Origin of the sequence: Pontibacter korlensis (genome assembly GCF_000973725.1) — a bacterium.
Classification (GTDB): Bacteria; Bacteroidota; Bacteroidia; order Cytophagales; family Hymenobacteraceae; genus Pontibacter; species Pontibacter korlensis.
In genome coordinates, this window is sequence record NZ_CP009621.1 from 4,387,746 (window position 1) to 5,310,491 (window position 922,746).

Sequence of the window (922,746 nt, forward strand, 5' to 3'; positions counted from 1 at the left end):
GGGTGGTGCTGGGTATCTTAATCTTTCAGGATATTATAGTAGTACCTATGATGCTATTGGCTCCACTAATGGCTGGCGGCTCTGAGAATATTGTAACAGAGCTGTTGCTAATGGCGCTAAAAGGGGCGTTTGTAATTGTATTTGTACTTATTAGCGCAAGGTACCTGGTACCGCGTCTGCTTTATCTGGTTGCTGAAACCAAGAGCAAAGAGTTATTTATACTTTGTGTCGTGGTGATTTGCTTTGCGGTAGCCTGGCTTACTTCCAGTCTCGGACTTTCCTTGGCACTGGGTGCCTTCATGGCGGGTTTGATTATTTCAGAATCTGAGTACAGCCATCAAGCTACAAGCAACATACTCCCCTTCCGCGAGATTTTTACCAGCTTCTTTTTTGTATCGATTGGCATGCTGCTGGACTTCGCTTTTCTGCTACAAAACCTGCCGGTCGTCCTGCTCTTTACCCTTGTCACCTTCCTACTCAAAGGCATTGTAGCTACAATAGCAGCCCGTATGCTTCAGTACCCGCTGCGAATAGCACTGTTGGTAGGCCTCTCTTTATTCCAGGTTGGAGAGTTTGCCTTTATACTTTCGAAGGCCGGTATAAACAATGGTTTACTCTCAGAAGAAACTTATCAATACTTTCTGTCTGTGTCTTTGCTAACGATGGCGGTTACTCCGTTTGTAGTTGGTTCTTACAGACGCCTGGCTGATATGATCGCAGCACCATTTTCTTCAAGTCACGAGGCAATGCCTTTTCAAAATCCACATGACATGCATGGTGACTTACCAAACCTGGATGATCACATTATTATTATTGGGTATGGAATAAATGGGAGAAATGTAGCAAAAGCAGCCAAACATGCTAACATCCCTTACGTGATCGTGGAGCTAAATGCAGTAACGGTAAAGAATGAGCGTAAAATTGGAGAACCGATTGTTTATGGGGATGCCGTACACCCTATGATCCTATCCCACATTAATATTCACCGCGCAAGGGTCGTTGTAATTGCTATTTCTGATCCAGAAGCTACAAAGCGCATCATTACCACAGTCAGAGAAATCTCAGACAAAGTACACATTATAGTACGTACGCGCTTTGTGCAGGAAATGGAAGATAACTACCGAATTGGTGCAGACGAGGTAATACCAGAGGAGTTTGAGACTAGTATAGAAATCTTTACGCGCACATTAAACAAGTACCTGATGCCTCGAGACGAGATAGAAGCGTTTACGCAGAAGATCCGCTCAGACAACTATGAAATGCTCCGTAGCCTAGCAGGCAACCGCAAAAATGACATGGCAAACTTAAGTATGGATATTCCGGACATAGAAGTGGCAAGCCTCCGGATATATACTACAGAGCCTGATATTGTGGGTACACCTTTACTTCATACAAGCATCCGTAATAGGTTTCAGATCACGGTAGTTGCCATTAAGCGCAAGGCGGAAACTATACTTAACATCAACGCGAACACTGTGCTACAAAAAGGGGATTTGCTGTATGTAGTTGGTAAGCCAGCAGATGTTATGAGATTTAGCAACTACCTAAAAGACTCTTAATTGTTTTGACCTGAAATGCCGCTACGATGGGCAGCTTATAGCTGCCCAATTACTTCCTCTACCTTATTTTCTACGGCTTTATAATTGTCTTTTGGATTTACCGCCCCTTCAGCCCATCCTCGCCAAAGTAGCATGTTAGACCTAGGGTTGATGAAATCAATTATCAATGTTCCCTCTTTAAAAAGATCTACACTGCGGTAACCTGGCATATCAGCATGGCCATAGTCATAGCGGTAGCCACTCATGTATCCATAACTGTAGCCAAAGCCTTGGGAAAACTTCTCCGTCTTATCCTTCTCCTCGGGCACAGACACACTCACATCATAAGCGACCAGAACATCAGGGTTTTCATCAACTTTAGTATAACCCCTCTCCTGCAACTCCTTTTCGATTGCTTGAATCATGTTTTTGTGCAGGCTTGCTTTATAGCCATTGATGTATTCAGCCCCTGCAGGTGGTGGTGTTTGGTACCAACTATAGGTTTTAGCCCCACGAAAGTTATTGGCATAAGGAGCTTTGATGGATTTGGCTCCTAAAGAAGCAGAAGTGGTAACACAGGAAGTAAGCTGTAACGCACTCATAAATAAGATGCAGAGCAACGTTGGCTGAAGTAGTCGTTTCATAGTTTAATAGAATTAACGCGCTTTTAAGGTACCGTTCATAAAGGAGATAGGTTATATGGATGTAAACTTAATGATAAGATAGTAAACACACCACTTAGCCATAACTTGTGCTTGTAGATTTCCGGCTTAATCTATAGAACACAACTTGAGCAGGCTTGTAGACCAAGTCATCATGCATGCCAAATACGTCTGTATCACGAATAGTGACGCATCAGCAACTAAAACATTAATTAGTTCGTGTATTTGAAAAAAGAACGACCATGACTGATGTATCCTCATATGTTCCAAGTCCATCGCCAAGATGGGTGGAGAATTTTGCAAAATTCGGACTCACCGCTAAAGGCATAGTTTATTGCCTGGTTGGAGCAATAGCTTTTATGGCAGCATTCGAGTTGGGCGGGCAATCTACGCAGAGCGCTGGCAGAAGCAACATATTTAAAACAATCCAGGACATGCCTGCCGGCAACATTCTACTAGGCTTGGTGGCAGCGGGTCTTATTTGTTATACGCTCTGGCGCTTTATACAAGCCGTTAAAGACACAGAAGGCAAAGGTTCTAACGCTAAAGGAACTGCCATGCGCCTGCGCTATATGTTTAGTGGTATTATTTATGGCTCTCTTGCCTTTCTGGCTGTGCGCATGGTATTGGGCAACAGCAGCGGCAGTGGCAGCGACTCCCGCCAAACACTGACAGCCAAACTACTCGAACAGCCTTTTGGACAGTGGTTGGTAGGCATTGTAGCCACGGGAACTGTAATCGCGGGACTCTACCAGATATACTATGGCTACTCCGAAAAATATCAGAAGGAAGTACAGGGTAGCGGCTTAAAGCATGATGTAGAACACCGGATGATACGTGCCGGTAAATTAGGCTATATAGCCCGTGGCATAGTATGGATTGTCATCGGTTACCTCTTCCTTCAAGCCGCCTTGAAGTCCAGTGCAAAAGAGGCTGGAGGTAGTACAGAGGCTTTCCAATTCCTGGAAAACACCTCCTATGGCTCTTTCATACTAGGAGCAGTGGCTTTGGGATTGATATGTTATGGCATATTTATGTTCATGCGCGCCAAGTATCAACCTATTCACTCTCGATAAAAAAGCTTCGCTCCTACTTCCAACTCTGTCTATACTAAGGCAGCAACAAGATTGGTGAATCTACACGTACAGCAATTTTAAGAAGTACTAACTCAGGAAGCACAGGCCTGTAAAAGAACAACTTTAACAAGACGCTAAAATTATACTTTATGAATAATAGGTGTATTCCCATAAAAGGAATCTAATGTCCCATATTGCAAAATAGCGTAAATTTCAGTTATTTAGGGCCAATATAGCCTAATGAAGAGAGCAACAAATCAAGTTATACTTTTTGACTAATTCTAACTTGCTATCTTTATACAAAGCACCCTACTACTGAACAAACTAAATGAATAACGCTACATTCAAGATATTTATCCTGGACGATGATGTCTGGTATAGTGAGCTTCTGGAATATCACTTATCTCTAAACCCTGACTACGAAATAAGAAAATACCATTCTGCCAAAGACTGCCTCAGCAATATGCATCACCGGCCGAATGTGATTACGCTTGATTACTCTTTACCAGATAAAAATGGCGCGGAAGTTCTAAAAAAAATCCGGGAGCAAAGCCCAGACACGCAGGTAATAGTTATATCAGGACAGAAAGATGTAGCCACCGCGGTAGACTTGCTCAAGCAAGGCGCCTACGATTATATAGTTAAAGACGAAGACACTCCTGAGCGGCTCTGGAACTCTATCAATAAGATAAGGGAAAATGTATCGCTGCGCGAGGAAATTGATCAGTTGCGCGAGGAAATCGGGCAAAAGTACGACTTCAGCAACTTCATTATAGGCAACAGCGATGCCATGAAGCGGGTTTTCACCATGATGGGGAAAGCCGCCAAAACCAACATCACCGTGTCTATAAACGGAGAGACCGGTACAGGTAAAGAACTTGTTGCAAAAGCCATCCATTACAACAGCCCCAGAAAAAAGATGCCGTACGTAACAGTTAACGTAGCGGCAATACCTAAGGAACTCATCGAAAGTGAGCTCTTTGGCCACGAAAAAGGTGCCTTTACAGGCGCTGTGGCCAGAAGGCTGGGTAAGTTTGAGGAGGCCAACAAAGGTACTATCTTCCTGGATGAGATTGGAGAGCTAGACATAAGCCTACAGGCTAAGTTGCTGCGCGTGCTGCAGGAAAAAGAAATAACGCGTGTGGGTGGTAATAGCGTAGTGCCTATAGATGTACGTATAGTTGTGGCAACACATAAAGATCTAGCTGAAGAGGTAAAGAAAGGCAACTTTCGGGAAGACCTTTATTACCGACTGCTAGGATTACCAATAAACCTTCCACCCTTACGTGAGAGAGGTGCCGATATCCTGGTGCTAGCCAAACACTTTATGGATGCGTTTGCCAAAGAAAACGGTATGGGTAAAAAAACATTTGCTCCGGATGCACAACAAAAGCTACTATCCCACCCTTACCCGGGCAATGTCCGTGAATTAAAAGCTGTGGTTGAGCTAGCCGTGGTAATGGCCGATGAATCTGTAATAGAGCCACAGGACATCAACCTTAGTGCTAGTGATTCCGAAAAAGATTTCCTGGCACAAGAGCGGTCTTTGCGGGAGTACACAACAGAAATTATACAGCGTTTCCTGAATAAGTATGACAGCAATGTACTCTTGGTAGCAGAAAAACTGGACATCGGTAAATCAACAATTTATCGCATGATCCAGAACAAAGAAGTTTTGACCAGGTAATGCGTGCGAGTGAGACAACGCATTAAGCTTGTGCCATACCAAACGCGGAACTGTATTTAAAGGCACGTTACTTTTCTCATACTCTCAGAAAACTTATGCCCGTCAAGCTAGCGTACTTTAGCATAGCTGATCTGAGCATAAGCTTAAAGAAAATGGCTTGTAAATTAGCCAACAGATACCTATGGTAACCAATGAAGAGCTGCTCAGGCAGCTAGAGGAGGAAAGAAGTGCCCGAATAGCTGCTGAAAAGCTTGCTGAGGCACGACTTCAAGAGCTGAAAAGAATAGCTAGTATTGGACTCAGTGGTTCTCCCGCCACAGATAGTGATTTTGTTTCCCAAATAAGGGATGAAGAAACCAATTATACGAATTGGCTGGAGCTACAGGCAGAAGTCCAGAACGAGTACCCTAACCCCGTGCTTAGGACAAGTTGCGATGGAGAAATCCTGTTCGCAAATCTTGCGGCACAAGCATTCCTGCTCAAGTTAGGCCAGTCGCGCTTGAAAGGCCTTGGTCGCCTGCTGATATCTCATGTAAAACGACTTGCTGTTGGCAAGAGCAACAGGGCAGCTTCTTTTGACTCTTTCATAGCCGGGCGCCATTACCATGTGCTTATCTATGCCGTGCCCGAAAAAAATTACTTTAACATCTATATGACCGACTTCACAGAACAGCGTGAAGCCGAAGTTGCATTGCAGGAGAGCCAAACCCTGCTCCGAAACATTGCTCATACTATTCCTAACATCGTTTATATCTATGATGTAGATGAAGACAGCTGCATCTATGTAAACGAGCAGATCCATACAGTGCTAGGCTATGATGAGCATGATGTGGCTGCTATGGAGGGACAGATATTTACCCATATTGTACTTCCAGAGCTCCTTCACAAGGTAAAGGAACACACATCAAGAACAGCAATGGCCAAGGATGGTGAAGTGCTGGACATGGAGTATCAAGTACGTACTAAGTCCGGAGCCATTAAAACTCTGTTCTGCCGGGAAAGTGTATTCAAGCGCAAAGACAATGGGCAGGTAAAGTTAGTAATTGGGTCTGCTGAGGATGTAACACAGGTGCGCCAGCAAAGTCAGGAGTTAATGCGTCAGAAGGAATTCTACGAATCCATACTTAACCATATCCCGTCTGATGTAGCTGTTTACAATAATAAGCTCGAGTACCTGTTTACCAATCCTGCGGCCATTATGGACCCGGAGCTACGGCAATGGATTGTAGGTAAAACCAACGAAGACTATAGCCGCCACCGCAATATTCCCTTTAGCAGAATGGAAACACGCAGTAAGCACTTACAGCGTGTGCTCCAAGTCAAAAGCAAAGTAGAATTTGAAGAACACCTGACTGACAAGAACGGAAACGATTCCTACCACATCCGCAGGCTTAACCCTGTACTAAACAAGGATCGTGAAGTAGAGCTCATCATTGGCCATGGCTTAAACATTACAGAACTGCGCCAGGCTCAGGAGGAAATCATTGCAAGTGAAGCAAAAAACAGAGCTATACTCGCCGCCATTCCGGATTTAATGTTCATCATTGATAAGAATGGCAACTACCTGGACATGAAAAACGAGGCGCAGAAACACCTGTTAGTTCCTACAGAGGATATCATAGGCAACAATGTCTTCAATTTGCTACCGCACGAGCTAGCCTTAAAGTTCATGGCTTTGATAGCTAAGGTGTTAAAAACTGGTGAACATGAAAAGGTGGATTACGAATTAGAACTACCAGATGGAAAGCGCAGTTATGAAGGCCGCATACTAAAGTACAGCGAAAACGAAATCCTGTCCATTACCAGAGATATAACTGATGAGAAATTGGTAGCTCAGGAGGTTAGGGAGAAAAATGAATTTATTGGGCAAGTGCTGGATGCAAGCCCAAGCCTGATTTATGTAAAGGATGCTGAGGGCAAACTGATTCTGGCTAATCAGGAATTTGCCAAACTTCATAATAAACCACTTCATGAACTAGTTGGCTTTAACAACCATGATTTTCATATAAATAAAGAAGAGGCGGACTTTTACTTAGAAATAGATAAACAGGTAATTAGAGAGAACCAGGAGGTAAGAATTCAGGAGCGATTCACGGATAAAAACGGTGAGGTGCAGTGGTTCAGTACTATCAAGAAACCTATCGTCACTAGCAACGGTAAGGTGAATGTGCTTGGTATATCTACCAATATAACAGAGCAGCGCTTAGCTAACAAGCGCCTTAAAAACAGCGAAGAACTGCACAGGCTCCTGTCAGAAAACTCTAAGGACATGGTAAGCCTACACCACCTGGATGGAAGCTTCATCTATGTTTCAAAAGCTGTAGAAGAGATTCTTGGGTTTAAACAGGAGGAGCTTTTGGAGAAGCAGACTTGCCATGTCATACACCCTGCAGATCTTGCTGCTGTACAGCAGCAGGTAAAGGTTGAGGTTCTGGAGAAAAAGAAAAGTTTAACGCTACAGCACCGTATGCTGCGTCGGGACGGATCCGAGTTGTGGGTGGAGACTGATATAAGCCCAATCCTCAATGAATTAGGAGAACCTGTTAAGTTCCAGTCTGCGGCACGAGATATTACTGAACGACGGAAAGCTGATAAATCCCTGAAGAACAGCGAGAAAAAGTATCGGGACCTAATCAATTACAGCCAAGCCTTTATTTGCACCCACGACTTAGAAGGAGTAATACACTCAGTTAACCCATACCTTTTGAACATGCTGGGGTATACCTCTGAAGAGATGATTGGTCATAATCTGGTTGAATTCTTCCCTGCAGAGAACAAAGCTAAATTCACTTTGTATCTCCAGCAGTTTAGCAACAAAAACTTGATGGAAGGTGTGCTTACTATACTGGATAAGGAAAAAGAGCAACGCCACCTGTACTACCACAATTATAAGGTAGAAGAGCCAAACATGGCTCCTTACATCATCGCCATTGCACAGGATATAACAGACCGTATGCGTACAGAACAGCAGTTAACCAAAGCCAAGGAAGCTGCGGAGGAATCAGCACGTGTTAAGGAGAACTTCCTGGCAAACATGAGCCATGAGATACGTACGCCAATGAACGGTATATTGGGTATGGCGAGCCTGCTCAATAAAACTCAGCTAGACGATGTACAGCAGAATTACCTGAAGATCATCCGGCAGTCAGCCGACAACCTACTGGTTGTGATTAATGACATTTTGGATATAGCTAAGATAGAAGCAGGAAAACTGGAACTGGAGGAAATACCGTTTAACCTGGCAGATGCAGTTCAGGTAGCTTTCCAGACGTTCATCTATAAAGCAGAAGAAAAAGAAATTGCTTATATCCTGAAGCCTTTGGAATTGACGCACACGATGGTTTTAGGTGACCCATACCGCCTGAACCAGGTACTGCTCAACCTACTAAGCAATGCAATCAAGTTTACAGACATGGGTAGCGTTACGCTTGATTGTAAACTACTGGAGGAACAGGAGGATAGGTTAACAGTTGAGTTTTCTGTTACTGACACCGGCATAGGTATACCTGAGACTAAAATTGATTACATCTTTGAAGGCTTCAGCCAGGCTTATTCTAGTACTACGCGCAAGTATGGCGGCACAGGACTTGGCCTCAGCATCTCTAAAACGTTAATCGAAATGCAGGAAGGCAAAATTTGGGTTGAAAGCGCAGAAGACGCCGGTAGCACTTTTAAATTTGTACTTACTTACATGAAATCGGCGGAAGCTGAGGTTACCAGACTCGAAGAGCAAACTGACTACAGTAGCCTAGGCCCTATCAGTATACTTTTAGCGGAAGATAACGAGGTTAACATTTTCCTGGCCCAGTCCATTTTAGAAGGCTGGGGTGCCAAAGTTGATGTGGCTTATAATGGTCGGGAAGCAGTAGAACTGGCGGAGAAAAACGATTACGACATTGTGCTGATGGATATCCAGATGCCGGAGCTAAGCGGCCTGGATGCGACTCATAGAATACGTAGTTCCGAAAACAAGGTAAAAGCCAACATTCCGATCATAGCACTTACAGCTAATGCACTTAAAGGCGATGCTGAAAAGTACTTAACAGCTGGAATGAACGATTATGTGTCAAAGCCTTTTGAAGAGGAAAAGCTGTTCATGAAAATTGCGGCCTTACTACCACATAAGCGCAGAAGATCATCGGAAGCCGAGGCTGATTCACAAGCACCTGCTAAGGCTGCTGTTGCTAGTGAGCCACTTTATGACCTGAGCCTCCTGGAAAAGATATCCCGTGGAAATCAGACTTTCATCAAGCGTACAAAACAGCTATTTGTGGAGACTGTGCCTGTAACGGTTTCAGACATGCAGCAAAAGCGAGATCAGGAAGATTGGACAGGCGTAAGTGCTGCTGCCCATAAGCTTAAGTCTACCATAGACACCATGCGTATCGACAAATTAAAGGAAGTAGTGCGTCGTATCGAAAGCAACGCTAAGGCTCAGGAGGATATACCTACTGTAAATGCAGACATTGAAGTATTGGTTGAAGTAATAGATCAAGTTGTCGATCAACTGTCCGCTGATTTAGCTTAAGTTTTGTACTCATATTCTACCCAGAGCCGTTTTTCCAGAACATGAAAAAACGGCTCTTTCTTTTCCTACCAGGCTTGCTCCTATTTACCGCACAAGTCCACATCTCCCCTACCCTATTTAATTGGTCTTTAAGGAGAAAGATGAACTATAGAATTTGTATATTCATTCTGTAAGAGCCACCGCAGAATTAGCATATGCAACAGTATGAAATTAAGGATTTACCGGATCTGGTTAAATTTCGCCACACCCTGCACCAGTATCCAGATTTATCAGGTGCTGAAGGGGACACAGCGCAGCGGGTTGTAGAACAGATTCAAAAGTATGAGCCTGATGCCATACTTACCCAAGTAGGTGGCACTGGTGTGGTAGCTGTTTTCGAAGGTAAAGATTCCTCCCAAGGCCCTGTGATACTTTTCCGCGCAGAACTGGATGCTTTACCAATAGTAGAAACCAATCCGCACCTGCAACATCAATCAGCAAGAGCAGGAGTTGCACATCTCTGTGGGCACGATGGACATATGACCATTTTGATAGGGCTCGCCAGCTTACTGCACCAGCAAAAACCTGCTAGAGGCAAGGTACTGCTATTGTTTCAACCTGCTGAGGAAACAGGTGCAGGCGCTTATGCCATGCTACAAGACGAAAGGCTGCTGGAGCTAAAACCAGACTACGTTTACGCCTTACACAACCTACCCGGTAGGCCAAAGAACCAGATTGTGGTACGGGACAATGTTTTTGCTTCGGCCTCTACCGGTATGATTGTCGAGCTCTTCGGTAAACCCTCACATGCCGCTGAGCCGGAAAATGGAGTAAACCCTGGTCAGGCAATGGCTGAAATGATATTGGCTTTCAACCAGATTGTGCAGCAAAAAGAGCTATTTCAGGACCTGACGCTGCTTACCGTCATACACGCACGGCTTGGGGAAATAGCCTTTGGAACTAATCCAGGCTACGGAACCGTAATGGCTACGCTCCGCTCCTATCATACCGCTGACCTTCAAATTCTAAAGACTATAACTAAACAACATGTGCAGCAGATTGCTGAACGGCATGGGCTAAAGTTTAACATCAGCTTTGTAGAGGAATTTCCGGCTACAGTAAACCATGTACAGGAAGTGCAGTGGGTGCGGAAGGCTGCTGAAAAACTCAAACTCGAGGTAGCAAACGCCGTGGATCCTTTCAGGTGGTCAGAAGACTTTGGCCATTTTACAGCCAGGTACAAAGGCGCTTTGTTTGGAATTGGAGCCGGCACAGAACAGCCACAGCTACACCACTCCAACTACGACTTTCCAGATGAAATCATACCCACTGGCGCCAAGCTTTTCTACAGCATTGTTCAGGAAATACTAAACGCATAACACCCTATGTTCCATAGCTCTTACATTGAGATCAGTAAATCGGCACTTCAAAATAACATCAATTTTCTCCGGAAGGAAATCGGTCCTTACGTAAAGCTATCTTCTGTAATCAAGGGTAATGCATACGGTCATGGTATAGAGCCTTTTGCTGCTATTGCACAAGAATGTGGGGTTGACCACTTCTCGGTGTTCAGCGCTGATGAGGCACTGCGCCTGCTACCAACACTAAAGAAGCCTGCCACTATCATGATCATGGGGTATCTGGATAACCCGGAACTGGAGTGGGCAATCCAAAACGATATGGAGTTTTTTGTATTTGAGTTAGATAGACTAATAGAAGCAGGAAAAGCCGCTAAAAAACTACAGAAAAGAGCATGTGTACACCTGGAACTGGAAACAGGTATGAACCGGACAGGCTTTGGCGAGAACGAAATAAACAATGTTCTTTCAGTTCTGGAGGAACACAAAGAGTACCTGGAGCTGAAAGGAGTTTGCACCCACTTCGCCGGTGCGGAAAGTTTTCAGAACCACGATCGTGTACAGGAGCAGCTAAACCGCTATAAGCAACAGCTGCAGCGCCTGCAGGCAAGTGGATATACGCCTGAACAATGCCATACTGCTTGTTCTGCAGCCATGGTCTCCTACCCTGAGACCCGAATGGACATGGTGCGCATAGGCATTATGCAGTATGGTCTATGGCCTAGCCCAGAAACCTATATACAGTACATTGGGCAGCGTGAAGAAAAACTGGACCCATTGCAGCGACTCATTAACTGGAAGAGCCACGTCATGACGCTTAAGTATGTGTCTCAGGGGGAGTATATTGGCTATGGCACTTCTTACCAGGCCTCCCGCGACATGACAGTGGCCATTGTACCTGTTGGTTATGCTTGGGGCTACAGCCGCACTCTCAGCAACCACGGTCAGGTGCTGATTAATGGAGTACGCGCTGCAGTAGTGGGCATCGTGAACATGAATGTTATGATGGTTCAGGTTACCGAAATTCATGATGTAAGGAAGGGAGATGAGGTAGTTTTACTTGGCAAACAGGGCAGTGAAAGTATAACTGTAGCTTCTTTCGGAGAGTTAAGTACACAGCTTAATTATGAACTTCTCACACGCCTACCCATAAACATCCCCCGGTATGTAGTAGATTAATCAAGAAGTTTAACCTACCTATTGTTTTGCCATGTTGTTCAGGCCCATACTTGAGAGACCTCCGCTTACAAGGCAACTCTTCCAATAGTTGAAGATGGACTTTTGGGGATCTCTTGTAACCGTGATGTTGCCAGTACGTGGCTGCTCCCCTTCGCTGGGGTTACTGCTTTTGATAGCTACTTTATTCGCTAGAAATGATAGCACTTCCTTTCCTAGGCCTTGCTGCCCGCCGCTTCCTTTGTTCAGCAGCTCAATTTTTAGGTTATTGTAGAGCAGCATCATACTTCCATTTGCACTTGTGTTGTTCAGTTCTGCGTTAAACTTACCGCTACTCACCACACCGCTTGCTATTTTGACGAAGGCTGTGGGCACCAGAATGGGATTCAGAACCTGCAAGTTTGCCCCACCTACAGTACCACTTAAAGTATGATATCCATCTTTGTTTAGTAAAGGTATACGAATAGTTACTTCCACTTTAGCACGATCCATTACCATTGTACTTACCTTTACTACTGCAGGATTCTCATTTGTCATGTGCTCAGGTATATTCGATACATTAGCTATTGTGCTGCTCACCTTATGAAAAGTTATATGGCCACGTTCTGTTGCTGCGGGAGCCAACTCTTCGTACCGAATGTACCCATTTTGTATTTCAAGAGTATCTAGCAGGAAGCGGGGCTTTATACCCTGCACTATCTCGTGAGGCGTTGGCTTGTTTTCCTCATCCTGAAAGTCTTTCTTATTTTTGAATGCTATCAAAGAGGGGGTTTGCAGCAGCAGGTGCTTTGCCTTTAAGCTATTAGTACGGGAATGTTCTGCAAAGGCAACGCCACTTATACTTACCTTCTTTACCTCTACCTTTTGGTGCGTTGCGGCTTTCCCTTTAACTTTTGAAAGCGCCGCCTGGTCAACCAGAGGAGTAAACTTTATACCTGATGCCACCACTGTACCAGATGCTGTACTTACCGCTATAGAATCAGAAGTAGCTTCATGTAGACCGTCAGATAAGATATAGCGTGCACCCTGAGCCGTAAACTCATATTTCTTTGCATAGTAAGCCCTGGTTGGATCATTAAAAGATGTGCTATCTAAAATAAAATCGGTAACACCCAAGTTGAATTGTTTCAAAGCAAACACAGTATCTGTACCTGCCTCTACTTTACTCCGGTAACGAAGGCGGGCTCTGCTCACACTAATTTTTCCTATAGATAGCCCTTTCAAAAATCCTTTCGCAGTCTGATGCATCGGCACATGGCTTTCAGTAGTATCCTGCCTCATAACCGTCATCAGTAACTTCGGTTGCTGAACAACAATTTCATCCAACTGCACACTATTGTTAAACAGCACCTTAAAGTAACTCAGCTTCCTTATAGCCACTGAACCAGTTTGGAACTCTACTAGCGTTCGCGACACATTGCTTCCCTGAGAGCTCAGTTCATTCCATCTATCGTAGTCTGGTTTGAGCGATAGACTATCAACAGACAGACTTCCTACAAATGGCGATGTTGATAGACCAAATACTTGTAACTTATAAACTCCTTTAGATTGATCAGCTACCATTCTTTCGATCTTTCCTTCCAACCAGAACGTGAAAATGAACAGTCCTAAAAATAGCACAAGAGCTATACCCACTACCCATGCTGTTACTTTTAGCCATTTATTTGTCTTCTTTGCGTTATTCTTCGTGTATTGATACATTTAAGCTGTTGTTTTGACCTGCATACGAGAATTTTAACTATTGGCTAACGGCAATGTATAATTAGCCCAACCTACCATATGCTGGTTAAGTGACTAAAATGCTCTATATATATCAAAGATTAAGACTTGCTTCCCCTTCAGCATGAAGGACAAGAAACAGTGGTGTTAGTCAGAAAACTAAAGACTTAAACTATGGAATCACCAAAATGGATTGATCGCATCCTCTACCCTTTTGCCCATCATACGCTTCAGCTACCGCAAGGGCAAATGCATTATGTAGACGAAGGAGAGGGTGATCCTATAGTCTTTGTTCACGGTACCCCTACCTGGTCTTTTGTGTGGCGACAGCAGATAAAGTCTCTTAGCAGGTCACACCGCTGCATAGCACCCGATCATATTGGCTTTGGCTTATCCGATAAACCAGCGACATTTTCTTATAGTCCAGAGGCACATGCAGATAACCTGGAGCACTTAATTAAGCACTTGCAGTTAAAGAACATTACGTTGGTAGTACACGACTTCGGCGGTCCCATAGGCTTAAGGTATGCGTTGCGCTATCCTGAGAACGTGAAAAACCTGATTATACTGAACACCTGGATGTGGAGTTTGGACAAGGAAGGCAGCATAACGAAGATCAGCAGGTTTATGGCAGGCAGTGTGGGCCGCTTTTTATACTTGCAGCTGGGCCTTTCTGCCAGAGTGCTACTCCCACAAGGTTATTTTGAGCGCAAGCATCTAACAAAGGACATCAAACAGCACTACTTGAAGCCTTTGTCCTCACCTGCACGGCGTATGGGAGCTTGGAGCTTTGCTAAAGCGCTGCATGAGGCAAATCCATACTTTGCAGCGCTTTGGCAACAACGCGAGAAGCTGCGGAACATGAACAAACTTATTTTGTGGGGAGAGAAGGATAAATTACTACCTCTGCACTTTCTGGAGCGGTGGCAAAAAGAGTTTCCGGAGGCACAGGTGAAGAAACTTAAAGCAGGACATTTTCTGCAAGAAGAAAAGGGCGGGGAAGTGGCCGATGCTATAAAGTCTTTATTAGCTATATAATATATAATGGCATAATTCTAGCAGTAGCTTTTGAAAATAAAAACTATGAAAAAGCTACTAACACTTACACTTATCACAGCGCTGGCATTGGGGTTTAGTGCCTGCGATAAAGATCCTGATGAAGTTACCCCTACTGCCCAAGCAGAGTTAAACAGAGCTATCGTGTACTCCTACGAGCAGCCACAGTCTTTTTTGGTTAAGTTATATGGAGAAGGCTCCACTGAAACCTATGCCAGCTACGATACCGAACACTTCGGCATTTCCATCGGTGCTCCCTTGAATGTAGGCAAGGATAACATCACATTTGTAATCAGTGAAGAGGACCTAAAAAGTAATTTATCAGGTGCATACACTCTGAAGACATTACCAGATGTGAGTGAAGGACAGGTTGATGTGACTTACTCCTATTTACGGGACGCGCACACAAGGTCTATCATTACTAGCGATAAGAGCAATATAGAAGGACATTTTACGATTAGCGCCCATGACACGAAGCGCCACCTAGTGAGCGGGACTTACGAGCTTGTAATACCCAACGCATATGACCCTACAGTAGATCAGTTCACGGAACCAAACCTGCGGCGCTGTGACATATCCATTAGCGGTAGCTTCACTAATGTTAAGGTAATACAGGAGTAAAAAGAAAAAGCCTCAGCAATACAAGTACTGCTGAGGCTTTTTCTTGAAGTTTATAGCTACTTCTTCTGGTGTCGATCCTGCAATACGGCTACTACATCTTTTAGCTCTAACCCTGTGGCTGCCAAAAGTACCAGTAAGTGATAAAGCAGATCTGCCGCCTCACCCTTCATAGTTTCCAGTTCACCAGCTACAGCATCTATCACTGTTTCTACAGCCTCCTCTCCTACCTTCTGCGCTATTTTATTCACCCCCTTTTCAAAAAGAAAGTTTGTATAAGAGCCTTCCGCAGGATTTGCTTTTCGCTCCTGAATCACCTGCTCCAGTTGCGCAATGAATTGTATAGCTGCTGTTCTGTTAGCTTTTTCCTCCTCACCAAAGCAGCTTGTGCTGCCTGTATGGCAAGTTGGTCCATTAGGTTTTACCTTGATGAGCAATGAGTCCGCATCACAATCGCCGGAGATACTAATAACTTCGAGAGTATTACCGGAAGTTTCTCCTTTGGTCCAGAGGCGGTTTTTTGAACGGGAGAAGAAGGTGACCAGCCCCTCCTGCTCTGTTTTTTCGAGTGCTTCCCGGTTCATATAACCCAGCATCAACACTTGTCCTGTATTATTATCCTGTATAACGGCAGGAATCAACCCACCTGTTTTGTCAAAATCTAGCTCCACAATAGAAGAGTTTATAGTTTAAGGGAGAGAGACAGCCTCTCACACTTCTTTACGACCGAAATTATATACGCATTGCTATACCCTGATTAGCCAAGTACTGCTTCAGGTCCGGAATACCAAGCTCGCGGAAGTGAAACAAGCTGGCAGCCAGAGCGGCATCAGCGTTAGCCTTTAAGAATGCATCAGCAAAATGCTCCATATTTCCGGCACCGCCCGAAGCAATAACCGGTACTGGCACTGCCTGTGCCACATCACGGGTAATATCCAGGGCAAACCCAGCTTTGGTACCGTCGTTGTTCATACTTGTCAGCAGAATTTCTCCGGCCCCCAGTTCAACTACCTGCTTCGCCCAATCTACTGTGGCATGCTCTGTTTCCACTGTACCGGCACGGGCATATACTTTCCAGCCGCTGGCTTCGGTATACTTGGTATCAATGGCTACAGTAACGCACTGGCTGCCGAAGCGCTTTGCCAGCTCTTCTACCAACTGAGGGTTTCTAATGGCAGAGGAGTTCACCGAAACCTTGTCGGCTCCGTTTTGCAACAATACCTCCACATCTTCCACTGCGCTAATGCCGCCGCCTACTGTAAAAGGTATATCAATATGCCGCGCAATGTCGCGCACCAATTCGGCAAATGTCTTACGCCCTTCGTTTGTGGCTGTAATATCCAAGAAAACCAGTTCATCGGCACCTTGTGCAGCATACCATTTCGCCAGTTCCACAGGGTCCCCTGCATCCCGGATATTCTCAAACTGTACGCCTTTAACACAGCGGCCGCTTTTAATGTCGAGGCAAGGTATAATGCGTTTGGTCAACATACGAATCGTTCTAAGTCTTTCAGCTGAATAGTACCCTCATAAATGGCTTTACCTATGATGGCGCCTTTAACTCCTATCTCCTGTAGCTCCTCCAGGTCCTGCACGGTCGTAACACCTCCACTGGCAATAACTTCAGCTTCCGGCAAAGTCAGCTTTAGGTGACGGTAAGTGTTGGTAGAAGGGCCCTGTAGCTTTCCATCTTTGCTTACATCCGTACAGATAAACAATTTAGCACCTGTTTTCACATAGCCGGACATAAAATCCTGCAGCGGATATTTGCTCTCCTCGGTCCAGGCACTGATAGCAATGTTGTTGCCCTTAAAATCTGCGCCTATGATAATTTTTTCAGCACCATACTTCAGCAGCCAGCTTTTCACTGTCTCCGGCTCACGAACGGCTATACTACCCGCCGTGATTTGAGCTGCACCCGCATCAAAAGCTTGTTTTACAGCCTCATCAGATTGCAACCCGCCACCAAAGTCAATTGTAAGGTTTGTATTGGCCGCTATATTTTCCAGCACCGCCAGGTTAACAGGCTTGCGTGCCCTGGCTCCATCCAAATCCACTAAGTGCAGGCGCTTAATACCATGGCTTTCGAAGCGTTTAGCTACCTCAACAGGATTGCTGTCGTAGGTGGTTTGCTGGTCGAAGTCTCCTTCTGTGAGGCGTACACATTGGCCTCCAATAATATCTATCGCAGGAATTATCTCCATCATAAGGCTAAAAAGTTTTTCAGTAATTGTGATCCGGCTGGTCCGCTCTTTTCCGGGTGAAACTGAGCCGCATAGAAATTCTTATACTTTAAGGCTGCCGAGAAAGGCGTAGGATAGGCAGACTGTGCAATGGTATACTCGCTTTCAGGCACATAGTAGCTGTGTACATAGTACACATACTCCTTCTCCTGCATCCCTTCAAAAAGTGGCGACTTTAGGTTCTCCAGCTGGTTCCAGCCCATGTGCGGCACTTTTAGATCGGTCTGGAAACGTTTTACGGGCAGCGGTATTATGCCGAGCAAGTCAGTATCACCTTCTTCTGAATGCTGGCAAAGCAGTTGCATGCCCAGGCACACCCCCAGGAAAGGCTGCTCCAGCGTAGGCAGCAGTTTCTCCAGGTTGCGGGCTTTTAGCTGTGCCATAGCCGAGGAGGCCTCACCTACTCCAGGGAAAATCACTTTGTCAGCAGCCCTGATGGTTTCTGCATCGGCACTCAGGGTTGCCTGCACCCCCAGTCGCTCCAGTGCAAACATAACAGACTGCACATTCCCAGCTTTGTAATCAACTATAACTAAATTCATCTGTCTGAATTATGAACTTTATCTTAAATGAACATGGCTACAGATAGCGCTATTCAGGAACAAAAAAGCCTGACTCGGTTCGGAGTCAGGCTTTCTGGATATATAGATCTAATCTTTTAGCAAATCCATAGGCTGGCGGCTCCGAAACTTATGCTTCGTGCATGATGATGATGCATATGAGCCATTGTGCCTTTCATGATAGTACAAAGATATAGTTTCTGAGGTATAAAGTACAGCCAAGACTGAAAAACTTTTGCCTCAGTCGCTACAACAATGTACCTCTCAATATACTGGCCGCTATAGTGAAGTAGATAATGAGCCCTGTTACATCTACCAGTGTAGCCACAAAGGGTGCCGATGAGGTGGCGGGGTCGAGGCCAAGTTTTTGCAGCAGAAATGGGATCATTGACCCGGAGAGCGTACCCCAAAGCACAATACCAATCAGCGAAAAGCCTACAGTAAGACCTATGAGCATAGCGTACTCACCATAGTCGTAGAATCCAGCCTGCTGCCATACAAAAATACGCAGGAACCCTACGGCACCTAATATAAGCCCCAGCAACACCCCAGACAGAACCTCTTTTCGCATCACATACCACCAATCCTTCACCCCCAACTCTTTAATGGCCATGGCCCGTACTATAAGCGTAGCTGCCTGCGAGCCTGAATTACCGCCACTCGAGATAATGAGAGGTATAAACAGAGCTAGCACCACCGCCTGCGCAATCTCCTCCTCAAAAAAGCCCATAGCCGAGGCTGTTAGCATCTCGCCCAGGAAGAGTATGAGCAATACACTCGCCCTTTTGCGCACCAGCGTCATGAGCGGAGTTTCGGTATAAGACAGTTCCAAGGCCTCCAAACCACCGAACTTTTGAATATCCTCGGTATCCCGGCGTTCGATTTCATCAAAAATGTCGTCGAACGTTACTATACCCACTAGCACGCCTGCTTCAGAAACAACCGGCATTACAGCCCGATCATACTTGTTAAACTGCTCAATGGCCTCTTCCCGGCTCATGGTGGTGGTAAGGCTTACAAACTCATAGTCCATCAGCGATTCTATCGTCTGGTCGTCATCTGCCATCAATAGTTTACCGATCCGGATGTCGTCTATTAGCTTGTTCTCCTTGTCTACTATATAAATATGATTCAGCGTTTCTGCTTTTTTGCCATACCTTTTAATGTTGTCAAGTGCCTTCTTGATGGTCCAGCCCTTTTTAGCCTGTATGTAGTACGGCGTCATCAGGCGAGCTATACTTTTCTCAGGGTATCCCAGCAGATTTAGGGCAATGCTTTTTTCTTCTGGAGAGAGAAAGTTGATAGATTCCTTGATGAGGAGATCCGGGAAGTTCTCGAAAATCTGCGTGCGGTCGTCTGGAGCCATGGTCTCCAACATAGCTGCCGTCTCACGGGACCCAAGCTCTTTCAGTATCTCCTCCTGTACCGCGTGGTTAAAGTATGTAAACACCTCTGCTTTCATATCGCCGGGTAGCAATAGAAACGCCAGTATACGCTCTTTCGCGTTCAGCTCAGTTATCGTCTCTGCGATATCGTTCGGGTGCTTGTGACGTAAATCCTTGAGGTTTATTTCAGTGCTTAGTTGATTCATATAATCTTCCTATAAATATCTTCATCAATTAAGGTTAAGGCCGAAGGCTAAGCCAAGCCAAGGTTTATGCTGATAAATCCAGTCGTCCCTGTTTTGTCAAAGAGGTGGTCTATCCCTACAGCCAGGCCAAGTGTAAAGTTGTACAAACCCACTACGCCAGCTACACCATTTAGCAGAGTGACACCTACGTGCTCATAGGCAATCGCTCCCTGTGTAACCCACTGGTTCATACTTGTGGTACCAAGCCCAGTGAAAAAGCCTATACTGTACCCAAAGTGATATATACTTCTGTGCAAGTCCTGAGCTGGTGTGGGCTTGTACCCTATCCTGAATACGTCTTTACGTGCCCCTACATATATGGCTCCCTGAAAGGTGGTGCTGAGTTGCTGCGGAAAGCCCGAAGTTCCCGGCCTGTACTTGAATGGAATGGTCAGCACATCAAGGTCGAACGAGGGTTTAGAAAAAGTATATACCTGTGGCGCAACCTTATCCAGCACCTCAGCTACCGCAATGTCTAGGCTTGCAGTAGTATCCAGTGTATTGCCCAGAACTGGCAAAAGGGATAAGCTAGCTTCTTCTACATCCACATATGCCCTGCAAGTCTCTCCAGCAGGCAGGTGCACTTTATATTCACCCGATGAAAACTCATACATAGGAGAATCACGAAGCGAAGAGCAGGAGGTAAAACACAAAAGCACAATACTGAAACAGCACACCTTTGCCCAAGGCGCTGCATGGCTTATGTTCTTCAATAAGTGACGCTTTATGTACAAATGCAGCATAGGCTTTTTCGACTCTTACGGAAAACAGCACGTGTGATATATAAATTAAAACGCCTGACTCCTTCAGGTGGAGCCAGGCGTTTTATATACTTATCGGTCTAAATTAAAAGCTCTCTCTCAGCTCATAAGCTGCTCGCATTCGGCGGATCAAGCGCTCCGACTCCTGAAAGTCGACTGTCTGTTGTGCATCAGAGAAAGCTTTCTCTGGTGTCTGATGTGTTTCATAGATCACTCCATCTGCTCCAGCCATAACCGCAGCCAACGACATGCTCTCTACATAATCGCGCAGACCAATACCGTGTGATGGGTCTACAATGACTGGCAGGTGCGTTTTCTCCTTCAGCACCGGCACTGCGTTCAGGTCCAAAATATTGCGGTAGGCTTTTTCATAACCACGAATACCACGTTCGCAAAGCATAATTTTCTCGTTACCATTAGAGAAAATGTACTCTGCCGCCTGCAGCAGTTCTTCGATCGTACCAGATATACCACGCTTTAGCAGCACTGGCTTCTGCGCCTCACCCAATGAGTCCAGCAGGTTAAAGTTCTGGCTGTTACGCGCTCCTACCTGGAATACATCTACATAATCGATCATCTCCTCGATCTGAGATACCTGCATTACCTCCGTGATGATTTTGATGCCATTCTCGCGGCAAATACGGTGGAACATCTTCAGGCCATCCAGACCAAGTCCACGGAAAGCATAAGGAGAGCTACGCGGTTTGAATACGCCACCACGCATGATCTTCACGTTGTTTTCCTTCAGGTGCGCTACCACGCTCTCAATCTGCGCCTCGCTCTCTATAGAGCAAGGTCCAGCCATAATACTGAAGTTTCCTTCGCCTACAGTTACACCATCGCCTAAGTCAATACGGGTTGGCTCTACACGCCATTTGCGGGAAATCAGCTTATATTCTTCAGATACGCGGTGAATGTCAGCAACACCCGGCAGCTGCCCGATCTGACGGATATCAAATTCTTTTTTACCGATGGCCACCAGATAGTGCGCCTCCTGTGTTCGTACTTCGTTGGCTTTGTAACCTATTTCCTTTACCTGCTTTAGGATGTTCTCCTTCAGCTCCGCAGGAATCCCTTGCTGCAGTTGTATAATCATATTAGTTTTTGATGCTTTGGATAAATGAAGAAATGTTTTGCTGCAGGCTTCCCTCCTGCTGAAGCGCTTTTACAAAAGCACTTCCGATAATGGCCCCACTGGCATGGTTACAGGCCGAGGCAAAGGTCTCGCGGTCATGAATACCAAAACCGATGACGCCCGGGTTCTGCAGTTTCATGCCTGCCACGCGTTGGAAGTAGGCCTGGCTCTGTTCTGCTAAACCAATGGTTTTACCTGTTGTAGAGGCAGAAGACACCATGTAAATAAAGCCGTTGGTGTGGCTATCGATCTCACGGATGCGTTCTTCCGGAGTTTGCGGCGTGATAAGGAAAACTTTGCTCAGGTTATATTTCTCAAACATCTCCTTATACTCATCCACGTATTCGCGCAGCGGAAGATCCGGCAGAATGATACCATCTATGCCCACTTCGGCCGCTTTTTGGCAGAAGCGCTCCACGCCATACTGCATCACTGGGTTCAAATAACCCATCAGCACCAGCGGTATCTGTGTTTTCTGACGGATGTCTTGCAGTTGCTCGAAAAGCTTCGGAATAGTCATACCATTACGAAGAGCCACTGTGCTGCTCTGCTGAATGGTTGGTCCGTCAGCCAATGGATCAGAGAATGGCATGCCTACCTCAATCAGGTCCACTCCGCTTTTTTCAAGTTCCAGAATAATAGTTTCTGTATCGTCGAGTTTCGGAAAACCTGCCGTAAAATATACCGACAGAAGCCCTTTCTGCTTCTGTTCAAACAGGCTCTTGATTCTATTTTTCATCGAAGTGGAAGTGCTTTAGATAGGTAGATAAGTCTTTGTCGCCACGGCCGGACAGGTTGATCACCACGACATCTTCTGGCTTAGCATTTAGGCGGTCCAATACAGCAAGAGCGTGAGCGCTCTCCAAAGCAGGAATAATACCTTCAAGCCTGGTTAGCTCCAGTACCGCCTGCAGCGCCTCTTCGTCAGTAGCACTCTCAAAGCGGGCACGCTTGCTTTCGAACAGGTGTGCGTGCAGTGGGCCAACTCCCGGATAATCCAGACCTGCCGATATAGAGTAAGGCTCCGTTACCTGCCCATCCTCTGTCTGCATCAGCAGTGTCCGGCTACCGTGAATAATGCCATCCTTACCTAATATAGATGTTGCCGCCGACTCACCAGAATCTACCCCTTTGCCAGCTGCCTCAACGGCTATTAGTTGTACTTCTGACTCATCAAGGTAATGATAAAAGGCACCCGCTGCGTTACTACCACCGCCCACACAGGCTACTACATAAGTTGGTAACTCTGTACCTTCTTTCTCGAGTAGCTGCGCGCGGATCTCCTCTGAAATCACCGCCTGAAAGCGGGCTACCATATCCGGGTAAGGGTGCGGACCAACTACTGAACCAATGATATAATAAGTGTTTTCAGGATTGTTAATCCAGTCACGGATAGCCTCATTGGTGGCATCTTTTAAAGTTTTGCTTCCGCTTGTTGCTGGTACCACCTGCGCTCCCAGCATTTTCATACGTGCCACATTCGGAGCCTGGCGCTCAATGTCAATCTCGCCCATATACACGATGCACTCCAGCCCCATCAGGGCACAAACTGTAGCCGTTGCCACACCATGCTGACCAGCACCAGTCTCCGCAATGATTCGCTTTTTGCCCAGCCGCTTCGCCAACAGTACCTGACCAATCGTGTTGTTAATCTTGTGTGCACCTGTGTGGTTCAGGTCTTCGCGCTTCAGGTACACTTTGGTGTTATACTTCTCCGAAAGGCGTGGCGCAAAGTATAAAGGTGTCGGACGGCCAACATAGTCTTTCAGCAGCGCCTGCAGCTCCTCCTGGAAATCCGGCTCCTGGATGATGCGCAGGTAATTCTGACGCAGTTCCTCCACATTTGGGTAAAGCATCTCCGGGATGTAAGCTCCACCGAACTTGCCGTAAAACCCTTTTTCGTTAACGTGATAGCTCATTTAGTTGAGACTTTAGATATTGTAGAACAAGGCCTGAGCCTATTACTTGTTTCTGATTTGCCTGAAAAGCTCCTTTAGCCCTTCGATGTTCTTTATCCCTGGCTCCTGCTCAAAGCCACTGTTTACATCAATGGCATAGGGCTGTGGACGCACCTTGTCTATGTGCTTTACATTTTCAAGGTTAATTCCACCGCTCAGCAAGTATGGTTTCGGCGAAAGATAACCTTTCAGCAACTCCCAATCAAAAGGAAAACCATTGCCTCCGTATTCTTTACCACGGGTATCGAATAAGAAGTAATCAGCTGAGGACTCGTAAAGCAGTGTGTTCTCAAACACAAATTTGTCATCAACGGAGAATACTTTTATCACCTCTACCCCCATTTCTTTGACCTCTGAACACTCTCTCGGAGTCTCACGACCATGCAGCTGTACTGCATCCAGTTTATACCTAATAACTGTAGCCTTTATGGTTTCGGTAGGGGCATTTACAAACACGCCTACTTTTTTTATACCTGGCGGTAGCTCAGACAACAGCTCAGGGGTAATATGGCCCTCGGCGTAGCGTTTGGAGCCTTCGTAAAAGATAAAGCCCATATAATCGGGCTGCAGCGCTGCCAACTGGCGGATATTTTCCAGGTTGCGCATGCCGCACACTTTTACCTTCATGCCGGAACCTCCTGTTTGTCGAGCAGTTGCTTATATTCCTTTATGAAATTAGCAGCTGCCTGCTCTGGTCTGCTGTTGTGCATGAAGCTCTCGCCTATCAGGAAGCCATTGTAGCCTGCTTCGCGGAGTTCAACCAGCGTCTGTGGCTTGCTAATGCCGCTTTCAGAGATTTTCGTTACGCCAGCCGGAATATGCTTAGCTATCTTGTAAGAAGTATTCACATCCGTCACAAAATCTTTCAGGTTACGGTTGTTTACGCCTACCACGTTCACTTCATCGCTAAGTGTGGCCTCCAGCTCCTCTTTATCACGCACTTCCAGCAGTACTTCAAGGCCGAAAGAACGGGCAAAGGCAGCTAGCTCTTTCAGGCGAGCAGGCTCTAAAGCAGCAGCAATTAAAAGTATGGCATCAGCACCTATCGACTTAGCCTCTACGATCTGGTACTCATCTACAGTAAAGTCCTTGCGCAGAATTGGGCAGTAGTTATACTTGCGGGCAGTCATCAGATCTTCGTTCTTGCCACCAAAGTATGGTCCGTCTGTCAGTACAGACAAAGCAGAAGCACCAGCCTGCATGTACCCAATAGAAGTGCGCTCTACAGAAACATAAGGATTAATGTCGCCTTTAGATGGTGACTTACGCTTGATCTCGGCAATAATACCCGTTTTATCAGAACGCAGCAGGTAACGCTCCAGCGAAATACAAGGTGTTTCGAAGTATAGGCTTTTCTCCAGCAGCTTTACCGGGTAAAGCTCCTTACGCTCGGCCACTTCTTTGTATTTTTTAGCAATGATTTCGTCTAATATGTTCATGAGTTGTGTATTTATCTTGTTGATGAGTAAAGTTGAAAATTGCTAAGCCTCTACCAGATTTTTATCGTTTACCAAGCTGTTAAATAACTGGTAAGCTTTACCAGATTGAAGTGTTTCTTTGGCAATACTAACAGCTTCTTTCAGCTCAAGCTCCGGTTGCGCGCATTGCAACGCCATCCCTGCATTGGCAGAAACTACTGCTACCTGCGCATCTGTACCCCCTCCTTTCAGCACCTTTACAAAAATAGCTGCCGAAGAAGTCACATCGTTTCCACCTTTGATCTGCTCCTGCTGCAGTGTTGGCAAACCAAGTGCGTTGGCGTCTAATAAAGCTTCTTTATTATCTGAAATTACTTTAAATGGGCTGGTCAGGGAAATCTCGTCATACCCATCTAAGGTGTGAAGGATAGTATAACGGGTATCCGTTTGCTGGTATAAGTAGCCATACATACGCGCCAGCTCCAGGCTAAACACCCCCACCAGCTGTCGCTTCGGGAAAGCTGGATTCACCATCGGACCGAGCATATTGAAGAAGGTCTTCACTCCCAGTTCTTTCCTGATTGGCCCCACGCTCTTCATTGCCGGGTGGAACAAAGGCGCATGCAAAAAGCAGATGTTATACTTCTCAATGCTTCGCTCCAGCGCATCAGTATCTGTTGTAAACCTGATGCCTAAGGCCTCTAGTACGTTGGAAGAGCCGCAGGAGGAGGACACGCCGTAGTTACCGTGCTTGGCCACGGCTATACCGTTAGCTGCTACTACAAAAGAAGATAACGTTGAAATATTGAAGGTATCCTTACCATCGCCACCGGTACCACAAAGGTCAATCGGGTTATAGGCATCTAAGTCTACGCGGTGGCAAAGGGCCAGCAGCGCATCACGGAAACCTTCCAGCTCAGCTACCGTGATGCTGCGCATCATAAACACGGTCAGGAAGCTGGAGATCTGGCTCTGGTTATACTTTCCGCCGGCAATGTTCACCAATACCTCACGCGCCTGTTCCTTTGTCAGCGTTTTATGTTCGAATAAGTGATTTAATATCTCTTTCATAGTTTAAGCTTCTAACCAGTTCTTGATCATTTCCTTTCCATGCTCTGTCAGGACTGACTCAGGATGGAATTGCACACCACGTACTTTATGCTCTTTGTGGCGCATGGCCATGATATGTCCTTTCTCATCTACTGCAGTTGGCACCAGGCACTCCGGCAACTCCTGCTCTACCAACCAGGAGTGGTAACGTCCGGTTCCGAACTGCTTCGGCAGACTTTTGAAAAGTGGTTCCTCTTCACAAACTACCTGTACAGGCGTAGCTACACCATGCCATACTTCATTGCTGTTAAACAATTTACCGCCATAAACCTCACCTATTGCCTGATGTCCCAGGCATACTCCGAACATATCCTTGCTAGGGCCATACGTGCGGATAATTTCTTTCAGCAAGCCAGCCTCATCCGGAATACCAGGGCCAGGAGAAAGCATGATCTTGTCGTACTTACCTACTTCCTCCAGCGTAATTTTGTCGTTGCGATGCACTGTTACGCTGGCTCCCAGCTCCTGCAGCAGGTGCACCAGGTTATAAGTAAATGAGTCGTAATTGTCGATTACCAGAACTTCCATATTAATTAATCTCTTGGGCCAGTTGAAGGGCGCGACGCAGCGCCATTAATTTATTATCCACCTCCTGCAGCTCACTCTCTGGGTTAGAAGCAGCCACGATGCCTGCACCTGCCTGGAAGTATAATTTATAGTCTTTGCTCAGGAATGAGCGGATCATGATGGCACTGTTGAAGTTGCCGTTGAAGTCAAGGAAGCCGATGCAGCCGCCGTAAAAGGCACGGTTAGTGTTCTCATATCGGTCAATAAGTTGCATGGCCATATGCTTTGGTGCTCCGGAAAGTGTGCCGGCCGGGAAAGTGCTGGCTACCATTTTCAGGGCATCTTCCTGGTTGTGCAGTATACCAGATACTTTAGAAACGAGGTGAATAACGTGCGAGTAGAATTGTATCTCTCTGAATGTCTCTACCTCTACACTGTGGCCGTTGCGGCTAAGGTCGTTACGTGCCAGGTCTACCAGCATCACGTGCTCCGCATTCTCTTTCGGGTCGGCCAGTAGTTTTTCAGCCAGTGCTGCATCTGCGGCATCATCTCCGGTTCTGCGGAAGGTACCGGCAATAGGGAAAATGCTGGCTTTCTTATCTTTTATTACCAGTTGAGCCTCCGGTGAAGATCCGAAGATCTTAAAGTTGCCGTAGTCGAAGTAAAACAAGTATGGCGAAGGGTTAATGGAGCGAAGGGCACGGTATACATTAAATTCATCCCCCTGAAAGCCCTGAGCAAAGCGGCGAGAAAGCACCAACTGGAAAACATCTCCACGGTAGCAGTGCTGCTTAGCCTTTTCTATGTTCTTAAGGAAGTCCTCTGCACTTATATTATGCTCTTCGTCCCCGGTGGTTTTGAAAGTATAGCTCGGGATGTTGCGGCTATTCAGAAGCGCTTCGAGCTGCGCACTCCCATCATCGTCACCTTGGTTATAGTTATGAGAGAAGATGTAGGCCTCATTGGTAAAGTGGTTGATGGCAATGATGTGACGGTACACTGCATAGTATAGATCCGGAATCCCAGCACGCCCCTCGCGCATAGTTAAGTTTATGTCTTCATAGTAACGCACTGCATCATAGCTCATGTAGCCAAACAACCCGTTATGTATGAAGTTAAACTGCGCATTCTCCTCAACTTCAAAGCTTCTGGAGAACTCCCCTAGCAGCTCCGGCACATTCGTCTCCTTTGTGATATCGGTGCCACGCACACTTCCATCAGGAAAAGTTTCTGTAAGCACCTCGTTCTCTGCCTTTATACTTGCCATTGGGTTGCAGCAAATGTATGAGAAGCTATTTTCAGCTCCATGATAGTCAGAGCTTTCCAAAAGAATGCTGTTCGGGAATTTATCGCGCAACTTCAGGTACACACTTACTGGCGTAAGGGTATCTGCCAGAAGGCGCTTGAAGGTGGTGCGGAGCGTATACTTTTTCATGGTTTACTCTAGGGTGATTAAAAACAAAAGGCCTGCTGTTCTTGGTGAACAGCAGGCCTTTTAAACCTTTATCTTTTGCTAATTCTATCGCTTCATTGAGGATATAGCAGTGCTGCTCACGTTATTTTCTGTAACGTGCCACCACCATGCCATATGAAGATTCTGAATCATTATATCTATTTCGTTGTGCAGAGGAGCTTGCTCTTCCCTCTTACACTTGCAAATGTATAGGCTAAAATGGTAAGTCCAAACATTTGTGCGGAAAAATTTTACGCACCGCTTACGCCCCATGGCATTTCTGGCGTGTCAACATCTACTATCTCCTCCTGTTCCTCAGTGCCGCACGTGTTTCTGATAAGCTTCTCATAAAACAGCACACTATTCTCTAGTACCTCTACAGACAAACGCTCGTTCACATTGTGTACCAGCGTTGCGTTATCACGGTTAACTACCTGTGGCGCAAAACGGAAGATGTTATTTGTCAGATTTGAGTAATGCTTGGAATCTGTGGCACCAGGAAAAAGTGCCGGCACCACTAACACATCCGGAAATACATCTAATATAGAAGCCTTAAGTGCGGCAAACTGCCATGTATCTGTTGCTGTAACCGGAGAAGGTGGAGTATACACACCGTAGCGTTCAATCTTCACCCGATCGTCTTTTATTGCCTTACGCACGTGCTTTAGTACTGTCTGCTCATCTTCTCCATTGAGAATACGCACATTTAGTATGGCAGTAGCCTCTCTTGGCAGCACATTATGCTTATCACCAGAGGAAATAATAGTTGGTACTAATTTGGTGCGTATTAGCGCATCCGTGGCACGGTCTTCTGAAAGCTTCTTTAGTATTTTGCCTTTGAAGAGCCAGTAGTGGCGCATGGCAAACTTGTATTTCCCTCCTAGCTTCTCAGCCAGGACTTCCACAGTTTCGCGGGTTGTTTCTGTCATGCGGGCCTCAAATGGGCTATCGTGCAAGCGCTGAATAGAGCGGCTCAGAATACTGATAGGTGTGTCATCTGGTGGAATGGATGAATGCCCACCGCCTCCTTCCACAGTCAGTAACAGATTAAGATTTCCTTTAGCAGCAGTACCAACCAATGCAAGGGGTTCTTCTATGCCAGGCATGGCACCTTCGGCTACAGCAAGGCCTTCATCAAACATTGCCTCCAGCTGCACACCCTGTTGCTGCAGATGTCTGCTTATCATGCTGGCTCCGTCATTGCCGCCTATCTCTTCATCATGGCCGAAAGCAAGATATAAAGTGCGTGGTGGTTCATAGCCTTGGCTAAGCAGTTGCTCCACAGCTTCCAGCATAGCAATCACGCGGTATTTGTCGTCCATAGTGCCGCGCCCCCAAACATAGCCGTCTTTAACCTCTCCTTTATAGGGACCCTCTTCCCAGGCACCTTCAGAAGCAGCCTCAACAGGTACCACATCCAGGTGTGCACTAAACATGACCGGTTTTAAGTATTTATCACTTCCTTTCCAGGTATAGAGCAAGCTGTAGTTATTGATAACCTCCAGCTGCAGTTGCTCGTGCACCAACGGAAAAGCTTCTTTTAGGTAAGCATGCAGTTTTGTGAACTCTTCATACTCGAATTTATCTGCATCTAGTGATGACACAGTCTTATAACGGACTGCCGCAGCCAATTTTTCAGCTACTGCTGATTTTTTGGAAACGGCCGTACTGTCTGTGCCTGCATAGGTTGAGAATGAAAAACTGAGTAAAAGTGTGAGGCTAAAAATTAAATACTTCATAAACGAATGATGCATCGCCTGAAATCTTTCCTTCGGTTGCATCCTATTTTTGGAAAGTTGGACTTATCACCGCTAAGCGGTCGCTGAAAAATTAATATACTGATTATCTGACACATTTAACAGCAGTATTGTTCCAAATATAATGAAGGCTTCGTTTTTGCTCATTTCTGCCTATCTGAAAGGACTGAAGGAAAAGGTAAGTTTTACTTGAGATTGTCGGCTTGTGGTGTTTAATTTGTAGCCCTTCCATTGAAAAGTATTGTTTTTATGAGACAAACTCGAAGTGAGCTTCTATACAGAGATACCACCATCGCCATAGAATTTAATCCGGCTGATGAATGGATCTATGTAAACTGGAAAGGATATCAGAACCGGGAATCTGTAATGGACGGTTGTGAGAAGATATTGGAGCTAATGATAGAGCATGCATGTTTCCGTATCTTGAACGATAACACAAATGTGGAGGGACAATGGTCGGCAGCTTCCCGCTGGCTGGCAGAGGACTGGTTTCCAAGAATGCATGAGCATGGGCTTCAGCTCTTTGCCTGGGTGTACTCTTCTAGCGTACTTAGCCGCCTTTCTACAGATAAAGCAGTGAGGCTTGCTGATTATCCAGATTATATAAAATCGTTCGACAACATCGAACATGCTAAAGACTGGCTGAGATCAAGGGTATAACAGCCTCGAAATAAAACAGAAAGAGGCGATAATTAGTATTATCGCCTCTTTCTGTTTTTAGCAGGCATGTCTTATAGTATGCCTTTTGTACTAGGAATGTTGTTGTCGTTTAAGTCGCGCTCGATGGCTACGCGAATGGCACGGGCAAACCCCTTGAAGATAGCTTCAATTTTGTGATGCTCATTGTCTCCCTCCACCTTAATGTTCAGGTTAGCTTTTGCTGTATCTGAGAAAGACTTAAAGAAGTGGAAAAACATTTCGGTAGGCATACCTCCCACTTTCTCACGTTTGAACTCAGCATTCCATACAGCCCATGGGCGACCGCTGAAGTCGATAGCCACCTGCGCCAGCGCCTCATCCATAGGCAGTATAAAGAAGCCATAGCGACTGATGCCTCTCTTATCTCCTAGGGCTTGCAGGAATGCCTCCCCAAGAGCTAAACCTGTATCCTCTATCGTATGGTGCTCGTCTATGTGCAGGTCGCCTTTCACCTCAATCTGTAAATCAATCTTAGCGTGCTTACCTATCTGCTCCAGCATATGATCAAAAAAGCCGATACCAGTACTGATACGCATTTTACCAGAGCCATCCAGGTTCACCTCTACCAGGATATCGGTTTCAGATGTGCTGCGACGAACGCGCGCAGTTCGACCAGTGCGCTGATGCTTTAGGAAAGTATAGATTTCGTCCCAGTTGTTTGTGCTCAAGGCTGCTCCGTCTGCTTTAGACTCTCCAATAAAAATAGCCTTGGCTCCAAGGTTCTGCGCCAGCTTTACATCAGTCAGGCGATCGCCGATAACAAAGCTGTTCTCCAGGTCATACTCACCAGACAGGTAGCGCTTCATCATGCCTATGCCCGGCTTTCGCGTCTCCAGTCCTTCGTGCTCAAAGCTCCGGTCAATAAGTATGTCGTCAAACTTGATTCCTTCAGTCTCCAAGATTTCCAGCATCTTGTTCTGGTAAGGCCAGAAAGAACCTTCTGGATAGGAGTCGGTGCCTAGCCCATCCTGATTGGTTACCATTACAAATTCATAATCCAGCTCGCTGTAGATTTTAGCCAGGTTACTGATGGATTTTGGTATGAAGGCAAACTTCTCGAAGGAGTCTACCTGATAGTCCGTTTTAGGCTCCTCCAGTATGGTGCCATCACGGTCAATAAAGAGTGCTTTTTTCATTTATAATTACGTGTCTGTTTACACATATCGGGACGAAAGCACATGTGCTATTGTGCAAGATATGTGACTCGCTCTAAAACTCTGAAATGGCTTGTAATAGCTTCTGGTTCTCTTCCAGTGTGCCTACAGAGATGCGCAAGCAACCTTCACAGCCAGGTAAGCTAGAACGGTTACGCACCACTATTCCTTTATCAAGCAAGTAATTATACATACGATTAGCATCTTTTACTTTAACAAGTATAAAGTTAGCATCGGAAGGATAAACGTGCTCCACAGAGGCCATTGTTGGCAGAGCATGCATTAGTAGCTCACGCTCCTGCACGATCTCTTCTATCATATCCTGTAGTGCTTCCTGGCGCTCTAACGCCTGCAGCGCAAGCTCCTGAGTAGCCTCGTTGATATTGTAAGGCGGCTTAATCTTATCTAATACTGAGATAACTTCTTCCGAAGCGAAGGCCAATCCTAATCGCAGACCTGCCATGCCCCAGGCTTTGGAGAAAGTCTGCAGCACTACCAAGTTAGGAAATTCCTTAAGACGCGTAGTACAGCTAAGTGCATCAGCAAAGTCGATGTAAGCTTCATCAACTACTACTAAACCATTGAATGCTCGAAGAATGTCTTCTATACTTTCCTGCTCAATAAGGTTACCGGTTGGGTTGTTAGGAGAGCAGATGAAGATTATTCGGGTAGTAGGTTTTACATGCAGTAACACTTCCTCTACCGGAATCTGAAAATCCTTTGTCAACTGCACAGCATCCATCACCACCTCATTCAGGTTAGCTGATACCTCATACATCCCGTATGTTGGCGGCAGGTGCAACATACTGTCCTGACCTGGACGGCAAACCATGCGGAACAGAAGGTCGATTGCTTCATCGGAGCCATTACCCAAGAAGATCTGCTCCGGCTGCACACCTTTGATTTCAGCAATGCGTTCCTTCAGCTTCTTCTGATGCGGGTCCGGATAGCGGTTATACTTCTCGCCAGCCAAGCTACCAAGATTGTTCTCATTTGCATCCAAAAACACACTGGCAGAGCCCTTAAATTCGTCACGCGCCGAAGAGTAGGCTTTCATTTTCAGCACATTAGGCCGAATAATATCTTGTAGATTAAACACGGTTTAGTTCTTTAAGTCGAATGGATACGGCATTTTTGTGCGCTTCAAGCCCTTCGGCCTCAGCCATTGTTTCAATGGTCTGCCCGATATTCTGTAACCCCTCACGCGTAATGTACTGGAACGTTATCTTCTTCACGAAGCTATCGAGGGAAACACCGCTATAGGCACGTGCATAGCTGTTGGTAGGCAAAGTATGGTTGGTACCAGAAGCGTAGTCACCAGCACTCTCCGGACTAAAGTGCCCCAGGAAAACAGAACCAGCGTTTGTGATTCCATCCATCAGTTCCTCAAAATCAGAAACAGACAGTATAAGGTGCTCCGGTGCATAGAGATTAGAGAAGTCAAGCATCTCTTGTTTGCTGCCTAGAACAATACCAAGGCTGTTCTCTAGTGCTTTGGCTGCAAAGTCTTTGCGAGGCAGTACCTCCAGCTGTACATTAAGCTCCTGCTCTACTTTTTCTAACACACTTTCTGAAGTAGTTAGTAAAACTACTTGAGAGTCCGCTCCATGCTCAGCCTGCGAGAGTAGGTCGGCCGCCACAAAGGCAGGATTTGCGCTCTCATCAGCAATCACCAACACCTCTGATGGACCTGCAGGAAGATCTATTGCCACACCAGCTTTGCTCACCAACTGCTTGGCAACTGTTACATATTGGTTGCCCGGGCCAAAGATCTTATAAACGGCAGGTACACTTTCAGTACCAAAAGCCATGGCAGCGACAGCCTGTGCACCACCAGCTTTTACAATGCGTGTCACCCCTAACAAAGAGGCCGTATAAAGTATAGCAGGATGAATACTTCCATCTTTGGCAGGTGGCGTACAAAGTATAACATCTTTGCAACCAGCTATTCGTGCTGGTACACCTAGCATAAGCAAAGTAGAAAACAAGGGGGCTGTACCACCCGGAATGTATAAGCCTACTTTATCAATGGCTACACTTTTACGCCAGCAGGAAACGCCGGTCATGGTCTCCACCTGTTTTACAGGCTCTGCTTGCTGCGTATGGAACAGCTGTATGTTGCTGTAAGCCTGCAGGATCGCTTCTTTAAGTTCTTGCGGTACTTTACTTTCTGCAGCCGCAATTTCTTCTTCTGTTGCTAAGAGGCTCTGCAGCTGAACGCCATCGTACTTTTCTGCAAGCTGCAGTAAGGCATTGTCTCCCTGCTCCTTTACAAGCTGAAATGTTTCCAGTATTCCCGGCTCCAACTCCTCCAGGTTTTTGGTAGGGCGCTGTACAAGGTCTGCCCAGGCCGCAGTAGCCGGCTGTATAATCTTACGCATAATTTTATACAATCATTTTTTCAATTGGCACCACCAATATACCTTGTGCACCTGCAGCCTTTATCTTTTCGATAATTTCCCAGAAGTCATCTTCGTTTACAACAGAGTGGATTGAACTCCAACCTTCCTCGGCCAATGGCAGCACCGTAGGCGCCTTAATGCTTGGCAACAGTTGGCTTATTTCTTCAATTTTATCATCTGGCGAATTTAGAAGAATATACTTGGCTTTACGCGCGCGCTGCACGGCATGCACACGGAACAGCAGTTTCTCTAATATCTCACGCTTTTCCTGTGGCAGCTCCTGGTTAGCAATCAATACTGCTTCAGATTTAAACACACGTTCCACCTCTTTTAACCCATTGCTGATAAGTGTGCTGCCTGAGCTAACTATATCGCATATAGCTTCAGCTAGTCCTATACTTGGTGCAATTTCTACAGACCCACTGATCGTATGGATGTGCGCTTGTACCCCCTGCTCATCTAAAAATGCCTGCAGCAGATTAGGATAAGACGTGGCGATGTTCTTTCCGTTCAGGTCAGAGATGGAGTTATAGTCTGCACTCTTAGGCACAGCAAGAGACAGACGGCATTTAGAGAAACCCAGCGCTTCTACAGTAAGCTCCTGCTTGCCTTCTTCTACCAGCACGTTCTGGCCAACTATGCCAATATCAGCCACACCATCGGCCACATAGCCAGGTATATCATCATCGCGAAGAAAAAGAATTTCCAGCGGAAAGTTAGTGCAGGCGGTTTTTAGTTTTAGGGAGCTGTTAATGAAAGAAATACCGCACTCCCGGATCAGGTTCAAAGAGTCATCGCTCAACCTGCCAGACTTCTGTATTGCTAATCGTAGCATACTATTGGATATAGTAAAAGTATGAATTTAGAAAAAGATTATAAGCCTTGCGAGTTGCAAGGTTAAAACGGGCCAACGCCCAGCGGGGGCAATATAGTTGTATTGATTCCTCTTACGAGGAATGATGGATATGGTGGAAATGTACAGGCGCAGCCTGAGCAGCGGGTGCTGACCAGCTAAGTGAAGGGCTATATGTTGGATAGGCTTTGCTCATGTACTTGTCGCAAAGTAAACTTCTTTTGCGCTTAAATAAAAATTATCCTCAGGTAAAAATGCTGCCTGAGGATAATTATTTGTAATTGGTTGTATTTGAAGTGCAATTAGAGTCTAAAAGTAGCTTGTACTATTCTGCAATTAGTCTGATAAGCTTTTGTAAAATAAATCTGCAAACAATCATAATTAGTAAACTGCTATGTTTGTGATGCAGTATTACCTGCAAACACTTTAATCTAAAGTAATCTATGCAGCTATACCACCAGAAAATAAAAAGGTTGTCTTTGATTGCATACAAGCTACAAGGTTATCAAAGTTTAAACTTCATGCAGCAGTTGGGCTTGCCTTCTTAGAAGTATCACATTCAGCAAGATATGTCTCTACTGCTACTTTAACTTTAAGTAAAAAAAGCTTCTTCTTTTTAGTGAAATTTTTCTGAAGGATACACGAGTTTATTTTACAGCTTTAGCTCTTGGGCTATCAGCTTGATTCGTTTTCAAACTGACGCAGACTCCATAAAAGCTATCTCCTCAGAACCATCTTGATTGTTTTAACGCCTGACGAAGTAACAAGCCTAGCGAAGTAAACTCCCTCTGGCAGACTACCAGCAGCAAACTCATACTCATAAAGCTTACCCGCTTCAGCAACGCCCACATCAAACTTTCTTACACTAGCTCCATTCACATCGAAAACTTCCAAGCTAAAGCTCTGCTCCTTCTCCATCGAAAAAGAAATGTTCGTTTTGTCGTTGTAAGGGTTAGGGTAGTTAAGGTACTTAGGTGTCTCTAGAGCATCAGGCACAATAGTGCTAGTTGCAACTGAGCTCTTGCTTGAGGCTGTTTTAACATTCGGTGTATGAATAACAATTGAGCCTCCGCCTAATGACGTTATAGGATCAGCATCATCTGAAATACCCAATTCTTTATCATAAACAACTGCATCTCCGTTATTCTTATCCCATATCTTAATTCGGAATTCATCAGATGTTTTTGTTGCCGCTAAGTCACCATCTGTTGCTGTTAACATAAAGCCGTAGTTGCCAGATCCATTCATAGTACCAGTACCTTTATACTGTGCTTTTGAACCTGCTACATTAAGCCATTCATAGGCTGTACTTCTAAAGTTAAGGTTACCGGTTGGCCAGTGCAGCCGTGATACCCTTGGGATTAACAGTTAGTGTAGCAGCACTACTAAATACACTTGTACTACATCCCGAAACAACTACACGGTACTGGTACCCGTTCATATCAACAGTTGGCGCAGTAACAGTATAAGAAGATGAGTTTGCTCCAGCTATGTTACTCCACGTAGCTCCCATCGAAGTAGACAACACCTGCCACTGGTACCCTGATACAGAACCAGAAGGAGTCACAGAAAAAACTGGATCAACATTATTACCATAAGTGGTAATTTGATTTGCAGGTTGAGAAGCAGCGGCAATGGTAGGTGCTATACAAGATGCTACATAAACTCCTGTTATAGTGTTAGCTCCATTATTAGGTAGTTTGTAAGAGTTGGTCGGCCCTGTTTGTGTGCTTGAACCAGCAGTGACTGTTGTACTTCTATACAAAACTCCTGCTACTGTAATATCAGGGAAAGTATAGTTTATATGATCATCTTTTGGTACTGCTATAGCAACCGGAGTAGCAGGTGGGGTAAAGGTTTCGGTTGAGAAAGAAGTTCCAGATGTAGCATTGATTCTGTACAAAACTTTCAAAGAAGTTGCAGAAGGTAGTCCTGAAGCAGCGAATGTAACATTTGCGTCCGTAAAATGAGTAAATGCTTCAGCCTTGGATTCCTGTCCTACAACATGCACATCAAAAGCAACACCTAAATGTCGCTCCTCAATCTGATATCTTATCGTCCACTTGCCATCCGCATCAACAGCAACATTATGATAATCATGCTGATGTTCTTCATGATAAGCTGGCGTTTCTTTAAAGTGAACATCCGCATACTGATCTAAAGTCTAACCGGTGCCAGTAATGATAGCAATTTCTCCCGGCGCTTAATCATCTTTATCAGATGTATCCGTGGGCAAGGGTATACCCGCATCTGTGTAGGCATTCTGTGCATGAGCACTACCAGCACCCAGCAAGAGAAGCGCTAAAATCAGCAATAACAGCTGATTAAGAACACGCTTCCCTAATAATTGTGATTGTAGAGGTGTTACATTCATATATGTAAAAGGTTAAAAATGGTTTTCAGCTATAGAAATCAGAAGATGTAAGATAATATAAACCAATTTATTACCTGCTATGAGGTAATTAGTTGCTTCTTATCATCTTCTTTAGATGATAGATTAGGAAAGGTAGTACATTACTGTTGGAATTATTAAAAATTAAATACGCATGATACAATAAGTCAGATACCTATACAACCCAAACTGCTTATTAGCTGCATTTATTTTGTATTTATTTAACTTATTTCATTTTTCTTAGTGCAATGTATTTACTTTATAACATAAACACGACATAATCAGCATGTTATCCCCATGCAATACTCCCTACCAGAAGGCTTTAAACTGAGATGAGCAATCGCATAAAGTTTCTTAGCTTTGCAACCTAATATTTATTGAGTAGCCTTTTCCTTGGCATAATTTTTTCGGTTAAAGAATCGGAATCAAAGATTCACTCAAGGACAGTAGCACCATGAAAAAATACATACTTAGCTTTTTCTTATTCGCAATTTTACTTCTAACTGAAGGTGGAAGTGCTTGGGCACAGGTTCAGCTACCCCAGGCAAGTCCTGCAGCTATGCTGCGTCAGACGATAGGACTCACTGATATTACAGTTAATTATCATGCACCTAGTGTTAGAGGACGTAAGGTTTTCGGTGAATTAGTACCCTATGGTCAGTTGTGGCGAGCTGGTGCTAACGAGGCTACCTTAGTTACATTTCAGGATGAGCTATTTTTAAATAATGAGCGAGTGCCAGCAGGTACTTACTCGTTTTTTATCTTCCCTCAAAGCGATTCGCTGTGGCATGTAGTGCTGAATAAAGACACTACCCTTTGGGGCTTGGAGGGTTATAACGAGTTGGATGATGTAGCTTATCTGGAAGTAAAACCTGTAAAAACCGCTGATTTCACTGAAACCATGCAATTCTCATTTTCCGATATAACGACTAATAAGGCCAAGTTAAACCTCGCCTGGGAGAACACTAAAATATCGCTGAGTATTGAGACTGATGTAGAGAAAAAGGCACTGGCTAATATCAACTATGCTCTGGCCAATGCCGCTGCCGATGATTGGTATACATGGGCACAATGTGCCGAGTACATGCTGCCCCGCAAAGAGCACCATCAAAAGGCCTTGGAGTGGATCAACAAGTCGATCGCTATAAAAGAAAACTTCTACAACAACTGGATTAAGGCGAAGCTTTATGCCTACAACAAAGAATATCAAATGGCTGCCACACTGTCAGCGAAAGCAATGCAGTTAGGTAATTCTGAACCCGAAAGCTACAAAACCTACGCTAAGCAAATAGAGACAGCTTATAGCGAGTGGAAGAAGCGAAAATAACAGTCGGACGGTACTGAAATCAGAAACGCCTCGGGGAGCATCGATACGTTAGCTCCCCGAGGCGTTTTAGCTTAAAATCTTGCAACAAAGCGCAGGTTTAGCCGCCGGCCTGTTAGATAGTTTGGAACTGCATAGGTAACACCGCTCACGTCTCGCACATAGTTGTATGAAACCCTGTTCTTGGCATCAATCAAGTTCAGTACTTCCAGGCCTACCCATAAGCTTTCTAGTCCATACTTCTTACGCTCCACTAAATCACTCTGCACCACTATCACTTTAGAAAAACCGATATCCACCCGCTTGTATGAACGACCACTAAAGGCATTTCTATACTCTGGCTGGCGTGGCGGCCCAAAAGGCAAACCGCTACCATACACCAGATTCAGATACATTCTAACGGTTGGATTATCAGGTAGGTGGTCCTGGAAAAAAACACCTACATTCAGCAACTGGTCGGTAGGTCTGCGAATATAACCTTGCTCCTGCTTCCCTATCAACTTGCCTTGAGCATTGTATAGTGATAGGGAGTCGCCCTCTACATTTTCTTTTGTTGTAAGCACACCCAGGCTTAGCCAAGACTCTGCACCTGGAATAAATTCTCCGTTAACACGCACATCAAAACCTGCAGCATAGGCTTTAGCATTGTTCTTAGCATAATACCGGAGGCGCACATTGTCCAGATCATAAGGAATCACGTTGGTCATCCACTTATAGTAGGCTTCTGTGGTAAGTTTAAAATCACGTCCCCATGCCTCAAATAAGTAGTCGCTGCCCACAATGGCATGAATGGCTCTCTGTGCTTTTAGATCTGGGTTAAGCTCTCCTTCAAAATTGCGAAGCTCTCGGTAAAAAGGAGGCTGATAGTATAAACCGAGCGCTGTTTTGAAAGACAGGTTTGGGTTATGCCTAGTTATAAAGGAATACTGTATCCGAGGAGAGATATTTAGCTCCCCATTATATTCCCAGTATGTGGCACGAAGGCCATATGTTATAGTCTTGAGTGAGTCCAGCTCAAAGGTGTGTTGCAGATAACCACTGTAGCGTAGCGTATTCAGGTTAAGCTGAGAATTAAGGTAGTAGTCCTGTGCTACATAGTCTGCTGAGTCAGTGAAGCCATACTCCACAAGTTTATCCTCAATATTTTCTGAGTTTATCTTGACTCCAAAACGTAGTGTGCTTCGCTGACTTAAACGCCAGTTGTTCCGCAGTTCAGCGGCCAACATACGAGCCAGCAGAACATTACGGGCATGATTAAACTCGCTCCCAACACCTCGCTCCTGTTGGCACTCGCCAAAGTTGTTACCATTGGTGCCCACATCGCACAAACGATAGCCTGCTTCCACGTCTCTAAACTCTCTCTCACGGGAATGCACTCCAGAAAGTATAAGCTCCGAAGTATAATTTAGGGTGAAGCGGTGGGTCAGGTTTATACCTGCCTGGTAGGTGGCATACTCCATCTGCTCCTGCCCATCAAAGCCAATGGCTAACCTGAGCGGGGTGTTACGTGTACCGAAAGTTGTAACTTGAGATTCCGGCTCCACCCGAAAATCGTTTTTTGCATAGCTAGTGAGGATACCTATGGTCGTGCGGCCAAGGGAAGGGGTATCTTTGGACAAGTCGATATGCACATAGGCCTGTGCGTCGGAGAAAATAGGGTTATACTTACCATCCGTCTGAAGGCCTCGAAGAATATACTGACCATTCTTATGCCTGGCGCCAAAAAGATAAGAAACCCTCTTGTTTTTAGAAGCTGACTCTAAATGTACAGAACCACCAGTAAGCCCTCCGCTTACTGATGCAGCAAATTCTGTAGGCTGCTTATACATTATATTGAGTACTGAAGATAGCTTGTCGCCATACCTCGGCTGCCAACCACCAGAGGAAAACTGTATGTCCCCCACCAAATCAGGGTTTACAAAGGAAAGCCCCTCCTGCTGTGCTGCGGTTATCAGAAAAGGTCTGTAAATTTCAATATTGTTTACATACACCAGGTTCTCATCGTAGTTACCGCCACGCACTGAGTACGTACTAGAGAGCTCATTATTACTGGTAACACCTGGTAAGGTAACCAGGATCTTGTTGAAGTCACCGAAAGCAGATGGGAGGTTTTTAACATCCCGGGAGTCTAAGGTTGTGAGGCTAACCCGCTCCCTTGTATCATTGCCCTTTGCTCGAACATCAATGGTTTGTAGCTGCTGCAGATCAGGCTCAAGTATAAACTGCAGGTTCCTGGTTTCTCCTGAGCGTAGCTTTAGCGTTTGGTCTAGCTCTTTATAGCCTAAATACCGCACCGATACCACCAACTCCTGTTCTACAGGCACAGCAAGTACAAAATCGCCCGCTGCATTTGTTTGGGCGCCAATGGAGGTACCCTTTATTGCCACTGTAGCTAACTCAAGTGGTTCGCGGTGCTGGTTTAGCACCTTACCAGTGAGTTTAGCCTGTTGTGCTGAAACACCTAACGGCAAAAGCATAAGAAACCATACCGACAGATATTTCAGCATCAGGGCTTTCTTTATTTTTATTTGATTGATTTTAGATCAGCTATAGTCTGAATAGGATCAGCCGAGGAGAATACAAAGCTACCTGCCACTAGCACATCAGCACCTTTTTCCAGAAGCAGTGGCGCATTGTTCTGATTCACGCCTCCGTCAATTTCTATCAAAGCTTGTGAGTTACGCTGCACCATCAGATTTTTCAGTGCCTCGATCTTGCGGTAGGTGTTCTCAATAAACTTCTGCCCACCAAAACCTGGATTTACCGACATCAGGCATACGAGATCAACATCCGCAATTACGTCCTCCAGCAGCTGCACAGATGTATGAGGATTAACTGCTATACCTGCTTTTGCACCTGTAGCTTTTATTTGCTGCACTGTACGGTGCAGGTGTGTGCAAGCCTCTATATGAACGGAAATTGTGTCAGCACCAGCTTCTCTGAACTTCTCTATATAAAGCTCAGGCTCTACTATCATCAGGTGCACATCCATCGGCTTCTGAGCATGGCCTTTAATGGATTCCATTACTGGAAAACCGAAAGAAATGTTTGGCACAAATCGTCCGTCCATTATATCAATGTGCAGCCAGTCGGCCTGGCTCTTGTTCAGCATCTCTACTTCCGACTGCAGATTGGCAAAGTCAGAAGCGAGTACAGAAGGGGCTATTAAAGGTCTCATACCTGCAAAGGTAAATATTAAAGGGAAAAGAAGAGGATGAATCAAACATCAAAAGCCGCTACAATTTAATAAACCGCAAAGTTGTAAAACGGCTGCCAGTGCGAACACGACACAAATAAAGTCCGCTCTTGAGCTGTTGAGGCTGTAGCTTTATTTTCTGCTCCGGCTGAGACTGAGTAATCGTTTGCCGATATACTTGTTTACCAGTCGCATCCAGTATCTGCAGCTCTACAGGTTGTTGCAGCCACTCCTGGCCCAAGTACAGCACAATCGGATCGCGTTGCACAGGATTAGTAATGTATACGGCATTGTTCAGCGACAAACCTGGCAGAGCAGTTACAGTTCGGCTATAGTTTGGAATACCATACCCTATATTGTTATCAGGCACAGAAGCATTGCTGCCGCTCTGGCGCAACAGCTGGATCATCTCCATATTTGTCCTTCCTGGATTAGCTTGCCAAAGGCTTGCGGCAAAGCCTGCCAAGATAGGCCCGGCAAAGGAAGTACCATTGCCTCGCACTACATTACCCGCTGTATTGAGGAAATAAGCCATTTGTCCTAAAGCTACCACATCAGGCTTTATCTGCCCATCAGCTGTTGGCCCAAATGAACTAAACACAGCCTTTGTACCAAGAGAGTCCACAGCCCCAACTGTAAGCACAGAATCAGCATCAGCCGGTGCAGAAATGTACCTCCATGAATTATTTCCTTCGTTACCGGCACTAACTACTACCAGCATACCAGTTGCAGCAGCATAGTCGGCAGCTCTGGAAACTATTGTGGTGTTACCATCCATATCCTGGTAGGAATAGCTTTGTGAGGGAGCGTCAAAGACAGTATAACCCAGCGAAGAGTTGATGATATCAGCACCCGCGCTATCTGCATATTCTGCTGCAAGAAGCCAGTTGACTTCTTCTATATTATGCTCTGTGGCGGCATCCTCAGTACGCAGCAACAAGTAATTAGCCGCATAGGCAGTGCCAATCATCTTGCCTGGTGCATAAGCAGCCATTGTAGAAAGCACCCCGGTACCATGTGCACTGGCACCAAACACATGCTCCTGTTTTGCGACAAAATCGTAAGTGCCTTTTAACTGATCGTTCTGAAACAGATGGGAGAATGCAGCAATATTATCTACACCAGGAAAACCCGCATCAAACACAGCAATGGTCATACCCAGTCCTGTGAAGCCATCTGCATGCAATTCATCGGCACCAAGCATATCCGCCTGATGAAAGGCCGGGCCATAATCGTCGCTTTCCAGAACAGGTAAGGCAGCCATGGCAGCCGCCACTGACTCCAGCTTTTGCTCAGCCCTGCGCAGTTTTACTCCCGCTGGTAAAGCTATTTTATTTAATGACCGGGTGCTAAGTACAAAAGGTAACTCCTCCAACTCCTGCAGCTCCGCATCAGAACATTGCACTACAGCTGCGTTAAACCACCTGGAAGTATATAGCACTGTCACACCATCCTCCTGCAGTCTATCGACATAAGCAGGGTTTACGGGAAGGTCATGAAAGGTAAGGGGAATGTTTTGTCGCCGCCTGCGCTCTAAAGCTTTTGGAGATAAGTAAAGGAGCGGTTCTGAGAAGGTATAAGGAGAGTTATTTTTATCTGTGAAGTACACTAAACGCTTCTGCTCCTCTACGTCTATGTTACCAGGATCCTGCGCAAAAGCTGGCAGAAACAGTAACAAGCAGATGTAGAGGAGCAGAAAACGCATAGATTATTCTTTACCATAGGAAACTAACTCTTCATGACGCTCATGACCATGAAGTTTGTAGCCAATTCCATAGTCGCAATCATTTGAATCTGTAGCATTGCAGTATATAATTCTGGTAAACAGCCTGTAAACCATTCCTATATCCTTCACATATACTTCTTTACGATCATCAAAGCCTATCCATGATTCTGTCGGCTCTCCCTGAACAACAGTCAACGAACTTTCATAAGTGGAACCATTCAGAGTGAAAGGTTCATCCACGTTATGATATGTATAAGGCTCTTTGCTATTATAGTAATCTGACCTTTTTTCAGGGTTTGGTTCATAAGTATTTTCCTTATGATCATTATAGGCGTCTCCTAACCAGAATACGCCCTCTCTCACCGGAAACACAAGTTTTACATACTTTGTGTTGTTTTTAGTGAGTACCACCATTGAATTAGACTTGGATACAACATAAACAGAATCATCCTCCCAAGGTCTACTTTCATTTTCTCTAATAGACCGAATGATTTTATAATTAAGCGTATTCGTCTGGTCAAAGAAGGTTGTGTCTACCCGCTCACGCATTTGGAAACGTGTTGTGTCGCCCACATCACTCATATACCTTATATCGGTAACGTTGTAGATACGGTAATCACCAATCTCCAATGGATAATACTCATAACCCATCGCTTTTGGATCCGGGTCTTTATACTTGTCCTCGCAAGATGCCAGCACAGTAGCCAGCATAACCAAAAGCAACAGGGCTCTTCTCATTACTGCAACACGTTCAGGGAGAATTCTGAATTATAGTTTGACTCAATCCAACCACCGCCAACTACATCATTACCTTCGTAAAAAACGGCAGCCTGACCAGGGGCAATAGCATGAACTCCGCTCAGGAAGTGTACTTTCATCTTATCACCTACCTGCTCAATAATTGCCTCTGTGCCACCATCATTGTAGCGTACCTTAGTTACAGTAGGAATAGGCTGACCAAGCAAGTTTTCATACTTCAGCATGTTCAGCTTTCCGACGGTCATAGCATTCTTAGCCAATTCATCATAGTTGCCCAGCACTACACGGTTATTATCCTTCTCGATGCGTGTAACATAGGCAGGAAAGCCCAAAGCAACACCCAAGCCTTTGCGCTGACCAATAGTATAGAAAGGATAGCCTTCATGCTTGCCTACCACTGTACCATCTTCCAAGACAAACTCACCACCGGCCACACGCTCTTCTAAACCTTCTACCCTGCGCTTCAAGAAGCCACGGTAATCGTTATCCGGGATAAAGCAGATTTCGTAGGACTCAGGCTTATTTACCAGTTCAGTAAAGCCACGCTCACGCGCCATTTCACGAATCTCAGTCTTGTGCAGCCCACCTAGCGGGAAAATAGTACGGCTCAGACTTTCCTGAGAAATACCCCAAAGTGCATAAGACTGATCTTTATTTTCATCTAAGCCCTTAGAAATGACATAGCGCCCGTTTTCCTCACGCAGATTGGCATAATGGCCTGTTGCTATAAACTCGCAGCCAAGTTGATCTGCACGACGTAACAAGGCATCCCACTTAATGTGTGTATTACATAAAACACACGGATTTGGTGTGCGGCCAGCCAAGTATTCGTCAGTAAAGTGGTTTATCACATAATCACCAAACTCCTCACGGATATCTATAATATAGTGCGGGAAGCCCAGTTGAACGGCAATATTACGGGCATCGTTGATTGAATCGAGCGAGCAGCAGCCTGTCTCTTTTTTGCTGGCTCCACTAGAGGCATAATCCCATGTTTTCATGGTCATTCCAACAACCTCGTAGCCTTGCTCATGCAACATAACAGCCGCAACCGAACTGTCGATGCCGCCGCTCATGGCAACCAATACCCTTCCTTTTGTACTCATCTATATAAATAATGTATAATTATACTAAATTACTATGGTTGATACAAATATAGCAACAACAACACAGTTATAAAGTTTCAGGTTCTAAATAAAGGTGCCTACTTAGCTGTTTGAATATCCTATTGGCGGAAAAAAAGCAGAAAAGGTTGGGTTAGCACAGAAAATCGCTTTTACTTTGAATGCAAATCTGTGTATAAACCGATTACATAAACATAAAGTAAAAATTACTATGGGCTTACGTACCTCTGTGATAGTAAACGGAATAAACAATCTTAGCGACGCACGTTACTGTGCCGGAATGGGTGTAGATATTATTGGCTTTAACCTTAAATTGGACGATCAGGATCGTGTGCAGCCTGAGACACTGAAGGAGATTTCTGGTTGGGTAGCGGGTGTTCAGCTGGCAGGCGAGTTTCTCCGTGCCAGACCAGACATCATAAATGAAATGGCCGAGGAGTTTAACCTGGACTATGTTCAGCTAGATGTGCCGTACTTAATTGATGAAATAGAGGAGATTAATCGCCCTGTTATTCAGAAAGTGTTCATCAATAAGGATACTGTAGATAGTGAGTTGCTGGAAATGATGGAGCTTTATAGCCCCTATGTACACTCCTTTATTATCTTCTCTGATGATTTTACAACGATAGATGAGACAAACTCCAGCTTCCTGAAAGAGGTTTGCTCTAAGTTTAATGTGTACGTTGGCTTTGGAATCGATAAGAATAATATTTCTACAGTACTTCAGCAGATTAAACCAACAGGTATCGGCCTTCAGGGAGGACATGAGATAAAGCCTGGCCTAAAGGATTTTGATGAACTTGCCGAAATTTTTGAGGAAATAGAGGAAGCGTAAAAGAACTGGAGAGTTAGAGAATTTAGAGGTTAAAGAGTTTGGGAGTTGCAATACCTTGAAAGTAAATAGTTAATAGACTGAGGATAATACCTCCTGGACACATAACATTTAATAGTTTCATCTTCTACACATAAAAATATGCCTGACGAACTTATACTTCGTCAGGCATATTTTTCATTAAAGCGAGAAGAATAACACTAATTCTAACTCTCAAACCCTTTGACTCCTATACTCTCTATCCCCACCCTATACTGCAAGTACTTGATAGCAATTCCTTCAGCCAGGTAACGCTTTTCATAGGTTGTATAAATACCCATCGTATGATCCTGCAGATCTGAATTGTAAAGATCTCCTGTATGAAGAAGACCTTTTACCTGTCGCTCCTGCACAACTTCAAGTGTGTATTCATAAAGCGGACCATTATCAGTTTTCAGGTGTATAATACCCCCCGGTTTCACGATACGCTCATACATCTCCAGAAAGCGCGGTGAAGTAAGTCGGCGCTTAATATCACGGTCGCGTGGGCGTGGATCTGGAAAAGTAATCCATATCTCATCCACCTCATTCTCTGCGAAATGCTCTTCTATCCGCTCAATAAAAGTACGAAGGAAGGCAACATTATGTAGCTCCTCCTCTACTGCCAAGGTACTCCCCTTCCAAATACGGGCACCTTTGATGTCAGTACCAATAAAGTTTTTCTCTGGAAACATACGGCCCATTCCCACAGTGTACTCACCACGGCCACAGCCAATTTCCAACACAACCGGATTGTTATTTTCGAAATGACTCTCACGCCACTTTCCGGCCATCTGGCCATATAGCTCATCACCTGGCTGCAATACGTTCTCACGCTCAGCCACTACAGCGAATTTTGCTAGTTTAGATCTTCCCATTACTATAGTTCTTCAATTTCAGCAACCACAAAGGTACTACCTCCAATAAAAATAACCTCATCCGGTGCAGCATTTGCTTTAGCAGCCTTTATAGCCTCGGCTACAGTTAAGTATGAAGTACCCTTTAAACCAGCCTCCTCAGCTTTTTGTACCAAGTCCTCCACCGGTAGTGCTCGTGGAATGTTAGCCTGGCAGAAATAGTAGGTATAAGAAGAAGGCAACAGCTGCAGAATTTTGCTTACATCTTTATCATTGACCGCCCCAAAAACCATATGCACCTGCTTTGGCACTAGCTTTTCCAGCCCTTGCAGGATTTGCTTTATGCCATCCTCATTGTGCCCTGTATCGCATATAGTAAGTGGTGCTTGCTGAAGTACCTGCCATCGCCCCTTTAAACCTGTTATACTTTTGGTATTAGCCAAGCCATTGCGAAGCGCCTTCTCAGGTATATTATAGCCTTTCAGATCCTGCAACACGTCAAGTGTTTGCAGCACTCCAGGCAGATTGTACTGCTGGTATACGCCAGCTAAGTCCAGTTCCAGGTCAGACAGATAGGTTTGATTATTCCGGTAAACCTGAAAGACCTGATGCTTCAGATCACTCTCTGCTACCTCCAGGCTATAATAATCAGGAGCAAAGTATAAAGCTGCACCAACCTCAGCCGCTTTAGCCACGAAAACCTCTTCCGCCTCTGCCTGTCGCATACTTATGACCGCAGGTACTCCAGGCTTTATGATACCTGCTTTTTCAGCAGCTATAGCACCTATTGTATCACCTAGCATATTTTGATGATCAAAGCTGATGTTGGTAATCAAGGATACTTCGGGTGTAATGATATTGGTAGAATCCAGGCGACCGCCTAGTCCTACTTCAATAACAGCAATGTCTACCTGCTCTTCTGCAAAGTATTTAAAAGCCAGAGCCACTGTCATTTCGAAGAATGAAGGCTTTACCTGTTCGAAAAGTACCTTATGCTGCTCTACAAAATGAACAAGATACTCCTCAGGAAGCTCCTCGCCATTAACACGGACACGTTCTGTAAAAGATTTAAGATGGGGTGAAGTATATAGGCCGGTTTTATAACCAGCTTCCTGCAAGACGGCAGCTAACATATGAGAGCTACTTCCTTTGCCGTTGGTGCCGGCCACATGTATACTTTTGAACTGGTTCTGAGGCTGGCCTAGCGCATCGCAAAGAGCAATTATATTGTCGAGGCTCTTCTTAAAAGCAGCATTGCCGATGCGGTGAAACATCGGCAATTGCTGGTATAAATAATCAAGACACTCTTGATAAGTCATCAATAAGTAAGTAAAAAGTTTAGCGGGCTGTGATTCTGAAGGTCACAACACCTGACGCACCCGTAGTTGCTGCGCCTGTACCAGTACGGCTAAATGTAGTTTTATAAAGCTGCTCTTTGTACCAGGAAAGTACACGTGGCGAAACTGTATTCTCTAATACTTCAACGTTAACCAGGTTACCATCAGCATCAATTTTAATTCTGAAACGGATAAGACCTGTTTCGTTGCTGTATGGGTCACGCTTTGGCTCGATGTCGTAGCGCCAGCCTGGCATGTTAAGAGAGCCACCAGCTCCCCCACCTGCTTTACCGTACAGCGCTTTAGCATTAACATCTCCATCCGGATCGCCTTTGTCGCCGACCTTACCAGTATCATCACCGTTGTTATTCCCAGTTGGTGTGTCGGAAGAACCATTTTTACCAGTACCTGAGCTATTTGTTGGTTGGCCAGGATATAGTGATTTTGGTTTTTCTGGCTCTTTCTTCTCCACTTCTTCTTTTGGTGGCGTAGGCTTTGGAGCTGGCTCCTTTACCTCTTCCTTTTTAGGTTGTGGTTTAGGCTGAGGCTTAACTACCTCCTTTACCGTTACTGGTTCAGGTGCTGTGGTAGTAACAACCTTTGGTGTCTCTACTGGCTGCGCAGGAGGCGTTGGCTGAGAAACCGGCTCAGGCTGAGGATCTGGTTCAGGCTCAGGCTGAGTTGGAGCAGGTTTACTGTCCTCCACATTTTTGGAGTCGTTTGGTGTTGCCTTGGTTTGCACGTCACCGCTACCCACATTGTCCATACCAAAGTTCAGCTGAATACCCAGCTCTGGTGCAGGAGGATCTGGAGCACGCCAGGCGAGCATATAAATAAGAAAGAGCAAAATAAGTACATGCACACCAATGCTGACACCGGCTGCGACACGTTTATTCTTCTCTTCTTCCTGTGAATGGGCAATTGCCATAATTTCAAATCCTTATTCTGATGGCACGGTAGCCAACGTTACACTTGCATTCAGGCTCTTAGCAATGCCAGCCACCTTTACCAGGTGCTCTACTGGCACAGTCTTGTCTACGTGTAACACAACAGCCCCCTGCTCTGTTCCTTTTAAAAGCTGCGTGAGCTGCGGTTCGATGTCCTCTAGAGCTACTGGCTTTTCATTTAGATAATACTGCAGGTCATCTGTAATTGTAACACTGATCTTTTGCATCACAATATCAGAAGCCTGGCTGGATGGTAGACTTACCGGAAGCCCAGAAGGCGTAACAAAATTAGAGGTAAGCATGAAGAAGATCAGCAACAGGAAGATTATGTCCGTCATCGACGACATGCTGAACTCTGCATTAATCCTGTTTTTAGAGCGGAAATTCATTCTTAAAGCTGTGGTTCTTGTAAAAGATCAAGGAACTCTATTGAAGAGTATTCCATGGCATGCACAATGCTGTCAATTTTAGACACCAGGTAGTTGTAACCAACATATGCTGGCAGACCAATAATCAGGCCAGTTGCTGTAGTTACCATGGCCTCATAGATACCGCTGGAAAGAAGCTTCGGGCTAACAGAACCCTCTGCCTGTGCAATAGCGATGAAGGCACCGATCATACCAGTTACAGTACCAAGGAAACCAAGCATTGGTGCAGCACCAGCAATGGTAGCTAGAGCTGAAAGGTTTTTCTCAAGGCGGCTGATCTCAATTTTACCAACGTTCTCTATGGAAGTCTCAATGTTTTTGAGTGGGCTACCAATACGGGACACGCCTTTGGAGATCATTCTGGAAACAGGAGTATTAGCCTGGGCACACAGCATTTTTGCACCGTTGATATCACCGGCTAACACCATGCTCTTGATGCGATCGTTGAAGCCTTCAGGGTTCTTCGCTGCTTTCTTCAATGTCAGGTAGCGCTCAACAAAGATGTAAATCGCTGCCAAAGACAAAAGAGCAAGCGGAATCATGGCCCACCCGCCATTCATGGCCAAATCAAAAAGCGAAACAGATGTTTCAGCAGCTGCTTCAGTCCCCTCTGCCAGTGCTGCGGTAGTGTCGGCGTCAGCCGTTGTCGTGATTTGTAATAAGAGTGATGTCATGTTAATTAGTAAGTACCCAAAGTGTTTCTCCGAATTTTTTTCTGTAAGTATGAAGCGCAGCCTGTGCCTCCTCTGAAGATGCAAAATCAGCAACAGACACACGGAAAAGTTTACTACCTGGCTGAGGCACCAGTACTTTAACCTCGTGACCTTTCTCTATGAACTCGCTACGACTAACCTCAGCGTTTTCAAGACGAGCGTAGCCGCCATGAATGATGTAGAAACGTCCGTCACGGTTATTAATTATGTGAGCAGGCGTTTTTGTTTCTACTTCTTCTACTGCAACCTCAGCTTCAGGCTTAACTTCTTCATTGGCAATAACCTCCCCTTCTGAGGCTAGAGTTACACTTTCACTAGCTGGCTCATACTGCCCATACTCCTCCGTGGCAGGTGTTGCTAAGGCATCCACACCAGGAACAATATTCTCGTAGTAAGCCAAGCGCTCGTCCTCAGTAAAAGGAACATAATCTGCTGCATAGCGATTCGGCTCAGCCGATGCAGGAGTCCTGTAGCCAGAGGCGAACAACGAAACCGGATTCAGACTGCTCAGGTTATAGTCGGCTTGTAGAGACAGGAAGTAAACTGCAGATGCAGATAGACCAGCCAAAGCTAACCCAGCAGCCACATTGTAGGCTCGCTTGATACGTCTACGCAGTGGCTGTCTCTCTTCTACCAACTCCTGCTGGCGCTCTTTAATAAGCGTACGGAGCACCGCAGGCTCTTCAACTTTAACAGGTCTGGCAATTAACTCAGGTAAGCCAAAGCTTGCCTCCAGCATATTATCAGCCTCCATGTATTCAAAAACAAGGCGTCGCTCAGCATTATACCGGAATACGCCAATGTCATTAAGCTCAAATCGCTTTTCGTGGTGCAGGCTCTCTTTTGCTTTATGCACAAACTCTGCCACCCATTGCTGCGACTCAGCTTTGGTGATATTATTGTGATGCGCGATGGTACTGATAAGCAGTCCATCGTTCAGCACCAGTTTTTCGTTGAAAGCAATCTTTTTAGATGGCGGGGCCAGCGTATGCTTAACCGGGTTAATACGGGCTGGCACATACCGCGCAATCAGCCCTCCAAAATCAGGGATAATAACACAGTCGTGATCATACAGCAGTGACTTGATGTGCTTCTCAACCATAAGCTAGTTCTAGAATGAGTAAGTTACGCCTCCTATTAGATTTATACCTTTGTTCGGGTAATTTACGAAGCGTTCGTATTTTTTCCCAAACAAGTTATTGGCCATCAGGAACACCGTAAAGTTGTTGGTGAACTTGTAATCCGCCTTCAGGTTTAGGTCCACAATTGAGTCAGTCTGACGCAATTCAACAGTACCATCCGGACGGGTAATACGGCCAAATGAATCACCAATATAATAAAGTTCTGAATTAAAGAGAATCTTATCATAGAAGTTGTATGTACCGTAAACGCTTGCCATCAGCTCTGGGCGGTGGAAGGGATGATCTAAGCTGGCTGTGTTATAGCTGTTATAATCAGCCTTTAAACCAAGGCGAATCTCATCAGAATAATTGAAGGAAGCCTCCCCGTAAATATTGAAAACATTTGTTACACCGTCGTCATACAGCAGGTCAAACTTGGCTGGATCCTCAACAGAGTTATTATAGAAGTAAAGGTTACGGAAGTTCTGATAAGCTATGCGACCGTTCAGATGTACATAATTAGCTACGTTAGCCTGAAAACCACCGTAGATTTCTAATCCTTTGTTTACATCAGCCACCTGCACGTTTGGAGCCAGGAAGGGATTCTCCTGCGTTAACTCATATAAAGTAGTTCTTTCAAGATCACCACCTATACCACCGTATATTAATAAGTTACCTTTAATAGGCTCCAGTCCCACACGTACCATAGGGTATACATTAAGCTGGCGAGCATCATTCACTTCGTCACCTGTATAAGCTATACGGGCACCAATAGTAAGACGTAAAGCATTTAGCTGTCGCTCATAGGCAGCTGTAAGTTTAAACAGCCCACGGCTTACATCAGAAGAATCCTTGTGAGAAAGTACTGAAAGATCTGCATCTACCTTGAAGGCAGAAACATCATCTATGCCATACTCACTGCGGAAGTCAACAGCAAAATTGCTTTCGCTCATATCATACTGATCGTTGATGTGGCGAAAACGAGCGTTCGTTTTGTAAAGGAAAGGCGCGTTAGAATTATGGTTGTGGAAGAACCCTTGTGCATGAATGCGATTAAACACCTGCTTAATTGAGTCACGATCCACTTCAGCCTCGTTCTCTAGCAAAGGCTCGTAGCCGTAAAAATAGCGTTTCTCGCGGCCATACTTCAGGTCACCTCCTACGGTTAATCCGTTCAGGTAACGCTCTCCATGCAAGCTGATATCAGATTGAGATACAGCAGAGTTATCTTTATCAACAGGTCCGCGTGAAGAGGAGATGTGACTTACCTGAGCACCATAGCTAGCATCTTTGCTACGCTTGTTATGGAAGTAGCCTTTCAGGTACAGCGAACCATAGTTACCGATTCCGGCCTTCAAGTAGTTACCATAAAGCTTGGTTAGCTCATCCTGCTTGATGGTCAACACTTTTACCTGCAGCTCTATGTCCTGCTCCGGCAAACGGTAGTCGGAGAAACGATAACGCACATTCCGATCCGTTATCTCTGGAGGATTGATGCGGAACTTCTCGTAGTTACGAGCAGCCTGCGGCAGCTCTATTACACGGTTCTTTTCAACCACTACCTCGGCATCTTCCAACCTTGTGCCTTCAGACCAGTTCTGATTTTGTGCCTGTGCTGTATTCAGGTAGCTATACCCCACGCTTAATACTATGGCAAGTGAGGCTAATTTCAATTTATTCTTCATTGTGATGCTTCTCTTCTAAAACTGAAAGTCTGAATTAGTTCTGCTGCCCGGTTGTGTCAATAGGCTGCTCAAGTGAATCAACCTGATTTCTGTTTATTATAGAATCAGATTTGGATGAGCGCTGCTGTTGCGGCTGCAGGTTTTGTGGCTGCGCTTTCTGGCTGTTATTCCCATCTAGCTTAGAAAGCTTCTGTTTTGCCTCCGTCACAATTTCCTGGTTCGGCGCATTCTCTATGATAGAATTCAGCGTAGCACGAGCCTGGAACATCTCATTCTGAGCCACATAAATATCAGCAATCAACAGGAAGGTTTTACCTAGCCAGAAATCATAGTTGCCGAACTTGTTGCTGAACTCGAAAGCATGGTCAAGTGCTTCCTGGTTTTTCTTCTGCTTGAACAGTGTTTCTGAAATCAGGTAATGAGCTTCTGCGCCATGTATGTCACTAGCCGAGGTAGTGGTTTCCCGCAACTCGGTTAGCGCCTGCGCTACATTACCTTGTGCTAGTGTCGATTTGGCTCTGAACAACAAGGCAGAGTTGTATGCATTTAGTGATGCATTCCCCTGGCTGATCAGTTCGTTAGCCACACGCTTAGTACCGGCATAGTCGTTGGTACGGAAGTAGCTCTGCATCAAACCAACCAAAGCGGTCTGCTGCTCCTTGCGGTTTGTGGCCAGGTCACGAAGGCGGCTATAATACTTAATTGCCTCCTGATAGTTCTGAGCCTCAAACTCCATATCAGCTACTCGCTGTATAGCACGGTTCACAAATTCTGAACGGTTCTCTGTCACTACCTGCTTCATCATTTTCACACCCGCCTGCTTGTTATCGCTGCGCAGGTAAGAGTCTGCTAGGTAATATCGGGCATCTGGCACAAAGCTGCTCTTAGAGTATGACTTGATGTAGTTCTCAAGCTTAACAGCGGCTTCCTTATAGTTTTGATTGAAGTATAAAGTCTTGGCTGCTTCAAACTCAATACTTTCCAAGGCATTATTATCTGGGTTCGCAGACTTATACTTGTCTACATACTTGTCAAACTCACTGCTGCGGTTCTCCTGACCCAGTACCTCCTGCAAGCTGTAAAGCGCACCACTAGCTACTTTCGAATCAGGGAATTCGTCCAGCACGCGCTGTTGATCAGCAATTGCCAAATCGTTCTGGCGCAGGTTAGAGTAAGCTATACCTCGCTTCTGCAAAGCGTTTGGCACTAGCTTGCTATCAGGTACTCCGTTGATGAGTCTGGTAAAGCCTTGAACAGCGGCCTGGTAATTTCCTGACTCAAAATCAATCACAGCGAACTGATACATCGCATCGTCGCGGAAGCGTGAGTTAGCATACTTGTTGATCAGGTCCTGCAGGGCATCCTTAGCCTTCTGGTTCTGGTTAAGGATGCTCAGCACTACCCCTTTCTGGAATAAGGCATAGTCACGATCAGGTGAACTACTGCTGATGACCCGCTCATAGAGCTTGAGCGCTTCGTTGTAGTTCTTGTTTACATAGTAGGAGTCAGCCAGACGCACCGTAGCATCATTGTAGTTCGGGTTGCTTGGCTGAATGTTATCGAGGTATGCTTTGAAGTGAGTTAAAGCCTTCTCATACTCCTTTGTATTGAAGTAGGCATAACCTATACCATAGCGCGACTTGATATAATAGTCTTCTTTGGTGTTAGGCGCTGTACGGAACACGGCAGCATAGCTATTGATAGCATCGTTGTAGCGCTGACCGATTGAATAGGCCTCTCCTTTTACAAAATGGCTGGCAGCAGTAACCTCTTTATCATATGGGTACTGCAACGACTTATCCAACATGGCAACTGCCTGAGGGAATTTACTATCGTTAAACAGGTTAACGCCATGGTAGTAAGTTACACGCTGATAAGTTTGAAGAATGCGCCAGCTTTTTTTCTCCATCGCCTCAATGTGACGGATAGCTGCGGCATAGTCATTAGAGCCGAAGTATGACTCGCTTAGCAGGCGATCAGCTTCTTCTGCCTCCTGAGAGTTAGGATAATTCTTGTTGTACTCTGCAAGAGAATTGATCACCTCACGGAAGTTGCCCAGGTCAAAGTTTACCTGCGCATACTTTAGGGTGGCAGCCTCTGTTACTTCTTTATCCTGATCGTTTTTACGAGCTTGGTCAAAGGCAGTAAGAGCGAACTGCTTGTTGTTATCTTTCAGGTAGCTCAGGCCAAGGTAATAAGCGGCGTTCTGGCCCAGCGAATCCTTTTTAAGAGCCACTGCTTTGAAATTGGCAATGGCATTCTCGTAGTTGTTATTCTTGTAGTCTGTGAAGCCGATCTTATATTGCACTACCGGGTCCAGCGTTCGCTTGCCTTCAGCAAACTGGCTGAAATACTTTTCGGCAGTCTTGTACTCTCCTCTTTGGTAATATGCATCACCAACCAACAGCGCTATTTCATCGGCTTGCTGCACCTGGGGCTTTTGAGCCAACGCAGCTTCACCATAACGTATCACTTCAAAAACATCGTTCTCCTTGTACAGGATCTCTGTGATCATGTATGGCACTATACGCGCATAGGCTTCATTTTTCTCAGCTATCTTCAGGTCTTCCTTGGCAGCTGCGTAGTCGCCTTTGCGATATGAGATGTAACCGGCGTAATAGTTAGAAGCGTAGGCAAAACGGTGCTCATCCTCTCTAAAACCAGTCGTTTTGTTCTTGTCGAACCATATTTTGGCGTTATCGAAGTCTTTAGTGGCGAAGTAGGAATAACCCAACTTAAACTCCAGCTCACGGTTCTGCTTTATACTTAGCAGGTGCGTAGGGGCATCTTTTAGCAGTTCCACCGCCTTCTTATAGTCCTTCTGCTCAAAGTAATACAACCCTAGCTCGTAGTTAGCCAAAGCTGTTTTGGGATGTGTCGGAAACTTACGTGCAAAGTTAAGCACGAGCTGCTCTGCATCCGGGTGCAACAGGTATAAACCGCTCAGGGCGTAGTAATACTGCGCATCTGCCGTTTTGGCGTCAACCCCGATCAGTTCGATATACTTTTTAAAGGCCTCCTGCGCCGAGCCATACTTGGCCCGGTCAAAGAGCTCTACACCTTCGTGGAAGTACCTCTCCTCAGAGGTGAAAGCCTGCGTGTGCTGCGCCGCCACTACATGCGAGCCGCCGGACAGTACCGATGCAAGTGCTATTTTGTAAGCTATCTTCATATTTACCTATTCGCCCCAGTGGGCACTTCAATTTGTTCTGATTAAAGGAGTATCTATAATTCCCCGGGACATACCTTGCCGCCTAAAATACCTCACTCAAAGTTAGTAATTTTTAGAAAGCGGCCACCCCGTTTACCATTTTTCTAATGCAAGGGCTGAGATATGGCGGAACAACTATACAATGGCAGCAGTCACAAATTATTGTGTCAGGCTAAAAATTAGTACCTTCTAAGAGGCGATAGCACGCGGAACAGGGTGCAAAATTTTAAACACCAGCTCGCGCAGTATATCAGCGTCGCTCATGTCGCCCCCGCTAATGCCTTTTACCTGCAGGTCGGCTACTCTAATGAAATGAATAATGTCGACACAACGCTGCAGAGGATATGTGCGCATGGCCTGCATATAGTCCTTCACCTTCCAGGCTTGGTTCCCCAAACTTTTTTTCAGCCCCGGCTCCGACTTGTCCGCCTGGCTATGCAGTGTTAGCAGTTTGGTGAAAAAGGTAAAAAGCATTGTCAGGTTCGGGATAAGCGGATTGTTTTTAGGATTGGCCTCGAAGTATTGGATAATGCGATTGGCTTTTAGTGGATCTCTCGCAATCAGCGCTGCCTGCAATTCAAAGATGTTATACTCCTTGCTAATCCCTACATTCTCCTGTACGAGTCCCTCGTCCACGGTAGCCCCTGGCTTTAGGTTAATAAGTAGCTTATCGATTTCGTTGGCTAGCCTGGAAAGGTCAGACCCGATAAACTCGCTCAGCAACAGTACAGCCTGCTGCGTTGCCTTCATGCCTTTATTCTTTAAGTAGCCATTCACCCAGGCAGGCACCTGGTTGTCGTACAGCTTTTTAGTAGTTAGAAGTATAGCATGCTTCTGCACTGCCTTCGCCAACGATTTGCGGCCATCCAGTGACTTGTGCTTGTAGCAAAACACAAGTATAGTTGAGGGTAGCGGGTGCTGCAGGTAGGCTTCCAGTTGCTTCATCCCCTCCTCCTTTTCAATATCCACTATGCTCTGTGCTTCCTTTACAATAACCACCGACTTATCAGACATCATCGGGAAGCGCTTGGCTTGCAACAATATAGTAGAAACATCTACGTCTTTTCCATACAATACCACCTGATTAAAGCCCTTCTCATGCTCCTGTAGTGCGTGCTCCTCAATGTAATCAGCAATGGTATCGATGTAATATGGCTCTTCCCCTTGCAGAAAGTATACAGGGGCAAATTGCCTTTGTTTAAGCTGCTCTAAAATGCCTTCTGGTGTGTGGGCCATGTAGTGTAGGTGTAGCAGGTAAAATACGGAGGCTTAATGCAGCCTCTTCACTCCCACAAATTTAAAGGTTCGCCACGAAAGTTGAAGTATAAACCCCAGAATAATGGTAAGCCCCGGTAACAGAACTCAAAAGCAGGCAAAGGTGTTTCTCTACATACAGCTGTAGTACCTAATATTGCCTTATTACTTAGCTGCTTAATTCATAAATACATGATCTTCAAAATAAGAAAAGCAAAATATGCCCAGCGTAGCAGGCAGTTTGCAAAGCAGGTAGCTCTTTGGGGGTTGGTTACACTGATACTTATGAGTATGTTATCGGCTGGCAAGCCTGATACAGGTGTGGCACCTATAGTACTTAAAGCGGAGCCCCTGCCCTTTACACCTAAAGAGTTTTATGTGGCTAGTGTCGTGGATGAGCGTGCTCGGCGCAAAACGATGGCACATATCATACCTGCCCCTACCCCTGGCATCCCTACATCTACCACTGCTGTACCTGTAGACCTGCAGGGCGGTGGCTTTAAATCTGTTCAGAACTTCATCAGCAAAGGGCTGCGTCGCAACGAGAGCCTACGGCCTGTCGTGATAAGACTAAAAGAGTGCCAGGTAACGGAAGCCCCAGCGGAAAAAGGCCGTGTAGAAGGGCGTGCCGTAGTGGCCATGGTTTTTGAGCTGCAAAGCGATGGTGAGACTATACCTTTAACAGAATATAAAGGAGGCATCAAGTATAACAGGCCAGCCAGTCAGTTGGATGCAGTAGAGCCTGCCTTGCGTCAGTCGCTTACCGGCGCACTCTCTTTTTTCAACACCTGGATAGAAAAAGAAGCCAAGTCCAACCCGCGGCTGGCAAAGAGCATTAAAGTTTTTTTCAATGACTATGAGGCTGCTTCCGCAGCTGACACGGTTTTCTATTCTCCTGTTCGCCCTCTTAATTGGGATGACTTTGTAGGTAGTCCTTCTAAACCTAGCAAGTATGCAGCTGCTATTTTCCCTAGTTTCTCCTATGAAGGACGCACTGAGGTTGTAGACGGTATATTACACCTGTACCTGGACATGAAAGTGTATATGCTGCAGAGTTCATCCTGGGTAAGACCTGGTTCCAAAGACGGCTATAGCCTGAATCACGAGCAGAAGCATTTTGACTTGGCAAAGCTGGTAGCAGAGCGGTTTAAGCAGAAAATAACACCAGACATTCTTACTGTAGCTGACTATAACAGCATCATACAGTATCATTACATAGAGTCGTTCCGGGAAATGAACCAACTGCAGGAGCAGTATGACGCAGAAACGCAGCACGGCCTAAATCAAGCGGCACAGGAAAAATGGAATAAGAAAATAGCAGAGGAGTTAAATAAGTTGTAGGGAATGGCTAGTATAAAAGACGATTAAGGCGTAGCAGAAGTTAAACTTCTATACTAGCCATTAGCTGCTGCTCCTTTATTTAATTAGCTCGGCCAGTACTCTTTCGAGTTCTTCACCCTTTATGTCTTTATGCATCACTTTCCCCTCTGGCGAGACAAGAAGCGTAGAGGGAAAACTTGTCACACCGTGCTGTTCTACAATCTCATCGGACAAAACCTGTGACCAGGTGAGCTCATGCTTTTCTATCAGCTTTGCCACATCTTCAGGTTTTGACTTTCCGATTATTCCTACAATTTCAAATTTATTCTTAGGATACTGAGCGGTTAAAGCCTTCAACCTTGGAAACTCCGCTAAACATGGACCGCACCACGTGGCCCAGAAGTCTAACAGAATGTATTTGCCTTTCAACTGCTCTGTTGTAATCTCTTTTTCCGTCTTGAAATCTCTTGCCTTGAAGTCAAGCGTAGCGAATCCAACCTGAGCTGATGTAACTTTGTCAGGATGCTCAACTTTTCTTAATCTGGCTAAACTCTTTTTGCCATCAACACCCAGATACTGATACAAAACGTCTCCCAAGTAAAAATACTGGTTAGGTCGCACAGGGACAGACATGTCTACCGTCTTGTTCCTTGCCTTATCTGGTAGTACTACCAGCTTATTATCCTCTTCATTTAGCCCCTGTGATATGAAACTGCCACTTTCTATTGCAATCCCATAATCCTTGCCCTGGTTATTGATTGTGGCGGTATAATGTCTAGAAATGTTGTAGTATACATAATCTCCCTCAGGTGGGCCCACTATTGATAAGGGGAACGACTCATCCACTATATTCCCATTGGCAAAGCGCTGGTAATTTACCTGTACAGCGTTATCTGCAAAACTTTTATACTTCTCAAAATCAAACGGCTCGGCGTATGTGAGAAGCGGCCGCGCCTTTTCGTCAGAGAAATCACTGTCTGAGTCTGAACCAACAAGCAGCACTTTGTTTCCCTTTTCATCCTGACCTACTATGGCATAGAAGGAGACCTTCAGAGGCTTCTTAGAAAGTTCATTTTCATTGGGTACATATTTTAAAAGCTGCATCTGCTGGTCGAAAAGCTCTTTTGTGATCTTCTTACTTATAAAGTTTTGGTAGAAGAATTGCTTCTCGTCTAGTATGAAGTGATAGCGCCTCACATTTTTAAGGTTCTTTGGGATACCCTTCAGGTCTGACCTGTAGGTGTTGTCTTCTGCCTCTGCCATTTTGCCCACAAATGCTGGATTAAACACGCTGTAACCATGGGAAACGGCCAATGGCACTTCAAATACTTCCTGTGCGAACGTATCTAGTGCAAGCCATACGAGTATCAGCAGGAGGAAGCAAGACTTCGTTTTCATATTTTATGTTTGGAGTGATATCTAACATTCTTGTACAAGAGGTGAGCGAGGAAAAGCTGAAGGTTTACTCATGTACCGTGTTTTGACACTCCTACGCCTAAAGGCAGTAGGATTCTTGGGCTACCTCGCTACTGCGACTGTATATCTCTCAAGCTGAAACGGTCTGCCCGACCGCCTTATTTCTTATATTACTAGCTGCGTTCACATCCCTGTCTAAGACGTGTCCGTTAGAACAAGTCCAATACCTGTCTGATAGTTTCAGGTCGGTGTTACGCCAACCACATACCCAGCAGTCCTGAGAGGTATGGTGGGGGGCTACCTTCACAAGCTCCCGACCATACCATTTGGACTTGTATCCCAGCATCTGCACGAACCCATGCCACCCGGCATCGCTGATGCTTTTGGCAAGCTTATGGTTCTTGAGCATATGCTGTATTTGAAGCTGTTCAACAACAATCGCTTGGCTCTCGCGAATGAGTTGCGTGCTGAGTTTATGGTGGAAGTCCTTGCGGGTGTTGCTCACTTTCAGGTGCAGCCTGGCAAGTTTGCCGGCAGCCTTTCGCCTGTTACTACTACCTTTCTTTTTTCTTGATACAGAACGCTGCGCTTTCCTTAGCTGGTGTTGATACTTGTACAGGTGCCTGGGGTTGTCCACCACCTAACCGTCTGAGGTGACCACAAAGGACTTGATACCCATGTCCAGCCCCAACACGTTTGTCACTGGTGGAAGCGGTGCTATCTCCACCTCACAGCACAGCGTCACATGCCACCCATCAGCTTCCCTGACCACGCTGGCTGTCCTGATAACCCCCTGCACATCCTGTGACTTCGGTATTTCACCTTGCCTATCCTGGGCAGTTGTACGGTACTTGTATTTTGATGCAGCTTCGCACCCTGTTTAAATGTGAACGAGCGATACTGGCCTCGCCTGGCGAACCTGGGGAAGCCCTTGCCCTGCCTGAAGAAGCCATCGTAGGACCTGAACAATCTATCTGTCACCTCCTGTAAAGTTTGTGAGTGCACGCACCCGATCCATTCCACGTCCCTGGCAATGGCTGCAAGTTCTTGCTGCATCGGGTTCTTGGATACGGAGATTTGATAGTTGGTCCAGAGTTGCCTCTTGTAGTCCAGACACAGGTTGTAGACATACCGGCACGAGCCGAGCCACTGAGTGAAAACCTGTGCCTGCGCCCTGGTGGGTTTGAGTCGGAAGCGGTATGTCTTGATCTGGTTCACGGCTGCTTTTGGCGCCTTGCCCGGTGCAGGGCATGTTTGCTGCAGCAAAGGTAACAGCCGGCAAGTGCAGGCGGTAGAACATAGGGTAAGATCGAACCCAACAAAAGTGAAGGAATGTCGCACCACATCGAGTGGTTCAAAAGAAAACCAAATTCATCCCTTGGCTAAAGCCCCTAGTGCGAGGGCTTTCTTTGGCATTTAATCGTAAACCACACAAGTAGGCGTTTTCACTTTTAGAGTCTTTCCGCATATTCCATTCTTGTAAGATAACAGCAACAACTTTTTGCTCGGGTATTATAAGAATGTGTTGGCCGCCTTTGCCCCTGGCTGTGTAAATCAATTTATCGTTGTGCTTTAAAAGCCACCATGAGAAACCATATCCTACTTCCTGATAGCAGCCTAAGGTGCGAAAAGCTTTGCTTTCACTTGTGTAATTTGTGAAGCTCTTTTCCACCCACGAAGAATCCAGAAGCTGTACTCCATCAATCTTTCCTTTATTAAGGTACAATTCTCCAAACCTGGCTAGATCTCTGGCTGTGAAATAAGTCTCATCTCCACCACTATAGTAGCCATTTACTTTCCGCCAGAAACCACACTGGATTCCAAGTGGTTTGAATAGCTTCTCTTGAGCAAATTCTTTTGTTGTGGTCTTAGATGACTTCGTTATCATCGCAGAAAGCACCATCTGAGAGCCAGTGAAATACTTGAACTCTTTTCCCAGTTTATTCTCCGAGACTTCTTCGTGTAAAATAACTTGTTCTACATTCTGTGGGCCATCCCACCCTGTGAATCCTCCCCGCATGGATAGCAAATGGGCTACTGTTAATTTTCCCTTAGAAGGATTAAGAGTACTCTTGTGATACTCCGAAAATAGGGGCAAAACGCAATCGTCTTCAGACCTTATATAGTTTTCCTGAATTGCTAAGCCAGTCATGGCAGATGTGATGCTCTTAGTAACCGAATGGACGTTGAATGCACTATACTTGGTGGCTCCTTTCAGATATTTCTCCACCACTAACTTACCTTCTTTGATTACGACCAAGCCTCTAAGCCTTTCCCAATCATCAATTTCTTTTAGGTATTGCTCTATGTCATCCTGATTATAACCAGCACTTACTGGTGTTGCCGTTTGCCATGTGTAGGGCTCGTGGCTGACTTCAAAAGACTGTGACTCTGTAAAGGGCAGCGAAAGGTTAAGCGGATGCCATTCGAAGAAGTAGTTCATACTATTTACCACTAACATTAATATGGCTGCTGATGCCACGCCAAGAACTGCTTTTTCTTTCCGATGTCTCTTCCAAATTAAAAGTACAGCGGTAAACAGCAAGACAAGCAAAACCAACACGTACTCAATAGCATTGGGATAGGGTAAATAGAAGTAGTCATCTTTTATTTTATAGGAGATGGCTATAAAAAGTGCGGTAAGTAGTATAAACGTGATGCAAAATTTTCTCATTTGTTGTGGGGTGACTTATAACGGAATGGTATAGCAGATTGCAAGGCCTCAGCCTTAGCATGACTGCTATACTTGGTTATACTAAGTAATATTTACTTTTAGCCTTTATCGATGAATTTTATGGCCTTTTCTATGTAAAGCTTATCGTTCTCAGACTCGTCCTTTGATAGGTTTTCCAGCCTGATGTCTGGAGCTATACCTTCTCCTGGCGTAGCATATTCCATGTTGTTCCTGTCTATGTAATTGCCTTCGGTTAAAACAAGATAAGCTCCGTCAGACAACTCATGCTCACTGTTTGCAGATGTTACCCCCTGAGTGTTTGTGCCAATCAACATGGTGTTGCGTCTGCCTATAAAGGTGGTGGCTATAATCTCACCTGAGATGGCTGTTTTTCTACTAACCAGAACTGCCACTGGCTTCCTGCGGCTTTTGATTCTGTTGGGCTTTACTGCCATATCAAAGACTAACCTGTCATTCTCATACACCCGCCCTTTTTTATAAATCCAATAGGTGATTTTTCCGTCAGCATCCTTCCATCCTATACATTTGTCCTTCTCAACGAAAGGACCTATTCCTTCCGACATGGGCTGGAACATTCCTCCATCATTTGCCCGTAGGTCAATGATCCAGCCTTTTGGCTTTTGCTCACCCAATTGCTTGATGGCTTCCTGAATAGAGGTTGCGTATTCTCTTTGCTCTTCAACTTTGATGACGCCAAAAGCTGGAAGTTGAATGTAAGCGTACTTGTTGTCAATTATCTTGAACTTAGGCGTAGGAAATATCATACCCATAGCTCTGTAGCCCTGCTTGTATGCTTCTATCTCTTCTGGTAGGTAAAAGCCAGAGTGGTAGTCTTTCAGTTGGTCCAGGGCATCTGCGATGATAGGGTATATTCCCCTGATGTTGTGAGCGCTGCCTGCTTTTATCAAAACTCTAGTATACAGGCTCTCCCAATCAACTTTGTTTTTTAACAGAACGTGCTCTCATGATGTCAAGCGCTTCGGTAACATAAACCCTTAAAGAGTCAGTTTGGGCATAACTTTGATAAAAGACTGTGGAAAGAAGGGTGATAAGCAGGAGTAATGTTTTTTTCATCATCTATTAAGTTTGTTTTATTTGGTACAACTTCTATATAACTCCACTAAGCGGCTTCCATTTTTAGTTCAAAGAGCCTCCGCTCTAGGTATATGATCTTCGCCTGCTTGTACTTTTTCTGATAAGCAGTCAGTTCAACAGGGCTGAACTCCTGCTGGCAAGATACCATTTTGTAGTAAATTGTAGCAATCTTATTAGCCGTGGCCACAGTGGCGTACTTGTTACCACCCTTTGCTTTCATCCGCCTGAAGTAGTCACCGAGCCAGTTGTCGCTTCGCTGCACGGCATTGGCGGCGTTACGGAAAGCCTGGCTTGCCGGGTTTGGCTTCTTTTTCATAAGGGTACTGCTAATAAGCTTCCCTCCTGATATTTTGTTGTTGGGACACAGGTTCAGCCAGCTGGCAAAGTGCTTAGCCGTTTCCCACTTGCTCATGTCTGTGCCTGTTTCAGAGAGAATCTCCAGTGCGGCAATGTCACTGATACCGTAAATGGCCATCACGTCCACTCCCAGCACTTTTTTCAGGTAGGAGCAGGTGTTGAACGATGGCTTGTTCCTGTTGGCCCTCTTAGCAGAGACGGCCTCACACTCAGGCGCCGCTTCAGGGCGGATTTCCCTATAGTAATGCTCCAGCTGCCTTTCAATGGCCACATCGCACAAGGCGATGCGTTCGGTCAGGTACTTATAACTCATGTAACAGTCCTCCAGCAGGTAAAGCTGCTCTGCGCGCCAGTTGCCCTGTAGGGACTTGAGGATGGTTGCCCTGTCGGCCTTCACCTTGAAGTGGACGCAGGTAAGGAAGTTCTCCGCTGTCCTCTCCCCACTCAGGATGGCCTCAATGATGGCAAGGCCGCTCTTGCCGGTGATGTCGCGCAGCAGCGTGTGCACCTTCACGTTCATCAGCTCCAAGGCCTTCTGCATCCTCAGCACGCATCTGCCTCTATCCTGGGTGAGCGTTCTGCGGTGGCGAACCAGCGTGCGCAGCGCCTCCTGCTGGTCGTCGGGAAGATAGCTGCTGCGGAGCAGTCCGCAACTGTGCAGCTTCTGAATCCAGCGCGCATCATCCTCATCGTTCTTCCTGCCGCTCACGTTTTTAACCTGTTTGGCATTAACCAGGTACACCTCCAGGCCGTGCTGGGTGAGCAGGTTGAACAAGGGTCTCCAGTATACGCCAGTGCTCTCCATGGCCACCGTGTCCACCCCGCATTCGAGCAGCCAGGCGGCGATGGCCTCCAGATCGCAGGTCATCGTCCCAAAGGACCTGACCGGCAGCGTATCCCTGCCCTCGGGTACGGCAACGGCGTGAATGGTGTCTCCCACATCAATACCTGCCGCGTTCGGGTTGGCCAGCTGCATGTTGATGGCACTCTCTCTTGTAGTGGTTTGCTTTTTCATAGGCTTTAATATTTTGGGATAAATACAAAAGCCATTGCCTGCCGCCCAGTCAGCTTACTCTTCTATGCGGGCTCTAACGCCCAGTTTGAAACCAAATGGGGCAGCAGAACCACACTACTGGCAGAGTTCACCCACTCAATGTTAGGAAAGGTCTTGCTGCAAAAGCTCCTGTAACTAATTTTACTGTCTCCCCAAATTTTCGGCTAAAGAACTGAGCTTAAGTTATCATGTCAGAAACATTGGCGGGCCAATACAGGCACTACTGTATAAACGAAAACATACGCTTATCTGCACTATGTGCGGGGGTTGTTAATGTTGTTTGATATTGCTTTCGCACATTAGAAGATCCCTAAACTATACACTCCGTTCACTCAATACCATGTTTCCTTCATGGATAAATGAAGTACTATTACATATTGTTAAACTAATATAGTAAAAATTTAATCATTCCGCCCTTTCCTTCCCTACTCCACCCCAATCTGCTAACTCTTTTTTATATTTGCCTTGAACAGATGAATTAGGTATAGATGAATCTTATTGAAGAACTGCGTTGGAGAGGCATGCTCCATGATTTCATGCCAGGTACAGAAGAACAACTTGCCTCTGAAATGACTTCTGGCTATATCGGTTTCGACCCTACAGCTAAGTCACTACACATTGGCAACCTAGCCACGATCATGCTACTAGTTCACCTGCAGCGTGCTGGGCATAAGCCCTTCGCTTTGGTGGGCGGCGCTACCGGTATGATCGGTGACCCTTCTGGCAAGTCGGCAGAACGTAACCTCCTGGATGAGCAAACCCTGCACGAGAACCAGGAAGGAATTAGAAAGCAACTTGAGAAGTTTCTAGATTTTGACTGCGGTCCCAATTCTGCCGAAATCGTAAATAACTACGACTGGTTTAAGGACTTTAGCTTCCTTGGCTTCCTGCGTGAGGTAGGCAAGCATATAACTGTAAACTACATGATGAGCAAAGACTCGGTCAAGAAGCGCATAAGCGCCGAAGAAGGAGATCGGGTGGAAGGTCTTTCTTACACTGAGTTTGCTTACCAGCTTATACAGGGCTACGATTTCTACCATCTTTACAAGAATAAGGGCCTGAAACTACAGATGGGTGCGTCAGACCAGTGGGGAAATATAACCACCGGAACCGAGCTGATCAGACGTATGGATGGCGGCAAAGCTTATGCTTTGGTAGGCAAGCTTGTGACAAAATCAGATGGTACTAAATTTGGTAAGTCTGAGGGAGGTAATGTGTGGCTAGACCCGAACCTTACCTCCCCTTATAAATTTTACCAATTCTGGCTAAACCTATCTGATGAGGAGGCTGAGAAGCTGATAAAGGTTTATACATTGCTTCCTCAAGAAGAGATTGCACAGATTACTGAAGAGCACAAACAAGCCCCGCACCAGCGACTTTTACAGAAAGCCCTTGCTAAAGATGTTACAATTCGTGTACACTCTGAAGAGGATTACAATTCTGCCGTAGATGCTTCTGAAATTTTATTTGGAAAAGGCGATTTAGAGACGCTAAAGGGGCTTAAAGAGGATGTTTTGCTGTCTGTTTTCGAGGGGGTACCACAGATAGAGGTTGCTCAGTCTGAGTATACCAACGCTGCTACTGTTACAGACCTATTGTCAGAAATCACGGCAGGCCTTGTTTTTGAATCTAAAGGTGAGGCACGTCGCATGATTAAGAACGGAGGTGTGAGTGTAAACCGCCAGAAGGTGCAGAACGCTGATGAGCCAGTTAACTTCGAGTTACTACAGGGTAAATACCTGGTGGTGCAGAAAGGGAAGAAGAACTATTACCTTATTTCCGTTAACTAACTGGTTTTCATAGTAGATACAATAAAAAAGGTGGCCTGAAAAGACCACCTTTTTTATTTATACTGTTTTCAGCTAACTACTTAGCAGATTCAGCTTTATCATTTTTGATGTCCTGAACCTCCTTACGGATGTCCTGTGCCATGTTTTTAAGGTCTTGCATGCCTTTACGTACACGTGTACCAGCAGCAGCATTTCCTTTGTCATAGAACTTTTCGAAGTCGCCTTCCAGGGACATAACCAAGTCCTTCAGTTTGCTAAAGTTGTTGTTCATTAGAGCTATTGTTATAGTGAAACATTTGATTTTATAGCTCTAATATACACATTTGTTACAAACAAGCAAAGATTCAGAAATTTTAATATAAGCCTCTGAGAGCCATTAGGCCGTAACTGCAGGGGTTGAGTAAAGACCCTTGTCTAGCTTTTGTGCAATTTTCTCAAACGCTGTGATAGTCTCTTCAACATCAGCCAGTGTATGGGCAGCTGTCGGGATAAGGCGCAGCATGATCACATCTTTAGGCACTACCGGGTAAACCACGATAGAGCAGAAGATGCTGAAGTTTTCACGCAGGTCAAGCGTAAGCTGTGTAGCATCCGGAATCTGGCCGTTCAGGAACACAGGGGTTACCGGCGACTCAGTTGTACCAATATTAAAGCCTTTTTCGCGCAGACCGCTCTGCAGGGCGTGTACTACCTCCCACAGCTTGTCTTTCAGCTCTGGCTTAGAGCGAAGCAGCTCCAGGCGCTTCAGAGCACCAACAACCAATGGCATTGGCAAAGACTTAGCAAAGATCTGAGAACGCATGTTATAGCGCAGATACTCCACTACCTGCTCGTTAGAAGCAACGAAAGCACCAATACTAGCCATTGACTTCGCAAAAGTAGAGAAGTAAACGTCAATACCGTCCTGGCAACCTAAGTGCTCACCTGTACCGGCACCAGAAGCACCCATGGTACCGAAACCATGAGCATCATCTACCAGCAGGCGGAAGTTAAATTTCTCTTTCAAGTCTACCACTTCACGCAGTTTGCCCAAGTTTCCAGACATACCAAATACACCTTCAGTGATTACCAGAATGGCACCACCTGTGTTTTCAGCCCAGCGAGTAGCACGCTCCAGCTGCTTCTCCAGGCTTTCTATATCATTGTGCGCGTAAACAAAGCGCTTTCCTTGGTGCAGACGCACGCCATCAATAATGCAGGCATGAGACTCAGCATCGTAAACAATCACGTCGTGGCGGTCAACCAACGCATCGATAATGGACACCACACCTTGGTAGCCAAAATTCAGAAGCATAGCATCATCCTTCTTCACAAACTCAGCAAGTTCAGCCTCCAGCTGCTCGTGTAGGTTTGAGTTACCAGACATGATGCGGGCACCCATAGGATATGCCATACCCCACTCTGCAGCAGCCTCAGCGTCAGCCTTACGAACTTCAGGGTGGTTAGCAAGGCCAAGGTAGTTGTTAAGGCTCCAGGTAAGTACCTCTTTGCCTCTGAACTTCATGCGCGGTGCAATCTCCCCCTCAAGCTTCGGAAATGTAAAATAACCGTGTGCATAGTGTGAGTGGCTGCCTAATGGCCCTCTGTTGGTCAACAACTTTTCAAATAAATCCACTTGTGTAATAATTAGGTTATCTGGATAATTTCAAATCAAGTTAGCACCTCACCTTACAGCTTAGGGTAAGGTATAATGCAGCGCAAAGTTATTATTTATTCAATTCATATACAATTGTCGTCCTATACTGTAACGCGCATTTTTAATAGCGTATTTTTAACTTTGGCGTCAAAAGCTTTACTTTGAAGTAAACTAAACCGTAGCATCTGCATGAGAAAAATCAATAAGATACTGGTTGCAAACCGTGGTGAGATCGCTCTACGAGTAATGCGCACAGCCAAGGAAATGGGTATCAAGACAGTAGCCATCTTCAGTGAAGTAGACCGCAATGCCCTGCATGTGCGATTTGCCGACGAGGCAGTGTGTGTGGGTGGCCCTAAATCCAACGAATCATACCTGCGCGGTGATGTGATCATACAAGTATGTAAAGACTTAGGTGTAGATGCCATCCATCCGGGCTATGGTTTCTTATCAGAGAATGCAGGTTTTGCAAAAGCAGTTCAAGATGCGGGGATAATTTTTATTGGCCCATCGCCAGAAGCCATTGAATTGATGGGTAGTAAGCTAGCAGCCAAAGCTGCGGTAGCAAAGTATAACATACCTATGGTGCCCGGCACGGAGCATGCCATTGTCGATGTAGAAGAGGCGAAGCAGATCGCCGAACAGGTTGGTTTTCCGATCCTCATCAAAGCTAGTGCCGGGGGTGGTGGCAAAGGCATGCGTGTAGTGGAGAGTGCAGCTGTTTTTGAAGAGCAAATGCAATTAGCCGTGAGTGAGGCTACCTCTGCCTTCGGTGATGGCTCTGTGTTTATAGAGAAATATATCGGCTCGCCCCGCCATATCGAAATACAAGTATTAGGTGACACCCATGGCAATATCGTGCACCTGTTTGAGCGCGAGTGTTCTATACAGCGCCGACATCAGAAAGTAATAGAGGAAGCCCCATCAGCGGTGCTCACCCCTGCCCTGCGCGATGAAATGGGCCGCAATGCCGTAAATGTTGCCAAGGCCTGTAACTATGTAGGTGCCGGCACGGTGGAGTTCCTGCTGGATGAGAACATGAACTTTTACTTCCTGGAGATGAATACCCGTCTTCAGGTAGAACACCCGGTAACGGAGCAAATTACTGGGCTAGATCTGGTGAAGGAGCAAATTCTAGTTGCCGAGGGTCAACCATTGAATTTTGGTCAGGATGACTTAAAGATCAACGGTCATGCTCTTGAGCTGCGCGTTTATGCCGAAGATCCGGCCAACAACTTCCTACCGGACATTGGCAAGCTGGAAACTTATAAGCGACCACAGGGTTTAGGAGTACGCGTAGATGACGGATTTGAGCAGGGAATGGATATACCAATCTACTATGATCCAATGATTGCCAAGCTTGTGACCTTTGGCAAGGATCGCCAGGAGGCGATTGATAAAATGCTGCGTGCTATTGAAGAATATCAAATAACAGGCATCGAAACGACGCTTCCATTTGGCACATATGTACTACAGCATGAAGCATTTGTGAGCGGCAACTTCGACACGAAATTTATCGAGCGCTACTTTACCCCGGAAGCACTGGAAAAGAAGCCAGATGAGGGTGCTGATGAAATTGCTGTAGCATTAGCTGCCATGCTGATGAACAGCCAAAAGCCAGCCAGCGCTAAAGCAACTACCCTTGCAGCTGACTCCAGCTCTAACTGGCGAAAAAACAGAACAAGGTAAGTACCTTCACATAAGCACTAAGAGGCCCTACAGCAATAACAGACCTGCTATAGGGCTTTTTTTGTCCATTTATAACGTTTCTCAACACCCTGTATCAGGCACAGCAAACACTTAACAAGAGGTTATAGAAGCCTCTGCCACAAGTTGAATGCTGCGGTTAAACTATCTCTCAGACCATTAGTAGTTAGGCTTTTCAGTGGCAAAATTCAATCTGCACATTCTATCCATTCTAACGTCTGCTCTACTTTATTGCTTAATAAGCCACCCATAAGACACTTAAAACAAAAAGGGCTTAGCGCAATGCTAAGCCCTTTTTGTTTTATATCTAAAAGTAAATTACTTTACTTTATCAACGATAGCTTTGAAAGCCTCTGGGTGGTTCATCGCCAGGTCAGCAAGTACTTTGCGGTTCAAGTCGATGTTAGCCTTCTTCAGGCCGCCCATCAGAGCAGAGTAAGACAAGCCGTGCTCACGGGCACCAGCGTTAATACGCTGAATCCAAAGCGCTCTGAAGTCTCTCTTTTTAGCTTTTCTGTCGCGGTAAGCATACTGCAGACCTTTCTCTACCGCGTTTTTCGCAACTGTCCAAACATTCTTGCGACGGCCAAAGTAACCTTTGGCCATTTTCATTACTTTTTTTCTTCTGTGTCGTGCTGCAACGACATTTACCGATCTAGGCATTTTGTTTAAAGTTTTGGCGGCTGGTGAATCAGAAGATTCTTTTTAAAACCAGATACCGGGTTCGTACTAATAATTAACCTAATACTAATTCTGTCGCAGAATTAGATTTTCAGCATGAATTTAACGTTTGCTTCGTCAGCTTTGCTAACAAGGCCGATGTGCGTCAAATTACGCTTCTGCTTCGTCGTCTTCTTAGTCAGGATGTGGCTCTTGTAAGCGTGCTTACGCTTGATTTTGCCAGTACCTGTCAAAGAAAAACGCTTCTTTGCACCAGATTTGGTTTTTACTTTTGGCATGAGTGTATAATTAATTGGAAAAATTACTTTTTAGCAGGCGCATTTTTCGGAGCCAAGATCAGGAACATGCGTTTTCCTTCTAGCTTCGGCAATTGCTCAACTTTTGCCAGATCCTCGAGTGCCTGTGCAAACTTAAGCAGTAGAATCTCTCCGCGCTCTTTGAACACGATAGATCTACCCACAAAGTGCACGTACGACTTGATCTTATAGCCGCTCTCCAGAAAGCCTTTGGCATGCTTCAGCTTAAACTCGAAGTCATGATCATCGGTATTAGGGCCGAAGCGAATCTCCTTGATCACAACCTTCTGCTGCTTAGCCTTCATCTCCCGTGTCTTCTTCTTCTGCTCGTACTTAAATTTCGAGTAGTCGATGATTCGGCAGACTGGTGGATTGGCTGTCGGCGAAATCTCAACCAGGTCAAGATTTTGCTCATTCGCTATTCTTTGAGCATCTCGGGTTGAGTATACTCCTTGCTCAACATTGTCACCAACCACCCTTACTTCTCTGGCAGTTATTCTTTCATTGACTTTGTATGGCTCCTCCACCTTTCCACGTGGGATGTTGCGCCTGTTCTGCGTAGTAGCTATAGTTGTACCTCCTTAATTAAATTCTACAATTAGGTTGCGAATATCGCAATTTATCTATCAAAAAAGAAATCTTTTTCTTAATTGTTCAGCATCTCAGCTATTTTGCCCTGGAAGAATGAGCTAAATTCTTCTATTGACATTGTACCTAAGTCGCCTTCACCGTGCTTTCTAACAGACACCGCTCCGTTCTCCTGCTCCTTCTCTCCTACGATCAGCATGTACGGCACTTTACGCACCTCTGCATCACGAATCTTGCGGCCGATCTTCTCATCACGGTTATCTACGTAACCACGGATATCCTCCTGCTGCAGGCGATCATACACCTGCTGCGCAAAATCATGATACTTCTCTGAGATAGGAAGTATAGCGATTTGCTCTGGGCTCAGCCACAGCGGGAAGTTACCACCGCAGTGCTCAATCAGCACGGCTACGAAGCGCTCAAGTGAACCGAATGGCGCGCGGTGAATCATCACCGGACGATGTTTCTGATTATCAGCACCGATGTATTCCAACTGGAATCTTTCTGGTAAGTTATAATCTACCTGAATAGTTCCCAACTGCCATTTACGGCCAAGGGCGTCCTTCACCATAAAATCGAGCTTCGGTCCGTAGAACGCAGCCTCTCCTAATTCGGTTACAGTACGCAGGCCTTTCTCCTCAGCAGCCTCTATAATAGCACTCTCAGCTTTTTCCCATACATCGTCTGTACCAATGTATTTGGCTTTGTTCTCTGGGTCGCGTAAAGAGATCTGAGCGGTATAATCATCAAAGCCCAGTGCTTTGAAAACATACAGCACAAGGTCAATTACTTTGATAAACTCTTCCTTCACCTGATCAGGACGGCAGAAGATATGGGCATCGTCTTGTGTAAAGCCTCTTACACGAGTTAAACCGTGCAACTCCCCACTTTGCTCGTAACGGTATACCGTACCAAACTCTGCCAAACGCACCGGCAGCTCTTTGTAAGAACGCGGACGTGTCTTATAGATCTCGCAGTGATGCGGACAGTTCATTGGTTTTAGCAAGAACTCCTCATTCTCATTCGGAGTCTTGATCGGCTGAAAAGAGTCTGCGCCATACTTTTCGTAGTGGCCTGAAGTAACATAGAGCTCCTTACTGCCGATGTGTGGCGTTACCACTGGCTGATAACCAGCTTTTATCTGCGCTTTACGCATGAACTGCTCCAGGCGCTCGCGTAGCAAAGTACCCTTTGGCAACCACAATGGAAGCCCCATGCCTACTTTCTCAGAGAAGGCAAACAGCTCCAGCTCCTTACCTAGTTTGCGGTGGTCGCGCTTCTTCGCTTCCTCCAGGCGCTCCAGGTACTCTGTCAGTTCCTTTTGCTTTGGGAAAGTAACACCGTAAATACGAGTTAGCTGCTTATTATTCTCATCGCCGCGCCAGTAGGCACCGGCAATGTTCATGATTTTAGCAGCTTTGATGAAGCCAGTATTCGGGATGTGTGGTCCACGGCACAAGTCTACAAACTTACCTTGCTCATAGAACGTGATAGAGCCATCCTCCAGATCCTTAATCAGGTCCAGCTTATACTCATCACCTTTCTTAGTGAAGTAATCAATGGCATCGGCCTTAGTTACCTCGCTACGAAGGAAAGTATTTTTCTGACGCGCCAGTTCCAGCATTTTCTGCTCCAGCTTCGCGATATCCTCCTGAGAAAGGTGATGCTCTCCCAGGTCTACGTCATAATAGAAGCCGTTTTCTACAGGAGGACCAATGCCAAACTTTACATCTGGATACAGGTCTTCCAATGCCTCGGCTAATAAGTGAGCAGAAGAGTGCCAGAAGATGTTTTTGCCTTCCTCATCGTTCCAGGTGAGTAGCTGCACGGCGGCATCTTCGCTGATTGGGCGCGTAGCATCCCATACAGAGCCATTGACTTTGGCAGCAAGAACGTTACGAGCTAAGCCTTCGCTAATGCTCTGTGCAATCTCAAGGCTGGTTACGCCGCTCTCATACTGGCGCACCGAACCATCTGGCAGTGTGATGTTAATCATAGTTATTTATCTTTCAATCTGTTCCTGAATGCTTACAGCTGCATTCTCAGGCATTGGTTTTGCAATTTTATACTTCAATCTGGCTATAGCGCTATAGGCATACGTCATGTTTGGCTCTATTTCTACTAAACGCTGGTAAGTAGCCAAGGCACGGCTATAGTAACCTGCCCGCTCATACGCACTTGCCAGTTTACCAAGATACTCCGGCTTTCCTTTATAGGCCTCATAAGCTTTTTGCAAATGCTCTAAAGCTGCATCAGGGTCGCCTAAGTTAAGCTGGTGCAGGCCTAGCTTGTAATGAGCTCCAGGCAGCGCATCGTTTATACTTACAGCTTTGGTGAAAGCCTCTATAGCACTGTCTGCTTTCTGTTCTGCCTGATATGCTAGTCCTTGGTTATACCAAAGCTTCGCATCCCTTGGAGCTTTGCGGAGCGCCTGCTGCAAGTATGGCTTGGCTACTTCATGGTTCCCTTTGGAGATATAAATAGCTGCCAACTCTCGTTTAGGCTCTACAAAATCTGCCAATTGCTCTAAGGCATTTTTGTAGTTACGTACTGCATTCAAGGTATCTCCTGTTGCCTCCTGCACCCTACCTTTGTAGTAGAAAGCAAACTCGTCGGCCGGTGACAGCTCCTGAGCTTTCAGGATATACTCCATAGCCTGCTCATACTCTTTACGTTGCAGGTATAACTCCCCTAGCAGCACATACAAAGAGGCACTTTGGTAAGAGTTACGCTCAGCCGTTAGAGCAAGAGGAAGCGCCTCTTCAGACTTTCCCATAGCTCGCAGCACTTGTGCTTTAACAAACAAACTGGCTGGTTCGTTACGAGTAAACTTCACGGCCTCATTTGCATCCTGAAGTGCCTTATCCAGCTCTCCGTTTCGCAGCAGCGCCACAGCACGACGAGCATACAAACTGCCGTCCCGCTTTGAGTTTTCTATGGCGGCATTCAGGTTCTGAAGCTGCGCGGCCGGATCATCTTTTACCTTCTGCAGGTTAACCATTTGCTCATGGTCACCTTCCTCTAATGCACAGGCACCTAAAGATACCGATAACATCAACAGCAACAACCTTGAAATCCGCACCATTACCGGCTTTATTTTTACTTTAAGAAGGCGATTTATACTTACCTGCGCTAAATTAAGATATTTTACCCAAATAGAAACACATACTGCGCAGGAAGCAGGCAGGGCATTTAAAACAAAAAGCCTGCCACCAAATTGGGAACAGGCTTTTTGAGTCTGTACTTCTACAGTTTACATCCTTTGTTGCTCCTGCAACATAATACTGCACCGCCTGCTTAACTCCAGTTCCTCATTCGTCTCAAGCGTAAGCGTCAGAGCCCTTTGCAAGGTACTGATGCAGGCAGCAGCGTTCTTCATCTCTTTGTACACGCAAGCTAAATCGTAGTAATAGCGAATGTTATTTGGCGCATAAGCAACAGCTTTGGCGATAGCCTCGGCTGCTTTCTCGTTTGATGCCTCTCCGCACACCCCTCCGAAGAAAACCTTTGAAGCGGCTTTTTCTGCAAAATTCAGGTTCGCCATTTTAAAGTACCAGCGGCCAAGCACATGCCAGGCCCCGGCGTGCTCGCCGTTGCTCACTAATGCAGCATCTGCAAAAGACTTAACCTGATTTATGCCTTCCAAGCGTTCTCTTGGACCTGCCATCATGGCTTTCATAGCCAAGGCCATGGCCATAGCATAATTCGACTCAGCGTCCCCTGGATTTAACTCATAAGCTCTCATGGCATACTCCTTTGCTTTAGAGAAATGCTCCAGCTTCCGTGTTTCATCAGCGTACCGGTCGCCAATGCGGCTATGCAACACGCTTGCCTTACAAAGCGCCTGTAGGTTATCTGGTGTTTGTGAGATGACCTGCTCAAACAACAGCAAAGCTTCACTGTCCTTATACTTGCTAAGAAGCTGCTCAGCCCGCTGCATCAACTCATTATTACCCGACGTCGCTCCTCCTGCGGCCCAAACAGGCGCAGGAGGAGCTGAGCAGATAATAAAACCCACTAAAAATGCTGTACAGAATCTCTTCATATAAAACTTACTTCTTGTAATCTACCAAGTATGAGCGACTTTAGCAAGACCCCAGGAGGAAAGTTAAAATATATCGAGTTGCTTTTTCTCCTTCAGGGTTTTCTTCGTCTCACTGCTGTCTATGCCCATTTCTACGGTTTCAGCATCCAGAGGTTGAGCGCCACTGGCTCTCGCCGCTTCTTCTGCAAGTTCCTTCAGTTGTGAAGGCAGAGTCACTGGCTCCTTTCTCGATGCTTTCTTCGTTTTTGGCTTGTCCTCATCCGGCTGCTCCACTTCAAGCATTCTTGGTATTTCCACCTCAAATATCTTGAAATAGTTGAGCTTATTGCCCAGCGCTTTCCAACCCTTTACATCTATAAACTCATTCAGCAACAGCTTCTCAGATTCACGTTCACCACGGAGGGACCGCTTGAATTTGATGTTTGCCAACGGCTCAGGATGCGTAGAAACAGCCTCCAGTTTGGAGTTCTTTGTTTCAGGTATGAAGGCGAAACGCTTGCCTATGGTGCTCGTTTCTATTTTGAAACGTTTTACATAGTAGAGTTTATTTTCTCCTTCATAATAAATTGCTGACACAACTAGTTCCGGATCGAACTTCTGCAACACTTTTAGTTTTTCAACTGTGTAGTGGTTTGCCAGGTCAAACGGCGTCTGCTCATAGGTACCGTCGTCGTAAATAGCAAGTATAGTATCGTCAGTATTGAAGGAGCCTAAGTAGCGGCCACGTCCTTCGGTATTCAGACGGCCGATTACCTCATCATAGTATACTTCGCGTCCTCCCAACGTAGACTCACCAAGGCTCTTCTGAACTACTTTCTTGATTGCATACTTTGTAACAATATTACCGTTTGAGCCTTTGCCTTTTATCATCAACTCAGCGAAGTCATAGTCGAACACCTTGTTTCTAGCTGAAGCATTAGGTGTAAGGGTAATAGTTACTACCTCTGATTCGGAATTAGGGTTAGCAGTCAGGTAGTGAACCTTTGAGCCCTTATTTCCCTTGGTCAGGTCGTACTCCTTATCGCGTGTTATAGATTTTACAGAGAAACGCTTGGCATAAGACACGCCGGACTTGCCATCCAGGTAGATCATGTTGTATACCATGTGCTCGTCGTTCTTATTATAAACGCCGGCATAAATGATATCTTTTCCAACAAAGGTCTTCTCTGCCACCTTGGTCACCATAAACTTACCATCCTTACGGAACACGATGATATCGTCCATATCGGAGCAGTCGCACACAAAATCATCTTTGCGCAGGCTGGTACCAATAAAGCCGTCTTTGGCGTTCATATATAGCTTCTGGTTAGCAATAGCCACATTCTGTGCATTGATCACATCAAAGGTCTTCACCTGCGTGCGGCGCTCTTTGCCTTGGCCATACTTCTTCAGCAAGCCCTCGAAGTATGAAATAGAGTAGCGTATTAGGTTTGCCAGGTTATCATCCACCTCTGCCATCTCCTCCTCCAGCTTCTTGATGAGTTCATCAGCTTTGAAGGAGTCAAATTTAGAGATACGTTTGATCTTGATCTCCGTAAGGCGGATTATATCCTCCTCAGTCACCTCGCGGCGCAGCAAAGGCTTGAACGGGTCAAGACCCGTATCAATAGCATTCAGCACCGCCTCCCACGTCTCGCATTCCTCAATGTCGCGGTAAATACGGTTCTCGATAAAGATCTTCTCCAGTGACGAGTAGTGCCACTTGTCCTCCAATTCTCCTTTACGGATTTCCAGCTCACGCTTCAGCAAGTCAACTGTTTTGAAGGTAGAAATGCGCAACAACTCATCCACACCCATAAAATGCGGCTTTTCGTTTATGATCACGCAGGCATTCGGAGAGATAGATACCTCACAATCAGTGAACGCATAAAGAGCATCCATCGTCAGGTCTGGTGAAACACCGGCTGGCAGGTGCACCTGTATCTCCACGTTGGCGGCAGTATTATCTACCACCTTCTTTATCTTGATCTTATTGTTCTCGCTGGCCTTCACAATCGACTCCATCAAACCGGTTGTCGTTACCCCATAAGGCACATCCCGGATGACGAGTAAGGTCTTATCTACCTTCTCGATCGTGGCACGCACACGTATTTTACCGCCGCGCTGGCCACCGTTATAGTTAGTCACGTCAACCTGGCCCCCTGTCAGGAAGTCTGGCAGCAAGGTTGTGCTACGGCCTTTTAGTACGTCAATAGAGCCCTTTATCAGCTCACGGAAGTTATGGGGCATTATCTTCGTAGACAAACCTACGGCAATGCCTTCCACCCCCTGCGCCAGCAACAGCGGGAATTTTACCGGCAAGGTTACCGGCTCATTCTTACGGCCGTCGTAGCTTAGCTGCCACAGCGTTGTTTGCGGGTTAAACACCACATCCAGCGCAAACTTAGACAGTCTTGCTTCAATATAACGAGGCGCTGCCGCGCTGTCGCCCGTACGTGCATCACCCCAGTTACCCTGGGTCTCGATCAGAAGGTCTTTCTGGCCCAGGTTTACCATGGCGTCTCCGATAGAAGCATCACCATGCGGGTGATACTGCATCGTCTGGCCTATAACGTTAGCTACTTTGTTGAAGCGGCCATCATCCATCTCGCGCATGGCGTGCAGGATACGGCGCTGCACCGGCTTAAGACCGTCTTCGATAGCTGGCACCGCACGCTCCAGAATTACATAAGAAGCATAGTCAAGGAACCAGTTTTCATAGAGACCAGAAACAGGTGTTACGTTGTGGATGATCTCCTCCTCCCCGTCCGTAAACGCTACCTCCAGCTCTTCGTTCTCGTTCAATTCTTCCTTGTTCAGCTCGTCGTTATGCATATACTTCTTCAACTATGTCTTTTTCAATCTTCAGGTTATCAATGATGAACTGCTGACGGTCAGGTGTGTTCTTGCCCATGTAGTAGCTCAACATTTTTTGAATAGTGGTATCCTTATGCAGGATAACAGGCTTCAGCTTGATGTTCTCGCCAATAAACTTGCCAAACTCATCCGGAGAAATCTCTCCTAAACCTTTAAAGCGGGTGATCTCCGGCTTTTTGCCAAGCTTGTTGATAGCCTCTTGCTTCTCCGTCTCGTTGTAGCAGTAAATCGTCTCCTTTTTATTGCGCACACGGAACAGCGGCGTCTCCAGGATAAACACGTGTCCGTTTCGTACCAGATCAGGGAAGAACTGCAGGAAGAACGTAAGCAGCAGCAGGCGAATGTGCATACCATCCACGTCGGCATCTGTCGCGATTACCACGCGGTTATAGCGAAGCCCCTCTAGTCCCTCTTCAATGTTCAGGGCGTGCTGTAGCAGGTTCAGCTCTTCGTTTTCGTACACCACCTTCTTCTTCATACCGAAGCAGTTTAGCGGCTTACCACGCAAACTGAAAACCGCCTCAATATCCACGTTCCTGGACTTTGTGATAGATCCACTTGCAGAGTCCCCCTCTGTGATGAACAGTGTCGACAGGAGTGATTTCTCATGTTTGTCTTCGTTAAAATGCAGACGGCAGTCGCGCAGCTTGCGGTTGTGCAGGTTCGCCTTCTTGGCGCGCTGGTTTGCCAGCTTCTTAACGCCCGCCATATCCTTGCGCTCACGCTCACTCTGCTCGATACGCTTGCGCAAAGCCTCAGCCGTTTCCGGGTTCTTGTGCAGGTAGTTGTCCAGGTGCTCCTTCACAAAATCGTTGATGTAGGCACGAACGGCAGGCCCGTCCGGTCCCATCTCAATAGAGCCCAACTTTGTCTTTGTCTGTGACTCAAACACCGGCTCCTGTACACGTATGGAGATAGCACCTATAATAGAGCCACGTACATCCGCAGCATCATAGTCTTTCTTATAGAAATCGCGCACGGTTTTCACCACCGCCTCACGGAAAGCAGCCAGGTGTGTACCACCCATGGTTGTGTACTGGCCGTTCACGAATGAGTAATACTCCTCGCCATAGTCATTGCCGTGTGTAAGCGCCAGTTCAATATCCTCCCCTTTCAGGTGGATGATTGGGTAGCGCATACTCTCCTCATCGGCTTTGTTACGGAGCAGGTCCAGCAAGCCATTTTCAGAGTAAAACTTTTTGCCGTTAAAATTGATAGTAAGGCCGGCATTCAGGTACACGTAGTTCCAGATCTGGTTTTCCAGGTAGTCCGGATTAAACTTGTAGTTCTTAAAGATGGTATCATCCGGCACAAAGGTTGTCAGGGTACCGTTGCGCTGATTGCTCTCCTGTACCTCAAAATCCTCTACCAGCACCCCCTTCTCAAACTCAGCAGCCTTCACTTTGCCATCGCGAACAGATTGAATACGGAAGTGACTAGACAAGGCATTTACCGCCTTAGTACCCACACCATTCAGACCAACAGATTTCTGGAACGCCTTGCTATCGTACTTACCGCCGGTATTAATCTTGCTAACGCAGTCTATTACCTTGCCCAGCGGAATGCCACGACCATAATCGCGCACCTGTACTTTGTGGTCGGAGATCTTCACCTCAATGGTTTTACCGAAGCCCATCACGTGTTCGTCGATAGAGTTGTCGATCACCTCCTTCACCAGAATGTAAATACCGTCATCTGCCGAAGAGCCATCACCCAGTTTACCAATGTACATACCAGGGCGAAGCCTGATGTGCTCGCGTGGTTCAAGGGAGCGGATGCTGTCTTCAGTATAATTATGCTCTAACTCTGCCATTATGTAAGCGTAAGTGTAGTTGATTAGGAATATCGATCCGAAAGATAGGAAAATATAAAAGACAAGAAGCTAGTGATAAGTTCCTACCAAAGGCTAAATTAAGAAAAGTGAATTAAAAATACTAACTGCGTTAGCCAAACTTGCTACTACAGTTGCGTCCTGCTATATCTAAACCAATATTCTAATGGTGAAGTTCAGTAAATAGTGCTTATTTAATGAGAAAATAAAACTAACTTTTTTAGTAAAATTATATATCTATTTTTATATAGAAAGAGCCTTTTCAATTGTTTAAGTTTGAGGTAAAAAAGCGACGCCACCCACTAACCCATTACATTGAAAAGACACGTGCACCCTTATACATGGAAATAAAACTACCCTCATATTTTAAATACACCGTCCTACTACTGGGTCTGGCCCTGCTTATCTATACCCTACAGACGTTTAAGCCGGTACTGATGCCATTAGCTTTTGGGCTTCTTTTTGCCCTGCTGCTGCTGCCCCTCACCCGCGATTTAGAAAAAAAGCTTCGTTTCCCAAGACCATTAGCCATACTCTGCAGCATAACGCTGGTGATAGTTATTTTAGGCATGGTAGCCTGGTTCCTGTCTATGCAACTGGTAAGCCTTACTTCTGAGCTGGATGCTATCGGTAGAAACATTGAGAAGCTGATCACCCGTGGGCAGGATTTTATGTCCACACGTTTCGGGATAGCACCACCCAATAAAAATGAGTTGATCCAGAATGCTATAGGCGGGATTCAGAATCTTACCACCACCTTTGTGGGCAGCACAATCTCTATCACTACTGGCGCTTTAACTATTCTAACGCTGGTGCCGATCTTTGTCTTCTGCCTTTTATACTACCGCGACCACCTCGAGCAGTTCTTGTTTAAGTTTGTTGCCAAAGACCGTCGCAGTGGCGTAATTCAAACCATGACCAACATTCAGCATGTAGTGCAGAGTTACATATCAGGCTTGATGATTGTGATTGTGGTAGTGGCGCTTCTTAACTCTGCAGGTTTACTTCTACTTGGCGTAAAGTATGCTGTTTTCTTTGGTGTTTTTGCCTCTATCCTTACTATTATTCCCTACATAGGCATCTTGATTGGGGCATCCCTGCCAGCTGTTTTTACGCTTGCTACTACCGGCCATTTGATTGATGCCGTGCTGGTAGTATTGGTGTTTATGTTTGTGCAGTTTCTGGAGGGTAACTTTATCACTCCGTTTGTAGTGGGCTCCAAGGTTAGTATAAATCCTTTTGCTGCCATTGTTGCTTTACTTATTGGCGGCGAAGTATGGGGAGCTGCTGGCATGGTACTTTCTATCCCGATCATAGCCATCATGAAAGTTATTTTTGATGTGTATGAGCCGCTGCAGCCTTTCGGCTTTCTGCTGGCGGATCTTGATGAAACGAAGCCCAAAAAGAAAGGAAAAGTACGGAGTTGGCTGGCGGAGCTTGTGAACGGCATTGGCCGCGGCAAAAGAAACCCAAACGAATGATAATGCTAATTATATTTGCAGCTTAAAAGCAAGCAAAGCCATTTGAAACGGAATACTAATAATTTTGGTTTAGATAAGGAGCCTGTAGCACATGATTTGGGCTCGGAAGAACACGATCTAAACCAGAGCAACTTGTACGCGATAATAGACATTGAGACAACCGGAGGTCAGCCACACCAGGACAAGATCACCGAGATTGCCATTTTTATACACGACGGGGAGAAAATAGTAGACAAGTACCACACGCTCATCAATCCAGAGCGACCTATCCCCTTCTTTATCACGCAACTTACCGGCATTAAAGATGACATGGTGCAGGATGCACCAAAATTCTACGAGGTTGCTAAGGACATTGTAAAGTTTACAGAAGGAAAGGTATTCGTAGCGCATAATGTTCGCTTCGACTATTCTTTCATGAAGAAGGAGTTTGCCGACCTTGGCTTTACTTTTCAACGCAAGACACTTTGCACCGTTCGCCTCAGCAGGTCTTTGATGCCTGGTTTACCTTCTTATAGCCTGGGCAAGCTCTGCCAAAGTATAGACATCCCGCTTAGCCAGCGCCACCGCGCCATTGGCGATGCTGAGGCAACAGCTATACTTTTCGACAGGCTCATTAAGATAAACCGCCCGGTTGTAGACGATAATATGAATATGGCTGCCGAGCATACGACGCAGGTACTAAAGCAGGAAATAAAAACTTCACTGCTGCCACCTGCTATAAGCAAGGAGCAGGTAGATGCGCTGCCTATGATGCCTGGTGTGTACTACTTTTACAATGAGCAGGGCGAGGTAATCTATGTCGGCAAAAGCATCAACATCAAGAAGCGCATTATCCAGCACTTCAACATAGACTACAAAAGCCGTAAATCGCTAGATTTTAAGAACAGTATAGCAGACATCACCTATGAGCTGATGGGCAATGAGCTGGTATCGCTCTTATTTGAGTCGGCAGAGATAAAGCGCCTAAAGCCACACTATAACAGGCAGCAGCGCCGCAGCGTGTTTAATACCGGCATTTTCGCGTACGAAGATAGTAACGGCTATAAGCGCTTAACGTACGGAACCATAAACAAGGCAGATAATGTGAGCATGACGCCTATCATTGCTTTGTCAAACCACTTTAAGGCGAAAGGTTTCCTGTTCCATAAAGTGGGCAAGTATAACCTGTGCCAAAAGCTGTGCGACCTTTACAAAACCAATGGTGCTTGTTTCGACTACCAGGTACACCAATGTAATGGTGCCTGTATCGGAAAAGAAAGTCCGGAAGAGTATAACCAGCGTGTAGATCAAGCCATTGACTCTTTCACCTTTGAACATAACAGCTTTGTGATCATAGGCAAAGGGCGTGAGCCAGGAGAACGTTCTGTGGTGGTGGTAGAGCACGGCACCTATCTCGGCTTTGGATTTGTTGACGACACTTTTTCTGCAAATACGTTAGAAGACTTCAAAGGAGCCATTAAAAGGTATAACGACAACAAAGATGTGCAGCAGATAATACGCAACCATATGCGCAGCAAGCACAAGGATAAGGTGCTGGTATTTGATTAAGTAAACAGCCCGTTTAAACTGTGTTTGCTTTTGCAGCAAAAGGCAATTAAATTCAAGTCGAAAATTGAGGTGGCAATCGGCTACTAAAATAAACTATCCATTAATTAAAGATAATTCTGTGAGCGAAACAAAAACAAGATTCAGACCGGGTGTACTTTTCGGCGATGAGGTAACAGAGCTGTTCAAGTATGCAAACGAAAATAACTTTGCGCTACCAGCCGTAAACGTAATTGGCACTAACTCAATAAACGCAGTGCTGGAAACTGCAAAAGCAGTTAACTCACCGGTAATCATTCAGTTCTCACACGGCGGAGCTCAGTTCTTTGCTGGCAAAGGACTGTCTAACGATAATCAGAAAGCTGCCATAGCTGGAGCTATTTCAGGAGCGCAGCACGTGCACCTGATGGCAGAGGCCTACGGTGTGCCAGTAGTGCTGCACACTGACCACGCAGCCAAAAAATTACTTCCTTGGATTGACGGTCTGTTGGATGCAGGTGAGAAATACTATGAGCAGCATGGTAAGCCGCTTTTCAGCTCTCACATGCTGGACCTTTCTGAAGAAGAGATCAAGGAAAACATTGAGACCTGCGCCAGCTACCTGAAGCGTATGGACAAGATGGGCATGACCGTTGAGATTGAGCTTGGTGTTACTGGTGGAGAAGAAGACGGTGTAGATAATACCGGAGTTGATAGCTCTCGCCTGTACACGCAGCCAGACGAAGTAGCTTATGCCTACGAGGAGCTGAACAAAGTGAGCCACAGATTTACAATTGCGGCCGCTTTTGGTAACGTACACGGTGTATACAAGCCAGGTAACGTGGAGCTTCGCCCAGACATCCTGAAGAACTCGCAGGACTACATTCAAGAGAAATTTGGTACAGGTCCTAACCCAGTCCACTTCGTATTCCACGGTGGTTCAGGCTCTGAGAAGCAGCAGATCACTGAGGCAATCGAGTATGGCGCTATCAAGATGAACATTGACACTGATATGCAGTGGGCGTTCTGGGATGGCATTCGTAATTACTACGAGGGCAAAAAAGGCTATCTGCAAAGCCAGATCGGTAACCCAGATGGCGATGATTCTCCTAATAAGAAATATTACGACCCACGCGTGTGGTTGCGTGAAGGCGAAAAGAGCTTTATCACCCGTTTGAAAGAGGCCTTTACTGACCTGAACGCGAACGATCGCAACTAGTAAGAATAGCTATAAAAAAAGGCGAGGGTTTGTCCTCGCCTTTTTTATACTTTCTCCTTTTGCTCCTGCAGCCATTGGTATATTTTATCCGTGTCTTCCTTACGACATAGCTCTGAACCAGGCGTCATGGTAGCTGCTGTACCGGCGGCAACACCATAGCGCACCATATCATCCAGGCTTCCGCCTTGCAGTAAGCATAGTACCATACCAGCCACCATACTATCACCAGCACCTACAGCGCTACGCTGCGGCATAGTAGGCGGCACCACATAACTTATACCTTCTTTTGAAGCAAGCATGGCTCCACGTGGCCCCAAAGACACGACTAATACTTTACACTTTCCTTCATCCAGCACCTGCATGGCTATCTCTTCCTGCTCCATGGCAGAAATCTTCTCCTTGCCTACCAAGGCTGCCAACTCACCCAGGTTTGGCTTGAGCAGGTAAACACCTTCCCCTGCAGCTTTAGTAAGTGCGGCTCCAGAAGTATCAACAATCAACCTGCCCCCCTTGCGGTGTGCCACCGCTGCCAGCTGTGCATAAAAGTCGTCTGGCACGCCTGGCGGGAGGCTACCGCTAGCAACAACGTACTTGGGTACTTTCGCGTCCTCCAGGTTTTCTAGATCATCAAGGCACTGCTTCCATTCCCACTCATATACCTCTGAACCAGGCATGCCAAAGCGAAACTGATTGCTTGAATTGTCCTCCATCACCATCAGGTTCTCACGCGTCCAGTTTTTTGTTTTGATGGCTCTGAAGTCTACCCCTTCCTCTTCTAACAGAGAGCATATTCTGTCGCCAGAGGGACCACCCACTAGCATCCAAGCACAGGAGTCACTGCCTAGCTTTTTAAGCGCCCGCGATACGTTTATGCCGCCTCCTCCTGGCTCGAAAGTTGGTGTCTCGCATCGTAGCTTTTTTTCGGGTAGCACTTGGGCTACATGCGTGCTCTTGTCAAGAGCCGGGTTTAAGGTTATTGTAATGATATCACTCATAGAATATTGGTGCTAAGTTTAAGTTTATCGGCCGATGTTAAACTCACGCCTGTCGCCGGTTTTGAAGGTATAGACTTCGCCGAGCACACCTATCTGCACCTCTTTAGACCAGCCTTTATCGAAAGATATCAGCATAGTTTCCTGCGTAAGCTGTATAGAAATCCAGTGATTGCGGTATCGAATCTGAAATTTAAGGCTGCCCAGCTCTTCCGGCAGCACCGGATTTAGCCACAGTACATTTTCTCTTATTTCTAAGCCTGTAAAACCACGCTGCACCAGGTCAACTGTGCCTGCCATAGCTCCTAAGTGTATTCCCTCGGCTGTGGTACCACCTTGTATATCCTCCACGTCGCTCACCAGGGCCATCTCAAAGTTTCGCCAGGCGCGCTTACGGTCAGACCGGGACAGCACCCAAGAGTGTACGATTTTACTGAGTGTTGAGCCATGTGAGGTACGTTGCTCATAGTAGTTGATGTTGTCCTGTATGTCTTCCGCCCTAAATTCATACTGTAACTGCTGCATTATACCCACCAATTCCCCTGAAGAAAACAGGTAAAAGAGCATCAGCACATCTGCCTGTTTACTGGCTTTATACTTGTTCACGTTATCTCCCTCACTCTCCAGAATTCGGTCCAGACGCATCGCCTCTCCATACTTTGTCTTATACTCTGGCCATGGAAACTCCTCCAACTGCTCGTACCCCTCAAACTGAGAGATGATATGGCTATCCTGTATGAACGGTACATGCATTTTGCCAGCTATATCCATCCACCGCTGCACATCTTGCTCACTGATGCTTAATTTCTGACACAACTCTTCTATCCGGGAGTCATCCAGAATATCGAATAATTTAAGCGCGACCTGAATCACCCATACAGCCATTACATTAGTATAGGCATTGTTGTTTAGGCCTGTGTTCTCTTTGCCTGGGTATTCGGTATGGTATTCATCAGGCCCTACCACATTCCGTATTTCGTAGCGCTCAAGCTCAGAGTTATAGGTCGCAATAGAAGACCAGAACTGAGCTATATCAAAGATCATCTCACCGCCCATGTAGGTCATAAAACCCATGTCCTCGGTAGCCTGAAAATATTGCCACACATTATAAGCAATGGCAGCGTTGATGTGGCGCTGCAGAAAAGTATTATCAGGGAGCCAGCGCCCAGATTCCGGGTTAAGGTGAATTACCTGGCTTTCTTCCCGACCATTGCTCCCACTTTGCCAGGGAAACATAGCACCACGGTAACCCGCCTGTGTGGCAGCATAGCGCGCCTCGCGCAAACGGCGATACCGGTAAAGCAACAGTTCTCTTGTTAGTTCAGGTAGACGCAGGTTAAGGAAAGGAAATATAAAAAGCTCGTCCCAAAAGATATGCCCACGGTAGGCCTCCCCATGCAGGCCCCGGGCCGGCACCCCCACATCCAGGCCAACAGTATGAGCCGAAACCGTCTGCAGTAAGTGGAAAATGTGCAGCCGGAGTATGGACTGGGTTTTTACATCGTTAGTGATGGTTAAGTCACAGCGCCGCCAGATTCGGTGCCAGGCCTGGCTATGCTGCAGCAACAAATGCTCAAAGTTACCTTGCCGCTTAATGTTCTTGCAGGCTTCGTGAAGTGGCTCAGATATAGCTTGATCGCGGGAAGTATAAACCTGCACGATCTTTTCAATTCGAATAGGCTGATTTTGTTGGCATAATACTTTGAGGTGCTGCGCTACCAAGCCTTCCTCTAACTCAACATCACGCTCCACAGCAAGTAGTGTTTCTTCTTGGTAGATGTTGATACGGGCCGCCTGTGCCATTCTGAGCTTAGACTGTACCGTCTGTACCTCCAGGAAAAACGTGTCTTCGGTGTCCCTTCCCTGCCCTACAGCCTGCAGGTGTCTGTTCTTCAGAGCACTGTATCGCTCCACGCCACTGTTCGTAACCCTTCCGTCCAGTGCCGCTACAAGCTCTATCTCACCTGACCAGTTTAAGGGGGTTAACTCCCACTCCAGCGCCGCCACATTTTTGTTAGCCATACTTACCAAGCGACGGCTCCTTAGCGAAGTTTCTCTGCCTTGCCTATCGCGAAAGTGGACGCGGCGGAACAGCAACCCTTGATGCATATCCAGTTCCTGTTGGAATTCCAGCACCTCTACCTTCCGAAGGTCGAACCATTCTCCATCTGCACAGCGGAAAGTTAGAGGTAACCAGTTCGGCCAGTTTACCAGATCTTCATTTTCGATTTTTTCCCCTGTTATTTCGGAGGTAAGGCGGTTGTAGCCACCGGCCAAATAGGTGCCGGGGTAATGCGCTCCGGGCTCTGCAGAATTTTCTTCAAACGCACCTCTGGCGGCCAAATAGCCATTCCCAAGTGTGCAAAGCGCCTCTCTAAGTTGCTGATACTCGGGCTGCCATTTGTCGTAAGCTATCTTCCATTCCTGCATTATATTATTTTAGCTCTTGAATAAGTGCTTCTAAAAATACCTGCACCTCATCCACGCTTTCCAGCCTATATGTAGCGGCTGTCTCCTCATCGTGCTCCCCCACCAGGATACCGATACCCTGACCTTGCAATGCCGCGAAAGCATCTTCATCTGTAAGGTCGTCGCCAATGTACAGCGGAATTATATCAGGTTTATTCAGATCCAGTTCCTCCATCAACCAATGCACTGCTTTTCCTTTGTGCCAATCCAGGTTCGGCTTAAGCTCCATGATCTTTTTGCCAGGTCCAGGCTTAAGTTCATCATGTTTAGCTATTACATCCTGTGCTACCTCAATAACCTGATTAACCTGCTCCTCTGGCACGTTTCTGTAATGCACGGCAATAGCGTAACGCTTGCGCTCTACCAGCGCTCCTTCAATACCGCGAAGACGCTCATTGAGCTCTACCTGTGCTTTATCCAGCGCAGGTATGGCAGCTGCAGCTCCCCCTGGTTCTGTATGCATGTTATTAGGACCAGAGATATCAAAACCGTGAGAGCCGGCATAGTATAGATTATCCAGCTTAACCAATTGCTCCACATTAGCTCTGTCGCGCCCGCTTACTACTGCTACAGGGCAGAGTTCTGCCACGCGCTGCAATGTAGTGCGCATTTGATCTGACAGAACAGCTTTATCCGGATCTTTCACAATAGGACTCAAACAGCCGTCGTAATCCAGGAAAACAGCAGGCTTTTTACCCTGCAGTAGTTCCTGCACTTTATTTAGAGCTGAGGGAAGGGTGTTGCCGTCATGCTTCTGAACAGTGTTTGCAGCTATGTTTTTCATTGTAGTGTTTAAAGTTGGAAATTTTTGCAGCACCATATCGGCGCCATGTCTTTGTAATTCTGTTGCTTGGTTTGTACGGTCGATGCCCACAACCAAGCCCAAGCCTCCTGCCTTGCCTGCCTCTACTCCTGCCAATGCATCTTCAAAAATGGCTGTCTCCTGAGGAGAAACTTGCAGCCTTTTAGCAGCCTCCAAAAAAATGTCTGGTGATGGCTTTCCCTTGATGCCCAACTCTGCCGCTACAACACCATCAACCCGTACTTCAAACAGTTCCTCCAGCCCAGCAGCAGCAAGTATAGCCTTGCAGTTCTTGCTTGCCGAAATTACAGCCGTTCGCATCCCCTCTGCGCGCATTTCTCTGATAAATGCTACCGTATCAAAATATACCTCTACCCCATCCTGCTGAAGCAACTCCTGAAAATAAACATTTTTTAGGTTTCCTAAGCCTGCAACTGTTTCGATTCCTGGCTCATCTGCAGGTGCTCCCTCTGGCAGCGTGATTTCTCTGGATGCAAGAAAATTTCGTACGCCATCATAGCGAGGCATGCCATCAATATACTGTCTGTAGTCAGTTGAGATATTAAGTGGTGCATGAGGTTTACCATCTCGTCGCGCTCGCTCCTCTAAATAGGCGTCGAACATAGTTTTCCAGGCTTTGGCATGCACCCGAGCCGTCTGTGTAATCACACCATCCAAATCAAATATAAGCGCTCTTAGTCGCTTCGTTTTGATCAAATCGAATAGGTGGTTCTGAGGCATAGTGTGCTGCATAAGCCAGTATGACGTGTTGGAGGCACTCAGGAAAACATACTCCTCAAAACTGCATTAGGTTTTTACTTTATGCTTTAAGGAGCTGTTGCAGGACGCAGATTAAGATAAGCAGAATGGCTATAAAACAGAGAGCCTCTTTTGCAAAAGAGGCTCTCTGTTTTAAGTCGTATAAAATATTAGCACTTATAAGGATGCAGCCTTGGCTTTGAGCTCAGAGCTAAACCCATTTATTACTACATCAACATCCTCTGCATTGAGTTTCTCCTTAGAGATGCTTCGGTCTACACCTACAATCAGTCCAAAACCACCAGCTTTAGCACCTTCTATGCCGGCAGCAGTATCTTCAAAAACAGCAGTTTCCTGTGGTTCTACGCCAAGTCTACGGGCAGCCTCCAGGTAAATATCTGGAGCCGGCTTGCTCTTCAGCTTTAGCTCATTTGCTACTACTTTGTCTACTCGTACTTCAAAAAGCTTATCTAAACCTGCACGGCGAAGTATGGTCAGACAGTTTCTGCTGGCAGAGACGATGGCTGTTTTCATACCTGCTTCCTGCTGCTCTTTTATCCAGTCAATGGCATCATCAAACACAACCACACCATTCTGCTTTAACAGCTCATGGAAGTATAAGTCTTTGCGCTCCCCTAAGCCTACAAGAGTATTGCTACCTGCATCTTCAGTTGCAGTACCTTCTGGCAGTGTAATCCCGCGCGACTCCATAAAATTACGCATGGCATCTAAGCGAGGCACATCGTGCACGTACTTCTGGTAATCCTCTTTCAGGTGAAAAGGCTTATAGCTTTTCCCGTCCTGTTCTCCACGCTGTTTCAGGAAAGAATCACACAGTTTTTTCCATGCTTCGGCATGCAACCCTGCAGTGTTTGTAATCACACCATCCATATCCAGGATAAGGGCTTTTATTTTTTTCTCTTGTATTAGATTACTCAGATTACTCATAAAGTATAAGCTTTTCTTGATAGGTTTCTTACAATAATCTACAGCCAGGCTCCATCCTACAATCAGCGACTCAGGCAGTTTTCAAAGGCAGCTTTAACGATAGGCCCGCTTTTTTATACTGCATGGGAGCTGCAGCCCTGCATCCGGCTCATCAAATATAGGTACATGCCCTCATAGTTTCAGCATCTACGGGCATTAAATTACAGATGTTTGGCACCCACAAATCTGTGTGTAAACTCAAACATGTTTCTAAATAAACGGTGGCCGGACCTTATCTGATGTGCTTCTGAATGTTATACAAAATGTACTTGCTCTTCTTAAAGCTATACGTTGTCCAGCTTTTTCCTGCTAACCCATTTATAAATCTCTGCAACCCAAATCACCAAGGTAGACAGGACAAAAATGATTAGCAGGTCTACGATAGGCAGCTTTTCGAAGCGAAAAACGCCACTCAGGAAAGGCGTATAGACAACAATCAACTGCAACAGAACAGAAGCAATAAAGGCCATATTAACATATTTGTTACTGAAAATGCCTATCCCGAATACAGAGTACTCCAGCGAACGCATGTTAAATGTGTTGAAAACCTGGGTCATGGAGATAACAATGAAAACAGCGGTTCGGGCCGTTTCTTCGCCTTGTGGCAAATAGTAGGCGAAAGAGGCTAGTGCCAATCCTAACATTACCACGCTCATCAACAGAATGTAAGGCACCACACTCCTATCCAGGATATTAACATCGCGGGGAATAGGCTTGTGCTTCATTATATCACCGTGGCCACGTTCTGTTGCCAGCCCAAGCTCCATCACACCATCAGTTACTAAGTTTACCCAAAGTATCTGCGTAGCTGTAAGCGGGAAAGGCCAGCCTAGTATAATGGTGATGATAAAAACAGAGACAAAAGCAAAGTTTGTAGTAAGCAGGAAAAAACTGGTTTGGCGCACGTTCTGAAACACAATGCGCCCCTCCCTTACTGCTCGTACTATGGTAGCAAAGTTATCATCAGACAGCACGATTTGGGAGGCATCTTTGGCAACATCAGTGCCTCTGATTCCCATAGCTATGCCTACGTCGGCACGTTTAAGAGCAGGCGCATCGTTCACACCATCACCTGTCATGGCAATCAGGTGGCCTTTGCTTTGCAGATGCTCTGCTATGCGCAGCTTTGTATTGGGGCTTACGCGCGTGAACACCGACACATGGTCTACCAGCTCCTCAAACTGCCTATCATCTACCTCCAGCTCATCTTCCTGAAGCGCCAACGGATACTTACCCTCACCTGCGTCAGCATCTAAAATACCCACTTCGCGTGCAATTGCTGCCCCCGTTTTCTTATGGTCGCCGGTAACCATTATCACCCGTATCCCAGCTGATTTACAGTCACTCACAGCTTCCTGAACGCCTGTTCGTGGGGGGTCCACAATGCCTGTGATGCCTACCCAGACTAAGTTCTTCACCTCATCTGCTTTTGCAACACTATTTGAGGCATCAGCCTCAACGTAAGCTAAACCAAGCACACGCATGGCCTTATCGGCCCATTCATCGTTTTTGTTCTGTATGCGTAGCCGCAGCTCCTCGGTTAGCTCCTGCAGTCCCTGTTTTGTAAGTATGCGGTTGCTGAGCTTCAGTATCTTTTCTGGTGCGCCTACCACTAACAGCTCCCGCTGCCCCTCTACCTCTACCAATGTTGCTCTAAACTTCTGCTCTGAGCTAAAAGGCAGGTCATCTATTTGCTTTACCTCCGGCAGTAAACCCTTCTCTTTTGCTAGTGCTTTTTTTGCCAGCACTAGCAGTGCGACCTCTGTAGGGTCACCGGTGACTTCTGGCTCTGCCGATTTGCCACCTTCACCAGCCTTAGGCTTCCCTAAGTGGGCATTATTGCACTCTTTAGAGATGAGCAGAAGCTTTTGAAGCACCGGGTTATCGGCGGCGGTTATACTTTGCCCCTCATGCCTTAGCTCCCCATCCACGGCATAACCTGTACCTGAAACTTCTACTTCAGAGCCGTCTCCCAGATAAACGGAGCCTACAGTAAGTACACTTTTGGTAAGTGTCCCGGTTTTATCAGTAAGTATAACCGATACCGAACCGAGCATTTCTGTAGAGGTAAACTCACGGGTAATCGCGTTTTGCTTAGCCATCCGGTTAGCTCCTATTGCCAACACTATAGTGATCACAGCAGGAAGCCCTTCCGGGATAGAAGAAACCAGCGTAGCTACTGTCACCAGCAGCACCTCCTCAAAAGCATAGTCGCGGTAGAAATAGCCAAGAAGGAAAACGAGTGTTGATGTACCTATGGCAATAAAAGCCATTTGCTTGGCCAGCCTTTCGGTTTTCTTTCTGAAGTTAGTAGTGGTAGCTTTTATCGATCCCAGGGATTGTGAAATCTTACCGAGCTCTGTAGCACCGCCTATAGCTGCCACTACGGCAGTGGCTGAACCCCTGGCTACGTGGGTACCCTTCCAGAGCATATTGGTTTTATCGCCAAGGTTGGTTTTTTCATCCAGCGGCTCCGTGTGCTTCTCAATCGGGAGCGATTCTCCTGTTAATGAAGCCTCTATGGTCTGCAGGTTTTTTCCACGTATCAGGCGTGCATCAGCAGGTATACTATCACCCTCTTCCAGTTGAATGATATCACCTGGTACCAACTCCCGCGCCTCTAAGGTTCTCAGTTGCCCGTTCCGCAGTACTTTCGCCTCCTGCTTCAGCATGCTCTTGAGCGCCTGTATAGCTTTTTCGGCACGGTACTCCTGAAAGAAGCCCAACACGGCATTAAACATAATGACCCCCAAAATTACATATACGTCCACCATATGGCCTGCATACCAAGCCACACCGGCTGCTATTACCAGCACCAGTATCAGAAAATCCTTAAACTGGTTTAGAAAGAGAAGTATCGGGTTGATTCCCTCTTTCCCGGTAAGTTCGTTGGGGCCATACTCCTGCTGCCTTCGCTTGGCCTCTTCGTCTGTTAAACCGTCCGGCTGACTTTGTAATTTCTCCAGTGCTTCCTCAACTGTAACACTGTGATAGGGGAATTTCTGTTCTATTGCCATGTGCTTCTGCAGCGTTCAGAGTTGGGTGATCTAGGAAATTTATGCGGTGTATACTATGGAATTCCATCCGTCCTCTCATTAGGTGGTACATGGGGTCCCTGTTCGGGACGTGTAGCATGCGTGTCTCCTCCCGTGATGTACTTGGAATGTGGTGGGGTGCGCTTGCCGTCATCCTCCCGTAAGATTTTATTCTTCTTCCCTGAGTTCTGCGCCTGGTCTTTCTGATCGTCTCTCATAATGTTAAACTTAAAATAACTCTTATCCTTCTTCTCTTATAATACTACAGGTAAAAGCAGACTTCCTACCTCTATACCCATCTCCTTTACTAGCTGCAACACAATACTTTACCTACGCAGCTTGCTACAAATTGATATTGTGTAGCCAGATATTAACCGCTGCTAACCCTGTCCAATATTTCGCCCGGAATTTCTTAATTTTGACATCGCAGTCTATATTGCATTTATACTTTATAAGAGAATACCCAACTCAGCCGTAACCCGATAGATAAAATCGTAGTAGTTGAAGCCGGGTGTTTAAACCTCAACAAGACCATAATACTATGCTGAAGAACTTCCCGCCAATCAAAACAGAAGCCTGGAGAAAACTGGAAGAGCACTATAAAAATGTGCAACCACAACACCTCCGTGACCTGTTTGCTCAGGACCCGCAACGTTTCGAAAAGTTAACGTTCCGCCTGAACGATACGCTTTATGACCTGTCTAAGAACCGTATTACACAGGAAACAGTACACCTGCTAACGCAGCTGGCGGAGGAAATGGACGTACCAGGCGCAATTGAGAGCTTGTTCGGCGGTGAAAAGATAAACGCCACAGAAAACCGTGCAGTGCTGCACACTGCCCTGCGTAATTTTACAGATGAGCAACTGCAGGTAGATGGAGAGAATGCCCTGCAGGAGGTACGCCAGGTACAGGAGCAAATGCGAAGCTTCTGCAACAGGTTACATTCTGGCGAGTGGACCGGTTATACTGGCAAGCGGATTCAGAATGTAGTAAACATTGGCATTGGCGGCTCTGATCTTGGGCCAAAGATGATAGTGGAGGCACTGAAGAAGTATCAGAAGCCAGGCATAGAAGTATACTTTATCTCAAACGTTGATGGAACGGATGCTGCCGAAGTACTGCGCAGACTAGACCCTGAGACGACGCTGTTTATCATAGCATCCAAAACATTTACCACCAAAGAAACAATCACCAATGCAGAAACAGCACGTGGTTGGTTCCTGAACAAGGCTGTTGACCGCGAGCACATCAAAAAACATTTCGTGGCCCTTTCTACAAACATAGAGGCCGTTACTAAATTTGGTATTGCCGAAGAGAACGCTTTCCGTTTCTGGGATTGGGTTGGAGGCCGATTCTCCCTATGGTCTGCTATTGGCCTATCGGTTGCCTGTGCCTTAGGCTACGATAAATTCGAAGAGCTGCTGCGTGGTGCAGAGTCCATGGACAAGCACTTCCGCCAGGCTCCGATACAAGAGAACATTCCGGTGCTGATGGCACTGTTAAGCATCTGGTATACGAACTTCTTTGGCTGCCAGACTCATGCTATCCTTCCGTATGACCAGTACCTGCGCCTGTTGCCAGAGTACCTGCAACAGCTGCTTATGGAAAGCAACGGTAAGAGTACCGACCGCAACGGGAACCGAGTTGATTACCAAACACAGCCTGTGGTATGGGGAGCAGCAGGCACTAACAGCCAGCACTCCTTCTTCCAGCTGATCCACCAGGGTACCATACTTATTCCTTGTGATTTTATCGCCCCGGCACAAAGTCACAATCCTATTGGTAACCACCACCCACTGCTACTGTCAAATTACTTTGCCCAGACAGAGGCGCTTTTGAAAGGCAAGAATGCAGAAGAGGTACGCCAGGAGCTGGAACAAAAAGGTATGGCTAGTGAAGAGCTAGAGCAACTGCTACCACACAAGTTGTTCGAAGGCAACAAGCCAACAACATCTATCATGATGAAGAAACTGACTCCATTTGAGCTTGGTAGCCTGGTAGCTATGTACGAGCACAAGACCTTCGTACAAGGTGTAATCTGGAATATATTCAGTTTCGACCAGTGGGGCGTAGAACTTGGTAAGCAATTAGCAGGTACGATAGAAGGTGAGTTACTGCAAGGAAAATCATCTGAGCACGACAGCTCTACCAAGGGCTTGATGGCATACTACACCGAGAATCAGTAAAAATGACTTGTTAGGAGTTAGCGGCTACCTCATTCATAACTCTTAACCTTTAAATAAACAACATGAAGCGAGTGGTGTTGGTGCTGTTAAGCAGTTTGCTGTTGAGCAGCTGTGTACAAGATGATTTCTTTCAGCACGACGCCCTGGCCACAGAAAAAGAACTTCATGGAAAAGCCGCTGCCGGTCCGGATAGCGCCTGGGTTATAGCCGGGCGCCACTACGACCGCAGCGGCTTTCATCGTTTTTTCTGGGGCAACCATAACCGTGCCCTCTGGATAACACCAGTTAAACTCCCTGTTTTCAAGCTACATTCCATCCATGGCGGATTGCGTGTTGTAAAGAAAGGTGGCGGCTACCAGACAACCAGCTTTCAGTTGCAGGATAGTTCCGGCCGCCTCTATGCCTTTCGCTCCATAGACAAAGACCCTAAGCATGTTTTAACCGAGTTCTGGCAAGGCACTTTTGTTACCAACATCCTGCGCGATCAGACATCAGCCGCTAACCCTTATGGTGCGCTCATTGTGCCACCACTAGCCAAAGCCGTTGGTGTATACCACACCACGCCTAAGTTGTACTATGTGCCTGCAGCAGACACCTCTTTTGGGAAGTACAGCCAGGAGGTACAGGGCAAGGTCTTTATGCTCGAAGAGAAGTATGAAACCCCGGCAGACTTCACCCCTCTTTTTGCTGATGATGTGATAGGTTTTGAGGAATCAGAAGATGCGTTGCGGGAGCGTTTCGAAAAAAACAACCACCACTTCAACCAAAAATCTTTTGCCCGTGCCCGTCTACTGGATTTACTGGTGGGCGACTGGGACAGGCACAAAGGCCAGTGGGACTGGGCAATTACAAGACAGGGCACAGACACTATCTATCATCCAATTCCGAAAGACAGAGATCAGGTTTTTCTTAAAATGAATGATGGCCTTATACCGTTCATTGCGACCAATAAGCTACTAGCCAGAAAGCTCCATTCCTTCGACCACAACTTCAGCGATGTGAAGGCCTACATGATTAATGCTGCCTTTATAGACCAACGCCTGTTACACGAGCTAAGCCTGGAAGACTGGCAGCAGATTGCCAGGCAAATGCAGCAACTGCTAACCGATCAGGTAATAGAACAAGCAGTGCTGGAGTTGCCTGCGCCAGTGTACACTTTAGTAGGTGATCAAATAACAAGCAACCTGAAAAGCCGCAGGGATTTGCTTGAAGAGGCTGCGGTAAAAATGTATACAATCCTAGCTAAAACTGTAGCAGTTCCTGGCTCTGATGCAGAAGAGAGATTTGAAGTAAAACGCCTTAATGATGAGCAGGTGGAGGTAATTGTAGGACGCCCACAACATGGAAAAACACCGGCTAAGGAACTATACAGACGCACTTTCCGACGAAGTGGGACAGATGAAATTATACTTTATGGATTGGGTGGAGACGACGAATTTGTGCTGTCTGGAGATGTTCAGGAAAGCATACTCCTCAAGATTTACGGGGGATTGGGAGAAGATAAGGTGGCGGATAATTCTACCGTGGCAGGCTGGAAAAAGTATACCCATATTTACGACACAAACCGTGGCAACGAGTTTACGTTTGGCTCAGAGACAAAAGACATGACAACAGACGACGTAGGGGTGCACGCTTATGATAGAGAAGGAAACTAATTCATATTTAGGAGTAAAAGAACATTACCTCCCTTTGGCCCGCTTCACTAAGTAGGCGTAGAGCACTTTATCAAAAGGCTCGCTGATATCTACAGGCACGAAATCAATTTTGTATTGGCCGCACTTCAATGCCAGTTCTCTTTTGTAATTCTCTACAGCAGTACGGTAATGATCGCGCACCTGTGATGGTTGCAGCTTAAGCTCCTGCCCTGTCTCTACATCCACAAAAACATAAGGTCTCTCAGCAAACTCAAAGTCCTCCTCTGTTCTTCTGTCCATCACATGAAACAGCAGCACCTCATGGTTCTGGTGCTTCAGGTGCTGCAGAGCTGCAAAATTAGCTTCCATTGCATCATAGCGGCTAAGCATATCGCTGAATATGACTACGAGCGAGCGCTTCGGAATCTGCTGCGCAATTTGGTGCACTACCTCTGCCACATTTGTTTCTTTGGCAGTAGGTTGCTGCTCCAACTGCTTCTGCAGGAGCAAAAGCAAGGTATGCAGGTGGGAGGCCGTAGAGCGCACTGGAGTCTGCTGCTCAATCTTGTCTGAGAAGGTAACCAGGCCTACTGCATCGCGCTGCTTACGCAGAAGTGTAGCTAAGGCTGCTGCACAGAGTGCTGAAAAGGCAAGCTTTCCGTTGTTCTCCAGCGGGTAGTACATAGAGGGCGAAACATCCAGCAGGATATGGCAGCGCAGGTTCGTCTCCTCTTCGTAGCGTTTTACAAAAAGCTTATCGGTACGGGCAAAAACTTTCCAATCTATGTGCCGCGTACTCTCGCCGTTGTTGTAAAGACGGTGCTCTGAGAATTCTACTGAGAACCCATGGTAGGGTGACTGATGTAAACCAGTAATAAAGCCCTCCACCAATTGCTTTGCCAGAAACTCCATGTTCTCAAATTTCTGTACATCGGCAAGGGTAAGGGGCTTTTTCATAGTTTACTGCTTTGTTGTAGATTCTGCTTCTGAAACGGCAAAAGGCGTGTCTTGTTGTGCTTCAGTTTCGCTCAGCGCTTCCACCTTTACTGTTGCTGTGCCAGAACGTACCATATCCAGCTCTTTTGCTGCTGCTTTGGAAACGTCTATCACACGGTGGCGGCTGCTAACCATTCGGTCATTGATACGTACAACAACGGTCTTGCCATTATTCAAATTAGTTACCTGCACCTTAGTGTCAAAAGGCAGTGAGGCATGCGCAGCGGTCAGTTGATTTTTGTCGTAGGGTTCGCCGCTGGCAGTTTTGTGGCCATGAAAGCGGTCGGCGTAAAAAGAGGCTTTACCGCTAGCTGTGTAAGTGGCCGGTCCTGAAAAGAACGAAAGCAGGAAAATCAATACTACTGAACATAGATTCATAGTATTTCATAGTTGGTCCGGCTACAAATATAGAGTTAAAATAATTTAAGTGAATTTTAAATTCTAAAACTTTTATATATCAGATCTATATATTACTTTTAGGTTCTCAAGGTTGAATTTAACGTCTAATAACGGTGGAAGAGAACAACGAAAAAGCAGAAATTTATTCCCAGAGAGTAAGAGCCGGGAAGAGAACGTATTTCTTTGATGTGAAGTCAACTCGTTCTAACGACTTCTACGTGACTATCACGGAGAGCAAGCGTAAGTTCAAAGACGACAGCTTCTCATACGAGAAACACAAGATCTTCCTTTACAAAGAAGACTTCGTGAAGTTCATGGAGGCGCTTCAGGGAACTATTGACCACGTTAAATCCGAGCTCTTGACAGAAGAAGCACTTGCTGCACTGGAGAATCCTGTAAGCGAGAAAGAAGCCTCTTTTGATGAAGAACTTAAGTGGGACTAAACCCGAACCACTTAACATACTAATATTACCGAAGCCCGCCGCCTCCTGCTGTGGGCTTTTTGCATTAGCACCCGCCCCTCTCACACCTTATTTAAAGTAATAGAGCGCGCAGAGCTAAGTAATTTATTGTATCTTTGCGCCCTGAAATAAACATAAAAGTATAAATGGGACTACGATGCGGTATTGTGGGTCTGCCAAACGTTGGCAAGTCTACCCTGTTCAACGCTATTTCTAACGCCAAGGCAGAGTCTGCCAATTATCCTTTCTGTACCATTGAGCCTAACGTAGGCGTAATTACGGTGCCAGATGAGCGCCTGCAGATACTGGAAGAACTGGTGCACCCAGAGCGCGTGTTGCCAACAGTAATAGAATTTGTGGACATTGCCGGCCTAGTAAAAGGCGCCAGCAAAGGCGAGGGTCTGGGCAATAAGTTCCTGGCCAACATCCGTGAGGTAGATGCTATCATTCATGTGGTGCGTTGCTTCGAAGATCCGAACATTGTGCACGTGGCCGGTCAGGTAGATCCTATTTCTGATAAAGAAATCATCGATACAGAGCTTCAGCTGAAAGACCTGGAGTCTGTCGATAAGAAAATACAAAAAGTAATCCGTACGGCTAAGTCTGGCGATGCGAAGGCAAAGAAAGAAATGGCTGCTCTGGAGAAGTACAAGGCACACCTGGAGAGTGGCCAAAATGTGCGCTCTCTTGAAGTAACGGAGGAAGAGAAAGAAGCTGTAGAAGATCTGAAGCTGCTAACAGAGAAGCCGGTGATTTATGCCGCCAACGTAGACGAAGACTCTATGCTGACAGGTAACCAGTACTCTGAGGTACTGAAAGAACACGTGAAAAACGAAAATGCACAGGTAGTGCTGATTTCGGCCTCTATTGAAGCGCAGATTGCTGAGTTGACTGACCCTGAAGAGAAAGAAATGTTCCTTTCAGAGTATGGCTTGCAAGAGTCTGGCCTGAACAAGCTGATCCGTGCTTCTTACGATCTGCTGAACCTGATCACCTACTTCACTGCCGGTGTGAAAGAAGTACGCGCCTGGACAATTCAAAAGGGCTGGAGAGCACCACAGGCTGCCGGTGTTATTCATACTGACTTTGAGAAAGGCTTTATTCGTGCTGAGGTAATCAAACTAGAGGATTACCAGAAGTATGGCTCTGAGGCAAAAATCAAAGAGGCTGGTAAAATGGCCGTTGAAGGCAAAGAGTACGTGGTGCAGGATGGCGATATCATGCACTTCCGCTTTAACGTGTAATTCATTTTAAGAGTAAAAACAGAAAAGGCAGGCCAATTGGCCAGGAGTGGTCGGCAGAAATTCCGACCACTTTTTTATGTTTTAAAGAGTTTGCCTAAGTCCCCACCGCACTCTGCCACAATGATGGCAATGGCCAGGTTTCTGACTTCCATAGCAAACCTGCGTTTGGCCGTTTTGTAGCCAATGGCGTTGGCCTGTTTGTAGATAAGCAGCAGCATGGCCACAATCAGGGTCATGTAGAGCATCACCTCTATGCCGTTTTGGTTGAGCGAGACCAAGTGGCTCAGGTTGAGCTCCTGCTTAAAGAAGCGAAAGAACACCTCCATGTCCCACCTGCGCCGGTAGGCCTTGGCTACCTCTTCAGCAGGCATCTGCAGGGCATTGGTCAACAGCCAGTAGCGCTGCTTTGGGTCCTGCTTGCTTTCCACGATGAGGAGGCGGAAATCCTGCTCCAGCAGGCTTTCCCGGTACTGGATGTTTCCTTTCTTGTTGTGGATGGGCTTGCCGCAGTAAAGCCTGACGAGCTGATCGCTCCTCAGCACCCCTTCGCCCAGGTCTGTCTGCTGTCCTGGCTCAAGCAGGTTGGCCTTGCGCTCATACTTGCGGTTTTCCTTCACCCGGCAGACAAAGCGCACCTGCTGCGCCTCAAAGGCCGCCAGGCTTTGGGCCGATTGCAGGCCCCGGTCCAGCACATACAGGTTTTTGTGGCCAGCCTCCTTCCTGGCATGCTGCCAGACCAGGTGGGACAGGGCCACCTCCTCGCTGTTGTAGCTGCGCTCGCTGAAGGCCTGGGCGCTGCAGGGCAGCACCCCATCAAAGGCCACGGTGTATTGGACGGCCTTCCTGCCGCTGGCATGACCTACGCTGCTTTGAAGGGAGAGTTGCGCCAAGTATTGCTCGGGGATAGGCTCCAGCAGTTGGCTCACACTCATCCTGTGGTCTTTGAATATGCTCATCATCTTTATCTTTTAGCCTGTAAAGACAAAAAACAAGAGAAGCAGAGAGATCAAGAAAGTGAAAAAACAGCCCCAATGAAAGAGTGGTCGGAATTCCTTCCGACCACTCCTGGTGATAAACCTGCCTTTTCTGCTTTTATGTCCTCCTATCTAAGTTTTCTTCAGGTACATTGTCTTCAGCACCACCCAGCTTTTCCTTATCCGGCAGTACACCTCATCTTAGCTGTCAGTTTGGCAAGTGTTCTTGCTTAAATTACCCCACTTACTTTATGGTCTTTCACAACATGCACCTAACCCCCGTTATTTAGGTTATTTACACAAACATTTAAACAGAAATAACATACATTAAAGCTATTGATTTTTATCTTTTTGATATCGTGAAATGGCTACAGAGTCGAGCAAGCTACTGTTGTAGAACTTCAAGCAAATATCCATCACTCTTTTGCCTTCCATACCTTCAGCTACACGTCCTACTCTACTAGCAGAGTCTAGCAAAATCTTATCTCTTTCAACTTTTGCCAAAATATCAATTAGTGCAACCTCTGAATACAGGTAATCAGGAAAGCGGCAACTAGCGTCCTCAGTTACTAAATCATACTTATTGTCATACCCATACTTTATACACCTACAGAAGCTAAGGGTTTTGAAGCCCTCTATAAAAGAGTTCTTATAGTTTTCTTGCAGCATTTTCCTCTCCCCTAGTTTGAAGTTAGATGTACAGCCTATTAAAGCTACAACAAACAGCAAGACCAAAGGAGCCAGAACACTTCTCATTTTAGGTTCCTTACTTCCTGTTGAAGAACAGCCTATCATACCCGATCAAAAGGTCAGCGCGAGAGCCTGGTGGGCGGTAGTAAATCAGGATGTCGTAGATGTTATCGGTTTCGAAATGACTTCCCTCAAAGTAGCTTTCGTCCGGGTCAGCAGAGCCTTGCTTTAAGGTGTAGTAGTAGTTGTAGTAGCCCTGCTTTAATAGCATACGCCCTGTGAAAGCCTGTCGCTCGGCATCGAAGCTTAATTTGGCCTCTTTTGTTTCTCTCCAGTTTGTCAGGTCGCCCTGTAGGTATACTTCTCCAGGCACATTGTCTGATACCTTCAACTCAAAATCTACCCATGTGTAATCCCCATTCACGTCGCCATTCCCATACTGCCTGTTGCCAAAAATCCGCCTTCCGTTAATGTCAGGGTCTTGGCTGTAGGCAAGGCCGTTTCTGCTTTTGTCCGGCTGAAGATCCACCAGGATAGGGCTCTGCTGCAAGTTTATACTTTCAACACCAATGCCATTGTAGTTCAGGCTGCGTGTGTCGAATGCACGAAACTCGCTCAGCCCCTTAAACAGCTCCTTCGGATCAAAGAAAACATACTCCAGTCGGCGCTGCGCATCGTGGATATAGGTAGGGCGGGCAAGGCGTTTGGCATTGTCCCAGCGAAAGTTCTGGCGCATCACTGCCTTGACGTCTGCAGCAGGGTTTATTAACTCATAATCCGGGTAAAACACATTAAACTCTACCGGCTGACGTGTTTCTCGACCCTGTGGCCCAAGCGGTGCACCTAACTTGCTCGTCACCGTCACGAGCTCCTGATACACAAGTATGCGCTGCGTAAGCAACAGCTTTCCTCCCTCCTCTTGTACTACCAACACATAGTTACCACTCAGCTTTACCCGTGGCACCCGAAACTGGTAATGCACATATGGTACACGTGTATTTACAGAATTTTGAGCATCGGTAATAAAAAACTCATTGAATTCGTTCAGAAACTGGGTATCGCTGAGAGAAGAGGGTGTCCAGTTTGCATCGCAATGAATAAGCTTTGCCACCAACCTGTTGGGAGCAGCATTTAAGCGATCAAACTCAAGTATAACAGGTGTGCCCTGGCCAAGTGCGACAACAGGTGGCTCCAGCACTTCTTCCTCAAAACCAGTAGCCACATAAGCTTGCACCGACTGTATACTTTCATCGTATACAAAATCCTCGTAGCGGAGTTGTGCCTGTGTGCTACTACTGCTCTGTACCTGTTGCTCGATTGGGACACAAGCCACAGTGCCTACCGCCAGTAAAGAGCCCAGCAGGTAAGTATAGATTGTTCTTTTCTGCATTCGTTAAGTCTAGGCTTTTCTTATAGATAAGGCCAAATGATTATCAGAACGAATATAGTCAAAAATGTGTAAGCCTCCCTTAATTAATACAGCCGTTGCAGTTTGTGCTTTCTATCGTTCTTCCATATTGTAGATACGTCACTTAAAGGGATGAAACAGGTACTTCTGGCTGGTGCCACCGGACACCTGGGCCGTCATTTGCTACGAGCACTCAAACAGCAAGGCTTTATAGTTACAGTTCTAGCACGTTCAGAGCAAAAGGCTTCTGCTCTCTCTCCTGCTCCTGATCGGCTACTATTTGCAGATGCAACACATCCAGACTCTTTGTCGGGTTGCTGCCAGGGTATAGATGTAGTGGCATCTGCGGTGGGGAAGAGCATCAGTTTGAAAGACTGGAGCAAAACTACTTTCCACGAGGTAGATTATCAGGCAAATTACAACCTCTTGCAGGAGGCGAAGGCGGCAGGAATACAGCAGTTCATATACATTTCGGCTTTTAGCGCAGAGCAGCACCCTGAGTTAGCTTACTTCAAAGCACATGCAGATTTTTCGGAAGCCCTAAAACAATCTGGCATCAGCTATACCATTGTACAACCAACAGCATTATTTTCTGTATTCGACGAGATGACAGCTATGGCCAGGAAGGGAATGCTAGGTGTGATCGATTCAGGTGCGGCCTTAACCAACCCCGTGTTTGAAGGAGATGTTGCCAACGTAGCTGTGGAAAGTATAGGGGGACCATCAGAAGTCATTCCTATCGGCGGTAAACGTATCTATAGCCGGTTAGAACTAGCAAAATTGGTTGGCAGAGCTGCAGGGTATGAAGGCAGGATAATTCATGCACCTAAAACTGCTATAAAACTTTTACTGCCTTTGGTAAAGCTGTTCAGTCCGAGCCTATGTCATACATTAGCATTTCTAACCAAAGTATCAGTAGAAAATTGTGTAGCTCCACAGCTAGGAGAGTTCACGTTGGAGGACTACCTGAAATTGCCGGAGAAAGCATCGAAAGCCAGTGCTTAGCTAATCGTCCATAAGTTCGGTCTCTACAGATATGCCTGCTACCAACGTTTTCTGAACTGGGCACCTACTGGCAATTACCTTGAGGCGCTGTCGCTGTTCTGCAGTTAGGTCACCGAAAAGACGTAGCTTTTTAATAACCTGAGTAAGTTTTGCTGTGTCCTGCTCACAATGCTGGCAATCGTCTGTATGAACACGCTCATGCCGCAGTTGTACCTCCGCACGCTCCAGAGGCCAACCTTTCAGCTTCGCGTACATATTTAAAGTTATCACTGTACATGCACCCAGTGCCGCTAGTATATAATCATAAGGGTCTACGCCATTTTTAACATCCTGCTCACTGCCAGATTCATCAATAATCATTGTATCTGTACCAGCAGTTACTTTCGCTACCAGGGGTACGCTACTATCGGTGCTTACCTTTACAAAACCCTCTACCTCTTGCATGCTCATAATCATTCGTTTAAGATGATGCTTATACTTTAACGAGCGGCAAAAGAAAAGTTTTAACAAGTACAGTTACAAAAACATCAGAAGTGCAGCACAAAGGTTGTTCCCTGCCCCAGCTCCGACTCAACCGAGATAGTGCCCTTGTGTAAGCGCATCATCTGGCGCGAGAGGCTTAGTCCTATACCGGAGCCTGCTTTTTTGGTGCTATAAAAAGGAATGAAGATTTTAGCCATAGCCTCTTCTGTCATGCCAGGCCCATTATCTGAAATGTAAATAGACACGCGGCTACGCTCATCAAGGGAGGCCTGCAACACAATTTTCCCGTCGGGCCCCTCCTGCACTGCTTCCGTTGCATTTTTTATTAAATTGATGAGCACCTGCTCTATCATACTCCTATCGGCTATAAGCAGCATTTTCTCGCGTGGTGCTTTTACGATCAACTGCACATGCTGCTTTGCCAACTGCTCCCGAAGCAATAGCTTAACCTCCTGCAGCAACTCTCCTACATCAAACCGGCTCATCTGTGGTACCGATATGGTGGTAAGGTTGCGGAACTCGTTAACAAAGCGAATAAGTCCGTCAGATCGGCGGCTGATAGTTTGCAGGCACTGTCCTACATCCTGCAGCTCCTCACGCAGCAAGGTTATTTCCTCTGCATCTGTGTCTGTGTAGCTATGTATTTCTTCGCAGGCGCTGGCAGAAAGTGAAGAAATTGGTGTTACGGAGTTCATGATCTCATGTGTCAGCACCCGAATAAGCTTGCCCCATGCCTCCATCTCCTTCTCTTCCAGTTCAGGCTGAATATTTTGCAGGGATGCCAGCCGTACCCGATCACCTAAGAGCGAGAGATCTATAACATGCACCGATAGGTTAGCCTGCTCTCCCCGGTGGCGCACAGGCACCAGCATTTTATCGCCTCCTTGTAACTGCTGTAGGCCAAGTGTCAACTCCGGGCTTGTTTGCTGTAGCTCCTGTACCTGCTGCAATTGCCCCACCTGCAGCAACTTCTTGGCAGCATTGTTTAGCAAAAGTATACTTCCATCAGCTTTGTAGGTAATAATACCGATGCCTATGTGCTGCACTATAACCTCGAAATAGTGGAGATGTGCTTCCTTTTCTGCACGTACTTCCCTGAATTTAGCCATCACTTCATTCAGGCGGAGTCCCAGCTGCTTTTGCGTTTTGCCTTCTCCTTCTATATGAAACTGCTCTGTAAAATCATCATACTTGATAGAGTTGAGAAAGCGTAGAAAAAGCCTGTTAGTTCGTTCCATGTAGCGCATCAGGAGCCATACCTGCAGCAGTATGAATAGCGCTAAGCCTATTATGGTAACTCTGTATTCATTGCTGAACTCTGTTTTGGCCAACAAGAAAACAGACAGAGACAGCAGCAGGACACGCAGCAGCAGCTGTAATTTGTAATGCCTAAAGCTCATATTTTTCCAGTCTTCGATAGAGTGCCCCTCTGGATAAGCCAAGTTCTTTGGCAGCCTTAGAAATATTGCCATCGTGCTTCTGCAGGGCACGTTGTACCGCCTCCCGCTCCAGGTTATCCAAATCCAAACTCTGTGATGTAACTGCCGGGGCTGCAGCAGGTTCTTCCACAGCCAAAAAGAAAAAATCTTCGGCCTGTAGTTCACGGTTGTCGCTCATGATGGAGGCTCGCTCCAAAGCATGCTGCAACTCACGCACATTACCAGGCCAGCTGTAGCGCTGTAGGCGAGCTAAGGCAGTATCTCCAAGGGGCTTTACTGGCTGTTTATACTTTTGGGCATATACCTGCAGGAAATGCTCCGCAAAAAGCGGCAGGTCATCCAGGCGCTCCCGTAGTGGCGGCAAGTGCAGCTCTACTGTATTGATGCGATAAAGCAGGTCCTGGCGGAATTCATTGCGCTGTACCATCTCCTTAAGGGGCATGTTGGTGGCACAAATTAGGCGTACATTTACTGGTATGGGTTTATTTGTGCCAACGCGAATAACTTCACGCCGCTGCAGTACGGTTAGCAACTTTGCCTGCATGGCAGGTGATAGGTTACCTATCTCATCGAGAAAAAGTGTTCCGCCATTAGCAGCCTCTATCCTACCAATTCTGTCTTCCTTGGCATCAGTAAAAGCTCCTTTTTTATGACCAAAAAGCTCACTTTCAAAAAGAGACTCTGTGATAGCGCCCATGTCCACCGTCACAAACACGCTATCTGCACGGGAGGAGCGTTCATGTATGGTACGGGCAATTACCTCTTTACCTGTTCCGTTCTCCCCTAACAACAGTATATCAGCATCTGTACGAGCCACTTTATCTATGATAGAAAAGAGCTGCTTCATTGCTTTACTCTCGCCCTGTATGATGTTTTTGCCGGTGTTTAGCTGGGTATTGAGTGTGCGGTTTACTTCTTTCAGTTGGTTTACTTCTTTGTAAGAGCTGCGCAGTTTAGCAGCAGCCGAAAGGGTAGCAACTAATTTCTCGTTCTGCCATGGCTTTAACACGAAGTCGGTGGCTCCTTCTTTCAGTGCCTTCACCGCCATCTCCACATCGCCATAGGCAGTTATCATTACTACCACTGCCGAAGGGTCGTACTTCATGATCTCCTTCAGCCAGTAAAAACCTTCCTGACCACTCGTAATGTCCTGGCTGAAGTTCATGTCGAGCAGGATGAGGTCGAAATCCTCATTTGAAAGCAGGAAAGGGATTTTCTTTGGGTTCTTTTCCATTACCACCTCCTTGGCATGTCGGCGCAGGAGCATCTTAGCAGAGAAAAGCACATCTTCGTTATCATCGATAACCAGAATGCGTCCCAGGTTCTGTTCTTCCATAGGTTTAGTGCAGGTTGTGTGGTTAGGTCTAGTGAAAATATTGTGCCAGCAGTATACTTCTATAAATATACCATTTAAAGCACTAAAAGTGTAGCTTATTGTGTCCATGGGCGGACATGTTATGTCCAACTGTGGACAATAACATGTATTGCAATTAGCTTCTATATATCCTTAAGCGGGTTTATGCTTTTTGGCACAGCGCTGGCAGTAGTTGATGCAGACGAGATCACTATTTAACACTATTCCCATACCTAAAGCGTAAGAACTATGATTAAGATGTACTTCCTCACGGCTTTCCGGTCGCTGGTGCGAAACAAGAGTTACAGCATACTCAACATTGCCGGCTTAACCCTTGGCATTACCTGCAGCATTTTGCTCTTCCTGATTATAAACTATGAGTTGAGCTATGATACCTTCCATGATAAGGCTGACCAAATCTACCGCGTAACTACTACCTATAAAACCGGGGATGGTGAAGAGAAGCACATGGGCATTCGTTTCCCGATACCCAAGTTGCTACGCAGCAACGATAACTTCGGTATGGACAACCTAACCCAAGTATTTGCTGAGGAGACTTCTCAAATCAACATCCTCAGCGAAAATGGCAACGCTCCAAAGCGCCTATTGGAAGAGAACCCTGTTGCATTTGTGGAGCCAGAGTACTTTGAAATTTTTGGTTTTGAAACTGGTGAAATTGATCCCCGTCCTGGACTGGCTGAGCCAAATAATGTAGTGCTGACACAAAACACGGCAGATAAGTATTTTCCAGAAGGTAATGCTATAGGCAAGATCATCAAATTTAATAACATACTTACTCTTAAAGTAACTTCTGTTATACCTGATCCGCCTGCAACAACAGACTTCCCCTTTGCCATGCTTATTTCTTATCCTTCTCTCAAGAACTACACAACATTTGAGATGGATAACTTTAACATGCTCTACAGTAATTTCCAGATGTATGTGCTGCTGCCTGAAGGTGTATCGCCAGAAGCTAAGGCAGCGGAAATTACAGATTTTGTAAACAGGCACAGAGAGCAGGACAGAAGAGGCACAGAAAGCTACTCGCTACAACCCCTAAACAACCTGCATTTTAATACTGACCTTGGTAACTTCGGCCAGCGCACCATTGCTAAGGAAATAATCTGGTCAATGGCTTTAGTCGGTATTTTTCTGGTATTGGTAGCCTGTATAAACTTTGTAAACCTTGCTACTGCTCAGGCAGTGAAAAGAGCAAAAGAAGTCGGTGTCAGGAAAGTGCTGGGCAGCAGCAAAACACAGCTTGTAATGCAGTTTATCGGAGAGACACTTTTAATCACGCTGCTGGCTACATTCTGCTCAGTTATACTTACAGAACTTGCTCTACCTTATCTGAACAGCCTGCTAGACCTTGAGATATCCTTCAGTATACTTGAAGATCCGGTTATATTACTGTTCTTAACAGCTGAGGTATTATTAGTTACTTTGTTTGCGGGCTTATATCCTGCTTTGATTTTGGCCCAATTTCAGCCAATTTCTGCCTTAAAGAGCCGCATTCATACGCAGCAGGTGGCTGGCCTACCGATACGTCAGGGGCTGGTGGTGCTGCAGTTTACTATTTGCCAGGTACTTATTATCTGCACTATTCTTGTTAATAACCAGATGGAGTATTTTAAAAGCAAGTCTTTAGGCTTTACAAAAGAAGCTGTAGTAACGGTGCCTCTGCCAAACCAAGCAGGCCAGAAAATTCAGCCTCTGCGAGAAGTACTTTTAAGCAACACTGCTGTAAGGCAGGTAAGCTTTGCTGGCTCCCCACCTTCATCCAACTTTACATGGGGTACTAACTTTGCTTATAACAACTCCAGCGAGGATGCTCCGTTTGAGGCTAACCTTAAGTTTGCGGATGAGAATTACCTGGACCTGTACAAGATTCAGCTTAAAGCAGGTCGTGCTTACACGAACAGCGACTCTGCAGCAGTGATGATTAATGAAACGATGCGCCGTAAATTAGGTATCAAAACACCAGCGGAAGCCATTGGTAAAACTATGAGGGTAGGAAGGGACTTTAAGGCTCCTATTGTAGGTGTGGTAGAAGACTTTCACCAAAACTCCCTACACGCTCCTATTGATCCTACTATCATGTTCACGGATCCTAAAAGCTATTTATACCTCAATGCTAAAATCGATATGAGCCAGAAACAGGAAGCAATTGCGCACCTGGAGAAAGTATGGAACATGGCCTATCCGGATGATGTCTTCAATTATGAGTTTCTGGACGAAACAATTGCCAGCTTTTACCAGGAAGAAGCACGGCAGAGTAAGCTTTTCAAGATCTTCTCCTTCATAGCCATTTTCATCGGTTGTCTGGGACTGTATGGCCTGGTGGCTTTTATGGCGGCACAGCGCACAAAAGAAGTGGGTATACGCAAAGTGCTAGGTGCCTCCATATTTAATATTGCTGTGCTGTTCTCTAAGGAGTTTATTAAGCTGGTGTTGATGGCCTTTGTATTGGCTGTACCTATTGCTTATTATATCATTAACCTTTGGCTGCAGGATTTCACATACCGTGTAAGCATTGGCTATTGGCCTTTTGCACTGGCCGGTATTGCAACCTTGCTAATTGCCCTCTTCACGATGGGTACACAGGCTATAAAAGCAGCGCTAGCTAACCCTGTTTTGTCGTTAAAAAGCGAATGACTTTTTTAGTCTTCATAAAACAAAAGAGCCGCCCTTTCCTGAGCGGCTCTTTTGTTTTATGGCAATCAGCTTCCTTAAAGTATTCTTAATAGTTTACTTCTGTAGCCGGCACATCCACTAGTATAAATGTTGCCTCAGTGTTTCCATGTAGGCTTACTATATCCTGATCCTCTAACCTCACCTGGTCATTCAACTCTGCCTCAACATTGTTCACCAGCAGGCCTCCTGTCAGCACATAAACTAAGGTCTTCCTTAATTTGAAGGTTTTGAAGTCAATTTCCTCTCCCTGCCCCACATGACCATAGTATACCGTAGAATTTGAATTCACAAAAGGAACATTCTCCAGGACTTTCTGCCCTGTCACGAGCGGCACCAGTTTATTTCTGGCATCCAGAAAATCCAGGTTCATGTGCTCATAGGAAGGCGCCAAGCCACGCTTGTTTGGCAAAAACCAGAGCTGTAGGATTACGGTATCTTTATCAGAGTTATTTGTCTCAGAATGTGTGAAGCCGGTACCAGAAGTCATCCGCTGAACATCACCAGCATTCAGGGTTACATCATTCCCAATGTTATCTGTGTGAGTCAGCTCCCCATCTAAAACAACCGTTACAACCTCCATCTCAGCATGAGGGTGTGACGGAAAACCATTCCGGCCCTTGATGCGGTCGTGGTTAAACACCCGGAGCGGACCAAACTGCACGTTGGCGGGGTCATAGTAATCGGCAAATGAAAATAGGTAGTTAGACTGCAACCAGTCTCCTACTTTAGCCGCATGGTGGTCTGAGGCAGGTATCAGTTTTATCATAGTTCTATTTTGCTAGAGTGCATAGTAAGGTCATAAACACAACAACGCTATATTCTGCTATGACTTTACGGATAGATTCAAATACTTGTTAACAAATGCAGCTGTAGCATAACTATGGGCACAAAAATGCCTGATGCTGGATCACGCACAGCATCAGGCATTTTCCAGAGCAAGTATGAACTACTCTGCTTTCTTAAGCTTTTGCACTTCCTTCTGCAGGTCAAGCACTATACTTGACAGTTTATCAAGAGACAGATCTGCTATAGGGAAAGTGGAGCTTATGTATGATTTTGCTTCCCAGATTTCCAGCACATCCTCAACGTGTACCTCATATGGAGAATACACTGGGTTGTCAGAATGCAGGCGAAGCGTAGAAGCATCCTTAATCTTATTGAAGATACGCTTGAATACAACTCCTTCTTTCTGGCTAACAATGATGCAAGGCGTTCCGTCTTTTATCTGGCTCCAATCCTCGATAAAGCGGCCGACAATTACAGTACCAGAAGCTATAGGAAGCATTGAATCGCCACTTATTTCAAAAGCTCGGTATGTTCCGCCACTACCAAGCATCGGTAATCGGAAGCGAGGCAGCTCCTCTATAAATTCAGCATCAGCATAACCATTTAAATAGCCTGCACTTGCCTTGTAAGGCACCAGCTCAATATTCTCTTTCTCCTGTTCATTAACAGTAATAGCCAATACCCTCAGGTTACCGCCGCTTGCCTTGCCAGAACCATCTACAGTATTCGCTGCACCTTCTTTTACTATATCACGTGTCACCAAATCATCGAGCGAAATCTGAAACAATTTGGCTACATTAACCAGTGTACTCAGCTTCGGCTCAGCCCTGCCTTCTTCGTACGCTCCCACTAAGGAACGCTTTATATCCAGCTTCTCTGCAAGCTGTGCCTGCGTTAAACCTGCGTGCTTGCGCAAATGCCTGATATTAGATGTTACTAACTGCATAGTAGCTCCTCCTTTTTTATATATGCCGCCATTATATAGCTGCTCGCGGTAAAGCTAACAAAAAATTAGCAACAATACTAACATAGTTAGCAGAATATGCTTTTATGGGATAAATGTGATTAATCTTTATTAGTGATATAATTTAACATTTCTAACAAAATTCATATTAGTTAAAATAATGCAATTTTTTATTAACGCAGCACTGCACCAAAATTTTGAAATATGTTTTTAAAGCATGACTTTTAGCCCTTAAACAACAACAATCAACAAGAGGGAATATTTAATTTGTAACACTACTACATCTCCACATACTTTAAGCTAATTCAGAATTGTCCTATGCTCATAGGTACTATTCTATGAAATGAACAGAATTTAGTGTCTGAACAGCATTCTTATGCCTGTTTTAGAACGAATCAAAGCCTCAAATCAAAAAAATCAGCAAAAGAAGATAGCAGTAGTGAACTTTTCAAATAAACCACGGGTTACGAAATTCAAAAAATTAGGTTTCATAATTAACTAACAAAAATCCCCCTATTACTTAATCTTTACCTGCTATGATCATGAAGCGTACCCTCAAGCATTCGGTGGCACTTGCTACTTTCGCTGCTGCAATCGCCCTTACTGGCTGTCAAAAAGAAGAATTGATGGAAACACAATTTGCTGAACCGCAAGCTTCTTTCTCTTCTCTGAACGGACAGGCTATTGAAGGCCAGTACATCGTTGTATTTAAAAACAGCGGTGCCAGTGTTAAAGGCAACAACAGCTTTTCTGCCACTAAAGTAGAGGCAGCTCGCATCCGTGAGCGAGCATTAGGTGCATCAAAAATTAGCGCCTCTGATGTTTCACAGGTATATGAGGGGGTAGTTAATGGCTTTGCAGCAAGACTAACGCCTGATCAGCTAAGTGCGCTTCGTAATAACCCAGATGTGGCTTATGTAGAGCAAGACCGTATTATTACCTTGGCTCCAAAATGGACTGACACTGAGACTACTTCAACTAAAGGAAACAAAGGCGGAGGCGGTGGTTCCACTGAAACTTCAGGAGGAACAACAACTAAAGGTGGTGGCAAAAAAACAACTGAGCCTGCACCAGAGCCAGAACCTACTGAGCCTGCTCCTACAGAACCAGCGCCTTCTGAGCCAACTCCTACAGAGCCAGCACCAACTGAGCCAGCACCAACTGAGCCGGCACCAACTGAGCCGGCACCAACTGAGCCGGCACCTGCTTATGCAGCTCTTACACCTCTTGCAGGCGAAACAATTCCATGGAATATCGAGCGTGTAGGCTATGGCGACGGTACAGGTAAGACAGTTTGGGTTATTGACTCAGGTATTGACACGGATCACCCAGACTTGAATGTTGACGTAGAGAGAAGCTTCTCCTTTATCTATGGCAACCCTTCTATTGAAGATGGCTTTGGTCATGGTACTTCAGTATCAGGTATTATTGCCGCTAAAAACAACGGTACAGGTATGATTGGTGTAGCTGCTAACGCTACCATAGTTGCCCTTCGTGTATTTGATGATGCTGGTGCAGGTTCTGTATCTAGAGCAATCTCTGCTGTAAACTACGTGATCAGCAATGCAAAACCAGGTGACGTAGTAAATATGAGCCTTGGTAGCGGCATCTCTTCTACGCTGGACAATGCCGTATTAACTGCATCTGAAAAAGGTATCCTGTTCTCTTTGGCAGCTGGTAACAGCGGTGTTGATTGCTCAGGTACATCTCCGGCTCGTGTTAATGCTCCGGGTGTATACACAGTATCTGCCATGGACATCTACGGCAAACTGTGGTCTTCATCTAACTTCGGTGCAGGTGTAGATTTCTCAGCCCCAGGTGTAGGCGTAACTACCACCACTAAAAATGGTAGCTTCGGCACAGGCCACTATGGTACGTCAGTAGCAGCTCCACACGTGGCAGGTGTACTTCTTCTTCGCGGTGAGGTAATGACTCAAGGCTACATCACTGGTGACAAGGACTCAACTCCAGATCCAATCGCTTCTCTGAAATAGTTTTAACTACTTTGGTTGGATTATAAAAGAAGAGGGTGTCCTAAAAGGGCGCCCTCTTTGCGTTTATCCGGTTGCTATTGTTTTTCAGGCGGCCAATTGGAAATCGGCGGCTCTAGGGCTGAAAAAGGCGAAAAGATGATCCAGCAGCCCGCCAGCGGCCCCACCTGGCTGCTCGTGTGGGCGCAAAAGGCCAGCAGCGGCCCTTTCCAGCGCCTCTTCAAAGGCCTTAACGCCTTTTCGGGCAATTTTGCGCAGGTTATGGGCCACAGCGGCCAGGCCAAAGTCCACCTCGGCTTTGGCCAGCGTGCGCAACCTAAAGCGGGTGAAGCGGTTGTTGCTCTTGACCTGCCCAAACACGGCCTCGGGCTCAATGGCCCTTTGCTTGCGGTGGCGCACCCCCTCCTCGCTCAACAGTAGCTCCCGGGCCTTTGCCTTCAGGCGCTGGAGCCGGTGGTTGACCTCGATGACTCTGTTGCCCTTGCCCCTGAAGCACTGCCCTCTTAAGGGGCAACTCTCGCACCGGCGGGCCTGGTAGCGGCTCACCTGCGAGACATAACCCAAGTCAGATGTACGCTCGTACTGGCCCACCTGCTCCAGCCGCTGGCCCATGGGGCAGACGAAGAAGTCCTCCTGCTGGTTATAGTACAGGTTAAGCGGATGGAAGATGTCATTTCGGAACTTGCGCTTCTGCTCTTGATGGAAGTAGTTGTACTTGACATAGGCCTGGATCTGCTTATCCTCGAGCCAGGCGTAGTTCTGCTCCGAGCCGTAGCCGGCGTCGGCCACCACTTCTTTTGACTGCTGCTGGTAATGCTCCTGGAACTGCTGTAGGTGGGCAATCAGGGTGGCCGTGTCGCCCGGCCGCTGGTGCAAAGAGAAGTTGGTGATCAGCTGGTTCTCCGAGCTGATCTGCACGTTGTAGGCCGGCTTCAGCTGCCCGTTCTTCATGTGGTCTTCTTTCATCCGCATGAAGGTGGCGTCCTCGTCTGTTTTGCTATAGCTGTTCCTGTCACCGAGCTTCTCTAACTGCTCCTCGTATTTTTGTAGTCGCGGCAGGTGCTCTTTTTCCAGTTTGGCCACCTGCTTGCGGGCTTTCTTGTCCAGCTCAGCCACGTGCTCGTTGAGCTTTTGAATCTCCTCTTTGAGCCGGTGGGCGTCCACCTTCTCGGGCAGCCGCTCCTGGGGCGCTTTCCTGTCTTCTTTGATGGCCTGGCCGATGTCACAGAGCACGCTGCGGATCTTCCGCTCCAGCTTTTCTTTGTTCTTCTCCACTGAGCCCCGCCACACGAAAGTATAGCGATTGGCGGCTGCCTCTATCTTGGTGCCGTCCACGTACTGGGTCTCGAGGCTCACATACTCCAACCGGTGCATCAGGCGCACCACCTGGGCGAAGAGCTCCTGGACCTGGTTTTTGAGGCGACGGCTTCTAAAGTCATTGATGGTGCGGAAGTCGGGGGTGCTGCCGCCCGAGAGCCACATGAAGTGGATGTTCTCTTCCAGGGCCCGGGCAATGCGGCGGCAGGAATAGATGTTGTTCAGGTAAGCGTAGAAGAGCACTTTCAAGAGCATCCGTGGGTGGTAGCTGCTCGTGCCCCCGCCTTTATAGGTGGCTATGATGCGGTCGATGTTGAGCTCATCGACCACCCGGTCCACGAGCCGCACCGGGTGGCCTTCCGGGATGCGGTCTCCGATGCTTTGGGGGAACAGGACCACCTGGTGGCCCGGCTGCTCCTTGAAAACAACGTTGCGCCTTTTCATGCCTACTAAAATAGCAAAAGGCGAATAAATGAAAAAGGGACTGCCCTTTTTGGACAGCCCCTTCTTTGTTTTAGTGATATTATGCTCCTTACCAGGTATGCTCTTTCTTGAAGATAGAGATGGACAGCCTGATCTTGTAATATTCGTACTGCTCTCCAAGAGCTTCAAACAAGTCTTTTAATTTAGCTTCAGCCCCTAGTTTAGAGATAGCTTTGGATATAGCCTTGTATTCTGTTTTACTAACGTATCTCGACAGGTCTACATCATAGCCCTGCTCATATAGAGTGGCCAGGTGGGAGAAGACGGTTACAGGATTGAGACTACGCTCTTTGGCAACAAGTTCTACACTATACCCTTTCTGTAATAGCTCCAATGTTGCCAGGTGCGTTGCTCCTTTAATCTTGTTCCCCTTATTCTGTTCCCCATTAATGAAATCGATAATTTCGGTAATGAAGGCATCGCCATATCGTTCATACTTCTGTGCGCCTACACCTGATATAGCCAACATAGCAATTTTATTTGTAGGTCGCTCAGCAGCCATTTCCTGCAAAGTGGTATCAGTAAAAATAACATAAGGCGGCACTCCATACTCATCAGCCAAACCTTTACGAAGCGTACGCAGCTTTTCGAAAAGTGCATCCTTAATTAGCTCCCGCTTCGGACGAGCTTTCACAGCTGGCTCTTCCTGCTTCACTTCCTCAAACTTCACAAGCTGCACCTTTCGGCCATCAAACAAAACCTGTCGGCTTTGTTCTGTCAATTTCAAGGAATAGCCTTGGTCATAGGCCATTTCAATCAGGCCCTCGTTCAGCATCTGGTGCAGGTAGCGATTCCAGTCCAAAGTGCTTACCTCACGCCCGGCACCATATGTTTTTATCTTATCAAGACCTGCCTGCAACACTTGTGCATTGCGGGCACCACGCAATACATCGACCAGCAAGCTCATGTTGGCGCGTTCCTGAGTACGGGCTATGGCAGAGAGAGCTTTTTGGGCTATGACAGTACCATCGAACCGGGTAGGCGGATTCCGGCAGATATCACAGTTGCCACAGTCCTTTTCCATAGTCTCTCCAAAGTACTGTAGCAGTATACGACGCCGACAGGCAGCAGCCTCAGCGAACTGCTGCATCCGTTCCAGCTTTACCAGCTGGAGCTCCGTCTGTGCTTCATTCTGGCCTTCCTGTAGCATGCTGCGCATGTTCATCACGTCAGCATAACTATAAAACAGTAAGGCATCAGACTTCGCTCCATCCCTACCGGCACGGCCTATCTCCTGGTAATACCCTTCAATGTTTTTAGGCAGGTTGTAGTGAATTACCCAGCGCACATTCGATTTGTCGATTCCCATTCCAAACGCGATGGTGGCACAAACAATCTGCACATCATCGTTCAGAAAGTCTTCCTGCGCCTTAGCCCGCTGGTTGGCCGACATGCCCGCATGGTAAAAGGTCGCATCAAAGCCGCTTCGCTTCAGTTTATCAGCAAGACTTTCTGTGGCTTTACGGCTAAGGCAATAGATGATCCCTGGCTGGTTCTGCCGGCGCATTAGAAAATCAGTGATTCTGTTGAATCGGTCACGACCCGGCTTCACCATCAGGTTGATGTTAGGTCTATCGAAAGAAGCAACATACACCTGCGGGTTTCGCAGGTAAAGCTGCTCCTGAATATCTTTTTGTGTAAGCCTATCCGCAGTAGCGGTTAGAGCAATAACCGGAATGTCAGAGAACTGCTGCTTGAGTGCTTTCAACTGCGTGTACTCCGGACGGAAATCATGTCCCCAGGAAGAAATACAGTGCGCTTCATCTACGGCAAAAAGAGAGATTTTTACACGGCGAAGAAATGCCATGAAGCCAGAAGAAAGAAGCTTCTCGGGAGATACGTATAATAGTTTCAGTTTTCCTTCCAGGCACTGATTCTCTATTCGATACTGCTGCTCGGCAGTTTGTGAGCTATTGATATATGCCGCAGGTATACCATTCGCCAAAAGCGCCTCTACCTGGTCTTTCATCAGAGCAATCAGCGGGGAAACCACCACACACATGCCCGGTAGTACGATAGCCGGCACTTGGTAGCAAACAGACTTCCCTCCTCCTGTAGGCATCAGCACCACCACATCTTTTCCCTGCAGCACCCCATCAATGATTTGCTCCTGCATGGGGCGAAACTGCTCATACCCGAAGTATAACTTTAAGGCTTCTCTGGCCTCACGAATAGTCACCATACTTTGATTCTCCATCAGCAGGACAAGCCTGCTTCTTCTGCATCTCTTTAGCTTTCAAAGATAACCATAATGCCTTGCAAATACGAACCTGCACTCTGCTTTAAGTTATTAGGGAACCTAGAGCTAGTGCAGTCGTACCTTAAGCAAAAGAATCAAAACAAAATAAAAGCTATGAAATCAGAAATAACGAACAACCTGGAACATGTACTGATTAAGTGTGTAACCGCCTGCGAGACCTGCGCCACCATGTGCCTGCAGGAAGATAATGTTAAAATGATGGTTCGCTGCATTATGCTAGATCGCGATTGTGCTGACATTTGCGCTTTGACGGCTCGCTTTGTTGCCAGAAACTCAGCACATGCCAAGCACGTGATGAAGGAGTGCATAGAAATTTGCCGCTTGTGCGAGGAAGAGTGCCGTAAGCATGAAGCAGAGCACTGCCAGAAATGTGCGGAAGCCTGCAGAGAATGTGCAGAGGCTTGCGAGAACTGGATGCAACAGAAATAAGCAATACAGGTGAGTATAAACTCAAAGCGGCGGATCAGGCAATGTCTGATCCGCCGCTTTGAGTTTATACTCGTGGGATTTGACGTTCCCCCCGCTAAAGCAGGTGGGATTCTTGGGCTACCTCGCTACTGCGACCGTATATCTCCCAAGGTACTGTCTTCAAAGTCAAGGATTTTGGTTGCATTTTTCTTATTTGTTTCTTATCTTCACTCTACCTGAAAGAGAGCTCCCGGGCCGACTGGTACTGGAAGTTCATCTTGCGTAGCCCTGGCCTGAGCTGGGGCTATTTCTTTTTCTGCTGTTTCTGGCTGCGTTTCCTGCGTTATTGCGTCTTTGTCAGCTGCGCTGACACCTGAAAGAGAGGCTCCGGCCTCCTGGATTTGGATGTTATTTTTGGGTTCCGCTGGCTGCTGCCCATAACGTGGATCATAGGCTTCATTCTTGCGCCACAGCGTCCAGAGCAGCACCAGCAGCTTGCGCTGTACGGCCACATAGGCCTGCATCTTGGTCTTGCCCCTTTTCACGAGCCGTTCGTAGAGAGCCACAAACCGGGGCTCCTGGAAGCGCACCGCGCTCAGGGCCGGCATGTGCATGGCCCGCCGGATGTGGGCATTGCCCTTCTTAGAGATACGGGTTCTGCCCGCGCGCAGGCCCGACTGGTGCTCCACCACGTCATAGCCGGCGTAGCTGACCAGCTGCCCCTGCCGCTCGAAGGTGGCAAAGCCGTTGGTCTCAGCCAGCAGCACGGCCACCGTCTTGAGGCCCACGCCTTTGATGGAGAGCATCTTGTCTACCCGCTCGGCCAGCAGCGGGTCCTGGTAGAGCAGCTCCCCAATAGCCTCTTCCAGCTCCTGGAGGCTGTTTTCGAGCACTCGGACCATCTTTTGAAGGTTTCGCTCCACCTGTTTGACCACCAGCGCACCATGGTGCAGGGCATGGAGCTGGTTAAGGCACACGGTGCGCTGATTGGTAAACTCCTCCAGCTGGCGGGTAAGCAGCCGCAGCTGGTAGATGTTGGGCGAGAGGGGCTGCCAGAGCTCCAGCCGCTGTTCCAGGCCCATTTGGGCCAGGCCTCTGGCGTCGATCTTGTCGTTCTTGCTCCTGTGGCCCAGGGCCTGCAGGTAGCGCTTGGCCTTGGTGGGCAATACGACCGAGACCTGGTAGCCCTGCTGGAAGAGAAACCAGGCCAGCTGCTCGTAGTACACGCCGGTGGCTTCCATCAGCAGGCGCAGCTCTACTTGTGCTGCGCGCTTGCTCTCCAGCCAGCGCTGCAGCTGTTTAAACCCAGCTGGGGTGTTGGCAAACTTGCGGGTGGCTTTTACCTTCACCCGCCGGTCCATCTCCAGGGTGGAGAAGGTCACCTCCAGGGAGTCTTTGCTCACATCAACTCCCACATTCTGGCAGAGTAAATTTTTCATAGCGGAAAGGGACTAAAATGGACAAAAGGTTCATCTTCCGGGCCTACGCTCACATCTGATACGAGGTCGTGCCTGCGGATGGGGCAGCCTCTAGGTACTGTGCTGGCTTTCAAGATGAAGAGAAAGGGAAGGGGTTCCTTGGGAGCGACATCTTAAAAGTGTCTAGCTGTCACACTTGTTCCTTCCCTTTCTCTTAGCTTACGGATAAGAGCCTGGTGAAATTGCACTTATCGGTATACTGCCAAAGATATGAGCTGAAACGGTCTGCCCGACCGCCTTTTTTCTTATATTACTAGCTGCGTTCACATCCCTGTCCAGGACATGTCCGTTAGCTCTGGGTCCAATACCTGTCTGATAGTTTCAGGTCGGTGTTACGCCAACCACAAACCCAGCAGTCCTGAGAAGTATGGTTTGGGGCTACCTTCACAAGCTCCCGACCATACCATTTGGACTTGTAGGCTAACTTCTGCACGAACTGATACCATCCAGCGTCCGATATTGATTTGGCTAACTTGTGGTTCTGAACCATATGCTGTATTTGAAGCTGTTCAACAACAATCGCTTGGCTCTCGCGAATGAGTTGCGTGCTGAGTTTATGGTGGAAGTCCTTGCGGGTGTTGCTCACTTTCTGGTGCAGCCTGGCAAGTTTGCCGGCAGCCTTTCGCCTGTTGCTGCCACCTTTCTTCTTCCTCGATACAGCACGTTGCGCTCTCCTTAACTGGTGCTGATAGCGGTATAGGTGTTTAGGATTGTCTACAACAACACCATCAGACGTGACAACGAAGGATTTTATACCGACATCCAAGCCTACCACATTGCTTATCTGTGGTAGTCGCTCAATATCCACCTCACAGCATAGCGTCACATACCACCCATCTGCTTCCTTGACAACGCTGGCTGTCCTGATAACCCCCTGCACATCCTGTGACTTGCGATATTTCACCTTGCCTATCCTGGGCAGTTGTACGGTACTTGTATTTTGATGCAGCTTCACCCCCTGCTTGTAGGTGAACGAGCGATACTGGCGAACCTGGGGAATCCCTTGCCTTGCTTGAAAAAACCATCGTAGGATTTGAACAACCTATCAGTTACTTCCTGCAGTGTCTAAAGAGTGCACGCACCCGATCCATTCCACGTCCCTGGCGATAGCAGAGAGCTCTTGCTGCATCTGGTTCTTGCCGATGGAAAGCTGGTGGTTCGAGTAGAGTTGCCTCTTGTAGTCCAGACACAGGTTATAGACATACCGGCACGAGCCGAGCCACTGCGCAAAAGCCTGTGCCTGCGCCCTGGTGGGTTTGAGTCGGAAGCGGTATGTCTTGATCTGGTTCACTGGTTCTTCTGGTCTTCCATGTACTTTTTAACAGTTGCTTCTGATATGTGCCCCACCGACTCAACGTAGTAGCTTCGTGTCCACAGCGTAGGCAGTTTCGGGGAACTCGCTGCGTAGCTTGAATGAAGTGTAGCCTTTAAGCTGCGCCACGATGAATGGCGGTGCAGCGGCTGGTGATGCTTTGACCAGCAGGTGAACGTGGTCTGGCATCACTTCCATTTTCTCTATCACCAAACCCAACTCACCAGCTTTCTCCATCAGCAGTTCTTTCAGGCGAAGTTCTATAGCACCTGTGAGCACCTTTCGTCTGAACTTCGGACACCATGTCAGATGGTAGCCGAAATGGTAGACTCCAGGTGGATGAAGTTTTCCAGCGTTTCGGTTTGACTTCCTTCATCATATAAATATAAGAAGAAAGTTATAAGAGTGTCAACAGTATACGTATTTTCCTTTTTCACCACATCGAGTGGTTCAAAAAGAAAACCAAATTCATCCCTTGGCTAAAGCCCCTAGTGCGAGGGCTTTCTTTGGCATTTAATCGTAAGATTAAAAAATCATATCCAAAATGGCCGTGATAACAGCAAGCACCAAACTAAACAGAAGCGCCCAAATAAAACCAGCTACATCGAAGCCAGCTATCAGCCAATCGGCCATCAAAATGATAACAGCATTAATGACGAGCAGAAAAAGGCCTAAGGTAAGTATGGTGACTGGTATTGTTAAGAACACAAGTACAGGGCGCACAATGGCGTTGAGCACAGCCAATACCAACGCCAGTATAAGTGCAGTTAAGAAACTATCAATCGATACACCAGGCAGAATATAAGATGCCAGCATAGCAGCTGCGCCAGTTAACAGTAGTTTAATTACAAATCCCATAGTTTTGATTTTGCTTTAAATATAGATATTTAGCTATACTCCTATACGTTACATATTTAATTAAGATGAAAGTATACAACCTAAAAAAGTAATCCCCGCAAACCGAGGCCTACGGGGATTACAAGATGCTCTGTTTATACTATAATTGGGTACTAGAATTGAGCCTCCAGACGCTTTTGTGAAACAGCCATCCAGTTGCATAGCTTCATTAGTACACGAGCGCCAACGTTGCCATTCCACTCGCTGTCTCCCGGAGCTACTTCGCAAAGGTCAAAGCCAATGATTTGGCGACCAGATTTTACTAATTGCTTTATCAGGTAAATAGCCTGCTCAAACTCCAAACCACCTGGCACTGGTGTGCCTGTACCAGGGCACAGCTTCGGATCAAGACCATCAATATCGAAACTGATGTATACTTTCTGCGGTAGCTGTGCAATGATCTTCTTACACTCCTTTTTCCAGCTGTCGCCGGCGTACATATTCTCCTTCAGAACAGCGTCGTAGAAAGTTGTTACGCGACCGTTAGACTGCTCCGCCAGGTCCGCTTCAGACTGCGCCAGGTCACGAATACCCACCTGTACCAGCTTCTTTACCTGTGGCAGCTTCAGAGCATTGAACATGATGGAGGCATGCGAGTATTCAAAGCCTTCGTAGGCATCACGAAGGTCAGCATGTGCATCTATCTGTAGAATCCCGTATTCCTCATGCTTTTCAGCCAGAGCATGCATCAAGCCCAACGGTGTGCTGTGGTCTCCGCCTAGTACGCCCACCAACTTGCCCTGCTCCAGGTAGGCCAGTGACTTTTGTTTTAACCACTGTAGTAGCTCATCACCTTTGGCAGTTACTTCTGCTGGCAAGTCTTCATACTCAGATTCTACTTCCTCCGGACATCCTGCTTCTAGCCATTTGATATATGCATCAGCTTTCTCACGCAGTGCTTCGCTAGTAGCAGCCCATTCATCAGAGATTTCCTCCATCGCAATGCCAAGCTTCCAGGCATCTTTCACACCTGGCTCGTATAAATCCAGCTGTGGGGATGCATCTTTGATAGCCTGCGGTCCTTGTGCAGTACCAGCGCTGTATGAAACGGTCACCTCCCAAGGTATAGGAACAATAACAACCTCAGATTCCTCTATAGTAAAAGGTAAACCAAAGAGGCCACCACTAATATCTCCTACACCATTTGGGTCGAAGTTCTGTATCTTTTGTTCTTTGCTATTCATTTGTGGGCTCTGCTGAGTGTGCTTCAATTGCTTCTTTGGAACCGCTGTTTAGTAGCTCCTTCACAAAGTTTGGTAGGGCAAAAGCAGCAGTGTGAATTTCTTCATTGTAGTACTTTAAGCCTTGCTCCTGAGAGAACTTGGCAGCCGCCTCACGATCAAAGTTCAGAGGGTGCGAATTTCCTTTAGATGAGTAGGAGAAGCTCCAGGTACCTGTAGGATACGTTGGGATAGCTGCCAGGTAGCAGTGTACTTTACCCTCTCCAAAGATCTGCTTATAAGTATCGTAAATCTCTACGAATACGCCACTGTTGAAGCGTGGAGACTCTGATTGAGTGATCATAACTCCATCAGGTGTCAGGCAGCGGTGGACTTGACTATAGAATTCTGCAGTGAATAAGCCTTCGCCTGGTCCAACAGGGTCGGCAGAGTCTACTATTATCAGGTCATAACGGCCGTCTTCGCATTCATTGATATACTTGATACCGTCTTCTACCAGCAGGTTCAGGCGCGGGTTATCAAATGCCACAGCTGTTTCTGGTAAGTGAAGTTTGCAGGCCTCAATTACCAACTCGTCTATCTCAACAAGTGTAACTTCCTCTAGTTGCTCATGGCGAAGCAGTTCACGGACAGTACCGCCATCACCACCACCTATCACTAGCGCACGCTTCGCTTTAGTATGGCTGAACATTGGCACATGCGTAATCATTTCGTGATACACATACTCATCCTTCTGTGTGCACATCACCATACCATCCAACGTCAGCATGTTGCCATACGCCAAAGTCTCGTATATTTCTACACGCTGGTAAGGAGAGTCCTTTTTATACAGCTGGTTACCGGAGTGCTTCAGCGACAGAGCGATATTTTCATCGCGCTCCGTAAACCACACATCACGCGTAATGGTACCAACTTCCTCCTCTGGTTTAGGCGAGACGTCGCGTAGCGAATCCAGATTAAAGTCGTTGCGTTTGAGCAGGCTCAGCTGGCCGCGTCGCAGTTCCATTGAAGAACCGTGTCCTGCCTGGAAAGCTTCTTTCAGGTAGTTATAAGATACCCACGGATCCACGGAATCACCGCAAGTGAATAGGTCTACAGCGGCATAACCATACTCTGGCCATGTGTGTATAGCCAGGTGGCTTTCCTGAATCACCACCACACCAGAAACACCATATGGCGAGAAGTGGTGAAACGTACTGTTGATGACAGTGGCACCGGCCGTTTCGGCAGCTGCAACCATGCTGTTCTCTATGTGAACAACGTCATTCATCAGCTCAGGAGAGCAATCGTAAAATTCAACTAAAATGTGTCTGCCTAAAGCGTTCATCAATGGGTATAGAAGGTTTATAAAATGATAAGATGGCAAAAAAACGAAATCTGCCTCTATTATCAAAAGTAAAACATCAGCACCAACTTATACTTAATTGTCAGCCAATGTGTTAGTAATTTATACCTATTGTTGCTTAAATGATGCCTCAGACGACGTGAGGGCAATTTTTAATCCAGCTCCTGCCGCACGATATACGCCACCTTGTTTTCCTCACTCATATCCTCGAACACACCGAACGCACTGCCAAGTCTGTTAAACTCACTTAACAGGCTAAACTGCGCTACATGGTAAATTAAAAACAGCTCTGATTGAGTAAAATTCGCTTTGGTGATAAAGCTGTAGTATTCACCCTGGTCCTGTGTCTCTGCCTTGTATCGCTGAATCAGCTTAAAAAGTACACTAAGGTTCTTCAGGTACGGGTTGAGAGAGTTCTGATAAAATGTAAAATGATAGGTAAAGTAGTCTTGAAAGATGCTTAGCAGCTCCTGCTCTGTTTTCTCATTTGCTTCAAGGCTTCTAACTTTCTGTACAAAAGAAGTAAGCACCTTCTCCTGAAAGAAAACAAAGAAGTTAGAGCCACGCCAGGCACTCTGATTTATATCATAAGCGACCAGCGAGTCGATAATGTCGTTGTGCTTTTGGATGAAGCTGATGTACAGCGTAGAAAAGTTTTGCTGCTGAAAGATCTTTTGCGTCTTATGCAGTTCGAAGCGCTGCAGCTCAAACTCTCGCTTTTGGTAGGTGAGTGTGGCAAAGAACAGAAATACTCCCGCAAGGGCCCAGAGCGAACCCACAATGCCACCTATAAACTCCCCGTACTGCCCGAACACCCCTTCCCTGTCTGCTGGGTCGAGGTACAGTTCTTTTACTAGATTAAACTTGATAGTTCCCCAGACAAGCACAACCGCACCCAGTATAATCAGGGCATAACCGGTAATCTCATACTTGCTGAGCTTTTGTTTAGATTCTGACATGTAAGAAGTATAGCTCCATCTGTAATAGTGTGACCAACAACCTAATTATACCTTGCCACACCACCTGAATAAGCTACACTACTACAAATTGGCTCAGTCGGTTTCCATCAGGTTGTTCTTGCCTAAATCGAAAGTGCGGATTATGTCAATTATAGTAATGAAGGTTTTGGTGTCGAAGAACAGCAGCAGCGGTAACTCAACACTTCTGGAGTTATGGGTAAAGCGGGTAATTACAGTAAACACAAGCGGCTGGAACAGTGGATGCTGCACCAAAATATCTTTCAAAGAGTCTGCTATATGGCTTTTGGGGGCTTTAGGAGGAGATCCGTAGATGTTGGCTTTAAGAATATTGGCCAGTTGTGTTACCAGTGCACCTGTTATGATATTGCTGATTTCCAACAGCAGCGACTCCTGCATAACCGAAAGTTCCCCTTTCTGCACATCTACCATTGAAAGGCACACTTCAGACAAACGAACAATATGATCATCAGAGAAGAGCATCAGGGTAGCACCATTAAAGTCACCTTTTATATCTGATTGTATGATCACATGGGTATCTTCATACTGGGCAACTAGCTCTAAAAGCTCCTTTACTTCTATTAACTGGATGTCTGGCACCTTTAGCAGCACCTTGTCTTTTGCAATAGCCGCAAAAGAGTCTGCAGCCCTTGCCAGGCCGATGTTCAGAATCTCCTTGATAATATCTCTCTCTAACTCTGATATCTGAGTTTCCATCATCATAGTTGTCGTCTCGTTTGTGTTTCGCTTACCCATCGCCTCACCCCTGCTTTCTTTGAATAAAGTAACGCGTCACTGCCGGCACATCCAACACCAGGCAAACCTTACCCGTGCCAAGCAATGTAACTCCCCCATAAATATCTATTTGGTCCAGCGGCTTACTCAGTGATTTTACCACGATATCCTGCTGCCTATACAATTTATCTACAATAAGCCCGAGCTTCCTGTTGTTGTAGGACACGATGATGATGTTCTGCACCTGTCCGTTAAGCCGGCTTTTGTCTCCAAGGTCCATAGTTGCCTCAGGGGCATTTAAGAGCTCGTTCAAGTATACTACCGTAACGGTCTCTCCTTTTAAGTTGGCGATGAGTACGCCCCCGACCTCATGTAGTTCGTCCTTATCCAGCGACACTACCTGGTCGGTGTGTATAAGTGGAATAGCAAAATAAATACTATCCACTTCAAACAACAGTGCTCCTTTCACGGCAATCGAAGAGGGCAACTGCATTGAAAAGGTTGTTCCTTTGCCTTTTTGAGAATCAACAGAAATGCGGCCGCCAATGGAATCTATAGCATTTTTCACTACATCCAACCCTACACCTCGGCCGGAGTACTCCGTTATTTCCTTAGCCGTTGAAAATCCTGGCTCAAACAAAAGAGACAACACCTCATTGTCAGACATTCCTCTTGCCGCCTCAGCAGAAATAAGCTGCTTTTCAACTGCTGTGCGCTTCACCTGCTTCAGGTCTATGCCTCTACCATCATCTTGTAGCTTCAAAAGCACATTCTCCCGATCGCTCTGAGCCGCCAGTCTTAGCACTCCAACAGCACCTTTCCCTTTTGCCTGCCTCTCATCTGGTTTTTCCAGACCATGCGTAATCGCATTTCGCACCAGGTGCAGCAGAGAGTCTGCCATAATCTGCAGGATATTCCTGTCGATCTGAATATCATGACCGATCAGTTCAAGGTTTACCTCTTTCCCCTCAGCGGTAGCTACATCACGCACAATGCGCGGGAACTTGTTAAAGAGCGATCCTATATTTACTAGGCGCGCATCCATCACACTATACTGCAAATCCTCAGTTATGCGGTACAGGTGTGAACTCACGCTCTTGAGTTCATCGTTATTAAGGTCGCGGCTGATTGACAGAATTCTGTCCCGGTCAATCATCAACTCACCCACCAAGTTCATCATGTGGTCAAGCTTTCTGATCTGAATATAAATCAGCTCTGAAAGCGCCAGATTCTTAGAAGTATTATACTTCTGTACCTTGGCTAGCTCGATGGTGCTGTCAGAAAGATTCTCGACAATAATGTCAAGGTTTCGCAGCAGCACCGGGTCAGGCTCCCCATAGTTTGGGTTGTCCACATTGTGAATCAGCTCTCCAAGCAGGTCAATTCCGTCGAAGAGCACCCCTACCACTTCATCGCTAAAAGTCAGCTCTTTATTCCGGATAAGGCTAAAGGCTGTTTCCAGCTTGTGCGACACATCCGAGATCTGCAGGTATCCGATAGCTTTGGAGTTGGCTTTCAGGTTATGCAGCAAACGGAAAATCTCTGCCAGCGTCTCGTCGCTATCAGGTTCTTTCTCTAGTGTGCTGATATGCCTGTTGAGCGCATCAAAGTACTCCAGGGCCTCGGCTATAAATATTTCTTTATATTCCTGTTCTCTCGATTTCATATTTACTGTCAGTTACCCTGACCTGCTGCTGCCCTGCCACAAACCTGTTCAGGAACTGTGGAATTTCCGGCAATGGAAGCACCTTATTTATGTACCCGCTATCAATGGCTGATTTAGCCATTCCGAATATGGCCGACGTTTCTTCGTTTTGAGCCACCACAATTCCTCCGCGGCTTCGGATGTAAGAGGCACCAGAAGTACCATCTTTACCCATACCTGTCAGGATTACCCCAACTACCTGCTTCACGGCACTCTGTGCCACAGAGCGCATTAACAGGTCAATAGATGGCTGATCATAAAGAACAGGCTCCTCATCTGTAAATGACACCATGAGGTTTTCCCTACTCCCCATGATGGATTCCACCACCATATTGCAGCCTCCTGGAGCTACAATAATTTTACCCGGGCATAACTTTACACCCCTGTGCCCCTCCACCACTTTAAGCGGGGTGAGCGACCGTAACCTCTCGCTGTAGGTTCTTGTAAAGTTCTGCGGCAGGTGCAATGCTACCAGTACTGATGCATTCAGATCTGGTGACAGCTGCTTTACAATGCTTTCTACTGCCTGCGTTCCGCCTGTTGAGGCACCAATCACAATGACTGTATCGGCAGTAGAATTATTTTGCCTTCCAAGCTGCGAGGCCTCTTTCAAAAACACTACCTCTTGCTGCAGCTGCTTGAGCCTTTGCTGTGTGTCATATAGTTCAGTCTGGCGCACTGCCAATACTTTTCGAAGCACCTCCTGCGCTATACTTCTGTAATTGGTATAGTAGCGGCTATTGCCCGGTTTAAGTACTACACCATACACTCCAAGTTCAACTGCCTGCTTCAGCATTTCCAAAGTAAGTTGTTCCTGCTGAAGCAACAGTAATACTGGTACTGGTACTTCACTAAAAATGCGCTTTAGCACCAACAGATCCTCATTATTAGGAAGATCATAATCGAGCACCACCAGTTCCGCTTTGTCAACTTTTAGTTTCTCAAGCAGCTCCCCTCCATCGGCAGCAAGATCCGTTACCTGTACACCATCGGCTGAACCAATAATATCCTGCAACACCAGTCTGGAGTAGCTTGAGCCATCCGCAATCAGCACTCGCAACATATCCCCTTTCTCCTCTACTCCTAAAAATTGAAGTACTTCCCAGCTACTTTTGCCGATTACTTAGTGGCCTCCTCAGATAGCACCTGACTTACCACCTCCAGCACTTTCTCCTCTGAAAACGGCTTAACAATATATGACTTAGCACCATTCTCCATGGCCTCATTCACAATCACTTCCTGGCCTACAGCGCTCACAATAATGATTTTCTGGTCTGGCTGCTCTGCTCTGATGCCTTTCAAAATCTCAAGTCCTGTATTATCAGGCAGAATAACATCAAGAGTGATCAGGTCAGGCTTTGTTTCTCTTGCCAGCTCCAGTGCTGTTTGTCCATTTGGCGCTTCGCCTACTATTTCATAGCCCGCATCAGTGAGCATGTTTTTCAGCATTGTGCGCATGTAGAAGGAGTCATCTACTATCAATATTCTTTTCATACTTGGGTTAAGTATAGTTTCGGTTTCTAAATGTTTGGCAACTGGTTGATTTCGTCCTGAGTCAGGATCTTATGCATATCCAACACAATGATAAGCCTGTTATCTGTTTTGGCGATACCCTCAATAAAGTTTTCGCTAACGCTCACGTCCTGCAGAAACGATGGTGTTTTATCAATCTTAGTCAAGGGAAGGTTAAGAGACTGAGGCATTTCCTTCACGTCCACACCTATACTATAATCGTCAGCTTCCACCACAAGCGTGTAGCTTAATATCTTATTTGTAAGGTTAGGATTTGTTTTGATATTAAATCGCTTCTCCAGGTCAATGATAGCGATAATGTCACCTCGTATGTTTGCGACACCCTTTACAAAATCAGGTGTGCGGGGCATACGCGTAATGCCAGGAGTAACTGTTACTTCCTTTACCTGGTCTATCCTGATGGCATACTCTTCAGCACCAAGCCTGAACACAATTAGGTGCACCATTTCAGGCGTTACCTGTTCTCTGGCAGCCTCTGTAACAGATTTATCTTTTTGCTTTTCGGCGGTAGCAGTAGGCTCCGATGAGGAAGCTACTGCCTGGTCTTCAGATGGTGTCGAAGCCGCCTGTTTATTACTTTTCTTCGCTTCTTTTGCCATTACCTTGAATTACCTTCTCCCAGTCTTGTAACTCCGTTTGCTTTGCGTGGTGTGTTGTTTGATGAGATTCTTTTGCTTGCAGCTTTATCTTTGCGCTGACTGGCAGGCATAGAAGCCATTAATCCTTTTTTATCATTAAACACCAGGTTTCCGTCTATCAGTTTAAAGGCAGAGATACTTACCTGCAGATCGGCGGCAATGTCATTCAGGTTCTGGGAAGATGATGTAAGCTCCTGCATCGATCCTGAAAGTTGCTTGGCTGTGCTAGCTACCTGCTGTGTACCAGAGGCTGTCTGCTCAGCAATAGCTACTACTTCCTCCACGTATTTCACTACGTCTCCAATGGTAGTTTTCTGTACTTCCGTTGCTGTAAGGATGTCCTGTGCTGTACGGAGAGTTTCACCGCTGGAAGCAGCAATGTTTTTGAAGGCTCCAGATGCCTCAAAAGTGGCATTCTTTCCTTTCAATACACGGCCCTCCATGGTTGAGATCGCTGTGGCGGCAGAAGCAGTATCTTTCTTCACGTCCTCAACCAGCGTGGCAATCTCACTTGCAGACTTACGCGAACCTTCGGCCAACTTTCTGATCTCCTCGGCTACAACAGCAAAGCCACGGCCAGCCTCACCTGCACGAGCCGCTTCGATAGCAGCGTTCAGGGCAAGTAGGTTAGTTTGTGCAGCAATGTCAGTGATAACACCAAGAGATTTGGATATTTCCTGAGAGCGTGTGCTCAATACTTCAATAGTTTTAGAAGTAAGTGCAGCAGAGCTGGAGATTTCTTCCATGTTTTTCACCACTTCTGCTACTGTTTTCAGACCTATCTGAGAACTCTCCTCACCGAGAAGGGCTGATTTGTTCACTACCTCGGCACGATTAGCCGTCTCCTTGGTAGCTTTCATGATCTCCTCAATAAGCTTAAAGGCCTGGTCCGTTTTGAGGGCTTGGTTTTGAGCACCTTCCGCCATTTGCTGCATGGCAAGGGCCACATCCAAGGTTACCTTATTCATCTCTAACCCTTTGGCGGCCATTTCTTCAGATGAAGAACCTACAACCAGTGAAGAGTCATTGATTTCACCAAGCAGGGCGTTCAGGTTGTCAACTGCCAGGTTAAGTGCGTTTGCCATGTCCAGAATATCACCCGCCGTCTGTGCCTCAACTTTCTGTGTTAAGTCACCCTCTGAGATGGCGCGTACCACACGTGACACATCCAGTACTGGTGTTACGATGGACTCTAGCAGGTCATTCAGCGTATCCACCAGCTCTTTCCAGCTACCACCAACGCCTTGCAGTGTGGCGCGTTCGGTCAGCTTACCTTCTACACCCGCAACTCTTGCCACACGAGATACCTCACCAGCAAGACGGTTCAGGTCAACCACCATGGTGTTGATCGTATCGGCCAGTTCAGCCATTTCTCCTCTCGCTTCCAGCATCAGCTTCTGCGTCAGGTCACCTTTCGATACCGCTGTTACTACTTTCACAATTCCTCGCACCTGAGTTGTCAGATTGGAGGCCATGGTATTCACATTATCTGTCAGGTCTTTCCAGACACCGGCAACATTAGGTACGTTGGCCTGTCCGCCTAGCTTACCTTCCGTACCTACTTCCAATGATACACGCGTTACCTCACCAGCGAAGATGTTCAGAGAGTCCACCATTCGGTTCATGTTCTCCTTTAGCTCATTCAACTCACCTTTTACATCAACCGACACTTTCTGAGTCAAGTCACCCTTCGCCACGGCTGTTGCTACTTTTGCAATATCGCGCACCTGAAGGGTCAGGTTAGAGGCCATGGTATTCACGTTGTCGGTTAGTTCCTTCCAGGTACCACGTACTTTCGGCACATTGGCTTGGCCACCCAGACGTCCTTCTGTACCCACTTCACGTGCCACTCTGGTTACCTCGTCAGCAAAGATGTTCAGGGAATCCACCATTTGGTTCAGGTTCTCCTTCAGGTCAAGGAGCTCTCCGCGGGCTTCAACCGTAATTTTCTGGCTCAGGTCACCTTTCGCTACCGCAGTTGCTACCTTGGCAATATCACGAACCTGAGAAGTCAGGTTGCTTGCCATGTAGTTCACGTTGTCAGTCAGATCCTTCCAGGTACCGCCCACGTTCGGCACATTGGCCTGACCTCCTAATTTACCTTCTGTTCCTACCTCGCGCGCCACTCTGGTAACCTCATCACCAAAAATGTTGAGTGAGTCCACCATTTGATTCAAGTTCTCCTTCAAATCAAGGAGCTCTCCGCGGGCTTCAACCGTAATTTTCTGGCTTAGGTCGCCTTTAGCTACCGCAGTAGCCACTTTTGCTATACCTCGCACCTGAGTTGTCAGGTTAGAGGCCATTATATTTACATTATCCGTTAAGTCTTTCCAAACGCCTCCAACGTTCGGCACATTGGCCTGTCCGCCTAGTCGACCCTCAGTACCCACTTCAAGAGCCACTCTGGTTACTTCACCGGCAAAAATGTTCAGGGAGTCCACCATTCGGTTGATGTTCTCTTTCAACTCGCCCAGCTCGCCTTTCACATCCACAGACACCTTCTGAGTCAGGTCGCCTTTCGCTACCGCTGTAGACACATTGGCAATGTCTCGTACCTGAGAAGTCAGGTTAGAGGCCATGGTATTTACGTTGTCGGTCAGGTTCTTCCAGGTACCGCCCACGTTCGGCACGTTAGCCTGTCCGCCCAGCTTACCTTCTGTACCCACTTCACGTGCCACACGAGTAACCTCATCAGCAAAGATGTTCAGGGAGTCCACCATCTGGTTTAGGTTCTCCTTCAGGTCGGCCAACTCACCGCGCACATTCACCGTAATTTTCTGGCTCAGGTCGCCTTTGGCTACCGCAGTTGCTACATTGGCAATGTCGCGCACCTGCAGGGTCAGGTTAGAGGCCATGGAGTTCACATTATCAGTTAACTCCTTCCAGATACCAGCCACGTTAGGAACGTTGGCTTGTCCGCCTAGCATACCTTCTGTACCTACCTCACGTGCCACACGCGTTACTTCCGCGCCAAACACGTTCAGTCGGTCCACCATTTCGTTTAGGATATCTTTCAGCTCGCCCAGCTCACCTTTCACGTCTACAGACACCTTTTGTGTCAGGTCTCCCTTCGCCACGGCAGTCGCTACGTTAGCGATGTCACGTACCTGAGAAGTCAGGTTACCGGCCATCAGGTTCACGTTATCAGTAAGCTCTTTCCAGGTACCCTCTACTCTTGGTACATTGGCCTGGCCTCCTAGTTTACCTTCTGTACCTACCTCACGTGCCACTCTGGTTACCTCACCAGCGAATATGTTGAGCGAGTCCACCATTTGGTTGATGTTCTCTTTCAGTTCGGCCATCTCGCCACGCACGTTCACGGTGATCTTCTGCGTCAGGTCACCTTTGGCAACAGCAGTTGATACATTGGCAATGTCACGCATTTGCGAGGTAAGGTTGCTAGCCATGGTATTCACGTTGTCAGTCAGGTCTTTCCATACACCACCAACATTCGGCACTCTTGCCTGGCCACCCAGTTTACCCTCTGTACCCACTTCGCGGGCCACACGGGTTACCTCACCAGCAAATATATTCAGGGAGTCTACCATTCGGTTGATGTTCTCCTTTAGTTCACTAAGTTCCCCTTTTACATCCACCGACACTTTCTGGGTCAGGTCACCCTTCGCCACGGCAGTCGCAACATTGGCGATGTCACGCACCTGAAAGGTCAGGTTAGACGCCATGGTATTTACATTATCCGTCAGGTCCTTCCACACACCAGCAACATTAGGAACCGATGCCTGGCCACCCAACTTACCCTCTGTACCTACTTCCAGAGCCACACGCGTTACCTCACCGGCAAACAGGTTCAGGTTATCAATCGTACGGTTAATGGTCTCTGCCATCACCTTAAAGTCACCGGAAACAGGAATTTGGAAAGTCTCGTCCAGGTTACCTCTGGAGATATTCTTGAGCACCTTACCTACTTCCAGTACCGGTACCGCAATAGAATCCACCAGGCCGTTGATGTTGTTGATCATATCCTTCCAGAAGCCGGAAGCATTTTCGGCAGAGGCACGGGCTTTCAGGTTTCCCTCCACACCCGCAACTTTAGAGATACGAGACACCTCACCACCCACACCACCGATCATTTCCACCATCGAATTGTAGGCCTCGGCGATATCAGCAAAAATGTCATCGTTCTGCTTTGTCAGGCGCACCGATACGTCACCTTTCTTGAAGGCATCAAGAGCATAAAGCACCCTGTTCAGCTGGTCGCTGATATACTCAGGGTTGTTAGGAAGTTTGCCTTGTCTCGGTTGTTTAGCACCTGGCAATCTATCGGGAGCAGGTTTACCCGGCTGTGCCGGTTGCTCTTTGCCAGTTGAAGCAGATGCTTTGGCCGGAGAGTCAGCTACTGTTGTGGTAGCAGCACCTTTCTCAGCCTTTTCTTTTGGAGCAGGTATAGTTTCATCTTTGGCTTCTACGTCACTGATGAGCTTTTCTTTACTCAACTTCAAGTTTTTACCTAAGGCCATAGTTAGTTTGGTTGGAATAGGGTATCTCTAACCCTTGAGCAGACACCTTCTGAAACATTCAGTTGGGTTCAGGTGGCTACAAAAGGCTTTCAAGTAGGTGCAATATACTTAAAACTGTGAAAAAATTTGGTCTATATGAAGCATTATCTCTTATGCCTCCAGGTACTCCTCAGCCAGGGCAGCGTAATCTCTTGCGCCATTTGAGGAAGCATCATAGTCGAGCACGCTTTTTCCAAATGAGGGAGCTTCAGCCAGCTTTACATTCATCCTGATCTGGCTTCTGAAAATCTTCTCCTGCACGTTGTCCTGCAAGTATTCCAGCACTTCCTGGCTTAATTTGCGGCGCACATCAAACATCACAACTACGATGCCTTTGATTTTAAGTTTCGGATTGAGCGCTTTTTTTACTTTTTGCACTGTTTTTGTTATCTGATCCAGCCCTTGCAGCGTCAGAACCTCCATTTGCAATGGAATTAGTACCTCCTGTGCAGCAGTAAGCGCATTAAGCGTTAGCACCGACAAAGACGGCGGGCAATCAATTAGCACAAAATCAAACCCCTTAACCTTTGCCAGTATACTTTTAAGAAACTTCTCCCGCTCCGGCTGCGACACCAGCGATATTTCAATATCCACCAGGTCATTGGAACCAGGTGCTACCCAAAGGCCGTTCTTTTCTACCAGGATGTCGTTAAGACCTTTGTCACCCTGGAAGACATCAGCCAAGGTGGCATCAGTATTAGAAACAGCAAGCGAATAGGAAAGATTGCTCTGAGGGTCCAGGTCGATTAGCAGCACTTTTTTGCCCAGCTTACTGAGGGCGCTGCCAAGGTTTATGGTTGTAGTTGTTTTGCCAGTGCCGCCTTTCTGGTTGATTACGGCCACCACATTAGTTTTCATTATGCAGGTGTTAAGGGTGCATGCTGGCGGTTAAATTACCGGCCATGCCTCTAAAATATAGAATTATTGTATAACTTGAAAATGGCTTCGGAGAATAGCCTATGCTTATTTACCCAGAGTGCTGGTCCATCAGTATACCGGTAGTAACATGTATATCCTGCCACTGTTCGAGGTCTATAGCCACTGCTACTACACTGCCAGGGTTCAGATAGCTAAGCTGCAGCTCTTCTGTTAATTCGCGGGCCAGACGTGTTATACCTGGGTTGTGCCCTACCAGAATCACCTGCTTTACATGGTTCGGCAATTCTCCCAGGCTTTTCATTAACTGCGATTCGCGGGCGTTGTAGAGGTCGGGGTTATAGCTGATCTGCTCCTCATCAAAGTATAAACGTCCTGCTATGATGCGGGCTGTAGCGTTGGCACGTGTGGCAGGACTTGCAAGAATAGTATCCGCTTTTAAAAATTTTTCACGTAGCCACTTTCCGGTGTTTCGGGCCTGCTGCTGGCCTGTTGGAGTGAGCTCACGTTCAAAATCAGGCTGCAATGGGTAAGGGTCATAAGCTTCCGCATGGCGACAGAGGAGTACGATTCTTTGCATATATTATTAAAGTGAACGTATAGTTATAGCATTGGTCTGTGTAGCAGACTAGCTAGTTTTCACGCGTTGTTAAACCCACGTTATACGGTTGTGGTTGTAATTGTTGAAAAAAAAATTTGAACTTTGGGCAAAATTTGGCCTGTTTCGCCTGTAAATATAAAGGATGATAAAAAACTTAGTCATAGTAGAGTCGCCTGCAAAGGCAAAAACAATTGAGGGATATTTAGGGAAAGACTTTGTAGTAAAGTCCAGCTTCGGCCATGTGCGCGACTTGCCTAAAGACAACAATGCCATTGACATAGAACATGGTTTTAAACCTACCTATGTTATCTCCAGCGACAAAAAGGAGGTGGTATCTCAACTTCGAAAACTGGCAAAAGAGGCTGAAATAGTGTGGCTTGCATCGGACGACGACCGTGAGGGAGAAGCCATTTCGTGGCACCTGACAGAGGCGTTGAACCTGAACGATACTAAAACCCGACGCATAGTCTTCCGGGAAATTACTAAGAACGCTATTCTTAACGCCATCAGCTCACCGCGTGGCATCGATATGGACTTAGTAAACGCCCAGCAGGCCCGCCGTATTCTGGACAGGCTGGTAGGTTTTGAGCTATCGCCGGTACTCTGGAAAAAAATCAAAACAGGTCTTTCAGCAGGACGAGTGCAGTCGGTGGCAGTACGTTTGGTGGTGGAGCGCGAGCGTGAGATTGATCGCTTCAAGGCAGAAGCCGCTTTCCGAATCACCGCTGTTTTTGATGTACAAGGTCGAACACTTGAGGCTGAGCTTCCTAAGAAATTCAAAGCCGAAGAAGAAGCGCAGGCTTTCTTGCAGCAATGTATAGGTGCAGAGTATAAAATAGAGAACCTGGAGCAGAAGCCGCTAAAGCGCAGCCCTGCGCCTCCGTTCACTACTTCTACCCTGCAACAGGAGGCTAGCCGCAAGTTATACTTCTCGGTAGCTCAGACCATGACCATTGCACAGCGCTTGTATGAGGCTGGTAAAATCTCCTACATGCGTACTGACTCTGTAAATCTTTCGGAGGAGGCCATACAGGGAGCCAGTAACGAGATTCAACGCTCTTTTGGTGAGAAGTTTGTAAAAACCCGCCGCTTTAAAACCAAATCTTCATCTGCACAGGAAGCGCACGAAGCCATACGCCCTACAGACTTCTCACAAATGAATGTGAGCAGCGACCGTAATGAGCAGCGCCTTTATGAGCTGATCTGGAAGCGTGCCATCGCTTCACAGATGGCTGATGCTGAAATAGAAAAGACAACTGTAACTATTGGCATTTCTACGCAACAGGACCATAAACTGCAAGCTACTGGTGAGGTGATTAAGTTTGAAGGTTTCCTGAAAGTATATATTGAGTCGAAAGACGATGATGAGGAAGGAGCTGATGAGGATGTAAAAGGCATGTTGCCTCCATTGAGCATTGGCCAAGGTATAAACCTGCGCCAGATGCTGGCAACGCAGCGCTACAGCCGACCACCAGCACGCTATACAGAGGCAAGCCTGGTGAAGAAACTGGAAGAGATGGGCATTGGCCGTCCGTCTACTTATGCTCCTACTATCTCTACCATTCAAAAGCGTGGCTATGTAGAAAAAGACAGTCGTGAAGGGAAAGAGCGTAATTTCCAGGTGCTGACCCTGAAAGACGGTAACATTACGACGCAGACTAAAACAGAAATCACCGGCGCTGAGAAAGGTAAGCTTTTCCCAACCGACACAGCCATGGTGGTGAACGACTTCCTGGTAGAGCACTTCCCGAACGTGATAGACTATTCGTTTACAGCACGAGTAGAGGCTGAATTTGATGAGATAGCGCAGGGGCAGAAGGAGTGGGAAAACATGCTGGACCAGTTTTACCAGAAGTTTCACAAGCGCATCGAGTCGAGCGAAAACATTTCAAGAGCAGACGTTTCCGGTGCCCGTGAATTGGGTGCAGACCCAGTAACAGGCAAAACGATCATCGCTAAGCTTGGCCGGTTTGGCCCTTATGTACAGCTTGGCGAGGAGAATGAGGAAACCGGCCAGAAGCCAGTATACGCCAGCCTTCGCAAAGGCCAGTTTATTGAGAGCCTGACGCTGGAGGATGCACTGGAGCTGTTTAAGCTGCCACGTATTGTTGGCACTTTTGAAGACAAGGAGATGAAAGCTGCCATTGGTCGTTTTGGTCCATACATCAGCCATAACAGCAAGTTCTACTCACTGCCAAAAACGCTGGATCCGCTAAAGGTAACTGCTGAGGAAGCCATTGAGCTTATTCAGGCCAAGCGCAAGGCAGATGCCGAAAAGATCATCAAGACATTCCCGGAGAACCCTGATATACAAGTATTGAACGGACGCTACGGTCCATACATTGTAGCAGGCAAGAAAAACGTAAAGATTCCGAAGGATAAAGAGCCTAGTGAGCTAACCCTGGAGGAGTGCGTTGCATTGGCCGAGGCTACACCTGAGAAAAAAGGTCGTGGCGGCTTCAAGAAAAAAGCCGATGCTGATAAGCCAGCAGCTGAAAAGAAAACTGCAACCAAGGCAAAAGCGGCCACTACTAAAAAGACTACAGCCAAAAAGACTACAACCAAGAAAAAGGCTTAGTTTTAAGTATAGCACTAACAAAAAGAGCACCCTAAACAGGTGCTCTTTTCGTTTTGATGCTTTTTACTCTGTTCCACCTCCCCTTTTTGAGCCACGGTATAACTCATACTTAAGCAGGCGGCATTCAATGGAGCCATTATAAAGCGGAACACGACGCGATGTGCGCAGCCCTACATTTTTCGCTGCCTCCAGGTTACCAGTAAACACAAAAGCATCATACCCCTGGTAGTTATTCTTTAGTGTATCACCGATATTTTTGTAAAGCAGGTTAATGTCATCAGACTGAATGCGCTCGTTGTAAGGTGGGTTCATTACTACTACTCCCTGCCCTTCCGGAGCATGTGTTTCAAAGAAGTTTGCCTGCTCTACCTGTATAACATTCTCGAGTCCGGCGTTTTCAATATTGTTCAGAGCCGCATCGATGTAGTCAGCATCCAGATCGTAGCCAATTATTTTTGCCTGTGGTGTGCGTTTTTCTTTAGCTTCGGCAGTATTCCATACCATCTCAAAAACCTGCTCATTGTAGTCCTTCCACTTCTCAAAGCCAAATGGGTCGCGGCGGAATAAACCAGGCGCGATATTTTGCGCCATAAGGGCTGCCTCTATCAGGAAAGTACCTGAGCCACACATAGGGTCTACAAAAGGAGCTTTTTTATCCCAGCCAGATAATGCTATAATGCCAGCCGCCAATACCTCATTAAGCGGAGCTACGTTTGTCTGTAGGCGGTAGCCACGGCGGTGCAAGGAATCGCCAGAAGAGTCTAAAGAGAGTGTAACAAGGTTATCATGCATGTGCAGGTTAATGCGCACGTCAGGCCTGATTCTATCCACTGAAGGTCTCTCCCCTGTTTTGGCCCTGAACTGATCTACAATCGCGTCTTTTGTAAGCTGGGCGACATACAGGGAGTGCTCAAATGTAGAGTGGCTCACTACGGCGTCAATGGCGAAGGTCATGTCCAAATCCATCATCTCCGTCCAGTCTGTTTTCTGCACCTGCTCGTACAGGTTTTTCTCGTCGTGAGCCTTGAACTGACGGATTGGCTTTAGTATACGAATGGCAGTTCGGCACCACAAGTTCGCTTCGTAGAGCTGACGTAGGTTGCCCGAGCAGGTAACAGCACGGTTTCCTACCTTCACGTACTCCATGTCCAGGTCGCGCAGCTCCTGTGCCAACACCTCCTCCAAACCGGAAAGTGTAGTGGCTATGATATTGAAATTCTCTATTTGTGTCTTCTTCGCCATATCGTATACTTTTATCGAAACGCAAAGATAGAGGTTTTGAAGTTAGGGCATTTAGGAGTTAAAGAGTTTGGTAGCAGCATTACATCTATCAGCATTAACTGACTCCGTCAAGCTATCTCTATGGGGCAATAAGTACTCTCTAACTCAATTTAGCTATCTTTGCCTCAAAGAACACCCGCTTATGAAATTGCAGACTGATTTCCCCTTAAAACCATACAACACGTTTGGCATTGATGTTAAAGCGAAGTTATTTGCCCGTTTCGACTCAGTAGAAGAGCTTCAGGAGCTGTTGCAGATGCCAGAACTGAAGCAGGAGCCTAAACTCATACTTGGCGGCGGCAGCAACCTGTTATTCACTAAAGACTTTGACGGACTAGTACTTCAAAATGGCATTAAGGGTGTAGAGAAAGTTGAGGAGGACCAAGCCTATGTGTACTTAAAAGCTGGCGGCGGTGAGGTGTGGCATGAGTTTGTTCTGCAAACTTTAGAGCTTGACTTAGGAGGTATTGAAAATTTATCGCTGATTCCAGGTACAGTGGGTGCTGCCCCGTTGCAGAATATCGGTGCCTATGGTGTAGAACTGAAAGACGTTTTTCATGAGTTAGAGGCGGTTAACATAGAGACCGGAGAGGTTCGTGCATTTGATAACCAAGCCTGTAGATTCGGTTATCGCGAGAGTGTATTCAAAAATGAGTTAAAAGGGCAGTTTATTGTAACGCACGTTACCTTTAAGTTGCATAAAAAACATACTTTGAACACCTCCTACGGAGCCATCAAAACAACTTTGGAGGAGATGCAGGTGCAGGACCCGAGCATCCACCATGTAAGTGCAGCCGTGTGTCACATTCGCCAAAGCAAACTGCCGGACCCAAAACAGATCGGCAACGCGGGCAGCTTTTTCAAAAACCCGGAAATCCCGAAAGAGCAATTTGAGGCACTGCAGCAGCAGTACCCTACCATTCCCTCCTATCCTGTTTCCCAGACTACGGTAAAAGTACCAGCTGGATGGCTTATAGAGCAATGCGGCTGGAAGGGCAAAGTAATAGATAATTATGGTGTGCATAAGCATCAAGCGCTGGTACTGGTAAACTATGGCGGAGCCAAAGGTGAGGATATTCGGAAGCTGGCTTTTGAGGTAATTGCTTCGGTAGAGGAAAAATTCGGCATCAGACTTAGCCCTGAAGTAAATATAATGTAAAGCAGAGCCAAAAATTTTTGCGCTGCTACGCCCAACTATTTCCTGTTTCCTTCGCTATAGCATATAATATATTTCTACTATATGACCTCTTAAGCGACCACTATGCAACTAAGAAAACTTCTATTCTATTTCGCCCTGATACTGTCCGTGAATCTACTCATATCCTGCGATGATGACGATGATGAGACGGCTGAGCCATCTAAAAGAGAAAAACTAACTGCTGAGCCATGGGAAGGCGATAAAGTCTTGCTCAACAACACAGACGTAGCAACCATCCCTTTAATCGGTAGCAATGCAAGCACTTTCCAGACCCTGCGCATAACCTTCATGGACGACAATACCTACAGCGCTACTTTTACAGCGCAAGGCCAGGAGCAAACCCAAACAGGAAACTGGTCTATGAACAATGATGAAACAACCATCACAACAGACATGTTTGGGGAGATGCAGATCAGGACCTTGACAGATAGCAACTTGGATGTTACCACCACTATCAGCCCAGACAACATCAATTTCATTGGTCAGGTTCTTGGCATAGACCCAAGGCTCATACAAGCTTTTACCGGCGGCAACCCAGTTAATGCTGAATTGCGGTTTGTAAGGTAATTGACATTCCCACCGCTAAAGCAGGTTGGATTCCTGGGCTACCTGGCTACTGCGACCGTATATCTTCCAAGCTGAAACGGTCTGCCCGACCGCCTTATTTCTTATATTACTAGCTGCTGACGCATCCCGGTGCAGGGCATGTTTGCTGCAGCAAAGGTAACAGCCGGCAAGTGCAGGCGGTAGAACATAGGGTAAGATCGAACCCAACAAAAGTGAAGGAATGTCGCACCACATCCAGGGCGTCTTTGCCCACATCGACGCCCAGGTTCTGACAGAGTAAATTCTTCATAGCTGAAAGGGGCTTAAGTGGAAAAAAAACATTCATCTTCCGGGCCTACACTCACTCATGCCTGCGGATGGGGCAGCCGCTAGGTACTGTCCAGGCTTTTAAGAAGAAGAGAAAGGGAAGGGCTTCCTTGGGGGCGACATCATCAAAGTGTCTAGTGCAAGGGCTTTCTCCTTCCCTTTCTGTTGGCTTACGTTTAAGAGCCTGATAAAATTGCACATCCGCTTATACTGCCAAAGATATGAGTGCCAGGGCTTTCTTTGGCATTTTATCGTAAGTATCAAACATACATAAAACAGCCCCGGCATCTTAAGCGTTGCCGGGGCTGTTTTAGTTTAAGAGCCTGAGTTCTTCACACCTCTTTCTCCACCTCTTTTGTCTCAACTTTTACAGCATTGTCCTGAGGGCGAATACCATGGTCATGCTCCCGGGAGTATATTTGAGTAAACTCGGCACCAAGTAGAAAGATAACTGAGGTATAATACACCCATACCAGTATGAGCACGAGTGACCCCGCTGCCCCATAAGTATCCGCTAAAGGGTCGTGCTGGAAGTATATGTTCAGGATAGACTTACCTAGCACAAAGAGAATAGCTGTTACCGTAGCTCCTACCCACACATTGGGCCAGCGAATTTTAGCGTCAGGAAGCACCTTAAAAATAGCAGCAAAAATGATGACGCTGATCAGGATAGACACAAGCACATTGCCTATGGTAATAAGGTAAACGGCAATGCCAGACAATTCTTCGCGCAAAAACTCATTTATTAGCCCCATCACTACATCAATAGATAGCGACACCAATAACAGAAAACCCAGGCTCACCACCATTGCCAGCGAAAGCACGCGGTCGACAACAAGCTTTACCCAGCCCCTCTCCGGCTTGGCACGCACCTCCCACATTGCGTTTAGTGAATCTTGCAAAGCAACGAAGACTGTCGTGGCAGAGAAAATCATGGTGGAGACTCCTATAATGGTGCCAACTGTAGTGGACGAAGAGCGGTCAGCGTTCTCAATGATATTTTGTATCTGCTGGGCCCCACTGTGGCCCACAATGCCACCTATCTGTTTTGCCAGCTCGCCCTGCACAGCCTCTTCGCCAAAAACAGCTCCGGCAATGCGTAGTGTAATGATGAGTACTGCAGGAAGCGAGAAAATAGTATAGAAACCGATGATGGCCGCCCAATCTAAGGGCCTGTCATCAGCAAATTCTCTGAATGTACGCTTGATTAGCTCCCAGCTTAATTTTAACTTCTTATTCATGTGCCTAAAAGCGTTTTACCTGTTATAAATCAGGAATACAGCTTCTTTTTACGGCACTTTCCGAAGTACGATACCTCTTACCCGCTTAGGTATACCACTCACTGACCTCACTCAGGGGCTTGCGCAGCAAGTGGGGCACCTGTACTTGAGCTGCTGGATAGCCTACGGGCAGCAACAGGAAAGGCCGTTCATTTTCTGGCCGCTTAAGCAGCTTTGTCAGAAAATTCATAGGACTTGGGGTATGGGCTAAGGTAACTAAGCCTGCATGGTGAATAGCCGAAATAAGAAAGCCGCAAGCTAAGCCCACCGACTCGCCTACATACTAGTTAGTGCGCTTTGTGCCGTCTGGCTTCAGTTCGTAAGCTTTTTTGAATACAACAATCAGCCATGGCGCCATCTCAAGAAAAGGCTTATGCCAGTCGGTTCCCAGCTCTGCGAGGTCTTCCAGCCACTCAGGAGTCATACGATGCTGATAGCCCTCGTACTCTTCTTTCTCAGCGGCAGCACGTATCTGCTTTTTCAGGTCATGGTTGGAAACAATGCAAAAGGTTTAAGGCTGCTTGTGCGCACCAGAGGGCGCCGTAGAGGCTGTCTTAACTATCTGCTCAATAACCTCCAGGAGAACTGGCTTATCGGAAAATTCACGTACAGAGCGGCGCTTGTCCATAAAACTGTAAAACAGCTCTGCCTGCTGCAGCATCTCCTGCTCAGTATACCTAATAGGCTGGTAGGGTATAAAAGGGTAGCTTGTAGTATCCATAGGACAGTGAGGTAGACTATCTTTTAAACTGCTGTAGCTTCATTTCCTTTAACTTGCTCCAGCTTTCTTGATCTGTTAAACAAAGTAGCTTTGCTGTTTGCAGGTAACTGACTTTGTCACTCAAATGGTAATGAATGATGATGTCCTCAACTTCGCTGAACTCGCAGGCACGAATCAATTGAAACCTCATTCTAACAATTTGCCCATCTACAAGGTGTAGAACAAGGGTATTATCAACGCCTTGTGACAAAGGGTTTTCAAAACGATCACGCAAACCGCTGTAGCCAATCTCTAACCCAAGCCAGTCAGTACCGTCAAACTCTATCTTTTTGATAGAGCTCAGACTATAAATAAGATCAGCTATGACAATATATTCCTTGTGAAAAGTAATGTATCCTTCAAGTTTTCCTTTTAAAGGCCTATACTTATTTGTTACCATTACACCAAGAACTATATTATAAATGAACGGTAGTAGGAGAGCAAAAAGTAACCAATTATAAAATGAGTTAGATGCAGGCACAAATAAGAAAGCTTTCGATATAAAAAAGACAATTCCAATACAAAGCATTGATGCATAACTAATATAAGTTCTAGTCCAGTAAAATGCCTTCGGCTTATAAATAGAAAACTTCTTCATCATACATCAACACCTGTCTGTGCTCATCTTGATTACTTCAGCAGCAGCAGCGCCAGATAGTTACCTGCATCACCTTCCAGCAGCAACTCAAAAGTAAAGCCGTGCTGGGTGGCATAGTCCTCCAATATAGATGGATCAATGAATAACCAGTTAAACCAGCCAGTTTCCTGGTCCTTATACTTCATGTTATACTTTACCTCACCGTAATAACCTGCGTTTAGGTCCAGCAGCACTGAACCATCCTCCTCCTCATACATGTAGAGTATATCGGAAGACTCTAGCAAAATCTGCCCACCCGGTTTTAGAAGCTTCTTGGAATGCTCCAGAAATCGATCTAGACCTGCCAATGTACCTGAAATGCCGATCCCGTTCATCAGCATCAGCAGGGTATCATAGAGGGCCTCGTTCAAATCGAAAATATCCTTATGCAGTACCCGCTTAACACCCTGTCGTTGCATAGCTTCTACGGCTCCCGCAGAAACGTCCAGGGCAGTTACTTCAACTCCTCTTGCCTGCAGGGCCAAAGCATGGCACCCTGCACCCGCCCCTACATCCAACACTACTCCACGGCACGCTTTCAAGGCTTCCACTTCCAGATCAGGCATTTCCGCTTCTGTTCGGAAGAGATAGTCTACCGGAATCGTATCATCCTCTGTCAGGTTGCTCTCAACAATCACTTCTATCTCTTCGGCACCAGCCAGATAATCTAGCACGGCTGCTCCTATAGGGTCGTTCTTCATGGGTTGTATGGCTTAAAGGATGCAATTTCGGAACAAAAAAGCTGCAGAAAAACAGGTATTTATACTTATTGGCGACTCTTTTCGGCTATAGTCTATACATTCCACACAGCTTCAATCGTTTATAAATAAATATATGATTTACCATATTGTATATATGGTAAACTTCTGTAGATTTATCATCTGTTTTTGAAGTCTAAGCCTATGTCACTGAACGCACAAAGTCTCAACCTGCTTATGAACCCAAAACTGGAAGTAAAATACCTGCGTCTGGAGCAGTCGCGCAATCGTCTTTTGGACGAACTGGCAGGACTAAGCGACGAACAGCTCAACACCTATCCGGCTGCAGGTAAATGGAGCATAAACCAGCATGTGGCACACCTGGTATTGGTAGAAGAGCGCGCGTTAAGTAGCATAAAACAGCAACTGCAACAGCAGGACACACTGCTGGATATAGATTTCAGCACATCTGTTAAAGCTCTACTGGTGAAACTGGCGCTACACTCCGGGAGAAAGTATAAAGCACCCGCGGCTGTTGCCAACGTACCTGACCAGGCAGCTCTACCAGAACTAAGGCAGCAGTGGGACAAGCTACGCTTTGAACTGGAGGATGAGTTAACAAGCTTTCCGCACCATTTACTTGAGAAAGGAGTGTTAAACCACCCTATGGTAGGTTGCCTTTCTATCAACCAGGCCCTTTCTTTCCTGCAAGATCATTTTGAACATCACCGCCAAATTATGCTTCGCCAGAAGGAGGCGCTTATAAGTTAGCCTCTTCTGAAAAACCTACCATGCATAAGCTTTTCCTGTACTTTATACTTCTCCTTTCCATTGTCAGCAGCTCCTGCTCAAATGGAAAACCTATGGAAGAAGTTTCCAGCTCAGTTGAAGCGAAAGAAGTTTTACAGCTCGTTGGTCAAACATCCTTGAACCTTAAAGGGGAAAAGCACCCGACTGTCAAAAGGAAACAAAACACCTCTGAACTATTAGCAGGAACTTGGGTACATGAGGAGGATAGCTTGGCAGTTATAGAAATCACCGACACTACTTTTTCTTTTGTTTATCAGGTTCATGTGGCTGATAAGTATAGACTCCACATAGCCGATGAACTAACGCAGTTCATAAATCCTGACACAAGAGCAAAATATCTTGTTTTATCGAACCAAGCCGATACACTCTACGATGAGCTAAACGGGATAGACAAACATACTTTGAGCTTAACCTGGTTTCCGACAATGAGAGCTCATGTCTACAAAAGAGTTAGCCATTAGCAAAACACAAAGTTTGGTTGTAGTATAGGTACTTTAATTGTACCACTATCAGCACACCATGATTTCCCAGCGCCACGAAATATTCTTCGAAGTAGCACGTCAGCTCAGCTTTACCAAGGCCAGCCAGACACTCTTCATAAGTCAGTCAGCCATAAGTAAGCATATCAAAGCACTGGAAGAGCATTATAAAATTGGCTTGTTCAACCGCCACGGCAACTCAGTATCGCTCACTCCTGCAGGTGAACTGCTTTACCAAAAGTTGCTTAGGGTAAGGCAGGTTCAGCACGAGCTGTATGAGGAGTTCAGGAGTATAAGTACAGACTTCTCGCCACAGGTACGAATGGTCATCGGCTCCAGTACTACCATTTCGCTTTATATCTTGCCACCCGTACTTTCGGCATACCTGGCTAGCAACCCTAACGTACAAATCACACTTAAAAACCGTAACTCCGAGAATATCTTAAAGGCTCTTGTAGATCATGAAATAGACCTTGGTATCATTGAAGGTATCAACAAGGTGAACAATGTAACCTACACTCCATTTATGAAGGATGAGGTTATACCCGTATGTTCTGCTAAAAACCAACTTCGCCATCAGCAGTTGCACTACCAGGATCTGTACAACATACCTCTTGCTCTGCGGGAGTATGGCTCCGGAACGCTAGCTGTGCTGGAAGAAGCACTCCTGGAGAAGGACATACGCCTCCACGACATTCCTGTCAAGATCAGGTTAGGTGGAACAGAGGCTCTTAAAAACTTTGTTCGAGCTAACGATTCCTGCCTTTCATTTCTTCCAAGACCTGCTGTTATCAAAGAACTGGAGTCAGGGGAATTGGTTGAACTTAAAATTTCAGACTTACAGCTTGGGCGCACCTTTTATTTTATCCAGCGCAAAGGCACAGAAAACGACCTGCTTTTCAGAAACTTCATACGGTTCACCAAAAATCATTATTCCAAAACAGAATAGGCTATTCCTAAATACTATTTTGTTTACTCATAGCTATACAACTATTTGCCGTTGTATTTAACAGCTATGGACATCACTCTTGTTGATCGATTAAGCCGCATAGACCATCTGACATGCTCTAACTGCGGCTCTACTTATTCCCCATTCCAACAACATACTTTATCTTCCTGCTGCCACTTACCGCTGGCTGCACAATATGAGCTGCAGCATTCTTTAAGTAAGAGCATTTTAGCAAAGCGTGAAGCAAGTATGTGGCGCTACCGCGAGTTATTACCTGTTCTAAGTGAAAAGAACGTGGTAAGTCTAGGTGAAGGATTTACTCCTATTCTGGAGCTGCAGAACCTGGCCCGGCAGTACAATTTGAGCAACTTGCTGTTAAAAGATGAAGGACAAAACCCTACCGGCTCATTTAAGGCCAGAGGTTTGAGTATGGCCATATCTAAAGCAAAAGAGTTCGGAACAGAAGGGTGTATTGTACCTACCGCAGGCAATGCAGGAGTGGCAATGGCAGCCTACTGCGCTAAGGCAGGCATGAAAGCCGTGGTGGTTATGCCGCGCCATACACCGGAGGCTTTTAAGGAAGAATGCTACTGGTATGGGGCCGAAGTGGTGCTGGTAGATGGCCTGATCAATGACTGCGCTGCACGGGCTAAAGAGATAAATGCCGACGGAAAGCTTCTTGATGTCTCCACACTAAAGGAGCCTTACCGCCTGGAAGGCAAGAAAACCATGGGCTATGAGATAGCCGAGCAGTTTAACTGGCAACTGCCAGATGTAATCTTGTACCCTGCAGGTGGAGGTACAGGCCTGATAGGTATATGGAAAGCTTTTAAAGAATTACAGGCACTTGGTTGGCTGGATGAGCATGTAAAGCTGCCTCGTATGATAGCCGTGCAAGCAGCAAACTGCCAGCCTTTGGTGGAGACATATTTCGGTAGGCAACAAAACGCGCAGCAATATGTAGGAAAGCCAACTATAGCCAATGGTCTTGCAGTACCTCGCCCGATAGGTGAACAAATGATGCTGCAGGTAATCCAGGAGTCTGGAGGCACTGCTATCAGCATATCAGAAGAAGAGATGCTGGAGGGCTTAAGGGAGCTAGGTAAAAGCGAAGGCCTCTTTGTAGCACCTGAAGGAGCGGCAGTTTGGATGGCTGCAAGAAAACTCATTGCCACTGGCGCTATCACCAAATCTGAAAATATCCTGTTGCTTAACACAGGCTCAGGTCAAAAATATATGGCCAACATTACTGGCATGCACAACTACTAGAAGCACTTATAAATCTGGATAATTTAATTACTGAGGTAGCAGGAGAATCTTGCTACCTCTTTTTGTTTAGAGGATAGATCTATTGCTTTACTACACTAACTAACTCAAATCCGAAGCTATAGCTTACCGACAGCTACTGCAAAAACTAATGTAGACACTTGACTTACATTTACTCAAAACGCTAGACACAAAACATTTATACTCAATCAGTTATTTCGCATCATATAAAGTATATATATCACCTGTATTTTATAGTTCATTACCTGATGTGTGTGTTTTGAAGTCCTATTTATTTCAGATAAGTACATGTTTCTATAACAGAATAGGAAGAGATATCGAGGACAAAACAGCACATGGGTTAGGGCCACAGGGCTAAGCTAGCAGGAGCTATAGCCTCAGTAATGATGCATCAGGAAAAGCTTAGAATCCGGCAAAGTTAAGCGAGGTCAGGGCGCCAATGTGTGGCTGTTAAAGCTGATATTGGAGCATAGACAAAGGCTCTATACATAGACGCTCCACTAACCCTTACGAAGGTGTATGCGCAAAGCTTGTATACTCCCAAGTATACCCTATGTTTACAGGCTTGCTAATCGCGAAGTACAGACTATAATTTAGAGGGTCTTACAGCCCGGGTTGTGAAGCGGAAAAGTATGTTGGAAGCGAAAAGTATAACTGTGCCAGAAACCTATCCTTCCCAGGCTAACAGGTTATTGCTGTCACAACTTTTAGGGCATAAAAAGACCCTGCGTCACCTCCCTGGATATATGGATGCACAACAGGGCCTGCGAAACATTGATCTAGATAAACCTCCTCAAATTTGGAACCGAACACACAGCATAATCAAATAGTTATCAATAGGTAAACTCAATAACACGGAAGCTATACTTCATAATATTCCAAAAGAGGATCTTGCTATTGTTTAGTTACCACCAGATACATCAGCCGCAGTTTCCAGGGTACGAAACTCCATCTGCAAGGCTTTTATCTTTACTTCTGTGTCTGTTGGAATGTTGCCGTTGATCTGGTCTTTTCGGTCATTTAGTTTTTCCAGTACTCTCTTTGCCATATCCCAGTCCTGGTTACTCCATGTACCTTTCTGTTGGCGCACATTCTCTAAAAAGGTAATGTAAGCCTCGCGCACGTTTTCTTCATTTATGGTGGCATAGTCTGCCCATCTTCCTAAAAGGTTTCGTTCCCACTCGCCCAGACTTGCATCAGTTGCACCGCGTTGATAGGCTTCATCAGCCTCCTGGAACTCTCTTTTCAGGTTCTGGTAGTCCTGCTTCAATTCATCACTAAACTGATCCTGCTTCTGATCCAGCTCTTGCGTACGCATCTTAAAGTCATCCCGGGCACGTTCCCAATCTTCTTCAGTGCGTTCAGCAACGTTAGAGGTGGTATTACTCACCCAAGATCTGAAATCTGCAAGATCGTCTTCAATTTGCTGTTCCCTGGTTGCAGAGCAGCTGCTTAACACCACACTCACAAATAATAGCCCTGCACTTAAACATCTAGTTATTTTCTTCATAGTACTTATCATATCTTAGTTACACTACCACAAAGTACGACACAAAGCATTTTAAGATATTTATTACCAGACACTACATGTTAACTGCTTAAACTTCCCAAAGCATACAACTCACTTAATTAAATGACTATAAGTATTTTAACAATTCATAACCAAGGAGAAACTTACACGTAAAACCAATTAACAACGGATTATTTATATAAATAACAAGCATAAGTATATTAATAGATTCTCATCCTTGTTCGTATAAAACCTTTGGTTGAGTAAAAACTGCAATAGCTTATACTTCGAGTATGCATGGATAAAGCACAAGTGAAGTATAAGCTATTTACGTTTATCAGCCTCCAATATCAGGTATTGACCACTTAAGGCAAACTGCCGGAGCACCAACTTATCTTCAGTTAACTCCTGCACTTCCCAACGAGGCATCATTGTGCTTAGGATGGACCTACCATCTACCAGCCTTGTTTGCAGTATTATCAGCCCCCTGGAGGCCTCTAACTCCCATCGCCCCTCCTCTATTACCTCCACACCATTGATGGCATCAGGAGCTTTGTTCTGGCGCACCAGGCTATAACTTCCATTTGGCCTAAAGGTGATGCTCATTTGTTCCGTTGGGTATACAGGATTCATGTCCCCTTTGTGTGCATGCAGCTTCTCCCGCAGCACCCATGTTTTGGTTATCATTTTTAAGGAGTCAGTCGGCTGTTCTTGAGTTTGCAGCTCAGGCATTTTAAACTTTGGTGCCGGATCAGCAGTAAGAGTCAGGAAAAATAGCAGTGTTGATAACATAGTCCTATTTTCATTCTTTTACACTCTATAACTTACGCAAAACGAGACACTTGAGCAACAACTCCAAAACAATATATGGAAACCAATAAGGAGCGACACGAAGAGTTTATGCGGGAGGCAATAAGCCTATCCATAGAAAAAATGCTGGAAGGGTACGGCGGCCCCTTCGGCTCAGTAATAGTTAGAAACGGCACTGTTATAGCCCGTGGCTATAATAAGGTACTGCACTCGCACGACCCTACAGCACACGCTGAGGTGGAAGCCATACGCTCAGCATCACAGGTACTAGGCACCCACGACCTCTCTGACTGTGTTATCTATGCCAGTTCTCAGCCTTGCCCTATGTGCCTGGGTGCTATCTATTGGGCAAGGCTAAGAAAAGTATACTATGGAAATCCGCACCAGGAGGCGGCGCGCATTGGCTTCGACGATTCCTTTATTTATGAGGAGATTGAAAGGCCTGTGGAGCAACGTCGCATCCCGATGGTACAGCTCCTGCAACAGGAAGCTAGAAAAGCCTTTGATCTTTGGGAGCAGAAAGAGGACAAAAAAGAATATTAGCATCTTTTTCTATCCTGCTAAAGCTAAAGACATTCTATTAATCTATAGAGGCAGGTAATTAACCTATCAACCTTGAAAGACATAAAACCAAAAGGCGTCTGCCACACCTAAAAGGTACAGCAGACGCCTTTTTTGAAGTATAGTCTTGGGCTTAGCGCTTCATCATGTTAGCTAAGTTACCTAAGCCACCACGCTTGCCAGCCATCTTGTTCATAGAACGCATCATCTTACGCATGTCATTGAACTGCTTCATCAGGTTGTTTACCTGGGTTACATCTGTACCACTGCCTTTAGCAATACGTGCACGGCGGCTTCCGCTGATGATATCCGGGTTTTCACGCTCTTCCGGAGTCATAGATTTGATGATGGCCTCAATTGGTTTGAAAGCATTCTCATCGATCTCTACATCTTTCAAGGCTTTACCTACACCTGGGATCATTCCTACAAGGTCTTTGATATCACCCATCTTCTTGATTTGCTCCAGCTGTGTCAAGAAGTCGTCGAAGTTAAATTGGTTCTTGCGGATCTTCTTGTTGATGCGCTTCGCCTCATCCTCGTCAAAGGCCTGCTGCGCACGCTCTACCAGAGAGATCACGTCACCCATACCCAGGATACGCTGGGCCATACGATCAGGATAGAACAGGTCCAGCGCCTCCATTTTCTCACCGGTAGAGATAAACTTAATCGGCTTCTCTACTACGGCACGGATAGAAAGGGCGGCACCACCACGAGAGTCACCATCCAGCTTGGTAAGCACCACGCCGTCGAAATTGATACGCTCGTTGAAAGTCTTAGCCGTATTCACGGCATCCTGACCTGTCATGGAGTCAACCACAAACAGCGTCTCGGTTGGGTTAACTGCCTTCTTGATCTCGGCAATCTCTTTCATCATCGCCTCATCCACGGCCAAACGACCAGCGGTGTCGATGATAACTACCTTTTTATGTGTTTTCTTGGCATGCTCAATAGCGTTTAGGGCAATCTGCACCGGGTTCTTGTTCTCCAGTTCAGTATAAGCCTCCACCCCTACCTGCTCGGCAAGCACCTGCAGCTGGTTAATCGCAGCTGGACGGTACACGTCGCAGGCAGCTACCATTACAGAGCGGCCTTGTTTTTTAATGTAGTTCGCTAGTTTACCTGTGAAGGTTGTTTTCCCAGAACCCTGCAGACCAGAAATCAAGATAATGGCCGGATCGCCTTTCAGGTTAATATCCTGCTTCTCGCCACCCATCAGCTCAGTCAGCTCTTCATGCATGATCTTCACCATCAACTGGCCCGGAGACACAGCAATAAGTACATCACGCCCAAGGGCTTTCTCCTTGATATTATCGGTTACAGTTTTGGCAACTTTATAGTTTACGTCGGCATCCACCAAGGCGCGGCGCACCTCTTTGATGGTAGTCGCTACGTTGATTTCGGTAATGCTTCCCTGGCCTTTCAGCGTCTTAAAGGCACGGTCTAACTTGTTACTTAAATTATCAAACATGTTTTCTTTCTGGATTTACCAACAAAAATAAGGAATATCAGCAATAGTTACCACTTAAATGTACGACATCAACCGCAAGGGTGATAGTTCCGCACGCGGTATATATACAACAGGACCCACAATGGCTCGTAAAGCCTCTATTGGAATCATTAATTTCCTATATTTGGAAACAATTGCATAGATCTACTTGCTTTGAAAGAGACTGACTTAACCGACATACTCTATATATCCTATTACTGGCCACCATCAGGCGGACCAGGCGTGCAGCGTGGCCTTAAGTTTTGCAAATACCTGCCCCAGTTTGGTGTGCAACCCACAGTGCTTACCGTAGACGAAAAGCAGGCTTCTTACCCTCTGCTGGACCCTACCTTCGAACAGGAAGTACCAGAGGGTCTGCAGGTATACCGTACGCCAACTTCAGAGCCTTTTGAGTACTACAAGAAGCTCTCCGGCAAAAAAGAAATACCCTACAGTGGTTTTGCCAATCAGCAGTCAAAAGACACTATGGTTGACAAGCTGTTCAAGTTTGTGCGCGGCAACCTTTTTATACCTGACGCCCGCGTGGGGTGGAATAAACATGCTATACGTAAGGCTGAAGAATTGTTGCAGACTGGTAAGTATAAAGCTATCATCACCACAAGCCCACCACATTCAACACAGTTAATCGGCCTAAAGCTGAAGAAAAAGAATAACCTGCCTTGGGTAGCCGACCTGCGTGACCCCTGGACGAACATACATTATTACGACCAGCTGTACCATACTGCCCTGGCCAAACGCCTGGATGAAAAGTACGAAAGGCAAGTACTGGAACAGGCTGATGCTATCCTTGTAACCAGCGAGGACACAAAGCGCCTGTTCCTGAACAAGCCTGCAAGTATAGATGTAGACAAAATTCATGTTTTACCAAATGGCTACGATAAAGACGACTTTATTTACCCGAGCAAGCCACCAAAAGATGAGTTCCTGATTACCTATACAGGAACTATCACCGAAAGCTATAATATTGATGTCTTTCTGAAGGTAATAGCGCATTTGTTGTCGGTGCACAGCGAAATAAACTATCAGCTGCGTTTTGTAGGCAAGGTGTCGGATGGCATGAAGAAGCGCATCGAGAAAGCAGGAGTCCTTGGCATCACGGAGTTCATACCTTACGTGCCACACCAGGAGGCGATAAAATACATGATGGAGAGCACGGTGCTGTTCCTTGCAATAGCCGACGTAGATAACGTGTATGCTAACGTTCCAGGTAAGCTTTTCGAATACCTGGCCTCTAACAAACCTATTGTTGCACTAGGGCCTGTTCATTCTGATATGGACCGTATCATCGATGAGTGCGGAGCTGGTCGCTTGTTCCACTACACAGCTTATGATTTAATGCTGGACCATATGACACAATGGAGCCGTGCCTGGAAAATTAACCCGAACCTGGACCTGCCTTACATCAACCATTCCCGCTTTTCGAGAGAGGCTTTAACAGAAGAGTTGGCTGACATCATCAAGGGGTTGGCAAAAAGGAAGTAATATAGGTGTAGCATTGTTTCATAAGCCAGCCACATTGAGTTATACAGCACTAAGCGCAAAACTCAATGTGGCTGGATCAGTTTTTATAGCATTATCAAAAGTTGCTTTAGAAATCGTAAGCCCTACTACTACAGTTTTATAGTATAAACTTATGAAATCTAGGTCCTAAAAGAGAAACCAAAAGCATTCAAGCCGGTTTCCAGCTATACTTAGAAATCGTATTAAGCCTAACATTTGTGTGTTATCTTTTAAGAGAGCATTTCACTTTTGCTTCTTTTATTTTTAATACCACAGATCATGCATACCCTTTCCTATTGCCATGGCGCCAGTACTACTCCTTTGCTTGGTGAAACTATTGGCCAAAGTCTAAGAAAAACAGTTGAGCAGTACGGTAACCGCGAAGCCCTGGTAATGGTGACGCAAAATTACCGTGTAACTTACCACGAATTATGGGAACAGGTGGAGCAGGTAGCAAAAAGCCTGCTTGCCAGTGGTATAAAGAAAGGTGATCGTGTAGGAATTTGGTCACCTAACCGTTATGAGTGGGTATTAGTGCAGTTTGCTACGGCCAGAGTGGGAGCTATTCTTGTTAACATAAACCCCGGCTATAAAACTACTGACCTGCAGCATGCGCTCGGCCAGAGTCAGGTCAAACTTCTTATCGCAGCACCAAACTTCCGTCTTACCAACTATGTGGAGATGCTGGAAGAGATCCGCCCTACATGTGAGTTTCCAGAGAAAACAGTTATACTTGACCGCGACTGGGAGGCATTTTTACGCGCTGGCGAAAGTGTAACCACAGAGGAGCTAGAAATACTGGAGCAGACGTTGCAGTTTGACGACCCAATCAACATACAATATACCTCCGGCACTACCGGCTTCCCCAAAGGTGCCACGTTATCGCACCACAATATCCTGAACAACGGTTATTTCATTGGCCAGATTCTAAAGTACACTGAGCAGGATCGCGTATGTATTCCTGTTCCGTTTTACCATTGCTTCGGTATGGTAATCGGCAACCTGGCCTGTATCACACATGGCGCATGCATGGTTATACCAGGCGAGTTCTTCGACCCGGAGCTAACCATGCGTACGGTGCAGGAAGAAAAGTGCACCTCCCTTTATGGAGTTCCTACCATGTTTATTGCCGAACTAGACCACCCGAATTTTTCCAACTACGACTTCTCTACTTTACGCACAGGTGTTATGGCAGGCTCCAATTGCCCTATGGACACCATGCGTAAGGTGCAGCAAAAAATGAACATGCAGGAGGTTACTGTATGTTATGGCATGACTGAAACTAGTCCAGTTTCCCTTCAAAGCCGCACCAACGCTCCCCTGGACAAGCGCGTTTCTACTGTTGGAACAGTGCACCCACACCTGGAAGTCCGAATTGTAGACCCTGAAACTGGCTATGTGGTACCACGCGGCGAACGTGGTGAGCTTTGTACCCGTGGTTACTCAGTTATGCTTGGCTATTGGGATATGCCAGAAGCTACCGCTAAATCCATAAAAAATGGCTGGATGCATACCGGCGACCTTGCCATGATGGACGAAGAGGGCTATGTACAGATTGTAGGGCGTATCAAAGACCTTATTATCAGGGGTGGCGAAAACATTGCTCCACGTGAGATAGAGGAATTCCTGATGACTCACGAGTCCATTGCCGACGTACAGGTAATAGGCATACCAGACGCAAAGTACGGTGAAGAGGTGATGGCTTGGGTTAAGCTGCGCGACGGCGTCCCCGCATCTCCAGAACAAATGACAGCCTTCTGCAAAGGGAAAATAGCCACTTTCAAAATTCCTAAATACTGGAAGTTTGTAGACGACTTTCCTATGACAGTTACCGGAAAAATCAGGAAAGTGGAGATGAGGGAAATATCTACAAAGGAACTGGCACTCGAAGAGCCACTGCAGGCATAAATACTTCAGTAATCAAAGGCAGCTCGTGCAAGGGCTGCCTTTATTTTTTGTGTACAAAACTGGCTTTATACTCCCGTGCACCCTTCACTTAAAATAAGTATCTTGCAGCATGATTGGGTGACCATTTTGCACCCATGGTATAAAGCGAAAAACGTAGAATGGCATTAGACCTTAATAACAAGGCTATATTAATTACGGGCGGCACAGGCTCGTTCGGAAAGAAGTTCGTGGAAATGGTATATGCTCGATTCCCGAACGTGAAAAGAATGGTGATTTACTCGCGTGACGAACTAAAGCAGTTCGAAATGTCACAGGTATTTCCAAAGAGTAAATATGATTCAGTTCGTTATTTTATTGGTGATGTCCGTGATGGAGAACGCTTCAAGCGTGCTTGTGAAGGCATAGACATTATTGTGCATGCCGCTGCTCTGAAACAGGTACCAGCCGCCGAATATAATCCAATGGAGTGCATCAAGACCAATGTGCTGGGTGCGGAAAATGTGATTAACGCCGCTCTGGATTGTGGTGTAAAAGATGTAGTTGCTCTTTCTACTGATAAGGCTGCAGCACCTATCAACCTGTACGGGGCAACCAAACTTTGTTCTGACAAGCTTTTTGTGGCTGCCAATAACATGCGCGGAAAGCGGGATATACGCTTCTCGGTAGTACGTTATGGTAACGTGATTGGCTCAAGAGGCTCTGTGGTACCGTTCTTCCTGAAGAAACGTGCTGACGGTGTACTGCCTATCACACACCCTGACATGACCCGTTTTAATATTTCCTTGGAAGAAGGTGTAGAGTTAGTGTTTCATGCACTGGAGAAACATTGGGGTGGAGAGATATTTGTGCCAAAGATTCCTTCTTACCGCATCACAGATGTAGCCGAAGCCGTTGGACCAAACTGTACGCAAGAGACGGTGGGTATCAGGCCCGGAGAGAAACTCCATGAGGAAATGATCACAGAGACAGACTCCCTGAATACTGTGGAGCTGGAGAAAAACTATGTTATTCTTCCTTCCACTCCTATCTGGAACGTCGATGACTTTCTGAAGGCGCACAAGGGGAAAATGGTAGAGATGGGCTTTAAATATAACTCCGGCACCAACACTGACTGGCTTACCGTAGAACAACTCCGCGAGCAGATCCGCCAGCATGTTGACCCAAACTTTAGTGTTGCTTGAGTTAGTGTGTAAATTCCAGAAAGCTTGCTATTACTGCTTTCTGTTTTTCTAACTTTTAACTTCCTAAGCCTTTGTCAGAGCCTAAACAAATAAAACCAATTCCCTACGGCCGCCAGCATATCTCAGAGGATGATATCCAGGCGGTGGTGGAAACGCTTACCTCGGACTTCCTGACACAGGGACCTAAGGTAGCTGAGTTTGAAGAAGCCTTCGCTGCTTATGTAGGTGCCCGGTATGCCGTGGCGGTGAGCAACGGCACAGCCGCCCTGCACCTGTGCACCATGGCGCTGGGCGTAAACAAGGGCTCCAGGGTCATCACCACGCCCATCACCTTTGTGGCCTCAGCCAACTGCGTGCGCTACTGCGGCGGTGAGGTGGAGTTCAGCGACATCGACCCTGCCACGGCCCTGCTGGATGCAGAGAAGGTGCGGCAGCTGGTGGAGAGCAAACCCAAAGGCTACTACTCAGGCATTATACCCGTGGACTTTGCCGGAAACCCGGTAAACCTGGAGGAGTTCCGGAAACTGGCCGACGAGCACGGGCTATGGATCATTGAGGATGCGGCTCACTCGCCGGGAGGCTACTTTATTGACAGCAAGGGCGAGAAACAACGCTGCGGCAACGGCAGGTACGCAGACCTGGCCATCTTCTCCTTCCACCCTGTCAAGCACATCGCCACAGGCGAGGGCGGCATGGTGACGACCAACGACGTGGAGCTTTACAAAAAGCTTCTGCTCTACCGCACACACGGCATCACCCGCGAGACGGAGCTGCTGGAGGAGAACCACGGCGGCTGGTACATGGAGATGCAGGAACTGGGCTACAACTACCGTATCCCGGACATGCTTTGCGCCCTGGGCCTCTCGCAGCTTGAGCGGGCAGACGCCGGCCTTGCCCGCCGCAGAGGCATTGCACGGGTGTATGACCAGGCATTCGCCGAGGTCAGTGGCATCCAGGTGCTGCAAACCAACCCGGCCGCTTTGCAGGAGGACCACACTGGCCACGCCTACCACCTATACGTCATCCGTGTCGAGGACCGCAAGGGGCTGTATGATTACCTGCGGGAGCACCAGATCTATGCGCAGGTGCACTATATCCCGGCGCACACCATGCCCTACTACCGCAGCCTGGGCTACAGCAAGGGAGACTTTCCGCTGGCAGAGTCCTACTACTCAGAGTGCCTGAGCCTGCCGATGTACCCATCGCTGACGCAGCAGGAGCAGGAGTTCGTGATCGGAAAGGTGAAGGAGTTCGTGCAAAAGTGAGCAGGCTTGCCATCATACCCGCCCGCGGGGGCAGCAAGCGCTTGCCCAGAAAGAATATCCGCCCCTTCCTGGGCAAGCCCATTATCGCCTACTCCATCGAGGCCGCGCTGCAATCAGGGCTGTTCGATGAGGTGATGGTGTCCACAGACGACGAGGAGATAGCCCAGGTGGCCAGGAAGAACGGGGCAAGCGTGCCCTTCATGCGAAGCGAGAAGGCTGCTGATGATTTTGCCACCACGGCCCAGGTACTGGAGGAGGTGCTGGGCAGGTACAAGGATACCGGAAAGGAATTCGAGGTAGCCTGCTGCCTCTATCCCACTGCTCCTTTCGTAACGGGCAAGATTCTCAGAGAGGCTTACCAAAAGCTTGAGGAGGGAAGTTTTGACACGGTTTTCCCGGTGCTGCGCTACTCCTACCCGGTCTGGCGCAGCCTTAGAGTGGAGGATGGCAAGGCTAGCCTCAACTGGCCTGAGCACCTTCACAGCCGCTCGCAGGACCTTGAGCCGGCCTTTCACGACGCCGGGCAGTTCTACTGGTTCGGCGTAGAAAGGTTCCTGAGGCAGAGGCGCCTGTTTACCGACAACTCCGGTGCGGTGGAGCTCTCCGAGCTCCAGGCACAGGACATTGACAGCGAGACAGACTGGAAGCTGGCCGAGCTAAAGTATAAACTACTGCACAACATTGGCTAACACTATTAACCAGGCAAAACCCCGCATCGTCTTCCGCGCCGACGGCAACAGCCGCATTGGGCTGGGGCATGTGGTGCGCTCACTGGCGCTGGCCCAGATGCTGCACGAGGACTTCTCCTGCGTGTTCGCCATTCAGCAGCCAGAGCAGGCACTGCAGGCCCAACTGCTGGGAGTATGTGAGGAGGTGGTGGTGCTGGCAGAGCAGGAAGTGACAGAGCAGGAGGCAGCTTGCCTGGCCCGGCAAGTCCTGCGCCCGACGGATGTGGTGGTGCTCGACGGCTACAGGTTTGACACTGCCTATCAGCAGCGCGTCAAGGAAAGCGGCTGCTCCCTTGTCTGCATTGATGACATTCACGCTTACCCTTTCGTGGCTGATGCGGTAATAAACCAGGCAGGCGGCGTTTCGGAGGCAGCGTATACAACAGCCCCCTACACAAAGCTGCTGCTTGGACCAGAGTACGCCCTGTTGCGCCCTCCATTCCTAAAAGCATCACAGCAGGAACGGACAGTGCCTGTTGGAGCCCTGCGCGTACTGCTGAACATGGGTGGTGCAGACCCGCAGAACGTTACTTTGCAGTTGGCAGGGGAGCTGGCTGAAGACAGCCGCGTCAATAGTATGGAAATAGTGGTGGGCGGTGCTTACCAGCACCTGCAGGAGCTACAGAGCTGGCTGCAGGGAAGAGAGCAAGTAAGACTGCACAGAAACCTGGACGCAGAAGCCATGTGCCTCCTGATGGAAGGCTGCGCAGTGGCTGTTACCTCTGCCAGTGGGGTGGCCTATGAATATGCCGCAGTGGGTGGTGTGCTCTTCGTGCTGCAGACAGCCGGTAACCAAACAGGCCTTTACAGCTTCCTGACCCATACCGGGATTGCCAAGCCTTATGAAGAGCTTCAGCAGTTAGGTCCTTCAGATTTCAAGAGTGGATTCCAAAAACAGGTGCAGGTGCAACGCCAGTACTTTGACGGGCAGAGCCCGCAGCGCCTACAGCAGCAGTTCCGTAACTTCAGCCTAAGCGCTGCTCTCACCTTCCGGCGGGCAAGTGAGGAAGACTTGATGCTGATCTACAGCTGGAACAACGACCCTGAGGTACGGCGCTATTCATTTAACCCAGAGCCGATTCCGCTGCCAAACCACCAGGCTTGGTTCAGCGCCAGACTCTCTGATGCCGCCACGCCAATCTACGTTGTAGAGGCGGCAGGAGAACCAGCAGCACAGGTACGCTTTTCCCTCCAAGGCAAAGCGGCAACCGTCGGCTACCTGATCGACAGCAAGTTCAGGGGCAAGGGACTAGGACATGTGGTTCTACAGAGAGGTGTGGCAAGGCTACAGCAGGACTTCCCGGACATCATGCTGGTGGAGGGACTGGTGCAGCGGCAGAACATCCCTTCCGTGAGAGCCTTCGAGAAAGCAGGCTTTGCGTATGGAGAGCCTGACCCGCAGCACCCCAAGGCGCGCCGCTTTGTATTGGAGTTGCCGAAAAAAGATTAACTGATTAACTCATAGTACCCAAAGAGAAAGAAATGATCAACGATATCACTATAGCCGGCCGCTTGGTTGGCCCTTCTCACAGGCCCTTCATCATCGCTGAGATGTCGGGCAACCATAACCAGTCGCTGGAGCGGGCACTGCAGCTAGTGGATGCCGCCGCCGATGCCGGTGCCGACGCCGTCAAGCTGCAGACCTACACCGCCGACACCATGACCCTGCCGGGTGCTTTCACCATCGAAGACGAGGGGTCCCTTTGGAAGGGGCGTGAGCTGTATGACCTTTACAAAGAGGCCTACACTCCCTGGGAATGGCACAAGCCAATCTTTGACAGGGCCAGGGAGCGCGGCATGCTTGCCTTCTCCTCCCCCTTCGACGAGTCGGCCGTGGACTTTCTGGAAGAACTGGGCGCGCCGGTATACAAGATTGCCTCCTTCGAGAACACCGACCACCCGCTTCTGCGCAGGGTGGCAGCCACGGGCAAGCCTGTGATCATGAGTACCGGTGCCGCCACGGTGCAGGAGGTGGCCGAAGGGGTGCAGGTGCTGCGCACCGCAGGCTGCCGGGAGCTGATTCTTCTCAAGTGCACCTCCACCTACCCGGCCACACCGCAGAACACCAACCTGCTCACCATCCCGCACATGCAGGGGCTCTACGGGGTGCAGGTGGGTTTGTCCGACCACACGATGGGCGTGGGTGCTTCTGTGGCAGCGGTAGCCTTGGGCGCAACGGTGATCGAAAAGCACTTCACCCTGAGAAGGGCTGACGGTGGTGTTGACTCGGCCTTCTCCCTGGAGCCAGAGGAGCTGCGGGCGCTGGTGGTGGAGTCTGAGAGGGCGCACCTGGCGCTGGGCCGCGTGCAGTACGGCGTGCAGCGGGCCGAGGAGAAGAGCCGCCTCTTCAAGCGCTCTGTCTATGCTGCCAAGGACATCAAGGCCGGTGAGGCGCTGACCAAGGAGAACATCCGCGTCATCCGCCCGGGTCTGGGCCTGGCCCCCAAGCATTACGACACGCTGCTGGGCAAGACCGCCAAGCAGGACATCAAAGCCGGGACACCACTCAACTGGGATCTGGTGTAGCCTATGCAAAAGTGGTACGACCTGTATAGCCGTATACTTTACCTGCACTTTTCTGAAGGCTTCCTACAACTTCCGGAAAGCGCCAAGAACGCTGTATCTCCCCAAAACCCGTTGATGCGCCTACTTAAGCTGCTTGGCTACACGGTGGTGAGGCTGCTGGGGAACCTCTTTACAGCGGTAGAGCACAAAGAAAGGCTTCAGGGGAAAGTGTGGCTGTATGTGGTTAGCCAGAACAATTACGACAGTCTCAAATTTATACAGCAAGAGCTTTCCGGTGCGGTGTTTGTAGCTGGACAAAGCAAGCAAGTTGGCAAGTATAATAAGGCAGTAGAGCGTCTTTTGTTGCGCCGCAAGCTGTTCTACTACTATAAGCTTTTACCGCTTCTCGTTCAGTTCCTGAAGTATAGAAAAGACAATACCATTCGTTTTTTCGACTTGCTGTACGACTCTATCGGGTTCTACGAGGTTTACCTGCACAAACTTCGCAAGTATAAGCCTGAAGCCATCGTGTTTGCTAACGATCATAATGCCGATGCAAGGGCAATGCAGTTAGCTGCAAAAACCATCGGTATAAAAACTATCTATATTCAGCATGCCAGTATAAGCCCCTTGTTTCCTCCTCTGGAGTTCGATTTAAGTCTACTTGAAGGGCAGGATGCGTTGAACAAGTATAAGCAGTGTGGGACTATAACCGGAAGAGTTGAGCTGATAGGCATGCCAAAGGCTGATGCTTACGTACCTTTGCGCAACAATAGTCAACATATCAAGACTATTGGCATTGGCTGCAACCTGATGGATAGCCTCTCAGAAGTAGAAAAGCTTATCAAGGCTTTAACACATAATTTACCTAAGCTCCAGTTGTTGCTCCGCCCACACCCACGCGACCAGCGCAACTTTAGTAGCTTAAAGGCTATAAGTCCTCAGGTTAGCATCTCAGACAGTCGCATCGTTGCCACTTTTGATTACCTGCGGCAGATAGATGTACAGTTAAGTGGTAACTCCGGCATACACCTAGAAGCAGTTCTTTTGAATGTATGGTCTATTTTCTACGACTTTAACCCGAAGCAAAAGCTAACTGACTATTACGGCTTTATACAGCATGGTCTTATTGATACCGCAAAATCTCCGGAAGAGCTAATACAGATGCTTCAGACTCATATGCACAACAAGCCTGATGTAGTCGAAAGGGCGAAATATTACAATGCTACTGTGGGCACCGCTTATGATGGAAAGAGTGCTGAACTTGCGCTTAAGTTTTTAAGGCAGCTTTTGGCCTGAGCAGGGCCTTAATCAGTAATAGAAAGTTACAGCTCTCTGCGAAGCAAGATGTAGGCGCAGCCACTCCTTTTTAATGGTTTTACTGTAAAACCCAATCCATTTATTATTTTTACGCTTCACCCTTTTAGCCAATGAGCAGAACCTTACAGCGCGAAGGAATCTGGAACACCACCATTTCGTATGCCGGCATCCTGATCGGCTATGTTAATACGGTGCTGCTCTTTCCCAACTTCATGGATGAGGCCGAAGTGGGCCTAACGCGTCTGTTACTGTCTATTTCAGTAATGTATGCACAATTCTCAGCCTTGGGTTTTGTGAACATGAGCGTACGTTACTTCCCCTATTTTCGGGATAATGATAAAGGGCACAACGGCTTTCTGTTCCTGCTGCTATCGGTGCCCCTGCTAGGGTTTATACTTACCACAGCTCTTTTTCTGCTGTTTAAACCTGCCGTAGTAGAGTATTATAGCGAGAATTCACCCCTCATTATAGACTACTACTACTACCTGATCCCTTTATCGCTGTTTGCGCTGCTGTTTAACATGTTTACAGCATACCTGCGCTCGCTCTATAAAACTATCGTTTCTTCCTTCGTTCAGGATTTCCTGCTACGCATACTTACCACTGTGCTTATCAGTGTCTATGCATTGGGAGTGATGGATTTCAACACTTTTGTGCTGCTCTACATCATCGTTAATTCTGTTGGTGCCTTGGTTTTGGTAGGTTATATCATATGGCTGAAGCAGCTTTTCGTGAAGCCCTCACTAGCTGTGTTAAGCATCATTCCTATAAGGGAGATCTTTTACTATGGCTTTTTCACCCTTTTGGGTAACGTTTCTACCACCATCATTACAACGGTAGATCAGGTAATGATCTCTGCCTACAGCCTCTCAGATAACGGCATTTATACTACTGCCTTTTTCATGACAAGCGCCATATTGGTACCAGGAAGGTCTATTTTAAAGATAGCGCACCCACAGGTAGCCGAGTATTGGAAAGAGAAGAATATGAACGGGATGGGTAGCCTGTATCAAAATGTCACCATGATTAACCTGATTGTGGGGCTGCTGCTCTTTATCGGCATCTGGGCAAACATTGATAATCTTTACGATTTTATGCCAGAAAGCTACCGCAGCGGCAAATATGTGGTACTGTACCTTGCCCTTGCGCGCTTGGTAGACCTGGCAACAAGCTTAAACGGCGCTATTCTAGCCACCTCCGAAAAGTATAAGTGGGACCTTGGGTTTAACATGATACTAGCCGGTCTTACCATCTGGACAAACTGGTATTTTATACCGCGCTATGGTATAGAAGGAGCAGCCATGGCTTCCATGATTTCACTGGTTACCATGAATCTTGCCCGCCTGCTGTTTGTGAAGTTTATCTACCACATACAGCCCTTTACATGGAGTGCTTTGGGTATAACAGCTATAGCAGCCTTTGCTTTAGGAGCTTCCTACCTCCTGCCCTATCTCGGCAATGTCTACCTCGACATTCTTGTTCGCTCATTTCTGATCACAACAGTATACTTGTCTCTGGCCCTAAACCTCAATATTTATCCTGAGATGAACGCTTGGCTTCGCAAGGTCATTTACGGCATTACCGGCTGGAAGCTATAGTCTGGATTTGACAGTTACACCATACTTTGTTTAACATAATTAAGTACATGGTAACAAATATAGGTTAACTGGTCTTCTTTCAACTCAGAGTGTATAGGTAGTGATAGCACACTTCTGCACAACATTTCTGCCACTGGCAAATCTCCTTCTCTGTAGCCCAATGAAGTGTAAATCTGCTGTAGGTGTAAAGGCTGAGGGTAATATATAGCACTCGGAATGTGGTTATCAAGTAAATATTGCCGCAGGCCATCCTGTAAAGCTGGTGGCACTTTTATAGTGTATTGCTGGTACGTTTGAGAGCTGTACGTAGCACGGTGTGGTGCCTGCACCAATTCTGTCTCGGCAAAGGCATTGTCGTAAAAGCGTGCTATTTCCTGTCGCGCCTCATTATACTCATCCAGGTATTTAATTTTAACGTTTAACATAGCTGCCTGTAATGTTTCGAGGCGAGAACTAAATTCATACTTACCGCCCATACCATCTTTGGCAGTTTGCTGCGTACGTTCCGCTAGCTCAGGCAGGATAGTTAGAACTGCTCCTCCGTCCCCTGCCCCTCCTACTGGTTTAGCCGGGTAAAATGCAGTAAAGCTAATATGCCCTATAGCCCCTGCTTTTTGCTCCTTACCATCAGGCCCCACATATACTGCCCCTAAAGACTGTGTTGCATCCTCCACAACCCATAATTTATACTTAGAGGCAAGTTCCATAAGCTCGTGCATTGGAGCACATTGGCCAAATAAATGTACTGGTATTACTGCCGCAGTAGCAGGTGTAATACAGCGTTCCACAGAAGCTGGATCCAGGTTGAAAGTCTGTGTATCCACATCCGCAAACACAGGCTTTAACTTGAGCTTGAGCAATATCTCTGCTGCTGATTCATAGTTGAAACTTGGTATGATAACCTCAGCGCCTTCGGGTAATTGTAAAGCCAATAAGGCAAGTTGCAGCGCATCGGTACCACTTGCACAGGGTATAACATACTCCACCTGAAGATAATGCCCTAAGGTGCGGGCAAACTCCTGCACCTGGGGACCTTCTTCCATACGCATGCTGGCCATTACGGCACTAAAGGCAGCGTCCAGCTCTGGCTTGAGCTTAGCATACTGCGCCTTTGTATCAACCATTTTGATGTCTTCCATGGGCTGTACTAATGTTGTAGGTAAAACAAATATAGGCAATGTTGTGGCAAAGGGTTATCCCGCCGTCAATCGCCTTCGTAACCCCTTCTAAATCTGGCGCGTTGTTTAGTACAAACTAGATACAAAGCACTATGTATAAATTAAAGAATATACTTTTAGCCACTTTCCTTCCTTTACTCTTTGCGGCCTGTAACGGCGGAGAAAATGGAACTGCCACAGAGAATGAGCAAGCTTTAGCCGATTACCGCGACTACGTAACTTCATTTGAACGTGACAGCCTGAGCGAAACTGAACTGCGTGCCTTACAGCAGTCTGAAAATGATTCTGCAGCATGGGCTACAGAGAGAGCAAACTTACAGGAGGAGTACAACATGCGGCGTGAGCCTGTAACAGCCAATATAGACAACTATAGTGCTGAGCAACGTGCAGAAGCAGAGGATTTAGACCAGCGTTACAATACCGCACTGGAGGCACGGGAGCAGCAGTTTAACGACGCCAGCCGTCGTTACAAGCTGCGCCGGGAGCTGCTGGGATTAAAAATTCAAGAAGACGATATGAGCGGGGTTACTGCCGCTAACATTGGCGAAACGTATCAGCGCTATGTCTCCACTCTGGAAGAAAATGCAGCGAACTACGATAGTAGAGATTGGCAGCTAATAGAAGGGTGGTGGAGCGCACTCAACAGCCGTTATCGCACTTTGGAGGGGGAACTACAGGCAAGTGTAAAAAAAACAGTGCAGCAGGCACAAGCCCAATACCAAAAAATCAGGCAAGAACATACCACAGACGCTGAAGCTTAAAGGCTAGAAAAGCAAAAGCAGACTAATACCATCCTCTAGCCTGCTTTTGCTTTATTTAGAAGTGCTTGCTAGTATCCGTTTACAAGGTTGAACTCTTCCACTTTGGAATCTAACACGCGTCCGCTCTCGCACTTAAGCACCCTTTTTGGGTAGCGCTGAATAATCTCGTAGTTGTGCGTAGCCATCAGCACAGCTGTCCCCTGGTTGTTAATCTCCTGAAACAGCTTCATGATACCATCTGCCACAACGGGGTCTAAGTTACCTGTAGGCTCATCGGCAAAAAGTATGACAGGTTCATTCAGCAAGGCACGTGCTACTACTACCCGCTGCTGCTCACCACCAGAGAGTTGGTGTGGCATCTTATTAGCGGCAGCATCAAGGCCAACGCGCATCAGAACTTCTGTAATTCGCTGCTTTCGTTTTGACTTTTCGCTCCAGCCAGTGGCCCGAAGTACAAAAGAAAGATTATCTGCCACTGTTCGGTCAGAGAGTAGTTGAAAGTCCTGAAAGATGATACCGACCTTACGTCTTAGGTAAGGCACCTGCTTACGGCGCAGCTTGCTCAGCTGAAACTCAGCCACAGCAGCAGTACCCGACAGCAGAGGCAGGTCAGCATAAAGGGTTTTCAATAGTGAGCTTTTACCGCTACCTGTGCGGCCCACCAGGTATACAAACTCCCCTTTCTCAACATCAAAATTCACGTTGCTCAAAATGGTATTTACATCCTGGTAAATAGTCACATCGCGCAACGATACCACCGGCGAAGAGGAAAAACTCATAGGTGTTGTTTAAATTTCTAATTTCTGCAGTTTGCCAAACTCTAGCGATTCTATCAGTGCTGCTAGTGCGTCTTCTTTGCCTTCAAGTCCGTAGCGGTCGAGGTTTTTAAGTGGACGGTCGGCTCTGAAATAGGCAATTAACACAAAGTTCTCATCACGGAGCTGTATGTAATCCGGAATTTTGGCCTTGCCTTTTACTTTGATGATGTACATCCTGTAAAATTATGAACCTGAAATCATGAATGGTGAACCAGAAGTACTGCACGGTATAAACCTATGCTACACTTTCTGCTTCACCATTCAGTATTCATAATTATTGATTACTTGTTGCCTTTTGCGTGGTCAGCCAGGAATTTCTCCAGACCAATGTCAGTAAGAGGGTGCTTCAGCAGGCCAGTAATTACGCTTAGAGGGCAAGTAACCACATCGGCACCTACCTCAGCACACTGCACCAGGTGCATTACGTGGCGAACGGAAGCTGCCAATACCTGTGTCTGATAACCATAGTTACCATATATCTGCACGATCTGGTCAATCAACTGCATACCGTCAGTAGATACGTCATCCAGGCGACCTACGAAAGGAGATACATAAGTTGCACCTGCCTTTGCAGCCAGAATAGCCTGCCCTGCAGAGAATACAAGCGTACAGTTTGTTTTAATGCCTTTATCGCTGAAGTAGCGGATAGCTTTAATACCATCACGAATCATTGGCACTTTCACCACAATATTCGGGTGCAATTCAGCCAGGAACTCGCCTTCGCGAACAATACCTTCAAAGTCAGTGGCAATTACTTCGGCACTGATGTCACCATCAACAATTTCGCAGATCTTCTTATAATGTGCTATTACATTGTCATGACCAAAGATGCCTTCTTTTGCCATCAATGAAGGGTTGGTGGTTACACCATCCAATACGCCGAGATCATGCGCCTCCTGAATTTCCTGCAGGTTAGCCGTATCAATAAAGAATTTCATAGGGACAGATGCTTAGTTGTTATACTTACAAAGCTAAAGCATTAATCCAGAATCCGGAAAGAATATTGAGAAATTTGCATGGCTGCGAAAGCCTTGGGGAGAGGGCAAAAAAAAGTGGCAAACCAACATCGCGCCGCTTCGACCGTCTACCCTTGCTACCTTCCGGTCCTGGGGGAGTTCGACGGGAGCTGGCCGTGCCGATTTGCCGATACAAAAGTACGACAAAAAGCATTCAGTGCAAACTATGCCCCATATTTTTTGTATAAAAATTTTCTAATAGCAACTACTACACTCATGTTTAAGCACATACCGCCTGGTCCCAACTGTTGCTGCCGCACCTCACGCACTGTAGCTTTGGTTCTTTTTCCGAATGCATTACGTCTCCGCAACTGCAACAGGCAAAAGCTCCCCTTACAAAGCTCTGTTCATCAAAAAAATCATCCCATCGGGGAATGATGGAAAGACCTGGCTTAGGCTCGTTGTACCTATAGATCGTAAATGAACCATTTGCTTCCATATAAACTCTTTCAACGTTCCCCAAATTGCCAATCTGCTTGCTTCTTAACTCGGCGAAAAGACGTTCTCTGGTAAGATTAGTCCGCATCATCCGGTCCAAGCACAAGCTTCCGTCTTTTACTACTATGTCGATATCATCTAATACAATGCTTTCAAAACTGGAGCTATGAACAGCTTTGCCAGAAACTAAGCGCTGCACCCCTATCACAACACCCGCAATAATAAGAATGGGAACCAAGCCGCGGTTAGGATCCGCCATCGGCACTCCTATGGCCGCAGCTAAAGTAACTAATGCAGCCATTTCGTTGCGTGTTAACTGAGCTGCCATACGCTTGCCCATAGCCCGCATCGAAAACATCAGGATTAAAAATATACATGTGATCCTGATTATGACTTCTATCAGGAAGCTCCACGGCACATCCCCTAGTAGTATCCTTAGCCAGTCTGTTATCTGAATATCTTCCGGTTTCATTTGATTAAACTAAAGGTTGCGCCCACTCCTGATGCTCACATTCCCTGCAAGTCATACCATTTATCTGTCCATTATGCTCTGGCACTAAATAGCCGCAATTGTTACACACAAGGCTGTTTGCCTTTTGATTGATAGGCTCATGGAGTCGGTAATCTTTTTTTGGCACAATGGCCAGGCCAGGCTGTGCTTTCTCAGCCTTGAAAACACTAAAGAAGCCCCCAGACTCAAGATAAGCTCTTTTTACCTCGCCTAGATGCTTAATCTGATGTGTTCGAAGCGCACCGAAGAGTTGAGGTTTAGAAATGCGCGATTTCTCCATTTCCTCCACCTGCATTACGCCATCCTTCACCATAAGGCTTACATCACCCTGTGCTAAGACCTCCGCTTTTCGGTTCTTAAACGACAGTTGCCCGAGTCCCCGTTGAAAGAGCAAAATACAGCATAGTATAATGATGGTAGGCAATATCCCTCTGGCTGGTATCTGCATGGCTGGCGCCACAATAGCACCAAGTGTTATCATAACGGCCATCTCTGTTAGGCTTAGTTGGGCATTCATGCGCTTGCCCAAAAGGCGTAGTATGAAAATCAGAAACAGGTAAACAATGATGGTGCGAAGCAATGTCTCGAGCAAAAACTCTGGGGGTGCATCTCCAATTAATATCCGTTCCCAGTTCCAGATGTTAAGTTCCTCTTTATACATGGTTTGTTTAGTACATAGCCTGAGCGTATACGCCCTCATCTTTAGCATGTTGCACCATCAAAATAGCATTAAAGCATTACCATTTTACAATAAAGGCTCTGGAGGATGAATAAATACATTTTTCGAGGCCACTGTTTTGTGCTCCCTACTCCTACTGACTGCCAGAATCTCCTTAGTAGCAAATTCCACTACAAAGAATTAGCATAAACTATAAAAGTGCCTTAATTTTGCGCATGCCAGAAAAAATTCTCATCCTCGATTTCGGTTCGCAATACACTCAGCTTATTGCCAGAAGGGTTCGCGAACTCAATGTTTACTGTGAGATACACCCGTACAACCACGTACCGGAGCTTACAGAAGATGTAAAAGGCGTAATTCTATCGGGCAGTCCCTGCTCGGTACGTGATGCCAAACACCCAACCATCGACCTCAGCCAATTTTTAGGTAAACTACCTGTTCTTGGCGTGTGCTACGGAGCACAGCTTATTGCCTTTGAACATGGTGCAGACGTTACTCCATCTACTATCAGGGAGTATGGCCGCGCTCGCCTGAGCGAATTGCATAACCATGATCGCCTGCTGAAGGAGCTTACTTTGGGTTCTGTGGTGTGGATGTCGCATGGCGACACGATAAAAGAGATTCCAGATAACTTCGAGGTTATTGCCAGCACCGACAGCGTTCGTGTAGCAGCCTATAAACTGAAAGACCAGGATACATACGGTATTCAGTTCCACCCGGAAGTAACACACTCTGACGAAGGTAAAGCCCTACTGCGCAACTTTGTGGTGCACATCTGCGGCTGTGTGCAGGACTGGACTTCGGAACAGTTTATTGATGCCACTGTAGCAGAGCTGCAGGAGCAAATAGGTGATGATAAAGTAGTACTTGGCCTATCAGGCGGGGTAGATTCCAGTGTAGCGGCAATGCTGATCCACCAGGCAATCGGCAAGAACCTTTACTGCATTTTTGTAGACAACGGTTTACTTCGCAAAGATGAGTTCGAAACAGTACTGGACTCTTACAAGCACATGGGCTTGAACGTTAAGGGAGTTGATGCAAAAGCTAAATTTTATGAGGCACTTGCAGGCTTAACAGACCCTGAGCAAAAACGCAAAGCTATTGGCCGGGTGTTTATTGAGGTATTTGATGACGAAGCGCATCAGATAGAGGATGTGAAGTGGCTTGCGCAAGGCACCATCTACCCAGACGTAATCGAGTCGGTAAGCGTGAAAGGCCCATCGGCTACCATCAAATCGCACCACAACGTAGGTGGCCTGCCTGACTTTATGAAGCTGAAGGTAGTAGAGCCGCTTAAAACACTATTTAAAGACGAGGTACGTTTAGTAGGTAAGACCTTAAATATAGATGAAACCATAATTGGTCGCCATCCATTCCCGGGACCAGGCCTGGCTATTCGTATACTTGGTGATATTACACCAGAGAAAGTAAGTGTACTACAGCAGGTAGACCACATCTTTATCAGCAACCTGAAAAAATCAGGTCTGTATGACGAAGTGTGGCAGGCAGGGGCAATACTTACTCCAGTACAGTCAGTTGGTGTGATGGGCGACGAGCGCACCTATGAAAACGTAGTAGCGTTGCGTGCAGTAACAAGTATAGATGGCATGACAGCCGACTGGAGCCGCCTTCCGTATGAGTTTCTGGCCGACGTGTCCAACGAAATCATCAATAAAGTTAAAGGTGTTAACCGCGTTGTATACGATATCAGCTCTAAGCCACCGGCCACTATTGAGTGGGAATAAAATTTAGATAAATGTATAAGGAGACAAAGGATAAAAGACTTTCTAATAACAAAAGAAGTCTTTTGTCCTTTGTCTTTTGTCCGTAAATAAGCTTACGCATGAATAGAAGCCTCTGGAAGAAAATTGCTTGCCTTGCTTTGCTAGGCTCATTGGCACTGCCTGCTCAGGCACAAACACAGGATCCTGCCACTACTTATAGCAATGGCAAAGTTCTGCTACAGCAGCAGCGCTATGACATGGCGATGGCAGAGTTGTCTCCGCTCATAAACTCGGGTAGCACCTATGCACCTGAGGCTTCTTATTTCTATGGGCTGGCAGCCTTGAAGAGCGGTAAGACAGAGGAGGCTTATAAAATGCTCCTGCAGCTGCAAAACCAGCACTCCAATTGGGAGGGTATGGCCGATGCAGATTACCTTTTGGCCAATGTGTTGTTTGAGCAAGGCGAATATGAGCGCGCCCTTAGCAAACTTCAGGAGTTGCAGGGCACAGCACTGGCAAAGGACGCAGAAGGCTTGCAGCGATATTACCTAACCAGGTTAAACGACAGGCCAAAATATGAGCAACTGATGCGGCGCTTCGGCTCCGACAGAACAGTTGCGCAGGTTTATGCTGATAAACTGATTGGCGGCTGGTACCGGCCCGAGGACCGCAGAACTTTGGAAAAATTGGTGCAGGAGTTTAAGCTGGACCCTAACCGTTACCTAAGCAAGAGCGCCCTTAGCAGGCCAGGCTTTGACGTAGCCTTACTCCTACCCTTTCAGCTTAACCAGAATTACGCACAGACTGCCCGTAAAAACCAGTTCGTAACAGACATGTACGCAGGCATGCTGCTTGCGCAGGACTCGCTCCAGAAGCAGGGAATTAACATCAACCTGTATACTTACGACACGGGTGCTGATACTGCAGGGGTAAAAAAGGTGCTGGAGCTACCAGAGATGCAGACTATGGACTTACTTATTGGACCTGTATACAAATCTACAGCCAGAGTAGCAGCTCGCTACGCAGCCAAAAACAACATCAATGTTATTAACCCGCTGTCGCAGGATGCTGAAATGGCAAGGGGAAATAACAATGTTTTCCTGTTTGAGTCATCGGTGGCAACGCAGGCCCGTCAGGCGGCAACGTATGCTTATCAAAACTTCTCTCCTAAAACCGCTGTTATACTTTTCGAGAACGCGAAAGATGACACCACTTTTGCTTACCACTACCGTCAACAGTTCCAGCGCCTTGGGGGCAAAGTAAATGTTTACAAGAAGTTTAATCCAGGGCAAGCATCTGCTACGGCAACCACTTTCCGGGATCTGAACCTGGAGGGAGCTGGACATATGGCCGTTTTCTCAGATAAAATGATTGCCGCCATGAACTCCACTAGCCTGCTGCAGGGTAAGGCTCCTGAGCTTCCTCTTGTTACCTACGATAAGTGGCTAGACATAAATCAAATTACCTTACAGCAGCTGGACTTCCTGCAAGTGTATTTTATAAGCCCAAAGTTTGTTGATAAGCTGAAGCCTGCGAATAAGTGGTTCCGCGAACAGTACACCAAGAGGTACAACCTCCCTCCTTCTCAATACGCTTATGCCGGTTTTGAAATGCTCTTCTATTTCGGGCAGCTTCTGAACCAGTATGGACCACAGTTTAATGGCCAGATGGCTGTAACCGGAGTTCAGCCGGGAGTATTCTATAACGGCATTGGCTATACAGACCGCAGCCTGCGAAACCAGCTACAGCCAGACAACCAGTATGTTCCCATCACTAAACTGGAAAACCTGGAGTTGACTGTAGTTAACCCAATTTTTTAAGAGACATCACACAAGACTATTTATACTTATGATAAAAGCACCAGTAAGCAACGAGCTATTTCAACGCGCACAAAACAGCATCCCAGGCGGTGTAAACTCCCCTGTTAGAGCCTTTAGAGCGGTTGGAGGTAACCCTCGGTTCATGGCTTCGGCCAAAGGACCATACATGTTCGACGAAGACGGCAACCGCTACATCGACCTGATTAACTCCTGGGGACCCATGATATTAGGTCATGCCGCAGAAGTAGTAAACGAGGCAGTGCAGCAAGCTATTCCCAACTCGTTGTCTTTTGGAGCTCCAACACGCAAGGAGATTGAGATAGCCGAGCTGATCGTGAGTATGGTGCCAAGTATAGAGAAGGTGCGTATGGTAAACTCAGGTACAGAGGCTACCATGTCAGCCATTCGTGTGGCACGCGGCTATACAGGCAGAGACAAGATTATTAAGTTTGAAGGGTGCTACCATGGCCACGGAGACTCTTTCCTGATTTCGGCAGGTAGTGGTGCGATTACACTTGGTGTTCCGGATAGCCCTGGTGTAACCAAAGGCACAGCCAATGATACGCTTACTGCCCCATATAATAACCTGGAAGCAGTGCAGACGCTGGTAGACGCCAACAAGGGCCAGGTAGCTGCTATCATACTGGAGCCCGTAGCTGGTAACATGGGATTAGTTACCCCTGCTGAAGGCTTCCTGCAAGGCTTGCGCGACATTTGCAATAGAGAAGGTATAGTGCTGATATTTGACGAGGTGATGACAGGCTTCAGACTGTCTGCAGGTGGTGCACAGCAGCTTTACGGCGTTACACCAGATATGAGCACATTAGGTAAGATCATTGGCGGCGGTATGCCGGTTGGAGCCTATGGTGGTAAAAAAGAGATCATGGAATATGTTGCTCCTGCAGGTCCGGTTTATCAGGCTGGCACACTCTCTGGTAACCCGATTGCTATGGCAGCCGGTATGGCCATGCTCACTTACCTAAAAGAGAACCCTGAAGTATATACACAGCTGGAGCAAATAACCGGCAAAATGGTAGCAGGTATGCAGCAGAACCTGGAAAAACTGGGGCTTAACTATACTATCAACCATGTAGGCTCTATGTTCAGCATTTTCTTTACAGATAAGCCTGTTTACGATTTTGAGTCTGCCAAAACCTCTGATACGGCCTTGTTTGGCCGCTACTTTAACGCAATGCTTCAGCGAGGTGTGTATCTGGCACCATCACAGTATGAGGCGCTGTTTGTTTCTGCAGCTATTACTGAGGAGCTGGCAGAGCAGTACGTGCAGGCAAACTTTGAGGCCCTACAGGAAGCAATAAAGGCTTAAGCTCAGCCCACAGAAAATAGTTAAGGCGGCAGCACTTATAAAAGGTGCTGCCGCTTTTGCATTATTAAGTTGATACATACAGCGCTTCTCCTTACTTTTACATTCCAAAATACCCACCAACATGATTTTATCAGACAAGCAGATACTTGAGGAGATTGAGAAAGGCACTATACTGGTTGAGCCATTTGACCGCTCATGCCTCGGTACAAACTCCTATGACGTACACTTGGGCCGTTACCTGGCTCGTTATAAGGATGAGGTGCTGGACGCCCGCAAACACAACGAAATAGATGTTTTTGAGATACCAGAGGAAGGATTCGTGCTGGAACCAGGGAATCTATACCTGGGTGTAACCCTGGAGTACACCGAGACCCACGCTCACGTACCTTTCCTGGAGGGTAAGTCAAGTGTTGGCCGCTTAGGTATCGATATTCATGCAACTGCAGGCAAAGGCGATGTAGGTTTCTGTAACACCTGGACGCTGGAGATATCTGTATCACAGAAGGTGCGTGTATACTATGGTATGCCTATAGGCCAGCTTATCTACTTTGAAGTAAAAGGCGGCATCGAGAACTATTACAATAAGAAGCTAAACGCAAAATATAACCACCGCACCATAACTCCAGTGGAGTCTATGATGTGGATGAATGAGTGGTAAATATAGCTTAAGATACCATGCCAAAAAGCCCATTTAAGAAGACTTAAATGGGCTTTTTGGCATGGTATCTGCACCATATATAGTATAAAAAAATACTTGCAGACAGAGGAATCTTTGAACAAGACTACTCGTTGTAAGTAAAAAGAAGCGATAATAAAAACTATAGAAAAAAAAGGAAGGATAAGATTATGAAAAAGCTATTGGTAATGATATGTGTGATGTTTGGCTGTGTGTTTTCTACAAAGGCTAGCGGAGGTAAGTCTTCTAAGTCAGTAGTAACAGCACGTGCGCAGCATATGTCAGATCAGATGATCAAACAGCTGCGTCTGAACAACTTCCAGTCCAAGAAATTAAGAGAAATAAACCTGCATGTAGCCGAAGAGATTACAGCTATTGAAATGCAGTATGCCGGTAATCAGGCTAAAATAGATGAGCTTAGCAAACGCGTATATGCAGAACGCGATAAGTTTCTGGAAGACGTTCTGAGCACTGTTCAGTATAACGAATACTTCGGCGATAGAAAAACATATAGCGAAGAAGACAAGAAATACATGGCTAGTCTTCTTAACCGAAGCAATGAAGGTATAGCCGTTGCTGAAAATGCTAGTACTAATAATGCATCAGCAAGTGTAAATTAAGATTTGATATTTTATTATATAAACAGCAGAGCCGCTCTCATACAGAGAGCGGCTCTGCTGTTTTCCTACTTACTTAAGGTGTTATTTAGCACCGGTATCGTTCTTCAGGCGGTCCTGCTCCACGTGGTCGGTTAGCTCCTGGCACAAAGCGCGAATCTTATCGGCCATTACCAGGTCGCTGGTAGCGGTAGCTATACTTTGGGCCATAGCACCCATAGTATCAATGTAAAAGTACTTCATTTCGTCTACCGGCATATCCTTTGTCCAAAGGTCAATCTTCATGGTACCAGCCTCATCACGATCCCAAAGCGAGATATTGATGGCTTTCGCGAAATGGATTTTGTCACCTGCATCTGTTGCTCGCCAGCTAATGGCTTCAGGAATGCGATTGTCATCCAGGGCTATGCTAAAGTATATTTCTGATTTCTTCATGAGCTCAATATTAAACTTTCTAGTATAGTGTTCTCGTAATATGGTTATCTTACTATGATAGCACAAAGTTACGCGATGCGCCACGGATTTAAAACCCTCTTACTCTTTTTTACCATTCTCACCCTTAGCGGCTGTTCCAGGCTACCTATGTCCTCACAAAAAGGAAAGCTCTACACACTCGCTTTTTACAACACAGAGAAGTTTTTTGACACCAAAAATGATCCTAAAACTGATGATGACGCCTTTACCCCAGACGGGGAAATGCAGTGGACAGAGGAAAAGTATAAGCTAAAGCTAAATAATATTGCAAGTGTGATAGCCGGAATCGGTGGTGATAATGGACCAGCCATAATAGGGCTTTGCGAAATTGAAAACAGGCAGGTACTGCAAGACCTTTTAGACACTGTGCCATTGCGCAAGCATGGCTATAACATTATACACCAGGACATGAATGACAGGCAAGGACTGGATGTAGCACTATTTTACAAACCAAAGGTGTTCAAACCTACCTCTACACAGTATATCAGCATAGACTTCAAAGAAAAAGGATTCAGATCGCGTGATATACTGCAGGTAAAAGGCGAACTGCGTGGTGAGTTGGTAACAATATACGTAAATCACTGGCCTGCCCGTACACCTACCCGAAGAGGCCGCCAGGATGACAGCCGTTTACATGCCGCCGCTGCAGCCCTTCGGCAGGAGATAAATAAACAGCAAAAGATAGACCCTAATGCTAAAGTGATTGTAATGGGAGACTTTGACACTGAGCCACGATCAGATGTGATGCAAAAGACACTGAATGCCACCGGTCGACCTAATCCCGCCTTCAAGGAAGAGTTGTTTAACACGCATTATCTTTCCTATGTTAATGGCTTAGGTAGCTACGTCAGCAGGGGTGACTTTCAGATGCTCGACCAGATCATGATATCCAAATCATTTATTGACCCACAGAGCGGCCTGGAGTATGTAAGAGGCTCTGCTAAAATACATGACCCTGTAAACATAAAGTTTACGCTAGGCAAGTATAAGGAGGCTCCTCGTAGCACTTTTAATGGCAACCTATACTCTGGTGGCTATTCAGATCACTTCCCGGTATATATTCAAGTGAGAAGGGTTAAATAGGCTCTATACAGTAACGAGCTTGATAAACCTCTTACAGATAAGCAGAAACAGAAAAGGCGGACCATTGCGGTTCGCCTTTTCTGAATCAATAAGTATAAATTTTAAACGTAGTTGTTCAGCATTACTGGCATTACCAGCATCAGTACATCTTCGGCTTCTTCGTTAACAATTGGCATCAGCAAACCAGCACGGTTCGGTGTAGAAAGCTCAAAAGTAATCTCATCAGAATCGATGTTGTTGAGCATCTCCATCAGGAACTTAGCGTTGAAACCAATTTCCATATCCTCACCTTCATACTGGCAAGTCAGGCGCTCATTTGCTTCATTCGAGAAATCAAGGTCCTCAGCAGAAACCTGCAACTCAGATCCTGACAGCTTCAGACGGATCTGGTGTGTTGTTTTGTTTGAGTAGATGGAGATACGCTTCACAGAGCTCAGTAGGTCTGTGCGGTCAATTACCAGCTTGTTCGGGTTCTGCACCGGAATCACGTTCTCATAATCCGGATAACGCTCGTCAATCAAACGGCAGATCATGCGGATGTTATCAAAGCTGAAGAAAGCGTTCGACTGGTTGAACTCCATACGTACAGCAGTCGCCTCTGATGGCAGCGTAGACTTTAACAGGGTGAAAGCCTTGCGAGGTATAATGATAGAAGCCTCCTGGTCCGTTCCTACATCCGTACGACGGTAACGCAGCAGACGGTGGCCATCTGTAGCTACAAACGTAACGCTTTCGCTGCGCAGTTGCACAAAAATACCAGTCATGGCTGGGCGAAGCTCATCGTTGCTAACAGCAAAGATAGTTTTGTTTATCGCTCTGGACAATACATTAGACGGGATCTCGATGGCATTGCCACCCTGTACCACTGGCACACGAGGGAAGTCAGTCGCATTCTCACCAGACAGCTTATATCGACCGTTAGAAGAGCTGATTTCAATGGTATACGTCTCTTCGTCGATTGTGAAGGTAACGGGCTGATCCGGCAGGTTCTTCAGCGTTTCCAACAGGATTTTGGCAGGAGCGGCAATACGGCCATTCTCCTTTGCCTCCACCGGCAATTCAGTGATCATGGATGTTTCAAGATCGCTGGCTGTGATGGTGAGCTTGCTGTTGTTTATCTCGAACAGGAAGTTCTCAAGGATAGGTACCACCGGGTTATTGGTGACCACACCATTTATGCTGGATAGCTGCTTCAGAAGAGCAGAGGAAGAGACGATGAATTTCATTATGTATACCTATAATGTTATTAAGGCAAAGTTAAAAATATTTAGTTTTTCTCCTAGGCCTTTTGTAAGTCCTTTTTCGTGGCAGCCTGTGTTATAGACAGATAATTTTAAAACCGCTCATACTTGCGCTTCCGCAGGTAATAACGGGTAATGCCAAACAGGCCAAGCAGTACTATCGGAGCTACAAGATTCAACAATTGCCAATAGGTTTTCTCTTCTCTGACTCGCACCTTATCAAGCGGGCGCAGCGCAATTTCCTTACTTCTTACGTTTATCAACCCTTCTGCATCCAAGAGGTAGTGAATAGTATTTATAGCTAGTTCCTTATTGGCAAAAGTGAGGTTATTATACCTGTCGAAACCTAATTCATAGGCTTGTCCGGTACGTGGATTCACCTCATTGCGCACTAAATCTCCATCAGAGAACACGGCAATTTTAGATTCCCCCCCCTGCTCTTGCACCTGCGTATTCTGCACGCCAGCCGGTGCTTTCCTGTTCCGGAACAAGGAGGTGAACTTTCCTTCAAGTAAATATCCCACTGGCTGCTGCCCTGCCTGGTACTGCTGCGGGTTTACCTCCATACGCGCCTCCTCCAGCGTTAGTGGCACCGGCGCATCCATTATGCGTGAATAGGTCGAAGTATAAACCAGAGGTGTCTTTCTTACACCATCGGCTTTTACCGTATCCATGGTGCTGATAAACTTAGAATAGACAGCATCCAGGTTACGCGTAATAGGATGTTTGCTAAAATTGTTAAGCAAAGGGTAGAAGCGCCAATTCACCATTTCTGTCTGAGGCTTATCACCCAGGTAGCCTGTAACCATCGGTATAAAACCAGAGTTCAGGTCCATAATCAGGTTAGGGTTCAAGCGCACTCCGTAGCGGAACAGCAGGTCATCCAGGTTCAGGTTGTAAGGCATGGCAAACGTGCCTCCTGCCCCTACACTATCCATGTTGGCATTGATAGGATCGATAAAGAACACAGCTTTGCCACCTTTCATGATAAACTGGTCGATCTTATACTTATCAGCCTCAGAAAAAGCCTGTGTCGGCTTGGCAACAATGATCAGGTCTAATCCTTCCAGAGAGGGAATCTGATCCAGTTCCCCACGCGCGACGCGGTAATACTCCTGCAAAGACCCTAGCAGGTCTGTTACCTGCTGCTGCTCCAGCTCGCCTTGGCCAGTTATATAACCAATAATCTTATTGCCCTGGAAGGCTATTTTACGAATGGCAGTAGCCAATTCATACTCCACTCCCTCTACCGATTGGTTCAAGCGCTCATCAGGCGAAGCTGCCAGGTTACCTTTCAACAGGTTTACTGCTGCTTCCTTACCGTTATAGCGGATAATTGCTCCCGGGAACACCAGGCGCTCCACTTGCTTACCATCCTCGGTAGCACGTAGGTTAGTAGGCATAATCCCTTTTTGAGCAAGCGAAGTATAGAACTCATTGCGCTGCTGCTCATCGGTAATTTCGGTTGGGTCGATAAAGTTATAGCGCAAATTGCCACCAGCATATATACGGAACTCGTCCAGCGTTTCGCGCACGGATTGCTGCAGCCGTTTAAAACCAGCAGGAAAATCACCTTCCAGATACACATCCACCACAACCTCGCTCTGCAGATTGCCCAGCATCTGCTTCGTAACAGGGGCAATGGTATAGCGCTTATCTTCCGTAAGGTCCAGCCGGAAAAAGTAGTTAGCGGCTAAAACGTTTAATAGTATAATACCACCCACCAAGGCCAGGAACATCATAATGTCGCGGCCGCGTTTGCTCTTATTTTGCTCCGTTACCATTTTCTGCTCCTCAAAACAAGTTTAGTGGCTAAGACCATAATGGCGATAACGCTCAGGAAGTACAACACGTCACGTGAATCAATAAGGCCCTTGCTGATGGCGGTATAATGATAAGAAATGCCTAGCTGACCGATATAGTAACTGAAGCTGCCCCATACAGGTATAGAGGCGATAAGGTCAAATCCGGTGTAAATAATATAGCAAAGGAAAACGGCGATCACGAAAGATATAATCTGGTTATCAGAAATAGCCGAGGAGAAGACACCAATGGCACAGAAAACACCAGCCAAGAAGATTAGGCCAAGATAAGAACCTACTACTGCAGCGGAATCTACGTTTCCTTGGGGATTACCTAGATCATACACAGCGTAATAGTATAGTAAGGTTGGCAACAAAGCGAACAGTGCCAGCAGCAATGCAGCAAAATACTTCCCGAGTATCAGCTGCAAATCAGTAATGGGTTTTGTTAGCAGCAGTTCTATTGTCCCCTCCCGTTTCTCCTCTGCGAAGGTGCGCATGGTAATAGCAGGTATCAGGAACAGGAACACCCATGGAGCCATGCTGAACAGGGTTTGCATGTCTGCAAATCCGTATTCCAGCACACTGCTCTCGGGGAATATCCACATAAACATGCCAATGGCCACCAGAAAAACGGAAATCACGATGTACGCGATCAACGAGTTAAGGAAGCCATTAAATTCTTTCTTTAAGATTGCGAGCATCTATTTCTTTAAATCTGAATGCTGAGTTATAAGTAAGGGCTAATTTAAACCGTCGTGTGTTTAATCTGTAGCTCCTATTTTGCTTTTGTGAGTTGCTGAAAAATTTGCTCCAGAGAGCTTTCCTCCTGCCGCAGCCCGACTAAAGGCCAGTTACGCTCAGCTGCTATTCGGAATACATTGGAGCGCACATCAGCCTCTTTGCTGGAAATTATGCGGTACGTATGCCCCTGTGCCAACTCTACCCGCTGCACACCAGGTATACTTTGCAAAACGTTCACCTCCACCGGGCCTTCAAACTCCACCAGTGTGATCTTCTCGTTTTTGCCTGCAGCCTGCAAGCTGGCTACATCGCTGTTTGCAACTAGTTTGCCGCGGTTAATAATAACCACTCGGTCGCAGATAGCCGCTACCTCCTGCATGATGTGCGTAGAGAAAATAACTGTTTTGTTCTGTCCTATCTGCTTAATGAGCGAGCGTATCTCAACGATCTGGTTGGGATCCAAGCCAGTAGTAGGCTCGTCAAGTATAAGCACTTGAGGGTCGTGCACCAGCGCCTGGGCTAAGCCTACTCTTTGTCGGTAACCCTTCGACAAGGCACCTATCTTTTTACCCTGCTCCAAGGTGAGTCCGCAAAGCTCCACCATTTCCTGCACACGCGCTTTGCCTACTTTACCTTTAAGGCCATAGACAGAGGCAACAAATTGCAGGTACTCATGCACGTACATGTCCAGGTAAAGCGGGTTGTGCTCTGGCAGGTAGCCTACGTTGCGGCGTACAGCAATAGGGTCCTGCACCACATCATGTCCTGCCACCAGTACGGTGCCTGCAGAAGGTGGTAAGTAGCAGGTTGCTATCTTCATGGTAGTAGACTTACCGGCACCATTTGGTCCCAGAAAACCCAGTATCTGCCCCTGCTCTACTGTGAACGAAATATCATCCACAGCTCGCTGTGCCCTGTAAATTTTTGTTAGATTCTTTACTTCAACAGACAACGTAGTAGCCTTTTTCTCTATTAAACTCGGAAGGTAGTATGCCTACCAGCCAGTGCAAAATTAATACTTCCAAATTCAGGAAAGCGTATTGATAAGGTAATTTAAGACATGGCCATCCCAAGTGCCCTGGTATAAGCAAGCATCAGACCAAAAACTTGCTTTACTTCTGTCGTCTGCCTTTTGGCATCAAAGGCCTAACCTCTATATCTACATGGTGGTAGTTCGGGTGAGACTCAATCGCATGAAGTATGGTAGACGCAATATCTTCCGGGCGCATCATGTTATCGCTTACCGTAATACTTTCAATGTTGTCAAAGAAGTTTGTTTGTACCGAACCAGGATAGATACAGGTTACCTTTACACCATAGTCGCGCACTTCTTTGTACAGTGAGTGCGAAATACCCCGTACAGCATGCTTAGTTCCGCAGTAGCCAGACATCTGCTCAACGCCTGTAGTGCCTGCAATTGAAGAGATGTTAATGATGTGCCCCTCTCCCAGTTCTTTCATCCCAGGCACTATCAAACGTGTGCAGTAGAAGATACCATTCACATTCGTTTCAAACATGGTGTGCCAGTCCTCCAGGCTCATGTCTTCCAATAAACCGGCAATACCTAATCCTGCATTGTTAACCAGCACCTGCACATGCGTACCAAGCTGCGATATGGTTTGGTCAAAAGCACGCTGCACCGACTCATTATAACGCACATCACATTCAAAAAAATGAAAATGCTCATGCTTCAGGTCTGGTGCTGTTCTTCCCCAGCCGGCAACTATAGAACCTTTGTTAAGCAGTGCCTCTACTGTTGCCAAACCTATGCCTTTGCTCACGCCAGTCACCACGGCCAATTTTCCTTCTAATTCCATAGTTTTTGCAGATTAAATTTGAACGGTGATTATGTGAATGAGAGCTAAATGGCTTGCCATGCAAACCTGTTTAACTCTTTCACATTCTAAGTCTCTAACTTACAAGTCTCCCAGCTGAGGCCTGATCAGGATTTCCTCCACCACGCTGTTCAGTGACAGATTGTATGCACCCCAGATAGCCATTGCCACATCATCTGACTTCATAAAACGCTCTGGCGGCAGGTCTATCCCTTCCCAGCTTGCCGTGTGAGTGGCTCCCGGAAGTACAGCCGTTACCCGTACATTATGCTCCTTTAGTTCTTCGCGCAGTACTTTGCTCATACCATAAATCGCGAACTTGGAGATACAGTAAGAGCCGCCATTTGTATAAGCCGTTATACTTGCTGTAGAGCACATATTAAATATATGGCCGGAGCGGCGGCTAATCATACCCGGCACAACGGCCTTGGTCATGTAGTAGGCGCTGTACAGGTTGGTATTAATCATAAACGGCAGCGCCTCATCGTCCTCCTCCGTTATCTTACCAGGTATAAACAGGCCACTGTTATTCACCAGCACATCAACCTGCACATTCAGGCTCTGCACATACTTTACAAAGCGCTTCTGCGAATCGCGGTCACTTAAATCAGCTTCGTGGTAGAAAACTTTAGAGAAAGTATAATTCTGCTCGATCTCCAGCTTCAACTTTTGAAGGTCCTTCTCGTTTCTGGAACAGGTGATAATGTGAAAGCCCTCTTTGGCAAACTGCTCTATAACGGCACGCCCAATGCCTTTCGTCCCTCCTGTAACCAAAATATATTGGTGCATGGTATCTTCAGTTTTATATGTTTTCCAATTTTAGCCGTAATATAGGTAATTAACAGTATTTTTGCTTATATACACTTAAATTACCCTGTTTTCAAAACCTCAGCACCGCCATATGTTGCAGAATTTCGGAAAGTACCTTCTCTTTATGAAGAGCCTTGTCGCCCGGGGGGAATCGCCAAAAATTGTTTTCAAAAGAACCATGGATGAGGCGATGCTGATCGGCATCAACTCCATTTTTATTGTCGCTATCGTTTCCACTTTTATTGGTGCTGTAACTTGTGTGCAAACGTCCTATAACTTAGTTAACGCCCTTATTCCACGTTCCACCATTGGTTATATGGTGCGCGAGATGACAATTCTGGAACTAGCCCCCACCATTACCTCCATAGTGTTGGCAGGCAAAGTCGGCTCAAGTATAGCCGGTGGTTTGGGTACCATGCAGATCACTGAACAGGTAGATGCGCTGGAGGTAATGGGTATAAACTCAGCTTCTTACCTAGTGCTCCCTAAAATATTAGCAGCACTGTTCGTGTTCCCCATGCTGGTGATTATCTCGATGTTCCTGAGTATAACCGGCGGCTATGTGGCTGGTACGCTAACAGGCGAGATTACTGCTCAGGAATACATCACAGGTATACGGGGAGACTTTGTACCGTATAACATTGTGTTTGCTCTGATCAAATCGCTGGTTTTTGCTTTACTCATCTCTTCTATCTCCTCTTTTAGAGGATATTTTACCTCCGGAGGAGCATTAGAGGTAGGTGCAGCAAGTACTGCAGCCGTAACCAACAGTGTGATAGCCGTGCTTATAGCTGACTTTATTTGTGCTCAGCTCCTGCTCTAGCACCTTTTATATGAACAAGTGAGCCAGAGCTTTATTTTACCGTATTGAACAGTATACATGATTGAGATACATAACATACATAAGAGCTTTAACGGCAAAAAAGTATTGGATGGTATTAGTGGCGTATTCGAGACGGGTAAGACTAACCTGCTGCTTGGCGCCAGTGGTACCGGTAAAAGTGTTTTGCTAAAGTGCATCGTAGGTTTGGTGAAGCCGGATATTGGCAGCGTAACCTTCGACGGCACATACTTTACCAATAATAAGTTGGATATCCGGCAAGAAATCCGGCGCAAGATCGGCATGCTGTTTCAGAGCTCGGCCCTTTTTGACTCCATGACTGTAGAGCAGAACGTGGAGTTTCCGTTAAAGATGCTCTCTCACATGCCTAAGGATGAACGCATGGATAGAGTAAACTTTTGCCTGCAGCGTGTGGGGCTGGAGAATGCCAATAAGAAGATGCCTTCTGAACTAAGTGGTGGTATGAAAAAAAGGGTGGGTATAGCCCGTGCCATAGCTCCGAACTGTACTTATCTTTTCTGCGATGAGCCAAACTCCGGCCTGGATCCTTTAACAGCCATCAAAATTGATGCACTGATAGCTGAAATTACCGAAGAATATAATATCACGACTATTGTTGTTACACATGACATGAACTCGGTGATTGAAATCGGCGAAAAAATCATGTTCTTATACCAGGGTAAGAAGTTATGGGAAGGTTCCCGGGACACGATACTGGACTCGAATGTGCAGGAACTAAATGAGTTTATTTTTGCTAACCGCCTGATGCGCGACGCCAAAAAAGTGGAGGAAGAAGAGGAAGAAGAGGAGGAAGAGGAGGAACAAGGCAAGGGTGTCCAGCCTACCAGATAGCTTTATAGCCTACTTTATAACATAAAAGCGCCCTCTGCTGTACAGCAGAGGGCGCTTTTATGTTATAATATTTCAAAATCCGCCAGCCTCTATGAAGCAAGGCAGTTACAACTTAAATTCCGTACAGCATGCCAGCTACAGTGGCTGTCATCATACAGGCAAGCGAAGCCCCAAGAAGTGCCAGGAATCCCAGTTTTGACAAGTTGCCTTGCTGGTTTGGTGCCATACTACCGATACCTCCAATTTGGATGGCAATAGAGCTGAAGTTAGAGAAACCACAGAGCGCATAGGTTGACATGATCAGTGATTTTTCGCTTAGTGAGCCGGCCGCTTTCATATTAGCCAAATCCAGGTAAGCCACGAACTCATTTACAGCTGTTTTCTGCCCAAGTAAGCTACCAACCTGCAGTGTATCCTGCCATGGAACACCCATGATGAAGGCAAAAATTCTGAAGATCTGGCCAAGGATATATTGGAATGAAAAGCCGTTAAACTGACCATTGGTACTGGCAACAACAAAGTCATTCAAGCCGGTTAAACCACCAATTTTTATAAGTACATAGTTAAGCAATGCAATAACTGCAATAAAGGCAAGCAACATTCCACCCACATTAGCAGCTAGTTTAAGACCATCTGCTGCACCACGGCTAAGCGCATCTACAAGGTTTACCCCCAGCTGCTCTTCGTTTACCTCCAGCTCTGTATTGATCTTCTCTGGCTCTGTTTCAGGTACCAGTATTTTAGCAAGCACTATACCCGCAGGAGCGTTCATGATGGAAGCTGTGAGCAAGTGAGCCGCAAATATAGCCTGCTGGTTCGGGTCATCCCCTCCCAAGAAAGCGACATAGGCCGCCAATACACCTCCAGCCAGTGTTGCCATACCTCCTGTCATCAAACACATAAGTTCAGACCTGGTCATACGGGAGATAAATGGCCGTACCAGCAGTGGCGCCTCCGTTTGCCCCAGAAAGATGTTACCAGCAGCCGATAAACTTTCGGCACCCGACAATCGCATACCTTTAGACATTACCCATGCTATTCCGAATACTAGTTTCTGAAGCACGCCCAGGTAGTATAAACCAGCTGATACTGTAGAAAAGAAGATGATGGTAGGTAATACAGAAAAGGCGAAAATAAAGCCAAGACCGCCATTATTAGCAGGATTCGCCAGGTTACCAAACAAAAATTCAGCACCGGACTGGGAGAAGCTGAGCAGCTTTACAAAAAGTCTGCTGACAAAGGCAAAGCCATCTGCCACTAGGGGCACCTGCGTTACAAGCACACCAAAAAGAATCTGAAGAAAGAGGCCAAAACCGACTAGTTTCCAGTCTATGGCTTTTCTTTTTTTGGAAAAAATGATAGCTATGCCTACTAGTAATAACAGGCCGCCAACACCCCTTAGAATATCGAACATTATTGTTGGTTGAAAGACAAAATCGGCCAAAATTAAGTCTAATATCTGGTAAAACAAAAAGGTTCGAAACCACACGGCTCCGAACCTTCTGAATCTTATACTTAAGTTAAATCAGTTTCGCTTATTCAACTCATCTCTTATCTTGGCTGCCTTCTCGTAATCCTCCTTTTCGAGGGCTTCGTTCAGCATTTTGTTCAGCTCATCCACTGAGGTTTGGCTCAACGACTCCTTGGTGCCAGAGCTAGTTGAGGAAGAGCTGCTCTTTACAGTCATCTCTTCATTTTCATCCTCCTCCTCTTCCAGATCGCTCAGAATAATACCAGCCTCCGATAGAACACTCTCTACGGTGTAAATAGGCACACCGAAGCGAAGGCCAATGGCGATGGCATCTGATGGACGGGCATCTAACTCAAACTCTTTGGTGCCGTTGGTGCACACAATTTTGGAATAGAACACACCTTCCTTCAGATCAGAGATCAGTATCTCTGTTACACGCACATCCAACTCCTCAGCAAAAGACTTAAATAAGTCGTGCGTGAGGGGGCGGTTAGGATTTATTTTCTCGATCTGAATAGCAATGGACTGCGCCTCGAACATACCAATAATGATAGGCAGTCTTCTGTTTCCCTCTCTCTCCCCCAACACAAGGGCAAAAGAGCCCGTCTGAGACTGGCTTGAGGAGAGTCCGAGTATCTCTAACTGAATTTTATCCACAGTATCTTTCTTCTAAAGTCTATTTGTCTAAAGCTCTAGCAGCTTCAATTAATTTAGGAACAACCTCAAACGCATCGCCAACTATACCGTAATCAGCGGCTTTAAAGAACGGCGCTTCAGGATCCTTATTAATAACGACAATCACTTTAGAAGAGTTAACCCCAGCAAGGTGCTGGATAGCTCCAGAGATACCGATAGCAATGTACAGGTTAGGGCTTACCGTGATTCCTGTCTGCCCAACGTGCTCGTGGTGAGGTCTCCAATCCATATCAGAAACAGGCTTGGAGCAGGCAGTGGCAGCACCCAGGGCTTTCGCCAGATCCTCAACCAGGTGCCAGTTCTCCGGTCCCTTCAGACCACGGCCGCCAGAAACCACAATTTCTGCTTCCGGTAGCAATACACCACCGTCTGTATCCTGCATTACCGTCTCCTTGGGAGCTGCGGCAAAATCAGTGTCGGCCAGATCAGCGGAAATTTTCTCTACTGTAGCTGTGCTACCTGCATTGCTGGTAATGTCGTAGGCGTTTTTCTTAACAGCGATGATTTTCACATCAGAAGTAAGGGCCACATCAGCAAAAGCTTTGCCTGAGAATACCCCACGTGTAACAGTGAAAGAACCACCATCTGTTTTAGGAAGAGAAGTAACGTTAGTTGCCAGCGAGCCATTCAGGCGCACTGCCAACTTAGCTCCCACTGCAGCCCCAATGTTGGAGTTGGAGAATACCAGAACGGCTGCATTCTCCTGCTGGGCAGCTTTGGCAATAACCTTAACATAAGCGTCAGCTACAAACTGCTTCAGGCGATCGTCTGCATCATACAATACTTTGCTAATACCCTGCTCACCTAATTTAGTAAGTGCCTCTTCGTGTACCTCACCAATTGCAACGGCTGTGGCAGAAGTGCCTAACTGCTGTGCCACCTGGCTTCCGTAAGATGCTGCCTCTAACGAGGACTTTTTGATCTCTCCGTTAAGACCTTCTACAAATACTAATACAGACATAGTTATAGTACTTTAGCTTCGTTTCTCAATAATGTGATTAGTTCTCCGGCGTTTTCTGGAGCGATCATCTTCACGCCGCTCTTCTTCTCAGGCTTGCTGTAGTTTACGTACTCAGCCTTAGCCTCTGCTCCCACTGGCTCCACTACTTTAAGAGGCTTGGTGCGGGCAGTCATGATACCACGCATGTTCGGGATACGAGGCTCAGACATAGGCTGCTGTGCGCTGGCTACAAATGGCAGCTTTACCTCCACTACTTCCTTGCCACCCTCAATCTCGCGCTCCAGGCGGGCAGTGGTATCATCAACCATATCAAGCTTAAAAGCTGGCACCACAGTTGGAATACCCAAAAGCTCTCCAACCATGTTGTGCACCTGTGAACCATTGTAGTCGATGGACTCTTTACCCATCAGGATCAGGTCGTATTTGTTTTCTTTGGCTATGGCAGCAATTTGCTGTGCTACAAAGAAAGCATCTTTAGGTTGTGCGTTTACCCGAATAGCTTCGTCTGCGCCAATGGCAAGTGCCTTTCTAATATTTGGCTCAGCGTCTGCCTCGCCTACGTTTAAAACGGTTACTGTGCCACCTTTTGCTTCTTTTAGCTCAATGGCTCTTGTAAGTGCGTACTCATCCCAGGGGTTGATCACGAACTGTACGCCGTTTTTGTCAAACTCTTTGTTATCAGCCGTAAAGTTTATTTTGGATGTGGTATCCGGTACGTTACTGATGCAAACTAATATTTTCATGGTTAGAAATGTTAGCTTTTTAAATATAGATTTGTGCGAAGTTAATTAAAATATAGGCAATTCGAAATGAACCAAAATAGAATAGAGCAGCTCTTCAAGTTTCTGGAAGATGACCCGAATGATGCATTCACTTTATATGCCATTGCAACTGAATATCGCAAAGAAAACCCACAGAAAGCACTGGAATATTATGAAAAACTGCTAACTGAACACGAGAATTACGTGGGCACTTACTATCATGCTGCCAAGCTATACGAAGAGCTAGGACAAAACGATGTTGCCGAGCGCACTTACAAAAAAGGAATGCAAATCAGTCGGCAGGAAGGCAACTTACACGCTTTCTCAGAACTGCAGCAGGCTTATAATAAATTGATGGGACTGGATTACGAAGACGACTAGCCGACTGCCAGTTAACCTCATACCACCTGCATCAAAAATAGTATGCATGCAGCATATTTGCAAGCAGCATTTTATACTTGATACAGCTAAGAAGTGTTTCGTGTTTTTCTTTTAACCGCTATCATTATACGGCTCCCAAATTCCTGAACTGGAAAAGTAAGGTCTGCGGGCACGCGACAAGACTAGTAACATTGAAAAGGTCCAGTACATGCGGCTTTGGCGCATTTACTGGACCTTTTATTATCTACAACATAAGGTACAAGAACAAGGAAATTCATACTCAAATGTAAACTACGAGCTCCCGCATGTACTAGTTCAGGTATAGAGATCGATTATGCAACTTACGAGAAAATGCCAAAGAAAGCCCTGGCACTCATATCTTTGGCAGTATAAGCGGATGTGCAGTTTTATCAGGCTCTTAAACGTAAGCTAACAGAAAGGGAAGGAGAAAGCCCTTCCCTTTCTCTTCATCTTAAAAGCCTGGACAGTACCTAGCGGCTGCCCCATCCGCAGGCATGAGTGAGTGTAGGCCCGGAAGATGAATGTTTTTTTTCCACTTAAGCCCCTTTCAGCTATGAAGAATTTACTCTGTCAGAACCTGGGCGTCGATGTGGGCAAAGACGCCCAGGATGTGGTGCGACATCCTTTCACTTTTGTTGGGTTCGGTCTTACCCTATGTTCTACCGCCTGCACTTGCCGGCTGTTACCTTTGCTGCAGCAAACATGCCCTGCACCGGGATGTGAACGCAGCTAGTAATATAAGAAATAAGGCGGTCGGGCAGACCGTTTCAGCTTGGGAGATATACGGTCGCAGTAGCCAGGTAGCCCAAGAATCCAACCTGCTTTAGCGGTGGGAATGTCAATCGCTTACTAAATCAAAAAAGCGAATCTTAGTGCTGTTCGGCACTAGCTTTAATCCCTTCGGTATGCCAGCATGAGACTCTTTCATGTGGTTCTTGTACCATGTTTTATAGCTGTCCTCGTCTTCCCAATAAGTCATCAGGTAAATTTGGTCAGGGTTATCTTGAGGAATCAGCACCTGCAGTTTTACGAATCCCTGAGCACTGTCTACAAAGTGAGGACGATTAATAAAGGCTTCTCTTACTTCGGGCGCCATATCATTGGCGATCGTAAATGTACTAACTGCTATAAACATAAAAAGTAAAGTATAAATCTTTTTGCAGGAGATTAGACTAAAGGCAAACAGTGAACGTTGTTCCAACACCTGGTTCGCTCACCACACTGAGGCTCCCTCCCAATGCCTCCACCTGCACCTTCGACAGGTACAGGCCCAAGCCTTTTGCATCCTTGTTACCATGAAATGTGGCGTAAGGATCGAACATTTTACCTCCGAACTTCTCCATATCGATGCCCAGGCCATTGTCAGAAACAGCAAGACACACCTGCTCCTGCTCCTGCCAGGATGATACCTCTACTACTGGCTGCCTTTCAGACGAGCGATATTTCAAAGCATTGGATAACAAGTTGTGCAGCACGCTCTCAAGGTATATTTTAGGCCCCTTTACGGTTTGTACCTTCAGGTCAGTTTTAACCTGTGCGTTTGATTCCAGTATCTGCGATTGCAGGTTCTGCAGCTCTTTCTCCACTACCTCCGAAATGCTCACCTCCTGGTGGTCTAGTTGCTGCTCTAGCTCACTTTTTAGAATCAGGTTCAAATCATCGATGGTGGCCGACATGTTCTGAATCATGTTCCGCATCAGTTCCATTACCTCCTTAGTGGTATCCGGATCAGGATTGGATTCATACAAATCATAAAGGCCAAGCATGTTGCTTAGCGGAGACCGCAGGTTATGAGAAATGATATGCGTGAAGTCCTCCAGGCGTTTGTTCTTTGTCAAGAGCTTGCTGGTCGTTTCCGAAAGATCAGTATTTAGCGCCTCCAGTTTTGCTTTTTGGTTTCGGAGCACCACCGCAATCAAGTCTTTAACCAACAGCTGCGCAATTTCTATCTCGTTTAGCGACCAGGGCTGTGATTTGCCTTTGATGATTTCTTCCCACTTTGCAAATGACTTCCGGGGGTGAACGCGCTTGGTATCTTCCTGCACTGGCTTCTCAGGATCACCTGCCCAGATACGCTTCTCCAGTATCTCCGGCTTAAAAAACAAAAGATACTCTTTATTGAACTTCGATATCTCAAGTGCTAGAAGACCAGCCGACTGTTGGCGGATGTCCGCTGCAGCATAGTATATGGTTGACAGTTCACGAGTAAAGAGTACACGTTCAGTAACATTATTTGTAAGCCAGTCTACAAGTTCTCTTAAAGCCGTTTCGCTAGGAGTATCGCCTGTAGTATACATGTTCCCGTTCAGGAACAGGGCCGCACCTGTAGCCTCTGAAAGTTCCAGCAAGCTATTCCTGTTCTTTTCAAGCCCTTCGTTTACACTATTGCTATTTACAATTCGCTCCAGCAGCTGCTCTTCAATTACTTTATAATTCTCAAATTTACGTTGATCGCGGTATTCTTGCTGGGCCAACACTACGTTGGCAAAGGCCTGCGCAACATTGTAGCAGAGCTGACGCTTCCAGAAGTTTACGAGAACAGGAGTTTTATTCTGGCAGGCAATGATTCCCCACAGTTTGCCATTCACTAGTACCGAAAGCGAAAGCGTAGCTTGTACACCCATGTGCTGCAGGTACTCCAGGTGAATCTCGGAAGGGTTACGCAACTCTGAACGGATAATGTTAGAGGGTGAACTTGTGGTTGGGTTAAGGTACGGCACAATATCAACAGCAACTGCCGACACATTAGCAATCTGGCGCACAGGCTTCTTCACCAAAAGCGCCCGTGCTTGCACAGGAATATCAGAGGCCGGAAAATGATGGTACAGATAAGATTGCAAACCAGGCTTTACATTTTCAGCTATTACTTCCCCATGCCAATCCTCATCAAATCGATAGAGCATTACCTGGTCGTAGCCGATTGCCTGCTGCACAAAGCCCACTGTTAGTTCGGCCTGCTCAATTAAGGTACTCCTGCGGTCCAGTTCAGCCTGGAAGTTGGTATAGGCACTTGTCAAGGCCAGCAGCTCCTCATCTCCTGAAGGTTGTTCATAAGGCTCACACTCCAATACAAGACTTCCCTGAGATTGATGAACAAATCCAAAGAACTGTTCCCCCTGCAGCTGTAGCAGTTGCGGATTTGCTTGCCCTTCACTCCTCAACTGGCTTATTAACTTTTCATACTCCTCCTGTTCCACCAGTGCCTGCAACGTTTTTCCTGCAAGCTGTGCTGGGTCAGCTTGCAGAAAGTTTCCGATGTTCTCACTCACCTGCTCAACTTCAAGGGTCTGCTCATTAAGGATCAGCAAAAATCCGTGGGGTTGAATGCGCCCTATGATGTGGATTGGCTCCGCATCGCAATTTGTAAGATCAACCTTGAAATTAGGGTAATTCTGCATTGGGTTAATAGGGTAAAGTTGCTGTTTAAGCACCAGAGTAAGTGCAAATCACTATCTGCCGCTGAAAAGAGACGCTTGACATAATACGTACCCAGGAAGAAACTGTAGCAACTGACCCTCCGGACACCTGAAAAGAACCGTACAGCGGAAAGTTAATAATTTAATGCTAAACTCCCAGCCCTCTGCTTTCACAGCTGCCCACAGGCTTATTTTCTGACTCCTAAAATGGTGAAAGTCAATCTCCCTCTTTTCCACTCCACCTTTACCCCAGCAAAAAGTTTACTTACTGCTGCTAATAAAACTAAATTATTTAGCTAAACTAATTATATTAGCATAAAGAATACATTGTTATGATAAAGGCAGGTGATTACCTCAAAGGCCGAGGTGCACAGTATAATCCCAATAACCCGTACCTGAAGCAAGAGTATGTGGCAGAGCATGTAGAGGGACTGGACGAGCAGATGCTTAGTAACTCCAATACAGAATTTCTAAGAGAGCACCCTAAAAAGATTGTTAATAAGGTGGATAGCCCTGACTTGGGTCAGGGCTACTCGCTAAACCCTTACCAAGGCTGCGAACACGGATGCGTTTACTGTTACGCCCGCAACACCCACCAATACTGGGGCTATGGAGCTGGGCTTGACTTTGAGCGCAAGATCATCATCAAAGAAAATGCAGCCCAAACTTTAGCCAAGCAGTTAGAAAGCCCGAACTGGAAAGTAATGCCTATCATGCTTGCCGGCAACACCGACTGCTACCAACCTATAGAAGCTAAAAAGAAATTGACTCGACAGGTGCTGGAGGTATTGCTACAGTATCGCCACCCTGTTAGCATCATCACTAAGAATGCGCTCATACTCCGAGACCTAGACCTGCTAAAGGAGCTGAATAAGTATGACCTGGTGCATGTTAACATCAGCATCACCACATTGGATGAGAAGCTACGACAGAATCTTGAGCCACGCACTGCCTCTGCTGCTAAACGGCTTGACGTTGTGAGGCAGCTAAGTGCAGAAGGTATACCTGTTAATGTAATGACGGCTCCTATTATACCCGGCCTGAACGATTCAGAAATCCCGAAACTGATACAAGCTGCCGCAGAGGCCGGAGCCAGTAATGCGGCTTATACTTTGGTGCGCTTAAACGGCAATATCGGGCCTATTTTTGAAGATTGGATACGGCAGGCATTGCCAGAGAAGGCGGAAAAAGTCTTAAGCCAGATTGCCGACTGCCATGGAGGACAATTGAACGACAGCAGGTTTGGTACACGCATGCATGGTGAAGGCAAATTTGCAGAGATGATCTATAAGATGTTTAGAATTAGTAAACAGAAACACATGGCAGGCCGAAGTATGAAACCCTACAACTACGGCCACTTTTGCCAGCGCAAAGGCAAACAGCTTGGGCTTTTTTGATCAAAATGAGGGAGCTCACAAAATGAGCTCCCTTTTCAACAACGTTAAGCAATCTTATTATTAGGTTAACTTCTCTTTTACTTTATCTACCAAGCCACTGGCACCACCTGTCATTTGCTCTTTCTGGGCATGGCCACGTGGGTCTGGTGGAGCAAGCTCTGGTTTTTGACCTTTAGGCATGGCAGGCACTACTTTAAACTCACCTTTGCCATCCATAGACTGTCCGGTACCCCAACGGCTACTTTTCATTCGCTCAGCAGCACCATCCTCATCATTGATCTTGGTTGAGACAAAAGCGTAGTTGAACTCCTGGTTCTCTTCTGCTTGAGGGAATGAGTTTGGTATAGGATGAACTCCGTTCAGGCCACCCAATTCCTCCAGTACAGCCAACCACTGGTTCTGGTGCATGGTATCGCGGGCTATCAGGAAGGCAAGCATATCCTTCATTCCTGGATCATCAGTAGCTTCCCAAAGCCGGGTAGCCAAGAGCCTACCTGTGGACTCAGCCATTACGTTAGCATACATATCAGCAGCAAGGTTACCACTGCCTACTACCCATGAGCCATTAAATGGCACACCATTGCTGTCTACTGCCATAGCTGCTAAACCGGAAGATAAGACATGTCGTGGGTTCATGCCTCCCATTACAGCGCCAATAACCTTGTCTTTAGCCATTTCTTCCTGTAAAGATACAGGTGCTCCCTCCAGGTTAAGTGCAACAGCCGTAGCCAGCATTTCGATATGAGCAATTTCCTCGGTGCCTGTCTCCATCAGCATATCACGGTATTTCTGCGGCCCTCTGGAGCCCCAGGCCTGAAAGAGATACTGTAAGCAGACTCTGATTTCGCCTTCTATACCACCAATAGCTTGCTGAAGCATATTAGCAAAAGCTGGGTTTGGTTTCTCTACCCTTACTTTGTACTGAAGTTTGCTGTCATGATAAAACATAAGCTTGTTTCATATTTTAGTTATACATAGCAAACTTTTACGCTACGAGATTCATGTAGTTATACCATTAATCATCAAACAAATTCAATACTGTACTAATATTACTATATAGGGCTTGTAGGTTTTATACCTATACTTGCTCCAGATGTACATCCTAAGTGACCTATCAAGAAAATGTGGTGCAAGAAATCTTCAGTAAAACTATTGCAGTTTGCTGCAGTATATGCTTACTGCACACTTAATCGACTTCCAAACTAAAGTGACACTGCGTGGAAAAAGGACAAGATATAGTAGTTAGCTCCTGGGCAGAACTTCAGGCTGCCCTCTTTGACCATAGCTGGGATGAAACAATCCAGCGCTTCCGTTCATCCTTTATTTATCGCGGCACCTGGAGCAAGTCTTTTGACCTGAGGACAAGTATCATGCGCATTGGCAGCAAGTATGATGAGTTAGAGCCACACCTGTTGCGCAACTTCAGAAAGTACGCGCACAACAACGCTACTCCAGGTGACTCAATATGGAACTGGCTGGCAGTAGCTCAACACCACGGTTTGCCTACGCGTCTGCTTGACTGGACCTACTCCCCTTATGTTGCGCTACACTTTGCCACAGCTAACCTGCGCCACTATGATGAAGATGGTTGTATCTGGTGCGTTAATTATGTTAAGTCAAGCGAATGCCTGCCACCGCCTCTTAGAACTGCCCTGCAGGAAGAAGGCTCTAATGTATTCACTCCTGAAATGCTGGAACCTGTAGCACCATCGTTCAAGGCCTTGAAGAGTTTTCAGGATGAAGAGTATGTACTGTTTCTAGAACCACCTTCTGTTGACGCGCGCATTGTGCACCAGTATGCCCTCTTTTCAATGATGTCTGATGTAAAGGCAGAATTAAGCAAATGGCTGCAGCAACACCCCGAGCTATACTTCCGCGTGATTATACCAAAGGAACTGAAATGGGAAGTGCGTGATAAGCTTGACCAGGCCAATATAACAGAGCGTGTCTTGTTCCCTGGTCTGTCTGGACTAAGTCAGTGGCTGAAGCGGCACTACACCCACAAATGATTTTTTACAAAAAACAGGTCACGGAATCAGCAATACTTACCAAAAATGTATAAATTAAACCAACCTTATACATTTTAGAGACGAGTTGATGATTTTGTGCCGCTTGGTGCGTGAGTACCCCTTATCACGCAAAACCTTAATAAAGATTTACAAGAGTAAAACTTCTTCACACCCTTTACTTCGTTATACTTCTGGTGCCGCCATTATTTGCGCCCTGGCTTTAACCTCTTGTGCCCCACAAGAGCAGGATGTTAATGCCACAGCCCTTGTAACTGAACCTGAAGTTTCCGCAGCGCCTGAACCGGCTTCTGCCCCAGTTAACACAGACACAACCACAACTGCAGCAGTTGTTAGGCCTGTAGCACCAGAAAAAGCAGCAGTAGAGAGAGCATCAGTTGAAGAGACAGCAAAGCCCGAAAGTTATCCTGGTCCTGCGCCGCTGCCTGGGGCTATACTTCCGGGAAAGCGTATCATAGCCTACTATGGCAACCTGCTCTCCAAACGCATGGGTATACTAGGCGAACTACCTCCAGAGCAGATGCTAGCTAAGTTAGACGAGGAAGTAGCGAAATGGGCTAAAGCCGACTCACTAACTCCTGTTCAGCCCGCCTTACATGCCATTGTGGTAACAGCCCAGGGACACCCGAGTGCAGGTGGCAAGTATAGACTGCGGATGACGCACAAAATGATTGATGATGTACTAGAGCTTGCCAAACAACGGGATGCCATCGTTTTTCTGGATATACAAGTTGGGCAAAGCACCTTACAGCAAGAGATTCCTCCGTTAGAAAAGTACCTGAAGATGCCTAACGTGCATTTAGGTATAGACGCTGAGTTTTCGATGAAAGAAGGCGGAATACCGGGTCGCAGCATTGGCACCTTTGATGCGGAAGATATCAACTATGCCACAGGTTATCTGGCAGACTTGGTGAAAACACATAATATTCCGCCTAAGCTGCTCATTGTGCATCGCTTTACACAGCGCATGATCACCAATTACGAGAACATCAAATTGAGACCCGAAACGCAGGTAATTATGCATATGGATGGCTGGGGATCTCCGGCACTTAAAAAGGATACCTTCCGACGCTACATCCAGAAAGAACCTGTTCAGTTTACTGGCTTTAAGCTGTTTTACAAAAATGACCTTCGCAAAAGCCCACGCCTAATGACGCCGGAGGAAATTTTAGGACTTAAGCCTACACCTCTTTATATTCAATACCAGTAAGCTTACAAAGCAAATCACTGGTAATCAGTCATTTTTTAAATTAAAAGATTAAACAATAAAGTAAAGCGACTGTAGCTTCGGACAGGAACGGCGAAAAAAAGTAAAAAAATCCAGTTGCTAAGGAGCAAAAAGGCCTGGATTTTGCGTTAGTTCAGTATAGAGTCAATAGAAATTACCTTCGACTCCTATCCGAAGCCGCCAAACCTCTAACAGGACCCATATGACGCACTTCATACACCACAATCTACTGAACTTTGCAGTGCGGTTCATCCAGATTATTATTGTCTTCCCGATGGCCGTTTTGTTGAGCTTCTACATAGAGCCCTACAACTCCATGGACTATGAGTTGCACTTTCTGCTATGCCTAATGGTAGCCGCAGCCGTTTCGGTACTGGTTACAAAGTATAGCCGAAAGCTAATAGTGCTCATGTTCATCGCTATTCTGGGGATGTTCGCCTTTAACAGCACTTTCAAAGCACAGACCTTTGAAGGCATCTACGACGATTACAACTCCATGCTGGTAAACATGACAAGCAACCCACACAAGGTTTCTTACTTTAAACCAGTTCGTGGCACATATTTTCAGAACCAGCGAGTTAAAAGTGCGATGCAGCCAACTCATCCTAAAGTACGAGCCTTTGCAGTGGAGAACTCTACCCGCTACTTTCATGATGAGTATTATCGTAAGTTTGGTAAGATGACCCGCTATTTCTCACTGTTCAAGCACATCCGCCTGAACTGGAGATATGTGAATGATCCTTTGGGAATGGACTACTACTCCCCTCCTACTGAAAGCATGCAACTTTTAGCAGGCGACTGTGATGACTATGCTATACTTATGGCTTCATCCATTATGTCTATTGGTGGAGAGGCGCGCGTTGTAATCTCACCTACACATATGTATACTGAGGTAAAGGTAGGACATGTGGATGACCTGGAGAAAATCAGTTATGCTGTACGCACGCTTTTCCCGGACGAAGTTGCAGGAGGTAAAATACACTTCCACGAAACAGGTGAAGATCTTTGGATAAATTTTGATTACACAGCCGACTATCCGGGCGGTCCGTTTCTGGAGCCAGAGTTGTATAGCGTGATATCCTTTGAGAAGTAAAAATTATTTCACTGTTTACCAGCCTCTTTCGCTGTAACATGCATTTTTTTAACGCTAGGGTATTGCAGTATCAAAAACACCCGCTATATTTGCATCACAATAAACGAACGGCCCGTTCGTCTAGGGGTTAGGACGCCAGATTTTCATTCTGGTAACAGGGGTTCGATTCCCCTACGGGCTACACGAAAGGCCTTCAGTTAACACTGAAGGCCTTTTTTTATGCACTTCGGACACTAAAGCTGTGCATCTTTGTTGTACGCTCCCCATAAGTAGGCTGATTAGACCCTTTACGGGAGCCAACACGTCTTAAATTCACCTTTTATCTTCTAGCGCTACGTGCTCCCACTCTCTTGACCTCATACCTCCTTCGAGTGCCTGGAGATACGTGTTAGAAGTAAAGCTGCTATACTGTATCACCAACTCATCTCATAAATCAAAATACTGGTTTGATTTGTGAGACGGCAATTCGGGACTTACTACACATAAATTTTGCATACTGCTTGTAAGTATCGCTAAAACGGCCGTTTCTTGATACAAGGAAAAGCGGTGGCGGCGGTTTGGTCCTTGTTTGCTCTACAGGTGTCTATGGTTTGGAATAGGCCAGCAGCCGGGAGCAACCCAAAGCAACCGTGGGCAACCAAGGGTAATATTTTAGCTGATCTACAAAACCTGTATCGGGGAAAATACGACTGGCACAGCTGGTTTGTACCGCTGTCCCAGCGTCCTGTCTTAGCGGCAGACGACGGCTGCTGCCTTAAAACTGCACTCCGCCTTAAACCCATCTCTAATCTACACAAAAGCAGTTATAGGAGAAGCCGCCTTTCCAGCTTCCTGGAAGGGGTACCGCTTTTGGTACTATAGCAGGAGCAGCAACACTTAGTAGGTTGCTTTCTATTGCTCCGGATAGATAGTATTTGGTTTCTCCAGTTAGCTTATCTGACCAACGGTAGCTGGATAAACGTTATAATCCCTATGTCTCAAAAAGAGAAAATTATAGAATTTCTCTTACCTTTACTGTCGCTATAATTAAGTTATATGTACAAATTATTCTCTTCAAATACTCCCCCCCCCGGTAGCCTAAAGGCTGAATAACCGGATTTTATCATTACTGCATTCTCACTCTTCAGTGAGGACATGTCTTCGTGCATCTTAATGTAATCATTCAGGGTTATTTAGCCTCATACATCGGTATTTGGTTAAATCTTATATTTCAATTAACAATCCTGAAGTGAAAAATCTTAAATATACAGTAATGGTTCTCATAGGGGGAGCTATGTACGGAACGATGTCTTCGGTCGTCAAATTGTTCCATTTGCGGGGATACAATGCTGCCGAGCTATCCTTCTCCCAGGCTCTTCTGGCAGCAATCTTTCTTGGGATGTGTCTATTGTTGTCCCGAGGAAAAGAAAGCTTAGGGCTCTCACGCAATGAACTTATGCCGCTCTTGGTGACAGGCGGTGCGATAGGGCTTACTAACTTCCTGTATTACCAATCTGTCAGCTACATTTCCGCCTCCCTGGCTATCGTGCTGCTAATGCAATTCACCTGGTTCAGCATTCTGCTGGAGTGGGCAGTTTTTCGCAAGAGGCCAAGCGTACTGGAACTCCTAACTGTTTTCTTCATCCTTGTAGGTACTGTGATGGCAGGAAACCTTTTCGATGCAGAAATATCATCGTTCTCCTGGACAGGAGTCATGTTGGCTCTTGGTTCATCTTTCACCTACGCCGTTTATATCGTAGCAAACAGCAGGGTTGGCAAAAATGTGGACTGGCTGCCTAAGAGCACGCTGATTATGGCGGGTTCCGCTTTGGCCATTTTTACCGTAAATGCGGAAACCATTATCACTGATAACCATTTCGGGTATGAGTTCCTGCTCATAGCGGTGTTTCTCGCTGTAGTGGGCACTACCATTCCGACAGCGCTTTTCGCAGCCGGTATACCAAAGATAGGTGCTGGCATCAGCTCCATACTGATGACCGTTGAGCTTCCCGTTGCCGTCTTGTGCGCAAGCATCGTCCTTAAGGAGCACACAAGCCCTGTGCAGCTGGCAGGCATCCTGATCATGCTGGCAGCGATCGCAGCGATGAACTACTACAAATCATTGAAAACCAGAAAAGCAAAACAAGTATGTTCTATATAAGCGAGGTGAAAAACACTGCTCCGGCTGAGTTTAAAACGGAGCTGCAGCAAATGGTCTATGCCACCCTGCAAAAAATCGGTGTACCCTTTGAACGCGTTGACACTGACGAGGCGATTTCGATGGAGGACTGTGTTCTCATCAATGAAAAGCTGGATATGCAAATGGTGAAGACCCTTTTCCTTTGCAATCGGCAGCAAACAGATTTTTATGTTTTTGTCACTACCGCAGATAAACCCTTCAGGGCAAAGGAGCTAAGTGCCGCCTTGAATATTCCGCGTCTGTCGTTTGCCCCTGTGGACTTACTCGAAAAGATGCTTGGGACAAAAGTGGGAGCGGCTACCATCTTCAGCGTTATGTTGGACACAAGCAATGCTGTACAGGTACTGCTCGATAAAGACGTCGTATCAGCGGAGTATTATGGCTGCAGCGATGGCACAACAGAAGGTTATATGAAGATTAAGGCCGAATATATAACCAATGATTTCCTTCAGTATGCTAAGCACAAACCGATAGTTGTTGAGGTATAATTTGTCTTTTGATAGGCACCAACAGAAAACTAGTTGTTCTTTCTGTTGGTGCTTTTGTAAGTACCCCTAAAATCGAGACAGTTTAAAAGTAGACAAAAAGGTTATACATTTAAACTGCAAAGATGAAGAAGACACAATTCACCGAGAGCCAGATCATTAAGGCACTCAAGGAGCATGAGGGTGGACGGAAGGCCGAGGACATCTGCCGGGAGCTCAATGTCAGCCGAGCCACCTTTTACCGGTGGAAGAGCCAGTACGGGGGCATGGACATCTCGGAAGTGAAGCGGCTAAAGGAACTGGAAGAGGAAAATGCCCGGCTCAAAAAGATGTTTGCCGACCTGAGCATCAGCCACGAGATCCTTAAGGAGGTCATCACAAAAAAAGGCTGTCAGCCACGGGCAGCAAAGGCAGCTGACCGAGGAGATCATCTCGGATTATGGCCTGAGTGTTGCCAGGGCCTGCCAGCTGACTGGCCTTGCCCGCTCTCAGTTTTACTACAGGAGCCGAAAAGATGACACCGAAGTGATAGCCGCCCTGCAGGAGCTGGCCGATGCCCATCCCACTTATGGCTTCCGCAAGCTGCTGGCCTACCTGAAGCGGGCTGGCAAGACGTGGAACCACAAGCGGGTGTATAGGGTCTACAGGCTGCTCAGGCTCAATAAGAAGAGAAGGGGCAAGCGAAGGCTGCCGGCACGGGTGAAACAGCCCTTAGTGCAGCAAAGCCAGCTCAACAGCAGCTGGAGCATGGACTTTATGAGTGACAGCCTGGCCTCGGGCAACAGGTTCAGGACCTTGAACGTGATAGACGACTGCAACCGAGAAGCACTGGCCATAGAGGTGGCCACTTCCATTTCCTCCAAAAGAGTGATCCGGACGCTGGAGCAACTCATCGACTGGCGGGGAAAACCGGTAGCCATCCGGGTGGACAACGGACCAGAGTTCACCAGCGCTGATTTTACCGGTTGGTGCAGGGAGAAGGAGATCCATGTGCAGTATATCCAGCCCGGCAAGCCGATGCAGAATGGCTATATTGAGCGCTTCAACGGCAGCTACCGCAGGGAGGTACTCGATGCTTACCTGTTCCTCGAGCTGGAGGAGGTCAGGGAGCTGACCGAGCAATGGGTGGAGGAGTACAACACCAGAAGGCCGCACGAGGCGCTGGGCAACCCGACACCGAGCGAGTGGCCACTCAGGAACAGAAGTGGAAATATGGAAAACTCCACCTCTGCCTCAGTGCCTACCCCAGAAGTTTACCACATTACCACTCCATAGTGGTGGTAGTAAGGAGTGAGAAATGTCTCGTTTAGACTGTCCGAAAAATGGGGTACTTACACTTACAAATCCTTATCTTTATATATAGCCCTTCCCCAATGACACAGAAAGAAAAACTAGACCTCATCATGAGGCGGCTCTTTGAGCTACGGGACGATAAATACTCTCACACCCTAACCTCCATCATGAAGGAACTCGATATCTACGAAACTGATTCGGACATGCGCCGCCTGGCCACACGACTGGAGGATGAGCTTCTTGCTAAAGGGACGTGGGTAAGAGAAGGGGTTTATATTAAAATCACTACTCACGGCATCGACTATTACGAACAAAACCTATCGCGCGGCATGAAGCAATCCGAGAAGCTGGATAGAGTGCTGCGCTGGCTCTATGACCGTCGTGACCAGGAAGGGCTGGTTGGAAACCTGGAGCCGATCATGCAAGAGCTGGGCATTTACCAGGGTAGAGAGGAGGCCGAGCGCATAGCAAATGAACTTACCCGGCTTGACCTTGCAACTATCTTCCCGGTATCAGACGGAGCGGGTATTGTACGGGGAATCACGCCCAAAGGGATTAGCTACTGCGAGGGTGAAACCTTCTCTCAACCTAGCCAACCTGACGCCTCAGTGCAGTACGTTTTTAACGGTAATTTCCATGCAAACAATGCTGTGTTAGGGAATGGCAATTCACACATCCAACAGTCAAGCTCCACCTCGACCAAAGAAGCCGAAGACCTGATTAAGGCGGTAAGAGAAGAGCTCCAGAAGAGCACAGAACTGAGCGAGGAGGAGAGAGAGTCATCCCTGGAGTGCGTTGACGATATTGAGGATAGCGTTAAGGCAAAGAAGACGGTCCGTAAGTACCAGTGGAGTACACTGCTTAATAATACATCCAAGGCCTTCGACATTTACTCAAAGGTAGAAAAGCTGTGGCAAGCGGTTGAAGCCGCTTCACAAACACCGACACCATGAAACAGTACATTGCTTATTTCCGGGTATCAACCAAAAAGCAGGGCGAGAGCGGACTAGGCATGGAAGCCCAGCAGCACGCGGTGCGCTCCTTTCTCAAACCAGGTGATGTGATAGTCGAGGAGTACGTGGAAGTGGAGAGTGGCAAGCGCAACAACCGGGCACAGCTGCAGGCCGCCATCGACCACGCCAAAAGAATCAAAGGCACCTTGCTCATCGCCAAGCTCGACCGCCTGAGCCGCAACGCCGCCTTTATCTTTACGCTAAGGGACAGCGGGGTAAACTTCAAGTGCGCTGATATCCCTGAGGCCAACACGCTCACCATCGGCATCTTCGCGGTACTGGCCCAGCATGAGCGGGAGCTGATCAGTAAGCGTACCAAGGATGCGCTGGCTGTCAAGAAGGCGCAAGGGGCCAAGCTGGGCAACCCAGAGAACCTGACTGTACTGGCCCGTAAGAAAGGGGAATATATGCGCATTAGGAAGGCAGAGGAGAACGCTAACAACAGACGCGCCTCTGCCCTGATCCAGTCCTACCGGGTGCAAGGCATGCCATGGTCACAGATCGCCCGCAAGCTCAATGAGGCAGGTTTCAAAGCTAGTAGGGGAGGCGCATTCCAGGCAATACAGGTACAGCGCATTCACCAGCGTCTTACTGATTAATTCCATCCAAAAGGATTAAGCCCTCTCGCCCGGTGGAGTACGCCAGGGTGTTCACAGTGGATAACCCTTCCAGGGTTACCCCACAATGAACACCCATAGTAGTGGTGGTAGAAGTGATTTGAAATTTGTTGTATCCTCTACTCCTAAACAGCTCTAAAATAGGGGATCCGAGTCTAGGATACTCTGTCAAAAAGCAGAAGCCCAAACCTAGACGGAAAGGGCATCTGCTTTTATACTAGAACGAAAACAGGGCTAAAAACCTGTAGCAGCGGAAGAATGCTTGGATTAGCGTTATTCCTCATAATTGCAACTCAAACATGTCCAGATTACACCTTCAGGGGTTATATACTTTATTATACCATGTTTATAGTTCCAATAAATTACTTCTTGGTTATCTGAATCTTTTTTACTTATAGTATTCCTAAACATGTATGTGCCATCCTGCATAACACTCATTAATTCAGAAGGGTTATCATTTCTGAATTTTTTACTAAAAAAGATATTATAGAAAATATAGAGAGATGTTGAATCAGGCTCATTCTTGTATAAGTGAATAAACGGCCTTGTGTTCATTTGTCCATTTGGAAGTTTTTTTCGTGCATAATATATCTTACCATTTAGCGGTGTGTACTTCCCGGAATGTGCAAGGGGGTTCCATTGAGCATGGCTAATAGTTTTATCTACAATGTACACTGTATCGAGATCGCCTTTACTTGATTGAAATATCAGCGTATCACCTTCCTTATATACATCAAGAAGCGACAGTTCAAACTTATTGAAATCAAGTTTTTTAGTGCATGACGTGAACAGCACAACGAGGAGCATTATAGATACTTGTAAGCTTTTCATTATTCTATCACATTAACATTTATCCCAAGACCTTTCCAGTATTCAATGAAATTATTTAGCCAGGTTTCTGCCTCATGCCCCCCTAGAGCACTATTATAGTTATCTCTTTCCACTCCCCATTCGGCTCCTTCTATTTGAGAGTAATTTGATCGGCCAAACAAATAAGCTAACCAGCCTTTTGAAGAAACTTTATCGCTTCTTGTAGAAAATTGTCTCCCTTTTACACCTTGAGGATGTCTGAATCTACCCGGCTGGTGTGGAGAAACGTAATCGACAAACTCAAGTAGCCCGCCGAATTTTTCATGTTTTGCCAATGTTGAGGCAATCCCGGCCGCAAATGCTGCACCTTGGCTATGTCCCACGATTTTGATTGTTTCCCCATCTTTTAGTTCGATATTCCCTGCTTCTAAAGATTTTATTAAATTCTCTCCAGCTTCTATACCTGCTTCATATCTAGCATTAGCTGTAGATTTCGGAGTAAAGGACCCATCAATATACTGTGCGTTGTCATCGGTATATGCATTCATATAGGCGCCTGCTAAATTTTGCCAATAACCATCATTATCCGTAGATGAGAAACTTCTTCCTGAAGTAGTATTTAAACTCTCATGAAAAGAATGATTATTAGGTCTTGTACCATAGCTATTGGGTACATGAGTGGGCATTTTAGTCGAAATCCATTGAGAAGGAACAAACCCATTAACAAAAATGAATAGCCTACCGTCAGTATCTATTGCATTAACAGGCGTATTTCCTGCATATTGGTATATAGTTAAAGAGAAGTAGTTTTCGGCCAGTGGGTCCACCACATGCCACCTGCCGATCTGGGCGTCGTACATCCTGGCCCCGTAGTCGTGCCAGTTCAGCCCTAGCTCTTGTTGCTTCTCCTTGCCGTTGTACTGGAACTTATGATCCGGCGATCCCTGCTTCTCAATACCCACAAGATTCAGCCCCCAGGGGTCGTAGTACTCCAAAGTGCAAGAATGCGCCCGGCCGGCGCACCCCCTGCTGTTAAATATAGCGGTTTTCTATTTGGAGGGGAAGTCGCTATTCTCGGGCCTTCGTTCTAAGGGCTGGGACAGTAGGAACGGTTTGATTTCGGTTTAAAATAGGGTTGATTTTAGTTTGGTCAAGCGGTAGTGCAGGACCATTTTATCCAGCAGCAACATGAAGGAGCACAAACTCTGCTTCACCTCACAAAAAGCTTCTTTGTGAAGAAACTACGACGCTCACGTCGGACGAAGGCTGTATCGCTTTTTACCAAGTCAATAAAGTCATCTACTCGTCCCCGCAACATATGGCGCCCCCTACTACTTGCAACAAAGGTATAGGTAGCTTTGAAGTCCTTACCAAGGATCGTATCCTGCTGACTCTTATCAACTAGCTTGTAAAATTCATCATATCCACCTACGAGCATCTGCATGTCCTTTTTAAGCACAGGTGTCTCAAGCGTGACAGTTACTTGGCAGGTATCACCCAGCTCAAGTGTATCGCAGTTGCTGCTTACGCTCAAGTAATAGCTGTTGTCCTTGATAATCTTCCCCCTTTCATCAAACCTGAGCACCTGACTTATTTCTTCCTTCCCATTCTGCTCGTAAATATTAACCACCTTGCTTTCCATTGACTCCAAGCTTCCATCTTCACGATAAAATTTCCCCCAGCCAACCCTTTTGCCATCTTTGTAGGGAACCATCTTTTCTAACTTGCCATTAGGGTAATAACACCTTGAAACTCCGTTCAAGCGCCCTTCCTTAAAATTGACTTCGCCTTGTAAAGAACCATTCTCGTAGTAGTCGGAAAGGGATCCATGGTTTTTACCATGCTTATAGTAGCCTACTATTTTGGTTTTTCCGGTTGGGTAATACTCCACCCTCTTGCCGTGCCAAGCACCGTCAAGTACTTCGGTTTCGGCTTTCAACTGCCCGCTAGGATAATACTCACGCTGTACGTAGCTCCTTTTTTCTGTGCAGGCAAAACAAAGCATAATCAAAACCAAAGAACACCTTGTAACACTCAAGTAAATGAAACCAGACGAATTACCTTTCTTTTTACTCATAATCTTGTGGGTTAAGTTTTACTTTTTCTACTACTCTTCGGGATCTGCCAGACGCATCAGTTTTATAGGAGGTTTGCCAAGCGGAATCCTGAGGAGTCGTATCGTCCTTCTTTGGCTCAACTTTTTTGGTGCTCTTATAAGCATCAGCTGCTTTGTCTACCAACTTTGACACTGTCTCCCCTTTTTGAGCAGCCTCATTAAGAAAGTTAACAGCCTCCACTGTCTTTGTGACTGTCTCTATGGTTTTGTCTGATTTTTTGAAAGGGTTTTTCTGTCCAGCAACACCAGGCATATTAGTAACGTCCGTTTCATCTTGTGAATTTCTTCCACTAGACTCATTACCACTGCTCCCACCTATATCATTGGTCAAACGAGTACCTGTAAGTAATACAGAAACATCGTTCGCCAAACTTATAAAACTGCTTTTCAGACTATTTACCCCACTATTTAAAGAGCTTTTCACAGAATTCCCCATAGAGTTAAAGGTACCCTCGATAACCTGCAGCTCCTTAAGTAGCTCGGGAGGACAACCGTTACAACCTGCTGGAGCCATTCCATCCGGGTCGATGAACCTGATCGGATTGTCAAATGCGTAATTGTATGGCGAGTGACGGCGCATTTGGTCCGCCAGCGGATCCACGACATGCCACCTGCCGATCTGTGCATCATACATCCTAGCCCCGTAGTCTGTCCAGTTCAGCCCCAGCTCCGTCTGCTTCTCCTTGCCGTTGTACTGGAACCTGTGGTCCGGCGTCCCCTGCCGCTCTATGCCCACTAAGTTGAGGCCCCAAGGGTCGTAGTGCTCCAGAATACAAAAGCGTGCCCGGTCAGCGCGCCCTTCTGTTAAATATAGCAGTTTTCTATTTGGAGGGAAAGCCACCACTCCTGGGCCTTGTCATTTGGCAGATTGGGACGGTGGAAACGGTTTGGTTTTGGTTTGAATAGCGGTTGATTTCGGGTGCCAGAGGTTTGAATTGTGTTTGGGACAGTAGCCAGCAACCAGCAGGGAATACTACGACTAACTTCTAGAACCTGTATTGGGAAAATGGCCCTTTTGTTGTAAGACTCATGCCAGAACAGCAAAAGGGCCAGCAAATAGAAATATAGAAATGACACAGGTGCCTGTTGCACAACGCCCTCGTATCTTCCGACTACTATTCCTTTTTCTACGGTTACCTTTTGGTTTGGCCAGAAATGTAAGCAAAAAACGTCCTCCTGCTCGGGCCTGGGCAGGAGGACGACGGCTGTTTGGCTCCTTCTGGGGGTGAAGTGCAGCAGTTTCTGCAGGTTGTAGGCCGCAGCAGCCACAAGCATTCCTTTGTGGGCCAGCTCCAGGCCGTGGGTGTTGACTTTTCGCATGCCCATATGATTTAATAAGGTACCCAGCACGGGCTCCACCGTGGCCTGCCGCAGCCGCTTCATGCGCCGCCCCCAGCGGCTGCTAATCCGGGTGATGGTCCGTTCGTACTCATCGCGGAAGGAGGTGATGGCGATTCTTTTCTAGGGCAGTTTGCCGCAGCAGCTCGTTTTCAGGGGGCAGTCCCTGCAGTCCTGACGCGAGGTGCGGTAGAACCTGAAGTGGGCCGGACCATCCTTGGTCTTGCTGATCTGCCGGCAAAAAACAACCTTCTTGCCCTCCGGGCACTGAAAGAAGTCCCCCTCCCTGTCATAGGTAAAGCCCTCGGGGGCGCCCCTGTACCGGCCGTTGGGCGGGATAAAGGCCGCGATGCCCTCTCCCTCCAGCAGCGAGGTGCACCTTAAGCTCTGCCCCTGCAGCCGGTGGGTGAGCCCTGTGAGCAGGCAGCGGCTGTCCTTGCGGTCAGCGTGGTCGGCCAGCACGTGGCTGATCACGTGGCGGTTGGTATCGACTGTCAGCTGCAGGTGGTAGCAGAGCCGGCGGGCCTTGCCGGGCTTGACGGCGATGCGGGCATCAGGGTCCACGGGCGAGTAGTGGGTTTTATTAGAAGTGTATTTGGCTCCCTTGTTGGAGCCGCCCGGACGTAGGTTTTGCTGGGCGCGCCACTTGCCGTGCAGGGCCTGGAGCCCGTCCAGCTCCGGCTGCCTGGCCGTGAGGGTGCGTTGCTCGGAGTGGGGCCTTATCGCACCTGGCCCGCCGGTCAGCGCTGCTGAAGATTCTTACCTGCCTAAGGCGGGCTTCGAGCTGCTCAGGGGGCACTTTCAGCTCCAGCGAACCCATCGAGGCGTTAGCCTTGACCAGGGCCGAATCAACAGCCTGGGTATGGCCAGCCACCATGCCGGCCTCCGTGCACATAGAAAGTACGCGGGTGAAAACTTCTTCAAAAAGCGCCGTGGGCAACAGCTGCCGGGTTCTGGAGACGGTCGAGTGCCAGGGAAGCGGCTCGTCGAGCTGGTAACCGAGGAAGTAGAGCAGGTCCAGGCGCAGGCTACAGTGCTCGATGAGACGGCGGTCAGAGTCAATGTTCTCCAGGCGCGCCACCAGGCAGAGCTTGAAGAAGACGACCGGGTCAATGGAGGGTTGGCCGCAGCGCCCGTAGTAGGGAGCCGTCAGCTCGTAGAGAAACTCTAGGTCGAGCCTGTCCTTGAGCCGCCGGTAGAAGTTGTGCGCCGGCACGTGCGCTGAGAGCGAGAAGCAAAGCTGCCGCTCGTGAGGGTGTAATGTCAACTGTGTCAAGGTTATTTGAGTATTACCTTTAACACAGTCAACATGGAAGAGAAAAACGAGCTGGATCTGGAGAGGATCAAGCGCCAGTTCCTGGAGGAGTTCCGGAGCGGCAAACCCACCTTCGGCAAAGACGGCGCCCTGGGCCCTCTGCTGAAACACTTCTTAGAGGCCGCCCTGGATGCGGAGATGGACCTGCACCTGAATGCTGAGCAGCGCCAGCAAGGCAACCGCCGCAACGGAAAGGTGAGCAAGCAGGTCCGCACCTCAGACGGCGTGATCGAGGTGGAATCATCCCGCGACCGCTCGGCAAGCTTCGAGCCGCAGATCATCAAGAAACGGGAAACGGTGCTGGCCGAGAACCTCGAGCCCCGCATCCTGAGCATGTACGGTCTGGGGATGAGCTTGCGGGACATCTCTGCTCATCTCAAGGAGATGTACGACATGGACATCTCCCACGACACCCTGGCCGCCCTCACCGAGAAGATCGTGCCCCAGGTCAAGGAGTGGCAGGCAAGGCCGCTGGACAGGCTCTACTGCATCGTCTGGCTGGACGCCATGCACTATAAGGTGCGGCAGGAAGGGCGGACCGTCTCCAAGGCCGTCTACAATATTTTAGGCATTGACCGCCACGGCCACAAGGAGCTGCTGGGCGTGTACGTCTCGGAAAGCGAGGGGGCTACCTTCTGGCTCAGTGTGCTTACGGACCTGCAGCAGCGGGGCGTCGCCGATATGCTCATCGCCTGCATTGATAATCTCAAGGGCTTTGCCGAGGCCATTACCAGTGTCTTTCCAAAAACTGAAGTGCAGAGCTGCATCGTGCATCAGATCAGAAACAGCCTCAAGTATGTGGCCTCCAAGGACCAGAAGGAGTTCATGCGGGACCTCAAGCCCGTCTACCGGGCAGAGTCAAAGGAACTGGCCGAGCTGCGGCTGCTGGAGCTGGAGGAGAAGTGGGGCAAGAAATACCCCAAGGTGCTCGAGAGCTGGCAGCGGAACTGGGACAAGCTCTCCACGTACTTTAAGTACACCGAGCCGATTCGCCACCTGATCTACACCACCAACACCATCGAGGGCTTTCACCGCCAGGTGCGCAAGGTGACCAAAACGAAGGGAGCTTTCCCCTCCGACATGGCCCTGTTGAAGCTGATTTACCTCTCGCACCAGAACATCAGCCGAAAGTGGGTCATGCCCCTTGCCAACTGGAGCCAGACAGCCCAGCAGTTGTCAATCTGGTTTGGGGACAGGATGCAGCTGGACTTGAAGTGAGACGCACTTCAAAAGTTTGGCCCTGTTGCTGTAAGGATTCACACCAGTACACCAACAGGGCCAGTAAACGATATGATAAGGAAATGACACAGTTTAGATTACACTCCCGTGGTGGCTCCTAATAGCAACGTTACCCATCTCCTTCCTACTTTTCTTTATGTGCTTCTATTTTTATGCTGTACTTTTTGACACCCCTACTAAAACTACTTTCTATGCCACTTTTCTTATATTCTTGATTCTCTCATTCTTTGAAGTCAGGTTCTTTGCACGAAAGTTTAGGTTTATTAGCATGGGTAAAATTACGCTCACAAATAGTGAGATTCAATTCAGTAAAAGTAAAACACGAATACCTGTTTCAGAGAGTACTACTATAAAAGTGAACAATGTTGGCGATAAACACTGGAAGTCAAACTTTAAGCCCCTGATGTGGTACAAGCAATTGTGCAGGTACGACCACCTATGGTACACTTCGGACCAAATTGACCTTTATGACTACTTAGAAGTCAATGGGCAAAGAGTATATGTTAAAATTTATAATGAATCAGATAAGCAAACTTTCTTAGAATTTGTGGAGAGACTTGAGCAGTTAAACGTGAAGCTAACCAAGAAAATAGAATAACTTTTGCCAACAGAGTTCAGCCTTAACCCTTGCTACGTTTCGGGCTTCGGCTGCACCAATACGTTGAGTGTAAGCTAAAGTATGAGCAACTTTTGAAACCTATGAACAAACTTTTACTACCAGCCCTCTTTTTTGGTCTGTTAACATTAAGCTACTGTGCAGGCAGGAAACATACTTCACCCTTGGGAAGCTATAAAATGACAGGCATTGTGAAGGGAGTGGCAGACGGTACTTGGATTTACCTGAAGAACAATGAGGGAAGCGGCCTAACACCTTTGTTGGATTCAGCTCTTGTCAAAAAGGAGCGCTTTGAGTTTCGGGGCCAGTTAAAAGATAAGGTACTGCAAACTATGGTTGGTTTCAAAGAGCCGTTCTACGATGCCGATGGCACTTTCAAAGGTTACAAGCTATCAGATGCGGCAATGCTCTGGCTTGAGAACAGCGATGTCAGGCTGGAAGGGGAAAAAGGAAGTCTTGAACCTTGGCATGTCCTACGCCGTCACCCCCGCCCTTGGCATCGAGGCGCGCTACAGCTACGGTTTCAACACCCTCAATGAGCATGACGAGATACCCAATCAGGAGGATCCCGGTAAGCCGTACGTGCTCAATAGGCCTGGGGGCAACAGGGTCCTGCAGTTCGGGCTTTCCTACACCTACGGCAGGTAGCGGGGCTCGCTTCTTTTCTGTCTCTCTTGGGAAAGTGCTAAAAGCCTTACCCCATCCAGGAGGTTGGAAAGGGGATTTGCTGTATAACACCTCTTATGTAAAGTAAGAAGAGTAGTGTACCTACTTATCGTCTACCTTCAGATAAACGCTTATAGCAGCCAAGTCAATGTGGATAAGGTTCGATAATTCCATCCTTCGGTCTACACGAAAGGCCTCCAGTGCACACTGGAGGCCTTTTTTTATACTCTTCGGACACTATTCGGACGCTAAAATTGTATTGAAAGTATTGTTTTAGGATCTAATCGTCGAATTCTTTGTGTATTTACATACCTGACAGCTTTTATCTTCTATCCTGTAAGTATCTACTGCATGCTTACACCCCTACACCTGCCTGCAGCGGATTGGCCCCATAACTTTCTATTTAGTAGATAAAAATAAATCCTTTAACCATCACTTATGGTAAACTCTAGTAGTACCCTTTACCGCTTATACAGTGTCTGATTCCTCCTCTAGGGTTCTCCATGTCTCCAGAATATCGTGGAATTACATGACAATGGAAATGCATCACTGTTTGCCCAGCTGTTTCTCCGCAGTTCATGCCAATGTTGTAACCATCCGGTGAAAGCTCCCTCTCTATTAATTTTCTAGCTGTTATAATAAGCTCTGTTAGTTCGCCCCTTTCATCTTCATCTAACTGAAAAAAATCAGTCTTTTCCTCATTGGAAATAATAAGCGTATGACCAGGAGATACAGGAAAAGCGTCTCTTATAAGGAAGAAGCTCTTCCCTCTATAAATGACCCTGTCTTCTGGTATTTTGCTAAACACACTCATGGCTTGTTGTTCAATTGGGTGATGAGTTTCTTGTAAAAGGGGTCCGTTGCCCGGTTGTACGTGGGACTATTTTCCCAGTACCTGTTGCCCAGCACCTGCCTAACATTCTCATAGTGATAGTAGGTGCTCTTTGCTCTGGCTACCTTTGTGGCACCCAGTGACGCTGATATCTTGTGCTTCCAGGGATGATTGCTCCCCATTATGTTCTCATTCCGGTCAATCAGCTTTTCAAGATAGTGCTTTCCCACCAAAAAATCTTCCTTATGGAGGTTACAGAGGCTGTGGCTCAGAACCAGGTTCCATATTTCATCATGCATTACAACCTGCCTTGGCAGCACATGGTCTACGTGGATGTCGGATGGAGCCATTTGCTCCCCACAGTAAAAGCACACATTCCCCTGATAGCCGTTCAGGAAGGGAATATTGCCTGTGATATTGGTTCTCTCGGTTCCCTTCTTGATGTATATCTCCCTTATGTCATTAGCCAAATCCCAGTTGTCATGGCCCATCTGGAAAGCACCCTCCAAAAGGCTCCACCTGGCATCAAGCTCCTTATAAAGCTCTCCGCTGCTGCTTTCATGGATCCTGAAGAGACTGTCGTGCAGGTACAGCTTCTTGCCATGGTCAAAGTGGTAGAACTTCTCGGCTCCCATCAGCTTGTTAACGCCTATGGTGTGGAACCTTGGGATCACATCGTTGAAAGCCTCACGCTCGACCATACCCAAGGCTTCCTCATAGGTAATAGTCCCTAACCTGAGTTGGGTGGTAATGCGCTCCATTACAGTCCTTCTGCTAGGATTAGATTGCTGGGGCAAGGGATTAGCAGAAAGCCGATTGATGTAGTTGTCAAGGTACGCTTTTGCTAAAGTAGACCACTCCAAGGACTCATTGTTATGCTTCGTTAGCTCCAGAAGAGTCTTACCAAGGGCAATCTTGTAGGTAGCCGCATTCAGACCATAAAGTATGATGGCTTTCCAATAATCTATATCCTCAAATCTGTCATGCATACACACCAATTTAGACCAAAAATAATAAATAGCTAATAGTGTAACATGTACTAAAGATATAAGATATATTATTAGCTATTCTGTAAAACCACAAGATGAATGGAGCAGGTTATTATCACTAGACAAGAGCTTTACAACATGGTCTGGAAAGAGCCGATGACCACACTAGCCAAAAGGTACGGCCTCTCTGATAACGGCCTCAGGAAGACTTGCATTAAGCTTCAGGTCCCGCTCCCCAAGGCAGGCCATTGGATGAAAGTGAAGGCAGGCAAGAAAGTCAGAGTGGCTCCCCTGCCCCTCCCCTACATAGGAGAGCAGGAGGTGAAGCTAACTGTCAGAGAAGACGGCGAGGCCTACAATCCAACAGGCCTGTCAGCACTAGTCAGGCTGCAGAGATGTAAGTACCCCATTTTTCGGACAGTGTTGGGAGTGTAAATGAGACTTTTCTCATCAGGCCCTAAACCTTCTTTTCTACCGCGTCCTTTAGCGCGTGGTGTACCAGGGAGAGCTTGGCGAACATCTTTTTGAGGCGGGCATTCTCCTCCTCCAGCTCCTTCATCCGCTTTAGCTCTTTTACTTCCAGGACCCCATAGCGCTGGCGCCATTTGTAGAAAGCGACCGTGGTGATACCAAGCTCCCGGCATAGCTCCTGGGCATTGCGCCCATTCTCGTGCACTTTGATAACCTTGATGATCTGTGTCTCGGTGAACTTTGTCTTTTTCATTCAATTTAGAATTAGTAGTTTTTCCAACTTTTAAATGGCCGAACTTCAGGTAAGCTTACAGTGATCTGCAATATCTATGTTATCGTAAACAAGGGCCATTGTTTATAATAATCTACCTCCAATATTTGGAACCTATTAGTTTTGAGGAAAAACTATCTTTAAAACAAAATTTTTAAAACTTCTCTCCTACCATCAGATAGTCAACTAGAGCCGTAAAATCAATGTGGATAAGGTTCAATAATTCAGTCCTTTGGTCTACAAAAAAGCCCTTCAACAGCAACTGAGGGGCTTTTTTTATTATCTGCGGACACTAGTTCCGCTCCCCTTCGTCATGGGTTAGTGACCGGTGCAATTTGTAATCTGCCTTTAACAGTTCAAACACTTTTACACATCATTCACCAACAGGGCTGTATAGCTGGCACAGCAATTAATATAAAGTAGACAGGAAAGATTTGCCAGAACAATAGCAGTTGCCTTTAAGGTTAAGGTACAATATTTTGGTTGATGTGGAATAGGTTTGTCGGGTCGTACTTTCTCTTCACCTGCACAAGCCGGTCATAGTTGTCCCGGTAGGTAGCTTTCACCCGCTCCTGGCCTTCCTCCATCAAAAAGTTTACACAGGTGCCGCCGAGGGAGTAGGGGTGAGTGGCATTCCAGTACGCCTTTGCCCAGTCTGTGATCCGCTTGTTGTTAGCCGGATCCAGATCAACACCTACCATCACCTCTGATCAGTTGGCCTACCGGAAGCTGAAAGCAGTATCATGCCTGCCCATCCGATTAACAGCTCCATCGATTGGGTACAGGTGCATGGATAATAGCATCGTGGGTAAGTCATTACCAAACCTGACATGCTTGGCAATAGCCTCATCGGCTATTGCCAAGCATGTCAGGTTTGGTAATTGCCTCATCGGCTATTGCTTTCACAAAGTCGCCCCGCCAGTACCAGTTGTACCCTTTCGGATAAAAAGCATCAAAGGCACTTTGTACGGAAAGATAAGGCATTGTACCTAAATGCTCAAACCGGGGAGGATGCGCTTCCCGCACCGGCCGCAGCAGCTCTTCGGCCTCTTCTTCTGCTCCGCAGTAGCACCATACCACCCCGCAAACTACTCTTAGTTCATAAACTGCATCGCCAACCCTTGGTGTGCGACTCTACTGCCTCATTATCCAAAGACATAGTTGGAGGGGAGAAAAGTACAGAATTCCTCCGAGTACTATTTTACGTTCGCATTCACTAAGCAATGGAGTAATGTGCCAATCACAATTACTCTGGCGCCTATTCTTTGGAATTATTGACCAAGGGCAGCCTGATAGTGAACTTTGTAAACTCTCCCTCCTGAGCCTCCACTTCCAACTCGCCGCAGTGTCCCTTGGTGATGATGTCGTAGCTGATAGATAAGCCCAAGCCTGTGCCCTCGCCAGCTGGTTTGGTAGTAAAGAAAGGCTGGAAGATCTTTCCAATTATTTGTTTAGGTATGCCTAAACCATTATCCTTTACCGATATCTCTACTGCATTTTTTAATTTCCTGGTCGTTACCTCCAACATTGGCTCAAATGCCTGCTTCGATTGTTTCTTCTTTTCTATAATGGAGTAGAAAGCATTATTGTAAAGGTTAAGCAGGACCCTTCCCAACTCTTCGGGAGCCACCTCCACCTTGCCTATACTTTCATCGAAGCAAATTCTAAACTTGATTTTGAATGTTTTGTCCTTTGCCCGTATACCATGGTAACTTAAGCGGAGATACTCGTCAGCCAAAGCGTTGATTTCAATAGGTTCTTTGTGGCCGGGGCCTGTTCTCGAGTGCTGCAGCATCCCTTTTACAATACCACCTGCACGCTTTCCATGTATATGAATTCTTTCCTCATTTGCCTTGATGTCCCTGGCCAGAGCAATAGCACCTTCTGTGTCGCCTCTCATCAATTCCTGTAGCATTTCCTCTATTAGTTCCTGGTTTGTCTCTGAGAAATTGTTGACAAAGTTAAGCGGGTTCTGAATTTCGTGGGCGATGCCGGCGGTGAGCTCACCGAGTGAAGCCATCTTCTCCTTATGAACCAGCTGCGCTTGCGTGTCTTTCAGTTCCTGCACCGTGTTTTTTAGAGTGTCATTGGTGGCAGCCAAGGTAAGGTTGGCCTTCCTTAGTTTTTTAGTAGTCTTGGATAAGTATTTAACCATTTTATTAAACGACTTCCCCAATTCACCGATCTCATCCCCGGTATCAGTTTTCACTCTTGTGCTAAAGTCTCCTTCTCCTACTCGTATGGCGGCATTTCGCAGGGCTAGCACTGGGTCAGAGATGTTTTTAGATAGCCAGAATCCGATGATGATGCCTATACCAAACACTACACCGCTTACCAAAAGCGAGGTGATCTTGATTCGCTCCTTGCTAGAGTTAATTACATCGGTGGAGAAACCTAACAGTATGGCACCAGTCATCATAGAGCTTTCAAAAGGAGAACGCTTAACTATGATTCTTTCATCTGTTACAGTAGCAGGACCATAAGTGTTGTTCTCTGGGTAGGTTTTGAAAAGCTTCTCACTGATAGTATATGACGTACGGGTATCATTCCAGAGTGTATCTGTTTGCAGCATACTGATGAACTCCAGCCGCGGGTCGCCTTTCACAAACTCCAGGGCTGTTTGAACACCCTCAAAATTCTGCTCGGTAATAGCTATCTTGACTCCCAATGAAACAGTATTGGCTAAGTTCTGTACTTCGTTGTTATAATTCCGCAAAAGGAGCTTTGCCTGCTGGTCTGGGAAATAAAAGAGTGTAAAGAAAGAGAACATCAACACGATGGTAGCAACTGTGAGCCATATCTTGGCTTTTAAGTTCATGATCATTTGCCACTCCTTTCAACTAAATTTACTACTATGTGATCGCCTTGTTTACCACCGCTATGCCTAGATAGTATCTTTCCTATCTATGGTGACCGTCCTGACATTAGGTGTGCTGACGGCTTTGTTAGTGATACCGATTGAGCCTGGGTTTTGTGAGATAAAATCTTCCAATTCAGCAACAGAGTTGAAAAAATACGGAGCTGATGCCTTTCCTTGAAAGACTAGGGCAAGCCAGTGTTTGTTTAACTCGTCTGGCTTCATTTCGAAAACAACTTTGCAGATTGTTGCCCCTAGCGTATTGTTGGTTTTGATCAACGCAATCACCACTTTCGTTCCATTGCTCCAACGCTGTTTTTCCCCCAAAAGCACAGACTGCAACTCATTGAAAGACAAAGCGGCAGGTGCCCCGTTTTGATGGGCAATAGCAGTGAGGGTGTCTTGAGCACGTGCCTGGGGTGCTGTTAATAAGATCAGCAACAAGACTAGGAATCTGGCCATGGTATGCTTGAGGGTTTTATTTGAGTTCTCCATTAAAAACCAATGGCGAATTGGGTTGATACTGTGTTCACAGGTGAAAGCATCTCTGAACGCTGGTGTTGGTATTCTAATTTGATTACAGCAAGGTAATTTATTTGATACCTTATTCCTGCTAAATAGGAAGACGTATTATTCTTGTGAAACCCCAATTCTCCTTCCTGAAAACGGAGGTTATCATAACGTATGTAAGGTATTATCTTTTCAGTAGCTTTATATCCTGCATAGATATAGGAAGATAAGGATTTACGCGTTCCCGTGGAATCTGTATGTGTGACTCCTGCCATGCTTTCAACCAAAAACTCAACATTTTTGCCGAAACTAGCGATGGATCCTGTCACTAAATTTTCTTCCAACCTCCAGGCCATTACCTGCCCATTATGTAGCTCAACCCCTTTGTCAATGACATCATGATAATAAGAAACCCCTATTCGTAGGGTATTTGTTGGTTTTATGTGTCCTGCAAGCGTTATAGACTTATAGCTGTCATTATCCATAACGTCTGTTGACCCCAGCCCATTTCCAAACATAATATCATAGCCAAATTTCAATGGGCCCAAGTTAAGGCCTTGTATACTAACGCCTGTTGTATGGAGCGGAAAGAGTTCAGAGGAGAAAAGCAAAGGCCTGGATATGGTTGGAAAGAAAACCCTTCCATGGTGGTAGGTGTCGTTCCAGTAATTAACAGGAGTATGATGCTTACCGAAAAGTATGTTGTGGTTCCCTAAAATGTTGTATTTTAAGATAATGCGTTCAATGCTTACAGAGAAATTTGTTTCTGAAAACGGGTCAAACTTGAAAACAGTTTCTCCCAAAAAGGACAAGCGATCACTGATATCAGAAGTGATAAACAAATCCTGCTCACCTAAACTAAAGAAGAGCCCATTACTGGAGTAAGTTGCAGAAGCATCTACAAATCCCCTAATTTGCGTGTTACTTTGGCAGTAAGCACTGGTATAAAAAAGAAATAAGAACCAGCAAAAAACATGAATTATACCTTTGAAGAAAAGTCTCATAAGCTATATGTTAATTTTGCAGAAGTTCCGATTGTACTTTATGTCATACTTTTATAAGGGCTTTGAATGATTTATTATGCAGAAGCTTATAGGTTCTGGGCACCCTGCAATTGCATTCAATTATTCTCTGGTCATACTAAATGCATCTGGGCATGTACTTAAAAAAATAATACAAGATAAGCTATACAGCCACTTTGGTCTTTTTCTCTTGCTAAAGAGTTTATGACTTTCCTCTGTATTTACATTACAGAAAGTAACTTATTATTAAGATGTTCAGATTAAAACCTGCAAATCTGAAACAATAAAATAGAATTCCATTTATCATAATACTGTTATTAAGTAGTACGAAAAAAAATATTTTAAATTTAAAAAATTTTGTTTTTTAAGTAATATCTGAAACTATGGCTATTTCAGTCTCCCTTGATAAATAGTTATTTTGTGATTTGACAGTTTTTATGATCATTATACTAGATGAAGGCCTTTACAATCAAGACAACTGAAGCTTGAACTATATCATCAATAAAATATAAATATTAACATATTACTCTTCTACTAAAGGATAATCACCTATGGCGATCAAATGCATGTTGATAAGGTTCGATAATTTACTCCTTTGGTCTACACGAAAGGCCTTCAGTTAACGCTGAAGGCCTTTTACTTTTATAGCAGGTTTTAGAATGGTCCTTTCATCGTAGTTAGACTAGGTGCATTGACCAAGGGGAATGAGAGACTGAGGGGCAGGTAAGTCAGCAATACTATACCGTAAAAAAGGAAGCTCCATTCCCCCTTACCTTTTCTCTGAGAGTCTGGACAGTACTTAAGGCTATCGATGAGGATAAGCAAGTGTAAGACAAAAGGCAAGACGAGGGAGAAAGAAAGGTCGCTCACTTTAACCACTCATGCTATGGAACAGATCACAAGACAGTGCGTGGGCATCGACATTGCCAAATTGAGCTTCACCGCCTGCGTTTGCAAACTCTCCCCCAACTCCGGCCTGTGCTTCTCCCAGGTGGCAACCTTTGACAACAGCACCAGGGGCTTCAACCAGCTGCTCAAGTGGGCGCGCAAGCAAACCACTGGTGCCTTGCCCTCATAAACAACGCCAAACAACTCACCAGCTACGCCGGCTTCGATGTGGTGGAAAGGGAGTCCGGCACCAGCGTCAGGGGCAAGACCAGGATACCCAAGAAAGGCAACGGCAGGATAAGGGCGGCCCTTTACTTCCCGGCCCTGGTGGCAAGCCGGCACAACACTGCCCTGCGGGCTGTTTACCAGCGCATCAACGCAGGGAAAGAGAGCAGGATGGTGGGCGTGGTAAGCCTGCAGCGCAAACTGCTGCTGCTCATCTACTCCATGTGGAAAAACGACACGGTATTCCAGGACAGGAACATAGCTGCCGGAGATCAGGAGAGAAAGCCTCTCCTTCGGCAATAGAATATACGGAAGATTCTACTAAAATGTGTTGATTTTTAACACAGTACCTTTTTTTAAGCACTTCGGACACTATTCGGACGCTAAATTTCAACCTACCTAATGCTAGAAGTACTTCTTCAGCTCTTTCTATATCATGGTTAGTTGATTATGTAATCACATTTCTTTGTCAAACGGATCTATAAGAAACCTAAATCGAGCAAAGCTCCCGCTATTTCCCTCGAATCAAATGATTTGTAAAGTGCGCCTTTAAACTCCATCTATTTTTTTATAGTCAACCCAAGTATCGAAAACCCCTGCTTCTCTTTCCTTTCCAAACAACATAGCACTTTTGCTTACACATAAATCAAGCTTTACTTATATTAGATTTATTATCTTTTTTTTCTTTATTTAACCAAAAATTTCATCCTCAATAAAGTCACCCCTACAATAAATGTCTTTAAACTTAAATATAAAATTATTTTGTATTGGGTTAATGGCTTTAAAGAGGTAACAATAAAATATCTAGCATTGATGTAAGAGGTGTCAATGCATCATTCTAAAGTATAATTGTTCTTGATTACAGATGTTAAGACATAATCAAGAAAGCTTAATCAACTCCTCGGGGCTATACAAATGGAGCACGTTGCATTCTTTGATCTTGAAGTCAGTAAGCAGCCCAAAACGAGAATCCAAAGCATCGGGGCATGGTTTAGAGGCAGCACCCTGCACAGCACATCAGTTCACGATTTTGAGGTGTTTCAGCAGAATGCACGATTCCTGTGCGGACATAACATCCTAGCACATGACTTACCCATCTTAAAATCTGCTGGGGCTCCAGCACCTATTTTTCATAAGCGTTTTATTGACACCCTCTACCTGTCGCCGCTCTTCTTCCCAAACCGTCCTTACCATCGGCTAATTAAAGACTACCGCCTGGTAAGCGAGCACTACAACAACCCGGTAGAAGACTCTAAAATAGCGGCAGATCTCCTGCAGGATTGCATTAGTGCTTATTACAATGTGCCGTCAATGCTAAGAGAAGTCTTAAATAGGCTCCTTTACACTGACACATCATTCAGTGCTTTTTTTGAGCTTATAGAGGACACTTGGTTAAGGAATGAAGAGAAAGCGCTTGAAGAACAGATTAGATTATACTTCCAGAACAGAATCTGCGAGAACACAGACCTGGGCACACTCATCACTCAGTTACCTGTTCCTTTAGCCTATGCCCTGTCTCTGATCAATGCTCCAAACCAAGGCTCTATCATTCCGCCCTGGCTCCTGCACCGCTTTCCGGAGATCGTTACTGTTTTACAACAGCTCAGAGGCACTTCCTGCCAGCAACCCTCCTGCCACTATTGCGAAAAGTATCTTTCGCCTGTAGCAGGTTTACAAAAATATTTTGGCTATGAAGGATTTCGGAAGTTTACTCCCAACGAGCAAACTCCCCTACAGCAACAGGTAGTTGAAGCCGGACTAAAGGGAGAATCACTCGTGGCTATTTTCCCGACGGGTGGTGGTAAATCGCTGACGTTTCAATTGCCTGCCCTCATGAAGGGGGAAGCAAACCGTGGATTAACCGTTGTAATATCTCCCCTGCAGGCGCTCATGAAAGACCAGGTGGATGTGCTCCGAAACCGCTTCGACATAACCACTGCCATCGCTATCAATGGGTTGCTTTCTCCATTGGAGCGTGCTGATGCCATTCAGACGGTGCAGGAAGGTGGCGCAACATTACTTTATATTTCACCTGAGTCACTGCGCTCCAATACCATTTACCGCCTCCTCAAAGGCAGACAAATTGAACGATTCGTAATTGACGAGGCACACTGCTTTTCTTCCTGGGGACAGGACTTCCGGGTAGATTACCTCTATATCGGTCGCTTCTTAAAGGAACTGGCTGAAGCAAAGAACCTGCAACATCCTATACCTGTCTCCTGCTTTACCGCCACGGCTAAGCCTGAGGTAGTGCAGGATATTGTGAAATATTTCAAGGAGCAGACGAATCTGGATCTTAAGCTGTACCAAACCAATGCTTCCCGTAAAAACCTGACCTACAATGCCTCAAAAGCCGAAGGAAAGGAAGCCAAGCTACAGCAGTTAAAAGACCTGTTGCAGGACCTGACGGAGCCGGCCATTGTGTATGTGAGCCGAACGAAGACGGCTGAGTTTGTTGCGGAGGAGCTTAAAAAGTCAGGGATCAAAGCTGCAGCTTTTCATGGCAGAATGGAGTCTGATCTGAAGATCAGGATTCAGGACAGCTTTATGGCTGGCGACACCAATGTGATTGTGGCCACCTCCGCTTTCGGGATGGGCGTTGATAAGGAAAACGTAAAGCTGGTCGTGCACTATGACATCTCAGACTCACTGGAGAACTACCTGCAGGAGGCAGGTCGTGCTGGCAGAAAGCCAGACTTACAGGCTGACTGCCATTTGCTCTTCGATGAGAACGATCTGAACGATCACTTTGCTCTCTTAAACCAAACAAAGCTTTCCAAAAAAGAGGTTGGGCAGATATGGAAAGCTGTAAAGGATTTTAAGCGGCTGAAGTTCACGAAATCTGCCTTGGAACTGGCCAAGCAGGCTGGCTGGGACACAGATATGATGAACCTGGAAACGCAGGTTAAGGCCGCCATAGCCGCGCTGGAAGATGTAGGCTACCTAAAGCGGCAAATGGACTCGCCCCGGATATTTGCTCAAAGTATCCTGGTGCGCAATGTAGAGGCTGCGAATAAAATCATACAGGCCAACCCAGACAAATTTCCGGGCGATCAACTACAACAGGCTGTAAGGATCTTTCAGTACCTCATCTCCCGCGAAGACACGATGGTTGACGCGCTTTCTGATCATTTGGGTATTGAAAAAGAAACAGTAGTTAGGATCCTGCTTTACTTCAAGGAGCTCGGTTTGCTTGGCGATACCAGAGATCTGACAGCACTCATAAACCCTGCCCGAAGCGAGAAGAACTCTGAGCGTTGCTACCAGCGCTATGCGAAACTGGAGAAGGCGCTATTGGAGGCATTGCTACCATCTGAGGATTCACCGGCTGTTTTCCAGATGCACCTGCGGGACATTAATGAGAAGCTGATTGACAAAGGATGTGATGACAGTTCCATAGAGGCGATCAGGAACCTGCTGCAATTCTGGGAGCACAAGCATTACATCAAGAAAGAGCGGCTGGATGCCCATACCCTGCTTTACCGCATTGGCTTCCGCAAAGAAAAGCAGGAGATAAAGAAAGCAATTCATGACCGCCTTACCCGGTCAGCAGATGTCGTGCAGTGGCTCTGCCAACAGAACGCGCTCGAAATAGCCAATAAACAGAAGCAGGATGAGGCTGCCCTCGAGTTCTCGATGGTGGAGATGAAAAAGCAGGTGGAGCGGAATAACATCATGCTGCCGAAAGCCTCGCTCACGGAGTATGAGGCTGACCTGCTATACCTGCACATCATTGGCTCCATCAAACTGGAAGGTGGTCTGTTTGTACTCTATAACCCGATGACCATTGAGCGGCTCATAGAGGATAACAGAAAGCAGTATACCATTGAAGACTACAGCAAGCTGGAGCGTCATTATGAGAAAAAGGTAGAGCAGATCCATATCATAGGCGAGTACGCCAAAAAGCAGCTCCGCAACCACATCGAAGCCCTTAGCTTCGTGGATGACTATTTCCGTCTGGGCTATGAGGCGTTTGTGCAACGGCATTTCCGAAATGCTAAGGGTAAGATAAAACAGCCTATTACTGATAAGAAGTACCGGGAAATTTTCGGGGCTCTATCAGAAAGCCAGCTAAAAGTCATTCAAGACAACAAGAGCCCTCACATTTTAGTGGGTGCCGGCCCTGGCAGCGGTAAAACGCGGGTGCTGGTGCACAAGGTGGCCGCTTTGCTGATGATGGAGGACATCAAGCCGGAGCAATTCCTGATGCTGACCTTCTCCCGCCCTGCCGCTACCGAGTTTAAAGAAAGGCTGCATAAGCTGATCGGCAAGTCAGCCTACCACATAGACATTTATACCTACCACGGCTTTGCCTTTCAGCTTTTGGGCCGAGTTGGCGATCTGAAGAAATCTGACAATGTTATCAAGCAGGCTACAGAGGGATTGGCAAACGACGATGTTCCAAGCGACCGGCTCAAGTGCAAGAGCGTGATTGTGGTAGATGAGTACCAGGACATCAGCCAGCAGGAGTACGACTTCCTGAACAAGATTATCGAGTTGGCTGACGATGTGCGCGTGATCGTGGTGGGAGACGATGATCAGAACATCTACGAGTTCAGGGGTTCTTCCGTGGCCTTTATGCGTGATTTTGTGCGGGAAAAACAGGCAAAAAAGTACCTGTTCAGCACTAATTACCGGGCTTGCTTTAACCTGGTAGATTTCTCTAATCAATTTCTAAAGCTTTTCAAATCCGACAGGCTAAAAGCTGATTTGCCCCTGATGGCCTATAAGCAGACCTTTGGAGATATCCGCCTGACGCGTTACAAGCCTACTTCTGACCTGGTGACTCCTTTGGTGCAGGATGTAGTAAAGCAAAAGCTTACAGGTACCGTAGCCGTGCTAACGCATACCAATGAGGAAGCCCTGCTAGTACAAAACCTCTTGCTTCAATATACTATACCTAGCCGCCTAATCATGGCGCAGGATGGCTTCTCTTTGCGACAGTTGCTGGAAATGAAGTGCTTTAGCTGGTACATACGCGATAAAGTTAGCAGCGAGCTTGGCTTTATCGCGAAGGAGGACTGGGAGCAAAGCCGCAACCGGATGGAGCAGGAGTTATCCGGTTCATCTAATTTAGGCCTGAGCTTAGAGGTGATAGCTGAATTTGAGCGCATTAGCGGCGAGCGAAAGTTCTGGTCGGACTGGCTAGCTTATGTACAGGAAGCACGTGCCGAGGATTTTATTTACCCGGAGGCGAAAAAGGTATTAGTATCTACCATGCACAAGGCCAAAGGAAAGGAGTTTGACCATGTGTTTTTGCTACTAAAAAATTACAAGCTGGAGAAAGAGTCGAATAAGCGTGTCGTGTATGTGGCCATTACCCGAGCCAAGCAATCCCTGCATATCCATACTGACCAGTCTTATTTTGACCAGATAAAAGTTGATCAGCTGACGAAAGTCGAAGACCATACCCTATACCCGGCGCCGAAAGAGCTGCGACTGGAAACGAGTATGAAGGATGTGAAACTAGGTTTCTATATGCAGCCGCATACTAAAGAGTTGGTTAAACAACTAAAGGCTGGTACTTCTCTAGAGCTGCCAAGAGATTCCGCAGATGGTTTGTTGTTCACAGCTGCTCCTGTCGTAGCCTTCTCTCAAAAGTTTAAGCAAGAACTCGCCAAGTTATTTACCCAAGGCTATACCCTACAAAGAGCCGAAATAGCGCATGTTGTAGTTTGGTATTGCGAGGATGACGGGAAAGAATATCGAGTGGTTTTGCCAAGGCTCTTTCTTACAAGACAAACTAACAGGTCTAATCTAGACAAACACAGTATAGAAAATTCTTCCCTTACTAGTTGCGAATATGAATAAAGAAGAGGCTTATATTATTCTGGATGCATTGGCCGAAGGATGTTCCCCTTTCACCGGTGAACTTTTAGAGAATGAATCCATATTGAACGAGCGGAAAATTATTAGAGCCCTTCAGGTGGATCTTGATGCATTGAATGTGAGACCAATTCCGAATCAGCAGCTTAGCCCTAAATCGGCAACCTCAGTGGATGTAAAAACTGTGATGGCTGTGACAGGTGTTATGAAGGCCGCTAGTTTGGTGCCCACTGTAAGTAAACTAACAAAATATCTATTGGGCAGCAAGCAGTTCAAAAACAGTGAGATTACAAAGCATGAACTTTATGGCTCACTCAGACATGAGTTTACTTACACATCCTTAAAACCAATTATAGCTCAATTGGCACAAGATAATCATGACATTTCAGCGGCTTTGGTTGTTGCTCCAAAAGTAAAACCGTGGGACAATGTTGATTACTTTGAGCAACCGACATTTTGTACCCTCTCGGATAAGGGAATTAATCAATTAAAAGAAAAAATTACTGAATTAGGGATGCAAAAGCATCCCCCACTCCTTTCAGACTATATCATCCAAGCACGAACTGTTTATGCAAGAGCATATGAACCTTGGTCAGCGAAAGAATTTGAGTTTTTAAGTAAGGTTTTAAAATACACCAATGATTTGCAGCTCCTTTCTTCATGTTTCCAACGAGGTGAAAACTCACTTAGAGGAGTAGGTAAACGATTAGTACAGGAGGGCAAGGTAAATGAGGCGTAGTTTGAGTTTATGATATGAGTAGTTGATATTAAGGCAGCTAATTGCAGTTAGAGAGATCACATCGGGGATGTCCAAAAAGCAGCGCGACCCGGCCCAGCAGGAAGAAATTGAAAAGCCTGTGCTCAGGAAGATACTCGTCTCCGACTTCACGCAGGAGGCACTCACAGAGGCCCACAGCCACAACAGCAGGGGCGTATACGTGCAGGTCGATGAGCTGGCCGGCTTCATCAAAAACCTGAACCGCTACTCCAGCGGCGGAGAGACAGAGTTCTGGCTCAGCGCCTGGAGCGGCAAGTCCGTTAGCGTGGACCGCCTCTCCAGAATGTCGCTTCGCATCAGGCGCCCTTTCATCCCCATCATCGGCACCATTCAGAACGGGGTGCTGCTGCAGCTCTCCAAGGACGGCAAGTCAGACAACGACTTTCTGGCCCGCTTCCTTTTCGCCATGCCCGAGGACGTGAGAAAGGAGCGCTGGAGCCACACAGCGCTTGACCCGGTACACACCTACAACTGGGAGAAATACCTCTCCTTTCTGCTGGAGCTGAAGCTGGAAGTGGATGAGTGGGATACGCCGGTGCCTCGGCAGCTTCACTTTTCGCAAGCCGCATGGGCAAGGCTGCAGGAGTGGCAGGGCCATAACACGGATTTATGCAATGAGGCCGAGAGCGAGGCGCTAAAGGGCGTTTATACCAAGCTGGAGCCCTACACCATCCGCCTTGCCCTCGTCCTGCAGTTGATGGCCTACAGCTGCAACGAGGCGGAGAGAACGGCGATAGAGGAAAGAGCCGTAGAAGGAGCCATCAAACTGGTGGAGTACTTCAGGAAGACGGCGCAGGTGGTACAGCTCATCGTGCACCGGGAGGACCCGCTGGACCGCTTTGACAACGGCAAAAGAAGGCTCTACGAGCAACTTCCGCAGGGTTTCTCTACAGCCGAGGGCCTGACCACAGCCCAGCGGCTGGGGGTGCCGGACCGCACCTTCAAGAAGTTCCTGACCTAGAAGACCCTGTTTGCAAGGCCGGCGCACGGCCAGTACGAGAAACTGCTTTAACACAGTTGCATTTTCATATCTTACCTCTGCTATGACCCAACACCGCTTCACCCTTGAGCCCTACGGCAACGGCCGCAGCACCCGCTTTTCCTGCCCCAGCTGCGGAAAAAAAAGGCAGTTCACGCGCTACATCGACACCGAGACGGGCCGGCACCTGCATGATAGCGTGGGCAGCTGCAACCGGAAAAGCAAGTGCGGCTACCACTACACCCCCAAGCAGTACTTTGCCGATAACCCGCACCTGCAGGAAAAGGAAAGCTTAACTTGGGCACACCCCACAGCCGGCAAAGTCCAGCCTAGTGGCAATCCTAACATGCTTCTTAGGAAGCCAAGCGATGCGCAGCTGCCTGTCTCCTACATTCCCGATGACAAGTTCAGGGAAAGCCGCAGGCACTACGGCCAGAACAACTTTACCCTCTTTTTAAGAGGCAGGTTCGGAAAGGAGGCAGCAGAAAAGTTGATCTCGCGCTACCACGTCGGCACGTCCAAAAAGTGGCCAGGCGCCACGATCTTCTGGCAGCTAGACCGGGAGGGGAAGGTCAGGACGGGCAAGATCATGCTCTACGACAAGAGCACGGGCAAGCGCGTGAAGAAGCCGTACGCGCATCTCACCTGGGTGCACAAGGCGCTGGGCCTAGAGGAGTATAACCTGAGGCAGTGCCTGTTCGGAGAGCACCTGCTAGGTCAGTTTCCCAGTAAGCCGGTGGCCGTGGTGGAGAGCGAGAAAACGGCGATTATCTGCTCTTTGCTCCTGCCCAGGTACGTATGGCTGGCGCTGGGCGGCCTGTCCATGCTGACGGCGGAGCGGTGCCGGGTGCTGAAAGGCAGGGAGGTCACGTTATTCCCGGACCTGGGCGGCTATGAGAAGTGGAAGGAGAAGGCGCAGGGGCTACAGGACATCGCTTCCTTCACAGTATCAGACCTTTTAGAGCGTATTGCCAGTGAGCGGCAAAGAGAGGAGGGGCTGGATATAGCCGACTTCCTGCTGGTTTTGCCTACCAGTCCCTGATGCAGGCTAGCCTAGCATGCCTTGTTCATGGACTGTTTCGGCCGGAGTACGGTGTACTGCATAGCGGGTGGTATGTTTTCTAAGGCAAGACACGAAAATTGCAATAGAAACTTGGCACCTCTCCCCCACTAGCAGGCTTTTAAAAGCCCCTGTAGCTTAAAATACCTTTGACAGGAAGTAAAAAGGCCGGTGTGATATGTCATTAAAACGGCTGTAGGAGCGGTAAAAGTCTATTGTTGAGCCGTTGCGGGCTTGTAGCAACAATACTAGATAACCCTTTGCAACAGCACAGGAGAGCATGTTCCAACACGTCCGCAACGGCGTATGCTAGAACACAGCATGAATATAAGTGGTTAATTTTGCGGTTATTCACCACCTCTACTCAAAATCCAAAGGGCTTATCGGAACAAGGGATACATAAGGCAACAACAGCATTATGTTTTGTTGTTGCTGTCCAACGTGCTGATGTAGACGATGTGCGAGGCGTAGCCAAAGCCTAAACTATGAACCTTGTTGTACTACGTCTTTTTTTCTCCTAACGTGTTGGTATAGCAGATGGCAAGGCGCCAGCCGAAGCATGACTGCTATACCAACACGTTAGGAGAAATTATTTTTTACTTCCTCCTAACAAACTTGATAACCTGGGCTGCACTATCCGCAGTTACTTCACCTGTGCCATCGTTGAATATTGGTATCCAATCGTGCTGAATCCAAGTCATTCTTGAATCTGATATGCCTATAATCTCAACAGGGGTGTATTTGACTCCCTCATGAACTTGGTAGAAGTAATCTTTTTCGTCTACTTCCACTACAACATATTCATCAACGAAGACTTCATCAAAGGTCGCAGGCTTTACCCGTTCGTCAGAAGGAATAATGATTTTTCGGTACCTTCCATCAAAATCATAGTACCACCCCATATCAACCGTTACCTGGTGTATCAAATTCTTTTGTTCATCATAGTACTTCTTTGTTAAGGTGGTACAGGTCCACTTCCCCTTTATCAATTCGGCTGCTGTATCTGCTGGCTTTGTGTCTTCTTTATCACAGGCTGATAAGAGCAGGGTAAGAAGCAGTGGAAGGTGAAAAAGCTTTTTCATTTATATAAGTTGATGATATTTTATTTTTTTTAAATACTGCTAACGTCTAGTGTATACCATGTGCAAGGCTGTCAGCCGAAGCATAAGGTATAAACCTTGTTGTGTGCTGTAGTTCTTCTTTTACCGTTGCCAGCCTTCTATGATATAGTTCTTCTCCATCAACTTTCTTTCTGGATTACCGCTTGCAGGTTTAAGCCATACTTCAAATCTTGCTGCATAGGGCTTGCCCCAGTCTCCTTCGTAGATTGTGAAGTTAACTGTCGTCCCATACTTTGTTAATTCCTTTTTCGAATCGGCTATTTCGATAGAACTTGCCTTTGGTAATCTACCTGATGACAAGGGGATATTCTTCGTTATTTCGTAAGCTTTAAGGTAAACTGTTCCGCTCTCTGTATTTTCAACCCACAGGTCATATTCATAAAGCCCTGGCTGAAAGGAGTTGTACAGTACGAAGTCAGGATGATTACTTTCTACTACAGAATCAGTTCTGGCAAAGTCAAAGTCTGAACCTATAGGTTTATTTAATTCTATTCCTTCTGGTATTGTTAAGTCGTCAGTAAATGGGTCAGGCATTGACTGCGAAATAAAGAAGGACATTACTGAAAGAACAACTAATGCAAAAGCTCCAATACAAAATGCTGCTCCAGTTAGCATTCCTTTTACCCAGCGATTTTTTATGAATTGGTAATTAGTAGAAATAAAGAGAATAAGGAAGGCTAAACAAACCAGAAAAAAGCCAGATAGCTGTAGCACAAATGAAGATGTGAACATACTTATAGCCCAAAGCCCTGCTGCCAAAGCAAAAAAGATGAATGGTCTATGCCATTTATCAAAGGTTGTTCTATAGAAGCTATAAAGTGACATTTCTTTTTATTCTGTACTTCCTATTGCACACAACGGCTTGTGCAGCCGAAGCCCATAGCGCAGCAAGGGTTAAGGCTGAACTTGGTTGGCAAAAGTGTTTCTTATTTTTTCTACTTCACCTTTATCTCTGGTCACAAAAATTAGCTTACTGCCATCTGAGATAAAGTTAAAAGGATTAATTTCTTCTATTTCCTTCCAAAACTGTTCTTTGAGTTTTTTCCGCTCATTAAAGTAGAGCTCAATAAACTTCCTGTCATCATCACTCTGCAAAGTATTAATCTCAGTGTCCCAATCCACCAATGAGAAATAAGTAAAATTCACGAAGTCAGTAGTGTTTGTAATTTGTGACTTCTCCTTCGTTAATATCCATTGGTCATGGTTGTCCGTTGGTATTTTATTTAAAGCTCTTGAATCTATTACCTCAACTGATTCAAGTTTCACAGGTGCTCCGTCAAAGTATAAGCTTACAGGATGCTTTTGAAGGAATAGTTCTGGCAATTCTTTAACCAACTGTCCTAAACTGATTTCATGGGTTTCAAACCAGTAAAAACTGTCGTTTCTTCCTGTATTATATTCCATCTATACTTTTACATTTTTGCCAACTTCTTCTTCTTCTTCTTCTTCTTCTATATAACTCCACTAAGCGGCTTCCATTTTTAGTTCAAAGAGCCTCCGCTCTAGGTATATGATCTTCGCCTGCTTGTACTTTTTCTGATAAGCAGTCGGTTCAACAGGGCTGAACTCCTGCTGGCAAGATACCATTTTGTAGTAAATTGTAGCAATCTTATTAGCCGTGGCCACAGTGGCGTACTTGTTACCACCCTTTGCTTTCATCCGCCTGAAGTAGTCACCGAGCCAGTTGTCGCTTCGCTGCACGGCATTGGCGGCGTTACGGAAAGCCTGGCTTGCCGGGTTTGGCTTCTTTTTCATAAGGGTACTGCTAATAAGCTTCCCTCCTGATATTTTGTTGTTGGGACACAGGTTCAGCCAGCTGGCAAAGTGCTTAGCCGTTTCCCACTTGCTCATGTCTGTGCCTGTTTCAGAGAGAATCTCCAGTGCGGCAATGTCACTGATACCGTAAATGGCCATCACGTCCACTCCCAGCACTTTTTTCAGGTAGGAGCAGGTGTTGAACGATGGCTTGTTCCTGTTGGCCCTCTTAGCAGAGACGGCCTCACACTCAGGCGCCGCTTCAGGGCGGATTTCCCTATAGTAATGCTCCAGCTGCCTTTCAATGGCCACATCGCACAAGGCGATGCGTTCGGTCAGGTACTTATAACTCATGTAACAGTCCTCCAGCAGGTAAAGCTGCTCTGCGCGCCAGTTGCCCTGTAGGGACTTGAGGATGGTTGCCCTGTCGGCCTTCACCTTGAAGTGGACGCAGGTAAGGAAGTTCTCCGCTGTCCTCTCCCCACTCAGGATGGCCTCAATGATGGCAAGGCCGCTCTTGCCGGTGATGTCGCGCAGCAGCGTGTGCACCTTCACGTTCATCAGCTCCAAGGCCTTCTGCATCCTCAGCACGCATCTGCCTCTATCCTGGGTGAGCGTTCTGCGGTGGCGAACCAGCGTGCGCAGCGCCTCCTGCTGGTCGTCGGGAAGATAGCTGCTGCGGAGCAGTCCGCAACTGTGCAGCTTCTGAATCCAGCGCGCATCATCCTCATCGTTCTTCCTGCCGCTCACGTTTTTAACCTGTTTGGCATTAACCAGGTACACCTCCAGGCCGTGCTGGGTGAGCAGGTTGAACAAGGGTCTCCAGTATACGCCAGTGCTCTCCATGGCCACCGTGTCCACCCCGCATTCGAGCAGCCAGGCGGCGATGGCCTCCAGATCGCAGGTCATCGTCCCAAAGGACCTGACCGGCAGCGTATCCCTGCCCTCGGGTACGGCAACGGCGTGAATGGTGTCTCCCACATCAATACCTGCCGCGTTCGGGTTGGCCAGCTGCATGTTGATGGCACTCTCTCTTGTAGTGGTTTGCTTTTTCATAGGCTTTAATATTTTGGGATAAATACAAAAGCCATTGCCTGCCGCCCAGTCAGCTTACTCTTCTATGCGGGCTCTAACGCCCAGTTTGAAACCAAATGGGGCAGCAGAACCACACTACTGGCAGAGTTCACCCACTCAATGTTAGGAAAGGTCTTGCTGCAAAAGCTCCTGTAACTAATTTTACTGTCTCCCCAAATTTTCGGCTAAAGAACTGAGCTTAAGTTATCATGTCAGAAACATTGGCGGGCCAATACAGGCACTACTGTATAAACGAAAACATACGCTTATCTGCACTATGTACGTAACTCCTGTTGCCTAATTTTTGGCTTGTTTGCAGCCTGGATCTGGTAAGATGAGGTGTTGTGTGCATGAGCATATATGTTTTAGCCAATGTAGCAAATTGCTAGAGATTATCCAGCGGGCTGACGATTTTATCCAGGGCATGGGTGGTGATGTGGGTGTAGATCTCGGTGGTCTTGCTGCTTCGGTGGCCCAGCAGCACCTGGATGTACCTTAAATCCGTTCCCTGCTCGAGCAGGTGGGTGGCAATGGAGTGGCGCAGCAGCACCCGCTGGTAGTATAACTTCACCGCATTGATCGACTGGTTGACAAAGGAGCAGGAATAGGTGCCGGCCTGCACCATCTGGCGGTGGTAAGCATTGATTTCTTCTTCCGAGAAAGCGTTGATGTTTTCCAGTCCTTTGTCCTTGTGCGCATTGAGAAAGCGCAGGAGCAGGCTATGGTATGTGCGGATGGTACTCAGGCTGTAGTTCAAGAGAAACAGCTTTTCTAGGTAGGCAAGCGGGCAGGGAATGTAGCCACTGCCCTTCCGGTAGCTTTGCTCCCAGAGCCTGGCCTGCAGGTGCATGTCCTTGACCTGCATGGTCTGCGCCAGCCACAGTTGGGCCACTGGCTCTACCTGGGTTAGCAGCGTGCGGAGGCTGCTGCTGTCAGTACTAATCACAAAGCACTGCATGTCAGGCAGCCACTGTGCTACCTGGCTCTTCTTTAGCACCGCGTAGATCTCCTTGCTGTAGGGGAAACTGAGCTGCACGTAATGCTTCCCCTCGTGCTCCAGGGGCTGCAGGCGCACCACGGGACGTGCAGGCACCTTTTCCAGCGGTTCTGCCAGTTGCTTGCCCTGCTGCAGGATCACGGCCCCTTCCGCAGGCCGCAGGCGCTTGGGCCTATACAAATACCTGGCGTCCACTTTGGCCAGCCCCTGGAAGTGCTGGTGCGTCATCTCAATGGCCTGCGGCGAGTGCTGCATGACAAAGCATTTGTAGGTCTTGCTATAGCGGATCCAGTTGGCTTCTTTCAAGCGTTTAGAGATAAAAGGGTTGGGCTTGTGCCAGATGCGGATGAACCGTTTACCCGCATGGTCCAGCGGGTTGAGAAACAGAACGGGTAGTTGGGCAGGGTAAGCCATGGCAAATGAGCTAGTTACTACCCGTAAAAGTAAAACCTTCTCTTCCCGTAACCGTGTTATTACCCGGGTATATCCGTTTATACCCGGGTAATAACACGGATAAGCAATGAAACAGGACAGGACATGCCTCGAGTGCGGCGCCGCCATTGTCGGCAGGAGTGACAAGCGCCACTGTTCCGACCAGTGCCGCTACCTGGCAAACAACAAGGCAAAGCAGCAAAACCAGGGCGAGCGAAGGGTTCAGCAGGTTAACGCAGCCCTGCGCAGGAACCGCAGCATCCTCCGCCAGCTCAGCCCGCAGGGCAAGACCACCGTCCCCCGCCAGTACCTGGAGCTGGCCGGCTTTGACTTCCGCTACCTCACCCAGATCTACCGTACGCAGAAGGGCAACTCCTACCACCTGCGCTAAGACTACGGCTATATGCTCCTGCCCGAGGAGAAGGTGCTGATCGTCAACTGGCAGCCTTACATGGACAAATAGGCTACTCCTCCCCTCATATAAGCTGCCACAGCAGCCAAATCTATGTGGAAAAGGTTCAATAATTGTATCTTCGGTCTACACGAAAGGCCTCCAGTATTAACTAGAGGCCTTTTTTCTTTTGCTTCGGACACTATTACATACTCCTATTCCCCTACTAGCAACTCTTATAAGCTAGTCAGCAGGAGTTAAAGCGTCCCGTTTTGCGCCCAATCTTTCAGCACCCATTCACTACTATGCAGCATTTGTTTGTAAAGACTTGGGTCAGCCACTAGCTTCTTCAATCAATAATGCTCATCCTCCTACTACCGCAGCTTATTCGATTCCTAAACTCCTAAATCACCACTATTTTTCTTCCAGTTACATGAGGTGGCCTCCGATATTATCATCTTGAAGCACACTTCTGCCACAGAAATACCTGCCTATTAATTCTTTCCTACAAACTTGATCTGCGCCTCTGTAAACCTTGTCTTATTTATGGGGATTCTTTTTGTTTCAGTGCAACAAACTTCCGTTTCCTCTATTAAAGAATAGTCCTGATTTTAGCAGGAAGACAATTTAGGGAGTAACTAACATCTGCCAACAGCCAAATAGTAACCCTGTTGGTATGAAAGCATCAGGTTTCATAATTAACCTAGCATTATATGTAACTCCCCTAAATTATAAAAACTCGTTACGTATATATACAAAAAAAGAAGCTATGACATTTTCCTCATCCCGCCGTGATGTTCTGAAAAACCTTGTATGGGGTACTACCGCCGCTCTTTTTTCACCACATGCGCTACTGGCGGCCACACGCCAGCAAAAAAGCCGCCTCGGTGTGGCGCTGGTGGGCTTGGGCTACTATAGCACCGATCTGTTGGCACCGGCCCTGCAGCAGACGAGAAATTGCTACCTCGCCGGCATCGTGACTGGCACCCCCTCCAAAGCCGAGGAGTGGAAGAAGAAGTACAACATCCCGGACAAAAACATTTATAACTACCAGAACTTTGATCAAATCGCTAATAACCCGGCTATAGATGTGGTGTACGTGGTGCTGCCCCCGTCCATGCACCGCGAGTACACGGTGCGGGCGGCCAATGCCGGCAAGCATGTGTGGTGCGAGAAACCCATGGCCATGACGGAGCAGGAATGCCGGGAGATGATCGATGCCTGTAACAAGAACAAGAAAAAGCTTGCGGTTGGTTACCGCCTACAGCACGAACCCAACACACAGGAGTACATGCGAATCGTAAACCAGAAGCTGCTGGGCAGGGTGAAACAGGCAAGCTGTGCCGCCGGCTACCGCGAGAGCCGCACAAATCACTGGAAACAAATAAAGGAATTAGGCGGGGGTGCGCTCTACGACATGGGCGTGTATTCCATACAAGGTGCCCGGCTGGGAACAGGCCTGGAGCCTATCGCCGTTGCATCGGCTAAAATTTCCACGACGCGTCCCGAGATTTACACCAACATCGATGAGACAACAGTGGCAAAGCTAGAGTTTCCGGGGGGTGTGGTCGCAGACATCAAGACCAGCTTCGGTGAGAACATGAACTACCTGAACATCGTCTGCGAGAAAGGGGAAATTAAGGTGGAGCCGTACCAAAGCTATGCCGGTGTGAAAGGCAGCAGCCCCCTCGGAAAAATCCACCACCCGTACCAGGTGCCGTGGCAGCAGGCAAAGCAAATGGACGATGATGCCATGGCTATAATGCAGGACAAGCCGATGTTGGTGCCAGGCGAAGAAGGCCTCCGCGACATACGGATAGTGGAAGCGATCTATAAAGCCGCAGAGTCGGGCCAACGCGTGAAGCTATAGGTATAGGGTCTGGTTTTCTTTCTAAAGAAGCCTGGCTACTGGTCTGATGCAAAGCGGCTTTTGCTGAGCATACTGGTGCGCAAAGCGGCATCCGCGACATATATTCTTCTGATGTGCTTATTGTGGCATCCACCATTTTGTTGTTTGGGTTGTTCCCGGTACCACTTTCTCCCCCATAATGGGAGTTACTATTTCTATGTTATGCTGTGAGGCCATATCAGCCACCATATTAATGGATTCGTCCCACTGGTGTAACGCTAAATCAAAGGTCGAGAAATGAATAGGGAACAGGAGCTCGGTATCTATGTCCTGGCAAGCTTTTATTACCTGTTCAGGGAAAAGGTGGGTGTTTGGCCACCCATTATTCCATGCATCTATCTCCATAAAAGCCAGGTCAAAAGGGCCATACTTCAAGCCTATCTCTTTGAAATGCTCTCCATAGCCCGTATCGCCGCTCCAATACAGGTTCTTCTCTTCTCCTTTGATAACATAGGAAGCCCACAACGTCTTATTTCTATCGTTATAACTTCTTCCCGAATAATGTACCGTTGGGGCAGCGGTTATACTTAGTGATCCATGGCTAGTAGTCTGATCCCAGGCTAGCTCTGTAATCTTATTCTTTGGAACACCCCACCCCTCTAATCTGGCTCCCACGGCAAGCGGCATGATGAACTGTATGTTCTTATCTGCTAAAAACTTTATGGTTTCAGCTTCCAGATGATCGTAATGATCATGTGTGATGATCACAACATCAATTTTTGGAAGTTCTTCCCGCTGCAAAGGAGATATGCTCATTCTTCTGGCAATTATAGGTAAGGGACCTGCATTGCCGAACACCGGATCTATTAAAACACGATAGCCATCAAGCTCAATAATAGCTGTGGAATGCCCTAACCAATAGGCAGCATAAGAAGAAGGTACCTCTGGAAAATCACTTTTGGTAAGTGCTTGTTGCGGCAGTTCAAACTCCGGAGCATTGGGCGATGTTGTGAAGAACCTCCAAAAACCAGGGTTACCTCCAGTAGTTTGCTCTGGATAAGAAACTATCTCTTTGGGGCTTAAAAATTCATCTTTCCCGGTTGAATAATAGGCAAGTTTTGCATATTCGCCTTTGCGCTCGTCACCGGATTTTAATTTGCCAATCTGGTTATTTACATAGCAACCGGATACGCCTAAAGCAAGGAGTAAGGCTATAGCTAAAAAGCTCAAGATATATTTCCATTTCATACTGTACTTCATATGCTTCATGTGCTAATAAGAAAAGCTGCCCATTAAGGTTTGCACGGCCTTCTGGTTGATAACAAAGGTTGATGGTGCTCCAAAGGAGAGGCATCACTCCCCTCATAAGGCTGAGGCTGATCTTAGGCCCCGGTTTTGGCTTACACTTTAGTTTTAAGGCTCAACGGAAAGCTTACAAAGGTAAAAGAATTTGAGCACCTAACATTCTTTGAATCTTCAGTGCCCCGCTTTCCTCGGTAGGACCAAATCTTTAAGCTAACTCTTTTTTGTTTCGGCAAGAGAAAAGTGGGTAGGAATATCCGCCTATGCTAAACAGTCCAAATATTTTGAATGACCCAGGTCTGTTTTCGGACTGCAGTAAGCATGTAAAACTTCCTGTATGTGATCACAAAAGTCAACGATGAGGTAAACCACATCCTGAAAACGATTGGCAGAAGGACTATCACCACCATTACAGTAAACAGGCTTAGCTCAGGAAGTCAAACCTCCTCTCTCCTACTGTAAATAATCGTTCAGAGCGGTTAGATCCTTATGGATAAAGTTTGATATTTCACTCCTTCGGGCTACTCGAAAGCCGCTTCAGGTAAAACTGAAGCGGCTTTTTTATGCTCCTGCTACAACATTCCTAAACCTCTATTCAAGGTTATTCCAGATAACTTTCTTCTTCCATAAACCGTTTAGCATCGCTCTGGCATTAAGTCCATATCAGACCTAAGTAAGCAGTATCTCTCCTGATACCATGTATTACTGAAAAGGTCGGTCCAAAATATTCGGACCGGCCTTTTCAGTAATTTCTTTCCTTCCTGCTATTGCAAAAACTTAGGTGCTTTACGATGTTTTGTACCGGTTTCGTAACTGTATGCGATTTCAATTAAAGTTGGCTCACTCCAGGCCCTTCCGAAAAAAGAAATACCTACAGGCAGTTCTTCCACGAAACCCATTGGTACCGTGATAGCCGGATAGCCGGCCTGCGCTGCAGGGGAAGAGCTTCCCAGCTGAAAACTATCACCATTTACGAGATCTGTTTTCCAGGCAGGTCCGCCTGTTGGCGCTACTATCGCATCCAGTTTGTGTGTTTCCATCACCTTATCTATGCCTTCTTCCCTGGCACCTTTCATCAATTTGGCTAATGCCTCCTTGTACTCTTTCGAATTCAGGTCACCTTTTTTCTGTGCCATTTCCAGGTACTTTTGATTGAAATGCTTCAGCTCTTCCGGATCCTTTTTGTTAAAAGCGATCAATTCTTCCACACTTTTGATTGGTGCTTTAGGACCAAGCGACTTAAAGTATTCATTCAGGCCGTGCTTGTATTCATACAGCATGATTTCAAAAGAGTAATTGCCAACTTCTCTACTCCCTATCGCATCAATTTCCACAATCTCTGCCCCCTGGCTTTTTAAGAAAGCCACCGCCTGGTTCATGAGCGAATCTACTTTAAAGTTTACGCCCATAGGTGCCTTGTAAAATCCGATTCGCTTCCCTTTCAAGCCGTCCGCTTCCAGGAATTGGGTGTAGTCTGTATGCGAATTCCCCTGGCTGGCTGCTGTTTTTTCATCTGCTGCATCAACCCCAACCATGGCTCCTAGGCCGATGGCTGCATCACGTACAGTGCGGGCCATAGGGCCTGGCGTATCCTGGGTATAAGAGATAGGGATAATACCGGAACGGCTGATCAGGCCAACGGTTGGTTTGATGCCTACCACACCGCTTGCATGCGCAGGGCAAACAATAGAGCCATTGGTTTCTGTTCCGATTGCAAGTACGGCAAGGTTAGCAGCCACTGCTACAGCCGATCCTGAGCTTGATCCGCAAGGATTCCGGCTTAAAACATAGGGGTTCTTTGTTTGCCCGCCAGCGCCACTCCAGCCACTGGTAGACAGCTCACCTCTGAAATTTGCCCACTCACTCAGGTTGGCTTTGCCAATAATAACTGCCCCGGCTTTTCTTAACTGTTTCGCCACATAGCTATCCTGCAGCGGGTAAGAATTTGCAAGGGCTTTGGAGCCGGCAGTAGTCGGCATTTTATCATGTGTATCGATGTTGTCCTTCAACACAACCGGTATGCCATGTAGCGGACCTCTTATTTTTCCGGCTTTCATCTCTTTATCCAGCTCTTCGGCAATCTGTAAAGCATCAGGGTTTACCATGATGATAGACCCGAGCGAAGGCCCGTTGTCATCAATCTCTTCAATCCTGCTCAGGTAAGCCTGCACTACTTCTTCCGAGGTAAGGCTACCCACTTTATAACTTTGCTGAAGCTGGGCAATGTCTAATTCTACAATCTCAGAATTGACGGCACTCACTACCTGCTGCTCACCCGGAGGAGTCTGGCAGGAGATTTTGGTGAATGAGAACAGAACAGCCATGGAGAAGAATACAGTTCTGTTAATAAGGCGTCTGCCCTTTGATGGATTCATTAGTTTATCTGTTAGGTTAGATTGAAAATAATCTACACTCGTTTTTTTCTACTGAATACCTGCTATCGCCGCCTCTATGTCCCGGATCAGATCGTCTGCATCTTCTATTCCTACAGAAAGGCGCAACAGGGCGTCTGTGAAACCTTGTTCCAGCCGCTCTTCTTCTGATAAGCTGGCGTGGGATGATGTGGAGGGTTGGCAAACGGTAGATTCTACACCACCCAAGCTCAGGGCAGGAATAATAAGCTGCAGCCTGTTTAGAAACGCCTCTGTTTTAGAGGCATCTTTCAACTCAAAAGAAAGCATTCCTCCAAAGCCTCCTTTCATTTGCCTGGCAGCAACCATGTGGTTCGGGTGCCCCTCCAGACCGGGATAGTAGACTGCTGATATCGCCGGGTTTTCCTGTAGTGCTCTTGCTAACTTCATGGCATTAGAGCTTTGTTTCTCAACCCTAAGCGCCAGGGTCTTCAAACTCCGCTCTATTAGGTAACAATCTAACCCGTTCAGGCTGCCCCCAAAATTTAAGGCACTCTGGTAAATAACATCCATTAACTTCTGGGATGTAACAATGGCACCAAAGCACAGATCATGATGCCCTCCGAGGTATTTCGTGCCGCTATGGGCGACAACATCAAATCCCAGAGAAATCGGGTTCTGGATGATTGGTGTGGCGAAAGTATTATCTACCACCGTCAAGATGTTGTTCTTCTTGGCTACTGCGCTGACTGCCTCCAGATCAACAATAGAAAGTAAAGGATTAGAAGGTGTCTCCGTAAAAATCAATTTGGTGTTTTCCCTGATCATGGAGTCCAGCTTACCTATTTCAGCATTGGGAATAAAGTCGAACTCTATGTTGAACTTGGGAAACTCTTCCACGATCAGCTTGGCAGTCCCCCCGTAGATCTCCTGAGAGAACAAAGCATGATCGCCTGCTTTGAGAAACGAGAAAAGGACAGTAGAAATAGCCGCTGATCCTGAACCGAAGACCATTCCGGCTTCCCCTTTCTCCAGCCTGCAAAGCTTCCCAACAATAGCTTTTTGATTCTCTGTGTTGAAATTTCGGGGGTACAATATCTCATCGTACCCAATATACCTGTTGGCAGTTGAGGTATAGATAGGGGTGTTCACTCCCTGCTGCTGTTGCTGGTTATGAACACAGTCTGTTTCCTTGCTGTACATACTACTTTGATTAAAAGCCTCCAATGGCTTATGCTTCTACTTCTAAAGTTACCTCAATTTCTACGGCTATACCACCAGGTAAGGACCCCATGCCTACGGCGGAGCGTACGTGCTTTCCTTTCTCCCCGAAAACTTCTACCATCAGATCTGAAAACCCATTGATTACTTTGGGGTGGTCTGCAAAGTCTTCGGTGGAGTTAACCATTCCCAACACCCTCACAATTCTTTTTACCCGGTTCAAATCGCCAAGAGCCTCCTTGATGGTGGCCAATACACAGACTCCTGCGTTGCGTGCGGCCTGGTACCCTTGCTCTACGGTCAGTTCTCTTCCCAACTTGCCGATATCCACAGGGGTTGGCTCTCCGCTAAAGGCATGGCCCGACAGGTACAACAGGTTATTTACCTGAAGGTTTGTTATGTAGTTAGCGACAGGTTGCACCGGTACTGGAAGTTCTATACCAAGGGCTTTAAGCTGCTCTTCTGGACTAGTCATGGTTATTTTCGAATTTTAAGGACAGAATCAGGTTAATAAGCGTTTGTAGTACTCGTTCCCCTGATAGTAAAATACAGCTTCAGTTAACTCCTTAGTACATAATTTGCTGACAAAATAGCGAGATACGGCTTTAGTTCAGTTCCCTGGGCTACTACAGATGAAAGGGGCTGCTACATGTAAATGAAGCGTTTTTTAACCGTGCAAATCTTCTTCTTAAGAAATTACACACCTGCTTTAGAGTCGGCTTTGGCCAATACTTTCTCAAATGCTTTTCTTGGGCTACCTCTAAAGTACACTTCGCCACAGTATACATAGCCCATTTTATCGAAGATCTTCATCATGGCAACATTGTCAAAATTTGTATCTGCTTTGATGCTGTATATATGATTGCGGAGCGCATACGACTCAATAAATTCTAACATCTTACTGGCTAACCCTTTCCCTAAATAGCTATCAGAAATGGCTACCCGGTGAAACACAACAAAGTCACTGTTTGTCAGCCACTTTCCTTCGATATTGGCGTATTCTGGCTCGTCATTGATCAATACTGCAGTATATCCAATAACCGTCTCTCCTTCAACCAAAACAAACCCTACACCATTTTCAATGTCTTGCTTTACCACTTCCGGATTCGGATAACCGTCTTGCCATTGGTTGCTGCCGTCCTCTTTTCTGCGTCTGATTGCTCCCTGCAAAATGTCCCATATTTGCGGTAGCTCCGCCAGGCTAGCCTTTCTGAAATCATGTTTCATTTTTCTAAAGTTGATATTAACTACGTGAACAGTATGAATGATTAATTAACTATTAATAGGCACCTTAAGTAGCACATCACTGCTTGATTCGTTTTGCTGATGCGCTACCTTCAGTATTAGTATATTGAGCATTATATTGATGAAAGCCAACGCGCAGAATGAGTAGAGAAATACTGATATGCTAAACTGCTGTATCAAAAAACCGCTTACAAAAGGCGTTAATGCCTGGGCAATCAAAGGCACGCGGGCCAGTTTTCCCACAGCAACGGCATAACCTTCCTGTCCAAATATAGCCAGGGGTAGCGTTCCCCTCAAAATAGAACGCATTCCGTTTCCCATTCCAAAAAGGATAACACCCAGAATCGCGACTGTAGGATCGAGCAAGAACAGCAGTATGCCTAAAAGTGTGACGACAGCCGAAATGACAGCTGTTTTGACAGGCTCATTTCTAGAAAACAGCAACTCCACTACCCGTACACCTGCCTGGCTAGGCCCTAGAAAAGCAACGATACCCACTATAGTTGCCATCGTCATCTTTTTATCCAGCAGAATGTCTATAAGATGAATGATAACCCCTGTTGTTAAAACGGCGCCTATTGTAAAACTGATAAGCAGTAAATAAAAGATGTTGGAGCGGAACGGCTCGTTTAAAACAGCCCCCTTATTACTTAGCTGTGGCTGTTTGGTAATCTTGTTTTCTGCTGAAGGTAAAGCAAACCGATGAATTGGAAATATGGTAACCAACAGTATAGCCGCATATATAAAACAGGAAGTACGCCACCCATAGTTACTCAGCAGAAGCGAGACAAGTGACCAGGAAATAGTAGGAGCCAGACTGGAAATCAAGGTAATCTGGACAATTACCTTACTTGTAGCCTTCCCATAATTTTTACCAAGTGTAGCAAAAAGGGCATCATACAGCCCCATTCCCATGGCTACGCCCATAATCACCCATCCCAACAGGAATACAGGAAATTGCTCCGAAAGGCCCAGAACAACCAGTCCCAGTGCCATAACCACGCCTGCATATGGCAAGACAATATTTTTCTCGTGAGTCCCTATTATCCTCCCGATCCTGGGCAACAGTAGTCCGGAGATCAACAACGACAACGAAAGCGAGCCATAAACCATTTGGTATGACCAGCCCGTATCTTTCATGATCGGCTCAGCCAAAACTGATAAAATAAAATACGAACCACCCCACAGTAGAATCTGAGCTATACCCAGCCCCACAATTTTTGTGATAGATGGCTTTAGGACTTCCAGTGACATATATACCTTCCCTACTTTCTACTAGCAAAAATCAGAAGAATGAATAAATTCGTAAAACGTTATTTTTCGATAAAACCCATCGTTAAAACCGATTTACAAAATGGAATCAAGACAACTTCGATATTTTCTGAAAGCCAAGGAGCTACTGAACTTTACAGAAGCGGCGCATAACTTACATATAAGTCAAAGCACGTTATCTCAACAGATAAAGCAATTGGAAGAAGAGCTGAATATTCCTTTGTTTAACCGAATAGGAAAGCGGGTTACACTAACAGAGGCAGGGGAATTGTTTGCGGTATATGCTGCGCAAAGTTTAAAGAAAGCAAATGATGGCTTGCTGTTGCTGAAAGACCTGAATGATTTGAATACAGGCACGATCTCTATTGGTGTTACCTACGGACTACGAAATCTACTCAAGCAGGCATTAGTACGGTTTGCCAGTAAATTTCCAAAAGTCAATGTTCGGGTGGTTTTCAGCACATCGGAAGAATTGATTGAAAAGCTAAACCAGCTTGAGTTAGACTTGATTTTAGTTTTCAATGAGTCCACTACAGATCAGCATTTTAGATACCAGCCCCTTTTTGATTCGCCAGTGACCTTGGTTACTTTCAAAGAATCTTCACTTTCCGATAAAAAATCCATCAGCCTAGAAGAACTTTCCAAAACTCCTCTGGTAATTTCGTCGAGAGGAGACAGTACGAGCCACTTTATCATCAGGGCTTTCAATAAGAGTGGCCTGAACCCTAAAGTTTCAATAGAAGTGAACGATATTCCTACCATACTGGACCTGGTGAAAACAGGGCACTGGCACGGTATTCTGGTTCAAACCAGTGTGAATGAAAAAGACTTGCTGACCACTATCCCAATCAAAGAGAAAGGTATGGTACGTACTGCGATGATCATTTCGCTGAAAGAAGCATACGAGAAGAAAGCGGTGAAAATATTTAGGGAACAGCTGATGGAGAATAACAGAAATCATGCTTAATTGGATAGGTGGAATGATCAACGATATTTTATTCTCCCTTACCCTTCTGTTAATTTAGCTGTTTATATGAGGGCATAATTGTTAACTTATCATAGCTGTTTTAGTAGCTCATGCTTTACCTCCAGTTTCATATCAATAGTATCATCTAAACAAAGCCTTGTTGCCTAAGCATAGATCCCGACATGTGAAAAAGGGAAAGTCAAAGGAGCTACTCAGGCATGAGCACACATCAAGAAGTCATCAATGGCTTATAAACTCAGCCTGAAATTCAGGGAGGCACCACCTAGTAAACTTATCTCACGTTACACCGCATCGTAAGAAACAGACAAAAAGCAGAAACAAGAAACGTTCACTTGGCGATTCCTAAGAGCTATAGCTCCAAAGGTTACATGTTATTACTAATTAAGAAATGTTCCCCACATTAAATTAAAGTGTTCGCTTTCAAAGCAATGTGGTTGTGTACCTGTTTTTTAAAATTTTCCGGTGTTTGGGCTGTGTGCTGCTTAAAAAAGCGACTGAAGTATGAGTACTCTTTAAACTCAAGCAGGTATGCTATCTCTTTAAGCGTATGATCACTGTGTATAATCTGTCGTTTTGCTTCCAGAATTACCCTGTCATGAATTAATTGCAGCCCTGTCTTTTGTAACTTTTCCTTTAATATCTGATTTAAACGTTTAGAGCTGATTCCTATCTTATCGGCATAAAAGTCTGTGTTCCTGATATGCAAGTAGTTCTCCTCTAACAATAGCATAAATTCATATACTCTTTTCTGGTTTACATCCTGCATAGTGAATTCATGCTCCTTAACCCGGATAATATTCAGGAGGAAGGCTTTTAACAAAGACTTTATGATCAGTAGGCTGTGGTTTTCACTTTGGTACTCCTCTTCCATCAGGTCATACACCTTGCAAAGTTGATCAGATAATTCTTTACTAACCTTCAGGAAAGAGTATTCACCCTGTACATTAAATATTTTAAAAACATCCAGAGAGAACTCTTTAGCCTCTTCATCCAATAGATCTCTTTTAAAAGATAACAAAACGCCTTTTTTACCTGCCTTGTTTAGCTGATGCACCCGATAGGGTGGCAACAGGTAGATCCAATGTCCTTTTTGTGGTTGACCTTCATCTTTTAGAGCATGTAAAGGATATTCGTTCTTTAGCCAGACTACTTCAAAAAACTCCTTTCTGCCAGGATCATTTAAATAGCTTGGCGGGCAATTAGCAAGATTTCTTATATAGATAAGTGAATTGTTCAGCTCATCTGTTACTTTTTCTTTCATCATTTATTATTCTGCTTATCCGTATCCGTTAGTTCATCCCCTCCGGGCAATATAGATTACAACGGAATAACTAATCTGCCACCTCATGTACAAGCAGATTAAAAAGTGTCGCAAAAGTACAGTTTCATTTAATATACATAGCCAGCTGTATCGGTACAACTAAGTTACAACTACAAAGTTTCTAAATAGTCCAACACATTGCGCTGATTGTATAAGAGCAGCCTTAATCCTCTGGCCTACCTTTGTAACAGCTTACAGAAAGTAATTAAAAAAGCTTACGCACAGCTCATTGTATTAACCAAACCTACTACCACGTGATAAAGGCAAACGGTCAGGATTTAGCAGCTTCTCTAAAGAGCAATTTTGCGCTTATTTTAGAAGAAAATCGAAAGCTAGCTGATAAGATAGCGTATAGTGAAGTCGCGAAAATTATACCCTTCATTCAAGATGCTGAACGAATTTTCATAGTGGGTGCAGGACGATCGGGGCTTTCTTTACATTCGGCTGCCATGCGCCTCATGCACCTGGGACTTTCCGTTTTTGTGGTTGGAGAAACTACAACACCAGCTATCAGGAAGGGAGATTTGCTTTTGGCAGCATCAGGATCCGGCACCACAAGCTCTATAGTAAAAGCGGCAGAGAAAGCGGTTAGTTCCGGCGCTAAAGTGGTGGCACTTTCTACTACAGCCAACTCACCCTTAGCAACACTGGCTGCACATGTTGCAGTTGTTCCGGCTGCACAAAAGCAGGACCATGGCACCACCGTTTCAGAGCAATACGCTGGCAGCTTATTTGAGCAGGCCATCCTACTTCTGACGGATGCCATCTTTCAAACCCTATGGGGCATAGACAAAACGCCTGCTGAGGAGCTCTGGAAGCGGCATGCAAACCTTGAATAACAATCCAGAAAAATTCCTTTTAAAATATAAAAGATAGAATAATGACAAAATTACAAGTAGCAATAGACTTATTAACAACAGCTGACGCTTTGGCTCTTGCAGAAAAAGTAGCTCCATATATCGACATCATTGAGTTAGGTACTCCCCTGATCAAGAGCGAAGGTTTATCAGTTATCACTGCGATGAAAAATGCTTTCCCGGAAAAAATTGTTTTTGCTGATTTTAAAACTGCAGATACTGGTGCTCTTGAGGCAGAAATGGCATTTAAGGCTGGTGCTGATTTGGTTACTGTGCTGGCAACAACGGGTAATGCAACCATAGAAGGCGCTGTTAAAGCTGCTAAACAATATGGTAAAGGAGTTGTAGTTGACACCATTGGAGAGTCAGACCGTGTAAAGCGTGCACAGGAAGTTACAGCCTTGGGTGTTGAGTTCGTAGAATTACATGCAGGCCTTGACGAGCAAGCACAACCAGGATATTCTATTCAGGTACTGATTGATGAGGCAGCTCGTGTTGGTGTACCAGTTTCAATTGCAGGAGGTGTAAACGTAAATAACATAGCAGCTGTAAAGCAAGTAGGTGTTGTAGTTGCTGTGGCTGGTGCATCGCTTTACGGTGCCCCAGATCCAGCTGCTGCTGCCAAAGCTTTGCGCGAAGCACTTGATGCTGCTTAACAACTTTTATTTACCGAAACACTTAAAAATAATGAAAGAGATTTATCACTACTCTTTCACCTCAAAATACTTACTAACGGCCATTAAATCACTGTGGATAAAGTTCGATAATTCAGCCCTTCGGGCTGCACGAAAAGCCTTCAGCTAACGCTGTAGGCTTTTTTATGCTCTTCGGACGCTAAATTCCGTAGCTATTTTACCTCTTTCAGCAGGTCTGCTGAAAGAGGTAAAATAGCTGTAGAGTTCCCCTTTTAGAGTATTGCTCCTCCCCTGCCATATCCATGAATTAAATCTCTTTGAACATTGCTACTCCTCCATCTTACTAGTCAAATCCTCCTTTTGATTTATGAGACGGAAAATTTGGACATCGCTATAGTACTTTACCCTTCAAACTCCCTCCTATTATCAAATGCACCGTTTGCTGAGGCACCTGTTTCAGTTCTAAACAAATGTGACTCGTCCTGAAAAAGTTGACAACCCTGCTCTATCCTGCTCCCTAAGCATAGAAGGGGCATAATCCGTTGTTTAATTTCTTTTTTACCTGTCTTCGTTTATTTCCGTCATGATCTCTGCAAAGTGTCTAGTAGATTTTAAACGGTCATTCATACTGTACATGGTGGAGATAGTTATCAATTCATCCACTCCCGTTTCTTCCAGAAATTCCTGAATTTGCTTCTTTATTGCTGATCCGTACCCGGCGCCCTGCCAAGGCCTAAATCAATGCGGTTAGGGTATAAGTGGGCTAGGGTTCCAAACTGTTCAGCTATAATCAGGGGAGAGTGGTTGGGCAGCATGATACCACCTGAGCCGATCCTGATGGTAGATGTGTTCTCTGCCACGTAACCCATGAGCAGTGATGTGGCGCTACTGCCAATATTATCTGAATTATGATGCTCTGCAAACCAGATGCGTTTGTAACTATATGCCTCCGCTTCTTTTGCCAATGCCAATGAATTGTGCAGGGGCTGTTGTATGGTCTCTCCCTGCGATACAATGGCAAGTTCTAAAATGGAGTATGCTGTTTTTATGTTCCATAATATTTAATGCTTTCTTAGTACTTATTCGTTTCTGTTTATCTAGTACACCTATATACTAACCAGGTAGTTATACTAACCAGGTAGTCCGAAAGTCAAGTGCAAGTCAAATAAAACCATTTCAGTTTTCCAGCAGCAACCGAGCGATTGATGGCAACTACTTCTCCTCAGTTCTTTTGGTATGCTACCTTTCTGAAAGCTGGCTTGGGCAACTCTAAATTACCTCGAAGTGTATCAGATTCGTACTCGGTGCGGAATATGCCACGTTCCTGCAAAATAGGTACGACCAGCTCAATAAAATCCCGCAAGCCGTGGGGATGGTCCTGGCGAAGAATCAACATATCCATTGCTCCCTGTTCGTACCATTGCTGTACCTGATCGGCCACTTTTTCGGCTGAGCCAAAAAACAGGGAACGCGGGAGGCTGTTGTTGGGGATTAACCGCAACAGCTCCAGGTATTTTTCCAGGGCTTCCTGTTCTGTTCTGCCAACGATCGGGTTTTGTGAGATGGACACGATAAAATCCTCCGGCCTCCTGCCTTTTTGAACTAACTGCCGTCTTAATTCCTTGGCGATTGCCACTGTTTCTTCCAGTGTATTGCCATGGGTAAAGACACCGTCTGTGTAGCTTGTGGCATGATCCATAAACGTTTGAGACATACCAGCTGTGTATAGCACCGGCCGCCCCTGAACGGAACGGCTAATATTCAATGGCCCGTCTACCTGGAAATATTTCCCCCGGTAATTCACCGTATGCATTTTTCGGGGATCTAAGAATATGCCGCTTTCTTTATCCCGGATGAAGGCATCATCTTCATAGGTATCCCACAACCCCAACACGATCTCCATAAACTCTTTGTTCATGGGGTATTGGTCTGCCTTACCGAGATGCCCGCGGCTGAAATTGACCATACCTCCCGGGTTTGAGGTGATGGCGTTTAAGGACGCACGGCCTTTGCTTATCTTATCCAACGAGAGAATTTGCCGGGCAGCACTGTAGGGATCTGCATAAGAGGTTGAAATGGTAACCGAAAGTCCTATGTTTTTGGTGTGCGTACTGAGGGCAGACATGACGGAGACACCCTCAAACATACTCAGGTAATGCGGGATATTTCCCGGGCCTACATGGCTCACGTCTACCAGAAAGAGTGTATCAAACTTGGCTGCTTCGGCAAGCTTAGCCTGTTGAATATAAAAATCAATATTCTCGCTGGCATCAGCAGGCATATCGGGGTGCTGCCAGCCCACGTAATTCCATCCCAGCCCATCAATATTGGCCGCCAGCTTTAACTTTTTTCTATTTTCCATATCAATAATTATTGATGCCAGTTTTTACACATGCTGAAATTTCTCTATGGGTGAGTATTGAGTTTCTCTGTTTGAAGCATCAAAAAAGGCTCTGAATAATCTGTTGCAAAGTTAGGACTTATTACTTTCCTTTGTATAGTGCTTTCCCAAAGGAAAGTGGAATAGTTTAAAATAGAAGAGCCATGGCTAATAAAATGGGATACCTGTCATGCCTGGACACGGTAAAGCCGGTGCGGGACGCGATCGACGTAATTAATGGCAAATGGAAATTGCCTATCATCATCTCTGTGATGACTGGTAATGAGCGGTTCACCGATATACAGGAAAGTATACCCGGAATTACACCAAAGGTGCTGGCCAAGGAGCTGAAGGACCTGGAGCAGCACCAACTCATCAAGCGGGTGGTGGTAGAGGATTACCCGGTGAAGATCCTGTATAAGCCGGAACCCTATGCCGATACCTTAGTTCCTATCATCGATGCCTTGAAGGTATGGGGGATGAACCACCGGAAGAAGATTTTTGAAAAGGAGTAGTCTTGAGGCAAAACAGAGAAGCAAATGAAGCAGCCTTTTTGTTTTGTGGGAAGCTCACATGTAGCTACACGTCGTACCTGTTAGCCGACCTTCTTCATGCTGCCGGAGCTTTGGCTACCGTTCATCAATAAACTTACAAACCGCTGTACCAGCGCCATCGGCTTCACCTGTTTAGGAACCTTTACTGCCGCCGGGAATTTCCTGGAGACACCGTACGTGTTGATAGAACCCTGCAAATTTTCCAGGAACAAGTGGATGTGGTATCCATCCATCAGCGCGTGATGCACCTGAATGCTGAGGGGGAGTATGACCCGCTTATCTCTGAACTCCAGCTTGCCGAAAGCCAGTTTTGGAATGGAGTCACTTGAATCACCTGTGCACGCATGCTCTAAACCGTTAAACTTAAACCACGGCAGCCTAGTGGCATGAATCAGGTCAGGACCATTGTAGCCACTGAACAGTGCATCGCTCTCCTTTACCTCCTCTATAATGGCTAAGGACTGCCTGCAAAACGTTTGAAGATCAGGGTGGTGTGGCAGGTGTACAAAAGAGACTGTTTTATTCGCTTTGAGAATGGTCGTGGACATATCAACCGCTTCATATTTAACGACTTCGTCGCCTTCTAACCTAAGCAAAAAGCTATCCGTGTTGCGGATAGCCTCAGTGGCTGCATGCAGATAGGCCAGCGACACGGAGAGGCCCTCCCACCTGGCATAATGATACAGACTGGTCATATCTATTTCAGTGTGTACGTTAAAGAATGGCTGCGAAAAGGACCTGAAGAAGTGAAAGTGCTCCTCCCGCGCCCAGCCTTTGGTCTCGAACCTGGTTTTACTGTATTGTGTTTTCATATGCATGTATTTTTTGCTGCAGCAACTGCAGGTTAATTTCTTTTATGATCGTTTGCTGTATCCGAATGATATGCTCTTCTTCCAACTGTGCCAGCAACCTGTTCAGGTTGCGGGTAGAGGTGCCAAGCGCCTCAGCTAAAAGTGCCTTAGATATGCGTAGCTCATTTAGTTTAGAGAATTCCCGGAGCACGACCATCAAAGAATAGAAGAGCTTGTTTGTGCTCTGGATCGCTGCCATTTGGGAAGTGTTGAGCAGTTTTGAGATCACATTCTGGTGGATGAGCAGGTTGAATTCGGGCTCCTGCGAAAGCATGTTCAGAAATTGCTCAGGCTTGATCTTCCAGAAGGTGCAGCTGCTCACGGTTTCTACGGTTCCGAAGTGGTGCATGTTCATAATGGCTTCCACATCGCCCAATACTTCGCCCCGATCGAATATACCCAATGAGTAAGCCTGGCCGAGGGATGTGGTGCGAACCACTTTAACCAAACCCGACTGGAGTATGAAAACACCGTGTGGTGCAGCATCCTGCTTTAGTAGCTGGTATAGTGGCTTGTACTTCTCAGTGCTAATCTCATACTTTTCCATTAGTTGAAGGTGCGCCTGCATGTAACGCGTAATGGCTGCTCTGTACTCGGTTAACATGTTATATTCTTGCATACTACAAAGTTACATCAAACAGCAGGCTGCTTGAAAGGACATTTGTCCTGCCCGGCAAAATTGTTTTATCATAACTTTAGTTGCTTATAGCTCCATGTAGCTAAAAGCCGTACCTATAAGCTTTAGATGAACTCAAAGAAAGGAGTATGAACAGATAGCCTTAGTGGTGGGTGTGAGCGGGATTACGGGTAGCAACCTGGCAAAAAACCCGGTAAAGAAATCAAGGTAAATCTGCAGGAACAGGGAACAGGTTACTTCTCCAACTCCGGAAATGGGAAAGCGCAGTGATAAGTGCATCAACCGCACCTTTGATACCGGCAGCGAACGCTAATAATGCCAGAGTAACGATTCGCAACGTCCAGGCACAGACGGATCCTGTTGAACAAACCTGCCGTTATCGGGACTTCAAAAAAACTGCACTATCTATCCGGCTCATCATAACCCAACTGTAGGTGCCTGCGTATAAAAGCACGGCTAAAAGTTGAAAAGTTTTCTTAAAAACTGATCATAAAAGAAAGGCTCCTCATCCCGAGGGCCTTTTCTTTTTTACAGCCCATGTGCTCCTTTATGATAAGTAGGGACCAGACTTGCCTATCCTCTTGTATAGACAGTTGCCCCGGCACTCACAGCTTTGATCGCGCCTAAAGAGGCAGGCCTGTGGATGCGAACTCTACTACTAGTTTCGTCAGCTGTCTTAGCTCCATTGCCTTCGCTGACCCTGGCAAGGCATCCAGCAAGTCTTCTATCCGGGAAGCTACCCCATCATACTCCTGCGGCGTCTGCATAAGGTTGCCTTCCGTTAAACCTCCGAAGTACTTCACCAAAAGCCTATCTCAAGGAATGCAAAGCACCTGGGAGGAAGAACTGATTCTTTACCCTGGTAAACCCAAAGCGAAAGTTAGATAGTAAAACCTCAGACTCCTGGTCACGTTTCAAGTTAAGAAAGCAAAGTGTTTACCTATGGACCTTACAAATAAAAAAGTGCTGATCACCGGCGGTAGTGCCGGAATAGGAAAATCTGTGATTCAGGAGTTGGTGCAACGGGGAGTGCGGGACTTTGCCGTGATGGGCAGAAGACAGGAGGCGCTGGACGCGCTGAAGTCTGAGTTTCCCAGCGCTAACTTTCTCACCATTCAGGGCAATGTGGCCAAAATAGACGACCTGGACAAAGGCGTCTCCACAATATCAGAGGCTTGGGACGAGCTGGACATCCTCATCAACAACGCCGGGGTGGTAAGCGCCGGCTTGCTCTCCGACTTGAGCGATGAGGACATCATCAACCAGATCAACATTAACGTGACAGGCTTGATCCTGCTGACAAAGAAGGCCCTGCCGCTCCTGATAAAGAGCAAGGAAGGCGCCATCATGAATATATCCTCCGGCTACGGGTACATCGCCATGCCATTCTACAGCGTGTACGCTGCCACGAAGGCGGCCGTGGGGCAGTTTTCCGACGCCATGCGCAGGGAGCTGCACCAGTACCCGATCCATGTGATGACCGTGTACCCCTCGGCCACCGACACTGACATGATGAAGACAGCAGTCGTAAGCAACATGGACACACCCGAAGAGGTGGCCAAGGCCTCCGTGGAGGGACTTCTCAAGAGGGAGATCAACGTGATCCTCGGCGGAAAAGAGCGAGAGGAGCAGGTAAAGGTGAACTTTCTAGAGCCAAGAAAAATCGATGCCTTTGCCGCCGCCAACTTCGAAGCATTGCGGGAAAGGACGAAGCAGCACCGGTCCATGTAAACGGCTGCAGGAAGTTGAGCAATACATGCCCCTTGCAAATGAAGATCGCCACGCACAACGTCAACGAAATCAATGCTAGCTTGCTGTGCTCCTCCTTGGGTCTACTACTTCAAAAAAGCCGTTCCACATCAAATGGAGCGGCTTTTTTGGTTCGATAAGTTCCTCTTGATTCTTTTTAGGAATCATTTAAATAGGAAAAACACGCACACCTTCTACATCTTCCGCCTCTTTTTCAACTGCTAGTTATAATTCATATTCCTTCACCTCCGCTTCCGGCACAAAGAATCTCAGTGGGTTAAACTCACCCAAGACCTCGTCTGCCGCGACCCGTATTTACCAGTTCTTACCGGTAAACATGGGCGTAGACGCACACTAAATCGCCCAAGCCACAGCGTTTTTCCAGCCATTGCCCTTGCGGCTCATACTCTGTAATAGCAGAAGATTTACTGTTGAACTATTACTCTTTGACTGTAATTGCTGGTTTTGCACTGAACCTGCAGCATATAAACACCGGCAGCAGCAGTTGATATATCAACTTGGAGTTCACGATCATCTAACATGCTCTTTTTACCTTCGTAAATTACTTTCCCAGTCATATCCAAGATGCGCACGTTCACTATGTCCGGTTTTAAACCGGTAAAGGTAATATGGAGAAGACCATTTCCTGGGTTAGGATATACTTTCAAACTGGTCACCAACTCCACCTCTGTCACTTTGATTTCTTCCGACATTTCAGAAGAGCAGCCGCTAGCGTTGGTAACCAAAACCTGATAAACCCCAGGTTCCACAGCTTCATAAACAGAACCAGTAGCTCCAGGTATGGCAATGTTATTTCGGAACCATTGGTTACCAGTAGCCGCACCGGAAGTAAGAGTGATATCATCACGATACACCCATGGCTTATCTGGCAATGGATTTACAGTTACTCGTACTTCTGGGGAAGTTGCAGCACAACCATCGCTATTCGTTACACTAACAGTATAGCTGCCACTTTCAGCAACAGTGATAGCACGTGTTGTAGCACCATTAGACCACAGGTAACTGTTACCTTCTGAGGCTGTTAAAACCACAGTGTTGCCTTGGCAGAAAGTTACGGGACCACTGGCAGTAATGTGTGCTACCGGTAAGGCATTAACGCTTACTACTACCGCCTCGGAAGCAGTAGCACAACCGTTGTTGTTAGTAACTGTAACAGTATAATTTCCGGCAGTACCCGTTTCAATCGTGCGTGTAGTAGCTCCGTTTGACCAGAGGTAAGTATACCCGTCCCCGGCAGGGGCGCTTAGCCCAACCTTTTCGCCTTCACACAAAATTGTAGAACCATCCGCAGCAATACGGGCTGCCGGTAATGGATTAACCTTTATTACTACAGCCTTGGATGTGGTTGTACAGTTTGCAGCATTCGTAACTGTAACGGTGTACTCCCCGGGAGTGCTTACTTCAATGGAACGGGTAGTGGCGCCATTTGACCATCTGTAAGTCAAACCGTCACCCGCCATTGCCGATAATGTAACCTTCTCTCCCTCACAGAGGGTTGCTGAGCCAGCTATAGTAACAGCATCATCAGGCAGGACCTGTACATTAATTTCTTTGGTGGTAACAATAACACCGCTGCAGCTGTCATAGGCTTTCAAAGTTACCTTATAAGTCCCTGCTGCAGCATAAACAGCCACAGGATTAACCGCTGTAGAGGTTGTGGTAACAGCACCTTCTAAGAGCCATTCGTAACGGACAGCCCCAACGGTAGAAGAGGCATCTAACTGCACCTGCTGACCAACACACACAGACTCAGAACTTATCGTGAAGTTTGCTGCCAGAGGAGTAAGAGTTTGTGTAACGGCAGGTTGAATGTACAGGGCTATATTGGCCATGCCTGGCCGTACAGTTCCAAAAGAGGCCCAGTTATTCTGACTGTCCTGAGTCCACGCTGTACCAGGCGAAGGCTCGCTATTGTCATTGTGCACAATGGCCACAGAGTTGCCCCCTTCTGTGTTCAGCAAAACACCTGCAAAGAAACTACCTGTCAGCCGTACTGGTGTATCGAACACTACATCGGTCACATGCCCGGTAGCTACATCGGCTGCAACGTCAGCCAATTTCACCTCTTTTGAAGCCAATATGCTACGGGGTTCACCACTGCTTGCATCAACATCCCAGACAGCTACTGTTATCGTTGCATCTGGACTGACAGCAGCAGCGAAGCCAAATTTGACCTCAACACCTGTAACATATGCATCTGGACGATCAAAGTTAAAGTAGTTAGCTTTAGCTTTGTCGCCTTGCTTATTATTCCCCGTAATGTATCCATCATCAGTGGTGGTCAGTGACTCAATTCCTTTGAAGGGATAGTTCAAGTTGTGGCACAACGTATTTTGAACAACAATATAGTCTTCTTTAACCAAGGCCTCTGATACCCTTTCAGTTTGGGTGCTTTTAGCTTTTAACGATACCTTATACTTACCAGGCGTGCTATAAACTACATCAGGAGATTTCAGGGTAGATGAAGCGGGCTCCCCTCCTTCAAATTCCCATTCGAACACATCTGCATTTTTAGATAAGTTCAGGAATGTGACTGTTTCTCCTGGTATAACCTCTGTAATATTGGCGGAAAAATCAGCCGCCGGAAAATCTTCCACTTGCAGGCTTACCTCTACAGTGGTCAGCGGCTGATTCGGATCATTGGTCATGACCTGAATCTTACCTTTATACTTGCCTTTCTTTAGACCGGCTGCATTAACTGTAATTTCATTTTGTAGGCTCTCCCCCCCAGCTACCTGGCCAGTGCCTGGAGACACATTTAGCCATTGTGGCATTTCCAGAGCTCTGATGAGATAGGTACTGGATACAAAACTTCCACCCGCACTTTCCAGTGAACTCCAGCTTGAACCATCGGGACTGTAAAAGTTACGCCCCGGATTAGGTGTATTGGTATGATATCCCTGAGGTTGGTTGATACCGCTGTAATAAAATACAACCCAGATTACGTCTCCCTGCTTAAACTGCTTAGGATGCTGTAGCGGTAGCGTAACCAAGGCTCCACCGACAGCTGAAGCTGGTGCTTCAAAATTTTGCTCTAAAAGCAAGGTGCCCGCTGTTGGCGAATTCCCTCCTTTGTAAACCTTCAGGCTCATAGTCTTGTCACCGGCAACCTCCGTGCGTATAAAATTCTGTAGATGTGTCAGGTTAAAAGTGGCTGTCTTTACATCAAACCTAAGGGCTGTATGGATGTAAGGATACTGTGAGCCAAATCCCAGGTAACTGTCCGGATTTCGATTGGCGTCATAGCTAATTGTAGAGAGTGGATCGACAAGCGCCTGCAGTGCATAACTCAGCTCAGCTTCACCATTATTTTGAATACTCACCGCCTCTGTTGCCGTGGTTTCGCCCTTAGGCTCCAGCTCAAAGTACATAAATGGAGGTGTTACAATGGCAGCCGGCGCCGAAACGACATTCGCCACAACAGGAACAGTTACAGTACTGGCCGCAGGACCATTGGTGCTTAAAGTGATCGATCCGTTCAATACACCTTTTCGGGACGGCGTAAATGTGACAGGTATCTCTTTCCGGCTGCCAGGTGCAAGGGAAATAGTCGATTGCAGCTTAACTATGAAATCTGTCGCTGCAAAAGCTTCTGAATTCAACGTTTCTGCTTTGATGGTCATGGTGGCTGCCCCAGTATTGGCAACAACAAGCGAAACGGTATGGCTGGCACCAACAAAAAGGGTTCCAAAGCTTATTTCCTTCGGTTCCATCGCAAGTTTGGCCTGACCACCCCTAACCGTTAAAGTCACGGGTCTGTCCATGACCGGGTTGAACGGATCATTGCTTGCAAAGGAAACGTTCGTGTGATAAACACCATCAGGCACGTTGGTTACATCAAAAGCCATGTGAACATCTGCTCTCTGCCCAGGCTCCAAGTAACCTGACACCGGTTCCAGGGATATCCAGTTCGCATTGGCAACGCGTACCTTGAAGGCAGACTTCGCCAGAAACGAGGCTAACGTCTGTGCATCTTCATAACTGCTTCCGTTGTTTGTACTCACGTAGAACGTATTTGGCATATAGTCTACAACATCAAACCCTTGGGGATAATCCAACCCATTGGGCAAAACAAACGCTACCCAGAATGTTTCGCCGGGTGCGAACTGCCGTGGTGTCTGCAGCTGAAAGTTAAAAAGTCTGCCACCTGCCGGTACAGCCCTGGTAAAGGTTTCAGAAGATATTAACGTGGCATTTGCCGGGTTTGTCCCCCCCTTCAGGATGCGGATACCAATAGGAAGGCTCGCGGTTGTAGTACTGCTGTTCAAAAAATTCTGAACGTGTGTAAGGCTAAATCCCTTTGCTCCCGCTGTGAATTTTACAGCAGTAATAAAGCCACTGCCTCCAAGGCCAACAGCGTCATCGGCTGTTGGCTGCTGCTTATCATAAGCAGAGACATTATTTCCGGCAACAGGCACCAGAGCGGCGTTGTAGTTCAGACGAGCTGTTCCTTGATTGGTAAGGGTAAAACTCCTGGAGATGGTACTACTGTTGGTGCGATCCAAGCCAAGGTTATAAAAGTTTGGGGTTATATGTATAAATGGTGCAGCCAGTGTTGAAGAACTTACCACATTTGAAATGGGCGAGGAATTCCCATAAAATGATTTAGATACTATGGCAAAATAATATGTAGTGCTAGGCACCAGTCCTTGTACTACAAGCTTTTGTATTCGCCCAGGCTGATCCGGAAAAATGTTATTTTTTAATTTTGTAGCTTCCTCAAAGTTAGCCACTGTGATTGGCTCCGTGGAATACCTGATGTCGTATAAGGAGGCAGCAGAGCCATCAGCACCAGGTGCTGTCCATTGTACTTCTAACTCAGCCTGCCCGGCCCGGACCACCTGCAGATTAGTTATGGCTGTTGGGGCTACTGTGTTAGCTATACCTTTTATGGCCTGTATCGCACGGAATGCGTTGATGCGACCAGCACCCAGTTTACCGGCCCACAAGGGGGACTGGTTTGGGATGTTATCGATAGGATCTGCTGTGCTTTTCAGAAGTTGCGTAACAGCTTGGGGTGTCAGGCTAGGGTTTTCAGACAGCATCAAAGCAATTTGACTGGCAACCATTGGGCAGGCCATGGATGTACCGCTGTAAAAAGTATAAGCACCACTTATACCATCTGGAGCGGTTACAGTACTTAGAATACCTGAGCCAGGAGCCGATATATCCACCCAGCTGCCGTAGTTGGAGAAGCTGCTTTTCAGATCGTTGGCATCTGTACTGGCAACCGCTATCACATTATCGTAAGCAGCTGGATACATTTTAACCTCTGTATTAGAATTTCCGGCTGCAGCCACAAACACTACCCCGTTGGCTGTTGCTTCGTTAATAATATTCTGTATCGTCTGGCTATAGCCTCCGCCGCCAAACGACATACTAATAACTCTTGCTCCCTGGTTGACAGCATAGATAATACCTTCGGCTGCATATTCAATCGCTCGGGAAGTTGGGGCAGAATCGCGGGTGCATTTTACACCTATGATACTTACTTTATTGTTACTGATAGCCGCAACTCCCACTCCATTGTTTGTAACTGCGCCGGCAATACCGGCACAATGGGTCCCGTGTGAAAAGTTGCCAACCCCAGCTTTGTTTGCACCTGATGATGGCGGCCTTGGGTCATCATCGTTATCCGCCACATCGTAACTTTTAGCTATGTTAACGTTGGTAGCTAAGTCCGGGTGTGAAATCAGAACGGCATCATCCACAATGGCCAGCAAAGTCTTGGAGCTACCGGTGTGGATACCAAAAGCTTCCGCAGCTTTTGTCTTGTGCAGAGCATACTGTTTATTCGTAAGATACTCCGGGTCATTAGGCGACTGCAGTGCCACGTAATATGGGACACGTTCAACATACTCTACCTCAGGTAATGCTTCTAACTCTTGCATCAGCAGTTGCAGATTGCCGCTGTTTTCCAACATCACCTGATAGGCTTTCTGGTCCCTCTCCCCTTTTTGGATTCGTGGAAGTTCAGCTACTGAAGTCGCCTGATGGCCTAACAGCATACTACTAAGTTTACCACCATCTTTTACTTTAGGATCCTTTCCTCTGGTTTCAAAAGTCTGCAGCTTTCCATTTTGTCCCTCTTTTAGCTTTATAAAAAGCCTGTCTGGCCAATAATCCGGAAAACTAAAACTCCTCTGGCTTTTACTATATGATGCTTCTCCCACAATGGGATTTTGTAGTGCCGGGCTTGCCGCTTTATTCTTATCTGATAAAAGAACCTGGCCACCTGAATGACTTGACTCAGATGTTCGTGTTCCATTGTAATTCTGAAAAACATTTTTTTGGGCAAAAGCGTGCCCTGTCATAACCATCAACAAGCACAGCAGTAGAGTTTTATTCATATAATAACAGAAGTAGCAAGAAACTATCTTGATATAATAAATCCTATTGCAAATGATTTATAATGGTAAAAAGTTCGTTTTGAATTCAAACATAACAATTTCACTAAAATAACTTTTTACAAAAAAAATACAAGTTCATTTTTCCTAGCATCCGGGTGTCTGTTACTTCAAGATCCGGATACTGGGAGTACAGATGGATAAGAGCTATCATAGCAGTACCAATGACAGGAGGTGCGAGATGCTACTCAAGGTATGCTGTTGATTACCTCACTTATATAGAAGATAATTAACTTAGAACAGTGTAGAAGCATGAGTCGAGCCTCAAATGAGAGGTAATAGGAATGGTACTGATACCCTTCTGCCATTTCCGGATCCGGCGGCAAAGCAATAAGACACGTGACGATGACTTTGCTAAGTAAAGATACCTCCCGTAACTACTTTTACATAAAAGATGAGGTGTTCAAGAACCGCTAGTCTAGCTGAAGGAAAGCATCAAAGCCTCCAAATCCCTGTTGAAGGATCGATGACTCGATTCTTTGGTCTACTAAAGCAAGTAAGCCTACTATTCTCTATATTACAATTGCTAGCTAGGGTTTACTTAATAAATTCAAAACAGCTTTAATTTCGCTACTCCCTTTTCTGACGAGTGGATTGTGCTTATATCCAGAAGAAAAGACTTTCATTAGAGGTAAATAAGTCATTAACTACTAATAGAAACCTGTCTACTTTTGATCAGCATTACAAGGTCATCCAGAATCATATAAAGGCAGGGCACAATCACCAGAATAATGGAGGTAGCAAAGATTATCCCGAAGCCCAGCGAAATAGCCATAGGTATTAGCTGATAAGCCTGTCTGGAGGTTTCAAGAATAATAGGAGTCAAACCGCCGAAGGTGGTGAGGGTGGTTAATACGATCGGCCTGAACCTTCTGATGCCGGCTTCGTGGATAGCTTCGTATGCAGAGTGGCTACCCCGATGTCTGTTGGCGTAGTCGATCATAATCAGTGAATCGTTCACCACTACCCCTGAAAGAGCGATGATACCCATCAGACTCACCAGTGAAAGGTCGTAGCCCAGAAGTATATGTCCGATCACCGCCCCTACCACGCCAAAGGGTATAGCCAGCATCACAATAATGGGCTGCACATAGCTGTTGAGCGCCACCGCCAGCAAAGAAAAGATGAGGAGCATGGCGATGATAAAGCCAGACCACAGCGCCTGCGTGGACTCCCGCATGTCTGCCTGGCTTCCTTCGTAGGTCCAGGTAATAGCAGGAAAGTCGGCTCGTAATTGTGGGAGTACTTCCTCGTTCAATGATTTAAGGACGCGGGTTTGGGCACCAGCTGGTTCTACGTCCATACCCACGTTTACTACTCTGCGTCCGTCTCGCCTGTTGATGTTGGTGAACGTTTCTCCTTCCGTTACTTTCACTACATTAAGCAAGGGTACAGCCGTGCCATCAGGTGCCCGGACGATAAATTCTTCCAGGTTATATATGTCCTTTCGTTCTTCCTTCGGCAGCTTCACACGAATTTCCGTTTCATTGATGCCGCGAAGCTGACGCATGGCCAATGCACCAAAAAAAGCATCACGCACCTGCTGCCCTACTGCTGAGGGGGTAAACCCGAGGCTTCTGCCTTCCGGCAACAGCTCAAAGCCCAGCTGTACTTTGCCCATGTTAAAATTATCGCTTATATCGCGGGTTTCCGCAAATGATTCTACTCGCTCCACAAAGGCATCGCTGGCCCTCTCCAGCATTTTAATATCGGTGTGGCTCAAGTCTATACTTATGTCCTGGCGCGCACCTCCCGGCCCTCTCTCTGCTTCAAAGGTAATCTGATCTACGCCTTCTATGTCACCGATCTCTTCACGCCACAGGGCGATTACCTCTTTGGCCGTCATGTCTGTCTCGTCAGGCGGTTTCATCACAATTTCCACATCAATAAAGTCTTTCCCCCGAACGTTCGTTTTAATACCTTCCGCTACTTCGTACAGGTTATGCTCTTCAAACATGCGGCGGGTAGAGTTGGTGACTTCAATGGCAACTTTAGCGGCTTGCTCAGTGGTAGTGCCTACTGGTAGCCTGACGGCGCACTCAATTTCATCCGCAGCCAACTCGGGCATCAGCACCATCCCCATGTGGTCGCTGTAGCCGTAGCCGCCGACTAAAAGCAACAGGGCAACTGCAGACGCTAAGGTAATATACCTGTTGCGCAGGCAAAGGTCGAGAAAAGGCTCATAACGCTTGTTAGCAAACCGACTAAAGGCTTTAGCTATAGCATTTTGCCAGCTCTCCAGTTTCCGTAAGGCTTTGGACTTATTTTGCTTTGGCTTATGTGCCACATGAGAAGGAAGTATGAACAGCGCCTCGAAAAGCGAAACGGCCAGCACCGCAATCACCACTACGGGTAGAGGCCACCAATACTTGCCAGTCTCTCCGGGCATAAACAGGAGCGGTACAAAAGCAATCATGGTGGTCATAATACTAAAGATAACGGGCTTTGACACATCCTTTGCACCGAGTATGGCTGCATCCATATAGTTATACCCCTTCTGCCGGTACGCATATACGTTCTCCCCCACCACGATGGCATCATCCACCACAATACCCATCACGATCAAAAAGCCGAACATCGAGATCATATTAATGCTGATGTCCACGACCGGTAACAGCACCATTGCCCCGATAAAGGATATAATCATGCCCATCATTACCCAGAACGCCAGCCGGTATTCTAGGAACAGTCCCAGGATCACCATGACGATCACGATGGCCATCAGACCGTTCTCTGTTAAAAGCGAAAGGCGCTCCCGAAAGTCTTCTGCCCTGTTCGTGTCTATCCGAACGTTTACGCCCGGTGGCAGGGACTTCTCGTAGTCAGCCAATATCTCCTTTACAAGCTCTTCAATTTCCAGGGGAGACTGTTTGCCTGTCCTGAAAATTTCCAGATCTACTGTGTTTTGCTGGTTAAACTGACCGTGAAAGCCTATTTCCTCAAACCCATCTGTAATTTGAGCTATATCACCCAGTTTTACCGTTGCACCCGATTCCGAAGAAACGACATCAATATTGGCGAGTTCCGCGGCCCATAGTTTGCGCTCCTGCATCCGAAGCAACACCTCGCCGGCCTGCGTCTCAATGGAGCCTGCCGGCACATCCTCGCTGGAGTTGCGGATAATTTCTGCTACCTGGCCCAACGTGAAGTTATATTCCCGCAGCGTATGCTCCGGTATCTCAACGTGCGTCACGAAGTCGGGTACGTTTCCTATCTCAACCTGCGTGATTTCGTCGTTACTCAAGAGCCTGTTACGTAGATTTTCGGCAAGTATGCGAAGTGTCCATACATCCACATCACCATACAATCCTATCTGCATCACATCCTGCCGCTGGTCCAGCAATGTTACCTGTGGCTGCTCTATGTCATCAGGGAAAGTCTGAATGCGGCTTACAGCCTGATCAATGTCCTGAAAAACCTTCATCCTGTCCGATCCAGGCACCAGCTCCACCGTCACTGTACCGGAGCCTTCATTTGCTACAGAAGTAACCTCTTTTATACCCTGCACCCCTTTGATGGCTTCCTCTACGGGCAACACGATCCCCTGCTCTGTTTCTGTTGGGGCAGCCCCCGGGTACACCACGCTGATTTCAACGTAATCCAGCTGAAACTGCGGGAAAACCTCTTTCTGCACATGGTACATCGTCCAGATTCCGCCACCCACTAGTATAAACATTAGCAGATTGGTGATAATGCGGTTGCGGGCCATAAAGGCGATGGCACCTTTCTGTGTATTTTCAGCCAGTTTTTCTTGCTCGTTCATACTTTACTCCTGATTCCTTTCTGTTGAAGCAGTATCCTGCGCAGCCCCACCACTTTCAGTACGTAATTTAGAACCTTCCACCACGGTTGATAAATCAGTTGTTACAACCATCTCTCCATCGGAAAGTCCTTTACTGATATAGGCGTATTCGGCATCATCAAAAAGCACATCTACTTTCCGGATGTCCAGCTTTCCGTCTTTCATCACCCATACTGTGTTTCCCTGCCTTAGGTAATCGCGGCTTAGCCGGATGACATTAGGAATCTCTTTAGCCTGAATACGCACTTCCACAAAAGTGCCTATGATCAAGGGCGGGATTGAGTCTGCACCTGCATTTCGTGCCAGCGGATCAGTTACAGAAACGAGCACCCTTGCCAGACGTGTTTGCGTATCCAGCGCACCTACCAGGCGGAAAAGCTTACCTTTTCTATACTGCCCCGCTGACCAGCTGGTGGTGTTAAAGATTTTTGCCTCCGCCCCGGCATTGGCTACATTCTCAGAAAAGGTGAGCCAGTTGACTTTGGAAACGGGAACATTGGCAGCCACCCAATACTCTTCCATACCTACCAGGCGCCCCAGCTCTGCACCAGGGGCAAGCTGAGAGCCTACGTTGGCGTTACGGCTGATGATATGGGCATTGAACGGAGCCCGGACAGTAGTCCGCTGCAGGTTAAGTTGGGCCTGATCTACGGCAGCTTCCGCCGCAGCTACCCTTGCCTTGGCTGCATCCAGCTGCGGTTTACGAAGCACCAACTCCTGGTTATCTGCAGGAAGTTCTTCGCCTATTAATTCATAGTCGTTTCGGGCCACCTCCTGCCTGCCCATCTCCACGCTTAAATCAGTTTTCGCTAATTGTAGATCACTCTTTCTAAGCTGTAACGTATTGCGGTAATCAGCAGGATTTATTTGCAGCAGCACTTCCCCCTTTTTTACAAAAGAGCCTGGCGTGAAACTTTCAGAAATGCTAACCACCTCCCCACCTACCTGGGTACTCAGGATAATGTCCTTGGCCGCCTGCACGGTTCCTGTCGCCACTACGGTGGGGGTATAATTACCCCTGTTTACCTCCACTACATCCACCAGCATGGCTGTGGTTATACTTGCTCCTTCCCGCTCCGCCTCCGGTGCCGTCATGAACACGACAAAGGTGATGGCAGCACTTACCAGAAGTATGGCGGCACTAATTATAAATGTCTTCCTTTTGCTCATCTACATGCGCTATATGCTGTTAGCCTATGTGCTACAAATCCTCCATCTCTTTCTCCAGTTGATTGTCTCTTTCTGTTTCAAAACCACCAGCCAAGGCCCTGTATAAGTCAACTCTTATTTCCAGCAGGCCCAGCCTTGCATTCACTAAATCCCTTCGTAGCTGTTGCAGCTGATTCAGGATAACCAACACGTCAAGGTAGGGGGTAAAACCGTTAAGGTACTCTATCCGGAGTTGCCCAAAAGTTTTTTCGGCCAGCTCCACCTGTTTTGCTATTACTTCAATTTGCTGGACTTGTTTTGTTTCCTGCATCAGAGCATTTTCTATTTCCTGGAAAGCAATCAGCACTGTCTGCCCGTATTCATTTAGTTGCTGCTGTCGGATGGCCTCCGTCTGATCCACCTGTGCTCTTAGCCTACCGCCGTAAAAAAGAGGTGCCAGCAAGCTGCTTCCAAGCGAAATGGCCTGTGATTCAAATAAACCGACTAAATCATTTGAGCGGAGGGCAGCATTAAGCGAGAAGGTCAGGCGTGGATACTTATTGCTAATGGCTGCGGCCACTTCCCTGTCAGCTGCCTGGAGCAGGTAAAATGAGCTTTGCACATCGGGCCTTCGATTGACTAGCTGCAGCGGAATACCAGTTTGTGGCAATGGCGGTAAGTCGGGTAATTGCGCTGCGGCCTCTGCTAACTCGCTGGGTGGCTGACCCAGAAGTATGGAAAGCTGATTTTCCAGTAACTCTCGTTGCACTTCAAGTGCTATCCGTTGCTGCCTTGTGCTTTCGACAAGCTGCTGCTGCCGCAGCACGTCAACACCCCGCACCTGCCCGCTGGCGAATCTGTTCCGAATGAGCGCCAGCACCTGTTGGTTCGTTTCAAGCTGCTCGTCTACCAGTTGCAGTTGAATGCTGTTGGCCTTTAGCCTGAACCAAGCTAGGGCCACTTCGCTTGTAAGGGTAACTGCCGCCGTTTTGTAGTCATAGTAACTGGCCCTGAACCGATATTCTTCAGCGTGGATGCTATACCTGATCCGGCCCCAAAGATCTGCTTCGTAACTAGTCCCCAATCCTAACTGTGTGTTTTCTCCCCCGGCAAAATCAGGCTCCGGACGACTGATGCCTGACTGGAGTTGCAAAAATATTTCGGGGACTCTTGCTGATGAGGCAATCTTAACCAATGCCCGCGCTTCATCAAACTCATACCAGGCTATCTTTAAGGGTAAATTGGCTTGTAAGGCAGAGTCGACAAGTATGTTTAGAGTTGAGTCATCGAAAGCTTGCCACCATCTGTCAGGAGCTTCTGTTTCGCCGGGAAGGGAGAACTCCTGTATAGGTTCATAGGGCAATTGAACATCAGCAACTTTCAGTGAACATCCTGTTAAACAAAAGAAAGTATAGATGCACATTAATGGCAAAATCGGTAAGGGTAGTACCGGAGCTAGGGAACCATATTTACACCTGCCGTTTTTCAATCTGCTTATATTTGACACATACAATAATAAATAGACTTATATACAGGAATTTAATTTTACCTTGTACAAATCATTTAACCATCACCTGCCGCTTAAGGTTATGTTTGACTGTTACTTAAACCACGCAGTAGGCGTCTGAAGCTTTCAAAAAATAGTGTGGGAATTTGGCTTTAATGTTTGATTAATTACAAATCGCTAAATCTATACTTGTGAGCCGAAATATCGAGGGTAAGGAACAGCTCAAAGTGCTACAAACAAAAAGCCCTACAGGTTTACCTGCAGGGCTTTTTGTTTGTACTGTTAGGCTTTTATGCTTATAAGTTGAAGGTTAAACGGGTAAAGATAAATCTGCCATTATAACCAAACTGTTGTGCACTACGAGAGTAAATAAAACGGCCTGTGCCGGAGCTAGCTGCAGCTACTTCGTCTGGATAAACATCCAGCAAATTGTTCGCACCTACTGTTAACTTAAGGTTATTGTTAAAAGTATATCCAGCACTTAAATCTGTTACTACCTTACCGCCATACCAAACCTGGTTTTCTGTTACATTCGTCGCTTCCTGCACTTTTCCGAAATACACATTACGCAGAAAGAAGTCCCACTTGCTAAGCGAGTAATTTAATGAAAGATTCGCCTTGGTCTGTGGTACAGCAGACTGTAAGTAGATGCGGCTTGCCTCATCAAAATAGGTGCTTTCCCTGCCTGTTAACTGCTCAGATGCATGTATATTTCCTACCAGGCTAGTCTTGGCATAGGTACCTGCCAGGTTACCAGTGAACCGGCCGCCGCCCAAAATTTTGGTATACGTTAAGACAGCATCCACTCCCTTTGTCTCAGTATCAATAGCATTGGCAAAAAAGCGTGCTGAGCCAGCATTGGCCACATCCAGCAACCTGTTTACTTCTGCTTCCTGCGGAGTTGGGTTTGTTGTTACCTTACCAAACTGCCCGGTATAAACAACACGGTCGTTGATGCGGATGAAATAACCATCCAACGTAAGTTTAAAGTCTCCCAATACACTAGTGAAGCCAGCGCTGTAGTTATATGATGTTTCCTGCTTTAGTTTAGGAATGCCCAGCAGCTTAGCCACACGACTGTTGTTTGTAAACGTTCCTGATTCTACAAATACACCATCTGTAAAAAGCGTGGAAGTGGCACTATAATATTGCTGATGCAGTGATGGGGCACGGAAACCTGTGCTTACGGCACCTCTCAATATCAATGCATCGGAGAAAATATGGCGCCCTGCTACTTTTCCATTTACAGTAGAACCAAAATCTGAGTAGTTTTCAAAACGTGCTGCCACATCAATCAATGACCTGCTGGTAAAATTAAGCTCTACATCACCATAAACAGATACCGCCGTACGCGATGCGTCTATTGCATTATCAGGACTGAAACCCGGGAATGATTGAGAACCACCGGCAAAAGGAGAGCCGTTAGCTGCAAACCTTGTGTTTACGGTTCCGCGTGGGTCCGGAATAAGTATAGGGTTACCTGAAGCATCAGTACCCACTCGTGTAGCTTTACCATAGTTCACATATGAGGCCTCTTCTCCGGGTAAGATTTGATAGTTCTCGTAACGGTGCTCTACGCCATAAGCCACGTTTACACCAGCCATAGCATCTTTAAAGAAGCGGCTGAAGTCCAGGTTAGTTGTGTTTTGGGTAAAAGAATAACCACCGGCTTCAAAGGTTGTGGGCGAAGCAGTAAGCATCGATGCATTCAGGGTGTTCTCCACAGTAAAGTCGATGGCATTTTGCCCGTATGTATTGCTGAAGTCTACTTCCCAACTTCCCAACTGCCCCCGGATACCTGCTGACAAAGACCTGTCATAGTTATCTGTTACAATAAGAGGCATGAAGCCTAGTGGATAAATAGTAGCACTTGTCTGCGTAAGTTGAGAAGGTGTTCTATAGAAAGCGGCACCTTCGCCATGGCGATAATTCAAACCACCAAAAGCGTATACTTCTGCTTTTTCAGAGATCGGGTAGGCCGAGTTAAAAAACAGGCTTCCTCCCCTGTTTGCCGACTGCCCGACACGACCGCTAAAGAAATCACGGGTCAGACCCCTTCTGCTAAGCTCTGCTTCTGTAATATCAACTCCTGTTGGCTCCTGACCTGGAGTAGGATTGTTATAATCACTAAAGATTGTACCGGTATAGTCACCGCCACGATCAGTATAATTGCGGTAGTCATAAGAGCCTGCCAGGTTCAGGTAAGACCCTTCAACTCCCAATGGTACACCATAATTGGCATTTACCTGAACGTTCTCACCATCTATACTGCCCTCTGAGCCGTCGGACACATACCCTCCGGTGGTAACGTTGGCATTCAGCTTGTTTACATTATCATTCAATATGATATTGATAACACCTGCGATGGCGTCTGAGCCATATTGAGCAGATGCTCCATCCCGGAGTATCTCAATGCGTTTAATAGCTGCTGTCGGAATGGCATTCAAGTCTGTACCTACTGAGCCCTTTCCAAAGCTACCATTTATGTTAACCAGTGATGTAGTATGGCGTCTTTTACCGTTGATGAGCACCAGTACCTGGTCTGGTCCCAAACCTCTTAGAGACGCAGGATCAATGTGGTCTGTTCCATCGGTCAAAGTTTGCGTATTTGAAGTAAAAGAAGGAGCCACATAGTTGAGTATCTGGTTAAGCGTAACCTGTGGTGCATCCTGCACTACCTCTCTTATATTGATAACATCAACTGGTGCAGGAGTAGTAAGCTGTGAGCGGGGGGCACCTCGTGATCCTACTACAACAACTTCGTTCAGGCTCTGAGCCGTTGAAAGTACAAAGTCAACCGTAACGGTTTGCCCTGCAGCTACTGTTACCTCTTTTTGCGCTGACTCATACCCTATATAACTGGAAACTAAAGTATAAGTACCCGGTGCCACGTTCAATTGATACTGGCCATTTGCATCTGCACTCGTACCTGTTGACTGATCTAAGGTTCTGACCGTGGCCCCTGCCAGTGGCTGAAACTGATCACGAACTGTACCCTGTATTGTTTGCCCATTAACCTGAACAGTTAATGTTAAAATGAGTCCTAGTAGTAAATAAATCTTTAACATAATAAGAAACTTGAAAAACTATATAAGCCTGCTGTTTACTATGGATATATCCCTGCAGGCATCAGCAAAAAATCAAGCTGCGAAATTACAGCAATTTTCATAGTATATACATTAGTTGTATATACAAATCATATTCAAACTGGGTAATAGCCCCTGTTAGTTCCTGAAGCTATCAGCTACGTGTGCCCTAATGGCATTATACTTTATTATTACAGATAAGGTCTGAAATAATGAAACCATCTTTTTAAAGAGATAGCAGGCAGTAAGATAAATGCTGCACCCTGATAATTCGGGAACAGCATTTAAATATTTTAAAGTGAATAAGGTGGGTTTAACTAACTGACCTTATACTACGATACCTCTACGTATTCATAGCCGTCCCTCTATTACTTATTAAAAGCCTGCAGCAGCATCATCACCGCGAGGATCTGCACCGGCCTCTAATTTTCCATTCGGTAGTATGAGAATTGCATTTACTCTTCCATAAGGGTTACGTTGTTCCAGCTTATACCCTTTACTCTCAAGTATGGCACGAACATCAGCAGGTATGGCATTAGGCTCATGCTGAATTTCGTCCGGCAGCCATTGGTGGTGGAAACGTGGTGCTGCCACAGCTTGCTGCATCGTCATGTCATGCTCCAGCACATTAACAATGGTTTGGAAGACAGAGGTAATAATGGTGGATCCGCCTGGAGTACCTACTACCATGTACAGTTTTCCTTCCTTTTCAAGTATGGTCGGTGTCATAGAGCTTAGCATGCGTTTACCCGGTGCTATGGCATTGGCTTTGCCTCCAACTAAACCAAACATGTTCGGCACCCCCGGTTTCGCACTAAAGTCGTCCATTTCATTGTTTAGCAGGAAGCCTGCTCCCTCTACTACCACTTTAGAACCGTAGGCACCATTAAGTGTTGTGGTTGTAGAAACAGCATTACCGGCAGGGTCCACAATGCTAAAATGTGTTGTCTGGTCTGACTCGTAAAAAGGCAGCTCACCTGCTTTAACCTGTGAGGAAGGTGTTGCTTTATCCATACGCATGGTACTCATGCGGCTTTTCAGGTATTCTTTATCCAGCAAACCATTTACAGGCACGTCTACAAAGCCAGGGTCGCCAAGATAGGTGGCACGGTCGGCATACACACGGCGCTCTGCCTCTGTTATTACCTGTACTTCTTCAGCACTTTGCCACCCATACTCCCGCAGGTTGTAAGGCTGAACCATTTCCAGTAGCTGTAGCAAGGCTATACCTCCACTAGATGGCGGCGGCATTGAAATTACTTTATAACCTTTATAGCTTCCTTCTAAGGGTTTTCTCCAGACAGAGGTGTAATCCGCCAGATCCTGCTCGGAGATAATACCACCACCGCGCTTCATTTCTTTTATTAGCAGCTCTGCTGTTTCTCCGGCATAAAAACCTTCCCGCCCTCTGTCACGCACACGTTCTAACGTGCGGGCAAGGTTTTCATGACGAAGCGTATCTCCAGCTTGCCATGTTTGCTCACTGACCAGGTAAGGCGTGTGCTTGTTGTTTTTGATGAAAGCTTCTCTGGACCTATTCAGGCCTTCAGCTTCTTTCTGTGTTAGTACAACGCCATTGCGAGCCAGGTCAATTGCCGGCTGCACCAGGTCCGCCCAAGGTAGCCTACCTAGCTTTTGGTGTAGTTTGACCATACCGTCTACCGTTCCTGGTACACCTACTGCTAGATGACTATCGGTGCTCAAGCCATTAACTACATTTCCGGCACTGTCCTGGTACATTGTTTCGGATGCTGCTACAGGTGCAGTTTCACGGTAATCTAAAGTACCAGTCTCGCCAGTAGCACTGCGAAACACAGTAAAACCACCACCGCCAATATTACCTGCCACCGGGAATACAACGGCCAAGGCAAACTGTGTTGCCACCGTCGCATCGTATGCATTCCCGCCCTTCCTCATGATTTCCATACCCACCCGGGAAGCTTCAGGGTGTGCAGATACAACCATCGCTTTTTCTGCAGTATAGCCAGGCGAATTGTTGTTAACCGCAGTTTCAGTTTTAGTTGCACAACCACTGAAAAAGGCAGGTAGAAGTGCGATAAACAGCAGCCATAGTTTCACCCTTGCTACTGTAGGTACTTGTAGGTTCATTTGTAAAGTTCTTGATGTATTAGGAATTCATTTTTGGCTTAAAACAAGCAAAGCATAAGTGCGTTAGCTAAAGGAGAATGAGGCATTACATGTAATTCAGCCTCTTTAAAAATCCAGTAGCACCTCTGCCTGCTTGGAACGCTTTATTGAGGAGGATAAACAGAAACATTTCTTAAATGTTTTGTCATATGTTATAAAAAGCAAATCATTGATTAGCCCATAGTGACAACATCCCCGTGGTTAAAATTCAATGATTCACTCCTTCAAATTACCTGAGATTGTATTCCTCTCTTTACCAAACACTTTTTTAGGCAACTGCTCACATTTCCAAACCAAAGCTCTGGTTTTCAATTATTACCTCGACCACTATGCACTACCTTCTATGAACAAGCCGGTTTATAGCCATAAACAACTTATCCTCCTCGAAGGGTTTTGACACATATCCATCCATACCAACTTGCAAGTACTTTTCAGCATCACCTTGTATGGCGTTTGCCGTTAGGGCTATGATGGGCACCTCTGCCTTGTTGGGATCAGGTAGTTGGCGGATAATTCGTGTAGCCTCTACCCCATCCATAATTGGCATCTGCACATCCATCAGCACGACATCATACTCATTTTTTGTTGCCAAGGCCACTGCCTCTTCCCCGTTAAATGCCACATCTACTGTAGCACCCCATCCAGAAAGTATCATTTCAGCTAAGAGTACGTTAATCTCGTTGTCCTCTGTTAGCAATACACGTAAATGGCTTAGCTTGCTATAATCTAGCTCCTGCTGCTCTTCGCTTTCAGGCACTCCTACACTTTTAGCGTAGCTAAGTATAAAGTGAAAAGTGCTGCCTGTGTTTTCCTCACTCTCTATCCAAATGCGCCCGCCCTGCATTTCTACCAGACTTTTGCAAATGTTCAATCCAAGGCCTGTGCCGCCGTATTTGCGGGTTGTACTGGAGCTTGCTTGGGTAAATCCTTCAAATATCGTCTCCCACTTGTTCGCCGGTATACCTATACCCGTGTCGCTAATCATAAATTCGATCGTCATCGCCTGATCTGTTTCCTCCAGCACCCGGGTGGAAAGACTTACTGCTCCACGATCCGTAAATTTTATTGCATTATTTAGTAGGTTTAGGAGCACCTGCTGCAAACGGTACGGGTCCCCAACCAGAACACTTCCAGTAGCAGGCAACGGATTGAGCACATAGTTTAATCCTTTTTCTTCGGCTTTATACTTCTGCGCATCAAAGGCTACGGCAACGACCTCGGAAACGGAAAATGGAATTTGCTCCAGGTGCATTTTCCCTGCCTCTATCTTCTCAATGTCGAGTATGTCGTTAATCACCACCAGCAGGTTATCTGACGAACTCTTAATAATTTTCAGGTAGTTCTGCTGTTGATCGTTAAGAGGGGTTTTGCTGAGCAAGCCTGCCATTCCCAATATACCGTGAAGCGGCGTACGAATCTCATGGCTCATGTTGGCCAGGAAAGTTTCTTTTACCCGAGCCGATTCCTCTGCCGCCTCTTTGGCCTGCTTCAGTTCTTCCTCCATCAGCAGACGCTCTGTCAGGTCGTACCCAATAGCGATGACATAAGGTTCTATGGCCCGCTCCTCTACTTTATAGCTATAGAAGTGCAGGTAGCGCAGCTGCTTTTCTTTACCCTCCACTTTTAACACATTATCAAACGATACATCGTCCTGGAGGTGGTGTAGCATAACCTCCACCTGCGCATCCTGCCCACCTGCTAAAAATGTACTAAAAGGCTTACCTACCACTTCTTCTTCAGTGTAAAGGAGGTCCTTCATGAAATAAGGATTAACAGAAAGAATACGACCTTGCATATCATGGCTAATGATGTAAGCCTGGCTATACTTTACCAGGTCTTTATACTTTTTCTGGCTATTGAGCAGCGCCTCATTTGCTTTCCTTCTACCTGTGATGTCACGGGTAGAAGACTGCAGCTGTACTACCTCCCCGTGCTTGTTTAAAATAGGACGTATATTTGTCTCTACCCATACGTAAGAACCGTCCTTTTTACGCTTCCTGTACGGCGCAACAAAATTCTCTCTGGCACCCAATGCCTTTTGCTTTCTTTTCCGATGAATACTTTTTACATCATCAGGATGCGTGATGTCATAAGGTGACGTGCCAATCAGCTCTTCAGGAGTATACCCCAGAAGCTCCGTCACTGCTTTAGAAACATATAAGTAAGTGCCCTCCGTATCATGCAGGCAGATTATATCCTTAGAGTTCTCAGAAAGCAGCCGGTGCAGTTCCTCGCTCTTTATCAACTCTTCCTTTGCCAGCTTCTCGGCGGTGATATCGGTTGAGATACCCAGAATATGCACCTCACCCGCTCCCAAGAAAAATGGCTTTTTCACAGTTCGCAACCACAGAAATTCTCCATTTGGCTTGGTGAACTTCTCTTCAAAACTCTGGGTCTCCATGCTATGGAGTACCAGCTTATCCTTATTTAGGAAGTTAGCCACCTCATCGCTCGGCTCATGGATTTCCTGGTCAGTGCGACCCATGATAGCCTCTGGGGTATGACCAAAGTGCTGGGCAAAACAGGTATTGGCGAAGGTGTAAACACCCTGTGAGTCCTTCACAAAAATGAGGTTTGAGCTGGTATTCATTACCTGCCCCAGCAATTCATTCTTTTCCTTTAACGACTTCTCGGCCAGCTTCTGATCTGTAATATCACGCACGATAAAGAGCACCATGTCCTCCTCGTATCTAACTACGCGACCTTCCCGGTGCTTTACACCCGAGGGAGTGTCCACTGAATACTCAAAGTATGCAAGGCCACCTTCGTTCAGCACCATAGCCATTTTACCGATAAGCTCTTCTGCCAGAGCTGGGGGCAAGACATCTGCCATAGCCCTTCCAATGAATTGCTCCTGAGGCATCAGGGTCGCCATATTACTGGGATTGCTAACTTCAAGATAAACGCCCTCCCTGCTGACAATAAACAGGAGATCCGGTATGGCCCGCATGATGGCGGAGTTCCGCCCTTCACTCATAGATACTTTCTGCTGTGCTGTCCTTAGCTCTGTAACATCTACAGCATGCGAAACTATGTGCTCTACATGGCCCTCTGCATTAAACAAAGGCTTGAACATACGCAATAAAAGACGTGTCTTCCCATTACTGTCTGTTACAGCATCTTCTGTTTCTACGAAAAGCTTTTTATCAAGCACCAGCTCCAGGCTCTGCTGCCACTTATTGCTGACTTCATCTGATAGCGCCTGCAGGATTTCATCCGCTTTTGCAGCTCCCGTCAGTTCCCATCTCTGCAACTGCTCCTTTCTTATATCGCTAGAATTGGCGTATGTTATCCGGAAATTTTTGTCGAAAACAATCAAGTCAGAAGGCAAACTATTCAAGATGGCTTCGTAGTATTCCTTCTGCCTTACTTCCTGCTCCTGCAAGAGCTGCTCTGCCTTTACTCTTCTCCCTCTCTCTGCCTCCAGCTGCTCCCGCAGTGATTCTAATTCCTGTTCTAAAGTCATGGTGTTAATGAAAGCTGTGCAAATTTAAGCTATCACAGACGATTTACCAGCACAATTACTTTCTAAAGTTATATTTACAAATAACCATAAAGCATCTAAGAAGCGCCACATAACACACAAGCATGTTTGATTTTACAGTAAACAATACCATAAATAACAAGTCAATCTAAGCAAAACAATATTATATTAATCCAATAATCTTATTTTCCAATTGAATTTTCTACCATATACTCACTATCCAAAGCAGGTAAAACCCTCCGTTGGCAGCGTGCCCCTCTATACTATGCCACTGCCGGCAAAGAAATGTTGCTGCAGATAAAGGCAAATGAAAGGGGGTTGTTGCCATCGCTTCCTATGACGTCTCTTCCTATTTGAATAAGAGCCAGTACTGAATGTAAGACACTATGTTTCTAAAGCTACTTGCAGGAGCACTGCTAGCAGGGCAACCCTTAAATACTGGATAATAAAATAAGACCTTAGGATAGTCTTATGTTCATACCTTATGCCTTGGAAACGCGGAATTGCTTTGAGAGTATTTTGAGGAACATTATCCTCCTTTACATCTAGGTATAATCACTACTTAACAGCTATATATTTAACTCAAAATGTATACCTTTAGGCCCTGTTACTGAACATCCTATACTTTTTTTTACCACCGTTCACTTTTAGCCTATGAGAACAGCTTTACTCTTATTTTTCTTTACTTTTCTTTTTACCATAAACACTCAAGCTCAGGCAGACCTGGAGCAAGAATACACCAGAACGAAGCTGAAGGGTCTTACATTACAGGACCCTATGGATTTTGACATTGCTCCAGATGGAAAAATTTATGTAGTAGACTTTTTCAATGTAAAAGTATTTAACTCAGAAGGTGAATTACTGAAAGAGCTTTTTCTAGACGATAACTTCGCTGGCTTCGGCATAGCTACCGATAACCAAGGCCATTTCTTTTTATCCAAAGGTGGAAACAAAGTATGCAAGTATACTACAGATGGCGAACTTGTGATGTGCTTTGGCAGCAGCGGAAAAGAACCAGGTCAGTTTAACAGCCCCCGCGGGATTGACCTTGATGCAATGGGCAATATTTACGTAGCAGACGCGGACAACTATCGTGTACAAAAGTTCGACAGTCAAGGAAATATACTGCAGGTATACGATAGCCTAGAAACGTCCTCCGATAACTATCTTGAACCATACCAGGTTAAGATTGATGCTAACAATAGCTTGAATATCGTTGGCGTCCACTGGTTTAAGCGCATCAAACAAGATGGCACACCTGAGCTTCTTATAGATGGTGCTTTTATACAAGATGTTGCCTTTGATCCAAAAAACAACATTTATTTGACGGCTGCACCCGCCTGGCAGGATGGACATTACATTACCAAGTACAGCCATAACGGCGACACACTTGGCACATACCTAATAGAAGGATCGGAGGAGGGTATGTTATCAGGCTCGGATACACGATTGTCTACCGACCCTGATAATAATCTTTGGGTCATGGAGTTTACATCTCGCAGCTTGAAAGGCAGAATCCATAAGCTCTCGCCAGACCTCGATATTATACTTACTTTCGGTAACGCAGGCGCTGACAACAAGAGTAAGGTTTCAATTAGTCATCCAATGCGCTTTGATGGTGCAGGAAACCATTACAGCCACGAAAATGGGAAGCTGAGCCTGTTTGATAACAACGGCAACCACATTCGTACATTCGGAGGAACCGGAGAATTAGACTTCTTTCCCTATCTAATCAAGGACTTTGCATTTGACAGCCAAGGAGCTCTATTTGTTATAGCTGATGACGAAAAAGGCATAGTTCATAAATTTACGCCTACCGGGGAGTATGTTACTAGCTTACTAAAGCAACCCCTCCTCTCGGAGGGCAGCAACTTTTTTCCTAGTACTATACTACTCGATCACTCGGATAATATTTATCTTATCCAGAATAATCGTTGCCTTAAATTTAATTCATCTGGAAAGCTTATAAGCGATTTCGTCTTTGCAATTGATGGCTACACAAGCCCTATTTATAATATCTGCATCGACGCATTAGGCTTCTTCTACTTCGTTGAGGACCATCATGTCATGAAATATGACCAGGCTGGTGCAATGGTAATGCAATTTGAAGCCACTACTCCAAGCACAAAACACCCATCAGGACATGCTACCATTGCCGTTGATGGCTTGGGCTTCATTTATGTTGCAGACAGGATAGAGGACAAACTGATAATAAAAAAATATAGCCAATCTGGGAAGCTAATAGCACTGATATCTAATAAGTACAAGTTAGAAGGTAATCCGAGTCTCTTTGACCTTAAAGTAAGCAAAGATGGGAGCACCATCTGGGTCGCTTTAAAAGGTTATAGCCATTTTAATAACATTCTGGTTTACCAGAACAACGATGCACCTCCTGTACCCAACAGGATAACCGGCACCATCTACGCCGACAGCAATTTGAACTGCGCGCAGGATGAAGGAGAAGAAGGTTTGGAGGATATTTTGGTAATGGCCACTCCGGGCCCATACTTTGGACGAACCAACAGCTATGGACAGTTTACCCTGCCTGTACCCCCAGGAGAGTATAGCGTAAAACAGATAGTACCGGAGCAGAGCGGGAAACATATCCGACAAGTCTGTCCGTCAGGCGAAGGCAGTTATACGGTCGAATTATCTGGAACTGCAGGAGCCAGCACCTCAGTTCTCTTCGCCAACCAAGTCACCCTCTCCCCCCACCTCTCCGTCAGCGTCTCCTCTACCCGCCGCCGGCGCTGCTTCGAGAGCACCACAACCGTACATTACGTGAACTCTGGTTTTGCTACTGCACCCGATGCCAAGGTATATGTACAGCTGCCAGCTGAGGTGGAGCTATTATCTGCAGACAAGGCCTATACCCGCCTACCCGACGGCACCTATGAGTTCAAGGTGGGCGACCTGGCGAATGGGCAGCAAGGGACGATCACCATCCAAGACATTGTAACCTGCGGAGACGAAAGCGTGCGAGGTCGCACCGTCTGCACCCGCGCCTGGATAACACCCTCAAACAACGCACCTGCTCAACCAACACCAACTATTACCATCACCGGCCGCTGCGATCCCAATTCGGGCAGGATTCGCTTCGTAATTAAGAACTCCGGCACAGCCGATATGGAGCAACACGAGCTGTTCGGCAAGTTCAGGGATGGCAGGCTGGCCTCCAAGGAGCAGTTTCGACTGGCTGCCGGCGACAGCATAGTGCTGTGGGTGCCCTCCATGGGCTATACCTGGCGACTGGAGGCGCACCAGCCGGAAGGAAACGGCGACAACAAAACAGCCAGTGTGACCATTGAGGCCTGCACCGACGCAAATGCAGGCGCAACCGTGAGCTCTGGCCTTGTGAACCTGATGCCGACAGATGACGAGGAGGCCGAGGTGTCGAAAGAGTGCCTGATGATCACAGACTCCTTTGATCCGAACGATAAGCTGGTGACGCCAGTGGGCAGGACAGACGAAAACTATACTCCTTTTAACACAGCACTTAAGTATAAGATCCGCTTCCAGAACACGGGCACGGACGTGGCTTACCGCGTGGTGGTGGTAGACACGCTCTCCGAGCACCTGGACCTGAGTACGCTGCAGGTCGGGGCCGCTTCGCATGCACATCGCTTTGAGGTGAGCGGCAAGGGCCGGCCGGTACTTACCTGGACTTTTGATAACATCATGTTGCCCGACTCCACCTCCAACGAGCCGGGTAGCCACGGCTATATTCAGTTTAGCATCAAACCAAAGGCAGACCTGCACGAGAAGACCGCCGTGGAGAACTTCGCCGACATCTTCTTTGACTATAACTCTCCAGTTCGCACCAACGTCACCGTAAACCGCATCTACGACATGCCGGCGGTAGTGGACGAGGCGGTGCGCGTAAACCTGGAGGATGTATTGGCCACACCGGCTATCGCGGCCTTTGAGCCTGCTGTCGGTAAGGTAGGCACTGAAGTCATAATCACGGGTAAACGCTTCGCCACCAATGCCGCCGCCAACAACGTATACCTGAACGGCAAAGCCGCCACCGTAGTCAGCGCCACAGCCTCTGAGCTGCGTGTGCTGGTGCCCGCCGGTGCGACGACAGGTGCCTTGCAGGTTGTGACACCAGACGGTGGGGTTACAACAACTGCGACTTTTGAAGTATACCAGCCGCCGGTGCTCAGCTCCTTTAGCCCGGGAGAGGGCATGGTAGGCAATATTGTAAACCTGCACGGGCAGCACCTGCAACCGGAGCTGATTGAAGCTGTAACCCTTGGCGAAATCGACTGCGAAATCGTCCACCACAGCGGCGACATAGTGTCAGTAAAGGTGCCTTCCGGAGCCGTGACGGGCACTTTCGCCATCCGCACCAAAGGAGGTCAGGTGGAGAGCGCCTCCTCCTATACCGTCTGGTACAAGCCAGTCATCAGCAGCCTTAGCAAAGAAAGCGGCATCGTGGGAGACATATTCACCATCACGGGCGAAAACTTTACAGCGGATAAGGACCGGCTCAAGGTGCTTTTTGCGCTAGTGCAAGCCCCGGTACTGGAGGCAAGCCCGCAACGCCTGGTAGTACAGGTGCCGGAGCAGGCTGAATCTAACAGACTTATAGTGGAGACACCAGGTGGCCCAGCATTTGCGCAGTTTGAGGTAATTCCGGGGCCGAGGTTTACGGCCATGCAGCCGGCACAGGGAAGTGTGGGCACGGTGGTGGAAATATGCGGCCAGCACTTCGGTGTAATGGGGCTGCAAGACAAGATCGCTTTCAATGGGCAGGAAGCTTTAGTGCTGGATACCTCTGGTAACAAGTATAAAGTAAGGGTACCACGCGGTGCCACCACCGGTAAGGTACAGATAACTGGCTATGGCGGCAAAGCCTACAGCACCGCTGATTTTGTGGTGGAGGAGCTCACGCCGGCAGAAGCCATACAAGTTTATCCTAATCCGAACTCTGGTCGCTTCACCCTTAGCCTGCTGCACGCCGATTTTGACGTACAATCTGTGGAAATTTTTGATGGAATCGGGAGGTTAATCCATACTACCACCGTTCATAGCCCACAGCCGCAAAAGCTGGAACTGCAGATCAGGTCGGCAAAACCCGGCCTCTACACCTTGCACATTAAGACAGAAAGGGGCATGATCACTAAAAAGATAACAGTGCTATAAGCCTCACATTATTCATTTGGTTAAGGACTGGGGAATCTACAGGCTCATCAAGTATATAATTCAAAAGCACTCCTTGCTTTATGTTTATTACCCTTAGAGGCGTAGTTTGATTTGCAGGTGCACCACGTCCTAGCCATCTCAACTAAAGTAGGAGCTTGACAGAATGATGAGAAAGTAATTAATTTCATAATCAATTTCAAAGCCGCCTCGTCAGCATAGTAGACGTTAGAGAACAGAGAAGGCTCCTCATGATGAGGAGCCTTCTCTGTATATACCCAATTGCACCTACTGTGATGAACAGATAATAAAATGCTATTCATAAATTGACTTTACCGCACCTCCCCCACCTCAACATCATCACTAATGGCTACCAAACCCTGCTGCAGCAGCTCTATCTTTCCCTTCTATTATGAGGTCCAACTAAAAGATAGAACTACAAGTATACCTTTCACGCGAACCACGTCGCTATTGCACGCATTTCCTTTTCCAGAATTTCCTCTATCATGCTGATCTCTTCAGCATAGATAGTTTTTTTTGCGCATGCCAAAGTATAGGGTGTTCTCAATGATGCTGTGCCCTTCCCAAAGCAGTTCAATGCTACCGCTGCCCAGCTCCTTCTTAGATAGGAAGTCCGGTATAACAGCAACGCCTTTGCCGCCACTGATACAGCGAATAATTGAGCTCAGATTAGGCACAATATAGTTTGGTTTGAAATCCGGCCGCTTTCCGAAGTTCTGATTCCAGAACCGCCTGAGATGCTCCATATCCCCTGTTGTACCATACCAAATTTGCTGTTATAGCCAGTCCTGCATTCCTTCAAGATCATGTAGCTTGACCAGTTTCGTAAACTTATGTGTAGGTGTTTTTTCTCCGGATACCAGCACGATTCTCTCTTTGGAAAAAGGTTTATAAGTAAGGTTTTTGTAGTCCCCTTTCTGCGGTGTCATAATAAGATCCAGTATGCCACTATCTAAATCAGCCAGCATCTGAGGGTAGTCGCCGAACTTGATGATAACGTTGAAAGGAAGTGTAGACAAGTAGGGCTCCAATGTAAACTGAAATGTCTCGAAACACATCCCGACGCTGATAGTGGGCCGCTCCTTTTCTGCGCTTTTACAGAATAGCTCCTCAGCAGCTTCCAGTTTGGTGATCGCCTCCAGAACATAGTTGTAAAGCACCTTGCCACGCTCGGTAGGCACCATTTTACGGGAGGTTCGGTCAAATAATTTATAACCTACATAGGCCTCTAAAGAGCTCAGGTGTAAGCTAACTCCTGGCTGGGAAATATAGAGCGCTTCTGCTGCTCCTGTCAGAGTACCTGCCTCATATATGGCCTTAAAGGTCCTGAACCACTCCAAATTTACCACAAGCTATCTATAATTACACTGATACAATGGTATAGTTTACCTTATTTTCCAAATAGATCTGCCGCCAGTAATTTTGTAGCACAATAAAAGTGAGACAGATGAAAAAGATATTTGTAATTAACAGCGGACAGATCTTCTGCCATTCTGGTGGACGATTCAACACCACCATTACTTCTTTAACGATTGATTACTTTACCAATAAAGAAGGCTATGAAGTAAGGTTAACCAACATAAATGAGGAGTATGACCCTGAAGAAGAGGCAGAAAATTTCACGTGGGCTGATGTAATCATTTACCACACCCCTGTATGGTGGTTCCAGTTACCACATGGCTTCAAGAAATACATCGACGAAGTATTTACTGCCGGTCATCAGAAAGGTATCTATCCCAGCGACGGAAGGTCTGCGGACAATCCTGCTGTCAACTATGGAACCGGGGCATGCTCCATGGGAAGGAATATATGCTAACCACTTCCTGGAATGCTCCCGAAACAGCTTTTACCTTGCCTGGAGAGTTCTTCATGCAGAAGTCTGTGGACGAGGGGCCACTGTTCGGTTTTCACCGGATGAACGCTTTTACCGGAATGCAGCCACTGGAGAGCATTCACTTTCATGACGTAGAGAAGAACGCAGACATAAAACGGGACATACAGCGGTATAAGGCTCACCTGAGCAAGCTGTTTGGAAGAGAAGTAGAAGCCTCAAACCCGTTACAGGCACATGTGATGCGGTAAAGTGATAACGGGGTAAGCAATAGAATACCCCTTTTAAACGGCTACGTAATCTCTCAGAACTGCCAAGTCCTGGTAGAGGATCACGATTATGCAGTCCTTGAATCTACTATAACAAGAAAGCCGCTCCACAGTAAATGGAGCGGCTTCTATATCATGTATCCTAATCAGATTTCCGTTTTGGAAGCTTAGCACAGGCTATTACGGCTGTAGATTATTATGTAGCTTCCTTCAAGAGATCTGATGTTAAGATCAGCGCCATAAAGGTTCTAGGGAATCAGCCGATCTTTCTGCAGTTGCGCGAACAGGTCGAAAAACGACTCTTCCGTTTGCTGATATACAGTGAAGCCTAGCTTGCGGCTCTTTGACATGTCAGTCATGACTTCTATCGGGCGCCCCAGGTCAAGATCAGTATGCCACGGAGAGGCCAATCGATTAAGATCCGGCTCTACCAGGTTGTGCCGCTCAGCAATCTGCTGCCACAGCGGACCATCGTTGGCCATCTCTGTTTCCAAAGGATGTATAGTGCCGTCGAAACCTACATACTCAACACCAAACCAGTTTGCCAGTCGCTTCCAAAGCCATTTCCATCGAAAGGTCTCCCCGTTCACAACGTTAAAAGCTTCGTTATGTGCCGCCTCAGTTGTGGCTGCCCAAACTAGATGCTTGGCCAGCACCCGCGCATCTGTAACATCAGATAAGCCATTCCATTGTGCTTCAGAACCGGGCCAGCGGAAAGGACGCCCGCTCTCTTTGCAAATGCTGGCATAGACCGCTAAGGTAGTTCCCAGGTTCATCTGGTTACCTACTGCCTTGCCAATAACTGTATGGGGTCTATGGATGCTCCAGGTAAAGTTATCGCGGGCAGCGGCGGCATACACCTCATCTTCCTGGGCATAGTAAAAGTTCTCTATGTCTAACCGGGGCTGCTCCTCGCGCAAGGGCGTTTCTGGCAGAAAGCCCTCTTTAGCATATGCCTCGAAAGGTCCAAGGTAATGCTTCAGGCCTGTTACCAGGGCCACATGCTGCACCGACTTCTTCGGGGCCAAAGCATCCAGCAGGTTACGAACCATAGCTGCGTTCACCCTGATGTTTTCGGCCTCTGTTTCCATGCGCATCCAACTTGTGATAAACACATGCGTTGGAGCAACCTCAGCCAAGGCTGCTGTTAAGCTTTCTGGGTCTAGCAAATCAGCAGCAACAGGATACATACCATCAACTTTATTTGGGTTGCGAGCCAACCCGTAGGTGGTCCACCCTTGTGAGATAAGTTCATGAGCCAGGTTGCTCCCTGTTATACCGCTTGCACCTACAATCAATGCAGTTCTATTCATATTTTTAATCTATTTAAGGTGTATTGCCTCTGAAAGAAGGCTTTTCTACCTGTTAGAAATCAATATCTTATTTGGGGTGAACTACTACTCCCCTACTTGCTGGAAGTAGTTCACAGTTGCTAAACCTCTGTAGACAGATAAAGTTTAAATTCTGTACTTCTATCACCAAAAGCTAATTTGAACGTTCATTCCATACTCTACTAAAGCCAAAAGCCACTACAGGTAGTGGCTTTTGGCTTTAGTAGAGTATAACCTAAGCTGCTGCTATGTACTTTCAAATTCATTTTAGAAGACACATAGCAGCAGCACTTAATAACTTTTTGGAGCGTCCTTTAAATTATAGATAAGTTGATCTTCTTCTAAAGCGATAGCTATATCCTCCTATATTAGGAAATCGGCAGTTAAAGCTATTCGCATGTTTCAGTATACTTTTTAAAATTATCCAATATTGCTTGCCACCCACTCTGTTGCATTTCCAGCGGTAAAGTATCTTCTGCCTCAAAAGTCTCCACTATGTCAGTTGTGCTGCCATTATCCGTAAAAGCAACACTTACTTTTCTACCATCCAATATGGTGTACTCAATTAACTCATGGTCTTTTATGGAAGTATAAACACCTTCAAAATCAAAACTCATACTGCCATCTTTGGCCGCCATTGTTGTTTGAAACTTGCCTCCTTCCTTTAGGTCATTGTCAGCATATGGGGCGTGCCATTCATCAGAAGCGAATGCCCAATTTGTGATGTGCTGTGGATCGCTCCAGCATTTCCATACTTTTGCTATTGGTGCAGCTACAGTAGTTTTGATAGTAATCGCTGTTCTGTTTTCGACTTCCATACTCATCTTTAGTTATAGGTTGAACTACAGTTTATATCAATTTTTATTGTACAGCATTTAATTGATTATAAGGAAATTATCCTGAATACCGATAGAACAAACTTAGCAGGATTATTTGATAAACAGCTTGTGCAAAAACGACAAATGGTGGGCGTTTTGCGACAGTAAATTCGTATAATAGCTTTATGAAAAAAGTTTCAATCCTAGTTCCCGAATTGTCAGTAATGCAGGCCATTGCAGATCCGCGCTATCTTTTTACTTCTGTTAACCAGTTTTTGGCTGCAGCAGGCAAACAGCCGCTCTTTGATGTACAGCTTGTAGGGTATGAAAGTGAGATAAAACTGAACGACGGCCTCTTTACAGTTCATCCAGATAAAGTTCTGAAAGAAGTAACGCAAACAAACCTGATCATAATACCTGCGTTAGCTGGAAATATGGAAACCGCTGTGGCTGCAAACCAGAATCTGGTACCTTGGATTGTGTCACAGTATAACGGTGGCGCCGAGGTGGCATCGCTTTGTGTAGGTGCTTTTTTGTTGGCTTCTACAGGGTTGTTGTCCGGCAAAAAATGTTCTACCCACTGGAATTTTGCGAATAAGTTCAGGGAAATGTTTCCGGATGTAGAAGTGGTAGATGGAAGTATAGTGACTGAGGAAAACCGCTTATACTCTAGTGGTGGTGCCAGTTCTTATTGGAACCTGCTGCTGCACTTGGTTGAGAAGTACACAGACCGCGAGACGGCCATACTTGCCTCTAAATATTTTGCCATCGACATAGACAGGAATAGCCAAGCTGCCTTTGCTTTGTTCCAGGGGCAGAAAGATCATAACGATGCAGCCATAAAAACAGCTCAAGAGTACATTGAAAGCAATTACTATGACAAAATAACAGTAGACCAGTTAGCTGAAAAAGTTTGTATTGGCCGCCGCAGCTTCGAGCGCCGTTTCCATAAAGCCACTAAAAACTCTGTGCTTGAGTATGTGCAACGCGTAAAGATTGAAGCCGCCAAACGTAGTATTGAGACCAGTAGAAAGAACATAAATGAAGTAATGTTTGAAGTTGGCTACACTGACACGAAAGCTTTCCGGACAGTTTTCAAAAAACTAACAGGACTTACACCTGTAGAATATCGGAATAAGTATAATAAGTTAGCCCAAAAGAAGGTACCCCTAACAGTGACCTAAAGTATGACCAGTGATTTTTTCAGCTGTTCATTTCTTTAAAATCAGGTATAAACGATCTCGTCATTTATACAGATAATTGCGCCAGAGCTTCATCTCGTAATGCAGGTATAATCTTCAAAGCCACAAACATTTTCTTTCTCCAGTTTTGTAGTATTGTGACAAGTGCACATATAGCCCATCTGTACTGTGACTTTCTACTAATCCTACATCTACCTTCACGTGCTCCCTTCCCTGCGTGACAGCCAAACAGTAGTAGTAATAAGAACTGAAGAGACTGATTCTTTAAAAATTGTACATAGGCAGTAAAACAATGTATAGTACAGCAAAAACTATATATTTTATCTTATTTCCACACTTGGATATTTATATTTCGTAGTGATTAATAGAAGCGAAAGAAGAGTAACTTCTATTAAGATCATGTTCCAATCCATTTAGTGAGACTCAAAGAGCAGATTCTTATGATTGAGCAAAGGGAAATCTTTCGATTGAAAATCGCTGAACTTGAATGAGAGTTAACAGGAATGGAAAGAGAGCTTGAAATAGAAGCTGCTTTGGAAAGAGTACGTGCAAGAGCTTTGAGCATGCATAACACATTTGAATTAAGTGCTGTGTTGTCTGTTCTTTTTGAGCAATATGATATTCTAGGCATTTGCCCGGTGTTCTCCCATCTTACACTTTTCGATACAGAAAACAACAAGTTCTCCTTTAGAACAACGGGAAGAGATGGCCAACGTGTGCAGGCAGAGCAGAGAATTGACATAGACGCAATAGATGCCTGGAAAGACAGCGTAGAGAACTGGAAGAAAGGAGGTCCAAACCAGGTAAACACTCATATGTATCCTAAAGAGATACTTCCCCAGGTGTTTCAGTTATTCCATGAGATCCTTTCAGTAATACCTGCAGAAGCCAGATATTACCCGGAAGATTTTCCTGAAGGAGTATTTATTACCCAAGGTTACTGCAGATTTGGCTACGTAGGGTTCGGCCATAACAGGCCAGCAACAGAAGAAGAGAAAGTTGTTGTAAGAAAGATGGCTGTTGAGTTTGAAAGGTTATACCAACGCTTTATCGACTTGCAAAGAGCAGAAGCTCAAATAAAAGAAGCTCAGGTTGAGGCTTCGCTGGAACGGCTAAGGGCACGAACCATGGCGATGCACAGCAGCGATGATGTGTTTATTCATAAGGCTTTTATTATGCAGCATATTAAATAAGCTCAGCTACTAAGATAACTGCGCAAAACAGAGCAGAAGCAGTATGTGAAGTAGGCTAGTGATTCACTACAATGTGCCTGTATTTTACGCAACTTAAACCATGCGCAACTCCCTCAAAAGTCTGCTGTTGGGTATAACCCTGCTGTCAAGTATAAGCTCCTGCGATAAAGATTCTGAGCTAAGCCTGCCGCCTGCTACCCAGGATGGTCGCAATACCCTGGGCTTTAAAGCCAATGGCAAGATATGGGTAAACCACGGCGACATTTGCAATTGGTCCGTTTGTGAAGATAATGTAGTAGAAGGAAGGCTCCATAAGAACGTAGACGGAAGTTATACCCTGGTATTGCAGGCCTACTACAATAATAAGAGTAAGAACATCTCGCAGCTGTTCACACTTACTGCCTACCAGGTAAGCAAGCCCGGCACCTATACGTTAACAGATGCCCATGAGGACCACACCAGCCTGGTGATAGACTCCTTAAAAAACAATTTTTACCATACTGGTGCCCCTGATTCAGAAATGACGCTGCGGGTTACGCGCCTCGATACGGTTAACCACGTGGTGTCCGGCACTTTCGAAGGCAGGCTTGGGCATTATAATGATGCAGCTAAAACGATAACAATAACCGACGGCCGCTTCGACACAAAGCTTACTTACAGTTGGTAAGAACCTCTTGCTACATGCCAACTGTAAATTAAAGCTCCAAGGGTGACGTAAAGTGTAAGGCTGGGGTTGCTACAGCACTGGCTAGTGCAGCTTTACTATACCAAGGTCCAAGGCTTTTACAATAAGCTCGGCCGGTGATTTAATGTTGAGCTTGCGCAGAATGTTTTTTCGGTGGGAGTTAATCGTGTGCGGGCTCAGGAAAAGCTTATCTGCTATTTCTATGGAAGATTTGCCTGCCGCAATCAGCTGTATGATCTCTATTTCGCGGGGGCTTAAGTTTGTTGCCACAGCAACAGGCTCAGGAGTAGCTGCTTCTGACAAAATTACCTCCAGCACTTTGCTGCACATAAACTTCTCTCCCCTGGCGGTTGCTCTTACTGCATTAATTAGTTCCTGCTCACCGCACTCCTTCAGTATGTAGCTACAAACTCCATACTTCAGCGCCTCCATTACCACGGGCCTTTCCGGGTCTTTGGTGATAGCTAAGATTTTACTCCCGGGCGCTGTTTGCCTGAGCGAAATCACATCCTGCACGCAAAAATGCTCAGGTCCATTACAATCTATCGTGATTACATCAGGCTTTAAATCCTGGGCAATCTCAAGTAAATCTGAGGCTGCATTAACCTCACCCAACACCTGGATATCTTCCTGCTCTGCCAGCAGCATAACGAGGCCTTTCCTGATAAGCAGGTTAGCTTCGGCTATAAGCACGGATATCTGATTCATGAGCAGCTGAGTGTTGTCTGTAAATCTGTTTACTAGACTGGAATGCTAAATTATTTAGATTAAATCTAAATAACAAGCATTATATACGACAAAGCAGCTGCAACAGTATTAAATCTCGATAATATTGGAAAGTACGTTCTGAGACCTAAGATCCTTTTCAGAGGATATAGCGATCAAAGACATGCTACCTTTCAGCTAGTTAACCTTTAGCTTTCTTACTCTTTCTGGCTTTTTGGTCTCCTTATTCTTTCTCCTTCCCCACCAGATTGCAAAGCCTGTAACAGGTAAACTAGCTGCAATTAAGCTGGCAAAAAAGGCGATTGTTTTACCAACTATACCTCCTATGGCTCCTACATGTATGTCGTAGTTCATGCGGATGATCTTGTCTGCTAGTGAGGCTTCTGAGAACCTTCCGAAGCTATGGGTAACAGGTATCTCCTCTAAAGTGTACTGGTCGAAATACCGATAATCGCCGCGCCAATAAGTATCTGTGTCGGGGTTAATGGCTGTCTCGATGGAGGCTTCATCATCATGCGGCACGTGTACTTCCAGGCTACCCCCTACCTGCTGGTGCTCTTCCAGCATCTTTAACCAGACCCGATCCATGGCAGGCATATCGGTATGGCTTACCTGCTGTGCCGGGTCTGAGTGGGGCTCATAAAACTCCACCAAGCTCTCCCCTCCCGAGGCCGCCCAATAAACTGATTTAGAGAACCACTGAAATCCCATTATCAAGCCAGTAAGCCCGATAAAGATGGCAACCCAGGTCATGTAGAAACCCAGTACATTGTGCATGTCGTAGTTTACGCGTCTCCACCTGGCACCCCATTTAACTGAGAAGCGTTGTTTGCGGGCAGCTTTGTTTTTAGGCCACCAAAGTATAAGCCCCGTCAGCAGCATCAGCACAAACACTAATGTGCCGGAGGCAACAATCGGCTGCCCCACCTCAGGTGGTAACCACAGGTAATAGTGCCCCATGATCAGGATCCGGAAAAAATCCTTATCCATATCTTTTACCTTGATCACATCACCAGTGTACGGATTCAGGAAGACCGTGAAGTAGTACTCCGGTTCAAAACTGAAGTATACCACTTTAGAGGCTTTCCCCTGCTCATAGCTCACACTGTGTGCCATCTTACCTGGTAGCTGTGCGTCCGCTATTTCCCTCAGCTTGGATGGGGGCAGCTTCTCCTCGTTCTGATGCGCTACAAAATGATAGGGCTGGGTGGCGTACTCTATTTCACGCTGGTAAGCCAGCATACAGCCTGTAATTCCCAGAAACAACACCAACAGCCCGGATGCAAATCCGAGCCATAGGTGTACTTTACCAACCAATTTTCTAATCTTCATGCTTTAAAACTTATATCCTACACTTACACGGTACTGGCGAGGAGCCTCTGTTTGCCAGTAATAGCCGTCGCTGCTGCCATCATAGTTAAAGTCGTAAGGAGAGCCGGAGTACAGGTACTCATCCAGTATGTTGTTTACATTCAGGGCCAGGCTCACTTTTCTGAACTGGTAAGAAACAGCTCCATCCAGGCGGAAGTAGTCAGGTAGGAGGCTTTCAGGGTTTTCGCTCACAAACCAAGGGAAGCGCTCAAGTTGCCACTGGTAGCCTAAGGATACCCCTGCACCTTTCAGCAAGCCTTTTGGCTGCCGGTAAGAAAGCCAGGCGTTGGTGATGTGCTTGGCATAACCAGGCACTTTTGTTCCGATTTTAACAGGGTCTGTGTCTTCTGTTATTTCAGAGTTGGTAAAGGCGTAGTTAAACACCAGCCCCAGGTTTGGCACTACCTCTCCGCGCACGTCCACCTCTATACCCTGGGTTTGGGTTTGGCCCAACTGCAGGGATAGTGTTTGAGTAGGGTCGTTAGGGTCAGCTACCAACTGGTTGTTTTTGGTAATCTGGTAAGCCGAAACAGTGGAGTTCCATCTGCCGCCAAACCAATCCCGCTTAAATCCAACCTCTGTGTTATTTCCGGTGATAGGCTTCACTTTCTCATCATCTGCCAAACGCCCATTCTGCGGAATAAAAGACTGATCGTACAGCGCGTAGACAGAGGTATTTTTATCAAGCGTGGCACTTAAACCTACACGGGGAGTAAACTTCTCGTTCTTGATGATGGTGGTATACTGGTTTGTTTCAGATTTCGTGTAACGTCCTGCCAGGGTCAGGCGCAACCTGTCATTTAAGAATGCAAGTTCATCCTGCAAGTATAGGGCTCCGTACTTTTGCCCCAGTATGTTGCCTCCGGCACGGTCTTCAAGCGACTTACTGCGATCTATCACCGGTATACTGCCCTCATCAAGGCCATACACTGGATTGTAGATATTAAACGGCCTGTTCTGATCCAGCACAAAGTATTGATTCCAATCGGCCAGATACTCTTTGTTCCCCAGGTCTGCCCCACCTAGTATGCGGTGCGTGACAGGACCAGTCTTTACTTCACCGTTTACAAACACTTGCCCAAACTTGCTTATGTTACGGGCATCCCAGCTGCTAAGCGTGCGCTGCATATCGCCTGCGGCATCTACGCCTGCCAGCCAAAGGGAACTACCCACCTGGTTGTAATGGAAGTAAGCTGTCTGGGCTGTTAGTTTCCACTTATCGCTGAAGGCATGCTCAAACAACAGGAAGCCGCTGTGGTCTTTCATGTCTGATGGCTCCAGGTTCGGGTCTGCAATGGTGAAGCTACGCGGCAGGTCTGCGTAATCGCGTGCTGAAAAGACATAGGCCGAGCCGATGGCCGACATGCGGGAAAACTGGTAAGTATACTCTGCTGTGAGTGATGTTCTGTCGCTGAAGTTATACTTTAGCACCGGTGCAATGGAGTAACGATCGTTGTACTCAAAGTCCCGCCACGATTCCTTCTTCTGCCCCATCAGGTTCAGGCGGTACAGCAGCTTTCCATCTCTGGTTACTTTGCCATCCAAGTCGGCTGTGGCACGGTAAGTGTCAAAGCTACCCAGCGTCAGGGTTACTTCCTTGCCTGGCACTCCTGTAGGCTTTTTGGTAACCACATTGTAAAAACCGGCAGGATCACCGTTGGCCAACATAAATCCGGCAGGTCCTTTCACAAACTCAATGCGCTCCACAAAGGACATATCTTCTGAAAGCGGCCCCCAGGTCGATTCCACGTTCATGCCATTGCGGAAAGGCGCCACTCTTGCACCGCGCATGTTCATGCGGGTATAGTTGCCCCAATGCTCCTGCATGGTTACGCCACTTACGTTGCGCGACACTCCCTCCAGCATATCAAACACCTGCTGGTCTTGCAGCACCGTGCCCGTTATGACCTGTATGTTTTGCGGCACCTCCAGCAGGCGGGTCTGCAAGCGCAGTGATTCTGATGGAAGCGTGGCGTTATATTTGTCTCGCTGTGCAGTCACCACAACTTCCTGAATGCGGGCCGCACTCTCGCTTAGTGTGAAGTTGGCTGCTGCCTTACTGTTAGCGGTAACTACTATGTTTTGTTCCTGAGGCTCTACCCCCAGCATCTGCACATGCAGGACATATGTACCAGGCTTAATCTTAGCGATGGTATAGTTACCTTCGGAGTTAGTATTAGCTCCCAGGTTTGTTCCTTTGAGACCGATAGATACCCCAACAGCCGGCTCACCGTCGGTAGTTTGAACATGACCTGTAACAGCACCAGTTTGTGCATAGGCTACTTGTAAATTGAGAAGAATAATAAAAAAGGTTAGCAGCCCTTTTAGTATATTCCGGGAGGGATCAGAAGTAAATATCTCCATATATCGCTTATTTAGAATTAATCTATATAAGCCAAAAGTATAGCAAGCCAGAGCTCCCGCAAAATTTCTGCATAAGAATACCTAGTACTAGTGATAGGTTTGACTACAGCTAGCTAATGTTATAAAGATATCAGTGGTTAAACACGTATCTTAAACTACTCCTGCAGCACATTATAGTAAGTGATCGTACTGCAGCACCTGCCTTATCCGTCTATAAAACAAAAGCGTGCCGGTATCGCAGGGATACCGGCACGCTTCTTTGGTGATACTATGATTCAGGAAAGCTTAATTTAGGCCTGATTCCTACACTTTCTACTTTAAACTGTCTATACTATACTTTCATTGCCCAAACCAAGGCACTTGCACCAAGTATAGCGGCATCAGCTTCTTTTAGTTCGCTAAACATTAGCAATACCTTATTTTTGAAAACAGCCAGGAGGTTCTTTTCCATATGCTCCCTTACCGGATTCATGAGCAAGTCACCGGCTTTGGTTACCCCGCCAAAAAGCACGATAGCCTCTGGTGAGGAGAACATCACGAAGTTGGCAAGTGCCTCGCCCAGTATTTGACCTGTAAACCGGTAAACCTCTTTTGCTAATTCATCCCCTTGCATGGCGCATTCAAATACTGCCTTCGAGTCGATAGCATCTTCAGGATAGTCGTGCAACATGCTATGCTGCTTTGCTTCGGCTAGCAATTCTTTTGCTGTAAGCACTATACCTGTAGCTGAGGCGTAGGCCTCTAAGGAACCATATACGCCTGTTGACCAGTGCTGCCTTCCACCTGGGCGTATAATGGTATGGCCAAGTTCACCGGCAAACCCATCGTGGCCGTAAACTAACTCGCCTCCACAAACAATGCCGCTTCCTACACCAGTACCAAGTGTAATCACAATGAAATCTTTCATCCCCTTGGCTGCGCCATACATCATCTCTCCTACTGCAGCCGCGTTAGCATCATTCGTAATAGAGCAAGGCAAGTGGAATTTGTTGCTTATCAGGCTGGCAAGTGGCACGATTCCCTTCCAGTTAAGGTTAGGCGCATGCTCTATAGAGCCAGAGAAAAAATTTGCATTGGGAGCGCCAACGCCAATTCCTTTTATGTTCTCTAAACCTACTGACTCAATGGCTGGCAATAAAGAAGTATAAAGAGCATCTACAAACTCCTCTGGGGTAGCATAAGCACTGGTGGATAGCCTGCCGCCGTAGGTAATTTCACCGCGGTGGTTTACCAGTCCAAATTTGGTGTTGGTTCCGCCAATGTCTACCCCCAGGGCATACTGTTTTATGTTCTTATTCATATAGTTTTTGTGTTAGAATAGCTGCTGGCTAGTATATTGCTAGAGTAAAATGTCTTAGTTACGTGCGTATGCAAAAATAAGAGTGTGTTATACACGTTCCCAAACATAAACCTATCCGCAGAGCATTACAATTTTTTCGCCAGCAGTTTAACCTAAAATTTCACAATCTTGTTGTTCCCCAAATACTTTTAAACCCAGGGCTTTGAAACTAATGTATAAGAGGCTTTATACCTAGGAAGTCAATAGTTGCCTTGGTATTTCTTAGCTTACTCCAGGCTATCTGGCTTATTTAAAAAAAGATACAGCCTTTACTGAAGAGTGCTTTTTGAAAAGACCTTATAGTTCGAACTCTTTTATCTTAGCATCAGGCACAAAGAATTTTTGCGGATCCAACTCTTCCAGGGCCTTGCCTTCTGACACCTTATTAACCCAGTCTTTGTTGGCCAGTGCGGTCTTACCTAATGTAACGACATCCACATCACCGCTCTGTAGCACAGACTCACCCAACTCGGGAGCATCTAAGTTCCCGTTGACAACTACTGGCAATCCGCTATGCTTTTTTGCAAGGGCTGCAAGTGTAGGGCCACCCTCTTTAAAAGCAGGTTGATCTGCATGATACTCGGTAACATGGATAAAGTCGAGGCCAGCTGTACCTAAGGCAGAGAATATAATCTCAGCGTCTTCCTCTTCGCCAGCCCACTTATGAGTGTAATCGTTTACTTTGCTCTGTGATATTCTGATGCCTACAGGAAATCCCTCTCCCACTGCCTCCCGGCAAGCTTGTACCGTTTCTACCAGCAGCCTAACCCGATTTTCAGTACTACCCCCGTACTCGTCCTGCCGCTGATTGGTATAGTCTGTTAGAAACTGATCAAGTATGTAACCGTTTGCACCGTGTATCTCTATGCCATCAAAGCCTGCCTCCTTTGCATTTTTGGCTGCCTGTGAAAAGCCTTTAACAACATCTGCAATGTCCTGCTTTGTCATCTCTCTTGGTACCGGAAAGGCACCTTGGCCTCCATAGAACTCCATTTGCTTGCCCTTCGGTTGAACAGCAGAGGGGCCTATAGTTTCTTTTGCATGAGCGTTCCCTTGAGACAGGGCACCAGCATGCATTATCTGGCAGATGATCTTTGCTCCTTCATTCTGTACGCTTTGCACAAGCTCTTTCCACCCTTCCACCTGCCTGTCATTAGCAATGCCGGGCTGGTTAAAGTACCCTTGGCTATACTTCTCATCTGGATAAGTACCTTCGGTTATGATGAGCCCAAACCCACCCTTTGCATAGCGAGTGTAGTATCTCTTCATTGCCTCACTAGGCATTCCGTTATTTTCTGCAGAAGTTCTCGTCATGGGAGCTAGTCCAATGCGGTTTTTCAACTGTAGTTTTCCTAATTGTCCCTCAGAAAACAAAAGGGGGTATTTGCTTTTGGCTGCGCTCTGATTCTCCATAAGTTCGTTTTATCTAGTATAACTTAGGCTTCTTTATTTAGAGAAGCCACATACGTGTTGTTGTAAGGTTATAAGAGATCAAAGGAAAAAGGTTCTTATAGGGTTGGTCTGCAAATCTTATTGTGGTCCTTTTTGAGTTGTGGTCCTTTTTGAGCAAACTTAAGCTTCCAAACAAAGTGTAAACCCCAAGGAAGTCAGAAGTCTTACCTTGGGGTTTTTACAAGAACAGCTACAGCTGATTAAATAACAAAAGGCTGTTTATTGCACAGAGGCTACTGCAGCTTTCTCCTCTACAGCTATAAGTAACTCCTGAAGCTCTTGCTCCGTGGAAAGCGGGTTCATAAGAGAGACGCGCAGGTATAAGCTGCCATTCAGAATGGTCTGCACAATATAGAACCGTCCTTCTTCGAGTAACTGCCTGCGGATTGACAGGTTTAAATTGTCTGAAGCTTCAGGCGATGCCTTTACCCGGAAACACACAATGTTGCACTCGGGCTCATAAGCCAGCTCCAGGTTATCGTTAGCTTTAATTAAGTCGGCAAATATTTCTGCCAGCCCATAAAGCCGCTCTATGTTCTCTTGGAACACACCGTCGCCATATGTACGGAAGACAGTATAAACATTAAGCGCCGACATAGCCTTGGTGCATTCAAACGTACGCTTACCACCGTTATACCACTCTTCAGTGTTTTGGTCGGTCCAAAGGTACTGCGCACGCTGTGAGAAGATTCTATAGGCATCTCCCCCGTTTTTAAATAGCACAGCAGTTGAGAGCGAAGGTGTCATCATCATCTTGTGGTAGTCCACCACCACGGAATCAGCTTGCTCTATGCCCTTTATCAAGTGCTTATATTTTGGAGAGAAAGCTGCAGGTGCCCCATGCGCCCCATCCACATGGAACCAGATGCCATACTGCTTACTGAAAGCAGCAATAGCCTCCATATCATCATAAGAGCCTGTGGATGTGGTTCCGGCACAGCCCACTACACAAATAACCTGCTTGCCCTCTGACACAGCTTGCTGGTAATACTGCTCCAGTAGATCAGTGCGGAGCTGGAACTTCTCGTTTACAGGAACCTTGATAATCCCGGATGCTCCCAGGCCCATAATACGTGCGGCCCTATCGATGCAATAATGGGCTTCTTCAGAAACTAAAACAGCCAATTGCTGCCCATCCTGATACCCTTCCTGCCAGATAGCTGTCGCAGTGGCCCTTGCCGCCAGCAAACCGGTTAGGTTACCTAACGAGCCGCCAGAGGTAATAAAGCCGGAGGCCTGGTTGCTAAAGCCCAGTTTTTGCGCCAGATGCTCTGTCAGCACCTTTTCCAGTGTGTTACCAACCATCCCCATTTCATAGACCCCCATGCCCTGGTTCAGCAGTGCTGTTACAGCGCTGGATAGTACTGTGACCGGTAAAGTAGGTGTAGTCTGATGCCCGAGGTAACGCTTGCGGTGCACTTGTATAGAGCGGTCCATGACATCTTTTAGCAGTTCCAGTGGGTCAGCCTGATCTGGTTTAGAAAAATCCTGCTGCCAGTAATCGAGTTGCTTTTCAGGGCTCTGCCACGGAATAGCCTGCACGTCTTCTCGGTCTGTGCTTGCTTCCGCCAGGTAATCAGCCATCATATCTACAAGGGCATGTCCTTGCTTGCGGAAGTCTTCTACTTTATAAGCTTTATCTAAAATACTCATTACTTCAATTAAAACGTGTATTATACTACAAAGGAATGAAACGCAGAGCGGAAGAAAAAGTGCTGTTGCTGTACTTTAACTTATTTCCACGTTACGCTTCTGGTTTCTAGGAAACCAGCCCCAGATACTCATGAACCAAAACATGGTATACCTCACTGGCATTCAGCACCAAACCCATTGCACATTACGCAGCCGCACAAGCATAAATTGCGCTAATGCAATGCAATCTGATAGCACAAATTAACACTTGCACCAGATCATCGTACTAGCTGAGGTTACCCACTTCATCAACTCACATACTATTGAAATAACTTATGGCTAAACAGAAACCAATTGCCATTGTAGTACATGGTGGAGCAGGACCAGACTCCGACCATGTACATGAGAACAAAAAGAAGTATGAAGAAGGCATACAGGAGGCAGTAGATGCAGGATACAAAGTATTGGAAGAGGGTGGGTCTGCTGTAGATGCTGTAGAGGCGGCTGTGATCAGCCTTGAGAACAACCCACTGTTTAACGCCGGAAGAGGCTCGGCTCTAAATGCAAATGGCGAGGTAGAGATGGATGCTGCTATTATGCGCGGCAATGACCAAGCCTCTGGTGCAGTAGCGCTGGTGCGGAACATAAGAAACCCCATTTCGCTTGCCAAAGCAGTTATGATGAATACCAAGTATCGCTTTCTAGGCGATATGGGCGCTTTAGAGTATGCTAAGAAGCTAGACATCAGATTTGAGCCTGCCTCCTACTTCATCACAGAACATCAGTTTGACCTTTTTTCTAAAAAGAGAGAAGATGAGTTTACCAGCAGTGACAACATAGGTCTGGACGAGTTGAACGCTCGTTTGCACGGCACTGTAGGAGCTGTTGCTCTTGATAAGAACGGACTGATGGCTGCGGCAACGTCTACTGGCGGCACCGAAAATAAAAAAATGGGTCGCATTGGCGACAGCTGCATTATAGGTGTTGGATGTTATGCAAACAACAAGACGTGTGCCATATCAGGTACAGGAGACGGAGAGCTTCTGATGAAAAATGTTATTGCTTATGATATATCTGCCTTGATGGAGTATAAAGGCATGTCGCTTCAGGAGGCTTGTGAGACCGCCGTGCTGGAGCGTGTAAACCCGGAAGAAGGCGATGTAGGTGTTATTGGCGTTGACTCGCAAGGAAACATCGCTCTGGTTTTTAACAGCGCGCGCATGCACAGGGGCTGGAAAACCAGTTCCAAACAGCATGGCGTCGAGATCTATCCTAAAAAATAAAGGCTAAAGTAAGAGGAGAATGCACATAATGACGTGTCTTCTCCTCTTCACTTTTATTCAAGCATGTAATACTCCTGGTGCAGCCGTTGCACCTGTTTTACCTTACTTTAGCCTTTGGAGAATTTCTGCTTTATACTTTTCACCCAATCAGGCTCATCCAACTCATCCTCCAGCAGATAGGCAATTGGGTTCAGCGATGGCAGGTGCTCACAAACAATCCTGATGATGGCAAACAAGGGCACAAACAGAATCATACCGGCAACTCCCCAAATAAGCTCCCCAAGCACAATTGCTACTACCGTAATCAGTGGGCTCAGGTCCATCTTCGCTCCCATCACAAATGGCTCTATCAGGTTGTTATCAATTAACTGAGCCGCCACCAGAATACCTATAACGGGTAATATCGTCCCAGTAGCGCCGCTGACAAAAGCCATAATCAGAGGGAAGAATCCACCTACAAACGCACCTACGTACGGAATAATGGTGGGCAGAACGGCTATAACACTCAGCAAAATGGGGTTCTTTAGCCCTACTATTGAGAAACCTATACTATAGATGATCGCCAGGAAAAGCATAGAGATAAGTCGTCCTCCCAGGTATGCTGCTGCTACAGTGGTTATACTGCTCAGGGTTCGCTGTGCCTCAACCTTGTTTTCTGGCTTTACAAGTTTCAGGAAAAAATTTTTATACTTGTCTCGCTGCCACAACAGGAAGAACATGTAAAGAATAATCAAGGCAAAAGAGGTGATTATGCCCATGAGGCCTTTCATGATAGAGGTTGCAAAGTTGCTAACAGTCTGAGACAGTTTAGATACCTGCGATTTTGCCATTTTTATCTGCTCCTGGGGCGCTACGCCAAACTGCTGCTGTATCCATTGCTGCAGACTATCGATCATCTGCTCCAACTGCTGCTGTATTTTAGGCAAATCATTAGAAAAGCTTGCTGCCTGTGCAGAAATCACAAACAACACTGCAGCAATAAACAGCAGAATGATCAGGATACAGATCAGCGTAGAGAAAATCCTGCTTATACCCCAGCTCTCCAGCTTGTTGCTTACAGGCAGCATGAGCATAGAGAAAATGATACCGAAGAACAACGGTATAAAGAATGTCTTGCCGTAGTACAGTGCTATTACTGTCAGAATTCCCAGCAATATGATCGCGTTGGCCCGGTAAATGGATATGGATTTCATGATATCTTCCCTTTTAAAGTGCATACGGAAGAAACCACTGATTTGCTTTCTTTTAAAATTATAGCCAAGGTTAGGCTCCTCTACAGTAGAAACTAAGCCATCATACCTCATCATACTTGGCGTTACCTGGTTAAGAAGCAGCAGATGCCAACTCTTTTGCCTATGGTTTTGTTAAAGTAGTATGCAGACTATATCCATAATCAACACAGATAATAAAATTAAGCTGTACAAGGTGGCCTTCTGGCTTGCTGTATTCACCATTGTCTATAACACAGTGGAGGGGCTGGTCTCCACTTCTCTTGGATATGAAGATGAAAGCCTTTCCTTGTTTGGGTTTGGTTCCGATAGCTTTATTGAGGTTATATCAGGCATAGGTATTGCCCATATGGTGCTGCGCATCCAGAAAAATGCCAACAGCACAAGAGACTCATTTGAGCGAACAGCGCTCAGAATCACAGGAGTTGCTTTTTACTCTTTGGTAGCAGGCCTTACTGTAACCAGCATCTACAATATCTGGACCGGGCATAAACCAGAGACTACCCTTTGGGGTGTTGTAATCTCAATCATTTCCATAGCTGTTATGTGGGCGTTGGTTTATGCAAAAGAAAAGGTTGGCCGCAAGCTAAACTCTGATGCCATTTTAGCAGATGCAGGCTGTACAAGGGTGTGTATTTATATGTCGGTTATTCTTCTAGTAGCCAGTGCTATCTATGAGCTTACCGGCTTTCCGTATATAGACAGTATCGGTACCCTTGGTATAGCATATTTTGCCTTCAAAGAAGGTCAGGAATGTTTTGAAAAAGCAAAAAGCGATAAACTGTGCAGCAGTAAGGGCTGCTGCTAACAGCAAAACAGGGTGTGGGGATAATCCCCACACCCTGTTTTTACCTGGCTGATGTATGAAAGGAGCAGCAGCACCTATACTGCTACACATTTTGCACTTATCAAATACATCCAAAAACACACTTATACTTTCCTCGTAAATAAACTACTCAAACAAATACTAAGGAACGGTTTTTGCGTGTATTTATAGTAGCAATTAGTCCTAAAGCTAATATAAAATCAGCAAGATATGAACCGGATTAAACTTAAACATTTCCTATATATGATGCCTGTTTTACTGCTGGCATCAATGGCATTTATAAGTCCGCAGACTGACCTTACCCAACGGCTAGAGTCTTACCTGAGCACATTTCGGTCGCAGTATGCACCAGAAAAGGTATATGTGCAAACAGATAAGCCATACTATGCTCCTGGGCAGGCTGTGTGGCTGAAAGGATATGTGGTAGATGCTGCCACTCTACGCCCTTCTGCAAAGAGCCAGGTGCTATATGTAGACCTACTAAATGCTAGTAACCAACCCGTGCATCAACTCATTTTAAAGGCCGAAAATGGTAAAGCTGCTGGTGATATGTTACTACCAGATAGCCTGCCAGCAGGCACCTATACTCTGGCTGCCTATACACAATGGATGCGTAACTTCGGCGATGGTACGTTCTTCACCAAAACCTTGCAGGTGTTGGGGCCTAGTGATAACACTGCAACAGCAAAAACCACTTCTGCTACCGAGAAAATTGATTTTCAGTTTTTCCCGGAAGGAGGCGACATGGTGCAAGGTTTGAAAAACAGAATTGCTTTTAAAGCAACAGGTACTGCCGGAAAAGGTGTTGCTGTTTCAGGTAGCGTTTTTGATGATCAGGGGCAAAAGCTCCTGGATTTTTCAGACCTACACTTAGGAATGGGAGCCTTTGAGTTACAGCCCGAAGCTGGCAGAAACTATATAGCAAGAGTTAAAACCAGCGATGGTAAGAGTGTAGAATATGTACTACCAAAAGCAAAGACTACAGGTTATTTGCTTAGAGTGGATGAGACCACTGGCAATAACCTGGAGATTTCTATAGCCGGGAACGTAAACCAACAGGAGCCCTTGGTATTGACAGGTATCAGCCAGGATGCTTTAAAGTATTCTCAAGCTGTTTCACTACAGCCTGGGCAAACTTACCGACAGCAGGTTCCGAAGTCAGAGTTTTCTACGGGTATTGTACGCTTCAACCTGTCTCGTGCAAACGGGGAGCCTCTAGCCGAGCGACTGGTGTTTGTAGACCATCAGGATGATCTGAATATTAACCTCACCACAAACAAATCAACGTTTGAAGGGCGGGAGCTAGTTACCCTGCAGTTGGAGGCAAAAGACAAGAACGGACAGCCTGTAGCCACAGACTTTTCCCTAGCCATAACAGATGATGAACTGGTAAAGCAAAGCAAGAACAGCCTTGGCATTAAAAGTTACCTACTGCTGACTTCTGACCTGAAAGGGTATGTAGAGCAGCCTGGCTACTATTTTGAAAATGATAATCCACAGCGAAAGCAGGCCTTGCAGTACCTGCTCATGACGCAAGGTTGGCGACGTTTCAGCTGGCAAGCAGCTACATCTGGCTCCTTCCCAAGCATACAATATCCGGCTGAGCAAGACCTGACGATCAAAGGCAAGCTGGTTACTAAAAAAGATAAGCCTGTCGCAAACGGGGAAGCCCTGCTTTACCTGCAAGGTCAGCACCAGGCCTTTATCACAACGGAAACAAACCGCCAGGGTGAGTTTTCCTTCAGAGGCTTTGACTTTACGGGAGATGTAGATATGGTGGTACAAGGTACAGACGCCAGGGGCAGACGCAAACACCTGCAGGTAGTGATGGAGGAGGACTCTTTTATCCCGAAAGTAGCTACTTCGAACCCTTTTCAGGCAGAAGCACTCTTACCAGATGCCAGGCAAGATTTTTTGCAGGCCAGCAGGCAGCAGCAATTTGCCTCATCTAACTTTAATCAGGCTTATACCTTAAGAGGCATTTTACTTCCTGAAGTGGACATCAAAGGCGAGAAAGATGTTTATGTGCCTTTTACCTTGCATAGAGAGGCAGATGTGGTAATAAAAGGCAAAGATTTAACAGTTGCTCCTTCCGGCAACATCTTGGAAAGCCTTCAGGGGCGTGTGGCTGGCGTGCAGATTTACCGCTCCGGGCAAAACCAGTTCAGGGCCAGAATCAGAGGACAGCAAACACCGCCGTTGTACCTGGTTGATGGTGTGCCAGTTTCGGAAGGTACCCTATCGATGCTGAGCCAATTCGACATAAACAGAGTAGAGATTCTGAAGGATGCGGCCAGCGCTGCTATCTATGGCGGCAGAGCCTCAGGTGGGGTTATCGCCATCTTTACTGACCATGGTGGCGAGGAAGAAACAGAAGTAGAACCTGGTACTTACATCATTGTGCATCAAGCCAAAGGGTATAACAAAGTGCGGGAGTTCTACAGCCCACGTTATGAGGAGCCGGGTGAGGGCAGTAACGAGCCAGACCTGCGCACTACCATCTACTGGAACCCTAGCGTGAAAACTGATGCAAATGGCAAGGCAACTGTAACCTTCTATACCGCTGACCGCAGCACCACTTATAGAGCCATTGCAGAGGGAGTTTCTGATGAGGGAAAACCAGGTAGTGGTACTCTAACCTTTCAAGTGAGCAGCAAAAAGCTTAACCCATAGTTTTGAGATTCCTGCAAAAAGCCAGCCGTTACATGATGGCTGGCTTTTTTACGCCTTCTAGTTCAGGCTTTTCAACCAGTTTGTAATCTCTCATCCAGCCCTTTTAGTATCAACCTGAATTGGGTGCCGATAAGGTGCTCTACCAGCTCAAGTTGGTCGGGGTCAAGGGGTACAGCTCTCAACAAGATGGTACCATGCTCCAGCGCTGCGTGTAACGGCTTTGCATGTAAAAGCTCTAGTGAGGTTTCAATATTCTGTACCCAATAATTGTACGACTGCGAATTTCGCTCTTTTATCGCTTTAGTTATTTCTACACTTGCTTCTTGCAGCGCACTTATCGTAATTGTTATTAACTCCAGCATCCCCTCAGGGTCGTCAGACATGAGATCGTTGAAGGTTGAGAGATTGAAAGGCCCCTGCGTTTTATCATGATGCTGTACTACATTCTTCTCCCGCTCTTCTTCGGAAAGAGTGCCGGAACTGTAAGAAGCAATCAGCTTGTAAAGTATACTTGGGTTGAAGGGCTTGGCAAGTATTCCGTTCATACCTGACTCCTCCAGCTTTCCCTGATACTCTGCCTGTGCTGAAGCTGTTAAGGCCACAATGGGTATTTTAGCATACTTGCCATCCTCCATACTTCTGATTCTCCTGGTGGCTTCGTAACCATCCATCACTGGCATTTGCAGGTCCATCAGAATCAAATCGTAATCATACCTTATTACCTTCTCAATTGCCTCCTGCCCATTACCAACTACATCATACCTTACCCCCCAATTTGTCAGGTACTGCGACAGCACATAAACATTGATCTTGTTGTCCTCCACAAGCAGCAGCCTTACCCCTTTGGCAGTATTGGTTTCTGTTTGTTGTAGAGTTGCCTTGGCAGCCTCCTTGCTTACCTTTAGCTCGAGGTTAAAATAAAAGCGAGAACCTTTACCCTGCTCACTTTCCACCTTTAGCTCACTGTTATAAAGCGCAAGCAGCCTTTGGCTGATGGCAAGCCCTAAACCAGTACCGCCATAAGTCCGGTTGATATAGGAGTTGGCCTGAGCAAAATCTTCGAATATGATTTTCTGCTTATCAGGCGCGATGCCAATGCCTGTGTCTGCAACCTCAAAGCCAATAGACACCCTGTCCCTGACTTGCTTCTTTTGTGTTATCTTAACAGCTACATGACCATGCTCAGTAAATTTCAAGGCATTGCTTATGAGGTTATTAAGTACCTGCACCAGCTTTAAGGGATCAACAAAAAGGTGCTCAGGTATTTGCTCGTCAATCTCATACTTGATAGTGAGTCCATTCGCTTCTGCCCTGGCCTCAAAACCATGTAGTATACTAGCCACTAAATCTCTTATAGCAACACTTTCCTCATCAAGGCTCACTTTGCCTGCTTCGATTTTATTGAAGTCGAGAATGTTGTTAATGAGCTTCAGCAGGTTTTCAGTTGAGAGTTCCAGCACGCTCAGGTACTCTGCCTGCTGAGGCGATAGTGTTGTATTACGCATCAGGTGTACAATTCCGACGATAGCATTGATTGGTGTTCTTATCTCATGGCTGACAGTAGACAAAAACTCCGCTTTTACACGGGCTGCATCCTCTGCTTTTTTCTTGGCTTTTAGCAGCTCAAGCTCATACTTCTTGCGGTCTGTGATATTGAATACAGTAGTCCTGTATAGGGCAGGCCTTCCTTGCAGATCTCTTACAAGAGTAGTATTTAGCAAAACTGGAAGGAGTTTTCCTGAACTGGCCCTAAGCGAAAAGTTAATCTCGTTTATAAAACCCTGCATTTGCAGTAGCGGGTAGTAATGGGTTTCATAATAGATGGCATCGCCAATGGGGAGCAGGTCCTGTATCTTCTTCACAAAGAGTAGCTGCTTTGCATCATACTCCAGCCAGGTTTGAAAAGTGTTGTTGATTTTGATGAACGTTCCGTCAGGGAGCGTAGAAAAATAACCACATGGAGCATTATCATAAAGCTCTTCTACACTCTCTTCCAATAACCCTTCTAGAGCCAGCTTAGTGATATTATTCCTACTTACCACTGATATTTCGGTCTAAGAAGCTTTTAATAGCAGCTATGGTCTGCTCTGGTTCACTAATATGCGGACAATGACCCGATGCATCAAGCATAACGAACTCACTGCCTTCAACAGCCTGATGCACGTACTCACCTACAGGTGTAGGGGCTATCACATCCTGGCTGCACTGCAGTATCAGCGACATAATTTTTACTTTTGGCAGATCAGCCCTGTTGTCGGATAGAAAAGTTACCTCTGCAAACTGCTTGGCAATATCCGGATTTGTTTTGCAAAAGCTGTTGGTTAGCTCCTCACTTAGCTCCGGCCTGTCAGGGTTTCCCATTATTACAGGCGCTGCCGCACTAGACCACCCAAGGTAATTACTCTCCAGCGACTGAAGCATTCCTTCTAAATCCTCTCTTGAGAAGCCTCCAATGTAGTCTCCTTCGCTAATGTAGTAAGGAGACGGGCTAACCATAATCAGGCTGTGGAACAGCCCTGGTTCTTTGATAACAGCCAACACTCCTACCATAGAACTTACTGAGTGCCCCACCAGAATTACATCCTCTAGTTCCAGCGCATGGCATATTTCCAGTATATCATCGGCATATCCTTGCAAATTACTGTACTTGTCTTTCCTATAAGCACTCTCATCAGACTTGCCAGCACCTACATAGTCGAACAGCACAATCTTAAAATTGTGCTGGAAAGCTGGGGTTATAAACCTCCACATATTTTGGTCACAGCCATAGCCATGAGCAAATACCATGGGCATCTCCCCTTGTCCAAACACATGAACATTATGCCTTTTAAGTACATCCATAACACTGCGTCTGATGAGCAATAGGATCTAAGTAGCTAAAGCGGTATGCTGCAGGAAAATAAACATTAGAAGCACTACAAGAACCTGGTGAGTCAGGTTCAGCCTTTTCTCCGTCTTAGCTTTATCCTTTTATACCCATATAAGTCAATTACATAAATTAAGTTATATTAATAAATGGTATAAATCAATAGACTTGTCTACTAATCCGGCAGTGATAAGTTGCAGGTATGCTCCGGTATCCTATACTTTTAATCAGGAAAGTAATTGTACTATCGTGCTGAGCGAAGTAAGAAGTGTGGTAGCCTGGTAGTATAACTGAGGTTGCAACCCAAGAAAGGCACCATTCCAGTAGAAAAGGTCTAGTATGGCTGATAAGAAAATAGAAAAGCCGCTTAACAATTAAGAAGCGGCTCGGGAAAAAGAACTGACGCCCTCAGGTTAGAAAGCAAGGAATCACTACTCTTTAGCCCCTGGCAACCCTGACTCTAAGTACAGATCTAGGTGGTCATTCAGGTTGCTTCCTTCCTGTAGGTTCCTGATGTCGTTGTTAAAGTTGTGGTGAATATGCCTGATCACATACGAGTCAACTGCCATCACAGCCATATAATCGGCAATAGTAGCTAGTTTATTTACCTGAGGGTTGATGTGAAACTCATCTAGGTTCAAAGACTCGATGTAATTGTGTAACTGTACCAGCTCAGGATATTTGGAGCGATAGGCATGTATAGTCCTGAGGAGCTTTTCAAGTATAAATGCATACTTAAAGCTGTCGTTGTTACCCGCTGGCGGTTGATTATTTCTAAGGAAGGGCACCTTTATTCTAAGCGTCTTAAGTAGCAGAAAAGATTTTGTAACTGAATTAGCAATAATCTTAAAGGTGCTACAGCAACTTGAACCATATTGCCTAATAACTCCCCTTTTGGAGAAGCACTGAAAAATGCAGCACGGTCCATGCTTAGTAGCCAAAACAGGTACTCAAGTTCTTTATAGAAAGTTTCTGAATACCAGTTTTTGCTCCTAATGGCTAAACCACAGCGTTCACTATACCAGCTTAACGTTGATAGCGTTCAATCCTTTCAGCCCCTTCTCAACTTCAAAAGATACTTTGTCGCCCTCCTTGATCGAGCTAGTCAATCCATTCTGGTGGACAAAAATACTATCCTGAGTTTCATGGTCTCTTATGAAACCGTACCCTTTTGATGTGTTGAAATGCGTAACCGTTCCCTTTCTGATAAGATCAGCCGGATCTAGTTCTGCCTGTTTAGGAACACCAATCTGGATGTCCTCTTGCTTGATAGCCTGCTTTTTCTTTGGATCTGGGGGAGTAGCAGTGATGTTACCGTCTTCATCTATGTAAGCTAACATAGAATCCAGGCTCTTGCCTTTATTAGAGTTGGTCTTGCGCTCTTCTTTCTTGCTCGCTTTATCTTCTCTTTTTTTCTGCTTCTTCTTTTCCTTTTCTTTCTTGTTAAAGGTTTCTTGTGATCTACCCATATATGTTATTCTGTTGGTGAGTTATTGTTGCTGTTGGTGCCCCTAAAATCAAATCATTCTCTTCAGACTAGTAACGAAATAAGTAGTTCGTTCCGTTCCGAATCCACTTCTCAAAGAAGCTATTATCATTAAATTCGCCTGAAAGAAGGCCTGCGTCACTTATGCCAGTTCCCTTACAGGAATTCATGAAGCTTTGCAGAGAATCCTGATTGGTTGGAGCCCAATCTTTCCCCTTTTGGAGAGCTACACACAAGTATACACGGGTGGCAGTATCTACTATATATTTTCTATTCATATAAATATCCTGGCGCTAAATTTTAAGCCTGCCTAAGCCTTCTTGAAAGATTTAACTTATTTAAAAAATAAAAAAGCCTTACGCAGTGTAAGGCTTTTTTATTAATGACTTATATCTATAACTAAGCACGCTTAACGTTGATAGCGTTTAGTCCTTTTCTTCCCTCTTGTAGGTCAAAAGTAACTTCGTCATTTTGTTGGATCTCGTGTACCAGTCCTGATACGTGTACGAAGTACTCCTGATCTGAATTTGCATCCTTAATGAATCCGAAGCCTTTGGTGTCATTAAAGAATTTTACTGTTCCTTTATTCATGTTGTTTTTGTTATTATATACCTACTACAATTCTGCGGGCATATACGTTCATTATTTTGTACAATGTACAATAAATTGTTTACAAAGCTATTATATTTCATAAGGTTCACTGAAAATTCTTTTAATAAGCTCATATTTTAGCGGAATGGTGCTTCCAGCACTACTCTACTGCTCTATAGTACTCTATTTTCAATAAGCAGGCTCGTCTATTACTTGTAGGCACAGCATGACTCCTGCGTTCCATTCTTAAACCCGCAACCAACTGTAGCTGTATGCTGAAGTGAAACCGTAATTAACTCAAGGTTCATGCCCGAAGGTCCGCAGATGGTTTTTCTTAAAGAGCAGGCTGAACAGTTTGTTGGCCAGACTGTACTGTTAGCAGAGGGAAGTGCTAAACATGTTCCTAACAATCGCTTGCAAGGCCAGGTACTGACGGAAATCAAAACCTATGGCAAAGAATTTCTCTTTTGCTTTTCAAGCTTCGCTATCTGCATACATCTGATGCTGTTTGGCAAATATGCCATCAACAGCAGACTGGATCGGGAGCTTCGGTTGGGGTTAGAATTTGAAACGGGAGAAATAAACTTCTACGCCTGCGACTGCCGGTTAATCGAAAAAGAGCTTAGCGAAGTTTATGACTGGAGCACCGATGTCATGAGCACCTTGTTTGATAAAGCAAAAGCGCTAGAAAAACTTCACACTAAACCTGAGAGGCAAATTTCTGACGCTATATTGGACCAAAGCATACTGGCTGGAGTAGGAAACGGAATCAAAAACGAAGTTCTGTACAGAAGGCAGATTCACCCGGAAAGTATGGTTGGCGCAATTCCGGAAGTAGAGTTACTAAAATTAGTTAACGAGTGCGTCAAACTAAGCTTTGAATACCTAACCTGGATAAGGGAGGGTACTGCAAAGCAGCACTGGCAGGTATATCAAAAGAAAGAGTGTCCCAGAGATTTTATCCCTCTACAAAAAGGTAAAACTGGAAAGCAGTTGCGCTCCAGTTACTACTGCGATAGATGCCAGAGGCTGTTTTTGCCCGATGTTCTTTAACAGAAATAAGCTAATCCAGTTAATGTTAACCCAAATTACGTACAAAAGCCTCTCAGTATGCCTGAGAGGCTTTTGCTATTGCTGCACCTGCTTTGCTTACTTTTTCAATCGTTTTGCAGCGGCTTCATCTACAAACCAGTAGGTTTCTCCCTGCTGTGGTCGTATAAGTTGCGCAGGAAACTTTTCCGGATTTCTCTCCCCCTCCAGCACTTCATACAGCGCATCTGCTTTCTTCTCACCAAAACTCAAAAACAATATCTTTTTGGCCAAGTTAATGAACGGAGCAGTTAAGGTTATCCTATGCATCTGCTGCGGCTCCAGGTAATAAGCATCCACCCACTTTGTCTTCTCCTGCAGCACGTCTGTACCCGGAAACAGCGAAGCCGTATGGCCATCATCCCCCATTCCCAGCAGTATAAGATCTAAGCCCAGAGCTGACTCCATTAAATGGTTACGGAGTATTTCTTCATAGTGCCTGGCATATGCTTCCGGCTCCTGCTCATCCCACATTGGGTAAATCTGATTTTCAGGTACAGGCACATAGTTCAATAAGGTTTCTAAAGCCATCTTGGCATTGCTCTTCTCATCCGTTAGCGGCACCCAACGCTCATCCCCCCAAAAGATATAGGTTTGTTCCCACGGCACCTGATCCTTGTAAGGAGACTGAGCCAGTAGCTGATGCAGCTGCACAGGAGACGAGCCTCCGGTTAGTGCAACAGAAAACCTGCCCTTTTCCTGAACCGCCTTTTGGGCAGTTTTAACAAACAGTTCTGCAGCAGCCTTACTCAGCTCTTGTGCATCTTTAAATATGTGTAGCATAATTTCTATTCAGTAGGTGTTGGCAGCAACTATACTTATTGCTGTCTTATACTTTCTGTTGTACCTTCCTTATTCCTCAAAAAAAGAAAGGTTAAAACCTCACTCTAGCTTTCACACGAGGTAGAAGCGGCCCAGGTATGACCATCGCGTGCAATCAATGCTTCCGCATTTTCTGGTCCCCACATTCCTGAAGCATAGTTCGGGAAGTCAAGTGAAGGACGGGAATCCCAGGTCTCCAGGATTGGCGTTATCACATCCCACGCTGCTTCTATCTGGTCTGCACGCATGAACAACGTAGCATCACCCTGCATCGCATCCAAAAGCAAAGTCTCATAAGCCTCTGGTGAGTTTTTTGAGTAGCTGTTGAAGTCGAACACCATTTCTGCAGGAATCAAGGTCATTGACAGTCCCGGACGCTTGGCTGTAAAGCGCAGGCGAATATCCATTTGCGGCTGCAGGTTTATCGTGAGCCTGTTAGGCAACAGGTTTTCTGACAGCGCAGACGGGAAGGATAAGTGGGGCACAGGACGGAACTGAACCGTGATGGAAGAAGTCTTATTCTGCATGCGCTTGCCAGTGCGCAGGTAGAATGGAACCCCCTGCCAACGCCAGTTATCCAGGTAAAACTTAATAGCAGCGTAGGTTTCTGTTTGAGAGTTAGGATCTACTCCTTCTTCTTCGCGGTAACCCGGCACTTTTTGTCCCTTGATCCAGCCTGCCCCATACTGCCCTCTTACAGCAAAATGGTTCACATCCTCATACTTGAAGCGGCGAACCGCCTGCAGTACATCCGCTTTTCTGTTACGGATTTCTTCTGCTTCAAACGAAACAGGAGGCTCCATTGCCACCATGCAGAGCAACTGCAACAGGTGATTCTGGATCATGTCCCGAAGAGCTCCGGCACCTTCGTAGTAGCCACCCCTATCTTCCACGCCAACCTGTTCTGCCACTGTAATCTGCACAAAGTCAATGTAGTTGCGGTTCCAGAGAGGTTCGAAAAGGGCATTAGCGAAACGGAAGGCCAGGATATTCTGCACCGTCTCTTTGCCCAGGTAATGATCAATTCTGTAGATCTGGCTTTCCTCAAAGGTTTGTGTCAGAAGTTGGTTCAGGCTGCGGGCAGTTTCTAAATCCTTACCAAAAGGCTTTTCTACGATAATGCGGTCTTTTGCTACCTCACTGGCTACTCCGGCTTTTCCTAAATTAATGGTAACAGCCTCAATAAAGCGTGGCGCTACTGAAAGGTAGAAGAGCCTGTTCGCACGAGTACCCCATTTATCATCAAAACTATCGAGCTGCTCAGCCAACTCCGCATAAGAGTCCGGTGAGTTTATGTCAGACTGCAGGTAAGTAATATACTGTTGGAAAGACTCCCACTTTTCTTCTAAAGGCAGGCCACTACGCGAGAACTCTGTTAACCCCTCATGCAAGTGGTTGCGGTAATCCTCATTGCTGAAAGATGAGCGACCTAAGCCAACAATGGTAAACTTCTCTGGAAGCCATCCCTCCAGGTATAAATGATAAAATGCAGGTATTAGCTTTCGTTTGGTTAAATCGCCGGTACCACCGAAAATAACGACAACCGTAGGAGCTGCTATTTTGCCTGTGTTCATATAAGATATTTATTAAAGCAACAGTAAGTTGACTAGGTATTAAAAAGCAATTAACTACAGGGTTTTACCACTCGGTATGGAAAACACCCTCCTGGTCTACCCGCTCATAGGTATGGGCACCAAAGTAATCACGTTGAGCCTGTATCAGGTTTGTTGGCAATACTTCGCTACGGTAGGCATCAAAATAGCTGAGAGTAGACATCATGGCAGGCATAGGTATACCTTTGTCCACGGCCAGCTTAACGATAGTGCGAACATCAGACTGCCTTTTAAGCAATTCTTCCGCCACCTGTGGGTCTAGTAGAAGGTTAGGCAGGTTTGGAGCTTTCTCGTATGCCTGACGGATTTCCTCAAGACAAGCAGCACGAATAATACACCCTCCTCGCCATATTTTAGCGACCTCCTGTAGTTGAAGGCCATACGTATACTCCTCAGAAGCTACACGCAACTGCACCAGCCCCTGCGCATAAGTTACCAGCATGGCAAAATAGAAGGTGTTGCGCAACTGGTCCACGATTGCCTTTTTTTCTGCTTCCAAGCCATTGCTTGACGCAGAAACATTCAGGAGCTCCGCAGCCTGCACGCGCTCTTCCTTGTACTTCGACATGTCGCGCATTAAAACCGCCATATCGATGGTAGGAATCGGCACCTGCAGGTCCATGGCATTTTGCGAGGTCCATTTGCCGGTACCTTTAGAACGGGCACGGTCTGAGATGAGGTTTACCAGTCGCGTGCCGGTAGTGTCGTCATTCTTTTTCAGGATTTCTCCAGTGATTTCTATCAGGTAAGACTGTAGCTCCGTTTGGTTCCACTCCTGAAAAATGCGCTGCAGCTCATCATCGTTCAAACCAATGCCGCGCTTCATCAGGTCATAAGTCTCGGCTATCAATTGCATAATGCCATACTCGATGCCGTTATGCACCATCTTCACATAGTTACCAGCAGAGCCATTTCCCAAGAACTCCACGCACGGCTCGCCATTTACCTTAGCAGCAACTGCTTCGAAAACAGGACGCAGCCTTTCGTAAGCTTGTCTGTTTCCTCCCGGCATCATGCTTGGGCCAAAACGAGCGCCTTTTTCTCCACCCGAAATTCCCATCCCGAAGAAGTGTATACCTTCGCTTTCAAGGCTAGCAACACGGCGGTCGGTATCCTGAAAGTATGAATTACCGCCGTCAATCACGATGTCACCTTTTTCCAGGAGCGGAAGCAGGCTTGCAATTACCACATCCACTGGCTTACCGGCAGGTACCAGCAGCATCAGGGCGCGGGGCGTGCGCAAAGAACTTATAAACTCTTCAGCAGAGGTAGTACCTTTCACGGTTTTACCCTCTGAACCCTCCTTCTCAAGGGCCGCTGCTTTCAATGGATCAAGGTCAAGGCCAATGGCAGAAAAACCATTATCTGCTACGTTTAGCAGTAGGTTTCTACCCATTACTCCCAAACCAACTATTCCAAAATCATATTTCATGTCTTCCATTAACTACTCTCGTGTTATGTTTATCTTAAGGCTTGGCAGCTGCAGGAGTAAACCTTTTTATATGTCTGCCCTTCCTTTTTCTAAGGCTATTACTTTATCTAACCGACGCTGAAACCGCTCTTCTTCAGCAAACCTTGCATTCAGATAAGCCTGAGCCAGCTCCCATAAAAGCACAGGCCCTATTACCCTACCACCCAGGCAAAGTAAATTCATATCGTCGTGCTCTACCCCCTGGCGTGCAGAGTAAGTTTCTGTGATGAGTGCTGCTCTGATGCCGGCAATTTTATTTGCTGCAATCGATACACCTACACCACTTCCACATACTGCTATTCCCCGCTCTACCTCTTTACTGGCTATGGCACGAGCCAGCGGTATAATAATATCCGGGTAGTCATCATCTGCATCGTAATGATGAGCACCATAATCTACTATCTCATAGCCTGCTTCGCGAAGCTGAGCCACCAGCTTCTGCTTTTGTTCGAATCCTGCATGGTCTGCCGCTATTCCTACTTTCATGACTTATACTTATGTCTACTAGCATGTTGATCAAAACCTCAGCTTTCCAATAAAATTGGTAAAAGCAAAATTGTTATATTGATACGTAGTAAAGCTACACATGCCTCGGAATAAAGTAAAAGGTGTCCTTTGTTAGCACAGAAACCTTTCTCTTAACTAATTGCGGCAACCTTCAGCGTGCCGGTTGTAGCGTTGCAACGAAAGGTAGTAAAAGTCTACCTACCGTTCAAAATGATTTTGCTATATAATCATAAGTTAATGTGCCTTGGTAGCAAACAGGAGGCGCTATTGAGAGTGTTTTAGAAGAATATAAACTGCAACAAATTAACTGGATGTAAGCTGCACTAACACAAAAGAGAGTAAGGCTGATAAAGGGTTGGATGCACCCTTTGATACCGGGTTATTTATTATGCCTGCAACTCGTTTACCAGCTCTTTTCCCTGCTCAAAATCAGTAATGTTCTGCAAGGTTACCTTTGCTATACTCTGTAGTGCATCTATAGTCAGAAAAGCCTGATGGCCGGTGATGAGTACATTGTTAAAGGAAAGCAACCGCATAAAAACATCGTCCTGAATTACTTTATTAGATAGGTCTTCGAAAAACAAATCCCCCTCCTCTTCATATACATCCAGGCCAAGGTATTTTATTTTCTCACGCTTCAGGCCGTTAATAACAGCTCTGGTATCAATAATGGCACCGCGACTTGTATTGATCAGCATTACGCCATCCTTCATTTTCGCTATAGAGGCATCACTTATCAGGTGGTAAGTATCTGGCGTAAGGGGGCAATGAAGCGAAATGATGTCCGATTGGGCATAAAGGTTGTCAAGGTCAGAAAACTCTACTCCAATTTCGTCCGCCTCCTTGCTCCTTGCCACATCGTAGCCAAGCACTCTGCAGCCAAAGCCTTTTAGAATTCGTGAGGTAACGAGACCAATTTTCCCCAAGCCAATTATACCTACTGCTTTACCGTGCAGGTCAAAGCCCATAAGGCCATTTAGCGCAAAGTTTCCTTCTCTGATGCGGTTATAAGCGCGGTGCGTTTTACGGTTAAGGGTAAGGATGAGCGCCAGGGTATGTTCTGCCACTGCGTAAGGAGAATAGGCTGGCACACGAACCACTTTTATACCCAATTGTGCAGCAGCTTTAAGGTTTACGTTATTAAAACCTGCGCAACGCAGTGCTACTAACTTTATTTCTACCTGTGCCAAGTGCTGAAGTACCTGCTTGTTTACCAGGTCATTCACAAAAACGCACACAGCCGTGCTACCCTTGGCCAGCACGGCTGTATTCTCGTTTAGCGGCACTTCCAGAAATTTAAGCTTGTGCCTGAAGTCTTTATTTGCCTCGCTAAAAAACTGCTGATCGTATACTTTGGTGTTGAAGAAAGTTACATTCATACCACTAGCATTTAAGACATTGCTTATGGCTACTTACACCATAAGGCTGAATACTAAACCTTTACGTGGAATTCTACCTGCAGGCTTAGTGCTGCAGCTTCGAAAGAATAAAACTGTAGTTACTAAGCCTGAATAAGTATAGCGGTATGAAAAATAAGACTGCACTTATTGCGCCTGAGGCACAATAAATCTTTATGAGGTGTAGAAACTAGGAAGCAAACACCTCGTCTGCATTCTTGAATGCTTTGAACTCTAGCGGATTCCCACTCAGGTCTAACACAAACATGGTAAGCTGTTCACCTGGTTTGCCCTCGTATCGCACGTGTGGCTTTACAACAAAGCGAATGTCGTGCTGCTCCAGTCTTTGCTGTACTTTCTGAAACTGCTCATAGCTCAGGATACAGCCAAAGTGAGGTACCGGCACACTTACTCCATCCACCTTGCCGCAATAATCCAGCTCCGGGATATTGTTGCTCACGTGGCCGGAAAGCTGATGACCGAAGAAGTCGAAATCAATCCAATGCTCAGTACTTCTCCCCTCCTGGCAACCTAATACTTCTACATAGAACTTACGGGTGGAGTCTATATCCTTGATTTTAAAGGCGTAGTGGAACGCGTTATCCATATTAATATCCTTTTTCTAGTGAAACAATGTTTAGTAGAGGCTCATTTCGCTGTAGCCTGTCGTAGTTTTCCAGAACCTGGGCAACAGCAGATGCAGGATTGGTAACACTGGCAATGTGAGGCGTTACATGAATGGCGGGATGGTTCCAGAACACATGATCTTTCGGCAGCGGCTCTTCTCTGAACACATCCAGGCTGGCACCAGACAAATGCCCGTTGTCAATCATTTCTACCAGGTCATTGTCTACCAGGTGCTGTCCTCTTGCCACATTGATGACAAAGGCACCCTTTGGCAGCTTGTTGAAGGTCTCCTTGTTTAGGATGTCAGCCGTTTCGCTTGTAAGCGGCAGCAAACAAATGAGCACATCAGACTGAGCCAGGAAGGCATCAAGGTTGTCATCACCGGCATACACCTGTACACCTTCTATGTTTTTTGGTGTTCTGGCCCAACCAATAACATTAAAACCATTTTTGCTTAACTGCAAAGCGGCCTCTGCACCTAAAACGCCTACGCCCATCACTCCTACCGTAACATTTTCGTTTCTTAGGTAAGGCTGTGGCTTCCACTCTTTCGCCTGCTCTTTTGTTTTGTAGAAAGACAACCCACGCACATGGTTCAGCACCAGGGCAAGGGTAAAATTCGCCATGTCCTTCGTCAGGTCAGCATCGGTAATACGCACAATAGTAGCTGCCTCAGGCAATTCAGGGTCTCTCAGAATATGGTCTACCCCGGCTCCCATAGAGGAAATACACTTCAGGTTTGGGAACTGCTTAAAAGCTCCCGGAGGATGATTCCAAGCCAGTGCAAATTCTACATCTTCTGTACTTGTAATTTCAGGATACACCTGTAAGCTTAGTTCGGGACGTCTTTCCCGGAGCGCCTTTACCCAAGGAGTTACATCTTTCCCTTGGTTTACTATGATAATGGACATGAGATATCTTTTTGTTTTCGTTTGCCCCGCAAATGGAGATTAGCAAATATAACAGCTTTCCTTTACCATACAGGTAGGTACAGGTTAACTCTGCCCCTTTGAAGCATCTACAGCCACAGAAACATTTGGGTGAGGTTTGGGTTTATCAAAGCAAAACTCATCGGCACGCACAGCAGTAAAACCCTGGTGCAGCTACTACATTCAGCCTTAACGGGTATAGGAATGTTTAGTGATTGATCTAGCGCCCAGATTACATCTAAAATCAAAACTGACGTAAAATAACCATGCCCCTAACTCGCGATATAACCTACCAGGCTGCCCGCGCAGTAGCAGAACAGCTTGAAACGCATTTTGCCCAGCATATAGAACAGGCACGCCAACAAGACAGCCAGGACTTAGCCACCGAGCCTGATGCACAGGTAATCGAAGCCATCCTGGATACCGCTTTTTGGGCAAGCCTACGGCATGAGGAAGGGCACGCTACACGTGTCTCCCTGGCTTATCTTCCGCCTGAGCAAACTAAGCAACCTCTTCTGTTTGAAAAACCTTTGCCGTTTACCGCCAACATTTTAACCAAGATTGCACCTGGGGTGGAGCGTCCGGGTATACACCTTGGGGTATGGGGCGATGGAGACGAACTATATGTATGGGGAACCACGCGTAATATTCCCAGCCTGTGCTTTGTCGTTGATGTATCTGAGCCTGGTTTGCTCGTTATCAAGCACCGGCGCTTAGAAGGCTTCGGGAAGTTTGCCAACGTGGCCGTGCTAAAAGGAGATCGGGTAAAGGTGGTAGATGAAGGCCACAGCAATGTACCTGACTGCCCTGAGTTTCTCACCTCACTGCTAGGCTTTACGTCTCCCTCTGCCATGAACGATTCTGCCAATGTTCTGATTCAGCTGGCAGTTTCGATGCGGGAGCATCGGCGTGGTGGCACCCTTTTGGTAGTGCCCTCCACCTCTACCACATGGCGTGAGTCTATCATGCAGCCTATACTTTATGCAGTTAATCCCGCTTTCGGTGGTTTAGCCGAGCTGATGCGGCAAGACGAAGAAAAGAAAAGCCGCAACGTGTGGCAAACAGCGCTTCGGCGCGAGGTTGATAGTATAGCAGGTTTAACAGCTATTGATGGCGCCACTATTATAAATGATGACTACGATTTATTAGCTTTCGGCACTAAAATAGGTAGACCTGTGGGCAATGCCCCCGTGGAGCAGGTACTGCTAACAGAGCCGATAATAGGCACCGAGGCAACCATTGTTCGCCCGTCGCACCTGGGTGGTACACGCCACCTATCGGCAGCACAGTTTGTACAAGACCAACATGATACCTTGGCCCTTGTCGCCTCTCAGGATGGGCGTTTCACGATTTTCACCTGGTCGAAGTGCGAACAAATTGTTCAGGCACACCAGATCGATGCCCTGCTACTCTAGTGGGTAAAGGGCCGAAAAGTATAGTGCGATTAGAAACTAATAACTAAGCTTAAACCTCTCCAGGTTGGGCAGGTGCTTCTTCTTACGCTTTAACTCATACTGATAAAATGCCTGCCCCAGGTTTTTCATAAAAGGAAAACCCACCTCATCGTACTGGGAGTTGTCGTTGTTAAAGATCTCATCTTCATCTACAAAAACGACAGCTGTAAGCATGAACTCCACATTGTTTTCAAAATCCACGATGTAGGCATTGTCAATCATAAAGCCGTATGCATAGCCAATCTTGTTAAAGATGCGGATGTTCTCAGGCAGTCGTTTTTTGTCGTCGCCAAACATCAGGAACTTAACATAGCTGTCGGGATATTCCTTTGGCTCATACTTTGGATAATCGCTCTCTCGCGGCAGCATCGACATGTACCGGTACAGGAAAGTATAATCCTCTGGCTGTAGATTAAACCGATGCTGCGCAGGCACCGCCTCCGGGAAAAGGATACTCTTTAAAATGCCCTGCAATACTTCTACCGAGATATAATTTTTAGCTGAGAAATCCATCGGCTGGTTTACCAGCTCATCCCCCTTATAGTATCCTTTTCCCAGGAACACCTCCTTCAGTGGGCTTGGCTTTGGGTTGGCATTATTGGTAAGCGGCTGCTGATACACAATTCGCTCACCATCAAAAAACGTGAAGGGGTTGGTATGACTGTTCTCGTCCGGGCTCAGGAATATAGACAGCCTGTGCGAAAGCCGTACATTCTCAAAGCCTTTTTCGTGCAGCCCTTGATTCAGCTGCTCCTGCCCCAAAAATTCGTACAGCCTGTTATAGGCATCGTTGTCGCTCACCAGCAACACTTTCTTGATGTAGTGCGCTACGGACGGCAGGTTGTTTTGGGAAGTGCTGTCCGCAATTACAGCAGACTGTCCTGCATAGGCGCTGTCAATCCTGAGTGCCGTGTGTTTGTTGAGCCCCTCCTTGTTTAACTCGTTCAGCTTCTCCAATGCCAAAGCTGCCGCAGGTAGTTTTACAGTGCTAGCCGGGTAAAAATACTCCTGTGGGCTTACCCGGTAACTGTAAGAGGTGAAGTGGGGTTTGTTCTGCGCATCCCGATCTATCTGAGTATACAGGATCTGCACCCTATACTTTTCAGGATTCTGAAGTATAGCCCCAAACTGTTCCGGGTGCTGCTTCATTATTTTCTGAACCAGCTTCTTCTTTTTTACCTGCTGTGCCGAAGCGGGTAAAACCATAAAACAGAGCGCAGAGGCAAGTATAAATCCAGTTACCAGAGGTAGACGCAGGTGCAAGGGCGTAGAGGTGGTTTTCATAGTTGTATTTGATCTTCAGCATCAAGATACAAAGCTTTTCCAATTTCCCTATTTTGTTCTGCTTTTCAGTCCTGCCCAAAGTATAGCAACAAAACCTGCTCTATCGTGTCATTCTTAAGAGATCCTTGTTATTTTACCTCTTGATTTTAACCTACCACAGTGTGCTTTACTACCAAGCATGTATCAGTTCCAGTTAAAGCCTGTGGTGTCAAAACAAGAATTTCGACTCTTCATCTGTATGAATCACTTTACTGCACAAGTTTCTACACTGCCTATCACCAAAGTAGCTAAACAAGCTTTTGATTTATTTTCTACTTATAAAGAACCAGCATTACAGCACCGCCGGTTTAAGCATCGAGACATTGTGCCATTGATAGAGCAGCTAAAGCAGCAGCCTGTTTTTGATGTGCAGGTAGTGGGCAAATCTGTAGAGCAGCGGGACATATATATGGTGAAAGCGGGCTCCGGGAAAACAAAAGTGATGCTCTGGTCACAGATGCATGGCGATGAGCCCACCGCCACCATGGCTCTCTTCGACCTTTTCAATTTTCTGCAGCAACCAGGCAAGCTAGCGTCACTACAGCAACACATACTGGAGAACGTGACACTTTACATAGTGCCCATGCTGAACCCTGATGGTGCCGAGAAGTATATGCGCCGCAATGCATTGGAAGTAGACCTGAACCGGGATGCACTACGACTACAGAGTCCAGAGGCGCGCTTACTGAAAGACCTGCGTGATACCATCAGTCCTGAGTTTGGCTTTAACCTTCACGACCAGAGCCGTTACTATACCGTGGGCAATACCTCTAAGCCAGCCACTATCTCCTTCCTGGCTCCAGCTTTTGATCATGCCCAAACCGTGGATAGCGTGCGAGGCAGCGCCATGCGTACCATTGTAGGGATGAATGAGGCTTTGCAGGAAATTATTCCGGAGCAGGTGGCTAAGTATTCCGACGAGCACGAACCTCGGGCATTTGGCGACAACATACAGAAGTGGGGCACTAGTGTTATTCTGATTGAGTCCGGCGGCTATCCTAAGGACCCTGAGAAGCAGTACATCCGACAGCTCAACTTTGCCTCTATTCTGTCTGCCCTACACCTGATAGCTGGCAACGGCTACGAAGACTATGAGCAGGAAGACTACTACAAGATTCCTGAGAATGCGCGCAATCTCTATGACCTGGTGCTGCGAAACGTGCGCTATAACCGAAGCGGCCAGGATGCTATGCTAGATGTAGGCATCTTTAGGGATGAGATAGATGCGCCTGTAGGCAAGGGCTACTATTTGAGAGGGTTTGTGGATGAAATTGGTGACATGAGTGTGTTTAGCGGCTACGAAGAGTTAGATGCTGATGGCCTCACTTTAGTACCTGGTAAAGTATACGAAAAGCCTGTGAACTGTTTGGCAGATCTCACTCCTGACTTGGCTAATGATTTACTGTCTAAAGGCTACACGACAGTAAAGCTGGAAACGCTTCCTGCAGCTATTGAAAGTATAAATCCTTTAGAACTCCCTTTGAATGTGATGAGCGCAGCTGCTGAGATAAACCATGAACTAAGCCTGAATGGCGATGCCAACTTCAGCCTACAGAATGTAAACGGAGAGGTACTTTATGCTGTCGTAAACGGTTTCTTGTACGATGTACAAGCTGAAAAAACGGAGCAGCTTCATGGCCTGGTGCTGTAAACTGTAACCTCAAAAATCTTCTGAAAACCATTGGCCCTACGCTCAGGTCAATGGTTTTTCTTATGGCAGCTTTGTAACTTACAGGCTAAATCTAACCCAACCAACCTTTAAAATGGTTTTAAACTACCTGTGGGCAGCCTTCTTTCTGATTGCCTTTGTTATTGCTCTTTTTCAGCTTATCTTTTTTCAGGATGTAGATATTTTCCAGAAGCTGGTTGCCAGTACCTTTGATAACGCTAAGCTCGGTTTTGAAATCTCACTCGGCCTTACAGGCGTAATGACCTTGTGGTTGGGCCTGATGAAAGTAGGTGAACGCGGCGGTGTAGTGGCTATACTTGCGCGACTGGTGGGGCCTTTCTTTCATCGCCTGTTTCCGGAAATCCCCAACAACCACCCCGTTTATGGCTCCATACTCATGAACTTCTCTGCAAACATGCTGGGACTGGATAATGCGGCTACACCTTTGGGTCTAAAGGCCATGAAGGAGATGCAGGAGCTCAACCCTGATAAGGAAACTGCATCGAATGCTCAGATCATGTTCCTGGTGCTGAATACCTCCGGCTTAACCATTATTCCTATCAGTATCATGGTGTTCCGGGCGCAGTTAGGTGCAGCCGACCCTTCCGACATTTTTATACCTATACTTCTTGCTACCTTTTTCTCTACTGTGGTTGGCCTTATAGCAGTAGCACTGTACCAGCGCATTAACTTATTTGACAAAGTAATCTTAGCCTACCTCGGCACGCTACTAGTGCTTATCGGGGGGCTGATTTATTACTTCTCCATTATTCCGCAGGAGCAGGTAAGTGTTATCTCGACTGTAGCTAGTAATGTGATTTTGTTCTCTATCATTATCTCTTTTATAGGACTGGCCCTTGCACGCAAAGTGAATGTGTACGAAGCGTTTATAGAGGGAGCAAAAGAAGGTTTCTCAGTGGCTATCACCATCATACCTTACCTGGTGGCTATACTTGTTGCTATTGGTGTTTTTAGAACCTCCGGCGCGCTGGACATGCTAGTGGATGGCATAGGTTACCTGATAGGTCTTACTGGTATGAATACAGACTTCGTACCTGCCTTGCCAGTTGCCTTTATGAAGCCCCTGAGCGGAAGCGGAGCCAGAGGTCTTATGGTTGAGGCGATGACCAATTATGGAGTAGATTCTTTTGTAGGGCGAATGTCTTCAGTTTTCCAGGGCTCAACTGAAACCACCTTTTATGTGCTGGCTGTGTACTTCGGGTCTGTCGGTGTTCGCAGGTCCAGATATGCTCTTACCTGCGGCTTAATAGCCGACTTTGCCGGAGTGATAGCTGCCATTTTTATTGCTTACCTGTTTTTCCATTAAAAGATGTAGGTGGTAAAATTTATAAACAGACAGGACGCTTACTATAGCAGCAATCGTCCTGTCTGTTTATGCCCACTTTTCCTTTAATGCGTTTCGCTTCTTTTGTGCTTTAATGTGCTGCTTTCTTAGAGCTTTTATGGACTTTTTAAGCGCTGCAATATCGTGTAGCAAAACAACTGGTGCTTTTCTTTTAGAACCAACGGGCTGCTGCTTGTAAAGCAATTTCTGCTTTAAGGCCATTTCTTTTTCTAACACTTCTATTGCCTCGCTATTCATGGTTGATAACTTTGAATATAGTACTCGCCTTTGTTACTGAAGTGGCATTATAGAGCTATTTGACATTCCCACCGCTAAAGCAGGTTGGATTCCTGGGCTACCTGGCTACTGCGACCGTATATCTCCCAAGCTGAAACGGTCTGCCCGACCGCCTTATTTCTTATATTACTAGCTGCTGACGCATCCCGGTGCAGGGCATGTTTGCTGCAGCAAAGGTAACAGCCGGCAAGTGCAGGCGGTAGAACATAGGGTAAGATCTAACCCAACAAAAGTGAAGGAATGTCGCACCACCTCCAGAGCGTCTTTGCCCACATCGACGCCCAGGTTCTGACAGAGTAAATTCTTCATAGCTGAAAGGGGCTTAAGTGGACAAAGAACATTCATCTTCCGGGCCTACACTCACTCATGCCTGCGGATGGGGCAGCCGCTAGGTACTGTCCAGGCTTTTAAGATGAAGAGAAAGGGAAGGGCTTTCTCCTTCCCTTTCTCTTAGCTTACGTTTAAGAGCCTGATAAAATTGCACATCGGCTTATACTGCCAAAGATATGAGTGCCAGGGCTTTCTTTGGCATTTAATCGTAAATAGTATGCAGTAGATCGTAGCCACCGGAAGCTTTTGGTGCCAAAGCTGCCAATTCGTTGTCTAAGGAGTCACGAATAATAGAGTCCGTAGTGTTTTTAATCGGGTTCTGACCGTGTGCCGAGTACAGCTCCGTGTTATATACTGCTGTATTCACGTCTTCAGGAAAAACTATCTGTGTTGTTAGTTTTAAGCTGCTGCCTACATACACCTGGGCGTGTATGTGAGTTACCCTACCGTTATACCAACCGGGATAGATAGAGGCAAAATGCACCTGGCCATTGGCATCTGTAAATTTTTGCCCTCTACAGAACACGGCTGAAGTGTTGTTTTGTATGCCCAGATAGCCAGAATTTGTATAGCCAGAGTAGTAGCCATCCTTACCGTAGTGCCAGATATCTACCCGGGCATTGGCAAGTACACTGCTGCTATCACTGGCATTGCGTACCGTAATGGTTATATTCAATGGAATTCCCGTTTTACCATCTGTTATACCCTGCCGCTGTGTAGCTGCCCCCCGGCTGTTCTAAAGCGGGTATGGCCCATCAGTCTCTGCGTCTGTTAAGCCGCAGCTCTCTGAGTCAGTAGTTGTCCCATCTGCAGGGCTTATACTCTCCTCATCCTTGCAGGCATTTGGTACAGGAAGAGCAGCTGCAATTCTTATTACGCCCCTTACACTTTTACTTAAAAATTCTTTCCTTTTCATACAGCTGGTTATTGATAGATTATCTATGTTGATCAACTAATGAGCACTATTTGCAGGTAAGGCAACCGTGTTCTGGTTCTGTTTTATGAATTATCCCTGGGGCTGAGGAAGTCGTCCACCAGCAGGTGGCGGGCCAGGGAAGCTTCTGTCTTGTTGAGGTGCTTGTTCGCCGCTGAAGTTGCGCAGGTTGTATGTAAAGGTGAGCATAAAGTAGCGCTGCAATGCACTAGACTGCACATCCTCCACGTACTGTGCCGCCAGGTTCCTCTGCAGGCTCACGTTCTGCTTTAACAGGTCGTTTACACTCAAGCTGATTTCTCCCTGCTGGTTCTTGAACAGCTTTTTGCTGATGCTCATGTTCCAGAGAAGGTAATTGTTGTCATAACCCTCTGATAGACCTGCGTAGGCCTGCTGGTTAAGCTCGGTGCGGTATACTAAGCCTTTCCAGAAAATCCAGTTAAGCTTTACATTACTGTTCTGCGTGAAGTAATTGTTGTTTAACTCAGGTTGTAGTGAGTTCTTCACTACATTATAATGAGAGTTGCTGGAAACAGTAAAGTCTACATTCTCGCTGATGTTGCTGCTCAGCATAAGCCCCAGACCAAAGTTGGGAGAAGAAACATAGCTTAGCTCCCCGTTCGTAAGGCCCGGCGTGCGGATATAGCCTACAGTGCCATGCACCCCAAGGTTTGAACTTAGCAGGTTAAGTGGCTTTCCATAGTGAAAAACGGAGCGCACATTCCAATAGCCATTCAGGTTTACAGGCTGCGTGAGCTGCTGCCCGGGCTCCAGCACTTGCCCATCAGGAAGCGTGACCTCCTCTCCTTCTGCCCTAATAATGCTGTTGCCAACATAGCTCTGCGTAATATTTCCAAATAGCCCCACGAAGAAAACCTGGTTCGTTTCCCGGTTAAAGTCTCTCAGGCCCGTCCTGAAGCTGTGCTGGTAGCTTGGCTTTAGTGCGGTATTACCTCTTGTTAGCTGCAGTGGGTTCGAATTGTCAATAACCTCTTGCAGTTGTTCTACCGCTGGTGCATTTACACTGGTGGAGTAGTTTATATCAAAGTTGCGCGTATCCGACAGCTTGTAATCTACCTGAGCATCCGGAAGTATGTTAGCGTAGGTCCTTTTCAGTGTAAAGCTTGTAGGGAACTCCTTGTCACTTTGCAGGGTTGCCACCTGGTAGCCAGCTCCTACTCTTATGCGCAAGTTATCCTTGCTGTACTGATAGCCTGTACCAAAGCGCTGTGTCAGGAACTCACTCTCGAACTTGTTACTGAGCGTAGTGTCTAACGAAGTATACCCTTGTCCCTCTTCAAACAGCTTGTAGGTTCTCTTGTCAGAATCATTTAGTTGGTTGCCGATAGTATACTGCAGCTGCAGTTGCCCGTTCTTGCTCAGCGGCTCCGTATAGGCTACCTCTCCTGACCAGGTTAATCCTGCTCTATCCAGTTTTACCTGCTGGTCCTGGCTAACATCCCCGTTGTTGCCCCTGTAGTAGATAGTGTTGGCTAGCAGTGAGCTTTCACCATCTGTGGCACTCACACTGGTGTTTAGTGTGGTAGAGATAGTGCGCCCTGGCATGCCGAATTTGTGACTGAAGTATAAGCTGTTTTTAAGTGTATAGCTTAGATTATCAGAAGCAGTCTGGTTCTGCGTCTCATTAATTAGACCATTATCGTTTAGCGTGGTAGCCGCTATATTTTCGTTAAGGTTCCGCTGCTGAACAGTCAGGCTAGGCGTTAATAGCAGACGGTTATTCTCGTTGAGTTTATAGTCCAGGCGCAGGTTGAACTGGTGGTCTGTTGTGTGGATATTGCTCAGGTTGTTCTCTGTATATACACGTCCTGAGTCAGCCGCTAAAATGTACTGCTGTATCCGATACTGGTTATTCTCAATATCCCTCTCAGTGAATTTGTAGTTGCCGGATACCTCAAGCTTATCGCCCCACATATCGCTGTAGTTCAGGCCAAAGGTGTTGGTAGAGATTAACCCGGTGGTGGTGGTGCCACCAAAAGGCGGACGGCGCCCCCTCATGCCACCACCAGGTGTCTCACCCACTGAGAAATCTAACATGTTAATATTGTTGGTTAGCCCGGTCACAGTAAGTCTTCTGTCACCATTAAAGAAGTTAAGGCTGGCCCCCAGCATGTAGCGATCATCGGTGCCGTAGCCTGCAGAGGCTTTGCCAAAAGCACCATTCCTGCTGTTCGGTTTGGTAACAATATTGATTGTCTTTAGCTCATTGCCATCATTCACGCCTGTTAGCTCAGCCTGATCGCTTTTCTTATCAAAGATCTCGATGTTGGCAATTACATCGGCAGGAAGGTTACGCAAGGCCGTACCAGGATCATCACCAAAGAAGCGTTTACCATCTACCAATACCTGTTTCACATCCTCACCTTGTGCCTGTATGGCCCCATTCTGGATAGTGATGCCTGGCATTTTCTGAACAAGGTCTTCAGCACTGGCATCAGGAGTTGTTTTGAAGGCTCCCGCATTAAAGGATGTTGTATCGCCTTTCTGATCCCCTAACGGCACCCGCCCTACTACCTGTACTTCTTTGATGGTTGTGCTGCTTTCCTCCAGCTCCAGTACACCTAGGTTTACCGTGTTTTGCTGCACTAAAACCTTTTTCTCTAGTGGCTTAAAACCTAGGTAGTTCACTTCTACCATGTACATACCAGGTACCACATTCGAAAACCTGAAAGCTCCCGCTACATCTGTAGCTACACCAGTGCTCGAATCGTAGGTTATCCGTTTCAACACCACACTGGCACCCGGCAGTGCTGATTTATCTTGTGCACTTTGTACGGTGCCAAATACCGTAGCGCCCTGTGCATATAACTGAGAAGCGGTAAAGAGGGCAAATATGAATAAGAATAGTCTTTGCATAGCAAATTGGTTAGATGAAGTTCTTTCTCTCAATCTGATAAGCAAAGGTTATGTATCTGACACTTCGTTATTATGAAAAGCAAACTGAGACGGGCAAAGCCACAGGCGAAGCGGACAATTGCGACTTGACGAAGAAGGAAACATTATGGCAGGCATAGCGCCATTGTGCCCGCACGTTATAGATGATAGCAGGGCAAATACCATTAAAAAGGCCTTCTACTGAGGATCAGCGAAGGCCTTCATACTTGTTTTGATATGTGCGTATATAGCAGGCTTACCTTACTGGTTTGCCAGCCAATCCAGAAACTTCGGACTCTTGGCTTTGCTTACAATCACTTCGTCCTGAAAAGGAATGGTTAATGCCACATGCAGCTTGCGGCCAAAGTATTGAGAGGCTTCTTTTACAGCTTTATGGTTAACCAGGTACTGCCGGTTCGCCCTGAAGAATTGTGGCGCCAGCATACTCTCCAGTTCATCTAAAGTGTGGTTGACAACATAACTTTTACCATCAAAGCACACTACCCGCGTTAGTTGGTTCTCCACGTAACTGATAGCAATCTCTGCTACTGGTAAGGGAATAATTTTATCGCGCTGGTATACAAGTATAGAACTGCGTTTTTGGCTCAGCCTATTCTCAAAAAGGTCGAGTATGTTTTTTATCGATGGCTCGGGTTTGGAAAGGTTTTGCTGCAGTTTTTTATACTTCTGCAGTGTTTCATTAATGGAAGCCGACGAAAATGGCTTCAGTACGTAATCGATGCCGTTGGCCTTGAAAGCATCCAAGGCATAAGCATCATAAGCAGTGCAGAAAACAACAGGTGTAGAAGTAGGCACAGCCTTAAAAATCTCGAAACTGAGACCATCGCCTAACTGAATATCTGAAAAAATAAGATCAGGAAACTCATTCACCTGGAAGTATGCTACAGCGCTCTTCACTGAAGCAAGAACAGCCTCAATCTCTATAGCACTATCCACCTGCTGCAGGGTTTCTGCCAGGTCCTCAGCCGTAAGCGGCTCATCTTCTATAATAACAATTCTCACTTGCTCAATATTGGTAGCTGTACCGAAAAGTACTTCTCTGTATCGAAAATGGCAATATCCTTCTCAGATAGTACCATATAGCGCTCCCTCAGGTTTTTCAGGCCTATGCCAGAAGAAGGCTCACTTATAGACTTTGCTTTTTTGTTGTTGCGCACTTCCAGGTAGCCGTCATCATTATAGCTGATATAAATATAGAGCGGCTCTTCCACAGTAAAACCATTGTGTTTGATGGCATTCTCAGCCAGCAACTGCAGCGAAAATATAGGCACAAACGCTGTCTCAAGCAGTTCTTCAGGAACATCAATCTCATAGTGAAAAGCATTTTTGAAGCGTACTTTCTGCATCTCCAGATAGTCTACACACAACTTCAGCTCATCCCGTAGCGCAATTGTATCGCGGCTGCCAGGAGTTAACGAAGCTCGCAAAAACTCTGATAAACGCACCAGGTACTCCTCAGCTTCAAGGGGGCGCCTTTTAATGAGTGTCTTGAGTGTGTTCAGGGAGTTAAACAAAAAGTGTGGCTGCAATTGATGTTTCAGGTGTTGGTGCTGCGCCTGAATACTGCTCATTTTAAGCTGGGCATTCTCCAGCTCCACCAAGGCCTTCTTCCGCTGCAACACAACAAGGTCCAGCATAACCAGCACAATGGTGTTGTTGGTTAAACCGGCAATAAAAGGAATAAACAAAACCCTACCGTAGTGGTATGGGTTCGGGGCAAAATACCCAAGCACAAGATAATACGAGCTGATGAGAGCAAACATCAGCACATAGCTTGTAATATAGCGCAACACACTTTTAGTCTGCTCCTTTGCCCTGAATGCCTGAAACCTGGCGTAGAGGAATATGTTCATGATCCACAAGGTCAGCATCAACACAGTGGTTACAACAATGCCTATGCTGTGGCCTTTTGGTGCACCTCCCCGCATTGCTCTCATCACACTTTCGGGTGCTCCCGGACCAGGACGTGGTGGCGGCGGCATAAAAGGATTATGGGAAGAGAGCAGGTTTGGCAGCATACTAAACACGCCAAAGAATACTGAAGTAATCAGGGCTACAATTAGTAGCTCCTGTATATAGTTGTTCTGTTTTTGAATCATGTTCTTATGCCAGTTGCTCTGTCTTAGCCCCAATCATATTTAATCTTCACTTTTAATCTACATTGAAATCTCGTTTTAAAAGCTGCACTAGCTTTTTGATACTGCTAAAGATATGAAATTGGAATAAGCTTAGACTTTCTCCCCCACCCTTACATAAAGAGAAGCCTAACCAGAAGCCAGGCTCTCAGTATACTAAGTCAAATATGAAAAACTTTCTTAAAGCTATCCTGTCTACTGCTACCTGCACGGCTCCTACACAGGAGCAGTACCACTGGACTGTATTTTTTAATCTTGGCTAAAGATGGTAGGATCAAACTGCCACAGATCATCAAAGCGGTAAGTTGAGCTTTGGCCGGTGGTTATGTATCCAAAACCTCCAAGAGCAAAGCCTACAGCTCCTTCTCTAGCACTTCCCTCAAAAGAATATCTTTCTACCCAAAGGTCTCCTAAAGGCTCATACTCCCACACATCTGCCAGAGCGGAGCCGTTAGATCCGCCAACTACAAATACTCTGTTATTTATTACTAAGGTAACTGCAGATGTTCTTGGAGATGGGTAATCCTCATTTTCACGATCATTTTCATCCAGGCTCTTGAGTTTTCTCCAGGAGTCGTTAACCGGATCGTACTCTAAAAAGTCTGACTGGAATTGCCCGTTGTTGATACCCCCACCTATATAGCCTTTACCATCATAAGTAAAAGCGAAGGCATTCAGTCTTTTCGCTCCACCCAGGCCTACTCGTTCCTGCCACTGACCGGTGGCAGGGTCGTACTGCCAAAAGTCCTTTTGGTAGTTACCATCATATCCTGCTCCAACATAACCTTTGTTATCTATTGATAAGGCTACGGCACCATAGCGGGCAGAACCAGGAAAATCAGCTATCTGTGTCCAGGTGTCAGTTTGCGGATCATACTCCCAGAAGTCGCGAAGGTGATTCACGCCATCGAAGCCTGTGCCAACGTAGCCCTTACCATTGGCGGTAAAGCTTACTGCCAGGTTTCTGGCCGTACCCGGAAAAGAGGCTTTCCTGATCCAGGAGCCTTTGTTGGAGTCGTACTGCCAAAAATCGGTGAGGCGCTGGTTGCCGTCGAAACCTGTGCCCACATACGCCATGTCGCCAATTGTAAAAGCAACAGCACCGCTCCTGGAAACACCCGCAAAGTCAGAGGCTTTTTGCCAATCACCCAGCAGGTCTGTCGTATCCTCGTCGGAGTCGCAAGAGGTAAAGGCGCCTAATAGCAAAGCAATGGTCAGGCAACGCATAAGTTGCAGCTTGAGCCGCGTAGAGTACTTGTTAATTCTCATGATCTATATAATTCTTGTGTGTTTTGTGGTAGTGCACCGGGTAAATCTCAGAAGTATAGCCTGAGCCATTTTTACCTTTTGCCTCCGGAGCAAAGTTGCCTGATGCCGCAGCCTCCTACAATTCCTTACAACCTGAAGCGGGCAATAAACTAAGTGAGCCGTACAAACCAGCACTTGAGCAACGGAGGCAGCTAGTGTTCATAGCCAGTGTTGTCAATAAAAAACCTGTTGTACTTGCGCTTCTCCTCAAGTTCCTGCTCCTGCTTCTGTTTTTCCTGCAGTTCTTCAAGCATGCGTAGTTCTTTTCCCTCTCTGGAGAACAGGCTGTACATAGCACCAATAGGAGAACCTACAGTAAGTGAGGGGGAAGAAAGGGTAGCTGTCTCCGTTTTGGGAGCGTAAGCAGGATTTTTAACATGGTTAGGAGCTTTCTCTCTCCTTCCGTAGTTTCGCATCAGGTGCTCCAATGAGGGCAAGCCAGTTACTTCCACCTCAGGCAGTTTAACACTGACTTCTTCAAGCCTGATCGTCACTAACGCTTCGTTAGCAGTACTTAACTGTTCTACACGATGCACTACAGACCTATAGCCAACTGAGCGTATCAGCAGGCTATCACCCAAAGCAGCTTGTATCAGAAACATGCCTTCATGATCTGCAATAGTAGCCTTCTGAGAGGACATATTGATAACACTTGCTCCTTCTGCTGCTATCTGCTTGTCAGCTTCTATCACCTTACCTAACAAGTAACCACCATCTTGTGCAGCTACGCCTGTATAAACCAATGAAAGCATTCCTATAGTGACAGCAAGTATGAAGTGCTTCATTGATAAAGTATAAGTGATTGATTAAGCTGAAGCAAAGGTGGGCTACGCAGCCACGATAGCCAACAGAAAATACTTTGAAGCGGGCAAAAGAGGTTGTGAGGCAGGCACAACTTCGCAATAGCAGAACAAGCAGATTTAAACAGCAACCTGTAACACAGGGTATTCTCAAACTTCTCCTGATGTTCATTGTTATGCTATAACTTGTTAATCAGCGGCTTATAGTTTTTCATCGAATTTTAGCTGTTCATAGGTTATATTTGCTCAACTTAAAGCACTGCAAATCGTAAGGCGTTTTAAGCCAAATTATATCCTGACAGCAAAGCAGGAACAGAAATGTGTTCCGACTAACATAGTTTTAATGTACCGTACTAAGAATGAAGTTTCCAGCAACCATACACTAAACATCTTCCAAGGTGGTGGTGAAATGGGTGCGCTGATGCGCAGTTTTGACTGGGACAATCACCCTCTGGGCAGCCCTGCGCAATGGCCGGAAAGCCTTAAAACAAACATCCGGCTTCTGCTAAACTCCAGCTTTCCTATGTTCATCTGGTGGTCTAAGGACCTCTACATGTTTCATAACGATGCCTACTTACCAGCCTTAGGCAATAAGCACCCCAAAGCTTTAGGAGCAAAGGCACGAACGGCATGGTCTGAAATATGGGATAATATGGGATTAGTGGTAGATGAAATCCTAAGTGGGGGAAATCCATTTTATGCCGAAGCGTTAATGTTGATGCTGGAGCGAAAAGGTTTTCCGGAAGAAACCTACTGGACCTTTTCCTATAGCCCAGCCTTTGATGACAACGGAGAGGTAAATGGTGTCTTCTGCGCCTGCCATGAGGTAACTGGTACAGTGCTGAGCACGCGTCGAATGAAATCACTTAAGGATATCTCAGAGGTTACAGTTCAGTTGCAAACACTGGAGCAGGCTGCACAACGTACCTGCGATTTGCTGCTGCAAAACAGTAAGGATCTTCCCTTCTGCATGATCTATCTACTGAACAACACAGCAACAGAAGCCACTTTAGTCGGCCAGGCAGGAAACAGTAGCGGGCGAAATGTTCCGGACTTTGTTGATCTGACCCAAGGTGAAACAGCCTGGGAGTTCAAAAATGTGATGGAATCGAAAGAGCCCGTACTGCTCGACTGTTCAGCGTTGAATTTTGGATCTGACCTGGCCAATAGTTTGTCCAGAAAGATTGAACGCGCGGCGGTACTACCTATCATGAGACCGGGCCGAAAACAGGTGATAGGTTTCTTTGTAGCCGGCATTAGCCCATGGCTGGAGTACAGCACAGACTATAAGGGTTTTCATGCCCTTCTTACCGGCCACATCGCCACGGCCATAACCAGTATCAAGGCCAGAGAAGAACTGGCAAAGCAACAAGAGTACCTGAAGGATATCTTTCAGCAGGCACCGGTGGGTATAGCCATTGTAAGAGGGCCACAGTACATTATTGACCTGGCCAACCCAGGCGTATGCGAGATTTGGGGTCGTGAGGCTGAAGATGTTTTAGGCAAGCCTGTAATTGAGGCTTTGCCTGAAGTAAGTGAGCAAGGAATAATACAGCTGCTTGATGGGGTAGTGAATTCCGGAGAGCCTTTTATAGCGAACGAGCTGCCTCTTCAGTTCGAACGTGATGGAAAAATGGAGACAGTTTACCTGAACTTCATTTACCATCCAATGCGTGATCAGCAGGGATTTATAACTGGTGTGATAGCGGTGGCAATAGACACCAGTGCACAGGTAAAGTATAGGCAGTCTGTAGAGGCACTGAACGAGGAGCTGCTAGCTACCAATGCTGACTTGGATAACTTCGTGTACTCCGCCTCACATGACCTGAAGGCTCCAATATCGAATATTGAAGGTTTGATGGAGGCCTTGGTTGAGTACCTGCCCCAGGAAACGCTGGAGTCAGGTTCTGTGAAGCGCGTTATAGATTTGATTCAGTCTTCTGTAGACAGGTTTAAACGAGCTGTTACTGACCTTACAGAGGTAGCCAAGATTCAGCGTGAAGCTAGTGATGACGTAAAAAGTATCAATCTGGCTGAAGTGATAAATGAAGTACAGCTTGACTTTGAGTTCCTGATAGCTGAAACAGAAGCTGTAATAGAGAAAGACCTGGCACCAGATACTGTGCTGCAGTTTTCTACCAAGAACTTACGCAGCGTTGTTTACAATTTGGTAAGTAATGCAATCAAGTATAGATCGCCGGAGCGCAAGCCACATGTACAGATTACAACCAAAACTACCCCTGAATACGTTGTACTGCAGGTTAAAGACAATGGCTTGGGTATGAACCTTCAGAACAAGAGCAAGATCTTCTCTATGTTCAAGCGCCTGCACGACCATGTGGAAGGTTCAGGCGTAGGACTGTACATTGTGAAAAGAATAGTAGAGAACGCTGGTGGCTATATAGAGGTAGAAAGTGAAGTAGGTGTAGGCTCTACTTTTACTGTCTATTTCAAGGGAAAAGCTTAATAACAGGACCACGTACATAGTATAACAGAAAAGCCGCTCCGCAGACATGGAGCGGCTTTTCTATTTTGTATTGTGTAGCGTCCTGGAATAAGTTGACACAAAAGTTGACTTATATGAAAGAGAGTAGCAAGAAAGGCTTTTTAAGGAAAAGTCAAAAGGACTACAGTTTAGCCTTCAAGCTGAGCGTAGTGGACCAGGTAGAGAAAGGGCATTTGACCTATAAGCAGGCCAAGTATGGCATCCAGGGACGATCGACTGTTTTGGTTTGGCTTCGTAAACATGGCGGACTAGACTGGAAAAGCAAGCTGCCCATGAAAGAAAAGCAACCGCCCCGCAAGAAGATCCATGACCTGGAGTCTAAGATCAAACGCCTCGAGCAGGAGAAACTGATTTTGAACCGGGCCATCGATATTGCCGAATGAGGCATTTGGGACCAGTATCCGAAAAAAGTATTTGCCCCTCTCGCAGCAAGCTTTCAAGCCAAAGGGGTAGCCAGAACCACCCGAAAGCAAACGCCAGTACCTCTATAAGCTGCGGAAAGAGGGAGCCCAGACGACTGCCCTCAAGCAGCAGGTAAGGCAGCAGCGCAAACTCTTGCCGCAGCTGGGCACGCGCAAGCTTTACTTTAAGCGCAAGCCCGCCTTGAGGGGCCTGGGCATCCAACTCGGCCGCGCCAAGCTCTTTTTGAGTGGCTGAAAGAGTTTAAGCTGCTCATGCGGCCCAGCAGGCGCTACGTGCAGACCACTATGTCCAAACATCACCTGCGCAAATACCCCAACCTGGTAAAGGAGGTTGTCTTGCAGGCTTGCGAGCAGGTCTGGGTCTCGGACATCACCTGTATCCACACCCCGCAGGGCACCTGTTACCTGAACCTGGGCACCGATGCCTTCAGCCGCAAGATTGTAGGCTATACACTAGGGGCCAACATGAAAGCTGCAAGTATGAGCAGGGCCCTGCAGATGGCTTTGAGAGAAAAACAGACTGGTAGAGAAACGATTCACCACTCGGACCGGGGCCTGCAGTACTGCAGCCAGCACTATGTGAGCCTGGCAGAGCGCCATAATATGAGGATGAGCATGACCCAGCACTCGGACCCGCATGAGAATGCGCTGGCTGAGCGTATGAACCGCACCCTCAAAGAAGAGTTCGGCTTAGGAAATACATTAACAAACCTGCAAGAGGCACAACACTTAGTAAAGCAGGCCGTGGAGCTATACAACCACCACCGCCCGCACTTTGCCCTGCAGATGAAAACACCACACCAGGTGCATCAAGAAAAAATCCCGGCTTGCTAACGCAAACCGGGATCATGTAAAACCGTCAACTTATTTCAGGACGATTCACTTACTTTCAAGTGTTATGAAGCAGTGCTTTCCTGTTTCAGGAAGTATACATTAAACTCAGTTCCTTTGCCTAATTCGCTCTTCACTGTAATCTTATCACCGGAGTTATCTAATATTTTCTTCACCAGGTACAGGCCAATTCCAGAGCCCTCTACGTGGTCGTGCACCCGCTTGAACATCGCGAAAATCTTGTCCAGTTGGTTCTCTGCAATACCTAAGCCGTTGTCTTTTACAGACAGCACACAATCTCCTGTTTCAGAGACAGAAGTTGTTACTACTACCTTTGGCGCCCGCTGAGGGTCTGCGTATTTAATGGCATTAGAAACCAGGTTAAAGATGATGCTGCGAAGGTTCTTGCGTGGGTACCTCAGGTTATCGAAGCCAACCAGGTTCACCTCTATCTCTGCCTTACTAGCAGCAATTACATCACTCAAGCTTTCTTTCACCTCTTCTACCATACCCTGAATATTTACATTCTCAGGGGCCTCCTTCACATGCTGCAGTTTGGTAACATCAGACAGATCGTTGATCACGTTTTTTAACGTGTTTATAGCGCCTCCCATTCTGGACAACAACATCTGGTGCTTTGCAGCATCCGGGCCTAAATCTTCCTCCAAAGCCGATATCAACCCTTCAAGGTTAACAATGGGCGACTTAAGGTCATGCGAGGCTGTATATACAAAGCTGTCCAATTCGTTATTGATACGCATAAGCTCACTATTTCTTCGCATCAACTCCTCATTGCGTCGGTGCTCGGTCATGTCGCGGGTAATTTTAGCGAATCCCAGCAGGCGCTTGTCCAGGTTGTATATGGGTGAGATAACCACGTTGGCCCAAAATGCAGACCCATCTTTGCGTATACGCCAGCCTTCATCCTCAAACTGGCCATTAGCCAAAGCTGTTTTGAGTTCAAACTGTGGGAAGCCGCTGGCTATCGCTTCACGGTTATAAAAGATAGAGAAATGCTTGCCTATAATCTCACTTGCCTTGTATCCCTTTATTCGCTCAGCGCCAGAGTTCCAGCTCATGATAATGCCATCAGGGTTCAGCATCAGGATGGAGTAGTCTTTCACACTGTCGATCAGCAGCCGGCTCTTTTCCTCACTCTCCTTCAGGTCCTCATTAATCCGGAAAAGCTGCTGCTCCAGCTTCTTTCGCTCTGTTAAGTCGCGTGTTATCTTGGAAAAGCCTACAAGTTCTTTTTTTGCATTGTAGATGGGGGCAAGAACAGTGTTGGCCCAGAAAGCTGAACCATCTTTCTTATAACGCCAGCCTTCATCTTCAAAACGTCCATTCTTCGTGGCCTGCTTTAGCTCATAGTCTGGGAAGCCCTGCTGTATTGCCTCTCTGCTATAAAACTTAGCAAAGTACTTACCCAGTATTTCGTGTGCCTCATAGCCCTTCAGCCTCCTGGCCCCTTCATTCCAGCTCGATACATTACCTGCTGGGTCCAGCATAATAATGGCATAGTCATTCACACCATCTATTAGCAGCCTGAATCTTTCCTCACTTTCCTTTAACTCCTCATACGCCTTGTACAGGTCGTCTTCGGCCTTTTTTCGCTCAGACAGGTTCCGGGTAATTTTGGAGTAGCCTATCAGCTTATTCTCTTTATCATATACAGGTGTAATGATAACGTTTGCCCAGAACACGGTACCATCTTTTTTAACGCGCCAGCCTTCTTCCTCATACTTGCCTGCTGCCCTTGCTTCCTTTAGCTCCATGGATGGGTAATCCCGGGCCTTATCAACAGGAGTATAAAACACAGAAAAATGCTTTCCGATGATCTCCTCAGCCTTATACTGCTTTATGGCCTCGGCTCCTGTGTTCCAGGAGATAATATAGCCATTCACATCTAAGAGGAAAATGGCATAATCGGTAATACTGTCGACGAGTAATTTATAATATTTTTCAGCTATCTCTTTGGTAAAGTTAGCTGAAACAACTTCTGACTCTGAACTCATGCTGGTGGTAAAAGTGGCCTTTTTACTTCGATTTTACGCTATAGTGAATAAGGCTGCTACGGATTTTGGTGATAAAAGAATAAGTATTCAAAAAAAATATTCTATCAAAGGCGCCTCATTAGTAAGCAATATACCAATGAAAGAGTTTAGGATGAAACCAAAAATCAAAAAACAGGTGCATTTTTAGGAATATTGTGCAAACCCTTCAGCCATTTTATCGGTAGACTCAGCATCTAATTTTTCGTTTTGTATCAGCCCCGGATTTTAGACGAGAGGCAGCCTTTTCTATGAGCTACGTTGGCTAGAGTCATAACAGCTGTCAAAGCTAAAGTTCTTATATAACACCATTTTTTACGTAATTTGCCCCTGTAACGCACAACCATGCACAGTACCTTCTGAAATTTTCTGGTTTAGTAGGTGCGTGTATAAACGCATACAACAACAAACAATTTATTTTAAACTAACCCACAAAGAAACATGGACCATTACCGACAGATGTTGCGCAGGTTTTCTTTATTCCTGTTCCTCTGTACATTAACCACACTGGTAAATGCCCAGGTTATCACCTCTCCGGACAAAAACCTCGCGATGAAGTTTGAGTTATCGCCAAATGGTGAGCCTACCTATCAGTTAACTTACAAGAAGAAAGCCGTTATTAAGCAAAGTAAACTGGGCATCGAAACAAAAGATGTACCTTCTTTTATGGATGGCTTTACTGTAACGAATACGGAGCAGAAATCAGTGAATGACACCTGGGAGCCAATCATGGGTGAAGAGAAAACTATCCGTAACAACTATAACGAATTGCTGGTGACGCTAGCGCAGGATGAGCCAAAAGGCCGTCATATCCGCATTCGTTTCCGCTTGTTCAACGACGGACTTGGCTTCCGCTATGAGTTTCCGAAGCAGGATGAGCTAAAGTACTTCATCATTAAGGAAGAGCACACGGAGTTTAACCTCACAGGCGACCATAAGATCTTCTGGATCAGAGGCGACTACGACACAAATGAATATGCTTATACTACCTCGCAGATCTCTGAGATTCCGCAGTTGATTGAAAAAGCTACTCACGATGTGCATGCACAGTATCCTATTGATACGCTGTCTGTTCAGACACCGTCTATGATGAAGTCTGCCGATGGACTGTACATCAACATTCATGAGGCTGCTTTGATCAACTACCCTGCCATGCACCTGAACGTTGATCCAAAGAACTTCAGAATGAGTTCACACCTGACTCCGGATGCTGTTGGTAACAAGGGTTACCTGCAAACTGAAGCACAGACTCCTTGGCGTACGATTGTTGTTAGCGACAAAGCTACAGACATACTTGCCTCTCGTCTTATCCTGAACCTGAACGAGCCTACAAGATATGAGGACGTATCATGGATAAAGCCTGTGAAGTACATTGGTGTTTGGTGGGAATACTTTGTGGCAGGCAAGAGCACTTGGGCTTACGGCACTGAAACAAACGTAAAACTGAGCGATGACCCGAACAAGCTTACTCCAAGCGGTCGCCACGGTGCCACTACTGAAAATGTAAAGCGCCACATCGACTTTGCTGCAAAGCATGGTTTTGATGCTGTACTGGTAGAAGGCTGGAACGTTGGCTGGGAAGACTGGTTTGGCAACTGGAAAGAAGAAGTTTTCGACTTTGTAACGCCTTATCCTGATTTTGATGTGAAAGGCCTGCAGCAGTATGCAGAGTCAAAAGGTGTGAAACTTATGATGCACCACGAAACATCAGGTTCTGCCACCAACTATGAGCGCCGTATACACGAGGCTTTCCAGTTTATGCAGGACCATGGCTACAATGCTGTAAAAACAGGCTATGTAGGCAAAATCATCCCTCGCGGAGAGCACCACGACGGCCAGTGGATGGTAAACCACTATATCTACGTAGCCAACACAGCTGCAAAGTATAAGATCATGATCAACAGCCACGAGGCAGTTCGTCCTACAGGCGTGCACCGCACTTTCCCTAACTGGATTGCGCAGGAGTCAGCCCGTGGTACTGAGTTTGAATCTATGGGTGGCCTTGCTCCAGACCATACTACTATTCTGCCGTTTACCCGTTTGATGGGTGGTCCGATGGACTATACACCAGGTATCTTCCAGACCGACCTTTCTTATTACGGTACTGGCAGCAATCAGCGTGTAAACACAACACTGGTAAAGCAGCTGGCTTACTACGTAACGATGTACAGCCCACTACAAATGGCAGCTGATCTTCCAGAAAACTATGAGCGTTTCCCGGATGCATTCCAGTTCATCAAGGATGTTGCCGTAGACTGGGACAACACCTACATCCAGGAAGCTGAGCCAGGCGATTATGTTACCATCGCCCGTAAAGCCAAAGGCAAAAACGAGTGGTACATTGGTGGTGTAACCGATGAGAACGCCCGTACGGCTACAATCAAGTTTGACTACTTGCCAAAAGGCAAAAACTACATCGCTACTATCTACGCCGATGCTAAAGATGCCAGCTGGAACAAGAATCCTCAGAAATATACAATCCGTAAGGTGATTGTTAATTCTAAAAGTGTACTGAAGCAAGCTTTAGCGCCAGGCGGCGGTGTTGCCGTTAGCGTGAAAGAAGGCAGCAAGAATGACATGAAAGGACTGAAAAAGCTGTAATAATTATCAGCTTTTAAGTAAGATAGGGCGCGGTGTAACAAACACTGCGCCCTATTGCTTTATACTAGTCTGAACGACCCATACCAGGCCAATGTGCCTTACGAGAAAATGCCAAAGAAAGCCCTCGCACTCATATCTTTGGCAGTATAAGCGTAAGTTCAATTTTATCAGGCTCTTAAACGTAAGCTAAGAGAAAGGGAAGGAGAAAGCCCTTGCACTAGACACTTTGATGATGTCGCCCCCAAGGAATCCCTTCCCTTTCTCTTCTTCTTAAAAGCCTGGACAGTACCTAGAGGCTGCCCCATCCGCAGGCATGAGTGAGTGTAGGCCCGGAAGATGAATGTTTTTTGTCCACTTAAGCCCCTTTCAGCTATGAAGAATTTACTCTGTCAGAACCTGGGCGTCGATGTGAGCAAAGACGCCCTGGAGGTGGTCCTCTCCACCCTGGACATGGAGCGGCGGGTGAAGGTGAAAGCCTCCCGAAAATTCACCAACACCCCCACAGGCTTCAAGCAGCTGCAGCGCTGGCTGGAGGGCAAGCGCGCAGCGGACGTGGAGCTGCGCCTGCTCATGGAGGCCACGGGCGTGTACTACGAGCAGCTGGCCTGGTTCCTCTACCACGAGGGCTACCAGGTCTCGGTGGTGCTGCCCACCAAGGCCAAGCGCTACCTGCAGGCCCTGGGAAACAAGAGCAAGAACGACAGGATCGATGCCAGGGGCCTGGCGCAGATGGGCCTGGAGCAGCTCCTGGAGCTCTGGCAGCCCTTGTCGAAAAACATCTACCGGCTGCGCCTGCTGACCCGCCAGCTGGAGGACTTCTCCAACCAGCGCACCGTGTGCCTGAACCAGCTCCATGCCCTGCATCACGGTGCGCTGGTGGTCAAGCAGGTAGAGCGAAACCTCCAGAAGCTGGTCGGCACCCTGGACAAGAGCCTCCAGGAGCTGGAGGAGGCTATTGGGGAGCTGCTCTACCAGGATCCGCTGCTGGCTGAGCGGGTGGAGAAGATGCGCTCGGTCAAGGGGGTGGGGCTCAAGACGGTGGCCGTGCTCCTGGCCGAGACCAACGGCTTTGCCACCTTCGAGCGGCAGGGCCAGCTGGTCAGCTACGCCGGCTATGACGTGGTGGAGCACCAGTCGGGCCAGCGCTCGGGCAGAAGCAGAATATCAAAGAAAGGCAACGCCCACATCCGGCGGGCCATGCACCTGCCGGCCTTTACAGTAGTACGTTATAAAGAGCCTGTCTTTACTGCCCTCTACGAGCGGCTCGTGAAAAGGGGCAAGACCAAGATGCAGGCGTATGTGGCCGTGCAGCGCAAGCTGCTGATCCTGCTCTGGACGCTGTGGCGCAAGAATGAAGCCTATGATCCACGTTATGGGCAGCAGCCAGCGGAACCCAAAAATAACATCCAAATCCAGGAGGCCGGAGCCTCTCTTTCAGGTGTCAGCGCAGCTGACAAAGACGCAATAACGCAGGAAACGCAGCCAGAAACAGCAGAAAAAGAAATAGCCCCAGCTCAGGCCAGGGCTACGCAAGATGAACTTCCAGTACCAGTCGGCCCGGGAGCTCTCTTTCAGGTAGAGTGAAGATAAGAAACAGGTAAGAAAAATGCAACAAAAATCCTTGACTTTGAAGACAGTACCTTGGGGCTTTAGCCAAGGGATGAATTTGGTTTTCTTTTTGAACCACTCGATGTGGTGCAGCATCCCTTCACTTTTGTTGGGTTCGATCTTACCCTATGTTCTACCGCCTGCACTTGCCGGCTGTTACCTTTGCTGCAGCAAACATGCCCTGCACCGGGCAAGGCGCCAAAAGCAGCCGTGAACCAGATCAAGACATACCGCTTCCGACTCAAACCCACCAGGGCGCAGGCACAGGCTTTTGCGCAGTGGCTCGGCTCGTGCCGGTATGTCTACAACCTGTGTCTGGACTACAAGAGGCAACTCTACTCGAACCACCAGCTTTCCATCGGCAAGAACCAGATGCAGCAAGAACTTGCAGCCATTGCCAAGGAGGTCGGGTGGATTGGCTGTGTTCACTCACAAACTTTACAGGAAGTAACCGATAGGTTGTTCAAGTCCTACGAAGGCTTCTTCAAGCAGGGCAAGGGATTCCCCAGGTTCGCCAGGCGAGGCCAGTATCGCTCCTTCACCTACAAGCAGGGGGTGAAGCTGCACCAGAACACAAGTACCGTACAACTGCCCAGGACAGGCAAGGTGAAATACCGCAAGTCACAGGATGTGCAGGGGGGTATCAAGACAGCCAGCGTTGTCAAGGAAGCCGATGGGTGGTATGTGACCCTGTGCTGTGAGGTGGAGATAGCACAGCTTCCACCAGTGACAAACGTGTTGGGGCTGGACATGGGTATCAAGTCCTTTGTGGTCACCTCAGACGGTTAGGTGGTGGATAATCCAAAGCACCTGTTCCGCTACCAATACCAGCTAAGGAAAGCACAGCGTTCGGTCAGCAGGAAGAAGAAAGATGGTAGTAACAGGCGCAAGGCTATTCAGAAGCTTGCCAGGCTGCACCTGAAAGTCAGGAATACACGTAAGGATTTCCACCACAAGTTGACAACTCAACTCATTCGCGAAAGCCAAGCGATTGTTGTTGAGAACCTGCAAGTGCAGCATATGCTCAAGAACCATAAGCTTGCTAAATCAATATCGGACGCGGGATGGTATCAGTTCGTGCAGATGTTAGCCTACAAGTCCAAATGGTATGGTCGGGAGTTTCATAGAGTAGCCCCCAACCATACTTCTCAGGACTGCTGGGTATGTGGTTGGCGTAACACCGACCTGCAGCTATCAGACAGGTATTGGACCCAGAGCTAACGGACACGTCCTGGGCAGGGATGTGAACGCAGCTAGTAATATAAGAAATAAGGCGGTCGGGCAGACCGTTTCAGCTTGGGAGATATACGGTCGCAGTAGCCAGGTAGCCCAGGAATCCAACCTGCTTTAGCGGGGGGAATGTCAATCCCGTGACGGATTGATCATGATATGAGCGCCATGTGTGCCTGGATGCATGATCCAGGGCATGGGCGGAGCATCTGGCTTAAGTGGCAGCCCTGTACTCTCGGAGGTAGCGTACGGGATGTATACAACATACCTCAGGTAGCCGTTCTTTACATCACCAGTCGCAGCATTGAATTCGTCAGCTGAGGCAGTGTATACAAATAAGGTAGACGGCTGCTTGGGCATACGCAGTTTTCCGCTCTTCACCTCCTCTTCTCTTGTATCAAAAATTTCTTTTGCACTTTTACCTGCTTTTCTCAGCTCCCGGCCTCGCGCCATAAATGGCTCCAACTCTTTGTGGTAGCACGAAACAGACAGGCCCTCCTGAGCAGGATCATCAGCAAGGCATACTAATTCATTCGTTCCCTTCCGTAACTCTACCACTTTTCCCTGCTGGTTATACCCATACACTGTTGCACTATCTCGCTTTTCTGCCGGAGCCGCCAGAACAGCAGCCTTAATTTGTGACTCCGGAGAAGGAACCTGCCCTTGAGCAAAACTACCAAATGCTATCAAGCTAAAAGAAAGGAAAGTAAATATCTTCTTCATGCCGTTAAGAGTAAAGTTGATACATCCTGTCAGAATATATTTACTTAACGTGCTTGGTTAATTAAGGATGAACTTTATTCGAAAAAAGGTATAGTATGGGCACTGGAAAAGTACTACTCCATAACTGTATCAAACAAGCTGGTTTGCTTGCCTATACTTGCAACTACCTTAGATGGACTGCTACTAATCGTAAAAACCGGCGTCTCTTCGAAGCGAGAGGCAACTACTACTTCTGTACCATCAGCATGAAGGGTAAAGAGCTCCTTCACCAGGTTGGGGCAGTTATTGTCTTTAGAAAGGTGTGAAAGAAGCACATGACTCATAAAGGATGGTTTATACCCTGTAAAGAGCGACAGCGCCTGCCTGTTTGATAAGTGTCCTTTACCTCCCCGGATGCGGTTCTTCAGGTAATATGGATAATGTCCTTTCTCCAGCATGCCCTCATCGTAGTTTGCCTCCAGAAAGACGGCATGGCATTGCTGAAAATGCTCTATCAACTGGTCGCAGGGATAGCCTATGTCTGTAAACACGCCAATTTTTACATTATTGCCTGTTACAACAAAGCTATGCGGATCACGGGCATCGTGTAGCTTCGGGAAGGCAATTACACTCAACTTCCCTACCTGTATAGGCTCATGTGCCTGAAAGTGCAGCACCTGCACCCCTGTAAAATCCAAACGTGCATTATGAAGCGTACCCGAAGTGATGTACACAGGTAGCTTATACTTTCGGGCCAATACCGGAATACCACGGATGTGGTCAGAGTGCTCATGCGAAACAAAGATTGCCTTCACCTTGCTCATGGAAAGCCCTAAACGCTTCATCCGCTTTTCAGTTTCGCGGCAGGAAATACCAGCATCCACAAGCACCGCCTCGCGCTCGTTAGCTATATAATAGCAGTTACCATTGCTTCCTGAATTTAATGACGTGATGGACAGTTGCATAGAGTTACAAAGTAACCACAATTTCTGCTGTTATTCAACCTGTGTTACTGTATAAGTTCTACTCTGCTCTCTTCTGCGGAAATTTTTAGCAACTCGTAGCCAAACAAAGAGCACCTGACCGTGTTAAGCTCCAATAAACAGCCACAGCAGCACCATAAAGGCCGTTTTTCGTAACTCGCTGTAGCTTGTGTATCTTTGTATTCAGAATTGACACAGCTTATGATTGATCTTACTCTATACGACCCGTTCGAGAAAATGCAGTTCACTGATACTAACTGCTTCTTGTGCGGCACCATTATTACCCAAGAACACCGCGCTCCTGTATTTGCAGACTGGCTGCAACAAAAGTATAACCTGAAGAATAAAGAGCTGTTGATGCTCGATAAGAGCGTAACCACTTTCGGGCAGCTAACTTTACCTTGCTGCGACCGTTGCCATACACACTACCTGCTGCCATTGGAGGCGGAGGTGGAGCAAGCTGCTGCAAATGGGATAGAAGGCATGCAAGCTCTCCCGCCACAGCGGCTTTTCCAATGGATAGGCAAGATGTACTACGGCTCGCTGGTTACTGAGCTTATTAAAGAAGCGGATCCGCTGGTAATGCCCGAGTATGCGGTTAGCGAGGATCCCAAGATGCTAGGGAAATTCCGCGCCTTCTTCCAGGTGCTGCAGTCGCTGCGGGTGCCAATGGAGTTCGACGGATTTTTACCGAGCTCGCTTTTTCTGCTCCAGGTTAGCCCAACAGAAGACGAGCTTCCGTTTGAGTACCAGGACGAGCTGACAACTATGGCTTTTAGCATTAAGCTTGGGCCTGTAGCTGTAGTGTGTACTTTATTAGACAATGCAATTATACGGAAGGCGTTCGGCAGGCTATACCAGGTAACAGAAGGAAAAGAATTGCACCCTATACAGCTGGCGGAGTTTAAGGCACGTGTTTTCTACGCCGCTTATATTTTCAATGTAGTACCGGAATATTTTATCCGTCCTATCAAACCGGAAGACGACCACCTGGTGCTGGATACGCTTATTGATGATGTGACGAACGAAATATTTAACCCTTGGGAAATGACGGCTTACGCACACATGTTGGAGGAGATGCTGAAGCCTTGGGGCATTCGGGAGCACCAAATCCTACAGACACCACAACAGCCTATCAGCTTCCTGCTCGACGAACAAAATCAGTTTAAGCCAATGGAGCGCTTTACCAAACTGGTATAAGAACTTAGGAAGTATAAAAAAAGCGGCGACACCATCCATACAGTGGTGCCGCCGCTTTTTTATTTATTAACTTCTACTCTATAATAAAACTTACATCTACAGTAGAGGAAATAACCAGCTCGCCTCCTGAAATAGTTGGTCCACCGGCAGCATCGTAAGCAGCTGACTCCATCATAGCTACTTTATACATAGGTCTAGGTCCTCCCCCATTGCCAGAACTCTCATTGATAGCATATACACGGCCTATTTTAGCACCTAATTCTGAAGTGAGTGAGTTAGCCTTCTCCTTTGCGTTTGCCACTGCCTTTTTCCGGGCCTCTGCTTTATACTTTTCTACATCCGACACCTGGAACTGTATACCGTTAACATGGTTTGCTCCTACCTGGTATAGCCCTGATAGCAGCTCATCAAATTTGTCCAGCTTCTTAACGATAACTGTCATGTTTTTCTGGGCAACATAAAAGTCAGGTGCAGTACGGCCGTACTCTCCGCTGTTATAAATCGGGTTAAGGGTGACGTAAGAAGTTTGGATATGTTTGGCATCCACCCCTTGCTTCTTAAGATAACTGATAATGGCAGCAGCTTTGCTGTCCGTTTCTTTTCGAGCTTCGTTCAGTGTTTTCGCGCGGGTTTCAACTCCTAAATTCACTACCACCTCATTAGGCTGCACACGCACCTCACCGATGCCGCTTACACTTACCAAGGGTGGTAGGGCCTGTCCTTGCTGTGCCTGCACACTGAAGGCGGCCATGATAAACATGATAAACAGCACCAGATTCGTCTTCCTCATAGTTTTAGTTTTAACATTCATACTCAAAGTTATTACTTATATAGCAAACGGCTATATAGTCCTTAATACAAACCTTGTGCCACAAGTGTGGCCAGAAACAAAAAACCCTTAACCAACTTAGGCTAAGGGCTTTTATCTAATTCAAGAAACAGGATTAAGCTTCCTCATATTCATACTCCTCATCAGAGGAGTAACGCGAAACAAGTATAGCTCCTATAGTCAGAGCTCCTGCAGCTAAAATAAGTTGTGTAGTGGTAAAGCGACGGCTAGCTTTCAAAATGATGTGTCCCATATCCTGCATCAGGTCAGGCAGCTTTTCGTGGCGGCCTTGGAATACATGCATAGCAGACTCTACCGTTCTGGACATATCATGCGGATGCAGCATAGAAAGCACATTTCCACCTTCCTGTTTTTTCTGAGAGCTCTTCTGCTCGTTTCCTGTATTGCTATTGTTATTGTTCTGGTTTTGAGAAGTGTTGTTTTCCATAGTTTCAACTATTGTTTTTAGATTAATATAGAATTATACGGGGTAGAGGCCAAAAGTGTATCTTTGTACTAGTGCAGAGGTCTGCCACCATGCTGCACCATCAACTCGTCCATACGCGCCTGCAGCGTGTTTTCGCTTACCATCATACTAGCAGGAAAGCCTACCTGCAGGTCATCCAGCCTGAGCACTTGTGCCTCGGGGTTATAGTCATACTTGCCCGATACACCTTTCTCGCTGAAGCTGCCATTGTTAGAGCTTAATGTAATGCCGTACGTCTGCAGCTTGCTTTTAAGCTGGTCGAACGCCTCTGGTTTTATGCCTTCATATTGTAAGTTCTTAGCCATTCCTGATGTTTTTTCTGTTGATGTAATAGGTTTATACTAACGCAAGAAGAGTCTATTTGTTAGATTTTGCAATTCGCTATAATTGTAGCAAATTTTTCTTTCTGAAAATCAAGCACATCCTTTCCATACCAAAAAAGTTTTCTGACAGGGCATTGCAGTATCAAAAACACCCGCTATATTTGCATCACAATAAACGAACGGCCCGTTCGTCTAGGGGTTAGGACGCCAGATTTTCATTCTGGTAACAGGGGTTCGATTCCCCTACGGGCTACTCGAAAGGCCTCCAGTATAAACTGGAGGCCTTTTTTCTTTTGCTTCGGACACTAAAGCTAATATCCTCGCGCCTGTCAATTTTCTATTCATACCTTAAGCGCCCTTCAAAACTTCGTTTGTTGAGACAGCTTATTCAGGCTAGACAGGGGTTGTTTGAATTTTGGTCGTCTATGTGGTGTCTATGCGAACTGTTAGTTCTCGAGGTTTTTCGGTGCTGAGAGAAACAATTGACATGGGGTGCTACTGTTTCGGAATCTGGACAAAGAAACGAGTTCCTTTGTTCTCCTCACTCTCAAACCAGATCTTACCCTGGTGCCACTCCACGATGGTCTTGATGATAGACATGCCCAGACCTACCGATGGTTCTCCCTTGATGCCGGGCCGGCGGGCGTTGGTGAACTTGTCAAACAGGGTGGCATGGTACTTTTGTGGTATCCCTACGCCCGTATCCTCCACCCGGACCAGGAGGCTCTCATCCTGTTCTTCCAGGGCAAGCGTAATTTTGCCTCCGTCAGGGGTAAACTTAATGGCGTTCGAGATCAGATTGTTCACCACCTGCATAAATTTGGTATCGTCCAAGCTGACGTACACCTTATCACAGGAAGTAACAAAGCTAAACGTCTTGCCCGTCATGGATTGGGCCTGCTGGTACTCCTGCATTAATTCCTGCAGCGCCTGTACCAGGTCTATCCGCCGCTTGATAAGCTCCACATTGGCAGATTCGAGGAACTCCTGCCGGATGAATTCCTAGATCAGGTGCATGCCCTGCGTACTGCTCTTCTCAATCAGGTGGATTATCTTCTGGACCCTGGCCTGATTGCCATCGGGTTTTACGTCCTGGGTCAGTAACTTCGACAGGCTCTGGATCATGGCCAGCGGTCCGGCCAGGTCATGGGAGAGGATGTTGAGGATCGAGTTCTTCTTATCGGAGTACTTCTTGAGCGTGTCGTTGTACTGCCTTTCCGCAGTAACGTCTTCGGCGTAGCCAGTTAGTAGGTGCTCATTCTCCAGCAGGACGAGTCTGACGCACACCCACCGCTCGCTGCGGTCCCGCAACACGATCCGGAACATCAGGTCTTTTAAAATCACCCCCTCCAGCAGCTCCTGGTAGACTTCTTTCACATGCTGCCTATCTTCTGGATGTATCATCCGCATAAGGAATCGAGGATCTCCCAAAGAACTTTTGCGCGTTCTATGCCAGACCTTCTCAAAGGCAGCATTCAGATACGAAAAGGGGTGGGAAGTCAGATCATAGGCGAATACGACCATTGGCGAGTGTTCTGCCAGGGGAGTAAGGAAACGGGTGGAGTAACCAGATGTAGGTGATACTGAGGACATGGTACAGCGGAAACGCTGTTATCCCTTAGGCCGTTTCGGATATAAGGGTAACGGCTTACCGTACTTAAAACGTTCACCAGACACAACCATCCCTGCTGTATAGGTAATTTGTTGCTTTAAAATTAGCAGTTTTGATCGTGCCTAAAGAGGCAGGCCTCTGGATGCGAACTCTACAACTTTCGTCAGCCTTCTTAACTCCATTGCCTTCGCTGACCCTGGGAAGGCATCCAGCAAATCTTCTATCCGGGAAGCTACCACATCATACTCCTGCGGCGTCTGTATCAGGTTGACTTCCGTTGAACCTCTGCAGTACTTCACTAAAAAAGCTCCGGGTTCTAAATGCGCAACAGCAACCCGATAAGCTTCCTGGCTGGTTACATAAGGCCCCCAGGTTTGCGTGCCGCACAAAACGATGAAGGCATTCGGGTACTGGGCAGACAAAGCCTGCTGATTGGCAAAATAATTTGCAATGGCCTCATTTAAAAGGGCGTCGGGAGTTTGCATCCTAAAACAGTTACAAGCTGCAAAAAGGAGAATCCCTTTTTTGCAAAGACTATCTGTTTCACGAGCGGAGGGATTCGGCTAGGAATATAAAGCAGGGTCAATAAATAGAATTAAATCAATATACATATTTCAGAGGAAATAAATTCGGCAGACAGGCATCTTCAAGTATTAGCTCTTACAAAGCCTGCGTCTGCATCCTGCATCAACAAAGCCTACCTCAAGGAATATAAAGCACCTGTAAGAAAGAACTGATTCTTTACCCTAGTAAAGTACCCAAGACTCTACTAGTGTTTAATAAAATTATATAGACCTGTCGAGAGAGGGTGCTTATAACTTTTTGGCTAAATCGCCTTGAGCCAGGTTATCTTGAACAAAGGTATAGTGTACCTCTCTGCTTAATGAATGTTCTGAAGAACACATGCTTATTCTCCAACTTTGGGCACCTTATCAATCTCACCATCACCTCCAGATGAATTGCGTTTAACTTTCTTGGCCGCAGCTTTAAGCAACTCCTGATGTTCTTTCCTTTCCTTGAATTCTTTTTGGCGCTGCTTCTTTTGTTGGTCTCTTGATCTGGTACTCATCGTTTCACTTGATTTGATTGCAACTAATTTTTAGACCTTGCTAAGCCTTAACATCTATTATATTCTTAAATATACGCTTAAACAAAAATTAATTCTTCCTTCACTGGGATAATAGGATGAATGGAGCCCTTCTTGATTAGGCTAGGTTAATCAACTGTTTAAGATGAAAAACACCTGATATGATCAAACACTCAAGGCTCCACTAAACCTTTAAAATCTGAAAATATCGCCTTCAACACAGAATTGTCAAGTTGTAGGCTGAAATTCAAGGCCCTCATTCATTATCTATTCTGCAAAATGTTAAGGGATGTTTTATTTCTTATCTATATTAGAATTCAAACAGCGACAGAAACAGATCCTTTCTCTATGATGATATCTAATTTTTGTGGTGTTGCCAGGGGCTTGTTAACAGATAGTTTCCAAGACTTCTGTAAGTTTACATTAACCTTTATCAAAGATAAATTGACCGCTTCCGGTATGGCAAAATAATAACAATAACAAAGGATATTTTTCTACGTAAGGCTATCTATTTGTCAGTATAGGTAGATTCTGAATACAGGTAATTCGCTTCAACATACTTAATGAGCTCCTTTAAAGACCCTTCAATGAATTTCCTCTCTGGTGGCGGAGAGATGGGTGAACGCATTCGAACATACAACTGGTCTGAAACCTCTCTCGGACCAATAGAAAGCTGGCCACAAAGCCTGCGCACAAGCCTTAGCCTTATACTTACTTCCTATTACCCGCTATTTTTCTGGTGGGGCGAAGATTACATACAGTTTTACAATGATGCCTACATTCCGGTATTGGGTGCAAAGCATCCAAAATCTTTAGGACAGGTGGGTCAGGAATGCTGGCCGGAAGCGTGGCATTTAGTAGAGCCTATGATCAAGCAGGTTAAGCAAGGTGAGTCAACATTCAACAAAGACACCATGCTTCCCCTGCAGAGAAAGGGCTATGCCGAAGAGTGTTACTTTGATTTTGCTTATAGCCCTATCCGTAACGAATCGGGTGACGTGGCGGGAATTTTTGCCGCTGTTTCTGAAACAACAGATAAGGTTATAAATGAGAGAAGGTTGGGTGTGCTAACTGCACTTGGCATGCATATGCTGGAGGCAAAAAGTATACAGGAAGCATGCCATGTTCCCCTGAAGGTCCTGTCTGAGAGACCAACCGATATTCCTTATGCGCTCATTTATTTGAAAGAAGGTGATGATTATAAGCTGGCCAGTAGCTACGGACTTGAAGCATATGCGCATGCACGTCCAGAATTGATCAGCGACCAAACTTTAAATGAGCATAGCACCTCAAATTGGAACCTGCATAAAGTGATGGAAACAAGGCAGCCTTATCTGGAAGAAGGGCTAACAGCAAAGTTTGGTAACCTTCCCGGTGGTTCATGGCCAGCCCCCTCTCATACTGCCTTGTTACTGCCGCTACAACTCCCGACGCAGCAAGAACCTATAGGCGTTTTCATAGCAGGTATAAGCCCAGGGAAAGCTTATGATGACGCTTATTCTAGATTTCTGAAGTTAGTTTCCGGCCACATTGAAAATGCCCTCACCAATGGAAAGACCTATGAAGAAGAGCGGCTTCGCATGAAAAAGCTGATGCAGCTGGACCAGGATAAAACAAACTTCTTCAGCAATGTAAGTCATGAGTTCAGAACTCCTCTGACGCTCATGCTCGGCCCCTTACAGGAAGTTCTTGAAGGTACTGCTGGCTCCTTGCCAGAAACAGAACGGAAGCAACTGACAATGGTTTACCAGAACGGACAGCGCCTGCTTAAACTTGTGAACACGCTACTCGACTTCTCCAGATTAGAAGCAAAGCGTGCGCAGGTAGTTTTTGAACCGACTGACCTATGTTCTTTAACAAAGCAGCTTGCAAGTGCTTTTGAACCTACCATCGAGAGAGCCGGCCTGAAATATGCAATAGACTGCTCTTCGTTGTCAGAACCTGTGTATGTAGATACTGATATGTGGGAGAAGATTGTGCTGAACCTCATCTCCAACGCTTTCAAGTTTACACTAGAGGGTCATATCACAATTGAGCTTAAGGAAACTGAGACACATGCAGTATTGACGGTTCAGGATACAGGTGTTGGAGTTCCGCAGGAGGAGTTGCCAAACCTCTTCCTAAAGTTTCACAGGGTGCAGAACACCCGCTCCCGCTCTCATGAAGGCACGGGGATTGGACTCGCACTGGCGAAGGAGTTAGTAGAGCTTCATAAAGGAACAATTGATGTGGAAAGCACCGAAGGAATGGGCACCACTTTCAGGATAAATATTCCCAAAGGAACTGCGCATTTGGATGAGCAGAGCATATCTGCAGCAAGACATGGTAACTCAAAAGCGATTAGAGCAGAGGCCTACGTCAACGAGGCATCTATATGGGGCCAGCATGATCCGGACACCGAAACCATACTGAAGGTAAAAACAGCAGTACCGCAGCAGGACTTGCAACCGGATAAGGACACCCGTATCTTACTTGTTGATGACAATCCGGACCTGCTTAACTACCTAAAGCGAATCCTGAGTGCTTACTGGCATGTAGAGACCGCAAAAGATGGAGCAGAAGCCCTTGCTGCTGCCAGACACGAAGTTCCCGATCTGATTTTAAGCGATGTCATGATGCCCAACATGAATGGCTTTGAGCTTCTGGCTCAAGTCCGCGAAGATTCTGGTCTAAGAGACATACCAGTTATACTGCTCTCAGCAAGGGCTGGAGAAGAGGCTACTGTTGAGGGCTTGGAAAAAGGCGCTAATGATTACCTGGTAAAGCCATTTTCAACGTCTGAACTTATTGCGCGGGTCAGGACTCAGCTTGATATTAGGCGTACCAGAAAAGACAACCTGCTGTTAAAACAGGCAGAAGATGAATTAAACAAATTCAAAGTACTGAGTGACAATGCATTCGATGCCCTTATCTTGATGCGTGAAGATGGCACTTTCGCTTACTTGAACGATCTGGCACTGAAACGTTGGGGCTACACTCAAGAGGAAGCACTAACAATTAGAGTACCTGATGTTGACCCCATTTACCAGGAAGAGAAGTTCAATGAAGTATTTGCACTGGCACAGAAGCAGAACATCCCTCCGTTCGAGACGCTGCATAAGCGCAAAGATGGCACCATCTACCCTGTAGAGGTAAGCATGGGCGGGATCACATTGGATGGCAAGCCGCATATGTTTGCAATAGCCCGGGACATCACAGAGCGGAAACTAGCTGAGCATGCCCTCGCAGAGAGTGAAGAGCATTTCAGCAGTATCTTCAACCAAACTTCGGTGGGGATAGCTGAAACAGACCTGACAGGTAAATTTGTGCTGGTGAATGATCGCTACTGTCAGATGGTAGGGCGCTCCAAGGAAGATCTGTACCAGATGCGGATGCAGGATATCAGCCATCAGGAAGACCTTGCAAAAAATCTGGTCCTGTACAAGAAAGCGGTAAAAGAAAGTGTCCCTTTTGAATTGGAGAAGCGCTACGTTAAACCGGATGGATCAGAAATCTGGGTTAAAAATAACGTCTCATTGATCAAAGATGCTAATGGTAATCCTAAGTATATAGTGGCAATCAGTCAGGATATTACCAAGCATAAACTGGCTGAGATAGCTCTTCAGGAAAGCGAAGAACGCTTTCGTGTGATGGCAGACGCAGCTCCTATCATCATCTGGATGGGAAATACCAAAGGCGAAAATATCTACTTTAACCCCGCATGGACAAAACTGACAGGAAGGAAATTTGAGGAAGACACCGATTATGGTTGGGAACAGATCATTCATCCGGATGATGTTGCTCATACTTGGGAGGTGTACAGTAATGCCTTGCAAACTGTTAAGCCATTCGAATTTGAATTCCGTGTGCGTCGATATGATGGAGCGTATCGTGTACTCCATTGCCAGGGTTCACCTCGCCTAAGCACCTTAGGAAACTTCCTTGGTTTTGTTGGTATCTGTGATGACATCACAGAGCGAAAGCAGGCTGCGGAAGCTCTTGTAAGAAGCGAAGAGCATTTCCGAACCTTTGCCAATAATATTCAGAACCTGGCATGGATGGCTGCTCCCGATGGCTTAACCTTCTGGTACAATCAACGCTGGTACGACTATACCGGTACTTCCTTTGAGGAGATGCAAGCCTGGGGTTGGCAAAATGTTGTTCATCCTGATCACCTGGCTTCTGTATATGAGCGTGTAACAGAAGCCGGCCAAATGGGAGAAGGCTGGGAGCTAACCATTCAGATAAAAGGTGCAGATGGCCAGTACCGTTGGTTTCTTACCCGTGCTCAAGCCGTAAAAGACGCAGATGGCACATTTCTGCGCTGGATTGGTACTAACACTGATATTCAGGAGCAGAAAACCGCAGAAGAAGAGCTTAAAAGGAAGAACGCAGAGCTTCAGAAAATAAACAATGACTTGGATAACTTCATTTATACAGCATCCCATGACCTGAAGGCACCAATTACAAATATAGAGGGATTGGTGGATGTACTTGTTGAAGACATGCCATCTGAAAATGCGGTTAACCCAGATCTGGAAAAAGTTATTTCTATGATGAAGGGTTCTATCAATCGTTTTAAGAATACCATTCATGACCTGACTGATCTTTCCAGGCTGCAGCGGAAAGAAGAAGATGATATAAGCCTTGTCAATTTTTCGGAGATCTTTGAAGAGGTGAGCCTTGACCTTGAAAAAATAACCAAGGACACAGGCGCACAATTTGAGATAGACTTCAGTGAATATCCTGCAATCCGATTCTCTAAGAAAAACCTGAGAAGTGTTTTATATAATCTTGTATCAAATGCGATAAAATATCACTCACCAGAGCGTACTCCTTTTATTAAGGTTTCCTCCGGAATGAAACAGAACGGCTGTGTACTCACTGTTGAGGATAATGGCTTGGGCATGGATGTTTCACAGAAAGAAAAGATATTCTCTATGTTCAAGCGCCTGCACGACCACGTGGAAGGAAGTGGCATAGGCTTATATATTGTGAAACGGATTGTAGAGAACAGTGGAGGCGAAATTGAGGTAGAAAGTAAAGTAGGAAAGGGAAGCACTTTCAAAGTATATCTGAACTGTAGGCAGGTTTAACACCATACTAAAACAAGTCCAACTCTGGATCTCGGAGTGGGGCTTGTTTTAGTATGTTTTGGTTAGGCTAGTCTTCTAATCTCATAGTTAAGCCGCGCTCCCTCCTCCTTTACTTGCATGTTAGTTTTTATCGTCAGGGCAACACTTCTAGAACCTCGCAGATTCGCCTCAGTGGCAGCACCGCCATCGCCTATATAGTCAGCAGTTATGATTGTTAATTAGTAGCGCCACATGAACAAGAGAATACCTTCCCCTCTGCCTGTAGGTACTTCTTCAAAACCACTAAATCTATTTAGCATGGGATTTAATCAATTGACCTTCCGGGCTTATAGAAAAGCCGCTACATTTAAGATGGAGCGGCTTCCTTTAATTCGTCTTAGTCAATCTATAGTATTACAAGTCTGTATTGTTAAGTCAAAACTGGAGTGGCTCTCAAAGGTTATACTCCAAGGCTTCCTGCTATTCTATTTGCTGCAATTACTGCTCCTTCCCAAAGCTAAGTAATGGCACAAACTACAACCAGGGCTTACTCTGATAACTGTTCTATAAGCGCACGCTTAGCCTCTCGTTCTACATTGATTGTATCAGCTGAGCGTATCTTTGTTGTTAACCAATCAACTCCAGTATGTCTCTGCAATTCCTTATCAGCTATGTTTTGCAGGGAATCCAATGCCATGTTAGTGCCGGTTTCAACAATATTTTCAAAAGCTCCCTGTACTCCATTTCTTTCAGAGCAAGAGGCGGCAAATAAAACTATTGCAACGTATAATATCTTCTTCATTTTTTTATCGTCTTCATTAAAACTTATTCTGAACCTCATCAAGACTATTCAATCATATATCTATTGTGAAGCACAATGATCAATGCTTTGGTTTTATTCAGTCTTCATAGGTTAGCTTTAGGCCAACTTATGCCACAAGGCTGCTTCAAGATTAGATCTTTGATAAACTGGTGAAATACCAATTAATTTTAACTCCCACAGCCTAATCAGCAACAAGAATAATGTGGTCTTTTTTAAAGGTACACCATTTCTTGTCCAAAAACTAAGCCGCTTTTCATATTTCGATTTCACACTATGTTTTGTACTTTGCTATCAGAATGAATATCAAAAAGCCTTATCTGCTCATATTACTGTTATTGTTGTTCACAGTACTCAGTAACATCTTACTCATTCATTTTGAAGCCTCTGCCCCCGACAGCTCTATTAGGAGCATAGAGGATGCTATGTGGTATACTTTTGTAACCTTAACGACGGTAGGTTACGGCGACTATTTTCCTGTAACGCCAGGAGGCAGAGCCATTGGGTATCTTTATATTTTCTCAAGTCTTGGCGTTCTGGGATTTTTGATCAGCACGATTTCAAACAAAATCTTAAATACTTTGGAAGAAAGAAGATTAGGCTTTCACGGCACAGACTTCACCGGTCATGTCCTTTTTGTAGGCTGGAGCGATTTTAGTCGTCTTGTTGCTGATGAGGTGTACTACAGCAAGAAAAAAATTGCTATCATAACTGACCGCAAAGACGACGTAGACCTGATTTACTCAAAGTATAGTAAAGAACAGGTGTTTGTCTTATTTAATGAGTTCAGCAATTTCGAGGCACTAGAGAAAGTAAATGCCAATAAGGCGGCCACACTCTTTATCAGCTTTGATGATGACTCTGAAGCACTGTTGTATGTTATCAACTTCAAAAAGCTGTACCCTAATCCGGAGATTGTGGTAAACCTGCATAAGCTACAGCTAAAGGAAACCTTTAAGGCTGCCGGTGTAACTTATGTCATCACAAAAAATGAGATTGCCTCCAAGCTTGTGGCAAGTTATATCTTTGAACCGGATGTAGCAGATATGAATTTGGACCTGCTAAGTTCTTCACGCACTGAGGAAGATTTTGACGTACATGAATACAAAATACTACCTGAAACCACTTTTGTAAATAGAGATAGTGAGGAGGTTTTCCATGAGCTTAAATCAAACTTTAATACGGTTATGCTTGGCCTGAGCAAGATGAAAGAAAACCAAAGAGTGCTGATCAAGAACCCTCCTGCGGGAACCCCTGTTGAAGAGGGTGACTATATAATTGTAATGAGCAATGGGCAGGCAAAGGATGCCTTACGAAAAGTATTCAAGACAGTAGAAGGCAAGTTTTAAAAAACCTTTAGCAGGGCAAAAATTTTCAAGGCAGCTAAGGAATTAAAAAGCTTAACGAAAGACTGGCGTAAAACTTCCTAAAATATTTGGGCACTAGGATTTTGAGTTTTATACTTTAGACTTCAATCACTCCTCCTGCACATACTTTCTTAAGCCACCCGACCTATGTGGCTGTATTTCGTTCATTTATACTATGAACCAATGCAAAGCCTCTAGTCAACACTGGAGGCTTTGCATTGAACTTGCTACCTTTGACTGGAGGCTTCTTAGTGGGCCGCATCACTGAAATGTTTACATTTGATGATCATGGAAAAAAGAGAGTATGACGCCTCCTTCAAACGGATGGCCATCGACCTGACCTATGCCAGGGGATCAGTAAAAGAGGTAGCTTTGGAACTGGGCATTGATCCTGGTCGGCTGAGCAAATGGCGCCAGAAGGAAGGTACCCCCGTACGCTTTGCCGAAGGTTTGACAGAGGAGCAAAAGGAGATCAAGCGGCTACAGAAGGAACTGAAGGAGGCGCAGCTGGAGCGTGATATCCTAAAAAAGGCCATCAGCATCTTCTGGAAAGGGAGACGGGCGGTATTCGGATTCATAAAAGAGCACCGAAACCAGTATCCCGTTGAGAAGATGTGCAGCGTGCTGAAGGTGGGCGTCAGCGGGTTTTATTATTGGCTTAAACACCCCAGAGCCAACGGGCGCTCAAGGAGGCGCAACTGGTGGGGCACATCCGGCAGGTACATGCCCAGAGCAAGGGCCGCTACGGCAGCCCCAGGATCAGTTTTGAGCTAAAGGAGCAGGGCATCAAAGCCTCCCGTCCCCGCATCGCCAGGCTGATGCAAAAACATCAGATTCAGAGCATTGTACGGATAAAACACCGGGTCAACACCACCGACTCCAACCATAGCCTCACCCTGGCAGAAAACCACCTGAACCGGGATTTTACCGCAGCCAGACCGGGCCAGAAGTGGGTGTCGGATCTAACCTACATCAAAACTGAAGAGGGCTGGATCTACCTAACCGCAGTGCTCGATCTGGCCGACCGAAAGGTGGTGGGCTGGGCTTTGAGTGAGACCATGGAGGCGGAAGCGACTACGGTGGCTGCCTTCCGGATGGCGCTGAGCAACAAGGCCTTGAGCGGGGGCTTGCTCTTCCACTCTGACCGGGGCGCGGGAGTACGCCTGTCGTGCCTTTAGAGAGCAGCTGGAGGGAATGCCCGTGCTGCAGAGCATGAGCCGCAAGGGCAACTGCTCTCGACAACGCGGTAGCTGAGAGCTTCTTTAAAACCATGAAGACCGAAATGGTTTACCACCACAAGTTCACCACCAGGCAAGAGGCCAGGCTGGCCGTGTTCGAGTACATCGAGGGCTTCTATAACCGGAAGCGAAGGCACTCAGCACTAGGGTACCTGACCCCGTGCCAGGTCGAAGAAGAATTATACCAACAAAAGAGCGCTGCCTGAGAAAAAGCCTCCAGTAAAACATTGCAATTCCAATTTCGTCAAGTCAGTTGATTGATAAACTCCACAGACTTACCTATTACCTGTTCGGGACTTTCTTTGTGGGGTGTATGACCAACATTCGGAATGATGAATTTTTCTGCCCTTCCGTTTACCTGACTGATTGTTTGCTCTACTTGATCTAGGGTGCCATACTCATCTGCATCACCCTGTATGAATAAAAGCGGGCAAATGATACCTGGTAAATAATGCTCAATACTCCAGTCCCTGAAGTCACTTCGTGTCCAGGTTTCTGTCCAGGCTCTGAACATAGTATCTACTTTGTCGCCATGGTACTTTGCCAGTCGGTCAGGTAGGTTCGTTGTTTTAAAAGCTTCCATCGCGTCATAAATACCTCTTACTGTTTCGTCCTCCACAAAAATGTGCGCTGCTTCACATATCACGGCCTTCACTCTTGCTGAAAATTTGCTTGCTGTAATCAAAGCAATGGAGCCACCGTCGCTGTGCCCAAATAAGATGGCATCCTCAACAGCTAAGGTAGTGAGCAGTTCATGCAGCACGTCTGCTTCCAATTCCAGATAATTGGTTGGTCTATCAGACGCAGGCATTGCAGCTGACTTGCCATACCCTAAGCGGTCATAGACCAGCACATTGCATTCTGTTGCCTTGCCAAGCTTGTGTGGCAGGTCTCGCCATAGTTGAGCACAACCTAAGGAGTCGTGCAGAAACACAAGGGTCGGGCGGTTCTCATATTCCTTCCGGTAGTTTACATAAATAGCTTTTCCTTGCACATTTATCAAAGTGCTAATGTGATCCGGTATCATAAATGACTATAGCTTAAAATGCTTGGGTTATATCCTACTTATTGCTCCTTCCTTAACTTATCTAAGTCTGGATTGATAGGGAGCTGCGAGGCTGAATTTAACATCTCTAAGGTTTACCTGTGAGCTTCAATAGCGAATTTAAAAAAACATTAGGCCTCTACTGCAAGATATTCCTCCAGCTGAATCATTGTTATCCGCCTAGCATATAACGCGTTAAGATTTCAGCCGTTAAATAATTATGTAATGGAACACTAATCATAAAAAGCATGGAAGAAGGAGCAGAAGTATTTTTGGGCTTAGGATTGATAGGCCTTGTACTCGGGCTGGTAATTCTAATTCTATACATCTGGAGTATCATATGGGCTTATAGAGACGCAAAAAGAAGAAGAAGACCAGGTATATTGATCGCTATTATGGTCGCATTTGTGGCCTGGCCTATAGGTTTGATTATATGGCTTATAATTAGGCCAAGTGTGTTCGAAAGGCCAGTGTAGTACTTGCTTAAAATGTACTGCTGATAATGTAGTTCCTTGGCCTCACGTAGTGAAGCCTTTAGGAGCTGGCATCACTTTCACATACCTTCCTCTTTTGCTTCTTCTTGTTCAGCAGAAATCTACCCTAAGAGATACATTACAGATTGCACCCCCCTGCCCTACTTTCTTCCGAGGTTAATACAGTAGCTCTTATCTCCTTTTGATTTCTTTGCCACCGGTTATATCTAAAATCTCAAAGCATACCAACATAATTTACTGTAGCTGCGCCTCATGATCATGGCTCATGAACATTAAGTATTTATTTTGAAAAATATTTCATCCTCATCTCTTGACAATTCGTATCTGATTAATAACTTTGAAACTCAAAGTACTTTAACATGAATCATCAGCAAGACCAACTAGAAGCCCTGCACGAGATCCGAAACATTATGGATCGCTCTTCCCGCTTTATTTCACTTAGCGGTCTGTCAGGTTTGTCTGCGGGGGTAACGGCACTTGCCGGTGCTGCTGTGGTTAAGTGGTACTTTAGCCAACATAACATCAACTACTACAATAATTTGGGCAGCAAATTAAGCCAGGATAATATAGTTTTCATTTTAACTGTAGCGGCCGCAGTGCTTATACTTGGTTTTTGCGCAGCTCTATACTTTACTGTTCGCAATACCCGCAAAAAAAACCACCGCATTTGGGATAATCAGTCCAGACGTTTGCTGTTGAACCTGGCTATCCCTTTAGCCACTGGAGGAGCTTTTTGTGCCATACTCATATACCATAACATTCTATATCTTGTGGCACCTGCCATGCTGGTATTTTATGGTCTGGCGCTGCTTAACGGCAGCAAGTATACCTTAGGAGATATTCGGTACTTGGGCATTTTTGAGGTTATACTAGGTTTGTTCGCCAGCATTTTTGTTAGTTACGGACTTATTCTCTGGACTGTAGGATTTGGCATGCTGCACATAGTATATGGCGCGCTGGTGTACTTTAAATACGAACGCTAGCAGACCTGTGAAAGAGTATCTTGAAAATATAAACAAAGCCTTCGAAAGTAGGGCACGACTTGGCATTATGTCGGTGCTAATGGTAGAAGACAAGGTTGATTTTAACACCCTGAAAGAAACTCTGCAACTAACTGACGGCAATTTGGCCAGCCACTTGCGTGCGCTTGAAGATGCAGAATACCTGCGCGTGGAAAAGCAGTTTGTAGGGCGTAAGCCTAATACATCTTACCACGCTACAGATGCTGGTCGCGAAGCCTTCAAGAACCATCTAGATGCTTTAGAGCAGCTAATTTTAAACAACCGGCAAAACGGCTAATTTTTTTGTGGTTGTACTTTGAAACACAAAGTACTTTATTAAACAATCAAATCATCATCAACATCCAAAAACTATGACTAAACAAAATGAATTTCTGCACTACTTAAACCCGAAAATCCTGAGCAAACGAGCTATGACAGGTGCAGGCATTGCTTTGGTACTGCTTGCTATTTTTCTATCAGGAGGCGGGGACTTCAACTTAGGTTATTGGGTGCTCCTGCCCATAACAACAGTTTCTGTTGGTGGTGCTTTGGGTGGTATTATATACTCCCTGATGGATCATCTGCGGAACCAGGGCCGTTGGAAAGTGGCAGTAGCTAATAGTCTCAGCCTACTGCTGTACATCGTGTCGGTTTGGCTAAGTCTGGTTGCAGCACTAAATGTGACGGGGCACTGGGATTAACAAATAATACTATAAACTTCAAAAGATAAAACCTTTTAGTGTTATGCGAGTCGACATACTTTCGAACATAAACAACCCTGGGCAACTTGAGAGGTTGTACCGGGCAAATAAGGCTAACTTCAAACAGGAATTCAGCAGCGTGTATCCTCAGCTTAGCGGAAATATACTCGCTGACTTTTGGTACGAAAGGCTTAACTACGAATCTGATGCTATCTCCTGGGGATCCAGAAAAGAGCTTCTGTTTATTGCAATCGCATCTTTGTTGGCTGGATTGATTGCAAAGTTACCCGCTATGTTCCCTATTAGCGAAGACTTCTTTTATCCGCGCAATATCGGTTTCATCGTGTTCCCATTCTTAGCAGCATATTTCGCCTGGAAAAACAAATTGCCAACTGACAAGCAAGGTCTTCTTACTGGAGCCTTAGTTGTTTGCCTGATCTATATCAACTCGCTGCCAAACAATAATACAAGTGATACCCTCCTGTTGGCATGCATTCACCTGCCACTACTGCTGTGGGTTATACTCGGAATTTCTTTTGCGGGTGATGAACTCAGCAACTATAAAAAGCGCCTCGGCTTTTTACAATTCAATGGCGACCTGGCGGTAATGTCTGCCATGTTTGTAATTGCCGGAGTAATAATGACAGGTATCACTATCGGGCTATTTGCATTGATCGGTTTTCACATTGAGGAGTTTTATTTTGAGTATGTAGTGGCTTTCGGGCTACCTGCCGTGCCTATCGTAGCAACTTATCTTACACAAACTAATCCGCATCTGGTAAATAAAGTATCGCCGGTTATTGCTAAACTATTCAGCCCGCTGGTTTTGGTAATGCTTATTATCTACCTGGGTGCCATTGTTTACTCCGGCAAAGACCCCTACAACGACAGAGAATTCCTGTTACTTTATAACGTGCTTTTGATCGGGGTTATGGCCTTGATTTTCTTTTCCGTTGCCGAAAGTTCTACCAAAGCAAAGGATACGATAGGAGTTTGGGTACTGCTATTACTTTCTGTAGTTACAGTGGTAGTAAACAGTATTGCGCTTTCGGCAATCTCATTTAGAATTTCCGAGTGGGGTATCACACCCAACAGATTGGCTGTGCTTGGCGGCAATGTCCTGATGCTGATTCATCTCCTGATTGTGACTGTGATGTTATTTAAAACAACAAAGAAAGCTGCTATAACCGAAGTAGGTCGATCCATCGTGCTTTACATTCCTGTATACTTCGTCTGGGCAGCTGTGGTGGTTTTTCTCTTCCCGCTGCTCTTCGGCTTTAGATAAGGTTAAACTTCTTTCAGGAAAGGTGAAGCACAAGCTTACAGATAATGAAACATCAAAAATTCATAAAATAAGGAGACATCATCATGAATAAGACATTGAATGCATTGAGCGTGATCAGCTGGATATTTGGCCTGGCCTTTTGCGCTATCGGTTTTGTAAATACGTTCTGGGGAAACGATCCCGGCTTTGGAATTTTTATTCTTCTTCTTTCTCTCGTCTACTTTCTTCCGGTAAATGAGCTACTCATGAACAGGTTCGGTTTCTCTATCCCCAAAATGAGAATAGTAAAAATCCTGTTGGGCATATTTTCCCTATGGGCTGCGCTGGGCGTGGGTGAACTGTTCGATAAGATCGAGCTGATGCTGAACAGTTTTTAATAGCTTAGATAGCTTTATACCTAAACCATCATAAATAATTGAAACTATGATTACACAGAACAAAAGGCTTATCGGCATTGTGCTCTCAGTAGCGCTTCTATTACTTGTACCCCTTGTAGCAATGCAGTTTACAGATGAAGTATACTGGACACTGTTCGACTTCGTGCTCGCAGGTATTCTGTTACTCGGTGCCGGCCTCTTATGTGAGTTGGTGTTGCGGAAGGTTAAGCATCAGGACAACGGACTCGCCATTATTGCAGTTATTCTGGCAGTGCTCTTCCTTATTTGGGTAGAACTTGCAGTTGGCATCTTCGGGACACCATTCGCAGGAAGCTAAAGCTATGAGAGAAAAGGTTATACCATTACAAATGGTGGGCTGGATACTGGGTATCGTAGTGTTGGCAATCGGTATTCTTAATTTGTTTCTGGTGCACCCTGTACCGGGAGTCGTTTTCCTGCTTCTTTCTGCGCTGTATGCTCCCTATACAGATACATTGCTCAAAGTCAGATTCGGCTTCTCGATTCCGCTAGTAGTAAAGATTTTCTTAGGCTTAGCCATTATCTGGTTCACGTTAGGTGTAAGTGACCTGGGAGATATGATAGATTGATCAGGCTGTCACCATTCGATGACAAAAGCTGCTTCAGCCTTTGCAGAGCCACAAAAGCTTTACCAAGGCTTGAGGGGGAACAACGTCATTGAAGCTTTTGCCTCTAGCTCAAGGTGTCAGTGTTAAAATTCATTTTCTGCCTTTAAACTTTGTATTCCAAAACACTTTTAAACATTAATCACACCTACTTCGATCATAATCCAGCAGGGCAAAGGAAACCGGAAACAGACAACCACATAAACTTGGATAAAGTATAGCGCTCACCATCTTTATTCCGCATCCTATAAGCAGGTGTAGTACGGTATGCATTGGTGTAGAAGTTCTGAAGCTCCAATGAGGGCCTCAGAACAAGACTTAAGCTTACATTTGTTGTTATTTAGTTAAAGCCTTCGGTTCTGCCGGGGCTTTTTTGTGTGAATAACTTTCCAGCTGTTTAAAAACATTAAACACCAGGCGAAAAGCTTTCTGATGCAATACTATACTTCTAGGCTGAAGCAATAACTAGCTTGCTGCTATCTACTTAGGTTTGTATTGCTTTATCAAGAATAGGGAAGTAAACTTGTAACCCGGGTTGTATGAAATTGTACTAAAACAGAGGTACACTCCCATCCTTTCACATCCACAACATAAAGGCATTCCCAGTAGGAGATCAACGCTAAAACTCCGCTTTTACAAAAAATATCCCTAATCGAGAAGATAGCTGCCCACCGTAGAAGCCAGTACTACGACGGCATATAAAATCAGAAACCACTTGAAGAGTTTTTTTCTGCCAACTGTACTTTTAAGCCATGGGTAAAACAGGTAATAAAGAAATACCAGGGCAACAGACAATAAAATGAAAGCTTTCAACATACTTGTAACTCCGTACTGCAGTTCATGGTGACGCTGCACTGGCAAATAAGTTAATGCCAGGTAGAATTCCTATTTACGTGCGCACAATCGTTTAAGAACCATATTACTGTATCTTGCTACATGATAGATTTACTTTTACTCTTAGCTGGCTTTGTTGCCCTCATTTTTGGTGCTGATAAACTGGTAGATGGTGCCTCCAGCCTTGCCTCAAGACTAGGTGTGCCTAACATAGTTATTGGCTTAACAATAGTTGCTTTTGGCACTTCAGCCCCTGAGTTGGTCGTCAATATTTTTGCCGCTTATAGCAACAGCACCGAAATGGTGCTTGGAAACGTGCTAGGCAGTAACATTTTCAATGTATTAGGTATACTTGGTATTTCTGCCTTGATTTACCCGCTAGCTGTAAAGAACAACACTACTTGGCTAGAGGTGCCGTTAAGTCTGTTAGCAGCAGTAGCGGTACTTGTTTTTGCCAGCGACACATTGTTAGACAGCGCAGCCAGCAACATCATATCCAGAGCAGATGGTATTACCTTGTTACTGTTCTTCTGCATCTTCTTGGTTTATAACATTACACTGGCAGTTGGTAGCAAAAATGAGGAAGAGACGCCTACAGAGCATTACTCCTATACTAAAGCCATTCTTTTCATTGTACTTGGTCTTGCGGGTCTTGTAATTGGCGGTAGGCTGATTGTTACAAGTGCCGTAAGTATAGCCCAGTTGCTGGGTCTGTCGGAGCGCGTGATTGGTTTAACTGTCGTTTCTATCGGCACTTCTCTGCCAGAGCTGGCAACCTCTGTGGTGGCAGTTCGGAAGCGGAACGTAGATATAGCCATTGGCAACGTAGTAGGCTCAAACCTCTTCAACATCTTCTTTATTCTAGGCTTATCAACTGTCGTTACTCCGCTAGCTGTAAACCCAGGTTCACTTACAGATATGCTTGTTAACGTTGTCTCAGGTCTGCTGCTCTTCATCTTTATCTTCACAGGCAGAGGCAGGCAGTTGGCGCGCTGGGAAGGTGGCGTGTTTCTGGCCCTATATGTTGCTTACTTAGTCCTGTTGATTTCACAATAAAAGTAAGTAGTCAGGCTCGGCATCAGGAAATAATTCGTTTGTTAGTACTACAGATAACGCAGTATCAGGCCTTGGCTTTGACACTTGGCTGATCTTATTGAGCTAATCCGGCTGCATAATATTTCATATGAGTTGAACAACCACTACAAAAAAGCCCGGAACAAATGCTCCGGGCTTTTCACAAACAGCTAGTTACTTATATTTTTCTGACTGACCTGGCTTATCCTAAAGCTAGAGTACTCTTTCTTGCTTCAACTGCTGATCCGTTTGGTCTGGCTTGTATGGTTTCGTTCACGATAACGCTCCATTTCTCACAAAGTCTTAGCTCATCATTTAGTGTCAGGCTTATCTCCTTGTCATAAAATGTTAGTGCCAGTTTGGGTGTCTTAGGCTCTTTAAACGAGAACACCAGCTCTATCTTATCCATTATTCGGGTGTGGTTCACATCCCTAAAAGCCTTATTCACGCTACAATTAAGCACTCTAGATAAATCCACCAGAACTTCCTGATTATTCTGCTCACCCTCCTTCAGGTAAAGCAGTTTGTGCTGCACAGAGTCAATACCAATGGCATAATTACTACAGAAATCGTGCTGTTCAATTTTAATGTGATGCTTTTCACCTAGTGCGGTTAAGCTTTTTACACGTTCCAGTGACTTTCCTTTTTGTTTTCTCTGTATAAGAATAACTGGCACTATGAAGATCGCCAGCGATATAATACCTATTATGATTGATTCGAAATCCATCTTCTTGTTTTTATTAAAAGTGTGTACACAACTGTTCAGACAGGTACAGCATACCTATCTGTTGTAGAAGCTTCACCTACTATAGCTCCTAAATAACAAGAGATGAACTACCAGAAGTAGTGGAAAGGAAAAATGTTATCACTAATAGACAAGCCTCTTTCTATGTACCTGGAGTAGGCAAGGTATAGAAAGCCACTGCTGGGTAAACTAAGCCAAAAGGCAAAAGCACCAGCAAAAAGGTCACTTGAGTGATTTTTTAGATTTGGTGAGGATGGAGTGCTTACTGAGCTAACAACGCTGTCGCTTGAACGGTGTAAGGCTTCAAACTTGATGTGCCTGCTGTCAGTTAAGCTTTCCTGCGCATCAGCCCCTCCTGGTTTCTTGTCCTCTGTTTGCGCAACTGCTATTCTATAGCCTTCACTTGTGCTACCAAACGACAGCAAAAAAGTGATAAGCAGTGTTATTAATCTAAATGAGTTACGCATGCACCAAATGTACAGGCTTTTCCTATCTCTCCAGCTAATATTTTGAAAATTATTATCAATTCAGAAAGTATTGCTTTACGCAGGCCTCACACACAGTCAAGCACCTTACTATCAACAGCTTTAAACAAGTACATAATACCACAACATACCTCTCTGGTTTAAGAATATTTACAGTATAACTTGTATGTTTTCAGAATCCCTCCTGCTATATTAGAAGGCTTTTTACGCAGCTACCACCACAAATTATCTTTAACCAAACAAGTATGAACAGGAACAACCAACTCAGTCAAAAGCTGGGCCTGCGCCTGGTCATAGTGGTCGTGATAGGTAACATCATTGGGTCCGGGGTATACAAAAAAGTGGCTCCGATGGCAGCTGAGCTGCAGTCGCCGGGGTGGGTTCTGATTTGCTGGATCCTTGGTGGCATCATAACCTTGTTTGGGGCACTTAGTAATGCCGAGGTTGCTGGCTTGCTGGCAGACACAGGAGGTGAATATGCCTACTACAAAAAGATATACAACCGTTTTTTTGCTTTCATTTTCGGTTGGTCTTTGTTCACGGTTATACAGACAGCAGCCATTTCCTCACTGGCTTATGTTTTCGCACAGTCTCTCCACAGCATACTCCCCCTCCCCCAGCTAGCTACCGCATTGGCTGATTTCTCCATTGGTGGCGTTTTTTATCCCTTTGCGGATCTTAGTGTGAAGCTAACTGCTATAACGCTGATTGTCCTGGATTAATACGAACGGGATAAAGTCAGGAGCTTGGTTAAGCACGGCTATACTCCTGCTAGTATTTGCAGGCGTTGCCGTGATAGTGGTCTTTGGCCTTGGCAGCACGCAGGCAGAGCCTGTGAGAAGTTTTGATCTTACTCCAAGTTCTGAAACCACGGTAACCTTTCGTGCAGTGTTTGCGGCTATGCTGTCTGCATTCTGGGCATATCAGGGTTGGGCAGCCATTGGCTATGTGGGCGGTGAAATTAAATACGCCAAACATAATATCCCCAAAGGAATTACCATTGGAGTACTTACTGTAGTGGCCATTTACCTCCTGGTAAATATGACATACCTTTCTTTGCTACCTATTGGGATACTTGAGCAGGTACACCTAGCGGGCAATAAGATTGCTGCGATAGAGGCAGTCAAAAGTTTCTGGGGCTACGGAGGTGCTGTGTTCATTTCCCTGCTGATTCTGGTTACGACCTTGGGCTGCACCAATGCCACCATACTGGCAAGTTGCCGAACCTATTTTGCAATGGCACGGGAAGGCCTCTTCTTTCCCAAAGCCGCAGAGCTGAACAAGGCACAGGTACCTGCCAACTCTCTCTTGTACCAAGGCATTTGGGCATGCTTGTTAGTATTATCCGGCACCTTCGACCAGCTAACGGATATGATCATTTTTGCCGTTTTCATCTTCTACGGTGCTACCACCCTTGGTGTATTCATTTTAAGAGTAAAGATGCCTGATGCTCCCCGCCCATATAAAGTGTGGGGTTATCCGGTAGTACCAGCTATAATGGTTGTTTTCTGCGCTGCACTTTTTTTCAATACAATTTTTGTACGCCCTCGTGAGGCTGCCATTGGTATGACACTTATGCTCACCGGTATTCTTATGTATTGGTGGTTTATCAGAAAACAGCGCCAGCGTGAGGCACACCCCGTCAATAAAAAAGTAATTTCCTGATAAAGTAGAAGCACTTTCTAAAAGTTAGTCAACATAACCGGCATAAAGTATAAAGGGGCTGTCCAACACTTTCTGGACAGCCCCTTTATACTTCTACTTCGCGCTTCTACCGCTTAATCATCAGCTGCTGCCTTATAACAGTACCCTGATAACTTACCTGTAGCGCGTAAATTCCTTCTTTCCACTGGCTAACATCCAGTTGCACTCCTTTCTCCATTCCAGGATTCAGTTCAAAGGATTTCAGAACAACGCCCTGCATACTTACTACCTGAAACTTCACCGCTTCTGTAAGCTGCATACTTGTACTGATAGTCAACATATCTGAAGCAGGATTAGGGTATACACTAACGCTTTGAGCTAACTGTGCCTGCCGAATCGCAGCAGGCACGTCTGCCGGACGAATGCTCACCTGGTTACTATAACCTGAAACTTCGTCTGTGTCTTTCGCCATGATACGGTAATGGTAGAGCATGCCTGGACGCACCTGAGTGTCGGTATAAGCTGTGGCGTTGGCAGCCAATTCTGCTATCGTGCCAAACGTACTGAGGTTGCTGCCATGTTGCACGGCTCTCTCCACTACAAAAGCTGTTTCATTTCCAGAACGATCTTCCCAGCTTAAAGCAATAGAGCGCATATCTGCGGTAGCTGCTGTCAGCCCTGCCGGAGCCAGTAGCGGCAAATTGATTTCAGCAGTGCTGCTCCAGTCAGAGTTTGCTTTTGTATTGCTGACGGCTTTAACTCTGTACTGATACGTTACGCCATCCACAGTTTGTGCATCTATATACTCTCTTGCATTGGCACCTAAGGCAGCCACCACTTCAAAATGTTGCTGCTCTTCGCTCTTGCGCTCCATAACAAAGCCCGTCTCCCCAGCAGCATTATCTACCCAGGTAAGCTTTGCATAAGATAGTTCTTCAAGTTGCACAAGCAGCTCTGTAGGCTTCTCTATGTAAACCAACGGAGTCTTAAGCAGACCTGGCTCTGGGAACTGAACAACCTGGTCAACTAGTATGTGGAATTCACCTGGCGCTAAGACTAAATTACCTTCCGTGGAGTTAACAGTGAAAGACTGTCCTGAGAAGAAGTCGTACCAGGTTCCTGTGTGCTGGAGGGCAGGATTTATACTTCCTTCGCTTACCCCAAAGTTACCAACTATAGTAACGTTCATTTCAGGATGGCTGATACTGATCTTGCGCATCTGCCCGGACGGGGTCCAGGAGAAGTTACCTTCTTCGAACACATGGCTATACTCGTTGACCAGGTTGATAATGGCCGCTTTGGCTTTGTAAAGTTTTACCCGTTCTTCCTGCTCATGGTAGTTCAGCCCATCTGTGTCTCCCCAAGGAATAGGTTTGTTACCCGTTCTGCCATTGTAGTCAATCGGGAAATCGTAGCCAAGTTCGCCAAACTGCCACAGCATTTTCGGACCAGGCAGCGGATAGTAGAAGGCTGAGGCCAACTTAATGCGCTCCAGGGCGGTTGTCACATCCTTGATGTTGTAGTCACCGCTGCTCATGCCTTTGTTCTTAGCACGCACCATCAGGCGTTCCTCATCATGGCTTTCCATGTAGGAGATCAGGTTTTTCTGCTCCCAGCCTCGCGCGCTGGAAAGTGACCAGTTAAGGTCAGTACCTGTTCGGCCATTGATGACATCGTTGTAAGGGTGATTCAAGTTACCCCAAAGCATCATGCCATAGTCGGCCAGCACCTTCTCTTCGTCGTTAGCACCTAAGTGCTCCAGTATCACATAGGCACTGGCATCTGTTTCCCAGATTTTGTCTGCCATGCGCTTAAGTATATCGATGCGCGATTGGTCATAGGCACTCCAGGCACCAACATCATCTGGATTATTTCTCTGGGTAAAGCCCTTGGAAAGGTCAAAGCGGTAGCCATCAAATTTGAACTCCTCTATCCAGTAGCGGTTCACATCATCTACATACTTCTTCGTGTATGCACTTTCGTGGTTAAAGTCGTAGCCTACGTTAAAAGGGTGTGTTGCCTGCTGGTTAAACCAAGGGCTTTCTGCCGAAGGGCGTGCATTAGTCTCGTCGAAGTACATTCGCACCATCGGGCTTTGCCCAAACTGATGGTTAAGTACCATATCCAGCAACACGACCATACCTAATTCGTGCGCCTTATCAATAAAGGCTTTCAAATCGTTCTTTGTGCCATAGTATTTATCAGGTGCGAACAGGTAGCTTGGGTTATAGCCCCAGCTCTCATTACCCTCAAACTCCATAACAGGCATCAACTCAATAGCATTTACCCCCAGGCGCTTCAGGTAGCTAAGCGTATCTGTAAGGTCTTTATAGCTATGCGACTCCAGGAAATCCCGAACCAGTAGCTCGTAAACAACCAAGTCTTCATTAGCCGGGCGACCGCCAACTACTTCAGGAAACTTCCACTGGTAAGACTCCTGACCTGTCTGTAGCAGTGTAGCAATACCATCTTGGGTTCTGTCATAAGCTACAGGATTAGGATACACATCAGCCGGAATATACTGGTCATTGTAAGGATCAGCCACCTTGTCGGCATAAGGGTCACCTATTTTGATGACACCATCTACCCAGTACTGGTATACATATTCCTTTTGTGTTTCCAGATTATTCAACTCTAGCCAGAAGTATTCGCCATCTGGTGTTTGGTTCATCAGGTAGTTGTTACTGATCTGCCAGTCGTTAAAATCCCCTACTACATAGGCGAAATCTTTTTTGGGAGCCAATAATACCAGCGTTGCCTTGCTAGGATCCTTGGCATGATAGTTTATACCGTTACGCATGCCTTCCGGAAGGGCAGCAATTGTGTTTGGTTCACGCAACCAGATGGTAAGGCTTTTCTCTGATGCAACAGTTTTATCCTCCAATTGTGCAGTTACCCGCAGTTGCAGTGTATTGGTGGTACCAAAAGTATAGTTATAGCTTATAGTTTGGCTGTTGCTGCTTTGTGCAACAGACTTGTAGCCACTGCCATCGTTTATCTCCAGCGTAATGGTACTGGCAACGTCTGAAGCCTCAGCACTCAGAAGAATTTTCTCACCACTTAGCCCAAAAACCTCAGAAGCAGTTGGAGCGGTGAAACGCACGTAGTCTCCAGGATTGATAGTTACAAAAATATCGCCATCGGTCTCAGATTTTCCAGTTTGCGTACCATCAGCGCTGCGGAACACCATTCCTAACCGGAAAACCGGTACTCCTCCTTCAACCTTATAGTACTCACGCACGCTTGGCAGTGTAATCTGCCATTTGTTCTCTTCTCCATCTACTGGAGTCATTTCGCCCAAGCCGTCGTCCTGCCCCCAATTACCGACAACATTGCTCCAGCCAGTACCTTCAGGCCCTGACAGTACTACGCCTGAGTGCATATATACTTTCTCAGCATTTCGTAAGCCTGAAGCACCTTTGCTGGCATCATAAATAATGGTGACAGGCTCATCAGCAGTTGGCATTGCCGGACTCATCTCCACGATACCTCCGGTAGGCGCACCAACAACTTCAAACATGTAGGCTCTTGTTACATCGTTAAAAGTGATGTTGTATATGCCTCCTGTTACCGGAATATCCGGGCCTCCCTGTACGGCTACGCCTTCAGGAAACTCGGTTCCGCCCCAGTTAACGTCCCAATTGTCGTTAGCTCTGAACTTTACATACCCGCCTGATAGCTCTGCATTTTCCAAGGTCCAGCTATGGCCGTCTTCTCCCTGCACCATAGGTGTAGACTTTTCCCAGCCGCTAGCAGTAGCACTGCCTATAATACTAACAGAAGCGTAAGTTGCAGAGTTAAGTTTTGTGAAGCGATAGGCTCCAGTAATATCATCGAAGTGAATGGTATAATAGCCACTTTCCGGAACTTGCAGGTTAGGTCCGTTTTGTGTGGCATCCCCAACAGGAAAGCTGTTACCTCCCCAGTTTACAGTCCAATCATCATTTGCGCGAAATTTCAGCTCTCCAGAATTCAGGAAAGTTGTCAGCACCCAGTTATTAGGATCGCCCTCTGCCACAAGCTGCATCGGCGTTGAACCTTCCCAACCTTTTGCTGTAGCAGTACCTATAATGCCCACTGTTTCATAGGCTATAGGGTTCAGGTTCTGAAAGAAATACTCGCCAGTTACATCATTAAAAGTTACTTTATACTCTCCGGGTGCTACAGAAATGTTCCAGCCATCCTGGGAACCAGTGCCTTTGGGAAAACTGCTACCTCCCCAGCTAACGTTCCAGGCATTTTCTGCTCTAAATTTTACCTCTCCTTCACTTAGTGTAACATGCTCTATCACCCAACTATGAGGATCACCTGGAACGGACTCCATTGGTGTGTCTGCCTCCCAACCGGAAGGTGTGGCATCACCAATTAGCCCAATGGTAGAATAAGTAGGTGGACTTAGGGCTTCAAAATGATAATCTCCAGTTACATCGTTAAAAGTAATGGTGTAGTAGCTGGTTGTCGGCACCTGAATATTAGCTCCATTACGGACGCCAGTACCAGTAGGAAATTGATCACCTCCCCAGTTCACATCCCAGCTATCGTTGGCACGAAACTTAAGTTCGCCCTGGTTTAAGTTTAGCGTGATGGTCCATTGGTGGAGATCGCTGGAATTAGCCAGCTTCATGGGTGTAGAAGCATCCCAAGCTTTGGTTGTGGCTGTACCAATAATGCCTACGCTATGGTAGACATCCTGAGCCACTGCCAATGTTGCCAGGAGCAAAAAGCTCAATATAAGATTGAGCCTGAGCGTAAAGGTTTTCATTCTATAGCAGGTATGTTAAATAGTTGAAAATAAAATTATAAACACGGTCATCTACTACTGTAAGAGCTGCTCCCTGGCACCTTCTATCCTATGAAGGGTCATGTTATAACAGGCGATTCATAGAACAAAATGATGTATATATACCATTTATTTTATAATAGGTTTTACTAAGATCTTTCTGATTAGAAGCGTGATTTTGATTAGCTAGATTAGTGTTACAGCTCCGAATTGTTAGTTGAAGTGGTGGCTTTTTCCACTTTTTATGAATGAGTAGAACAGAGCGCTGATAAGAGTTCAACTTTTAGGATTAACACACTCTTCTAAGTGGCCAAAGTGGGGGTTATTATACTGCCTTACACCGTTCTGCCTCTGCACTTTACCCCATGTTATAACTCATTAACGTATTGAAGATGATTTAGTAGCATTTTAAAATTATATTATTAATAATTTTAAGCATAACCAATCAGTAAAATAGGTATGGCAGAAGTACACAACGGAGGCTTGAACTATTTAAAGCCTATGGACCAAAGAACCGGCATTACACCAATCAGTAGTGCAAATCCAGCAACCGGCACTGCGGGATTCGCTGCACCTACCCGGTTTGAAGATCCGAAATCTGAAAGGTACAGTATCTCGAACTCTACCAAGCGGAACGTTCTACTGGTTTGCCTCATCATAGCTCCACTGTTTCAATTGATAGGAGATGCCTTATGGGTTACAAAAGAATATGCTTTTTCATGGAGTGTATGGCGCGAGGCGAGTTATGTTTTCTTTGTTCCAGTAGGTATACTGCTCGCTAAAATGGTAGAACAACGAAGTACAGGATGGGCTATTACTTGCTGCGCCTTTTTTATTACGGGTTGTTTTGGTACAGCCACCATGATGCCTTTATTCCGCTTAGGAGCCTTTTATCCTACAAACGGTGGAAATGAGTTTCCTGCCATCGTTCAGTCTGTACTTGGGGAAGGATTTTTTGCCCTTACCATTTATCCGCCTGGCTTGTGTTTTCCTGTTAGTCTGGTGCTTTTCGGTATAGCTTTTTTAAAATACAGGCTTCTGAACACATTCTTTGGAATGGCGCTCATACTGTCAGGGTTATTTTTCTGGTTTGGAAACGCTGTAGGCTTAAACCTTCTACTATTAGCTGGCGACTCCTGGCTTCTTCTAACCTTAGCCTATCTGGCCTTCACTATTTACAGCGACAGCAAAGTCCAGCAAAAAGTATAATTGTCAGATTACGGAGCCGCAGCCAGAGGTTTTAGGCACTGCCGCGGCTCTTTCCTCTATGATCACCTTTATCTTACTAGCCCATCTTTGTACTTCGTATACTTCTTATAGCTTAATTTGCTATATGAAGCACTTAGGAACTGATCGGCTCCCCATACAAGACTTACTAAACCAGAAGGCACTTACTGTTATGCCCCTGGAAACCTATGCCAGTGAGTTGTCGGAGGTGCCCCACAGCCACGATGCCTATATGCTGATGTATGTGCAGGAAACAAAGGGAGGAGAAAACCTGATTGATTTTCAGCGGTATCCCCTACAGGCTGGCAGAATCTTCTTACTACGGCCAGGGCAGGCGCACCAGCGGCAATCACGACAGGAAAGGGGCGTATTAGTTTCTTTCTCTGAGCGCTTCTTACAAGAAACAGGTATGCGGGCACACGATACCTTCGTAATCTTCAGCTCCGTATACCAGCACCCCTACCTCGACCTGCCTGATAAGCTGAAAACTATTTTTGAGGAGTTAGTAAACTTAATGGTGAAGGAACTACAGGAAGATCAGCCAGACATGGCTATACTTTCCCGCTACCTTTATATTCTGTTGCAATACTTGCTGAGAGAGTGCCATGTGCAGATAAGTAAGATTACACCTGCGCGCCATAGCGAGCGGTTGTTCCGCCTAAGTAGCCTGATTGAGGAGCATTACCGGGAGCACCGTAGTACAGGTTTTTATGCTGATGCCTTAGGCATAACCCCCAAGCACCTGAACAGTCTCTGCAGGCAATACCTGCAAACAACCGTGGCAGACATGCAGCACGACCGGCTAGTGGTGGAAAGTAAGCGACTGCTGTTCTTCAGCAGTTTGTCTGTTAAAGAGATTGCCTATCAGCTGGGTTTTGAAGATGCCTCCTACTTTGTGCGTTTCTTTAAACGTATGACCGGTCTTACGCCATCACATTTAAGAAGCAGTGGTTCTTAAAGTACCATTCTTGCAGCAGAAAGTCCTGCTAGCTGAAGCTGGTGCCGCTGTACTTTTGCAAAAATGATTGAGTTATGCAAAACAACAGCAACAACCTGAAAGCCATATCACTAGGAGTAGTAGCTTGTCTATTTTTCAGCTCTACCTATATCCTGAACAGCTTTCTTTCTGCTAAGGGTGGACATTGGGCCTGGACAACTGGCCTACGTTCATTTTTTCTGATGCTCATGCTGATGGCTTTGCTGGCAGCAAAGGGACAGCTGGTGCACCTTTTGAAAGCAATTCGCCAAAACCTGCAAGTATGGCTGGTGTGGGGAAGTATTGCATTTGGTTTAGCTTACTATTTTTTAACATATGCAGCTTCTTTCGGGCCTGGTTGGTTGGTGGCAGGTGTTTTCCAGTTTACGATAGTAGCGGGTATACTTCTCTCCCCTTTTCTGTATAAAGACCACCGTGCAAAAATCCCCATGAAGGCACTACTCCTGTCGATGCTGATTATGGTGGGCATTGCTTGTATGCAGTGGAGCCAGAAGAATGGCAGCTATACTTCGCAACAATTGTGGGCATGTGTAAGCTTGGTGATGCTGGCGGCATTTGTGTGGCCTCTGGCCAACCGTAAGCTGTTACTGCATGCAGAGGAAAGCGGACATAATCTAACTGCCATCCAAAGAGTAGCTGGTACCGCCATAGGTAGTTTGCCTGTACAGCTTATAATGATGCTATACGGTTACAGCCAGTCGGGAATTCCTGGGCAGGAACAGCTGTTAGCAGTGCTTACCATATCCCTGAGCTCCGGTTTAGTAGGCTGTATTCTATTCTTTAAAGCCATGCACTTAGCCCGCCATGATGCTGCCTCACTAGCTGCCGTGGAAGCTACGCAGTCCATTGAAATACTGGCTACGGTTGTCGGTGAAGTACTGCTCCTTGGCATTGCATGGCCGAACATGACAGGAAATATTGGGATGGTGCTGATAATTTTTGGACTGGTACTTTACAGCATGCCAGCAAGAAGAAAAACTTTACAGATACCCAGGCCATTAGCTTGATAAGCTATTACGGGTCGCGCTACAGCGAGGTGTATTTATCCTCTTCTTTCAGTATCCTATAGCTTGCATGCATGTTTACCTCGAACTACTTTTACTTCGGAGAAAGTATAGTCTCTGCACCGGAAAAAAGTATCAGTAACGCTAAAGCACTAGATTTCATGAAGTTTCTACAAAGGCAGTCTCTCAGCAACTATTTCTTTATAAAAAGCTTAAAGCCCACGCTGAGGTTTGTAGCCCTTGTAGCCACCCCGCTCTGCCTGGTAAACAGCTTTATCGCTTCGTATGAAAGTGCAGACTTTTTAACGCAATGGATAAATAACTTTGCGTCAAGCTACCTTACCACTTACCCTCAGGCAGTAGTTTATGTAAGTTTGATTAAGTGGTTTGATAGTAAAAGAATCGTTTAGAGATAGACCACCATAAGCAAGAAATACCATCAACACGAAGAAGCCGCTTCAAATTTAAGCGGCTTCTTCGTGTTATTCCATACATGCTACACAAGGCTACAGCAGAATCTTACCTAGAACTTAATACTGATCTATACTTAATGATTAGAACCGGAAGCACTCTTTTCCTTCATCCAGCTATCCGCCCACTGTATGAAGTGTTTTATGTTGGGAGCATCGGTGTGGCCACCATCATGCTGCCGCCAGGCCAGTTCACCATCCAGTAAGCCTACATTTACTCCAGGCATTTTCGCTGTTTTATAGTCGTACCCGACACCAAGGTCTCTTGCACCTAACAGTTTGTAGACTGGTCCGGCTGCTACGGTAGCCATATAACTTCCCTGCTGATCGAGCCACTTGGCATCACCTTTTTCAGGTATACCGTAACTAATAAAGGTCAGGCGAGGCGCGCATAAAGCGATAAGCTGATGTGCAACTACCGGTATATCATTAGCGGTTTTACTGCCAAACGTAGCATCAGAGGCACCATACTTCAGGAAGTTACCTGCCATCAAGTGGTATTCTCCGCTACTGGTCAAGTTTTCTACAGCCTCCCCAAAATTGCGGCGATGCAGCTTGGCTCCGCCTTCACCGGAAGACCCGATCAATCCCATGTAAAAACGCTGATCGAAGGCCATTGCTACAAGCGCCGCTTTCCCGAAGCGGGAAACACCCTCTATACCCACACGTTTGGCGTCCACAGCCGGGTCAGTTTCAAGGTAGTCCAAACCCCGTGAAGCTCCCCATGCCCAAGCCCTTAGCGCCCCCCAATCTTCAGGTTTTCTTGGCGGTCCTTTATTTACAAAACACTCTTAGAGCTTCCTACTTCACACTAGCCTCCTTTAACCTGAAGAGCACGAAACCAATACCAAACACTACCAGCACACATATCACCAACTTAAACAAACCACTATACGCTGTGGCAAAATCCGGTGAGCTGGTGAAACTATGCCTCGGCTCCTTCTCATAGTCGGCATGCGTAAAAGGCACGTTGTTGAACAGGAACGGGTAATAAAACTCCCGGAGCGAATCATGGTACTGGGTAGCACTCTGCATAAATGCCAGGTGCGAAGGCAAGTCTGATCCAGCCATCGCGTTAAAAACACCCTGTACATTTACAGGTACCGACAGTACGTTTAGCTTTTCTACCAGTTGATGACGAGCCTGAAGCCCCTCTTGATATGCTTCGGCAAGATCCGCTACAGCTACGTCTCCTAAGTGCTGGAAGGCATAATACCAGCGCCATACAAAACGAACCTTGATATCAGTGGTGTCGGTGTATTGCGGGTAAAGGGCAAAGAACTGATCCATGGTTTCACGCTTAGGTTTGTCCCAGCCACCATGCACTACCTCGCGCTGTTTTATGGTAAGCTCCAGCGCCTGCGGTATAGGTTGCTTTACGGCTACATACACATTGAGCAGGGCAGGTATGATAATGGTCAGCATCAACCACACGCCGAGCAGCGTTACAGCGTTAAAGGCTGAGTTCTTCTGCAAGGCTGCCACCAGAAAGGCTACTCCAAACCAGAACAGGCAGTATAACAGCACCACACCCAGCCAAAGTGCCACACGTACATCCGGCATTACCTGCCCCCATACCATGGCAAGTACAGAAAGCAGCAGCGCCAGCCCCAGCACAATCATCATCCGGAAAGACAGCTTGGCTCCTACAATCAACGGCAAACCTATAGGCTGCGACAATAACAAAGGCAGTGTACCCTGCTCCTTTTCTACAGATAGAATATTGAAGCACAAGCCGATAATAAGCAACGGGAACAAGTATACCAGCACGAAGGCCAGGTCAAAGTTTCCTGACAGCACTTTTAGCGGGTTGATGTTCTCGGTGTCGTACAGTTGCGACTGCAGGTTGAGCAGGCGGAGCTTAATGTAGTATGGGTTCACATCGCGCTGCCCCATAGAGAGACTTGCCCAAGAATCAGGATGGTTGACGGCAAAGGTAGAATGGTAGTAGCCAATATCACCCGCATCCGCTTCACCAGGAAACTTCTCTTTCATTTCTTCCACATTGTGCTCCGTTAGCACATCCAGCTTAGCTATGTTTTCCCTTTGCTTCTCAAGCTCGGTGGTGCCGTAGTAGATGCCATATAACCCGGCAAAAAGGGTAAGGGTGGTGAGTATGAGCAAGCCTTTATCAGCCTTAAAATTGAGCCACTCATACTTTATAAGTATCCAGAATTTTCTCATCGCTTAAGCCACTTTTGTTTTATCGATCAGCCTGATGCCTACTGTGCTCACCAGCACCAGCCATACTAACAGCGCCAATAATGATACCAGGTGGTTTCCCAGCGCCCAGCCTGCATGAGGCGTTTCGTAAGTGAATGGTTTAAAATTTTTCCAGGTGTCGCTGCTCAGGCGCGTTTCCTTCTCGCCATACTTTATCTGGGTAGTCTGTATATTATTCAGGCCCTGAGCCAGGTTATAGCGGTACTCTTCCGCCTTGTTCTGAAAGTGCGTGTAGTGGCTAAAGTCAGAGCCAGCCATACCCATCGACAGGTGACGCACGGCCAGGTAGGGATTCAGCAAACTGGCATACTCTGAAATGCTGTTCTGTTTATCAAAGATGTCCGTCAGTTCATCAAAATGCTCCTGGAAAACCTTGCTGCTTTGCTCCTCGCCCATAGCCATCCAGACACCGTCGAAATTTACCGGCAGCTCCTCCAAAGTCGAAACCTTATACTTTTTCAGCAGCTCCTTTTTCAGTGCCTCAGCGCGCTCATCCTGTGAGTTATGCCCGTCTACCCCTTTGGCTACCTCCTCGTGCACATCAGCATCCATCTGCGCTTTGGTTGGGGTGGTATAGAGGTTAGCCCCCAGGTTGGCTGAGGCTTTAGGTATGATCACGCAGCAGAGAATCCAGATACCGAGCAAGGTAACCAGTGCCGTATTTGACCGCTGATGCAGCGACGATACCACGACAGACAAAACAATAAAGATGAAGAAGTAAACCAGGTAAAAGAGGATGAACAGCAGCAGCCTTAGCAGTGTATCCCCTTCCAGCTCAAAGCCGCCTCTGCCGAACAGAAGCAAACTGGCAAGTACCAATGCCGGAGCCACTACCAAACCTACAACCTTGCTGTACCCCGTAATTTTTGCCCATGCCACCTGCCGCAGCGAAATACCCTGGCTCAGCAGGATCTTTAGAGTACCCGTCTCCTTCTCCTGGGTAAAGGCACCGAAACACAGGAAAATAATAAGCAGCGGAATAAGCATCTGCAGCACAAAAGCCACTGTCATCTCACCAAAGCGGATGAGCGAAGAAGATTGCTGCGCCTGGCTGAAGTTTGCACTGTTCTGCCTGTGCGCCTCCATAAACACAGCAGCCCCAGTATAAGAATCGAGCCCGAAATCCAGAAAGCTTATACTTGATTTTGGCCTGAAGGCATAAGAGCCATAATGGGCCATACGGTGCGGGTGACGGTCTACAGAATTAGCAAACTGGTCGTTCACTGTCTGTTGCGCCACATCGCGCTCCTCCTGCAAGGTCCTGTAACTATTTAAGCCCACCACCGTGGCAGCCAGCAATAGCAGCAGCACAATAATGCTTAGGGCCATAAAGCGGCTGTCGCGGAGGGTGCTGATGAATTCTTTTCTTGCTATACTTTTTATCATCCTTACACGTGCATATAGTTTAAGTATAGTTTCTCCAGTTCGTTCGCATCCAGGTCGGCGGCAGGCAGTACATCTACCAGTTCACCCTCGCGCATAATGCCTACTCTTGTGCCCACTTCTTTTGACCGGAAGATGTCGTGTGTCGCCATGAAAATGGCCGTGCCTGCATCGCTCAACCGTAGCAACAGTTCCGAAAACTCATTGCTCGCTTTTGGGTCCAGGCCTGAGGTTGGCTCATCGAGCAGCAACACTTTGGCATGTTTCGCTACCGCAATGGCGATACCTACCTTCTGCCGCATACCTTTAGAGTAACCTCCCACCCTGCGGCTGGCCGCTTCGGCTGGCAAACCCGCCCGAACAAGGTATTCCATCAGTTCCTCTTTCGAGTAATCAAAACCAGCCAAGCTACTGAACAGGGCCAGGTTCTCAAGCCCCGTCAGGTTGGAGTACAGCATCACGTTCTCCGGTATGTAAGCAAGGTGCTCCTTTACCTGAGTAAGATTTGTGGCTACCTCCAGCCCGTTAATATAAGCTGCTCCGGAGGTTGGTTTAATAAAGCCTAAAAACAGGTTTATGGTAGTGGACTTGCCCGCACCGTTTTGCCCCAGCAGGCAGAAAATCTCCCCTGCCTGGATCTGCAGGTTCAGGCCCTTAAGCGCCAGCTTGTCCTGGTACTGTTTTCTGAGTTGCTTTGCTTCTAAAACAATGTTCATTTGATGTTTTTGAGTTGATGTCTGATATGTTTCTTGAAAGGCTTCCCTGTTAGAAAGTATAGCCTATGGTCGTCATGTAGTTTCTGGGGGCACCGGGACTGGCACGGAAGTAGTCGTAGCCGCCAACAAAGTACTGCTCGTCGAGCACGTTGTTGAGGTTAAAGCTGAACTTGAACTTGTTTATGTTGTAGAACAAGGCAGCATTTGCAACGGTGTAAGAGGGCCAGTAATCCCAGATCGGTTCTCCTGTGTTCACCTGGTTTACCTGTACCTCCATGCGTCGTTGGCTAACATAATTACCACCTACAGCCACACCCACACCTCTTAAGGCAGGAATGTTGAAAATATACTTTGCCCAGAGCCCCGCCGAGTGCTCCGGTGCATTGGCAGCCACCATACCGTTCTCTGCGCTTACATCAGCATTCAGAACCTCCGTGTGGTTATAGGCATAATTAGCATTCAGGCTGAAGTTCGGCATCAGGTTTCCGGTTAGCTCCAGCTCGGCTCCCTGTGATCTAGTTTTGCCATTTTGCCTGTAGATCGGGTTGCCGTCTTCCGTTAGCTGAAAGGTGTTTATAAGGGTGTTTCGCTTCTCGATCTGGTACAGCGAGAGTGTAGCAAACATTGCCTTCTGAAAGAACTCTCCCTTCAAACCTGTTTCCACCTGGTAGCTGGTCTCATTGTTGAAAGGCTCGCTTCGTCCGTAGCGCTCAGGGTACTTTATGTACTGCGGATTTATTGGTCTGAAGCCCTGACTGTAACTGGCAAAGTAGTTCAGGTTCTCCAGCAAGGAGTAAGTTAAACCAGCCCGTGGCAACAGCACATTCTGTTGCACGTTTTCTTCACCGTCGCCATAGTCCCGCCTGTCCCGAAACATCTCGTAACGCAGGCCCAGCAGCAAGCCGAGGCGGTCTGTTACCTCCATTTGGTCCTGCACATAGAGGCCGGTGGTGTGGTATACGTTGTTGATGTAGTCGATAAAGAACTGTGGGATAGGCCGCTGTATGTAGTTACTGGTGTTCCTGACCTTGTACATCGGGTTTCTCAGATCAAATGTGAGGGGTAGTCTCTCGCCGTCAACAAGCTGCTCACGTGCCTCAAACATGGTACTGTTCTTATCCGTGTCGAATTTCACATAATCAGCTCCTAACACTACCTTATGGCTGATGCTGCCCGTATTCTGCTTCAGGGAAAAATATGCAGAGAGGTTATCGGTATACTCCTTCGCCATTCGCTCAAAGTAGCGCAGGTTCATCACCGTATTTAAGGGTGCATCGGCAAACGTATTCAGCGTTCGGTGCTCCCGGATATCCTCTGAATAGGCAAACTTCATATAAGCTGCATTGAAGGACACCCTATCGTTAATCTTATGGTTCAGTGATGCATTCAGCGACAAATCATTCACTATAAAATGATCGTTGGGCTGATTAACCGCAAAAGAGAAAGGTAGCGCGTACAAGTCACCACCCTGTATAGGCAGTCCACGATCCAGATAGCCGTTGAAGCTACTGTACACTATTTCGGCATTAATCGTGGTGTTATCGCTTGGGCGGAAAGTAACGGTTGGCGCTATGAGCAGTGACTTGCGGTCGTTTACATCACGAAAGGTTTTGGTGTCTTCGTAGCCAACATTCAGGCGGTACAGCAAGGTTTTCTCCTCATTCAAAGGGCCTGTAAAGTCGAGGGTGGAGCGCATGGTCTGAAAGCTACCAACGGTAAAGCTAAGCGCTTTCCGCTCCTCCTCCAGCGGCTTTTTGGTTACCATATTGATGGTGCCTCCCGGGTTAATATCGCCGAACAAAGCAGCGCCTGGCCCTTTTAGCACCTCCACCCGCTCCAGGTTTACCGTAAGCGGCACCCGGAAAAAGCCATTGCCAAAGCTGTAACCCGAGCGCAACCCATTAACCAGCCTGAAACCACTTTCATAACCATTCCGGAAGCCACGCACTGTCAGGTCATCGTAACCGGAATATTGGTTAACGCCTGCCACGTTCTTCACCACCTCATTTAGCGTGAATGCCTGCTGATCTTCAATCAGCTCCTTTGTAACCGATGAAATAGTCTGCGGCACATCAATAACCAGGCTCGCTGTTTTTGTCCCAATAAAGCTATACTCGTTCTTGTAGGTAGTTTCCTTTCGGCCAAGCACCTCTACCTCCTGCAGCGCATTGGAGCTGGCTATAAGGCTGAAATTCACCTGTGCTGCCGGAGCCTCTGCATTTAAGATTACCTGCCGGAGCTCTTCTTTGTACCCTAGTCCTTTGGCCACCACGGTATACTCACCATAACTCAGTTTCTCCATCTTGAAAAAGCCATCCGGCTGTGTTATAGCCACCTGGTTATGCTCTTTTAAAAGTATGGTGATACCTTCCAAGCCCTGGCCGCTGCCACTCTTTACTTTACCACTAATTGTGCCTGGCCCCTGGGCCATGGCTGCAACCTGGATAAGAAGCAGCCACAAGGCACATAAATTTTTTCTCATAATGATCTTCTTTTAGGAATGCACAAGGCCAGGCTGACTGTACACAATCAGCTATAGCATGCTCCATCTTGTTATTGAGATTTAGTTTATGTGCCCGATGCTAAAGAGACCATCACCCTTTTTAACAGGAGGATTGAAGGTTTTGTACAGGATGACACCGTCTGTTGGGCAGGTGACATCCACTACATGATTACCGAACAGGTCAGTAATGTAACCCAGCTTCATGCCCTTTTTCACATAGTCGCCGCTGGTAAGGTCGCTATAAAAGAAGCCCTCATGCTGGCTGCTGACCGATGTCCGCTTGGCTATCATCACTGGGTTTTGCACTGTAGCAGGTTTGCCCTCCAGTATCTGCAGGTGGCGCATCAGGCTGAGCAGGGCCTGCTGAATCTGTTGTACATACTTTTCCTCCACAAAGCCCTTGCGGCCGCACTCAATGTCCACGGCCGGAATGTTGCGCTTGGTGGCCTCTCGGGAACAGTAGATGGCCTCTTCCGTCAGGCTCTGCTCATTACCAAACTGCACAATAAAGTCAAAACCCAGAGCTACGGCCATCTGTCTGGCTTTTTCCGACACCTCCGGCATATCAAAGTAATTGTAGTATCCCGAGTAGGGGCGCAGGTCGCCGTTGGCGTCACCGTCATGCACATCTATAAAATAGTCGCTTCGGGCAATCACCTCATTCGATATCACGTGCGCTATCTGATCAGTCAGGGTGCCATCAGGCTTCCCAGGAAATACACGGTTCAGGTTCTTGCCATCCACAGGGTTTACCCTAAGCGAGCGGTGCAGAAAAGCAGGCACGTTGGCTATGTGTACCAGTATCACAGTGCCATTCATTTCAGCGGGATCGAGGTACTTAGGCAGTTGCTGCGCCGCCATGATAGGCGCATACTCCAGGCCGTGCACGCCAGCAGTAATGCCTAGCACAGGACCTTTCTTTGCGCCATGAAAAACAGTTACAGGAATAACCGTGCTATTCTCCCCCTTACCTACCGGTAAAAGAACTGAGTGTTTGGAACCTGCTTTTATTTTTTCTCCAACGAACGTAAAAGGCTTAACCTGGGCTTGGGTAAGATGGGTAGTAAGGAATGCAACAAGAAGTGTTAAATATAGAAAAGAGATTTTCATCTGTATTTTAGAAACAGTTAGGAGAATAGAAAAGAGAAAGGCGGATTAAGCGCAGGTGATTTTTCTATACTTCAGAAAGTGGAGGTTCAGAGACCTCCATCAGGTGTCTTGAAATACCTTACCATACTTTGTCTTCGCTTCACAATCAGCACAGACAAAGTATAGCCAACCCCATCTTGCAGCACTTTGAAGACGTGTGCAAGCATGGGAGCCAAGAAGTATAAAATGGTCTTGAGCCTAACCCGAAAATGAGAATGCCAGGCAGCAGTTTGTAGCTGCTTAATTGAAAACACCGCTCTTACACAGGGATATAGTATACACCTATGATGGTGAACATCACTTATGCAAGAATCAGTTGCTATAGCTTTGCAGCCACAGCTATGGCATTCGTAGAAAGGGTTTAAGCCAAGGGAGGACCTCGGAGGAAGGTGTTATTAGGGAAGGTAAATTTCCAGGCGAAGCTGTAGGGCTGCACGTAAAGCCCCTGTTGCGGAGCTAAGGCTATCTCATAAGAGAAATGAGATAGCAAATAACTGCTGTCAAAATGTTTATCTATGTCACAGTGCAAGTGCGCCTTGCCCACAGTAACCTCAGAAGTTATGACATCCTCTGTATGTTCGTGCTCGTGCATAGCCAAAATCGCCACCTCAGGTGTCATTACTCTTACAAAGAGTAACAAAAGGAAATAGGCGATATATGTTTGGCAGCTCTTCATGTGTGCTTGTACGGGCGTCCTTTTCTGCTCCAGCAAGTAAACTTACAAGCTTTCGCATCTGTACTTGGATGTAGCAGAATTCTGGCCGGACACCAGCAATTGCAGCACAATGTTAAAAATTAGCTTTATCGTTTGCAACTAAATTGCAGTATCTATTTAGGAAAAAAGTAGCCACGACTCTTTCTTCTCCTCTTGTTGTTACAATAACACAAGCTGACTGAGCAGCTCCGTTTTCTACTTACGAGTAAATGCCAAAGAAAGCCCTGGCACTCATATCTTTGGCAGTATAAGCGTATGTGCAATTTTATCAGGCTCTTAAACGTAAGCTAACAGAAAGGGAAGGAGAAAGCCCTTGCACTAGACACTTTGATGATGTCGCCCCCAAGCAAGCCCTTCCCTTTCTCTTCATCTTAAAAGCCTGGACAGTACCTAGAGGCTGCCCCATCCGCAGGCATGAGTGAGTGTAGGCCCGGAAGATGAATGTTTTTTGTCCACTTTAGTCCCTTTCAGCTATGAAGAATTTACTCTGTCAGAACCTGGGCGTCGATGTGGGCAAAGACGCTCTGGATGTGGTGCGACATCCCTTCACTTTTGTTGGGTTAGATCTTACCCTATGTTCTACCGCCTGCACTTGCCGGCTGTTACCTTTGCTGCAGCAAACATGTCCTGCACCGGGATGTGAACGCAGCTAGTAATATAAGAAATAAGGCGGTCGGGCAGACCGTTTCAGCTTGGGAGATATACGGTCGCAGTAGCCAGGTAGCCCAAGAATCCAACCTGCTTTAGCGGCGGGAATGTCAAAGCTAAGTTCTACGGTCTTACAAGTGATGTGGCTTTTTGCAGTTGGTGATTATACATCAACTCAAGTTGGCAAGTATAAAGACAGCTTAAGGCCAGGCTTGGCAGTTAAAAAATGTAGCGGATTTCACACCAAGGTATAACCTCTTGTTGCAACCTTCTGAATTCGCTTATCCACTGGGCTTTTAGCTGATACTGGTAACGCACATTTATACCTCCAAACTGGCTCTTCTTGGTTTCCTGTATGGCTGGTGCCCAGATCAACTCCTCTGCCATAGGATTTATAGAAAGATTTAACTCATGCTGCCATTGGTTATGGGTCAGGAAGATAACCTCGCAGCTCATTGTACTCTTTAGCTTAGGATGCACTACTTCGTTTAACCTTTCAAACAGCTGCCTATAGTCTTCCAGCCAACCTTCATAAACAATAACAGGCGAAAAGTTTACATGCACATCGTACCCAGCATGGTAAAAGTCGTTGATGGCAGCTAATCGCTTTTCCAATGTATCTGTACGAACATCTACCAGCTTGCTGACCCTATGGGGTAGCAGACTATACCTTATCCGGGTTTTACCCTGCGGATCATAAGCCAGCATCTCCTGGTTCACGAACTTCGTGGCAAAGGTGGCAAAGGCCTTTGGGTGGTTTCGGAAGAACTTTACAGTGGTCTCTACACTATCGGAAATAGAAGCATCAACCGAAACGTCAGAGTTGCAACCAATATCATAAGTATAATAGTGTGTATGAGTTTGATTCGGCACTTTTGGCCAAGCCTGCTTCTGAACATGCTTATCTACGGCGGCCAATATCTCCTCTGTATTTGTGAAAAGGGTAATAGGGTTCACCGGCTTGTTGCGATCCACATAACAATAAGCACAGGCTCCTAAACAACCGTTGGCAAGGCTAGGTGAGATAAAATCTGAGCTGCGGCCACTCTCCCTGCAAACCAGAGTTTTCAGCCTGCCCAGTACCAGCACATTCGATTTTACCTGGTAATGATTACCATCTACGGAGGGTAACCTGTTGTGCTGCACTATCTGCTGTTGGTCGGCATTTGGATAGCTTAACAATGCTGCTTTGCCTCGCTCGTTCAGAGCATCAGCCGTGTAGAAAATAGTAGTCGGATTCAGTTTCTGCATACCCTTACACAACAGTGTAACAAGCCTTTATGTTCTTCTAAACTAATTTTTAACATACTGATATACAGTTACTTGTAATCTATTTTAAAATACTGCTAACTGAATTTAAGTGGTAGTAATTATGTTGAATTAGTAGCTTCAAACTGCTCATTTTCAAGACCTTTTGAGGCATCAGATAACAACATCATCAAGAAAAACTACCGAATGGAAGCAGTTCAGGATAAGGTAATCACCAAACCAAAACAACCCATCTCAAAACTATGGATGCCAAAGCAAGTACTTATTACACCTGCAGCCCTGGAAGAACCTTGGGGGCAGCAGATATATGGGCGGGCGAAGTCTTTAGGGCTTCCTGTGCATGAGCTAAAGCAAAACAGGATTGTAGGTTTGCGCGGCGAGGACGAACGGGAAACTTACCGTAAAGCTAAAAGCACACTTGCTGTAGTAACAGCTCCACCTAGTGCATTAAAGCTGCAGCCCATCCCTCCATCAGCCGACTGGCAGTTTCACCTGGCAGAAGGGTGTCCGGCGCATTGCCAGTATTGTTACCTGGCTGGTAGCTTGCAGGGGCCGCCTGTTACTAGAGCATTTGCCAACTTACCAACTATACTGCACAACCTGCCTAACTACAAGCAGGAAGACAAGATAACCTCTTTTGAGGCAAGCTGTTATACCGATCCTTTAGGTATCGAGCACCTTACAGGAAGCCTGGCAGAAACCATTCGTTTCTTTGGTGAACAGAAGGGCATGCACCTTCGCTGGGTATCGAAGTTTGATCAGGTAGATGGGTTGCTAGACATAGAACACAATGGCAATACACAGCCGAGGATAAGTATAAATGCTGAGTTTATAGCCCGGCGAATGGAGGCAGGCACAGCTTCTATAGAGGCACGCTTGGCTGCTATTCGGAAGCTGGCCTTGCCAAAAGTACAGGGAGGCGGAGGCTACAAAGTGGGTCTGGTAATTGCCCCGATCATGCCGCTACCAGATTGGGAGGAGCAGTATACGGACTTACTGGATAAGCTGGAACAGGCACTGGATTTTCCATGCGAGGTAACTTTTGAGCTGATAAGCCACCGTTTTACGCCTGGCTCCAAGTCGCTGCTACAGGAGTGGTATCCAAACACGCAGGTAGACTTTGACGAGAGCAACCGTTCCATGAAGTTTAACAAGTTCGGGGGCAAGAAATATGTGTATCCTGCTGTTACCATGCATATGCTGCGCAGCTTTTTTGAAAGCGAACTGAAAAGGCGCTTCCCTGAGGCACCGATTTTATACTGGACCTAAGCCCGAGCGGTAAGCAAAGCACAGTAGCCTATACAAAAGCAAAGCGGCTCCAATGTTTGGAGCCGCTTTGCTTTTGTATAACATTTAAAACTACTTCTGAAGCGTCTTTATGAATTCAAAAAAGAACAGTCGTGGTTGTTATACTTCACTACTGGTGTTAGGTGCTCCTTTCGAGGCGTAGCGTTTACGCGCCTTCATAATCTGCTGTGAATTCTGCTTCGCCCAATCAGCCAGGTCGAGCAGTTTCAGTAGCAGGCTCTGTCCTAACTCAGTCAGCTCATACTCTACTCTTGGAGGTATTTCTGTATAAATCGTTCTGGCAACTAAACCATCCTCTTCCAGGGAGCGCAGCGTTACCGTAAGCATGCGTTGAGATATACCCGATATCAAGCCTTTCAACTCATTAAACCTCAACCTCTGTTTGCGTCCCAGCATCAGAATGGTATAAACTGACCACTTGTCTCCAAAGCGGCCCATGATGTCTTTTATGGGGCAGCAATTATCTGCCAAAGGATTGCCTGCTACAATTTCCTCTATTTTTTCCAGAACCTTAACCTTCTGGTTTTCAGCATTAGTTACTTCCATGATACTTAGTACGACTAAAGTGCCTGCTTGACATCTACAAAGATAACGATTAAATTTGGTTACTAAAAGGAACTTAGTACTGAATTATTACCAATAGAAATCTGTTATACGTACATGAGCAAGATATTAGAGTCACTGGAGTGGCGTTACGCCTCCAAGCGAATGAATGGCCAAAAAGTACCGGCTGATAAAGTTGAAAATATTCTAGAGGCAATTCGCCTTGCACCCTCTTCTATGGGCCTGCAGCCTTACACGGTGCTGGTTATCGAAGACGAGGAACTGAGAAAGAAAATACAGCCGATCGCCATGAACCAACCGCAAATTGTGGAGGGATCGCATCTGTTAGTATTCGCAGCCTGGGATGATATTACGCCTGAGCATATTTCAGACTATATCAGCCACACTGCCAGTGTCAGGAACATGCCTGAAGAGGGTCTGGCTGATTTTAAAAACACATTGTTGAGCATCGCTGCCAAAAATACGCAAGAGCAGAACTTCGTGTGGGCAGCAAAACAGGCATATATTGCTTTTGGCACGGCCCTGATAGCGGCAGCTGCCGAAAAGGTGGATGCTACCCCAATGGAAGGTTTTGACAGCGTTGCCCTGGACGAGCTGCTCAGCCTGAAAGAGCAAGGTTTGCGAAGCGTAACGATCATGCCTCTTGGGTATCGTGACACAGAAAACGACTGGCTGGCAAAGCTACCAAAGGTAAGAAGGCAAAAAGAAAAGCTGTTTATAGTACAGTAAGAACAAACAACTTTAGAACGTAAACTTTTAAGGTACTGACAGATACCAGAAGTACCACAACTACAAGACTAAAAATGGCTAAGCAAAATATTAAAATAGACATTGTGTCTGATATCAACTGCCCTTGGTGCTACATCGGGGAGCAGCGCCTGAAAAAGGCGATGAATACAGCAAACGAGCAGTATACTTTTGAAGTTAGTTTTAAGCCTTTCGAGCTGAATGCAGGTATACCGCAAGAAGGCGTTGACAGGCTGGAGTACTTCAAGAACAGCTACGGCCCTTCTATCGTCTCACAGTTAGACGCTATGAACGAGCGTATGACGAGTGCTGGCGCAGAAGAAGGTGTAACTTTCAACTTCGACAAGCTGGCTACGGTTAACAATACGTTTAACGGTCACCGACTAATCTGGCTTGCCAACGAGTATGGTGTGCAGAAGCAGGTAGTTAATGCGCTTTTCTACAGCTACTTTACTGAAGGCAAAAACATGAACGACACAGCCGTACTAAAAGGGGTTGGTGTCGCTAATGGAATTCCTGCAGAGCGCCTGGAAGGATTCTTTGAAAGCGAAGAAGGTAAAGCAGAAGTGCGCAAGATGGAGCAGTGGGCACAAGCTGCTGGCATCACAGGTGTTCCAGCATTCATTATCAATGATAAATATTTAGTAAGCGGTGCCCAGCCAGCAGAAGCTTTCCAGCAAGTTTTCTCCCAAGTAGCTCCTGTGTTGGAAAACATAGCTGTAGAAGGAAACAGCTGCGGCATTGATGGTTGCTGCTAGTGTAAATCTAATTTAACGGCTAGCCCTGTTGAAGTATAATCAGCCCCTCTCCTGCTTTGCATGAGGGATCTGAAATGAAAAGAGCCAGTCAGGTTTTCCCTGACTGGCTCTTTTTTATATTACATGCTTTTTATGATTGTAGCCCTTGTTTAACCCACTGGGCTACAGTAACAGTACGTCGTGCCTGGTGGAACACGGCCTCACGGGCTTCTGGTTTTAGCCCCTCCCCACCTGCAGTAACGCTCACACCATATGGGTTACCACCTGCCGGGAAAAGCACCTGATCCGTATAACCTGGCGCTACCACAATAGCTCCCCAGTGATACATGGTGGTGTAGAGGGCAAGTATGGTTGCCTCCTGGCCTCCATGTGGGTTCTGTGCGCTCGTCATGGCGCTAACAACTTTGTTAGCCAATTTGCCATGGAACCACAAGCCACCTGTACCATCGATAAACTCCTTCATTTGGGCTGGCAGGTTACCGTAACGGGTAGGTGCACTAAAGATGATCGCGTCTGCCCACTCCAGGTCATCGTGCGACGCAACCGGTACATCTTTAGTAGCCTCAACATGCTCCTTCCATGCCTGGTTTTGCTCAATAGCAGACTCAGGTGCCAATTCCTTTACTTTTCTTATTCTGACTTCTGCACCGGCCTCTTTGGCGGCTTCTGCAGCCCACTGAGAGAGCTGATAGTTTGTTCCTGTTGAACTGTAGTAAATTACTGCCAGATTTACATTTGCCATAGTTTTTACATTAAATGGTTTTAGGTTAAACATACAAGCTCCGCTGCATTGCCAGGAAACTGTTCGGGTTCTCCTTATAGAGAGGTAGTTTGTACGAAGATCCTGTTAACCTGTTCGTTAATGTATGTTTGAGAGCAACATACCGTGATGACAAGATGAACCAACTAATGCTTCTCAAAGGCTAAGTAAAAAGAGAGGGCAGTAAATAAAACACCGAACTAGTTTAACTCAGGCAGCAAATACAAGAACTAAAATTGTCCAGAGGTGTAGTATGCATAAAAACCCACTGTCACCGCTTTTGGTTATTATGTTGTAGTTTCGAGCTAGACTAGCATCACGAGAGTCTGCATCATAAAAAATAGCTGCCAGACAGGCAGGCTGAACTTGAGCTTTCACAAAGTGATTTAGATGCAGGACAGAAGTGAAGCCAGTAAGCTTTATAGGTTTTAGATTTTAACGTTACTAGATGGAACAGCAAAACTTGATAAAAACAGAAGCATACGTAAACGGGCAGTGGGTAAAAGCTGCAAGTGGAAAAATGCTTGAGGTTACAAATCCTGCCACAGGTGAAGTTATTGCTTCGCTACCGGACATGAACCGAGAAGATGTGCGTAAAGCTATTGATGCGGCTGATGCTGCCTGGCCAGCTTACCGCGACATGACAGCAAAAGAAAGAGCTGCCATCCTGAGGAAATGGTTTGACCTGATCATGGAGAACAAGGAAGAGCTTGCACGCATCGTGACCATAGAATCTGGTAAGGTGATGGCAGAAAGCTTGGGCGAGGTGAACTACGGGGCCTCTTTTGTGGAGTGGTTCGCTGAGGAGGCGAAACGTGCTTATGGCGATGTGATACCTCCGCATACCAAAGACAGGAGACTGGTGGTAATCAAACAATCCGTAGGCGTGGCAGCAGCTATCACTCCGTGGAATTTTCCGCTGGCTATGATCACCCGCAAAGTTGGTCCTGCACTGGCTGCCGGATGCCCTGTTGTTATCAAGCCTCCTGTTGAAACACCTCTAACTGCCCTGGCGCTAAACGAACTGGCCGAGAGGGCGGGTTTTCCTCCAGGAGTGTATAATACCATTACCACTTCGGACAGCAGTGAGATAGGCAAAGAGCTTTGCGAAAACCCTAAAGTGCGTAAACTCTCTTTCACGGGCTCTACCCCTGTTGGTAAGATTCTGATGAGCCAGAGTGCCTCTACTTTAAAAAAGCTTTCGTTGGAGCTAGGAGGTAATGCGCCGTTTATTGTGTTTGATGATGCCGATATAGATGAGGCCGTGAAAGGGGCCGTAGTATCGAAGTACCGCCACAACGGGCAAACCTGTGTGTGCGTAAACCGCATACTGGTGCAAGACAGCGTGTATGACCAATTTGTAGAAAAGTTTACAAAGGCAGTACAGGAGTTAAAAACAGGCGATGTACTGGATACCGATGTACAGGTGGGGCCACTCATCAATGAGAAAGGGTTGAAAAAGGTAAAAGAACACATCCGAGATGCTGTAGACAAAGGTGCCAAGGTTATGACTGGTGGTGAAAGTATAGAAGGCTTGTTCTTTCAGCCAACTGTACTGGCAGAGGCTACACCAGATATGATTATTGCGCGGGAAGAAGTCTTCGGACCAGTGGCTCCTGTTTTCCGTTTTAGTACAGATGAAGAAGCCATTCAAATGGCGAACGACACTGAGTATGGGTTAGCTTCTTACTTCTACAGCAAAGACGTAAACCGCTGTTGGCGTGTGGCCGAGGCTCTGGAGTACGGCATGGTAGGCATTAACGAAGGTTTGATCTCAACAGAGGTAGCTCCTTTTGGAGGCATAAAAGAATCCGGGTTCGGGCGGGAAGGCTCAAAGTATGGCTTAGACTATTTTATGGAGATCAAGTACATGTGCTTTGGTGGAGTGAACAAATAACAGCGCAAGAAAATGGATAACGTTAAGTATATACCCAACGACAAAGATGTGTTTGCTATCGAGGAGAACGGTGAACGCATTGCCGAGATGATTGTGAGTATAGCCAACAAGGAGATGTCGGTTTACCACACGGAGGTTAAGAAGGAACTAGAGGGCCAGGGGATTGGCACAAAATTAATCGAGGCAATGACTGATTACGCCAGGTCCAAAAAGCTAAGCGTGATTCCATACTGCCCTTTTGTGAAGAAGAGCTTTAAAAACAACCCGGACAAGTATGCCGATATATCTATTATAGAGAACAAAGGCTTCAGCAGCCCAGGCTAAAAAGCCATAAAACTATTCAGCCCTTTCTATTACAGGCATGCCACCTGTCCCAGAAAGGGCTGGATAGTTTCAGTTAATACAGCACATCAGCCAATTATTAGGGTATTACAAATCCCCGCCGCCAATGCCCATCACGCGAATTATTTCTGCTTTAAAACCTGCTTTTTCTACGGCGTTTTCCACCGTCTGAGGGTCCAGGTTTACACCAGATACACTCAAGATCTTGTCGTCACTTTCAGTGTCGATATTCCACTTGCTTATACTTTCTTCCTTGTCCAGAAAAGGAGCTACTTTAGATAAAGCATCCTGATTCTGTACGTTTGTCTTAAACTTGATTAATTCCATAGCATTTTTTTGTTTGGTACAGCTACACAGCTTGCTTTACGCAGGCAGTACACTGTTGCTCTACTCTTTTTGCAAAGGAAGGGTTATTTAAACTGCTTACGCAAAGGCATTACGCACTTACCGGTAACGCCACTTTCAGCTTATCCCAGCTGATAACTACAGTTCCCTTGCTATCACCTTCTGAAACAATCTGGTAACGCAAACGCTCCTGATGTTCTGCAGGCTCAGGCTTCACTGTAAATCGTACCATATCCTCACTTTCTGAGTAGTCGTCGGTAAGGTGTTGATTCCAGTTCTTGTTGATGATTACTGTCCACTCCTGCTCACCCGGTATGGTAAACAGCGCATATTTTCCCGCTGGCACCTCTTTTCCTCCTATAGTGATTGGATGGTCTGTTTCGAGGCTGGTTGCTGAGTGGGCACCTGTTACCCATACCTGGTTATGAGCCACTAGTCCGCCCCAAATCACTCTTCCGCGCACAGCTGGCGAGTGGTAAGCAATGGTAAAATGAGCCGGTCCAATTTTTCCGTGCGCCTCCGCTTTCAGGCTACCCTTCAGCGTATCGGGCTCAGACTGTGCTTTTATGGAAAGAACTCCCTCTTCCTCCTTAACCTGATGAGCTGTTGCATGGTGAGCTTGCTGTTCAGGTGCTTCTTGTTCTACTGGTGTCTGGCTACAGCCAAACAGGAGGCCGCTTAAAGCAAAGGCGAAGAAAAAGCTGGATGATTTTGTCATGGATAAGCGTAGATTAAAATATGTCTCTGTTAAATGGCAGCTAAGGTAGCACCGGCACTGGCAGCTTTACAAGTGTTTCATTGCAAGTAGTAAGAAAGCTGAGTACAATTTAAAACCATTTCTCCTTATGTACTTTACCCTGTGTACAGCTTCAAAGCTAATACCTAATCCTTATATGAAAACTATATAACACATAGCCAGAAAGTTATAACATAATGGGGGTTAGAGATTTCTACTTTTGCTTCTGTTAGCTGCAGTTAAATAGCCGAATAAATAGAATCACGAAATCATTAACAGGTAAAACTATGAACCACGATCATCACCTTCATAATCACAGCTCTAAAAAGGAAAACCAAGCCAAAGCTGGAAGAGTGGAAGAACGAATGGAGGAGAAAGCTCTCCATGGGCACAGCCACGCAATGCACGGAGATACGCGCCACCATCCACCGCACAATGACCATAGCGAACACGGCGGGCATGGGCATGATCATCACCGGATGATGATCGAGGACTTTAAAAAGCGCTTTTGGGTGTCGTTTGTACTTTCGGCACCAGTGATTGTGCTAAGCCCGATGGTGCAGCATATTTTGGGTTACACGCTCGAGGTGCCCTACAGCATGTACATTGCCTTTGTGCTTTCCAGCATCATTTTCTTTTACGGCGGCTGGCCTTTCCTAACGGGCTTGGCAGAAGAAGTCAAAAAAGGGTCCCCGGGTATGATGACGCTGATCGGGGTAGCCATTAGCGTAGCTTACCTCTACAGCACAGCCGTCACCTTTGGCCTGGAGGGGATGGACTTTTTCTGGGAGCTGGCTACACTGATCGTGGTCATGCTACTGGGCCACTGGATAGAGATGCGTTCGGTATTGGGTGCCTCCAAGGCGCTGGAGTTGCTCGTAAGCATGATGCCTGCTGAAGCGCAGGTAATCCGGGACGGGCAGATCTACACAGTAAAGGTGGAGGAACTGCGGCAGGGAGATATTATACTGGTAAAGCCCGGTGAGAAGGTACCTGCTGATGGCGTGGTTGTGCAGGGTGAAAGCTACCTGAATGAAAGCATGCTGACCGGCGAAAGCAAGCCAGTACAGAAGGTAAAAGAAGACCAGGTGATCGGAGGCTCCATCAACGGAAATGGCGCTTTGCAGGTGCGCGTGGTAAGTACCGGAAAAGACAGCTACCTGAATAAGGTTATTAAGCTGGTGCAGGATGCCCAGAAGACAAAGTCGGAGACGCAGCGGCTGGCTGATAAAGCAGCCAAATGGCTTACCTACCTGGCTTTAACCGCGGGCTTCGGTACGTTTGGCGCCTGGCTTATTGCCGGCGCGGAGTTGGACTTTGCCTTGGAGCGCATGGTAACGGTAATGGTAATCTCTTGCCCGCATGCCCTTGGCTTAGCCATTCCGCTGGTGGTGGCTATTTCTACAGCTGTGTCAGCCAACAATGGCCTGCTGATCCGCAACAGAACAGCCTTTGAAAACTCCCGCAATATCACCACCATCATCTTCGACAAGACAGGTACCCTAACACAAGGCTCCCATGAGGTAGCGCAGGTAGTGGTGTTTCAGCAGGCTTATAGCGAGAAAGAGCTGCTTAGGTTGGCAGCTGGCGTGGAGCAGAACTCCGAGCACTATATCTCTCAAGGCATCCTGAACAAGGCGAAGGCAGAAGGTATTGCCGTGCCCGCCTCGGATAGCTTCAATTACCTGCCCGGTAAAGGACTGGAAGGCACAGTGGAAGGACGCGATGTAAAAGTGGTTGGGCCGAATTACATCAAAGAATACAACGTACAGGTGCCCCAGAGCCAGGCGGAAGAGGGCGTGGAAACAGTAGTATATGTATTGGTAGAAGGCCAGGTGATAGGTTATATCACCCTCCGCGACCAGATACGTGCTGAATCCGCCGAGGCCATTAAGGTGCTGAAAGCGAACGGCATCAAAAATTTGCTGCTCACCGGCGACAATGAGCGGGTGGCCAAAAGCGTGAGCGAAAAGTTGGGCATGGATGGCTATCTGGCGAACGTATTGCCTCATCAGAAGCAGGAAAAGGTGAAAGAGCTACAGCAGCAGGGCGAGTTTGTGGCCATGACGGGCGACGGCGTGAACGATGCTCCCGCGCTGGCGCAGGCCGATGTAGGCATTGCGGTGGGCTCCGGCACGGATGTAGCTGCCGAAACAGCTGATATCATCTTGGTAAACAGTAATCCGCAGGACATCGCTTCGCTCATCCTCTTTGGCAAAGCCACCTACCGTAAAATGATCCAGAACCTGATCTGGGCCACAGCCTACAACATTGTAGCACTGCCCTTGGCGGCAGGTGTATTGTATCAGCAAGGCATTATGATTTCCCCTGCTGTAGGTGCAGCACTGATGAGCCTGAGTACTGTAATTGTAGCCATAAATGCTCAATTACTACGCAGGCAGATAAAGTAGCGTAAACATTGATAAAGAACTCTGCACAACATGAAAACTATGAAGAAAACCATATTAACAGTTCTTCTGCTATCTGCAACCCTTGTACCGCTTGTAGCTCAACACCAGGGCCACCAGCAGCAGGCTCAGGATACGACTAAGCACATGGAGCATCAACAGCATATGAATGTGCAACATGGAGACATGCCTATGTCTCATGCCTTTTCCCGCAACCTCCCTATGAACCGAAATGCCTCCGGTACAGGATGGCTTCCTGACGAGTCACCGATGTATGGCAACATGTATCACCGGGAAGATTGGATGTTTATGTTACACTATAACCTGTTTCTGCGCTACAACAACCAGGATGTGTTTGAGGCAGGTAACCGTGGCGACAGCCAGTTTGATGCACCTAACTGGATCATGCTGATGGGACAGCGCTTTGTTGGCAACAGAGGGCTTTTTCGCTTTAGCGGTATGATTTCCCTTGACCCATTAACTGTTGGAGGAAACGGTTACCCACTTCTCTTCCAGACAGGAGAAACATACGAAGGTTCTCCGCTGATTGACCGCCAACACCCACATGACCTTTTTAGTGAGCTCTCAGTTGGCTATATACATATGCTATCTGAAGATACAGATGTATTCGTTTACCTGGGATACCCTGGAGAACCTGCACTAAGCAATGTGGCCTTTATGCACCGCCCCTCAGCGCTAAACAATCCGGACTCACCGCTAGGCCACCACTGGCAGGATGCCACCCATATTACATTTGGGGTAGCTACACTGGGAGTGAGATATCGCAACTTTAAGCTGGAAGGCTCCTCCTTTACCGGGCGTGAGCCAGATGAGGAGCGGTACGACTTTGACAAGCCCCGCTTCGACTCTCGTGCAATCAGAGTTACCTATAACCCTTCAACGCAATTTAGCTTACAGGCATCGCATGCCTATGTAAAAAGCCCAGAGGTAGCAGAGCCTGAGGAAGACGTATACCGCACGACAGCCTCCGTTTTGTATGGCAACAAACTGGCTGGTGACAACCGCTTTTTTACAACAACGCTTAACTGGGGCTACAACTACGTAGACGCACATCATAAAGAGCACTCTGTACTTCTGGAATCCAACTATCAGAATGATCGGTACGCACTGTACGGGCGATATGAGTGGTTGCAGAAGTCGGCCGAAGAACTAGGCTTTGAGGAAGATACCTTTGGCCACGACGCTCTTTTTGGTATACAGGCCCTTACTATTGGAGCAAACAGGCAGGTAGCACAGCTCGGAAGTATAAATCTACACCTTGGGGCACAAGTAAGTGTGTTTAGAGGCAGCAGCGAACTGCACGAGTACTACGGAGATTTGCCCGTAAGTGCACAGGTATACTTGCGTGTGTTCCCTAACCTGATGGTACCCCGCTAAAACTTGCTCCTCAAGCAGAGTATCAAAAGCTTAGTAAAATGAAAGTAAAGACGGGTAGTTCGAACTCTGACTGGTGAGCTTCATTTCGCGAGGCATAGCAAGTAGAATCTTTAGAACAAATGCAACTGCTGCCTTAAGCAATCCAGCCAGTCCAGTATGATGTGTATGACCAGACCTAAGCCTATCAGCCTTGTTTTAGGTATAAGCGCCAGCAGCACATACACTGGTATCAGCCAGTACGCATGGAGTAGATGGTAGCCTACACTGCACCTGTTCGGATCCAGAATCTGATCTGCTAACAAATGATCTAAATCAATCAGAAGACCTGAAAGCATCAGTAAAGTAGCCCGCTTGAACATGTGCCTATAAAAAAACCATGCAACAGCTACAGGCACTAATACATGCAGGACCATGTGAACTATAAACCCTAAGCTAATGTGCGAGAAAAAGGTCATGAATTATTCGATTAGCAGCTATTTATTGTATCACAAGGTATGAAAAGAAGCTTAAATCATCCACCCGTTGAAGGTTATCCCTTTGCTAGTTTTTGGGTGCGTTAGCAAAACTACTACTGAGCAGAAATACAGAGAGAGGCTCAATAACATTTAAGCCTCTCTTTGTACTTGTATCGTGAAATATACTAAACGTTTACTTGCTGCTCACAAGCCTCTGCGCACTTAAAGCAGGCTTCAGCGCACATTTTGCAATGCTCTGCTTCATGCTTGTTACACTCTTCGCCACAGTCACGGCAAATCTTGGCGCACTGCTGCAGTATATCACCTGCATAACGCGAGTCGCGTGAAATATAGTCTAAAGCTGCTTTACAAATCGCTGCACAATCCAGGTCTAACCTGATACAGTCAACCATCATTTTAACATTGTCTTCCTGTAAACAGGATACTGCGCAATGGTTGCAGGCAGCTGCACATTGAGCTAGCGTGCTCATTAAGTCTTTGTTCATAGTTTTTATATTATTTTGATGAAACTGTTCCTGTTATACCTGATCCTGCACTTTAGGTTTGATAAAACTGAAAGTACAGACAAGACAAGCCCTGCTAGTAAATCCTAAAAAACTTAACAATCAGCATCATAGCCTATTATATCTGTATTATTAACAAAACAGCTCTAAACTCGTTTAGAAGGCATAACTAATGTAGATACACGCAATTTATGAACATACTCTTCCTGTGCCTCGGTACATTCATTTTTCTTGTTACTGCACTGGATATTATCAAAACCACCCTGTCCACAATGGGTGGGGGCAAGCTAACTAATTTTATAACAAAACGGGTTTGGCTAATTTACTTTTCTGCCTCAGGTAAAGACGGTAAGTCGAAGCTGCTAAGTTATGCTGGCCCAACGATACTTGTTTCTATCCTACTAACATGGATTATTGGCTTGTGGTCAGGCCTTTTCCTGGTGTTACTTAGTGATGCGGACTCCATTGTAAACAGTCAGACAAAAGCCAGTGCAAGTGCCCTGGAAAAACTTTATTATGCTGGTTTTACACTTTCAACTTTAGGTATTGGAGATTATATCGCTTCTAATAATACCTGGCGGATTGTTACGGGTGTGGCAGCCTTCTCCGGACTTGCATTTATTACTGCCTCAATCACTTACTTTGTGCCGGTGCTTTCCGCTGTTGGTCTGCAAAGTAAACTCAGTCTCTACATTAACAGCATGGGCAAATCACCACAGCAGATCCTAACGAACAGCTGGAATGGGAAAAGCTTCTCTTCCTTTTTCGATAACACATCCGACTTATGCCAGATGCTTATGCAGCATACCATGAACCACCACTCCTACCCTGTTATTCACTACTTCCATAACAGTAAACCACAGCATAGCATTGCTCCAGCCTTGGTAAAGCTGGATGAAACAAGTAAGCTTCTGCAACATGGCATAGCAGGAGAAGAAGCGATTAATAGGTTAAAGCTAAACATGCTGCAAACAACCATCGATGCATTTCTGGATATGGTACAAGGTAGCTTTCTGAGGGATACATCCACCAAAGAGGCAGCTCCGACTCCTAACCTCCTGCAATTGCGAGAAGGAGACATGCCGCTAAGGGAGCAAGATGAAACAGCACAAACCTTCAACACAACCTTGCAAGAGCGGCGTAAAGTACTAACTGCACTACTGGAGATGGATGGCTGGTCGTGGAATGATGTATACAGTTCTTAACCTACAGCCTCTTCTTTTAGCCATTTTCAAACCCATTGCGTTGGCGGTTGATCATATCTACCACCAGGCCCGACCAGGTGAATTCCTCTGCCCCATGTCCCTCGCCGGTAAACGGATCATAGTATTCTCTGAAACCACTCTTGCTGATCAGCCTTTTAACACTATTCAATAGCTCCTGCGCTTCCTGCTGATAGCCCTTTTCTAACAGGTACCCTTGCAGAAACCAATTGAACACCACCCAGGTTGGCCCACGCCAGATATAGAGCGACCCGTTGGGGTTGAAAGCTGGTTCATCTACAGCAAGTGACGGAACAGGAAATGGCACGTGAAAGCCGTCCTTCTGCAGCAGGTGCCTTTCCAGCACCCTCCGGCACACTTCATCCGGCACACTTTTAAGCACAACCGGGAAAAAGATAGTACCAGTTCGAACCCGCAGCTTCTTGAAATGAGGCCCGTACAGGTCATAGAAAGCAGCATCCTCCTCTTCGTACATATAGCGAAGTATACTCCTCTCCGTCTGCTTTGCCAGCTCCATAAAATGACCACCATCTCCCTCTCCCGCTATCCGGCACAGTGCTGCCATGGCCTCAAGGTTTTGCGCATAAATGGTGTTGAAGGCAGCATCCTTCACTACAAACTTATTGCTCTTGTAGATGCGGGGCAGGTTATATCCTTTCAGGAAGTTGTGCGCATCTACCTGCAGCACTTTCCAGAAAAGCAGCGGACCTGCCTTGCCCTTGCTATACTTTAGCAAAGGATCGTAGCTCGCCTTCCAGTCCATACCTGACTCAAACGGTGTGATGATAGAAAGCAGTCCCTCGCCCTCGAAATCACGGTTCTGCGCCAGCCATTTGTAGTACTTTCTCAGTTTTGGCAGCAGCTGTTTTACAAAAGAGAAATCCTGGCTGTGCTGGTAAATCCGAAGCACGGCCTGGGCCGCAACAGGGGGCTGGATCAGGGCAGACATGTGGGGCTTATATAGTTGCAGCACATCACGGGGCCTGAGCTGCAGCAAATCAGTAAAAGGTGCAGGCCACAAGCGCTTCCAGTAACTCATATGCCCTACAAAACCATCCGGACGCTGCATCTCGAATAGGCTGTGTAGGTGCTTTTTCGCCATGTCCACCTCACCCAGGGCGGTGAGGGTAAAGACATGAAAGCAGGTGTCCCAGAAATATTGAAAGGGATAAGTACCAGGAGAAGGTTTGGTGTAATGATAGTTAAAGCCTGCTTTCCTGCCACTGATCATATTCTTGTAAAGTACCTCCCGCACACCCGCTCTTATCTCCTCATCTGAAAGCACCTGCTCATCAGGCTGCACACCTTTACTTAATATACTCATCCCAACCGGCGTAACGCTGTGTTTTAGGACCTAGTGGGAAAGACAAGGCTGCCACGGCCAAACCTATCACCACACCAGTTATACTCAATCCTATAGGGCTGTTGCTCAGGAACCATGGCGCGACAGCCACGGCCAAGCCTGGTAAAATATTGATGTAGCGGCAGATGCGCAGTGGCTCTCCCATGCTGAAGATTGCCACCACCACAATCAGTGAGCCGCTTAAATGAAAAACATCGGCCACTGTCTCTTTTATACCTACTCCAAACACACCCGGTGCAGCTATCAGGGCAACTCCTAAAAGCATGGCGAGAGACAATGTCCAGGGGAAGCTGATTCCCCAGATAGAGGCGCTGTACACCGCCCCCGGCTTCTGCGGAAACTTCATCATTTCAGGAGCCTCATCTTTTTCATCGCTCTCAATAGTGTCGCCCTTCCAGAAGATTTTCCAGAAGCTTTCACCCTGCTTCATTTTCTTCTTCATGAACTGCCCCATGGCAATCACCTCATCCACTTCTAGCGGGATCATCGGGATCATGATCAGGGCAGCCAGAAGGCAGAAGGTACACCAGGCTCCTACCACCACCGGCTGACTGATGACCAGGAAGATGTGTACCAGCCCCAGGGGAATGACAAGTATGCCGAAAAAGGCTACCATCCACGGCATGGTGCGCCACCGTGAGGGTGCTCCCATCCAGCCCATCAGGAACTCGAAAGTATAAGCCAGTGCGCCCAGTCCCGCATCAGAGATGGGCATGGAATGCGACATGGCAGAGTTAAGCACCTGCTCGCTTTGCTCCCCAAAGAAAGGGTCCCAGGCGGAATCAATATAACCCAGTTGAAAAGCTGCCAGGTACCGCGATACCACCCAACCCATAAAGCCCAGCACCATCATGATCCAGCGCTGCGGCCAGCTGGAGGGATTATAGCTCCAGCCCGGAGGTGTGTCGGGGCCCATTTTCATGTACATGATCATGTTGGGCATACCGGGTATAAGTATGGTTAGAGCAATCAAGAGCGCTCCTACCATGGTATCATTGAGGTAAGCAACTGCCGTAGGAGACCAGAAAACAATAGGCGCCATGGTGAGCCAGACACCGATAAAGCAACAGATCCAGATACTGATGGGCCGGTTAGGTGTAAGGCCTCGCCAGCCGAAGAAAATAAGCAAAGTACCGCTGATAATGTCGCTCCACTTCATGAAGGAAATACGCTGCTCCAGGGAAAGCCACACGCTTCTGCCGCCAGATGGCTGCACAGTTCCAATGCCGTAGTCGAAGGTGAGCGGAGAGAGAAGCACCCAGACCCCCAGGATGATGATCATCCAATACACCCACAGCGTTTGCATATGGTGCATGTGCAGCATTTTTTCGCGCATGTCCTCCGACATCATCATGTTATGGTGCTCTTCTTTTTTATGCTGATGCCCCTCATGCTGCTGCTTGCCCTCCCCATGCATTTTTTTGTTGTGCTCCCGCACCTCCTTTTCGGCCATGGGTCTGGTTACGCCGCGCATGCCCATACCACCGCCCTGCATTTCTTCACCGCTTTCCTGTTTATTTTCATTTTTGTCTACCATCTTAACATTATGGGAATAAAAAGTTTAATTCTATTTTTTACGACACAGCTTTGCGCAGGGTACAAGCAGCAGCAGAAACAGCATGATAAGCCGGAATTTTGTAAGGCAGGAGCAACTATTCTCTTAACTAGTTTTAATATCCCCCGTTACCTTCCCGTACAGTTTGGTGAGCGGTGTGGAGCTTAGGCCGTGCACTACCACCGACGTACAGATAATCAAGCTTACTACATCCCACACGAGCGGGTTGTGCAAGCGGTGCTCTGCCAAAGAGCCGTAGTAGATAGCGGCAACGGCGACAGGGCCAAACCACCCCAGAAACAGCGCATCTTTTGTACTGCGCAGGCCTGGCAGAAAGTATCTTAGGAGCAGCAATACAGGCGGACGGCGAAGCAGGATAACTGCAACGGCCAAGAGTATACCTTTCCAGCCAAGCTCCATCCAGCCACTCCAAGGAATGGCGGTGCCTAGTAGCGCAAAAATCGGTACAGAGAAGAAACGGTTCACTGCCTCCTGGCCTTTCTCTTCTTCGCCCCTTTCTTCCTGATTTACCACCTGTACAAAGGCTGCCCCAGCTGCAAATACTACCAGCACCTCATCGCTGTGAATGAGTTTACCAGCTCCAACCGCTATAAACGCCAGGGCAACCGTATACACCAGTCGCCACTCCTCCTGTATCAGATCCCGCTTCTCTGAAAACTGCAGCAGCTTGGCTGCCACAAAACCCAGCAGCAGGCCAAAAGCAGTGGCTCCCAGCACCTCCCATAGCAGTGTGTGTGTCAGCCAATGAGGCACCACTTCCTCATTCAATTTGGTAAGCACCAGCAGCGGCAGAAACACAAACAGATAGCTTAGTCCATCGTTGGCACCTGACTCAAAAGAGATGGCATTACGAATCCTATCAGGCAGGTTCTTCTTGGCGACAGGTCCGGTTACTATGGGGCTGGCAGCAATAGGGTCTGTGGGAGCTATGATGGCTCCGATTAGGAGGGCAAGCCAGAATGGGATTCCGAGGATAAGGTAAACCAGTAACGAACTGATCATCCACATCAACAGCATTCCGACTCCTATCAGGATGAGCATTGCCTTCCAGTTCTGCCGCGGATACTCCTTTGGTACACGGAGCGCCACACTAACCAAACCTACTCCCAGTGTAAGGCGCGCTGCATTTTCCAGAATGGTAGATTTGTTCCCGAGCTTAGCCGGATCAAAAAAGTCGAACACTTCAGGTCCAACCAAAACACCTATTAGTAGCGCCAAAAGTGTTGCTGGCACCGGGCTCTTTTCCAAAAACTTAGAACCTAGTCCCAGAACAAGTACAATCCCTCCTATTATTGCAACGATAACGTTGATTTCGTTTATTTTCATCCGCCTTTTGGGTTATGATTGATAAACAATAGAAAAAAGCTATACTCTGACTGTTTGCTTTATACTTGTTCAGGCGAAAAAAGGACGAAATAACACCGAAGAGCACCCTTTACTCTACCTAGGACTCACTCAGAAAACGTTCAAAAAAAGAACCGGTGAAGGAGCTTTTACCCCACTCTCACCGGTCCCTGATCCTTACCAGAAATTATAGTCTACCCCAGCTTTCAATTGCCTGCCCGATTCAGCTCCTCCAAGCTGTTGTTACGTCTTTTTGGATCGAACTTCTCTCCTTTGCTAAAGTTATAGCGCAGCGTCAGCCCCACATTGCGGTTCCTGAAATATTGGTTAAAGTCGTTCACATTACCTTCTCCAACATTGGCTGCTATTATGAGTCGTTGGCTTTTAAAGATGTCGTTCGCATTCAGGCTTACATCCAGAAAGCTTTTCTTAAGGCCGACGTTCACCCACCAACGCGGATCTACCTTATATAAGGCGTATACCCCAGGCCCCTGGTATACCCCATTAACTTCCATTTTCAGGTCTAGCGGCAGTATAATGTTGTGGTTAGACTGCAGCATGTAAAACACCTGGTCATTTACAATCAGCTGCTGATCGACCATTGTGCTATACTCATTGTATGACACTATAAGCGTATTGTTGGTATCCCAGTTTTTCATGATCTTAACAGGCACAACGGCAGTCAGGCTCAGGTTTTGGGAGTCGTCTACGTTACCTATGGTATAGATAGTGGTTGCCGATTCCGGATCAATGGCTGGCAACTCGGCTATGACATCCTGGTTGAGCTGGTAGCTTAGATTCAAGCTATAGTTCTTCTTATAAGTCTGTACTATGCCAAAAGCATGCGTATACTGCGGCCTTAAGTATGGATTGCCCTGCCAGTAAGTATAAGGATCACGATAAGAAAGGAAAGGGTTCAGGAAACCATAGTTAGGGCGCTGGATTCGGCGGCTGTAGCTGTAGTTTATCTCATAATCCTCGCTCACACTCTGCTTGACAAACAAGCTCGGGAACAGGTCCAGGTAATTGCGTTTAGTTACCTGACCAGTGGTTTTAGACTCACCTTCTGATATTGTCTGCTCTGCACGAAGGCCTGCCTGCACACTAAATTTATCCCCTACTTTGCTGCTCCAGTTAATGTAGGCTGCAAAGATATTTTCATCATACACAAAGTGGTTGGTTCTCCGCTGATCCAGCACAGGCACTTCGCTGTTGTTAAAGTAGAAGCGTGAATCGTTATCGGAGGCGACCTGGCTAGCCTTGGCACCTAACTCCAGTTTGCGGCTCTTAGAGAAGGCACGGGTAAAGTCTATTTTAGCAGAGTAAATATTGAACCCGTTTGGTGTCTCAGTATAAAGGAAGTCCTGGAGGATAGGGTTGTCTGTTGTAAGGGAATCGTAGTAATTATAAAAATTAGCCTCGCCCCGGTTCTTAATCCGCACATAGTCCAGGTCTGCTGATAGCGTGGTTCCCAGCGTATCGAACTTGCCCAGGTAGTGTAGGTTTGAAGTAAAGTTTTTGACACTCCCACGCCTAAAGGCAGTAGGATTCTTGGGCTACCGAACCATTGTCCTTGTATATCTCCCAAGCTGAAACGGTCTGCCCGACCGCCTTATTTCTTATATTACTAGCTGCGTTCACATCCCTGTCCAGGACGTGTCCGTTAACACAGGTCCAATACCTGTCTGATAGCTGCAGGTCGGTGTTGCGCCAACCACAAACCCAGCAGTCCTGGGAGGTATGGTTGGGGGCTACTCTGTGAAACTCCCGACCATACCACTCAGGACTTGTATTCCAGCATCTGCACGAACTGATACCACCCAGCATCGCTGATGCTTTTGGCAAGTTTACGGTTCTTGAGCATATGCTGCACTTGCAGGTTCTCAACAACAATCGCTTGGCTCTCGCGAATGAGTTGCGTGCTGAATTTATGGTGGAAGTCCTTGCGGGTGTTGCTCACTTTCTGGTGCAGCCTGGCCAGCTTTGCGGCAGCCTTGCGCCTGTTGCTGCCACCTTTCTTCTTCCTCGATACAGCACGTTGCGCTCTCCTTAACTGGTGCTGATAGCGGTATAGGTGTTTAGGATTGTCTACAACAACACCATCAGACGTGACAACGAAGGATTTTATACCAACATCCAAGCCTACCACTTTGCTTATCTGTGGTAGTCGCTCAATATCCACCTCACAACACAGCGTCACATACCACCCATCTGCTTCCTTGACAACGCTGCCTGTCCTGATAACCCCCTGCACATCCTGTGACTTGCGGTACTTGACCTTGCCGATTTTCGGTAGCTGGACTGTACAGGTATTCTGGTGCAGCTTCACCCCCTGCTTGTAGGTGAACGAGCGATACTGGCCACGCCTGGCGAACCTGGGGAAGCCCTTGCCCTGCCTGAAGAAGCCATCGTAGGACCTGAACAATCTATCTGTCACCTCCTGTAAAGTTTGTGAGTGCACGCACCCGATCCATTCCACGTCCCTGGCAATGGCAGAGAGCTCTTGCTGCACCTGGTTCTTCGATACGGAGATTTGATAGTTGGTCCAGAGTTGCCTCTTGTAGTCCAGGCAGAGGTTGTAGACATACCGGCACGAGCCGAGCCACTGCGCAAAAGCCTGTGCCTGCGCCCTGGTGGGTTTGAGTCGGAAGCGGTATGTCTTGATCTGGTTCACTGGTTCTTCTGGTCTTCCATGTACTTTTTAACAGTTGCTTCTGATATGTGCCCCACCGACTCCACCTAGTAGCTTCGTGTCCACAGCGTAGGCAGTTTCGGGGAACTCGCTGCGTAGCTTGAATGAAGTGTAGCCTTTAAGCTGCGCCACGATGAATGGCGGTGCAGCGGCTGGTGATGCTTTGACCAGCAGGTGAACGTGGTCAAAGCATCACTTCCATTTTCTCTATCACCAAACCCAACTCACCAGCTTTCTCTATCAGTAGTTCTTTCAGGCGAACCTCTATATCACCTGTCAGCACCTTTCGTCTGAACTTGGGACACCATATCAGATGGTAGCCGATGTTGTAGACTCCAGGTGGATGAAGTTTTCCAGCGTTTCGGTTTGACTTCTTTCATCATATAAATATAAGAAGAAAGGTATAAGAGTGTCAACAGTATACGTATTTTCCTTTTTCACCACATCGAGTGGTTCAAAAAGGAAAACCAAATTCATCCCTTGGCTAAAGACCCAAGGTACTGTCTTCAAAGTCAAGGATTTTTGTTGCATTTTTCTTATCTTCACTCTACCTGAAAGAGAGCTCCCGGGCCGACTGGTACTGGAAGTTCATCTTGCGTAGCCCTGGCCTGAGCTGGGGCTATTTCTTTTTCTGCTGTTTCTGGCTGCGTTTCCTGCGTTATTGCGTCTTTGTCAGCTGCGCTGACACCTGAAAGAGAGGCTCCGGCCTCCTGGATTTGGATGTTATTTTTGGGTTCCGCTGGCTGCTGCCCATAACGTGGATCATAGGCTTCATTCTTGCGCCACAGCGTCCAGAGCAGGATCAGCAGCTTGCGCTGCACGGCCACATACGCCTGCATCTTGGTCTTGCCCCTTTTCACGAGCCGCTCGTAGAGGGCAGTAAAGACAGGCTCTTTATAACGTACTACTGTAAAGGCCGGCAGGTGCATGGCCCGCCGGATGTGGGCGTTGCCTTTCTTTGATATTCTGCTTCTGCCCGAGCGCTGGCCCGACTGGTGCTCCACCACGTCATAGCCGGCGTAGCTGACCAGCTGGCCCTGCCGCTCGAAGGTGGCAAAGCCGTTGGTCTCGGCCAGGAGCACGGCCACCGTCTTGAGCCCCACCCCCTTGACCGAGCGCATCTTCTCCACCCGCTCAGCCAGCAGCGGATCCTGGTAGAGCAGCTCCCCAATAGCCTCCTCCAGCTCCTGGAGGCTCTTGTCCAGGGTGCCGACCAGCTTCTGGAGGTTTCGCTCTACCTGCTTGACCACCAGCGCACCGTGATGCAGGGCATGGAGCTGGTTCAGGCACACGGTGCGCTGGTTGGAGAAGTCCTCCAGCTGGCGGGTCAGCAGGCGCAGCCGGTAGATGTTTTTCGACAAGGGCTGCCAGAGCTCCAGGAGCTGCTCCAGGCCCATCTGCGCCAGGCCCCTGGCATCGATCCTGTCGTTCTTGCTCTTGTTTCCCAGGGCCTGCAGGTAGCGCTTGGCCTTGGTGGGCAGCACCACCGAGACCTGGTAGCCCTCGTGGTAGAGGAACCAGGCCAGCTGCTCGTAGTACACGCCCGTGGCCTCCATGAGCAGGCGCAGCTCCACGTCCGCTGCGCGCTTGCCCTCCAGCCAGCGCTGCAGCTGCTTGAAGCCTGTGGGGGTGTTGGTGAATTTTCGGGAGGCTTTCACCTTCACCCGCCGCTCCATGTCCAGGGTGGAGAGGACCACCTCCAGGGCGTCTTTGCTCACATCGACGCCCAGGTTCTGACAGAGTAAATTCTTCATAGCTGAAAGGGGCTTAAGTGGACAAAAAACATTCATCTTCCGGGCCTGCACTCACTCATGCCTGCGGATGGGGCAGCCGCTAGGTACTGTCCAGGCTTTTAAGATGAAGAGAAAGGGAAGGGATTCCTTGGGGGCGACATCATCAAAGTGTCTAGTGCAAGGGCTTTCTCCTTCCCTTTCTGTTAGCTTACGTTTAAGAGCCTGATAAAATTGAACTTACGCTTATACTGCCAAAGATATGAGTGTTAGGGCTTTCTCTGGCATTTTCTCGTAAATCGGTTGTTGTTGTAGTTGTTGGCTTCTATATAAAGTATAGGTTGACCAGGGGCATTGCCCATGTAAGTATCGGTCAGGAAATCAGCCTCCAGGTAGTTGGTTCCATAGTAAACCATACCGCCAATACTGTGCTTGTCGCTGAGGCTGTAGTCGGTGCCAACACGTGTAAACGGAGGCCCTTGTACTTCGTAGTTTCCGGTAGCCTCCTGGTCAAAGTATACTGGCCCCTGCTCTGTTTGAAAAACTCGTGTGAACGTCGCTTCGCGCCCTCCCGCCCGGCGTGCCACATCCAGGTTTATAAAGGAATTCCATTTACCTGCCTTATGGTTAATGTTAGCGCCAGCAGAATACGCATGCTGCTTGCCATTGTAAGTATAGCCAGCATACACACTGCCGTTCGTGCCGCTTATATCATTCTTTTTAAGGTTGATGTTCAGAATACCGGAGGATCCTTCTGCATCATACTTGGAAGAAGGGTTAGTGATGATTTCGATGTTTTTGATATTTTCAGCAGACATGCCTTCCAGTAAATTGCGCAAATCTCTGCCCGATAGGTAAGTGAGCTTGCCATCGAGCATAACGGTTACACCCGCTCTGCCATTAAGCTGTATATTGCCTTCCTGGTCTATGTAACCCCCCGGCGAAGTAGATAGCACATCGTAGGCGCTTCTACCTGCTGCCAAAGCTGTACCCTCTATACTCACCACCATACGATCTGCCTCCTGTGTTATAGTTGGCCGCAGTATCTGCACGGTTACCTCTTTCAGCTGTGTGGCAGTTGGACTGAATAGTATACTGCCTAAAGATTTTTCAGGATCCTGCCCAGTAATGGAGATCTGGCGGATTGTTTTGGTTTTGTACCCGATAAAACTAAGGGCAACCTCATATTCGCCTGCACTTACATCAGAGAAGGTAAATCGTCCGTTTGTGTCTGTCAGCGTGCCATCTATGGCTTGCGTGGAGCCTTTCTGCAACAGTGCCACTGTAGCAAACTCTACAGGCTTACCCGTGGTTGAGTCGGTGAGAACACCATAGATTTTGCCACCGCCCTGTGGCGCACCTTGTGCAGGTGTTTGTAGCTTGTCCTGTGCCCCACCCGTTACTGATATGCCCAGGTAAAGGCATAGCTGTCCCAGTAAAAAGAGGAATCTTTTTTTCATAGTATAGAAATTAGAAGTTTATGGTATGAAGGGTGGAATCAGCTGATGCGTAATAAAGACACAGGCAATACCTGATAGTTGCACCAGCCTTTGCTAAAGTTTAGAATATATTTAGGCTAGGCATAAGGCGCTAATGTACCAGCCACGAATCCGGATGAGTCGCAAAACAGGTATTCAACTGTAAAAACCGGGTAAGGGAGAGGTTAGGATGAGTACCCGCTAAGCTCCGGCCAGACAAGGTCCGGCCGAAGCCTACAAGAGCCTATTCCTTTAGGGATTCCATAGCCATGCCATGGATCTTTAACGTGATGTACTTATCAATGCTATTTAGATTGTAGCCCTCTTTTCGAGCCTTGCTGATAAATTCGCTGTTTATGCCATGGATCTTAGCTTCAACTGTCTTATCCATAGTCAGATTATCAAAGCCCGCCTTTTTCAGGTCCTGCACATAAGCTGCATCCACTCCATGAATTTGAGCACTCATTAAATCTTCAAAATTCAGATTTTTATACCCCAAGGCATTGATTTCCTTAATCGAAGCAGGGCTAATGCCATGGATCTTCGCTTTAAGGTAATCATCCAGGCTTAGCTTATTCAGTCCTGCAGCACGAAGCTCGTTGATATAGGCGGCATTCACGTCATGGATCTTTAGCTCTATCATCTTGTCAAGGCTGATTTCTCCGAAACCCAGCGCCTGTAACTCTTTTATAGCGGCTGGCGTCATGCCATGGATTTTCGCTTCAATAATTTTATCCATGCTTAAATTCTTGTATCCAGCTTTTTGAAGGCTTTCTACATAAGCACTGTTTACGCCATGAATCTTAGCTTCCATTATCTTCTTCAGGCTTAGGTCTTTGAACCCTAGGCGCTGTATTTCCTGCACGTACTGCTGGTCAACGCCATGGATTCTAGCTTCTATCACTTCCCGTATAGAAGGTTTTTTGTTGCTGTACTTCTGGAACAGGGACACGTAGCTCTGGAAATCCTGCATCTTTATACCATGCACAGCTAGTTCCAGTAGCCTCTCGCCGTCTATATCGTTGTAGTTCTTTTTCAGGAAGGCTACATAGTCTTTGTTAACATCACCGAAGAACAAATGGAACATCAGGTTCAGACTTTTGCTGCTGATGTTGTTGTCAGCCAGGTATTCCCTAAAAGAAGCATCCTCTGTAAAAGTATACTTGCCCTGGCTTACCTCTGCCTCTAAGTTACCGTTTAGCTGCAGTGAGCCTGCTGCCTTTGTCATCACAAAAGTGTCGCTTCCCTTTTTCTGAAAGGCACCTTTATCAAAACATCTCGACATGTTCCAGTTAGAGGTGCCCTGGCTACCTTTAAAATCAATGCAGTGATCGCCATCTACCTGCCTACTGTACCAGTAACCCTTCGACATGTCGGTTTGAGGGCCAGTCATGTTCAGGGAATTTCGCTTTACTTTTTCCTTCTCTGGCTTTATCTTTTCCTTAGCCACTGATTTCAGGTTTTCCTTTTGCTTCTCTTTCTGCTCATCAAGGCTGGCAACGGCCTCTTGCGTGCTGTGCGTACTTGCCTTCTCCTGTGAATTATTCACAATAAGATGGGTATTTTGCCGCCCTTTGCTAACAGCAGGCTCATTGATAAACAAGAGAGTTCCGAAGAACAATGGGGCCAGGAAGCTATACTTCCAATAGCCATGCAGCGTGGATCTTTTAGCGTTCATCATAAGGATTCTCTGTTTTAGTAGCGATTGGTTGTAATTAGTCGTGATACTCAGCGGCTTGTTTGGAACGGCAATCTGTACCAGGCCCAGCTGGTATTGCTCTTTGCTTACCTCTTCCTCCTCTAAAAGCGTGTTGTCGGTCTGGTACTCGTTATTCTTCTCTATCTCCTTTTTGAACTGCCAGATAAACGGGTTAAACCAGAGGATAATAACAGCCAGTTCTGCAAGCAGAAGATCCAGGCTGTGCTTCATGCGGGCGTGGATTTTCTCATGAGCAATTATCTGCTCATAGGTTTCATAGTCATACTCATTGGGGTAAAGAAAAATGTGGTTGAAGAAAGAGCAAGGCGCCTGCTTTTCAGTTGTATTCACGATAACATACTCTCCGTCTTTGATTTTATCTGTAGCTGTGGCTGCATTGTATAGCACACTTCCAACCTGAAAAAGCAGGTTAAGGCTAAAGATGATAACACCAAACAGATAAAGAATTTTAAGCCAGTCTATCCAGCCGAGCTGATTTGAGCTAGCCCCGGCTTCGTTTACCTGGCTGCTCTCCTCCACCTGGTGGGCAGTAGTGGGAGGCGTAGTGGGTGCTACATCCAACCTCTCCACAGCGATACTTTGTTGCGGTGTTGCGGTTAGCTTATCACTTGCTGTCTCGCTATTCGCTGTATCATCTTTCTGAAACACCGCAGCCAAATACCCCTGGTGACTCACCAAATGAGGCAACGAAACAAAAGGCATGACAAATGCCAAAAAGATACAAGCAATGAAGTAGATCCGGTTAGCGGCAAAAAAGCTTTCCTGCTGTAATACAGTTTTGTAAAACAGGTATGCAATGCCGATAATAAAAGACGCTTTAAGGAGATAGACTATCATAGCTTTAGGAGTTAGCTGGTCTTTGAGATTTTATGAGGCGCACAAGGTCATCCAGCTCTTCGTCTGATAAATTTTCCTCTTTAGCAAAGTGAGTCAGCATCTTGGTGAAGGAGTTTCCGAAGTATTTGCGTTTGATCGTTGCTACATCCTGCTTTCTATACTCAGCAAGTGTAACCAAAGGTGAGTAGCGGTAGGTGTTACCCAACTTTTCAGCCTGTAAAAACCCTTTTTCTACCAGGATCTTTACCATGGTAGCAACTGAGTTGTAGTGGGGCTTTGGCTCAGGCAGTCCCTCAATAATATCCTTGATGAAAGCCTCTTCAAGCTGCCAGACCACCTGCATGATTTGTTCTTCTCGTTTCGCTAATTTCTGCATGACCGTAATTGTTTCTACAATACTACTAATTCATTAGTATCAATCCTAATAGATTAGTACGACTCTTAATCAATTAGGATATAACAAAACCTACTTTTAAATAAAATATTTTATCAGATATACTACCAGAGCCTGGTTTTATTCTTTGGACTTAGAAATATGCTATAAATATTTTTGCAGGTAGAGCCAGTTGGGCGAGTATAGTCCTTTCTTCTCACCATATCTGTTGGTATGCGGAGGGGCTGTTGTATAGCTATGGGAGATGTTAGTATCTAAAAACAATTGCTCGATGCCTATCCTAAATCAACTCCACACACAACTGCGTACAGAATAGCTTTAGCAACGAGCGCAATGAAGAAGAAAAAGAAAAAAGCATCGACCAAGCTTAGCTCTCAGGATCTACTGGCCCTGGGCTTTCCTTCGGGCAAGCCGCTTGGCACAGCGCTTAACATTATACATACACACTATACAGAGCTGGGCAAAAACCACCAGATAGAGCTGCTCCAGGATGTTTTAGCTGCGCCTGACCAATACCACATGCATGCTACACTGGCTCCCCTGGCGCAGGCTATACTTGCTCAGCAGGAGGCTGAACCCATTGCGCTGAAGCCTGACAAGCAGCAGTATGCCATTTATGGAGCAGAAGGCATAGAAGAAGGAGCCTTGAACCAGATGGATATAGCCATGCGCCTACCTATAACTGACAGTGGCGCCCTGATGCCAGATGCGCACCAAGGATATGGCTTACCTGTTGGAGGAGTATTGGCTACACACCATGCAGTTATACCCTATGGCGTAGGTGTTGATATTGGCTGCCGCATGAGCATGAGTATCTTTGATATTCATACCGGCTACCTAGACAAGAACCGGGAGAAGATCATCAAGATGCTGAAGGATAACACCCGCTTCGGCAACACTGCCTTCAAGCGTCCAATGGATCATGAGATAATGGAGAGGCCTGAGTTCTCCGAGATTCCTATTGTGCGTGAATTGAAAGACAGGGCTTTTCAGCAGCTGGGCACCTCCGGTGGTGGTAACCACTTCGTGGAGTTTGGCACGGTAGAGATACATGATGCTAATAATGATTTTGACCTGCCATCAGGCAAATACGTGGCTATTCTCTCCCACTCCGGCTCCCGAAGGCTTGGCGCTAACATTGCCGGGTACTACACAAAAGTGGCCATGGATTACTGTCCGCTGCCCCAGGAGGCAAAACACCTGGCCTGGCTTGATTTAGATACAGAAGCTGGCCAGGAGTACTGGTTAGCCATGAACCTGGCGGGAGACTATGCCTCCGCCTGCCACCATCAGATACATGAGCGCCTGGCGGCAAGTTTAGGAGAAGCACCTATGGCCAGAATAGAGAACCACCACAACTTTGCCTGGAAGGAGAAAGATGCCTCTGGCAAAGAAGTGATCGTGCACAGGAAAGGTGCTACCCCGGCGGGAAAAGGCGTGATGGGTATCATACCGGGCACTATGGCTACTCCAGGTTTTATAGTGCGTGGCAAAGGAGAGGCTGCTGCCATCAATTCAGCTTCTCATGGAGCGGGTCGGGTGATGTCCAGAACACAGGCTTTTAAAACACTATCGGAAGCGCAAATGCGAAAGAACCTGCAAAAAGCTGGCGTGGACTTAGTAGGTGCAGCTCTGGACGAAGCACCGATGGCTTATAAAGACATACACCAGGTAATGGCATACCAACGAGACCTGGTAGAAGTAGTAGGCACTTTTTACCCCAAAATAGTGCGGATGAACGAGGATAAAAAGTATGTGGAGGTAGATTAAATTAATATATCCTAGCTAGTCCAGAACTTCAAACGAGAGGCGCCTTATACTCTTTTCTGCAGAAGGCCGTGTAATATCTGTTACATGGCCTTCTGCTTATTCTATAGCTTTCTTACTTCATTCAATAAGTAAAGCAGACTCATTTCCCTCCAGAGGCACTACATCCTTTGTTATTTCTACCTTATCCATAAAAATCTGGTGTTTGTATAATATCCGGAAAAGATAACACGATCCCCTTTCTCATCAAGAAAGAAACCATAATTTTGCGGCCGGTTTCGAAAAGGAGGTTTGTATATCTCCTATCAAAGCTATCAGCACCTGATTACCTACATATAGAACCATGAAAAAAAGAACAGTAGCCCAGCAGGGGCTAACACTTTACTGCCTGTTAACTTCTTACCAGGGCAGTGCTTCCGAAAAACGCTCCCTCTCTGCTCATCAGAGCGCAGCTACACCCAAGCTAATACCCTGATTCTCTGCTGTGTGTTTTCACTTGCCACTAAGGCGCAGGCTTGTCTTTATAATTATATAATAAATAGGCAAAATTTTATAAAATCCAGGTAACAGACGCAAACTACCTTTGCGACATGTTCATCAGGACATACCGCTACTAATGCTACAACATCACCATCACTACAAAATAAAACTACCATGAAAAGATTGATCACATCACTTGTTCTTTTGCTTTGCATGCTGGCCACTGCAGCACAGGCTCAGGAGAAAGTAACGCTTAGCGGGTATGTGAAAGACCAGGCCTCAGGCGAGGGGCTAATCGGTGCCTCGGTAAGCGTACAGGAACTACCCGGTGTCGGTGTAGGCACCAACGAGTATGGATTCTACTCCCTCACGCTGCCAAAAGGTAATTACACGCTACTCTTTAACTACTTGGGCTATGTTACGGCAAGCAAAACCGTTCAGCTCGCTGCCAGCCAGAAGCTGGACGTAGAGTTGGGGCAGAACAGCACCACCTTGAAGGAAGTGGAAATTACTACCCGCAAGGAAGACAACAATGTACGCTCCATGGAAATGAGTACCCTGAAGATGCAGGTAGCAGAAATTAAAAACATGCCGGCACTGCTAGGTGAAGTAGACATAGTGAAGGCAGTGCAGATGATGCCTGGGGTGCAGACAGCTGGTGAAGGAACTTCTGGCTTTTATGTGCGTGGTGGCGGTGTGGATCAGAACCTGATCCTACTGGATGAGGCACCGGTCTACAACGCCTCTCACCTGATGGGCTTCTTTTCTGTTTTCAATGCTGACGCCATCAAAGATGTGCAGTTGTACAAAGGCGGCATTCCGGCGCAACATGGTGGCAGGCTTTCCTCACTGCTTGACATCCGCATGAAAGAAGGAAACAATAAGAAGCTGGGTGTGTCTGGCGGCATTGGCACCATCTCCAGCCGTTTAACGGTAGAGGCTCCCATCGTTAAGGACAAAAGCTCCTTTATACTTTCTGGCCGCCGTACCTATGCCGATATCTTCTTTGGCTTGAGCGGTGATGAAAACATCAAAAACAACCAGCTATACTTCTACGACCTGAACGCCAAGCTAAACTATACTTTGGATGATAAGAACCGGCTGTTTGTATCCGGTTACTTTGGCCGTGATGTGGCCGGAAGCAAAAGCTTTATGATGAACTGGGGTAATGCCACGGCAACAGTACGCTGGAACCACCTCTTCTCAGACAGGCTCTTCTCCAACACTACTTTTATCTTTTCTGATTTCGACTATGCCCTTGGTTCCAAGGAGGAGGAGTCGGAGTTTACCTGGAAATCCCACATAAAAGACTACGGAATTAAAAACGACTATACTTATTTCCTTAACCCGAAGAACCAGCTTCGTTTTGGTTTGCACGTAACTTACCACAACTTTATGCCGGCGGAGGTAAAACCAGGCAAGTTTTCTTATGTAAATAACCTGAAGCTAAACTCCACCACTGCCCTGGAGGCAGCAGTGTACCTGAGCAACGAGCACCAGATTACGGATAAGCTGACCCTGGATTATGGCTTACGCCTCTCCAGCTTTACTAACATGGGTCCGGGTAAGGTTTACAAGTATGACGAAAGCTTTGAGACTCCTATCGACACGGTGGAGTATGATCGCTTCGAGAAGATCAAGAGTTACGGAGGCTTAGAGCCACGCATTGCTGCCAAGTATGAGCTGAACGAGGTAAGCTCCATTAAAGCCTCCTATAACCGCACGTTGCAGTACGTGCACCTGGTGTCAAACTCCACCTCAGCCATGCCTTTTGATGTGTGGGTACCGAGCAGCACCTATATAAAACCACAGGTAGCAGACCAGGTAGCGGCAGGCTACTTCCGCAACTTCCACGGCAACATGTTTGAGGCCTCTGTGGAGGTGTACTATAAGTGGATGGACAACCAGATCGACTACAAAGACTACGCTGAGATTTTTCTGAACGAGCGCCTTGAGACAGAACTGTTGCGTGGCACTGGCGAAGCTTACGGGGCAGAGTTTTACGTGCGCAAGCAGAAAGGCTTGTTAACCGGCTGGCTCAGCTATACTTTGTCTAAAACGGAGCGTACTGTGCCGGGCATTAACGATGGCAACGCTTACCCGCTACGCTATGACCGACGCCACTCTGGAAACCTGGTACTAGCCTACCAGTTTAGCCCAAGTATAAACTTTGGCGCTAACTGGACCTACGCTACCGGCGGTGCCATCACCATGCCGGTTGGGCGCTACGAGTACAACGGCAAAACCTATCCTGTTTACTCTGAGCGCAACGGATACCGCCTGCCGGATTATCACCGCATGGACCTGTCGGCCACCTATGAGAAGCCACGAAACGAATTTAAGAAGTACACCAGCTCCTGGACCTTGAGCATCTACAATGCCTACGCCCGCAAAAATGCCTTCTCAATTTTCTTTAGAGAGAACGAGGATGACAGAACGAGAACAGAAGCTGTGAAAACATACTTGTTCGGCCTGGTGCCTTCTCTTACCTATAACTTTAACTTCTAATGCACCTACAAACTATGAAAAAGATATTCTTATACCTGATAGCAATGGTAACGCTAGCCCTGAACAGCTGCGAAGAAGTGATAGATTATGAACTGGATACCGCCGAAACCAAGCTGGTGGTGGAAGGATTGATCACAGATCAGCCTGGTCCTTACAATGTGCGCCTTTCCAGCACAATAGGATACCTGGACCAGGGACTGACTCCTGGTATAAACGGAGCGCTGGTCATTGTATCAGACAACCACGGCACGGCCGATACCCTAAGACAGATTAGCGATGGCCTTTACCAAACCACTAAACTAAAGGGCACTCCTGGCTATACTTACTATTTCAAAGCAGTTGTAAATGGGCAGGAATATACTGCACAAAGCTACATGCCAGCCGTTTCTCCTATCGACTCCATTACCTTCGAGTACCAGACAGCTATGGATGAAGACGATGAAGGATATCACCCTTTCATCCATTTCCAGGACCCACTGGGCAAAGGCGACAATTACCGCTGGAATGTATATGTAAATGGCGTTCTAGTGCCAGACGAGTTAGCTGTGCTGAATGATGATATTTACGATGGCAACTATGGTCATGCTGACATGGGCTTTGCACTGAAGCAGGGAGACCAGATAAAAGTAGAGCTATATGCCATAAATAAGCCTGCTTATAAGTTCTGGATTGCACTGGTTAACCAGCAAAACTCCTCCGGCGGCCCATTTGAATCTACGCCAGCCAATGCTCCCACCAACATCAGCAACGGCGCCATCGGTTTCTTCGGGGCCTCTGCTGTTTCGGTGATAGAAGGTACAGTACCAGTAGAGTAACCCTCCGATTTCCCCCGCACAGGCTGTTCTTTAAAATCGAAAGCCACTTCAATTTATAATGGAGCGGCTTTCGGTCTTTTGTCCTGAGATGCTTATTCTTGAGCTGAGTAGTAACGCACCTCGTCAACCACATTCTGCCGTGTGCGACTAAAGATATTCACTTTGTATCGGCCTCCCTCGTGAGTAATAACCCAAGCGCCAAGAGGAGCACTTCTCAGCGCAGAAGCACAGGATTGCGGCGGCGGCTGTTGCCCGGGCGGCTTACCCGGAAACCAAACCTTACACTCGCCTGGAGGTGGCAAATGGCCTTTCGGCACACCAAGTGAGCTAAGCGGATAATCCCGGTCCCCTCCTTTTCGCTGCTCCTCCCCCCGCTCTGTACGAGGAAAGGGATAGCCACTACCCGGGTAACGGGAGGTAGAGCAGCCAGTGATGGTACCAGTCAACAACAACACAGAGAAAACAGACACTGTACTTTTTATCATAGCAAGGCAATTAGTGAGACATCGGCAGCAATCTACTAGCTAGCCGTCACAAAAATAGAACCAGCTTTACCATTTACCTTGTTTAGGTAAACTTCGCTATCAAAATTATAGATCACTCCTCTTCCAGTTATAGATCATTTCTCTTTCAGCAGCCACTCCATTGCTTCTTGCATAGACAAAAATTCCCTTGTCTCACAAGGCAGAGGCACCGTAGAAGCTTTTTCATGAATTGTCTCAATCGCTTTCTGCTGGAACACATCTTGGGCTAAAAGATTGGCTACTCGCACCAGTTTCCTGTGCTGCAGCAGTTCGGCACTGTGGGTGGCAATCCACACCTGGTCGCTGAGTGAAGGGGCATGCATTTTGACATAGTCTGCCAGCATACACTCTACATCATTGGCTAATATAAACTCGCAGGCAAAGAATATATTCTCCCGTAGCTGCTCACTCAGGATTGAGCCGCGCCATTCGTTCCACAGGAGTTTCTGCTGCTTAGCAAAGCTCATGGTCAGGAATTTATTTTGCTTGATTTCCTTGAATTTTAAGTTATGGTCTGACACTATATGTTCTTGTTGTAAAGCCGATCATAATCACCCAACTTACTTGCACGCCCTCTACTAAATAAAGTAATATTCGGAACAATCATTAAAAAATAACATAGCCAAAGCATACCCGATAAAATTATTTCGGCTGCTGAAGGCTCTACACACAGGTGTTTAAACTTTTAAAGGAAATAAAGGCACCCATCCTCAACAGAGATCGAACACCAAAGAAGGAACAACGTTAAACTCTTTGTATAAAAAACTTTATAAAGTTATGAGCTTTTTAGTTACTACTATCGCCAGCCTAATGCTGTACATGCTTACTAGCTTTGCACAGCAAACTAAGGCACCACAACCTGACTCTAATATAGCCGCTGTTAAACAGCAGGCAGCGCTTAAGGGGGCCTGGAAACTATCTTCCGGTACTGCACAATTCACAAACCTACCAGAGGGAGCAACAGCTATAGCCATGATGGAAGACGGCTATTTTACAGTAGCTTATTTCAACAAGGCTGATAAGAAATTTCTGGGCTCGTTTGGAGGCACTCTCTCCCTTTCGGATGGTAAGCTGGAACAGACCCTTGAGTATAATACCCTTGACCCCTCCACGGTTGGCAGCACCGAAACCTTTACCTACACCTTACAAAATAACCAATTACAGCTAAGTAGCGCGGGGCAAAACAATAAGCTACAACAAACCTGGACCAGAACAGAAGACAAGGCCAGTGCATCGCCTCTGGAAGGTACCTGGCGCATTACAGGCCGGGCAGGTGAAGATGGCACGATGAGCACCATGCAACGTGGGCCTCGTAAGACACTCAAGATTTTATCTGCAAACCGCTTCCAATGGATTGCTTTTAATACAGCTACTAAAGAGTTCTTTGGCACTGGAGGCGGTACCTACACTGCTACTAACGGAAAGTACACGGAGAACATAGAGTTCTTTTCCCGCGACTCCAGCAGAGTTGGCGCCAGCTTAAGCTTTAACTTCAAGGTACAAGACGGCAAATGGCAGCACAGCGGCAAAAGCAGCACCGGAAAAGATATCAATGAAGTATGGGAGCGAGAACAATAGCCTTTAAACACAGCTGTTTCTCACACTTTTACACCACCTTCCACCATTCAACATAAATTTGTTTATCAGCGTATTACGAACACCATCACACATGTTGCCTGCCACACATCTAGCAGGTGGCCGTGCCAAAATAAAACTATGAAATCAAGAATTTAGAAAATGGCAGAGATCAATATTGAACGCAAAAAAAAGCCCACCTGGATATGGATTATTCTACTACTGGTAGTTATAGCCTTAGTGGCTTGGGCTTTATATGAGCTTACAGATGACGATAACGAGGTGGAAGTAGATGAGGCTCCAACAACCGGCATGGTTTTACCAGCGGAGGAATTGCCCCCACTTGTTTACACTGCAGTTGCTTAGTACAACAGGAATTAACTTATAGAAGCTATGAAACATGATGATTTAAGAAATGAACGCCTGGTGCCATTAAGCGCCATGGATGACTATAAAGTTGCCAAAGACAATCCGGATGTTGTTGGCTGGCGAGTGGTAGGTGCCGACGGTGATACCCTGGGTGTAGTAAGGGACCTAATCGTTGACCCAAGGGTGATGAAGGTGCGCTACCTTTCTGTAGTAGCAGACCGCAGATTCTTCAACACGGATGCCGACCAGCACATGTTGGTACCTATTGGTCTGGCGGCACTAGACAAGAGTAGCAAAAAAGTATTTGTTACCTCCATCGACTCCAGAACAATAGTCAACTACCCTATTTACCCTGGCGGGCCGATTACAGAAGATTATGAGCATGCTGTGCGGGACACTATTCACCAGTCGCAGCGAGAGGCCTTGCACGGAACCGCAGATGACCACAAGGCTGAGTTTGATGAAGCATTGCGGCACCAGCATTCAGACCGTCTGCATACAGATCATCAGCATGCCGAGCCAAGACGTGTTACAAATGATTTTTATGACAACAGCACGTTCGACGAGAACAGGTTCTATACTTCCGACCAGCAAGCCCATAGGGATATTTTACACAGCTCTTCCGATCGCGACAGAACAGATCGTACAACAGCAGCTACAGACCTGCACCAGGAGGACATAAAATCAAAATCCGTTGAAGAGTCTATTGCCACTATTGAAAGACTGGAACTACTACGGGAAAAAGGATCTATCACAGAAGAAGAATTTATGCTCTTAAAGAAGCGGGCTCTTAACCTGTAAGTGAGCAAATATATTTTCTTTTTCCTTAAGGCCGCCTTAAGTGAATCCCAATTACTGCAGATTCATTTAAGGCGGCCTTTTTGCATGCACTGTACTCTTTGCTATTCGTTAGAACATAGTATGGCTGCTTTAGGCTGGAGTATAGACTATGTGACTTTGGTCACTGTACTCAGCCTTGTAGAGCTATACCTTTATATTATCATAACAAATAACCTAGGCAGGTAATACTGAAAGGATTTGACATCGTTATACCATTGTATACACATAGCCATGAAAATACAACAGTTCGAAGATAAAGGATTAGCACACTATGCTTACGCTGTACTTAGCAAGCAAAGCAAGGAAATTATACTTATCGATCCTGCGCGAAGCCCGCAACCATACTACGAATTTGCCGAAGCGAACAATGCCAGCATAGTTGGTGTAATTGAAACACACCCGCACGCTGACTTTGTGAGCTCACACCTGGAGATACATCAAAAAACCGGAGCCACTATCTACGCGCATAGCCTGGTGGGCGCAGATTATCCTTATCAACCTTTCGATGAAGGCGCAGTGTTGCACTTAGGTGATATCAGGCTGAAGTCGCTGCACACCCCCGGCCACTCCCCAGACAGTATCAGCATTGTGCTGGAGCATGAAGGGAAAGATAAAGCCGTGTTTACTGGCGATACCCTTTTTATTGGTGATGTAGGCCGTCCGGACCTTCGGGAAAACACCGGTAACATAACGGCTAAAAGAGAAGAACTCGCCCGCCAGATGTACCACAGCACCCGCGAAAAACTCATGAAGCTTGATGATGACGTTACTGTGTATCCTGCCCACGGCGCCGGTACGCTTTGCGGTAAAGCACTGAGCGAAGCAAACAGCAGTACCATTGGGGCTGAGAAAGGAAGCAACTATGCCCTGCAGCCAATGGCAGAGGAAGAGTTTGTGAAACTGCTGACCGAGGACCAACCATTTATACCTAAATACTTCGGCTACGATGTAAGCCTCAACAAAAAGGGTGCACCTACATATGCTGCAAGTATAGCAGAAGTAAAAAGGCTGGAAAACAGCTTTACACCTGAAGAAAGCACTGTTATAGTAGATGGCAGAAACGAAAAGGCTTTCAAGAAGGGACATATGAAAGGTGCTATCAACATACAGAATGGGGGCAAGTTCGAAACCTGGTTAGGAAGTATCGTCTCCCCAAAAGAGCAGTTTTATTTAGTTGCCGAGAACGAGCAGGAGCTAAACGAGCTGATCAGCAAAGCAGCTAAAATTGGCTATGAGCAATTGATAGCAGGAGCTTTCATTCAAAACGGAAAAGCAGAAGCCTCCTCCCCTACTATTGACCTAGAGGATCTCAGACAGCATACAGAGAAGTATACTATTGTGGATGTTCGTAATGCCTCAGAAGTGAAAGCAGGTAAGTTCTTCTCCAATGCTATCAACATACCGCTGCCTGAGCTACGTGAGCGCACAAAAGAGGTACCAACAGATAAGCCAGTAGTAGTACATTGTGCGGGCGGCTACCGCTCTGCAGCCGGAAGCAGTATTCTGGAGGCTGAGCTATCTAATTTACAAGTGCTGGATTTAAGCGAAGCCGTAAAAGATTTTAAGGACGGCTCTAACTTATAGTATACCTGTAGTACGCTTTACTCTAAAATCTGCTACGCCTTACCTAAAGGCAACAGCATAATCAGACATCCACCATCACTCATACTTCAACTAACCATGGACACCCTACAGCAGAACATACTACAGAAGCAGTTTCCGCAGCTTGAGCAACCACTTTTACAGGAAATACTGCAACAGAGTGTACTAAGGCAGGTGGAGGAAGGTGACGAAGTGCTACGATCAGGCCAGTACATCCGCTCTACCATACTTCTCTTAAATGGTCTGCTCAAAGTTTACAGGGAGGATGATGAGGGTAATGAGTTTTTGATGTATTACCTGGAGCCAGGTAATGCCTGTGCCCTCTCCATTATGTGCAGTGCCCGAACCGAGAAGAGCCAGATTATGGCCAAAGCCGTAGAGCCTTCTGAGGTTGTCCTCATCCCGGCACAGCTCTCGGAAACGTGGTTGGGCAAGTATAAAACCTGGCAAAGCTTTGTCATAGCGTCTTACCGTCAGCGCTTTGAGGAGCTGCTGCAGACGCTGGATAGTATTGCCTTCAAAGCACTTGATGAGCGCCTCCTTTTTTACCTGGAACGCCATGTAAAAGTGAGAGGCACAACCATAAAGCTCTCCCACCAGCAGATAGCCGACGAGCTAAACAGTTCGCGAGAAGTGATTTCTAGGCTGCTCAAGAAACTAGAGCAAACAGGTGCGCTAACGCTGCATCGCAGCTATATAGAAGTGCATGACCTGGCACTTGTCTAGTGTGTGAAGAAGTACTGCAAAACCTTCGCGTCGGATGTTGGTATAAGCACCAAGTTCCTAATTACACATGGCTAGGCTTTTCACTAAGAAGGAATTTATTCACTGCAATTTTAGCCATTAAAATTTAACCTAGTAACTTACCTCCTTTAGAATGCTTCAGGCTCTTAAGTGACTACAGTCACAGAGCACCTTTGCTGAAGCAGGTACCTTTGTACAGGATAAAGTAATTTTTACAACAATGGAAATATTTGGATACATCGCCGCCCTGGTCATCGGACTTTCGCTGGGCCTTATCGGTGGTGGCGGCTCCATTCTTACTGTGCCTGTACTAGTATACCTGATCGGCCTGAACCCAGTCATTTCCACGGCGTATTCCCTGTTTATTGTTGGCCTTACGAGCCTTGTGGGCAGTTATAAGTTCTATAAAAAAGGATTGGTAAGCCTTAAAACAGCTGTGGTATTTGGCCTGCCCTCCATAGTGGCTGTTTATATTACCCGCCGCTACCTTGTACCAGCCATACCTGAGAATATCTTTACGCTGGGTGATACTATAGTAACGAAAGGTATGCTGCTGATGCTTCTGTTCGCAGCGCTGATGGTATTTGCTTCCATCAGCATGATCAAAAAGAAAAAGCTTACAGCAGCAACGCCTGAGCAAGGCTCCTTAGCCCAGGAACAGAAGTTCAACTATGGCGGTATACTGGCCGAAGGGCTTGTGGTAGGCACGTTGACCGGTCTTGTAGGCGCTGGCGGGGGCTTTCTGATCATCCCGGCCCTGGTACTTTTCAGTAAGCTGGACATGAAAATGGCAGTTGGCACTTCGCTCCTGATCATTGCTGTAAAATCGCTGTTTGGCTTTGTCGGAGACATCTTCAACTACGACATTAACTGGTTATTCCTGTCTGTTTTCTCGCTTATTTCCATTGCAGGCATCTTTGTTGGCTCCTTCCTTTCTACAAGAATTCCTGCTGATAAACTCAAGTCATCTTTTGGTTGGTTTGTGCTGGTGATGGGGATTTATATTATCGCGAAAGAGTTATTTTTATAAGTAGTTCTTAAGTGACAAATGTTACTGAACGGGCACGGCCTGCCCCCGTTTTTTGTGCTACAATTGTGATGTGTTGGCAGGTGAAATATTAATCCCTAAGAAACCCTTATGGGTACAGGGGTTAATATTTATCTGACAGATATACAGCTTATTTAATCTGAGTTTTAAGTATGATAGTAGAGTTTTTAAGCCAGCCCTGGCCTTGGTATACTTCAGGTGCCGTAATTGCCTTGGTAATGGTGTTGCTGTTATTTTTTGGGAAGTCGTTCGGCTTCTCTTCAAACCTGCGTGTTATCTGCGCTGCATGTGGTGCTGGCAAACACGTGAAGTTCTTCGACTTTGACTGGCGCAGCCAGCTATGGAACCTGCTCTTCCTGCTTGGTGCCATTATAGGCGGCCTCATTTCCTCCGAGTTCTTAGCAGGCGACGATGCCGTACAGATTTCACAGGCCACCATACAGGACCTAAGCGTGCTAGGCATCTCAGCACCTGACGACCTGCAGCCGGAGGAGATTTTTAGTCTGGACGCGCTCTTTACAGTGAGAGGATTTCTGATTCTCTTGATTGGAGGCTTTATGATTGGCTTTGGGTCACGTTATGCAGGGGGGTGTACCTCAGGTCATGCCATCAGCGGACTTTCGAACCTGCAGCTGCCTTCTCTCATCGCTGTTATAGGCTTTTTTATTGGCGGCCTGATCACCACATGGGTCCTGTTACCGCTGATTTTTTAACCAAAGTAAACTGAAACAACATCATGAAGGGACTAAAATACATATTAGCTGGTATTCTGTTCGGCATCGTCATGAGTAAGTCAGAGGCCATTTCATGGTTTCGCATACAGGAGATGTTCCGCTTTCAGTCGTTCCATATGTATGGCATTATTGGCACAGCTGTTATACTTGGTACATTGGTTACCTACATCATCAAGAAGTATAAATTACGAGACTACCAGGGCAATCCTATCGTTTTCACTCCAAAGGAGAAGTCGGTGCCACGCTACCTGATTGGCGGCACTATTTTTGGTTTAGGCTGGGCCCTTACCGGAGCATGTCCTGGACCTCTCTTTGTGAACATTGGCCATGGCTACTGGGCTTTTCTGGTAGCTGTAGGCGGAGCACTGGCAGGAACATACTTCTATGGCCTTATCCGGGAGAAGCTACCACACTAAAACTGTCAGCAATTTTATAAAATATATAGCTGTACAAAACCCTTGTACAGAAACAGAACAAAACCCATCACCTTACATCCTCATGGCAAAAAAGAAATTCTCATTTAAGAATATTCCCGGCTGGACTATCGTACTGGCTGTGTTTGGCATTCTGTACTTAACAGGTTTGCATACCGAAGCAATTGGGCAGGTACAGCGGCTGCTGTTAGCTACAGGCATCCGAAACGCAGATGTACCCGATACTCTTCCTGGCTCTGCCAGTGCAGCCGAAGCGGTAAAGGAATCCACAGCCATACCTGCAAAAATGGCTGGAGCTGGCTTTAAAATGGTAGACTTGGATGGGAAAGCCGTAAGCTTTGAGGGCCTGAAAGGTAAAGTGATTTTTCTAAATATTTGGGCCACCTGGTGCCCTCCCTGTGTAGCTGAGATGCCTAATATCCACAGTCTCTACAAGAAGGTTAACTCCGATGATATTGCCTTTGTAATGCTATCAGTAGATGAGGGAGGCCTGGAGAAGGTTAGAAAGTTTGTGGAGAAGAAAGGCTTTACCTTCCCTGTTTACATGCCGGCTAGCCAGTTTCCCAAAGAGTTTTACTCTAATGCCATCCCGACTACTTTTATCATCTCGCCAGAAGGGAAGATTGTAGCCAAACAGGAAGGCATGGCTGACTATGACACTAAAGAAGTACAGGACTTTCTGCAAAGTATGGTGAAGAAATAACTTTTGCATGGCAGGTATATCAGTCTGATAGCAAGCTCAGAGTACTTACCAAACAACCGTAATGCACCTAGCGCTCTGAAGAGCGACTAGTATTTCTAAAGAGTCCTAATTAGGCTTTTATTCCTATATTTACCGCAGATACCAAACAAACAACAGCATGTATACAGGATTACTGCATTTACACTCTTACATGACCTACCTGGTGCTTCTGGGTGTGCTCATCAGCTTTGGCGCTGCCCTGGCTGGCTTATTCGGCAACAGGCCGTTTACTGATAAAGACCGCAAACTGGGTCTGCTTGGCCTTATTCCAACACACCTGCAGTGGGTATTCGGTGTGATCTTATACTTTGTTTCTCCTCGCGGTCTGAGTAACTTCTCAGGCGAAGCGATGGGTGACTCTGTTTCCAGACTTTACATTCTGGAGCACCCGCTTACCATGATCATTGCCGTTGTATTGATTACCATCGGCTACTCTCGTGCAAAACGCCAGATTGGCACAGGCAAAGGCTTCAAAAGCATTGCTATCCTTTATGGTATTGCGCTGGCGCTGATCCTTAGCCGCATTCCGTGGATGGCTTGGCCAGGTAACTAATCTAATGCATATAAAAACAAAACAGCCGCTTTCCCTCAGGGAAAGCGGCTGTTTTGTTTTTATACTTTCCAGATAGCCATTTCTGGCTGCTACACCTTTTAACAATCTTTCCGACATCTTTTTCTTATCAGGTAGATCGGCCTAAAGGAGAACCTATCGCCCCACAGCAAGTATAAATTAATACACCTGCTACGCTTCCAGCGGATTATACTGCTCCTTCTTTTGCATTACATTCAGAGATGCTCAGGCCATATGATACAACCAGTTGTTGCTTTACTTCTGTTACTGCTGCTCATTCCCATCCAGGAGAAGGATATCTATAAGGAAAGAAGGGAAGAGATGGTCAGGAAATCTATTGAGCGCAGAGGTGTTGATGATAAAGCCGTACTTAAAGCCATGCGCACTGTTAAGCGGCACCTCTTTGTTCCTTCCAGCCAAGTGGAAGCAGCCTATGAAGACCATCCATTACCAATTGGTGCGGGACAGACTATATCACAGCCATACATGGTCGCTTTCATGACTGAGGTAATCAGGCCAAACCCACAAATGAAAGTTTTGGAAATAGGTACAGGCAACGGTTATCAGGCAGCGGTGTTAGCAGAAATTGTAAAAGAGGTTTATACTATAGAGATCATACCTGAACTAGGCCAATCGGCTGCTAAACGCCTTAAGACACTGGGCTATGATAATGTGCAGGTGAAAGTAGGAAACGGGTACCACGGCTGGCCAGAACATGCCCCCTTCGATGCCATTGTTGTAACCGCTGCTGCCGAGGCTGTGCCACCTCCTTTGCTGGCTCAGTTAAAAGACGGTGGCAGAATGGTAATTCCGATTGGCTCTACCTCTCAAACACAGACCCTGACCCTAATAGAAAAGAAGAAAGGCAAAGCTCTAACCACGAAGCTGATGCCAGTGCTCTTCGTTCCTTTCACCGGCGGTGACAAGAAAGAATGATACTACCAGCCTAACAACAAGGAACGCTGCCTCTAAGGGCTGAACTCGCTTGCTAGCCAAGTTCGATCAGAAATTCTTTCTAAAAAACACCACCTCCATCCTATAACTATCTGGCTTTTAACGTAAAAAGACTTTTTAAGAATTAGCAGCTACACTCTTCAGGCAACGCCTGTTCGTAACTTCTTAATGAGAGGAAAATGGAGGATTACAAAGATGCAGAAGGCACCACTGACATTCAAGTGTCCCAACAAGGTGAAGCAGTACCTGCTGCAGCCACAGGTGCGGGCACAGTATCTGCACCGAAGCCTGCCTTGGGTATCACAGATGCCATAGCTGTAATAGTAGGAATTGTAGTGGGAGCCGGTATATTCCGCACTCCATCATTGGTAGCTGCCAACTCAGACAGCGGCACTATGTTTATGGCAACCTGGCTACTAGGTGGGCTTGTCTCCCTGATTGGTGCACTCTGCTACGCAGAACTTACGACTACTTTTCCCAACGCAGGGGGGGACTACCACTTCCTGACACGCGCTTTCGGTAAAAAGCCTGCTTTCCTGTTTGCCTGGGCACGCATGAGCGTGATCCAGACAGGTTCTATCGCCTTGCTGGCCTTTATCATAGGTGATTATCTGGCACAGATTTACAGTATAGGCTCCTTTGCCTCCGTCATTTATGCTGCCTTGGTAGTTATTGTCTTAACTGGTATCAACATCATCGGGATTAGTGTAGGGACAGGCACGCAAAAGTTGCTCACGGCATTAGAGATACTTGGGGTTTTGCTGGTAATAGTAGCAGGCTTATTCTTCGCTCCCCCCGAAACAGAAGCCATAAGTACAACGGCAGCTGTAGCTGAGAATAATAATTCCTTAGGCCTGGCAATGGTTTTCGTGTTGCTGACCTTTGGCGGCTGGAACGAAGCAGCTTATATCTCTGCCGAACTGAAGTCGGGGCGAAAGGGCATGGCCACTGTAATGATCCTGAGCATTTGCATTATCACAGCTATTTACCTGCTTATAAACCTATCCTACCTCCATGTGCTTGGGCTGGATGGCATGTCGCAGTCTAGTGCCGTAGCAGGCGACCTGATGCAAGCTACCTTTGGGGAAGGAGGTCTTGTACTGATCGGGCTTTTAGTAGCTGTTGCCGCTTTAACCTCCGTTAACGCTACTATCTTTACAGGTGCCCGTACCAATTACGCTCTTGGCCGTGACTTTCCGGTTTTTGGTTTGCTTGGCAAGTGGAATGAGCAGACATCGTCGCCGGTAAATGCTTTCCTGGTGCAGGGCGGTATCTCACTAGCCTTGATTGGCCTTGGGTTTATTACCCGCAACGGCTTTGAAACCATTGTAGAGTATACAGCACCAGTCTTTTGGTTCTTCCTGTTTTTGGTAGGTATAGCCTTGTTTGTCCTGCGCCGGAAAGAACCAGACCTGTACCGTCCTTTCAGGGTGCCCCTCTACCCTGTAACGCCGCTTATTTTTTGCATCACCAGCGCTTACCTGTTCTACTCCAGTTTAGTATACACCGGGCTTGGTGCACTGGTAGGTGTGGCAGTACTGCTGCTTGGCGTGCTTATACTTTTTTCTTTACCTATGCTGAGCCGGTTGCAGCAAAACAAAGGTACACCCAAGGGTATTTAGATGGTGTGCCAGCCTAAGTCGAGTAAATTTAATTGCCTCTTATAATCCTATTCAATCAAGCAACGATATAACTGTAGTACAGGCAGCTACGTAGAAGTAACACTTCATCAACAAGCGCACGGAGGCTACCCTGCTGACATCCCGGTTCGTCACCCTTCGGGAACCAGTCCTATCCAGCACCACATCGTTGCTCACTATATCCTATATCCATATTTTATACCTAAAGCTAAGAAAATGAGAATCTTGAAACAGTCATTCTGCACAATGTTGCTCATACTTTTTGCAACAGTATTTGTTTCTGCCCAAGAAACAATGAAACGGACCCCCGATGTACCGTATGTACCTACCCGACAGGTGGTGGTAGATGCGATGCTGAAACTTGCCGATGTTAAAAAGGATGATGTTCTTTATGATTTGGGCTGCGGCGACGGACGCATCGTAATAACAGCAGCAAAAGAGTATGGCGCAAGAGGAACAGGCGTAGACATAAATCCTGAGCGTATACAGGAAGCCAATGCAAACGCTCGCGAAGCCAACGTTACAGACAAAGTACGCTTTATAGAGGGCGACCTGTTTGAGGAGGATTTCAGCCAGGCGTCTGTGGTTACCTTATACCTGCTGCCAGCTGTAAACCAGAAACTACGCCCCATCCTGATGAAGCAGCTAAAACCAGGTACCCGCATTGTGTCGCACGCTTTTGACATGGGTGACTGGGAGCCTGAACAGACTGTAGAAGTCGATGGTACCAAGATTTTCCTTTGGACCATTCCAGAGAAAAAATAATCTAACGTGTATACTTTAAGTTGCCTTGCTCCGCTCTTTACTGTGGAGCGAGGTTTTACTGTTCCAGCACTCCTGAATCTAAACTGCGCCTTTTCTTCATTGCCGGCCTAACCTGTATAAGCTATAAGTAGGAATGGCTTGTAAAGGAAATTGCAGTTTATGAAAACAAAAACGGAGGATATATGTCATACAATAATGTCACCTCATGCAATACTTGCAGAGGTACATCATATTTATCGTTCCGTTCCATATCAAAATAGAAACAAATGAGCAGCAACACGAAAAAGTTAGCTGATATACCTTTCTCTGTCTTAGACCTTGTGCCAATTCTGGAGGGCAAGACAGCAAGCGATTCTTTTAAAACCAGCCTTGATTTAGCCCAACACGTTGAGAAGTGGGGGTTTAAGCGTTTCTGGATGGCAGAGCACCACAACATGCCAGGCATAGCCAGCTCGGCTACCTCTGTCTTAATCGGCCACATTGCTGGCGGTACAGAAAGTATCAGAGTAGGGTCTGGCGGCATTATGCTTCCCAACCACGCGCCATTGGTAGTAGCAGAGCAGTTTGGTACGCTTGAGTCGTTGTACCCGGGCAGAATAGACTTGGGACTTGGTCGTGCACCTGGCACAGATCAGGTAACAGCAATGGCCTTGCGCCGGGACCTGCGTGGCAGTGCTGAAGATTTTCCGGAGCATGTGCAGGAGCTTCTGCAATATTTTTCTCCAGAGGATTATAACGCGAAAGTGCGTGCCGTACCTGGTCAGGGGTTGGAGGTTCCGATTTGGCTACTTGGCTCTAGTACCTACAGCGCACAGCTTGCGGGTATACTTGGTTTGCCTTTTGCTTTTGCCAGCCACTTTGCACCGGCTGCCTTACACGTTGCCCTAAAAGTATACCGCGAAAGCTTCAGACCTTCTGAGTACCTGCAGGAGCCATATGCCATTGCATGTATAAACGCAGTAGCAGCAGATACCGACGCAGAAGCAGAGCACTTGGCAACTACACTTTACCAGTCGTTCCTGAACGTGATCAGGGGCACAGCAAAACCACAGGCAGCGCCGGTGGAGAGTATGGAGGGTTTATGGGATTCTTCTGAAAAGTACGCGGTGCACCAGATGCTGCGCTACACATTTATAGGCTCACCCGCCACAGTTAAAGAAGATTTACAGGCCTTCCTGAATGACACCCAGGTAAATGAGCTAATGTTTGCCTCTCATATCTATGATCACCAGGCAAGGTTGCGTTCTTATGAGATACTATCGGAGATGTGTAAGAAGGAGCAGAAAGTTTAGATCTACACCAGCTTTTGCAGTCAGGGCCATAGATTAATCCAGGAAGCAATCGTATACTCTAGATTGTAGCCACTTAGCCTCGTTAATCTATGGGAACCAATGTATGTGAAACCCTGCAGATCAGTAGCCCTTCTTTTAGTGCTGGAGATAATATTCCTAAAAAGCATACTTGCGACGGGGAGGACATAAATCCAGCCTTGGAGATCGGTGATCTGCCGGAAGAAACCAAAAGCCTTGTGCTGATTGTAAACGATCCGGATGCACCAAACGGCAATTGGGTGCATTGGTTGGTTTGGGATGTACCGCCAATTCACTTTATTCAGGAGAACAGTTCGCCGGGTACTGTGGGCATGAATGACTTTGGCTACATAAATTATGCTGGTCCCTGCCCCTCTCTTGGCACCCATCGATATTTCTTTAGGGTATATGCTCTGGACATAGATCTTAACTTAAGCTCTGGCAGCAACAAAGAGCAAGTGTACCTGCAAATGGAGAATCATATTATTGGTACAGGGCAACTGATGGGCCTCTATAGCCACTAACTTGCAATATTATTATACTTGAAAAGCCTGCTTCTACTGTTTAGAAGCAGGCTTTTTTATACCCTATCTCTTTTCGGTTTTTGTAGCTCCCCCGGAAATAGATTTCACTTCCTGGCAAAGAGCCAAAGTATAAGCTGCTGTGTTTTTGGTTGAAGTATACAAAATAACCTATCTTACTAGTATGAAAAAAGCTGCTTCACTTCTCCTGCTTTGGCTTGCCCTATGCCTGCCGCTTTATACTTTGGCCCTTAGTCCTTCACCTCGTGTTGTCATTGGCGCTGAACGTTTATTTAGCCCAGCATATCTCCCCCTAATTAAAGGCAAGCGTATCGGGTTGGTTACCAACCATACCGGTCTTTTGCCAGACGGGCAGCACCTGGTGGATGTACTGTATGCCAGAAAGGATGTAAAACTGACTACCCTGTTTGGCCCGGAGCATGGCATCAGAGGAGACCAGGATAATCATGTGGCAAGCGGAACTGATAGCAAAACAGGTCTGCCCGTGATCTCGCTTTATGGGAAAGTGCGCAAACCTACCCCTGAAATGCTGCAGAATGTGGATGTGCTGATTTTTGACATACAGGATATTGGCGCTCGCTTCTATACATACATCGCCACTATGAACCATGTGTTAGAAGCCGCAGCCGAGCAGAATATTCCTTACCTGGTTTTAGACAGGCCAAACGCCATCGGAGGTACGTATGTAGACGGCCCTATAGGAGGAAAACCGGGAGAGCCGGTAAGTGGGGTAGCGCAGTTGCCTGTAACCCATGGCATGACTGTAGGCGAACTGGCTACCATGTTTAACGAAGAGCGTGCCGCCAGAAAACTACCCAAAGCCAAACTTACCGTTGTCCCCATGCAGCACTATACCCGGGAGCTGTGGTACGACGAAACCAACCTTCCCTGGGTCAAACCATCCCCTAACATGCTCACGCTTACCACGGCCACTGTATACCCCGCCACCTGTTTACTGGAGGGCACCAACATCTCCGAGGCACGTGGTACCCTACACCCCTTCGAGCACATTGCTGCACCATGGATAGATGGAGAAAAGCTTTCTGCCCAACTAAATAGCTATAAGTTGAAAGGAGTTACTTTTAAACCAGCTTCTTTTGTACCAGACAGCATCGTGGACGGCATCAAAATATACCCTCCAAAGTTTATGGGTGAACAATGCTACGGCACCGAAATGGTAGTAACCGACCGAAAAGTCTTTGAGTCGGCAAAGGCAGGAGTTTATGTGCTGCATGCCCTGAAGACACTGTACCCAAAGCAATTGGAGTGGCGCCAAGGCCGTATGGATAAACTATGGGGTACTCCGAAAGTAAGAGAGCAACTACAGGCAGGACAAACTCCTGAGGAAATCGTAAAACAGTGGGATGCAGACCTGGCCCACTTCCGGAAGGTACGACAGAAATACCTCCTTTATTGATCAGTAAATCATCTCAAGCAATTATTGTTAAGCAGGATAAACGATGAAAAAGCAACTCCTTCTTTCGCTATTCACCGTCCTGTGCCTGACCACCCAGGCACAGGACAACAACTGGACCTGGGGTGGTCCTTTAGATCCTGCACAGGCTACCTTTGATGTAAAGCACTACACACTGCGCCTGAATGTATCCCCTGATGAACGCAAAATTGGGGGCTCTGCAGATGCCACAGTTGAGTTAGTCTCTCCCACAGATAAAATCCGGCTGAACCTGATAAATGCCTACACGGTGAGTGGCGTGAAGGTAGATGGTAAGAAAGCTAACTATACCAGGGGTAATAATGCGTTGGATGTGCAGTTGAAGAAAACATACCAGCCGGGACAACGGGTAACTATAACAGTCGATTACGCTGGCACGCCGCCAGAAGCTGTAAACCCGCCATGGCAGGGAGGCTTCACCTTTGCCAGAGACGCAAACGGAAAACATTGGGTGGGCCTTTCTTCTCAGAATGAAGGAGCCAAAATCTTTATGCCCTGCAAAGATCACCCATCAGACGAGCCGGATGAGGGTGTGGAGCAGTTTATTTCCGTGCCTGCTCCCTACCAGGTAGCGGCTAATGGCTTGCTGGTTTCGGAGAAGAAGAAAGGCGACCAAATCATCTATCACTGGAAAACCGACTACACCATTAACAACTACGGCATAAACTTTACAGTCGGCGATTTTGAAGTGACCCGCCGCGACTTCACCACCGTTGAAGGCAACATAGTACCCATGGTGATGTACCTGCTACGCCAGAACGCTGCCAAGGCTCCGGAGCTGATGAACATACTGGAGATAAGCCTGAAGACACAGGAGAAATACTTTGGAGAATACCCGTTCAGGAAAGAGAAGGTGGGCATTGTGGAAACGCCTTACCTGGGCATGGAACACCAAACCATCAATGCTTATGGCAACAAGTTTAGGTTCACGACCATCGGCAACACGCCCTATGACCACCTGCTGCACCATGAGTTAGGCCATGAGTGGTGGGGCAACAAAGTAAGTGTAAAGGATTGGGCAGATTTCTGGGTGCAGGAAGGCCTCTGCACTTACGGTGACTGGCTTTTTGTAGAAGAGCACGCTGGCCACGTAGCCTACCTGAAACATGTGCAGCAAATAGGCAGAAGCATCCCCAACCGCAACCCTATCATCATGAAAGAGGAGAACGTAGACTCAGACGAGGCCTACCATGGTGAGATTTATAGCAAGGGAGCACACGTCATGCACTCGCTCCGTTATCTGCTCGGCGACGAAGTCTTCTTCCGAACACTCAAAAATTTTATTCTCGACCCAGCCTATACCTATGCAAAGCAGGTAAAGACTGAAGACCTGCAAGCATATTTTACAAAACAGACAGGCCATGACATTAAGCCATTCTTTGACTTGTACCTGCGCACTACTGAGGTGCCGGAAGTGGTGGTAGAGCAAACTTCTTCAAACACCTACACTATCCGCATACCCAACATCAATTTTACCTTACCGATGGATGTAAAAACCAATACCGGCACACAGCGCCTGGGACTATCCAACAAACCAATGGAAGTTACGTCCACATCAACGCCAGTGATAGATGAGAATGGCTGGTACCTGAAACGCGTAAAGACGGGAGAGAAAACACTGTAGAACGAAAACCTCTCCTTAGCTCCTATTTTTTGTTTGGCTGTGGCTGTCCTGCCTTAAAGTATTTGCGCTGTAGCTGTAGCTTTAGCCATTCGGGTTAACCAACACCCCTAACCCCTCCTCGGAGGGGAATTTTAGGAAACAATAAACATCCCCCTATGCCACCTTCAAAGGGGGTTTAGCAAAGGTTGGGGCTATCGAACCTGATTCCAGGCCTTGGATTTCACAAGGCGCTCAACCCAAGGCTTGGAGGGCACCAAAGCTCACTATGAAACGGGTGAGAAGTAAAGCCAAGGATAGATAGCTGCTAGAAAGTATAGCCAAAAACTCATATGTATAGCTACAGCCACTCTCATTCCTCAAACTACAAACCTAACCACTCTCCTCCTCGTTTCTGATGGTCTGAAAGTATAAACCATCAAAAGAAACACATTTGGAAAGAATAAGCACAACACCACAAACGGCAAAGCAAATCGACAGCCTGGTAAGGGAGCAACTAGTGGAGCTACTCCAGGGTGGCTTTGCACCCAACGTAATCCTGCTCAGGGAGTTTGACTATCGCAAAGCAGGTATTATGCTCGATGGGCTCCACTTTTCCGCATGGGTACTTCTTGGCCACATCAGGGCAAGGCAACAGACACTGCTCAGCTTTATGAAAAGCCCGGAGCAGAATATAGATGTGTGGCCTGACGCACATTGGCCAGAGAACCATGTTCCCGAAAGCGAACAGGAGTGGAACCGGGCTATTGATGCCTATGAGCGCGAGCTAGATGAAATGATCGCACTAGTAAAAGATCCTAATACAAATCTGTTTGAAGTACATGGTAACGGAAAAACCTTATCCTGGGCCGCCATGACGACACTTCACCATACCGGCTACCATATCGGCCAGCTAAAAACGGTAGGCCGACAGGTAGGAGTCTGGTAAAGTGCTAGCTTTGGTACAGCGGCTGCTGAGAAGCTATGATCTCCTGCTTGAGTTCATCAAAATCCTGATGCAGCGGCTCTGTAGCATAGCTCATGGCTTGCCCTTTAAACTGAGGGTAGTTCAGGTAGCGAATCAGCGGCCCTGCTATAGTATCAGCTTTCTCAGCCTGCTCATCCGTTAGCTGGTCCATCCAATAACCCGACTGCCCCTTTTTCAGGTGCTTCGGGTTATTACTTTTTAAAGTGGCAAAACTCATTGCCTCCTGCAGTTCCTCCCGCTGTGCCTCATCCATCTCTAAACCCAGGTAAGCCAGCAGGCGCCCCAACTCCTGCTGAAAATCGAGCAAGAAACCTTCATAAAAAGCAATATGAATGTTGTGCTGCCGGCTCAGGCGCAGATGATCATACACATGCCACACCCATTCCAGCATCAGCTCCTCAAAATGCTTCTCCAGGTACCGCTGCGCGTCTCGTTCCTCCTGCGGATAATACTTGAGCATATATTCAGAAGTGTAGTATTTCGAGGCAGATATGGCACGGTCGCGAGGGTCTCGTACAATGTACACCTTCTTGTCGAACAGGTTCAGTAACTCTCCGCTGCGCTTACAGATTGGCGAGTGTGTCCAGACATGGTCTGTTTGGGAAACATAGTCCTCTATGTCTTCCACCGGCATCCGGAAAATACTGCTGATGCGGTAGCTGTACTGCAGGTCAGTGATATCCAGAACATCTATACTTGCCTGGCTAGGGTAGTTCAGGTCCCAGGTTTTGGCAAGCTCATAGATTGGCTGCCGCTGAATAAAGCTGGAGATCGGTTGCCCGCTGCGTTGAAGGATTTGCTGTAGGATCTGGTAAAGCCAAAAATTGCCGCACTTAGGAGCACCTCCCTGCAGTATTTTCATAGGTGTAAGGGTGTTTGGTTCAACATAGCCTGGTTGCTATACGTCTCTAAGAACATTGTTGCCGTACAAGGTCAGCAAGAAGTGTAGCTTTTTATACTTAGCGCGTATTAAACCTGCCGAAACGATGAAAAACATATACCCTTTTAAGTCCAAGGTCTGCAATGAGCAACGTAGGCAGCTCATGCAACAGGAACCTCGTTTGTTCTGGCTTACTGGCCTCTCCGGCTCCGGAAAAAGCACTCTAGCTTTGCGCCTGGAGCATTACCTGTTTCACCAGGGTTATAAAGTATACTTGCTGGATGGTGACAATATCCGCAATGGCCTGTGCCAAGACTTGAGCTTCACTGAAAAAGACCGTAAGGAGAACGTCCGCCGTGTAGGCCAAGTAGCTAACTTGCTGTTGGATGCAGGTTTGGTGGTTATCTGTGCCTTTATCTCGCCATATGCTGCAGAACGGGAATTGGTAAGGCAAATTGTAGGTAGTGACAGGTTTTCTGAAGTGTTTGTTAGCTGCTCTCTGGAGGTATGCGAAAAGCGTGACACCAAAGGTCTTTATGCAAAGGCCAGGCAAGGCATCATTCCAAACTTTACCGGCATCAGCGCCCCCTACCAAGCGCCCAAACAGCCGAATATTACCCTCCACACCGATCAGGAGTCGATAGAAGAATCACTGCAAAAACTCTTAACTTACGCCGAGCCACAGCTAAGCCTGCAGCCTCAGATGAAAGTAGCTGCAGGGGTGTAACACGTTAAATTTGTAGATCAAAACTAAGCTGTGATTTGAAAGAAATATTCGGTTCAAGATTCGTCAGCTCCGGCTATCGAACTTGTTCCCAGCCCTTGGGTTGAGCGCCTTGTGAGATCCGGTGCCGCGCATGCGGCAGCGCCCCGGCGCAGGAGGGAACACAGCGCGATGCCTAAGGACGAGCCCTCGCGGGCTTGAGCGCCCCAAAGCCGGAGGTGAAACGAGCAGGTGGTAAAGCCGTGGAGGAACAGCAGCTAGAAATGATAGCTCTGGTTAACGAATAAACACATTAACAACTCCTTTACCCAAATATGATTACGCAAGAAACTCCAGACATATCTCACCTACTACAAATAGCTAAAACAGCCGCAATGGAAGCGGGAGAAGCGATCATGCAGGTTTATACTTCGGGTGAAATTGAGGTTGATCTGAAGGCCGACAACTCTCCCCTAACGAAGGCAGACCGCGCTGCACATGAAATTATCAGTAGACATTTAGCTGGCACTGCTTTACCCATACTTTCGGAAGAGGGAAAACATCAGGATTATGAGCAGCGGAAGAACTGGACATGGTATTGGCTGGTGGACCCACTGGATGGCACAAAAGAGTTTGTAAAGCGCAACGGGGAATTTACCGTAAACATTGCGCTGATGCATGAAAGCAAGCCAGTGGGTGGAGTGATATATGCGCCTGTTCTGGATAGCCTTTATCTTGGCTCTGTGCAGACGGGTGTATATAGAGAAGAGCAGGGACTCAAAGTTCAACTGAAACCGCTACAAGCGAGGTATACCTTGCAAACTTTAATGCAACAGCGGCAGGTAGCCGTAATTGCGTCCCGCACACATCTGAGCCCACAGACGGAGGAGTTTATTCAGCGCTTCCCAAACACGCAGATGTTCAACATGGGTAGCTCTCTTAAGTTTATGTTACTGGCAGAAGGCAAGGCAGATGTATACCCTCGCTTCGCCCCTACCATGGAATGGGATACCGGTGCAGCACATGCCATCCTGAACGCCCTGAACAGAGGCATATACCAGCAGGGTCTTCAAACAGAGCTGAAGTACAACAAAGAAGACCTTCTGAACCCAAACTTTGTAGCACTGTAACGATGGCACTATAGCTTTCACCTATTTTCTATCTTCAAACTTATAGTTAACTTATACTTGCTGGATAGGAAATATGTGAAGAAAAGTATGCAGTAGAATCTACTAAATTGTAGGCCTAGCTATCATCCAAAGTATAAACGCAAACTATGACCAAGTACAACACCTGGCGAAACCTCTTTGCTACACTTGCCATTGGCGCTCTTGCTGCCTCCTGCCAAAGCCCTGCGCAGCAAGAACAAGATGACGTAACTTATGACCTGCTCCTGAAGCAAGTATCAGTAGTGGACGGAACAGGTGCCGCTCCTTACGTAGCTAACGTGCTGATAGGAGGCGACACCATCGCCCTTATCAACAGAGACACCACAGTTACTCATAACTCCAGAAAAACCATACAGGCCAAGGGCATGGTGGTTACCCCTGGCTTTATTGATACCCACGCCCACGGCGATCCCATCAAAGAGCCGGAGTTCAAGAACTTCCTGGCCATGGGTGTAACAACAATAGCTTTAGGGCAAGATGGTTTTAGCCCGAATCATGAAGACCTGAGCGTATGGATGGACTCTGTAGATACAGCCAAACCGGGAGTTAATATAGCTATGTTTGCCGGCCATAACGCACTTCGGGTGCTGTCAGGTGCCATGTACGACTCTATTCCCTCCGAAGAAAACATGAAGGCGATGGAGCAGTTAGTTGCCAGCGCCATGGATGCCGGCTGTTACGGCCTTACCACGGGCCTGGAGTATAACCCTGGCTATTATGCAACCAGTAACGAGCTGAACCGCCTGGCAAAGGTGGTGGGTTCTAAAAACGGCATCGTCATGAGCCATATGCGCAATGAGGATGATCAGTATGTAGAGCAGGCAATAAAAGAGCTTTTGGCACAGGGGCAGTATTGCCCTGTGCAGATATCGCACATAAAGGTGGTTTATGGCAAAAGTAAAGAGCGGGCACAGGAGATTTTGCAAATGATGGATAGTGCCCGGCAGAGTGGCACCAAAGTGACGGCAGACTTCTACCCTTACACCGCCAGCTACACGGGCATTGCCATACTTTTCCCTGACTGGGCTAAGGCACCACACGACTACCAGCAGGTACTCAAGACCCGTCGTGCGGAGCTGAAAGCTTACCTAAAAAACAGGATCATGCAGCGCAACGGTCCGGAGGCTACCTTAATTGGCTCAGGCAAGTACACAGGCAAAAACCTGAAACAGATTGCTCAGGAGCTGAACAAACCATTTGAAGAGGTACTAATGGACAACATTGATCCTTACGGCGCAAGCGGCGCTTACTTTATCATGAACGAGGAGTTGCAGGAAGAACTGATGCTGGACCCGCACGTGATGATCTGCACCGACGGCAGCCCAAGTATGCACCACCCACGAGGCTATGGCGCTTTTGCCAAAGTGCTGGAGACTTATGTAGTGAACAAGAAGTTGCTAAGCTTAGAGGAGGCTGTTCGTAAAATGACCAGTCTGCCTGCAGAGACTATAGGCCTGAAACACAGAGGCCGCATTGCGTCAGGTTATAAAGCTGACCTGCTCATCTTCAACCCATCCGAAGTGAAAGAGAACGCCACCTACGAAAAGCCCCACCAATTGGCAAGCGGCTTCCGGTATGTGCTCATGAACGGAAAAATAGTGAAGGAAGGCGAAAACTTCACCAGCGACAGAGAAGGAAAGGTGCTGCGCAAAAACCAGCAGCTATAGTATAACTTACAAACAACTTCAGACGAGGCAGGACCACCATCCTGCCTCGTTTTATTTAAGGCTACTATAGAGCCATAAGCTTGCACCAGAGGGATCTCCTCACATGGTAATCTCAAACTTCCATCTTCAAAACAAATCAGGTGCAGGAAGCCGTAGATAAGGCTCTACCTAAAGACGAAGTATGAAGATCAAGAAGAAGGAAACCATATATAATGGCTTTTACACATTCCGCAAAGTATACCTGGAGGATAAGGGAGAAACCATAGAGCGGGAGCAGTTCGATAGCGGTGGCGCAGCAGCCGCTTTGGTGTATGACACAGAAAAACAGCGTTACATTCTGGTAAAGCAGTTTCGCTACAGTGCTGAGCAGGAACTACTGGAGCTAGTAGCGGGTGTGTTGGAGGGTAATGATCCGGAGAAAGCAGTTCGAAAGGAAATTGAGGAAGAAATAGGCTACAAAGTAGATCACCTGGAGCACATCTGGGACTTCTATTCTTCGCCGGGAGCCTGCACCGAAGTAGTTTACTTATTTTATGCCGAGGTGAGCCAGAAAAAGGCAGAAAGCGGTGGCAAAGATGAGGAACACGAGCAGATTAATATAAAGGAGTTTACCGAGGAGGAGCTGTTTTACCAGCCACTGCAGGACGCTAAAACAGTTATAGCAGTGCAGTGGCTGGCGGCGAGGCTGGGAAAAAGTTCTGCCAACAACGCCCGCATAAGTAAAACAGATGCAGCAGACTAAGACAGATTTACTCCTCTGCCATTGAGGTGGCGGCTTACTTCTTCGCCTATTTTCAGCAGGTCTGTTTTTTCCTCCTCTGTAAAGTCATAAGGAACAGGTTTGGCTATGCCCAGGGTACCGTATAGCTCCCCGTCCAGCAGCATCGGAACAGCTATAGAACCCTCTACCTTTGTTTCTTTGGCAGCGGGTCTGGCCACTCCGGATCCATCAGTTTGCAGGTTGCACATCTCCACAGGCTGTCTGCGTTCAGCAGCAATGCCTGCCATTCCCTTTCCGATGGGAATAGCCTCCATTTTAGGCAACAGGAAAGGCGGTATACCCTGGTGCGCCTGCAGGGTGAGCAGTCCAGAGCTTTTATCTAAAGTATGGATGGTGCCGGTAGTGCAGTCAAAAGCTGTAATTACGTCAGCAAGAAGCTGCTGCCAGGAAAAGGAAGCATCCTTCTCACGAAGCATAGATAAAACTGATGTAGCAGTAGGTTGCATGTTTTATGAAGTAAGGGTTATACTAAGCAGGTATCCAACAGGAAAGCTGCCTGAGCGAAGGCAGATTCAGTCTGTTGCATTCATCTCGATGGCAATTCTGTTATAGGTTGAATCTACTTAAAATTTCTGAAAGAGCTCCCCTACCCAACTAAAATGAGTGTGTAACGACCGCTAATTTTTCTTTTTTCTAAACTGCCTGCTACTACTCGCGCGCAATGTATTCACCAGCTCCCACCCATTATAAGCTACTATTCTCCCAGGCTTTATTTGTGCACGCAATAACTTAATCTTTTAAAATCAACGTATTAAATCATGGTACAAGATTTAAGAACAAATAGAGAACAAACTTAAAAACTATGGCAATTTCACTTAAACCCCTCCGCGAGCAGGTAATAGTAATTACCGGCGCATCGAGCGGAATCGGACTGGCAACTGCCCGCGCTGCAGCAAAAAAAGGTGCAAAACTGGTGCTTGCATCCAGAAACGGTGAGGCACTGGCTGAAATAGAGCAACAGATAAGCTCTGAAGGAGGCGAAGTAATACATGTGGTAGCCGACGTAGGCAAACGTGAGGACCTGCAACGCGTAGCCGAGGCAGCCATGAAACGTTTCGGGGGCTTTGACACATGGGTAAACAATGCTGGTGTATCTATTTACGGTAAGCTAGCCGAAGTTAGCGAAGAAGACAACCGCCGCCTGTTCGACACTAACTTCTGGGGCGTAGTATCCGGCTCGCTTTTAGCTGCAGATCACCTGCGCAACCGGGGCGGTGCTATCATCAATATTGGTAGTGAGCTATCAGATGTGGCCATCACACTGCAGGGTATGTATGCGGCAAGCAAGCATGCTGTTAAAGGTTTCACAGAATCACTGCGCATGGAGCTGGAAGAAGCCGGGGCTCCTGTATCGGTTACATTGATAAAACCAGCTGGCATAAACACACCATACCCGCAGCACGCAAAAAATTACACCGACAGAGAGCTAACCTTGCCACCACCTGTGTATGCTCCGGAGGAAGTAGCTAATGCCATTCTGCACGCTGCCGAGCACCCTGAGCGTGACATATATGTTGGTAGCGGCTCTAAGATGATGAGCAGCCTGAACAAGTATGCACCTAGCCTGGTAGATTGGGTGAACAAGACCTTTATGACAGACATGCAGAAGCGCAAGGAGCCCGCACTCCATAAAGAAGGATCGCTGCACAAAGCAGGTGAAGATGGCCGCGTAGACGGTAACTATGAGGGCCACGTAATGAGGACCAGCCTTTATACTCGTGCCTCCATGCACCCGGTTGTTACAGGTGCAGTGGTAGCTGCCGCCGGCGCTGCTGCTGTAGCACTGATCGGCAAGAAGCGTCAAAAGAACCATAAAATGCCCAGGTAAGCACCTGCCTGACATCCTTTTCGTTTAAGCATTGCCTCCGATCAGAAGTATCTTGCTGGTTGGAGGCAATGTTATTTATGCTCTTTTCCTGTGAAAGTCCCGTGCAGGAGAGTGCCTTTTTCAGCTACACCAGAAGCAGATTAGTGCTTTTCCCGGAAGCTACAGGCAGGTACCTGTACTGCTTGTCAAACCTTAAGCGCTGTACCTCGTTTTCTTTACCTGGCAGCAATAGTAGCATTTTTTCAGGCTACTTTCTTGCTCAACCTGGCTCCACAACTCTTACTTGCAGCTTTTCCCCACCCTGCCCGCTGCACTCCACTGCTTCCCCTTAGGCTATCGAGGCCAGGGGTAGTGGTATCCTTTTGCTTTGAAAACTAAACAAAAACTATGGCAACAGACTACAAAACTTTGCGCAAGAACACTGGCTTCTCCATTTCGAAAACCGCTCTTAAAACAGAAAACGCCACAAGGCAAGCCCTCCACAACCTGCCCATACCCGCCCGACCCAAGGTAGATGCCGCCGACGTAGTAGTACCAGAAGGTTATGTGGTAGAGCCCGTTATGGTAGGTCTCTCCTTCCCTACTGATGTTACCTTCTCCGACGATGGCACCATTTTCGTGAGCGAAGGGGGCAGTTCCTGGCCCACACGACCTTATATGCCAGCTCGTGTTATCGTACGGCATCCTTCCGGCGAAACAGAGTCCATCGCGATGAATATACAGGCTGGCCCAAGAGGCATCACCTGGCGGGATGGTGAGCTCTACATGGCTCTGAAAGGCGGTTATCATATGCAGGTGGTTAAGTACAACCTGAGTACCGGAGAGCTGAAGGTGCTGATAGACCAGCTGCCAAGCGGTGGCTGGCACGAACCGGGAGGCCCTATTTTTGGCCCTGACGGCTTGATGTACTTTGGCAATGGTTCTGTTACACAACAAGGTGTTGCCCTGCCTGCAGGCTTTACCGTAGACCTGGCCAAGCACCCGTTCGCGTACGACGTGCCGGGGCAGGATGTAACACTAACTGGCAATAACGTCCGAAGCCGCGACCCAAGACTGCCTTATCCTTTCATGATCGAAACAGGGGCGTTTAAACCGTTCGGCATACCGGCAAAGAAAGGCGAAGTGATAAAAGGAGAACTCTTCTGTAACTCCGCCGTTTGGCGCTCACGCCCCGATGGTACTGATGTAGAGCTGCTGGCCTGGGGTATACGAAATCCTTTTGGCATGGCCCTGAATGAAGCAGGCGAACTGTACGTAGCTGACAATGATTTTGAAGAAAAAGGCGAGCGCGCTATTGCCAACGACCCGGACCGCATCTGGCACATCAGGAAAGCACGTGAACCTTTTGGCTCTGTTAAAGAACCTGACTGGTACGGGTTTCCGGATATTTGCGGCGACGGTTTGCCAGTTAACCACGAGAAGCACCTGCCTAGCCGCGGAAAGGCCGCAGAGTTGTTAATCGAAAATCCTCCGAAGTGGGCAGGCCCGGCTGTATTCCTGGAGCAGCCGCACTCCTGCATGTGCCGCATGGATTTTTCCCGCTCCGATGCCTTTGGCTTTAAAGGAGAGCTCTTTGTTGCTGAATGGGGATCACTGGCACCCCTTAACTCACCACACCCAGAAGACCTGACCCATGGCTTTAGGGTAATTCGGGTAGACGTAGAAAAAGGCACGGCAGAGCCTTTTATGCATAACAGAAAGATGGGTCCCGCCTCTACCTATGGCAGCGGCGGCATAGAGCGTCCTGTATCCTGCAAGTTCAGCCCTGACGGCAAAAGCCTGTACGTGTTGGATTTTGGGGTGGCAACCGTTACCCCCGGCAACATGATGGCTCTTGCCCACACAGGTGTACTTTGGAAAATAACAAGAAAGGAGGATAACAATGGATAATACAACGCAAACTGTTTTGATAGAGCTGGACCAGGAGACCAGAAACAAGCAGCTGGACCGGGCAAAATCATGGTTCGATAACGTACTCCTGACACAGACATCTTACAGAAAACTGCTGGAAGACACAGTTGACAAGATAGAGGAACCACATATAAAAATGTACTTGGCAGAAATGGCCGGACAGGAAATAAAGCACGAAGAGCGGACACGGGAACTGTTCTCCCTGATTGATAGAGAGCCATCGGATGTGCGGCATCTGCTGGGCGAGGTGGCCGGGAAGGCGCGCCAGGCATTAGGCGATTTTATAGCCGTGGCTGGTGGAACCAAGGGCCCGTGGCAGGATCTGCACCAGTTGTACTTGTCCAACCACAATTCTATGGGCGCCTTTGCTGTGGCAGAGCAGTTGGGATTAGCCCTGGGTATTCCTCGAATTGCTGAAATAGCTTTTATGGTAGTGGCAGAGAAGTCTACCAGCCAATTGTTACTGCAAGAGTGTGTGCTGGAGATGTGCTCGATGTCCATACTCTACAAAGAAGATTTCTAGCCTGCCACTTATTGCTGCTTTACTTTAAAAGGCACCTGGCTTCCTGATGGAGGCTAGGTGCTTCTTTTGTCATACTATCCCGAACTACCCTTATTTGCACGATGTAACCAAACATGCAAATAAATGGGGCAGCTCCTGCTTTGGCAGAGCTTAACAAAACTTCATTTATAGTAAAGTACTGAGACATTTCATTGCTGTAAACACAGCTGAAAATGAAGCAGAACAGGTAATTAAATTGCACAAAAAATATTAGCCGCCAAAAACGCAGCCAAACACATCCTCCTATAGCCGTACAAAACACGGCACCCACCTACCCTAACCATCATAACTCCTTACCACTACTCCTGCTGCTGAGCTATAAAACGTCCAGTGGTAACAACAGCCATACACCGGCAATCGCCATACTGCTGGGACTGGTTTTTGGCCTCATCTGCCTGATTCTTTTTGTATACTTTATTCATACCATATCCAAGGCCATACAAGTAGATTTTATCATGAACAGCGTGTTTCATAAAGCAGCTGCAGCTCTGGAGCTGGAAGAAAGGGTAGTAGGAAATACACATGCTCCCTTCAACACGAACGGTGATGCTTTCAAGTACATTTTAAAGAATGATGGAAACGGCTACCTGGAGCAAGTAAACCTGAGCGAGCGACAACAGCTGGCAAGGCAATACAAAATGCAGCTGGAAATACTAGTAGAGGTAGGCTCTTTTACAGTGGAAGGCACTCCCTTGATGAAGCTGACCAAAGCGATAGACTCTGAAGATGGGCTGATGGAAAAGCTACAGCAATGCTTTGTACTGCGACAGGAAGAAGTGGTAATGAAAGATTATGAGCAGGGGGTGAAGCAAATTTCTGAAATAGCAGTTAAAGCACTTAGCCCAGGTATCAACGACCCCGGCACAGCCCTGAAAGCAATTGACTTCCTGACGCTCTTGTTCATAAGACGTATGAAGTGCGATGAGCGCAATTGCTTGCTCGACGAACAAGAACAAGTGCTGGTGATCGATAAAATTATTTTACTGGAAGAGCTGCTGCACCGCTACCTGAGCTCCATACGCAGCTATGGCAAAGCAGACTTGCAGGTTAACCTGAGGCTTCTCAGGTGCCTGCACAGCCTCTTGAACCAGGAACCGCCAGAAAACAAAACCTGCATGATCAGGAAGCACGCCTTTGCCGTTATAAGTGATGCTGATAAGGCTATTCTGAACTCGGTTGACAGAGAGCGTCTGAATTGTAATATAGTTGGGATAAATTCGCTGTTGCCTGCAGAACAGTGGCTGACTGAGCTGAAAATATAAAGGAGTTAGAAGCGGCTACAGGCAAGATAAGTGTCACCACACGATCAACCGGTGGGCTGACCATCTCCTCTCCGCATGTACTTTTTAATGCAATGCACAGCTCCTGAATACTCTGCAAAGGGGTGAAAGTCTTCCAGCATCACCACCTTAAACCCGAGGTGCTGCCAGATGGTTTTGTTTTCCTCGTCGGTGTGCTTTAGCTCCTGCCAGCAGCCATAGCCATAAGTGGGCAGCCAAACAGTTTTGTCAGCTTCTCCTTTTATCTCTACCAGCGCATTATTATAGGTGGCAAAGTACCACTTCCGTACTTTCTCCTGTTCATCATCCACATAGGTAAGCGGCAAGGGGTTTCGGATTACCTCGAAGCGGAGCCGCGTCAGCAGAGCTGCAATATCGTCGAAGGCCTCCGGTATAGTCCAGATTGCATGGTTGTCGCCTAGCAGCTCTGAGGCCATCTTGGGGTCGCCTACCAGCACCTGATACTTTCCGTCTTCATTTCTGCCCGCCAGCGTTATAAACATGTCGATATGAAAGATAGGCTGTACAGTACCGGCACCGTTCTTCAGGTGCAGCACCTCTTTCCACTCCTCTCCATTGCGGTTAAAGGAACGAACCTGCTCTACTGGCAGCTGAATGTTGGTGCTGATAAAGTATAGGATTCGCCCCTTGTCCAGGTACTGCTGGTACACCTGGGTCATAGCCTTTTTCAGGTGGAGGTCCTTGTCCTGCACCAGCAACTTAGCAAAATCATAAAATGTATCTACAGCATAATTTGCTCCAAGAAAGAAGAAATCGTCTCCTACCAAGAGGTTGCCGCCCTCAAAGTATACCGGCACTTTAGCCCTGTTCCAGCCGAAGCGTTCGCAGGCATAGTAGCTGGCAAGCTCGTCGCCCGAGCGGCGGCTGGAGTGCGGTTGCAGCAGGTAAAGCGAGCCATCCTGATCATATACCAGTTCAAAGTCATCCTCAGCCCATACCGTCATCTCTATGGCATCTGACACCACACCCAGTTGTACGCGCGGCTGCAGGTTTTGCTGTTCCAGCCACTGCTTCAGCATCCCTTCTACTGATTGGTGCGTCAGGATGTACAGGTGAGTATACTCCGGCAACTTTAGGATGAGGTCCTTGTATACCTTCCAGAGGGGATTGTTCTCCCCCCTTACGGCATAGGCAGGTATGGTAAATACGATAGCTTCCAGTGCTCCGTCTGCTGTAGGCACCAGGCTGGGTTGCGAGGGCAGTGCCGTATACTCCTGCATTAAACTGAGCGCGATGCAGCGCCGTTGCATGGCAATATCGCTTAGCACCTGTTCCCCCTCCCACTCCAACTCATTTATGATGGGGTAGTGCCTTACTTTTGCTGGCATCTGGTCCGGTTGCTGCATAGGCTTGCTTTCTGTAGCTAGTTGGTGGTTTGGTTATGAGGTTGCTATTAACTCTGCCTCAGAGTAAATAGCAATACAGCCCCATGCTCACAAAATAAGGCACAGTACATGAGGAACTGTTTCAGAAGTGGCCAATGCTCCTACTGCTTTTATCTCCCGTGCAAGAGCATGAGAATGTTGTCAGACGTGCTTGTCCAGGTTCTTTCCAAGGTCCTTTGCCAGTTTCATAAAGTTTTCTACTGTTTCGTCGGCATAAAGACCGTAGGCATCAGAAATGCTTCCTTTAAGTCCGGAACTGGTTTCCAGCACGTAGAGAATGGCCATGTCCCCAGGGTAGCTTTCCCCTTCGAAGCGATAAAAGTTTACGATTTGTACTTCCTCTGGCCTGAACTGCTGTTTGTCATCCATGGTGCTGAGCAGGCCGTTTTCAGTTACTTTAAAATCCACATTATAACCTTCATCCCGTAGGCGTGCCAGTACCCTCACCATTGGGGTTAGTTCTATTTTATCTTCCATAGCTTAGTATTTTGTCTTATCAAGTCCGGTGTTTAGCTTACAGGCGCTATACACAATTTGTTGCACAAGTAACGCGCCGCTGCGTGGCAAAGGAGTTTGACTCGTCCAGAAGCAGTAAAGTATAAGCAGTTATATTAACCTCGGAAAGATGGGGTTGAAGTTGACCACGCGGTTTTAACTCTCACTTTCCTGGATGTTCAGTTGATTAACTGTGCTAAATCATCAGGCAAAAAAATAAGGGAAAGCCACCCTCAGCACCCAAACAGGCATGGCATTTCCCTTATTTAAACCCTGAAACAGAGAACGTGAAAGAAACAAAGCCGCTTCACGCCACATATCAGTACTTTGGTTTATTTTACGGCACCTGGCAGCCGACTGATGTGCTTTGCTCTTCTTTTACGTCTATACCGGTACATTATACCTTGTTGCCGCAAGCCCTTACGTATTAAACACATATACCTGCGAAAACTCCAACAGGCTAATGTATAAACCCACAAGCAGGTGTATTTAAAACGTATTTATCAGTAACTAAGCACCATAAACGGCACAGCACATTCCCGAATCTTAACAGCAGACGTATAAACCTATATAAGCTCAAACTTCCATAGGTTCTCAACCTGTTAGTACTTGTTCTCATTTGTTCGCCGTAACAGAGCATCAAGCTTAAACTGCTCCCATACGCTCACTATGAAAAGGAGCCGACATCTCTTTAGCTTCAGTAGTTAAAACACATATCCTGTCGTCGAGCTCCTTTTCATTTTCACTCCTTCAAAAGAACATTATCCACAAACAAAAAGTAAAGCACAGGCGCACCTGCATCCTTCTACCTTACCTTCAGGCCGAATGATGCAGGTGCTGTTACTCCATATCAAAAAAGCTTCTTTGGGACTAATACTGGAAACAAGCATAAGCATGCTCAAAAGTCAGGATATTAGCTTCCGGGTATCAATAAAAAGGTAAAACAACAGGAAAGTAACAGATTTGATCAATATAACAGAAAATGGCTGCTGCTCCTTATACTTGGAATAGCAGCCACTTGGTGGTATTAGAAAGAGTATTTTTTAGCCCCTGTAGTTTATACTAACCTGGAATCAAGCTTAGAAGCAGTTTACCGCCCCAAATCTTTCGTGCCTGCCCAGAGCCAAAGTGTTAGCAACACTGTTTCAGCTACAGCATCCAGCAGGTAAACGTCCCAGATCACATCGTTTAGGGCGTAATAAACATCAATACCTGTAAGGCCGGCTGCTCCGGCTATGGCCAATCCTTTTATCTCTGAGGTAACCTGCTTGCGGATTCCTGCGGCCAACAGCGTTCCGCCTATGGCAGTAATCAGAACACTAACCGTGTAGAGCAGCCAGATATCTTTTTTAGGGCCTGTTACCCAAAGAAAGCTCGGCAGGTGCACAAAAGGCCATAAACCCGTTAGAAGCCAAAAAGCACCCTGTACAACTGCTAGTAAAATTGCTCCAGGTTTTGTAATTGGGGCAGGCATAACGCCGGTTACGCGTGTAGCTGTTCAAAAGTTGGAAAGATATACCTCTCACCTTTTGCCAGCAGGTGCACCCGTAAGTCGTGTGCAGAGAAAACCTCTCCGGTCGATATGTCGTAGATATTGGTTTTGGTTAACCCCATACCATCTACTATAGTAATAAGACCACTGCCGATTACCTCCAGATTGTGCCCTTCTGTTATAAAGGCTGCTGTATCTTCCTCAAGCCCAACACCGATACAGCCAGGGTTAGTAGTGATACATTGTGCCATACGCACCAGGCGGCCCCGCTGTATAAAGTGAGTATCCACAGCCACGTTCTTCAGAAACTCTAGACCGGTGGTAACACGTACATCACCCTTTAGGTAGCCCCCTTTGGTATCCACCTCATAGATCATAGGTGTTGACAGAGCTGTAGCTCCTGCACTAGTGCCCGCTATCAGAATATCATCATAGGTGTAGCGTTTCTTCATGAGTTGCAGCACCCGCGTACCACCCAATATGGACGTTAGCCGTAGTTGATCTCCGCCTGTAAAGTAAATAGCTGTTGCCTTCTCTACTATATCACAGTTTCTCGGATCTGCTGCATCAGCGCGGTCGCGGATGTCAAGCACCTCCACATTTTCTATGCCCAGGTCCTTAAATAACTTTACATAGTCCTTACCCATCTCATCGGGAATATTGGAAGCCGTAGGTATAACAGCTATAGTAGGCTTATCCCCCTTCAACTGTGAGACGAAAAACTTAAGTATTTCTTCGCTCTCAAACTCTTTATTGGTGGTTTGCTCTTTCTTTCTGCCGTCTTCTTCGCCCTTGTCTTCCTTGCCACCAATGGCAAGTAAGCGGCCTTTAGGTAATGGGGCTTCACTATCTTTTTTATAGTTGTCTACCTGTTTTTTATCTGATTCTTTTTGCTTTGCCATTTTACCTCCTTTTTATATACTACTCCCTATGGAGTAACGTGGACAAACTCCTTAATCCTTGTCTGCTAAAAATCGCCTTTATCGACATAAATCAGTATTCAGAGGCTTTTGCTGTGCTTTTACTTGGCAGGCATAAAATCTGTTGCAGAGACTTACAACAGGGTACGCCCATATTACAAAGCGCCAGTAATTATTACTGGCGCTGTACCTTCTTATCCCATAAACAAAAGTCAGCTAATCAGGTCAATTCAGGAGTTAATTGCCTTTAGAATATGTGGTTTAACTTCTTGCGCTTGCCAGTGCTACTGCTTAGCCCTTAGTCGTTACCATCTGGATTGTCATATTGGCGCTGTGCCGGTTGCCCATAGTTAAAGTGGATAAAGTCATTATAAGACATCGGCTTGTGTTCCGGCTCATTATAAACGGGACTCATACCAACAGAGGCGCTTCCATTCTTTCCATAACTATCGTTTCCGCGCATACAGCCACTCTTAACCGTATGATCATCAGCATCAACTTCCTTGCTGCTGAAGTATAGCTTCCCCTTGCTGTCTTCGAGTTTGCTTTCGTGCACGTATACTTTTCTAGGAAATCTTATTACTGTCATATCTTAAAATTGTTGATGACTCTGTTACAGTCAATGTGAGTGAAAAAGGAGGACCATCCTCAGCACCCAAACAGGTATGGCCACTCCCGCTTTTCACTACCTGGTTAATGGATTCAAACTATTGTTACACCATCAACCTGGCTGTATCATATTTTACGCATGCTACAGTCTTTAAGTCATATTTCATGAAATCAATACCATTAAGCATGACTAATATACCATTTTTCCGCAAACAGTAAGTATTTACCGCAAAAGCAAAATTGTACAAAATATTCCACAAGCAGCTTAAGCAAGCTTAACATTACAGCTGCTGATAGCACAGAAAGGCAAGTTAATATAACCCACTTATGGTAAAACACTTATCAAGCAACATTTTTTACATCAGCAGCGAAGAATGGTAAGATAGGCTAAGATCAAGAGAAAGTCCTGAGCCTGAAAACTGTAAAAGCCAGGCTGGTTGTGTTACCAGGTGCATTTGGTACAACAACAGCACCTGGTGTATTAGCCCTTGTAGTGTCCGGGGGCTAATCGATCAGGTTATGCTGAATAGCATACTTTATAAGATTAGCCGTATTTTTAGCCTGTGTCTTTTCCAGAATGTTCTGGCGGTGGGTTTCGACGGTACGCTTGCTGGTAAAAAGCTTCTCAGCTATTTCCGCATTTGTATAGCCTTCAGAGATCAGAGCCAGTACCTCCAGTTCCCGCTTCGACAGCTCCTTGCCCTCTGTTATAACGGTTCCATGTTCTGCGGCAGGGTGCACCACACGCTGCAGCATTTTAATAGACATGCCGGAGCTGATAAAGGGAGTACCGCTAGCCGCCAGTTTTATAGCAGAACACAGCTCTTCTCTTCCTGTATCCTTCAGCACATACCCCATAGCACCGATTTCCAGAAGGCGGTGCAGGGTAGCAACATTGTCCAGCATGGTAAGCACAACCACCTTTACCTCAGGGTAATGCTCTGTTAACTGCTGTAGTGTTTCAAAGCCATCCATCACTGGCATATGCACATCCAGCAGCACCACATCAACTGTAGTGTTCTCCAGCAGGTACAGGAGCTCTGTTCCGTTTGCCGCCTCCCCCACTACTGCTAACTCACTGTCTCTTTCTAAAAGAGATCGCAACCCTTCCCGGATTATTTTGTGGTCATCAGTAACAATAACCCTGATGGTATTTGTTTCAGTCATGATAGCTTGTCGTAAATATAAGTCAGGCACAAAGGCTCAGATGGAGCGCAAATCCTTTTGCACTGCAGCTATAAATATAGTTAAAAAATCGCGCTGATTTGTATAGCTTTAAACATATATAAACTGATGCACGAAGCAGTCATTTAACTCACTTATTACACATTGTCAACTCCTTACGAAAATCTTTAAGTAAAAACCACACTAAAATTTACGTAGTTCACGCTGGAGTTGTGTTTATTATACTCTGTACTTTTAAAATAAGATTCAGGAAATTTTCAGGAGGTGTAATGAGAGAGGAAGTAGTGGTACAGCGAATGGGAGACGTTGCCGTCATTAGCCTGCATGGCGAGTGTAACAGCGCGGTTGTGGAGAAACTAGAAAAAAGGTGCCACGAGGAAATAGTACGCAGAGCCAAGCATATTCTACTCGACTGCGAACATGTTACCACCCTAAACTCATCTGCACTAAGGTGCATGCTCAGAAAAAGCACCGAAGCCGATGAGGCAGGTATAACCCTGGTGCTCTACCACCTGAAGCCTGAACACACCGCCCTTATCAGGAGCTCCGGCCTGGACCTTGTACTGCACATCAAAGACAACTTTAAAGATGCCTACTTACTCTGCAAAGCAAGAAGCGACAAGAGCGGCTCTACCAAGCTCGGAACTACATGAACTACTTCTACATTGAAACCAGTATAACAGATCGCAGTGTGGTGCTTAGCCTGCATGGCGAACTAGACATGGAGACACGTCAGCACCTGAAAAAAGTCATTTCTGATCTAAGGCAGCTATCTGAGCACGACTTATTGGTGCTGGACTGCAAACATATGTGCTACATCTCCTGCGACGGCATCAACACCCTTCTTTCCCTTGCCTCCTCCTGTCAAGCCAGGGGTGTACAAGTTATACTTTGCCAGTTACAACCCAAAGTACAAGACGTGCTAGAGCTATCAGGAAGTACAGATAAGTTAAAGATAGTGCCTACGCTGGAAGACGCACAGCAGGCAATATAACAAGAGGTGAATATCCCTTATATACGTCATCTCTGGCGGGGCGGCACTTCCTGCGTGCTAGTTGCATCTGTTCAGCAGGGCTCTTCTCTGTTTTATACTCTTAATTCAGGAGCATGGCCTATTCTGCTCTTTGTGCTGCGCGTATAATACACTCCACACCAACTTTAAAGTACAATGGCTGGCAACAACGAAGAAGTTAGGGTAATTGTGTTTGACCTGAACGGCACTTTCTATAACAAGAGCTCTAAGGATGAGTTCTACAATTTTATAGTTGCCAAGCAGCCCAAGAGGCTGATGTATTACTTTGAGATGGTCTACTATAAGCTACTGCACAAGATGCACCAGATACGGCAGACGGAGTTTAAGGAGAACTTTTTTAACTACCTGGATAAGCTAACGCCAGACCGTGTGGAGGCCTATGCCAAAGAGTTCTGGGAAACAGAATACCCCGAGCACTTTAACAAGGAACTGATGCAGCACTTTAACAAGCAGCGCAAGGAAGGCGTGCAGCTTTACTGTGCCACCGGGGGACTAGAGTTATACGTAAAGCCCCTGTTTGACCTTTACCCGGTAGATGGCTTTGCCGGTACCACTGTAAAGTATGAGAATGGCACCTATAAAGTAATAGGCCAGGCCTGTAAAGAGGAGGAAAAGCTACGCAGGATGCAAAAGCATTTTAACGGCAAGAAAATACGTGTCATCGAAGCCTACTCCGACAGCAAAGAAGCTATTTTGGATAGAGCGGACAGGGCTTTTCTGATTGATGATGGGAAAATCAAGCCGTATAAAGATTAAAAGAAGTCTGCCTTGTTTAAGTTGATGTGTATCCCTTTAACACAAAAAGTATACAATGGCCAGGGTAAACACTGTTTTTACTGATGCTTACCCTGGCCATTTCAGATTAAGGCATGATTACAATTTTACCTGTGGTATGTGAGGTTTGTATCTGCTTCATAGCCTCCACTGTTTCATCCAGCGTGTAGGTTTGGCTTACGTGTACCCGCAGCTTACCCGATTCTGCAAGTGCCCGAAGGTGATCCAGCTGCCGCGAGTTCGGCTCCACAAACACATAGGAAAAGTCGATAGCAGTGTCCAGGTCTGTGCCATGGTTCAGGATAGAGACCAGCTTGCCGGATGGCTTTAGAGCCTGCAGGCTTTGCTGCAGTGTTTCACCGCTCGCACAGTCAAAGATCATGTCCACGCCCTCCGGCACCTGCTGCTTCACAGCCTCGCCTACATGGTTGCCTTTGTAGTCCACGGTATGGTCGGCTCCAAGGTCGCGCATGAACTGGTGGTTTTTCTCACTGGCCACTCCTATAACGGTGGTGCCTGTAGCCTTAGCCAGCTGTATACCCAAACTGCCTACACCACCAGAGGCACCAAGTATAAGCACCGTCTGCCCTTGCTGTAGCTTACCGGCATCAAACATAGACTGGTATGCTGTGAGCCCTACCAGTGGTATGCCAGCTGCCTCCTCCCAGGAGATATTGGTAGGCCTTGCTGCCAGGTAACTCTCCGGAATTACCACATACTCTGCAAATGTTCCGTGCTGCACCACAGGCCTGCGGGCATAGGCATATACTTCGTCTCCAGGGCTAAACCTTCTGGCACTAAAGCCACACTCCACTACCTCGCCAGCCATATCCCAACCAGGTATCACCGGAAACTCTGTCGGCAGATTATCTTTTAGGTATCCTTCGCGCACTGCATAGTCTACGGGGTTTACACCTGCAGCCCTTATTCTGACGAGCACTTCGCCCTCCCCTACTTCAGGAATATCTACTGTTTTTATACGTACCTTTTCAGGGCCACCAAATTCGGTGTAAATAGCCGCTCTCATTTGTTTTGCCATAGCTCGTTGTATAAATTACTGTAACATTTTGTAGCGGTACCGCCTGGGTAGGCGGTGCACTTCCACTTTATACTTTAGTATAAGTTGATACAGGTTTACGAGCTTAGAGGTTGGGTAAGGTATGGCAAAACGCTGTTTACTCCTCCAGCTGATCGACAAAGTCCCGAAGCTCCGAGTATACTGTCGCCAGCTTTTTGGGAGGGAAATGAGCGTTTAGTCCACTGGGGTTTGGCAGCACCCACAGTCTGGTCTGCCCTATGGTTTGCTCCTGCAGGCCAATATCTGCGGTAGCTTTACCAAAGGCAATCCGGTAAGCGCTTAGGCCGAGCAGCGCCAGCACCCTGGGCTGGTATAAGATTACCTTTTCCACCAATGTTATGCCGCCTTCTATGAGTTCTGCTTTACTTAACTCTGCAGCGTTGGCCGTTGCCCGGCTCACGATATTGGTGATACCGTAGCCAAGCTGTACCAGATCCCGCTCCTGGTGGGGCTGGTATAGTTCCGGGGTAAAGCCGGCAGCATGCAGTGTGGGCCAGAAACGGTTTCCTGGCCGGGCAAAATGATGGCCTTTTACAGCAGTATAGAGACCAGGATTGATGCCGCAGAAAAGCACCTTAAGGTCCGGAACAAGTATATCGGACACTGTTTTTCCGGTTGCGGCATCTAATTCTTCTTTGGTTGGGCTTTTGGTAGATAGCATACCTCTCTTTTACTACCTGCTTTGGGTTACGGTTGTACCATCTACCAACAATTATCTGACTTTCGAAAAGAAACGAAAAATTTACGAGTAAATGCCAAAGAAAGCCCTGGCACTCATATCTTTGGCAGTATAAGCGGATGTGCAATTTTATCAGGCTCTTAAACGTAAGCTAACAGAAAGGGAAGGAGAAAGCCCTTGCACTAGACACTTTGATGATGTCGCCCCCAAGCAAGCCCTTCCCTTTCTCTTCATCTTAAAAGCCTGGACAGTACCCCATCCGCAGGCATGAGTGAGTGTAGGCCCGGAAGATGAATGTTTTTTGTCCACTTTAGTCCCTTTCAGCTATGAAAAATTTACTCTGTCAGAACCTGGGCGTCGATGTGGGCAAAGACGCTCTGGATGTGGTGCAGCATTCCTTCACTTTTGCTGGGTTCGATCTTACCCTATGTTCTACCGCCTGCACTTGCCGGCTGTTACCTTTGCTGCAGCAAACATGCCCTGCACCGGGATGTGAACGCAACTAGTAATATAAGAAATAAGGCGGTCGGGCAGACCGTTTCAGCTTGGAAGATATACGGTCGCAGTAGCCAGGTAGCCCAAGAATCCAACCTGCTTTAGCAGTGGGAATGTCAAAAACTACTTGTAGCTGCATAACTCCTCCTGCCGCTCCAGCTCTAAGGTTGCATCCGAAATTCCGAAACCCTGTAAAATGGACCTGATCTGCTGTTTTAGTCCTGCCCCTGCTTCGGGCATGTAGCATCCCTTGCTTACCACATGCGCCGTTAATACATGATGCTCCCCATCCAGCGACCACACCCGGAGTGCATGTACATCTGCCACACTTTCCAGGTTCAGCAGCTGCTCCTTCACCTTATCCAGCTTTGGTGCCAGCGGGTTAACCTGCAGCAGTACTTTTATACTTGCCCAGGCATTTTTTAACGCATTAAACAACATGAACAAGGAGATGCCTATAGATAAGAGCGGGTCTAGCCAGGGTAGCGGGAAGAACATCAGCACCACACTTACTACCAAAACGGCCACCCAGCCCAATAAATCCTCCAGCATATGCAACGATACCGCTCTCTGGTTTAAGTGGTGCCCACCCCGAAGCCTGAAAAATGCAGCCCCGTTAACAGCCACGCCTAATAATGCAAAGAGCAACATACCGTAAGGGTTTAGCATAGTCGGGTTCAGCAAACGTTCTGTTGCTTCAGCTAACACAAAACCAGAGCCACCAATAAGTATAAGTGCAGTAAGCAAGGCACCGGCAACAGAGTAACGTTTGTAGCCATACGTATAGTTCTCATCTGCCCCCTGCTCCGATTTGCGCTGCAAGAAGTACGATACCCCCAAGGTAAAAGCATCGCCGAAATCATGCAGGGCATCTGACATGATAGCCACACTGTTCACAAAAAAGCCTCCGATAAGCTCCAGCACAGCAAAGCCCAGGTTCAGGAAAAAGGCAAACTTTATATTGCCGGTAGCATGGTGGTGATGGTGTCCGCAAGTATGCGCCATAGTCTTATGCTTTTTTAGGCCGTGCCTCCAGCCATAGCTGTAAGGCACAGCCGCATTTCATAGTTTTATTTTGTAGCGTTAAGTATGGCAAAAGTATAGGCTGCGTGTGGCCAAGCTGTTACAGAATATCAGGTATGTGTTATATAATTTATAGGGCAAGGGCAACACTAAGATTGTGAAGGATTCTTCATCTTTGCATCATTTTACCAGCTCCCTTTATCTTGTGTACTCTTTGATTTTCTTCTTAAAAGTGCTGGATTATGAGGTTAGGCAGGTTTTAAAGTAAATTCATGAAATTTTTCTTAAAAATATTTCGTCTTCATTTTCTCTTCATCTTGCCTATATAGTTTTGGGACATAAATCAACTATAACACTTGAGAGAAATGAAAAAACTTACATTCTTAGCCGCAGCTTTTTTAACAGTATCAACAGCATTCGCACAGTCCAACCCTACTACAGCAAATGCAAAAGCCAAAGGAGCCTCTGAGGTTTCAGCAGAGCAAAACCAGGAAGCTGCGAAGGTATCAGCCTCATCATCTACTACTACCTCTTTCACATCAAGTGCAAACGAGGGCTCAGCTAATGCAGCAGGTAGCGCCAGCAGCGATGCTTCAGTGAAGGCAGAAAAGCAGAAGAAGGCACCTAAAAAGGAAAGAGCCCCAAAACAAGATAAAGAAACCAAAGCACCTGAAGAGAACAAAGGCCAGGTAGTAGCAGAAGTAGCGCAGCAGCTTGAGGCTACAGCTACTGCAGAGGGTAAGAAAGCAGAAAACCATGGCCAGGCTGTAGCCGAGGTAGCGAAAAACACAAGTGCAGACGTGGCCGCAAAAGTTAAGCAAACCAGCTCTGACGGTGCCGACCTGACTGCTGAAGTAGCGCAAAGCACAGAAGCTAACCTGAAGGCAGAAGGTAAAAGAGCTGAAAGAAACGGAAAAGCTACGCTTACTGCAGCACAGCAAACAGAGGCACAGGTTGCCGCCAACGCAAATGCCACAGTAGAGAGCGGAAACCAGATTGCTCTACAGGCAAAGCAGCATGCTGAGGCTGAAGTAAGCGGCCAGCTTAGAAGTGCTGAAACACACGGTGCAGCCGTGGCAGATGTAGCGCAGAACACAACAGCCACTGTAGCACAGCAAGGCAAGGCCAAAGGCCAGGCAACAAAAGAAGCAGCCACTACCAAAGCCAGCGAAGCTCCCTCTAAAGTAGAGGCAGAAGGCAAAGCCAACTCTGAAGTAAAAGTGAAAGCTGTACGCAGAGGTGGTGCATCGCGTGCCGCAGGTGCTGCCCGCGCAGCCGGCGCTGTAAATAGCACTGGTGCAAACGCTGCCACAACTGTAAATGGCGCTGTAAACGGAGCAGTTAACTCTGCCAAAAGTGTAACCAACGGAGCCAACGCTCGCCCTGTACAGGTTGGCGGAGCCGTTAAGGTAGGCACTGCCATAAAAGTAGGTAACTAAGAATTCTATTTCACCCTTTATACCCCGCCATCAGCCTGGTGCTTCTGCACCGGCTGATGGCTTTCCACAAATGAAAAAGTTAAACGCATACTTGATGATGTTTGGGTGGATGCTTCTGGCTCCTGCCCTGAGCGCTGCCAAGCCTAACGTAGAGGCCTTGCCTGACACAGTAACAGAAACAGGTAATGCCAAGGCTAAAAAAGGCTGGTGGACCATTGGTGCCGAGGTGTCGAGTAACTCCTCGTTCTTCGGCAGAAACACAGCAAAACGCTACCCTTATGCAGCAGCAACGCTTACTTATGTGCACCGCACAGGCATGTGGGCGTCGGCAACATCTTATAAATTATTCGACACCAAAGGATATGTTGACGAAACAGACCTGTCGGTAGGTTACAGCTTTAAGATTAAAGACCTGGTAGAGACGAATATTAGCTATTCTCACTTTATCTTTGGGGAAAATACACCTTTGGTTAAGGCTGTAACTACCAATGCCCTATCGGCTAAGGCTGCCCTGGACTGGGGTATACTTTATACCGGGTTAACCACCAGCTACGTTTTCGGTGAGAACCACGATGTGTTTGCTGTTCTGGAGAACTCCAGGTTTGTTCCGCTCAACCCGCTATGGAATGGCAAGCGGGTGGTAGGCCTGGATCCGAAGGTTACAATAACAGCGGGTACACAGCGTTTCTATGAAACACATACCACTACCACCAGAAACAAAAATGGTGGCTTGCTTACAGGTGGTAATTCGGGTGGTCCATTTGAAGGTACGCCTGTAGGAGGCTTAGTGGGCGGTGGCTCCAGCAACTCAGGCAGCGGTACGGATGATAATGACGGCACCACCACTACCACCACCACTACAAAGGAAGTGAGCAAGGTCAATATACTAAACTATGAATTAAAACTGCCGGTGGTTATCTACTGGGGCAAGTTTGAGCTAGAGCCTGCCTATAAGTACTCGATACCGGTAAATAAGATTGAGGGAGATGAGGCGAAGGCACAGTCCTTTTACTCATTTAACATAAACTATACGTTTTAATTTTCAACTAAAGCCAGCACCTATGCACGTATTGATTGTAGAGGACGAGAAAAGCTTAGCATCAGAACTGGAACACTTTTTAACCAAGGAACACTACCGCTGCGACGTTGCCTCCACGGGCAACGAAGCCTCTGAGAAAATAGCGGTAAACCGGTACGACTTTATACTGTTGGACCTGGGCCTGCCAGACTACAATGGCCTTGACCTGCTAAGGGAGGCAAAGGAACTGGAGCACCAGCCAGCTATTATCATACTTACGGCCCGTGGCGCCGTGGAAGACCGCATCGAAGGCCTTAGCCTGGGTGCAGATGATTACCTTCCAAAGCCATTCTCGCTACTGGAGCTGCAAGTGCGCATGCAGGCTATCATGCGCCGCAAGTTCAATGTCAAATCTTCTGTCCTGAACTTACATGGGCTGGAGATTGACAGCAGCGCCAGACGCGTTAATTTCAAAGACACCGAAGTATCATTAACCAAGAAGGAGTTTGACCTGCTGCACTACCTGTTGCTGCACAAAAACAGGATCCTCACCCGCTTGCAACTAACAGAGCATATATGGGGAAATATCCTGGAGGATGATTACGACTCCAACTACATTGATGTACATATAAAGAACCTGCGTAAAAAGTTAGGTGCCTATATCCCGAGCGACTGGCTGGAAACAGTACGGGGCGTAGGCTACAGGCTAACAGCATAACATGAGACTCCAGACAAAACTCACCCTCTTTAGTGCAGTCTCCAAAGTCCTTATCTTACTGCTACTGATCTTTCTGCTGCCATTTCTCATAAGTAGGGTGGCACTCCATAATACTGACAAACGCCTGCTCACAAAAAAGGAGCAGGTGTTTGACATTATACAGCGGCAGGGAATAGACTCGTTTGTAGGCACTGGCTCTGATGAGATGTACGGCAGCTATAACCTGCTGAAGGAAGAGTTTATCTCTATAGAGCCTATCGATACCTCGCAGATTGACAACCGGATAGAGAACAGCTACCGCGATGTAGAAGGTGAGATTTTAGAGTATAGGGTGCTTAGCCTTGCCTTTGAGGTGGAGGGAGGCACCTACCTGCTGGAGATTGGCCGCAGCCTTGCCACCATCCGGGAAACGAGCGATACCATGCAGCGCTACGCCTCCTATTTTCTGGTAGCTGTGGTGCTGATCACAGTTTTCATAGACCTGGCATTCGTCAGAATTTTACTGCGCCCGCTCAGGCTTATTTTGCGGCGCCTGCAACGTATTGGCCACCCTGACTCGTTCAGGCCAAACCCGCTGCCTACCACCACCAGCGATTTCGTTTACCTGAACAACACCATCAACAATATGATGATGCAGATACAGGAGGCGTTTCTGAAAGAGAAGGAGTTTATCGGAAATGTATCGCATGAGCTGCTCACACCTGTATCTATACTTCAGACAAGGCTGGAGAACCTGTTAAATGATCCGGCACTCCCGGAGGAAATGCTGGAGAAGCTGGTGGAAAGCCAGCGAACCCTCCACCGGCTTAAAAGTATTGTACACGCATTGCTCCTGATCTCGCGCATCGAGAACGAACAGTACCTCAGAAACGAGGAGGTAAGCGTCAAATCGCTGGTAAGTGATGTGGCTGAAGAAATCGAGGAGCGCCTGGAGATAAAGCGTTTAACGCTGGACAAGAGCCTCACCGACGACATCACCTGGAAAGGTACTTACTCACTGCTGTTTACAATGCTGTTTAACGTGGTCAACAATGCCATAAAGTATAACCGGCCAGGAGGAGCCATCACTATAGAGGGCCGCAACACATCAAATGGCTTTAAGCTGGATGTAAAGGATACGGGTGTAGGCATTCCGGAAGAGCAGTTACCAAACATCTTTAACAGGTTTAAGCGCCTGCATGCCCCAGACGGCGAGAGCCATGGCCTTGGTTTGCCTATTGTGGAAACAGTAGCCAGGTTCCATAAGATCCAGCTTTCGGTAAGCTCTGAGGTTGGCAAAGGCACCTGCTTTAGCTTTCTGTTCCCGGTTTAAAAGCACCCGTACTTCATGCTTTTCAGGTTCCTGTATTAGCCTGGTAGCCTCGAAACATCTAATAACCTAGATTTACCGTACTTGCTTACAAATGCAACATAATATGCTTGCTGTGAGCTATTTTTAGATTGTAAGGCTCTGTGACAGGCAGTACCGGTAAGTCAGAAGTATGGAGATCTTAGTCGCAAACCAGGCCACTCGTTTATATACCGTCACTTACCCAAACAAAGGCAAGGAAACAGTTATCCTGCTCCACGGTGGGCCCGGTGTGCCAGACGGTTTGGATCCGGTGGCAGAATACTTGAGCCGTTACTTTCAGGTAATTACCTTTCACCAGCGCGGTACGCTTAACTCCCCCTGCTACTCTAACGAGTACTCCATGGATCGTTACCTCTCTGATATAGACAGCATAGCTGAAAGGTTCGACCTGGAGAAGTTCCACCTGCTGGGACACTCCTGGGGTGGCCTGTACGCACAAATCTACGCTTACCAAAACCCGCACAGGCTGCTGAGCATGTTCCTCTGTAGTCCTGCCTCTGGCACTGGCAAGCAGTGGCGAGAAATGACGATGGAGGTCACGCGGTTTAACAAGAGGAAAACCACACAGGGGGAATGGTTTGCAATGCTTAAAAATGCGGCACTTGGCTTATTAGGTAGCGACGCAGGCTATGAAAGATTTTATACCCAGTTCTGCCTTAACTGCAACAAAGGCTATCAGGTAGAAAACCCCGTCCCTCTCATGATAGACCGTATCAGTGCTAAGCCGATTAACCGTACAAACTTCGCCATACTTCGCCACTCAGAACTTGAGATGCTGCCAGACCAGGGGTTCAGAATAACAGTTACCTACAGTGACGATGATATTTATGGCGACAGCACGAAGTATGTGAAAGAAAGGTACCCTTACGCCCATTTTATCACCATCCCAAACAGCAGTCATTTTCCCTGGCTGCATAACGAAGGGTACTTTTACAGCGTGTTGGCTGGCCACTACGGCGTGAATAGCTCCACATTTTAGGATTTTGCTGCACAGGGAGTATTAGTATTGCCTCAGAGGTTTCAGAAGCTTGTACTTTACCTTTTTCAAGTCCTATACCGTACTACTCAGGTGTTCCATCAACTAACCAACACAAACATGACATTTCACTCAACCCGCCCAGAAGATCTGCTATTAGACGCCGCCCGCAAAGGAGATGTAGAATACCTGAAGCAAATAATAGCAACCGGTGTAGATATTGATACGCAAGATGGCAGAGGTTTTACACCTTTAATTTTAGCAGCATATAATGAGCACCTGGAGGCAGTACGTGTACTACTGGAGGCTAAAGCCGATGTAAATGCTCAGGATGCAGGGGGTAACACAGCGTTGATGGGAGTTTGTTTCAAAGGATACGAAGACATTGCCCGACTACTGATCTCTAAAGGGGCAGACCTTAACCTGCAAACAGGCAACGGAGGCACAGCACTCATGTATGCTTCCCTGTTTGGCAGAAACAAACTTGTTAAACTGCTGCTGGAGAGTGGTGCCGACACAACCTTGCAGGATATGCGCGGATTAACCGCTTATGACCTGGCCATACAGCAGGGTAACGAAGAGGCACTGGAGCTGTTTAACCAGCATACATCCTAATATAAAGTATGAAGGCCTGCAAATTTTGCAGGCCTTCATACTTTATAAGCAAGACGTTCTTAGGACTGGGTATCCTTAGGCTGTAATAATACCACCACAGAGCGGGCAGCTACCTCAACTGTGGTTCCAGACTTGAATTCTTCACCTTTATTGTCAATAATATTCTCGGCAGTATCGATCACTTTAGTCCACGAGTCGCCATACTTCTTCGGCGGAAGCTTGTACTTGAGCGGCTCATAATGTGCATTAAAGATAACGTAGAAGTTGTCATCGATTACCTGCTCGCCCTTCGGCCCTTTGGCATGGAGGCCTCTACCGTTCAGGTATACAGCCAGCGATTTGGCAAAGTCATGGTTCCAGTTTTCCTCCGACATCTCACGCCCTTCTGGCAAGAACCAGGCAATGTCCTTTATAGTGATACCTTTGATAGGCTTGCCCTTAAACCAGCCACGGCGGTTAAACACCGGGTGAGATTTGGCAAACTTGATAAGCCGCTTGGTAAACTTAAGCAGGTCCTGATCCGCCTCTTGCCAGTTGAGCCACGAGATCTCGTTGTCCTGGCAGTAGGCGTTGTTATTGCCCTGCTGCGTGCGGCTTAGCTCATCTCCTGCCACTAACATCGGCACGCCCTGCGACAGGAACAAGGTGGTCAGGAAATTACGCTTCTGTTTTGCCCGAAGCTCGAGTACTTCCTTTTTATCTGTCGGACCTTCCTCGCCGCAGTTCCAGGAGCGGTTATGGCTATCACCATCGTTGTTATCCTCTCCGTTGGCCATGTTGTGTTTCTCGTTGTAAGAAACCAAGTCGTTCAGTGTAAAGCCATCGTGAGCGGTAATAAAGTTGATACTGGCCGTTGGGCTACGGTAGTCGTCTTTATACAGGTCGGAACTACCTGTAAAGCGTTCTGCGAACTCGGCCAACATACTGTCAGCTCCACGCCAGTAATCGCGGATACAGTCGCGGTACTTGCCGTTCCACTCGGCCCAGCCTGCAGGGAACTCCCCTACCTGGTAACCACCCTCGCCCACATCCCAAGGCTCTGCAATCAGCTTCACCTGCGAGATAACCGGGTCCTGGTGTATGATGTCGAAGAAGGCACTCAGGCGGTCTACCTCATGCAGTTCACGGGCTAGTGTAGAGGCCAGGTCAAAACGGAAGCCGTCCACGTGCATTTCCAGAATCCAGTAGCGCAGGCTGTCCATGATAAGGCGCAGCACGTTTGGCAGGTTGGCATTGAGCGTGTTACCCGTGCCGGTGTAGTCCATGTAAAAGCGCTTATCCTCTGTTAGCCTGTAATAGGCTGCGTTGTCTATACCTCTGAAAGAAAGGGTAGGCCCCATATGGTTGCCTTCTGCCGTGTGGTTGTACACCACATCCAGAATCACCTCTATGCCTGCCTTATGCAGTGCCTTCACCATTTCCTTAAACTCTACCACCTGCTCACCATGCGTACCGCTGCTCGAGTAGCGCACATCTGGTGCAAAGTAACCGATGGTGTTATAGCCCCAGTAGTTGGAAAGTCCTTTTTCCACCAGGTGGCGGTCGTTAATAAAGTGGTGCACCGGCATCAGCTCGATAGCGGTTATACCTAACTCCTTCAGGTAATTGATGGTAACAGGATGTCCTATGGCCGCATAGGTACCTCTGATTTCCTCCGGAATATCAGGATGCAACTTAGTAAAGCCTTTTACATGTGTCTCGTAGATGATGGTGCGGTGGTAAGGAATGTCTGGCCTTTTATCATTCTCCCAGTTAAACCTAGGGTCTACCACTACTGACTTTGGAATGTAGCGGGCGCTGTCTGTCTCGCTAAAACTCAGGTCTTCATCCGGGTGCCCTAGCTCATAGCCGAATAGCGAATCGTGCCATTCAATTGTACGGCTAATGGCTTTGGCGTAAGGGTCTAGAAGTAGCTTGTTTGGGTTGAAGCGCTGGCCATTCTGTGGTTCGTAAGGGCCGTGTACCCGGTATCCGTAAAGCTGCCCCGGCTTGATGCCTGGCAGGTAAGCGTGCCAAATCTGGTGGGTACGCTCTGTCATCTTGATTTTAGCAAACTCTTCATCGTCATCAGAAGAGTTGAAGAGACAAAGCTCCACTGCGGTGGCATTCTCTGAAAAAAGTGCAAAGTTAACTCCTTCACCATCCCAAGTGGCTCCGAGAGGGTAAGGATGCCCTGGATAACTTTCTATTGTCATGATATTCTGAGATTAAAGTATAACCGGCCGGCAGGTGTCATGAGAACATCTGGTGGTTGAAACCACTGTCCTCACAAGCAACATGTACCAGCATCTGCAATTAGTACAACGGTTATACTTTAACCACAGAAAATAGTTTGTGTCAATCTCTAACTTTGGGTACTAGTGGCATGGGAGGCAAATTCAGCGGCAAAATTGAGCTTGTAAAAGAAAAGGCCTCGCCCCCTTCTAGCAGATTGCTCTGCAATACCGAAAGGTGTGAGGCTCGTAGTATGGTTAACATAATAATCACACTAACAACCAAACTTCAGCTTTTATGAAAATAATCAGGAGTTACATCAAAGGGATAGCTAATATTGCGGTATGTTAAGCAGGCGATGCATCCAGTTCCCGTATCTCTGATTTATAAGCTGGAGGAAGTATGATTGCTTTCAGCAGCCACTCGGCACGAAGCTTACGGCTAAGCTTATAGCCCCTTAATACCGGCTTTAAAACAGGCAAACGCCATAACCCTAGCAGCTTCCGAACACGCTCCGGCACAACTAATACCTGCGCCTGTAACAGCAGCCAGTATCGTATGCTGCCCAGGTGCTTCCTGTATTGCTTGTAAAGGTCAGCAGTATACTTGCTCTCTACCAGGTTTTGCTCCAGGTGCTCTGCACGTGCCAGCTGCCACTCCTCATACGTATCCGGCAAGCCAACAATGCCCATGCGCCTGCCAACCCGGATGAATACCTCAAACACTTCCCCCTGCTCCTCCACAGATAGCTTTCGCTCCAGTAACTCATAAGACCGGATGGAATAGTCGATGAGCATGTAGAGCACATCGCGGTAAGCCCAGTCTGGTATGGCTTTACCACGACTAGCCTCCACTCCGGCATGTATGGCTGCCATTGTGTCTATAGCCTTATGGGCAGCTGATTCTTCTGAGAAAACTATTTTTCGGGCATAGCCTACTGTAGAGAACAACCTGCCAAGGGGGTCGGCAGGAAGGCGGCCGGTATAGTATAGCCAGTCCACTGCTTTGTTGAGGGCAAACTCAGCAGAGGCACCAGCAAATATAAACAGGATGGTGTCGCTCTTTCCCCAGATTTCGCGCACCACCGACTCTTTTCGCACAAAGTATGTCATACTTGCTTAACGCATTGGCGTGAAAAAACGTGCTACCAGCTTGGCAGTAAAAGGCTACATCAAAATCTCCCGCACCCGCTTCAGGTCATCCTCGTTGTCCACCATTACCATCAGCTTATCGTAGGCTTCCAGTAGCGTAGACCCATTGGGCGTAACAAACCTGCCAGCCCGGTCTATAAGCACAATCAATGATGTTTTGGGTAGCTGCAGCTCTACCAGAGACTTGCCAACACCTGAACTACCAGGCCCTAACTGCAGCTCTACCAGCTCATTCTTGCTGTTGTAGCCCAGGTCCTCCCCTAGCTGCAGTCGCTTGGTTGCGTCCCCCGCCTGGCTCAGGCCCAGCCAATCAGCCATCAGCTTAAGCGTTGTCCCCTGCAGCATAACCGATGTCACCACAATAAAGAACACGATGTTAAAGATCATGTCGGACCGGTTTAACCCAGCCAGCATGGGGTATGTAGCAAACACGATAGGCACAGCGCCCCTCAAGCCTACCCACGACAAGTATACTTTGTCTTTAAAAGAGGTTTTAAAGAAAGCCATACTGATGAACACACTGATCGGGCGCGCCACAAAAATCAGGAAGAGCGAAACTAGCAGCCCAACGCCTAGCACCGGCAGCACATGCGATGGAAACACCAACAGCCCGAGCGTGAGGAACATCAGAATCTGCATGAGCCAAGCCAAACCGTCATAAAACCGTGTGAGGCTACGTTTATGAATAAAGTTTTTATTTCCAAGTATAACGCTGGCAGTATACACTGCCAGAAAGCCGTTGCCGTTGATCAGGTTGGTAAAAGAGAAGGTAAACAGCACCATAGCCAGCGTCAGGGCCGGGTAAAGACCATCCTGTTCCAGTTTAATGCGGTTAATGGTCCAGGCCATCACGTAGCCCATCACTACTCCCATCAATGCCCCTACACTCATCTGCAGGAAAAACATCGGTACCAGTTCCCAAATGCTGGCCGTGGGATTAGTTAGCAGAAAGGTAAAGCTTACGGTAAGGAAGTAAGCCATAGGGTCGTTACTGCCTGACTCCAGCTCCAGTGTAGGACCCAGATTATTTTTCAGACCAATGTTGCGGGAACGCAGGATGGAAAATACGGCTGCCGCATCTGTAGATGATACAATGGCCCCCAACAGCAATCCTTCGAGTAGCGAAAAACCCAGCAGGTAAGACACGAAGAAACCCACCAGTATGGCTGTGATAAAAACGCCTATCGTAGACAGTGCCATGCCACGCCACAACACAGGCCGCGTGCTCTGCCACTTTGTATCAAGTCCGCCTGAGAATAGTATGAGTGTTAGTGCCAGCGTGCCCAGCGACTGGGCTGTTTGGGCATCATCGAAGTAGATACCGCCAATACCCTCCGACCCAGCCAAAATGCCGACACCTAAAAATAGCACCAGCGCAGGCACTCCTAATCTGCCGAGGCTCTTACTTACCAGTATACTCAGGAAGAGCAGTATAGAAATACCTAACAAGATGTCTTCAACAGTGAAACTCATAGTAGTGAATTAAAACGAAGTGATTTAGTAGCAATAGCCAGTACCTAGATTCCAATACTACATTTTAGGATTTTTCGGTTACGGCAAATACCAGAAACGACAGCACTAACATCATCAGGTAAACGCGCAGCACATTTAACCTGCACCTTTTGCCGTGGTACCAGAAAAGCCCAAGCTTTGGAAAAGGGATTCCCACAAAAAGACCAAGTATGGATAAGGTCGAAATTATAACAGCAAGATCTGCCATAGCGATTTCTCTCAATGAAAACACATAGCAGCGCCAGCGCAAAAATGCCTCAGGCTAGCGCTGCACTTTAAAAAATTATGAAAGGAGCTCCCATTACTTTTAATGCTGTGGAGCGATAAGAAGAGGTATAGAAATGGAAGCGCTATGGTGCGTTTGGAAGCACAGTTACAGGCAATACCTGCTGCAGCAGGTGCCCTACTGAAACCGGGGAAGTATAAAGAGGTAAAGAAAAGGCTAAGAATTCAGCTACAAATGGCAACAAGAGCGAAGGCGCCACATGTAGGACCTGCTTCAAAACAAGCTCCGGTGCATTTTGGGCATCCACAAAGGCTTGTACATTCTGGGGCTTAACAGCCTGCTCACTATCCTGCAGGTTGGCAGGCTTAAACCGAAGTACTGACTCCTGCACAGAGCCTTGCACCAGGTAATCATACACCATTACTTCATGACCAGGCAAGGTCAGGGCCCATAGCAGCATCACCCACATAAGCGGGTACCGGAGCCAGTGGCGTCGTATGGATTTTGTTTGAAGCATCACTACAAAGGTATACATTTATACTTTCATCGCACTTGATTTGCACTGATACCCGCACTGGCGCAATCTTTGCTAATTAACTGCCGTTGCACCAAAATACTAACACCACTCGTTTGTATGCTCCGTGGCACATAAAACCGCAGCAGCAAACCGAGGACCCTATAGAACATGAGGCGTACGCTGAAACAGATAGTCAAATTTATCATCACTAAAATAATGGCGCCGTTTACGCGGCTGGTATACGGCGAGTTATCGGCCTTCTTCCAGAGCCTGAAGCCTAACTTTACCCGCACCTACTGGCAGCATAAATGGGCAGAATGGCAGAACAGCCGCAATCGCTCTGACTACAGGTTCTTGTTCAGAGGGTTGTTAAAGCTGTCCCTCTTTGGACTGCTGCTCCTAGTGCTCTTCTACTTTGCAGTATATTCAGGCTTTCTGGGTGGCATGCCTTCCACCAAAGAATTGAAGTCAGTGCACAACAACACTGCCTCTGAGGTGTATTCTGCTGATGGAGTGCTGCTAGGGCGCTATTACACCCAGGACCGCACCAATGTAAAGTATGCCAACATCTCCCCTGCCGCTGTTCATGCGCTCATAGCTACCGAAGATGCACGCTTCTACGACCACAGCGGTGTGGATGCCCGAAGCCTGGCCCGTGTGTTCATCAAGTCTCTGTTGTTGCAGAACGAAAGCTCTGGCGGCGGCAGTACACTCAGCCAGCAGCTGGCAAAGAACCTGTACCCGCGCAAGAACTACTGGCTCTGGGATATGCCCGTAAACAAGCTGCGCGAGATGATCATCGCCCGAAAACTGGAGACCATCTACTCTAAAGATGAGATACTGGAACTGTACCTGAACACGGTGCCCATGGGTGGTAACCTGTATGGTATAGAGCGTGCTTCACGCCGCTTCTTCAGCACCTCTGCCGATTCGCTTAAAGTAGAAGAGGCTGCCGTGCTGATTGGTATGCTGAAGGCCACCACCACTTACAACCCTCGCCTGGACCTAGAGCGCTCTACCAAGCGTCGTAATATTGTACTGGGGCAGATGGCGAAGTATGAGTACCTGAGCGCAGCCGAAGCTGACTCACTGCAAAAGCTCCCCCTAGAGCTAAAGTACAACTACACCACGCATAACGATGGGATTGCACCATACTTTCGGGAGCACCTGCGACAGGAACTGGTAAATTGGGCCGCCGGTAAAAAGAAGAAAAATGGTGAGCCTTACAACCTCTATACTGATGGCCTTAAGATATACACGACCATTGATGCCGGCATGCAGCGCCATGCAGAAGCATCGGTGCGGAAGCACATGGCACAACTGCAGAAACAGTTCGATGCCCATTGGAGAGGCAGAAACCCGTGGGGTCGTAACTCTGATGTGATACAGGTTGCCATGCAGCGGTCCGACCGTTACAGAAAACTAAAAGACGCCGGCAAGTCTGAGGCTGAAATTGTGGAGGCTTTCCGGGAGCCGGTGCCGATGCAGGTTTACGCCTGGGGAGGCACCAACAAAAAAGAAATGAGCCCGATGGACTCGCTGGCATACTACTCCCGCTTCCTGAACACCGGCCTGTTCTCTCTAGAGCCACATTCGGGTTATGTACGTGCGTGGGTAGGTGGCATCAACCACCATGTTTTTAAGTATGATCACGTAAAGTCGAAGCGACAGGTAGGTTCTACGTTCAAGCCAATCGTATATGCCGCTGCACTGGATAGAGGCATTAGCCCCTGCGACTATTTCCCGAACGAGCGCATGACCTACCCGGAGTATGATAACTGGTCGCCACGTAACGCTACAGACCAGTATGGCGGAGAGTATACGATGCGTGGAGCACTGGCTAATTCAGTTAATACCATCTCGGCACAGATGATCATGAAGGCTGGCGTGAACAGAACCGTAGCCATGGCTCACCGCCTAGGTATCGACTCTAAATTGCCGGAGGTGCCATCGTTAGCCCTGGGTACAGCAGACCTGTCGCTACAGGAGATGGTGACGGCCTATGCCACTTTCGCAAACCGTGGCTACCAGGTGGAGCCGGTATATATTACTAAAATCGAAGACCGGGAAGGGCGCGTGCTGCGGGAACACCGCGAGGGCGAAGGCGCCAAGAAGGTTATCTCGGAAGAAACAGCGGCTATCATGCTGCACCTGATGCAAGGTGTGGTAGAAGAGGGAAGTGCCGCCAAACTACGCTCACAGTACGGCCTGAAAATGGATATCGCCGGAAAAACCGGTACTACCCAGGATCATGCCGATGGTTGGTTTATAGGTATAACTCCGCAATTGGTAACAGGTGTGTGGGTTGGTGGCGAAAGCCCTCAGGTGCGCTTCCGCACTTTAGAGCTAGGCCAGGGTTCGCGCACAGCCCTACCTATTTGGGGAGAGTATATCCGCCGGATCGCTATAGATCCGGATTACAAAGGATACTACAACAGCCGCTTTGAGCCGCTGCCGCCACACCTGCAAGCTAGCTTAAACTGTCCATCTTACCGCGCAGAACCGCCACAGGAAAACTTCTTGGAGCGTGTACTGGATAAGATCGGCGATAAAGCCACACAAACGTACGAGCAGTGGAAAGAAAACCTGAAAAAAAGACGCAAGGAGCGGAAGGAGAAGCGCAAGAAAAATAGGGACTAGTTTTAGCCCCTATACTTCCTCCTGAAAGTCTTCGCTTCGCTGCAGGCGGTCAAACTGCTCTACAAGCTCTGTTGGCAGCGTGGTCAGCTTGCGCTTCACCAGGTCCAGCCAGGCCCCGTCTACGTTGATCACTGCAGCCTTTACGCCATCCTCCCTGAATACTTCATGGCGGATAGACCAGCGGGATGCATCGGATCGGCTTTTTGTTAACTCCACCGTTACCTTCAGGTGCTCGTTTATACCTACCTCGCGCAGGTAAATCAATTCTTCACGGAACAGTATGGGGCCTATCTTCAGGTGCTGAAACGCTTTCAGGTCCAAGCCTAGCCTATCGAGCACTACAATACGGGCTTGCGCAGCAAAATCAGCATAGGCAGAGTGGCGCATGTGCATGTTCGCATCCAGGTGCGACCACATCACCTTACCTTCATATATATTGTTCATTGTTTTTAGTTTTTCCAAAGCTACAAAAACCTTTGGCCAAATTAAACCCAAGACTCTCTTCTGGTTTCCTACAGGTTAAAAGGAGGTACAATTTGGTCTTTTTAAAGAAATCAACTTTTATTAAAGCATACTCCTCCTGCGTTAAGCATAATTTTTGTTGTTTTGCAGTCTCAATACTTCATATCTAAAAAATCAATGAAAAAGTTAGCGAGCATTTTCTTCCTGTGCCTGCTGCTGACCAGCCAGGCCTTTGCCTGGGGGCAGAATGGGCACCGCGCAGTGGGCCTGGTGGCTGAAAAGCACCTGAGCAAAAAAGCAAAGAAGAAAATCATGAAACTCCTGCAGGATAATACTTTGGCAGAAGTTTCAGTTTGGATGGATGACATCAAAAGCGATGATGCCTACGACCATACACACGACTGGCATTGGGTAACGATTCAGGATGGCTCAACCTACGAGCAGTCTGAAAAAAACCCGAATGGTGACATCATCGGCAAAATTGAGGAAATATCCAAAGCCTTGAAAGCCGGTAACCTAAGCAATGAGCAGGAACAAGAGTACCTCAAGTACCTGATACACCTTGTGGGTGATATCCATCAGCCATTGCACGTAGGTACTGGCGACGACCAGGGAGGTAACGCTGTGAAGGTACAGTGGTTTTACCAACCCTCTAACTTACACCGCGTGTGGGATAGCGACATGATTAATGGCAAAGACCTGAGCTTTACAGAGATTGTACGTTTCCTGGGTCAGCCAGAGAAAGAGCAAATCAAGCAGTGGCAGTCTACTTCGGTTAGAGACTGGGCTAAAGAATCTATGAGCTACAGACCTCAGGTTTATAACCTGCCGGAAGATAAAAAGATCAGCTACCGCTACGCATACGAAAACTATAGCCTTGTAGAGCAGCGCCTGTTACAGGCAGGTGTTCGCCTGGCAGGTCTCCTGAACGAGATCTACGGCTAAAACCTAGCAGAGCTAAGCATAAGAACAGCCACCGCACTCCTTAACAGGAACTGCAGTGGCTGTTTTCTTTTGCCTGTGCTGTGCTTTGCAACACTGTACTTCTTACGGCAGGCTGATCACATAATAGCTTGTCTGTCTGTAGGCAGAAACCGTTTTTTCTTACTTTTGAGTACAACTTTCGTTAGCCTCTTCAAGGGTTAAGTGTCATCACAATTTAAAAAGCATGGAATCATACTTCCGTCTGAAGCACCACAATACAAATGTTAAAACAGAGGTGCTAGCTGGCATCTCCTCTTTTTTGGCCACGGCTTACATCATAGTTGTAAACCCGACCATTTTGGCACAGGCAGGCATGCCTTTTTCAGGGGTACTCACAGCTACTGTATTAGTCTCCTTTTTTAGCAGTTTGATGATGGGGCTGTATGCCCGTAACCCCATTCTGGTCGCGCCGGGCATGGGCCTCAATGCCTTCTTTACCTATTCGGCAGTATTAGGCATGGGTGTAACCTGGCAGGTAGCGCTCGGTGCGGTTTTCTGGTCAGGCATCGTGTTCCTGATCCTTTCTGTATTTAACGTGCGTACGCTTATTGTAAGAGCCATTCCACGGCCGCTGCGCTTTGCTATTGCCGCAGGAATAGGCTTGTTCATTACGCTCATCGGCTTTGCTAACGCCAAGTTTATTGTAGCCAACCCTTCCACTATAATTGGTGTAAGCCCGATAAACCCAGCCTTATTGACTTTTCTGGGCGGGCTGCTGCTAACTTCTGTTCTTATTGTGCGCAATGTGAAGGGTGGCATTCTGCTGGGGATACTTATTACCACACTAGCCTCCTACCCGCTTGGCCGCTGGTGGGCTACTGACATGGAGCCGCTCATTACCTGGCAGGGCTTTGCATCCGCCCCTGACTTTAGTTTACTCCTCCAACTGGACTTTGTTAATTCCTTCAAGCTGTCTATAGTACCTGTTATTTTTGCCTTCGTTTTTACAGACATGTTCGACAGTATCTCCACGTTTGTAGGACTGGCTGAAGCCGCAGACTTGTTAGATGAGCATGGGGAACCGCGCCATGTACAGCGCTCTCTTACCACTGATGCCGTGGCAACTACGCTGGCTGGCCTGGTAGGCTCCAGCCCAGGCACAGCCTACATAGAGTCGGCAGTGGGTATTGAGGCCGGAGGGCGAACGGGGCTTACAGCCGTTGTGGGTGCATTACTCTTCTTACCGTTCCTGTTTCTGGCCCCGCTACTTTCCATGATTCCGTCTATTGCTACGGCTCCGGCTTTGGTGTTGGTAGGGGCATTCATGGTGCGTCCTGTTACAAAAATTAACTGGTTTAAAATGGATGATGCCATTCCGGCTTTCCTGTCGATGGTGCTGATTCCCTTCACCTACTCCATTACACAAGGTATCATCTGGGGCTTCCTGAGCTGGACCGCCCTAAAGCTTGTAACCGGGAAAAGCAAAGAGGTAAGTATTGCTCTTTGGGTGATAGACATCTTTGCCATACTTGCCCTTCTTTTATAGCACCAATTAGCCCGCGCAAGAGTCAAACAGTGCCAAAAGTGTGGAACTTTTCCACAGAGTGAACTTGATTTTGACATATTTCTGTTAGCAGTGTTGTTACGGAAAGATAATTTTTAGTAATCTTAAACAATATTTAACGCACATATAGGTTTACCCTGTATGTTAAGGTGCTTGGAAAGGTATAATTCTTTATCTTCACCTGCCGCAAGGCCCGCATCGGAAATACTAAATTTAGTTCATATAAAAACTTTGATTATGAAGGCACTCTTTTTCTCAGTCGCTCTTTTGTGTTCAGCCCCTATGGTGCAGGCACAGGGCAATGCAGCAGAAAAAGCACCTGCAGCCAACGCAAAACTTGAAAAGCAATTTGAGTACCTGAAGAGCAGCTCCAACAGCTGGCAAGGCTACAAGGTCGTAAAAATCACCACGCTGGAGTCTTTCTGGAAAACAGTACAAGAAACAGTAGCTTCCAAAGACAAAAAGCTTCAAAACTTTGAGGCAGAGGCAGACGCCAAACTGCAGGAAGCCCGTAAAGATGTTGCTGCCCAGGAGCAACAGTTGCAGGCCATGCAACAAGACATGAAGCAGAAAGAGCAGGAGATTCAGCAGAGCATGCACGATATTACGCATATCTCGGTGCTGGGCATAGACCTGCCAAAGCCTTTCTACGTGCTGTTGAACAGCGGTATTATTGTAGCACTCCTTATTGCACTGGGTGTAATGGCCGTGCAGCACAAGAGCAGCAAGCGCTTAGCTGGCGAAAAGCGCAAAGCCTACGACGAGATGGAGCTGGAGCTAAATGAGTACAAGAAGAGTGCCCGTGAACGCGAACTCAAGATCAAGCGTGAGCTACAGACAGAGCTGAACCGTGTTGAAGAGTTAAAGCAACAATTAGCCTCTGTTAAAAAACAGCCACAGCTGTAATAGAAGCTTTAAAGTATAGAAGCGGAAAGCCCCGGCTACTTTGATAGCCGGGGCTTTCCGCTTCTATACTTTTATAGTTATTTCAACCTGCATTCATGAGAAAGCTACACCACCACGTCACCATGCGTGTAGTGATGGTAATCCTTTACCACCGTCTGCAGAAACTCCCACTCCGATAGCTCACCAGCTTTTATGCCCGTAATTTCCTGCACACGTGCAGCCATTTTCTCCAGAAGCTCATAGTTGTTATACTTTTCTGCTTTGTACAGCAGCTTGCGGATCAAGGCCACATCCTGGTCTGTCAGCAGGTGCACCTCCGGAAAGCGTACCTGGTACCCTTCTTCTGTGTTTACCATCATGGTCTCCTTCTTACGCACAGCATGGGTGCGGATAACGCAGGTACCGGCTGCCATGTCGCCAAGGCGTTGGCCCCTGTTACTAACAGCAACCGTAATCACTGCTAGCATCCCCTGTGAGATACCTGTATCAACTAATCGGAAAACCCAGCGCAAGAGGTAGTCACCGATAGACGGTGACTCGCCAGATAATTTGATTACTTTGATATCGCGGGCCATTTTGCCTATACTCTGCCCGTTCAGGAAGATCTCGCACACCAGTTGGTAGAATATTAGGGGAAGCCCTACAAGTATAAATTCTACAATATTATTCCCGATCTGCAGCCCCTGCAGCACCAACACACACATTACTGTCCACAAGAAATAAACTGCCAGGTCAATCAGGTGGGCCACAATACGATCACCCACGCTTGCCAGCAGATACTCTACCTCAACATTCTGCGTGGTTCGGATTTTAACAGTATTCATCTTCACTAAAATAAGCTTGTTTTCATTTTTTATTTATATGACAATATACATATATTTGATTGAGAACAAAATACAGTACCCGTGCGCGAGGCAGCCTTTATCCGGAAAAACAAACTTAAGTGGAAGTCTTACCAAACTCAGAAACCCTCCAGCCCCGACGAGCTGGCCGACAGGTTTATTGAGCTGACAGACGACCTGGCCTATGCCCGCACGTTTTACCCTGAGTCCGACTCTACGGCTTACCTGAACAACCTGGCTGGCCACACCCATCAAGCCATCTATAAAAACAAAAAAGAGACGCAAAACCGCTTTGTACATTTCTGGAAGTATGAGTTGCCCTACCTGTTCCGGCAGCACCACCGGCAGCTGTTCTACGCCTTTCTCATATTTGCTGTAGCCGCTGGCATCGGAGCACTCTCCGCAGCCTTAGACGATACATTTGTGCGGCTTATACTCGGTGACAGGTACGTGAATATGACGCTGGAGAACATCCGCAATGGTGATCCCATGGCGGTCTACAAAGGACACGGTGAGGCAGAGATGTTCCTGTTTATCACGTTTAACAACATAAAGGTTTCCTTTTTAGCCTTTGTGCTGGGTGTTTTCTTCTCCGTGGGCACTTTTTGGGTGATGTTCCAGAACGGGGTGATGCTGGGAGCTTTCCAGTACTTTTTCTACAAGCAAGGTCTGCTGGTAACCTCCATGCTTACTATCTGGATTCATGGCACACTGGAGATTTCTGCCATCGTGATTGCTGGTTGCGCAGGATTCGTGATGGGAAATAGCCTACTCTTCCCTAAGACCTACTCGCGCCTGCACTCCTTTAAACAAGGGGCACGACAGGGGCTCAAGATTGTAGTTGGCCTGGTACCCATTTTCATTACGGCAGGCTTTCTGGAAGGCTTTGTTACCCGCCATACCGAAATGCCAGTTGCCCTGAGTTTGTTCATCATACTCGCTTCCGCAGCATTTATTGTTTACTACTTTATAATCTACCCACGTTCACTGCACAGTAATCATGTTACAGACCAGCCAGAAAATTAACTTAAGAGAGGAGCGGGATTTCGGAGAGAAACTGAACGCGACTTTCATCTTCATCAAGGCCAACTTTAAGCCACTCTCCAAGGCCATACTTTTGTATGTATCGCCAGTGGCCATTCTAGCTGGTATCTTTTCAGGGCTATACCAGTCGCGCTTGTTCCAGCAACTTACAGGCGGTGGTCCCTATAACACCATGGGCGAGTATACTTTCTTCAACCAGGTAACTTCGCTCAATTATATCATAACCATGTTCCTCACCTTAATGGCCTATGTGGTAGTTGCCCTAACCGTGTATGGCTTTATGGTAGCCTACATGGATGAGGAAGGGAAGGTAACACCGGCTGCTGTGTGGGAGCACATAAAGCGAAACCTGGTGCAAGCCACTTATGCCAGCATTGCACTGGGTATAGTATGCTTCCTGAGCGTTTTCCTGTTGGGGCTGGGAATTTACCTGAGTGTGGTACTCTCAATTTTCCTGATTGTGATGGTGCGTGAGGAAACAGGGTTTATTGATACCATCGAACGCTGCTTCTACCTGATAAAGGGCAACTGGTGGGCTACATTCGGACTGATATTCGTGGTTAGCATCGTTCAAGGTGTGTTGGGCTGGTTTGCTACCTTGCCTGCAGGAGTTATCATCCTACTGCGCGTACTGCAACTACCTGGCGCTAACAGTGAACTTCTTCTGATCCTAACAAGCACCATTACCACCATACTTACTACCTACACTTACTGCATTACGATGCTGGCCCTGGGCTTCCAGTACTTCAACCTGGTGGAGCAGAAAGATGGCATAGGCCTGATGGAGCAGGTTGACCAGATTGGCCACAACAACACCAACACTGCTGCTAATGAGGGAGAGTTTTAAGCACTTTTACACTTTATTTCTTACCCTCTGCCTGCTGTTGTGTTGCGGTACCGTAGCAAGTGCGGTACCGCAGGATAGTATACCAGAAGCTAACAAACCTGTTGTAGTACGACAGCCTGACACTGCATTGCTGGAAAAAATGCGTGCTGACAAGGAGTTCCAGTACTATGAGGAAGTGCCTACAGGCGAGACATTTTGGGAGCGCCTGAAGTACCGCATTCAGCAATGGCTGCGTGAAGTGCTGTACAAGGGGCAGGCAAGCGGCTTCTGGGAAGTACTACTCTACCTGCTTATTGCCGCAGCTATTGTGCTTATCGTCATCAAAATGCAGCATGTGGATGTAGGCAGCCTGCTTGGCAAGAAAGCCAGCAACACCGAGACGCCTTATGATGTATTCGAGGAGAACATCCACGAGCTTGACCTGAAAGCCCTGATTGCCGAGGCAGTGGAGCAGCACGATTACCGTAAAGCCGTACGCCTGCACTACCTGCAAAGCCTGAAGCACCTGACGGATATGGGGCTTATCCAGTGGAAGCCGGGAAAAACAAACAGAAGCTATATTGCCGAGATTCAGGATGATGGGGTACGGCGCGAGTTTGAGCAGCTCACAGGTATGTTTGAGTACGTGTGGTATGGTGGTGCAGCGCTCGGAGACGGGTTGTTTTCCTCCGCCCGTGCAGAGTTTACCCAGTTTGATAACCTTGTAAAGCAGCATGCATGAAAGGCTACCGCAGATATATTGCTTTGATAGCGCTGCTATTCGGGGCCCTGGTGCTGCTGGAGTATTTCAGGCCGAAAGCAGTAGACTGGTCGCAGACGTTCTCGCACAAAGACAAAATTCCGTACGGCACTTATGCCCTATATGAGCTTTTACCAGGTATGTTTCCAGAGCAGCCAGTACAAACTGTACGGGAGCCGCTTTACAACCAGCTACAGGACAGCACGCTCAGTGGCAATTACGTGCTTATACAGGACTATTTTGCCGCAGACAGCCTGGATACGAACCTGTTGCTGGACTTTGTACACCGCGGGAACCAGGCTTTTATAGCTGCCCATCAATACAACGACTTTCTACAGGATACACTGCATTTCGGCACGGCTTTCCTGAACAGCAACTCCCCTGACTCCACGGCCTTTTACTTTACCAGCCAGCCGGAGCAGCAGGAGTATACTTTCCCGCTAAACAACAATGCGCGCTACATCCAGGTAAGGAAGCAGGCCGGGCATGAGGCTTTAGGTAGAAACAAGGCGGGCAAACTTAACTTTATGCGTGTGCCTTTTGGAAAGGGACATTTCTACATTTCGTCAGTGCCGCTGGCTTTTACCAATTACCAGCTCCTAACCCAAAACCAGAGTAGCTATGCAGCTACTGCCCTATCCCATTTACCAGTACAGCCAGTGCTCTGGGATGAGTACCAAAATCAGGGGCGTGAGGAAGACCAGTCAGTATTAAGAGTGCTGATGCGCCACGAAGCCTTAACCTGGGCCTACTATGTTGGCCTGGCTAGTCTGTTGCTTTTCCTCTTATTTAAGAGCAAGCGTACGCAGCGCATCATACCGGTTATAGAGCCCCCGCGCAACACTACGGTAGATTTCGTGAAAGCTATCAGCAGCCTATACTTCAACCACGGCAATCACAAAAACATTGCAGGCAAAAAGATAGCCTACTTCCTGGAGCACCTTCGCCTGCGTTACCACGTGTCTACCCACACACTGGATGAGGAGCTGCACGAGCGAATAAAGACCAAGTCCGGAGCCGATGCACAGCTGATTGACCAGATCTTTGCCCTGATTGCCAGCATTGAGAAAAGCCCTGTGATCAGCGATCAGACGCTGATGATGCTCAATAATTATCTAGAAGACTTTTACAGACAAACCTCCATGCGGCCAAAGGCCCAAGTATAGCTTATGCAAGAAGACATACTCATCACCACACAAGAAAACAAAACAGACTACAGCGCCCTGCGCGAGGTTACAGAAAACATAAAGCAGGAACTTCGGCAATTGATTGTTGGCCAGGAAAAGCTCATAGAGCTGCTGCTGGTAGCTATGCTTGCGGAAGGCCACGTGCTGATCGAAGGTGTGCCCGGAATCGCCAAAACATTAACAGCAAAACTGCTTGCCCGAACGGTACAGGTAAGCTTCAGCCGCATACAATTCACGCCCGACCTGATGCCTTCTGATGTGTTGGGAACTTCCGTATTTCACCCAGGTTCTGCTACATTTGAGTATAAGCAAGGCCCGATCTTCGCCAACATTGTACTGATAGACGAGATCAACCGTGCTCCTGCCAAAACCCAAGCTTCCCTGTTTGAGGTGATGGAGGAACAGCACATCACCCATGACGGCAAAGTATACCCACTACAATCTCCTTTTGTAGTACTGGCAACACAGAACCCGATTGAGCAGGAAGGTACTTACCGCCTGCCAGAGGCTCAGCTGGACCGCTTTATGTTTAAGGTACTGGTAGATTATCCAAGCCTGGAAGAGGAAATTGCCATACTGGAGCTACAGCACAAGGGCCCGCAGCTGAAAAAGGAGCTGGACCAGGTACAACCTGTACTGTCGGCGGAACAGTTGCTGGAACTGCGCCAGGCGGTGCAGGCCATTCACCTCGACAAAAAGCTCCTGGAGTACATTGCTCAAATAGTGGCCGAAACAAGGGTAAACAAATCGCTCTACCTGGGAGCCTCTCCGCGTGCCTCCATTGCCCTACTCAATAGCGCCAAGGCTTTGGCAGCTCTTCGTGGCCGTGGCTTTGTAACACCAGAGGATGTGCAGGAGCTGGCCCCGGTTGTGCTACGCCACCGTATTCTGCTTACACCTGAGCGAGAAATGGAAGGCATAACCCCGGACGAAGTGATAAAGCAGATTATTCAGAAAATAGAAGTGCCGCGCTAGTGCAGTTTATTCGCAGTTTATACTTTACTAACCGCCTGTACCTGGGCTTAGCCAGCCTGGCTTACCTTTTTGTGCTTGCCTTTTTCGTACCGGTGCTGCTGGTTATAGCCAAGGTAGCGCTGGCAGTGCTGGCTCTGCTTGTGGTAGTGGATCTGTTGCTGCTCTATAGCAACAACAAAGGTCTTTACGCTAGCCGCAGTATGCAGGAAAAACTCTCCAACGGCAGCGAGAACGATGTGTACCTGTACCTGGAGAACAAGTATAACTTTACCTTATACGCAGAGGTGATAGACGAACTGCCTTTCCAGCTTCAGAAACGGGACAGCGTTTTCAAGGCTAATGTTCCGACTGGCCGAACGCACATTATTCACTACACGGTAAGGCCAACCAAGCGGGGTAGCTACAGCTTTGGCGCGATCAATGTGTTTGCTATGAGCGTGCTTCGTCTGGTAAAACGTCGGCACAAGTTCGCTCAGAACCAGGAAGTACCGGTGTATCCGTCGTTTATACAGATGCGTCAGTATGAGTTGCTCACTATCTCCAACAGGCTGCACGAAGCTGGTTTAAAGAAGATACGCCGGATTGGTCAGAGCTCAGAATTTGAGCAGATACGGCCATACGTGGCAGGCGACGACCAACGCACCATTAACTGGAAAGCCACAGCTCGCAAAGCCGAACTGATGGTAAACAGCTATCAGGATGAAAAGTCGCAGCAAGTATACTGCTTGATTGATAAGGGCCGTGTTATGCAGATGCCCTTTGAAGGTTTAAGCCTACTGGACTACGCTATCAACGCGTCGCTGGTTGTTTCTAACATCGCTCTAAAGAAACAGGATAAGGCGGGTGTGATCACCTTCTCCCATACCATCAGCAATATGTTACCTGCTGAGCGAAAGGCTAGCCAGCTACGTCTTATCCTGGAGCTGCTGTACAACCAGAAAACGCTGTACCAGGAAACGGACTACGAACGCCTCTACACTACTGTACGCCATAGCATAAAGCAGCGTAGTCTCCTCTTGCTGTTCTCTAACTTTGAGACGCTGAATGGGGCGCAGCGCCAGTTACCGTACTTACGGGCCATGGCCAAACGCCATCTGCTCGTAGTCATCTTCTTTGAGAATACTGAACTGCACAGCTTACTGCACCAACGCGCTGCAAATACAGAGGAGGTTTACACCAAAGCCATTGCAGAAAAGTTTGCCCACGATAAGCGGCAAATAGTAAAGGAACTTCAGATGCATGGTATACATACTATCCTCACTCCTCCGAAAGACCTGACAGTTAACACAATCAACAAATACCTGGAGCTAAAAGCCCGTGGCCTGATATAAAAAACGGGAGACATAGATTGTCTCCCGTTTTGGTTAAGGTTAGTAAAGTTAGAAAAGTATGTTGTTGTAAGGTGAGAGAAAAGGCTATGAAGTAGCTACTGCTGTTTCAGCAGCTGGTTGTTTTGCTAAGTAGTTGTCTACAAAAGGGGTATAGACAGCTAACAGGCTAAACAGCAGCAACAGGTATAGATACCAGGCATTTGCCCAGAGGTCCAGGAAGTTTAGCTTGCCTTCTGTAAAGCTAAGCAGGATCAGGATCTGTGCTCCGTAAGGTAAAAGTCCTTGTACAACGCAGGAAGATATATCCATTAAGGCGGCAGTTTTGCGCTTGTCAACGGCATACCTCTGGCTTATTTCCTTTACCACCTGCCCCGTTACCACTATAGAGACCGTGTTGTTGGCAATAGCTGTATTCGTGCCACCAACCAAAGCGCCTATGCCTACCTGTGCCGAACGGAAACCACGTGTAGCCTTGCTTACCCGCTGTAACAGAAAGGCAATGCCACCTGCCTCGCTTACCATCTTTGCAAGCCCACCAGTTAGCATGGAAAGCAGGAAGATCTCTGTCATACCGGTAAAGCCTTCGTACACGCTGCGGCCAAACTGCAGCACCTCCAACTGCCCCTGCCACAACCCTACAGCCCCGGAGGCCAGTGTACCAAGTATAAGTACCACAAAAACATTAACGCCAGAAATAGCCAAAACAATCACGAGCAGGTAAGGCACTATCTGCCAGAACGAGAAGTCCTGCAGCTCTGGTAGTAGCCCCGCTCCTGCCCCTGCCGTGTTAAGGCCTGTTATCAGGAGTAACGCAATCGTTACAAGAGCGGCTGGGCCAGCAATAAGGATGTTCACCCTGAACTTATCGCGCATGCTGCACTCCTGTGTTTGGGTAGCAGCAATAGTAGTATCGGAGATGAAGGAAAGGTTATCACCAAACATCGCACCGCCCAACAAAGCTCCTAACAGCAGTGGCAGCGAAGTATGGCTTTGCTCTGCCAGGCCCACCACAATTGGCCCCAGCGCCACAATGGCACCTACCGAGGTACCCGTAGCTGTTGACAGAAAAGCTGCCAGCAGAAACACTCCCAAACCAAGGTACTGCACCGGCAACACGCTCAACCCAAGGTTAACTGTAGCATCCACTCCTCCTACAACTTTTGTAACTGTGGCGAACGCACCTGCCAGCAGGTAAATAAGGCACATGGTAATGATCTTTGAATCACCACACCCCTGAATCAAAGCTGCTACCTTAGCCTCAGTAGATCCACGAAGAATAAAAAAAGCCGAAATGATACCTAAAACCACTGCCACAGGTGCTGGCAGCGCATAGAAGTCGTTTAATAAAATGCCTGCACCTAAAAAAGTAAGTACAAACACAAGGAAAGGCACCAGGGCCCATCCCCCTGTTTTCTGAATATGTTGCATGTAAATGGTGGAGCGAACGGTATGTAATAGCATACGCAACATGCAAGCTGCACACCACGCTCCAATTTAAAGTATAAAATTTACGGAGAAGACCTGTGCTAAGACAGGCTAAAGCTCAGCGGCCAAATAAGGAAAGCACCCTCAGCAACAATAACAACAACAGCAGACAGTAATGGAAGCTGTTACGGCAGTATGAGCACGAAATGAAGTAGCTGAAAGCTGATGTAATAGGTGCATTAGGTTAAAATTTATAGGTCCCAAGCTGGGCAGGAGTTAGCACCTTTACGGCCTGGGCCGTGGTTGCTAGAGGTTCACAGAGCCTGCTCTCTCCCCTCTTCTTTATAAATCTTGCATAAAGATGTGGCAAAGGTAAAGGCAGCAACAGTAGAAAATCAACTAATGGGCACGAATTCTACAAAGAATCATATGCCACTACAGCTATAGTTCATTGTCTAAACTTGCATCTGAATGTAAATTCCAGCAAGTTTATAGTTTGAACCAACCTTTACTCACCAACTACAATGAACTATACTTCTACTGCTTTCTTCTCTCTTCTGCTTGCCAGCACCTGCCTGTTTAGCTGTTCCAAAAACCCTTATGCCAGCACCAACAAAGCACATAAGAAACAGCTGAAAACATATGCCAAACAGCTACGCACAGTACCAGCCACTAACCCCGGCGAGGAGCAACTGCAGCAGGGTGACTACTGGGTAGGCACCACTAATTTTAACATGCGCAGGGCCAATTTTGTGGTCATCCACCACACCGCCCAAAACTCAACCGACCATACCTTAAAAACCTTTACGATGCCGAAAACCAGTGTTAGCGCACACTATGTTATTGGTCGGGATGGTAAGGTATACCACATGCTGAACGACAATCTGCGTGCCTGGCATGGTGGCAACAGCCGATGGGGCAATAACACGGACCTCAACTCCTCCTCTATTGGTATAGAGCTGGATAATAATGGGGCAGAACCGTTCTCGGATGCTCAGATTAACAGCCTGCTGGAAGTACTGGCTATGCTGAAGAAAACGCATAACATCCCCACAGAGAACTTTATCGGGCACTCTGACATTGCACCGGTTCGCAAGGTAGATCCAAACCAGACCTTCCCCTGGAAAAAGCTGGCTGAAAATGGTTTCGGCTTATGGTACGATGAGGATACTGTAGAAGAGTACCTGCAGCCTGCAGCCCCCATAACAGTGCTCGATAGCACTGGTACAAAACCTGCACTTATACTTCAGCCACTGGATACAATTGCAACCATACCTCCACACTTCAATCCTAAAGAGGCGCTCCGCATTATAGGTTATGATACCCGCGATTTGCCAGCAGCCATACGTGCTTTCAAGCTTCACTTTATACAGGATGAGGTGAACATGGAACTTACTGAACGAGACAAGGCTGTACTGTACAACCTGTATCAGAAGTACCTGTAGGTCTATGTACAGAATGACTTTGTAAGCTGGTAAGCAAAAACAAAGTTTACCTTAGGCTATAAAAACAGAACGGCCCCGGCAGGAGAAGCTTCTCTCCCACCGGGGCCGTTCTGTTAAACTTTGAGTGAAAAACCTCCGCTATTTTTCGGGCTGACAACTCTCCAGCCTTACAACTTTCTAACTTTTCAACTCTATAACTTTCTAACTATTTAAGCCAGCAAGTTCCAAACATACTGTAGCATCAATCCGCAGATGTAGGCCCCATAAGTACCTACTGCATAACCAAGCACAGCCAGTAAAACACCTACCGGAGCAAGGTATTTGTTGAAGGCCACTGCTACAATCGGTGCAGAAGCTGCACCACCAATATTAGCCTGGCTGCCTACTGCTACATAGAAGAATGGAGCACGGATGATGCGTGCCACAACCAACATGATCAGGATGTGGAATGCAATCCAGAACATACCTACCAGGAACAGCTTTGGATTATCCAGCACAGCTCCCAGGTCCATACTCATACCAATGGTAGCTACCAGGAAGTACAGGAAAAGAGAGCCAAAGCGGGAGGCGCCATATCCCTCCAGTTCACGAGCCTTGGTAAACGACAGTGCCAGACCAGCTGTAGTCGCAATAATCACCAGCCAAAAAAAGCCGCTCGTAATGGAGTAGGTCTCTAGTTGAGGAAAATTCTCTGCAAAGTATGGCGCGATAATATCAGCAAAGAAATGCGAAAGGCCCGTAAAGCCAAACGCTACGCCCAACAGCACCATGGTAGTCGTAACTGTCGGCATTACACGCTTACCGGCCTGCAAACCCTCCAGACGCTCCTCCAGCTCTCTTATTGGTCGGCTGTCAGCACCCAATAGCTTATCGATCTTCTCTGGCTTCTGCGACCAATAAAGCAGGAATCCCATCCAGACATTGGCTACCAATACGTCCACGGCAATCATCTGCCCGAAAGCTTCTTTGCTGGCGCCAAACACCTCCAGCATGGCCGCCTGGTTGGCACCACCACCTATCCAGCTTCCTGAAATAGTGGAAAGTCCTCTCCATACTTCGTCATCACCGGTATAAAGCACATCCGGAAAAACAGATCCTACTAAAAACAGAGCGATCGGGCCACCCAACATCACGCCAAGCGTACCGGCAAAGAACATAATGACAGCCTTGCTACCCAGCATGCGCAGCGACTTGAAATCGATGCTTAAGGTTAGCAGGATAAGCGAAGCAGGCAGGAAAAAGCGCGAGGCTACAAAGTATAGCTGCGATGCCTCACCAGAAATGATGTTGAAAGTATTAAGTAGAGCCGGTATGAAGTAGCATAGCAGCAGCGAGGGAACAACTTTGTAAAACCTGGTCCAGAAGCGGCTGGTATTGGCAGAGGTCTGGAAAACAAGGGCCAGAATGACGAGCAGGATGCCCAACACTACAGCTTCATTGGTAATCAGCGGTGCGCTAGATTCAATCATGAGTAGGAGTCGTGTAATTGGTAAAGGGTGATTTAATTTGCACGCATAAAGGAGCCTTATGCAAGAACCCCTAAAACTATAAAGTTAGAACGAGCAACTCCCAAACCCAACTCTAGCGACTCTTTTGATTAAGATTTTTCTATATAAAAAGGAAAACAGATGGAGACAACGCAGTATAGCTGCAGCATTACCAGTCTGTTTTTCTAATTTTGAGAGTAAGCACAACTGATAGCCTTAGCCAACTCTACTATGCCTACTCTACAACTAGTATTAGATAACCTGCTCAGCCGGCATTTCAGCGAAAATTCACCTGGTGCCGTAGTTTTGGTAGCTAAAGGGGATGAAGTTTTATACTTACAAGGCGCCGGATTGGCCAATTTAAAGACTCGTGCACCCATCACGCCAGAAACAACTTTCCGACTCGCATCTGTGTCGAAGCAGTTTACGGCCATGTGTGTGCACCTGCTGGAGCAGCAAGGACAGCTTAAACTTACTAATAAGCTAAGTGTATACTTCCCGGAGCTGATACACTTTGGCGAAATACAGCTACTGCATCTTCTAAACCACACATCCGGCCTGCCTGATTTTGAGGAGTATATACCAGAAGACCAAACAGATCAGCTCACCGACGAGGACGTACTACGCATTACTGCAGCTCAGGAAAAGGCTCTCTTCTCCCCCGGCTCACAGTACCGCTATAGCAACACCGCCTATGTGCTACTTGGGCTATTGGTAGAGCAGGTATCAGGTGTGAGTTATGCTGATTTCTTACAGGCTAATGCATTTAACCCTCTGCACATACAGCACACTATGCTATATCAAGCTCAGGCGCAGATTCCAAACAGGGCAATGGGTTACCGTGGTGATGCAGCTGGTGCGTTTTCTCTCTCAGATCAGAACATCGGAACCGCAACCAGAGGAGACGGCTGTATTTATACTTCCGCCCAGGATTACCTGAAGTGGCACTTAGCACTACAGAACAACTTTTTATTTAACATAAAAAGCTCACTCGGAATAAATTACTCTACTGTTGATGCAGGTAAACATTGGTACTACAGTATGGGCTGGTTTTTTGCCAAAGATAATGATGGTAACAGCGAGCTTTTCCATAGCGGCGATACCTCAGGATTTACGAACCTGGTCATGCACCTGCCCCAGCAAGAAACTTTGGTTGCCTGCTTTTCCAACATCGCCAACAATCAGCCTTTCCTAAACGACTTATTGCAAGAGTTAAAGCAATTCCCCGAGTCTCATCCAAGGTCAGAGCTCGTTTATCACCTACCTGAACTGACACGATAACACTCCCACAGCTCAGGAAGAAGCTCACCCCCTTTGATACAAAAAAGAGGCGCAATTACTTGCGCCTCTTCATGTATGTCTTTGGCAACCTGTACAGTTTTACTGGTAAAGGGCTGTCTTACGAAGGTCTACCACCACATCCTCAGGTGCTATCCGTTTGGCTCTCAGGAAGCGCTTCAACTCCGGCTCATCAAAGTTTTCTGCTGCAGGGTTCATGCTGCTGATACGTACACGACCTGCGGAGTGAATAAACTCTTGGTTACCGCCGATCCACATACCCACGTGTACGACACGCTCCGACTTACCATCTTTTGCAGGAACACCAAAGAATAGTAGGTCACCTGGCTGCATATTGTTCCAGCCGTTAGAAGTGTCTACCAATTCGCCAATATGCACCTGCTGAGAGGCGTCGCGCGGAAGCACCAAGCCGTTCATGAAGTATACTGTTTTAGTAAAGCCGCTGCAATCCACGCCTTTGAAGGAAGTACCACCCCACAGGTATGGTAGCCCAAGTAGTTGCTTGCTTGTATTTACCAGGTTCTCACCACTTGGCTGGCGGCTAGCTACCCACTCATCATACTTGATAGACTCTGCCACTGGCACAAAACCTTTTCTGCCGTCCGGGAAGGAAACAGCATAGAAATCGCCCTGCTTTTGCTGCAGTGCCAGCACATCGCCATAAACCAGGTCAGATACTGTTCCAGCATTGGCACTAGCCGACTCTAAAGCAAAACCATAAGGCTTGGTATACAACAGCTTCGGACTACTCTGCCAGGTATCAAAAGTGGCCTTATCCATCAGGGTGACGCCGCTGGCATCTACCCAGGCCAGGTACTTATCCGGAGTCTGCACCAGGTACCAGCCACGGTCCTTCTTCAGTACGTTAACAGGTGTACCCATGGTAGCCTGTGTGGCCAGTTCTGCAGGATGCTTTGGCTCTGAGCGCAGGTTAGCTACCGAAATCGTGATCACACCATACTCTTTGCCTTCCAGGCCAGCATTTGGCAGTACCTGAATGCTGTCTATGTAGGTAATATTTTCTGCTTTCAGCTTCTCCAGCAACTCCTGCTTCGCTTCGGGCATATTGGTTTCTCCTGCCAGCACGTTACCGTGCTGCTCTACTTTAAACAGGGCCACACGCTTATCTGGCGCATACTCCTGGCGTACCGCTTCAATATGCGGCTCCAGGGGGGCATTGGCAGTAGTGGCAGTCTCCTTACCGGATGTACAAGCCATCAGGAGACCAAGGGCAGGTATGAGATAGTTCTTTTTCATGGTGTTTTCTTAAGTCTGTAGCTTATTAATGCCACAGGTAAGATTCAGGTTGATTGTTTAGGTATGGGGGCAAAAGTTATCGCCTCCCTAATTTATGACAAATTTTGGAGAGAATTGGTTTACTGCCTCCGACAGCTGCTGCAAGTCATCTGCTGTGTGCAGGCTGTTTAAAATAACACGAATGATTGGCGCACTCTCTGCGGTTGGGTATCGGAAGTTAGATATAAGGATGTGGCGCTGATGCAGGTGCTCTGCTATACTCTCGTACCTGGTACTGAAGACAGGATAGTTGAGGATATAGCTGAAAAGCTGCTCCGGCTGCTCCAGATGCTCCAGAAAAGTATGAATGTTTTGCTGCAGCCGCTGCCTTGCCTCTGCTATCACCTCCCCTGCCTGCAGGTAAGCGTACAGGTAAGCTGGTATGGCTGGCGAAGCGCCTCCAAAGTATGGGCTGGCTTTTACCAACTCTACCACCTCCTTTGAAGCAAGTATAAAACCAGCCGGAACGCCAAGAGCTTTACCAAAGGAGCTGATTACTACCAGTTCCACATTTTTATACTTGCGAAGTTCAGGATATATGCCGGCACCTTCTGTTCCGGTTACGCCAAACCCGTGCGAATCATCCACCACCAGTGTTACCTTCTTATGCGCTGGCAAATGCGCCACCCAATCAAAAGAGTAGCCGACAGCCTGAAGCGGATCAAGTGCATTACACACTATAACAAAAGACTCTTCTTCTGAAGCTCCTACCTCCTCCAGGACTTGCTTTGACCAATCCGTAAAGCTGATTTCAGCATTGGCTTCGGTTGCGGCGGCATTGCTTAGCCAGAGGGCCGGGTGCGCACAGGGTGCATACATAAACCTGCCCCGCTCACGCAGCACCTGCACCAGCGTCTGCCCCATCAGGAAACCGGACGACATGGTCAATGCAGCTTCTGCACCACTGATATGGGCTAACTGCTCTTCCACCTGCCCATATACCTGCAGCCGTAAGTTGGATCTGCGTGAGCTGGAGTAGTTGGTACCATAACGGCGCATCCCCTCCAGCACCAGGCGCTGAAAATCCTCATTACAGGCCATACCCAGGTAAGATGTACCGCTACAATAAAGAAACTCCTCTCCGTGCAGCGTAACAGTACGGCCAGGCAGGTGATCGGTATAGGCCGGAGCGCTCATTAGGCTAGCAGTTCAGCTCCTGTTCCGTTTACCTGGCTGTAGAGAACCTTTCCATAGTCAATGGTAACGCCGCGGGCAATGTCTTTGCTCAGTAACAGGGAGCCATCCATATCTACGTAGTCCAGCATCGGCAGTAACTGTGCTATGGCAGAAATACCTACTGTTGATTCGGTCATACAGCCTACCATGGTTTTCAAGCCTAGTTCACGGGCTTCCTTCAGCATGCGGCGTGCAGGCGTAAGGCCACCACACTTCACCAGCTTCACGTTTACTCCATGGAAATGACCATGACACTTGGCCACATCGCTTTCGGTAATACAGCTTTCGTCAGCAATAAGCGGAAGTGCTGACTGCTGGTATACCTGCTTCATACCATCCATATCGTCGGCACGCATAGGCTGCTCAATAAACTCAACGTTCAGCGGTTTTAGTTGCTTCGAGTTCTCAATAGTCTCTTCCACACCCCATGCACAGTTTGCATCCACTCTAAACACAGCATCGGTGTGCTTGCGCAGCTCTTTGATGATGGCTACATCTTCCTTCGTACCTAGCTTAATTTTGTATAGCGGCCATGGCATCTCCTTTAATTTCTTCACCATGTTCTCAATAGTGTCGATACCAATTGTATAGTCGGTTAGGGGAACATGATCGGAGCTTAAACCCCAAAGCTTATACAGTGGCTGTCCATTCAGTTTACCAAAAAGATCGTTAGCGGCCATATCTAAGGCACACAGCGCAAACGGATTGTCTGTAAGGTGTGGCTGCATTTGTGCCCAGAATTCCTCCGGGTTCTCCAGCTTTGTTGCCTCAATCTGCTCACGTAAATTCTCCAACGCCGCTGACATACTCTCAATAGTGAAGCCGTAGTATGGGTTGCTGGTGGCTTCTCCGTAGCCTTTGTACCCATCCTGCTCCAGCTCCACAATCATGGTTGGCTGCACATCGCGGGAGTCGTAAGAAATTGTAAAGGTATGCTTCAAAGGCAGGTCAAATGACCGAATAGTGAGTTTCATGGTAGCCGTTAAGTTTAGTATGTTAGGTTGATAGTATCTTTCTTTTTAAGAAGCTTAACTCCTTAGTACCTGTTGTGTACCTCTGTTATAATGCGCACCATTTCGTTGCGGATGGCAGAGGTTGGTACTTTATAATTGTTGTTCATAAAGCTATAGAGCAGCAGTTTACCGCTCTTGGTCATGATGTAGCCGCTCTGGTTGTGCACATGCGACAAGGTACCTGACTTACCGAATACAAAAGGCACATCAGCTTTGTAGATGTTACGGAAAGTACCAGGTCTTCCGCCCACTGCCAACATTGGCAGCAATTGCTCCTGAGGGCGCTCTTGCAACAGTTTCTGCAGTAACGCAATAATGCTGCGCGGTGTAAACATGTTCATGCTCGAAAGGCCAGAACCGTCTATCCACACAGGCTCATCAGGCAGGTCAGCCAGGTACGTTGCCTTAACATGTTTGATGCCTCGCTCTACCGATAAAGTATCCGAAAGGGTACCGGAACAAAGCGCCATAAGCTGCTCCGCCATCAGGTTATCGCTTACCTTTAGCATGCGCCTTAGCACCGTATCTGTCGGCAGTCCATAGAAGATCTTGCCTCCTCCCGGCACTGCTGCCTTTAGCAACTCCACCGGGCGCTTCAGGGTATCGGCAAGCAGCGTTACCACCATTTCAGGAGAGGTGATAAAAGGCACTTCTGTTGCGTATTTCTCAGAAGCGTGCTTTGGGTGATAGGTTATGGTATTTGTTCGCCACCCTCTCACAAATGCATCTTTCGCACGTGAAGCAGCTGTATCGACTACAATGTTCTTTTCAAAGTATGAAGGAGTGGTGGTGAAAGGTATACCTTCCTCTTTATGGAACTTGATGATGTTACCGTGGATGGGGAACACATTGCGCTCAGGCTGATAATAGTAGTTGTAATCGTCCCAGCCCCAATTAGTAGCGAAAGGTGTGCTGGTATATGGCGCATCCACATAGTATAACTTCTTCTCAGGCCTGTTCTTCAGGAAATCAAAAGCCAGGGAATTCTTCAGATCCATATGCGTGAAAGTAGGATCTCCGGTTCCCCAAAAAATAAGGGAGTCTCCCCTGCTCACATACTTTAGTGCCGGAATGGAATCTCCCAACATCTTAAGGCTGGCATAAAAAGTAAAGAGCTTTGTGTTGGAGGCAGGCACGAAATACTTATCTGCATTGTGCTCCACTACAGTTTGGCCAAGCTCCGGGTCATAAAGCACAAAACCAACAAAGCTCTGCCGCAACACCTCCGACTCTGTCACCTCTCGCCTGATTTCGGCAGGTCCGAAACGCGTTACTTCTGGCGTAGCGGTGGGAACTTTACTGCTACATGCCATGCTCAGGAGCAGGCAACTCAACATAGCCCATTTATAAATCGATTTGGTCAGGTGCATAGGTTTAAGTGGGAAGATGAAAGTCTTAAATAAGCAAAAAGCAATATATATTCAAAGCCTTTGTTATAACCTCCTTCCAATCGGCATCCTGACTGATACTTACCAGAAAATCATAACACAGGATACACCAAAGCACTGTACGGACTCTTCAGGTCAAGAGGAAGTACAGACTTTACTTATTGACGCGCTTCTGCTCTGTGGCTCCTTTACTCGCACCCTCTCCTTTAACTCCCTCCAATTACGTCTTTCTAGAAGCCCAAAGTTTGCCAGAATAATTTATTTTTATATATTTAGAGTTACTAATCTATAACTTTTACCTAACCAACACATTCATGAGAAACAATTACGTATTCCTTCTACTGTTGCTGTTAGTCTGTTGGTGCGGCTCTGCGGTCGCTCAGCAGATTAGTGTAAACGGCACAGTAACAGGCGCTGAGAACAGCTTTCCGCTGCCCGGCGTGAGTGTTATTGTAAAAGGTACAACTACTGGTGTAACAACCAGTGCCGACGGTACCTACCAGATAAATGTACCCAATGCGGACGCAGTACTGATGTTCCGTTTTTTGGGCTATGAAGTAAAAGAGGTACCTGTTGGTAACCAGCGCGTGATTAACGTGCAGCTCAGCCCAGACAACAAGCAGCTGCAAGAAGTAGTGGTTACGGCCCTTGGCATCGAGCGAAGCGAACGCTCTCTTGGGTATGCCACGCAGGAAGTTAGCGGCGAAAACCTGACCTTTACCAAAGAGCAGAACGTACTTGGCTCACTGGCTGGTAAAGTAGCCGGTGTACAGGTAACAGGCTCTTCGGGAGCAAGTATGGGCGGTACCCAGAAGATTAAGATCCGTGGTATTAACTCCATCACAGGTGGCGGTCAGCCACTGATCGTGGTAGACGGTACGCCCATTTCCAACGCCAACTATGCAGGAAGCGACGGTGTGGATTTTGGTAACCTTGGCCAGGACGTGAACCCGGAGGATATCGAGTCGGTGAACGTGCTGAAAGGCCCGGCTGCTTCTGCACTTTATGGTATCCGTGGTCAGCATGGTGTGATTATGATCACCACCAAAAAGGGATCTAAGGGTGCTGATAAAGTAACAGTACAGCTTAACTCTGCTTTCTCTGTAGAAAGAGTAGGTAACTTAATGCCGTACCAGAACATGTACGGTGGTGGTGGCAGCCAGACATGGAGAACACTGCCAAACGGCGAGAAGTATGTGGACATCTCTTACGACGAAAGCTGGGGCCCTAAAATGGACGGTACCATGGTGCGCCAGATTTTCAGCTTCTACCCGCAGGACCCTACTTACGGCCAATTAACACCGTTTGTGCCGCACCCTGACAACATCAAGGACTATTATGAGACGGGCTACAACCTGAACAATGGCGTGAGCATTAGCGGCGGAAGCGCTAAAACGAACTACCGCATTAGCGCAAACGACACTCGTATTGAGGGCGTAGAGCCCAACACTTGGCTAAAGCGCCACAACGTAGGGGCGAGCCTGGGTGTGAACCTGTCAGAGAAGTTAACTGCTTCTACCAACATCAACTACGCTGGTAACAGTGCTCAGCGTCCGGCTCAAGGCTCTGAAGATGGATCTCGCTACCTGGGCCAGTGGTTCCAGCGTAACATCGACATGAACCGCCTGAAGGATTACAAGTACCCTGATGGCACCTTCCTGCACTGGAACCTAAGAAGACCAAGCACCACTACAGGAGAGGTTACTAACTTTAAGCCATTGTACTGGAACAACCCATACTTCGAGGCTTATGAAAATACCACCAACGACAGCCGTGAGCGCGTGTTCGGAGATATCGGCCTTACCTACCAGTTGTTGCCGGAGTTAAAACTGAGCGGCTTTATCCGTAACGACATGTACACGCAGAACATCGAATCAAGAACAGCATTCGGTGGCAAAGATGTACCAGGCTACTCTGTAGGTAAATACCAGAACCGTGAGACGAACTATGAGTTAATGGCCCAGTACACCAAAGAGTGGGGTGACTTCTCTTTGAATGCTCACTTGGGTGGTAACCTGTTTGACTGGAGAAGATCAAACGTATCAATGGCTACTGTAGGTGGCCTGTCTTCACCAGGATATTATAATATCGATGCATCCGTAGACCGTCCGGCTACTACTTCTTCTCTGTTCAGAAAGCAGATTCGCAGTGCTTATGGTATGGTATCATTAGGTTATAAAGACACTTACTTTGTAGATGCCTCTTTAAGAAGAGACCACTCCTCTACCCTGCCTTCTCCTTACTGGTACCCTTCACTTTCTGGTAGCTTCGTATTCAGCGAGCTGTTAGAATGGGAGCCGCTTTCTTTTGGTAAAGTACGCGTAAGCTATGCAGAGGCTGGTTCTGATGTAGAAGTATACAGAACCTCTATTAACTACGGTGTAGGTGGCATTTACAACGGTGTGAACACCTTAACTGTGCCGAACACGCTAAACAACCCTAACATAGAACCAGCTTTTGCTCGTTCTTACGAGGCTGGTATCGACCTGAAGTTCTTCCAGAACCGTCTGGGTATCGACTTTACTTACTATCAGCAGCGCAACAAGAATGAGACAATCGTTCTTCCGGTGTCTGGCGCTAGCGGCTATGGCTCTACCTTCATCAACGCAGGTCTGATCGAAAACAAGGGTATCGAGTTGGCTTTAACTGGCACACCTATTCAGAGCGAAATCTTTACTTGGGATGCAGTCTTCAACCTGAACAGAAACAGAAACAAGATCATCGAGTTGTACCCAGGTGTTGACGCTTACTTGTTAGGTTCTACAACTTACTCCAGCACATCCAGCTACCTGTATGCTTATGAAGGTGAAGAGTTTGGTACACTCGTAGGCCAGGCTTATCAGCGTGATGAGGAAACAGGCAAAATCCTGATAAACCAAAATGGTATTCCACTTTATACAACTGCAACACACAAATTTGGTAGCGTGCTGCCAGACTTTACAGGCGGTTTCCAAAACACTTTCCGTGTCTGGAAATTTGATGTAGCTGCCATGGTTGACTTCCAGGTGGGTGGCAAGTTCTTCAGCCGTTCTAAAATGCTGGCTGTTAGAACAGGTCTGGATCCATTAACGGTTGCTACTAACGACAAAGGCAACAACGTTCGTGACGCTGTAGAAGATGGCGGTGGTGTTAGAGTTGACGGTGTATATGCACCAGGCACTGTGATCAACGGTGTAGACATGAGCGGCCAGCAAGCCACTGTCTATGTAAATCCGCAGACATACTACGGTACCACAGCAAGAAGAATCTACGAAGACTGGCTGTACGATGCTTCATTTGCAAGGCTTCGTGAGGTTCGTGTAGGTTATACGCTTGACAAATCTGTACTGGGCAACCTGCCTATCGAGAGAATTGGTATAGCGCTTATCGCCCGCAACCCAGCCATGATCTGGCAGAAAGCGCCTAAAGGCCTTGATCCATCAGACCTGTCTACCGGCAGCCAAAGCGTTAGCTGGTACGAATCAGGGCAGCTGCCTACTGTTCGCTCTTACGGCGTTAATCTTAACATTACTTTTTAATTAGAATTAACATGAAGAAAAAGTTATATATCGTACTGATGTCGTGTCTCGGGCTGTGGAGCTGTGATGATTTCGATGATCTGAACGTAAACCCAAACCTGCCCAGCGAGGCATCGGGTACACAACTGATTGCCAACGCAGAACTGTCTCTTCCATCGCTTAGCGCATCCCCGACTGGCGAATTCTTAGCGCAGTACCTGGCCGAGACGCAGTATGTAACCGCATCGCTGTACCCTGCTGGTGGCACAAGCTTTTACTGGCTGTACGAAGGCCCGCTCATGAACCTGCAAGCTGTTCTGGACAATGCTGAAAGCCTTAGCGGCAACGATGGCCCGATAGCGAACCAATTAGCCGTAGCCAAAATCCTGAAGGCATACTACTTCTGGCATATTACTGACCGTTGGGGTGATGTACCTTACACAGAGGCTCTTCAGGGGGCAAACAACTTTACGCCTCAGTATGATACACAGGAATCTATCTATAACAGCCTGTTTGCGTTATTAGATGAGGCAGATAACCAGATTGTATCGGGCAGTATCACCAACGATATTATCTATGGTGGTAACATGGCAAAGTGGCAGAAGCTTGGAAACACCATACGTTTGCTGATGGCCCTGCGCCTCTCTGAGGTTGACCCTTCTAAAGCCAGTGCTGAGTTTAATAAGGCACTCGAGGCTGGCGTTATGACCTCTAACGATGATAACCTGGTGTTCCATCACCTGGCCGATGCCAATAACCAGAACTACTGGTACGGCCAATGGATAGCTCTGAACCGTGAGTGGTGGGCATTAACTGAAACACTGGTAGATGAAATGAAACCAGTGAACGACCCAAGACTGGCAGTTTACGGACAACCAGCCAGAGAAACCGGAGAGTATGTAGGCCTGAACTTCGGGGAAACCCAGAACATGAACACCGACGATTACTCCTTGCTAGGACCTGCCATTTATGCTCAGGATGCGCCAATTTATCTGGTAACATATGCGCAGGTTCTCTTTGCTCAGGCTGAGGCAGCGAAGCGCGGATGGATACCTGGTGGAGATGCCGAGGCTGAAGCTTTATATAATGAGGCAGTCGAACAATCAGTATTGCAGTGGACAGCAAGTACAGATGGAGTAGAGGAGCTTCTTTCTCAGCCTGAGCTTGCCTATGATCCTGCCAGAGCTATAGAGCAGATCGCGACGCAGCGCTGGGTGCACTTGTTCATGCACGGTTATGAGGCTTGGGCAGAGTATAGAAGGACAGGCTACCCGAATAATTTAGTTGCCCCTGGTGGTGCCGCTGTTCCGAACAGACAGATGTACCCAGACCTGGAAGCCCAGAACAATTCGGTTAACTATAACGAGGCGATACAGCGCCAGTTTGAAGGCACCGATGGTCTGTATGGCCAACTATGGTGGGACAAATAAAACCCTGTTAAGTATAAAAAAAGCCGCTCTTCGAAAGAAGAGCGGCTTTTTTTATGATCAGTTGCCTTCAAATTTCCTAGCCACTGCAAAGCTCCTTAAACTAAACAGTTCATGCTTACTAGACGATAGCTTCCAAGAACAATCTGATACTGCTTTCGTATAATTTAAATACCATCAAGAAAACTTTATTAAAATTTTTTACTAAAGTTTTTGCCTTACCAGAAACTTTTAGATAATATTGCTTCTGATAGGTTTTACACGCTAAGTGCATGAGCACCTTAACTTCACATACAGATCATCTGGAGACACTCAACAATGTTGAGAGGAAGAAATTTTTACAGAAAGTAAAGATTATCAGACACCTGTATGTAAAAGGCGCTCGCACCAATGCCGATATTTGCTCTCGCTTCAACATCAGTTCTCCTACTTCCATGGGCTTATTAGGTGAGCTCATCTCTGAGGGACTGGTGGAGAAGCAAGGGCTAGGCAAATCTGTTGGTGGCCGTAAACCCGACCTCTACGGACTCCGCAACAACTCTCTTTTTGTCCTTAGCATCGACATGGACCGGTTCAGAACCCGCATGGCGATCATGGACAACAACAACAACTATGTTACTCCTGTCCATACTTTTGCCTATACCCTTCCCAAAGACTTAAGCGGCCTGGACACCCTGAACAACTGGGTACAGGAAATGATAGCCTCATCTGGTATAGACCCACAGAAGTTGGTAGGTATAGGAGTAAGCATGCCAGGGCTTGTTGCCAGCAAGAAAGGCGACTCCCGCACCTACCTTAGAACTGATGTGATTGAAGAATCGCTACAAGACCTGCTGAGCCGCAAACTTGGAAAACCAGTCTTTATCCAGAACGACGTTAAAAGTGCAGCCCTGGCAGAACTTCGTTTTGGCCAGGCAAAAGGAAAGCAAGACGTTTTGGTTGTTTCCCTGGATTGGGGTGTAGGTACTGGCGTAGTGATGGACGGCAGGCTTCGTGGCGGCGCAGCTGGCTTTGCCGGTGAGTTTGGTCACATACCTCTGGTTGAAAACGGTGCCCTTTGCCATTGCGGTAAGCGCGGATGCCTGGAGACTGTTGCATCTGGTATTTCATTGGCAAGAATAGCCCAAGAGGGCATAAAGGCCGGACAAAAATCGCTGTTAAGCAGCCTATCAGAACAGGAGTTGGAGCAACTGGAGCCGCAGCACATTATAGAAGCGGCACGCCAGGGCGATCAGTTCGCCATCAATTTGATTTCCGAAACCGGTGTATACCTGGGTAAAGGCATCGCTATACTCATACAGCTATTTAATCCTGAGCTCGTTATACTCGGCGGAAAAATTGCTGAGGCCGGGCAGCTGATTACTGCACCTATACAGCAGTCTATCAACACGTACTGTATGGCACAGCTACGGGAGACTACCAGTGTTGCCCTATCTACGTTAGGCCTGCAGGCAAGCATGATGGGAGCTACAGCTACAGTGATGGAAAATATTCTGGAACAGCAACTTGAGCAAGCCAGATAAGAAGATAAAACTGAGATTGAAAAAAGTATAAACGCACAACGCACATGCATCCACTAAAGAACAATGTCGCTTTCAATCCACAACGCAGTACACCAAGGCTTAACCTCCTGGAAGAAACGCGTTTTGAGAAACTTCCGGTAAGCGTATTCCCTGACCAGCACACTGCTTCCGTGTCTGTGGCAAAACGCATTGCCGACCTGATCAGAAGCAAGCAAGACAAAGGGGAACAGGCAGTGCTTGGACTGGCTACTGGTGCCACTCCTGTGGGCGTATACGAGGAGCTGGTGAGAATGCACCGCGAGGAGGGCCTTAGCTTCCGCAACGTCATCACCTTTAACCTCGACGAGTATTATCCAATGCAACCTGACGCGGCTCAAAGCTATGTCACGTTCATGAACGAGAACCTCTTCAACCACATCGATATTGACAAGGATAACGTGCATATTCCGGACGGCACTTTGCCTAAGGAAGAAATACACGAATATTGCCTGAACTATGAGCGCCAGATAGAAGAGGTTGGTGGCCTGGACCTACAGGTTTTAGGCATCGGTCGTACAGGTCACATCGGCTTTAACGAGCCAGGTTCCGCGCCTAACTCAGGCACGCGCCTTGTCACGCTCGATGACCTGACACGCCGTGATGCTGCCCGTGATTTCGGTGGTAAGGAAAATGTACCTACCAAGGCTATCACCATGGGTATTGGTACCATCTTCAAGGCTCGCGAGATCATCCTGATGGCCTGGAGCCAGAAAAAAGCCCCTATCATTAAAAAAGCTGTGGAAGGTGAAATGTCGAGCGAGGTACCGGCTACATACCTGCAGCTGTCGAACAACGTGGAGTTTGTTCTTGATGAAGACGCCGCTTCTGAGCTGACGCGCTTTAACACTCCGTGGCTGGTGAAGGATTGTGTTTGGGATACACAGCTAACCAAGAAAGCGGTGATCTGGCTGTCTGAAAAGGTTAACAAACCAATTCTGAAGCTAACTGACGAGGATTACAACAACAACGGTATGGCGCAGCTCGCTACTGAGTTTGGTCCTGCCTATGACATCAACATCGACATCTTTAACAAGATACAGCATACAATTACTGGCTGGCCGGGTGGTAAGCCAAAAGCTGATGATTCTCAACGTCCTGAGCGAGCAGAGCCTGCCCGTAAGCGTGTGGTGATCTTCTCCCCTCACCCTGACGATGATGTAATATCCATGGGTGGTACCTTTATCAGACTGGTAGACCAGGGACATGAGGTACACGTGGCTTACCAGACCTCAGGCAATACGGCCGTGTGGGATGATGATGTGCTGCGCTATGTGGAGTTTGCCATAGACTTCAACAAGAGCCTTGGCAACGACACCAGCAAGCTGCAGAAAGTATACGACGACATGCGTGGCTTTATTGAAGAGAAGCACCCGAACCAGGTGGACACGCAGGAGATTATGAATGTGAAGGGCTTCATCCGTAAAAGTGAGGCTTATGCTGGCGCCCGCTATGCTGGACTGGAAGATGAGAACATCCACTTCATGGCACTGCCTTTCTACGAAACAGGGAAGCACAAAAAGAACTCTGTTTCTGATGAAGACATAAACCAAACGATAGAGCTGCTTCAGCGTGTAAAACCGCACCAGGTATTTGCTGCCGGTGACTTTGCCGACCCACACGGCACACACATTGTATGCTTTAGAATAATAGTAGAGGCGCTTAAGCGACTGAAGCAAGCAGGTGAGGCATGGGTAAATGACTGCTGGTTGTGGATGTACCGAGGTGCATGGCACGAATTTGAAACATATGAGATTGAGATGGCTGTTCCGCTTTCACCGAAAGAGGTGTTGCGTAAGCGCCAGGCAATTTTCAAACACCAGTCTCAAAAAGATACGCCGGTTTTTCCGGGCGACGACGCACGCGAGTTTTGGGTTCGTGCTGAGGAGCGCAACCGTGAAACGGCTGAACAATATCATAAACTTGGCCTTGCTGACTATGAGGCCATGGAGGCATTCGTACGCTACCATTACTAAACCACCCACATCTCAGGGGACACATATAGGTACATTTAGAGTTTAGGGCTACGAAAAAAACCCGCTCAGTTTTGAGCGGGTTTTTATGTTTATGTACTTGGAGAGTCATTGTCTGTAACCTCACCCTGCCTTCACTTACCTTCCTCCTCTTAGCTCTTAATGCTTTCTTTTAGTACTAAGCTATGAGGCACCCTCTTCTGCTTGGATTATACTTCCCCCCATAAAAAAGAGGCACCCGGTTAGGGTGCCTCTCTTCATAAAAATAAGCAGTGGAGTCAGTCTTTACTGCTGCACTTTTTGGCTCTTCTCTATAGCATCATATACCACCTGCAGCACATTCGTACGGGTATTTAGTTTACCTAGCAGGTTGTTCTCGCGTGTTGGGTGCACTCTGTTAGACAGGAATACATACACCAGGTTATTTACCGGGTCTACCCAAGTGTAGGTACCTGTAAAGCCTGAGTGGCCAAAGCTCTCTACTGGTGCGCTTGGTGCTGCATTGCTGTTCTGCTGCCCTGGCTTTGCCGGACGGTCAAAACCGATGGCACGGTAGTTACCTTGGTCACAGAACTGGCATTTGCTGAACTGACTCACCTTGTTGCCCGAGATATATGTTTGCCCTGCGAACTTACCATCATTCAGGTAAAGCTGCATGAGTTTTGCCACATCGTTAGAGTTTCCGAATAAACCTGCATGGCCGCTCACACCTCCCAACATGGCTGCTCCTTCGTCGTGTACAGTTGTGTGTAGCAGCTGCTTACGGAACAAGGAATCATACTCTGTTGGCACAATATCTTCTGGAGAGTAGTATTTGTATGGATTGAATGTAAGGGAAGTCGCGCCGATTGGTTTGTAGATTTTCTCCTTCAGGTAAGTCTCAAAATCTTCACCAGTGATGTGCTGCACCACCAACGGAGCAAGTATAAACGATAAGTCGCTGTATACATACCCTGGCTTTTCATTTAAAGGCGACTTCTCTATCTCCTTGTAAATCCTCTTCGCGTACTTGCGGTGGATGTACAGGTTGTCGGCTACTTTGATTGGGAAGCGACGGGAAGAATCAGCCTTAAAAGTGCGCCACTTAAACTTACCGTTCTTTTTAACAGTCTCCTTCCAGAATGGTATCCAGGATTTAAGTCCTGCCTGGTGCGTCAGGATATCGCGGTACTTCAGGTCAGCCTTGTTGGATCCCTCCATCATAGGCAGGTATTCGCCTAGTGTGCGGTCTACATCAAAACGTCCCTCTCCGCTCAACTTCATGAACGCTGCCAACGAGGTACTGATTTTGGTTACCGATGCCAGGTCATACAAGTCAGTTACCTCTACCGGGCGCTCGTTGTCATAAGTGTGGTAGCCATAAGCTTTGTGGTAGATTACTTTTCCATCTTTAGCCACAAGCACCTGCGCGCCTGGAGTTGCTTTCTGCTCCATAGCCTGCGCCACAAGAGAATCAATTCCTTTAAAATCCGCGGTCTTCAGACCAACAGCCTCCGGCATAGTATAGGCAAAGCGTAAACCACCTTCTGTTTTCAGGCCGTCTCCTATTTTAAAGGCGCTGTTTATAGTTACAGGCAGCTTTCCTTTTGCCCCAACACCGCCGAAGATCATCTGTGCTGCCAGGTCCTGCGTTTCAGGCGACTCCTGGTAGGCAGCAATAACAGCATCCGCTTTATCCAGGCTCTCTAGCTCAGCCAGGCTGTACACATTGGCAAACACGCCTACTATGGTTGGCTTAGAACGGATAAGGTCTTTCAGGAACAGGTTCATTTCGGCAGATATGCCAAAGTTGCTGCCACCAGCCTTCAGGTTCAGGTTATGCACACCTGCAATAACCATGTTATAATCTTGCAGCTTCTCTTTAAGAGCCATCAGTTCTGCAATAGAGGCAGTCGGCTGCAGGAAGAAAGTATCTACTTTGGTATAGCGTGCCAAATCACGCTGGAAGTCTGTCTGCTTGTTAGTACCAATAGCAAGTGCAGCTACTTTTAGTGTATCTATGTTCTGAATAGGCAGGATGTTCTGCTTGTTGCGGAGCAATGTAAGTGAGGCTTCAACTAATTGCTGGTTCAGGTACTTGGCGTGTGGGTTATTCAGATCCTCGACAAGATTCTCTAGTTCCACAGGCTTATAGTTGTCAAGCCCCAACCACTGCTTTGCGGCTAAAACCTTACGGGCACGGGCGTCTACCTCCTCCTGTGTTATCTCACCATTTGCAATAGCTTTCTTTATTTCCTGGATGGTGGTTTTCACGTCCATTGTGTTCAGCAGCATGTCGTTGCCAGCCAGCAAAGCCTTTACATCCACTATCCCGGGAGCATAAAATTTGGCAACTCCCTGCATGTTCAATGCATCTGTAAACACAAGCCCTTTGTATCCCATCTCCTTTTTCAGCAGGTCCGACACAATGGGCTTGGAAAGTGTAGAAGCAAGGTTAACGGTATTGTCCAGCACAGGGATGTTCATGTGCGCTACCATCAAGCTACCCAGGCCGTTCTTCATCAGCTCTCTGAACGGATACAACTCAACAGAGTCAAGGCGGATTTTAGAGAAGTGGATTACAGGTAAACCATAGTGAGAGTCCACATTGGTATCTCCGTGGCCAGGGAAGTGTTTGGCGTTTGCCAGCACTTTCTCGTCCTGCATGCCACGCATATAGGCCATTGCCTTACGGGTAACATTATACTTGTCCTCACCGAAAGAGCGGAAGCCGATTACAGGGTTATTGGCGTTGTTATTTACATCCACCACAGGAGCAAAATTTACGTGGATACCTAAGCGACGGCACTGGCGGGCAATCTCAGCCCCCATCTCGTAAATTAACTTTTCATCCTCTATGCCACCCAAAGCCATTTGGTAAGGAAACTTGATGGTACTATCAAGACGCATTGCCAGGCCCCACTCCCCATCTATACTTACCATCAGCGGCACTTTACTTTCGCTCTGGTAGCGGTTGGTCATACGTGCCTGTCGCACCGGTCCCCCCTGGAAGAAAATTAAGCCACCTACTTTATACTTTGTTACCAGCTTGCTTACCGAGTCGATATGCGCCTGGTCTTTGTTAGAGTATACCGGAATCATGATCAGCTGTGCAATTCGCTCCTCCGGGCTAAGGGTGTTGAATACTGAGTCAACCCAGGCTTGGTTGGCATTCAGGAAAGGAGGATCCGTAGCAGGATCGAAGGCTTTAGCCGCCTTCTCAACAGAGCTGCGACGGGTTTTAGAGGTGCGCCTCTGCGCATCCGCATCCATTGCCCCAAAAAGGAAGAAGGCAATGAGGGAGAGCAAAAGAAAAGATCTTTTTTTCAAAGCGTTTAGAAGTTAATGATTTGCGTGATTGAAGGTAAATTTAAGTCTTTTCGCACAAAGCAGGTCTATGTTACCACAGATTCTTGAGCGCTGCCTCACCTACAAAAACTAAAGTACAAGTTTCTATCAATTTCACTCCCTGCTCTTTCCTTAATAACATCCTATTGCTATATTTCGCTATAGTTGTTTTTACATCTCCAGAACTAGGCTAAATCAAATATCAGCTATATAAAGTACCCAGAATTACATATTTACACCTGCATGAGAAAACATTTACTAGAGTACTTCCTGCTTCTTATTTTAACGATTAATGCAGCACATGCTCAATCTCAACCAGAGCCACCAAAGCGCGAGTTTCGTGCTGTTTGGATAGCAACAGTTGCGAACATAGATTGGCCTGGGCAAAAAGGACTGTCACCGGCAGTGCAGCAGCAAGAGTTTAAGTACATTTTAGATGAGCACCAGAAGAATGGCATAAATGCTGTAATAGTACAAATCAGGCCTGCCGCAGATGCAATTTACCGCAGCAGCTTGGAGCCTTGGTCTGAGTGGCTTACAGGTAAGCAGGGGCTGGCCATGAACCCACCTTACGACCCCCTGCAGTTTATGCTGGATGAAGCGCACAAACGAGGAATGGAGTTTCATGCATGGTTTAACCCCTACCGTGCCACCTTTGATGCCAAGGCGGTAGTTGCGCCCAACCATATCACCAAACGTAAGCCGGAGTGGTTTGTAAAGTATGATGGAAAGCTCGTGTTCAACCCTGGTATTCCGGAGGTACGCCAATACATCACGAATGTGGTGATGGATGTTGTTAACCGCTACGATATTGATGGGGTACACTTTGATGACTACTTCTACCCCTACCCTGTTGCCAATAAGCCATTTCCGGATAATAACACTTATGCTGCTTTCAAAGGCCTCTTCAGTAATAGAAACGACTGGAGACGCTATAATGTAGACGAGCTGATAAAGGGAATTTCCGATAGTATAAATGCAGTTAAGCCTTACGTGAAGTTTGGCATCAGTCCTTTTGGCGTTTGGAAGAACTTAGCTGATGGCCCTGATGGTTCTGCCACAACAGCTGGTGCACCAAGCTATACCGCCTTGTATGCCGACACCCGCAAATGGATGCAGCTCGGCTGGATTGATTACCTGGTACCACAGCTGTACTGGCACATTGGCAACAAAGCCGCCGACTATAAAACGCTGGTGGAATGGTGGGCACAGAACACTTTCCAGCGCCACTTATATATTGGGCACGGGGCCTATAAGGTTGGCACTGACCTAACTTACCGGGAATGGCACGACCCGGCTGAAATTCCGCGCCAGTTGCAGTTGGCCCGAATTACGCCAAATATTGGAGGAAGTGTTTTCTTCAGCTCAAAGTCTGTCATGAGTAACCCAAACCACCTGCAGGATTCCCTGCGCAATACCTACTATAAGTACCCTGCCCTGTTACCTATTATGGAGTGGAAACAGAACGAAGAACTGGAGCCGCCTTTCTCACTGGTTGTGCGCCAGACAGAATCAGGGGTAAGACTACACTGGCAGCACGACCAGGACGTGCGATACTATGTTGTCTACAGGTTTGAGAAGCAAAGCATCCCTGTCTGGAAAAAAGAATTCTGGAAAGAACGCATGTGGCAACCTTACGACCCGGACCTGAACAGCCCCGCTCATATTGTGGCGAAGGTGTTTGGCTCTAAAACTACTTTTATAGATGAAACCCCACTGGAAAGTGGAAAATATGTTTACGTAGTTACTGCACTGGACCGTCAGCAAAACGAGAGTGCTCCTTCTCAGGCTGTTACAATAAAGTATAAATACTAGCTTCAGTTATAAGATGCCGCAGTAGAACATATATTGTTTCTGCTGCGGCATCTCTTTTTTTCTCTAGCTCTTAATTTTTTTCAGCTTTTTCTCATCCCCTTATAAGCACATAATCCACTTAAATTCAACCTATTATATATTGAATGGCCGAAATATTCCACTACAGACATTCATCCAGCTTTCATCAGGGGAAACCTAAACTATTGATTTTTAACTCCTAACGAATTAACCTACACTCTAACACCTTCACAAAGCTGTTGCTTAGGCACAATTAGCAAGCGAGCAGCCTACCAAAAAAAGTCTTCAGTATTATAACTAAAGTACTACAAAGCATACCAAAGCAAGAGGCTTGCATCACACAAAAAATACAATTTATAAAGCATATTAAAGCCATTTTCAACGGAATTATTCAACTACTGCCTCAGCAATAATTTTGTTTCATACTATCAAATATTTTTTATTTGCAGCTAATCATCACCTTTCTAAAGGTGGTGATTAGCTGCCCTTCCTCCTAAACTATGAAAAAGGCTGCCAAGAGATGAGGCCAAGTCTTCATTTCAGGGCTTTCGATTTTAGCATTTTACGACCTTTTTATGATGCGTATGGGAAGACTGCTTACCCTGATTTTTCTCTACACCCTGTTGTCTTGCCAAACAGAGGATGAGGATATAATAGCACCCGATACTTATACTATTCCCTATACCACCGAAGCGAGCTTAACCTCTTTCAGCTTTTTGAAAGCGGATAACACTGGATTGACGGCGGATGTAGATGCGACTATCTCCGGCACCAATATCTCTGTGGATCTGCCACAAGGAGTATCTCCAGACAAGCTTGTGGCTACCTTTACTACCTCACACCCGGATGCCAAACTGTATATAGGTAGCGAAGAGCAGGAAGGCCAGACAGCAGTTATTTATGCCGCGTCTGGCCAGGTACTAAAAGTAGAGTCAGAACTAGGAAGAGGAACAAGCTATCGACTTGAGGTAAACCCAACCTTTACGGAACTAGACGATGCACTAAACATGCTGATGCAACGCCATAATATTCCTGGACTTTCGGTGGCTATTACCAAAAACGAAAAGCTTGTGCATGTTCAAAGCTATGGATACGCCGATAAGGAGGCCAACCTTCTGGTAGATGACCATAGCCTCTTCAGGATTGGAAGCCTGTCGAAGCCGATCACAAGTATAGCCGTTTTAAAGCTTATACAGGAAGGGATACTTTCTTTCCCTGATAAAGTCTTTGGGCCAGAAGGTATCCTTAAAGATGACTACCCTGCTCCACCAGCAAATTCAGAAATAGACAAAATCACGGTTGAAGACCTGATCCGACACAAATCAGGCTGGACCAACGAACCCAGAGACCCTATGTTCAGCAATGCGTCGCTCACCGCAAAGGAAATCATTACTGATGTGGTGCTTCACCAACAACTCAGTTTTACCCCCGGCTCGACTTATTACTACTCTAATTTAGGTTATGCTATACTTGGCAGAATCATTGAAAAGGTGACAGGCAAAAGCTATGCAGATTTTGTTGCAGAGGCTGTTTTGCAGCCAGCGGGCATCGCGCATATGCAACTTGCCGGCAGCACCTTACATGATCGAGTTCCTGCAGAGGTAACCTACTACCAACAGGAAGTGAGCCCTTATGCTTTCAATATGGCCCGCATGGATGCACATGGTGGCTGGATTGCTACAGCCACTGACCTGATGCGGTTTATGACCTTGGTTGATCGTAATTTCCTGGTGCCAGACCTGATCAATAGCCAGCTGCTGGAGAATACGTACTTTGGCTACAATACCTGGAGCCACTACGGCTCCTTGCCAGGCACAACAGCCGTTTTAACCAGGCTTAATGATGAGTTCAGTTTCACTGTTCTGGCAAACACCAGAAACAATGAGCTTCCGCACCAGGTTGCAGAAGAGCTAAACAACACATTAAAAGAAATGATATTAGCCAAAGAGCACTGGCCTGAAACTGACTTGTTCCAGAACGCTTTGCTGGCCGAAAACCAGCAACTGCCTTAACCCTATAGGTCGTTCGAAAACACTAAAAACTGCTAAATTATTTTTTAGTCTGTGCTTCCTGTCGGGCACTCTTTTCTTTGGCAGCTAACAGGTATACCAGTGATGCTGTACCGTCCATCGTTGGTTCATTGGTGCTGTAATCCCCAAAGTCGTCATGATACACCACCAGGTTCGACTGAAAGGCAGCATACTCATCCGGCTTGGTTAACTGTATGCCTTTCAGGTTTCTGAAGATACTACCGTAAACAGGTCCATCAACCAAACCTCCATCCAGTGGGTAGTTGTGCAGGTAAGTCAGCGACGAGTGAGGATCAACAGGCGTGTCGCCATGCGCGGGTAGGCCATATATCATACTCGTGCCCCAGGGATTGCAGCCAAACAGCCAGTCAATATTTGCCTGCTCCAGCTCCGCATAGGTCTCATCGTTGCTGAGCTCACGGTAGAGGTGGCTTTGTATAGCGAAAGAGGTTGTTAAGTTGTTAGAGCACCAGATAAAAGGTATGCCGCGGTAAAAGGCATTCTCTTTCGCTTTCTGGAAAACTCTCTCAATGCCTTCCTTATAAAAACTGACTAGCTCTGCTCTTTTAGGTGCTTCCGCTTTCTTTGCCAGCTCATAGTGTCCGAAGTTATGAAAAGGATACCACTGGTAATGCCTGGCTGTATCTGCTCCCATCCATGGTGTTACCTTCTCCTGTTGGCCATAGGCATAGGCCTGGTTAAAGTACTCCTGCTCCCCGGTAAGCTGATGCAGCGCCGCAGCACCCAATTGCATATCATCTACCCAGTTATCCTCCTCATAAAAGTATGGTGCACGGTTCGGTGCCGTTTGAGCTACACCCGGTTTTGCCAAACCAAGTTTAAATGCCGAAGCTGCTTTTCTGGCAAACATATTTGCCAGCTTTTCATCCTTGTCGCTATAGATTTGGGCAGCCAGGGCAAAGGCACTGGTAAACTTGCCTGCTGTTGAGGCTACGCCTGTTGCTCTGTTCTGGTACTTGCCCAGGCCTTGTGGCGCGCCGGTAGCAAAGTATACCGGACGGGCTTTCCCTTTTCCCATTCCATAATCCACATCATCTTTAGTAGGCAGTCTCAACCCTTGGTGATCCCGATCATCTGCCAGTTGGTTAAAAAGCCAATCCTCCCGAGGGTGCATTTTAGAAAGCCATGTTAGCCCCCACCTTGCCTCATCCAGCACATCTGCTGCTCCGTTGCTTCCTTCGAGTCCATTGTCCAGGTGTTTATCTGTAAACACCTCCGGGAAATCGCGGTAGGCAGCCAGAAGGTGATAAGTAGCGTTGGCTGATGTGGTAGCATACTGCAGGTAATCTGATGCGTCGTGCCAACCTCCGGATACATCAAGCAATGTACTGTCTGGCATCGGTCCATACATAGTATAGCCATCATGGGTGTGGCAGGAGTCCTGCAGGTAAGGATTGAAGCCACTCCTCTGCTGCCGCATATAGCGAAGGGCAAAATCCGCAGCTCCTTCGTAAACATCAGTCGCAACCTTAAAAACTGGTGATGTTGCTTTTCCTGCCTTTATATAGTAGCTGCCAGGCTGGTTAAATGTTGTAAAGTTGAGCCGGCAGGACTGTTCGAAAGGCCCGTAAGCTCCAAAAGATTCACCTGCACTGCCTTTAAAAACAACTTTATTGGTAGTGGCATCTACAAGCTCGAACTGCTTAAGCTGCTGCGGCGATTTGCTTACCCACACAGCCACTTTTACTCCTGAAGGCGTGTACCCTAATTGATTGATACGAACCCACGACTGAGCCTGTGCTGCGGCAGTTTCACTAGAGCCGGAGTTTTTAGTTTGCACGCAACCAGAAACACCGATACTTGTAAAGGCTATGGCAGATGCTGCTATAATGAGCGCGAGGAATCTTTTTCTTTTTAACATATTATTTCAACTACTGCAGGAGCATTTCATTTTTAGATAAGCATGGCACATCTGGCCAAACAGAGCATCATTTATTTCTGATGAGCCACCAACTCCCTGAAATGAGACAGTTTTTCATACAGCCCTTTACCCGGACATAGCGTCATGGCAAAGTCAAGGTGGCCACCTATACTATCAGCCGGGATGTTGTAGCGCTTTGCAAGTGCCGGTACCAGCGCCTCTAAAGTTACCAGCTGTTCGGGAGTGATTTCCTCTTCTTCAAAGTTCCCTTCTACCACCACCAGTAGGTGGCCTGCCGGATCATAGGCAGTGTTGGAGTCTCCAGCATAGGCTAGTTCCCGCCCCTCAGCCACAACACCATTACAGTCGACATACAAGTGATAAGGTATATCTGTCCACACCGGTTTCGTTTTACCACTTGCCAACACACTTTCCTCCTGCGAGAACTTCTGCAGCAAAACCATTTTTTCCTTAAGTGGCTTTTCAGGTAACTGGCGGGTAGCAGTATGGTGTATGGTGAGGCGCGTGAGGTCGTGAGGTCGCATTGGTAGTACAGCAGGCTTAGCACCCCAATCTGCACGTGAAAGATAAGCTATATTTTCCGGTACAAGTTGCTGCGTTGCTGGCCGCTGGCAGCTAAAAAACAATACGGCAATAAGAGCAAAGAATAAAGCTTGCTTCATAGTGATATGGTGTATCAGCCACGGCCTTGTTAAGTATGATCAAGACCAGAATTTTCCTCCTTATAGCTGGCTTTGGTCAATAGTGCGTGAAAAGGTTAGCTAATATACTATAACTGCCATACAGTAGCAAAGCAGGAAGCTCTGAAGGTTCTACAAGTAAGACTTCACTTGTTAGCATTGCTTAGAAACACGAAGAGCCACCCATAGGGCGGCTCTTCGTGTTCAGGTATAAAAGTCAGTGCTTGTTATCTGTCACGGATTAAAGTAGAGGAAACAGTGCTGCCATCAGCATTCCCACGCAGGAATAGCGTGTAAACACGGCCTGCAACAGGAGAAAAGCTAGCGGATTTTAACGTAACCTCCTCACCTTCTTCATCCACTGTCTTAAGCTCTACCAAATAAGAACCCTGTGGCTCAATAGCTACATAAGCAGTATTACCCTTGAAGGCAACATCATTACCAAGAGATGTTCTGGTTTCTGGTGTTTCGGAAGTAGCTGTTCGAACTATCTCTGCATCAAATGCAGCAGGTGCATGCTTTAGCACATTCACAAAGCGAACGTGTGTCTGCGCATAGTTCTCAGCAGGCAACTCGTCTTCAACCACAAAGGCTTCGAAAGCACCTGTTTCACCTACTAAGAAAGTAGTATAGTGCTCTCCTTCTTCAAAGTTTACAGACGAGCTTGCCACAACTCCAGCACCTGTAGTAGCCGGGCTTATAGCCTGCAGATTATGGCTACCAGCTGGCACGTTAGCGTAACCATAACTAGCCGGGAACACAGAAATAGTGGCATAAGAAAGACCTTGCTCTTCCCCTGCAGAATTTGCGGCTAAAGCAGTGATCTTAGCGTTATCCAGGTAGAAATTCACCATAGGAGCATCTGCCGCAGTGTGTGCAAACTTTACGAATGCTCCACTTGTGACCGGCTCATTATAATCCTCTATAGCATTTTCTTCGCAGGCTCCCAGCATTAGGCCAGCTGCCAGCACAACAAATGATTTATACAGTATATTCTTCATGTAAATCTCTCTGTTAATTACTTACTAAACCACATTTCAACAGTGTGGTAATCCTGCTCTAAGCCACCTATTTTCTCCAGGGAGGCCGCATTCCACATATACTCTGAGTTATATCGTGGGCGGAAACGGTAAGCAGGTTTACCTTGGTTAAGGCCGAACAGCGGATCAGGAAGTTCAAAACCAGCAAATACGTTGTTGCTAGGATCAGTATCTATTGTACCGTCTGGGTTAGCAATGTAATCGTATCTTCTCAGGTCAGACCAAGTTTCGATAAAGCCCCAGCCCCACTGTGCGATGTACTTCTGCAGCATGATTTTCTGCAGCGTCAGCTCATCGGCAGTTCTAGGCATAAGTTCTTCGCTAGCCAGATACTCATTGCGACGCGCCTGGAAAACAGCCACTTCGTCTTCCGGAGTAGAGGCATCATTTGTAACAAATGATCTTACGAAGTCCATGTGCGCATTCACACCTTTTGTATAGGCATCCAGCGACGTAGCTTTGTCACCTTTGATGAAGGCGGCCTCAGCCTTGATAAACTGCAGCTGGGCATACGTCATTAGTGGGAAGCGCGCATTGTTGCCAAACAAATACTTGTTTGCTGTAGTAGCCGCTACGTTGTCTGTTGCAGTTCCCCACAAGTTGCGAGGGCGCTCATTGGCAACAGAATATTCTGTTACACCTACACCCGGAGTAACACCACGGTACTCCCCGTCGTTGGCAGGTGCCAGCATAACAGGCAGGCGAGGATCCTTCAGGTGCTGCTCTGTAAACACAGGGTCCTCACCTACCAGGCTAGGATCTGAAAGAGCAGGGTTAGTGCCGTCCAGTAAGCTCACGATGAACTTAGACTGGCGGTAAGGGTTCAGGTTACTACGGCGTGGGCCGAAGAAGTTTGTGTCTGTGCTTACTGCACCTTCAAAGCGAACGGATGCGTCATCGCTGTTGCTCTGCAGGGCCTTGTCTACATACTCAATCACTTTATCAGGATTGAAGTTAGACTTGTTGGTAAGACGGCTCTCGTTGATAGCCAACAAACCATAAGCAAAGCGCAGCCACTTTTGGCGGTCGCCGTTATAAATCAGGTCACCTTGCGCCAGCGTAGAGTTACCTACTTTGCCGTCAGTACGCTCCAGGTTTTCGATTGCCAGTAAAGTCAGGCGTCTTACCTCTTCGTACACATACTCCTGCGTGTCGTACTCAAAAGTGGTACGGCCTGGCTCAAAAGCCTGCTTCACGATAATCTCTCCATGATAGTCAGTAAGCAACTGCCAACCGAAGGCCCGAAGTACATGGCCTACACCCACAAAATCCCAGCGCTCTTCTTCCTCAGCCTTGTTGATCATGTCGGTCAGGTTTTCACCCATAGTCCAGTACACAGAACGCCAAAGCTGACCTGCCGCGTCGCTGCCGGACACATACCCATGGCGATCCCAGGTATTATCTACGTCGCGCCAGTTCCAGTTCTGGATGTAGCGCCCCAGGTAACGGGCATCAAACTGAATACCCAATGCCAGCTCTGCCTGCATGGCTGGTAAGTATAAATGTGGCGCTACCACCTGGTCTGGCCCGTTAGGGTTCGTATTCACATCCAGGTAGCTATCACAGCTAGTGGTGGCTAGTGTGCCTGCTGCGAACAGGGAGGCACACACTATTTTTTTAAAGTAATTGTATCTTGTTCTCATTGTAATTCTTTGTTAGAAGCCAACTCTCACACCAAAGTTCAAACCAATAGGCATCGGGAAGTTGCCATAGTCGAAACCAACACCACCACTGCCGCCAACTGCCGCTGAGTTACCGTTTACCACTGGGTCAAGACCTGAGTAGTTTGTGATAATGAACAGGTCAGTTGCTGTCACGAACACACTACCAGACTTGATGAATTTAGAGCGGCTCAACAGGTTAGAGTCAAAGTTATAGTTCAAGGTCACGTCGCGAAGACGCATCCAGTTGATATCCTTCTCAATGAAGTTGATCTCTGGCAGACCATAAGAAGTAGACCAGAAGTTTGCATCACGAGACGGGTCGATCACCTTTGTGTTCTGAGTTGGGTTAGCTGAGTTTTCGTTACCGTCTTTCAGCACACCTTCAAACACAACTGGTGTTTCACGATCCAGCGTTCTCATGCTCAGGCCACGTGCAGTCAGGAAGTGCTCTGTACCATTGTAGATATCACCACCTTTTCTGAAGTCAAGCAGGAAGCTTAACGACAGGTTCTTGTAAGAAAAAGAGTTTGTTAAACCAACTGTAAAGTCCGGCTGTCTGTCGCCGACAACAACCCACTCAGTCAGGTCACGAAGCGGATACCCTGTTGATGGGTCGATCAGGAGCTGACCAGCATCGTTGCGCTGGTAGTCAAAGCCTGTAAGTGTAGTAAGCGGGCCGCCAATTACAGAACCGTTACGCACGTTACCATACAACCAGGTATCAGACATGTAGAACTCGTTCACGCCAGCTGGAAGAGACATCAGTTCGCTCCAAAGGTGCGTAAAGTTTGCCAACACATCCCAGGTAAAGTTGGTGCTAACTACCGGAGAAGCATTAAGCTGCAACTCGATACCTTCCGTTCTCATCTTACCAGCATTAAATGCCTGAAGAACGAAACCAGTAGCGTAGCTCAGACGCATATCCTGCACGATCTGATCCTCGGACAGCTTGTTGAAGTAAGTTGCATCAATGCCGAGACGGTTGCCGAAGAACTTCAACTCAGTACCGAACTCGTAAGAAGTAGTCATCTCTGGGCGCAGGTTCGGGCTTGGGCCAGTAAAGCCATAACCGAAGCCACCGCCAGTTGTACCCTTAGGCTCTAGGAAAGCACGGATGCTGTAAGGGTTGGCATCCTTACCAACTTGAGCCCAGGAAGCACGCAGTTTACCGTAGCTCAAGATGTTGTTGATGCCACGTAGCGGTTCAAGCTCTGTGAAGATAAAGCTACCACCCACTGATGGGTAGAAGAAAGATCTGTTCTCCAGCGGAAGCGTTGAGCTCCAGTCGTTACGGCCTGTAAGCGTCAGGAAGAAAATATTGTCGTAGTCTAAGGTCAGGTTACCGAAAGCACCGATACGACGGCGCTCAGAAAGGCGGTTACGGCCACGATGCGTGGTGTTATCCGTGTTCTCGATTGAGAACAGACCTGGAGCCAGGAAGCGCTCACCTGTTACAGCCTGGGTGTATGTCTCCTGAGAGTACACAGCGCTACCAATTTTCAGGTTAGCATTCAGTTTGTTGTTGAAGAATGAACGATCAGCCTCACCATAGTACTGCAGGTTGAAGTTTCTCGTGTTATCCAACGACTGGTCAAAAATACCGCCACGAGAGAAGCCATAAGCAGACTCAGGGTGACGCACCATCGTGATTTTACCAGAAGAGAAGTCGAAACCAGCGTTACCAACAAAACGCAGCCACTCAGTAGGCTCGATCATCAAACGAGCGTTTGTGATATATCGGTTGTTAATGTTGTTGATCGTGTTCTTGTTAACGTTGAAGAACGGGTTCTCGATCTCAGTATCGCCTGTTGAATAGTAACGACGCTCACCGTTCGGAGTTAAGTATATGCTGGCATCATCCGTACCAGGCCAGCTTAGCAAGCCTAGCAGCGGACCACCCGCACCTTTGAAAGCTGAGTTGTTATCAGTATAAGTATAGGCGAATGTCAGGTCAGCAGAGATGTACTTGTTCATTTCGGCTGTTACAGCAGAAGACAGGTTGAACTTTGTCAGGTCTGTGCCAGGCACAAAACCTTCCTGGCCAGTATAACCACCAGAAATACGGTAAGTAGCCTTTTCGCTACCGCCGCTCAATGACAGGTTGTGCTTCTGCGTAAAGCCATTCTGGAAGAAGTTGTCGATGTTGTCGTAGAACTGAGTTCCCTCCGGGTAGCGACCACCGAAATATGAAGTCTGCTCACCGCTGTCATCTGTCACACCATTCAGACCACGGTCATACACACGCTGTACTTCCGGGAACTTGTTGATGCGCTCAACTCTGAAGCTGTTGTTGTAGTCGATACGTGGCGTACCCGCCTTACCTCTTTTGGTGGTGATAACCACGGCACCTGAAGCTGCGTCGATACCATAAAGAGCCGAAGCCTCTGGTCCTTTCAGAATCGTGATGCTCTCGATATCCTCTGGGTTGATGTCAGCTGCACGGTTTGTAAAGTCGGTTGATCTGTTGTTAAGTGATGTAGCAGAGCTTGCTGTAGAAGCAAAAGCAGATGTGTTGAACGTGCTGTTGCTGATAGGCAAACCGTCTACAACGAATAGTGGCTGGTTGCTACCGCTAAGGGAGGATACACCACGGATCATAATAGAAGTAGAGGCACCTGGCATACCAGAAGTAGTGTTTACATCCACACCAGCCACACGACCTGCCAAACCGTTAACAAAGTTCTCACGCTGTGTCTGCGCAATAGTAGCACCTTTAACTTCGGTTACAGCATAACCCAGCGCCTTTTTCTCTTGCTTGATACCAAGAGCTGTTACTACTACTTCGTCAAGCGTTTCATTGTCGTTTTGAAGCGCCACATTGATAGTTGTAGCATTTCCTACGGTGCGCTCTGCTGGCTTCATACCAATGAAAGAGAACACCAGTACATCGCTAGCCTCTACGTTGTTAATGGTGTAGTGACCAGATGCGTCGGTTACAGAACCACGCGATTTACCTTTAACGGTAACAGAAACTCCCGGAAGCTCAATTCTGTCCTCCGCGGACGTGACCGTTCCGCTTACTGTCTTGCCTTGAGCAAAACCCTCTGCATGTAGCAGGAGCATGCAAAGCCCCCACAAAATACATCGTAAATAGTTCTTCATAATGTGATAGGTTGATATTAAGGCATGAAGATATATAATATTTTATATTGAGTGCTAATTTTTCAGCGGTTTGTTGTAATCACATTAAGTTTCTGGCTCACAAGATCGGTGTTATTGACCTAAAAGTGAGCACCTCCTGACGATAACAAAATACTGATTAACAAGCTGTTGCAACCACATCAAAAATCTCTTTAGAATGACATGCAGTACCTGTTTCAGCTCATAAAGATTGAAACAAGAAGCACTCACTCATTTCATACAATCCAAAATAGTGCAATTTTAGCAGTGCATTCTATTGCTTAAAGAAGCTTCCGTAAGGCCCTAATTGGTGCAGAGCCGATAAACCTTCTGTACAAAAAGGAGCAGCGAAAGAGTAGGTTTAAACCTAAGGAACGGCAGATGCTGTATTATAAATGCAAAGCGTATGGGTGGCCACAGAGGCAAGGTGTGTTTAGGAAAGAGGTTTCATAACCCAGCCAGATGTTTATGAAAAACTACATTTTTGAGAGGAAAGCAGCGAACCTTAAACGAAAAAAGTTGAGAAGAGTACGAATTTGAGCTACATAACTAGCCCAATGACACGTCAAGCACCATCATAATGGTAAAGCCAACGATAAGGCCGAGCACCGCCTGGTCCGTATACTTGTCACGCTGCGTCTCAGGTATCACCTCTTCTACTACCACGTAAATCATGGCTCCGGCAGCAAAAGCAAGTGCGTACGGAAGTATAGGCCGCATGTACGTAACGGCAGCGGCACCAATAACACCGGCCAATGGCTCTACAATGGCGGACAACTGTCCGTACCAAAAGCCTTTAAGCCGACTAACCCCCAACCGGCGTAATGGCATAGCCACGGCAAATCCTTCCGGAAAGTTTTGCAAGCCGATACCAAAGGCCAATACAATGGCTGAGGTTATAGACACACCGTCTACTCCGTTTGCTGCGGCTCCAAAAAGTACGCCCACAGCAAGTCCTTCAGGTATGTTATGAATAGTGATAGCAAGTATAAGCAAGGTGGGCCGGTGCCAATGGGTAGCGACTCCCTCCTTCTCACTCTCCTTAAAGTTAATGTGCAGGTGCGGAGCCAATTTATCCAGGCCAAATAGGAAGAGTGACCCTCCGAGAAAACCTACGGCTGCCGGCAGCCAGCCAAAGCCAGGATACATCTCCTCCGCATACTCTATGGCAGGGTTAAGCAAAGACCAAAAGCTGGCCGCCAACATCACCCCACCCGTAAAGCCAAGCATAATATCCTGCCATGCCCTGTTCAGATCCCGGAAAAAGAAAACCATAGCAGCACCTAAGGCTGTTACCAACCAGGTAAAAGTAGTAGCAATCAGGGCAGCATAAACAGGGTTTATATCTTTTAGGAGTGACGCAATGCTTTCCATATATATAAATGTATCCGATGGTAATACCTTTTGCCACTACAATAAGTTACCTCATTGATTAGTTACAACAGCTTTAACCTGGTTCTTACATTCTCTGCACCTTTGCTACAAACAGCTGCATCCGCTCATAATGAGAACCTTTCCAGTAAACACGGCAGCAAGAAGGGCAGCGGTAGAACTCGTTAAAGTATAACCTGGTTTTGGGAGGCAGCTCCTCGAGTACTTCCTGCTTTGGCACCTCCTCAACCCGCACATTACACACCAGGCACAGCACAAGCGGGTTAAAACTATGTTGGAGTTTATAGCGCTGCACTACCTCCTCCAGCTGCTCTTCTGTATGCTGGGAGCGTAGCCAATAGCCCCACCTTATACTTTTCTGCTTTAGCAACCCTACGTCGCGTGTCAGTACTACCCGTTTCTCCTCAGCAGCAATTCTGGCAATTTCGCTATCAGAAAGGTCTGTCTTGTAAAAAGTGTCAAAACCCAGCATGCGCAAGCTTTTGGCGAGCGTTCCCAGGTGCACATCCAAAACAAAGCGGTGGGGCGGCGGATTCTGCTCCTCAGAAACATAGCCCGTTGGCCACTCCCGCTCTGCCTGCACCGGGAATATTTCCACCACATCACCTGCCTGTAGTGTGTAGCTGAATAAAACCTTACTTTGATTAACAAGCACCACATCTACCTCCGGGTGCGGAACGCCTATCGCCTCAATAGCATCTTTTATGGCAGGAGATCCTTTAAAAGAGTAGTTAATAGCATGCCCCTTCTGGCGCTTGTGCAGAAAATCATTTAGTGCACCATAAAACCTGAACGTAGCTGCTTGCGGATTCATACCCTCTACTACGAGAGGGAAAATCAGCCGATGGTGCCAGAAGGCAAAAGGCACTGAAACAACCTGCGGGCAGTAGAGATTTAGCTAAAAAGTTTCGGGAGCTGTTGCATTAGCGTGTAGCCACCAAGATAAGCCATCACCAGCACTACCACTACTCCGAAAATAGTAAGCAGTACTGGGTGCCGGTACTGGCCAACAATGGCAGGACGGTAGGCTGCAAAGAGCATAGTACCCAAAGAGATGGGCAGAATAAGACCATTTAAGGAACCGGCAAGTATAAGCAGGCGCACCGGCTGGCCTATGGTTACGAAAACAGCTGTGGACACAACTATAAATCCAATGATCACCCAATTCTCATACTTGCGGATGGTGCTACTAAAGGATTTGATGAAGGATACGGAGGTATAAGCCGAGCCAATAACAGAGGTAACCGCTGCCGAAAGCATCACAATGCCAAAGAGCTTGTACCCTACTTCTCCAGCCGATAGCCTGAACACAGAGGCTGGCGGGTTGGCAGCATCTAACACCAATCCTTTACTTACTACCCCCAGGGCTGCCAGAAAAAGAAAGATCCTGATAAGCGAAGCTACCGTTATGCCTGACACCGCACTGGTATTTACCTGCCCCAGCGACTCCTTTCCTTTCACACCTGCATCCAGCAAACGGTGACCGCCTGCAAACGTAATATAGCCACCCACCGTGCCACCTACTAAGGTCACGATGGCCAGCACATCTACCTCGTCCGGTGAAAAGGTTTTAGCAAGGGCATCTCCTACAGGCGGAGCAGAAGTAACGGCTACATATACTATTAACAGGATCATCAGAAAGCCCATTACCTGGGCGAAGCGATCCATTAGCTTACCAGCTTCTCGTACCAGGAAAACAGCAATCGCAGCAGCGGCAGCTATCATAGCTCCTGTCTCTGAAGAAATTCCCAGCAGCACGTTAAAGCCTAGTCCGGCACCGCCAACATTACCAATATTAAAAGCCAAACCTCCTAGCACGATCAGGAGGGAGATAAAGGCTCCCAGACCCGGAAGTACCATGTTGGCGATATCCTGCGCCCGCTTTTCCGATACCGCAATTACCCGCCACACATTCAGCTGCACCCCTATGTCTAGTATGATGGAGGTGAGTATAACAAAGCCAAAGCTGGCCGCCAACTGCTGCGTAAATACAGTGGTCTGTGTTAGGAAGCCGGGACCAACGGCAGAAGTAGCCATCAAAAAGGCCGCACCTAATAGTACGCTCCAGTTTTTTTTCATAGTGGATTTAGGGTGCTGTAAGGGTGATTCCTTCGGCGGTGAGGCGCTCACGGATGAGTTGAGCAAAGGGAAGCGCTTGCGGGCCGTCCCCGTGGATACAGATTGTCTCCGCTTTTATCGCCACTTCTGCTCCTTGCAGCGATACCACCTTGCCTTCTTTTACCATGCGTAATACCTGCTGCACCGCCACCTCATGGTCCGAAATAAGTGCGTCGGGTTGCAGACGAGCGGTAAGGGTGCCATCCTGCTGATAGGTGCGATCGGCAAAAACTTCGCTGGCTGTTCTAAGGCCATACTTTTCTCCGGCACGAATAAGTTCGCTACCGGCAAGTCCGTAAAGTATAAGCTCAGACCCGACTTTAGATACAGCTTCGGCAATGGCCGCTGCCAGTTGCTGATTCGTGGCTGCCATATTATAAAGTGCTCCGTGCGGTTTAACATGGTGCAGCACTGCTCCCTCGGCTTTGGCAAAACCTGCCAAGGCGCCAACCTGGTATACCACCATATCATACACTTCCTCTGCAGACACAGCCATCTCTCTTCTTCCGAAACCTGTCAGATCAGGCAAGCCGGGGTGGGCGCCAACAGCCACGCCTCTTTCCAGTGCCAGCCGCAGGGTCTTTTTCATAGTGGCAGGATCACCGGCATGGTAACCACAGGCAATATTAGCTGAGCTCACATGCTGCAGCAGCTCGCTGTCATTGCCCATATGCCACGCCCCAAAGCTCTCGCCCATGTCGCAGTTCAGGTCAACGTAAAGTTGATTCATACTTGGTTAAGCTTATAATGGATAGCCTGCTTCAGCGCAAGCACCTGTTTTTCCTGTTGATAGTATAACTGGTGTGCCTCTTCCAGGCTTACCTCTTCAAATCGAATGATGCTGCCGGGTTGCACCTGTGCCAGCTTCGAAAGATCGGCCAATATAACCTGGGCAATGCGTGGGTAACCTCCGGTGGTTTGGCAATCAGCCATGAGGATGATCGGGTTACCTTGAGGCGGCACCTGCACCGTTCCGAAACTTACCGCCGTAGACAGCAACTCCCTTTCCTCTGCCAGTGCCAGCATAGTCCCCTGCAGGCGGTAACCCATCCTGTCTGACTGATGGGTGAGTTTATACTTTTGCTCCCAGATGTAGCTCTGGCTGTTCTCAGCAAACCAGTAATACTCCAGCCCCTGCACCGCACGAAGCGTCGGACTTTGTTCATACTTAGGTAGCAGCTCCGGCTCGGGCCACCACAAAGCCTCTGTAAATGTCCCTTCTTTCCCTGTCTGCAGCAACAGTGTACTCAACAGTCGCTTACTGATATCACTTGTTTCACCAAAGCCTAGCTTATCTCCGCTACGCAAGGCTCTACCCTCCAAGCCACCAATTTGGGCACGCAGATACGTTGAGCTACTGCCCATTATTACCGATGCCGCTATACCTCCGGCAACTGCCAGGTAAGAATAATTTCCCTGCTGCGGTCTGCCATAGCGGAGCACACTACCAGCCTTCACCAATATAGGTCTCCAAGGGCGTACGGGTTCGTTATTTATACTTGGGGATAGGTCAGCTCCAGCCAGGGCTATGATACAGTCAGTCTCAAACTGCAGCTCCGGCCCTTGCATTGAAATTTCAAGTACGGCAGCATCTTCCTCATTTCCGACCAGCAGGTTGGCTATGCGCAGCGCAAGTTTATCCATAGCGCCACCAACCACCACACCCTGCTTTTGATGGCCGTAGCGGCCCAGGTCTTGTACAGTTGTAAGCAAGCCCGACTTCTGTATCCTTATACTCATACCTGCTCCTCCTTCCGGGCCAGGTACTGCTCCTCGCTTATCGGCACGAAGCGCACCTCGTCACCTGCATGCAGCAAGCTTGGCTCCTCGCGGTTTGGGTTGAAAAGCAGCAGCGGGGTACGACCAATAAGTTGCCAGCCACCGGGGGTACTGATGGGATATACACCTGTTTGTGCTCCTGCAATGCCTACGCTACCGGTAGGTATACTTGCTCTCGGGTTTGCTTTTCGTGGAGTCGCAATTCTACTGTCCATGCCACCCAGGTACGGAAAGCCAGGAGCAAAGCCGATCATGTGCACCAGGTAAGTTCCACTGCTGTGGATGCGAATAACTTCCTCTGAACTTAAGCCATTATGCGCTGCCACATCCTGTAGATCGGGGCCATACGTACCACCATACACCACCGGCACCTCCACTACCTTGGCAGGTTCAGGATTTATTTCCTCTGCCTGCTCAACCAGCACCTCCAGTTGCCGCACCACTTCACTGTAAGCATCCAGTTTACCCTGCTGGCTCAGTACCCAAGGGTCGTAATAAACAGTGAGAGTGGTGAAGGCAGGTACAAACTCTACCATACCTTTAAAAGGATGCTGCTCCAGAACTTGAGCCACAGCTTGTAGGCGGTGGTGGGTCTTTATATCGATCTCATCTCCTAACTGCAGCTCCACGGCGCTGTCACCTAGCGGGCACAGGAGAAGTGGCGGGTTTTGTGTGATGTCAGGCATACCCCGGTTATACTTGCTGCTTCAGTGGTGGGTTCAGATACAGTTCTTTGTTACGGAACGGAACCAGTGCCAGTACCACTGCCTGTTCATACAGTTCGCGTCTGTCCAGCACGTTCTGCGTCAGGATGCCGATGGCACCCCCTTTTTGCTTGGAGTTAGAGTGGCCAAACACCTGGTCGTCAGCCTCACCTAACTCTATCCCCTGCTCTACGAGTTGCTGCACCGCCTTTGGCAGAAAGAAAGCTCCGGAGCGAGCTTTGCCCAACTGCTCCCGGTCCTGCACCACAACCCATGCAAAAGCTGCCAACTCTCCGTTTGTGGCCTCTACTCCACCTTCTATTCCCACCCAATAATCAGCATCAGGGTACGCAGCCTTAGCCTTGGCAACACGATTCAGTGCTCCCTGCAGCGTCTCCTGGTCTGACATGGGTTGGTCAGCTACGCCAGAGGCAACATTAGCTGGTTCAGGTATAAACTCCGCCTCCGGAAACATACGCTGCAAGCCATCCAGTGCTGCATTAATCTTTACCGGGTTTTTAGAGGCAATAACTACTTTACGTGATGAGGTATTCATGATCTAAGTATATTTCAACGCTCACTTCAGAGCTTTTTATCCTTTACAGAAAGGTGAACTAAATTTGACTTCCTGCCATCTGCAGCATAGCAGGATAATGATTAGCGTTATGCAGAGACTAAACCTTCGGTTGTTCCCCGATAAGGAGACAGTCTTTACATTGCCAAAACTACAATGGCAGCTAAAGCCTGCACCTCCACGCTCTAAAGCATCTTAAAGAAAAGAAATTCTCTGCAGAAGCCCTAATCAGGAGGCAATACTCATCACTTCCGTCAGACAAGCAGCAGGCTTTTGTTATATTTGGGAAGTATGAAGAAAATAAACAGAAACATATTGATAGCCGGCATAGCTTTGATAGGAGCCGGCGAAATAACTTCCTGTAGCAGCACCCGTGCAAGCTCTAATGCCTTACCTGTTGAAACCGGTGTATCTAAAGAACTGGCAGACTACCGCAAGCAGGTGCTAAGCCAAATTGCCTACAACATCAGCCTGCAGATACCGCAGGAGAAACAGCAACCAATTATCGGTAGTGAGACGATTACGTTCAGGCTATCCGACAACAGCAAGCCACTGCAACTCGACTTTAAAGAGGTCCCTGACCACCTGAAAGAAGTATGGGTGAATGGTGCGCAATTGACCGCAAAACTAGAAAATGAACACATCATACTTCCGGCAAAAAACCTGAAGGTGGGCGAAAACGAAGTAAAGATAAACTTCATTGCCGGAGACTTGTCGCTGAACCGTAACCAGGAATACCTGTATACTTTGCTGGTGCCCGACCGTGCCCGTACTGTACTACCTGTATTTGACCAGCCAAACCTAAAGGCTACTTTCAAACTCAGCCTGACATTACCCAAAGACTGGAATGCGCTGGCAAATGGCACCCTGGTAGATTCCACTCTTTCCGAAAACAGCAAAAGCTATACTTTCGCTACCTCGGACACCATCCCGACTTATCTCTTTTCTTTTGCGGCAGGTAAGTTCAAGCACGTACAGCGCGACATGAAGGGCAGGACCATGAACTTCTACCACCGCGAAACTGATACAGCCAAGATACGCGAAAGTATGAATCCGATCTTCCAGCTTCACAGCGATGCTTTGACTTTTTTGGAAGATTATACCCAGATTCCCTACCCTTTCCAGAAGTTTGACTTTGTAGCGATACCAGATTTTCAGTATGGCGGTATGGAGCACGTGGGCGCGATACAGTATAAGGCCTCTACACTCTTTTTAGATGAAGGGGCTACCAAAGACCAGAAAATCTCCCGCTCTAACCTGATTGCACACGAAACGGCGCACATGTGGTTCGGAGACCTGGTGACCATGCAGTGGTTTGATGATGTGTGGATGAAGGAGGTGTTTGCCAACTTTATGGCCGACAAGGTAACACAGGTGGCACTGGAGAACACCAATTATGACATGAAGTTTCTGGTGGACCACTTTCCTGCCGCTTACAGCATCGACCGTACCACAGGAGCCAATCCAATACGCCAGCCCCTGGACAACCTGCAGGATGCCGGTTCTCTTTATGGCAGCATCATTTACCACAAAGCCCCCATTATGATGCGCCAGTTGGAGCGCCTGATGGGGGAAGAAGAGCTGCGAAAAGGATTACAGGAATACCTTAAAACCTACGCCTACCAAAACGCCACCTGGCCAGACCTTATCAGCCTTCTGGATGCCCGCACTCCAGCCGACCTGGCGCAGTGGAACCAGGTGTGGGTGAACGAACCAGGGCGCCCGGTATTTACGCATGAGCTAAAAACCAGCAATGGCAAGATAACGCAGCTGCGGGTATCACAGAAAGGAGAAGATGGCTCTGACAGAGTATGGCCACAGTTTTTCGAGCTAGCTTTGGTGTACCCGGACCGGTTGGAGGAATTGACAGTAGACATGACGAAAAGTGAGGTGCTAATAGATGCCGCAGAAGGTAAACAGGTGCCGCAGTTTATACTGTTCAACTCCACGGGGCAGGGCTACGGAGTGTTTCCAGTGGAGGAGGCGATGCTGCAGCGGCTGTATACTTTGCAAGACCCTGTACAGCGTGCCTCAGCCTACATAAATCTCTACGAGAATATGCTGAACGGGCGCAGCCAAACACCGGAGCAACTTCTCAATTTTTACCAGAAAGGGCTTACGCAGGAGCAGGAAGAGCTAAACGTTAAGCTACTAACCGGGCAACTGAACGATATTTTCTGGGTACTGCTAAACCCTGCACAGCGCCAGCAATATGCTGCACAGCTGGAGCAAAACCTGTGGCAGGCACTGGAGCAGAACCAGGCAACAAACGTAAAAAAGTTGCTGTTCAAGACCTATCAAAGTATAGCCCTTACTAAGCCAGCGCAAGAGAGGCTATACCAGGTATGGCAAAAGCAGACTCCTCCGGCGGGCGTGAAGCTAAATGAGGATGATTATACTTCGCTGGCGCTTGCACTGGCTGTGCGCGATTACCCGGACCAAAACATACTGCAGCAGCAATTGGCTCGCATACAGAACCCGGACCGCAAAAACCGTCTGGAGTTTATGATGCCGGCTCTGTCATCTGATGTGCAGGTTCGAAATGCTTTCTTCGCCTCTCTAAAAGAGGCAGAGAACCGTGAGAAAGAAGCTTGGGTAGCATCTGCTTTAGGATACCTACACCACCCACTGCGTGCCAAGACGTCTGAGAAGTATTTGCCTCAGAGCCTGGAGCTTTTGGAGGAGATTCAGCGCACTGGCGATATCTTCTTTCCATTTAATTGGCTTCGTGCCACCTTTGGCTCTTACCAAACACCAGAAGCAGCCAACGTTGTTCGTGATTTTCTGGCTGCACACCCCCATTATAACCCGAAGCTAAAAGCTAAAATTTTACAGGCTGCGGATAATCTTTTCCGGGCTGAGAAGCTGGTAAAGCAATAGTCAAAAGGAGCCTAAATATTCGGTCCTATAAAGCTATTAGGGAGTAAAAACAAAAAGCGGAAGCCAAATGTGGCCTCCGCTTTTTTATTGGAGATATAGTAAGCTTATTCTTTGATCATCCTTACTGTTTGTGTAGTTTGCTGACTTACCACTTTCAGGTAGTAAGTACCAGACTTCAGTTCTTTGCCACGCAGGTCTAGTCTAGCACTTCCGTTGCGGGCTTGTAGTTTACCGCTGTAAATACTGTTGCCTACTTTGTCATACAGTACCACCTGTAACTCGCCTTCTTCAGCACCTTCCAGACGCACCTCCACATAGTCCTGCACTGGGTTCGGGTAAGCACTCAAGCTTGCTTCTGGAGCAGCAGTAGCTACAGGTTCAGGCGTCTCGGCGTCGCAGGAAGTGCTCGTGCCGCAGCTACCAAAAGTAGCTCCGCGCTGCAGGAATCCTTCTACAGCATGCACAGGCACGCATATTGTCTGGTTCTTTTTACCTGATGTGCTGTGGCAGATCTCCACTTTCTCTTCTCCGTTTCCTTTTGTGCAGCTAACGTTTACCACACAAACCTGCACAGTATCAGTAATAGTACGGCCTTCCGAGTCAGTAACAGTAACAGTGTATACTGTCGTCTCCTCTGGGCAAACCTGTATGCGCTGGCCAGTTTGTCCGTTGCTCCAGGTATAGGTATAAACTCCGGAACCACCTGTGGCTGTACTTGCCGTAAGCGTAGCACAAGCTTGTGGCGCATAACCAAAGTATACTGTCTGCGCATTACCTGCATCCACCGCCAATGGTGTCAGTTCGAAACGAGCTACCACCGGTAAGTGATCGGAGGTAGTGTTTACATAATTAGTGATGTAGTTAAATGGTATCACCAGTGCTTCTGAACCAGGCAGGTACTCATCAAACAACTCATTGCTGATGGTAATATGGTCTATCACATTGTCCTGCGTAATGTATGAGCGCATACCTGCAGCACTCAAGCTGTAAGACAGTACATCATAATCCTCCGCCTGCATAAATAGCTGGTAAGCTGTTTCGCCGCTTCCTATTGAGGCATCCACATCGTCATTATAATCGCCCAGCAGTATAAGGTTAGCGTTAGGGTAATACTGATCCAGTGTATCCTTCAGAGCCTGTACATCATAAGCGCGGCGAGACAAATCAGAGAAGCCTGAGCCAGACTTAGCATGGATGTTGATCAGGTGTATGCGCTCGGTTACCCCCTCCACTGTAGCATCCACAGTTAACATATAAGGCAGCCTACCGCTCGACCAGAAGGAAGAAGCGTCTCCTGAAGGATAGTTGTTTAAAAGATCAGTCTGTCCGGCACGGGCAGCATCATAAAGCTCCTCAAAAATTACACGGTCATCTACCACCGAAATGACTTCTGTATTATAAATAAAGCACAGCTTCTGCGCCGGGAAGCTCGGGTCAGGCCCGTTGAAAGAGTAGGAGTAACGATCAGAGCAAATTCTGGCATAGCCAGGAAGCATATCTACCAACTGCTGCAACTGGTTTTCGTCCGACACCTCCTGCACGGCAATAATGTCAGCGCGTACACTGTCTAACAACCTGGCAGCATTCTGTAATTGAAGTTCCTCATTGTTCGGGCCAAAATCTGGCTGTGTGGCACCAAAGAACTCCATGTTCCAGGTCATTACATCCAAAGTTGTTGAAATTGGAATGTCGCTGCCGGCTGGTTCGTACGACTCTGTGCCTGGCAGGTCGCTCTGGAAACGCGGCAACAACTGCAGGCTTCCTCTAAAGCTGCTCAAAACACCTGTTATTGTTACAGGCTCCTGTGGTTTCAGACGGCCAACAAGATCTTCTGCATCGATGCGCAGCGCCAGTGTACCTGTAGCATCTGTAATCTGGTAATTACTCTCCGGGAAAAGCAGGCCATCTGTGTCTACAAAAGAAGCGTCAGGTATAGTTATCAGCCTTCCCTCTAGCTGACCAAGCGCTGCTATACTTGTCACAACTGGTTCGATTGGTGCTGATGCTGGGCCAAAGTTCTCCAGCTCCGTTACGTTTACCAGCTCCGGCATTTGGTTGAACAGTTCTACTGTTGCTGTTATCTGGATAGAATCGCCAATAGCAAAGGCGTCTGGTGCATGTACCTGCTGGTCATATACGGCTATACCTCCTGTTTCATCTTGCAAGTAAGCTGGGCCTCCGAACTGGTCTGTAGCTGTAAGTACACCACTTACAGTTACAGCTGTGCCCACAGGTAATGTTCTGGCCTCAGCTATGCTTCCCTCCTGCGGTTCTTCCGGGTCTGGGTTACTGGTGCCACCGCCAAAGCTTTGGCCTGTATTTATTGCATTGTATGTGCTGGCGATAGGTCCGCTCCAGGTAAAGTCCCTGTATGCTGTTCCGGTACCTGTTAGCTGCAAGGAAAAGTTAACCGGCGTTGAAGATCCCTCTGTTACCCCGATAGCTTCGCTGGTAAGACCGTTAGCAGGTCCTGCAGTAGCAATCATGGCTCCTTCGTAGCTCAGGAACTCTACCACTTCCCCATCAGGGTTTACCAGCGCCAGACCATCCGGAGCACCATTTTGCAAACCATTTACCGGGAAGAAAATCGCTCCGTAACCATTGTCCTGATTTGGGATGATACCGCTCATGTTAATAGTGGCATACACACCACCTCCGTTGCCGTTGTAGGCTACCAACTGCCAACCACTTAGATCGGCACCGGCGTTGCCAGCAACCTCTACTCCTTCGTTAGCGTCCGTACCATCATTATCGTAGTGAATTTCATTGATGAACACTACATCCTGCAACGGCAGGAAAGTCTGGCCGGTATTAACGGCACCGTAAGTAGAGGCACTGCTCGGAGCCCAGGTAAAGTCAGCATAGGCAGAGCCGGCACCAGTTAGCTGCAACGAGTAGCCTACAGGAGAATCTGAAGGTTGTGCCACCTCAATATCGGTGCTCATCATGCCATCGGCAGGACCACCAACAGCTGAAAAGGCACCTTCATAGCTCAGGAACTGCACTACTTCACCAGCTGCATCAACAAGTGCTATACCATCGGGAGAACCGTTTTGGAGACCCGCTATCGGGAAAAACACAGTTCCGAAACCTGACTGTTGTGCAGGTATGATTCCGCTAAGGTTAGTGGTTGAGTAGCTGGCACCGTTGTTACCATTGTAGCCAATCAGCTGCCAGCCGCTCAGGTCAGTACCCGCCAGGCCAGCTATTTCCACGCCTTCACCTGTATCGGTGCTGGCATTATCATAGTGTATTTCGTTGATGAAAACAATGGTGGTAGATGGCTGAGGTTCCGGCTCAGGCTCCGGGTCGGGATCTGTGTCACCGCCTAACGGGAGAATTTGGTTAGTGTTTGCCCCTCCAAAAGTACTCTCTGAAGCAGCCTCCCAGGTGAAGTCAGGGTACTCACCACCCCCACCTGCCAGCTGAAGGGAAAAATTCTCAGGCTCGGTTCCAGTCTCGCTAACACCTATGTCCTGGCTCGTCATACCATCGGCAGGTCCTCCAATGGCTGTCATGGTGCCTTCGTAGCTTAAGAACTGAACCACTTCGCCAGCGCCATTAACCAAGGCTATACCATCAGGAGAGCCATTCTGGATGCCATTGCTGGGATAATTTACCACCACAAAGCCATGGTAATGCACCCCGTCCCCAGGGATTTCGCCTGATAGACTATTGGTGTTGTAAACGCTTCCATTACTGCCGTTGTACAGCACCAGGCTCCAGCCTGTGAGGTCGGTACCCGCAGGCCCCATGATCTCGATGGCTTCGTTTACATCGGTACTGGCATTATCGTAGTGGATTTCGTTGATAAAAACGCTCTGCGCTGTGGCGGTTGTTGTGCAGCATAAACAGGCAAGCAGGCACAAAAGCTGCAACCTCTGTAAAAAGTGTTTCATGCGACAGGATTTATTAGGATTAACAATCGGTATCAAGCTCATGCACTATAGCTCCCTTTATCGCATCCTATCACAGCCCGCTATAGTACCTTACAGGCAAATGTACTACAACTAAGCTATTTAGTCACAGCAACTTATGTTTCCTTTTTATTAAGAAGTAGTTAACGTGGCTAATAAGTACAACGTTTTGCAACTGTAACATCCGACAATAAAAAAAGCCCCTCTGTTTCCAGAGAGGCTTTTTTTATTTTATGCTTGATGGATTACACCAGGATTCTTACCGGGTTTTCCAACAGGTTCTTGAACGTCTGCAGGAAGGCAGATCCCACAGCACCGTCAACTACGCGGTGGTCGCAAGACAAGGTAACTTTCATCACGTTTCCGATCTGGATGTTACCATTTTTCACAACCGGCACTTGCTTAATGCCACCAACGGCCATGATGCAAGCATCTGGTGGGTTGATGATGGCTGTGAACTCCTCGATACCGAACATACCCAGGTTAGAGATGGTGAAGGTATTTCCTTCCCACTCTGAAGGCTGAAGCTTCTTGTTCTTCGCTTTGCCACCAAGCTCTTTCACCTCTGCAGAGATAGCAGAAAGCGACTTATAGTCAGCATTGCGAACCACTGGTACCAACAGGCCTTCTTCTACCGCTACTGCTACACCAATATTGATGTGCTTGTTGTAACGAATCTTATCGCCTAACCAGGATGAGTTAACTGCAGGGTGCTGACGAAGTGCAGCAGCTGCAGCTTTGATCACCAGGTCGTTGAACGATATCTTCACCGGAGAAACCTCGTTGATGCTGGCACGTGCCTCCATGGCTTTGTCCATATCGATCTCCATGGTCAGGTAGAAGTGCGGCGCAGAAAACTTGCTTTCAGCAAGACGACGTGCAATTACCTTGCGCATCTGCGATACATTCACTTCCTCGTAAGACTCGCCCGGTGCACCAGGTATAGCTGAAGGCGCAGCTGTAGTTTGAGGAGCAGCAGCTTTTTGTGGCGCAGCGGATGGCGTAAAGCTCTCCACATCGCGCAGCACGATACGGCCACCCTCTCCGGTTCCTTTTATTTGAGATAAACTATAGCCTTTTTCCTTAGCAACACGCTTCGCCAAAGGAGAAGCCTTGATACGGCCATTCTCAGAAGTATCGGCAGCACCTTGCTCAACAGCTCCTGGTCCAGGTACTTCAGTCTCCTGTACTTTATCAGAAGTGGCAGCATCTACTCCAGCCTGTACAGCCTCGTCAGTTTTAGCGTTCTCTTCACGATCTTCTCTGTTAGAAGAAGCAGCGTTCAGAAGCGCCTTGTAGTCTGCACCCTCTTCACCAATAATGGCAATGATGGCATCAACAGCTACAGAATCACCTTCTTTAACACCAATGTATAGTAGCGTTCCGTCTTCGTAAGACTCCAGCTCCATGGTAGCTTTATCAGTTTCTACCTCGGCCAGGATGTCACCAGACTTCACTTTATCACCTTCTTTTTTCTGCCAGCTAACAAGTACACCTTCAGTCATGGTGTCGCTCATTTTCGGCATGCGGATAACAGAAGCCTTGATATTGCTTACATCAACTCCAGGGTTTGCCGGCGCTTCCTCTGCAGCAGCGGCTGGCTTGGTTTCAGTCTTTTTCTCTTCCTGCTTCTCTTCTTTAGCAGCAGCTGGTGCGCCGCCACCTTTCACCTCGTTCAGCAGGCCTGAAATATCCTCGCCTTCTTTACCAATAATCGCTATTACAGCGTCTACCGGCACAGCATCACCCTTTTTAGGGCCGATGTACAGCAGTGTACCATCTTCATAGGATTCCAGCTCCATAGTAGCCTTATCGGTCTCTACTTCGGCCAGGATGTCGCCGGAGCTCACCTTATCGCCTTCTTTTTTCAACCAAGATGCAATCACCCCCTCCGTCATCGTGTCGCTCATCTTGGGCATTCTTATAACTTCAGCCATAAATTTCGTGTTGTTTTATTCGCCCAATAGGTCTTGTATTATCCGCCCCAAAATTAGATTTAAAAATATTTTATTCAAACTATGTTCGCAGACAAATGCAAGCTTTACCTGGATAGCAGGTATTTTAACTTAAAATCATCCGCCCCACAGCTCCGAGGAGCAAGTTACACAATCAAGCTTAATTTCTAAAGCTTCAGTATATTACTTCTGCGTTATTCCCTCGGCAGGCACCTGTAGGTGCGCCACATCGCAATACTTCCTTACCGCAAACATGCTTCCGGTGTAGTCCAGCTCGTAGAGGCACAGGTTTTCATGGCGGAACTCATCCATGCAACGCAGCGGGTAACGCAAGAGCTGGCACAGTAAGATTCTCATCGCACGGCCATGCATACAAACCAGAATGGTTTCTTCCTCAGGCCTGCTCAGCATCAGGTCTATAAACGGCTTCTGTCGCTCATATACCAAATCCGGACTCTCACCACCTTCAATGCAAATGCCTGTGTTGCCATCGCACCAGGTTTGCAGTATGCCATGGTAGTAAGCATCCTCCTCCGGAGTAATGCGGGTGCCCTCGCGCGTGCCCCAGTTGATCTCGTTTAGCCCGGCGTGTTTCTCGTGCGGAATGCCCAGATCAATAAACCGCTGTACCGACTGTATACTGCGCTGCAGCGTGGAAGTATAAACTTTGTCGAACTTAACGTCCTTATACTTCTGATAAAAGAGCTCTGCCTGGCGCTGGCCTGTGGCATTCAAAGGTGCATCTACACCACTGCCCTGCACAATGCTCTGCAGGTTGTAGTCGGTTTGCCCGTGGCGGATGAGGTATACTTTCTTAATACTCAAAATTCTTCTACTTTTGCCTTCTTATATTAATCAGCGCGAATTTAGTCATCGCAGCTTATGGATAAAAATACTGATACGGTAGAGCGGGTAAAACAGTGGTGTAAAAACACCATGATCGACCACCTGGGCATTGAAATAACTGAAGTGAGCGAAGGCTACATCTGCGGCAAAATGCCTGTAGACCAGCGCACACACCAGCCTATGGGCCTGCTACATGGCGGAGCTTCTGTAGTACTGGCCGAATCTTTAGGAAGTTTGGGAGCCGCTCTTCGGGTAGATTTAACAAAAAAAGCCTGTGTTGGTTTAGAGATAAATGCCAACCACCTGCGCGGTGCGCGCGAAGGCTGGGTTTATGGCAAAGCTACCCCTATTCATGTAGGCCGCAGTACCCAGGTGTGGGAAATTAAAATTACCAACGAGGGTGGTGATTTGGTGTGCATCAGCCGCATGACGGTAGCCGTAATCGACAAAAAATAACTTATTGAGGCTACACATGCCTCGGGAGATAACATTATGGGTACAGATACCCGCGTGTATACTTTACAGGATATTTTCAGGGCAGCCATCGCCGGGCAAAAGGCGGTGGCTGTCTGGCGCTTGCCCAATACGGATACCGTACAAGCATGCGTACAACTGGGGAAACAGTTTACAACCGGGCAGCCACAACTCGAGACAAGCCCTTTTGGTTTTTTCTTTTGCCCTTTCCAGACCTCCAGGCAGAACCAAAACCTCTTTATCAAAGGAGATTTATACTTTGACGGAGATGATTTGGTAACGGCAGCTGATGCACCTGCACAGCAACTGGACAGCTTCTTAAAGCTGCTACAGCAGGAGCAACAGAACGATAGCTGGCATCCCTCCGCTGATGATGAAAACCACACCTGCCAGACGGAGCAAGGTTTTATTGATGCCGTAACTAAGGCTGTGGCAGCCATACAGGCAGAAGAGATGGAAAAGGTGGTGCTATCCAGAAACAACCGTATACAGTTGCCAGACCAGTTCTCCCCTATTGCCGCGTTGAAGTCTATGGCAGCCGCTTACCCTAGAGCTTTTATATCGCTAGTCTCAATACCGGGAGTTGGTACCTGGATGGGAGCCTCTCCTGAGATATTGGTTAGCATAAATGAGCAACAGGTATTTCATACTATGGCCCTGGCAGGCACACAAACCGCTGTTGAGAATGTGGCCGATGCCATCTGGCGGCAGAAGGAAATTGAGGAGCAGGCCATGGTAGAGCGATATATCCTGAGCTGTTTTAAAAAGCTGCGCCTCCGCGACTACAACGAGGTAGGCCCCAGAACAGTAATTGCCGGAAACCTGATGCACCTGCGCACCGATTTTAAGGTAAATCTGAGGGATGTGCACTTCCCTACCCTGGGTACAGACATGCTGGAGCTGCTGCATCCTACCTCAGCCGTTTGCGGACTGCCTAAGGAGCCTGCACTACAATTTATACTTGCCCACGAGGGTTATAACCGCAGCTACTACAGCGGCTATCTAGGGCCAGTTAATGGCTCTAACGGCACACACCTGTACGTAAACCTGCGCTGCATGGAACTGCTGGAGCACGAGGCTATACTTTATGCCGGTGCCGGTATAACCGAAGCCTCCGACCCACAGAAAGAGTGGCAGGAAACACAGCATAAAATGCAAACCATGCGGGAGATACTTTCTATTTTTGGGTGAGTAAATGTGCTAACACTTCGTATTAGCTGAGGTAGTGCTAAATAGCAAGCGATGCTTCACCTTAGCAGAAACAGCAGCCTATCCTCATTCTTTAAACCACCCGTTATACAACCATCATGATCATACAACCTGTTGTTAATGTTGCTGAGATTTGTGCCCGTAAGGGTGTGGAGCAGGTAGTGCTGTCGCCGGGTTCTCGCTGTGCCCCGCTAACGATTGCCTTCGCACGCCACCCAAAACTTACAGTGCGAACCATAAGCGATGAACGAGCTGCAGCCTTTATAGCACTAGGCCTTGCCCTTAAAACAGGAAAACCAACTGTGCTGGTATGCACCTCAGGCACGGCAGCTTTAAACTATGCGCCGGCTGTGGCTGAAGCGTATTTTCAGCAGGTGCCTTTGCTTATACTTACAGCCGACCGACCACCCGAGTGGATCGACCAGTTGGATGGGCAGACAATTCGTCAGCAGAATGTTTTTGGGCAGCATATAAAGCAAAGCCACAGCTTTCCGGTAGACTTCTCTCACCCTGATGCCGTGTGGCACAGTGAGCGTATGGTATCAGATGCGCTGAACGAGGCAGTAGCTTTTCCTGCCGGACCGGTACACATCAACATGCCGCTACGGGAGCCCTTCTACCCTGCTCCAGGCGAGGAACTGAATTTTGATGCACAGGTAAAGGTAATTGAGGAGGAGCCGCAGAGCTTTGAACTGGGCCAGGCACAGGCAATAAAGCTGCAGCAGGAAATTCTGAAGTATAAAAAAGTAGTAGTATTGGCGGGCCACGATCAGCGCCAGGAGGCACTGCTTCAAAATCTGAATACCTTTGCCCGATCAACAGGTGCTGTGGTGGTTGGCGACCTCATCAGCAATACTTATGAGCTGCCACAGGTGGTACGTTACCAGGATATCATCTTTGCAAATCCTGACATGGAGCAACTAACAAAGCTACAGCCTGACCTGCTTATTACCTTTGGCAAGTCTAGTATCTCAAAGGCACTGAAGCTGTACCTGCGCCAGTATAAGCCTGTGGCTCACTGGCACCTGCAGCCAGCTGGCCAGGTGGCCGATACTTTCCAAACGCTTACTAAGATTATTCGCTGTTCACCGCAAAGCTTTTTTGCAGGCATGGCTGGCAGTGTAAAAACAGAAAGTGATTTCGCTGATACCTGGGTGCAGGCAAATAATGTAGCTGCAAGCTTTATTCAAAACTATACCAGTGAAGCCGCCTTTAGTGAGCTACCTGTGGTGGCACGGGTGCTACAGGCTTTGCCTTCTAAAAGCAACCTGCACCTGGCAAACTCAATGTCGGTGCGCTATGCAAATATCATAGGGCTTTCGGCAAAACAACAAGTAGAAGTTTATGCTAACCGCGGCACCAGCGGCATTGATGGCAGCACCAGCACCACTGTTGGCTGTGCCTTGGCAAGCACCGACATCAACACCCTTCTAAGCGGAGACTTGGCATTCTTTTACGACCGCAATGCGCTATGGCACAACTACCTGCCGCAAAACCTTCGCATCGTGTTGCTCAACAACCATGCTGGGGGTATTTTTAGGTTGATAGACGGCCCTAAGCAGCAACCGGAGCTGGCACCATACTTTGAAACGCACCAAGCCTTGAATGCTGAGAATACTGCCAAGGACTTTGGCATGCGCTATACATCTGTCCAATCGTTACAAGAACTGGAACAGGCCTTACCTGCTTTTTTTGCCGCTGATGCAGGGGCAGGTATACTGGAAATTTTCACCAACAGTGCAGCTAATGCTGAGGCTTTCGAGCAGTACAGAAAGGCGGTAAGGCAATTACAGCTATAGTTTCGGGATCCTTACAAAATAGTCTTAAGGCCTTCTTTGCAAGCACGCAAAGGAGGCTTTTTCATTTTATAGCAAGAGTAGGAAGCAGGGGATCCAAGGAACTAGTAAACTGGCAAATAACAGGTAAAATTTGTGTCTGATAAGAGCGGCTCAAACGTATATATAAATAGAAACATGTTTCACCTATACCTGTAGAACCATGAACCTTACGCACGAATTAAGCCACTCTGCCCCCAAAACCAGCGCTAGCAACCCTATCTGGATGGACGGCCTTCGAATTGCCTTAGGTGTCTTTCTCTTCATAAAAGGTATCCTATTTCTGGAGCATACGAGCGATGTGTTCTATATCTTCAGTCAGAGCCAGGAGCTTATTGATATCAAGAAAGCCTCGGTATTAACCAGCGGCGTGCACATAGTAGGCGGAATGATGATAGCCATAGGTATGCTAACACGCCTTTCCTTACTTTGCCAGATACCGGTTGTACTAGGGGCTGTGCTGATTGTAAACCCACAGCGCGGTATGCACCTGGGCAACACTGAACTTTGGCTATCTGTTGCCGTGCTGGCTCTTCTGGTGTTCTTCATGATTGTAGGCCCCGGCCGCTATTCTGTAGACAACAAGGTACTGCGCCAGCAGAAGCCAGAAGTTTAAACCAAGAGCTTACGAGAAAATGCCAAAGAAAGCCCTAACACTTGGGGCTTTAGCCAAGGGATGAATTTGGTTTTCTTATTGAACCACTCGATGTGGTGCAGCATCCCTTCACTTTTGCTGGGTTCGATCTTACCCTATGTTCTACCGCCTGCACTTGCCGGCTGTTACCTTTGCTGCAGCAAACATGCCCTGCACCGGGCAAGGCGCCAAAAGCAGCCGTGAACCAGATCAAGACATACCGCTTCCGACTCAAACTCACCAGGGCGCAGGCACAGACTTTTGCCCAGTGGCTCGGTTCGTGCCGGTATGTCTACAACCTGTGTCTGGACTACAAGAAACAGCTCTACACTCACCATACTGTTTCCATTAACAAACACCAGATGCAGCAAGAACTTGCAGCCATTGCCAAGGAGGTTGGGTGGATTGGCTGTGTTCACTCACAAACTTTACAGGAGGTGACTGATAGGCTCTTCAAGTCCTACGATGGTTTTTTCAAGCAAGGCAAGGGATTCCCCAGGTTCGCCAGTATCGCTCCTTCACCCACAAGCAGGGGGTGAAGCTGCACCAGAACACTTGTAAAATTCAACTACCTAAGATCGGGAAGGTGAAATACCGCAAGTCACAGGATGTGCAGGGGGTTATCAAGACAGCCAGCGTTGTCAAGGAAGCAGATGGGTGGTATGTGACGCTGTGTTGTGAGGTGGATATTGAGCGACTACCACAGATAAGCAAAGTGGTAGGCTTGGATGTTGGTATCAGGTCCTTCGTTGTCACGTCTGATGGTGTTGTTGTAGACAATCCTAAACACCTATACCGCTATCAGCACCAGTTAAGGAGAGCGCAACGTGCTGTATCGAGGAAGAAGAAAGGTGGCAGCAACAGGCGCAAGGCTGCCGCAAAGCTTGCCAGGCTGCACCTGAAAGTGAGCAACACCCGCAAGGACTTCCACCATAAACTCAGCACGCAACTCATTCGCGAGAGCCAAGCGATTGTTGTTGAACAGCTTCAAATACAGCATATGGTTCAGAACCACAAGTTAGCCAAATCAATATCGGACGCTGGATGGTATCAGTTCGTGCAGATGCTGGAATACAAGTCCAAATGGTATGGTCGGGAGCTTGTGAAGGTAGCCCCCACCATACTTCTCAGGACTGCTGGGTATGTGGTTGGCGAAACACCGAGCTACAGCTATCGGACAGGTATTGGACTTGTTCTAACGGACATGTCCTGGACAGGGATGTGAACGCAGCTAGCAATATAAGAAACAAGGCGGTCGGGCAGACCGTTTCAGCTTGGGAGATATACAAGGACAATGGTTCGGTAGCCCAAGAATCCTACTGCCTTTAGGCGTGGGAGTGTCAAAGCAACAGATTGTACAGAATATTTTAAAATTCAGCAACTTTTTTCACAAATTGTTGACAAGCTTGCACTATACACTGCCCATACATATAAATATTCACACTATATTTTGCACTAAAATACATCCGGTTTGTGGCCGTACACGTTACAAATAGTAGTTGTTTACATGTTTCACTTTAAAATGTAAAGCCATGAACCTAACACACGACATGCATCGCGTTGAACGCTGGGCTGATACACATCACCCCATGTGGCTCGACTTCCTTAGGATTGGCCTTGGCATATTCCTGATGGTGAAGGGCTTTATGTTCATTCAGGATACGCAAGCCCTGTTTAGCATTATGAACAAGAGCCAATTTCCGTGGGTATCTATGGGGCTAGCGCATTATGTAGCATTTGCCCACCTGGTGGGCGGCCTGCTGATAGCCCTCGGACTGATAACCCGCATCGCTATCCTATTCCAGTTGCCTATATTGCTAGGTGCTGTATTTTTCATCAACCCGGAAAGAGGCTTCTACTCCGAAAACACTGAACTATGGTCTTCTGTAGTTGTGCTGTTTTTACTTATTTTCTTCCTGGTTTTCGGTTCCGGCCGTTTTTCAGTAGATCAGCTCATTCGTAAACCAGACAAAGACTGGCTGTACTGAAATAGCAGATACCATGGGATGAAAAGGAAATTGTTTTGGCTTTTTAGGTTAAGCAACTTGAAAAGCCTAATTGATTGTTCACAGAGTATTATCAGAAGAAGGCAGGCACAGGGACAAAAACCTTTGCCTGCCTTATTTGTTTTCACGGCGCTTTACCCCATTTTTGCAGTAGCACGTACGTGTTAAAGTTTACTGACAGGACATTTTGATACCATCCACTCAAGCATGGTATTGACTAATGATAATTGTTAAATGACAGAGAAGTACCTGAGCCTGAACGGCAAGAAGTTCTACTACGACGAAATTGCATCTTACTCTTTCCGAAACAGCATTCCGCTAAACGGTTATGAGAGCAAAACCCTGGAATTCTGCCGCAACTGGCTTAATGGAGTGCAGGAATTTCCAATTCAGACTTCTGGCTCAACCGGTGTACCTAAAACCATCACCCTCACCAGAAATCAACTGGAAGCCAGCGCCCGCCGCACCATCAAGCTTTTAAACCTGAAGCAGGGAGATTGTACCTTAGTGTGCCTGAACACAGAATACATTGCTGGGATGATGATGCTTGTGCGTGGTTTTGTTGCTGACCTCCAGATGATCATTGTAGAGCCAATAGGCAACCCTCTGTCGCTCGTAAGTCCTGATGAAAAAATAGTTTTCGCCTCATTTGTTCCGATGCAGATACCCACCATTTTGCAGGAAGCCCCGGAGCGACTGGAGCAGCTGAACAGGATGAAAGGCATACTGGTTGGCGGAGCACCGGTTACACCAACCCAGCAACGAGAATTGCAGCGTATACAGGCACCTATCTACCACACGTACGGTATGACGGAGACAGCCTCACATATTGCGCTGCGCAAACTCAATGGCTTCGATGCAGCCGACTATTACGACGTGCTGGATAGCATACAGGTAGGTTTGGATCGTCGCGGCTGCCTAACTATAAAGGGAGACATCACCAACAATGAGCTGCTGATAACTAACGATATTGTGGAGCTGCTAACCCCTACCCGCTTCCGCTGGATTGGCCGTGCCGACAATACCATTAATACTGGCGGGGTAAAGGTGCAGACCGAGAAGGTAGAGCTAGCCATAGCTGAGGCCTTTGCAGATAACGACAACTCCCCCCGCTTTTTTATTGCACCGCAGCCCGATGAGGTGCTGGGCGATAAGATCGTGCTGATACTGGAGGGAGCACAGCTAGCACAGGAAGAAGAACAGAAAATGCTGGACCGCCTGCGCCAATTGCTTAAGAAGTACGAAATGCCAAAAGAAGTATACTACAGCCCTTCGTTTACAGAAACTTCTACCGGAAAAGTGTCGCGGCAGCGCACCCTGCAGAAACTTGGGCTCTATACTGACTAAGCAGCAAAAATAGAACAGCCGCTGTTTAGCCCCGTACTAGTTAGCAACCAAACAAAAAACATATGAAAAAGACTATCCTATCAGGTATTTGCTCAGCGTTGTTTATAATTGGCCTGAGCAGCTGTAGTGGTGGCCTGTTTAAAGCCAAAGCACCTGTGCAACTGCAAGAGGTATGGGCTTCTGATAACACCCTTAAAACGCCGGAATCGGTATTATTCGACCCGGATCGTAATCTTATCTACGTTACCAATATCAACAAAGACACCCGCACAAGTAAAGATGGGGATGGCTTCATTTCTACTTTATCTCCGGAGGGAGAGATACAGCAACTATACTGGGTAACTGGCCTGAACGATCCCCATGGCATGGCCCTGCACAACAATGTGCTTTATGTAGCCGATATTGATGAGGTAGTAGCTATTTCCACACAATCGGGTGCCGTATTAGGACGCTACCGCGCCGATAAAGCCAGAATGCTGAACGGTGTGGCAGTAGATGACAGCGGAAACGTGTATGTGACCGATACAGAGGAGCACCGCCTATACGTGCTGCGCAACGGCCGTCTTACCACCTGGATAAACAATACCAAAGGAAAACGCCCTAACGGTATCTTTATTCAGGGCAACCGCATGATTGTAGCTTTCTCGGGTAGTGCCCAGGTGATGCTGCTGGACCCTGAAACCAAGAGGTTCTCAGAGTGGGTAGATGATGTAAAGGCGGCTGACGGTATCGATGCAACCGGTGATGGCACTTACCTGATCTCGAGCTGGAGCGGGGAAATATTTTATGTAGATGCTCAAAACAGGAAATGGAGCCTGCTAAACACCAGCAGCCAGAACATGAACACTGCCGATATAGACTATGTGGAGCAGCGAGGACTGTTATTAGTGCCTACCTATAACGATAATAGAGTGGTAGCTTATAGACTAAACCCCAGATAAATACGTTAGAGACTTATACCGTTATAATGTTTGAGGCAAGGCAGCTGCACCGTTACGTGTTAGTTGCCTTCTCATTTTAAGCCCATAAGCTCTCTTGCCGATGAAAAAACTGCCCACCTTACATATACTAAACGGCGACGCTTCTCTCCCTGCATTTAATGCTGCGAACCTGCCAGGCCAGGTACTGGTGTGGCGGGAAGTACTTTCGGAGGGACCTGCTTTTTATACCTTGTCGGAAAAAGAGTTTTGGAGGAAGCGACAAGAGTACATTACCTCTGCCTATAGCAAATCCAGCGAAAAGTATAAAGAAAAAGTAATAGATGAGCTAAAAAAGCTGGAAGGTGCAGGCGCATTTTTTGAAGTAGTGCTTTGGTTCGATACGGACCTGATGTGCCAGATTAACCTGCTTTACCTTTTGCAGTACCTCCAACAGATCAAGCCAAGCATAGTTTCGGTTTGCACCCCAGCGCCCGGAAGGAACATCGCCTTCCTGAAGCCTGATGAATTTCAGCAGTTGCTGGAGGATCGGCAACAGCTTACAGAGGAGCAACTGCAGCAGGCTGTAAAGCTATGGCAGCTCTATGCTGGCCCCAGCCCAATAAACTTGCAGCTCCACCTGCAGCAGTTACTTATGCCTCTGCCCTACCTACAGCAAGCGCTCCAGCTCCACCTCCTTCGCTTCCCGGACTGCACCGATGGACTAAGCCACCCGGAGCGTATGCTGCTACAGATTATTCAGAATGGAGCCAGAAGTGAGGCAGAGCTTATGCAACAGTTCTGGCAACAGGAGCCTGGCTACGGGTTCGGTGATGCGCAGCTAAAGCAAATTTTATCCCACCTGCAGCCTGACCTGGTACAGGCAAAAGAGCCACTGTCGCTTAGCTTTTTCGGTGAACGGGTGTTAGAGGGATATGCCTCCTTTACTCCAAAATCGCGTTGGGTAGGGGGCATGGAGATAAACGGTAGCTGCCCTTATTGCTATGATAATGAAAAAAATAGCCTGAGGAAGTGCTCTTAATGTAATTTGGCACCAAAACTGCAACAGAGGCTGGGATACCTTATTTAATTGCAGAACAGATGAAGACAAAGCAAAAGTATACTCTAGCGCTGGCCATGAGCCTTCCTGTATTTTCCTTAGCCTCTATAGCATCCATCGCCCAGCATACAGCTCTTCCTGCCCAATCCAAAGAGCATATATTGGTTATTGCAGAAGATGGTGACACCCATATAGAAACTTTATCGGGCATCCATATGAGGCCTACCAGTAAAGGTACTTTTCAGCTGGACTTCTCTCAGGAGCTGGATGAAAATGCAATGCTGGAGATAAAGAACTCAGCAGGTAAGCTGGTGTACCAAAAGCCTGTGAGTATTGAAGGCAACCGTACCGCCTGGCGCTACCAACTCGGTAAGCTTAAGCCAGACACCTACCTGATTGAGGTAAAAACAAGTGACACCACCTACTGGACCAAGTTCAAAGTAAGTCGATAACAAGAGTGAGCAGGAGCGCTTCTCCACAACAACTGCAGAGAGGCGCCCCTGTTATATTTTGTGCCACTCCCGCACCACGTGGTAAAGTATAGCAGCACCTAGTTTAGCAGTTTGGTTGTCTATGTCAAGGGATGGATTGAGTTCTGCAATGTCTATACTTAAAAGCTTGCCACTTCGGACAACTATTTTTAGTAGCTCCAACACCACATCTGGTTGCAGGCCTGCCGCATTAACTGCACTTACACCTGGCGCATAAGCCGCTGAAAAAGCATCCAGATCAACTGTAATATAAACCTGCTCCACCGAGTTTAAGAAATCCTTCAGCTCCTTTTGTAGCAAAGCCAGCTTATGCAGCTGTACATCCTCCGCAAACGTATAGCTTACCCCTAGCTGCTCAGCAACTTTAAAAAGAGCACGTGTATTTCCATACTCCTGCAGCCCGAGAACTTTATATGTGAATTCGCGATGCTGCTCCTGCAACCTATCTGCTATCTGAAGAAAAGGTGTACCTGAACTTGCCTGCTGCTCGTAGCTGCGCAGGTCAAAATGTGCGTCGAAGTTCAGAATGCCCAGCTGTTGTTTTTCTGTAGCTTCCTCTAACCCCAGAAAGTGTCCGTAAGCGATCTCATGTCCGCCTCCTAGCACCATGGGGCGGTAACCGTGCTGTAACAGCAAAGCTACTTTGTTTCCTAGCTGATCCTGCGCCTCCTCAAGGCTTCCGTGTGTACAGAGTACATCCCCGGCATCATAGAGAGCTACATGATTTGGCAGGTGGTGTGCAAAAGAAGCCATGGCACCACGCAGGGCTTCAGGCCCGGTTGCGGCTCCTACCCTGCCCTGATTGCGCCTAACGCCTATATCACAGCAAAATCCTATAAAAGCGAAAGCCACTTCGCCCTGCGCTACAGGTGCTATCCCTTTGCTCAGGTCCAGCAACTGCATGGCCTGATGCCATCGCAGCCCTAATGCTCCATCATGTTTATCAATACGCCCTTTCCAAGCTTCTTTGGTAGCTGGTTTGTACATGATGTCTGAGATGTTATTGTCTTACTTGTTTGATAAAAAACCTGACTTAGGCCTAAGCTTTAACGCTCTTCCCATTCTTCCATACTTTAGCTGGCTTTAGCTTACCCTGCAGGTAAAGAATTTCTTTATAATTTTCCGTTGGGAAAGCGATCATATCAGCCAGTTTACCCTTTACCAACTCGCCACGATCAGAAAGATTCAAAGCCTTAGCAGCACGAGTTGTAATGGCGGCCAGTGTCTCGGCTGTGGTAAGTTTTTCTGCTGCGCCCAGTATGGCAGCTTGTAGCAGGAGGTCGCCCATAGGTGCAGAACCAGGGTTCCAATCGGTGGCAATAGCCAGGCAAAGACCTCCGTCCAGCATTTTGCGTGCAGAGGCAAAATGCATCCCCAAGCCCAGCGAAGCACCGGGAAGTACAGTGGCTACCACGCCTGCGTTTCGCAACAACTCGATTTCCTCGTCGCCACTTGCCTCCAGGTGGTCGGCACTGATGGCACCGGCTTCTGCAGCTACTCTGCTGCCACTGGTACTAAACTGATCCGCATGCACCGTTACATCAAAGCCCAACTCCTTTGCCGCCAGCAGGTACTCCAGCGCCTCTTCCTCCTTAAAAGCGGTTTCCTCTACAAAAATATCTACCCGGTTGGCTAACTCCTGCTCTTGTATCTGCGGCAACAATTCTGTTAGCACCTCTTCTAAGTATAGTTTGGCGTCTGAATGCTCTGGTGGCAGCATGTGTGCCGCCAGGCAAGTTGGAATCAGGTCCATCTTATGGTGCTTATTCACTAGCTTTATCGCTTCCAGCATCTTCAGCTCCTCCTCTACTGTTAAACCGTAGCCGCTCTTCACTTCACAGGTTGTAATGCCGTCACTCAGATGTCGGTCGCAGCGTTTCTTGAGCAGGTCTACGAGCTCTACCAGTGTCGCTTCTCGCGTTTTACGCACACTGTCTAGTATGCCTCCGCCGCTTCGGGCAATCTCCAGGTAAGACTTTCCAGCCACGCGCATGGCGTAATCGTTGGCACGGCTACCGGCAAAGCAGATGTGCGTATGAGCATCAATCAGCCCTGGCAAAAGCACCATCGGCTCCTCTATCAGCTCCAGCTCATACTGCTGCTCCAGTGCCTCTTGATGTAGCTTTTCATAGCTACCGGTCTTTATGATCAACCCTTCCTGTACCAATACGCCAGCACGCTCTATCACCTGCAGTTCTTCATCCTTTATCGCGCCAGCCTCTGGTAGATCGTCCATAGGTAGTATCTGGCTAAAAGGGCCGACTAAGGTTGTTTGCGTTTTCATGGTTTTAATGTTTCTACTTTAGGAAATTTCACTTGTGAGTTGAGCTCAACTTCATTTCTACTTTGCTTTATAGGTGCTGCTTGATTACAGTTGCTCTTATTTGATTTGCAGCTATACATTCTGGCTACTGTTCATCCACAGCTTTACATTTTGCCTGTTTCACATCTGGCTTTGGAGCGCTCAAGGCCGCGGGGCCTCGTCTCCCCGCATCGCGCTGCTTTCGCTTCTTTTGCTCCTGTGTCGCAATGCCTCACTTCGTTCGGCACCGGAACCTCTCGAGGCGCTCAACGGGGAGACGAGGATCAGTGTCAATAGCTTCTGCCAATGCATATATCTGCTTAGGTCGGAGGTTAGAAAGCCTGATTAGAGTTCTAAACCAAACTTTCTGGCATTTTCCTGTGCTGCCTCATATCCGGCATCGGCATGGCGAAAGATACCCATGGCTGGATCGTTGTGAAGTACGCGACGCAGGCAACGCTCGGCACGCTCTGTACCGTCTGCCAGGATAACCATACCGGCGTGCTGAGAATAGCCAATACCTACGCCGCCACCGTGATGGAAAGACACCCATGTAGCACCGCCCGCCGTGTTAGACATCAGGTTAAGCAGCGGCCAATCGGAAATGGCGTCGGAGCCGTCTTTCATTCCTTCGGTTTCACGATAAGGAGAAGCCACAGAGCCGCAGTCCAGGTGGTCGCGGCCGATTACGATTGGCGCTTTTACTTTACCCTCGCGCACGAGTTGGTTGAAGAGCAGCCCAGCTTTCTCTCGTTCGCCCATGCCTAGCCAGCAAATACGGCACGGCAGCCCCTGAAAAGCTACTTTTTCCTGCGCTTCATCCAGCCATTTAATCATGTGCGTGTTCTCCGGGAACAGCTCCTTAAGAGCTTCGTCCGTTACACGTATATCTTCCGGGTCACCGGACAGGGCAGCCCAGCGGAATGGTCCTTTCCCCTGGCAGAATAGAGGTCGGATATACTCAGGCACGAAACCGGGTATGTTAAATGCATTTGCCTCTCCACCCTGCTGTGCAAATTCGCGCAGGTTATTACCATAATCGAAGGTTCTGCTGCCGCGCCTCTGCAGCTCCAGCATGAAGCCCACGTGGCGTGCCATACTTTTAAGCGATAGTACTTTATACTTTGCCGGGTCTTGCTGGCGCAGCTCCTTGGCCTCCTGCAGGCTCAGCCCATTCGGCACATAGCCGTTAATTGGATCATGCGCAGAAGTCTGGTCGGTTAGTATCTCCGGGGTGATATTATCTGCAATCAAACGCTCCAGCACATCGCCGATGTCGCCAACCAAGCCAACTGAGATAGCTTCGCCGCGTTCTTTCGCCTCCAATACCCACTGCTTCGCCTCCTCATAATTATGAGTCATTTTATCGATATAGCGCGTGTCGAGACGTTTTTTAATGCGGTCCGGGTCTACGTCTACACCCAGGAAAGTGGCCCCTGCGATGGTAGCGGCCAATGGCTGAGCGCCCCCCATACCACCTAAGCCGCCTGTAACAAGCAGCTTGTGGCGTAAATCGCCGTTAAAGTAGCGGTCACCGCAGGCAGCAAAGGTTTCGTATGTGCCCTGCAAAATGCCTTGAGAGCCTATGTAAATCCAGCTACCTGCTGTCATCTGCCCGTACATAATCAGGCCACGTTTACGCAGATCGTTGAAGTACTCCCAGGTAGCCCAATGCGGCACCAGGTTGGAGTTCGCTATGAGTACACGCGGTGCCTCAGGGTGCGTGCGTACCTTACCCACTGGCTTACCTGATTGCACCATCAGGCTTTCGTCCTCTTCCAGTTCCAGCAGCACTTCAATTATGTTGCGGGCATCCTCGGGTGTACGTGCCGCTTGTCCGGTGCCACCGTATACTACCAGGTCAGCAGGGGCTTCGGCTACTTCGTCTGTCAGGTTGTTCAGGAACATGCGCAAAGCAGCTTCGGCTTGCCAGTTCTTAGCGTTTAGCTCTGGTCCGCGAGGCGGAATATAGGTAGGATGATTGGCGTACTTCTGAATGAATTGTTCGGCAGTAAGGCCGGATTTTACAACTGGTGCTGTTGCAGTGCTTGTATTCATAGTTTTGTAGTTTTTAAGTATGGGTTTAGTCAATTATCTGAAAATTTATTCAAATAAAACAGTGAAACACCACTAAATTTAGACCTGAACTCACGTATCCACATCGATTTATACTTCCCTTTCATGTTTCACCTGCCTTTAACCTCTATACCTGCCCATTTCGGAAACATAGATATTTACCTCTTCGATCAGCTCCTGAAAGGACGCATCCAGAAAGGCATGAAACTGCTCGATGCTGGCTGTGGAGCGGGACGAAATATTCAATACCTGATGCAGGCTGGCGTGAAGGTGTATGGGGCAGACGTTTCTGAGACAGCTGTTAATAAAGTCAAAGCATTGGCTGCAGAAGTTGCTCCTACCCTGTCTCCTAAAAACTTTGTAGTCTCTGACCTGGCGACTCTGCCCTTTGCAGATCATCAGTTTGACGTTGTGCTGTGTAGTGCAGTACTGCATTTTGCTCAGGATGATTCTCATTTCAGGAGTATGGTGCGGGAGCTGTGGCGCGTGCTACTGCCAGGAGGAATGCTCTTCTGCCGCTTCGGCACTACCATTGGCCTTGAAGGAAAATTAGAACAGGTGGAGCCCTGCAAATATAAGATGGCGCACGGGCCGGTATGGTTTCTGGCAGATGAACCACTGGTGCGGGGACTGGTGCATGCACTAGGTGCTGAAATACTGGAACCCCTAAAGACAGTGCTGGTAGAGCGGGAACGAAGTATGACCACGCTGGTATTAAGAAAAAGGACCAGACATTCTGAAGATGCCTGATCCTTTTTTATAGTTCACAGATAAGAATATTACGGAACCACACATCATCACCGTGATCCTGCAAGGCGATTTTGCCACTCTTATAAGACCCAAAGCCAGGGATGTCTTTAAACTTGCTGTCGCGAATCAGCTCCTGCCAGGTCTTATCCCAAAGCTGCAGCGCCAGGGTCTGCTCTCCATTCAGGTACAGCTCTACCTTACCGCTCTTGCAGATCAGCTCGGTCAGGTTCCACTCTCCGGCTGGCTTTACAGTTTCTTTAGTAGCCGAAAGCAGGTCATACAGGTCACCGGCGCGGCGCTTTGGTATCATGGCATCCGCATGCAGGGCATTGTCGAGCAACTGTATCTCGGGACCGGACTGCCAGCTTTTCTCATATTTTTCCGGCTCTTCCTGCACATAAAACAGAAGGCCGCTGTTGCCACTGGGCGGCACTTTCCACTCTAGTTTCACATGAAAATCGCCGAAGCTGTCATCCGTCACTAAATCACCGCCCTTTACACCATCACAATGCATAGCGGCAGTGCTGAGGTGAAGGACCTTATCCTCCACCAGCCAGGCTGCACCAGCCGTTTGCTCGCCATAGCTATGCCAGCCGTTTGTGGTTTCGCCATCAAATAGACTCCGCCATTTCTGCTGCATATGCTTAGTCGTTCAGGGCTAGAATGTAGTCTACCATTTTCCTGGCGTCTTCCTTGCTCACATTCTGGTGTGGCGTCATAGGTACCTCGCCCCACACTCCGGCTCCGCCCTCAATGATTTTGGTTACCAGGTGGTTGATATTTTCTTCGGTAGGCTCATACTTTTTGGCTACGTCTATATAAGCTGGCCCAACCAGTTTCTGATCGTTTCTGTGGCAGGCAGTACAGTCAGACTTGGCAATCAGAAGTGCTCCTTCCTGTTGCGGCGGCGTCTCAGCTTTCTCCAGAGGAGCAGTAGCCCTGGCTGCCGGCGACACTTGCTGCGGTGCATTTTCCATAGCCTTAGCCACAGAATCGCGGTAGCTCTGCTCATAGTAACGGTCGTACTCTGACTTTGTCTCACCACAGGAAATAAGTATAAACCCAAGGCTCAAGGCACTAAAAAGATATTTTACATTCATTGTTATAAAGCATGATTTGGTATGCTATACCAGTTGAAGAGTTGCTTTGTTGCGGATGGCCCAATTCATAAAAGCTCTGTTTCTGTACAAGGTTGGATCTGAGCTGCAACCCAAGCTCAAAGTAAGCTAGCTACGTTCTCCACTCCCATATAAAGTATAGTTTTTTACTGTGCCATATTTTAGATAAACAGGGCTTTTAGTGCTGTAGCTGGTATGGAGTGGCGTACCTTCCAACAAAAAATATTGAAGTATAACCATCAAGTCTCCGGCTGTTGGCACCAGAAAAATTCAAATTCGCTATATTACAACATCAAGCACATATCTAACCTTATAAGTACCATGACATCACCCCTTACCAGAACGCTTTGGTTGCTGCTCATACTGCCGTTTCTCTCGGCAGGTTTGGCTGTGGCCCAAAAACTCCCCGGCATTGCCTCCAAAACGGCAGGCATGAAAAAGTATCCCGGTTACTTTACCTTTTACTATGATGATGCCGCTGGCAAAATATGGCTGGAGGTAGACAAACTGAACCAGGAGTTCCTGTACGTAAACTCGTTGCCAGCAGGACTCGGCTCTAACGACATCGGCCTGGACCGCGGCCAGTTGGGAGGCGAAAGAGTAGTATACTTCGAGAAGGTCGGACCTAAAGTGATGCTAGTGCAGCCTAACCTAGGGTACCGCGCCATCACGAATAACAAGAACGAAGCACGAGCTGTAGAAGAATCTTTCGCCAAGTCTATACTTTGGGGCTTTAAGGCAGAGGCCGAAGAAGGAAACAGAGTATTGGTTGACGCTACTGACTTCCTGCTCCGCGATGCTCACAACGTAACGGGAAGTATAAAGCGCACAGGCCAGGGCAATTATAAGCTTGACGCCAGCCGCTCAGCTGTTTACCTGCCACGCACCAAAAACTTCCCGCAGAACTCTGAGTTCGAAGCCACCCTTACCTTTACAGGTGGCGATGACGCAGGCCGTTTCGTGTACGAGGTAGCCCCGGACGTACAAGCCCTCACCCTGCGCCAGCACCATTCCTTTATTCAGTTGCCAGACAATAAGTATAAACCCCGCGAGGCCGATCCACGCGCCGGTTACTTCGGCATTTCCTACTTCGACTATGCCACACCGGTAGACGAGAACATAGAAAAACGTTTTATTGCCCGTCACCGCCTGCAGAAAAAAGATCCATCGGCCAGGGTGTCAGAAGCTGTGGAACCTATTGTGTACTATGTAGATAATGGCGCACCAGAGCCTATCCGCACTGCCTTGCTGGAAGGTGCCCGCTGGTGGAACCAGGCGTTTGAAGCTGCCGGCTACCGAGATGCCTTCCGGGTAGAAGTTTTACCTGATTCAGCCGACCCGATGGACGTGCGCTATAATATTATTCAGTGGGTACACCGAAGTACTCGTGGCTGGTCTTACGGCGCTTCGGTAACAGACCCACGCACAGGTGAAATCATCAAAGGGCATGTTTCGCTGGGATCTCTGCGCGTGCGCCAGGACTACCTGATTGCCGAGGGTCTGCTGGCTCCTTATGAAGAAGGAAAGCCAGTGAACAAAGCTATGATGGACATGGCACTAGCGCGAATCCGACAGCTTTCGGCACACGAGCTGGGTCATACATTGGGCATCATGCATAACTATGCCGCCAATAACAATGCCTCTGTAATGGATTACCCGCATCCGCAAGCAAAGCTCGACCGCACTGGCAACATAGACCTGAGCAAAGCTTACGACACAGGTATAGGCGAATGGGATAAAGTAGCAGTGACATATGGTTACCAGGATTTCCCGGCAGGCACGAATGAGAAACAGGCCCTGAACGATATTTTAGCCAAAGGCAGAGCAAACAACCTGCAGTTTATCTCCGACCGTGATGCCCGTGCTACGGGAGGTGCTCACCCAACCGCCCACCTTTGGGATAATGGCACCAGCGCCACAGATGAGCTACTGAGCGTGCTGCGCATCCGTGAGAAGGCACTACAAAACTTCTCTGAGAGGAACATTAAGCCTGGCGCAGCTATGAGTACTCTAGAGGATGTGTTGGTACCGATCTATAACTACCACCGCTACCAGACAGAGGCTGCTGTAAAACTGATTGGCGGCCTGAACTATACCTACGCTGTGCGTGGCGATGGCCAACTGGTAACCGAAGTGGTAAGCAAGGGAGAGCAGCAAAAAGCGCTGGATGCCATGCTGAAAACCATCTCGCCGGAAGTGCTTGCAGTACCAGAGCATATCATCAAGCTGATACCGCCACGTGCCCCTGGGTTACGTAACAGCCGAGAGCTTTTCGCCAAGCGCACCGGCCTTACCTTCGATCCACTGGCTGCCGCAGAGGCCTCTGCCGATTTCTCTGTGTCATTCTTGTTGCACCCGGAGCGCGCGTCGCGATTGGTTGAACAAGGAGCCCGTAGCAACACCCTTAGCCTGCAGAATGTAACAGAACAGCTGATTCAAAACACCTGGAAGAGCCGCCGCGAAAAAGGATTACAGGAGCAAGTGCAGCTGCAAACAGAACAGGTAGTACTGACACACCTGATGGCCTTGGCAAATAACGAAGGCGCTTCTTACCAGGCTCGCGCCGTAGCCACTGCCACACTAAAGGATCTGAAAAACTACATTGAAACCAGGCTGCGCACCAACAAGCAAGGCACCTACCATGCTCACCTTACGTTTGCCCTAGAGCGATTGAACCGCCCTGTTGTAGAGGAGGTGAAGCCAAACAAAACATTAGACCTGCCTCCGGGCTCACCAATAGGAAGTGGTGAAGTACTAAGGTGTGAGTAGGGAAAGTATACTTTGAAAAGGCCTGCTTTAGACAGAATAACCCTCTGTCTAAAGCAGGCCTTTTCTTTATGTCCTACAATATCAGTGTTGGTTGTGCAGATGTATTTAATGCCTTGAACTTCTCTATGTTAAAAAATTAGCATCAACACCTTCAAACAGTTAATAGCAAACACTAACCTCTATCAGCCACTTTTAGCATTCATCTTAATAAAATCATAAACAGCCTATAACGCTCACGTAATCTTGACATTGTAGCTTTGATCAATCATAAATCACTGCTATGAAGAACTTTACTCTCTCAACACTTGGCCTTGCCCTAGCACTGGCTACCACCACAGCAACAACTGGCTGTAAAGATAAAGTCAAAGAAGATCCGGAGAAGCCATCCCCTGTGGCTTTCAAAGATTATTCAGTTAACCCTGCCTTGGTAAAAACGCTCCAGGGTTTTGACAGGGTGAAGGTTCATACCTTAATCAGCAGCGACGACGTGCTCGAGCAGTCTCCTGACTTTATTTATGGTGCTCAGCCTGATGGTGCTGGCATGATGCGCAACCCTAACGGCGAAGGCTATGTGATGGTGACGAACCACGAGATACTGCAGTCAGTATCGCGCGTTTACCTGGACAAGACGCTGAAGCCTGTTAAAGGAGAATACATTGTAGATGGAGCCGGTGGTATGTGGCGCCTTTGCTCTGCTACCCTGGCAACACCGGAAGAGCACGGCTTTGGCCCTACGTTATTAACAGCTGGTGAAAGCGGCATAGAGTCTATGATCCACTCTATAGACCCGATGGGCAGCATAGCTGACAGAAGCCGTACCGACCGCACCCTGGCTGCCTTGGGCAAGTGCAGTGCTGAGAACGCTGTGCCACTTCCTACCAAAGCCTTCCCTGGCAAAACAGTAATCTTTATAGGCGAGGACGAAAGCAACCCGGCCAACAGTATGGGTCAGGTAAACATGTACCTTTCTAACACAACAGGTGATCTGCAAAATGGTAAGTTATACATGCTGCGCCGCCAGGACCAGAACATAACTGAAACTGCCATGGAAGTAGGTAAATCCTACGACGTAGAGTTTGTTGAGTATGACAATGTAAAGTCCAGCACTGGTGCACAGTTGGCTGCTCAGTCAGTTGAGAAAAAAGCCATACAGTTTGCCCGCGTAGAAGACCTGGACTATGGCAAAGGTAACGCTACCAACAATCGTAACCTGTACTTTACCTCTACTGGCGTTAGCCCTGATAAGATCAACCCGGCTCCGGGTTTAACAATGTGGGGCCGTGTGTATAAGCTGGAGCTGGACGCAAAAAATCCGCTGAAAGGCAAAATCACACCACTTATAGATGGCAACGAAGATCCAGGTAACAGCATCGTGAATCCGGATAACATCTGCGTAACTGAGAACTATGCCTACATACAGGAAGATGGTGACTCCTTCTACCGTGACAACAAGCACGACGGCCGCATCTGGCAGTTTGACCTTCGCACAAAAACACTGAAGCCGATGCTCGAGATGGACCACCGTCGCGATGATGCTACCTTCAACGCTAAGTATAACTCTGTGAACTCTGACAGGCTGAGCAGCTGGGAGTATGGCGCCATGTATGACATCTCTGATCTGATTGGTGTACCGGGCACATTTGTAGTAAACCTCCACCCTCATACCTGGCAGGATGAGAAGTACAAAGGAGCTGACGGTAGCGGCGTTTCCTCTAACAAAGAAGGTGGCCAGACTGTAATCCTGAGAAACGTGCCAAGATAACTATAGACCCTTATCCAATTAATTCCCCAAAGCAAGCCTTCCGATATAATTGGAGGGCTTTGCTTTTAACCGTTTGGAGCCAAAGCTTATGAAAAGCATACTATATTTTACCCTGCTTGCTCTCGGCACATTTCTTTTTAGTTGCAAGCCTGAAACTCCCCAAACACCAGCATCAAAAACCAAAGCGTACCTGCTTGCCAACCTCGATACGCTACAGCACAGTGCAGAGCATCAGTTGCTGCGCCTGGCTATAGCAGGCTCTTCAGACTCCTTACGTTTGGCTTTCCAGGAGGCTCGGCGCAGGTATAAAAAAGTGGAGCTGTTTACTGAGTACTATGCCCCAACAGCCAGCAAAGCCCTGAACGGTGCACCGCTGCCAGAGTACGAGGTGCTGGAGTCAAAGTCTTTCGAACCATCTGGCCTGCAGGTAATAGAAGAGTACCTCTACCCTACTTTCGACACGACCAACCGTGAAGAGCTGGTGCGTGAGGCAAAAAAGTTTGTATCGGTGCTTGGCAGGGCTAGGGTCATACTACGCGAAACTGAATTGGAAGAGGCAAACATTCTTAACGCCTGTAAGCAGGAAATCTACCGAATCATGGTACTCGGCATTTCAGGCTTTGACACTCCCCTTACAAACACAGGTGTAGCAGAGGCTGCCGTTTCGCTTACCGCTGTGCAGGAGGTGCTAAGCTTTTTTGGAGAGCACCCGGAGCTGCAACAGTTACTACAGGAGGCTATACACTATACTTCCAGTTCGGAGGATTTCGATGCGTTTGACCGCTTAGCTTTTATTACCCGTTTCGCAAACCCTATTACCTCTTATATTACCAATTGGCAGCAGGAACTCCAGATAGACGACCTACCCAACAGGCTAGTCTTAAACTCAAAAGCTGCTACGCTATTTGATAAGGATGCCCTGAACAACGATGCCTTTGCCGGTTCGGCTGATGCAGCCTCTACGCCAGACAAAGTTGCCTTGGGTAAAGCCTTGTTCTTTAGCCCTGTTGTTTCAGGGAACACTAGCACCTGCAGTACCTGCCATCAACCTGAGCTGGCTTTTACCGATGGCTTACCGAAGAGCGCCTCATTGGTAAAGGGCAAGTTTGTGCAGCGTAATGCTCCAACACTGTATTACGCCGGCTTACAGCACTCCCAGTTTTACGACATGCGTGCTACTACACTCGAGAGCCAGGCTGTAGATGTAATTCGGAATAAAGATGAAATGCATGCATCGGTAGAAGAGGCTGCCCAAAGGCTAAACCAACAGCCCGACTTTGTGCAGGCTTTTCAAACTGCATTTCCAGGTATGGAAACGGAAATTCAACCAAGGCACGTCATGTTGGTACTCGCCAGCTATGTACGCTCCCTTACCCCCTTCAACTCCCGCTTCGACAGGCACATGCGTGGCAAAGAAGGGCAGCTGTCGGCAGAAGAGATCAAAGGTTTTAACCTGTTTATGGGCAAGGCCAAGTGTGGTACCTGCCACTTTATGCCTGTATTTAATGGCACCGCTGCCCCCGCCTTCACCAACACGGAGGCTGAAGTCTTAGGTGTGCTGGCAGATCCTAAAGCCCCTCACCCTACCCTGGACCCAGATAAAGGCCGTTACGGCTTTACTCCGCTGGATGGGTTACAGCATGCCTTCAAAACACCTACGCTACGAAATATCTCTAAAACGGCACCTTATATGCACAACGGCGCCTACGAAACGCTGGAAGAGGTAATGGACTTTTATAACAAGGGCGGTGCAGCAGGCATGGGCTTACAGCTGGAAAATCAAACCCTGCCCCCCGATCCGCTCAACCTGACACCCGAGGAAACCAAAGCTATCATTGCCTTTCTGCAAACACTGACAGATGAAGTATAGCCAGAAAACAACAAAGGCCTATGTAGTAAATCATAGGCCTTTGTTGTTTTATCAAACTTGTGGGTTCATATGCTATATCGAGTTGTACCCGTAACTTTATTTCTCACAGCTCCAGAGCATCGCGGACATCAATAGCATCTATGTAAGGTTCCAGCACTGCCACAGCATTGGCAGTACTTTTAAAGATACTGAAAACCTGCACCTCATCTCCAGCCCAAAGCTCTATGAATGAGTTATTTACAGCATAAAGAGTTACGGTCCACTTATTATACTTGCGCTGGGCAAGTACAGTCCCGTCTCTTGCTATTATCTCCGCCTGACTCCTGAAAGGGAGCCTCTCAAACATTGAATATTCCAGCATACTTCGTATCAAACAGTCAGCTATAGATAAGGGTGGTAGCCCTTAAATAGTTTCATCCAGGTAGTGCTAATATAAGGCTTCACAAGCTGTTTTCTAATCATAGTCCCGGTGGTACTTATCTACACTTATCCGCGCCACTTTCTGCTTTAGGGGCAGTGAAAAAATTTCAGTCCTGAAAAAGAATTTTTGACAGAAAAACTGTCATTTTTTCGCAGGGCACGAATTGGCATTCAACTTGTTTTGGGAAAGTTAGCTATGAAGCAAATGGTTAACTTAGATAGGTTTAATGGTTAATTAAAGAAAGGAGGGTAGAATTATGGGAACTCTAATGAAGCAAAACCGAGATTTATTCCCAACCATTCCTTCATTCTTTGATGACAATATGTTGAGGGATTGGTTTAACTGGCCGTTACTCAATAACTCAGAGCGCAGCTCTGTTCCGGCTGTAAACATTAAAGAGACAAACGATGCCTTTGAGCTTGAAGTAGCTGCTCCTGGAATGAGCAAGCAAGACTTCAAAGTTGAGCTCAACAACAACATGCTTGTGATTTCTGCTGAAAAAGAGAACAAGCATGAGGAACAAGATGATCAGGGTAACTTTACCCGCAGAGAGTTCAACTACCAGTCTTTTACGCGAACTTTCAGTTTGCCAGAAAGAATGGTGCTAGGCGACAAGATCTCTGCCAAGTATAAAGATGGTCTCCTTTGCATCACTGTTCCTAAATCAGAAGATGCTAAGGTGAAACCAGCTAAGCAAATTGAGATAGCTTAACAAAAAAGGGCGGTAACATACCGCTCTTTTTTGTTATCATCCTATTCTTACAGAGGCTCTCCTTTCCAACATCTATCCAACGCAGGTATCAACTAATCGCAGCGCCATGCAGGCTGTTTCCTTTCACGTTTTAAACCTTCCTGCTACCTTTACCTCTAATAGAAAAGCACTATATACATAACCTACATTTATTCTTACCCTTATGAAAAGAAGATTACAAGCTTTTCTCTTCTTACTACTCCTGACAGGGAGCCTTGCGCAGGCCCAGGTAAAAGACCCTGTGGTAGAAGGAATAGTAAAAGAGGCTAACGAAAATTCTCAGCTAGAGCAGCTGGCTCATGAGCTGTTGGATGGCATAGGTCCACGCCTGGTGGGTACGCCACAGATGCAGCAAGCACATGACTGGGCTGTGGCTAAGTATAAAAACTGGGGCATCGAAGCCCGCAACGAAAAGTGGGGTGAGTGGCGCGGCTGGCAACGTGGTGTAACGCATGTAGATATGGTGCACCCACGTGTGCAGTCTCTGGATGCTATGCAGCTTGCCTGGAGCCCCGGTACCAAGAGCAAAGGCGTAACTGCCGAGGTAATTGCACTTCCGAACCTGCAGGACTCAGTGGCCTTCCAAAAATGGCTGCCAAACGTTAAAGGCAAGTTCGTGATGATTTCTATGCCGCAGCCAACCGGCCGCCCGGACTATAACTGGGAGGAATTTGCTACCAAGGAGTCGCTGGAGAAAATGCATCAGCACCGAGACTCGCTTAACAAAGTATGGTCGGAGCGCATGGAAGCGATTGGCTACAATGGCCGCTCATTGCCGCCGGCACTCGAGCAGGCTGGTGCAGCAGGTGTGGTTACCTCTAACTGGTCGCGCGGCTTTGGCGTGAATAAGATTTTCGGAGCCTATACCAAGAAAGTGCCAAGCATTGATATGGAACTGGAAGACTACGGCATGCTGTACCGCCTGGCGGAGTCCGGTCAAAAACCACAAATAAAAGTGGTTGCTGAGTCTAAGAACCTGAAAAACGCCCCTACCTTCAACACCATCGCTGAAATAAAGGGAACAGAGAAGCCAGAGGAGTATGTGATCCTTTCTGCCCATTTCGATTCATGGGATGGTGGCACTGGTGCTACAGATAATGGTACAGGTACTATTGTAATGATGGAGGCGATGCGTATTCTTAAGAAAATGTACCCTAACCCGAAGCGCACCATTCTAGTCGGCCACTGGGGAAGCGAAGAACAAGGCCTAAATGGTTCACGTGCCTTTGTAGCAGACCATCCGGAAATTGTGAAGAACACACAGGCAGTTTTCAACCAGGATAATGGAACCGGTAGAGTGGTAAACATTTCCGGCCAGGGCTTCCTGCATGCCTATGATTTTCTGGGTCGCTGGTTAAGCGCAGCTCCGGAGAACATTACCAGCTCTATTGAAACACACTTTCCTGGCTTCCCGGGTGGTGGTGGTTCTGACCACGCCTCTTTCGTAGCTGCTGGTGCCCCGGCGTTCATGCTTAGCTCACTAAGCTGGTCTTACGGTACTTACACCTGGCATACCAACCGCGATACTTACGATAAGATCGTGTTCGACGATGTGCGCAACAACGCCATATTGGTAGCTATACTTGCCTACAAAGCCAGTGAGGACCCTAACATGGCCTCTCGCGAACGAATTGTTCTGCCTATAGACACTAAAACAGGTGAGCAAAGAACCTGGCCTGCACAAAGAGAGCCGAACCGCAAGGGTGGCTTGGACTAAAATAATCTAAGTATAAAAACCTCAAAAGGGGCTGCCAAAATTGGCAGCCCCTTTTGTTTATAGGCGGCATCTTCAGCAAAACACCAGATAAATGTAGGATATTGGCCCCATGGATACTTAATTGCATGCCCAATTAAAGTTGTTACACAGAGTTTATAGTTTTGAAATCCAAAAGTATCTCCCTCAGGGAAACGTTCTTCATCGGCCTGATGCTGTTTGCTGTTTTCTTCGGCGCAGGCAACCTGATTTTTCCTTTATCGCTGGGTCAGGCTTCCGGCACAAACATTATACCTGCCATCATAGGCTTTCTGATGACCGGTGTTGGGCTTCCGCTGTTGGGAGTTATTGCCATCGGCACTTCAAAGAATGAGGATGTGCAGACTATTTCGGCTAAAGTACACCCACTGTTTGGCTTACTCTTTCCCGTAATTATTTACCTAACTATAGGTCCTTTGTTTGCTGTTCCAAGAACAGGTACTGTGTCGTATGAAATTGGGGTTGCTCCTTTCCTATCAGAAAGCCTGAAGTCATCCGGCATTGGCATGGTGTTGTATACGGCCTTCTTTTTTGTAGTTACATACCTGCTTGCCCTAAATCCGGGCAAGGTGGTAGATCGCATAGGTAAAATCCTTACCCCGGTGCTGTTAATCATCTTGGCGGCGCTTCTCCTGAAAAGCTTTTTTGCACCACTTGGCTCCATTCAGGCTCCCCTAGAAGTTTATGAAAGTGCCCCATTCTTCAAAGGCTTTCAAGAGGGGTATCTCACCATGGATACCATTGGATCCTTTGTGTTTGGTCTTATCGTAATCAATGCCATCCGAAGCAAAGGTGTGGAGAGTACAAGCCAGATAGCTAAAGTATGTGTTACTGCTGCTCTTATTGCCGCCATTGGCCTTGGGGTAGTGTACATTGGCTTAGCCTATACCGGGGCCACTAGTGTAGGTGCTTTAGGGCACCTCGAAAATGGGGGCATGATCATCAGCCGTGTTTCTCACCTACAGTTTGGTTTGGCAGGTAAAGCTATACTTGGTGTGGCTATTACGTTTGCCTGCCTAACAACAAGTGTAGGCCTGGTAGTGGCCTGTGCCTCCTACTTCAGAAAGCTCAGACCTACCGTAGGCTACAAAACCTATGTGCTAGTCCTGACAATCATTAGTGCTGTGATCTCTAATGTAGGGCTTACCCAGATCATCTCTTTTTCAGTGCCTGTTCTGGTTACCATCTACCCTATTGTTATTGTGCTGATCGCCCTTACCATGTTTAGCTCCTTCCTTAAGAGCAAGAGGCTGGTTTATACCTGGGCCGTTATGTTTGCAGGTCTTGTTAGTATAGTTGATGGGTTAAATGCTGCTGGTCTGGCCTCTGCAAGCCTGAACGAGTTTCTGACAGATTACTTGCCATTGTTTAGCCTTGGTATGGGATGGCTGTTTCCTGCTATAGCAGGAGGGTTGATTGGCTTTATTCTCTCGTCGCGGCAAAACAACTATATACTCGAAAAAGCGTAACACTGGCAGCTAAAAATGCTTAAGCAAGATACAGTTCTACCGTAGTAATCTATATCAATATTTAAAGGAAAACTGAACTTTATATCAGGGTTTTAAACTGTTGCTTTATAATTTCCTTCTTTCGTAAATTTGTGTTCTCAAACACATCATATGATTCAAGAGCTTACAAATCCGTTTGGCCGAGTTTATTTAACTATCGAGACGAATACTAAAAACAGATGGATACATGTAAACTGGATGGGCTACCTGACGGAGGAGAATATTAAGAACGGAGCTGCAGCCTATACAAAAGCACTAGCTGATGCCGGTTTTAATTGTGTGCTAAACGACACCCGCCTGATAATTGGAGGCTGGGACCACTCCTTAAACTGGGTTGTGAATGAATGGGCTCCTCGTGCTGCACGAGCCGGGTTAAAGTACTTCGCCATGATCACTAATCCTGAAACCTTTGGCGGGTCTACAGCTTCAACTTTCTACAGTAATTTAAAGTCTTTCCAGGCTGAGGTTTTTGATGATAAAGCCAAAGCTGAAGAATGGCTTCGTCAGTACTCGATCGAACGCTAATCTAGAAGTCGCATAAGTATAAGTTATATTGACATTCCCACCGCTAAAGCAGGTGGGATTCCTGGGCTACCTGGCTACTGCGACCGTATATCTCCCAAGCTGAAACGGTCTGCCCGACCGCCTTATTTCTTATATTACTAGCTGCGTTCACATCCCGGTGCAGGGCATGTTTGCTGCAGCAAAGGTAACAGCCGGCAAGTGCAGGCGGTAGAACATAGGGTAAGATCGAGCCCAGCAAAAGTGAAGGGATGTCGCACCACATCCAGAGCGTCTTTGCCCACATCGACGCCCAGGTTCTGACAGAGTAAATTCTTCATAGCTGAAGGGGCTTAAGTGGAAAAAAAACATTCATCTTCCGGGCCTACACTCACTCATGCCTGCGGATGGGGCAGCCTCTAGGTACTGTCCAGGCTTTTAAGAAGAAGAGAAAGGGAAGGGATTCCTTGGGGGCGACATCATCAAAGTGTCTAGTGCAAGGGCTTTCTCCTTCCCTTTCTGTTAGCTTACGTTTAAGAGCCTGATAAAATTGAACTTACGCTTATACTGCCAAAGATATGAGTGCGAGGGCTTTCTTTGGCATTTACTCGTAAGAGCAAAGGTATGGGCAGTTCGTCCATACCTTTGTTATTTTAATCCTGACAGTAAAGCGGCTACCTAATTAGCAAACGATCCATACAACTATCTCCTTATACACCACAGCCTGCTTATGTACCTTTGCTCTCGTAGCAATACAAAGCATTAACTGCTTAGAATAGGTATAGCCCTGTCTTTCCCGTACTTTTGTAGTATAAGGATATGCCTGCAGGCTACTGTTATGAAACCAGACTCTAAATTTTGCTGCAATAGCCCCCGCAATTATATGGAACCGATAAGATTAAATAAATTCATTAGCGACTCTGGCTACTGCTCGCGCCGCGAAGCCGACAAAATGATAGAGCAAGGTCGTGTAACCGTAAACGGGAAAAGACCTGAGGTTGGCGCCAAGGTAACGGCTAAAGATAAAGTACGTGTAGATGGTAACCAGCTAGAGGTAGATGCTGTGGAACCTGTGTACCTTCTCCTGAACAAACCTCCAGGTATCGAAACCACTACAGATACTTCTCAGAGGGACAATATCATCAGCTTCACCAATTATCCGGAGCGCATCTTCCCTGTTGGTAGATTGGATAAAGACTCTGAAGGCCTCATCATCCTGACGAACAATGGAGACATCGTGAACAAGATTCTGCGTGCAGGAAACAAGCACGAGAAGGAGTATGTCGTAACAGTAGACAAGCCCATCAACCAGGATTTTGTGGAGAGGATGAGCAATGGCGTGTCTATACTAGGGGTAAACACCAAGAAGTGCTTTGTGGCGCAGGAAGGACCTACCAAATTCCGGATTATACTTACACAGGGTATGAACCGCCAGATCAGGCGCATGTGTGAAGCGCTGGGCTATGAAGTACAAACACTGCAGCGTACCCGCATCATGCATCTTTCGCTCTCTAAAATTCCGCTTGGCCAGTGGCGCAACATGACCAATGCCGAAGTGGAAGAACTGATGCGCCTGATAGAGCACTCCACCAAAACAGAGGAGGGTTCTAAAGGCAAGAAACCTGCGAGTGAGCCTTTGGCTCCTGCCAAAAGCAAAAAGCCTAAGCAACATAGTAGTGCACCAGCTGGCAAGCAGAACCGCACTGGTAGCAGCCCAAGAAGCGGTAAAAGCGCAACTGCCGGAAAGCGAGACAAACCTAAAAGCGGTGGAAGTGCCAGGGGCTCACGCGGTGCAGCCAAAGGTGCTGCTCCAAGTGGCAAAGGAAGAGGCGCCTCGGGCAAAGGAGGCGCAGCTAAAGGCGGAAGAAGAAGATAAACTGCTCGTTCTCCCTTTTCAAAGCATTTCCTGGATAATTAACAGCAATAGGTAAAGCAATCCTTTTGCTGTAATTTTGACTTCTTATTTAAACTGGCGTAACAAAAGGTGGCAGAACTAACTACAAATAACAGCCACACAGCGCCAACACATATCATGGAACCAAAGCGATTAAATAAATTTATCAGTGATTCGGGCTTCTGCTCCCGCCGCGAGGCTGACAGACTGATCGAAGAAGAGCGAGTAACGGTTAACGGAAAACTGCCTGAACCAGGTACGAAGGTAACCGCTAAAGACAAAGTACGCATAGACGACCAACTGCTTACTGTACGTGAGGAGGAACCTGTTTTCCTGTTATTGAACAAGCCTTCTGGTATGTCGGCAACGGCCGATATGGGCGTGCGCGACAACGTAGTGAGGGCTATCAATTATCCGGCGTCCTTACAGCCTATTGGCCACCTGGACCGCGATGCAGAGGGTGTGCTTTTTCTGAGCAACGATGGTGACTTGGTACGCAAAATAACCAAAGCCGATACAAAGTTTGAAAAGGAGTACATTGTTACCGTTGATAAACTTATCTCTCCAGAATTTATTGCCAAGCTGATAGGTGGTGGTGAATCGGAAGCAGGTGAGAAGCTACAAAAAACCTTTATTGCCAAAGAAGGCTCTACCCGTTTCCGCATTATTCTAAAGCCAAATACCAACCACAACATCAAAAGAATGTGCGAGGACCTGGGCTATAAAGTAGTGCACCTGCAGCGTGTTCGTATCGAAAATCTTACGCTAGCAAAGCTACCTACCGGACATTGGCGCAAGTTGAGTGCTGCTGAAGTGGAAATGCTTGCAAGCGCTGGCAGCAGAGCTGGCAGCAGCAAAAGCAAAGACAATGACTATTTCTCTCCACGTGGTGGGGCAAGCAAAGCCCGGGTAGGAAAAAGCAAACCTGCTGGTGCTACTAAAGGTGGTGCTGGTAAAAGCTTCGGAGGGTCTAAACCTGGCTCAGCAGGTAATAAGAGCCCGAGAAAAGGAGGCCCATCAAATACCTCCTCCCGTAGCGGAGGGGCTGGAAAAGGCGCTGCTCCAAAAGGTAGAACAGGAAGAGGCCGTTAAGCCACAAGAATCAACATAAAAAAGGGTGAAGCTGTAGCGGCTTCACCCTTTTCATTTCAGTTCTATCCTTCCCAGCTGCCCATCTTACCCATTTGGTAATCCCGGAAAGCTTCTCTTATTTCTTCTTCAGAGTTCATCACAAATGGGCCATGAGCAACCACAGGCTCATTAAAGGGCTTGGCATGCCCGAACAGGATATAGCTGTCTTCCTGTGCCTCAACGCTTATCTCATCCCCATCGTTGGCAAACTCTACCAGCGTTAGTTTCTCTGCGGTTTCTCCATTTACTTTCACAGCTCCACGCACTACATAGAAGAAGACGTTGCGTTCTGCCGGCACAACTGTGCTGAAGCTTCCGCCTTGCTGCAGCTCCACGCTTGCCATATGGATATCGCTTAGCGACGGAATAGGTCCCTCGGTATCGCGCCAGCTTCCCGACACTACGTTCACCTTCACCTTACCATCGTCTTCTGTAACGGTAGGGATGCCCTCTTTTTGCAGGCCAATATACTTAGGCTCTGTCATTTTATACTTGGCAGGCAGGTTAAACCAGAGCTGCAGAATCTCCATTGGGCCTCCCTCCTTCTTAAACTTATCAGAAGAAACCTCGGCATGAATGAGTCCACGGCCTGCTGTCATCCACTGCACACCGCCTGCCTCAATTACATCTTTTCCGCCACCGGTATCCTGGTGCATGATGTCACCATCAAGTATAAAGGTTAGCGTCTCAAAGCCGCGGTGTGGGTGCGGACCGAAAGGAAGCCCTCTGTTGTTTTGCTTGTACACCTGCGGGCCATGGTGGTTCAGGAAAAGAAAAGGGTCGATGTAGTCTACTGACTGCGTTGGCAAAGCTCTGTAAGTTACCAGGTCATCTATGGGAGCACTAATAGCTTTATGCTTCTTTTTGATCGTTCTCATCATGTTTTATTTAATGTAGGTACACTAACTTATAAACTCCTTTACCACGACACAAGTTTTAGTTAATTTATACTCTGCCAGTAAAAGAAAAGAGGCCCGTTGCTGAGCCTCTTTTTATACTTGTTTTGCCTGGATTTAAGATGCAAACAAATCTGAAGAAAGGTAGCGATCGCCTCTGTCGCAGATAATGCATACTACTACGCCTTCCTCCATCTCCTCAATCAGTTTTGTGGCTACATGCACAGCTCCTCCGCTGCTCATACCCGCAAAAACTCCCTCCTCGCGTGCCAGCCTTCTGGTCATGGCAGTCGCCTCCTCCTGGCTTACATCGATAGTACGATCTACACGCTCTGGCTCAAATATCTTCGGCAAATATTCTGTAGGCCAGCGACGTATACCTGGTATCTGAGAGCCTTCTACTGGCTGAGCGCCTATAATCTGCACCTCCGGGTTTTGTTCTTTCAGGTAACGCGACACTCCCATGATAGTGCCTGTTGTACCCATGGAAGACACAAAGTGTGTTACTTTACCTTGTGTATCATGCCAGATTTCCGGCCCTGTGGTACGAACGTGCGCCATGTAATTATCAGGATTGCCGAACTGGTTCAGCACCAGGTAACCACCTTTCGCTACCTGCTCGGCTACATAATCAATAGCTCCTTCCATAGATTTTTCGGCAGGTGTAAGTATAACTTTGGCTCCGAAGGCTTCCATCGTTTGCACACGTTCTTTGGTAGCATTGGCAGGCATTACTAACTCAATCTCCACCTCAAACAGTCTGGCAATCATGGCTAACGCAATACCGGTGTTACCGCTGGTGGCCTCAATTATTTTCATGCCTGGCTTCAGGTCGCCACGATCCAGCGCTCCTTTAATCATGCTGTACGCCGCACGGTCTTTTACACTACCTCCAGGGTTATTTCCCTCCAGCTTAGCATACAGTTTTACACCCGGTTTGGTATTTATATGTGTAAGCTCCACCAACGGGGTGTTGCCAATAAAGTCTAGTAAGGTTGCCATGTATCGAGTAATTGATGTGTGGTAAACCACAAAATTAAGGAATAGTTTTTAACCTTCCTGTGTTAGCGCCACACTAGCTTTGGATGGCTGTTGGTGCATGGCAGGGAAGCGGTAGCAGCCACAATAAAAATCCCGCTAGCTATAGAAGTGTAGCTAGCGGGATTATACTGGTTGTACTTTCTACTTCTTTAGTAACTTCAAGAGTTCTTCTGCCACGCCCTCCGAAGATGCTGGGTTTTGACCTGTTATCAGTAGGCCATCCCGCACAACGTGTGGCTGCCAATCTTCTACCTTAGAGTAATTACCTCCCAGCTCCTGCAATTTATCTTCTACCAAAAAAGGCACTATATCAGTAAGATTTACAGCGTCTTCTTCAGAGTTTGTAAACCCGGTTACGTTTTTGCCTTTTACCAGCGGGTCTCCGTTAGGGCCTTTCACCTTAGCGAAAACTGCCGGAGCATGGCATACGGCTGCAATAGGCTTTTCCAGTTTTGCAAAGCTTTCTATCAAGCGTATAGACTCTTCGCTGTTGGTAAGGTCCCATAAGGGACCATGTCCGCCTGGGTAAAATACAGCATCATAGTCATCCACATTCACCTCACTTAGCTTCATGGTATTTCTAAGCTTTTCCTGAAGTTCCTGATCGCCATTGTAGCGCTCGGTTGCCTCTGTTTGTGCTCCAGGTGCCTCACTGCTAGGGTCTATGGGCGGCTCACCACCTTCCGGAGATGCCAGTGTTACGTCTACTCCCGCATCTGCTAGCACATAGTATGGCGCAGCAAATTCTTCCACCCAAAAACCTGTTTTCTTACCGGTGTCACCCAGCTCAGAATGTGATGTTAAAACAAATAATACTTTCATAGCTTTCTGTAGTTGTTTGAATTTAGATTGTGTATTCTGTTACGTAGCCATTGCCAGTACAGGTATGGCCACAGCATTTTTATCCTCCGGCTACTGTGCAGCTACCCGCCACACAGTGTTGCCCTCGTCGTCGGCAACCAACAGGGAGCCATCTGGTAACTCTGCCACACCAGCTGGTCGGCCATATACTTCATTCTTACTGGCGTCGGCTATGAAACCAGTCAGAAAGTCCTCATACTTTTTGTTAGGTTCGCCATTCTGGAAAGGCACAAATACCACTTTATAGCCAGCAAATTCGGAGCGGTTCCAGGAGCCATGTTGTCCTACAAAAGCACCATTTCTATACTTAGACGGAAAGCGGTCACCATTGTAAAACTCCAGGCCCAGCGATGAAGTGTGCGATCCCAGTGGAACATCCGGCACTATGGATTTCTCAACCAGCTCAGGGCGTTCCCCTTTGCGACGCGGGTCTACATTCTGCCCAAAGTACGAATAGGGCCAGCCGTAAAAGCCCCCTTCCTGCACACTGGTCAAATAGTCGGGTACCAGGTCATCACCAAGTCCGTCGCGCTCATTCACTGCTGTCCAGAGGGTGTTGGTGCCTGGTTCCCAGTCCATGCCCACGGGGTTACGCAGGCCACTGGCATAGATGCGCTCGCCACTGCCGTCCGGGTTTATCTCCAAGATAGCAGCGCGGCGTTTTTCCTCCTCCATTCCATATTCCCCTACATTACTGGCAGAGCCAACAGAAACATATATTTTGGAGCCATCCCGGCTGGCGATTAGGTTCCGTGTCCAGTGATGGTTATAGCCCCCGGCAGGCAAGCTCAGTATCTTTTCACCCTTGCCCGTTATTTTTGTTTGCCCCTCTTTGTATGGATAGCGCATAACGCCATCGGTGTTTGCCACATAGAAGTAGTTATTGAGCACCAGCATGCCGTAAGGCTGATTCAGGTTGTTTATAAACACCTCCCGCTGGTCTGGCTTACCGTCATTATTTGTGTCACGAAACATGGTTATGCGGTTGGCGCTCTTCTCTTTATCATCCGACTCCACCACAAAAATATCCTTGTTCGGAGCAACATATATTCTTCGTGGGTGTTTCAGGTCACCAGCAAATTTAGTGACAGTAAATCCTGCGGGAGCTTTAGGGGTTTGACCTTCGGGCCAGCCAATGGTTTTGCTTCTTTTCTCAGCTTGATGTGTGGTGTCTGGTGGCGGAAGCTCAAGGGTTGAACCTGTTTCCGTTGTCAGTGTATCTGCCCCTGTTTTACCATCCACATCAATGTTTTCAGAGTCTTCTGTCGTGCGAGCTGATTCAGAGCAGCCTAAAATTGCTACACCAGTAAATAAAGCAATAAGCGATGTCTTCCATCGTGTCGTTCTCATAGTTCTCGTGTTGTATTGGTTTCAAGTTAATGCTATACGAGAGAGCCTGCCAACTTGGTCGGTTAAGAAAAAACAAAGCCCCCGCCGGAATTTCAATAAGGGCTTTGTTTGAGTAAGCATAATCAATCGTTGAAAGAGGTTTTGGTAGCTATATTTTCCCAATCGCTTAGGTTCTGCTCTACCTGTGCCAGCTTTTTTCGCACTGCCTCGTAAGCGATACTGCCTAGGGGCAAGCGCAGCGGCGGGTTGTCACTATCTACCACCTGTAACAGTACTTGGGCTGCCTTAACCGGGTCTCCATCTTGCTCACCGGAGTAACCTAGTATTGTGTTTTTAAAAACGTGTGCCGTTTTTTCATAAGCTGGTAACTCCTTCTTGGCACATTTTATACTTGAGCCGGCAAAGTTGGTGCGGAATGGCCCCGGCTCAATAATGCTCACTTTTATACCCAGCGGGGCTACTTCCTGCGCCAGCGCCTCGCTCATCCCTTCCAGGGCAAATTTGCTGGCATTGTACACACCAAAGCCTTGGGTGCTTCTGAACCCTGCAGCAGAAGACATCTGTAAAATATTACCACTCCCTTGTTCACGCATGTAAGGCAGTACTGCCTGCGTTACCTGCACTGCACCAAAGAAGTTTGTCTCCATTACTTCCCGAAACTCCTGCACAGTAGCCTCTTCTACAGCTCCCAGAAAACCGAAGCCGGCATTATTCACCAGCACATCTATTTGCCCCAGGTGTTTTACAGCGGCATCGACTGTCGCCTTTACACCGTCTGGGTTTGTTACATCCATTATGTAGGCGAAGGAATTTCCGGGCGAGATGGCATTAAACTCTTCTAACTGCCTGTGCTGCCGCACTGTTCCAATAACTTTATCTCCACGGCGAGCAGCCTCTTCTGCCAATACACGTCCGAATCCACTTGAGACGCCTGTAATAAACCATACTTTATCTGCCATTCTAATTCTTTTTGATTTGAGGTCGAATATACGCATCGTGGGGGAAGGAAGTATAACACACGACTTTAGGAAAGCACCTCGTTACGTTTCCGCATTAGACTTACAAATGAGCCATAATCAAATTTACCCACACTACTTCTACCTTCAGAGCTATATATCCTATCCTCACGCTTTTTTCATGGTTCTGGTTTCTAACCTGATGCAGCTATCGTATATAGAATATACTGATAACATGAAATAATTGCACCAACAACCAGCATTATCGGTCCGTCTCCTCACCCTCAGACCATCCACCCCGGTTGATGCAATTTCAAAACTGAAAGGAGGCCATTATGCTAGCAGAAGCAACAATACAGGATCTTAAGTCAAATATGCGGGGAGCTGTGATCCGGCCAGAAGACACTGGTTATAACGAGGCCCGCAAAGTATACAATGCCATGATCGACAAACACCCGCGCCTGATAGCCCTCTGTGAGGACGTGGCCGATGTGATATACGCCGTTAACTATGCCCGGGAGAACAACCTGCTGGTGGCTATCCGCGGAGGAGGCCACAACGGCGGGGGCTTGGGCATCTGCGACGACGGCTTAGTAATCGACCTTTCCCATATGAACGGAGTGCAGGTAAACCCGGACCAGAAGACGGTACGGGTGGATGGAGGCTGCACCTGGGGCAAGGTAGACCACGCCACCCATGCATTCGGTATGGCTACACCCAGCGGTGTCATTTCCACCACCGGTGTGGGAGGGTTAAGCCTGGGTGGAGGTATCGGACACCTTACCCGAGCTTACGGCCTTAGCATTGATAACCTACTGGAGGCAGATGTGGTGCTGTCTGATGGCAGCTTAGTAAAGGCCAGCGAGGAGGAGCATGAAGATCTTTTCTGGGCCATACGCGGCGGAGGTGGCAACTTTGGTGTGGTGACGTCATTCTTGTTTAAGCTACACCCCGTAGACACCGTCTATGCTGGCCCTATGTTCTGGGAACTGGATAAAGTGAAGCCCGTGATGCAGTGGTGGCGGGATTTTATAGTAAAAGCTCCGGAAGATATCAACGGCTTCTTTGCCCTGCAGCAGGTGCCTCCTGTCGATCCTTTTCCCAAAGAGCATCAAAATAAGATAGTTGGCGGTGTGCTATGGTGCTATACCGGTCCAATGGAAAAGGCTGAAGAAGTATTTAGGCCTATCCGAAGTCTAGAACCTAAAGCCGCCATTGATTTGGTTGGTCCCCTACCGCATCCAGTTCTGCAAAGTTTGTTCGATCCACTCTACCCTCCGGGACACCAGTGGTACTGGAGAGCAGATTTTGTGAACGAGTTGAGTGATGAGGCCATTGATTGCCATCTGGAATTCGCCAGCAAACTACCCACTCCTCTTTCCGGTATGCATCTATATCCAATAAACGGAGCCGCTCATGAGCTGGATAAGAGCGCTACCGCCTGGAGCTTCCGGGATGCCAATTGGGCACAGGTCATCGTAGGTGTTGACCCGGACCCAGCGAACAAAGAGAAAATTACCACCTGGACCAAAAACTACTTTGACGCCCTCCACCCCTACTCAGCCGGAGGGGCTTACGTCAATTTCATGATGGAGGAAGGTGATGAGCGCATCAGGGCTACCTACCGCGACAACTACGATAAGCTGTCTCACATCAAGTACAAGTATGACCCAAACAACTTATTCAAGGTAAACCAGAACATAAAACCAGTGGCAGTAGCGTGAGCGGTTATAGCAACTTAAGATGGTACTCTGAGGCAACCCTTGGTCCCGGGGCTTATGGGAGCTGCGCTTACTATAAAGCTATTTTATTGAATAGCATTTGAAGCTGTCTGCCGCAGCTCATTGCTATACTTCCTGCGGTGGTTTTTGTACCTTTGCAAGTATAAAAGCCATACGTTGGAACAGCCTATCCGCAAGATCATACACATCGACATGGACGCCTTTTTTGCCTCCGTGGAGCAGCGCGATAACCCCGAGTTGCGCGGGAAGCCTGTGGCTGTGGGCGGCTCTAAAATGCGTGGTGTAGTGGCTGCTGCCAGTTATGAAGCCCGCAAGTATGGTGTGCACTCAGCTTTAGCCTCTAAGATTGCCGCTCAGCGTTGTCCGCAGCTAATTTTTGTAAAGCCGCGGTTTGATGTGTACAGTGCAGTATCTCGGCAGATTCGGGAGATTTTCTTTTCTTACACCGACCTGGTGGAGCCACTCTCTTTAGACGAGGCTTACCTGGATGTAACGGAAAACAAGATTGGCATGCCCTCGGCGAGTATTATTGCCAAAGAAATTAAACAAAGGATACTGGAAGAGACAAAACTGACGGCCTCGGCAGGAGTATCCTTTAACAAGTTCCTGGCTAAGATTGCCTCCGATATGGACAAGCCCAACGGCTTCACGCTCATCACTCCAGACAAGGCTGAAGAAGTAGTGTCAGGTTTAGAGATCGAGAAGTTCCATGGTATCGGCAAGGTAACAGCAGCCAAGATGCAGAGCATGGGCATACTGACAGGTGCCGATTTGCGGCTGCGCTCGGAAGAAGAACTGGTAAGGGTGTTCGGCAAAGTTGGTCGCTATTACTACCACATAGCCCGTGCTCAGGATGAACGTGAAGTACAGCCACACCGCATCCGCAAGTCTATTGGCTCTGAGCGCACTTTCGACGAAGATTTGTCGGAAGAAGATGAGATGCTGGAGCGCCTCCAGCATCTTGCAGAAGAAGTAGCCCAGGATATGGCAAGGTTGCAGGCAACAGCCAAAACAGTAACTGTTAAGATCAAGTACTTCGACTTTACGCTGAACACGCGCAGCAAAACGTACCTGAGTGAGTTCAGCTCGGCTGACGCCATTTATACCATAGCTCGCGAACTACTGCGTACCCCACAACTACCAGCTTACCCCGTACGCCTGCTAGGTATTTCCGTCTCGAGCCTTACCTATCAGCACGACCGCCAGCGCGAGGGCTACCAGTTCACGCTGGAGCTGTAGTTGTATTCTCACTTGGTTCTATAACTGTGTAGAATACTGAGGCTTTAACCTCACCCCTCTTTAGAAAGTAGTAGAGAATTTGACACTAATAAACATCCCTCAGGGAGAGCTTATCCTGTAGCTGCTTTGACTTTAGTATAAAGGCTACTCTGGTGAACCCACCCCTAACCCCTCCGAGGAGGGGAATTTTCCGGAAGATGATGACACTCCTGTGACCTACGGTCGCAAGTTTCCACCCTCGTCTCACTTGTCCTCAAGGGGACAGTGAGAAAAGCAGGAGTAGTCAAATCTGATCCCAGTCTTTGGGTTGAGCGCCTTGTGCGATCCGGTGCCGCTTGAGCGGCAGCGCCCTGGCGCAGGAGGGAACACAGCGCGATCCCCAAGAATAAGGCCTCCCGGCCTAGAGGGGACCAAAGCATGAGATGAAACAACAAAGGAAGTAAGGCTGTGGATGAACTGAAGCTAGAAAGTATAGCTTATATAACTTAATTTAAGAAGTAGCAATTCAAGCTTTTCGTGCTAAGTCCACCACCAGCGCTGCAATCTCCTCCGGCTTTTCCTCTTGCAGCAAATGGCTAGCTTTTAGCTTATGTACCTGAGGCAAGTTGGCAGCGAGCTTCATTTCCTCCCCGTACCGCTCGTAAGTTAGCCCAGGATCCTCCGCTCCCCAAATTGCCTGCACGGGGTATGGCACCTGCTCCACCGCCTGGTAACAAAGCCGCTTAAACTCCTCCGACTTATCAAAACTGCGCATAATTTTCAGAAAGGCCGCACCGTTATCCTCCCGCTTCAGGAGGTCTATGTAAGCATATATCTCCTCCTTCGGGATATTATCCGCATTGGCTACGGCAACTTTTGTAAAGCCTAGTTGCCAGGTAGTGTGCGTTAGGCTTTTTAGCTCCGCTTCTCCTAGCACCGGCATTTCGAAAGGACGCATCGGGAGAGGCTTCTTGAAGTGCACTACATCTACCCAAGTGTTCAGAATTGTGAGTGATTTTATTCTTTCCTTGTTTTCAGCAGCTAGTGCAAAGCCAATCGGACCGCCAATGTCGTGCACAACCAAGTGAAATTCCTGAATACCCAGCACCTCTGTGGCACGGGCCAGGAAGCGCGCAAAGCTATGGAAGGTATAGTCAAAATCTTCAGGTCTGTCAGATAAGCCAAGGCCCGGTAAATCTACACATACACCTCGCATACCATTAGCAGCAAGGGCCGCGATTACTTTGCGGTACAGGAAAGAAGACGTGGGTACGCCGTGGATGCACAAAACTACCTCCCCTTCGCCTTGATCCAGCACAAAAGTATTGATGCCATCTACTTGTATATACTTGCCCTTGGCCTGATGCGCTGCAATTACCTGCTCTACTGTATGTTTATCACTCATAATGTCATTTTAGGTACGGTACTTTAAGTTTACTTTACTACGTTCCCTTCCCTAAAGTGTCAATCAGAAGCTTCTTTCATTGCATTTTTATAGTCTATTACCGCCCCAATAAGCGAAGCATGTACGAACGTTTGCGGAATGTTACCCAGGTACTCTCCTCTAATGGGGTCTCCCTCTTCCGGCATCAATCCTACATCGTTCATAAAGACTAGTGCCGCCTGCATTACCTGCTTAAACTTTTGCCAGTTGTGGCGCATCACCCAGTATTGGGCTACCCAGAATGTGCCTGCCAAGAATGCTCCCTCCTGACGTGCATCAAAGCCCACCAGGTGCCTACGGAAGAGGTTATGCTGACAGTAGTCCCGTTCCAATACTTCGATCGTTTTCAGCACTTCGGGAGCATCAGCCTCGGTATAGGCCCAGATAGGAAATAAAATGGCGCTCACATCCACTGCCTCTGCGCCAGGATAGGCCGCGTAGGCACCTTCTGATGTGATGCACTTTTCTGCCACAAACGCTCTTATTTCCGACGCTGCTTTAAGCCAAGGCTTTTTTTGTGCCTCCTCCTGACTGTGCTCAGCTATGTACTCCAGGCTAACAGCAGCCACCACCTTGCTGGAAGTATAATGCTGCCTCTGTGTTTCCTCCCAAAGCCCATGATCTTTCTCATGCCAATGCTCCGTTAGATAATCGGCCAGGTGAGCTATTAAATTCCAGTGCTCCCTTGTTTGAAAGCGGTTATAAATAAGCTTGGCTGAAAGCAGTACATTACTAATGGCATCCAGTTGCAGCTGACAGTTAGCGTTGTTTCCCACACGAACAGGCCTGCTCGCGGCATAACCTGTAAAATGCGTTAAAAAGTTTTCTCCCGGAGCAGGCTGTTTATCAAGTGTAAAGAACGGCACTACCGGCTCCTTTACCTTATGTATGGCATCGCAGATAAAACTGAGGAAATGTCGTTCCTGGTCACCGTCTGAGCCAGCGCGGGTAAGAGCACTGGAGATCATGGCTGCATCACGAAGCCACACGTAGCGATAATCCCAGTTCCGTTGCCCACCTTTTACCTCGGGCAAAGAGGTTGTTCCGGCAGCTACAATACCTCCATTTTCTGCAAAAGTCATCAGCTGCAGGACACTCAGCGAATTTCTCACCTCACGCTCATAGGGACCTTCGTAGGTGATGTGGCTGCTTACCTCCTGCCAGGCTTGCAAAGTAGTACTCCGTGCCTCTTTAAGTACTTTCTCATTTATACTTATCTGCTGCTCACTTAACACAAACCAAGCTTTATCTCCTGCAGGAACCTCACAGACTATGTCGTTCTGCTCTACCTGTAGCGGGTGTGAGGCTTGCAAGAATAGCTTACCATTTATACTAACAGTGCCGTTTGGGTGCTGCTTTATCTGCAGTATGGTGCGGCCATAGTCAGGCTTTGGGGAGATAGTAAGCATCAAATGATCGGGAGCTTCCGAAAAACTCCGGCAAATACCATGGAAGCCTGCACGAATAGGCATATAATCTTCTACCTGTACTTCACCGGAGTCGCAGGCAAGTATAGTGCAAAGTATGGTGCTGTCGCTGTGGTAGTAGCGGTGTTTGAAATGTAAGCCGGGAGCATCAACTTTCCAGCAGCCTCCTTTCTCCGTATCCAGCAGACTCGCAAACACAGAGGGTGCATCAAAACGTCTTGGGCTGTACCATACCACGCTACCAGTCTTAGACACATAAGCGCAAGTGCGGCGGTCGCCTATAAGCGCCAGGTCCTGAATGCTGGTTTGCGTTTCTTTCATCTGCGTTAGCCGCACAAATTATGGTACACTTTCTTGTACCATACGGCTATAAGATACTTCATGCTGTACCTCGCTAACTTTCTGCAGGAGGCAACTTTACTTCAGCTGCAGTTCATTGCGCAAAGGCTCAAACTCTGTTCTGTTCTTGGTCCAGTAGTCGGTAATCATTTTGGCTTTGCGGGTGGCACGGCTTACTTCCTGCTGCCCGTTTTTAAGCTCGCGTACTTCCTCCCAACCAGCAACCTCATAAGGGAAGGCTGCAGTGTAAAAGATGCGCAAGGTGCGCGGGTAACTTTTATACTTTACTGTCAGCACCTTCAGGCCCGATGCATTAAAGTCTGCCATGGTATTCTCGGCCTCACTTATACTTATGTTTGCGTCTTCTGCCTCCAGTTGCTCATGTGTCAGGCGCTGGTCTAGCAAGCCGGGTATGAGCCTGACCTCGCCCGTAGGTACCTGGTTCGGGTTCAGGCGCAGTAGTGTCCAGAGGTTGTCTTCCGGAATGGCATCGATAGTGAGATTTTGGTCGCTTTCGTTCTCGAAGTAGGAAAACAGCCGCACATTATATTTACCATTCTGCCGGTTAAGCTGCGTATATGTTTGCCCGCACCACTCCTGCACACTAGCTGTGACCTTTACCGACGGAATGCTTTCGTAGACCGGCGTAAACACCGACAGCATCATGGAGTACGGATAAATACCCGTGACGAACTTTTTGGTAAGATTCAGCTTCAGTACTTTCTGCGCATCCCGCTCATTGGCCTGCGGGTCGTCCAGTTTCACTTGTTTCTCTTTGGAAAAGTCTTCTGTTACAAAGATCAGCACCGCCTCCCCGTCCCGCTTTTCACCATAGCGGTACTGCTCCAGTGCATAAGAATTTAGCTCGGCCTTGCCTTGGTACCAGTAGTCTCCAAAGGCATCATAATCTATACTTCGGGAGCCACCAGAGTTTGAGTTGGCAGCATTACAGCCAAACAAAAATATAAGCAGGGCAAAGTATGGCAGGTGTTTCAGCATGGCAATCAGGTATAAGTATAATATTTAGAGCTTAAGATAGATCAGGAAGGTACACGCTGCAGTACCTCATTTAAACGGTTCTTCAGCTCTTCAAGCGTCTTCATGGCATTCAGTTCCTCAGCTCGTAGCAGTACTTCCAGTTTTTGCTCCCTTTGTAGCGCCACCAGCGGATATTGGTCATACACATCCCGGTGCTGCCACTCATCTTTATACTGAAATTCCACCTCCAGCGGCAAATTTTCGATATACTCTGCCCACTCTTCAAACATATTAAACTTACCATAAGTAAGGGCGCAGAGGCTGCAGGGATAGGTGCCGGGCGAAACGATTTTATGTGTCAAATCTGTGAGCTTGTTAAAAAAGCCGGTTTTGGCGTTGTAGACAAAAAGGAGTTTCGGTTTCATAAATCAGATCCTTCTGTAAGACTGAAAAGAATAGTAGAAAACCAGCAGGTAGCCCAGAGCCAGCATACTGTGGAAAATGAGCAAACTATACTCTTTCTGCACAACGCCCCAGGCAGCCACACCCAGGAACAGCAGGCCTAACAGCCCCTCCAGGTAAGTGGTAAAGGGTATCTTCAGGCTGCGGTAAAAGTTATCCTGCCACCTTTGCTGCCGCCCCTCCAGGTTAAACTTTGGCGTCCGGATGAAGGGTGATTTCCGGCCCGTCCAGCCTTCCCACACCGCCACCGCATTGTGCAGTGCCAACCCCATTGACATGGAAAGGAAGAGCGGGAAGTATAAAAGAAAACTTCCTCTGCCCGAGGCTTTACCAAAAGCATCAGCCTGAAAGTAAACTAAGCTGATGACAATAAAACTGAACAGCATAACGGCTGCAGCCTGAAAAGCTTGGACAGGAAGCAGGTAGTGCACCTTGGCCCAAAGCAACGGAACGCTTGCCAGCGAGGCTACCAGCACGGCCACGAATACCGAGCTATTGAGCAGGTGCGCCAGCGCGTGGTACTTTGTCTGTAGCGGTTTTTCAGAGCGCAGCACCGTGCCTAAGTGCTTCACAGCCGACTCTGCCCCACCCTTGGTCCAGCGAAACTGTTGCGATTTAAGGGCACTCATCACAGGCGGCAGCTCCGCCCGCGACTCCACCTCGGGCAAGTATAAAAACTGCCAGCCCTTCAATTGGGCGCGGTAGCTCAAGTCAAGATCCTCGGTCAGGGTATCGTCCTGCCAGTTGCCGGCATCCAGTATGGTTGTTTTGCGCCATACACCGCCGGTACCATTAAAGTTGATGAAGGCTTGTTGGCTGTTTCGGCCCACCTGCTCCACAAAAAAATGTGCGTCCAGCGCCAGTGCCTGCAGCCGTGTAAGTACAGAATACTCCTTGTTCAGGTGCGCCCAACGTGTTTGTACCATACCCAATTTAGCATCAGCAAAGTATGGAATAGTTTTTTTCAGAAAGAGAGGATCCGGCACAAAATCAGCATCAAAAATAGCAATGAACTCTCCTTTGGCCAGCTCCAAACCATACTTTAAAGCACCTGCCTTAAAGCCGCTGCGGTCCTGCCTCTGGATGTGCTGCAGGTTCAGGTGCAGGTACTGTTGTACTTTCTGCTGAATGAGTGCGGTGGTTTCATCGTCGCTGTCGTCGAGCAGTTGGATCTCCAGCTTATCGGCAGGATAATCTAAGGCGGCAACAGCATCAATCAGTCGCTCTACTACATACTTCTCGTTGTATACTGGCAGCTGCACTGTTACCAGTGGCCATACTTTGGGTGCTGGCAGCGTGGGCCTCTTCTGCCTCAGAAATAGGCGGAAACGGTAGAGCAGGTGCGCTTGCGCCAGGCTGTAAAGCAATATAAACAGCATGGAGAGTCCGTAGAGGACAACGCAAAGTATAAGCAGCAACTTCATCAATTCAGTACCTTAATCGAGTCATTCCCTGTAAGTACAGGAATGTCAGTAATTCGGCCTTGCTCCGGACCGTTTTCCAGCTTTAGTACGCCTCTGGGGCAAACGGTGGCGCAAATACCGCAGCCAACACAAGATGCCCGCACCACATTCTGTCCCCGCTGTGCATACCAACGCACATCGATGCCCATTTCGCAGTAGGTAGAGCAGTTACCGCAGGAGATGCATTGCCCTCCGTTGGTCGTTATCCTGAACCTGGATTTATAGCGCTGCACAATACCGATATATGCCGCCAACGGACAGCCATAGCGGCACCACACGCGGTTGCCCATCAAAGGATAAAAGCCTACTCCAATCACCCCGGCAAAAGCAGAGCCTATCAGAAAGCCATACCATTGGTGCAACACGCCAGTAGACTGCTCCAGCAAGGCAAACTCAACAAAATAATTCGCAATGGTGACAAGGGTGATAACTGTAATGATAACGAGTATGGGGTATACCATCCAGCGCTCCACTTTCCAAGCTTTCAATGATTTGTCGGAGAGATGACGGTATGGATCGCCGGCGGTTTCGGCCAGACCTCCGCAGCCACACACCCAGCTGCAGTACCAGCGCTTGCCATAGAAGTAAGTAAACAGCGGCACGCCCAGTATAACCAGTATAATGCCCCAGATAAACATGAACATACCCACGCTGCCACTGCCTAGCATGCTGGCAACGCTATAGTCAAAAAAGAAATCGTAGTCGAGGGGCCAGATATTCTTCAGGTCCTGCCACGGGTAGTTGAGCAGCACCAGGATCTCCGGTAGCAGAAAAGCAAAACTCAGCTGGAAAAATATAACTGACGAAGTACGTACCAGTTGATAGTTATTGCCTTTGTACTTGCGGAACATGCGCACGCCCATCACCACAATGGCCAAGGTGTAGAGGGTGCCGTAGAAAAACCATTGGCTGGCCGGACCTCCAGACAAGGCATAGCTAAGCGGATCAACAAGCAAGGTCCAGTTAACGATGTACTCCGGGTACCAGTAAAGCAACACATAAATAGCCGTAAGGTACAGGCCAATGGTTATTCCTACTACGCCGCGCGACTTGTTGGAGGAGAACATGATGCCATTGTTCCGCACACCGGCAGGCTCGCCCCTGTGCTGCGGCAGGATGTACAGTAAAGCTCCTGCTGCACCCAATACCACTGTCAGGAGCAGCAAGAGCAGTTTGTTGCTCTCCACAAAGCCCTGGCTGGCAACCTTGGTTAACGCAAAGGCATAATCGTCCCAGATTACCCGGTCCCACTGCTTGCTCCGTTGCTGTTCTTCGTTGTAGTTATCGAGGTAGCGGTTAAAATCGGTAGCAAACGCGAAGCTGGAAGTATACGTTTTCCCCAGCATCGGCTGCACCTGCTGCTGCAGCACCTCTACATGCTCCGGCTTAATGTTCTGCTGAAGCTGTTGTTCTGTTAGCTCAAACTGCCCCATAAAAAGCAAGGCATTGAACAACAGCAGCGCCAACAGAAATATACCTAAGCCTATTTTTTGAATTAACTTCATAAAATTCCTTTACCACCCCAGAAACGACAGCAGCCCCTTCTCTTTCTTCTCCGGCTCCAGATTTGTGCCACACTGCTGGTTGTAAGCCTGCAGTATGTCGCGGTGATGTTTACTGTAAAATTCAGGATCGAAGTTGGCTTTGTGCAGTTTTACCAGCACCTCCTCCACCGTCCAATGTTCACGCAAAGCTTGGTCAAAAAACTCATGGCGCAGGCGCATGCCAAGGCCGTTTACTCCATGTAGGCGCTTATCGTTCCCGTTAAACAAAGCCCTGAACGCTACTCTGCCATCATCGTGTTTCCAGTAAAACGACTGAACTGGCTCGTTCCACTTATTCGGCACCATCCCATAGGTTTGATACTCTATATCGAAGAATTTAGCCGAGTTAAACCACGGGCCAGGGTTATACTTAACCGGATGATGCGTGAGATTATGCGCCAGCGTTTCGCCATGCATGCGGCCGGTGTACCACACCTGCTCCACGCTTTGGCGGTTGGGCAGCGGCACGCGGTATTCGGCACAGTCGCCTATGGCAAATACGTTGGGGAGGTTGGTGGCGAAATACTGGTCTACTAAGATGCCTTTGTTAACTTCCAGCGGCGAGTTGCGCACCAACTCGATATTCGGATGCACCCCGACGGCCAAGCCCACGAATTGGCAAGGAATCTCCTCCCCCGCTGTCGTTACCACCGCTTTTACCCGACCAGTGCCATCATCAATTATCTCTTTCAGTTCTGTCTGTAGGCGCAAATCTATTTGGTGCTCACGCATGTGCCGCATCACCAGTTCCGACTCTTCTTTTGGAAGTATACTTCGCCAGAAACCTTCTTCCCGCACCAGAAAAGTCACCGGAATGTTGCGGCTCAGGAGCATTTCTGCCATCTCGATGCCAATTAAGCCACCGCCTACTACCACAGCACGTTGACAATTGGCGGTGCTCTCATTCATCCTTTCCAGATCCTGGTATGCGTAAAGCCCCTGCACGCCCTGCAGCTCCTGGCCCGGCCAGGCGAACATGTTGGGCTTAGAGCCCAACGCCAGGATCAGGATATCATACTGTAACGGCGCCTGTTGCTGTAGCTGCAGCTCCTTGTTCTCAAAATCTATACTTGTCACCCAATCGTGCACCAGGTTGAGGCAGTTCTTCTCCCAGAACCAATCTTCGTAAGGCTTGGTGTGCTCGTACTTGAGCTGGCCCATGTAAATGTACATCAGGGCGGTGCGGGAGAAGAAGTACTCTGTTTCGCCGGAAATGATCGTGATGTGTGCCTCATTATCGCGCTTGCGAATATGGCGCGCGCAGGTAACGCCCGATATCCCATTGCCGATGATAACGATGCGGCGGCCCGGGGTACGGTTACAAAAATCACCTGTTGGCTTGGTTTCACGCATAAAGGTGGTACGTCTTTGAATGAGGCTGTTACTTTGATCTTTCTCTTTTATAACAGCTCACTTCTCAAATTTACCTTAAAAATACAGTTGCTTTGGCATTTTTCTGGAAATTGAGGCGCGTGAAGTTAAGATATACTACGCTTTCTGTGTTGTGATGTACGCTTTTCCTGTTAGCCACTGTTCATCTCCAGCTTTACTTCCTACTTGTTCCAACTCTACATGTGGTGCACTCAAGGCCGCGGGGCCTCGTCCTGGGGGTAGGGCTCTCGATAAGGACATTGCGCGGTGTACCTGAAGCTGCTCCTCGCTCCGCTGCGGGCTGCCCTTGACGGGCACTGCAACATGCACAAGGCGCTCTTTGTCGAGGACCCCTACCCCCACCCAAGGACTGGGATCAGGTTCAGGTAGCCAAGGTTGACGCAGCTTGAACAGCATTCCTCTCCTTGGCCAAGGAGGGGAATGCAATGCACAACAGGGGCTATATTTGTATTATACTATATTTGCAGGAACATTTTACAGCGATTCCTGTAAAGTATAGAAGTTTGAAGCCTGCAAGAGCACATACCGCCATTTTACTTTTTACCCGCACCTCTGCAGAGGAGGCGTGTGTAAAGTCCTTTTGCAGAGGCCTGAACAAAAGCAAGGCCATAGCTTCTGCCTTGATCTCGCGCACCAAAATGCTGGTTGAGCAAACAGGGTTGCCGCTGGTGATCATTGGTTCAGACAAACAGCAAGGCAATACTTTTGGGGAGCGGCTGCAAGATGCCATCACACAAGTTTGGAAAAGAGGCTACGACAGTGTCATCTGCCTCGGCAACGACACACCCGGACTGACGCCGGCTACTTTACGTGCCGCCGCCGATGCTTTACAGCAGCACTCCTTTGTTTTCGGCAAAGCTACTGACGGAGGCGTGTACCTGATGGGCATGCACCGCCATACGCTGCCTCAGCTTAACCTTAAGGCTATCTCCTGGAACACATCGCTGGTTTTCGAGGAACTACAACAGCAAACACTATCTGCCTCCACCACTATACTTGCTCCTGTACTTGCTGATGCCGATAACGCTGAAGATATACTTTCTCTAAGCGCCGATTATGCTTTAGGGCCTTTAGTCATCTGGCTCCGTACTTTGCTTTGCTTCACCAAAGCTCCCTTTATACCTTCTGTTTCCTTTTCTCCTCTGGCCATTCCGGCCGCTACAGGCTTGCGCGGCCCTCCTGTTAGCTGAAACCAACAAAGGATTTGATAAAAGCAACGAGAGGTGTTTCACTTGAGGTATATTCATACTTCAAGCTATGCCTTTTCTAATATTTCATACCAGCTAACAACGCTTTTACACGCGCATGAGACATCTTCTACTCATACTCGGGTATCTTATACCCATGGCCACAGCCTTTGCACAAGGGGCAATTGAGGTGACGGTACTAAACCCCAAACTGGAGCCAGTGCCGGACGTGCAAGTTACAGCCACCAACGAAGCAATTGGCTTCAGCGCCACCAGAACCACCAACAGCAAAGGCATTGCTACCTTCAGCGGACTCAATACAGCCGGAAATTATACGATTCTGTCGGCTGAAAACGACACCTATACGCTTGTCTCCTCCGAGCCTGTTGTGCTACGCTCTAACTTCAAGCGCACTGTTACACTGGTTGTGCCTTTCAAAAGGGAGGTAGACCTACAAAGTGTAACGGTATATGCCCCAAGCACCACGCGTATCAACATGTACAATGCGGAGGTGTCGTCGGAGATGCGAATTGCAGAGATAAGCGAATTGCCTGTGGAGGGGCGTGATGTGTCTCGCATGCTGTACCGCTTGCCTAACGTAACACAGGCCACGGGCTTCTTCCCGGAAGCACCCAATGTAAGTATAAACGGTGCCAACCCGCTGTTCAACAACTACCTTATCGACGGGCTGGATAACAACGAGCAGTTCCTGGGAGGCTCCCGCTTTAACATACCCATTGGCTTTGTGCAAAACGTGTCGGTGCTTACAAACAATTACTCCGCAGAGTTTGGTAACACGGGCAATGGCATCATCAATATTACCTCTCGCTCGGGCAGTAACGAGCTGCAGGGTGAGGCATTCTTTCTTACACGCCCCGGCTTTCTGGATGCCTCATCTCCTTACGCCCAGCGCGATTTATCCGGTAACCAGGTAAAAGATGGTTTCCAGCGCTACCAGGCAGGCTTTGGTGTGGGCGGGCCTATATTCCGTGATAAAACGTTCTACTTCCTTAACTACGAGCATACCACTGACCTGAAGGATAATATCCTGCGCAGTCCGGCTTTGGGTGTGAACGAAACCGTGCGCGGCAAGAACTACTTCAACTACCTCTCCGGTAAGATAGACCATTACTGGGGCGATCGCTTCCACTCAGCTGTTCGGGCTAACGTGGGCATTGTAGGTATTGGCAGGCAAGCTGGAGGTTTAACAGGTGGTTTGAATTTTCCCTCCGCTGCAAGTGATCAGGTGCGTAACTCGCTCAACCTGGCCAGCACCAACGTGTATACTTCGGGTAACCTGACGCTGGAGACAAACCTGCAGTATGCCCGCTTCCGCTGGGATTATGCGCAGCCCGAGAACCCAACTAGTCCGGATGTAACCGTGCTAGGGCCTACCGGAGAAACAGCAGCCGTGCTGGGGCATCCGGGTTACGCCTTCGAAAGTTTACAGCATACCTGGCAGGCACAGCAGAAAGCCACCTGGTCGAGGGGCATTCATTCTTTCAAAGCCGGAGCTGAAGTTCTGAGCACCGACCATGCTCTTTTTGGCGGTGGCAACCCCAATGGCAGCTATACCGTGCAGCTCACGCAGGCACAGTTAGGAAACCTACGCACAGCAAACTTGGGAGCTGGTTTAAGTATAAGCGACATTCCTTCGGATGTACTGGTAACGAACTATGCAGTAGAACTGCGACCAACCTCCTTTGGTAAGCGGCAGAATATTTATACTTTGTACCTGGAGGATCAACTGCAGGCTACTGAGCGCCTGAACCTGAACTTAGGTCTGCGCTACGACTACGACAATCTCTCACAGGGTGGTAACGACAAAGGCGACTATAATAACCTGGCACCACGTTTTAGCTTTAACTATCAACTCACGCCCAACAGCACCATCCGGGGCGGTTTCGGTTTGTTTTATGACAAAATCTTATACACTGTTTATAGCGATGCCCTGCAGCAGAACAACAACTCAGAAGTTTTCAAAGAGCAGCTAGCCTATTTTGTAGAGCAGGGAGTTTTACCCGCTGATACCGATCTGGACCGGGTGACTTTTAACGGCAATTTAACTGTGGGGCAAAGTAATAACGCTGGTTTACCTTACAGGTACTTGCAGGGGCCACCGGCAGAGAGCTTTGCAGAGCAGCGCAATCTTTTCAGCAATGAGCGTCGCATCCTTAACCCGAACGGCTATGATAACCCGTACACGCAGCAGTTCTCGCTGGGTTACCAGCTGCAAATGGCTACCCATAAGTTATTTTATGTGGACCTGGTGTATAACCGTGGCCGAAACCTCTTCCGTACAGTTAACCTTAATGCTCCCGCCGCATGGGACTACAGCCGCAGCCAGGAAGAAGGAATTGCACGCAGCAGCACCTGGGCCGACGAAACACGCCCGCTATCCATCTTTGGTAACTATGCTATTATTGATGGGGAACGTGTAGAAGGCGTGGCAAGAAACCTGGTAATGACAGAATCTGAAGGGGAAAGTAACTACTACGCTGCCAGCTTTAACCTGCAGAAGGACAAGGCCGATGATAAGTTCTCCTACCGCCTGATTTATACTTTATCGTACCTCGAAAATAACACTGAGGATATTAACTTCCGGGCAATGGACGCGAATAACTTTGAAGCTGAATGGGGGCCTAGCATCAACGACCGACGCCACGTCATCAATGCTATTTACAACTATTACCCGGTTCAGAACCTGACACTAACCGTAGCTGCCCTCCTGCAAAGTGGCCAGCCGATAAACCGGATTCCGGATGCCTCCCAATATATGATCGTCGGTCGTGATGGTAACCCTGTACTGAACGCTAACGGTAACCCCATCTTCACCAACGATTTGAACGGCGATGGCTCTGCCTTTGGCGATGCTTATGTTGGCAACTCCGACCGCCAACCGGGCGAAGAACGCAACTCCGACCGACTGCCCTGGTCCAACACCTTCGATGCAAGTGTGCAGTATTTTATACCTTTCGGAGCTGGTAAATCGAATGGGTTGGAGTTTCGGGCTGATGTGCTTAACCTCTTCAACGCTGAAAACCTGAGCGGCTATAGCAACAATGCCACCCAAAGCAACCAGATTCAGGTTGGACCTGCCAGCAGTGGCGTGCTGGTACGACGTAACGCTGCCCCTCCCCGCCAGTTTCAGTTTGGGCTAAGGTATGTATTTTAGAAGTTAGAGAGTTAAAAAGTTAGAAAGTTGCTCGATATGGGGGCTGAGTTTAAGGTTAACTGTCATCATGAAAGGATTTTGGAGGCGAGTAGCATAGGATCAAACTCCCGGGAAAAGGACCCTCTATTTCCACCAAGTTTCTTTACAAAATGACACCTACGTTACTGCCGTCAAAACTAGAATCCTAGGGTCACTAATTAGAAAGGCGGTAGTAGGCCTGCGGCAAAAAATATAAAACTATAGACCTTCTCCCCTTCCCTGATTTAGTACAGGGAGGGGAAAAGTATAAAACATGAAGAACATCAATATATTTTTACTACTCCTCACCCTGCTATGCAGCAGTTGCGGAAACAGTACCCAGCAAGAACAACTGAACGTGCAGGAGGCTGATTGGGCAAGTATAGAGCAGGCGGCCAGAGGTACCACTGTGCAGATGATGATGTGGCAGGGCGACCCCCTCATCAACAAGTATATGCAAGATTATGTGAAGCCGCAGCTACAGAAGCAGTATGGCATCACGCTCAACATTAACTCCGGTCAGGGAAAGGATATTGTAGGTCTGGCTTTAGGCGAGAAAGAAACAGGCAAAGAAACAAGTGAAATTGATGTGGCATGGATCAACGGGGAAACCTTTTACCAACTGCGCCAGCTCAACGCGCTTTACGGTCCTTTCACAGAGCTTCTACCAAACAACCAATACGTGAACTGGCAGAACCCTTACATTGCCCGCGATTTTCAGCAACCGGTGGAGGGAATGGAAGCACCTTGGGGCAATGTGCAGCTGGCTTTCATCTACAATGCTGACAAGGTAAAAACGCCACCCGCTTCTTTTGAAGAACTGGAAACCTACGTTAGAAGCAATCCCGGCACCTTTACTATCCCTAACGAATTTACCGGCATGACCTTGCTCAAGTCCTGGATGATAGCCTTGGCCGGAAAAGGAGAATTGGCTGGTGAATTTGACGAAGCAAAGTATAAAAAGTATAGCCAACAACTCTGGCAGAAGCTTAACAACCTGAAGCCATACTTCTGGAAGCAGGGGCAGACTTTTCCGGCTACGCTTTCGCAACTGCACCAGCTGTATGCCAACGGAGAGGTGAACTTTACTTTCAGCAATAACGACGGCGAGGTAGACAACAAAATCTTCCAGGGTGTTTTTCCGGAGAGTTCACGCGCCTACGTGCCGGAACCTGGTACTATCCAGAACACGCACTACCTGGGCATTATGAAGCAGTCGGGCAGCCTGCCGGGAGCGCTGGTGGTAATCAATTTTCTGCAGTCGCCGGAGGCGCAGTACCAGAAAGCAAGCCCTAAGGTTTGGGCCGATGGCACCGTGTTGGCAACAGAGAAGCTGCCTGCCGAATGGCAAGAGAAATTCCAAAACATTCCAGCCCGCGAGCATGCTCCCGACAGAGCCGCTATTCAAAACAAAGCTTTCGAAGAGTTGGCACCCGACTACATGATCCGTTTGTATGACGATTTTAGAAGAGAGGTTATCGAGCAAAACTAGGGCAGGCGCTGGTATATACCTACGCATTCTTTTCCTGCTGCTGGCGGTGCTGCCAGTGGCGGGAGGGCTGCTCTACGGCCTGGCCTACAGCTTCGGCTTAACGGGTGCCTTAAGCACTGGCTTTAGCCTGGAGCATTGGCAGCAGGTACTGGAGAGCGGTCCCTTCCTCCACTCCCTGGCCTACAGCCTTTATATTGCCCTAGTTGCCATCACCATTGCCACCGCAGTTGCCCTGTTCCTAACCTTATACTTCAAGAGAAGCCTCCGCAGTGGCTCCCTGAGTTACCTTTTGTACTTACCGCTGACGATACCGGCCATGGTCATGGGTTTTCTAGTATTTCAGCTGCTCACCAAATCAGGTTTACTATCGCGGGTAGCGTATAGCTTTGGGGTGATAACTGAGCTGCAGGAGTTCCCGAACCTGGTACACGATACCTTTGGCTTTGGCATTATACTGGCTCATGTGCTGATGGCAGTGCCGTTCCTGACGCTGCTATTACATGCTATCTATCAAGAGCAAAACTTAGATCAATTGCAAGAAGCCTCGGCTAACCTGGGTGCTGACAAATCATACTTTGTCAGGCATATTGCTGTACCTACGCTGCTCAAAACTGCTGCCCCAAATCTTTTGCTGTACTTTATTTTTATACTTGGCTCCTACGAAATCCCGCTGCTCATTGGCAGTCAGCAACACCAGATGGTGTCAGTGCTGGCAGTACAGAAATTTCAGCGTTTCAACCTGTTCGACATCCCGCAGGGTTATGCTATTAGCGTAGCCTTTACCTTGTTTGTGCTGCTTACCCTTGCCATCAGCCTTAAAAAACTGCAGCGCCATGCATAGGAAAATTCTAACTGCCATACTTACCGCGGCTATTTTGCTGCCCTTCCTGTTTTTCGGGTTGCTATCGGTGGGGCAGGCGTGGTTTTACCCCAGCATTTTACCGCAGCGCATCACGTTGAGCAATTGGCAGGAGCTACTGGTGGGGCAAAGCGAGCTGCAGGTGGGACTGCTGCTTTCGCTTATACTTGGTTTGGGCGTCGCGGCACTGGCGACCTTGGCTGGCTTTATCATCAGCAAAGAAATTGCTCAGGCAAAGTATAGAAACCGCTGGCTGTTGCTGGCTTACTGGCCTTTTGTGCTGTCGCCGGTGGTGCTGGCTATTCTGGTGCAGCGGTTCTTTTTATTAACAGGAATGAGTGGCGAGATAATTGGCGTGCTACTGGGCCAGCTTATACTTGCCTTTCCATTCGCGGTAATTTTCTTCCAGAGCTTCTGGAGCCAGGAGGTACTGCAGCTGGAGCAACAGTCGCAAACATTGGGCGCATCCGCTGTTTATACCTTACAGAATGTTTTATTGCCTTTAGCCACTCCTATGCTGCTGATCTGTTTCTTCCAAACTTTCCTTATCTCTTGGTTCGAGTATGGCCTAACGCAGTTCATCGGTTTGGGAAAGGTAAAAACACTCACCATCTTAGTGTTTAAGTATGTGAATGAAGCCAACATTTTTCATGCGGCCTTGGCTTCGCTGCTAATCATGTTGCCTCCTGCCCTTTTGCTGTGGCTCAACAAAAAATTCGTTTTTAGAGGAATCTGATGCTGTCGATACAAAACCTACATAAAGCCTATAGCTCACAAACAGTGCTCGACCAGGTGTCGCTGGAACTGCCGCAGGGGCAGGTGCTGGCCGTGCTCGGGCGCTCGGGCTGCGGCAAAACAACCTTGCTTAAAGCCGTGGCAGGACTTTTTCCCACAGATGCAGGAAGTATAAACTGGGCCGGCAAAAGTATGGGTGCGGTGCCACCACGCGAGCGGGAGATGGTATACCTGTTCCAGGAGCCACTGCTGTTTCCCCACCTCACCGTATTTGAGAACATTGCCTACGGTTTGCGTGTTCGGAAAGAAGCCGATGCCGAAGTGCAGCAAAAAGTACAGCAAATGCTGCAGGAGCTGGAGCTGCAGGAGCATGCACAGAAAAAGTCGTCACAGCTGTCGGGCGGACAACGGCAGCGGGTGGCCTTTGGCCGGGCCATCATCTTTCTGCCCCGTGTGCTGCTGCTCGATGAGCCCTTTGCCAGCCTCGATGCCCATACTCGTGCCAACATGCAAACATTGTTTCTGCGGCTGGCCAGGAAATACGGTATCACAGCGCTGTTTGTAACACACGATGTAAAGGAGGCGCTGCTTGTGGGCGATCAGTTTGCTTACATGGCGGCTGGCAAACTGCAACTTTATACTTCCAGAGAGGCTTTTATTGAAGACCCACAAACTGGCGTGCGCGATGAACTGGCATTCTGGAACACCATTGATCAAAAGATTACCTATCAGCCATGACACAAGATTTCAACCATATCGAATCAGTATACTGGGTGTTTACACAGCTTTGCAACGACCATTGCGACCACTGCTACAATAACTCAGGTCCTCACGGAGAGCGCATTTCAGAGGAGGAGTGTATGGCTATTATCAACAACCTGCCTGACAGCATGGACCGGCTAATCCTTTCAGGTGGTGAGCCATTGGCCGACAAAAAGCTGCTCTACAAAATTCTGGATAGGCTGCAGGAGCGTTACCAGGGCCGGGTGCAGATCATGCTGCAGACCAACGGTGATTTGCTGAATGAGCAGATTCTGGACACGCTGCTGGAAAAAGGCGTAACCCGCTTCGACATAGCCAGTATAGACCGTTACCATAAGCATGCCGGAGGCCGCCTGATGCAGTTGGCCGATATTTTCGCCAGCCGTGGCGTGAACGGAAATGACAAAGACCCGCTTATTGCAAAAGACACCTACATCACTAAACACAGGGCCAGTTGGGGCTATTGGGGCGCTACCATCGACATGTGGTTGGGCGGTAACTGGGCGCGCGGCCGTGCCTACGAAAAAGGCCTCTGGAAAGAAGATCCGGAGCATAACTTCTGCGCCATCCTCTCCGGTGGCAAAGGCTTCTTAACAGGTACCGAAGACATTCCGCAGGAAATCTCCATCCAGCTCTGGAAGATTAACCCCTGCTGCCCCGGCACCAAAGTCCCACTCGGTGATGCCCGTTCAGAAAAAGTATCTGATGTGCTGCAACGCGTTTCTAAATCAGAAATCTGGCAGAAAATTAACGAAGGCAAGCCGCTGCAACTAGGTGAGAGTATAGGTGTATCAGAGGCGTTTGCCAAGGAGCGCACAGCACAATTGAAAAACATCTGCCTGTGGTGCGATGAATTTTTTGAAAAGCATTACCAGGAAGAACAAGTAGAGCGAAGTTGCGGCGGATGCCAGAGAGGCATCTAAGACTGATTAGGAAAGCACAAACATGGCACGAGTGATTCCTGCTAGTACGAAATTATACTTTAAGCCGCACCGTAAAAACGCTACCTTCGCCTTCGGTGCTCTGCAGGTCTATACTTCCGCCATTGTTCTGCACGATGCGCTTCACAATATAGAGGCCAATGCCTGTCCCTTTCACATGGGCATGCAGGCGCTTAAACAGCTCAAATACTTTCTCCTGCTTTTTGAAGGGTATGCCTAATCCATTATCCCATACCTGCAGAAAGAAGTTGCTTCCCTCCTGCCAGGTCCTGATCTTAATGTGCGGTTCCCGGTCTGGAGAGCGGTATTTGATGGCGTTGCTAAGCAGGTTATAAATTATGCTCTTAAGGTTGCGCTTTGAGAAAACCACCTGTGGCGCCTCCAGCGAATCGAGCTCTATCTTTGCACCCGATGAGGAAATCTCGAAAGAGATCAAATTCTTTACATCCTCCACCAGTTTATCAATCTGTAGTAGGCTAGCTTCCTGCTCAAAGCTTTTCTGTATCCGTGCTACTTCAGTCAGGTCCTCCACCGTATTCTTGAAGCGCTGCACAGAGGCTTTGATATGCTCCAGCTCAACTTCCACATCTTTCTTCCTTTCGCCTAGGCTTATTTCCAGCAAATGGACAAGCCCTTCGATGTTAAGTATCGGTGATTTTAGATCATGGGATGCTGTGTACACAAATGTATCCAGATCAGTATTGACCCGCTTTAGGTTAGCATTCACTTTCTCCAGTTCCTCGAGGTGTGCCTGTGTGTGTTGCTGAGCGTGTATGGTTGCCGTAATATCGTTCATGATAAGAATCTTGAACTTGTCTGTATTACGATCATCAACCTCTGCCAGAGAGATCTCCAAATACTTTTGCCCTCGCTGCAGGTTCAGTTCAAACACCTTTTTAGGCTCTGAGATGGGGCTCTGGTACAAAAACCTTTCTACCTCTTTCTGCACTTCCTCCGGAAAAACTGATAAAAGCGACGTACCCAGCACTTCACGCTCCGTCTTTCCGAACAGGTGGGCAGCATAGGTATTGATAGTGAGTACCCTGCCATACTTTGACAAAAGCACGGCCCCAATAGGCGCCTCCTCCAATACTTTTGCGGTATAGTCTCCGCGTACTTTCTCAAGGGCAGACGCACTAATGTTCATGGCTGGCACAACCGAGTTACGGATGTACTGGAAACTACGCCGTTGTTCAGTTCGCTGCACTGCATCCTGTACAATATCCACCAATCGCTCCTGCACTTGATTGGACACACATACTACGGTAGGCCCGATGAAGGGAGAAAACTGCAGCGACTGCTTTACACGCACAAAATTTCGCTCATCGTTTATCAGCAGTACAGAAAGGTGCTTATCCCGGGCATACGCTTCCTGAGCCACCCGCACAGGATTACCAACCTCCTCTCCTACCAGCAGCACGCTATAGTTCTTCAGGTCGCCATCCATCTGTTTTACTGCATTTTCCGGCACCTCATTAAATGCCACTTCCTGCTCCTGTAGCTTTACTTTCAGGAGGCCAAGTGTGGAGGGGTGCAGGCCGGTATACAGAATTTCCATCATCGTGCTTAGCTATCAAGAATAGGTTGTTCCAGCAGGGTACGACCTAACCAGGTATAAAGTATATCAGTTGTGGGTGCCATTACGTGTGCTGCACGGGCATCGCGCAGAAGCATCTCCAGCTTAGAGTTCTCCCGGTAAGCAATGCCTCCGGCCAGCGTCATACACTCGTTTACGACATCCACCACACAATGCGCCACTTCTGCTTTAGACGAAATGATGGTGAGTACAGCTGCAGGATCTCCACTATCGTATTGGCGGGTAGCGTGGTAAATAAGTTGACGGGTCCTTTCAATTTTAGCCCAGATAGAACCAAGGCGATGCTGCAGCAATTGGTTTTGACTTAACGATGTGCCATCGTGCCGATATGTTCGATTTTGCAGGTGTTCGCGCACCTCGTTAAATGCCGCCTGTGCCACTCCCAGGTATGTGCCCGACATAGCTGTAAGAAAGTATGGGGCCACGACCTGAAACACGTACCACAGCTGGTCACCCTGCTCGCCCAGTAGGTTTTTTGACGGCACTTTTACATTATCGAGTGTAAGGCTGCGCGAAGAATTGCCGCGCATACCAATGCCATCCCACTTTTCTCCCCATATCAATCCTTGGCGATCAGCTTCCACCACCATACACGAGAACTCGTGCTGCATGGCATCAGGGTCAACTCCCATGGTAGACACTACATATGAGTCGGCTTTGCCACCATTAGTCACAAACGTTTTTTTCCCCCTCAGCACATATTCATCCTCCGACAACGACAACAGCTGCGTCTGCGGGAAGTAAAAATGTGCTCCTGTTCCTGGCTCACTCAGCGCCAATGTAGTGATGTGCTCTCCGGCGGCAATTGGCTCCAGAAAGTGCTTTTTCTGATAATCAGTAGCCTTGGCAGCTATTACAGCCGTGCCTACACAGTGCATACCAAAGCAGAGTCCTGCGGAGGCAGATTCCTCGCCAATGGTTTCGCAAGCTTTTGCCAATCCCATCAGGCCATGTTCCAAGCCCCCGCTTTCTTTAGGTACAACAAAACCTGCCACCCCCTCCCGCTGTAGCGTGCGCATGCTTTGCTCAGGCCACTTAGCCTCCTGATCGACAACAACAGCCTCATCTCTTACTGTGCTTTCTGCTATCTGCCTGATCAGGTCAAGCGTATTATCTAAACTCACATTTGTCATATAATTTGGCAGTGCCATCAACTAGGGCTGTCAGGTAAAAAATTGTACATCTAATTGCACAAGCTAACTATACAAAATCCGATTTTGCCAGATTCTTATACACCGGCTGCTTCACCTGCATACTGTTTTTTAGACTTCCTTGATACAGCTATTTCACTATTTTTTCAGTGTGGCCCCAGGCTATGTAGCATTACCTGTACTTTATGCTTTTATTTACAGTATGATCAAATTAAAAAGTATGGAAATTAAAAGTATAGCGGCGGGCCTTTGCCTGGCACTGGTTTCCACGGCTGCCTTTGCCCAAACGGCCGACGTACCGAAACCTGTGGCTAAGGCCATGAAGAAGGTAAAGCCCGCTGACATCAGGGAACACATTGCCTACCTGGCCGACGATAAACTGCTGGGCCGCCAACCGGGCACTCCTGGTTACCAGATGGCTGTAGATTATGTAACGGATCAGTTTAAGAAGCTGAACGTGTTGCCAGCCGGTGAGGACAACACATACCTGCAAACCGTGCGCTTACGCACGGCCACCATTAATCCTAATGCTACCCTGCAGTTAACCGCCAACTCAGGTGCCCCCGAGAACCTGGTGGATGGGCGTGACTTTGCTTTTTACCCAAACCCAGGTCAGGAACAGGTAACATTGGATGCTCCCTTAGTATTTGCAGGTTTTGGCATCAGTGCCCCCGACATGAACTACGACGACTATGCTAACATAGACGCCAAAGGGAAAGTAGTCGTGATCCTGCGCGGTGTTCCGGAAGGCTTTCCTTCTACCGTATCTTCTTACAGCATGGACATGCAGACCATCCTGAAAACTGCAGCTGAGCATGGCGCTGTAGGCGTGTTGGTTGGTTCTGCTAACCCGAATGGCGGAGTACCAAACTTCTCCAGAGGTATAAGCAGCGTGATGGGAACTGATGGAAAAGTAGCCGCTTCGCGCAGCTATCACGAAGACATCAAAATGTTGGGGATGATAAACAACAACACCCTGCAAAAGGTATTGACCGGTGCAGGCGTTGATGTACCACAGACAGTTGCTTCCATCCGCAGCGGCCACCCTGCCTCAGCCCCACTTCCTTTCAGCGTAAAGGGCAGCTATAGCAGCAGCTACAAAGACATTGAAAGCTATAATGTGGTAGGCAAGATTGAAGGCTCTGACCCTGTACTCAAAAACGAGTACGTCGTGCACAGTGCCCACCTCGACCACGTAGGCGTCGGCAGACCGATTGATGGCGATTCTATCTACAACGGTGCTCATGACAATGCCTCTGGGGTAGCCAGCCTTCTGGAGATTGCCAACATTTATTCTAAGGTAAAGAACAAACCAAAGCGTTCAATCCTAATTGTGATGGTTACTGCCGAGGAAATGGGTTTGCTGGGTTCGGCTTACTTTGCCAAGCATCCTACGGTACCTGCCGCACAGATGGTGGCAGACGTTAACACCGACATGCCTACGCTGATTGCACCACTATTAGCTGTAGTGCCATTGGGTGCAGCGCATTCATCGCTTGAGGAAGAGGTGAAACAGGCCAGCAATTTTTTAGGTCTGGATGTGGAGGAAGATCCGGAGCCGGAGCAGAACCGTTTCGTGCGCAGCGACCAGTATAGCTTTGTAACGCAGGGCGTACCGGCTCTGCACATTAAGTATGGCAACAAAACGGCCGATGGTAAAAACAACCTCGACCAGCAGGTAAAAGTATGGCGCGAGAAATATTACCACAAACCACAGGACAGTCTGGAAGGTGGTGTGTTTGATTTTGATGCCGCCAAAAAGTACGTGCAGCTTAACTTCCTGATTGGCTACCTGGTGGCACAGGATGCAGAAAGGCCAAGCTGGAAACCGGACGATTTCTTCGGAACGCGTTTCGGAAATGTACAGTAGCAAAAGTAATCCTTCCTAAAGAAAAAAAGCCGGCAGCATCAGCTTCCGGCTTTTTTTCTGTTTACACTGTATGAAAATAATTATCTACTGATGGTGTAGGTATAGCCAGCTGGGCTAAGGTTCAACTTCACCACATACTGTCCGTCTGCATCAACACGAACGTTGCCGCCGTCATACTTCAGTTGCGGTCCAGCACCATCCAGGCCTAAGTTTATATCCCACTTGTCGTTTTCTCTAAACTTAAATTCCTTTCCTGCCTGCAGGTTTATAGTGGCTGTCCACTCGTACTTGCCCTTGCTTGCCGAAACCAGTGTCATGTCAGTGTCATTATCCCAACCACCTGGGGTGGCATCTCCAATTATGCCCCAGTTAGACTTCACCAGCTCATAAGTTCCTGCTTTAGGATTAATGCGCAAGCGGTAAAAGCCATCTTCCGGTACAGTGATATTGTCTGCATCTCCGGTATTATCCAACGTGCCTGGAGCTCCTTTCTTAGCGCCATAGCCGCCGTCCCAACCAGTGGTGGTAGGCAGTACCTTCAACCCGTGGCCATCTACTGTAAAGTACCCGAAAACATCATACCATTCTGTTATAATACCATCCTCTTCTTTGGTGTAACGCTTCAACTGGATACCATTGGCTGGCTCCCAACCTGCTACAGAAGAACCGCCCACCAGGAAGTAATTTTGTACAGGAGAAGGCTTGAAATGAATTGGCCTGCTCTTTTCAGTTTGGGCACCATTGCCTGTAGCAACGGCCTTCAGTATATAGTCGCCATTCCAGGATCCGTCTTCCGGAACCTCAATCTCAGTGCTGAACGCAAAGCTGTTGTTTTCATTTACAATCGTTTCTGAGTACACGCTCTCGGAAGGATTGTCTTTATGGGACAGAGAGATTTGCACCTCCTTCATTTGGTTTGCCAGTAGCTTCACTTCAAAGCTTTCACCAAAGTATACCGTATCCGGTGTCTGCGCATCCAGCGACACCACTAGTTCGTCCAGCTCATGACCTACCTCGTCACATGAACTAAACATCAGCATAACACCACTAAGAGATAGCAGCGCCAGCAGTTTGTATAGGATATTTACTCTTTCCATTGTCTAGAAATGATTTTGATTAATAACCAGGGTTCTGCACCAGGTTCGGGTTAGATGCCAGTGCTGTAGCAGGAATCGGGAAGATGCGCTTATACGTCTCACCTGGGTTAGCAGGCTTGAACAGAATCTCATCCTCGAATCTTCCGAAGCGGATCATATCGGTGCGACGGGTCATCTCCAGGGCAAACTCACGGCCTCTTTCGTTGTAGATAGACTGCAACGTTAGGTTAGCGGCTGTGTACCTGAAGTCAGGGTTGCTGTTAGACGCTCTGTCCCGGATCTGATTAACCAGGCTAAGGGCTTCACCGGCTGAACCAAGGGAGCTACCTCTCAGGATCGCCTCAGCTTTCATAAGCAGCACGTCGGCGTAGCGGAAGATTACCACATCATTGTTCGCGTTGTAGTTCACGGCGTTTTCATCTGGCTGGTACTTTACGTTACGCGCTCCCGCCAAACGACCAAGGTCATCCTCGCCGCCAACATCAAAGGCTGGGAAAAAATAAGGGTCCAGCACCACGTTTACACCGTTGTAGATAAGCGGATCGCCGCTGGCGTTATACTGCTGGCCAAATAACCACTGCTGCTTACGTATGTCTTCATCAGCAAACAGGTTGAAGAAGTTAGGGGTGGTCGTCCAGCCATTCCATGGGTTGGTGGTAAGGCCGTATGTATTTCTGTGTGCATAGTGCAGTACTTTGTTGTACAGCAGGTTACCCTTTGCCTTCACTGCATCAAACGGAATGGAGAAGATAGGCTCTCTGTTTTGCGGGCCGTTGTTGGCCTTAAACATATCGAAGTAGTTAGACTCCAGCGCATACTTACCTGAGTTGATAACTGCATCTGTGTGCTCTACCACCTTATCCCACTGTGGCTGCCCTGCATACACCTCTGCATTCAGGTACAGCTTAGCCAACAGTGTGTGGGCCATCCACTTGGTTGGTCTGCCGTAGGTGGTTGGGCTAACTTCCTCCGTCAGGTTCTCCAGGTTCTCCTCCAATTCTGAGGTGATGAAGGCGAATACTTCTGCCCTCGGCATTTGCTTTGGAGCGGCTGCGTTATCATCAAAAGTGGTTACAACCGGTATGTTCCCGAAGGCATCCATCATGTTGAAGTAGTACCACGCACGCATTGTCTTCACCTCGGCAATGGTCTGGCGCTTGTTGTCAGACTCTGGCGCTGTTTCCAATTGCTTCAGTACACGGTTGGCTGTTCCAATGGCGTTAAAGCCCCAGTCCCAGGAGTTGCGCATAAGCTCGTGCGAAGGAGTCCAGGTATGGAAGTGCATGGCTCTCCACTTTCCTCCGTCAAACCAGTCACCTCCGCGGGTAGGCACTACCACTTCGTCTGTACTTGTCTCCTGTAAGTCGTAAAAGTTGTTGTCGAAGAACTTTTGTGCCGCAACATATACTGGTCCGGTTAAGGCTGCATATTGCTCCGGTGTGGTTGGGAAGTTTTTATCTGTATAATCTGAGTATACTTCTTCGTCAAGGTCTGTACAGGAGGAGAATACTCCCATAGTAGCACAGCCTAAAACTACCAGACTTCTTTTTATCAGCGATTTCATACTTGATTCAATTTAAGTAGCGGTTGACTAGAAACTTACATTAACACCCACCAGGAATGATCTTGTTTTAGGGTAGTAATTGCGGTTATCGATACCGGGTGCCAGGCCATCGAGCGATACCTCCGGATCTACACCGGTATAATCCGTAATCACAAACAGATTCTGCCCTGTTACATACACTCTTGCGCTCTTCAGGTATTTCATGCCAGACACGTTAAAGCGGTATCCTAGTGTAGCATAGTCCAGGCGTGCAAAAGAGCCATCCTCCAGCCACCGGCTGGAAGCAACAGGAGCTTCAAAGATGCCGTCTGCCAGTGCTTCTTCAGAAATGTTGAACGAGGTAGCCTGTGTTAATCGGGAAAGATCCGCTCTTGTAGCATTGAAGATCTTGTTGCCATACACCCCTCTCAGGAAGAAGCCTAAATCGAAGCTCTTATAGTTAAAGTTGTTGCTCCAGCCATAGGTAAACTTGGGCAATGCCTGACCTACAATCTGAAAGTCATCTGGGGTACGCAGCTGATCGGCAGTTACCAACTCACCCTGTGGTGTTTGGTAGATGGTCTGCTGTGTATTTTGGTCGTAGCCTATGTACCTGGCCGTGTAGAAAGTTCCTAGGGGTAGGCCTGGCTCAACCAAGCTAACTGATTGGCCTGTCCAGCCATCCAGGTTCAGGTAACCTTCCAGGCGCTGCGTTACATTAAGGTTGTCCACGTTGCTGGACAGAGAACCTACCTCGTTTTTGTTGCGGGCAAAGTTAAGGGTGCTGCTCCAATTAAAGTCGTTACTGCTGATTACCTCACCTGTGAGCATCAGCTCCACTCCTTTATTGCTCATAGTTGCACCGTTGGCAAGCAGCCTGTTAAACTGGTACGGAGGAGTAGGCACGTTATACTCGTACAGCAGGTCATCTGTCTGCTTATCGTAGTACTCCAAAGTACCAGAGATGCGACCATTCAGGAAGGCAAAGTCCAAACCTACGTTAAGCATAGAGGTACTCTCCCACTTCAGGTCTGGGTTAGGGTTCTGGATTACGGAGTAGCTGTTTATAAACTCACCATTGTAGAGGAACTGGTCTTCCTGAGGACCAAACAGCGTGATGGAGCGGTATGGAGGAATATTTTGGTTACCGGATATACCATACCCTACACGCAGTTTTAAATCGCTAAACAGACTCTGTGTTTGCATGAACTCCTCTTCGGCGATTCTCCAGGCTGCTGCGAACGATGGGAACATGGCCCACCTGTTGTTCACGCCAAATTTAGAAGAACCGTCGCGGCGAAGTGTAGCACTCAGGATATATTTTTCGTCAAAGCTATAGTTTACACGTCCAAAGAAAGACACCAGTGTAGACTCCTCTTTTCTTGGAAAGCCCCTAAAGTGCAATGCAGCGTCGCCATTACCGGCAAACAAGTTACCGGCACCTAGTTCATCAGAGGAGAAGTTATCGTTGATGGCTCTGATACCATCGTTTCGCATGGTGTTCTGGTAAGAGTATCCCCCAAGGAGTTTCAGCTCATGTTTGTCTGCAAAGCTTTTGGTATAGTTCAACACAGACTCAAACACTTTGTCTGTGTGCTTCAAACCTTCCCGCTCGGCATAGCCCATACCCAGTGCACGTGGGTCAAAGTCGCTGCGGCTCATGTAGTAACTGCGGTCGTAATTCTCACGCTGTAAGGAGCCGCTCAGGTCCAGCACCAAGCCAGGCAAGATATCAACGCCTACCTTGGCCGAACCCAACATAATGTTACGGTTACGTTCCTCATCGCGCTGGTTTAGCATAGCAACTGGGTTAAAGTAGTTCGTACGGCCTGGCACCTGGAAATAGCCACCGTAACGCTCATACTCTTCACCAGCTTTGGTAACCGGAGAAACAGGCAAGAATCTGGCTGCTCCATTAAAGATGCCATAGTCCACATGGCTGGAGTTTACCATCGTGTTCACCACCGACAGTCCCAGGCGCAACTTGCCCTCAAACATATCCTGGTCTACACCCAAGCGTGCAATAACGCGCTCCAGAGAATTTCTTCTTACTATACCTTCGTTATCAAAGTAATTTATAGAGGCGTTGTACCTGGTAGATTCGGTGCCACCGCTAAAGCCGAGGTTGTGGTTTTGCGAGATGCCGTTACGGTAAATCTCATCCTGCCAGTTCGTACTTGCGCCATCCTCGCTTTCAGCCACTTGCATATCGTTGTCTGCCAGAAACTGGCGGTACTGATCTGCACTAAGTACGTTTATCTTGTTTGCTACTGTCTCCAGAGCTGCATAGCCACTGTAAGAAAGTGTTGGTGCACCAGCCTTGCCTCTTTTGGTTGTTACCATGATAACACCATTAGCCGCCCTCGAACCATAGATCGCAGTAGCCGAGGCATCCTTTAGTACATCCATAGACACAATGTCATCTGGAGCAACCAGATCAATGGAGGCACCCGGTACGCCATCAATTACATAAAACGGGGCAGAGCCGGCTGTTAAAGAAGAGGGGCCTCGCAGCTGAATGGTTGAGCCCGCAGTTGGGTCGCCACTGCTGCGGTTAATCGTAAGGCCAGGTACCTTACCGGCCAAAAGCTGATCCGGGCTGCCCACGACACCATTATTAAACTCCTTTGGAGAAATAGAGGCCACAGAGCCTGTTACATCGCTTTTCTTCTGTGTGCCATAACCAACCACTACCACTTCCTGCAGTGCCTTCGTGTCGGTTTGCAGGGTAACGTTAAAAGTTGACTGATTTCCGACCGCTATCTCCTGCACCTGAAAGCCGATAAAGCTAAACACGAGGGTAGCATTAGCTGGTACAGACAGAGAAAAGTTACCACTCACATCAGTAGAAGTACCACGTGTGGTGCCTTTCACTACTACCGCCACTCCTGGAAGCGGAGAGCCGTTATCATCGGTTACAGTGCCACGTACTGCCTGTTCTTGTACAGCTTTTGTGTTCTTTGCTGGTGTTGATGACGCTGGAGCAGGATTAGAGCTTGCCGCCTTTGTGATGATGTATACATCATTTACCTTTTTATAGGTAAGGCCGTTAGGAAACAGCACATTACTCAGCACCACCTCTACGTTATCTTCTGCCAGCAAGCCGGCAGGAACTGGCAGTTGCAGCTGCTTTGCCACATCAGCTTTATAGGAGTACTGAATGCCATGCTTGCTGCGCAGGTCCTTCAGCACGTCGCTTAGTGACTTATAGGAAGCACTCTGCCCGACGAGGTGCATGCCGGTAGCAAAAGCCACCTTGTCATCGTGTTGATCCTGAGCTGCTCCCGAAAAGTAAAGGAAGCATGCCGCCGTTATCAGGCTGCATGTCCTTGCTCGGTTAGTAGATTTTTTACGCATAGGAATTTAGTTAATGATCAGTTAGAGCTTATAGTGATGTTCTTGTTATGCTTTTGTATCTCCACATTCAGCGTACCTGAAAGAGTAGAGAGAATATGGTTTGGAGTGTTGTTATCCAGGTAGGCTGTAATGCGCTGCTGCATTAGGCTAGAGTCGGTTACTACCACCCTATAACCGTAGCTGTGCTGCAGTATGGCGGAGATTTCTTTTAGGGTCTTATTTTCGAGCGTGAGCTTGGAGCTTTTCCAGGCGTTATAGAGCTCGGGCTGCACCTTCTTCTTAGTAATGACATTGGCAGCAGCTATATCTACCAATTCACCAGGCACCATTTCCACTCTTTGCGTTTTGCCCTGGTGCAGCAAGTTCAGGCTAACTTTACCGCTCTCGAGTATTACCCGCTTTAGGCTATCGCTTTCAAAAACGCTGAATTCTGTACCTAGTACCTCTACCTCCAGCCCACTTGCTGTCTCAACTATAAACTTCTGCTTATTTTGTTTGTGCGTGACAGAGAAGAAAGCCTGCCCTTCCAGTTTCACGATCCTGTCTTTGTCTAAAGCCCACTTGGCTGGTAGTATTAACTTACTGTCGCTGTTTAGTACCACGGATGAGCTATCAGGCAGGCGCAGATGCAGGCGCTCACCAGCCGCAGCTACATAGGTAACTGTAGCCGTACGCTGCTGATACAGGAAGAAACCTGTTACGAGTAGTATAACTGCAGCAGCTGCAGCCCATGTCCAGCCAAACCTGCTGGCGCTTATAGAAATTACCTTTGCCACTTGCCCCTCTTCAGCCTCCCTATTTGCCAGGTAATCCTGTTTGGCGGTGTGAAGGTGCTGCCACACCTCCTCAAGGTCTGCATTTGCATCATGCAGGTTGTCTGCTGACAGGTGAAGGATCATCTCGCGTGCCTCCTGAACAGCCTGCCTGTGCGATGGATGCTTCTCCAGAAACTCCTGCCAAAAAGCATCGCTTTCTGCTGTAGGGTACTGCACCCACTTTATGAAATCTTCGTCGGTAGTAAAGTCAGAGGTCTTATAGTATGATTGCTTCATTCATATGTTAGCTATAGTTCACCCAGGTTAGTGCCTGCTCACTGACATATATAGAAGCATTGTGCTTTTATTATCCCTCGTTTCTTCAATTATTTTATTCCATTATTTGAATATAGATCTACTTAATACATAAAATGGTTATTTTCAGACATATAAAAAGCATTACAAATCCTCAATCACTAAAGAAAAACAAGAGAAGAGGTAGAGATATGAATGAAGATATGAACTGGAGGTGGTAATAGAACGGAACCTAAAAGAGGTGAAAGGGACAAAAGTGGCAGGTTAGCAGTAGTTGTGCTTAAGACATAAAAAAGCGAGCCCGGTAACAATGTTACCGGGCTCGCTTAAATACTATCCAAACTCATGCTGCTTGAGAAAAGCAGCATGAGTTTATTCTAAGGTTATTTACTGCTTGATGAAGACGTAGTCTCCAGTCAGGTCGTTGAAGATAATACGGTAGTTACCAGCAGCAACTGCAATGTTAGGGCTGTTCAGGGAACCACGACCATAAATGTCGCTGCTGTTGTTTCCTGCACCCCAGTTCATGCTCCAGCCTTCTGCAATACGGAACTTCAATTCAGTACTTTGAGCGAAGCTGTAATCCATAGACCACAGGTGCGGGTTAAAGCTGCTCTTTGTCATAGGCGCTATGTCTGCCCAGTCATTAAAGCCACCAATGATACCAATGGAGCTGTAAGTAGGAGCACCAGCTGCATCATATGGAGCTAGTGAGAAAGTCATCTTTCTGATGTCCAGGTTAACAGTATAGTAGCCATTAGCCGGAACATTAAAAGTTCCTGGATCTGCATCGTCCTCAGTAGCACGGAACGCTACTCCTGTTGCTGTGCCATCGCTACCCCACTGTGGCGCCCACTGTCCTGGATTTTGCAGGAACTTCAGTGCACCTGACTCTAAGAAACCAGTATAAGTGAACACAAAAGGATCAGCCTCGCTACGGAACATTGGCATACCGTTCATGGCATCCCAGTTAGAAGCAGTGGCATCACCTACCATATAGATAGTAGCAAACTTTGGCTTATCCAGCCAAGGAGTGATAGATATGGTAACCACATCAGAGTAAGTTGGAGTTTGATTATCCCCTAGCAAAGGGAACAAACGTACAGCTACCTCCCCTTCCTGTCCTGCAGTATATTCCATGCGGTTCATCAGGGCGTTAAGCTCACCATGTGTAAAGGTCCTGCTAAGGTCACTGCCAACCTCTACTTCTTCCGGGCTTTCAAAATTATCGCCTGGCTGGTCAAACTGCAGGATGTAGTTGATTGCTTCGTTATGGGCAACATCTTCGTTAGACCAGTTCAGCTCGTAAGGGTTCCAGGAGAAAGTCACGGCATCTTCGTCGGTCTCGGCTTCGATCAGAACAACCGATGAGGAAGAGGCTGTTAATGTTGGTGTTTCTCCAGTACTTACCGTCACTCTGTCTTCGTCCTTTTCGCAGGAAAACAGAGCCAGTGACAGTAGACTAAGTATAGAGAATTTATTTAGCCAGATTTTCATATAAATACTTTTAAAGTGAAGTTAAGTAGCAGCAGTACTTTACAGCACTGCTGCTCTACTATCATTAATATCCCGGGTTTTGAACCAGATTAGGGTTGGCTATAATGTCGGCTGTAGGTATTGGATAGATGGTGCGGTAGCTTTCTACTGCTCTACCATTACGCACGCCACCTTTCCAGGCCCACAGATACTCGCCGCTTGTAAACAAGCCATAGCGAATCAGGTCTGTTCTGCGGTGACCTTCCCAGCTTAACTCTCTGGCACGCTCGTCAAGTATAAATCTTAACGTTAGCTGGCTCTGCGTAATATTACCAGACTCGCCGTCATAAGCACGCTCACGCAACTCATTTACAAGTTGCAGTGCTGTACCCATGTCTCCACCAGAACCACCACGAAGAACGGCCTCAGCATACATCAGGTACGCATCTGCCAGGCGGAACAAAGGAAAGTCTGTGTCCACAAAAACCTTACCTGGATGGGAGCCAGTTGCGCCAGTCGAAGTTATGTTCTTATACTTTGTGATCGGGTAACCATTAGAGAATGATCCGATTTCGTTTACCTCCAGGCTTTGTCCGTCGGTATGGAACATCGCGCGCTCATCAGGCTCACCAGTTGCACTCGGGAACAGGTTCACGATGGAAGGAGTGGTACGCATACCAGCCCATCCGCCATCGATACCAAAGTCCTCCGGAGCCATCGTACCACCCACTGGGCCATGCACCAGGTAAGTTGTGCCACCGTAGGTCTGCGTTCTGGTACCATCAAAAGCGATAGGGAAAATGATACCCTCTGCTGTATGGTTATCGGCCAGGAACAGACGCTCATACTCCGGCTCAAGGCTAAAGCCAGCATCGATCACCTTCTTGCTGTAAGTTACAGCCTCTGTATATCTAGGCTCTCCAGCGTATACTTCAGCATTTAGGTACAGCTTAGCAAGCAGCATCCAGGCCGCTGCCTGATCAGCACGAGCATATTCGTTCTGGCCAGCCGCTACCAGGTCATCCTCGATATCAAGCAGTTCAGACTCTATGTATCTGAACAACTCTGCTCTCTCGATCTGCTCTGGGAAAAACGCTCCTACCTGATCCTCTTCTGTTACAAATGGCACGTTGCCAAACAGATCCAGGGCATGATAGTAGCTCAGGGCTCTCAGGAACCGTGCTTCTGCACGGTAGATTCTTGCAGTTTCCGCATTGGTGCCCGTAATACCACGATCGCTCAGCTTCGCATCGGTTGTCTCACGGATGAACTCGTTTGTAAGCGACACTTGATAGTAGATACGAGCGAACATGGCCGTGATGAACTGGTTGTTTGGGGTCCAGTCCATATCGTGCAGGTCAGGCAAACCGGCATCGCCCCAACCAATTACAGCCTCGTCGGTTGGTAGCTCCTGCAGCTGCCAGTACTGGCGCAGGTAAGAGGAGAAACCTTCGTCACCACCTGTAATGTCCGGGTCACCGGCAGGACCTTGCTGTCCTGTTAAGGCATAGCCAGCATATACTTTGGCAAGCACTGCCTTGTAGTTGTTAAAGTCTCTGTAAACAGACGCAGACGTTACCTCATAAGGCGGGGTTTGGTCCAGGTCATCCGTACAAGATACTGTTGAGAAGCCTATCAAGCCTGAAAGGATCAGACTAGCTATATATTTCGTCTTCATTGTTGCTTACTCTATTATTGAAAATCAAGATTTACACCCAGAGACAAGATTCTTGGTCTTGGGTAGAAGTTATTATCGATACCTCCTGTTACCTCAGGATCCAGACCAGAGTACTTCGTGATAACGAACACGTTCTGGCCGGTTGCAGTAAGACGAAGATTTACTCTGTCGTTCAGGATGCTACCAACATTGTAACCTAAGTTTAGGTTGTCCATGCGCAGGAATGAAGCGTTCTCTACAAAGTAGTCGGAATACGCGCGATTCGGGTCGTTCAGACCCAGGAAACCAAACTCATTGATAGAGCTAGGGATCGTTAACAGGTATTCCTCCCAGTCGATGTTGTTGTAGAAAGCGTTGGCTTTGATGTTGTTGTAGGCATAGTTGCCAATAGAACCACGCAGTACAAAGCCCAGGCTCCACTTGTTATAGTTCAGCTGTGAGTTGAACCCAAGAAAAACTCTTGGCTCAGGGTTCTTATAGCGGTACAAGTCCTGGTCAGTGATGACACCATCTCCGCTCAGGTCTGCATACATGCCCTCGATTGGTCTACCGTTGGTATCGTATACCTGCTTATAAACATAGTATGAGAAGGTTGGGTAACCTACTGTGTGTACTTGAATGGTGTTACCTACACCACCACCAATACCACCTACAGGTATACCTACTGCATCTTCATCCTCTACTCTGCTAAGGCTGGTGATTTCATTCACGTTGTACGTACCGTTCACACCTAGATCCCAGCTAAAGTTATCTCTGTCGATGGCTCTGAAGTTAAGTACTGCTTCAACACCCTGGTTTTCGATGCTACCAACGTTGGTATACAGACGGTTTGTAAGGTTAGAACCAGCTGGTACCGGTATAACCGCTAACAGATCTTCAGTTCTCTTAAAGTAGTAGTCTAAGCTACCGTTGATTCTGTTATTCAGGAAGCCAAAGTCGAGACCAGCGTTATAGGTTTTTGTTTCCTCCCATTTGATGTTCTCATCGTAGCCTTGTGGGCGAAGCGTACGATAAAACTCATCGCCTAACTGGTAATTAGCCTCTGAGTTACTGTACACATACCTAGGCAGGTAAGGGTAGAACCCACCGATATCCTGCTGGCCAGTTACACCATAGCCTACTCTCAGCTTCAGGTCGGTAATAGCTGTAACATTCTGCAGGAATGGCTCCTCAATAATTCTCCAGGCAAAAGCCAGCGCCGGGAATGTACCCCAACGGTTGTCCGGGCTGAAGCGAGAAGAACCGTCTCTACGCAAAGTAGCTGTTACAATGTAACGGTCTTTGAAAGTATAGTTCAAACGACCAAAGAAAGAAACCAGCACGTTGTTTGTCTCAATTGGGTTAGGGGCACGTGTAATCGTGTCACCGGCCAGGTTAAGAGTTGCAAACGGTGGAATCTGGTTTCTGAACTTCTGGTAAGAGTAACCTGCTGTGAAGTCTACACGACTGTTTAGATCATCGTACTCCTTTGCATAGTTCAGGTAGAAGTCTAACAGGTTGTTTGATTTCTCCTGTGAGTACTGCGAGAAGCTACCACCCTGCGTATATACAGAGGCCAAAGTACCTGGCAGCGTTACAGAGCCTTCGCTTTTAGACACATCGTAGCCCAGGTTCAGATTTGCTCTCAGGGCTGGGAAGAAGTGCAGCTTGTAGTCTAACTGAATGTTACCGATGCTTCTTCGAACCTCACTCTGGTCATCTGTCTGCTCCAGTGTGCTCAGAGGGTTACGTGGCGCCAGCGTGTTAACCTCCCCGCTGCTACGCACCCACTCAAAGTAGCCACCAAATCTGTTTTCTGTCGGGTCGTAAGGCGACTGTGTTGGGTCGAAAGAAACAGCAGATCCGATTACACCCTCATTAGCAAACTGATGCTCCGAGCTCACGCCCTTCACGTTCAGGTTTACCTTCAGGTGGTCATCGAAGAAGGTTGGGTTCAGGCTTACCGCACCTGTGGCACGCTTCATTTCTGAAGTTAGCAGTATACCCTCCTGGTCCAGATAACCAACGGACACACGGTATGGGATGCTCTTCACAGATCCGCTCACGCTCAGGTTATGATCGTGGCTAACTGCATCGCGGAAGATCAAATCCTGCCAGTCTGTATTGGCATCTCCAAGAAGAGCTCTGTTCTCCTCTGTTGCATATTGGTTTACCACTGAACGGTACTCATCGCCAGTCAGCACGTCTACCTTATCACGCAGCTGAGACACAGATGCCAGAGAGCTAAGGCTTACTCTAAGCTTATCTCCTGCTTTGCCTTTTTTAGTTGTGATGATAATTACACCGTTAGATGCTCTGGAACCATAGATCGCAGTAGCAGAAGCATCCTTAAGGATATTGAAAGACTCGATATCGTTCGGGTTGATCAGTGACAGCGGGTTAGCTGAACCGGAAACACTGCTGTTGTCTACCGGCACACCATCGATAACGATAAGCGGATCGTTGCTGGCGTTCAGGGATGATCCACCACGAATACGGATTCTGCTACCCGAACCCGGTGCACCACCATTCGAAGAAATCTGCACACCTGCTACCTTACCAGAAATTAACTGCTCTGGCGTAGTTATGTTACCTTGCTGGAAGTCTTCTTCCGATACAGAAGTTACAGAGCCGGTAACGTCGCTTTTACGCTGTGTGCCGTAACCTACAACCACTACCTCCTGCAGGGCTTTGGTGTCCTGGCCCAGAGTTACATTGATCGTCGTTTGGTTTCCTACTGGCACCTCCTGAGAAGCATAGCCAATGTAAGAAAACACCAAAACAGCGCCGGTTTGTGGTACTGATAGTGTAAAGTTACCGTTCAGATCGGTAGAAGTACCACGTGTTGTACCACGCACTACCACCGTTACACCTGGTAAGCCAACACCAGAATCATCGGTTACTTTACCAGTAACAGTGACATTGGTTTGGCTACTGGTATTGCTCCAGTTGCTTGCTGCCAATTCCGTCTGCACACCAGAAGCAAAAGCATTCTGACCTGTGCCGGGTAAGAAAAGGCAACCAAGCGCAGTAGAAAGGCCAATAGCCCTTATTCTACGGGTATATTTGTTTTGCATAAAACTACTTTATATTAATAATAGGTATAGTGTTAAAGTTTTTTGCCGGATAATCCGGGCAGTTTATGTTTCTGAGTCTTGGGCACTTTGTTTATGCCTTTCTCCTGTTAAGTAGTCTGTGATTCTGATTGCCTTACATAGGGCTATCTCTTATCTGAGCCTTGTTGTACCATCTTTAACAGACAGGCTTCGTACTTTATACTGCGTGAGTCATTCGCAGGCTCACCTAACTATTCTCCCCCTTTATCGCGTATAGAATAAAACCACGCCTGAAGCTATCCACACTGATTAATCACTTCCTCCCAGATGCATGATGTTAGGCTTGCAGTACTTTCCTTTACGTACTATTCAGCATAACATCTATAACAATAATACAGCACATCCAAGGTAAATGAAGGGATACACTGTTTACTCTTTGTTTTATACACTTGCTGTTTAAGGTAAGTAACACCATTATGATGTTTAGAAGCCCGAAGGGAGTATTTCATTTGATCTTTCTGATTTACGCAGGTAGAACATGAAGTACCTACTACCAAGCAACAAAACGGCAGATGCAGTATTTTGTTTCTTTTCCTTTGGCAGACACATATGGCCCCTTTTCACCTCAACAGTCTTAGCACCTTCTATTATCTTGATAGCGGTTTGAAGACAAAGTTATCCCTTCTTTTTCAGAAAATATTTCAGATAAAGTAGAAGGCAAAACAAGTGCCTCATCCTTAGCCGCTTTCATTTCACAAGCTATAAGTTACCAATGCTGTTGCATGTAAAATCATATCGGCGACAGCTACAAAACTTTCTTTATGGTGAATTGATATAAATGTGGAGAAGCGGCAAACACTGCCCCTCCACATTTATATCCAATTAATTCAATTTAACACCCCATGTTATATAGGCATTTTAGTTTGAGCTTACTGGCTGGCACCAAGAACTATCCGTTCACAAAACAGGTCTTAATCAGGAGTTGCTCTTAGCTTCTTTTACTTAGATTTCTCCAGCCAGACACGCTCTACTTCAAAGCCATAAACCTTACTACCTTCAGAAGAGGAACCCTCCTCTCCTATGGTTACCTCCAGCTTTTCAACTTCCTTTAGATCCAGGTCTTCCAGTTTGCCAGCTTTAAAACTGAACGGGTGGAACCCTGGGTACGGCCTTGGCAATAGTATAAAAGAAGAAGGCGAGAAACTGCTTATCGGCACTTCAATATCCTGTAGCTCACCGTTAAGTGTAAGAGTGGCTGTATAAGCTGAGGCATCATCAGTGATCAGTGTCACCTTTGCCTGCTCCTGACTTGAACTGATGGCGCGGGCGCGGATAACCAGCTTGTCGAACTGAGGCAATTCTGAATGGCGCCCTATTAGCTTGTCGCCAACGTAAGACTGCCATCCTACTACCCCTTCTTCAGGTAGCTCCTCTGTTGCTAGGCGCAAGATTAGTTGACCTGCATTCTCGCCGGTTATGTACTGGCGCTCGTTGCTTCGCCACAAATTAGGGTAAACAAATATGTTCTGATCTTTGGTAGCGTTGAAAAGCTCTACACCACCATTTTCTGAAGCCACAAAGGTCTGCCAGGTTTCATTCTGGGTGTAATCCCAGGCCCATGGATTTCCCTTATGCCCACCAGGGAATGAAACAAAGTCATTTTGTGTCTTTTCCACTACAATTTTATACTTGATCAAACCCGGTGTCAGGAGATCAGCAGGTAGCTCGGCCTGGTAAACATACGGGCGCACTTGTTGCATCTGGACAGTCTTCCAAACACCTGATAGGTTGTTTGCAACCAGGCTCACCTTGGCCGCAGCGTCTACTCCCACAATGGTCGCCTCTACATTGTAAGGCTTTCCTGCAGTTACCTCTGCTAAGGGGTTATGCAACAGATCCACCTGCGTATAGTTTGGCTTTGGCGCCACAAACTCCTGCAGCTTTATAGAGCCCAAGGCAGTTGTTTTAACATTCTTTGCGTTTTGCCCGCTCTTGGAGAGCAGGTAAACTCCTGGCTGCACCTGGAAACTTCCTTTTGAAGCACTGGCAGTATACGTGTTTCCGTTATTCAGGCCTTGTACACTAAACGCCGCCCCCAGATCCGGCAGGTTGATTTCCATCGGGTGCTCCTGCCACTGAATGCGTGTCACCACCTTGTTTGGCGAGGCTTTGGCAAAAGGATCACGCACATGTATAGCATCAGGCATTACCTCCAGGCGCCATACTCCATTTTCCAGTTTATCTATAAAATAAGCTCCGGTGCCGCTGTACTTCACTACAGCAGAGTTACCTACACCAGCCAATTTGGTAAGCTTAGAGAGGTTAGCTGGCTTGGTGCTTGTGGTATTGGAGTAGTAAAACTTGTCCTGAGAGTTCATTTCACTTAACCCTTGCTGGTGGCTTAGCCTGAATACGTCAAAAACTGTATCAGCCGGAAAGGTGCCATAGCTTTTCAGCAATGGTACCCGATGAAACACCTCCGACGCAATCATAAGGCTAACGGCTTTAGATGGTGTGTAAGCAAGGTTCAGGTAATGGGTCTGGTACTCTGTGTTGCCATAAGCTGTAGCCAGCGGGTCGTAGGCAAACTGAGTAGCCCACTGAAAGCCTGCACCTCTAAAGCTTCTGGCCATTGCTGGGTACATGTAAGGCTCCAGTATGTCACCGGCATCAAACTCATACACCATGCGTGCTTTGCCAGCGAACTGTGGTATTGTGTCGAACGGAATTCTATACTTGTCTACGTGAGGCAGGTAATTGCCCTGCAGGGTGCGGTTAGCCACCAGGCCAGTAGGGTACCACTGAAAGCTTACCCCATCAATGTTTGCCTTCGCAACAGCATCAGCATAAGTAGGAGACTCGCTGATGTTATAGAAGATCGGCTTTGTCCAGCCTGTACCGCGTACGGCTTTTACCATACGGTTCACATACTCAGTAGCCCGGGCTTTTGGCCCGCTGTGCTTTGGCTCATTGTTGATCTCTGCCGCAATAATATCAGGGTCATCCTGATAAGTCGTCTTGGTGTAAGGGTTAACGTGCTGGAAGAACTGCTGCAGGTATCGCTCCTGAGCTAAAAATGCTTTCTCTTCCGTTACCGCCTGCTGCTTGTTATAGATGCTTGAGAACCCGGCAGTCTTCACGTCCGGCTCCGGGTAACCAGATCCCCAGTAGGCGATTGGCGTAACCAGTATTTTGATGTTTCTTTCCTTAAGCTTCGCTACCAAGTAGTCAAACAGCCTGAGGTGCTCGTTCTCCAGCAGGTTTCCTACTGAATCCGAGATCTCAGTATCCCATACGTGCACCCTGAAGGCATCTATACCCATTCGGGCAAAATGGTACACGTCCTGATCTATTGCTTTCTCTAGGTCTGCCCCCAAGGCTTTATGAGAGCGGTAACCATAGGCAAAAGGCACAGTGTAGTTTACGCCAAAGAAGTTAGCTTCTTTGTTACCTTTCTGCCAGCGCATGACACCCTTTTTATCTATATATACACCGCTATATACACCGCTTTTACCTTGCGCAAGCAGCGTGGTGTTTGCCAGGCACAGCAAGGCACCTAGCAGCATTAGCTTTTGGGTAAATCTTGTAATATGCTTCATCATTGATCTTTCTTATAAGCCATTATTGCTATGGGCGCGCAAAGCTGCTACAAAACATTCTTAAATTGAAATAAAACCGCAATGTTTCTGATCTACTCTCACCTTGGACTACTTCTCCATCTTTACCAGTTTCTCCACATAACGCTGATCTCCAGCAACTACCTGCAAGTAGTATAAGCCGTTGGCCATCCCTTGTAAAGGCAACTGGTGCTGCAAAACTTCCTGCGCTTTGGTTAAAGAAATGCGTTTTACAGTGCGACCGGTTATATCCAGCACATGTAGCTGCACAATACCGCGGTAGGTACTCTCAACCTTCACTGTTACGGCAGCTGGAGCTGGATTTGGATAAACCTTAACAGTATTTCCGTTGCTTAAGACATCCTCTGCCGAGAGAACCACGTGCGACCAGGGCAGCAGGTTAGGTACAGGCTCTTCCAGCTTTTGAGAAGTGTATAACCTGAACTCGCCTGGCTGTAACACAATTACCGCGTGTGGATTGGTGACATGAAGTTCTCTACCTGTAAAGTAGTCGTACCAGGTACCTGCGCCCGGGAAGTTGGCATTTTGGCTTTGCTGCTGCACATCAAAGTTGCCAATCAGGAATACCTGCATTTGCTCTCCTGTCAGGGTGATGCGCTTTACAATATTATCCAGATCAAGATTAAAACTCTCTGTGCCAAACACTGGCTGCGAAGTCTTGAGCTTGATCAGCTCTGCATACACCTGGTACAACTTTGCGCGCTCCGGATCGTTTTGGTAGCTCCAAAGTATAGGTTTATTCCCTGTGCGGCCATTCTCTTCAATTGAGATATCATAGCCAAGCTCTCCAAACTGCCAGATCATTTTAGGGCCAGGTATAGCCAGTGCAAAGGCAGCCGCCAGCTTAGCCCGGTTCAGGGCTGTTACTTCATTTCTGGTACTGTAGCTTCCGGATGAACGGCCATTCTGCATTAGATCATACACAAACCGCTCTTCGTCGTGGCTCTCAAGGTACCCTACAACATGCGGCTGCTCCCACTCGCGCGCTGTATAGGCCATCCACTCTGGGTTTGCGTTCTGCCCTTTGCCCAATTGCCTGAAATCGTAATTAGCGTTACCCCAGAACAACATGCCATAGTTTGCCAACTCTTTTTCTTCACGGTTGTCGGCAAAATGCTCCAGAATCACATAGGCCGTTTCATCTGTACTTCTGATTTCGTCATAGATACGTTTCCAGGTTGCTACCCGGTCAGCATCGTAGGCACTCCAGGCATTCACATCGTTACCTGTAGTGTTTTGGGTAAAGCCTTTCGAAAGGTCAAAGCGAAAACCATCTACCTTATATTCTTCCAGCCAATACGAAGAAACTCGCTGCACAAGGGCTTTGGTAGCAGGGCTGTCGTGGTTAAAATCGAAGAACACATTAAATGGATGTGTCGCTTCCTGGTTAAAGTATGGGCTGTTAGCCGAAGGCTTGTCCCCGTCCCAGTAAAGCTTTACATACGGGAATTCATAGTCCGCCTGGTTCAGCACCACATCCAGAATAACGGCTATACCATTCTGGTGACAAGCATCGATAAATGCTTTCAGGTCCTCTTCTGTGCCGTAGGCTTTATCAGGTGCAAAGTAGAAAATAGGGTTATAGCCCCACGACTCAGTGCCAGAAAACTCCATTACTGGCATAAGCTGTATAGCATTAATGCCCAAGCGCTTGAAGTAGCTTAGCGTGTCGGTTAAGGTTTTATAGTTGCGCGTCTCCACAAAGTCCCGAATCAGCAGCTCATAAATGACCAGCTGGTCCACGTCAGGGCGCTCAAAGTCGGTAACTTTCCAGGTATAGGCGGGCTGTTCCGTTTGTAGTATAGACACGATACCGCTGGCTCCCTGTGGGTAAGGCTTTAGGTTAGGGTAATTCGCATCTGTAAGGTATTGGTCGTTGTTGGGATCCAGGATTTTCTCAGTGTATGGGTCCGCCACCGCTATCTCACCATCTACATAGTATTGGTAAGCTACCTCCTGGCCCGCAGGTAAACCTGCCAAACGTAACCAGTAGCGCTCGCCATCCGGAGTACGGTTCATCAGGTAGCCCTGCGACAGTTGCCAACCGTTAAACTCACCAATCACATACACATGTTCTTTGTGCGGAGCGTACAGCACCAGTACTACTTCGTCTTCATCTACATAGTTGATACCATCTTGCATTCCTGCAGGAAGCGCAGCCACCCTTGGCTCAGGCTCAACAAAATATTCGAATGCATCAGTAGCTACCTCATCTCCGCTTGTAGCCTCAATCATTACTTCGTGCCGCGACCCGCGCACCTGGCTCGCAGTTAAAGTATAACTCAGACTCTGTCCGTTAGCCACACTTTTTAGCTCCACACCATCCTGCAGCAGACGTAATGCCGCAGCCTCTGAAGAAGCTGTCTCTATCTGTATCTGGCTACCAGCCTCAGCAAAAAAGAAGTTCTGCTCTGGCCGCTGGAATACCACCGTCAACTCATCCTCATAAATCCCTATAACGATGTCTTCGGTTTGAGCTGTACCGTTTCCGTTTTTGAGCAGCAGCCCTAATTTGCGGATAGGCATACCTGCAGGAACACCAAAGTACTCTCGTGGAACCAGTGTTATCTGCCATTTATCATTCCCTAGCGAAGTCATTCTTCCAGGCTCAAAAGGAGCGCTCCAACTAGTCTGACCAGTAGGTTGATATTCAAAAGCCTGGCCCTCTTCTGTTGTACCAGCACCTGCCCACAGGTATACATCACTGGTTTTACCCAGTAATCCCTTGGCTCGGCTGTCTTTTGCCTTAGTCAGGTCAAAAATTAGGGTTACCTCCTCATCGGCTGTGGGAAAAGCAGGATTTGTTGTAACTATCTGCGCCTGCACCTGCAAGGCAAACAAAAACAACAGAGACACCAGAAGGCGCGATAGGGTAAAAAGCTTCATAAGCAGATTAATTTTTGGTATAAGCAGTTAAGTGTTCCAGTAATCTACCAGGATTAGATAAGAAACAGGAAAGCTGAGAACAAAGGTACATCTAAAATAAGTAAGCTATCACTTAAAATACTGCAGTTAATCAGTAGCAGCTATGTCCATTGCTGCCTACAAGTATGGATCATAAGCTATTCTGCTAGTAATCAACACAGTTGCAGCAACAGGTATAATTCACGGATTAAGTATTCCAAATCTTCTGTATATTGCCTTACATTAGGCAACATTTGCACTTTACGTGTTGCCCTAGGTAAAGAATAAACCGGATTCTTCTTGATGCCGGACTAATCTAAACTCATAAAGTAGCCACCTTGCAACCTCCTGTTCTAGATAACATGATGCAAAACCACTCGCGCGAGTTTTATCGTGCCATTATAGGGAACAGCATGGACCTTATAGCAGTGATGGACGAGGAGGGCAACTACTCTTTTATAGGAGATTCGGTTACAGCAATACTAGGTTATGAGCCGAAAGAGCTTTTGGGTGTAAACGCTTTTTCTCTGATACACCCAAAAGATCTACCGGCTGTGCAGGCAATGTTGGAAAACCTCCAGCCCCTGAAGCCAACTGTTTTTCCACTGCTCCGCTTCAAGACCAAGGACGGAGGGTGGCGCTGGCTGGAAAGTACCTTATGTGATATGCTGCAAAACGAGCATGTGCAGGGCATCCTGGTTACGTCCCATGATGTGACAGAGGCAACTGAGCTAGCATATCAAAATGATTTCCATCAGGCTTACTACAGGTCCCTGTTCTTTGAGCACCCAGACACAGTATTTACCCTGAACCTTCATGGTGAGTTTCAGCAGGTAAACAAGCACGGACAAACATTAACTGGTTATACAGAAAGCGAGTTTTTAAGGACCTCCTATACTACCCTTGTTCACCCGGACTTCCTCGAAATCACTGAAAAAGCCATGCAGAAAGTATGGGCAGGTGAAGCTCATACCATTGAAGTATGCATTATTACACAGCAAGGAGGCCTGAAGAACATCAGTGTGTCGATAATGCCGATTTACTTCAGGGGTAAGTTACAGGGAGCACAGGGCATAGCTAAGGATGTAACTGAAACTGTAAAAGCGCAGCAACTGATTCAAGAGCAGGCACAGCAGCTAAACAACATCCTCGAAAGTATAACCGAGCCCTTTTACGCCCTCGATAGCTCCTGGCGATTTACTTTTGTAAGCTCAGCATATGCCTCCTATATGGGGCTGGACCAGACCGCTATTGTTGGCCAAGTAATATGGGAAGTATTACCCGGGCTTGTGACTACAAAATTTTATAAAGTATGCCATGAGGTAGCTGAGCAGAAAATATCAGCACACTTCGAGACAATTTATGAGGCTCCGGAGCCTCGCACGCTACAGGTAAGTGTGTACCCTTCTACAGCGGGTATTGCTGTGCACTTTATTGATATTACAGAAAGAAAAAACCTGCAGAGCAAACTGGAAAAGCTTTCGCTGGTAGCCAGCAAAACTGTGAACGGTATCGTGATCATGGATGCCGATAGCAGGATTGAGTGGGTGAACGATGGCTTCTGCCGCCTTACCGGCTATAGTCGCGATGAAGTATTAGGACTCAAACCTAGTGATATTTTGCAGGGCCCCGACACAGACCCGAAAGTGTCTAAACGCATTCTCGAAAAGTATAAGACCCTGGAGCCTTTCTCAGAGGAGGTTCTAAACTACCGTAAATCAGGAGAAAAACTTTGGTTCTATATTGATGTAACTCCAATTTTTGACCAGGAGGGCAAGCTGGTAAATTATATCGCTATAGAAACTGACATCACAGAGAAAAAAGAGGCAGAAGCAAAGCTCGTAAAATTGGCTGACGACCTGTACAAGCATAACCTCGACCTGCAGCAGTTCACTTACATCATCTCGCATAACCTGCGGGCGCCAGTGGCCAATGCTTTGGGACTGACTCAGCTGATGAACAAGCTACCCAAAGACTCTGCTACTTACCATACAGCACTACAAAAGTTACAGGGCTCTATTCAGCAACTCGATACGGTGGTAAAGGATATAAACCATATCCTCTCCCTCCGCGACTCAGGTCGGGTATCTACACGCGAACAAGTTTCCCTGGCGCAAGTTTGCCAAGATGTACTGGACCACCTGGGAGAGGAAATACAACATATCGGAGCAAATATCAAGATAGATATTGCCCCAGAACACTGCCTGCTTTCTATCAGGGCGTACCTGTACAGCATCCTCTACAACTTAGTAACCAACAGTCTGAAGTACAGGTCTGAAAAGCGCCAGCTAACCTTAACTATCGCCACAGAACGTGACAAGCGAGGCTATGTACTTACTGTGCGCGATAACGGCTTAGGTATGGAGATGCACCTGGTGCAGAACCATTTGTTTCAGCTGTACAAGCGCTTCCACCCGAACATTTATGGTAAGGGCATCGGGCTTTTTCTAGTAAAAACACAGGTACAAGCCCTAAGCGGTAAAATTGAAGTTGAGAGTGCCCCTGAAGCGGGTACTACATTTAAGGTATATTTAGGAGCAAAACATGTATAAGAAAGTTTACATAGTAGACGATGACGAGGTAAGCATCTTTTTGACAGAGGCTATCTTGGAGGCTGAAAGCTTTGCCACCGAGTTCAAGGGTTTCCTGGACCCCAAAAAGGCATTGTACAACCTGCTAGAGAATGCGAAGAACAGCAATACCTCCGCTTTACCAGAGGTAATCTTCCTGGATCTGAACATGCCTTTCATAAGCGGCTGGGACTTCTTAGAGGCTTTGGCTCCTTACGAGCATGCCTTGAAAGGCCGGTGCCGCATTTATATACTGACCTCTTCGGTAGATGAGCATGAACGCCAGCGCGCTGCTGCTTCTGGCCTTGTGGCAGGCTTCTTACAGAAGCCCCTGCAGGACGGTTGCCTGACACAATTAAAAAGAAACTAGAAAAGTTAAGTACAGCTGGAGTATACCTACACAAGCTTAAACCCAATGCATCACAATTCACCTCCAACTAGAAGCAGTGCCAGCATTGCATCACTGCGTCTTGAGCGTCTTAACCGTCTCTTGTTTAACCATTACCCTGATGCCATCTATACCATCAACACGGATGGTACATTTCATACAGTAAACGATACAGTATGCCAGGTACTGCAGAAAGAGCGGGAGGAGTTGGTTGGGCAAAACTACCAGCTAGCTGTTCACCCGGAGTACTGGGAGCACTCTTTCTCCTATTTTAAGGCTGCTCATGAAGGCTTGCCACAGCGTTACCAAACAGTAGTACGCAGCAGCAGCGGCGAATCTGTTTTCCTTGATGTAACCAATTTTCCACTGAAGGTAAACGGAGAAATGGTAGGTGTTTTTGGTATTGCCAGAGACATTACAGAGCAAAAGCACCGCGAACAGGCGCTACTGCGCACCACACAAGAGCTGAAGCGCCAGAACGAAGAACTGGAGCTGTTTCGAAAGATAATCGCACACGATTTCCGCAGCCCTATAGCCCGTTTGTTGGGCCTTAGCAAATTGCTACAGAAAGATAACCTGCCTGAAAAGACGCAAGAGACAGCCCTTTCAGCACTCCTGCAATCTGCCCAGCAGCTCGATGGGATGGTGCAGGACCTGAACCAGATGCTATCGCTGCACCACCAGGGCGACGAGCCAAGGGAACAGTGCGACGCAGTAGAGCTTGTACAGTTAGCGATGAATAGCCTGCAAGCAGACATCAGCAGCGCTGGCGGAAGTATAACACTTGATGCACCAGACACCCTGCAGGTGTTCACTGTTAAAGCCTTTATGGCAAGTATCGTCCAGAACCTTCTATCAAACGCTATAAAATACCGTTCACCTGACAGGGCACTACAGGTAAATATTCAAGTGGCACAACAGGGCAAAGAGGTGGTATTTACATTCACTGATAATGGCAAGGGTATGGATCTGGACCAGGTAGGATCTTCTTTGTTTAGAATGTACAAACGCTTTCATCACGAAGTGGACGGAAAGGGTCTTGGCTTATACTTAGTGAAAGAGCAGGTTAGATTGTTGGAAGGGCGTATTGAAGTAGAAAGCACTCCGGAACAGGGAACTACCTTCACTGTTACCTTACCTGTATAGTCTTGGTATAAAGCATAATACACCTGTTTATCCTCTCTCTATAGCAGCTATTATTACACTTTTCTTGGCTGCTAACTTTTCTAGCTTTCCCATTGCAGATTTGGCATAACTTTTCGCACATAAATTTAGCTTCACCGTAGATATAGGTTCCTAATGAAGCTGCTTTGTTACAACACACAATAACTCTGACAACAGGTAATGGTATAGCAATTGACTGTCTTTGAATCCGCTGATTATGATTTGTTTCTGCAAGCGCAGGAGCTTCAGGAGAGCTTACTTCAACCTAAAAGCAGGTGCATGTTTAAGAATGTCTATATTATCGACGATGACGAGGTAAGCGTTTTCCTGACAGAGGCGATGCTGATGACGGAGAATTTTGCGCATAACTATGAGACATTCCTTAACCCGCAAGATGCGCTACAGCACTTGCTCCAAGCACTAGGGCAAGGTAAAGAGGACAAAACTCCTGACATCATCTTCCTGGATTTAAACATGCCTTTTATGAGCGGCTGGGACTTTCTTAACGCACTGGCTCCATATGAAGCACAACTTCAGGAGTGCTGCTCTTTGTACTTGCTTTCCTCCTCCATGGATGTGCAGGAAGTTCAACGTGCAAGGAAGTATCCGCTTCTGTCAGGCTTTCTACAAAAACCGCTGGAGGAGGCAACAATTCGTGACCTGCTCAAGCAGACCTCCTGACCAAATGTTTCTTATTATGTTACCTGGGGAATGTGTGGTAAGATCCTTTAACTTTTAGCCTTGCTATTTGTAGTTACAATAGAAGTATAAAAGTATAGCATGATACTCATTTATTTGAACATCATGCTATTACTCGCGGACATACACCAAGAGAAAAACTATGAAGCTAAGCCGAGCAAACCAAGCTAACATCTGCAACACCTGCGGCACCCGCTTTAGCACAGCCAAAACTAACCAGGAGCTTTGTTGTATATGTTCCGATGATCGCCAGTTTGTGCCACCACAGGGGCAACAGTGGATAACATACGAACAACTGGCCAAAGAGCGAAATATCCTGTTCTCACAGCTGCAGCCGCAGCTTTACGACCTGCGCATTACCCCAGCCTTCGCCATAGGGCAGAAGGCACACCTGGTACTATCACCGGGCGGAAATATCCTATGGGACTGCCTACCCCTACTCGATGCCCAGACACATGCCTACATCCAAAGCTTGGGAGGACTTAAAGCAATCGCTATCTCACACCCACACTTCTACAGTCTGATGGCAGAATGGGCCGAAGCTTTTGATTGCCCTATCTACCTCCATGAAAATGACCGGGAATGGCTAAAAGACAGCAGCCCCCACATCGAGACTTTTAGCCCTGAGCGAAAAGAGCTTTGGGATGATATAAGCATAGTACATGTGGGAGGGCATTTTCCTGGAAGCACAGTGCTGCACCTGCCCCACCATGGCCACGCAGGCACCCTGCTAACCGGCGACAGCATTTTAGTGGTACAAGACAAGAACCGCGTCACGTTTATGTACAGCTACCCTAACATGATACCGCTACCGAAACGGGATATTGAACAGATATGGGAGCGTGTAAAAGTTTTGAAATTTGATACGCTACATGCTGCTTTCAAAGGATCTGGCATAGAAAAAGGGGCTAAAGAGGTAGTAGAGAAGTCGGCTAAACGCTACCTCGAAATATTTACCCCCTGAAATTATTAGCTGCTTTGCCATACTGTATACCTTTGCTGCGCTGAAGAACTACAGAAAAGTAACTTTAGGTGCTGCCACAGGTATAGTTGAAAATGCCCAAAACCCTTGATATTTTTGCCCGCTTTGGGCTTACTCTACAGATTGTTAAAACAGCACTAGCTGCTGCCATCTCGTGGTCTGTGGCCACTACATTTCTGGGCGCTGAGTTCCCATACTTTGCACCGCTGGCTTCTATACTTACTGTGCAGGTTACTGTGGCCGACTCAGTGGAGAAAGCAACGCAGCGCATCATCGGCATCATTGGAGGTGTGGCTGTCAGCCTGCTCATTGGCCACTGGTTCAGTATCAGCAGCTTATCTATTTTCCTTGTGATCATTATCGGGATGGGCATCTCGAAGGCGCTGCGCATGAACCCACAGATCATTTCGCAGGTGGCTGTAAGCTCTTTTTTGGTACTGGCTTTTGGATTTCAGGAAGATGGCTATGCCCTGGAACGGGTAGTGGAGACGCTGATGGGCTCGGTAGTAGCCGTACTCATAAACGCACTGATCATTCCGCAAAATGCTATTCCGGAGGTAGAGCAAAGTATAATTGCATTAGGTGAGCAGAGTACCAAAACGCTACAGTTTCTGGCAACGCAGCTAAAGCAGACAGAGAAAGGACAGCTGGTAGGTCGTCAGGAAACTGATGCACTGATTGCGGCAACCGAGAAGAGTGTGAAAGCACTACAGCTCGCCGAACAAAGCCTCAGATATAACCCATTTCTTACCCACAAGCGCACACGCCTCAGCCGTTTGTCTATTGGCGTGAAGCGACTGGAGCACATTACCACCCAAATTCGGGGCATTCGTCGTGGCATAGCAGATTTAAACTCGGGACACATTTTTGAGACAGACCTGCAGGATACACAAGCGCTGCAGGAAGCCATGGAGGCCACCGCTGCCTGTATCACCTTGTTTAGCCGAACGATGGTAGAGCCACCGGAACTTTACCGCCCTGCCCTGCTGGCCAGCATCCAAGAGGCCATGCAGTTGCAGAACCAGTGCCTGGATGCGCTGCGCAGCATCAAGTCTAACCGTACTCTGCGCGACATAGGCAGTATACTTACTGACCTCAACCGTATCCTGGCCGAAGCAGCCCGTTAGAGAAATAAGGAAAAAGTATCGTAGCCGTCAGAGCTACCGTTAAAGTATACTTCTGCTGTTCCGCCGGCACAACAAAGTATGGCGGCAGTTGTTGTAAGGCTAACAAAACGAGTTGATACTATGTCTATACTTTTTTCCCCACTAACTATCCGCAGCCTCACGCTCAGAAACCGTATTGCAGTGTCGCCTATGTGCATGTACAGCAGCAAAGACGGTTTTGCTACCGACTGGCACCTTGTGCACCTGGGTAGTCGTGCAATTGGCGGTGCCGGCCTTATCATTTCAGAGGCGACTGCTGTGGTTCCTGAAGGGCGCATCACACCTCACGATCTAGGTATCTGGAAGGATGAGCATATCGAAGGGCTGCAGCGCATTACCAAATTCATCAGTGAGAACGGTTCTGTTCCTGGTATACAATTGGCGCATGCTGGCCGTAAAGCCAGTCATAACCGTCCCTGGGATGGTGCCACACCTATCTTCCCTGAGGAGGAGAGCGGCTGGCAAACAGTAGCACCTAGTGCCGTACCTTTTGCAGAAGGTGGACCTGTACCGCACGAGCTAAGCGAGCAGGAAATTGCAGGCGTAATAGATGCCTTCGAGGCAGCTGCGAAACGATCCTTCCAAGCAGGTTTTAAAGTAGCCGAGATACATGCTGCCCATGGCTACCTGCTGCATGAGTTTTACTCCCCGCTCAGCAACAAACGCACCGACAAGTATGGCGGATCTTTCGAGAACCGCATACGACTGCTGCTGGAAGTAACTGAGCGTGTGCGCAAGGTGTGGCCAGAGGAGCTTCCGCTGATCGTGCGCATCTCCGCTACCGACTGGACCGAAGGAGGCTGGACTGGCGAAGACTCTGTGGCCCTGGCCCTGGAGCTGAAGAAGCGAGGCGTTGACCTGATTGACTGCTCCACTGGCGGAAATGTACCACGTGCTTCCATCCCTGTTGGCCCAGGGTACCAGGTGCCGTTTGCTGCCCAGGTACGACAGCAGGTTAACATTTTAACCGGAGCCGTAGGTATTATAACCGATGCCAGGCAGGCAGAGAAAATTCTCCAAAACAATCAAGCTGATATCGTGCTTTTGGCAAGAGAACTGCTCCGTGACCCGTACTTCCCAATGCATGCAGCCCTTGAACTGGGCGATGAGCATGTGTGGCCGCCACAATATGAGCGTGCAAAACCGCGCCATTAAACCAACGTCCGGCATCTGCAGCCGTAATGTAGACGAAACAATTAACTTTAATATGAGCGAGAACATAATTCATGACGAGGAAGACCTGCGCTTTTACATGCAAATAGATGGAGATGAGGCTGAGCTAACCTATACATACCCCGAAACCGAAGTAATGGACTTTGACCATACTTATGTGCCGGAGGATAGCCGCGGGCAAGGCGTAGCCGATAAACTCGTAAAGCAGGGGTTGGAGTATGCCAAGTCAAACAACTATAAGATAATTGCCTCCTGCCCGGTTGTAGAGGCCTACCTAAAGCGCCACCCTGAGTACCAGGAGATGGTATACCCGGTATAGGTCTTCATGCATAAAATTTAACTGCTGCTGTTGCCAAGCCAGGCAAAACAGCTATCTTAGCCACTACATCCTGCTTATGATTTATTTCTATAGGCAGGATGTTTTTTTTATCTGACTCATCTTAAATTCTTGTACATGAACACACGCAGTATCTTCAGCATGCTGGCCCTTGGCGGTGCACTTTGGCTGGGTGCCACTACAGCACAGGCACAGGAGTTTACCCGCCAAGATACCCTGCGCGGCAGCATTACACCAGAGCGCGCTTGGTGGGACCTTACCTTTTATCATCTGAATATAGCTGTAAACCCACAAGACAGCAGCGTGCAGGGCAGCAATACCATTCGCTACAAAGTACTGGAGCCACAAAAGCGCATGCAGGTAGATTTGCAGCCACCAATGCGCATTAGCCGCGTAACCCAGAATGGCAAAGAGTTACAAGTACAGCAGGATGGGAATGTGTGGTACGTACAGCTACAGGAGCAGCAAAAAGCAGGTGAGGAAAAAGAGATAAAGGTTTATTATGGAGGCAAGCCCCAGGTAAGTGAAAACCCACCATGGAGCGGCGGCATGACCTGGCAATATGATGCCAACGGGAAGCCTTTTGTAGCCAACTCCAACCAAGGGGATGGTGCCAGCCTTTGGTGGCCTTGTAAAGACCATATGTACGACGAGCCAGACAGCATGCGCATTAGCGTGCGTGCCCCAAAAGGCCTGATGGATGTTAGCAATGGTAGGCTGAAGGGCGTTCAGGAACATGCCGATGGTAGCAAGACCTATAGCTGGTATGTAGCGAATCCGATAAACAATTATGGTGTGAACGTGAGTATCGGGGACTACGCCCATTTTTCAGATACTTACCAGGGGGAGAAAGGTAAACTAGACCTCAACTTTTACCCGCTGAGCTATAACCTGGAGAAGGCCAAGAAGCAGTTTACGCAAACGCACCAGATGCTGCAAGCCTTCGAGCACTGGTTCGGCCCTTACCCTTTCTATGAGGACGGCTTTAAGCTGGTAGAGGTACCTTACCTTGGCATGGAGCATCAGAGCTCTGTCACTTACGGCAACGGCTACCAAAACGGCTACCTTGGCCGCGACCTGAGTGGCACAGGCTGGGGTCTGAAGTTCGACTTCATCATCATCCATGAGGCTGGCCACGAATGGTTTGCCAACAACATCACATACAAGGATATTGCTGACATGTGGATTCATGAGAGTTTCACAAACTACTCAGAGTCCCTGTTTCTGGATTACCACTACGGCACCAAGGCTGCCAATGAGTACGTGATTGGGCTTCGAAACATCATTCAAAACGACAAACCTATCATCGGAAAGTATGATGTAAACCACTCCGGGTCAGGCGATATGTATCCGAAGGGAGCCAACATGCTGCACAACTTTCGCCAGATCGTGAACAACGATGAAAAATGGCGCAGCATTTTGCGTGGCCTAAACAAAGACTTCTACCACCAGACTGTCACAACCAAGCAGATCGAGAATTACCTGAGCCAGCACATAGGCCGCGACCTGACACCCGTGTTTGATCAGTACCTACGTGACGTGCGCATTCCGAGGCTAGAGTATAAGCAGGATGGTAAGAAGCTGCAGTACCGCTGGGCAAACAGCGTTGACACCTTCAACATGCCAGTAAAAGTGTACATCAACGGGAAAGAGCAGTGGTTAGAGCCTACTACCCAATGGCAGGAGCTCAAAGACGTAAAGAAAAACGCAAAACTGACTGTGGACCCTAACTTTTATGTAACGGAGCAAAAGGTATCCGCTGCTTAGCCAGTATTTCCGGGTCTGATAGTTATACTTGCAGGTAGCTCTGCAATTGCACATATTTATAATTCGCGATTTTACGACAACATGGCCATGTACCGGACTTTTATACTTGCAGCACTTATACTTTTCTGCTTCACTAGAATAGCTTTTGCTCAGGATGCTTACATTTTACTTAAACCTGACAGGCTGTTTGACGGCAAGCAGATGCGTGAAAGCTGGCAGGTGCTTGTAAAGAACGATAAAATAGAGGCCGTTGGCCCACGGTTGCAGGCACCAGCCAATGCCGTAGTCCGGGATTTGAAAGGCACCACTTTATTGCCGGGTCTGATTGAAGGGCACAGCCACCTGTTGCTGCACCCTTATAACGAGACACCCTGGAATAACCAGGTACTGCGTGAGTCGAGGGCAGAACGAATAGCAAGAGCTACCCTGCATGCCCAGCAAACATTACTGGCTGGTTTCACCACCGTACGCGACCTGGGCTCAGAGGGAGCCGGCTATGATGATGTAGGGTTAAAACAGGCCATAGAAAAAGGTGCCGTACCAGGGCCACGTATGTTAGTTGCCACCAAGGCACTGGTAGCAACAGGAAGCTACGGCCCCAAAGAGCTCAGTTACGACATTGCCGCGCCGATTGGTGCCGCAGAGGCCGACGGTATCGAAGGTGTTACCCGCGAAGTACGCGACCAGATCGGGCATGGTGCCGACATCATCAAAGTATACGCTGATTACCGCTGGGGCTTAAATGGGGAGGCAGCCCCAACTTTCACACTTGCTGAACTGAAGCAAATGGTGGAGGTTGCCAGCAGCAGCGGCAGGCCTGTAGTAGCGCATGCCTCTACTCCAGAGGGAATGCATCGCGCCATACTTGCTGGTGTTTCCACTATAGAACATGGTGATGGGGCCACACCAGAAATTTATCGCCTTATGAAAAAGCATAAGGTGGCCCTCTGCCCTACTCTGGCCGCCGGCGATGCCATCAGCCAGTACCGCGGTTGGCGCAAAGGCCAAGCCCCTGAGCCAGCACGTATCGGGCAAAAGCGGCAGAGTTTTAAGGCTGCCCTGGATGCAGGGGTAACTATTTGTATGGGTGGTGATGTTGGCGTATTTACGCACGGTGATAACGCCCGTGAAATGGAAATGATGGTAGAGTATGGCATGAAGCCTCTGCAGGTGCTACAGTCTGCCACTTCCGTAAATGCTGACGTTTTTGGTTTGGCAGGTAAGGTAGGGCGCATCAAGCCTGGCTTACTGGCAGACATCATAGCTGTTTCCGGAGATCCGGTTCAGAACATCAGCCAGGTGCGAGAGGTAAGGCTTGTGATGAAAGGTGGCAAAGTGTATAAGGACTAAATCTGCTTCGGCAAAGGCTCCTGCCCCTCCCCGTCCCGGTAAAACCTTATGGTGGGGTAAGCAAACCGGATATCTGGTGAAGCGAGAAATTTTGTCAGCACGTCCTCCCAAATCAGGTGCTCGCTCTGGCGGCGGCGCAACAGGCTACATACATAGCGCATGGTTAGCTCAATGCCATTTTCGCGCACACGCGTAAACAAGTGAGGCTCCAGGTCTTCATAAAATATAAGATGTTGCTGCGACTGCCTCCTGATTTGCTCACGGGCAGCCTCGGTTAGTTGCTCTGCGTGCTCATGCATCACCTCCCAAAGTATACCCTTGGCCTTTTGCCAGTTGCTTTCGAAGGTTACAAGCACAGATACCTCTTGCCAGATAAACGGGAAACCATAGTTGTAATTTGCCTGTGGTTCAGTAAAAACCTTCAGGTTAGGAATATTTACTACCCGGCCTGTAGCCTGGTCAGCATTCACCCACCCCTGCACCTCGTTCAGGGTAAACTGAAACAGCCTTATATCAATCACATCCCCTATGTGCTGCCCGATCTGTATGCGGTCACCAATATGGAAAGGGCGTTTCCAGATAATAAACACCCAACCTGCCATATTAAGTACGGGCTCACGAAGCGCCAAGACCAGACCTGCTGACAGCAGTCCCAGAAAAGTAGCTATAGAACGAAAGCCGTCGAACCAGATGTACGACAGCAAGAGCATTCCTACAACGGTGACCGTGTAGTTAGAAGCTTTGCGCCACTGATACTTTTTCCGAAGATCAGTCTGTTTATTTATAAAAAGGTACTGCAGAAACAGCCTTAATAGCCACAATACGCCTACTAAGGCCAGTGAGAACAAGAGCCTTTCATAGAACTCAGGGCTTAACCCTGTCTGTGTAGCCAACCAATTTATAACACGATGCATGACCTGTAGCTTTGCACCTGCTTACGCATAATAGGTTGTGCAGTGTTCTGTCTTCCTCAGGCCAAGTGTTAAAAACTGCACCTGCACGAACTGTTGGTTCGAGGCGCAAATTGTCCAATAATGCCAGTCTGGCTAAATATGCTGCTGGCACTTGAGACGCCCCTTTCGGTATAGTACAGCTATCATTCAGCCTAAAAATCATTACAACAAATGAGCATTAGGCCTTGTTGTTTAAACACAGTAATAGTACAAAGCAGGAGCATTTTTATTGTATATTAATATTCCTAAATTTGAGCAGATCGGGTATGGCAGCGGCAGTCTTAAGTGGCTTTCAGATTATAAGCAGCACTGTGCTTTCTATACTTCTGTGCTTATACTAAGCGCCTGTATTAGCTATCACTTTGATCTACGGCATATAATGGTTCAGAAGCAGAAGCTTTCACAACCAGATACAAATGAGCTGGATATAAACTCGGTTCGCATGGAAGAGCTGGAAGTATGGAATAGGTTTAGGGAAGGAAGTGAGGCTGATTTTACCCTCATATACAGGCGTTATGCTCCTGTAATGCTTCGCTATGGCCACCGCATTGCCCCAGACCGCGACCTGGTGAAAGACTGCATCCAGCAGGTCTTCTTCCAGATCTGGAAAAGCCGTGAAAACCTCTCGAATCCTCCCAGTGTCAAAAACTACCTTCTGAAGGCCTTTCGCTGCGAACTTGGCAAAAAGGCGTCTTTCAAAAGTAAGCACGAACCAATCAGCAACGATAACCAGGTAGGTACAGAGAGCTCGCACGAGGTGATGCTCATTAATTCCCAGTCCCTGGAGCTTAACCGGCAGAAGCTTCATCAGCTATTGACAAAATTACCTGAGCGGCAGCGTGAGGTGCTCTTCCTGAAATATTATACTGGCCTGCAGTACGAGGAGATAGCCGACATCATGGGCATCGACCAGAAATCTGTGTACAAGCTTACCTACAAGGCTATAGACAAGCTTCACCAACTCTTTCATGCTAAGCCTGAGGAAGAAACCTCTTCTATCGGAAAACGAGTAAGAGATTTAGCCTATAATTTAAGCCCGGCAAAAGATGATTCCTCACACACCTTATCTCCGCTGCCTGGGAAGAACTCTATTGCGCTCAACCTTGGGGAAGTATAATTTATCTCCCGCCATTCGCTGGTTTTAGCATAGTTTTTTCGGATAAAATTGAGGCTTTCTGGTCTTTTGAATCCCCAATTTAACTGTACCTTTGCTTATACGGGTAGAGAGTAAGTCCCCACATTCTTCCTTTTCGGTTGTACTTTATGCCACAACCGAAAGGATACCTGATTGGGTAGCTGCATCTCTGTACTTGGTAGCTGACAAGCTAAGGCAGCATAGCTCTTGGTAAAGAAAAGGAACAGAGAATGTACTTTTCACTGGCAGGAGCAAGTTAAACTGATAAACCTTAGCCTTAACTCAAAGCCTGCTCACTACAGGAAAACTTAAGCAAACCTAACAACTAAACTCAATACTTAAATCAAACGATTATGGCCGGTGCTACTCATACGGACGTTAATACAGCCACTAAAGGGCCGAATAACGCCGTTACTCAAAACTACAAAGGGCCGCTGATAACGGTTACCATGCTCTTCTTTATGTGGGGCTTTATTACGTGTTTAAATGATATCCTGATCCCGAAGCTGCAGCAGGTATTCACGCTGGACTTGTTCCAGGCTATGCTGATACAGACGGCATTCTTTGGAGCTTACTTTATTATCTCCCTGCTTTACTTCCTGTTGTCGATCAGTAAAGGCGACCCAATCCGCAAGATCGGCTACAAAAACGGTATCATAATTGGGTTAGTGGTTGCCGCCTTAGGTTGTGTGCTGTTTTACCCGGCTGCCAGCCTGCACAGCTATGGCTTCTTTCTAGGGGCTTTATTCGTTTTGGCTTCTGGTATTACGGTTCTGCAAATTGCCGCCAATCCCTATGTGGCTATACTTGGTCCGCCCGAAGGAGCTGCCAGCCGCCTGAACATGACACAGGCCCTAAACTCACTTGGAACCACTGTAGCTCCTATTATTGGAGGTTACCTGATTTTTGGTGCTGTAAGTGCCACAGATACTGGAGCAGACTCTGTAAAAATGCCCTACCTTGGCTTAGCCGCCGCACTGTTGGCCATAGCTTTTCTTATCAAGATAGCTAACTTGCCAAGCATTCAAAGCGAGGATGAAATCAAACCAGATGCTGGCGCGCTGCGCTACCGCCACCTGGTACTTGGCATCATCTGTATTTTCGCCTATGTAGGAGGCGAGGTAGCGATAGGTAGTGCGCTCATTAACTTCTTCAGGCTTCCGGAGATTGCTGGTCTGGAAGAAGCAGAGGCTGGTCACTTTCTGGCCTTCTATTGGGGTGGAGCCATGGTTGGCCGCTTCTTTGGCGCTGTAGCATTATCTGGCATGACAAACGCCAACCGTAAATACATGATTATTGCTGGCATTGCAGCAGTGGTATTTGTCCTGTTGTACTTCGCCTATGGCATGAACGAAGCACTGATCGGCCTTGGCCTAATTGCCCTTAACTTTGCTGTTTTGATGCTGGGTCGCTTTATTCCAAGCAGAACACTGGGTGTTTTCGCAGCCACTGTAGTGGTGCTGTTGCTAATAACCAGCTTTGCTACTGGTGCGGTAGCCATGTGGTCAGCCATTGCTATTGGCCTGTTTAACTCTATCATGTTCCCAACCATCTTTACCCTGGCTATCAAAGGACTTGGTGTACATACCAGCCAAGGTTCTTCGCTACTGGTAATGGCTATTGTTGGCGGTGCCATTATACCACCACTGCAAGGCTATGTGGCAGATGTCACAGGTAACCTGCAGCTTTCGTTCCTGGTGCCACTGGTGTGCTACCTCTACATTATGTACTATGGATTTGCCGGATCCAAAGTTAGAGACGAGGCAGTATAATCGATACTTGCCTATACTTTCAAAGGCCAGTCTGTACATGCAGACTGGCCTTTTTGTTATGACACAGTTTTAGCAAACCGCACATTAGTTACTCGCCCAGAATTGTTTAACTTACCGGTGGCTTTGCAATTATACTCTGGCGTTCACTCCTAGAGTTACTATAAAATACAAGGCACAAGATTATCCAAGACCTGCATGAAGCTCCACCTGATATCTATACTGCTGCTACTCCTAACGATCGCACCTGCGACAGTTACGGCACAGGTGGGTAAAAAGCAGCCCCTGCAGCGCCCCAAAATAGGGCTGGTGCTAAGTGGTGGTGGCGCAAAAGGTATGGCTCATATTGGCTTCCTGAAAGTAATGGAGGAAGCTGGTATACGCCCCGATTATATTACTGGTACAAGTATGGGTAGCCTGGTAGGTGCTTTGTATGCCCTCGGATATTCTGCCAGTGAGATAGAGAAAATTGCCCTGGAACAGGACTGGGAAATGCTGCTAAGCAACCAGGTTCCGTTAAGCCAGATTGCCATGGAAGAAAAGGAATACTATGGCCGTTACTTGCTGGAGCTTCCGGTAAAGGGACTAAAGATCAGCTTCCCGAGTGGCTTGATAGAGGGGCAGGCTTTAAATAACCTACTCATCAGGCTCACACGCGGAGCACACGGTATACAGGACTTCAACAAGTTGCCTATACCCTTTGCTTGTGTAGCCACAGACCTGGCCACCGGCGATAAGGTGGTGTTAAGGCAGGGATTTCTGCCAGAGGCACTGCGGGCTAGTATGGCCATTCCTACTGTATTTACGCCTATGAAGCTGGATGGCCGCATGCTGGTAGATGGTGGTCTGGTACAGAACTTTCCGGTACAGGAGGCGCTGGACATGGGCGCAGATTTCGTTATTGGCGTTAATGTTGGCAGCGGCCTGGAGCCAGAGCATAACCTCAAGTCTATGATTGATGTGCTGGTACAGGCAACGTTCTTCACGAGCGCCTCAAACCTGGAAAGCGAAAAGAAGAAAACAGATCTTTTAGTGGATGTGCTTCCAAGCCTGGAAGGGTACTATAACACGGGCAGCTTTAAGAACACGAAGGAAATCATCAGAATTGGTGAGCAGGTGGCTAGGCAGTATGAGGATAGCTTGCAGAGCTTAGCAAAGTATTTTAACTCCTTCCAGGAGCCCATGCACCACCCCGAACTGAGCCCCCTGCAGGATTCTGTTCACTTAGGACAGCTTTACATCAGCGGCACCAGCACCATGCCTCGCCGCATACTGCGTAGAAGGCTTCGCCTGAACGAAAACGAAACCACTACTATCAGCAGCATCGAAGACCGTATAGAAGTACTTTTTGGCACAGGGCACTTCAATAAAGTATCCTATGCCATGGTACCCACTGACAGCAGCCATCATTTGCAGGTAAATGTGGAGGAGGCTGCCAAGGGATTGTTAAAAACAGCCATTTTCTATGACTCTGAAAACCGTGCAGGGGCAACTATAAACTTTACACACCGCAACTTGCTTTGGGAAGGATCCCGCTTTGTGGCTGAGGCAGATTTAGGGCAAAACATCCGCACAGATATAAATTACCTGAAGTATATGGGCTACCGCAATCAGCTGGCAGCCAAGCTCAGCAGCCAGTACTTTAAAAATGACTTCGCATTGTTTAACAATAGCGGCAGCAAGGTTGCCATACTTCAACGAAACACTAACATAGGTACACTTGGCTGGCAAACCACTACCAACAACTCCTGGACACTTGGCCAGCAACTGGAGTATAAGCTAACACGGCTCTACCCACAGGTGGCCGGGCAGGTAAACCTGGATACCATGACGGTAGACATAACACAACTGGAGCAGCTGAAAGTCCGCAACTGGTCTTTCTCGTCCTTCTTCAAGCTAAACACACTTGACCGGCACTACTACCCTACCAAGGGCTGGAAAGCTGAGTTGCAGGGTAGCTTTATTTTTGGCAGCAGGTTTAGCGTTCGCGCCAAAGAGGGACATTCTGAATGGGAAGATAAGATGGGACATGACGATATGGACCCCTACTTTAAAGTAGCGCTAAGTGCCAATGGAGTTGTACCTCTCCGCCATAACCTAAGCCTGATGCTGGGCCAGGGCCTTGTAATGTACACCAACAACGACCTACCAATAGGTGAAGAGACACTGGTTGGAGGTTATACCTCTGTTTTGCCAGATATGGTTGAATACAGAGCTGCCGAGCCTTTTGCCTATTCCACAGATAACCTGCTGTACTCCGGGCTTGGATTACAGGTAGAGCTCCGGAAGAAACTTTACCTGCAAACTAGCACTACACTTTTAAACACAAGTCTGTTGCAAGGCTCCCGCAACCTACGCGGTAGAAATAGCCGCTTGGGCTACAGTGCTACCCTCGGCTACCTTACTCCTTTCGGCCCAATAACAGCTGGCTTAGCACACGAGCGCAACTCCGACTGGCGAGGCTTTATTAGCCTTGGGTTCAGGCTCCCTTGGTAGCACTCTCACCTTAGCACATCCTTCCCTCCGGCTTAAACATGTTCTAGTACTTTTAGAAACTTTTCTTTACCCATTCAAGTATTAGCTTCGCCCAACGAACTCTGCTGTTGGCCATTTAAACAGTAACATATGATAAAGCACTATCTTGTTACATAACTTTTTTTATTTATCTTTTCAGAATATCAGCAGAATAGTTGCTGCATTATCTAACCGCTTACCTTAATTAATTTTTATGCTTACGATTGAATGCCAAAGAAAGCCCTCGCACTTGGGTCTTTAGCCAAGGGATGAATTTGGTTTTCTTTTTGAACCACTCGATGTGGTGCGACATTCCTTCACTTTTGTTGGGTTAGATCTTACCCTATGTTCTACCGCCTGCACTTGCCGGCTGTTACCTTTGCTGCAGCAAACATGCCCTGCACCGGGCAGGGCGCCAAAAGCAGCCGTGAACCAGATCAAGACATACCGCTTCCGACTCAAACCCACCAGGGCGCAGGCACAGGTTTTCACTCAGTGGCTCGGTTCGTGCAGGTATGTCTACAACCTGTGTCTGGCCTACAAGAAACACCTCTGGACCAACTATCAAATCTCCGTATCGAAGAACCAGATGCAGCAAGAACTTGCAGCCATTGCCAAGGAGGTCGGGTGGATCGGGTGCGTGCACTCTTTAGACACTGCAGGAAGTAACTGATAGGTTGTTCAAATCCTACGATGGTTTCTTTAAGCAGGGCAAAGGCTTCCCCAGGTTCGCCAAACGTAGCCTGTACAGGTCATTCACATTTAAACAGGGTGTGAAGCTGCACCAGAACACAAGTACGGTACAACTGCCCAAGATAGGCAAGGTGAAATACCGCAAGTCACAGGATGTGCAGGGGGGTATCAAGACAGCCAGCGTTGTCAAGGAAGCCGATGGGTGGTATGTGACGCTGTGTTGCCAGGTGGATATTGAGCGACTACCACAGATAAGCAATGTGGTAGGCTTGGATGTTGGTATCAGGTCCTTTGTCGTGACATCTGACGGTCAGGTGGTGGATAATCCTAAACACCTATACCGCTATCAGCACCAGTTAAGGAGAGCGCAACGTGCTGTATCGAGAAAGAAGAAAGGTAGTAGTAACAGGCGAAAGGCTGCCGGCAAACTTGCCAGGCTGCACCAGAAAGTGAGCAACACCCGCAAGGACTTCCACCATAAACTCAGCACGCAACTCATTCGCGAGAGCCAAGCGATTGTAGTTGAGAACCTGCAAGTGCAGCATATGGTCAAAAACCGTAAGCTTGCCAAAAGCATCAGCGATGCTGGATGGTATCAGTTCGTGCAGATGTTAGCCTACAAGTCCAAATGGTATGGTCGGGAGCTTGTGAAGGTAGCCCCCAACCATACTTCTCAGGATTGCTGGGTTTGTGGCTGGCGTAACACCGACCTGCAGCTAGCAGACAGGTATTGGACTTGTTCTAACGGACACGTCCTGGACAGGGATGTGAACGCAGCCATCAATATAAGAAATAAGGCGGTCGGGCAGACCGTTTCAGCTTGGGAGATATACGGTCGCAGTAGCGAGGTAGCCCAGGAATCCAACCTGCTTTAGCGGTGGGAATGTCAAAAAATTTACCACACGTACCGCCCTACCTGTGCTGGCGGCTCTTGGCCTATTTATGGGATGTACACCTGATGAGGAGCAGGTAACACCAGAAGCTTCCTTCAGTGCTGAGACAACAAGTGCAGCAACAGCAGGATCAGCTAACCCGGTTGTAAGATTGAAAACAAACAGCTTCATTATTATTTCCTCTTCCAACAGCCTTCCTTCAGACTTAGAAGGGCAGGTAAAGTTCCTGAAAGGAAACGTTACAGGACTGCTGAAGGAAGTTGGCATGGCTACCGTTACCTCAACTGACCCAGATTTTGCAGCAAAGGCTGGCAAAATTCAAGGAGTTAGCGCTGTAATTCGCGATGCAGAGATCCAGTGGCTTAACCCTGACAATGAAAAGACATTTGATGCTGCAGCACTAAATGTTAACCCTGCCAGCAGTGGCGACAGTGAGCCTTACTTCTTTCTTCAGTGGGGGCATACTGCTATACAGGCTCCAGCAGCATGGAATGCAGGCGCACGCGGCAAAGGAGTTAAAGTCGCCGTTCTGGACACAGGATTCTTCCTGGATCATCCTGATCTAAAAAGCAATATTGCTTCCAGTGCATCTTTTGTGCCTGGGGAGCCTGCTCAGTTCAAAAGCATACCTAATGTTCGTACCTCCAGCCATGGTTCTCACGTTGCCGGTACTATTGCAGCAGCCGATAATGGTCTAGGAGTAATAGGAGTTGCTCCTGATGCACAGCTAATACTTGTAAAAGTACTCCGTGATTCGGGCTCCGGCAGTTTCTCCTGGATGATGCAGGGTATACTACATGCCGTTGCAGAAGGCGCTGACGTGATAAATATGAGCTTAGGTGCTGGCTTGCCTCGCAATGGTAAGTTCTTAGATGAAAATGGCAACATGATTAATGACACAAAGGCCGTTCAGGAGCTTCTTAATGCAATCAGCAGAGTTACCACGTATGCTACCCAGCAAGGTGTAACTGTTATTTCATCAGCTGGTAACGATGGTAACAACGGTAATAAAGATCAGTCCCTGGTTTACATTCCGGCCAGCGCACCTAACGTTATCTCTATTTCCTCAACGGCTCCTACTGGTTGGTTCAATAATCCTCTTACTACTAACTTAGACGGTGTTGCCTCTTATACAAACTTTGGCACACCTGCAGTTAGCTTTGCAGCACCAGGAGGTGACTTTTCGTACCCTACAAATGAGCTTTCCTCTTTAGGAATACCTGTTTGGGCGCTAGATATGGTGCTAAGCACCGGAACTGAAAGAGGATACAACTGGAATGCCGGTACAAGTATGGCCTCTCCGCATGCAGCAGGTGTAGCCGCTCTTATCATTGGCCAGAACGGCGGCAGCATGGACCCTAAGAAAGTTGAAGCTGCTCTCCGTGCCTCTGCCGATGATCTTGGCAAACCGGGTAGAGACCCTTACTACGGCCATGGTCGAGTAAATGCTTATAAAGCTGTTTCTGCCATACAGTAAAGCAGTCATAAACTGTCACAAAAAGCCTCCCCGAGCTTATGCTTGGGGAGGCTTTTTGTTTTTGAAAGTACCTTTCTTGAATGCTTTTATAGCATCCTATCTTTATCACTCTTCCTTCACTATGAAAGTATTTTTACTTGGACAAGTACCTGTCTTTAGTGCATCGTGTCCCTTCCCCTTTTTGTGATCACTTATCGCACCTCAACTGCATAATTCGCACCTTTAATACATATTTATTAAATAATTAACATTACTAATTTGTTTTTATTAAATATTTTTAAATAAATTACGTATTAATATCTCAAACACATAACTAACACTCACCTTATTTAACAAATCTACAACCTCAACACTTTACCTATGGCCAAAGCTTTTTCACGTATCCCGATGCTCCTGCTCTTGCTAGTAGTGATAGCCACCTTTATACTTCCTTCTGTACCGGAAGCAACCGGAGCCGGAAGTGCAGAAATAGATACCGCCGATACTGCCTGGATGCTTACCGCCACTGCGCTTGTGCTGATCATGACACCTGGTTTGGCGTTTTTTTATGGCGGTATGGTACGCAAGAAAAACGTGCTCTCCACCATGCTGCAAAGCTTTATTTGTATGGCAATTGTTACAGTGCTTTGGGTGGTTTTTGGCTTTAGCCTGGCATTCGGAGAGTCGATTGGTGGGGTGTTTGGTAACCCCTTAACCTTTTTCATGATGAAAGGTGTGATAGACGGGGCACCATGGCCTGCAGCTCCTACTATCCCGCTACTGCTCTTTGCCATGTTTCAGCTTAAGTTTGCTATCATAACCCCAGCACTTATTACCGGGGCATTTGCGGAGCGTATTCGCTTCATCTCTTATACCTTGTTCACCATGCTGTTCTTTGTGTTTATATATGCTCCATTAGCACATGCAACATGGCATCCGGACGGCCTTCTGTTTAACCTAGGTGTTCTTGATTTTGCTGGTGGCACGGTAGTGCACATGTCTGCAGGATGGGCAGCATTGGCATCGGCCCTTTACCTGAAGCGCCGCTATGAGGTAAGCCATGCTCCTGCTCATACTTCTTACGTTATGCTGGGCACGGGCCTGTTATGGTTCGGATGGTTTGGTTTTAATGCAGGTTCAGCGATGGGGGCAAGCCCACTGGCGGTTGTTGCACTGGCTACCACTACTACTGCGTCAGCATCTGCCGCACTTGCCTGGATCTTTTTTGACGCCCTGCGCGGCCGCAAACCATCTGCTATGGGTACCTGTATCGGAGCTGTGGTAGGTTTAGTAGCCATTACACCGGCAGCTGGTTTTGTAACCATACCTCATTCATTAGCTATAGGCGTTATAGCCGCCATTATCAGTAACCTGGTAGTAGAGTGGCGCACCCGCACTACTGTAGACGATACCCTAGACGTTTTCCCTTGCCACGGTGTAGGAGGCATGGTAGGCATGCTTTTAACAGGTGTATTTGCCAGCCAGGCTATCAACCCTGCCATCGAGTTAGGTAACGGATTAATTTTTGGCGAGTATAAATTATTCTTAGTGCACCTAGCTGCACTGGTAGGTGTATCCATATTTGCCTTCGGTGGCTCTTTCGTTCTTCTGAAACTAACTGATCTAATCACACCACTTCGTGTGTCTCAGGAAGAAGAAATAATAGGCTTAGACCTGAGCCAACACGACGAGCGCCAAGACTATCCTGAACCAGAGCAAGTACAGGAGCGTCAGGCTGTTTTCTCTTAGGCTTCTCATTTTAGTTTATAGTTTGGCAATGCCCCACACTAGTCCTGATGCAAGGGATTAGCTGTGGGGCTTTTGTTTTTAATACAACAGCTATAGGATGCGTGAAAATAGTTTGAGCTGTTTCTGTTGCTCCGGCTCCTATACCAGAACGTGCTGATTTGCTGCCAAAACAGCTTAAATGATATTTATCACTACAGAAATAATATATAATGTTGATATTTGCACGGATCAAACAACCACTGAAGAGCATGAAAGTAGAGCAGATCTATACCGGCTGTCTGGCACAAGGAGCCTACTACATCGAAAGCTATGGCGAGGCTGTAATTATCGACCCACTACGCGAAATAAAACCTTACCTGGACAAAGCAGAAAGAAACGGCGCGAGTATAAAGTATGTATTGGAAACACACTTCCATGCTGACTTTGTATCCGGGCACTTAGATCTTGCCAAAGCTACAGGTGCAGAAATCGTGTTTGGCCCTAACGCACAGCCTGCTTTTCCAGCGCATATAGCTACCGATGGCGAAGAGTTGAAGGTAGGTAAGCTTACGATAAAAGTGCTTCACACACCGGGCCACACAATGGAGTCTACCACTTATTTGCTTAAAGGTGAGGAGGGAAATGATCATGCCATCTTTACTGGCGATACCCTTTTTATAGGCGATGTTGGCAGACCGGACCTGGCAGTGAAATCAGATATAACTGAGGAACAACTGGCAGGGCACTTGTACGACTCGCTCAGAAATAAGATAATGCCTCTGGCAGATGAGGTGATTGTATACCCCGCTCACGGCGCTGGTTCTGCCTGTGGAAAGAACATGAGCAAAGAAACCTCCGATACACTAGGCAACCAGAAGAAACTGAACTATGCCCTGCGTGCCGACATGAGTAAAACAGATTTTATCAAAGAGGTAACAGAAGGTCTTACTCCTCCTCCTGGCTACTTCCCGGTGAATGTGCAATTGAACAAAGAAGGCTATGCACACATAGAAGAGGTTATGACAAAAGGTCTGCAGGCGCTATCTCCGGCAGCATTCGAGGCTGCCGCTAACGAAACTGGAGCACTGATACTGGACACCAGAAAGCCACAGGAGTTTGCCAAGGGTTTTATCCCGAACGCTATCAATATTGGCATTGATGGTGGTTTTGCTCCCTGGGTAGGCACACTGATCCCGGATGTTAAACAGCCAATTCTATTTATTGCCGATGAAGGCCGTGCGGAGGAAGTGGTAACAAGGCTTGCCCGCGTTGGGTACGACAACGCCATTGGCTACCTGGAAGGAGGCCTAAAAGCTTGGGCTGAGGCAGGTAAAGAGATGGACTCTATACTTTCCATACCTGCCAGTGAGCTGGAAAACCAGTATAAGCAGGATCATCAAATCTGCATTGTAGATGTACGCAAGCCGGGAGAGTACCAGTCTGAGCACCTGGAAGCAGCTCTTCATGTCCCTCTCGACTACCTGAACGAACATTTGGCTGCACTACCGAAAGATAAAGCCTTGTACATTCATTGTGCCGGTGGCTACCGCTCCATGATCGCAGCATCTATACTTAAAACCAGAGGTTTTGATAACGTAATAGATGTGCAGGGGGGCTACAAAGCCATTTCTGAAACGACAACCATACATCGCACCGCCTTCACTTGCCCTAGCATGCAAAAGTAGTGGTGAAAGCACCCATAAAAGCAAGCGGGCGGCAGAATTCACATCTGCCGCCCGCTTGCTTTATACTTATACTTATTCAGTATCTTACTCCTGCACTTTATCCAGCGTTTTGCGCTTAGCAGATTTTACCTGCTTAAAATGGCTTGGGGTAAGGCCAGTAACCTTCTTAAACTGGCTGGAGAGGTGAGCTACGCTGCTATAACCAAGCTTATAGGCTATTTCCTTAAGGCTTAGCTCATCGTATACAAGTAGCTCCTTTACCCGCTCTACGCGTTGTAGAATCAGGTACTTTTCGATAGTTATACCTTCAAAAGAAGAGAACAGAGAGCTGATGTAATTATAATCCAGCCCTACTTTCTCAGCAATGTAGTCAGAAGTATTTATGTGCAGGTCTTGCTCCCCAGCCTGGTGAATCAGCTCTATTATCGCCAGCTTTACTTTCTCGATCAGCTGCGTTTTACGGTCATCAAGTAGTTCAAAGCCGTTATTCTCTAGTACATCGCGGAGTTGCTCCATATCTACGTCATCACTTTCTGTAGCTATTTCTGCCTCCCCTAGCCCTACCTGCAACACAGCATACCCGAGCTTTTGCAACTCCTCAGCCACCACACGCTTACAGCGGTCGCAGACCATGTTCTTTATGTATATTTTTTTCGTTGCCATACTGTAAAGTTAAGTACCTTAACAACATCCTCGAAATAAACTTCAACAATTATCGTTTTACGCCACACGCAGGCAGAAAGGAGTATCAGCAAGCAGGCTATTCTTATTTCCTCTTCCAAAACATGCATACTATGTTATATAGGTAGCTTTTTATATTTTTGCAGCTTATCTCAAACCTATGGCACCAAATATTCCCAACTATCTCGTTGTAGATGTGATACATGAGGAGAATCTTCTGCGTACAGCCTGGCTACGCAGCGTGAACAGCCAGGAGTACAGAGAAGGGTTAAACGTTATCAGGCAATTGATTCGGGAGCAACACATCAGGCTTTGGCTTTCAGATTCTCGCCAATTGGCTCACGTGACTTTTGAGGACCAGCGGTGGATATTGAAAGAGATCATCCCCCTACTGGTTGAAAGCAGCCTACGCAGAGTAGCACGTGTGGTAAACCCGGATGTGTTTAGCTACATTTCGTTTGAAAACATGATGAGCAAAGCCCAGGAAAGCTATAGCCTGGAAGGCTACATGGAACAGTTTACTTCTGAGGAAACAGCATTAGGCTGGCTTCGGATGGACTAGTAAATTAATCTTCGATCAGTATACCCAATTTACCCATTTGGTAATCGCGCATGGCCTGCATGATCTCAGTCTGGTTATTCATTACAAAAGGCCCCTGTGCCACCACCGGCTCCTCTAAAGGTTTGCCTGCCATTAGCAAAGCACGCGTATCTTCTTTGGCTGTAACTGTAACACCTTCTCCATCTCTGTTAAACACTACCTGGTGCAGCCCCTCCACCAATCCAAAACCTGATACTTGTAAAGCACCATCCAACAGGTACAAAAAAGCATTATAGTCTGGAGGCACAGGCACACTATACTTTGCGCCAGCCTGCAAATGCAGGCGTAATGCCAGAACTGGCGTAGGCGATTTTACCGGCCCTTTTACACCACCTAGTTCACCGGCAACCACCTGTACCTGCAAGCCCTCTGCTGTTATAGTTGGAGTATCCTCCGCTCTCAAAGGAATATACTCTGGCTGATCCATTTTACGGGAAGCAGGCATATTTACCCAAAGCTGTATAATTTCCTGTACTCCACCTCGCTCCATGATATCTTTAGGAGGACGTTCACTGTGTATTATGCCTCTTCCTGCATTCATCCATTGGGTACCACCTTCATACACCACGCTGTTATTACCCCTGGAGTCACGGTGGTGCACCCCCCCTTTATACACATAGGTAACCGGGGAAAAGCCTCTATGCGGGTGCGGATCTACACCTGTGCGGTGAGGCACAACGCCCTCTGGCATTTCTGTAACGTGATGGTGCAGCAGTAAAAAAGGATCAATCTGGTCTACCTGGCGGGTCGGGAAAGGCTGGCGCAAAGGTATACCTCCCATATCCACTGTTTCGGCATAAAGTAAATTGGATACTGTTCTGTTTTTCATATCCCCTTTGATTTCTTTCCTATAAAACCAACCTGATGGACAGATGTTTTGCCACGGGACGATCAATGACCTTATAACACAAAAGCACCTGCCAGTATGGTAGGTGCTTTTGTGTTGAAGCTATTTTTAGCAGTTTGGATCCTGGTTGATATAACCCCCTCTGTCAGTGCGGTTGCCCTTCCTTAGGCCGCTGTTGTCCGGGCTGTAGAAACCAGAACCATAGCCACCTCCTCGCTCTCTGTCGGAGTTGCTATTGCCCCTGCTTCTGCCGCTGAAACCTTCTTGCTCACGAGGATTACGGTTAGGCCCCATGTAATTAGGCTCTCCTCTATCCGAGTGGGTGCTTTGGTCTGGGTGCATAGAGGCATTGCTGTGACCTCCTCCATACCCTGATGAAGACACATATGTGTTAATATTACCTCTGTCGCCACTCATGGAACCATATTGTGGCGAACCGCCAAAGTCACCATGAGAACTGTAATTGGCTCCTCCAAAGCCAGAGCCACTATAGCCACTTAACCTTCCGGAGCCATAGCCCTGATCTTGCAATGCGCCTCGCTCTCTTCTCATGTTCTCCATGTCGTTACCTGGGTCCGAAGAATCATCGAAGCTAGAAAAGCCGTACCCCTGCCGTATATTGCTGAGACTATGGCTATCGCGTCGGGTGTTCTCATAGTAATTGTCCTCCATGTCATGGTCGCGGCGAGGATAGTTTTCGAAGCGGTTTGCATCAAAGTCACGCCGGTTACGGAAGTCATGCGGATTATTGCCGTGGCGGTAACGATCCTGATGCTCCCTGCCAAAGTCTCCGTCCCGGGTATCTCTGTCAAAATTCCGTCTGTTGCCGTCAGCGCCTAAGCCTTCGTGGTAATATCTATTATCTCTTTCGTTACTCATGATTCAAGTTTGTTTGTTTTACATAGTTACTGTTTAACTGTAAACGCAGGAAAGAGGCAGTGGTTTTATACCAGGAATAGCCACAAAGCAAAAGGCCCACCTTTCGGCGGGCCTCTTTTTTATTTAAGTACATGAACTTGATTCGACTATCGGCGGCGACCATCGTTTTCGCCATAAAGGCCTTGGTTCCCTGATCTATACCTGGTGCGGCCACCCGATCGACCTGTTTTGTTGCCGGTTACGCTGTGCAACCTGTCTTCGTCGCGGTTATTATAGCTCGTTGAGCCATACCCTGTATTTCCGAAGTTGCCGATGCTCTTGTCCATGCCGCTAACATCCTGGCTTGTATGTGCATAGCCATAGTTGTGGTTTATAAAATTTGTATAGGCCGCGCTACCGGCATAGGAGCCGTAAGTAGGCCTGTTGCTGTAATCAGGAAACTCAGCGTAAGTTACTTCTGAACCTCCTGATTGGGTGCTGTCATCATTATAGCGATTGCCTTTTTTGTGACTGCCGCGGGAGCTGCCACCATATGTGGAGGTGCTAAAATTTCCACGGCTGTAATCGTTGGTGTAGCCTTGTGTGCCATAATAGTCGTTGCCGCGCATACTGGCATTGTCGCGGGCAAAATGGCTGCTCCACCTGTTATTACTTTTTTCGTAATTCGGCTCCTTGCCCGTATCGTGCTGTCCGAAAGAGTTGCGGTCGTTTAGGTAGTCTGAGTTCATGATAAGCGTATTTAAGGTTTTTCTTTCCTCTTTAAACGGCCGGTTTTGTTGGTGGTTTTACTTTTTACTCGTAAAATTCAGACTTTAACCCTTACTTCAGTATTATTTAATCTTTATATGTTAAAAATAATTTCCATATATTCATTTTTTACGTATGGTTTAGGATACTTCAACCAAGCATTCTGATAGCTTTCTGCCCCAAATATATTGTTCCGGCCCTGGGTACACCTATATGCCTGGTAAACAATTGCACTGCTGCTAAGGTATACCTCCTCAAAAACAGCAGTGGCAAATGGAGCATCAAATACACGTAGGCACCTCTGGATGGCATTATAAACATTGGATGGGCACTTTTTACCCACAGGGGATGCGGCAACAGGAGTTCACCAGTTATTATACCCGCTTCTTTAAAACTGTAGAGGTAAACAACTCCTTTTACAAGCTACCCTCAGCAGAAACATTTGCCAGCTGGCGACAGGCTGTACCCGATGATTTTATCTTCTCTGTAAAAGCAAGCCGCTACATCACCCACATGAAAAAGCTGCTGGACCCGCAAGAAGGGCTGAGTCGCTTCTTTGGAAATGCAGATGGCCTAGAGCACAAACTGGGACCGGTGCTGTTTCAACTGCCCCCTGGTTGGAAGTCTAACCCCGGCAGGCTTAGCGACTTTATGTCGTTGCTCCCTCCCTATTACAAGTATACTTTCGAGTTCAGGCACCCGAGTTGGTACAACGATGAAATTTTAGGCCTACTTCGAAAACATAATGCTGCTTTTTGCATTTATGAACTGGATGGACATGTTTCGCCGCTACATATCACTGCGGATTTTGTATATGTACGCCTACATGGTCCTGAAGGTAAGTATGCTGGCTCCTATTCAGAGAGTGCATTGCAGTGGTGGGCAGAACAGTGCAGGCAGTGGCAAAGGCAAAGCCTGGAGGTATACGTGTACTTTGATAACGACCAGCTCGGTTACGCTGCCTTCAATGCGCTTCGCCTTCAGGAGATTCTGGCGCAAAATCAACCATGACTATGGTGCGAAAATTGCACATTTACATCCGAAAATAAACAGCATATTTTATGGGAGCCGCCACTTGGGTGGCTACTTTTACACTAATATATAAATCGAAACCCTAGCAAAACAATGAGCAAAATAACGACGGATTTATGCATTGTGGGCGCAGGCCCGGTAGGTTTGTTTGCCGTATTCGAGGCTGGCCTGCTTAAGATGCGTTGCCACGTAGTAGACGCGCTGCCTGCCGTAGGTGGTCAGCTATCTGAGATATACCCTAAAAAACCTATATACGATATACCTGGCTTTCCGGAAGTATTAGCCGGAGATCTGATCAAGAACCTGGAGCAGCAGATTGCCCCCTTCCACCCTACCTTTACGCTTGGCGAACGGGTAGAGGACCTGGAGAAACTAGAAGATGGCTCCTTTATAGTACGAACAGTAGATGGCACTGAGATAGCCTGTAAGGTAGTAGTTATTGCCGGAGGCCTTGGATCTTTTGAGCCACGCAAGCCTGCCATCGAAAACCTGGAGAAGTTTGAGAAGCATGGCGTTGAGTATATGGTGCGCGACCCGGAGCACTTCCGTGACAAGCGCGTGGTACTAGCCGGTGGTGGCGACTCTGCCCTAGACTGGGCCATTTACCTGGCTGGCCTCTGCAAAGAACTTACACTAGTGCACCGTGGCACAACCTTCCGTGGTGCTCCAGAATCTGCGGCAAAAGTGCTGAGCATGGCAGAGGAAGGACAGATTAAGCTTATACTGAAGTCGAACGTATCTGAGGTGCATGGCGAGAACGAACTGGAAGCAGTTACCGTGATGGTAGATAATACGACACCGCACAGAATCGAAACAGACTACTTTATACCATTGTTCGGCCTGGTGCCAAAGCTTGGGCCAATCGAAAACTGGGGACTGGAGCTGGATAAAAACGCCATTGTAGTTGACACGGAGGCTTACTCGACCAATGTACCTGGTGTTTATGCCATAGGTGATATCAATACTTACCCAGGCAAGTTGAAGCTTATACTCTGTGGTTTCCATGAGGCTGCCCTGATGGCACAGAGTGCGTACAACATAGTTTACCCGGATAAGAAGTTTGTTTTGAAATATACGACCGTTAACGGTATTCAGGAACTACAATAATGAAAGACGCCATAAACATATATGTAGAGCAGGAAAGCGGCGAACGTATAGAACTGGAGGCCCCGCTGGATATGAACCTTTCAGTGATGGAGGTGCTGAAAGCTAATGAGTTTCCGGTGCAGGCAGTATGTGGAGGGATGGCCATTTGCGCCACCTGCCATGTAGAGGTGCTGGAAAGCGGCCCGCTACCCGAGATGAACGATGACGAAGCTTACATGCTGGAGACATTGCCTCATGCCACCGACAGCAGTCGGCTGTCCTGCCAGCTTCGGGTGAATCCCGAACTGGATGGGCTGGTAGTGCGAATTATGCCAGAAGCTTAAGATTATAATTATAAAAAGAAGGGATGCGAAAAATACCGCATCCCTTCTTTTTACCTACAAAAGTGATTCGCTGCTAATGGCCCTGCAGCCAACTTCTACAAATAAGATTAGGGCTTTTTATAGCTCACCACCCTTGTGACAACCGTATCGGCTTTTGCCGGATCATTAACAAATGTAACCCACCCTTCCCGCTTGGATAGCGTGGGTGAGAATGTTATCTGAAGCTCCGATGCCTCTACAGATTGATTGTCCCTGCGCAGGATTACCTCCACTTTTACTTCCTCGGCAGTAGTTCCGCCCTTATTCTGCACCAACACATGGTACCTGTGTGGGGAGTTTGGTGAGGGCGACGGCCATGCTTCCACATAAATATCTGGCGGAGACTCCTTATGAGTGTAAACTTGATAGCTTAAATAGCCTACAATCGCCAACAGCAGCAATAAGCTAACACAAAACACGGTCCATTCAAGCCAGTTCTTTACATCCTCATTTCTGCCGTTTCTTTGGTTTTTATCTTTCTCCATGCTGTATGTTACTTAATCAAAAGCCGACCCGCTGAGGCTCCAAGCGACGACAGTACACCTAGTACTATGATTTGGGATACTGACGTCCAGAAGCTAACGCTTTCGAACTTGCCAAAAAACCAAAGAGCTGCCGCCGAAGCAGCCAGAGCCACTAAATAGCTAACACAGGTATCAAGGGTCAGGTGAAAAAGGAAGTTATTAGATCGATGCTTGCCGGTTCCTTTAAAATCACTGAAGTATACTACTACTACACTTAGCAGTATTGATGACAATGCCATCAGCAGAATGTGTAGAGGTGTAGCCTCAACGGCTATCATCATTACTTCCTCTGTTGGCGATACGTTGCCACCTATCAAGATGGCTCCACAGAAACTCAGGATAATCATTCCTACCTGCGGAGGCTCCTTCTCTTCTTCCAGTTCTTTTTTACCATGTACCTCCTCATCGTTTTCCTCGCGTGTACCTAGTTGTGCCGTACCTATCGATACACCTATAGAAACAGCCATAGCTTCGATAATAACTTTTCCCATGATCTCGTCCAGGCTCATACCCTGCATCTGGATACGGTTAAGTATAAGAAGCACCACTGTAGACAGCACCATACCAATACCCAGCTCCTCTACGGAATCGACCATAACGCTACGCCACTCTACATTGGGCCGCATACCCGCATACCGGTTGTAGCCAAGCAGCAGAATGTAAGTTACCACTACCAATATGAGTAGTTGCAGGGGCGTAGCTGAAAAACCAGCCCACCATACTTCCATAGTATATAGCAGCGGAAAACTGAAGAGCAACCCTCCTGTTATTCCTCGTGCATATTCCTTTAGCGACAGGTTAAGCGGGCGGTCGTGCTTAATTCCATTGTTAAACATTGTACCATATTTGTTGCAGGATTTATACGGGTGCGTACCAGTAAAGTATAAATAGCAATATCTCTATAGCCAAACGCATCTCTGCCACATTTAGCGAAACTTGATCCTCTGAAGGCGAAGGATATGTTCGTCTGGCGCACGTTATAACCAATTAAAACTGGTAAAGCCTATCTTTCAAATGCTCAACTAACATCTGCCAACTTCCTTGTTTTCAGGCAATACCTAAATATAAGACAACTCCTCATGCAGTTGAATTCACCTTCAGACTTCTGTCACACCGACAAATATTAATGCAAAAAACTTCATTAGAACTTAAATGGTAGAAGCATTACTCGCACAAATAAAAGAGCTGAAGCACACCAGCTCTGAACCTTAGCATTAACTAGTTAAGACGCCTCCTAGCAGCAGAAGCACTACACACACCCGAAAGAGTTCAACAACCTATGAGTCAACGGCTAACCATCAATATCTTAACATAGAAAATATTTAATATATTTATCTGACACTTAATCTTACCCCTCCGAAAACAAACATGAAAAAACTTCTCGCCGCTGCGTTACGAGTAAATGCCAAAGAAAGCCCTCGCACTAGGGGCTTTAGCCAAGGGATGAATTTGGTTTTCCTTTTTGAACCACTCGATGTGGTGAAAAAGGAAAATACGTATACTGTTGACACTCTTATACCTTTCTTCTTATATTTATATGATGAAAGAAGTCAAACCGAAACGCTGGAAAACTTCATCCACCTGGAGTCTACAACATCGGCTACCATCTGATATGGTGTCCGAAGTTCAGACGAAAGGTGCTGACAGGTGCTATAGAACTTCGCCTGAAAGAACTGCTGATGGAGAAAGCTGGTGAGCTGGGATTAACTATCGAGAAAATGGAAGTGATGCCAGACCACGTTCACCTGCTGGTCAAAGCCTCACCAGCCGATGCACCGCAATTTATCGTGGCACAACTGAAAGGGTACACATCGTTCAAGCTACGCGGCGAGTTCCCCGAACTCAAAAGCAAGCTACCTACCCTGTGGACACGAAGCTACTACGCTGAGTCGGTGGGACATATTTCAGAAACAACAGTGAAAAAGTACATAGAGGACCAGAAGAACCAGTGAACCAGATCAAGACATACCGTTTCAAACTCAAACCCACCAGGGCGCAGGCACAGGCTCCTCGCTCAGTGGCTCGGTTCGTGCAGGTATGTCTATAACCTCTGTCTGGCCTACAAGAAACACCTCTGGACCAACTATCAAATCTCCGTATCGAAGAACCAGATGCAGAAAGAGCTTTCTGCTATCGCCAGGGACGTGGAATGGATCGGGTGCGTACACTCACAAACTTTACAGGAGGTGACAGATAGATTGTTCAAATCCTACGATGGTTTTTTCAAGCAAGGCAAGGGATTCCCCAGGTTCGCCAAGCGAGGCCAGTATCGTTCATTCACCTTCAAGCAAGGTGTGAAACTACATGAGAACACCTGTACGGTACAACTACCAAAAATCGGGAAAGTCAAATACCGTAAGACACAGCCTGTGCTTGGTACTATCAAGACAGCAAGCATTGTCAAGGAAGCCGATGGATGGTATGTGACACTGTGCTGCCAGGTGGATATAACACCACTCCCACCAACCGATAGCGTGGTAGGTTTGGATGTTGGTGTCAAGTCCTTCGTTGTAACGTCAGACGGTCAGGTAGTGGATAATCCCAAGCACCTGTTCCGCTACCAATACCAGTTGCGGAAAGCCCAGCGTTCAGTTTCAAGAAAAAAGAAAGGTAGTAGTAACAGGCGCAAGGCTGTCGCAAAGCTAGCCAGGCTGCACCTGAAAGTCAGGAACACCCGCAAGGACTTCCTCCACAAGCTGACTACTCAACTCATTCGTGAGAGCCAAGCGATTGTTGTTGAGAACCTGCAAGTGCAGCATATGCTCAAGAACCATAAACTTGCCAAAAGCATCAGCGATGCTGGGTGGTATCAGTTTGTGCAGATGTTAGCCTACAAGTCCAAGTGGTATGGCCGGGAGCTTGTGAAGGTAGCCCCAAACCATACTTCTCAGGATTGTTCGGTTTGTGGTTGGCGCAACACCGACCTGAAACTATCAGACAGGTATTGGACCCAGAGCTAACGGACACGTCCTGGACAGGGATGTGAACGCAGCTAGTAATATAAGAAATAAGGCGGTCGGGCAGACCGTTTCAGCTCATATCTTTGGCAGTATACCGATAAGTGCAATTTCACCAGGCTCTTATCCGTAAGCTAAGAGAAAGGGAAGGAACAAGTGTGACAGCTAGACACTTTTAAGATGTCGCTCCCAAGGAACCCCTTCCCTTTCTCTTCATCTTGAAAGCCAGCACAGTACCTAGAGGCTGCCCCATCCGCAGGCACGACCTCGTATCAGATGTGAGCGTAGGCCCGGAAGATGAACCTTTTGTCCATTTTAGTCCCTTTCCGCTATGAAAAATTTACTCTGCCAGAATGTGGGAGTTGATGTGAGCAAAGACTCCCTGGAGGTGACCTTCTCCACCCTGGAGATGGACCGGCGGGTGAAGGTAAAAGCCACCCGCAAGTTTGCCAACACCCCAGCTGGGTTTAAACAGCTGCAGCGCTGGCTGGAGAGCAAGCGCGCAGCACAAGTAGAGCTGCGCCTGCTGATGGAAGCCACCGGCGTGTACTACGAGCAGCTGGCCTGGTTTCTCTTCCAGCAGGGCTACCAGGTCTCGGTCGTATTGCCCACCAAGGCCAAGCGCTACCTGCAGGCCCTGGGCCACAGGAGCAAGAACGACAAGATCGACGCCAGAGGCCTGGCCCAAATGGGCCTGGAACAGCTCCTGGAGCTCTGGCAGCCCCTCTCGCCCAACATCTACCAGCTGCGGCTGCTTACCCGCCAGCTGGAGGAGTTTACCAATCAGCGCACCGTGTGCCTTAACCAGCTCCATGCCCTGCACCATGGTGCGCTGGTGGTCAAACAGGTGGAGCGAAACCTTCAAAAGATGGTCCGAGTGCTCGAAAACAGCCTCCAGGAGCTGGAAGAGGCTATTGGGGAGCTGCTCTACCAGGACCCGCTGCTGGCCGAGCGGGTAGACAAGATGCTCTCCATCAAAGGCGTGGGCCTCAAGACGGTGGCCGTGCTGCTGGCTGAGACCAACGGCTTTGCCACCTTCGAGCGGCAGGGGCAGCTGGTCAGCTACGCCGGCTATGACGTGGTGGAGCACCAGTCGGGCCTGCGCGCGGGCAGAACCCGTATCTCTAAGAAGGGCAATGCCCACATCCGGCGGGCCATGCACATGCCGGCCCTGAGCGCGGTGCGCTTCCAGGAGCCCCGGTTTGTGGCTCTCTACGAACGGCTCGTGAAAAGGGGCAAGACCAAGATGCAGGCCTATGTGGCCGTACAGCGCAAGCTGCTGGTGCTGCTCTGGACGCTGTGGCGCAAGAATGAAGCCTATGATCCACGTTATGGGCAGCAGCCAGCGGAACCCAAAAATAACATCCAAATCCAGGAGGCCGGAGCCTCTCTTTCAGGTGTCAGCGCAGCTGACAAAGACGCAATAACGCAGGAAACGCAGCCAGAAACAGCAGAAAAAGAAATAGCCCCAGCTCAGGCCAGGGCTACGCAAGATGAACTTCCAGTACCAGTCGGCCCGGGAGCTCTCTTTCAGGTAGAGTGAAGATAAGAAACAAATAAGAAAAATGCAACCAAAATCCTTGACTTTGAAGACAGTACCTTGGGAGATATACAGTCGCAGTAGCGAGGTAGCCCAAGAATCCCACCTGCTTTAGCGGTGGGAATGTCAATCAGCCTTTTAGGTACAGCCTCCTTAGCTCAGACATCACAGGGAACCGTTGTTGTATCAGGAGGACTTTCACTAAATACATTTAAGTCGGAAACTACAGAGAGCGATACCCTCAGCCATCAAGCCAGTGGAACTGCGTTCAGGATAGGACCAAGTGTTGGCTTTATGCTTGGTAACAACTTCGAGCTTGGTGCTGCTTTAGGCTACTCCCACTCAACAACAACGAACAAAAACTTTAACCGGGAAGGAGATAGTAACGAAACAAAAGAAAGATCGAAGGCCTTCAGTATTAGCCCTTATCTAAAAAAGTACTTCATGCTTTCTGAGCAATTTGCTCTCACCGGACAGTTCTCTGCTGCACTGAGCATCCACAAAAGACAGTTTAACGCTGACTCTAAGCTGCCAAGCACTTTCTTCCATGCAGCGCTAGCCCCGGGAATAACTTATTTCCCCTCTGAAAAACTTGGTGTAAGCGCCAGCCTTGGAGGGTTAAGATACGAGCAGACGTCAAAGAAAATGGAAGCGGGTGGTACTCCTATAAAAACACTCTCCGGTTTTATAGTAAGTTTTGAGGATGCGCTTTATTTCAGCTTGAGCTATTATATCAACCGCTAACACAAACATCATTTGCTTTTTATCCTGTACTCCTACGATCTGCTTCTCCAGGCGATGAAGTTGGAATGTTTTTAAACAAACTATCCCTCACAGATGATCTGGTACTTTTTCCCAAGTATAAAATCTTAAATTCCTAAAGAAGACAAACATGAAGAAATTATTCTTTGCTGCTGTATTTGCATGTTTTAGTTCCGCTGCTTTTGCTCAAACATCACAGGGCACCATTGTGGCCTCCGGCTCCCTAGGCTACCAGAACATTACGCATAAAAGCGATGCTGACACGGATAAGGCTGGTAACAAATCCTTTACTATAGCTCCCAGCATCGGTTACATGCTGAGAGATGGCTTGGAAGCCGGCATTTCTACAGATTACACTTCATCAAGTGGTGAGTCTAATTTTTACTCAATAATGCCAGATGGCAGTCGTGAATTACTTTCTTCTAGAGAGACCTCAGACCGTTGCTTTGCAATAGGGCCATACCTAAGGAAGTACTTCTCTGTTTCAGAAAAAATAGTATTCACAGGTCAGGCTTATATAAACTATATTTCAACTGAACACGACTCCCATTCAGATTACGACAATGGTAGTTCAAGATCAAGCAATACGTCCACAGGCTTTGGTATAGGTGTAAAACCTGGAATAACGTTCTTCCCGACCCCCGAAATAGGTTTAAGCGCAGGCTTCGGAAACCTAGGTTATACGCGCAGCACCTCAACATCCGAGTTAGCATATTTTGAAGACTACAAATCAACCTCCTCAGATTTTGGCCTTAACCTGAGTGGCAGCACCCTTTCCTTTGGCTTGGGCTACTTCATCAGCCGCTAAGCAAGTATAACAGCTACAAAAAAGGCCTGCGCAAACTATACTTGCGCAGGCCTTTTTTGTATTTCCTAAGTATGATTGATACTTACCAGCCACTGGCCAGTACATCGGCAATGTGCATGGTCTTGATTGGCTTGTTCTGCTTTTTGATATAGGCCTCCAGGTGCATCAGACAGCTACTATCGGTTGATACGATGTAATCAGCGCCAGTGGCAATGGCATTGTCTACCTTCTGCTCAGCCATAGCAGTAGATATAGCCTCAAATTTCACGGCAAATGTACCGCCGAAACCGCAGCATGTCTCGCTGTCTTCCATCTCCACTAACTCAAGCCCCCGCACGTTGCCAAGCAAAGCGCGTGGCCCCTCCTTGATACCACACTCACGCAGGGCGCTGCAAGAATCGTGGTAAGTATATCTTCCCGCTAATGAGGCTCCGTCAATACGCGTAATACCCATAACGTCGGTCAGAAACTCAGTCAGCTCGTACACCTTCTTCTGCATAGCCCTGTACTTTACCAGCTTCGACGACTTCACGAAGATGTCCTGGTAAGCATTACGCACCATGCCCACACAAGAGGCCGATGGAGCCACAATATAATGGGAGGTCTCGTTAGAAAAGTCGTCCAGAAATTTATCGGCTACTTCGCGTGCCTCGTTGAAGAAGCCAGCGTTAAAGGCAGGTTGCCCGCAACAGGTCTGGTTAGGATTGTAGCGTACCTCGCAACCCACCTTCTCCAGCACCTTTACCATGTTCATGGCCGTGTCGGGGAACAGCTGGTCCACAAAGCACGGCACAAAAATATCTACTATTGTTCTACTTGCCATAAACTATAAAAACACAGCACCTGACTCAGCCATTGCGGTCTGCAGGGCGGCTTTGTTGAGGTTCAAATTTAAGCCATTATTTTCGAAGAAGCTTACCAAATTTTCGGTAGGCATATTCCCCACCAGCTCGTCCTTGGCCATTGGGCAGCCTCCATAACCACGCAATGCCCCATCAAAGCGGCGGCAACCAGCCTGGTAAGCTGCTTTCACTTTCTCCTCCCAGGTAAGCGGTGTTGTATGTAAGTGGGCTCCAAACTCTATATGCTCGAAAGCAGGAATCAGGTGGCTAAACAGGTAGGTGATGTTTTCAGGCGTGGCTACCCCGATGGTGTCTGATAATGAAACGATCTTAACCTGCAGCTTATCCAGCTCGTGCACAAATTTAATTACTGTCTCTACATCCCATGGGTCGCCGTACGGGTTGCCAAAGCCCATCGATATATAAGTTACAAGCGTTTTGTTATGCTTTAAGCAGATGTTCTGTATTTCCTCCAGCTGCTGCATAGCCTCGGCTATGCTTTTATTAGTATTGCGTTGCTGAAAGGTCTCTGACACCGACAAGGGAAAGCCCAGATACTCTATCGGCTTATGCTGCGCGGCATCTTCTGCACCCCGGGTGTTTGCAATGATGGCAAGTAGCTTTGAGGCAGTTTGCTCCAGCTCTAGCTTCTCAAGCACCTCTGCAGTATCGCGCATCTGCGGTATGGCCTTCGGCGATACAAAACTTCCAAAGTCTATTGTGTCAAAACCAACCTTAAGAAGCTGATTTATATACTTTACCTTGACTTGAGTTGGTATGAACGCTTTCATTCCCTGCATCGCATCGCGAGGGCACTCTATTATTTTCATAGTGTACTTCTAAAGTGATGGGCAGTCTAAAGGTACAGTTATACTGTAAGTAAAAAAAGCTGTTTTGATATTCCTAAATCAACAAGATCTCAGCACACAAAGTATAAAACTCAGCATCCGAAGCAACAGTACACGCCGTGCTGGTATACTTTCTGGCTTAGCCAAACAAGGGAAACTGTAAAGCAGCAACAACTTCTTCCTGGTCATTTTACCTGGCCAATTAACCGATGAAGGCAGCAGCGGGTTATATTCTTTCAGGCCCCTTTCTTAAAAACTTATTCTACAGGCTGTATATGGTTTTTCACTAACCTTAGCTCTCAGCAAAATCGTAATATAGATTTTCTTCGTATATATTATACTGAACTTCAGGCGCTCGCTCGGCTGCTCAGGCTGTTCAGGTTAAGCATCGTTCCCTTAAACCTTATAGCTATGCCTAGCACCTCTACTACACCGACAGCGCCCGCAGTTACTGAGACAGCAGAACAAAGGATTGGGGAACTGCTGGCAAAGCAACGAAACTTCTTTCATCGTGGCTATACATTGGATATCCACTTTCGCAAAGAGCAGCTAAAAAGGCTGCAGCACGCCATAGAGCAGCATGAGCAAGAGCTTCTGGATGCCATGTACACCGACTTTCATAAACCACAGACAGAGGCCTATGCTACTGAGGTAGGTTTTGTGGAGCTGGAGCTGAAGCTAACTCTAAAAAACCTCATCAAGTGGACCAAACCACAACGTGTTAAAGAGACTCTTCTAAACTTTCCCTCCCGCAGCTACATTCACTTTGACCCGTACGGTGTCGCCTTGATCATTGGTCCCTGGAACTACCCTTTTCAGTTACTCCTTAACCCGCTTATAGGTGCTATGGCAGCCGGTAACTGTGCCATTGTAAAGCCCTCAGAACTTACCCCCACTACCTCAGCGGTGGTGGCTAAAATGATACAGGAGCATTTCAACGATGCCTATATAGCTACAGTACAGGGAGGCGTGGAAACCACACAGCATCTGCTGAAACAGCGCTTCGACTACATCTTTTTTACTGGGAGTACGCAGGTTGGTAAAATTGTAATGAAGGCTGCAGCAGAGCACCTTACCCCGGTAACACTGGAGCTTGGCGGGAAAAGCCCTGCCATCGTTGCTGAGGATGCTGACTTAAGCCTTGCTGCCCGACGCATTGCCTGGGGTAAATTCCTGAATGCAGGCCAGACTTGTGTGGCGCCAGACTACCTGCTCGTTCATGAGCAGGTCAAGGAAGAGTTAATTCAGCTGCTCAGTCACTATATCGAGAGTTTTTATGGGGAGGACCCCATGCAAAGCCCAGATTATGCCCGAATTGTAAATGAGAGGCACTTTAAGCGCTTGTCTGGTTATTTAAAAGACGGTGTAATACGAGCCGGAGGAACGACCGATCTTACCCAGCGCTATATTGCACCAACCATACTGGACCAGGTAACGTGGCAACACTCTGTTATGCAGGAGGAGATCTTTGGCCCTATACTTCCAGTACTTACCGTAGGCAGCCTGGAGGAAGCCATACACATGGTGCGACAGCATGAAAAACCGCTAGCCTTGTACTTTTTCTCTTCAAACTCTCAGAAGCAGGACCTGGTGCTAAAGCATACATACTTCGGAGGAGGCTGCATCAATGATACCATATCGCATCTGGTTAACCCAAACCTGCCCTTCGGAGGAGTAGGGCAAAGCGGTATGGGAAGCTACCACGGCCAGAGCAGCTTTGACCTGTTTTCGCAACAGAAAAGCGTACTTCACCGCGGCACGTGGGTAGACCTGCCCATGCGCTACCCCCCGTATGGCGATAAACTGCCTATGCTGCGCAAGCTCTTTAGATGGCTATAGCCTTGCCACTCATTTCCTAACCTACCGGTGTCTCTAAACGTTTCAGAAAGTGGTGAGATCATATGTACGCTGAACCATGGAAAACCTCATTGAGTATTTGGATGAGTCACTTGTGCCCCTCGAGGAGAAGGTAAAAGAGTATCTAAACCTGGAGAAAGACATCAGGAAGCTAGAAGTGGATATTCTCACCAAACAAAAAGGAAAACCTCTGGCACAAATAAGCGAGGAAAAAGCGTCAGATGAAGACCTGGAGCAGCTAAATAAGATGCTTCTGCGCCTGAACGAATTGCGCCAGGAGGTTGTGCTAATGCTGCCTGAGAAAAACAAGTTTATCGAGGTGAACCTGGGCTATGGCCCCAGCATGGTCGGTTATTTTACTATTGATCATGAGACACACCAGCCCTTGCCTGAGCCTGTGCTGCGGGTAGTTCATTAATTAAAAAAAAATAGCAACACATTAAAACATATCACTAACTTAGCTCTAAAACCAGTAACTGTTAATGGGTTTACTCCTTCTATACTTAGCCATTGCCCTATTTTTCTCCTTTTTGTGCTCTCTGCTTGAGGCATCTTTACTTAGCATCACACCTTCCCATGTTAGCATAGTAAATAAGGAAAGCCCTTCACTTGGCGAAGACCTAAAGCAATTTAAAGATAACATCGACAGGCCTCTGGCAGCTATTCTTACCCTCAACACCTTTGCCCACACCATTGGCGCTGCCGGAGTGGGTGCACAGGCACAGCTAATTTGGGGGGATGAGTACCTTACCGTTGTATCTGTGGTGCTGACGGTAGTGATACTTATATTTACGGAGATCATTCCTAAAACCCTTGGTGCAAACTATTGGAAGCAGCTTACGCCATTTACTGTACGTACGCTTAAGGTGTTGATCTACTCCCCTATGTATCCTATCATTATCCTCTCCCAGTTTATTACGAAGAGACTTAAAACAGAAAAAGGGCGTAGTGTCCTGAGCCGTGCAGACTTTACAGCTATGGCAGAAATGGGAATCAAGGAGGGTATATTCAAAAAGGGGGAGTCGCAGATTATTCAGAACATCCTGCGGTTCAACAGCATTCTGGTGCGCCACATCATGACGCCCCGAACTGTGATTGTAAGCGCTCAGGAAGACATGACTATGGCAGACTTCTTCCGCGATTTTCCGGATCTGCGCTTTTCCCGCATCCCTATTTATTCCACCAACCTAGACGATGTACAAGGCTTCATACTTAAAGAGGAGGTACTTTATAAGATCATCAACAACCAAGGTCACTTACCTCTTAAGTCTGTCATGCGGAAGATACAGGTAGTGCCCGAGCACATGCCTATACCTACACTTTTTAACAGGCTGCTAGAGCAACAGGATCAAATTGCGCTGGTAGTAGACGAGTACGGTGGCACCGCAGGCCTAATCAGTATGGAGGACATAATAGAGACACTGCTGGGTATGGAAATTTTGGACGAGTTGGACCAGGTGGCCGACCTGCAGAAGTGGGCACGCCAAAACTGGGAAAAGCGAGCCCGCCGTTTAGGCTATACACCAGAGTAATCAGTAACTACCACGGCAGGTGCTTTACTAGCAGTTCTTAATGCTTTGATTTGTATAGTCCCATAGATGAAGTAAGATTAAACAGTACAGAGCTAGCAATAGCCTATAAAGTATAGCCCAACCCACTATAAAGTATACTTTATGAACTTAAACCCCAATATCCTCATTCCACAGGGTAGGCTTTTCCTGTATAAACCTCTGCATTAGTTCCACGCATTCCTGGCTATCAACCACCTCAACCTCTACCCCTCTTGAGCGAAGAAGCTCTTCCTCTCCCATAAAAGTACGGTTCTCACCTATGACAACTTTAGGTATGCCATATAGTAAAATGGTGCCTGAGCACATAGGGCATGGCGAAAGGGTTGTATAAAGCACACACTCGCGGTAAACCGTTGCGGGCTGCCGGCCAGCGTTTTCCAGTGCGTCCATCTCTCCGTGAAGCACCACGCTTCCTTCCTGCACTCTCTTGTTATGCCCACGGCCAAGAATCTTATCCTTGTGCACCAGCACAGAGCCAATTGGTATGCCGCCTTCTTCGTACCCTGTTTTTGCTTCTTCCAGTGCTGCCTGTAAATACTGATCCATAAGTTTATGTGTTAGTTTTAGGTCTATAGTACTTGCTTTCGTGGCCTGTGGGTTCAATACCAGAGCCTTACTATACAAGATAAGCTATACCAGAGCCTGAGGCAATACAGCCGTGAAAATAAAATTTGTATATTCTAATAAAGATGCAAACTATAGCCTCTATAGTATAAAACTTAAAGCATTTGCCTTAGTATACTTCAATATCTTTTGTAGGCTATATTTTTTGGCCTTGTTTAGTGTTTTTAACAAGTTTTATATTTTTTTCCTGCCCTCTAAAATATGGTTAACTTTGCTTGCCTATAACGATACTTACTTGATGGAGGCCATTAAAGAAACTCATTTCTCCTTTGCCGGACAAACCGGTTTTTATAGGGGCAAAGTACGCGATGTTTACTATTTTGAGGATAGAATAGCCATTGTCGCCACCGATCGCATCTCAGCCTTCGATGTGGTATTGCCGCGCGCCATACCTTACAAAGGCCAGGTGCTAAACCAAATTGCTAGCATCAACCTGCAAGCTACTTCCGACACTGTACCTAACTGGGTAATCAGCACACCAGACCCGAATGTTACCATTGGCTACCGTTGCGAGCCATTTAAAGTAGAGATGGTAATACGTGGTTATCTGGCTGGCCATGCCTGGCGCGAGTACAAAGCTGGCAAGCGTATACTCTGCGGAGTAGCCCTCCCGGAGGGCCTGCGCGAGAATGATAAACTGCCTGAGCCAATCATCACCCCTACTACCAAAGCTGATGAAGGACACGACGAAGACATCTCGAGAGAAGATATTTTAGCGAAAGGCCTTGTGTCTGAGCAAGATTATCTTAAATTAGAGCATTATACGCGAGCCCTTTTTGAGCGTGGTACAAAGTTGGCCAAGCAACGCGGACTGATACTGGTGGATACCAAGTATGAGTTTGGCAAGTATAAGGACCAGATTTTCCTCATCGACGAGATTCACACACCAGACTCCTCACGCTACTTCTATTCTGAGGGCTATGCCGAGCGCCAGCAACAAGGTGAGCCACAACGCCAGCTTTCCAAAGAATTTGTGCGACAGTGGTTAATTGAGAACGGCTTCCAGGGTAAAGAAGGACAGCTGGTGCCTGAAATGACCGACGAAGTTGTGAGAAGTATCTCGGAACGCTATATTGAGCTGTATGAGGTATTTACAGGTCAGAAATTTATAAAAGAGGATTACGTTTCAGTGCTGGAACGCATTGAGCAGCACATTGATGACAATATTTTTACTACCAAAAATTAAGTTTGTTAAAGTAGATTTTGGTACATTCGCATTTAAATCCTTTACTGGTAGACTATGAAGTACACGATAGATAAGAAAGAAAACTACACGATTATCACGATAGATGAGAAGAAGTTGGATACTTCAATCGCACCAGACCTGAAGTCTGAGTTCGTGAAATTGAATGCCGAAGGGATCAACAACCTGATTCTTGACCTGAACGAAGTAAAATATACAGACTCTTCTGGACTTAGCTCAATCCTTATCGCTAACCGCCTTTGCAACTCATCAAACGGTCTCCTGATCCTGACTGGTTTGCAAGACCACGTGATGAAGCTGATCTCGATTTCTAAGCTGGAGTCGGTACTAAACATTCTGCCTACTGTAGAAGAGGCAATAGATCGTGTTTTCCTGCACGAAATTGAGCAGGACCTGACTAACAAGGAAGACTAAGCACAACCGCCGCCTGTGGATTTCGAACTCAGGATATTGGGTAGTTCGTCGGCCACACCATCGGCAAACAGACACCATACCGCCCAGGTTTTAACCATTGGCAATCAGTACCACCTGGTTGATTGCGGTGAAGGAACACAAATGCAGCTGATGCTTTACAAGATAAAGCATCAGCGCATTTGTAATATCTACATCAGTCACTTACATGGTGACCATTACTTTGGCTTGGCAGGCTTGATCTCCACTATGCACCTGCAGGGCCGCCAAACACCTCTCCATCTTTTTGGCCCTCCCGGCCTCTCCGAAATTCTTAGCCTCCAGTTTAAGTACTCTGGTACCAACCTCAACTTTAAGCTTGTGTTTCACGAGCTGGATACAACTTGCTACAAAAAGATTTTTGAGGATAAAGGCATCACGGTGCATACCATACCCATGGAGCACCGTGTTCCTTGCTGTGGCTTTTTGTTCCGGGAAAAGCAAAAGCCCCGCCCCCTTATTAAAGAGAAACTGCCGGACTTTTTGCGCCCCCCACAGCTGGTGCGCCTGAAGTGGGGCGAAGACATCAAAGACGAGGCTGGCAACATTATTTTACGGAATAGCGACGTTACACTGGAACCCAAACGCAGCCGCAGCTATGCTTACTGTGCCGATAGCCGGTATAAGCCAGACCTGCTGCCCTACCTGCGCCAAGTAGACCTGCTGTACCACGAGGCCACCTTTACCGACGACCTTCGTGAACGCGCTGATTATACCTTTCACAGCACTGCCCGCCAAGCTGCTGAACTTGCAGCCGCCGCTCAGGTGCGCCATTTGCTAATCGGGCACTTTTCAGTGCGCTACAAAGACTTAAGCCCCCTATTGCAGGAGGCTCAGGAGGTGTTTACAAAAACAGATCTCGCTATAGAAGGCAGCATTTTCTGCGTTAGGGAGTAAGGTTCATTAAACCTTATTGACCGCTGGCTGTTTGTCTCAGAATATTTCGGGCAGAGCAAGCGAATTGTTATATTTCATGTCCGATCACCAATCCAGATAATACAACACCTAAAACCCTGCCCTGAATTATGGAAAATCCAGCCACAGCTTTACAGCAGCAAAAGCGCACGACCCTTTTTCTGGTACTCAGTGGCATCTTTATCTCCAATGCGCTACTGGCTGAGCTTATAGGTGTAAAAATATTTTCGGGAGAAGCCTTATTGGGCCTGCCAGGGGCTCAGATACCTTTAGGTGGCGAAAAGCTTGATTTTAACCTGACTGCCGGTGTCATCATCTGGCCGATTGTTTTCATCACCACAGACATCATAAATGAATACTTTGGAAAAGCAGGTGTTAAGAAAATAAGCATACTAACTGTAGTACTGATACTTTATGCTTTTCTGGTAATCACAGCAGTTACAGGCTTGCCACCTGCACAATTCTGGCTGGATGTTAACAGCACGGATGCCCAGGGCAAACCCTTCGATATAAATTATGCCTACAACAGTGTGTACCGCCAAGGTCTAGGAATCATACTTGGCTCTGTTGCTGCTTTCCTGCTCTCCCAGTTTCTGGATGCTACCGTGTTCCATTGGCTTCGCCGCTTTACAGGCAGTAAAAAAATCTGGCTTCGTGCCACAGGCTCTACCCTTGTCTCGCAACTCATAGACTCTTTTGTAGTGCTTTTTATCGCCTTCTTTGTCTTTGGAAACTGGTCTATGACCCAGGTGTTATCTGTGGCCGTGATCAACTACATTTACAAGTTCTGTATAGCCATTCTTCTCACCCCGTTGCTTTATGTAGCACACTACCTTATTGACAGCTACCTAGGGGAGCGGCAAGCAGAAAGGCTTATAGAAGAAGCTGCTACTAAAAGCGAGCATTAGCACAATTATTCAGTATCATTTTCAATACTTTACAGTCTTGAAAGAAATTTTATTTGGTTTTATACTTTCTCCTATCCTAACTTTGCAGTCTTGCAAAATATGAAATGCCTGCACATTTAGCACATACACAGATTTTCATCACAGGCTACGAGCTGCACGACCTGTAACAGCTCCCCATTCTCTTTTGGGGCTGCTTCGGCCCCTCCTATGCTATTTTTTGTTGATTTATTTTTAGACTGGAGGGACAATTATGTTCAGAGGTGTCGCCATGGTATTTTTTGGCGCGTGTAGTTTTGGGGTACTTTCTACTTTTGTTAAGCTAGCCTATAAAGAAGGTTTTGATTTGGGTGAGGTAACGGGCACCCAGGTCTTTTTTGGGTTGATTATTCTTTGGACCATCGTGCTGTTGCGTGCGCTGCTTGGCAGCAAAAGCAACAGCACGTCGTTCAGGGAAAAGATCAAGCTAGTTGCCATGGGCACTAGTACCGGCCTTGTCAGTATCTTCTATTATAAGTGCGTACAGACCGTTCCGGCATCCATCGCTATCCTGCTGCTGATGCAGTTTACCTGGATAAGCTTGTTGCTGGATTCCATCATAAAGCGCAAGTTGCCGAGCCTTTCGCAGGTCATCATGGTGGCACTCGTGCTATTAGGTACAGCTATGGCTGGCCGCCTTTTCTCAGAAAAAATTCCTGATTTTGATTTAGCAGGTATAGGTTTCGGGCTGTTGGCTGCCTTGTGCTACACTTTCTTTTTGATGATAAACGGAGCCGCTGGCAATAACATGCATCCTACTACCAAAAGTGCGCTTATACTCACTGGAGCCTGTGTGCTGGTACTAAGCCTATTTCCACCGGTTTTCCTGATAAATGGTGCCCTCTTTGATGGCCTGTTCAAGTGGGGCTTGGTTTTAGCCTTGTTTGGAACAGTAATTCCACCGCTATTTTATGCCTATGGTATACCTAAAACAGGGTTAGGCCTGAGCGCCATTCTAAGTGCTGCAGAGTTACCTGTAGCCGTACTGATGTCGAACCTGGTACTGCACGAGGAGGTGTGGGCTGTGCAGTGGGCTGGCGTTGCTCTAATCCTCCTGGCAATCATACTTTCCAATATAAACTCGGTAAGGCAGAAAAAACGCAGAGCAACGACTATTGCAGCTTAAAAAAGATATCATTGGTTGATTAATAAGAGGGTTAGGCATTGCAATGGGCAATCGTTTAACCCTCCCTTTTTTAGATAGTGTACTATCTAATGGCATATAGCGTAATTTCACCTTCCTGCTTTCGGTCAATTTCGCTTAATTTGCAAAGCAAAAAATAAACACCCTAACCTATGGCACGTTACCTTACCGGAATTCAGGCTACTGGCAGACCGCACCTGGGCAACCTGCTCGGCGCCATTATTCCAGCTATCAAGTTTTCCGAAACCTCTGACCAGGAGGCCCTGTATTTTATCGCTGACATGCACTCGCTCACAACCATTCGTGATGCCGAAGCGCTGCGACACAACACTTACTCAGTAGCGGCTGCCTGGCTTGCCTTTGGTTTCGATACTGACAAACATATTTTCTACCGCCAGTCGGATGTTCCGATGGTAACAGAGTTGACTTGGTACCTGAACTGCTTTACACCGTTCCCAATGCTGGCCAACGCGCACTCGTTCAAAGACAAGTCGTCGCGCCGTGGCCTTTCTGATGTAAATGCTGGTTTATTTACTTATCCAGTGCTAATGGCAGCTGACATTCTGATGTACGACGCCAATTTTGTTCCTGTAGGCAAAGATCAGATACAGCACCTGGAAATCACCAGAGATATTGCCAGCTCGTTCAACCATACCTTTGGCGAAACGTTTGTGCTGCCAGAGGCAAAGACTGACGAGACCGTGATGACCGTACCAGGCATCAACGGTGAGAAGATGAGCAAGTCTTACGGCAACATCATTGATATCTTTGAGGCTGACAAACCGCTGCGCAAAACCATCATGAGCATCGTAACGGATAGCACAGCACTGGAAGAGCCCAAGAACCCGGACGAGGATACAACCTTTAAGCTGTACAGTCTGTTGGCATCACCTGAAGAAGTAGAGGCTATGCGCCAGAACTACCTGGCTGGTGGCTACGGCTACGGTCATGCAAAGCAAGCCCTGTATGAGCTCATCATAAAGAAATATGCTAAGGAGCGCGAAGTATTCAACTACTACATGAGCAACCTACCGGAGCTCGATAAGAAGTTGCTGGCAGGCGCTGAAAAAGCTAAGGCTATCGCAACACCAGTTCTGGAGCGCGTACGCCAGAAATTAGGCTACTAAAGCAAGTCACTAAGAAGAACGAAAAGGGGCAGTTGGTATACACCAGCTGCCCCTTTTTATATATCATACCTCCATTTTTCCTATGCCTTTCTAGTATCGTATAATTTCTATATCTTATAGCTAGATTCTTTACTTAGTCTAACCCATTGAATATAAACGTATGGCAAACGCAGTTGCAGCGTCTAATCCTTTAACACGCAAAAGTACGGAGCGTTACCTATCGCTGGATGTGCTTCGTGGGCTTACCGTAGCTCTGATGGTGATCGTAAATACACCAGGTAGCTGGAGCACAATTTACCCGCCGCTACGGCACGCACCATGGCATGGCTTTACCATCACTGATCTTGTTTTCCCGGCTTTCTTGTTTGCTGTAGGCAATGCGATGAGCTTTAGCATGCGCAAGTTCTCTTTGCAGCCCGAGAGCGAGTTTCTAAAGAAAGTCTTTAAGCGTACAGCCCTCATTTTCCTGATCGGAATACTTTTACGTGCCTTCCCCTTCGTAGCGCATGCCGAGGGAGGAGGTTTAGAAATGATAGACGTTTCTACCATCCGGGTTATGGGTGTATTGCAGCGAATTGCCCTCTGCTACCTTATTGGCTCTTTAGTGGTACACTATCTAAAGATAAAAGGCTCTGTTATATTCAGTGCTGTAGTGTTAGTAGGGTATTGGGCGGTAATGTACTTCTTTGGCGACCAGCCAGATCCCTATAGCCTGGAAGGTAACGCAGCGTTAAAATTTGACCTGCTATTCTTCTCTCCGGAAGTCCTCTACAAAGGGTACGGTATTCCGTTCGACCCGGAAGGATTATTGAGTACATTGCCTGCTGCCGTAAATGTCATAGCAGGCTACCTGGCAGGTGCTTTTATACAGAGGAACGGGAACAATCTGGGTACCATATTCAAGTTGAATTTAGCAGGAGCTGCAGTTATAGTAGTTGCCTTGGTTTGGGATCTTGTATTCCCAATTAACAAAGCCCTCTGGACAAGTTCTTATGCTTTATACTCTGTAGGACTAGTAATGCTGGTGCTAGGCGGGCTCATGCTCATTATTGAGGTAGCGAACTATAAGAAGTGGACCTACTTTTTTGAGGTATTTGGCAAAAACCCGCTATTCATCTTTAGTATGTCTGTACTTGTGATCAAGACCCTGAGCTTTATAAAAGTAGACGAGGAAACACGCTTGAGCCGTTGGATCTATCAGAACTGGTTCCTGAGCTGGGGAGAAGGAGAATTTGCCTCCCTTATGTTCGCACTCGCTTATATGCTAGTGCACTGGCTGATGGGCTACCTAATGGACCGAAACCGCATTTATATCAGGGTATGATCAGAAAGTAAAACTAAAAAGGCCGATAGCTTTAAATAGCTACCGGCCTTTTTAGTTTTACTCTATTTGTCTAGGCTGATTTTCCATAATAGCGGACATACCTTTCGTTGTACTCATCACCGCCTAATGAGCCATCGCCGTTGTCATCCCAAAGCGCAAAAACACCGCTTGTATACTCCTGCTCATCAATCATCTTGTCCTGGTTCTTATCCCAGCTCTGATGCAAGTTAGTAGAGGTCATGCTTTTCCTAAACTCTTCCTCCTCCAGTTTACCATCACCATTTGCATCCCAGCTGCTCCAGCTCTGGTTCTGGATACCAAAATCATTTGTAGCAGTTGTCCATTCCTGCTCATTTATCTCGTTGTTATCGTCCTGGTCCCAAATGGTGTAGAAGCTAGTGTAAAACTCCTCCTCAGTCAACTTTTCATCGTTATCCTCATCCCACTCATCGTAGTAATTATTCGTGGCAAAGGACTCATTAAACTTGTCGGTGTCCCAGTTATCCATAACACCTGCATTGGCGTCATTATCTTTGGTGATGGCTTCATCATTTTCTGCTGCAGTAGTGGTTTCGTTTCCTTCTCCTCCACAAGCTACAAAGCCCGCCAGTAAAGCAAAGCATGCGGCGTTTCTGATGAGCTTAAATAAACTTCTTTCCGTTGTTTTCATAGTATAGTAAGTTTTGAATCAATAGTATCTATACTAAATACTTACGAGGTAGCGTAGCGAGGGGGTTATGTAAGGGACAGATAAGACACTAGCATTAAGCTTGTGGGCTGCACCGCCCATCTCACATTACCGCAAATCAAAGGCATAAAAAAAGCACTCACTACTGCAAAGGCAGCTGTAAGTGCAACAGGCAATTCCTGATCAGCCAGTATATACTAGCTCTCGTCTGCTTCTTTGATGATCAAGTCGGCAGATGCTCGGTTCAAGGCAATAGGTATGTTGTTGATTACTGCCGTACGGATCAGGGTCTGGATGTCATGCTCATGCCCGTGCGGTGTTTCAGCATCAATAAAGAAGATGATCTTGTGTACTTCGTGTTGAAGAATCTTGGCAGCTAGTAAAATGTCGCCTCCGCTTGGGCCATGGCCAAAAGGCTTCACGTCGAGCTCCAGCATGTCGTTTAGCAATTTAGAGGTGTTGCTGGTGCCGATCAACTCGTGCTGTACGAGCACATCACGGTGTATCTTAGCCCAATTCAGCAAATCTGTCTTGCGCTGGTTATGAGCGATAAGTGCAATGGTAGTTTTCATAAGTTTCTTTTTGTTAAAGGACTTCTGCTTTCAGAAGCCTTCCTAAAGATACTGTTTTTTTGTAAAAGCGATGCCGATGCGCTGCAAATGCGCCATACGCCCATCAAAAAAGAACTACCCGCTCTTGCCGTTCCACTTAAGATACTTGCTCTAAAACCTGACATTGTCCCGGAATTTTACTATCTTTGAAATAATAGCACATCCTGCATCCTTCTCTGATTTGCGCTCTTAGCCGCTCATTGGTTTACCCTCCTGCGGCACTATCAGAAATTACCTGTCAGGGATTATCGTGCTGCAGCTCTTTCCTCAGAGAAGAGAATGCAGGCGCTGCCACTTTGTACTTATGCGAAGCCAAGAGCAGCTTATTTTTAAATGTCTCTGTACCTGCCGCTTAAATAGCAGGTGCTAATTAGGCTCAAAGGCCAGAGGCAAATTTCTCACTCAAAAAATACACTATGGCAAGATCTCAAAACACATTTCTGAAGAAGCAACGCGAGAAGAAAAAGCAAAAAAAGAAAGAAGAAAAAGTACAGCGTAAGCAAGAACGCCAGGAGAACTCGGCAGGCGGAAGCTTAGATGCCATGATAGCTTATGTAGACGAATTCGGAAACATAACCGATACACCTCCCGAAGAAAAGGAGGAAACTTCATCCGATGAAAACAACAAGGCTTAATCCGCAGTAAAGGCAGGCAAGAAACATTTTCTTACCTGCCTTTTTCACTTTCTGAAGTATAACTGGAAGCGCTGTATCCTTGCACTAAAAACCAGAATTACCTCTTTTGAGCCAAAGCCCTTTTGATGGCCTCTTCTGCAAGTGGTGCCATCACTTTATAACCTGCCTCATTTGGGTGTACCCCATCGTAAGTATAAGCTTCCTTTAACCCCTGCCGCTCATCAGCCATTGCTGTGTGGTAGTCGATGTACTGCAAGCCATTTTTATCGGCGTAGCTCTTGATCATTTTGTTTAGTGCTACAATTTTTTGCGCCGGCTCCAATCCTGGCTTCCAGCCATAGTCGTATGCAGGCAATACTGAGGCAAGCACTACTTTTATGTTGTTAGCTTTAGCCAATTCTGCCATAGATATGATGTTCCCGGCTATCTCCTCCAAAGTGGCAGGACCGGTGTTGCCAGCAATATCATTGGTTCCGGCCAGTATCACCACCACTGCCGGCTTTAAGTTGATTACATCAGGCCTGAACCGAAGCAGCATTTGCGGTGTTGTCTGCCCGCTAATGCCCCGGTTTATATAGGGTTTGTCTGCAAAAAACTTTGGGCTCAGTTTTCCCCATCCTTCAGTGATGGAATTCCCCATAAACACCACCCGCTTCTCCCCTTTGGCTGGGGAGCTAAGTTTTGCGTTCTCATCTCTATAACGGTTAAGATTTGCCCAATCCTGGGCGTAAGATACTTCGGCAGTGAGCATCGCAAGTAGAATGGTACAGAGCAGTAAGTGAAGCTTTTTCATGTGTTTGTCTATTTCAGATAGTGTATTCTGGTATCATAAAACCATTTTCATTTGGTACAGGTCAAAGCCCTCCGCCCAGAAATCTTTTTCTGTTTTCTCCAGCGTGAAGCCGGCCTTCTCATAGAATTTGTACACAAGCTGTGTTGTCCTTACATAGATCACCTCCACAGAAGCGTTCCTTCTGATGTAATCGACTCTGTATTGCAGTAGCTCTTTTCCCACTCCTTTTCCCTGGTAAGCTGGATGAATAATGTCCCAGGAAATGCGTGCGGTTTTGTCCGGGAAATAGTTAATGCCACCTGAGCCAATAATTTTACCTTCCACCTCGACTACAAAGTAGCTTTCCACATGTTTATTGAGGTATTCTATAAAGTCGGCTTCCTCTTCCTCCGCAAAATATTGCGGTGTATTAAGCCTCAGCAGCTCAAGAAGCTCTTCTTTATCCTGGCTTGAATAAGGTCTGATCATACAAAGTATTTTGACATTCCCACCGCTAAAGCAGGTTGGATTCTTGGGCTACCTCGCTACTGCGACCGTATATCTCCCAAGCTGAAACGGTCTGCCCGACCGCCTTATTTCTTATATTGATGGCTGCGTTCACATCCCTGTCCAGGACGTGTCCGTTAGAACAAGTCCAATACCTGTCTGCTAGCTGCAGGTCGGTGTTACGCCAGCCACAAACCCAGCAGTCCTGAGAAGTATGGTGGGGGGCTACCTTTATAAGCTCCCGACCATACCATTTGGACTTGTAGGCTAACATCTGCACGAACTGATACCACCCAGCATCGCTGATGCTTTTGGCAAGTTTACGGTTCTTGAGCATATGCTGCACTTGCAGGTTCTCAACAACAATCGCTTGGTTCTCGCGAATGAGTTGAGTAGTCAGCTTGTGGTGGAAGTCCTTGCGGGTGTTGCTCACTTTCTGGTGCAGCCTGGCAAGTTTGCCGGCAGCCTTGCGCCTGTTGCTGCCACCTTTCTTCTTCCTCGATACAGCACGTTGCGCTCTCCTTAACTGGTGCTGATAGCGGTATAGGTGTTTAGGATTGTCTACAACAACACCATCAGACGTGACAACGAAGGATTTTATACCGACATCCAAACCTACCACATTGCTTATCTGTGGTAGTCGCTCAATATCCACCTGGCAACACAGCGTCACATACCACCCATCGGCTTCCTTGACAACGCTGGCTGTCTTGATACCCCCCTGCACATCCTGTGACCTGCGATAGTTAACCTTCCCGATCTTAGGTAGTTGAATTTTACAAGTGTTCTGGTGCAGCTTCACACCCTGTTTAAATGTGAATGACCTGTACAGGCTACGTTTGGCGAACCTGGGGAAGCCTTTGCCCTGCTTAAAGAAACCATCGTAGGATTTGAACAACCTATCTGTCACCTCCTGTAAAGTTTGTGAGTGTACGCACCCGATCCATTCTACGTCCCTGGCGATAGCAGAAAGCTCTTTCTGCATCTGGTTCTTCGATACGGAGATTTGATAGTTGGTCCAGAGGTGTTTCTTGTAGTCCAGACACAGGTTATAGACATACCGGCACGAACCGAGCCACTGGGCAAAAGCCTGTGCCTGCGCCCTGGTGGGTTTGAGTTTGAAGCGGTATGTCTTGATCTGGTTCACGGCTGCTTTTGGCGCCTTGCCCGGTGCAGGGCATGTTTGCTGCAGCAAAGGTAACAGCCGGCAAGTGCAGGCGGTAGAACATAGGGTAAGATCAAACCCAGCAAAAGTGAAGGAATGTCGCACCACATCCAGAGCGTCTTTGCCCACATCGACGCCCAGGTTCTGACAGAGTAAATTCTTCATAGCTGAAAGGGACTAAAGTGGACAAAAAACATTCATCTTCCGGGCCTGCACTCACTCATGCCTGCGGATGGGGCAGCCTCTAGGTACTGTCCAGGCTTTTAAGAAGAAGAGAAAGGGAAGGGCTTACTTGGGGGCGACATCATCAAAGTGTCTAGTGCAAGGGCTTTCTCCTTCCCTTTCTGTTAGCTTACGTTTAAGAGCCTGATAAAATTGCACATCCGCTTATACTGCCAAAGATATGAGTGCCAAGGCTTTCTTTGGCATTTACTCGTAAGATTAATACTTCAACAAAGCCTCTCACTTCTGGGAGGCTTTGTTGTTGATAGAACCTTAGAACGTTGAGGGGCTGCACTCCGCATTCTTAGCTGCTATTGCGGAAGCTCGGCCATCTCTTTTTCATACTTTAAAAGCTCAAGATAAGGATCCCCCTGCAGGCCTAAGGCTTGTGCAAAAGCAGGTTCTGTTTTAAGTCCTTCAAGCTTTAACCTCCGGATATTTTCCCTGAATTCGCCTCCCATCATATTAAGCAGGTAATTTTCAATAAGCATGTGCCTGTAAGCAAGCTGTTCATGCGAAGGAGTGTTCTGCCCAAAGACTTCTACTTCGAAGCCAGCTAGCATAAAACTAGCTATTACAGTATACTGCCCCCGCACTTCAGATTCAGATAATTTATACCCGGCGTAATCCGAAAAGCAATTAGTCAGGGTAGTTCTAAACTGTTTAGCATCCTCCCAGTAACAGATAATGTCGAGGTCACTGTTATCTACATCAATAGCTATAGGTATGGTACCGGCTAACACTGGTTCGTAGGGGCTTAGGTGCTCCATCACCGCATATTTGGTAAATACACCATACGCCCTTTGCTGTTTTGGATTTCCATTCTTTAGGTATTCGATAGTCTTGAAGTTCATAAGCGGTGTTCTGCATTGGCCATGTTTCCTACACCTTTAGACAGGGTAGTGTTTTGCTTTGGTTTTACTAGTTCTGTCTATCCTACCTTTATAAACATTCAGAATTCAATTTTGGTGGTTCTAAGGTGCCTTAACCCTTATACAACGTGTCCTGCGGCCTATAACTACAGATTTCAAAAATAAAGCACTTTATTTCATCTCCTTTCTGAAGAAAGTATAGGTCAGGCCAACCTGAAGAACTTTATTGGCTCCTTGTGTCCTTAAAGAGTGTACACGCTCATCCTTTCCAAAATAAACGAAATGAAAGTAGTTTTGGAAACCGTGGGCATACCTTACGTCTATACCGAACTTCGGAGTTATGTTGTAAGCAAGGCCCCAGTTGAAGCCCCAGTCAACTTTCCTATTTGGATTGCCAAGAGTATGAGTCTCGCCCCTGTACCTAGAGTAGTACCATGCCAGAAAGTTGACTTCAGGACCAGCCAGTAGAGTTAATCTTTCGTTTGCCTCATACCCAAGCAGCACAGGAACACTTAGGTAGTCATAATTTATAGAACCATCACCATAGATTTCATGGTTCGAAAATCGTGTACCTTTACTGGAGTAAAGCGCTTCGGGCCTGATAATTAACTTTTCTGTTAGGTTTATTTCTGAATATGCACCGAAGAAGAAACTTGGCTTAATATGGTTCTCTTCTACTGCTCGTAAATCCATGGTTGCTAAAACTCCTCCAGCTCTTATGCCCATTCCTATTTGTCCGAGGCTAAACTCGACAGAGCAAATAAAGAAGGAGAATAATAAACAGATTCTTTTCATAGGCTTTGCATATTACTTCTAAGGGTTCAGTTTCATAAATGGCAGACTTATTTATAGCTTACTCTTACTTCTAAGTCCGCTATCATGCCTAGTGGTTTCAAAAAACTTATTGATGGTCTGATAAGGTGGGTCTCAATGAACTATAGGTTTTGAGAGTGCCTGTTCTTTTGTAGTAGTTCCTTTATTTCACTATCACGTAGTTCGTAATTTTACTTTTAGCTAAACGGATTTGGCTTTGCGGTGGCGCAGCTATCGTAAAGGTTGGGTTAGGGGACAGCTTATGTCTTTTAGGCACCTATAGGTGTAAAGAGTATCATTTCGTTGTTCTAACTTATGAACCCCTTCTTCAGTGAAGAAAAAGTAATCCTTGTTTAGTACCTGCTGACCGTTCGCTGTCAAGACTAAACAAAATAGAGCAAGAAGTATAAGTATGTTTTTCATATTTGTTGGTTACCCCTAACTAGCGGAAATACGTAAGCATACGTTTAGCCGGACTATATCTGTACTTCTGCCCCTACGAGCCGGAGCAGGGTATGTACTCACTAGCACCTCAAGCTGTCTTTGCCTAATTGTATACACTCAGTGCAATAGTATACAGCAGTAACTCATCGTTTTTCACTCGCACATTCTTTTCATACCGTAATCCTAGCTTTTCCAGAAGGTAGATGGATTTCTGGTTCTCTTTAAGAACAGTAGCATGAACATGTGTGAACGCTGTATTCAGCTTTACTTCCTCTAAAACAGTACCCGTTGCTTCGTAAGCGTAGCCTTGGCTTCTATATTCTGGCAGAAAGGTAAAACCAATATAAGGGTGCTGCAGGTATTCTCTTTTTATGAAGGTTATAATGCCAACAGGTGGCTTCTCTTGCTTTAGGCGTACCACCCAGCACTCCGTATCGGGGTTGGTAACCATACCTTCTATGTATACTTCTGCGGCAGCCCTGGAGGTAACATTTCTGTCGCCATTAAACCTCTTCCAATCTGGCAGGTTCACCAGCTCAAATATAAAATTAGCATCATGTGCTCCTATTTTATCCAATGACAGGCGGCTTATAGTATAGCTGCTACGCATACATAGGTGGCATTGTGTAGTAAATCTAACACCTTGGTTTGCTTATCCAGATAATAAGATATTTTAGAAGGCACACAAAAGAACCGCGCCTGCCCTGGCATATAGCACAAGGCAGGCGCGGTTTGTATGAATTAACCACCAGAGCTATTTCCTCTGGTATAGTTGATTTGTTTATTTAGCTGTTATTCTGCAGTCCAAAGCACACGCTCCTGGTCAGCAAGAACTAGCAGAACCCGTGGTGGGTTTGCTACCAGCACCAGGCGCATTTCTACACCCGGAAAACTATCCGACTCTACCCAAACGCCCTCTGTTTCGTCACCATCTTCCAGCTCTTTTCCGTCCAGGGAGCTAGCCAGGTAAGCAGTAGGCAACAAGATATCAGCATCTGATTTTATCTTGCCGTGTACATCTTCCAGTACATCCTCCAGCTCATCGCCGTACTCTTCGTTAAAATCGTCTTCCAGGTCGTGTAGCTCTTCTTCTATGTCATCATAGCGCGCATCGTTGTAGTCAAGCGCTCTTAACTCTTGCTTCTTCTCCAGGATGGCCACAATGGACTCGTTCAGGGCTTTTGCGTTCATGTTGTCTCGTATTTTTTACAAAGTTGGAAACATGCCTCAGTAATTGCAAGTAATCGCTGCATAATTTGCCTCGGGCCGTGTGCATTTTGATACTAGCGCAAAAACTGTATTTTTACATAAATCCACCTAAAAAACTAATTAAAACTATGGCAACTGATATTCTGCAATCAAAATCCACGGCAACAGATATCCTGCCACTAAACGGTACCGACCATATCGAGTTTTATGTTGGTAACGCTAAGCAGGCTGCCCACTTCTACCAAACTGCCTTCGGCTTTAAACTGGTGGCATACGCTGGTCCCGAAACTGGAATACGGGATCGCGCCTCTTATGTACTGCAGCAGGAGAAAATTCGTTTAGTTCTAACCACCTCCCTTAACCCTGAATCTGAGATCTCGAAGCACGTACACCTGCATGGCGACGGTGTAAAGGTACTGGCCCTTTGGGTAGATGATGCCGAGGAAGCATTCCGTGGCACAGTAGACCGTGGAGCCAAGCCCGCTCATGCTCCTACCACCCTAACTGACCAGTACGGCGAGGTGAAAGTAGCCTCCATACAAACTTATGGCGACACCATTCATACTTTCGTGGAGCGCAAGAATTACACTGGTCCGTTTATGCCGGGCTATGTGGAGAAAAAAAGCCTGCTGGATGTTGAGCCTGTAGGCCTGAAGTATGTAGACCACTGCGTAGGCAACGTAGAGTTGGGCCGCATGAACGAGTGGGTAGAGTTTTATGAAAAAGTAATGGGCTTCCAGCTCCTACTCACCTTCGACGACAAAGACATTAGCACAGAATACACAGCGCTTATGTCTAAGGTGGTTTCCAACGGAAACGGTTATATCAAATTCCCGATAAACGAGCCTGCCGCCGGTAAAAAGAAGTCGCAGATAGATGAGTACCTGGAGTTTTACCGTGGTGCCGGCGTGCAGCATATTGCCGTTGCCACCGATAACATCCTGCATACCGTTAGCGAACTTCGCCGCCGTGGCGTAGAGTTTCTTTATGTGCCCGAAACATACTACGACGACCTATTCGAGCGTATTGGCAAGATAGACGAAGACATGGAAGACCTGAAGAAGCTGAACATACTTGTGGATCGCGATGACGAGGGTTATCTGCTGCAGATCTTTACTAAGCCGGTAGAAGACAGACCAACCGTATTTTACGAGATAATACAACGTAAGGGAGCACGCTCTTTTGGCAAGGGCAATTTTAAGGCGCTGTTCGAAGCAATTGAGCGGGAACAAGAACTACGAGGCAACCTTTAAGCCAAAAATAAAGTATAGCCGCGTGTAAATGTGGCTAAAATATATTTATTTTGATATTACTATACTTCACACCAGTTCTACGGCTGCGCTTCGTGTTCGGCCAGAGCTGGTGTGATTTTTTATCTTAATGCTTTCAAAAAGCCGCAACTACTTAACACAAAAAACTGCTACTAAAACATCAGCATAATCAAACTATGTTAGAGACATCTATAAAACAGAAAATTGATCAGTGGCTATCAGGCAATTATGATGAGGCCACCAAGGCAGAGATAAACAGCATGCTGGAGCGCAACGAGCATGAGGCGTTGACAGACGCTTTTTACCGCGACCTGGAGTTTGGTACTGGCGGTTTGCGTGGCATTATGGGTGCCGGTAGCAACCGCATGAACCGTTACACCTTGGGTATGGCTACACAAGGCCTATGTAACTATCTGCACCAGAACTTCCCAGACCAAGATATCAAAGTGGCTATTGCCCACGATAGCCGTAACAACTCTTCAGAATTCGCCCGCATTGCAGCCGATATTTTCTCGGCAAATGGCATTACTGTATACTTGTTCGAGGCTCTGCGCCCTACGCCGGAGCTATCGTATGCTATTCGCCACCTGGGTTGCCAGAGTGGTGTGGTAGTAACGGCATCTCATAACCCTAAAGAGTACAACGGCTACAAAGTATACTGGAACGATGGTGCCCAGGTAACGGCTCCGCACGACAAAAACATCATCTCCGAGGTTAATAAGATCACCTCTATTGATGAAGTAAAGTTTCAGCCAGATGCAGACAAGATTCACCTGCTGGGCAAGGAACTAGATGAAGCTTATATAGAGCAATTACTGGCCCTGTCGATCTCGCAGGAGGCTATTAAGCGCCAGCACGACCTGAAAATTGTGTTCACGCCACTACACGGAACAGGTATTACACTGGTGCCGGAGGTGCTGCAGCGTTTTGGCTTTACCAACGTGCACATTGTAGAAGAGCAGGCAGAACCAAACGGTAACTTCCCTACAGTGGTTTACCCTAACCCTGAAGAGAAAGAGGCGATGTCGCTGGCTATGAAAAAAGCCGCTGAGATTGACGCTGACCTGGTGCTGGCAACTGACCCAGACTCTGACCGTGTAGGTATTGCAGTTAAAAACCAGAAAGGCGAATTCGTACTCCTGAACGGTAACCAAACAGGTGCATTGCTCATCAACTACCTGCTACAGGCATGGCAAAAAGCTGATAAGCTTACAGGTAAAGAGTTTGTAGTGAAAACTATCGTAACTACCGACCTGATCAAGGAGGTTGCTGACAGCTACAACGTTACGATGTATGAGACCCTGACCGGCTTCAAATACATCGCGCAGATAATCCGTGAGAAAGAAGGCCAGGAAGTATACATTGGCGGTGGCGAGGAAAGCTACGGCTACATGATCGGTGACTTTGTACGCGATAAGGATGCCATCTCGGCATGCGCCCTTATAGCTGAAATGGCTGCCGTGGCAAAAGACAGTGGCCAGAGCCTTTTCGAGATGATGGTGAGCATGTACGAGAAGTATAACTTCTATAAAGAAGAGCTGATCTCTATCACAAAGAAAGGACAGCGCGGTGCTGAGGAAATTCAGCAGATGATGGCTAACATGCGCAGCAATCCGCCAAAGCAGATTGCAGGCTCTAATGTAGTTGAGGTGCGCGATTATAAAATGAGCACCCGCAAACTGGTGATGACTGGCGAAGAGCAAAAGCTAACGCTGGAAAGCTCAAACGTACTGCAATACCTAACCGAGGATGGCAGCAAAATTTCAGCCCGTCCGTCAGGTACTGAGCCAAAGATCAAGTTCTACTTCAGCGTGAAAGAGCCGCTTGCCTCAGCCAGTGAGTATGAAGCAACAGAGCAAAAGCTGAGTCAGAAAATTGAACAGATACAGAAAGACCTGAAGCTGAAATAAGGCAAGGTTCTTTAATAAGGAATGGCTAAATCGCAGATTATACTTTCGGCGGTTTAGCCATTTTTCGTTTTGCCCAATTCTTTTTACCCACCACGCAACCTCAACAAGCACTTGCCATTAAGCTTCTACTGCTAGCAAGAACAGGTTCTTTTTCTTAGATTTTTTAGCTGAATTGGCATAACATTTTTGTACCTCAACTGCTTTATTGGTTATAACTAATATTGCAACTTACGCCCCACAGCGTCAGCTTAATTGCAATTTCTAATTTCGACCTTATTAAGCTAATGACAGATTTATTTCAAAGTATAAAACACGTAATAGAAACACGCCGCACCACCAAGCCACCCAAAATGAACGGGCAGCGCATACCTGACGAACTGGTGCAACAATTAGTAGAGCTAGCCGATTGGGCTCCCACACACGGCCATACTGAGCCCTGGCGTTTTATAGTATATGCAGATGGCGCTACTACAGATTTTTGCCAACAACACGCGGAGCTGTACAAGCAGAGTACGCCAGAGGATAAGTTTATGCAGGACAAGTATGAGAAGCTGCTGCACATGGGCGATCAGGCATCGCACATTCTGGTGGCTTACATGCGCCGTGGCGACCTTCCTAAAGTTCCGCCACTCGAAGAGATAGCCTCCACTTCCTGCGCCATACAAAACCTGCTGCTAGGTGCTGCTGCTCTCGGCATTGCTAGCTACTGGGGTTCTGGCGGCATGGCCTATCACCAAAGTATGAAAGACCACCTGCAGCTTCGGGAGGAAGATGTAGTGCTGGGCATCTTATACTTGGGGTATGCCGAGCAAGCTACTGGCGAAGGCAAGCGTATGGTGCCACTGCAGGAAAAAGTAACCTGGAAAAAATAGCATGGTTTCGCCGTTGTGCAAGGGCTAAGCTCCTTCTGCTTCTCCCCTTTGTTAGACCATCGATCGGTAAGCATAATATACCTTTAACCCGGCACCTGTTATATACTATAGCTGTTTTACTATATTTGTAGAGCAACAAAATTCTGCCAAACACGAAAAACGAGTTAACGCTTTTAAGAAATCATAACCTTACCATATGAGAACTATAGACCAGTATAATTTTGCCGGTAAAAGGGCATTAGTGCGTGTAGACTTTAACGTGCCTCTAGATAGCGAATACCGCATCACCGACGACACCCGTATCCGTGCGGCGGTGCCTACCATCAACAAAATACTGAACGATGGCGGTGCTGTTATCCTGATGTCGCACCTGGGACGTCCGAAAAGCGGACCTGAGGAGAAATTCTCGCTGCGCCACCTGGTACCACGCCTCGAAGAAGAGTTTAAAATAAACGTGAGGTTTGCTTCTGACTGTGTAGGCCCTGACGCAGCAAAATTAGCGCACGACCTGCAGCCAGGCGAAATTCTGCTATTGGAGAACCTGCGCTTCCACAAAGCTGAAGAGAAAGGCGATCCGGAGTTTGCCAAAGAGTTGTCTACCCTTGGCGATGTGTATGTGAACGACGCCTTCGGTACTGCACACCGCGAGCATGCCTCTACAGCTGTTGTAGCACGCTATTTCCCTAACGATAAAATGATGGGCTATGTGATGCAGGCCGAGCTGGACAACGCACGCCGTGTACTGGAAAATGCTGAGCGTCCGTTCACAGCTATTATGGGTGGTGCCAAAATTTCAGATAAGATCCTCATCATCGAGAAACTACTGGACCGCGTCGACAACCTAATTATTGGCGGTGGTATGTCTTATACTTTCGTGAAAGCTGATGGTGGCGAAATCGGTTCGTCTCTGGTAGAGGCAGACAAACTGGACCTGGCAAACCGCCTCATCAAACTGGCCAAAGAAAAAGGCGTTAATATCATGATTCCGGTTGACTCTGTTATTGCCGATGCCTTTAGCAACGACGCTAACGTAGACACAAAGCTAAGCCACCATATCCCGCAAAACTGGATGGGTCTGGATATCGGACCTGAAGCACGCGAGCAGTATGCCGCAGTAATTGCTAACTCCAGAACCATTCTTTGGAATGGCCCGATGGGTGTTTTCGAAATGCCGAACTTCTCGGTAGGTACACAAACGGTAGCCGAGGCCGTAGTTGCCGCTACTGCTAATGGTGCTTATTCCCTGATAGGCGGTGGCGACTCTGCAGCAGCAGTAAACCAGCTTGGCTATGCCGACCGCGTATCTTATGTGTCGACTGGTGGCGGTGCGCTGCTGGAGTACATGGAAGGCAAAACCTTGCCGGGTGTGGCCGCCATCGAGCGCAACGATTACTAATGTTTCATTTTCTGGGTCACCGGCACCAGGTGACCCAGCTCAACATATACTATGAGCGAAATCAAAGCTACCTATAAAACTGCTGAAGAGGCTCTTTCTGTTATCAAGTCAGGAGACCGCGTTTTCGTACAGGGCAGTGCGGCTACGCCACAATTCCTGATCAGCAAACTGGCAGATCGGGCCGATGAGCTACGAAATGTAGAACTGGTTAGTATCACGACCTACGGCGAGATTCCGTTAGCTGAAGAGCGGTTCAAGGATTCCTTTTTCATCAACTCCCTGTTCGTGTCTGCCAATGTGCGGGATGCGGTAAACGGTGGCCGTGGCGACTATACTCCTATCTTTCTGAGCGAGATTCCGCACCTGTTCAGGTCTGGCATTTTGCCGCTGGATGTTGCCATTGTACACGTGTCTCCACCTGATAAGCATGGCTACTGCTCTTTAGGTGTATCAGTAGACGTTACCCGTGAGGCAGTACTAAGTGCCAAGTATGTTATTGCACAGGTTAACCCTCAGATGCCACGCACCCACGGCGACGGCTTAATACACATAAACCAGCTGGATGTGCTGGTAGAGATAGATGAGGAGCTGCCAGAGGTGGACTACAGCCTGCGCATTACCAGTGTGGAAGAAACAATTGCCCGCTACATATCAGAGATGGTAGAAGATGGTGCTACCCTGCAAATGGGTATTGGCGCTATACCAGATGCTGTACTTAGCAGCCTTACAAACCATAAAGAGCTGGGTATCCATACCGAGATGATGTCTAACGGGGTGATGCAGCTGGTGGAAAAAGGTGTAATCACCAATGAGCATAAGTACAGGCACCCAGGCCGTATTGCCACAGGCTTTATTGTAGGTAACCGCAAGCTCTACGACTTTGTGGATGATAATCCGCTTATCCTCATGCAGCGTACCGACTACGTAAACGACGTTACCATTATCCGCTCTAACCCTAAGGTAACAGCCATCAACAGCGCCATCGAGATAGACCTTACTGGTCAGGTGGTTTCTGATACCATTGGCAAGTACCAGTTTTCAGGTATAGGCGGGCAGATGGACTTTATCCGTGGGGCGGCCTTATCTCCGGGAGGTAAACCAATTATCGCACTACCTTCTGTAACGCGTAAAGGTATTTCCAGAATCACGCCTCTTATAAACGAAGGTGCTGCCGTTACCACCACCCGTGCGCACGTGCATTATGTGGTAACAGAGTATGGCGTAGCTTACCTTTATGGCAAGAACCTGCGCCAGCGTGCCAAGGCACTCATCGACATCGCTCACCCAGATCACCGCGAGCGACTGGAGCGAGAGGCTGTGGATCGCTACGGATTCTTATAGAACACTATAAAGAAAGAATACAAAATCCCTGTCGCTTTTATGTGGCAGGGATTTTTTGTTTATATTGTACTAACGCTATGAAACCAGATCATGCTTAGAACACCTACTTCCATACTTTTTCTGCTGCTCGGCCTGTTTATACTTGGCTGCAGCCCCGAAACAAAAAAAGCCTCCTCCCCTACTGCCAAGTTTGAGCTCGAAGAGGCAACCATTGAGGACATACATCAAGCCTTTAGGGAGGGCACATGCTCCTGCCAGCAGTTGGTAGCAGCATATTTCGAGCGGATAGAACAGTTCGATAAGCCTACCAGGCTCAATGCTATAGTGGTTACAAACCCTGAAGCTATGGAGCGTGCTAAACAGCTTGATGAAGAGTTTGCTGATACTAAGGTGCTGCGCCCCCTGCACTGCATACCGGTTATTGTAAAGGATAATTACAATACAGAAGGCCTGCAAACTACTGCCGGTTCACTGGCATTAAAAGGTTTCAAACCTGCCGAGGATGCATACCAGGTGCGAAAGTTAAAAGAAGCCGGAGCTATTGTACTTGCTAAGTCAAATATGGCTGAGTGGGCCTTCAGCCCTATGGTAAGCATCAGCTCCATTGCAGGCGAGACCCTCAACCCCTATAACCTGGAACACGTTCCGGCTGGCTCCAGTGGTGGCACTGCAGCAGCGGTGGCTGCTAATTTTGGCACCGTAGGACTTGGCACCGACACAGGTAACTCTATTCGTGGGCCTTCGTCACACAACTCACTGGTAGGTTTTCGTTCTACGCTGGGCTTAACGAGCCGTGCTGGTATTGTGCCGTTATACCTACGCAACGATGTAGGCGGCCCTATGGCACGCACAGTAGAGGATGCCACAAAAATTCTAGAGGTAATTACTGGCTATGACCCGGCTGATCCGCTAACCAAGTATAGCCAGGGTAAAGTGCCACAGAACTACCAACAGTACCTGAAAAAGAACGGGTTAAAAGGTGCCCGAATTGGTGTGTTCAGAACGCTAAGCGAGAAGAACCCTGATCCGCAGGTAAAGGCGCTTTTTGAGCAAGCCATTGCAGATTTAAGAGCCTTGGGCGCCGTAATAGTAGACTCGGTAGAGGTTACCAACTTTGACGAGCTTAGCCAGGACCAGTGGTGCGATGTGTTCCTGCACGATATAAACGAGTACTTAGCTGCTCAAGGACCTAATGTACCTGTTAAAAACCTGGATGAGATTGTTGCTTCTGGTAAGTACTCTCCCTACATAGAGGAAAACCTGAAGTATTTCCAGCAGAACCAGTTTGTAGCAGAGGAAGGATCTCACGCCTGTGGCGATGCCTATAACGACCCTAGAAGAATAGCTTACCGCAATGCAGTAGAGGCAGCAATGGAGAAGTATGACGTTGGCGCCATTATCTATCCTACCTGGAACAACCCTCCCGCTAAAGTCGGAGATTTTGCAGGTTATAAAGGCGATAACAGTCAGATTATAGCGCCCCATACAGGGCAGCCCGCTTTTACAGTACCTATGGGCTACACCTACGACAACTTACCGGCTGGCTTGCAGTTCCTCGGCCGCATGTACGACGAGCCTACGCTCATCAAGTATACTTATGCCTACGAGCAGGGTACAAAGCATAGAAAACCGCCTGTGAGGTTTACAAAAAGTGTCGCTAGTGGAAGATAAAACTACTGCTGTACATAGTGCAAATAAGCGTATGTTCACGTTTATCTGGTAGTTGGCAGTGAAAGAAACTATGAAGAACTCTTTGCTATTTGTATTTCTGGTGCTTCTCTTATCATGTGGAAGTCGAGAAGAGAGTAAACAGTTAGCAGTGATGAGTCCTGAAGAAGCCGCTGCTGAACAGGAGGACATTAGTTTTAAAAAGATTACCTTTTCTGTTCAGCCAGGGTGGAGCCGAGAGAAGTATGCGAAAGATGTTGAAATTACCCCAGATAGTATATTGTATTATCGTTTGAGAGAGAGGCACAGCGAAACTGTAGTAGAAAATTATAAAGTTAAGCTCGATTCTGTTGGTATGGAGAGAGTCTACGGATTTCTTGATTCTACAGACTTCAATGGCCTGAAGGATTATTATTACGACTCTGAAGACGCAGCTTTTTTCTCACTACAGTTTGTCTTCCTTAATGGAGAAGTGAAGATGAAAGGTACTTTGCCAGATGACTATTGGAAAAAAGTATACAAGCTCCTTATGCTAATTGACAAGCAAAATTTAACTAAGAGTGAGAACAGGCATTTTAGTACTACTGAAGACGTACTGCTTCCTCCTCCTCCTGCTCCAATAAGTGTACCTTATGACAGCTTAAACAAAAAGTGAAAACTACCTCTGCCAACAACACCTTTACGGTAGCTACGCCACCGCAAAGCCCAATCCGTTGATGGTTTGAAAATGTATAAAACATCAAGTGAGTAAAGAATGGAAACAAACTAAAATCCGGCAGGAAATAATAGTTACCACCTCTCTTCTCCTCACAAGAGCCACAGCATTTGGATGCACAAGCTCAACTGCTTTCTACTCATCGACAATACATACTGACAAAAATCAAAAAAGCCCCTCCAATTGGAGGGGCTTTTCTTTTAACCATTCTTTGGGTTCAGAATGTTATCAATCCTTACTATTGCATCATCAATATGATACCTGGTGAGGTCATTGCTGTAGCGATTGCGGGCGCTCTTTAACTGGCGCTGCAACTGTACTAGCTCCCCTCTCACGATGGAACGAATATCAGACTGGTTGATCTCAACCGGAGTACCGAAACGGCTGCTGCGGCCGGGTTCCTCGTTCAACAGATAAGCCATTCTATCCAGATAAGCTTTCTGCAGGTTTCTGCGATAGATGTCTACCGTAGCACCGCTGTATACTTCGCTCCAGATGCCACGCTGTAGTTGGCGCACCATATTCAGGGCGTTATACTTCACACCGTTAACCTCATTCTCCATCAGGCGGGCCATTCTATCCGGAGAAAGCAAGTTGTTCAGGTGTCGCGCTTGCAGGCTTCTTATACTTTCAGCATAATTAGCGTGGTGAGTATTACGGCTGATTTTAGATTGGTGTAGCCACTCTGGCGAAGAAAAGGCATTGCTCAGAAGCCAGTCCATAGACGCCACCTGCTCTTTGGCAGAAACCGGAGTATAAACAAAACCCTGCTGGCTTGGCTTCAGACGGTTCTCGCGTACACCACCTACATTGGTAACTACGTGGCCAATGTAGCGGCTCCACACGCCTAGTAGTTCGCCATAAAGCTCATCCAGGTCTTCATAGTCATTGGTTTGAGCTGCAGTCCAGTCGTATAGCTTCGGTGCCACAAGCTTTAGGTTTTTAAGGCCGTAGGTGCTGGCTTTTATTACATCGTCGCCTATACCCTCGGTCTGGCTTTGTGGGTCGTAACCACCGCTTCCGCTGCCAAACTGATAGATAGGGCTGCCGGATTTCTCCTCTATCCACTTGTTAAGTGTCGGAACTTCAGCTTCTGCATTTTTTGCCTCAGGCAGATAGCGATAGCCCCAGTTAATAACGTAATGGTCGTACGGCCCTAGCTGACGGATAAAGCGGATATTTTTATCACCTGGCTGAGCTACATAGTTGTAACGGGCGTAGTCCATGATAGTGGCAGCAATGCCATTCTTCTGCGTAAACTCGCCGTTGCGCAAAGAGTCAGTTGGGTAAGCCGCACTGGCTTTCATGTTGTGTGGCAAGCCAAGCGCGTGCCCTACTTCATGCGTTATTACCTCCTTCATCATCTCGCCCAGGTCCTCTATTGGAGTATTTAATGTACGTGCAGCAGGATTTGCAGCACCAGTCTCCAGCAAGTAGCGGTTACGGTAAGAGCGCAGGTGGTTATGGTACCAGATGATGTCACTCTCGATTATCTCGCCTGAGCGAGGGTCTGATACGCTTGGGCCTACCGCATTGCGGGTAGTGCTGGCCACATAGCGAATTACGGAGTAGCGTGCATCCTCAGGGCTGAAATCAGGATCTTCTTCCGGTGATGGAGGATCTTTAGCAAGAATAGCATTTTTGAAGCCTGCCGTTTCAAAGGCCTCCTGCCACTGCTCTACACCAGCTTTAATGTAAGGGCGTAGCTTTTCTGGCGTGGCTGGGTCAAGGTAATAAACAATAGGGTTAACAGGCTCCACCAGCTCACCACGCTTGTAAGCTTCAATATCTTTCGGTACTAACTTCCAACGGCGGATGAAAGATTTCTGGTCTGCTTTCAGGGCTTCTGAGCCATAGTCGTACTGGTTGATGTTGAAGTAACCTACGCGGTAATCGTTGATGCGTGGCTGCATTGGCACTTTTGGCAACAGCACCATCGATTGGTTCATGATGATACTTATTGAGCCTGTAGCAGAGTTTGATGGTGGCTCTGTGGCATCATAAGTAAAGTCCTGCTTCACTTCAATATTCAAGGGGAAACTTTTGGCACTCTGTATAAAGCTACGGCTGTCATCAAGCTTGCTCACTTTATACTGTTTGCGTAGGTCAGCATCCAAACCGCTGAATGCTTTTACATCACTCAAGAAGAACTTGGTTACATCGATCACATAACCTGCCGAATCCGGGGAAAGAGCAGCTATGTCGAATGCATAAATGGTAGGCTGGTAGTTATTAGCACGGACCGAAAGGCTAATAGCTAAAGAGTCTGCAGCATAAGCACTGTAAGACTTAGTCTTGAGTACGATTTTGTTCTCAAACTTCTGCCACTCCACCATCTGCTCGTTTACTGAAGAACCGGCATTTACGTATCCGCCACCAAGGCCCGAAGGCAGGTTAGCAAAACGGCTGATCCATAAGAAGTCGCGCTGCAGAAGCGAGTCAGGAATCTCATAGTAGTACTTATCGCCTACTTTATGAATAGTGAAGACTCCTTGATCAGATACAGCTTCTTTGGTGATAACATCGCTGTAATTTTTGAGGCCACTTTTAGGAGCAGGCTTACTCCTTTCCGTGCTTTCAGTTTTGGCAGCTGTAGAGCCCTGCTTCGCTACTTTGGTGCTGGAGCAGGATGTTTGGGTGAGAGCCATAAGCAGGGCGGCGCTTACGACGTGGTAGAACTTTGGCATTTACTGGTTGAATGATTAAACTTACATAAACCCACTAGTGCTTGTTAGTGGGTGTGATTATCCACTTTTAAAGGTAAGTTTAAATTCAGAAAGTAGCTATAGGTTAAGGCAGATTAGCCTGTGTTTACTCCTGTAGTAAAACTCGCTTTACAGCTTAGCTGCCTTGCAGCACACGTGCTGTTACCAGCAGTTGGCCCACATGCCGCTGTGTGTGCTCTGCCGCATGCACCAGAAGCCCCAGCACTGTAGAAGGTACTTGTTTGCGCCCCACACCTCTGGTCTCCAGCAAAGTATGCTCATCGGTTTGTCGCAACTGCTCCAAAGCTTTATCTACCTGCTGTTCGAATGCCCGCACCAGGTCCTGCACATGAAATACTTTGTCTGCGGGTTTCCCCTCCTCTTTCAGGGCATCTAACTGCGCCTGTGTCAGTTGTTCGTTACGGGCATAAGTAAATAATCGGTCGAGTACTCCCCGCAGGTGCTGCAAATGAAAACCCACCGACGCGACGCCGGCAGGTTTATTCCATAGCAACTCATCAGGGAAGTGCTGCATCTTTGCCTGCACTTCCTCGCGTGCCTGTAGCAGGGCATGTGCCACCGGCTGCAGCAGGCCCGGCATATCAGGCAAAGGACCACGCAGCCATACTTCCAGTTTTTCTTCTGGTGCCATTCTGTTATTTTGTTGTAGTAAGTCGAGTTTTGGTTTATCCTACTGTTACCACCACTTTGCCATTTGTTTTACGGGTTTCCACCTGCTGGTGTGCCTTAGGCATGTCTTCGAAGTCAAAAACATGCGACACATGCGCTCTTAAGTTTCCCTCCTTCAGCATCTCTGCAAGCTTGGCCATATCTTCTCCGCTGGAGTGTACCAGGTAGCTCTTCGCCTCGATATTGCGTTTCTTTGCCTCAGCCTGCACGGCTTCGGTAGCTCCTCCAAGTATAGAAATTATTTTTCCGCCTTCCTTCAGCGTCGCCAGCGATCTGCGGGTGTTTTCTTCACCAAGGGAGTCCAAAACAATGTCTGCATCCATTACCACATCCTCCACTCTATACTTGTGGTAATCTAACTGTTCATCAGCTCCCATGGCTCTCAGAAATTCGTGGTTCTCCGGCGAAGCAGTACCAATAACATTGGCCTTAAAGAATTTGGCAATCTGTACGGCAAAGTGACCTACACCTCCTGCTGCGGCATGTATCAGCACACGCTGCCCCGGCTGAATTCCCGCCTGGTCTACCAACGCCTGCCAAGCTGTAAGAGCTGCTAAAGTGGCTGCTGCGGCCTCGTGATGCGATATATTTTCGGGTTTATGCGCCAGGTGCGTTTCAGGAGCTACTACGTACTCAGCGTAAGCCTTACCATGCCCTGGAAAGTTGACCATACCAAACACCTCGTCGCCTTCCTTAAAGTATTCAACACCTTCTCCCACAGCTGCTACTTCACCGGAAATATCCCAACCTACAATAACCGGTGGAGTCTCATTTAACTTATTGTAAAAGGCTTTTCCCTCGCGTGTTTTGGTATCTACAGGATTAATGCTGATAGCCCTGACTCTTACCAGCACTTCTCCTTTCTGTGGTTTTGGAGTATCTATTTCCTGCAGCTTAAGGTTTTCTGCAGGCCCTGGTTCATTCAGAACAAATGCTTTCATAGTGTTAAGTTGATTGTTGAACAAAAACTTTTTTATACAACTTAGCCCGGGGCAAAAGGTTTTGTATATACCTCCTTCAACACTACACAGCAATTTCTACTTCCGCACTATAGTAGCTTCTTATCGCGGCGGTTCAGGTATTCCAGCACCACCACCACTGAGTCAAGATCTCCTTTAGCGTTATACTTGCTAATCCGCTCCAACTCACCAGCAACCAGACCTGCTCTAGTATCCTCGACCTTTCCCTGTGAGTGGGTAACTTCGTGGCACCAAGGCAGTGGCTTACCTGGCTGGCTGTAGAGGTACAGCTGTGGGTAATGGCGATGAACTGCCGTAACGGCTGTCATGAAAGCGCGTGGCTGTTGGAAAGGAGCTGCCGCGACAGCTATACTTTTGTACCCTTGTTCTTTAGCATGCCGCACCATACATTCTGCTTCTATGAGAGTGTGCAGCTTATCAATGTTTGCCGGAGCTGAAACGGCTTCCAGTTTTTCTGAAGGGACACCGTTTTGCTGCAGCTCCTGGTACCACCGCTCAAAGCCGGGGTAGCCACTAATTGGCTCCGTATGCATAAACAGTACTCTCTGCACTTGCGCCTGATCTACCAGATACTTAGCAGTTGCAAACACTGAAGACTGGTTATCTTCTGTTTGTCCGAACAGGAAAAGCGCGTCCAAGGGCTGTTTTGGGAGCGTATCGGCGAGTGTTCTAATAATAAGTTCTTCTAACATAGCCCCCTTATACGGCTGCTGCTCCTGCTGGATTTCCGTGTACTTTAAATCGGATTGTGTACCTTTGTGTTATGGCAGAAGAACAAAAAAACAACCCACTGCATGGAGTTACGCTGCAGATGATGCTGGAGCATTTAGTTGATGTGTATGGTTGGGAACACCTTAGCCACAAGATCGACATCAACTGCTTTAAGAATAACCCAAGCATAAAATCTAGTCTCACTTTTCTACGCCGAACTCCCTGGGCCCGCGAGAAGGTAGAAAGCCTATACCTATACACTCTCCGACGCATAAAGTAAAATCGGTTTTTAATAGCGATAGTCACCCAGTAGCTTATGTAATACATGGGTACCGTCAGCTATACTTGATGGCTACTGTTTTGCACTTTGCTCAGGAATGACTAAATTTATTGTATGGGTAAGAGAAAGAACCTCCTGAGCTTGAAGTATATGCTACTGTACTTCCTATCTTTTACCGTTTGCCTCACTTTTCTAAAGCTGTGGGATACATGGAAAGTGCTGCTTTCCGGCACTAATGTTTATTGGACAACTGCATTTAGCGAACTCAACTTTAGCAGCATATTAGCAATAGCCCTTCCTGTCTCTATCGCGCTTGGACTAAGACAAGCCAGAAAAGAGCAAGTAAATGCTAGTTCCTGCTAGGCAGAATCAACTTAGGTGTAAGTCAATTTGCAGACAGAAACAGCACTTTTTCTTCAGCCGCTCCACAACGACCTGTTTCGTCAAAACTACAATACGCAAAAGCATCGGAAACTTTACTTGATATCGATTGTACTTGGTCCTGCTTTGCACCTCACCCTGCTCTTGCTGGATTTCAATTGGTATAATCTGGCTCTTTGCCTTGTTTTCTCAACCAGCACCTATACTTACTTCGCACTGGTTACCGGCAAGGATCCTTTAAAGGTGATGGGGACAAGCTACCTTAGCCTGAATAAGCACGGCTTTACCTATAAAAAACGCCGCCACAAGTCTATAGAAGTAGCGTGGCAGGAGGTAAAACACATGCAACTGCACCTGTTCTCTGTAGACTTTGAGCTACATGGCAGCCAAACAGTAAAAGTTAGCTTGGAAGAGCTAAATGATGAGAATTTGAAACTGGTGAAGCAGTGGTTGGTCGAGGTACAGAGTACGATTCATACTTAACCCTTCACCTCTAACTTACCACTCTCCTGATATGTGAGCCTGCCCACATCCAGGAGCTCCCGGATCAGTTCTGTTACTGTATCAGCATGCTTTGGCTCGAACTGCTGTACAAGGTCTTTCGGCAGGTATGGCTTAACCTGAATGAGCTCCACTAATTTATTGCGTAATACGGTTTTGTCTTCCAGCTGTCGCTGCTTTTTGCGTTCAGCCAGACAGTAGTCGCAGATGCGGCAGCTTGTGTCGGTTATCTCTCCGAAGTACTCCAGTAGGAGCTGAGTACGGCACCTGTTCCCGGTTTCTACATAGCGGCCCATTTCTTTTGCCTGCTGTAGTGCACGCTCACGAAGCGTATCCAGCTTCTTTGTATTAAGTATAACCCGGCTGGCATCCTCACGCGGTGCTGTAAACACAAGCTGTGGTGAGTCGTGCTGTGGCTCATAATTAATTACCTGAAGCTTATGCAGGAACTCCAGTTTACGGCGCAGCTCCTGTTCCGACACCTTCAACAACTCCGCCATCTTTCGCTCCCGCACCTTCACAAAATTAACAAATACCTCCCCACCGTACATCCGAAGTATAAGCTGTATAAGCTTGTCGTGCTCCGGATTCTTGAGCTGGAAGCTATACAGTTCCGTATTCTCCAGCACAACCATCAGCCGGGAAGGCATGTAGTACCCCTCATTAAGCTGCAGATATCCCTCCGACTCTAGCCTCTTTATGGCATGATGTGTCTCCAGGGGCTTTAGCTTATACTGTTTGGCAAAATCTGCTAACTCAAAATCGAAGCTGCTGAACTGCCCGCTGCCAGTTGCTAACTGGTAGTAGTTTGCCAAACACTGGTATACCCTGCGGATGAACTCCACCGGTGGATGCGCCTCTTCTACTTTTCGTTGCAGGTCGGCCACATCATTTGGACCAACAAGTATGGTGGCATAAGCATACAGCTCATCACGCCCCGCACGTCCAGCCTCCTGGTAATACGCCTCCAGGCTTTCAGGTAGGTCCAGGTGTACTACCAGCCGTACATCAGGCTTATCGATACCCATCCCGAAGGCATTAGTGGCTACCATCACCCGCACTTTATCCTCCACCCACAACTGCTGCACGGCACTGCGCTCTTCAAACTTTAGCCCAGCATGGTAGGCAGCAGCCGGAATACGGCGACTCTGCAAAAGTTTAGCCATCTCTACTGTTTGCCTGCGGCTACGCACATACACAATGCTCTGCCCCTGCATGCGCTGCAGCACTTCCAGCAGGCGGTTCGTTTTGTCTTCAGTCGCAATGCAGGAATATGATAGATTAGCACGCGCAAAGCTTTTCTGGAATACGTTTGGCTTCGGGAATTTGAGTTTCTCCTGTATGTCCTGCCTTACTGCCTCAGTAGCTGTGGCCGTAAGTGCAATAACAGGCACATCAGGCAGTGTATCCCTCAGCTCAGCCAGTTGCAGGTAGGGAGGTCTGAAGTCGTAGCCCCACTGTGAGATACAATGTGCTTCATCCACTGCCAACAGCGCCACTTTCATACGCTTCACTCGCTCCTGAAAAAGATCTGTTAATAAGCGCTCCGGGGACAAGTACAGAAACTTTATACCACCATACACACAGTTGTCCAAGGCAACATCAATCTCGCGGCGGCTCATGCCGGAGTATACTGCCACAGCCGGTATACCGCGCTTTTTAAGGTTCTCTACCTGGTCTTTCATCAAGGCGATGAGTGGTGTAATAACCAAGCATATTCCCTCCAGTGCCATTGCCGGCACCTGAAAGCATATTGATTTACCACCACCGGTCGGCAACAGGGCCAGTGTATCCTGCCCTGCCAGAACCGATCGTACAATCTCCTCCTGCAAAGGCCGGAAAGTGTCGTAGCCCCAATATGTTTTTAATATGTGGTGAATGTCCTGCAAAATATGGCTGTTTCTACACTGCGAAGATAAGACATAGCATATAGAAGTCAGCAGCAGTACTGAGGTTTGTACTTTCTATTTGATCCACCACAAGGGTAATCTTGCACAGTATCACCTTGGTAACCTGACAGAGACACCAGTGGTGATAAAGAAATCCGGAGCAACCTCATTGAGTCCAACTCCTAGCGCAAGGTCGAACTGTAGGTTGGGCCTGAGCAGAAAAAGTATGCCCGCGTCAGCCTGATGCTCAGCCTTTTCCCCTTTCTGCTTATTGCCAAACACCTCTCCGTAAATGGTTAACCTGTCGTGCACTTCCCCACTCAGGCTAAGCGTATAGCCCCTTCTGGTATCTCCCTCTACCCAGCTGTGAGATAAGTTATAGGCCAGCTCCAGCTTATCTGTTATCTCATTCGAAAACATGAGCCTTAGCTCTGGCTCCGGATTATCCGGGCGGAAGGCGCGTGAGCCTACAGGCAGTGCAGCTCGCACCAGGAAGGCAGCCTCCGGCCTCAAGCCCTGCTCTTTCCAAAGTTTGAACTTTAGCCCCAGGTTTAGTGGTGATAAGCCATCCACCTTACGCCGGGCACCATTCTCCACCACAGAGTCCCGCAGAGAGCTTAGCACCCTAAACTCAAGCCAGTCCAGCACACCAACCCGAAACAAAGCAGTAGGATAGGCATGGGTTCTAACAGTTTTCACTTCTTCTGTTGCCTTCTGATAAAAATAGCCAGATTCAATCTGCAGTGTACCTTTGGGAACAACCGTTGAGGACTCTGTCTGGTCAGGGCGGTCAGTTTCTATTTTCTCTTCTCCCTGTCCAAAACAAGGGCTAGCTGTAATGGTAATGAGCAACAGCAGCAGTATACTTCCCCAACGTGATAAAATTTCCATACAGCCTCCTAGTAAAGATGTGCTAAGCTATACGGCATAAACAAGCCTTCGGCTCTTACATATAAGGCAGCCTTATTGTGCAGGTGGAGATAAGGCAAAAAAATAGTCTCCACCTCTAAGGAGATGGAGACCAAAGCTATAGGTAAAGATAATTCTTATGCAGCAGCTGACTGTCCGTCTTCGCGCTCTTCAATCACCTTCTTCAATTTTTCGATAGCCTGCGCGGCACGCTCTTCGTCGAAGCGGTTAATGTTGAGCAACATCTTTGTTTTCTCCTGACGCGTAATGGTCGGGTTATTCAGCAAACGGATGATTTCTTCTTTCTGCTTAGCGGACGCATAACGTACGCTGCCAGACTGCTCCTCAGCCGGTTCAGCGGCCTCAGCCTGAGGTACAGCAGTAGAAGATTTCATAGTAGCCTTCTTCTCAGTTGGCACAGCTGGCTTAGCTGCCGGTTCGTTGCCACCGTAGTCCATTTCCTCAGAAGGAGTTGGTTCATATCCGGCAGCACGTATCACCCAGGCCAGGATGTTTCTATAAGCTTTACCAATGGCACGAGTCTGCGCCATAGAGGCAATGGCAAATTCCTGGTAATACTTTTTACCCTGCTCACGGTTAGAGCAAATGGCAAAGCCTGCTCCTACTACCTGCTGGCTGCGCAGGTCCAGCAAATTCACTTTTGCCTGGTACTTTATCTCATCATCGGTACTGATGTTCACTACATGCTCCACTACCGGTAAAATACCCAAACGCGAACCAGCATACTGCCAGCCCTCCACGTTCACATACTCTTTACCCTGGATATTCTGGAAAAGGCGGTTCTCCTTAATGAACTTAGCCAGGTCAGTGGCCAGGTGAAGCGTCTCATCAGACTTAGCAATATCATAGCTTTCAATCTTCGGCTTTTTAAGCACCTTTGTCTCTTTATTAGGTTGATTCATACTCATTTAGCTTTCATAGTTATCGTACATATATCAAACAGAGCAAAACCGCAAATAGTGCAAAAAATCAAAAAAAATAGCTATTTTATATTACTGATAATCAGTGACTTATAAAATATTTTCCTGATAAAGCAAGAGTTTGCGATTGCGCTGCTCAGAAGCTAAAAGTTGAGTAAAGGGTAAAAAGTGTTTACGAAGACTTTAGAGGTAGGGATATTGAAAAGGAAGAAACGGGCAAGTCGAATAGTTATACTTCTATAAAGCCAGAGAAGGCTCAAAGACAAACTAATTAGCGTTTATACGCAGGCAATTCTGACCATCACCCGAAGACTATTATACCAGGAATCGGCTTACTTCCACTCTTCACATGAAAATTGAGAACAGTAGCAAGAAAAGTCAAAAAGAGGAGCTTTTTAGCTTTAAAACTGCTGCTCCTGCACTATTTGTCCATCCTTCATCACCAGCGTACGATCTGCCATGGTGGCAAGCTGCTCGTTATGCGTCACGATCACGAAAGTTTGATTAAACTCGCTACGGAGACGGAAGAAGATATCATGAAGCTCCTGCGCATTTTTAGAGTCAAGGTTACCGCTTGGCTCGTCAGCAAAAATAATTTTTGGAGAATTGATAAGAGCGCGGGCCACGGCTGTTCGCTGCTGCTCACCACCCGACATCTCGGAAGGCTTGTGCTCGAAGCGGTGAGAAAGGTTTAGCATGGTTAGTAGTTCCTCTGCTTTCTGTCGTACTTCTTTCTCTGGCCGACCGGCAAGGAACCCTGGTAAACAAACGTTCTCTACTGCTGTAAACTCCGGCAACAGGTTATGGAACTGAAAAATAAAGCCAATGTGCCTGTTACGGAAGCGGGCCATATCAGCTGCATTCATTTTGGCAATGTTCTTATCATCAAACATTACCTCACCTGAATCAGCTGTATCCAGCGTACCCAAAATGTGCAACAGCGTACTTTTACCAGCCCCGGAGGCTCCCACAATAGAAACTACTTCCCCTGCACCAATAGACAAGTCGATGCCCTTGAGCACTTCCAGCGAACCGTACTTTTTATGAATGTTTTTTACCTGCAGCACTTTCTGTGAGTATAATTTGGCCTAGATAACGTAAGTTAATCAGCCAAAGCTACAAAAATTTTGGGGTTGATGATTGCTTACGTCCTACACTTAAGCCTATTCTCTCATAAGTATAAGCAAAATAACACCGATTAACTGGTACACGCTCCTCTGCGCAATTGAACTTACCGCTACTCCACCTCTTCTTCAGCAGCATTAACTGGCGAAGCTTCCAGCAAGCCCTTAACATATAGCTCATTGACTACCACCATCAGCACAGCAAGTATAGGAGCAGCAAGTAACAACCCTAAACCTCCTTGCAGTATGCCTAACAATACCTGGAAGAACAAAAGAAGTGCCGGTGGCAGATCAACTGTTTTCTGGAAAATAAGTGGTGTGATAAGATAGCTTTCAACCAGCTGTATACCACCGTAGAGCAGAAATGCATAAAGCGCCATTTGGGGGCTAACCGTAAGGCCAACTAACACAGCAGGCACTCCTGCTATTAAAGGCCCGACATTAGGAATGAACGCCAGAAAAAAGCCAATCAGGGCGAGTGCAAAAGCTAAAGGCAGCCCAATCAGGTTATATCCTATAGCCAAGCTTACACCAATAATGGCCATTGCCGAAAGCATGCCCACTAACCAGGATTTCAGGGTAGTGTAGCTCTTATCAAGCACCTCCCTGATATGTACGCGATGGCGCACCGGGAAAAGTTTGGATAAACCCACTGTGTACAGCGATGGATTTGCAGCCAGAAAAAGAGCTGAAATGATCACAATGGCAAAGTCAGCCAGAAAGCTCAGGGTGGATGAGAACATCCCGGATACCTTAGAAAGCAAAGCATCCTGTTTGGGCACCACTTCGCTCATATCATTGGGCACCTGCTGCATTAGCTTTTCGCCCCAACCAAACTGGGTAAGCCAGTGCTGTACCTGCGACACAGCCTGCGGAACCGTCTGCCGCATTTCCTTTACCTGCTGCCCTACGGTAGGTGCAATAAGCCAGAAAGCAACAAAAATCACCCCAAAGAATAAAAGCACAGCCAGTAAGAGGCTAAGTCCTCTTTTCAGATGCAGTTTATCAGTAATCCAATCTGCCATGCCACAGTATAGAACGGCCAGCAGGATAGACGCGAAAATGAGCAGGAAAAAGTAAGCATGCCACCCTAGCAGGTAGAAAGCAGTCAGGACTGACAGAACAATGAGCGCAGCTATTGCTACACGCTTGGCATATAAGTAAACATTAAGCATTAGTCTCTTAGGTTTGTATCATAGATGAGGCTTATTGAGTATACCCTGATACTGAGATAAGACTTTGCTCGTTGCAAAGGTACCTCGCAGTACAACACGGTCGGAAATATTTTAAAAACGCATTACTTGAATTTAAGGCGTGAAAGGCTTACTTTCGTGCGTCCATTAAAACTGAAAGCATGAACATACACGAATATCAGGCTAAAGAAATTTTAAAAAGCTACGGTGTACGTATCCAAGAGGGTATCGTGGCTGAGACACCAGAGCAGGCTGTAGCTGCTGCCAAGAAACTGACAGAAGAGACAGGCACAGGCTGGCACGTTATCAAGGCACAGATCCATGCTGGTGGCCGTGGTAAAGGTGGCGGTGTGAAACTGGCTAAAAACCTGGACCAGGTAAAAGAGCTAGCTGACCAGATTTTGGGTATGACACTGGTTACGCACCAGACAGGCCCGGAAGGCAAGCTGGTACAAAAAGTACTTGTTGCGCAGGACGTATACTATCCTGGCGACTCTGAGCCAAAAGAGTACTACCTGAGCATCCTGTTGGATCGTGCTAAAGGTATGAACGTGATCATGGCCTCTACCGAAGGTGGTATGGACATTGAGGAGGTAGCTGAAAAGTCTCCGGAGAAGATCATCAAAGAGTGGATTGATCCTGCTGTTGGCTTGCAAGGCTTCCAGGCTCGTAAAATTGCTTTCGCTTTCGGTTTAGAAGGTGAGGCTTTCAAAGAAATGGTGAAGTTCGTTTCCAACCTGTACAAAGCGTACCTGGAAACAGACTCTTCTATGTTCGAAATTAACCCTGTGCTGAAGACTTCAGACAACAAGATTTTGGCAGTTGACGCGAAGGTGAACCTGGATGATAACGCCCTGTACCGCCACAAGAACCTGGCTGCAATGCGTGACCTTTCTGAAGAAGATCCGTTGGAGGTTGAAGCTGGCGAATACCACCTGAACTATGTAAAGCTTGACGGTAACGTTGGCTGTATGGTGAACGGTGCAGGTCTTGCTATGGCAACCATGGACATCATCAAGCTTTCTGGCGGTGAGCCTGCTAACTTCCTTGACGTAGGTGGTGGAGCAAACGCTCAGACTGTAGAGGCTGGTTTCCGCATCATTCTGAAAGACCCTAACGTTAAAGCGATCCTGATCAACATCTTTGGTGGTATCGTGCGTTGCGATAGAGTTGCTAACGGTGTGGTTGAGGCTTATAAGAACATCGGCGATATCAACGTTCCTATTATCGTGCGTCTTCAAGGTACAAACGCTGAAGAAGGAGCTCGTATCATTGATGAGTCTGGCCTGAAAGTATACTCTGCAGTAGTTCTGAAAGAGGCTGCTGAGAAAGTAAAGCAGGTTCTGGCTCAAGCTTAGTACAACAGCATAAGCTATAAAACAAGAAAGGCTGCCAGCAATTGGCAGCCTTTCTTGTTTTATAGCTTCAGGTTATAGAAGTATAAACTTGCTTCTATACTGTTATTTATACTACCTCTAGTTCTACATCTACATTACCGCGAGTGCCAACAGAGTATGGGCAAATCTGGTGGGCCTCATCAACCATCTGTTTCGCCTTCTCCTTATCCACACCTTTCAGATTGACAGCAAGCTTTACGCTTAAGGCATATGCACCATCGTCGTTCTTATTTAAGTCTACATGTGCAGTAACTGTAGATTCAGGGTTCAGGCGCTCTCGGTGCTTACCGGCAACTACCAATAAAGCACTTTGAAAACAGGCAGCATACCCTGCGGCAAAAAGCTGCTCCGGGTTAGTCGCTCCTCCTTGCCCTCCCACACCTTCAGGCAGAGCCAGTTTCATATCAATTATTCCGTCTGATGATCTCACCTGGCCATGACGGCCTCCTGTGGCAGTTACCTCTGCCGTATACAGTTTTTCCATAGTAATCAGGTATTTAAGTTTGTTCCTATAGATGATTTAACTGCATCTTTGCTGCTAATGTTTTTATGGCATAAATTAAAGTACTTCACACTCATATTTTTGATGCCAGATATTTCGTTTTTCTGCGCGCACTTGCTATTTTTGCAAACCATTGCACCCGTAGTTCAACTGGATAGAATATCGGATTTCGGCTCCGAGGGTTAGGGGTTCGAATCCTCTCGGGTGCACAAGTACAATTTAAGTCGCCAGCTACTGCAGAAGTGGCTGGCGTTTTTTTTGTTGCCATACTGGCATAAATAAGCGATTTAACCATAAGACATCACTTCAGCCCGCCCCTTCCATAAATTAGTATATTTATATTTTTCTTACTAATATCAAACCTTCTGCCCCCTTTTCTAGTGATTCTGCGTGTCACGAAGAATGTGCCTTGATCAGGAATTGCTGATCTTTATACAGCATCTGGCGTGTAATAGTGATGGGTACAGGCACCCCGGGCGCTCTATTAACTATATGCCGCTCATGTACCAAATAGGAACGTGAAGAGAGGAACGTGTACCACCGCGGTACATGTACTATGATTCATGTACCAGAATTGCCACTTATGTCTCATGTTGTATCTACGCAATGAAATTAGCACCCGGCATATCCTACGACAGCCACCAACCCCTTCTTGCTTCACAACAAGAGTCTAATTAATTTAGTATATTTGTGAAGGGCGTATCTTAAGCTGCCTTGTGTAGAGTTAACTGAGTATCATGCGCTTACAAGCTGTCGTACGAAAAGGCCATATAAAGGAGATCGATGAGCGGAAGGACCTGCTTTACTGGCTCGACCGCTCCCCAAGGGAGCGAATGGAAGCAGTGACCTTCATTATCTCACAGTACCTCAAGCCCGGGCAAAGGATGGACAAAACCGCTGTGACCAGAAGAAAGCTCTCTCCTGATATTGACTAGCGACTTTGAAAAGTTCATCAGCCTGCCGAACAAGTGGGGCATAGAGTTCATGGCAGGGGAGGCTACTCTCTTGCCCTTTGTCTAGCCTCTATAAGTCGAATCAACTGCCTGCCACAGCATCACACTTATAATAGTGTAGCTTCCCCACTGCCTGCTTAGTATACCTTATCAGTTATAAACCCTGTCTTCTACTCCTATTTTATACCTTATCGGGTATATTAAATGCTTAATTAAATTATTTTATACCCGATAAGGTATAAGATTATATTTTGAGTTACCTTTATACCCGATAAGGTATAAAGCATGTCACTACACGAATTTGTAAAGGAGCGGCGGAGAGCAGCCGGGCTCACCCAGCCCGAGCTGGCAGCAAAGGCTGGGGTGGGTCTCCGCTTCGTGCGCGACCTGGAGCAGGGGAAGGAGAGCCTGCGCCTGGACAAGGTGAACCAGGTGCTGCAGCTCTTTGGCCATCAGGTCGGCGCATTGCCTATCAACCGAATCGAATTGCTCCGATGAGAAAGGCAGAAATCATATACCAGGACAAAACGGCCGGCTGGCTCACACAGGATGAAACCGGGTTCCATTTCACCTATGACACGGCCTACCTCCGGTCAAAAAACCCGGAACCCGTCAGCCTGACCCTTCCCCTGCAGGAGCAACCCTACACCGACCGGGTGCTGTTCCCTTTCTTCGACGGGCTGATACCAGAGGGCTGGCTGCTGGACATAGCCGAAAAGAACTGGAAATTGAACCCAAGAGACCGGATGGGGCTGCTTCTGGCCTGCTGCAAGGACTGCATTGGTGCCGTAAGCATTCACCCTGTGGCAGAGGAGGATAACCCATGAACAGATGCTTGTACTGTTACCGGCCCTTGCCGGGAAATGAAGCAGACTTCCATCCGGCCTGTAGCAAAAAACTCTTTGGCCAGGCTACCCCTCCCCTCCTGCCTTACACAGAAGAACAGATGGAGGAGCTGGCAAAGCAGACAATACGAAGCCAGGTTGCAGTGACCGGCGTGCAGCCCCCAAGCTCTCGCTGGAACTGGCCCCCGCAGAGAGAGAAGGAGAGCCAAAGCGCCTCACGATCGTAGGGTTGTGGGGAGGCTATATCTTAAAGCCACCAAGCCAGCACTACAGGGAGCTGCCGGAGGTGGAGGACCTGACGATGCACTTGGCCGCGATCGCAGGCATCGCAGTGGTGCCGCACAGCCTGATCCGCCTGCAGTCGGGCAGCCTGGCCTACATCACCAGGCGCATTGACCGCACCCGGCAGGGCAAGCTGCACATGGAGGACATGTGCCAACTCACAGAGCGGCTCACAGAGGATAAGTACCGGGGCTCCTATGAGCAAATTGCAAAGGCCATTCTCAGGTACTCGGCCAACCCGGGTCTGGATGCGGTTAACTTCTACGAGCAGGTCCTGTTCTCTTTCCTGACGGGTAATACCGATATGCACCTGAAAAACTTTTCCCTGCTTCACCAACCCGGACTGGGCCCGGTGCTTGCCCCTGCCTATGATTTAGTGGCAACGGCGCTTGTGAACCCGGCAGACGATGAGGACCTGGCGCTGGTGCTCAACGGCAACAAGAAGAGAATCAACCGTAAGGATTTCAATGCAGCTTTTAGCACCTCTATGCTCAGCGAAAAGCAGCAGGAGAACATTTTCGGAAAGATGAGGAGAGCAAAGCAAAAATGGCTTGCCTTTATTGAACTCAGCTTCTTGAGTCGGGATCTTAAGTCCGACTACAAAGCTGTGCTGCAGGAGCGGTTTTACAGGCTGGGGCTCTAAGAATGATCTGATAAGGGAAGAAGTTCACAGACAAGACAAGTCAACTCAACAGGAGGCTCTATAATCAAGGCACAGCACGGACAGCACTACCTATACAGTGGCTGGACGCTGCCCCTAGACGCTCAATACCCTCAAATCCTCCATGAAATGGTACGAAATTCGTCCCCCCGAGAGCACGTTTAGAAGAAAGCCTTACTGAAAAGTAGGGCTTTTTTGTTTTAGGACTGTTTTAGCACCTCGTTTTGAGGCTTTGAGCTGGAATCTTGTACTTTTTTGCGGATCAAAGTAGCATCCTTAATTCAGAGAAACATCAAGCACCTCTGTCTAAGAACAGCCTACCAGCATATATTTCAGCTTTGAGTAGGCTTCAGCAACTCAGGAGACGAACAAAGCACTCACTCCTATCGCTTTCTGCCCACGCACAAAATTTACGAGTAAATGCCAAAGAAAGCCCTGGCACTCATATCTTTGGCAGTATAAGCGGATGTGCAATTTTATCAGGCTCTTAAACGTAAGCTAACAGAAAGGGAAGGAGAAAGCCCTTGCACTAGACACTTTGATGATGTCGCCCCCAAGCAAGCCCTTCCCTTTCTCTTCATCTTAAAAGCCTGGACAGTACCTAGAGGCTGCCCCATCCGCAGGCATGACCTGGTATCAGACGTGAGTGTAGGCCCGGAAGATGAATGTTTTTTGTCCACTTTAGTCCCTTTCAGCTATGAAGAATTTACTCTGTCAGAACCTGGGCGCCGATGTGGGCAAAGACGCCCTGGATGTGGTGCGACATCCCTTCACTTTTGTTGGGTTTGATCTTACCCTATGTTCTACCGCCTGCACTTGCCGGCTGTTACCTTTGCTGCAGCAAACATGCCCTGCACCGGGATGCGTCAGCAGCTAGTAATATAAGAAATAAGGCGGTCGGGCAGACCGTTTCAGCTTGGGAGATATACGGTCGCAGTAGCCAGGTAGCCCAAGAATCCAACCTGCTTTAGCGGTGGGAATGTCAAAAACCTTATACACCACAGCCGAGATAAACTTGTAACAACAGTTAAAATAACTTCCAACAAGTAAAGGCAAGTCATTTTTAATCTTTTGTTCTCTTTAGGCTCATATTGGGATAACATCAAGGGCTTTACTTTGAGGAGTTAGTGATAGTATCCTTATTTATCCCCACTACAGCGTGACGCATAACAGGAGCCTTGGTAAGATTGAAGAAATTTATTCCCAATACTGGCGTGAGCTTTATGTTGCGGCCTTCCGACGTTTAAGGTCGGAGGAAGAAGTAGAAGACATTCTCCAGGATATCTTCCTTTCACTTGTACAAAAGCCGGAGGTACTTGATAAAGAAGGATCGGTTAAAGCTTACCTACACCAGGCACTCAAGTATAAAATTATCGACTTTTACAGAAAAGATCAGCTGCGCCACTCTTTTGCTTTAGAAGAGCTACAGGCTACAAAGCATGCTGGAACTACAAGTGATGAGCTCCTTTTAGCCGAAGAACTGGAGCTGTGCGTGCAGGAAGAGGTAAGCAGAATGCCTGAAAAGATGCAGCAAGTATACTTGCTCAGCAGAAAGGAATCTATGAGCATAGAGCAGATTGCAGAGCAGCTTGGCATCTCAAACCAAACCGTCAAAAATCAGATCAGCTCTGCCTTGAGAAGGCTACGCACAAGGCTCAGCGACTACACCTCTTTACTACTCCTCTTTTGCTGCTTTAGCTAACCTAAGGTTAACAAAACACACCCTAAAATTACCACTGCATAATCGGGTTGTTACTCTTCTGTTAAATCGAAAAAGCACCTAGTACTGCAGTCCCAGTAGTACGAGTATATCCACAAACGCACTACAAGTGGATAAGCAAGAACTAAAACAGCTACTTCAAAAAGCGGCACAAAACAGACTAAACCCTGCTGAGCAAGAACAGCTGGACCAGTGGTACAACTCCTTTGATGCGCGGGGAAAAAACCGTACTGTCTTCAGAGATGAAGCGCATGAGGAGCAAGTCAGGCTAAGACTTTGGAGTAAAATACAAACTCGCTTTCCACAAGAGCAAACAGGAGCCTTTGGCGGTACGATAATAGACTTGTGGCAGAACTTTAACAGCACCTACAGAAACATTGCTGCCGGCTTATTGCTGCTGATAACGGCAGCTTCGTTTTTTATCTACCTGACGAACAACACCCCAACCTACATTTCTCTCAGAGCTCCGGCAGGGAAAATAAAACAGATTACCCTAAGCGATGGCAGCCAGGTGTGGCTAAACGCCAAAAGTGAGCTCAGATACCCAGAAGAGTTTGAGGGTGACCTGAGAGAAGTATACTTGGAGGGAGAAGCATTCTTTGAAGTTGCACGAGACACAACAAAGCCCTTCATCATACACGCTGACCACCTGAAAACACAGGTATTGGGCACATCTTTCAACATACGCTCTTATAGAGGCGCAACACAGGCCACTGTATCCGTTAGCAGCGGCAAAGTAGCTGTAACGGAAGGCAAGGACCAGGTAATGCTAAAAGCTAACCAGGAAGCAAGATACAACAGCCAAACCGCAAAGCTAAGCAAGAACAGCTTTAACGCTGAAGGAATCAACTGGTGGCAAAAACAGGGCGAGTTTCAGTTTAGAGAGGAGAGTCTGGCGGATATAGCCATTGTTTTGGGTAACAAGTTTGGAAAGAAAATCACTGTTCAGAACCCTACACTTGCCTCAAAGCACATTACGGCCAGTTTCGATAACAAGGATTCTTTTCAGGATATCACCGACATTCTGAAGATGATCACGGGACTTCAGTCTCATGACAAATCTGAAACGGAAGTAGTATGGCACTAATCTATACCATTGATAAACAACAAAAGAAATAAACGCCTATGGTACAACCAACTCAACAATCATGATACTAAGGAGCCACCGCTGTTGGCGCAGCGATGGCTCTGGAACGGCAACGGGCAAGTTGCCGCGGTCATAAATAGCTATTGAACTATTCACTACACACTAAAATTATGGTTAATTTTTCTACCCAACTGCCTAAAGCTCCTCAAAAAGCAAAAAAAGTGCTGGCAGTACTGCTGTTAGCCTCCTGCCTGCATACTCAGGCAGCTACCACCAGTTTTGCGCAAAACCTCAACGACAAAACGATAACAGTTAACTTCAACCATGTTTCGCTTAAAGATGCACTTAGCGAAGTTGAGAAGAAAAGTGGCTTTCGCTTCATCTACGAAAGCAGTCTTTTAGATTCCTACAAAGATGTTAGTCTTCAGGTTTCCGAGGCCTCAGTTGCCAAAGTATTGGAGCAACTGCTCTCTACCACATCTGTGACTTATCAGGAGCAGGGTGAAAAGATAATCATCACAAGAAAAGACAAAGCTGAGTCTAGACCTAGTTCGCAACAGGGTGATATTTTCCTAATTAAAGGGAAAGTAGTTGACGCTGCCAATCCTCTGCCAGGTGTCTCTGTAGTAGTGAAAGGCACTTCTAACGGTACAGTGACCTCAGTGGATGGAAGCTTTGAGATCAGGGTGCGCCCTAACGATGTGCTGGTCTTTTCCATGATTGGTTTTCAGCCTGTAGAGCACAAAGTGTCTCAGCAGGATCAGAACATAAACATCACTCTAAAAGAGAACCTGCAAAGCCTGGGCGAAGTGGTGGTAGTTGGCTACGGAACACAGAAGAAGGAAAATGTAACAGGTGCTGTAGAAATGATTACGGCTGAAGCATTGGACAGCCGCCCCATTACCAGTTTAGAATCTGGCTTACAAGGATTGCTTCCAGGTTTAACAGCCATCAGCAACACCGGATTTCCTGGTGCCTCTGGTGCTACCTTACGTGTGCGTGGTACTGGCACTTTGAACAACTCAGAGCCGTTTGTTTTAGTGGACGGAATGCCCGGAATAGACATCAGCTCCCTTAACCCTGATGATGTTGAAAGTATATCTGTACTGAAAGATGCTGCCTCGGCTTCTATTTACGGTTCTCGTGCCGCCAATGGCGTTATACTTATCACCACAAAAAAAGGCCAGGCTAACCAGAAGCCAACAGTTGGCTACAACGGCTACTACGGCCTTCAGACTCCAACCGCTCTGCCTAAAATGCTGGGTTCAGTAGAGTACATGGAAATGCTGAACGAGTCTCAGCGCAACGTTGACCACCCGCTCACTTTTACAGACGAGCAAATCCAGATTGCACGAGAAGGCTCTGACCCTGATTACTACGCCAACACGAACTGGTCTGATGCCTTGCTAAAGGACTACGCGCCTCAGCAGAGCCACAACGTAAGTATAAACGGCGGCACTCCGGATCTTAACTACTATGCCTCGTACGGTAGGTTAAATCAGGAGGGCCTGGTAGTTGGCGATCAGTACAAAGCCACCAGAAACAATATGAAGCTGCGCCTGGGTGCAAACAAATTGTTCGACCTGTTGGACCTGGATGCCAACCTGAGCTACGTAGACCGCGAGCAAAACCAGCCAGCAGGCGGTACGGACTACAACTCCGGCCCAATTTACCAGACCTTTACTATGTCGCCACTTACGCCAGTAAGGTTCCAGAATGGCGAGTGGGGCTACGGCGGTGGCTCCAGTAACCCTGTGGCAGTTGCCACGGATGGGGGCTACAACAACTTCAAATCGCAGGAGTTTTATGGGAATTTGGCAGGTACAGTACACATTCTGAAGAACCTGAGTCTGAGAGCGCAGTATGGGGTAAACATCTTTAACCAGCTACGCTCCACCTTCAGCCGCAAAATAGACTACCTCTATCCTGAAACAGGAGACTTCTGGTACTCTAATATGACAGCAAACCAGCTGGCTAACCGCGACTATACCAGTAGGTTGGAGAACCTGTCAGGCCAACTGAACTATAACGTTGATTTAAGCAATCACCATCTAAGCGCGCTACTAGGATATCAGCAGGAAGAATATAAGTATGAAGCATGGTTTGCCTCCAAAATGGGCTTTGTGAGTGACGACGTGCCTGTGTTTAACCTGGGCAGCGACAATCCGATTGCCACCGGTGATGCCTACCAGTATGCCTTACGCTCATACTTTGGAAGAATAAACTACAACTACAAAGAAAAGTACCTGGCAGAGTTCAACCTCCGTTACGATGGCTCCTCCCGCTATGCTCCTGAATACCGCTATGGCGCCTTCCCTTCAGCATCTGTTGGCTGGCGCTTTACCGAAGAGAACTTTATTCAACAGCTAAGCGGCTTATCCTGGTTAACCGAAGGTAAAGTAAGAGCATCATATGGCGATTTAGGTGGCCAGTATGGTGCTAACGGTCCGGCTTACTCAGAGTGGTATCCATACATACCTGTTATGAACTCAATAGGCACCATGCCTATTGGTAATAAACAAACGCTAGGTTTAGCACAAACCATACTTTCGAACGCCATTCTGCAGTGGGAAAAGGCCAATATGCTAAACGTGGGAGTGGACCTGGGTATGTTCCGAAACCGCATGACATTTTCAGCAGACTGGTTTGAGAAGCAGACCAAGGATATTCAGCTAAAAGTGCCGCAGCCATCTGTTATTGGCTTAACAGTTCCTGACCAGAACGCCGGTAGCGTATCAAACAAAGGCTGGGAAGTAAGCCTGGGCTGGAGAGATCAAATCAGCGACTTTACTTATGGCTTCAACGCGCAACTATCGGATGTAAAGAACAATGTCGAGAACTTAGGCGGTGCACCACCAGAAATAGGCGACAGAATCCGTCAGGTTGGCTTCCCGATCGATGCTTTCTATGGTTATCAGACAGACGGACTGGCACAGGAAAGTGATTTTTCACTAGACCCTGCCACTGGCAAGCTAAGCCCTAACTTCCCGACTTTTGATGCAGACAAAGGCAAAGTTGGTCCTGGTGATGTAAAGTACAGAGATATCAGTGGCCCGGAAGGAGTTCCTGACGGTATCATATCGGCAGATTATGACCGCACAGTGATAGGAGATGCTTTCCCACGCTACACTTACTCCTTCAGAGGTGATTTCGGATACAAAGGTTTCGACTTCTCCTTCTTTATCCAGGGTGTAGGCAAAGGCAATGGTTATGTATCTGGTGTTGGCATGCATCCTTTTTATGCAAACGGAGCCTTCCCGCATGAGGTGCACCGCGACAGATGGACACCTGAAAACACGGATGCCTGGTACCCTCGCTTTACATATTCCGACTCCCGAAACCTGCGCGTGTCAGACTATTGGCTTCAGGATGCTTCCTACCTGCGCCTGAAAAACGTGCAGCTTGGCTATACTATTCCAAAGCAACTGACAAATAAGCTACGAATAGATAACCTCAGGGTATATGTATCGGCAGACAACCTGCTTACCAAGACTGACTTCTTCTACGCCTTCGACCCTGAAGTGGCAACTACCAACGGCGGTACTTACCCACAGGTTAAAACATTCATTTTTGGTCTGAACCTAAGATTTAAATAACAGCAGTAGCGAGAGGCATACAGGCTGCAGGAACAAACCGGCCATACTTGCCTTCCTTACTGAAAAACATAAGACATCATGAGAAGAGCACATACTTCTACACCAAAATTACATACTTTCATGCGCAAGGCTGGTTTCAGGATCGCCACGCTTTCCATGCCTGTTTTAATGCTTGCCTCACTGAGTGGCTGCGAGGATGACTTCCTGGAGCGCATGCCTTTGGACACTATCTCTGACGTAAGCTTCTGGAAAACGCAGGAACAGTTAGAGCTAGCTGTAAACGGATGCTACGCCGGCCTTAAAGGCAAGAACTTCCACGATATGGAAAACCTGGCTGACAATACTATCTATCCCCCACGATCAGACTACCAAGCAATTTCCAGCGGTAACTTCGACTTTACAGTGGGTACAGTTAACACCGAGTGGACCACCCAGTACGAAGGCATCAGACGCTGCAACCACTTTCTGGAAAACTTTAAGAAAGCACAGGGTATCAGCCAGGAGAAACTAAACCAGTACGAAGGCGAGGTGCGTTTTATGCGTGCTTTCCACTACAGCTACCTGTCTTTCTTCTTTGGAGATGTGCAGTTAGTTACAAATACCCTGAATATCGGAGACGCAGAGATTTCTGGTAAGCGAGCACCACGCGAAGAAGTGGTTGACTTCATCTTAAATGAACTGGAAGAAGCTGCTAAGCTACTGCCAACCAGTTATGGTAGCAATGACCTTGGAAGAATCACCAAAGGAGCTGCCCTAGGCTGGAAAGCCAGAGTTGCCTTGTTCTACGGGCGCTACGATGTGGCAGAGGTTGCAGCAAAAGCAGTAATGGACCTTGGTATTTACCAACTGTACTCAAATGGTGATCCAGCTACAAGCTACCAGGAACTGTTTACAGACAAGGGGAAACTGGCAGCTGGCAAGAACAAAGAGACTATCCTGGCCCGCCTGTACTTGCAGGATGTCACCATGCATAACATGAGCCGTGAAGTGCAGGTGCCAGACCAAACCTCACGCTTCAGCCCAACACAATCTTTGGTTGACGCCTACCTCAGCAGCGATGGTTTGCCAATAGAGCAATCGCCGTTGTACAGCGAGGATTCCTACGAAGCAATTTTCCAGAACAGGGACCCACGCATGACCCAAACTATCCTGGCTCCGGGAGCTGAATGGGGAGGAAAAGACGATGGAGACAAAGATAACCAGCCTAACAGCACCTTCAGCCTGCCAAAGTTCAATGCAGACAAGAAAGGCTGTGTAACAGGCACAGGTTATTACTTTACAAAGTATGTTGACCTTGCCGCTGTAGGCACTTATAACAAAGATGATAACGACATCCACCTGCTCCGCTATGCTGAGGTACTACTTACTTATGCGGAGGCCCGTTTAGAGCAGGGCAAGCTGACCCAGCAAGATCTTGACATGACCGTGAACATGTTGCGAGATCGTGTAGGAATGGTTCACATGGACCTGGGTACGCTTGCAGCAAATGGGCTGGATGTGCGTACCGAACTCCGTAGAGAGCGACGTGTAGAACTGGCAAGAGAAGGCCAGCGCTACTTTGATATACTTCGCTGGAACCAGGGCCACCTGCTGGCTCAGGATGTAAAAGGCGTGAAAAAAAGCCTTATCCCAGACTATAACCAGGCATACGTAGCCAGTATCCCTACAGACGAGGAAGGACACCTGATCATCAACACAGGCAGAAGGTTTGACGAAGGCAGAAACTACCTATGGCCAATTCCGCTGGAGCAACTGCAGCGCAATCCTAATCTCGGGCAAAACTCAGGCTGGTAAGATGACAATCAAGAACGTTCTATTTACAATTATGGCAGGGGCTACCATATGGGTGGCCTCCTGCTCTAACACCTCCAAAGCAAACGACCCTGCACCTGCAACAGACACCGGTGACGTGACAGCCAATCAGCACACACTACGGGTAATGTCTTATAACGTGCACCACTGCAACCCACCTTCACGACCGGACTTTATCGACATCGATGCCATTGTGAAGACTATAAAAGATCAAAACCCGGACCTGGTGGCGCTACAGGAAATAGATGTGCATACGCAGCGTTCAGGCCCCTACAATCAGGCAGAGGAAATTGCAAAGAAATTAAATATGCACTACTTCTTCGGTAAAGCCATAGATTATGATGGAGGAGCCTACGGTGTAGCTATACTATCCAAGTATCCTTTGGCAGACACTGTAGTAAACAAGTTGCCAACAATGGCTGAGACAAACGGGGAGCCAAGGGTATTAGCCACTGCTAGAGTTACCCTACCCGATGGCACGAGCATCCGGTTTGGCAGCACGCACCTTGATGCGCAGAGAGCCTCTGTGAACAGAGAGATGCAGGCAGCCAAAATTCTTGAAATTGCTTCTGCTGAGAAACTGCCGTTTGTGATAGCCGGTGACTTTAATGCGACACCAGGCACAGAAACCATCACCTTACTGGACTCACACTTTAAGCGTAGTTGCGAGCCGTGCAGCCCTACCATTCCGGTTAATAACCCAACCAAAGCAATCGATTTTATATCCTACGCTCCTGCCAACAGGTTCAGAGTAGACCAGCAGCAGGTGATAGCAGAAAGATATGCCTCTGACCATTTGCCTATAGTGGCCGTCCTGAAATATTAAATCCCTAGTACCTCCTATCCATGAACAGAAGAAACCTTCTCAAATCCTTAAGCCTTAGCATTGGTGCAACCGTCATCAGCACGGAGTCGCTAGCCCGCCTTTCCGACAGCACCTATACTTATAAGTTACCAGACAACCCGCTGCACAAGCCTCTAGGCAAGCCTGTCACAGCCATTACACTTGGAGCCGGAAGCCGTGGTACCGTTTATGGTAACTTCGCTGCTAAATTCCCTGATCAGCTCAAAATTGTGGGTGTTGCCGAACCTAACCCCTACCGCAACTCCAAGTATAGCGAGAAGCACCAGATACCCAAAAAGCATAGGTTCGATACTTGGGAGCAGGTGTTCAAGCGACCTAAGTTTGCAGATGCCATCATCATCTCAACGCCAGACGCACTGCACTATACCCCTTGCATGAAAGCCCTTGAGATGGGCTACGATGTGCTCCTGGAAAAACCTATAGCCCCGACCGAACAAGAGTGCCGCGATATACTGGAGATGACCAAGAAAACTGGTCGTATAGTGGCTGTTTGCCATGTCCTGCGCTATGCGCCATACTTTGTAAAGATGAAAGAACTGATAAGCCAGGGTGCTATCGGAGAGGTAGTAAGCGTGCAGCACTTTGAGCCGATAGAACACCTGCACATGGCCCATTCTTACGTGCGTGGCAACTGGCACAACTCTAAGGAAACTACTCCAATTATACTTGCCAAATCCTGCCACGACCTCGACATTATAAAATGGGTGATAAACAAGCCGAGCCAACGTATAGCAGCTATGGGCGACCTGAAATGGTTCCGGAAAGAGAATGCACCGGAAGGCAGCACCGCCCGCTGCACCGATGGCTGTAAAGTAGAACGTGAGTGCCCATACTCTGCCGTGCGGCACTACCACGACGATCGTAAGCGACTTTATGTGATGGACCTGCCGGAGGACAAAAGCAAGCACAGCGAAGTAATTATGGATCGCCTGAAAACCACCAACTACGGCCGCTGTGTATACCGTATGGAAAACGACCAGCCCGACCATTACGTGACCACCATACAATTCGCAGACAACGTAACAGCCAGCTTCTCTATGGAGGCCTTTACCTCTTACCACGGTCGCCGTACCCGCATTATGGGCTCTATGGGCGATATGGTAGGCGACATGGATGAGTTGGTGGTAACCGACTTCAGAACCAAAAAAGAGCTAAAGCTGGTGCCAAAGGCCGAGGATGTAGAGAACTATAAAAACAGCGGGCACGGTGGCGGCGATTGGCTGCTCATGCGCGATTTTGTGCAGGCCGTCGCGCAGCAAGACCCTAGCCTGCTCACCTCTACTATAGATGAGTCCATCGAATCACATATTATGGGCTTTATGGCCGAAGAAAGCCGTAAGCAAAACAAGATTATGCCTATCAGGATGACAGTATAAACAGCAGGTCAATAGCTGGCTTACGCTTTAAAAAGAAATGCTAAGAATTCAGGTGCAGAAGCAATCTTCCCACTTGAACTCTTAGCCTTTGTCATACAAAGGTTAACAAGTAGCCTTTACCATTTCGGAGCATATTTACTCCAAAGAATTAACTCTGCGATGGTATGCTGCCAAGAAAGAATTCCCTCATTATAAACTGGCAGTTATCTATTAGTTGTTGACTCCTTCTCTGATCGTAATCCAGATGAACAAGTTTTGCTCATCATAAAGTATAACATAAACCTCCCAACATCAATCGGAGCAATTTTGTATTCTTCTAGTAGAAGCAGTAAAAGAACCCCAGGTAAAAAGAAAATGGAGTGAGTAGAAAAATATCCACACACCCCATTCAAACACAATCTAAACTAAAACCTTTTTTCTCTTCTTTTCTGTCTTGCTATATGCCAGATAGTATACCTGAGGTAGCACTATCAAAGACAGAATCATACAAATTATCAATCCTCCCACAATCATAATGGCAAGTGGCTTTTGAATTTCAGACCCCATACCTGTTGATAGCGCAGCGGGCAACAAACCTGCCGAGCCCATAATGGCGATCATAAACACAGGCCTGATCCGGCTGTATACACCTTCCGAGATAGCCTTCTGAAGCGATAAGCCTCTGCGGAGATAGTCTTTCATCACGGCGATCAGGATGATACCGTCTATGGTACCCACGCCAAACAAAATTATGAAGCCAATACCTGCAGATATACCGAAGGTAGTACCTGTGAGCCACAACGACAGGAAGCCGCCGATGAAGGCAAACGGAATGGTAATGAGCGAAATGACCGTGTCTTTCAGGTTACCGAAGTTGACATACAGTAGGAAGAAGATCATCAGGAGCGAGATCGGCACGATGTAAGTCAATCGCTTGGTTGCCCTTTCCTTGTTCTCGAACTCACCTGCCCAGGTTAAGTCGTAACTTTCCGGAAGCACTACCTGCTCCTCTACTCGTTTCTGCGCTTCTTCCACTGTACTGCCTAGGTCACGCCCCCGCACCGAGAAACCCACGGCAATATAGCGACTGCTTCCTTCGCGGTAAATGAAGGCTGGCCCTGTAAAGAAACCGACATCAGCGATCTCGTACAGCGGGATCATAGAGCCACTGTTGGCAGGCACCAGTATGTTCTTTATCTCCTCCTCTGACTTTCGGAAAGGTTCTGCATAACGCACCCGTACATCAAATATGCGCTCGTCTTCATAGAACGAAGTGGCAGCCTTACCACCTATGGCCATTTCAATCACCGCCTGTGCATCGGCCATACTCACGCCATAGCGAGCCATGCGGGTCTCATCGAGTTTAATGCGCAGCTCTGGTAAGCCAATATTACGGTAGATGTTCAAGTCTTCTACACCTTCCACATCTTTAATGGCAGCTGCTACCTGATCGGCAGTGTTCTCCAGTTCAAACAGGTCGTTGCCAAATATCTTCACTACCAGGGAGCTTTTCACCCCTGATACATATTCCTCCACGTTGTCCATGATTGGCTGGCTGAAGCCGAAGGTAACGCCGGGATACACTGCAAGCGATTGCTCCATTTCAGTGAGCAGCTCCTGTTTCGATATTTTGCGTTTCCAGTCGCTTTCGTCGCTGAGCTGCACGTGAAACTCAATGTTAAAGAAACCAGTCGGGTCTGTACCGTCATTTGGGCGGCCTGTTTGTGTTAGGACGAACTGTACCTCGTCAAACTCACGGAACTTGGCTTTCATCTCTTTGGTCAGCTTTACCGACTCATCCAGGCTCACACTGTTTGGCAGGGTTGCCCTTATATATAGCGCTCCTTCGTTCAGCTGCGGAATAAACTCTGTACCCAGTCTGCTGAAGCCAAAGCCACAGGCAACCAGTAGCACTCCAAACACAGCTATTGTCAGTTTTTTATTGATTGCACCTAACTGGTACAGCCTGAACATTGCTCCGCGTATGAAGTTGGTTATCGGGTTTTCCCGATCCACCACGTTCTTGTTCAGCAGCACCTTACACATGGCAGGCACATAAGTCAAACTGAGAAGTACAGCACCAATCAGGGCATAGCCTAAGGTAAAGGCAAGCGGCGAGAACATCTTACCTTCTACTTTCTGGAAAGTAAAGATTGGCATCAGCGCCACAATCAGGATAATCTGTGCAAAGAAGATAGACTTGGCTACAGAACGTGTCTGGTTTTTGATGATACCCAGTTTAGATATTTTGTTAAAGCGTGGCATACCCAGCTCATGCGCCCTTTTGTCGAGGCCCACAAACACATGCTCCACCACCACCATGGTTCCTTCTAGCAGCAGGCCAAAGTCTACAGCACCAATGGATATCAGGTTGGCAGGCAAGCCCTGTATACGCAGCATGATAATCGCAAACAGGAAGGCCAGTGGAATAACGGATGCCACGATAACCGTGGTACGCCAGTTGAACAGGAAGATAAACACCAGCACCGACACCAGAATGATACCTTCCAATAAGTTATGCGTTACCGTTCGCACAGTGTTATCGACAAGTATGGTTCTGTCGTGGAACGCTTCAATTTTTACATCGGCTGGCAGAATCCTGGTGTTCAATTCCTCTATCTTGTCCTTCAGTCTTTCGATTACCTCGCTTGGGTTCTCTCCTCGCAGCATAATCACAATGCCTTGCACCAGGTCATCGTCGTCGTCGAGTCCTACCTGGCCCAGGCGCGGTTTGGCAGATATTTTTACATCGGCCACATGCTTTACCAGCACAGGCGTTCCGTTTACATTCTCGATGAGGATATTCTCAATGTCGGCCACACTCTCCAGCAAGCCCACACCACGTACCACGTAAGCTTGGTCACCTTTGTCGATTACATCGCCGCCTACGTTGATGTTGCTTTTCTCTACCGCCTCGTAAACATCCAACGGAGAAAGATTATAATTGGCCAGCTCTACAGGGTTTACCTGTATCTCGTATACTTTTTCCTCACCGCCAAAGCTGATAACCTCAGCTATGCCTGGCACGCCCACCAGCTCCCGCTCCACAACCCATTCGTGCAGAGCCGCCAGGTCGCTGATTGGTCTGGATTTGCTTTTAAGCACATAGCGGAAAATTTCACCGGTTGCCCCTGAAGGTGGCTCCACCTCTGCCTCGGCACCTTCAGGCAACTCAATGCCCTGCATGCGGTTAGAAGCATATTGCTGTGCATAGAAGTCATCCACATTTTCGTCAAACAGTACCGTTACCACCGATAGGCCAAAAAGCGAAGTAGAACGCACCTCGGCCTTTCGTGGTATGGTGTTCATCTGGCGTGTGACAGGCAGTGTGATAAACTTCTCTACCTCCTCGGCACTTCGGCCAGGCCACTGGGTGATAATACGGGCCCTGGTGTTGGTTACATCCGGAAAGGCCTCAATCGGTGTGTTTATATAGCTTATGATGCCCGCCGCCACCAACAGCGCCGTCAGGAAAAAGACGATGATGTGGTTTTTAAGCGAGAACGATACCAGGCTCTGAACAAATTTATCCATGTGTCTTCTCTTGCTCCTCCTTCTTAGTTCTGAATCTGGTTATAGATGAGCAGGTGGTTTTCGGTCACCACCTTGTCCCCTTCTTTCAAGCCTTCTTTCACCATTACAGCATTTGCTGTCTGGTACACTAGGTTGAGCTGCACTATATCGAAGTTGCAGCTATCGCGGTACACCACCACCTGGTGTTTGGAGTTGGCTAATATCATGGCTTTGGCCGGGAAAGACAGCAAGCGCTCCTGTTCATCATCTTTTGCGAGATTGTCCTGTGTTACCGATACATTCACAAACATCTCAGGCTTCAGGAGCAAGTCGCGGTTCTGAATGCTGATGCGCGCCTTCAGCACACGTTCATCAGTATCGAAGGTATTGGCCAGCCGGTCTATCTTGCCCTTGAATTTCTGGTCCGGGTAGGACAAGGCACTTACCTCTACCTCCATTCCCTGCTTCACACTACTTAGGTTACCGGCGTAGACATTAGCCATTACCCATACCTCCTCCAGGTCTGAAACGGAGAACAGTGGTTCATCACCAGCCTCTATCTGCTGCCCGCCCACAATGTTCTTCGATACAATGTGGCCACTAAACGGCGCTCTAATGATGAGCACGCCCCGCTCCAGGCTACCACCGTAAATCCCCAGGTTCTCCTGTACCTTAGTGATTTCGTGCTTGGCCATCTCCACGTCCTGTTGCGCCTCAATCAGCTCACGCTCCGACGCAACGCCATCCTCAAACATTTCCTGTGTAGCGGAAAGCTGGCGCTGTGCCAACTTTAACTGCGCCTGTGCTGTGCGTAGTTCGGCGTTCAGGCTGCTTAACTCCGGGCTGCGGATTTCCAGCAATACAGTACCTTCCTTCACATAATCACCTAATGAGAAGTTAACTTTCGACACTACGCCATCCAGCAAAGGCACAAAGCGGTAGTATTTCTCAGGGTTACTCATTACCCTGCCTGTCAGCTGAATGTGGTTGTTTTCTGTGGCAGGTGTTACATCAGCCAGTTTGATGTTCTTTGCCAGCTGCGCCGGAAGGCAGTAACCTTCAGCCGTGCTAGCTGCCTCTTTTTCTGTTGTGTCTGTACCTTGGCAAGAGGTAACTAGTGCCGCAAAGCAAATAGCAGCAGAAAACTTACTAATCTTTTTTATATAGTATGAGCGTATCATAAATCGGTTCCGGTTAACAGGTTGAGTTCTTCTTTTTTGGATTCAAGGCTTCGGATAGTGTCAAAGTAGAGGAGCTTATTCTCTTTGAAAGCGTCAAAGAAGTCGAGGAACTCCAGCAGGTTAATGTTCTTGCGCTGAAAGTTGCGGCTAACACCAGCCAGCACTTCATCCAGCTCATTGATGTAAGCCTCATCTAGTGACTGATAGAGATCTGCAAGCAGTTGGTAATCTTTGTAGGCTTTTACCACCTGGTTTTGAGCCTCATTTACCCGCAAGGCGTGCAGGTGCCTGCTTTGCTGTACCCGTGCCTGTGCCGCTTGTATATTTCCTCGGTTGCGATCAAAGAACGGCAGATCCATGGCCACGCCAAAGCCAATAAAGTTGAGCAGGATATTCCCACCGCGGTCGTAGTTGGTGTTGAACCTCAGGTCAGGTACACGCAGGGCACGCTCCAGTGTGTGCTCTGCCTCGCTTACCCGCATATCAGAAACTGCCACAAGCACAGCAGGGTTCTGGCGCTCGGCCATGGCTAATAGGCTATCGAGCGGCTGGTTCAGTAGTAGAGCTTGGTCAGGAAGCGGCGCTGCATCTGTCAGAAACAGCGTGACAGATGCGGGCAGCAGCATCAGCGATTTTAGCTCTTTTTGCGCCTCGTTACTATCCTCCAGCGCCTCTTTAAGCTCTGCTCGCATTGCTAAGTCCAGCGCCCTGATCCTGTAGAAGTCAGCTTTGGAAATGTTACCATTGCGCAGCTGTGCCTCCTGTGCACGAATTAGCTGAGAGAGTACACTTTGTTGCTGCTGAAGCAGGCGCACATTATTCTGGTGGAAAAGCAGTTCTGCAAGCTGGGTTCTAAATTCAGCTTTTAGCGAGAGCAGCATCTCAGTATAAGCTGTCTGAGCCAGCTCCCGGTTTGCAACTTGGAGCGAGATATTCTTTTTACGCTTCCGGGCAGTTTGCACCAGTTGCTCTAGCTGAACAGAAAACTGCCTGTTCTTGCCAAAACGATCGCCGAACAGCGGAGGTGCTCCTTCCCCATTGGCTAACTGATGGCGAGTTGCCCAAAAGTTTACTTCGCTGATTTCCAGCTCGGGATTGGGCCAGGCCTTTGCCTGCAAGATCAGGGCTTCTGCTTCTTCAATGTTGAGCCGCTCGGCTATAATGGCCAGGTTTCTCTCTAAGAAAAGAGCCTCTGCCTCAACCCTCGAAAGAGAGAGGGTGTCTGGTTGCTGCTCCTGTGCCTGAGCCTGGTAAGCAGGCAAAAGCAATAGCAACAGGAGCCATGCGGGGTAAAAGAAAAACTTTAATATCATGATAGACTGATAGCTGTATGTATTCTTTTACAAAGCTATCGCGGCTACATTAAAGGCTTCTTTGGCTTAAATTAGAAGTAGATTAGAGAAGGATTATTTTATGATTAAGAGGCCGGAAATATCAGCTTCACAATTGTGCCGTGTTCTGCAGCCGAGGCTATGGAGAGATCAATGTGACAGAATTCAGTGATATGCCTGGTAAGCGACAGACCGATCCCATGCCCTGGCCTGAGGTACTGCGTATTGGTTCCGCGGTAGAAGAGGTCAAATACTTTGTGCTGCTCCTGCTCCGGTATCCCCAATCCTCTATCCTGCACCAGTAGTGTAAGCCGCCCTTGTTCTGACAGCTTCACTGTGAGTGTTACTTTCTGCTCATCCGAAAACTTAAGCGCATTATCAATAATATTCGTTAGAGCCGTAGCTATAAGTTCCGGATGCGAATGGAGCTGCATCACTTCGCTATCATCTACTTCTATGAGCGTTTCCACTTCAGCATCCGGATACTTGAAGTGCAGTTTTTCCAATACCTCCCATAAAAGCTCATCAAGGCGGAAAGAGCGAAAAGTGGTTTTAGGATCATTGTTATTCAAACCGCTTATCAGAAGAAGCCCTTCGATTACAGAATTCAACTCTGAAGTATTTTTGGCGACCTTACTTAGCACCTTCCTGTAATGTTCAGAAGTATGCTCTTTATCCAAACTCAGCTCAGCTTCACCCAGGATGGCTGCAAGCGGAGTTTTTAACTCGTGAGAAACATTTTTTAAGAACTGCTTCTGGTTATTCACCCCAGACTCCAGCCTGTCTAGAAAAGTGTTAAGGGTAGAAGTCAAATCACTTAGCTCATCGCCAGGTCGTTCTATTTCTGCAAGTCGGGAGCTCAGGTTTTCGGTGGAGATAGAATTTACTTTTTGCAGGATAGCAGAAAAAGGTCTGAATGTTCTTTTAGCCAATAGTACATTAAGCACATAATTGATCAGAATACCAATGATCAGCAAGCAGAAGAGAACAAGGCTCAGGTTTTTCAATCCGGCTTCTCCTGTCCTATCTTCACCCGAACTAATCACGACAAAATTACCCTGGTTGTCTTCGTAGTATATACCTACAAACTGCCTCCCCTCAACCCTAAAGTTGTGCCTACCCTTTTGGTGAATAAGCTGCAGCACCTGCTTGTCTACCGGGAACGATTCTATTTCCTGCACAAAAGCAACATCACCGGCAGCGTCATAGATTTGTAGTGTCTCGTTATCGAGTGTGTTTAGATACGTGCGCTCATACTCCTGGTACTTCCGCTTATTCAGCTCATCCTTTTCCAGGAATATAATAGCAGAAAGCAAGGCACGATTCTCTAGCTTATTGTAAAATGAGTTAAGGGTATAGTTTCTATAGAAATAGAGGGTGCTTCCTAAAACAAGCAGCAGTGTTAAGGCACAGACTAACGTAGAGCGTAAGGCAAGCTTTTGTTTAAGATTCATTCGTTTTCTGAGCCAACATGTAGCCACGCCCCTTTATGGTGTGTATTAACTTGAACGCAAAATCCTTGTCTATTTTATTACGGAGATAGTTGATGTAAACATCTACTACATTTGTATTGGAGCTGAAATGAATATCCCATACAGCTTGCGCTATCTCTACCCGCGATAGTACCTTTTCTCTGTTTCTTAACAGGTACAGCAGCAGGTTAAACTCTCTAGGAGTTAAGGTGATCTCTTTGCCTGCTCTTTTTATAATGTTCTGCTCTACATTTACCTCCAGGTCAGCATACTTGTCGGCCTCAAAAATACCCTGCTCTAACTGCTTTCTTCTGATGTGTGCGTTAATACGCGCCAGGAGCTCCTTAAAATGAAACGGCTTTGACATAAAGTCATCCGCTCCAGCCTCTAAGCCTTTTACTTTTTCTTCTGGATCACCCAGTGCACTTAGAATGATGATGATAGAGGCGATGTTACGCTTGCGTGTAATCTTACAGATTTCATAACCGTCCAGACCGGGCAGCATGATATCCAGGATCACTACATCATACTCGTTGTTGCTGATCTTGCTGACAGCTTCATACCCGTCTGCCACCCGATCCACCTGAAAGCTTTTATCAGTTAAACCTTCCTCGATAAAAGAGGCAACACGAGCATCATCTTCTACAAGAAGGCACTTCATCATAGCGAAGAGTATTTAAATTGTTGAAGTGGTAAAGCTAATAAATCAAATTAACAACACATTAACTCTACAGGATGGCGTTGCCTCTGCCCGAAATGCTCTTGCAATAGTTATCAACTAGGAACATCTCTCATGGCTTCAAACCTATACAAAAAAGGCCTTGTCGTAAAGGTCAGTAATTTTAGTAGCAGAAATTATACTTCTTTTATTAGTGTAAAGAAAAGGCTTCCATAGCTAGCGCCCTGTGTTGCAGCCAGTAACATTTACTGGCTCCTGAGGCGAAGAAAAACTCAGCACAAAATCTTTGTCAGCTGTCTCAAAATGCTTGTAAAATGTTCCGAAACGTGTACCTTTGCATTCACAAAGAACGAAAGTGATTTGAAAATACTTTGATACCGAATCGGGGTGTAGCGTAGCCCGGTATCGCGCCACATTTGGGATGTGGAGGTCGTAGGTTCGAATCCTGCCACCCCGACTTAACAAAAGAGCCTGCTTTGATTGAAGCAGGCTCTTTTGTTTTCTAAGTATTCCATCTTTATTGGGGTATTTCCTGTATCAGCTTTTGTACTCCTTCTCTGATGCGCTCCTGTAATTTAGCAGCGTTATCATCTGGCACTGCTCCTTCTGCCGCACCTTGCCAAACCAGCTCGTTTCTGGCATTATCAACCAAGTGTAACGACAAAGTACCCTGCTGGTACCGCCCCACCTCAACGTCTCTGCTCTTCCAGGTATAGCGGCGCTGCCCAATATAAAAAGGTGGATCGGTCAGGATATTCGTTTGCCGCGTTTGTACCTTCTCCGCTACTACTACACCTAAATTGATATTTAAATCTGGCTCCGATGAACTTTGCTGAAGCCCACGCTGCTCCAGTTGCTGAACTATCTCCTGCTTAAGATAGTCAAGTTGAGAAGCATACGGCTGTAGCGCCTCGCCACTAGTCTCTACCTCAAAGAAATTAAAAGTCTTATAATTACTAAGTCGAAAGCCTTCATCTGCTTCCGATTCCAGCACCCTAACAGGTGAGCAGGCTGCCAGAAACAGGCACCAAATTCCCGATAGTACAGTAAGCTTGAGGCTGGTTTTCATGTTTTTACTTATTAAAGTTTTATACCTATACGCCTTCAGTTTTCAAGCGTTTGGGGCAGCCAAGAAACTTGTAGGACTAGACTGACAAGAAACGCTATACAGGCAAAAATTTATTACGCAGCGGCTTTTGTTTATTCACACCGATCAATATATTTAATACCTAAAACGGGGTGTAGCGTAGCCTGGTATCGCGCCAGCATGGGGTGCTGGAGGTCGTGGGTTCGAATCCCGCCACTCCGACAAAAAGGGCCTTTACAGCATGTGAAGGCCCTTTTTACTGACGCAAAAGTGAAGCAAACTGACGCAGATTTTCAGAGAAATCCAGGCCCTACGAGCACTTCGAGCCACTTTTTCACATCTCCTGTCATTAAAAGTGGAGCCGCTTACCCCGCCACTCCTGTAGCATTCCCAAGCAAGCATCCTTAACTATTATCATATCTTTCTATATTACAAAGCTTTCCCATATATTGTGCAGCTAACAGGAACAGGCATTCAACTTGTACATTGGTTTTTGCCAACTTATTATAAAGCATTACCCAAGTCTATAATCATTTATTTTGAAGCTTAGCAAAACATGAAGCATACATTGCTACTGATTTTATTTCTTTGTTTAATAACAGGCGGGTTAGCTGCTCAAACAAAGCCCATAAACGAGGCAAATTTTATTTTAATAGGCGGTATAGAGCAGTGGGTAACGATCAGCGGGGATGACAGGGACAAACCTGTCATCCTGTTTCTGCATGGAGGGCCGGGCAGCACCATGAGCCAATACGATGACGCCATCTATGGATACTGGAAAAAGGACTTCGTGCTGGTCTACTGGGACCAGCGGGGAGCAGGAAGAACCTTTGGCCGTAATGCACCTGAGACTATAACTGAGGATTACTGGATTGAAAACCCACTGACCATCGAGCGCATGACAGCTGATGGGATTGAGCTTTCTGAGTATCTGATCAAACACCTCGGTAAGCGAAAAATAAATCTTGTAGGAACCTCCTGGGGATCGGTGCTGGGAGCCAATATGGCCCTGAAGCGCCCAGAACTTTTCGCAGTCTATATAGGCCATTCACAAATAGTCAATGGGGAAGAAGGGTTCCGGCATGCCTTCAATAAAGTCTCCAAGCTGGCTCAGACCGCCAACGACCAGGAGTCGTTAGACAAGCTGGCGGCCTTAGGCCCTCCTCCTTATGGTGACGCCAGAAAATCGGGCCAGCTCATGCGCATTATCAAAAAGTATGAGCGGGAGAACTCAACACCTGCCCCTGCCACCTGGTGGAAGGTGGCGAGCGAATACGACAATGAGAAAGATGCCAATGACAGGTATAACGGAGACGATTATTCCTTTCTATACTTTGCCGGCCATAAAGCGATGGGAATTAATTCTATGGAGGCAGGTGTGAACTTTATGAAGGATGGGCTGCGCTATAAGATCCCGGTGTACTTTATTCAGGGTGAGGAAGATATCCTTACCGCTCCAGAGCTTACCAAGGCATATTTTGATAAAGTGAAAGCTCCTAAGAAAGAATTCGTGCTTGTGCCGGGTGCTGCGCACGGGCATACCCCGGCAGTGATTGACGCTCAGTATAAGGCTGTAAAAAAGACCTTAAACCTCCGTTAGTAAACTATATATCAACAGTAGAAATCGTTTACAACCACAACAGTAAAGCTGCTATGCCAGCTTATTGCCTAGAAAGATAAAACTACCTTGTGTCACTTCCTGCAACAGTAGCGTTTGCGTGAGAATCTGCTTCAGCTGCAGTCAAAAAAATCAAAATTTCAACAAGAATCAAACATATCACCAACGTATTAGAGGCATTTTAGAAAGTATAAACTGTTGATATATGTTATTTAATTTCGCCGCTCCGGCAAAGTAAAAGCCCTCTGCAAAAGCAGGGGGCTTTTATGCTATTACCAAACTTTCTCGCTTTTCAGCTGCAAACACAATTCTGTTTACCTTTCTGGGTTTGCTCCGTATGTGTAAAGCTTTAGAGGCATATTTGTATATCACTCTTTATATATAGTACCCTGTACCTTCACTTACATTTCTTACCTTTATCTTAAGGATAAGTTTAACCCAATCAGGGTACTCAAAAAAAGTATAACACCAACACTTTTGTATGAACACAATAGCGCAATTATTACAACATAATAAGAAAGAAATATTAGAGATATGGATACAAAACCAACTTGCAGATGCGTCGCTTCGCGATGACCTTATCTCAAACGATGAAATCCGCCGACAGTCTGATGAGTTGCTAAATGGCCTTGACCGTGCGACAGCGAGCGGTAATATTGATAATATTTACGCTCCAGAATATGAGCAGGTAACCGAGATTTTAACTGATATCTCCATTACCCGTGCTCGACAAGGTTTTAGCCCACGCGAGACAGGTATGTATGTACTAAGCCTGAAAAAGGCCATTAGCCAGGTGCTGGAGGAGAAGTATAGTGGACAGCCAGAAGAACTATACAAAGCGCTGATCGCTGCCACAAACCTCCTCGACAACCTAAGCATGGTCACTTTCGACACGTTTATCAAGGGTCGTGAGGAGGTGATCCTTCGCCAGACAGACGAGATAAACGAAATCTCTACTCCGGTTATTCGTGTATGGGAAGGTATCCTGGCCCTACCAATCATCGGTACGCTCGACAGCGCCCGCACACAAATTGTAATGGAGAACCTGCTGCAGGAGATCGTGAACACCGGCAGTAGCATTGCCATATTAGACATTTCCGGTGTACCGGCAGTAGATTCGCTCGTGGCCCAGCACCTGATCAAAACTGTAAGTGCTACCCGGCTGATGGGTGCTGAGTGTATCATCAGCGGTATACGCGCTGAAATTGCCCAAACCATTGTGCATTTGGGTATTGATCTTAGCAATATCAAAACGAAAGCCAGCCTTGCCAGCGCACTGCAGCTAGCTTTTAGCATGCGCAGCGTAGAGGTGAGAAAAATCAACAAGAGCACAACAGGCTTTAACCTGAGCCGATAGTAAAATAAAATGGATAGAATTCCGATTCTGAAGATGGGGCCGTTCCTACTTGTAACCATACAGGTAGATTTGTACGACCGGCTAGCCCTGACCCTGGAAAACGACCTTATTGGCATGGTAAGCAAAACAGGGGCAAGAGGCGTTCTCATTGATATATCAGCAGTAAGTATAGTAGATTCCTTTATGGGACGCATTCTGGGCAACATTGCCTCTATGTCTCGGATAATGGATGCTGAAACAGTTGTGGTGGGCATGCAACCTGCCGTAGCTATCACATTGGTAGAGCTTGGCCTTACCCTTCAGGGCGTGTACACTGCCCTTGATGTGGAGAAAGGCATGGAGCTCTTGCAAGATAAGATAGGCATCTTGGAAGATTCCGAAAAAGACGAAGAGGAGGACCCGGATGATCGTAATGACTAAAGACACGATGCAAATCGTGCGGGAGCAGGATGTAGTGCCTTTCCGGAACCGAGTGCGGGAGCTTAGTACCAAAATTGGCATGAGCCTGGTAAACCAGACCAAGCTGATAACTGCTGCCAGCGAACTGGTGCGGAATATGCTCAAGTATGCCAATGGCGGAAAAGTAATGCTGGAAACCATCAGTAAAAATGCGCAGTCTGGCATAAGGCTGGTTTTTATTGATAAGGGCCCAGGTATTGCAGACGTGCAACAGGCTATGCGCGACGGCTTCTCTACAGGAAAAAGCCTTGGACTCGGATTACCGGGGGCAAAACGCCTGGTGAACGAGTTCGACATTAAAAGCACACCGGGAGAAGGCACTACTGTAACCATAATACACTGGAAGCATGGACGTTAATCAGCACCAACGTTTTCTGATACCGGATAAATCGTATGCCAATATTGCCAAGCGTGATATTACAAGCATTGCAGAACGTATGGGCATGTCTGCAAACGAGGTGGGGAAGCTAAACATTGTTGTGTCGGAGATGGTGTCTAACCTATCTAAACACGCGGCACAGGGTGGTGAGTTGCTGGTCCGTTCGCTAGGGTTACCTACAGAAGGTATTGAAGTAATTTGCCTCGATAACGGCCCCGGTATGTCTGACCCTGTAAAGATGCAGGAAGACGGCGTCTCCACATTTGGAACAGCTGGGGAAGGCCTGGGTGCCATCAAAAGGCAATCGGATGTTTTTGACCTGTACTCGCAGCAGGGGGTTGGCACGGTTATACTTTCCAGAATTCTTAAACACAGCAAGGCAGCTACTGCACCACAGGCTGAAAAATCTCACGAAGTTGGTTACGTGCTGGTACCTAAACCCAAGGAGACCCTCTGTGGAGATGGATTGGCCATAATAGAAAAGGGTAAGGAATTGTACCTGCTGGCACTGGACGGATTAGGACACGGCCTAAACGCACATGAGGCTGCACAACTGGCCGTGCAAGTATATACTTCCTCTCCTTCCCTACTACCTGCTGATGCATTGCGCCACATCCACCATAGTATAAAGCGAACACGGGGCGCTGTAGGCTTTGTGGCCAACATAAGTGCCAATAACTGGCGCATGAGCTACTGTGGCATTGGCAATATAGCCGGCAAGTTATACGCTCCTGATTCATCGTACGGTAACAATCCGTATAAGAACATGATTTCTTACAACGGCATACTAGGACACAACATACCTACCACTCTAAACAACCAGGAACTGGAATGGGGAAGACACCGCACAATCGTGCTCCACTCCGATGGCCTGAAGTCAAGATGGGACCTGAGCAAGTACCAGTCACTGAACCGCTGTTTGCCAACCACTGTGGCTGCCCTGCTTTACAAGGACAACAGCCGCCAAACCGATGACACCCTGGTGGTAGTTTGCCGAAGTAGACCATAATTTCCCATGCAGCGAAGCATTCTTAAAATAGACGTTAATAACGAACTAGACGTAGTGTTAGCCTACAAGCGAGCCATGCAGCTCTCAGAGCGGTTGGGCATGCAGCAGGCAAACCAAACAAAATTTGCAACGGCTGTCTCGGAGATATGTCGCAACGTAATAGAGTATGTGGGCAACGGCACTATACAGTATAGCCTGACGGAGGTATCTGGCTACAAATACCTGGAGGCGCTTGTAACTGATCGTGGACGCGGCATTGGCAACCTGGAACTCATACTTGCCCGCACCGACTATAACAACAATGGCTCCCGTGGTACCGGCATCATCAATTCCAAAAAGCTGGTGGACCTGTTTGAGATCGAAAGTGATTCTGAACGTGGTACCCGGGTAAGGCTGGGCAAGAGACTTTCCCAAACAGGGCCTACCGTTACCTACCATGCACTTGAAAAATGGGTTGAGGAATTTAATCATGAGTCGGATATATCGCCCTATGCCGAAATAAAACGCCAAAACATGCAGCTTCTGGAGGTACTGGAGCAACTTCGAATGCGAAACCTGGAGGCAGAACAACAGTTGCAGGAGATCCGTCGTCTGAACACGCAGCTGCAGCAGTCGAACCACGATGTTAGCCAACTACTGGAGGAGCGCGAGAAGAAGAACCATATGCTACAGGAGATAAACCAAAGCCTAGACGCCTTTGCCCATACTGTATCGCATGATTTGCGTGCGCCGCTGCAAAATATAAATGGTATTACCACTGCTCTGGAAGCCTGCCTGGAAGCCGGACAGTTTGAGGAGGCAAACTTTGTGTTGCCAATGCTGCGACAGCAAACTCAGAAGATGGACCGCCTGATTACCGGCATACTTGCCTACTCACTGGCCGGGCATCACAACCTGCCCAAAAAAGCCCTCGACCTGCAAGTGTTGCTGCACCAGGTTATCTCCTCGCTAAATGTGCCAGCCTCTTTCGTGATAGAAGTACAAGATGATTTACCCGTTTTGTATACTCAGGAAGTATACTTGTACCAGGTGTTCAGCAACCTTATAGGTAACGCTATAAAGTATCACGATCGGCCAGAGCAGGCACATCTGCAGGTAAGCTATACGTTGGGTAGCGATTGGCTGTACTTCACTGTAATAGACAACGGCCCTGGCGTAGCCCCCGAGCTTCAGCAGCAAATCTTCGATATGTATGAAACAGGGCAGTCTTTCCCACAGGCAGATAGCTCCGGACTAGGGCTCTCTATTGTACGCAAAATCATAGAGGAAAAAGGTGGCAAAGTATGGGTGGAGTCTGAAGGGCGCGGCAGTCGCTTTTCTTTTACCTGGCCTAAGGCTGAGCTGATACAGGAAGGCTTATAAACAAAGGAGGTGCTGTTTGTGGCAGCACCTCCTTTGATTTTATTTTACTTTGCTAAAGAACTCCGTCATAATTTCGTGTACATCATGCTTTGTCAGTGCCTTAGAGAAGTGTTTTTTCACTTTTCGGAAGGATTTCAGCCTCTCCAGGTCATAAAAGCTAGCAGAGGAAGTAAGCATAAGTATAATCACAGGATTTACCTCATCTGTAGATAGCTTATGGTACTCCTCCAAAAACGAGAACCCGTCCATAACAGGCATCTTGATATCCAGAAACACCAGGTCCGGTCGCTTATACTCTGCACTAGCCCCTAGCCCTTCTGATTTGGCCAGATAATTAAGCGCCTCTTTACCATTTTTAAGAGTTTTTATCTCTCTTGCTAACTGCATCTCCTTCAATAACCGCTCGTTCAGGTAGTTAGTAGTATCGTCGTCGTCTACTAGTAACACCAGATCAAGAGGGTATCCGTAAGGCTTCATCAAACCGCTCATACTGCCTTATATCCTTTCAAAGTTTAGCCTGCCGTCAACATAAAAACAGTAAATACAGGCGATATTATTTATCTTTTGCGAAGATCGCATAACCCTTGTTAATATCAAACACTGGTTTTTCAAAAAGGGGAATTAATGATATATATCACTTTTATCGCATTAGTTCTTTGTTGTAAACACAGCCTTTAGCAAAAGAGTAAATTCAGCAAGAACAGCACCTGCCAACGCAAGAATTCTGTAGCTACAGCTGCCCCATTCCTACTGCATTTTGTAGTCACGCACACATCTTTTTGGGCTTAATAAGAGTAGTATGGTTATGTGCCTACTTGGCTAGATCTTAAAAAAAGCATTTATACTATGGATCATTACCCTTTAAAACCAGAACATATGCGAGCACCGGCTCATCTTACCAAAGGCGAGGTACAGAAAAGTCTGGATGAGCTGGATAGTAAGATAAAAACGCTGCGCGCACGTGCTAATGCTACCACTTCAGACTCTAATCATACGTATCACGAGCATATTGCAGGATTGGAGAAAAAGCGAGAGCTAATAGCCAGCAAAATGAAAGACGCAGATGATGACCAATCTACATGGCAGGATTTACGCAACGGCCTGGACAGCCTGAAAAAAGATTTAGATAACCTGTTTAAATAAGTAAAAAAGCCTGTGCCGTATAGAGCACAGGCTTTTTTGTTCTATTTTTTATCCTGCTGTTGTCCCACGGAAGCACATCCAGGTAAAGCGCTTAATCACGAACTTAAGGTAATGACCGAAAAATTACCTGTCCGATTACCTACCGAAACACGAAAATCGGAGAAGCCTGTATTCTGGTTCACATCTATTCCGCTTGTTAAGTTATAGCTTACAGGTGTACCCGCAAGTCTCCTCCCATCCATTATTCTCTTCCTGTAGCAGCTCTGTGAAGTTGTTATTTAAAGTGCCTTTTACTTTTCACGCCACTCCTTATCTGCAGTTTCGCCATACTCTTCAGGAGATGAGTTCTTGGGTTAGCAGGCAAAAAAAGTCCACTTTATTAGAGCCTCTATAGCCTTTGAACTAGTTTCTTGATGCTGTTCGGCAACTCCAAGATTTTAGTAATTTTATTATATTTTTTACTTAAAAAGAAACATTTGCTATAAAATATCAGTTGAAGAGATTATAGCGAAAATATTTGTAAGAAAAGATTACGCTTCTAATTTCCTCTAATGGATTTTTGGTACTTTTGCAGTACCCGTCCATGAAATGCTCTAATTCAAAGTCGTACACTCAAGGATATTATATTGAGCAAATGTTTACCCTTATATCGCTGCCCAAGCGCAGTTTAGTACTCGCATTATTGTTTTTGCTGTACGTACCCCTGCTGTACGCACAACGTCCTGCTTTAGACTTTGGAAATAACACTATTCCTAACCGGGTAGTGTATAAACTAAAGCCTCAGCAATCAACTCTCCTCCGCAAAGCGCCCGGAGAAGGTATAATCCAGGTACTACAGCAGATCGGTGCAAAGCAGGTAACTCAGAAGTTTCCTCAGGTAGCGGCACAACAGGTAATGGCCAGTGCACGAAGAGCTGCCCCGGCTGTAGACCTTTCGCTTATTTATGAGTTGCAGTATGCTTCCAGCCACTCTTTTGAAGAGGTTAAAACTGCCCTGATGGCAACAGGACAGGTAGCCTACGTGGAGCCGCTGTATATACGTGAGCCTTTACACCAGCCAAACGACCCTGCCTCCGATTCTACTAAAACAACACAGTTTTACTTAAAGCAGGTGCAAGCTTACGCTGGTTGGGCAGTGGAGCGTGGCGATACTAACATGGTTATCGGTATACTTGACACCGGCTTTAGGCTGTCACACCAGGACTTGAAGTCAAAAGTAAAGCATAATTACGACGACCCGATTGACGGCATAGATAACGACGGAGACGGATATATTGACAATTTCAGCGGCTGGGACTTTGCCGACCGTGACAACGATGTAGCCGATGATAGCCCCTGGCGGGGACATGGCACTGCTGTAGCCGGTGTAGCTGCCGGTGCTACTAACAACGGAACAGGCATGGCAGGTTTAGGCTATAACGCCATGTTTATGCCGCTTAAGGTTTTCTCTTCTTACCCTAATGGTCCTTTTGGCGGATATGAGGCTATTGTATATGCTGCTAACAAGGGATGTAAAGTTATTAACCTCTCCTGGGGCGGCACCGGTTATTCTGAGTTTGAGCAGGATATCATCAACTATGCTGCCCTTGAAAAAGACGTGCTGATAGTTGCTTCAGCCGGTAACACCAATGCTCACTTAGACTTTTACCCTGCTTCTTACAAAAATGTACTTTCTGTAGGAGGCTCTAATAAACAGGATGTAAAATTCAAAGACCATACTTACAGCTATAATATCGACCTCATCTCTCCTAGCGCCGAAATTTACAGCACATCTGTACTCGGGGACGCCAGATACGGCAATGTCGGTGGTACTTCCTTTTCTGCCCCTACTGTAGCTGGTGGTGCCGCCTTAGTACGGGCACGGTTTCCTGATCTTAATGCAGGTCAGGTAGCCGAAAGGCTGAGAGTAAGTGCAGACGATATTTATAATCTGGCAGGAAACCAGCCATACTTAGAAATGCTTGGCAAGGGCAGATTTAACCTGAAAAAGGCACTTAAAGCTGAAGCGCTTAAATCAGTTCGCTGCCTCTCGTTTGCGCCAAGCCCTAACCAAAGTATGACGGCAGGAAGCGTAGTAACATTAGATGCCAGCTTCATCAACCTACTCTCTCCTGTTAATGACCTGGAGGTTACTCTAACATCCCTGTCGCCGCATGTAAGCGTGGTGCAGGATAAAATAAAGTTAAAGAGTATAGGTACTATGGGTACAGCCTCATCAGGTAAGCCTCCTTTCCTGATCAGGATTTCAAATGATGCACCCAATAACCATAAAGTATACTTCCGTTTGGGTTATTCAGATGGTGATTACAGCGATTTCCAGCATTTTACGCTGATCATCAATCCTAATTTTGTAACCCTTAATGCCGGAAACTTGCACTTAACGCTCAACAGCGAGGGCAATATTGGCTATAATGGCCTTAACCTGAAGCAGGGAGTAGGTGCAACCTATAAAGGTAGTTCTTCCCTCCTGTTCGAAGGTGGGCTGGTCTTGTCTGCAGCAGAAGGAAAAGTAGCAGATAACATCCATAACGAAAACTGGCAGAATAGTCGTGGTTTTACCACACTGGTTCCTACTACACCTCATTTCAATACACGCCTGGCTGACCAGGAAATCAGAAGCCTGATGGAGACAAAGGTACAGGGGCACCCACTGGTGGAAGTAAAGACTATTGGTTACTCATGGGCCAGCGACCCGGATCAGGATTATGTGATTATTGAATACCAGCTCACAAATAAGTCTACAGAAGCGATTCCAGTATTGCACGCAGGCCTTTTTGCTGATTGGGATATAGGTAACTACACAGAGAATAAAGCAGGCTGGGATGCTGAGTTGAAATTAGGTTATGCCTACCATGCCAGCGCCTCCTTACCTTATACTGGTATCAAGATTCTGACTCCTGAAAATCAGCTAATCTACCACGCGATAGATAATATTGGCCGAAATGACTCTACTGTTACCGTTGATGATGGTTTTTCAGCGGCAGAGAAGTATAAAGTTATCTCGAATGGTGTGAGCCGTGAGCGTGCCGGCGGAAAGTATGGCAACAGTATATCGCATGTGGTAGGCGCTACCGCTGTTGACCTTGCCCCTCGCCAGACGAAAACAATTGCTTTTGCAGTAGTGGCCGGCGATAATCTGGACGCTTTGAAAGAACATGCACAGGCCGCACAGGAGAAGTATAAACGCATTAAATCTGGCCCTGCTCCAGTTGCTATGGCTTACCAGACATGTGCTGCTGACGCCGTGGTGATTGCTCCGGACGGAGGAAGCTACTTCAACTTCTACGCCGATCCTGAAGCAACCGAATTACTGGCCTCTGGTTCTGAGTTCACAATAAGTGAGGCATTGGAAAGCGGCCAGATATACGTTGCCAACGCAGATTCTCTTTACCTAAGCAACCTTGTGCCAATGGAAGTACAGGTCGTACCAACATCTCATGCTTCGTTCAGAGGCTTGGCAAACACTGCACAGATCAACAAGGCTATAGAATTCAAAGATGAGAGCGACCATGCCACCAGCTGGCTCTGGGACTTTGGTGATGGCAATACATCATCTGAGCAGCATCCGAAGCATACCTATAAAAAGCCAGGCAGCTACACCGTAACACTTACAGTTACTAATATTTTAAACTGTACACGAAGCTCCTATCAGCAGGTGCTCGACGTGTTTGACTCCGCACCAAGGTTGTACCCTAACCCAACGACAGGGCAAATCACCCTGAACCTGACAAGGCCTGTAACAGAGCAGCAAAATTCTATACCTGAGGTACGCCTGACAGACATGACTGGTAAAGCAGTGTCCGCAGTACCGCTTGCAACCAGCAGCACCAGTATACGCTACGACCTCAGCCATCTTACTGCTGGTGTTTATATTGCTCACATTACGTACCAGGGGCAAACGTATGTGGAGCGTATACTGGTGAGAAAGTAAAACTTATACTTTAAAACTTGAGCCTGTAGAAAATAAAAAGGGGCTGTCCAAAAAGGGCAGTCCCTTTTTCATTTCTTGGCCTTTTGCTATTTTAGTAGGCATGAAAAGGCGCAGCGTTGTTTTCAAGGCGCAGCCGGGCCACCAGGTGGTCCTGTTCCCCCAAAGCATCGGAGACCGCATCCCGGAAGGCCACCCGGTGCGGCTCGTGGACCGGGTGGTCGATGAGCTCAACATCGACCGCATCATAGCCACCTATAAAGGCGGGGGCACGAGCAGCTACCACCCACGGATGCTCTTGAAAGTGCTCTTCTACGCTTACCTGAACAACATCTACTCCTGCCGCCGCATTGCCCGGGCCTTGGAAGAGAACATCCACTTCATGTGGCTCTCGGGCGGCAGCACCCCCGACTTCCGCACCATCAATGACTTTAGAAGCCGTCGCCTCAAAAACCAGGTCCAGGAGCTCTTCGCCCAGGTGGTGCGCCTGATGCACCGGTTGGAGTATGTGAGCCTCGAGACCCAGTACGTGGACGGCACCAAGATAGAGGCGGCCGCCAATCGCTATACCTTTGTGTGGCGGGGAGCGGTGGAGAAGAACAAGGAAAGGCTGGAGAGAAAGATCCGCAGCGTGCTCTGTGACATCGGCCAGGCCATCAAAGAAGACAGGAAAGCGCCCCAGGAGCGGCTGCCCGAGAAGGTGGACGCCCACCGGCTCAAAGAGGAGATTCAAAAGCTCAACGAGCACGTGGCTGAGCTGGACAAGAAAGCCCGCAAGCAGGTGGCCAAACTGGAAAAAGAGCACCTGCCGCGACTACAAAAATACGAGGAGCAGTTAGAGAAGCTCGGTGACAGGAACAGCTATAGCAAAACAGACGAGGACGCCACCTTCATGCGGATGAAAGAAGACCACATGAAGAACGGGCAGCTGAAGCCGGCCTACAACGTGCAGATCAGCTCGGAGAACCAGCTGATCACCAACTTCTCTTTGCACCAGCGGCCGGGCGACACGGCCACCCTGATTGCCCACCTACAGCAGTTCCAGGAGCATTACCAGCAGCAGTCAAAAGAAGTGGTGGCCGACGCCGGCTACGGCTCGGAGCAGAACTACGCCTGGCTCGAGGATAAGCAGATCCAGGCCTATGTCAAGTACAACTACTTCCATCAAGAGCAGAAGCGCAAGTTCCGAAATGACATCTTCCATCCGCTTAACCTGTACTATAACCAGCAGGAGGACTTCTTCGTCTGCCCCATGGGCCAGCGGCTGGAGCAGGTGGGCCAGTACGAGCGTACATCTGACTTGGGTTATGTCTCGCAGGTGAGCCGCTACCAGGCCCGCCGGTGCGAGAGTTGCCCCTTAAGAGGGCAGTGCTTCAGGGGCAAGGGCAACAGAGTCATCGAGGTCAACCACCGGCTCCAGCGCCTGAAGGCAAAGGCCCGGGAGCTACTGTTGAGCGAGGAGGGGGTGCGCCACCGCAGGCAAAGGGCCATTGAGCCCGAGGCCGTGTTTGGGCAGGTCAAGAGCAACAACCGCTTCACCCGCTTTAGGTTGCGCACGCTGGCCAAAGCCGAGGTGGACTTTGGCCTGGCCGCTGTGGCCCATAACCTGCGCAAAGTAGCCCGAAAGGGAGTAAAAGCCTTCGAAGAGGCGCTGGAAAGGGCCGCCTCCGGCCTCTCTGGCGCGCTGAAACAGCCGACCGCGGCTCATGCTTGCTTGCTGGACCACTTTTCCGCCTTTTTCAGCCCGAGACGAGCCGTTCTCTACATGGCCGCCTGAAAAACAACAGCAGCCAGATAAACGCAAAGAGGGTGCCCTTTCAGGACACCCCCTTTTCTTATACCTAAAACTGCTGCGCAATTATGCGTTAGCGTTTTGCTTCTGCAGCTGACGGATCAGGTTAAGAGCAGAACCAGCTTTGAACCACTCAATCTGACCTGCATTGTAAGTATGGTTAACAAGGAAGCTGTCCTGGCTGCCATCTGGGTGGTGCAGAACAACTTTCAGTGGCTGACCTTCTCTGAAGTCTTCCAGACCCAGGATATCGATAGTATCGTTCTCATCGATCAGGTCATAGTCTGCTTTGTTAGCAAACGTAAGGGCCAGCATACCTTGCTTCTTCAGGTTAGTTTCGTGGATACGCGCGAAAGACTTCACGATAACCGCACGAACACCCAAGTGGCGTGGCTCCATAGCAGCGTGCTCACGAGATGAACCTTCACCGTAATTCTCATCACCTACAACCACTGTACCGATACCGGCAGCTTTGTAAGTACGAGCAGTGGCAGGAACTGTATCGTAACCACGAGTCATGTCGTTGTAAACGTTGTTAGCCTCACCGTTGAAAGCATTGATGGCACCGATCAACATGTTGTTAGAGATGTTGTCCAGGTGACCACGGTACTTCAACCACGGACCAGCCATTGAGATGTGGTCAGTAGTACACTTACCTTGTGCTTTAATCAGAAGCTTCAGGCCTTTTAGGTCTGTACCTTCCCATGGTTTAAAGCCTTCCAGCAGTTGCAGACGGTCAGAAGCAGGATCAACTACTACTTCAACGCTGCTACCATCTTCAGCAGGAGCTACATATCCAGCATCTTCTACCGCAAAGCCTTGTGGTGGCATCTCAACGCCTCTTGGCTCATCAAGTTTCACCTGCTGGCCGTCTCTGTTTGTAAGCGTATCCGTAAGCGGGTTGAAAGTAAGATCACCGGCAATAGCGAAAGCTGTTACGATTTCTGGTGAAGCCACGAACGCGTGTGTGTTCGGGTTACCGTCGTTACGCTTCGCGAAGTTACGGTTGAATGAAGTGATGATTGAGTTCTTACGGTTAGGATCGTCTGTATGACGAGCCCACTGGCCGATACACGGACCGCAAGCGTTTGCCAATACAACACCACCCATCTGAGCAAATGTATCTAACAAACCATCACGGGCAGTAGTATAACGAACCAACTCAGAACCAGGAGTGATGGTAAACTCGGACTTAGCCTCCAGGTTTTTCTCTACAGCCTGAGCTGCAATAGAAGCAGAGCGTGTGATGTCCTCGTAAGAAGAGTTAGTACAAGAACCAATCAAACCTACCTCCAGTTTAGCTGGCCAGCCGTGCTCTTTAACTACAGCAGCGAACTGAGAAATTGGCCATGCTGCATCCGGAGTGAATGGTCCGTTTACGTGCGGCTCTAGCGCTGAAAGGTCGATCTCGATCAGTTGATCATAGAAAGCAGCCGGATCAGCTAAAACCTCGTCATCAGCACGCAGGTTATGCGCTACCTCATCAGCCATCTGAACAATTTCCTCACGCTTCGTACCGTTCAGGTATTCGCGCATCTTCTGGTCGTAAGCAAATACTGATGTTGTTGCACCAATCTCTGCACCCATGTTACAGATAGTAGACTTACCAGTACAAGACATGCTCTCAGCACCTTCGCCAAAGTACTCCACGATAGCACCGGTACCTCCTTTTACAGTCAGGATACCAGCCACTTTCAGGATAACGTCTTTTGGTGCAGTCCAGCCGCTCATTTTACCAGTCAGCTTCACACCGATAACTTTCGGGAACTTCAGCTCCCATGGCATGCCTGCCATTACGTCTACAGCGTCGGCACCACCAACACCAATTGCTACCATACCCAAACCACCAGCGTTAGGTGTGTGTGAGTCGGTACCAATCATCATACCACCCGGGAATGCGTAGTTCTCCAGTACTACCTGGTGAATGATACCAGCACCCGGCTTCCAGAAGCCGATACCATACTTGTTCGATACAGAAGCAAGAAAGTCATAAACTTCTTTGTTCTCGTTGTACGCGTCCTGAAGGTCAGAATCAGCACCTACACGTGCCTGGATCAGGTGATCGCAGTGCACAGTAGACGGTACAGCTACTTGCGGCTTACCAGCCTGCATGAACTGAAGCAAGGCCATCTGTGCCGTGGCATCCTGCATTGCTACCCTGTCCGGAGCAAAGTCTACGTAAGACTTTCCACGCTCGAAGCCCTGCTTCGCTGTACCATCGTACAGGTGAGAATACAGGATCTTCTCTGTCAGGGTAAGCGGACGCCCCACTGCCTGGCGGGCAGCTGCAATACGCTCATCCATGCCGGCATACACCGCCTTGATCATTTCTAAATCAAATGCCATAGTTTTGCTATTGTTAGTGTTTTATACTCTATTTTATAATAGTCTACAAATGTACGAAAACTATATATCTTGAAAAACATAAGCTTTCACGAATATAGGTTGCTACATTAATATGCATGCATAATCATTAAAATGCGGATTTTTAAGTCATAGGCTGTACTTTTGTAATCAGTCATTTTAAATCTTAAGCGCATGAAACATCACTTTAATAATACCTACACCAGACCCTTTTTGTTTTTGGCATTGCTGATAACACAACTTCTAATTTCCTGTAGCTCTATGACATCTACTGATAACACGATCCAAACCGGCAGCTGGCGGGTAGCCCTGCAGCACGCCGAGGGTAAAGAAATTCCGTTCATCATGCAGGCCGAGGAGAAAGACGGCAAAACTGTACTTTACCTTATCAACGGCGAGGAGCGCATTCTTGTAGATGATATTCAGCAGCAGGAAGATTCAGTTAAAATAGGCCTTCATATTTTTGACGCAGATCTGATTGCCAAAGTTGAAGGCGGCAAAATGGCAGGTCGTTTTGTAAAGAACGATACCAAAGAGCCTTATTCTGTGCCTTTCACGGCTGAGCATGGCAAGGAGAACCGCTTTGCAGCCGAGCCAGCCCAAGCTACTTTTGACTATGACGGCAAATGGGAAGTAGTGTTCACCGAGAAAGACGGCAGCAAAAGCTATAAAGCAGTAGGCGTATTCGAACAGCAGGATAACAACGTAACCGGTACTTTCCTGACCGAAACAGGCGACTACCGCTACCTGGAAGGGCAGGTAGAAGGTGATGAACTGAAAGTATCTACTTTTGACGGTAACCATGCCTACCTGTTCACAGCCAAGCCCAATACCGATAGCACCCTGACCGGCCATTTTTACTCGGGTATGAAAGGCTACGAAAGCTGGACTGCCAAGCGTAACCCAAATGCCGAGCTCGCCAGCGCCGACACACTTACTTACCTGAAGCCAGGGTATGAGTCATTAAGCTTTAGCTTCCCTAACCTACAGGGCGAGCAAGTGTCGCTGTCTGACGACAAGTATAAAAACAAAGTCGTGATTGTGCAGCTGCTTGGCTCCTGGTGCCCGAACTGTATGGATGAGACGAACTTCCTGGCACCATACTATGATAAGAATAAGGATCGTGGGTTAGAGATTATCGGCCTTGGCTTTGAGCGTAGCCCAGAATTTGAGAAAGCCGCTGCCCGCCTGCAGAAGATGAAGGACCGCTTGGATGTGAATTACGACCTGTTGGTTGCAGGTGTGTCTGACAAGGAAGCTGCTGCTAAGGCACTGCCAGCCCTGAACCACGTCCTCTCCTTCCCTACCACTATCTTTATCGACCGCGACGGAAAAGTACGCAAAATCCACACCGGCTTTTCTGGTCCAGGTACTGGCCAGTACTACGAAGAATGGGTAGCTGATTTCAACAAGACCATGGAAGAACTACTGGCTGAGAAGTAGTAAAACTCCCATCAAAGAAAAGCAAAAGGCCGCAGTTTCTAGGAGCTGCGGCCTTTTGCTTTCCAGTCGACTCTGCTCAGTATTTTACCTAAGGCTTTCGCAGTCTCACCAACCTGAAGGCACCTCCCAAAGCGGCTGGTTCATTTAATTCGATCACCAAGGATGTATGCTGGGCGATATTACCTATACTTCTGTTGATGTCAGAAAAGAGGGCACTGGCAACTTGGTTCAAGAGGCGTCGAACCACAGAAGGCTTTTGCCCGTCGGGCAAGAACTTGTCAAACACCATTACAGTACCACCTGGTTTCAGCACCCGCTCTACCTCCTTAATACACGCCTCTGGATCAGGAATGACGGCAAGTACAAGGTGCAATATAACCGCATCGAAAGAGGCATCTGCAAAGCGCAACTGTTGCCCGTTCATTACCTGGGCATCTACTGTTATGTTTAGCTTGTGCGCCCGCTGCTTTAGTTTGGCTACCATGCCAGGGGTAATATCGATGGCGGTCAGGTTGGTGTAGCCTTGCAGGTAAGGTAAGTCGAGGCCAGTACCTGCTCCAAGTATGAGTATGGCATCAGCAGGTTTTGCCCGCAGCAGTTGTACAGAGCGCTTTCTATACTTTCGGAAAATACGGTCCGCGATAAAGTCGTAAACAGGAAGGTACAGCGTATACCGCAGGCGATTCCAGGTGTTGGTGTTCAGGCTCATCTTTCATAGGTTATCTTGCAAAAGCAAAGCTACCTACTGTACCTATACTACCTGTTTCAAAATTTCAGCTGATGTTTATAAAAGTATAAGATAGGCTGCTTTTCAAACACTCACAGAAACTGCGCATACTGCAAAATCTATCTAAACTTATCGGCTAAAAGCTAGCTTCTTGAGCTTACTTCTCCCGCTCTATAGTATAAGCAATGAGTTGCTCCAGGGAGCGGCGAGATGGAGTGTCTGGGAAAGTATGAAGTATCGCCAAAGCTTCAGCATGGTAGCGGTTCATAGCCTGAATGGTATACTCAATACCGCCAGACTCTTTCACGAAGTTGATTACCTTCTGCACGCGCTTGTTATCTCCGTTGTTGTTTTTAACGTTGTAAATCACGCGTCGCTTTGTCATCCAGTCAGATTCGCGCAGGGCGTGGATGAGCGGCAAGGTCATTTTCTTCTCTTTGATGTCGATGCCCACCGGTTTACCGATCTCGGCGGTGCCGTAATCAAAAAGGTCATCTTTTATCTGGAAGGCAATACCCACTTTTTCACCAAACAGCCGGGCCTTCTCCACGTCCTCCTTACAGGCACCAGCGGAGGCAGCACCCACTGCACAGCAGGAAGCAATCAATGAGGCTGTTTTCTGACGGATAATGTCGAAGTATACATCTTCTGTGATGTCGAGACGACGGGCTTTTTCTATCTGCAGCAACTCTCCCTCGCTCATCTCCTTCACAGCGTTTGACACGATCTTGAGCAAGTCGTAATCGTCGTTCTGCAGCGAGAGCAACAGACCCTTCGAGAGCAGGTAGTCTCCTACCAGTACAGCAATCTTATTTTTCCAGAGGGCGTTGACAGAGAAGAAACCACGACGGTAATTGGCATCATCCACCACGTCGTCGTGCACCAGGGTGGCTGTGTGCAACAGTTCAATAAGGGCAGCGCCACGGTAAGTGGCATCCGTAATGCTTTCCTGGAAGAGCTTAGCCATAAAGAACACGAACATAGGCCGCATCTGCTTTCCCTTGCGCTTCACAATGTAGCTCATTATCCGATCCAGAAGCAAAACGCGGGTCTTCATGGAAGCCCTGAACTTCTTCTCGAACTGCTGCATCTCCGACGCGATGGGCGCCTGTATTTCGTTTAGACTTATGCTCATGTGTTAAGTCCGCAATATTACGGCCTCCCGGAGTGCTTTCCAAACGCGGGGTGGTAAAACAGCATTTAATTGTTAAATTGCTGCAACCCGAATTGTTATATTGGTGAATAGTTACTCCGAATAGTGTGACAGTTGTTTTTGCCGTCTTCTTTCTGTTTAACACGTAATCAGCAATTTAACCATAAAGCTACCCCATTCATATATAGATGAAAGTTGATTTTGTAGTATATCCCGAACACGGACGCCCGTTTACAGCCGATGCCACCTTCTGGCCCGACAGCACACCTAAGCCAATCGTTATTTTTGCCCACGGTTTTAAAGGCTTTAAGGACTGGGGACATTTTAACCTGCTTGCTTCTTACTTTGCGAAGCAAGGCTTTGTGTTCATCAAATTCAACTTCGCCTACAACGGCACAACCGTTGAGGACTACTCCGATATGCATGACATGGAAGCGTTCGGGCAGAACAACTTCAGCCTGGAGCTTGACGACATGCAGGCACTGATTGATTTGCTACATTCCGATAACCCACCCTTACAGGTGCAGGAGTTGGACATAAAGCGCATCTACCTGATAGGTCACAGCCGTGGCGGAGGGGCAGTTATACTTAAGGCTGCCGAGGAACCACGTGTGAAGGCCGTAGCAAGCTGGGCTGGCGTAAACAGGTACGATAACCGTTGGGACAACCTGCAAATGGAGCAGTGGAAAGAGAAAGGAGTGCAGTATGTGCAAAATGCCCGAACTGGCCTGCAGATGCCACTGTACTACCAAATTGTTGAGAATTTTCTCGAAAATAAGCACCGCCTCGATATACCAACAGTAGTAAAGCGCCTGCAACAGCCCCTACTGCTGCTGCACGGCGAGCAGGATGAAACCTTACCTACAAAGATGGCACACGAGCTCAAAAGCTGGAAGCCTGACGCTGAGCTTCACCTGCTGCCGGAGGCCGATCACTCTTTCGGAGGAAAGCACCCTTATGAGGCAGACGTATTACCAGGTGCAGCCCAAACAGCTGCTGATTTAAGTATAGATTTCTTCCGGAGACATGCATAAAGTATACTTGCTTCTAGGTGGCAATCTTGGAGACCGCACTGCTTATCTGCAACAGGCCCGCGAAAGTATAAACGAGCAGGTTGGAACCCTAACGCGCATCTCCAAAGTGTATGAAACTGCTGCCTGGGGCAAAACCAATCAGCCTAACTTCCTGAACCAGGTACTGGAGCTGCAGACACACCTAGCCCCGGAACAGGTGCTGCAAAGTATAAACCTTATTGAGCAGGAGCTTGGGCGGGTACGGCTGGAGCATTGGGGGGCACGTGTTATAGACATTGACATACTCTTCTATGATGACCTGGTGCAGCAGACCCAGCGACTAACTATTCCCCATCCGCAGTTGCACCTCCGCCGCTTCACCTTGTTGCCATTGGCAGCGCTCGCTCCTGAGTTTGAGCACCCGGCATTAGGCAGAAGTATAAATCAGCTGCTGCAGGAATGTCCTGATGAACTGGAGGTGTGGGAGTATGTGGGTAGAGATGAGTAGCGGATCTTTCGCACATAATGCAGATAAGCCTATGTTTACTGCTATAAAGTAGTTAGCAAAAATTGAAACTATAAAGAGCATAAGAACGGCTGTAAACTTGATAAGCAACAGATACCTGTTTTATTCTATTGTCCTGCTTTTAACGCTGTACTTCTTCTTCTCTTTGCTTGAGATATTTAATTTAGGTGCTTTGTATGGTGACCAAAGAAGACTTGATTATATTACTTCTCCTGAAGTAGAATTAAGTACAACCACACAAAGGTTGAAATTCTGGTATTACTTCTTCTTATTCACTTGTCCTATAGCAGTTGTAGCCTTGCTTGTGCTGTTATATCACAAATTAAAACTGAGTGATTGAGTCTACAGAACAATGATAATGGAAGAACAACTTTTGCCAACAAAGATCAGCCTTTACGCTCGGCTACGCCGCGCCCATCGGCTGCACGAGTAACGTTGTGCTGCATTACAGTCACAGAAGATCTAATGACTCCAGAGGAAAAAGAAAGATAAAGGCTCATCAGTAAAATGGTATCTACAAGTTGCCAGTGTCTAATCAAAGTTAATGTTCATGACAACCTACACTAACCTAGTATAAGCAGCATGTCTGATAAAAATCTTTTCGAAGTAGAAGTAAACTACACCTACACCGGCAATCCTGAGGTAGTGTACAGCGCATGGCTTAATGAGCAATTGGCACGGCAGTGGTTTGCTCCCGGGCTAGGGGAAACCGAGCCGGTTGAGATAGCCGCTGAGGTAGGTGGTAGATTCTGCATTGTGCAGGTGCGGGATGGGCAGCCGGTTAGCCACCATGGCGAGTATCTGACGCTGGACCAGCCATACCTCATTTCATTTACCTGGGCGATGGATGATATGGAAGATGTTGATACTGTAACTATACACATAAAGCCGGCTGGCGGCGGCTCAGCTGTAAGGTTAGTGCACCAGATGGACGAGACCTGGAAAGACTACGCTGATAGAACCAGAGAGGCTTGGTTAGGTATGATGCAGCAGATGGATGAACTCATCAGCCGTTAAAATATGCACCCTTACACATCTTTCGAAACGGAGCGGTTAATCATCAGGCCTACATCTTATGAAGACGCTCCTTTTATTTATGAGCTCCTGAACACGCCGCAGTGGCTGAAATACATAGGCGACCGAAACGTAAAATCTTTAAAGGCCGCAGAGGAGTATATCAGCAGCAGGATGTTGCCTCAGCTAGAAAGGCTGGGGTATGGTACCTACACCGTTATACGCAAAGCAGACGGCACCAAATTGGGCACCTGCGGCCTCTACGACCGCGAAGGATTGCCCGGCATAGACATTGGCTTTGCGTTTCTTCCACAGCATGAAAAGCATGGTTATGCTTTTGAGGCCACCAATAAGCTAAAACAAGCTGCCTTCAATCACTTCGGGTTAAGGCAGCTTTACGCTATCACTACAAAAGATAACAAGGCAAGCCAAAAGCTGCTTGAAAAGCTGGGACTAAAGTATAATGGCCTTATTACGCTTCCCAACGCTAATGAGGAGCTGTTTTTTTACCACCTCACGCTAGAGAAGTAGCCCTCACCTGCTCTCTTTCCCGCAACCTGTACTTACTGCCACAAGTATATCCCGGTAAGGTATAAACCATACTTATATAACGTGGGGGTAAAACAAAATCATCAACTACAGCCAAAGCGATCTATGCGGGCCGCACTGCTTATAGGAGTGGGTATGATGGCTGCAATTGATGAAATTATATTCCACCAACTTCTGTCCTGGCACCACTTCTACGACCGCTCTACTCCGGAAATAGGCTTGTTAACAGACGGTTTGCTGCACGCAGCAGAGTTAATCGCCATTGTGGCAGGGTTCTTTATGTTTTCTGATGTGCGCCGGCAGCAGGCACTTGTTCCGCTCAGGGCATGGGCAGGTTTCTTTATTGGTCTTGGCGGCTTTCAGCTTTTCGACGGCATTGTAGATCATAAAGTTCTCAGGCTACATCAAGTACGGTATGGCGTAGACAACATTCTTCCGTATGATCTTGCCTGGAACCTGGCGGGCCTCCTCCTCCTGATCATTGGCCTTGTTCTACTGAGGAAATCTAAAGCTGCAAGCACTATATCATCAGCCAACTAAGGCCTTATGCAGCATCACGAAACCAGCACCAGCATCGCCTCTTATGTGCCGCTTTTGCTCATTGCTGCAATGCTGTTTATTTATCTGCTTGGGGTGATTTCTCTGCAAGGGCATGGCAAAAGCTGGAGCTACTGGAGAACCCTTAGCTTTGCGAGCGGTATTGGCTTACTTACGATAGCCATGTTGCCACAAATGATGCAGTTTGCCCACCACGACATACGGGGGCACATGGTGCAGCACCTCTTAATAGGCATGTTCGCCCCTATCGGGTTAGTTTTTGGCATGCCTGTAACCTTAGCGCTCAAAACACTACCCAAGTATACCTCCAGGGGTATCACTACGGTTCTTGGCAGTAACTTATTCCACGTAGTAGGTCATCCTGTTACGGCGTTTCTGCTAAACATCGGGGGTATGTTCGTGCTGTACCTGACACCTGTGTATAATACTACATTAACCAGCCCAAGCCTGCACTTCCTGTTACACTTTCACTTTCTGGCCGCAGGCTATTTGTTTACCTGGTCCATAGCTGGCCCAGATCCTGCGCCCAGGAGGCCTGGCTTTACTCTAAGGGTGACGGTAATATTCATAAGTATAGCAGCTCATGCATACCTCAGCAAGTTGATGTATGCGCGTTTACTCCCAGTAAATTCGCCACATAGCGCAGAGCAGATTCAAAGTGCAGCTCAAATTATGTACTATGGTGGTGACCTTTCGGAGCTCCTTCTCGTTATTGCGCTGTTCTCAGCTTGGTATCAAAAGCAAAGCCACCCAAGGTATAAGGCAAATCCTCTGTTCAATTGATTGACAATCAGCGGCTCCTAATTTCGGACATACATGAATGCTGAAGTTAGACCAAATGACTCAGCTAACTAAATATTACGGAGCTACGACCTTTTTCTGCCCCACCTCCTGCTGCGCTATGCCTGGTTCTGCGTGAGCATATCTGCTCACTATCTTCAGTACAAGATAAACGGCAGGAAGCATCAAGGCTGTTATAGTTAAGCTTACATAGTCGTAGAGGGGGCTCTCCTGCACATTTTCCAGTTGCCATACACCCTGACCACTAAAGCCGTACATGACACGGTACATCATGTTGCCTCCCCAATGCAGGCCCAGCGACATCCAGATGGAGCCGGTTCTTAACACGGTGTAGGCGAAAGCTAACCCAAGTATGGCTGAGAACAAGAGGTTGAGGAAATCTATGCCTTCGTTCCAGAAATCATCCATGGTATAGAGCATTGTTGCCGCAAAAACGTACCAAGCCAACAATCGCCGACGCTGGAAAAAGCTGTACCAGTACCCCCGGATGGTAATATCGTTAAGGATAGAGGAGAAGAACATAGCCAGCAAGGCCTGCGCCAGCATAGGAAGTATAAATGATGGCTCCATCAGCCCCACCACCTCAAACTTGCCAAGTTCGTAATAGGTCAGGTACTTCAGGGCATAGACCAGGAAGCCAACAAAAAAACCGATTCCCAGATTTTGCAACCAGCCTCTGTGCCGCCGCACGCCAAGCGACTTTATTCCCTCTAGTTTTAGCACGTACTTGCTTACTACAAAAGCCAGCACAAAAAAGCCTGCCCAATACAAAAACCATAGCGGCACGTTGCCTGCATCAAAAAAGCGCGGCACTAAATTTACATACAGGCTCAGCAGCAGGAACCCTAGTATCCAGAGAGCCAGAGGAGTTTTCTTTTCCATAGTTTTAGGTTGAGGAGCAGGAGCAAATGTAATTATTTATACTTTGCATCCAATAGGTTATACTTACTACTCCGACATATTTATAAAGTATAAACGCCCTCCCCGGCACAAGACCAGAGAGGGCGTTTATACTTTATACTTTCAGTTGAGGCTTACTCAGCCGAGCTAACCTCTGCCGTGCGCTCAATCTTCTTCACCAAACCTTGTAAAACTTTACCAGGGCCGCATTCTACAAAGTGCGTAGCACCATCAGCCAGCATCTGCTGCACCGACTGTGTCCAGCGAACCGGCGCTGTCAACTGGCTGATCAGGTTCTTCTTTATTTCAGTTGGATCTGTGTGTGGCTTCGCGTCTACGTTCTGGTAGATTGGGCAGATACCCTGGCTAAAGGTGGTTTCCTCGATGGCTTTTGCCAGTTCTTCCTCAGCAGGTTTCATCAGTGGCGAGTGGAACGCACCACCAACCGGAAGAGGAAGAGCACGCTTAGCACCAGCCTCTTTCATTTTTTCGCAAGCAATCTCGATGCCTTTATTAGAGCCAGAGATTACCAATTGGCCTGGGCAGTTATAGTTGGCAGCCACTACCACCTCGCCCTCAACAGAGGCACACACTTCCTCCACCTTCTCATCAGCCAAACCAAGTATGGCAGCCATGGTAGATGGGTTTGCCTCACAAGCAGCTTGCATTGCCAGCGCACGCTTCGACACCAGGCGCAGGCCATCTTCAAAGCTCAACACTTTACTGGCCACTAATGCAGAGAATTCTCCAAGCGAGTGACCTGCCACCATATCCGGTGCAAAGTCTTTGGCTACTGCCGCCTGAGCTACAGAATGAAGGAAAATTGCCGGTTGCGTAACCTTTGTCTGCTTTAGCTCCTCATCGGTGCCGTTAAACATGATCTCTGTAATGTTGAAGCCTAAGATCTCGTTTGCCTTATCAAACAGCTGCTTTGCTTCTTCGTGCTGCTCGTACAGGTCTTTACCCATCCCTACAAACTGAGAACCTTGTCCCGGGAAAACATAAGCTTTCATTTAGTATTCTTTTATCGTTGTTCGTTTATCTATCGCTCTGATTTAGCAGCACAAGATCATAGTATCGCCTGTTCAGCGATACTACCATACACAAGGCTGCATACTCAGGCAGCTCTTAGTGTTTATCAATCTTGTAGTGCTTGTTTAGGCTACAAACCTTGCCCTTTGCTCAGGGCTTGGAAGCATGCAGCTCTCTGTGCGACCAGCTATTCTGTAGCGGTTTTTGGCTACCAGGCGGTACACAAAATTCCGGAAAGATAAAGGAATAATGCGGAAAATAGAAAGTATGGAAAGGGGAAAATCAAGGTGGCCTGCTATCCGCAGCGCCGCTTCAGACTCTGCGTATAGCTTACCATTCTCGTAAAAAAGTATAGAATCAGGCAAAGGATCAGGTATTTGAGCCTTTGGCACCAAAGCTTCTAGCACACCTGACTGCAGCGCCGCAAAGTATAGGTGCTGGCGCTTGTTATGCTTCAGCACTACCTGCACACTGCCCTGGCAAAAGCCACAGGTGCCGTCGTAAAACACGACGGGCCGGCCCTGTAGTTGCTGTATATCTGGTAATGATGTCATTATTGTACTATCTCTACCCAACCTTTATAAGTAGATCTGGCCCTGGCTGGATCTAATGTATAGAATTCCACTTCCGCCTCATAGTAGTAAGTACCATCGGTCAGGCGGTTACCATCTTTATCTACACCTGGCCAGTTAATGTAGCGGCCTTCACCTTCTGTAACCTTGCCACTGTCATACACCTGCACACCCCAACGGTTGTATACTTTAAACCTCATACTTCTAATAAAGGCTCTTACTTTAGGACGGAATACGTCATTTAGGTTATCTCCATTAGGAGTTATAATGTTTGGAAGTATAAATGAGATACAGTTGTCTTTGCACACCTCATTACTGAACGCACTCTCGCGCCCGTTCACGTCGGTAGCGGTTACTACATAGCAGCCAGCAAATGATTGCAAGCCGCTGTGCGTGTATGTAGTTTCAGTGGTTGTATCCAGAGGCGTATACTCTGCCTCAAGTGTAGGCTTTAAGTATACTGTGTAGTAAGCTATCTCATCTGTACAATCGCCAGTAATGTTCGGCGCCCACGTCAGCACGTTCTGGTACGGCGGTTCGGTAGGGTTCTGCTCAAACAGGCTACAATCCAATACATCAATGCTAAGTTCCGGGGGACAGATGTTTTTCGGTAGCGTTACACACACCCGCTGGCTGTTGTTAAGCAGCGGCTCCGGCAGTCCCTCAATCTGGTAAGTACCGGCTGTTTGCACGTAGTAGCAGTACTCCTGCCCACGCAGCAGCTCCTGCCCGTTAAATGTACCTGTATCAGTATAGGCCCCTCCAGTAGCAGATGCGGAAACGCTGTCTATTAGTGTAGACTCACCATCTACCTCGCGATAGATATAATGCTGCAGCACCTGGTTGTTCCAAGGCACCTCATATGTCCAGTTAAGTTGTATCTCTTTTATGTTCTCACCTTCTGATGGTGTTGCCTCTAAGTACACACTAGACGCTTCAGTGCTATCACGAAGTGAAGTAGGCTGCCCTCCAGGTGTTGGTGTTTGATAGAACTCCAGGCGGTAGCGGTAAGCATTTTCTACCGTATTTAGGCCTCTGTCCACAAAGGTGGTGTCATTCATGTTGCGGGTTCTCTTCACTTCTGTAAAGCCCTCTCCTGGTCCCATACCCACTTTCCGATACAGGCGATACTCCAGCGGAGGTGTCAGCGCCTCAACTTCTATAGGCTGTGCCCACTTCACGGTAATCTGCCCGTTGGTCTGGTCAGTCACATCTACCGTCACGTTTGTCAGGTATGGGATGTCCTGGTCTATCACCACGCAGGCCTCTATAGAGGCAAGGCTCTCTCCGCGTGGCTGTGCCGGGAAGGTTGCATAGATGATATAGCAGTACTCTACCCCAGCTTTCAGGCCTGCGCCATTGTTGTCATCGAAAAAGGTTACTTGCCCGGCGTCTACCTCTCCTATCAGCACATAGCCTGTAGAAGCCGGTACTCCTGTCTGGCACTCATCCGGAACAAAGTTGCTCGGCCCTTCGCGTCGGTAAATGCGGATCTTATCAGCATTCTGGCAGACATAAGAATCCCAGGTCAGGGTCACGTTTCGGTCCGCACTTGCGGCATTCAGGTTTTGAGGCGGAGGGCCAATTACCCTGATGTTCCAAGGCTGCACATCAGCTAGCCTCTTGTCACCGTCAGGACGAACGTCTTCGGCACGGAATACTACCTGGTATGGTGCTTCACGAACATCTTCGCAGGTTGTGTTCCAGATAAGCTCGCCTGTAGCAACGCCAGGGTTTCTGGTAACCTGGCGGAAAGTGGCAGGAGGCACAATACCACTACCAGCCACAGTCAGGTTAATCAGGTCACCATCCGGGTCAGTGGCTCTAACAATGCCTCTTAGTGTAGTTCCGGCTACCACACAAGTATCTTTTGGTTGCAGCACAGGAGGGCGGTTCTCGTTTTCCTCTACCCGTATCTGCATATCCCGTATTACCTGTCCAATCTTTACGGCACCTCCGTTAGGCCCGACTCGCCACTCCTCCACTACAAAGGCTATATTATACTCCCCTGCCACACAGGGGGCGTCCCAAGTGAGCTGACCTGTATTACGGTCAAGTGTAAAAATGGCAGGGCCGCTGTCGTCGGAAGTACGGCAGTTAAATGTTTGGTTAGGATGGCTGTAGCCAGGAACCACAGCAATGGCACCACTTGGCTGCTCATACTGTGGCGCAATCAGTCTGAAAACAAGGCTGTCGCCATCGGCATCGTAGGCACCAGGGTTATGGGTAAACTTGCGGAAAAGGGCAGCCTTATCAAGCGGAGCTACTGTAAGTACAGGTGTACTATTAAAGCCACGCAGGGCATTGATATCAATGGTAGTAGAGATAAAGAAAGAGCGCTGGTCAGAAGGTGGCGCCATGTTCAGGATGCCGTTATTACGGTTCTCCCCAATCCAGTAAGTGGTAAAACTACCATCTGATGGGTAAGTGTACTCCCACTCAAACACCTCCTTGTCCGTATCTGCACTGATTGGAGTTACCGATTTTCGCGGTACTATAAGTGTAGTGTTGCCAGCCCCTGTATATATTGTCACCTCCGGGTCCTCGGCTTGCGAGAAGTGGTTGGTGTAAATGATCATAGTAAAGAAAAAGCGGCGAGGGTTAGGGTTCGGCGTAGTGTCCCTCTTGGCAGTGATATCCCCTGCTCTAATATGAGTAGCCTGTACTTCTGAAAAAGTACCCAACAACAGTAAAATCAACACCCACAACAGACTCCCATGCAGCAGATACTTCAGGCGTATAAGGTTTAGCATAGATGGATCGGGTTAGGCAGTAAATGTAGCTATATTCTTAAACTTAATTAATACATAAATGTTGTGTAAGTAGACGTGTTGCGGGAAAAAGGCGCAGATTTTAAGAGGTACGGATACCAATTTAGATTGATTCAAAATATGAATCCAAAATTGTTTTCTAAACGGTCCGAATGTACCTTTGAGCGTTAAAGATAACGCTTAAATCACTTAACCTATAACAAACACAGATGAATTGGTTTACTAAAACGTTTTCCAGTACAGTCGGGCGAAAGATCGTGATGTCCGTTACGGGTCTTTTCCTTTGCTCCTTTCTGGTAGTGCACCTGATTGGAAACCTGCAGTTGTTCCGAAACGACGGCGGTGCTGCTTTCAACCTCTACTCGGACTTCATGGCCCACAATGCTATCATCCGTATCATGGAGATTGTATTGGTGCTTGGATTTGTGTTCCACATCTACGATGCTGTTGTACTTACCAGACGTAATAAGGCTGCTCGCCCTGTGGATTATGCAAACAACCACCCGGAGGAGAACAGCACCTGGTCATCTCGTAACATGGGTCTTCTGGGTACAGTTATCCTGGTGTTCCTGATCATCCACCTGTGGAACTTCTTTGTACCGGCTCGCTTTGGCGGCTTGGAAGGCGTGGTAATCGAGGATGTTGAGTATGACAACCTTTACCTGAAAGTGGTACAGTCGTTCCAGATCTGGTGGTATGTACTAATCTATGTGATCTCTATGGTAGCACTTGCTTATCACCTGATCCATGGCTTCCAGAGTGCCTTCCAAACACTTGGCCTTGACCACAAGAAGTACACGCCGTTCATCCAGAAATTTGGTGTAGCCTTCTCTGTTCTGGTTTGCCTGGGCTTTGCCGCAATCCCACTCTATTTCTTCTTCTTTGTGTAAAAAAAGCTTTCTATAGTTGCTATGATATTAGATTCTAAAATCCCGGAAGGCCCATTGGCTGAGAAGTGGGATAAACATAAATTTGATGTAAAGCTGGTTAACCCGGCCAACAAGCGCAAGTATGATATTATTGTAGTAGGTACAGGTCTTGCCGGTGCCTCTGCTGCTGCTACCTTCGGTGAGCTTGGCTACAACGTTAAGGCTTTCTGCTTTCAGGATTCACCACGCCGTGCACACTCTATTGCAGCACAAGGTGGTATCAACGCTGCCAAGAACTACCAAAACGACGGTGACTCTGTTTTCCGTCTCTTCTATGACACGATAAAAGGTGGTGACTACCGTGCCCGTGAGGCAAACGTGTACCGCCTGGCACAGGTATCTGTTAACATCATCGACCAGTGCGTGGCGCAGGGTGTACCTTTTGCACGTGATTACGGCGGGTTGTTGGCTAACCGTTCATTCGGTGGTGCTCAGGTATCCCGTACCTTCTATGCCCGTGGCCAAACTGGACAGCAGCTGCTATTGGGAGCTTACTCTGCCCTGAACCGTCAGATCGCTTACGGTAAGGTTAAGATGTACCCTCGTACTGAAATGCTGGACCTTGTAATGGTTGACGGTAAAGCTCGTGGTATTGTGGTTCGTAACCTGATCACAGGTAAGATCGAGTCGCACAGTGCACACGCAGTGGTATTGGCAACAGGTGGCTACGGTAACGTGTTCTTCCTTTCTACCAACGCGATGGGCTCTAACGCTACAGCCGCATGGAGAGCATACAAAAAAGGAGCTCTTTTCGCTAACCCTTGCTATACACAGATTCACCCAACCTGTATTCCGGTTTCCGGTGGTTATCAGTCTAAACTGACGCTGATGTCAGAGTCGCTCCGTAACGACGGACGTGTGTGGGTGCCAAAGACCAAAGAGATTGCTGAGAGGTTAAGAAAAGGAGAGATCACTGTAAACGATATCGCTGAAGCTGACCGTGATTACTACCTGGAGCGTAAGTATCCTGCCTTCGGCAACCTTGTACCACGTGACGTGGCCTCTCGTAATGCTAAACTGGTTTGCGACGAAGGTCGTGGCGTTGGTTCCTCAGGTCTTGCCGTTTACCTGGACTTTGCCGATGCTATCAAGCGTGACGGACAAGCAGCCATTGCAGCCAAGTATGGTAACCTCTTCGAGATGTATGCGAAGATCACAGACGAGAACCCGTACGAAAGACCGATGCGTATTTACCCGGCTGTACACTATACTATGGGTGGTCTGTGGGTTGACTACAACCTGATGACGAGCATCCCTGGTCTATATGCTGCTGGTGAGGCAAACTTCTCTGATCACGGTGCTAACCGCCTTGGTGCATCTGCTCTTATGCAAGGTCTGGCAGACGGTTACTTTGTACTGCCATATACTATCGGCGATTACCTGGCTAAAATGCCTTACGATAAGGTTCCGGTGGATCACCCTGCATTCCTGGAAGCTGAGAAAAACGTGGTGGACATCAACAACAAACTTCTTTCAATCAATGGTAACCGCACAGTAGATGAATTCCACAAAGCACTTGGTGCCATTATGTGGGAGTACTGCGGTATGGCTCGTAATGCTGAAGGCCTGCAGTTCGCAAAGCAGGAGATCCGCAAACTTCGTGATGAGTTCTGGCGTGATGTTAAAGTTGTTGGCGTGAACGAAGAGCTAAATATAACGCTGGAGAAGGCTAACCGTGTTGCTGACTTCCTGGAACTTGGTGAACTGATGGTAGAAGATGCCCTGCACAGAAATGAGTCTTGTGGTGGTCACTTCCGCGAAGAATACCAGACACCAGAGAATGAGGCCTTGCGTGACGACGAGAACTTTGCCTATGTAGCTGCCTGGGAGTTTACAGGTGTGGGTAACGACCCAGTGCTGCACAAGGAAGACCTGAAGTTTGAAAACGTTAAGCTGACGCAGCGTAGCTATAAATAATTGATAATGAATACTTATGATAAGCTTTAGAAATAGAGCCTGTCATAGATCTAAATTCGTAATTCATAATTGATAATATCATGGCTGGAAGTAATCCAAATGCTAAACCGATGGACCTTACACTAAAGGTTTGGCGCCAAAAAGATAAAAATTCACCAGGTCAAATGGTGACCTACCCTATAAAGGGAATCTCTCCGGATATGTCTTTCCTGGAGATGCTGGACGTGCTTAACGAAGACATATTGCTAAGAGGAGAGGATCCAATTGCATTTGACCACGACTGCCGTGAAGGTATCTGTGGTATGTGCAGCCTCTTTATCAATGGTCGTCCGCATGGCCCAGAGCGTGGTACTACTACCTGCCAGCTGCACATGCGTCACTTCAAAGATGGTGAAACCATCACGATTGAGCCATGGAGAGCAGCTGCCTTCCCGGTACATAAGGACCTGGTAGTTGATCGTTCAGCGTTTGACCGCATCCAGCAAGCTGGTGGTTATGTATCGGTAAACACTGGTGGTGTACCTGATGCCAACGCTATTCCAATTTCAAAATCAATTGCTGATAAAGCATTTGATGCTGCAACCTGTATACAGTGTGGAGCTTGTGTAGCTGCCTGTAAGAATGCCTCAGCTATGCTGTTCGTTTCTGCCAAGGTATCTCAGCTGTCACTGTTGCCACAAGGTCAGGCTGAGCGTAAAACACGTGTGGAGAACATGGTAGCGCAGATGGACATTGAAGGATTTGGTGCTTGTACAAACACTGGTGCCTGTGCTGCTGAGTGTCCTGTTGGTATCTCTTTGGAGAACATCAACATGCTTAGAAGAGAATTTATCGCAGCTAAAGCCACTTCTGAGAACCTTTAGCGAGATATAAATCTATAAGTATAAAAGGCGAGGCAGTTACTGTTCTCGCCTTTTATGTTTTAGAAATTGCATCAATTAACTATACTTTCTACTTTCGCTACCTAGCAATAAAATAGAAATCGAGCATCGCTCAAACCTATTGTTGGTTCAGCAGTTATGAGTAAAGCCGCCAGCACCAACAGGGTGATAGAATGTCAAAACGTATGATCACATTAATATCAGGTACTAACAGACCAAATTCAAATAGCAGGGCAATCGTTAATATCTATGCTGAAATGTTGGAGAAGCATGGAGAGCCATATCAAATATTAGACCTAGCCGAACTACCTGCAGATTTTACCTATTCAGCCTTGTATAAGAATACAGGCAAGAACGAAGAGTTCAACAGGCTAACAGCCATGATTGCCAATGCTGATAAGTTTGTGTTTGCAGTACCAGAGTATAACTCCTCCTTCCCTGGTGTGCTGAAGGCCTTTATTGATGGCTTGGATTACCCTTATACTTTCAAGGATAAAAAAGGTGCTTTGATAGGTCTATCATCAGGTATGCAAGGAAGTGGATTGGCGCTTAGCCATTTGTCTGACATCCTTAACTACCTAGGAATGCATGTAATGGCAACGCGTATCAAACTAGCTCACATAGAGAAAAACTTTAATGGAAAGCAGCTTACAAACCAGTTGTATCAGGAGCTACTGGAGGAACATGTTGAGCAGTTTATCAAATTCTAGTCTTCTACTATAGAACATAAAAAAAGCGCCCGCAGCTATTAAACTGCGGGCGCTTTTTTTATACCTAGTCAAACCTGCTAGTCTACATTATCATGTAGAAAACGGTTATCACCTAGTATTTCGTTATCATCGTTTAAGTTGAAACGAGAGATGTTTCTCTCAGAAGAGTGAGCTACTCTATCCAAGGCAACATTGCGACGAAGATAAGCAGGTACTTCCAGCTTCTCTTTGATAGCCTCAGAAGTAGTCTCTGAGCTTAGCATGCGCAGACGCTCACGACGCTCTTCTGCACGACGCTGCATCAGCTCACGCTCTTCCAACTGGCGCTGTGCTGCCTCTTCTTTCTCACGTACTTCACGCGCTTCCTCTTCCCGATAGCTGTTTTGGAAATCGTTTTGTGAGTTTCCATCCAGTTCAAACACAATGCGCTGTGGCTGCTGTGGTTGAGGCTGTGCTTGCTGCTGCTGTGACTGCTCAGGGCGACGCGGTGCACTGTTATCGAAGTTGCTTGGCTGCGGTTGCGGAGCTGCAGGTTTAGGAGCAGCGACCGGAGCTGGCGCAACAGGCTTAGATACGAATGTCGCAACCTCTGGCTCAGGCTTTGCAGGCTCAGCTACTTCAATTTTTTTTTGGCTCTCTAAGTCAAAAACTGTTTTTTTTGGCTCGATGATGCTCTCCGCATCGCTGGCAAAGCCAGTAGCTATCACAGTTACACGAATACTCTGACCAAGCGAAGCATCAATACCGTGGCCGAAGATAACCTCAGCTTCCTGGCCGGCTTTGTCCTGAATGTATTCAGTGATTTCTGTCAACTCATCCATTTCCAGCTCGGCCTGCTCACCAGACATAATTGAAAGCAGGATTCTCTGAGCCCCATGAATGTCAGTGTTGTTCAGCAATGGAGAAGAAAGCGCCTCCTCGGCGGCACGAAGAGCACGGCCCTCTCCCTCTGTTGTCGCAGAACCCATCACTGCGGCACCAGAGTCTTTCATTACCGTTTTCACGTCCTCAAAGTCCACGTTCACCTCAGCAGTAACCGTTATGATTTCAGCAATAGACTTTGCGGCAGTCGTTAACACGTTGTCCGCCTTTGCAAAAGCTTCACGTATGGTCAGGTTGCCGAACATCTCGCGAAGTTTATCGTTCAGGATCACCAGGATCGTGTCGCAGTTCTCACCAAGCTCCTTAACACCGTTCTCTGCGGCAGTCTTTTTCTTTCTACCTTCGAACGCAAAAGGGGCTGTTACGATACCCACTGTCAAAATACCCAATTCCTTCGCCACTTTGGCAATGACAGGAGCAGCACCAGTACCAGTACCTCCACCCATACCAGCAGTGATAAACACCATCTTGGTATCATTGCTCAGCATTTCACGAATCTCCTCCTTACTTTCCAGAGCAGCTTGTTTACCTTTTTCAGGGTTGGCACCGGCACCAAGTCCCTCTGTGAGGTTCTCACCAATCTGTAGCTTGTTAGGCACGGCGGCACTCTGCAGCGCCTGTGCATCTGTGTTACAGATGATGAACTCCACGTCTTTGATGCCCTGGTTGTACATGTGGTTAACGGCATTACTGCCACCACCTCCCACACCGATGACCTTTATTATGGACTTGCCGCTGGATGGCAAATCAAATGTGTATGCTGGTGTCATGCTATTTCTCCTGCTATTATGGGTTGATAAGTTTATTTGTTAGTCTATGTCGTCTGATAAGAAGCCTTTTAGCTTTTGCAGCAGTCCCCCACCGCTGTTGCTATTTGTACTCTTAGGCTCCACAGCCGGCTTTGTGTATACTTGCTCTTCTACTCCTTTGTAGCGCTCCACGCGCTGATCGAGTGGCTGATATCCTGCCAACACCAGGCCCACGCTTGTGGCGTACATTGGGCCTTTTACGGCATCAACTTTCGATCTGCCCAGGTGCTCGTTCGGATAACCGATACGGGTATCCATGCCGGTAATATACTCTACCAGCTGCACCAGGTTCTGCAATTGGGCGCCACCACCAGTAATTACAATACCTCCAGCGAGGCTGTTGGCGTAACCTGAGCGTACTATCTCAGCATATACCAACTCCACGATCTCCTCCATTCTGGCCTCAATAATATAAGCCAGGTTTTTTATAGAGATTTCCTTCGGAGTACGATCACGCAGACCAGGTATAGAAACGATTTCGTTATCTGAAGCCTCATCAGCGATTGCTCTTCCGAACTTCACCTTTAACTGCTCAGCCTGGTTTTGCATCACCATACATCCCTGCTTTATGTCAGAGGTTATGATGTTGCCTCCAAAAGGAAGAACTGCCGTATGGCGGATAATATTGTCTTTAAAGATGGCCAGGTCTGTTGTACCGCCGCCAATATCTACCAATGCTACGCCAGCTTCTTTCTCCTCATCGCTCAGTACTGACATACTTGAAGCTAATGGCTCCAGTATTAACTGATCTACTTCGAGGCCTGCGCGGGCGACACATTTATTGATATTATTGATGGCATTGGACTGTGCTGTGATGATATGGAAGTTACCCTCCAAACGCACACCTGACATACCAACAGGATCCACGATACCTTCTTCGTAATCAACTTTATACTCCTGTGGCATCACGTGAATGATCTCACTGCCCGGAGGTGTTACCAAGCGGTACATATCGTTGGTGAGGCGGTTTACATCCTCCACTGTGATCTCATCGTCAGTTACCTGGCGTGTAATGCTGCCATTGTGCTGCAGGCTTTTGATATGCTGCCCTGCAATACCTACGTTCACCACGCCGATGTTAATCTTCGCTTGCTCTTCAGCCTGGCTAATCGCTTTCTTTATGGCTTCGACAGTCTTATCGATATTACTCACAATGCCTCGCACCACTCCCTCTGACACGGCTTTACCCATGCCCAATATCTCCAGCTTGCCAAACTCATTTCTCCGACCTACAAGTGCGCAAACCTTGGTTGTCCCAATATCCAAGCCTACTACTATTTTGTCGTTCTGCATATCGTGTGTCTATTATTCGCAAATAATCTGATCTTCATACTCAACGTTAACTCTTTTGTAGCGCTCCCAGCCCATGGTAGGCAGAACCTGCTTATACAGAATTGCTAACTTTTTAAACTTCTCCTCCACCTTCACCGGCTTACCGAACTCAATCGTATGTTCGCCTACCTGTGGCAGAAAAGAAACCTTGCCTTTGCCATCTATATGCATTTGGGCAAGCTGGGCCTTCCAAAACTCGTCCTTCTCGATGAACTGGAGCAATGAAAGGTAAGACTGGCCTAGGGAATCTTTAAAAAACCCTTTGTCAGTTGGTTGTATTAGAGCTGACTTAGTTATTGGGATTACACGAGCGGTGTACCTGTCTGAGAGCGGAAGAATATTCCCCTCTGCGTCGATGTATACATCTTGATCTGATCGTATAATTCTTGCAATAGGCCTGTTCTGTTTTACAAATACCTGGATGTTTCCATCTAATCCTTTAAAGACCTCCGCATCCCTCACAAATTTATGCGATTCTATGCGTTTTTCAAGGTTTTTCAGATCGATGTTCTCATTAGAGAGACCTTCGAGTTTACGTTCGCCTTCTCGTGTTAGCAAACCTCGAACTTCTTTATCCCCAATAAAGTAATTGTTGTACTCATTATCAATTTTTATTGTGACTTTTTCACAGATTTTTTCATTCTGTTTAGAAGAAGCAAAACCTGCAAGAGCACCAATTGATAGGATACTACAACCTGCAAAAATTAAAGATTTTATTCTACTATTCAAGCCCATACACTTTATTTTCTAAAAAATTTCTGATAGGCTTAACCAGCGTGTCAATGTCACCGGCTCCAACAGTTGCCAAAACATCAAAATCGCCGTTTTTAAGCAGATTTTCCACAACTTCCTCTTTATGCATCAGCTCTTTTACAGGGCTTGTGACCTGCTGTAAAATAACATCTGAGGTAACTCCAGGCAGCGGTTTTTCACGCGCCGGATATATATCAAGCAACACCAGTTCATCAGCCTTGCTCAAGCTCTCAGCAAACTCGTCTGCAAAGTCACGCGTGCGGCTGAACAGGTGAGGCTGAAATATCACTTTTATTCGTTTTTCAGGATAGAGTGCCCGCAGGGATTCCATAAAAGCGTCGATCTCTTTTGGGTGGTGTGCATAATCGTCGATATACACTTTGCCGTTCCCTTCAAAGACAAACTCAAACCGACGCTTTACACCTGTAAATGCTTCTACTCCGGCACTTATATCCGATGTTGGCACCTGTAGTACCTGTGCTGCTAGTACTGCCGCCAAAGTATTCTCAGTATTATGGAAACCAGGCACCCCTAGCCTCAATCCCCCTATGTTACCAAGCGGGCTTACCACATCGAACTCAAACCAACGGCCATTCACCTGTAGGTGCTCTACATGTGCCTCTCCACTGTTCAAACTATACTTGTAAACCTGCACCCCCTCCTGTACTAAATCCGTCAGACACGGGTCCGTTGCTTCGTGCAGAAACAGGAAACCTCCTGGTTTGATTTGGCTTATGAACCGCTGGAAAGTGCGGATCAGTTCCTCCCGATCACCATAAATATCCAAATGATCTGGGTCTGCAGAAGTTACAATGGCAATATCTGGAAACAGCGTCAGGAAGGAACGATCATACTCATCGGCCTCCACTACAATCACCTCCTTTTCAACCTCACCTTTACCAATAAGCAGGTTTGAGTTGAGGTTGGTAGAAATGCCTCCTAAAAAGGCTGAGCAGTCCACACCGGCATGATGCAGCAGGTGCGCCACAATACTGGAGGTAGTGGTTTTACCATGTGTTCCAGCCACAGCCACTGTATAAGCGGCTCCGGTAATGATGCCAAGTACTTCGGAGCGTTTCTTTATAGTATATCCCTGCTCTTTCAGGTACGCCCACTCGGTATGCTCTGCAGGAATGGCTGGAGTCAACACGACCAAGGTCTCAGCTTTGTGCTGGAGAACTACCTGTGGCAGATGCTCCACATCATCCTCATAATGCACAACAATCCCCTCCTGCTCCAGTGCCTCAGTTAACGCGGTACGGGTTTTATCATATCCCCACACCGGATACCCCTTAGCCTTGAACCAGCGGGCGATGGCACTCATACCGATGCCGCCAATGCCCAGGAAGTAGATATAGCTGTAGTCCTCCAGTCTCACTTGATCAGTTTTACCAGTTCGTTTACGATGTCGGCTGCAGCGTTTGGCCGCGCCATTTTTAATATATTTTGGTGCAGTCGTTGCTGCTCCTGTTCACTTTTCAACAAAGCTAGCGCCGTTGGCACCAGCTTTTCCATAGACTCCACGTCGCGCACTAGTAGAGCAGCCTCCTGCTGTACCAGTGCCATGGCATTCTTTGTCTGATGGTCTTCGGCCACATTTGGCGAAGGCACTAAAACGGCAGGTTTCCCGGCAAGGCAAAGCTCAGATATTGATAAGGCCCCAGCTCTGGAAATCACCACATCGGCAGCAGCGTATGCTAGGTCCATGCGCTTGATAAAATCAAGAGCCCGGATGCCTTGGTTCTTATACTTTGCTTCCAGCTCCTGAGCTTTAGGGAAAAAGGCCTTGCCTGTTTGCCAGATTAACTGGTAACCAGCATCGGCTATACTTTGCAGGCCTCTCGCTATACTTTGGTTGATCGTTCTGGCGCCAAGGCTGCCACCTATTACCAGTATTGTTTTCTTCTCTGTACTTAAGCCAAAGTGTTGCAGCGCCTCTTCACGCTTTCCATCTAAATTCATGATGTCAGCGCGTACCGGATTTCCGGTCAGCACTATTTTATCAGCAGGAAAGAAAGCCTCCATATTGGGATAAGCCACGCATACTTTCTGCACACGCTTAGCCAGAAGCTTGTTTGTTATGCCTGCATAAGAATTCTGCTCCTGAATAAGCGCTGGTATACCACGTGAGGTAGCTGCATAAAGCAGCGGACCACTGGCATAACCGCCTACACCTACTACTGCATCTGGCTTAAACTCTTTAATGATCTTATGTGAGGCACGAACACTGCTTATCACTTTTAGTGGGAAAGACAGGTTATCCAGCGTTAACCGTCGCTGCAAACCGCTGATCCATAAGCCCACAATTTTATAGCCTGCCTCCGGCACACGTGTCATCTCCATACGGCCCTGCGCACCCACAAACAAAATTTCTGCCTCCGGATTAACTACACGCAACTGGTTAGCAATAGCCACAGCAGGATAAATATGCCCGCCGGTACCGCCGCCGCTAATGATCACGCGATATTGTCTATCCTGCTTAGGCATTAACTGGTGTATTTAAAGGTGCGCTAGCAGAAACCACAGATTCTTCGTTCAAATCTTTGCGGCTCACGCTAAGTATAATTCCAACAGAAATTCCGGTAAAGATCAAAGAGGTACCACCCATACTTAGGAGCGGTAACGGCAGACCCGTTATTGGCCCAAGTCCTACAGCCACAGCCATATTCACCATTCCCTGCAGCACTAAGCTAAAGCTCAGCCCTGCTGATAACAGACCAGCAAAGGCTCCATCACTTTTATTAACAGTTACCAGACCCCGGTAAAGGAGCGCCAGGTATAGAAACAGCACCACCACGCCGCCTACCAAACCATACTCTTCCAGTATAATGGCATAAATAAAGTCTGAGTAAGGGTGAGGCAGAATGTCACGCTGGTCGCTGTTGCCCGGGCCTTTCCCTACCACACCCCCAGTAGCAATGGCTATGTAAGACTGCTCCAGCTGAAACGGCACCTCATTAGGATCCATAAAGTCTTCCAGGCGGCTCATAGCCGTGCCCATACGCTGACCAGCTGCCAAAGCTCCTCCTCCTACAACTACACCGATCAGCATAACTGTACCCAAATATTTGACTGGAACCCTGCCAATAAACATCAGCAGCATGCAGGTGGCGAACAGCAATAGCGCTGTGGAAGTGTTGGTCAGCGCTATCATAGCACAAATAACCACAGTCCAAACCATCATGGGTAGCAATGTAGCCTTCCAGTTTTCAAGCTCCTTCTGCTTTTTAGAAAGCATACTTGCCAGGTAAGAGATCAGAGCAAGTTTAGCTAAGTCGGAGGGCTGAAAAGTCTGGTTGATAACAGGTATGGTGATCCAACGGGAAGCTTCGTTGATATTTGCCCCATAGAAGTAAGTTATGATCAGGAGTGGTGCAGAAACAATCAGCGCCACCAGCGATAGTTTTGAATAGAAGCGGTAAGGGATTTTGTGTGCCAGCCACATAAATGCCAGTCCGACCAAAATCAGGAAAGTATGTTTAAAGAGGAAGTACTCTGTGTTCCCCTCCATCTTTTTATAAGCCAGAGTACCGGTGGCAGAGTATACCACGGCAACGCTGATCAGCGAGAACGCGATCACGATACCCCACAGCACGGAATCTCCCTTCAGGTTTTTCTGCAACCAATGCTTTACCATACCTTTGGCTCTACTCGTTTAAATTACTTTTTCAAAACTATCTTTTCTACAGCCTCCTTAAAGCGCTGCCCACGGTGCTCATAATTATCAAAAAGGTCGAAGCTGGCACAAGCTGGCGACAGCAGTACCACATCTCCGGGTGTTGCCAGAGAACGGCTCAGACGCACAGCGTAGTCAATGGATGTAGTTTCGGCAATAATCGGCACTACGCGCCCAAATGTCTCTTTCAGCTTCTCATTATCTTTGCCAAGGCAAACCAGCACCTTCACTTTCTCACGGGCCAACTCTACCAATGTGCTGTAATCATTACCCTTGTCTACGCCACCGGCTATCCAGATAATAGGCTGTTTTATACCTTCCAATGCATACCAAACAGCCTCCACGTTTGTAGCTTTTGAGTCGTTGATGTAGGTAACTTCTTTGGCTACACCTACTGGCTGAAGGCGATGCTCTGCATTCTGGAAAGTCTCTAGCTGCTTCTCAATTTCCTGGTCAGCGACTCCCATCAATTTAGCCACAGCTACTGCTGCCATGGTGTTGTACTGGTTATGCTTGCCGATCAGGCTAGACTTCGAAGTATTCACAGTGCCTTCGTAGAACTTTGCGGTCACCTTTATCTTATCACCCTCAAAGTATACTTTAGCATTTTCGGCACCCTTCAAAGAGAAAGGCACGGTAGTCCCGCCAAAACTGGCTGAGTCGAAGGCACTGACTATATTCTCATCATCTGCATTGTACAGGAAGAAATCAGCTCCAGCCATGTTCTGGGCGATGCGCAACTTTGAGGCGGCATACTTCTCCATGCTGTACTCATACCTGTCGAGATGGTCAGGCGTGATATTGGTAAGTACTCCTATATGCGCCTTGAACTGGTACATGTTGTCCAGTTGAAAACTGCTCAGCTCCAATACATAGTAGTCGTGCTTGTTGTCGATTACCTTTTCAGCCAGACTCTCCCCTATATTTCCTGCCAGCCCTACATTAATACCTGCATTTTTAAGCAGGTGGTAGGTAAGCAGCGTGGTAGTGGTTTTGCCATTGGTGCCTGTAATACAGATGAACTTTGCATCAGTATATCTGCCGGCAAACTCAATTTCAGAAATCACTGGAATCTCCTTCTTGCTGGCTTCTTGTATGACTGCAGCCTTATCAGGAATGCCAGGACTTTTAATGATTTCGTTAGCATCGAGTATTTTTTCTAAAGTATGTGTACCTTCTTCAAATGGGATGGCAGCTGTAGCCAGCTTTGCTTTATACTGCTCCTTAATCTCCCCTTTATCAGACACGAATACTTCAAGCCCCTTTGCCTTTGCCAATAAAGCGGCTCCTACTCCGCTCTCTCCTGCTCCTAGTATCGCTATCTTCATAGTTGTTATTTTGTTATGCTTCCGGCTACCTCTTATCTAAGCTTCAATGTTGCCAGCGTCAGGATGGCCAGCATGATCCCTATAATCCAGAAGCGCCCTACAATTTTAGACTCGTGGTAGCCCAGTTTCTGGTAGTGGTGGTGCAGCGGCGACATCTTAAAGATGCGACGGCCTTCACCATACTTTTTCTTGGTGTACTTAAAGTAACTCACCTGCAGCATCACCGACAGGTTCTCTATCAGGAAGATCCCACAGAGGATAGGTATAAGTAGCTCTTTGCGCACAATCAGGGCAAGAACCGCAATGATACCGCCAATGGCCAAGCTGCCTGTATCTCCCATAAAAACCTGTGCCGGATAAGTGTTGTACCACAAAAAGCCTACACAGGCCCCCACAAAGGCAAGACAGAAAATTGCCAACTCGCCAGAGTTCGGAATGAACATGATATTGAGGTAATCAGCAAAGATGGTGTTACCAGACACCCAGGCAAAAATGGCCAGGGTTGTACCGATGATAGCCGATGTACCCGCTGCCAAACCATCGATGCCGTCTGTTATGTTGGCTCCGTTAGATACAGCCGTGATCACCAGGATCACAAATGGTATATAGAGGTAGCAAGACCAGCCTTCGAAAAGAGGGCCTGCAAACGAAAACAGGTTGCAGTAGTCCAGCTCATTGTTTTTTCGGAAAGGTATCGTTGTGATCATGCTGTGCACATCCACGTACTTGGCAGAAGCATTTACTGCAGAAGTTGAACCATCTGAGAACATGTACTGGCGCACTACGACATCATCGTTGAAGTACAATGTAAGTCCTACAATCAGACCCAGACCAACCTGTCCTAAAATCTTGAAACGCCCTGCCAGCCCTTCCTTATTCTTCTTGAAAACTTTGATATAGTCATCCAAGAAACCGATCATACCCAGCCAGACGGTAGATACCAGCATAAGCTGCACGTAAATGTTGTCGAGGCGAGCGAACAGCAGCACAGGTACTAGGATAGCCATCAAAATAATCAGGCCTCCCATAGTTGGTGTCCCTTTCTTTTCCATTTGGCCTTCCAGCCCGAGGTCGCGGATAGACTCACCAACCTGCTTGCGCTGCAGGATTTTGATCAGTCTGCCTCCGAAAATCATGGCAATTAGCAGCGACACAAGTGTAGCCATACCTGCCCGGAAGGAAATGTACTGGAACACGCCAGCACCGATAAAATCGAACTCGCGGTCGAGGTATGTAAAAAGGTGATAAAGCATTTAAAATTTTGTAATCAGTTACCTTTGGCTAAAAATTGTTTGGCTTTAAGTTTATTTCCCTAGTTGCTGAAACATCTCGCGTAGCACTTGCTTGTCGTCAAAGTCGTACTTCACACCTTTAATTTCCTGGTATGTCTCGTGTCCTTTGCCTGCAACAAGTACGATATCATTCGGCTCGGCCAGCATACAGGCAGTTTTGATAGCCTCCTTACGGTCTAGCACTGATAGCGTTTTTTTATAATCAAGCGGCTTCACCCCTTTTTGCATGTCCTGCAGAATTGCCTGCGGCTCCTCAAAACGTGGGTTATCAGATGTCAGAATTACTTTATCGCTTAGGCGGCAAGCAATATCAGCCATCACCGGTCGTTTGGCAGCATCGCGGTTACCGCCGCAGCCTATAAGCGTTATTACTTTCTGCTTAGGGTTTCGAATCTGCTGTATGGTGTTGAGTACATTCTCCAGGGCGTCCGGTGTATGGGCATAGTCCACAATACCTGTCACCTGCGAGTCCGACACCATATAGTCGAAACGGCCTGCAGCAGAACTTAAACTTGAAAGCACTGTCAGCGCCTCTACCGGATCCTCGCCTAACAACACCGCTACACCGTAAGCGCCCAGCAGGTTGTAAGCATTGAAGGCTCCGATAAGCTTGCACCAGATTTCCTGGCCGTCTACCTCCAGATGTAGTCCTTGGATGGTATTATCAATAATGCGCGCCTTGAACTCAACAGCTTTGCGAAGAGCATAAAAATGCACGCTGGCTTTGGTGTTCTGCACCATAACCGGGCCCCGCTTGTCATCGGCATTTACCAAGGCAAAAGCCTTTTTAGGCAGTATATCAAAGAAAGACTTCTTAGCCTTGATGTACTCCTCAAAAGTTCCGTGGTAGTCCAGGTGGTCGTGCGTAATGTTGGTAAACACACCACCAGAAAACGTGATACCAGCGACCCTGCGTTGCACCATCGCATGCGAACTTACCTCCATAAAGCAGTGCGTACAGCCTGCCTTTACCATCTGCGCCAAAAGCTCATTCAGCTTTACTGCATCGGGCGTGGTATGTGTGGAAGGAATTACTTCCTCATCAATCTGGTTCTGTACTGTAGAGATAAGCCCTACATGATAGCCCAGCTCACGAAACAGCTTGTGCAATAGCGTTACTGACGTCGTTTTTCCGTTTGTTCCGGTTACGCCTATCAGCTTGAGCTTTTCAGAAGGGTGCCCGTAGTAGGCTGATGCCAGCTGGCCCAAGGCCTCAGCTGAGTCCTTCACCTGCACGTAGGTAATACCTGGCTGAAGCTCCTGCGGTAGCTGCTCACAAACTATAGCTGCTGCCTTCGCCTCTTCCGCTTTCTGTATATAGTCATGTCCATCAGCCTGTACACCGCGCACTGCCACAAACATTACCCCCTCCCGCACCTGTCGCGAGTCGAAGGCAATGGCTTGCACCTCCACAGCCAATGAGCCGTGTGTGGCTTGCACGTTTACATCCTGAAGTATGGTTTGTAATAGCTGCATCAGCTAAGTATAATCGTTATTGTCTTATCTTCATTTATGTCAGTGCCTGGCTCCAGTGACTGACTTTTTACATGCTTTCCGGCACCTTCCACCTTCACATTCAGGTGCTGGTTACCCAGTATGTATAAGGCATCGCGAAGTGTCATTCCGATAACATCCGGCACCTTGTTCTGCAACACAGGGTTTGATTTGAACTCCAGCGAACGACGCTTGGGCTCCACCTTTACCCAGTCTTCCTCAACATTACCAGTGTGCGTGCTAATACCGATGCTATTATAGATCATTTTCAGATCGTCGAAGCTGCCTGCCTGCACTACTGGCAAACTTTCCTTATCAGGCACCACACGGGCATGCATTGGTTTATGCATCGCCAGGTCACGGGCATAAGCTTTATCAGCCAGCTCCTTGAAGACAGGTGCTGCCACATCACCACCGTACACATTCACACCTCTAGGGCTGTCGATGATTACAATACAGCTATACTTCGGATTATCAGCCGGGAAATAGCCAGCAAAAGAAGTAGAGTATTCACGTACATAGCGACCATTTTTTACTTTGCGCGCAGTACCTGTTTTACCTGCTATTTTGTAATCAGCACTAAGTATGTTTTTAGCCGTTCCGTGCTCTACCACACCTTCCAGCATGGTTTTAAGCTTCTTCAGCGTCTCATCAGAGCAGATTTTTTCTACCAGCACACGCGTTTGGAACGACTGCACTACTTCGTCTACCTTTCGGATCTCTTTCACTATAATCGGCTGGATCTTTACGCCATTGTTAGCAACAGCATTGTAAAAGGCCAGCGTTTGCAGTGGAGAGAGCTTCATCTCATAACCAATAGACATAGAAGTAAGCGTGGTGCCGTACCAATTCTTGTCCTGAGGATCCTTCATATAAGGCCGGGCCTCTCCGTCCATCTGGAAACCAAGCGTACTGTTCAGCCCAAACTTGTTCAGGTAATCGACATAAGCCTGCTGCTCATTGCCAAAGTACTGCTCCATTAACTTTGCCACCCCGATGTTCGACGACTTTTCAAACACCTGCTGCACCGTTAGCTTCCCGTAGCCGTTAATCTTCGCATCCGTCATGATGGTATTCTTGATGCGGTAGCGTCCGTCTCCGGTATCAATGGTATCTGTCAACTTTACTTCCGGCGCATGTTCGAAAAGCGCCATCATGGAAGCTAGCTTGAAGGTGGATCCTGGCTCTGTTCGTCCCTGGTTACCAACAGCGTAGTTATAGTCTTCTATATACCCACCCTTGGTTTTACCCAGATTAGCCATTGCCTTAATCTCCCCGGTTTTTACCTCCATCAGAATTACGGTACCATACTCGGCATCAGTCTTCTCCAATGCTTTGTACAGCGCGTTTTCAGCTACGTCCTGCAGGTTAATGTCCAGCGTGGTTTTGATGTCGTAGCCATGCTGAGGGTTTACCTCTGTACCGTCGTATATTGGCTTGCTGCCTCCGGCAATACGCTCAAACAGCGCCTCCCCATCCGTACCTGACAGGTGCCCGTTATAGCTGTACTCTAAACCAGCACCGTTCTTATCTTCATTTATAAACCCGATGGTACGCTCGGCTAGTATACCAAATGGCTTAAAGCGTTTTTCCACTTTCTCGAATATGACGCCGCCTCTGTTTTTACCCTCCCGGAAGATAGGCCAGCGCGACATCAGCTTCTTGTCCTGATAATTTATCTGGCGGCTGTTCAGGCGGATGTATCGTCTGCCTGAGTGGCGCGCATTCTTGATTTTACGACGGTAGTAATCCTCTGACTTATCCCCGTAAAACTTAGAAAGCAGCATAGCCAGTGAGTCTATGCCGCTGTTAAATACTTCCGCCTTCGTCACTGTAGGGTCAAAAGCGACACGGTAAAAAGGCAGCGAAGTGGCCAGTATACTCTCGTTATCAGAGAGGATATTCCCACGGGTTGCATGCACGGGTTTATAGAAAATGCGGCGCTCCTTCGAGATGCTCTTCCACTTATCCCCGTCCAGAAATTGAATGTGCACGATCTTGTACACGATCGCGCACGCAAAAAGGCACACAAACAGGAAGACCAGCCTTACCCGGATCAGTATGGATTTCTTAATACTCATCTGCAGGCACTATTACTTGGTAAGGCGGGGTTGAACTTTCTTCAAGACCGAGAGGCGCCACATTACGCGCTACCTCCGACTGCTTGCTTGCCTCCATGTACTCTGACTTCAACGTAGAGTAATCAGCACGAAGGTCTTCTACTTCCACTTTCACCTTATCTATCTGGCGAATCGTTTTCACAGCGAAGTGGGTATTCCCGATGTATAAAAGCGTAATGCCCGTCAGAAACAGGACGCGCGGCATATATTTCAGCGGCACACCCTCCTCAAACAAGGCATCAACATTGGCATACTTATCCAGCAGAGCAAACAGGCTGAAACCCTTTTTCTTAGGTTTCTTCTGCTGTTCTTCTACCTCTGGCTTCACACGCGCCGTGTTTACCTTCGGCGCAGTTGTTCTTTGAGTGAGTACATTAGAAGCCATATTTGTTCTCTTTAGCTAATAGTTTGTTTTACTTTCCTTCTCGTTCCCCCTTCTTCTCTGCCACCCTTAGCTTGGCACTCCTGGAGCGGCTGTTTTGCAGCAACTCCTCTTCTGTTGGTGTTATTGGCTTGCGATGCACCGCCTCCAACGGCTTTATTTCATTACCGAAAATATCTTTCTCTACCTCTCCGAAGAATTTACCTTTCGCTATAAAGTTCTTCACCATCCTGTCTTCCAGCGAGTGGTAAGAAATAACCGAGAGTCTTCCGCCGGGCTTCAACATCTGTGCTGCCTGCTCCAGCATCTCTTCCAGCGCTTTCATTTCATCATTCACCTCAATTCGTAGTGCCTGAAAAACCTGCGCTAAGTATTTATTCTCTTTCCCTTTTGGAGTGCAAGAGCTAATCGCCTGCTTAAACTCACCAATCGTTTCCAGTGGCTGGCGGTTTCGCTTCTCCACTACTGTTCGAGCCAGGGTTTTTGCGTTTTTAACCTCTCCGTAAATCCCGAAGATGCGGTGCAACTGCTCCTCTGAGTATGTCTCCAGCACCTCTTGTGCAGTCATGCCTACATCAGAATTCATGCGCATATCCAATGGGCCATCAAAGCGAGTAGAAAAGCCTCGCTCAGGCACGTTAAACTGGTGCGACGACACTCCCAGGTCAGCTAGTATTCCATCCACTTCGGTTACCCGGTACAGTCTCAGGTATTTTTTCAGATCGCGGAAGTTGGCCCGCACAAACTCAAAGTTTGGCCCTTCTAACTTCTTCGACTGCTCCTGCGCATCTGCGTCCTGGTCAAAACTATAGAGCTTACCTGTTGTGAGCTCCTTCAGGATGCGCGCTGAATGGCCTCCGCCCCCAAACGTCACATCCACATATATTCCGTCCGGCTTTATGGCCAGCGCCTCTACTGACTCTTCCAGTAATACTGGGCGATGATACTCCATTATATACTTTGCTCCTCTGCCGGTTTATCACCCAAAAACTTCTGGGCGAGCTGTGAGAAATTCTGCTGATCCTTAATCAGGAACTCTTCATACTTATCAGGGTTCCAGATCTCCACACGGTTACCAAGACCCACTACAATCGCCTCCTTCTCCAGTTCAGCAAATCGGCCCATGGTCTTAGGCACTATAAAACGCCCGTTTCCATCCAACTCGATCTCGGTGTTCCCACGGAAGAAGTTACGCTGAAAGTGGCGGTACTCTTCGTTGAACTCGTTAAGCCCGGCCACCTTATCGTAAATCACCTTCCACTCTGCCTTCGGGTACAACACCAGGCAAGGCTCAAACCCCCTCATCAGAACCACATGATTGCCAGATGCCTCCGGCAGGTTGGCTTTTATCTTTGCAGGTAAAACCAACCTTCCCTTCGGATCGATCTTGCACTCATATTCGCCAGAAAGGAAGTTCATAGGCTTATGGTGGTTTGGTCCGTATAGACTTTGGACTATACAAATGTAGCCATTCAACAAAATATCGCAACCACAATCTACCACTTTTTACCACTTTGTGGATAAATTATGGTAATCCACACCACTTATCCACATTATCCACACCACCAGCTCCCCACTTTGGGTATAACTTTATTTGCAGCGTATTAACAAAATCATTAAAATACGAGACCTTAAATAGATAAGCCACTAAACATCAACTAGTTATACTGTTAAAATAGAGAATACCCTATAATTTATACTTATCCACGCTAAAAGTGGGGCGAAGTGGCAAAAGTGGGAGAAAGTGGAAGGGATTTAACTAAGGTGGAGCATAGTGGCGTAAGATTTCGTATCTTTGTGGTATGGGAAGCACCTTCAGACACAGCGTAATCTTCATGCTATCGCTCAGCATTCTGCTGGGGTCGTTTGGTGTTGCCTTATCTCAGCAGTTATGTCGGTTAGCCAGCATAAAATCTACAACAACAATGGCTGTGGCAGATGAATGCTGTGACAAACCGGCTTCGTCGAATACCGCAAAGGATGACTGCTGCGAAGAACACGTCGCTTACCATAAATTAGAGCCAGTCTCTACCCCGAAAGAGTATGGCCTGCAGATTCCTGCGCTGGCTTTCTCTGCTCCTACTCCTTTTATACCTGTTTACCAGGTAAATCAGCAAACGCAGCAGGCAGTTCTAAGCTATACTAATAGCTCTCCTCCACTTTATGGGCGGCACCTACTGCATTTTCTGCATGTCCTAATCGTTTAACCACCTCAGAAGCACCTGCTGTATTCTGCCAGGTATACCTGCGCATGTAATCACACATTATATTCTGAGATCTAAAACGATTTTCATTATGATTAAATCAAACGGCAAAACCAGGAGCTATACCATAGCTCTGCTTGCCATACTTTTTATATTTACCTTATCCTCTCAAGCCTATGCCCAGCAACTACAGGGCAAGGTGGTAGACAAAAATAATCCTGGTCAGCCCCTTATTGGAGCCAACGTTGTTTGGTTGGGAACAGAAAAGGGCACCGCTACTGATCCTTTTGGCAACTTTACCCTTTCATGGGCTGATGCCGAAGCTCCCGCTGTAGTTGTTACCTACATTGGTTATACACCAGATACTGTGTTGGTTCAAGGTAAAAGCCAAGCCACCATTGGCCTAGGCCAAACCAATGGCCTGAAAGAGGTGGTGGTGGAAGGTGAAGTAGAGCGGCACTCAGCACTCACACCTACACAAACAGAAATCATCACAAGTCGTGACCTGGAAAAATCAGCTTGCTGCAACTTGGCAGAAAGCTTCGAGACCAATGCCTCGGTGGAAGTAAGCACGACTGATGCCGTATCAGGGGCTAAGCAGATACAAATGCTGGGGCTCGACGGCTCTTACACACTCCTAACTACTGACAACGTACCCGCACTTCGCGGACTAGCTACTCCTTATCGTCTTAATTACCTTTCGGGTACTTTCATAGAGTCGATAGACATCATTAAAGGCATGGGATCTGTGCTGAATGGCTATGAGTCGATATCGGGACAGGTAAACGTAACGTTGCGTGACCCAGCTAAGGCAGAACGCCTGTACTTAAACCTGTATGGCAACAGCATTGGCCGGTACGATGCCAACCTGAACCTGGCTACCAGTCTTAACAACAAATGGAGTACCCTATTGATGCTCCACACAGACCAGCTGCACAGCCGTGTAGACCGAAACAATGATGGTTTTATGGACCTCTCGCTAGGCTCTCAGTATAACGTGTTTAACAAGTGGAAGTATGAGCATGAGGCTTGGGTCTCAGAGTTCGGGTTTAATGCGCTGCGCGAGGAGAGAGTAGGTGGCCAGATGGACTTTGATGAGGGTAAGCCGCAGGCAGCACAAGCTTACTATGGCACCACGTCTGAAGTAGATAGGTTATCCGGCTTCAACAAAACTTCTTATACATTCCCGGGCAAGCCGTACCAAAGCTTAGGCCTTATAACCTCTGCCACGCACCACAAGTTTAACTCCAACTATGGGCTACGGAAGTATGATGGGGAGCAAAACAGCGCCAACGCCCGTCTTATCTTTCAATCTATCATTGGGGATACCCGCCATACCTATAAAGCAGGCTTGAGCTATACTTTTGAGGATTATTCCGAAAACCTGACAGACTCTATCTTTAGCCGCAAAGAGTATGTTCCGGGAGCTTTTGGGGAGTACATTTATAACAACGCGCAAAATCTGACTGTAGTAGCAGGTGCACGAGTAGACTTCCATAACTTGTATGGCACTGTGTTTACGCCACGACTTAATGTGAAGTATGATTTTTCGCCAAAAACAATTGTGCGCGTGGCTACAGGAAGAGGCTTTAGGGTTGCTAACCCAATAGCTGAGAACACCGCAGCCTTGGTGAGCTCCCGCAAGTTTACAGTACTGGAAGAGCTACAGCCGGAAGAGGCCTGGAATATTGGCGGGTCTTTTACCCACTATTTTGAACATGCAGGCAGACTCGGTGCTTTTGTGACAGACTTCTACCATACGAGCTTCACAAACCAGGTGGTGGCAGACATGTACAGCAATCCGGGCCAGGTGCTATTCTATAACCTGGATGGCCGTTCCTACTCCAACAGCTTTCAGGCAGAGCTACAGTATGAACTAGTTAAAGGTTTAGATGCGAAAGCAGCCTACAAATATTACGACGTAAAGACAAGCTACCAAGGGGAGCTGTTGCAAAAGCCGATGATACCAAAGCATCGTTTCTTTGTTAACCTCGGCTTTGCCACACCTTTTGATAAGTGGCGTGCCGACCTGACAACGCAGTACTTTGGCTTGATGCCCTTAGCACCTGTATCGCAGCAAACGGAACAGCAGATGCATACCTCTAAGCGCTTTGCCACTGTAAACACGCAGGTCACCCGTGCATTTAAGCGTTGGGAAGTATACCTGGGGGCAGAAAATTTGCTGAATTATCGCCAGACTGACCCAATTATTGGTGCCTCAGAGCCATTTGGCAGCAATTTTGATGCTAGTATGGTATGGGGACCGATTACTGGACGCGTAGTGTATGCCGGTCTCAGGTTCAGAATTGACTAATCAATATTTTACTTTAACAGATAGAAGCACATGAAAAAACTACAAATGCTTTTTCTTTCAATGGTTTTGGCCTTAATAAGTATGGGCGTGAACGCGCAAAACCAAAAAGGCCGTGCAGAAACTATCCAGATCAAGACCTCCGCAGTATGTGATATGTGTAAGAAGACACTGGAGAAAGCTATGGCCTACGAGAAAGGTGTTAAATCCTCTAACCTGGATGTAAAGTCAAAGGTATTGACGGTTGTGTTCGACAGCCGCAAGACAGATGAGGCAAACATACTTAAAGCAGTGACAAAAACGGGTTACGATGCCAACAAGATACCAGCAGACGAGCGTGCTTACAACCGCCTGGATGACTGCTGCAAGAAAGAAGCCGGCGATCACTAAGAATTGCCAGCCTGAAAACAAGGAAGGGAGCCAATATTGGCTCCCTTCCTTGTTTTATAAGTGTAGTTATATCAGAACTTAAAGCCTAAATGCAGGCCAATCGAGAGAATGGGTGTACCTTCTGTGTAATGAAAGTACGACACCCTGCCTCCGGCCACGCCATTACGCAGTATATTGAAGTCATTTTCAAAAAAGCCATGGAAACCGACATCGGAGGTTTTGATATGGGTTACAGACCCGTCTTGCGTGCCTTGCCCTTCCGGATCTGAGTTTACCTCGGCACGATGCCTTGCACTGGGACCTGCTCCTAACCTGAAAGAAACTGTTTCTCCTTGCATTACGTCAAACGCTGCCTCCAATGAGCCCATGTAAAAAGTATTCTGGACAGTATAAATCTGCTTTGCATCGTCGTATCGCTTAGCTGAGAGAAGTCCTAAGTTCAGTCCTACAGATAGCCTTTTACCTACATAGTGGCTGAAGCTGTTGCTAAACATCATCCCCTGACTATCATTTTCGGAAAGCCACACGAAATTGACGCCTGCCTTCAAGGCTGCAGGCTCTTTTCCTGCCCCTCCATTTACAAAGGTCTGGCCAGATGCGGCGAACGATTGGCTTAGCAAAAGCACAAGAAAGCATGCACCAAAGGATAAGGAAGCAACACTATATTTCATGGATTGGCAAGGCAAAGGGTAGAACGAAGGATTCACTGTCTGTTTAAACCCTTAGGCATACGATTTGCCTGCCAACGCTGTTGCAGTTTTATAGCTTCAATTAAGATTAATCTACTTTATATTTTTGTTTTGTAAAGTTGCCACCAAGGTAAGTATGGCTTGTCGTGGTGCTCATAATGATAGCCAAAGAAGTAGCAGCTCACAAAGGCCCAAAGGTGATTCTTAGCCTGTGTACCTGATTTATGTGGATTATCAGCCGGATGTTCCCCTTTGTGCGGTTCATAGGTACCAAAGTAAAAGAGCTGGAAAGTTGCAAGAACAGCTGGTGCCATCCAATACAGCACTACATTCTCTACAGGAAAAAACAGCTTCAGCAGGTTAAAAGTAATAGCCATAAGCAGCATCTGCCACCAAGTAATATACTGCTTCAAAAAGCTAAGGTACCATAACCAGAAGGAACCATGATGATAGTCCGGGTCCTCAGCTGTTGCCACATGGCGATGGTGCTGGTGATGCCTTGGCAGCAAACGTGGGTACCAATTATAGGCAAATAGAAAAGCAGCCACGGTTCCGATAGCCTTGTTCAGCTTTGGCTTTCCAGGTGCAGCTACACCATGCATAGCATCATGTGCGGTTATAAAAAGCCCGGTATACAAATGGGTTTGTAGCAAAAAGAAAAGGTAAGTTAGCGGAGATGCAAAGTCCACATCATAATAGCGCAGTAGATACACCAGCAACACAGACCAGCTCATAAGTATAACTGCTGCTATTACAACTCCCCTATTATCACTCTGCTTAACTAGTGCCATGAGCATGATATTCTAACAGGAACTCTACTTATAAAGTACAACTGATATAGTTCTTTTGGATATGAAACTCAATTTGCTTGTCTCCTACACATGCCTAATTCAGTTGAAGTAGGCTATAAATTAATACTCATACTGCAAAAGCGCATCCCGTACTTGCTCCATCAGCCACATTGGTGTGGAGGTTGCACCACAGATGCCTACAGTTTCACCTGCCTTAAACCAATCAGGCTGTAACTGCTCTACTTTAGACACAAAATAGGTTTCGGGATTAGTGTCTTTGCAAACTTGGTATAACACCCTGCCATTACTGGATTTTGTACCCGACACAAAGACTACTTTGCTATACTTGGCCGCAAACTTACGAAGCTCCTTATCACGGTTGGATACCTGCCGGCAAATGGTATCATTCGCGTCTACTTCATAGCCTTGTTCTTCCAGCGTATTTTTGATATTGTAGAAGCTGTCGGTACTCTTAGTGGTTTGGCTGTACAGCGTAATTTTAGAAGGCAATTCATGCTGCAGCAGCTCCTCTATACTTTCGAACACCACAGCCTGGTTATTTGTCTGCCCCAAGAGCCCCATCACCTCGGCATGGCCATGCTTACCATAAATGTAGATCTGGTCACTTTTATCATAGGAGGTTTTGATTCGGTTCTGCAGCTTCAACACCACGGGGCAGGAAGCATCAATGAGTGTAAGGTTGTTCTGCAAAGCTGTCTGATACGTTTCAGGCGGCTCGCCATGGGCACGAATCAGCACCGTTTCGTTTTTTAAAAGCCGCAATTGCTGGTGGTCTATAATGCGTAAGCCCTTTTGCTGCAAGCGCTCAACCTCCACGTCGTTGTGCACAATATCGCCCAGGCAATAGAGGTACTGCTGCTCATCCAGAATATCCTCCGCCATCTGGATAGCATACACCACTCCAAAGCAGAAGCCGGAGCCCTCATCTATGGTTACTTGCAGGCGTTGCATACACTTCTTATACAATTACCGGGTCATATTGTTTAACGCTTTTTCGCTGCCTAAGCCCCTCATAAACAGAAACCGTAAGCAGCAGCATAGCCATAGAATACATAGTATCCTCCACGGGTATAGAAACCAGGCGCACGCCCAGGTTATAGTCATCGTTATACCATACAATGGGTAGGTAAGTCAATACTCCATTTACGAGCAAAAAGGGAAGCAAGTGCACCAGGTAAGCCAGGTAAAAACGCCCTAGGTAGCGTGTGCCGTAGAAGCGCAGATGCACCAGATGCACTAGCGTTAGCAGGATAAAAGTAACAGAGGTATACAGCCGTCCGATACTGAATACTGCAATCAGGGACAGAACCAGCATCAGCACAACAGCAATTGCTTTGGCATAAGGCTGCAACAGGTCCTTCTGGATGTAAGCATTCAGTACATCGTAGATAAACACGCAGGCGTATGGCACCGTCAGAAAGAACAGCACCTCTTCTAAGGGCAGGTTAAACAGGTATATGCCCGTCAGGTACTCTTCGTTAAAGCCCCAGATGCCGTTCCTGGTAAAGAGCAAGTCCCAAACAACGAAAAGCACCCCGTTAGCCAGTATGGCAGGAAACAGTGCTCCCCAATCTTTGTAGAAAGCCACCTTTTTGTCGAAAGACAGCAGAAAGGGAAACAGGATGGTGAATATATTCAAGTAGAGGTAGAGGTACATGCTTAGCTACTGATTTGGAATGATGAGCCAAAAATCAACTGAAACAGGTTTATTGCCAGCCATACCATCAGGATGAATCTTCTCTACTGCCCCAGTTCCTGTTGCGCTTCTAAATTTTAATGTTCCGGATTTCTTTCTTTTCAGCTTCTGTACAGTGGTCCTTTGTCAGCAGAAAATCGCGCATGGTACGGGCCAACTCTGTCGAAATGCCAGAATCGGGGTGCGCTTTCAGGCTACTAATCATCACTCTTTTATCTTCCTCAATATGCTGGCTCAGGTTGAGATAGCGAGGCACATAATGCTCTACTGTAAATCTTAGAAACCGAATTTCCGGATGATCATGATCCAGCTTTACTGCCTCTTCAAAAATAGCGGCAGCTGTTCTAATCTGCTTTAGTTTACTGTAAGGATTCCAGACATACTTGGCCATTACTGCCTCCGAGGCTGCTTTATAGGCCAGTACCACAGGATCTCTTTCTCCATAATCGCCCATCTTCTTGTTGAAGCGCTCGGCGGCATCTTTACTCTTGCTAGCCTGCAGGTATTCTGTTCTTAGCTTCGGAAGGCTGTAACTGGCTTCATTACCAGCCAGTGCCACTTGTCCTACAAAAAGTAAAAGTATAAGGGGTAATTTGTATATCATTTAGATCACGTTAAATCTGTACTTGACATAAGAGCTAAGCAGCAATGCCAACTTAGCATTATCAGGTACTCTTACGCGCTCCTTAAGGATGCGGGTTGCCGGCAGGTCTTGTATCTTGCGGAAAAGTTTAAGGTAATAGACGTATGCCAGGTACACTCCCATGCGTGCGGAGCGGGGCAGCGCCATGATGCCAACATAGGCATCATTAAAATCATTCAATATATCCTTCTCTATCTCCGCTTTACAGGCATTGCTGAACTTTTGATACTCTACTTTTGGAAAATAAACCCTGCCCCGTTCTTTATAATCGCTTTTCATGTCGCGCAGGAAGTTTACTTTCTGGAAGGCAGCTCCAAGGCTTCGTGCCGGCTTCTCAAGGCGCTTAAACATCTCCTTGTCTCCTTCACAGAATACTTTCAGGCACATTAGGCCAACTACCTCAGCAGAGCCATAAATATACGCATCATAAAGCATACGATCATACACATGGTCATCCAGGTCCATTTCCATACTTTTCAGAAAGGCCTCAATATATGCTCTATCAATATCATAGGTGTGCACCACACACTGAAATGCATGCAGTACAGGGTTCAGGCTTAGCTTTTGCTCAATCGCCTCATAGGTTTGCTTTTTGAAGTCTGCTAGCAGCTTTCGCTTATCGTGGCTATGGAAAGTATCCACAATCTCATCGGCACAGCGCACAAAACCATAGATAGCGTAAATAGGCAAGTGAAATTTCTTATCCAGGGTTTTGATGCCTAAGGTAAAGGAAGTACTGTAGGCCTGGGTAATTACTTTACTGCACTGCATGCAGGTATCTTTAAAAAGCTGCTCCATACTTAAGAGGGTTTGGCAGATTATACGTTTGCTGCAACCGGCGGTGCATACTCCTTCAAAATTTCATTCGCCACTACCTGTCCGGATATCAATGAGGGTGGCACGCCCGGACCAGGCACAGTAAGCTGCCCGGTATAAAACAGATTCTTTACTTTTTTACTCTTCAGGCTTGGCTTCAGAATTGCTGTTTGCAGCAACGTATTAGCCAGGCCGTAAGCGTTGCCTTTGAAAGCATTATAGTCTTGAATAAAGTCGCGATGCGCGTAGCTGCGCTTGTATACTATTGCACTTCGTACATCCTGCTTTGTCAGCCGCTCCAGACGGTCCATCACCAGGTTAAAGTATTTCTCGCGCAGCTCCTCCGTATCCTGCAGACCAGGAGCCAGAGGAATAAGTATAAATAGGTTCTCGCAGCCTTCCGGTGCTACACTCGGGTCTGTTACGGATGGGGTGGAAACATAGAAAAGGGGCTTCTCCGGCCACTTAGGAGTAGTATAAATTTCCTGGGCATGAGGACCAAAATCTTCATCGAAGAACAGGTTGTGGTGCTGCAGGTTTTGTAGACGCTTGTTCACGCCCACATAAAACAGCAGAGATGAGGGTGCCATAACCCTGCTTTCCCAATAACTATCTGAATAGCTTTGATAGGCTTTGGGCAGCAGCTCCTTCTCTACATGATGATAATCGGCACTAGCCACCATTACATCTGCCTCAAACACATCTGTTTCTGTCAGCACCTGAGTCACCTGCCCTTCTCCTACATCCAGGCGCTGCACGTTTTGGTTATATAGAAACTTTACACCCTTCTCCTCTGCCAGCTGCACCATTCCTTCCACAATCTTATACATGCCACCCATAGGATACCACGTACCCAGGCTGATGTCGGCATAGTTCATAAGGCTATAAAGGGCAGGCGTATTCTGCGGGAGAGCCCCCAGGAAGAGGATCGGGAACTCCATAAGTTTGATGATCTTCTCGTGCTGAAAAAAACGGCGGATGTGTTTGTGGAACGACTGAAAAACATCCATCCGCAGCACGTCCAGCAGCAGACGAGGACTCATAAACTCTGTGAGCGAGCGCCCAGGTTTGTATACAAGCTGGTTTATACCTACTTCATACTTGTAAGCAGCCTGCTCTAAAAACAAGTCCAGCTGCGCAGCACTGCCGGGCTCCATATTTTCAAAGAGCGCCTGCAGTTCCGGCAGCTGGGCTGGAATATCTACAAAATCATTCTCACCGAATACAACAGTATAAGAAGGGTCGAGTCGGCGGAGGTAGTAATAATCGGAAGTGGTTTTACCGAATTTGTTGAAGTATGACTCGAACACATCGGGCATCCAATACCAACTGGGGCCCATGTCAAAAGTAAATCCGTTGGCAGAAAAGCTCCGGGCGCGGCCACCAGGACTACTGTTCTTTTCCAGTACCGTTACCTCATAGCCTTTATCTGCCAAGCTTGTGGCAGCAGATAGGCCCGAGAAGCCTGAACCGATTACTATTACTCGTGTTCCACCCATACATTGGTTTTAGATCCTACTTCATCATGCATCCTGCCTGTAAACCTTCAGCACATTCTTCAGCTCCTTACGGGCTATGTGGATGCGGTTCTTAACTGTACCTATCGGAATCTGCAGTTTCTCTGCTATCTCAAGATACTTGTACCCCACATAGTACATCATAAAAGGAGTGCGGTGCTCTTCGTTTAGATTGGCAATTGCCTTATTGATGTCGTTCATGACGAAAGTTGCTGTTCCTTTGTTTTGGGTCACGAAGTTTTCGTCCGTATTTAGGTACTGCAGGTACTCTGAACTATCGATATTGCTACTGCGCCGCGTTACCTTATTATAATTATTAATAAAGGTGTTGCGCATGATTGTATAGAGCCAGGCCTTCAGGTTTGTACCTGCCTTAAATTTATCTCGGTTCGTCAGAGCCTTCAGCATTGTTTCCTGCACCAGGTCCTTTGCATCATCCTGGTCTCTAGTCAGGTTCATGGCTGCAGGGCGTAGCGTATGTGCTACATTCTGTACGAGGGTATTGAATTCCAGAGCTGTCATTCTGTTTAATGTTTTATGGTGAAACCATAAACAAATATACGACATGACTGCCAATAAAAATAAATTTGTCTAGTTTAATTTCGATGCAGGTTAAACAAATTCGACAAACGTGCCTTCGTAACCCGTGTATGTACATTATTCCTTGGCAAACGACACAAAAAAATCCGAGCTCCTACCACCGTATAAACGAAAGTGGTAAGAGCTCGGATTGAAATGAGTGAAAAAAAGCCTAACTAAATTTTGCGATAAACTCTTTCATGCATTTAAAACGCTGCACATTGGGTGGAAATTCAAGAAAATCATACTGCACCTGATAACCATAGACATAGAGGGTACAATCAGAAAATCGCTTCGACAGCTTGTCTATGTACGCCTGCACTTGCTCCCGCTCCGGAGTCGAGGTAAGCACTGTGCATATATACTTTGCTTTAACTTGTTCGTAAGTCAGCTCCAAATCTTTGAAAGGCAGGTGCTGGCCCATATAGATGACCCGCTGATTATTCGCCCGCAGAATATAGTTCATGTACAACAAACCTAGCTCATGCAACTCATTTTCGGGCAGGTAAAGTATATAAGCGGGAGCATCCTCTTTCCAGCGGGCAGTTTGCCCATCAATGGCCACCAAAAGCTTCTGCCGGATGAGGTTACTGACAAAATGCTCGTGCGCGGGCGTTATGTTGCCGGTTTGCCAAAGTATGCCAATTTTGTTCAGGAAGGGGTAAACAACTTCCTGCATTGTTTCCTGAAAGCCCATTTGGATAGTGGCTGTGGAAAGCGCACGGTCAAACTTATACTCATCCATATCCACCATGGCAGTTACCAAGGCACTTACATGGTGGGCACACTCGCAGGGCTGATCGCACAATTGCTGCACTTTCTCCAGAATCTGCTCCTGGCCCATCTGTGCGATCTTGGAAATCTTGTAGCCACGCTCGTTGAGGCGTGAAATATTGAGCAGAGATTTCAGGTCCGCATCATCGTAATAGCGGATATTGGTTTCGGTGCGCTTTGGTTTTAGGATACAATAGCGCTGCTCCCACACACGTATGGTGTGCGCCTTGATCCCTGAAAGGTGTTCTAATTCTTTAATAGTGTACTGAGCCACGTTCCTCCTGTTCCTGTTTCTTCACAATCTCATAAGCCAACCTGAAATAGCGGGGCGCTACCCACAGCATTCCAAACGACTCAGAACCATTCTTATCTTGCACCTTATGATGTACCTTATGTGCCATGTTCAAGGCCTTGAGATACACATTGGATGTTTTGCCAAACACCTTTATTCGCCTATGAATAAACACATCGTGTATCAAGAAGTAGGCCAAGCCATACAACGTGATTCCTGCGCCAATCCAAAACCTATAATCAATTGGATCGCTGCCAAAAATAAAGAATAGCATTGCCAGCGTTCCATAATAGGCAAAGAATAGATCATTCCATTCAAAGGCATGATGATGGTGTGTGTGGTGCGACTTGTGCAGGAACCAAAGAAACCCGTGCAGCACATACTTGTGCATGAGCCACGCCACACCTTCCATGGCAACAAAAGTCAAAAGCATGGTTCCGATGCCTGTCAGCATATCCACAAAACAGCAAGTTTAAGGAATAGTTTAAAATAATAAGCAGGTATCTACCAGTTTATTTGTTCTTTGTTAAGAAAAGCGGCTATACCGCGCTGACAATCTTCGCTACCGCGGGCTACAGCATTCATCTCGGAGGCATACTGCAGGCCTTCTTCCAGCGTCATGCCCTGTACTCGCGCAATCATCTCCTTCGTTACCTCCATCGATTGTTTTGAATTTTCAGCACACAGCTTTTGCGCAAAGGCAAACACTCTTTCTTCCAGCTCATCGGCAGGCACTACATAATTAACCAGCCCATACTTTTCAGCTACTTCAGCAGAGACGAGATCACCGGTAAGCAGAAGTTGCTTGGCCTTGGCCTCCCCTATCTTACGCAGCAGGAACACTTTAACAATAGCAGGGATAAAACCGATCTTTACTTCTGTATAGCCAAACTTTGCCTCTGGCACGGTAAACCCGAAGTCGCAGATAGCAGCCAGGCCACAACCGCCGGCAATGGCATGCCCATGAATTTGTGCGATTACCACTTTCTTCAAAGTATAAATCATTCTGAACAGCTCCATCAAATGCGTGGAATCAATCAAATTATCGTGGTAATCAATTTCCTGAAGGCGCTGTATGTACTCTAGGTCGGCCCCGGCACAGAATACCTTTCCTTCGGCACGTAGCACCAGCACCTTGCTGGCCTCATCTTCTTCGGCAAAAGCGAAAGCCCGCTTCAGCTCTGTTACAACCTCAAAGTTAAGGGCGTTTCTTTTCTCGGCTCGGGCAAGCGTAATGTATCCCACCCGCTCCTTCACCTCATAATTTACATATTCCAGCGTCTGCTGTTCAGCAGTATTCATTAGTTCGGTCATGGTCTTGTCTTGATTAGTTGTATGTTTATAGTGGCGCTCTGTGTTTCCATATACGGAAGTATGCAAGCAACGCTTCATCTAAAAAATCACCACTCGCACACTTATTTGAGCAATCTTAAAATATAACTTTTTTCTACAATTTCCCACTAGCACAGCAGCTAAGTTGGCAACCTTACTAAAGTATAAACGTTTGTTAAAATAAATTTGCTAACGAACGTTAGGCTGTCGATATTTGTAAGGTAACTACTATGGAAGCAGTTTTGAGCAGAAAAGAACAAATAGAGAAGACAGCTACGGCTCTTTTTAGAACAAAAGGATTTTCTGCCACCTCTATGCGTGATTTGGCAACTGCTTTGGGCATAGAGGCTGCCAGCATTTACTCCCATATTAAATCAAAGGAGGAAATTCTGCAGCGTGTGTGCTTTAGAATGGCGCAGGAGTTTTTTGAGGCCATAGACGCTGCTGAAGCTCTGGAAGGCAGTGCTACTAACCGCTTAAAGCGCGCAATTACTGCCCATGTGCAGGTGCTAACACAAAATACAGAGGCTTCAGCGGTTTTTCTGCACGAGTGGCGCCACCTGAGCGAGCCGATGCACGGAACTTACCTGGCACTACGCGACAAGTATGAGGCTCGCTTCCGGGAGATAATCCGCACCGGCATTGACGATGGAGAATTTGCAGTGCCGGATGAGAAGTTCGCGGCACTTACCATACTATCGAGTCTCAACTGGATCCATACCTGGTATAAGCCAGAGGGCAAGATGACACCGTCTGAAATTGCCGAAAACTTATCAGAGATGCTACTAAATGGCCTTGCAACCAATTAGCAGGCCTTACATGATACTTACTCTCACCTTAATACACCTTAACTAAACTACCTTTAGCAGCTGAGTCGGAAACGGCTCAGCTCTTTAGTTTATCGGACCTTATAACTACAAGCTCTGAACAGAGCAGGAAATGTAGAGAAACACGGCATCAGTAGGTGTACTGTAAACATGAGCTACGATGATTATTGGGACAGCAACAAGATAAGCGAGAAAGGCCTCAAAGCATTAAAAGAGTTTAATCTTGCCCCACCTACAAAGCATGATGGTCATCATAGAATGTGCTACCTTTCATACTTCAACAGCACTAACACTACCTTGCGTACACCATTTGGTCCAACATTATACCATAATATGCATTACAGCAACAATTGTTGTCAGGTGTTTGAGCAGTTAAAACCCTTCTGCATCTATTAAGCTCTAGTGCTGGCTCTTCTCTTGAGTTTGTTCACCTAGGTATGTACCACAACCTTTAAAATTGATTCCTTTAGCTGTAACCCTTACTAAGTATGGGGATACTTTCCCAGACATAGTATCCTCACAAGGTTGATGGACTATCTCAACTTTCAATTCACCAGCATCCGTAGTGGCGCTATAGGTTGTGACCTTTCCACTTTTAGCTTGCGTGGGCACAGCGGTCTCCATGGCTATACTTTCGGAAGGAAGGGTTTTAAAGAACATGCCCTTATCCAGATCAACCTCCAGAGACCATCCCGGCTCATTCCCAGTAGCAACAAAGTCTATTCCTAATCTCCGTTTTTCACTCCATAGCGCCGGATTGTCTTCTATCAGAGTTGTATCTCTTCTCAAAAGATACATGGGAGCAAGCTCTGAGGTGACAGGCTTACCCTCCTGATCCAGCATGTTCAAGTTTCCTTCCGGGGTTAGGCTAAAACGGGAAGTGCCGCTGTTATTTGCGCTCCCTAACTCCACTTGACCTTCATTAATTCGCCAAGTGCCAGTGCGTGTAAAAGGCTGCACATCCCGGTCCTGGTAAACTAGTGTCTCTTCAAAGGTGTTGTTCGCGTTTAGGCTGAGGTTATAATTAATTCCCGGGCAGTCAGCGCATGGGATTACACCACGCCACGTACCTACAACAGCTGCAGGTTCAACAGTCTTAGCAACGCCTACATCTACAGGCTGAGTATATATATCAGAAACAGAACCTGTTGTACAAGCAGCCCCTGATAGCAGCACTGCCCCCACCCATAAAATATTTACTGCTTTCTTCATTGTAATAGAGCTTACGCACTATGTTATGCGGCGTTGAAGAACGCCACTTTACTAAAACACAAGAGCCTCACTGACAACAGCAAGGCTCCTGCATAAATGTTTGATTTAGTATTTACAGACTAGCCATTTCTGATTTAACAAAATCCACGAGGCTCTTGATGTAATCTGTACTGAAATCAAATTTAATCCCTGCTGCTTCGTAAACTTCACCAATCGATACGGTGTAGCCCAGGCCAAGCGCACGCTTATAGGCAGCAAGTCCCTCGGCAGGATTCTCCTTGTAGTTCTTCCAAACCGCTATAGCTCCAAGTTGCGCCATGGCATACTCTATATAGTAAAATGGCACCTCATAAATATGAAGCTGCTTCTGCCACATAAATGGTTTGAATTTCTCCAGCCCTTCCCAATTAACTATTTTGTGGTTAAAAGTCTCAAAGATGGTAAGCCACTCCTGATGGCGCTGCTCCTGCGTCTGCTCTGGGTGCTCATAAATCCAGTGCTGAAATTTATCAACTGTCGCCACCCAAGGAAATGTCTCCAGCACACTTTCTAGGTGTGTTTTCTTGGCACGGCGCAGTTCATCTTCATCCACAAAGAAAGTGTCCCAATAGTCCATCGAGATCAGTTCCATCGACATTGAAGCAAGTTCGGCCACTTCTGAAGGTGGGTGTTTGAAGGAGTTTAACCACAGATCACGCGTCAGGAAAGAATGAACAGCATGGCCTCCTTCGTGAAGCATAGTAATAACATCACGCAAGCTAGAGGTAGCATTCATGAAGATGAAAGGCACTCCGATTTCGTCAAGCGGGTAGTTATAACCACCTGGGGCTTTCCCCTTTCTAGACTCCAGGTCCAGGTGCCCCATTTCGCGCATGGTTGCCAGGCAATCCCCAAGGTAAGTGTCTAACTTATAAAATACCTGTACTGTTTTCTCTAAAAGCTCTTCGCCAGACTTGAATGGCTCCAGTGGCTTTCTGCCCGATGGATCAACATCCAGGTCCCAAGGTCGCAGTTGCTCTACATTCAACTTCTCTTTACGCTCCTCATCAACCTTTGTAAGAAGCGGTACAATGGTCTCCTCAATTGAAGTATGGAAATCAAAACAATCCTGCGGTGTATAGTCGAAGCGGCCCATGGCTGCAAACATGTAATCGCGGAAGTTCTCGAAATCAGCATTGGTGGCAACCTTGTGGCGCAGCTTCAGCAACTCATCAAAAAGATTATCCAGTTTCTCACGGTCCTGATAACGGCGCTCTTGAACTGCACGCCAAGCTTCTTGGCGAACAGCACGATCAGTGCGCTTCAGGCGATCGGCGGCGCGCTGCAGTGTCATCTCTTCCCCATCGAGCGTAACTGTCATGGCACCGGTAATGGCAGCATACTGCTGCTGCTTTGTACTGATATCGGTTTGAAGTGGAATATTCTCTTCCCGGAAAATTTCCAACGCACGCTCTACACCGCGCAGGTATATTTTATACTTTTCTTTGTCCAACCCATTCACGTATGGCGAGTGCATCAGCTTCAGATTCAACTCATGATCCAGCGGTGCAATGTTAGGTTCGATCTCTGAGATAAAGTATTGAAATGCCTTAGTGGTTTCCTCATTTTGTGTGTCGCAAGTCATGCGGATGTAGCGCCAGCCTAAGTCCTCTGAAAGTACGCTTTCGAGTTCACTGCGGTCTTGCATCCACTGCTCTAATTCCTCAACACTATTCAGCTCACGCGCCTTTAATTCCTCGAAGTATGGCTTTATGGTTTCCCAAGTTTCAACTTTGAAATATTCGGAAAGGTAGGTGCGAGGTCTGCGCTCAGGAATAGTTAAGTTAGTTGTTTGTTGTATTGTCATTATAGCAATATATATTTCGGAAGTACAATATAAGCACTTCTTATGAAAGTACAAAAAAAAGAGCAGTACCATCAGAAAATCCTTTGGCACTGCTCTTTTATACGATTGTTTAGGGTTATCCGATTTCTATCATAACGTTAGCAGAAAGAGGATGACTCACACAGTTCAACACGTAACCTTCTTCCATTTCTGCATCAGAAAGCCCCTCACGTTCATCCAGATGTACTTTGCCACTCAAGCATTTACCACGGCAAGCGGTACAAAGACCAGCTTGGCAGGAATAAGGCAGGTCAATATTCTGGTCTAGTGCTGCTTCCAGTATAGTCTGGTCTGGTTCTACAACAAAGCTGTACTCTGAGCCTTCATATATAACGGTGACTGTTTGGGTGGTAATTTCCTCATCTTCGTCTGAAGACACCACCGCACCGTGCTGTGCCTCCTCCTGCTTATCCTGTAGCTTATTGCTCACGAAACTTTCGCGGAAGATGCAATCTGCCGGTACGTGTAGCACATCCAGTGCATGGCGCACCTCTTCCATCATTCCTTCCGGGCCACACATAAAGTATACAGCATTGGAAATCTTAGCCAGTTGCAGGCGCTCCAGAATCTTGATGATCATACTCTGGTTCATGCGCCCACGGTGGTCGCAATCATGCTTCGGCTGACTGTAAATGTACTCTACATGCAGGCGGTCTGCATATTGTTGCTCCAGTTCCTGGAGCTTATCTTTAAAAATAACGGAGTCTTCATCACGGTTGCCGTAAAGCAGGGTTACTTTGCTGTTTGGCTCCTCCGTCAGTACTGCTTTCAGGATTGACATGAGGGGCGTGATGCCACTACCCGCTCCAAAAAGCAAAACATTCCGTTGGTTTTGTGGGGCGCAGGTCAGGCAGAAGTTGCCTAGAGGCTCCATCACTTTTACCTCCTGGCCTACCTCCAGAGTATTTAAAAGATAATTCGATACTAAACCTCCTTCTACACGCTTAACGGTTACCGACAGACGAGGCGCCTCCTGTGTTGTGCTGCTTAAAGAGTACGAACGGCGTACTTCCTTACCTTCAATGGACAAGATCAGCGTCAGAAACTGACCTGGCTTGTAGTTTATCGTTTGTTTATCTGGGTGCTCAAAATGTATGGTGGCAGCATCTGCCGTTTCGCGGGTGATTTCTATAACCTTTAGGTTAAAGTAAGGGCTACTCATGGTTTATAGTTTTACTCTAGTTCGTCTTGGTCTAAAACTGGTTTGAAGGCTGAAAGTTACGATAATCCCTCCTGTTCTTAGAAAGTATCGTATAAATTTTGGAACTACTCCTGAGGGTGCACAATAAAATAATTAGAATATTAGTTGTAAAATATATTAAAAAAAAGCTGCAACTTTACCGAACGCTGCAACGGCTACCGCAACTATTCACCCGGCAGCCCCTGCTTCCGTATTGAACGCTATCTTTCTTTAACATGAAAACAACATGCTGTACAAACTGACTCTAAAGAACTGTGAAAAAACTGTAGTTGTAGATGACGCTACCTATGATTACATCCAAAGCAATGCGTATCTACAACAAATTGAGTTCCTAAAGCACCTCCGCATTCACTCTAACGGCTACGCCTTCTTTCAGAAAAACTGGCCTCTTAAAAACGGTAAGTACCGTAACGAGACCATCTACCTGCACAAGATGATAGGTGAGCAGCTGATGGAAAAGCCTGAGAGTGATATGAAGCTTTATGTGCACTTTAAAAACGGGAACAAACTCGACTGCCGACGCGAAAATCTGGAATGGGCTCCGCTATGCAAGATTGTTCGCAACACGACTAAAACCGAGAATAAACTTGGTGTAAGAGGGGTACATAAAGAAGCCCAGAAGTATCGCGCGATTATTCACCACAACAAGCAGCGCATTAACCTTGGCACCTTTGAGACTTTGCAGGAGGCTGCCCTGGCCTACAGCAAAAAGTCTGAGGAGCTTTTTGGCAAAACCAAGAGCCTAAAGACCTTTACCAAGGTACTTGAGGAAGAAGAGGCTGCACCTTTAAACTAATTTCTCCTTAACTTGCACCGTGGGCGCATAAATCGCGCTTACTGTGCACTTATGGAAAACACCCTAGACCTTAGCTCTCTGCTAAGCAGGCATCGCCATACCTTTGCTCCAGTGCTGGACACTGACCTGAACGCCGATTGCGTCTGCACTTTGGACTTTACAGCCTCCTGCGTACAACTACAAGATGTTGACCTGCAGGATACGGATGCTTTCAACCAGGCTGTGCTCCAAATGATGCAAGAGCAAAGAGCAACCGTTGGTGTTGGTGGGTACCTGGAAGACCGTTTTATCTACCGCCGCAGCCGACACTTTGATGTAGCAACAGAAAGTCGCAACCTGCACCTGGGCGTAGACGTGTGGCTCCCTGCGGGCACAGCAGTGTTTACGCCACTAGATGCTATTGTGCATAGCTTTCAGGACAATGATAACTTTGGCGACTACGGCCCTACTATCATCCTACAGCATGAGCTGGAAGGAGTAACATTTTACACCTTATATGGCCACCTTAGCCGCACCTCCCTGAAGGGCCTGCACGACGGTAAGCGTTTTGCCAAAGGCGAGAAAATAGCAGAAGTAGGTCCCTACCCTGAAAACGGCCACTGGCCTCCGCACCTTCATTTCCAGATAATTGCGGATATGAGTGGTAAGTACGGAGACTTTCCAGGCGTAGCCACAACTTCAGAGCGCGCCAAGTACGAGCAGCTTTGCCCGGACCCGAACCTTATTCTGCAGTGCCGCCACCTGCCTGATACTTTCAAGACCGCATAGTTTTTAGCATACATTTCATTGGTGCCACCAGTTACTGGTGGCATTTATTTTTAACCTTAACCCATATTTGTTCATGATGCTGGATATAGATTCTATCCGCGAAATGGTAATAAACTTTGCCGTGCTTTATGGTTTAAAGCTATTAGTAGCCATTATTATTCTGGTAGTTGGGACCTGGATCATCAAACGCTTAACCCGAATCATTCACAACCTGATGGTTCGTAAGGGTATTGATGAATCGCTTCGTCCGTTTTTGGGCAGCATATTAAATATAACCCTATGGGTACTGCTGCTTGTGTTGGTGATTGCGCAGCTTGGCGTAGAGATGACTTCGTTTATAGCTGTATTGGGCTCTGCCGGTTTAGCCATCGGCTTGGCACTGCAGGGCAGCCTGTCAAACTTTGCTGGTGGGGTACTTATACTTACCATCAAGCCTTTTAGAGTTGGCGACTACATTGAGGCACAGGGACAAGGTGGTACAGTGCACCTGATCAATATCTTTAACACTGTACTTAAAACTGCCGATAATAAAACCATCTACCTTCCTAATGGCCCACTTGCTTCAACAGTTGTAGTTAACTATTCCGTAGAATCAACACGCCGCGTGGAGCTTCTTTTCACTGTTTCTGTAAATAACGACATAGGTAAAGTACGTCAACTTATTCAGGAGCTTATCAACAAGGATGAGCGTGTACTGCAGGAGCCTGCTCCGGCCATTGTAGTTACTAACTTTGCTGAGCATGCCATTACCATCAGCACGCGTATCTGGTGTAATCGCCCTGATTATTGGGCCTTGCTCTGGGACATGAACGAACGTGCCAAGGCCGCATTTGAGCAAAATGGTATTGCCTTGCCAGTTCCTAAACGAGAAGTGCTGTCGCAACCGAGCAGCAAATAGTTTACTTACATATCTATCAAACAAAAAGCCCTTGCTACCATAGCAAGGGCTTTTTGTTTGATAGATATACTGCAGAAGGCTCTTTCTTGGACCTTAGTTCTAATCAAACTTAATGGCTTTAACCGGCTTTATGCGTGCAATCATGGCGGCTGGTATAAGTATAGCTAGCATCGTCAAAACAAGTGTCAGCACGTTCAGCAGCAGCACCATGCCAAAGTTCCAGCTGATAGGTACCCTGTCCATATAATAGTTCTCTGGGTCCAGCGGAATCAGCTCGAAATAATACTGAACAGCACAGAAGCCAAGCCCAGTAATATTACCCCAAAGCATTCCCTTCAAAGTCAGCTTTAACCCTCGGAAGTAGAATACTTGTCGTATTTGCGCATCGGTGGCACCCACGGCCTTCAAAACACCAATCATGTTTATCCGCTCAATGATCATAATAAACACCGTGGAAACCATGTTAAAGGTCGCCACAAAAATGATCAGCACCAGAAAGATCACAACGTTTTTCTGCAGCAGTTTTAGCCAGTCAAAGAGTTGGGCATGGCGATCCGTAATTTTCTCTAGCTGCAGATCGTAGTTCATATGCTCAAAAACAAGCTCAGCTGCCTGGTCTATCTGCTCAAAGTCTTGCAGCACAACTTCTACCCCACCCACCAGAGTATCCGGCCAATTATTTAGCTCCCGAATCAATTTTATGTCTCCGATAACAAAGACCTCGTCAAACTCTTCCAAGCCGGTATTATAAATACCACTTACTCTTAGTTTCCTGGCACGGGGTGGGTTCTGGATAAAATAAAAGATAGCTTCGTCTCCCACATTCAGCCGGAGCTTACTGGCTATACTTTGGCTCAGCAGCACATCCTTTGAAGACACTGTATCATTGAAAGCGATAAGCTCGCCTCCCCCCAGGTTCTGCTGCATAGCGCTGAGGTCGTAGTTCTCCCCTACCCCCTTCATCACCACACCCAGCACTTCGTCTTCAGTTTTAATAATGGCTGTTTTGCGGGCAAAGGCCTGTATTTTTTTTATACCCGGTATAGAATCCGTAACGCCTATGTTCTGACTGATAGGAGCCCCCTCATAGGAGTTATTCGTGTCATACTTGCTGATTTGAAGGTGTGCACCAAAGCTGAAAATCTTTTCGCGTATCTCATTACGGAATCCCTCCAGTATGGCAAAAGACACAATCATGATAGCAATACCTGCGGCTATGCTTATAATTGCTATTTTTGTAACCGACTGCGTAAAAGAGCCGGTCTGCACTTCTGATATTTTATCGGATATGTATTTGGAGATATTCACTCGCCTTTGGTCACATTTTAACAGCCTTAAAGATAGGTATGAATTTTGACTTCTACCTTAGAAAAACAATGACACACCATTTCCTGCTTCTCTCAACTTCGCTGCTTCTCTCGCTTGGCAGCTGCAACTCGAAACAAGTTCCTGCCTCTGTACCTGTACAGCCTCAGGCTGCAGCAACAGAGACCTCTGTGCCAGAGGCAAAGCCTCTTAAAACTGGAGCCGAGCAATTAGAATTATACTTACCTAAGCTACAGGGTAAGCGTGTAGGTTTGATTGTAAACCAGACATCAACCATAGGGCAAACACACCTGGTAGACACGCTGCTTAGCCGTGGCGTAGAGATCAAAACCATCTTTGCACCAGAACATGGTTTCCGTGGCGAGGCTGACGCTGGCGCTCACATCAAAGACGGCAATGACCCTAAAACCGGTTTACCAATTATCTCGCTCTACGGCAAAAACAAAAAACCGCTGCCTGAGCAGGTAAAAGACCTTGATGTGCTGCTATTCGATATACAGGATGTGGGCACACGTTTCTATACTTACATCAGCACCATGCATTATGCGATGGAGGCTGCCGCTGAGAACAGAAAAGAGGTAGTGGTGCTGGATCGCCCCAACCCCAATGGCCATTATGTAGACGGTCCGGTGCTGGAGCAGGATCAGGTTTCTTTTGTGGGAATGCACCCTATTCCGATTGTGCATGGTTTAACTGTAGGCGAGCTGGCAAAGATGATCAACGGTGAAAAGTGGCTGGAAGGAAAGCACCAGGCAAACCTGACCGTCATTCCTATGGCTAACTATAACCACAACATGGCCTATGAATTGCCGGTAAGGCCTTCACCTAACCTGCCAAATGCCCAGTCAATTGCATTGTACCCATCTCTCTGCCTGTTTGAAGGAACCAATGTAAGTGTAGGTCGTGGTACACCAACACCATTTCAGATAATTGGTAGCCCATACTACCAAATCAAAGAGTTCAGCTTTACGCCTGTTAGCACACCAGGTGCTACTGATCCTCCTCATAAGGGTGTTACCTGCTATGGCATGGATCTAACTGATCCAGCCGATGCACAACCGTTTACACTGAGCTTCCTGCTGGAGATGTATAAGAATTCAACTCAGAAAGATAAATTCTTCAATAACTTCTTTGAGAGGTTGGCAGGCACGACTAAACTGCGTGAGCAGATAAAAGCTGGTAAAACCGAGGTAGAAATCAGAGCCTCATGGGAGCCCGCTCTATCGAACTACAAAACCTTGCGTAAGCAGTACCTGCTTTACCCAGACTTTAGCTAAACATGAAAGATTTGCGCATTGTGTTTATGGGAACGCCGGATTTTGCCGTGCCTACCCTGCAGACACTCGTGGAACACAAGTATAACGTAGTAGCTGTGATCACCGCCCCCGATAAACCGGCCGGCCGTGGACAAAAGCTGAATCAGTCGCCGGTGAAAGAATACGCGGTGGCACAGGGAATTCCGGTACTGCAGCCAACAAATCTCAAATCTGAGGTATTTTTGGAGGAGCTGCGCAGCTATCGAGCTAACCTGCAGATTATTGTGGCGTTCCGCATGCTACCGGAGGTGGTGTGGGCAATGCCTGAGCTTGGGTCTTTTAACATCCATGCTTCGCTGCTGCCGCAGTATCGTGGAGCGGCGCCTATCAACTGGGCTATTATCAACGGCGAGAAAGAAACAGGCGTTACCTCCTTCTTTTTGAAACACGAGATTGATACCGGCGATTTGATTTTTCAGGAGCGAGTGCCTATTCTTGATGAGGATGATTTCGGTACGTTGTATGAAAAGCTAAAGTATAGCGGAGCGGAACTAGCGCTCCGTACAGTTCAGGCTATAGAGCGTGGTGAAGTACAGCCTCAGCCACAGGTAACTTCTGCAGAAACCAAACATGCTCCTAAAATTTTCAAGGATACATGCGAGATAAACTGGGGTATGCCAGCCGAAAAAGTGCGAAACTTCATTCGGGGGCTAAGTCCTTACCCTGCCGCTTGGTCAAAGCTGAACGGCAAGAACTTCAAAATCTTTAAGGTAGAGGCACTGGAAAATGCTGGTTATACTTCTGAGCTAGGAACAGTCCATACCGACAATAAAACTTTTCTGCACATCCAAACTGCTGCCGGAGCCATATCTGTACTTGATTTACAAATGGAAGGTAAAAAGCGGATGCCTGTACAGGACTTATTGCGGGGGTATAACTTTAATGTATAAGTACAGATGATAGCAATAGTTGTAGCCGCCGCCGAGAACAATGTTATCGGCAAGGATAATGACCTGATTTGGTATCTGCCTGCAGACTTAAAACACTTCAAGAAGCTTACGATGGGGCACCCTATGATCATGGGGCGCAAAACGTATGAGGCAATCGGTAAGCCGCTGCCTGGCCGCACTTCTATCGTTGTTACTTCGCAGGAAGATTACAAAGCAGATGGTTGTGTAGTTGTGCATTCATTAGAAGCAGCTTTTGCCAAAGCTAAGGAGTTAGATGAACACGTAAGTGTCATTGGAGGAGCCAATGTATATGAGCAGGCGCTGCCTTTTGTAGATACGCTCTATTTTACTCGTGTGCACCATGCCTTTGAGGGTGATGCTTTTTTTCCGGAGTTATCTGAGGAAGAGTGGCAAGTAGTAGAGCAGGAATACCACGAACCTGATGAAAGGAATGAATACAGCTATACTTTCATGACGCTAAAAAAGAAGTAACAGCAAAAGCAATAAAGAAGAAGGGCCGCCCTTCTTCTTTATTGCTTTTGCTGTTTAACGCAGGATATACAGCTTACCATAGCCGTTCTTAAAAGATCCATCACCAAAGGTGTTTCTGTGCTTCCTGAACTCCTCCTCTTTACTCATTACCACACGGTACAGGTATACTCCATTAGCCAGCTTATCACCATACATATCGGTGCCATCCCACGCATATTCTGTTTTGTTATTACCAATACGTAGTGGGCCAAGTTCTTCTTTCATGATCTCTTTCACCACCTTACCTGTAATAGTTAAGATCTGAATCTTGATATGCTCAGGAATAGTGCTACCCGTGACTGTGAAAATAAAATTAGTCTTGGTTGAGAATGGATTCGGGAACGGATAGAAATTAGATATACTTGACTCACTAACTACTTCGAACCCGATCTTGTAAGGCGATACACCAGAGTCTTTACCCGCCGCATCTTTGGCTTGTACCTGCAGCGTATACTTGCCATCAGCTAACTTTGCCGGCTTATACTCCAACTTAAAATCGCTATTCTCAGTTGCCGGGGTATACACCACCTCGGCATTATTCATTAGTTCAACTTCCTGCAAATTTCCAGCAGGATCAGTAACCACCATTGACATTTTAGAAGGATCCCGAAGGAAGATATGCCTGTTCTCATCCTTTACTGTTACGCTTATGAGTGGGCTTGGCGATACAATATCTCCATCCAAAATATGTATACCATCAAAGGCTACATCCATTATTGGGTGTAATTTAGACTTTACGCCAAAGCCAACTTCATATATGTTATTTGCATACTCCTGTTCTGGTAGCAGCCTAGGGTTAACATAGAAACTGATTCTATAGTCTCCATCAAAAGCATCCGTGGCAACAGCATGATTGAAGTATACAGTCTCATTAGCTCCGGCAGGCTTGATTTTGAAATGTGAGGTCACAGTCTGGATACCCTCACCACTAAGTGTAACCTCTACTGTTAATGAATCTGTGAAGGCTGTAGACGTTACGTTCTGGAAAGCCATTGGCACTAATAAGCGTCCACTACTAGCCTGCAAGGTTAAATCCTCAGTACTTGCCTTTACTAAATCCGGTCGGATAACGCCTTCCGGCACAGGATCATACAGCACAAACCACTGTTTTAATTGTGGTGCTGTACGGGCAGCAGAATCTGATAGAAACGCAGACAATCTCAGGTTTGGATACTGGTTAGCACTTATGTGGGATATATCAAGCACCTTCGAGGTGACATTATCCTGTAGTACTGTCTCAACTCCTTCAGTATCCACACCTATAAGACTTAACTTATACTTATCATCACCGCCCGCATACTTCTCTATATTATGATGCAGCGTGTTCCACCTTAAAGCAGGGCCAATCAAGGTAGAAGTGATGGTGCCTGCAGGCCTATTAGACTCCAGTGTTACATTTAGAGCTATGCTTTGAGAAGATGCAGGAATCCCGCCCTCACGCTCAGCCTCCTCTTTGGAGTATGTCCTTTCTTGAGCTGTACCAGGCGCAGCTCCTTTTTGACCAACAATAGCAAAAGGATCACCCGTTTTAAGGTTGTCAATTAGCTTAGAACCTATGCTTCTGAACGCAGCTTTCGCTTCTTCAGGTAGATTATCAAATGGCACTTTATGTATTCCCATAATGGCTACATAGTATCCTTCAGGCACAGCATCTATGAATGTTTTTATCTTCCTCAAATTCGCTGTCACTAACTGGCCGTTCGCATTCAACAAAGCTCCAGTATCGAACAGATATCTCCCCCCCTGGTACCCACATACTGTCTGCCCAGGTAGATCCGCTACCTGCTCAAGCGTTATATTGTTGAACACAAACATGTAGAAACGGGATTGACTATTTCTATAGTAAGACGGGTCTCCTCCACAGTAATAACTTAATTGCTGATTACCATCTAGGAATATTCCATAAGGAGGATTACTGAAATGAATGTCCCCTCCAGCGGTCTTTAGGTCAACAAACTTTCGGGTAGTTCCAAACTCCCAAGTTCCTGTTTCCTGATCAAGTGAGTCCACTCCAGCTACCTTTACTTCTTTGAACTGTCCCTTATGGCTTTGGGACCAACCAGCATCAACATTCGGAATATGTCTAAAGGAGCTATTTACCCAAACTGTATCTTCACCCATTTCATAAGAGTCAAAACGAGCACGCCAGAAATAAACTAAACTGTCATTTGTTGTGCTATTGTTCAAAAGGTTTACATCCCATGAGGCAAAACCTGATTTAGCAACAGTTGTATTCTTACTCCATGGGCTATCGAACGTGTTGGTTGTGTCAATCTCTATATAGACACCCTTGTTCAATTTTGAAGAATTAGCTTGTACGGCTAAAGTTGCGTTGCCTTCTCCAATGATTGAATATTTAGAGGGTGTAACAATAGTTAAGCCACTAGCAGAGATATATTGCTGATAAATTGCAACATTATTATTCTCATTCAGTTCTTCAAAATCGTTAGGACTATCTGCTTTAACCTCGAAAATATTCATACCTAGCGCAATACTCCCTCTGTTGGATAGCTTTACTCTAACTTTGCTAGTGTTATAAACAGGACCAACCCTGAACGACTGTTCTGTAACAGAATTATCTGGTAGAGTACGCTTCACAGAAAAAGTGATAGAGTCTGTAATAGCTTTTCCTAAATTTCTTGCTTCAAAGGATAATACTATTGAATCTGATGCAGCAGTTGCCATACCTCCAGCATTATCATAAAGATTAAAGCTGTTTTCTCCTATAAGATAATCAGGCTTACTAGGGTTATACATATGTACTGCCGGGTCTCCTTGCAGTACTGTCTCTAACACCATAGCGATAGCTAGATCATTTTGAGTAGTTTGGGTTACTTTTCTAATTACCTCCTGTTGGACCTCTCCAAGTGTCCTTCCATAAAATTTATCATCAGCTAATCCTGTAGAATACATATAAGAAGTGTACAGGTTTAGATAAGGAGGGTAGCCTGCAGCTACATGTGCGACTAATGCTATAGCACCTCTTTTGGGAGTATTCAACCACCCCTCTCCAAATGAGGTGTAGTTAGCAACGAAAGCATTTCCAACGTTACACCCGTTCATGAACATAACCGGATACTTTCCTTCATTTCTGTAGCTATTTACCGGACTAGCTGGAGATCCAACATCTAGGTCGGTGGTGGCTGGGGAGCTATGCCCAAAGAAGGTTATCAAAGAAACGCCTTCATTTACTTCTTTTGATATATCCAGAGTTTCTACAACCTCACTTAGATTTCTCCTCGACTTTTCTACAACACTAGCTCCTAAGTAGGGGCCTTTTGCAATATTGCTATAGTTAGTTATATAACCATTTATTCTCTCAATTTCACTTGCAGAAAGCCCTCCCCCTAAATGTAAAACGTTCTTCCGCCATGCTAGCCCATCCGGAGTTGCGTCATATGCCCTAACTTTATCCAAGTAGTTAACGATATCTGTTGCCGTCAAAGCAGACACACGACCGGTTGGCATGGCTGGGACATAGCTCCCACTCTTGAAGTTAACTGTAAAAAACAAGTCCGAGGCAGGTACTCCGCCGGTAGGTACAATATCCAAAGCTCGGTGTGCAGGATTTCGATAACTTATTCTATCCATTTCAACACCTTTTCCCAGTAACAACAAATGTTTTTGTCGAGGAGAAGTACTCATGAACGAGCAAAAACGGCGAATACTGTTAGCCGAGAAATCTCCATAGTGAAATTGATTTACAAGGTCATCTACAAATACTAGAAGCGTATCATAACCACCTCCGGCAACTGAACTTCTGTAGGCTGCATATTCCTTCGGAGCCGGCAGAGAGCTTCCACCTGCTCGTTGCATCAAAACTTTATTAGATACAATGATATAATTATGTTCTCCTGGCTTTATATCTCGAAACAGTACTCTTTTCGGGAGTTCTGCTGGCAACAAAGTTATATTAGTATTGGCGACCAAGACTTTACGACTTGAGCCAGACTGGTTAATCACAAACCCTCTTTTCTCACCGTTTGCTAAACCAGCAATTCTTACTACATTATTAGAATTTGATACGTCATATGCAACTACAGTTGAGGGAGCTGCAGAAAATTCATAGTATAATGAGCCAGAGCGAAGAGAATCAGAATAAATGACCATGGAGTTCCCTGTAAATATGCTCTTCTGAGGAAAAAGCACCTGTGCATAAGCTAATCCCATTCCAGTGGTTTTGCCATTTACAGCTAAGGGAGCTAACTGAATAGTAAGCTTACTATTCTGAATATTTATGTCAGAATAGTTTAGTGGGTGGGTTGTCTTAGAAAAGCTATAGTCTCCATACTCGAGCGTTGCAATGGTTCGTGTACTACCATTTACAGTATTGATGTTGAACCTATGCACACCAGTATTTGGCCCAACTGTAACAACATGAAGAGAGGGCGCAGGACCAGTGCTTTCCAAATTAGTAATGTTAGTTATCTCAAAACTTCTAACACCAGTGGTTATACTTGAGAAGTAGCCTTCTCCTGCGTCTAACCAAGGCATCCTATTGTCTCCATACAATTTACCATGGCTATAATTAGTAGCTGTTAACAACGTCGCCTTCGCAAAATGATAAGGCTCCGGTGTTAGACCATTAGGGGCGGGGTTTTCCTCGCGCATGCGTTTGTTGCCGCCTGCAGGATTAACTGTCAAGAAGTAAGCGGCTGTATCGGTGTACATGCTGTAGAGCTGATGCACTTGATGCGCCGGGTCTTTATATAGTTCCTGGTCTAGTACACCGTCGTTTCGCTCACCGTAAAACTCCATGTAGTCCTGCTGGTCCAGGCGCCCATCGGCTTCTCCTGCTACATGAATAGAAACTTCCTTGCCTCGGCGGAAGAGTTGCAGGTGCTGCGGGTTAACATTAGCTAAGCCTAACTGCTGTAGGTAAGCATAATCCAGTTTATAGAGACCAGTCTCTACAACCTTCAATTTATAGTATGTTTTAGAGTAGTCTATCCACTCATTTCCGTATTGCTCTTGCGCCTTAGCCACACCAGACGCTAGAGCAGCAATCAATAGAAGAGCTGCCGTTAAAAATCGTTTCATGCTCAAAGTATTATACATGTGCTGTGGGCAAACTTGTTGTTTAATCGAATGCGTAACCCAGAGATACTATAACTGAAGAAGTATTTGAGCTTCCGACTGAGTTACTTTCGCTGTTGTTGATGCGCGATAGGGCAAGATCCAGGTTCAGGCCACTAGTCTTGATTCCGACACCAAAATTAGGCTGAATACGTTTGGTAGTACCTCCGACAAAATTCATGGTCTCTTGGTAATTGTTTAGGCCTGCGCGCACAAATACTGAGTTTGCATACGCAAGCTCCAGACCTATATGAGGGTCTACCGACATCGGGTCGGACTTCAGGAGCACATTGCGTTTTCCGTCGAAAGTAAAGTCTATATCGGTGGCTAAAACAGCCGATAAGTCATCTGTGAAGCGAAACGACTTGCCAACCCCAAGTATAATCCGAGGCAGGGTAAGCTCTGCAGTATTCTCAGGCAAGTCATTCCCTGTTTGCATGTAGGCCTCTTCCAGCTCCTCTACATTATGAGTCCAGGCGGTGAAGGTGGTGGTAATGTCTTTGGCCATCAAACCAAACTGCCATGACCCGCGTTGCAACTGAGCACCGGCATCAATGCCAAAGCCATATGCATCGGCAAAATCGCCTACATTGCGGTAAATGATTTTGGCGCTGGCGCCTAACTGTAGCCCTTGTATCAGGCTGCTCTTTCGTGCGTAGGAAAGCAAAAGAGCATAATCAGCTACAGAGAAGAAACGAATACTGTCATACTGGATGTAGCCATACTCGTTCTGCAGGCGGCGGGTGTCAGCAATATCATCTACACCTACTCTTATAACCGAAACAGCCAGCGCACTGCTGGAGTCCAGTGGCATGGCAAAACTACCGTAGTCATTTTTGGCAATTCCGGCAAAAAGCTCTGAGTGCATCAGGCTAACGTTATACTTGTTCGGCAAGCGCAGCAAACCGGCGGGGTTCCAGTAGCCGGCAGTGGCATCCTCGGCTATGGCCGACTGCACATTACCCATACCCAGCGCACGAGCACCTACCCCCAGGTTCAGAAACTCATTGCTATACTTTGGGGTGGATACCTGAGCATCAGCCACTGACCATATAAGCAGAAGCATCGCCGCCAGCAGGCAACGAAGAAAAAATTTATTCATCCTCGAACAGTAAAGGTTATTTCACTCGCAAAAATCTATATCTAAACTCTAAAATCCTTCCCAGCGGCTCTACACGTGCTTTGGTGCCCCCTTAACATTCAATTGGCTGTTTTAGTTGATTTTAGGAGGGATATATTTTTATCCAAATCTACTCATTTATAATAATAAATCTCAACCTCAGAACCATTATAAAAAAAGGTCGTAAAGAAAAACAAACAGTACCTTGCGTTACATAGTACCTTATCATATATTTGCCTCAACATTATAACGGGATCATCATGAAAGTAGAAAACACACAAGTGCAGATGAGGAAGGGAATTCTCGAATTCTGCATCCTGGAGATTATCTCTCGTGGTGAAGTTTATGCGTCCGATATGTTGGAGGAGCTCACAGCGGCCAAGATGATCGTTGTGGAGGGTACCCTCTACCCCTTGCTCACCCGCCTGAAAAACGCACAGCTTCTGGAATACAATTGGGTTGAGTCCACCTCTGGCCCACCACGAAAGTATTATCGCCTCACCGAGACCGGCAAGGAGTTTCTTGAGCAGCTCCGGAACACCTGGTCCGAATTAGTTGACTCCACTGAATACATTATCCGAAACAAGAAAGCCCAGTAATCATGAAAAAGAATATAAGTATAAACTTGCAAGGCATAATCTTCCAGATCGAGGAAGATGGGTATGAGCAACTTAGTCGCTACCTTGCCTCTATCAGAACATACTTTTCTAACTATGAGGGGCACGAGGAGATAGTAGCCGATATTGAGGCCCGTGTGGCTGAGATCTTCTCGGCCAGAGTATCACCGGCCAAACAGGTGATTACACAGGAAGATGTGCAATACCTGATCATGCGCATGGGTAATGTAACGGATTTCGAGGTGGAGGAGCCACTGGAGGAGGAAGCCTACACAACCGCTGGCGCAGGCGCTGGAACAGAAGCAGGTGCTGGCGCAGCATATGTGCATGCCACAGCAGGTACTAGAAAGCTGTTCCGCGACATGAATAACAAAGTAATTGCCGGTGTGTCTTCTGGCATTGCCAACTACCTGAGTGTGGATCCACTCTGGATCAGGCTATTCTTTGTACTCTTGGTGCTCTTAGGAGTGGTTTCTGCTGGTGTATCGGCAGCAACAGGCGTAATCATCTATAGTATACTTTGGATTGCCATGCCCGAGAGCAGCGTACTGCCTGAAAACAAGGTCCGTAAGCTGTTCCGCGACCCGGACGACAAGAAGCTGGCTGGGGTTTGTAGCGGTATTGCCAAATACTTCGGAGTAGATGTAGCCGTAATCAGATTGCTTTTCTTGGTCTCTATCTTTCTGGGCGGCTTTGGTATACTAGCCTACATTGTGCTTTGGATTGCCATGCCCGAGGCTGTAACCCTTACGGAGCGTATGCAGATGCAGGGCGACCCGGTGACACTGGCTGGCATTGAGCGCACGCTAAAGGACAACCTGAACATGCGCGACAGTAACGGCGAGGAAAGTACACTGGCAAAAATCTTACTGTTGCCTATCCGATTAGTAGCTCAGGTTATCAACTGGCTGGGCAGAGCACTTGGCCCCATTTTGGCCTTCTTCATTACCCTGATTCGTGTGGCGGCCGGTGTTATACTCCTGGTGGTTTCTATTGGCCTAACTGTTGCCCTCTTCTCCACTTTTTTTGTATCTCTTGGTTTGATTGATGAGGCGCAGTACATTCAAATTGGTGATTTCCCAGCCTCCGTTATGCTCGGAGGCTTTCCCAGGCTCGGATTGGTGGCAGGCTTCTTTGTAGGTCTTATTCCGCTGATACTATTGATGGTGTTAGGAGTAAGCTTGCTGATCAAGAGAACCTTCATGAAGCCAATTGTTGGCTGGTCGATGTTCGGTGTGTGGCTGGTAGCCCTGTTCACTATGATCGCTACCATCGTTATGTTCAGCAACAACTTCCGACGTAGCGGAGAAGTAGTCACAAGTAAAACAGTACCAGTGGGTAATATAGGCACCCTCACCCTCGATGCCTATGATACAGGCCTGAACTACAACAGAGTATACATCGAAGTACAGGAAGGCAGTAGCCCTGATGTGGAGATTGTGCAGCGCATTGAAGCAAAAGGCAAAACAGAGGAAGAGGCCAAGGCAAATGCCCGTATGGTTTCTTACCGCGCTGTACTTAACGACTCTACCTTACGCTTTGACGACAGCTATGAGTTTAAAGAAGGAGCCACTTTCCGGGATCAGGAACTTAGCCTGGTGCTGCGGTTACCAAAGGAGAAGCCACTGCGCTTAACACGCAACTTCGTTTACCTGCTTCCGAGCGCAGCTTTGGAAGGCAACTATGGCCAGGAGAAAATAGCCCGCAATACGTGGCAGGTAAGCGGCGACCGCTTAGTTTGCCTTACCTGTGCCGCTGATACGCTCGATACTGAAAGTGACTTTAGCAGTGATAGCGGCGAGTTTAACATGGATCTCAATATGGATGAAGATATGAGCTCCATCGAAATGCGTGGCAGTGTATTATTAGATGAAAAGGAGTACAGCAGCAATTCCCGCTCTTTCAACTTCCGCGACTTTAACCGCATCACCATCAGCGGGCCTTACCACGTGCAACTACGCCAGGGTAGCAGCTACCGTGTAGCTGTGCGTGCAGCGAAAGATGAGTTAGAGCGCATGAAGCTGGACCAGCAGGGAAACGAGCTTGAAATCAGGACAGAGCAGAAATATTTCCGTCTGTTCGATGACAGAAAACCGGTGCTGATTCAGATTACAGCTCCAGATATCAATAACATTGAACTGAATGGGGCTATAAAAGCAGATATAGGTAACCTTAAAGCTGATAACCTTAAGATGAGTCTTTCAGGCGCCATTCAAACTTTGGCAAACTTGAATGTACGCAACCTGAGTGTAGACGCCTCTGGAGCCACTATCAGCAAGTTTACAGGCAAGGCTGATCGCTTTGAGCTGGACGCTACCGGTGCATGCGGTATAGATGCAGACAACCTGGAAGCCCGCTATGTAGATGTAGACGTAACCGGTGCAGGCGTAGCCGAAGTCTATGCAACCAATACCCTGCGTGCCGATGCCTCCGGCACCAGCCGCATCGTATACCGCGGCAACCCATCCGACACGATCATTGATAGTTCGGGGCCTAGCAGCGTAAGACGACGTTAAGCTTAAAATTCAAGTATAAAGCTGGCTGAGCTTCACCCTCTCAGCCAGCTTAAACAAACCGCCATTAAGTACAAAATAAAACTACACTAACCCCGCTAGGTAACTATGAGAAAAACAGCTCAACTACGCCTGTCACTCCTGATACTTGTTGCCTGTGCGGGTCCTGAAACAATTACCAACAGTAACGGCAACGTGCAAACAGATAGTACCGACAAAGTTCAGATCATGCTGTTGGGCACCTTTCACTTCAATCAGTTTCATAATGCAGGCAACCCTGCCAGTAATTTCTTTAGCGAACAGCGGCAGCAGGAAATAGCCGAGGTGAACCAAGCTTTGAAGGCTTTTGCTCCTGATATGATCATGATTGAGCGAGAGCCAAAAACGCAGGCAACTCATGACAGCCTCTATCAATTGTATTTGAATGGAGAACTGAATCCAGAGGAGGTAGAAAACGGAGCAGGTGAAGTCTATCAGCTTGCTTTCAAGCTAGCTAAGAGCTTGGGCCAGGAGAAGCTGCACTGCGTGGATTATAACGAAAGCACCTCACAAGGCCTCCTAAGCTCTGGCGACAACATAGAGGTATTCCAGAACGGGCTGCAACATTTCCAGCAAACGACTAGAGGTGCTACCAGTAAATTTATGGAGGGCCAAACGACCTTTATGGAGTTTCTTTACTTCATGAACAAGCCAGAGATAGTTCAGCTATCGCACCAGCAGTTTTACAACCTCCCGGCTTATGTCCAGAATGGCTCTTTTAAAAGTTATGAAGGGCTTAACAGGAGCACGATTGACACTACACAGATTGGAGCAGAGTTTATTGCGCTGTTTTACGAACGCAACCTGAAGATATATTCTAACATCTTAAATGCGCAAGTAAAGCACAAAGGCAAAAGAATACTGCTCATTATGGGCCAAACTCATATAGGCGTACTGCAAAATATTATTAAGAACAACCCTAACTATGAAATTGTGAGCACCAACTTATACTTGAAAGAGAAAGAAGTATAGTGCAAGAATATATAATATTATGCTATATCTACCCGTTAGGTATATACCTTCAGTAGTGTTTGTTTAGTTGTTTGAGTGATTCTGACGAAGCCCTACTGCCTTTTATGAATAGTAGAAAGGTATAGGCTTCGTCAAACTCATCCCTCTTCTTCCCTTTCCTCCTAGTATTTTCCCGAAAATTGGGATTTGCACATGCACAGGCTGTTCTGGGAAAGAGTAAGTGTATATAACTAGCGTTACTATGCAGGCAGCAGCTACTCATTGTGCACCATAGTAAGAACAGCCTGGAAAAAGCGAACCTTGCTACTCTCCTTTTCCTTGAACAGCTTTATTGCTTACAACCTCCAGTCCCTTCTGCTCACCCAGATTCAACATAAAAGTATAGGCCTCTTCGAACTCGTTTTTCACCTTTCCTTCCAGAATTGCCTCCGTCAGCGCCTCCTTAATTTCACCTACTGCTTTAGATGGCTTCAGCCCAAAGGTTTCCATAATGATTTCGCCAGTGATTACAGGCTGGAAGTTGCGTAGTTTATCGCTTTCCTCCACCTCTACCAGTCGCTTCTCCACCTTATCGAAGTTTTGCAGGTAGCGCTTTACTTTGATATCGTTCTTGGAAGTGATGTCGGCACGGCAAAGCTTCATGAGCGCATCAATGTCGTCGCCAGCTTCAAACAGGAGCCTGCGTATCGCAGAGTCAGTCACTGTTTCCTTTACCAGGGCAATAGGCCTCAGGTGCAGGCGCACAAGCTTTTGCACAAACTTCATGTGCTCATTCAGTGGCAGTTTCAGATCGCGGAACAAACGAGGCACCATACGGGCACCGCGGTCTTCATGGCCGTGGAAGGTCCAGCCGGCCTTTGGGTGATAGCGTTTTGTATCTGGTTTCGCAATGTCGTGCATAATAGCCGACCAACGCAGCCACAGGTCATCCGACACCTGGGCCACGTTATCCAGCACCTGCAATGTATGGTAGAAGTTGTCTTTATGAGAGTTGCCATTGATGGTTTCCACCCCCTGTAGCTCCACCATTTTCGGGAAGATCAGGTGCAGCAGCCCTGAGGCGAACAGCAGCTTAAAACCATAGCTAGGCACCGGTGAAAGTATAATCTTGTTTAGCTCATCAGTTATTCGCTCCTGGGACACAATTTTGATGCGTTCCTTATTATCAGTGATAGCATCAAAGGTATCGGGGTCAATATCAAAGCCCAGCTGAGAGGCAAAGCGAATAGCGCGCATCATGCGCAGGGGATCGTCAGAAAAAGTAATGCCAGGCTCCAGAGGAGTACGAATAATCTGCCGGCGCATGTCCTTCAAGCCTTCAAACTCATCGATTAGAGTACCGTAGCTGTCCCCGTTCAGGCTTATTCCTAAGGCATTGATGGTAAAGTCGCGACGCTTCAGGTCATCATCCAGTGTGCCCTGTTCCACCTCAGGCTTTCGTGAATGTTCCCGGTAGGATTCTTTGCGCGCGCCTACAAACTCCACCTCCCACTCTCCAGCACGCAGCATGGCAGTACCAAAATTCTTAAAAACAGATACCTTAGGTTTGTGAGGCAGCTTTTGTGCCACTTGCGTTGCCAATACTATCCCGTCGCCTACGCATACTATGTCAATATCTTTTGATGGCCTTTTCAGTACCAGGTCCCTTACAAAACCACCTATCACATAGGCATCTACGCCCAATTCGTCAGCGGCCTCGGCTACAACTTTAAAAATAGGGTGCTCGGGTAACTGTACTTTATCCATCATGCTCTTAAAAATAAAAAAACCTCAGACGGCAGGGGTGCAGCCTGAGGCACAAAAATAAGTATAACCTGCTCAATTACGAAAACGGCTACATTTTAAGCTGGTTATACTCTGTTTACTAAACACTTATAATTTCAAAGAGCCGGCAGCAAGAACAAAGGCTACCTGTTTCCTGCGAAAAAAACTACTCACGCAACACAGTAAGCTTACCGTCGGCTTCTATTTTTACGATACGGGATGGCTTTGAGGCCATATCATCGTCCTGCCGCCAGTTTACCACAAAATCGACACGCTTTTTTATAGTATCGCTTACATCAGCAAAGGTTTTAGGAGAAGGCTGCCCGCTAATGTTGGCAGAAGTAGATACAATTGGCCTGCCTACCTGCCTGATAAGACGGTGGCAAAACTCATCATTCTGTACCACACGTATGGCAACGGTACCATCTTCTGCTATAACCTCCTTGGGTAAGTTTTGCGGTGAAGAAAAGACATAGGTAGTAGGGCGTTCCTGCTGCTTCACCATCTCCTCAAATCCCTCAGGCAAGTCTTTTACGTAACGCTGCAGCATTTCTTGGTCAGCCACGAGCAAAATCATGGCTTTCGACTCTTCCCGCTCCTTTATCTTGAAAATCTTGCGTACTGCATCGGCACTTTCGGCATCGCAGCCTATTCCCCAAACCGTATCGGTCGGGTACAGGACCACATTTCCGAGCAGTACTTCCTCCTCTGCCGCCTGCACCTCTTTTATTAACTGGTTCATAAACCTTATCGTTTACTGTCTTAGTGCTGTAGCTATCCTACTAAAGCACATTTATACTTTATACAATAATTGAACTGTTGGTACAGCAATTTACCTGATCTCCTGCGTAAGCTCAATCAAAACACCGTTGGCGCTCTTCGGGTGCACAAAGCAAACCAGCTTGTTATCGGCCCCCTTTTTAGGCTGCTCATTTAATAAAACAAAGCCTTCTTTTTTCAGCCGCTCCATCTCATCATATATATCTTCTACCTCAAAGGCAATGTGATGAATGCCTTCGCCCCGTTTCTCTATAAACTTGCTTATAGCGCTTTCGGGGGTGGTGCCTTCGAGCAATTCTATCTTTGTTTCACCTACTTTAAAGAAGGAGGTATTTACCCCCTCTGACTCCACATACTCTGTTTTATAAGGCTCTACGCCCAGCAGTTTGTAGTATAGTGCATTGGCCTCGCTGAAATCCCTAACAGCTATTCCTATATGTTCTACGTTTTTCATTTAGAGTTTGTAATTAGTCTAAGTAAAGAATTTTTGCTATTTTTGTGCCGGATTCAAAACTAATAATTTCTTCAAACTGTTAAGCTAACAGGACAAAACAAGAAACCTTATAGTTACTATGCTAACACTTCCGATATACTTGGATAACAATGCCACTACGCCGCTTGACCCGCGCGTGTTGGAGGCAATGATGCCTTACATGACAAATATGTTTGGTAACGCCGCCTCTCGTAATCACGCTTTTGGCTGGCAAGCAGAAGAGGCAGTGGATTATGCACGTGAGCAGATCGCGTCGCTGATCAATTGTTCTCCTAAGGAAATCATCTTTACTTCTGGCGCTACTGAATCAGATAACCTTGCTATAAAAGGTGTGTTTGAGATGTACGCTTCTAAAGGCAACCATATCATCACGGTTACTACCGAGCACAAGGCTGTGCTGGATACTTGCAAGCACATTGAGAAAATTGGTGGTAAGGTTACTTACCTTAAGGTGAACGACAAAGGTCTGATCGATCTGAAAGAGCTGGAAGAAGCTATCACCGATAAGACTATCCTTATCTCTGTAATGTATGCCAACAACGAGATTGGTGTGATTCAGCCAATTCGTGAGATCTCTGCTATTGCTAAAAAGCGTGGTATTTTGTTCTTTACAGATGCGACCCAGGCTGTAGGTAAAATACCAGTGGACGTAGAAGCTGATGGCATTGACCTGATGGCTTTCTCTGCCCACAAAATGTATGGCCCTAAGGGTGTTGGTGCACTGTATGTGCGTCGTAAAAACCCACGTGTTAAAGTTACTGCCCAGATGGACGGTGGCGGACATGAGCGCGGCATGCGTTCAGGTACATTGAACGTACCTGGTATTGTTGGCCTTGGCAAAGCTGCTGAAATTGCTAAGCAGGACATGGAAGCCGATACCAAGCGTATTGCAGCCATGCGTGACAGATTAGAGCGTGAACTTCTTACAATTGAGGAGTCTTATGTGAATGGTTCTACTGAGCACCGTCTGCCACACGTGTCTAACATCTCTTTCAAATATGTAGAAGGTGAAGGCCTTATGATGGGTGTGAAGGATTTGGCTGTATCTTCCGGATCTGCCTGTACCTCAGCCTCTTTGGAGCCATCTTACGTATTAAAAGCACTAGGTCTTAGCGATGACCTAGCTCACTCTTCGCTGCGTTTTGGTTTGAGTCGCTTTACTACGGACGAGGAAATTGACTTTGCCATCGACCATGTAAAAGAGGCTGTGGCCAAACTTCGTGAGCTTTCTCCGCTGTGGGAAATGTTCAAAGAAGGTATTGACCTTGACACTATTGAGTGGGCAGAACACTAAGAGGAATTTGGTCAGGAGTAAGTAGCGACTTGTTATTTACACTTGATTAGTAGTTCATCATCATTAACCAGTAAAAAATATAGCTATGGCTTATTCAGATAAAGTAATCGACCATTATACCAACCCACGTAACGTTGGTACCCTTGATAAAGCAAAGAAAAACGTAGGTACCGGCTTAGTAGGTGCCCCTGAGTGTGGTGACGTTATGCGTCTTCAGATTGAGGTAGACGAGAACCAAATCATCACCGACGCTAAATTTAAAACGTTTGGTTGTGGTTCAGCAATCGCCTCTTCTTCACTAGCTACTGAGTGGCTGAAAGGTAAATCTGTTGACGAGGCGCTTGCCATAGACAACATGGCCATCGTGGAAGAACTGGCTCTTCCGCCAGTGAAGATCCACTGCTCTGTACTTGCAGAAGATGCCATCAAAACTGCTATCAACGACTACAGAGTGAAAAACGGCCTTCCAGAACTGGAAATGCCTAAGTCTCACCACTAAGAAGCCCAGACTCCATGGAGTCAACTACGGATGTGCACGTTGAAAGTGCCCGTATTCAAAAGCAGATTGAGCACCACTTAGGCATAAGCGGTAACAGTCTGCTTTTTGAATTCAGGCAGCTCGACAACAAAACGCGCCTCGACCTGATCACGGTTAACCCGCGCCACCACCAATCGTTCCTGCTACACTCAGAAGTGGGCTACGATAAACTGGAAGTGTTGCGCAAAATGCTGAGCTACGTGCAAAGCTACCGAGACCAGGAAAGTTCTTTTACTGTGCAGTGGATTGCCCGTGATGATAAAGAGTTGAACACCTCTTACTTTAGGGCACGTAATATGTATGAGGCGTTAGATAAATTATACTATGGCAGAGACATGAACACTATCACAGTTTTCAGTATAGTGCTAAATCCTGTCTCCTAATTAATAATAAGTTATGATCACAGTATCAGATAAAGCAAAAGAGAAGGTATTTAAGCTGAGACAAGAAGCTCAGCTCGACGAGAAATTCCGTTTGCGTGCCTCTGTTACAGGTGGTGGCTGCTCAGGTCTTTCCTATAACCTCGACTTTGATGACGAGGTAAAGCCGATGGATCAGGAGTTCGAAGACAAAGGTGTGAAGGTTGTGGTAGATATGAAGAGCTTCCTGTACCTGGCAGGTACAGAGCTAGACTTCTCCGATGGCCTGAACGGTAAAGGCTTTTTCTTCAACAACCCGAATGCCTCACGTACCTGTGGCTGTGGCGACAGCTTTTCGGTATAAGCTAATACCATCTATCATAAAAAAAGCCCTGCTATATCAAGCTGGGCTTTTTTTATGATGACTGAGCTGCAATGACCAGATGTAGTTATTTGAATGAATGCAGGATGTTGGTATTTTACTTTTATCCTGCCACTTAATAGTTAAGCAACAACACCTACTGCATCTTACTACTACATAAAGAAGAAGCCCAGGCTAATTAAAACAAGCTGGGCTTCTTCTTTATGTAGTTACGTTTATCGCTTTACAAACCGGCTGGTGTGGCGTTTGCCCGTTTCAGCTAACAACACCAGTACATAGGTTCCTTCTTCCATGCTACTAACATCAACAGTATGTTGCCACGCATCTGCCTGAAGCTGCTGCTCTTTCAACTTCCGCCCCATCACATCCATTACGAAAGCTTGGTGTAGACGCATATCAGCATTTATTTGTAGCTGGTGAGTTGTTATAGTTGGAAAAACCTTCACCTCTTGCGCCACTTTACGAGCCACAACAGCAACAAACGAGTAGGTGTAACTTCCATCCTCACCCACCTGCTTCAGCCTGTTATAAGCTGTTCCTGCAAAAGGGGCCTCATCTCTGAAAGTATAGTTTACTGTTTGCACCGTAATGCCATGTCCCACAACTGTACCTATACCCTCAAAGGAAATGCCATCAGAACTTCTTTCTACTACGAAGTGGCTATTCTGATCCTGACTTGCTGTTTGCCAAAACAGTTCTACAAATATATCTTTAACTTTTGCTCTGAAGAACGATAATTCTACAGGTATGGGTGTAGGTGTTTCTACCACCTGCGTGTACCATTTCACTGGTACCTCATCAATAGCAAGGCCATGGTCTGCCTCTACTTCATCTGCGTCTTTCCAGCGCAACATCAGGTAATAACCTTCCGTCACCTCTAATTGCAAGATTGCTTCAAGCATCCTCCTTTTATCTGCAGCGTTGCCATTCAGCGCAGTACCCTCCGTTCCAAACTTTGCCCCGTAGAACTTTAGCTCAGGCACCTCAGTGCACCCTATGTTTGATTTAGGGGAAGTATTAAAGCCACCCTGCTCGCTACTGATAGCGTACCAAAAAGAAAGCACATGTTGCCGTGCCGTTTTATTGATAAGTCGCCATTGCTCACCAGTATAATTTACGCTTATACTGCCAAAGAAAGCCCTGGCACTCATATCTTTGGCAGTATAAGCGTAAGTTCAATTTTATCAGGCTCTTAAACGTAAGCTAACAGAAAGGGAAGGAGAAAGCCCTTGCACTAGACACTTTGATGATGTCGCCCCCAAGCAAGCCCTTCCCTTTCTCTTCATCTTAAAAGCCTGGACAGTACCCCATCCGCAGGCATGAGTGAGTGTAGGCCCGGAAGATGAATGTTTTTTGTCCACTTTAGTCCCTTTCAGCTATGAAGAATTTACTCTGTCAGAACCTGGGCGTCGATGTGGGCAAAGACGCTCTGGATGTGGTGCGACATTCCTTCACTTTTGCTGGGGTCGATCTTACCCTATGTTCTACCGCCTGCACTTGCCGGCTGTTACCTTTGCTGCAGCAAACATGCCCTGCACCGGGATGCGTCAGCAGCTAGTAATATAAGAAATAAGGCGGTCGGGCAGACCGTTTCAGCTTGGGAGATATACGGTCGCAGTAGCCAGGTAGCCCAGGAATCCAACCTGCTTTAGCGGGGGGAATGTCAACTCCACCGACTTGATTGTACTTCCTGTATTATTCTGCAACAGCAACATATAAAGGAGCTCACCGGCTTTGGCTGATGCTATTGACCCCAAAGCTCTATCTGTTGAACCTGTAGAACCATAGCTAATAAGTCTACCGGTATTACCGGAGCCATTATTAGCTGTAATAATGTTGTTAGATACAGAGCGATATACAGACCAACCTGGAAGGTAATAACTACCACTCTCCCAAACAGCAGTTTCAGAAGCAGGCAGTTCATCAAAGTTTTGAGTGTACTGGTTTTGGCGCTGCCCCATTCCTATTTGAGCTTCAGCAGTTGATGCTAATAATAGAAAAGTGCCGCAAAAAACATCAGATCGCTTTATAAAAGTAAAAGTTTTTTTCATTGGCTTGAAAAGGGTGATTGGTTAATTCTTAGCACTTAAGGATTCAATAACGCAGCTCAAACTCATTGATTCCTATTATAATCAAGTTGATTATAAATATTTTTCTAAAGCGATTTAACATGCCGCAATAGAATAAAAGGAAGTCATAGCCATAAAGTCCAAAACACCTGATTATAGTTAATAGCATTCATTATAGCTGTAAATTCCAAAGCTTTTCCTGCACAAAAACTGAACGATTCATAATAGATACACTCAATAATGGTATACAATTAATCGATTTGATCGATAGACATAGTTACTATACTTTTGAGGCATCAATAAAACAGAAGTCAAAGCACCTTATCATGAACGAGAAAAAAAAAAACACCAGACTTACGACTGCCTCAGGAAGACCAATCTATGAGTATGAAGACAGCCAGACGGCTGGACCTAGAGGACCAGTGTTACTGCAGGATTATATTCTGCATGAGAAGCTAGCACACTTCAACCGTGAGCGCATACCAGAGCGCGTGGTGCATGCTAAAGGTTCAGGGGCTTATGGTACCTTTACTGTAACAAACGATATTACGAAATATACTAAGGCTAATCTTTTCAGTGAGATTGGTAAAGAAACAAGAATTTTCCTTCGCTTTTCTACTGTAGGAGGCGAGAAAGGCAGTGCCGATGCAGAGCGTGATCCTAGAGGGTTTGCTTTAAGGTTCTATACCGAAGAAGGTAACTGGGATTTAGTGGGCAACAATACTCCGGTTTTCTTCATCAAAGATCCTAAGAAGTTCCCAGACTTCATCCACACACAGAAGCGTGATCCTTACACCAACTGTAAAAGTGCAACCATGGTATGGGACTTCTGGAGCCTGAATCCAGAAAGCTTACACCAGGTAATGATACTGATGAGCGACCGTGGAACACCTGCTTCTTACCGCCACATGCATGGCTTTGGTAGCCACACTTTCTCGTTCATTAATGCCGAAAATGAGCGCTTCTATGTTAAGTTTCACTTTAAGACGCTGCAAGGCATCAAAAACTTCACAGATGAAGAAGCTACACGCATGAAAGGTATTGACCCTGATCATGCTCAGCGAGACTTAGTAGAGTCAATAGATCGCGGCGACTTCCCTAAATGGACCATGAAGGTGCAAATAATGCCAGAGGCGGAAGCTGCAACTTATAAGTGGAATCCTTTTGACCTGACAAAGGTGTGGTCTCAGAAAGACTATCCGCTGATAGATGTTGGTGTGATTGAGCTAAACGAGAACCCTGATAACTTCTTTGCACACGTTGAGCAAGCAGCATTTGCTCCAGCTCACGTAGTCAATGGCATCAGCTACTCACCTGACAAAATGCTACATGGTCGTCTGCTGTCTTATCCGGACGCGCAGCGTTATCGCTTGGGTGCTAACTATGAGCAGATTCCGGTTAACCGCTGCCCTTATATGGTAGCCAACTATCAACGAGACGGACAGATGCGCACTGATGGCAACGGTGGTGGCAAACCAAACTACTTCCCGAACAGCTTTGATGATGTGTACACAGATGAGAAGTTCAAGCAGCCTGCTGAGGACTTAGGGCACCATGTAGTAGCCGATTGGTATGATCGCAACGCTGCCGGGGAAAACGATCATTATACACAGCCAGGAGACCTATTCCGCCTGATGACTCAGGAAGAAAAGCAAAACACTGTTAGCAATATTATAGGCTCCATGAAGGGTATCAGCGGCGAAAAGCGTGACCTTATCGTTAACCGCCAGCTGTGCCACTTCTTCCGTGCTGATATCAGCTTAGGCATTGCTGTAGCACAAGGCTTAGGAGTTGATATAAGCCAGCATGCTACAGGAAATGTGCATGCTAATTAATTTACACTTGTAGTAACGCGTGATATATGGGGGATGGAAGCACCGGCGAAAGCTGGTGCTTCTTCTTTTTAAGGTAGTATAGTTTATGTACAATTACTTAGCAACTCTAATTTTCACTTTCCAGTGGTACGCCTTCTGCTGAAGGCAAAATTGTGCAGAATTACGGTGCAATATGATTCGGAACTTAATGGGCTTGACAGATGTACTAGAGTAGCTACATGAAAGTATGTTCATGTATTAATCACATCTAATATTACAATCACATGAGTACCTATAAAGTGCGCGCTGACCAGAAGATGTTGGAGAGAACAGCTTATGTACTTAAATGCGTGGCACACCCTGTACGCATCAGCATAATAGACTTACTGGAACAAAGCGAGCGCCTGACAGTAACGCAGCTACAGGAAGTACTACAGATTGAGCAGTCTTTACTATCTCATCACCTTACTAACATGCGTGATAAAGGAATAGTGGATACCCAGCGCGAGGGTAAGAACGTGTACTACTCCCTTACCGATCATTCAATAACTAATATCATCAGCTGTATTCAAAGCTGTAAAATTTTCAACAAACAATAATTAGTTAGCTAGGCATATAAACCTGCTTTTTGAAGAATGTTCTGAGCCGGAACTTTGTTACATTTACCTAGAAAGCAGATATTATACTTATGCGAACTTTCATACTAGTAATATTGGCGGCTATACTTTTTAGCTGCACCACCACGCAGCCTCAGGGCCCTGTGCAAGTACACTCTATGTCTCCGGATGAGTTTAAGGAGCAAAGAATGAGTAACAAAACAGTATTGCTTGATGTGCGTACGCCTGGAGAATTTGCTAGTGGGCACCTGGATGGTGCGATAATTTCAGACTTTCGGGGTGGTGAGTTTGCCAAAGACATGGCCAACTGGGATAAAGACAAAGTATACTACCTGTACTGTGCCTCCGGTAACCGCAGCGGGCAAGCTGCCGAACTCATGAAACAGGCAGGTTTTAAGCATATCTATAATCTGGGTGCCTATAAAGAATTGAAAGAAGCAGGCTTGCCAACTGAAACTGGAAACATTGATAATCAGTAGCATTCTTGACTCTACTAATAAGAAAGGCCTGGACTACTCCGTTCCAGGCCTTTTTTATTTACTACGCTCCTCAACCTTACCCCTCCCCGTCGCATTACCCTAAGCCTGTAGTATTGAGACCGCAGTTTAGGCCTATAAAATGATTATAATCCTAAATTTCTTGCAGTATCGCTATATCTTGATGTATCTTGAAGCGGAATTGGAGAAGAAGAAGTATGCGCGTACTACACACATCAGACTGGCATCTGGGCCAGCGCCTTGTTAACCTCGAACGCACCGAAGAACACCAGCACTTCCTGGACTGGCTGCTGCAAACCATAGAGCAGGAGCAGGTGGAGGTTCTTCTTATGTCCGGCGATGTGTTTGACAACGGTTCTCCTTCCAACACGGCCTTAAAGCAGTATTACAACTTCTTAACTAAAGTATGCGCCACCTGCTGTCGACATATCATCATTACGGGCGGCAACCACGACGCTGTTTCTACTCTTAATGCGCCCAAAGAGCTGTTAGAGTGCTTTAACATCCGTATAGTTGGCGGTGCCTCTCCTAACCCTCTGGATGAGCTGCTTGAGCTTAAGAATGAGCAAGGAGAGATTGAGCTTGTGGTTTGTGCCGTACCTTTCCTCCGCGACCGGGATATACGTTTATCTGTGCCGGGCGAGAGTTTTGAAGAGCGGGAGCAGCGCATAAAGCAAGGTATAGCTGCGCACTACGAGGCTTTTGTGCCCCATATACAAGCATATAAGGCTGAGGGAACACCGATAGTAGCCATGGGGCATTTGTTTGCTGCAGGCGGCTCTGCCTCAGAGAGCGAGAAGGAAATACATGTAGGCAATCTAGGTCAGATAGGGGCTGACCAGTTTCCGCAGGAGTTCAACTATGTAGCCCTTGGGCACCTGCACCGCCCGCAAAAAGTAAACAACAAACATCATATCCGCTACTCTGGTTCTCCTATACCACTCAGCTTTAGTGAGGTAACAGATACCAAAGTTGTTTTTATACTTGATTTTGAAGAAGGACAGCTGAAAGAACTTCGGGAAGTTGAGATTCCATGTTGCCGGAAATTAGTACGTTTCAAGGGTAGCCTGGAGAAGGTAAAACAACAAATTGCTGTTTACGACAACAGCTCATACAAGCTTACAGCCTGGGCTGAATTACAGGTTGAACTCCAAGCACCCCTCCCCGACCTGAACCAGCAGCTGGACGAGGTATTGCAATCGAAAAAGGATGAACTGCAACTCCTTATCCACCGGCCTCCTATCATACAAAAAGCCACGCAAACGCTTGAACAACAGGTACAGGAAGAGGTTGATTTGCATAGTCTGCGGGAGAAAGACGTATTCCTGAAGCGCTGCCAAAGTGCTTTCCCGGATTCTGACCATTCAGAGCTTTTAGCTACATTCTCAGAGCTGCTGGAGCTGATGGGGCAGGAAGAAGAAAGCTAAGCGCAGGCAATTACATCATTGGCTATCAAGGTTAATTAACCCAAAAATTCTTTCTCTAAAGTAAATTTTTCCTCCTCGCTTGATGTTCTAAGAACAGACGGGGCATTCCGCGGCTACTCACAGCCCCGTATCAACACCTAGCTCATACTCATGAGCTAGCACCCCTTTATTTCTATCAATAAACAGATTAAAACATGAAGAAGGTACACTTACTGTGGCTTTCTCTGGCTTTACTGTTTACCTCATGCTCTAAGGCAGACGAGGTAGAGAGCCTGAAAGAAAACCACACCACAAGCTTAGTAGCCGAAAATAGTTATGAATTAGAGCAACCACAGGATCTGGATGTGTTGCTAAAGGATATTGGCAATCCCCGCTATGTGCTCTTGGGCGAGGCATCACACGGAACAAAAGAATATTATACCTGGCGGGCAGAAATCACCAAGAGGCTTATCGAAGAGAAAGGCTTTAATGTGATAACTGTAGAGGGAGACTGGCCCGACCTATATAAACTAAACCAGTATATAAAAGGCACAGAACAAGCCGGTGCAAGCGCAGAGGCCATTATGCAGACATTTGACCGCTGGCCAACATGGATGTGGGCCAATGAGGAAATGGCAGAGCTAACTGAATGGCTAAAGCAGCATAACAATGGTCTTTCTGCCTCACAGCAGGTTGGTTTATATGGCATGGATGTGTATAGCCTATGGGATTCGCTGGATGAACTGGAGCAATACCTCAGGAAAAACAACACAGAACTGCTGCCACAGCTGCAGAAAGTAAAGAATTGCTTTGCACCTTATGCTCAGGATGAGCAGCGTTATGGATATGAGGCATCGCGTGGGACTGCTAGTTGTGCCGATGAACTAGCTATTCTACTAGAGGATGTTCAAAAGCACGTGGCACAGAAAGCAATCCCCACAGAAGAGGATTTTGATGCCAGCCAGAACGCTTTGATTGCTGCCAATGCCGAAGATTATTACAGCGAAATGTACCAAAGCAATGCAGGTTCCTGGAACATTCGCGACAGGCACATGGTCAAAACCATCAACAGATTGGTTGACTTTTATGGACCATCTGCCAAAGTAATTGTGTGGGCGCATAATACGCACATCGGTGATGCCCGCGCAACTGATATGTTACAGTCTGGCACTGTGAACGTTGGTCAACTGGTGCGCGAAGAGCAGGGTGAAGAAAATGTTTATGCTGTCGGATTTGGTTCATACCAGAGTACTGTAGTGGCAGCCAACAAATGGGGCAACCCGGCTCAAATCATGCATGTGCCGCAAGGTATAGCTGGCTCCTGGGAAGCACTGCTGCATGGCATCAACCCAGCTAATAAAGTAGTATTGATGGAGAATCTTGCTGAGGATAACCGGTTGACTAAGCAAATCGGGCACCGAGCAATCGGAGTAGTATATAACCCGGGTTCGGAGCGAGGGAATTATGTGCCTTCGGTTTTGCCCGAGCGCTACAATGCTTTTATCTTTTTTGATAAGACGGAGGCCCTCAACCCACTAAAAACAGAGCTGGCACAGTAAATAAAATTCAAGTTTTCAGAAAGCTCATTCTCAAGAGAATGGGCTTTTTTGTTGTTAGCAGCCCCGTCCTACCTTCACATCTAAACAGGCTTCTCCTAAAATTTTTCAAATCTCTACCTCAATCTTTTATCTTTATGGTTCCATAGTACCAATCCACATGAAAATCCTATCTGTACGCTTCCAAAACCTGAACTCGCTGAAAGGTGAGCACGAGATCCGTTTCGACCAAAGCCCACTGGCAGAGGCGGGCTTGTTTGCTATAACTGGCCCTACAGGCGCAGGCAAAACTACCATTCTTGATGCGATAACAGTAGGCTTGTATGGCCTGGTACACCGCCACAGTAATGATAAACCACTTGAGCTCATGACGCGCCACACGGCCGAGAGCTTTTCAGAGGTTGAGTTTGAAGCTGATAGTAAACGTTACCGCGCAAAGTGGCATCTACGCCGCAGCCGGGGTAAAGTGGATGGTAACATTCAGCCGGTACATATGGAGCTATACTCTTTTGGAGAGGATACTTTATTCGACCTAAAACCAAGTGAAGTTCCGGGAAAAGTAGCCGAACTCTGTGGCCTAGATTACAACCAATTTCTGCGTTCGGTCATGCTTTCGCAAGGTGATTTTGCACGCTTCCTGAAAGCTAACCCAAACGAGCGCAGCAGTCTTTTGGAAAAAATCACCGATACGGGTATCTATTCTGAAATTTCCAAATTTGCTTATGAAAAGGCAAAGGACGAAAGGCTGAAGCGCGATGAGATGGAGCGACGGTTGCAGGATACACACCTACTACCTGAGGAGCAGCGTGTAGCTTATGAGCAAAGCGTAAAGGAGCTAATCGTACAGGAAACTGTACTTCAGGCCGATATTGTGCAACTACAGGCAAAGGTACAGTGGCTGCAGCAGGTAGCACAGCTACAGGCAAAGCAAGAGCAGCAGCACTCGGCTTTACAGGTACAGGAACAAAAGCTGGCACAGTTACAACCAGAGTTTATCAGGCTGAAGCAGCATGAGCAGGCGCACCAGTTCGTGGGTGAGCTGGCTGAAATCCGCAGTGCCAATAGTAAAGTAGCCGAGGTACATGAGGAGCTGCAAACGCTGCAGAAACGTGTACCTGCACTTGAAACTGAGTTGGAAGCCGCCGGAAAGATAGCCTCAGAGGCAACCAAGGCACATCAGCAGCAGGAAGAGGCCTTACAAAAACTGGAGCCTCTGCTGGCACAGGTTGCACGGCTAGATCATCAACTAAACAGCATTCGTGAATCCTACAGCAAGAACAAGACTGCTTATGTCACTTTTGAGCAACAACTAAAGCAGGAACAAGCACAGCTACAGGCAAAACAACTGCAGCTGGACAAGCTCACCCAAGAAGCTACTGAAATAAAAAACTGGCTGGAGCAAAATGCACAGTTGCAGGATTTGAAAGAGCACTTGCCGGAGTTTAAAGCCACCCTTCGCGACCTGCAGGAGGCAGAGCAACGCATAAAACGTAATCAGCAGGAGCAACAGGAGTTAAACAAACAGCGCCAGCAGGAAGCAAAGCAGTTAAACGACTTACAACTGCTTCAAGCGCAGCAGCAAACGCAGCAAGAGCAGCTTCACCAGCAGAAGGAGGAAAAACTTACCCAGTTAAAAGCTATACTTTCAGATAAAAGTATGGAAGAACTGGAGCAGACTGCGCAGTCGCAACCGGCGCTGGTAGCCAAGTATGAGCGCCTGCAGGAACTGGCGCAGCAACATACAACGCATACACAGAAGCTGCAAAACATAAACGAACTGCTGGAGCAACACACGCGGCAGGCAAAGGAAACAGCTGCCCAGCTAGAGGATTCGCAGGCCAAGTATAAGCAGGCAGAAGATCACCTGCAAACGCTCCAAAAGCTGGTACAACTGCAGCAACAGATTCAGCAGTATGAAGAGGCTCGCCATACATTGGTGAAGGATGAGCCGTGCCCACTCTGTGGTTCTACACATCACCCATTCGCTGACAATGGATATGCTTTCGATTTACCAGAGGAAGTGCAAAAGCGGGATAAGCAGCAGGTGCTAGTTAAGGAACTAGAGAAAAGTATAGGCCAACTACAGCTGCAGCAGAATGCTTTGGATCAAAAGCAGCAGGTAGGTTTTACTGCGAAGTCTGAGACAGAAAAAGAGCTTCAGCGCCTTAACCAACTATTTGAGCAGCTTTCGGAAGGGTTGCCACATACAGTTCATATTTCCGACATAAAACAACTGCAGCAGCTGTGTGAAGCTGAACAGAAAGCTGCCACAGCGCTACAGCAGCAACTAGCACAGGCCCGTAACCTCAGCCGCGACCTTGAAAACCTGAACCAGCAAGTACAGAAACTAAGAGAGGCACAAGTACAGGCACAGGCCACCTTCAACCAACTTCAGCAATCGGACAAGCTTTTGCACACGCAACTACAGAAGCTACAAAGTATACTTACAGATGAGCAGGAGCAGCAGCAGGTGCATACTGAAACAGCTGAATCCTTTGCTGCCAGCTTTGGGCTAAAGTATAAACCAGAAGAGCGCCATACATTGCTGCAAACGTTAGAGCAGCAGTCAGTAAGCTATGCGCAGAAGCAGCAGGCCCTAGAAAGCATGCGCGAAAAGTATATTGAACTGAAAGAGCTGGTAAAAAACCTGAAGAGCAATGTACAGCAGAAAGGTAAAGAGCTGGAAGAGCGAAAGCAGGTTCTGAAAGAAGAACACGAGCAGCTGACACAGCTCAAAACCGAGCGCCATACTTTGTTTGGTGAGAAAGAAACGGAGCAGGAGCGAAAGCTTGCCCAGCAGGAGCTTAAAGTACGTGCCCAACAGGCCGAGGAGGCACGTCGCCATCAGCTGCAAAAACAACAGGAGCTACAAGAAACACGTGCCCGCCAAGCAGATTGCCGCAACAAGCACCAACAGAATAAATCTGTACTAGATGAGCTGCGTGAAGGCCTACTGCATGTGCTGCAGCAGAAAGGAATAGAGACTATAGAGGCTCTTAGCCAGATGCTGCTCCACCGCGATGAAGCCGACCGCCTTGCTAACCTGAAGGCACAAACAGAGAAGCACCTGACTGAATTACGCAAGAGTGTGAACGATGTACAGCAGGAGTTGGCAGTGCTACAGGAGAAACAACTGACAGAGGAAAGTATGGAAGTCCTGCAAGGGCAGCATCAGCAAAAAACAGAACAACAGCGGGAGCTTATATCGCAGCGCGCACGCCACGAGCAATTACTCGAGCAGGATGCACAGCAGCGAGAGAAGAACAAAGAGCTAGCCGAACTGCTGAAAACGCAGCAATTAGTGTGTAATCGTTGGTCGCAGCTAGCCGACCTGATTGGCTCAGCCGATGGTAATAAGTTCAGCCGCTTTGCCCAAGGGCTTACACTGGCAAGGCTGGTGGAGCTGGCTAACCACCACCTGCAAAAGCTTAATGATAGGTACCGTATTCTCAAATCTTCAACAGAGGATCTGGAGCTGCTGATTTTGGACCTGTACCAGGCAGAGGCAGTGCGCCCTATGAATACTCTCTCCGGTGGTGAAAGCTTTTTAGTAAGTTTGGCGCTGGCACTGGGCTTGTCGGATCTGGCTGGCCGTCGCACCCAAATAAATTCGCTGTTTATCGACGAAGGCTTTGGCACCTTAGATGCCGATACCTTGGATGCCGCCATCTCTACTTTAGAGAACCTGCAGGCCAGTGGCAAAATGATTGGCATCATCTCGCATGTGGAGGCGCTGAAAGAGCGTATCAGCACGCAGATTAAAGTACAACGTCAGCCTGGAGGTGTGAGCAAGGTAGAAGTTGTAGGTTGGTAAGGGGCATCTTACCTGGAGCGCCTCCAGAAGCAATAGTTAAGTATAATTTTTTCATAATACCGATACTTAACTATTGCTTCTAAAATATTGGTTTGATTATATTGTATAATAGTTATATATCTACAAACCAATTAACCTAAAGTATGAAAACAAGCTTTACACAGATTTCCACCTTTCTACTCACATTAGTACTTCTTTGCTCTGGCTGTGCCTCTGGTTACAAGGTTGTCAGGCCTGAAGGTCTCCACTACAATGCACAGGCAGAAACTGACGGTGTCGTTTTTGATTACAAGTACGACGTATACACAGAAACAAAGAATAAAAAGTACGCAAGAGAGAGAAGAAAAAGATGGTGCAGGTAGTTGCGGTAAAGATTACCAATAACACTGGCCGTGTATTGGATGGCTCTCAGGATCTAAAGTTTTATGTGGGGCAGCAACAAGTAATGCCTATGGCGCCTGAGATTGTACACAACCTGATCAAGCAGAGCACTCCTTCCCATTTATTGTACTTACTACTTTTGCCTGTTAAATTTACTTCCAGCACTTCTGTGAACGGTGTAGAAACAGAAAGCAAATCATTTCCGATTGGGCTTATTCTTGGCCCGGCCTTAACAGGTATAAATATGGCCGTTGCCAGCTCTTCTAACAAGAAAATGCTGCAAGACTTACGAGTAAATGCCAAAGAAAGCCCTCGCCCTTGGGGCTTTAGCCAAGGGATGAATTTGGTTTTCTTTTTGAACCACTCGATGCGGTGCAGCATCCCTTCACTTTTGTTGGGTTCGATCTTACCCTATGTTCTACCGCCTGCACTTGCCGGCTGTTACCTTTGCTGCAGCAAACATGCCCTGCACCGGGATGTGAACGCAGCTAGTAATATAAGAAATAAGGCGGTCGGGCAGACCGTTTCAGCTTGGGAGATATACAATCGCAGTAGCCAGGTAGCCCAAGAATCCAACCTGCTTTAGCGGTGGGAATGTCAACAACCGGAAGATAATGCCGGGTGAAACAGTCTATGGAATGTTTGGCCTTGCTAACAGTGGATACAACCCTATCAAAATCAAAGTACAAGAATAACAACCCTGCTACTCCTTTTAAGGCTGGCGCGTCAAAAAGTGTCAGCCTTTTTTCATGAACAGCTAGAAGTAGAGAAAATACAGCGCTTCGTCTAAATTATAGGCTGTGTTACAAAAATATATCCTATTTTAGCTCCTTCACTTAATCATCTAACCAATAAGTTTCATCATGAAGCAACGCTCTACACAAAGCAGCCGCGTAAAAAGATCGCTGCTGTTGCTGTGTTCCCTTGGCCTAATGGCTTCACCCACCATGGCACAAAACAGTGCCTCAGCCAACGGGAAGGATAAAGACAAAAGCGACAAAAAAGAGCTGCCACTGGAGGCAGCCCGAAAGATCAAGATTAATACTACGGAAGGCTCCTGGCTGGCACTGGACGTAAGCCCTGATGGCAGCAGGATTATCTTCGATATGCTGGGCGACCTGTACCTGCTTCCTATAGGTGGCGGTAAAGCCGAACAACTGACCTCCGGTATGTCTTTCGACACACAGGCTAAATTTAGTCCGGATGGTAATTCCATCGTGTTTATCTCCGACAGAAGTGGCTCTGATAACGTCTGGACCATGGACCTGGCAACTAAAAAGCCTCGCCAGATCAGCAAGAGCAATAACGAGAACTACCAGTCTGCAGAGTGGACACCAGATGGCAATTATATCATTGCTGCTAAAGGCCGTCGTAACCTGAAGCTACACATGTTCCATAAAGACGGTGGCAGCGGTGCCGAGCTCACAAAAGAGCCGGAGAACATGAAGACTGTAGAACCTGCTTTTGGGAAAGACAGCCGCTACATCTGGTTTGCAAAGCGTACCAGCGCCTGGAACTACAACGCTCAGCTACCACAATACCAGTTGGCAACTTATGACCGCGAGACTGGCGAAGTAGATACCCGTACCTCCCGTTATGGCTCTGCCTTTACTCCTACCCTTTCGCCAGATGGAAATTGGCTGGTATACGGTACACGCTATAACGATCAAACCGGTCTTGTAGCTCAGAACCTGAAAACAGGCGAAGAGAAATGGCTGGCCTACCCGGTACAGCGCGATGAGCAGGAGTCTATCGCTCCGCTTGGTGTGCTTCCTGCCATGTCGTTTACCCCTGACAGCAAGAACCTAGTGGCCTCATATGGTGGCAAAATCTATAGCTTGCCTATAGCTGGTGGAGCAGCAAAGGAAATTCCTTTTGAAGTGAACACCGAAATTGAGGTTGGTCCTAAGCTAGACTTCAAGTTCCCGATCAAGGATGACAAAATGATGACGGTAACACAGATTCGCGATGCCGCTGTTTCTCCGGATGGCAAGCGTGTTGTGTTTACGGCTCTTGACAGGCTTTACATTATGGATTACCCGAACGGTACACCAAAGCGCCTGACGGATGCTGATTACACAGAAGCTCAACCAGCCTGGTCGCCAGACGGTAAGCAAATTGCTTATGTAACCTGGAGCGAGAAAACAGGTGGAGCCATTTACAGACTGAGCGCCAACGGCAAAGGTAAGCCTACAAAACTAACCCAGGAGCAAGGTATCTTTCAGGAGCCGGTTTGGTCGCCTAACGGTGAGCGCCTTGTGTTTGCCAAAGGATCGGCACAGGCTTACCGCGAAGAGCCGGGTCCGGGAGCTTTTGGCTCACGTGAAAGTATAAATTGGATTCCAGCCAAAGGCGGGCAGAGCACTTTTGTTACTACAGCTGATGCAGGCTCTACACCACACTTCGTGAATGGTGAAAACCGCATCTACCTCTATAACAACAAAGAGGGTCTCCTTTCTATGCGTTGGGATGGCACAGACAAAAAGTCTCACGTGAAGGTGAGTGGCATTACTACCTTTGGTTCTGTTGAGGACATGATAGAGGAGGAAATGAACCTCAACATGCACCTGCACGAGCAAGCGCCAAAAGAGAAGCCTTCTACTGCAGCTACAGTTATCAAGGCTCCGGTAGGCGACAGAGCGTTAGCTTTGATCAACAACGAAATCTATGTGGTTACTATCCCGGTAGTAGGTGGTGAAACTCCTGCTATTTCTGTGGCTGAGGTAACGAAGTCTCAGTTCCCGAGCTGGAAGCTTACTGAAATTGGCGGTCAGTTCCCAAGCTGGTCTGCAGATGGCAAGAAAGTATACTGGTCTATCGGTAACGGCTTCTTTGCTTACGACCTGGAGGCAGCCATTGCCCAGCAGCGCAAAAACGAAGCGAAGGATACCGCTGAAGATAAGAAGGAGAAAGCCGATGCTACTACAGCCACACCTGATTCTCTAGGTACAGAGGCTGTAAAAGTAGAGGGCTATAAGCCGGTAGAGACGAAAATTGCCATTCAGGTAGAGCGCGACATCCCGCAGGGAACTATACTGCTACAAGGTGCCCGCCTCATTACCATGAAAGGCGACGAGATAATTGAAAACGGCGACATCCTGATTGAGAATAACCGTATCAAGGCTGTTGGTCCTTCAGGTTCACTTAATGCACCAAAAGGAGTTAAGGTGGTAGATGTGAAAGGCAAAACCATCACGCCTGGTTTTGTGGATACACATGCGCACATGTGGCCTCGTTGGGGTGTACATACTAACCAAGTATGGATTTATGCAGCTAACCTGGCTTATGGTGTTACCACTACCCGCGACCCACAAACTGCTACTACCGACGTGTTGACGTACGCAGACATGGTGGATGCAGGTAAGATCATTGGTCCAAGAGTATACTCTACTGGCCCAGGTGTAGGCTATTGGTCTTACAACCTCAAGAGCCAGGAGCACGCGAAGCAGGTGCTGCGCCAGTACTCTGAGTATTACAACACCAAAACTATTAAAATGTACCTGGTAGGTAACCGCCAACACCGCCAGTGGATCATAATGGCGGCTAAAGAGCAGGGGCTGTTACCGACAACAGAAGGTGGCCTTGACTTTAAGCTGAACATGACGCAGGCCATCGATGGTTACCCAGGTCATGAGCACTCCTTCCCCATCTACCCACTGTACAAAGACGTGGTAGACTTCGTATCAGCGTCGCAGATGGCTTATACGCCTACCCTACTGGTATCTTACGGTGGCCCTTGGGCAGAGAACTACTATTACGCCACTGAAAATGTGAATGGTGATAAGAAGCTTAACTACTTCACACCCAAGTACGAGCTGGATGCCAAGTCTCGCCGCAGACCAGGCTGGTTTATGAAAGAGGAGCACATTTTTGAGCGCCACGCTGAGTTCGTCAATAAACTGGTGAAGGCCGGTGGTCTGGCTGGTGTGGGTTCTCATGGGCAGTTGCAGGGCCTAGGCTACCACTGGGAGCTTTGGTCGGTGCAATCGGGTGGTATGAGCAACCACGACGCACTGAAGGTTGCCACCATACTTGGAGCTAAGTCACTAGGTCTGGATGGGGACATCGGCTCTATCGAGAATGGTAAATTAGCCGACCTTGTTATTATGGATGAAAACCCACTGGAGAACATCCGTAACTCCAACACCATTAAGTTTGTCATGCGCAACGGGCGTTTGTACGATGGAGAAACCCTAGATGAGCTTGCACCAACCAAGCGTAAGGCTCCGGCCTTCGAGTGGCACAGCATGCAGCCGCTGGGTGTACCAGGCATTAAGAACTAAGTTGTACGTGATAATTTTAGTTAAAAGCCTCCCGCTAAGTAAGCGGGAGGCTTTTATTTTGTACACCAAACTTAACTCTTGATGAAGGTATACCCGTATCTATACAAAACTCAAAAAACGAACTATGAAAAAGACCCTTTCTCACCTGCTGTTAAGCTTTATGTTATGTGCAGCTGTTGCCTGCGGCGGAAGTACACAAGACCAAGAAGAAGGTAAATCCCCGGTATCAGCCGACGATCCGAAAGCTCCCACCACAGCTCCTGATAAACCCACAACTGATATAGGTGAAGGACTTGAAGATTCTGCAGCCACTATAGAACAGTCGCAGGACAGCCTGTAGAAAGATTTAAGCGGAGGAACAGGTGTTAAAAAGTGGATCTAAACATGCTGCTTTGGCTTTAGCAATAGTACCTTTGCCTCATAAACACCACTTATGAGAAAGTTAACCCTCAACCTATTGATAATTACGGTTTTGACCGCCACTCTCTCCTGCAAAAGCGATAGCAAAGATGCACAGGAGCAGTTTCGGGAGCGTCGGCAGGCCATTCTGGACCGTGATGAAAACACACCAACTGCTACTGCTGAGGATCCGGTTGCAACTGTAGGAAAGGCTCCTGCCCCCACTTCGGATACTCCGTCAAAACCAGCTACGGCAGCCGGCGACAAAGTAGTAGGTATAAAAGATGGTGACACGGTGGTGCTGCTCCGCAATGGGCAGGAGGTAACGGTGCGCTTGTATGGTGTAGATACTCCAGAAAAGAATCAGGCATTCGGGCAAAAAGCCAAGGAATATACTTCCAATCTGGCTTTTGGTAAAAACGTGCGCCTTATTGTAAATAACACCGATCGCTATGGCCGCACAGTAGGCACCATTATACTTCCGGATGGGCGAAGCCTGAATGAGGAGCTGGTGCGCAACGGCTATGCCTGGCACTATAAAGCTTACTCGAACGATAAGAACCTGGCAAACGCCGAGGCCGATGCCCGCCGTTTCAAACGTGGTCTGTGGCAGGATGCTAAACCTGTTGCGCCATGGGACTTCCGTAAAGAGCAACGCAGTGGCAGTAGCTCCAGCACTGCTTCCAGTACCTCTAACGCCCCTATCCCTGCCGGTGCCACTAAACGTACGGTTTATCTTTGCAACAGCGGTGGCTCATCGGTGTACCACCTCGATAGCAGCTGCCATGTCCTGAAGCGTTGCAAAGAAGAGGTCATCAAAACCACAGAAGCCGCTGCCATTAGGGAGTATGGGCGCAGAGCCGACAAAACCTGCAGCAGGTAAAGCATATTTTTTATACCTTTAATTTTCGCCAAGCAATATTATACATGAATTTACCCTTCATTGAACCTTTGGCACGACGTGTAAAGAGTGCCGCCCTATTACTAATCTTTTGCGCCGCTACCTCCTGCCAAACAGGAGCATCAGACGAAACAACGCAGACAGATGCTGTATCAAGTGAACCGGAGGTAACAGCTGCTGTAGCCACCGAAAAAAGACCTGCTCCCGAATTCTTTGCTATTCCTGAAGAAATGCTTAAAAAACGCGTGTGGATTTGTGAGGACAACCAGTCAGACATTTTCCACGTGAAGCATGACTGTCCAATTCTGGTGCAGTGCAAAGGAAAAGGTACTTTCAGAAACCTACTGCTCCCCAGAGCCATCGAAGACTACGGACGCTATAATTGCCAGGAGTGCAGCGAAGACTTAGACTTCATTTTCGATCAGGACGCTGTGAGAGAACTTGGTAAATAAAAGAGCATGCCAAGGCAGTACGTTTCATAACTGCCTTGTAAAAAACAGGGAGCTTCTGCCGCAGCAGGAGCTCCCTGTTTTATTAGGAAGTACAAGTGTACTTATTTTTTACCGTGCAATACCAACAAAGGCACCTTTGCCTGGTAAGTCATACGCTCGGCAAGGCTTTGTGAAAACAGGCTTTTCAGAAAACCTTTCTCCCTCCTTACAAGAGCCAGCACATCGCCTCCTACCTGGGTATAATAGTCATTCAACCCTTCGTCGCGGTGCTTGCTGGTAACCTCATGAAATGTGAGTGGCACATTCGGAAACAGCTCCTTTAGCTCCGCCCTGAAAGCGGCAGCCTCTTCCCCATCCTGCTTCTCGCGTCCTTTTACCACGTGTACCACATCTATCGTTGCCCCAAAACAGCTACCTAAGCTTACCACTTCTTTGATAGCTTGTATGTCTTCTGGGCTATAGTCGGATGCATACACAATGTGCTCAACCCGAGGAGCTGGGGCACTAACCGGTACCGACAGCACCGAGCACTTTACCTCTTCGATTACGGCCTCTGTGTTACTACCAATCAAGAGTTCTTCCATTGTGCTATCCACCCCTGTTGTCCCCATCACAATCAGGTCGTAGCCTTCTTTTTTACTTAATTGCTCGGCAATATCTGTTAGAAGAGCTTCTTTAAGAATATAGTCACATGTAAAGCCGCCATCGCGGTTTGCGCCAAACTTCTCTTCCATATGCAGCACCATGGCTTTCAGCTTCTCAGCGGCAGTGCGCATCTGCTCCCCCAGCAGTTCGCTTGCCACCAGCGCTGTTTCCGATGTGTCTACAATTGGCAGGTGCACCACATGCAGTAGCGTAAGGTGCGCTCCGGCATGCTGTGCTATATGCACAGCATACTCCACAGCCTTCCCCGAGGTACCAGAGAAGTCAGTGGGACATAGTATTTTCCTCATTTTTGCGTTTGTTGTTGTTAGCTTGTGTCTGATTATATCATCATATTACTATGTATACGCAAGTTTAGCAAGAGGTTAATAACATAATATCATAACCACATCAGATTTGTGCAATGTAAAACACTTAAACACTATGTATAACTACGGATATTCCAATTAATGGCATCACATTAAGTTGGATGCTGATAACAAAGTGATGACATTTAAAAAGCCCCACCGGCTGTATCAGCTGGTGGGGCTTTCTTTTTCTTTTTGTACTTTATCAACCTGTCATCAGAGCTCCAGGTGCTTGTTCCTGTCTGTCGGCCTGTACCAGGCGGTCTAACATATCGCGCGCTTCCTGGCAAGTATCTACGTGGTACTTGGCAACCGAAGAGGCTGTACCAACTTTGATAGTATATGAATTGCGCGGCATGGCTTTGAATATGTCTTCGTCGCCCCAATCGTCGCCTACGGCCATTACAAACTTATGCGGGAACTTGCTTAGCCAGTAACTGGAAGCCTTACCCTTGTTGATTTCCTGGGCTTTCACCTCTACAGCCATTTGCCCATCCAGCACCTGCAGGTTACTGTTAGATGCCAGGAAGTTTAAGTGGCTCACCAACTCACGGGCACGAAGCTCGCCTAAGCCGGTTTCTACGCGGCGGTAGTGCCACACCAGCGAATACTCTTTCTCTTCTATAAACGAGCCAGGGGTACGGTCTACATACAGATCCAGGATCAGGCGGATATCTTTTTTCCAGTCGTCCATCAGGCTCAGCATGGTTTGCCAGCCAGTGCCACGCTGCTTTATCCAAACGCCGTGCTCGGCAATAATATCGATGTTCAGGTGACCTAACCAGTCCTGCATAGTAGCTTTCTCACGGCTGCTCATTACAACCACCCTGTTTTTAGGGTTACTGCTCAAACGCTCCAGCAACTCCATCAGGTCATCATCCGGGCGGGCCATCAGTGGTCGGTGGCGGTAGTCTACTAAGGCACCATCATACTCCAGGAAGAACAGACGCGAACTGGAAGATTCGTAGGCATTGCTCATCTCCAGGAAGGTAGATTCGTCGAGGTAAGAGGTTGCCAGCGACAGCTGCTTTATCTTTACATAAGACAGGCGGTCCATAAACATACTTACCCAATGGTGGATATTATAGCGACGGAGCGACTCCTGCATGTTGCGCATATGCTGTATCTGCTCCTCTTCCGGCATCACCAAGGCTTGGTAGATAGAATCTACCATTTGGTTGATGTCGTTCGGGTTGATCAGCAGGGCATCAGACAGCTCTTTAGACGCTCCGGCCATCTCACTAAGTATAAGCACACCTTTCTGATCCAGCTTACTGGCCACATACTCCTTGCAGACCAGGTTCATCCCATCGCGCATAGGCGTTACCAGTGCTACATCTGCCATGCGATAGAAGGCGGATAGCGTTTCGAGTGGGTATGAGCGGTAGAAATACTGAATCGGGTTCCAGCTTATGTCGCTATACTTACCGTTGATGCGGCCCACCATCTCGTCGACCTCTTCTTTCAGCTCTTTGTACTTCTCCACGGCATCGCGGCTTGGCACCACCAACATCAGCAAGGTTACCTTCTCATGGAACTCCGGATGTTTCTCCAGGAAGAGCTCAAATGCTTTCAGGCGCTGTGCAATACCTTTTGAGTAGTCGAGGCGGTCAATGGAAAGTATGATTTTTTCTGCGTTGAGGTTGTTGCGGTAAATACGCTCCCGCTTTTTCACTTCTTCTAACGCAGCGGTTCCTGAGTACTTTTCATAGTCAATTCCCATCGGGAACGAGTCAACTAGCAGCGAGCGGTTAGGTGTATGAATCCACCCGTGCATGCTGCCATGGCCGACAAGCCTGTTTACTGAGCTGAGGAAGTGACGCATATCATCGTAGGTATGGAAGCCTACAAGGTCGGATCCCAACATGCCTTCCAGCAATTCTTTTCGCCATGGCAAGAGGCGGAATACCTCATAACTCGGGAACGGGATGTGCTGGAAAAAGCCGATAGTACTGTCAGGCAGTTTCTCGCGAAGCATGCTTGGCAGTAGCAACAACTGGTAGTCGTGTACCCAGATAGTGTCTTCTGGCCCAGCCTGCTTCACCACCTCTTCGCAATACTTTTGATTAACCTTTACATAGGTTTCCCAAAGCTGCTGATCGTAGATAGCATATTGGCTAAAATAGTGAAAGGTTGGCCACAAGGTTTCGTTGCTGAAACCCTCATAAAACTCCTTGATCTCTGACTCTGTAAGGAAGACAGGGTGCATACTCTCCTGCTTCAGGTCAGTGGTAATCTGTTGCTGCTTAGCTTCTTCTGTCACCACCAAGCCAGGCCAGCCAATCCAAAGATTATCACCCTCCTTGTAAATAGAACCTAAGCCTGTAGCAAGTCCTCCCTCACTTGTCTTATAGCTCAGTTCTCCTTCTTTCTCTTGCAGTTTTACAGGTAGTCTGTTAGAAACGATAATCAGTTTTGCCATGCTCTGTGGTTTTGTTCCGGCATGCAGCGCAGCCTTGGGATTGAGTCGCAGATGAACTGCAGCTGTGTGCCGGGTAAAGGTTTATCTCCAGCGGTTGACACGCATCAACCTACCTTCACATACGTACATAGTGCGCCTCACGTTCTCTAATATAGTAAAATAACTATTAACAACTAAATTTTAACACAACTTATACACTTCAGCCTTAGCATATAACCCTTTGCGGCCTTCCGTAGTAATTCCCTTCAAACAGCAACCCGATGAAAGCCTATGACATCATTTGAAATATGGTACGAACAGTTTCAAAACATCTTTACCGGCCTGAGTATAATAGCAGCCGCCATTGTAGCAGGGTCTATTGCCAAGCACCTCATTTTCAAAGCACTAAATTTATATAACCGCCCAGACAACCCCATCCTCTTCAAGTCGCTGACGAGAAACCTGAGCGGTCCGTTTTCGCTGTTTCTACCCTTACTCTTCGTTACGATAGTGCTTCCTGTTCTGCCCTACGAACAGAACATAATAGAGGGAATGCGCCGGTTAACAGAAATTCTTAACATCGTTGCTTTTGCCTGGATTCTTATAAAACTCACAGATGTGGCCCGTGACATGGTACGCCACAAGTATAACATAGAGAATAAGCCTGATAATATTCGAGAGCGCAGGCTAATAACGCAGTTGCAGTTTCTCCGGAAGGTTACCGTTGTTACCATCCTATTCATAGCAACCTCGCTTATACTGTTGAGCTTTGACCCGGTACGCAGGCTGGGCACAGGTCTTTTAACCTCTGCAGGTGTGGCAGGCGTGGTTGTAGGCTTCGCTGCCCAAACATCCATTGCCAACCTGTTGGCGGGCTTGCAGATAGCCTTTACACAACCTATCAGGATGGATGATGTGCTGGTAGTGGAAGGTGAATTTGGCCGGGTAGAGGAAATAACGCTTACCTATGTTGTGCTGCGGATCTGGGATAACCGTCGCCTGATTCTGCCTTTGAACTACTTTATTCAGAAGCCGTTCCAGAACTGGACACGCACCGGCTCCGACATACTGGCTACTGTGTACCTCTACACAGATTATACTGTCCCCATTGAGCCCCTACGAAAGGAGTTTGACCGTGTGCTTGCCTCTACAGAATTGTGGGACAGGCAAGTGTCGGTGCTGCAGGTAACAGACTCCAAAGAGCGTACCCTGGAGCTGCGGGCGCTCATGAGTGCCCAGAGTTCCGGCATTGCCTGGGACCTGCGCTGTTACGTGCGTGAGAAGCTAATTGACTTTATACAGCGCAACTACCCAAATGCCTTACCTAAAACCCGTAGCGAATTTGTGGGCGATAAATTGCCGCCCTTACCAGAGCTTTCGTAACTTCAGCCTGCCCAACCAAAGTATAGCTTATGAATTTCTTCGACGGCATTGACCCGATGCTGGTAGACTGGGTTATTATACCTGCCCTTATCTTTTTTGCTCGCATATGCGATGTTACACTCGGCACCTTACGCATCGTCTTTGTTTCTAAAGGCGATAAAGTGGTGGCTCCCATACTTGGCTTTCTGGAGGTGTTGATCTGGCTAATTGCCATCACACAGGTGATGGAGAACCTGAGCAATGTAGCCTCCTACCTGGCATGGGCAGGTGGCTTTGCCATGGGTAACTTTCTGGGGCTACGCGTAGAGCAGAAGCTTGCCTTAGGCCAGATGGTAGTGCGGGTTATCACTGTAGAGCCGGCTGATAAACTGATTGATCGCCTGAAGGGCCACGGTTACCGCCTCACATGTATTGATGCACGAGGTACGCGTGGGAAGGTAAACCTACTCTTCCTTATTGTAAAGCGCAAAAAGCTGCAGCACTTGCTCAATATCATCCACGATTACAACCCACAGGCATTCTATTCTGTTGAGGACGTGCGTTCTGTATCAGAGATTGGTCTTGCACAGGCAGAAACAGAGAGAGGGGCAGATGTTCGCAAGCTGTTTCCCCTACGTAAAGGCAAATAGCAGCAAGACAATTGCTAATGTAACTCCTTGGGATATTTATATAAAACAGAAGCCGCCACCGCTAATAATCTTTGCGGTGGCGGCTTCTGTTTTATACTTACTCCAGGTTAAGCTTGATTCTGTCTAGAAGATAGCTTGAAGTATGTTACAGCCATTGGCGGTAATTTCAGAGTAACAGAATGTTCCTGCCCATGGAATGGCTCCGGCATGCTCGGGATCGGCTCCAGGTTATGCACATTGCTGCCTCCATAACGGCTATCGTCTGAGTTGAATACCTGAACCCATTCGCCTGCATGTGGCACACCCATGCGGTAATGCTCATGCAAGGCCGGTGTAAGGTTACAAACTACCAGTATCTCATCTCCTGGGTTGTTTCCTTTGCGCAGGAAGCTGATTACAGAATTGTGAGCATCGTTTATGTCCACCCACTGGAAACCCTCCGGGCTGAAGCTGTGTGCATACATGGCTGGCTCGGCCTTGTAAATAGCATTCAGCTCACGCAGCAGTTCCTGGATTCCATGGTGAGGGCCATACTGCAGCAAGTGCCAATCCAAGCTGCTGTCGTGGTTCCATTCAGAACCCTGTGCTATATCAGCCCCCATGAACAGGAGCTTGGCTCCAGGGTGAGCATACATATAGGCATAGAGCGTGCGCAGGTTAGCAAAACGCTGCCAATCATCGCCTGGCATTTTATTCAGCAGAGATCCTTTGCCATGCACTACCTCATCGTGTGAAAGCGGCAACATAAACCTTTCGGAGAAGGCATAAACAAGGCTAAACGTAATCTCTCCCTGATGGTAGCGACGGTAGATAGGATCTGTAGAGAAGTAGTGCAGCGTATCGTGCATCCAGCCCATCATCCACTTCATATTGAAGCCCAGGCCGCCGTTTTCTACAGGACCAGTAACTGCCGGCCATGCGGTGGACTCCTCCGCGATAGTGAGCACCTCCGGGAAGTTGTTATGCACGGCATGGTTAAACTCTTTCAGGAAAGAGATGGCCTCCAGGTTCTCCCGCCCGCCATGCTCATTAGGTATCCACTCCCCCTCTTTGCGGCTGTAGTCCAGGTACAGCATGGAAGCCACTGCATCCACACGCAGTCCGTCTACATGGTATTTATCCAGCCAAAACAACGCATTACTGATCAGGAATGACCTAACTTCGCTACGGCCATAGTTAAAGATATAGCTGTTCCAGTCTGGGTGGAAGCCTTTGCGCGGATCGGCATGCTCAAACAAGTGTGTACCATCGAAGTAGGCAAGGCCATGCTCATCAGACGGGAAGTGCGAAGGCACCCAGTCCATGATTACGCCGATACCATGTTGGTGCAGCACATCGATCAGGTACATCAGGTCCTCTGGTTCGCCCAACAGGCTGTGTGCGGCAAAGTATCCGGTAATCTGGTAGCCCCAGGAGCCACTGAACGGGTGGTGCATTACCGGCATCAGTTCCACGTGGGTAAAGCCCAGATCCTTAACATAGCGTGGAAGCTCATCTGCCAGCTCGCGGTACGTAAGCGGGCGGTTATCTTCCTCCGGCTTGCGGCGCCAGGAGCCCAGGTGCAGCTCATACACACTGTAAGGCTGTGGCTGTCCGGCTTTGTTCTTACGCTCATCAATCCAGGCCTGGTCGTTCCACTGGTACTCCAGCTTGCTCACAATAGAGGCTGTTTGCGGCGGCACCTCACGGCGGAAGGCAAACGGGTCACTCTTCTCGACATGGTACAGGTGGTATTTAGACTTGATGTGGTACTTGTACATCACGCCAATTTCCACATCCGGTATAAAGCCTTCCCATATGCCGGAGCCATCCAGGCGCACGTGCAACTGGTGGCTGTCACGGCTCCAGCCGTTGAACTCACCCATTACCGATACCTGATCGGCATTAGGAGCCCAAACAGCAAAGTATGTACCCTGCCTGCCACTCACTTCCATCGGGTGGGAGCCAAGCTTTAAGTATAGGTTATAGTGTCTGCCCTCTTTAAAGAGGTAGATATCGAAATCTGTGAAGAGACTGGCATACCAAACAGACATATCTTGCGGCTGATCTGCAGGCACGATAACATCACCAGTCTCTACAACCTTGGTGGCTGCTGTTTTACTACCGGTGCCGTGCACATTCATCTTTACAGCCTCTATTACGCCATCCTTCGCTGCCACTTCAACAGGCACATCTTCCTCTGTTCCTTTCTTAGGCCTTCCGCGTCTCTTGGCAGTAGCGGTTTTGCCAGTATCTTCAGCTACACCTGCAACTGGCACACCCGATTCATCCAATGGCACATCAGAGGCTTTCTTACGGCCCCGCTTAGCCGAAGGCTTCGCAGTTGCCTCCGCCTCTGCCTCCTCGGCTGCCATAGGCTTTTTCTTGCGCGTAGTGCCAGCTTTAGAGGTTGTTGCTTTGGTTGCCTTTTCTGTATCGGTGGTCTCGGGGGTTGTGCTTTCTTTTCTCTTAGCCATTCTTATACTTTTTCATGATGTATTTGATGCCTCTGATAGGGATGAGCACCCAATCCGGACGGTTATTCAATTCATAGCCCAGCTCATAGATCGCTTTCTCCAGTAAGAAGGTATGGATGAGTATCTCAAAGTCCTCCTCCTTAGCCGGCACAATACCAGTACCCATGGTTTTAGCAAGGTAGCTGTGCATGTAGAAGCCACTCGCATAGTGGTACCACTGTTCAGCCCAAGCCTCCAGGTAATCTAAGTCCTCCTTACGCAAACCTTCTTCCTGGAACAGGGCATTATAGGCTGCATAATGGAAGGAGCGGATCATACCCGCCACATCACGCAGGGCTGAGCGCTTCAGGCGGCGTTCGCTGAAGGAACGTGCTGGCTCACCCTCAAAGTCGATGATGTAGAAGTCTTTGCCTGTAAACAGCACCTGCCCCAGGTGATAGTCACCGTGGGTACGGATCTTCTGAGTATCGATTTTGTGGGCAAATATCATTTTCAGACGCTCCAGAATCTCCTCACGCATCTGTAGCACTTCCTCTGCCTCACCTCTTACATGCTCCGGCAGGTTTGGCAGGTGCTTCTGCAAGCTGTCGAAGTTGCTGCGTACCAGGGAAGTGAGCGAAGAGTATAACGACCGCTGATAGTGCAGCGAGAAGTTATCCGGTACAAAGTCTTTGTCATCGGTGATGGAGCCCAGCGCCAGGTGCATCTCTGCTGTACGCTGGCCGAGTAGTTCCACACGTTCTACATGAGCACCGCCAATCTGTAGCTGCACCTCCTCCGGAATCTCAGAGAAAGACAGCGGACGGGACAGTGTACCAGCTACCTGACCTAGTTTTGTACGCTCGGTCTGGGTTTGCAGGCGCTCATACAGGCGTTTCAGGGAATCTCCGATATAGCTCCAGGCATCGCCCTGGTTTGGCACCAGTTCCTGCAGCATCATCAGCACCATAGGCTGCTTCTTATCCTCATGCTGTTCTAACGATCCCAGGTAACGTGGCACATGCGCAAAGCCTACGTGCTCGGTTAGCATCCGCACCACCTCCACATCAGGGTTCATGGTGCGGTCCAGCTTACGGTATACCTTCATAAAGAAGGTGTTGTTATAGATAATGGAAGTATTACTTTGCTCTGCGGCGAGTATTTTGGATGTTACCGGTCCCTCGACGTTACGCAGTTCAACAGCCACATTTCTATCGCTCAGTCCGATCAGCTCTGCATCGTTATGGCGTATTCTTTTGCGCCTGGCCATTAGCTGCAGCAGCAGCTGACGGAAGTCGTCGCTGTAGAGGGCATCGTACAAGATACCTTCCTTGCCGTCTATACTTACACGCGCTATAACGGCATTAGCGCTAGAGTTACGTAGATCCTGCTCCTGCTCTCCTGATGCAAAGGCAACCGGTAGTTGGTACAGCTCTGGCAGACCTTCGTTGTAGCTAACCTCTACAAACAGCATTGCTGCTCCACCTTTGCTTAGCGGCATCGGCATGTTCTGGATAACTTGCATGCGCTGCATGGTACGTGCTTTACCTCCAAACCAGCGGCGCTGCCAGATGTACTGTGGCAGCACATGGCTTTCCAGCTCGCGCAGCGTGCGTGCATCCAGTGGCTGCTTTAGGCTGCTCATCTGAACGGCAGGCTTAGACTGATCCTGACCGGAATCCTTGTTTGCCTCCTGCGGACGAAGCTCCAGCCAGTAGTACCCGTGGCCGCCTATCGTAAACAAATATGACTCATCCTTGACACCCGGGAACTTGTTCTTGCTGAATACCTCCACCGGAACATGACCTTTGTAGTCGCGCAGGTCCAGCTCCACAGCCTCAGGGAAGCGCGACAGGTTGGCGATTACCAGGATAGTCTCGTCCTCATACTCCCGCACAAAAGCCAGTACTTTGGAGTTGCTTGGGTTCAGGAACTTTATACTTCCGCGGCCAAAGGCTTTGTAACGCTTGCGCATGTTAATAGTGCGGCGCATCCACCAGAGCAGCGAGTTGGCATTATGGTTCTGCGTGTCCACATTCACCGACTCATACTTATACTCTGGGTCGATGATAACTGGCAGGTACAGCTTCTGAGGGTTTGCATCTGAGAAGCCTGCATTACGGTTATCGTTCCACTGCATCGGTGTACGCACACCATCGCGGTCGCCCAGGTAGTAGTTGTCGCCCATGCCAATCTCATCGCCATAGTATACCACCGGCGTACCTCGCATCGAGAACAGCAGAATGTTCATCAGCTCGATCTTAGCGCGGTCGTTGCCCAACAGTGGGGCCAGGCGGTGGCGTATACCCAGGTTAATGCGAGCCTGCGGATCCTTCGTGTATACTTTATACATGTAGTCGCGCTCCTCGTCGGTCACCATCTCCAGCGTCAGCTCATCGTGGTTACGCAGGAACATAGCCCACTGGCAACTCTCTGGTATGGCTGGCGTCTGGTTAAAGATGTCGATGATCGGATAACGGTCCTCCATCTTGAGCGACATGAACAGGCGCGGCATGATAGGGAAATGATAGTTCATGTGGCACTCGTCCCCGTTGCCAAAGTAAGAGGCAGAATCCTCCGGCCACATGTTCGCTTCAGCCAGCAGTAGCTTACCTGTATACTTCTGGTCCACGTGCGCGCGAAGCTTTTTCAGGAAATCGTGTGTCTCAGGCAGGTTCTCACCATTAGTACCCTCACGTTCGAACAGGTATGGCACGGCATCCAAACGGAAGCCATCTACGCCCAGATCGAACCAGTAATCAAGCGTTTTAAAAACCTCCTTTTGCACGGCAGGGTTGTCGTAGTTCAGGTCTGGCTGGTGCGAAAAGAAACGGTGCCAGTAGTATTGCTCCGCTACAGGGTCCCAGCTCCAGTTACTTGGCTCGTAGTCGGTAAAGATGATACGAACATCTTTATACTTGCTTGGGTCGTCGCTCCATACATACCAGTCTCTGTACTTAGAACCCTTCTTGGCCCGACGTGCCCGCTGGAACCACGGGTGCTGGTCGGAAGTGTGGTTGATAACCAACTCAGTGATAACCTTAAGACCACGCTTGTGTGCCTCCCGCACAAAAGCTTTAAAGTCCTGCATGTTGCCGTAGCTCGGGTTAATGCTAAAGTAGTCGGCAATATCGTAGCCGTCGTCGCGGAGAGGCGATGGGTAAAAGGGCAGCAGCCAAATGGCCGTTACTCCTAAGTCTTCGAGGTAATCAAGCTTTTGCATCAGGCCTTTAAAGTCGCCGATGCCGTCGCCGTTACCATCCTTAAAAGCTTTTATGTGCAGCTCATAAATAATGGCGTCTTTGTACCAATGGATGTTGTCGTCAAACTCGAATTTTTCGTCTGCCATAGTTGTGGTCAAAAGGGTTCTTTCTTAATGGTTGGTGTGGTGGTCATTCGGTAGCCAATTATCATCGAGGTTATCATGCCCCATACCTGGGTTTGCCTCTCCTATACGGAAAACATGCACCGGCATCTCATGCGGACGCAGCTCCACGTAATTAAACTCGCCTGTCCAGGTATACTTACGCTCTGTTAGCAGGTCGTGCACCAGGTACTGTTGGTCACTGTCCATTTTCAGCCTCCAGAGCGGCACTTTTACCCAGCCACTTTGTGTGTGGTGCGGGTCAAGGTTTACTACTACGAAAATTTTATTTCTAAAGTCGCTGCTCCACTTGGCGTAGCATAGTATGGCTTGGTTCTCACAGTCACCAAACTCAATGTTCCAGGTGGTTTGCAGGGCAGGGTTTACTTTTCTGATCTTGTTGATGAGTGTGATTACCTCTCGGATCTTAGTGAGCTTGCCCCAGTCCCAATGCTTAACCTCATACTTCTCAGAGTCATAGTACTCCTCTTTTCCTGGTACAGCCTGGTTAATGCCAAACTCATACACCGGGCCGTAGAGGCCATAGTTAGAAGACAGCGTAGCAGCCATTACCACACGGGTAATGTGTGTAGGCTCTCCACCCTCCTGCAGGGCATAAGGAAGTATATCAGGTGTGTTAGGCCAGAAGTTCGGGCGGAAGTACTCGCGCAGTTCAGACTGGGTAAGCTGCTGCATGTACTCTTTGATTTCCTCTACTGAGTTTCTCCAGGTGTAGTAAGTATAGGACTGCGTAAAGCCAATCTTCGCCAGGCGCTCCATCACGCGCGGGCGGGTAAAGGCCTCGCTCAGGAAAATTACCTGCGGATACTCTTTGTGCACCTCCGCTATTACCCACTCCCAGAAGCTGAAAGCCTTGGTGTGCGGATTGTCTACCCTGAACACAAACACTCCCTGCTCTATCCAGTGGAACAGCACGCGACGGAGCTCACGCCAAAGGTTTGGCCAGTCCTCCGTTTCGAAGTTAACAGGCAGCACATCCTGGTACTTTTTAGGCGGGTTTTCGGCATACTGCACGGTACCATCCGGGCGCCACTTAAACCACTGCGGGTGCTCTTTTACATACGGATGATCCGGAGAACACTGAATGGCAAAGTCCAGAGCCACCTCTATACCGTGCTCTCGTGCCTGATGCACAAATGTCCGGAAATCATCAAGTGTGCCTAGTTCAGGCAGGATAGCATCGTGGCCACCTTCGGCAGCACCAATTGCCCATGGTGAACCCGGCTCGCCAGGTTCTGAAGTTACAGAGTTGTTCTTACCCTTTCGGAAAGCACGGCCAATCGGGTGGATTGGTGGCAGGTAGATTGTATCGAAGCCCATCTCGGCAATGCGCGGCAACAGGCGAATACAGTCCTGAAAGGTGCCATGGCGCCCTGCCTCGTGAGCAGCAGACCTAGGGAAGAATTCGTACCATGCACTGAACAAAGCTTTCTTACGCTCTACGTCCAGCTGCAATACCTTGTCGTAAGTGGTTACATTCTGCTTATCGCAGCAGGCATCCATCAGGTCGCTTACATCGTGGCCTGTGGCAAAAGACACATCTTCAGCATGTGAGTGACTGTTACGCAGCTGCTCTGCCCATTTGCGAAGGCGCTTCTGCTGCCCTGGCTTGGCATTCTCGGCAGCGGCGTCCAGCAACTGGGCTCCTATTTGCAGCTCCACGGTTACATCCTGGTTTGCCTCAAACTTTTTCTTGAGCCCTTTCTGCCAGGTGTAAAAGTGATCTACCCAACCTTCGATGGTGTATTCATAGCGGCCCATAGCATCCGGCGTGAACGCTGCCTGCCAGCGGTCGTTGCCTAAGAATTGCATTGGCACCGCCTCCCAGTTCTTTCTGCGGCTGTGCCGGTAAAGTAGTCTGGCTTTAACCTCGTCATGCCCGTCGGCAAAAACATCAGCGGTTACTACCAGCTCCTCTCCCACCACACGCTTAGCTGGGAATCTGCCACAATTGATCTCGGGCTTTACATTTTCAATAACAATTCGTTTTGTTCCTTCGAGCTGTTCCATTAAGATATACTTCTGCTTTAACCGTTGTACGTACTTATCTGGGGTAAATATGTTTCGGTGAATATTCTAAGTAGATGCGCAACCCTCGTCAGCTGTCCCGGCAGTAGAGTGAATGTGCAAAAAAAATATCAATAGCTGTACTAATTCCGAATAAAAAATGCACAACCTAAAGCTCACAAAGTCAGTTAAAACGTGCTGAGAAAATCCATTACTATTATGGCAATATTAAGAGAGATAGGAGCACATTTTTCACCAGATAAACAAGGCACAGTTTTTACAGTTTGGGCACCTAATGCCGAAAAAGTAGAAGTGCTTTTGCACAAACCTGAACCAATACAAGTACCATTGCAACGAGAGGCCATGGGCTACTGGACCGGCCTGAGCGAGTTTGCCACACCAGGCACACGCTACACTTTTACATTGGACGATGAAACCGAGCGACCAGATCCGGCCTCCCAGTTTCAGCCAACAACAGTACACGAGGCATCCGAAGTTATTGACCATACCTCCTTTAACTGGACAGACAGGAACTGGAAGGGCTTGCCACTGGAGCAGTACATTATTTATGAGCTGCACGTAGGCACTTTTTCAGAGGAAGGCACTTTTGAAGGAGTTATCAGCAAACTAACAGAACTGCAGGACCTAGGTGTAAACGCGATCGAGATAATGCCTGTGGCTCAGTTTGCCGGAAGCCGCAACTGGGGCTATGACGGGGTTTACCCTTTTGCCACCCAAAACAGTTACGGAGGGCCAGAGGGCCTAAAGAAACTTGTAAATGCCTGCCACGAAGCCGGAATTGCGGTGGTGCTGGATGTGGTGTATAACCACATGGGCCCGGAAGGAAACTACCTGAACGATTTTGGCCCATACTTTACAGACAAGTACAACACGCCCTGGGGCAATGCACTGAACTTTGATGATGCACACTCCGACCACGTGCGCAATTTCTTTATACAGAATGCGCTCATGTGGCTGCGGGACTTCCACATAGATGCGCTCCGCCTCGATGCCGTACATGCTATCTATGATACAGGTGCCAGACATTTCTTACAGGAGTTGAAAGAGCAAACTTCGCTCCTGGGCAAACAGCTTGGCAGAGAGTTTATACTTATAGCAGAAAGCGACCAGAGCGACGTACGCCTGCTTAACCCAACAGAGAAAGGTGGCTATGGACTGGATGCACAGTGGTTTGACGATTATCACCACGCCATCCATACATTAGTAACTGGCGAGCTGGAAGGCTACTACGAGGACTTTGGCAAACCTGAACACCTCCAGAAAGCACTGCAACACACTTTTGTATACAACGGCCTGTACTCTGAGCACAGGAAACGCACCATTGGCAGCGATGCTACCGATGTACCCGCTAAGCAGTTTGTTGTTTGCTCTCAGAACCACGACCAGGTAGGTAACCGCATGTTGGGTGAGCGCCTTACAGAGCTGGTATCTTTTGAGATGCTTAAAACAGTGGCCGGGCTGATACTGCTTTCGCCTTACACACCTATGTTGTTTATGGGAGAAGAGTACGGTGAGAAAAACCCATTCCTATACTTTGTGAGCCACACCGACGAAGAGCTGGTGGAGGCTGTACGTAAAGGCAGAAAAGAAGAGTTCAAGTACTTCGCCCATAAGGGAGAGTTTCCTGACCCACAGAGCGAAGAGACTTTCAACAGATCTAAACTAACGCACGGTTACACGCAGAACGAACAGCAAAACCAGCTGCGAAACTTCTATAAAGAGTTAATTAACCTACGCAAAACAGCCCCTGCCCTGGCCAAGCCGGACAAGCCCCACATGCATGTACAAATGGATGCCGAGCAAATGGTGCTGCACCTTGTACACGTTGGAGCTGAGCCTAGCCTCCACTGCCTGTTTAACCTAAGCCAGGAAGAGCGGGAAGTAACCTTAGATAGCAGCCAGGGACAAAGCTGGCGAGCGATAATTAACTCTGCCGAGTCAGCATGGGGTGGAAAAGCTGAAAAAGAATCGGCAAACATCACCTCTACCATTACAGTCCAGCCTGAAGCAATGCTGGTATTGCAGAAAGTAAAATAAAATATGCAACGCTACATCTGTATACACGGCCATTTCTACCAGCCACCTCGCGAAAACCCCTGGTTAAACGAGGTGGAGCTGCAGGAATCTGCTGCACCTTATCACGACTGGAACGAGCGTATTTCAGATGAATGCTATGCCCGTAATTCTGCTTCGCGCATCCTGAATGGTAACGGTAACATTGTAGATATCATCAACAACTACAGTTACATGAGCTTTAACTTCGGCCCTACCCTGCTGGAGTGGATGCAAAAACACGATCCCGAAACCTACCAGGCTATACTGGATGCCGACAAGGAAAGTATAAAACGCTTTTCCGGCCACGGTTCAGCGCTTGCGCAGGTGTACAATCATATCATCATGCCGCTGGCCAACGAGCGCGATAAGCATACGCAGGTAATTTGGGGTATCTATGATTTTAAGAAGCGCTTCGGGCGCAACCCGGAAGGCATGTGGCTAGCCGAAACAGCTGCCGATACACCTACTCTGGAAGTACTGGCGGAGCACGGCATTAAGTTTACCATCCTTTCGCCTTACCAGGCAAAGGCCTTCCGCAAGATAGGAGAAAGAGAATGGGTAAAAGCGGAAGGAGCCAATATCAACCCGCGTCGCCCTTACCTCTGCAAGCTGCCTTCAGGCCGCGAGATCGTGCTGTTCTTTTACGATGCCCCGGTATCGCAGGGGATTGCCTTTGAGGGCTTGCTGGAACATGGGGAGGATTTTGCCCATCGGCTAGGCGGCACTTTTGACGCCCACTCAAGGGAGCCACAACTCATGCACATTGCCACCGACGGTGAAACCTACGGCCACCATCACCGCTTCGGCGAGATGGCGCTTTCTTATGCCTTGCACCACATCGAGGAAGAAAAGATGGCGCAGGTCACGGTATATGGCGAATACCTCTCAAAGTTTCCGCCTCATTATGAGGCACAGATCATTGAGGCAAGTTCCTGGAGTTGTGCCCATGGCGTAGAGCGCTGGCGTAGTAACTGCGGCTGTAACACTGGAGGCCACCCTAGCTGGAACCAGGAGTGGCGAAAACCCATCCGGGAGTCTTTCGATTGGCTTAGAGATAAACTTGTCCCCCTGTATGAGCAGGAAATCAGAAGCCTTGGAGCAGACCCATGGACCACCAGGAATGACTACATCCAGGTGATTATGGATCGATCTGAGGCCAATGTCGCGTCGTTTATCAAGAACCATACAACAAGACAACTTACTACAGAGGAGCAGGTGCGCTTTCTGAAACTGATGGAAATGCAGTACCATACCCTGCTCCTTTATACTAGCTGCGGTTGGTTCTTTGATGAAGTCACCGGCATCGAAACAGTTCAGGACGTACTTTACGCCGCACGTGCCCTGCAGCTTGCCCGGGACTTGAGTGGCGGGGACCTGGGGCCTGAGTTTATACAGCGCTTGAGCCAAGCCAAGAGTAACCACAAAGACCGTGAAGACGCCGGTGCCTCTTATATCAAGACTGTGAAGCCTACCATGATCGACCTGCTGCGTGTGGGAGCTCACTATGCTGTATCCTCCCTCTTCCAGAACTTTCCGGAAGAGCTGGACCTGTACTGCTACACGGCCTCTTCCGAAGATTATGACTATATACAAGCTGGCCGCCAGAAGTTGGCAATAGGACGCGCCACAATAAAGAGCAAAGTCACCTGGGAGGAGATAACAATTACCTACAGCGTGCTGCACCTCGGCGACCACCAGCTGTTTGGCGGCGTGCGGAAGTTCATGACCCTTCAGGATTACAACAGGCTACACCAGGAGCTAAAAACGGCTTTCGAGCGCGGCTACGTGAGCGAAGTGATCATGCTATTAGACAAGCACTTTGAGTCGCACAACTACTCTTTCTGGCACCTGTTTAAAGACGATCAGAAAAAGATACTTAACCAGGTTCTCGCACAGACCATGGAGAATCTCGAAAAAGATTTCCAGCAGCTGTACGACAATAACTATGCGCTCATAGCGGCCATTCAGACCATAGGCATGCAGATGCCTCGTCCACTACAAACCACAGTAGACCATATTGTGAATACCCGACTGCAGACTGAGTTCGAATCAGAAGAGCCGGACCCGCAGGAAATAAGGCGATCCCTGGAGGAGGTAAAACGCATGCACGTTACCCTGGATTATGAGACACTGGAGTTTGCCCTGTCGCAGCGTGTAGACCTGCTGATGAAGAAGATTCAAGAGCACCCACAGGACATCGCCACCATAGACCTGATGATAGCGCTATTGGAGGTAGTTACCGGCTCCAAGCTTGCAACAGACTATTGGCAGGCCCAGAACATTGCCTTCAGAATGCAACAGCATGAGTATAAAGATATGAAAAAGCGCAGCCAGCAAGGCAACAAAGAAGCCATGAACTGGTGCCAAAAGTTCGAGAAGCTTTACCAGAACCTCAACCTGAAAATTTAACTATGACTTATATACCATCAGCCACTTACAGGCTACAGACTTCGCCTAACTTTAAACTGAGCGATATAAAACAGCTCATCCCTTACCTGCATGAACTGGGCATCAGCACCATATACTCTGCTCCCATTTTCTGTGCCCGCCCCGGTAGCGAGCACGGCTACGACGTTACGGCTCCGTATGATATAAACCCAGAGGTTGGCACACAGAAGGAGCTGCGCGAAATTGCAGCCGAACTGAAGGAGCGCGGCATGGGCTGGCTACAGGACATTGTGCCTAACCACATGGCTTTTCACCCGGATAACGTATGGTTGATGGACGTACTGGAGAAAGGGCCGCAGTCGCAGTTTTATACTTTCTTCGATATTGATTTCCACCACCCGGACTTTAACGGGCAGGTGATGGTGCCATTTTTAGGAGAACCGCTGGATAAGATAGTAGAGCAAGGGCAGCTAGAACTTAAGCTAACGGAGAAAGGCATTAGTCTTAACTACTTCGACAATGTTTACCCGGTTAGTGTGTCCAGCTACCGTCCTTTACTACAGGAGGCACTTCAGGCATCTGGTGATCCGGAGGTATCTAAACAGGCAAACCAAAGCCTGAAAGAACTGGAGTTGCTGGAGGCAGAAGAAAGTATAAACCCAGCAGCCTGGGGCAACTTCAAGAAGAAACTCTATAAAACAGAGGCCTTACGAAAAGCACTGGAACAGGTGCTGCAAAATACCAGCGAGGAAAAAGAGAAGCTGGAAAAGATACTGCAAAAGCAGCATTACATACTTAGCCATTGGCAGGACACCGAAAAGCAGATAAACTACCGCCGCTTCTTTACAGTAAACGACCTGATCTGTCTCCGCATGGAGCACCCGGAGGTGTTCGAACAGTATCACCAATTTATCAAACAGCTCTGCGACCAGGATATCCTGCAGGGCCTGCGTGTTGACCACGTAGACGGTTTGCTTGACCCAACTACGTACCTGAAGCGCCTGCGCCAGCTGGCTGGCCCTGAGAAGTACATCATCGTGGAGAAGATTCTGGAAGGCGAAGAGCAGTTACCAGAGCGCTGGCCTATACAGGGCAACAGCGGCTATGATTTCCTGGCTTGGGTTAGCAACCTTTATACTTCTGCCAAAGGCCGTCGCAAGCTTACCGAAGTATACCACCGCCTGATACCAGCTGCTCCTGATAATTATGAGCAGCTGGTGTTCGACAAAAAAATGTTTATCCTGAACAACTACATGAAGGGTGAACTGGAGAACCTGCTGCGCCTACTGCAGGAGCGCCACCTGATACCACTGGACCCGGAGGAGCAATGGCGTAAGGCACTGGCAGTACTGTTGGCGGCCTGGCCGGTATACTGTATTTATGGCAACCGCCTACCACTCTCTAAAGATGAGATGGAGGTAGTAGATAATGCCTTTGCCGAAGCTAATAAACAGGCGCCGGACGTAGCCGAGCAACTGAAGCACCTGCACACACTCTTTACCCTCACTCCGGATGATACTGAGGATACAAAGCATCACAAGCTATACTTTGTGATGCGTAGCCAGCAGTTTACCGGTCCGCTGGCTGCCAAAGGTGTAGAGGATACGACATTTTATACTTATAACCGCCTCATCTCACTTAACGAAGTAGGCAACAGCCCCGACATTTTCCACCTCGAGACAGAGGAGTTTCATGAGCGGATGCTGTATCGCCAGCGCGTATATCCGCACTCCATCAACGCCACTGCCACCCACGATACAAAACGTGGCGAAGGAGCCCGCATGCGCCTGAACGTGCTGAGCGAGTTGCCGGAAGAATGGGAAGAGAAGGTTACCGGCTGGCTTCAGATCTCCCAAAAGTATACAACAGAGTCTACCAAGAACGACCTGTACTTCCTGTTCCAGACGCTGCTGGGCGTACTGCCACTGGAAGGTGAGGTAGATGAGACACTTATACAGCGGGTGCAGGAGTACCTGGAGAAAGCACTGCGTGAGGCAAAAGTAAATACGGACTGGTCAGCACCAAACGAGACGTATGAGCAGGCCATGAAAAACCTGGTGCATCAGCTGCTGCAGGAGGACGAAGACTTTATGCACTCCTTCCAGCCTTTCTTCCTGAAAGTGGCGCACTACGGCTGGATCTATTCACTCTGCCAATCGCTGCTTAAGCTTACCTGCCCGGGCGTGCCGGATGTGTACCAAGGCACCGAATTCTGGGACCTAAGCCTGGTTGACCCTGACAACCGCCGCCCTGTGGACTATGATCTGCGCTACCGCTACCTGCAGGAATTGCAGCAGGAGGAAGCCAAAGATGCGCTAAACCTGCACAAGGCCCTGCTGCACCACCCAGAGAACTCTAAGGTAAAATTATACTTGCTGCACAAAGTGCTGGCTACCCGCCGCGACATGCAGGACCTGTTCGATAAAGGAGACTATGTACCCCTGCAGGTACACGGGGCAAAGCAGCAGCACGTATTAGCCTTTGCCCGCCACTATCAGGGTAAATGGGCGATTGTAGCTGTTCCGCTACTTCTTACCAGCCTGGTAAACGGACATGAATTGCCACTAGGTGAGGAAGTATGGCAAGACACAGCCATTGTATTACCTGAAACCGCGCCACAGGGCTGGCAACAGGTGCTTGGGCAAAGTACGTTAAACGCGAATGGTACGCTACCCGTAGCACAACTACTTAAGACATTCCCTGTCGCACTATTAACTGCTTGAGATTTATGATTATAGATAACCGTAGTGCAGGAATCCTGCTTCATATTACTTCGCTTCCCTCCCGCTTTGGTATCGGCGACCTGGGTCCGGAGGCTTATACTTTCGCCGATCAGTTAGAAGAGGCCGGACAGCGCTTTTGGCAGATTTTGCCCCTCAACCCGACAGAGGAAAGTTATGGCAACTCTCCCTATAGCAGCCACTCTGCCTTTGCAGGAAACCCGCTGCTTATTAGTCCGGAGCTATTGGTAAAGGACGGCCTGTTGCACGACAAAGACCTGCAGCACAATGAGAAGTTCGATGATGCCCGAGTGGACTATGCCACAGTAAGTAAGTTTAAGCTGAAGTTGTTGCAAAGGGCTTTTAAAAACTTTAGCGATGAGCTGCCCGACAAATTATGGAAGGAATTTGCTGATTTTCAGAAAGAGCATAAACTGTGGCTACAGGACTTTGCCAACTTTGTAGCCTTTAAAAAGCACTTTGGTGACAAAGGCTGGGTAGATTGGCCAAAGGAGATAAAGCAGCGCGACAAGAAGGCTGTAAAAGAACTGGCTGAGGAGCTAAACGAGCAAGTGGAGTTTGAGATGTTTATGCAGTTCATCTTCTACAGCCAGTGGGAGAAACTAAAGCAGTACTGCAATAGCAAAGACATCACCTTTTTTGGCGATATGCCATTTTATGTGAGCCACGACAGTGCTGATGTATGGAGTCATCCACACTTGTTTAAGCTTGATGATGAAGGCAACCCTACCGCTGTCTCGGGAGTACCACCGGATTTCTTTAGCGAAACCGGCCAGCTTTGGGGCACCCCTGTATATGACTGGAAGTCCTTAGCAGAACAGAAGTACGATTGGTGGATTCATCGCATAGACCACAACCTGCGTCTTTTCGGCCTGCTCCGCCTCGACCACTTCAGAGCCTTCTCTGCCTATTGGGAAGTGCCTGCCAGCGAAGACACAGCAGTAAACGGTAAGTGGGTAAAATCTCCAGGACGTGAAATACTGAGCCTGCTTCAGCACAAATACAAGAAGATGCCGATAATTGCAGAAGACCTTGGCGAAATAGACCAGCCTGTCCGGGATCTTATCAAAGAGTTTGATTTGCCGGGCATGTTGGTATTGGTATTTGCTTTTGTGGGCGATGAGAAGGCGTTTGAGAGTTCTTTTATGCCGCACAACCACACCCACAACAGCATAGTGTACACAGGCACACACGATAACAGTACCGTACGCGCATGGCTTGAGGAGTCTAACGACGAAGACGTAGATTTGCTAAGCCGATATGCTTTTCAAAAAATCACAGAGAAGAACGTGCACCAGGTAATGCTCCGCATGGCTTATATGTCAGTGGCACAGTTAGCCGTGGTTCCGGTACAGGATGTGCTTGGTTTAGGCAAGGAGGCAATCATGAATAAACCTTCCACAGGCTCAGGTAACTGGGAATGGCGCCTTCAACCAGGGCAATTCTCCAAAGAGTATGTAACTGAATTGCAAGATTTGGCCAAACTCTATGGTCGCTGGGAAGAACCTGAAAACAAGTAATTATCTGAATAGCAACTGATAGAAAAGTATAGCTGGCACGCCAGCTATACTTTTTTTATGCAAAGTGTTTTATTATATTGCTTTAGCACTATACTTCAACGCCCACATACATTAACTACATACATAGTGCAGATAACTGTATGTTTACTGCGATACGGTAGTCAGGTAACATTACAAAGTATAGAAGGACACATAAACCCAAATGAAGAGGAAGGCGCAACTACAAGAGATCAAGCATTGGGGCATCAGCTTACCTTATGTGTTCCTATTTAAAAGGAAGATCCATATAGGTACTCTATTCATACTTGCGCTAGTTGCTTACTTTGTACAGCATGTAACCTTCAAAACGCTAATGAAAACGGAATTAGCCAAAAATGGAGAGATTACAAAAGGCTATATTTTTGAATCAAAGGATGTAGGTGGTAAAGGGACAACATACCATTACTATACTTTTAAAGTAGCCAACACTTTGTATGAAAATCATGCCGCTAATGGGGAGTTTTCAGAAAAAGACTCAATATACATTGTCTACGATATACAGAATCCTGACAAAAATTGGGCGCTAAAGCTTTTAGAAAATGACTATCCTGATCAGCTACAGAAGAATCCAAATTATCTGAACTTAAAAAATAACGAACACCTAACAAGAGCTAAAGCATACTAAGGAGTGCCTTAGCCAAACCGTTGGGAGTAACACTCCAAGATTGGCAACTTCAAAAGATAACACATTTTGTTTCAGAACATAAAGAGATTGTTTTTATTTGGAGTTGTCGCGTTTATAGCCGCTGCTTGTAGCACGACAAAGAATTTGCATTCGAAAGAGTTTGTACAAACTCAACAAGAGTTAACAGAGAAGTTGACCCAAATAAGTAAAGCAGCAAGTTTCAACGGCTTTGGCGTAGCTTTAGTAAACGACAAAGAGGTTTTATACCAAAACGGTTTTGGGATTGCTAATGTCGAGACAAGCGCCAAGTATACAGAAAACACAGTTCAAAATATTGCCTCTATCTCTAAGACTGTCATAGGGCTTGCCGTTCTTAAAGCGCAGGAATTAGGCAAACTTAACTTAGATGACCCAGCCAATAAATATCTGCCCTTCACCGTATCCAATCCAGCATACCCGGAGGTCCCCATCACCATCCGGCACCTGGTAACGCATACGTCCTCTATTGTAGACACAGAAGAATACCTTTCCAGAAATCTGGTACTGAGGGACACAGTTAATCTGGTTCACAACCTCAACATTGATGTTTCGCCAACACGGTTTAATCCTCCATCAGCTAAAACCTCCTTAGAAGACTTCTTGAAAAACCTGCTTGACACCGATGGAGAATGGTACTCAAGAGAGGGATTCTCAAAAAGTAAACCAGGAAGCATGTATGAGTATTCAAATGTTGGAGCCTCACTTGCCGCATTAGTAGTGGAGAAAGCTACAGGCACTACTTATGATGAGTTTACTTCACAGTACATTTTACGCCCTTTGGAGATGCATTCATCGGGTTGGAGTTTTAATGCAATTGATTTTTCAAGCTATTCCCCCACTTATCAGGACAAACAAACACCTTATCCCTGTTACTCCCTTATTGGTTACCCAGACGGAGGATTGCTAACCACGAGCTCAGATATGAGCAAGTACATTCTAGAACTCATGAAAGGGTATCTTGGCAACGGGACTATCCTCACTAAACAGAGTTACAAAGAGTACTTTACACCACAACTTGCGGCAGAAAACTTCACTAACAGGAGTACCAGCGAATACAGTGATGAGTACAATATGGGAATCACAATGGGATTTGGCTCTACAGGAAACTTCGGGCACACCGGCGGCGATCCAGGAATGTCTTCTGTGATCTGGTTTTACAAAGACAAAAGGATGGGCCGGTACTTTATAGTTAACACAGATTGGAATACTGAATCATCCGGCAAAGACCAGAAAGCAATCTATGATCTGCTCCACGAATTTTATGTAAAGCTAAATAGCTTGAGCAAGACAACAAAGTAGTACTTGGTCAGTAGACAACTCTCTTTTACCTTTTACACAGCCTGGTTATACTTTAGGTAAATTATACTTTATGAAAACAGAAAAAGAAAAGATGCTCTCCGGTGAGCTGTACGACGCACTCGACAAGCAACTCTCAGATGAAAGGCTCCGAACAAGGCTACTTCTCAAAGAATTGAACGACTCCCGCGAAGACCAGGCGGAAGAGCGCAGCCGTATCCTAAAAGAACTCATACCTGACGCGGGCGAAGGCTTATGGTTGCAGCCTCCATTTTACTGCGACTATGGCACCAATATCAAAGTTGGTGAAAAGGTGTTTTTCAACTTCAACTGTATAGTACTTGATGTGATGCAGGTAACGATTGGCAGCCGAACCCTATTTGGTCCTAATGTGCAGATCTATACGGCCACACATCCCATGGATCATAAAGAGAGAGCCTCAGGCCTGGAGTTTGCCAAGCCTATCACTATCGGTGAGGATGTTTGGGTAGGTGGCAGTGCGGTAATTTGCCCTGGTGTAAGTATAGGCGATCGCGCAGTGATTGGTGCTGGCAGTGTAGTTACCAAAGACATACCGTCTGGTGTTTTTGCAGCCGGTAACCCTTGCAGAGTTATCCGCTCTCTTGAGCAAACAGAGTAGGCTTTACTTTTCTTGACTATCACGGTGGCAGTGTTATTTGAAGTAGCAGAAACACCTGCAGCTTAACACTGCCACTTTTTTGCTTCCCTCACCTACCGGGCCACCTACAATTCACAACACTCCTTTCACCTCTAATATCCTTTAAACCTGTTTGTTATCTACAATTAAAAGTTTACCTTAGGGTATAGTATATCTGCTACACCGCTCAATCCTATCATAACTATGGTACAACAAACAGCTTCCGTCGCACCTGGTAATAAGGCTCAGGATTTTGCCCTATTGGATACTGTATCCGATAAGATTGTTTCGCTTCAGGATGTGTCTTCGCCTAAGGCCACAGTTATCATGTTTATCTGTAACCACTGCCCATATGTTCAGCACATACTGCCAGAGCTGCTGAAGGTAGCAAGGCAATATAAAGCGCAGGGAGTAAGCTTTGTGGCCATTAGCGCAAATGATGCCTCCTTCTACCCGGAAGACGGTCCGGCACAGATGAAAAAGCTGGCCAAAGAAATGAATTTTCCGTTTCCCTACCTCTACGACCAGACCCAGCAGGTAGCCCGTACGTACCAGGTAGAGTGCACTCCTGATTTTTATGTTTACAACAGCAACATGTGCCTTGCCTACCACGGGCAGTTTGATGATTCACGGCCAAAAAGCAACATACCTGTAACAGGCAGAGATTTACGACAAGCTCTGGATGCCTTGCTTGCGGGGCAACCTATACCCGAGCACCAGACGCCAAGTATTGGCTGTGGCATTAAGTGGCGAGCAGCCTAGCTCGGTGAAGTTGGTGGCAGGTCTACCTTATTTTCACTAAGCATCTCCGACATAGCCTGGGCATGGTCCAGGTACTGCGACGTATACTTGTCGTTAGCAGCGTGTACGTACATAGTAGTACCTCCCTTAACCACATTGATTACATCTTCGTGCTCCTCCATCGGGATAGCAGGACAACCGAGGCTGCGGCCTAAACGACCAGCCTGTTCAATAAATTCTTCTGTAGCATACTCAGCACCGTGCATCACTATACAGCGGTCGCGGGCATTGGTGTTAAAGCCTTCGTCCAAGCCATCCAACCGCAGCGACAGCCCGTGCTTACCCTGGTATGTATTGCCAGTTACATAGAAACCAATGCTGCTCATGTAAGATTCACTCTTGTTGGAGAAGGTCTCGGCAAACTCCTCTCCTGAGTTGCGGCCATGCGATACATAGGTATTATGAAGTAGCTCCTTCTTTTCTACATCTACCACCCACAGGCGCTTCTCGTTAGACGACTTTGTAAAGTCAACAATGGTGATATATGGCTTGCCAGACACCTCGTTGTTGTGTCGCATGTTATAGTAGCCAGTGAGTGCTTTGTTAAACACCTCAAAGCGAAGCCCTGCCTCCTGCAACTGTATGTGGCTGTACAGGTTGTAAGCCACCTGGTTAAAGTGCATCAGTTTAAGGTTTGCCATCCTCCGCTTCATCGTATCCGTGCTGGAGTGCGGCATAGCGGCACCTGTGTTAACTGGTGTGGCCATTGGTGTAAGCACGAGCGGCGCAAACAAAGGCAGCAGGTTGCGGCTCAGCTTGCGGCGCATTCTTCTCCATCTTGGCTTTCTCATCTCTTTAAAATTTTATACTCATTGATTTTACGGCCAAGCGCGAAAGCGGTTTAAAACACACACTACAGCATACGTATAAGAAGTTTATCTAACCCAAAAACATATTGATAATTAGACCCATACTTACCAAAGGCACCATTTTTGCCAATATGTATGTTACCTGAATATCTGTACAGACACATTATGAGTAATAAGCAAAAGCACTACACCAACTATATTTTTTACACTTTCTTCACACTGGTTATACTTCTGCTAACCAGCTGTAGCCAGCAGCAGACTTTAAGAGGAGTGTTCAAAAGCCAGACACCTTACGAGAAGTATGCGGCTAAGCTGAAAGATGCAAACCTGGACGAAACGGCATTGGGCCAAGAGTGGATAACAGCTGGCCAGCAGGCCCTGCAGGACTCGCTAAGCGTAAGGCTGCCTTTTAAAGAGACGGGCTACTTTGCTGCCGATAAGCCCCGTGCCTTGGGTTATCGCATAGATGCCAAACGTGGGCAAAGGCTGATTGTAAACCTGGAGGTACAGGCACGAGAGCAACTGCAGGTGTTTATGGACCTGTTTGAAAGCGGCAATGGCAAACCTAAGCATGTAGCCGCCGCCGATTCTACTGCCGCTACCTTGGCTTATGAAGTAGATGAAGACCAGCAGCACATACTGCGTGTGCAGCCCGAGTTACTGCGCAGCGGTCAGTATACTGTAACCATTCAATCAGAGCCTATACTTGCCTTTCCGGTAGACGGGAAGAGTAGCCGCAACATTGCCAGCATTTGGGGCGACCCACGCGATGCCGGCGCACGCCGGCACGAAGGCGTTGACATTTTTGCCAAGCGTGGCACACCAGCCATCGCCGGCACCGACGGTGTTATCAGGCAGGTAGCCACTACTCCACGCGGAGGCAAGGTGGTTTGGCTGTCGGACATCAACCGCAGGCAAAGCCTGTACTATGCCCACCTCGATAGCCAGCTGGTGCAGGTAGGCCAGCACGTACAGGCAGGCGATACCTTGGGTCTGATTGGAAATACGGGTAACGCCCGAACCACTGGGCCGCATCTGCACTTTGGTATTTACCGCTACGGTCATGGTGCCATCAACCCCTACCCCTACGTGCACCAGTCTTCCGCCCCTGTGCCAGCTGTTAAGATTAACGGCGAACTGGTTGGCAACTGGGTTCGTGTAAGTAGCCGCGCGGCTAACGTGCGACTGCAGCCTAGCACAAAGTCGGGGGTATACCGTTCGCTACCTCAGCACACGCCTTTGCAGGTTACTGGTGGTACCTCCAGCTGGTACCGTGTTGCCATGCCCGATGGCAAAGAAGCTTATATTGCCAGTAGTGTAGTAGAGCCTGCAACAAAGCCTGTAAAGTATGAGAAGCTTGCCTCTGAAACCAGCCTGCTGGACGAAGCACACCCAAGTGCCGCCGCTAAAGATAGTCTGCCAGCCGGAAGCAATGTGGCTATACTTGGCAGCTATAAGGGCTATGAGCTGGTGCGCAACGAAGCCGGAGAACTTGGTTGGATAAACCCACAACTGACATTGAGTGCAAGGTAAGACTGGTCTTTATAGACCAACCATCCCTGCCCCTCAGACTATGCCCGCTAGTTTCGAACTCGTGTTCTCGCTTGTCTAAGGAGGGGAGTCTGTTACTGCTTCAGCTAAAGTATAAGTTTCATTGTAGCTGTCCTTGTGCGGACAGGCCACAGGTGTAAACCCACCCCCATCCCTCCGAGGAGGGGAATCTGTTCGGCCAATGATTACACCCCTGTGACCTACGGTCGCAAGTTTCTACTCTCGTCTCACTTGTCCTCAAGGGAACAGTTGAAGAACAGCGGTCATCAAATCTGATCCCAGTCCTTGGGTTGAGCGCCTTGTGAGATCCGGTGCCCGTAGGACAGCGCACTGGCGCAGGAGGGACACGGTGCGATGCCCTTATCGAAGGCCCCCTACCCCCACAGGACGAGGCCCCGCGGCCTTGAGCGCACCAAAGCAGGAGGTGAAACAAGCAGGTGGTAAGGCTATGGATGAACAGCAGCAAAGAAAAAAATTTGCCTCAAGTTCCAGGAACGGCAGTTTGAAAATATAGCAAGGCAAAGGTGTAACCGGGAATGAAATTCACAAACCTCTTTCTACCTATCCATACCCGCACACTGCTCAATAATTTATATATTTACACTTAACACTCAAACTAAACACTTATTGCCTTTGAAGTTAGCTGCTATTGATATTGGGTCGAATGCGGTAAGATGCCAGATTTCCAGCGTACTGAACCAGAACGGAAGAGTATTTTTCAAAAAAGTAGAGTACGTGCGTTATGCCATCCGCTTCGGCGAGGATGTGTTTAACACGGGCTACATCAGCGACCTGAAAATCGAGAAGTTTATTAAACTGCTCAAGGCCTTCCAGTTATTGCTGGATGTTCATGATGTGGACCACTACATGATCTGTGCTACCTCAGCCATGCGCAGCTCCCTTAATGCCCCTGAGATACTTGAGCGGGTAAGACAGGAAGTGGGAATGGAAATACAGGTAATAGATGGTGTAACAGAAGCCGATCTTATCAACAAGGTAATCTATAATTTCCTGGATGAGCAGCGTAACTACCTGCACATAGACGTTGGAGGTGGCAGCACGGAGTTCAACATCTATGTAAACCGCCAGAAGATGGCCTCCCAGTCGTTTGAGCAAGGCTCCATCAGGCATATGCATGGCCGTGACTCTGAAGAGCTCTGGAACAGCATGCGCACCTGGATAGAAGCCAATGCCAAGAAGTACCACCTGTCGCGTGCCGTAGGTACAGGAGGTAACATCAATAAAATTTACGAGATAGCGGGCAAAACGCCGGGCAAGCCTATCTACCGGAAGCAGATTGAGGAAGTAGCAGCCTACATAGCTAGTTTACCTTTAGAACAGCGCATTACAGAACTGCTCCTGAATCCCGATCGAGCCGATGTGATTGTACCTGCCTCAGAAATCTACCTTTCAGCCATGAAATGGGCTAAGCTGGAAAGCATGATTGTACCAGCGGTAGGTTTGAAAGACGGTATGCTGCACTCCCTTTATGAGCGCTACCACCCGGAGCGCTTCGTGATAACCAAGATCAGCTAAACGTATCCAAGTATAAAAATAAAAGCGGCTGCAGCCTCTTCTTCGGAAGTTAAGCTGCAGCCGCTTTTATACTTTAGTGGAGGCTTCTACACCAACTCTACATCTTCAACCACATAAGCTTTGTTGTAGAATAACTTGTGGATGTCTATAACCTCCTCATTCGCTCCGGCACGACGCTTTATGTAAGTACCGTCTTCACGCATGATGTAGGAGTTCTGGTTATCCAGCAGGTTGTAGTATAGAATGGTGATTGCCTCGCGTTTTAACTCCGCGTTAGCAATCAGGAAGAGAGCCTCTATACGGCGGTCGAAGCTGCGTACCATCATGTCTGCACTTCCGCCATATACTTTAGGGTCGCCGTTGTTGTGGAAGTAGTACAGGCGGGCATGCTCCAGGTACTCCCCTACTATACTTTTCACAGAGATATTTTCGCTCAAGTCCTCACGGCCCGGTCTCAGGCAGCAAATGCCCCGCACTATCAGCTTGATCGTAACACCGGCTTTTGAGGCCTTATACAACTCATCAATTACCTCCCTATCCTCCAGCGAGTTTATCTTGATCACGATACCGCTCTTCAGCCCCTTCTTCGCGTTGCGGGCTTCTATCCGGATCAGATCTATCAACTGGCTCCGCATGTTCTTTGGCGAGGTCATCAGGTATTTATACTCGTTCGGGCGAGAGTGGCCGGTAATTACGTTGAAGAACTCAGACACGTCGTGCGCATAGATTTCGTTCGTTGTCAGCAAGCTCACATCAGTGTACAAACGAGCCGTAGCCTCATTGTAGTTACCGCTGCCGATGTGTACATATCGCGTCACCTTCTCCCCTTCCTTCCGGATGATCATCATCATTTTGGTGTGCGTTTTGTACTTGCTGATACCGTAAATCACAAAGCAGCCTGCCTTCTCCAGCCTCTCGCCTTCCCGCAGGTTGCGCTCCTCATCAAAACGGGCTTTCACCTCAAACAAAACCGACACGTGCTTGCCATTCTCAGCGGCCTTCAGTAAGGCTGCTGTTACCCTACTCTGGTCTGCTAAGCGGTAAATCGTCTGCTTTATACCCAGCACTGATGGGTCTTCTGCGGCGCGCTCCAGCAGGTTTACTACTGGCTCCATACTGTTGTATGGGTGGTGCAGCAGCACATCATGCTCCTTCAGGTACTCAAACATATCCACCCCATCGCTAGGCAGGCTAAGCGGAAGTACAGAGGCTGGTTGCTTAAAGCACTTGTTCTTATAATGGCGGTGGTTCACGATCTGCCACAGGCCGCGCAGGTCCAGCATACTGTTAATGGTGAACACGTTGGCATTGTCTATGGTCCAGCGCTCCTTCAGTATCTTCATCATAAACTGAGAAGGATTTCGCTCTACCTCCAGGCGCACCACACGGCCTTTTTTACGGGTCTTCAGCTTAGATTTGATCTCCTGCACAAAGTCTGCCTCCAGGTCGTCCGACTCTTCCAGTGTGAAGTCGCCATTACGCGTAATGCGGAACAGGTTTACCGATACGATGTCCACATTGCGGAACAGCTTCTTGATTTTCCAGCGCACGATTTCTTCAATCGGCACAAAGATGATCTTGTCCTTGCGGTTGATCTCGTAAAAGCGCGCCAGGTTCTGCGGAATCTGCACAAAGGTTACGCGGTCCTGCGGCTTGCCTTCGTCGGTGGTACGGGTAACCACGCCAAAAGTCAGCAACTGGTTCATGAGCAGCGGAAAGCCATGGTAGTTATCAAACACCATGGGCGTGAGCATTGGGTAGATGGTATTCTTGAAGTATGAATCCACCTTCTTCTGCTCAATTTCGGTCAGCTCGTTTACCTTCAGTATATCAAAGCCACTCTTGGGGAAGAGGGGCTTCAGTTCGTTGTTGAAGGTCAGGTACTGGTCGTTTACAAAACGGTGCGCGTAGTCGAGCAACTTCTTACGGAACGGCAGTTCACGCAGGCCGGAGTAATCGGTGCGTTCCTTTCCGTAGTCGAGGTAATTGTACAAGCTACCCACCCGGATCATAAAAAACTCATCCAGGTTAGACGAGGTGATAGCCAAAAACTTCAGCCTGTCGAAAAGGCTTTTGTTGGCATCACGCGCCTGGTCCAATACTCTATAGTTAAACCGCAGCCAGCTCAGGTCACGGCTAATGTATTTACTTTTCTTTATCTGGTCAGAAACCTTACTGATAAGCATGCTTTCTCTCTTTTTCGGATACCTGCAAAGTGCCATAACGGGGGCAAGCACCCTCTATACTTCATAAACCCAAAATATAAGGATAAAGTATAGGTTATCCCTCATATTCCTTTAAAATTATTAGTGGCTGAGTTTCCTCTTATACCTGTGCCAAGTACCAACGTACAACAAGGGCAAACAACTAAAACTGCCATGGCTTCTCTTACCGCTACTCCTCCTGTTTTAGACGAGTTTCCGCCACTGCCGCTGGAAGAATGGGAAAGCACCAAGTACACGCTGCACCTGTACCTGCAGATAATCGGTAAAATCAGGCTAAAGCTGATGCCGCGCCGCAACCACTGGTGGAACGCAACACTTTACGTTACCAGCCGGGGCCTCAGCACATCTCCTATGCCTTATAAGTTTTACACGTTGGAGTGCGAGCTCGATTTTATCGACCACCAGTTGCACCTACGCACCAATACCAGTGCTTCAGAAAGTATAACGCTACAGGATGGCCTAAGCGTAGCCGAGTATTACACGCAGGTAATGAAGGCACTGGAGGTATTAGGCGTTCATGTAGAGCTTCTGGCCAAGCCTTACGACAACAAGAGTACCATACCTTTTGCACAAGACCACACCCATGCTACGTACAACCAGGAGCAGGTACACCGGTACTGGCGGGTGCTGGTAACAGTAGACCAGGTACTAAAGGAGTTCAGCGGACGGTTCTACGGCAAAACCTGCCCTGTGCACCTGTACTGGCACCACCTCGACCTGACTGTTACGCGTTTTTCCGGCAAACAGGTTCCTATAAATCCTGAGGCAAGCATAGTGGAGAAAGATGCTTACTCGCACGAGGTAATCAGCTTTGGCTTTTGGCCTGGCGATGATCAGGTACGCTTTCCTGCTTTCTACTCTTATACTTATCCCGCACCAAAAGGGCTGGACCAGCAGCCACTGCAGCCCAAGCAAGCCAGTTGGGTAGACTCTAACGGTAGCCCAATGGCCATACTCAACTATGAGGAACTGCGGGAGCTAGACAACCCACGTCAGGCGCTACTGGATTTTCTGGAAAGCGCGTACCAAGCCGGGGCACAACTTGCACAGTGGCCGGTGCAGGAGCTTACGGTAAAGCCTCTGGAAGCGCTGTAAGTACAGAACCGAAGCCACACACCTGATATAGTACGATATGAGCAGAAGCCAAAGTATACTTTTCCTTCTCCGATCACTGTTTTTTCTTTTTCTCTGGGTAAAAGCTGCTGCACCAGCCACGGCACAGGATAGTAAGCCTGCTATAAACCTTGGGCTGCGTACCCACTACGGCTTTATCATACCGCACTCAGATGCTATCCGGGAGGTATCTTACTCACACCCCCGTGCACTGGAACTGGACCTAAGCTTACACTTTACCAGCAAAAAGGCTTGGCAGTTCATCCAGGGCTATCCCAGGTTTGGAGCATCTGTCTCCTACATTAACTTCGACAACCCCGACGTGCTGGGCAACGCCTATGCGCTTATACTTTATGTAGAGCCTTTTTTGTCGGCTCACCGGAGGGTCAGCCTCTCATTCAGGTTTGGAGGTGGCTTATCTTACCAGAGCAACGTGTACGACGCCATCAGTAATCCGCAAAATCAGTTTTACAGCACCAGGCTTGCCTTTCCGCTGACGGTAAACCTGATGGCAAACTACAGGCTGAGCGAGACCTGGCTCCTGCGAGCCGGCGGCACCTACAGCCACATTTCTAACGGTGGCATACGCCAGCCTAACAAGGGTATAAACTTTCCGATGGCAACTCTTGGGGTAGATTATGCGCTACGCCCGGCCACTTTCCCTGAGCGACAACTGCAAAAGTATGAACCGGAAGATACGGAACGTTATTACCTGGTAGCGTTGTCAGGCACTATGAAGGATGGCAGAATCGACCAGACAGACAAGCTCCTTTTGTGGGGCGTTACAGCCTATGCCAGCCAACGCACAGGAAGGTTAAGCGCCCTTACAGCAGGCGCAGAATGGGTAGCAGATTACTCCATCAAAGAAGTTATGGATGAGGAAGATATTGATAAAGACTTTCAGCGGGGAGCGCTTTTAGTTGGTCACGAGCTATACATCGGCAGGTTCAGGTTTAACCAGATGTTGGGGGTATACCTATATGCTCCGCGTAAAGCCCGGGATCCGGTGTACCAGCGCTGGGGACTGGAGTATCATACTCCTCCCGGTTTATTCTTCGGCATTAACCTGAAAGCACACCGGCACGTGGCCGATTTCCTGGATGTACGGGTTGGCTGGCGTTTTGGGAATTAAGTTTTCAGTCCCTGACCTGTACCAGCTCTTTCTCCTAAACCCTTATCCAGATAATAACTCGTATCTTTGAGCATTAGCAAGTATCATACTTAACCAAACATTACATGTCCTTTTCATCTCTCGGCTTATCGGCACCTCTGGTAAGAGCTGTAGAAAACCAGCAGTACAAAGAACCTTACCCCATCCAGAAAGAGGCCATACCTGCCATGTTGCAGGGAAAGGATATCCTGGGGCTTGCACAGACAGGCTCCGGCAAAACAGCAAGTTATGTCTTGCCTATCCTGGAGATGCTACAGCGAAAGGTACCGTCTGGAAACAGAGCAGTGCCTGTGCTTGTATTGGTACCGACCCGGGAGTTAGCCACTCAAGTGGGGGAAGTAGTACGTTCTTTCGCTTCGGAACTGCCGCGCCAGGTAAAGTCTATGGCCGTATTCGGGGGCGTATCCATTAACCCACAGATGATGAAGCTGCACGGTACAGAGATACTGATAGCTACGCCTGGCCGCCTGCTCGACCTGGTGGAGCACAAAGCTGTGCAGCTTTCGGAGGTAAAAGTGCTGGTGCTGGACGAGGCTGATAAAATGTTAAGTTTAGGCTTTAAAGAGGAGATTGAGAAGATATTTTCGCTGCTGCCTCAAAAGCGACAGAACGTACTCTTCTCTGCCACCCTGGATGAGGAGGTAGCTTTTCTTGTTGCTGAGATACTGCACAACCCGGTAAAAATAAGGATAGAGGAAGAAGCCGTTGTACCAGATCTGATTAACCAGACAGCTTACCAGGTAACAGCTGAGCGCAAAGGGCCATTCCTGCGCTACCTCATAAAGCAGAGTAATATGCAGCAGGTATTGGTATTTACATCCTCCATCCGGACAGCTAATAATGTGGTGGGTAAGCTTGTGAAGAACGGTATAGAAGCGGCCGCGTTTCATGGCGATAAAAGCCAGGGAGCCAGAACAGAGGCGCTGCGCCAGTTTAAAGCGGGCAAATTACGAGTACTGGTAGCAACGGATTTAGCTTCCCGCGGTATCGACATCAAGTCCCTTCCACATGTAATCAACTACGAGCTTCCAAGATCGCCAAAAGACTACGTGCACCGCATTGGTAGAACTGGCCGTGCAGAGGCTTCCGGTGAAGCCATCTCTTTGATCTCGCCAGATGAGGACCATCATTTTAAAGTGATTCAGAAGAAAATGGGCAAGCAGGTACCCATGTCACCCACAGAGGATATAAACTTATCCGGTTTCTAATGCAGAGTTACCAACAGGTATAAAATAAAACAGGCGAGCCTAAAGGTTCGCCTGTTTTGATATGTAGTTAAACTGCTGTTACGGTATCCATTTGATGTCGGAGAAATCGGGCTTGCGCTTCTCCAGGAAAGCATTGCGGCCTTCTTTTGCCTCTTCCGTCATATAGGCCAAACGAGTAGCCTCACCGGCAAACACCTGCTGCCCTACCATGCCATCGTCAGTAAGGTTGAAAGCAAACTTGAGCATCTTGATAGAAGTTGGCGACTTTGCCAGTATTTCCTGTGCCCACTGGTAAGCTGTGTCTTCCAGTTCTTCGTGCGGGATCACCGCGTTCACCATACCCATGTCGAAAGCCTCTTGTGCAGAGTAGTTTCTGCCCAGGAAGAAGATCTCACGGGCGCGCTTCTGCCCTACCATCTTAGCCAGGTAAGCAGAACCGTAGCCACCATCGAAACTGGTCACGTCAGCATCCGTCTGTTTGAAAATAGCATGCTCTTTACTGGCAAGCGACAGGTCGCATACGACGTGCAGGCTATGGCCACCACCTACTGCCCAACCTGGAACCACAGCAATCACCACTTTCGGCATAAAGCGGATCAGGCGCTGTACTTCCAGAATGTTCAGGCGCGGCATACCAGACTCATCCACATAACCCTGATGGCCACGTGCATTCTGATCGCCACCACTACAGAAAGAGTATACGCCATCTTTAGTAGAAGGTCCCTCAGCAGAAAGCAGCACCACACCTATCGAAGTATCTTCGCGGGCATCCAGGAAAGCCTCGAAAAGCTCTGCCACGGTTTTAGGGCGAAACGCATTGCGCACATTTGGGCGGTTAAAGGCAATACGGGCTACCCCACCCGACTTCTTGTAAGTTATATCTTCGTATTCTTTGACTGTAATCCAATTAGCTTTACTCATATCTTAAGGATTTTTTGTAAAAGTACGGCTTTTCAGACTTTGGTGCATAATGCGGCGGTAATTTGCTGCTCCTGCCGCTCCTATTGCAAGTGCAGCCTGCAGCATGTCTAAAAGCAAAGAAGCCACTCCGGTTATACTTCCAGAGTGGCTTCTCATATTTTATATTTTGACCCAGATCCGTACTACCAGATTCTGATTCTTTCTTCTGGTGCTTTGTACAGCTTATCGCCAGGCTGCACATTGAAGGCCTCGTACCAGGCATCCATGTTCACCAGCGGTCCGATTGTTCTGTACTCGCCTGGAGAGTGTGGGTCGGTTACAATCTGCTGGGCAGCGGCCTCTGGCAAAATGTTACCTCGCCATACTTGTGCCCAAGACAGGAAGAAGCGCTGTTCTGGTGTAAAGCCATCGATCTTTTCGTTAGACTGGCCTTGTTCAGTCATCTTGAAAGCCTCGTAAGCGCCAGCCAGACCACCCAAGTCACCGATGTTCTCACCCAGTGTCAGTTGGCCATTTACGTGCACTGTATCTAATACAGTATAACCATCATACTGCTCCTTCAGCAACTTAGCCTTTGCTTTGAATTTAGCTAAATCTTCTTCTTGCCACCAGTTGCGCAGCGTACCGTCTTTGTCGTACTGGCTGCCTGAGTCGTCAAAACCGTGAGAGATCTCGTGACCGATTACCGCACCGATACCGCCGTAATTTACAGCGTCATCCGCATTCGGGTCGAAGAACGGGAATTGAAGGATACCAGCCGGGAACACGATCTCGTTCATTACCGGGCTGTAGTAAGCGTTAACTGTTGGAGGTGTCATACCCCAACGCTCGCGGTCTACTGGCTTGCCAAGCTGGCTTACCATTTTGTTGTAGCCCCATTCGCCAGAGTTGCGCACGTTCTCGAAGAATGACTTGCGTGAAATCTCCAATCCGTCATAGGTCTCCCACTTGTCAGGGTATCCTACCTTCGGACGGAAAGCATGCAGCTTGGCAAGTGCTTTCTCTTTTGTCTCAGCGCTCATCCAGTCCAGGTTGTTGATACGGATCTCGTAAGCCTTGATCAGGTTTGCGATCATTTCATTCATCCTGGCTTTCGCCTCTGGCTTAAAGTGCTTCTGCACATACAGCTGGCCCAATAACTCACCAATGGTACGGTCAGTCAGCTGAGACATGCGCTGCCAACGTGGCGTCTGTACTTTCTGTCCGCTCAGCGCCTGTGAATAGGCAAAGTTTGCATCTGCAAATGGAGTGCTCAGGTATGGAGCCGCTGATTTCAGCACATTCCACTGCAGGTACGTTTGCCAGTCAGCAATCGGAGTAGCTGTTAACAGGTTGTTCAGTTCAGAGAAGAACTTAGGGTTGTTTACCAGAATCGTATCCTCTCCTGTTACCTTCATCTTTGCCATCAGCGGCTGCCAGTCTATGTTAGACGTGGTTTTGCTAAAGTCGGCAACAGCAAACTTGTTGTAGGTTTTGTATGGGTCACGCATTTCCACGCGAGCCATTTGTGCCTCAGCCATCTTCTTCTCCAGGTTGAAGATAGTTTCTGCATTTTGCTTCGCCTTAGCATCTGAAGTGCCTGTTAGCGTGAACAGCTTGGTGATATAATTTTTGTAAGCCTCCTGAATTTTCTGGCTACGTGCATCATCCTTCAGGTAGTAGTCACGGTCTGGCAACGTAGTACCGCCCTGGCTAAACTGAGGAATCATGGTATTAGGGTCCTTACGGTCCTGGCCAACATAGAAGCCGAACATAGGAGAGCCTACGCCAGAAGTTCTCTGGTAAGCTACCTCATTCAGAACGCCCTGTACATCTTTTACCTTGCCAGCTCTTTTCAGGTCTTTTTTGATAGGCTTATAACCAAGCTTATCAATGGCAGCGCTATCCATGGCAGATGCGTAGAAATCGCCTACACGCTTGTTCACAGAGCCTGCTGCAGCATTTTTGTCAGCAGCGGCCTCATCCAAAATGTCCTTAACGGCCTGGATGTTGAACTCACGCAGTAAGTTAAAGCTGCCCCAACGTGTTTCCTTAGCAGGAACAGGGTTGTTTCTAAGCCAGGTACCGCTGGCATAAGTATAAAAATCATCGCCTGGCTTTACCGTAAGATCCATGTTGGTCTTGTCGATAAACGGCGTTTTGGTTGCAGCGCCTTGCTGCGCAGTAGCTTCTGCGCCATACAGCACAGCAGCACCGAAGAGCAGTAGTCTCAGGTGATTCTTCCAGTTCGACATGTTTTTAATCGAAGGTTGTTTAAGGTTGTAAAGTAAAGGTTAATGCCAGTGATGCAGCATCTTTCCTGGCTCTAAAATAATGCATAAAAACCAAAGTGAGGCCGCAAATTGCTTTTAACTGGCATTTACAGGTATCAACCAATGCTTTTCCTAATTGGTTTCTACAGCTTTAGCAAACGTATGTGGCTGCAAGAATAATGCACACATGCTGTATTACTGCTAACTTAGAGGGAACACAAGGGATAAGGTTTAATTTGCTGAGGAGATTATTTTGACATTCCCACCGCTAAAGCAGGTTGGATTCTTGGGCTACCTGGCTACTGCGACCGTATATCTCCCAAGCTGAAACGGTCTGCCCGACCGCCTTATTTCTTATATTACTAGCTGCTGACGCATCCCGGTGCAGGGCATGTTTGCTGCAGCAAAGGTAACAGCCGGCAAGTGCAGGCGGTAGAACATAGGGTAAGATCGAACCCAGCAAAAGTGAAGGAATGTCGCACCACATCCAGAGCGTCTTTGCCCACATCGACGCCCAGGTTCTGACAGAGTAAATTCTTCATAGCTGAAAGGGGCTTAAGTGGAAAAAAAACATTCATCTTCCGGGCCTACACTCACTCATGCCTGCGGATGGGGCAGCCTCTAGGTACTGTCCAGGCTTTTAAGATGAAGAGAAAGGGAAGGGCTTGCTTGGGGGCGACATCATCAAAGTGTCTAGTGCAAGGGCTTTCTCCTTCCCTTTCTGTTAGCTTACGTTTAAGAGCCTGATAAAATTGCACATACGCTTATACTGCCAAAGATATGAGTGCCAGGGCTTTCTTTGGCATTTACTCGTAAGCAACTAGTGGGAATGACATAATAACGCCTATGCTCATGAAAGCAAAAAGCCTGCTATAGCATTCTACTATAGCAGGCTTTTCTGTCTTAACTAAACATTCGGGACCATGGTCCGGCAAGCTTCAGCAAGCTTGATTCAGGCTTGTCACCTGTGTCTGTTAAAACCCATATGTCGTATGTACTTTATTATACGGGTGTAAAATACAGGAGTTACTTTTTTAGGCATTATTCACTTATACTTAACCCTTTGCACACAAAACTGCGACACGGCATTTATTTTACAATAACTAATCTCCAGTTTTCAGGATAATTTTCCCAGTTAACACTAATCATGTCGTCGTGCTCGTGTCGGATAACCTCCAGGTTAACCCACGACTCCCCAACCTTAAGCTGTTGCACCCACACCTTTTCGAGGTAAGCAGGCAGAATAGGCTTCTCAAACGAAATCTCCTTTTTTACTGGGCATATCTTTACCTGCAGGAGTGCCTGCAACAGCATAAACACTGCCGCCACCGACCAAGCCTGCGGCGAGCAGGCAACCGGGTAAGAGGTCGGTCCTTCGCCGTGCCTTCTGTCAAACCCACAGAACAACTCCGGCAGCCGTTGCAAAGGAATAAACAGGGAGGCATCGAACAGCCCTGTTACTAGTGCAGCTGCTTCTTTTCTAAAGCCATACTTCGACAGACCATAGGCAATCAGCGCCACATCGTGCGGCCACACCGAACCGTTATGGTACGACATAGGGTTGTACCTACGCTCCTCGCTGGAGAGTGTGCGTATTCCCCAACCGTTAAACATGTCCGGTTTTAGTAGCGTTTCGGCCAGATTTACGGCTTTGTCGCGGTCTGCTATACCTGTAAACAGCAGGTGCCCAGCGTTGGAAGATTTTACCCGGCAAGGTTGCTTGTGCCCATCCAGCGCCAGTACATAGCAATTGAGATCAGCATCCCAGAACACTTCGTTAAATTTCTTCTTTAGCTCCAGGGCCTCTCTCTCCCACTTCCTGGCCAACTCCTGCTCCCCAAGTGTTTGCGCCAGCTTGGCTGCATGTGTTCTGGCCGCATACACGTAACCCTGCACCTCACAAAGTGCTATCGGTGGTGCAGCCAGCACGCCATCCTCTGTAAATACAGAGTCGAAGCTGTCTTTCCAGCCTTGGTTGGTAAGGCCGTTGGCAGCTTTATGCTGATACTCCACAAAGCCATCTCCATCCAGATCACCAAACTCATCTATCCAGTTCATAGCGGCTTTTATGTTGGGCCAGATCTGCTGGATAGTTTCAAAATCAGCGGTGCGATCGTAATACTCACCGGCCAGCAGCACAAACAGGGGCGTTGCATCAATGGTCCCATAGTATTGCTTGAACGGTACCTCGTTCAGGGCCACCATTTCGCCACCGCGTGTCTCATGCAATATCTTTCCCGGCTCCGCATCCGCTGCTTCGTCCAACGTGCCGGACTGATTGGCTGCCAGGAACTTTAGTACATCTTTAGATAAATCCGGGGCTACCCACAACGTCTCAAAGGCAGTAAGTATACCATCACGGCCAAAGGCAGTATTGTACCAGGGCACGCCTGCATAAGGGTACTTTCCATAAGGCGTGTCGGCCATCAGCGATACCAAATCTGCCTGAGAACGGTTTATCCAGTGGTTGAACTGCTCGTTAGCTGTTCCGATGACGGGAAAGTAAGATTTGGTGTTTTCCAGATCAGGCTCCAGGCTCTCTCTGGCTTCATTGTAGCTTACCGCCTCCGGTTCTGCCTCTTCCTCCCCTTGCTCAAAGGCAATGCTATAGTTAAGAACAGCTTTTTGGTGAGGAGAGAGCAGTATCCAGTAATGAATGGTGCCATCATCAGTATACTGCTCAAACGGAAGCGGAAACGTTACCTTAGCTTTTCTGATGAGCCCGTCCAGCCCGCGGTAAGACAAGGTCAGGGTGCGGTTATCTTGGCACTGCGTCTGAAGCACTTCTCCCCTTCTGCTTCGGTGCATGCCCCTGACTTCAAAAATATCCTTGAAATCGCCTTCTAAAGTCAGCGACAGATGGAGCGGATAAGACTCCCCGTTAAAGTTCTCTACCTCGATCTTCTCGTGGTACAGGTTGTCCTTTAAAAACTGGCTCCGGCGGAGATGAATTGTACTGTGGTGCAAAACCTTACCATTGTCCAATACAATCTCTGGGTTGGCCAGGTCTACCGACAGTATTTCGTTTTCTTCCTTGATGTTGGAGCTAAGAAGAATAGGACGGTGGTTGTTAAGCTTTAGCTCCAACCTGCTGATAAAGCGGGTGTCGCGGTAGTAAATACCCTGTGCCCCCTTGCCAATAGGTAATATGTCGCCCCAGCGATCGAATATACCAAAGGTGTCACCATGGTTTAACACCTGCGTACGGTCATCGGCATAAGTCGAGTCAGCTGAAATATAATACTTGTCATCCTCTAAACGTATGATCTTATCTTCCATAGCCATTTCTATCTTGTTTATGCAGACATTATTGTTTTGGCAGGTTTTCTACTTTACCTAAGTATAACCTGCCTGTGCCATCGATCACTTTTCCATCTCCATCATGTTTCCTTTTTTGGAAGGAGTGTGGAAGAATGACTCTTTCCTTCCAGCTAATTGCTCATATAGCCTCACATAGTTTTCGGCCATCACACGGGCACTAAAGCGCTTCTCAAACACTTCTCTTACTTTGTTGCGGTCCAGCAGGTCGATGTTTTCCAGCGCTTGTACAGCCTCGTCTATACTTTCCACAATAAAGCCAGATTCACCCTTGTTAACAATCTCCGGCACCGAACCATGGTTGAAGGCTATTACAGGTGTGCCACAGGCCATGGCCTCTATCACCACCATGCCAAACGGCTCCGGCCAATCAATCGGAAACAGCAGCGCTTTGGCTTTACCCAGGAACTCTCCCTTACTGTCCTCTCCTATCTCTCCTATAAACTCCACGTGCGGCTGCTCCAGCAAGTGCCTGATCTCAGTTTCGAAATAGGCTTCATCTGCCTTATCAACCTTAGCAGCAATTTTAATCTTTACTCCTGCTCGACGGGCAATCTCGATGGCTCTGTCTGGCCTTTTTTCGCGCGAGATTCTTCCGATAAAGGCGACATAGCCTCCATCCCCGTCGCCCTTCCGGTACAGGTCCAGCGGTAAGCCGTGGTACACGGTATCCAGCCAGTTTGCCTGTACAAGTGGTTTTCGCTGAGCATCTGAGATAGACACCACCGGCTGAGTACGGAACTTGTTGTACACATACTGCAGGTCCGGAATGTCGAGCCTGCCATGCAACGTAGTAAGGTGAGGCTTTCGCAGCAGTGCAGAAAGCGGAAAGTGCAGGTAGTCAGTGTGAAAATGCAGCACATCGAACTCCTGCACCCGTTCTGCCAGCTCCTGCATCTGCACGATATGATGAGCCAGCGGGTCTTCCACAAGCTGGTTCAGGCGCAAGGCACTGTTTATATGGCTCACCAGTTTTGCGGATGTAGAGGAGTCGCCGGAGGCAAACAGCGTTACCTCATGGCCTTGTTTAACCAACTCCTCTGTTAAATAAGAAACAACACGCTCAGTACCCCCATAAAGCTTTGGCGGCACCGATTCATATAAAGGTGATATTTGCGCTATTTTCATAAACGTCTTGTTAATGTTTCTAAAATAGTTTGGTACCACTTCTTTAAATGAAGGCATAGAAGTACAACTCCAGGCATTGGGCAGCCGGAGTTTCAACAGATATACCTGCTGGCTATGTGCCTGCGGCAGGTTTCCTTGCTCGTTTAGCTGTACCTGTCAATTTTGCCAGTTGGCCAGGCAGCTATTAGCGTGTGCCATGTGTGTTACAAGGCTTTGCTACTGAAAAGCTTTTGAGTAGTAATGAATGCGGAGGATGTAGTTTTGATTATCCTCTACTATGGAGCAAGAGGCATACGGGAGCAACAAACTTCTTCTTACAATGCTCATTGTCTCTAAATTTTAGTGTAAAACAAACAACTACATTATGTAACTGATCTGAGAATCACACTTTCGTGCTTAACACCAAAATCCAACAGAAACAAAGTTCAAAGCTTTGTGATCTCGAAAATCCGCTTAGCAAGCGGAATACCAACTTATATAAGGCTGTTCTTTTCCTGCCTGTTCAGCGAAAATTTGACAGTGGCACAGCCATAATGACATTTATACTTTGACAGATACTAGGATAGTATGAAAACGGGCTTGTGCAAGTACCGGTATAAGATAATACTCAGAATGTGTTTACCGGTACCTAAAGCTTATTAACTTAATCAACTTTAGGCTTGAGGAAGATCTTGAAGTACTGCCAATAGCTACTTACCAGAATAACATACAGAACAAGGTTAACGATGGCAATGGGCCAGTTTCTCTGATCTATCAGGAGGTGAAACAGCAGAATATTAACCACAACCGGACCTAAAAGCACCAGAGCCGCTAAAACGAACCTATTTGCTAAAAGTAAAGCTCCTCCAATCACTTCGACGGCTTTCTCGAAATAAATAAAGCCACTCGACACCATGATCTCCATAAACGGATGAAACTTTGGAACCGGAATAAAGATGTAAAAGCCATTCAGACCGAAAATCAGGAAGATCAGTCCTAATTTGACACTCCCACGCCTAAAGGCAGTAGGATTCTTGGGCTACCGAACCATTGTCCTTGTATATCTCCCAAGCTGAAACGGTCTGCCCGACCGCCTTGTTTCTTATATTACTAGCTGCGTTCACATCCCGGTGCAGGGCATGTCCGTTAGAACAAGTCCAATACCTGTCCGATAATTTGAGTTCAGTATTTCGCCAACCACATACCCAGCAGTCCTGAGAGGTATGGTTTGGGGCTACCTTCACAAGCTCCCGACCATACCATTTGGACTTGTATCCCAGCATCTGCACAAACCCATGCCACCCAGCATCGCTGATGCTTTTGGCAAGCATATGGTTCTGAACCATATGCTGTATTTGAAGCTGTTCAACGACAATCGCTTGGCTCTCACGAATGAGTTGAGTAGTCAGCTTGTGGTGGAAATCCTTGCGTGTATTCCTGACTTTCAGGTGTATTCTGCTAAGCTTGCCGACAGCCTTTCGCCTGTTGCTGCCACCTTTCTTCTTCCTCGATACAGCACGTTGCGCTCTCCTTAACTGGTGCTGATAGCGGTATAGGTGTTTAGGATTGTCTACAGCAACACCATCAGACGTGACAACGAAGGATTTTATACCGACATCCAAACCTACCACGCTATCGGTTTGTGGCAGTGGGGCTATCTCCACCTCACAGCACAGGGTCACATGCCACCCACCGGCTTCCCTGACAACGCTGGCTGTCTTGATAACCCCCTGCACATCCTGTGACTTGCGGTATTTCACCTTGCCTATCCTGGGCAGTTGTACGGTACTTGTATTTTGATGCAGCTTCACCCCCTGTTTAAATGTGAATGACCTGTACAGGCTACGTTTGGCGAACCTGGGGAATCCATTGCCTTGCTTAAAGAATCCATCGTAGGACCTGAACAATCTATCTGTCACCTCCTGTAAAGTTTGTGAGTGAACACAGCCAATCCACCCGACCTCCTTGGCAATGGCTGCAAGTTCTTGCTGCATCTGGTTCTTCGATACGGAGATTTGATAGTTGGTCCAGAGGTGTTTCTTGTAGGCCAGACACAGGTTGTAGACATACCGGCACGAACCGAGCCACTGAGTGAAAACCTGTGCCTGCGCCCTGGTGGGTTTGAGTCGGAAGCGGTATGTCTTGATCTGGTTCACGGCTGCTTTTGGCGCCTTGCCCGGTGCAGGGCATGTTTGCTGCAGCAAAGGTAACAGCCGGCAAGTGCAGGCGGTAGAACATAGGGTAAGATCGAACCCAACAAAAGTGAAGGGATGCTGCACCACATCGAGTGGTTCAAAAAGAAAACCAAATTCATCCCTTGGCTAAATCCCCAAGGTACTGTCTTCAAAGTCAAGGATTTTTGTTGCATTTTTCTTACATTTTTCTTATCTTCACTCTACCTGAAAGAGAGCTCCCGGGCCGACTGGTACTGGAAGTTCATCTTGCGTAGCCCTGGCCTGAGCTGGGGCTATTTCTTTTTCTGCTGTTTCTGGCTGCGTTTCCTGCGTTATTGCGTCTTTGTCAGCTGCGCTGACACCTGAAAGAGAGGCTCCGGCCTCCTGGATTTGGATGTTATTTTTGGGTTCCGCTGGCTGCTGCCCATAACGTGGATCATAGGCTTCATTCTTGCGCCACAGCGTCCAGAGCAGGATCAGCAGCTTGCGCTGCACGGCCACATACGCCTGCATCTTGGTCTTGCCCCTTTTCACGAGCCGCTCGTAGAGGGCAGTAAAGACAGGCTCTTTATAACGTACTACTGTAAAGGCCGGCAGGTGCATGGCCCGCCGGATGTGGGCGTTGCCTTTCTTTGATATTCTGCTTCTGCCCGAGCGCTGGCCCGACTGGTGCTCCACCACGTCATAGCCGGCGTAGCTGACCAGCTGGCCCTGCCGCTCGAAGGTGGCAAAGCCGTTGGTCTCGGCCAGGAGCACGGCCACCGTCTTGAGCCCCACCCCCTTGACCGAGCGCATCTTCTCCACCCGCTCAGCCAGCAGCGGATCCTGGTAGAGCAGCTCCCCAATAGCCTCCTCCAGCTCCTGGAGGCTCTTGTCCAGGGTGCCGACCAGCTTCTGGAGGTTTCGCTCCACCTGCTTGACCACCAGCGCACCGTGATGCAGGGCATGGAGCTGGTTCAGGCACACGGTGCGCTGGTTGGAGAAGTCCTCCAGCTGGCGGGTCAGCAGGCGCAGCCGGTAGATGTTTTTCGACAAGGGCTGCCAGAGCTCCAGGAGCTGCTCCAGGCCCATCTGCGCCAGGCCCCTGGCATCGATCCTGTCGTTCTTGCTCTTGTTTCCCAGGGCCTGCAGGTAGCGCTTGGCCTTGGTGGGCAGCACCACCGAGACCTGGTAGCCCTCGTGGTAGAGGAACCAGGCCAGCTGCTCGTAGTACACGCCCGTGGCCTCCATGAGCAGGCGCAGCTCCACGTCCGCTGCGCGCTTGCCCTCCAGCCAGCGCTGCAGCTGCTTGAAGCCTGTGGGGGTGTTGGTGAATTTTCGGGAGGCTTTCACCTTCACCCGCCGCTCCATGTCCAGGGTGGAGAGGACCACCTCCAGGGCGTCTTTGCTCACATCGACGCCCAGGTTCTGACAGAGTAAATTCTTCATAGCTGAAAGGGGCTTAAGTGGACAAAAAACATTCATCTTCCGGGCCTACACTCACTCATGCCTGCGGATGGGGCAGCCTCTAGGTACTGTCCAGGCTTTTAAGAAGAAGAGAAAGGGAAGGGCTTGCTTGGGGGCGACATCATCAAAGTGTCTAGTGCAAGGGCTTTCTCCTTCCCTTTCTCTTAGCTTACGTTTAAGAGCCTGATAAAATTGAACTTACGCTTATACTGCCAAAGATATGAGTGTTAGGGCTTTCTTTGGCATTTTCTCGTAACTCTGGCTACTAGTTTAACTTTCTTCATTTTACTTCCATCCATTACTTTCCTTGGCAGCAGTGATGTGTGCCAGGTGATGGTTGCAGTGCCAGGCGTAGGAACCTATACTTTCCTCCAGGCTAAATTCCTTGCCATGCTCCGGGTGTACAAACACGCGCTTAAGCTGCTCTTGCGTCAGGGCATTCAGTAAGACCGTCCAACGTTCATGGATGCCTTCCAGCATCTTTAATGAAGGAGCAATTGGCATATTCTTACTGTCTGCCAGCTCTGCCCACCTGTCCTCATAATATGGTTTTATGGTTGGTTTGTCTTCTGTAAGCGCTAGCTTAAACCTTATCAGACTGTTCATGTGGCTGTCAGCACAATGATGCACCACCTGCCTGATCGTCCATCCTCCTGGCCGATACGCTGTGTTTAGCTGCGCTTCAGACAGGTGTTCTACCTCACTTCTGAGCCGTTGCGGGAAAGCTGAGATTTCAGCAATGCTTTGCCGTAAAATTTCGTTCGTTAATTCGGCTGGCTTCACGTACAGCCCGATCGGGTACTTTAACTCATCGAGTGTCTTCATTACATAGCTTCATTTATGGGTAGTGCAAAAAGAAATCGGTCTTGAAATAAATATAGGAAAACAGATGTATTCTATAACATTAGCGAGGAACTTCTAAATAAAAAAGCGGCGGTTACACTTGTTAAGTATAGCCGCCGCTTTCAATTATAATTTAGTCTAAGCTTACACGTCTACGCGTGCGTACTTGGCATTTCGCTCAATAAAGTCACGGCGTGGGCCTACCTCGTCGCCCATCAGCATAGAGAACAGGTGGTCAGCCTCGGCGGCAGACTCAATAGTTACACGCTTCAGGCTTCGGGTGCTTGGGTCCATCGTAGTATTCCAAAGCTGTTCTGGGTTCATCTCTCCCAAGCCTTTGTAACGCTGCACGTTTACACTATCCTCTTTGCCTTTTCCAAGCTCCTGAACAGCCTCCATACGGTCTTGTTCACTCCAGCAGTAACGCTCCTCTTTACCTTTTTTAATCAGGTACAGTGGAGGCAATGCGATATAAATGTACCCTTTCTCCACCAGCTCTTTCATGTAGCGGAAGAAGAACGTCAGGATCAAAGTACGGATGTGGGAACCATCAACGTCGGCATCCGTCATCACAATAATTTTGTGGTAACGAAGCTTCTCCATATTTAGGGCCTTCTCATCCTCCTGCGTACCAAAGCTTACACCCAGGGCCGTAATCATGTTCTTGATCTCTTCGTTCTCGTAGATGCGGTGCTCCTGCGCCTTTTCTACGTTCAGGATCTTACCACGCAGCGGCAGAATAGCCTGGAACTTGCGGTCACGGCCCTGCTTGGCAGAACCACCTGCAGAGTCACCCTCCACCAGGTAAATCTCGCAATTCTCAGGATTGTTATCTGAACAGTCGGCAAGTTTACCAGGCAAGCTAGTGCTGGAGAGTACGTTCTTACGCTGTACCATCTCACGCGCCTTACGGGCAGCATGGCGGGCCTGAGCAGCAATAATTACTTTGTTTACAATAGTGCGAGCCTCTTTCGGGTTTTCCTCCAGGTACTGGGTCAGCATTTCGCCAACGGCTGTGTCTACAGCACCGGAAACCTCGGAGTTACCAAGCTTGGTTTTTGTCTGGCCCTCGAACTGCGGCTCAGCCACTTTTACAGAGATAACCGCCGTTAAACCTTCACGGAAGTCATCACCGTTAATATCCACCTTCACCTTATCCAGCATACCTGACTTCTCAGCGTAGCCTTTCAGGGTACGGGTAAGGGCGCGACGGAAACCAGCCACGTGCGTACCACCCTCTATGGTGTTGATGTTATTTACATAAGAGAAGATATTCTCAGAGTAAGAGGTATTGTACTGCAGGGCAATCTCAACCGGCACACCATTTTTCTCACTCTCTACATGGATCGGCTCCGGAATCAGGTTCTCGCGTGTCTCGTCCAGGTAAGTTACGAACTCCTTCAAACCGCCTTCTGAGAAGAAAGAGGTCGAAAGCGGCTCGCCCTGCTCATTTACTTCGCGCAGGTCTTTCAGGTTGATACGGATACCTTTGTTCAGGAACGCCAGTTCGCGAAGGCGGCTGGCAATGGTATCGTACTTATACTCTGTAGTTGTAAAGATAGAGGCATCCGGATGGAAGGTTACCATGGTACCTGTTCTGTCAGTTTCACCGATCTCGCGCACCGGGTATTGCGGCACCCCGATATTGTAATGCTGCTCGTATACTTTGCCGTTGCGGTGCACTGTTACGTGCAGGTCGGTAGAAAGGGCGTTAACGCAGGATACACCTACACCGTGCAAACCACCAGATACTTTATAAGTGTCTTTGTCGAACTTACCACCGGCGTGCAGTACTGTCATTACTACCTCCAGGGCAGAACGACCTTCCTTTTGGTGGAAATCCGTCGGAATACCACGTCCGTTATCGGATACTGTGATGGAGTTATCCGGATTAATGGTTACTGAAATCTCGTCGCAGTGGCCAGCCAGCGCTTCGTCGATGGAGTTGTCTACTACCTCCCACACCAGGTGGTGCAGGCCTTTAATGCCAATATCGCCAATGTACATGGCCGGGCGCTTACGAACTGCTTCGAGCCCTTCCAGTACCTGAATACTATTTGCTGAATAATCGTTTGCTAATGATTTTTCTTCCACGTCACTCATTTGTGTCTCAGGGTAGATTTAATAGGTAAAATTACCACTTTTATTTTGTTTAACCGAACACGACTGAAGGTCAAATGTTTACGGATAAAAAATTCAGTTTTATCAGATATATGATATGCTGCTATGTCAGAAACAGACACTTTATCGATGCCTGTAAAGTAACTATGCAAGTTACCACAATATTTTAAAATGCTGATGTACTGATAGAACAAAAATAGCGACCATTTAGGTCACTATTTTCGACTTATTTATGGTGGATAATCCTTAACTACCTACTCCGTTTGGAGCAATCCTCTTCCCACACAGATTCTCAAAATTTCTTCTATTGTGTGCCGTTGCACTAGTAGGCCAAACTATCTGCCTGGCTCGCATAAGATCTTTGTAAAGTTGCACCCTACAGCATATTTAAGCCCAAGAAAACCCACACTTAAACTAGCTTAAAATAAGGGGCAACGGTACTAACCTGCAACTCCAATATTATCTCCAATGCACTAAACTTATTCTTCCGAAGAAAGAAGTGTAATCATACCTGCTCCGTGAATATAGATTTGTGCCATTATGCTCCTTATAGCCGTGTTATTACCCGAATATAAACGTTTATACACGAATAAGAACTTATACCTGAAGCACCTGCTTTGCACCTTTTTCAACTGTTAGCAGCAGCTGCTGGCATAAGGAAACACCTTAAGTTGATGAATTGGCTTAGGGAGGAAGGCTTGCGGCCATCACCTTCTGCATACTTCATGTGATAGCTCTCAAAAAAGCAGCAAAGAAGCGCTAGTTCTCCTGATATCTTTTTATATTGTATAGTCACAATATATTGTCAGGAAGCCTCAAAGTAGCTATAAAATCACTAGTCCTAGTGCAAAGACCTGGCAGGAGCGCTTCCGCACATAGTGCAGATAAGCGTATGTTCACGTATATCCATTAGTTGGGCTTAATAATGATAAATGAAAATAGGGAGAATCTGTATTTTAGCCTTCACCTCGCTCATTGCACTTTCTTGTAAGAAAGAAGCGCAGAATACAGATTACCATTGGGTAACCCGTAAGAATACTATTAATCAAATTGCCAAAATTGAGCGACAGGAAAAAGGAGATACAACTATACTTTCTTACTTTGCCAGCAGTGACACTCTGAACTACTTTACCGTTAACAGCAACTTGTTGTTTATAGATGGTTCATATCAAGATGGGGTTCTGCATCAATTAGTCGATACAACTATAATCATTAGCGATAAAGAGTACAGAGTAGCAAAATATATACAGAATGAAGAAGTAATTGATGGCGGAGTAGTTCATTACTATACTCCTCAATTTGGTGTTTTTGCTATACATTCAAACACTTGGTCTGGACTACAATATTTACAGTCTACAGATTCTACTAAGAACAAGTTGATAAAGCGCCTAATCAAAGCGACTGTACCTGAATTTTATGTAAGGGGAGAGCTAAAGTCTGAGCTTGAAAAATTAATAAATTGAAAAGAATAACTTAGTGCAATCGTGTAGACGGCCCCGCCACTGTTAGGTAGCGGGGAGCGCCTCACAGTCGAGTAGCGCAAGGGATCCTCCCCCTTACGCCCTCACAGAACCGTGCGTAAAACTCTCGCTTTACACGGCTCCTATTATCCAACCTTCACGGCCTTACTCCCAGCTGCCAGTGCGCAAACAGGTTCGGAATGGCCTTAGCCATCCTCCCCAGCCAGTTACTCGCCCTGACTTTACGGCCCCGCAGTTTCTTATACTTCTGCCTGGCCCAGCTCTTGAGAACAAGGTTCAAATATCCCAATACCTCATAGAGTTCCGATTTGTAGAAGTGTCCGTAGTAGTTTATCCACCCTTTCAGTACAGGGTTGATTTCCTCGGCCAGCCTTGTCAGGCTGCTTCCACTTCTGCTAGTCAGCTTCCACCCCCTTATCTTTTGCCGGATGGCCTTCTTGGCCTTGTCGCCCACTGCCGGTAAGAAACCCGTAAAGAACTTGCCCTTCCTGTTCCTAGACTTCCTGCTTCTGAATGTGTAACCAAGGGAATCGAAAGACATGTTCGGGTAAGTTTTGCGTCGGTCCTCGTCCCTGCAGTAAACAACTTTGGTCTTCTCCGGATGCATTTCCAGTCCGCACGCCTTTAGCCTTTCTGCCAACGCTTCTTTCAGCCCTGTCGCCTGCTGCTCTGTTCTGCAATGTATCACACAGTCGTCTGCGTACCGCTCGAACGGGCAGCCCGGATAGTGTATCCGTAGCCACTCGTCCATGCAGTAGTGCAGGAAGAGGTTGGCCAGCAGCGGACTGATGACGGCTCCCTGCGGAGTGCCCTTTGTCCTTTCTGTGGTTACTCCATCCCTTTGCTGCACAGGGGCTGTGAGCCACCGCTCGATGTAGAGCAGCACCCATTTGCAGTCTGTGTGCCTGCGCACTGCTTTGAGGAGCAACTCATGCGGAATGCTGTCGAAGAAGCCTTTGATGTCCAGGTCCAGGACCCAGTCCTGCCGCCAGCACCGCCGCCTGGCTTTGCCCACCGCATCCAGTGCGCCTTTCCCCGGCCTGTACCCATAGGAGTTATCATGGAATACCGGCTCCAGCACGGGCGCCAGTGTCATGGTGACGACCATCTGGGCGATGCGGTCTGTGACAGTGGGGATGCCCAAAGGACGTGTGCCTCCTCCGCTCTTTGGTATTTCTACCAACAGCACGGGTGAGGGCACATAGCTGCCCGAACTCATCCGGTTCCATAACCGGTAAAGGTGGTTTCTGCTGTCTTGCTCGAACTCCTCGAGGCTTAGCCCATCCACGCCTGCGCTACCTCCGTTGTGTTTTACCCGCAGGTAGGCTTGGTGCACCAGGTGCTTTGAGATTGTAAATGGTTTTGTCTTAATCATGTCAGTACCTCCTGCAGAATTACCTGCAGTTTTCTTCGTGATAAAAACCGGATAATACACCCCCTTCGCTCCATCCCCATTACAGGGACTTCCTTACTACTACGGGGTGTTCCGCCCGCGTGCCCTGCCTCGGTACTCTGGCTCTTGTGGGTCTGCCACTTGAGCTTCTCCCTTGCCCCATCAGGGCGACACGTTCTCACGTTCCGTGCAAACGCCTGTGTTAAGGTCACGCTGCCTTAATGCCGGATGCCGCATGAGCAGTAGCCAGGTTGCCCTCATGCTTGTCCCGGGACAGTGGTGACTCCCGGTTTTGACATCACCTATTCGCTAACGACACTTCTTCAGCAGTTCACTTGCGTTCGTCTCCTTAACACCTACCTGCTACCTTTCTGGTAACTTTTCCTTGTCGCTCACGACCATGCCTTTTAAGCAAAGCCGCACAAGGCGGTTTGGAGCCTGCACCTGAATACCGGCTCCGAGGGACCTGCCCTCATCATTTGCACAGCACCAAAGAAGCATTTCGTGTTCTTTGTTCGTGACACACCACCACTGTACGTACGGGTCTCGTATACAGCGGTTCGTTAAGTTGTGGAGCTACTTTCCTGTAGTAGTTGAGCAATGATTCGTATCCCCTACGGACGAGCCTTTTCACCGTTACCGTCGTTATCAGGATGGGGCTTTGAGCCACTGCCCAGCCTCCTTTCCTGGTTCTGCTCCAGGCATATGCTTGGCCTTTTGGAACACCCAGCCGAATCAGGTTTTTCCTTTTCCGTTCCATTCGTTTCCAGTCATGCCAGATGCAATGTCTAAGCCTGTTGCGTATCCAACTGTCGACTTCTTTGAGCTTACCCTGTATACTTGCCAATCGGAAGTAGTGGACCCAGCCTCGCTGCGCCTCTTTCAGCTCCCGGACACGCTCATCGAAAGCACTTGGCGTGGTTTTGCGGGTGATAGCCTTCAGCTTTTGTTTCAGCCTTGCCCACCCCTTCTTTGCCACCACCAGCTGATAGCGGCCCCTGTCGCCCTTCTTGTAGGTAGGCACGAACCCGTGGCCCAATAGCTGGAAATCCACAGGCCGCCTGATGCCCGACTTCTCCCTGTTGATGGGCAGCTTCAGCCTGTCCCGCAGGTACAGGAATAGAGCGTTGCCTACCTTTCGGGCAGTATCTTCACTGTTTGTGTAGACACTGAAGTCGTCGGCATAGCGCACGTAGCGCAGCCCCTGCCTTTCCAGCTCCTTGTCCAGCTCGTGGAGCAGGACGTTGGAGAGCAGCGGCGAGAGCGGGCTTCCCTGCGGCACCCCTTTCCGGCGTTTGGCCAGTTTCCCTTTAATGAGGATGGGAGCCCGGAGCCATTTGCGGATGAGGCGCAGGGTGAGGGGGCATTTCACCTTCCGGTATAGCAGTTGCAAAAGCAGGCAGTGGTCCACCTCGTCAAAGAAGTTCTGAAGGTCTATATCAACAATGTGCTGGTAGCCTTCGTGGATGTACTTGTGTGCCTGCTGCACTGCCTGGTGGGCGTTGCGGTTGGGGCGGAAGCCGTAGCTGTGCTCGGTGAACTCCAGCTCAAAGAGCGGGCTTAGCACCTGGTTTACCGCCTGTTGCAGCACCCGGTCGGTGACGGTGGGAATGCCCAGCAGGCGATTCTTGCCGTTGCTCTTGGGTATCTCTACCCCCAGGATAGGAGAAGGCAGGTACCTGCCGTTGCGGATGGCGGTGGCGATGGCGTCCCTGTTTTGTTTCAGGTGCAAAGCCAGCTGCTCTACGGGCATACCGTCCACGCCAGCCGAACCTTTGTTGGCTACTACGTGTGCGTATGCTTTGAGCATGTTGCCCCGGTGGAGTACCTTCTCTGTCATCTTTACTACTTTTACTGTAATCTCTGCCCCGCTTAAGGCAAGGCTGGCTAAGCCTCCTTGCCGAATTAAGGGCAACCTAACGTTCGGCCCTTCAGCAGGTTGTGAGACCTCCGGGTGCTTCCCGGCTCGTTACCTCTACCTACTATGGCCTCTGCTGACTTCTCCCTGTGTTCACGACACCGGGAGACCTCCCCAGGTAAGAGCACATTCCTTCCTCCGATTCCTGCTGCATCTACACAAAGCCGTTTGCCCGTCAGGGGCATCGCAAAGGGGTGCTTGCTTACCCACGACTTCCTGCCTCTTATGCAGTTTCTGTCCGTCAGTACCGGATTTTGCAGTCCCGCTTTCTTCACTGCACGCCTCACGGCCGGCCAGCTTGCGGCTTGCTAACAGGCTTCACCAACTCGCCTGCAAGGGACTTGCACCCTCTGGAATAATTTGATACCTTCAGTATCAGGTGCCCATACTGGGCGCACACCACACCTTTACGGTAGCTGCACCACCGCAAAGCCAAACCCATTGGGGCGCATTAGAACAATAGAATGAGAATATTTATACCCTTATTAGTCTTTCTTCTTATAGGCTGTCAGCAGGCAGAACAAGAGCTTACCATTGAAGAGCGAGAAGGTTTAATGTATGTTATAGGTTCCGATAGTCTCTTTGCTGGTTTGAGGACGGAATACTTTGATAACGGAAATATAGCTTTTCGTTCGCCATACAAAGATGGATTGATGAATGGTAAAACTATCTGGTGGCATGAGAACGGTCAGAGGAGCTCTGAAGGTATGATGAGCAAAGGGAAGAAAGAAGGAGTATGGACAGAGTGGGATGAGAATGGAAATATAACCGCTGTTGGCATATTTCAGAATAACCTACTAAATGGCAAGTATCAAGAGCTGCATCCTAATGGTGCTGTAGCTGCAGAAGGAATAAAGAAAGACGGTAAGTCTGTTGGCTTGTATAAAGTCTATGATGAAAGCGGCAGGTTAGAGAATGAGATGATGTTCAATGAGAATGGCCTACCTCATGGAGAGTCTAAATCCTACTTCCTGAATGGGCAACTTCATGAACACATTCAGCATGTGGAGGGAGAAAAGCATGGTGAGGTAAAAACCTATTACGAAAGTGGCAAACTTCATACGCATGGCAAATACAAAAATGGCAAGCTTGACGGAAAGCTGTTGGTTTACCACGAGAATGGCCAGCTGAATGCTGAAACTTATCATGAACTGGGAAGCAGAGAGGGTAAGTGGAAATACTTTACAACGTCTGGTAAATTAGTTGAAGAACGGGTTTATAAAGACAGTACGTTGATAGAAACTGTAGATTACAGAAAATAACGAACCCCAACCATGCGCAGCTTTTATGCTCGGCTACGCCTCACCCATCGGCTGCACCAGTACGTTGTTAGGAAATGGCAAGTATAGAATTTGGAAGTACAATTAGGCATTACTATAACCCAATAAAAGACTCTTAACCGTTAAGGGAATTAGTAGAAGAATAGATTGATACAGCTTCTTATGGGGAATTGTGTTTGTATTGGCAGGTGTAATAATGTTACTGATGTGATATCAAGGGAGTAGCAAAGATGATAGCTGGCTTGACATAGGAAATGCCCGACTAATATCTGGTGGGTTTTTTGGAATCGTAATGGGCTTATATTTTATCATTAGTTCGCTATAAGAAAAGATAGAACATCTTCTACCAACGGTTAGCACATAAGCCAAGCTTCGGCTATGCCTCGCTCGTTTTATGTGCTAACCGTTGGTGGCAATCGTAGAAATACCCGGTAAACAAGAATTATTAACTAAAAATCATCGATGCTATGAAAAATTTAGTGAGTTTATTTTTATTGGGATTTATTGGCTTGTCTATCTTCAGTTGCAACGAAAAGGAGGTAGATATAGAGCAAGAGAAAAAGAATTTGATGCAAGCAAGCAGAGAATGGGCTGCATCAGCAAAATCTAAAAATCTTGAAAAGACCTTAGACTATTGGGCCGACGATGCTGTTATCATTTCTGCAGGAGAACCAGAATTAAGAGGGAAAGAAGCTATCCGGGGAATGGTGCAAGGAAGCTTTCAAGATCCTAGTTTTGAAATAAATTGGGAGCCGGAAAGGGCTGAAATTTCGAAAAGTGGCGATATGGGATATTTACTGGAAAACTCTACAGTATCTTTTAAAGATTCCACAGGTAAAGTGATGTCTCAACAACTTAGATCAGTGACGATTTGGAAAAAGCAAGATGACGGCACCTGGAAGAATGTTGTAGATATTATGAGCCCAAAGGCGCCTAAATAAAAAAAGCCAGCCACCAACACTGCATAACGGCAATGCCTGCATTTTACTTCTTTAGAGGCTACTCAGGTAAATAAAATGTATGTTTCTGTATTGGCTTCTCATTAGCTTGGAAACACTGGCCGTGATGAAGAGCTGGAGGAAGCTTTGGCACATGAGCGGGAGATACTAAAAAACACTGAGGCGCATAGGTGCACCATACATATAGAGGGGCAACAATTTACAGGAAACTACCTGCTGGTGGAGATAATGAACATCAAGCTTGCCGGCCCAAACATGGACCTGGCACCTGATGCCGACCCTGGAGATGGGCAGCTGGATGTGGTGCTGATGCGGGAGGACGAGCGGGAGGAATTTGACGTCTACCTCGCCGACTGTATAAGGGGCGAAGGAAATGCGGAGCAGTGGCAGGTGCGACGTTTGAAGGAAGTTCAGGTGGAGTGGAGCGGCAGGCACTTCCATGTGGATGACCAAGTGTATGAGGGGGATGCTCCTGTGAGCGTTAGCATCAGTGTCATTCCAAAAGGCTTAGCGTTTCTGGCACCATAGCACAGGAGGCACCAAGGCAGCAAAGCATCCGTATTTATGCCTACCTCCTGCGGTAGAGGTACTGTTTTCCAAGAGAAACACTGAAATACAGCTTCAAGGCTTTGATGATGGTTCTTTGCCTGCATACTTTGCTGAATATCAGTATGTTTGCCTTCTGCTATGGAAAGAAAGAGTGCACCTGATACAGTCAGGAACAAGTTGGGAATAAAGCTGAGCAGTACGCAGGCCAGAGAGTTCTACACCCTACTTATAGGAAAGCTTGACAGCTAGTCGGCCTGACGCAGACTCCAAAACTGGTGCACCGGTATTGGATAGCGCCAGAGGCGGCACCGGCTCGTGGTGCATTATACTTACTCGAGAAAGCTTTTTTCTGCTATGGCTGACTACAGAAAGTATGCCCCCCATGCTTTCTCATGCTACGTTACGCCAATCTACCAGTCCTGCTTTGAACGCTTCCTACAGACAAAACTTTCCCTCCTGTCACCTTCATACATGATTCTAGGCTAGGGAAACTGCTAAACATAAACCCTTCTGCCTAATCTCCGTTTTCCTTAAGGTACCCTGCTGACTTTCTTTACACCATAACACTATGGCAACAAACCAAAACACCTCCGCCGCAACTAGCGGCAATAATAAAGACATGCCAATCGTATTGGTAACGGGCAGCAGCGGATTGATTGGCTCTCACCTGACAGCACAACTGCAGGACAAGTACCAGGTCATCGGGCTGGACAAGGTTGGCGACCCCACGCCTTCGCCCAAAGTGGAGAACATCAACTTCGACATTACCTCCGAGGAAAGTATAGCCAAGGCACTGGAGCGGGTAAAGAATGCCTATGGCGACCGCATCGCCTCTGTCATTCACCTAGCCGCCTACTATGATTTTTCGGGTGCGCCCAGTCCGCTGTATGAGGAGGTGACCGTGAAGGGAACGCAGAAATTTCTGAAGGCGCTGCAAAAGTATAAGGTGGATCAGTTCGTGTTTTCCAGCACCAACCTCATCTATAAACCAACCGAGCCGGGCCAGAAAATAGCCGAGGACTGCCCCCTGCAGCCAAACTGGGATTATCCTGAATCAAAAGTAGATACGGAGGAAATTATCCGCGAGGAAAGGAAAGGCATACCGGCCGTTATCCTGCGCCTCGCGGGCGTTTACGACGAGCAGGGGGACTCCATTCCCATCGTCCACCAAATTCAGCGCATCTATGAGAAGGATTTCACCAGCCACCTCTTCTCAGGCGATACCTCGCACGGCAATGTTTTCCTGCACCTCGAAGACCTGATAGACGCATTGTTAAAAACCGTGGAGAAGCGGAACGAACTGCCCGAAGAGATTTACATCAACATAGGAGAGCCCGAAACGCCGAGCTATCTAGCTATACAGGATACAATAGGCCTGCAACTATATGGCGAGGAATGGACCACGCTGGAAATACCCAAACCAGTGGCCAAGGCTGGCGCCTGGATCCGAAACCAAGTGGGCGACCCATTCATTAAGCCCTGGATGATCGATCGCTCCGATGAACACTACGAACTCGACATTTCCCGCGCCAGAGACCTCCTCGGCTGGCAGCCCCAGCACAAGATCCTGGACACTATCCCCGCTATGATTCAGAATCTGAAAGCCGACCCGGTGGCCTGGTACAAGAAAAACAAACTGGACCCCTCCAGCATTGAAGGCAAAAAACAGGAACAGGAAAAATCGGATTAGAAGGTCTTTAGAAGTTTCTATTGCTGAGCGACCACGCATACCGCAAGTTTGAGCAAGGCGTAATTTGTGGCTTTCTGTGAGGCCAGTTTGTAACTGGCCTTATCTGAGATTATACTTTCGCCAGTTGCAAACTGACTATTATGTCGAACCACAAGTTACGCTTTGCTCAAACTTGCGGTTGCGGCATGAGAAGTACGAGCTGCAAACTCGCGCCAACATTAAAATTCTCTTCTTCCATACTCACCCTACCCCTTACAAACCCCACGAAAACAAGTTAAAATGGCAAAAGATAAAAAGAATGAAGCGGCGGAAAAAGAAAACCAGGAGTGGCTCGACTCGCTGCGCTGGGTACTGAAGAACGAGTCGGAGGAGCGGGCACGGGAGTTGTTGCGCCTGCTGCAAAACGAGGCCGAAAAACAAGGCATTACGGTTTCGCAGACTTTCCACACGCCGTATATCAACACCATACCTACCCAACAAGACGCAGATTACCCTGGTAACCTGGAGCTGGAGGAAAAGCTGTTGGGCCTCATCCGCTGGAACGCCATGGCCATGGTGGTGCGGGCAAACCAGGAGTCGGAAGGCATCGGCGGCCATATCTCCACCTATGCCTCCATCGCCAGTTTATGGGAGGTTGGGTTTAACCACTTTTTTAAGGGCGACAACAAAGGCGCGGCTGATGTGGTATACTTTCAAGGCCACGCTTCCCCCGGCGTCTATGCCCGCGCTTTTCTGGAGGGCAGGCTGACGGAGAAACAGCTGGAGAATTTCAGGCGGGAGTTGAAAACTGAGGGCGGCCTCCCCTCCTATCCGCACCCGCGCCTGATGCCGGATTTCTGGCTGCACCCCACCGTGTCCATGGGCTTGGCGCCTATTACGGCTATTTACCAGGCGCGCTTCAATAAATACCTTTACAAGCGCGGCATCCTCAAAGAAAACAAACAGAAAGTATGGGCTTTCCTGGGCGATGGCGAAATGGACGAACCAGAGGCCATTGGGGCTATTCCAGTGGCTGCCCGTGACAAGCTCGACAACCTCATCTTCGTCATCGACTGCAACCTGCAGCGCCTCGACGGGCCTGTACGGGGCAATGGCAAGGTGATTCAGGAGCTGGAGGCGCTGTTTAAGGGCGCAGGCTGGAACGTCATCAAAGTGCTCTGGGGAAGCGACTGGGACCCGCTGTTCGAGAAGGATACAAACGGCAAACTGGTGAAGCTACTGAATGAACTGCCGGACGGGCAGTTGCAGAAGTATGCCTACGAGGGCGGCGAGTATATGCGGGAGGATTTGTTCGGCAAAGACGAGAAGCTAAAGGAGCTGGTAAAAGATCTTTCCGACGAAGAGCTGAAAAACCTGAGGCGAGGCGGCCACGACCCTGTGAAGATATACAGCGCCTACCAGGCCGCCAGCACGCACGAAGGGCAGCCCACCATCATACTTGCCCAAACTATAAAAGGCTATGGCCAAGGCACGGCGGGCGAGGCCAGCAATGTCAGCCACAAACAAAAAAAGTTCAAAAGCGAGGCGCTGAAGCATTTCCGCGACTTCTTTCAGGTGCCTGTTTCGGATGAGGAGCTGGACAAGGTGCCGTTTATCAAACCCGACGAGGACAGCGAGGTAATGAAATACCTGCGCAGCAAAAGAGAAGAAGCGGGCGGCTTTATACCGCGCCGCCAGGACAAAAGCGAGCCGCTCAAAAACCCTGACGATGCTATTTTCAAAAACTTTTTCGAAGGCTCCGGCGACGACGAGGTGGCCACTACCATGGTAATGGTGCAGATTCTGAGCCAGTTGTTCGACGACGAGAACTTGGGCCAGCGCATCGTGCCCATCATCCCCGACGAGTCGCGCACCTTCGGTATGGAGTCGCTGTTCCGGAAGATAGGCATTTACGCGCCGGGGGGGCAGCAATATGAACCAGTAGACAAAGACAGCCTTTTATACTATAAAGAGTCAGAAGACGGGGCCATACTCGAAGAGGGCATCACCGAGGCAGGTTGCATGAGCTCTTTTATTGCGGCTGGTACCAGCTACTTGGTTCACGGCATCAGCACCATACCGTTTTTCTTTTTTTACTCGATGTTCGGCTTTCAGCGGGTCGGGGATTTGATTTGGGCGGCTGCCGATGCGGGGGCCAAGGGCTTTCTGGTCGGTGGCATCTCGGGGCGCACCAGCCTGCCGGGCGAGGGACTGCAGCACCAGGACGGGCAAAGCCATATATACGCCCTCGCCTTTCCGACGCTCATGGCCTACGACCCCGCCTTTGCCTATGAGGTAGCCGTGATTGTGCAGGACGGCATCCGGCGCATGTACTTCGAAAAAGAAACTGTTTTCTACTACATCACCGTCAGCAACGCCACCTACAAAATGCCACCCATGCCCGAGAACAACCGCGAGGGCATCCTGAAAGGCATGTACCGGTTCAAGGTTTCCTCTGATGAAGAGAAAGGCCGCAAAGCCCACCTGTTTGGGAGCGGCGCGATCATGACGGAGGTGCTCAAAGCCGCCGAGTTGCTTGAGAAAGACTATGATGTGCCTGCAGACGTGTGGAGCGTCACCAGCTACAAAACGCTCTACGACAACGCCATCGACACCGAACGAAAGAACCGCCTGAAGGCGAAACCCAACGACAGAGAGCCGAACTATATACAGCAATGCCTGCAGGACAAAAAAGGCGCGTTTGTGGCGGTATCTGATTACCTCAAGGCCCTGCCCGAGTTGGTGGCGCAATGGTTTCCAAAAAAACTCACCACCCTGGGTACCGACGGCTTTGGCCGCAGCGATGAGCGGGAGGCGCTACGTGATTTCTTTGAGGTCGATTACCGCCACATCGCCTTCGCCGCCCTGTATGGGTTGGCAGCGCAGGGCGAGTTGAAAGCGGAAGAACTCCAAAGGGCAGCCGAAGATTTGGGCATCAACCCGGACAAAAACAACCCCAGAACCTCCTGATCAGATATTTTAAACAAAGCAAAACATGGCCATAGAAGTAAAAGTTCCGAAAATATCAGAAGGCGTAGACACCGCCCACGTGGCAGAGGTGCTAGTATCGGAAGGTGACACCATTCAGGAAGAGCAATTCATCATAGCCGTCGAAACCGACAAAGCCTCGGTAGAGGTGCCCTCGTCCGCCGGCGGAAAAGTGAAAGAGATAAAAGTGAAGGAAGGCGATGAGGTGAAAGTTGGCGACGTGATTCTGGTGCTGGAGGAAGAGGAAAGCACTGCGGAAGAAAAGGCTGAAGAAGAAAGCGCCGAAGCCAAGGAAGGCAAAGCGCCGAAAGAGAAAAAGCCATCCAAAGAAGACAAAAAAGAAAAACCTGCCGAAGTTGAGGCAGAGACTAAGGCAGTGAAAGATAAAGAAGAAGAGACAGCTGAGAGTGAGAAAAAGGCAGCTGAACCCAAGGAGAAAAAAGCGAAACCAGAGAAAGAACAATCTGAGAAAAAAGCCGAGACTGAAGAAGAAGAAAAGAATTTGTCTGACGTGCCCGCCTCGCCTGGCGTGCGCCGCTTGGCCAGGGAAATGGACGTGGACATTATAACCGTAAAAGGCAGCGGCCCCGGCGGCAGAATTACAGAAGAGGATGTAAAAGGCGCTAGGGAGAAGGAAGAGGAAAAATTAACCGAAGCGGAGAAACCCGCGCAGAAAGCACCGAAACAGCTGCCCCTGTCCGATTTCAGCCAATGGGGCGTGGTGGAAAGGCTGCCGCTCTCCCGCATCCGCAAGGCCACAGCCAGAAACACGGCAGCCTCTTGGCAAACCATCCCGCACGTCACCCAATTCGACGAGGCCGACATTTCGGGCATTGAGGAATACCGCCAGAAGAACAGCAAGAAAGCGGAGAAGGCAGGCGGCAAGCTCACCGTCACGGCCATACTTGTCAAAGTAGCCGCAGCGGCCCTGCAACAGTTCCCGAACTTCAACGCCAGCATCGACCTGGAGCACGAAGAGGTTATCCTAAAAAAGTACTTCCACATTGGCTTTGCCGTCGATACCGAAGCGGGTCTCCTGGTGCCTGTCATCCGCGATGTCAACCGCAAAACCATTATCGAAATAGCCACCGAGATTTCAGAGTTGGCAGAAAAGGCACGAAACCAGGAACTGACACCAGACGAGATGCAGGGCGGCAGCTTTGTGATCTCTAACCTCGGCGGCATCGGCGGCACCAACTTCACCCCTATCGTTTACCACCCGCAGATAGCCATACTCGGCGTAGCCCGCACCAGCATCAAGCCTGTATACAGAGACGAGAAGTTTGAGCCACGGCAAATCCTCCCGCTCAGCCTCTCATACGACCACCGCCTGATAGACGGCGCCGACGGAGCCCGTTTCCTCCGCTGGATCTGCCAGGCCCTCGAAGACCCCTATAAAGCCTTGCTGGGTGGTTGATTGCTGGTTGTTGGTATAAAAATCTGAACTGGCGGGAGTTTTCAAACTCGTGCCTGTGGCTTCAGAACAGCCTACAAAAGGATAAAACGGCAACTATGAAATGAGAAACGATGATTGATATGGAACTTAACTGATTTTAAGCAAAAAATATAAATCCTTCGGAAAGGTTACCTCCGAAGTGAGACTTTTCGAAGGATTTTAATTCACCCACACCCGGCGCAAACAACAAGTAACGAAAAACGAAACAAATGGCATCAAAAGAGAAAAGACAAGTAGTAGTTATCGGGGCGGGACCTGGTGGCTATGCGGCCGCTTTCCGAGCGGCGGACCTAGGCCTGAAAGTGACCCTGATTGACCCTGAAGTGAACCCTGGTGGCGTTTGCCTCTATCGTGGCTGTATTCCGTCCAAGGCCTTGCTGCATGTGGCCAAGGTGAAACAGGAGGCTGTAAAGGCCGCCGCTTTGGGAGTGCAATTTGAGGACCCTAAGATAGAGCCGCAGAAAATTTTTGAATGGAAAAACGAGGTGGTGAAGAAAATGACGCAGGGCCTGGGCGAACTGGCCGATGTGCGGAAGATTGAGTATATACAAGGCAAGGCTGTTTTTACCTCCGAAAAAGAACTGGAAGTGCTGGAGAATGAGGGTAAAAAATATACTTTGGAGTTCGAGAGCGCCATCATCGCCACAGGTTCTTTGGTGGCGGAACTGCCGGGCGTGAAGGTGGATCATAATTTGGTTATCGACTCATCGGATGCGCTGGATATAACCGAAATCCCGGAGAACATGCTAGTGATTGGCGGCGGCTATATCGGACTGGAGATGGGCAGCGTGTACGCCGCTCTGGGTAGCAGCGTATCCATTGTCGAGATGACCCCAGGTTTTCTGCCTGGTGCCGACCGCGACCTGGTGGAGGTGTTTCAGGAGGAAAACGAGGATTTGTTCGAAAATTTATACTTTGAAACCATCGTGGAGAAGGTGACTGAAGAAAACGGGAAGGCCAAAGTGGGCCTGAAGAACAGCGAAGGAGTGCAGGAAAAGGAGTATGACAAAGTGTTGTTGGCCGTGGGCCGGAAACCGAACTCCGCGCACCTGAACCTGGACAAGGCAGGCGTGGAAACCAACGAAAAAGGCTTTGTTAAAGTGGACGAAAAGCGCCAAACCAGCACCGCAAACATCTACGCCATCGGCGACCTGACGAGCCAACCCATGCTGGCGCACAAGGCGCACCACGAAGGCCGCATCGCCGCCGAGGTAATTGCAGGCGAAAAAGGTGCTGCCTACGATCCGAAAGTGATTCCCGCCATCGTGTTTACCAACCCTGAGATTGCCTGGTGCGGCCTCACCGAAACACAGGCTAAGGAAAAAGGCCGCGAGGTAAAAGTCGCCACTTTCCCCTGGACCTCATCCGGCAAGGCCGCCTCCATGGGCACCCGCAAAGGGCTCACCAAACTCATCTTCGACCCTGACACACAACGCATCTTAGGCGGCGGCGTGGCGGGCAAAAGCGCTGGCTCGCTTATCCCTGAAATCGCACTCGCCATTGAAATGGCCGCCACGGCGCACGATGTTTCTCTGACCATACACCCGCACCCTACCCTCTCCGAAACCACCATGGAAGCCGCCGAATCCTTTCTCGGCAGCCCCACCCATCTGTTCGGGAAGTAAAATATGATACACGCTGGTGCCATGGATTTTTATGAAAACACTCATGTGAATTCGGATTTAGAGGAATTAAAAAATCTGAACACAGAAAAATGAGCTTTGAAGGGGGACTTTAGTGAAGCTTGCGTAACGTCAGTTATAATTAGAGAAAGCTGCAAGCCCGCATCAGCGGCCGCAATTTTCAACTCAACCGTAAAATAAAAATCATCCATGATACAACCGCTTAAAGCCTTATTCGCTCCAGAAACTGTCGCAGTTATCGGGGCTTCGCGCAACGAAGAAAGCGTGGGGTATGCCATCCTAAAGAATCTACTCCAAAGCAAGTATAAAGGTCAGCTGTACCCTGTCAACCCGAAAACGGACGAGATCCTGGAGCTAAAAAGTTATGCTTCTGTAAAAGATATTCCGGAGAAGGTAGAACTGGCTTTCATCGCCATACCGCGCGACGGTGTAGTGCAGGTGGTGGTGGAGTGCGTGGACAAAGGAGTAAAAGCCGTAGTGGTGATTTCTGCGGGATTTAAGGAAGTGGATGAAGCGGGTGAGGAACTGGAAGAGAAGCTGGCAGCCATTGCCAGAGAACATGACATGGCTTTGTTGGGACCCAACTGCCTGGGCGTGATCAACACCGATGAAAAAGTGCAGTTGAACGGCACCTTTGTCAGTCAGACGCCCAAAAAGGGCAACATCTCCTTTATCAGTCAGAGTGGTGCCGTTGGAGTATATGCGCTGGAGTATGCCGATAAGTACCAGATTGATTTCGCCAAGTTCGCCTCGTTAGGCAACAAGGCCGTGACCGATGAGAATGATATACTTGAAGCTTACGCAGAGGACGAACAGACGAAGGTGATCCTGGCGTACCTGGAGGAGTTCAGCGATCCGCAGCGTTTCCTGGCTTTGGCAACCCGGTTAAAAGCGCAAACAGAGCCAAAGCCTTTGGTAGTGCTGAAAGCAGGCAGAAGCCAGAGCGGCCAGCGCGCAGCCCAGTCGCACACGGGGGCACTAACGGAAAGCGACGAGGTGACAGACCATTTGTTCGACCAGTACAGCATCATTCGGGTCGATAACCTGGAGCGCCTGTTTTATGCTGCCCGTCTGTTTGCCACGCAGCAACTCCCACAGGGCAACCGTTTGTGCATCGTCACCAACGCGGGCGGACCCGGCATCATTACGGCAGACGCAGCCGAAAAAGCCGGCCTGAAAGTACCCGCGCTTTCGGAGGAGCTGCAGGAAAAACTGTCTCAAAATTTACCCAGAACTGCCAGCACCGCCAACCCTGTCGATTTGGTAGGCGACGCCTCGTCCGAGCGATATAGGAAAGCATTAGAGGCATTAGTTGATTCAGACGAACTTAACATCATCCTCTGCCTGTGCACACCGCAGCTAATGACTGATATGGAAGAGATTGCCCAAACTATCGGCCAACACGCCGGTAAGGCGCGGGAAAATAGCAAAATGTTGGTAGCCGTTTTCGCTGACTTCGAGCCCAGATCGACTATAAGTAGCATCCTGGCAAAGCACAGGGTGCTCTACTACCGCTTCGGTCACAACGCCGTGGAAGCCTGCGCCGACGCGCTGAAGTATAGCCGCATTACATCGCTGCCACAGGAGAATCCGGAAACCTACAAGGTAGCGAAAAAACGGCCGGAGGAAATCCTAAGCAAAGCCCTGCAACGCGACAACAAATTTTTAACAGAGCCCGAGGGGTATGAAATTTTGGAAGCCTATGGTTTGCAGGTTTCCCCCTACAAGGTGGTCAGTAGCAAGGAGGATACAAAAGCCGCAGCCAAAGATTTAATTTTTCCGCTGGTGGCCAAGGTAGTGTCGGAGCAGGTGGTGCACAAAACAGACGCAGACGGCGTGGTGACTGATATCCTCAACGAAGAAGAATTGTTAAAAGCTTTTGACAAGCTGCACGAAAACGTGAAAAACAAAAAGCCGGAGGCAAGTATAAAAGGCATCTTGGTGCAGCAAATGGTGCAACAGGGAACCGAGCTGATTGTGGGTGTTAACTATAGCGAAAAGTATGGACACTTGCTCATGTTTGGCGTGGGCGGCATCTTGGTAGAGATGCTGCACGATGTCACCTTCCGGCGAGTACCTATTACCAGAAACGACGCGATGGCGATGATCGAAGGCATCCGCTCCCAAAAAGTACTGCAGGGCCTCCGCGGCAAACCCGCCCCCGACAAAGCGGCCCTAGCCAACTGCCTTCTCCGCCTCAACCAGCTGGTGCAGGACTTCCCCCAAATAAAAGAAGTCGACTTGAACCCCGTGTTTGGTTTGGAAAACAGTGCCCTCCTCGCTGACGCCCGCATTATTGTGAGGGAGTAAGACCTCGCAGCGTGCGCAGCTCCTGCGAGGTCTGTAGAGTTACGAACCTGTAAGTATGCTTCTCAGCTTTTGAAGAAATTCTTTTTGAACCGGATGAATTTATAGAACTCCCCAAACAAGAGTACAGAGCTGGAACAGGCGAAAATCACCAGGAAATCGAAGATGGGAAAATCTGCAAAGCCGAACAAGTCGCGGATGAACGGAACTTTGACGGTAGCAAACTGCAGCATCACTGATACTACGAAGGCGATGTTTACCCAGAAATTTGAGAAAACACCGATTTCGAAGACGGACTTTTTCAGAGAGCGCAAATTGTAGGCGTTGAAAATTTGCGTCATCGAGATGATGAGAAAGGCGCCTGTTCGGGCGATATCTATGCCTTGCGGCAGGTAGTACCGAAATCCCACCACCGTCAGTGTTACCATCACCACGGTCATCAGCAAGAGGTAGGGCATAATATCCCACTTCAGGATGCTGGCACTCTTTTTAACGGGCGGTTCCTGCATGATCTCGCCGTGGCCAGGTTCGGTGGCCAGCGAGATGTCCATGATGCCATCTGTTACCAGGTTCACGTACAGAATCATGACGGCGGTTAATGGAATCGGCAAGCCCAAGGTAATACAAGTAATGAGCACAGTGGTGGAGGCGAAGTTAGTAGTGAGCAAAAAGTAACTCGTGATTTTGATGTTGTTGAACACGATGCGGCCTTCACGGATGGCGCTCACGATACTACTGAAATTGTCGTCCTGCAGCACGATTTCGGCGGCGTCTTTGGCCACGTCGGTGCCGCGCTGGCCCATGGCGATGCCAACATCAGCCCGTTTCAGCGCCGGGGCATCGTTCACCCCGTCACCCGTCATGGCAATCAGCGTATCTTGGGTTTGCAGCCGCTCGGCAATCCGCAGCTTCACATCGGGGTCCATGCGTGCAAATACCGACACGTTCTCAATGTACTCATCAAACTTTTTATCCTCTACATCCTGCAGCTCTTTGCCCGTCACGGCCACAGGGTATTTGGCCCCTTGTTCCGCCTCCACAGCCTCCACAATGCCGACCTCCTTTGCAATGGCGGCCGCTGTTTTCTTGTGGTCGCCGGTTACCATCATCACCCGTATGCCGGCGGTTTTACATTCCTCCACCGACTCCCGAACGCCCTGGCGCGGCGGATCGATAATGCCCGTGGTGCCTACCCACGTTAAGTCCCTCACATCTCCGGCTTGCACTTGCTGCTTGCCGTCGGCCTTTTTGTAGGCCTGCGACAGCACCCGCATGGCCTGACCCGTCCAGTCGTCAATCTTTTTTCTGATATCCTCTCTTTTCTCCTCTGTCAGCTGTTCGGGACCGTTGGGGGTGAGCCATTGGCTACTCAACTCCAGGATGCGCTCGGGTGCCCCGATGGCGAAAATCTCAGCACCGTCTTCTGTATCCACAAGCGAGGCACGAAATTTTTGCTTGGAGTTGAAGGGCAACTCGTCGAGCACGCGGTAGCGATTGTAGGGCTCTTGCTTTTTAACCTTGCCCTTGCGCCCGATCACATACATGGCTGCCTCGGTAGGATCGCCGACAATGTTAGGGCTCCGGTTTCCCTCTTCGTCCTCATCATCTTCCTCATGTTCTTCCTCTTCCTCTTCCTCTTCCTCCTCTTCCTCATAGTCCTCGTCATCATCTTCTAGATTGTTGCGGCGCTTTCTCTGTTGCGCTTTGATGTGCACCTTATCTTTCTCAACCTCCACATCCACGTCCACATTGGACTGGTCCTTATCTCCCGGCATCTCCTCGTCTCCGGCGCTTACCGAATTTTGTCCGGCTGTGTCCGCTTTGTTCAAGCTGATGCTGATCTTCACTTTGTCTGGCTGCACATCTACATCCACATCCATGCCTTCCTTTTTTCCGGCCTCCACCGCTACGGTTTTGCTTTCCTGTGGCTTCTCTTCCAAACTGGTTCTTTCTGGTGCTTCCTCTATCACTGGAGGTTGTAGTTCTTTTGCCGATTTTTTTTCCGTTCCTGCCGACGTTTTCTCTTCCTGCCGCTGGTCTACTCCGCTTGGTGCTTTTTCTTCCGAACGTTGCTTTTCCGCCGGCTTCCTTTCCTGCGTCAGAACGGCTTTTGCATCCGATTCGCCTTCATTTTCCTCTTCTTCCCCGTCCTCCAGATGCGCCCCGTTACAGAAAGCGGCTATCGCTAAAAGTTTGCGTTCCACAGGATTATCTTTTAAATCTATCGGCTTGCCGTCTGCCTTGAACTCGCCCTGTAACTGATAGCCCGCCCCTGTTACTGATAGTTCCTGCCCGCTGCCCGTGAACATTTTCTTTACCGTAAGGATACTTTGGGTGATGGTGCCTGTTTTGTCGGAAAGTATGACAGACACGGAGCCCATCATTTCAGTGGCGGTGAACTCCCGGATGATGACGTTTTGCTTGGCCATGCGGTTGGCTCCGATAGCCAGCACGATGGAGATAACCGCGGGCAGGCCCTCGGGTATGGAAGAGACGAGCGTGGCGATAGTAACGAGGAGGATGTCCTGGAATTCATAATTGCGAAGCCAGTAGCCTAGCGAGAAAACAACAAGAGAAGTTACTATAGCGATGCCTGCCATGATTTTGCCCAGCTCGCTTGTCTTCTTCCTAAAATTAGATTCCTGCATCTGCATCTCGCTCATGGACGTGGCGATTTTACCGATTTCGGTGTGTTCGCCGATGGCGGTCACCACGGCCTTGCCCTTGCCCTGGGCCACATTCGTTCCTTTCCAGACCATGTTTTTACGGTCTCCGAGGGCGGCATTCTCCTCCTCCTGTAATTCCGTCTCCTTCTCAATCGGCATCGATTCTCCTGTGAGCGCTGCCTCCGAGGTGCGCAGGTCCTTTGCTTGCAACAAGCGGGCGTCGGCGGGTATACTTTGCCCTTCGTTCAAAATAATGATGTCGCCCAGCACCACGTCTTCGGCCATAAGTTCATGCTCCTTGCCGTCGCGCAGAGCGGTGGCTTTTTTCTCTATCAACCCTTTGATGGATTCAATCGCTTTCTCAGCCTTATACTCCTGCACAAAGCCCATGATAGCGTTGAAAAGGATTACTGCGAGGATGATGTACACGTCAGCCATCTGGTCGGCCCAGAACGCGACACCGGCAGCGAAGAGGAGTATCAGAACAAGAAAGTCCTTGAACTGCTTGAGGAAAAGCATGATCGGGTTGATGCCGCCTTTTTCCGGCAGCACATTTTTCCCAAACTCCTCCTGGCGCTTTTTGGCCTCTTCCGAAGAAAGCCCTTCCTCGCTCGCCGATAGCTTCTCCAAGGTATCTTCGGTGCTGATGGTATGATAAGGATATTTCTGGTCGATATTCATGATCCACAATAATGGTTAAAAGTCCGACCTGGCCCCTGTAGAGAAGTATAGCCAAAGCCTGTGGAAACAGGTCTATTTATCTTCTGCCTCCAGAATGTTTTTGATGCCACGGGCCACGGCATCGGGATTAAAGGAGATGCTCGTGATGCCCTGTTCTACAAGGAAACGGGCAAACTCCGGGAAATCGCTGGGAGCCTGGCCGCACAGCCCGATTTTGATACCCTTCTTTTTGGCACGCTCGATGGCCATGCTAATCATCTGTTTGATGGCAGGGTTCAGCTCGTCGAACAAGTCGCTGACAAGGGCGGAGTCGCGGTCGAGGCCGAGGGTGAGCTGCGTGAGGTCATTAGAGCCGATGGAGAAGCCGTCGAACACCTCGGCGAATTCCTCCGCTAAGATGACGTTCGAGGGTATCTCGCACATCATGTATATCTCCAGCTCGTTCCAGCCTTGCTTCAGCCCGAAATCGCCCATCAGATTCACAACTTTTTTGCCCTCCTCCACGGTGCGGCAAAACGGCACCATCAGCTTCACATTCGTAAAGCCCATCTCATTGCGCACGATTTTCATCGCCTCGCACTCCATCTGAAAGCCGTCCCTATACGCCTCGCTGTAATAGCGCGAGGCACCCCGGAAGCCGAGCATCGGATTTTCCTCCTCCGGCTCAAACTCACGCCCGCCAATTAAATCAGCATACTCGTTCGATTTAAAGTCGCTCATGCGCACAATGACCTGGCGCGGGTAAAAAGCGGCGGCAATGGAGGCCACGCCCTCGGCCAATTTCTCGATAAAATATAGGCGTTTGTCCGGGTAAGGGGCGGTCAGTTCCTCTATCCACTTCTTCGCCTTTTTATCTTTCAGTTCCTCAAAGTGCAGGAGCGCGAGCGGGTGAATCTTGACAGTGTTGTTAATCACAAACTCGATGCGCATCAGCCCTACACCCGCAACGGGATAGCTACTGTAAAAGAAAGCCATGTCAGGGTCGGCCATGATGAGCATCACCTCTGTCTCGGGCTTTCGCAGTTGCTCAAAATTAATATCCTCTTCCTCCCACTTTAAAAAGCCCTCATATACTTTTCCAGTATGCCCCTCGGCGCAGGATACGGTGATTTGCTGTCCATCTTTAATCGTTTGAGTTGCATCTTCCGTCCCAACAACCGCCACAGCGCCCAGCTCGCGGGCCACGATAGCGGCATGGCTGGTGCGCCCGCCGCTGTCCGTCACGATGGCCGAAGCTTTCTTCATCACCGTGTCCCAGTCGGGGTTGGTGATGCCCGTCACCAGCACGTCGCCCTCCTGCAGTTTGTCGGCCTCGTCAGGCGAGCTTAGAATGCGAGCGATGCCTTTGGTTACTTTCTCTCCAATCGCATTACCCGTCGTCACCACCGTGCCTCCTTCCTTCAGCCGATACTCCTTCAGTTTCGATTTGTCTTTGCCGGAATGCACGGTTTCGGGGCGGGCCTGCACTATGTACAACTCACCGCTTTCGCCGTCTTTGGCCCACTCTATATCCATGGCGCGGCCGTAATGTTCCTCTATCTCCAGCGCCCAAGTGGCCAGCGTGGTCACTTCCTCGTCGGTAAGTATAAAGCGATGCTGTTTGTTTTTCGGCGTGTCCTTATTCACGGTAGTGCCTTCGCCTTTTTTGGCTTCGCCATATACCATCGTCTGCTCTTTGCTTCCTATTTTCTTGGAGATGATGGAACGAATTCCTTTCTTTAGCGAGGGCTTAAAAACATAGAACTCGTCGGCGTTTACGGCACCCTGAACCACGTTCTCGCCTAGGCCCCAGGTACCGGTCAGGAAGATGACCTGCTCATAGCCGCTGTCGGGCAGGATAGTGAAGCCGACGCCAGCCGAGGCTTTGTCGGAGCGCACCATTTTCTGCACGCCAGCCGAGAGCGCCACTTTCATGTGGTCGAAGCCGTTGTGCTCACGGTAGCGGATGGCGCGGTCGGTGAAGAGAGAGGCGTAGCACTTCTTGCAGGCTTCCACCGCATCCTCTGCGCCCTGCACGTTCAGGAAAGAGTCGTGCTGCCCCGCAAAAGAGGCCTCGGGCAAGTCCTCAGCGGTGGCGCTGCTCCGCACGGCCACGCTGGAGAGCGCCTCCTCCTTCTCCTCCAGCTGGTGGTATGCCTCTTTAATGGCCGCTGCGACCTCCTCCGGAAATGCTCCTCTCATCACCGCCTGCCGCGCCTTTTTTCCTGTTTCGCTTAGGTTGGAAAACTTCTGCCTGTCCAGCTCCTCCAGTAGCGTCGTCAGCTCCTCCTTCAGCCCGTTATGCTCCAGAAATTCCCAGTAAGCCTGCGCAGTGGTGGCGAACCCGGCGGGTATATGAATGCCATTCGGACCTAGCTGACTAATCATTTCGCCGAGCGAGGCGTTCTTGCCGCCCACCTCAGCCACATCGGTGTTGTTTAAGTCCTCGAAAAATCGAATGTAAGTGCTCATGTTTGATATTTTACCCTTCGTAAGTATAACCTGGAGGCACATTAAAAGGAGAAGCTGGACAGGTATCCTTCAGAAAAAATTAGCATATAAGACTGGGGAAGCATACATCTTCTTCAATCCTATATATAACATTTCCACTTTTTTATTACTATAATTTCCTTAACTGATCACCCATAATCCAGTATAACCATTTAAACAGCCTTACATAAAGTACTTATATCAAGAGGTTAGGTTGTAAAATATATGTTCTGAAATCAAAACAAATGGACTATGGCAAATGTGGCGATAAACGGATTGGGCCGAATAGGCCGGGCAACGCTGAAGATTATACTTGAAAGTGACGACCTGAATTTAGTCGCGGTGAATGATTTGGTGTCGGCAGACAACTTGGCGTACCTCCTCCGCTACGACACAGTGTACGGGCGCTATTCAAAAACTGTGGAGTCAGCGGAGGGCATACTGGTGATTGACGGAAAGAAGTATCCGGTGCTGAACGAGAAAGACCCGGCGGTGCTGCCTTGGAAGGATATGAACGTGGACCTGGTATTTGAGTGCTCGGGCGTGTTCAAGAAGCGCGAGGATTTGGAGAAGCACCTGAAAGCGGGTGCCAAACGAGTGGTGCTATCGGCACCTGCCAAGAGCGACGACGTGAAAACAATTGTATTCGGCGTGAACTCCGGCGAGGAGGCAGAGGATATCATTTCCTGTGCCAGTTGCACCACCAACTGCATCTCGCCGGTGGTGGAAATCATCAACCGCCGCATCGGTATCAAAAAAGCGAACATGACTACCATCCACGCCTATACCTCGAGCCAGGCGCTGGTGGATGGGCCGAATAAAAAAATGCGAAGAGGCAGGGCCGCCGCCTCCAACTTTGTGCCTACCACCACCGGAGCAGCCAAAGCTACCGCCAAGGCGCTGCCCGAAATGGAAGGCAGGTTTGACGGAGCAGCCATCCGAGGTCCTGTTAACGTTGGCTCTATCGCTGATATCAATATGGTATTAGAACGGAAAACAACAGTGGAGGAACTCAACTACATCTTTAAAGAAGAGGCGCAGACAGAGCGATACAAAGGCGTGCTGGGCGTATCGGACGATGAGCTGGTTTCGTCGGACATCGTGCACGATTCCCGCGCTTCGATTGTGGACCTGAGCATGACGCAGGTGGTGGGCGGCGACCTGGTGAAAGTGATGAGTTGGTACGACAACGAGTGGGGCTACGCCAATCAGATGGTGCGCGAGGCGAAGCATGTGCTGAGCCAGGTGGCGGCATCGTAGTATACTTCTCTTCTGGACTGTATACTCCTCTTCTGGACTTTGGGAGGCTTACAATACTGAGAATTGGTATTGTAAGCCTTTTTTTAAATGATAACTTCTTTTGCCATTACATACTTCAAGTTGAAAACTGGCTTCAACTGTACTCCAGGTTAGAACTTGAAGAGTATGTGATTCTAGTAGGTTTTCCCAACCTTGCTGTCGCACACCGGAAAATAAAAAGTGAGTTTTTTGATCAGATAAGCAAGGTGGTGGACTGGCGCCCTATCTCCAACATCATCCAAAAGCACTACGTGAAACGCACCAGCGCCACTGGCTGCCCCGCCTATGATGGTTTGCTACTGTTTGAGAAGGGCCATTGCAGACCTGGTACGGGCTAAGTGACTATGAAGTGGAAGGCAGGCTCAATGACAATATTTCCTTTAGCCGTTTTATTGGCCTGAGCCTGGATGCCAAAGCACCAGGCCACAGCGTACTGAGCCGTTTCCGCACCGAGCTGACAAACAAAGGCGTGTATGAGAAGCTGTTCAAAGAAGTCAACAAACGGCTCGTAAAGCATAAGGTCAATGTCAAAACCGGCGCTATCACAGATGCTTCCATTACCCCTACGCCACTTAAACCTAAAGGCATACGACCTATCAAACAGAAACCGACCGCTCAGAAGGGCCACGCGACGAGGAGCAGGCAGTGAAAGAAGAGCAAACCAGCAGCTGCTGAAAATAACAAAGCCAGGCGTGGATGCAGAAGCAAGATAGTTGAAAAGGCAGGCAAAGCTCTTTTATGGCTATAAGAGAGCTTGCCGTTACTGATACGGAGTGCATGCTGCTGCATGTAGTGACAACAGAGGCGAGTGTGAAAGAGATTGCAAACCTGGAAGATGTGCTCGGAGAAGTAGAGATGTCGGAGCATATTCCGTTTTATGCAGATAAAGGGTATGTTTCAGAGAAGAACCGGAAACTGGTGAAAGGAAAGAAGCTAAAGGACCGGATACAGAAGAAAACCGTACAGGGCAGGCATTAACAGAAAGGGAGAAGCAGTTTAACAAGCTTATCAGCAAGGTCAGGTATAAGGTAGAGAGAACCTCACCAGCATCAACCGCTGGTTCAACAGCAAACAGGCCCGCTACACAGGCTTGGCAAAGACGCATACCCAGCACCTGATGGAGGCTGTGACTTACAACCTTTACCGCATGCCGGGGATTGTTATGCCTAATCGGCAATAACAACAGGCTATGGCAGCCCCAAATGGTGCTGCCATAGCCTGTTTTAAAGATAAATAAACGAAAAGTCCTCTAAAAAAGGGGAAGAACAGAAAACGAAACCTTTTTCAACGGTCTCAGACTGTTAGTACTATTATTGAATTGCCTCCCCTTTCTCTATCAAAACAGAACCGCTCATTTCTTCGGGTTTGGGGATACCCATAAGGGTAAGGATGGTGGGGGCGACATCACCTAACTTTCCGTCTTTCAGCTTTGTGCCTTCCTCCGCGCCAAGTAAGATGCAAGGTACAGGGCTGGTGGTGTGGGCGGTGAAGGGAGAGCCGTCAGAGCTTTTCATTTTCTCGGCGTTACCGTGGTCGGCCAGGATGATAATAGCATAACCTGCCTCTAAGGCGGTTTCGGCAACGGTTTGGAGGCAACTGTCCACGGTTTCGCAGGCTTTGATAGCCGCCTGCATGTCGCCGGTGTGGCCTACCATATCGGCGTTGGCGAAGTTGAGGCAGATGAAGTCGGTGCCCTGCTCCCGCAGCTTGGACAGAATAGCGTAGCGTATGCCTACGGCGCTCATCTCTGGTTTCTGGTCAAAAGTGGGTACATCGGGCGAATCCACCATGATGCGCTCCTCCCCCTCAAACTCCTTTTCCTGTCCGCCATTGAAAAAGTACGTCACGTGCGGGTACTTGGTTGTTTCGGCGATGCGGATCTGCTTTTTGCCTGCCTTGGACAGTACCTCACCCAATGTGTTTTGCAGGTTCGGGTTTTCGAACAGCACCCCCACATTCTCAAAGGTCTCATCGTAGCGCGTCATGGTGAGGTATCTAAGGTCAAGCTTGTGCATGTCGTGGTCAGGGAAATCTCGCTGCGTGAGCGCCTCTGTCAGCTGCCGCGCTCGGTCTGTGCGGAAGTTGAAACACACCACCACATCCCCCTCCCCTATGGTGGCTACGAGCTCCTGCTCCTGCATTAGTACGATGGGTTTGACAAACTCGTCGGTTTCGCCGCTGTCATACCTCTGCTGCATGGCCGCTTTCCAGTCTTCTACCGCTACACAAGTATCGGCTTTGCCATTTACCAGGGCCTGGTAAGCCATGGCGGTGCGGTGCCAGTTTTTGCCGCGATCCATGGCATAGTAGCGGCCGATGATGCTGGCCAACCTGCCCGTGGTCTGCTGTAAGTGAGCCTCTAAATCCTCCAGAAAGCCGATGCCGCTTTTGGGATCGGCATCGCGGCCGTCGGTGAAGGCATGTATATATAGCTCTTTCACCTCCTGCTCCCGGGCAATCGAGCAAAGGGCTTTCAGGTGGAAGATGTGCGCATGGATGCCGCCGTCCGACACCAATCCCATGAAATGCACCTTTTTCCCCTCCTTTTTGGCATAGGCAAGGGCATCGAGCAAAACTTTGTTTTTGCTCAGGCTGCGGTCTTCGATACCCATGTTTATCTTCACCAGCGATTGGTACACCACCCGCCCTGCGCCCAAGGTTATATGCCCGACTTCGGAGTTTCCCATCTGGTCTTCAGGCAGGCCCACCGCAATGCCGTGCGCCTGCAACTGGCTGTGCGGCTGCTCGCGCCATACTTTATTTATAAAAGGCGTATTGGCCTGGGCAATGGCCGACACGTTTCTTCCTCCTTCAGGCGTGATGCCCCAGCCGTCGAGGATGATGAGTATAGTTTTCTTTTGCATGATTCTAACTTGATCTTTTAGAACCTCTTCCAGCATAGTATATGTTTTAGAAATTAAAGTTAATATGTACTGATATTTGCACCTAGTTTCTCCTCTTCATTAAGTCAATAATCAGTTTCTTCTACATCTTTTCTTTCTGCACAACTCTGTTCCTGGCGTTATAGTGACAGCTGCTACTCTCCACTTCAATTCATCATGTAAATTATTACCCTTGGAAGGGGACAAAACAATGCCAGCTACCATGGTATCACCTGCGCTAACTGTACTGCCTTGCTTTACAGTTGGCGGCACTACATACTATTATATGCTGCCCTTGCTGTAGGGCATGGTATCACGGGGCCCAAATGACACAACTAATTCCCCGGTTTACAACCTTTTGAGCTAGCTCTTCCTGCTTCATACCAATTATTTGTTCTTTAACTGCCAGTTGGTCTGATTCCTTCAGGTTAGGCTTCATCAGGCAGAGACTTATCTCAGCGGCTTTCTTTAAAGCGGAGCCAGAGGTGTCTATTATACATTGTATATTTTTATCTAGCGCAACTAGCGCAATCTGTGCTACCTGCCTAAACGTTTATCGGGGCACCAGGAGGTAAACTATCACTTGCCACAAGATATGAAACTTCATCCGGGAGGTCTTTTATAGCCTGCAGGCAATCCTGCCACTCGTCTTCGCTTACATTGTCTCCTGGAAAACCAAACCGTTATTAGTTATTTGTCGTGCTTTCGAAAACTGCCAGATTTTCACGTGTCGGATTTCGGCACTCAATCATCTTCTGGATGATTCCCTCCTTCTTGAGCAACTCTTTGATTTTGTAACCAGAATTCCTGTCAGGTATATTACCAGTGTCTCCCCTCCTAATTGTTTAACGGCTCTGGAAACATTTATGTCGCATACACTTGGCTCATAGAATAGACAGGATTTTTACAGTTTAATTTATCGTTAGGCAGCAGCCTTTCAACATAAGTACTCTTATCCAGAGCAGGGTTTACTGTAAGTGTTGCTATTTTCATGGCTGATCTCTTCTATACTGTTACAAAGTTTATACTGTTACAAAGAAATTTTGCTTTTTATCTTAGCCCATCCGTTCTGGAACTGAATGGGAATTCTAATGAATCCTCCACTCTTCGCAGCATTTGGTGTTCTTTTATGACGTTTTCCCAGACAAGCTAAAGGTTCTAACTTCTCCTTTTTTGAATTCGTGAATTTTATTTATCACGCCGATGTTGACTTCATTCCCCCAGCCTTCTTCAAAGGAAATCTGCAGCCTTTCATGGTTGATGGAGAGCGAAATCCAGTGGCGGCGGTACTTGATGCGCATTGTGATTTCCTTGATACGCTCCGGCAGGTTCGGGTTTATCCAGAGTGCGTCGTCGCCGACCTCCAGGCCCGCGTAACTGCGCTGCACCAAGTCCAAGGAACCGGCCATGGCGCCGAGGTGGATGCCTTCGGGCGTGGTGCCGCCCTGTATATCTTTGAAATCGCTGATGAGGAGGGCCTCGAAGTTCTCCCAGGACTCTTTCCTGTCATATTTCGACATGATCCAGGAAAAGACAAAGCGGCTGAGCGTAGAGCCGTGCGAGGTACGGCTTCTGTAGTATTCGATGTTCCTGCGGATTTTCTCCTCATTGAAATCATAGCCCAGCCTGCCGAAGATATCATGCAGCTCATCTTTGGAGAAGAGATAAAACAGCATCAGAGCATCAGCCTGCTTGCTGGCTTTATACCTGTTGGGCGAGTCGCCTTCGCTTTCCAACACACGGTCCAGCCGCGCGATGTCCTCATACTTCTCGCGGTACTCCTCCCAAGGGAATTCTTCCAACTGCTCATACCCTTCAAACTGGTTCAGCACCGCTTCGTTGATGAACGGCACGTACATTTTCTGGCTTATCTCACGCCACAGGTCAAACTCCTCCTTATCGATGCAAAGCTCCTTGAGAAGCTCGCGCTTTCGGCTTTTCTCTATCAGGTCAAGTATCTCAATAGCTTTCTGCAGCACCCAGGCCACCATCACGTTAGTATAGGCGTTGTTCCGCAGCCCCTGCCCCTCCGAATCAGGGTAGGAAGTATGGTACTCGTCGGGGCCGACCACGTGCAGTATCTCGTAGCGCTGCCGCTCTTTGTTATAGCTGGCTTTGCTGGCCCAATACGAGGCGATGCTCAGGAACATCTCCGCCCCGAAGAAAGAGAGGAAGGGCTGGTCGTCAGTGGCCAGAAAGTAATTCCAGATGTTATAAGGGATGGCTGCATTGATGTGGCGCTGCAAATGTGTATTATCAGGTAGCCAGTTGCCCGACTTCGGGTTGAGGTGCAGCACCTGGCTCTCTTCCCTGCCGTTGCTGCCGCTTTGCCACGGAAACATGGCTCCCCTGAAACCTTCCTGCTGTGCGGCATAACGCGCCTCATCCAGCCGATAGTAGCGGTACATGAGCAGACTTCGGGTAATTTCGGGGAAGCGCAGGTTAAGGAAAGGAAATATGAAAAGCTCATCCCAGAAGATATGCCCTCTGTATGCCTCACCGTGCAGCCCACGCGAAGGCACCCCCACATCCATTCCAATGGTATTTAGCGACACTGTTTGTAGAATATGGAAAATGTGGAGGCGCAACAGCTGCTGCGTTTTGTCACCGTCTATAATGCCGATGTCGGCCCGGTGCCACAGGCGTTCGTAAGCATGCTCGTGGCGCACCTGTAACACCTCGAACCTTCCGGCGCGGGCGATATCCTTCCGCGCCTCCAGGGCGGGTTCGCTGATGGCGCGGTCGTTTGAAGTATAAAATGCTACGATTTTCTCCACCACATAGCTTTCGCCCTCAGCGACCTCGAAGCGCAGGATCTGCCCGATGTAGCCTTCCCGCTGGTTCGTTTCTGTAGCCGGCTCCAGGGGTTGCTGCTGGTGGTACAGATTCGTGCGGGCCGCCTGAGCCATCTTGATTTTTGACTGCTTTGTCTCTACCACCAGCATGATGCTGTTGTCGGTCAGCTGCTCGGTCAGGAGCGGGTCGAGGTGATGGCTTTCCAGCTCGCTATAGCGCTCCACGTTATCATTGATCACGGTGCCATCCAATGCGGTGCGAATTTCAATGGGGCCGCTCCAGTTTTCAGGGGTTAAATGCCACTGCAGGCCCGCCATGTGCCTGTCGCGCATGCTCACGATGCGGCGGCTTTGGATATGTGTGCGCCGTCCCAGGCTGTCCTCCACTCGGAAGTCACGCTCGAAAATACCTATTTTCATGTAAAGCGTCTGCCGGTAGTCCAGCACTTTGTACAGCGCCAGGTTCAGCCACTCGTCCCCCTCAGGCCTGAAGCTCAGGCAAAGCCAGTTCGGGAAGTTCACAAAGTCCTCATTTTCGATAGTTCTCCCCGAAATTTCCGTTTCCACACGGTTATAGCCGCCAGCCAAGTAGGTGCCAGAATAGTTAAACTCGTTGTTGCTGTTTTCTTCGGCGGCTCCTCTCGTGGCGAAGTAGCCGTTGCCTAGCGTGCAGAGCGCCTCGCGCAGCTTCTGTTCTTCGGGTACCCAATCATCATAGCTTATACTGAATCTTTCCATAGATCTTTACTCCAGTTCTGTCAATTTCTTTATTACCACATCAGCGCCTGCTGCTGTCAGGAGTTTCTCCTCATTTTTTCTAGCCACGCCTATTACCAAACCGAAGTTTCCTTTTTTCCCTGCTTCTACGCCCGCGACGGCATCCTCTATCACCACGGCATCAGGGGCATCCACCCCCAGCATGTTGCTGGCTTCTAGAAATATATCGGGCGCAGGCTTGCCCTTCAACTGCTTCTCCTCCGACAGCACCCCGTCCACCAGCGCATCAAACATATCGAGCAAGCCCGCAGACTCCATGATACGGCGACAGTTGCGGCTAGAGGAGATGACGGCCAGTTTCAGCCCCGCCTCCTTCCATTTCTTTAACATCTCCAGCGTGTCAGGATATACCTGCGCCCCCTCCTTATCGAGCGAATCCAGGAAAAGCTCGTTCTTCTGCATCCCCAGCCCGTACACCGTCTCTTTCCCGGGCGCATCGTCTGGTTGCCCCTCCGGCAGCACGATATGGCGCGACTCCAGGAAACTGCGGACGCCATCGAAACGCGGCTTTCCGTCGATATATAGTTTGTAATCCTGCTCGATGCTGAGGGACTCGTACGCTTCCCCGTCCTGCTTCTCGAGAAAGGTATCGAACATCTCTTTCCAAGCTTCGGCATGCAAACTGGCGGTTTGGGTAATTACGCCGTCCATGTCTAAGATGACTGTCCTGAAATGATGGTTGTGGATTGGAGACATGTTTTCATAGTTTGGTTATAGATGATTGGCTGGTGAAGGACAAAATTGGTATCCATTCACCTCAACTCCATGCCATCAACTCAAGGATTTGGAAAATTGTCATCTCGAACGCTGTGAGAAATCCATCTGAGAGTTTAAGAAAGTTTTCTCACTGCGTTCGACGAGACAGCTATAGGTTTCCAGGTATATCCTTAATCAACAGCATTGCCACAAGAGTACGAACTGCAAGCTTGCACCAGCGATAGTATATCTATCGGCCTTTCCGCCTGTGCAGACGAAATCCTTTGCCGCCACCTGTCCGCTTTCTGCTAGGCAACGGCGCTTCACCTCCTCCCATCAGAAACTAGGCCTGGCTTTCAGTAGTAGCTGCGGCAAAGGCAGTAGCTATTACCGAAAATTTTTCCTGGTCAAACACACCCTTTGGTACGTTACAGGGGATGGTCTCAGGCTACCTGATGCTGTTCGAGAACGCTTCCCTCGCTTCAGGTCTGATGTTGAACCCTTTCCTGCTTTGCCTTATTTCACTGCTTTTGATTTTATACGTATCCACCTTTATTTCTCTAGCTATGCTTTATATTATATGTACAGGGGAAGCCGAAATAAAGATTTAGACTGAGAGCCAGACTATCCATTAGCTGTTATTTGTGCAACTTTATACTGATTCTGATATCAGTTGCTTTCATCTGCCATTCGTTCAGAAAACAGCTGTTGAGTAGCTTATTTAGGTTGCACAGGAAAAAGCGTCTGAAGTCCCCGTGGCTTTTGAGTGGCGATATACTGCAGATGTTCTTCGTTGAAATAGTGGAACTGCAACAGTTTACTGCGGGATTCCTTAGGCAGTCATATTTTGTTGGTATAACCATTCCTCATATTAGCAAGGCGTCAGGTAACCTAGTGCAGAATGCCTCCTTTAAGCGGTTGGCCATTGACCTCTCCTATGCGAGAGGTTCGGTCAAAGAAGTAGCCGACGAGCTGGACATCGATCCCGGCCGGCTGAGCAAATGGCGTCAGAAAGAGAGTTCACCCGTGCGATCCACGGAAGGTCTGACAGACGAGCAAAGGAAGAGAACACTCTTGCTGCACCGGATGACCAGGCCCTGCACAAGCGCATCCGAGAGCTGGAGACCGAGCGGGATATTTTAAAATCAGTATAGTGCCTATGAAAGATAAATTGAATGTTGCAGACTGGCTTTCTGTCAGCAGAATAATACTTATACCGTTTCTGTTGGTCTTTATTGCGATGGAGAAAAACAGCGTGGTCGGCTGGCTTGTGCTGCTGGGCTTCCTGACCGACGCGCTCGATGGATTCCTTGCAAGAAAGTTGAATAAGACCAGCAAGAGAGGAACAAAGCTCGACTCAATCGGGGACATGCTGCTCATAGCGAGTGCCCTGCTGGGGCTGTTCTGGCTATATACTGATTTTGTGGTGGAGCATGCCTGGCCAGCGCTCACGGCCATCGGCCTGTTCCTCCTACAGTTTATACTGTCCCGCATCCGCTATGGCAAATCGAGCAGTTTCCACACATACATGGCTAAGATAACGGCTGTGGCACTCGCCCTTATGCTGGTCTCCTCTTTCTTCTTCGGTATTGTTCCCTGGCTGTACTACCTGGCCTTTATAGCCGCGATCGTGGAGGCGGTAGAGGAAATCATGCTTGTTTTCGTGCTTGAGAAACAGCGGGAGAATGTGAAAGGACTATACTGGGTGCTAAAAGAAGGCAAAGAGTAGGTTGGGAAAATAGTATCCAGTGAGACTGTTACAGTTTTGGCCTGGACGCAACAGTACGTGCCGGTGCCGCTGTGTTCTAAAGTCGGTAAGTGGGTCGCCGATTCAGCAGCAAGCTCTGGTTAGAAGACAAATGCCAGAAGTCAGGCAATTTGTCTAACAGACTCGAGACTGCCAGATGATGCTCTAATGCTATTGGCGCTTCCCTTCCTTTACCCCACTAATTTACATGCTTTGAACATGGCTAATCAGCCGTTGTCATTATAAATACACGCCAAGCCAACACCCCAAGAGTAACGATCAAGGCGGCCGTCGTTAGAGTTCCCGTTTTACCCATACCAATCAGATGATGTTTCGTTTATAGGGTAACGTTCCGTCCTTAAAATGGTTGGCTGGGCTGCCGTACCGCCAGGCGTAAGTCCCTGTTTAAAGTGAGGGGAAAAGCGCAGTTATCATCCCTTATAATCATTCGTGATCCTGCACATGGGCCATTAACAAGTGAACGGAGTATACACGCACCAAGAAAAGGAATCCGGAACATGGAGAGCCCTAAACCGTATCCAAACGGTGTAAGCCTGCCGCAGGCAACGTTCAATTGTTTTTCATGGAGAGAATATTCTTTGGGGGCTGGGAGAGCGTTACCCGAACTATGATTATCGGCGTATTGGCCTATGCCAGTCTGGTTATCCAACTCCGGATCGCCGGTAAGCGGACACTCTCGCAGATGAATACTTTTGATTTTATTGTCTCCGTAGCGCTGAGATCCAGCCTGGCCTCTGCGCCTCTGACCAAGGATGGGACGGGTTGCTGGCGTTTGCGGTGCTGATCTCTCTGCAGTATGCTATTGCCTGGCTCTCGGTGAGGTTCGATAGGTTCAGCGGTTTGGCCAAGGCCACGCCTTCCCTGCTGTTCTATCAGGGGCAGTTCCTGTGGAGCGCCAGAAAGCCGAGCGTATCACCAAAGCCGAGATACTGGGTGTCTTACGAGATAAAGGGGTAAGTACGATGGAGGAGGTGGAAGCCTTTATACTGGGAAGAAAGGGAAAATGACCGTCATCCGCAAGGCCAAGGACGAGGAGCGGAATCTGTGCTGCAGGACATAAAAAAGCCTCCGCTGCCATTATAGCCCGATCAAGGTGCTTCAACGCCAGGCGCATAAAACTTAGGCAATTAGCATATGCTGCACTTCTAACCATACTCTGAACAGCACCTTAATCTGTGGAGCTTTCTGACGCAGGTGCTTTTTGAGCTGATTGGTTGATATAATCGAAAAACAGTCCAGCCGCTATGGCATACACGCCATGCTCCAAGACATCCAGGGCTATCTGCTTTGGCGACCATTTGTTGATCGGCTCTGAGGCATTTGCCGCCGGAAGCATCACCAGGGCTGTTGACCAGACGGCCCCGAAATGCGCGGCTGTCGCCGGCCACCCTGTCACTCCTGCGATGGAGAGCAGCCCTCGGGCTACCCCCCAGGAGGTACCGTACTGCCAATGCATCATTTGGGAGAAATGTTTAGTATGCTCCTCTTTCACCTGCTCATTGCTTTTGTCTGCAGGCGCTGGCTCACCGCTTTGTTCTGCTGCTTCCTCTTTGTTGCTGGGAGTGACACCTAGCACCTGCCCGGCCACTTTGCTCGGGGCTTGGCTTTGCTCTCGTTTGGTGAGCTGCATCTCTATCATCTGGGCGGCTGTAATGGCTGCCGTGCCCACCAAGCCTGCCAGTATTCCCTTGCCGATGGCATCTCCAAGAATAGCTAATGAGTCCTGCGTTTTGTCCTTTGCCATATCGCGTGTCTAATATTCATGAATAAAAATCTATACGGCATCAACCGAGGGTAAGGTTCTGCCTTCATATTGGACCTGATGAATCCCCGGAAATCAAAATGGCAATCCTTCCACAGGCGCGTGTTTTTGGTTGGCATTTCCTGCTTTCTGCTGTTCTTTCCGGAAAAGTATCGGTTCTCGCTTGCCAAACTCTCGTATCAGTAGATCTATTACAGGACGCACACTTGATATGGAGTTAGAGCTTTTTCAAAAATTTGGTATCTCACTCGGTCTAGGCCTGTTGGTGGGGCTGCAGCGGCAGCACCGAGGATCACAGCTGGCAGGTATTCGGACCTTTCCGCTCATCACCCTGCTGGGCTCACTCTCAGCCCTTCTGGCTACAGCCTATGGCAGCTGGATCGTTGCAGCGGCTTTTATCGGTGTCGCCGGGATGGCGGTGGCTGGCAACCTGATGCATCCCAAATGTGAGAGCATGGATGTCGGGCAGACGACCGAAACAACCATGCTGCTGATGTTCGCTCTCGGGGCCTATGTCATGGATGGCAACGGCAAAATAGCCGTGGCGGTGGGAGCCACGGTGGCCGTGCTGCTGCACCTGAAGGGCACCCTGCACCGCTTTGTGGACCGGATCGGCGAGAAAGAGATTCGCGCCATTATGCAGTTTGCCGTTATCTCTATGGTTGTTCTGCCCATACTGCCGGACGAGACCTTCGGGCCCTTTGATGTGCTCAACCCGCGGAACATCTGGCTCATGGTGGTGCTGATCGTGGGAATCGGCCTGCTGGGGTACTTTGCCTATAAGGCCTTCGGGGGAAAGGCCGGCACGGTGCTGAGTGGCATCCTCGGGGGACTTATCTCCAGCACGGCCACCACCGTCAGCTACGCCCGCCGCTCCAAAGGCGGGGCAGGTAACACCATGCTGGCCGCGCTCGTTATTTTTATCGCCTCCACGGTGGCTTTGGTGAGAATAGTGGTGGAGGTTGCCCTCCTGGCCCCCGGCACAGTGCCGCAGGTGCTTCCTCCCTTTGGGGCTTTGTTCGTGCTCATGCTCGCCGTAGCAGGCGTGGCATACTTCTTCAACAGGAAGGGCAGGGACCGAATGCCGGAGCAGGGAAACCCGGCCCAGCTTAAAACGGCACTGGTTTTCGGTTTGGTCTATGCCGTCGTGACCTTGGCCACCGCAGCCGCCAAAGAGTATCTGGGCAGAGAGGGGCTTTATATTGTTGGGGTAATTTCCGGTCTGGCGGATGTGGATGCCATCACGCTCTCTACCGCCCGCCTTATGAACACCGGCCAGGTTGACGTAGGCAACGGCTGGCGCGTAATACTGGTGGCGACGCTCTCCAACCTGGTGTTCAAGGCTGCCTTGGCTGGGATTATCGGAAACCGCAGTCTGTTCGGGCGGGTCGCTATGCTTTTCGGGATAGTGCTGGCGGGCGGGCTGCTGGTGCTGTGGTGGTGGCCGGAGGACCTGAGGCTGTTTCAGGGGCTTATGCCTGATAAAGCAAATAAATAACGGTTTCCGTCAGTTTGCGGTTAGGAAAAGAGTAAGTTTTAATTAGGCAAGAACACTACAAAAGTATTCCTTTTACAGACTTCTCTATACTCTAAGTTTGACATTTAGTAATGTCTGATAAATCAGTTATCTGTTTGAAACGAGGGGTCAGCACTATCATGCTGACCCCTCGTTTCTATTGTATCTCCTTATATACGGAAACGCTTAAAGGAGGTAGTTGTAGTTCTTCCTCATTCTGAGCCTGCTTAGGTAGTAGATTAACTTTCTCTTTACTGTTTTCCAAACAAGCACTTTCTTTGGAACCTAGCACTTTTTCCCACCTTGTAGCCAGGTTTGGCAAAGCATGCGTTAAGGTTTTTTCGGAAAGATTGAAGAGGCAAAAGATGTGTTGCTGTCCATCGCTGCTTTGCCGATGAAGCACAAAGCCATCCTGGCCCAGTGGGTCTACCCTGACACTAGACTTACCATAATTCTGGAGCACAGGTTCGGAGCGGCGCAGCCGGATGAGCTCCTTGTACCACTGTAGCATAATACGGTGCTTGCCTTCTGTTCTCTTATGCCATTGTAGCTTTGAGCTATGAAAAGTTTCCTCTGCCTGCGGGTCAGGTGGTTCCTCGTCCCAGTGAAAGGCTGCGAACTCCTCTTTCCTGCCTTGCTGCACGGCCTTGACCAGCTCCTTATCCGAGTGGCTGGTGAAATAGTAAAAAGGAGCGTCCTTGGCATATTCATCACCCATAAAAAGCATAGGTACATAGGGTGACAGCATAACGGCCGCAGCCCCCAGCTTAAGCCGCTCGAAACCCACCAGGGAGGACAGCCTCCGGCTCCCGACATGGTTGCCCACCTGGTCGTGGTTTTGGGTGAAGACCACAAACCTGTCGCCCGGCACACCCGCCGAGGTGGCGCCGTGTTTCCTTTTGCGGAACTCGACATACTCTCCGCTGTGCACAAAGCCATCTGTGTAGGCTTTTGCCAGCTGCTCCATCTGCCCGAAGTCCACGTAGTATTTTTGACCCTCCGGATAAAGCAGCACATACAGGCAATGATGAAAGTCGTCCAGCCACTGGGCCGTAAAGCCGTAACCGCCTACCTCCGGTGTCTTCACGACTTTGGGGCTGTTCAAGTCGCTCTCCGCTATCAAGTACAGCGGACGGCCAAGCCTTTGCTCCAGTTCCTCTTTTTTTGCCATGAGCAAGCTCCCAGAAGGAGACGGCCCCGGTGTCATAGACGGTGTGTATGGCGTCCAGCCGTAATCTGTCCAAATGATAATGCTCGAACCAGTGGAGCGGGTTGTTTGAGAAGTACTCCCGCACGCCGTCCGACCAAGCACCGTCGAAGTTCAAAGCGTAGCCCCAGGGGGTACAGTAACGGTCTGTGAAGTAGGGGCCATACTTGCCGAGATAATTTCCCTCAGGCCCAAGGTGGTTGTATACAACATCTAGAAACACTGCGATCCCACGAGCGTGACAGGCATCCACCAGCTTCTTCAGTCCCTCAGGTCCTCCATAAGATGCCTGCACGGCATAGGGGTAGACGCCGTCATAGCCCCAGTTCCTGCTCCCTGGGAACTGAACTGGGACACAGGCAATAGTTCGATGGCGTTAATACCTGTCTCCGCGATGTTATCCAGCAGAGGAATAACGGCCTCGAACATGCCCTCCCGCGTGAAGGTACCCACATGAAGCTCATACAGCACGAGGTCCTTAAAAGGAAGGCCCCGCCAACTGCTGTACTGCCAGGCATAGGCGCTATGGTCCACTACCTGCGATGGCCCGTGTACATCATTTGGCTGGTAATGGGAGGCCGGATCAGGATAGCTTTTTCCCCGTCCGGCATAAAGAAGTACTTCGTTTCGGGCTGTACATCCTGAAGTTCAGCAGTAAAGTAGCCGTATTTATCTTTTTGCATCTCTACCTTTAGCTCCACTGGATGAACTAGGTGTAACACTATAGATTCTTCTCGGGGGCCCAAACCGTAAAAATAATTTCAACCCGTTTCCACGGGATCTTAGACTATGCGGTGGGGCTGCTGCTGTTGAGCTCGCCCTGGCTGCTGGGCTTCAGTGAAGTAGAGGCGGCCATTGGGGCAGCCGTGGTCGCAGGTGCCGTGGTGCTGATGCAAGCAGTCGTGACGGACTTTGAAGCCGATATCATCAAGAAGATGCCGGTGGGCACGCACCTGTTGATGGACCTTGTTCTTGGTATCGCGCTGGCGGTATCACCGTGGCTATTCGGCTTTGCTGGAGAAGCATACCTGCCGCATCTGATCCTCGCGGCCTGTACTTGGTCCTGGCTTCGCTTACGACCCGGTGCGTGCCCAGCTTCTCTTACCCGACAGCACATCCCCAAAACGGTAACGTGAGCTAAACTTGTTACAAGCTGGCAGGGCAGTGGGAATCCTATAAAAACCAGAGTGCCCCTTGCTTTATTGGGAACAAGGGGCGCTCTGAATTGGCTGTCGGCTAAATAAGGCAGGTAGCGCCGGATACAGGAGCCGGTGCGTAGTCTTCAAATCTCTTAGGTAATAAGAACTTACAGCGGCCCATGCTGGCAGCTATTACGGAAATCCTTAACACACGTATTTAAATCTAATATATGGGCGAGTTTGAATCTAATATATGGGCGAGCTTTGGTACAAAGATGCTGTGTTCTACGCTGTGGATGTGGAGAGTTTCCAGGACGGAAACGGGGATGGCGTGGGGGACTTTAAGGGTTTGACGAGCAGGTTAGATTACCTGTCTGACCTAGGCGTGGACTGCCTTTGGCTTCTCCCTTTCTATACCACCCCCAACCGCGACAACGGCTATGATGTGAAGGACTACTACTCCGTCGACAGTCGCCTGGGCAACCTGCGCAACTTTTCTGACTTTGTAGCCGCAGCCAGAGAAAGAAAAATCCGCATCCTGATCGATTTGGTCACTCACCATACTTCCGATGAGCACCCCTGGTTTCAGGCAGGCAGCGCAGACCCTACTTCCAAATTCCATAGTTTTTATGTATGGCGCGAGGAAAAGCCCGCACAGGAAACAGAGAATATCTTCCCGGGGGAAGAAAACAGCATATGGACCTACGAGAAAAGAGCCGGGGCCTACTACCACCACAAGTTTTACAATTTTGAACCTGACCTGAATGCCGCCAACCCCGAGGTACAGGAGGAGATTAAATCCATCATAGAATTCTGGTTGTCGTTTGGCATCGACGGATTCCGGGTGGATGCGGCCACTCACCTGCTATCCGGCAAAGGCAAGGAAGGCAAAAGTATAAAACGTCCGGCTCAGTTTCTGAAAAGCCTTCGGAAGGCGGCCACCAAGAAAAGCGGTGCAACTATGCTGCTGGCGGAGGCTGATGTGCCAGCTGAGCAGATTGGCTTCTACTACGGCAAGGGTGACCGCTTTAATCTGCTCTTCAACTTCCTGCTGGACAACTACATGTTTCTGGCGCTTGCCCGCGAGGAAGCAAAGCCAGTCGCAGACTTCCTGCAAGTGTCCCTCCCCCCGAGCCGCTGCCAATGGGTAAACTTTCTGCGCAACCTCGATGAGCTTGACCTGGAGCGCCTCTCGGAAGAGGAGAGACAGGATGTGTTTAGAAAATTCGCACCTAAAGAACACATGCGCATCTTCAACCGGGGCATCAGGAGGCGCATGGCCCCTATGCTGCATGGCAACAGGAAATACCTGGAGATGGCCTATAGCATGCTTTTTACGATGCCCGGCTGACCGGTACTGGTGTATGGTGATGAGATAGGCATGGGCGATGACCTAAACCTGCCAGGCCGTATCAGCGTGCGCACCCCCATGCAGTGGACCAGCGATACGAACGGGGGTTTCTCGGAAGCCCCTCAGGAGCAGCTTGTCAGGCAACTTATCACCAGTGGCCCGTATAGTGTCAAGAAAGTGAATGCGGAGGCGCAGCAACATGACCAAAATTCGCTACTGAACTGGATGAAGCGCCTCATCCTGATGCGGAGGCACTGCCTCGAAGTAGGCTGGGGCGCACCAAGAGTGATAAAGGCAGACCAGCCGCATGTACTAGTCCACTCCTATGCCTGGAAAGAAAACGTGCTCGTCTTCGCGCACAACCTCTCCGCTAAACCCTGTAGGTTCACCATCAGCTCACGCAGGTTCCACCCCAGCCAGTTCGTGGACATCTTCTCCGACAGAGACTATGAACTTACTGGGGAAGGCACCGTACAACTGGAACTGGAAGCTTATGGGTACAGATGGTTCAGGGTAAACCAGCTAAAGACGAAGCAGTAATGTCGCCAGCAAACTACCATGAATCGGACAAATTTATGATCAACTTGATAAGCTATGAAACAGGAACAACAGCACCTTTGGTGGCAGAGTGGCATCATCTATCAGGTATACCCCCGCTCCTTCCAAGACTCTGACGGCGATGGCGTGGGCGACCTGCGCGGCATCATACAGCGTCTCGACTACCTAAAGTGGCTGAGCATCACAGCGGTCTGAGTCTCTCCCATTTACCCTTCGCCCATGGCCGATTTCGGCTACGACATCTCCGACTACTGCGGTATTCACCCCCTCTTCGGCACGATGGACGATTTTGACCAGCTGCTCGAGGAAGTGCACAGGCGGGATATGAAGCTTATACTTGACCTAGTGCCAAACCATACTTCCGACGATCACCCTTGGTTTGTAGAGGCCCGCTCCTCCCGCAACAGCCCCAAGCGCGACTGGTACATCTGGGAAAACTCTAAGGAGGATGGCTCAGAGCCCAATAACTGGCTCAGTATTTTTGGGGGCAGCGCCTGGGAGTGGGACGGGCACACACAGCAATATTATTACCACGCTTTCCACAAAAAGCAGCCCGACCTGAACTGGCGAAACCCTGAGGTGCAGCAGGCTATGCTGGAGGTGTGATACGCTTCTGGCTCAATAGAGGTGTGGATGGCTTTCGGGTGGACGTGATGTGGCACATGATAAAAGACAAGCAGCTGCGCGATAACTCGCCAAACCCAGACTATAACCCGCTAGAACTGCCCTACCGCAGCCTTCTCCCCACCTACTCCACCGACCAGCCCGAGGTGCACGAGATTGTGTCCAAAATGCGGGAGGTGACAGACAGGTATGAGGAGCGCGTGCTAATTGGTGAGATATACCTGCCTATCCACCGCCTGGTGGCCTACTATGGGCAGGATAATAAGGGCGCGCACCTGCCCTTCAACTTTCAACTGTTAACGCTGCCTTGGGATGCACAACAGATAGCCGCCGCTATAGCTGAGTATGAAGGCGCTCTGCCACCGGAGGGCTGGCCCAACTGGGTGCTGAGTAACCACGATAAGCCGCGCATCGTGAGCCGTACCGGGAAGTCACAGGCCCGGGTGGCGGCCATGCTGCTGCTCACCCTTCGTGGCACACCTACCCTGTACTATGGCGATGAGCTGGGCATGCGCGACGTGCCAATACCACCTGAGGAAGTACAGGACCCGCAGGGCCTCAACATGCCAGACATGCACCTTAGCCGCGATCCCGCCCGCACTCCCATGCAGTGGGACAATAGCAAGCATGCGGGCTTCACCAGCGGAAAGCCATGGCTCAGGCTCCCGGAGAATTACCGCAAAGTCAATGTGCAAGCGCAGCAACAGGATCCATATTCCATGCTGTCCTTCTATAGAAGGCTGTTACAGCTGCGCAGGCAGGAAGCGGCCCTGCGTGTGGGTATGTTCGCTCCGGTTTATTCAGACTCACAGCTATTCGCCTATACCAGGCAGTCCGAAGGCCATACTTTCCTGATCGTGCTGAACCTGAGCCACAGGCCAGCCTACTTCAAAGCCGAGCATGATACCTTTAGGGGAACCATTGTCATCAGCACTTACCTGGAACGTGAAGGCACAGCTGTAAGCGGCACTATTTTGCTGAGTGGGGATGAAGGCATTGTGGTGCGGCTGGAGTGAAATTTACTTAGCCAGGCAACAATCATTTAGCTGGCAACTCCTCCTGCCGT

Annotated in this window: 766 protein-coding genes, 5 tRNA genes, 1 other RNA gene, 12 pseudogenes and 1 riboswitch (1 of these 785 cut by a window edge); of the genes and pseudogenes, 370 read left to right on the forward strand and 414 right to left on the reverse strand. The window is 47.4% G+C overall.

Annotated features, from left to right (window positions below; translation table 11 throughout):
• A protein-coding gene (locus PKOR_RS18905; protein WP_046312741.1) for a monovalent cation:proton antiporter family protein crosses the window boundary here: on the forward strand, nt 1-1,559 show its 3' portion. Its footprint begins 436 nt before the window's first position; 1,559 of the gene's 1,995 nt are visible here — the last part of the coding sequence; its start codon lies beyond the left edge, outside the window; the stop codon is at nt 1,557-1,559.
• Nucleotides 1,560-1,594: 35 nt separating this feature from the next.
• On the opposite strand, the gene PKOR_RS18910 is transcribed toward PKOR_RS18905, so the two are convergent.
• The gene (locus tag PKOR_RS18910; RefSeq protein ID WP_084694843.1) at nt 1,595-2,182 is read right to left on the reverse strand and encodes a DUF4136 domain-containing protein; all 588 of its coding nucleotides are present in this window, start codon (nt 2,180-2,182) and stop codon (nt 1,595-1,597) included.
• A gap of 260 nt (nt 2,183-2,442) precedes the next feature.
• On the opposite strand from PKOR_RS18910, the gene PKOR_RS18915 reads away from it, so the two are divergent.
• From PKOR_RS18915 to alr, 5 genes are all read left to right on the forward strand, one after another.
• On the forward strand, nt 2,443-3,276 hold the full coding sequence (locus PKOR_RS18915; protein WP_046312743.1) for a DUF1206 domain-containing protein: 834 nt from the start codon (nt 2,443-2,445) through the stop codon (nt 3,274-3,276).
• A gap of 328 nt (nt 3,277-3,604) precedes the next feature.
• Nucleotides 3,605-4,963, forward strand: a complete 1,359-nt coding sequence (locus tag PKOR_RS18920) for a sigma-54-dependent transcriptional regulator (protein WP_046312744.1) — start codon at nt 3,605-3,607, stop codon at nt 4,961-4,963.
• Between the two features lie 181 nt (nt 4,964-5,144).
• Nucleotides 5,145-9,491, forward strand: a complete 4,347-nt coding sequence (locus tag PKOR_RS23685; protein ID WP_052738955.1) for a PAS domain-containing hybrid sensor histidine kinase/response regulator — start codon at nt 5,145-5,147, stop codon at nt 9,489-9,491.
• A 194-nt stretch (nt 9,492-9,685) separates the two neighbouring features.
• Nucleotides 9,686-10,849: an amidohydrolase gene (locus PKOR_RS18930; RefSeq protein WP_046312746.1), complete on the forward strand. Its 1,164-nt coding sequence runs from the start codon at nt 9,686-9,688 to the stop codon at nt 10,847-10,849.
• A 6-nt stretch (nt 10,850-10,855) separates the two neighbouring features.
• The gene (gene alr / locus PKOR_RS18935; protein WP_046312748.1) at nt 10,856-12,007 is read left to right on the forward strand and encodes an alanine racemase; all 1,152 of its coding nucleotides are present in this window, start codon (nt 10,856-10,858) and stop codon (nt 12,005-12,007) included.
• Between the two features lie 18 nt (nt 12,008-12,025).
• On the opposite strand, the gene PKOR_RS18940 is transcribed toward alr, so the two are convergent.
• Nucleotides 12,026-13,705, reverse strand: a complete 1,680-nt coding sequence (locus PKOR_RS18940; protein ID WP_046312750.1) for a hypothetical protein — start codon at nt 13,703-13,705, stop codon at nt 12,026-12,028.
• 192 nt (nt 13,706-13,897) lie between these two features.
• Between PKOR_RS18940 and PKOR_RS18945 the strand changes: the two genes are divergently transcribed.
• Together PKOR_RS18945 and PKOR_RS18950 are read left to right on the forward strand one after the other, a co-directional pair.
• A complete protein-coding gene (locus tag PKOR_RS18945) occupies nt 13,898-14,761 on the forward strand; it encodes an alpha/beta fold hydrolase (RefSeq protein WP_046312752.1) in 864 nt (287 codons plus the stop codon).
• A 45-nt stretch (nt 14,762-14,806) separates the two neighbouring features.
• Nucleotides 14,807-15,400: a hypothetical protein gene (locus tag PKOR_RS18950; protein WP_046312753.1), complete on the forward strand. Its 594-nt coding sequence runs from the start codon at nt 14,807-14,809 to the stop codon at nt 15,398-15,400.
• A gap of 56 nt (nt 15,401-15,456) precedes the next feature.
• Here the strand turns inward: PKOR_RS18950 and hisIE are convergent, their stop codons facing one another.
• From hisIE to PKOR_RS19025, 15 genes are all read right to left on the reverse strand, one after another.
• Entirely contained in the window at nt 15,457-16,068 is a 612-nt protein-coding gene (gene hisIE / locus PKOR_RS18955; RefSeq protein WP_046312754.1) for a bifunctional phosphoribosyl-AMP cyclohydrolase/phosphoribosyl-ATP diphosphatase HisIE, read from the reverse strand.
• A 61-nt stretch (nt 16,069-16,129) separates the two neighbouring features.
• Nucleotides 16,130-16,888: an imidazole glycerol phosphate synthase subunit HisF gene (gene hisF, locus PKOR_RS18960; protein ID WP_046312756.1), complete on the reverse strand. Its 759-nt coding sequence runs from the start codon at nt 16,886-16,888 to the stop codon at nt 16,130-16,132.
• A complete protein-coding gene (hisA, locus tag PKOR_RS18965) occupies nt 16,882-17,604 on the reverse strand; it encodes a 1-(5-phosphoribosyl)-5-[(5-phosphoribosylamino)methylideneamino]imidazole-4-carboxamide isomerase (RefSeq protein ID WP_084694844.1) in 723 nt (240 codons plus the stop codon). The genes hisF and hisA overlap by 7 nt, the downstream gene beginning before the upstream one ends.
• Nucleotides 17,601-18,182: an imidazole glycerol phosphate synthase subunit HisH gene (gene hisH / locus PKOR_RS18970; RefSeq protein ID WP_046312758.1), complete on the reverse strand. Its 582-nt coding sequence runs from the start codon at nt 18,180-18,182 to the stop codon at nt 17,601-17,603. The genes hisA and hisH overlap by 4 nt, the downstream gene beginning before the upstream one ends.
• Before the next feature lie 265 nt (nt 18,183-18,447).
• The gene (mgtE, locus tag PKOR_RS18975) at nt 18,448-19,791 is read right to left on the reverse strand and encodes a magnesium transporter (protein ID WP_046312759.1); all 1,344 of its coding nucleotides are present in this window, start codon (nt 19,789-19,791) and stop codon (nt 18,448-18,450) included.
• 47 nt (nt 19,792-19,838) lie between these two features.
• Complete coding sequence (locus tag PKOR_RS18980; RefSeq protein ID WP_148561749.1) at nt 19,839-20,573, reverse strand: hypothetical protein; 735 nt, start codon at nt 20,571-20,573, stop codon at nt 19,839-19,841.
• 103 nt (nt 20,574-20,676) lie between these two features.
• Nucleotides 20,677-21,687, reverse strand: coding sequence for a bifunctional 3-deoxy-7-phosphoheptulonate synthase/chorismate mutase (locus PKOR_RS18985; protein ID WP_046312762.1), 1,011 nt, complete (start codon nt 21,685-21,687; stop codon nt 20,677-20,679).
• A 1-nt stretch (nt 21,688) separates the two neighbouring features.
• On the reverse strand, nt 21,689-22,465 hold the full coding sequence (trpA, locus tag PKOR_RS18990) for a tryptophan synthase subunit alpha (RefSeq protein ID WP_046312764.1): 777 nt from the start codon (nt 22,463-22,465) through the stop codon (nt 21,689-21,691).
• On the reverse strand, nt 22,455-23,645 hold the full coding sequence (gene trpB, locus PKOR_RS18995; RefSeq protein WP_046312765.1) for a tryptophan synthase subunit beta: 1,191 nt from the start codon (nt 23,643-23,645) through the stop codon (nt 22,455-22,457). The genes trpA and trpB overlap by 11 nt, the downstream gene beginning before the upstream one ends.
• Before the next feature lie 42 nt (nt 23,646-23,687).
• Nucleotides 23,688-24,311: a phosphoribosylanthranilate isomerase gene (locus PKOR_RS19000; RefSeq protein ID WP_046312766.1), complete on the reverse strand. Its 624-nt coding sequence runs from the start codon at nt 24,309-24,311 to the stop codon at nt 23,688-23,690.
• Nucleotides 24,308-25,123 carry an indole-3-glycerol phosphate synthase TrpC gene (gene trpC / locus PKOR_RS19005; RefSeq protein WP_046312768.1) on the reverse strand — a complete coding sequence of 272 codons (816 nt, stop codon included), beginning with the start codon at nt 25,121-25,123 and terminating at the stop codon, nt 24,308-24,310. Before trpC ends, PKOR_RS19000 begins: the two co-directional genes overlap by 4 nt.
• Before the next feature lie 42 nt (nt 25,124-25,165).
• On the reverse strand, nt 25,166-26,173 hold the full coding sequence (gene trpD / locus PKOR_RS19010; protein WP_046312770.1) for an anthranilate phosphoribosyltransferase: 1,008 nt from the start codon (nt 26,171-26,173) through the stop codon (nt 25,166-25,168).
• Nucleotides 26,174-26,176: 3 nt separating this feature from the next.
• On the reverse strand, nt 26,177-26,740 hold the full coding sequence (locus PKOR_RS19015; protein WP_046312771.1) for an anthranilate synthase component II: 564 nt from the start codon (nt 26,738-26,740) through the stop codon (nt 26,177-26,179).
• Between the two features lies 1 nt (nt 26,741).
• Nucleotides 26,742-28,154, reverse strand: a complete 1,413-nt coding sequence (locus PKOR_RS19020) for an anthranilate synthase component I family protein (protein ID WP_046312773.1) — start codon at nt 28,152-28,154, stop codon at nt 26,742-26,744.
• Nucleotides 28,155-28,423: 269 nt separating this feature from the next.
• Nucleotides 28,424-29,776, reverse strand: a complete 1,353-nt coding sequence (locus PKOR_RS19025; protein WP_158453801.1) for a M20/M25/M40 family metallo-hydrolase — start codon at nt 29,774-29,776, stop codon at nt 28,424-28,426.
• Between the two features lie 402 nt (nt 29,777-30,178).
• Between PKOR_RS19025 and PKOR_RS19030 the strand changes: the two genes are divergently transcribed.
• Nucleotides 30,179-30,589 (forward strand): hypothetical protein, encoded by a 411-nt coding sequence (locus PKOR_RS19030; RefSeq protein ID WP_046312775.1) that lies wholly within the window; start codon nt 30,179-30,181, stop codon nt 30,587-30,589.
• A 71-nt stretch (nt 30,590-30,660) separates the two neighbouring features.
• Here PKOR_RS19030 and hisB read toward each other — a convergent pair whose 3' ends face one another.
• The 6 genes from hisB to PKOR_RS19060 all read right to left on the reverse strand — a co-directional run bounded on the left by hisB (nt 30,661) and on the right by PKOR_RS19060 (nt 37,048).
• Nucleotides 30,661-31,764 (reverse strand): bifunctional histidinol-phosphatase/imidazoleglycerol-phosphate dehydratase HisB, encoded by a 1,104-nt coding sequence (hisB, locus tag PKOR_RS19035; protein WP_046312777.1) that lies wholly within the window; start codon nt 31,762-31,764, stop codon nt 30,661-30,663.
• 73 nt (nt 31,765-31,837) lie between these two features.
• Nucleotides 31,838-32,881, reverse strand: a complete 1,044-nt coding sequence (hisC, locus tag PKOR_RS19040; RefSeq protein ID WP_071843165.1) for a histidinol-phosphate transaminase — start codon at nt 32,879-32,881, stop codon at nt 31,838-31,840.
• On the reverse strand, nt 32,874-34,163 hold the full coding sequence (gene hisD / locus PKOR_RS19045; RefSeq protein ID WP_046312778.1) for a histidinol dehydrogenase: 1,290 nt from the start codon (nt 34,161-34,163) through the stop codon (nt 32,874-32,876). The genes hisC and hisD overlap by 8 nt, the downstream gene beginning before the upstream one ends.
• Before the next feature lie 4 nt (nt 34,164-34,167).
• Nucleotides 34,168-35,019, reverse strand: coding sequence for an ATP phosphoribosyltransferase (gene hisG, locus PKOR_RS19050; protein ID WP_046312780.1), 852 nt, complete (start codon nt 35,017-35,019; stop codon nt 34,168-34,170).
• 735 nt (nt 35,020-35,754) lie between these two features.
• The gene (locus tag PKOR_RS19055) at nt 35,755-36,285 is read right to left on the reverse strand and encodes a T9SS type A sorting domain-containing protein (protein ID WP_046312782.1); all 531 of its coding nucleotides are present in this window, start codon (nt 36,283-36,285) and stop codon (nt 35,755-35,757) included.
• Nucleotides 36,286-36,361: 76 nt separating this feature from the next.
• Nucleotides 36,362-37,048 (reverse strand): hypothetical protein, encoded by a 687-nt coding sequence (locus PKOR_RS19060; protein WP_046312783.1) that lies wholly within the window; start codon nt 37,046-37,048, stop codon nt 36,362-36,364.
• A gap of 18 nt (nt 37,049-37,066) precedes the next feature.
• Between PKOR_RS19060 and PKOR_RS25865 the strand changes: the two genes are divergently transcribed.
• Nucleotides 37,067-37,198 (forward strand): hypothetical protein, encoded by a 132-nt coding sequence (locus PKOR_RS25865; RefSeq protein WP_262501810.1) that lies wholly within the window; start codon nt 37,067-37,069, stop codon nt 37,196-37,198.
• A gap of 42 nt (nt 37,199-37,240) precedes the next feature.
• Here PKOR_RS25865 and PKOR_RS25115 read toward each other — a convergent pair whose 3' ends face one another.
• Complete coding sequence (locus PKOR_RS25115) at nt 37,241-37,411, reverse strand: hypothetical protein (protein WP_158453802.1); 171 nt, start codon at nt 37,409-37,411, stop codon at nt 37,241-37,243.
• 472 nt (nt 37,412-37,883) lie between these two features.
• On the opposite strand from PKOR_RS25115, the gene PKOR_RS19065 reads away from it, so the two are divergent.
• Nucleotides 37,884-38,756: a DUF2911 domain-containing protein gene (locus PKOR_RS19065; protein ID WP_046312785.1), complete on the forward strand. Its 873-nt coding sequence runs from the start codon at nt 37,884-37,886 to the stop codon at nt 38,754-38,756.
• Between the two features lie 71 nt (nt 38,757-38,827).
• Here PKOR_RS19065 and PKOR_RS19070 read toward each other — a convergent pair whose 3' ends face one another.
• Genes PKOR_RS19070 through mnmA form a run of 5 tightly spaced genes read right to left on the reverse strand, consistent with a single transcriptional unit; the run spans nt 38,828 to nt 45,540 of the window.
• On the reverse strand, nt 38,828-41,260 hold the full coding sequence (locus tag PKOR_RS19070; RefSeq protein WP_052738957.1) for a TonB-dependent receptor: 2,433 nt from the start codon (nt 41,258-41,260) through the stop codon (nt 38,828-38,830).
• Between the two features lie 17 nt (nt 41,261-41,277).
• Nucleotides 41,278-41,931, reverse strand: coding sequence for a ribulose-phosphate 3-epimerase (gene rpe, locus PKOR_RS19075; RefSeq protein WP_046312787.1), 654 nt, complete (start codon nt 41,929-41,931; stop codon nt 41,278-41,280).
• 58 nt (nt 41,932-41,989) lie between these two features.
• The gene (locus tag PKOR_RS19080; RefSeq protein WP_052738958.1) at nt 41,990-43,654 is read right to left on the reverse strand and encodes a S8 family serine peptidase; all 1,665 of its coding nucleotides are present in this window, start codon (nt 43,652-43,654) and stop codon (nt 41,990-41,992) included.
• Nucleotides 43,655-43,657: 3 nt separating this feature from the next.
• Nucleotides 43,658-44,413 carry a hypothetical protein gene (locus PKOR_RS19085; protein WP_046312789.1) on the reverse strand — a complete coding sequence of 252 codons (756 nt, stop codon included), beginning with the start codon at nt 44,411-44,413 and terminating at the stop codon, nt 43,658-43,660.
• The gene (gene mnmA, locus PKOR_RS19090) at nt 44,413-45,540 is read right to left on the reverse strand and encodes a tRNA 2-thiouridine(34) synthase MnmA (protein WP_046312791.1); all 1,128 of its coding nucleotides are present in this window, start codon (nt 45,538-45,540) and stop codon (nt 44,413-44,415) included. The genes PKOR_RS19085 and mnmA overlap by 1 nt, the downstream gene beginning before the upstream one ends.
• A gap of 229 nt (nt 45,541-45,769) precedes the next feature.
• Between mnmA and trpF the strand changes: the two genes are divergently transcribed.
• On the forward strand, nt 45,770-46,393 hold the full coding sequence (gene trpF / locus PKOR_RS19095) for a phosphoribosylanthranilate isomerase (RefSeq protein ID WP_046312792.1): 624 nt from the start codon (nt 45,770-45,772) through the stop codon (nt 46,391-46,393).
• A 203-nt stretch (nt 46,394-46,596) separates the two neighbouring features.
• Here trpF and trmB read toward each other — a convergent pair whose 3' ends face one another.
• From trmB to holA, 9 genes are all read right to left on the reverse strand, one after another.
• Nucleotides 46,597-47,286: a tRNA (guanosine(46)-N7)-methyltransferase TrmB gene (gene trmB / locus PKOR_RS19100; RefSeq protein WP_046312794.1), complete on the reverse strand. Its 690-nt coding sequence runs from the start codon at nt 47,284-47,286 to the stop codon at nt 46,597-46,599.
• A gap of 2 nt (nt 47,287-47,288) precedes the next feature.
• Nucleotides 47,289-48,539 carry a bifunctional folylpolyglutamate synthase/dihydrofolate synthase gene (locus PKOR_RS19105; protein ID WP_235336779.1) on the reverse strand — a complete coding sequence of 417 codons (1,251 nt, stop codon included), beginning with the start codon at nt 48,537-48,539 and terminating at the stop codon, nt 47,289-47,291.
• A 64-nt stretch (nt 48,540-48,603) separates the two neighbouring features.
• The gene (locus PKOR_RS19110) at nt 48,604-49,530 is read right to left on the reverse strand and encodes a hypothetical protein (RefSeq protein WP_046312797.1); all 927 of its coding nucleotides are present in this window, start codon (nt 49,528-49,530) and stop codon (nt 48,604-48,606) included.
• Nucleotides 49,531-49,542: 12 nt separating this feature from the next.
• The gene (locus tag PKOR_RS19115; RefSeq protein ID WP_046312799.1) at nt 49,543-49,938 is read right to left on the reverse strand and encodes an ExbD/TolR family protein; all 396 of its coding nucleotides are present in this window, start codon (nt 49,936-49,938) and stop codon (nt 49,543-49,545) included.
• A 2-nt stretch (nt 49,939-49,940) separates the two neighbouring features.
• Entirely contained in the window at nt 49,941-50,651 is a 711-nt protein-coding gene (locus PKOR_RS19120; RefSeq protein ID WP_046312801.1) for a MotA/TolQ/ExbB proton channel family protein, read from the reverse strand.
• 1 nt (nt 50,652) lies between these two features.
• On the reverse strand, nt 50,653-51,792 hold the full coding sequence (locus tag PKOR_RS19125) for an HU domain-containing protein (protein ID WP_046312803.1): 1,140 nt from the start codon (nt 51,790-51,792) through the stop codon (nt 50,653-50,655).
• A 9-nt stretch (nt 51,793-51,801) separates the two neighbouring features.
• The gene (locus PKOR_RS19130; protein ID WP_046312805.1) at nt 51,802-53,496 is read right to left on the reverse strand and encodes a TonB-dependent receptor; all 1,695 of its coding nucleotides are present in this window, start codon (nt 53,494-53,496) and stop codon (nt 51,802-51,804) included.
• A gap of 34 nt (nt 53,497-53,530) precedes the next feature.
• Nucleotides 53,531-56,668 (reverse strand): tetratricopeptide repeat protein, encoded by a 3,138-nt coding sequence (locus PKOR_RS19135; RefSeq protein ID WP_046312806.1) that lies wholly within the window; start codon nt 56,666-56,668, stop codon nt 53,531-53,533.
• Nucleotides 56,669-56,896: 228 nt separating this feature from the next.
• Nucleotides 56,897-57,943: a DNA polymerase III subunit delta gene (gene holA / locus PKOR_RS19140; protein ID WP_046312808.1), complete on the reverse strand. Its 1,047-nt coding sequence runs from the start codon at nt 57,941-57,943 to the stop codon at nt 56,897-56,899.
• Nucleotides 57,944-58,153: 210 nt separating this feature from the next.
• Between holA and PKOR_RS19145 the strand changes: the two genes are divergently transcribed.
• Nucleotides 58,154-59,302 (forward strand): hypothetical protein, encoded by a 1,149-nt coding sequence (locus PKOR_RS19145; RefSeq protein WP_052738959.1) that lies wholly within the window; start codon nt 58,154-58,156, stop codon nt 59,300-59,302.
• Between the two features lie 75 nt (nt 59,303-59,377).
• On the opposite strand, the gene PKOR_RS19150 is transcribed toward PKOR_RS19145, so the two are convergent.
• The 6 genes from PKOR_RS19150 to PKOR_RS19175 all read right to left on the reverse strand — a co-directional run bounded on the left by PKOR_RS19150 (nt 59,378) and on the right by PKOR_RS19175 (nt 65,859).
• On the reverse strand, nt 59,378-60,679 hold the full coding sequence (locus tag PKOR_RS19150) for a TlpA family protein disulfide reductase (protein WP_046312810.1): 1,302 nt from the start codon (nt 60,677-60,679) through the stop codon (nt 59,378-59,380).
• Nucleotides 60,680-60,827: 148 nt separating this feature from the next.
• Nucleotides 60,828-61,337, reverse strand: a complete 510-nt coding sequence (locus tag PKOR_RS24525; protein ID WP_084694846.1) for an RNA-guided endonuclease InsQ/TnpB family protein — start codon at nt 61,335-61,337, stop codon at nt 60,828-60,830.
• A 101-nt stretch (nt 61,338-61,438) separates the two neighbouring features.
• Nucleotides 61,439-62,041 carry an RNA-guided endonuclease InsQ/TnpB family protein gene (locus PKOR_RS24530; RefSeq protein ID WP_158453803.1) on the reverse strand — a complete coding sequence of 201 codons (603 nt, stop codon included), beginning with the start codon at nt 62,039-62,041 and terminating at the stop codon, nt 61,439-61,441.
• Nucleotides 62,042-62,051: 10 nt separating this feature from the next.
• A complete protein-coding gene (locus PKOR_RS19165; RefSeq protein ID WP_046312816.1) occupies nt 62,052-63,371 on the reverse strand; it encodes a serine hydrolase domain-containing protein in 1,320 nt (439 codons plus the stop codon).
• 98 nt (nt 63,372-63,469) lie between these two features.
• On the reverse strand, nt 63,470-64,300 hold the full coding sequence (locus PKOR_RS19170) for a S41 family peptidase (RefSeq protein WP_046312818.1): 831 nt from the start codon (nt 64,298-64,300) through the stop codon (nt 63,470-63,472).
• Nucleotides 64,301-64,512: 212 nt separating this feature from the next.
• On the reverse strand, nt 64,513-65,859 hold the full coding sequence (locus tag PKOR_RS19175; RefSeq protein WP_046309334.1) for an IS110 family RNA-guided transposase: 1,347 nt from the start codon (nt 65,857-65,859) through the stop codon (nt 64,513-64,515).
• Between the two features lie 527 nt (nt 65,860-66,386).
• On the opposite strand from PKOR_RS19175, the gene tyrS reads away from it, so the two are divergent.
• The gene (gene tyrS / locus PKOR_RS19180; protein ID WP_046312820.1) at nt 66,387-67,688 is read left to right on the forward strand and encodes a tyrosine--tRNA ligase; all 1,302 of its coding nucleotides are present in this window, start codon (nt 66,387-66,389) and stop codon (nt 67,686-67,688) included.
• 76 nt (nt 67,689-67,764) lie between these two features.
• Here tyrS and PKOR_RS19185 read toward each other — a convergent pair whose 3' ends face one another.
• Together PKOR_RS19185 and PKOR_RS19190 are read right to left on the reverse strand one after the other, a co-directional pair.
• Entirely contained in the window at nt 67,765-67,959 is a 195-nt protein-coding gene (locus tag PKOR_RS19185; RefSeq protein ID WP_046312822.1) for a histone H1, read from the reverse strand.
• A 105-nt stretch (nt 67,960-68,064) separates the two neighbouring features.
• Nucleotides 68,065-69,303 (reverse strand): aminotransferase class I/II-fold pyridoxal phosphate-dependent enzyme, encoded by a 1,239-nt coding sequence (locus tag PKOR_RS19190; protein ID WP_046312823.1) that lies wholly within the window; start codon nt 69,301-69,303, stop codon nt 68,065-68,067.
• A gap of 210 nt (nt 69,304-69,513) precedes the next feature.
• Between PKOR_RS19190 and accC the strand changes: the two genes are divergently transcribed.
• A complete protein-coding gene (accC, locus tag PKOR_RS19195; RefSeq protein WP_046312825.1) occupies nt 69,514-71,013 on the forward strand; it encodes an acetyl-CoA carboxylase biotin carboxylase subunit in 1,500 nt (499 codons plus the stop codon).
• Between the two features lie 336 nt (nt 71,014-71,349).
• Here the strand turns inward: accC and rplT are convergent, their stop codons facing one another.
• The 8 genes from rplT to PKOR_RS19235 all read right to left on the reverse strand — a co-directional run bounded on the left by rplT (nt 71,350) and on the right by PKOR_RS19235 (nt 81,310).
• The gene (rplT, locus tag PKOR_RS19200) at nt 71,350-71,694 is read right to left on the reverse strand and encodes a 50S ribosomal protein L20 (RefSeq protein ID WP_046312827.1); all 345 of its coding nucleotides are present in this window, start codon (nt 71,692-71,694) and stop codon (nt 71,350-71,352) included.
• Nucleotides 71,695-71,795: 101 nt separating this feature from the next.
• Nucleotides 71,796-71,990, reverse strand: coding sequence for a 50S ribosomal protein L35 (rpmI, locus tag PKOR_RS19205; protein WP_025605954.1), 195 nt, complete (start codon nt 71,988-71,990; stop codon nt 71,796-71,798).
• A gap of 23 nt (nt 71,991-72,013) precedes the next feature.
• Nucleotides 72,014-72,535: a translation initiation factor IF-3 gene (gene infC, locus PKOR_RS19210; RefSeq protein WP_084694848.1), complete on the reverse strand. Its 522-nt coding sequence runs from the start codon at nt 72,533-72,535 to the stop codon at nt 72,014-72,016.
• A gap of 119 nt (nt 72,536-72,654) precedes the next feature.
• Nucleotides 72,655-74,592, reverse strand: a complete 1,938-nt coding sequence (gene thrS, locus PKOR_RS19215) for a threonine--tRNA ligase (RefSeq protein ID WP_046312831.1) — start codon at nt 74,590-74,592, stop codon at nt 72,655-72,657.
• Between the two features lie 6 nt (nt 74,593-74,598).
• A complete protein-coding gene (locus PKOR_RS19220) occupies nt 74,599-75,681 on the reverse strand; it encodes a tetratricopeptide repeat protein (protein WP_084694849.1) in 1,083 nt (360 codons plus the stop codon).
• Between the two features lie 168 nt (nt 75,682-75,849).
• The gene (locus PKOR_RS19225; RefSeq protein WP_046312834.1) at nt 75,850-76,641 is read right to left on the reverse strand and encodes a tetratricopeptide repeat protein; all 792 of its coding nucleotides are present in this window, start codon (nt 76,639-76,641) and stop codon (nt 75,850-75,852) included.
• Between the two features lie 63 nt (nt 76,642-76,704).
• Nucleotides 76,705-79,455, reverse strand: coding sequence for a DNA gyrase/topoisomerase IV subunit A (locus PKOR_RS19230; RefSeq protein WP_046312835.1), 2,751 nt, complete (start codon nt 79,453-79,455; stop codon nt 76,705-76,707).
• Nucleotides 79,448-81,310 (reverse strand): DNA topoisomerase IV subunit B, encoded by a 1,863-nt coding sequence (locus PKOR_RS19235; RefSeq protein ID WP_046312837.1) that lies wholly within the window; start codon nt 81,308-81,310, stop codon nt 79,448-79,450. Before PKOR_RS19235 ends, PKOR_RS19230 begins: the two co-directional genes overlap by 8 nt.
• A gap of 359 nt (nt 81,311-81,669) precedes the next feature.
• Here PKOR_RS19235 and PKOR_RS19240 point away from each other — a divergent pair, with 359 nt between their 5' ends.
• The 3 genes from PKOR_RS19240 (at nt 81,670) to fbaA (ending at nt 85,552) form a co-directional block, all read left to right on the forward strand.
• Complete coding sequence (locus PKOR_RS19240; RefSeq protein WP_046312839.1) at nt 81,670-82,809, forward strand: AI-2E family transporter; 1,140 nt, start codon at nt 81,670-81,672, stop codon at nt 82,807-82,809.
• 42 nt (nt 82,810-82,851) lie between these two features.
• A complete protein-coding gene (locus PKOR_RS19245; protein WP_235336793.1) occupies nt 82,852-84,357 on the forward strand; it encodes an exonuclease domain-containing protein in 1,506 nt (501 codons plus the stop codon).
• A 118-nt stretch (nt 84,358-84,475) separates the two neighbouring features.
• A complete protein-coding gene (gene fbaA, locus PKOR_RS19250; protein WP_046312841.1) occupies nt 84,476-85,552 on the forward strand; it encodes a class II fructose-bisphosphate aldolase in 1,077 nt (358 codons plus the stop codon).
• A gap of 44 nt (nt 85,553-85,596) precedes the next feature.
• On the opposite strand, the gene PKOR_RS19255 is transcribed toward fbaA, so the two are convergent.
• From PKOR_RS19255 to PKOR_RS19280, 6 genes are all read right to left on the reverse strand, one after another.
• Nucleotides 85,597-86,547, reverse strand: coding sequence for a 1-phosphofructokinase family hexose kinase (locus PKOR_RS19255; RefSeq protein ID WP_046312842.1), 951 nt, complete (start codon nt 86,545-86,547; stop codon nt 85,597-85,599).
• A 24-nt stretch (nt 86,548-86,571) separates the two neighbouring features.
• Nucleotides 86,572-88,974, reverse strand: coding sequence for a glycoside hydrolase family 65 protein (locus PKOR_RS25340; RefSeq protein WP_046312844.1), 2,403 nt, complete (start codon nt 88,972-88,974; stop codon nt 86,572-86,574).
• A gap of 4 nt (nt 88,975-88,978) precedes the next feature.
• Nucleotides 88,979-90,556, reverse strand: coding sequence for a trehalose-phosphatase (gene otsB / locus PKOR_RS25690; protein WP_052738961.1), 1,578 nt, complete (start codon nt 90,554-90,556; stop codon nt 88,979-88,981).
• 195 nt (nt 90,557-90,751) lie between these two features.
• Nucleotides 90,752-91,522, reverse strand: coding sequence for an HAD family hydrolase (locus PKOR_RS19270; RefSeq protein ID WP_046312848.1), 771 nt, complete (start codon nt 91,520-91,522; stop codon nt 90,752-90,754).
• A 323-nt stretch (nt 91,523-91,845) separates the two neighbouring features.
• Entirely contained in the window at nt 91,846-94,578 is a 2,733-nt protein-coding gene (locus PKOR_RS19275; protein ID WP_052738962.1) for a cation-translocating P-type ATPase, read from the reverse strand.
• Between the two features lie 53 nt (nt 94,579-94,631).
• On the reverse strand, nt 94,632-94,814 hold the full coding sequence (locus PKOR_RS19280) for a hypothetical protein (RefSeq protein ID WP_046312849.1): 183 nt from the start codon (nt 94,812-94,814) through the stop codon (nt 94,632-94,634).
• Between the two features lie 323 nt (nt 94,815-95,137).
• Between PKOR_RS19280 and pgi the strand changes: the two genes are divergently transcribed.
• Entirely contained in the window at nt 95,138-96,784 is a 1,647-nt protein-coding gene (gene pgi / locus PKOR_RS19285) for a glucose-6-phosphate isomerase (protein WP_046312850.1), read from the forward strand.
• Nucleotides 96,785-96,846: 62 nt separating this feature from the next.
• Nucleotides 96,847-98,439: a hypothetical protein gene (locus tag PKOR_RS19290; RefSeq protein ID WP_052738963.1), complete on the forward strand. Its 1,593-nt coding sequence runs from the start codon at nt 96,847-96,849 to the stop codon at nt 98,437-98,439.
• Between the two features lie 24 nt (nt 98,440-98,463).
• On the opposite strand, the gene PKOR_RS19295 is transcribed toward PKOR_RS19290, so the two are convergent.
• On the reverse strand, nt 98,464-99,375 hold the full coding sequence (locus PKOR_RS19295; RefSeq protein ID WP_046312852.1) for a DUF58 domain-containing protein: 912 nt from the start codon (nt 99,373-99,375) through the stop codon (nt 98,464-98,466).
• 3 nt (nt 99,376-99,378) lie between these two features.
• The gene (locus PKOR_RS19300) at nt 99,379-99,792 is read right to left on the reverse strand and encodes a septal ring lytic transglycosylase RlpA family protein (protein WP_052738964.1); all 414 of its coding nucleotides are present in this window, start codon (nt 99,790-99,792) and stop codon (nt 99,379-99,381) included.
• A 134-nt stretch (nt 99,793-99,926) separates the two neighbouring features.
• Between PKOR_RS19300 and PKOR_RS19305 the strand changes: the two genes are divergently transcribed.
• Both PKOR_RS19305 and ychF read left to right on the forward strand, forming a co-directional pair.
• Nucleotides 99,927-100,256, forward strand: coding sequence for a DUF3276 family protein (locus PKOR_RS19305; protein WP_046312855.1), 330 nt, complete (start codon nt 99,927-99,929; stop codon nt 100,254-100,256).
• 164 nt (nt 100,257-100,420) lie between these two features.
• Entirely contained in the window at nt 100,421-101,518 is a 1,098-nt protein-coding gene (gene ychF / locus PKOR_RS19310) for a redox-regulated ATPase YchF (RefSeq protein WP_046312856.1), read from the forward strand.
• 74 nt (nt 101,519-101,592) lie between these two features.
• On the opposite strand, the gene PKOR_RS19315 is transcribed toward ychF, so the two are convergent.
• The 3 genes from PKOR_RS19315 to PKOR_RS19325 all read right to left on the reverse strand — a co-directional run bounded on the left by PKOR_RS19315 (nt 101,593) and on the right by PKOR_RS19325 (nt 104,572).
• On the reverse strand, nt 101,593-102,477 hold the full coding sequence (locus PKOR_RS19315; RefSeq protein ID WP_235336806.1) for a transposase: 885 nt from the start codon (nt 102,475-102,477) through the stop codon (nt 101,593-101,595).
• A gap of 348 nt (nt 102,478-102,825) precedes the next feature.
• A complete protein-coding gene (locus PKOR_RS19320; protein WP_148561750.1) occupies nt 102,826-103,287 on the reverse strand; it encodes a hypothetical protein in 462 nt (153 codons plus the stop codon).
• Nucleotides 103,259-104,572 (reverse strand): type IX secretion system plug protein, encoded by a 1,314-nt coding sequence (locus PKOR_RS19325; protein ID WP_046312859.1) that lies wholly within the window; start codon nt 104,570-104,572, stop codon nt 103,259-103,261. The genes PKOR_RS19320 and PKOR_RS19325 overlap by 29 nt, the downstream gene beginning before the upstream one ends.
• Nucleotides 104,573-104,722: 150 nt before the next feature.
• Here PKOR_RS19325 and PKOR_RS19330 point away from each other — a divergent pair, with 150 nt between their 5' ends.
• Nucleotides 104,723-105,595 carry an SDR family oxidoreductase gene (locus PKOR_RS19330; protein ID WP_046312861.1) on the forward strand — a complete coding sequence of 291 codons (873 nt, stop codon included), beginning with the start codon at nt 104,723-104,725 and terminating at the stop codon, nt 105,593-105,595.
• Here the strand turns inward: PKOR_RS19330 and PKOR_RS19335 are convergent, their stop codons facing one another.
• The 3 genes from PKOR_RS19335 to PKOR_RS19345 all read right to left on the reverse strand — a co-directional run bounded on the left by PKOR_RS19335 (nt 105,596) and on the right by PKOR_RS19345 (nt 108,853).
• Nucleotides 105,596-106,045 (reverse strand): OsmC family protein, encoded by a 450-nt coding sequence (locus PKOR_RS19335; RefSeq protein ID WP_235336808.1) that lies wholly within the window; start codon nt 106,043-106,045, stop codon nt 105,596-105,598.
• 77 nt (nt 106,046-106,122) lie between these two features.
• A complete protein-coding gene (locus tag PKOR_RS19340) occupies nt 106,123-107,478 on the reverse strand; it encodes a sensor histidine kinase (RefSeq protein WP_046312862.1) in 1,356 nt (451 codons plus the stop codon).
• Nucleotides 107,468-108,853 (reverse strand): sigma-54-dependent transcriptional regulator, encoded by a 1,386-nt coding sequence (locus PKOR_RS19345; protein WP_046314668.1) that lies wholly within the window; start codon nt 108,851-108,853, stop codon nt 107,468-107,470. The genes PKOR_RS19340 and PKOR_RS19345 overlap by 11 nt, the downstream gene beginning before the upstream one ends.
• Before the next feature lie 267 nt (nt 108,854-109,120).
• Between PKOR_RS19345 and PKOR_RS19350 the strand changes: the two genes are divergently transcribed.
• Nucleotides 109,121-111,526 (forward strand): ABC transporter permease, encoded by a 2,406-nt coding sequence (locus PKOR_RS19350; RefSeq protein ID WP_046312864.1) that lies wholly within the window; start codon nt 109,121-109,123, stop codon nt 111,524-111,526.
• 85 nt (nt 111,527-111,611) lie between these two features.
• On the opposite strand, the gene PKOR_RS19355 is transcribed toward PKOR_RS19350, so the two are convergent.
• Both PKOR_RS19355 and PKOR_RS19360 read right to left on the reverse strand, forming a co-directional pair.
• Nucleotides 111,612-112,331 (reverse strand): pirin family protein, encoded by a 720-nt coding sequence (locus tag PKOR_RS19355; RefSeq protein WP_046312866.1) that lies wholly within the window; start codon nt 112,329-112,331, stop codon nt 111,612-111,614.
• Between the two features lie 180 nt (nt 112,332-112,511).
• Nucleotides 112,512-113,297 (reverse strand): XRE family transcriptional regulator, encoded by a 786-nt coding sequence (locus tag PKOR_RS19360; RefSeq protein ID WP_046312868.1) that lies wholly within the window; start codon nt 113,295-113,297, stop codon nt 112,512-112,514.
• A 560-nt stretch (nt 113,298-113,857) separates the two neighbouring features.
• On the opposite strand from PKOR_RS19360, the gene PKOR_RS19365 reads away from it, so the two are divergent.
• Nucleotides 113,858-115,309: a S8 family serine peptidase gene (locus PKOR_RS19365; RefSeq protein WP_235336810.1), complete on the forward strand. Its 1,452-nt coding sequence runs from the start codon at nt 113,858-113,860 to the stop codon at nt 115,307-115,309.
• Nucleotides 115,310-115,543: 234 nt separating this feature from the next.
• Here the strand turns inward: PKOR_RS19365 and PKOR_RS19370 are convergent.
• Nucleotides 115,544-117,067, reverse strand: a pseudogene (locus PKOR_RS19370) (IS1182 family transposase); the annotation flags it as partial.
• A gap of 88 nt (nt 117,068-117,155) precedes the next feature.
• Complete coding sequence (gene recQ, locus PKOR_RS19375) at nt 117,156-119,303, reverse strand: DNA helicase RecQ (protein ID WP_046312870.1); 2,148 nt, start codon at nt 119,301-119,303, stop codon at nt 117,156-117,158.
• 156 nt (nt 119,304-119,459) lie between these two features.
• On the opposite strand from recQ, the gene PKOR_RS19380 reads away from it, so the two are divergent.
• A complete protein-coding gene (locus PKOR_RS19380; RefSeq protein ID WP_046314671.1) occupies nt 119,460-119,795 on the forward strand; it encodes a four-helix bundle copper-binding protein in 336 nt (111 codons plus the stop codon).
• Nucleotides 119,796-120,001: 206 nt separating this feature from the next.
• On the opposite strand, the gene PKOR_RS19385 is transcribed toward PKOR_RS19380, so the two are convergent.
• The 17 genes and pseudogenes from PKOR_RS19385 to PKOR_RS19455 form a co-directional block, all read right to left on the reverse strand.
• The gene (locus PKOR_RS19385) at nt 120,002-121,213 is read right to left on the reverse strand and encodes an IS110 family RNA-guided transposase (RefSeq protein WP_052738631.1); all 1,212 of its coding nucleotides are present in this window, start codon (nt 121,211-121,213) and stop codon (nt 120,002-120,004) included.
• 328 nt (nt 121,214-121,541) lie between these two features.
• Complete coding sequence (locus PKOR_RS23690; RefSeq protein ID WP_084694851.1) at nt 121,542-122,285, reverse strand: RNA-guided endonuclease TnpB family protein; 744 nt, start codon at nt 122,283-122,285, stop codon at nt 121,542-121,544.
• 12 nt (nt 122,286-122,297) lie between these two features.
• Nucleotides 122,298-122,543 (reverse strand): helix-turn-helix domain-containing protein, encoded by a 246-nt coding sequence (locus PKOR_RS23695; RefSeq protein WP_052738967.1) that lies wholly within the window; start codon nt 122,541-122,543, stop codon nt 122,298-122,300.
• Nucleotides 122,540-122,873 (reverse strand): annotated as a pseudogene (tnpA, locus tag PKOR_RS19395) (IS200/IS605 family transposase). The gene PKOR_RS23695 and the pseudogene tnpA (PKOR_RS19395) overlap by 4 nt, the downstream one beginning before the upstream one ends.
• The gene (locus PKOR_RS25870) at nt 122,870-123,001 is read right to left on the reverse strand and encodes a hypothetical protein (protein WP_262501811.1); all 132 of its coding nucleotides are present in this window, start codon (nt 122,999-123,001) and stop codon (nt 122,870-122,872) included. Before PKOR_RS25870 ends, tnpA (PKOR_RS19395) begins: the two are co-directional and overlap by 4 nt.
• Before the next feature lie 88 nt (nt 123,002-123,089).
• Complete coding sequence (locus PKOR_RS19400) at nt 123,090-123,422, reverse strand: phage holin family protein (protein ID WP_046312872.1); 333 nt, start codon at nt 123,420-123,422, stop codon at nt 123,090-123,092.
• 152 nt (nt 123,423-123,574) lie between these two features.
• Nucleotides 123,575-124,645, reverse strand: coding sequence for an agmatinase family protein (locus PKOR_RS19405; RefSeq protein ID WP_046312876.1), 1,071 nt, complete (start codon nt 124,643-124,645; stop codon nt 123,575-123,577).
• A complete protein-coding gene (gene speE, locus PKOR_RS19410; protein ID WP_046312878.1) occupies nt 124,638-125,969 on the reverse strand; it encodes a polyamine aminopropyltransferase in 1,332 nt (443 codons plus the stop codon). Before speE ends, PKOR_RS19405 begins: the two co-directional genes overlap by 8 nt.
• A 170-nt stretch (nt 125,970-126,139) precedes the next feature.
• Nucleotides 126,140-126,946, reverse strand: a complete 807-nt coding sequence (locus tag PKOR_RS19415; RefSeq protein WP_046312880.1) for a putative phage abortive infection protein — start codon at nt 126,944-126,946, stop codon at nt 126,140-126,142.
• A gap of 93 nt (nt 126,947-127,039) precedes the next feature.
• The gene (locus tag PKOR_RS19420) at nt 127,040-127,720 is read right to left on the reverse strand and encodes a chemotaxis protein CheC (RefSeq protein WP_235336820.1); all 681 of its coding nucleotides are present in this window, start codon (nt 127,718-127,720) and stop codon (nt 127,040-127,042) included.
• A gap of 4 nt (nt 127,721-127,724) precedes the next feature.
• Nucleotides 127,725-129,365, reverse strand: a complete 1,641-nt coding sequence (locus tag PKOR_RS19425) for a chemotaxis protein CheA (RefSeq protein ID WP_046312882.1) — start codon at nt 129,363-129,365, stop codon at nt 127,725-127,727.
• On the reverse strand, nt 129,340-130,467 hold the full coding sequence (locus PKOR_RS19430) for a chemotaxis protein CheB (RefSeq protein WP_046312883.1): 1,128 nt from the start codon (nt 130,465-130,467) through the stop codon (nt 129,340-129,342). The genes PKOR_RS19425 and PKOR_RS19430 overlap by 26 nt, the downstream gene beginning before the upstream one ends.
• A gap of 56 nt (nt 130,468-130,523) precedes the next feature.
• Nucleotides 130,524-130,898 (reverse strand): response regulator, encoded by a 375-nt coding sequence (locus tag PKOR_RS19435; RefSeq protein WP_046312885.1) that lies wholly within the window; start codon nt 130,896-130,898, stop codon nt 130,524-130,526.
• 26 nt (nt 130,899-130,924) lie between these two features.
• The gene (locus tag PKOR_RS19440) at nt 130,925-131,536 is read right to left on the reverse strand and encodes a chemotaxis protein CheW (RefSeq protein ID WP_046312887.1); all 612 of its coding nucleotides are present in this window, start codon (nt 131,534-131,536) and stop codon (nt 130,925-130,927) included.
• Entirely contained in the window at nt 131,536-136,053 is a 4,518-nt protein-coding gene (locus PKOR_RS19445) for a HAMP domain-containing protein (RefSeq protein ID WP_420806318.1), read from the reverse strand. Before PKOR_RS19445 ends, PKOR_RS19440 begins: the two co-directional genes overlap by 1 nt.
• 150 nt (nt 136,054-136,203) lie before the next feature.
• Nucleotides 136,204-136,950: a ParA family protein gene (locus PKOR_RS19450; protein ID WP_046312889.1), complete on the reverse strand. Its 747-nt coding sequence runs from the start codon at nt 136,948-136,950 to the stop codon at nt 136,204-136,206.
• 109 nt (nt 136,951-137,059) lie between these two features.
• Nucleotides 137,060-137,548 carry a SixA phosphatase family protein gene (locus tag PKOR_RS19455; RefSeq protein ID WP_046312891.1) on the reverse strand — a complete coding sequence of 163 codons (489 nt, stop codon included), beginning with the start codon at nt 137,546-137,548 and terminating at the stop codon, nt 137,060-137,062.
• Between the two features lie 163 nt (nt 137,549-137,711).
• Here PKOR_RS19455 and topA point away from each other — a divergent pair, with 163 nt between their 5' ends.
• Nucleotides 137,712-140,147: a type I DNA topoisomerase gene (gene topA, locus PKOR_RS19460; protein WP_046312892.1), complete on the forward strand. Its 2,436-nt coding sequence runs from the start codon at nt 137,712-137,714 to the stop codon at nt 140,145-140,147.
• 63 nt (nt 140,148-140,210) lie between these two features.
• Here the strand turns inward: topA and PKOR_RS19465 are convergent, their stop codons facing one another.
• Nucleotides 140,211-141,389 (reverse strand): THUMP domain-containing class I SAM-dependent RNA methyltransferase, encoded by a 1,179-nt coding sequence (locus PKOR_RS19465; protein ID WP_084694852.1) that lies wholly within the window; start codon nt 141,387-141,389, stop codon nt 140,211-140,213.
• A 181-nt stretch (nt 141,390-141,570) separates the two neighbouring features.
• On the opposite strand from PKOR_RS19465, the gene murB reads away from it, so the two are divergent.
• Complete coding sequence (murB, locus tag PKOR_RS19470; protein ID WP_046312894.1) at nt 141,571-142,587, forward strand: UDP-N-acetylmuramate dehydrogenase; 1,017 nt, start codon at nt 141,571-141,573, stop codon at nt 142,585-142,587.
• A gap of 102 nt (nt 142,588-142,689) precedes the next feature.
• Nucleotides 142,690-143,193, forward strand: a complete 504-nt coding sequence (locus tag PKOR_RS19475; protein WP_046312896.1) for a hypothetical protein — start codon at nt 142,690-142,692, stop codon at nt 143,191-143,193.
• Between the two features lie 109 nt (nt 143,194-143,302).
• On the opposite strand, the gene PKOR_RS24855 is transcribed toward PKOR_RS19475, so the two are convergent.
• The 7 genes from PKOR_RS24855 to PKOR_RS19495 form a co-directional block, all read right to left on the reverse strand.
• A complete protein-coding gene (locus tag PKOR_RS24855) occupies nt 143,303-143,482 on the reverse strand; it encodes a hypothetical protein (protein ID WP_148561588.1) in 180 nt (59 codons plus the stop codon).
• Nucleotides 143,483-143,831: 349 nt separating this feature from the next.
• Nucleotides 143,832-144,740, reverse strand: coding sequence for a YihY/virulence factor BrkB family protein (locus PKOR_RS19480; protein ID WP_046312897.1), 909 nt, complete (start codon nt 144,738-144,740; stop codon nt 143,832-143,834).
• Between the two features lie 85 nt (nt 144,741-144,825).
• The gene (locus PKOR_RS26005) at nt 144,826-144,969 is read right to left on the reverse strand and encodes a nitroreductase family protein (RefSeq protein WP_338047500.1); all 144 of its coding nucleotides are present in this window, start codon (nt 144,967-144,969) and stop codon (nt 144,826-144,828) included.
• A 93-nt stretch (nt 144,970-145,062) separates the two neighbouring features.
• Nucleotides 145,063-145,203: a nitroreductase family protein gene (locus tag PKOR_RS26010; RefSeq protein ID WP_338047501.1), complete on the reverse strand. Its 141-nt coding sequence runs from the start codon at nt 145,201-145,203 to the stop codon at nt 145,063-145,065.
• 87 nt (nt 145,204-145,290) lie between these two features.
• Nucleotides 145,291-145,500: a nitroreductase family protein gene (locus tag PKOR_RS26015; RefSeq protein WP_338047502.1), complete on the reverse strand. Its 210-nt coding sequence runs from the start codon at nt 145,498-145,500 to the stop codon at nt 145,291-145,293.
• 16 nt (nt 145,501-145,516) lie between these two features.
• Nucleotides 145,517-146,140, reverse strand: coding sequence for a hypothetical protein (locus tag PKOR_RS19490; RefSeq protein ID WP_046312899.1), 624 nt, complete (start codon nt 146,138-146,140; stop codon nt 145,517-145,519).
• A gap of 29 nt (nt 146,141-146,169) precedes the next feature.
• Nucleotides 146,170-146,877, reverse strand: a complete 708-nt coding sequence (locus PKOR_RS19495) for a class I SAM-dependent methyltransferase (RefSeq protein WP_046312900.1) — start codon at nt 146,875-146,877, stop codon at nt 146,170-146,172.
• 201 nt (nt 146,878-147,078) lie between these two features.
• Between PKOR_RS19495 and PKOR_RS19500 the strand changes: the two genes are divergently transcribed.
• From PKOR_RS19500 to PKOR_RS19515, 4 genes are all read left to right on the forward strand, one after another.
• Nucleotides 147,079-147,645, forward strand: a complete 567-nt coding sequence (locus PKOR_RS19500; RefSeq protein ID WP_235336831.1) for a DinB family protein — start codon at nt 147,079-147,081, stop codon at nt 147,643-147,645.
• A gap of 92 nt (nt 147,646-147,737) precedes the next feature.
• Entirely contained in the window at nt 147,738-148,145 is a 408-nt protein-coding gene (locus tag PKOR_RS19505) for a hypothetical protein (RefSeq protein WP_148561751.1), read from the forward strand.
• A 58-nt stretch (nt 148,146-148,203) separates the two neighbouring features.
• Nucleotides 148,204-149,112, forward strand: coding sequence for a LysR family transcriptional regulator (locus PKOR_RS19510; protein ID WP_046312904.1), 909 nt, complete (start codon nt 148,204-148,206; stop codon nt 149,110-149,112).
• A gap of 66 nt (nt 149,113-149,178) precedes the next feature.
• Nucleotides 149,179-150,381, forward strand: coding sequence for a threonine synthase (locus tag PKOR_RS19515; protein WP_046312906.1), 1,203 nt, complete (start codon nt 149,179-149,181; stop codon nt 150,379-150,381).
• Nucleotides 150,382-151,300: 919 nt separating this feature from the next.
• Here the strand turns inward: PKOR_RS19515 and PKOR_RS19520 are convergent.
• Together PKOR_RS19520 and PKOR_RS19525 are read right to left on the reverse strand one after the other, a co-directional pair.
• Nucleotides 151,301-151,909, reverse strand: a complete 609-nt coding sequence (locus tag PKOR_RS19520; protein WP_046312908.1) for a hypothetical protein — start codon at nt 151,907-151,909, stop codon at nt 151,301-151,303.
• A gap of 324 nt (nt 151,910-152,233) precedes the next feature.
• Nucleotides 152,234-152,701 (reverse strand): hypothetical protein, encoded by a 468-nt coding sequence (locus tag PKOR_RS19525; RefSeq protein ID WP_046312910.1) that lies wholly within the window; start codon nt 152,699-152,701, stop codon nt 152,234-152,236.
• Nucleotides 152,702-152,776: 75 nt separating this feature from the next.
• On the opposite strand from PKOR_RS19525, the gene PKOR_RS19530 reads away from it, so the two are divergent.
• The gene (locus PKOR_RS19530; protein WP_046312911.1) at nt 152,777-153,262 is read left to right on the forward strand and encodes a nucleoside deaminase; all 486 of its coding nucleotides are present in this window, start codon (nt 152,777-152,779) and stop codon (nt 153,260-153,262) included.
• Between the two features lie 151 nt (nt 153,263-153,413).
• On the opposite strand, the gene ffh is transcribed toward PKOR_RS19530, so the two are convergent.
• On the reverse strand, nt 153,414-154,748 hold the full coding sequence (gene ffh, locus PKOR_RS19535) for a signal recognition particle protein (protein ID WP_046312912.1): 1,335 nt from the start codon (nt 154,746-154,748) through the stop codon (nt 153,414-153,416).
• Between the two features lie 192 nt (nt 154,749-154,940).
• On the opposite strand from ffh, the gene PKOR_RS19540 reads away from it, so the two are divergent.
• The 9 genes from PKOR_RS19540 to PKOR_RS19580 all read left to right on the forward strand — a co-directional run bounded on the left by PKOR_RS19540 (nt 154,941) and on the right by PKOR_RS19580 (nt 166,792).
• Nucleotides 154,941-156,269 carry a glycosyltransferase family 4 protein gene (locus PKOR_RS19540; RefSeq protein WP_046312914.1) on the forward strand — a complete coding sequence of 443 codons (1,329 nt, stop codon included), beginning with the start codon at nt 154,941-154,943 and terminating at the stop codon, nt 156,267-156,269.
• 297 nt (nt 156,270-156,566) lie between these two features.
• Nucleotides 156,567-158,195, forward strand: a complete 1,629-nt coding sequence (locus PKOR_RS19545) for an AMP-binding protein (RefSeq protein WP_046312916.1) — start codon at nt 156,567-156,569, stop codon at nt 158,193-158,195.
• A 158-nt stretch (nt 158,196-158,353) separates the two neighbouring features.
• Nucleotides 158,354-159,376, forward strand: a complete 1,023-nt coding sequence (gene pseB, locus PKOR_RS19550) for a UDP-N-acetylglucosamine 4,6-dehydratase (inverting) (protein ID WP_046312917.1) — start codon at nt 158,354-158,356, stop codon at nt 159,374-159,376.
• Nucleotides 159,377-159,447: 71 nt separating this feature from the next.
• Entirely contained in the window at nt 159,448-160,641 is a 1,194-nt protein-coding gene (pseC, locus tag PKOR_RS19555; RefSeq protein WP_046312919.1) for a UDP-4-amino-4,6-dideoxy-N-acetyl-beta-L-altrosamine transaminase, read from the forward strand.
• Nucleotides 160,638-161,330, forward strand: coding sequence for a pseudaminic acid cytidylyltransferase (pseF, locus tag PKOR_RS19560; protein WP_046312920.1), 693 nt, complete (start codon nt 160,638-160,640; stop codon nt 161,328-161,330). Before pseC ends, pseF begins: the two co-directional genes overlap by 4 nt.
• Nucleotides 161,323-162,819 carry a UDP-2,4-diacetamido-2,4,6-trideoxy-beta-L-altropyranose hydrolase gene (gene pseG / locus PKOR_RS19565; protein ID WP_235336844.1) on the forward strand — a complete coding sequence of 499 codons (1,497 nt, stop codon included), beginning with the start codon at nt 161,323-161,325 and terminating at the stop codon, nt 162,817-162,819. Before pseF ends, pseG begins: the two co-directional genes overlap by 8 nt.
• Nucleotides 162,820-162,851: 32 nt before the next feature.
• A complete protein-coding gene (gene pseI, locus PKOR_RS19570) occupies nt 162,852-163,895 on the forward strand; it encodes a pseudaminic acid synthase (protein WP_046312921.1) in 1,044 nt (347 codons plus the stop codon).
• A gap of 3 nt (nt 163,896-163,898) precedes the next feature.
• Nucleotides 163,899-165,173 carry a hypothetical protein gene (locus PKOR_RS19575; RefSeq protein WP_046312922.1) on the forward strand — a complete coding sequence of 425 codons (1,275 nt, stop codon included), beginning with the start codon at nt 163,899-163,901 and terminating at the stop codon, nt 165,171-165,173.
• Between the two features lie 131 nt (nt 165,174-165,304).
• Nucleotides 165,305-166,792, forward strand: coding sequence for a lipopolysaccharide biosynthesis protein (locus PKOR_RS19580; RefSeq protein ID WP_046312924.1), 1,488 nt, complete (start codon nt 165,305-165,307; stop codon nt 166,790-166,792).
• A 14-nt stretch (nt 166,793-166,806) separates the two neighbouring features.
• Here the strand turns inward: PKOR_RS19580 and PKOR_RS19585 are convergent, their stop codons facing one another.
• Nucleotides 166,807-167,931 carry a DegT/DnrJ/EryC1/StrS family aminotransferase gene (locus PKOR_RS19585; RefSeq protein WP_046312926.1) on the reverse strand — a complete coding sequence of 375 codons (1,125 nt, stop codon included), beginning with the start codon at nt 167,929-167,931 and terminating at the stop codon, nt 166,807-166,809.
• A 131-nt stretch (nt 167,932-168,062) separates the two neighbouring features.
• On the opposite strand from PKOR_RS19585, the gene PKOR_RS23700 reads away from it, so the two are divergent.
• Nucleotides 168,063-168,731, forward strand: coding sequence for a hypothetical protein (locus PKOR_RS23700; RefSeq protein ID WP_052738968.1), 669 nt, complete (start codon nt 168,063-168,065; stop codon nt 168,729-168,731).
• A 68-nt stretch (nt 168,732-168,799) separates the two neighbouring features.
• Here the strand turns inward: PKOR_RS23700 and PKOR_RS19595 are convergent, their stop codons facing one another.
• The 6 genes from PKOR_RS19595 to PKOR_RS19615 form a co-directional block, all read right to left on the reverse strand.
• A complete protein-coding gene (locus PKOR_RS19595; protein WP_046312928.1) occupies nt 168,800-169,510 on the reverse strand; it encodes a cell division ATP-binding protein FtsE in 711 nt (236 codons plus the stop codon).
• Between the two features lie 9 nt (nt 169,511-169,519).
• Complete coding sequence (locus PKOR_RS19600; RefSeq protein WP_046312929.1) at nt 169,520-169,723, reverse strand: hypothetical protein; 204 nt, start codon at nt 169,721-169,723, stop codon at nt 169,520-169,522.
• A gap of 107 nt (nt 169,724-169,830) precedes the next feature.
• Nucleotides 169,831-170,487 (reverse strand): fructose-6-phosphate aldolase, encoded by a 657-nt coding sequence (fsa, locus tag PKOR_RS19605; protein WP_046312930.1) that lies wholly within the window; start codon nt 170,485-170,487, stop codon nt 169,831-169,833.
• Between the two features lie 111 nt (nt 170,488-170,598).
• Nucleotides 170,599-170,696, reverse strand: an RNA gene (ffs, locus tag PKOR_RS24175) — signal recognition particle sRNA small type.
• 89 nt (nt 170,697-170,785) lie between these two features.
• The gene (locus tag PKOR_RS19610; RefSeq protein ID WP_046312932.1) at nt 170,786-171,475 is read right to left on the reverse strand and encodes a DUF421 domain-containing protein; all 690 of its coding nucleotides are present in this window, start codon (nt 171,473-171,475) and stop codon (nt 170,786-170,788) included.
• Nucleotides 171,476-171,479: 4 nt separating this feature from the next.
• On the reverse strand, nt 171,480-172,175 hold the full coding sequence (locus PKOR_RS19615; RefSeq protein WP_046314678.1) for a DUF421 domain-containing protein: 696 nt from the start codon (nt 172,173-172,175) through the stop codon (nt 171,480-171,482).
• Between the two features lie 233 nt (nt 172,176-172,408).
• Between PKOR_RS19615 and guaA the strand changes: the two genes are divergently transcribed.
• The 5 genes from guaA (at nt 172,409) to PKOR_RS19640 (ending at nt 178,360) form a co-directional block, all read left to right on the forward strand.
• Nucleotides 172,409-173,938, forward strand: coding sequence for a glutamine-hydrolyzing GMP synthase (gene guaA, locus PKOR_RS19620; RefSeq protein ID WP_046312933.1), 1,530 nt, complete (start codon nt 172,409-172,411; stop codon nt 173,936-173,938).
• A gap of 98 nt (nt 173,939-174,036) precedes the next feature.
• Nucleotides 174,037-175,737: an ABC transporter substrate-binding protein gene (locus tag PKOR_RS19625; protein ID WP_046312935.1), complete on the forward strand. Its 1,701-nt coding sequence runs from the start codon at nt 174,037-174,039 to the stop codon at nt 175,735-175,737.
• A 28-nt stretch (nt 175,738-175,765) separates the two neighbouring features.
• Nucleotides 175,766-177,064: a glutamate-1-semialdehyde 2,1-aminomutase gene (gene hemL / locus PKOR_RS19630; protein ID WP_046312937.1), complete on the forward strand. Its 1,299-nt coding sequence runs from the start codon at nt 175,766-175,768 to the stop codon at nt 177,062-177,064.
• Nucleotides 177,065-177,185: 121 nt separating this feature from the next.
• Entirely contained in the window at nt 177,186-177,722 is a 537-nt protein-coding gene (dcd, locus tag PKOR_RS19635; protein ID WP_046312938.1) for a dCTP deaminase, read from the forward strand.
• Between the two features lie 188 nt (nt 177,723-177,910).
• On the forward strand, nt 177,911-178,360 hold the full coding sequence (locus PKOR_RS19640; protein WP_046312940.1) for a hypothetical protein: 450 nt from the start codon (nt 177,911-177,913) through the stop codon (nt 178,358-178,360).
• Between the two features lie 81 nt (nt 178,361-178,441).
• Here PKOR_RS19640 and gldC read toward each other — a convergent pair whose 3' ends face one another.
• Nucleotides 178,442-178,792, reverse strand: coding sequence for a gliding motility protein GldC (gene gldC / locus PKOR_RS19645; protein ID WP_046312942.1), 351 nt, complete (start codon nt 178,790-178,792; stop codon nt 178,442-178,444).
• A 147-nt stretch (nt 178,793-178,939) separates the two neighbouring features.
• On the opposite strand from gldC, the gene PKOR_RS19650 reads away from it, so the two are divergent.
• Nucleotides 178,940-179,914, forward strand: coding sequence for an endonuclease/exonuclease/phosphatase family protein (locus PKOR_RS19650; protein ID WP_046312943.1), 975 nt, complete (start codon nt 178,940-178,942; stop codon nt 179,912-179,914).
• Nucleotides 179,915-180,015: 101 nt separating this feature from the next.
• On the opposite strand, the gene dnaN is transcribed toward PKOR_RS19650, so the two are convergent.
• From dnaN to PKOR_RS19680, 6 genes are all read right to left on the reverse strand, one after another.
• On the reverse strand, nt 180,016-181,140 hold the full coding sequence (dnaN, locus tag PKOR_RS19655) for a DNA polymerase III subunit beta (protein ID WP_046312944.1): 1,125 nt from the start codon (nt 181,138-181,140) through the stop codon (nt 180,016-180,018).
• Nucleotides 181,141-181,247: 107 nt separating this feature from the next.
• Nucleotides 181,248-182,939 carry a gliding motility-associated ABC transporter substrate-binding protein GldG gene (gldG, locus tag PKOR_RS19660; protein ID WP_046312946.1) on the reverse strand — a complete coding sequence of 564 codons (1,692 nt, stop codon included), beginning with the start codon at nt 182,937-182,939 and terminating at the stop codon, nt 181,248-181,250.
• Nucleotides 182,933-183,661, reverse strand: coding sequence for a gliding motility-associated ABC transporter permease subunit GldF (gldF, locus tag PKOR_RS19665; RefSeq protein WP_046312947.1), 729 nt, complete (start codon nt 183,659-183,661; stop codon nt 182,933-182,935). Before gldF ends, gldG begins: the two co-directional genes overlap by 7 nt.
• Before the next feature lie 74 nt (nt 183,662-183,735).
• A complete protein-coding gene (gene gldA, locus PKOR_RS19670; protein WP_046312949.1) occupies nt 183,736-184,653 on the reverse strand; it encodes a gliding motility-associated ABC transporter ATP-binding subunit GldA in 918 nt (305 codons plus the stop codon).
• 160 nt (nt 184,654-184,813) lie between these two features.
• A complete protein-coding gene (locus tag PKOR_RS19675) occupies nt 184,814-185,518 on the reverse strand; it encodes an SDR family oxidoreductase (protein ID WP_046312950.1) in 705 nt (234 codons plus the stop codon).
• A gap of 99 nt (nt 185,519-185,617) precedes the next feature.
• Nucleotides 185,618-186,325: an SDR family oxidoreductase gene (locus PKOR_RS19680; protein WP_046312952.1), complete on the reverse strand. Its 708-nt coding sequence runs from the start codon at nt 186,323-186,325 to the stop codon at nt 185,618-185,620.
• Nucleotides 186,326-186,437: 112 nt separating this feature from the next.
• On the opposite strand from PKOR_RS19680, the gene PKOR_RS19685 reads away from it, so the two are divergent.
• A complete protein-coding gene (locus PKOR_RS19685) occupies nt 186,438-187,169 on the forward strand; it encodes an MlaE family ABC transporter permease (protein ID WP_046312953.1) in 732 nt (243 codons plus the stop codon).
• A gap of 57 nt (nt 187,170-187,226) precedes the next feature.
• Nucleotides 187,227-188,039, forward strand: coding sequence for an ABC transporter ATP-binding protein (locus tag PKOR_RS19690; RefSeq protein ID WP_046312954.1), 813 nt, complete (start codon nt 187,227-187,229; stop codon nt 188,037-188,039).
• Between the two features lie 112 nt (nt 188,040-188,151).
• Here PKOR_RS19690 and PKOR_RS19695 read toward each other — a convergent pair whose 3' ends face one another.
• The 4 genes from PKOR_RS19695 to PKOR_RS19710 form a co-directional block, all read right to left on the reverse strand.
• Nucleotides 188,152-189,453 carry a NupC/NupG family nucleoside CNT transporter gene (locus PKOR_RS19695; RefSeq protein ID WP_046312955.1) on the reverse strand — a complete coding sequence of 434 codons (1,302 nt, stop codon included), beginning with the start codon at nt 189,451-189,453 and terminating at the stop codon, nt 188,152-188,154.
• 111 nt (nt 189,454-189,564) lie between these two features.
• Nucleotides 189,565-190,167, reverse strand: a complete 603-nt coding sequence (locus tag PKOR_RS19700) for a bifunctional nuclease family protein (protein ID WP_046312956.1) — start codon at nt 190,165-190,167, stop codon at nt 189,565-189,567.
• Nucleotides 190,168-190,186: 19 nt separating this feature from the next.
• Nucleotides 190,187-191,167 carry an electron transfer flavoprotein subunit alpha/FixB family protein gene (locus tag PKOR_RS19705; RefSeq protein ID WP_046312957.1) on the reverse strand — a complete coding sequence of 327 codons (981 nt, stop codon included), beginning with the start codon at nt 191,165-191,167 and terminating at the stop codon, nt 190,187-190,189.
• A 2-nt stretch (nt 191,168-191,169) separates the two neighbouring features.
• Nucleotides 191,170-191,910: an electron transfer flavoprotein subunit beta/FixA family protein gene (locus PKOR_RS19710; RefSeq protein ID WP_046312958.1), complete on the reverse strand. Its 741-nt coding sequence runs from the start codon at nt 191,908-191,910 to the stop codon at nt 191,170-191,172.
• Nucleotides 191,911-191,976: 66 nt separating this feature from the next.
• Here PKOR_RS19710 and PKOR_RS19715 point away from each other — a divergent pair, with 66 nt between their 5' ends.
• Both PKOR_RS19715 and PKOR_RS24860 read left to right on the forward strand, forming a co-directional pair.
• On the forward strand, nt 191,977-192,309 hold the full coding sequence (locus PKOR_RS19715; RefSeq protein WP_046312959.1) for a tetratricopeptide repeat protein: 333 nt from the start codon (nt 191,977-191,979) through the stop codon (nt 192,307-192,309).
• Between the two features lie 574 nt (nt 192,310-192,883).
• On the forward strand, nt 192,884-193,063 hold the full coding sequence (locus tag PKOR_RS24860; RefSeq protein WP_148561752.1) for a hypothetical protein: 180 nt from the start codon (nt 192,884-192,886) through the stop codon (nt 193,061-193,063).
• 105 nt (nt 193,064-193,168) lie between these two features.
• On the opposite strand, the gene PKOR_RS19720 is transcribed toward PKOR_RS24860, so the two are convergent.
• Both PKOR_RS19720 and PKOR_RS19725 read right to left on the reverse strand, forming a co-directional pair.
• On the reverse strand, nt 193,169-193,465 hold the full coding sequence (locus PKOR_RS19720) for an antibiotic biosynthesis monooxygenase family protein (protein ID WP_046312960.1): 297 nt from the start codon (nt 193,463-193,465) through the stop codon (nt 193,169-193,171).
• A 37-nt stretch (nt 193,466-193,502) separates the two neighbouring features.
• Nucleotides 193,503-195,728, reverse strand: a complete 2,226-nt coding sequence (locus PKOR_RS19725; RefSeq protein WP_046312961.1) for an ATP-binding protein — start codon at nt 195,726-195,728, stop codon at nt 193,503-193,505.
• Nucleotides 195,729-196,078: 350 nt separating this feature from the next.
• On the opposite strand from PKOR_RS19725, the gene PKOR_RS19730 reads away from it, so the two are divergent.
• Nucleotides 196,079-197,143: a PA0069 family radical SAM protein gene (locus PKOR_RS19730; protein ID WP_046312962.1), complete on the forward strand. Its 1,065-nt coding sequence runs from the start codon at nt 196,079-196,081 to the stop codon at nt 197,141-197,143.
• A 60-nt stretch (nt 197,144-197,203) separates the two neighbouring features.
• Here the strand turns inward: PKOR_RS19730 and PKOR_RS19735 are convergent, their stop codons facing one another.
• On the reverse strand, nt 197,204-198,091 hold the full coding sequence (locus PKOR_RS19735; protein WP_046312963.1) for a manganese catalase: 888 nt from the start codon (nt 198,089-198,091) through the stop codon (nt 197,204-197,206).
• Between the two features lie 269 nt (nt 198,092-198,360).
• On the opposite strand from PKOR_RS19735, the gene PKOR_RS19740 reads away from it, so the two are divergent.
• The 9 genes from PKOR_RS19740 (at nt 198,361) to PKOR_RS19790 (ending at nt 207,060) form a co-directional block, all read left to right on the forward strand.
• Nucleotides 198,361-199,152 carry an FRG domain-containing protein gene (locus PKOR_RS19740; protein WP_046312964.1) on the forward strand — a complete coding sequence of 264 codons (792 nt, stop codon included), beginning with the start codon at nt 198,361-198,363 and terminating at the stop codon, nt 199,150-199,152.
• An 88-nt stretch (nt 199,153-199,240) separates the two neighbouring features.
• Nucleotides 199,241-200,380, forward strand: a complete 1,140-nt coding sequence (locus tag PKOR_RS19745) for a hypothetical protein (protein WP_235336847.1) — start codon at nt 199,241-199,243, stop codon at nt 200,378-200,380.
• 220 nt (nt 200,381-200,600) lie between these two features.
• The gene (locus tag PKOR_RS19750) at nt 200,601-201,491 is read left to right on the forward strand and encodes a transglutaminase-like domain-containing protein (RefSeq protein WP_046312965.1); all 891 of its coding nucleotides are present in this window, start codon (nt 200,601-200,603) and stop codon (nt 201,489-201,491) included.
• A 109-nt stretch (nt 201,492-201,600) separates the two neighbouring features.
• Nucleotides 201,601-201,672 (forward strand) — tRNA-Glu (locus tag PKOR_RS19755).
• A 1,071-nt stretch (nt 201,673-202,743) separates the two neighbouring features.
• Complete coding sequence (locus tag PKOR_RS19765; protein ID WP_262501874.1) at nt 202,744-203,631, forward strand: EamA family transporter; 888 nt, start codon at nt 202,744-202,746, stop codon at nt 203,629-203,631.
• Nucleotides 203,619-204,158, forward strand: a complete 540-nt coding sequence (locus PKOR_RS19770; protein ID WP_046312967.1) for a prolyl-tRNA synthetase associated domain-containing protein — start codon at nt 203,619-203,621, stop codon at nt 204,156-204,158. Before PKOR_RS19765 ends, PKOR_RS19770 begins: the two co-directional genes overlap by 13 nt.
• A 122-nt stretch (nt 204,159-204,280) precedes the next feature.
• Nucleotides 204,281-205,430 (forward strand): IS3 family transposase gene (locus tag PKOR_RS19780; protein ID WP_148561753.1). Its coding sequence is split into 2 segments (ribosomal slippage): nt 204,281-204,553 and nt 204,555-205,430, totalling 1,149 coding nucleotides; the frame shifts between segments, so codons are not numbered across the junction.
• Nucleotides 205,431-205,528: 98 nt separating this feature from the next.
• Entirely contained in the window at nt 205,529-206,401 is an 873-nt protein-coding gene (locus tag PKOR_RS19785; protein WP_046312971.1) for a hypothetical protein, read from the forward strand.
• On the forward strand, nt 206,398-207,060 hold the full coding sequence (locus PKOR_RS19790) for a recombinase family protein (RefSeq protein WP_046312973.1): 663 nt from the start codon (nt 206,398-206,400) through the stop codon (nt 207,058-207,060). The genes PKOR_RS19785 and PKOR_RS19790 overlap by 4 nt, the downstream gene beginning before the upstream one ends.
• 291 nt (nt 207,061-207,351) lie before the next feature.
• Here PKOR_RS19790 and PKOR_RS19795 read toward each other — a convergent pair whose 3' ends face one another.
• From PKOR_RS19795 to PKOR_RS26020, 8 genes and pseudogenes are all read right to left on the reverse strand, one after another.
• Nucleotides 207,352-207,909 (reverse strand): hypothetical protein, encoded by a 558-nt coding sequence (locus tag PKOR_RS19795; protein WP_046312975.1) that lies wholly within the window; start codon nt 207,907-207,909, stop codon nt 207,352-207,354.
• Nucleotides 207,909-208,883 (reverse strand): RHS repeat-associated core domain-containing protein, encoded by a 975-nt coding sequence (locus PKOR_RS23705; RefSeq protein WP_052738970.1) that lies wholly within the window; start codon nt 208,881-208,883, stop codon nt 207,909-207,911. The genes PKOR_RS19795 and PKOR_RS23705 overlap by 1 nt, the downstream gene beginning before the upstream one ends.
• A gap of 215 nt (nt 208,884-209,098) precedes the next feature.
• On the reverse strand, nt 209,099-209,965 hold the full coding sequence (locus tag PKOR_RS23710; RefSeq protein ID WP_052738971.1) for a toxin-antitoxin system YwqK family antitoxin: 867 nt from the start codon (nt 209,963-209,965) through the stop codon (nt 209,099-209,101).
• On the reverse strand, nt 209,958-210,845 hold the full coding sequence (locus tag PKOR_RS19810) for an RHS repeat domain-containing protein (RefSeq protein WP_200897392.1): 888 nt from the start codon (nt 210,843-210,845) through the stop codon (nt 209,958-209,960). The genes PKOR_RS23710 and PKOR_RS19810 overlap by 8 nt, the downstream gene beginning before the upstream one ends.
• Nucleotides 210,809-211,387 carry a transposase gene (locus PKOR_RS24865; RefSeq protein WP_071843169.1) on the reverse strand — a complete coding sequence of 193 codons (579 nt, stop codon included), beginning with the start codon at nt 211,385-211,387 and terminating at the stop codon, nt 210,809-210,811. Before PKOR_RS24865 ends, PKOR_RS19810 begins: the two co-directional genes overlap by 37 nt.
• A gap of 78 nt (nt 211,388-211,465) precedes the next feature.
• Complete coding sequence (locus PKOR_RS24870; protein WP_052738972.1) at nt 211,466-211,906, reverse strand: hypothetical protein; 441 nt, start codon at nt 211,904-211,906, stop codon at nt 211,466-211,468.
• 19 nt (nt 211,907-211,925) lie between these two features.
• Nucleotides 211,926-212,237, reverse strand: a complete 312-nt coding sequence (locus PKOR_RS25695) for a hypothetical protein (RefSeq protein WP_235337593.1) — start codon at nt 212,235-212,237, stop codon at nt 211,926-211,928.
• A gap of 108 nt (nt 212,238-212,345) precedes the next feature.
• Nucleotides 212,346-212,768 (reverse strand): annotated as a pseudogene (locus PKOR_RS26020) (transposase); the annotation flags it as partial.
• Here PKOR_RS26020 and PKOR_RS19820 point away from each other — a divergent pair.
• Together PKOR_RS19820 and PKOR_RS19830 are read left to right on the forward strand one after the other, a co-directional pair.
• Nucleotides 212,652-213,875 carry an IS256 family transposase gene (locus tag PKOR_RS19820; RefSeq protein WP_046312155.1) on the forward strand — a complete coding sequence of 408 codons (1,224 nt, stop codon included), beginning with the start codon at nt 212,652-212,654 and terminating at the stop codon, nt 213,873-213,875. The pseudogene PKOR_RS26020 and the gene PKOR_RS19820 overlap by 117 nt on opposite strands.
• A 720-nt stretch (nt 213,876-214,595) precedes the next feature.
• A complete protein-coding gene (locus tag PKOR_RS19830; protein ID WP_046312979.1) occupies nt 214,596-215,051 on the forward strand; it encodes a DUF4369 domain-containing protein in 456 nt (151 codons plus the stop codon).
• Between the two features lie 575 nt (nt 215,052-215,626).
• On the opposite strand, the gene PKOR_RS19835 is transcribed toward PKOR_RS19830, so the two are convergent.
• Both PKOR_RS19835 and PKOR_RS19840 read right to left on the reverse strand, forming a co-directional pair.
• Complete coding sequence (locus PKOR_RS19835) at nt 215,627-215,992, reverse strand: HIT family protein (RefSeq protein WP_046312981.1); 366 nt, start codon at nt 215,990-215,992, stop codon at nt 215,627-215,629.
• Nucleotides 215,989-216,999, reverse strand: a complete 1,011-nt coding sequence (locus PKOR_RS19840; RefSeq protein ID WP_046312983.1) for an HNH endonuclease — start codon at nt 216,997-216,999, stop codon at nt 215,989-215,991. The genes PKOR_RS19835 and PKOR_RS19840 overlap by 4 nt, the downstream gene beginning before the upstream one ends.
• A gap of 99 nt (nt 217,000-217,098) precedes the next feature.
• Between PKOR_RS19840 and PKOR_RS19845 the strand changes: the two genes are divergently transcribed.
• Nucleotides 217,099-217,434 (forward strand): hypothetical protein, encoded by a 336-nt coding sequence (locus PKOR_RS19845; RefSeq protein WP_046312985.1) that lies wholly within the window; start codon nt 217,099-217,101, stop codon nt 217,432-217,434.
• Between the two features lie 22 nt (nt 217,435-217,456).
• Here PKOR_RS19845 and PKOR_RS19850 read toward each other — a convergent pair whose 3' ends face one another.
• From PKOR_RS19850 to PKOR_RS19870, 6 genes are all read right to left on the reverse strand, one after another.
• Nucleotides 217,457-217,723: a transposase gene (locus PKOR_RS19850; RefSeq protein WP_046312987.1), complete on the reverse strand. Its 267-nt coding sequence runs from the start codon at nt 217,721-217,723 to the stop codon at nt 217,457-217,459.
• Between the two features lie 482 nt (nt 217,724-218,205).
• On the reverse strand, nt 218,206-218,442 hold the full coding sequence (locus PKOR_RS25355; RefSeq protein WP_052738974.1) for a BBE domain-containing protein: 237 nt from the start codon (nt 218,440-218,442) through the stop codon (nt 218,206-218,208).
• An 18-nt stretch (nt 218,443-218,460) separates the two neighbouring features.
• On the reverse strand, nt 218,461-218,631 hold the full coding sequence (locus PKOR_RS25360) for a hypothetical protein (RefSeq protein ID WP_200897394.1): 171 nt from the start codon (nt 218,629-218,631) through the stop codon (nt 218,461-218,463).
• A gap of 368 nt (nt 218,632-218,999) precedes the next feature.
• Nucleotides 219,000-220,565, reverse strand: coding sequence for a HAMP domain-containing sensor histidine kinase (locus PKOR_RS25120; RefSeq protein ID WP_071843170.1), 1,566 nt, complete (start codon nt 220,563-220,565; stop codon nt 219,000-219,002).
• A gap of 60 nt (nt 220,566-220,625) precedes the next feature.
• Nucleotides 220,626-221,093, reverse strand: a complete 468-nt coding sequence (locus PKOR_RS19865; RefSeq protein WP_046312988.1) for a hypothetical protein — start codon at nt 221,091-221,093, stop codon at nt 220,626-220,628.
• On the reverse strand, nt 221,093-222,112 hold the full coding sequence (locus PKOR_RS19870) for a hypothetical protein (RefSeq protein ID WP_046312990.1): 1,020 nt from the start codon (nt 222,110-222,112) through the stop codon (nt 221,093-221,095). Before PKOR_RS19870 ends, PKOR_RS19865 begins: the two co-directional genes overlap by 1 nt.
• A gap of 904 nt (nt 222,113-223,016) precedes the next feature.
• On the opposite strand from PKOR_RS19870, the gene PKOR_RS24880 reads away from it, so the two are divergent.
• The 6 genes from PKOR_RS24880 to PKOR_RS19895 all read left to right on the forward strand — a co-directional run bounded on the left by PKOR_RS24880 (nt 223,017) and on the right by PKOR_RS19895 (nt 231,868).
• Nucleotides 223,017-223,208: an IS110 family transposase gene (locus tag PKOR_RS24880; protein WP_148561755.1), complete on the forward strand. Its 192-nt coding sequence runs from the start codon at nt 223,017-223,019 to the stop codon at nt 223,206-223,208.
• Between the two features lie 38 nt (nt 223,209-223,246).
• Complete coding sequence (locus tag PKOR_RS19875; protein WP_235336852.1) at nt 223,247-223,546, forward strand: IS110 family transposase; 300 nt, start codon at nt 223,247-223,249, stop codon at nt 223,544-223,546.
• Between the two features lie 612 nt (nt 223,547-224,158).
• Nucleotides 224,159-229,054: a RecQ family ATP-dependent DNA helicase gene (locus PKOR_RS19880; protein WP_046312991.1), complete on the forward strand. Its 4,896-nt coding sequence runs from the start codon at nt 224,159-224,161 to the stop codon at nt 229,052-229,054.
• The gene (locus PKOR_RS19885; RefSeq protein WP_046312993.1) at nt 229,047-229,808 is read left to right on the forward strand and encodes a hypothetical protein; all 762 of its coding nucleotides are present in this window, start codon (nt 229,047-229,049) and stop codon (nt 229,806-229,808) included. Before PKOR_RS19880 ends, PKOR_RS19885 begins: the two co-directional genes overlap by 8 nt.
• 67 nt (nt 229,809-229,875) lie before the next feature.
• Entirely contained in the window at nt 229,876-230,808 is a 933-nt protein-coding gene (locus tag PKOR_RS19890) for a DUF3987 domain-containing protein (RefSeq protein WP_052738977.1), read from the forward strand.
• A gap of 82 nt (nt 230,809-230,890) precedes the next feature.
• Nucleotides 230,891-231,868: a DUF6371 domain-containing protein gene (locus tag PKOR_RS19895; protein ID WP_046314687.1), complete on the forward strand. Its 978-nt coding sequence runs from the start codon at nt 230,891-230,893 to the stop codon at nt 231,866-231,868.
• A gap of 614 nt (nt 231,869-232,482) precedes the next feature.
• Here the strand turns inward: PKOR_RS19895 and PKOR_RS19900 are convergent.
• The 5 genes from PKOR_RS19900 to PKOR_RS25365 all read right to left on the reverse strand — a co-directional run bounded on the left by PKOR_RS19900 (nt 232,483) and on the right by PKOR_RS25365 (nt 237,247).
• Nucleotides 232,483-232,968, reverse strand: a complete 486-nt coding sequence (locus PKOR_RS19900; protein WP_046312995.1) for a hypothetical protein — start codon at nt 232,966-232,968, stop codon at nt 232,483-232,485.
• Between the two features lie 120 nt (nt 232,969-233,088).
• On the reverse strand, nt 233,089-233,832 hold the full coding sequence (locus tag PKOR_RS19905) for a hypothetical protein (protein WP_046312997.1): 744 nt from the start codon (nt 233,830-233,832) through the stop codon (nt 233,089-233,091).
• 69 nt (nt 233,833-233,901) lie between these two features.
• Nucleotides 233,902-234,411, reverse strand: a complete 510-nt coding sequence (locus PKOR_RS19910; RefSeq protein WP_046312999.1) for a hypothetical protein — start codon at nt 234,409-234,411, stop codon at nt 233,902-233,904.
• Nucleotides 234,412-234,471: 60 nt separating this feature from the next.
• Nucleotides 234,472-235,818, reverse strand: coding sequence for an IS110 family RNA-guided transposase (locus PKOR_RS19915; protein WP_046313001.1), 1,347 nt, complete (start codon nt 235,816-235,818; stop codon nt 234,472-234,474).
• Nucleotides 235,819-236,221: 403 nt separating this feature from the next.
• Nucleotides 236,222-237,247 (reverse strand): tyrosine-type recombinase/integrase, encoded by a 1,026-nt coding sequence (locus tag PKOR_RS25365; protein ID WP_046313002.1) that lies wholly within the window; start codon nt 237,245-237,247, stop codon nt 236,222-236,224.
• Between the two features lie 106 nt (nt 237,248-237,353).
• Between PKOR_RS25365 and PKOR_RS19925 the strand changes: the two genes are divergently transcribed.
• Both PKOR_RS19925 and PKOR_RS19930 read left to right on the forward strand, forming a co-directional pair.
• Nucleotides 237,354-237,656, forward strand: a complete 303-nt coding sequence (locus PKOR_RS19925; protein ID WP_046313004.1) for a hypothetical protein — start codon at nt 237,354-237,356, stop codon at nt 237,654-237,656.
• Between the two features lie 769 nt (nt 237,657-238,425).
• The gene (locus tag PKOR_RS19930) at nt 238,426-239,526 is read left to right on the forward strand and encodes a Gfo/Idh/MocA family protein (RefSeq protein ID WP_046314688.1); all 1,101 of its coding nucleotides are present in this window, start codon (nt 238,426-238,428) and stop codon (nt 239,524-239,526) included.
• 117 nt (nt 239,527-239,643) lie between these two features.
• On the opposite strand, the gene PKOR_RS19935 is transcribed toward PKOR_RS19930, so the two are convergent.
• Complete coding sequence (locus tag PKOR_RS19935; RefSeq protein ID WP_235336854.1) at nt 239,644-240,774, reverse strand: MBL fold metallo-hydrolase; 1,131 nt, start codon at nt 240,772-240,774, stop codon at nt 239,644-239,646.
• A 372-nt stretch (nt 240,775-241,146) separates the two neighbouring features.
• Between PKOR_RS19935 and PKOR_RS25880 the strand changes: the two genes are divergently transcribed.
• On the forward strand, nt 241,147-241,269 hold the full coding sequence (locus PKOR_RS25880) for a hypothetical protein (RefSeq protein WP_262501815.1): 123 nt from the start codon (nt 241,147-241,149) through the stop codon (nt 241,267-241,269).
• A 302-nt stretch (nt 241,270-241,571) separates the two neighbouring features.
• Here the strand turns inward: PKOR_RS25880 and PKOR_RS19940 are convergent, their stop codons facing one another.
• The 5 genes from PKOR_RS19940 to PKOR_RS19960 all read right to left on the reverse strand — a co-directional run bounded on the left by PKOR_RS19940 (nt 241,572) and on the right by PKOR_RS19960 (nt 246,878).
• Complete coding sequence (locus tag PKOR_RS19940) at nt 241,572-243,182, reverse strand: amidase (protein WP_046313006.1); 1,611 nt, start codon at nt 243,180-243,182, stop codon at nt 241,572-241,574.
• A gap of 48 nt (nt 243,183-243,230) precedes the next feature.
• The gene (locus PKOR_RS19945; protein WP_046313008.1) at nt 243,231-244,361 is read right to left on the reverse strand and encodes a trans-sulfuration enzyme family protein; all 1,131 of its coding nucleotides are present in this window, start codon (nt 244,359-244,361) and stop codon (nt 243,231-243,233) included.
• Between the two features lie 28 nt (nt 244,362-244,389).
• A complete protein-coding gene (locus PKOR_RS19950; RefSeq protein WP_046313010.1) occupies nt 244,390-244,854 on the reverse strand; it encodes a RidA family protein in 465 nt (154 codons plus the stop codon).
• Nucleotides 244,855-245,075: 221 nt separating this feature from the next.
• A complete protein-coding gene (locus tag PKOR_RS19955) occupies nt 245,076-245,606 on the reverse strand; it encodes a GNAT family N-acetyltransferase (RefSeq protein ID WP_046313012.1) in 531 nt (176 codons plus the stop codon).
• Between the two features lie 45 nt (nt 245,607-245,651).
• The gene (locus PKOR_RS19960) at nt 245,652-246,878 is read right to left on the reverse strand and encodes an MFS transporter (RefSeq protein ID WP_046313014.1); all 1,227 of its coding nucleotides are present in this window, start codon (nt 246,876-246,878) and stop codon (nt 245,652-245,654) included.
• Between the two features lie 100 nt (nt 246,879-246,978).
• Here PKOR_RS19960 and PKOR_RS19965 point away from each other — a divergent pair, with 100 nt between their 5' ends.
• Nucleotides 246,979-247,863: a LysR substrate-binding domain-containing protein gene (locus PKOR_RS19965; RefSeq protein WP_046313018.1), complete on the forward strand. Its 885-nt coding sequence runs from the start codon at nt 246,979-246,981 to the stop codon at nt 247,861-247,863.
• 421 nt (nt 247,864-248,284) lie between these two features.
• On the opposite strand, the gene PKOR_RS19970 is transcribed toward PKOR_RS19965, so the two are convergent.
• Nucleotides 248,285-249,148 (reverse strand): helix-turn-helix domain-containing protein, encoded by an 864-nt coding sequence (locus tag PKOR_RS19970; protein WP_046313020.1) that lies wholly within the window; start codon nt 249,146-249,148, stop codon nt 248,285-248,287.
• A gap of 311 nt (nt 249,149-249,459) precedes the next feature.
• Here PKOR_RS19970 and hxlB point away from each other — a divergent pair, with 311 nt between their 5' ends.
• Nucleotides 249,460-250,044, forward strand: a complete 585-nt coding sequence (hxlB, locus tag PKOR_RS19975; protein WP_046313022.1) for a 6-phospho-3-hexuloisomerase — start codon at nt 249,460-249,462, stop codon at nt 250,042-250,044.
• 41 nt (nt 250,045-250,085) lie between these two features.
• The gene (hxlA, locus tag PKOR_RS19980) at nt 250,086-250,718 is read left to right on the forward strand and encodes a 3-hexulose-6-phosphate synthase (RefSeq protein WP_046313025.1); all 633 of its coding nucleotides are present in this window, start codon (nt 250,086-250,088) and stop codon (nt 250,716-250,718) included.
• A 677-nt stretch (nt 250,719-251,395) separates the two neighbouring features.
• On the opposite strand, the gene PKOR_RS19985 is transcribed toward hxlA, so the two are convergent.
• Nucleotides 251,396-251,758: an MsnO8 family LLM class oxidoreductase gene (locus PKOR_RS19985; protein WP_046314690.1), complete on the reverse strand. Its 363-nt coding sequence runs from the start codon at nt 251,756-251,758 to the stop codon at nt 251,396-251,398.
• Between the two features lie 161 nt (nt 251,759-251,919).
• Complete coding sequence (locus tag PKOR_RS19990; protein WP_046313028.1) at nt 251,920-253,059, reverse strand: NtaA/DmoA family FMN-dependent monooxygenase; 1,140 nt, start codon at nt 253,057-253,059, stop codon at nt 251,920-251,922.
• 182 nt (nt 253,060-253,241) lie between these two features.
• Between PKOR_RS19990 and PKOR_RS19995 the strand changes: the two genes are divergently transcribed.
• Nucleotides 253,242-253,592, forward strand: coding sequence for a winged helix-turn-helix transcriptional regulator (locus PKOR_RS19995; protein WP_046313030.1), 351 nt, complete (start codon nt 253,242-253,244; stop codon nt 253,590-253,592).
• Nucleotides 253,593-253,672: 80 nt separating this feature from the next.
• On the opposite strand, the gene PKOR_RS20000 is transcribed toward PKOR_RS19995, so the two are convergent.
• From PKOR_RS20000 to PKOR_RS20010, 3 genes are all read right to left on the reverse strand, one after another.
• Nucleotides 253,673-254,443: a CatA-like O-acetyltransferase gene (locus PKOR_RS20000; protein ID WP_071843171.1), complete on the reverse strand. Its 771-nt coding sequence runs from the start codon at nt 254,441-254,443 to the stop codon at nt 253,673-253,675.
• Nucleotides 254,424-255,101 carry a Crp/Fnr family transcriptional regulator gene (locus tag PKOR_RS20005; RefSeq protein ID WP_046313031.1) on the reverse strand — a complete coding sequence of 226 codons (678 nt, stop codon included), beginning with the start codon at nt 255,099-255,101 and terminating at the stop codon, nt 254,424-254,426. Before PKOR_RS20005 ends, PKOR_RS20000 begins: the two co-directional genes overlap by 20 nt.
• Nucleotides 255,102-255,742: 641 nt before the next feature.
• Nucleotides 255,743-255,922, reverse strand: a complete 180-nt coding sequence (locus PKOR_RS20010) for a hypothetical protein (protein WP_148561757.1) — start codon at nt 255,920-255,922, stop codon at nt 255,743-255,745.
• Between the two features lie 139 nt (nt 255,923-256,061).
• Between PKOR_RS20010 and PKOR_RS20015 the strand changes: the two genes are divergently transcribed.
• On the forward strand, nt 256,062-256,850 hold the full coding sequence (locus PKOR_RS20015) for an SDR family NAD(P)-dependent oxidoreductase (RefSeq protein WP_046313035.1): 789 nt from the start codon (nt 256,062-256,064) through the stop codon (nt 256,848-256,850).
• A gap of 443 nt (nt 256,851-257,293) precedes the next feature.
• On the opposite strand, the gene PKOR_RS20020 is transcribed toward PKOR_RS20015, so the two are convergent.
• From PKOR_RS20020 to PKOR_RS20050, 7 genes are all read right to left on the reverse strand, one after another.
• A complete protein-coding gene (locus tag PKOR_RS20020; protein ID WP_158453804.1) occupies nt 257,294-263,062 on the reverse strand; it encodes a S8 family serine peptidase in 5,769 nt (1,922 codons plus the stop codon).
• A gap of 877 nt (nt 263,063-263,939) precedes the next feature.
• Nucleotides 263,940-267,059 carry an efflux RND transporter permease subunit gene (locus tag PKOR_RS20025; protein WP_046313037.1) on the reverse strand — a complete coding sequence of 1,040 codons (3,120 nt, stop codon included), beginning with the start codon at nt 267,057-267,059 and terminating at the stop codon, nt 263,940-263,942.
• Nucleotides 267,060-267,062: 3 nt separating this feature from the next.
• A complete protein-coding gene (locus PKOR_RS20030; protein WP_046313038.1) occupies nt 267,063-268,268 on the reverse strand; it encodes an efflux RND transporter periplasmic adaptor subunit in 1,206 nt (401 codons plus the stop codon).
• A gap of 31 nt (nt 268,269-268,299) precedes the next feature.
• A complete protein-coding gene (locus PKOR_RS20035) occupies nt 268,300-269,610 on the reverse strand; it encodes an efflux transporter outer membrane subunit (protein WP_200897395.1) in 1,311 nt (436 codons plus the stop codon).
• A gap of 440 nt (nt 269,611-270,050) precedes the next feature.
• Complete coding sequence (locus PKOR_RS20040) at nt 270,051-272,822, reverse strand: TonB-dependent receptor (RefSeq protein WP_046313040.1); 2,772 nt, start codon at nt 272,820-272,822, stop codon at nt 270,051-270,053.
• A gap of 393 nt (nt 272,823-273,215) precedes the next feature.
• A complete protein-coding gene (gene ggt, locus PKOR_RS20045; protein ID WP_200897396.1) occupies nt 273,216-274,949 on the reverse strand; it encodes a gamma-glutamyltransferase in 1,734 nt (577 codons plus the stop codon).
• A 373-nt stretch (nt 274,950-275,322) separates the two neighbouring features.
• On the reverse strand, nt 275,323-278,454 hold the full coding sequence (locus PKOR_RS20050; protein ID WP_046313042.1) for a PAS domain S-box protein: 3,132 nt from the start codon (nt 278,452-278,454) through the stop codon (nt 275,323-275,325).
• A 672-nt stretch (nt 278,455-279,126) separates the two neighbouring features.
• Here PKOR_RS20050 and PKOR_RS20055 point away from each other — a divergent pair.
• A complete protein-coding gene (locus PKOR_RS20055) occupies nt 279,127-283,620 on the forward strand; it encodes a DUF7619 domain-containing protein (protein WP_046313045.1) in 4,494 nt (1,497 codons plus the stop codon).
• A gap of 515 nt (nt 283,621-284,135) precedes the next feature.
• Here PKOR_RS20055 and PKOR_RS25705 read toward each other — a convergent pair.
• On the reverse strand, nt 284,136-284,384 hold the full coding sequence (locus tag PKOR_RS25705) for a hypothetical protein (RefSeq protein WP_235336857.1): 249 nt from the start codon (nt 284,382-284,384) through the stop codon (nt 284,136-284,138).
• Nucleotides 284,385-284,414: 30 nt separating this feature from the next.
• Complete coding sequence (locus tag PKOR_RS25710; protein WP_235336859.1) at nt 284,415-284,987, reverse strand: LysR family transcriptional regulator; 573 nt, start codon at nt 284,985-284,987, stop codon at nt 284,415-284,417.
• 98 nt (nt 284,988-285,085) lie between these two features.
• Between PKOR_RS25710 and PKOR_RS25885 the strand changes: the two genes are divergently transcribed.
• Entirely contained in the window at nt 285,086-285,454 is a 369-nt protein-coding gene (locus PKOR_RS25885) for an NAD(P)H-dependent oxidoreductase (protein WP_262501875.1), read from the forward strand.
• Nucleotides 285,448-285,720, forward strand: a complete 273-nt coding sequence (locus tag PKOR_RS25890) for an NAD(P)H-dependent oxidoreductase (protein WP_262501816.1) — start codon at nt 285,448-285,450, stop codon at nt 285,718-285,720. Before PKOR_RS25885 ends, PKOR_RS25890 begins: the two co-directional genes overlap by 7 nt.
• A gap of 266 nt (nt 285,721-285,986) precedes the next feature.
• Here the strand turns inward: PKOR_RS25890 and PKOR_RS20070 are convergent, their stop codons facing one another.
• The gene (locus tag PKOR_RS20070) at nt 285,987-287,051 is read right to left on the reverse strand and encodes an SDR family oxidoreductase (RefSeq protein WP_046313046.1); all 1,065 of its coding nucleotides are present in this window, start codon (nt 287,049-287,051) and stop codon (nt 285,987-285,989) included.
• A gap of 407 nt (nt 287,052-287,458) precedes the next feature.
• Nucleotides 287,459-287,887 carry an SRPBCC family protein gene (locus PKOR_RS20075; protein ID WP_046313048.1) on the reverse strand — a complete coding sequence of 143 codons (429 nt, stop codon included), beginning with the start codon at nt 287,885-287,887 and terminating at the stop codon, nt 287,459-287,461.
• Between the two features lie 185 nt (nt 287,888-288,072).
• Here PKOR_RS20075 and PKOR_RS20080 point away from each other — a divergent pair, with 185 nt between their 5' ends.
• The 3 genes from PKOR_RS20080 (at nt 288,073) to PKOR_RS20090 (ending at nt 290,949) form a co-directional block, all read left to right on the forward strand.
• Nucleotides 288,073-289,071: a GlxA family transcriptional regulator gene (locus tag PKOR_RS20080; RefSeq protein ID WP_046313050.1), complete on the forward strand. Its 999-nt coding sequence runs from the start codon at nt 288,073-288,075 to the stop codon at nt 289,069-289,071.
• A 521-nt stretch (nt 289,072-289,592) separates the two neighbouring features.
• Nucleotides 289,593-290,282 carry a hypothetical protein gene (locus tag PKOR_RS20085; protein WP_046313052.1) on the forward strand — a complete coding sequence of 230 codons (690 nt, stop codon included), beginning with the start codon at nt 289,593-289,595 and terminating at the stop codon, nt 290,280-290,282.
• A gap of 100 nt (nt 290,283-290,382) precedes the next feature.
• Nucleotides 290,383-290,949, forward strand: a complete 567-nt coding sequence (locus tag PKOR_RS20090; protein ID WP_046313054.1) for a Riean_0653 family protein — start codon at nt 290,383-290,385, stop codon at nt 290,947-290,949.
• Between the two features lie 81 nt (nt 290,950-291,030).
• Here PKOR_RS20090 and PKOR_RS20095 read toward each other — a convergent pair whose 3' ends face one another.
• The 6 genes from PKOR_RS20095 to PKOR_RS20120 form a co-directional block, all read right to left on the reverse strand.
• Entirely contained in the window at nt 291,031-291,675 is a 645-nt protein-coding gene (locus tag PKOR_RS20095; RefSeq protein ID WP_046313056.1) for a LuxR C-terminal-related transcriptional regulator, read from the reverse strand.
• Between the two features lie 195 nt (nt 291,676-291,870).
• Complete coding sequence (locus PKOR_RS20100; protein WP_046313059.1) at nt 291,871-293,025, reverse strand: PepSY-associated TM helix domain-containing protein; 1,155 nt, start codon at nt 293,023-293,025, stop codon at nt 291,871-291,873.
• 3 nt (nt 293,026-293,028) lie between these two features.
• Nucleotides 293,029-295,428: a TonB-dependent receptor gene (locus tag PKOR_RS20105; RefSeq protein ID WP_046313061.1), complete on the reverse strand. Its 2,400-nt coding sequence runs from the start codon at nt 295,426-295,428 to the stop codon at nt 293,029-293,031.
• Nucleotides 295,429-295,759: 331 nt separating this feature from the next.
• Nucleotides 295,760-296,728 carry an ROK family protein gene (locus PKOR_RS20110; protein ID WP_046313063.1) on the reverse strand — a complete coding sequence of 323 codons (969 nt, stop codon included), beginning with the start codon at nt 296,726-296,728 and terminating at the stop codon, nt 295,760-295,762.
• Nucleotides 296,729-297,064: 336 nt separating this feature from the next.
• Nucleotides 297,065-298,180, reverse strand: a complete 1,116-nt coding sequence (locus PKOR_RS20115; protein ID WP_046313065.1) for an oxidoreductase — start codon at nt 298,178-298,180, stop codon at nt 297,065-297,067.
• Nucleotides 298,181-298,438: 258 nt separating this feature from the next.
• The gene (locus PKOR_RS20120; protein ID WP_046313068.1) at nt 298,439-299,872 is read right to left on the reverse strand and encodes a pyridoxal phosphate-dependent decarboxylase family protein; all 1,434 of its coding nucleotides are present in this window, start codon (nt 299,870-299,872) and stop codon (nt 298,439-298,441) included.
• Between the two features lie 314 nt (nt 299,873-300,186).
• On the opposite strand from PKOR_RS20120, the gene PKOR_RS20125 reads away from it, so the two are divergent.
• Entirely contained in the window at nt 300,187-301,134 is a 948-nt protein-coding gene (locus PKOR_RS20125; RefSeq protein WP_046313071.1) for an isoaspartyl peptidase/L-asparaginase family protein, read from the forward strand.
• A gap of 107 nt (nt 301,135-301,241) precedes the next feature.
• Here PKOR_RS20125 and PKOR_RS20130 read toward each other — a convergent pair whose 3' ends face one another.
• Nucleotides 301,242-302,441 carry an AI-2E family transporter gene (locus tag PKOR_RS20130; RefSeq protein WP_235336861.1) on the reverse strand — a complete coding sequence of 400 codons (1,200 nt, stop codon included), beginning with the start codon at nt 302,439-302,441 and terminating at the stop codon, nt 301,242-301,244.
• Between the two features lie 67 nt (nt 302,442-302,508).
• Between PKOR_RS20130 and PKOR_RS20135 the strand changes: the two genes are divergently transcribed.
• Together PKOR_RS20135 and PKOR_RS20140 are read left to right on the forward strand one after the other, a co-directional pair.
• The gene (locus tag PKOR_RS20135) at nt 302,509-303,171 is read left to right on the forward strand and encodes a cation efflux transmembrane domain-containing protein (protein WP_046313073.1); all 663 of its coding nucleotides are present in this window, start codon (nt 302,509-302,511) and stop codon (nt 303,169-303,171) included.
• A 261-nt stretch (nt 303,172-303,432) separates the two neighbouring features.
• Complete coding sequence (locus PKOR_RS20140) at nt 303,433-305,862, forward strand: TonB-dependent receptor plug domain-containing protein (RefSeq protein WP_046313075.1); 2,430 nt, start codon at nt 303,433-303,435, stop codon at nt 305,860-305,862.
• 71 nt (nt 305,863-305,933) lie between these two features.
• Here the strand turns inward: PKOR_RS20140 and PKOR_RS20145 are convergent, their stop codons facing one another.
• The 5 genes from PKOR_RS20145 to PKOR_RS20170 all read right to left on the reverse strand — a co-directional run bounded on the left by PKOR_RS20145 (nt 305,934) and on the right by PKOR_RS20170 (nt 310,805).
• On the reverse strand, nt 305,934-307,859 hold the full coding sequence (locus PKOR_RS20145) for a PAS domain-containing hybrid sensor histidine kinase/response regulator (protein ID WP_052738978.1): 1,926 nt from the start codon (nt 307,857-307,859) through the stop codon (nt 305,934-305,936).
• Nucleotides 307,860-307,893: 34 nt separating this feature from the next.
• Entirely contained in the window at nt 307,894-308,703 is an 810-nt protein-coding gene (locus tag PKOR_RS20150; protein ID WP_046313078.1) for an alpha/beta fold hydrolase, read from the reverse strand.
• Between the two features lie 456 nt (nt 308,704-309,159).
• A complete protein-coding gene (locus PKOR_RS20155) occupies nt 309,160-309,516 on the reverse strand; it encodes a hypothetical protein (protein ID WP_046313080.1) in 357 nt (118 codons plus the stop codon).
• 228 nt (nt 309,517-309,744) lie between these two features.
• Nucleotides 309,745-310,197, reverse strand: a complete 453-nt coding sequence (locus PKOR_RS25715) for a cold-shock protein (protein WP_046313082.1) — start codon at nt 310,195-310,197, stop codon at nt 309,745-309,747.
• A gap of 416 nt (nt 310,198-310,613) precedes the next feature.
• Nucleotides 310,614-310,805 carry a cold-shock protein gene (locus PKOR_RS20170; protein WP_046313086.1) on the reverse strand — a complete coding sequence of 64 codons (192 nt, stop codon included), beginning with the start codon at nt 310,803-310,805 and terminating at the stop codon, nt 310,614-310,616.
• 306 nt (nt 310,806-311,111) lie between these two features.
• Here PKOR_RS20170 and PKOR_RS20175 point away from each other — a divergent pair, with 306 nt between their 5' ends.
• Nucleotides 311,112-311,858, forward strand: coding sequence for a DNA-formamidopyrimidine glycosylase family protein (locus tag PKOR_RS20175; RefSeq protein WP_046313088.1), 747 nt, complete (start codon nt 311,112-311,114; stop codon nt 311,856-311,858).
• 96 nt (nt 311,859-311,954) lie between these two features.
• Here PKOR_RS20175 and pgl read toward each other — a convergent pair whose 3' ends face one another.
• The 7 genes from pgl to PKOR_RS20210 form a co-directional block, all read right to left on the reverse strand.
• Complete coding sequence (gene pgl / locus PKOR_RS20180; protein ID WP_046313090.1) at nt 311,955-312,677, reverse strand: 6-phosphogluconolactonase; 723 nt, start codon at nt 312,675-312,677, stop codon at nt 311,955-311,957.
• A gap of 104 nt (nt 312,678-312,781) precedes the next feature.
• Nucleotides 312,782-314,290, reverse strand: coding sequence for a glucose-6-phosphate dehydrogenase (zwf, locus tag PKOR_RS20185; RefSeq protein WP_046313092.1), 1,509 nt, complete (start codon nt 314,288-314,290; stop codon nt 312,782-312,784).
• A 64-nt stretch (nt 314,291-314,354) separates the two neighbouring features.
• Nucleotides 314,355-315,770, reverse strand: a complete 1,416-nt coding sequence (gene gndA / locus PKOR_RS20190; protein ID WP_338047503.1) for an NADP-dependent phosphogluconate dehydrogenase — start codon at nt 315,768-315,770, stop codon at nt 314,355-314,357.
• A 57-nt stretch (nt 315,771-315,827) separates the two neighbouring features.
• Nucleotides 315,828-316,286 (reverse strand): RpiB/LacA/LacB family sugar-phosphate isomerase, encoded by a 459-nt coding sequence (locus PKOR_RS20195; protein ID WP_046313093.1) that lies wholly within the window; start codon nt 316,284-316,286, stop codon nt 315,828-315,830.
• Between the two features lie 407 nt (nt 316,287-316,693).
• Entirely contained in the window at nt 316,694-317,686 is a 993-nt protein-coding gene (locus tag PKOR_RS20200) for a 2-hydroxyacid dehydrogenase (RefSeq protein ID WP_046313095.1), read from the reverse strand.
• 208 nt (nt 317,687-317,894) lie between these two features.
• Nucleotides 317,895-318,311, reverse strand: a complete 417-nt coding sequence (locus tag PKOR_RS20205; protein ID WP_046313097.1) for a VOC family protein — start codon at nt 318,309-318,311, stop codon at nt 317,895-317,897.
• 1 nt (nt 318,312) lies between these two features.
• Nucleotides 318,313-319,242 carry a 2-hydroxyacid dehydrogenase gene (locus PKOR_RS20210; RefSeq protein WP_046313099.1) on the reverse strand — a complete coding sequence of 310 codons (930 nt, stop codon included), beginning with the start codon at nt 319,240-319,242 and terminating at the stop codon, nt 318,313-318,315.
• 284 nt (nt 319,243-319,526) lie between these two features.
• Here PKOR_RS20210 and PKOR_RS20215 point away from each other — a divergent pair, with 284 nt between their 5' ends.
• Nucleotides 319,527-320,675 (forward strand): putative sensor domain DACNV-containing protein, encoded by a 1,149-nt coding sequence (locus tag PKOR_RS20215; protein ID WP_046313100.1) that lies wholly within the window; start codon nt 319,527-319,529, stop codon nt 320,673-320,675.
• A 36-nt stretch (nt 320,676-320,711) separates the two neighbouring features.
• On the opposite strand, the gene PKOR_RS20220 is transcribed toward PKOR_RS20215, so the two are convergent.
• Both PKOR_RS20220 and PKOR_RS25720 read right to left on the reverse strand, forming a co-directional pair.
• The gene (locus tag PKOR_RS20220; protein WP_235336863.1) at nt 320,712-321,863 is read right to left on the reverse strand and encodes a serine hydrolase; all 1,152 of its coding nucleotides are present in this window, start codon (nt 321,861-321,863) and stop codon (nt 320,712-320,714) included.
• Entirely contained in the window at nt 321,817-322,020 is a 204-nt protein-coding gene (locus PKOR_RS25720) for a hypothetical protein (protein WP_235336866.1), read from the reverse strand. Before PKOR_RS25720 ends, PKOR_RS20220 begins: the two co-directional genes overlap by 47 nt.
• Before the next feature lie 216 nt (nt 322,021-322,236).
• Between PKOR_RS25720 and PKOR_RS20225 the strand changes: the two genes are divergently transcribed.
• Nucleotides 322,237-323,688, forward strand: coding sequence for a M14 family metallopeptidase (locus PKOR_RS20225; protein ID WP_052738979.1), 1,452 nt, complete (start codon nt 322,237-322,239; stop codon nt 323,686-323,688).
• Between the two features lie 112 nt (nt 323,689-323,800).
• Nucleotides 323,801-325,033, forward strand: coding sequence for a nucleoside recognition domain-containing protein (locus tag PKOR_RS20230; protein WP_046313101.1), 1,233 nt, complete (start codon nt 323,801-323,803; stop codon nt 325,031-325,033).
• A gap of 66 nt (nt 325,034-325,099) precedes the next feature.
• Here PKOR_RS20230 and PKOR_RS20235 read toward each other — a convergent pair whose 3' ends face one another.
• The 9 genes from PKOR_RS20235 to PKOR_RS20265 form a co-directional block, all read right to left on the reverse strand.
• Complete coding sequence (locus tag PKOR_RS20235) at nt 325,100-325,288, reverse strand: hypothetical protein (protein WP_148561760.1); 189 nt, start codon at nt 325,286-325,288, stop codon at nt 325,100-325,102.
• Nucleotides 325,289-325,477: 189 nt separating this feature from the next.
• Entirely contained in the window at nt 325,478-325,657 is a 180-nt protein-coding gene (locus PKOR_RS24890; RefSeq protein WP_148561761.1) for a hypothetical protein, read from the reverse strand.
• 223 nt (nt 325,658-325,880) lie between these two features.
• A complete protein-coding gene (locus PKOR_RS20240) occupies nt 325,881-326,354 on the reverse strand; it encodes a dioxygenase family protein (RefSeq protein ID WP_052738980.1) in 474 nt (157 codons plus the stop codon).
• A 60-nt stretch (nt 326,355-326,414) separates the two neighbouring features.
• Nucleotides 326,415-326,594, reverse strand: coding sequence for a hypothetical protein (locus PKOR_RS24555; protein WP_052738981.1), 180 nt, complete (start codon nt 326,592-326,594; stop codon nt 326,415-326,417).
• 90 nt (nt 326,595-326,684) lie between these two features.
• The gene (locus PKOR_RS20245) at nt 326,685-329,489 is read right to left on the reverse strand and encodes an outer membrane beta-barrel protein (RefSeq protein ID WP_046313103.1); all 2,805 of its coding nucleotides are present in this window, start codon (nt 329,487-329,489) and stop codon (nt 326,685-326,687) included.
• Nucleotides 329,490-329,768: 279 nt separating this feature from the next.
• The gene (locus PKOR_RS20250; RefSeq protein ID WP_046313104.1) at nt 329,769-330,530 is read right to left on the reverse strand and encodes a LytR/AlgR family response regulator transcription factor; all 762 of its coding nucleotides are present in this window, start codon (nt 330,528-330,530) and stop codon (nt 329,769-329,771) included.
• A complete protein-coding gene (locus PKOR_RS20255) occupies nt 330,527-331,627 on the reverse strand; it encodes a sensor histidine kinase (RefSeq protein ID WP_046313105.1) in 1,101 nt (366 codons plus the stop codon). The genes PKOR_RS20250 and PKOR_RS20255 overlap by 4 nt, the downstream gene beginning before the upstream one ends.
• 285 nt (nt 331,628-331,912) lie before the next feature.
• Nucleotides 331,913-332,932: a Kelch repeat-containing protein gene (locus PKOR_RS20260; RefSeq protein WP_046313106.1), complete on the reverse strand. Its 1,020-nt coding sequence runs from the start codon at nt 332,930-332,932 to the stop codon at nt 331,913-331,915.
• A 191-nt stretch (nt 332,933-333,123) separates the two neighbouring features.
• Nucleotides 333,124-333,756 carry a carboxypeptidase-like regulatory domain-containing protein gene (locus tag PKOR_RS20265; RefSeq protein ID WP_046313108.1) on the reverse strand — a complete coding sequence of 211 codons (633 nt, stop codon included), beginning with the start codon at nt 333,754-333,756 and terminating at the stop codon, nt 333,124-333,126.
• Between the two features lie 358 nt (nt 333,757-334,114).
• Between PKOR_RS20265 and PKOR_RS20270 the strand changes: the two genes are divergently transcribed.
• The 3 genes from PKOR_RS20270 (at nt 334,115) to PKOR_RS20280 (ending at nt 337,533) form a co-directional block, all read left to right on the forward strand.
• Nucleotides 334,115-336,238 carry an ATP-binding protein gene (locus PKOR_RS20270; RefSeq protein ID WP_235336878.1) on the forward strand — a complete coding sequence of 708 codons (2,124 nt, stop codon included), beginning with the start codon at nt 334,115-334,117 and terminating at the stop codon, nt 336,236-336,238.
• Between the two features lie 113 nt (nt 336,239-336,351).
• On the forward strand, nt 336,352-336,660 hold the full coding sequence (locus tag PKOR_RS20275; RefSeq protein WP_084694857.1) for a hypothetical protein: 309 nt from the start codon (nt 336,352-336,354) through the stop codon (nt 336,658-336,660).
• Between the two features lie 270 nt (nt 336,661-336,930).
• Nucleotides 336,931-337,533 carry an IS3 family transposase gene (locus PKOR_RS20280; protein WP_262501876.1) on the forward strand — a complete coding sequence of 201 codons (603 nt, stop codon included), beginning with the start codon at nt 336,931-336,933 and terminating at the stop codon, nt 337,531-337,533.
• A gap of 62 nt (nt 337,534-337,595) precedes the next feature.
• Here the strand turns inward: PKOR_RS20280 and PKOR_RS20285 are convergent, their stop codons facing one another.
• Nucleotides 337,596-339,545: a PAS domain-containing sensor histidine kinase gene (locus PKOR_RS20285; RefSeq protein WP_084694858.1), complete on the reverse strand. Its 1,950-nt coding sequence runs from the start codon at nt 339,543-339,545 to the stop codon at nt 337,596-337,598.
• 495 nt (nt 339,546-340,040) lie between these two features.
• Between PKOR_RS20285 and PKOR_RS20295 the strand changes: the two genes are divergently transcribed.
• The 3 genes and pseudogenes from PKOR_RS20295 to PKOR_RS25725 all read left to right on the forward strand — a co-directional run bounded on the left by PKOR_RS20295 (nt 340,041) and on the right by PKOR_RS25725 (nt 345,011).
• Complete coding sequence (locus PKOR_RS20295; protein ID WP_046313111.1) at nt 340,041-342,182, forward strand: glycoside hydrolase family 97 protein; 2,142 nt, start codon at nt 340,041-340,043, stop codon at nt 342,180-342,182.
• Between the two features lie 372 nt (nt 342,183-342,554).
• On the forward strand, nt 342,555-343,766 hold the full coding sequence (locus tag PKOR_RS20300; protein WP_052738940.1) for an IS110 family RNA-guided transposase: 1,212 nt from the start codon (nt 342,555-342,557) through the stop codon (nt 343,764-343,766).
• A 234-nt stretch (nt 343,767-344,000) separates the two neighbouring features.
• Nucleotides 344,001-345,011, forward strand: a pseudogene (locus PKOR_RS25725) (RNA-guided endonuclease InsQ/TnpB family protein).
• 141 nt (nt 345,012-345,152) lie between these two features.
• Here PKOR_RS25725 and PKOR_RS20310 read toward each other — a convergent pair.
• Complete coding sequence (locus tag PKOR_RS20310) at nt 345,153-345,743, reverse strand: hypothetical protein (protein ID WP_046313112.1); 591 nt, start codon at nt 345,741-345,743, stop codon at nt 345,153-345,155.
• Nucleotides 345,744-345,856: 113 nt separating this feature from the next.
• Nucleotides 345,857-346,687, reverse strand: a complete 831-nt coding sequence (locus PKOR_RS20315) for an MBL fold metallo-hydrolase (RefSeq protein ID WP_046313113.1) — start codon at nt 346,685-346,687, stop codon at nt 345,857-345,859.
• Between the two features lie 219 nt (nt 346,688-346,906).
• On the opposite strand from PKOR_RS20315, the gene PKOR_RS20320 reads away from it, so the two are divergent.
• Nucleotides 346,907-347,905, forward strand: coding sequence for a hypothetical protein (locus tag PKOR_RS20320; RefSeq protein WP_235336888.1), 999 nt, complete (start codon nt 346,907-346,909; stop codon nt 347,903-347,905).
• Nucleotides 347,906-347,978: 73 nt separating this feature from the next.
• Here PKOR_RS20320 and PKOR_RS20325 read toward each other — a convergent pair whose 3' ends face one another.
• The 3 genes from PKOR_RS20325 to PKOR_RS20335 all read right to left on the reverse strand — a co-directional run bounded on the left by PKOR_RS20325 (nt 347,979) and on the right by PKOR_RS20335 (nt 349,526).
• A complete protein-coding gene (locus PKOR_RS20325) occupies nt 347,979-348,695 on the reverse strand; it encodes an SIMPL domain-containing protein (RefSeq protein WP_046314700.1) in 717 nt (238 codons plus the stop codon).
• 154 nt (nt 348,696-348,849) lie between these two features.
• Entirely contained in the window at nt 348,850-349,182 is a 333-nt protein-coding gene (locus PKOR_RS20330; RefSeq protein ID WP_046313115.1) for a hypothetical protein, read from the reverse strand.
• Between the two features lie 68 nt (nt 349,183-349,250).
• Nucleotides 349,251-349,526, reverse strand: coding sequence for a hypothetical protein (locus tag PKOR_RS20335; RefSeq protein WP_046313116.1), 276 nt, complete (start codon nt 349,524-349,526; stop codon nt 349,251-349,253).
• 199 nt (nt 349,527-349,725) lie between these two features.
• On the opposite strand from PKOR_RS20335, the gene PKOR_RS20340 reads away from it, so the two are divergent.
• Nucleotides 349,726-349,797 (forward strand) — tRNA-Glu (locus PKOR_RS20340).
• A 242-nt stretch (nt 349,798-350,039) separates the two neighbouring features.
• Here PKOR_RS20340 and PKOR_RS24560 read toward each other — a convergent pair.
• The 4 genes from PKOR_RS24560 to PKOR_RS25125 form a co-directional block, all read right to left on the reverse strand.
• The gene (locus tag PKOR_RS24560) at nt 350,040-350,510 is read right to left on the reverse strand and encodes a sensor histidine kinase (protein ID WP_052738985.1); all 471 of its coding nucleotides are present in this window, start codon (nt 350,508-350,510) and stop codon (nt 350,040-350,042) included.
• 36 nt (nt 350,511-350,546) lie between these two features.
• Nucleotides 350,547-351,137, reverse strand: coding sequence for a PAS domain-containing hybrid sensor histidine kinase/response regulator (locus PKOR_RS24565; RefSeq protein ID WP_084694861.1), 591 nt, complete (start codon nt 351,135-351,137; stop codon nt 350,547-350,549).
• A 141-nt stretch (nt 351,138-351,278) separates the two neighbouring features.
• The gene (locus PKOR_RS20350) at nt 351,279-351,641 is read right to left on the reverse strand and encodes a hypothetical protein (protein WP_046313118.1); all 363 of its coding nucleotides are present in this window, start codon (nt 351,639-351,641) and stop codon (nt 351,279-351,281) included.
• Nucleotides 351,642-352,063: 422 nt separating this feature from the next.
• Nucleotides 352,064-352,225: a hypothetical protein gene (locus tag PKOR_RS25125; RefSeq protein ID WP_158453807.1), complete on the reverse strand. Its 162-nt coding sequence runs from the start codon at nt 352,223-352,225 to the stop codon at nt 352,064-352,066.
• Nucleotides 352,226-352,830: 605 nt separating this feature from the next.
• Here PKOR_RS25125 and PKOR_RS23765 point away from each other — a divergent pair.
• Nucleotides 352,831-357,318 carry a PAS domain S-box protein gene (locus tag PKOR_RS23765; RefSeq protein ID WP_158453808.1) on the forward strand — a complete coding sequence of 1,496 codons (4,488 nt, stop codon included), beginning with the start codon at nt 352,831-352,833 and terminating at the stop codon, nt 357,316-357,318.
• A 526-nt stretch (nt 357,319-357,844) separates the two neighbouring features.
• Here the strand turns inward: PKOR_RS23765 and PKOR_RS20365 are convergent.
• Nucleotides 357,845-358,099, reverse strand: a complete 255-nt coding sequence (locus PKOR_RS20365) for a hypothetical protein (RefSeq protein WP_046314702.1) — start codon at nt 358,097-358,099, stop codon at nt 357,845-357,847.
• A gap of 317 nt (nt 358,100-358,416) precedes the next feature.
• On the opposite strand from PKOR_RS20365, the gene PKOR_RS20370 reads away from it, so the two are divergent.
• From PKOR_RS20370 to PKOR_RS24580, 4 genes and pseudogenes are all read left to right on the forward strand, one after another.
• Complete coding sequence (locus PKOR_RS20370) at nt 358,417-359,466, forward strand: potassium channel family protein (RefSeq protein ID WP_046313121.1); 1,050 nt, start codon at nt 358,417-358,419, stop codon at nt 359,464-359,466.
• A gap of 306 nt (nt 359,467-359,772) precedes the next feature.
• The gene (locus tag PKOR_RS24570) at nt 359,773-360,258 is read left to right on the forward strand and encodes a transposase (protein ID WP_158453809.1); all 486 of its coding nucleotides are present in this window, start codon (nt 359,773-359,775) and stop codon (nt 360,256-360,258) included.
• Nucleotides 360,186-360,662: an IS3 family transposase gene (locus tag PKOR_RS24575; RefSeq protein ID WP_084694862.1), complete on the forward strand. Its 477-nt coding sequence runs from the start codon at nt 360,186-360,188 to the stop codon at nt 360,660-360,662. Before PKOR_RS24570 ends, PKOR_RS24575 begins: the two co-directional genes overlap by 73 nt.
• Nucleotides 360,663-360,721: 59 nt before the next feature.
• Nucleotides 360,722-360,928: pseudogene (locus tag PKOR_RS24580) on the forward strand (IS3 family transposase); the annotation flags it as partial.
• Nucleotides 360,929-360,966: 38 nt separating this feature from the next.
• On the opposite strand, the gene PKOR_RS20385 reads toward PKOR_RS24580, so the two are convergent.
• Nucleotides 360,967-361,749, reverse strand: a complete 783-nt coding sequence (locus PKOR_RS20385) for an alpha/beta fold hydrolase (RefSeq protein ID WP_046313124.1) — start codon at nt 361,747-361,749, stop codon at nt 360,967-360,969.
• Nucleotides 361,750-362,015: 266 nt separating this feature from the next.
• Here PKOR_RS20385 and PKOR_RS20390 point away from each other — a divergent pair, with 266 nt between their 5' ends.
• From PKOR_RS20390 to PKOR_RS20435, 9 genes are all read left to right on the forward strand, one after another.
• Nucleotides 362,016-362,243, forward strand: a complete 228-nt coding sequence (locus PKOR_RS20390; protein WP_046313125.1) for a hypothetical protein — start codon at nt 362,016-362,018, stop codon at nt 362,241-362,243.
• 377 nt (nt 362,244-362,620) lie between these two features.
• Nucleotides 362,621-363,244 (forward strand): hypothetical protein, encoded by a 624-nt coding sequence (locus PKOR_RS20395; RefSeq protein ID WP_046313127.1) that lies wholly within the window; start codon nt 362,621-362,623, stop codon nt 363,242-363,244.
• Nucleotides 363,245-363,251: 7 nt separating this feature from the next.
• Nucleotides 363,252-363,560 carry a winged helix-turn-helix domain-containing protein gene (locus PKOR_RS20400; protein ID WP_046313129.1) on the forward strand — a complete coding sequence of 103 codons (309 nt, stop codon included), beginning with the start codon at nt 363,252-363,254 and terminating at the stop codon, nt 363,558-363,560.
• A 73-nt stretch (nt 363,561-363,633) separates the two neighbouring features.
• Complete coding sequence (locus PKOR_RS20405) at nt 363,634-363,963, forward strand: hypothetical protein (RefSeq protein ID WP_046313131.1); 330 nt, start codon at nt 363,634-363,636, stop codon at nt 363,961-363,963.
• A 43-nt stretch (nt 363,964-364,006) separates the two neighbouring features.
• Nucleotides 364,007-365,248 (forward strand): DUF4153 domain-containing protein, encoded by a 1,242-nt coding sequence (locus tag PKOR_RS20410; RefSeq protein ID WP_046313132.1) that lies wholly within the window; start codon nt 364,007-364,009, stop codon nt 365,246-365,248.
• 83 nt (nt 365,249-365,331) lie between these two features.
• On the forward strand, nt 365,332-365,625 hold the full coding sequence (locus PKOR_RS20415; RefSeq protein ID WP_046313134.1) for a hypothetical protein: 294 nt from the start codon (nt 365,332-365,334) through the stop codon (nt 365,623-365,625).
• A 46-nt stretch (nt 365,626-365,671) separates the two neighbouring features.
• Complete coding sequence (locus PKOR_RS20420; protein WP_046313136.1) at nt 365,672-365,962, forward strand: hypothetical protein; 291 nt, start codon at nt 365,672-365,674, stop codon at nt 365,960-365,962.
• A gap of 4 nt (nt 365,963-365,966) precedes the next feature.
• Nucleotides 365,967-366,233 carry a hypothetical protein gene (locus PKOR_RS20425; RefSeq protein ID WP_046313138.1) on the forward strand — a complete coding sequence of 89 codons (267 nt, stop codon included), beginning with the start codon at nt 365,967-365,969 and terminating at the stop codon, nt 366,231-366,233.
• 972 nt (nt 366,234-367,205) lie between these two features.
• Nucleotides 367,206-368,159 carry a calcium/sodium antiporter gene (locus PKOR_RS20435; protein ID WP_046313140.1) on the forward strand — a complete coding sequence of 318 codons (954 nt, stop codon included), beginning with the start codon at nt 367,206-367,208 and terminating at the stop codon, nt 368,157-368,159.
• A 220-nt stretch (nt 368,160-368,379) separates the two neighbouring features.
• Here the strand turns inward: PKOR_RS20435 and PKOR_RS20440 are convergent, their stop codons facing one another.
• Complete coding sequence (locus PKOR_RS20440; protein WP_046313142.1) at nt 368,380-368,904, reverse strand: hypothetical protein; 525 nt, start codon at nt 368,902-368,904, stop codon at nt 368,380-368,382.
• Between the two features lie 748 nt (nt 368,905-369,652).
• On the opposite strand from PKOR_RS20440, the gene PKOR_RS25895 reads away from it, so the two are divergent.
• Both PKOR_RS25895 and PKOR_RS20450 read left to right on the forward strand, forming a co-directional pair.
• Nucleotides 369,653-370,129 carry an amino acid permease gene (locus PKOR_RS25895; protein ID WP_200897397.1) on the forward strand — a complete coding sequence of 159 codons (477 nt, stop codon included), beginning with the start codon at nt 369,653-369,655 and terminating at the stop codon, nt 370,127-370,129.
• Entirely contained in the window at nt 370,116-371,072 is a 957-nt protein-coding gene (locus PKOR_RS20450; protein WP_200897398.1) for an APC family permease, read from the forward strand. The genes PKOR_RS25895 and PKOR_RS20450 overlap by 14 nt, the downstream gene beginning before the upstream one ends.
• A gap of 106 nt (nt 371,073-371,178) precedes the next feature.
• On the opposite strand, the gene PKOR_RS23775 is transcribed toward PKOR_RS20450, so the two are convergent.
• Nucleotides 371,179-375,813 (reverse strand): alpha-amylase family glycosyl hydrolase, encoded by a 4,635-nt coding sequence (locus PKOR_RS23775; RefSeq protein WP_052738989.1) that lies wholly within the window; start codon nt 375,811-375,813, stop codon nt 371,179-371,181.
• A 519-nt stretch (nt 375,814-376,332) separates the two neighbouring features.
• Between PKOR_RS23775 and PKOR_RS20460 the strand changes: the two genes are divergently transcribed.
• From PKOR_RS20460 to PKOR_RS20470, 3 genes are all read left to right on the forward strand, one after another.
• Nucleotides 376,333-377,040 (forward strand): hypothetical protein, encoded by a 708-nt coding sequence (locus PKOR_RS20460; RefSeq protein ID WP_158453810.1) that lies wholly within the window; start codon nt 376,333-376,335, stop codon nt 377,038-377,040.
• Between the two features lie 124 nt (nt 377,041-377,164).
• Complete coding sequence (locus PKOR_RS20465) at nt 377,165-378,016, forward strand: AraC family transcriptional regulator (RefSeq protein WP_046313146.1); 852 nt, start codon at nt 377,165-377,167, stop codon at nt 378,014-378,016.
• Between the two features lie 74 nt (nt 378,017-378,090).
• Nucleotides 378,091-379,062 (forward strand): multidrug resistance efflux transporter family protein, encoded by a 972-nt coding sequence (locus PKOR_RS20470; protein ID WP_052738990.1) that lies wholly within the window; start codon nt 378,091-378,093, stop codon nt 379,060-379,062.
• Between the two features lie 544 nt (nt 379,063-379,606).
• Here PKOR_RS20470 and PKOR_RS20480 read toward each other — a convergent pair.
• The 7 genes and pseudogenes from PKOR_RS20480 to PKOR_RS25130 form a co-directional block, all read right to left on the reverse strand.
• Nucleotides 379,607-380,311: pseudogene (locus PKOR_RS20480) on the reverse strand (glucuronyl esterase domain-containing protein); the annotation flags it as partial.
• Nucleotides 380,312-380,330: 19 nt separating this feature from the next.
• A complete protein-coding gene (locus PKOR_RS20485; protein ID WP_046313148.1) occupies nt 380,331-381,713 on the reverse strand; it encodes an ABC transporter permease in 1,383 nt (460 codons plus the stop codon).
• A gap of 3 nt (nt 381,714-381,716) precedes the next feature.
• Nucleotides 381,717-383,138, reverse strand: coding sequence for an ABC transporter permease (locus tag PKOR_RS20490; RefSeq protein WP_046313149.1), 1,422 nt, complete (start codon nt 383,136-383,138; stop codon nt 381,717-381,719).
• Nucleotides 383,139-383,140: 2 nt separating this feature from the next.
• Complete coding sequence (locus PKOR_RS20495) at nt 383,141-383,851, reverse strand: ABC transporter ATP-binding protein (RefSeq protein WP_046313151.1); 711 nt, start codon at nt 383,849-383,851, stop codon at nt 383,141-383,143.
• Between the two features lie 49 nt (nt 383,852-383,900).
• Nucleotides 383,901-386,333: a TonB-dependent receptor gene (locus PKOR_RS20500; protein ID WP_052738991.1), complete on the reverse strand. Its 2,433-nt coding sequence runs from the start codon at nt 386,331-386,333 to the stop codon at nt 383,901-383,903.
• Nucleotides 386,334-386,414: 81 nt separating this feature from the next.
• Nucleotides 386,415-387,464 (reverse strand): succinylglutamate desuccinylase/aspartoacylase family protein, encoded by a 1,050-nt coding sequence (locus PKOR_RS20505; RefSeq protein WP_052738992.1) that lies wholly within the window; start codon nt 387,462-387,464, stop codon nt 386,415-386,417.
• Between the two features lie 400 nt (nt 387,465-387,864).
• Nucleotides 387,865-388,095: a hypothetical protein gene (locus tag PKOR_RS25130; RefSeq protein ID WP_158453811.1), complete on the reverse strand. Its 231-nt coding sequence runs from the start codon at nt 388,093-388,095 to the stop codon at nt 387,865-387,867.
• 596 nt (nt 388,096-388,691) lie between these two features.
• Here PKOR_RS25130 and PKOR_RS24895 point away from each other — a divergent pair.
• Entirely contained in the window at nt 388,692-388,871 is a 180-nt protein-coding gene (locus PKOR_RS24895) for a hypothetical protein (RefSeq protein WP_148561729.1), read from the forward strand.
• A gap of 214 nt (nt 388,872-389,085) precedes the next feature.
• Here the strand turns inward: PKOR_RS24895 and PKOR_RS20515 are convergent, their stop codons facing one another.
• A complete protein-coding gene (locus tag PKOR_RS20515) occupies nt 389,086-390,117 on the reverse strand; it encodes a spore photoproduct lyase family protein (protein WP_046313154.1) in 1,032 nt (343 codons plus the stop codon).
• A gap of 204 nt (nt 390,118-390,321) precedes the next feature.
• On the opposite strand from PKOR_RS20515, the gene PKOR_RS20520 reads away from it, so the two are divergent.
• Nucleotides 390,322-391,404 carry a spore photoproduct lyase family protein gene (locus PKOR_RS20520; protein ID WP_235336900.1) on the forward strand — a complete coding sequence of 361 codons (1,083 nt, stop codon included), beginning with the start codon at nt 390,322-390,324 and terminating at the stop codon, nt 391,402-391,404.
• 138 nt (nt 391,405-391,542) lie between these two features.
• Here PKOR_RS20520 and PKOR_RS20525 read toward each other — a convergent pair whose 3' ends face one another.
• Nucleotides 391,543-391,989 carry a winged helix-turn-helix transcriptional regulator gene (locus PKOR_RS20525; RefSeq protein ID WP_046313157.1) on the reverse strand — a complete coding sequence of 149 codons (447 nt, stop codon included), beginning with the start codon at nt 391,987-391,989 and terminating at the stop codon, nt 391,543-391,545.
• 114 nt (nt 391,990-392,103) lie between these two features.
• Here PKOR_RS20525 and PKOR_RS20530 point away from each other — a divergent pair, with 114 nt between their 5' ends.
• Both PKOR_RS20530 and PKOR_RS20535 read left to right on the forward strand, forming a co-directional pair.
• A complete protein-coding gene (locus tag PKOR_RS20530; protein ID WP_046313159.1) occupies nt 392,104-392,736 on the forward strand; it encodes a nitroreductase family protein in 633 nt (210 codons plus the stop codon).
• Between the two features lie 74 nt (nt 392,737-392,810).
• Nucleotides 392,811-393,512, forward strand: coding sequence for a DsbA family oxidoreductase (locus PKOR_RS20535; protein WP_046313161.1), 702 nt, complete (start codon nt 392,811-392,813; stop codon nt 393,510-393,512).
• Nucleotides 393,513-393,642: 130 nt separating this feature from the next.
• Here the strand turns inward: PKOR_RS20535 and wrbA are convergent, their stop codons facing one another.
• Complete coding sequence (gene wrbA / locus PKOR_RS20540; protein ID WP_046314711.1) at nt 393,643-394,254, reverse strand: NAD(P)H:quinone oxidoreductase type IV; 612 nt, start codon at nt 394,252-394,254, stop codon at nt 393,643-393,645.
• Nucleotides 394,255-394,720: 466 nt separating this feature from the next.
• Between wrbA and PKOR_RS20545 the strand changes: the two genes are divergently transcribed.
• Together PKOR_RS20545 and PKOR_RS20550 are read left to right on the forward strand one after the other, a co-directional pair.
• Complete coding sequence (locus PKOR_RS20545; RefSeq protein ID WP_046313162.1) at nt 394,721-396,169, forward strand: NAD-dependent succinate-semialdehyde dehydrogenase; 1,449 nt, start codon at nt 394,721-394,723, stop codon at nt 396,167-396,169.
• Between the two features lie 12 nt (nt 396,170-396,181).
• A complete protein-coding gene (locus PKOR_RS20550) occupies nt 396,182-396,493 on the forward strand; it encodes a GNAT family N-acetyltransferase (protein WP_046313165.1) in 312 nt (103 codons plus the stop codon).
• A gap of 105 nt (nt 396,494-396,598) precedes the next feature.
• On the opposite strand, the gene PKOR_RS20555 is transcribed toward PKOR_RS20550, so the two are convergent.
• Both PKOR_RS20555 and PKOR_RS20560 read right to left on the reverse strand, forming a co-directional pair.
• Entirely contained in the window at nt 396,599-396,838 is a 240-nt protein-coding gene (locus PKOR_RS20555; RefSeq protein ID WP_046313166.1) for a hypothetical protein, read from the reverse strand.
• A gap of 109 nt (nt 396,839-396,947) precedes the next feature.
• The gene (locus tag PKOR_RS20560; RefSeq protein ID WP_046313168.1) at nt 396,948-397,574 is read right to left on the reverse strand and encodes a DUF2911 domain-containing protein; all 627 of its coding nucleotides are present in this window, start codon (nt 397,572-397,574) and stop codon (nt 396,948-396,950) included.
• 305 nt (nt 397,575-397,879) lie between these two features.
• Between PKOR_RS20560 and PKOR_RS20565 the strand changes: the two genes are divergently transcribed.
• Both PKOR_RS20565 and PKOR_RS20570 read left to right on the forward strand, forming a co-directional pair.
• Nucleotides 397,880-400,003: a copper-translocating P-type ATPase gene (locus PKOR_RS20565; RefSeq protein ID WP_046313170.1), complete on the forward strand. Its 2,124-nt coding sequence runs from the start codon at nt 397,880-397,882 to the stop codon at nt 400,001-400,003.
• 39 nt (nt 400,004-400,042) lie between these two features.
• Nucleotides 400,043-401,398 carry a TonB-dependent receptor gene (locus PKOR_RS20570; RefSeq protein ID WP_046314712.1) on the forward strand — a complete coding sequence of 452 codons (1,356 nt, stop codon included), beginning with the start codon at nt 400,043-400,045 and terminating at the stop codon, nt 401,396-401,398.
• Between the two features lie 110 nt (nt 401,399-401,508).
• Here PKOR_RS20570 and PKOR_RS20575 read toward each other — a convergent pair whose 3' ends face one another.
• Together PKOR_RS20575 and PKOR_RS20580 are read right to left on the reverse strand one after the other, a co-directional pair.
• Nucleotides 401,509-401,853, reverse strand: coding sequence for a DUF6122 family protein (locus PKOR_RS20575; RefSeq protein WP_046313172.1), 345 nt, complete (start codon nt 401,851-401,853; stop codon nt 401,509-401,511).
• Nucleotides 401,854-402,038: 185 nt separating this feature from the next.
• On the reverse strand, nt 402,039-402,359 hold the full coding sequence (locus tag PKOR_RS20580; protein WP_046313174.1) for a four-helix bundle copper-binding protein: 321 nt from the start codon (nt 402,357-402,359) through the stop codon (nt 402,039-402,041).
• 209 nt (nt 402,360-402,568) lie between these two features.
• On the opposite strand from PKOR_RS20580, the gene PKOR_RS20585 reads away from it, so the two are divergent.
• Nucleotides 402,569-403,582: a potassium channel family protein gene (locus tag PKOR_RS20585; protein WP_046313176.1), complete on the forward strand. Its 1,014-nt coding sequence runs from the start codon at nt 402,569-402,571 to the stop codon at nt 403,580-403,582.
• Between the two features lie 16 nt (nt 403,583-403,598).
• On the opposite strand, the gene PKOR_RS20590 is transcribed toward PKOR_RS20585, so the two are convergent.
• The 12 genes and pseudogenes from PKOR_RS20590 to PKOR_RS20630 all read right to left on the reverse strand — a co-directional run bounded on the left by PKOR_RS20590 (nt 403,599) and on the right by PKOR_RS20630 (nt 416,716).
• Complete coding sequence (locus PKOR_RS20590; RefSeq protein ID WP_046313177.1) at nt 403,599-404,924, reverse strand: amylo-alpha-1,6-glucosidase; 1,326 nt, start codon at nt 404,922-404,924, stop codon at nt 403,599-403,601.
• A complete protein-coding gene (locus PKOR_RS20595) occupies nt 404,908-406,500 on the reverse strand; it encodes a vitamin K epoxide reductase family protein (protein WP_046313179.1) in 1,593 nt (530 codons plus the stop codon). The genes PKOR_RS20590 and PKOR_RS20595 overlap by 17 nt, the downstream gene beginning before the upstream one ends.
• A gap of 123 nt (nt 406,501-406,623) precedes the next feature.
• Nucleotides 406,624-407,865 carry a cation:proton antiporter domain-containing protein gene (locus PKOR_RS20600; protein ID WP_046313182.1) on the reverse strand — a complete coding sequence of 414 codons (1,242 nt, stop codon included), beginning with the start codon at nt 407,863-407,865 and terminating at the stop codon, nt 406,624-406,626.
• Between the two features lie 224 nt (nt 407,866-408,089).
• Nucleotides 408,090-409,325, reverse strand: coding sequence for an outer membrane beta-barrel family protein (locus PKOR_RS20605; protein ID WP_420806321.1), 1,236 nt, complete (start codon nt 409,323-409,325; stop codon nt 408,090-408,092).
• A gap of 91 nt (nt 409,326-409,416) precedes the next feature.
• A complete protein-coding gene (locus PKOR_RS26150) occupies nt 409,417-409,710 on the reverse strand; it encodes a zinc ribbon domain-containing protein (RefSeq protein WP_071843172.1) in 294 nt (97 codons plus the stop codon).
• A complete protein-coding gene (locus PKOR_RS20610) occupies nt 409,664-410,557 on the reverse strand; it encodes an RNA-guided endonuclease InsQ/TnpB family protein (RefSeq protein WP_052738994.1) in 894 nt (297 codons plus the stop codon). The genes PKOR_RS26150 and PKOR_RS20610 overlap by 47 nt, the downstream gene beginning before the upstream one ends.
• Nucleotides 410,554-410,900 (reverse strand): annotated as a pseudogene (gene tnpA / locus PKOR_RS24215) (IS200/IS605 family transposase). The gene PKOR_RS20610 and the pseudogene tnpA (PKOR_RS24215) overlap by 4 nt, the downstream one beginning before the upstream one ends.
• The gene (locus PKOR_RS25135) at nt 410,885-411,052 is read right to left on the reverse strand and encodes a hypothetical protein (RefSeq protein WP_158453724.1); all 168 of its coding nucleotides are present in this window, start codon (nt 411,050-411,052) and stop codon (nt 410,885-410,887) included. Before PKOR_RS25135 ends, tnpA (PKOR_RS24215) begins: the two are co-directional and overlap by 16 nt.
• Nucleotides 411,053-411,117: 65 nt before the next feature.
• Nucleotides 411,118-412,329 carry an IS110 family RNA-guided transposase gene (locus PKOR_RS20615; protein WP_052738940.1) on the reverse strand — a complete coding sequence of 404 codons (1,212 nt, stop codon included), beginning with the start codon at nt 412,327-412,329 and terminating at the stop codon, nt 411,118-411,120.
• 245 nt (nt 412,330-412,574) lie between these two features.
• Nucleotides 412,575-413,765 (reverse strand): TonB-dependent receptor, encoded by a 1,191-nt coding sequence (locus PKOR_RS20620; RefSeq protein ID WP_052738995.1) that lies wholly within the window; start codon nt 413,763-413,765, stop codon nt 412,575-412,577.
• Nucleotides 413,766-414,027: 262 nt separating this feature from the next.
• Nucleotides 414,028-416,340 carry a M56 family metallopeptidase gene (locus PKOR_RS23780; protein WP_052738996.1) on the reverse strand — a complete coding sequence of 771 codons (2,313 nt, stop codon included), beginning with the start codon at nt 416,338-416,340 and terminating at the stop codon, nt 414,028-414,030.
• 4 nt (nt 416,341-416,344) lie between these two features.
• Nucleotides 416,345-416,716, reverse strand: coding sequence for a BlaI/MecI/CopY family transcriptional regulator (locus PKOR_RS20630; RefSeq protein ID WP_046313183.1), 372 nt, complete (start codon nt 416,714-416,716; stop codon nt 416,345-416,347).
• Nucleotides 416,717-417,067: 351 nt separating this feature from the next.
• On the opposite strand from PKOR_RS20630, the gene PKOR_RS20635 reads away from it, so the two are divergent.
• The 3 genes from PKOR_RS20635 to PKOR_RS20645 all read left to right on the forward strand — a co-directional run bounded on the left by PKOR_RS20635 (nt 417,068) and on the right by PKOR_RS20645 (nt 422,304).
• A complete protein-coding gene (locus PKOR_RS20635; protein WP_046313185.1) occupies nt 417,068-418,504 on the forward strand; it encodes an RtcB family protein in 1,437 nt (478 codons plus the stop codon).
• Nucleotides 418,505-419,155: 651 nt separating this feature from the next.
• Nucleotides 419,156-421,489 (forward strand): TonB-dependent receptor, encoded by a 2,334-nt coding sequence (locus PKOR_RS20640; RefSeq protein WP_046313187.1) that lies wholly within the window; start codon nt 419,156-419,158, stop codon nt 421,487-421,489.
• 14 nt (nt 421,490-421,503) lie between these two features.
• Complete coding sequence (locus PKOR_RS20645; RefSeq protein ID WP_158453812.1) at nt 421,504-422,304, forward strand: DUF4249 domain-containing protein; 801 nt, start codon at nt 421,504-421,506, stop codon at nt 422,302-422,304.
• 92 nt (nt 422,305-422,396) lie between these two features.
• Here PKOR_RS20645 and PKOR_RS20650 read toward each other — a convergent pair whose 3' ends face one another.
• Nucleotides 422,397-422,789 (reverse strand): hypothetical protein, encoded by a 393-nt coding sequence (locus PKOR_RS20650; protein ID WP_046313191.1) that lies wholly within the window; start codon nt 422,787-422,789, stop codon nt 422,397-422,399.
• A gap of 134 nt (nt 422,790-422,923) precedes the next feature.
• Entirely contained in the window at nt 422,924-423,349 is a 426-nt protein-coding gene (locus tag PKOR_RS20655) for a hypothetical protein (protein WP_046313192.1), read from the reverse strand.
• Between the two features lie 256 nt (nt 423,350-423,605).
• On the opposite strand from PKOR_RS20655, the gene PKOR_RS20660 reads away from it, so the two are divergent.
• The 18 genes from PKOR_RS20660 (at nt 423,606) to PKOR_RS20745 (ending at nt 440,700) form a co-directional block, all read left to right on the forward strand.
• Nucleotides 423,606-424,406, forward strand: a complete 801-nt coding sequence (locus PKOR_RS20660) for a hypothetical protein (RefSeq protein WP_052738997.1) — start codon at nt 423,606-423,608, stop codon at nt 424,404-424,406.
• 159 nt (nt 424,407-424,565) lie between these two features.
• Nucleotides 424,566-424,769, forward strand: coding sequence for a hypothetical protein (locus PKOR_RS20665; RefSeq protein ID WP_046313194.1), 204 nt, complete (start codon nt 424,566-424,568; stop codon nt 424,767-424,769).
• A gap of 27 nt (nt 424,770-424,796) precedes the next feature.
• Nucleotides 424,797-425,573 (forward strand): PRC-barrel domain-containing protein, encoded by a 777-nt coding sequence (locus tag PKOR_RS20670; protein WP_046313195.1) that lies wholly within the window; start codon nt 424,797-424,799, stop codon nt 425,571-425,573.
• Between the two features lie 270 nt (nt 425,574-425,843).
• Nucleotides 425,844-427,196 carry an MBL fold metallo-hydrolase gene (locus tag PKOR_RS20675; protein WP_046313197.1) on the forward strand — a complete coding sequence of 451 codons (1,353 nt, stop codon included), beginning with the start codon at nt 425,844-425,846 and terminating at the stop codon, nt 427,194-427,196.
• Nucleotides 427,197-427,292: 96 nt separating this feature from the next.
• Entirely contained in the window at nt 427,293-427,940 is a 648-nt protein-coding gene (locus PKOR_RS20680) for a Crp/Fnr family transcriptional regulator (protein ID WP_046313198.1), read from the forward strand.
• A gap of 238 nt (nt 427,941-428,178) precedes the next feature.
• The gene (locus tag PKOR_RS20685; protein ID WP_046313200.1) at nt 428,179-428,988 is read left to right on the forward strand and encodes a sulfite exporter TauE/SafE family protein; all 810 of its coding nucleotides are present in this window, start codon (nt 428,179-428,181) and stop codon (nt 428,986-428,988) included.
• Nucleotides 428,989-429,158: 170 nt separating this feature from the next.
• The gene (locus tag PKOR_RS20690) at nt 429,159-429,719 is read left to right on the forward strand and encodes a YeeE/YedE family protein (RefSeq protein WP_046313202.1); all 561 of its coding nucleotides are present in this window, start codon (nt 429,159-429,161) and stop codon (nt 429,717-429,719) included.
• A 23-nt stretch (nt 429,720-429,742) separates the two neighbouring features.
• Nucleotides 429,743-430,156, forward strand: a complete 414-nt coding sequence (locus tag PKOR_RS20695; RefSeq protein ID WP_046313204.1) for a YeeE/YedE family protein — start codon at nt 429,743-429,745, stop codon at nt 430,154-430,156.
• 82 nt (nt 430,157-430,238) lie between these two features.
• Complete coding sequence (locus PKOR_RS20700; RefSeq protein ID WP_046313206.1) at nt 430,239-430,877, forward strand: TlpA family protein disulfide reductase; 639 nt, start codon at nt 430,239-430,241, stop codon at nt 430,875-430,877.
• A 157-nt stretch (nt 430,878-431,034) separates the two neighbouring features.
• Nucleotides 431,035-431,469, forward strand: a complete 435-nt coding sequence (locus PKOR_RS20705) for a hypothetical protein (protein WP_046313208.1) — start codon at nt 431,035-431,037, stop codon at nt 431,467-431,469.
• 252 nt (nt 431,470-431,721) lie between these two features.
• On the forward strand, nt 431,722-432,423 hold the full coding sequence (locus PKOR_RS20710) for a protein-L-isoaspartate(D-aspartate) O-methyltransferase (protein ID WP_046313210.1): 702 nt from the start codon (nt 431,722-431,724) through the stop codon (nt 432,421-432,423).
• 197 nt (nt 432,424-432,620) lie between these two features.
• Complete coding sequence (locus PKOR_RS20715) at nt 432,621-434,063, forward strand: APC family permease (RefSeq protein WP_148561764.1); 1,443 nt, start codon at nt 432,621-432,623, stop codon at nt 434,061-434,063.
• A 312-nt stretch (nt 434,064-434,375) separates the two neighbouring features.
• Nucleotides 434,376-434,846, forward strand: coding sequence for an SAM-dependent methyltransferase (locus PKOR_RS20720; protein ID WP_235336906.1), 471 nt, complete (start codon nt 434,376-434,378; stop codon nt 434,844-434,846).
• Nucleotides 434,847-435,112: 266 nt separating this feature from the next.
• Nucleotides 435,113-436,138: an LLM class flavin-dependent oxidoreductase gene (locus PKOR_RS20725; protein ID WP_046313213.1), complete on the forward strand. Its 1,026-nt coding sequence runs from the start codon at nt 435,113-435,115 to the stop codon at nt 436,136-436,138.
• 89 nt (nt 436,139-436,227) lie between these two features.
• A complete protein-coding gene (locus tag PKOR_RS20730) occupies nt 436,228-436,680 on the forward strand; it encodes a YbhB/YbcL family Raf kinase inhibitor-like protein (RefSeq protein ID WP_046313215.1) in 453 nt (150 codons plus the stop codon).
• Nucleotides 436,681-436,861: 181 nt separating this feature from the next.
• Complete coding sequence (locus tag PKOR_RS20735; protein WP_046313217.1) at nt 436,862-438,115, forward strand: exo-beta-N-acetylmuramidase NamZ family protein; 1,254 nt, start codon at nt 436,862-436,864, stop codon at nt 438,113-438,115.
• 43 nt (nt 438,116-438,158) lie between these two features.
• Nucleotides 438,159-439,775: a M1 family metallopeptidase gene (locus PKOR_RS20740; RefSeq protein WP_046313218.1), complete on the forward strand. Its 1,617-nt coding sequence runs from the start codon at nt 438,159-438,161 to the stop codon at nt 439,773-439,775.
• Between the two features lie 430 nt (nt 439,776-440,205).
• Entirely contained in the window at nt 440,206-440,700 is a 495-nt protein-coding gene (locus PKOR_RS20745; RefSeq protein ID WP_084694867.1) for a hypothetical protein, read from the forward strand.
• Nucleotides 440,701-440,704: 4 nt separating this feature from the next.
• Here the strand turns inward: PKOR_RS20745 and PKOR_RS20750 are convergent, their stop codons facing one another.
• The gene (locus PKOR_RS20750; protein WP_046313219.1) at nt 440,705-441,601 is read right to left on the reverse strand and encodes a sulfotransferase domain-containing protein; all 897 of its coding nucleotides are present in this window, start codon (nt 441,599-441,601) and stop codon (nt 440,705-440,707) included.
• A gap of 124 nt (nt 441,602-441,725) precedes the next feature.
• Between PKOR_RS20750 and cysC the strand changes: the two genes are divergently transcribed.
• The 4 genes from cysC to PKOR_RS20770 all read left to right on the forward strand — a co-directional run bounded on the left by cysC (nt 441,726) and on the right by PKOR_RS20770 (nt 445,900).
• Nucleotides 441,726-442,346: an adenylyl-sulfate kinase gene (gene cysC / locus PKOR_RS20755; RefSeq protein WP_046313221.1), complete on the forward strand. Its 621-nt coding sequence runs from the start codon at nt 441,726-441,728 to the stop codon at nt 442,344-442,346.
• Between the two features lie 311 nt (nt 442,347-442,657).
• On the forward strand, nt 442,658-443,452 hold the full coding sequence (gene cysQ, locus PKOR_RS20760) for a 3'(2'),5'-bisphosphate nucleotidase CysQ (RefSeq protein ID WP_046313223.1): 795 nt from the start codon (nt 442,658-442,660) through the stop codon (nt 443,450-443,452).
• Nucleotides 443,453-443,598: 146 nt separating this feature from the next.
• Nucleotides 443,599-445,158 (forward strand): N-acyl-D-amino-acid deacylase family protein, encoded by a 1,560-nt coding sequence (locus PKOR_RS20765; RefSeq protein WP_046313224.1) that lies wholly within the window; start codon nt 443,599-443,601, stop codon nt 445,156-445,158.
• A 181-nt stretch (nt 445,159-445,339) separates the two neighbouring features.
• Nucleotides 445,340-445,900 (forward strand): NUDIX domain-containing protein, encoded by a 561-nt coding sequence (locus PKOR_RS20770; RefSeq protein ID WP_046313226.1) that lies wholly within the window; start codon nt 445,340-445,342, stop codon nt 445,898-445,900.
• Here PKOR_RS20770 and PKOR_RS20775 read toward each other — a convergent pair.
• Nucleotides 445,897-446,385, reverse strand: a complete 489-nt coding sequence (locus tag PKOR_RS20775) for a GAF domain-containing protein (RefSeq protein ID WP_071843173.1) — start codon at nt 446,383-446,385, stop codon at nt 445,897-445,899. The genes PKOR_RS20770 and PKOR_RS20775 overlap by 4 nt on opposite strands.
• A 356-nt stretch (nt 446,386-446,741) precedes the next feature.
• Here PKOR_RS20775 and PKOR_RS20780 point away from each other — a divergent pair, with 356 nt between their 5' ends.
• The 4 genes from PKOR_RS20780 to PKOR_RS20795 all read left to right on the forward strand — a co-directional run bounded on the left by PKOR_RS20780 (nt 446,742) and on the right by PKOR_RS20795 (nt 451,502).
• Nucleotides 446,742-447,767 (forward strand): SDR family oxidoreductase, encoded by a 1,026-nt coding sequence (locus PKOR_RS20780; protein WP_046313229.1) that lies wholly within the window; start codon nt 446,742-446,744, stop codon nt 447,765-447,767.
• A gap of 387 nt (nt 447,768-448,154) precedes the next feature.
• Nucleotides 448,155-449,657, forward strand: a complete 1,503-nt coding sequence (locus PKOR_RS20785) for a PQQ-dependent sugar dehydrogenase (RefSeq protein ID WP_084694868.1) — start codon at nt 448,155-448,157, stop codon at nt 449,655-449,657.
• The gene (locus tag PKOR_RS20790; RefSeq protein ID WP_046313230.1) at nt 449,650-450,201 is read left to right on the forward strand and encodes a hypothetical protein; all 552 of its coding nucleotides are present in this window, start codon (nt 449,650-449,652) and stop codon (nt 450,199-450,201) included. The genes PKOR_RS20785 and PKOR_RS20790 overlap by 8 nt, the downstream gene beginning before the upstream one ends.
• Before the next feature lie 404 nt (nt 450,202-450,605).
• The gene (locus tag PKOR_RS20795) at nt 450,606-451,502 is read left to right on the forward strand and encodes a DUF2254 family protein (protein WP_338047518.1); all 897 of its coding nucleotides are present in this window, start codon (nt 450,606-450,608) and stop codon (nt 451,500-451,502) included.
• A 44-nt stretch (nt 451,503-451,546) separates the two neighbouring features.
• Here the strand turns inward: PKOR_RS20795 and PKOR_RS20800 are convergent, their stop codons facing one another.
• The 6 genes from PKOR_RS20800 to PKOR_RS20825 all read right to left on the reverse strand — a co-directional run bounded on the left by PKOR_RS20800 (nt 451,547) and on the right by PKOR_RS20825 (nt 457,609).
• Nucleotides 451,547-452,887 (reverse strand): hypothetical protein, encoded by a 1,341-nt coding sequence (locus PKOR_RS20800; protein WP_046313233.1) that lies wholly within the window; start codon nt 452,885-452,887, stop codon nt 451,547-451,549.
• Between the two features lie 180 nt (nt 452,888-453,067).
• A complete protein-coding gene (locus PKOR_RS20805; RefSeq protein WP_046313235.1) occupies nt 453,068-453,403 on the reverse strand; it encodes a hypothetical protein in 336 nt (111 codons plus the stop codon).
• 1,108 nt (nt 453,404-454,511) lie between these two features.
• Nucleotides 454,512-454,895, reverse strand: coding sequence for a hypothetical protein (locus PKOR_RS20810; protein ID WP_046313237.1), 384 nt, complete (start codon nt 454,893-454,895; stop codon nt 454,512-454,514).
• 8 nt (nt 454,896-454,903) lie between these two features.
• On the reverse strand, nt 454,904-455,815 hold the full coding sequence (locus tag PKOR_RS20815) for a cyanophycinase (RefSeq protein WP_046313238.1): 912 nt from the start codon (nt 455,813-455,815) through the stop codon (nt 454,904-454,906).
• Nucleotides 455,816-456,131: 316 nt separating this feature from the next.
• Nucleotides 456,132-456,422 (reverse strand): hypothetical protein, encoded by a 291-nt coding sequence (locus tag PKOR_RS20820; protein ID WP_046313240.1) that lies wholly within the window; start codon nt 456,420-456,422, stop codon nt 456,132-456,134.
• 524 nt (nt 456,423-456,946) lie between these two features.
• Nucleotides 456,947-457,609 (reverse strand): response regulator transcription factor, encoded by a 663-nt coding sequence (locus tag PKOR_RS20825; RefSeq protein ID WP_046313242.1) that lies wholly within the window; start codon nt 457,607-457,609, stop codon nt 456,947-456,949.
• A 287-nt stretch (nt 457,610-457,896) separates the two neighbouring features.
• On the opposite strand from PKOR_RS20825, the gene PKOR_RS20830 reads away from it, so the two are divergent.
• The 3 genes from PKOR_RS20830 (at nt 457,897) to PKOR_RS20840 (ending at nt 459,416) form a co-directional block, all read left to right on the forward strand.
• Nucleotides 457,897-458,280: an STAS domain-containing protein gene (locus PKOR_RS20830; protein WP_046313243.1), complete on the forward strand. Its 384-nt coding sequence runs from the start codon at nt 457,897-457,899 to the stop codon at nt 458,278-458,280.
• Complete coding sequence (locus PKOR_RS20835) at nt 458,277-458,621, forward strand: STAS domain-containing protein (RefSeq protein WP_046313245.1); 345 nt, start codon at nt 458,277-458,279, stop codon at nt 458,619-458,621. Before PKOR_RS20830 ends, PKOR_RS20835 begins: the two co-directional genes overlap by 4 nt.
• Nucleotides 458,622-458,795: 174 nt before the next feature.
• A complete protein-coding gene (locus PKOR_RS20840; protein WP_046313247.1) occupies nt 458,796-459,416 on the forward strand; it encodes an HAD family hydrolase in 621 nt (206 codons plus the stop codon).
• 106 nt (nt 459,417-459,522) lie between these two features.
• Here PKOR_RS20840 and PKOR_RS20845 read toward each other — a convergent pair whose 3' ends face one another.
• Entirely contained in the window at nt 459,523-460,473 is a 951-nt protein-coding gene (locus PKOR_RS20845) for an NADP-dependent oxidoreductase (protein WP_084694870.1), read from the reverse strand.
• 136 nt (nt 460,474-460,609) lie between these two features.
• Nucleotides 460,610-461,173: a G/U mismatch-specific DNA glycosylase gene (gene mug / locus PKOR_RS20850; protein WP_046313250.1), complete on the reverse strand. Its 564-nt coding sequence runs from the start codon at nt 461,171-461,173 to the stop codon at nt 460,610-460,612.
• Nucleotides 461,174-461,517: 344 nt separating this feature from the next.
• Here mug and PKOR_RS24900 point away from each other — a divergent pair, with 344 nt between their 5' ends.
• On the forward strand, nt 461,518-461,697 hold the full coding sequence (locus PKOR_RS24900; RefSeq protein WP_148561765.1) for a hypothetical protein: 180 nt from the start codon (nt 461,518-461,520) through the stop codon (nt 461,695-461,697).
• A 112-nt stretch (nt 461,698-461,809) separates the two neighbouring features.
• On the opposite strand, the gene PKOR_RS20855 is transcribed toward PKOR_RS24900, so the two are convergent.
• Nucleotides 461,810-462,691, reverse strand: a complete 882-nt coding sequence (locus PKOR_RS20855; protein WP_046314720.1) for a cation diffusion facilitator family transporter — start codon at nt 462,689-462,691, stop codon at nt 461,810-461,812.
• Nucleotides 462,692-463,074: 383 nt separating this feature from the next.
• Here PKOR_RS20855 and PKOR_RS20860 point away from each other — a divergent pair, with 383 nt between their 5' ends.
• From PKOR_RS20860 to PKOR_RS20885, 6 genes are all read left to right on the forward strand, one after another.
• Nucleotides 463,075-464,148 (forward strand): hypothetical protein, encoded by a 1,074-nt coding sequence (locus tag PKOR_RS20860; RefSeq protein WP_046313251.1) that lies wholly within the window; start codon nt 463,075-463,077, stop codon nt 464,146-464,148.
• 70 nt (nt 464,149-464,218) lie between these two features.
• On the forward strand, nt 464,219-465,187 hold the full coding sequence (locus PKOR_RS20865; protein ID WP_046313253.1) for a hypothetical protein: 969 nt from the start codon (nt 464,219-464,221) through the stop codon (nt 465,185-465,187).
• Between the two features lie 22 nt (nt 465,188-465,209).
• The gene (locus PKOR_RS20870; protein WP_046313254.1) at nt 465,210-465,884 is read left to right on the forward strand and encodes a response regulator transcription factor; all 675 of its coding nucleotides are present in this window, start codon (nt 465,210-465,212) and stop codon (nt 465,882-465,884) included.
• Nucleotide 465,885: 1 nt separating this feature from the next.
• The gene (locus PKOR_RS20875; protein ID WP_046313256.1) at nt 465,886-467,196 is read left to right on the forward strand and encodes a sensor histidine kinase; all 1,311 of its coding nucleotides are present in this window, start codon (nt 465,886-465,888) and stop codon (nt 467,194-467,196) included.
• Nucleotides 467,197-467,365: 169 nt separating this feature from the next.
• Nucleotides 467,366-468,214 (forward strand): alpha/beta hydrolase, encoded by an 849-nt coding sequence (locus PKOR_RS20880; protein ID WP_046313258.1) that lies wholly within the window; start codon nt 467,366-467,368, stop codon nt 468,212-468,214.
• Nucleotides 468,215-468,331: 117 nt separating this feature from the next.
• Nucleotides 468,332-468,826 (forward strand): ankyrin repeat domain-containing protein, encoded by a 495-nt coding sequence (locus tag PKOR_RS20885; protein ID WP_046313260.1) that lies wholly within the window; start codon nt 468,332-468,334, stop codon nt 468,824-468,826.
• A 59-nt stretch (nt 468,827-468,885) separates the two neighbouring features.
• Here the strand turns inward: PKOR_RS20885 and glgX are convergent, their stop codons facing one another.
• The 5 genes from glgX to PKOR_RS20905 form a co-directional block, all read right to left on the reverse strand.
• Nucleotides 468,886-471,021 carry a glycogen debranching protein GlgX gene (glgX, locus tag PKOR_RS20890; protein ID WP_046313261.1) on the reverse strand — a complete coding sequence of 712 codons (2,136 nt, stop codon included), beginning with the start codon at nt 471,019-471,021 and terminating at the stop codon, nt 468,886-468,888.
• Between the two features lie 366 nt (nt 471,022-471,387).
• Entirely contained in the window at nt 471,388-472,152 is a 765-nt protein-coding gene (locus PKOR_RS20895) for an oxygenase MpaB family protein (protein WP_046313263.1), read from the reverse strand.
• 54 nt (nt 472,153-472,206) lie between these two features.
• Nucleotides 472,207-473,664: a potassium/proton antiporter gene (locus PKOR_RS20900; protein ID WP_046313264.1), complete on the reverse strand. Its 1,458-nt coding sequence runs from the start codon at nt 473,662-473,664 to the stop codon at nt 472,207-472,209.
• Nucleotides 473,665-473,728: 64 nt separating this feature from the next.
• Complete coding sequence (locus PKOR_RS24905; protein ID WP_148561766.1) at nt 473,729-473,911, reverse strand: hypothetical protein; 183 nt, start codon at nt 473,909-473,911, stop codon at nt 473,729-473,731.
• A 142-nt stretch (nt 473,912-474,053) separates the two neighbouring features.
• Nucleotides 474,054-474,446 (reverse strand): hypothetical protein, encoded by a 393-nt coding sequence (locus PKOR_RS20905; RefSeq protein ID WP_148561767.1) that lies wholly within the window; start codon nt 474,444-474,446, stop codon nt 474,054-474,056.
• A 168-nt stretch (nt 474,447-474,614) separates the two neighbouring features.
• On the opposite strand from PKOR_RS20905, the gene PKOR_RS20910 reads away from it, so the two are divergent.
• Complete coding sequence (locus PKOR_RS20910) at nt 474,615-477,086, forward strand: penicillin-binding protein 1A (RefSeq protein ID WP_084694871.1); 2,472 nt, start codon at nt 474,615-474,617, stop codon at nt 477,084-477,086.
• 9 nt (nt 477,087-477,095) lie between these two features.
• Here the strand turns inward: PKOR_RS20910 and PKOR_RS20915 are convergent, their stop codons facing one another.
• Complete coding sequence (locus PKOR_RS20915; protein ID WP_046314722.1) at nt 477,096-477,530, reverse strand: acyl-CoA thioesterase; 435 nt, start codon at nt 477,528-477,530, stop codon at nt 477,096-477,098.
• Nucleotides 477,531-477,725: 195 nt separating this feature from the next.
• Between PKOR_RS20915 and PKOR_RS20920 the strand changes: the two genes are divergently transcribed.
• The 3 genes from PKOR_RS20920 (at nt 477,726) to PKOR_RS20930 (ending at nt 480,942) form a co-directional block, all read left to right on the forward strand.
• Nucleotides 477,726-478,493: a S1/P1 nuclease gene (locus tag PKOR_RS20920; RefSeq protein ID WP_046313267.1), complete on the forward strand. Its 768-nt coding sequence runs from the start codon at nt 477,726-477,728 to the stop codon at nt 478,491-478,493.
• 223 nt (nt 478,494-478,716) lie between these two features.
• Nucleotides 478,717-480,018, forward strand: a complete 1,302-nt coding sequence (locus PKOR_RS20925; protein ID WP_046313269.1) for an NCS2 family permease — start codon at nt 478,717-478,719, stop codon at nt 480,016-480,018.
• Nucleotides 480,019-480,273: 255 nt separating this feature from the next.
• Nucleotides 480,274-480,942 (forward strand): hypothetical protein, encoded by a 669-nt coding sequence (locus PKOR_RS20930; RefSeq protein WP_046313270.1) that lies wholly within the window; start codon nt 480,274-480,276, stop codon nt 480,940-480,942.
• 104 nt (nt 480,943-481,046) lie between these two features.
• On the opposite strand, the gene PKOR_RS20935 is transcribed toward PKOR_RS20930, so the two are convergent.
• Complete coding sequence (locus PKOR_RS20935) at nt 481,047-481,766, reverse strand: RDD family protein (RefSeq protein WP_046313271.1); 720 nt, start codon at nt 481,764-481,766, stop codon at nt 481,047-481,049.
• Nucleotides 481,767-481,847: 81 nt separating this feature from the next.
• Between PKOR_RS20935 and PKOR_RS20940 the strand changes: the two genes are divergently transcribed.
• From PKOR_RS20940 to PKOR_RS20965, 6 genes are read left to right on the forward strand one after another with little or no spacing between them, the layout of a single operon-like run.
• The gene (locus PKOR_RS20940) at nt 481,848-482,810 is read left to right on the forward strand and encodes a stage II sporulation protein M (RefSeq protein WP_046313273.1); all 963 of its coding nucleotides are present in this window, start codon (nt 481,848-481,850) and stop codon (nt 482,808-482,810) included.
• Nucleotides 482,785-483,675, forward strand: coding sequence for a hypothetical protein (locus tag PKOR_RS20945; RefSeq protein ID WP_046313274.1), 891 nt, complete (start codon nt 482,785-482,787; stop codon nt 483,673-483,675). Before PKOR_RS20940 ends, PKOR_RS20945 begins: the two co-directional genes overlap by 26 nt.
• A complete protein-coding gene (locus PKOR_RS23785; protein ID WP_052739000.1) occupies nt 483,659-484,396 on the forward strand; it encodes a DUF4129 domain-containing protein in 738 nt (245 codons plus the stop codon). The genes PKOR_RS20945 and PKOR_RS23785 overlap by 17 nt, the downstream gene beginning before the upstream one ends.
• Entirely contained in the window at nt 484,393-485,580 is a 1,188-nt protein-coding gene (locus PKOR_RS20955; RefSeq protein WP_046313276.1) for a DUF4350 domain-containing protein, read from the forward strand. The genes PKOR_RS23785 and PKOR_RS20955 overlap by 4 nt, the downstream gene beginning before the upstream one ends.
• A gap of 3 nt (nt 485,581-485,583) precedes the next feature.
• Nucleotides 485,584-486,576 (forward strand): AAA family ATPase, encoded by a 993-nt coding sequence (locus PKOR_RS20960; protein WP_046313278.1) that lies wholly within the window; start codon nt 485,584-485,586, stop codon nt 486,574-486,576.
• Complete coding sequence (locus PKOR_RS20965) at nt 486,576-487,907, forward strand: DUF58 domain-containing protein (protein ID WP_046313280.1); 1,332 nt, start codon at nt 486,576-486,578, stop codon at nt 487,905-487,907. Before PKOR_RS20960 ends, PKOR_RS20965 begins: the two co-directional genes overlap by 1 nt.
• An 84-nt stretch (nt 487,908-487,991) precedes the next feature.
• Here PKOR_RS20965 and PKOR_RS20970 read toward each other — a convergent pair whose 3' ends face one another.
• A complete protein-coding gene (locus PKOR_RS20970; protein ID WP_235336918.1) occupies nt 487,992-489,368 on the reverse strand; it encodes a Na+/H+ antiporter NhaC family protein in 1,377 nt (458 codons plus the stop codon).
• A 212-nt stretch (nt 489,369-489,580) separates the two neighbouring features.
• A riboswitch (SAM riboswitch) is annotated at nt 489,581-489,683 on the reverse strand.
• A 173-nt stretch (nt 489,684-489,856) separates the two neighbouring features.
• Here PKOR_RS20970 and PKOR_RS20975 point away from each other — a divergent pair.
• Entirely contained in the window at nt 489,857-490,777 is a 921-nt protein-coding gene (locus tag PKOR_RS20975; protein WP_046313284.1) for an N-acetylmuramoyl-L-alanine amidase, read from the forward strand.
• 209 nt (nt 490,778-490,986) lie between these two features.
• Here PKOR_RS20975 and PKOR_RS20980 read toward each other — a convergent pair whose 3' ends face one another.
• Complete coding sequence (locus tag PKOR_RS20980) at nt 490,987-492,243, reverse strand: DUF819 family protein (RefSeq protein WP_046314724.1); 1,257 nt, start codon at nt 492,241-492,243, stop codon at nt 490,987-490,989.
• A gap of 252 nt (nt 492,244-492,495) precedes the next feature.
• Between PKOR_RS20980 and PKOR_RS20985 the strand changes: the two genes are divergently transcribed.
• The gene (locus tag PKOR_RS20985; protein ID WP_046313285.1) at nt 492,496-493,545 is read left to right on the forward strand and encodes a serine hydrolase domain-containing protein; all 1,050 of its coding nucleotides are present in this window, start codon (nt 492,496-492,498) and stop codon (nt 493,543-493,545) included.
• 99 nt (nt 493,546-493,644) lie between these two features.
• On the opposite strand, the gene PKOR_RS20990 is transcribed toward PKOR_RS20985, so the two are convergent.
• The 4 genes from PKOR_RS20990 to PKOR_RS21005 all read right to left on the reverse strand — a co-directional run bounded on the left by PKOR_RS20990 (nt 493,645) and on the right by PKOR_RS21005 (nt 498,418).
• Entirely contained in the window at nt 493,645-494,820 is a 1,176-nt protein-coding gene (locus tag PKOR_RS20990; RefSeq protein ID WP_046313287.1) for a C40 family peptidase, read from the reverse strand.
• Between the two features lie 87 nt (nt 494,821-494,907).
• Nucleotides 494,908-495,996 (reverse strand): aminotransferase class I/II-fold pyridoxal phosphate-dependent enzyme, encoded by a 1,089-nt coding sequence (locus tag PKOR_RS20995; RefSeq protein ID WP_046313289.1) that lies wholly within the window; start codon nt 495,994-495,996, stop codon nt 494,908-494,910.
• Nucleotides 495,996-497,009 carry a dipeptide epimerase gene (locus PKOR_RS21000; RefSeq protein WP_046313290.1) on the reverse strand — a complete coding sequence of 338 codons (1,014 nt, stop codon included), beginning with the start codon at nt 497,007-497,009 and terminating at the stop codon, nt 495,996-495,998. The genes PKOR_RS20995 and PKOR_RS21000 overlap by 1 nt, the downstream gene beginning before the upstream one ends.
• A 62-nt stretch (nt 497,010-497,071) precedes the next feature.
• Nucleotides 497,072-498,418 (reverse strand): D-alanyl-D-alanine carboxypeptidase/D-alanyl-D-alanine-endopeptidase, encoded by a 1,347-nt coding sequence (locus PKOR_RS21005; protein WP_071843174.1) that lies wholly within the window; start codon nt 498,416-498,418, stop codon nt 497,072-497,074.
• A 332-nt stretch (nt 498,419-498,750) separates the two neighbouring features.
• Here PKOR_RS21005 and PKOR_RS21010 point away from each other — a divergent pair, with 332 nt between their 5' ends.
• The 4 genes from PKOR_RS21010 (at nt 498,751) to nagB (ending at nt 506,895) form a co-directional block, all read left to right on the forward strand.
• Complete coding sequence (locus PKOR_RS21010) at nt 498,751-501,954, forward strand: SusC/RagA family TonB-linked outer membrane protein (protein WP_046313291.1); 3,204 nt, start codon at nt 498,751-498,753, stop codon at nt 501,952-501,954.
• Nucleotides 501,955-501,965: 11 nt separating this feature from the next.
• Entirely contained in the window at nt 501,966-503,363 is a 1,398-nt protein-coding gene (locus tag PKOR_RS21015) for a SusD/RagB family nutrient-binding outer membrane lipoprotein (RefSeq protein ID WP_046313293.1), read from the forward strand.
• A 269-nt stretch (nt 503,364-503,632) separates the two neighbouring features.
• Nucleotides 503,633-504,883, forward strand: coding sequence for an ROK family transcriptional regulator (locus PKOR_RS21020; RefSeq protein ID WP_046313295.1), 1,251 nt, complete (start codon nt 503,633-503,635; stop codon nt 504,881-504,883).
• A gap of 44 nt (nt 504,884-504,927) precedes the next feature.
• A complete protein-coding gene (nagB, locus tag PKOR_RS21025) occupies nt 504,928-506,895 on the forward strand; it encodes a glucosamine-6-phosphate deaminase (RefSeq protein ID WP_046313297.1) in 1,968 nt (655 codons plus the stop codon).
• Nucleotides 506,896-507,177: 282 nt separating this feature from the next.
• Here nagB and PKOR_RS21030 read toward each other — a convergent pair whose 3' ends face one another.
• Complete coding sequence (locus PKOR_RS21030; RefSeq protein WP_046313299.1) at nt 507,178-510,144, reverse strand: serine hydrolase domain-containing protein; 2,967 nt, start codon at nt 510,142-510,144, stop codon at nt 507,178-507,180.
• A gap of 318 nt (nt 510,145-510,462) precedes the next feature.
• Between PKOR_RS21030 and PKOR_RS21035 the strand changes: the two genes are divergently transcribed.
• Together PKOR_RS21035 and PKOR_RS21040 are read left to right on the forward strand one after the other, a co-directional pair.
• Nucleotides 510,463-512,034: a glycoside hydrolase family 10-like protein gene (locus tag PKOR_RS21035; RefSeq protein WP_046313301.1), complete on the forward strand. Its 1,572-nt coding sequence runs from the start codon at nt 510,463-510,465 to the stop codon at nt 512,032-512,034.
• A gap of 602 nt (nt 512,035-512,636) precedes the next feature.
• On the forward strand, nt 512,637-514,064 hold the full coding sequence (locus PKOR_RS21040) for a serine hydrolase domain-containing protein (protein WP_158453813.1): 1,428 nt from the start codon (nt 512,637-512,639) through the stop codon (nt 514,062-514,064).
• Nucleotides 514,065-514,101: 37 nt separating this feature from the next.
• Here the strand turns inward: PKOR_RS21040 and PKOR_RS21045 are convergent, their stop codons facing one another.
• The 12 genes from PKOR_RS21045 to yjjX all read right to left on the reverse strand — a co-directional run bounded on the left by PKOR_RS21045 (nt 514,102) and on the right by yjjX (nt 529,038).
• Nucleotides 514,102-515,964 carry a glycoside hydrolase family 9 protein gene (locus tag PKOR_RS21045; RefSeq protein ID WP_084694872.1) on the reverse strand — a complete coding sequence of 621 codons (1,863 nt, stop codon included), beginning with the start codon at nt 515,962-515,964 and terminating at the stop codon, nt 514,102-514,104.
• 71 nt (nt 515,965-516,035) lie between these two features.
• Complete coding sequence (locus PKOR_RS21050; RefSeq protein WP_046313303.1) at nt 516,036-516,647, reverse strand: peptidoglycan recognition protein family protein; 612 nt, start codon at nt 516,645-516,647, stop codon at nt 516,036-516,038.
• 245 nt (nt 516,648-516,892) lie between these two features.
• On the reverse strand, nt 516,893-517,666 hold the full coding sequence (locus PKOR_RS21055; RefSeq protein WP_046313305.1) for a DUF4397 domain-containing protein: 774 nt from the start codon (nt 517,664-517,666) through the stop codon (nt 516,893-516,895).
• Between the two features lie 17 nt (nt 517,667-517,683).
• Complete coding sequence (locus tag PKOR_RS21060) at nt 517,684-519,348, reverse strand: SusD/RagB family nutrient-binding outer membrane lipoprotein (RefSeq protein WP_084694873.1); 1,665 nt, start codon at nt 519,346-519,348, stop codon at nt 517,684-517,686.
• Nucleotides 519,349-519,360: 12 nt separating this feature from the next.
• Nucleotides 519,361-522,471, reverse strand: coding sequence for a SusC/RagA family TonB-linked outer membrane protein (locus PKOR_RS21065; RefSeq protein ID WP_046313307.1), 3,111 nt, complete (start codon nt 522,469-522,471; stop codon nt 519,361-519,363).
• Between the two features lie 567 nt (nt 522,472-523,038).
• The gene (locus PKOR_RS21070) at nt 523,039-523,863 is read right to left on the reverse strand and encodes a ZIP family metal transporter (RefSeq protein ID WP_046313310.1); all 825 of its coding nucleotides are present in this window, start codon (nt 523,861-523,863) and stop codon (nt 523,039-523,041) included.
• Between the two features lie 85 nt (nt 523,864-523,948).
• Nucleotides 523,949-524,695 carry a Mut7-C RNAse domain-containing protein gene (locus tag PKOR_RS21075; RefSeq protein WP_046314729.1) on the reverse strand — a complete coding sequence of 249 codons (747 nt, stop codon included), beginning with the start codon at nt 524,693-524,695 and terminating at the stop codon, nt 523,949-523,951.
• A gap of 80 nt (nt 524,696-524,775) precedes the next feature.
• Nucleotides 524,776-525,960 (reverse strand): NRAMP family divalent metal transporter, encoded by a 1,185-nt coding sequence (locus PKOR_RS21080; RefSeq protein WP_046313311.1) that lies wholly within the window; start codon nt 525,958-525,960, stop codon nt 524,776-524,778.
• A 7-nt stretch (nt 525,961-525,967) separates the two neighbouring features.
• On the reverse strand, nt 525,968-526,729 hold the full coding sequence (locus tag PKOR_RS21085; protein ID WP_046313314.1) for a LamB/YcsF family protein: 762 nt from the start codon (nt 526,727-526,729) through the stop codon (nt 525,968-525,970).
• On the reverse strand, nt 526,726-527,739 hold the full coding sequence (locus tag PKOR_RS21090) for a 5-oxoprolinase subunit C family protein (protein ID WP_046313317.1): 1,014 nt from the start codon (nt 527,737-527,739) through the stop codon (nt 526,726-526,728). The genes PKOR_RS21085 and PKOR_RS21090 overlap by 4 nt, the downstream gene beginning before the upstream one ends.
• A complete protein-coding gene (gene pxpB / locus PKOR_RS21095; RefSeq protein WP_046313319.1) occupies nt 527,736-528,464 on the reverse strand; it encodes a 5-oxoprolinase subunit PxpB in 729 nt (242 codons plus the stop codon). The genes PKOR_RS21090 and pxpB overlap by 4 nt, the downstream gene beginning before the upstream one ends.
• Before the next feature lie 7 nt (nt 528,465-528,471).
• The gene (gene yjjX, locus PKOR_RS21100; RefSeq protein WP_046313320.1) at nt 528,472-529,038 is read right to left on the reverse strand and encodes an inosine/xanthosine triphosphatase; all 567 of its coding nucleotides are present in this window, start codon (nt 529,036-529,038) and stop codon (nt 528,472-528,474) included.
• Between the two features lie 309 nt (nt 529,039-529,347).
• Between yjjX and PKOR_RS21105 the strand changes: the two genes are divergently transcribed.
• A complete protein-coding gene (locus PKOR_RS21105) occupies nt 529,348-531,936 on the forward strand; it encodes a M1 family metallopeptidase (protein WP_052739002.1) in 2,589 nt (862 codons plus the stop codon).
• Nucleotides 531,937-532,040: 104 nt separating this feature from the next.
• On the opposite strand, the gene PKOR_RS21110 is transcribed toward PKOR_RS21105, so the two are convergent.
• The 3 genes from PKOR_RS21110 to PKOR_RS21120 form a co-directional block, all read right to left on the reverse strand.
• Nucleotides 532,041-535,835, reverse strand: a complete 3,795-nt coding sequence (locus tag PKOR_RS21110; RefSeq protein WP_046313322.1) for a T9SS type A sorting domain-containing protein — start codon at nt 535,833-535,835, stop codon at nt 532,041-532,043.
• A gap of 263 nt (nt 535,836-536,098) precedes the next feature.
• Nucleotides 536,099-537,790: a pyruvate dehydrogenase complex dihydrolipoamide acetyltransferase gene (locus PKOR_RS21115; protein WP_046313323.1), complete on the reverse strand. Its 1,692-nt coding sequence runs from the start codon at nt 537,788-537,790 to the stop codon at nt 536,099-536,101.
• Between the two features lie 201 nt (nt 537,791-537,991).
• A complete protein-coding gene (locus PKOR_RS21120; RefSeq protein ID WP_046313324.1) occupies nt 537,992-538,633 on the reverse strand; it encodes a histidine phosphatase family protein in 642 nt (213 codons plus the stop codon).
• 57 nt (nt 538,634-538,690) lie between these two features.
• Here PKOR_RS21120 and PKOR_RS21125 point away from each other — a divergent pair, with 57 nt between their 5' ends.
• The 11 genes and pseudogenes from PKOR_RS21125 to PKOR_RS21170 all read left to right on the forward strand — a co-directional run bounded on the left by PKOR_RS21125 (nt 538,691) and on the right by PKOR_RS21170 (nt 548,588).
• Nucleotides 538,691-539,110, forward strand: coding sequence for a PaaI family thioesterase (locus PKOR_RS21125; protein ID WP_046313326.1), 420 nt, complete (start codon nt 538,691-538,693; stop codon nt 539,108-539,110).
• 36 nt (nt 539,111-539,146) lie between these two features.
• A complete protein-coding gene (locus PKOR_RS21130) occupies nt 539,147-540,319 on the forward strand; it encodes an isochorismate synthase (RefSeq protein ID WP_046313328.1) in 1,173 nt (390 codons plus the stop codon).
• A gap of 116 nt (nt 540,320-540,435) precedes the next feature.
• On the forward strand, nt 540,436-542,136 hold the full coding sequence (menD, locus tag PKOR_RS21135; RefSeq protein WP_046313329.1) for a 2-succinyl-5-enolpyruvyl-6-hydroxy-3-cyclohexene-1-carboxylic-acid synthase: 1,701 nt from the start codon (nt 540,436-540,438) through the stop codon (nt 542,134-542,136).
• 199 nt (nt 542,137-542,335) lie between these two features.
• Nucleotides 542,336-542,788, forward strand: coding sequence for a DoxX family protein (locus PKOR_RS21140; protein WP_046313332.1), 453 nt, complete (start codon nt 542,336-542,338; stop codon nt 542,786-542,788).
• A gap of 92 nt (nt 542,789-542,880) precedes the next feature.
• Nucleotides 542,881-543,345: a helix-turn-helix domain-containing protein gene (locus PKOR_RS23790; protein ID WP_158453814.1), complete on the forward strand. Its 465-nt coding sequence runs from the start codon at nt 542,881-542,883 to the stop codon at nt 543,343-543,345.
• A pseudogene (locus tag PKOR_RS23795) lies at nt 543,342-544,135 on the forward strand (RNA-guided endonuclease TnpB family protein). Before PKOR_RS23790 ends, PKOR_RS23795 begins: the two are co-directional and overlap by 4 nt.
• Nucleotides 544,136-544,338: 203 nt before the next feature.
• Nucleotides 544,339-544,794: a DoxX family protein gene (locus PKOR_RS21150; protein ID WP_046313334.1), complete on the forward strand. Its 456-nt coding sequence runs from the start codon at nt 544,339-544,341 to the stop codon at nt 544,792-544,794.
• A 252-nt stretch (nt 544,795-545,046) separates the two neighbouring features.
• Nucleotides 545,047-546,159 carry an AMP-binding protein gene (locus PKOR_RS21155; RefSeq protein ID WP_046313335.1) on the forward strand — a complete coding sequence of 371 codons (1,113 nt, stop codon included), beginning with the start codon at nt 545,047-545,049 and terminating at the stop codon, nt 546,157-546,159.
• A gap of 62 nt (nt 546,160-546,221) precedes the next feature.
• Entirely contained in the window at nt 546,222-547,100 is an 879-nt protein-coding gene (locus tag PKOR_RS21160) for an NHL repeat-containing protein (protein ID WP_046313337.1), read from the forward strand.
• A 100-nt stretch (nt 547,101-547,200) separates the two neighbouring features.
• Complete coding sequence (locus tag PKOR_RS21165; RefSeq protein WP_046313338.1) at nt 547,201-548,118, forward strand: DUF1835 domain-containing protein; 918 nt, start codon at nt 547,201-547,203, stop codon at nt 548,116-548,118.
• Between the two features lie 59 nt (nt 548,119-548,177).
• Complete coding sequence (locus PKOR_RS21170) at nt 548,178-548,588, forward strand: hypothetical protein (RefSeq protein ID WP_046313340.1); 411 nt, start codon at nt 548,178-548,180, stop codon at nt 548,586-548,588.
• Between the two features lie 51 nt (nt 548,589-548,639).
• On the opposite strand, the gene hutG is transcribed toward PKOR_RS21170, so the two are convergent.
• From hutG to hutU, 3 genes are all read right to left on the reverse strand, one after another.
• Nucleotides 548,640-549,614: a formimidoylglutamase gene (gene hutG, locus PKOR_RS21175; RefSeq protein ID WP_046313341.1), complete on the reverse strand. Its 975-nt coding sequence runs from the start codon at nt 549,612-549,614 to the stop codon at nt 548,640-548,642.
• Between the two features lie 52 nt (nt 549,615-549,666).
• Nucleotides 549,667-550,911, reverse strand: coding sequence for an imidazolonepropionase (gene hutI / locus PKOR_RS21180; protein WP_046313344.1), 1,245 nt, complete (start codon nt 550,909-550,911; stop codon nt 549,667-549,669).
• Between the two features lie 363 nt (nt 550,912-551,274).
• Nucleotides 551,275-552,987, reverse strand: a complete 1,713-nt coding sequence (gene hutU, locus PKOR_RS21185; RefSeq protein ID WP_046313346.1) for a urocanate hydratase — start codon at nt 552,985-552,987, stop codon at nt 551,275-551,277.
• A 123-nt stretch (nt 552,988-553,110) separates the two neighbouring features.
• On the opposite strand from hutU, the gene PKOR_RS21190 reads away from it, so the two are divergent.
• On the forward strand, nt 553,111-553,755 hold the full coding sequence (locus PKOR_RS21190) for a class I SAM-dependent methyltransferase (RefSeq protein WP_046313347.1): 645 nt from the start codon (nt 553,111-553,113) through the stop codon (nt 553,753-553,755).
• Nucleotides 553,756-553,762: 7 nt separating this feature from the next.
• Here the strand turns inward: PKOR_RS21190 and PKOR_RS21195 are convergent, their stop codons facing one another.
• Together PKOR_RS21195 and PKOR_RS21200 are read right to left on the reverse strand one after the other, a co-directional pair.
• Entirely contained in the window at nt 553,763-554,395 is a 633-nt protein-coding gene (locus PKOR_RS21195; protein WP_052739005.1) for a 3-keto-disaccharide hydrolase, read from the reverse strand.
• A 4-nt stretch (nt 554,396-554,399) separates the two neighbouring features.
• Nucleotides 554,400-554,855, reverse strand: a complete 456-nt coding sequence (locus PKOR_RS21200; protein WP_046313349.1) for a c-type cytochrome — start codon at nt 554,853-554,855, stop codon at nt 554,400-554,402.
• A gap of 339 nt (nt 554,856-555,194) precedes the next feature.
• Between PKOR_RS21200 and PKOR_RS21205 the strand changes: the two genes are divergently transcribed.
• From PKOR_RS21205 to PKOR_RS21215, 3 genes are all read left to right on the forward strand, one after another.
• Nucleotides 555,195-557,642, forward strand: coding sequence for a zinc-dependent metalloprotease (locus tag PKOR_RS21205; protein ID WP_046314732.1), 2,448 nt, complete (start codon nt 555,195-555,197; stop codon nt 557,640-557,642).
• A gap of 280 nt (nt 557,643-557,922) precedes the next feature.
• Nucleotides 557,923-559,404 carry a PhoX family protein gene (locus PKOR_RS21210; protein ID WP_046313352.1) on the forward strand — a complete coding sequence of 494 codons (1,482 nt, stop codon included), beginning with the start codon at nt 557,923-557,925 and terminating at the stop codon, nt 559,402-559,404.
• Between the two features lie 88 nt (nt 559,405-559,492).
• Complete coding sequence (locus tag PKOR_RS21215; RefSeq protein WP_046314733.1) at nt 559,493-561,274, forward strand: cytochrome-c peroxidase; 1,782 nt, start codon at nt 559,493-559,495, stop codon at nt 561,272-561,274.
• A gap of 103 nt (nt 561,275-561,377) precedes the next feature.
• On the opposite strand, the gene PKOR_RS21220 is transcribed toward PKOR_RS21215, so the two are convergent.
• Nucleotides 561,378-561,635, reverse strand: a complete 258-nt coding sequence (locus PKOR_RS21220; protein ID WP_046313353.1) for a hypothetical protein — start codon at nt 561,633-561,635, stop codon at nt 561,378-561,380.
• 328 nt (nt 561,636-561,963) lie between these two features.
• On the opposite strand from PKOR_RS21220, the gene PKOR_RS21225 reads away from it, so the two are divergent.
• The 4 genes from PKOR_RS21225 (at nt 561,964) to PKOR_RS21240 (ending at nt 566,232) form a co-directional block, all read left to right on the forward strand.
• On the forward strand, nt 561,964-562,407 hold the full coding sequence (locus tag PKOR_RS21225) for an Hsp20/alpha crystallin family protein (protein ID WP_235336920.1): 444 nt from the start codon (nt 561,964-561,966) through the stop codon (nt 562,405-562,407).
• A 202-nt stretch (nt 562,408-562,609) separates the two neighbouring features.
• Nucleotides 562,610-564,163 carry a M20/M25/M40 family metallo-hydrolase gene (locus PKOR_RS21230; protein WP_046313358.1) on the forward strand — a complete coding sequence of 518 codons (1,554 nt, stop codon included), beginning with the start codon at nt 562,610-562,612 and terminating at the stop codon, nt 564,161-564,163.
• Nucleotides 564,164-564,324: 161 nt separating this feature from the next.
• Entirely contained in the window at nt 564,325-565,668 is a 1,344-nt protein-coding gene (gene brnQ / locus PKOR_RS21235) for a branched-chain amino acid transport system II carrier protein (RefSeq protein WP_071843176.1), read from the forward strand.
• A gap of 150 nt (nt 565,669-565,818) precedes the next feature.
• Complete coding sequence (locus PKOR_RS21240) at nt 565,819-566,232, forward strand: hypothetical protein (protein WP_046313359.1); 414 nt, start codon at nt 565,819-565,821, stop codon at nt 566,230-566,232.
• Nucleotides 566,233-566,369: 137 nt separating this feature from the next.
• Here PKOR_RS21240 and PKOR_RS24910 read toward each other — a convergent pair whose 3' ends face one another.
• A complete protein-coding gene (locus PKOR_RS24910; protein WP_148561768.1) occupies nt 566,370-566,549 on the reverse strand; it encodes a hypothetical protein in 180 nt (59 codons plus the stop codon).
• A 542-nt stretch (nt 566,550-567,091) separates the two neighbouring features.
• Between PKOR_RS24910 and rluF the strand changes: the two genes are divergently transcribed.
• Entirely contained in the window at nt 567,092-568,084 is a 993-nt protein-coding gene (gene rluF / locus PKOR_RS21245; RefSeq protein ID WP_046313360.1) for a 23S rRNA pseudouridine(2604) synthase RluF, read from the forward strand.
• A 156-nt stretch (nt 568,085-568,240) separates the two neighbouring features.
• Nucleotides 568,241-569,194: a pseudouridine synthase gene (locus tag PKOR_RS21250; RefSeq protein ID WP_046313362.1), complete on the forward strand. Its 954-nt coding sequence runs from the start codon at nt 568,241-568,243 to the stop codon at nt 569,192-569,194.
• 62 nt (nt 569,195-569,256) lie between these two features.
• Here PKOR_RS21250 and PKOR_RS21255 read toward each other — a convergent pair whose 3' ends face one another.
• From PKOR_RS21255 to PKOR_RS21275, 5 genes are all read right to left on the reverse strand, one after another.
• Complete coding sequence (locus tag PKOR_RS21255) at nt 569,257-570,111, reverse strand: pirin family protein (protein WP_046313364.1); 855 nt, start codon at nt 570,109-570,111, stop codon at nt 569,257-569,259.
• Between the two features lie 135 nt (nt 570,112-570,246).
• A complete protein-coding gene (gene cysM / locus PKOR_RS21260) occupies nt 570,247-571,131 on the reverse strand; it encodes a cysteine synthase CysM (RefSeq protein ID WP_046313367.1) in 885 nt (294 codons plus the stop codon).
• A gap of 180 nt (nt 571,132-571,311) precedes the next feature.
• Nucleotides 571,312-571,992: a type 1 glutamine amidotransferase domain-containing protein gene (locus tag PKOR_RS21265; RefSeq protein ID WP_046313368.1), complete on the reverse strand. Its 681-nt coding sequence runs from the start codon at nt 571,990-571,992 to the stop codon at nt 571,312-571,314.
• Between the two features lie 90 nt (nt 571,993-572,082).
• A complete protein-coding gene (locus PKOR_RS21270) occupies nt 572,083-573,381 on the reverse strand; it encodes a PQQ-dependent sugar dehydrogenase (RefSeq protein WP_046313370.1) in 1,299 nt (432 codons plus the stop codon).
• Between the two features lie 122 nt (nt 573,382-573,503).
• Nucleotides 573,504-574,340: an oxidoreductase gene (locus tag PKOR_RS21275; RefSeq protein ID WP_046313372.1), complete on the reverse strand. Its 837-nt coding sequence runs from the start codon at nt 574,338-574,340 to the stop codon at nt 573,504-573,506.
• 332 nt (nt 574,341-574,672) lie between these two features.
• Here PKOR_RS21275 and PKOR_RS21280 point away from each other — a divergent pair, with 332 nt between their 5' ends.
• Both PKOR_RS21280 and dinB read left to right on the forward strand, forming a co-directional pair.
• On the forward strand, nt 574,673-576,061 hold the full coding sequence (locus PKOR_RS21280) for an FAD-binding oxidoreductase (RefSeq protein ID WP_046313374.1): 1,389 nt from the start codon (nt 574,673-574,675) through the stop codon (nt 576,059-576,061).
• 174 nt (nt 576,062-576,235) lie between these two features.
• Nucleotides 576,236-577,318 (forward strand): DNA polymerase IV, encoded by a 1,083-nt coding sequence (gene dinB / locus PKOR_RS21285; protein ID WP_262501824.1) that lies wholly within the window; start codon nt 576,236-576,238, stop codon nt 577,316-577,318.
• A 505-nt stretch (nt 577,319-577,823) separates the two neighbouring features.
• Here the strand turns inward: dinB and PKOR_RS21290 are convergent.
• The 7 genes from PKOR_RS21290 to PKOR_RS21320 all read right to left on the reverse strand — a co-directional run bounded on the left by PKOR_RS21290 (nt 577,824) and on the right by PKOR_RS21320 (nt 586,307).
• A complete protein-coding gene (locus PKOR_RS21290; protein ID WP_046313375.1) occupies nt 577,824-578,702 on the reverse strand; it encodes an alpha/beta fold hydrolase in 879 nt (292 codons plus the stop codon).
• A gap of 59 nt (nt 578,703-578,761) precedes the next feature.
• Entirely contained in the window at nt 578,762-580,489 is a 1,728-nt protein-coding gene (locus PKOR_RS21295) for a glycoside hydrolase family 15 protein (protein ID WP_046313377.1), read from the reverse strand.
• A 96-nt stretch (nt 580,490-580,585) separates the two neighbouring features.
• Complete coding sequence (locus tag PKOR_RS21300; protein WP_046313379.1) at nt 580,586-581,506, reverse strand: hypothetical protein; 921 nt, start codon at nt 581,504-581,506, stop codon at nt 580,586-580,588.
• Nucleotides 581,507-581,547: 41 nt separating this feature from the next.
• Nucleotides 581,548-581,910, reverse strand: coding sequence for a hypothetical protein (locus tag PKOR_RS21305; RefSeq protein ID WP_046313380.1), 363 nt, complete (start codon nt 581,908-581,910; stop codon nt 581,548-581,550).
• A gap of 3 nt (nt 581,911-581,913) precedes the next feature.
• The gene (locus tag PKOR_RS21310) at nt 581,914-583,371 is read right to left on the reverse strand and encodes a cellulose synthase family protein (protein WP_046313382.1); all 1,458 of its coding nucleotides are present in this window, start codon (nt 583,369-583,371) and stop codon (nt 581,914-581,916) included.
• Nucleotides 583,371-584,915: a 4Fe-4S binding protein gene (locus PKOR_RS21315; protein ID WP_046313384.1), complete on the reverse strand. Its 1,545-nt coding sequence runs from the start codon at nt 584,913-584,915 to the stop codon at nt 583,371-583,373. The genes PKOR_RS21310 and PKOR_RS21315 overlap by 1 nt, the downstream gene beginning before the upstream one ends.
• Before the next feature lie 9 nt (nt 584,916-584,924).
• Nucleotides 584,925-586,307, reverse strand: a complete 1,383-nt coding sequence (locus tag PKOR_RS21320) for an NAD(P)/FAD-dependent oxidoreductase (protein ID WP_046313386.1) — start codon at nt 586,305-586,307, stop codon at nt 584,925-584,927.
• Nucleotides 586,308-586,849: 542 nt separating this feature from the next.
• Between PKOR_RS21320 and PKOR_RS23800 the strand changes: the two genes are divergently transcribed.
• The 7 genes from PKOR_RS23800 (at nt 586,850) to PKOR_RS21360 (ending at nt 595,497) form a co-directional block, all read left to right on the forward strand.
• The gene (locus tag PKOR_RS23800) at nt 586,850-587,536 is read left to right on the forward strand and encodes a TIGR04282 family arsenosugar biosynthesis glycosyltransferase (protein WP_158453815.1); all 687 of its coding nucleotides are present in this window, start codon (nt 586,850-586,852) and stop codon (nt 587,534-587,536) included.
• Nucleotides 587,537-587,651: 115 nt separating this feature from the next.
• A complete protein-coding gene (locus PKOR_RS21335; protein ID WP_046313390.1) occupies nt 587,652-590,708 on the forward strand; it encodes a TonB-dependent receptor in 3,057 nt (1,018 codons plus the stop codon).
• A 292-nt stretch (nt 590,709-591,000) separates the two neighbouring features.
• Nucleotides 591,001-592,218 carry an ABC transporter substrate-binding protein gene (locus tag PKOR_RS21340; protein ID WP_046313391.1) on the forward strand — a complete coding sequence of 406 codons (1,218 nt, stop codon included), beginning with the start codon at nt 591,001-591,003 and terminating at the stop codon, nt 592,216-592,218.
• Complete coding sequence (locus tag PKOR_RS21345; protein ID WP_046313393.1) at nt 592,181-593,059, forward strand: ABC transporter permease subunit; 879 nt, start codon at nt 592,181-592,183, stop codon at nt 593,057-593,059. The genes PKOR_RS21340 and PKOR_RS21345 overlap by 38 nt, the downstream gene beginning before the upstream one ends.
• Nucleotides 593,052-593,813: an ABC transporter permease gene (locus PKOR_RS21350; protein WP_046313394.1), complete on the forward strand. Its 762-nt coding sequence runs from the start codon at nt 593,052-593,054 to the stop codon at nt 593,811-593,813. Before PKOR_RS21345 ends, PKOR_RS21350 begins: the two co-directional genes overlap by 8 nt.
• Nucleotides 593,813-594,550, forward strand: a complete 738-nt coding sequence (locus tag PKOR_RS21355; protein WP_046313396.1) for an ABC transporter ATP-binding protein — start codon at nt 593,813-593,815, stop codon at nt 594,548-594,550. The genes PKOR_RS21350 and PKOR_RS21355 overlap by 1 nt, the downstream gene beginning before the upstream one ends.
• A complete protein-coding gene (locus tag PKOR_RS21360; RefSeq protein ID WP_046313397.1) occupies nt 594,547-595,497 on the forward strand; it encodes a radical SAM protein in 951 nt (316 codons plus the stop codon). The genes PKOR_RS21355 and PKOR_RS21360 overlap by 4 nt, the downstream gene beginning before the upstream one ends.
• Nucleotides 595,498-595,549: 52 nt before the next feature.
• Here PKOR_RS21360 and PKOR_RS23805 read toward each other — a convergent pair whose 3' ends face one another.
• Nucleotides 595,550-597,076, reverse strand: a complete 1,527-nt coding sequence (locus PKOR_RS23805; RefSeq protein ID WP_052739008.1) for a sensor histidine kinase — start codon at nt 597,074-597,076, stop codon at nt 595,550-595,552.
• Nucleotides 597,077-597,081: 5 nt separating this feature from the next.
• A complete protein-coding gene (locus tag PKOR_RS21370) occupies nt 597,082-598,263 on the reverse strand; it encodes an acyl-CoA dehydrogenase family protein (RefSeq protein WP_200897399.1) in 1,182 nt (393 codons plus the stop codon).
• Between the two features lie 202 nt (nt 598,264-598,465).
• On the opposite strand from PKOR_RS21370, the gene PKOR_RS21375 reads away from it, so the two are divergent.
• Nucleotides 598,466-600,133: a M28 family peptidase gene (locus tag PKOR_RS21375; protein ID WP_235336925.1), complete on the forward strand. Its 1,668-nt coding sequence runs from the start codon at nt 598,466-598,468 to the stop codon at nt 600,131-600,133.
• An 80-nt stretch (nt 600,134-600,213) separates the two neighbouring features.
• On the opposite strand, the gene PKOR_RS23810 is transcribed toward PKOR_RS21375, so the two are convergent.
• From PKOR_RS23810 to PKOR_RS21420, 9 genes are all read right to left on the reverse strand, one after another.
• The gene (locus tag PKOR_RS23810; protein ID WP_052739009.1) at nt 600,214-601,230 is read right to left on the reverse strand and encodes a cadherin repeat domain-containing protein; all 1,017 of its coding nucleotides are present in this window, start codon (nt 601,228-601,230) and stop codon (nt 600,214-600,216) included.
• Between the two features lie 19 nt (nt 601,231-601,249).
• Entirely contained in the window at nt 601,250-602,794 is a 1,545-nt protein-coding gene (locus PKOR_RS21385; protein WP_046313399.1) for a RagB/SusD family nutrient uptake outer membrane protein, read from the reverse strand.
• Nucleotides 602,795-602,821: 27 nt separating this feature from the next.
• Nucleotides 602,822-606,130 (reverse strand): SusC/RagA family TonB-linked outer membrane protein, encoded by a 3,309-nt coding sequence (locus PKOR_RS21390; protein WP_052739010.1) that lies wholly within the window; start codon nt 606,128-606,130, stop codon nt 602,822-602,824.
• 17 nt (nt 606,131-606,147) lie between these two features.
• Nucleotides 606,148-607,182, reverse strand: a complete 1,035-nt coding sequence (locus PKOR_RS21395; RefSeq protein ID WP_046313402.1) for a FecR family protein — start codon at nt 607,180-607,182, stop codon at nt 606,148-606,150.
• A gap of 405 nt (nt 607,183-607,587) precedes the next feature.
• Nucleotides 607,588-608,697: a SusE domain-containing protein gene (locus PKOR_RS23815; protein WP_052739011.1), complete on the reverse strand. Its 1,110-nt coding sequence runs from the start codon at nt 608,695-608,697 to the stop codon at nt 607,588-607,590.
• Nucleotides 608,698-608,761: 64 nt separating this feature from the next.
• Nucleotides 608,762-610,354 (reverse strand): RagB/SusD family nutrient uptake outer membrane protein, encoded by a 1,593-nt coding sequence (locus PKOR_RS21405; RefSeq protein ID WP_046313404.1) that lies wholly within the window; start codon nt 610,352-610,354, stop codon nt 608,762-608,764.
• A gap of 14 nt (nt 610,355-610,368) precedes the next feature.
• Entirely contained in the window at nt 610,369-613,410 is a 3,042-nt protein-coding gene (locus PKOR_RS21410; protein ID WP_052739012.1) for a SusC/RagA family TonB-linked outer membrane protein, read from the reverse strand.
• A gap of 977 nt (nt 613,411-614,387) precedes the next feature.
• Nucleotides 614,388-616,991, reverse strand: a complete 2,604-nt coding sequence (locus PKOR_RS21415) for a cellulase family glycosylhydrolase (RefSeq protein ID WP_235336927.1) — start codon at nt 616,989-616,991, stop codon at nt 614,388-614,390.
• Between the two features lie 105 nt (nt 616,992-617,096).
• Nucleotides 617,097-619,913, reverse strand: coding sequence for a DUF4961 domain-containing protein (locus PKOR_RS21420; RefSeq protein ID WP_084694877.1), 2,817 nt, complete (start codon nt 619,911-619,913; stop codon nt 617,097-617,099).
• A gap of 380 nt (nt 619,914-620,293) precedes the next feature.
• Between PKOR_RS21420 and PKOR_RS21425 the strand changes: the two genes are divergently transcribed.
• The 10 genes from PKOR_RS21425 to PKOR_RS21470 all read left to right on the forward strand — a co-directional run bounded on the left by PKOR_RS21425 (nt 620,294) and on the right by PKOR_RS21470 (nt 631,527).
• Nucleotides 620,294-622,483 carry a PAS domain-containing sensor histidine kinase gene (locus PKOR_RS21425; RefSeq protein ID WP_046313406.1) on the forward strand — a complete coding sequence of 730 codons (2,190 nt, stop codon included), beginning with the start codon at nt 620,294-620,296 and terminating at the stop codon, nt 622,481-622,483.
• Nucleotides 622,476-622,871 (forward strand): response regulator, encoded by a 396-nt coding sequence (locus PKOR_RS21430; protein WP_046313407.1) that lies wholly within the window; start codon nt 622,476-622,478, stop codon nt 622,869-622,871. The genes PKOR_RS21425 and PKOR_RS21430 overlap by 8 nt, the downstream gene beginning before the upstream one ends.
• A 45-nt stretch (nt 622,872-622,916) precedes the next feature.
• Nucleotides 622,917-624,035, forward strand: coding sequence for a PAS domain-containing sensor histidine kinase (locus PKOR_RS21435; protein ID WP_071843177.1), 1,119 nt, complete (start codon nt 622,917-622,919; stop codon nt 624,033-624,035).
• Nucleotides 624,036-624,332: 297 nt separating this feature from the next.
• Nucleotides 624,333-624,734 carry a response regulator gene (locus PKOR_RS21440; RefSeq protein ID WP_046313411.1) on the forward strand — a complete coding sequence of 134 codons (402 nt, stop codon included), beginning with the start codon at nt 624,333-624,335 and terminating at the stop codon, nt 624,732-624,734.
• Nucleotides 624,735-624,894: 160 nt separating this feature from the next.
• Nucleotides 624,895-625,716, forward strand: coding sequence for an MBL fold metallo-hydrolase (locus PKOR_RS21445; RefSeq protein ID WP_046313413.1), 822 nt, complete (start codon nt 624,895-624,897; stop codon nt 625,714-625,716).
• A 92-nt stretch (nt 625,717-625,808) separates the two neighbouring features.
• The gene (locus tag PKOR_RS23820; RefSeq protein WP_052739013.1) at nt 625,809-626,861 is read left to right on the forward strand and encodes an FUSC family protein; all 1,053 of its coding nucleotides are present in this window, start codon (nt 625,809-625,811) and stop codon (nt 626,859-626,861) included.
• Between the two features lie 120 nt (nt 626,862-626,981).
• A complete protein-coding gene (gene namA, locus PKOR_RS21455; protein WP_071843178.1) occupies nt 626,982-628,055 on the forward strand; it encodes an NADPH dehydrogenase NamA in 1,074 nt (357 codons plus the stop codon).
• Nucleotides 628,030-628,392: a GNAT family N-acetyltransferase gene (locus PKOR_RS21460; RefSeq protein WP_235336931.1), complete on the forward strand. Its 363-nt coding sequence runs from the start codon at nt 628,030-628,032 to the stop codon at nt 628,390-628,392. Before namA ends, PKOR_RS21460 begins: the two co-directional genes overlap by 26 nt.
• Nucleotides 628,393-628,527: 135 nt before the next feature.
• A complete protein-coding gene (locus PKOR_RS21465) occupies nt 628,528-630,177 on the forward strand; it encodes a M1 family metallopeptidase (RefSeq protein WP_052739014.1) in 1,650 nt (549 codons plus the stop codon).
• Nucleotides 630,178-630,264: 87 nt separating this feature from the next.
• A complete protein-coding gene (locus PKOR_RS21470; RefSeq protein WP_046314750.1) occupies nt 630,265-631,527 on the forward strand; it encodes a metal-dependent hydrolase family protein in 1,263 nt (420 codons plus the stop codon).
• Here the strand turns inward: PKOR_RS21470 and PKOR_RS21475 are convergent.
• Nucleotides 631,524-632,441: a mechanosensitive ion channel family protein gene (locus PKOR_RS21475; protein ID WP_046313415.1), complete on the reverse strand. Its 918-nt coding sequence runs from the start codon at nt 632,439-632,441 to the stop codon at nt 631,524-631,526. The two genes, PKOR_RS21470 and PKOR_RS21475, sit on opposite strands and share 4 nt — an antisense overlap.
• Nucleotides 632,442-632,859: 418 nt before the next feature.
• Here PKOR_RS21475 and PKOR_RS21480 point away from each other — a divergent pair, with 418 nt between their 5' ends.
• The 8 genes from PKOR_RS21480 (at nt 632,860) to PKOR_RS21510 (ending at nt 644,353) form a co-directional block, all read left to right on the forward strand.
• A complete protein-coding gene (locus PKOR_RS21480) occupies nt 632,860-633,597 on the forward strand; it encodes an RNA polymerase sigma factor (protein ID WP_148561769.1) in 738 nt (245 codons plus the stop codon).
• Between the two features lie 371 nt (nt 633,598-633,968).
• On the forward strand, nt 633,969-635,387 hold the full coding sequence (locus tag PKOR_RS21485; protein WP_046313418.1) for a sugar MFS transporter: 1,419 nt from the start codon (nt 633,969-633,971) through the stop codon (nt 635,385-635,387).
• Nucleotides 635,388-635,582: 195 nt separating this feature from the next.
• On the forward strand, nt 635,583-637,880 hold the full coding sequence (locus PKOR_RS21490) for a patatin-like phospholipase family protein (protein WP_046313420.1): 2,298 nt from the start codon (nt 635,583-635,585) through the stop codon (nt 637,878-637,880).
• Nucleotides 637,881-638,199: 319 nt separating this feature from the next.
• Nucleotides 638,200-638,571, forward strand: a complete 372-nt coding sequence (locus PKOR_RS23825) for a helix-turn-helix domain-containing protein (protein WP_084694878.1) — start codon at nt 638,200-638,202, stop codon at nt 638,569-638,571.
• Nucleotides 638,572-638,575: 4 nt separating this feature from the next.
• A complete protein-coding gene (locus tag PKOR_RS21495) occupies nt 638,576-639,466 on the forward strand; it encodes an RNA-guided endonuclease InsQ/TnpB family protein (RefSeq protein ID WP_052739016.1) in 891 nt (296 codons plus the stop codon).
• Between the two features lie 67 nt (nt 639,467-639,533).
• Nucleotides 639,534-640,961, forward strand: coding sequence for a S8 family peptidase (locus PKOR_RS21500; RefSeq protein ID WP_084694948.1), 1,428 nt, complete (start codon nt 639,534-639,536; stop codon nt 640,959-640,961).
• A gap of 360 nt (nt 640,962-641,321) precedes the next feature.
• Nucleotides 641,322-642,689, forward strand: coding sequence for an ammonium transporter (locus tag PKOR_RS21505; RefSeq protein ID WP_046313424.1), 1,368 nt, complete (start codon nt 641,322-641,324; stop codon nt 642,687-642,689).
• 248 nt (nt 642,690-642,937) lie between these two features.
• Nucleotides 642,938-644,353 (forward strand): MBL fold metallo-hydrolase, encoded by a 1,416-nt coding sequence (locus PKOR_RS21510; RefSeq protein WP_046313426.1) that lies wholly within the window; start codon nt 642,938-642,940, stop codon nt 644,351-644,353.
• Between the two features lie 84 nt (nt 644,354-644,437).
• Here the strand turns inward: PKOR_RS21510 and PKOR_RS21515 are convergent, their stop codons facing one another.
• Nucleotides 644,438-645,016: an AraC family transcriptional regulator gene (locus PKOR_RS21515; protein WP_046313428.1), complete on the reverse strand. Its 579-nt coding sequence runs from the start codon at nt 645,014-645,016 to the stop codon at nt 644,438-644,440.
• Between the two features lie 178 nt (nt 645,017-645,194).
• Between PKOR_RS21515 and PKOR_RS21520 the strand changes: the two genes are divergently transcribed.
• On the forward strand, nt 645,195-645,596 hold the full coding sequence (locus PKOR_RS21520; RefSeq protein ID WP_046313429.1) for a hypothetical protein: 402 nt from the start codon (nt 645,195-645,197) through the stop codon (nt 645,594-645,596).
• Nucleotides 645,597-645,600: 4 nt separating this feature from the next.
• Here PKOR_RS21520 and PKOR_RS21525 read toward each other — a convergent pair whose 3' ends face one another.
• From PKOR_RS21525 to PKOR_RS21535, 3 genes are all read right to left on the reverse strand, one after another.
• Entirely contained in the window at nt 645,601-646,464 is an 864-nt protein-coding gene (locus PKOR_RS21525; RefSeq protein WP_046313430.1) for a pirin family protein, read from the reverse strand.
• Nucleotides 646,465-646,590: 126 nt separating this feature from the next.
• Nucleotides 646,591-647,361: a hypothetical protein gene (locus PKOR_RS21530; RefSeq protein WP_046313433.1), complete on the reverse strand. Its 771-nt coding sequence runs from the start codon at nt 647,359-647,361 to the stop codon at nt 646,591-646,593.
• Between the two features lie 146 nt (nt 647,362-647,507).
• Nucleotides 647,508-648,089 carry a hypothetical protein gene (locus PKOR_RS21535; protein ID WP_046313434.1) on the reverse strand — a complete coding sequence of 194 codons (582 nt, stop codon included), beginning with the start codon at nt 648,087-648,089 and terminating at the stop codon, nt 647,508-647,510.
• Nucleotides 648,090-648,381: 292 nt separating this feature from the next.
• Here PKOR_RS21535 and PKOR_RS21540 point away from each other — a divergent pair, with 292 nt between their 5' ends.
• The 3 genes from PKOR_RS21540 to PKOR_RS21550 all read left to right on the forward strand — a co-directional run bounded on the left by PKOR_RS21540 (nt 648,382) and on the right by PKOR_RS21550 (nt 650,570).
• On the forward strand, nt 648,382-649,119 hold the full coding sequence (locus PKOR_RS21540) for a DUF72 domain-containing protein (protein ID WP_046313436.1): 738 nt from the start codon (nt 648,382-648,384) through the stop codon (nt 649,117-649,119).
• 114 nt (nt 649,120-649,233) lie between these two features.
• Nucleotides 649,234-650,247, forward strand: coding sequence for an NAD(P)/FAD-dependent oxidoreductase (locus PKOR_RS21545; protein WP_046313437.1), 1,014 nt, complete (start codon nt 649,234-649,236; stop codon nt 650,245-650,247).
• Nucleotides 650,247-650,570 (forward strand): 2Fe-2S iron-sulfur cluster-binding protein, encoded by a 324-nt coding sequence (locus PKOR_RS21550; RefSeq protein WP_046313439.1) that lies wholly within the window; start codon nt 650,247-650,249, stop codon nt 650,568-650,570. The genes PKOR_RS21545 and PKOR_RS21550 overlap by 1 nt, the downstream gene beginning before the upstream one ends.
• A gap of 107 nt (nt 650,571-650,677) precedes the next feature.
• Here PKOR_RS21550 and PKOR_RS21555 read toward each other — a convergent pair whose 3' ends face one another.
• A complete protein-coding gene (locus PKOR_RS21555; RefSeq protein ID WP_046313441.1) occupies nt 650,678-651,094 on the reverse strand; it encodes a hypothetical protein in 417 nt (138 codons plus the stop codon).
• An 8-nt stretch (nt 651,095-651,102) separates the two neighbouring features.
• On the reverse strand, nt 651,103-651,969 hold the full coding sequence (locus PKOR_RS21560) for a TIGR02587 family membrane protein (RefSeq protein ID WP_046313442.1): 867 nt from the start codon (nt 651,967-651,969) through the stop codon (nt 651,103-651,105).
• Nucleotides 651,970-652,501: 532 nt separating this feature from the next.
• Here PKOR_RS21560 and PKOR_RS21565 point away from each other — a divergent pair.
• The 6 genes and pseudogenes from PKOR_RS21565 to PKOR_RS21590 all read left to right on the forward strand — a co-directional run bounded on the left by PKOR_RS21565 (nt 652,502) and on the right by PKOR_RS21590 (nt 657,200).
• Nucleotides 652,502-652,744, forward strand: coding sequence for a hypothetical protein (locus tag PKOR_RS21565; RefSeq protein WP_046313444.1), 243 nt, complete (start codon nt 652,502-652,504; stop codon nt 652,742-652,744).
• Entirely contained in the window at nt 652,729-653,085 is a 357-nt protein-coding gene (gene tnpA, locus PKOR_RS21570) for an IS200/IS605 family transposase (protein ID WP_046313446.1), read from the forward strand. The genes PKOR_RS21565 and tnpA (PKOR_RS21570) overlap by 16 nt, the downstream gene beginning before the upstream one ends.
• Nucleotides 653,086-653,133: 48 nt before the next feature.
• Nucleotides 653,134-654,093, forward strand: a pseudogene (locus tag PKOR_RS21575) (RNA-guided endonuclease InsQ/TnpB family protein); the annotation flags it as partial.
• A 328-nt stretch (nt 654,094-654,421) separates the two neighbouring features.
• The gene (locus tag PKOR_RS21580; protein WP_052738884.1) at nt 654,422-655,633 is read left to right on the forward strand and encodes an IS110 family RNA-guided transposase; all 1,212 of its coding nucleotides are present in this window, start codon (nt 654,422-654,424) and stop codon (nt 655,631-655,633) included.
• 120 nt (nt 655,634-655,753) lie between these two features.
• Nucleotides 655,754-656,374: an outer membrane beta-barrel protein gene (locus tag PKOR_RS21585; RefSeq protein WP_046313448.1), complete on the forward strand. Its 621-nt coding sequence runs from the start codon at nt 655,754-655,756 to the stop codon at nt 656,372-656,374.
• Between the two features lie 148 nt (nt 656,375-656,522).
• The gene (locus PKOR_RS21590; protein WP_046313450.1) at nt 656,523-657,200 is read left to right on the forward strand and encodes an outer membrane beta-barrel protein; all 678 of its coding nucleotides are present in this window, start codon (nt 656,523-656,525) and stop codon (nt 657,198-657,200) included.
• An 82-nt stretch (nt 657,201-657,282) separates the two neighbouring features.
• Here PKOR_RS21590 and PKOR_RS21595 read toward each other — a convergent pair whose 3' ends face one another.
• Both PKOR_RS21595 and PKOR_RS21600 read right to left on the reverse strand, forming a co-directional pair.
• Nucleotides 657,283-658,023 (reverse strand): (Fe-S)-binding protein, encoded by a 741-nt coding sequence (locus PKOR_RS21595; RefSeq protein ID WP_046313452.1) that lies wholly within the window; start codon nt 658,021-658,023, stop codon nt 657,283-657,285.
• Nucleotides 658,024-658,026: 3 nt separating this feature from the next.
• Nucleotides 658,027-658,872: a hydroxymethylglutaryl-CoA lyase gene (locus PKOR_RS21600; protein WP_046313454.1), complete on the reverse strand. Its 846-nt coding sequence runs from the start codon at nt 658,870-658,872 to the stop codon at nt 658,027-658,029.
• A 429-nt stretch (nt 658,873-659,301) separates the two neighbouring features.
• On the opposite strand from PKOR_RS21600, the gene PKOR_RS21605 reads away from it, so the two are divergent.
• The 3 genes from PKOR_RS21605 to PKOR_RS21615 all read left to right on the forward strand — a co-directional run bounded on the left by PKOR_RS21605 (nt 659,302) and on the right by PKOR_RS21615 (nt 662,279).
• Nucleotides 659,302-660,729: an aldehyde dehydrogenase gene (locus tag PKOR_RS21605; RefSeq protein WP_046313456.1), complete on the forward strand. Its 1,428-nt coding sequence runs from the start codon at nt 659,302-659,304 to the stop codon at nt 660,727-660,729.
• Between the two features lie 76 nt (nt 660,730-660,805).
• Nucleotides 660,806-661,165 (forward strand): hypothetical protein, encoded by a 360-nt coding sequence (locus tag PKOR_RS21610; protein ID WP_046313458.1) that lies wholly within the window; start codon nt 660,806-660,808, stop codon nt 661,163-661,165.
• 64 nt (nt 661,166-661,229) lie between these two features.
• The gene (locus PKOR_RS21615) at nt 661,230-662,279 is read left to right on the forward strand and encodes a CNNM domain-containing protein (protein ID WP_046313460.1); all 1,050 of its coding nucleotides are present in this window, start codon (nt 661,230-661,232) and stop codon (nt 662,277-662,279) included.
• Between the two features lie 147 nt (nt 662,280-662,426).
• Here PKOR_RS21615 and PKOR_RS21620 read toward each other — a convergent pair whose 3' ends face one another.
• Nucleotides 662,427-662,864: a nucleoside deaminase gene (locus tag PKOR_RS21620; RefSeq protein ID WP_046313462.1), complete on the reverse strand. Its 438-nt coding sequence runs from the start codon at nt 662,862-662,864 to the stop codon at nt 662,427-662,429.
• Nucleotides 662,865-663,180: 316 nt separating this feature from the next.
• Between PKOR_RS21620 and PKOR_RS21625 the strand changes: the two genes are divergently transcribed.
• From PKOR_RS21625 to PKOR_RS21655, 7 genes are all read left to right on the forward strand, one after another.
• On the forward strand, nt 663,181-664,128 hold the full coding sequence (locus PKOR_RS21625; protein WP_046314751.1) for a phosphoribosylaminoimidazolesuccinocarboxamide synthase: 948 nt from the start codon (nt 663,181-663,183) through the stop codon (nt 664,126-664,128).
• A 54-nt stretch (nt 664,129-664,182) separates the two neighbouring features.
• A complete protein-coding gene (locus tag PKOR_RS21630; RefSeq protein ID WP_046313463.1) occupies nt 664,183-664,560 on the forward strand; it encodes an STAS domain-containing protein in 378 nt (125 codons plus the stop codon).
• A gap of 15 nt (nt 664,561-664,575) precedes the next feature.
• The gene (locus tag PKOR_RS21635) at nt 664,576-665,493 is read left to right on the forward strand and encodes a ribonuclease Z (protein WP_046313465.1); all 918 of its coding nucleotides are present in this window, start codon (nt 664,576-664,578) and stop codon (nt 665,491-665,493) included.
• Nucleotides 665,494-665,621: 128 nt separating this feature from the next.
• Entirely contained in the window at nt 665,622-666,419 is a 798-nt protein-coding gene (locus tag PKOR_RS21640) for a queuosine precursor transporter (protein ID WP_046313468.1), read from the forward strand.
• 250 nt (nt 666,420-666,669) lie between these two features.
• Nucleotides 666,670-667,581, forward strand: coding sequence for an EamA family transporter (locus PKOR_RS21645; RefSeq protein WP_046313470.1), 912 nt, complete (start codon nt 666,670-666,672; stop codon nt 667,579-667,581).
• Between the two features lie 170 nt (nt 667,582-667,751).
• Nucleotides 667,752-668,726 (forward strand): tryptophan--tRNA ligase, encoded by a 975-nt coding sequence (trpS, locus tag PKOR_RS21650; RefSeq protein WP_046313472.1) that lies wholly within the window; start codon nt 667,752-667,754, stop codon nt 668,724-668,726.
• A gap of 160 nt (nt 668,727-668,886) precedes the next feature.
• Nucleotides 668,887-670,050, forward strand: coding sequence for an acyltransferase family protein (locus PKOR_RS21655; RefSeq protein WP_046313473.1), 1,164 nt, complete (start codon nt 668,887-668,889; stop codon nt 670,048-670,050).
• 70 nt (nt 670,051-670,120) lie between these two features.
• Here PKOR_RS21655 and PKOR_RS21660 read toward each other — a convergent pair whose 3' ends face one another.
• Together PKOR_RS21660 and PKOR_RS21665 are read right to left on the reverse strand one after the other, a co-directional pair.
• Nucleotides 670,121-670,720, reverse strand: coding sequence for an EF-hand domain-containing protein (locus PKOR_RS21660; protein ID WP_046313474.1), 600 nt, complete (start codon nt 670,718-670,720; stop codon nt 670,121-670,123).
• Nucleotides 670,721-670,935: 215 nt separating this feature from the next.
• The gene (locus tag PKOR_RS21665; RefSeq protein WP_046313476.1) at nt 670,936-671,310 is read right to left on the reverse strand and encodes a methylglyoxal synthase; all 375 of its coding nucleotides are present in this window, start codon (nt 671,308-671,310) and stop codon (nt 670,936-670,938) included.
• Nucleotides 671,311-671,765: 455 nt separating this feature from the next.
• Between PKOR_RS21665 and PKOR_RS21675 the strand changes: the two genes are divergently transcribed.
• Nucleotides 671,766-671,984 (forward strand): hypothetical protein, encoded by a 219-nt coding sequence (locus tag PKOR_RS21675; protein ID WP_046313479.1) that lies wholly within the window; start codon nt 671,766-671,768, stop codon nt 671,982-671,984.
• 97 nt (nt 671,985-672,081) lie between these two features.
• Here PKOR_RS21675 and PKOR_RS24915 read toward each other — a convergent pair whose 3' ends face one another.
• The 7 genes from PKOR_RS24915 to PKOR_RS21710 form a co-directional block, all read right to left on the reverse strand.
• Nucleotides 672,082-672,777: an SGNH/GDSL hydrolase family protein gene (locus tag PKOR_RS24915; protein WP_046313480.1), complete on the reverse strand. Its 696-nt coding sequence runs from the start codon at nt 672,775-672,777 to the stop codon at nt 672,082-672,084.
• A gap of 33 nt (nt 672,778-672,810) precedes the next feature.
• On the reverse strand, nt 672,811-673,245 hold the full coding sequence (locus PKOR_RS24920; protein ID WP_046313482.1) for a GNAT family N-acetyltransferase: 435 nt from the start codon (nt 673,243-673,245) through the stop codon (nt 672,811-672,813).
• A gap of 25 nt (nt 673,246-673,270) precedes the next feature.
• Nucleotides 673,271-674,593, reverse strand: coding sequence for an RNA-guided endonuclease InsQ/TnpB family protein (locus tag PKOR_RS21690; protein ID WP_052739018.1), 1,323 nt, complete (start codon nt 674,591-674,593; stop codon nt 673,271-673,273).
• Between the two features lie 368 nt (nt 674,594-674,961).
• Nucleotides 674,962-675,504 (reverse strand): DUF4269 domain-containing protein, encoded by a 543-nt coding sequence (locus PKOR_RS21695; protein WP_046313484.1) that lies wholly within the window; start codon nt 675,502-675,504, stop codon nt 674,962-674,964.
• A gap of 189 nt (nt 675,505-675,693) precedes the next feature.
• Entirely contained in the window at nt 675,694-676,317 is a 624-nt protein-coding gene (locus tag PKOR_RS21700) for a porin family protein (protein ID WP_084694880.1), read from the reverse strand.
• A gap of 565 nt (nt 676,318-676,882) precedes the next feature.
• Nucleotides 676,883-677,356: a GNAT family N-acetyltransferase gene (locus PKOR_RS21705; protein WP_158453816.1), complete on the reverse strand. Its 474-nt coding sequence runs from the start codon at nt 677,354-677,356 to the stop codon at nt 676,883-676,885.
• 215 nt (nt 677,357-677,571) lie between these two features.
• Nucleotides 677,572-677,970, reverse strand: a complete 399-nt coding sequence (locus PKOR_RS21710; RefSeq protein WP_046313489.1) for a hypothetical protein — start codon at nt 677,968-677,970, stop codon at nt 677,572-677,574.
• Between the two features lie 146 nt (nt 677,971-678,116).
• On the opposite strand from PKOR_RS21710, the gene hppD reads away from it, so the two are divergent.
• The 7 genes from hppD to PKOR_RS21745 all read left to right on the forward strand — a co-directional run bounded on the left by hppD (nt 678,117) and on the right by PKOR_RS21745 (nt 687,101).
• On the forward strand, nt 678,117-679,241 hold the full coding sequence (hppD, locus tag PKOR_RS21715; RefSeq protein WP_046313491.1) for a 4-hydroxyphenylpyruvate dioxygenase: 1,125 nt from the start codon (nt 678,117-678,119) through the stop codon (nt 679,239-679,241).
• A 194-nt stretch (nt 679,242-679,435) separates the two neighbouring features.
• Nucleotides 679,436-681,169: a phospho-sugar mutase gene (locus PKOR_RS21720; protein WP_046313493.1), complete on the forward strand. Its 1,734-nt coding sequence runs from the start codon at nt 679,436-679,438 to the stop codon at nt 681,167-681,169.
• Between the two features lie 284 nt (nt 681,170-681,453).
• Nucleotides 681,454-682,041 (forward strand): nitroreductase family protein, encoded by a 588-nt coding sequence (locus tag PKOR_RS21725; RefSeq protein ID WP_046313495.1) that lies wholly within the window; start codon nt 681,454-681,456, stop codon nt 682,039-682,041.
• Between the two features lie 196 nt (nt 682,042-682,237).
• Nucleotides 682,238-683,437, forward strand: a complete 1,200-nt coding sequence (locus PKOR_RS21730) for a phosphoglycerate kinase (RefSeq protein ID WP_046313497.1) — start codon at nt 682,238-682,240, stop codon at nt 683,435-683,437.
• 51 nt (nt 683,438-683,488) lie between these two features.
• Complete coding sequence (locus tag PKOR_RS21735) at nt 683,489-684,778, forward strand: acetyl-CoA hydrolase/transferase family protein (protein ID WP_046313499.1); 1,290 nt, start codon at nt 683,489-683,491, stop codon at nt 684,776-684,778.
• Nucleotides 684,779-684,868: 90 nt separating this feature from the next.
• Nucleotides 684,869-686,449 (forward strand): amidase family protein, encoded by a 1,581-nt coding sequence (locus PKOR_RS21740; RefSeq protein WP_046313500.1) that lies wholly within the window; start codon nt 684,869-684,871, stop codon nt 686,447-686,449.
• Between the two features lie 70 nt (nt 686,450-686,519).
• The gene (locus PKOR_RS21745; RefSeq protein WP_148561770.1) at nt 686,520-687,101 is read left to right on the forward strand and encodes a hypothetical protein; all 582 of its coding nucleotides are present in this window, start codon (nt 686,520-686,522) and stop codon (nt 687,099-687,101) included.
• Between the two features lie 260 nt (nt 687,102-687,361).
• Here PKOR_RS21745 and PKOR_RS21750 read toward each other — a convergent pair whose 3' ends face one another.
• The 4 genes from PKOR_RS21750 to PKOR_RS21765 all read right to left on the reverse strand — a co-directional run bounded on the left by PKOR_RS21750 (nt 687,362) and on the right by PKOR_RS21765 (nt 692,228).
• Entirely contained in the window at nt 687,362-689,848 is a 2,487-nt protein-coding gene (locus PKOR_RS21750; RefSeq protein WP_046313503.1) for a zinc-dependent metalloprotease, read from the reverse strand.
• A 154-nt stretch (nt 689,849-690,002) separates the two neighbouring features.
• Nucleotides 690,003-690,518, reverse strand: coding sequence for a DinB family protein (locus PKOR_RS21755; protein WP_046313504.1), 516 nt, complete (start codon nt 690,516-690,518; stop codon nt 690,003-690,005).
• Between the two features lie 34 nt (nt 690,519-690,552).
• Entirely contained in the window at nt 690,553-691,497 is a 945-nt protein-coding gene (locus tag PKOR_RS21760) for an NADP-dependent oxidoreductase (RefSeq protein ID WP_046313506.1), read from the reverse strand.
• A gap of 107 nt (nt 691,498-691,604) precedes the next feature.
• Nucleotides 691,605-692,228, reverse strand: a complete 624-nt coding sequence (locus PKOR_RS21765) for a hypothetical protein (RefSeq protein ID WP_046313508.1) — start codon at nt 692,226-692,228, stop codon at nt 691,605-691,607.
• A gap of 71 nt (nt 692,229-692,299) precedes the next feature.
• On the opposite strand from PKOR_RS21765, the gene PKOR_RS21770 reads away from it, so the two are divergent.
• Both PKOR_RS21770 and PKOR_RS21780 read left to right on the forward strand, forming a co-directional pair.
• Nucleotides 692,300-692,527: a VF530 family protein gene (locus tag PKOR_RS21770; protein WP_046313509.1), complete on the forward strand. Its 228-nt coding sequence runs from the start codon at nt 692,300-692,302 to the stop codon at nt 692,525-692,527.
• Nucleotides 692,528-693,007: 480 nt separating this feature from the next.
• On the forward strand, nt 693,008-693,391 hold the full coding sequence (locus PKOR_RS21780) for a hypothetical protein (RefSeq protein WP_148561771.1): 384 nt from the start codon (nt 693,008-693,010) through the stop codon (nt 693,389-693,391).
• Here PKOR_RS21780 and PKOR_RS21785 read toward each other — a convergent pair.
• From PKOR_RS21785 to PKOR_RS21805, 5 genes are all read right to left on the reverse strand, one after another.
• Entirely contained in the window at nt 693,388-695,298 is a 1,911-nt protein-coding gene (locus tag PKOR_RS21785) for a RecQ family ATP-dependent DNA helicase (protein WP_046313512.1), read from the reverse strand. The genes PKOR_RS21780 and PKOR_RS21785 overlap by 4 nt on opposite strands.
• A 111-nt stretch (nt 695,299-695,409) precedes the next feature.
• Complete coding sequence (locus PKOR_RS21790) at nt 695,410-696,189, reverse strand: transporter (RefSeq protein ID WP_084694881.1); 780 nt, start codon at nt 696,187-696,189, stop codon at nt 695,410-695,412.
• Between the two features lie 155 nt (nt 696,190-696,344).
• Nucleotides 696,345-697,130: a hypothetical protein gene (locus tag PKOR_RS21795; RefSeq protein WP_046313513.1), complete on the reverse strand. Its 786-nt coding sequence runs from the start codon at nt 697,128-697,130 to the stop codon at nt 696,345-696,347.
• 419 nt (nt 697,131-697,549) lie between these two features.
• Nucleotides 697,550-698,215 carry an ABC transporter ATP-binding protein gene (locus PKOR_RS21800; protein WP_046313514.1) on the reverse strand — a complete coding sequence of 222 codons (666 nt, stop codon included), beginning with the start codon at nt 698,213-698,215 and terminating at the stop codon, nt 697,550-697,552.
• Nucleotides 698,216-698,385: 170 nt separating this feature from the next.
• Nucleotides 698,386-699,447, reverse strand: a complete 1,062-nt coding sequence (locus tag PKOR_RS21805) for an AI-2E family transporter (protein ID WP_046313515.1) — start codon at nt 699,445-699,447, stop codon at nt 698,386-698,388.
• Nucleotides 699,448-699,626: 179 nt separating this feature from the next.
• Between PKOR_RS21805 and sucC the strand changes: the two genes are divergently transcribed.
• Complete coding sequence (gene sucC, locus PKOR_RS21810; RefSeq protein WP_046313516.1) at nt 699,627-700,823, forward strand: ADP-forming succinate--CoA ligase subunit beta; 1,197 nt, start codon at nt 699,627-699,629, stop codon at nt 700,821-700,823.
• 106 nt (nt 700,824-700,929) lie between these two features.
• Here the strand turns inward: sucC and PKOR_RS21815 are convergent, their stop codons facing one another.
• A complete protein-coding gene (locus PKOR_RS21815; RefSeq protein WP_046313517.1) occupies nt 700,930-701,346 on the reverse strand; it encodes an organic hydroperoxide resistance protein in 417 nt (138 codons plus the stop codon).
• Between the two features lie 153 nt (nt 701,347-701,499).
• Between PKOR_RS21815 and PKOR_RS21820 the strand changes: the two genes are divergently transcribed.
• The 12 genes from PKOR_RS21820 to PKOR_RS21870 all read left to right on the forward strand — a co-directional run bounded on the left by PKOR_RS21820 (nt 701,500) and on the right by PKOR_RS21870 (nt 714,561).
• A tRNA-Arg gene (locus PKOR_RS21820) sits at nt 701,500-701,573 on the forward strand.
• A gap of 528 nt (nt 701,574-702,101) precedes the next feature.
• Complete coding sequence (locus PKOR_RS21825; RefSeq protein ID WP_052739019.1) at nt 702,102-702,299, forward strand: hypothetical protein; 198 nt, start codon at nt 702,102-702,104, stop codon at nt 702,297-702,299.
• A gap of 303 nt (nt 702,300-702,602) precedes the next feature.
• Nucleotides 702,603-702,815: a type II toxin-antitoxin system Y4mF family antitoxin gene (locus PKOR_RS21830; protein ID WP_046313519.1), complete on the forward strand. Its 213-nt coding sequence runs from the start codon at nt 702,603-702,605 to the stop codon at nt 702,813-702,815.
• Nucleotides 702,812-703,144 (forward strand): HipA N-terminal domain-containing protein, encoded by a 333-nt coding sequence (locus PKOR_RS21835; protein ID WP_046313520.1) that lies wholly within the window; start codon nt 702,812-702,814, stop codon nt 703,142-703,144. The genes PKOR_RS21830 and PKOR_RS21835 overlap by 4 nt, the downstream gene beginning before the upstream one ends.
• A gap of 247 nt (nt 703,145-703,391) precedes the next feature.
• Entirely contained in the window at nt 703,392-704,087 is a 696-nt protein-coding gene (locus PKOR_RS21840; protein ID WP_338047505.1) for a HipA domain-containing protein, read from the forward strand.
• 715 nt (nt 704,088-704,802) lie between these two features.
• Nucleotides 704,803-704,982 carry a hypothetical protein gene (locus PKOR_RS24925; RefSeq protein ID WP_148561772.1) on the forward strand — a complete coding sequence of 60 codons (180 nt, stop codon included), beginning with the start codon at nt 704,803-704,805 and terminating at the stop codon, nt 704,980-704,982.
• 282 nt (nt 704,983-705,264) lie between these two features.
• Entirely contained in the window at nt 705,265-705,807 is a 543-nt protein-coding gene (locus PKOR_RS21845) for an RNA polymerase sigma factor (RefSeq protein ID WP_046313521.1), read from the forward strand.
• Nucleotides 705,808-705,934: 127 nt separating this feature from the next.
• Nucleotides 705,935-706,912: a FecR family protein gene (locus tag PKOR_RS23830; protein ID WP_052739020.1), complete on the forward strand. Its 978-nt coding sequence runs from the start codon at nt 705,935-705,937 to the stop codon at nt 706,910-706,912.
• A 170-nt stretch (nt 706,913-707,082) separates the two neighbouring features.
• Entirely contained in the window at nt 707,083-710,508 is a 3,426-nt protein-coding gene (locus PKOR_RS21855) for a TonB-dependent receptor (protein WP_052739021.1), read from the forward strand.
• Nucleotides 710,509-710,586: 78 nt separating this feature from the next.
• Nucleotides 710,587-712,302: a RagB/SusD family nutrient uptake outer membrane protein gene (locus PKOR_RS21860; protein WP_084694883.1), complete on the forward strand. Its 1,716-nt coding sequence runs from the start codon at nt 710,587-710,589 to the stop codon at nt 712,300-712,302.
• Between the two features lies 1 nt (nt 712,303).
• Entirely contained in the window at nt 712,304-713,146 is an 843-nt protein-coding gene (locus PKOR_RS21865; RefSeq protein WP_235336945.1) for an endonuclease/exonuclease/phosphatase family protein, read from the forward strand.
• A 20-nt stretch (nt 713,147-713,166) separates the two neighbouring features.
• Nucleotides 713,167-714,561, forward strand: coding sequence for a Gfo/Idh/MocA family protein (locus tag PKOR_RS21870; RefSeq protein ID WP_084694884.1), 1,395 nt, complete (start codon nt 713,167-713,169; stop codon nt 714,559-714,561).
• Between the two features lie 399 nt (nt 714,562-714,960).
• Here PKOR_RS21870 and PKOR_RS21875 read toward each other — a convergent pair whose 3' ends face one another.
• The 5 genes from PKOR_RS21875 to PKOR_RS21895 form a co-directional block, all read right to left on the reverse strand.
• Nucleotides 714,961-718,074: an efflux RND transporter permease subunit gene (locus PKOR_RS21875; protein WP_046313523.1), complete on the reverse strand. Its 3,114-nt coding sequence runs from the start codon at nt 718,072-718,074 to the stop codon at nt 714,961-714,963.
• A gap of 23 nt (nt 718,075-718,097) precedes the next feature.
• A complete protein-coding gene (locus PKOR_RS21880) occupies nt 718,098-719,234 on the reverse strand; it encodes an efflux RND transporter periplasmic adaptor subunit (protein WP_052739022.1) in 1,137 nt (378 codons plus the stop codon).
• A complete protein-coding gene (locus tag PKOR_RS21885) occupies nt 719,231-720,547 on the reverse strand; it encodes a TolC family protein (RefSeq protein WP_046313524.1) in 1,317 nt (438 codons plus the stop codon). Before PKOR_RS21885 ends, PKOR_RS21880 begins: the two co-directional genes overlap by 4 nt.
• A gap of 104 nt (nt 720,548-720,651) precedes the next feature.
• A complete protein-coding gene (locus PKOR_RS21890; RefSeq protein ID WP_046313525.1) occupies nt 720,652-722,019 on the reverse strand; it encodes a sensor histidine kinase in 1,368 nt (455 codons plus the stop codon).
• Nucleotides 722,009-722,701 carry a response regulator transcription factor gene (locus tag PKOR_RS21895; RefSeq protein ID WP_052739023.1) on the reverse strand — a complete coding sequence of 231 codons (693 nt, stop codon included), beginning with the start codon at nt 722,699-722,701 and terminating at the stop codon, nt 722,009-722,011. The genes PKOR_RS21890 and PKOR_RS21895 overlap by 11 nt, the downstream gene beginning before the upstream one ends.
• 398 nt (nt 722,702-723,099) lie before the next feature.
• On the opposite strand from PKOR_RS21895, the gene PKOR_RS21900 reads away from it, so the two are divergent.
• Nucleotides 723,100-723,173, forward strand: a tRNA-Pro gene (locus PKOR_RS21900).
• 60 nt (nt 723,174-723,233) lie between these two features.
• On the opposite strand, the gene PKOR_RS21905 is transcribed toward PKOR_RS21900, so the two are convergent.
• Nucleotides 723,234-723,785 carry a DUF4136 domain-containing protein gene (locus PKOR_RS21905; RefSeq protein ID WP_046313526.1) on the reverse strand — a complete coding sequence of 184 codons (552 nt, stop codon included), beginning with the start codon at nt 723,783-723,785 and terminating at the stop codon, nt 723,234-723,236.
• A gap of 166 nt (nt 723,786-723,951) precedes the next feature.
• Here PKOR_RS21905 and PKOR_RS21910 point away from each other — a divergent pair.
• From PKOR_RS21910 to PKOR_RS21940, 7 genes are all read left to right on the forward strand, one after another.
• Nucleotides 723,952-724,025: transfer RNA gene (locus PKOR_RS21910), tRNA-Pro, on the forward strand.
• A 334-nt stretch (nt 724,026-724,359) separates the two neighbouring features.
• Nucleotides 724,360-725,403, forward strand: coding sequence for an alpha/beta hydrolase (locus PKOR_RS21915; protein WP_052739024.1), 1,044 nt, complete (start codon nt 724,360-724,362; stop codon nt 725,401-725,403).
• A gap of 499 nt (nt 725,404-725,902) precedes the next feature.
• Nucleotides 725,903-726,778 (forward strand): STAS domain-containing protein, encoded by an 876-nt coding sequence (locus PKOR_RS21920; protein WP_046313527.1) that lies wholly within the window; start codon nt 725,903-725,905, stop codon nt 726,776-726,778.
• A gap of 9 nt (nt 726,779-726,787) precedes the next feature.
• Nucleotides 726,788-727,198: an STAS domain-containing protein gene (locus PKOR_RS21925; RefSeq protein ID WP_046313528.1), complete on the forward strand. Its 411-nt coding sequence runs from the start codon at nt 726,788-726,790 to the stop codon at nt 727,196-727,198.
• Nucleotides 727,191-727,595: an anti-sigma regulatory factor gene (locus tag PKOR_RS21930; protein ID WP_046313529.1), complete on the forward strand. Its 405-nt coding sequence runs from the start codon at nt 727,191-727,193 to the stop codon at nt 727,593-727,595. Before PKOR_RS21925 ends, PKOR_RS21930 begins: the two co-directional genes overlap by 8 nt.
• Nucleotides 727,585-728,625, forward strand: a complete 1,041-nt coding sequence (locus PKOR_RS21935; RefSeq protein WP_046313530.1) for an ATP-binding protein — start codon at nt 727,585-727,587, stop codon at nt 728,623-728,625. Before PKOR_RS21930 ends, PKOR_RS21935 begins: the two co-directional genes overlap by 11 nt.
• Nucleotides 728,626-728,631: 6 nt before the next feature.
• Nucleotides 728,632-729,987: a sensor histidine kinase gene (locus PKOR_RS21940; RefSeq protein WP_046313531.1), complete on the forward strand. Its 1,356-nt coding sequence runs from the start codon at nt 728,632-728,634 to the stop codon at nt 729,985-729,987.
• Nucleotides 729,988-730,026: 39 nt separating this feature from the next.
• On the opposite strand, the gene PKOR_RS21945 is transcribed toward PKOR_RS21940, so the two are convergent.
• Nucleotides 730,027-730,464, reverse strand: coding sequence for a response regulator (locus PKOR_RS21945; protein ID WP_046314766.1), 438 nt, complete (start codon nt 730,462-730,464; stop codon nt 730,027-730,029).
• Nucleotides 730,465-730,833: 369 nt separating this feature from the next.
• On the opposite strand from PKOR_RS21945, the gene PKOR_RS21950 reads away from it, so the two are divergent.
• The 3 genes and pseudogenes from PKOR_RS21950 to PKOR_RS21960 form a co-directional block, all read left to right on the forward strand.
• On the forward strand, nt 730,834-731,130 hold the full coding sequence (locus tag PKOR_RS21950; protein ID WP_046313532.1) for a sll1863 family stress response protein: 297 nt from the start codon (nt 730,834-730,836) through the stop codon (nt 731,128-731,130).
• A gap of 634 nt (nt 731,131-731,764) precedes the next feature.
• Complete coding sequence (locus tag PKOR_RS21955) at nt 731,765-735,061, forward strand: S8 family serine peptidase (RefSeq protein WP_046313533.1); 3,297 nt, start codon at nt 731,765-731,767, stop codon at nt 735,059-735,061.
• Nucleotides 735,062-735,161: 100 nt separating this feature from the next.
• Nucleotides 735,162-736,685: pseudogene (locus PKOR_RS21960) on the forward strand (IS1182 family transposase); the annotation flags it as partial.
• A gap of 231 nt (nt 736,686-736,916) precedes the next feature.
• On the opposite strand, the gene PKOR_RS21965 reads toward PKOR_RS21960, so the two are convergent.
• Nucleotides 736,917-739,196 carry an aconitate hydratase gene (locus PKOR_RS21965; protein WP_046313534.1) on the reverse strand — a complete coding sequence of 760 codons (2,280 nt, stop codon included), beginning with the start codon at nt 739,194-739,196 and terminating at the stop codon, nt 736,917-736,919.
• A 279-nt stretch (nt 739,197-739,475) separates the two neighbouring features.
• On the opposite strand from PKOR_RS21965, the gene PKOR_RS21970 reads away from it, so the two are divergent.
• Entirely contained in the window at nt 739,476-740,657 is a 1,182-nt protein-coding gene (locus PKOR_RS21970; protein WP_052739025.1) for a peroxiredoxin family protein, read from the forward strand.
• A gap of 88 nt (nt 740,658-740,745) precedes the next feature.
• Here PKOR_RS21970 and PKOR_RS21975 read toward each other — a convergent pair whose 3' ends face one another.
• On the reverse strand, nt 740,746-741,366 hold the full coding sequence (locus tag PKOR_RS21975) for a class I SAM-dependent methyltransferase (protein WP_046313536.1): 621 nt from the start codon (nt 741,364-741,366) through the stop codon (nt 740,746-740,748).
• A 175-nt stretch (nt 741,367-741,541) separates the two neighbouring features.
• The gene (locus PKOR_RS21980) at nt 741,542-742,519 is read right to left on the reverse strand and encodes a polyprenyl synthetase family protein (protein ID WP_046313537.1); all 978 of its coding nucleotides are present in this window, start codon (nt 742,517-742,519) and stop codon (nt 741,542-741,544) included.
• A 206-nt stretch (nt 742,520-742,725) separates the two neighbouring features.
• On the opposite strand from PKOR_RS21980, the gene PKOR_RS21985 reads away from it, so the two are divergent.
• From PKOR_RS21985 to PKOR_RS22010, 6 genes are all read left to right on the forward strand, one after another.
• Nucleotides 742,726-743,571 carry an alpha/beta hydrolase family protein gene (locus PKOR_RS21985; protein ID WP_046313538.1) on the forward strand — a complete coding sequence of 282 codons (846 nt, stop codon included), beginning with the start codon at nt 742,726-742,728 and terminating at the stop codon, nt 743,569-743,571.
• Nucleotides 743,564-744,058 (forward strand): 2-amino-4-hydroxy-6-hydroxymethyldihydropteridine diphosphokinase, encoded by a 495-nt coding sequence (gene folK / locus PKOR_RS21990; RefSeq protein ID WP_046313539.1) that lies wholly within the window; start codon nt 743,564-743,566, stop codon nt 744,056-744,058. Before PKOR_RS21985 ends, folK begins: the two co-directional genes overlap by 8 nt.
• Before the next feature lie 600 nt (nt 744,059-744,658).
• Complete coding sequence (locus tag PKOR_RS21995) at nt 744,659-745,093, forward strand: SRPBCC family protein (protein ID WP_046313540.1); 435 nt, start codon at nt 744,659-744,661, stop codon at nt 745,091-745,093.
• Nucleotides 745,094-745,096: 3 nt separating this feature from the next.
• Nucleotides 745,097-745,621: a GNAT family N-acetyltransferase gene (locus tag PKOR_RS22000; RefSeq protein ID WP_046313541.1), complete on the forward strand. Its 525-nt coding sequence runs from the start codon at nt 745,097-745,099 to the stop codon at nt 745,619-745,621.
• 123 nt (nt 745,622-745,744) lie between these two features.
• On the forward strand, nt 745,745-746,179 hold the full coding sequence (locus PKOR_RS22005; RefSeq protein WP_046313542.1) for a DUF2243 domain-containing protein: 435 nt from the start codon (nt 745,745-745,747) through the stop codon (nt 746,177-746,179).
• A 6-nt stretch (nt 746,180-746,185) separates the two neighbouring features.
• On the forward strand, nt 746,186-746,980 hold the full coding sequence (locus tag PKOR_RS22010; RefSeq protein WP_046313543.1) for a cytochrome c oxidase assembly protein: 795 nt from the start codon (nt 746,186-746,188) through the stop codon (nt 746,978-746,980).
• Nucleotides 746,981-747,055: 75 nt separating this feature from the next.
• On the opposite strand, the gene PKOR_RS22015 is transcribed toward PKOR_RS22010, so the two are convergent.
• The 4 genes from PKOR_RS22015 to PKOR_RS22030 all read right to left on the reverse strand — a co-directional run bounded on the left by PKOR_RS22015 (nt 747,056) and on the right by PKOR_RS22030 (nt 752,255).
• Complete coding sequence (locus tag PKOR_RS22015) at nt 747,056-747,880, reverse strand: CPBP family intramembrane glutamic endopeptidase (RefSeq protein WP_046313544.1); 825 nt, start codon at nt 747,878-747,880, stop codon at nt 747,056-747,058.
• Between the two features lie 152 nt (nt 747,881-748,032).
• Nucleotides 748,033-748,911, reverse strand: a complete 879-nt coding sequence (fabD, locus tag PKOR_RS22020) for an ACP S-malonyltransferase (RefSeq protein WP_046313545.1) — start codon at nt 748,909-748,911, stop codon at nt 748,033-748,035.
• 144 nt (nt 748,912-749,055) lie between these two features.
• A complete protein-coding gene (locus PKOR_RS22025) occupies nt 749,056-749,484 on the reverse strand; it encodes a thiol-disulfide oxidoreductase DCC family protein (protein ID WP_046313546.1) in 429 nt (142 codons plus the stop codon).
• Nucleotides 749,484-752,255, reverse strand: coding sequence for a T9SS type B sorting domain-containing protein (locus PKOR_RS22030; RefSeq protein ID WP_235336957.1), 2,772 nt, complete (start codon nt 752,253-752,255; stop codon nt 749,484-749,486). The genes PKOR_RS22025 and PKOR_RS22030 overlap by 1 nt, the downstream gene beginning before the upstream one ends.
• Nucleotides 752,256-752,482: 227 nt before the next feature.
• On the opposite strand from PKOR_RS22030, the gene PKOR_RS22035 reads away from it, so the two are divergent.
• The 4 genes from PKOR_RS22035 to PKOR_RS22050 all read left to right on the forward strand — a co-directional run bounded on the left by PKOR_RS22035 (nt 752,483) and on the right by PKOR_RS22050 (nt 756,710).
• A complete protein-coding gene (locus PKOR_RS22035; protein ID WP_046313547.1) occupies nt 752,483-753,163 on the forward strand; it encodes a succinate dehydrogenase cytochrome b subunit in 681 nt (226 codons plus the stop codon).
• 21 nt (nt 753,164-753,184) lie between these two features.
• Complete coding sequence (locus PKOR_RS22040; protein WP_046313548.1) at nt 753,185-755,119, forward strand: fumarate reductase/succinate dehydrogenase flavoprotein subunit; 1,935 nt, start codon at nt 753,185-753,187, stop codon at nt 755,117-755,119.
• Between the two features lie 110 nt (nt 755,120-755,229).
• Entirely contained in the window at nt 755,230-755,982 is a 753-nt protein-coding gene (locus PKOR_RS22045; protein WP_046313549.1) for a succinate dehydrogenase/fumarate reductase iron-sulfur subunit, read from the forward strand.
• Between the two features lie 203 nt (nt 755,983-756,185).
• Nucleotides 756,186-756,710 (forward strand): NADPH-dependent FMN reductase, encoded by a 525-nt coding sequence (locus PKOR_RS22050; RefSeq protein ID WP_046314772.1) that lies wholly within the window; start codon nt 756,186-756,188, stop codon nt 756,708-756,710.
• Nucleotides 756,711-756,787: 77 nt separating this feature from the next.
• Here PKOR_RS22050 and ftsZ read toward each other — a convergent pair whose 3' ends face one another.
• From ftsZ to mraZ, 13 genes are read right to left on the reverse strand one after another with little or no spacing between them, the layout of a single operon-like run.
• A complete protein-coding gene (gene ftsZ / locus PKOR_RS22055) occupies nt 756,788-758,362 on the reverse strand; it encodes a cell division protein FtsZ (protein WP_046313550.1) in 1,575 nt (524 codons plus the stop codon).
• A 39-nt stretch (nt 758,363-758,401) separates the two neighbouring features.
• A complete protein-coding gene (ftsA, locus tag PKOR_RS22060; protein WP_046313551.1) occupies nt 758,402-759,694 on the reverse strand; it encodes a cell division protein FtsA in 1,293 nt (430 codons plus the stop codon).
• Nucleotides 759,695-759,706: 12 nt separating this feature from the next.
• Complete coding sequence (locus PKOR_RS22065; RefSeq protein WP_046313552.1) at nt 759,707-760,468, reverse strand: cell division protein FtsQ/DivIB; 762 nt, start codon at nt 760,466-760,468, stop codon at nt 759,707-759,709.
• Nucleotides 760,455-761,864: a UDP-N-acetylmuramate--L-alanine ligase gene (gene murC, locus PKOR_RS22070; RefSeq protein ID WP_046313553.1), complete on the reverse strand. Its 1,410-nt coding sequence runs from the start codon at nt 761,862-761,864 to the stop codon at nt 760,455-760,457. The genes PKOR_RS22065 and murC overlap by 14 nt, the downstream gene beginning before the upstream one ends.
• A complete protein-coding gene (murG, locus tag PKOR_RS22075) occupies nt 761,861-762,973 on the reverse strand; it encodes an undecaprenyldiphospho-muramoylpentapeptide beta-N-acetylglucosaminyltransferase (protein ID WP_046313554.1) in 1,113 nt (370 codons plus the stop codon). Before murG ends, murC begins: the two co-directional genes overlap by 4 nt.
• A complete protein-coding gene (locus PKOR_RS22080) occupies nt 762,966-764,123 on the reverse strand; it encodes an FtsW/RodA/SpoVE family cell cycle protein (RefSeq protein ID WP_046313555.1) in 1,158 nt (385 codons plus the stop codon). Before PKOR_RS22080 ends, murG begins: the two co-directional genes overlap by 8 nt.
• Before the next feature lie 23 nt (nt 764,124-764,146).
• Entirely contained in the window at nt 764,147-765,490 is a 1,344-nt protein-coding gene (murD, locus tag PKOR_RS22085; RefSeq protein WP_046313556.1) for a UDP-N-acetylmuramoyl-L-alanine--D-glutamate ligase, read from the reverse strand.
• Nucleotides 765,491-765,522: 32 nt separating this feature from the next.
• The gene (gene mraY / locus PKOR_RS22090) at nt 765,523-766,743 is read right to left on the reverse strand and encodes a phospho-N-acetylmuramoyl-pentapeptide-transferase (RefSeq protein ID WP_046313557.1); all 1,221 of its coding nucleotides are present in this window, start codon (nt 766,741-766,743) and stop codon (nt 765,523-765,525) included.
• Nucleotides 766,744-766,794: 51 nt separating this feature from the next.
• The gene (locus tag PKOR_RS22095; RefSeq protein ID WP_046313558.1) at nt 766,795-768,258 is read right to left on the reverse strand and encodes a UDP-N-acetylmuramoyl-L-alanyl-D-glutamate--2,6-diaminopimelate ligase; all 1,464 of its coding nucleotides are present in this window, start codon (nt 768,256-768,258) and stop codon (nt 766,795-766,797) included.
• A complete protein-coding gene (locus PKOR_RS22100) occupies nt 768,258-770,357 on the reverse strand; it encodes a penicillin-binding protein (RefSeq protein ID WP_046313559.1) in 2,100 nt (699 codons plus the stop codon). Before PKOR_RS22100 ends, PKOR_RS22095 begins: the two co-directional genes overlap by 1 nt.
• Entirely contained in the window at nt 770,347-770,781 is a 435-nt protein-coding gene (locus tag PKOR_RS22105; RefSeq protein WP_052739027.1) for an FtsL-like putative cell division protein, read from the reverse strand. Before PKOR_RS22105 ends, PKOR_RS22100 begins: the two co-directional genes overlap by 11 nt.
• A 28-nt stretch (nt 770,782-770,809) precedes the next feature.
• Nucleotides 770,810-771,730, reverse strand: coding sequence for a 16S rRNA (cytosine(1402)-N(4))-methyltransferase RsmH (rsmH, locus tag PKOR_RS22110; RefSeq protein WP_046313560.1), 921 nt, complete (start codon nt 771,728-771,730; stop codon nt 770,810-770,812).
• Nucleotides 771,730-772,197, reverse strand: coding sequence for a division/cell wall cluster transcriptional repressor MraZ (gene mraZ / locus PKOR_RS22115; RefSeq protein ID WP_046313561.1), 468 nt, complete (start codon nt 772,195-772,197; stop codon nt 771,730-771,732). The genes rsmH and mraZ overlap by 1 nt, the downstream gene beginning before the upstream one ends.
• A gap of 416 nt (nt 772,198-772,613) precedes the next feature.
• Here mraZ and PKOR_RS22120 point away from each other — a divergent pair, with 416 nt between their 5' ends.
• The 3 genes from PKOR_RS22120 to PKOR_RS22130 all read left to right on the forward strand — a co-directional run bounded on the left by PKOR_RS22120 (nt 772,614) and on the right by PKOR_RS22130 (nt 775,683).
• A complete protein-coding gene (locus PKOR_RS22120) occupies nt 772,614-772,985 on the forward strand; it encodes an HYC_CC_PP family protein (RefSeq protein ID WP_148561774.1) in 372 nt (123 codons plus the stop codon).
• 88 nt (nt 772,986-773,073) lie between these two features.
• Nucleotides 773,074-775,296 (forward strand): TonB-dependent receptor, encoded by a 2,223-nt coding sequence (locus PKOR_RS22125; protein ID WP_052739028.1) that lies wholly within the window; start codon nt 773,074-773,076, stop codon nt 775,294-775,296.
• A 30-nt stretch (nt 775,297-775,326) separates the two neighbouring features.
• Nucleotides 775,327-775,683: a heavy-metal-associated domain-containing protein gene (locus PKOR_RS22130; protein ID WP_046313563.1), complete on the forward strand. Its 357-nt coding sequence runs from the start codon at nt 775,327-775,329 to the stop codon at nt 775,681-775,683.
• A gap of 71 nt (nt 775,684-775,754) precedes the next feature.
• On the opposite strand, the gene PKOR_RS22135 is transcribed toward PKOR_RS22130, so the two are convergent.
• From PKOR_RS22135 to PKOR_RS22185, 11 genes are all read right to left on the reverse strand, one after another.
• A complete protein-coding gene (locus PKOR_RS22135; protein ID WP_046313564.1) occupies nt 775,755-776,354 on the reverse strand; it encodes a hypothetical protein in 600 nt (199 codons plus the stop codon).
• A gap of 116 nt (nt 776,355-776,470) precedes the next feature.
• Nucleotides 776,471-777,163, reverse strand: a complete 693-nt coding sequence (locus PKOR_RS22140) for a fatty acid desaturase (RefSeq protein ID WP_046314778.1) — start codon at nt 777,161-777,163, stop codon at nt 776,471-776,473.
• Nucleotides 777,164-777,283: 120 nt separating this feature from the next.
• A complete protein-coding gene (locus tag PKOR_RS22145) occupies nt 777,284-778,135 on the reverse strand; it encodes a 4-hydroxy-3-methylbut-2-enyl diphosphate reductase (RefSeq protein WP_046313565.1) in 852 nt (283 codons plus the stop codon).
• Nucleotides 778,136-778,142: 7 nt separating this feature from the next.
• A complete protein-coding gene (locus tag PKOR_RS22150) occupies nt 778,143-778,841 on the reverse strand; it encodes a lycopene cyclase domain-containing protein (RefSeq protein ID WP_046313566.1) in 699 nt (232 codons plus the stop codon).
• Between the two features lie 109 nt (nt 778,842-778,950).
• Nucleotides 778,951-779,484 (reverse strand): hypothetical protein, encoded by a 534-nt coding sequence (locus tag PKOR_RS22155; RefSeq protein ID WP_046313567.1) that lies wholly within the window; start codon nt 779,482-779,484, stop codon nt 778,951-778,953.
• Nucleotides 779,485-780,321 carry a phytoene/squalene synthase family protein gene (locus PKOR_RS22160; RefSeq protein ID WP_046313568.1) on the reverse strand — a complete coding sequence of 279 codons (837 nt, stop codon included), beginning with the start codon at nt 780,319-780,321 and terminating at the stop codon, nt 779,485-779,487.
• Nucleotides 780,322-780,341: 20 nt separating this feature from the next.
• Complete coding sequence (locus PKOR_RS22165) at nt 780,342-781,838, reverse strand: phytoene desaturase family protein (RefSeq protein WP_046313569.1); 1,497 nt, start codon at nt 781,836-781,838, stop codon at nt 780,342-780,344.
• 24 nt (nt 781,839-781,862) lie between these two features.
• Nucleotides 781,863-782,378: an RNA polymerase sigma factor gene (locus PKOR_RS22170; RefSeq protein ID WP_046313570.1), complete on the reverse strand. Its 516-nt coding sequence runs from the start codon at nt 782,376-782,378 to the stop codon at nt 781,863-781,865.
• Nucleotides 782,379-782,607: 229 nt separating this feature from the next.
• The gene (locus PKOR_RS22175) at nt 782,608-783,483 is read right to left on the reverse strand and encodes a MerR family transcriptional regulator (RefSeq protein WP_046313571.1); all 876 of its coding nucleotides are present in this window, start codon (nt 783,481-783,483) and stop codon (nt 782,608-782,610) included.
• Complete coding sequence (locus tag PKOR_RS22180; protein ID WP_046313572.1) at nt 783,464-783,955, reverse strand: sterol desaturase family protein; 492 nt, start codon at nt 783,953-783,955, stop codon at nt 783,464-783,466. The genes PKOR_RS22175 and PKOR_RS22180 overlap by 20 nt, the downstream gene beginning before the upstream one ends.
• Before the next feature lie 50 nt (nt 783,956-784,005).
• A complete protein-coding gene (locus tag PKOR_RS22185; RefSeq protein WP_046313573.1) occupies nt 784,006-784,803 on the reverse strand; it encodes an enoyl-CoA hydratase/isomerase family protein in 798 nt (265 codons plus the stop codon).
• Between the two features lie 260 nt (nt 784,804-785,063).
• On the opposite strand from PKOR_RS22185, the gene PKOR_RS22190 reads away from it, so the two are divergent.
• Together PKOR_RS22190 and PKOR_RS26155 are read left to right on the forward strand one after the other, a co-directional pair.
• Nucleotides 785,064-785,642 (forward strand): TetR/AcrR family transcriptional regulator, encoded by a 579-nt coding sequence (locus PKOR_RS22190; RefSeq protein ID WP_046313574.1) that lies wholly within the window; start codon nt 785,064-785,066, stop codon nt 785,640-785,642.
• Nucleotides 785,643-785,918: 276 nt separating this feature from the next.
• Nucleotides 785,919-786,056 (forward strand): PaaD-like zinc ribbon domain-containing protein, encoded by a 138-nt coding sequence (locus tag PKOR_RS26155; protein ID WP_420806336.1) that lies wholly within the window; start codon nt 785,919-785,921, stop codon nt 786,054-786,056.
• A 3-nt stretch (nt 786,057-786,059) separates the two neighbouring features.
• Here PKOR_RS26155 and PKOR_RS23835 read toward each other — a convergent pair whose 3' ends face one another.
• The 3 genes from PKOR_RS23835 to PKOR_RS22205 form a co-directional block, all read right to left on the reverse strand.
• A complete protein-coding gene (locus PKOR_RS23835) occupies nt 786,060-786,872 on the reverse strand; it encodes a copper resistance protein NlpE N-terminal domain-containing protein (RefSeq protein ID WP_052739029.1) in 813 nt (270 codons plus the stop codon).
• Nucleotides 786,873-786,984: 112 nt separating this feature from the next.
• The gene (locus PKOR_RS22200; RefSeq protein WP_046314782.1) at nt 786,985-788,718 is read right to left on the reverse strand and encodes a M3 family oligoendopeptidase; all 1,734 of its coding nucleotides are present in this window, start codon (nt 788,716-788,718) and stop codon (nt 786,985-786,987) included.
• A 115-nt stretch (nt 788,719-788,833) separates the two neighbouring features.
• Nucleotides 788,834-789,919 carry a ferredoxin--NADP reductase gene (locus PKOR_RS22205; RefSeq protein WP_046313575.1) on the reverse strand — a complete coding sequence of 362 codons (1,086 nt, stop codon included), beginning with the start codon at nt 789,917-789,919 and terminating at the stop codon, nt 788,834-788,836.
• Nucleotides 789,920-790,184: 265 nt separating this feature from the next.
• On the opposite strand from PKOR_RS22205, the gene PKOR_RS22210 reads away from it, so the two are divergent.
• The 3 genes from PKOR_RS22210 (at nt 790,185) to PKOR_RS22220 (ending at nt 792,420) form a co-directional block, all read left to right on the forward strand.
• Nucleotides 790,185-790,754, forward strand: a complete 570-nt coding sequence (locus PKOR_RS22210; protein ID WP_046313576.1) for an HNH endonuclease — start codon at nt 790,185-790,187, stop codon at nt 790,752-790,754.
• Between the two features lie 51 nt (nt 790,755-790,805).
• The gene (locus PKOR_RS22215) at nt 790,806-791,522 is read left to right on the forward strand and encodes a peptidoglycan DD-metalloendopeptidase family protein (RefSeq protein WP_046313578.1); all 717 of its coding nucleotides are present in this window, start codon (nt 790,806-790,808) and stop codon (nt 791,520-791,522) included.
• Between the two features lie 73 nt (nt 791,523-791,595).
• Nucleotides 791,596-792,420, forward strand: a complete 825-nt coding sequence (locus PKOR_RS22220) for a mechanosensitive ion channel family protein (protein ID WP_148561775.1) — start codon at nt 791,596-791,598, stop codon at nt 792,418-792,420.
• Between the two features lie 99 nt (nt 792,421-792,519).
• Here the strand turns inward: PKOR_RS22220 and PKOR_RS22225 are convergent, their stop codons facing one another.
• Nucleotides 792,520-793,728, reverse strand: a complete 1,209-nt coding sequence (locus tag PKOR_RS22225) for an ABC transporter permease (protein ID WP_046313580.1) — start codon at nt 793,726-793,728, stop codon at nt 792,520-792,522.
• 68 nt (nt 793,729-793,796) lie between these two features.
• Between PKOR_RS22225 and PKOR_RS22230 the strand changes: the two genes are divergently transcribed.
• Genes PKOR_RS22230 through PKOR_RS22240 form a run of 3 tightly spaced genes read left to right on the forward strand, consistent with a single transcriptional unit; the run spans nt 793,797 to nt 796,444 of the window.
• Nucleotides 793,797-795,023: an exo-beta-N-acetylmuramidase NamZ family protein gene (locus PKOR_RS22230; RefSeq protein ID WP_046314785.1), complete on the forward strand. Its 1,227-nt coding sequence runs from the start codon at nt 793,797-793,799 to the stop codon at nt 795,021-795,023.
• 2 nt (nt 795,024-795,025) lie between these two features.
• Nucleotides 795,026-795,952, forward strand: a complete 927-nt coding sequence (fmt, locus tag PKOR_RS22235) for a methionyl-tRNA formyltransferase (RefSeq protein WP_046313581.1) — start codon at nt 795,026-795,028, stop codon at nt 795,950-795,952.
• Between the two features lie 6 nt (nt 795,953-795,958).
• Complete coding sequence (locus PKOR_RS22240) at nt 795,959-796,444, forward strand: dihydrofolate reductase (RefSeq protein WP_046313583.1); 486 nt, start codon at nt 795,959-795,961, stop codon at nt 796,442-796,444.
• A 54-nt stretch (nt 796,445-796,498) separates the two neighbouring features.
• Here the strand turns inward: PKOR_RS22240 and porU2 are convergent, their stop codons facing one another.
• Nucleotides 796,499-801,523, reverse strand: a complete 5,025-nt coding sequence (porU2, locus tag PKOR_RS22245; RefSeq protein ID WP_052739168.1) for a putative type IX secretion system sortase PorU2 — start codon at nt 801,521-801,523, stop codon at nt 796,499-796,501.
• Nucleotides 801,524-801,563: 40 nt separating this feature from the next.
• On the reverse strand, nt 801,564-802,661 hold the full coding sequence (locus tag PKOR_RS22250) for a putative type IX sorting system protein PorV2 (RefSeq protein WP_235336968.1): 1,098 nt from the start codon (nt 802,659-802,661) through the stop codon (nt 801,564-801,566).
• A gap of 278 nt (nt 802,662-802,939) precedes the next feature.
• On the opposite strand from PKOR_RS22250, the gene PKOR_RS22255 reads away from it, so the two are divergent.
• The 3 genes from PKOR_RS22255 (at nt 802,940) to PKOR_RS22265 (ending at nt 806,820) form a co-directional block, all read left to right on the forward strand.
• Entirely contained in the window at nt 802,940-803,278 is a 339-nt protein-coding gene (locus PKOR_RS22255) for a PadR family transcriptional regulator (RefSeq protein ID WP_046313587.1), read from the forward strand.
• A gap of 2 nt (nt 803,279-803,280) precedes the next feature.
• Nucleotides 803,281-805,812 carry a PspC domain-containing protein gene (locus PKOR_RS22260; RefSeq protein ID WP_046313588.1) on the forward strand — a complete coding sequence of 844 codons (2,532 nt, stop codon included), beginning with the start codon at nt 803,281-803,283 and terminating at the stop codon, nt 805,810-805,812.
• Nucleotides 805,813-805,917: 105 nt separating this feature from the next.
• Complete coding sequence (locus PKOR_RS22265; protein ID WP_052739030.1) at nt 805,918-806,820, forward strand: DUF5694 domain-containing protein; 903 nt, start codon at nt 805,918-805,920, stop codon at nt 806,818-806,820.
• A 303-nt stretch (nt 806,821-807,123) separates the two neighbouring features.
• On the opposite strand, the gene PKOR_RS22270 is transcribed toward PKOR_RS22265, so the two are convergent.
• From PKOR_RS22270 to mce, 3 genes are all read right to left on the reverse strand, one after another.
• Entirely contained in the window at nt 807,124-808,566 is a 1,443-nt protein-coding gene (locus PKOR_RS22270; RefSeq protein ID WP_084694950.1) for a CCA tRNA nucleotidyltransferase, read from the reverse strand.
• 184 nt (nt 808,567-808,750) lie between these two features.
• Nucleotides 808,751-809,326 carry an L-threonylcarbamoyladenylate synthase gene (locus PKOR_RS22275; RefSeq protein ID WP_046313591.1) on the reverse strand — a complete coding sequence of 192 codons (576 nt, stop codon included), beginning with the start codon at nt 809,324-809,326 and terminating at the stop codon, nt 808,751-808,753.
• Nucleotides 809,327-809,416: 90 nt separating this feature from the next.
• Nucleotides 809,417-809,818 (reverse strand): methylmalonyl-CoA epimerase, encoded by a 402-nt coding sequence (mce, locus tag PKOR_RS22280; RefSeq protein WP_046313593.1) that lies wholly within the window; start codon nt 809,816-809,818, stop codon nt 809,417-809,419.
• Between the two features lie 118 nt (nt 809,819-809,936).
• Here mce and PKOR_RS22285 point away from each other — a divergent pair, with 118 nt between their 5' ends.
• The 4 genes from PKOR_RS22285 to PKOR_RS22300 all read left to right on the forward strand — a co-directional run bounded on the left by PKOR_RS22285 (nt 809,937) and on the right by PKOR_RS22300 (nt 812,412).
• On the forward strand, nt 809,937-811,151 hold the full coding sequence (locus PKOR_RS22285) for an IscS subfamily cysteine desulfurase (RefSeq protein ID WP_046313594.1): 1,215 nt from the start codon (nt 809,937-809,939) through the stop codon (nt 811,149-811,151).
• Between the two features lie 85 nt (nt 811,152-811,236).
• Nucleotides 811,237-811,650: a Fe-S cluster assembly scaffold IscU gene (gene iscU, locus PKOR_RS22290; RefSeq protein ID WP_046313596.1), complete on the forward strand. Its 414-nt coding sequence runs from the start codon at nt 811,237-811,239 to the stop codon at nt 811,648-811,650.
• Between the two features lie 14 nt (nt 811,651-811,664).
• Nucleotides 811,665-812,072 (forward strand): hypothetical protein, encoded by a 408-nt coding sequence (locus tag PKOR_RS22295; RefSeq protein WP_046313597.1) that lies wholly within the window; start codon nt 811,665-811,667, stop codon nt 812,070-812,072.
• Nucleotides 812,073-812,085: 13 nt separating this feature from the next.
• The gene (locus tag PKOR_RS22300; protein WP_046313599.1) at nt 812,086-812,412 is read left to right on the forward strand and encodes a HesB/IscA family protein; all 327 of its coding nucleotides are present in this window, start codon (nt 812,086-812,088) and stop codon (nt 812,410-812,412) included.
• 233 nt (nt 812,413-812,645) lie between these two features.
• On the opposite strand, the gene PKOR_RS22305 is transcribed toward PKOR_RS22300, so the two are convergent.
• Nucleotides 812,646-813,581, reverse strand: a complete 936-nt coding sequence (locus tag PKOR_RS22305) for a T9SS type A sorting domain-containing protein (protein WP_046313600.1) — start codon at nt 813,579-813,581, stop codon at nt 812,646-812,648.
• Nucleotides 813,582-813,808: 227 nt separating this feature from the next.
• On the opposite strand from PKOR_RS22305, the gene PKOR_RS24930 reads away from it, so the two are divergent.
• Nucleotides 813,809-813,988 (forward strand): hypothetical protein, encoded by a 180-nt coding sequence (locus PKOR_RS24930; protein WP_148561776.1) that lies wholly within the window; start codon nt 813,809-813,811, stop codon nt 813,986-813,988.
• A 34-nt stretch (nt 813,989-814,022) separates the two neighbouring features.
• On the opposite strand, the gene PKOR_RS22310 is transcribed toward PKOR_RS24930, so the two are convergent.
• A complete protein-coding gene (locus PKOR_RS22310; protein WP_046313602.1) occupies nt 814,023-814,391 on the reverse strand; it encodes a hypothetical protein in 369 nt (122 codons plus the stop codon).
• A 434-nt stretch (nt 814,392-814,825) separates the two neighbouring features.
• Here PKOR_RS22310 and PKOR_RS22315 point away from each other — a divergent pair, with 434 nt between their 5' ends.
• The 12 genes from PKOR_RS22315 to PKOR_RS22370 all read left to right on the forward strand — a co-directional run bounded on the left by PKOR_RS22315 (nt 814,826) and on the right by PKOR_RS22370 (nt 830,619).
• On the forward strand, nt 814,826-816,334 hold the full coding sequence (locus PKOR_RS22315; protein ID WP_046313604.1) for a catalase: 1,509 nt from the start codon (nt 814,826-814,828) through the stop codon (nt 816,332-816,334).
• Nucleotides 816,335-816,597: 263 nt separating this feature from the next.
• Nucleotides 816,598-816,912: an ArsR/SmtB family transcription factor gene (locus PKOR_RS22320; protein ID WP_046313606.1), complete on the forward strand. Its 315-nt coding sequence runs from the start codon at nt 816,598-816,600 to the stop codon at nt 816,910-816,912.
• Between the two features lie 89 nt (nt 816,913-817,001).
• Complete coding sequence (locus tag PKOR_RS22325) at nt 817,002-817,409, forward strand: rhodanese-like domain-containing protein (RefSeq protein WP_052739031.1); 408 nt, start codon at nt 817,002-817,004, stop codon at nt 817,407-817,409.
• A 215-nt stretch (nt 817,410-817,624) separates the two neighbouring features.
• Nucleotides 817,625-818,854 (forward strand): exonuclease SbcCD subunit D C-terminal domain-containing protein, encoded by a 1,230-nt coding sequence (locus tag PKOR_RS22330; protein WP_046313608.1) that lies wholly within the window; start codon nt 817,625-817,627, stop codon nt 818,852-818,854.
• Between the two features lie 194 nt (nt 818,855-819,048).
• Nucleotides 819,049-820,392: an erythromycin esterase family protein gene (locus PKOR_RS22335; RefSeq protein ID WP_084694885.1), complete on the forward strand. Its 1,344-nt coding sequence runs from the start codon at nt 819,049-819,051 to the stop codon at nt 820,390-820,392.
• Nucleotides 820,393-820,549: 157 nt separating this feature from the next.
• On the forward strand, nt 820,550-824,203 hold the full coding sequence (locus tag PKOR_RS22340; protein WP_046313610.1) for an SbcC/MukB-like Walker B domain-containing protein: 3,654 nt from the start codon (nt 820,550-820,552) through the stop codon (nt 824,201-824,203).
• A 143-nt stretch (nt 824,204-824,346) separates the two neighbouring features.
• Nucleotides 824,347-824,565: a hypothetical protein gene (locus tag PKOR_RS22345; RefSeq protein WP_046313612.1), complete on the forward strand. Its 219-nt coding sequence runs from the start codon at nt 824,347-824,349 to the stop codon at nt 824,563-824,565.
• Complete coding sequence (locus PKOR_RS22350; RefSeq protein WP_046313614.1) at nt 824,553-825,170, forward strand: hypothetical protein; 618 nt, start codon at nt 824,553-824,555, stop codon at nt 825,168-825,170. Before PKOR_RS22345 ends, PKOR_RS22350 begins: the two co-directional genes overlap by 13 nt.
• 277 nt (nt 825,171-825,447) lie before the next feature.
• Nucleotides 825,448-828,867, forward strand: coding sequence for an amidohydrolase family protein (locus PKOR_RS22355; RefSeq protein ID WP_052739032.1), 3,420 nt, complete (start codon nt 825,448-825,450; stop codon nt 828,865-828,867).
• A 124-nt stretch (nt 828,868-828,991) separates the two neighbouring features.
• On the forward strand, nt 828,992-829,207 hold the full coding sequence (locus PKOR_RS22360; RefSeq protein ID WP_046313616.1) for a hypothetical protein: 216 nt from the start codon (nt 828,992-828,994) through the stop codon (nt 829,205-829,207).
• 93 nt (nt 829,208-829,300) lie between these two features.
• On the forward strand, nt 829,301-830,149 hold the full coding sequence (locus PKOR_RS22365) for a thermonuclease family protein (protein ID WP_046313617.1): 849 nt from the start codon (nt 829,301-829,303) through the stop codon (nt 830,147-830,149).
• Between the two features lie 44 nt (nt 830,150-830,193).
• Complete coding sequence (locus tag PKOR_RS22370) at nt 830,194-830,619, forward strand: hypothetical protein (RefSeq protein WP_052739033.1); 426 nt, start codon at nt 830,194-830,196, stop codon at nt 830,617-830,619.
• 101 nt (nt 830,620-830,720) lie between these two features.
• On the opposite strand, the gene PKOR_RS22375 is transcribed toward PKOR_RS22370, so the two are convergent.
• Both PKOR_RS22375 and PKOR_RS22380 read right to left on the reverse strand, forming a co-directional pair.
• The gene (locus PKOR_RS22375; protein WP_046313619.1) at nt 830,721-831,572 is read right to left on the reverse strand and encodes a universal stress protein; all 852 of its coding nucleotides are present in this window, start codon (nt 831,570-831,572) and stop codon (nt 830,721-830,723) included.
• Between the two features lie 262 nt (nt 831,573-831,834).
• A complete protein-coding gene (locus PKOR_RS22380; protein ID WP_046313620.1) occupies nt 831,835-834,051 on the reverse strand; it encodes a bifunctional alpha,alpha-trehalose-phosphate synthase (UDP-forming)/trehalose-phosphatase in 2,217 nt (738 codons plus the stop codon).
• Between the two features lie 270 nt (nt 834,052-834,321).
• On the opposite strand from PKOR_RS22380, the gene PKOR_RS22385 reads away from it, so the two are divergent.
• Complete coding sequence (locus PKOR_RS22385; protein WP_046313622.1) at nt 834,322-835,413, forward strand: mechanosensitive ion channel family protein; 1,092 nt, start codon at nt 834,322-834,324, stop codon at nt 835,411-835,413.
• Nucleotides 835,414-835,442: 29 nt separating this feature from the next.
• Nucleotides 835,443-836,042, forward strand: coding sequence for a DUF2179 domain-containing protein (locus tag PKOR_RS22390; protein ID WP_052739034.1), 600 nt, complete (start codon nt 835,443-835,445; stop codon nt 836,040-836,042).
• A 107-nt stretch (nt 836,043-836,149) separates the two neighbouring features.
• On the opposite strand, the gene glgB is transcribed toward PKOR_RS22390, so the two are convergent.
• Genes glgB through PKOR_RS22405 form a run of 3 tightly spaced genes read right to left on the reverse strand, consistent with a single transcriptional unit; the run spans nt 836,150 to nt 843,872 of the window.
• Entirely contained in the window at nt 836,150-838,498 is a 2,349-nt protein-coding gene (gene glgB, locus PKOR_RS22395) for a 1,4-alpha-glucan branching protein GlgB (RefSeq protein ID WP_071843180.1), read from the reverse strand.
• The gene (gene treS / locus PKOR_RS22400; RefSeq protein ID WP_046313624.1) at nt 838,491-841,826 is read right to left on the reverse strand and encodes a maltose alpha-D-glucosyltransferase; all 3,336 of its coding nucleotides are present in this window, start codon (nt 841,824-841,826) and stop codon (nt 838,491-838,493) included. The genes glgB and treS overlap by 8 nt, the downstream gene beginning before the upstream one ends.
• 24 nt (nt 841,827-841,850) lie before the next feature.
• Nucleotides 841,851-843,872, reverse strand: coding sequence for an alpha-1,4-glucan--maltose-1-phosphate maltosyltransferase (locus tag PKOR_RS22405; protein ID WP_046313626.1), 2,022 nt, complete (start codon nt 843,870-843,872; stop codon nt 841,851-841,853).
• Nucleotides 843,873-844,088: 216 nt separating this feature from the next.
• Between PKOR_RS22405 and treZ the strand changes: the two genes are divergently transcribed.
• From treZ to PKOR_RS22445, 8 genes are all read left to right on the forward strand, one after another.
• Complete coding sequence (treZ, locus tag PKOR_RS22410; RefSeq protein WP_046313628.1) at nt 844,089-845,927, forward strand: malto-oligosyltrehalose trehalohydrolase; 1,839 nt, start codon at nt 844,089-844,091, stop codon at nt 845,925-845,927.
• A 3-nt stretch (nt 845,928-845,930) separates the two neighbouring features.
• Entirely contained in the window at nt 845,931-848,354 is a 2,424-nt protein-coding gene (locus tag PKOR_RS22415) for a DUF3536 domain-containing protein (RefSeq protein WP_046313630.1), read from the forward strand.
• Nucleotides 848,355-848,356: 2 nt separating this feature from the next.
• Nucleotides 848,357-851,056, forward strand: a complete 2,700-nt coding sequence (treY, locus tag PKOR_RS22420; RefSeq protein WP_046313631.1) for a malto-oligosyltrehalose synthase — start codon at nt 848,357-848,359, stop codon at nt 851,054-851,056.
• Between the two features lie 5 nt (nt 851,057-851,061).
• Entirely contained in the window at nt 851,062-852,594 is a 1,533-nt protein-coding gene (gene malQ / locus PKOR_RS22425; RefSeq protein WP_046313633.1) for a 4-alpha-glucanotransferase, read from the forward strand.
• A gap of 352 nt (nt 852,595-852,946) precedes the next feature.
• Nucleotides 852,947-853,258, forward strand: a complete 312-nt coding sequence (locus PKOR_RS22430) for a hypothetical protein (RefSeq protein WP_148561777.1) — start codon at nt 852,947-852,949, stop codon at nt 853,256-853,258.
• A 66-nt stretch (nt 853,259-853,324) separates the two neighbouring features.
• Nucleotides 853,325-854,596 (forward strand): serine hydrolase domain-containing protein, encoded by a 1,272-nt coding sequence (locus PKOR_RS22435; protein WP_158453817.1) that lies wholly within the window; start codon nt 853,325-853,327, stop codon nt 854,594-854,596.
• Between the two features lie 70 nt (nt 854,597-854,666).
• Nucleotides 854,667-855,233, forward strand: coding sequence for a sugar O-acetyltransferase (locus tag PKOR_RS22440; RefSeq protein ID WP_046313637.1), 567 nt, complete (start codon nt 854,667-854,669; stop codon nt 855,231-855,233).
• A 222-nt stretch (nt 855,234-855,455) separates the two neighbouring features.
• Nucleotides 855,456-856,013 (forward strand): thioredoxin family protein, encoded by a 558-nt coding sequence (locus PKOR_RS22445; protein ID WP_046313640.1) that lies wholly within the window; start codon nt 855,456-855,458, stop codon nt 856,011-856,013.
• Here PKOR_RS22445 and PKOR_RS22450 read toward each other — a convergent pair.
• A complete protein-coding gene (locus PKOR_RS22450; RefSeq protein WP_235336970.1) occupies nt 856,010-856,843 on the reverse strand; it encodes a murein L,D-transpeptidase catalytic domain family protein in 834 nt (277 codons plus the stop codon). The two genes, PKOR_RS22445 and PKOR_RS22450, sit on opposite strands and share 4 nt — an antisense overlap.
• Nucleotides 856,844-857,026: 183 nt before the next feature.
• Here PKOR_RS22450 and PKOR_RS22455 point away from each other — a divergent pair, with 183 nt between their 5' ends.
• Entirely contained in the window at nt 857,027-858,394 is a 1,368-nt protein-coding gene (locus PKOR_RS22455) for a M23 family metallopeptidase (protein WP_046313641.1), read from the forward strand.
• A gap of 651 nt (nt 858,395-859,045) precedes the next feature.
• Nucleotides 859,046-859,948 (forward strand): Ppx/GppA phosphatase family protein, encoded by a 903-nt coding sequence (locus PKOR_RS22460; RefSeq protein ID WP_046313642.1) that lies wholly within the window; start codon nt 859,046-859,048, stop codon nt 859,946-859,948.
• Nucleotides 859,949-860,034: 86 nt separating this feature from the next.
• Here PKOR_RS22460 and ppk1 read toward each other — a convergent pair whose 3' ends face one another.
• On the reverse strand, nt 860,035-862,134 hold the full coding sequence (gene ppk1, locus PKOR_RS22465; protein ID WP_046313644.1) for a polyphosphate kinase 1: 2,100 nt from the start codon (nt 862,132-862,134) through the stop codon (nt 860,035-860,037).
• A 147-nt stretch (nt 862,135-862,281) separates the two neighbouring features.
• Here ppk1 and PKOR_RS22470 point away from each other — a divergent pair, with 147 nt between their 5' ends.
• The 3 genes from PKOR_RS22470 to PKOR_RS22480 all read left to right on the forward strand — a co-directional run bounded on the left by PKOR_RS22470 (nt 862,282) and on the right by PKOR_RS22480 (nt 865,665).
• Nucleotides 862,282-863,268 (forward strand): DUF5996 family protein, encoded by a 987-nt coding sequence (locus PKOR_RS22470; RefSeq protein ID WP_235336981.1) that lies wholly within the window; start codon nt 862,282-862,284, stop codon nt 863,266-863,268.
• A 37-nt stretch (nt 863,269-863,305) separates the two neighbouring features.
• Nucleotides 863,306-864,418 carry an acyloxyacyl hydrolase gene (locus PKOR_RS22475; RefSeq protein ID WP_046313646.1) on the forward strand — a complete coding sequence of 371 codons (1,113 nt, stop codon included), beginning with the start codon at nt 863,306-863,308 and terminating at the stop codon, nt 864,416-864,418.
• A 104-nt stretch (nt 864,419-864,522) separates the two neighbouring features.
• A complete protein-coding gene (locus PKOR_RS22480) occupies nt 864,523-865,665 on the forward strand; it encodes a DEAD/DEAH box helicase (protein WP_046313648.1) in 1,143 nt (380 codons plus the stop codon).
• Between the two features lie 78 nt (nt 865,666-865,743).
• On the opposite strand, the gene PKOR_RS22485 is transcribed toward PKOR_RS22480, so the two are convergent.
• The 11 genes from PKOR_RS22485 to gyrB form a co-directional block, all read right to left on the reverse strand.
• Nucleotides 865,744-866,586 carry a 1,4-dihydroxy-2-naphthoyl-CoA synthase gene (locus PKOR_RS22485; RefSeq protein WP_046313649.1) on the reverse strand — a complete coding sequence of 281 codons (843 nt, stop codon included), beginning with the start codon at nt 866,584-866,586 and terminating at the stop codon, nt 865,744-865,746.
• A gap of 3 nt (nt 866,587-866,589) precedes the next feature.
• Nucleotides 866,590-866,742 (reverse strand): hypothetical protein, encoded by a 153-nt coding sequence (locus tag PKOR_RS25140; RefSeq protein WP_158453818.1) that lies wholly within the window; start codon nt 866,740-866,742, stop codon nt 866,590-866,592.
• 26 nt (nt 866,743-866,768) lie between these two features.
• Complete coding sequence (locus PKOR_RS22490) at nt 866,769-868,700, reverse strand: M13 family metallopeptidase (protein ID WP_148561822.1); 1,932 nt, start codon at nt 868,698-868,700, stop codon at nt 866,769-866,771.
• A 500-nt stretch (nt 868,701-869,200) separates the two neighbouring features.
• A complete protein-coding gene (locus PKOR_RS24935; protein WP_148561778.1) occupies nt 869,201-869,380 on the reverse strand; it encodes a hypothetical protein in 180 nt (59 codons plus the stop codon).
• 547 nt (nt 869,381-869,927) lie between these two features.
• Nucleotides 869,928-872,117, reverse strand: a complete 2,190-nt coding sequence (locus PKOR_RS22495; RefSeq protein WP_235336989.1) for an amylo-alpha-1,6-glucosidase — start codon at nt 872,115-872,117, stop codon at nt 869,928-869,930.
• 84 nt (nt 872,118-872,201) lie between these two features.
• The gene (locus PKOR_RS22500) at nt 872,202-873,284 is read right to left on the reverse strand and encodes a glycosyltransferase family 4 protein (protein WP_046314811.1); all 1,083 of its coding nucleotides are present in this window, start codon (nt 873,282-873,284) and stop codon (nt 872,202-872,204) included.
• Between the two features lie 643 nt (nt 873,285-873,927).
• Complete coding sequence (locus tag PKOR_RS22505; RefSeq protein WP_052739036.1) at nt 873,928-874,188, reverse strand: hypothetical protein; 261 nt, start codon at nt 874,186-874,188, stop codon at nt 873,928-873,930.
• Nucleotides 874,189-874,279: 91 nt separating this feature from the next.
• On the reverse strand, nt 874,280-875,545 hold the full coding sequence (locus PKOR_RS22510; protein ID WP_084694888.1) for an RNA-guided endonuclease InsQ/TnpB family protein: 1,266 nt from the start codon (nt 875,543-875,545) through the stop codon (nt 874,280-874,282).
• A gap of 108 nt (nt 875,546-875,653) precedes the next feature.
• The gene (locus PKOR_RS22515; protein WP_052738940.1) at nt 875,654-876,865 is read right to left on the reverse strand and encodes an IS110 family RNA-guided transposase; all 1,212 of its coding nucleotides are present in this window, start codon (nt 876,863-876,865) and stop codon (nt 875,654-875,656) included.
• Nucleotides 876,866-877,168: 303 nt separating this feature from the next.
• Nucleotides 877,169-877,708, reverse strand: coding sequence for a YfiT family bacillithiol transferase (locus PKOR_RS22520; RefSeq protein ID WP_046313654.1), 540 nt, complete (start codon nt 877,706-877,708; stop codon nt 877,169-877,171).
• A gap of 162 nt (nt 877,709-877,870) precedes the next feature.
• Complete coding sequence (gyrB, locus tag PKOR_RS22525) at nt 877,871-879,829, reverse strand: DNA topoisomerase (ATP-hydrolyzing) subunit B (protein ID WP_046313655.1); 1,959 nt, start codon at nt 879,827-879,829, stop codon at nt 877,871-877,873.
• A gap of 950 nt (nt 879,830-880,779) precedes the next feature.
• Between gyrB and PKOR_RS22530 the strand changes: the two genes are divergently transcribed.
• Nucleotides 880,780-881,310, forward strand: a complete 531-nt coding sequence (locus PKOR_RS22530; protein WP_046313657.1) for a hypothetical protein — start codon at nt 880,780-880,782, stop codon at nt 881,308-881,310.
• A 154-nt stretch (nt 881,311-881,464) separates the two neighbouring features.
• Here the strand turns inward: PKOR_RS22530 and ltrA (PKOR_RS22535) are convergent, their stop codons facing one another.
• The gene (gene ltrA, locus PKOR_RS22535) at nt 881,465-882,703 is read right to left on the reverse strand and encodes a group II intron reverse transcriptase/maturase (protein ID WP_046314815.1); all 1,239 of its coding nucleotides are present in this window, start codon (nt 882,701-882,703) and stop codon (nt 881,465-881,467) included.
• Nucleotides 882,704-883,196: 493 nt separating this feature from the next.
• Nucleotides 883,197-884,561 carry a group II intron reverse transcriptase/maturase gene (ltrA, locus tag PKOR_RS22540; protein WP_046314817.1) on the reverse strand — a complete coding sequence of 455 codons (1,365 nt, stop codon included), beginning with the start codon at nt 884,559-884,561 and terminating at the stop codon, nt 883,197-883,199.
• A 542-nt stretch (nt 884,562-885,103) separates the two neighbouring features.
• Here ltrA (PKOR_RS22540) and PKOR_RS22545 point away from each other — a divergent pair.
• From PKOR_RS22545 to PKOR_RS22580, 8 genes are all read left to right on the forward strand, one after another.
• Nucleotides 885,104-885,901, forward strand: coding sequence for a toxin-antitoxin system YwqK family antitoxin (locus PKOR_RS22545; RefSeq protein ID WP_084694889.1), 798 nt, complete (start codon nt 885,104-885,106; stop codon nt 885,899-885,901).
• A 485-nt stretch (nt 885,902-886,386) separates the two neighbouring features.
• Entirely contained in the window at nt 886,387-886,860 is a 474-nt protein-coding gene (locus PKOR_RS22550) for a YybH family protein (RefSeq protein WP_046313661.1), read from the forward strand.
• 144 nt (nt 886,861-887,004) lie between these two features.
• Nucleotides 887,005-887,406, forward strand: coding sequence for a diacylglycerol/lipid kinase family protein (locus PKOR_RS22555; protein WP_052739038.1), 402 nt, complete (start codon nt 887,005-887,007; stop codon nt 887,404-887,406).
• Nucleotides 887,407-887,995: 589 nt separating this feature from the next.
• A complete protein-coding gene (locus PKOR_RS22560; RefSeq protein ID WP_046313663.1) occupies nt 887,996-889,117 on the forward strand; it encodes an NAD-dependent epimerase/dehydratase family protein in 1,122 nt (373 codons plus the stop codon).
• A gap of 279 nt (nt 889,118-889,396) precedes the next feature.
• Nucleotides 889,397-892,066 carry a pyruvate dehydrogenase (acetyl-transferring), homodimeric type gene (aceE, locus tag PKOR_RS22565; protein ID WP_046313665.1) on the forward strand — a complete coding sequence of 890 codons (2,670 nt, stop codon included), beginning with the start codon at nt 889,397-889,399 and terminating at the stop codon, nt 892,064-892,066.
• 25 nt (nt 892,067-892,091) lie between these two features.
• Nucleotides 892,092-893,501 (forward strand): 2-oxo acid dehydrogenase subunit E2, encoded by a 1,410-nt coding sequence (locus tag PKOR_RS22570; RefSeq protein ID WP_046313667.1) that lies wholly within the window; start codon nt 892,092-892,094, stop codon nt 893,499-893,501.
• 248 nt (nt 893,502-893,749) lie between these two features.
• Nucleotides 893,750-895,165: a dihydrolipoyl dehydrogenase gene (lpdA, locus tag PKOR_RS22575; protein ID WP_046313669.1), complete on the forward strand. Its 1,416-nt coding sequence runs from the start codon at nt 893,750-893,752 to the stop codon at nt 895,163-895,165.
• 207 nt (nt 895,166-895,372) lie between these two features.
• Nucleotides 895,373-897,493: an acetate--CoA ligase family protein gene (locus PKOR_RS22580; RefSeq protein ID WP_046313671.1), complete on the forward strand. Its 2,121-nt coding sequence runs from the start codon at nt 895,373-895,375 to the stop codon at nt 897,491-897,493.
• A gap of 62 nt (nt 897,494-897,555) precedes the next feature.
• On the opposite strand, the gene PKOR_RS23840 is transcribed toward PKOR_RS22580, so the two are convergent.
• Together PKOR_RS23840 and ppsA are read right to left on the reverse strand one after the other, a co-directional pair.
• Nucleotides 897,556-900,837, reverse strand: a complete 3,282-nt coding sequence (locus tag PKOR_RS23840; protein WP_052739039.1) for a cation-translocating P-type ATPase — start codon at nt 900,835-900,837, stop codon at nt 897,556-897,558.
• 72 nt (nt 900,838-900,909) lie between these two features.
• The gene (gene ppsA, locus PKOR_RS22595) at nt 900,910-903,330 is read right to left on the reverse strand and encodes a phosphoenolpyruvate synthase (protein WP_235336993.1); all 2,421 of its coding nucleotides are present in this window, start codon (nt 903,328-903,330) and stop codon (nt 900,910-900,912) included.
• Nucleotides 903,331-903,558: 228 nt separating this feature from the next.
• On the opposite strand from ppsA, the gene gap reads away from it, so the two are divergent.
• The 5 genes and pseudogenes from gap to PKOR_RS26200 form a co-directional block, all read left to right on the forward strand.
• A complete protein-coding gene (gap, locus tag PKOR_RS22600; protein ID WP_046313674.1) occupies nt 903,559-904,566 on the forward strand; it encodes a type I glyceraldehyde-3-phosphate dehydrogenase in 1,008 nt (335 codons plus the stop codon).
• Nucleotides 904,567-904,814: 248 nt separating this feature from the next.
• Entirely contained in the window at nt 904,815-904,943 is a 129-nt protein-coding gene (locus PKOR_RS25900) for a hypothetical protein (protein ID WP_262501838.1), read from the forward strand.
• A complete protein-coding gene (locus PKOR_RS24590; RefSeq protein WP_046313676.1) occupies nt 904,922-905,254 on the forward strand; it encodes an IS5 family transposase in 333 nt (110 codons plus the stop codon). The genes PKOR_RS25900 and PKOR_RS24590 overlap by 22 nt, the downstream gene beginning before the upstream one ends.
• Nucleotides 905,255-905,343: 89 nt before the next feature.
• Nucleotides 905,344-905,583 carry a transposase gene (locus PKOR_RS24595; protein ID WP_046313677.1) on the forward strand — a complete coding sequence of 80 codons (240 nt, stop codon included), beginning with the start codon at nt 905,344-905,346 and terminating at the stop codon, nt 905,581-905,583.
• A 67-nt stretch (nt 905,584-905,650) separates the two neighbouring features.
• Nucleotides 905,651-905,785 (forward strand): annotated as a pseudogene (locus tag PKOR_RS26200) (IS5-like element ISCca3 family transposase); the annotation flags it as partial.
• 130 nt (nt 905,786-905,915) lie between these two features.
• On the opposite strand, the gene gpmI reads toward PKOR_RS26200, so the two are convergent.
• The 3 genes from gpmI to PKOR_RS22630 all read right to left on the reverse strand — a co-directional run bounded on the left by gpmI (nt 905,916) and on the right by PKOR_RS22630 (nt 911,755).
• Nucleotides 905,916-907,469, reverse strand: coding sequence for a 2,3-bisphosphoglycerate-independent phosphoglycerate mutase (gene gpmI, locus PKOR_RS22620; protein WP_046314823.1), 1,554 nt, complete (start codon nt 907,467-907,469; stop codon nt 905,916-905,918).
• A 1,145-nt stretch (nt 907,470-908,614) separates the two neighbouring features.
• Nucleotides 908,615-911,020: a glycoside hydrolase family 65 protein gene (locus PKOR_RS22625; RefSeq protein ID WP_046313678.1), complete on the reverse strand. Its 2,406-nt coding sequence runs from the start codon at nt 911,018-911,020 to the stop codon at nt 908,615-908,617.
• 6 nt (nt 911,021-911,026) lie between these two features.
• Nucleotides 911,027-911,755: an HAD family hydrolase gene (locus PKOR_RS22630; protein ID WP_046313679.1), complete on the reverse strand. Its 729-nt coding sequence runs from the start codon at nt 911,753-911,755 to the stop codon at nt 911,027-911,029.
• Nucleotides 911,756-912,756: 1,001 nt separating this feature from the next.
• Between PKOR_RS22630 and PKOR_RS25145 the strand changes: the two genes are divergently transcribed.
• Both PKOR_RS25145 and PKOR_RS22640 read left to right on the forward strand, forming a co-directional pair.
• The gene (locus PKOR_RS25145; RefSeq protein WP_158453819.1) at nt 912,757-912,909 is read left to right on the forward strand and encodes a hypothetical protein; all 153 of its coding nucleotides are present in this window, start codon (nt 912,757-912,759) and stop codon (nt 912,907-912,909) included.
• A 5-nt stretch (nt 912,910-912,914) separates the two neighbouring features.
• Entirely contained in the window at nt 912,915-913,484 is a 570-nt protein-coding gene (locus tag PKOR_RS22640) for a CDP-alcohol phosphatidyltransferase family protein (protein ID WP_046313681.1), read from the forward strand.
• 1,207 nt (nt 913,485-914,691) lie between these two features.
• On the opposite strand, the gene PKOR_RS22650 is transcribed toward PKOR_RS22640, so the two are convergent.
• Nucleotides 914,692-915,267: a hypothetical protein gene (locus tag PKOR_RS22650; RefSeq protein WP_046313683.1), complete on the reverse strand. Its 576-nt coding sequence runs from the start codon at nt 915,265-915,267 to the stop codon at nt 914,692-914,694.
• A gap of 229 nt (nt 915,268-915,496) precedes the next feature.
• Here PKOR_RS22650 and PKOR_RS22655 point away from each other — a divergent pair, with 229 nt between their 5' ends.
• Nucleotides 915,497-916,783 (forward strand): MgtC/SapB family protein, encoded by a 1,287-nt coding sequence (locus tag PKOR_RS22655; RefSeq protein WP_046313685.1) that lies wholly within the window; start codon nt 915,497-915,499, stop codon nt 916,781-916,783.
• 785 nt (nt 916,784-917,568) lie between these two features.
• Here the strand turns inward: PKOR_RS22655 and PKOR_RS25735 are convergent.
• The 3 genes from PKOR_RS25735 to PKOR_RS25745 are packed head-to-tail and all read right to left on the reverse strand — an operon-like array spanning nt 917,569 to nt 918,691.
• Entirely contained in the window at nt 917,569-918,303 is a 735-nt protein-coding gene (locus PKOR_RS25735) for an alpha-amylase family glycosyl hydrolase (protein WP_235336997.1), read from the reverse strand.
• Nucleotides 918,270-918,542, reverse strand: coding sequence for a hypothetical protein (locus tag PKOR_RS25740; RefSeq protein WP_052739045.1), 273 nt, complete (start codon nt 918,540-918,542; stop codon nt 918,270-918,272). Before PKOR_RS25740 ends, PKOR_RS25735 begins: the two co-directional genes overlap by 34 nt.
• A complete protein-coding gene (locus PKOR_RS25745) occupies nt 918,542-918,691 on the reverse strand; it encodes an early set domain-containing protein (protein ID WP_235336999.1) in 150 nt (49 codons plus the stop codon). The genes PKOR_RS25740 and PKOR_RS25745 overlap by 1 nt, the downstream gene beginning before the upstream one ends.
• 111 nt (nt 918,692-918,802) lie before the next feature.
• On the opposite strand from PKOR_RS25745, the gene PKOR_RS22665 reads away from it, so the two are divergent.
• The 5 genes and pseudogenes from PKOR_RS22665 (at nt 918,803) to PKOR_RS25910 (ending at nt 922,696) form a co-directional block, all read left to right on the forward strand.
• Nucleotides 918,803-919,144 carry an SPW repeat domain-containing protein gene (locus PKOR_RS22665; protein WP_052739046.1) on the forward strand — a complete coding sequence of 114 codons (342 nt, stop codon included), beginning with the start codon at nt 918,803-918,805 and terminating at the stop codon, nt 919,142-919,144.
• A gap of 256 nt (nt 919,145-919,400) precedes the next feature.
• Entirely contained in the window at nt 919,401-920,498 is a 1,098-nt protein-coding gene (locus PKOR_RS22670) for an alpha-amylase family glycosyl hydrolase (protein ID WP_200897401.1), read from the forward strand.
• A gap of 9 nt (nt 920,499-920,507) precedes the next feature.
• Nucleotides 920,508-921,038: an alpha-glucosidase C-terminal domain-containing protein gene (locus PKOR_RS25380; RefSeq protein WP_462938325.1), complete on the forward strand. Its 531-nt coding sequence runs from the start codon at nt 920,508-920,510 to the stop codon at nt 921,036-921,038.
• A 54-nt stretch (nt 921,039-921,092) separates the two neighbouring features.
• Nucleotides 921,093-921,662 (forward strand): annotated as a pseudogene (locus PKOR_RS25905) (alpha-amylase family glycosyl hydrolase).
• Nucleotides 921,659-922,696, forward strand: coding sequence for an alpha-amylase family glycosyl hydrolase (locus tag PKOR_RS25910; protein WP_262501842.1), 1,038 nt, complete (start codon nt 921,659-921,661; stop codon nt 922,694-922,696). The pseudogene PKOR_RS25905 and the gene PKOR_RS25910 overlap by 4 nt, the downstream one beginning before the upstream one ends.
• The last annotated feature ends 50 nt before the right edge of the window (nt 922,697-922,746 follow it).

What these genes read in the sequence shown, in the direction of transcription:
- PKOR_RS19820 (WP_046312155.1), top strand. Translation starts at nt 212,652, where the DNA reads ATGGAAGAGAAAAACGAGCTGGATCTGGAGAGGATCAAGCGCCAGTTC.
- PKOR_RS19070 (WP_052738957.1), bottom strand. Translation starts at nt 41,260, where the DNA reads ATGCTGAAATATCTGTCGGTATGGTTTCTTATGCTTTTGCCGTTAGGT.
- PKOR_RS23805 (WP_052739008.1), bottom strand. Translation starts at nt 597,076, where the DNA reads ATGATGGAAATTCTGTATACCGGCCTGCACCCCTCCACACTTGGCCTC.
- PKOR_RS20970 (WP_235336918.1), bottom strand. Translation starts at nt 489,368, where the DNA reads ATGCTATTACATACCGTTCGCTCCACCATTTACATGCAACATATTCAG.
- PKOR_RS21515 (WP_046313428.1), bottom strand. Translation starts at nt 645,016, where the DNA reads ATGGCAACGAAAAAAATATACATAAAGAACATGGTCTGCGACCGCTGT.
- PKOR_RS21220 (WP_046313353.1), bottom strand. Translation starts at nt 561,635, where the DNA reads ATGCTGGAATATTCAATGTTTGAGAGGCTCCCTTTCAGGAGTCAGGCG.
- PKOR_RS20390 (WP_046313125.1), top strand. Translation starts at nt 362,016, where the DNA reads ATGGAAGAAGGAGCAGAAGTATTTTTGGGCTTAGGATTGATAGGCCTT.
- PKOR_RS19675 (WP_046312950.1), bottom strand. Translation starts at nt 185,518, where the DNA reads ATGGAATTAGAAGGAAAATTGGCCGTGGTGACTGGCGTGAGCAAAGGC.
- PKOR_RS21795 (WP_046313513.1), bottom strand. Translation starts at nt 697,130, where the DNA reads ATGAATCAACCTAATAAAGAGACAAAGGTGCTTAAAAAGCCGAAGATT.
- PKOR_RS21125 (WP_046313326.1), top strand. Translation starts at nt 538,691, where the DNA reads ATGGATAAAAATACTGATACGGTAGAGCGGGTAAAACAGTGGTGTAAA.
- PKOR_RS21640 (WP_046313468.1), top strand. Translation starts at nt 665,622, where the DNA reads ATGGAAAATCCAGCCACAGCTTTACAGCAGCAAAAGCGCACGACCCTT.
- PKOR_RS20515 (WP_046313154.1), bottom strand. Translation starts at nt 390,117, where the DNA reads ATGCAGAAACTGAATCCGACTACTATTTTCTACACGGCTGATGCTCTG.
- pgl (WP_046313090.1), bottom strand. Translation starts at nt 312,677, where the DNA reads ATGCTACACATATTTAAAGATGCACAAGAGCTGAGTAAGGCTGCTGCA.
- PKOR_RS20600 (WP_046313182.1), bottom strand. Translation starts at nt 407,865, where the DNA reads ATGAAAATAAACGAAATCAACGTTATCGTTGCAATAATAGGAGGGATT.
- PKOR_RS20550 (WP_046313165.1), top strand. Translation starts at nt 396,182, where the DNA reads ATGGATAACGTTAAGTATATACCCAACGACAAAGATGTGTTTGCTATC.
- PKOR_RS21735 (WP_046313499.1), top strand. Translation starts at nt 683,489, where the DNA reads ATGAGCGAAATCAAAGCTACCTATAAAACTGCTGAAGAGGCTCTTTCT.
- PKOR_RS18940 (WP_046312750.1), bottom strand. Translation starts at nt 13,705, where the DNA reads ATGTATCAATACACGAAGAATAACGCAAAGAAGACAAATAAATGGCTA.
- PKOR_RS19345 (WP_046314668.1), bottom strand. Translation starts at nt 108,853, where the DNA reads ATGGAAGAACAGAACCTGGGACGCATTCTGGTTATCGATGATAACGAA.
- PKOR_RS21010 (WP_046313291.1), top strand. Translation starts at nt 498,751, where the DNA reads ATGAGAAACAATTACGTATTCCTTCTACTGTTGCTGTTAGTCTGTTGG.
- PKOR_RS20740 (WP_046313218.1), top strand. Translation starts at nt 438,159, where the DNA reads ATGAAAAAGCAACTCCTTCTTTCGCTATTCACCGTCCTGTGCCTGACC.
- PKOR_RS22155 (WP_046313567.1), bottom strand. Translation starts at nt 779,484, where the DNA reads ATGATATACAAATTACCCCTTATACTTTTACTTTTTGTAGGACAAGTG.
- PKOR_RS21275 (WP_046313372.1), bottom strand. Translation starts at nt 574,340, where the DNA reads ATGGCAGATAAAGTATGGTTTATTACAGGCGTCTCAAGTGGATTCGGA.
- gldF (WP_046312947.1), bottom strand. Translation starts at nt 183,661, where the DNA reads ATGCTCGCAATCTTAAAGAAAGAATTTAATGGCTTCCTTAACTCGTTG.
- PKOR_RS19320 (WP_148561750.1), bottom strand. Translation starts at nt 103,287, where the DNA reads ATGATAGGCTGTTCTTCAACAGGAAGTAAGGAACCTAAAATGAGAAGT.
- PKOR_RS21165 (WP_046313338.1), top strand. Translation starts at nt 547,201, where the DNA reads ATGAAAAAACTGCCCACCTTACATATACTAAACGGCGACGCTTCTCTC.
- PKOR_RS22570 (WP_046313667.1), top strand. Translation starts at nt 892,092, where the DNA reads ATGGCCATAGAAGTAAAAGTTCCGAAAATATCAGAAGGCGTAGACACC.
- gldG (WP_046312946.1), bottom strand. Translation starts at nt 182,939, where the DNA reads ATGGTAACGGAGCAAAATAAGAGCAAACGCGGCCGCGACATTATGATG.
- PKOR_RS21265 (WP_046313368.1), bottom strand. Translation starts at nt 571,992, where the DNA reads ATGAAAGTATTATTTGTTTTAACATCACATTCTGAGCTGGGTGACACC.
- PKOR_RS21905 (WP_046313526.1), bottom strand. Translation starts at nt 723,785, where the DNA reads ATGAAAACCAGCCTCAAGCTTACTGTACTATCGGGAATTTGGTGCCTG.
- PKOR_RS18930 (WP_046312746.1), top strand. Translation starts at nt 9,686, where the DNA reads ATGCAACAGTATGAAATTAAGGATTTACCGGATCTGGTTAAATTTCGC.
- PKOR_RS21350 (WP_046313394.1), top strand. Translation starts at nt 593,052, where the DNA reads ATGCATAGGAAAATTCTAACTGCCATACTTACCGCGGCTATTTTGCTG.
- PKOR_RS22345 (WP_046313612.1), top strand. Translation starts at nt 824,347, where the DNA reads ATGAAAACAAGCTTTACACAGATTTCCACCTTTCTACTCACATTAGTA.
- PKOR_RS22285 (WP_046313594.1), top strand. Translation starts at nt 809,937, where the DNA reads ATGCTAACACTTCCGATATACTTGGATAACAATGCCACTACGCCGCTT.
- PKOR_RS22190 (WP_046313574.1), top strand. Translation starts at nt 785,064, where the DNA reads ATGGAAGCAGTTTTGAGCAGAAAAGAACAAATAGAGAAGACAGCTACG.
- otsB (WP_052738961.1), bottom strand. Translation starts at nt 90,556, where the DNA reads ATGCCTCAGAACCACCTATTCGATTTGATCAAAACGAAGCGACTAAGA.
- PKOR_RS21930 (WP_046313529.1), top strand. Translation starts at nt 727,191, where the DNA reads ATGACTAAAGACACGATGCAAATCGTGCGGGAGCAGGATGTAGTGCCT.
- PKOR_RS20885 (WP_046313260.1), top strand. Translation starts at nt 468,332, where the DNA reads ATGACATTTCACTCAACCCGCCCAGAAGATCTGCTATTAGACGCCGCC.
- PKOR_RS20385 (WP_046313124.1), bottom strand. Translation starts at nt 361,749, where the DNA reads ATGATACCGGATCACATTAGCACTTTGATAAATGTGCAAGGAAAAGCT.
- PKOR_RS21130 (WP_046313328.1), top strand. Translation starts at nt 539,147, where the DNA reads ATGGGTACAGATACCCGCGTGTATACTTTACAGGATATTTTCAGGGCA.
- PKOR_RS19900 (WP_046312995.1), bottom strand. Translation starts at nt 232,968, where the DNA reads ATGAAAAAGCTTTTTCACCTTCCACTGCTTCTTACCCTGCTCTTATCA.
- PKOR_RS20830 (WP_046313243.1), top strand. Translation starts at nt 457,897, where the DNA reads ATGAGAGAGGAAGTAGTGGTACAGCGAATGGGAGACGTTGCCGTCATT.
- PKOR_RS21415 (WP_235336927.1), bottom strand. Translation starts at nt 616,991, where the DNA reads ATGATGAAGCATATTACAAGATTTACCCAAAAGCTAATGCTGCTAGGT.
- PKOR_RS21815 (WP_046313517.1), bottom strand. Translation starts at nt 701,346, where the DNA reads ATGGAAAAACTGTATACGGCAGAGGTAACTGCCACAGGAGGCCGTCAT.
- PKOR_RS21605 (WP_046313456.1), top strand. Translation starts at nt 659,302, where the DNA reads ATGCCTAGCACCTCTACTACACCGACAGCGCCCGCAGTTACTGAGACA.
- PKOR_RS21875 (WP_046313523.1), bottom strand. Translation starts at nt 718,074, where the DNA reads ATGGATAAATTTGTTCAGAGCCTGGTATCGTTCTCGCTTAAAAACCAC.
- PKOR_RS21490 (WP_046313420.1), top strand. Translation starts at nt 635,583, where the DNA reads ATGAAGCTCCACCTGATATCTATACTGCTGCTACTCCTAACGATCGCA.
- PKOR_RS21215 (WP_046314733.1), top strand. Translation starts at nt 559,493, where the DNA reads ATGAAAAGCATACTATATTTTACCCTGCTTGCTCTCGGCACATTTCTT.
- accC (WP_046312825.1), top strand. Translation starts at nt 69,514, where the DNA reads ATGAGAAAAATCAATAAGATACTGGTTGCAAACCGTGGTGAGATCGCT.
- PKOR_RS19475 (WP_046312896.1), top strand. Translation starts at nt 142,690, where the DNA reads ATGCAACTAAGAAAACTTCTATTCTATTTCGCCCTGATACTGTCCGTG.
- PKOR_RS21600 (WP_046313454.1), bottom strand. Translation starts at nt 658,872, where the DNA reads ATGAAAATAATAGAGTGCCCTCGCGATGCGATGCAGGGAATGAAAGCG.
- PKOR_RS21435 (WP_071843177.1), top strand. Translation starts at nt 622,917, where the DNA reads ATGCATCACAATTCACCTCCAACTAGAAGCAGTGCCAGCATTGCATCA.
- PKOR_RS22035 (WP_046313547.1), top strand. Translation starts at nt 752,483, where the DNA reads ATGAATTGGTTTACTAAAACGTTTTCCAGTACAGTCGGGCGAAAGATC.
- treS (WP_046313624.1), bottom strand. Translation starts at nt 841,826, where the DNA reads ATGGCAGACGAAAAATTCGAGTTTGACGACAACATCCATTGGTACAAA.
- PKOR_RS20590 (WP_046313177.1), bottom strand. Translation starts at nt 404,924, where the DNA reads ATGAGTATATTAAGTAAAGGTGTGCAGCCTGATGAGCAGGTGCTTTCA.
- PKOR_RS19505 (WP_148561751.1), top strand. Translation starts at nt 147,738, where the DNA reads ATGGAAGAAGTTTCCAGCTCAGTTGAAGCGAAAGAAGTTTTACAGCTC.
- PKOR_RS21320 (WP_046313386.1), bottom strand. Translation starts at nt 586,307, where the DNA reads ATGCGTGAAACCAAGCCAACAGGTGATTTTTGTAACCGTACCCCGGGC.
- PKOR_RS20990 (WP_046313287.1), bottom strand. Translation starts at nt 494,820, where the DNA reads ATGAAAAAGAACTATCTCATACCTGCCCTTGGTCTCCTGATGGCTTGT.
- PKOR_RS20225 (WP_052738979.1), top strand. Translation starts at nt 322,237, where the DNA reads ATGAATCACTTTACTGCACAAGTTTCTACACTGCCTATCACCAAAGTA.
- PKOR_RS21625 (WP_046314751.1), top strand. Translation starts at nt 663,181, where the DNA reads ATGGAGGCCATTAAAGAAACTCATTTCTCCTTTGCCGGACAAACCGGT.
- PKOR_RS21615 (WP_046313460.1), top strand. Translation starts at nt 661,230, where the DNA reads ATGGGTTTACTCCTTCTATACTTAGCCATTGCCCTATTTTTCTCCTTT.
- PKOR_RS19440 (WP_046312887.1), bottom strand. Translation starts at nt 131,536, where the DNA reads ATGGCAAAAGAAGCGAAGAAAAGTAATAAACAGGCGGCTTCGACACCA.
- PKOR_RS19965 (WP_046313018.1), top strand. Translation starts at nt 246,979, where the DNA reads ATGGAATCAAGACAACTTCGATATTTTCTGAAAGCCAAGGAGCTACTG.
- PKOR_RS20275 (WP_084694857.1), top strand. Translation starts at nt 336,352, where the DNA reads ATGAAAGAGAGTAGCAAGAAAGGCTTTTTAAGGAAAAGTCAAAAGGAC.
- alr (WP_046312748.1), top strand. Translation starts at nt 10,856, where the DNA reads ATGTTCCATAGCTCTTACATTGAGATCAGTAAATCGGCACTTCAAAAT.
- PKOR_RS21015 (WP_046313293.1), top strand. Translation starts at nt 501,966, where the DNA reads ATGAAGAAAAAGTTATATATCGTACTGATGTCGTGTCTCGGGCTGTGG.
- PKOR_RS22220 (WP_148561775.1), top strand. Translation starts at nt 791,596, where the DNA reads ATGATGCTGGATATAGATTCTATCCGCGAAATGGTAATAAACTTTGCC.
- PKOR_RS25720 (WP_235336866.1), bottom strand. Translation starts at nt 322,020, where the DNA reads ATGCTGAAGATCAAATACAACTATGAAAACCACCTCTACGCCCTTGCA.
- pseB (WP_046312917.1), top strand. Translation starts at nt 158,354, where the DNA reads ATGGCATTAGACCTTAATAACAAGGCTATATTAATTACGGGCGGCACA.
- fmt (WP_046313581.1), top strand. Translation starts at nt 795,026, where the DNA reads ATGAAAGATTTGCGCATTGTGTTTATGGGAACGCCGGATTTTGCCGTG.
- PKOR_RS19495 (WP_046312900.1), bottom strand. Translation starts at nt 146,877, where the DNA reads ATGAAGAACGACCCTATAGGAGCAGCCGTGCTAGATTATCTGGCTGGT.
- PKOR_RS20125 (WP_046313071.1), top strand. Translation starts at nt 300,187, where the DNA reads ATGGCTAAACAGAAACCAATTGCCATTGTAGTACATGGTGGAGCAGGA.
- speE (WP_046312878.1), bottom strand. Translation starts at nt 125,969, where the DNA reads ATGAACGCTTTAGGCAGACACATTTTAGTTGAATTTTACGATTGCTCT.
- glgB (WP_071843180.1), bottom strand. Translation starts at nt 838,498, where the DNA reads ATGGCTAAGAGAAAAGAAAGCACAACCCCCGAGACCACCGATACAGAA.
- pgi (WP_046312850.1), top strand. Translation starts at nt 95,138, where the DNA reads ATGCTGAAGAACTTCCCGCCAATCAAAACAGAAGCCTGGAGAAAACTG.
- ppsA (WP_235336993.1), bottom strand. Translation starts at nt 903,330, where the DNA reads ATGTGCCTCCAGGTTATACTTACGAAGGGTAAAATATCAAACATGAGC.
- PKOR_RS23815 (WP_052739011.1), bottom strand. Translation starts at nt 608,697, where the DNA reads ATGAAAATCTGGCTAAATAAATTCTCTATACTTAGTCTACTGTCACTG.
- PKOR_RS21940 (WP_046313531.1), top strand. Translation starts at nt 728,632, where the DNA reads ATGCAGCGAAGCATTCTTAAAATAGACGTTAATAACGAACTAGACGTA.
- PKOR_RS21710 (WP_046313489.1), bottom strand. Translation starts at nt 677,970, where the DNA reads ATGAACGCAAAAGCCCTGAACGAGTCCATTGTGGCCATCCTGGAGAAG.
- PKOR_RS21955 (WP_046313533.1), top strand. Translation starts at nt 731,765, where the DNA reads ATGTTTACCCTTATATCGCTGCCCAAGCGCAGTTTAGTACTCGCATTA.
- PKOR_RS20040 (WP_046313040.1), bottom strand. Translation starts at nt 272,822, where the DNA reads ATGTTAAAGATTTATTTACTACTAGGACTCATTTTAACATTAACTGTT.
- PKOR_RS20170 (WP_046313086.1), bottom strand. Translation starts at nt 310,805, where the DNA reads ATGAATAAAGGAACAGTAAAATTCTTTAATGACACCAAAGGCTTCGGA.
- PKOR_RS20955 (WP_046313276.1), top strand. Translation starts at nt 484,393, where the DNA reads ATGAAAGGCTACCGCAGATATATTGCTTTGATAGCGCTGCTATTCGGG.
- PKOR_RS19725 (WP_046312961.1), bottom strand. Translation starts at nt 195,728, where the DNA reads ATGCAGAATTACCCTAATTTCAAGGTTGATCTTACAAATTGCGATGCG.
- PKOR_RS19465 (WP_084694852.1), bottom strand. Translation starts at nt 141,389, where the DNA reads ATGGCGAAGAAGACACAAATAGAGAATTTCAATATCATAGCCACTACA.
- PKOR_RS20935 (WP_046313271.1), bottom strand. Translation starts at nt 481,766, where the DNA reads ATGAATACTGTTAAAATCCGAACCACGCAGAATGTTGAGGTAGAGTAT.
- PKOR_RS25360 (WP_200897394.1), bottom strand. Translation starts at nt 218,631, where the DNA reads ATGAGGCAATTACCAAACCTGACATGCTTGGCAATAGCCGATGAGGCT.
- PKOR_RS21585 (WP_046313448.1), top strand. Translation starts at nt 655,754, where the DNA reads ATGTCAATCAGCCTTTTAGGTACAGCCTCCTTAGCTCAGACATCACAG.
- PKOR_RS21140 (WP_046313332.1), top strand. Translation starts at nt 542,336, where the DNA reads ATGAACCTTACGCACGAATTAAGCCACTCTGCCCCCAAAACCAGCGCT.
- PKOR_RS21925 (WP_046313528.1), top strand. Translation starts at nt 726,788, where the DNA reads ATGGATAGAATTCCGATTCTGAAGATGGGGCCGTTCCTACTTGTAACC.
- PKOR_RS19355 (WP_046312866.1), bottom strand. Translation starts at nt 112,331, where the DNA reads ATGATAAAACTGATACCTGCCTCAGACCACCATGCGGCTAAAGTAGGA.
- PKOR_RS20420 (WP_046313136.1), top strand. Translation starts at nt 365,672, where the DNA reads ATGATTACACAGAACAAAAGGCTTATCGGCATTGTGCTCTCAGTAGCG.
- PKOR_RS19185 (WP_046312822.1), bottom strand. Translation starts at nt 67,959, where the DNA reads ATGAACAACAACTTTAGCAAACTGAAGGACTTGGTTATGTCCCTGGAA.
- PKOR_RS22330 (WP_046313608.1), top strand. Translation starts at nt 817,625, where the DNA reads ATGCGCGTACTACACACATCAGACTGGCATCTGGGCCAGCGCCTTGTT.
- PKOR_RS21355 (WP_046313396.1), top strand. Translation starts at nt 593,813, where the DNA reads ATGCTGTCGATACAAAACCTACATAAAGCCTATAGCTCACAAACAGTG.
- PKOR_RS21035 (WP_046313301.1), top strand. Translation starts at nt 510,463, where the DNA reads ATGAGAAAACATTTACTAGAGTACTTCCTGCTTCTTATTTTAACGATT.
- PKOR_RS22430 (WP_148561777.1), top strand. Translation starts at nt 852,947, where the DNA reads ATGAAAACGGAATTAGCCAAAAATGGAGAGATTACAAAAGGCTATATT.
- PKOR_RS20620 (WP_052738995.1), bottom strand. Translation starts at nt 413,765, where the DNA reads ATGAAAAAAAGATTCCTCTTTTTACTGGGACAGCTATGCCTTTACCTG.
- lpdA (WP_046313669.1), top strand. Translation starts at nt 893,750, where the DNA reads ATGGCATCAAAAGAGAAAAGACAAGTAGTAGTTATCGGGGCGGGACCT.
- porU2 (WP_052739168.1), bottom strand. Translation starts at nt 801,523, where the DNA reads ATGAAACGATTTTTAACGGCAGCTCTTCTATTGATTGCTGCTCTAGCG.
- PKOR_RS19230 (WP_046312835.1), bottom strand. Translation starts at nt 79,455, where the DNA reads ATGCATAACGACGAGCTGAACAAGGAAGAATTGAACGAGAACGAAGAG.
- PKOR_RS21945 (WP_046314766.1), bottom strand. Translation starts at nt 730,464, where the DNA reads ATGAAGCCTTACGGATACCCTCTTGATCTGGTGTTACTAGTAGACGAC.
- PKOR_RS22265 (WP_052739030.1), top strand. Translation starts at nt 805,918, where the DNA reads ATGAGAAAAACAGCTCAACTACGCCTGTCACTCCTGATACTTGTTGCC.
- PKOR_RS23765 (WP_158453808.1), top strand. Translation starts at nt 352,831, where the DNA reads ATGAATTTCCTCTCTGGTGGCGGAGAGATGGGTGAACGCATTCGAACA.
- PKOR_RS26015 (WP_338047502.1), bottom strand. Translation starts at nt 145,500, where the DNA reads ATGGATACTACAAGCTACCCTTTTATACCCTACCAGCCTATTAGGTAT.
- PKOR_RS21065 (WP_046313307.1), bottom strand. Translation starts at nt 522,471, where the DNA reads ATGAAGAACTATTTACGATGTATTTTGTGGGGGCTTTGCATGCTCCTG.
- PKOR_RS19220 (WP_084694849.1), bottom strand. Translation starts at nt 75,681, where the DNA reads ATGGTGCGGATTTCAAGGTTGTTGCTGTTGATGTTATCGGTATCTTTA.
- PKOR_RS20985 (WP_046313285.1), top strand. Translation starts at nt 492,496, where the DNA reads ATGCCTACTCTACAACTAGTATTAGATAACCTGCTCAGCCGGCATTTC.
- PKOR_RS20025 (WP_046313037.1), bottom strand. Translation starts at nt 267,059, where the DNA reads ATGAACGAGCAAGAAAAACTGGCTGAAAATACACAGAAAGGTGCCATC.
- menD (WP_046313329.1), top strand. Translation starts at nt 540,436, where the DNA reads ATGATCATACAACCTGTTGTTAATGTTGCTGAGATTTGTGCCCGTAAG.
- PKOR_RS19790 (WP_046312973.1), top strand. Translation starts at nt 206,398, where the DNA reads ATGAAACAGTACATTGCTTATTTCCGGGTATCAACCAAAAAGCAGGGC.
- PKOR_RS22390 (WP_052739034.1), top strand. Translation starts at nt 835,443, where the DNA reads ATGAATTTCTTCGACGGCATTGACCCGATGCTGGTAGACTGGGTTATT.
- PKOR_RS19275 (WP_052738962.1), bottom strand. Translation starts at nt 94,578, where the DNA reads ATGGCAATAGAACAGAAATTCCCCTATCACAGTGTTACAGTTGAGGAA.
- hisF (WP_046312756.1), bottom strand. Translation starts at nt 16,888, where the DNA reads ATGTTGACCAAACGCATTATACCTTGCCTCGACATTAAAAGCGGCCGC.
- PKOR_RS19735 (WP_046312963.1), bottom strand. Translation starts at nt 198,091, where the DNA reads ATGTTTTATCATGACAGCAAACTTCAGTACAAAGTAAGGGTAGAGAAA.
- PKOR_RS25130 (WP_158453811.1), bottom strand. Translation starts at nt 388,095, where the DNA reads ATGCACGAGCACGAACATACAGAGGATGTCATAACTTCTGAGGTTACT.
- PKOR_RS19835 (WP_046312981.1), bottom strand. Translation starts at nt 215,992, where the DNA reads ATGAGTGTGTTTAGCAAAATACCAGAAGACAGGGTCATTTATAGAGGG.
- PKOR_RS19830 (WP_046312979.1), top strand. Translation starts at nt 214,596, where the DNA reads ATGAACAAACTTTTACTACCAGCCCTCTTTTTTGGTCTGTTAACATTA.
- PKOR_RS25140 (WP_158453818.1), bottom strand. Translation starts at nt 866,742, where the DNA reads ATGAGAAGCCACTCTGGAAGTATAACCGGAGTGGCTTCTTTGCTTTTA.
- PKOR_RS21565 (WP_046313444.1), top strand. Translation starts at nt 652,502, where the DNA reads ATGAAAAAACTTCTCGCCGCTGCGTTACGAGTAAATGCCAAAGAAAGC.
- holA (WP_046312808.1), bottom strand. Translation starts at nt 57,943, where the DNA reads ATGGCCCACACACCAGAAGGCATTTTAGAGCAGCTTAAACAAAGGCAA.
- PKOR_RS21085 (WP_046313314.1), bottom strand. Translation starts at nt 526,729, where the DNA reads ATGAATCAACTTTACGTTGACCTGAACTGCGACATGGGCGAGAGCTTT.
- PKOR_RS19935 (WP_235336854.1), bottom strand. Translation starts at nt 240,774, where the DNA reads ATGAAGCATATGAAGTACAGTATGAAATGGAAATATATCTTGAGCTTT.
- folK (WP_046313539.1), top strand. Translation starts at nt 743,564, where the DNA reads ATGCATAAAGTATACTTGCTTCTAGGTGGCAATCTTGGAGACCGCACT.
- PKOR_RS21295 (WP_046313377.1), bottom strand. Translation starts at nt 580,489, where the DNA reads ATGAAAGAAACGCAAACCAGCATTCAGGACCTGGCGCTTATAGGCGAC.
- PKOR_RS19150 (WP_046312810.1), bottom strand. Translation starts at nt 60,679, where the DNA reads ATGAAAACGAAGTCTTGCTTCCTCCTGCTGATACTCGTATGGCTTGCA.
- PKOR_RS20895 (WP_046313263.1), bottom strand. Translation starts at nt 472,152, where the DNA reads ATGACATACTTTGTGCGAAAAGAGTCGGTGGTGCGCGAAATCTGGGGA.
- PKOR_RS19785 (WP_046312971.1), top strand. Translation starts at nt 205,529, where the DNA reads ATGACACAGAAAGAAAAACTAGACCTCATCATGAGGCGGCTCTTTGAG.
- PKOR_RS22415 (WP_046313630.1), top strand. Translation starts at nt 845,931, where the DNA reads ATGCAACGCTACATCTGTATACACGGCCATTTCTACCAGCCACCTCGC.
- PKOR_RS22065 (WP_046313552.1), bottom strand. Translation starts at nt 760,468, where the DNA reads ATGGGCTTGAATAGTAGAATAAAATCTTTAATTTTTGCAGGTTGTAGT.
- PKOR_RS21505 (WP_046313424.1), top strand. Translation starts at nt 641,322, where the DNA reads ATGGCCAAAGCTTTTTCACGTATCCCGATGCTCCTGCTCTTGCTAGTA.
- PKOR_RS19445 (WP_420806318.1), bottom strand. Translation starts at nt 136,053, where the DNA reads ATGGCCTTAGGTAAAAACTTGAAGTTGAGTAAAGAAAAGCTCATCAGT.
- dcd (WP_046312938.1), top strand. Translation starts at nt 177,186, where the DNA reads ATGATTTTATCAGACAAGCAGATACTTGAGGAGATTGAGAAAGGCACT.
- PKOR_RS21860 (WP_084694883.1), top strand. Translation starts at nt 710,587, where the DNA reads ATGAGAAGAGCACATACTTCTACACCAAAATTACATACTTTCATGCGC.
- PKOR_RS20410 (WP_046313132.1), top strand. Translation starts at nt 364,007, where the DNA reads ATGCGAGTCGACATACTTTCGAACATAAACAACCCTGGGCAACTTGAG.
- PKOR_RS20330 (WP_046313115.1), bottom strand. Translation starts at nt 349,182, where the DNA reads ATGGAAAACAACACTTCTCAAAACCAGAACAATAACAATAGCAATACA.
- PKOR_RS21240 (WP_046313359.1), top strand. Translation starts at nt 565,819, where the DNA reads ATGATTCAAGAGCTTACAAATCCGTTTGGCCGAGTTTATTTAACTATC.
- PKOR_RS20490 (WP_046313149.1), bottom strand. Translation starts at nt 383,138, where the DNA reads ATGATAAAAAGTATAGCAAGAAAAGAATTCATCAGCACCCTCCGCGAC.
- PKOR_RS20085 (WP_046313052.1), top strand. Translation starts at nt 289,593, where the DNA reads ATGGAAAGAGAGCTTGAAATAGAAGCTGCTTTGGAAAGAGTACGTGCA.
- PKOR_RS21155 (WP_046313335.1), top strand. Translation starts at nt 545,047, where the DNA reads ATGACAGAGAAGTACCTGAGCCTGAACGGCAAGAAGTTCTACTACGAC.
- PKOR_RS19600 (WP_046312929.1), bottom strand. Translation starts at nt 169,723, where the DNA reads ATGTACATCATCAAAGTAAAAGGCAAGGCCAAAATTCCGGATTACATA.
- PKOR_RS19690 (WP_046312954.1), top strand. Translation starts at nt 187,227, where the DNA reads ATGATTGAGATACATAACATACATAAGAGCTTTAACGGCAAAAAAGTA.
- PKOR_RS24570 (WP_158453809.1), top strand. Translation starts at nt 359,773, where the DNA reads ATGGAAAAAAGAGAGTATGACGCCTCCTTCAAACGGATGGCCATCGAC.
- PKOR_RS23785 (WP_052739000.1), top strand. Translation starts at nt 483,659, where the DNA reads ATGAGGGAGAGTTTTAAGCACTTTTACACTTTATTTCTTACCCTCTGC.
- PKOR_RS20710 (WP_046313210.1), top strand. Translation starts at nt 431,722, where the DNA reads ATGATACAACCAGTTGTTGCTTTACTTCTGTTACTGCTGCTCATTCCC.
- PKOR_RS22530 (WP_046313657.1), top strand. Translation starts at nt 880,780, where the DNA reads ATGAAAATAGGGAGAATCTGTATTTTAGCCTTCACCTCGCTCATTGCA.
- PKOR_RS20900 (WP_046313264.1), bottom strand. Translation starts at nt 473,664, where the DNA reads ATGAGTTTCACTGTTGAAGACATCTTGTTAGGTATTTCTATACTGCTC.
- PKOR_RS19960 (WP_046313014.1), bottom strand. Translation starts at nt 246,878, where the DNA reads ATGTCACTGGAAGTCCTAAAGCCATCTATCACAAAAATTGTGGGGCTG.
- PKOR_RS20220 (WP_235336863.1), bottom strand. Translation starts at nt 321,863, where the DNA reads ATGAAGCAGCACCCGGAACAGTTTGGGGCTATACTTCAGAATCCTGAA.
- PKOR_RS20650 (WP_046313191.1), bottom strand. Translation starts at nt 422,789, where the DNA reads ATGATAAAAAGTACAGTGTCTGTTTTCTCTGTGTTGTTGTTGACTGGT.
- PKOR_RS20505 (WP_052738992.1), bottom strand. Translation starts at nt 387,464, where the DNA reads ATGAAAATCTCTTTTCTATATTTAACACTTCTTGTTGCATTCCTTACT.
- pseI (WP_046312921.1), top strand. Translation starts at nt 162,852, where the DNA reads ATGATCAACGATATCACTATAGCCGGCCGCTTGGTTGGCCCTTCTCAC.
- treY (WP_046313631.1), top strand. Translation starts at nt 848,357, where the DNA reads ATGACTTATATACCATCAGCCACTTACAGGCTACAGACTTCGCCTAAC.
- PKOR_RS19270 (WP_046312848.1), bottom strand. Translation starts at nt 91,522, where the DNA reads ATGAGTAATCTGAGTAATCTAATACAAGAGAAAAAAATAAAAGCCCTT.
- PKOR_RS24930 (WP_148561776.1), top strand. Translation starts at nt 813,809, where the DNA reads ATGAAGAATTTACTCTGTCAGAACCTGGGCGTCGATGTGGGCAAAGAC.
- PKOR_RS20640 (WP_046313187.1), top strand. Translation starts at nt 419,156, where the DNA reads ATGAAAAGATTGATCACATCACTTGTTCTTTTGCTTTGCATGCTGGCC.
- PKOR_RS19890 (WP_052738977.1), top strand. Translation starts at nt 229,876, where the DNA reads ATGTCCAAAAAGCAGCGCGACCCGGCCCAGCAGGAAGAAATTGAAAAG.
- PKOR_RS20395 (WP_046313127.1), top strand. Translation starts at nt 362,621, where the DNA reads ATGAATCATCAGCAAGACCAACTAGAAGCCCTGCACGAGATCCGAAAC.
- PKOR_RS21105 (WP_052739002.1), top strand. Translation starts at nt 529,348, where the DNA reads ATGAAGAAAATAAACAGAAACATATTGATAGCCGGCATAGCTTTGATA.
- PKOR_RS20705 (WP_046313208.1), top strand. Translation starts at nt 431,035, where the DNA reads ATGTATACAGGATTACTGCATTTACACTCTTACATGACCTACCTGGTG.
- PKOR_RS19130 (WP_046312805.1), bottom strand. Translation starts at nt 53,496, where the DNA reads ATGAAGAATAAATTGAAATTAGCCTCACTTGCCATAGTATTAAGCGTG.
- PKOR_RS25125 (WP_158453807.1), bottom strand. Translation starts at nt 352,225, where the DNA reads ATGAGTACCAGATCAAGAGACCAACAAAAGAAGCAGCGCCAAAAAGAA.
- PKOR_RS19380 (WP_046314671.1), top strand. Translation starts at nt 119,460, where the DNA reads ATGAAATCAGAAATAACGAACAACCTGGAACATGTACTGATTAAGTGT.
- PKOR_RS20245 (WP_046313103.1), bottom strand. Translation starts at nt 329,489, where the DNA reads ATGCAAAGACTATTCTTATTCATATTTGCCCTCTTTACCGCTTCTCAG.
- PKOR_RS22215 (WP_046313578.1), top strand. Translation starts at nt 790,806, where the DNA reads ATGGAAAACACCCTAGACCTTAGCTCTCTGCTAAGCAGGCATCGCCAT.
- PKOR_RS21200 (WP_046313349.1), bottom strand. Translation starts at nt 554,855, where the DNA reads ATGAATGTAAAATATCTTTTTAGTGCCTTGAGCCTTGGGTTTATACTT.
- PKOR_RS22210 (WP_046313576.1), top strand. Translation starts at nt 790,185, where the DNA reads ATGCTGTACAAACTGACTCTAAAGAACTGTGAAAAAACTGTAGTTGTA.
- PKOR_RS21335 (WP_046313390.1), top strand. Translation starts at nt 587,652, where the DNA reads ATGAGACATCTTCTACTCATACTCGGGTATCTTATACCCATGGCCACA.
- PKOR_RS20200 (WP_046313095.1), bottom strand. Translation starts at nt 317,686, where the DNA reads ATGAATGTAACTTTCTTCAACACCAAAGTATACGATCAGCAGTTTTTT.
- PKOR_RS21835 (WP_046313520.1), top strand. Translation starts at nt 702,812, where the DNA reads ATGAGAAAGGCAGAAATCATATACCAGGACAAAACGGCCGGCTGGCTC.
- PKOR_RS20285 (WP_084694858.1), bottom strand. Translation starts at nt 339,545, where the DNA reads ATGAGTTCAGAGTCAGAAGTTGTTTCAGCTAACTTTACCAAAGAGATA.
- PKOR_RS20030 (WP_046313038.1), bottom strand. Translation starts at nt 268,268, where the DNA reads ATGAGCAAAAGGAAGACATTTATAATTAGTGCCGCCATACTTCTGGTA.
- PKOR_RS22315 (WP_046313604.1), top strand. Translation starts at nt 814,826, where the DNA reads ATGAACGAGAAAAAAAAAAACACCAGACTTACGACTGCCTCAGGAAGA.
- PKOR_RS22160 (WP_046313568.1), bottom strand. Translation starts at nt 780,321, where the DNA reads ATGGAGCAGCTTTTTAAAGATACCTGCATGCAGTGCAGTAAAGTAATT.
- PKOR_RS21480 (WP_148561769.1), top strand. Translation starts at nt 632,860, where the DNA reads ATGGTTCAGAAGCAGAAGCTTTCACAACCAGATACAAATGAGCTGGAT.
- PKOR_RS22505 (WP_052739036.1), bottom strand. Translation starts at nt 874,188, where the DNA reads ATGGAGATCATGGTGTCGAGTGGCTTTATTTATTTCGAGAAAGCCGTC.
- PKOR_RS22445 (WP_046313640.1), top strand. Translation starts at nt 855,456, where the DNA reads ATGGTACAACAAACAGCTTCCGTCGCACCTGGTAATAAGGCTCAGGAT.
- PKOR_RS22140 (WP_046314778.1), bottom strand. Translation starts at nt 777,163, where the DNA reads ATGGCACTAGTTAAGCAGAGTGATAATAGGGGAGTTGTAATAGCAGCA.
- PKOR_RS22250 (WP_235336968.1), bottom strand. Translation starts at nt 802,661, where the DNA reads ATGAATAAATTTTTTCTTCGTTGCCTGCTGGCGGCGATGCTTCTGCTT.
- thrS (WP_046312831.1), bottom strand. Translation starts at nt 74,592, where the DNA reads ATGATTAACATCACACTGCCAGATGGTTCGGTGCGCCAGTATGAGAGC.
- PKOR_RS19530 (WP_046312911.1), top strand. Translation starts at nt 152,777, where the DNA reads ATGGAAACCAATAAGGAGCGACACGAAGAGTTTATGCGGGAGGCAATA.
- namA (WP_071843178.1), top strand. Translation starts at nt 626,982, where the DNA reads ATGTCTATACTTTTTTCCCCACTAACTATCCGCAGCCTCACGCTCAGA.
- PKOR_RS19840 (WP_046312983.1), bottom strand. Translation starts at nt 216,999, where the DNA reads ATGCATGACAGATTTGAGGATATAGATTATTGGAAAGCCATCATACTT.
- PKOR_RS20110 (WP_046313063.1), bottom strand. Translation starts at nt 296,728, where the DNA reads ATGAATAAGAACATAAAACAGTATGCCCTGGGGGTAGACATTGGCGGA.
- PKOR_RS20175 (WP_046313088.1), top strand. Translation starts at nt 311,112, where the DNA reads ATGCCCGAAGGTCCGCAGATGGTTTTTCTTAAAGAGCAGGCTGAACAG.
- PKOR_RS21700 (WP_084694880.1), bottom strand. Translation starts at nt 676,317, where the DNA reads ATGAAAAGAATCTGTTTATTATTCTCCTTCTTTATTTGCTCTGTCGAG.
- PKOR_RS19360 (WP_046312868.1), bottom strand. Translation starts at nt 113,297, where the DNA reads ATGCAGTTAGTAACATCTAATATCAGGCATTTGCGCAAGCACGCAGGT.
- ggt (WP_200897396.1), bottom strand. Translation starts at nt 274,949, where the DNA reads ATGAACCTACAAGTACCTACAGTAGCAAGGGTGAAACTATGGCTGCTG.
- PKOR_RS18920 (WP_046312744.1), top strand. Translation starts at nt 3,605, where the DNA reads ATGAATAACGCTACATTCAAGATATTTATCCTGGACGATGATGTCTGG.
- guaA (WP_046312933.1), top strand. Translation starts at nt 172,409, where the DNA reads ATGCCAGAAAAAATTCTCATCCTCGATTTCGGTTCGCAATACACTCAG.
- PKOR_RS19995 (WP_046313030.1), top strand. Translation starts at nt 253,242, where the DNA reads ATGGCTAATAAAATGGGATACCTGTCATGCCTGGACACGGTAAAGCCG.
- PKOR_RS22455 (WP_046313641.1), top strand. Translation starts at nt 857,027, where the DNA reads ATGAGTAATAAGCAAAAGCACTACACCAACTATATTTTTTACACTTTC.
- PKOR_RS20570 (WP_046314712.1), top strand. Translation starts at nt 400,043, where the DNA reads ATGAAGAAAACCATATTAACAGTTCTTCTGCTATCTGCAACCCTTGTA.
- PKOR_RS20260 (WP_046313106.1), bottom strand. Translation starts at nt 332,932, where the DNA reads ATGAGAATTAACAAGTACTCTACGCGGCTCAAGCTGCAACTTATGCGT.
- PKOR_RS23780 (WP_052738996.1), bottom strand. Translation starts at nt 416,340, where the DNA reads ATGATAGTCTATCTCCTTAAAGCGTCTTTTATTATCGGCATTGCATAC.
- PKOR_RS21510 (WP_046313426.1), top strand. Translation starts at nt 642,938, where the DNA reads ATGAAAGTAGAGCAGATCTATACCGGCTGTCTGGCACAAGGAGCCTAC.
- PKOR_RS20215 (WP_046313100.1), top strand. Translation starts at nt 319,527, where the DNA reads ATGCCCCTAACTCGCGATATAACCTACCAGGCTGCCCGCGCAGTAGCA.
- PKOR_RS21305 (WP_046313380.1), bottom strand. Translation starts at nt 581,910, where the DNA reads ATGAAACCGAAACTCCTTTTTGTCTACAACGCCAAAACCGGCTTTTTT.
- PKOR_RS19135 (WP_046312806.1), bottom strand. Translation starts at nt 56,668, where the DNA reads ATGAAGATAGCTTACAAAATAGCACTTGCATCGGTACTGTCCGGCGGC.
- PKOR_RS22080 (WP_046313555.1), bottom strand. Translation starts at nt 764,123, where the DNA reads ATGGTAAAGCATTGGTTGCAGAAAAACCTGAAGGGAGATTCCGTGCTG.
- rplT (WP_046312827.1), bottom strand. Translation starts at nt 71,694, where the DNA reads ATGCCTAGATCGGTAAATGTCGTTGCAGCACGACACAGAAGAAAAAAA.
- PKOR_RS25135 (WP_158453724.1), bottom strand. Translation starts at nt 411,052, where the DNA reads ATGAATTTGGTTTTCCTTTTTGAACCACTCGATGTGGTGAAAAAGGAA.
- PKOR_RS22670 (WP_200897401.1), top strand. Translation starts at nt 919,401, where the DNA reads ATGGGCGAGCTTTGGTACAAAGATGCTGTGTTCTACGCTGTGGATGTG.
- PKOR_RS21210 (WP_046313352.1), top strand. Translation starts at nt 557,923, where the DNA reads ATGAAGAACTTTACTCTCTCAACACTTGGCCTTGCCCTAGCACTGGCT.
- PKOR_RS19415 (WP_046312880.1), bottom strand. Translation starts at nt 126,946, where the DNA reads ATGTCAGAATCTAAACAAAAGCTCAGCAAGTATGAGATTACCGGTTAT.
- PKOR_RS21745 (WP_148561770.1), top strand. Translation starts at nt 686,520, where the DNA reads ATGAAGAACTCTTTGCTATTTGTATTTCTGGTGCTTCTCTTATCATGT.
- murB (WP_046312894.1), top strand. Translation starts at nt 141,571, where the DNA reads ATGAAATTGCAGACTGATTTCCCCTTAAAACCATACAACACGTTTGGC.
- ychF (WP_046312856.1), top strand. Translation starts at nt 100,421, where the DNA reads ATGGGACTACGATGCGGTATTGTGGGTCTGCCAAACGTTGGCAAGTCT.
- ltrA (WP_046314817.1), bottom strand. Translation starts at nt 884,561, where the DNA reads ATGACAGAGAAGGTACTCCACCGGGGCAACATGCTCAAAGCATACGCA.
- PKOR_RS21070 (WP_046313310.1), bottom strand. Translation starts at nt 523,863, where the DNA reads ATGGAAAGCATTGCGTCACTCCTAAAAGATATAAACCCTGTTTATGCT.
- ltrA (WP_046314815.1), bottom strand. Translation starts at nt 882,703, where the DNA reads ATGATTAAGACAAAACCATTTACAATCTCAAAGCACCTGGTGCACCAA.
- PKOR_RS19080 (WP_052738958.1), bottom strand. Translation starts at nt 43,654, where the DNA reads ATGCGTTTTCTGCTCCTCTACATCTGCTTGTTACTGTTTCTGCCAGCT.
- PKOR_RS19340 (WP_046312862.1), bottom strand. Translation starts at nt 107,478, where the DNA reads ATGAGCTTTAGGCATTACAAATTACAGCTGCTGCTGCGTGTCCTGCTG.
- topA (WP_046312892.1), top strand. Translation starts at nt 137,712, where the DNA reads ATGATAAAAAACTTAGTCATAGTAGAGTCGCCTGCAAAGGCAAAAACA.
- PKOR_RS21290 (WP_046313375.1), bottom strand. Translation starts at nt 578,702, where the DNA reads ATGAGTGATAAACATACAGTAGAGCAGGTAATTGCAGCGCATCAGGCC.
- PKOR_RS20660 (WP_052738997.1), top strand. Translation starts at nt 423,606, where the DNA reads ATGAGCTTTTTAGTTACTACTATCGCCAGCCTAATGCTGTACATGCTT.
- PKOR_RS20635 (WP_046313185.1), top strand. Translation starts at nt 417,068, where the DNA reads ATGAAGAAGAAAAAGAAAAAAGCATCGACCAAGCTTAGCTCTCAGGAT.
- PKOR_RS22100 (WP_046313559.1), bottom strand. Translation starts at nt 770,357, where the DNA reads ATGAGTATTAAGAAATCCATACTGATCCGGGTAAGGCTGGTCTTCCTG.
- PKOR_RS20790 (WP_046313230.1), top strand. Translation starts at nt 449,650, where the DNA reads ATGGATAATACAACGCAAACTGTTTTGATAGAGCTGGACCAGGAGACC.
- PKOR_RS20685 (WP_046313200.1), top strand. Translation starts at nt 428,179, where the DNA reads ATGGAAATATTTGGATACATCGCCGCCCTGGTCATCGGACTTTCGCTG.
- PKOR_RS19705 (WP_046312957.1), bottom strand. Translation starts at nt 191,167, where the DNA reads ATGTCTGTATTAGTATTTGTAGAAGGTCTTAACGGAGAGATCAAAAAG.
- PKOR_RS24895 (WP_148561729.1), top strand. Translation starts at nt 388,692, where the DNA reads ATGAAGAATTTACTCTGTCAGAACCTGGGCGTCGATGTGGGCAAAGAC.
- PKOR_RS21500 (WP_084694948.1), top strand. Translation starts at nt 639,534, where the DNA reads ATGGGATGTACACCTGATGAGGAGCAGGTAACACCAGAAGCTTCCTTC.
- PKOR_RS20715 (WP_148561764.1), top strand. Translation starts at nt 432,621, where the DNA reads ATGGAGGATTACAAAGATGCAGAAGGCACCACTGACATTCAAGTGTCC.
- PKOR_RS21395 (WP_046313402.1), bottom strand. Translation starts at nt 607,182, where the DNA reads ATGAAGCAATCATACTATAAGACCTCTGACTTTACTACCGACGAAGAT.
- PKOR_RS18985 (WP_046312762.1), bottom strand. Translation starts at nt 21,687, where the DNA reads ATGATTATACAACTGCAGCAAGGGATTCCTGCGGAGCTGAAGGAGAAC.
- PKOR_RS19905 (WP_046312997.1), bottom strand. Translation starts at nt 233,832, where the DNA reads ATGTCACTTTATAGCTTCTATAGAACAACCTTTGATAAATGGCATAGA.
- PKOR_RS19525 (WP_046312910.1), bottom strand. Translation starts at nt 152,701, where the DNA reads ATGTTATCAACACTGCTATTTTTCCTGACTCTTACTGCTGATCCGGCA.
- PKOR_RS22125 (WP_052739028.1), top strand. Translation starts at nt 773,074, where the DNA reads ATGATTAAATCAAACGGCAAAACCAGGAGCTATACCATAGCTCTGCTT.
- cysM (WP_046313367.1), bottom strand. Translation starts at nt 571,131, where the DNA reads ATGGCAACCTTACTAGACTTTATTGGCAACACCCCGTTGGTGGAGCTT.
- PKOR_RS21890 (WP_046313525.1), bottom strand. Translation starts at nt 722,019, where the DNA reads ATGAATCTTAAACAAAAGCTTGCCTTACGCTCTACGTTAGTCTGTGCC.
- PKOR_RS19165 (WP_046312816.1), bottom strand. Translation starts at nt 63,371, where the DNA reads ATGAGAAAATTTTGCATCACGTTTATACTACTTACCGCACTTTTTATA.
- hisB (WP_046312777.1), bottom strand. Translation starts at nt 31,764, where the DNA reads ATGAAAAAAGCACTCTTTATTGACCGTGATGGCACCATACTGGAGGAG.
- PKOR_RS20435 (WP_046313140.1), top strand. Translation starts at nt 367,206, where the DNA reads ATGATAGATTTACTTTTACTCTTAGCTGGCTTTGTTGCCCTCATTTTT.
- PKOR_RS22200 (WP_046314782.1), bottom strand. Translation starts at nt 788,718, where the DNA reads ATGACAATACAACAAACAACTAACTTAACTATTCCTGAGCGCAGACCT.
- PKOR_RS21445 (WP_046313413.1), top strand. Translation starts at nt 624,895, where the DNA reads ATGAAGCTAAGCCGAGCAAACCAAGCTAACATCTGCAACACCTGCGGC.
- PKOR_RS22185 (WP_046313573.1), bottom strand. Translation starts at nt 784,803, where the DNA reads ATGAATACTGCTGAACAGCAGACGCTGGAATATGTAAATTATGAGGTG.
- PKOR_RS21405 (WP_046313404.1), bottom strand. Translation starts at nt 610,354, where the DNA reads ATGAAGACGAAATATATAGCTAGTCTGATCCTTTCAGGCTTGATAGGC.
- PKOR_RS20115 (WP_046313065.1), bottom strand. Translation starts at nt 298,180, where the DNA reads ATGGAGAATCAGAGCGCAGCCAAAAGCAAATACCCCCTTTTGTTTTCT.
- PKOR_RS21980 (WP_046313537.1), bottom strand. Translation starts at nt 742,519, where the DNA reads ATGAGCATAAGTCTAAACGAAATACAGGCGCCCATCGCGTCGGAGATG.
- PKOR_RS25120 (WP_071843170.1), bottom strand. Translation starts at nt 220,565, where the DNA reads ATGATCATGAACTTAAAAGCCAAGATATGGCTCACAGTTGCTACCATC.
- PKOR_RS21545 (WP_046313437.1), top strand. Translation starts at nt 649,234, where the DNA reads ATGAGCAAAATAACGACGGATTTATGCATTGTGGGCGCAGGCCCGGTA.
- PKOR_RS20565 (WP_046313170.1), top strand. Translation starts at nt 397,880, where the DNA reads ATGAACCACGATCATCACCTTCATAATCACAGCTCTAAAAAGGAAAAC.
- PKOR_RS26150 (WP_071843172.1), bottom strand. Translation starts at nt 409,710, where the DNA reads ATGCTGGGTGGTATCAGTTCGTGCAGATGCTGGAATACAAGTCCTGAG.
- PKOR_RS19865 (WP_046312988.1), bottom strand. Translation starts at nt 221,093, where the DNA reads ATGGAGAACTCAAATAAAACCCTCAAGCATACCATGGCCAGATTCCTA.
- PKOR_RS20725 (WP_046313213.1), top strand. Translation starts at nt 435,113, where the DNA reads ATGAGCAGCAACACGAAAAAGTTAGCTGATATACCTTTCTCTGTCTTA.
- PKOR_RS19795 (WP_046312975.1), bottom strand. Translation starts at nt 207,909, where the DNA reads ATGAAAAGCTTACAAGTATCTATAATGCTCCTCGTTGTGCTGTTCACG.
- hisA (WP_084694844.1), bottom strand. Translation starts at nt 17,604, where the DNA reads ATGATGGAGATAATTCCTGCGATAGATATTATTGGAGGCCAATGTGTA.
- ppk1 (WP_046313644.1), bottom strand. Translation starts at nt 862,134, where the DNA reads ATGCTTATCAGTAAGGTTTCTGACCAGATAAAGAAAAGTAAATACATT.
- PKOR_RS25355 (WP_052738974.1), bottom strand. Translation starts at nt 218,442, where the DNA reads ATGGTAGGTGTTGATCTGGATCCGGCTAACAACAAGCGGATCACAGAC.
- PKOR_RS22030 (WP_235336957.1), bottom strand. Translation starts at nt 752,255, where the DNA reads ATGCTAAACCTTATACGCCTGAAGTATCTGCTGCATGGGAGTCTGTTG.
- PKOR_RS22365 (WP_046313617.1), top strand. Translation starts at nt 829,301, where the DNA reads ATGAGAAAGTTAACCCTCAACCTATTGATAATTACGGTTTTGACCGCC.
- dnaN (WP_046312944.1), bottom strand. Translation starts at nt 181,140, where the DNA reads ATGAAATTCATCGTCTCTTCCTCTGCTCTTCTGAAGCAGCTATCCAGC.
- PKOR_RS21805 (WP_046313515.1), bottom strand. Translation starts at nt 699,447, where the DNA reads ATGCTTAATGTTTACTTATATGCCAAGCGTGTAGCAATAGCTGCGCTC.
- PKOR_RS20460 (WP_158453810.1), top strand. Translation starts at nt 376,333, where the DNA reads ATGGACCAAAGAACCGGCATTACACCAATCAGTAGTGCAAATCCAGCA.
- PKOR_RS23775 (WP_052738989.1), bottom strand. Translation starts at nt 375,813, where the DNA reads ATGAAAACCTTTACGCTCAGGCTCAATCTTATATTGAGCTTTTTGCTC.
- PKOR_RS21655 (WP_046313473.1), top strand. Translation starts at nt 668,887, where the DNA reads ATGGCAAACGCAGTTGCAGCGTCTAATCCTTTAACACGCAAAAGTACG.
- PKOR_RS21830 (WP_046313519.1), top strand. Translation starts at nt 702,603, where the DNA reads ATGTCACTACACGAATTTGTAAAGGAGCGGCGGAGAGCAGCCGGGCTC.
- PKOR_RS21225 (WP_235336920.1), top strand. Translation starts at nt 561,964, where the DNA reads ATGAAGCAAAACCGAGATTTATTCCCAACCATTCCTTCATTCTTTGAT.
- PKOR_RS21765 (WP_046313508.1), bottom strand. Translation starts at nt 692,228, where the DNA reads ATGTTAGAAGAACTTATTATTAGAACACTCGCCGATACGCTCCCAAAA.
- PKOR_RS19640 (WP_046312940.1), top strand. Translation starts at nt 177,911, where the DNA reads ATGAAAAAGCTATTGGTAATGATATGTGTGATGTTTGGCTGTGTGTTT.
- trpF (WP_046312792.1), top strand. Translation starts at nt 45,770, where the DNA reads ATGGGCTTACGTACCTCTGTGATAGTAAACGGAATAAACAATCTTAGC.
- PKOR_RS21340 (WP_046313391.1), top strand. Translation starts at nt 591,001, where the DNA reads ATGAAGAACATCAATATATTTTTACTACTCCTCACCCTGCTATGCAGC.
- PKOR_RS21170 (WP_046313340.1), top strand. Translation starts at nt 548,178, where the DNA reads ATGAAGACAAAGCAAAAGTATACTCTAGCGCTGGCCATGAGCCTTCCT.
- PKOR_RS20370 (WP_046313121.1), top strand. Translation starts at nt 358,417, where the DNA reads ATGAATATCAAAAAGCCTTATCTGCTCATATTACTGTTATTGTTGTTC.
- PKOR_RS21895 (WP_052739023.1), bottom strand. Translation starts at nt 722,701, where the DNA reads ATGATGAAGTGCCTTCTTGTAGAAGATGATGCTCGTGTTGCCTCTTTT.
- PKOR_RS21665 (WP_046313476.1), bottom strand. Translation starts at nt 671,310, where the DNA reads ATGAAAACTACCATTGCACTTATCGCTCATAACCAGCGCAAGACAGAT.
- PKOR_RS25715 (WP_046313082.1), bottom strand. Translation starts at nt 310,197, where the DNA reads ATGGGTAGATCACAAGAAACCTTTAACAAGAAAGAAAAGGAAAAGAAG.
- PKOR_RS19085 (WP_046312789.1), bottom strand. Translation starts at nt 44,413, where the DNA reads ATGAGAAGAGCCCTGTTGCTTTTGGTTATGCTGGCTACTGTGCTGGCA.
- PKOR_RS20785 (WP_084694868.1), top strand. Translation starts at nt 448,155, where the DNA reads ATGGCAACAGACTACAAAACTTTGCGCAAGAACACTGGCTTCTCCATT.
- PKOR_RS20440 (WP_046313142.1), bottom strand. Translation starts at nt 368,904, where the DNA reads ATGGATTTCGAATCAATCATAATAGGTATTATATCGCTGGCGATCTTC.
- PKOR_RS19950 (WP_046313010.1), bottom strand. Translation starts at nt 244,854, where the DNA reads ATGACTAGTCCAGAAGAGCAGCTTAAAGCCCTTGGTATAGAACTTCCA.
- PKOR_RS21920 (WP_046313527.1), top strand. Translation starts at nt 725,903, where the DNA reads ATGAACACAATAGCGCAATTATTACAACATAATAAGAAAGAAATATTA.
- PKOR_RS21005 (WP_071843174.1), bottom strand. Translation starts at nt 498,418, where the DNA reads ATGCACCTGACCAAATCGATTTATAAATGGGCTATGTTGAGTTGCCTG.
- PKOR_RS19235 (WP_046312837.1), bottom strand. Translation starts at nt 81,310, where the DNA reads ATGGCAGAGTTAGAGCATAATTATACTGAAGACAGCATCCGCTCCCTT.
- PKOR_RS24900 (WP_148561765.1), top strand. Translation starts at nt 461,518, where the DNA reads ATGAAAAATTTACTCTGTCAGAACCTGGGCGTCGATGTGGGCAAAGAC.
- PKOR_RS24555 (WP_052738981.1), bottom strand. Translation starts at nt 326,594, where the DNA reads ATGAAAAGGAAAGAATTTTTAAGTAAAAGTGTAAGGGGCGTAATAAGA.
- PKOR_RS19365 (WP_235336810.1), top strand. Translation starts at nt 113,858, where the DNA reads ATGAAGCGTACCCTCAAGCATTCGGTGGCACTTGCTACTTTCGCTGCT.
- PKOR_RS19615 (WP_046314678.1), bottom strand. Translation starts at nt 172,175, where the DNA reads ATGTATAAAGAGGAACTTAACATCTGGAACTGGGAACGGATATTAATT.
- PKOR_RS19680 (WP_046312952.1), bottom strand. Translation starts at nt 186,325, where the DNA reads ATGCACCAATATATTTTGGTTACAGGAGGGACGAAAGGCATTGGGCGT.
- PKOR_RS19870 (WP_046312990.1), bottom strand. Translation starts at nt 222,112, where the DNA reads ATGAGACTTTTCTTCAAAGGTATAATTCATGTTTTTTGCTGGTTCTTA.
- PKOR_RS19455 (WP_046312891.1), bottom strand. Translation starts at nt 137,548, where the DNA reads ATGCAAAGAATCGTACTCCTCTGTCGCCATGCGGAAGCTTATGACCCT.
- PKOR_RS21790 (WP_084694881.1), bottom strand. Translation starts at nt 696,189, where the DNA reads ATGGAAATTTTATCACGTTGGGGAAGTATACTGCTGCTGTTGCTCATT.
- PKOR_RS20780 (WP_046313229.1), top strand. Translation starts at nt 446,742, where the DNA reads ATGGCAATTTCACTTAAACCCCTCCGCGAGCAGGTAATAGTAATTACC.
- PKOR_RS24935 (WP_148561778.1), bottom strand. Translation starts at nt 869,380, where the DNA reads ATGAAGAATTTACTCTGTCAGAACCTGGGCGTCGATGTGGGCAAAGAC.
- PKOR_RS19695 (WP_046312955.1), bottom strand. Translation starts at nt 189,453, where the DNA reads ATGTTCGATATTCTAAGGGGTGTTGGCGGCCTGTTATTACTAGTAGGC.
- hisG (WP_046312780.1), bottom strand. Translation starts at nt 35,019, where the DNA reads ATGCTACGATTAGCAATACAGAAGTCTGGCAGGTTGAGCGATGACTCT.
- PKOR_RS20000 (WP_071843171.1), bottom strand. Translation starts at nt 254,443, where the DNA reads ATGAAAACACAATACAGTAAAACCAGGTTCGAGACCAAAGGCTGGGCG.
- PKOR_RS21885 (WP_046313524.1), bottom strand. Translation starts at nt 720,547, where the DNA reads ATGATATTAAAGTTTTTCTTTTACCCCGCATGGCTCCTGTTGCTATTG.
- PKOR_RS20195 (WP_046313093.1), bottom strand. Translation starts at nt 316,286, where the DNA reads ATGAAAGTAGGAATAGCGGCAGACCATGCAGGATTCGAACAAAAGCAG.
- iscU (WP_046313596.1), top strand. Translation starts at nt 811,237, where the DNA reads ATGGCTTATTCAGATAAAGTAATCGACCATTATACCAACCCACGTAAC.
- PKOR_RS21525 (WP_046313430.1), bottom strand. Translation starts at nt 646,464, where the DNA reads ATGAAAAACAGAACAGTATCCAATTTACTTTATGCCGAAACAGTGGAT.
- PKOR_RS21725 (WP_046313495.1), top strand. Translation starts at nt 681,454, where the DNA reads ATGACAGATTTATTTCAAAGTATAAAACACGTAATAGAAACACGCCGC.
- PKOR_RS20210 (WP_046313099.1), bottom strand. Translation starts at nt 319,242, where the DNA reads ATGTCCATTATCATAGTAAACCAAGGGAAAGATGTAACTCCTTGGGTA.
- PKOR_RS24925 (WP_148561772.1), top strand. Translation starts at nt 704,803, where the DNA reads ATGAAGAATTTACTCTGTCAGAACCTGGGCGCCGATGTGGGCAAAGAC.
- rpe (WP_046312787.1), bottom strand. Translation starts at nt 41,931, where the DNA reads ATGAGACCTTTAATAGCCCCTTCTGTACTCGCTTCTGACTTTGCCAAT.
- PKOR_RS20665 (WP_046313194.1), top strand. Translation starts at nt 424,566, where the DNA reads ATGGCAGAGATCAATATTGAACGCAAAAAAAAGCCCACCTGGATATGG.
- PKOR_RS22180 (WP_046313572.1), bottom strand. Translation starts at nt 783,955, where the DNA reads ATGCTGACAGGCATCGGAACCATGCTTTTGACTTTTGTTGCCATGGAA.
- PKOR_RS22405 (WP_046313626.1), bottom strand. Translation starts at nt 843,872, where the DNA reads ATGGAACAGCTCGAAGGAACAAAACGAATTGTTATTGAAAATGTAAAG.
- PKOR_RS22545 (WP_084694889.1), top strand. Translation starts at nt 885,104, where the DNA reads ATGAGAATATTTATACCCTTATTAGTCTTTCTTCTTATAGGCTGTCAG.
- PKOR_RS22130 (WP_046313563.1), top strand. Translation starts at nt 775,327, where the DNA reads ATGAAAAAACTACAAATGCTTTTTCTTTCAATGGTTTTGGCCTTAATA.
- PKOR_RS20320 (WP_235336888.1), top strand. Translation starts at nt 346,907, where the DNA reads ATGATTGATCTTACTCTATACGACCCGTTCGAGAAAATGCAGTTCACT.
- PKOR_RS19610 (WP_046312932.1), bottom strand. Translation starts at nt 171,475, where the DNA reads ATGAAACCGGAAGATATTCAGATAACAGACTGGCTAAGGATACTACTA.
- PKOR_RS20770 (WP_046313226.1), top strand. Translation starts at nt 445,340, where the DNA reads ATGAAGATCAAGAAGAAGGAAACCATATATAATGGCTTTTACACATTC.
- zwf (WP_046313092.1), bottom strand. Translation starts at nt 314,290, where the DNA reads ATGAACACAGGCAAAATAGCAGCTCCTACGGTTGTCGTTATTTTCGGT.
- PKOR_RS20265 (WP_046313108.1), bottom strand. Translation starts at nt 333,756, where the DNA reads ATGAAGCACTTCATACTTGCTGTCACTATAGGAATGCTTTCATTGGTT.
- PKOR_RS21440 (WP_046313411.1), top strand. Translation starts at nt 624,333, where the DNA reads ATGTTTAAGAATGTCTATATTATCGACGATGACGAGGTAAGCGTTTTC.
- PKOR_RS22040 (WP_046313548.1), top strand. Translation starts at nt 753,185, where the DNA reads ATGATATTAGATTCTAAAATCCCGGAAGGCCCATTGGCTGAGAAGTGG.
- PKOR_RS19145 (WP_052738959.1), top strand. Translation starts at nt 58,154, where the DNA reads ATGATCTTCAAAATAAGAAAAGCAAAATATGCCCAGCGTAGCAGGCAG.
- PKOR_RS22355 (WP_052739032.1), top strand. Translation starts at nt 825,448, where the DNA reads ATGAAGCAACGCTCTACACAAAGCAGCCGCGTAAAAAGATCGCTGCTG.
- trpS (WP_046313472.1), top strand. Translation starts at nt 667,752, where the DNA reads ATGGCACGTTACCTTACCGGAATTCAGGCTACTGGCAGACCGCACCTG.
- PKOR_RS21195 (WP_052739005.1), bottom strand. Translation starts at nt 554,395, where the DNA reads ATGCAGCAGAAATGGCGGAGTCTATTTGATGGCGAAACCACAAACGGC.
- PKOR_RS21595 (WP_046313452.1), bottom strand. Translation starts at nt 658,023, where the DNA reads ATGGCAAGTAGAACAATAGTAGATATTTTTGTGCCGTGCTTTGTGGAC.
- PKOR_RS19720 (WP_046312960.1), bottom strand. Translation starts at nt 193,465, where the DNA reads ATGTTTATAGCAGTTAGTACATTTACGATCGCCAATGATATGGCGCCC.
- PKOR_RS21315 (WP_046313384.1), bottom strand. Translation starts at nt 584,915, where the DNA reads ATGAAGTTAATTCAAAAAATAGGCTTAGGTATATTTCTGTTGGCGCTG.
- PKOR_RS20730 (WP_046313215.1), top strand. Translation starts at nt 436,228, where the DNA reads ATGGGAACCAATGTATGTGAAACCCTGCAGATCAGTAGCCCTTCTTTT.
- PKOR_RS21425 (WP_046313406.1), top strand. Translation starts at nt 620,294, where the DNA reads ATGATGCAAAACCACTCGCGCGAGTTTTATCGTGCCATTATAGGGAAC.
- PKOR_RS23700 (WP_052738968.1), top strand. Translation starts at nt 168,063, where the DNA reads ATGTATAAATTAAAGAATATACTTTTAGCCACTTTCCTTCCTTTACTC.
- PKOR_RS19335 (WP_235336808.1), bottom strand. Translation starts at nt 106,045, where the DNA reads ATGAGCATGCAAGAGGTAGAGGGTTTTGTAAAGGTAAGCACCGATAGT.
- PKOR_RS21360 (WP_046313397.1), top strand. Translation starts at nt 594,547, where the DNA reads ATGACACAAGATTTCAACCATATCGAATCAGTATACTGGGTGTTTACA.
- PKOR_RS20870 (WP_046313254.1), top strand. Translation starts at nt 465,210, where the DNA reads ATGCACGTATTGATTGTAGAGGACGAGAAAAGCTTAGCATCAGAACTG.
- PKOR_RS19650 (WP_046312943.1), top strand. Translation starts at nt 178,940, where the DNA reads ATGTCCTCACAAAAAGGAAAGCTCTACACACTCGCTTTTTACAACACA.
- PKOR_RS21310 (WP_046313382.1), bottom strand. Translation starts at nt 583,371, where the DNA reads ATGAAGTTGCTGCTTATACTTTGCGTTGTCCTCTACGGACTCTCCATG.
- PKOR_RS19030 (WP_046312775.1), top strand. Translation starts at nt 30,179, where the DNA reads ATGAGACAAACTCGAAGTGAGCTTCTATACAGAGATACCACCATCGCC.
- PKOR_RS21430 (WP_046313407.1), top strand. Translation starts at nt 622,476, where the DNA reads ATGTATAAGAAAGTTTACATAGTAGACGATGACGAGGTAAGCATCTTT.
- PKOR_RS20880 (WP_046313258.1), top strand. Translation starts at nt 467,366, where the DNA reads ATGGAGATCTTAGTCGCAAACCAGGCCACTCGTTTATATACCGTCACT.
- PKOR_RS26010 (WP_338047501.1), bottom strand. Translation starts at nt 145,203, where the DNA reads ATGACTCCTGAGTGGCTGGAAGACCTCGCAGAGCTGGGAACCGACTGG.
- trpD (WP_046312770.1), bottom strand. Translation starts at nt 26,173, where the DNA reads ATGAAAGAGATATTAAATCACTTATTCGAACATAAAACGCTGACAAAG.
- PKOR_RS21230 (WP_046313358.1), top strand. Translation starts at nt 562,610, where the DNA reads ATGAAAAGAAGATTACAAGCTTTTCTCTTCTTACTACTCCTGACAGGG.
- PKOR_RS22370 (WP_052739033.1), top strand. Translation starts at nt 830,194, where the DNA reads ATGAATTTACCCTTCATTGAACCTTTGGCACGACGTGTAAAGAGTGCC.
- PKOR_RS21760 (WP_046313506.1), bottom strand. Translation starts at nt 691,497, where the DNA reads ATGAAAGCATTTGTTCTGAATGAACCAGGGCCTGCAGAAAACCTTAAG.
- PKOR_RS23835 (WP_052739029.1), bottom strand. Translation starts at nt 786,872, where the DNA reads ATGAAGAAAGCAGTAAATATTTTATGGGTGGGGGCAGTGCTGCTATCA.
- pxpB (WP_046313319.1), bottom strand. Translation starts at nt 528,464, where the DNA reads ATGCCTGACATCACACAAAACCCGCCACTTCTCCTGTGCCCGCTAGGT.
- PKOR_RS19110 (WP_046312797.1), bottom strand. Translation starts at nt 49,530, where the DNA reads ATGGCAATTGCCCATTCACAGGAAGAAGAGAAGAATAAACGTGTCGCA.
- PKOR_RS21970 (WP_052739025.1), top strand. Translation starts at nt 739,476, where the DNA reads ATGACATCTACTGATAACACGATCCAAACCGGCAGCTGGCGGGTAGCC.
- PKOR_RS22640 (WP_046313681.1), top strand. Translation starts at nt 912,915, where the DNA reads ATGAAAGATAAATTGAATGTTGCAGACTGGCTTTCTGTCAGCAGAATA.
- PKOR_RS18950 (WP_046312753.1), top strand. Translation starts at nt 14,807, where the DNA reads ATGAAAAAGCTACTAACACTTACACTTATCACAGCGCTGGCATTGGGG.
- PKOR_RS20300 (WP_052738940.1), top strand. Translation starts at nt 342,555, where the DNA reads ATGAAGAATTTACTCTGTCAGAACCTGGGCGTCGATGTGAGCAAAGAC.
- PKOR_RS20005 (WP_046313031.1), bottom strand. Translation starts at nt 255,101, where the DNA reads ATGCAAGAATATAACATGTTAACCGAGTACAGAGCAGCCATTACGCGT.
- PKOR_RS19990 (WP_046313028.1), bottom strand. Translation starts at nt 253,059, where the DNA reads ATGGAAAATAGAAAAAAGTTAAAGCTGGCGGCCAATATTGATGGGCTG.
- PKOR_RS20205 (WP_046313097.1), bottom strand. Translation starts at nt 318,311, where the DNA reads ATGGATAACGCGTTCCACTACGCCTTTAAAATCAAGGATATAGACTCC.
- PKOR_RS19420 (WP_235336820.1), bottom strand. Translation starts at nt 127,720, where the DNA reads ATGGGTAAGCGAAACACAAACGAGACGACAACTATGATGATGGAAACT.
- trpA (WP_046312764.1), bottom strand. Translation starts at nt 22,465, where the DNA reads ATGAAAAATAGAATCAAGAGCCTGTTTGAACAGAAGCAGAAAGGGCTT.
- PKOR_RS21540 (WP_046313436.1), top strand. Translation starts at nt 648,382, where the DNA reads ATGGAGCATCAAATACACGTAGGCACCTCTGGATGGCATTATAAACAT.
- PKOR_RS20735 (WP_046313217.1), top strand. Translation starts at nt 436,862, where the DNA reads ATGAAAAAAGCTGCTTCACTTCTCCTGCTTTGGCTTGCCCTATGCCTG.
- PKOR_RS25695 (WP_235337593.1), bottom strand. Translation starts at nt 212,237, where the DNA reads ATGTGCACGGAGGCCGGCATGGTGGCTGGCCATACCCAGGCTGTTGAT.
- PKOR_RS22015 (WP_046313544.1), bottom strand. Translation starts at nt 747,880, where the DNA reads ATGGAAAAGAAAACTCCTCTGGCTCTCTGGATACTAGGGTTCCTGCTG.
- PKOR_RS20230 (WP_046313101.1), top strand. Translation starts at nt 323,801, where the DNA reads ATGGTTTTAAACTACCTGTGGGCAGCCTTCTTTCTGATTGCCTTTGTT.
- PKOR_RS22045 (WP_046313549.1), top strand. Translation starts at nt 755,230, where the DNA reads ATGGACCTTACACTAAAGGTTTGGCGCCAAAAAGATAAAAATTCACCA.
- PKOR_RS20350 (WP_046313118.1), bottom strand. Translation starts at nt 351,641, where the DNA reads ATGCAAACTCCCGACGCCCTTTTAAATGAGGCCATTGCAAATTATTTT.
- PKOR_RS19945 (WP_046313008.1), bottom strand. Translation starts at nt 244,361, where the DNA reads ATGTACAGCAAGGAAACAGACTGTGTTCATAACCAGCAACAGCAGCAG.
- PKOR_RS19500 (WP_235336831.1), top strand. Translation starts at nt 147,079, where the DNA reads ATGTCACTGAACGCACAAAGTCTCAACCTGCTTATGAACCCAAAACTG.
- PKOR_RS20015 (WP_046313035.1), top strand. Translation starts at nt 256,062, where the DNA reads ATGGACCTTACAAATAAAAAAGTGCTGATCACCGGCGGTAGTGCCGGA.
- PKOR_RS21870 (WP_084694884.1), top strand. Translation starts at nt 713,167, where the DNA reads ATGAACAGAAGAAACCTTCTCAAATCCTTAAGCCTTAGCATTGGTGCA.
- nagB (WP_046313297.1), top strand. Translation starts at nt 504,928, where the DNA reads ATGCATCCACTAAAGAACAATGTCGCTTTCAATCCACAACGCAGTACA.
- PKOR_RS19330 (WP_046312861.1), top strand. Translation starts at nt 104,723, where the DNA reads ATGAAACAGGTACTTCTGGCTGGTGCCACCGGACACCTGGGCCGTCAT.
- hutI (WP_046313344.1), bottom strand. Translation starts at nt 550,911, where the DNA reads ATGAAAACGCAAACAACCTTAGTCGGCCCTTTTAGCCAGATACTACCT.
- PKOR_RS20555 (WP_046313166.1), bottom strand. Translation starts at nt 396,838, where the DNA reads ATGGAATTAATCAAGTTTAAGACAAACGTACAGAATCAGGATGCTTTA.
- PKOR_RS21270 (WP_046313370.1), bottom strand. Translation starts at nt 573,381, where the DNA reads ATGAGAACGACACGATGGAAGACATCGCTTATTGCTTTATTTACTGGT.
- mnmA (WP_046312791.1), bottom strand. Translation starts at nt 45,540, where the DNA reads ATGAGTACAAAAGGAAGGGTATTGGTTGCCATGAGCGGCGGCATCGAC.
- PKOR_RS20805 (WP_046313235.1), bottom strand. Translation starts at nt 453,403, where the DNA reads ATGGAAGATAAAATAGAACTAACCCCAATGGTGAGGGTACTGGCACGC.
- PKOR_RS19970 (WP_046313020.1), bottom strand. Translation starts at nt 249,148, where the DNA reads ATGATGAAAGAAAAAGTAACAGATGAGCTGAACAATTCACTTATCTAT.
- PKOR_RS20855 (WP_046314720.1), bottom strand. Translation starts at nt 462,691, where the DNA reads ATGGCGCATACTTGCGGACACCATCACCACCATGCTACCGGCAATATA.
- PKOR_RS21560 (WP_046313442.1), bottom strand. Translation starts at nt 651,969, where the DNA reads ATGTTTAACAATGGAATTAAGCACGACCGCCCGCTTAACCTGTCGCTA.
- PKOR_RS21610 (WP_046313458.1), top strand. Translation starts at nt 660,806, where the DNA reads ATGGAAAACCTCATTGAGTATTTGGATGAGTCACTTGTGCCCCTCGAG.
- PKOR_RS20495 (WP_046313151.1), bottom strand. Translation starts at nt 383,851, where the DNA reads ATGAACATTGTTTTAGAAGCAAAGCAACTCAGAAAACAGTACCAGGAC.
- PKOR_RS21300 (WP_046313379.1), bottom strand. Translation starts at nt 581,506, where the DNA reads ATGCTGAAACACCTGCCATACTTTGCCCTGCTTATATTTTTGTTTGGC.
- PKOR_RS25340 (WP_046312844.1), bottom strand. Translation starts at nt 88,974, where the DNA reads ATGCAGGAATGGAAGATAGCTTACGACAAATGGCAGCCCGAGTATCAG.
- PKOR_RS20365 (WP_046314702.1), bottom strand. Translation starts at nt 358,099, where the DNA reads ATGAAGAAGATATTATACGTTGCAATAGTTTTATTTGCCGCCTCTTGC.
- PKOR_RS21975 (WP_046313536.1), bottom strand. Translation starts at nt 741,366, where the DNA reads ATGAGCCTGAACACCAACACCTGGAATCGCCTGCGGTATACGCTGTAC.
- PKOR_RS22500 (WP_046314811.1), bottom strand. Translation starts at nt 873,284, where the DNA reads ATGAAAATAGCGCAAATATCACCTTTATATGAATCGGTGCCGCCAAAG.
- trpC (WP_046312768.1), bottom strand. Translation starts at nt 25,123, where the DNA reads ATGAACATATTAGACGAAATCATTGCTAAAAAATACAAAGAAGTGGCC.
- PKOR_RS20960 (WP_046313278.1), top strand. Translation starts at nt 485,584, where the DNA reads ATGCAAGAAGACATACTCATCACCACACAAGAAAACAAAACAGACTAC.
- PKOR_RS20695 (WP_046313204.1), top strand. Translation starts at nt 429,743, where the DNA reads ATGAAGGGACTAAAATACATATTAGCTGGTATTCTGTTCGGCATCGTC.
- mraZ (WP_046313561.1), bottom strand. Translation starts at nt 772,197, where the DNA reads ATGAACTTCCTTTCTGGCGAATATGAGTGCAAGATCGATCCGAAGGGA.
- PKOR_RS19515 (WP_046312906.1), top strand. Translation starts at nt 149,179, where the DNA reads ATGGACATCACTCTTGTTGATCGATTAAGCCGCATAGACCATCTGACA.
- PKOR_RS21880 (WP_052739022.1), bottom strand. Translation starts at nt 719,234, where the DNA reads ATGATACGCTCATACTATATAAAAAAGATTAGTAAGTTTTCTGCTGCT.
- tyrS (WP_046312820.1), top strand. Translation starts at nt 66,387, where the DNA reads ATGAATCTTATTGAAGAACTGCGTTGGAGAGGCATGCTCCATGATTTC.
- PKOR_RS19065 (WP_046312785.1), top strand. Translation starts at nt 37,884, where the DNA reads ATGAAAAAATACATACTTAGCTTTTTCTTATTCGCAATTTTACTTCTA.
- wrbA (WP_046314711.1), bottom strand. Translation starts at nt 394,254, where the DNA reads ATGGCAAATGTAAATCTGGCAGTAATTTACTACAGTTCAACAGGAACA.
- PKOR_RS24890 (WP_148561761.1), bottom strand. Translation starts at nt 325,657, where the DNA reads ATGAAGAATTTACTCTGTCAGAACCTGGGCGTCGATGTGGGCAAAGAC.
- PKOR_RS20585 (WP_046313176.1), top strand. Translation starts at nt 402,569, where the DNA reads ATGAACATACTCTTCCTGTGCCTCGGTACATTCATTTTTCTTGTTACT.
- PKOR_RS21390 (WP_052739010.1), bottom strand. Translation starts at nt 606,130, where the DNA reads ATGCGTAAAAAATCTACTAACCGAGCAAGGACATGCAGCCTGATAACG.
- PKOR_RS20775 (WP_071843173.1), bottom strand. Translation starts at nt 446,385, where the DNA reads ATGCAACCTACTGCTACATCAGTTTTATCTATGCTTCGTGAGAAGGAT.
- PKOR_RS24865 (WP_071843169.1), bottom strand. Translation starts at nt 211,387, where the DNA reads ATGAAGCGGCTGCGGCAGGCCACGGTGGAGCCCGTGCTGGGTACCTTA.
- PKOR_RS20905 (WP_148561767.1), bottom strand. Translation starts at nt 474,446, where the DNA reads ATGCTTCAAACAAAATCCATACGACGCCACTGGCTCCGGTACCCGCTT.
- PKOR_RS20680 (WP_046313198.1), top strand. Translation starts at nt 427,293, where the DNA reads ATGGACACCCTACAGCAGAACATACTACAGAAGCAGTTTCCGCAGCTT.
- PKOR_RS19520 (WP_046312908.1), bottom strand. Translation starts at nt 151,909, where the DNA reads ATGAAGAAAATAACTAGATGTTTAAGTGCAGGGCTATTATTTGTGAGT.
- PKOR_RS22480 (WP_046313648.1), top strand. Translation starts at nt 864,523, where the DNA reads ATGTCCTTTTCATCTCTCGGCTTATCGGCACCTCTGGTAAGAGCTGTA.
- PKOR_RS25895 (WP_200897397.1), top strand. Translation starts at nt 369,653, where the DNA reads ATGAACAGGAACAACCAACTCAGTCAAAAGCTGGGCCTGCGCCTGGTC.
- PKOR_RS20405 (WP_046313131.1), top strand. Translation starts at nt 363,634, where the DNA reads ATGACTAAACAAAATGAATTTCTGCACTACTTAAACCCGAAAATCCTG.
- PKOR_RS20270 (WP_235336878.1), top strand. Translation starts at nt 334,115, where the DNA reads ATGTACCGTACTAAGAATGAAGTTTCCAGCAACCATACACTAAACATC.
- PKOR_RS20100 (WP_046313059.1), bottom strand. Translation starts at nt 293,025, where the DNA reads ATGAAGATTAGAAAATTGGTTGGTAAAGTACACCTATGGCTCGGATTT.
- PKOR_RS22655 (WP_046313685.1), top strand. Translation starts at nt 915,497, where the DNA reads ATGGAGTTAGAGCTTTTTCAAAAATTTGGTATCTCACTCGGTCTAGGC.
- PKOR_RS19915 (WP_046313001.1), bottom strand. Translation starts at nt 235,818, where the DNA reads ATGAAAAAGCAAACCACTACAAGAGAGAGTGCCATCAACATGCAGCTG.
- glgX (WP_046313261.1), bottom strand. Translation starts at nt 471,021, where the DNA reads ATGACAATAGAAAGTTATCCAGGGCATCCTTACCCTCTCGGAGCCACT.
- PKOR_RS19175 (WP_046309334.1), bottom strand. Translation starts at nt 65,859, where the DNA reads ATGAAAAAGCAAACCACTACAAGAGAGAGTGCCATCAACATGCAGCTG.
- gldC (WP_046312942.1), bottom strand. Translation starts at nt 178,792, where the DNA reads ATGAAGAAATCAGAAATATACTTTAGCATAGCCCTGGATGACAATCGC.
- hutG (WP_046313341.1), bottom strand. Translation starts at nt 549,614, where the DNA reads ATGTACAAACCAGCTACCAAAGAAGCTTGGAAAGGGCGTATTGATAAA.
- PKOR_RS21110 (WP_046313322.1), bottom strand. Translation starts at nt 535,835, where the DNA reads ATGAAACACTTTTTACAGAGGTTGCAGCTTTTGTGCCTGCTTGCCTGT.
- gyrB (WP_046313655.1), bottom strand. Translation starts at nt 879,829, where the DNA reads ATGAGTGACGTGGAAGAAAAATCATTAGCAAACGATTATTCAGCAAAT.
- PKOR_RS20580 (WP_046313174.1), bottom strand. Translation starts at nt 402,359, where the DNA reads ATGAACAAAGACTTAATGAGCACGCTAGCTCAATGTGCAGCTGCCTGC.
- PKOR_RS20425 (WP_046313138.1), top strand. Translation starts at nt 365,967, where the DNA reads ATGAGAGAAAAGGTTATACCATTACAAATGGTGGGCTGGATACTGGGT.
- PKOR_RS20670 (WP_046313195.1), top strand. Translation starts at nt 424,797, where the DNA reads ATGAAACATGATGATTTAAGAAATGAACGCCTGGTGCCATTAAGCGCC.
- sucC (WP_046313516.1), top strand. Translation starts at nt 699,627, where the DNA reads ATGAACATACACGAATATCAGGCTAAAGAAATTTTAAAAAGCTACGGT.
- gap (WP_046313674.1), top strand. Translation starts at nt 903,559, where the DNA reads ATGGCAAATGTGGCGATAAACGGATTGGGCCGAATAGGCCGGGCAACG.
- PKOR_RS21590 (WP_046313450.1), top strand. Translation starts at nt 656,523, where the DNA reads ATGAAGAAATTATTCTTTGCTGCTGTATTTGCATGTTTTAGTTCCGCT.
- hppD (WP_046313491.1), top strand. Translation starts at nt 678,117, where the DNA reads ATGGCAACTGATATTCTGCAATCAAAATCCACGGCAACAGATATCCTG.
- PKOR_RS19225 (WP_046312834.1), bottom strand. Translation starts at nt 76,641, where the DNA reads ATGAAGAGATTCTGTACAGCATTTTTAGTGGGTTTTATTATCTGCTCA.
- PKOR_RS19405 (WP_046312876.1), bottom strand. Translation starts at nt 124,645, where the DNA reads ATGAATAGCAAAGAACAAAAGATACAGAACTTCGACCCAAATGGTGTA.
- PKOR_RS19125 (WP_046312803.1), bottom strand. Translation starts at nt 51,792, where the DNA reads ATGGTTGAGAAGCACATCAAGTCACTGCTGTATGATCACGACTGTGTT.
- ftsA (WP_046313551.1), bottom strand. Translation starts at nt 759,694, where the DNA reads ATGCAGAACGACAAAATAGTAGTAGGCTTGGATATTGGGACAACCAAG.
- murD (WP_046313556.1), bottom strand. Translation starts at nt 765,490, where the DNA reads ATGAAGATAGCGATACTAGGAGCAGGAGAGAGCGGAGTAGGAGCCGCT.
- PKOR_RS18915 (WP_046312743.1), top strand. Translation starts at nt 2,443, where the DNA reads ATGACTGATGTATCCTCATATGTTCCAAGTCCATCGCCAAGATGGGTG.
- PKOR_RS18980 (WP_148561749.1), bottom strand. Translation starts at nt 20,573, where the DNA reads ATGCTGCATTTGTACATAAAGCGTCACTTATTGAAGAACATAAGCCAT.
- PKOR_RS23820 (WP_052739013.1), top strand. Translation starts at nt 625,809, where the DNA reads ATGCCCAAAACCCTTGATATTTTTGCCCGCTTTGGGCTTACTCTACAG.
- PKOR_RS21950 (WP_046313532.1), top strand. Translation starts at nt 730,834, where the DNA reads ATGGATCATTACCCTTTAAAACCAGAACATATGCGAGCACCGGCTCAT.
- PKOR_RS20945 (WP_046313274.1), top strand. Translation starts at nt 482,785, where the DNA reads ATGTTACAGACCAGCCAGAAAATTAACTTAAGAGAGGAGCGGGATTTC.
- PKOR_RS19430 (WP_046312883.1), bottom strand. Translation starts at nt 130,467, where the DNA reads ATGTTGCGAGTGCTGATTGCGGATGGCTCAAGCTACTCCAGACTGGTG.
- PKOR_RS19435 (WP_046312885.1), bottom strand. Translation starts at nt 130,898, where the DNA reads ATGAAAAGAATATTGATAGTAGATGACTCCTTCTACATGCGCACAATG.
- mce (WP_046313593.1), bottom strand. Translation starts at nt 809,818, where the DNA reads ATGAAAAACGTAGAACATATAGGAATAGCTGTTAGGGATTTCAGCGAG.
- PKOR_RS19580 (WP_046312924.1), top strand. Translation starts at nt 165,305, where the DNA reads ATGAGCAGAACCTTACAGCGCGAAGGAATCTGGAACACCACCATTTCG.
- PKOR_RS19730 (WP_046312962.1), top strand. Translation starts at nt 196,079, where the DNA reads ATGATAAAGGCAGGTGATTACCTCAAAGGCCGAGGTGCACAGTATAAT.
- PKOR_RS21645 (WP_046313470.1), top strand. Translation starts at nt 666,670, where the DNA reads ATGTTCAGAGGTGTCGCCATGGTATTTTTTGGCGCGTGTAGTTTTGGG.
- PKOR_RS22005 (WP_046313542.1), top strand. Translation starts at nt 745,745, where the DNA reads ATGCGGGCCGCACTGCTTATAGGAGTGGGTATGATGGCTGCAATTGAT.
- PKOR_RS22340 (WP_046313610.1), top strand. Translation starts at nt 820,550, where the DNA reads ATGAAAATCCTATCTGTACGCTTCCAAAACCTGAACTCGCTGAAAGGT.
- PKOR_RS20560 (WP_046313168.1), bottom strand. Translation starts at nt 397,574, where the DNA reads ATGACAAAATCATCCAGCTTTTTCTTCGCCTTTGCTTTAAGCGGCCTC.
- PKOR_RS21000 (WP_046313290.1), bottom strand. Translation starts at nt 497,009, where the DNA reads ATGAAACTCACTATTCGGTCATTTGACCTGCCTTTGAAGCATACCTTT.
- gndA (WP_338047503.1), bottom strand. Translation starts at nt 315,770, where the DNA reads ATGGAAGACATGAAATATGATTTTGGAATAGTTGGTTTGGGAGTAATG.
- PKOR_RS22335 (WP_084694885.1), top strand. Translation starts at nt 819,049, where the DNA reads ATGAAGAAGGTACACTTACTGTGGCTTTCTCTGGCTTTACTGTTTACC.
- PKOR_RS22260 (WP_046313588.1), top strand. Translation starts at nt 803,281, where the DNA reads ATGAAAAAGAATATAAGTATAAACTTGCAAGGCATAATCTTCCAGATC.
- PKOR_RS21475 (WP_046313415.1), bottom strand. Translation starts at nt 632,441, where the DNA reads ATGCATCGTGTTATAAATTGGTTGGCTACACAGACAGGGTTAAGCCCT.
- PKOR_RS19115 (WP_046312799.1), bottom strand. Translation starts at nt 49,938, where the DNA reads ATGAATTTCCGCTCTAAAAACAGGATTAATGCAGAGTTCAGCATGTCG.
- PKOR_RS19240 (WP_046312839.1), top strand. Translation starts at nt 81,670, where the DNA reads ATGGAAATAAAACTACCCTCATATTTTAAATACACCGTCCTACTACTG.
- PKOR_RS22490 (WP_148561822.1), bottom strand. Translation starts at nt 868,700, where the DNA reads ATGGATCTTACGGTAAAGCCAGGCGATGATTTTTATACTTATGCCAGC.
- PKOR_RS19325 (WP_046312859.1), bottom strand. Translation starts at nt 104,572, where the DNA reads ATGCAGAAAAGAACAATCTATACTTACCTGCTGGGCTCTTTACTGGCG.
- PKOR_RS20840 (WP_046313247.1), top strand. Translation starts at nt 458,796, where the DNA reads ATGGCTGGCAACAACGAAGAAGTTAGGGTAATTGTGTTTGACCTGAAC.
- PKOR_RS19940 (WP_046313006.1), bottom strand. Translation starts at nt 243,182, where the DNA reads ATGAATCCATCAAAGGGCAGACGCCTTATTAACAGAACTGTATTCTTC.
- PKOR_RS21965 (WP_046313534.1), bottom strand. Translation starts at nt 739,196, where the DNA reads ATGGCATTTGATTTAGAAATGATCAAGGCGGTGTATGCCGGCATGGAT.
- PKOR_RS22025 (WP_046313546.1), bottom strand. Translation starts at nt 749,484, where the DNA reads ATGACATCATTACCAGATATACAGCAACTACAGGGCCGGCCCGTCGTG.
- PKOR_RS22475 (WP_046313646.1), top strand. Translation starts at nt 863,306, where the DNA reads ATGAGCAGAAGCCAAAGTATACTTTTCCTTCTCCGATCACTGTTTTTT.
- PKOR_RS19000 (WP_046312766.1), bottom strand. Translation starts at nt 24,311, where the DNA reads ATGAAGGTAAAAGTGTGCGGCATGCGCAACCTGGAAAATATCCGCCAG.
- PKOR_RS20750 (WP_046313219.1), bottom strand. Translation starts at nt 441,601, where the DNA reads ATGAAAATACTGCAGGGAGGTGCTCCTAAGTGCGGCAATTTTTGGCTT.
- PKOR_RS22255 (WP_046313587.1), top strand. Translation starts at nt 802,940, where the DNA reads ATGAAAGTAGAAAACACACAAGTGCAGATGAGGAAGGGAATTCTCGAA.
- PKOR_RS21855 (WP_052739021.1), top strand. Translation starts at nt 707,083, where the DNA reads ATGGTTAATTTTTCTACCCAACTGCCTAAAGCTCCTCAAAAAGCAAAA.
- PKOR_RS21630 (WP_046313463.1), top strand. Translation starts at nt 664,183, where the DNA reads ATGAAGTACACGATAGATAAGAAAGAAAACTACACGATTATCACGATA.
- PKOR_RS19585 (WP_046312926.1), bottom strand. Translation starts at nt 167,931, where the DNA reads ATGGAAGACATCAAAATGGTTGATACAAAGGCGCAGTATGCTAAGCTC.
- PKOR_RS20690 (WP_046313202.1), top strand. Translation starts at nt 429,159, where the DNA reads ATGATAGTAGAGTTTTTAAGCCAGCCCTGGCCTTGGTATACTTCAGGT.
- PKOR_RS21470 (WP_046314750.1), top strand. Translation starts at nt 630,265, where the DNA reads ATGTACCGGACTTTTATACTTGCAGCACTTATACTTTTCTGCTTCACT.
- PKOR_RS22050 (WP_046314772.1), top strand. Translation starts at nt 756,186, where the DNA reads ATGATCACATTAATATCAGGTACTAACAGACCAAATTCAAATAGCAGG.
- PKOR_RS25115 (WP_158453802.1), bottom strand. Translation starts at nt 37,411, where the DNA reads ATGAATGTAACACCTCTACAATCACAATTATTAGGGAAGCGTGTTCTT.
- mgtE (WP_046312759.1), bottom strand. Translation starts at nt 19,791, where the DNA reads ATGAATCAACTAAGCACTGAAATAAACCTCAAGGATTTACGTCACAAG.
- PKOR_RS20335 (WP_046313116.1), bottom strand. Translation starts at nt 349,526, where the DNA reads ATGGCTAAGAACTTACAATATGAAGGCATAAAACCAGAGGCGTTCGAC.
- PKOR_RS21530 (WP_046313433.1), bottom strand. Translation starts at nt 647,361, where the DNA reads ATGAGTAACGAAAGAGATAATAGATATTACCACGAAGGCTTAGGCGCT.
- PKOR_RS21385 (WP_046313399.1), bottom strand. Translation starts at nt 602,794, where the DNA reads ATGAAATCGCTGATAAAAAGAAGTCTGGTAGTTTTAGGCTGTGCTACT.
- PKOR_RS22270 (WP_084694950.1), bottom strand. Translation starts at nt 808,566, where the DNA reads ATGGATAAAGTACAGTTACCCGAGCACCCTATTTTTAAAGTTGTAGCC.
- PKOR_RS19425 (WP_046312882.1), bottom strand. Translation starts at nt 129,365, where the DNA reads ATGAAATCGAGAGAACAGGAATATAAAGAAATATTTATAGCCGAGGCC.
- PKOR_RS21090 (WP_046313317.1), bottom strand. Translation starts at nt 527,739, where the DNA reads ATGAGTATAAGGATACAGAAGTCGGGCTTGCTTACAACTGTACAAGAC.
- PKOR_RS21770 (WP_046313509.1), top strand. Translation starts at nt 692,300, where the DNA reads ATGGCAGAAGAACAAAAAAACAACCCACTGCATGGAGTTACGCTGCAG.
- recQ (WP_046312870.1), bottom strand. Translation starts at nt 119,303, where the DNA reads ATGGAGAATCAAAGTATGGTGACTATTCGTGAGGCCAGAGAAGCCTTA.
- PKOR_RS22560 (WP_046313663.1), top strand. Translation starts at nt 887,996, where the DNA reads ATGGCAACAAACCAAAACACCTCCGCCGCAACTAGCGGCAATAATAAA.
- trmB (WP_046312794.1), bottom strand. Translation starts at nt 47,286, where the DNA reads ATGGGAAGATCTAAACTAGCAAAATTCGCTGTAGTGGCTGAGCGTGAG.
- PKOR_RS21280 (WP_046313374.1), top strand. Translation starts at nt 574,673, where the DNA reads ATGCTAGCAGAAGCAACAATACAGGATCTTAAGTCAAATATGCGGGGA.
- PKOR_RS20595 (WP_046313179.1), bottom strand. Translation starts at nt 406,500, where the DNA reads ATGGTAGACAAAAATGAAAATAAACAGGAAAGCGGTGAAGAAATGCAG.
- PKOR_RS21660 (WP_046313474.1), bottom strand. Translation starts at nt 670,720, where the DNA reads ATGAAAACAACGGAAAGAAGTTTATTTAAGCTCATCAGAAACGCCGCA.
- PKOR_RS22650 (WP_046313683.1), bottom strand. Translation starts at nt 915,267, where the DNA reads ATGGCAAAGGACAAAACGCAGGACTCATTAGCTATTCTTGGAGATGCC.
- PKOR_RS22120 (WP_148561774.1), top strand. Translation starts at nt 772,614, where the DNA reads ATGCTATCGCTCAGCATTCTGCTGGGGTCGTTTGGTGTTGCCTTATCT.
- PKOR_RS20120 (WP_046313068.1), bottom strand. Translation starts at nt 299,872, where the DNA reads ATGAGTATTTTAGATAAAGCTTATAAAGTAGAAGACTTCCGCAAGCAA.
- PKOR_RS19120 (WP_046312801.1), bottom strand. Translation starts at nt 50,651, where the DNA reads ATGACATCACTCTTATTACAAATCACGACAACGGCTGACGCCGACACT.
- PKOR_RS22205 (WP_046313575.1), bottom strand. Translation starts at nt 789,919, where the DNA reads ATGAGTAGCCCTTACTTTAACCTAAAGGTTATAGAAATCACCCGCGAA.
- PKOR_RS25745 (WP_235336999.1), bottom strand. Translation starts at nt 918,691, where the DNA reads ATGCAAAAAGATAAATACGGCTACTTTACTGCTGAACTTCAGGATGTA.
- PKOR_RS22350 (WP_046313614.1), top strand. Translation starts at nt 824,553, where the DNA reads ATGGTGCAGGTAGTTGCGGTAAAGATTACCAATAACACTGGCCGTGTA.
- PKOR_RS22170 (WP_046313570.1), bottom strand. Translation starts at nt 782,378, where the DNA reads ATGACAGCTCTGGAATTCAATACCCTCGTACAGAATGTAGCACATACG.
- PKOR_RS19350 (WP_046312864.1), top strand. Translation starts at nt 109,121, where the DNA reads ATGATTAAGATGTACTTCCTCACGGCTTTCCGGTCGCTGGTGCGAAAC.
- PKOR_RS21985 (WP_046313538.1), top strand. Translation starts at nt 742,726, where the DNA reads ATGAAAGTTGATTTTGTAGTATATCCCGAACACGGACGCCCGTTTACA.
- PKOR_RS25365 (WP_046313002.1), bottom strand. Translation starts at nt 237,247, where the DNA reads ATGGCTTACCCTGCCCAACTACCCGTTCTGTTTCTCAACCCGCTGGAC.
- gpmI (WP_046314823.1), bottom strand. Translation starts at nt 907,469, where the DNA reads ATGCAAAAGAAAACTATACTCATCATCCTCGACGGCTGGGGCATCACG.
- PKOR_RS21255 (WP_046313364.1), bottom strand. Translation starts at nt 570,111, where the DNA reads ATGAGAACGATCAAAAAGAAGCATAAAGCTATTAGTGCTCCCATAGAT.
- PKOR_RS25890 (WP_262501816.1), top strand. Translation starts at nt 285,448, where the DNA reads ATGCTAACCACTTCCTGGAATGCTCCCGAAACAGCTTTTACCTTGCCT.
- PKOR_RS20820 (WP_046313240.1), bottom strand. Translation starts at nt 456,422, where the DNA reads ATGACAGTAATAAGATTTCCTAGAAAAGTATACGTGCACGAAAGCAAA.
- PKOR_RS22305 (WP_046313600.1), bottom strand. Translation starts at nt 813,581, where the DNA reads ATGAGTGCCAGGGCTTTCTTTGGCAGTATAAGCGTAAATTATACTGGT.
- PKOR_RS22450 (WP_235336970.1), bottom strand. Translation starts at nt 856,843, where the DNA reads ATGAGAAAGCCAAGATGGAGAAGAATGCGCCGCAAGCTGAGCCGCAAC.
- PKOR_RS24910 (WP_148561768.1), bottom strand. Translation starts at nt 566,549, where the DNA reads ATGAAGAATTTACTCTGTCAGAACCTGGGCGTCGATGTGGGCAAAGAC.
- PKOR_RS22515 (WP_052738940.1), bottom strand. Translation starts at nt 876,865, where the DNA reads ATGAAGAATTTACTCTGTCAGAACCTGGGCGTCGATGTGAGCAAAGAC.
- PKOR_RS19715 (WP_046312959.1), top strand. Translation starts at nt 191,977, where the DNA reads ATGAACCAAAATAGAATAGAGCAGCTCTTCAAGTTTCTGGAAGATGAC.
- PKOR_RS19490 (WP_046312899.1), bottom strand. Translation starts at nt 146,140, where the DNA reads ATGATGAAGAAGTTTTCTATTTATAAGCCGAAGGCATTTTACTGGACT.
- PKOR_RS21115 (WP_046313323.1), bottom strand. Translation starts at nt 537,790, where the DNA reads ATGGCTGAAGTTATAAGAATGCCCAAGATGAGCGACACGATGACGGAG.
- PKOR_RS21620 (WP_046313462.1), bottom strand. Translation starts at nt 662,864, where the DNA reads ATGGATCAGTATTTACAGGCAGCACTGGAAGAAGCAAAAACAGGGTAC.
- PKOR_RS21460 (WP_235336931.1), top strand. Translation starts at nt 628,030, where the DNA reads ATGAGCGTGCAAAACCGCGCCATTAAACCAACGTCCGGCATCTGCAGC.
- PKOR_RS22550 (WP_046313661.1), top strand. Translation starts at nt 886,387, where the DNA reads ATGAAAAATTTAGTGAGTTTATTTTTATTGGGATTTATTGGCTTGTCT.
- PKOR_RS20845 (WP_084694870.1), bottom strand. Translation starts at nt 460,473, where the DNA reads ATGGCAAAACAAATGAGAGCGGCTATTTACACCGAATTTGGTGGCCCT.
- PKOR_RS20825 (WP_046313242.1), bottom strand. Translation starts at nt 457,609, where the DNA reads ATGACTGAAACAAATACCATCAGGGTTATTGTTACTGATGACCACAAA.
- hisH (WP_046312758.1), bottom strand. Translation starts at nt 18,182, where the DNA reads ATGAATTTAGTTATAGTTGATTACAAAGCTGGGAATGTGCAGTCTGTT.
- PKOR_RS21935 (WP_046313530.1), top strand. Translation starts at nt 727,585, where the DNA reads ATGGACGTTAATCAGCACCAACGTTTTCTGATACCGGATAAATCGTAT.
- PKOR_RS22325 (WP_052739031.1), top strand. Translation starts at nt 817,002, where the DNA reads ATGCGAACTTTCATACTAGTAATATTGGCGGCTATACTTTTTAGCTGC.
- PKOR_RS20920 (WP_046313267.1), top strand. Translation starts at nt 477,726, where the DNA reads ATGAAAAAGTTAGCGAGCATTTTCTTCCTGTGCCTGCTGCTGACCAGC.
- PKOR_RS22385 (WP_046313622.1), top strand. Translation starts at nt 834,322, where the DNA reads ATGACATCATTTGAAATATGGTACGAACAGTTTCAAAACATCTTTACC.
- cysC (WP_046313221.1), top strand. Translation starts at nt 441,726, where the DNA reads ATGAAAAACATATACCCTTTTAAGTCCAAGGTCTGCAATGAGCAACGT.
- PKOR_RS20910 (WP_084694871.1), top strand. Translation starts at nt 474,615, where the DNA reads ATGAGGCGTACGCTGAAACAGATAGTCAAATTTATCATCACTAAAATA.
- PKOR_RS20860 (WP_046313251.1), top strand. Translation starts at nt 463,075, where the DNA reads ATGAAAAAACTTACATTCTTAGCCGCAGCTTTTTTAACAGTATCAACA.
- PKOR_RS21045 (WP_084694872.1), bottom strand. Translation starts at nt 515,964, where the DNA reads ATGTTAAAAAGAAAAAGATTCCTCGCGCTCATTATAGCAGCATCTGCC.
- PKOR_RS19545 (WP_046312916.1), top strand. Translation starts at nt 156,567, where the DNA reads ATGCATACCCTTTCCTATTGCCATGGCGCCAGTACTACTCCTTTGCTT.
- PKOR_RS20485 (WP_046313148.1), bottom strand. Translation starts at nt 381,713, where the DNA reads ATGAGAAAATTCTGGATACTTATAAAGTATGAGTGGCTCAATTTTAAG.
- PKOR_RS22360 (WP_046313616.1), top strand. Translation starts at nt 828,992, where the DNA reads ATGAAAAAGACCCTTTCTCACCTGCTGTTAAGCTTTATGTTATGTGCA.
- PKOR_RS20865 (WP_046313253.1), top strand. Translation starts at nt 464,219, where the DNA reads ATGAAAAAGTTAAACGCATACTTGATGATGTTTGGGTGGATGCTTCTG.
- PKOR_RS18945 (WP_046312752.1), top strand. Translation starts at nt 13,898, where the DNA reads ATGGAATCACCAAAATGGATTGATCGCATCCTCTACCCTTTTGCCCAT.
- PKOR_RS19105 (WP_235336779.1), bottom strand. Translation starts at nt 48,539, where the DNA reads ATGTTTCACCGCATCGGCAATGCTGCTTTTAAGAAGAGCCTCGACAAT.
- PKOR_RS20765 (WP_046313224.1), top strand. Translation starts at nt 443,599, where the DNA reads ATGACCAAGTACAACACCTGGCGAAACCTCTTTGCTACACTTGCCATT.
- PKOR_RS20810 (WP_046313237.1), bottom strand. Translation starts at nt 454,895, where the DNA reads ATGCCTGCCCCAATTACAAAACCTGGAGCAATTTTACTAGCAGTTGTA.
- PKOR_RS20535 (WP_046313161.1), top strand. Translation starts at nt 392,811, where the DNA reads ATGGCTAAGCAAAATATTAAAATAGACATTGTGTCTGATATCAACTGC.
- mraY (WP_046313557.1), bottom strand. Translation starts at nt 766,743, where the DNA reads ATGCTTTATCACCTTTTTACATACCTCGACCGCGAGTTCGATTTTATC.
- PKOR_RS20310 (WP_046313112.1), bottom strand. Translation starts at nt 345,743, where the DNA reads ATGAAGAAGATATTTACTTTCCTTTCTTTTAGCTTGATAGCATTTGGT.
- treZ (WP_046313628.1), top strand. Translation starts at nt 844,089, where the DNA reads ATGGCAATATTAAGAGAGATAGGAGCACATTTTTCACCAGATAAACAA.
- PKOR_RS23710 (WP_052738971.1), bottom strand. Translation starts at nt 209,965, where the DNA reads ATGAGTAAAAAGAAAGGTAATTCGTCTGGTTTCATTTACTTGAGTGTT.
- PKOR_RS21695 (WP_046313484.1), bottom strand. Translation starts at nt 675,504, where the DNA reads ATGAACTTCAAGACTATCGAATACCTAAAGAATGGAAATCCAAAACAG.
- PKOR_RS20500 (WP_052738991.1), bottom strand. Translation starts at nt 386,333, where the DNA reads ATGAGAAAAAATTTATGTGCCTTGTGGCTGCTTCTTATCCAGGTTGCA.
- PKOR_RS19895 (WP_046314687.1), top strand. Translation starts at nt 230,891, where the DNA reads ATGACCCAACACCGCTTCACCCTTGAGCCCTACGGCAACGGCCGCAGC.
- PKOR_RS22310 (WP_046313602.1), bottom strand. Translation starts at nt 814,391, where the DNA reads ATGGGGCAGCGCCAAAACCAGTACACTCAAAACTTTGATGAACTGCCT.
- PKOR_RS22135 (WP_046313564.1), bottom strand. Translation starts at nt 776,354, where the DNA reads ATGAAATATAGTGTTGCTTCCTTATCCTTTGGTGCATGCTTTCTTGTG.
- PKOR_RS20645 (WP_158453812.1), top strand. Translation starts at nt 421,504, where the DNA reads ATGAAAAAGATATTCTTATACCTGATAGCAATGGTAACGCTAGCCCTG.
- PKOR_RS20150 (WP_046313078.1), bottom strand. Translation starts at nt 308,703, where the DNA reads ATGGATGTACTTAAAAGGCATAATGTTCATGTGTTTGGACAAGGGGAG.
- PKOR_RS20415 (WP_046313134.1), top strand. Translation starts at nt 365,332, where the DNA reads ATGAATAAGACATTGAATGCATTGAGCGTGATCAGCTGGATATTTGGC.
- ffh (WP_046312912.1), bottom strand. Translation starts at nt 154,748, where the DNA reads ATGTTTGATAATTTAAGTAACAAGTTAGACCGTGCCTTTAAGACGCTG.
- PKOR_RS19745 (WP_235336847.1), top strand. Translation starts at nt 199,241, where the DNA reads ATGATTTTGTGCCGCTTGGTGCGTGAGTACCCCTTATCACGCAAAACC.
- PKOR_RS19295 (WP_046312852.1), bottom strand. Translation starts at nt 99,375, where the DNA reads ATGAAAAAGCCCCTTACCCTTGCCGATGTACAGAAATTTGAGAACATG.
- PKOR_RS19710 (WP_046312958.1), bottom strand. Translation starts at nt 191,910, where the DNA reads ATGAAAATATTAGTTTGCATCAGTAACGTACCGGATACCACATCCAAA.
- mug (WP_046313250.1), bottom strand. Translation starts at nt 461,173, where the DNA reads ATGCTATCTACCAAAAGCCCAACCAAAGAAGAATTAGATGCCGCAACC.
- PKOR_RS21030 (WP_046313299.1), bottom strand. Translation starts at nt 510,144, where the DNA reads ATGGATGCGGATGCGCAGAGGCGCACCTCTAAAACCCGTCGCAGCTCT.
- PKOR_RS20675 (WP_046313197.1), top strand. Translation starts at nt 425,844, where the DNA reads ATGAAAATACAACAGTTCGAAGATAAAGGATTAGCACACTATGCTTAC.
- PKOR_RS20070 (WP_046313046.1), bottom strand. Translation starts at nt 287,051, where the DNA reads ATGAATAGAACTGCATTGATTGTAGGTGCAAGCGGTATAACAGGGAGC.
- PKOR_RS19575 (WP_046312922.1), top strand. Translation starts at nt 163,899, where the DNA reads ATGCAAAAGTGGTACGACCTGTATAGCCGTATACTTTACCTGCACTTT.
- PKOR_RS21375 (WP_235336925.1), top strand. Translation starts at nt 598,466, where the DNA reads ATGATCAAATTAAAAAGTATGGAAATTAAAAGTATAGCGGCGGGCCTT.
- PKOR_RS20925 (WP_046313269.1), top strand. Translation starts at nt 478,717, where the DNA reads ATGGAATCATACTTCCGTCTGAAGCACCACAATACAAATGTTAAAACA.
- murG (WP_046313554.1), bottom strand. Translation starts at nt 762,973, where the DNA reads ATGCCTAAGCAGGATAGACAATATCGCGTGATCATTAGCGGCGGCGGT.
- PKOR_RS20315 (WP_046313113.1), bottom strand. Translation starts at nt 346,687, where the DNA reads ATGCAACTGTCCATCACGTCATTAAATTCAGGAAGCAATGGTAACTGC.
- PKOR_RS19930 (WP_046314688.1), top strand. Translation starts at nt 238,426, where the DNA reads ATGACATTTTCCTCATCCCGCCGTGATGTTCTGAAAAACCTTGTATGG.
- PKOR_RS19625 (WP_046312935.1), top strand. Translation starts at nt 174,037, where the DNA reads ATGAATAGAAGCCTCTGGAAGAAAATTGCTTGCCTTGCTTTGCTAGGC.
- PKOR_RS22625 (WP_046313678.1), bottom strand. Translation starts at nt 911,020, where the DNA reads ATGGAAAGATTCAGTATAAGCTATGATGATTGGGTACCCGAAGAACAG.
- PKOR_RS22145 (WP_046313565.1), bottom strand. Translation starts at nt 778,135, where the DNA reads ATGCAACGCCTGCAAGTAACCATAGATGAGGGCTCCGGCTTCTGCTTT.
- PKOR_RS20295 (WP_046313111.1), top strand. Translation starts at nt 340,041, where the DNA reads ATGTTGCGCAGGTTTTCTTTATTCCTGTTCCTCTGTACATTAACCACA.
- hisD (WP_046312778.1), bottom strand. Translation starts at nt 34,163, where the DNA reads ATGCGTAAGATTATACAGCCGGCTACTGCGGCCTGGGCAGACCTTGTA.
- PKOR_RS21520 (WP_046313429.1), top strand. Translation starts at nt 645,195, where the DNA reads ATGGCACCAAATATTCCCAACTATCTCGTTGTAGATGTGATACATGAG.
- PKOR_RS24880 (WP_148561755.1), top strand. Translation starts at nt 223,017, where the DNA reads ATGGAACAGATCACAAGACAGTGCGTGGGCATCGACATTGCCAAATTG.
- trpB (WP_046312765.1), bottom strand. Translation starts at nt 23,645, where the DNA reads ATGAGCTATCACGTTAACGAAAAAGGGTTTTACGGCAAGTTCGGTGGA.
- PKOR_RS19765 (WP_262501874.1), top strand. Translation starts at nt 202,744, where the DNA reads ATGGTTCTCATAGGGGGAGCTATGTACGGAACGATGTCTTCGGTCGTC.
- PKOR_RS22380 (WP_046313620.1), bottom strand. Translation starts at nt 834,051, where the DNA reads ATGGCAAAACTGATTATCGTTTCTAACAGACTACCTGTAAAACTGCAA.
- PKOR_RS19685 (WP_046312953.1), top strand. Translation starts at nt 186,438, where the DNA reads ATGTTGCAGAATTTCGGAAAGTACCTTCTCTTTATGAAGAGCCTTGTC.
- PKOR_RS19885 (WP_046312993.1), top strand. Translation starts at nt 229,047, where the DNA reads ATGAATAAAGAAGAGGCTTATATTATTCTGGATGCATTGGCCGAAGGA.
- PKOR_RS21160 (WP_046313337.1), top strand. Translation starts at nt 546,222, where the DNA reads ATGAAAAAGACTATCCTATCAGGTATTTGCTCAGCGTTGTTTATAATT.
- PKOR_RS22295 (WP_046313597.1), top strand. Translation starts at nt 811,665, where the DNA reads ATGGAGTCAACTACGGATGTGCACGTTGAAAGTGCCCGTATTCAAAAG.
- PKOR_RS22495 (WP_235336989.1), bottom strand. Translation starts at nt 872,117, where the DNA reads ATGGAAGATAAGATCATACGTTTAGAGGATGACAAGTATTATATTTCA.
- PKOR_RS20915 (WP_046314722.1), bottom strand. Translation starts at nt 477,530, where the DNA reads ATGAACAATATATATGAAGGTAAGGTGATGTGGTCGCACCTGGATGCG.
- PKOR_RS20545 (WP_046313162.1), top strand. Translation starts at nt 394,721, where the DNA reads ATGGAACAGCAAAACTTGATAAAAACAGAAGCATACGTAAACGGGCAG.
- PKOR_RS21750 (WP_046313503.1), bottom strand. Translation starts at nt 689,848, where the DNA reads ATGCCAAAGTTCTACCACGTCGTAAGCGCCGCCCTGCTTATGGCTCTC.
- PKOR_RS20325 (WP_046314700.1), bottom strand. Translation starts at nt 348,695, where the DNA reads ATGAGGAAGACGAATCTGGTGCTGTTTATCATGTTTATCATGGCCGCC.
- PKOR_RS19315 (WP_235336806.1), bottom strand. Translation starts at nt 102,477, where the DNA reads ATGATGAGCATATTCAAAGACCACAGGATGAGTGTGAGCCAACTGCTG.
- hemL (WP_046312937.1), top strand. Translation starts at nt 175,766, where the DNA reads ATGATAAAAGCACCAGTAAGCAACGAGCTATTTCAACGCGCACAAAAC.
- PKOR_RS24915 (WP_046313480.1), bottom strand. Translation starts at nt 672,777, where the DNA reads ATGAAAAAGCTTCACTTACTGCTCTGTACCATTCTACTTGCGATGCTC.
- PKOR_RS18910 (WP_084694843.1), bottom strand. Translation starts at nt 2,182, where the DNA reads ATGAAACGACTACTTCAGCCAACGTTGCTCTGCATCTTATTTATGAGT.
- cysQ (WP_046313223.1), top strand. Translation starts at nt 442,658, where the DNA reads ATGATTACGCAAGAAACTCCAGACATATCTCACCTACTACAAATAGCT.
- PKOR_RS24855 (WP_148561588.1), bottom strand. Translation starts at nt 143,482, where the DNA reads ATGAAGAATTTACTCTGTCAGAACCTGGGCGTCGATGTGGGCAAAGAC.
- PKOR_RS20615 (WP_052738940.1), bottom strand. Translation starts at nt 412,329, where the DNA reads ATGAAGAATTTACTCTGTCAGAACCTGGGCGTCGATGTGAGCAAAGAC.
- PKOR_RS20255 (WP_046313105.1), bottom strand. Translation starts at nt 331,627, where the DNA reads ATGATTCAAAAACAGAACAACTATATACAGGAGCTACTAATTGTAGCC.
- PKOR_RS20525 (WP_046313157.1), bottom strand. Translation starts at nt 391,989, where the DNA reads ATGGAAGTAACTAATGCTGAAAACCAGAAGGTTAAGGTTCTGGAAAAA.
- PKOR_RS24920 (WP_046313482.1), bottom strand. Translation starts at nt 673,245, where the DNA reads ATGATCAGACCTTATTCAAGCCAGGATAAAGAAGAGCTTCTTGAGCTG.
- PKOR_RS19955 (WP_046313012.1), bottom strand. Translation starts at nt 245,606, where the DNA reads ATGAAACATGATTTCAGAAAGGCTAGCCTGGCGGAGCTACCGCAAATA.
- PKOR_RS20080 (WP_046313050.1), top strand. Translation starts at nt 288,073, where the DNA reads ATGAAAAAAGTTTCAATCCTAGTTCCCGAATTGTCAGTAATGCAGGCC.
- PKOR_RS22230 (WP_046314785.1), top strand. Translation starts at nt 793,797, where the DNA reads ATGACACACCATTTCCTGCTTCTCTCAACTTCGCTGCTTCTCTCGCTT.
- rluF (WP_046313360.1), top strand. Translation starts at nt 567,092, where the DNA reads ATGGAACCGATAAGATTAAATAAATTCATTAGCGACTCTGGCTACTGC.
- PKOR_RS19015 (WP_046312771.1), bottom strand. Translation starts at nt 26,740, where the DNA reads ATGGAAGTTCTGGTAATCGACAATTACGACTCATTTACTTATAACCTG.
- PKOR_RS20090 (WP_046313054.1), top strand. Translation starts at nt 290,383, where the DNA reads ATGCGCAACTCCCTCAAAAGTCTGCTGTTGGGTATAACCCTGCTGTCA.
- PKOR_RS25705 (WP_235336857.1), bottom strand. Translation starts at nt 284,384, where the DNA reads ATGGAGCATCTCAGGCGGTTCTGGAATCAGAACTTCGGAAAGCGGCCG.
- PKOR_RS19300 (WP_052738964.1), bottom strand. Translation starts at nt 99,792, where the DNA reads ATGAATCTATGTTCAGTAGTATTGATTTTCCTGCTTTCGTTCTTTTCA.
- PKOR_RS19400 (WP_046312872.1), bottom strand. Translation starts at nt 123,422, where the DNA reads ATGGGATTTGTAATTAAACTACTGTTAACTGGCGCAGCTGCTATGCTG.
- PKOR_RS19770 (WP_046312967.1), top strand. Translation starts at nt 203,619, where the DNA reads ATGTTCTATATAAGCGAGGTGAAAAACACTGCTCCGGCTGAGTTTAAA.
- PKOR_RS21730 (WP_046313497.1), top strand. Translation starts at nt 682,238, where the DNA reads ATGAGAACTATAGACCAGTATAATTTTGCCGGTAAAAGGGCATTAGTG.
- PKOR_RS21555 (WP_046313441.1), bottom strand. Translation starts at nt 651,094, where the DNA reads ATGGAGAAAGATAAAAACCAAAGAAACGGCAGAAATGAGGATGTAAAG.
- PKOR_RS21915 (WP_052739024.1), top strand. Translation starts at nt 724,360, where the DNA reads ATGAAGCATACATTGCTACTGATTTTATTTCTTTGTTTAATAACAGGC.
- PKOR_RS21995 (WP_046313540.1), top strand. Translation starts at nt 744,659, where the DNA reads ATGTCTGATAAAAATCTTTTCGAAGTAGAAGTAAACTACACCTACACC.
- PKOR_RS21485 (WP_046313418.1), top strand. Translation starts at nt 633,969, where the DNA reads ATGGCCGGTGCTACTCATACGGACGTTAATACAGCCACTAAAGGGCCG.
- PKOR_RS22630 (WP_046313679.1), bottom strand. Translation starts at nt 911,755, where the DNA reads ATGTCTCCAATCCACAACCATCATTTCAGGACAGTCATCTTAGACATG.
- PKOR_RS20470 (WP_052738990.1), top strand. Translation starts at nt 378,091, where the DNA reads ATGCAAAACAACAGCAACAACCTGAAAGCCATATCACTAGGAGTAGTA.
- PKOR_RS22520 (WP_046313654.1), bottom strand. Translation starts at nt 877,708, where the DNA reads ATGAAGACACTCGATGAGTTAAAGTACCCGATCGGGCTGTACGTGAAG.
- PKOR_RS21675 (WP_046313479.1), top strand. Translation starts at nt 671,766, where the DNA reads ATGGCAAGATCTCAAAACACATTTCTGAAGAAGCAACGCGAGAAGAAA.
- rsmH (WP_046313560.1), bottom strand. Translation starts at nt 771,730, where the DNA reads ATGGAGTATCATCGCCCAGTATTACTGGAAGAGTCAGTAGAGGCGCTG.
- PKOR_RS19750 (WP_046312965.1), top strand. Translation starts at nt 200,601, where the DNA reads ATGACGCACTTCATACACCACAATCTACTGAACTTTGCAGTGCGGTTC.
- PKOR_RS20835 (WP_046313245.1), top strand. Translation starts at nt 458,277, where the DNA reads ATGAACTACTTCTACATTGAAACCAGTATAACAGATCGCAGTGTGGTG.
- PKOR_RS21020 (WP_046313295.1), top strand. Translation starts at nt 503,633, where the DNA reads ATGAGCACCTTAACTTCACATACAGATCATCTGGAGACACTCAACAAT.
- PKOR_RS21250 (WP_046313362.1), top strand. Translation starts at nt 568,241, where the DNA reads ATGGAACCAAAGCGATTAAATAAATTTATCAGTGATTCGGGCTTCTGC.
- PKOR_RS20575 (WP_046313172.1), bottom strand. Translation starts at nt 401,853, where the DNA reads ATGACCTTTTTCTCGCACATTAGCTTAGGGTTTATAGTTCACATGGTC.
- PKOR_RS21345 (WP_046313393.1), top strand. Translation starts at nt 592,181, where the DNA reads ATGACGATTTTAGAAGAGAGGTTATCGAGCAAAACTAGGGCAGGCGCT.
- PKOR_RS26155 (WP_420806336.1), top strand. Translation starts at nt 785,919, where the DNA reads ATGTGCTACCTTTCATACTTCAACAGCACTAACACTACCTTGCGTACA.
- PKOR_RS19280 (WP_046312849.1), bottom strand. Translation starts at nt 94,814, where the DNA reads ATGAGAGACGATCAGAAAGACCAGGCGCAGAACTCAGGGAAGAAGAAT.
- PKOR_RS21535 (WP_046313434.1), bottom strand. Translation starts at nt 648,089, where the DNA reads ATGAACTCAGACTACCTAAACGACCGCAACTCTTTCGGACAGCACGAT.
- PKOR_RS24595 (WP_046313677.1), top strand. Translation starts at nt 905,344, where the DNA reads ATGGCTATAAGAGAGCTTGCCGTTACTGATACGGAGTGCATGCTGCTG.
- PKOR_RS21055 (WP_046313305.1), bottom strand. Translation starts at nt 517,666, where the DNA reads ATGAAGAATATACTGTATAAATCATTTGTTGTGCTGGCAGCTGGCCTA.
- PKOR_RS19880 (WP_046312991.1), top strand. Translation starts at nt 224,159, where the DNA reads ATGGAGCACGTTGCATTCTTTGATCTTGAAGTCAGTAAGCAGCCCAAA.
- PKOR_RS22105 (WP_052739027.1), bottom strand. Translation starts at nt 770,781, where the DNA reads ATGGCTTCTAATGTACTCACTCAAAGAACAACTGCGCCGAAGGTAAAC.
- PKOR_RS20130 (WP_235336861.1), bottom strand. Translation starts at nt 302,441, where the DNA reads ATGATGAGGTATGATGGCTTAGTTTCTACTGTAGAGGAGCCTAACCTT.
- PKOR_RS19925 (WP_046313004.1), top strand. Translation starts at nt 237,354, where the DNA reads ATGAAACAGGACAGGACATGCCTCGAGTGCGGCGCCGCCATTGTCGGC.
- PKOR_RS20135 (WP_046313073.1), top strand. Translation starts at nt 302,509, where the DNA reads ATGCAGACTATATCCATAATCAACACAGATAATAAAATTAAGCTGTAC.
- PKOR_RS20700 (WP_046313206.1), top strand. Translation starts at nt 430,239, where the DNA reads ATGGCAAAAAAGAAATTCTCATTTAAGAATATTCCCGGCTGGACTATC.
- PKOR_RS22320 (WP_046313606.1), top strand. Translation starts at nt 816,598, where the DNA reads ATGAGTACCTATAAAGTGCGCGCTGACCAGAAGATGTTGGAGAGAACA.
- PKOR_RS21865 (WP_235336945.1), top strand. Translation starts at nt 712,304, where the DNA reads ATGACAATCAAGAACGTTCTATTTACAATTATGGCAGGGGCTACCATA.
- PKOR_RS25145 (WP_158453819.1), top strand. Translation starts at nt 912,757, where the DNA reads ATGGCGTCAGAAAGAGAGTTCACCCGTGCGATCCACGGAAGGTCTGAC.
- PKOR_RS22580 (WP_046313671.1), top strand. Translation starts at nt 895,373, where the DNA reads ATGATACAACCGCTTAAAGCCTTATTCGCTCCAGAAACTGTCGCAGTT.
- PKOR_RS21740 (WP_046313500.1), top strand. Translation starts at nt 684,869, where the DNA reads ATGCTTAGAACACCTACTTCCATACTTTTTCTGCTGCTCGGCCTGTTT.
- PKOR_RS19385 (WP_052738631.1), bottom strand. Translation starts at nt 121,213, where the DNA reads ATGAAAAATTTACTCTGCCAGAATGTGGGAGTTGATGTGAGCAAAGAC.
- PKOR_RS20095 (WP_046313056.1), bottom strand. Translation starts at nt 291,675, where the DNA reads ATGAATCAGATATCCGTGCTTATAGCCGAAGCTAACCTGCTTATCAGG.
- PKOR_RS20800 (WP_046313233.1), bottom strand. Translation starts at nt 452,887, where the DNA reads ATGCAGCAACCGGACCAGATGCCAGCAAAAGTAAGGCACTACCCCATC.
- PKOR_RS21050 (WP_046313303.1), bottom strand. Translation starts at nt 516,647, where the DNA reads ATGAAGCAAGCTTTATTCTTTGCTCTTATTGCCGTATTGTTTTTTAGC.
- PKOR_RS21370 (WP_200897399.1), bottom strand. Translation starts at nt 598,263, where the DNA reads ATGGCACTGCCAAATTATATGACAAATGTGAGTTTAGATAATACGCTT.
- PKOR_RS19850 (WP_046312987.1), bottom strand. Translation starts at nt 217,723, where the DNA reads ATGAAAAAGACAAAGTTCACCGAGACACAGATCATCAAGGTTATCAAA.
- PKOR_RS20630 (WP_046313183.1), bottom strand. Translation starts at nt 416,716, where the DNA reads ATGCAGAAATTAGCGAAACGAGAAGAACAAATCATGCAGGTGGTCTGG.
- PKOR_RS21720 (WP_046313493.1), top strand. Translation starts at nt 679,436, where the DNA reads ATGTTAGAGACATCTATAAAACAGAAAATTGATCAGTGGCTATCAGGC.
- PKOR_RS22150 (WP_046313566.1), bottom strand. Translation starts at nt 778,841, where the DNA reads ATGTACCTCTACCTCTACTTGAATATATTCACCATCCTGTTTCCCTTT.
- PKOR_RS20815 (WP_046313238.1), bottom strand. Translation starts at nt 455,815, where the DNA reads ATGGCAAAGCAAAAAGAATCAGATAAAAAACAGGTAGACAACTATAAA.
- PKOR_RS22010 (WP_046313543.1), top strand. Translation starts at nt 746,186, where the DNA reads ATGCAGCATCACGAAACCAGCACCAGCATCGCCTCTTATGTGCCGCTT.
- malQ (WP_046313633.1), top strand. Translation starts at nt 851,062, where the DNA reads ATGATTATAGATAACCGTAGTGCAGGAATCCTGCTTCATATTACTTCG.
- PKOR_RS21755 (WP_046313504.1), bottom strand. Translation starts at nt 690,518, where the DNA reads ATGGCACCAGAAGAAAAACTGGAAGTATGGCTGCGTGGTCCTTTGCCT.
- PKOR_RS19255 (WP_046312842.1), bottom strand. Translation starts at nt 86,547, where the DNA reads ATGAGTGATATCATTACAATAACCTTAAACCCGGCTCTTGACAAGAGC.
- PKOR_RS21040 (WP_158453813.1), top strand. Translation starts at nt 512,637, where the DNA reads ATGGGAAGACTGCTTACCCTGATTTTTCTCTACACCCTGTTGTCTTGC.
- PKOR_RS24860 (WP_148561752.1), top strand. Translation starts at nt 192,884, where the DNA reads ATGAAGAATTTACTCTGTCAGAACCTGGGCGTCGATGTGGGCAAAGAC.
- PKOR_RS20975 (WP_046313284.1), top strand. Translation starts at nt 489,857, where the DNA reads ATGAACTATACTTCTACTGCTTTCTTCTCTCTTCTGCTTGCCAGCACC.
- PKOR_RS21420 (WP_084694877.1), bottom strand. Translation starts at nt 619,913, where the DNA reads ATGAAGCTTTTTACCCTATCGCGCCTTCTGGTGTCTCTGTTGTTTTTG.
- PKOR_RS19055 (WP_046312782.1), bottom strand. Translation starts at nt 36,285, where the DNA reads ATGAATGGATCTGGCAACTACGGCTTTATGTTAACAGCAACAGATGGT.
- rpmI (WP_025605954.1), bottom strand. Translation starts at nt 71,990, where the DNA reads ATGCCAAAAGTAAAAACCAAATCTGGTGCAAAGAAGCGTTTTTCTTTG.
- PKOR_RS24565 (WP_084694861.1), bottom strand. Translation starts at nt 351,137, where the DNA reads ATGTCCTCAGTATCACCTACATCTGGTTACTCCACCCGTTTCCTTACT.
- PKOR_RS20465 (WP_046313146.1), top strand. Translation starts at nt 377,165, where the DNA reads ATGAAGCACTTAGGAACTGATCGGCTCCCCATACAAGACTTACTAAAC.
- PKOR_RS25885 (WP_262501875.1), top strand. Translation starts at nt 285,086, where the DNA reads ATGAAAAAGATATTTGTAATTAACAGCGGACAGATCTTCTGCCATTCT.
- PKOR_RS21465 (WP_052739014.1), top strand. Translation starts at nt 628,528, where the DNA reads ATGAACACACGCAGTATCTTCAGCATGCTGGCCCTTGGCGGTGCACTT.
- PKOR_RS20875 (WP_046313256.1), top strand. Translation starts at nt 465,886, where the DNA reads ATGAGACTCCAGACAAAACTCACCCTCTTTAGTGCAGTCTCCAAAGTC.
- PKOR_RS22300 (WP_046313599.1), top strand. Translation starts at nt 812,086, where the DNA reads ATGATCACAGTATCAGATAAAGCAAAAGAGAAGGTATTTAAGCTGAGA.
- PKOR_RS20055 (WP_046313045.1), top strand. Translation starts at nt 279,127, where the DNA reads ATGAGAACAGCTTTACTCTTATTTTTCTTTACTTTTCTTTTTACCATA.
- yjjX (WP_046313320.1), bottom strand. Translation starts at nt 529,038, where the DNA reads ATGAATACCTCATCACGTAAAGTAGTTATTGCCTCTAAAAACCCGGTA.
- PKOR_RS24905 (WP_148561766.1), bottom strand. Translation starts at nt 473,911, where the DNA reads ATGGCAGATCTTGCTGTTATAATTTCGACCTTATCCATACTTGGTCTT.
- PKOR_RS19480 (WP_046312897.1), bottom strand. Translation starts at nt 144,740, where the DNA reads ATGAATAAGAAGTTAAAATTAAGCTGGGAGCTAATCAAGCGTACATTC.
- PKOR_RS26005 (WP_338047500.1), bottom strand. Translation starts at nt 144,969, where the DNA reads ATGAATTTTCTGACAAAGCTGCTTAAGCGGCCAGAAAATGAACGGCCT.
- PKOR_RS23810 (WP_052739009.1), bottom strand. Translation starts at nt 601,230, where the DNA reads ATGGAAAGAGTAAATATCCTATACAAACTGCTGGCGCTGCTATCTCTT.
- PKOR_RS21150 (WP_046313334.1), top strand. Translation starts at nt 544,339, where the DNA reads ATGAACCTAACACACGACATGCATCGCGTTGAACGCTGGGCTGATACA.
- PKOR_RS20995 (WP_046313289.1), bottom strand. Translation starts at nt 495,996, where the DNA reads ATGAGCGCTCCGGCCTATACCGATCACCTGCCTGGCCGTACTGTTACG.
- PKOR_RS22240 (WP_046313583.1), top strand. Translation starts at nt 795,959, where the DNA reads ATGATAGCAATAGTTGTAGCCGCCGCCGAGAACAATGTTATCGGCAAG.
- PKOR_RS22275 (WP_046313591.1), bottom strand. Translation starts at nt 809,326, where the DNA reads ATGAACCAGTTAATAAAAGAGGTGCAGGCGGCAGAGGAGGAAGTACTG.
- PKOR_RS20050 (WP_046313042.1), bottom strand. Translation starts at nt 278,454, where the DNA reads ATGACTTTAGAACAGGAATTAGAATCACTGCGGGAGCAGCTGGAGGCA.
- PKOR_RS20930 (WP_046313270.1), top strand. Translation starts at nt 480,274, where the DNA reads ATGAAGGCACTCTTTTTCTCAGTCGCTCTTTTGTGTTCAGCCCCTATG.
- PKOR_RS25865 (WP_262501810.1), top strand. Translation starts at nt 37,067, where the DNA reads ATGTCGCTCCTCAATCTGATATCTTATCGTCCACTTGCCATCCGCATC.
- PKOR_RS19510 (WP_046312904.1), top strand. Translation starts at nt 148,204, where the DNA reads ATGATTTCCCAGCGCCACGAAATATTCTTCGAAGTAGCACGTCAGCTC.
- PKOR_RS22165 (WP_046313569.1), bottom strand. Translation starts at nt 781,838, where the DNA reads ATGGGTGGAACACGAGTAATAGTAATCGGTTCAGGCTTCTCGGGCCTA.
- PKOR_RS22000 (WP_046313541.1), top strand. Translation starts at nt 745,097, where the DNA reads ATGCACCCTTACACATCTTTCGAAACGGAGCGGTTAATCATCAGGCCT.
- PKOR_RS22375 (WP_046313619.1), bottom strand. Translation starts at nt 831,572, where the DNA reads ATGAGGAAAATACTATGTCCCACTGACTTCTCTGGTACCTCGGGGAAG.
- PKOR_RS19845 (WP_046312985.1), top strand. Translation starts at nt 217,099, where the DNA reads ATGGAGCAGGTTATTATCACTAGACAAGAGCTTTACAACATGGTCTGG.
- PKOR_RS21410 (WP_052739012.1), bottom strand. Translation starts at nt 613,410, where the DNA reads ATGCAAAACAAATATACCCGTAGAATAAGGGCTATTGGCCTTTCTACT.
- ftsZ (WP_046313550.1), bottom strand. Translation starts at nt 758,362, where the DNA reads ATGACACCAGCATACACATTTGATTTGCCATCCAGCGGCAAGTCCATA.
- PKOR_RS20105 (WP_046313061.1), bottom strand. Translation starts at nt 295,428, where the DNA reads ATGGAGATATTTACTTCTGATCCCTCCCGGAATATACTAAAAGGGCTG.
- PKOR_RS20530 (WP_046313159.1), top strand. Translation starts at nt 392,104, where the DNA reads ATGAGCAAGATATTAGAGTCACTGGAGTGGCGTTACGCCTCCAAGCGA.
- PKOR_RS19910 (WP_046312999.1), bottom strand. Translation starts at nt 234,411, where the DNA reads ATGGAATATAATACAGGAAGAAACGACAGTTTTTACTGGTTTGAAACC.
- PKOR_RS23685 (WP_052738955.1), top strand. Translation starts at nt 5,145, where the DNA reads ATGGTAACCAATGAAGAGCTGCTCAGGCAGCTAGAGGAGGAAAGAAGT.
- PKOR_RS20720 (WP_235336906.1), top strand. Translation starts at nt 434,376, where the DNA reads ATGAAACGGACCCCCGATGTACCGTATGTACCTACCCGACAGGTGGTG.
- PKOR_RS22095 (WP_046313558.1), bottom strand. Translation starts at nt 768,258, where the DNA reads ATGCAGCTATTACAAACCATACTTCAGGATGTAAACGTGCAAGCCACA.
- PKOR_RS19450 (WP_046312889.1), bottom strand. Translation starts at nt 136,950, where the DNA reads ATGAAAACTAATGTGGTGGCCGTAATCAACCAGAAAGGCGGCACTGGC.
- PKOR_RS21825 (WP_052739019.1), top strand. Translation starts at nt 702,102, where the DNA reads ATGCGCTTACAAGCTGTCGTACGAAAAGGCCATATAAAGGAGATCGAT.
- PKOR_RS21550 (WP_046313439.1), top strand. Translation starts at nt 650,247, where the DNA reads ATGAAAGACGCCATAAACATATATGTAGAGCAGGAAAGCGGCGAACGT.
- fabD (WP_046313545.1), bottom strand. Translation starts at nt 748,911, where the DNA reads ATGAAAGCTTATGTTTTCCCGGGACAAGGTTCTCAGTTTGTAGGGATG.
- PKOR_RS19595 (WP_046312928.1), bottom strand. Translation starts at nt 169,510, where the DNA reads ATGAGTTTTTCCTCTTCGCCGGTGGTATCGTTGCGCGATGTGACTATT.
- PKOR_RS21190 (WP_046313347.1), top strand. Translation starts at nt 553,111, where the DNA reads ATGTTTCACCTGCCTTTAACCTCTATACCTGCCCATTTCGGAAACATA.
- PKOR_RS21205 (WP_046314732.1), top strand. Translation starts at nt 555,195, where the DNA reads ATGACATCACCCCTTACCAGAACGCTTTGGTTGCTGCTCATACTGCCG.
- fsa (WP_046312930.1), bottom strand. Translation starts at nt 170,487, where the DNA reads ATGAAATTCTTTATTGATACGGCTAACCTGCAGGAAATTCAGGAGGCG.
- PKOR_RS21075 (WP_046314729.1), bottom strand. Translation starts at nt 524,695, where the DNA reads ATGAATCCGCAAGCAGCTACGTTCAGGTTTTATGGTGCACTAAATGAT.
- PKOR_RS23840 (WP_052739039.1), bottom strand. Translation starts at nt 900,837, where the DNA reads ATGAATATCGACCAGAAATATCCTTATCATACCATCAGCACCGAAGAT.
- PKOR_RS19290 (WP_052738963.1), top strand. Translation starts at nt 96,847, where the DNA reads ATGAAGCGAGTGGTGTTGGTGCTGTTAAGCAGTTTGCTGTTGAGCAGC.
- hxlA (WP_046313025.1), top strand. Translation starts at nt 250,086, where the DNA reads ATGACAAAATTACAAGTAGCAATAGACTTATTAACAACAGCTGACGCT.
- PKOR_RS22440 (WP_046313637.1), top strand. Translation starts at nt 854,667, where the DNA reads ATGAAAACAGAAAAAGAAAAGATGCTCTCCGGTGAGCTGTACGACGCA.
- PKOR_RS20520 (WP_235336900.1), top strand. Translation starts at nt 390,322, where the DNA reads ATGGAAGCAGTTCAGGATAAGGTAATCACCAAACCAAAACAACCCATC.
- PKOR_RS20140 (WP_046313075.1), top strand. Translation starts at nt 303,433, where the DNA reads ATGATGCCTGTTTTACTGCTGGCATCAATGGCATTTATAAGTCCGCAG.
- hutU (WP_046313346.1), bottom strand. Translation starts at nt 552,987, where the DNA reads ATGAATACAAGCACTGCAACAGCACCAGTTGTAAAATCCGGCCTTACT.
- PKOR_RS19020 (WP_046312773.1), bottom strand. Translation starts at nt 28,154, where the DNA reads ATGAAAAAGTATACGCTCCGCACCACCTTCAAGCGCCTTCTGGCAGAT.
- PKOR_RS20075 (WP_046313048.1), bottom strand. Translation starts at nt 287,887, where the DNA reads ATGGAAGTCGAAAACAGAACAGCGATTACTATCAAAACTACTGTAGCT.
- PKOR_RS21080 (WP_046313311.1), bottom strand. Translation starts at nt 525,960, where the DNA reads ATGAAAAAAAACTGGAGCGTACTATTAGGTGCGGCCTTTTTGATGGCT.
- PKOR_RS21580 (WP_052738884.1), top strand. Translation starts at nt 654,422, where the DNA reads ATGAAAAATTTACTCTGCCAGAATGTGGGAGTTGATGTGAGCAAAGAC.
- PKOR_RS21060 (WP_084694873.1), bottom strand. Translation starts at nt 519,348, where the DNA reads ATGAGAACAAGATACAATTACTTTAAAAAAATAGTGTGTGCCTCCCTG.
- PKOR_RS21690 (WP_052739018.1), bottom strand. Translation starts at nt 674,593, where the DNA reads ATGAAGAATTTACTCTGTCAGAACCTGGGCGTCGATGTGGGCAAAGAC.
- aceE (WP_046313665.1), top strand. Translation starts at nt 889,397, where the DNA reads ATGGCAAAAGATAAAAAGAATGAAGCGGCGGAAAAAGAAAACCAGGAG.
- PKOR_RS22485 (WP_046313649.1), bottom strand. Translation starts at nt 866,586, where the DNA reads ATGAGTAAAGCTAATTGGATTACAGTCAAAGAATACGAAGATATAACT.